861 protein-coding genes, 12 tRNA genes, 3 rRNA genes and 7 pseudogenes (1 of these 883 only partly in view) are annotated in these 919,493 nt (G+C 68.3%); 353 read left to right on the forward strand and 530 right to left on the reverse strand.

Going from position 1 to position 919,493, the window contains the following annotated elements:
• On the reverse strand, nt 1-435 hold the beginning of the coding sequence (locus DYE23_RS18195) for a mechanosensitive ion channel family protein (RefSeq protein ID WP_011893624.1). 513 nt of this gene lie to the left of the window's left edge; the window shows 435 of its 948 coding nt (coding positions 1-435); its start codon is at nt 433-435; its stop codon lies beyond the left edge, outside the window.
• A 55-nt stretch (nt 436-490) separates the two neighbouring features.
• On the opposite strand from DYE23_RS18195, the gene DYE23_RS18200 reads away from it, so the two are divergent.
• Nucleotides 491-1,186 (forward strand): hypothetical protein, encoded by a 696-nt coding sequence (locus DYE23_RS18200; protein ID WP_011893623.1) that lies wholly within the window; start codon nt 491-493, stop codon nt 1,184-1,186.
• Nucleotides 1,187-1,196: 10 nt separating this feature from the next.
• On the opposite strand, the gene DYE23_RS18205 is transcribed toward DYE23_RS18200, so the two are convergent.
• From DYE23_RS18205 to DYE23_RS18215, 3 genes are all read right to left on the reverse strand, one after another.
• Nucleotides 1,197-2,513 carry a PP2C family protein-serine/threonine phosphatase gene (locus DYE23_RS18205; protein WP_115327835.1) on the reverse strand — a complete coding sequence of 439 codons (1,317 nt, stop codon included), beginning with the start codon at nt 2,511-2,513 and terminating at the stop codon, nt 1,197-1,199.
• A gap of 179 nt (nt 2,514-2,692) precedes the next feature.
• The gene (locus DYE23_RS18210) at nt 2,693-3,658 is read right to left on the reverse strand and encodes a tripartite tricarboxylate transporter substrate binding protein (protein ID WP_115327836.1); all 966 of its coding nucleotides are present in this window, start codon (nt 3,656-3,658) and stop codon (nt 2,693-2,695) included.
• 56 nt (nt 3,659-3,714) lie between these two features.
• A complete protein-coding gene (locus tag DYE23_RS18215) occupies nt 3,715-6,039 on the reverse strand; it encodes a putative bifunctional diguanylate cyclase/phosphodiesterase (protein ID WP_115329020.1) in 2,325 nt (774 codons plus the stop codon).
• 85 nt (nt 6,040-6,124) lie between these two features.
• Here DYE23_RS18215 and DYE23_RS18220 point away from each other — a divergent pair, with 85 nt between their 5' ends.
• The 5 genes from DYE23_RS18220 (at nt 6,125) to DYE23_RS31850 (ending at nt 9,463) form a co-directional block, all read left to right on the forward strand.
• Nucleotides 6,125-6,694: a DUF2231 domain-containing protein gene (locus DYE23_RS18220; protein WP_099961571.1), complete on the forward strand. Its 570-nt coding sequence runs from the start codon at nt 6,125-6,127 to the stop codon at nt 6,692-6,694.
• Between the two features lie 85 nt (nt 6,695-6,779).
• Nucleotides 6,780-7,874 (forward strand): hypothetical protein, encoded by a 1,095-nt coding sequence (locus DYE23_RS18225; protein ID WP_115327837.1) that lies wholly within the window; start codon nt 6,780-6,782, stop codon nt 7,872-7,874.
• Between the two features lie 180 nt (nt 7,875-8,054).
• Nucleotides 8,055-8,696 carry a type IV toxin-antitoxin system AbiEi family antitoxin domain-containing protein gene (locus tag DYE23_RS18235; RefSeq protein ID WP_011893617.1) on the forward strand — a complete coding sequence of 214 codons (642 nt, stop codon included), beginning with the start codon at nt 8,055-8,057 and terminating at the stop codon, nt 8,694-8,696.
• Between the two features lie 105 nt (nt 8,697-8,801).
• Complete coding sequence (locus DYE23_RS31845) at nt 8,802-8,978, forward strand: nucleotidyl transferase AbiEii/AbiGii toxin family protein (protein ID WP_308207156.1); 177 nt, start codon at nt 8,802-8,804, stop codon at nt 8,976-8,978.
• 41 nt (nt 8,979-9,019) lie between these two features.
• Nucleotides 9,020-9,463, forward strand: a complete 444-nt coding sequence (locus DYE23_RS31850; protein ID WP_011893615.1) for a nucleotidyl transferase AbiEii/AbiGii toxin family protein — start codon at nt 9,020-9,022, stop codon at nt 9,461-9,463.
• A gap of 54 nt (nt 9,464-9,517) precedes the next feature.
• On the opposite strand, the gene DYE23_RS18245 is transcribed toward DYE23_RS31850, so the two are convergent.
• From DYE23_RS18245 to DYE23_RS18270, 6 genes are all read right to left on the reverse strand, one after another.
• Nucleotides 9,518-9,591, reverse strand: a tRNA-Ile gene (locus DYE23_RS18245).
• A 38-nt stretch (nt 9,592-9,629) separates the two neighbouring features.
• Nucleotides 9,630-10,469, reverse strand: a complete 840-nt coding sequence (locus tag DYE23_RS18250; RefSeq protein ID WP_115327839.1) for a carboxymuconolactone decarboxylase family protein — start codon at nt 10,467-10,469, stop codon at nt 9,630-9,632.
• A 7-nt stretch (nt 10,470-10,476) separates the two neighbouring features.
• Nucleotides 10,477-11,850: a metallopeptidase TldD-related protein gene (locus tag DYE23_RS18255; protein ID WP_115327840.1), complete on the reverse strand. Its 1,374-nt coding sequence runs from the start codon at nt 11,848-11,850 to the stop codon at nt 10,477-10,479.
• Nucleotides 11,847-13,361 carry a TldD/PmbA family protein gene (locus DYE23_RS18260; protein ID WP_011893612.1) on the reverse strand — a complete coding sequence of 505 codons (1,515 nt, stop codon included), beginning with the start codon at nt 13,359-13,361 and terminating at the stop codon, nt 11,847-11,849. The genes DYE23_RS18255 and DYE23_RS18260 overlap by 4 nt, the downstream gene beginning before the upstream one ends.
• 16 nt (nt 13,362-13,377) lie before the next feature.
• Nucleotides 13,378-14,226: a CbiQ family ECF transporter T component gene (locus tag DYE23_RS18265; RefSeq protein ID WP_011893611.1), complete on the reverse strand. Its 849-nt coding sequence runs from the start codon at nt 14,224-14,226 to the stop codon at nt 13,378-13,380.
• Nucleotides 14,223-16,271: an ABC transporter ATP-binding protein gene (locus DYE23_RS18270; RefSeq protein WP_013471379.1), complete on the reverse strand. Its 2,049-nt coding sequence runs from the start codon at nt 16,269-16,271 to the stop codon at nt 14,223-14,225. Before DYE23_RS18270 ends, DYE23_RS18265 begins: the two co-directional genes overlap by 4 nt.
• 107 nt (nt 16,272-16,378) lie before the next feature.
• Here DYE23_RS18270 and DYE23_RS18275 point away from each other — a divergent pair, with 107 nt between their 5' ends.
• Nucleotides 16,379-16,819 carry a MarR family winged helix-turn-helix transcriptional regulator gene (locus DYE23_RS18275; protein ID WP_011893609.1) on the forward strand — a complete coding sequence of 147 codons (441 nt, stop codon included), beginning with the start codon at nt 16,379-16,381 and terminating at the stop codon, nt 16,817-16,819.
• A gap of 48 nt (nt 16,820-16,867) precedes the next feature.
• On the forward strand, nt 16,868-18,082 hold the full coding sequence (locus DYE23_RS18280) for an MFS transporter (protein ID WP_115327841.1): 1,215 nt from the start codon (nt 16,868-16,870) through the stop codon (nt 18,080-18,082).
• Between the two features lie 3 nt (nt 18,083-18,085).
• Here DYE23_RS18280 and DYE23_RS18285 read toward each other — a convergent pair whose 3' ends face one another.
• A complete protein-coding gene (locus DYE23_RS18285; RefSeq protein ID WP_115329021.1) occupies nt 18,086-18,820 on the reverse strand; it encodes a VIT1/CCC1 transporter family protein in 735 nt (244 codons plus the stop codon).
• A gap of 101 nt (nt 18,821-18,921) precedes the next feature.
• Between DYE23_RS18285 and DYE23_RS18290 the strand changes: the two genes are divergently transcribed.
• Nucleotides 18,922-20,883, forward strand: a complete 1,962-nt coding sequence (locus DYE23_RS18290; protein WP_115327842.1) for an acyl-CoA dehydrogenase family protein — start codon at nt 18,922-18,924, stop codon at nt 20,881-20,883.
• Nucleotides 20,884-20,889: 6 nt separating this feature from the next.
• Here the strand turns inward: DYE23_RS18290 and DYE23_RS18295 are convergent, their stop codons facing one another.
• Together DYE23_RS18295 and DYE23_RS18300 are read right to left on the reverse strand one after the other, a co-directional pair.
• Nucleotides 20,890-21,372, reverse strand: coding sequence for an LppP/LprE family lipoprotein (locus DYE23_RS18295; RefSeq protein WP_011893605.1), 483 nt, complete (start codon nt 21,370-21,372; stop codon nt 20,890-20,892).
• Nucleotides 21,373-21,419: 47 nt separating this feature from the next.
• Nucleotides 21,420-21,495 (reverse strand) — tRNA-Asn (locus DYE23_RS18300).
• Between the two features lie 172 nt (nt 21,496-21,667).
• Here DYE23_RS18300 and DYE23_RS18305 point away from each other — a divergent pair.
• Nucleotides 21,668-21,931, forward strand: coding sequence for a hypothetical protein (locus DYE23_RS18305; RefSeq protein WP_011893604.1), 264 nt, complete (start codon nt 21,668-21,670; stop codon nt 21,929-21,931).
• Here the strand turns inward: DYE23_RS18305 and DYE23_RS18310 are convergent.
• From DYE23_RS18310 to DYE23_RS18320, 3 genes are read right to left on the reverse strand one after another with little or no spacing between them, the layout of a single operon-like run.
• Nucleotides 21,928-22,251 carry a DUF7155 family protein gene (locus tag DYE23_RS18310; protein WP_011893603.1) on the reverse strand — a complete coding sequence of 108 codons (324 nt, stop codon included), beginning with the start codon at nt 22,249-22,251 and terminating at the stop codon, nt 21,928-21,930. The two genes, DYE23_RS18305 and DYE23_RS18310, sit on opposite strands and share 4 nt — an antisense overlap.
• Before the next feature lie 22 nt (nt 22,252-22,273).
• Complete coding sequence (dnaG, locus tag DYE23_RS18315; protein ID WP_115327843.1) at nt 22,274-24,217, reverse strand: DNA primase; 1,944 nt, start codon at nt 24,215-24,217, stop codon at nt 22,274-22,276.
• A gap of 4 nt (nt 24,218-24,221) precedes the next feature.
• On the reverse strand, nt 24,222-25,493 hold the full coding sequence (locus DYE23_RS18320; RefSeq protein ID WP_115327844.1) for a deoxyguanosinetriphosphate triphosphohydrolase: 1,272 nt from the start codon (nt 25,491-25,493) through the stop codon (nt 24,222-24,224).
• A 72-nt stretch (nt 25,494-25,565) separates the two neighbouring features.
• Between DYE23_RS18320 and DYE23_RS18325 the strand changes: the two genes are divergently transcribed.
• A complete protein-coding gene (locus tag DYE23_RS18325) occupies nt 25,566-27,548 on the forward strand; it encodes a TPM domain-containing protein (RefSeq protein ID WP_115327845.1) in 1,983 nt (660 codons plus the stop codon).
• Nucleotides 27,549-27,577: 29 nt separating this feature from the next.
• Here the strand turns inward: DYE23_RS18325 and DYE23_RS18330 are convergent, their stop codons facing one another.
• Nucleotides 27,578-28,981: a glycine--tRNA ligase gene (locus DYE23_RS18330; protein WP_115327846.1), complete on the reverse strand. Its 1,404-nt coding sequence runs from the start codon at nt 28,979-28,981 to the stop codon at nt 27,578-27,580.
• A gap of 85 nt (nt 28,982-29,066) precedes the next feature.
• Between DYE23_RS18330 and DYE23_RS18335 the strand changes: the two genes are divergently transcribed.
• The gene (locus DYE23_RS18335; protein ID WP_099961564.1) at nt 29,067-29,441 is read left to right on the forward strand and encodes an ArsR/SmtB family transcription factor; all 375 of its coding nucleotides are present in this window, start codon (nt 29,067-29,069) and stop codon (nt 29,439-29,441) included.
• Nucleotides 29,438-29,842 carry a Fur family transcriptional regulator gene (locus tag DYE23_RS18340; RefSeq protein WP_011893597.1) on the forward strand — a complete coding sequence of 135 codons (405 nt, stop codon included), beginning with the start codon at nt 29,438-29,440 and terminating at the stop codon, nt 29,840-29,842. The genes DYE23_RS18335 and DYE23_RS18340 overlap by 4 nt, the downstream gene beginning before the upstream one ends.
• On the opposite strand, the gene DYE23_RS18345 is transcribed toward DYE23_RS18340, so the two are convergent.
• The 4 genes from DYE23_RS18345 to recO are packed head-to-tail and all read right to left on the reverse strand — an operon-like array spanning nt 29,839 to nt 32,105.
• Nucleotides 29,839-30,030 carry a hypothetical protein gene (locus tag DYE23_RS18345; protein ID WP_011893596.1) on the reverse strand — a complete coding sequence of 64 codons (192 nt, stop codon included), beginning with the start codon at nt 30,028-30,030 and terminating at the stop codon, nt 29,839-29,841. The two genes, DYE23_RS18340 and DYE23_RS18345, sit on opposite strands and share 4 nt — an antisense overlap.
• A gap of 1 nt (nt 30,031) precedes the next feature.
• Complete coding sequence (locus DYE23_RS18350) at nt 30,032-30,448, reverse strand: hypothetical protein (RefSeq protein WP_011893595.1); 417 nt, start codon at nt 30,446-30,448, stop codon at nt 30,032-30,034.
• Between the two features lie 6 nt (nt 30,449-30,454).
• Entirely contained in the window at nt 30,455-31,333 is an 879-nt protein-coding gene (locus DYE23_RS18355; RefSeq protein WP_013471375.1) for a decaprenyl diphosphate synthase, read from the reverse strand.
• Nucleotides 31,284-32,105 carry a DNA repair protein RecO gene (recO, locus tag DYE23_RS18360; RefSeq protein ID WP_011893593.1) on the reverse strand — a complete coding sequence of 274 codons (822 nt, stop codon included), beginning with the start codon at nt 32,103-32,105 and terminating at the stop codon, nt 31,284-31,286. Before recO ends, DYE23_RS18355 begins: the two co-directional genes overlap by 50 nt.
• A gap of 62 nt (nt 32,106-32,167) precedes the next feature.
• Between recO and DYE23_RS18365 the strand changes: the two genes are divergently transcribed.
• Both DYE23_RS18365 and DYE23_RS18370 read left to right on the forward strand, forming a co-directional pair.
• Nucleotides 32,168-33,682: an amidase gene (locus DYE23_RS18365; RefSeq protein WP_115327847.1), complete on the forward strand. Its 1,515-nt coding sequence runs from the start codon at nt 32,168-32,170 to the stop codon at nt 33,680-33,682.
• A 10-nt stretch (nt 33,683-33,692) separates the two neighbouring features.
• Nucleotides 33,693-34,172 (forward strand): CAP domain-containing protein, encoded by a 480-nt coding sequence (locus DYE23_RS18370; RefSeq protein ID WP_013471374.1) that lies wholly within the window; start codon nt 33,693-33,695, stop codon nt 34,170-34,172.
• An 8-nt stretch (nt 34,173-34,180) separates the two neighbouring features.
• Here DYE23_RS18370 and era read toward each other — a convergent pair whose 3' ends face one another.
• The 10 genes from era to hrcA form a co-directional block, all read right to left on the reverse strand.
• Nucleotides 34,181-35,095 carry a GTPase Era gene (era, locus tag DYE23_RS18375; RefSeq protein WP_011893590.1) on the reverse strand — a complete coding sequence of 305 codons (915 nt, stop codon included), beginning with the start codon at nt 35,093-35,095 and terminating at the stop codon, nt 34,181-34,183.
• Nucleotides 35,092-35,418, reverse strand: a complete 327-nt coding sequence (locus DYE23_RS18380) for a cytidine deaminase-like protein (protein WP_115327848.1) — start codon at nt 35,416-35,418, stop codon at nt 35,092-35,094. The genes era and DYE23_RS18380 overlap by 4 nt, the downstream gene beginning before the upstream one ends.
• The gene (locus tag DYE23_RS18385; RefSeq protein ID WP_011893588.1) at nt 35,415-36,713 is read right to left on the reverse strand and encodes a hemolysin family protein; all 1,299 of its coding nucleotides are present in this window, start codon (nt 36,711-36,713) and stop codon (nt 35,415-35,417) included. Before DYE23_RS18385 ends, DYE23_RS18380 begins: the two co-directional genes overlap by 4 nt.
• Before the next feature lie 28 nt (nt 36,714-36,741).
• Complete coding sequence (ybeY, locus tag DYE23_RS18390) at nt 36,742-37,278, reverse strand: rRNA maturation RNase YbeY (protein ID WP_011893587.1); 537 nt, start codon at nt 37,276-37,278, stop codon at nt 36,742-36,744.
• A gap of 15 nt (nt 37,279-37,293) precedes the next feature.
• Nucleotides 37,294-38,355 (reverse strand): PhoH family protein, encoded by a 1,062-nt coding sequence (locus DYE23_RS18395; RefSeq protein WP_115327849.1) that lies wholly within the window; start codon nt 38,353-38,355, stop codon nt 37,294-37,296.
• A 54-nt stretch (nt 38,356-38,409) separates the two neighbouring features.
• Entirely contained in the window at nt 38,410-41,283 is a 2,874-nt protein-coding gene (locus DYE23_RS18400; protein WP_115327850.1) for an MMPL/RND family transporter, read from the reverse strand.
• Nucleotides 41,283-41,702: an MmpS family transport accessory protein gene (locus tag DYE23_RS18405; protein WP_099961561.1), complete on the reverse strand. Its 420-nt coding sequence runs from the start codon at nt 41,700-41,702 to the stop codon at nt 41,283-41,285. Before DYE23_RS18405 ends, DYE23_RS18400 begins: the two co-directional genes overlap by 1 nt.
• A 94-nt stretch (nt 41,703-41,796) precedes the next feature.
• Nucleotides 41,797-42,552, reverse strand: coding sequence for a 16S rRNA (uracil(1498)-N(3))-methyltransferase (locus DYE23_RS18410; RefSeq protein WP_115327851.1), 756 nt, complete (start codon nt 42,550-42,552; stop codon nt 41,797-41,799).
• Nucleotides 42,553-42,568: 16 nt separating this feature from the next.
• Nucleotides 42,569-43,714, reverse strand: a complete 1,146-nt coding sequence (gene dnaJ / locus DYE23_RS18415) for a molecular chaperone DnaJ (RefSeq protein ID WP_115327852.1) — start codon at nt 43,712-43,714, stop codon at nt 42,569-42,571.
• A 51-nt stretch (nt 43,715-43,765) separates the two neighbouring features.
• Nucleotides 43,766-44,797: a heat-inducible transcriptional repressor HrcA gene (gene hrcA, locus DYE23_RS18420; RefSeq protein WP_115327853.1), complete on the reverse strand. Its 1,032-nt coding sequence runs from the start codon at nt 44,795-44,797 to the stop codon at nt 43,766-43,768.
• Between the two features lie 170 nt (nt 44,798-44,967).
• On the opposite strand from hrcA, the gene DYE23_RS18425 reads away from it, so the two are divergent.
• Complete coding sequence (locus DYE23_RS18425) at nt 44,968-45,282, forward strand: type II toxin-antitoxin system VapB family antitoxin (protein ID WP_011893580.1); 315 nt, start codon at nt 44,968-44,970, stop codon at nt 45,280-45,282.
• Between the two features lie 2 nt (nt 45,283-45,284).
• Here the strand turns inward: DYE23_RS18425 and DYE23_RS18430 are convergent, their stop codons facing one another.
• From DYE23_RS18430 to DYE23_RS18465, 8 genes are read right to left on the reverse strand one after another with little or no spacing between them, the layout of a single operon-like run.
• On the reverse strand, nt 45,285-45,500 hold the full coding sequence (locus DYE23_RS18430) for an MbtH family protein (protein ID WP_011893579.1): 216 nt from the start codon (nt 45,498-45,500) through the stop codon (nt 45,285-45,287).
• Nucleotides 45,478-46,770 carry an NADPH-dependent L-lysine N(6)-monooxygenase MbtG gene (gene mbtG, locus DYE23_RS18435; RefSeq protein ID WP_115327854.1) on the reverse strand — a complete coding sequence of 431 codons (1,293 nt, stop codon included), beginning with the start codon at nt 46,768-46,770 and terminating at the stop codon, nt 45,478-45,480. Before mbtG ends, DYE23_RS18430 begins: the two co-directional genes overlap by 23 nt.
• A complete protein-coding gene (locus DYE23_RS18440; protein ID WP_115327855.1) occupies nt 46,767-51,131 on the reverse strand; it encodes a non-ribosomal peptide synthetase in 4,365 nt (1,454 codons plus the stop codon). The genes mbtG and DYE23_RS18440 overlap by 4 nt, the downstream gene beginning before the upstream one ends.
• Entirely contained in the window at nt 51,128-56,416 is a 5,289-nt protein-coding gene (locus DYE23_RS18445) for a non-ribosomal peptide synthetase (RefSeq protein ID WP_115327856.1), read from the reverse strand. Before DYE23_RS18445 ends, DYE23_RS18440 begins: the two co-directional genes overlap by 4 nt.
• Nucleotides 56,413-59,295 (reverse strand): mycobactin polyketide synthase MbtD, encoded by a 2,883-nt coding sequence (gene mbtD / locus DYE23_RS18450; protein WP_115329022.1) that lies wholly within the window; start codon nt 59,293-59,295, stop codon nt 56,413-56,415. Before mbtD ends, DYE23_RS18445 begins: the two co-directional genes overlap by 4 nt.
• Nucleotides 59,295-60,602, reverse strand: a complete 1,308-nt coding sequence (locus tag DYE23_RS18455; protein WP_011893574.1) for a beta-ketoacyl [acyl carrier protein] synthase domain-containing protein — start codon at nt 60,600-60,602, stop codon at nt 59,295-59,297. The genes mbtD and DYE23_RS18455 overlap by 1 nt, the downstream gene beginning before the upstream one ends.
• Nucleotides 60,592-61,332 (reverse strand): thioesterase II family protein, encoded by a 741-nt coding sequence (locus DYE23_RS18460; protein WP_235660455.1) that lies wholly within the window; start codon nt 61,330-61,332, stop codon nt 60,592-60,594. The genes DYE23_RS18455 and DYE23_RS18460 overlap by 11 nt, the downstream gene beginning before the upstream one ends.
• A complete protein-coding gene (locus tag DYE23_RS18465) occupies nt 61,329-64,793 on the reverse strand; it encodes a non-ribosomal peptide synthetase (protein WP_041800014.1) in 3,465 nt (1,154 codons plus the stop codon). Before DYE23_RS18465 ends, DYE23_RS18460 begins: the two co-directional genes overlap by 4 nt.
• Before the next feature lie 108 nt (nt 64,794-64,901).
• On the opposite strand from DYE23_RS18465, the gene DYE23_RS18470 reads away from it, so the two are divergent.
• On the forward strand, nt 64,902-66,575 hold the full coding sequence (locus tag DYE23_RS18470) for a (2,3-dihydroxybenzoyl)adenylate synthase (protein ID WP_115327857.1): 1,674 nt from the start codon (nt 64,902-64,904) through the stop codon (nt 66,573-66,575).
• Here the strand turns inward: DYE23_RS18470 and DYE23_RS18475 are convergent.
• The gene (locus tag DYE23_RS18475; RefSeq protein ID WP_115327858.1) at nt 66,572-71,665 is read right to left on the reverse strand and encodes a type I polyketide synthase; all 5,094 of its coding nucleotides are present in this window, start codon (nt 71,663-71,665) and stop codon (nt 66,572-66,574) included. The two genes, DYE23_RS18470 and DYE23_RS18475, sit on opposite strands and share 4 nt — an antisense overlap.
• 107 nt (nt 71,666-71,772) lie before the next feature.
• Nucleotides 71,773-72,150: a nuclear transport factor 2 family protein gene (locus DYE23_RS18480; protein WP_011893569.1), complete on the reverse strand. Its 378-nt coding sequence runs from the start codon at nt 72,148-72,150 to the stop codon at nt 71,773-71,775.
• A gap of 48 nt (nt 72,151-72,198) precedes the next feature.
• Here DYE23_RS18480 and DYE23_RS18485 point away from each other — a divergent pair, with 48 nt between their 5' ends.
• Entirely contained in the window at nt 72,199-73,059 is an 861-nt protein-coding gene (locus DYE23_RS18485) for an LLM class F420-dependent oxidoreductase (protein WP_115327859.1), read from the forward strand.
• Nucleotides 73,060-73,077: 18 nt separating this feature from the next.
• Here the strand turns inward: DYE23_RS18485 and hemW are convergent, their stop codons facing one another.
• Nucleotides 73,078-74,274, reverse strand: coding sequence for a radical SAM family heme chaperone HemW (gene hemW, locus DYE23_RS18490; protein ID WP_013471362.1), 1,197 nt, complete (start codon nt 74,272-74,274; stop codon nt 73,078-73,080).
• 304 nt (nt 74,275-74,578) lie between these two features.
• Here hemW and DYE23_RS18495 point away from each other — a divergent pair, with 304 nt between their 5' ends.
• The 5 genes from DYE23_RS18495 (at nt 74,579) to DYE23_RS18515 (ending at nt 80,119) form a co-directional block, all read left to right on the forward strand.
• Nucleotides 74,579-76,261, forward strand: coding sequence for a nitrite/sulfite reductase (locus DYE23_RS18495; protein WP_115327860.1), 1,683 nt, complete (start codon nt 74,579-74,581; stop codon nt 76,259-76,261).
• A 2-nt stretch (nt 76,262-76,263) separates the two neighbouring features.
• Nucleotides 76,264-76,986: a phosphoadenylyl-sulfate reductase gene (locus DYE23_RS18500; protein ID WP_115327861.1), complete on the forward strand. Its 723-nt coding sequence runs from the start codon at nt 76,264-76,266 to the stop codon at nt 76,984-76,986.
• Complete coding sequence (locus DYE23_RS18505) at nt 76,983-77,687, forward strand: sirohydrochlorin chelatase (RefSeq protein WP_115327862.1); 705 nt, start codon at nt 76,983-76,985, stop codon at nt 77,685-77,687. Before DYE23_RS18500 ends, DYE23_RS18505 begins: the two co-directional genes overlap by 4 nt.
• 73 nt (nt 77,688-77,760) lie before the next feature.
• On the forward strand, nt 77,761-79,128 hold the full coding sequence (locus tag DYE23_RS18510; protein WP_115327863.1) for a hemolysin family protein: 1,368 nt from the start codon (nt 77,761-77,763) through the stop codon (nt 79,126-79,128).
• Nucleotides 79,121-80,119 carry a hemolysin family protein gene (locus tag DYE23_RS18515; RefSeq protein WP_011893562.1) on the forward strand — a complete coding sequence of 333 codons (999 nt, stop codon included), beginning with the start codon at nt 79,121-79,123 and terminating at the stop codon, nt 80,117-80,119. Before DYE23_RS18510 ends, DYE23_RS18515 begins: the two co-directional genes overlap by 8 nt.
• Before the next feature lie 18 nt (nt 80,120-80,137).
• Here DYE23_RS18515 and DYE23_RS18520 read toward each other — a convergent pair whose 3' ends face one another.
• From DYE23_RS18520 to DYE23_RS18540, 6 genes are all read right to left on the reverse strand, one after another.
• Nucleotides 80,138-81,172: a sulfate/molybdate ABC transporter ATP-binding protein gene (locus tag DYE23_RS18520; RefSeq protein ID WP_013471361.1), complete on the reverse strand. Its 1,035-nt coding sequence runs from the start codon at nt 81,170-81,172 to the stop codon at nt 80,138-80,140.
• Between the two features lie 14 nt (nt 81,173-81,186).
• Nucleotides 81,187-82,005 carry a sulfate ABC transporter permease subunit CysW gene (gene cysW, locus DYE23_RS18525; protein WP_013471360.1) on the reverse strand — a complete coding sequence of 273 codons (819 nt, stop codon included), beginning with the start codon at nt 82,003-82,005 and terminating at the stop codon, nt 81,187-81,189.
• A gap of 10 nt (nt 82,006-82,015) precedes the next feature.
• On the reverse strand, nt 82,016-82,846 hold the full coding sequence (gene cysT, locus DYE23_RS18530; protein WP_013471359.1) for a sulfate ABC transporter permease subunit CysT: 831 nt from the start codon (nt 82,844-82,846) through the stop codon (nt 82,016-82,018).
• A complete protein-coding gene (locus tag DYE23_RS18535; RefSeq protein ID WP_013471358.1) occupies nt 82,843-83,880 on the reverse strand; it encodes a sulfate ABC transporter substrate-binding protein in 1,038 nt (345 codons plus the stop codon). Before DYE23_RS18535 ends, cysT begins: the two co-directional genes overlap by 4 nt.
• A gap of 122 nt (nt 83,881-84,002) precedes the next feature.
• Nucleotides 84,003-84,095, reverse strand: a complete 93-nt coding sequence (locus DYE23_RS31955; RefSeq protein WP_353961809.1) for an Ms4533A family Cys-rich leader peptide — start codon at nt 84,093-84,095, stop codon at nt 84,003-84,005.
• A gap of 130 nt (nt 84,096-84,225) precedes the next feature.
• Complete coding sequence (locus DYE23_RS18540) at nt 84,226-84,432, reverse strand: hypothetical protein (protein WP_011893557.1); 207 nt, start codon at nt 84,430-84,432, stop codon at nt 84,226-84,228.
• A gap of 86 nt (nt 84,433-84,518) precedes the next feature.
• Between DYE23_RS18540 and DYE23_RS18545 the strand changes: the two genes are divergently transcribed.
• Nucleotides 84,519-86,537: a glycoside hydrolase family 15 protein gene (locus tag DYE23_RS18545; RefSeq protein ID WP_011893556.1), complete on the forward strand. Its 2,019-nt coding sequence runs from the start codon at nt 84,519-84,521 to the stop codon at nt 86,535-86,537.
• Between the two features lie 10 nt (nt 86,538-86,547).
• Here the strand turns inward: DYE23_RS18545 and DYE23_RS18550 are convergent, their stop codons facing one another.
• The 3 genes from DYE23_RS18550 to lepA form a co-directional block, all read right to left on the reverse strand.
• On the reverse strand, nt 86,548-87,261 hold the full coding sequence (locus DYE23_RS18550; RefSeq protein ID WP_115329024.1) for a sensor domain-containing protein: 714 nt from the start codon (nt 87,259-87,261) through the stop codon (nt 86,548-86,550).
• A gap of 24 nt (nt 87,262-87,285) precedes the next feature.
• On the reverse strand, nt 87,286-87,993 hold the full coding sequence (locus DYE23_RS18555) for a sensor domain-containing protein (protein ID WP_115329025.1): 708 nt from the start codon (nt 87,991-87,993) through the stop codon (nt 87,286-87,288).
• Nucleotides 87,994-88,093: 100 nt separating this feature from the next.
• Nucleotides 88,094-89,998: a translation elongation factor 4 gene (gene lepA / locus DYE23_RS18560; RefSeq protein WP_011893553.1), complete on the reverse strand. Its 1,905-nt coding sequence runs from the start codon at nt 89,996-89,998 to the stop codon at nt 88,094-88,096.
• 61 nt (nt 89,999-90,059) lie between these two features.
• On the opposite strand from lepA, the gene DYE23_RS18565 reads away from it, so the two are divergent.
• The gene (locus DYE23_RS18565) at nt 90,060-90,671 is read left to right on the forward strand and encodes a type II toxin-antitoxin system PemK/MazF family toxin (protein WP_011893552.1); all 612 of its coding nucleotides are present in this window, start codon (nt 90,060-90,062) and stop codon (nt 90,669-90,671) included.
• A gap of 11 nt (nt 90,672-90,682) precedes the next feature.
• Here the strand turns inward: DYE23_RS18565 and DYE23_RS18570 are convergent, their stop codons facing one another.
• Entirely contained in the window at nt 90,683-91,291 is a 609-nt protein-coding gene (locus DYE23_RS18570) for a GNAT family N-acetyltransferase (protein WP_011893551.1), read from the reverse strand.
• A 7-nt stretch (nt 91,292-91,298) separates the two neighbouring features.
• On the reverse strand, nt 91,299-91,727 hold the full coding sequence (locus tag DYE23_RS18575) for a CBS domain-containing protein (RefSeq protein ID WP_011893550.1): 429 nt from the start codon (nt 91,725-91,727) through the stop codon (nt 91,299-91,301).
• A 121-nt stretch (nt 91,728-91,848) separates the two neighbouring features.
• Between DYE23_RS18575 and DYE23_RS18580 the strand changes: the two genes are divergently transcribed.
• The gene (locus DYE23_RS18580; RefSeq protein ID WP_115327864.1) at nt 91,849-92,709 is read left to right on the forward strand and encodes a ribonuclease Z; all 861 of its coding nucleotides are present in this window, start codon (nt 91,849-91,851) and stop codon (nt 92,707-92,709) included.
• On the opposite strand, the gene DYE23_RS18585 is transcribed toward DYE23_RS18580, so the two are convergent.
• From DYE23_RS18585 to DYE23_RS18595, 3 genes are read right to left on the reverse strand one after another with little or no spacing between them, the layout of a single operon-like run.
• Nucleotides 92,693-93,532, reverse strand: a complete 840-nt coding sequence (locus DYE23_RS18585; RefSeq protein WP_011893548.1) for a transglutaminase family protein — start codon at nt 93,530-93,532, stop codon at nt 92,693-92,695. The two genes, DYE23_RS18580 and DYE23_RS18585, sit on opposite strands and share 17 nt — an antisense overlap.
• A gap of 3 nt (nt 93,533-93,535) precedes the next feature.
• Nucleotides 93,536-94,510: an alpha-E domain-containing protein gene (locus tag DYE23_RS18590; RefSeq protein WP_011893547.1), complete on the reverse strand. Its 975-nt coding sequence runs from the start codon at nt 94,508-94,510 to the stop codon at nt 93,536-93,538.
• A gap of 15 nt (nt 94,511-94,525) precedes the next feature.
• A complete protein-coding gene (locus DYE23_RS18595; protein WP_115327865.1) occupies nt 94,526-96,160 on the reverse strand; it encodes a circularly permuted type 2 ATP-grasp protein in 1,635 nt (544 codons plus the stop codon).
• Between the two features lie 195 nt (nt 96,161-96,355).
• On the opposite strand from DYE23_RS18595, the gene rpsT reads away from it, so the two are divergent.
• Entirely contained in the window at nt 96,356-96,616 is a 261-nt protein-coding gene (gene rpsT, locus DYE23_RS18600) for a 30S ribosomal protein S20 (protein ID WP_011893545.1), read from the forward strand.
• Between the two features lie 56 nt (nt 96,617-96,672).
• On the opposite strand, the gene holA is transcribed toward rpsT, so the two are convergent.
• Genes holA through DYE23_RS18615 form a run of 3 tightly spaced genes read right to left on the reverse strand, consistent with a single transcriptional unit; the run spans nt 96,673 to nt 99,889 of the window.
• Nucleotides 96,673-97,632 carry a DNA polymerase III subunit delta gene (holA, locus tag DYE23_RS18605; protein WP_115327866.1) on the reverse strand — a complete coding sequence of 320 codons (960 nt, stop codon included), beginning with the start codon at nt 97,630-97,632 and terminating at the stop codon, nt 96,673-96,675.
• The gene (locus DYE23_RS18610) at nt 97,629-99,098 is read right to left on the reverse strand and encodes a ComEC/Rec2 family competence protein (RefSeq protein ID WP_011893543.1); all 1,470 of its coding nucleotides are present in this window, start codon (nt 99,096-99,098) and stop codon (nt 97,629-97,631) included. The genes holA and DYE23_RS18610 overlap by 4 nt, the downstream gene beginning before the upstream one ends.
• A complete protein-coding gene (locus tag DYE23_RS18615) occupies nt 99,098-99,889 on the reverse strand; it encodes a ComEA family DNA-binding protein (RefSeq protein WP_011893542.1) in 792 nt (263 codons plus the stop codon). Before DYE23_RS18615 ends, DYE23_RS18610 begins: the two co-directional genes overlap by 1 nt.
• Nucleotides 99,890-99,996: 107 nt before the next feature.
• On the opposite strand from DYE23_RS18615, the gene DYE23_RS18620 reads away from it, so the two are divergent.
• Nucleotides 99,997-100,659, forward strand: a complete 663-nt coding sequence (locus DYE23_RS18620; protein WP_013471355.1) for a hypothetical protein — start codon at nt 99,997-99,999, stop codon at nt 100,657-100,659.
• Here DYE23_RS18620 and DYE23_RS18625 read toward each other — a convergent pair.
• Nucleotides 100,656-101,474, reverse strand: a complete 819-nt coding sequence (locus DYE23_RS18625) for an SDR family NAD(P)-dependent oxidoreductase (RefSeq protein ID WP_011893539.1) — start codon at nt 101,472-101,474, stop codon at nt 100,656-100,658. The genes DYE23_RS18620 and DYE23_RS18625 overlap by 4 nt on opposite strands.
• Before the next feature lie 59 nt (nt 101,475-101,533).
• Between DYE23_RS18625 and DYE23_RS18630 the strand changes: the two genes are divergently transcribed.
• Nucleotides 101,534-102,595 (forward strand): NAD(P)H-dependent amine dehydrogenase family protein, encoded by a 1,062-nt coding sequence (locus DYE23_RS18630; protein ID WP_011893538.1) that lies wholly within the window; start codon nt 101,534-101,536, stop codon nt 102,593-102,595.
• On the opposite strand, the gene DYE23_RS18635 is transcribed toward DYE23_RS18630, so the two are convergent.
• The 6 genes from DYE23_RS18635 to DYE23_RS18660 are packed head-to-tail and all read right to left on the reverse strand — an operon-like array spanning nt 102,573 to nt 106,635.
• Nucleotides 102,573-103,421, reverse strand: a complete 849-nt coding sequence (locus DYE23_RS18635; protein ID WP_011893537.1) for a DegV family protein — start codon at nt 103,419-103,421, stop codon at nt 102,573-102,575. The genes DYE23_RS18630 and DYE23_RS18635 overlap by 23 nt on opposite strands.
• Before the next feature lie 6 nt (nt 103,422-103,427).
• The gene (octT, locus tag DYE23_RS18640; RefSeq protein WP_011893536.1) at nt 103,428-104,177 is read right to left on the reverse strand and encodes a diglucosylglycerate octanoyltransferase; all 750 of its coding nucleotides are present in this window, start codon (nt 104,175-104,177) and stop codon (nt 103,428-103,430) included.
• Nucleotides 104,167-104,841 (reverse strand): glucosyl-3-phosphoglycerate phosphatase, encoded by a 675-nt coding sequence (gene gpgP, locus DYE23_RS18645; protein WP_011893535.1) that lies wholly within the window; start codon nt 104,839-104,841, stop codon nt 104,167-104,169. The genes octT and gpgP overlap by 11 nt, the downstream gene beginning before the upstream one ends.
• On the reverse strand, nt 104,838-105,227 hold the full coding sequence (gene rsfS, locus DYE23_RS18650) for a ribosome silencing factor (protein WP_041787825.1): 390 nt from the start codon (nt 105,225-105,227) through the stop codon (nt 104,838-104,840). Before rsfS ends, gpgP begins: the two co-directional genes overlap by 4 nt.
• Nucleotides 105,224-105,865, reverse strand: coding sequence for a nicotinate-nucleotide adenylyltransferase (gene nadD / locus DYE23_RS18655; protein WP_081437653.1), 642 nt, complete (start codon nt 105,863-105,865; stop codon nt 105,224-105,226). Before nadD ends, rsfS begins: the two co-directional genes overlap by 4 nt.
• A gap of 41 nt (nt 105,866-105,906) precedes the next feature.
• Nucleotides 105,907-106,635: a GntR family transcriptional regulator gene (locus tag DYE23_RS18660; protein ID WP_172527808.1), complete on the reverse strand. Its 729-nt coding sequence runs from the start codon at nt 106,633-106,635 to the stop codon at nt 105,907-105,909.
• Between the two features lie 147 nt (nt 106,636-106,782).
• Between DYE23_RS18660 and DYE23_RS18665 the strand changes: the two genes are divergently transcribed.
• Genes DYE23_RS18665 through DYE23_RS18680 form a run of 4 tightly spaced genes read left to right on the forward strand, consistent with a single transcriptional unit; the run spans nt 106,783 to nt 112,389 of the window.
• On the forward strand, nt 106,783-108,273 hold the full coding sequence (locus DYE23_RS18665) for an amino acid permease (protein WP_011893531.1): 1,491 nt from the start codon (nt 106,783-106,785) through the stop codon (nt 108,271-108,273).
• A gap of 11 nt (nt 108,274-108,284) precedes the next feature.
• Entirely contained in the window at nt 108,285-109,754 is a 1,470-nt protein-coding gene (locus DYE23_RS18670) for an FGGY family carbohydrate kinase (protein ID WP_099962716.1), read from the forward strand.
• Nucleotides 109,691-111,148, forward strand: coding sequence for an NAD(P)/FAD-dependent oxidoreductase (locus DYE23_RS18675; RefSeq protein WP_337442314.1), 1,458 nt, complete (start codon nt 109,691-109,693; stop codon nt 111,146-111,148). Before DYE23_RS18670 ends, DYE23_RS18675 begins: the two co-directional genes overlap by 64 nt.
• Nucleotides 111,145-112,389 carry an NAD(P)/FAD-dependent oxidoreductase gene (locus DYE23_RS18680; protein WP_011893528.1) on the forward strand — a complete coding sequence of 415 codons (1,245 nt, stop codon included), beginning with the start codon at nt 111,145-111,147 and terminating at the stop codon, nt 112,387-112,389. Before DYE23_RS18675 ends, DYE23_RS18680 begins: the two co-directional genes overlap by 4 nt.
• 18 nt (nt 112,390-112,407) lie before the next feature.
• Here the strand turns inward: DYE23_RS18680 and DYE23_RS18685 are convergent, their stop codons facing one another.
• From DYE23_RS18685 to DYE23_RS18710, 6 genes are all read right to left on the reverse strand, one after another.
• A complete protein-coding gene (locus DYE23_RS18685; RefSeq protein ID WP_372516199.1) occupies nt 112,408-112,578 on the reverse strand; it encodes a hypothetical protein in 171 nt (56 codons plus the stop codon).
• A 37-nt stretch (nt 112,579-112,615) separates the two neighbouring features.
• Entirely contained in the window at nt 112,616-114,121 is a 1,506-nt protein-coding gene (locus DYE23_RS18690; protein WP_083045275.1) for an IS1634 family transposase, read from the reverse strand.
• Between the two features lie 182 nt (nt 114,122-114,303).
• Nucleotides 114,304-114,453 (reverse strand): hypothetical protein, encoded by a 150-nt coding sequence (locus DYE23_RS18695; RefSeq protein WP_235660457.1) that lies wholly within the window; start codon nt 114,451-114,453, stop codon nt 114,304-114,306.
• A 253-nt stretch (nt 114,454-114,706) separates the two neighbouring features.
• A complete protein-coding gene (locus DYE23_RS18700) occupies nt 114,707-116,140 on the reverse strand; it encodes a vWA domain-containing protein (protein ID WP_115327867.1) in 1,434 nt (477 codons plus the stop codon).
• Nucleotides 116,140-117,015 (reverse strand): AAA family ATPase, encoded by an 876-nt coding sequence (locus tag DYE23_RS18705; protein WP_011893525.1) that lies wholly within the window; start codon nt 117,013-117,015, stop codon nt 116,140-116,142. Before DYE23_RS18705 ends, DYE23_RS18700 begins: the two co-directional genes overlap by 1 nt.
• 22 nt (nt 117,016-117,037) lie before the next feature.
• A complete protein-coding gene (locus DYE23_RS18710; RefSeq protein ID WP_011893524.1) occupies nt 117,038-118,285 on the reverse strand; it encodes a glutamate-5-semialdehyde dehydrogenase in 1,248 nt (415 codons plus the stop codon).
• A 100-nt stretch (nt 118,286-118,385) separates the two neighbouring features.
• Between DYE23_RS18710 and DYE23_RS18715 the strand changes: the two genes are divergently transcribed.
• Nucleotides 118,386-119,246, forward strand: a complete 861-nt coding sequence (locus tag DYE23_RS18715; RefSeq protein WP_011893523.1) for a PfkB family carbohydrate kinase — start codon at nt 118,386-118,388, stop codon at nt 119,244-119,246.
• 31 nt (nt 119,247-119,277) lie between these two features.
• Here the strand turns inward: DYE23_RS18715 and DYE23_RS18720 are convergent, their stop codons facing one another.
• Entirely contained in the window at nt 119,278-121,320 is a 2,043-nt protein-coding gene (locus tag DYE23_RS18720; protein ID WP_011893522.1) for an NAD(+) synthase, read from the reverse strand.
• A 96-nt stretch (nt 121,321-121,416) separates the two neighbouring features.
• Here DYE23_RS18720 and DYE23_RS18725 point away from each other — a divergent pair, with 96 nt between their 5' ends.
• Nucleotides 121,417-122,259, forward strand: coding sequence for an NAD-dependent protein deacetylase (locus DYE23_RS18725; protein ID WP_011893521.1), 843 nt, complete (start codon nt 121,417-121,419; stop codon nt 122,257-122,259).
• Here the strand turns inward: DYE23_RS18725 and DYE23_RS18730 are convergent.
• The gene (locus DYE23_RS18730; protein ID WP_115327868.1) at nt 122,249-123,526 is read right to left on the reverse strand and encodes a cytochrome P450; all 1,278 of its coding nucleotides are present in this window, start codon (nt 123,524-123,526) and stop codon (nt 122,249-122,251) included. The two genes, DYE23_RS18725 and DYE23_RS18730, sit on opposite strands and share 11 nt — an antisense overlap.
• Nucleotides 123,527-123,592: 66 nt before the next feature.
• Here DYE23_RS18730 and DYE23_RS18735 point away from each other — a divergent pair, with 66 nt between their 5' ends.
• The gene (locus DYE23_RS18735) at nt 123,593-124,228 is read left to right on the forward strand and encodes a TetR/AcrR family transcriptional regulator (protein ID WP_115327869.1); all 636 of its coding nucleotides are present in this window, start codon (nt 123,593-123,595) and stop codon (nt 124,226-124,228) included.
• On the opposite strand, the gene proB is transcribed toward DYE23_RS18735, so the two are convergent.
• From proB to DYE23_RS18795, 12 genes are all read right to left on the reverse strand, one after another.
• The gene (gene proB, locus DYE23_RS18740) at nt 124,225-125,337 is read right to left on the reverse strand and encodes a glutamate 5-kinase (protein ID WP_011893518.1); all 1,113 of its coding nucleotides are present in this window, start codon (nt 125,335-125,337) and stop codon (nt 124,225-124,227) included. The genes DYE23_RS18735 and proB overlap by 4 nt on opposite strands.
• 4 nt (nt 125,338-125,341) lie before the next feature.
• Complete coding sequence (gene obgE, locus DYE23_RS18745) at nt 125,342-126,790, reverse strand: GTPase ObgE (protein ID WP_115327870.1); 1,449 nt, start codon at nt 126,788-126,790, stop codon at nt 125,342-125,344.
• An 86-nt stretch (nt 126,791-126,876) separates the two neighbouring features.
• A complete protein-coding gene (rpmA, locus tag DYE23_RS18750; RefSeq protein WP_011893516.1) occupies nt 126,877-127,143 on the reverse strand; it encodes a 50S ribosomal protein L27 in 267 nt (88 codons plus the stop codon).
• Nucleotides 127,144-127,160: 17 nt separating this feature from the next.
• Nucleotides 127,161-127,484 carry a 50S ribosomal protein L21 gene (rplU, locus tag DYE23_RS18755; RefSeq protein WP_011893515.1) on the reverse strand — a complete coding sequence of 108 codons (324 nt, stop codon included), beginning with the start codon at nt 127,482-127,484 and terminating at the stop codon, nt 127,161-127,163.
• Between the two features lie 157 nt (nt 127,485-127,641).
• The gene (gene rne, locus DYE23_RS18760) at nt 127,642-130,686 is read right to left on the reverse strand and encodes a ribonuclease E (RefSeq protein WP_172527809.1); all 3,045 of its coding nucleotides are present in this window, start codon (nt 130,684-130,686) and stop codon (nt 127,642-127,644) included.
• Nucleotides 130,687-130,996: 310 nt separating this feature from the next.
• Entirely contained in the window at nt 130,997-131,407 is a 411-nt protein-coding gene (gene ndk / locus DYE23_RS18765) for a nucleoside-diphosphate kinase (protein ID WP_011893513.1), read from the reverse strand.
• A gap of 10 nt (nt 131,408-131,417) precedes the next feature.
• Nucleotides 131,418-131,801 carry a DUF4233 domain-containing protein gene (locus DYE23_RS18770; RefSeq protein WP_011893512.1) on the reverse strand — a complete coding sequence of 128 codons (384 nt, stop codon included), beginning with the start codon at nt 131,799-131,801 and terminating at the stop codon, nt 131,418-131,420.
• The gene (folC, locus tag DYE23_RS18775) at nt 131,798-133,213 is read right to left on the reverse strand and encodes a bifunctional tetrahydrofolate synthase/dihydrofolate synthase (protein WP_115327871.1); all 1,416 of its coding nucleotides are present in this window, start codon (nt 133,211-133,213) and stop codon (nt 131,798-131,800) included. The genes DYE23_RS18770 and folC overlap by 4 nt, the downstream gene beginning before the upstream one ends.
• Before the next feature lie 2 nt (nt 133,214-133,215).
• Complete coding sequence (locus DYE23_RS18780) at nt 133,216-135,918, reverse strand: valine--tRNA ligase (RefSeq protein ID WP_115327872.1); 2,703 nt, start codon at nt 135,916-135,918, stop codon at nt 133,216-133,218.
• Between the two features lie 54 nt (nt 135,919-135,972).
• Complete coding sequence (locus DYE23_RS18785; protein WP_115327873.1) at nt 135,973-136,554, reverse strand: DUF937 domain-containing protein; 582 nt, start codon at nt 136,552-136,554, stop codon at nt 135,973-135,975.
• A gap of 43 nt (nt 136,555-136,597) precedes the next feature.
• Nucleotides 136,598-137,854, reverse strand: a complete 1,257-nt coding sequence (locus tag DYE23_RS18790) for a saccharopine dehydrogenase family protein (RefSeq protein WP_115327874.1) — start codon at nt 137,852-137,854, stop codon at nt 136,598-136,600.
• A gap of 11 nt (nt 137,855-137,865) precedes the next feature.
• Entirely contained in the window at nt 137,866-139,872 is a 2,007-nt protein-coding gene (locus tag DYE23_RS18795) for a S9 family peptidase (protein ID WP_011893507.1), read from the reverse strand.
• A 177-nt stretch (nt 139,873-140,049) separates the two neighbouring features.
• Between DYE23_RS18795 and DYE23_RS18800 the strand changes: the two genes are divergently transcribed.
• Nucleotides 140,050-141,387, forward strand: coding sequence for an ammonium transporter (locus tag DYE23_RS18800; RefSeq protein WP_115327875.1), 1,338 nt, complete (start codon nt 140,050-140,052; stop codon nt 141,385-141,387).
• Nucleotides 141,388-141,606, forward strand: a complete 219-nt coding sequence (locus tag DYE23_RS18805) for a hypothetical protein (protein WP_011893505.1) — start codon at nt 141,388-141,390, stop codon at nt 141,604-141,606.
• 61 nt (nt 141,607-141,667) lie between these two features.
• Here DYE23_RS18805 and DYE23_RS18810 read toward each other — a convergent pair whose 3' ends face one another.
• Genes DYE23_RS18810 through DYE23_RS18820 form a run of 3 tightly spaced genes read right to left on the reverse strand, consistent with a single transcriptional unit; the run spans nt 141,668 to nt 144,140 of the window.
• Nucleotides 141,668-142,645: a heme-dependent oxidative N-demethylase family protein gene (locus DYE23_RS18810; RefSeq protein WP_172527810.1), complete on the reverse strand. Its 978-nt coding sequence runs from the start codon at nt 142,643-142,645 to the stop codon at nt 141,668-141,670.
• Nucleotides 142,642-143,601, reverse strand: a complete 960-nt coding sequence (locus tag DYE23_RS18815) for a PDR/VanB family oxidoreductase (protein ID WP_013471346.1) — start codon at nt 143,599-143,601, stop codon at nt 142,642-142,644. Before DYE23_RS18815 ends, DYE23_RS18810 begins: the two co-directional genes overlap by 4 nt.
• Nucleotides 143,598-144,140 (reverse strand): dimethylamine monooxygenase subunit DmmA family protein, encoded by a 543-nt coding sequence (locus tag DYE23_RS18820; protein ID WP_013471345.1) that lies wholly within the window; start codon nt 144,138-144,140, stop codon nt 143,598-143,600. The genes DYE23_RS18815 and DYE23_RS18820 overlap by 4 nt, the downstream gene beginning before the upstream one ends.
• 126 nt (nt 144,141-144,266) lie before the next feature.
• On the opposite strand from DYE23_RS18820, the gene DYE23_RS18825 reads away from it, so the two are divergent.
• Nucleotides 144,267-145,433, forward strand: coding sequence for an FAD-dependent monooxygenase (locus DYE23_RS18825; protein WP_115327877.1), 1,167 nt, complete (start codon nt 144,267-144,269; stop codon nt 145,431-145,433).
• 6 nt (nt 145,434-145,439) lie between these two features.
• Here DYE23_RS18825 and DYE23_RS18830 read toward each other — a convergent pair whose 3' ends face one another.
• The 7 genes from DYE23_RS18830 to DYE23_RS18860 form a co-directional block, all read right to left on the reverse strand.
• Nucleotides 145,440-145,952: a transglycosylase family protein gene (locus DYE23_RS18830; protein ID WP_115327878.1), complete on the reverse strand. Its 513-nt coding sequence runs from the start codon at nt 145,950-145,952 to the stop codon at nt 145,440-145,442.
• A 195-nt stretch (nt 145,953-146,147) separates the two neighbouring features.
• Complete coding sequence (locus tag DYE23_RS18835) at nt 146,148-146,468, reverse strand: transglycosylase family protein (protein WP_041788508.1); 321 nt, start codon at nt 146,466-146,468, stop codon at nt 146,148-146,150.
• A 952-nt stretch (nt 146,469-147,420) separates the two neighbouring features.
• Nucleotides 147,421-148,044: a molybdenum cofactor guanylyltransferase gene (gene mobA, locus DYE23_RS18840; RefSeq protein ID WP_172527811.1), complete on the reverse strand. Its 624-nt coding sequence runs from the start codon at nt 148,042-148,044 to the stop codon at nt 147,421-147,423.
• A gap of 44 nt (nt 148,045-148,088) precedes the next feature.
• The gene (locus DYE23_RS18845) at nt 148,089-149,204 is read right to left on the reverse strand and encodes a 2-oxoacid:ferredoxin oxidoreductase subunit beta (RefSeq protein ID WP_115327879.1); all 1,116 of its coding nucleotides are present in this window, start codon (nt 149,202-149,204) and stop codon (nt 148,089-148,091) included.
• Entirely contained in the window at nt 149,201-151,144 is a 1,944-nt protein-coding gene (locus tag DYE23_RS18850; protein ID WP_115327880.1) for a 2-oxoacid:acceptor oxidoreductase subunit alpha, read from the reverse strand. Before DYE23_RS18850 ends, DYE23_RS18845 begins: the two co-directional genes overlap by 4 nt.
• 318 nt (nt 151,145-151,462) lie before the next feature.
• A protein-coding gene (locus DYE23_RS18855) for an IS5 family transposase (RefSeq protein ID WP_372516200.1) occupies nt 151,463-152,360 on the reverse strand; the annotation gives its coding sequence in 2 pieces (ribosomal slippage) (nt 151,463-152,015 and nt 152,014-152,360; 900 coding nt in all).
• An 89-nt stretch (nt 152,361-152,449) separates the two neighbouring features.
• Nucleotides 152,450-153,460: a LacI family DNA-binding transcriptional regulator gene (locus tag DYE23_RS18860; protein WP_115327881.1), complete on the reverse strand. Its 1,011-nt coding sequence runs from the start codon at nt 153,458-153,460 to the stop codon at nt 152,450-152,452.
• A 94-nt stretch (nt 153,461-153,554) separates the two neighbouring features.
• Here DYE23_RS18860 and DYE23_RS18865 point away from each other — a divergent pair, with 94 nt between their 5' ends.
• The 4 genes from DYE23_RS18865 to DYE23_RS18880 are packed head-to-tail and all read left to right on the forward strand — an operon-like array spanning nt 153,555 to nt 157,571.
• Entirely contained in the window at nt 153,555-154,718 is a 1,164-nt protein-coding gene (locus DYE23_RS18865; RefSeq protein WP_115327882.1) for a phytanoyl-CoA dioxygenase family protein, read from the forward strand.
• Nucleotides 154,715-155,731, forward strand: a complete 1,017-nt coding sequence (locus DYE23_RS18870; protein ID WP_115327883.1) for a Gfo/Idh/MocA family protein — start codon at nt 154,715-154,717, stop codon at nt 155,729-155,731. Before DYE23_RS18865 ends, DYE23_RS18870 begins: the two co-directional genes overlap by 4 nt.
• A complete protein-coding gene (locus DYE23_RS18875) occupies nt 155,728-156,612 on the forward strand; it encodes a sugar phosphate isomerase/epimerase family protein (RefSeq protein ID WP_011893492.1) in 885 nt (294 codons plus the stop codon). The genes DYE23_RS18870 and DYE23_RS18875 overlap by 4 nt, the downstream gene beginning before the upstream one ends.
• Complete coding sequence (locus DYE23_RS18880) at nt 156,609-157,571, forward strand: Gfo/Idh/MocA family protein (protein ID WP_115327884.1); 963 nt, start codon at nt 156,609-156,611, stop codon at nt 157,569-157,571. The genes DYE23_RS18875 and DYE23_RS18880 overlap by 4 nt, the downstream gene beginning before the upstream one ends.
• 4 nt (nt 157,572-157,575) lie before the next feature.
• On the opposite strand, the gene DYE23_RS31770 is transcribed toward DYE23_RS18880, so the two are convergent.
• The gene (locus DYE23_RS31770; RefSeq protein ID WP_255206704.1) at nt 157,576-157,710 is read right to left on the reverse strand and encodes a hypothetical protein; all 135 of its coding nucleotides are present in this window, start codon (nt 157,708-157,710) and stop codon (nt 157,576-157,578) included.
• A 76-nt stretch (nt 157,711-157,786) separates the two neighbouring features.
• A complete protein-coding gene (locus DYE23_RS18885; RefSeq protein WP_041788505.1) occupies nt 157,787-158,260 on the reverse strand; it encodes an SRPBCC family protein in 474 nt (157 codons plus the stop codon).
• A gap of 118 nt (nt 158,261-158,378) precedes the next feature.
• On the opposite strand from DYE23_RS18885, the gene DYE23_RS18890 reads away from it, so the two are divergent.
• Nucleotides 158,379-159,101 carry an Abi-alpha family protein gene (locus DYE23_RS18890; RefSeq protein ID WP_115327885.1) on the forward strand — a complete coding sequence of 241 codons (723 nt, stop codon included), beginning with the start codon at nt 158,379-158,381 and terminating at the stop codon, nt 159,099-159,101.
• Complete coding sequence (locus DYE23_RS18895) at nt 159,098-160,360, forward strand: DUF445 domain-containing protein (RefSeq protein WP_011893488.1); 1,263 nt, start codon at nt 159,098-159,100, stop codon at nt 160,358-160,360. Before DYE23_RS18890 ends, DYE23_RS18895 begins: the two co-directional genes overlap by 4 nt.
• Before the next feature lie 22 nt (nt 160,361-160,382).
• On the opposite strand, the gene DYE23_RS18900 is transcribed toward DYE23_RS18895, so the two are convergent.
• From DYE23_RS18900 to DYE23_RS18910, 3 genes are read right to left on the reverse strand one after another with little or no spacing between them, the layout of a single operon-like run.
• The gene (locus DYE23_RS18900) at nt 160,383-161,207 is read right to left on the reverse strand and encodes an ATP-binding cassette domain-containing protein (protein WP_011893487.1); all 825 of its coding nucleotides are present in this window, start codon (nt 161,205-161,207) and stop codon (nt 160,383-160,385) included.
• Between the two features lie 4 nt (nt 161,208-161,211).
• Nucleotides 161,212-162,270 carry an ABC transporter permease gene (locus tag DYE23_RS18905; RefSeq protein WP_011893486.1) on the reverse strand — a complete coding sequence of 353 codons (1,059 nt, stop codon included), beginning with the start codon at nt 162,268-162,270 and terminating at the stop codon, nt 161,212-161,214.
• Entirely contained in the window at nt 162,270-163,256 is a 987-nt protein-coding gene (locus tag DYE23_RS18910) for a substrate-binding domain-containing protein (protein ID WP_011893485.1), read from the reverse strand. Before DYE23_RS18910 ends, DYE23_RS18905 begins: the two co-directional genes overlap by 1 nt.
• Before the next feature lie 321 nt (nt 163,257-163,577).
• Here DYE23_RS18910 and DYE23_RS18915 point away from each other — a divergent pair, with 321 nt between their 5' ends.
• On the forward strand, nt 163,578-164,393 hold the full coding sequence (locus DYE23_RS18915) for a TIM barrel protein (RefSeq protein ID WP_115327886.1): 816 nt from the start codon (nt 163,578-163,580) through the stop codon (nt 164,391-164,393).
• Here the strand turns inward: DYE23_RS18915 and DYE23_RS18920 are convergent.
• On the reverse strand, nt 164,363-165,094 hold the full coding sequence (locus DYE23_RS18920) for a GntR family transcriptional regulator (RefSeq protein WP_115329028.1): 732 nt from the start codon (nt 165,092-165,094) through the stop codon (nt 164,363-164,365). The genes DYE23_RS18915 and DYE23_RS18920 overlap by 31 nt on opposite strands.
• A gap of 157 nt (nt 165,095-165,251) precedes the next feature.
• On the opposite strand from DYE23_RS18920, the gene iolC reads away from it, so the two are divergent.
• From iolC to DYE23_RS18945, 5 genes are read left to right on the forward strand one after another with little or no spacing between them, the layout of a single operon-like run.
• On the forward strand, nt 165,252-166,220 hold the full coding sequence (iolC, locus tag DYE23_RS18925) for a 5-dehydro-2-deoxygluconokinase (protein ID WP_115329029.1): 969 nt from the start codon (nt 165,252-165,254) through the stop codon (nt 166,218-166,220).
• Nucleotides 166,213-167,097: a Cgl0159 family (beta/alpha)8-fold protein gene (locus DYE23_RS18930; RefSeq protein WP_115327887.1), complete on the forward strand. Its 885-nt coding sequence runs from the start codon at nt 166,213-166,215 to the stop codon at nt 167,095-167,097. The genes iolC and DYE23_RS18930 overlap by 8 nt, the downstream gene beginning before the upstream one ends.
• Nucleotides 167,094-167,963, forward strand: a complete 870-nt coding sequence (gene iolB, locus DYE23_RS18935) for a 5-deoxy-glucuronate isomerase (protein WP_115327888.1) — start codon at nt 167,094-167,096, stop codon at nt 167,961-167,963. The genes DYE23_RS18930 and iolB overlap by 4 nt, the downstream gene beginning before the upstream one ends.
• A gap of 3 nt (nt 167,964-167,966) precedes the next feature.
• Complete coding sequence (gene iolD, locus DYE23_RS18940; protein ID WP_011893479.1) at nt 167,967-169,916, forward strand: 3D-(3,5/4)-trihydroxycyclohexane-1,2-dione acylhydrolase (decyclizing); 1,950 nt, start codon at nt 167,967-167,969, stop codon at nt 169,914-169,916.
• On the forward strand, nt 169,913-170,947 hold the full coding sequence (locus tag DYE23_RS18945; RefSeq protein WP_115327889.1) for a Gfo/Idh/MocA family protein: 1,035 nt from the start codon (nt 169,913-169,915) through the stop codon (nt 170,945-170,947). Before iolD ends, DYE23_RS18945 begins: the two co-directional genes overlap by 4 nt.
• A gap of 79 nt (nt 170,948-171,026) precedes the next feature.
• On the opposite strand, the gene DYE23_RS18950 is transcribed toward DYE23_RS18945, so the two are convergent.
• From DYE23_RS18950 to DYE23_RS18960, 3 genes are all read right to left on the reverse strand, one after another.
• Entirely contained in the window at nt 171,027-171,446 is a 420-nt protein-coding gene (locus tag DYE23_RS18950; RefSeq protein ID WP_235660458.1) for a hypothetical protein, read from the reverse strand.
• 107 nt (nt 171,447-171,553) lie between these two features.
• The gene (locus DYE23_RS18955; RefSeq protein ID WP_115327890.1) at nt 171,554-173,731 is read right to left on the reverse strand and encodes a glutamine synthetase III family protein; all 2,178 of its coding nucleotides are present in this window, start codon (nt 173,729-173,731) and stop codon (nt 171,554-171,556) included.
• A 142-nt stretch (nt 173,732-173,873) separates the two neighbouring features.
• Nucleotides 173,874-174,809, reverse strand: coding sequence for a LysR family transcriptional regulator (locus DYE23_RS18960; RefSeq protein WP_011893475.1), 936 nt, complete (start codon nt 174,807-174,809; stop codon nt 173,874-173,876).
• Between the two features lie 117 nt (nt 174,810-174,926).
• Here DYE23_RS18960 and DYE23_RS18965 point away from each other — a divergent pair, with 117 nt between their 5' ends.
• The 3 genes from DYE23_RS18965 to DYE23_RS18975 all read left to right on the forward strand — a co-directional run bounded on the left by DYE23_RS18965 (nt 174,927) and on the right by DYE23_RS18975 (nt 179,459).
• A complete protein-coding gene (locus DYE23_RS18965) occupies nt 174,927-177,239 on the forward strand; it encodes an FdhF/YdeP family oxidoreductase (RefSeq protein WP_099961546.1) in 2,313 nt (770 codons plus the stop codon).
• Nucleotides 177,240-178,076 carry a formate dehydrogenase accessory sulfurtransferase FdhD gene (fdhD, locus tag DYE23_RS18970; protein ID WP_011893473.1) on the forward strand — a complete coding sequence of 279 codons (837 nt, stop codon included), beginning with the start codon at nt 177,240-177,242 and terminating at the stop codon, nt 178,074-178,076.
• An 81-nt stretch (nt 178,077-178,157) separates the two neighbouring features.
• Nucleotides 178,158-179,459, forward strand: a complete 1,302-nt coding sequence (locus DYE23_RS18975) for a glycosyltransferase (RefSeq protein WP_041800646.1) — start codon at nt 178,158-178,160, stop codon at nt 179,457-179,459.
• Between the two features lie 158 nt (nt 179,460-179,617).
• On the opposite strand, the gene clpX is transcribed toward DYE23_RS18975, so the two are convergent.
• Nucleotides 179,618-180,898, reverse strand: a complete 1,281-nt coding sequence (clpX, locus tag DYE23_RS18980) for an ATP-dependent Clp protease ATP-binding subunit ClpX (protein ID WP_011893471.1) — start codon at nt 180,896-180,898, stop codon at nt 179,618-179,620.
• Between the two features lie 271 nt (nt 180,899-181,169).
• Nucleotides 181,170-181,457, reverse strand: a complete 288-nt coding sequence (locus DYE23_RS30920) for a hypothetical protein (RefSeq protein WP_013471335.1) — start codon at nt 181,455-181,457, stop codon at nt 181,170-181,172.
• Nucleotides 181,458-181,599: 142 nt separating this feature from the next.
• On the opposite strand from DYE23_RS30920, the gene DYE23_RS18990 reads away from it, so the two are divergent.
• The gene (locus tag DYE23_RS18990) at nt 181,600-182,043 is read left to right on the forward strand and encodes a TIGR03618 family F420-dependent PPOX class oxidoreductase (protein WP_011893470.1); all 444 of its coding nucleotides are present in this window, start codon (nt 181,600-181,602) and stop codon (nt 182,041-182,043) included.
• A gap of 2 nt (nt 182,044-182,045) precedes the next feature.
• Here DYE23_RS18990 and clpP2 read toward each other — a convergent pair whose 3' ends face one another.
• From clpP2 to DYE23_RS19010, 4 genes are all read right to left on the reverse strand, one after another.
• A complete protein-coding gene (clpP2, locus tag DYE23_RS18995; protein WP_011893469.1) occupies nt 182,046-182,693 on the reverse strand; it encodes an ATP-dependent CLP protease proteolytic subunit ClpP2 in 648 nt (215 codons plus the stop codon).
• Nucleotides 182,690-183,346, reverse strand: coding sequence for an ATP-dependent Clp protease proteolytic subunit (locus tag DYE23_RS19000; RefSeq protein ID WP_011893468.1), 657 nt, complete (start codon nt 183,344-183,346; stop codon nt 182,690-182,692). The genes clpP2 and DYE23_RS19000 overlap by 4 nt, the downstream gene beginning before the upstream one ends.
• A 54-nt stretch (nt 183,347-183,400) precedes the next feature.
• A complete protein-coding gene (tig, locus tag DYE23_RS19005) occupies nt 183,401-184,840 on the reverse strand; it encodes a trigger factor (RefSeq protein WP_011893467.1) in 1,440 nt (479 codons plus the stop codon).
• Nucleotides 184,841-184,882: 42 nt separating this feature from the next.
• A tRNA-Pro gene (locus tag DYE23_RS19010) sits at nt 184,883-184,959 on the reverse strand.
• A gap of 134 nt (nt 184,960-185,093) precedes the next feature.
• Between DYE23_RS19010 and DYE23_RS19015 the strand changes: the two genes are divergently transcribed.
• Nucleotides 185,094-185,167, forward strand: a tRNA-Gly gene (locus DYE23_RS19015).
• A 70-nt stretch (nt 185,168-185,237) separates the two neighbouring features.
• Here DYE23_RS19015 and DYE23_RS19020 read toward each other — a convergent pair.
• Nucleotides 185,238-186,530: a 13E12 repeat family protein gene (locus DYE23_RS19020; RefSeq protein ID WP_115327892.1), complete on the reverse strand. Its 1,293-nt coding sequence runs from the start codon at nt 186,528-186,530 to the stop codon at nt 185,238-185,240.
• A gap of 237 nt (nt 186,531-186,767) precedes the next feature.
• Here DYE23_RS19020 and DYE23_RS19025 point away from each other — a divergent pair, with 237 nt between their 5' ends.
• Both DYE23_RS19025 and DYE23_RS19030 read left to right on the forward strand, forming a co-directional pair.
• Nucleotides 186,768-187,574, forward strand: a complete 807-nt coding sequence (locus tag DYE23_RS19025; protein ID WP_115327893.1) for an MBL fold metallo-hydrolase — start codon at nt 186,768-186,770, stop codon at nt 187,572-187,574.
• A gap of 69 nt (nt 187,575-187,643) precedes the next feature.
• Complete coding sequence (locus tag DYE23_RS19030; RefSeq protein ID WP_013471333.1) at nt 187,644-188,441, forward strand: hypothetical protein; 798 nt, start codon at nt 187,644-187,646, stop codon at nt 188,439-188,441.
• A gap of 5 nt (nt 188,442-188,446) precedes the next feature.
• Here DYE23_RS19030 and DYE23_RS19035 read toward each other — a convergent pair whose 3' ends face one another.
• From DYE23_RS19035 to DYE23_RS19060, 6 genes are all read right to left on the reverse strand, one after another.
• Nucleotides 188,447-190,132, reverse strand: a complete 1,686-nt coding sequence (locus DYE23_RS19035) for a cation:proton antiporter (RefSeq protein ID WP_041788499.1) — start codon at nt 190,130-190,132, stop codon at nt 188,447-188,449.
• A gap of 63 nt (nt 190,133-190,195) precedes the next feature.
• On the reverse strand, nt 190,196-190,990 hold the full coding sequence (locus DYE23_RS19040; protein WP_013471331.1) for an Fpg/Nei family DNA glycosylase: 795 nt from the start codon (nt 190,988-190,990) through the stop codon (nt 190,196-190,198).
• A gap of 43 nt (nt 190,991-191,033) precedes the next feature.
• Nucleotides 191,034-191,507 (reverse strand): ribose-5-phosphate isomerase, encoded by a 474-nt coding sequence (locus tag DYE23_RS19045; protein ID WP_011893461.1) that lies wholly within the window; start codon nt 191,505-191,507, stop codon nt 191,034-191,036.
• A gap of 29 nt (nt 191,508-191,536) precedes the next feature.
• Nucleotides 191,537-192,496 carry an isopenicillin N synthase family dioxygenase gene (locus DYE23_RS19050; RefSeq protein ID WP_115327894.1) on the reverse strand — a complete coding sequence of 320 codons (960 nt, stop codon included), beginning with the start codon at nt 192,494-192,496 and terminating at the stop codon, nt 191,537-191,539.
• Complete coding sequence (locus tag DYE23_RS19055) at nt 192,493-192,933, reverse strand: nucleoside deaminase (protein ID WP_115327895.1); 441 nt, start codon at nt 192,931-192,933, stop codon at nt 192,493-192,495. Before DYE23_RS19055 ends, DYE23_RS19050 begins: the two co-directional genes overlap by 4 nt.
• Before the next feature lie 64 nt (nt 192,934-192,997).
• Complete coding sequence (locus tag DYE23_RS19060) at nt 192,998-193,618, reverse strand: mycothiol-dependent nitroreductase Rv2466c family protein (protein ID WP_011893458.1); 621 nt, start codon at nt 193,616-193,618, stop codon at nt 192,998-193,000.
• Between the two features lie 101 nt (nt 193,619-193,719).
• Between DYE23_RS19060 and pepN the strand changes: the two genes are divergently transcribed.
• Together pepN and DYE23_RS19070 are read left to right on the forward strand one after the other, a co-directional pair.
• Entirely contained in the window at nt 193,720-196,305 is a 2,586-nt protein-coding gene (gene pepN, locus DYE23_RS19065; protein ID WP_115329030.1) for an aminopeptidase N, read from the forward strand.
• A gap of 54 nt (nt 196,306-196,359) precedes the next feature.
• Complete coding sequence (locus DYE23_RS19070; RefSeq protein WP_372516286.1) at nt 196,360-196,800, forward strand: HNH endonuclease; 441 nt, start codon at nt 196,360-196,362, stop codon at nt 196,798-196,800.
• 19 nt (nt 196,801-196,819) lie between these two features.
• On the opposite strand, the gene DYE23_RS19075 is transcribed toward DYE23_RS19070, so the two are convergent.
• Genes DYE23_RS19075 through DYE23_RS19085 form a run of 3 tightly spaced genes read right to left on the reverse strand, consistent with a single transcriptional unit; the run spans nt 196,820 to nt 198,204 of the window.
• Nucleotides 196,820-197,296, reverse strand: coding sequence for a DUF5130 domain-containing protein (locus DYE23_RS19075; protein ID WP_013471327.1), 477 nt, complete (start codon nt 197,294-197,296; stop codon nt 196,820-196,822).
• Nucleotides 197,283-197,516 carry an aa3-type cytochrome oxidase subunit CtaJ gene (gene ctaJ / locus DYE23_RS19080; RefSeq protein WP_193373611.1) on the reverse strand — a complete coding sequence of 78 codons (234 nt, stop codon included), beginning with the start codon at nt 197,514-197,516 and terminating at the stop codon, nt 197,283-197,285. The genes DYE23_RS19075 and ctaJ overlap by 14 nt, the downstream gene beginning before the upstream one ends.
• A 25-nt stretch (nt 197,517-197,541) precedes the next feature.
• Complete coding sequence (locus DYE23_RS19085; protein ID WP_115327896.1) at nt 197,542-198,204, reverse strand: HNH endonuclease; 663 nt, start codon at nt 198,202-198,204, stop codon at nt 197,542-197,544.
• A 158-nt stretch (nt 198,205-198,362) separates the two neighbouring features.
• Between DYE23_RS19085 and DYE23_RS19090 the strand changes: the two genes are divergently transcribed.
• Complete coding sequence (locus tag DYE23_RS19090; RefSeq protein WP_011893452.1) at nt 198,363-198,773, forward strand: globin; 411 nt, start codon at nt 198,363-198,365, stop codon at nt 198,771-198,773.
• A gap of 3 nt (nt 198,774-198,776) precedes the next feature.
• Here the strand turns inward: DYE23_RS19090 and DYE23_RS19095 are convergent, their stop codons facing one another.
• The 9 genes from DYE23_RS19095 to DYE23_RS19135 form a co-directional block, all read right to left on the reverse strand.
• Complete coding sequence (locus DYE23_RS19095) at nt 198,777-199,448, reverse strand: DUF8010 domain-containing protein (protein ID WP_011893451.1); 672 nt, start codon at nt 199,446-199,448, stop codon at nt 198,777-198,779.
• Nucleotides 199,445-199,864: an acyl-CoA thioesterase gene (locus tag DYE23_RS19100; RefSeq protein ID WP_115327897.1), complete on the reverse strand. Its 420-nt coding sequence runs from the start codon at nt 199,862-199,864 to the stop codon at nt 199,445-199,447. The genes DYE23_RS19095 and DYE23_RS19100 overlap by 4 nt, the downstream gene beginning before the upstream one ends.
• Nucleotides 199,861-204,732: an NAD-glutamate dehydrogenase gene (locus DYE23_RS19105; protein WP_172527812.1), complete on the reverse strand. Its 4,872-nt coding sequence runs from the start codon at nt 204,730-204,732 to the stop codon at nt 199,861-199,863. Before DYE23_RS19105 ends, DYE23_RS19100 begins: the two co-directional genes overlap by 4 nt.
• 106 nt (nt 204,733-204,838) lie before the next feature.
• Entirely contained in the window at nt 204,839-206,512 is a 1,674-nt protein-coding gene (ettA, locus tag DYE23_RS19110) for an energy-dependent translational throttle protein EttA (protein ID WP_011893448.1), read from the reverse strand.
• A gap of 111 nt (nt 206,513-206,623) precedes the next feature.
• Nucleotides 206,624-207,112, reverse strand: a complete 489-nt coding sequence (locus tag DYE23_RS19115) for a single-stranded DNA-binding protein (protein WP_099962711.1) — start codon at nt 207,110-207,112, stop codon at nt 206,624-206,626.
• Nucleotides 207,113-207,393: 281 nt separating this feature from the next.
• Nucleotides 207,394-209,424: a bifunctional copper resistance protein CopD/cytochrome c oxidase assembly protein gene (locus tag DYE23_RS19120; protein WP_115327898.1), complete on the reverse strand. Its 2,031-nt coding sequence runs from the start codon at nt 209,422-209,424 to the stop codon at nt 207,394-207,396.
• Between the two features lie 32 nt (nt 209,425-209,456).
• On the reverse strand, nt 209,457-211,808 hold the full coding sequence (locus DYE23_RS19125; RefSeq protein WP_013471323.1) for a glycerol-3-phosphate 1-O-acyltransferase: 2,352 nt from the start codon (nt 211,806-211,808) through the stop codon (nt 209,457-209,459).
• Nucleotides 211,805-213,499, reverse strand: coding sequence for an HAD-IB family hydrolase/lysophospholipid acyltransferase family protein (locus DYE23_RS19130; RefSeq protein WP_172527934.1), 1,695 nt, complete (start codon nt 213,497-213,499; stop codon nt 211,805-211,807). Before DYE23_RS19130 ends, DYE23_RS19125 begins: the two co-directional genes overlap by 4 nt.
• A 61-nt stretch (nt 213,500-213,560) precedes the next feature.
• Nucleotides 213,561-215,015 carry a wax ester/triacylglycerol synthase family O-acyltransferase gene (locus DYE23_RS19135; protein ID WP_115327900.1) on the reverse strand — a complete coding sequence of 485 codons (1,455 nt, stop codon included), beginning with the start codon at nt 215,013-215,015 and terminating at the stop codon, nt 213,561-213,563.
• Between the two features lie 97 nt (nt 215,016-215,112).
• On the opposite strand from DYE23_RS19135, the gene DYE23_RS19140 reads away from it, so the two are divergent.
• A tRNA-Arg gene (locus DYE23_RS19140) sits at nt 215,113-215,185 on the forward strand.
• A gap of 11 nt (nt 215,186-215,196) precedes the next feature.
• Here DYE23_RS19140 and DYE23_RS19145 read toward each other — a convergent pair.
• The 3 genes from DYE23_RS19145 to DYE23_RS19155 form a co-directional block, all read right to left on the reverse strand.
• Nucleotides 215,197-216,903: a hypothetical protein gene (locus DYE23_RS19145; RefSeq protein WP_115327901.1), complete on the reverse strand. Its 1,707-nt coding sequence runs from the start codon at nt 216,901-216,903 to the stop codon at nt 215,197-215,199.
• 108 nt (nt 216,904-217,011) lie between these two features.
• Entirely contained in the window at nt 217,012-217,872 is an 861-nt protein-coding gene (locus DYE23_RS19150) for an alpha/beta fold hydrolase (RefSeq protein ID WP_115327902.1), read from the reverse strand.
• 58 nt (nt 217,873-217,930) lie between these two features.
• Nucleotides 217,931-218,716 (reverse strand): TetR/AcrR family transcriptional regulator, encoded by a 786-nt coding sequence (locus DYE23_RS19155; protein ID WP_115327903.1) that lies wholly within the window; start codon nt 218,714-218,716, stop codon nt 217,931-217,933.
• An 84-nt stretch (nt 218,717-218,800) separates the two neighbouring features.
• Here DYE23_RS19155 and DYE23_RS19160 point away from each other — a divergent pair, with 84 nt between their 5' ends.
• From DYE23_RS19160 to DYE23_RS19170, 3 genes are all read left to right on the forward strand, one after another.
• Nucleotides 218,801-219,208: a hypothetical protein gene (locus DYE23_RS19160; RefSeq protein WP_013471318.1), complete on the forward strand. Its 408-nt coding sequence runs from the start codon at nt 218,801-218,803 to the stop codon at nt 219,206-219,208.
• Between the two features lie 88 nt (nt 219,209-219,296).
• Nucleotides 219,297-220,067 carry an acyl-[acyl-carrier-protein] thioesterase gene (locus tag DYE23_RS19165; protein WP_372516288.1) on the forward strand — a complete coding sequence of 257 codons (771 nt, stop codon included), beginning with the start codon at nt 219,297-219,299 and terminating at the stop codon, nt 220,065-220,067.
• A 5-nt stretch (nt 220,068-220,072) separates the two neighbouring features.
• On the forward strand, nt 220,073-220,825 hold the full coding sequence (locus DYE23_RS19170; protein WP_011893437.1) for an enoyl-CoA hydratase: 753 nt from the start codon (nt 220,073-220,075) through the stop codon (nt 220,823-220,825).
• A gap of 1 nt (nt 220,826) precedes the next feature.
• Here the strand turns inward: DYE23_RS19170 and DYE23_RS19175 are convergent, their stop codons facing one another.
• Genes DYE23_RS19175 through DYE23_RS19195 form a run of 5 tightly spaced genes read right to left on the reverse strand, consistent with a single transcriptional unit; the run spans nt 220,827 to nt 226,837 of the window.
• Nucleotides 220,827-221,630, reverse strand: a complete 804-nt coding sequence (locus DYE23_RS19175; RefSeq protein WP_013471316.1) for an HpcH/HpaI aldolase/citrate lyase family protein — start codon at nt 221,628-221,630, stop codon at nt 220,827-220,829.
• Nucleotides 221,627-222,121: a MaoC family dehydratase gene (locus tag DYE23_RS19180; RefSeq protein WP_011893435.1), complete on the reverse strand. Its 495-nt coding sequence runs from the start codon at nt 222,119-222,121 to the stop codon at nt 221,627-221,629. The genes DYE23_RS19175 and DYE23_RS19180 overlap by 4 nt, the downstream gene beginning before the upstream one ends.
• Nucleotides 222,122-222,144: 23 nt before the next feature.
• Entirely contained in the window at nt 222,145-223,305 is a 1,161-nt protein-coding gene (locus DYE23_RS19185) for an acyl-CoA dehydrogenase family protein (protein WP_011893434.1), read from the reverse strand.
• Nucleotides 223,302-225,284, reverse strand: coding sequence for an acetyl-CoA carboxylase biotin carboxylase subunit (locus tag DYE23_RS19190; RefSeq protein ID WP_099961533.1), 1,983 nt, complete (start codon nt 225,282-225,284; stop codon nt 223,302-223,304). Before DYE23_RS19190 ends, DYE23_RS19185 begins: the two co-directional genes overlap by 4 nt.
• A 2-nt stretch (nt 225,285-225,286) precedes the next feature.
• Nucleotides 225,287-226,837, reverse strand: a complete 1,551-nt coding sequence (locus tag DYE23_RS19195; protein ID WP_011893432.1) for a carboxyl transferase domain-containing protein — start codon at nt 226,835-226,837, stop codon at nt 225,287-225,289.
• Between the two features lie 93 nt (nt 226,838-226,930).
• Here DYE23_RS19195 and DYE23_RS19200 point away from each other — a divergent pair, with 93 nt between their 5' ends.
• A complete protein-coding gene (locus tag DYE23_RS19200) occupies nt 226,931-227,551 on the forward strand; it encodes an SACE_7040 family transcriptional regulator (protein WP_011893431.1) in 621 nt (206 codons plus the stop codon).
• Nucleotides 227,552-227,558: 7 nt separating this feature from the next.
• Here DYE23_RS19200 and DYE23_RS19205 read toward each other — a convergent pair whose 3' ends face one another.
• The 3 genes from DYE23_RS19205 to DYE23_RS19215 all read right to left on the reverse strand — a co-directional run bounded on the left by DYE23_RS19205 (nt 227,559) and on the right by DYE23_RS19215 (nt 229,869).
• The gene (locus tag DYE23_RS19205; protein WP_011893430.1) at nt 227,559-227,714 is read right to left on the reverse strand and encodes a DUF6131 family protein; all 156 of its coding nucleotides are present in this window, start codon (nt 227,712-227,714) and stop codon (nt 227,559-227,561) included.
• A 36-nt stretch (nt 227,715-227,750) separates the two neighbouring features.
• A complete protein-coding gene (locus DYE23_RS19210; protein ID WP_011893429.1) occupies nt 227,751-227,954 on the reverse strand; it encodes a hypothetical protein in 204 nt (67 codons plus the stop codon).
• Between the two features lie 88 nt (nt 227,955-228,042).
• Nucleotides 228,043-229,869 (reverse strand): S9 family peptidase, encoded by a 1,827-nt coding sequence (locus tag DYE23_RS19215; RefSeq protein WP_115329033.1) that lies wholly within the window; start codon nt 229,867-229,869, stop codon nt 228,043-228,045.
• A gap of 134 nt (nt 229,870-230,003) precedes the next feature.
• Between DYE23_RS19215 and DYE23_RS19220 the strand changes: the two genes are divergently transcribed.
• Complete coding sequence (locus DYE23_RS19220; protein ID WP_115327905.1) at nt 230,004-230,777, forward strand: MmpS family transport accessory protein; 774 nt, start codon at nt 230,004-230,006, stop codon at nt 230,775-230,777.
• On the opposite strand, the gene DYE23_RS19225 is transcribed toward DYE23_RS19220, so the two are convergent.
• Nucleotides 230,752-232,101, reverse strand: coding sequence for an MFS transporter (locus DYE23_RS19225; RefSeq protein WP_115327906.1), 1,350 nt, complete (start codon nt 232,099-232,101; stop codon nt 230,752-230,754). The genes DYE23_RS19220 and DYE23_RS19225 overlap by 26 nt on opposite strands.
• A gap of 25 nt (nt 232,102-232,126) precedes the next feature.
• Between DYE23_RS19225 and cmrA the strand changes: the two genes are divergently transcribed.
• Entirely contained in the window at nt 232,127-232,933 is an 807-nt protein-coding gene (gene cmrA, locus DYE23_RS19230) for a mycolate reductase (RefSeq protein WP_115329034.1), read from the forward strand.
• Between the two features lie 75 nt (nt 232,934-233,008).
• On the opposite strand, the gene DYE23_RS19235 is transcribed toward cmrA, so the two are convergent.
• Complete coding sequence (locus tag DYE23_RS19235) at nt 233,009-234,589, reverse strand: helicase HerA-like domain-containing protein (RefSeq protein ID WP_011893424.1); 1,581 nt, start codon at nt 234,587-234,589, stop codon at nt 233,009-233,011.
• A gap of 80 nt (nt 234,590-234,669) precedes the next feature.
• Here DYE23_RS19235 and orn point away from each other — a divergent pair, with 80 nt between their 5' ends.
• Both orn and DYE23_RS19245 read left to right on the forward strand, forming a co-directional pair.
• Complete coding sequence (gene orn / locus DYE23_RS19240; RefSeq protein ID WP_041787807.1) at nt 234,670-235,305, forward strand: oligoribonuclease; 636 nt, start codon at nt 234,670-234,672, stop codon at nt 235,303-235,305.
• 31 nt (nt 235,306-235,336) lie between these two features.
• Nucleotides 235,337-235,409, forward strand: a tRNA-His gene (locus tag DYE23_RS19245).
• 60 nt (nt 235,410-235,469) lie between these two features.
• On the opposite strand, the gene DYE23_RS19250 is transcribed toward DYE23_RS19245, so the two are convergent.
• Complete coding sequence (locus DYE23_RS19250; RefSeq protein WP_011893422.1) at nt 235,470-236,690, reverse strand: L,D-transpeptidase; 1,221 nt, start codon at nt 236,688-236,690, stop codon at nt 235,470-235,472.
• 159 nt (nt 236,691-236,849) lie between these two features.
• Here DYE23_RS19250 and DYE23_RS19255 point away from each other — a divergent pair.
• A tRNA-Lys gene (locus DYE23_RS19255) sits at nt 236,850-236,925 on the forward strand.
• A 14-nt stretch (nt 236,926-236,939) separates the two neighbouring features.
• On the opposite strand, the gene DYE23_RS19260 is transcribed toward DYE23_RS19255, so the two are convergent.
• Nucleotides 236,940-238,364 (reverse strand): WS/DGAT/MGAT family O-acyltransferase, encoded by a 1,425-nt coding sequence (locus DYE23_RS19260; protein WP_115327907.1) that lies wholly within the window; start codon nt 238,362-238,364, stop codon nt 236,940-236,942.
• 144 nt (nt 238,365-238,508) lie between these two features.
• Between DYE23_RS19260 and DYE23_RS19265 the strand changes: the two genes are divergently transcribed.
• Nucleotides 238,509-239,615, forward strand: a complete 1,107-nt coding sequence (locus DYE23_RS19265; RefSeq protein WP_172527813.1) for a 3-oxoacyl-ACP synthase III family protein — start codon at nt 238,509-238,511, stop codon at nt 239,613-239,615.
• Complete coding sequence (locus DYE23_RS19270) at nt 239,599-240,483, forward strand: 3-oxoacyl-ACP synthase III family protein (protein WP_115327908.1); 885 nt, start codon at nt 239,599-239,601, stop codon at nt 240,481-240,483. Before DYE23_RS19265 ends, DYE23_RS19270 begins: the two co-directional genes overlap by 17 nt.
• A gap of 17 nt (nt 240,484-240,500) precedes the next feature.
• Here DYE23_RS19270 and DYE23_RS19275 read toward each other — a convergent pair whose 3' ends face one another.
• The 3 genes from DYE23_RS19275 to DYE23_RS19285 form a co-directional block, all read right to left on the reverse strand.
• Entirely contained in the window at nt 240,501-243,164 is a 2,664-nt protein-coding gene (locus tag DYE23_RS19275; protein WP_115327909.1) for a S15 peptidase family protein, read from the reverse strand.
• Nucleotides 243,165-243,485: 321 nt separating this feature from the next.
• The gene (locus tag DYE23_RS19280) at nt 243,486-243,851 is read right to left on the reverse strand and encodes a hypothetical protein (RefSeq protein WP_013471305.1); all 366 of its coding nucleotides are present in this window, start codon (nt 243,849-243,851) and stop codon (nt 243,486-243,488) included.
• A 480-nt stretch (nt 243,852-244,331) separates the two neighbouring features.
• Nucleotides 244,332-244,556 (reverse strand): DUF3618 domain-containing protein, encoded by a 225-nt coding sequence (locus DYE23_RS19285; protein ID WP_011893416.1) that lies wholly within the window; start codon nt 244,554-244,556, stop codon nt 244,332-244,334.
• Nucleotides 244,557-244,712: 156 nt separating this feature from the next.
• Between DYE23_RS19285 and bcp the strand changes: the two genes are divergently transcribed.
• Complete coding sequence (gene bcp / locus DYE23_RS19290) at nt 244,713-245,186, forward strand: thioredoxin-dependent thiol peroxidase (protein ID WP_115327910.1); 474 nt, start codon at nt 244,713-244,715, stop codon at nt 245,184-245,186.
• Here the strand turns inward: bcp and DYE23_RS19295 are convergent.
• The 4 genes from DYE23_RS19295 to DYE23_RS19310 form a co-directional block, all read right to left on the reverse strand.
• Complete coding sequence (locus DYE23_RS19295) at nt 245,163-246,521, reverse strand: dipeptidase (protein WP_115327911.1); 1,359 nt, start codon at nt 246,519-246,521, stop codon at nt 245,163-245,165. The genes bcp and DYE23_RS19295 overlap by 24 nt on opposite strands.
• Nucleotides 246,522-246,623: 102 nt before the next feature.
• Nucleotides 246,624-247,016 (reverse strand): holo-ACP synthase AcpS, encoded by a 393-nt coding sequence (gene acpS / locus DYE23_RS19300; RefSeq protein WP_172527814.1) that lies wholly within the window; start codon nt 247,014-247,016, stop codon nt 246,624-246,626.
• Nucleotides 247,017-247,038: 22 nt separating this feature from the next.
• Nucleotides 247,039-256,302, reverse strand: coding sequence for a type I polyketide synthase (locus DYE23_RS19305; protein ID WP_115327912.1), 9,264 nt, complete (start codon nt 256,300-256,302; stop codon nt 247,039-247,041).
• Between the two features lie 525 nt (nt 256,303-256,827).
• A complete protein-coding gene (locus DYE23_RS19310) occupies nt 256,828-257,568 on the reverse strand; it encodes a MerR family transcriptional regulator (RefSeq protein WP_013471302.1) in 741 nt (246 codons plus the stop codon).
• 346 nt (nt 257,569-257,914) lie between these two features.
• Between DYE23_RS19310 and DYE23_RS19315 the strand changes: the two genes are divergently transcribed.
• Both DYE23_RS19315 and DYE23_RS19320 read left to right on the forward strand, forming a co-directional pair.
• Nucleotides 257,915-259,168 (forward strand): MFS transporter, encoded by a 1,254-nt coding sequence (locus DYE23_RS19315; RefSeq protein ID WP_115329036.1) that lies wholly within the window; start codon nt 257,915-257,917, stop codon nt 259,166-259,168.
• 31 nt (nt 259,169-259,199) lie between these two features.
• A complete protein-coding gene (locus DYE23_RS19320) occupies nt 259,200-259,913 on the forward strand; it encodes an IspD/TarI family cytidylyltransferase (protein WP_115327913.1) in 714 nt (237 codons plus the stop codon).
• Here the strand turns inward: DYE23_RS19320 and DYE23_RS19325 are convergent.
• The 6 genes from DYE23_RS19325 to DYE23_RS19350 all read right to left on the reverse strand — a co-directional run bounded on the left by DYE23_RS19325 (nt 259,882) and on the right by DYE23_RS19350 (nt 266,532).
• Nucleotides 259,882-260,553: a 2-C-methyl-D-erythritol 4-phosphate cytidylyltransferase gene (locus tag DYE23_RS19325; RefSeq protein ID WP_115327914.1), complete on the reverse strand. Its 672-nt coding sequence runs from the start codon at nt 260,551-260,553 to the stop codon at nt 259,882-259,884. The genes DYE23_RS19320 and DYE23_RS19325 overlap by 32 nt on opposite strands.
• A gap of 29 nt (nt 260,554-260,582) precedes the next feature.
• Nucleotides 260,583-261,212, reverse strand: a complete 630-nt coding sequence (locus DYE23_RS19330) for an Rv1363c family protein (protein WP_115327915.1) — start codon at nt 261,210-261,212, stop codon at nt 260,583-260,585.
• Nucleotides 261,209-262,093, reverse strand: coding sequence for an Rv1363c family protein (locus DYE23_RS19335; RefSeq protein ID WP_041788495.1), 885 nt, complete (start codon nt 262,091-262,093; stop codon nt 261,209-261,211). The genes DYE23_RS19330 and DYE23_RS19335 overlap by 4 nt, the downstream gene beginning before the upstream one ends.
• 142 nt (nt 262,094-262,235) lie before the next feature.
• On the reverse strand, nt 262,236-263,669 hold the full coding sequence (locus DYE23_RS19340; protein WP_216701258.1) for a FadD3 family acyl-CoA ligase: 1,434 nt from the start codon (nt 263,667-263,669) through the stop codon (nt 262,236-262,238).
• Nucleotides 263,670-263,701: 32 nt separating this feature from the next.
• Nucleotides 263,702-264,892 carry an amidohydrolase family protein gene (locus tag DYE23_RS19345; RefSeq protein WP_011893404.1) on the reverse strand — a complete coding sequence of 397 codons (1,191 nt, stop codon included), beginning with the start codon at nt 264,890-264,892 and terminating at the stop codon, nt 263,702-263,704.
• A 35-nt stretch (nt 264,893-264,927) separates the two neighbouring features.
• On the reverse strand, nt 264,928-266,532 hold the full coding sequence (locus DYE23_RS19350; RefSeq protein ID WP_115327916.1) for an AMP-binding protein: 1,605 nt from the start codon (nt 266,530-266,532) through the stop codon (nt 264,928-264,930).
• Between the two features lie 116 nt (nt 266,533-266,648).
• Between DYE23_RS19350 and DYE23_RS19355 the strand changes: the two genes are divergently transcribed.
• Nucleotides 266,649-267,365 (forward strand): enoyl-CoA hydratase/isomerase family protein, encoded by a 717-nt coding sequence (locus tag DYE23_RS19355; RefSeq protein ID WP_013471294.1) that lies wholly within the window; start codon nt 266,649-266,651, stop codon nt 267,363-267,365.
• A gap of 15 nt (nt 267,366-267,380) precedes the next feature.
• Here DYE23_RS19355 and DYE23_RS19360 read toward each other — a convergent pair whose 3' ends face one another.
• Nucleotides 267,381-267,899: a VOC family protein gene (locus tag DYE23_RS19360; protein ID WP_013471293.1), complete on the reverse strand. Its 519-nt coding sequence runs from the start codon at nt 267,897-267,899 to the stop codon at nt 267,381-267,383.
• An 83-nt stretch (nt 267,900-267,982) separates the two neighbouring features.
• Here DYE23_RS19360 and DYE23_RS19365 point away from each other — a divergent pair, with 83 nt between their 5' ends.
• Both DYE23_RS19365 and DYE23_RS19370 read left to right on the forward strand, forming a co-directional pair.
• A complete protein-coding gene (locus DYE23_RS19365; RefSeq protein WP_013471292.1) occupies nt 267,983-268,423 on the forward strand; it encodes a Zn-ribbon domain-containing OB-fold protein in 441 nt (146 codons plus the stop codon).
• 10 nt (nt 268,424-268,433) lie between these two features.
• Nucleotides 268,434-269,588 carry a thiolase family protein gene (locus DYE23_RS19370; protein ID WP_115327917.1) on the forward strand — a complete coding sequence of 385 codons (1,155 nt, stop codon included), beginning with the start codon at nt 268,434-268,436 and terminating at the stop codon, nt 269,586-269,588.
• 26 nt (nt 269,589-269,614) lie between these two features.
• On the opposite strand, the gene DYE23_RS19375 is transcribed toward DYE23_RS19370, so the two are convergent.
• Nucleotides 269,615-270,244, reverse strand: coding sequence for a TetR/AcrR family transcriptional regulator (locus tag DYE23_RS19375; protein ID WP_013471290.1), 630 nt, complete (start codon nt 270,242-270,244; stop codon nt 269,615-269,617).
• Nucleotides 270,245-270,418: 174 nt separating this feature from the next.
• On the opposite strand from DYE23_RS19375, the gene DYE23_RS19380 reads away from it, so the two are divergent.
• Nucleotides 270,419-271,717 carry a cytochrome P450 gene (locus DYE23_RS19380; RefSeq protein ID WP_172527815.1) on the forward strand — a complete coding sequence of 433 codons (1,299 nt, stop codon included), beginning with the start codon at nt 270,419-270,421 and terminating at the stop codon, nt 271,715-271,717.
• Between the two features lie 52 nt (nt 271,718-271,769).
• Entirely contained in the window at nt 271,770-272,210 is a 441-nt protein-coding gene (locus DYE23_RS19385; protein WP_011893396.1) for an Rv2576c family protein, read from the forward strand.
• 18 nt (nt 272,211-272,228) lie between these two features.
• Here DYE23_RS19385 and DYE23_RS19390 read toward each other — a convergent pair whose 3' ends face one another.
• A complete protein-coding gene (locus DYE23_RS19390) occupies nt 272,229-272,657 on the reverse strand; it encodes a hypothetical protein (protein ID WP_011893395.1) in 429 nt (142 codons plus the stop codon).
• 78 nt (nt 272,658-272,735) lie between these two features.
• On the opposite strand from DYE23_RS19390, the gene DYE23_RS19395 reads away from it, so the two are divergent.
• A complete protein-coding gene (locus tag DYE23_RS19395; protein ID WP_115327919.1) occupies nt 272,736-273,254 on the forward strand; it encodes an Rv2253/PknI dimerization domain-containing protein in 519 nt (172 codons plus the stop codon).
• Between the two features lie 81 nt (nt 273,255-273,335).
• On the opposite strand, the gene DYE23_RS19400 is transcribed toward DYE23_RS19395, so the two are convergent.
• The 12 genes from DYE23_RS19400 to DYE23_RS19455 form a co-directional block, all read right to left on the reverse strand.
• Nucleotides 273,336-275,030 carry an MCE family protein gene (locus DYE23_RS19400; protein WP_013471286.1) on the reverse strand — a complete coding sequence of 565 codons (1,695 nt, stop codon included), beginning with the start codon at nt 275,028-275,030 and terminating at the stop codon, nt 273,336-273,338.
• A complete protein-coding gene (locus DYE23_RS19405) occupies nt 275,030-276,361 on the reverse strand; it encodes an MCE family protein (RefSeq protein ID WP_013471285.1) in 1,332 nt (443 codons plus the stop codon). Before DYE23_RS19405 ends, DYE23_RS19400 begins: the two co-directional genes overlap by 1 nt.
• The gene (locus DYE23_RS19410; RefSeq protein WP_013471284.1) at nt 276,358-277,869 is read right to left on the reverse strand and encodes an MCE family protein; all 1,512 of its coding nucleotides are present in this window, start codon (nt 277,867-277,869) and stop codon (nt 276,358-276,360) included. Before DYE23_RS19410 ends, DYE23_RS19405 begins: the two co-directional genes overlap by 4 nt.
• Nucleotides 277,853-278,956, reverse strand: coding sequence for an MCE family protein (locus DYE23_RS19415; RefSeq protein WP_013471283.1), 1,104 nt, complete (start codon nt 278,954-278,956; stop codon nt 277,853-277,855). Before DYE23_RS19415 ends, DYE23_RS19410 begins: the two co-directional genes overlap by 17 nt.
• Nucleotides 278,957-279,982, reverse strand: coding sequence for an MCE family protein (locus tag DYE23_RS19420; protein ID WP_013471282.1), 1,026 nt, complete (start codon nt 279,980-279,982; stop codon nt 278,957-278,959).
• Complete coding sequence (locus DYE23_RS19425; RefSeq protein ID WP_099961502.1) at nt 279,979-281,172, reverse strand: MCE family protein; 1,194 nt, start codon at nt 281,170-281,172, stop codon at nt 279,979-279,981. Before DYE23_RS19425 ends, DYE23_RS19420 begins: the two co-directional genes overlap by 4 nt.
• A gap of 9 nt (nt 281,173-281,181) precedes the next feature.
• Nucleotides 281,182-282,039 (reverse strand): MlaE family ABC transporter permease, encoded by an 858-nt coding sequence (locus DYE23_RS19430; protein WP_013471280.1) that lies wholly within the window; start codon nt 282,037-282,039, stop codon nt 281,182-281,184.
• Nucleotides 282,040-282,049: 10 nt separating this feature from the next.
• A complete protein-coding gene (locus DYE23_RS19435; RefSeq protein WP_013471279.1) occupies nt 282,050-282,859 on the reverse strand; it encodes an MlaE family ABC transporter permease in 810 nt (269 codons plus the stop codon).
• Nucleotides 282,849-284,012: a thiolase C-terminal domain-containing protein gene (locus DYE23_RS19440; protein ID WP_013471278.1), complete on the reverse strand. Its 1,164-nt coding sequence runs from the start codon at nt 284,010-284,012 to the stop codon at nt 282,849-282,851. Before DYE23_RS19440 ends, DYE23_RS19435 begins: the two co-directional genes overlap by 11 nt.
• A gap of 67 nt (nt 284,013-284,079) precedes the next feature.
• Nucleotides 284,080-285,261, reverse strand: coding sequence for a Zn-ribbon domain-containing OB-fold protein (locus DYE23_RS19445; protein WP_115327920.1), 1,182 nt, complete (start codon nt 285,259-285,261; stop codon nt 284,080-284,082).
• 30 nt (nt 285,262-285,291) lie between these two features.
• The gene (locus DYE23_RS19450) at nt 285,292-286,500 is read right to left on the reverse strand and encodes a CaiB/BaiF CoA transferase family protein (RefSeq protein WP_115327921.1); all 1,209 of its coding nucleotides are present in this window, start codon (nt 286,498-286,500) and stop codon (nt 285,292-285,294) included.
• Nucleotides 286,501-286,506: 6 nt separating this feature from the next.
• Nucleotides 286,507-288,003: an aldehyde dehydrogenase family protein gene (locus tag DYE23_RS19455; protein ID WP_115327922.1), complete on the reverse strand. Its 1,497-nt coding sequence runs from the start codon at nt 288,001-288,003 to the stop codon at nt 286,507-286,509.
• Between the two features lie 281 nt (nt 288,004-288,284).
• On the opposite strand from DYE23_RS19455, the gene DYE23_RS19460 reads away from it, so the two are divergent.
• From DYE23_RS19460 to DYE23_RS19480, 5 genes are all read left to right on the forward strand, one after another.
• A complete protein-coding gene (locus DYE23_RS19460) occupies nt 288,285-288,986 on the forward strand; it encodes an SDR family NAD(P)-dependent oxidoreductase (protein ID WP_115327923.1) in 702 nt (233 codons plus the stop codon).
• Nucleotides 288,987-289,020: 34 nt separating this feature from the next.
• A complete protein-coding gene (locus tag DYE23_RS19465) occupies nt 289,021-289,881 on the forward strand; it encodes a mycofactocin-coupled SDR family oxidoreductase (RefSeq protein ID WP_115327924.1) in 861 nt (286 codons plus the stop codon).
• Nucleotides 289,882-289,891: 10 nt separating this feature from the next.
• On the forward strand, nt 289,892-290,086 hold the full coding sequence (locus DYE23_RS19470; protein WP_013471272.1) for a ferredoxin: 195 nt from the start codon (nt 289,892-289,894) through the stop codon (nt 290,084-290,086).
• An 86-nt stretch (nt 290,087-290,172) separates the two neighbouring features.
• A complete protein-coding gene (locus DYE23_RS19475; protein WP_099962704.1) occupies nt 290,173-291,543 on the forward strand; it encodes a cytochrome P450 in 1,371 nt (456 codons plus the stop codon).
• Nucleotides 291,544-291,616: 73 nt separating this feature from the next.
• Nucleotides 291,617-292,057, forward strand: a complete 441-nt coding sequence (locus DYE23_RS19480; RefSeq protein WP_013471270.1) for a hypothetical protein — start codon at nt 291,617-291,619, stop codon at nt 292,055-292,057.
• A 96-nt stretch (nt 292,058-292,153) separates the two neighbouring features.
• Here DYE23_RS19480 and DYE23_RS19485 read toward each other — a convergent pair whose 3' ends face one another.
• Genes DYE23_RS19485 through DYE23_RS19510 form a run of 6 tightly spaced genes read right to left on the reverse strand, consistent with a single transcriptional unit; the run spans nt 292,154 to nt 298,619 of the window.
• Complete coding sequence (locus DYE23_RS19485) at nt 292,154-293,365, reverse strand: DUF1214 domain-containing protein (protein WP_115327925.1); 1,212 nt, start codon at nt 293,363-293,365, stop codon at nt 292,154-292,156.
• A gap of 2 nt (nt 293,366-293,367) precedes the next feature.
• Complete coding sequence (locus DYE23_RS19490; protein ID WP_115327926.1) at nt 293,368-294,153, reverse strand: sugar phosphate isomerase/epimerase family protein; 786 nt, start codon at nt 294,151-294,153, stop codon at nt 293,368-293,370.
• Complete coding sequence (locus tag DYE23_RS19495; protein ID WP_115327927.1) at nt 294,146-295,315, reverse strand: sulfotransferase family protein; 1,170 nt, start codon at nt 295,313-295,315, stop codon at nt 294,146-294,148. Before DYE23_RS19495 ends, DYE23_RS19490 begins: the two co-directional genes overlap by 8 nt.
• Nucleotides 295,312-296,430, reverse strand: a complete 1,119-nt coding sequence (locus DYE23_RS19500; protein WP_115327928.1) for an LLM class flavin-dependent oxidoreductase — start codon at nt 296,428-296,430, stop codon at nt 295,312-295,314. The genes DYE23_RS19495 and DYE23_RS19500 overlap by 4 nt, the downstream gene beginning before the upstream one ends.
• Nucleotides 296,431-296,448: 18 nt before the next feature.
• On the reverse strand, nt 296,449-297,624 hold the full coding sequence (locus DYE23_RS19505) for an acyl-CoA dehydrogenase family protein (protein WP_011893372.1): 1,176 nt from the start codon (nt 297,622-297,624) through the stop codon (nt 296,449-296,451).
• Nucleotides 297,624-298,619 carry an acyl-CoA dehydrogenase family protein gene (locus DYE23_RS19510; RefSeq protein ID WP_115327929.1) on the reverse strand — a complete coding sequence of 332 codons (996 nt, stop codon included), beginning with the start codon at nt 298,617-298,619 and terminating at the stop codon, nt 297,624-297,626. The genes DYE23_RS19505 and DYE23_RS19510 overlap by 1 nt, the downstream gene beginning before the upstream one ends.
• A 279-nt stretch (nt 298,620-298,898) precedes the next feature.
• Here DYE23_RS19510 and DYE23_RS19515 point away from each other — a divergent pair, with 279 nt between their 5' ends.
• Genes DYE23_RS19515 through DYE23_RS19530 form a run of 4 tightly spaced genes read left to right on the forward strand, consistent with a single transcriptional unit; the run spans nt 298,899 to nt 302,430 of the window.
• Nucleotides 298,899-299,981, forward strand: coding sequence for an amidohydrolase family protein (locus DYE23_RS19515; RefSeq protein WP_115329037.1), 1,083 nt, complete (start codon nt 298,899-298,901; stop codon nt 299,979-299,981).
• Nucleotides 299,982-300,002: 21 nt separating this feature from the next.
• Complete coding sequence (locus DYE23_RS19520; RefSeq protein ID WP_013471262.1) at nt 300,003-301,145, forward strand: amidohydrolase family protein; 1,143 nt, start codon at nt 300,003-300,005, stop codon at nt 301,143-301,145.
• A gap of 3 nt (nt 301,146-301,148) precedes the next feature.
• Complete coding sequence (locus tag DYE23_RS19525) at nt 301,149-301,538, forward strand: Rieske (2Fe-2S) protein (protein ID WP_011893368.1); 390 nt, start codon at nt 301,149-301,151, stop codon at nt 301,536-301,538.
• A gap of 13 nt (nt 301,539-301,551) precedes the next feature.
• Nucleotides 301,552-302,430: an alpha/beta fold hydrolase gene (locus DYE23_RS19530; RefSeq protein WP_115329038.1), complete on the forward strand. Its 879-nt coding sequence runs from the start codon at nt 301,552-301,554 to the stop codon at nt 302,428-302,430.
• 20 nt (nt 302,431-302,450) lie between these two features.
• Here DYE23_RS19530 and DYE23_RS19535 read toward each other — a convergent pair whose 3' ends face one another.
• On the reverse strand, nt 302,451-302,927 hold the full coding sequence (locus DYE23_RS19535; RefSeq protein ID WP_115327930.1) for a hypothetical protein: 477 nt from the start codon (nt 302,925-302,927) through the stop codon (nt 302,451-302,453).
• Nucleotides 302,928-302,947: 20 nt separating this feature from the next.
• On the opposite strand from DYE23_RS19535, the gene DYE23_RS19540 reads away from it, so the two are divergent.
• The 10 genes from DYE23_RS19540 (at nt 302,948) to DYE23_RS19585 (ending at nt 312,269) form a co-directional block, all read left to right on the forward strand.
• A complete protein-coding gene (locus DYE23_RS19540; protein WP_115327931.1) occupies nt 302,948-304,240 on the forward strand; it encodes an NADH-ubiquinone oxidoreductase-F iron-sulfur binding region domain-containing protein in 1,293 nt (430 codons plus the stop codon).
• Nucleotides 304,241-304,248: 8 nt separating this feature from the next.
• Nucleotides 304,249-304,542 (forward strand): ferredoxin, encoded by a 294-nt coding sequence (locus tag DYE23_RS19545; RefSeq protein WP_172527936.1) that lies wholly within the window; start codon nt 304,249-304,251, stop codon nt 304,540-304,542.
• A 28-nt stretch (nt 304,543-304,570) separates the two neighbouring features.
• Complete coding sequence (locus DYE23_RS19550) at nt 304,571-306,217, forward strand: thiolase C-terminal domain-containing protein (RefSeq protein WP_115327933.1); 1,647 nt, start codon at nt 304,571-304,573, stop codon at nt 306,215-306,217.
• Nucleotides 306,214-307,104 (forward strand): alpha/beta hydrolase, encoded by an 891-nt coding sequence (locus tag DYE23_RS19555; RefSeq protein ID WP_115327934.1) that lies wholly within the window; start codon nt 306,214-306,216, stop codon nt 307,102-307,104. The genes DYE23_RS19550 and DYE23_RS19555 overlap by 4 nt, the downstream gene beginning before the upstream one ends.
• The gene (locus DYE23_RS19560) at nt 307,104-307,922 is read left to right on the forward strand and encodes an NAD(P)-dependent oxidoreductase (protein ID WP_115327935.1); all 819 of its coding nucleotides are present in this window, start codon (nt 307,104-307,106) and stop codon (nt 307,920-307,922) included. Before DYE23_RS19555 ends, DYE23_RS19560 begins: the two co-directional genes overlap by 1 nt.
• A gap of 13 nt (nt 307,923-307,935) precedes the next feature.
• Nucleotides 307,936-308,727 (forward strand): NAD(P)-dependent oxidoreductase, encoded by a 792-nt coding sequence (locus tag DYE23_RS19565; protein ID WP_235660459.1) that lies wholly within the window; start codon nt 307,936-307,938, stop codon nt 308,725-308,727.
• Nucleotides 308,728-308,850: 123 nt separating this feature from the next.
• A complete protein-coding gene (locus tag DYE23_RS19570) occupies nt 308,851-310,053 on the forward strand; it encodes a cytochrome P450 (protein ID WP_115327937.1) in 1,203 nt (400 codons plus the stop codon).
• A gap of 25 nt (nt 310,054-310,078) precedes the next feature.
• Nucleotides 310,079-310,279 carry a ferredoxin gene (locus DYE23_RS19575; protein ID WP_115327938.1) on the forward strand — a complete coding sequence of 67 codons (201 nt, stop codon included), beginning with the start codon at nt 310,079-310,081 and terminating at the stop codon, nt 310,277-310,279.
• Nucleotides 310,276-311,481 (forward strand): cytochrome P450, encoded by a 1,206-nt coding sequence (locus DYE23_RS19580; RefSeq protein ID WP_115327939.1) that lies wholly within the window; start codon nt 310,276-310,278, stop codon nt 311,479-311,481. Before DYE23_RS19575 ends, DYE23_RS19580 begins: the two co-directional genes overlap by 4 nt.
• A gap of 2 nt (nt 311,482-311,483) precedes the next feature.
• Nucleotides 311,484-312,269 (forward strand): alpha/beta fold hydrolase, encoded by a 786-nt coding sequence (locus tag DYE23_RS19585; protein ID WP_115327940.1) that lies wholly within the window; start codon nt 311,484-311,486, stop codon nt 312,267-312,269.
• 11 nt (nt 312,270-312,280) lie between these two features.
• Here DYE23_RS19585 and DYE23_RS19590 read toward each other — a convergent pair whose 3' ends face one another.
• From DYE23_RS19590 to DYE23_RS19660, 15 genes are all read right to left on the reverse strand, one after another.
• Nucleotides 312,281-312,565 carry a DUF1330 domain-containing protein gene (locus DYE23_RS19590; protein ID WP_115327941.1) on the reverse strand — a complete coding sequence of 95 codons (285 nt, stop codon included), beginning with the start codon at nt 312,563-312,565 and terminating at the stop codon, nt 312,281-312,283.
• 16 nt (nt 312,566-312,581) lie between these two features.
• Nucleotides 312,582-312,773 carry a ferredoxin gene (locus DYE23_RS19595; RefSeq protein WP_115327942.1) on the reverse strand — a complete coding sequence of 64 codons (192 nt, stop codon included), beginning with the start codon at nt 312,771-312,773 and terminating at the stop codon, nt 312,582-312,584.
• Nucleotides 312,770-314,044 carry a cytochrome P450 gene (locus DYE23_RS19600; RefSeq protein WP_115327943.1) on the reverse strand — a complete coding sequence of 425 codons (1,275 nt, stop codon included), beginning with the start codon at nt 314,042-314,044 and terminating at the stop codon, nt 312,770-312,772. The genes DYE23_RS19595 and DYE23_RS19600 overlap by 4 nt, the downstream gene beginning before the upstream one ends.
• Nucleotides 314,045-314,143: 99 nt before the next feature.
• Nucleotides 314,144-314,689 carry a carboxymuconolactone decarboxylase family protein gene (locus DYE23_RS19605; RefSeq protein WP_235660460.1) on the reverse strand — a complete coding sequence of 182 codons (546 nt, stop codon included), beginning with the start codon at nt 314,687-314,689 and terminating at the stop codon, nt 314,144-314,146.
• On the reverse strand, nt 314,686-315,531 hold the full coding sequence (locus DYE23_RS19610) for a TauD/TfdA dioxygenase family protein (RefSeq protein WP_115327944.1): 846 nt from the start codon (nt 315,529-315,531) through the stop codon (nt 314,686-314,688). Before DYE23_RS19610 ends, DYE23_RS19605 begins: the two co-directional genes overlap by 4 nt.
• Nucleotides 315,532-315,545: 14 nt before the next feature.
• Nucleotides 315,546-315,881 carry a hypothetical protein gene (locus DYE23_RS19615; protein ID WP_115329040.1) on the reverse strand — a complete coding sequence of 112 codons (336 nt, stop codon included), beginning with the start codon at nt 315,879-315,881 and terminating at the stop codon, nt 315,546-315,548.
• A gap of 1 nt (nt 315,882) precedes the next feature.
• Nucleotides 315,883-317,175, reverse strand: coding sequence for an aromatic ring-hydroxylating oxygenase subunit alpha (locus tag DYE23_RS19620; protein WP_115327945.1), 1,293 nt, complete (start codon nt 317,173-317,175; stop codon nt 315,883-315,885).
• A gap of 33 nt (nt 317,176-317,208) precedes the next feature.
• Entirely contained in the window at nt 317,209-317,958 is a 750-nt protein-coding gene (locus tag DYE23_RS19625) for an SDR family NAD(P)-dependent oxidoreductase (protein ID WP_041787799.1), read from the reverse strand.
• Complete coding sequence (locus DYE23_RS19630) at nt 317,951-318,985, reverse strand: ferredoxin--NADP reductase (RefSeq protein ID WP_115327946.1); 1,035 nt, start codon at nt 318,983-318,985, stop codon at nt 317,951-317,953. Before DYE23_RS19630 ends, DYE23_RS19625 begins: the two co-directional genes overlap by 8 nt.
• Before the next feature lie 127 nt (nt 318,986-319,112).
• Entirely contained in the window at nt 319,113-319,565 is a 453-nt protein-coding gene (locus DYE23_RS19635; RefSeq protein ID WP_041788489.1) for a MarR family winged helix-turn-helix transcriptional regulator, read from the reverse strand.
• Nucleotides 319,566-319,591: 26 nt separating this feature from the next.
• Nucleotides 319,592-320,866 carry a metal-dependent hydrolase family protein gene (locus tag DYE23_RS19640; RefSeq protein ID WP_115327947.1) on the reverse strand — a complete coding sequence of 425 codons (1,275 nt, stop codon included), beginning with the start codon at nt 320,864-320,866 and terminating at the stop codon, nt 319,592-319,594.
• Nucleotides 320,863-321,219, reverse strand: a complete 357-nt coding sequence (locus DYE23_RS19645) for a hypothetical protein (RefSeq protein WP_115327948.1) — start codon at nt 321,217-321,219, stop codon at nt 320,863-320,865. Before DYE23_RS19645 ends, DYE23_RS19640 begins: the two co-directional genes overlap by 4 nt.
• A 2-nt stretch (nt 321,220-321,221) precedes the next feature.
• Nucleotides 321,222-322,499 (reverse strand): aromatic ring-hydroxylating oxygenase subunit alpha, encoded by a 1,278-nt coding sequence (locus DYE23_RS19650; RefSeq protein ID WP_115327949.1) that lies wholly within the window; start codon nt 322,497-322,499, stop codon nt 321,222-321,224.
• Between the two features lie 191 nt (nt 322,500-322,690).
• Nucleotides 322,691-323,527, reverse strand: coding sequence for a mycofactocin-coupled SDR family oxidoreductase (locus tag DYE23_RS19655; protein WP_115327950.1), 837 nt, complete (start codon nt 323,525-323,527; stop codon nt 322,691-322,693).
• Nucleotides 323,528-323,587: 60 nt separating this feature from the next.
• The gene (locus DYE23_RS19660; RefSeq protein WP_011893342.1) at nt 323,588-324,112 is read right to left on the reverse strand and encodes a hypothetical protein; all 525 of its coding nucleotides are present in this window, start codon (nt 324,110-324,112) and stop codon (nt 323,588-323,590) included.
• A gap of 155 nt (nt 324,113-324,267) precedes the next feature.
• Between DYE23_RS19660 and DYE23_RS19665 the strand changes: the two genes are divergently transcribed.
• Nucleotides 324,268-324,894, forward strand: coding sequence for a TetR/AcrR family transcriptional regulator (locus tag DYE23_RS19665; RefSeq protein WP_115327951.1), 627 nt, complete (start codon nt 324,268-324,270; stop codon nt 324,892-324,894).
• Nucleotides 324,895-324,903: 9 nt separating this feature from the next.
• Here DYE23_RS19665 and DYE23_RS19670 read toward each other — a convergent pair whose 3' ends face one another.
• Nucleotides 324,904-325,509, reverse strand: a complete 606-nt coding sequence (locus DYE23_RS19670; RefSeq protein WP_011893340.1) for a TetR/AcrR family transcriptional regulator — start codon at nt 325,507-325,509, stop codon at nt 324,904-324,906.
• A 106-nt stretch (nt 325,510-325,615) separates the two neighbouring features.
• On the opposite strand from DYE23_RS19670, the gene DYE23_RS19675 reads away from it, so the two are divergent.
• From DYE23_RS19675 to DYE23_RS19705, 7 genes are read left to right on the forward strand one after another with little or no spacing between them, the layout of a single operon-like run.
• Nucleotides 325,616-326,782 carry a spirocyclase AveC family protein gene (locus DYE23_RS19675; protein ID WP_115327952.1) on the forward strand — a complete coding sequence of 389 codons (1,167 nt, stop codon included), beginning with the start codon at nt 325,616-325,618 and terminating at the stop codon, nt 326,780-326,782.
• Between the two features lies 1 nt (nt 326,783).
• Nucleotides 326,784-327,605 (forward strand): CbbQ/NirQ/NorQ/GpvN family protein, encoded by an 822-nt coding sequence (locus DYE23_RS19680; protein ID WP_011893338.1) that lies wholly within the window; start codon nt 326,784-326,786, stop codon nt 327,603-327,605.
• Entirely contained in the window at nt 327,602-329,332 is a 1,731-nt protein-coding gene (locus tag DYE23_RS19685; protein ID WP_115327953.1) for a nitric oxide reductase activation protein NorD, read from the forward strand. Before DYE23_RS19680 ends, DYE23_RS19685 begins: the two co-directional genes overlap by 4 nt.
• A gap of 24 nt (nt 329,333-329,356) precedes the next feature.
• The gene (locus DYE23_RS19690; RefSeq protein WP_115327954.1) at nt 329,357-330,133 is read left to right on the forward strand and encodes an emopamil-binding protein; all 777 of its coding nucleotides are present in this window, start codon (nt 329,357-329,359) and stop codon (nt 330,131-330,133) included.
• Complete coding sequence (locus DYE23_RS19695) at nt 330,130-331,056, forward strand: NAD-dependent epimerase/dehydratase family protein (protein ID WP_115327955.1); 927 nt, start codon at nt 330,130-330,132, stop codon at nt 331,054-331,056. Before DYE23_RS19690 ends, DYE23_RS19695 begins: the two co-directional genes overlap by 4 nt.
• 7 nt (nt 331,057-331,063) lie before the next feature.
• Nucleotides 331,064-331,801, forward strand: coding sequence for a hypothetical protein (locus DYE23_RS19700; protein WP_115327956.1), 738 nt, complete (start codon nt 331,064-331,066; stop codon nt 331,799-331,801).
• Between the two features lie 12 nt (nt 331,802-331,813).
• Entirely contained in the window at nt 331,814-332,767 is a 954-nt protein-coding gene (locus tag DYE23_RS19705) for a TIGR03564 family F420-dependent LLM class oxidoreductase (RefSeq protein WP_115327957.1), read from the forward strand.
• Nucleotides 332,768-332,779: 12 nt separating this feature from the next.
• Here DYE23_RS19705 and DYE23_RS19710 read toward each other — a convergent pair whose 3' ends face one another.
• Nucleotides 332,780-332,974, reverse strand: coding sequence for a hypothetical protein (locus tag DYE23_RS19710; RefSeq protein WP_235660461.1), 195 nt, complete (start codon nt 332,972-332,974; stop codon nt 332,780-332,782).
• 106 nt (nt 332,975-333,080) lie between these two features.
• Here DYE23_RS19710 and DYE23_RS19715 point away from each other — a divergent pair, with 106 nt between their 5' ends.
• From DYE23_RS19715 to DYE23_RS19730, 4 genes are read left to right on the forward strand one after another with little or no spacing between them, the layout of a single operon-like run.
• Nucleotides 333,081-333,731 (forward strand): TetR/AcrR family transcriptional regulator, encoded by a 651-nt coding sequence (locus tag DYE23_RS19715; protein WP_115327959.1) that lies wholly within the window; start codon nt 333,081-333,083, stop codon nt 333,729-333,731.
• A gap of 23 nt (nt 333,732-333,754) precedes the next feature.
• On the forward strand, nt 333,755-335,053 hold the full coding sequence (locus DYE23_RS19720) for an acyl-CoA dehydrogenase family protein (RefSeq protein ID WP_011893331.1): 1,299 nt from the start codon (nt 333,755-333,757) through the stop codon (nt 335,051-335,053).
• 35 nt (nt 335,054-335,088) lie between these two features.
• Nucleotides 335,089-336,081: a phosphotransferase family protein gene (locus DYE23_RS19725; RefSeq protein ID WP_115329041.1), complete on the forward strand. Its 993-nt coding sequence runs from the start codon at nt 335,089-335,091 to the stop codon at nt 336,079-336,081.
• A gap of 7 nt (nt 336,082-336,088) precedes the next feature.
• Complete coding sequence (locus DYE23_RS19730) at nt 336,089-337,057, forward strand: NADPH:quinone oxidoreductase family protein (RefSeq protein WP_115327960.1); 969 nt, start codon at nt 336,089-336,091, stop codon at nt 337,055-337,057.
• Nucleotides 337,058-337,060: 3 nt separating this feature from the next.
• Here the strand turns inward: DYE23_RS19730 and DYE23_RS19735 are convergent, their stop codons facing one another.
• From DYE23_RS19735 to DYE23_RS19770, 8 genes are all read right to left on the reverse strand, one after another.
• Nucleotides 337,061-337,558 carry a hypothetical protein gene (locus tag DYE23_RS19735; RefSeq protein WP_115327961.1) on the reverse strand — a complete coding sequence of 166 codons (498 nt, stop codon included), beginning with the start codon at nt 337,556-337,558 and terminating at the stop codon, nt 337,061-337,063.
• A complete protein-coding gene (locus DYE23_RS19740) occupies nt 337,555-338,196 on the reverse strand; it encodes a TetR/AcrR family transcriptional regulator (RefSeq protein ID WP_115327962.1) in 642 nt (213 codons plus the stop codon). The genes DYE23_RS19735 and DYE23_RS19740 overlap by 4 nt, the downstream gene beginning before the upstream one ends.
• Nucleotides 338,197-338,342: 146 nt before the next feature.
• Nucleotides 338,343-339,503: an acyl-CoA dehydrogenase family protein gene (locus tag DYE23_RS19745; protein ID WP_011893326.1), complete on the reverse strand. Its 1,161-nt coding sequence runs from the start codon at nt 339,501-339,503 to the stop codon at nt 338,343-338,345.
• A gap of 8 nt (nt 339,504-339,511) precedes the next feature.
• Complete coding sequence (locus DYE23_RS19750) at nt 339,512-340,684, reverse strand: thiolase family protein (protein WP_115327963.1); 1,173 nt, start codon at nt 340,682-340,684, stop codon at nt 339,512-339,514.
• On the reverse strand, nt 340,684-341,490 hold the full coding sequence (locus tag DYE23_RS19755) for an enoyl-CoA hydratase/isomerase family protein (RefSeq protein ID WP_115327964.1): 807 nt from the start codon (nt 341,488-341,490) through the stop codon (nt 340,684-340,686). The genes DYE23_RS19750 and DYE23_RS19755 overlap by 1 nt, the downstream gene beginning before the upstream one ends.
• Nucleotides 341,483-342,718, reverse strand: coding sequence for a CaiB/BaiF CoA transferase family protein (locus tag DYE23_RS19760; RefSeq protein WP_115327965.1), 1,236 nt, complete (start codon nt 342,716-342,718; stop codon nt 341,483-341,485). The genes DYE23_RS19755 and DYE23_RS19760 overlap by 8 nt, the downstream gene beginning before the upstream one ends.
• 28 nt (nt 342,719-342,746) lie before the next feature.
• Nucleotides 342,747-343,925 carry an acyl-CoA dehydrogenase family protein gene (locus DYE23_RS19765; protein ID WP_115329042.1) on the reverse strand — a complete coding sequence of 393 codons (1,179 nt, stop codon included), beginning with the start codon at nt 343,923-343,925 and terminating at the stop codon, nt 342,747-342,749.
• Nucleotides 343,926-344,037: 112 nt separating this feature from the next.
• Nucleotides 344,038-345,333, reverse strand: a complete 1,296-nt coding sequence (locus DYE23_RS19770) for an amidohydrolase family protein (protein WP_115327966.1) — start codon at nt 345,331-345,333, stop codon at nt 344,038-344,040.
• A 268-nt stretch (nt 345,334-345,601) separates the two neighbouring features.
• Here DYE23_RS19770 and DYE23_RS19775 point away from each other — a divergent pair, with 268 nt between their 5' ends.
• The 7 genes from DYE23_RS19775 to DYE23_RS19805 are packed head-to-tail and all read left to right on the forward strand — an operon-like array spanning nt 345,602 to nt 351,449.
• Complete coding sequence (locus tag DYE23_RS19775; RefSeq protein WP_115329043.1) at nt 345,602-346,132, forward strand: carboxymuconolactone decarboxylase family protein; 531 nt, start codon at nt 345,602-345,604, stop codon at nt 346,130-346,132.
• Nucleotides 346,133-346,137: 5 nt separating this feature from the next.
• Nucleotides 346,138-347,487 (forward strand): aromatic ring-hydroxylating oxygenase subunit alpha, encoded by a 1,350-nt coding sequence (locus tag DYE23_RS19780; protein WP_115327967.1) that lies wholly within the window; start codon nt 346,138-346,140, stop codon nt 347,485-347,487.
• Nucleotides 347,480-347,809 (forward strand): hypothetical protein, encoded by a 330-nt coding sequence (locus DYE23_RS19785; protein ID WP_115327968.1) that lies wholly within the window; start codon nt 347,480-347,482, stop codon nt 347,807-347,809. The genes DYE23_RS19780 and DYE23_RS19785 overlap by 8 nt, the downstream gene beginning before the upstream one ends.
• A 5-nt stretch (nt 347,810-347,814) precedes the next feature.
• Complete coding sequence (locus tag DYE23_RS19790) at nt 347,815-349,044, forward strand: metal-dependent hydrolase family protein (RefSeq protein WP_115329044.1); 1,230 nt, start codon at nt 347,815-347,817, stop codon at nt 349,042-349,044.
• Nucleotides 349,028-349,489, forward strand: coding sequence for a nuclear transport factor 2 family protein (locus DYE23_RS19795; RefSeq protein WP_011893316.1), 462 nt, complete (start codon nt 349,028-349,030; stop codon nt 349,487-349,489). Before DYE23_RS19790 ends, DYE23_RS19795 begins: the two co-directional genes overlap by 17 nt.
• Nucleotides 349,486-350,622 carry an acyl-CoA dehydrogenase family protein gene (locus tag DYE23_RS19800; RefSeq protein WP_115327969.1) on the forward strand — a complete coding sequence of 379 codons (1,137 nt, stop codon included), beginning with the start codon at nt 349,486-349,488 and terminating at the stop codon, nt 350,620-350,622. The genes DYE23_RS19795 and DYE23_RS19800 overlap by 4 nt, the downstream gene beginning before the upstream one ends.
• A 26-nt stretch (nt 350,623-350,648) precedes the next feature.
• Entirely contained in the window at nt 350,649-351,449 is an 801-nt protein-coding gene (locus DYE23_RS19805) for an acyl-CoA dehydrogenase family protein (protein ID WP_041788485.1), read from the forward strand.
• Nucleotides 351,450-351,659: 210 nt separating this feature from the next.
• On the opposite strand, the gene DYE23_RS19810 is transcribed toward DYE23_RS19805, so the two are convergent.
• Nucleotides 351,660-352,442 (reverse strand): enoyl-CoA hydratase, encoded by a 783-nt coding sequence (locus tag DYE23_RS19810; RefSeq protein ID WP_115327970.1) that lies wholly within the window; start codon nt 352,440-352,442, stop codon nt 351,660-351,662.
• A 172-nt stretch (nt 352,443-352,614) separates the two neighbouring features.
• Here DYE23_RS19810 and DYE23_RS19815 point away from each other — a divergent pair, with 172 nt between their 5' ends.
• The 5 genes and pseudogenes from DYE23_RS19815 to DYE23_RS19835 all read left to right on the forward strand — a co-directional run bounded on the left by DYE23_RS19815 (nt 352,615) and on the right by DYE23_RS19835 (nt 358,253).
• Nucleotides 352,615-353,334 (forward strand): TetR/AcrR family transcriptional regulator, encoded by a 720-nt coding sequence (locus DYE23_RS19815; protein ID WP_011893312.1) that lies wholly within the window; start codon nt 352,615-352,617, stop codon nt 353,332-353,334.
• A 322-nt stretch (nt 353,335-353,656) separates the two neighbouring features.
• On the forward strand, nt 353,657-354,778 hold the full coding sequence (locus DYE23_RS19820) for a cytochrome P450 (RefSeq protein WP_235660602.1): 1,122 nt from the start codon (nt 353,657-353,659) through the stop codon (nt 354,776-354,778).
• Between the two features lie 63 nt (nt 354,779-354,841).
• Nucleotides 354,842-355,678, forward strand: a complete 837-nt coding sequence (locus DYE23_RS19825) for a mycofactocin-coupled SDR family oxidoreductase (protein WP_011893310.1) — start codon at nt 354,842-354,844, stop codon at nt 355,676-355,678.
• Nucleotides 355,675-356,748, forward strand: coding sequence for a phosphotransferase (locus DYE23_RS19830; protein ID WP_115327972.1), 1,074 nt, complete (start codon nt 355,675-355,677; stop codon nt 356,746-356,748). Before DYE23_RS19825 ends, DYE23_RS19830 begins: the two co-directional genes overlap by 4 nt.
• A gap of 54 nt (nt 356,749-356,802) precedes the next feature.
• A pseudogene (locus DYE23_RS19835) lies at nt 356,803-358,253 on the forward strand (WS/DGAT/MGAT family O-acyltransferase).
• A gap of 1 nt (nt 358,254) precedes the next feature.
• Here the strand turns inward: DYE23_RS19835 and fadD12 are convergent.
• Together fadD12 and DYE23_RS19845 are read right to left on the reverse strand one after the other, a co-directional pair.
• Nucleotides 358,255-359,862 carry an acyl-CoA ligase FadD12 gene (gene fadD12, locus DYE23_RS19840; protein ID WP_115327973.1) on the reverse strand — a complete coding sequence of 536 codons (1,608 nt, stop codon included), beginning with the start codon at nt 359,860-359,862 and terminating at the stop codon, nt 358,255-358,257.
• The gene (locus DYE23_RS19845; protein WP_011893306.1) at nt 359,859-360,695 is read right to left on the reverse strand and encodes a lysophospholipid acyltransferase family protein; all 837 of its coding nucleotides are present in this window, start codon (nt 360,693-360,695) and stop codon (nt 359,859-359,861) included. Before DYE23_RS19845 ends, fadD12 begins: the two co-directional genes overlap by 4 nt.
• 21 nt (nt 360,696-360,716) lie before the next feature.
• Here DYE23_RS19845 and DYE23_RS19850 point away from each other — a divergent pair, with 21 nt between their 5' ends.
• Complete coding sequence (locus tag DYE23_RS19850; protein ID WP_013471223.1) at nt 360,717-361,787, forward strand: NAD-dependent epimerase/dehydratase family protein; 1,071 nt, start codon at nt 360,717-360,719, stop codon at nt 361,785-361,787.
• 3 nt (nt 361,788-361,790) lie between these two features.
• Here the strand turns inward: DYE23_RS19850 and DYE23_RS19855 are convergent, their stop codons facing one another.
• The 19 genes from DYE23_RS19855 to DYE23_RS19945 form a co-directional block, all read right to left on the reverse strand.
• Nucleotides 361,791-362,597 (reverse strand): SDR family NAD(P)-dependent oxidoreductase, encoded by an 807-nt coding sequence (locus tag DYE23_RS19855; protein WP_011893304.1) that lies wholly within the window; start codon nt 362,595-362,597, stop codon nt 361,791-361,793.
• 9 nt (nt 362,598-362,606) lie between these two features.
• Nucleotides 362,607-365,024 carry a CaiB/BaiF CoA transferase family protein gene (locus DYE23_RS19860; RefSeq protein WP_115327974.1) on the reverse strand — a complete coding sequence of 806 codons (2,418 nt, stop codon included), beginning with the start codon at nt 365,022-365,024 and terminating at the stop codon, nt 362,607-362,609.
• A gap of 7 nt (nt 365,025-365,031) precedes the next feature.
• Nucleotides 365,032-366,012, reverse strand: a complete 981-nt coding sequence (locus tag DYE23_RS19865) for an enoyl-CoA hydratase/isomerase family protein (RefSeq protein WP_099961475.1) — start codon at nt 366,010-366,012, stop codon at nt 365,032-365,034.
• Complete coding sequence (locus tag DYE23_RS19870) at nt 366,005-367,138, reverse strand: M24 family metallopeptidase (protein ID WP_115327975.1); 1,134 nt, start codon at nt 367,136-367,138, stop codon at nt 366,005-366,007. Before DYE23_RS19870 ends, DYE23_RS19865 begins: the two co-directional genes overlap by 8 nt.
• Nucleotides 367,128-368,396 (reverse strand): M24 family metallopeptidase, encoded by a 1,269-nt coding sequence (locus DYE23_RS19875; protein ID WP_115327976.1) that lies wholly within the window; start codon nt 368,394-368,396, stop codon nt 367,128-367,130. The genes DYE23_RS19870 and DYE23_RS19875 overlap by 11 nt, the downstream gene beginning before the upstream one ends.
• The gene (locus DYE23_RS19880) at nt 368,393-369,580 is read right to left on the reverse strand and encodes an amidohydrolase family protein (protein ID WP_011893299.1); all 1,188 of its coding nucleotides are present in this window, start codon (nt 369,578-369,580) and stop codon (nt 368,393-368,395) included. Before DYE23_RS19880 ends, DYE23_RS19875 begins: the two co-directional genes overlap by 4 nt.
• 35 nt (nt 369,581-369,615) lie before the next feature.
• Nucleotides 369,616-370,845 (reverse strand): cytochrome P450, encoded by a 1,230-nt coding sequence (locus DYE23_RS19885; protein WP_013471219.1) that lies wholly within the window; start codon nt 370,843-370,845, stop codon nt 369,616-369,618.
• Between the two features lies 1 nt (nt 370,846).
• Nucleotides 370,847-371,041 carry a ferredoxin gene (locus DYE23_RS19890; protein ID WP_013471218.1) on the reverse strand — a complete coding sequence of 65 codons (195 nt, stop codon included), beginning with the start codon at nt 371,039-371,041 and terminating at the stop codon, nt 370,847-370,849.
• Nucleotides 371,041-371,694 (reverse strand): TetR/AcrR family transcriptional regulator, encoded by a 654-nt coding sequence (locus DYE23_RS19895; RefSeq protein ID WP_172527816.1) that lies wholly within the window; start codon nt 371,692-371,694, stop codon nt 371,041-371,043. The genes DYE23_RS19890 and DYE23_RS19895 overlap by 1 nt, the downstream gene beginning before the upstream one ends.
• 86 nt (nt 371,695-371,780) lie before the next feature.
• Nucleotides 371,781-372,602 carry an SDR family NAD(P)-dependent oxidoreductase gene (locus tag DYE23_RS19900; RefSeq protein WP_013471216.1) on the reverse strand — a complete coding sequence of 274 codons (822 nt, stop codon included), beginning with the start codon at nt 372,600-372,602 and terminating at the stop codon, nt 371,781-371,783.
• Nucleotides 372,599-373,420: an alpha/beta fold hydrolase gene (locus DYE23_RS19905; RefSeq protein ID WP_115327978.1), complete on the reverse strand. Its 822-nt coding sequence runs from the start codon at nt 373,418-373,420 to the stop codon at nt 372,599-372,601. Before DYE23_RS19905 ends, DYE23_RS19900 begins: the two co-directional genes overlap by 4 nt.
• The gene (locus DYE23_RS19910) at nt 373,417-374,004 is read right to left on the reverse strand and encodes an NADPH-dependent FMN reductase (protein ID WP_013471214.1); all 588 of its coding nucleotides are present in this window, start codon (nt 374,002-374,004) and stop codon (nt 373,417-373,419) included. The genes DYE23_RS19905 and DYE23_RS19910 overlap by 4 nt, the downstream gene beginning before the upstream one ends.
• A gap of 8 nt (nt 374,005-374,012) precedes the next feature.
• Nucleotides 374,013-375,011, reverse strand: coding sequence for a cyclase family protein (locus tag DYE23_RS19915; protein WP_115327979.1), 999 nt, complete (start codon nt 375,009-375,011; stop codon nt 374,013-374,015).
• A 13-nt stretch (nt 375,012-375,024) separates the two neighbouring features.
• Complete coding sequence (locus tag DYE23_RS19920; RefSeq protein WP_115327980.1) at nt 375,025-375,861, reverse strand: coniferyl-alcohol dehydrogenase; 837 nt, start codon at nt 375,859-375,861, stop codon at nt 375,025-375,027.
• A gap of 2 nt (nt 375,862-375,863) precedes the next feature.
• The gene (locus DYE23_RS19925; protein WP_011893284.1) at nt 375,864-377,183 is read right to left on the reverse strand and encodes an LLM class flavin-dependent oxidoreductase; all 1,320 of its coding nucleotides are present in this window, start codon (nt 377,181-377,183) and stop codon (nt 375,864-375,866) included.
• Nucleotides 377,183-378,997 (reverse strand): FAD-binding protein, encoded by a 1,815-nt coding sequence (locus DYE23_RS19930; RefSeq protein ID WP_115327981.1) that lies wholly within the window; start codon nt 378,995-378,997, stop codon nt 377,183-377,185. Before DYE23_RS19930 ends, DYE23_RS19925 begins: the two co-directional genes overlap by 1 nt.
• Nucleotides 378,994-379,941: a 3-carboxyethylcatechol 2,3-dioxygenase gene (locus DYE23_RS19935; RefSeq protein WP_115327982.1), complete on the reverse strand. Its 948-nt coding sequence runs from the start codon at nt 379,939-379,941 to the stop codon at nt 378,994-378,996. Before DYE23_RS19935 ends, DYE23_RS19930 begins: the two co-directional genes overlap by 4 nt.
• The gene (locus DYE23_RS19940; protein WP_115327983.1) at nt 379,859-381,568 is read right to left on the reverse strand and encodes a bifunctional 3-(3-hydroxy-phenyl)propionate/3-hydroxycinnamic acid hydroxylase; all 1,710 of its coding nucleotides are present in this window, start codon (nt 381,566-381,568) and stop codon (nt 379,859-379,861) included. Before DYE23_RS19940 ends, DYE23_RS19935 begins: the two co-directional genes overlap by 83 nt.
• Nucleotides 381,565-382,431, reverse strand: a complete 867-nt coding sequence (locus DYE23_RS19945; RefSeq protein ID WP_115327984.1) for an alpha/beta fold hydrolase — start codon at nt 382,429-382,431, stop codon at nt 381,565-381,567. Before DYE23_RS19945 ends, DYE23_RS19940 begins: the two co-directional genes overlap by 4 nt.
• Nucleotides 382,432-382,584: 153 nt before the next feature.
• Here DYE23_RS19945 and DYE23_RS19950 point away from each other — a divergent pair, with 153 nt between their 5' ends.
• On the forward strand, nt 382,585-383,286 hold the full coding sequence (locus DYE23_RS19950) for an IclR family transcriptional regulator (protein ID WP_115327985.1): 702 nt from the start codon (nt 382,585-382,587) through the stop codon (nt 383,284-383,286).
• A gap of 34 nt (nt 383,287-383,320) precedes the next feature.
• The gene (locus DYE23_RS19955) at nt 383,321-384,928 is read left to right on the forward strand and encodes an FAD-dependent oxidoreductase (RefSeq protein WP_011893278.1); all 1,608 of its coding nucleotides are present in this window, start codon (nt 383,321-383,323) and stop codon (nt 384,926-384,928) included.
• Nucleotides 384,929-384,940: 12 nt separating this feature from the next.
• Here DYE23_RS19955 and meaB read toward each other — a convergent pair whose 3' ends face one another.
• A complete protein-coding gene (gene meaB, locus DYE23_RS19960; RefSeq protein ID WP_011893277.1) occupies nt 384,941-385,852 on the reverse strand; it encodes a methylmalonyl Co-A mutase-associated GTPase MeaB in 912 nt (303 codons plus the stop codon).
• A gap of 124 nt (nt 385,853-385,976) precedes the next feature.
• Between meaB and DYE23_RS19965 the strand changes: the two genes are divergently transcribed.
• A complete protein-coding gene (locus DYE23_RS19965) occupies nt 385,977-386,717 on the forward strand; it encodes an SDR family NAD(P)-dependent oxidoreductase (RefSeq protein ID WP_013471206.1) in 741 nt (246 codons plus the stop codon).
• A gap of 83 nt (nt 386,718-386,800) precedes the next feature.
• Here DYE23_RS19965 and DYE23_RS19970 read toward each other — a convergent pair whose 3' ends face one another.
• The 4 genes from DYE23_RS19970 to DYE23_RS19990 all read right to left on the reverse strand — a co-directional run bounded on the left by DYE23_RS19970 (nt 386,801) and on the right by DYE23_RS19990 (nt 390,972).
• Nucleotides 386,801-387,565: an enoyl-CoA hydratase/isomerase family protein gene (locus DYE23_RS19970; RefSeq protein WP_011893275.1), complete on the reverse strand. Its 765-nt coding sequence runs from the start codon at nt 387,563-387,565 to the stop codon at nt 386,801-386,803.
• A gap of 107 nt (nt 387,566-387,672) precedes the next feature.
• Nucleotides 387,673-388,758, reverse strand: coding sequence for an acyl-CoA dehydrogenase family protein (locus DYE23_RS19980; protein ID WP_011893274.1), 1,086 nt, complete (start codon nt 388,756-388,758; stop codon nt 387,673-387,675).
• A complete protein-coding gene (locus tag DYE23_RS19985; RefSeq protein ID WP_011893273.1) occupies nt 388,745-389,557 on the reverse strand; it encodes an acyl-CoA dehydrogenase family protein in 813 nt (270 codons plus the stop codon). Before DYE23_RS19985 ends, DYE23_RS19980 begins: the two co-directional genes overlap by 14 nt.
• Entirely contained in the window at nt 389,557-390,972 is a 1,416-nt protein-coding gene (locus DYE23_RS19990; RefSeq protein WP_011893272.1) for a class I adenylate-forming enzyme family protein, read from the reverse strand. The genes DYE23_RS19985 and DYE23_RS19990 overlap by 1 nt, the downstream gene beginning before the upstream one ends.
• A 112-nt stretch (nt 390,973-391,084) precedes the next feature.
• Between DYE23_RS19990 and DYE23_RS19995 the strand changes: the two genes are divergently transcribed.
• Nucleotides 391,085-391,414 carry a 2Fe-2S iron-sulfur cluster-binding protein gene (locus DYE23_RS19995; RefSeq protein WP_011893271.1) on the forward strand — a complete coding sequence of 110 codons (330 nt, stop codon included), beginning with the start codon at nt 391,085-391,087 and terminating at the stop codon, nt 391,412-391,414.
• On the opposite strand, the gene DYE23_RS20000 is transcribed toward DYE23_RS19995, so the two are convergent.
• From DYE23_RS20000 to DYE23_RS20015, 4 genes are read right to left on the reverse strand one after another with little or no spacing between them, the layout of a single operon-like run.
• Nucleotides 391,402-392,460 (reverse strand): CaiB/BaiF CoA transferase family protein, encoded by a 1,059-nt coding sequence (locus tag DYE23_RS20000; protein WP_013471205.1) that lies wholly within the window; start codon nt 392,458-392,460, stop codon nt 391,402-391,404. The genes DYE23_RS19995 and DYE23_RS20000 overlap by 13 nt on opposite strands.
• Entirely contained in the window at nt 392,457-393,413 is a 957-nt protein-coding gene (locus tag DYE23_RS20005) for an LLM class F420-dependent oxidoreductase (protein WP_011893269.1), read from the reverse strand. Before DYE23_RS20005 ends, DYE23_RS20000 begins: the two co-directional genes overlap by 4 nt.
• Entirely contained in the window at nt 393,410-393,811 is a 402-nt protein-coding gene (locus tag DYE23_RS20010; protein ID WP_011893268.1) for a cobalamin B12-binding domain-containing protein, read from the reverse strand. Before DYE23_RS20010 ends, DYE23_RS20005 begins: the two co-directional genes overlap by 4 nt.
• Before the next feature lie 15 nt (nt 393,812-393,826).
• Nucleotides 393,827-395,416 carry a methylmalonyl-CoA mutase family protein gene (locus tag DYE23_RS20015; RefSeq protein WP_013471204.1) on the reverse strand — a complete coding sequence of 530 codons (1,590 nt, stop codon included), beginning with the start codon at nt 395,414-395,416 and terminating at the stop codon, nt 393,827-393,829.
• 133 nt (nt 395,417-395,549) lie between these two features.
• Here DYE23_RS20015 and DYE23_RS20020 point away from each other — a divergent pair, with 133 nt between their 5' ends.
• The 6 genes from DYE23_RS20020 (at nt 395,550) to DYE23_RS20045 (ending at nt 402,486) form a co-directional block, all read left to right on the forward strand.
• Nucleotides 395,550-396,446 (forward strand): SDR family oxidoreductase, encoded by an 897-nt coding sequence (locus tag DYE23_RS20020; RefSeq protein WP_013471203.1) that lies wholly within the window; start codon nt 395,550-395,552, stop codon nt 396,444-396,446.
• Nucleotides 396,443-397,951 (forward strand): class I adenylate-forming enzyme family protein, encoded by a 1,509-nt coding sequence (locus tag DYE23_RS20025; RefSeq protein WP_011893265.1) that lies wholly within the window; start codon nt 396,443-396,445, stop codon nt 397,949-397,951. The genes DYE23_RS20020 and DYE23_RS20025 overlap by 4 nt, the downstream gene beginning before the upstream one ends.
• Nucleotides 397,952-397,990: 39 nt before the next feature.
• Nucleotides 397,991-398,293, forward strand: coding sequence for a hypothetical protein (locus tag DYE23_RS20030; protein ID WP_011893264.1), 303 nt, complete (start codon nt 397,991-397,993; stop codon nt 398,291-398,293).
• A gap of 1 nt (nt 398,294) precedes the next feature.
• Entirely contained in the window at nt 398,295-399,620 is a 1,326-nt protein-coding gene (locus tag DYE23_RS20035) for an MFS transporter (RefSeq protein ID WP_115327986.1), read from the forward strand.
• A gap of 13 nt (nt 399,621-399,633) precedes the next feature.
• Nucleotides 399,634-401,100, forward strand: a complete 1,467-nt coding sequence (locus DYE23_RS20040) for an adenylate/guanylate cyclase domain-containing protein (RefSeq protein WP_013471202.1) — start codon at nt 399,634-399,636, stop codon at nt 401,098-401,100.
• Between the two features lie 66 nt (nt 401,101-401,166).
• Entirely contained in the window at nt 401,167-402,486 is a 1,320-nt protein-coding gene (locus tag DYE23_RS20045) for an MFS transporter (RefSeq protein WP_115327987.1), read from the forward strand.
• 3 nt (nt 402,487-402,489) lie between these two features.
• Here DYE23_RS20045 and DYE23_RS20050 read toward each other — a convergent pair whose 3' ends face one another.
• The 6 genes from DYE23_RS20050 to DYE23_RS20075 are packed head-to-tail and all read right to left on the reverse strand — an operon-like array spanning nt 402,490 to nt 408,623.
• Nucleotides 402,490-403,305, reverse strand: coding sequence for an SDR family NAD(P)-dependent oxidoreductase (locus DYE23_RS20050; protein WP_011893260.1), 816 nt, complete (start codon nt 403,303-403,305; stop codon nt 402,490-402,492).
• On the reverse strand, nt 403,302-403,715 hold the full coding sequence (locus DYE23_RS20055; protein ID WP_011893259.1) for a nuclear transport factor 2 family protein: 414 nt from the start codon (nt 403,713-403,715) through the stop codon (nt 403,302-403,304). Before DYE23_RS20055 ends, DYE23_RS20050 begins: the two co-directional genes overlap by 4 nt.
• Nucleotides 403,712-404,143, reverse strand: coding sequence for a Zn-ribbon domain-containing OB-fold protein (locus DYE23_RS20060; RefSeq protein WP_011893258.1), 432 nt, complete (start codon nt 404,141-404,143; stop codon nt 403,712-403,714). Before DYE23_RS20060 ends, DYE23_RS20055 begins: the two co-directional genes overlap by 4 nt.
• Before the next feature lie 8 nt (nt 404,144-404,151).
• Nucleotides 404,152-405,360: a thiolase family protein gene (locus tag DYE23_RS20065; RefSeq protein ID WP_011893257.1), complete on the reverse strand. Its 1,209-nt coding sequence runs from the start codon at nt 405,358-405,360 to the stop codon at nt 404,152-404,154.
• Between the two features lie 12 nt (nt 405,361-405,372).
• A complete protein-coding gene (locus DYE23_RS20070) occupies nt 405,373-407,610 on the reverse strand; it encodes an acyl-CoA dehydrogenase family protein (RefSeq protein ID WP_115327988.1) in 2,238 nt (745 codons plus the stop codon).
• On the reverse strand, nt 407,607-408,623 hold the full coding sequence (locus DYE23_RS20075; protein ID WP_115327989.1) for an NAD-dependent epimerase/dehydratase family protein: 1,017 nt from the start codon (nt 408,621-408,623) through the stop codon (nt 407,607-407,609). Before DYE23_RS20075 ends, DYE23_RS20070 begins: the two co-directional genes overlap by 4 nt.
• Before the next feature lie 102 nt (nt 408,624-408,725).
• Here DYE23_RS20075 and DYE23_RS20080 point away from each other — a divergent pair, with 102 nt between their 5' ends.
• From DYE23_RS20080 to DYE23_RS20090, 3 genes are read left to right on the forward strand one after another with little or no spacing between them, the layout of a single operon-like run.
• Complete coding sequence (locus tag DYE23_RS20080; RefSeq protein WP_011893254.1) at nt 408,726-409,301, forward strand: TetR/AcrR family transcriptional regulator; 576 nt, start codon at nt 408,726-408,728, stop codon at nt 409,299-409,301.
• A gap of 37 nt (nt 409,302-409,338) precedes the next feature.
• Nucleotides 409,339-409,779, forward strand: a complete 441-nt coding sequence (locus tag DYE23_RS20085; protein ID WP_011893253.1) for an SRPBCC family protein — start codon at nt 409,339-409,341, stop codon at nt 409,777-409,779.
• Complete coding sequence (locus DYE23_RS20090) at nt 409,776-411,590, forward strand: sulfatase-like hydrolase/transferase (protein WP_011893252.1); 1,815 nt, start codon at nt 409,776-409,778, stop codon at nt 411,588-411,590. Before DYE23_RS20085 ends, DYE23_RS20090 begins: the two co-directional genes overlap by 4 nt.
• A 27-nt stretch (nt 411,591-411,617) precedes the next feature.
• On the opposite strand, the gene DYE23_RS20095 is transcribed toward DYE23_RS20090, so the two are convergent.
• Nucleotides 411,618-412,880, reverse strand: coding sequence for an amidohydrolase family protein (locus tag DYE23_RS20095; RefSeq protein ID WP_011893251.1), 1,263 nt, complete (start codon nt 412,878-412,880; stop codon nt 411,618-411,620).
• Between the two features lie 24 nt (nt 412,881-412,904).
• Here DYE23_RS20095 and DYE23_RS20100 point away from each other — a divergent pair, with 24 nt between their 5' ends.
• Nucleotides 412,905-413,759: an AraC family transcriptional regulator gene (locus tag DYE23_RS20100; protein WP_041787784.1), complete on the forward strand. Its 855-nt coding sequence runs from the start codon at nt 412,905-412,907 to the stop codon at nt 413,757-413,759.
• Between the two features lie 20 nt (nt 413,760-413,779).
• Here the strand turns inward: DYE23_RS20100 and DYE23_RS20105 are convergent, their stop codons facing one another.
• Nucleotides 413,780-414,397, reverse strand: coding sequence for a TetR/AcrR family transcriptional regulator (locus DYE23_RS20105; protein WP_013471199.1), 618 nt, complete (start codon nt 414,395-414,397; stop codon nt 413,780-413,782).
• A 108-nt stretch (nt 414,398-414,505) separates the two neighbouring features.
• Between DYE23_RS20105 and DYE23_RS20110 the strand changes: the two genes are divergently transcribed.
• Nucleotides 414,506-414,778: a WhiB family transcriptional regulator gene (locus DYE23_RS20110; RefSeq protein ID WP_011893248.1), complete on the forward strand. Its 273-nt coding sequence runs from the start codon at nt 414,506-414,508 to the stop codon at nt 414,776-414,778.
• Nucleotides 414,779-414,784: 6 nt separating this feature from the next.
• Here the strand turns inward: DYE23_RS20110 and DYE23_RS20115 are convergent, their stop codons facing one another.
• Nucleotides 414,785-415,642, reverse strand: a complete 858-nt coding sequence (locus tag DYE23_RS20115) for an alpha/beta fold hydrolase (protein WP_115327990.1) — start codon at nt 415,640-415,642, stop codon at nt 414,785-414,787.
• 169 nt (nt 415,643-415,811) lie between these two features.
• On the opposite strand from DYE23_RS20115, the gene DYE23_RS20120 reads away from it, so the two are divergent.
• Both DYE23_RS20120 and DYE23_RS20125 read left to right on the forward strand, forming a co-directional pair.
• Entirely contained in the window at nt 415,812-416,069 is a 258-nt protein-coding gene (locus DYE23_RS20120; protein WP_011893246.1) for a hypothetical protein, read from the forward strand.
• A gap of 319 nt (nt 416,070-416,388) precedes the next feature.
• On the forward strand, nt 416,389-417,006 hold the full coding sequence (locus DYE23_RS20125) for a hypothetical protein (protein ID WP_011893245.1): 618 nt from the start codon (nt 416,389-416,391) through the stop codon (nt 417,004-417,006).
• 56 nt (nt 417,007-417,062) lie between these two features.
• Here the strand turns inward: DYE23_RS20125 and DYE23_RS20130 are convergent.
• Nucleotides 417,063-417,147 (reverse strand) — tRNA-Leu (locus DYE23_RS20130).
• 61 nt (nt 417,148-417,208) lie between these two features.
• On the opposite strand from DYE23_RS20130, the gene DYE23_RS20135 reads away from it, so the two are divergent.
• The 4 genes and pseudogenes from DYE23_RS20135 to DYE23_RS20150 form a co-directional block, all read left to right on the forward strand.
• A complete protein-coding gene (locus DYE23_RS20135) occupies nt 417,209-418,000 on the forward strand; it encodes a hypothetical protein (protein ID WP_435404794.1) in 792 nt (263 codons plus the stop codon).
• Entirely contained in the window at nt 417,981-418,403 is a 423-nt protein-coding gene (locus DYE23_RS20140; protein WP_099961460.1) for a hypothetical protein, read from the forward strand. Before DYE23_RS20135 ends, DYE23_RS20140 begins: the two co-directional genes overlap by 20 nt.
• Nucleotides 418,404-418,748: a DUF3817 domain-containing protein gene (locus tag DYE23_RS20145; protein WP_011893242.1), complete on the forward strand. Its 345-nt coding sequence runs from the start codon at nt 418,404-418,406 to the stop codon at nt 418,746-418,748.
• 15 nt (nt 418,749-418,763) lie between these two features.
• Nucleotides 418,764-419,873, forward strand: a pseudogene (locus DYE23_RS20150) (acyltransferase family protein); the annotation flags it as partial.
• Between the two features lie 29 nt (nt 419,874-419,902).
• Here DYE23_RS20150 and rdgB read toward each other — a convergent pair.
• From rdgB to clpS, 11 genes are read right to left on the reverse strand one after another with little or no spacing between them, the layout of a single operon-like run.
• On the reverse strand, nt 419,903-420,511 hold the full coding sequence (gene rdgB / locus DYE23_RS20155) for an RdgB/HAM1 family non-canonical purine NTP pyrophosphatase (protein ID WP_099961459.1): 609 nt from the start codon (nt 420,509-420,511) through the stop codon (nt 419,903-419,905).
• A complete protein-coding gene (rph, locus tag DYE23_RS20160; protein ID WP_011893239.1) occupies nt 420,508-421,290 on the reverse strand; it encodes a ribonuclease PH in 783 nt (260 codons plus the stop codon). The genes rdgB and rph overlap by 4 nt, the downstream gene beginning before the upstream one ends.
• A gap of 35 nt (nt 421,291-421,325) precedes the next feature.
• Nucleotides 421,326-422,099 carry a cyclic nucleotide-degrading phosphodiesterase gene (locus DYE23_RS20165; RefSeq protein ID WP_011893238.1) on the reverse strand — a complete coding sequence of 258 codons (774 nt, stop codon included), beginning with the start codon at nt 422,097-422,099 and terminating at the stop codon, nt 421,326-421,328.
• 58 nt (nt 422,100-422,157) lie between these two features.
• On the reverse strand, nt 422,158-422,994 hold the full coding sequence (gene murI, locus DYE23_RS20170) for a glutamate racemase (RefSeq protein WP_115329046.1): 837 nt from the start codon (nt 422,992-422,994) through the stop codon (nt 422,158-422,160).
• A gap of 11 nt (nt 422,995-423,005) precedes the next feature.
• Nucleotides 423,006-423,689: a rhomboid family intramembrane serine protease gene (locus DYE23_RS20175; protein ID WP_372516253.1), complete on the reverse strand. Its 684-nt coding sequence runs from the start codon at nt 423,687-423,689 to the stop codon at nt 423,006-423,008.
• On the reverse strand, nt 423,680-424,654 hold the full coding sequence (locus DYE23_RS20180) for a cysteine synthase (RefSeq protein WP_011893235.1): 975 nt from the start codon (nt 424,652-424,654) through the stop codon (nt 423,680-423,682). The genes DYE23_RS20175 and DYE23_RS20180 overlap by 10 nt, the downstream gene beginning before the upstream one ends.
• 9 nt (nt 424,655-424,663) lie before the next feature.
• Complete coding sequence (locus DYE23_RS20185) at nt 424,664-424,945, reverse strand: MoaD/ThiS family protein (protein ID WP_011893234.1); 282 nt, start codon at nt 424,943-424,945, stop codon at nt 424,664-424,666.
• A 21-nt stretch (nt 424,946-424,966) separates the two neighbouring features.
• Entirely contained in the window at nt 424,967-425,380 is a 414-nt protein-coding gene (locus tag DYE23_RS20190; RefSeq protein ID WP_115327991.1) for a M67 family metallopeptidase, read from the reverse strand.
• A gap of 22 nt (nt 425,381-425,402) precedes the next feature.
• Nucleotides 425,403-426,425 (reverse strand): P1 family peptidase, encoded by a 1,023-nt coding sequence (locus tag DYE23_RS20195; RefSeq protein ID WP_115327992.1) that lies wholly within the window; start codon nt 426,423-426,425, stop codon nt 425,403-425,405.
• A gap of 37 nt (nt 426,426-426,462) precedes the next feature.
• Nucleotides 426,463-427,047 (reverse strand): oxidative stress transcriptional regulator AosR, encoded by a 585-nt coding sequence (aosR, locus tag DYE23_RS20200; RefSeq protein ID WP_099961458.1) that lies wholly within the window; start codon nt 427,045-427,047, stop codon nt 426,463-426,465.
• A gap of 7 nt (nt 427,048-427,054) precedes the next feature.
• Nucleotides 427,055-427,357 carry an ATP-dependent Clp protease adapter ClpS gene (gene clpS, locus DYE23_RS20205; protein WP_011893230.1) on the reverse strand — a complete coding sequence of 101 codons (303 nt, stop codon included), beginning with the start codon at nt 427,355-427,357 and terminating at the stop codon, nt 427,055-427,057.
• A 64-nt stretch (nt 427,358-427,421) separates the two neighbouring features.
• On the opposite strand from clpS, the gene DYE23_RS20210 reads away from it, so the two are divergent.
• From DYE23_RS20210 to DYE23_RS20220, 3 genes are all read left to right on the forward strand, one after another.
• Nucleotides 427,422-428,786 (forward strand): nicotinate phosphoribosyltransferase, encoded by a 1,365-nt coding sequence (locus DYE23_RS20210; RefSeq protein ID WP_115327993.1) that lies wholly within the window; start codon nt 427,422-427,424, stop codon nt 428,784-428,786.
• Nucleotides 428,787-428,789: 3 nt separating this feature from the next.
• Nucleotides 428,790-430,802, forward strand: coding sequence for an ATP-dependent DNA helicase (locus DYE23_RS20215; protein WP_013471196.1), 2,013 nt, complete (start codon nt 428,790-428,792; stop codon nt 430,800-430,802).
• A gap of 88 nt (nt 430,803-430,890) precedes the next feature.
• On the forward strand, nt 430,891-432,360 hold the full coding sequence (locus tag DYE23_RS20220) for a neutral zinc metallopeptidase (protein ID WP_011893227.1): 1,470 nt from the start codon (nt 430,891-430,893) through the stop codon (nt 432,358-432,360).
• 3 nt (nt 432,361-432,363) lie between these two features.
• Here DYE23_RS20220 and glgP read toward each other — a convergent pair whose 3' ends face one another.
• Complete coding sequence (gene glgP / locus DYE23_RS20225) at nt 432,364-434,997, reverse strand: alpha-glucan family phosphorylase (protein ID WP_115327994.1); 2,634 nt, start codon at nt 434,995-434,997, stop codon at nt 432,364-432,366.
• A gap of 205 nt (nt 434,998-435,202) precedes the next feature.
• Between glgP and DYE23_RS20230 the strand changes: the two genes are divergently transcribed.
• Nucleotides 435,203-437,293 (forward strand): alpha-1,4-glucan--maltose-1-phosphate maltosyltransferase, encoded by a 2,091-nt coding sequence (locus DYE23_RS20230; RefSeq protein WP_011893225.1) that lies wholly within the window; start codon nt 435,203-435,205, stop codon nt 437,291-437,293.
• A 4-nt stretch (nt 437,294-437,297) separates the two neighbouring features.
• Nucleotides 437,298-439,523, forward strand: a complete 2,226-nt coding sequence (gene glgB / locus DYE23_RS20235) for a 1,4-alpha-glucan branching protein GlgB (RefSeq protein ID WP_011893224.1) — start codon at nt 437,298-437,300, stop codon at nt 439,521-439,523.
• Between the two features lie 75 nt (nt 439,524-439,598).
• Here the strand turns inward: glgB and DYE23_RS20240 are convergent, their stop codons facing one another.
• The 3 genes from DYE23_RS20240 to DYE23_RS20250 form a co-directional block, all read right to left on the reverse strand.
• Nucleotides 439,599-440,495, reverse strand: coding sequence for a tetratricopeptide repeat protein (locus tag DYE23_RS20240; RefSeq protein WP_115327995.1), 897 nt, complete (start codon nt 440,493-440,495; stop codon nt 439,599-439,601).
• 13 nt (nt 440,496-440,508) lie between these two features.
• Nucleotides 440,509-440,883, reverse strand: coding sequence for a DUF3817 domain-containing protein (locus DYE23_RS20245; RefSeq protein WP_115327996.1), 375 nt, complete (start codon nt 440,881-440,883; stop codon nt 440,509-440,511).
• A gap of 76 nt (nt 440,884-440,959) precedes the next feature.
• The gene (locus DYE23_RS20250; RefSeq protein WP_115329047.1) at nt 440,960-442,153 is read right to left on the reverse strand and encodes an acetyl-CoA C-acetyltransferase; all 1,194 of its coding nucleotides are present in this window, start codon (nt 442,151-442,153) and stop codon (nt 440,960-440,962) included.
• Nucleotides 442,154-442,246: 93 nt separating this feature from the next.
• Here DYE23_RS20250 and mce point away from each other — a divergent pair, with 93 nt between their 5' ends.
• A complete protein-coding gene (gene mce, locus DYE23_RS20255) occupies nt 442,247-442,735 on the forward strand; it encodes a methylmalonyl-CoA epimerase (RefSeq protein ID WP_115327997.1) in 489 nt (162 codons plus the stop codon).
• A gap of 6 nt (nt 442,736-442,741) precedes the next feature.
• Here the strand turns inward: mce and DYE23_RS20260 are convergent, their stop codons facing one another.
• Both DYE23_RS20260 and nucS read right to left on the reverse strand, forming a co-directional pair.
• A complete protein-coding gene (locus DYE23_RS20260; RefSeq protein ID WP_115327998.1) occupies nt 442,742-443,035 on the reverse strand; it encodes an Rv1322 family protein in 294 nt (97 codons plus the stop codon).
• Entirely contained in the window at nt 443,035-443,706 is a 672-nt protein-coding gene (nucS, locus tag DYE23_RS20265) for an endonuclease NucS (RefSeq protein WP_115327999.1), read from the reverse strand. Before nucS ends, DYE23_RS20260 begins: the two co-directional genes overlap by 1 nt.
• Before the next feature lie 47 nt (nt 443,707-443,753).
• On the opposite strand from nucS, the gene DYE23_RS20270 reads away from it, so the two are divergent.
• The 5 genes from DYE23_RS20270 to DYE23_RS20290 all read left to right on the forward strand — a co-directional run bounded on the left by DYE23_RS20270 (nt 443,754) and on the right by DYE23_RS20290 (nt 451,114).
• Nucleotides 443,754-445,364: an adenylate/guanylate cyclase domain-containing protein gene (locus tag DYE23_RS20270; RefSeq protein ID WP_115328000.1), complete on the forward strand. Its 1,611-nt coding sequence runs from the start codon at nt 443,754-443,756 to the stop codon at nt 445,362-445,364.
• A 107-nt stretch (nt 445,365-445,471) separates the two neighbouring features.
• A complete protein-coding gene (locus tag DYE23_RS20275; RefSeq protein WP_115328001.1) occupies nt 445,472-446,563 on the forward strand; it encodes an acyl-CoA dehydrogenase family protein in 1,092 nt (363 codons plus the stop codon).
• Between the two features lie 3 nt (nt 446,564-446,566).
• Complete coding sequence (locus DYE23_RS20280) at nt 446,567-447,769, forward strand: acyl-CoA dehydrogenase family protein (protein WP_115328002.1); 1,203 nt, start codon at nt 446,567-446,569, stop codon at nt 447,767-447,769.
• Between the two features lie 4 nt (nt 447,770-447,773).
• Nucleotides 447,774-450,113, forward strand: a complete 2,340-nt coding sequence (locus DYE23_RS20285; protein WP_115328003.1) for a CaiB/BaiF CoA-transferase family protein — start codon at nt 447,774-447,776, stop codon at nt 450,111-450,113.
• 68 nt (nt 450,114-450,181) lie between these two features.
• Nucleotides 450,182-451,114 carry a LysR family transcriptional regulator gene (locus DYE23_RS20290; protein ID WP_011893213.1) on the forward strand — a complete coding sequence of 311 codons (933 nt, stop codon included), beginning with the start codon at nt 450,182-450,184 and terminating at the stop codon, nt 451,112-451,114.
• A gap of 4 nt (nt 451,115-451,118) precedes the next feature.
• Here DYE23_RS20290 and glsA read toward each other — a convergent pair whose 3' ends face one another.
• Genes glsA through DYE23_RS20310 form a run of 4 tightly spaced genes read right to left on the reverse strand, consistent with a single transcriptional unit; the run spans nt 451,119 to nt 454,876 of the window.
• Nucleotides 451,119-452,396 carry a glutaminase A gene (gene glsA, locus DYE23_RS20295; RefSeq protein ID WP_011893212.1) on the reverse strand — a complete coding sequence of 426 codons (1,278 nt, stop codon included), beginning with the start codon at nt 452,394-452,396 and terminating at the stop codon, nt 451,119-451,121.
• 49 nt (nt 452,397-452,445) lie between these two features.
• Nucleotides 452,446-453,048 (reverse strand): carboxymuconolactone decarboxylase family protein, encoded by a 603-nt coding sequence (locus DYE23_RS20300; RefSeq protein WP_011893211.1) that lies wholly within the window; start codon nt 453,046-453,048, stop codon nt 452,446-452,448.
• Nucleotides 453,045-453,509, reverse strand: coding sequence for a hypothetical protein (locus DYE23_RS20305; protein ID WP_013471186.1), 465 nt, complete (start codon nt 453,507-453,509; stop codon nt 453,045-453,047). The genes DYE23_RS20300 and DYE23_RS20305 overlap by 4 nt, the downstream gene beginning before the upstream one ends.
• Nucleotides 453,506-454,876 (reverse strand): aromatic ring-hydroxylating oxygenase subunit alpha, encoded by a 1,371-nt coding sequence (locus tag DYE23_RS20310; RefSeq protein WP_115328004.1) that lies wholly within the window; start codon nt 454,874-454,876, stop codon nt 453,506-453,508. The genes DYE23_RS20305 and DYE23_RS20310 overlap by 4 nt, the downstream gene beginning before the upstream one ends.
• 176 nt (nt 454,877-455,052) lie before the next feature.
• On the opposite strand from DYE23_RS20310, the gene DYE23_RS20315 reads away from it, so the two are divergent.
• The 3 genes from DYE23_RS20315 to DYE23_RS20325 all read left to right on the forward strand — a co-directional run bounded on the left by DYE23_RS20315 (nt 455,053) and on the right by DYE23_RS20325 (nt 457,710).
• The gene (locus tag DYE23_RS20315; protein WP_115328005.1) at nt 455,053-455,652 is read left to right on the forward strand and encodes a TetR/AcrR family transcriptional regulator; all 600 of its coding nucleotides are present in this window, start codon (nt 455,053-455,055) and stop codon (nt 455,650-455,652) included.
• Nucleotides 455,653-455,719: 67 nt separating this feature from the next.
• The gene (locus tag DYE23_RS20320; RefSeq protein WP_115328006.1) at nt 455,720-457,231 is read left to right on the forward strand and encodes a DNA-3-methyladenine glycosylase 2 family protein; all 1,512 of its coding nucleotides are present in this window, start codon (nt 455,720-455,722) and stop codon (nt 457,229-457,231) included.
• On the forward strand, nt 457,186-457,710 hold the full coding sequence (locus DYE23_RS20325; RefSeq protein WP_115328007.1) for a methylated-DNA--[protein]-cysteine S-methyltransferase: 525 nt from the start codon (nt 457,186-457,188) through the stop codon (nt 457,708-457,710). Before DYE23_RS20320 ends, DYE23_RS20325 begins: the two co-directional genes overlap by 46 nt.
• A 61-nt stretch (nt 457,711-457,771) precedes the next feature.
• Here DYE23_RS20325 and rrf read toward each other — a convergent pair.
• The 4 genes from rrf to murA all read right to left on the reverse strand — a co-directional run bounded on the left by rrf (nt 457,772) and on the right by murA (nt 464,671).
• Nucleotides 457,772-457,884, reverse strand: a 5S ribosomal RNA gene (rrf, locus tag DYE23_RS20330).
• A gap of 116 nt (nt 457,885-458,000) precedes the next feature.
• Nucleotides 458,001-461,123, reverse strand: a 23S ribosomal RNA gene (locus DYE23_RS20335).
• A 428-nt stretch (nt 461,124-461,551) separates the two neighbouring features.
• Nucleotides 461,552-463,071 (reverse strand): 16S ribosomal RNA (locus tag DYE23_RS20340).
• Together the 16S, 23S and 5S rRNA genes form the textbook arrangement of a ribosomal RNA operon.
• Before the next feature lie 346 nt (nt 463,072-463,417).
• Nucleotides 463,418-464,671, reverse strand: a complete 1,254-nt coding sequence (murA, locus tag DYE23_RS20345) for a UDP-N-acetylglucosamine 1-carboxyvinyltransferase (protein ID WP_099961753.1) — start codon at nt 464,669-464,671, stop codon at nt 463,418-463,420.
• 81 nt (nt 464,672-464,752) lie between these two features.
• On the opposite strand from murA, the gene DYE23_RS20350 reads away from it, so the two are divergent.
• Entirely contained in the window at nt 464,753-465,328 is a 576-nt protein-coding gene (locus DYE23_RS20350; RefSeq protein ID WP_011893204.1) for a cob(I)yrinic acid a,c-diamide adenosyltransferase, read from the forward strand.
• Here DYE23_RS20350 and DYE23_RS20355 read toward each other — a convergent pair.
• From DYE23_RS20355 to fadD1, 16 genes are all read right to left on the reverse strand, one after another.
• On the reverse strand, nt 465,322-465,768 hold the full coding sequence (locus DYE23_RS20355) for a DUF2550 domain-containing protein (RefSeq protein WP_013471183.1): 447 nt from the start codon (nt 465,766-465,768) through the stop codon (nt 465,322-465,324). The genes DYE23_RS20350 and DYE23_RS20355 overlap by 7 nt on opposite strands.
• A 6-nt stretch (nt 465,769-465,774) precedes the next feature.
• The gene (locus DYE23_RS20360) at nt 465,775-466,140 is read right to left on the reverse strand and encodes a F0F1 ATP synthase subunit epsilon (RefSeq protein WP_011893202.1); all 366 of its coding nucleotides are present in this window, start codon (nt 466,138-466,140) and stop codon (nt 465,775-465,777) included.
• Nucleotides 466,141-466,197: 57 nt separating this feature from the next.
• The gene (atpD, locus tag DYE23_RS20365) at nt 466,198-467,628 is read right to left on the reverse strand and encodes a F0F1 ATP synthase subunit beta (RefSeq protein WP_011893201.1); all 1,431 of its coding nucleotides are present in this window, start codon (nt 467,626-467,628) and stop codon (nt 466,198-466,200) included.
• A 41-nt stretch (nt 467,629-467,669) separates the two neighbouring features.
• Nucleotides 467,670-468,599 carry a F0F1 ATP synthase subunit gamma gene (locus DYE23_RS20370; RefSeq protein WP_011893200.1) on the reverse strand — a complete coding sequence of 310 codons (930 nt, stop codon included), beginning with the start codon at nt 468,597-468,599 and terminating at the stop codon, nt 467,670-467,672.
• 24 nt (nt 468,600-468,623) lie between these two features.
• A complete protein-coding gene (gene atpA / locus DYE23_RS20375) occupies nt 468,624-470,270 on the reverse strand; it encodes a F0F1 ATP synthase subunit alpha (protein ID WP_013471182.1) in 1,647 nt (548 codons plus the stop codon).
• A gap of 51 nt (nt 470,271-470,321) precedes the next feature.
• The gene (locus DYE23_RS20380; RefSeq protein WP_115328008.1) at nt 470,322-471,659 is read right to left on the reverse strand and encodes a F0F1 ATP synthase subunit B/delta; all 1,338 of its coding nucleotides are present in this window, start codon (nt 471,657-471,659) and stop codon (nt 470,322-470,324) included.
• Nucleotides 471,660-472,175 (reverse strand): F0F1 ATP synthase subunit B, encoded by a 516-nt coding sequence (locus DYE23_RS20385; protein WP_011893197.1) that lies wholly within the window; start codon nt 472,173-472,175, stop codon nt 471,660-471,662.
• Nucleotides 472,176-472,184: 9 nt separating this feature from the next.
• Nucleotides 472,185-472,430 carry a F0F1 ATP synthase subunit C gene (locus DYE23_RS20390; RefSeq protein WP_011893196.1) on the reverse strand — a complete coding sequence of 82 codons (246 nt, stop codon included), beginning with the start codon at nt 472,428-472,430 and terminating at the stop codon, nt 472,185-472,187.
• A gap of 95 nt (nt 472,431-472,525) precedes the next feature.
• Complete coding sequence (gene atpB / locus DYE23_RS20395; RefSeq protein ID WP_172527937.1) at nt 472,526-473,296, reverse strand: F0F1 ATP synthase subunit A; 771 nt, start codon at nt 473,294-473,296, stop codon at nt 472,526-472,528.
• Between the two features lie 19 nt (nt 473,297-473,315).
• On the reverse strand, nt 473,316-473,762 hold the full coding sequence (locus DYE23_RS20400; RefSeq protein WP_011893194.1) for an ATP synthase subunit I: 447 nt from the start codon (nt 473,760-473,762) through the stop codon (nt 473,316-473,318).
• A gap of 269 nt (nt 473,763-474,031) precedes the next feature.
• Nucleotides 474,032-475,249, reverse strand: a complete 1,218-nt coding sequence (locus DYE23_RS20405; protein WP_013471180.1) for a glycosyltransferase family 4 protein — start codon at nt 475,247-475,249, stop codon at nt 474,032-474,034.
• 11 nt (nt 475,250-475,260) lie between these two features.
• Entirely contained in the window at nt 475,261-475,926 is a 666-nt protein-coding gene (locus tag DYE23_RS20410; RefSeq protein WP_011893192.1) for an L-threonylcarbamoyladenylate synthase, read from the reverse strand.
• Entirely contained in the window at nt 475,923-476,765 is an 843-nt protein-coding gene (prmC, locus tag DYE23_RS20415; RefSeq protein ID WP_041788479.1) for a peptide chain release factor N(5)-glutamine methyltransferase, read from the reverse strand. Before prmC ends, DYE23_RS20410 begins: the two co-directional genes overlap by 4 nt.
• A 23-nt stretch (nt 476,766-476,788) precedes the next feature.
• Nucleotides 476,789-477,862, reverse strand: a complete 1,074-nt coding sequence (gene prfA, locus DYE23_RS20420; protein ID WP_011893190.1) for a peptide chain release factor 1 — start codon at nt 477,860-477,862, stop codon at nt 476,789-476,791.
• 95 nt (nt 477,863-477,957) lie between these two features.
• A complete protein-coding gene (rpmE, locus tag DYE23_RS20425; RefSeq protein ID WP_011893189.1) occupies nt 477,958-478,170 on the reverse strand; it encodes a 50S ribosomal protein L31 in 213 nt (70 codons plus the stop codon).
• A 162-nt stretch (nt 478,171-478,332) separates the two neighbouring features.
• Nucleotides 478,333-479,910 carry a fatty-acid--CoA ligase FadD1 gene (gene fadD1, locus DYE23_RS20430; protein WP_099962743.1) on the reverse strand — a complete coding sequence of 526 codons (1,578 nt, stop codon included), beginning with the start codon at nt 479,908-479,910 and terminating at the stop codon, nt 478,333-478,335.
• Between the two features lie 100 nt (nt 479,911-480,010).
• On the opposite strand from fadD1, the gene DYE23_RS20435 reads away from it, so the two are divergent.
• On the forward strand, nt 480,011-480,688 hold the full coding sequence (locus DYE23_RS20435) for a TetR/AcrR family transcriptional regulator (RefSeq protein WP_011893187.1): 678 nt from the start codon (nt 480,011-480,013) through the stop codon (nt 480,686-480,688).
• Nucleotide 480,689: 1 nt separating this feature from the next.
• On the opposite strand, the gene DYE23_RS20440 is transcribed toward DYE23_RS20435, so the two are convergent.
• The gene (locus DYE23_RS20440) at nt 480,690-481,289 is read right to left on the reverse strand and encodes a maleylpyruvate isomerase family mycothiol-dependent enzyme (RefSeq protein ID WP_011893186.1); all 600 of its coding nucleotides are present in this window, start codon (nt 481,287-481,289) and stop codon (nt 480,690-480,692) included.
• A 193-nt stretch (nt 481,290-481,482) separates the two neighbouring features.
• On the reverse strand, nt 481,483-482,889 hold the full coding sequence (locus DYE23_RS20445; RefSeq protein ID WP_016341434.1) for an IS1380 family transposase: 1,407 nt from the start codon (nt 482,887-482,889) through the stop codon (nt 481,483-481,485).
• Nucleotides 482,890-483,061: 172 nt separating this feature from the next.
• Here DYE23_RS20445 and DYE23_RS20450 point away from each other — a divergent pair, with 172 nt between their 5' ends.
• A complete protein-coding gene (locus DYE23_RS20450; protein ID WP_011893185.1) occupies nt 483,062-483,481 on the forward strand; it encodes a MarR family winged helix-turn-helix transcriptional regulator in 420 nt (139 codons plus the stop codon).
• Between the two features lie 5 nt (nt 483,482-483,486).
• Here the strand turns inward: DYE23_RS20450 and rho are convergent, their stop codons facing one another.
• The 6 genes from rho to argS form a co-directional block, all read right to left on the reverse strand.
• Nucleotides 483,487-485,565, reverse strand: coding sequence for a transcription termination factor Rho (rho, locus tag DYE23_RS20455; RefSeq protein ID WP_115328009.1), 2,079 nt, complete (start codon nt 485,563-485,565; stop codon nt 483,487-483,489).
• A gap of 287 nt (nt 485,566-485,852) precedes the next feature.
• Entirely contained in the window at nt 485,853-486,797 is a 945-nt protein-coding gene (gene thrB, locus DYE23_RS20460; RefSeq protein WP_172527817.1) for a homoserine kinase, read from the reverse strand.
• Nucleotides 486,798-486,807: 10 nt separating this feature from the next.
• Nucleotides 486,808-487,887 carry a threonine synthase gene (gene thrC / locus DYE23_RS20465; RefSeq protein WP_011893182.1) on the reverse strand — a complete coding sequence of 360 codons (1,080 nt, stop codon included), beginning with the start codon at nt 487,885-487,887 and terminating at the stop codon, nt 486,808-486,810.
• Entirely contained in the window at nt 487,884-489,200 is a 1,317-nt protein-coding gene (locus DYE23_RS20470) for a homoserine dehydrogenase (protein ID WP_115328011.1), read from the reverse strand. The genes thrC and DYE23_RS20470 overlap by 4 nt, the downstream gene beginning before the upstream one ends.
• A 4-nt stretch (nt 489,201-489,204) precedes the next feature.
• Nucleotides 489,205-490,623 carry a diaminopimelate decarboxylase gene (lysA, locus tag DYE23_RS20475; RefSeq protein ID WP_115328012.1) on the reverse strand — a complete coding sequence of 473 codons (1,419 nt, stop codon included), beginning with the start codon at nt 490,621-490,623 and terminating at the stop codon, nt 489,205-489,207.
• Nucleotides 490,620-492,272 (reverse strand): arginine--tRNA ligase, encoded by a 1,653-nt coding sequence (gene argS, locus DYE23_RS20480; RefSeq protein ID WP_115328013.1) that lies wholly within the window; start codon nt 492,270-492,272, stop codon nt 490,620-490,622. The genes lysA and argS overlap by 4 nt, the downstream gene beginning before the upstream one ends.
• Nucleotides 492,273-492,371: 99 nt before the next feature.
• Between argS and DYE23_RS20485 the strand changes: the two genes are divergently transcribed.
• A tRNA-Arg gene (locus DYE23_RS20485) sits at nt 492,372-492,444 on the forward strand.
• A gap of 37 nt (nt 492,445-492,481) precedes the next feature.
• On the opposite strand, the gene DYE23_RS20490 is transcribed toward DYE23_RS20485, so the two are convergent.
• Nucleotides 492,482-493,210, reverse strand: a complete 729-nt coding sequence (locus DYE23_RS20490; protein ID WP_235660464.1) for an MspA family porin — start codon at nt 493,208-493,210, stop codon at nt 492,482-492,484.
• A gap of 626 nt (nt 493,211-493,836) precedes the next feature.
• Here DYE23_RS20490 and DYE23_RS20495 point away from each other — a divergent pair.
• Nucleotides 493,837-494,499: a hypothetical protein gene (locus DYE23_RS20495; RefSeq protein WP_115328014.1), complete on the forward strand. Its 663-nt coding sequence runs from the start codon at nt 493,837-493,839 to the stop codon at nt 494,497-494,499.
• A gap of 93 nt (nt 494,500-494,592) precedes the next feature.
• Here DYE23_RS20495 and DYE23_RS20500 read toward each other — a convergent pair whose 3' ends face one another.
• The 5 genes from DYE23_RS20500 to DYE23_RS20520 form a co-directional block, all read right to left on the reverse strand.
• Nucleotides 494,593-494,871, reverse strand: coding sequence for a hypothetical protein (locus DYE23_RS20500; protein ID WP_115328015.1), 279 nt, complete (start codon nt 494,869-494,871; stop codon nt 494,593-494,595).
• 105 nt (nt 494,872-494,976) lie between these two features.
• Entirely contained in the window at nt 494,977-497,490 is a 2,514-nt protein-coding gene (locus DYE23_RS20505) for a M50 family metallopeptidase (protein ID WP_115328016.1), read from the reverse strand.
• 20 nt (nt 497,491-497,510) lie between these two features.
• Nucleotides 497,511-498,323 carry a peptidoglycan-binding protein gene (locus tag DYE23_RS20510; protein WP_099962747.1) on the reverse strand — a complete coding sequence of 271 codons (813 nt, stop codon included), beginning with the start codon at nt 498,321-498,323 and terminating at the stop codon, nt 497,511-497,513.
• Between the two features lie 224 nt (nt 498,324-498,547).
• Nucleotides 498,548-499,180, reverse strand: coding sequence for a GIY-YIG nuclease family protein (locus DYE23_RS20515; protein ID WP_011893174.1), 633 nt, complete (start codon nt 499,178-499,180; stop codon nt 498,548-498,550).
• 30 nt (nt 499,181-499,210) lie between these two features.
• Nucleotides 499,211-500,131 carry a lytic transglycosylase domain-containing protein gene (locus DYE23_RS20520; protein WP_013471170.1) on the reverse strand — a complete coding sequence of 307 codons (921 nt, stop codon included), beginning with the start codon at nt 500,129-500,131 and terminating at the stop codon, nt 499,211-499,213.
• Nucleotides 500,132-500,201: 70 nt separating this feature from the next.
• On the opposite strand from DYE23_RS20520, the gene DYE23_RS20525 reads away from it, so the two are divergent.
• Nucleotides 500,202-500,996, forward strand: a complete 795-nt coding sequence (locus DYE23_RS20525; protein WP_235660465.1) for a DUF1460 domain-containing protein — start codon at nt 500,202-500,204, stop codon at nt 500,994-500,996.
• Nucleotides 500,997-501,047: 51 nt separating this feature from the next.
• Here DYE23_RS20525 and DYE23_RS20530 read toward each other — a convergent pair whose 3' ends face one another.
• Nucleotides 501,048-501,902: an SDR family NAD(P)-dependent oxidoreductase gene (locus DYE23_RS20530; protein ID WP_013471168.1), complete on the reverse strand. Its 855-nt coding sequence runs from the start codon at nt 501,900-501,902 to the stop codon at nt 501,048-501,050.
• A gap of 194 nt (nt 501,903-502,096) precedes the next feature.
• Between DYE23_RS20530 and DYE23_RS20535 the strand changes: the two genes are divergently transcribed.
• The 4 genes from DYE23_RS20535 (at nt 502,097) to DYE23_RS20550 (ending at nt 505,911) form a co-directional block, all read left to right on the forward strand.
• Nucleotides 502,097-503,254, forward strand: a complete 1,158-nt coding sequence (locus DYE23_RS20535) for an acyl-CoA dehydrogenase family protein (RefSeq protein ID WP_115328017.1) — start codon at nt 502,097-502,099, stop codon at nt 503,252-503,254.
• An 8-nt stretch (nt 503,255-503,262) separates the two neighbouring features.
• Nucleotides 503,263-504,369 (forward strand): acyl-CoA dehydrogenase family protein, encoded by a 1,107-nt coding sequence (locus DYE23_RS20540; protein ID WP_011893169.1) that lies wholly within the window; start codon nt 503,263-503,265, stop codon nt 504,367-504,369.
• A gap of 91 nt (nt 504,370-504,460) precedes the next feature.
• Nucleotides 504,461-504,685: a hypothetical protein gene (locus DYE23_RS20545; protein ID WP_013471165.1), complete on the forward strand. Its 225-nt coding sequence runs from the start codon at nt 504,461-504,463 to the stop codon at nt 504,683-504,685.
• A gap of 146 nt (nt 504,686-504,831) precedes the next feature.
• Nucleotides 504,832-505,911 (forward strand): hypothetical protein, encoded by a 1,080-nt coding sequence (locus DYE23_RS20550; RefSeq protein ID WP_115328018.1) that lies wholly within the window; start codon nt 504,832-504,834, stop codon nt 505,909-505,911.
• On the opposite strand, the gene DYE23_RS20555 is transcribed toward DYE23_RS20550, so the two are convergent.
• From DYE23_RS20555 to DYE23_RS20565, 3 genes are read right to left on the reverse strand one after another with little or no spacing between them, the layout of a single operon-like run.
• Nucleotides 505,814-506,488: a DUF899 domain-containing protein gene (locus DYE23_RS20555; protein ID WP_011893167.1), complete on the reverse strand. Its 675-nt coding sequence runs from the start codon at nt 506,486-506,488 to the stop codon at nt 505,814-505,816. The genes DYE23_RS20550 and DYE23_RS20555 overlap by 98 nt on opposite strands.
• A gap of 19 nt (nt 506,489-506,507) precedes the next feature.
• A complete protein-coding gene (locus DYE23_RS20560; RefSeq protein WP_099961782.1) occupies nt 506,508-507,389 on the reverse strand; it encodes an LLM class flavin-dependent oxidoreductase in 882 nt (293 codons plus the stop codon).
• Between the two features lie 40 nt (nt 507,390-507,429).
• Nucleotides 507,430-508,557 (reverse strand): TDT family transporter, encoded by a 1,128-nt coding sequence (locus tag DYE23_RS20565; protein ID WP_172527818.1) that lies wholly within the window; start codon nt 508,555-508,557, stop codon nt 507,430-507,432.
• A gap of 161 nt (nt 508,558-508,718) precedes the next feature.
• Between DYE23_RS20565 and DYE23_RS20570 the strand changes: the two genes are divergently transcribed.
• From DYE23_RS20570 to DYE23_RS20580, 3 genes are read left to right on the forward strand one after another with little or no spacing between them, the layout of a single operon-like run.
• Nucleotides 508,719-510,056, forward strand: a complete 1,338-nt coding sequence (locus DYE23_RS20570; protein WP_115328020.1) for a sensor histidine kinase — start codon at nt 508,719-508,721, stop codon at nt 510,054-510,056.
• The gene (locus tag DYE23_RS20575) at nt 510,044-510,688 is read left to right on the forward strand and encodes a response regulator transcription factor (RefSeq protein WP_115328021.1); all 645 of its coding nucleotides are present in this window, start codon (nt 510,044-510,046) and stop codon (nt 510,686-510,688) included. The genes DYE23_RS20570 and DYE23_RS20575 overlap by 13 nt, the downstream gene beginning before the upstream one ends.
• A gap of 18 nt (nt 510,689-510,706) precedes the next feature.
• Nucleotides 510,707-511,588 carry a DUF4097 family beta strand repeat-containing protein gene (locus tag DYE23_RS20580; RefSeq protein WP_115328022.1) on the forward strand — a complete coding sequence of 294 codons (882 nt, stop codon included), beginning with the start codon at nt 510,707-510,709 and terminating at the stop codon, nt 511,586-511,588.
• Here DYE23_RS20580 and DYE23_RS20585 read toward each other — a convergent pair.
• From DYE23_RS20585 to DYE23_RS20655, 14 genes and pseudogenes are all read right to left on the reverse strand, one after another.
• Nucleotides 511,585-512,892, reverse strand: a complete 1,308-nt coding sequence (locus DYE23_RS20585; protein WP_115328023.1) for a flavin monoamine oxidase family protein — start codon at nt 512,890-512,892, stop codon at nt 511,585-511,587. The two genes, DYE23_RS20580 and DYE23_RS20585, sit on opposite strands and share 4 nt — an antisense overlap.
• Nucleotides 512,893-512,936: 44 nt before the next feature.
• Nucleotides 512,937-513,959: a nitronate monooxygenase gene (locus DYE23_RS20590; protein WP_115328024.1), complete on the reverse strand. Its 1,023-nt coding sequence runs from the start codon at nt 513,957-513,959 to the stop codon at nt 512,937-512,939.
• A gap of 60 nt (nt 513,960-514,019) precedes the next feature.
• Nucleotides 514,020-514,496 (reverse strand): Rrf2 family transcriptional regulator, encoded by a 477-nt coding sequence (locus DYE23_RS20595; RefSeq protein WP_011893159.1) that lies wholly within the window; start codon nt 514,494-514,496, stop codon nt 514,020-514,022.
• A gap of 310 nt (nt 514,497-514,806) precedes the next feature.
• Nucleotides 514,807-516,012 (reverse strand): IS4-like element ISMfl1 family transposase, encoded by a 1,206-nt coding sequence (locus tag DYE23_RS20605; protein WP_011891513.1) that lies wholly within the window; start codon nt 516,010-516,012, stop codon nt 514,807-514,809.
• A 45-nt stretch (nt 516,013-516,057) separates the two neighbouring features.
• The gene (locus tag DYE23_RS20610) at nt 516,058-516,657 is read right to left on the reverse strand and encodes a cysteine hydrolase family protein (RefSeq protein ID WP_011893158.1); all 600 of its coding nucleotides are present in this window, start codon (nt 516,655-516,657) and stop codon (nt 516,058-516,060) included.
• 32 nt (nt 516,658-516,689) lie between these two features.
• On the reverse strand, nt 516,690-517,355 hold the full coding sequence (locus DYE23_RS20615; protein ID WP_011893157.1) for a hypothetical protein: 666 nt from the start codon (nt 517,353-517,355) through the stop codon (nt 516,690-516,692).
• Between the two features lie 117 nt (nt 517,356-517,472).
• Complete coding sequence (locus DYE23_RS20620; RefSeq protein ID WP_011893156.1) at nt 517,473-518,219, reverse strand: 3'(2'),5'-bisphosphate nucleotidase CysQ; 747 nt, start codon at nt 518,217-518,219, stop codon at nt 517,473-517,475.
• On the reverse strand, nt 518,216-520,072 hold the full coding sequence (gene cysN, locus DYE23_RS20625; protein ID WP_013471159.1) for a sulfate adenylyltransferase subunit CysN: 1,857 nt from the start codon (nt 520,070-520,072) through the stop codon (nt 518,216-518,218). The genes DYE23_RS20620 and cysN overlap by 4 nt, the downstream gene beginning before the upstream one ends.
• Nucleotides 520,072-521,032: pseudogene (gene cysD / locus DYE23_RS20630) on the reverse strand (sulfate adenylyltransferase subunit CysD). Before cysD ends, cysN begins: the two are co-directional and overlap by 1 nt.
• A gap of 123 nt (nt 521,033-521,155) precedes the next feature.
• The gene (locus tag DYE23_RS20635) at nt 521,156-521,647 is read right to left on the reverse strand and encodes a beta-class carbonic anhydrase (RefSeq protein ID WP_011893153.1); all 492 of its coding nucleotides are present in this window, start codon (nt 521,645-521,647) and stop codon (nt 521,156-521,158) included.
• A 54-nt stretch (nt 521,648-521,701) separates the two neighbouring features.
• Nucleotides 521,702-523,588: a glycosyltransferase family 39 protein gene (locus tag DYE23_RS20640; protein ID WP_115328025.1), complete on the reverse strand. Its 1,887-nt coding sequence runs from the start codon at nt 523,586-523,588 to the stop codon at nt 521,702-521,704.
• Nucleotides 523,585-524,820: a bifunctional glycosyltransferase family 2/GtrA family protein gene (locus DYE23_RS20645; RefSeq protein ID WP_013471157.1), complete on the reverse strand. Its 1,236-nt coding sequence runs from the start codon at nt 524,818-524,820 to the stop codon at nt 523,585-523,587. The genes DYE23_RS20640 and DYE23_RS20645 overlap by 4 nt, the downstream gene beginning before the upstream one ends.
• Nucleotides 524,821-524,849: 29 nt before the next feature.
• Complete coding sequence (locus tag DYE23_RS20650; RefSeq protein ID WP_011893150.1) at nt 524,850-526,490, reverse strand: sensor histidine kinase; 1,641 nt, start codon at nt 526,488-526,490, stop codon at nt 524,850-524,852.
• Nucleotides 526,468-527,172 carry a response regulator transcription factor gene (locus DYE23_RS20655; RefSeq protein WP_041788475.1) on the reverse strand — a complete coding sequence of 235 codons (705 nt, stop codon included), beginning with the start codon at nt 527,170-527,172 and terminating at the stop codon, nt 526,468-526,470. Before DYE23_RS20655 ends, DYE23_RS20650 begins: the two co-directional genes overlap by 23 nt.
• Before the next feature lie 188 nt (nt 527,173-527,360).
• On the opposite strand from DYE23_RS20655, the gene DYE23_RS20660 reads away from it, so the two are divergent.
• The 4 genes from DYE23_RS20660 to DYE23_RS20675 are packed head-to-tail and all read left to right on the forward strand — an operon-like array spanning nt 527,361 to nt 532,754.
• Entirely contained in the window at nt 527,361-528,338 is a 978-nt protein-coding gene (locus tag DYE23_RS20660; protein ID WP_011893146.1) for an oligopeptide ABC transporter permease OppB, read from the forward strand.
• The gene (locus tag DYE23_RS20665; RefSeq protein WP_115328026.1) at nt 528,335-529,234 is read left to right on the forward strand and encodes an oligopeptide ABC transporter permease OppC; all 900 of its coding nucleotides are present in this window, start codon (nt 528,335-528,337) and stop codon (nt 529,232-529,234) included. Before DYE23_RS20660 ends, DYE23_RS20665 begins: the two co-directional genes overlap by 4 nt.
• Nucleotides 529,231-531,066: an oligopeptide ABC transporter ATP-binding protein OppD gene (locus DYE23_RS20670; RefSeq protein WP_115328027.1), complete on the forward strand. Its 1,836-nt coding sequence runs from the start codon at nt 529,231-529,233 to the stop codon at nt 531,064-531,066. The genes DYE23_RS20665 and DYE23_RS20670 overlap by 4 nt, the downstream gene beginning before the upstream one ends.
• 11 nt (nt 531,067-531,077) lie before the next feature.
• On the forward strand, nt 531,078-532,754 hold the full coding sequence (locus DYE23_RS20675; protein WP_115328028.1) for an oligopeptide ABC transporter substrate-binding protein OppA: 1,677 nt from the start codon (nt 531,078-531,080) through the stop codon (nt 532,752-532,754).
• Here the strand turns inward: DYE23_RS20675 and DYE23_RS20680 are convergent.
• From DYE23_RS20680 to DYE23_RS20690, 3 genes are read right to left on the reverse strand one after another with little or no spacing between them, the layout of a single operon-like run.
• A complete protein-coding gene (locus DYE23_RS20680; RefSeq protein WP_172527819.1) occupies nt 532,744-533,973 on the reverse strand; it encodes an alpha/beta fold hydrolase in 1,230 nt (409 codons plus the stop codon). The two genes, DYE23_RS20675 and DYE23_RS20680, sit on opposite strands and share 11 nt — an antisense overlap.
• Nucleotides 533,974-534,028: 55 nt before the next feature.
• Nucleotides 534,029-536,680, reverse strand: coding sequence for an AAA family ATPase (locus DYE23_RS20685; protein WP_115328030.1), 2,652 nt, complete (start codon nt 536,678-536,680; stop codon nt 534,029-534,031).
• On the reverse strand, nt 536,677-537,825 hold the full coding sequence (locus DYE23_RS20690; protein ID WP_011893140.1) for a metallophosphoesterase family protein: 1,149 nt from the start codon (nt 537,823-537,825) through the stop codon (nt 536,677-536,679). Before DYE23_RS20690 ends, DYE23_RS20685 begins: the two co-directional genes overlap by 4 nt.
• 102 nt (nt 537,826-537,927) lie before the next feature.
• Between DYE23_RS20690 and DYE23_RS20695 the strand changes: the two genes are divergently transcribed.
• Nucleotides 537,928-538,446: a SixA phosphatase family protein gene (locus DYE23_RS20695; protein WP_099961790.1), complete on the forward strand. Its 519-nt coding sequence runs from the start codon at nt 537,928-537,930 to the stop codon at nt 538,444-538,446.
• A 2-nt stretch (nt 538,447-538,448) separates the two neighbouring features.
• On the opposite strand, the gene DYE23_RS20700 is transcribed toward DYE23_RS20695, so the two are convergent.
• Both DYE23_RS20700 and DYE23_RS20705 read right to left on the reverse strand, forming a co-directional pair.
• On the reverse strand, nt 538,449-538,994 hold the full coding sequence (locus tag DYE23_RS20700) for a DUF3558 domain-containing protein (RefSeq protein WP_011893138.1): 546 nt from the start codon (nt 538,992-538,994) through the stop codon (nt 538,449-538,451).
• Nucleotides 538,991-539,572: a DUF3558 domain-containing protein gene (locus tag DYE23_RS20705; RefSeq protein WP_011893137.1), complete on the reverse strand. Its 582-nt coding sequence runs from the start codon at nt 539,570-539,572 to the stop codon at nt 538,991-538,993. Before DYE23_RS20705 ends, DYE23_RS20700 begins: the two co-directional genes overlap by 4 nt.
• Before the next feature lie 118 nt (nt 539,573-539,690).
• Between DYE23_RS20705 and DYE23_RS20710 the strand changes: the two genes are divergently transcribed.
• From DYE23_RS20710 to DYE23_RS20720, 3 genes are read left to right on the forward strand one after another with little or no spacing between them, the layout of a single operon-like run.
• Nucleotides 539,691-541,433: an ABC transporter ATP-binding protein gene (locus DYE23_RS20710; protein WP_172527938.1), complete on the forward strand. Its 1,743-nt coding sequence runs from the start codon at nt 539,691-539,693 to the stop codon at nt 541,431-541,433.
• Nucleotides 541,430-543,334: an ABC transporter ATP-binding protein gene (locus DYE23_RS20715; protein WP_115328032.1), complete on the forward strand. Its 1,905-nt coding sequence runs from the start codon at nt 541,430-541,432 to the stop codon at nt 543,332-543,334. The genes DYE23_RS20710 and DYE23_RS20715 overlap by 4 nt, the downstream gene beginning before the upstream one ends.
• A 59-nt stretch (nt 543,335-543,393) precedes the next feature.
• Nucleotides 543,394-545,556, forward strand: coding sequence for a molybdopterin-containing oxidoreductase family protein (locus DYE23_RS20720; protein ID WP_115328033.1), 2,163 nt, complete (start codon nt 543,394-543,396; stop codon nt 545,554-545,556).
• A gap of 4 nt (nt 545,557-545,560) precedes the next feature.
• On the opposite strand, the gene DYE23_RS20725 is transcribed toward DYE23_RS20720, so the two are convergent.
• Nucleotides 545,561-545,764 (reverse strand): hypothetical protein, encoded by a 204-nt coding sequence (locus DYE23_RS20725; protein ID WP_011893133.1) that lies wholly within the window; start codon nt 545,762-545,764, stop codon nt 545,561-545,563.
• Nucleotides 545,765-545,840: 76 nt separating this feature from the next.
• On the opposite strand from DYE23_RS20725, the gene DYE23_RS20730 reads away from it, so the two are divergent.
• Nucleotides 545,841-546,707, forward strand: coding sequence for an AIM24 family protein (locus DYE23_RS20730; RefSeq protein ID WP_099961793.1), 867 nt, complete (start codon nt 545,841-545,843; stop codon nt 546,705-546,707).
• On the opposite strand, the gene dtd is transcribed toward DYE23_RS20730, so the two are convergent.
• Both dtd and DYE23_RS20740 read right to left on the reverse strand, forming a co-directional pair.
• Nucleotides 546,708-547,139, reverse strand: a complete 432-nt coding sequence (gene dtd / locus DYE23_RS20735) for a D-aminoacyl-tRNA deacylase (protein ID WP_115328034.1) — start codon at nt 547,137-547,139, stop codon at nt 546,708-546,710. It abuts the gene before it with no gap.
• 9 nt (nt 547,140-547,148) lie between these two features.
• The gene (locus DYE23_RS20740) at nt 547,149-547,811 is read right to left on the reverse strand and encodes a DUF305 domain-containing protein (RefSeq protein ID WP_115328035.1); all 663 of its coding nucleotides are present in this window, start codon (nt 547,809-547,811) and stop codon (nt 547,149-547,151) included.
• Nucleotides 547,812-547,972: 161 nt separating this feature from the next.
• Here DYE23_RS20740 and DYE23_RS30925 point away from each other — a divergent pair, with 161 nt between their 5' ends.
• Nucleotides 547,973-548,128, forward strand: a complete 156-nt coding sequence (locus tag DYE23_RS30925; RefSeq protein ID WP_172527820.1) for a hypothetical protein — start codon at nt 547,973-547,975, stop codon at nt 548,126-548,128.
• Nucleotides 548,125-550,338 carry a heavy metal translocating P-type ATPase gene (locus tag DYE23_RS20745; protein ID WP_115328036.1) on the forward strand — a complete coding sequence of 738 codons (2,214 nt, stop codon included), beginning with the start codon at nt 548,125-548,127 and terminating at the stop codon, nt 550,336-550,338. The genes DYE23_RS30925 and DYE23_RS20745 overlap by 4 nt, the downstream gene beginning before the upstream one ends.
• On the opposite strand, the gene DYE23_RS20750 is transcribed toward DYE23_RS20745, so the two are convergent.
• Nucleotides 550,339-551,685, reverse strand: a complete 1,347-nt coding sequence (locus tag DYE23_RS20750; RefSeq protein WP_115328037.1) for an HNH endonuclease signature motif containing protein — start codon at nt 551,683-551,685, stop codon at nt 550,339-550,341.
• A gap of 86 nt (nt 551,686-551,771) precedes the next feature.
• Nucleotides 551,772-552,890: an adenylate/guanylate cyclase domain-containing protein gene (locus DYE23_RS20755; protein ID WP_115328038.1), complete on the reverse strand. Its 1,119-nt coding sequence runs from the start codon at nt 552,888-552,890 to the stop codon at nt 551,772-551,774.
• A 25-nt stretch (nt 552,891-552,915) separates the two neighbouring features.
• Between DYE23_RS20755 and DYE23_RS20760 the strand changes: the two genes are divergently transcribed.
• Nucleotides 552,916-553,419 (forward strand): DNA-deoxyinosine glycosylase, encoded by a 504-nt coding sequence (locus DYE23_RS20760; protein ID WP_115328039.1) that lies wholly within the window; start codon nt 552,916-552,918, stop codon nt 553,417-553,419.
• Here DYE23_RS20760 and DYE23_RS20765 read toward each other — a convergent pair.
• Nucleotides 553,397-554,230, reverse strand: coding sequence for an AraC family transcriptional regulator (locus DYE23_RS20765; RefSeq protein WP_115328040.1), 834 nt, complete (start codon nt 554,228-554,230; stop codon nt 553,397-553,399). The genes DYE23_RS20760 and DYE23_RS20765 overlap by 23 nt on opposite strands.
• Before the next feature lie 27 nt (nt 554,231-554,257).
• Between DYE23_RS20765 and DYE23_RS20770 the strand changes: the two genes are divergently transcribed.
• From DYE23_RS20770 to DYE23_RS20780, 3 genes are read left to right on the forward strand one after another with little or no spacing between them, the layout of a single operon-like run.
• On the forward strand, nt 554,258-554,731 hold the full coding sequence (locus DYE23_RS20770) for a VOC family protein (RefSeq protein WP_115328041.1): 474 nt from the start codon (nt 554,258-554,260) through the stop codon (nt 554,729-554,731).
• Between the two features lie 9 nt (nt 554,732-554,740).
• Complete coding sequence (locus tag DYE23_RS20775; RefSeq protein WP_011893124.1) at nt 554,741-555,178, forward strand: HIT family protein; 438 nt, start codon at nt 554,741-554,743, stop codon at nt 555,176-555,178.
• A gap of 3 nt (nt 555,179-555,181) precedes the next feature.
• Nucleotides 555,182-555,640 carry a nitroreductase family deazaflavin-dependent oxidoreductase gene (locus DYE23_RS20780; RefSeq protein WP_115328042.1) on the forward strand — a complete coding sequence of 153 codons (459 nt, stop codon included), beginning with the start codon at nt 555,182-555,184 and terminating at the stop codon, nt 555,638-555,640.
• Here DYE23_RS20780 and DYE23_RS20785 read toward each other — a convergent pair.
• Entirely contained in the window at nt 555,637-556,686 is a 1,050-nt protein-coding gene (locus tag DYE23_RS20785; RefSeq protein WP_115328043.1) for an LLM class flavin-dependent oxidoreductase, read from the reverse strand. The genes DYE23_RS20780 and DYE23_RS20785 overlap by 4 nt on opposite strands.
• Nucleotides 556,687-556,727: 41 nt before the next feature.
• The gene (locus DYE23_RS20790) at nt 556,728-557,576 is read right to left on the reverse strand and encodes a uracil-DNA glycosylase (protein WP_115328044.1); all 849 of its coding nucleotides are present in this window, start codon (nt 557,574-557,576) and stop codon (nt 556,728-556,730) included.
• Between the two features lie 112 nt (nt 557,577-557,688).
• On the opposite strand from DYE23_RS20790, the gene DYE23_RS20795 reads away from it, so the two are divergent.
• Entirely contained in the window at nt 557,689-558,366 is a 678-nt protein-coding gene (locus tag DYE23_RS20795) for a sensor domain-containing protein (RefSeq protein ID WP_115328045.1), read from the forward strand.
• A 74-nt stretch (nt 558,367-558,440) separates the two neighbouring features.
• Nucleotides 558,441-559,691, forward strand: coding sequence for a multidrug efflux MFS transporter Tap (gene tap / locus DYE23_RS20800; RefSeq protein WP_115328046.1), 1,251 nt, complete (start codon nt 558,441-558,443; stop codon nt 559,689-559,691).
• A gap of 4 nt (nt 559,692-559,695) precedes the next feature.
• Here the strand turns inward: tap and DYE23_RS20805 are convergent, their stop codons facing one another.
• Nucleotides 559,696-560,328, reverse strand: coding sequence for a winged helix-turn-helix transcriptional regulator (locus tag DYE23_RS20805; protein WP_115328047.1), 633 nt, complete (start codon nt 560,326-560,328; stop codon nt 559,696-559,698).
• A gap of 109 nt (nt 560,329-560,437) precedes the next feature.
• On the opposite strand from DYE23_RS20805, the gene DYE23_RS20810 reads away from it, so the two are divergent.
• The gene (locus DYE23_RS20810; RefSeq protein ID WP_115328048.1) at nt 560,438-560,911 is read left to right on the forward strand and encodes a DUF3237 domain-containing protein; all 474 of its coding nucleotides are present in this window, start codon (nt 560,438-560,440) and stop codon (nt 560,909-560,911) included.
• A gap of 5 nt (nt 560,912-560,916) precedes the next feature.
• Here DYE23_RS20810 and DYE23_RS20815 read toward each other — a convergent pair whose 3' ends face one another.
• Nucleotides 560,917-561,261, reverse strand: a complete 345-nt coding sequence (locus DYE23_RS20815) for a hypothetical protein (protein WP_011893116.1) — start codon at nt 561,259-561,261, stop codon at nt 560,917-560,919.
• 61 nt (nt 561,262-561,322) lie between these two features.
• On the opposite strand from DYE23_RS20815, the gene DYE23_RS20820 reads away from it, so the two are divergent.
• Genes DYE23_RS20820 through DYE23_RS20830 form a run of 3 tightly spaced genes read left to right on the forward strand, consistent with a single transcriptional unit; the run spans nt 561,323 to nt 564,601 of the window.
• Complete coding sequence (locus tag DYE23_RS20820) at nt 561,323-562,684, forward strand: FAD-binding oxidoreductase (protein WP_013471146.1); 1,362 nt, start codon at nt 561,323-561,325, stop codon at nt 562,682-562,684.
• A 58-nt stretch (nt 562,685-562,742) separates the two neighbouring features.
• Complete coding sequence (locus DYE23_RS20825; protein ID WP_115329048.1) at nt 562,743-563,981, forward strand: cytochrome P450; 1,239 nt, start codon at nt 562,743-562,745, stop codon at nt 563,979-563,981.
• Nucleotides 563,981-564,601: a TetR/AcrR family transcriptional regulator gene (locus DYE23_RS20830; RefSeq protein ID WP_011893113.1), complete on the forward strand. Its 621-nt coding sequence runs from the start codon at nt 563,981-563,983 to the stop codon at nt 564,599-564,601. Before DYE23_RS20825 ends, DYE23_RS20830 begins: the two co-directional genes overlap by 1 nt.
• On the opposite strand, the gene DYE23_RS20835 is transcribed toward DYE23_RS20830, so the two are convergent.
• The 3 genes from DYE23_RS20835 to DYE23_RS20845 all read right to left on the reverse strand — a co-directional run bounded on the left by DYE23_RS20835 (nt 564,586) and on the right by DYE23_RS20845 (nt 568,243).
• On the reverse strand, nt 564,586-565,302 hold the full coding sequence (locus DYE23_RS20835; protein WP_115328049.1) for a siderophore-interacting protein: 717 nt from the start codon (nt 565,300-565,302) through the stop codon (nt 564,586-564,588). The genes DYE23_RS20830 and DYE23_RS20835 overlap by 16 nt on opposite strands.
• A gap of 68 nt (nt 565,303-565,370) precedes the next feature.
• Nucleotides 565,371-566,561 (reverse strand): acyltransferase family protein, encoded by a 1,191-nt coding sequence (locus tag DYE23_RS20840; protein WP_115328050.1) that lies wholly within the window; start codon nt 566,559-566,561, stop codon nt 565,371-565,373.
• Nucleotides 566,558-568,243 carry a DEAD/DEAH box helicase gene (locus DYE23_RS20845; RefSeq protein WP_115328051.1) on the reverse strand — a complete coding sequence of 562 codons (1,686 nt, stop codon included), beginning with the start codon at nt 568,241-568,243 and terminating at the stop codon, nt 566,558-566,560. Before DYE23_RS20845 ends, DYE23_RS20840 begins: the two co-directional genes overlap by 4 nt.
• Before the next feature lie 118 nt (nt 568,244-568,361).
• Between DYE23_RS20845 and DYE23_RS20850 the strand changes: the two genes are divergently transcribed.
• Genes DYE23_RS20850 through DYE23_RS20860 form a run of 3 tightly spaced genes read left to right on the forward strand, consistent with a single transcriptional unit; the run spans nt 568,362 to nt 573,841 of the window.
• Entirely contained in the window at nt 568,362-568,919 is a 558-nt protein-coding gene (locus tag DYE23_RS20850; protein WP_115328052.1) for an LppP/LprE family lipoprotein, read from the forward strand.
• A 46-nt stretch (nt 568,920-568,965) separates the two neighbouring features.
• A complete protein-coding gene (locus tag DYE23_RS20855) occupies nt 568,966-572,457 on the forward strand; it encodes a TM0106 family RecB-like putative nuclease (protein WP_115328053.1) in 3,492 nt (1,163 codons plus the stop codon).
• Entirely contained in the window at nt 572,438-573,841 is a 1,404-nt protein-coding gene (locus DYE23_RS20860) for an NAD(P)/FAD-dependent oxidoreductase (RefSeq protein ID WP_011893107.1), read from the forward strand. The genes DYE23_RS20855 and DYE23_RS20860 overlap by 20 nt, the downstream gene beginning before the upstream one ends.
• Here DYE23_RS20860 and DYE23_RS20865 read toward each other — a convergent pair.
• The gene (locus DYE23_RS20865) at nt 573,838-575,664 is read right to left on the reverse strand and encodes an MFS transporter (RefSeq protein ID WP_115328054.1); all 1,827 of its coding nucleotides are present in this window, start codon (nt 575,662-575,664) and stop codon (nt 573,838-573,840) included. The two genes, DYE23_RS20860 and DYE23_RS20865, sit on opposite strands and share 4 nt — an antisense overlap.
• Nucleotides 575,665-575,765: 101 nt before the next feature.
• A complete protein-coding gene (locus DYE23_RS20870) occupies nt 575,766-577,040 on the reverse strand; it encodes a multidrug effflux MFS transporter (RefSeq protein ID WP_041787771.1) in 1,275 nt (424 codons plus the stop codon).
• Between the two features lie 143 nt (nt 577,041-577,183).
• Here DYE23_RS20870 and DYE23_RS20875 point away from each other — a divergent pair, with 143 nt between their 5' ends.
• Together DYE23_RS20875 and DYE23_RS20880 are read left to right on the forward strand one after the other, a co-directional pair.
• Nucleotides 577,184-577,927, forward strand: a complete 744-nt coding sequence (locus DYE23_RS20875; RefSeq protein WP_115328055.1) for a hypothetical protein — start codon at nt 577,184-577,186, stop codon at nt 577,925-577,927.
• A 259-nt stretch (nt 577,928-578,186) separates the two neighbouring features.
• Entirely contained in the window at nt 578,187-581,990 is a 3,804-nt protein-coding gene (locus tag DYE23_RS20880) for a multifunctional oxoglutarate decarboxylase/oxoglutarate dehydrogenase thiamine pyrophosphate-binding subunit/dihydrolipoyllysine-residue succinyltransferase subunit (protein WP_235660607.1), read from the forward strand.
• Nucleotides 581,991-582,107: 117 nt separating this feature from the next.
• Here the strand turns inward: DYE23_RS20880 and DYE23_RS20885 are convergent, their stop codons facing one another.
• The gene (locus DYE23_RS20885; RefSeq protein WP_013471140.1) at nt 582,108-582,461 is read right to left on the reverse strand and encodes a DUF732 domain-containing protein; all 354 of its coding nucleotides are present in this window, start codon (nt 582,459-582,461) and stop codon (nt 582,108-582,110) included.
• A 123-nt stretch (nt 582,462-582,584) separates the two neighbouring features.
• On the opposite strand from DYE23_RS20885, the gene DYE23_RS20890 reads away from it, so the two are divergent.
• Entirely contained in the window at nt 582,585-583,415 is an 831-nt protein-coding gene (locus DYE23_RS20890) for an SDR family NAD(P)-dependent oxidoreductase (protein WP_115328057.1), read from the forward strand.
• 114 nt (nt 583,416-583,529) lie between these two features.
• On the opposite strand, the gene DYE23_RS20895 is transcribed toward DYE23_RS20890, so the two are convergent.
• Together DYE23_RS20895 and DYE23_RS20900 are read right to left on the reverse strand one after the other, a co-directional pair.
• A complete protein-coding gene (locus DYE23_RS20895; RefSeq protein ID WP_235660466.1) occupies nt 583,530-584,339 on the reverse strand; it encodes a glycine betaine ABC transporter substrate-binding protein in 810 nt (269 codons plus the stop codon).
• 59 nt (nt 584,340-584,398) lie between these two features.
• On the reverse strand, nt 584,399-585,559 hold the full coding sequence (locus DYE23_RS20900; RefSeq protein ID WP_115328059.1) for an NAD(P)-dependent malic enzyme: 1,161 nt from the start codon (nt 585,557-585,559) through the stop codon (nt 584,399-584,401).
• A gap of 153 nt (nt 585,560-585,712) precedes the next feature.
• Between DYE23_RS20900 and corA the strand changes: the two genes are divergently transcribed.
• Nucleotides 585,713-586,810 carry a magnesium/cobalt transporter CorA gene (gene corA, locus DYE23_RS20905; RefSeq protein ID WP_115328060.1) on the forward strand — a complete coding sequence of 366 codons (1,098 nt, stop codon included), beginning with the start codon at nt 585,713-585,715 and terminating at the stop codon, nt 586,808-586,810.
• Nucleotides 586,811-586,892: 82 nt separating this feature from the next.
• On the opposite strand, the gene DYE23_RS20910 is transcribed toward corA, so the two are convergent.
• Together DYE23_RS20910 and DYE23_RS20915 are read right to left on the reverse strand one after the other, a co-directional pair.
• Complete coding sequence (locus DYE23_RS20910) at nt 586,893-587,498, reverse strand: suppressor of fused domain protein (RefSeq protein ID WP_011893097.1); 606 nt, start codon at nt 587,496-587,498, stop codon at nt 586,893-586,895.
• Nucleotides 587,498-588,025, reverse strand: a complete 528-nt coding sequence (locus DYE23_RS20915; RefSeq protein ID WP_011893096.1) for a YflT domain-containing protein — start codon at nt 588,023-588,025, stop codon at nt 587,498-587,500. Before DYE23_RS20915 ends, DYE23_RS20910 begins: the two co-directional genes overlap by 1 nt.
• Before the next feature lie 122 nt (nt 588,026-588,147).
• On the opposite strand from DYE23_RS20915, the gene DYE23_RS20920 reads away from it, so the two are divergent.
• Nucleotides 588,148-588,840, forward strand: a complete 693-nt coding sequence (locus DYE23_RS20920) for a DUF4190 domain-containing protein (protein ID WP_115328061.1) — start codon at nt 588,148-588,150, stop codon at nt 588,838-588,840.
• Here the strand turns inward: DYE23_RS20920 and DYE23_RS20925 are convergent.
• Complete coding sequence (locus tag DYE23_RS20925) at nt 588,837-589,793, reverse strand: HpcH/HpaI aldolase/citrate lyase family protein (protein WP_011893094.1); 957 nt, start codon at nt 589,791-589,793, stop codon at nt 588,837-588,839. The two genes, DYE23_RS20920 and DYE23_RS20925, sit on opposite strands and share 4 nt — an antisense overlap.
• A 38-nt stretch (nt 589,794-589,831) precedes the next feature.
• Here DYE23_RS20925 and DYE23_RS20930 point away from each other — a divergent pair, with 38 nt between their 5' ends.
• From DYE23_RS20930 to DYE23_RS20945, 4 genes are all read left to right on the forward strand, one after another.
• Nucleotides 589,832-591,130: a magnesium transporter MgtE N-terminal domain-containing protein gene (locus tag DYE23_RS20930; RefSeq protein ID WP_115328062.1), complete on the forward strand. Its 1,299-nt coding sequence runs from the start codon at nt 589,832-589,834 to the stop codon at nt 591,128-591,130.
• Nucleotides 591,123-591,668, forward strand: a complete 546-nt coding sequence (locus DYE23_RS20935) for a DUF1003 domain-containing protein (RefSeq protein ID WP_011893092.1) — start codon at nt 591,123-591,125, stop codon at nt 591,666-591,668. Before DYE23_RS20930 ends, DYE23_RS20935 begins: the two co-directional genes overlap by 8 nt.
• Nucleotides 591,669-591,783: 115 nt before the next feature.
• The gene (locus tag DYE23_RS20940) at nt 591,784-593,097 is read left to right on the forward strand and encodes a lytic transglycosylase domain-containing protein (RefSeq protein WP_115328063.1); all 1,314 of its coding nucleotides are present in this window, start codon (nt 591,784-591,786) and stop codon (nt 593,095-593,097) included.
• Between the two features lie 52 nt (nt 593,098-593,149).
• Nucleotides 593,150-594,277 (forward strand): Mrp/NBP35 family ATP-binding protein, encoded by a 1,128-nt coding sequence (locus DYE23_RS20945; protein ID WP_115328064.1) that lies wholly within the window; start codon nt 593,150-593,152, stop codon nt 594,275-594,277.
• A 15-nt stretch (nt 594,278-594,292) separates the two neighbouring features.
• Here the strand turns inward: DYE23_RS20945 and tatB are convergent, their stop codons facing one another.
• The 4 genes from tatB to sigE all read right to left on the reverse strand — a co-directional run bounded on the left by tatB (nt 594,293) and on the right by sigE (nt 597,604).
• On the reverse strand, nt 594,293-594,706 hold the full coding sequence (gene tatB, locus DYE23_RS20950; protein WP_115328065.1) for a Sec-independent protein translocase protein TatB: 414 nt from the start codon (nt 594,704-594,706) through the stop codon (nt 594,293-594,295).
• A gap of 2 nt (nt 594,707-594,708) precedes the next feature.
• Entirely contained in the window at nt 594,709-596,202 is a 1,494-nt protein-coding gene (htrA, locus tag DYE23_RS20955) for a serine protease HtrA (RefSeq protein ID WP_115328066.1), read from the reverse strand.
• Between the two features lie 87 nt (nt 596,203-596,289).
• A complete protein-coding gene (gene rseA / locus DYE23_RS20960) occupies nt 596,290-596,673 on the reverse strand; it encodes an anti-sigma E factor RseA (RefSeq protein WP_041800617.1) in 384 nt (127 codons plus the stop codon).
• Between the two features lie 82 nt (nt 596,674-596,755).
• Nucleotides 596,756-597,604 (reverse strand): RNA polymerase sigma factor SigE, encoded by an 849-nt coding sequence (gene sigE / locus DYE23_RS20965; protein WP_115328067.1) that lies wholly within the window; start codon nt 597,602-597,604, stop codon nt 596,756-596,758.
• Between the two features lie 166 nt (nt 597,605-597,770).
• Here sigE and DYE23_RS20970 point away from each other — a divergent pair, with 166 nt between their 5' ends.
• From DYE23_RS20970 to DYE23_RS20995, 6 genes are all read left to right on the forward strand, one after another.
• A complete protein-coding gene (locus DYE23_RS20970) occupies nt 597,771-598,451 on the forward strand; it encodes an O-methyltransferase (protein WP_041799973.1) in 681 nt (226 codons plus the stop codon).
• Between the two features lie 120 nt (nt 598,452-598,571).
• Entirely contained in the window at nt 598,572-599,228 is a 657-nt protein-coding gene (locus DYE23_RS20975; RefSeq protein WP_115328068.1) for a TetR/AcrR family transcriptional regulator, read from the forward strand.
• The gene (locus DYE23_RS20980; RefSeq protein ID WP_115328069.1) at nt 599,221-600,123 is read left to right on the forward strand and encodes an ABC transporter ATP-binding protein; all 903 of its coding nucleotides are present in this window, start codon (nt 599,221-599,223) and stop codon (nt 600,121-600,123) included. The genes DYE23_RS20975 and DYE23_RS20980 overlap by 8 nt, the downstream gene beginning before the upstream one ends.
• A gap of 59 nt (nt 600,124-600,182) precedes the next feature.
• The gene (locus DYE23_RS20985; RefSeq protein ID WP_115329049.1) at nt 600,183-601,745 is read left to right on the forward strand and encodes an ABC transporter permease; all 1,563 of its coding nucleotides are present in this window, start codon (nt 600,183-600,185) and stop codon (nt 601,743-601,745) included.
• Between the two features lie 36 nt (nt 601,746-601,781).
• On the forward strand, nt 601,782-602,372 hold the full coding sequence (locus DYE23_RS20990) for a DUF4126 domain-containing protein (protein WP_011893081.1): 591 nt from the start codon (nt 601,782-601,784) through the stop codon (nt 602,370-602,372).
• Nucleotides 602,373-602,408: 36 nt separating this feature from the next.
• Nucleotides 602,409-602,894, forward strand: coding sequence for an MSMEG_6728 family protein (locus DYE23_RS20995; protein ID WP_011893080.1), 486 nt, complete (start codon nt 602,409-602,411; stop codon nt 602,892-602,894).
• On the opposite strand, the gene glgC is transcribed toward DYE23_RS20995, so the two are convergent.
• Nucleotides 602,891-604,105, reverse strand: a complete 1,215-nt coding sequence (glgC, locus tag DYE23_RS21000; protein WP_011893079.1) for a glucose-1-phosphate adenylyltransferase — start codon at nt 604,103-604,105, stop codon at nt 602,891-602,893. The two genes, DYE23_RS20995 and glgC, sit on opposite strands and share 4 nt — an antisense overlap.
• Before the next feature lie 162 nt (nt 604,106-604,267).
• Here glgC and glgA point away from each other — a divergent pair, with 162 nt between their 5' ends.
• A complete protein-coding gene (glgA, locus tag DYE23_RS21005; protein ID WP_115328070.1) occupies nt 604,268-605,431 on the forward strand; it encodes a glycogen synthase in 1,164 nt (387 codons plus the stop codon).
• A 9-nt stretch (nt 605,432-605,440) separates the two neighbouring features.
• On the opposite strand, the gene DYE23_RS21010 is transcribed toward glgA, so the two are convergent.
• The 7 genes from DYE23_RS21010 to log form a co-directional block, all read right to left on the reverse strand.
• Nucleotides 605,441-605,608, reverse strand: coding sequence for a DUF3117 domain-containing protein (locus DYE23_RS21010; RefSeq protein ID WP_003931055.1), 168 nt, complete (start codon nt 605,606-605,608; stop codon nt 605,441-605,443).
• Between the two features lie 227 nt (nt 605,609-605,835).
• Nucleotides 605,836-606,444, reverse strand: a complete 609-nt coding sequence (locus DYE23_RS21015) for a DNA-3-methyladenine glycosylase I (RefSeq protein ID WP_115328071.1) — start codon at nt 606,442-606,444, stop codon at nt 605,836-605,838.
• Nucleotides 606,441-606,806: a DivIVA domain-containing protein gene (locus tag DYE23_RS21020; protein WP_011893076.1), complete on the reverse strand. Its 366-nt coding sequence runs from the start codon at nt 606,804-606,806 to the stop codon at nt 606,441-606,443. The genes DYE23_RS21015 and DYE23_RS21020 overlap by 4 nt, the downstream gene beginning before the upstream one ends.
• Nucleotides 606,807-606,839: 33 nt before the next feature.
• The gene (locus DYE23_RS21025) at nt 606,840-607,799 is read right to left on the reverse strand and encodes a glucosyl-3-phosphoglycerate synthase (protein ID WP_011893075.1); all 960 of its coding nucleotides are present in this window, start codon (nt 607,797-607,799) and stop codon (nt 606,840-606,842) included.
• Entirely contained in the window at nt 607,796-608,671 is an 876-nt protein-coding gene (gene folP, locus DYE23_RS21030; RefSeq protein ID WP_011893074.1) for a dihydropteroate synthase, read from the reverse strand. The genes DYE23_RS21025 and folP overlap by 4 nt, the downstream gene beginning before the upstream one ends.
• Nucleotides 608,672-608,748: 77 nt before the next feature.
• On the reverse strand, nt 608,749-610,551 hold the full coding sequence (gene fadD6, locus DYE23_RS21035; RefSeq protein ID WP_115328072.1) for a long-chain-acyl-CoA synthetase FadD6: 1,803 nt from the start codon (nt 610,549-610,551) through the stop codon (nt 608,749-608,751).
• 34 nt (nt 610,552-610,585) lie between these two features.
• Complete coding sequence (log, locus tag DYE23_RS21040; protein ID WP_011893072.1) at nt 610,586-611,149, reverse strand: cytokinin riboside 5'-monophosphate phosphoribohydrolase; 564 nt, start codon at nt 611,147-611,149, stop codon at nt 610,586-610,588.
• A gap of 31 nt (nt 611,150-611,180) precedes the next feature.
• Between log and DYE23_RS21045 the strand changes: the two genes are divergently transcribed.
• Nucleotides 611,181-613,163: an ATP-binding protein gene (locus DYE23_RS21045; RefSeq protein WP_235660467.1), complete on the forward strand. Its 1,983-nt coding sequence runs from the start codon at nt 611,181-611,183 to the stop codon at nt 613,161-613,163.
• Between the two features lie 87 nt (nt 613,164-613,250).
• The gene (locus tag DYE23_RS21050; RefSeq protein WP_115328074.1) at nt 613,251-614,024 is read left to right on the forward strand and encodes an ESX-1 secretion-associated protein; all 774 of its coding nucleotides are present in this window, start codon (nt 613,251-613,253) and stop codon (nt 614,022-614,024) included.
• On the opposite strand, the gene DYE23_RS21055 is transcribed toward DYE23_RS21050, so the two are convergent.
• A complete protein-coding gene (locus DYE23_RS21055) occupies nt 614,021-615,652 on the reverse strand; it encodes an ABC-F family ATP-binding cassette domain-containing protein (protein WP_115328075.1) in 1,632 nt (543 codons plus the stop codon). The two genes, DYE23_RS21050 and DYE23_RS21055, sit on opposite strands and share 4 nt — an antisense overlap.
• A gap of 209 nt (nt 615,653-615,861) precedes the next feature.
• On the opposite strand from DYE23_RS21055, the gene DYE23_RS21060 reads away from it, so the two are divergent.
• Nucleotides 615,862-617,256 (forward strand): IS1380 family transposase, encoded by a 1,395-nt coding sequence (locus DYE23_RS21060; protein ID WP_115326321.1) that lies wholly within the window; start codon nt 615,862-615,864, stop codon nt 617,254-617,256.
• Between the two features lie 140 nt (nt 617,257-617,396).
• Here DYE23_RS21060 and dapE read toward each other — a convergent pair whose 3' ends face one another.
• The gene (gene dapE, locus DYE23_RS21065) at nt 617,397-618,470 is read right to left on the reverse strand and encodes a succinyl-diaminopimelate desuccinylase (RefSeq protein ID WP_115329050.1); all 1,074 of its coding nucleotides are present in this window, start codon (nt 618,468-618,470) and stop codon (nt 617,397-617,399) included.
• A 94-nt stretch (nt 618,471-618,564) separates the two neighbouring features.
• Here dapE and dapD point away from each other — a divergent pair, with 94 nt between their 5' ends.
• Together dapD and DYE23_RS21075 are read left to right on the forward strand one after the other, a co-directional pair.
• Nucleotides 618,565-619,530: a 2,3,4,5-tetrahydropyridine-2,6-dicarboxylate N-succinyltransferase gene (gene dapD / locus DYE23_RS21070; RefSeq protein WP_115328076.1), complete on the forward strand. Its 966-nt coding sequence runs from the start codon at nt 618,565-618,567 to the stop codon at nt 619,528-619,530.
• 267 nt (nt 619,531-619,797) lie between these two features.
• Nucleotides 619,798-621,222, forward strand: a complete 1,425-nt coding sequence (locus DYE23_RS21075; RefSeq protein ID WP_218566991.1) for a hypothetical protein — start codon at nt 619,798-619,800, stop codon at nt 621,220-621,222.
• A gap of 18 nt (nt 621,223-621,240) precedes the next feature.
• On the opposite strand, the gene DYE23_RS21080 is transcribed toward DYE23_RS21075, so the two are convergent.
• The 3 genes from DYE23_RS21080 to DYE23_RS21090 all read right to left on the reverse strand — a co-directional run bounded on the left by DYE23_RS21080 (nt 621,241) and on the right by DYE23_RS21090 (nt 623,656).
• Complete coding sequence (locus DYE23_RS21080) at nt 621,241-621,768, reverse strand: M15 family metallopeptidase (RefSeq protein ID WP_276051689.1); 528 nt, start codon at nt 621,766-621,768, stop codon at nt 621,241-621,243.
• Nucleotides 621,769-621,896: 128 nt separating this feature from the next.
• A complete protein-coding gene (locus DYE23_RS21085) occupies nt 621,897-622,247 on the reverse strand; it encodes a VOC family protein (RefSeq protein WP_115328077.1) in 351 nt (116 codons plus the stop codon).
• A complete protein-coding gene (locus tag DYE23_RS21090; protein ID WP_115328078.1) occupies nt 622,238-623,656 on the reverse strand; it encodes an acyl-CoA synthetase in 1,419 nt (472 codons plus the stop codon). The genes DYE23_RS21085 and DYE23_RS21090 overlap by 10 nt, the downstream gene beginning before the upstream one ends.
• A gap of 39 nt (nt 623,657-623,695) precedes the next feature.
• Between DYE23_RS21090 and DYE23_RS21095 the strand changes: the two genes are divergently transcribed.
• Both DYE23_RS21095 and DYE23_RS21100 read left to right on the forward strand, forming a co-directional pair.
• Nucleotides 623,696-624,232, forward strand: coding sequence for an NUDIX domain-containing protein (locus DYE23_RS21095; RefSeq protein WP_115329053.1), 537 nt, complete (start codon nt 623,696-623,698; stop codon nt 624,230-624,232).
• A gap of 173 nt (nt 624,233-624,405) precedes the next feature.
• Complete coding sequence (locus DYE23_RS21100) at nt 624,406-624,906, forward strand: Rv2253 family sensor-like surface protein (protein ID WP_115328079.1); 501 nt, start codon at nt 624,406-624,408, stop codon at nt 624,904-624,906.
• Here DYE23_RS21100 and DYE23_RS21105 read toward each other — a convergent pair.
• From DYE23_RS21105 to fdxA, 3 genes are read right to left on the reverse strand one after another with little or no spacing between them, the layout of a single operon-like run.
• Complete coding sequence (locus DYE23_RS21105) at nt 624,894-628,331, reverse strand: bifunctional proline dehydrogenase/L-glutamate gamma-semialdehyde dehydrogenase (protein ID WP_115328080.1); 3,438 nt, start codon at nt 628,329-628,331, stop codon at nt 624,894-624,896. The two genes, DYE23_RS21100 and DYE23_RS21105, sit on opposite strands and share 13 nt — an antisense overlap.
• A gap of 22 nt (nt 628,332-628,353) precedes the next feature.
• A complete protein-coding gene (gene dapC / locus DYE23_RS21110) occupies nt 628,354-629,493 on the reverse strand; it encodes a succinyldiaminopimelate transaminase (protein ID WP_272940050.1) in 1,140 nt (379 codons plus the stop codon).
• Nucleotides 629,483-629,806 (reverse strand): ferredoxin, encoded by a 324-nt coding sequence (fdxA, locus tag DYE23_RS21115; protein ID WP_011893058.1) that lies wholly within the window; start codon nt 629,804-629,806, stop codon nt 629,483-629,485. The genes dapC and fdxA overlap by 11 nt, the downstream gene beginning before the upstream one ends.
• A gap of 385 nt (nt 629,807-630,191) precedes the next feature.
• Here fdxA and DYE23_RS21120 point away from each other — a divergent pair, with 385 nt between their 5' ends.
• Complete coding sequence (locus tag DYE23_RS21120; protein WP_115329054.1) at nt 630,192-630,761, forward strand: YceI family protein; 570 nt, start codon at nt 630,192-630,194, stop codon at nt 630,759-630,761.
• Nucleotides 630,762-630,846: 85 nt separating this feature from the next.
• Here DYE23_RS21120 and DYE23_RS21125 read toward each other — a convergent pair whose 3' ends face one another.
• From DYE23_RS21125 to typA, 5 genes are all read right to left on the reverse strand, one after another.
• Nucleotides 630,847-633,426 carry a bifunctional FO biosynthesis protein CofGH gene (locus tag DYE23_RS21125; RefSeq protein WP_115328082.1) on the reverse strand — a complete coding sequence of 860 codons (2,580 nt, stop codon included), beginning with the start codon at nt 633,424-633,426 and terminating at the stop codon, nt 630,847-630,849.
• A 96-nt stretch (nt 633,427-633,522) separates the two neighbouring features.
• Nucleotides 633,523-633,993, reverse strand: a complete 471-nt coding sequence (locus DYE23_RS21130) for a hypothetical protein (RefSeq protein ID WP_011893054.1) — start codon at nt 633,991-633,993, stop codon at nt 633,523-633,525.
• 114 nt (nt 633,994-634,107) lie between these two features.
• Nucleotides 634,108-634,962, reverse strand: coding sequence for an N-acetyl-1-D-myo-inositol-2-amino-2-deoxy-alpha-D-glucopyranoside deacetylase (mshB, locus tag DYE23_RS21135; protein WP_011893053.1), 855 nt, complete (start codon nt 634,960-634,962; stop codon nt 634,108-634,110).
• 43 nt (nt 634,963-635,005) lie between these two features.
• Nucleotides 635,006-636,805, reverse strand: coding sequence for an ABC transporter family substrate-binding protein (locus DYE23_RS21140; RefSeq protein WP_178061083.1), 1,800 nt, complete (start codon nt 636,803-636,805; stop codon nt 635,006-635,008).
• Nucleotides 636,806-636,984: 179 nt separating this feature from the next.
• Complete coding sequence (gene typA, locus DYE23_RS21145) at nt 636,985-638,886, reverse strand: translational GTPase TypA (RefSeq protein WP_115328083.1); 1,902 nt, start codon at nt 638,884-638,886, stop codon at nt 636,985-636,987.
• A gap of 56 nt (nt 638,887-638,942) precedes the next feature.
• On the opposite strand from typA, the gene DYE23_RS21150 reads away from it, so the two are divergent.
• The 3 genes from DYE23_RS21150 (at nt 638,943) to DYE23_RS21160 (ending at nt 639,998) form a co-directional block, all read left to right on the forward strand.
• Complete coding sequence (locus DYE23_RS21150) at nt 638,943-639,110, forward strand: hypothetical protein (RefSeq protein WP_099961812.1); 168 nt, start codon at nt 638,943-638,945, stop codon at nt 639,108-639,110.
• Between the two features lie 79 nt (nt 639,111-639,189).
• Nucleotides 639,190-639,462 carry a hypothetical protein gene (locus DYE23_RS21155; RefSeq protein ID WP_011893049.1) on the forward strand — a complete coding sequence of 91 codons (273 nt, stop codon included), beginning with the start codon at nt 639,190-639,192 and terminating at the stop codon, nt 639,460-639,462.
• Between the two features lie 26 nt (nt 639,463-639,488).
• Nucleotides 639,489-639,998, forward strand: a complete 510-nt coding sequence (locus DYE23_RS21160) for a DUF488 domain-containing protein (RefSeq protein WP_099961813.1) — start codon at nt 639,489-639,491, stop codon at nt 639,996-639,998.
• Nucleotides 639,999-640,005: 7 nt separating this feature from the next.
• Here DYE23_RS21160 and narI read toward each other — a convergent pair.
• From narI to DYE23_RS21190, 6 genes and pseudogenes are all read right to left on the reverse strand, one after another.
• Nucleotides 640,006-640,725 (reverse strand): annotated as a pseudogene (gene narI / locus DYE23_RS21165) (respiratory nitrate reductase subunit gamma); the annotation flags it as partial.
• A gap of 8 nt (nt 640,726-640,733) precedes the next feature.
• A complete protein-coding gene (gene narJ, locus DYE23_RS21170; RefSeq protein ID WP_372516237.1) occupies nt 640,734-641,396 on the reverse strand; it encodes a nitrate reductase molybdenum cofactor assembly chaperone in 663 nt (220 codons plus the stop codon).
• Nucleotides 641,396-643,048 (reverse strand): nitrate reductase subunit beta, encoded by a 1,653-nt coding sequence (gene narH, locus DYE23_RS21175; protein ID WP_115328084.1) that lies wholly within the window; start codon nt 643,046-643,048, stop codon nt 641,396-641,398. Before narH ends, narJ begins: the two co-directional genes overlap by 1 nt.
• Nucleotides 643,048-646,743, reverse strand: a complete 3,696-nt coding sequence (locus tag DYE23_RS21180; protein WP_115328085.1) for a nitrate reductase subunit alpha — start codon at nt 646,741-646,743, stop codon at nt 643,048-643,050. The genes narH and DYE23_RS21180 overlap by 1 nt, the downstream gene beginning before the upstream one ends.
• The gene (locus DYE23_RS21185; protein ID WP_115328086.1) at nt 646,740-647,960 is read right to left on the reverse strand and encodes a nitrate/nitrite transporter; all 1,221 of its coding nucleotides are present in this window, start codon (nt 647,958-647,960) and stop codon (nt 646,740-646,742) included. The genes DYE23_RS21180 and DYE23_RS21185 overlap by 4 nt, the downstream gene beginning before the upstream one ends.
• 116 nt (nt 647,961-648,076) lie before the next feature.
• Complete coding sequence (locus DYE23_RS21190) at nt 648,077-648,508, reverse strand: (deoxy)nucleoside triphosphate pyrophosphohydrolase (protein WP_099961819.1); 432 nt, start codon at nt 648,506-648,508, stop codon at nt 648,077-648,079.
• 27 nt (nt 648,509-648,535) lie between these two features.
• Here DYE23_RS21190 and DYE23_RS21195 point away from each other — a divergent pair, with 27 nt between their 5' ends.
• Nucleotides 648,536-648,817 (forward strand): 4a-hydroxytetrahydrobiopterin dehydratase, encoded by a 282-nt coding sequence (locus DYE23_RS21195; RefSeq protein WP_115328087.1) that lies wholly within the window; start codon nt 648,536-648,538, stop codon nt 648,815-648,817.
• Here the strand turns inward: DYE23_RS21195 and DYE23_RS21200 are convergent.
• The gene (locus DYE23_RS21200) at nt 648,765-649,994 is read right to left on the reverse strand and encodes a mannosyltransferase (protein WP_081437647.1); all 1,230 of its coding nucleotides are present in this window, start codon (nt 649,992-649,994) and stop codon (nt 648,765-648,767) included. The two genes, DYE23_RS21195 and DYE23_RS21200, sit on opposite strands and share 53 nt — an antisense overlap.
• Nucleotides 649,995-650,153: 159 nt before the next feature.
• On the opposite strand from DYE23_RS21200, the gene DYE23_RS21205 reads away from it, so the two are divergent.
• Nucleotides 650,154-650,768, forward strand: coding sequence for a hypothetical protein (locus tag DYE23_RS21205; RefSeq protein ID WP_011893040.1), 615 nt, complete (start codon nt 650,154-650,156; stop codon nt 650,766-650,768).
• 89 nt (nt 650,769-650,857) lie between these two features.
• Nucleotides 650,858-651,868, forward strand: a complete 1,011-nt coding sequence (locus DYE23_RS21210) for an Rv1157c family protein (protein WP_115328088.1) — start codon at nt 650,858-650,860, stop codon at nt 651,866-651,868.
• Between the two features lie 74 nt (nt 651,869-651,942).
• On the opposite strand, the gene DYE23_RS21215 is transcribed toward DYE23_RS21210, so the two are convergent.
• Nucleotides 651,943-652,089, reverse strand: coding sequence for a DUF1059 domain-containing protein (locus DYE23_RS21215; RefSeq protein ID WP_011893038.1), 147 nt, complete (start codon nt 652,087-652,089; stop codon nt 651,943-651,945).
• Between the two features lie 50 nt (nt 652,090-652,139).
• Here DYE23_RS21215 and DYE23_RS21220 point away from each other — a divergent pair, with 50 nt between their 5' ends.
• Both DYE23_RS21220 and DYE23_RS21225 read left to right on the forward strand, forming a co-directional pair.
• The gene (locus tag DYE23_RS21220) at nt 652,140-652,799 is read left to right on the forward strand and encodes a nitroreductase family protein (protein WP_041799963.1); all 660 of its coding nucleotides are present in this window, start codon (nt 652,140-652,142) and stop codon (nt 652,797-652,799) included.
• Between the two features lie 31 nt (nt 652,800-652,830).
• Nucleotides 652,831-653,226: a recombinase family protein gene (locus DYE23_RS21225; protein WP_115328089.1), complete on the forward strand. Its 396-nt coding sequence runs from the start codon at nt 652,831-652,833 to the stop codon at nt 653,224-653,226.
• 42 nt (nt 653,227-653,268) lie between these two features.
• On the opposite strand, the gene DYE23_RS21230 is transcribed toward DYE23_RS21225, so the two are convergent.
• The gene (locus tag DYE23_RS21230) at nt 653,269-653,853 is read right to left on the reverse strand and encodes an HhH-GPD-type base excision DNA repair protein (RefSeq protein ID WP_011893035.1); all 585 of its coding nucleotides are present in this window, start codon (nt 653,851-653,853) and stop codon (nt 653,269-653,271) included.
• A 67-nt stretch (nt 653,854-653,920) separates the two neighbouring features.
• Here DYE23_RS21230 and DYE23_RS21235 point away from each other — a divergent pair, with 67 nt between their 5' ends.
• The 8 genes from DYE23_RS21235 to DYE23_RS21270 all read left to right on the forward strand — a co-directional run bounded on the left by DYE23_RS21235 (nt 653,921) and on the right by DYE23_RS21270 (nt 661,119).
• Nucleotides 653,921-654,427 carry a pyridoxamine 5'-phosphate oxidase family protein gene (locus DYE23_RS21235; protein ID WP_041799961.1) on the forward strand — a complete coding sequence of 169 codons (507 nt, stop codon included), beginning with the start codon at nt 653,921-653,923 and terminating at the stop codon, nt 654,425-654,427.
• The gene (locus DYE23_RS21240; protein ID WP_011893033.1) at nt 654,417-654,845 is read left to right on the forward strand and encodes a hypothetical protein; all 429 of its coding nucleotides are present in this window, start codon (nt 654,417-654,419) and stop codon (nt 654,843-654,845) included. Before DYE23_RS21235 ends, DYE23_RS21240 begins: the two co-directional genes overlap by 11 nt.
• A gap of 10 nt (nt 654,846-654,855) precedes the next feature.
• Complete coding sequence (locus DYE23_RS21245) at nt 654,856-656,082, forward strand: sensor histidine kinase (RefSeq protein ID WP_013471094.1); 1,227 nt, start codon at nt 654,856-654,858, stop codon at nt 656,080-656,082.
• Between the two features lie 7 nt (nt 656,083-656,089).
• Nucleotides 656,090-656,887 (forward strand): LytR/AlgR family response regulator transcription factor, encoded by a 798-nt coding sequence (locus DYE23_RS21250; RefSeq protein ID WP_115328090.1) that lies wholly within the window; start codon nt 656,090-656,092, stop codon nt 656,885-656,887.
• On the forward strand, nt 656,877-657,251 hold the full coding sequence (locus DYE23_RS21255; RefSeq protein WP_011893030.1) for a DUF485 domain-containing protein: 375 nt from the start codon (nt 656,877-656,879) through the stop codon (nt 657,249-657,251). Before DYE23_RS21250 ends, DYE23_RS21255 begins: the two co-directional genes overlap by 11 nt.
• Nucleotides 657,248-658,990, forward strand: coding sequence for a sodium/solute symporter (locus tag DYE23_RS21260; RefSeq protein ID WP_011893029.1), 1,743 nt, complete (start codon nt 657,248-657,250; stop codon nt 658,988-658,990). Before DYE23_RS21255 ends, DYE23_RS21260 begins: the two co-directional genes overlap by 4 nt.
• Before the next feature lie 150 nt (nt 658,991-659,140).
• Nucleotides 659,141-659,491, forward strand: a complete 351-nt coding sequence (locus tag DYE23_RS21265; protein ID WP_041800609.1) for a DUF485 domain-containing protein — start codon at nt 659,141-659,143, stop codon at nt 659,489-659,491.
• On the forward strand, nt 659,488-661,119 hold the full coding sequence (locus DYE23_RS21270) for a monocarboxylic acid transporter (protein ID WP_011893027.1): 1,632 nt from the start codon (nt 659,488-659,490) through the stop codon (nt 661,117-661,119). Before DYE23_RS21265 ends, DYE23_RS21270 begins: the two co-directional genes overlap by 4 nt.
• Nucleotides 661,120-661,203: 84 nt before the next feature.
• On the opposite strand, the gene DYE23_RS21275 is transcribed toward DYE23_RS21270, so the two are convergent.
• The gene (locus tag DYE23_RS21275; RefSeq protein WP_011893026.1) at nt 661,204-661,389 is read right to left on the reverse strand and encodes a DUF5302 domain-containing protein; all 186 of its coding nucleotides are present in this window, start codon (nt 661,387-661,389) and stop codon (nt 661,204-661,206) included.
• A 29-nt stretch (nt 661,390-661,418) separates the two neighbouring features.
• Nucleotides 661,419-661,862, reverse strand: coding sequence for a PPOX class F420-dependent oxidoreductase (locus tag DYE23_RS21280; protein ID WP_011893025.1), 444 nt, complete (start codon nt 661,860-661,862; stop codon nt 661,419-661,421).
• A gap of 81 nt (nt 661,863-661,943) precedes the next feature.
• Between DYE23_RS21280 and DYE23_RS21285 the strand changes: the two genes are divergently transcribed.
• A complete protein-coding gene (locus DYE23_RS21285; RefSeq protein ID WP_011893024.1) occupies nt 661,944-662,780 on the forward strand; it encodes a class I SAM-dependent methyltransferase in 837 nt (278 codons plus the stop codon).
• A 9-nt stretch (nt 662,781-662,789) separates the two neighbouring features.
• Here DYE23_RS21285 and DYE23_RS21290 read toward each other — a convergent pair whose 3' ends face one another.
• Complete coding sequence (locus DYE23_RS21290) at nt 662,790-663,155, reverse strand: Rv1152 family transcriptional regulator (protein ID WP_011893023.1); 366 nt, start codon at nt 663,153-663,155, stop codon at nt 662,790-662,792.
• 36 nt (nt 663,156-663,191) lie between these two features.
• Here DYE23_RS21290 and DYE23_RS21295 point away from each other — a divergent pair, with 36 nt between their 5' ends.
• Nucleotides 663,192-663,908, forward strand: a complete 717-nt coding sequence (locus DYE23_RS21295; RefSeq protein ID WP_172527823.1) for an NAD-dependent deacylase — start codon at nt 663,192-663,194, stop codon at nt 663,906-663,908.
• Between the two features lie 9 nt (nt 663,909-663,917).
• On the opposite strand, the gene DYE23_RS21300 is transcribed toward DYE23_RS21295, so the two are convergent.
• The 3 genes from DYE23_RS21300 to DYE23_RS21310 are packed head-to-tail and all read right to left on the reverse strand — an operon-like array spanning nt 663,918 to nt 667,435.
• Complete coding sequence (locus DYE23_RS21300) at nt 663,918-664,550, reverse strand: class I SAM-dependent methyltransferase (protein WP_011893021.1); 633 nt, start codon at nt 664,548-664,550, stop codon at nt 663,918-663,920.
• On the reverse strand, nt 664,531-665,226 hold the full coding sequence (locus DYE23_RS21305; protein WP_011893020.1) for a TetR/AcrR family transcriptional regulator: 696 nt from the start codon (nt 665,224-665,226) through the stop codon (nt 664,531-664,533). Before DYE23_RS21305 ends, DYE23_RS21300 begins: the two co-directional genes overlap by 20 nt.
• Nucleotides 665,219-667,435 carry an MMPL family transporter gene (locus tag DYE23_RS21310; RefSeq protein WP_115328091.1) on the reverse strand — a complete coding sequence of 739 codons (2,217 nt, stop codon included), beginning with the start codon at nt 667,433-667,435 and terminating at the stop codon, nt 665,219-665,221. The genes DYE23_RS21305 and DYE23_RS21310 overlap by 8 nt, the downstream gene beginning before the upstream one ends.
• Before the next feature lie 110 nt (nt 667,436-667,545).
• On the opposite strand from DYE23_RS21310, the gene DYE23_RS21315 reads away from it, so the two are divergent.
• Both DYE23_RS21315 and DYE23_RS31775 read left to right on the forward strand, forming a co-directional pair.
• Complete coding sequence (locus DYE23_RS21315; protein WP_115329057.1) at nt 667,546-668,097, forward strand: DoxX family protein; 552 nt, start codon at nt 667,546-667,548, stop codon at nt 668,095-668,097.
• Nucleotides 668,098-668,187: 90 nt separating this feature from the next.
• Complete coding sequence (locus tag DYE23_RS31775; protein WP_011893017.1) at nt 668,188-668,319, forward strand: hypothetical protein; 132 nt, start codon at nt 668,188-668,190, stop codon at nt 668,317-668,319.
• A 68-nt stretch (nt 668,320-668,387) separates the two neighbouring features.
• Here DYE23_RS31775 and DYE23_RS21325 read toward each other — a convergent pair whose 3' ends face one another.
• From DYE23_RS21325 to DYE23_RS21335, 3 genes are read right to left on the reverse strand one after another with little or no spacing between them, the layout of a single operon-like run.
• Nucleotides 668,388-669,380: an NAD(P)H-dependent flavin oxidoreductase gene (locus tag DYE23_RS21325; protein ID WP_011893016.1), complete on the reverse strand. Its 993-nt coding sequence runs from the start codon at nt 669,378-669,380 to the stop codon at nt 668,388-668,390.
• A 35-nt stretch (nt 669,381-669,415) separates the two neighbouring features.
• Nucleotides 669,416-670,168 carry a 3-hydroxyacyl-CoA dehydrogenase gene (locus DYE23_RS21330; protein WP_115328092.1) on the reverse strand — a complete coding sequence of 251 codons (753 nt, stop codon included), beginning with the start codon at nt 670,166-670,168 and terminating at the stop codon, nt 669,416-669,418.
• A 35-nt stretch (nt 670,169-670,203) separates the two neighbouring features.
• Entirely contained in the window at nt 670,204-671,298 is a 1,095-nt protein-coding gene (locus tag DYE23_RS21335) for a CaiB/BaiF CoA transferase family protein (protein WP_115328093.1), read from the reverse strand.
• Between the two features lie 119 nt (nt 671,299-671,417).
• On the opposite strand from DYE23_RS21335, the gene DYE23_RS21340 reads away from it, so the two are divergent.
• Both DYE23_RS21340 and DYE23_RS21345 read left to right on the forward strand, forming a co-directional pair.
• Nucleotides 671,418-672,227, forward strand: coding sequence for an enoyl-CoA hydratase (locus DYE23_RS21340; protein ID WP_115329058.1), 810 nt, complete (start codon nt 671,418-671,420; stop codon nt 672,225-672,227).
• Between the two features lie 381 nt (nt 672,228-672,608).
• Nucleotides 672,609-673,556, forward strand: a complete 948-nt coding sequence (locus DYE23_RS21345; protein WP_235660468.1) for a zinc-dependent alcohol dehydrogenase family protein — start codon at nt 672,609-672,611, stop codon at nt 673,554-673,556.
• 3 nt (nt 673,557-673,559) lie between these two features.
• Here DYE23_RS21345 and DYE23_RS21350 read toward each other — a convergent pair whose 3' ends face one another.
• Genes DYE23_RS21350 through DYE23_RS21360 form a run of 3 tightly spaced genes read right to left on the reverse strand, consistent with a single transcriptional unit; the run spans nt 673,560 to nt 675,980 of the window.
• Nucleotides 673,560-674,270, reverse strand: a complete 711-nt coding sequence (locus DYE23_RS21350) for a CPBP family intramembrane glutamic endopeptidase (RefSeq protein WP_011893011.1) — start codon at nt 674,268-674,270, stop codon at nt 673,560-673,562.
• Nucleotides 674,267-675,412, reverse strand: a complete 1,146-nt coding sequence (locus DYE23_RS21355; RefSeq protein WP_115328094.1) for an NAD(P)H-binding protein — start codon at nt 675,410-675,412, stop codon at nt 674,267-674,269. The genes DYE23_RS21350 and DYE23_RS21355 overlap by 4 nt, the downstream gene beginning before the upstream one ends.
• Nucleotides 675,413-675,452: 40 nt before the next feature.
• Nucleotides 675,453-675,980: a gamma carbonic anhydrase family protein gene (locus DYE23_RS21360; RefSeq protein ID WP_011893009.1), complete on the reverse strand. Its 528-nt coding sequence runs from the start codon at nt 675,978-675,980 to the stop codon at nt 675,453-675,455.
• Nucleotides 675,981-676,061: 81 nt separating this feature from the next.
• Between DYE23_RS21360 and DYE23_RS21365 the strand changes: the two genes are divergently transcribed.
• Together DYE23_RS21365 and DYE23_RS21370 are read left to right on the forward strand one after the other, a co-directional pair.
• A complete protein-coding gene (locus tag DYE23_RS21365; protein WP_011893008.1) occupies nt 676,062-677,003 on the forward strand; it encodes an SDR family NAD(P)-dependent oxidoreductase in 942 nt (313 codons plus the stop codon).
• 180 nt (nt 677,004-677,183) lie between these two features.
• Nucleotides 677,184-677,927, forward strand: a complete 744-nt coding sequence (locus DYE23_RS21370; RefSeq protein WP_115328095.1) for a fasciclin domain-containing protein — start codon at nt 677,184-677,186, stop codon at nt 677,925-677,927.
• 73 nt (nt 677,928-678,000) lie between these two features.
• On the opposite strand, the gene DYE23_RS21375 is transcribed toward DYE23_RS21370, so the two are convergent.
• From DYE23_RS21375 to DYE23_RS21390, 4 genes are all read right to left on the reverse strand, one after another.
• The gene (locus DYE23_RS21375) at nt 678,001-679,143 is read right to left on the reverse strand and encodes an acyl-CoA dehydrogenase family protein (RefSeq protein WP_115328096.1); all 1,143 of its coding nucleotides are present in this window, start codon (nt 679,141-679,143) and stop codon (nt 678,001-678,003) included.
• Nucleotides 679,144-679,177: 34 nt separating this feature from the next.
• A complete protein-coding gene (locus tag DYE23_RS21380; protein ID WP_172527824.1) occupies nt 679,178-679,978 on the reverse strand; it encodes a crotonase/enoyl-CoA hydratase family protein in 801 nt (266 codons plus the stop codon).
• Complete coding sequence (locus DYE23_RS21385; protein WP_011893004.1) at nt 679,975-681,132, reverse strand: thiolase family protein; 1,158 nt, start codon at nt 681,130-681,132, stop codon at nt 679,975-679,977. The genes DYE23_RS21380 and DYE23_RS21385 overlap by 4 nt, the downstream gene beginning before the upstream one ends.
• 106 nt (nt 681,133-681,238) lie before the next feature.
• Nucleotides 681,239-682,555, reverse strand: coding sequence for an acetyl-CoA hydrolase/transferase family protein (locus DYE23_RS21390; protein WP_115328098.1), 1,317 nt, complete (start codon nt 682,553-682,555; stop codon nt 681,239-681,241).
• A gap of 175 nt (nt 682,556-682,730) precedes the next feature.
• Between DYE23_RS21390 and DYE23_RS21395 the strand changes: the two genes are divergently transcribed.
• Together DYE23_RS21395 and DYE23_RS21400 are read left to right on the forward strand one after the other, a co-directional pair.
• Entirely contained in the window at nt 682,731-683,522 is a 792-nt protein-coding gene (locus tag DYE23_RS21395) for a FadR/GntR family transcriptional regulator (RefSeq protein WP_011893002.1), read from the forward strand.
• Nucleotides 683,523-683,567: 45 nt separating this feature from the next.
• Nucleotides 683,568-684,773 (forward strand): IS4-like element ISMfl1 family transposase, encoded by a 1,206-nt coding sequence (locus DYE23_RS21400; RefSeq protein ID WP_011891513.1) that lies wholly within the window; start codon nt 683,568-683,570, stop codon nt 684,771-684,773.
• Between the two features lie 212 nt (nt 684,774-684,985).
• Here the strand turns inward: DYE23_RS21400 and DYE23_RS21410 are convergent, their stop codons facing one another.
• The 3 genes from DYE23_RS21410 to DYE23_RS21420 form a co-directional block, all read right to left on the reverse strand.
• Nucleotides 684,986-686,716, reverse strand: a complete 1,731-nt coding sequence (locus DYE23_RS21410) for a DUF3556 domain-containing protein (protein ID WP_115328099.1) — start codon at nt 686,714-686,716, stop codon at nt 684,986-684,988.
• Between the two features lie 87 nt (nt 686,717-686,803).
• Nucleotides 686,804-687,334: a DoxX family protein gene (locus DYE23_RS21415; RefSeq protein ID WP_013471078.1), complete on the reverse strand. Its 531-nt coding sequence runs from the start codon at nt 687,332-687,334 to the stop codon at nt 686,804-686,806.
• A gap of 44 nt (nt 687,335-687,378) precedes the next feature.
• Nucleotides 687,379-688,821 carry a carotenoid oxygenase family protein gene (locus DYE23_RS21420; protein WP_115328100.1) on the reverse strand — a complete coding sequence of 481 codons (1,443 nt, stop codon included), beginning with the start codon at nt 688,819-688,821 and terminating at the stop codon, nt 687,379-687,381.
• Between the two features lie 65 nt (nt 688,822-688,886).
• On the opposite strand from DYE23_RS21420, the gene DYE23_RS21425 reads away from it, so the two are divergent.
• Nucleotides 688,887-689,540, forward strand: a complete 654-nt coding sequence (locus DYE23_RS21425; RefSeq protein WP_013471076.1) for a TetR/AcrR family transcriptional regulator — start codon at nt 688,887-688,889, stop codon at nt 689,538-689,540.
• Here DYE23_RS21425 and DYE23_RS21430 read toward each other — a convergent pair.
• The 13 genes from DYE23_RS21430 to DYE23_RS21490 all read right to left on the reverse strand — a co-directional run bounded on the left by DYE23_RS21430 (nt 689,537) and on the right by DYE23_RS21490 (nt 702,859).
• On the reverse strand, nt 689,537-690,790 hold the full coding sequence (locus DYE23_RS21430) for a WS/DGAT/MGAT family O-acyltransferase (RefSeq protein WP_115328101.1): 1,254 nt from the start codon (nt 690,788-690,790) through the stop codon (nt 689,537-689,539). The two genes, DYE23_RS21425 and DYE23_RS21430, sit on opposite strands and share 4 nt — an antisense overlap.
• Before the next feature lie 19 nt (nt 690,791-690,809).
• Nucleotides 690,810-691,514 (reverse strand): Rv1363c family protein, encoded by a 705-nt coding sequence (locus DYE23_RS21435; RefSeq protein ID WP_115328102.1) that lies wholly within the window; start codon nt 691,512-691,514, stop codon nt 690,810-690,812.
• Complete coding sequence (locus DYE23_RS21440) at nt 691,511-692,161, reverse strand: Rv1363c family protein (RefSeq protein ID WP_099961835.1); 651 nt, start codon at nt 692,159-692,161, stop codon at nt 691,511-691,513. Before DYE23_RS21440 ends, DYE23_RS21435 begins: the two co-directional genes overlap by 4 nt.
• Nucleotides 692,125-693,585, reverse strand: coding sequence for an MCE family protein (locus DYE23_RS21445; RefSeq protein ID WP_013471072.1), 1,461 nt, complete (start codon nt 693,583-693,585; stop codon nt 692,125-692,127). The genes DYE23_RS21440 and DYE23_RS21445 overlap by 37 nt, the downstream gene beginning before the upstream one ends.
• Before the next feature lies 1 nt (nt 693,586).
• A complete protein-coding gene (locus DYE23_RS21450; protein WP_115328103.1) occupies nt 693,587-694,744 on the reverse strand; it encodes an MCE family protein in 1,158 nt (385 codons plus the stop codon).
• Nucleotides 694,741-696,087 carry a virulence factor Mce family protein gene (locus DYE23_RS21455; protein WP_115328104.1) on the reverse strand — a complete coding sequence of 449 codons (1,347 nt, stop codon included), beginning with the start codon at nt 696,085-696,087 and terminating at the stop codon, nt 694,741-694,743. The genes DYE23_RS21450 and DYE23_RS21455 overlap by 4 nt, the downstream gene beginning before the upstream one ends.
• The gene (locus tag DYE23_RS21460) at nt 696,084-697,445 is read right to left on the reverse strand and encodes an MCE family protein (RefSeq protein ID WP_115329059.1); all 1,362 of its coding nucleotides are present in this window, start codon (nt 697,443-697,445) and stop codon (nt 696,084-696,086) included. The genes DYE23_RS21455 and DYE23_RS21460 overlap by 4 nt, the downstream gene beginning before the upstream one ends.
• A complete protein-coding gene (locus DYE23_RS21465; RefSeq protein ID WP_115328105.1) occupies nt 697,442-698,473 on the reverse strand; it encodes a virulence factor Mce family protein in 1,032 nt (343 codons plus the stop codon). The genes DYE23_RS21460 and DYE23_RS21465 overlap by 4 nt, the downstream gene beginning before the upstream one ends.
• A gap of 37 nt (nt 698,474-698,510) precedes the next feature.
• Nucleotides 698,511-699,977, reverse strand: a complete 1,467-nt coding sequence (locus DYE23_RS21470; RefSeq protein ID WP_115328106.1) for an MCE family protein — start codon at nt 699,975-699,977, stop codon at nt 698,511-698,513.
• Nucleotides 699,978-699,980: 3 nt separating this feature from the next.
• On the reverse strand, nt 699,981-700,835 hold the full coding sequence (locus DYE23_RS21475) for an ABC transporter permease (RefSeq protein ID WP_115328107.1): 855 nt from the start codon (nt 700,833-700,835) through the stop codon (nt 699,981-699,983).
• Nucleotides 700,832-701,599, reverse strand: coding sequence for an MlaE family ABC transporter permease (locus tag DYE23_RS21480; RefSeq protein ID WP_115328108.1), 768 nt, complete (start codon nt 701,597-701,599; stop codon nt 700,832-700,834). The genes DYE23_RS21475 and DYE23_RS21480 overlap by 4 nt, the downstream gene beginning before the upstream one ends.
• A gap of 153 nt (nt 701,600-701,752) precedes the next feature.
• A complete protein-coding gene (locus tag DYE23_RS21485; RefSeq protein WP_115328109.1) occupies nt 701,753-702,226 on the reverse strand; it encodes a VOC family protein in 474 nt (157 codons plus the stop codon).
• 72 nt (nt 702,227-702,298) lie between these two features.
• Nucleotides 702,299-702,859, reverse strand: coding sequence for a TetR/AcrR family transcriptional regulator (locus DYE23_RS21490; protein ID WP_115329060.1), 561 nt, complete (start codon nt 702,857-702,859; stop codon nt 702,299-702,301).
• Between the two features lie 141 nt (nt 702,860-703,000).
• Here DYE23_RS21490 and DYE23_RS21495 point away from each other — a divergent pair, with 141 nt between their 5' ends.
• From DYE23_RS21495 to DYE23_RS21505, 3 genes are read left to right on the forward strand one after another with little or no spacing between them, the layout of a single operon-like run.
• Nucleotides 703,001-703,873, forward strand: coding sequence for an alpha/beta fold hydrolase (locus tag DYE23_RS21495; RefSeq protein ID WP_099961837.1), 873 nt, complete (start codon nt 703,001-703,003; stop codon nt 703,871-703,873).
• 28 nt (nt 703,874-703,901) lie between these two features.
• On the forward strand, nt 703,902-706,805 hold the full coding sequence (locus DYE23_RS21500; RefSeq protein ID WP_115328110.1) for an aminotransferase: 2,904 nt from the start codon (nt 703,902-703,904) through the stop codon (nt 706,803-706,805).
• A gap of 6 nt (nt 706,806-706,811) precedes the next feature.
• Nucleotides 706,812-707,186, forward strand: coding sequence for a limonene-1,2-epoxide hydrolase family protein (locus DYE23_RS21505; protein WP_115328111.1), 375 nt, complete (start codon nt 706,812-706,814; stop codon nt 707,184-707,186).
• On the opposite strand, the gene DYE23_RS21510 is transcribed toward DYE23_RS21505, so the two are convergent.
• A complete protein-coding gene (locus tag DYE23_RS21510) occupies nt 707,183-708,118 on the reverse strand; it encodes a hypothetical protein (protein ID WP_172527825.1) in 936 nt (311 codons plus the stop codon). The two genes, DYE23_RS21505 and DYE23_RS21510, sit on opposite strands and share 4 nt — an antisense overlap.
• Nucleotides 708,119-708,152: 34 nt before the next feature.
• Here DYE23_RS21510 and DYE23_RS21515 point away from each other — a divergent pair, with 34 nt between their 5' ends.
• Nucleotides 708,153-708,944, forward strand: coding sequence for an adenylate/guanylate cyclase domain-containing protein (locus tag DYE23_RS21515; protein ID WP_115329061.1), 792 nt, complete (start codon nt 708,153-708,155; stop codon nt 708,942-708,944).
• Here DYE23_RS21515 and DYE23_RS21520 read toward each other — a convergent pair.
• Nucleotides 708,911-709,072, reverse strand: a complete 162-nt coding sequence (locus DYE23_RS21520; protein WP_011892979.1) for a hypothetical protein — start codon at nt 709,070-709,072, stop codon at nt 708,911-708,913. The two genes, DYE23_RS21515 and DYE23_RS21520, sit on opposite strands and share 34 nt — an antisense overlap.
• Nucleotides 709,073-709,099: 27 nt before the next feature.
• Between DYE23_RS21520 and DYE23_RS21525 the strand changes: the two genes are divergently transcribed.
• Nucleotides 709,100-709,792, forward strand: coding sequence for a guanylate cyclase (locus tag DYE23_RS21525; RefSeq protein WP_011892978.1), 693 nt, complete (start codon nt 709,100-709,102; stop codon nt 709,790-709,792).
• 115 nt (nt 709,793-709,907) lie between these two features.
• A complete protein-coding gene (locus DYE23_RS21530) occupies nt 709,908-710,555 on the forward strand; it encodes a hypothetical protein (RefSeq protein ID WP_013471064.1) in 648 nt (215 codons plus the stop codon).
• Between the two features lie 8 nt (nt 710,556-710,563).
• Here DYE23_RS21530 and DYE23_RS21535 read toward each other — a convergent pair whose 3' ends face one another.
• Nucleotides 710,564-711,013: a hypothetical protein gene (locus tag DYE23_RS21535; RefSeq protein ID WP_013471063.1), complete on the reverse strand. Its 450-nt coding sequence runs from the start codon at nt 711,011-711,013 to the stop codon at nt 710,564-710,566.
• 202 nt (nt 711,014-711,215) lie between these two features.
• On the opposite strand from DYE23_RS21535, the gene DYE23_RS21540 reads away from it, so the two are divergent.
• Together DYE23_RS21540 and DYE23_RS21545 are read left to right on the forward strand one after the other, a co-directional pair.
• Nucleotides 711,216-711,476, forward strand: coding sequence for a hypothetical protein (locus DYE23_RS21540; RefSeq protein ID WP_013471062.1), 261 nt, complete (start codon nt 711,216-711,218; stop codon nt 711,474-711,476).
• Between the two features lie 9 nt (nt 711,477-711,485).
• On the forward strand, nt 711,486-711,980 hold the full coding sequence (locus DYE23_RS21545; RefSeq protein ID WP_011892974.1) for a nitroreductase family deazaflavin-dependent oxidoreductase: 495 nt from the start codon (nt 711,486-711,488) through the stop codon (nt 711,978-711,980).
• A 3-nt stretch (nt 711,981-711,983) separates the two neighbouring features.
• On the opposite strand, the gene DYE23_RS21550 is transcribed toward DYE23_RS21545, so the two are convergent.
• From DYE23_RS21550 to ychF, 6 genes are all read right to left on the reverse strand, one after another.
• Nucleotides 711,984-712,844: a DUF4344 domain-containing metallopeptidase gene (locus DYE23_RS21550; protein WP_115328113.1), complete on the reverse strand. Its 861-nt coding sequence runs from the start codon at nt 712,842-712,844 to the stop codon at nt 711,984-711,986.
• Nucleotides 712,845-712,971: 127 nt separating this feature from the next.
• The gene (locus tag DYE23_RS21555; protein ID WP_115328114.1) at nt 712,972-713,679 is read right to left on the reverse strand and encodes a GNAT family N-acetyltransferase; all 708 of its coding nucleotides are present in this window, start codon (nt 713,677-713,679) and stop codon (nt 712,972-712,974) included.
• A gap of 91 nt (nt 713,680-713,770) precedes the next feature.
• Nucleotides 713,771-714,040, reverse strand: coding sequence for a type II toxin-antitoxin system RelE family toxin (locus DYE23_RS21560; protein WP_115328115.1), 270 nt, complete (start codon nt 714,038-714,040; stop codon nt 713,771-713,773).
• Nucleotides 714,037-714,321 (reverse strand): type II toxin-antitoxin system Phd/YefM family antitoxin, encoded by a 285-nt coding sequence (locus DYE23_RS21565; RefSeq protein WP_115328116.1) that lies wholly within the window; start codon nt 714,319-714,321, stop codon nt 714,037-714,039. The genes DYE23_RS21560 and DYE23_RS21565 overlap by 4 nt, the downstream gene beginning before the upstream one ends.
• Nucleotides 714,322-714,377: 56 nt before the next feature.
• Nucleotides 714,378-715,001, reverse strand: coding sequence for an HNH endonuclease family protein (locus tag DYE23_RS21570; protein WP_235660469.1), 624 nt, complete (start codon nt 714,999-715,001; stop codon nt 714,378-714,380).
• 38 nt (nt 715,002-715,039) lie between these two features.
• Nucleotides 715,040-716,122 (reverse strand): redox-regulated ATPase YchF, encoded by a 1,083-nt coding sequence (gene ychF / locus DYE23_RS21575; RefSeq protein ID WP_115329063.1) that lies wholly within the window; start codon nt 716,120-716,122, stop codon nt 715,040-715,042.
• 82 nt (nt 716,123-716,204) lie between these two features.
• Between ychF and DYE23_RS21580 the strand changes: the two genes are divergently transcribed.
• The gene (locus tag DYE23_RS21580) at nt 716,205-717,344 is read left to right on the forward strand and encodes a DUF6542 domain-containing protein (RefSeq protein ID WP_115328117.1); all 1,140 of its coding nucleotides are present in this window, start codon (nt 716,205-716,207) and stop codon (nt 717,342-717,344) included.
• On the opposite strand, the gene DYE23_RS21585 is transcribed toward DYE23_RS21580, so the two are convergent.
• Nucleotides 717,341-719,119, reverse strand: a complete 1,779-nt coding sequence (locus DYE23_RS21585; protein WP_115328118.1) for a penicillin-binding transpeptidase domain-containing protein — start codon at nt 719,117-719,119, stop codon at nt 717,341-717,343. The two genes, DYE23_RS21580 and DYE23_RS21585, sit on opposite strands and share 4 nt — an antisense overlap.
• A complete protein-coding gene (locus tag DYE23_RS21590) occupies nt 719,116-720,117 on the reverse strand; it encodes a 4-hydroxy-3-methylbut-2-enyl diphosphate reductase (protein ID WP_115328119.1) in 1,002 nt (333 codons plus the stop codon). Before DYE23_RS21590 ends, DYE23_RS21585 begins: the two co-directional genes overlap by 4 nt.
• 53 nt (nt 720,118-720,170) lie before the next feature.
• Here DYE23_RS21590 and DYE23_RS21595 point away from each other — a divergent pair, with 53 nt between their 5' ends.
• The 5 genes from DYE23_RS21595 to DYE23_RS21615 all read left to right on the forward strand — a co-directional run bounded on the left by DYE23_RS21595 (nt 720,171) and on the right by DYE23_RS21615 (nt 724,112).
• Entirely contained in the window at nt 720,171-720,764 is a 594-nt protein-coding gene (locus tag DYE23_RS21595) for a lipid droplet-associated protein (protein ID WP_115329064.1), read from the forward strand.
• Entirely contained in the window at nt 720,761-722,008 is a 1,248-nt protein-coding gene (gene xseA, locus DYE23_RS21600) for an exodeoxyribonuclease VII large subunit (RefSeq protein ID WP_115328120.1), read from the forward strand. The genes DYE23_RS21595 and xseA overlap by 4 nt, the downstream gene beginning before the upstream one ends.
• Nucleotides 722,005-722,214: an exodeoxyribonuclease VII small subunit gene (locus DYE23_RS21605; RefSeq protein WP_013471053.1), complete on the forward strand. Its 210-nt coding sequence runs from the start codon at nt 722,005-722,007 to the stop codon at nt 722,212-722,214. Before xseA ends, DYE23_RS21605 begins: the two co-directional genes overlap by 4 nt.
• Before the next feature lie 65 nt (nt 722,215-722,279).
• Nucleotides 722,280-723,392, forward strand: coding sequence for a 3-beta-hydroxysteroid dehydrogenase (locus DYE23_RS21610; RefSeq protein ID WP_115328121.1), 1,113 nt, complete (start codon nt 722,280-722,282; stop codon nt 723,390-723,392).
• Nucleotides 723,393-723,404: 12 nt separating this feature from the next.
• Nucleotides 723,405-724,112, forward strand: a complete 708-nt coding sequence (locus DYE23_RS21615) for an alpha/beta fold hydrolase (protein ID WP_115328122.1) — start codon at nt 723,405-723,407, stop codon at nt 724,110-724,112.
• Here DYE23_RS21615 and DYE23_RS21620 read toward each other — a convergent pair.
• Complete coding sequence (locus tag DYE23_RS21620) at nt 724,083-726,425, reverse strand: putative bifunctional diguanylate cyclase/phosphodiesterase (protein WP_235660470.1); 2,343 nt, start codon at nt 726,423-726,425, stop codon at nt 724,083-724,085. The two genes, DYE23_RS21615 and DYE23_RS21620, sit on opposite strands and share 30 nt — an antisense overlap.
• Nucleotides 726,426-726,679: 254 nt before the next feature.
• Nucleotides 726,680-727,144, reverse strand: a complete 465-nt coding sequence (locus DYE23_RS21625; RefSeq protein WP_115328123.1) for an SRPBCC family protein — start codon at nt 727,142-727,144, stop codon at nt 726,680-726,682.
• A 62-nt stretch (nt 727,145-727,206) separates the two neighbouring features.
• On the opposite strand from DYE23_RS21625, the gene DYE23_RS21630 reads away from it, so the two are divergent.
• From DYE23_RS21630 to DYE23_RS21640, 3 genes are read left to right on the forward strand one after another with little or no spacing between them, the layout of a single operon-like run.
• Nucleotides 727,207-727,983: an SDR family NAD(P)-dependent oxidoreductase gene (locus tag DYE23_RS21630; RefSeq protein WP_011892960.1), complete on the forward strand. Its 777-nt coding sequence runs from the start codon at nt 727,207-727,209 to the stop codon at nt 727,981-727,983.
• On the forward strand, nt 727,980-728,807 hold the full coding sequence (locus DYE23_RS21635) for an SDR family NAD(P)-dependent oxidoreductase (protein WP_115328124.1): 828 nt from the start codon (nt 727,980-727,982) through the stop codon (nt 728,805-728,807). Before DYE23_RS21630 ends, DYE23_RS21635 begins: the two co-directional genes overlap by 4 nt.
• Before the next feature lie 10 nt (nt 728,808-728,817).
• Nucleotides 728,818-729,993, forward strand: coding sequence for an AI-2E family transporter (locus DYE23_RS21640; RefSeq protein ID WP_115328125.1), 1,176 nt, complete (start codon nt 728,818-728,820; stop codon nt 729,991-729,993).
• Here DYE23_RS21640 and DYE23_RS21645 read toward each other — a convergent pair.
• The gene (locus DYE23_RS21645; RefSeq protein ID WP_172527826.1) at nt 729,974-730,825 is read right to left on the reverse strand and encodes a dienelactone hydrolase family protein; all 852 of its coding nucleotides are present in this window, start codon (nt 730,823-730,825) and stop codon (nt 729,974-729,976) included. The two genes, DYE23_RS21640 and DYE23_RS21645, sit on opposite strands and share 20 nt — an antisense overlap.
• Before the next feature lie 13 nt (nt 730,826-730,838).
• Nucleotides 730,839-731,543, reverse strand: a complete 705-nt coding sequence (locus DYE23_RS21650) for a DUF4245 domain-containing protein (protein ID WP_372516303.1) — start codon at nt 731,541-731,543, stop codon at nt 730,839-730,841.
• A 55-nt stretch (nt 731,544-731,598) separates the two neighbouring features.
• Here DYE23_RS21650 and glpX point away from each other — a divergent pair, with 55 nt between their 5' ends.
• The 3 genes from glpX (at nt 731,599) to DYE23_RS21665 (ending at nt 734,387) form a co-directional block, all read left to right on the forward strand.
• A complete protein-coding gene (gene glpX / locus DYE23_RS21655; RefSeq protein ID WP_115328126.1) occupies nt 731,599-732,627 on the forward strand; it encodes a class II fructose-bisphosphatase in 1,029 nt (342 codons plus the stop codon).
• A 33-nt stretch (nt 732,628-732,660) separates the two neighbouring features.
• Nucleotides 732,661-734,070, forward strand: a complete 1,410-nt coding sequence (locus DYE23_RS21660; protein WP_115328127.1) for a class II fumarate hydratase — start codon at nt 732,661-732,663, stop codon at nt 734,068-734,070.
• A gap of 104 nt (nt 734,071-734,174) precedes the next feature.
• Entirely contained in the window at nt 734,175-734,387 is a 213-nt protein-coding gene (locus tag DYE23_RS21665; RefSeq protein WP_115328128.1) for a hypothetical protein, read from the forward strand.
• A gap of 4 nt (nt 734,388-734,391) precedes the next feature.
• Here DYE23_RS21665 and DYE23_RS21670 read toward each other — a convergent pair whose 3' ends face one another.
• The 5 genes from DYE23_RS21670 to DYE23_RS21690 all read right to left on the reverse strand — a co-directional run bounded on the left by DYE23_RS21670 (nt 734,392) and on the right by DYE23_RS21690 (nt 740,301).
• Nucleotides 734,392-735,138: a polysaccharide deacetylase family protein gene (locus DYE23_RS21670; RefSeq protein WP_115328129.1), complete on the reverse strand. Its 747-nt coding sequence runs from the start codon at nt 735,136-735,138 to the stop codon at nt 734,392-734,394.
• Nucleotides 735,135-736,478, reverse strand: coding sequence for an RNA 5'-3' helicase PhoH2 (gene phoH2 / locus DYE23_RS21675; protein ID WP_011892951.1), 1,344 nt, complete (start codon nt 736,476-736,478; stop codon nt 735,135-735,137). The genes DYE23_RS21670 and phoH2 overlap by 4 nt, the downstream gene beginning before the upstream one ends.
• A 173-nt stretch (nt 736,479-736,651) precedes the next feature.
• Nucleotides 736,652-737,479, reverse strand: coding sequence for an acyl-ACP desaturase (locus tag DYE23_RS21680; protein WP_115328130.1), 828 nt, complete (start codon nt 737,477-737,479; stop codon nt 736,652-736,654).
• A gap of 122 nt (nt 737,480-737,601) precedes the next feature.
• Complete coding sequence (locus DYE23_RS21685; RefSeq protein WP_011892949.1) at nt 737,602-739,065, reverse strand: glycine hydroxymethyltransferase; 1,464 nt, start codon at nt 739,063-739,065, stop codon at nt 737,602-737,604.
• A gap of 18 nt (nt 739,066-739,083) precedes the next feature.
• Nucleotides 739,084-740,301 carry a DUF885 domain-containing protein gene (locus DYE23_RS21690; protein ID WP_115328131.1) on the reverse strand — a complete coding sequence of 406 codons (1,218 nt, stop codon included), beginning with the start codon at nt 740,299-740,301 and terminating at the stop codon, nt 739,084-739,086.
• Nucleotides 740,302-740,332: 31 nt separating this feature from the next.
• On the opposite strand from DYE23_RS21690, the gene coaA reads away from it, so the two are divergent.
• Nucleotides 740,333-741,271, forward strand: a complete 939-nt coding sequence (gene coaA, locus DYE23_RS21695) for a type I pantothenate kinase (protein WP_115328132.1) — start codon at nt 740,333-740,335, stop codon at nt 741,269-741,271.
• On the opposite strand, the gene DYE23_RS21700 is transcribed toward coaA, so the two are convergent.
• From DYE23_RS21700 to DYE23_RS21710, 3 genes are all read right to left on the reverse strand, one after another.
• Entirely contained in the window at nt 741,268-741,672 is a 405-nt protein-coding gene (locus DYE23_RS21700; protein WP_115328133.1) for a hypothetical protein, read from the reverse strand. The genes coaA and DYE23_RS21700 overlap by 4 nt on opposite strands.
• Before the next feature lie 200 nt (nt 741,673-741,872).
• Entirely contained in the window at nt 741,873-743,222 is a 1,350-nt protein-coding gene (locus DYE23_RS21705) for a hypothetical protein (protein ID WP_115328134.1), read from the reverse strand.
• A 12-nt stretch (nt 743,223-743,234) separates the two neighbouring features.
• A complete protein-coding gene (locus tag DYE23_RS21710) occupies nt 743,235-744,026 on the reverse strand; it encodes a (2Z,6E)-farnesyl diphosphate synthase (RefSeq protein ID WP_115328135.1) in 792 nt (263 codons plus the stop codon).
• 56 nt (nt 744,027-744,082) lie between these two features.
• Between DYE23_RS21710 and trhA the strand changes: the two genes are divergently transcribed.
• Complete coding sequence (gene trhA / locus DYE23_RS21715; RefSeq protein ID WP_013471039.1) at nt 744,083-744,814, forward strand: PAQR family membrane homeostasis protein TrhA; 732 nt, start codon at nt 744,083-744,085, stop codon at nt 744,812-744,814.
• A 291-nt stretch (nt 744,815-745,105) separates the two neighbouring features.
• Here trhA and DYE23_RS21720 read toward each other — a convergent pair whose 3' ends face one another.
• Genes DYE23_RS21720 through mca form a run of 4 tightly spaced genes read right to left on the reverse strand, consistent with a single transcriptional unit; the run spans nt 745,106 to nt 748,659 of the window.
• Nucleotides 745,106-745,477 carry a nuclear transport factor 2 family protein gene (locus DYE23_RS21720; RefSeq protein WP_115328136.1) on the reverse strand — a complete coding sequence of 124 codons (372 nt, stop codon included), beginning with the start codon at nt 745,475-745,477 and terminating at the stop codon, nt 745,106-745,108.
• An 11-nt stretch (nt 745,478-745,488) separates the two neighbouring features.
• Complete coding sequence (locus tag DYE23_RS21725) at nt 745,489-747,510, reverse strand: thioredoxin domain-containing protein (protein ID WP_115328137.1); 2,022 nt, start codon at nt 747,508-747,510, stop codon at nt 745,489-745,491.
• Nucleotides 747,494-747,781 carry a hypothetical protein gene (locus DYE23_RS21730; RefSeq protein WP_115328138.1) on the reverse strand — a complete coding sequence of 96 codons (288 nt, stop codon included), beginning with the start codon at nt 747,779-747,781 and terminating at the stop codon, nt 747,494-747,496. Before DYE23_RS21730 ends, DYE23_RS21725 begins: the two co-directional genes overlap by 17 nt.
• Nucleotides 747,782-747,783: 2 nt before the next feature.
• Nucleotides 747,784-748,659, reverse strand: coding sequence for a mycothiol conjugate amidase Mca (gene mca / locus DYE23_RS21735; protein WP_011892939.1), 876 nt, complete (start codon nt 748,657-748,659; stop codon nt 747,784-747,786).
• A gap of 117 nt (nt 748,660-748,776) precedes the next feature.
• On the opposite strand from mca, the gene DYE23_RS21740 reads away from it, so the two are divergent.
• The 3 genes from DYE23_RS21740 to DYE23_RS21750 all read left to right on the forward strand — a co-directional run bounded on the left by DYE23_RS21740 (nt 748,777) and on the right by DYE23_RS21750 (nt 750,626).
• On the forward strand, nt 748,777-749,199 hold the full coding sequence (locus DYE23_RS21740; protein WP_041788448.1) for a DUF4307 domain-containing protein: 423 nt from the start codon (nt 748,777-748,779) through the stop codon (nt 749,197-749,199).
• A 223-nt stretch (nt 749,200-749,422) separates the two neighbouring features.
• Nucleotides 749,423-749,917, forward strand: coding sequence for a transcription elongation factor GreA (greA, locus tag DYE23_RS21745; RefSeq protein ID WP_011892937.1), 495 nt, complete (start codon nt 749,423-749,425; stop codon nt 749,915-749,917).
• A 37-nt stretch (nt 749,918-749,954) separates the two neighbouring features.
• Nucleotides 749,955-750,626: a GOLPH3/VPS74 family protein gene (locus DYE23_RS21750; RefSeq protein WP_011892936.1), complete on the forward strand. Its 672-nt coding sequence runs from the start codon at nt 749,955-749,957 to the stop codon at nt 750,624-750,626.
• Here DYE23_RS21750 and DYE23_RS21755 read toward each other — a convergent pair.
• The 5 genes from DYE23_RS21755 to DYE23_RS21775 all read right to left on the reverse strand — a co-directional run bounded on the left by DYE23_RS21755 (nt 750,623) and on the right by DYE23_RS21775 (nt 756,133).
• Nucleotides 750,623-751,795: a cystathionine gamma-synthase gene (locus DYE23_RS21755; RefSeq protein WP_115328139.1), complete on the reverse strand. Its 1,173-nt coding sequence runs from the start codon at nt 751,793-751,795 to the stop codon at nt 750,623-750,625. The two genes, DYE23_RS21750 and DYE23_RS21755, sit on opposite strands and share 4 nt — an antisense overlap.
• Before the next feature lie 24 nt (nt 751,796-751,819).
• Nucleotides 751,820-752,323 carry an Rv1078 family RDD domain-containing protein gene (locus DYE23_RS21760; protein ID WP_115328140.1) on the reverse strand — a complete coding sequence of 168 codons (504 nt, stop codon included), beginning with the start codon at nt 752,321-752,323 and terminating at the stop codon, nt 751,820-751,822.
• Nucleotides 752,324-752,398: 75 nt separating this feature from the next.
• Complete coding sequence (locus tag DYE23_RS21765) at nt 752,399-753,409, reverse strand: DUF2189 domain-containing protein (protein WP_115328141.1); 1,011 nt, start codon at nt 753,407-753,409, stop codon at nt 752,399-752,401.
• Nucleotides 753,410-753,638: 229 nt separating this feature from the next.
• Nucleotides 753,639-755,033, reverse strand: a complete 1,395-nt coding sequence (locus DYE23_RS21770; protein ID WP_011892932.1) for a cystathionine beta-synthase — start codon at nt 755,031-755,033, stop codon at nt 753,639-753,641.
• Between the two features lie 29 nt (nt 755,034-755,062).
• Nucleotides 755,063-756,133 (reverse strand): alpha/beta hydrolase, encoded by a 1,071-nt coding sequence (locus DYE23_RS21775; protein WP_115329067.1) that lies wholly within the window; start codon nt 756,131-756,133, stop codon nt 755,063-755,065.
• Between the two features lie 193 nt (nt 756,134-756,326).
• On the opposite strand from DYE23_RS21775, the gene DYE23_RS21780 reads away from it, so the two are divergent.
• Genes DYE23_RS21780 through purT form a run of 3 tightly spaced genes read left to right on the forward strand, consistent with a single transcriptional unit; the run spans nt 756,327 to nt 759,768 of the window.
• Complete coding sequence (locus DYE23_RS21780) at nt 756,327-757,289, forward strand: SGNH/GDSL hydrolase family protein (RefSeq protein ID WP_011892930.1); 963 nt, start codon at nt 756,327-756,329, stop codon at nt 757,287-757,289.
• A gap of 36 nt (nt 757,290-757,325) precedes the next feature.
• Nucleotides 757,326-758,543 (forward strand): acetyl-CoA C-acetyltransferase, encoded by a 1,218-nt coding sequence (locus DYE23_RS21785; protein ID WP_115328142.1) that lies wholly within the window; start codon nt 757,326-757,328, stop codon nt 758,541-758,543.
• Nucleotides 758,544-758,565: 22 nt separating this feature from the next.
• Complete coding sequence (purT, locus tag DYE23_RS21790) at nt 758,566-759,768, forward strand: formate-dependent phosphoribosylglycinamide formyltransferase (RefSeq protein WP_115328143.1); 1,203 nt, start codon at nt 758,566-758,568, stop codon at nt 759,766-759,768.
• Between the two features lie 136 nt (nt 759,769-759,904).
• On the opposite strand, the gene DYE23_RS21795 is transcribed toward purT, so the two are convergent.
• Nucleotides 759,905-760,762, reverse strand: a complete 858-nt coding sequence (locus tag DYE23_RS21795; protein WP_011892927.1) for a Bax inhibitor-1/YccA family protein — start codon at nt 760,760-760,762, stop codon at nt 759,905-759,907.
• Between the two features lie 175 nt (nt 760,763-760,937).
• On the opposite strand from DYE23_RS21795, the gene DYE23_RS21800 reads away from it, so the two are divergent.
• From DYE23_RS21800 to DYE23_RS21810, 3 genes are read left to right on the forward strand one after another with little or no spacing between them, the layout of a single operon-like run.
• Entirely contained in the window at nt 760,938-761,984 is a 1,047-nt protein-coding gene (locus tag DYE23_RS21800; RefSeq protein ID WP_115328144.1) for an enoyl-CoA hydratase/isomerase family protein, read from the forward strand.
• On the forward strand, nt 761,981-762,754 hold the full coding sequence (locus DYE23_RS21805) for an enoyl-CoA hydratase (RefSeq protein ID WP_011892925.1): 774 nt from the start codon (nt 761,981-761,983) through the stop codon (nt 762,752-762,754). Before DYE23_RS21800 ends, DYE23_RS21805 begins: the two co-directional genes overlap by 4 nt.
• A gap of 9 nt (nt 762,755-762,763) precedes the next feature.
• The gene (locus DYE23_RS21810) at nt 762,764-764,473 is read left to right on the forward strand and encodes an alpha/beta hydrolase (protein WP_115328145.1); all 1,710 of its coding nucleotides are present in this window, start codon (nt 762,764-762,766) and stop codon (nt 764,471-764,473) included.
• On the opposite strand, the gene DYE23_RS21815 is transcribed toward DYE23_RS21810, so the two are convergent.
• A complete protein-coding gene (locus tag DYE23_RS21815; protein ID WP_011892923.1) occupies nt 764,470-764,838 on the reverse strand; it encodes a rhodanese-like domain-containing protein in 369 nt (122 codons plus the stop codon). The genes DYE23_RS21810 and DYE23_RS21815 overlap by 4 nt on opposite strands.
• On the reverse strand, nt 764,838-765,356 hold the full coding sequence (locus DYE23_RS21820) for a cysteine dioxygenase (protein ID WP_011892922.1): 519 nt from the start codon (nt 765,354-765,356) through the stop codon (nt 764,838-764,840). The genes DYE23_RS21815 and DYE23_RS21820 overlap by 1 nt, the downstream gene beginning before the upstream one ends.
• A 215-nt stretch (nt 765,357-765,571) precedes the next feature.
• Here DYE23_RS21820 and lpqV point away from each other — a divergent pair, with 215 nt between their 5' ends.
• A complete protein-coding gene (gene lpqV / locus DYE23_RS21825; protein ID WP_115328146.1) occupies nt 765,572-766,009 on the forward strand; it encodes a lipoprotein LpqV in 438 nt (145 codons plus the stop codon).
• On the opposite strand, the gene DYE23_RS21830 is transcribed toward lpqV, so the two are convergent.
• Nucleotides 766,006-766,812: an ArsR/SmtB family transcription factor gene (locus DYE23_RS21830; protein ID WP_011892920.1), complete on the reverse strand. Its 807-nt coding sequence runs from the start codon at nt 766,810-766,812 to the stop codon at nt 766,006-766,008. The genes lpqV and DYE23_RS21830 overlap by 4 nt on opposite strands.
• 113 nt (nt 766,813-766,925) lie before the next feature.
• Between DYE23_RS21830 and DYE23_RS21835 the strand changes: the two genes are divergently transcribed.
• Nucleotides 766,926-767,927, forward strand: a complete 1,002-nt coding sequence (locus DYE23_RS21835) for a patatin-like phospholipase family protein (protein WP_011892919.1) — start codon at nt 766,926-766,928, stop codon at nt 767,925-767,927.
• On the opposite strand, the gene DYE23_RS21840 is transcribed toward DYE23_RS21835, so the two are convergent.
• The 3 genes from DYE23_RS21840 to DYE23_RS21850 are packed head-to-tail and all read right to left on the reverse strand — an operon-like array spanning nt 767,916 to nt 770,331.
• Complete coding sequence (locus DYE23_RS21840; RefSeq protein ID WP_011892918.1) at nt 767,916-768,782, reverse strand: patatin-like phospholipase family protein; 867 nt, start codon at nt 768,780-768,782, stop codon at nt 767,916-767,918. The two genes, DYE23_RS21835 and DYE23_RS21840, sit on opposite strands and share 12 nt — an antisense overlap.
• Entirely contained in the window at nt 768,779-769,255 is a 477-nt protein-coding gene (locus DYE23_RS21845) for an SRPBCC family protein (RefSeq protein ID WP_011892917.1), read from the reverse strand. The genes DYE23_RS21840 and DYE23_RS21845 overlap by 4 nt, the downstream gene beginning before the upstream one ends.
• Nucleotides 769,256-769,269: 14 nt before the next feature.
• Nucleotides 769,270-770,331, reverse strand: a complete 1,062-nt coding sequence (locus tag DYE23_RS21850) for an NAD(P)H-dependent amine dehydrogenase family protein (protein WP_011892916.1) — start codon at nt 770,329-770,331, stop codon at nt 769,270-769,272.
• 169 nt (nt 770,332-770,500) lie between these two features.
• Here DYE23_RS21850 and DYE23_RS21855 point away from each other — a divergent pair, with 169 nt between their 5' ends.
• Both DYE23_RS21855 and DYE23_RS21860 read left to right on the forward strand, forming a co-directional pair.
• On the forward strand, nt 770,501-772,186 hold the full coding sequence (locus DYE23_RS21855; protein WP_115328147.1) for a serine/threonine-protein kinase: 1,686 nt from the start codon (nt 770,501-770,503) through the stop codon (nt 772,184-772,186).
• Between the two features lie 46 nt (nt 772,187-772,232).
• Nucleotides 772,233-773,420, forward strand: a complete 1,188-nt coding sequence (locus DYE23_RS21860) for a lipid-transfer protein (RefSeq protein WP_011892914.1) — start codon at nt 772,233-772,235, stop codon at nt 773,418-773,420.
• A 92-nt stretch (nt 773,421-773,512) separates the two neighbouring features.
• Here DYE23_RS21860 and DYE23_RS21865 read toward each other — a convergent pair whose 3' ends face one another.
• From DYE23_RS21865 to DYE23_RS21880, 4 genes are all read right to left on the reverse strand, one after another.
• On the reverse strand, nt 773,513-774,577 hold the full coding sequence (locus DYE23_RS21865) for an MmpL3/TtfA transport complex stabilizer (RefSeq protein ID WP_115328148.1): 1,065 nt from the start codon (nt 774,575-774,577) through the stop codon (nt 773,513-773,515).
• 448 nt (nt 774,578-775,025) lie between these two features.
• On the reverse strand, nt 775,026-775,433 hold the full coding sequence (locus DYE23_RS21870; protein ID WP_011892912.1) for an STAS domain-containing protein: 408 nt from the start codon (nt 775,431-775,433) through the stop codon (nt 775,026-775,028).
• Nucleotides 775,434-775,462: 29 nt separating this feature from the next.
• Entirely contained in the window at nt 775,463-775,696 is a 234-nt protein-coding gene (gene mbp1, locus DYE23_RS21875; protein ID WP_011892911.1) for a microaggregate-binding protein 1, read from the reverse strand.
• A gap of 83 nt (nt 775,697-775,779) precedes the next feature.
• Nucleotides 775,780-776,118, reverse strand: a complete 339-nt coding sequence (locus DYE23_RS21880) for an STAS domain-containing protein (RefSeq protein ID WP_011892910.1) — start codon at nt 776,116-776,118, stop codon at nt 775,780-775,782.
• 247 nt (nt 776,119-776,365) lie between these two features.
• Between DYE23_RS21880 and DYE23_RS21885 the strand changes: the two genes are divergently transcribed.
• From DYE23_RS21885 to DYE23_RS21900, 4 genes are all read left to right on the forward strand, one after another.
• Nucleotides 776,366-776,704, forward strand: a complete 339-nt coding sequence (locus DYE23_RS21885) for a DUF732 domain-containing protein (protein ID WP_115328149.1) — start codon at nt 776,366-776,368, stop codon at nt 776,702-776,704.
• A gap of 137 nt (nt 776,705-776,841) precedes the next feature.
• A complete protein-coding gene (locus DYE23_RS21890) occupies nt 776,842-777,132 on the forward strand; it encodes a hypothetical protein (protein ID WP_115328150.1) in 291 nt (96 codons plus the stop codon).
• A gap of 87 nt (nt 777,133-777,219) precedes the next feature.
• Nucleotides 777,220-778,551: an MFS transporter gene (locus tag DYE23_RS21895; protein ID WP_049777237.1), complete on the forward strand. Its 1,332-nt coding sequence runs from the start codon at nt 777,220-777,222 to the stop codon at nt 778,549-778,551.
• A gap of 62 nt (nt 778,552-778,613) precedes the next feature.
• Nucleotides 778,614-778,868, forward strand: coding sequence for a hypothetical protein (locus DYE23_RS21900; protein WP_013471024.1), 255 nt, complete (start codon nt 778,614-778,616; stop codon nt 778,866-778,868).
• Nucleotides 778,869-778,884: 16 nt separating this feature from the next.
• Here the strand turns inward: DYE23_RS21900 and DYE23_RS21905 are convergent, their stop codons facing one another.
• The gene (locus DYE23_RS21905; protein WP_011892905.1) at nt 778,885-779,655 is read right to left on the reverse strand and encodes a TMEM165/GDT1 family protein; all 771 of its coding nucleotides are present in this window, start codon (nt 779,653-779,655) and stop codon (nt 778,885-778,887) included.
• A gap of 350 nt (nt 779,656-780,005) precedes the next feature.
• A complete protein-coding gene (locus DYE23_RS21910) occupies nt 780,006-781,370 on the reverse strand; it encodes an acetamidase/formamidase family protein (protein WP_115328151.1) in 1,365 nt (454 codons plus the stop codon).
• A gap of 264 nt (nt 781,371-781,634) precedes the next feature.
• On the opposite strand from DYE23_RS21910, the gene DYE23_RS21915 reads away from it, so the two are divergent.
• Both DYE23_RS21915 and DYE23_RS21920 read left to right on the forward strand, forming a co-directional pair.
• Nucleotides 781,635-782,039, forward strand: coding sequence for a hypothetical protein (locus DYE23_RS21915; protein ID WP_011892903.1), 405 nt, complete (start codon nt 781,635-781,637; stop codon nt 782,037-782,039).
• Between the two features lie 598 nt (nt 782,040-782,637).
• Nucleotides 782,638-782,931 (forward strand): DUF732 domain-containing protein, encoded by a 294-nt coding sequence (locus DYE23_RS21920; protein WP_011892901.1) that lies wholly within the window; start codon nt 782,638-782,640, stop codon nt 782,929-782,931.
• Between the two features lie 18 nt (nt 782,932-782,949).
• Here the strand turns inward: DYE23_RS21920 and DYE23_RS21925 are convergent, their stop codons facing one another.
• From DYE23_RS21925 to DYE23_RS21955, 7 genes are all read right to left on the reverse strand, one after another.
• Nucleotides 782,950-783,324 (reverse strand): DUF2752 domain-containing protein, encoded by a 375-nt coding sequence (locus DYE23_RS21925; protein WP_011892900.1) that lies wholly within the window; start codon nt 783,322-783,324, stop codon nt 782,950-782,952.
• Between the two features lie 53 nt (nt 783,325-783,377).
• Nucleotides 783,378-783,725, reverse strand: coding sequence for a CD225/dispanin family protein (locus DYE23_RS21930; RefSeq protein ID WP_011892899.1), 348 nt, complete (start codon nt 783,723-783,725; stop codon nt 783,378-783,380).
• Nucleotides 783,726-783,874: 149 nt separating this feature from the next.
• Nucleotides 783,875-785,176 (reverse strand): H(+)/Cl(-) exchange transporter ClcA, encoded by a 1,302-nt coding sequence (locus DYE23_RS21935; protein ID WP_235660473.1) that lies wholly within the window; start codon nt 785,174-785,176, stop codon nt 783,875-783,877.
• A 44-nt stretch (nt 785,177-785,220) separates the two neighbouring features.
• A complete protein-coding gene (locus DYE23_RS21940) occupies nt 785,221-785,532 on the reverse strand; it encodes a GNAT family N-acetyltransferase (protein WP_041788445.1) in 312 nt (103 codons plus the stop codon).
• 230 nt (nt 785,533-785,762) lie between these two features.
• Nucleotides 785,763-786,623, reverse strand: coding sequence for a DUF4436 domain-containing protein (locus DYE23_RS21945; protein WP_011892896.1), 861 nt, complete (start codon nt 786,621-786,623; stop codon nt 785,763-785,765).
• 67 nt (nt 786,624-786,690) lie between these two features.
• Nucleotides 786,691-787,047: a hypothetical protein gene (locus DYE23_RS21950; protein ID WP_115328153.1), complete on the reverse strand. Its 357-nt coding sequence runs from the start codon at nt 787,045-787,047 to the stop codon at nt 786,691-786,693.
• Complete coding sequence (locus tag DYE23_RS21955) at nt 787,044-787,751, reverse strand: hypothetical protein (RefSeq protein ID WP_115328154.1); 708 nt, start codon at nt 787,749-787,751, stop codon at nt 787,044-787,046. The genes DYE23_RS21950 and DYE23_RS21955 overlap by 4 nt, the downstream gene beginning before the upstream one ends.
• A gap of 217 nt (nt 787,752-787,968) precedes the next feature.
• Between DYE23_RS21955 and DYE23_RS21960 the strand changes: the two genes are divergently transcribed.
• The gene (locus DYE23_RS21960) at nt 787,969-789,330 is read left to right on the forward strand and encodes a wax ester/triacylglycerol synthase domain-containing protein (RefSeq protein ID WP_011892893.1); all 1,362 of its coding nucleotides are present in this window, start codon (nt 787,969-787,971) and stop codon (nt 789,328-789,330) included.
• Between the two features lie 12 nt (nt 789,331-789,342).
• Here the strand turns inward: DYE23_RS21960 and DYE23_RS21965 are convergent, their stop codons facing one another.
• Together DYE23_RS21965 and DYE23_RS21970 are read right to left on the reverse strand one after the other, a co-directional pair.
• Nucleotides 789,343-790,200: a class II glutamine amidotransferase gene (locus DYE23_RS21965; protein ID WP_011892892.1), complete on the reverse strand. Its 858-nt coding sequence runs from the start codon at nt 790,198-790,200 to the stop codon at nt 789,343-789,345.
• A gap of 94 nt (nt 790,201-790,294) precedes the next feature.
• Complete coding sequence (locus DYE23_RS21970) at nt 790,295-792,019, reverse strand: hypothetical protein (RefSeq protein WP_013471017.1); 1,725 nt, start codon at nt 792,017-792,019, stop codon at nt 790,295-790,297.
• Between the two features lie 276 nt (nt 792,020-792,295).
• On the opposite strand from DYE23_RS21970, the gene DYE23_RS21975 reads away from it, so the two are divergent.
• Both DYE23_RS21975 and DYE23_RS21980 read left to right on the forward strand, forming a co-directional pair.
• Nucleotides 792,296-793,078 (forward strand): SDR family NAD(P)-dependent oxidoreductase, encoded by a 783-nt coding sequence (locus DYE23_RS21975; RefSeq protein WP_011892890.1) that lies wholly within the window; start codon nt 792,296-792,298, stop codon nt 793,076-793,078.
• A gap of 4 nt (nt 793,079-793,082) precedes the next feature.
• Nucleotides 793,083-794,240, forward strand: a complete 1,158-nt coding sequence (locus DYE23_RS21980; RefSeq protein WP_013471016.1) for an alpha/beta hydrolase family protein — start codon at nt 793,083-793,085, stop codon at nt 794,238-794,240.
• Between the two features lie 31 nt (nt 794,241-794,271).
• Here the strand turns inward: DYE23_RS21980 and DYE23_RS21985 are convergent, their stop codons facing one another.
• The 5 genes and pseudogenes from DYE23_RS21985 to DYE23_RS22005 form a co-directional block, all read right to left on the reverse strand.
• Complete coding sequence (locus tag DYE23_RS21985) at nt 794,272-795,159, reverse strand: universal stress protein (RefSeq protein ID WP_011892888.1); 888 nt, start codon at nt 795,157-795,159, stop codon at nt 794,272-794,274.
• Nucleotides 795,156-796,982, reverse strand: a complete 1,827-nt coding sequence (locus DYE23_RS21990) for an amino acid permease (RefSeq protein ID WP_011892887.1) — start codon at nt 796,980-796,982, stop codon at nt 795,156-795,158. Before DYE23_RS21990 ends, DYE23_RS21985 begins: the two co-directional genes overlap by 4 nt.
• 84 nt (nt 796,983-797,066) lie before the next feature.
• A pseudogene (gene cynS, locus DYE23_RS21995) lies at nt 797,067-797,515 on the reverse strand (cyanase).
• Nucleotides 797,512-798,375, reverse strand: a complete 864-nt coding sequence (locus tag DYE23_RS22000; RefSeq protein WP_013471014.1) for a formate/nitrite transporter family protein — start codon at nt 798,373-798,375, stop codon at nt 797,512-797,514. Before DYE23_RS22000 ends, cynS begins: the two are co-directional and overlap by 4 nt.
• 128 nt (nt 798,376-798,503) lie before the next feature.
• Nucleotides 798,504-799,727, reverse strand: coding sequence for an oxygenase MpaB family protein (locus DYE23_RS22005; protein ID WP_013471013.1), 1,224 nt, complete (start codon nt 799,725-799,727; stop codon nt 798,504-798,506).
• Between the two features lie 177 nt (nt 799,728-799,904).
• Here DYE23_RS22005 and DYE23_RS31515 point away from each other — a divergent pair, with 177 nt between their 5' ends.
• Together DYE23_RS31515 and DYE23_RS22010 are read left to right on the forward strand one after the other, a co-directional pair.
• Nucleotides 799,905-800,555, forward strand: coding sequence for a hypothetical protein (locus DYE23_RS31515; RefSeq protein WP_235660474.1), 651 nt, complete (start codon nt 799,905-799,907; stop codon nt 800,553-800,555).
• Entirely contained in the window at nt 800,552-802,144 is a 1,593-nt protein-coding gene (locus DYE23_RS22010) for an SMP-30/gluconolactonase/LRE family protein (RefSeq protein WP_235660475.1), read from the forward strand. The genes DYE23_RS31515 and DYE23_RS22010 overlap by 4 nt, the downstream gene beginning before the upstream one ends.
• A gap of 26 nt (nt 802,145-802,170) precedes the next feature.
• On the opposite strand, the gene DYE23_RS22015 is transcribed toward DYE23_RS22010, so the two are convergent.
• The gene (locus tag DYE23_RS22015) at nt 802,171-803,823 is read right to left on the reverse strand and encodes an acyl-CoA synthetase (protein WP_115328155.1); all 1,653 of its coding nucleotides are present in this window, start codon (nt 803,821-803,823) and stop codon (nt 802,171-802,173) included.
• 154 nt (nt 803,824-803,977) lie between these two features.
• Here DYE23_RS22015 and DYE23_RS22020 point away from each other — a divergent pair, with 154 nt between their 5' ends.
• Nucleotides 803,978-804,334: a hypothetical protein gene (locus tag DYE23_RS22020; protein ID WP_115328156.1), complete on the forward strand. Its 357-nt coding sequence runs from the start codon at nt 803,978-803,980 to the stop codon at nt 804,332-804,334.
• A 103-nt stretch (nt 804,335-804,437) separates the two neighbouring features.
• Here DYE23_RS22020 and DYE23_RS22025 read toward each other — a convergent pair whose 3' ends face one another.
• Nucleotides 804,438-804,833, reverse strand: coding sequence for a nitroreductase family deazaflavin-dependent oxidoreductase (locus tag DYE23_RS22025; RefSeq protein WP_041787748.1), 396 nt, complete (start codon nt 804,831-804,833; stop codon nt 804,438-804,440).
• Nucleotides 804,834-804,899: 66 nt separating this feature from the next.
• On the opposite strand from DYE23_RS22025, the gene DYE23_RS22030 reads away from it, so the two are divergent.
• Nucleotides 804,900-805,802, forward strand: coding sequence for an oxygenase MpaB family protein (locus DYE23_RS22030; protein ID WP_172527828.1), 903 nt, complete (start codon nt 804,900-804,902; stop codon nt 805,800-805,802).
• 20 nt (nt 805,803-805,822) lie between these two features.
• Here the strand turns inward: DYE23_RS22030 and DYE23_RS22035 are convergent, their stop codons facing one another.
• The 3 genes from DYE23_RS22035 to DYE23_RS22045 form a co-directional block, all read right to left on the reverse strand.
• Complete coding sequence (locus DYE23_RS22035; RefSeq protein ID WP_115328157.1) at nt 805,823-806,623, reverse strand: superoxide dismutase family protein; 801 nt, start codon at nt 806,621-806,623, stop codon at nt 805,823-805,825.
• Between the two features lie 457 nt (nt 806,624-807,080).
• Nucleotides 807,081-808,391, reverse strand: a complete 1,311-nt coding sequence (locus DYE23_RS22040) for an HNH endonuclease signature motif containing protein (RefSeq protein WP_115328158.1) — start codon at nt 808,389-808,391, stop codon at nt 807,081-807,083.
• 330 nt (nt 808,392-808,721) lie between these two features.
• Nucleotides 808,722-808,795: transfer RNA gene (locus DYE23_RS22045), tRNA-Leu, on the reverse strand.
• A 91-nt stretch (nt 808,796-808,886) separates the two neighbouring features.
• Here DYE23_RS22045 and DYE23_RS22050 point away from each other — a divergent pair.
• Nucleotides 808,887-810,149, forward strand: coding sequence for an amidohydrolase (locus DYE23_RS22050; RefSeq protein WP_013470982.1), 1,263 nt, complete (start codon nt 808,887-808,889; stop codon nt 810,147-810,149).
• Here the strand turns inward: DYE23_RS22050 and DYE23_RS22055 are convergent.
• The gene (locus tag DYE23_RS22055) at nt 810,146-810,457 is read right to left on the reverse strand and encodes an SUR7/PalI family protein (RefSeq protein WP_011892861.1); all 312 of its coding nucleotides are present in this window, start codon (nt 810,455-810,457) and stop codon (nt 810,146-810,148) included. The genes DYE23_RS22050 and DYE23_RS22055 overlap by 4 nt on opposite strands.
• 26 nt (nt 810,458-810,483) lie before the next feature.
• Entirely contained in the window at nt 810,484-811,107 is a 624-nt protein-coding gene (locus tag DYE23_RS22060; protein ID WP_011892860.1) for a flavodoxin family protein, read from the reverse strand.
• Nucleotides 811,108-811,198: 91 nt separating this feature from the next.
• On the opposite strand from DYE23_RS22060, the gene DYE23_RS22065 reads away from it, so the two are divergent.
• Entirely contained in the window at nt 811,199-811,378 is a 180-nt protein-coding gene (locus DYE23_RS22065; protein WP_013470979.1) for a hypothetical protein, read from the forward strand.
• Between the two features lie 73 nt (nt 811,379-811,451).
• Here the strand turns inward: DYE23_RS22065 and DYE23_RS22070 are convergent, their stop codons facing one another.
• The 3 genes from DYE23_RS22070 to DYE23_RS22080 all read right to left on the reverse strand — a co-directional run bounded on the left by DYE23_RS22070 (nt 811,452) and on the right by DYE23_RS22080 (nt 814,059).
• Nucleotides 811,452-811,709 carry a DUF7218 family protein gene (locus DYE23_RS22070; RefSeq protein WP_011892859.1) on the reverse strand — a complete coding sequence of 86 codons (258 nt, stop codon included), beginning with the start codon at nt 811,707-811,709 and terminating at the stop codon, nt 811,452-811,454.
• A 66-nt stretch (nt 811,710-811,775) separates the two neighbouring features.
• Nucleotides 811,776-812,798, reverse strand: coding sequence for a DNA topoisomerase IB (locus DYE23_RS22075; protein ID WP_011892858.1), 1,023 nt, complete (start codon nt 812,796-812,798; stop codon nt 811,776-811,778).
• A gap of 79 nt (nt 812,799-812,877) precedes the next feature.
• Complete coding sequence (locus DYE23_RS22080) at nt 812,878-814,059, reverse strand: zinc-dependent alcohol dehydrogenase (RefSeq protein ID WP_099961902.1); 1,182 nt, start codon at nt 814,057-814,059, stop codon at nt 812,878-812,880.
• A gap of 104 nt (nt 814,060-814,163) precedes the next feature.
• Here DYE23_RS22080 and DYE23_RS22085 point away from each other — a divergent pair, with 104 nt between their 5' ends.
• Nucleotides 814,164-814,667: a flavin reductase family protein gene (locus DYE23_RS22085; protein WP_115328159.1), complete on the forward strand. Its 504-nt coding sequence runs from the start codon at nt 814,164-814,166 to the stop codon at nt 814,665-814,667.
• Complete coding sequence (locus tag DYE23_RS22090; protein WP_115328160.1) at nt 814,664-815,371, forward strand: pyrimidine reductase family protein; 708 nt, start codon at nt 814,664-814,666, stop codon at nt 815,369-815,371. The genes DYE23_RS22085 and DYE23_RS22090 overlap by 4 nt, the downstream gene beginning before the upstream one ends.
• Nucleotides 815,372-815,456: 85 nt before the next feature.
• Here DYE23_RS22090 and DYE23_RS22095 read toward each other — a convergent pair whose 3' ends face one another.
• Entirely contained in the window at nt 815,457-816,311 is an 855-nt protein-coding gene (locus DYE23_RS22095) for an SDR family oxidoreductase (protein WP_115328161.1), read from the reverse strand.
• Between the two features lie 226 nt (nt 816,312-816,537).
• Here DYE23_RS22095 and DYE23_RS22100 point away from each other — a divergent pair, with 226 nt between their 5' ends.
• Nucleotides 816,538-816,813: a DUF4235 domain-containing protein gene (locus tag DYE23_RS22100; protein ID WP_011892853.1), complete on the forward strand. Its 276-nt coding sequence runs from the start codon at nt 816,538-816,540 to the stop codon at nt 816,811-816,813.
• A 78-nt stretch (nt 816,814-816,891) separates the two neighbouring features.
• Nucleotides 816,892-817,152, forward strand: a complete 261-nt coding sequence (locus DYE23_RS22105; protein WP_011892852.1) for a hypothetical protein — start codon at nt 816,892-816,894, stop codon at nt 817,150-817,152.
• A gap of 10 nt (nt 817,153-817,162) precedes the next feature.
• Here DYE23_RS22105 and DYE23_RS22110 read toward each other — a convergent pair whose 3' ends face one another.
• Nucleotides 817,163-818,044 (reverse strand): alpha/beta fold hydrolase, encoded by an 882-nt coding sequence (locus DYE23_RS22110; RefSeq protein WP_115328162.1) that lies wholly within the window; start codon nt 818,042-818,044, stop codon nt 817,163-817,165.
• 37 nt (nt 818,045-818,081) lie between these two features.
• Between DYE23_RS22110 and DYE23_RS22115 the strand changes: the two genes are divergently transcribed.
• Both DYE23_RS22115 and DYE23_RS22120 read left to right on the forward strand, forming a co-directional pair.
• A complete protein-coding gene (locus tag DYE23_RS22115) occupies nt 818,082-819,962 on the forward strand; it encodes a propionyl-CoA synthetase (RefSeq protein WP_115328163.1) in 1,881 nt (626 codons plus the stop codon).
• Between the two features lie 81 nt (nt 819,963-820,043).
• Entirely contained in the window at nt 820,044-820,511 is a 468-nt protein-coding gene (locus DYE23_RS22120) for a DUF4383 domain-containing protein (protein WP_115328164.1), read from the forward strand.
• 111 nt (nt 820,512-820,622) lie between these two features.
• On the opposite strand, the gene DYE23_RS22125 is transcribed toward DYE23_RS22120, so the two are convergent.
• From DYE23_RS22125 to DYE23_RS22145, 5 genes are all read right to left on the reverse strand, one after another.
• Nucleotides 820,623-821,579 carry a Ppx/GppA phosphatase family protein gene (locus tag DYE23_RS22125; protein ID WP_115329069.1) on the reverse strand — a complete coding sequence of 319 codons (957 nt, stop codon included), beginning with the start codon at nt 821,577-821,579 and terminating at the stop codon, nt 820,623-820,625.
• Nucleotides 821,576-822,070, reverse strand: coding sequence for a DUF501 domain-containing protein (locus tag DYE23_RS22130; RefSeq protein ID WP_011892847.1), 495 nt, complete (start codon nt 822,068-822,070; stop codon nt 821,576-821,578). The genes DYE23_RS22125 and DYE23_RS22130 overlap by 4 nt, the downstream gene beginning before the upstream one ends.
• Nucleotides 822,063-822,797, reverse strand: coding sequence for an FtsB family cell division protein (locus DYE23_RS22135; protein ID WP_115328165.1), 735 nt, complete (start codon nt 822,795-822,797; stop codon nt 822,063-822,065). The genes DYE23_RS22130 and DYE23_RS22135 overlap by 8 nt, the downstream gene beginning before the upstream one ends.
• A gap of 3 nt (nt 822,798-822,800) precedes the next feature.
• Nucleotides 822,801-824,090 carry a phosphopyruvate hydratase gene (eno, locus tag DYE23_RS22140; protein WP_011892845.1) on the reverse strand — a complete coding sequence of 430 codons (1,290 nt, stop codon included), beginning with the start codon at nt 824,088-824,090 and terminating at the stop codon, nt 822,801-822,803.
• Nucleotides 824,091-824,164: 74 nt separating this feature from the next.
• A complete protein-coding gene (locus tag DYE23_RS22145) occupies nt 824,165-824,914 on the reverse strand; it encodes a lytic transglycosylase domain-containing protein (protein WP_115328166.1) in 750 nt (249 codons plus the stop codon).
• Nucleotides 824,915-825,099: 185 nt separating this feature from the next.
• Between DYE23_RS22145 and DYE23_RS22150 the strand changes: the two genes are divergently transcribed.
• Nucleotides 825,100-826,026, forward strand: a complete 927-nt coding sequence (locus DYE23_RS22150) for an EfeM/EfeO family lipoprotein (protein ID WP_013470970.1) — start codon at nt 825,100-825,102, stop codon at nt 826,024-826,026.
• 7 nt (nt 826,027-826,033) lie between these two features.
• Nucleotides 826,034-827,293 carry a Dyp-type peroxidase gene (locus tag DYE23_RS22155; RefSeq protein WP_013470969.1) on the forward strand — a complete coding sequence of 420 codons (1,260 nt, stop codon included), beginning with the start codon at nt 826,034-826,036 and terminating at the stop codon, nt 827,291-827,293.
• Nucleotides 827,294-827,380: 87 nt separating this feature from the next.
• Here the strand turns inward: DYE23_RS22155 and DYE23_RS22160 are convergent, their stop codons facing one another.
• The 3 genes from DYE23_RS22160 to DYE23_RS22170 form a co-directional block, all read right to left on the reverse strand.
• Nucleotides 827,381-828,337, reverse strand: a complete 957-nt coding sequence (locus DYE23_RS22160) for a nucleoside triphosphate pyrophosphohydrolase (protein ID WP_115328167.1) — start codon at nt 828,335-828,337, stop codon at nt 827,381-827,383.
• Between the two features lie 52 nt (nt 828,338-828,389).
• Nucleotides 828,390-831,998: a transcription-repair coupling factor gene (mfd, locus tag DYE23_RS22165; protein WP_115328168.1), complete on the reverse strand. Its 3,609-nt coding sequence runs from the start codon at nt 831,996-831,998 to the stop codon at nt 828,390-828,392.
• 69 nt (nt 831,999-832,067) lie between these two features.
• Entirely contained in the window at nt 832,068-832,661 is a 594-nt protein-coding gene (locus DYE23_RS22170) for a TetR/AcrR family transcriptional regulator (RefSeq protein ID WP_024448038.1), read from the reverse strand.
• 110 nt (nt 832,662-832,771) lie between these two features.
• On the opposite strand from DYE23_RS22170, the gene DYE23_RS22175 reads away from it, so the two are divergent.
• From DYE23_RS22175 to pth, 10 genes are all read left to right on the forward strand, one after another.
• Complete coding sequence (locus tag DYE23_RS22175) at nt 832,772-834,280, forward strand: PucR family transcriptional regulator (protein WP_172527829.1); 1,509 nt, start codon at nt 832,772-832,774, stop codon at nt 834,278-834,280.
• A 360-nt stretch (nt 834,281-834,640) separates the two neighbouring features.
• Nucleotides 834,641-835,114 (forward strand): GreA/GreB family elongation factor, encoded by a 474-nt coding sequence (locus DYE23_RS22180; RefSeq protein ID WP_115328170.1) that lies wholly within the window; start codon nt 834,641-834,643, stop codon nt 835,112-835,114.
• 47 nt (nt 835,115-835,161) lie between these two features.
• Nucleotides 835,162-835,233: transfer RNA gene (locus DYE23_RS22185), tRNA-Gln, on the forward strand.
• Between the two features lie 54 nt (nt 835,234-835,287).
• A complete protein-coding gene (gene glmU, locus DYE23_RS22190; RefSeq protein ID WP_115328171.1) occupies nt 835,288-836,784 on the forward strand; it encodes a bifunctional UDP-N-acetylglucosamine diphosphorylase/glucosamine-1-phosphate N-acetyltransferase GlmU in 1,497 nt (498 codons plus the stop codon).
• 103 nt (nt 836,785-836,887) lie between these two features.
• A complete protein-coding gene (locus tag DYE23_RS22195) occupies nt 836,888-837,868 on the forward strand; it encodes a ribose-phosphate diphosphokinase (protein WP_011892834.1) in 981 nt (326 codons plus the stop codon).
• A 4-nt stretch (nt 837,869-837,872) separates the two neighbouring features.
• Nucleotides 837,873-838,211, forward strand: coding sequence for an arsenate reductase (glutaredoxin) (arsC, locus tag DYE23_RS22200; protein WP_115328172.1), 339 nt, complete (start codon nt 837,873-837,875; stop codon nt 838,209-838,211).
• A complete protein-coding gene (locus DYE23_RS22205; protein ID WP_115328173.1) occupies nt 838,208-838,867 on the forward strand; it encodes an LpqN/LpqT family lipoprotein in 660 nt (219 codons plus the stop codon). The genes arsC and DYE23_RS22205 overlap by 4 nt, the downstream gene beginning before the upstream one ends.
• A gap of 21 nt (nt 838,868-838,888) precedes the next feature.
• Complete coding sequence (locus DYE23_RS22210; protein WP_115328174.1) at nt 838,889-839,755, forward strand: oxidoreductase; 867 nt, start codon at nt 838,889-838,891, stop codon at nt 839,753-839,755.
• A 156-nt stretch (nt 839,756-839,911) separates the two neighbouring features.
• On the forward strand, nt 839,912-840,583 hold the full coding sequence (locus tag DYE23_RS22215) for a 50S ribosomal protein L25/general stress protein Ctc (RefSeq protein WP_011892830.1): 672 nt from the start codon (nt 839,912-839,914) through the stop codon (nt 840,581-840,583).
• A gap of 12 nt (nt 840,584-840,595) precedes the next feature.
• Nucleotides 840,596-841,174, forward strand: a complete 579-nt coding sequence (gene pth / locus DYE23_RS22220) for an aminoacyl-tRNA hydrolase (protein WP_011892829.1) — start codon at nt 840,596-840,598, stop codon at nt 841,172-841,174.
• 80 nt (nt 841,175-841,254) lie between these two features.
• On the opposite strand, the gene DYE23_RS22225 is transcribed toward pth, so the two are convergent.
• From DYE23_RS22225 to DYE23_RS22255, 7 genes are all read right to left on the reverse strand, one after another.
• Nucleotides 841,255-842,109: an ABC transporter permease gene (locus DYE23_RS22225; protein ID WP_011892828.1), complete on the reverse strand. Its 855-nt coding sequence runs from the start codon at nt 842,107-842,109 to the stop codon at nt 841,255-841,257.
• Nucleotides 842,106-843,068 carry an efflux ABC transporter ATPase subunit, DrrA-related gene (locus DYE23_RS22230; RefSeq protein ID WP_115328175.1) on the reverse strand — a complete coding sequence of 321 codons (963 nt, stop codon included), beginning with the start codon at nt 843,066-843,068 and terminating at the stop codon, nt 842,106-842,108. Before DYE23_RS22230 ends, DYE23_RS22225 begins: the two co-directional genes overlap by 4 nt.
• Nucleotides 843,069-843,192: 124 nt before the next feature.
• Nucleotides 843,193-844,827: a fatty acyl-AMP ligase gene (locus tag DYE23_RS22235; RefSeq protein ID WP_115329070.1), complete on the reverse strand. Its 1,635-nt coding sequence runs from the start codon at nt 844,825-844,827 to the stop codon at nt 843,193-843,195.
• A gap of 320 nt (nt 844,828-845,147) precedes the next feature.
• Nucleotides 845,148-846,116 (reverse strand): 4-(cytidine 5'-diphospho)-2-C-methyl-D-erythritol kinase, encoded by a 969-nt coding sequence (locus DYE23_RS22240; RefSeq protein ID WP_115328176.1) that lies wholly within the window; start codon nt 846,114-846,116, stop codon nt 845,148-845,150.
• Between the two features lie 115 nt (nt 846,117-846,231).
• Nucleotides 846,232-847,176: a 16S rRNA (adenine(1518)-N(6)/adenine(1519)-N(6))-dimethyltransferase RsmA gene (gene rsmA, locus DYE23_RS22245; protein ID WP_115328177.1), complete on the reverse strand. Its 945-nt coding sequence runs from the start codon at nt 847,174-847,176 to the stop codon at nt 846,232-846,234.
• Nucleotides 847,173-848,300: a resuscitation-promoting factor gene (locus DYE23_RS22250; RefSeq protein WP_115328178.1), complete on the reverse strand. Its 1,128-nt coding sequence runs from the start codon at nt 848,298-848,300 to the stop codon at nt 847,173-847,175. The genes rsmA and DYE23_RS22250 overlap by 4 nt, the downstream gene beginning before the upstream one ends.
• A 101-nt stretch (nt 848,301-848,401) precedes the next feature.
• Entirely contained in the window at nt 848,402-849,253 is an 852-nt protein-coding gene (locus DYE23_RS22255; RefSeq protein ID WP_115329071.1) for a TatD family hydrolase, read from the reverse strand.
• 26 nt (nt 849,254-849,279) lie between these two features.
• Between DYE23_RS22255 and metG the strand changes: the two genes are divergently transcribed.
• The 5 genes from metG to DYE23_RS22280 all read left to right on the forward strand — a co-directional run bounded on the left by metG (nt 849,280) and on the right by DYE23_RS22280 (nt 855,665).
• Entirely contained in the window at nt 849,280-850,824 is a 1,545-nt protein-coding gene (gene metG, locus DYE23_RS22260; protein ID WP_115328179.1) for a methionine--tRNA ligase, read from the forward strand.
• On the forward strand, nt 850,817-852,166 hold the full coding sequence (gene gdhA, locus DYE23_RS22265) for an NADP-specific glutamate dehydrogenase (RefSeq protein WP_011892820.1): 1,350 nt from the start codon (nt 850,817-850,819) through the stop codon (nt 852,164-852,166). The genes metG and gdhA overlap by 8 nt, the downstream gene beginning before the upstream one ends.
• A 97-nt stretch (nt 852,167-852,263) precedes the next feature.
• Complete coding sequence (locus DYE23_RS22270) at nt 852,264-853,502, forward strand: NAD(P)/FAD-dependent oxidoreductase (protein WP_115328180.1); 1,239 nt, start codon at nt 852,264-852,266, stop codon at nt 853,500-853,502.
• On the forward strand, nt 853,499-854,395 hold the full coding sequence (locus tag DYE23_RS22275; protein ID WP_115328181.1) for an RNA polymerase sigma-70 factor: 897 nt from the start codon (nt 853,499-853,501) through the stop codon (nt 854,393-854,395). The genes DYE23_RS22270 and DYE23_RS22275 overlap by 4 nt, the downstream gene beginning before the upstream one ends.
• A gap of 7 nt (nt 854,396-854,402) precedes the next feature.
• On the forward strand, nt 854,403-855,665 hold the full coding sequence (locus tag DYE23_RS22280) for an aminodeoxychorismate synthase component I (protein WP_115328182.1): 1,263 nt from the start codon (nt 854,403-854,405) through the stop codon (nt 855,663-855,665).
• On the opposite strand, the gene DYE23_RS22285 is transcribed toward DYE23_RS22280, so the two are convergent.
• Nucleotides 855,604-856,344, reverse strand: coding sequence for an alpha/beta fold hydrolase (locus tag DYE23_RS22285; protein WP_115328183.1), 741 nt, complete (start codon nt 856,342-856,344; stop codon nt 855,604-855,606). The two genes, DYE23_RS22280 and DYE23_RS22285, sit on opposite strands and share 62 nt — an antisense overlap.
• 9 nt (nt 856,345-856,353) lie before the next feature.
• Nucleotides 856,354-857,190, reverse strand: coding sequence for a 16S rRNA (cytidine(1402)-2'-O)-methyltransferase (gene rsmI / locus DYE23_RS22290; RefSeq protein ID WP_115328184.1), 837 nt, complete (start codon nt 857,188-857,190; stop codon nt 856,354-856,356).
• Nucleotides 857,191-857,214: 24 nt separating this feature from the next.
• Between rsmI and DYE23_RS22295 the strand changes: the two genes are divergently transcribed.
• The gene (locus tag DYE23_RS22295; RefSeq protein WP_115328185.1) at nt 857,215-858,765 is read left to right on the forward strand and encodes a dolichyl-phosphate-mannose--protein mannosyltransferase; all 1,551 of its coding nucleotides are present in this window, start codon (nt 857,215-857,217) and stop codon (nt 858,763-858,765) included.
• Nucleotides 858,766-858,854: 89 nt separating this feature from the next.
• On the opposite strand, the pseudogene arcA reads toward DYE23_RS22295, so the two are convergent.
• Nucleotides 858,855-860,062 (reverse strand): annotated as a pseudogene (gene arcA / locus DYE23_RS22300) (arginine deiminase).
• Between the two features lie 33 nt (nt 860,063-860,095).
• Here arcA and soxR point away from each other — a divergent pair.
• Both soxR and DYE23_RS22310 read left to right on the forward strand, forming a co-directional pair.
• On the forward strand, nt 860,096-860,530 hold the full coding sequence (gene soxR, locus DYE23_RS22305) for a redox-sensitive transcriptional activator SoxR (RefSeq protein ID WP_013470959.1): 435 nt from the start codon (nt 860,096-860,098) through the stop codon (nt 860,528-860,530).
• 41 nt (nt 860,531-860,571) lie between these two features.
• A complete protein-coding gene (locus DYE23_RS22310; protein ID WP_011892812.1) occupies nt 860,572-861,180 on the forward strand; it encodes an alpha-ketoglutarate-dependent dioxygenase AlkB in 609 nt (202 codons plus the stop codon).
• A 6-nt stretch (nt 861,181-861,186) separates the two neighbouring features.
• Here DYE23_RS22310 and DYE23_RS22315 read toward each other — a convergent pair whose 3' ends face one another.
• From DYE23_RS22315 to DYE23_RS22325, 3 genes are read right to left on the reverse strand one after another with little or no spacing between them, the layout of a single operon-like run.
• Nucleotides 861,187-861,858 (reverse strand): DUF5642 family protein, encoded by a 672-nt coding sequence (locus tag DYE23_RS22315; RefSeq protein ID WP_099962766.1) that lies wholly within the window; start codon nt 861,856-861,858, stop codon nt 861,187-861,189.
• A 28-nt stretch (nt 861,859-861,886) separates the two neighbouring features.
• Nucleotides 861,887-862,546, reverse strand: a complete 660-nt coding sequence (locus DYE23_RS22320; RefSeq protein ID WP_013470957.1) for a DUF5642 family protein — start codon at nt 862,544-862,546, stop codon at nt 861,887-861,889.
• A 46-nt stretch (nt 862,547-862,592) separates the two neighbouring features.
• Complete coding sequence (locus DYE23_RS22325; RefSeq protein ID WP_013470956.1) at nt 862,593-864,056, reverse strand: PE-PPE domain-containing protein; 1,464 nt, start codon at nt 864,054-864,056, stop codon at nt 862,593-862,595.
• 172 nt (nt 864,057-864,228) lie between these two features.
• Between DYE23_RS22325 and lpqN the strand changes: the two genes are divergently transcribed.
• Nucleotides 864,229-864,930 (forward strand): envelope biogenesis lipoprotein LpqN, encoded by a 702-nt coding sequence (gene lpqN, locus DYE23_RS22330; RefSeq protein ID WP_013470955.1) that lies wholly within the window; start codon nt 864,229-864,231, stop codon nt 864,928-864,930.
• A gap of 7 nt (nt 864,931-864,937) precedes the next feature.
• Here lpqN and DYE23_RS22335 read toward each other — a convergent pair whose 3' ends face one another.
• Both DYE23_RS22335 and pat read right to left on the reverse strand, forming a co-directional pair.
• A complete protein-coding gene (locus DYE23_RS22335; protein ID WP_115328186.1) occupies nt 864,938-865,834 on the reverse strand; it encodes a shikimate 5-dehydrogenase in 897 nt (298 codons plus the stop codon).
• Entirely contained in the window at nt 865,834-866,832 is a 999-nt protein-coding gene (gene pat, locus DYE23_RS22340) for an acetyltransferase Pat (RefSeq protein WP_115329072.1), read from the reverse strand. The genes DYE23_RS22335 and pat overlap by 1 nt, the downstream gene beginning before the upstream one ends.
• A 157-nt stretch (nt 866,833-866,989) precedes the next feature.
• Between pat and DYE23_RS22345 the strand changes: the two genes are divergently transcribed.
• From DYE23_RS22345 to DYE23_RS22375, 7 genes are read left to right on the forward strand one after another with little or no spacing between them, the layout of a single operon-like run.
• Complete coding sequence (locus DYE23_RS22345) at nt 866,990-868,084, forward strand: GGDEF domain-containing protein (protein WP_115329073.1); 1,095 nt, start codon at nt 866,990-866,992, stop codon at nt 868,082-868,084.
• Nucleotides 868,081-868,530, forward strand: a complete 450-nt coding sequence (locus DYE23_RS22350; protein ID WP_235660476.1) for a cupin domain-containing protein — start codon at nt 868,081-868,083, stop codon at nt 868,528-868,530. The genes DYE23_RS22345 and DYE23_RS22350 overlap by 4 nt, the downstream gene beginning before the upstream one ends.
• A 23-nt stretch (nt 868,531-868,553) precedes the next feature.
• Nucleotides 868,554-868,934: a carboxymuconolactone decarboxylase family protein gene (locus DYE23_RS22355; protein ID WP_115328188.1), complete on the forward strand. Its 381-nt coding sequence runs from the start codon at nt 868,554-868,556 to the stop codon at nt 868,932-868,934.
• Nucleotides 868,935-868,937: 3 nt separating this feature from the next.
• Complete coding sequence (locus tag DYE23_RS22360) at nt 868,938-869,822, forward strand: NAD(P)-dependent oxidoreductase (protein WP_115328189.1); 885 nt, start codon at nt 868,938-868,940, stop codon at nt 869,820-869,822.
• Between the two features lie 48 nt (nt 869,823-869,870).
• Entirely contained in the window at nt 869,871-870,359 is a 489-nt protein-coding gene (locus DYE23_RS22365; RefSeq protein WP_115328190.1) for a MarR family winged helix-turn-helix transcriptional regulator, read from the forward strand.
• Between the two features lie 22 nt (nt 870,360-870,381).
• On the forward strand, nt 870,382-870,816 hold the full coding sequence (locus DYE23_RS22370) for a DUF5313 domain-containing protein (protein ID WP_115328191.1): 435 nt from the start codon (nt 870,382-870,384) through the stop codon (nt 870,814-870,816).
• A gap of 35 nt (nt 870,817-870,851) precedes the next feature.
• Nucleotides 870,852-872,087: a cytochrome P450 gene (locus DYE23_RS22375; protein WP_115328192.1), complete on the forward strand. Its 1,236-nt coding sequence runs from the start codon at nt 870,852-870,854 to the stop codon at nt 872,085-872,087.
• Nucleotides 872,088-872,090: 3 nt separating this feature from the next.
• Here the strand turns inward: DYE23_RS22375 and DYE23_RS22380 are convergent, their stop codons facing one another.
• The gene (locus tag DYE23_RS22380) at nt 872,091-872,780 is read right to left on the reverse strand and encodes a TetR/AcrR family transcriptional regulator (RefSeq protein WP_115328193.1); all 690 of its coding nucleotides are present in this window, start codon (nt 872,778-872,780) and stop codon (nt 872,091-872,093) included.
• A gap of 74 nt (nt 872,781-872,854) precedes the next feature.
• Between DYE23_RS22380 and DYE23_RS22385 the strand changes: the two genes are divergently transcribed.
• The 3 genes from DYE23_RS22385 to DYE23_RS22395 are packed head-to-tail and all read left to right on the forward strand — an operon-like array spanning nt 872,855 to nt 875,262.
• Nucleotides 872,855-873,592, forward strand: coding sequence for a carboxymuconolactone decarboxylase family protein (locus DYE23_RS22385; protein ID WP_115328194.1), 738 nt, complete (start codon nt 872,855-872,857; stop codon nt 873,590-873,592).
• 1 nt (nt 873,593) lies between these two features.
• The gene (locus DYE23_RS22390) at nt 873,594-874,424 is read left to right on the forward strand and encodes a mycofactocin-coupled SDR family oxidoreductase (protein WP_115328195.1); all 831 of its coding nucleotides are present in this window, start codon (nt 873,594-873,596) and stop codon (nt 874,422-874,424) included.
• A 10-nt stretch (nt 874,425-874,434) separates the two neighbouring features.
• On the forward strand, nt 874,435-875,262 hold the full coding sequence (locus tag DYE23_RS22395) for an SDR family oxidoreductase (protein ID WP_115328196.1): 828 nt from the start codon (nt 874,435-874,437) through the stop codon (nt 875,260-875,262).
• 1 nt (nt 875,263) lies between these two features.
• Here the strand turns inward: DYE23_RS22395 and DYE23_RS22400 are convergent.
• The 5 genes from DYE23_RS22400 to DYE23_RS22420 all read right to left on the reverse strand — a co-directional run bounded on the left by DYE23_RS22400 (nt 875,264) and on the right by DYE23_RS22420 (nt 879,621).
• Nucleotides 875,264-875,336, reverse strand: a tRNA-Ala gene (locus DYE23_RS22400).
• Between the two features lie 54 nt (nt 875,337-875,390).
• Nucleotides 875,391-876,446, reverse strand: a complete 1,056-nt coding sequence (gene sepX, locus DYE23_RS22405; protein ID WP_115328197.1) for a divisome protein SepX/GlpR — start codon at nt 876,444-876,446, stop codon at nt 875,391-875,393.
• 231 nt (nt 876,447-876,677) lie between these two features.
• A complete protein-coding gene (locus tag DYE23_RS22410) occupies nt 876,678-877,331 on the reverse strand; it encodes a GNAT family N-acetyltransferase (RefSeq protein WP_115328198.1) in 654 nt (217 codons plus the stop codon).
• Between the two features lie 21 nt (nt 877,332-877,352).
• Nucleotides 877,353-878,636, reverse strand: a complete 1,284-nt coding sequence (gene glp / locus DYE23_RS22415) for a molybdotransferase-like divisome protein Glp (RefSeq protein WP_115328199.1) — start codon at nt 878,634-878,636, stop codon at nt 877,353-877,355.
• A 64-nt stretch (nt 878,637-878,700) separates the two neighbouring features.
• Entirely contained in the window at nt 878,701-879,621 is a 921-nt protein-coding gene (locus DYE23_RS22420; RefSeq protein WP_115328200.1) for a UTP--glucose-1-phosphate uridylyltransferase, read from the reverse strand.
• 65 nt (nt 879,622-879,686) lie between these two features.
• Here DYE23_RS22420 and DYE23_RS22425 point away from each other — a divergent pair, with 65 nt between their 5' ends.
• From DYE23_RS22425 to DYE23_RS22435, 3 genes are all read left to right on the forward strand, one after another.
• Nucleotides 879,687-880,292, forward strand: coding sequence for a 5-formyltetrahydrofolate cyclo-ligase (locus DYE23_RS22425; RefSeq protein WP_115328201.1), 606 nt, complete (start codon nt 879,687-879,689; stop codon nt 880,290-880,292).
• Nucleotides 880,293-880,360: 68 nt separating this feature from the next.
• The gene (locus DYE23_RS22430) at nt 880,361-880,708 is read left to right on the forward strand and encodes an FmdB family zinc ribbon protein (protein ID WP_115328202.1); all 348 of its coding nucleotides are present in this window, start codon (nt 880,361-880,363) and stop codon (nt 880,706-880,708) included.
• 71 nt (nt 880,709-880,779) lie between these two features.
• Entirely contained in the window at nt 880,780-881,433 is a 654-nt protein-coding gene (locus tag DYE23_RS22435) for an SAF domain-containing protein (RefSeq protein ID WP_115328203.1), read from the forward strand.
• A 64-nt stretch (nt 881,434-881,497) separates the two neighbouring features.
• Here the strand turns inward: DYE23_RS22435 and DYE23_RS22440 are convergent, their stop codons facing one another.
• Nucleotides 881,498-881,812, reverse strand: coding sequence for a hypothetical protein (locus DYE23_RS22440; protein ID WP_115328204.1), 315 nt, complete (start codon nt 881,810-881,812; stop codon nt 881,498-881,500).
• 52 nt (nt 881,813-881,864) lie between these two features.
• Here DYE23_RS22440 and DYE23_RS22445 point away from each other — a divergent pair, with 52 nt between their 5' ends.
• Nucleotides 881,865-882,926 (forward strand): IS630 family transposase, encoded by a 1,062-nt coding sequence (locus DYE23_RS22445; protein WP_115328205.1) that lies wholly within the window; start codon nt 881,865-881,867, stop codon nt 882,924-882,926.
• Between the two features lie 349 nt (nt 882,927-883,275).
• Nucleotides 883,276-883,719 (forward strand): large-conductance mechanosensitive channel protein MscL, encoded by a 444-nt coding sequence (mscL, locus tag DYE23_RS22450; protein ID WP_115329074.1) that lies wholly within the window; start codon nt 883,276-883,278, stop codon nt 883,717-883,719.
• Between the two features lie 72 nt (nt 883,720-883,791).
• Here the strand turns inward: mscL and mspA are convergent, their stop codons facing one another.
• The 7 genes from mspA to rpmF all read right to left on the reverse strand — a co-directional run bounded on the left by mspA (nt 883,792) and on the right by rpmF (nt 889,676).
• Nucleotides 883,792-884,415 (reverse strand): porin MspA, encoded by a 624-nt coding sequence (gene mspA / locus DYE23_RS22455; protein ID WP_115328206.1) that lies wholly within the window; start codon nt 884,413-884,415, stop codon nt 883,792-883,794.
• Between the two features lie 388 nt (nt 884,416-884,803).
• A complete protein-coding gene (locus DYE23_RS30930) occupies nt 884,804-884,962 on the reverse strand; it encodes a hypothetical protein (RefSeq protein WP_172527830.1) in 159 nt (52 codons plus the stop codon).
• A 162-nt stretch (nt 884,963-885,124) separates the two neighbouring features.
• The gene (locus DYE23_RS22460; RefSeq protein WP_178061085.1) at nt 885,125-885,670 is read right to left on the reverse strand and encodes a MogA/MoaB family molybdenum cofactor biosynthesis protein; all 546 of its coding nucleotides are present in this window, start codon (nt 885,668-885,670) and stop codon (nt 885,125-885,127) included.
• Nucleotides 885,671-885,699: 29 nt separating this feature from the next.
• Nucleotides 885,700-887,088 carry a S1C family serine protease gene (locus DYE23_RS22465; RefSeq protein WP_115328207.1) on the reverse strand — a complete coding sequence of 463 codons (1,389 nt, stop codon included), beginning with the start codon at nt 887,086-887,088 and terminating at the stop codon, nt 885,700-885,702.
• 207 nt (nt 887,089-887,295) lie between these two features.
• On the reverse strand, nt 887,296-888,741 hold the full coding sequence (locus DYE23_RS22470; protein WP_115328208.1) for a HAMP domain-containing sensor histidine kinase: 1,446 nt from the start codon (nt 888,739-888,741) through the stop codon (nt 887,296-887,298).
• Nucleotides 888,741-889,430 (reverse strand): response regulator transcription factor, encoded by a 690-nt coding sequence (locus DYE23_RS22475; protein ID WP_115328209.1) that lies wholly within the window; start codon nt 889,428-889,430, stop codon nt 888,741-888,743. Before DYE23_RS22475 ends, DYE23_RS22470 begins: the two co-directional genes overlap by 1 nt.
• A gap of 72 nt (nt 889,431-889,502) precedes the next feature.
• Nucleotides 889,503-889,676: a 50S ribosomal protein L32 gene (gene rpmF / locus DYE23_RS22480; protein ID WP_115328210.1), complete on the reverse strand. Its 174-nt coding sequence runs from the start codon at nt 889,674-889,676 to the stop codon at nt 889,503-889,505.
• 236 nt (nt 889,677-889,912) lie between these two features.
• On the opposite strand from rpmF, the gene DYE23_RS22485 reads away from it, so the two are divergent.
• From DYE23_RS22485 to DYE23_RS22515, 7 genes are all read left to right on the forward strand, one after another.
• Entirely contained in the window at nt 889,913-891,649 is a 1,737-nt protein-coding gene (locus tag DYE23_RS22485) for an acyclic terpene utilization AtuA family protein (protein WP_115329076.1), read from the forward strand.
• Nucleotides 891,646-892,806, forward strand: coding sequence for an acyl-CoA dehydrogenase family protein (locus DYE23_RS22490; RefSeq protein ID WP_115328211.1), 1,161 nt, complete (start codon nt 891,646-891,648; stop codon nt 892,804-892,806). Before DYE23_RS22485 ends, DYE23_RS22490 begins: the two co-directional genes overlap by 4 nt.
• A complete protein-coding gene (locus DYE23_RS22495; protein ID WP_115328212.1) occupies nt 892,803-894,431 on the forward strand; it encodes an acyl-CoA carboxylase subunit beta in 1,629 nt (542 codons plus the stop codon). Before DYE23_RS22490 ends, DYE23_RS22495 begins: the two co-directional genes overlap by 4 nt.
• 15 nt (nt 894,432-894,446) lie before the next feature.
• On the forward strand, nt 894,447-896,435 hold the full coding sequence (locus DYE23_RS22500) for an acetyl/propionyl/methylcrotonyl-CoA carboxylase subunit alpha (RefSeq protein WP_115328213.1): 1,989 nt from the start codon (nt 894,447-894,449) through the stop codon (nt 896,433-896,435).
• Nucleotides 896,432-897,592: an acyl-CoA dehydrogenase family protein gene (locus DYE23_RS22505; protein ID WP_115328214.1), complete on the forward strand. Its 1,161-nt coding sequence runs from the start codon at nt 896,432-896,434 to the stop codon at nt 897,590-897,592. The genes DYE23_RS22500 and DYE23_RS22505 overlap by 4 nt, the downstream gene beginning before the upstream one ends.
• A complete protein-coding gene (locus DYE23_RS22510; RefSeq protein ID WP_115328215.1) occupies nt 897,592-898,365 on the forward strand; it encodes an enoyl-CoA hydratase family protein in 774 nt (257 codons plus the stop codon). Before DYE23_RS22505 ends, DYE23_RS22510 begins: the two co-directional genes overlap by 1 nt.
• Nucleotides 898,366-898,455: 90 nt before the next feature.
• On the forward strand, nt 898,456-899,037 hold the full coding sequence (locus DYE23_RS22515; RefSeq protein WP_115329077.1) for a DUF1707 SHOCT-like domain-containing protein: 582 nt from the start codon (nt 898,456-898,458) through the stop codon (nt 899,035-899,037).
• A 23-nt stretch (nt 899,038-899,060) separates the two neighbouring features.
• Here the strand turns inward: DYE23_RS22515 and DYE23_RS22520 are convergent, their stop codons facing one another.
• The 7 genes from DYE23_RS22520 to DYE23_RS22550 form a co-directional block, all read right to left on the reverse strand.
• Complete coding sequence (locus DYE23_RS22520) at nt 899,061-901,037, reverse strand: VWA domain-containing protein (protein ID WP_115328216.1); 1,977 nt, start codon at nt 901,035-901,037, stop codon at nt 899,061-899,063.
• Between the two features lie 2 nt (nt 901,038-901,039).
• The gene (locus tag DYE23_RS22525) at nt 901,040-902,431 is read right to left on the reverse strand and encodes a sigma 54-interacting transcriptional regulator (RefSeq protein ID WP_115328217.1); all 1,392 of its coding nucleotides are present in this window, start codon (nt 902,429-902,431) and stop codon (nt 901,040-901,042) included.
• A gap of 135 nt (nt 902,432-902,566) precedes the next feature.
• Complete coding sequence (locus DYE23_RS22530; protein WP_011892767.1) at nt 902,567-903,235, reverse strand: hypothetical protein; 669 nt, start codon at nt 903,233-903,235, stop codon at nt 902,567-902,569.
• A 12-nt stretch (nt 903,236-903,247) separates the two neighbouring features.
• Complete coding sequence (gene purH / locus DYE23_RS22535) at nt 903,248-904,843, reverse strand: bifunctional phosphoribosylaminoimidazolecarboxamide formyltransferase/IMP cyclohydrolase (protein ID WP_115328218.1); 1,596 nt, start codon at nt 904,841-904,843, stop codon at nt 903,248-903,250.
• The gene (gene purN, locus DYE23_RS22540; RefSeq protein WP_011892765.1) at nt 904,840-905,496 is read right to left on the reverse strand and encodes a phosphoribosylglycinamide formyltransferase; all 657 of its coding nucleotides are present in this window, start codon (nt 905,494-905,496) and stop codon (nt 904,840-904,842) included. The genes purH and purN overlap by 4 nt, the downstream gene beginning before the upstream one ends.
• Before the next feature lie 9 nt (nt 905,497-905,505).
• Entirely contained in the window at nt 905,506-906,942 is a 1,437-nt protein-coding gene (locus DYE23_RS22545) for a cell division protein PerM (protein WP_115329078.1), read from the reverse strand.
• Nucleotides 906,943-907,019: 77 nt separating this feature from the next.
• Nucleotides 907,020-907,907: a DUF5336 domain-containing protein gene (locus tag DYE23_RS22550; protein ID WP_115328219.1), complete on the reverse strand. Its 888-nt coding sequence runs from the start codon at nt 907,905-907,907 to the stop codon at nt 907,020-907,022.
• Nucleotides 907,908-908,182: 275 nt separating this feature from the next.
• Between DYE23_RS22550 and DYE23_RS22555 the strand changes: the two genes are divergently transcribed.
• Nucleotides 908,183-909,031, forward strand: a complete 849-nt coding sequence (locus DYE23_RS22555) for an LLM class F420-dependent oxidoreductase (protein ID WP_115328220.1) — start codon at nt 908,183-908,185, stop codon at nt 909,029-909,031.
• 26 nt (nt 909,032-909,057) lie between these two features.
• Here the strand turns inward: DYE23_RS22555 and DYE23_RS22560 are convergent, their stop codons facing one another.
• Nucleotides 909,058-910,587 (reverse strand): acetyl-CoA acetyltransferase, encoded by a 1,530-nt coding sequence (locus tag DYE23_RS22560; protein ID WP_115329079.1) that lies wholly within the window; start codon nt 910,585-910,587, stop codon nt 909,058-909,060.
• A gap of 182 nt (nt 910,588-910,769) precedes the next feature.
• Between DYE23_RS22560 and DYE23_RS22565 the strand changes: the two genes are divergently transcribed.
• Both DYE23_RS22565 and DYE23_RS22570 read left to right on the forward strand, forming a co-directional pair.
• Nucleotides 910,770-911,900: an ATP-binding protein gene (locus DYE23_RS22565; protein WP_011892759.1), complete on the forward strand. Its 1,131-nt coding sequence runs from the start codon at nt 910,770-910,772 to the stop codon at nt 911,898-911,900.
• Nucleotides 911,897-912,988, forward strand: coding sequence for a MarR family transcriptional regulator (locus DYE23_RS22570; protein WP_115329080.1), 1,092 nt, complete (start codon nt 911,897-911,899; stop codon nt 912,986-912,988). Before DYE23_RS22565 ends, DYE23_RS22570 begins: the two co-directional genes overlap by 4 nt.
• A gap of 105 nt (nt 912,989-913,093) precedes the next feature.
• On the opposite strand, the pseudogene sucD reads toward DYE23_RS22570, so the two are convergent.
• Together sucD and sucC are read right to left on the reverse strand one after the other, a co-directional pair.
• Nucleotides 913,094-913,995 (reverse strand): annotated as a pseudogene (sucD, locus tag DYE23_RS22575) (succinate--CoA ligase subunit alpha).
• 14 nt (nt 913,996-914,009) lie between these two features.
• Entirely contained in the window at nt 914,010-915,173 is a 1,164-nt protein-coding gene (sucC, locus tag DYE23_RS22580) for an ADP-forming succinate--CoA ligase subunit beta (protein ID WP_011892756.1), read from the reverse strand.
• A gap of 263 nt (nt 915,174-915,436) precedes the next feature.
• On the opposite strand from sucC, the gene DYE23_RS22585 reads away from it, so the two are divergent.
• Both DYE23_RS22585 and DYE23_RS22590 read left to right on the forward strand, forming a co-directional pair.
• Nucleotides 915,437-916,492 carry a M23 family metallopeptidase gene (locus DYE23_RS22585; protein WP_115328221.1) on the forward strand — a complete coding sequence of 352 codons (1,056 nt, stop codon included), beginning with the start codon at nt 915,437-915,439 and terminating at the stop codon, nt 916,490-916,492.
• Nucleotides 916,493-917,131 (forward strand): hypothetical protein, encoded by a 639-nt coding sequence (locus tag DYE23_RS22590; RefSeq protein WP_115328222.1) that lies wholly within the window; start codon nt 916,493-916,495, stop codon nt 917,129-917,131.
• Here the strand turns inward: DYE23_RS22590 and DYE23_RS22595 are convergent.
• Nucleotides 917,128-919,461, reverse strand: a complete 2,334-nt coding sequence (locus tag DYE23_RS22595; RefSeq protein WP_115328223.1) for a UvrD-helicase domain-containing protein — start codon at nt 919,459-919,461, stop codon at nt 917,128-917,130. The genes DYE23_RS22590 and DYE23_RS22595 overlap by 4 nt on opposite strands.
• Nucleotides 919,462-919,493: the final 32 nt, after the last annotated feature.

Below are 919,493 nucleotides of genomic sequence, written 5' to 3' on the forward strand. Positions count from 1 at the left end.
GTTCTGCGCGCCGAAGCCGATCGCGAGGCCGACGACGCCGGCCGACGCGATGAACGGGGCGATGTTCACGCCGACGACGTTGAGCACGGCCAGGACCACCCACACCAGCAGCACGATCGAGACGGTCGACTTGAGCACCGAACCGATGGTCTGGGCGCGTTGCTGGCGTCGCGCGATGATCTGTTCACTGGTGGTCGAGGACGGCACGCGGTCACGGAGCCGGCGAACCAGCGGAGGCGTGCGCTGCGGCCGTGCGTCCTCGCCCCCGCCGCGGTTCTTGCGGGTCCTGCCGGTGGTCGCCCGGTCGATCATGCGGTGCACGAGGTACCGGATGACGAGGGCGACGGCGATGTAGACGACGATCCGGATCGGGACCTCGATGAGCCAGTGCCGACTGGTGTCCGTCCATTCGAAAGCCAAAGAGGAGACATCCATGTCTGCCCACCATACGGTTTCCGACGGACCGCGCCGTGGGTGGGAGGATGGCGGGGTGACTGTCGTTCTCGCGCTGCGATGCGCAAACGGGCTTGTACTGGCGTCGGATTCGCAGATCACCGACCCCGGGCGCGGACTGACCTACCCGGCGCAGAAACTGCACACCCTGGGTGCCCACGCGGCCTGGGGTGGCAGCGGATCACGGGCGGTGCTCTACGACGTCGAGCAGGTGTTCAGCCGTGAACCGGACTCGATTCTGGAGGCCAAGGACATCGGGCACGCGCTGCAGGCCCGCATCCTGCCGATCCTCAAGCATCACTACGCGAACTTCATCGCCGAAGTCCCCGGGCAGGAGACCGGCGGGACGCCGGCGACCTACGTCCTGGCCGCCGGCTATGTCGGCGATGCGCCGTTCATCATCGACATCGACCCCAACGGTCTGATCGGCCACCACGAGGAGACCGGCTTCCAGGCGGTCGGCAGCGGTGCGGCGATGGCCCAGCAGGCCCACGCGCTGGTCACCCATTTCCACATGTCGCAGCGCGACGTGGACTACGGCGTGGTGGCCGCGCTGCGGGTGCTCGACGCCCTCGACGCGTCCTCGCCCAGTGTCGGCGGGCCGATGGACATCTGCCGGATCACCCCCGAGGGCGCTCACCACCTCAGTGAGGACGAGGTCGCCGACGTCCGCGGTCACGTTCGGCGCTGGGTGCAACTGGAACAGAAGGCCCTCGACGGGCTGTTCGACTGACGCGAACAGCTCAACCGGCGACTTCGAGAGCGAGCACCGCGATGTCGTCGCGCTGGCTCAACTTCGGGGCCAGCGTGGCGATGTCGTCCATCAGTGCCGCCAGGCCCCGCCCTGAATGCTCTGCGACGAACTCCGAGAGCGCGAGCTCGTCGAATCGAAGGTCGTCCAGGCGGGCCTCGATCAGGCCGTCGGTGTAGAACAGCAGGATCTGCCCGCGGCGCAGCGTCACCGTGCACACGTCGAAGACGGCGTCGGGCAACGCGCCGACGAGCATCCCCTCCCCGGGCCGGACCGCCTCGATCCCACCGTCGGGATCGACGAGCAGCGCCGGGGGGTGTCCGCCGGTCGCGAGCGTCACCCGGAAGCTCTCCCCGCCGTCGACGGGTTCGATGGTGCCGAACAGCACCGTGCAGAACCTTCTCGGCGCGACCTCGCGCAACAGCACCGAATTCAGTTCGGCCAGACCGGAAGTCGGGTCGGGGTAGTGCAGGGCCGCCGAACGCAGCGTGTACCGGATCAGCGACGTCACCACGGCCGCGTCGACGCCGTGGCCCAGGACGTCACCGATGAAGAACGCCCACCGGTCGTCGCCGAGCCCGAACAGGTCGTAGAAGTCCCCGCCGACCTGGCGCGCGGAGACCGGGCGGAAATACGCCGCAGCCTGGAGACCGTCGATGTGCGGCAGCGAAGGCGGCAGCAGGGTGCGCTGCAGGGCTGTCGCGAACTCCTCGATCGAGTCGCGGTCACGTTCGGCGATCCCGCGGTCGGCATGGGCCCGGTCCCGTTCCCGCCGCGCCTCGTCCCTGTCGCGCTCGGCCTCGCCGCGGTCCACCTCGGCGACGTCACGGGCGCTCTCGGCCGCACCGCGCAGACCTCTCTCCAGCGACACGGCGTCCAGGGACGACCGGCGCAACTCCAGCTGGTCCATGACGATGGCGGCCAGGTCTGCGAGGACGGTCTCCTCATCGGCGGTGAGTTGGCGCGGTCGGGTGTCCATCACCACGACGGCACCGAGCCGGTACCCGTCGAAAGTCACGATCGGTGCCGCCGCGCAGAACCGGACGTGGTGGTCGCGCAGGAATGCACTGGTGCCCGCGGTCGGGTCGGTGTCGACGTCATCGACGACCTCGATGCGCTCGGCCGCGGCGACCGAGGCGAGCACTGCGTCGTCGCGCGGCACAAGACCGTCCGGGGAGTCGATTCCGTGGCTGGTGACCAGCCGGACGTGGTCGTCATGGACGATCGCGACGACGGCCATCGGGACACCGAGTGCCCGGGCGGCCAGCCCTGCCATCCGCTCCAGCACCGTGCCGGGTGCGGTGCCCACGACGCGGTAGCGCGCAACCGCGAGAAGGCGATCTTCTTCGGCGGTGCTGTGGAGTTCGCGTCGTTCGGGAATTGCGGTCCGACTCTCGTTCCGATCGCCCCCACGCAGGGACGATTCGGCGAGATTTTGTCAAGCGTTCGACGCCGCGGCAACGCCCAGAGCGAAGTATGTCGAGATTGTCACGCCTGGGCGAGCGCCGCCGCCAGATCTGCCTGTGTGTCGGCGAGAAAGGTCTGCAACTCGCCTCCGACCATGAACGTCGTCGTGAACTGGTGGCGTTCGGCGATCTGGTTCCAGGTCGGCGTGTTCACCATCTCGGCAAGGACCTCCTGCCAATAGCTCACCGCACCGGCCGGCATCCCGGGCGGGCCGTAGAGGCCCCGCCAATTGGACAGGGTGACGTCGAGGTTCTGCTCACGCACGGTCGGCACGTCGAGGCCGGGCAGACGCTCTTCGGACAGCACGCCCAGCGCCCGCAACTCCCCCGACCTGACCAGGTCGACGAATTCACTGACACCACCGACGGCCACGCTGATCCCGCTGTTGAGCAGCGCCTCGGTCTGGTCGCCGCCACCTTCGAACGCGACGTAGTCGAGCGCGGCAGGATCACCTCCTGCGGCGGCCACCAACAGATCGAACGGAGCCTGGTCGTCGGTCGCGGCGGCGATCTGCACCCGGCCCGGGTCGGATCTGATCGCCGTCATCACGTCGGCGAGCGTCCGGTACGGGGATTGGGCATCGGTGACCACGACGTAGTACTCGGTGATCAGCCGGGCGATCATGGTGACGTCGTCGTACCCGTAGGGCGAGAGCCCGCGCAGCTGATTCATCATCATCGACAACGAGGTCACCGAGACCTGATCGTCACGGCCCTGGTACTGCTCGACCATCGAGGCGAGGAAGTCCGCCCCGATGTTGCCCGGCTTGTTCTGCACCGGCAGTGGCACGGTGACGAGCTTCTCGGTCTCCAGTGCCTCGACGACGGCACGGATCGTGATGTCGAATCCGCTCCCCGGATTGGCTCCCGCGGTCATGGTCACCGGACCGACCGGATACTCGGGTGCGGCCGCGGCTTCGGCGGGCATCAGTGAGCCGGTCAGGACGAGTGCCGCCGCCATGACGGCGCCGAGAGCGGATCTGAACATGGACGGGTGCGCTCCTGAGTGATGGTGTGCCCACACGGTCGTGTGCTCACAAAGCTCTACACCGACGCGCCCGGCGTTGTCCCGATGTTCTGTCGGAAGTTGCCAATATCTCTCGCCGGGACCGGCCTGCCGAACAGATGCCCCTGGGCGAACCGGCAGCCGGCGGCCTGGACGTTGTCCGCCTGGGCTCTCGTCTCGATGCCCTCGGCGATCACGAGCAGGCCCAGTCCCGTGCAGATGCTCATCACGCTGCGGTACAGGGCCAGGTCATGCGCGGGATCGGCCCCGGAGACAAGGCTTCGGTCGAGCTTGACGATGTGCACCGGCAGCGCATGGAGGTAGGTCAGGGAGTTGTACCCGGATCCGAAATCGTCGAGGGCCACGCGGACCCCGAGTGCGGCAAGTCTGCGGATCTGCGCTGCGGCGTCGGCGATGTCGACGATCGGCACCGTCTCGGTGATCTCGATGACGAGGCGCCGCGGCTCGATGCCGTACCGCGCAAGCGTGCGGCGCACATTCTCGTCGAACCCGGTGCTTCCCAACCGGGCCGCTCCGACGTTGATGTGGAGATCGACATCGATTCCGGCCGCGGAGATTTCACGGCAGGCGAGGTCGAGGACCAACGCGTCCAGCGCCGCGCCCAATCCCGCGGCCTCGGCCGTCGCCACGAAAGTCTCCGGCGCGACCCGTATCCCGTTGGGCGCCGTCCACCGCGCCAACGCCTCCACGGCGACGGGAACCTCTTCGGGCAGGCTCACGATGTGCTGATAGACCAGATGGAACCCCTGCGGCACAGCGCCTTCCGCTTCCCGCAGCGCGATCGGGAAGTCTGCGGGCGTGCGCGTGGACGCCTGGTAGACGACCGCGGTGTCCTTGCCCTGGCGCTTACCGGCCAACATCGAGATGTCGGCATGCCGGAGCAGATCGTCGGGTGTCTGCGGCAGGCCGGTCGCCTCGGGCCCCACGACACCCATGCTGGCGGTGACCCGCACCGACGAGCCCTGCACCATGAAGGGGCTGCGCAGAGCCAGGCGCAGCCGATCTGCGACCTGGTCGAGGCGGTCCCGGTCGGCGCGGGCCAGCACCGCGAACTCGTCACCGCCGATGCGCGCCAACGTGTCACCGTCAGCCAGGCACCCGCTGAGGCGACGGCCGACCGCGCAGAGCAACTCGTCACCGGCGGCGTGACCGTATCGATCGTTGACCTCCTTGAAGTCGTCGAGGTCGACGAAGATCAGCACGAAGTCCCGGTCCCGGGCCGCCCGCTCGAGCCGCTCGGAGAACAGGATCCGGTTGGGCAGACCGGTCAGCGGATCATGGCGCACCGCCCAGTACAGCCGACGGGTCAACGCCCACTGCGCACGCGTCACCAGAATTTGACGAACGGTCACCAGGAAAACCATGAGCACGGCCCCGTACGCGGCGAACAGTCCCAGGGGTCGGCCGGTCACGACGTGGAATGCGAACAGCACCGCCGTGCCGAAGAAACCGGCGTAGGGCAGGATCAGCCGCACCCAGTCGGTGCGGCGGTAGGCGAAGTCGCCTTCGGTGTCGCGCTCTGAGGTGCGCAGCAGCGCGTGGGTGATCATCCACTGCCCGGCGACGAAACCGACACCGCCCCACAGGGAGCCGCCGTCGACACCGATGAACTCGAGGTACACCCCGACGCGATACGCCGAGGCGACCGTGACGACGCCGCCCGCCAGGAACAGGTAGGTCGATCGGTAGGGACGATCTACGTCGTAGAGCATCGCGACCACGACCGCGGTTCCGACCACCATCAGTTCGGTCAGCCCGAGCGTAATTCGCAGGCCCATGTTCACCAGGTCCGGCGACGTGGCGGTCAGCTGATGGAGGAAGCCGCCCATGCCCGCGAGGATCGCGAAAGACAGGCCCGCCACCAGGCCGTCGATGACGTTGGTCGTCGCGGTCTGCCGCAGCGGCCCGCGGGGCGGGTTGACCCAGACCCCGCCGGAGCGGCCGAGCAGGATCAGCGCGACCAGCGACAGCACCGGGCAGCACAGGAATGTGGCCGTCGCCGCGAAGTCCGCGACCGTGTTTCCCACGCCGATGCTGCCGGTGACCCGGAAGAGCTGGGCGATCAGCCAGCAGCCCATGGAGGCCAGGTACAGCAGCCGCCACCGGCGCCGGGCGCCGTCGGTTCGTGTCACGGCGAGCAGGGCACCGGCCACCGTGAGGATCGCTGCGCCGAACTGGAGGGCGGTGTCCACCCGGACGCCCTCGACCGTGCCGCGAAGCGTGGCGGCGTTGAGGACGGCCAACAGTGCGAGCAGACCGAAGAGACAGTCCGGCCATCGACGGCGATCGACCAACCCGGCTCCCCTCGGCAAGCCACCTCTGGGCACAGTGTCACGAGTCATCGCGCGGCGCACCGTAAAGCCGAAAGTCCGCCCCGCATGAGTGACCGACTCGGGGGTGGGTACCTCCCCTGCCGAGGAGGCCCCTATGAACATCCATTCTTTACTGCGCTCCGCAGAATCGCTCGGCGCCGTCGACAGGCCGGCCGACCGCGCCGCCGACACCGTCGACCGCGTACTCGGCGACAGCCCGGTCGCATCGGCGCTGAGAGGATCGTGGCTCGGGCACCCCGTGCACCCCTTGCTGATCTTCCTGCCGTTGGGGTCCTGGATGACTGCGCTCCTGTTCGACCTCGGGTTACGCGATCGCACGACGGCGCGTCGACTCCTCGCTGTCGGCCTGGCCGCGACACCGCCGACCGCACTCGCGGGCTGGGCGGACTTCCCGCTGCTCAACCGCGAACAGCGACGGGTCGGGTTGCTCCACGCCGTGGTCAACGGTGTCGCGATCGGTCTGTTCGCGGCGGCGTACCGGGCACACCGCAAGGAGAAGCATCGCCGCGCAACGGTCCTGACGATCATCGGTCTGGTCGTCGTCAGTGTCGGCGGGGCGCTGGGCGGACATCTGTCGTACGCGCAGGGGGCAGGTGTGCACCGCTTCCAGGCCCCGCACCACACCGGCGATCTGATCTCGTACGCCCGCGTCCGGGCCGCCTGAGTCCGCGGAAAACCTCCCCGTCGAGTGACCATCCCGTAAATTGGCTGTCGGGCCGGGGCGGGTCGATGGCTGGATGGGGAACGAAATGCACGCGTCCATACGCGCGGCGCTCGCCGCTGGGGTGACGACACTGACCGCAAGTGCGCTGGCGTTCGCGCCCCCGCCGCAACCACGTGCGGCGCAAGCACTTTCGATGCAACCACTGTCGATCGCCTCGGAGATGGTCTCCGCCGCCTCGTTCACCGCGGGCAGCACCCGGATACTTCCCGTCACAGATCCGCAGGCGCTCGCCGCGCTCACGGCGTTCACGCAGCCGTGGCCCGGCACGCCCTCGGACGCAGCGGATCCCACCGACCTCGCGACCGTGACGACCGCAGACGAGCCCCTCGAGGATCCGGTCGCGCTGAACGCGGCGTCCGACGTCATCGACACCGTCTACGCGTTCACGCGGTACTGGGCGAACTACGTGTCGTTGGAACTCGGTCCGTGGTTGATCAACTGGGTCCCGTTCGGATACCTGATCTCGGATCAGATCCAGATCTGGTACCCGAGTTTCGTGCTGCCCGTGGTGGACAGCTTCGTCTACGACTTCCTGGATCCGGTCGTGAACGATCCGCTGAACCTGGAGGTGTGGGCGCAGGGAATCGGCAGCATGATCGAGACCGCCGTGGCCGGTGTCCGTAACGGTGTCACCGCCGAGATCCAGTACATCCTGGACTTCGGCTGGTTCCCGTTCCCGCTGCCTCCGCTGCCGTCCTTCCCCGTGCCCGGGGCGGCGGGAGCGTCGGCCGAGTCGGCGGACGCCGACGTGCTACTCGCGTCGGTCGACGAGGCTGATGCTGCCGGTGCCGTCGAAGATGCCGTCGAAGATGCTGAGGGCGGCGCGGCCGAAGCTGTGGAGGTGGACGGCGACGACATCGTCGCTCAAAAGCCTGCCGACGTGTCCGGCGAAGCCGTGGACGACGCCTTGGTTGAGGAAGAATCGGTCGAGGAAGAATCGGTCGACGTGGTCGACGAGGAATCCGTCGAGGCCGTCGATGACGAGACCGATCAGGTCGAGGAGACGGTTGACGAGGAGTCCGCCGAGGACGGCGCGACAACAGATGACGAGCCAACAGATGAGGACGCGCCCGCCGGCAGCGACAGCGGGGATGACACGTCCGGGTCGGAGACCGAGTAGGCCGGCATTGAGTGGGGCGGGCGGGGCTCGAACCCGCGACCGCAACATGAGCCGCGGGCGCATCCATACTCAGGTTGCCGATCTGCTCGACCGGGGGGTTAAAGAGCCCGACGGTCAATTAACTTACGGTATGCAATTCATAGGTCAATAGCCTATGATTCGCATACTGGAGGATGGATCATGGCAAAGCTACACAGCACGGCGGTCCCCGCCGGCCTCGCAGCGCGCCCACTGCGCACCTTTCGCACCGGGCAGGCCGAGGACACCTACGCCTACCCGGGCCCCGAGATCGCGCGGCTCCACGAACACGGCCTGCTCCACCGCCTCGCCAACGGTTACTACGTCGTCATCCCCCAAGAAATGCTGGGCCGCAGATGGATTCCCGATCTGGAAGCCGCCGCCGCCGGAATCGCCACCACGATCTACGGCCATGACGACATCGTCGTCATGGGACTCAGCGCCGCGCGCCTGCACGGCGCCATCCCCCGCGCTCTGGCAACCGCCATCGTGGCGGTACCGCGCCAACACCGCCCCATCACACTCACCGACCGGCCTGCTGTCGTACGGTTCGTCAAACGCAACACCGCAGAACTCGACGCCGAACGCGTCCGCACTGACCTGGGCCCCACACTGACGACGACGCCGGAACAAACCATCCTCGACCTCGCGCACCGTCCCACCCTCGGCGACAGCGCAGCCGACGTCCCCGCCGCCGTCAAAGCCCTCTACGCACGGGCGGATTCAAACCGCTTGCGCCAGCTCGCCACCGAACAGCGCCGACTGACCTCCCTGCGCCGGGCGGAAGACTGGGCGGGGGGTTGATCATGAATCCTGACGAACGTGACTCGGTCGCAACGCAGTTCGGCGTATCCGACGAACAAGTCGAGCGCGATCACCTCATCTCCAACATCCTCGCGTTCCTCAGCCGTGAGTTCGGCGACCCGGGTCCACTTCATCGGCGGCACTGCCCTGGCCCGCACCCACCTCCCCGACGGACGGCTGAGTGAGGACATCGACCTCGTTGCCGTCGGCAGCCGCAAAGAGGTGGCCACCGAGCTCGACGCCACACTTCCCGCGCCGTCGCGCGCACCCACGGCCGGCTGACCGTCGAACCCGCCCTCGGCGCTACCGCAGACACCCTGCCGGTGCTGCTGCGGCCATCGGACGGACACCCGGTTCGACTTCAATTGCTGTCGGCACGCGACCGCGTTGTCTGGCCGACTGAACGTCGCGAACTGTTTCAGCGTTATGCGGACGCACCCGCTGCTGAACTACTTGTGCCCACGCTCCCCGCGTTCGCGGCGTCAAAGACGGCGACATGGACGGACCGGCACGCGGCCCGCGACCTCTGGGACATCTGGGCCCTGAGCCGAGTCGGCGCCATCGACGCAGACGCCGCCGCCCTGTTTCGGCGGTACGGACCGACCAACAAGGCACCTATGCAGCACATGTTCGACCGAGCCCCGACGGACGCGGAGTGGCGGGCGCAGCTGGCCGGGCAGACCCGCCTGACCGTGACAGCAGCCGAAGCGCTCGCCGCCGTACGCGAGGCATGGCGGCAGGCCGTACGACCTGCACAGAATTCATAAACGGTGAATAAAGGATGAGTTCCAAAAATTGATCTTGAAAAACACTCTCTGAAGTGGGGCGGGCGGGGCTCGAACCCGCGACCAAGGGATTATGAGTCCCCGGCTCTAACCAACTGAGCTACCGCCCCGGCGCGATTGCGCGGCCATCATGGTCGCACACACCCCGTCAGGCGAAGATGGTCTGCCCCTGCTCGTCGACCTCGTAGCGTTCCGTGCCCTCGGCCACCCGCGGGGCATCCGCTGCCATCGACACCGCGATCTTGTTCGCGGCGTTGCGCATGACGTCCAGCGTGATCTCGAGCATCTGCTTCTCCGAGAAGTGCCGCCGCATTCCGTCGACGACGGCGTCGTCGATCGCCGACGGCGTCCAGACCAGCGCGTCGACGTAGCGCAGCGCTGACTTGTGCGCCTCGGTCAGGCCGTCGGCGCGTTCATAGTCGGCGATTTGCCGGTAGAGATCCTCCGACCCGCCCGCATCCAGCGCGTGCCCCTCCCGCAACGACTTGCACAGCCGACAGTTGTGCGACTCCGCGCCGCGCAGCCGCACCAACTCGGTGGTGACCGGGTCGACCTCGCGCAGCTTCGCGACCGCCGGCACGAAACCACCCAGCACCGCCCCGACGGGGTCGGTGTCACGGTCGATCTGAACCTCGGCCGACCAGCCCGGCCGGCCGAGTCCCAGCGCGTCGCAGCCCGCCCACACCCGGGGCAGGAAGTCGGCGACGAAGATCGCCACCACGACACGAAACGCGTTGTCGCCGTAGACCTTCACGAAACGGTTGCGTTGATTCTCCCCGATGCCGGTCACGTCGACGCTGAACTGCTCGGCGAACGCCACCAGAACGGCGTCGTCGTCGGTGTGCGCGTCGGGCAGGTCCGCCGGCGGCGGCAGCGGGGGCAACGACAGCGCGCGGCCGCAGGTGAGCCGGATCAGCGTGTCGGCGCGGTCATCCCCGGCGGACAACCCGACCAGTCGGGCCAGTCGCTGCGCCATCGCATCGGTCATCCCGCGATTATTGCGCCTGGCTGACCGAAGACATGGCGAAGTCCGGAATCCGCAGGGTCGGCATCTTGGCGCGGGTGGCCCAGTCCCCCCATTCCCGGGGCAGGGTGACCTCGCTGACCCCGGCCTCGGTCGCCCGCCGCAGCAGATCGAGAGGACTCTCGTTGAACCGGAAGTTGTTCACCGCGCCGGTGATCCGGCCGTCCTCGATCAGGTAGACACCGTCGCGGGTCAGCCCCGTCAACAGCAGTACCGCAGGGTCGACCTCCCGGATGTACCACAGCGTCGTGAGCAGCAGCCCACGCTCGGTCGCCGCGACCATATCGTCGAGGCTGGCCGTCCCGCCCGTCATCTGCAGGTTGTCGGCACCGACTGCCACCGGGGCGCCGAACTCTGCCGCCGCGGCACGCGGGTAGGCCAGCGCGTTGACCACACCGTCGCGGATCCAGTCCACGCGCTCGATCGCCAGGCCGTTGTCAAACACCGACGCGCGCTCCGACGAACTCGTCGTCGCCACGAACGGCGAGCATTCCAGACCGGTCGCACCCGGATCCGAATACAGCGTCAGCGGAAGCGAGGTGAGCTTCTCCCCCACCCGGGTCCCGCCCCCGGGCGCCGACAGAGCACTGCGGCCCTCCTGCGCGCCCCGGCCACCCATCGTCCAGGCCAGGTAGATCATCATGTCGGCCACCGTCGACGGCGGCATGATCGTCTCGTAACGTCCGGCGGGCAGCTCGACGGTACGGTTCGCCCACGACAGCCGGGTCGCCAGCTCGTCGAGCATCCGGTCGGTCGGGACGTCGACGAATTCCGGTGTGCTGACCCCACTCCACGCACTGGCACCATCACGCTTGCCGTTGATCTCCACAGAACCCGTCGGCTGCGTGAAGCGGCGCCGCAATCCCGACGAGGTCGCCACGAACGTCGTCTCCAGGGCGTGCCGGGCGTAACCGAACAACGTGTCGCGGCCGCGAAAACCCTGAGCCAGCGCCCCGGCCACTCCGCCGAAGATCTCGGTTCCGGTGACGGGTGTCGGGTGATCCCAGTCCGGCGGGGCGTCCCCGCCCGGCAACGGCGGTGCGCTGTCACGGGCGGCAGGGGCCGTCGCCGCCGCCCGCTGCGAGGCCGTCACCAGGTCGCTGATCGCGGCGGGGTCGACCGCACTCGTGCGCACCGATCCCACGTGCGCGTCCTGCCCTTGTCGCACAATGGAAATGACGGTCGTGGTGCGGCTCGTCGATTCGCCGTTCGTGGTCATCGTGTTGTTGGCCCAGCGCAGGGACGCATCGACGCGATCGTTGACGACGACGATCGTCTCGTCGGCGCGGCCCTGCCGCCGCGCCTCGGCCAGCGCGACGTCGATCACCTGCTGTGCGCCGATCATCGCCCGCTCTCCTCGCGTGTGTTGAGGATGTTGACGCCCCGGAACAGCGCCGACGGGCAGCCGTGACTGACCGCGGCGACCTGACCGGGCTGCGCCTTGCCGCAGTTGAACGCACCGCCCAGGCGCCACGTCGACGGACCACCGACCGCCTCCAGGGCGCCCCAGAAGTCGGTGGTGGTCGCCTGGTAGGCGACGTCGCGGACCTGCCCGTCGAGCCTGCCGTCGGTGATCTTGAAGAATCGCTGTCCGGTGAACTGGAAGTTGTAGCGCTGCATGTCGATCGACCAGCTCTTGTCACCGACGATGTACAGACCGTCCGAGACCCGGCCGATCAACTCCTCGGTGCTGACGTCCTCGGGCGCCGGCTGCAACGAGACGTTGGCCATCCGCTGGATCGGCACGTGCTGGGCGGAGTCGGCGTACGAGCAGCCGTTGGAACGACCGACCCCGAGACGCGGCGCGAACACGCGGTCGAGCTGATAGCCCACGAACAGGCCGTCGCGCACCAGGTCCCAGCTCTGCGCACGCACCCCCTCGTCGTCGAATCCGACTGTGGCCAAGCCGTGTTCGACGGTACGGTCGGCGGTCACGTTCATCACCGACGAGCCGTACCGCAGCCGGCCCAGCTTGTCGGGGGTGGCGAACGACGTTCCGGCATAAGCGGCTTCGTAACCGATGGCCCGGTCGTACTCGGTGGCGTGCCCGATGGACTCGTGGATCGTCAGCCACAGATTCGTCGGATCGATCACCAGGTCCTTGGGGCCGGCGATCACGCTGGGCGCCTTGGCCTTCTCGGCCAGCAGCGTCGGCAACTCGGCGAGTTCACCGGCCCAGTCCCACACCTCGTTACCGACCACCGCCTCCCAGCCCCTGCCCATCGGTGGGGCCAGCGTGCTCATCGTCTCGAACGATCCGGCGGCCGGGTCGACGGTGACGGCGTCGCACCGCGGCAGCACCCGCACCCGCTGCTGAGTGATCGTCGACCCGAAGGTGTCGGCGTAGAACGTCTGCTCCTTGGCCATGTTCAGCCACGCCGACACATGATCGATGCCCTCGGAAGCCAGCAGCCGGCCGGAGTAGTCCTCCAGCACCTCGATCTTGTCCTGGGTGGGAACCGCGAACGGATCGATGCGATAGTCCGATACCCACGACACGTCGCGGTAGACGGGTTCGGGTGCCAGCTCGATACGTTCGGCGTTCAGCGCGGCGAGCCTGGTGGCAACACGCACCGCACGCCGGGCGGTGTCGGCGGCGGCCGCGGTGTCGAGTTGCGCGTGGGAGGCGAAGCCCCACGTGCCGTCGACGATCACCCGCACCGCCAGCCCGATCTCGTAGTCGGTCACCGCGGTTTCCAGCGCGCCGTCGCGCAGCTGCACGGTCTCGGTGGTGATCGCGTGGATCCGCAGATCGGCGTAGCCGGCTCCGGCCTGGACGGCGGCGGTGAGCGCCGCATCGGCGAGCGCATGTCGCGGCAACGCAAGGAAGTCCGCGTCGACTGTTCGGGCTGTCACGCCTTCACACCGTAGATCAGCGCTGGGTACCGCTCGTGCCCAGGATGGTCAGCTCCAAGGCCAGCGCGACGCCGCAGACGGCGAGCACGACGGCGAAGGCGATCCAGTCCCGTCGTTTCGGTCCGGACGGAACGGCCGAGATCTGCCCTGCGCCACCGCGTGCGGTGATCGCGTCGCCCATCTCGTCGGCCCGGCGCAGCGCCACGGTGACGGCCGCGGCGAGCATATCGATGACCTCCGACGCCCACTGCCGGACCCTGGCTCGGCGGCGCGCGTCGACGTCTCCGGGACGGAGCCTGCGCGCCGCGTAGAGGACGCTGAACTCGTCGATCAGCATCGGAAACGCCCTCAGCGCCAACGCGATCGTGACCGCCCACTCGTCAACGGGTATCCGCAGTGGCCGCAACGGCCGGCCGAGTTTGGCGACCGCGGGCGCGACCTCGGCGACGTTGGTGGTCCAGGAGACCATCGCGCCGAGGCCCAGCAGCACGATGGACAGCGCGGTGATGCGCAGGAAGTTCAACAACCCACCGAGCCCGACGGTCATCGACCCGACGCTGAATTCCGGCGTGCCGCCGGCGAATGTCGCGGTGACCGCGCCCAGCAGCAGGAGGAACCACAGCCAGCCCGGGATCGACGGCAGTACTCCCCGCGGGATGCGGGCGATCCTCGCCGCGATGACGACCAGCAGCGCCACCGCAGCGATCGGCACCCACCCGGGGTAGAACGTCAACAGCACACCGATCGCGGCGACGATGATCAGCTTCGACCCCGCCCACAGATCGTGCATCGGGGTGCGGCCCGGCACCGGACGCAGCAGCACGACCTGCCTGCGCGGTTTGCGCGGCGTCCCGGCGGCGGTCATGACCGGCCTCCTGCCGTGGTCGGCTCCGTGGCGAGGACGCCGTCGGCGAGATGCAGCGTGCGCGGGCACAGGTTCTCCAGCCCCGCGAAGTCGTGGGAGATCACGACGACGGTCAGCCGTTTGCGCCGGCGGAGATCCACGAGGAGGTGCAGCAGCCCGCGCTGGGACGCGGCGTCCAGGCCGGCCAGCGGTTCGTCGAGGATCAGCGCACGCGGCGACCGCGCGAGCAGACCGGCCAGCACCACGCGCCGCATCTGCCCACCGCTGAGCTGGTCGATGCGGCGGTCGGCGAGTGCGGGGTCCAGGCCGACGGTGCCCAGCGCCGTGATGACCCGGTCCCGGTCACGCACCGAGAATCCGGCGGCAGATGCGATTTCGTGGGCCACGTGGCTGCGCATCAGTTGCAGCCGGGCGGCCTGGAAGGAGATCGCGACGGCGCCGACCTGATCGGAGACCGGTTTGCCGTCGAGTAGGCACGACCCCACGGTGGGCACCGCGAGCCCGGCCATGATCCACGCCAGCGTGGACTTGCCCGACCCGTTGAGGCCGTGGATCAGCACGCCGTCGCCCTCGTGCACGGTGAAGTCGATGCCGCTCAACGCCGTCTTCGCCCACGGGGTTCCGCTGCCGTACTCGTGGCCGACGTCGCGGAGCTCGAGCACGGGCACGCCGCGGGGAGGTCCGGACTCCTCGGACGCCGACGGCGCGTCGGCGGTCTCGACCATCTCCATGTTGTCGGAGTCCGCGCCGTTGCCGGCCAGTGTCACGGTGCGGTCGGCCGCGTCGGCCTCGTCGTTGTAGTGCGTGATGTGCACGAGCGCGGTGCGGTGCCGCCGGGTCAGCCCGGACAGCACTGACATCAGGTCCTCGCGGCCGTCCTGGTCCACCATGCTGGTGACCTCGTCGGCGACGAGCAACGACGGCTCGCGTGCCAGCGCCGCGGCGACCGCGAGGCGCTGCAGTTCGCCGCCGGACAGGCCGCCGGTGTCGCGTTCTGCGAGACCGTCGAGGCCGACCTCCCCGAGGAGCCTGTCCACATCGACGGCGGTGCCCGGCGGCAGACCCCAGACGAGATCGTCGGCGACCCGGGTGCCGAGCACCTGGCTCTCGGGATGCTGCATGACCACCGCGGTGCCGCCGATCCTGCCCAGCCCCACCGCGCCGGGACGCTCGACCGTGCCGCCGGTGGGTTCACGTCCGGACAGCACCAGCATCAGCGTCGTCTTGCCCGATCCGTTGGCGCCGGTGACCGCGACATGCTCGCCGGGTTGCACCGCGAGCGACACCGGGCCGAGCGCGTCGTGGTCGGTGCCCGGATAGCGGAAGCGGACGTCGGTGAGTGTCAGTGGGGTGGGCGCGATCTCGCCGGTGTCAGCCGAGGCTTCCAGCTTGTGGACGTCGGGCACGCCGGCGAGCCGCTTGAGCACGCGCGAGAGCGCCCACCAGCCGACCAGGCTGACGAACGTGATGCTGACGACGCCGGAGGCGAAGAACAGGAACGGCCAGTAGTGCAGCATGGTCGCGAAATCCCGGGTGAGCCGCTCGCCGACGGGGGCCAGACCCGGCACGCGCTCCAGCACCGCGGCGGTGCCGGCGATGTTGGCCGTCACGGAGTCGAAGATCAGGTTGCGCAGCCGGCTGAGCACGCCCAGCGCGGCGACGATCACGATTCCGAACAGCGCGCCCGCCACCAGCGCGCACACGAACACCGTCGGCGTTCCGCGTCCGCGCCGCTTCACGATCCCGGTCAGCCCGCCGATGTAGGCGCAGTTGATCACCGTCATCAGACCGCCCATGCCGGCGATCAGGAAGGCGACCAGGCCACCGGCCACGGTCGCGGCGAGCAGCACGCGCATCCGGTGGCGATAGGCCAGCAGACCCATAGGCACCGTGCCCACCAGCGACAGACCTGCGGCGAACGGGACGACGACGGCGATGATCGCGATGGCCGCGCACAGCGCCGCCATCACGGCTGCCTGCGCGAGTTCGACGGGCTGAAGTCGGCCGGTCCGTCGAGTGTCGCTCTCCGAACGGCCCGAGGTCATCTCACGATTCTGCCAGTCGCCTGAGAATTGGCCCGCCCGCCCGGCCTCCGGCGGACTCGCCGGGCGCGCGGCTGGGGACATATAGCAAAGCTATGTAACATCGGTTCATGTCGTCGACGCTCGGATCGGATCTGCTCTCGGTGGTGGCACGCATCAACCGCCTCGCCAATCAGCGGGTGCGGATGCCCGTCCCGTTCGCCCAGGCGCGCCTGCTGTCCACCATCGAGGACCGAGGCGAGGCGCGCATCTCCGACCTCGCCGCGCTCGATCACTGCTCGCAACCGACGATGACGACCCAGGTCCGTCGCCTGGAGGACGCCGGCCTGGTCGCCCGCACCGCCGACCCGAACGATGCGCGCGCCGTGCTGATCCGCATCACCCCGGCCGGCGTCTCGGCGTTGCGCCAGGCGCGGGCGGATCGCGGCGCGGCCGTCGACCCCTACCTCGAGCGGCTCGACGACACCGACCGCGCGACGCTCACACAGGCCGTGGACATCATGCGGCGACTCGTTGAGGACGCGACCTCCCCCAGCGCCGTGCCGCGCTGATCCGCTCGCAGTTTGGGATCATCCATAGGGTCTCTATATAGTTCTCCTATGCTTCGCTCTCAACCGAAGGCCGTCTGGGCCGTGGCTTTCGCGTCCGTCGTCGCATTCATGGGCATCGGGCTCGTCGACCCGATCCTCAAACCGATCGCCGACAACCTCGACGCGTCGCCGTCTCAGGTCTCGCTGCTGTTCACCAGCTACATGGCGGTGATGGGCGTCGCGATGCTGATCACCGGTGTCGTGTCGAGCCGGATCGGCCCCAAGCGGACCCTGCTGCTCGGTCTGGTGATCATCATCGCGGGCGCCGGTCTGGCCGGGACGAGCGATTCGGTGATGGGCATCGTCGGCTGGCGCGCACTGTGGGGTCTGGGCAACGCGCTGTTCATCGCGACCGCACTGGCCACCATCGTGAGCTCGGCGAAGGGTTCGGTGGCGCAGGCGATCATCCTCTACGAAGCCGCGCTCGGCGTCGGCATCGCGGTGGGTCCGCTCGTCGGCGGCGTACTCGGCTCCGTCTCGTGGCGTGGACCGTTCTTCGGCGTCTCCGTGCTCATGGTCGTCGCGCTCGTGGTCACCGCGTTCCTGCTTCCCGCGACACCGCCCGCCGCCCGCGCCACCACGCTGGCCGATCCGTTCCGCGCCCTGCGCCACCGCGGCCTGTTCGGAGTCGGCGTCACCGCGCTGCTCTACAACTTCGGCTTCTTCACCCTGCTGGCGTTCACACCCTTCCCGCTCGACATGGGCGCACAGCAGATCGGCCTGATCTTCTTCGGATGGGGTGTCGCGCTGGCGGTGACGTCGGTGTTCGTCGCACCGCGGCTGCAACGACGGTTCGGCACCGTGCCGACGCTGCTGGTGAACCTGATCGCGATGTCGGCGACGCTCGCCGTGATGGCCGTCGGCGCCGACCACAAGGCCGTGCTGGCCGCCTGCGTCGTGGTGGCCGGACTCTGGATCGGCATCAACAACACCCTGATCACCGAAGCCGTGATGAAGGCCGCGCCGGTCGAGCGGGGGGTCGCGTCGGCGGCCTACAGCTTCATGCGGTTCGGCGGCGCCGCCGTGGCGCCGTGGCTGGCCGGGGTGCTCGGCGAGACGTTCAGCGTGCATGTGCCGTTCTGGGTCGGCGCGGGGGCCGTGCTACTCGCCGCCGGCGCGCTCGCGGCCACCCGAACCCACCTGCGCCACCTCGACGACGAGGAGACCGGTATCGACGAGCTCATCGACGAGGCGCGGGCCCTGACCGTGGGCAGCGACAGCTGAGGATCAGGTGACCGACACCCCGATCAGATACCCGACGAGATAGGTCAGTGCGATCGCGGCGCCGCCGAGCAGCAGTTGCCGCACCGCCGACCGGATCCGCGGACGTCGGGTGAAGCGGGCCGCGGCGGCGCCGGCGAGCAGCAGACCCACACCGCCGCAAGCCAATCCGGCCCACAACGATTCGTAGCCGAGCAGGTACGGGACCAACGGGATCACCGCGCCGATCGCAAACAGGAAGAACGACGACAGCGCCGCCACCCATGGCGAGGGCTTCTCGCGCGGATCCACCCCCAGCTCCTGCACCAGGTGGAAATTCATCGCCTTGGCCTCGTCGCGGTGGATTTCCTCGGTCGCCTTGGTCGCGGTCTCCGGGGTCATCCCCATGTCGGTGAGCATCGCCACCAGCTCGGCGCGTTCGGCCTGCGGATGGTTCTCGAACGACCGACGCTCCACGCGCACTTCGGATTCGATCTGCTCGTTGGCCGTCATCACCGACGTGTACTCCCCGAGCGCCATCGAGAACGCGCCCGCCAACAACCCGGCGACCCCGCTGATGACCACGGTGTGGGCGTCGGCCGACGCCGCGACACCCGCGATCAGCGCCGTGTTGCTGACCAGACCGTCCATCGCCCCGAAAGTCGCGGCGCGCAACCATCCTCCGGTCACGTCGGCGTGCGCGTGATCGGCGACGTGCGGCTTGCCGGTCGGCGAGAACGGACCCCCTGCGGACTGAGCCATCCGCTGATTGAACACCCACCCCGGCCGGCTCCGGAACCCAGGTTTACCTGGGTTTGCCACATCACAGTTTGCGCTCGCGCGCAGAGGGTTACCGTCGAGGCATGACCACTACTGCCGAGCACCTCCGGAACTCCCTGGACGGCCGCTTCCGGGATGTGAAGAACCGCGTGCGGCGGGAGCTCAGCGACGACGTCTTCCGGCCGCACTACACCCCCAACACCGTCATCGCCCGCACCAAAGTGGCCGAGCAGATGAAGATCATGGCCGCCCGCGGCGCCGCCGAGGACGGGTTCAAGAAGGAGCACGGCGGCAACGGAGACGTCGGCGCCGCCGTCACCCAGATCGAGATGCTCGCGATGAGCGACCTGTCACTGATGGTGAAGGCCGGCGTGCAGTGGGGTCTGTTCGGCGGAGCCATCGAGAATCTCGGCACCGAGCGGCACCACGACGCCTACGTCAAGAAGCTCATCAACCTCGAGGTGCTGGGCTGCTTCGCGATGACCGAGACCGGCCACGGCAGCGACGTGCAGTCACTCGAGACGACGGCCACCTACGATCCGGCCACCCAGGAGTTCGTGATCGACTCCCCCACACCGTCCTCCCGGAAGGACTACATCGGCGGCGCCGCCGAGACCGCCCGCGTCGCAGCCGTTTTCGCACAGCTCATCACCCCCGACGGCGTGAAGCACGGCGTGCACTGCTTCGTCGTGCCGATCCGTGACGAGCAGGGCGAGGATCTGCCGGGCGTCACCACCTCGGACTGCCACTACAAGGGTGGTCTCCCCGGCGTCGACAACGGCCGCATCCAGTTCGACCAGGTGCGCATCCCGCGCGAGAACCTGCTCAACAAGTATGCCGACGTCGCCGAGGACGGCACGTACAGCTCACCGATCGAGAACCCCAACCGCCGCTTCTTCACGATGCTGGGCACCCTGATCCGCGGCCGGGTCACCGTCGGCGGCAGCGCCGGCGCCGCAGCACGCGTCGCCCTGGACATCGCCACCCGATATGCGTTGCAGCGCAGGCAGTTCGAAGACCCCGACGGCGGCGAGGTGCTGCTGATGGACTACCTCGTCCACCAGCGCCGGCTGTTCCCGCTGATCGCCCGGTCCTATGCGCTGCAGTACGCCCAGAACGAGCTGGTCGCCCGATGCCACGAACTGCAGACCGCCGACGATCCCGACCCCGAAGACCAGCGTGAACTCGAATCCCGCGCGGCCGGCCTCAAGGCCGCCAACACCTGGCATGCCACCCGCGCCATCCAGGAGGCCCGCGAAGCCTGCGGCGGCGCCGGATATCTGGCGGAGAACCGGCTGATCGCCCTGAAGGCCGACACCGACGTCTTCACCACCTTCGAAGGCGACAACCACGTGCTGTTCCAGTTGGTGGCCAAAGAACTGCTGACCGCCTACGCCGACGACATCAAGGGCATGAGCCCGGTCGACTGGGTGCGCTTCGCGGCCAACTTCGCCGGCGAGCGCGTACTCAAACGCACTGCGGCGCAGACGATCATGCAGACCATCCTGGACACCCGCGAGGACAACGAGGAAGAGGGCAGTCTGTTCAACCGCGGCACCCAGGTGCAGATGTTCGAGGACCGCGAACAGTACATGCTCTCGTCGGTGGCCCGCCGCATCCAGAGCAAGTCCAAGGAGATGGGCGCGTTCGACGCGTTCAACTCGGTGCAGGACCACGTGCTGCACACCGCCCAGGCCCACATCGACCGGATCATCCTGGAGGCGTTCGTCGCCGGCATCGACTCCTGCCAGGACAGGCAGGCCCGCGAGATCCTGGGCATGGTGTGCGACCTGTACGCGCTGTCGGTGATCGAAGAGGACAAGGCGTGGTTCGTCGAACACCGCTTCCTGTCCACCGAGCGGGCCAAAGCCGTCACCCGCGGCATCAACGACCGCTGCCGGCGGCTGCGGCCCTACGCCGAACTGCTCGTCGACGGCTTCGGGATTCCCGAGAACCTGCGCTACGCGGAGATGCTGCACCCCGAGAACATCCCCGACGCCGACGAACACACCAGCCAGGACGCCACCAGCGCGGGCGTCATCTGACGCCGGTCACTCGTTCGGGATCGGGTCCAGGACGGTCAACCGGCCGTCCTCCAGGGTGACCCGGGCGGTGCCGATGCCCGTCGGGCAGCACGGCTCGTCCCCGCCCTGACGCCACTGGTACTGCACGACGGCGTCGCGCTCTCCCTGCGCGGTGACGGTGATGTAGGGCCGCGGGTCCATGGTCGGTGAGCCGACGGGTGCGCCGTCGTCGAAGAACAGCACCTGCTGCGGACTGTCGGGCTGGTCGCCGGAGGAGACGACGACCCATTGCAGACGGCAGTCGGCCGCACTGCCCCTCGCGGTCTCGCGCCAGGCTCCCGCCGGCAGCAGCGCGTACTCGGACTCGACGGCCTGCTCGGTCGGGCCCGGGCCGCACTCGGCAGCGGTGCTCGTCGGGGCCGGTGCGGGCGGACTCCATCCGCACGCGGAGACCGCGAGCATCACGAGGGTCAGCGCGACGTATCCGTGGCGAGCGCGCGAGATCGGCATGGAGCCAGGATAGGGACGAAACCCGTTGCCCGACAGCCGGAAAAAGATGGCTCCCCCGCCTGGACTCGAACCAGGAACCCTTCGGTTAACAGCCGAATGCTCTGCCAATTGAGCTACAGGGGATTGCCCTCCCGCGGCGGTGTGCCGCGGGCCAGAGAGCACTCTAGCCTACGTCGGCGCGCGCGTGCCAATGCGTCGCCGGGTGAGCCGCCCCACCCGACTGTGAGGCAGGATGGACACGTCGGCGAGCCGACACATGGACACACAAGCACGGACAAGACACTGGAGGGCCTCTGTGATCGGGTATGTCGCCGCAGCTGCTGTCGGCTACGTGCTGGGAACGAAGGCCGGCAGGCGGCGTTTCGAGCAGATCTCGGGCACCTACCGCGCCGTCACCGAAAGTCCGGCCGCCAAGGCGGTGCTCGACGCCGGGCGACGCAAGATCGCCGAGCGGGTGTCCCCCGACCCGGCGATGGTGAAGCTGACACGCATCGACTCCGGCACCGAGGTTCTCGAGCCGGAGCCGATCGTGAAGAAAGAGTCCCGGGAAGGCCGCTAGCCGATGGGCTGGGAGATCGTGGTGCCCGGCAGCAGCGGTGCGGTGTTGATGTACATGCCGCCGCCGCCGAGCCCGATCTGCGGGGTGCCGATGGTCGCGCCGGAGCCGTTCGAGTACGACAGGCAGTGACCGTCGGCCTGGTTTCCGAACCATGCCAGGCAGCGCGGCGCCGCGATGGTCTCCCCGGCGGTGTCGGCGGTCGTCAGGGATGCGTAGAGCGGAAAAGCGACGGCAGCGGCCGCGAAAGCCCCCGCGATCACGCGTGACGTGTTGACCTTCACCGAAAGCTCACCTTCTCCCCGACGGATTGCAGCAGGCATAACCATAACCCGCCTATCGCTCTCATGCAGTCAGGTCGTTACCGCTGGCCTGCTCCAGCAGGCTGCGGCGGTAGGCCTCCATCGCCACCAGGTCGCCGAACAGGGCGTGGTACTCGTCCCCCTGCTCCACAGGTGACATGCGCTGGAGTTTCGACTTGACCTCGGCGATCTGCCTGCCGATCCACACCTCCTGCAGGCGCGCCAGCACCCCGCCGATGTAGCGCGGCAGCCGCTCGTCGTCGGCGTTGATCGCCTCGACGCTGAGTTCGTTGACCAGGCCGGCCGCGGGCGCCGAACCCGCCTGATCGCGCACCACCTCGATCCACTGCGCCCCGCTGAGTCCCGCCGAGGTGCCGCCGGCGGCGCCGATCGCCGCGCGGACCGCCGCATAGCCGGGATGGGTGAAGCTCTCCGCGGTCAACGAGTCGAACACCGGGCCGGCCAGCGCGGGGAACTGCAGCGCGGACTTCAGCGCCTCCCGCTGCGGCCACAGCGTGGGGTCGGCCGGATCGGGCCGGGCGTCTGCCGGTGCAGGCCCCGCGGCGCCGCGTTGCGCAGGGGACGACTCCGCGCCCCGACGGCGCGACCGCTCGGGCATCCCGCGCTTGGCGGCCTCTTCCCGGACGCGGTTGAGGACCTGGCTCTCGTCGCTCCAGCCGGTCCAGCCCGCCAGCCGTCGTGCGTACTCGTCGCGCAGCGCGTAATCCCTGATCCGCGACACCAGCGGCACGCACTGCCGCAACGCGTCGACCTTGGCCTGCGGGTCGTTGTCGAGGGCGTCCCCGGACGGGATCAGGCTGCGCACCGCGAACTCGAACATCGGGATCCGCCGTGCCACCAGGTCGCGCAGTGCCCCGTCGCCGGACCGCAACCGCAGGTCGCACGGGTCCATGCCGTCGGCGGCGATCGCGACGAACGACTTACCCGCCACCTGCTGGTCGCCGTCGAACGCCTTGAGCGCCGCTGCCTGCCCCGCGGCGTCGCCGTCGAACACGAAGATCAGCTCACCGCGGTACCAGTTGTCGTCCATCATCAGCCGGCGCAGCAACGCCAGGTGACTGTCACCGAACGCGGTGCCGCAGGACGCGACGGCCGTCGTCTCCCCGGCCAGGTGCATGGCCATCACATCGGTGTAGCCCTCGACGACCACCGCCCGGTGCGCCTTCGCGATGTCCCGCTTGGCCAGGTCGAGGCCGAACAGCACCGACGACTTCTTGTACAGCACGGTCTCGGGGGTGTTGACGTACTTGGCTTCCATCGGGTCGTCGTCGAAGATGCGCCGGGCGCCGAACCCGATGACCTCTCCGCCGCTGGCGCGGATCGGCCACAGCAGCCGGCGGTGGAAGCGGTCCATCGGGCCGCGCCGGCCTTCCCTCGACAGCCCGGCCGCCTCGAGTTCCTTGAATTCAAAGCCTTTGCGCAGCAGGTGTTTCGTCAGGGTCTCCCACCCCGACGGGGCGAAACCGCAACCGAATCGGGCCGCCGCGGCGGCGTCGAAGTTGCGTTCGAGCAGGTACTGCCGCGCGGGCGCGGCCTCCTCACTCTGCAACTGCTCGGCGTAGAACTCCTGCGCGGCGGCGTTCGCGGCGAGCAGCCTGCTGCGACTGCCCCGGTCACGCTGGACGTTGGTGGTGGACCCGCCGGTGTAGGTGACGGTGTAACCGACCCGGTCGGCGAGCAGTTCGACGGCCTCCACGAAGCTGACGTGTTCGATCTTCTGCAGGAATGCGTAGACGTCGCCGCCCTCACCGCAGCCGAAGCAGTGGAAGTGACCGTGATTGGGCCGAACATGGAACGACGGGGACTTCTCGTCGTGGAACGGGCACAGCCCCTTCATCGAATCCGCGCCCGCCCGGCGCAGCTGCACGTAGTCGCCGACGACGTCCTCGATGTTGACGCGTTCGCGGATGGCGGCGATGTCCCGATCGGGGATTCTGCCCCGCCCACGAGTCGCTTCGGCCGCCACGCGGTCAGTCTAGAGGCCGGGGTGAGCGCGCCTCGTGCACTCGTTCGAGTCTGCTCTCGGTGTAGGACGCGATCTGGTCGATGACGACCCGCAGCCGCGCACCGTCGTCGGGGGCCTGCGCGAACTCTGCCGCGAACTGGGGGTCCAGGCTGCCGGGCGCCTGACCCCACAGCGCCAGCGCCACCTCATGGATCCGGTGGCGCTGATCGGCCTGGATCTCCAGATGCCGGTGATCGGACATGATGAACTCCAGCGCGAGGGTCTTGAGCAACACCACCTCGGCGCGCACCAGGCTGGGGACGGTCAGCTCCGCGTCGAACCGTCGCAACGGTCCCGGTCCCGCGACGTCGCGGGTGGCGCTCAGCGCGGCGTTGGCGAACCGCCCGACCAGCTCGCTGGTCAACGTCTTGAGGGCCACCGACGCCGACAGGGTGCCGTCGAACTTGCCGACCGCCGCCACCACGGGCACCTGGGACAGCCGCGCGGCGGCCTCGACGAGATCGTCGGGGGTCAGCGACGGGAACGACCGGGCCCCCACCCGGGCGAGGGAGGCGGCCGCGTCGGAGTCGGCCAGCACCCTCAGGTCGATGCGGCCGGAGATCACCCCGTCCTCGACGTCGTGCACCGAGTACGCCACGTCGTCGGCCCAGTCCATCACCTGCGCCTCCAGGCACGGCCGCCCGGCGGGAGCGCCGTCACGCACCCACTGCGCCGCGGCCGCGTCGTCGCCGTAGAACCCGAACTTGCGCCGGCCCTCCTCCCGCGGCCACGGATACTTCGCCACCGCGTCCAGCGACGCCCGGGTCAGATTCAGCCCGGCGCTGCGTCCGTGGCCGTCGAGCACTTTGGGTTCCAGACGGGTCAGGATGCGGAAGTTCTGCGCGTTGCCCTCGAAACCGCCGAAACCCTTGATGATCTCGTCGAGCGCGCGTTCCCCGTTGTGGCCGTAGGGCGGATGCCCGATGTCGTGCGCCAGGCCCGCCAGATCGACGAGGTCCGGATCGCAGCCCAGGCCGATCGCCATCCCCCGCCCGATCTGGGCGACCTCGAGCGAATGCGTCAGCCGGGTGCGCGGCGTCTCGCCGTCGCGCGGGCCCACCACCTGGGTCTTGTCGGCGAGCCGTCGCAGCGCGGCACAGTGCAGCACCCGCGCGCGGTCGCGGGCGAAGTCCGAGCGACGCTCGGTGTCGGTCCCGGGCAGTCCGGCGCTCTTCGCCGGTTCGGCCACCAAGCGCTGGCGGTCGAACGCGTCGTAGCTGTCCTGTCGTGGCCTCACCGACGCACAGTCTGCCAGGGCCGATGTTCCCTTGAGCGCAGCCGTGTGGGTGCGCCGCACTAGATTGGCGTCATGCGCGTCGCCCGCTTGCTGCCCTTGCTGCTCGCCCTCCTGACGGTCGGACTTCTCGGCGCGCCGGCCGCGTCGGCCGAACCCCCGCTGCGGCTTCCCACCTACCTGACCGACCGCGCCGGTGCGCTCGACGCCGCCGGCGAGTCCGAGGTGCAGACCGCCATCGACCAGCTCTACAACGACAAGCGCATCCGGCTCTGGGTGGTGTACGTCGAGGACTTCTCGGGCCAGAGCGCCCAGACGTGGGCGCAGAACACCTTCACCCGCAGCGACCTGGGCGACCAGGACGTCATCCTGGCCGTCGCGACCGTCGACCGCGCCTACGCGCTGATCACCCCCCGGGGTGGTGCGGTGCGCGCCGACATCGACGAGGTCCGCACCCAACAGGTCGAACCCCGGCTGCGCGCCGGCGACTGGGCGGGCGCGGCGGTCGCCGCGGCCCAGGGCCTCACGGGCAGCGGCGGCGGATCGGTGAGCTGGTTCGGCGTGATCGTCGCGCTGGCGCTGATCGCGCTGGCGCTGACGATCCTCGTGCTGTGGCAGCGGCGCCGCCGCCGCAAGCGGCGCGAAGCGGAGTTCGCCGCGGCACAGCGGGTGGACCCGTCGGATCCCGAGGCGCTCGCCGCGGTCCCCCTCGATGCGCTCGACGATCTGTCCCGCAAGATCGTCGTCGACGTCGACAACGAAGTGCGCACCAGCGAGAGCGAACTGGCCCTCGCCGTCGAGGAGTTCGGCGAACAGGACACCGCGGCGTTCACCCGCGCGGTCGAAGGCGCCAAGACGACACTGGCCCAAGCCCTCAACGTGCGCCACATCCTCGACGACGCGGTGCCCGAGACCCCGATGCAGCGACGCGACCTGCTGACCCGCGTCATCGTCGCCGCCGCCAAGGCCGACCAGGAACTCGAAGCCCAGCGCGAGGCGTTCGCGGCGCTGCGCGATCTGGTGATCAACGCCCCCAGCCGCCTCGACACCCTCACCCAGCAGATGATCGACCTGACCACCCGGATCACCCCGGCAGAACAGACGCTGCAACAGTTGAAGTCCCAATTCGCCGAGAGTGCACTGGTTTCGGTGTCCGACAACATCGACGAGGCCCGCAGCCGGCTGGCGTACGCCGACCAGAGCATCACCACCGCGCGCACCCTGGTGTCCCGGCCCGCGCACCGGCAGGGCGGACTGGTCGACGCCATCCATTCCGCCGAAGCCGCACTCGGCCAGGCCCGCACACTGCTCGACGCCGTGGACAGCGCGTCGACCGACATCAACCGCGCGGTCACCGGCCTGCCCGCCGTCATCGCCGACATCCAGAACGGCATCAACTCCGCGGGCGCCCAGCTCGCCCAGGGCAGCGTCGCGGTGGCCACCGAGCTCAGTGACGCCAGAGACGCTGCGGTACAGGCGGTTGCGGAGGCGCAGAGCTCGGGCGAGACCGACCCGCTGGGGGCGTTCACGCGGCTGACCCAGGCCGACGCAGAACTGGACCGGCTCCTGGCCGAGGTCGCCGAGGAACGCGAAACCGCGGCGCGCCTGAGCCGTACCTTCGACCAGGCGCTGTTCAACGCGCAGTCGCGGGTGCGGGCGGTCTCGGACTACATCGACACCCGTCGCGGGGCCATCGGTCCCGAAGCGCGGACCCGGCTCGCCGAGGCCGTCCGGCAACTGCAGGCCGCGCGCGACAAGCAGGACACCAACCTCAACGAGGCCATCGCCCACGCCAACGGCGCCGCGATGCTCGCCGCCCAGGCACAATCACTGGCCAACTCGGATGTCACTGCCGCCCAACGGCATTTCAACGGACCGTACGGCGGTGGCGGCGGAGGCGGGCAGATGGGCGCGGTGATCGGCGGCATCCTCATCGGCAACGTGCTCTCGGGCGTGCTGCGCGGAGGCCTCGGCGGTGGCGGGTTCGGCGGCGGCTTCGGCGGCGGCGGAGGCTTCGGCGGGGGTGGAGGCTTCAGCGGCGGCGGCGGCCGCTTCTAATCTCCGCGAGCGTGCGTGTCCGCGGGGAGTTAGCAGCCCTTGAGGCGGACCGCGAGGTAGTTCGACACCTCCGAGATCGCGACGCGCTCCTGGCTCATCGCGTCACGCTCGCGGATCGTGACCGCGTGGTCTTCGAGCGAGTCGAAGTCGACGGTGATGCAGTACGGCGTACCGATCTCGTCCTGGCGGCGGTAGCGGCGCCCGATCGCACCGGCGTCGTCGAATTCGACGTTCCAGCTCTGGCGCAGCTCGGCAGCCAGATCGCGGGCCTTCGGCGACAGGTCGGCGTGCCGCGACAGCGGCAGCACCGCGGCCTTGACCGGCGCCAGGCGCGGATCCAGCCGCAGCACCGTGCGCTTGTCCACACCGCCCTTGGCGTTGGGGGCCTCGTCCTCGGTGTACGCGTCGACGAGGAACGCCATCAGCGACCGGGTCAGACCGGCCGCCGGCTCGATCACGTACGGCACGTACCGGGTGTCGGCGGCCTGGTCGTAGAACGACAGGTCGACACCGGAATGCTTTGAGTGCGTGGACAGATCGAAGTTGGTGCGGTTGGCGATCCCTTCGAGCTCACCCCACGGGTTACCGGTGAAGCCGAATTTGTACTCGATGTCGGTGGTGCCGTCGGAGTAGTGCGACAGCTTCTCCTTGGGATGTTCGTACAGACGCAGGTTGTCGCGCTCGATGCCGAGGTCGACGTACCACTGCAGGCGGGTCTCGATCCAGTACTTGTGCCATTCGGCCGCGGTGGACGGCTCGACGAAGAACTCCATCTCCATCTGCTCGAACTCGCGGGTGCGGAAGATGAAGTTGCCCGGGGTGATCTCGTTGCGGAAGCTCTTGCCGATCTGGCCGATGCCGAACGGCGGCTTCTTGCGCGCGGTGGTCACCACGTTGGCGAAGTTGACGAAGATGCCCTGCGCGGTCTCCGGGCGCAGGTAGTGCAGACCTTCCTCGGACTCGATCGGACCGAGGTAGGTCTTGAGCATCATGTTGAAGTCGCGCGGCTCGGTCCACTGCCCCTTGGTGCCGCAGTCCGGGCAGACGATGTCGCTCATCGGCACGTCGTCGGGACCGGCGAAGCCCTTCTTCTCCCCGCCCTTTTCGAAGAAGGCTTCCTGCATGTGGTCCTGCCGGTGGCGCTTGTGGCAGTTCAGGCATTCCACCAGCGGATCGTTGAAGACCTCGACGTGTCCGGAGGCCACCCACACCTGACGCGGCAGGATGATCGCGCTGTCCAGGCCCACGACGTCGTCGCGACTGGTGATGACGGACCGCCACCACTGCTTCTTGATGTTCTCCTTGAGCTCGACGCCCAACGGGCCGTAATCCCAGGCGGATTTCGTACCGCCGTAGATCTCGCCGGACTGGAAGACCAGCCCGCGGCGCTTGGCGAGGTTCGCAACGGTGTCGATGATCGAAGACGGAGCCACGGGATCACAGCGTAGCGAGGCGTTCACGGCGTTCGCGCGACATCCCCGATTGACATGCACGGGCGTGCATGTATCTTGGTTTCTAATGAAAACCGTTTCCAGTATGGCAGGGGCGCAGGACGCCCACAGCCACGGCCAGTCCCCGGCGGTCGAACTGCCCGAGCGCGCGGTGCTCGACACGGCCGGAGACCTGCTGCGCGCGCTGGCCGCACCGGTGCGGATCGCGATCGTGCTGCAACTGCGCGGGGACGCCCGCTGCGTGCACGAACTCGTCGACGCGCTCGACGTGCCCCAGCCACTGGTCAGTCAGCATCTGCGGATCCTGAAGGCGGCCGGCGTGGTGGAGGGTTCACGATCGGGCCGAGAAGTGTTGTACCGCTTGGTCGATCACCATCTCGCCGACATCGTGGTCGCAGCCGTCACGCACGCGGCCGAGGACACCGCCGGAGGTCCGGCATGACCGGCGCGGTGCGGTCCACGCGGCAGCGGGCGGCGATCTCGGCGCTGCTGGAGAACATCGACGACTTCCGGTCCGCCCAGGAGATCCACGACGAACTGCGCCGTCGCGGTGAGGGGATCGGCCTCACGACGGTGTACCGCACCCTGCAGCAGATGGCGACGACCGGCCAGGTCGACACCCTGCGCACCGACACCGGCGAATCGGTGTACCGGCGCTGTTCAGAGCACCACCACCATCATCTCGTCTGCCGCGTCTGCGGGTCCACGGTCGAGATCCAGGGCGGTCAGGTCGAGTCGTGGGCGGCCGAGGTCGCCCGTGAGCACGGCTTCACCGACGCCAGCCACCAAGTAGAGGTGTTCGGCGTCTGCGGGACCTGCGCCGCCGCCACTGAACGCGGCTAGCGCTGCCGGCCCCTGCGCCAGCCCGCGACGGCGATCAGCACGCCGGCGATCGCGATCAGCGGCCCGAGGACCGACCAGGTGGTGGTGCTGCTCATCGGGCTGCCCTGCACCGCACCGAATCCCTGCAGTGCGAACAGCAGGCCGAACAGGGCGGTCACGACGCCGACGACGATCAGTGCGATGCGCATGTCAACCGACCATAGCGTTGCGGACGTCGGTGCCGGTGGCGAGCACCATCAGCACCAGTGTGCGCAGCGCGTCGTCGGTCAGGCCGGCGGCGGGAAAGTTGTAGCGCAACAGGACGTCGCCGGTCTTCTTCGACTTCGCGGTCCCCTTGTGGGTCGTCCCGACCTTCTCGACCAGTGACACCGTGCCCAGCAGCGTGTCGTGGGCGTGCTTGGCGACCTGGGCGCGAATCCGGCTGTCCAGCGGCAGATCCCACGCGAGCACCTGGGTCAGCGACACCAGATCCAGACCCTCGGCGATGGTGACCACCCGCAGCGACGCGAACGTCTGCTCGTGCTGCACGGTCAGCGCGCCGTCGTCCTCGCGTGTCACGGGCAGAATCTCGGCGAGGACGACCGCCAGCCGTTCCGTCAGATCCATCGGGGCCTACGCACGACCGAAGCGGCGATTGCGGTGGACGTACTCCTCGCACGCCGCCCACAGGTCGCGGCGGTCGTAGTCGGGCCACAGTTTGTCCTGGAACACGTACTCGGCGTAGGCCGCCTGCCACAGCAGGAAGTTGCTCGCGCGCTGCTCCCCCGAGGTCCGGATGAACAGGTCGACGTCGGGGATGTCGGAGCGGTGCAGATGCTTGGCGAACTGCGCCTCGGTGATGCGGTTCGGCTTGATCTTGCCGTCGACGGCTTGCTGGGCGAGCTCGCGGGCCGCCTCGACGATCTCGGTGCGGCCCCCGTAGTTCACGCAGTAGTTGATCGTGATGACGTCGTTGTCGACGGTCATCTGCTCGGCGATGTCGAACTCCTTGATGACGCTGCTCCACATGCGCGGGCGCGATCCCACCCAGCGCATCCGGACGCCCATGTCGTTGAGGTTCTCGCGGCGCCGCCGCACCACCTCGCGGTTGAAGCCCATCAGGAACCGCACCTCCTCGGTGCTGCGTTTCCAGTTCTCGGTGGAGAACGCGTACACCGTGAGGTGCTTGATGCCGATCTCGATGGCTCCGCAGGTGATGTCGATGAGCACCGCCTCGCCCATCTTGTGCCCCTCGGTGCGCCCGAGGCCGCGCTGGGTGGCCCACCGGCCGTTGCCGTCCATGACCACGGCGACGTGCTGGGGCACCTGGTCGGCCGGGATCTGCGGCGCCGCCTCCTTCGAGGTGTGCTGCGGAGGACGGGCGAATTTACCGTTCGTACCTGCGGGAATCTCGGGGAAGACGACGGGCCAGGTCGATTTGTCCGGGAACGTCGGATAGTCGTCAGGCGCCGGAGGCAGCTGGGGGTAGCTGTTCTTCCGCTTGATTGCCATGCGCCATATCCTGCCTGATGTTCCTGGCAACCTCGGCCCGACCCGGCCGCTCGACCAGGGGCAGGGTTCGCAGCTGCCGTTCCAGGTGCCATTGCAGGTGCGCGGCGACCAGCCCGCTGGCCTGACTGCGGTGCGCCGGGGTGGAGATCTGCGCATGTTCCCAGTCGCCGTCGTAGAGCGCCGCCATCAGATCGAGGACACCCTGCGGCGGGGTGACCGAGCCGGACGGTCGGCAGTGCACGCAGACGCTGCCGCCCGCCGCGACGTGGAACGCGCGGTGCGGTCCGGGCGCGGCGCACCGCGCGCATTCGATCAGGGCCGGAGCCCAGCCGGCCACGCCCATCGCGCGCAGCAGATAGGCGTCCAGGACGAGTTCGCGGGGACGGGTGCCGTCGGCGACGGCGCGCAGGGCCGCGACGGTCAGCCGGTGCAGCGCGGGTACCGGAGCCCGCTCCTCCCCCGCGATCCGCTCCGCGGTCTCCAGCATCGCGCAGGCACACGTGTAGCGGCCGTAGTCGCTGACGATGTCGGAGGCGAACGCGTCGATGGCCTGCACCTGGGTGACGATGTCGAGGTTGCGGCCCGGATGGAGCTGAACGTCGATGTGCGCGAACGGTTCCAGCCGTGCACCGAACTTGCTGCGGGTGCGTCGCACGCCCTTGGCCACGGCACGCACCAGGCCGTGCTCGCGCGTGAGAAGGCTCACGATGCGATCGGCTTCACCGAGCTTGTGCTGGCGCAGCACGACCGCTCGGTCCCGGTACAGACGCATCGGTCCAGTCTCCCACTGCCGGGGGACGATTTCGGCCCGCAGCGCCGATAGGCTCTCAGGTGATGCCCGACTCCTCTGCACGCAGCACGTCCCGGAACCGCTTTCCGGACCGCTTTCCGACGGTGGCCAACCAGCTGTTTCAGCTCGCCAGCGGGACCGCCACATCCGTCGACCTGGTCCGTCGCTCACTGGCCGCCATCGAGGCCAGCCAGCCGACCCTCAACGCGTTCCGGGTGGTGCTCGCCGAGCGGGCGCTCGCCGATGCCGCCGAAGCCGACCGCCTGCGCGCCGCGGGACACGACCGTGCCCGCCGGCCGCTGCTCGGCATCCCGATCGCCGTCAAGGACGACGTCGACGTCGCCGGGGTGCCCACGCGTTTCGGAGCCTCGGGCGAGGTACCCGACGCCGTCGCCGACGCCGAGGTGGTGCGCCGGTTGCGTGCCGCCGGGGCGGTGATCGTCGGCAAGACCAACACCTGCGAGCTCGGCCAGTGGCCGTTCACCAGCGGGCCGGCGTTCGGCCACACCCGCAATCCCTGGTCTCGTGAGCACACGCCGGGCGGGTCGTCGGGTGGCAGCGCCGCGGCCGTCGCGGCCGGGCTGGTGGCCGCGGCGATCGGCTCCGACGGGGCGGGCAGTGTCCGCATCCCCGCGGCATGGACGCATCTGGTCGGCATCAAGCCGCAGCGGGGACGCATCTCGACCTCACCGTTGCCCGAGGCGTTCAACGGCATCACCGTCAACGGTGTCCTGGCCCGCACCGTCTCGGATGCGGCGATGGTCCTCGATGCGGCGGCGGGCAACGCCGCGGGCGATCTGCACACCCCCGCCCCGGTCACGGTGTCGGACTTCGTGTCCCGGGCGCCGGGCCCGTTGCGCGTCGCGGTGTCGACCAGGTTCCCGTTCACCGGATTCCGGGCCACGCTGCACCCCGAGATCCGCTCGGCGCTCGACGGGGTGGCCGACCAGCTCAGCCAGCTGGGCCACACCGTGCTCAACGCCGACCCCGACTACACCCTCGGGATGTCGTGGAACTTCCTGGCGCGGTCCACCTCCGGAATCCCGGAATGGATGGACCGGCTCGGCCATCGGGTCACCTGGGACAGCCGCACCCGATCCAATGCGCGGATGGGCCGGTTGCTCTCGCAGCACACGTTGCGCAAGGCCCGGGCCCGCGAGGCCGCCGCGCAGCAGCGCATCGGCTGGATCTTCAACCTCGCCGACGTGGTGGTGGCGCCGACGACCGCGCAGCCGCCGCCGGAGGCGCACGCGTTCGACGGCCTCGGCGGGCTGGCCACCGACCGCATGATGATCCGGGCGTGTCCGGTGACGTGGCCGTGGAACCTGCTCGGGTGGCCGTCGATCAACGTCCCTGCCGGCTTCACCTCCGACGGCCTGCCGATCGGGGTGCAGCTGATGGGCCCCGCCGACAGCGAACCGCTGCTGATCTCGCTGGCCGCAGCGCTGGAGGCCATCAACGGCTGGGCGACGCTGCAGCCCGAGAACTGGTGGGCGCCACAGCCGCCCACCGAGCCCGATCTGACCGCTCCGGACTCGGTGACCGGTCAGGTCGCGTAATGTGCGGCCAATGAGCATGGTCGTGCGCGCGCTGCCCGTCGTGGCGCTGGTGGCCGCGGCGGTGGCGGGTGTGCCCGCGGCCCAGGCGGACAATCGGCGCCTCAACGAGAGCGTCGTCGTCAACGTCTACACGATCCAGCACAAGCACGGCTGCCAGACCGAGATCAAGATCAACCCGCAGCTGCAGCTGGCCGCGCAGTGGCACGCCAACGACGTGTTGCGCAACCGGGCTCTCAACGGCGACATCGGATCTGACGGCTCGACCCCGCAGGTCCGCGCGAACAACGCCGGGTTCGTCGGCACCGCCTCGGAGACCGTCGCGATCAATCCCGCGCTGGCGATCAGCGGGATCGAGATCCTCAACCAGTGGTACTACCGGCCCGACTACATGGCGATCATGTCGAACTGCGCCAACACCGAGATCGGTGTCTGGTCGGAGAACAGCCTCGACCGCAGCGTCGTCGTCGCGGTCTACGGCCAGCCGGGCTGACCGCGGCCTCAGAACCCCAGCCGGCCCAGCTGTTTGGGGTCGCGCTGCCAGTTCTTCGCGATCTTCACCCGCAGATCGAGATAGACCCGGGTGCCGAGCAGCTTCTCGATCTGAGTGCGCGCCGCGGTTCCGACCTCACGCAACCGCGCGCCCCCCTTGCCGATCACGATGCCCTTCTGCGAGTCCCGTTCGACGTAGAGGATCGCGTGCACGTCGATCAGCGGGTCGTCCTCGGGACGGCCCGGGCGCTCCTCGACCTCGTCGATCACCACGGCCAGCGAGTGCGGCAGCTCGTCGCGCACACCTTCGAGAGCGGCCTCACGGATCAGCTCGGCCATCAACACTTCTTCGGGCTCGTCGGTCAGTTCGCCGTCGGGGTAGAACGCCGGACCGGGCGGCAGCTTCGAGACGAGCACGTCGGTGAGCACGTCGAGCTGGGTGCCCGAGGTCGCCGACACCGGCACGATGTCGGCGTCGGGACCGAACAGCTCGCTGACTGCGAGCAGTTGCTCGCCGACGCGGTCTTTGGACACCTTGTCGATCTTGGTGACGATCGCGATCAGCGTGGTCCGCGGGGCGACCGCGCGGATCTGCTCATAGATCCACCGGTCGCCGGGCCCGATCTTCTCGTCGGCCGGGATGCACATGCCGATGACGTCGACCTCGGAGTAGGTGTCCTTGACGAGTTCGTTGAGCCGCTGGCCGAGCAGCGTGCGCGGCCGGTGCAGACCCGGGGTGTCGACGAGGACGATCTGGAAGTCGTCGCGGTGCACGATGCCGCGGATGGTGTGCCGGGTCGTCTGCGGACGGTTCGACGTGATCGCCACCTTGGTGCCGACCAGCGCGTTCGTCAGCGTGGACTTGCCGGTGTTCGGCCTGCCGACGAAACAGACGAAGCCGGAACGGAATTCGGAATCGCTCACAGCGGCCGGCCCGCGCGGTCGGTCACGATCACGGCTGCGCCGTCGGAGAGCTCCCGCACCGCCGCGACACCCGCGTCGTCGGCCGAACCGCCCACCAGCACCGCCGCCTCCAAGCCGGCCGCGCCGCTGGAGACCGCCGCGGCGACCGCCGCCTGCAGCGCGGTCAGCGTCAGCGCGTTCAGACCGACGGGAGCCCCGGCGTAGGTCCGGCCGTCCAGGTCGCGAACGGCGGCGCCGCTGCCCGCGTCGGCACGGGCCATCGCGCCGCGTGCCAGCACCACCAGCTTCGCGTCTTCGTCGGTCAGCGCGTCAGACTGCGTCATTCGTGTCCTTCGTCGTCATCGTTCGGTGGTTCGACGGGGCTGACCAGCACGGTGCCGATCCTGACCCTGCCGCGCGGGTCGGGCCCACCTTCGGCGCGCAGCCGCAGACCGTCCCATTCGACCTCGGCGCCCGGCAGCGGCACCCGGCCCAACTCGAGGGCGACGAGGCCACCCACGGTGTCGACGTCGAGACCCTCGTCGAAGTCGATGCCGTAGAGCTCGCTGAGGTCTTCGATGGGCAGACGTGCCGAGACCCGATAGGACAATTCCCCGAGATCCTCGATGGGCGCCACCTCGTCGGTGTCGTACTCGTCGGCGATCTCACCGACGATCTCCTCCAGCACGTCCTCGATGGTCACCAGCCCCGCGATCGCGCCGTACTCGTCGACAAGCAACACCATGTGCACGCGGTCGCGCTGCATCTCGCTCAGCAGCGCGTCGAGTGGCTTGGAGTCGGGCACGAACACCGGCTTGCGCATCACCGCCGAGACCGCGGTGTCGCGTCCGCCGTTGTTGGAGTAGTAGGTCTTCTGGACGAGGTCCTTCAGGTACACGACGCCGACGACGTCGTCGACGTTCTCCCCGATCACAGGGATCCGGGAGTGTCCGCTTCGCACCGCCAAGGAGGTCGCTTGACCTGCAGTTTTATCACTTTCGATCCACACCATCTCGGTACGCGGCACCATGACCTCGCGGGCGGCGGTGTCCCCGAGCTCGAACACCGACTGGATCATGCGGCGCTCGTCGTCGGCGACGACGCCGCGCTGCTGGGCCAGGTCGACGACCTCGCGCAGTTCGATCTCCGACGCGAACGGGCCGTTGCGGAAACCGCGCCCCGGCGTCAGCGCATTGCCGATGAGCACCAGCAACCGGCTGATCGGGGTGAGCACCACCGAGATCGCCTGCAGCGGAAGGGCTGTCACCAACGCGATGGTGTAGGCGTTCTGGCGGCCCAGGGTCCTGGGCCCGACGCCGACGACGACGAAGCTGACGACCGTCATGATGGCGGCCGCGGCCATCAGCCCCCGGCTCACGCCCAGGTAGTCGTCGAGGTAGGCGGCCATCAGCACGGTGGCGCTGACCTCACACGTCATGCGCAGCAGCACGATCAGGTTGATGTAGCGGGGCCGGTCGACCATCAGCCTCAGGAGCCGTACGGCGCCCGGCCGCTCTTCGCGCACCAGCTCCTCGACGCGTGCGATGGAGACGGTGCTCAGCGCGGCGTCGGTGGCGGCGAACAGGCCGCCGAAGGCCACCAGCACGATCGCGCTGATCAGTTGTCCGACGTTGGTCACGGGGCCTCGCCGGGAGTGTCGCTGGGTGTCATGGAGTGTCGAAGTATCGGGATTTGTCGAGCAACCTGCGATCCTTCTCGTTCTGCCGGTCCAGATGGTAGGCCTCGACCTGCTCGGCCACCCACTCCTCGAGTAGTTCGCGCTGCAGCGCGAACATCTCTTTCTCCTCGTCCGGTTCGGCGTGGTCGTAGCCCAGCAGGTGCAGCACGCCGTGCACCGTGAGCAACGCGAGTTCCTGCCCCAGCGTGTGGCCGGCGTCGGCGGCCTGTTTGGCGGCGAACTCCGGGCACAGCACGATGTCGCCCAGCATCGACGGACCCGGCTCGGGGGTGTCGGGACGGCCCCCGGGTTCGAGTTCGTCCATCGGGAAGCTCATCACGTCGGTCGGACCGGGCAGGTCCATCCAGCGCATGTGCAGATCGGCCATCGCCGCGGTGTCGAGCAGCACCATCGACAGTTCCGCGGCGGGGTTGACGTCCATCTTGCGGATCACGAAGCGGGCGACGCTGACGAGTTCGGATTCGGATACGTCGATGCCCGACTCGTTGGACACCTCAATGCTCATGTTCTCTCAGTCCTGTCAGCGTCGCGGACGACCAGGGCCCGACGCGCGCCGCTGAGCCCGGTTCATCAGCGTCGGTTCCTCGAATTTCGAGTAGGCGTCCACGATTTCGGAGACCAACCGGTGGCGCACGACGTCGGCGCTGGTGAGTTCGGCGAAGTGGATGTCGTCGACGTCGCCCAGCACCCGCATCGCGGTGTTGAGGCCCGACGGTGCGCCGCCGGGCAGGTCGACCTGCGTGATGTCGCCAGTGACGACCATCTTCGAGCCGAAGCCCAACCGGGTCAGGAACATCTTCATCTGTTCGCCGGTGGTGTTCTGCGCCTCGTCGAGAATGATGAACGCGTCGTTGAGCGAACGTCCGCGCATGTAGGCCAGCGGCGCCACCTCGATGACGCCCGCGCTCATCAGCTTCGGGATCAGCTCCGGGTCCATCATGTCGTGCAGCGCGTCATACAGCGGCCGCAGGTAGGGGTCGATCTTCTCGCTCAGCGTTCCCGGCAGAAAGCCAAGGCGCTCACCGGCTTCCACCGCGGGGCGGGTCAGGATGATGCGGCTGACCTGTTTGCCCTGCAGCGCGCTGACCGCCTTGGCCATCGCCAGGTAGGTCTTGCCGGTGCCGGCCGGGCCGATGCCGAACACGATGGTGTGGGTGTCGATCGCGTCGACGTAGCGTTTCTGGTTCAACGTCTTGGGACGGATCGTCTTGCCGCGCCGCGACAGGATGTCCAACGTGAGCACCTCGGCGGGTGACTCCTCGACGGTGCCGTCCTGCATGCCGGCCAGCATCGCGACCGTGTGACGCACCGCGTCCGGGGTCAGCGTCTGCCCGCTGGCGACGACGGCGACCAGCTCCGAGACGGCCCGTTCGGCCAGCGCGACGTCATCGGGTTCCCCGGTGAGCGAGATCGCGTTGCCGCGGACGTGGATGTCGGCGGTGAGCAGCCGTTCGAGGGCGCGCAGATTCTCGTCGGAGGATCCCAGCAGACCCATGATCAGTCCCGGCGGCACGTCGATCCGGCTGCTACTGCGCGCTGACGACTGCGATGCGTCCGAGCTTGCATTCTCGCGGGGCGCCACGTGGAGTTTTCTGCCTGCTTTCTGGGTCGCGTTGTCGTCGGCGAAAGCCCCAGTTTAGCCCTGCTGCCCGCCGACGCCCAATGCCTGTTGCTGCGGGCGCGGACGCAGCGGCCGCGACCGCACCACCAGCGGCCACCAGAACCACCGGCCCAGCAGCGTCGCGATCGACGGCATCATGAACGCGCGCACGATGAACGTGTCGAACAGCAGTCCGAGCCCGATCGTGGTCCCGACCTGCGCGATGACCTTCAGGTCGCTGACCACCATGGACGCCATCGTCAGCGCGAACACCACGCCTGCCACCGAGACCACGCTGCCGGTACCGCCGATGGCACGGATGATGCCGGTCTTGATCCCGGCGCCGATCTCCTCCTTGAACCTCGACACCAGCAGCAGGTTGTAGTCCGATCCGACCGCGATCAGCGCGATGATCGACATCACCAGCACCATCCAGTGCAGCTCCACGCCGAGCAGGTGCTGCCAGATCAGCACCGAGACGCCGAAGGACGCGCCGAGCGAGAGCGCCACCGTCCCGACGATGACGACGGCGGCGACGAGGCTGCGCGTCAGCACCAGCATGATGACCAGGACCAGGCACAACGCGGACAGGATCGCGATCATCATGTCGTAGCGGGAGCCGTCGGACATGTCCTTGAAGGTGGCGGCGGTGCCACCCAGCTGGATCTGCGCGTTCTCCAGCGGCGTGCCCTTGAGCGCCTCGATCGCGGCGATCTTGATGGGTTCGACGCGGGCGAGCGCCTCCGGGGTGGTCGGGTCGCCGCGGTGGGACACCAGCATCCGGACGGTCTTGCCGTCGGGCGAGAAGAAGCTCTCCATGGCCCGCTTGAAGTCCTCGTTCTCGAACACCTCGGGTGGCAGGTAGAAGGAGTCGTCGTTCTTCGCCTCGTCGAAGGCCTTACCCATCTCCGTCGAGTCCTGGGTCAGCTCGTCCATCTGGTCGTAGAAGCCGCCCATGGTGGCGTACGTCGTGAGCATCATCTGACGCATGCTCTCCATCGTCTCGATCATCGGCGGGAACGTCGCGAGCATCTGCGGCAGCAGCGACCGCATCGTCTCCATGTTCACCAGCGCCTTGTCGAACGACTCGGTCATGGTGCTGATGCCGTCCATCGAGTCGAACAGCGATCGGAAGGACCAGCACAGCGGGATGTTGTAGCAGTGCGGTTCCCAGTAGAAGTAGTTGCGGATCGGCCGGAACTGGTCGTCGAAGTTGGCCACCATGTCACGGATCTGATGCACCGTCTGCTGCATCTCGGTGAAGTCGTCGATCATCACCGTGGTCACTTCCGACAACCGGGTCATCAGCCCGTACATCGTCCTCATGGTCCCGAGCGTCTTGCCGAGGTTGTCGGCCTGGGTCCGCATGTCGTCCATGCGATCCTGCATCAGCTTCATGTTCTGCTGCTGGCCGACACCCTGCATGCTGATCAGGAACGGGATCGAGGTCTTCGCGATCGGTGAGCCGTCCGGGCGGCTCGGCGCCTGCACCCGGGCCACTCCCTCGACGGCGAACACCCGCTTGGCGAGGCGGTCGAGGACCAGGAAGTCGGCCGGGTTGCGCAGGTCGCGGTCTGCCTCGACGATCAGGATCTCGGGACTCATCCGCGACAGCGTGAAATGCTGTGTGGCAGCCTGCAGCCCGGCGTTGGCGGGGATCGACTCCGGAACGTAGCGGGTGTCGTCGTAGCTCGTCTGGTAGCCCGGCAGTGCCGCCAATCCGACCAGGGCCAGCGCCAGGGAAGCCACCAGGATGGGGCCGGGCCAGCGCACCACCATCGTGCCGATGCGACGCCACGCGCGAATCCGCATGGCGCGCTTGGGTTCGAGCAGATTGAACCGGCTTCCGACCGTGACGATCGCAGGGCCCAGTGTCAGGGCGACGGCCACACCCGCGGCGATACCGACTGCACACGGGATGCCCATGCTCTGGAAATAAGGCATCCGCGTGAAGGACAGGCACAGCATCGCGCCGGCGATCGTCAGCCCCGAACCCAGCACCACGTGCGCGGTGCCGTGGAACATCTCGTAGTACGCCTCTTCGTGGTCGGCGCCCGACGCCCGCGCCTCCTGGTAGCGCCCCACCAGGAAGATCGCATAGTCGGTTCCGGCCGCGACGGCCAGCGAGATGAGCAGGTTGGTGGCGTACGTCGACAAACCGATGACGCCGACGTGGGCGAGCGCGGCGACGACACCGCGGGCGACCAGCAGCTGGATGCCGACGACGACGAGCAGAAGCAGCACCGTCGAGATCGACCGGTAGAAGAACAGCAGCAGCACGATGATCACCACGAAGGTGACCAGCAGGACCAGCGCCATGCTGCGCTCACCGGCGATGTTGACGTCGGCGATCAGTGCCGCCGGCCCGGTCACGTGCACTGTGACCCCGGGCGGAGGCGGCGAGTTCGCGACGATGTCGCGCACCGCGGCCACGGCCTCGTTCGATTCGGTCTCACCCATGTTGCCCGCGAGGTTGAGAGTCGCGTAGGCGGCCCTACCGTCGCTGCTCTGGGCCGCGGCCTCGGTCAGAGGATCGCCCCACGTGTCCTGGATGTTGCGGACGTTCTCGGTGTCGGCGAGCAGCGCGGCGATCAGGCCGTCGTAGTACTCGTGCGCGTCGTCACCGAGGGGCTGGTCGGTCTCGCTCTCCAGCACGATGAGCGCGATCGAGTCGGAGTCGGATTCCTCGAACAGCCGGCCCATGTCGGCCATCGCCTGCATCGACGGCGCGTTGCTCGGGCTCATCGACACCGCGTTCTTCGCGGCGACGACCTCCAACTGCGGCACCAGCGCATTGAGCGCCACGGCCAGCAGCAGCCAGCCCAGGATGATCGGCACGGCCAGGCGGCGGATCCACCGGGCGACGGACCGTGGCGTGCGCAGTGCGGCGCGGTCCCGAGAGGAGGACATCACGTCGCCTTGCTGAAGCAGTAGATGTAGGCGGTGTAGTTGTGGATGGTGCGTTCGTCCTTGAGTTCCCCGTCGGACAGGATCCGGCACCCGATGAAGTCACCGTCGCCTTGGGCGACGATGTTGCCCACCATCGCCGGGGAGTCCGTCTCGACCTCGATCGCCCACGGCAGAGGCGCGCCGATGATCTGGTTCGGGTCGCCTTCGTCGTCGATGTAGTTGATGTCGGCGGTCGCGCCGGGTTCTCCGAAGATCTCGTAGCGCACGATCTTCGGGTCGGACTTGTTGGTGTCGGCGGACATGCTGCCGGCGTAGGTGGGCAGCGGATGCGACGCGAACATGTTGCGGAGCCGCCAGACCGTGAAGCCGGCCACGAGGAGCACGATCACGAGAACGAGGGGTATCCACGCTCGGCTCAATCGGGTGAGAATCGGAAGTCCTTCTGGGTCGGGCGCACCCTCGGCGGGCCTTCTATGGAGGGAAGGCTAACCTATCTAACTTCCGGCCGGGGAACTACCCCCGGGGGGTTTGGTCCGACCAGCGCCCGGTCAGCACACCGAGTGCGCCGAGCGCCACCGCGGCGGCTGTCGACGTCCGCAGCACCGTCGGACCGAGCCGCACCGCCATCGCGCCCGCGTCGGTCAGCGCGGCCAGTTCCTCGTCGGCGACTCCGCCTTCCGGACCGACGACGAGGGTCAGCGATCGCGCCGTCAGGTCGGCTTCGGTCAGCGGCCGGGTGGCCGACTCGTGCAGCACCAGCACGGTCGCGGGACCCGCGTCGCGGGTGAATCCGACGAGATCCTGCGTCGAGACCGGCCCGCGAACCTCGGGGATGTGGGGGCGTCGCGATTGCCGCGCCGCCGACCGGGCGACCGCGCGCCAGCGTCGGAGGCCCTTGTCCACCTTGGCCGCCCCGTCCCAGCGGGCGACGCAGCGGGCCGCCTGCCAACCGAGGAACGCATCCGCGCCGGCCTCGGTGGCCAGCTCGATCGCCAGCTCGGAGCGATCGGATTTGGGTAGCGCCTGCACGACGGTGACCGCCGGCGTCGGCACCGGCACCAGGATCCGGTCCTGAACACGAGCGCTCAGGTGGCCCTTTCCCACGTCCTCGACGACGCAGTGCGCGACGGCGCCGGCGCCGTCGGACAGGTCCAGATGCTCGCCGACCCGGGTCCGGCACACGGTGGCCGCGTGGTGGCCCTCGTCCCCGTCGACGACCGCGAGTTCGCCGGCGCCGGGGAGGGAATCGACGTAGAAGAGACTCCTCACGCGACGCGCCGGCCCGCTAGCGTCCGGTGAAGGTCTCGCGCAGTTTCGAGAAGAGGCCGCCGCCCGATCCGTTGCCGCTGCTCTGCGCCGAGCGCACCTCGGCCGCCGCGCGGGTGCGTTCTTTGAGCGCGCGCAGCAACTCGACGTCCTCGTGGTCGAGGCGGGTCGGAACGACGACGTCGATGTGGGCGTGCAGATCGCCGCGCACTCCGGACCGCAGGTGCGGCATCCCGTGCCCGCGCAACGTGGTGACCGCTCCGGGCTGGGTACCGGCCGGGATCGTGATGTCGGTGGGACCGTCGAGGATCGCGTCGACCGAGACGGTGGTGCCCAGCGCCGCGTCGACCATCGGCACCGAGACGGTGCAGTGCAGGTCGTCGCCGTCGCGGACGAAGACCGGGTGGGGCTTCTCGTGCACCTCGACGTAGAGGTCGCCGGCCGGGCCGCCGCCGGGACCGACCTCGCCCTGGGCCGCCAGCCGCACCCGCATGCCGTCTCCGACGCCGGCCGGGATCTTGACGCTGATCTCGCGGCGCGCGCGGACGCGTCCGTCGCCGCCGCAGCGGTTGCACGGATTCGGGATGACCTCACCGACGCCGCCGCAGACGGGGCACGGACGCGAGGTCATCACCTGACCGAGCAGCGAGCGCTGCACGGTCTGCACCTCGCCGCGTCCGCCGCAGGTGTCGCAGGACGTCGGTGTGGAGTCGCCGTGGGTGCCCTTGCCGTGGCACAGGTCGCACAGCACAGCGGTGTCGACGGTGACCTGCTTGGTCACGCCGGTGGCGCATTCGGCCAGGTCGAGACGCATCCGCAGCAGCGAGTCGGAGCCGGGCCGGACGCGGCCGATGGGTCCGCGCGATGCGGTCCCGCCGCCGAAGAACGCCTCGAACACATCGCCCAGACCGCCGAAACCGGAGAATCCCCCGCCACCGGCCGCCGCGGACTCCAGCGGGTCGCCGCCGAGATCCACGATGCGGCGCTTCTCCGGGTCGCTGAGCACCTCGTAGGCCGCACTGATCTCCTGGAAGCGCGCCTGGGCGCCCTCGTCGGGATTCACATCGGGGTGCAGCTCGCGGGCGAGCTTCCGATAGGCGCGCTTGATCTCAGAATCACTCGCGCCCTTGCTCACTCCGAGCAGCCCGTAATAGTCGCGTGCCACGCTCAACCTTTCCCACCCGACCGATCCGCGTAAACCCCTGTGGGCCGCAGATCAGCGGTTACCTAAGACCTCGCCAATATAGAGAGCAACAGCGGCGACGTTGGCAATGGTTCCCGGATAGTCCATCCGTGTGGGACCCAACACACCCATGCCGCCGAAGACCTTGCCCGCGCTGCCGTACGCGGTCGTGACCACCGAGGCCCCGGCCATCTCCTCGGCCTCGGTTTCGTGGCCGATACGCACCGTAACCTTGCCGGCCTCCTGCTGCTTGGCCAGCAGCCGCAGCACGACGACCTGCTCCTCGAGCGCTTCGAGCACCGACCGTAGCGAACCGCCGAAGTCGGCGGTGTTGCGCGTCAGGTTCGCGGTGCCGCCGAGCAGCAGACGCTCCTCACGGTGTTCGACCAGCGACTCGACCAGCACGGTGGCCGACCGTCCCACCGCGTTCGCCAGGCGACCCTGCCCGCCGAGATGCGACGCCAGATCCGACACCGCGATCGACGCGGTCGTCAGCGGCTTGCCTTCCAGGGCCTGGCCCAGAAGATCCCGCAGCTGGGTGAGCTCGTCCTCGTCGATGGCGTCGCCGAGTTCGACGATGCGCTGGTCGATGCGGCCCGAGTCGGTGATCACGATGAGCAGCAGCCGCGCCGGGGTCAGGGCCACCACCTCGAGGCGCCGCACCGTCGACGTCGACAGCATCGGGTACTGCACCACCGCGACCTGCCTGGTCAGCTGTGCGAGCAGCCGCACCGCGCGGCGCAGCACGTCGTCGAGATCGACACCGGATTCCAGGAACGACAGGATCGCGCGACGTTCGGCGGACGACATCGGCTTGACGTCGTCGAGCCGGTCGACGAATTCGCGGTAACCCTTCTCGGTGGGCACGCGGCCCGAACTCGTGTGCGGCTGGGTGATGTATCCCTCGGCTTCGAGGACGGCCATGTCGTTGCGCACCGTCGCACTGGAGACCCCGAGATTGTGACGATCCACCAGGGTCTTGGAACCGATCGGCTCCTTCGTCGCGACGAAATCCGCGACTATGGCCCGCAACACCTCGAATCGACGGTCTTCAGCGCTCCCCATGGTTCACCTATCTGAAGAAAACTCCGACCTGGCCGCGTCCATTTTAGGGTGCGCCCGGTCGGCGCTGATCGGACAAGCCCGCGGACCCGAGGCGGGACAGGCCTAGGCAGGCTAACCTGACCACACAGAACCAGGTAATTGCGTGGGCAAGCGGCAGCGAAGGCGCGTCGATGATCTTCAAAGGGGTTCGCGATGGTCGGCCCTACCCCGACCACGGGTTGTCCCATCGCCAGTGGGCGCAGATCCCGCCACGTCAGATCCGGCTCGACGAGCTCGTCATGACGACGACCGTGCTGGCACTCGACCGACTGCTCTCCGAGGATTCGACGTTCTACGGCGACCTGTTCCCGCACGCGGTGAAGTGGCGCGGCAACGTCTACCTGGAGGACGGCCTGCACCGGGCCGTGCGGGCGGCCCTGCGCAACCGGACGGTGCTGCACGCGCGGGTCTTCGACATGGACGGTCCCCTGCCCCAACCGGGCTGACGTCAGCCCGCCGACATCGCCTCGCGCAGGCTGCGTGGCCGCAGATCGGTCCAGTTCCGTTCGACGTAGTCGAGGCACTCGGCACGGGTGCTCTCGCCGAACACCACCCGCCAACCCGCCGGCACCTCCGCGAAGGACGGCCAGAGGCTGTGCTGCCCCTCGTCGTTGACAAGGACGCAGAAGCGGCCCTCGTCGTCATCGAACGGGTTGGTGTTCATCACTGCTCCTCACTGAACGCTGTTGTGCGGCACCGAGCTCCGCGCCGAGGACCCGGTCGGACAGCAGCCCGAGGCAGGACAGGTTCGGAAATCCCGGCCCCTGGGTGAGCCCGGACAGGCCGGGCAGGAACAACTTCGGGCTCACGTTCGAGACCGCCAGGTCGTAGCCGATCGACTCGCAGAGCGCGTCACCGGTCAACGTCCCGCCCAGACCGAGCTCGATGAGGTCACGCGCATCCTGACCCAGCAGGGGCAGGAACCACAGTGCGTCTGCCCCCGAGCCGTCGATCACCAGGTCGAAGCCGTGCACGGTTTCGAGCCGCTCTCCGCCGCGATCGCTGTTGAGCGTCAACCGGATCCGGCCGTCGCGGGGTACGGCGTGTGCGACCCTGCCGCGCAGGTGCCGGATGCGGTCGTCGGCCAGCAGGGCATCCTGCACTCTCGCCGAGAACACCCCCCGGTCGGTGCGGGCCATCGCGTCGCGCCGCTCGGCCGGCGTCAACCCCGTCCAGCCGGTGGGGTCTGAGAACAGCGTGTTCTCGAAGAAGCTCTCGCCCCGGGTGAACAGCGTGACCGACGGCGAGATCACGGTGATCGTCGAAACACGGTGCCGAAACAGCTCGTTGAGCATCGACGCGGCCGTCTCGCCGCCACCGATCACGGCGACCCGTTCCGCGGCGATCCGTTCGTGTTCGGCTGCGCGATGCCAGAACTGGGCGATCGAGAGCACCCGGGGATGCCCCGGAAGTATCGAGCGTTCGGCCTGACCGGGGCCGGTGATCATCACCCCGTCGGAATGCAGCACCGTGTCGTGGGTGTGCAGCGCCCAGCGCTCGCCGTCGACCGAGATGCGTTGCACGTCACCGGAGACGACGGTCATGTCGATCTGCTCGGCGACCCAGCGCAGGTACCGCGCCCAGCGGTGATGCGGCGGTGCCGGGCGGCCGCGGTCGATCCACTCCGCGAAACTTCCGGTGGCGATCAGGTAGGACTGCCAGCTGTAGCGCGTCATCCGCTCGTCGAGTTCGGCGTTGCGACGGCGCACGAGCGCGGAGCGGTACGGGAAGCCGACGTCCTTCTCGGGGTTGGTGCCGAGCCGGTGCTGCCCGTCGGTCCAGCCGCCCATCGCGTCCCAGTTCGCGCCCACCTCGGCGCGCTCGACCACGACCACGTCGGGCGCGTCGACGCCCATGTCGCGCAGCACCGCCGCCTTGGCGGCCACGGCCACCCCTTTGGCGCCGGCTCCGATCACCGTCAGCGTCGGGTTCATCGCAGAACCTCCCGCAGTGTGTCCTGCCAGATGGTCTGCATCTCCTCGACGTCGGTGTCGCTCAGGATCTCCGGCAGCACTCGCCACTGCGCGACCAGCGCCGGCTCGTCACCGTGGGCGACGACCGCGGCGACCACGGTGAGTTCATGGCGGACCGCCGCGTTCGGCTCGGGCACCGTGGACAGGCCGCTCAGCAGCAGGCGATCGGCGACGATCGCGCCGGAGGGAACCAGGTCGGTGCGCCCGAGATAGTTCAACAGGATCTGCGGCTCCGGGTGGGCCTTCAACACCTCGGAGGTGTCGGGGCGCAGGTACCGCAGCAGTCCGTAGTCGATTCCCCCGGCCGGCACCCCGGCGATCAGTTCCGTTGTCGCACCGGGGCTGTCGTCGTGCAGCCGGAGCGGGTAGATCGCCGAGAGCAGCCCGACCGTGTCGGCGGTGTCGGCGGTGTCCGCTTCGGCAAGGGCGGCGCGCCCGTGTGTCTCCAGCGCCACCAGCGGTGGCGGGGTGGGTTGATTGCGGCGTCCACGCCATTCGGTGATCGTGCGGCCGAGGGCCGCGACCAGCACGTCCAGCACCTGGTGCGGCCCCGCGAGCAGACGTGCCGTGACGTCGGCGCCGGTGACCGTGACGGTGACACGGACGTCCCCGGCGCGGTCGGTGTCGGGCCGCACCCGCCGAGCCCCGAGCGCGGGGTCGGGACCGCCGAGTTGGTCCAGCCAGAACTGCAAGCCGTCCGAGCTCTCGGCCCGCTCGCGCAGCAGGTTCGACCACTGCCGGTAGCCGGTGTGCTCGCCGAGGGCCGCCGGTGCGCGACCGCCGGCGAGGGCGTGCCAACCTGCGTCGAGCTCACCGATGACGATCTGCCATGACACCGGATCCATCGCCAGCACGTGCGCGGTGAGCAGCAGGACACTGTTCGTCGAGTCCGCGTCGTCGCTCCCGCGAAGCCACACCGCGCCCCACAGCGGCCCCCGCTGCGGGTCGAGGTGTTCCAGCGCGGCCGCGGCGTGACGGGCCACCGCCGCGCTCCCCTCGTCGCCGACCTCGATCTCGGTCAGCGGAAGGTCGAAGCCACCGTCGACCAGCGTCATGGAGGCCCGGTCGAGTCGTGTGCGCAGAACCGGGTGGGCGTCGACGACACTCTGCAGCAGCGCCCTGATCTGCGGTCCGGTGATACCGCGCGGAAGCCGCAGCGCCTCCGTCGAGGCCAGCCGGCGGGGATCGCCGAACTCGTAGAGCCAATGGGCGTTGGGCAGCAACGCGATCGGACCGCTGCCCTCGTCGGCCGACGGTGGCCCGCTGCCGGCGTCGTCGATCGCGGCGGCCAGCTCGCGCACGGTGGTGCAGTCCAGCATCAGCTTCGCGCGCATCACCACACCGCGACGGCGCGCGGTCTGCACGACCGACAGCGCCACGATGCTGTCCAGACCGAGCTCCAGGAAATCGGCCGTGACGTCGATCTCGCCCACCCCGAGAACCTCGGCCAGTACGGCTGCCAGCTCGACCTCGGTCGGGGTCTGGGGCCGCGTCGCCGCGCCGTCGGCGGCCGGTTCGAGTGCGACCAGTGCGGGCTCGTCGATCTTGCCGTGGGCGGTCAGCGGGATCCGGTCGACGGCGACGATCGCGTTCGGCATCAGATAGCGGGGCAACCTCCTGCCCAGCCATGCGCGGAGCTCACGCAGTTGCGGCTCGCCGGTCACGTAGGCGGTGAGCCGGTGTCCGTCCCGGTGGGGGCGCACCGCCACGTACGCCTGACCGACGGCCGGGTGGGTGCGCAGCACCGCGGCGACCTCGCCGGGCTCCACCCGGAAGCCCCGGATCTTCACCTGGGTGTCCGATCGGCCGAGGAACGCCAATGTCCCGTCGACGGCGCGACGCACGACGTCGCCGGTGCGGTACATCCGCGCGCCGGGAACGAAGGGGTCGGGAACGAACCGTGCCGCGGTCTCCCCCGGCCGGCCGAGATATCCGCGGGTCAGCTGGCCACCGGCCAGATACAGTTCGCCGGCGGCCCCGGAAGGCACCGGCCGCAGCCACGAGTCCAGCACGTAGGCGCGGGTGGGCGCGGTCGGTCGGCCGATGGTGGGTCGCTCGTGGGCGCCGATCTCGGCCACCACCGCCTCCACCGTCGTCTCGGTGGGGCCGTAGCAGTTGAACGCCGACATCCCGGTGCGTGCGCACTCCTGCCGGATCTGTTGCCACAGACCGGGATCGACGGCTTCACCACCGAGTGCGAGCACCGCCAGCGGAACGGTCGACAGCAGCCCGACGTCGCGCAACCGGGCGAACATCGAGGGCGTGGTGTCGATCATGTCGACACCGAACCGGGCGATGGTGTCGACGAGCGCCTCCGCGTCGCGTTGGGTGGCGTCGTCGACGATATGCACGGAGTGCCCGTCCAGCAGCGCCGCCAGCGGCTGCCACGCGGCGTCGAAGGTGAACGACCACGCATGCGCGATGCGCAGAGGCCGGCCCACCCGGTCGGCCGCGGGCCGCAGGATCGCGCCGATGTGGTCGTCGGCGTAGGCCAGCAGTGCCCGGTGAGTTCCGATGACGCCCTTGGGTTCTCCGGTGGTTCCCGACGTGAACACCACATAGGCGGCCTGCCCGGGCAGCGTCTCGGCCGGACGGTACTGCGCGGGCGGTTCGGCGGTGGCCCGGGCGACCGTGTCCTCGTCCACGACGACGGTCACCCCTGCGCGCCGCAGGATCACCTCGATGCGGTCGGCCGGCATCGCCGGGTCCAGGGGCACGATCGCACCGCCGGCCTTGAGCACGGCGAACATCGCCACCACGTAATCCGCGCCGCGCCGCAGCCGGACCGCCACCGGCGTCTCCGTGCGCACTCCCGAGGCGGTCAGCACCGCGGCCAACCGGTCCGCGGCCTCGTCGAGTTGACGGTAGGTCAGTGCACCGCCGTCCCAGCTCAGCGCCACCGAACCCAGCCTGGCCGAGGCGGTTTCGGTGAACCGGGTGTGCACGCCGGTGCTGGGCGACGGGGTCGGGGCGGCTTCGGAGACGGGGACGGGGACGGGGTGATCGTCGGGTGAGATGCTGATCTCGCGCAGCGGCCGGTCCCAGCCCTCGACGATGCGTGACACCGTGGCGAGCAGGCGTGTCCCCAGCGCCCGGGGCGTGATCTGGCCGAGCGCAACGTCTTTCGCCTCGACCAGCACGGTCAGCCGACCGTCGGTGAGGTGTGCGGCGATGGTCACCGGGAAGTGCGCGAGGCTCTGCAGCGCCACCGGCGTGAACGTGGCACCGGCGGCTTCCAGCGTGCCGGCGCCCGCCACCGCGCCCGGCGGGAAGTTCTCGTACACCAGCAGGGTGTCGAACAACTCGCCCACCCCGGCCAGCGCCCTGAGCTCGGCGTGGCCGAGATAGCTGTGGTCCCGCAGCGTGGCGGCATCCTGTTGCAGCGCACGACATTGCGCACCGACGGTGAGCGCCGGATCGAGCCGGACGCGCAACGGGACCGTGTTGACGAACAGTCCGATCATCGACTCGACGCCCGCGAGGTCGTCGGGGCGCCCGGACACCGTCACTCCGAACGTGATGTCGTCCCGGTCGGTCAGTGATGACAGGGTGAGCGCCCACGCGAGTTGGACCAGCGAGTTCACGGTCACACCGCGGGCCCTCGCCGCGTCGACGACCGTCTCGGTGATGGAGGGGTCGGCGGTCAGCTCGACCATGCCCGGCAGCCCGTCGCCGATCGTCGCGGCGCCCAGTGCCGGGGCCAGGAGCGTGGGGCCGTCGAGGTCCGCGAGGTGCGCGCGCCACAGGGACCGGGCGTGGTCCTGGTCGCGCGCCGCCAGCCAGCCGATGTAGTCGCGGTAGGGCCGCGGCGCGTCGGTCAGCGCGGAGGTGTTCCCCGCGGCCCGGTACAGCGCCAGCAGTTCGGACACCAGCAGCGACAGCGACCAGCCGTCGATCACGATGTGGTGGGCGGTGATCACGAAACGCCAACGCTGCTGCCCGGTTTCGAGCAGCAGGAACCGCATGGCCGGCCCGCGGCCCAGATCGAACCGGCGCGCACGCTCCTCCCGCTCGAGGGTTTCGACCTCCGCCCCGTCACACCGGACATGGCGCCACAGGACCTCCACCTTCTCCGGGATCACCTGTACCGGCCGTTTCAGGTCGCCCTGGAAGAACCCGGCGCGCAGGTTCGGATGGCGTGCGAGCACCGCGGCGGCGCAGTCGTGCAGCAGCGAGACGTCCAGTGCGCCGGTGATGTCGGCGCTCATCCCGATCAGGTACGGGTCGTCGCCGTCACTCATCGCCGTGAGCGAGTACAACCCCTGCTGCAGCGGGCTGAGCGCCATCACATCGGCGATGGCGCCGGTCTTCGCCGCCGTCACGGCGACCCGTCCTGTTCGGCCGCCCAGGACGTCGCGACCATCGCCAGTTCCTCGGGCGTCAGCCCGGAGGCCGACATCGGGTCGTGCCGCACATCCGCGACCTCCGGCGTCTTCGCCGTGTCGAGCGCCACCGCGAGGTCGTGAACGACGGGGTGTTCGAACACCATTCGGGCGCTCAGCCGCAATCCCGCCTGCTTGGCCCTCGCCGCCAGCTGCACCGCGAGGATGCTGTCGCCGCCCAGTTCGAAGAAGTCGTCGAAGCGCCCGATGCCGGTGCCGTCGTGCAGCTCGACGAGAACGTCGGCGAGCATCCCGACGAGTGCCTTCTCGGTGTCGGTGCGCGCCGGCTCGCTGGGCCCCCCGACGCGAGGCGCGGGCAGCGCCCGCCGAGTCGCGGGCAGCGCGTCCAGGACCGTGATCGAGGTCGGGGCAGACTCCGGCGCCACGGCCGCCCGGACGGTTTCGGCGAACGACGCCGGGTCGTCGACGGGTTCGGAGGGCACCACGTAGCCGACGACCGCGGTGCGGTGTCCGATCTCCCAGGTGCGGACCGCGGCCGCCGCGACGCCGGGGACCGCAGCCAGCGCGGCCTCCAGGTCGTGGTCCACGCGCTCGACGTACTGCAACCGGCCGTCCTCGGTCCAGCGGGCACGATCACCCCGACGGTCCGGAGCACCGGTGTAGTGGACGTCGGCGACCACACCCACGGGCACCGGATGGCCCGCACCGTCGAGCAGCACGGCCTCGGCGCCGGCGCCGGGGCGCACGGGTTCCGCGATCACCACGTCGTCGACGCGCCGTTCCGGATCGTCGGCGAACGCGGTGATCACCGCGCTCAACCATCCGGCGAACCGCTCGGCGGTGGCGCGCGTGTAGAGCTCCGTGCGGTAGATCACGTGCCCGCGGTAACCGTTCTCGCCGGCGAAGAAGTTGACCGACAGATCGGCGTGGGCCATGTCGAAGGTCGGTTCCAGTGCGGTGAACGTGGTCTCGCCGTCCGGACCGGTAGCGATGACCCTGTCCTGCGGAAGCTCGTCTCGCACATGGACGACCACGCCGAACAACGGGTTGCGCGACAGCGACCGCACCGGGCTGACGGCGTCGACCACCTGATCGAACGGCAGATCCTGGTGGGCGTAGGCGGCCAGGGCCATCTCGCGGGACCGGAACCCGACGTCACGCAGCGACGGGTTGTCGCGCAGATCGTTGCGCAGCACCAGGATGTTGATGAAGAACCCGATCAGCTGGTCGAGTTCGGACTCGGTGCGTCCGGCCACCGGTGTGCCCAGCGGGATGTCGGGGCCCTCGCCCGCTTTGTACAGCGTCACGGCGACCGCGGCCTGCAGCAGCATGAACTCGGTGGCGCCGACCTCCCGGCTCAACGTCACCAGCTTCTCCCGGATCCCTGCGTCGAGGGTGAACTCGACGGCGTCCGCGGCGCCGCTGGGCACCGACGGGCGTACGAGGTCGGGTTGCAGCCCGGTCTCGGCACTCAGCCCCTCGAGTTGCTGGGTCCAGTACCGGCGTTGTGCCGCAACGATTCCCGAGTCGTCCGCGAGCAGAGCCGACTGCCAGGCCGCGTAGTCGGCGTACTGCACCGGCAGCGGCGCCCAGGTCGGCGCCTCCCCGGCGCGCCGGGCCCGGTAGGCGGTGAGCAGTTCGGTGAACAACACCCCACCCGACCAGTGGTCGGCGGCGATGTGGTGGACCACGACGGACAACGCGTGTTCACCGGGGATCGACAGCACGGCCACCCGGATCGGCCACTGGTTCTCCAGGTCGAAGACACGCCGGCGTTCGTCGTCGAGCGCGCCGACCAGCCACGCATCGTCGGGGCCGCTGTCGCGCCGGACCGGGAAGCCCGGATCCGGGGCGTTGACCAACTGGTAGGGCACACCGTCGATCTCGCAGAACGTGGTGCGCAGGCTCTCGTGCCGGTTGACGACGTCGCGGACCGCCTCGATCAGCGCGTCGACGTCGCACGGCCCGGCGAACCGGGCCGCGAACGGCACGTTGTTGACCGGTCCCGGACCCTCGATGCGGTACTGGAACCACTGCCGCAGCTGCGCGGCCGACATCGGCGCCGGGCCGTCGTGCGGGACGGCGAGCAGCCGGGGCCGCAGCGGCGCCGACCCGCCGGCGGCGAGTTCGTCGACACGTTCGGCGAGCCGGGCCACGGTGCCGAGTTCGAAGATCTCCCGGATCTCCATGTCCACACCGCAGCGTGAGCGCACCGCGCTGACCAACTTGGTGGCCAGCAGCGAATGCCCGCCGAGCTCGAAGAAAGAGTCGTCGACGCCGACCCGCGCGACCCCGAGCAGCTCGGAGAACAGTTGCGCCAGATGCTGTTCGGTCTCTGTCTGTGGTTCGCGGTAGTCGGTGGCGGTGGTGATCTCGGGCAGCGGCAGCGCGGCGCGGTCGATCTTGCCGTGGGCGGTGATCGGGATCTCGTCGAGGACGACGTAGCCCGCCGGTGTCATGTAATCCGGCAGCGCGGCGGCGACGCGTTCGCGCACCCTGGCCAGGTCGACGTCCTCCCCCGCGGCCGGCGTGACGTAGCCGACCAGGCTCATGCCCAGACCCGGAAGATCCTGGCCGAGGACGACCGCCTGGCCGACCGACGGATCGACGCTGATCGCTGCGGCCACCTCGCCGAGCTCGATACGGAAGCCGCGGATCTTGACCTGGTCGTCGGCCCGCCCGACGAACTCCAGATCGCCGTCGGCGTTGCGGCGGGCCAGATCACCCGAACGGTAGAGGCGGCCACCGACGGTGAACGGATCGGCGACGAAGCGCTCGGCGGTCAGCGCCGGCCTGCGGTGGTATCCGCGCGCGACGTGGCCTCCGCCGATGTAGATCTCGCCGATCGCGCCGACCGGCACCGGTCGCAACGCGTCGTCGAGCAGGTGCACCGTGGTGTTGATCTTCGGCGTGCCGATCGGCACGATCCGGGATCCCTGGGTGCCCTCGACCTTGTAGCGGGTGGTGTTGATGATCGTCTCGGTCGGACCGTAGAAGTTGTGCAGCAACGCGTCGAAGGTGGCGTGGAACCTGTCGGCGAGCTCGCCGGGCAGCGCCTCACCCCCGATCGGGACGCGCTCCAGCGTCCGCCACTGGTTCACCCCGGGCAGGGACAGGAACAATCCGAGCAGCGACGGCACGAAGTGCATCGCGGTGATGCCCTCCCGCTGCAGCAGTTCGGTCAGATAGGCCACGTCGGTGAGACCGTCCGGCTTCGGGATGACCAGGCGCCCACCGCAGGCCAGCGTTCCGAAGATCTCGCCGATGGACACGTCGAAACTCGGTGAGGCCACCTGCAGCAGCCGGTCGGATTCACTGATCTCGTATTCGTCCTTGAACCAGACGAAGTACTCCGCGACCGGACGGTGCGGCACCGGCACACCCTTGGGCTGTCCGGTCGAACCGGAGGTGTAGATCAGGTAGGCCGCGTTCTCCGGCCGCAGCGGCCGGACCCGGACGTCGTCGGTGGGATTGTCGGTGCGATGGCCGTCCAACCCGGCGACGGGCTCGCGGATCACCAGCGTCGGGTCGGAGTCGCTGAGCACGAACGACATCCGGCCCTGCGGGTAGCTCGGATCGACCGGTAGATAGACCGCGCCGGCCTTGATGATCCCGAGGGCGGTGATCAGCAATTCGGGCGAGCGGTCCATCAGCACCGCGACCCGGTCCTCGGCACCGATCCCCTGACCGATCAGCCAGTGCGCGACCCGGTTGGCCGATTCGTTGATCTCGCGGTAGGTGTACCGCCGGCCCTCGTACACGACCGCGACGGTGTCGGGGGTCAGGTCGGTGCGGGCCTCGATCAGCTCACCGATGGTGGCAGCCGGCACGTCGAACTCGGGACCATGCGATACCCGGCGCAGCCATTCGGCGTCGTCGCCATCCATCAGCTCCAACCTGGAGAGCACCGTGTCCGGTTGTGCGACAGCCGCTTCGAGCAGCACCACGTAGTGGTCGAGCATCTGCGTGACGAGAGTGTCGTCGAGCACCTCGACCAGAAACTCGGCCTCCACCACGGCACCGGACTCGTGCAGCTCCACCATCAGCCCGAGCGGCAGCTGGGTGATCTGGCCCCGCAGCTCCGCGCGCCGGCACGTCACCCCGGGCGGGCTGAACCCGCCGCCGTCGGGTTCGCGGAAGCCGAAGCTGACCCGGCTCATCCGCTCGGCGCCGTGCCGGCGGTCCAGGTTGAGCTCGCGCACCACCCGGTCGAGATTCACCTGCTGATGGGCGAACGCGTCGAGTGCGAAGTCTCTTGTGCGGGAGAGCAGTTCGGTGAATGTCTGCATCGGCTGCGGCCGCAGTCGCATCACCGCGCTGTTGCCGTGGTAGCCGATCACGTCCTCGCTGTCGGGCCCGCGCAGCAGCACCGGGCTCGCGATCAGGACGTCGTCGGCGTGGGTGTACCGGTGCAGGAGCGCCCCGAACGCGGCCAGCATCACCATGTACGGCGTCGCACCGGCCTCGCGGGCGGCCACGCGCACACGCTCCACGGTGTCGGCCGACAGTGTCGCCGTGACACGTCGGCAGCGCCATGTCGTGGGTACCGCCGACCCGTGCGGCCCCGGAAGCTCCAGTGGCTCGGGCAGATCGGTCATCGCCGAGCGCCAGAACCGCAGATCCTCGTCCGAGGTGGGCGGTTCTACGACCGGCGCGGGGGTCGGTCCGAGTTCGGCGCCGGTGTAGGCGCGGGTCAGATCGGCGAAGAACACCCGCCAGCAGCCGTCGTCCCACGCGATGTGGTGGACGACGAGCAGCATGATGTACTCGGCGGGCGCGGTGCGCGCCACGGTGATCCGCAGCGGCGACTCGGTCGCGAGGTCGAACGGTGTGCCGAACTCCCGCTGCGCCAACACCTCCAGGCGTAGCCGGCGCGCGTGCTCGGACAGCTCCGAGATGTCCTGGACCGTCCACCCCGGCAGCAGGTCGTCGTGCACCGTACGCTGCGGCTCTCCGGCCTCGTCGGCGGCAAAAGTCGTGCGCAGCACGGGGTGCCGGCGGGCCACGGCCGTGACGGCGTCGTGCAGTCGGGCCAGATCCACCTCGCCGGAGATCCGATAGGACAGGCACACGTTGAGCAGGACGCCGCTCGGGTCGACGGAGTGCACGAACCACATGCGCTTCTGCCCGTCGGTGAACTCGCCCCGTGCGGGGTCCGCGGCGACGGCCACCGGCTCGGCGGGGTCCTGCTCACGCAGCCCCGATCCGGCGAGTCGCCGGCGAAGCAGCTCCAGGCGCCGGGCGTCCAGGTCTGTGTCAGTCACGCGGGGATCTCATTCCTCTGTGGTTCGTCGTCCAGGCCGGTGATCAACTCGGCGCCGGTCATACCGCCGAGCATCGCGGCCAGCGGCACCGACCTGCCGGTGGCCCGGCGGAGTCTCTTTCGCAGGTCGAGGGCGAGAAGCGAATCCACGCCCATGTCGAGCAGGGAGGCGTCGAGGTCGACGCCGGCCGGCTCGATGCCCAGCACCGAGGTCAGTTCGGCCAGCACCACCGCAGTGGTATCGCCGCCCGAGGCCGGTGACGTCGCCGTCGGGGGCGCCGGGTCGTCGCGGAAGATCTGCAGGCGTGCCCGGTCTGCGCTGTAGACGATCGGGTCGCCCGGTAGGTCGCGCAGACTCGCGGCGACCGCGTCATCGGGATCCAGCGGTACCAGCCCCGAGCGGCCGATCAGGTTCACGGACTCCTCGTCGACGATGCCGGTCCCGAACAGACCGAACCGGACGGCGGCGCAGCGGATGCCCTCGGCACGCATCTGTGCGGCCGTAACGTCGACGAGGCGGTTGGCCGCGGCGTACGCCGCGTGGCCGCGGCCACCCCAGAGCCCGGACACGGAGCTGCACACCAGCATTCGAGCACCGGGGCGCCGCGGCCAGGCCTCGGCGATCCGGAACAGGCCTTCGACCTTGGCGGCCGCGGTGTCGGCGAAGGCGGCGGCCGACAGCGTGTCGTGCTCCGCGAACTGCGCGGTCCCGGCGGCGTGGATCATCAGAGTGGCCCCGTCCCCGCCGAATTCGGCCGCGGCGACAGCCAGGGCCACGGGATCGGTGACGTCGCAACATACTGTCTGAACGCCGGGGCCGCTTGCCGCGCTGCCCATTGCGCCGTGGCGGCTGAGCAGCGTGATGCGCCGTGCTCCCCGCTCGGCCAGGTGGCGGGCGTAATGCTGACCGACCGTGCCGCTGCCTCCGGTGATCACGACGTGGTCGAGTGCTCCCGGGTCGTCGGCCCACGACTCCGGGGTGGTGACGGTCTCGTGTTCGGTGCGCGCGAACACCGCCGGCATTCCGTCGATGTCGCGCAGGGCGAGGTCGTCTCCGCCACCGAGAACCGCGTCGAGTGCCGCCGAGGCGGCGGCCTCGTCGAGGACGACCGGCGGGAGGTCGAGGTGCCGGAATGCGCGGTCGGGGTACTCGAAACCGATGCTGCGGTGCATCGCCGCCAGCGCGGCCTGCGCGGGGCGCGGGGTCGGATCGCCGGTGAGTTGTTCTGCCGCGGTGGTGACGAGCCACAGATCGCGGCAGTCCGTTCCCACGTCGTCGGGGTAACGCAGCAGGCCGTCATCGATCAGTGCGGTCAGGGCGGCGACGGACTCGCGCACATCGGGGTCACCGAGGTTCGGCGCGACGGCCAGCACGAGGTCGGCGTCGTGCACCGGGGTCGACACCATGCCGGGATGGTGGTCGACAGCGTCGCGCAGCAGATCACCCAGCCCGCCGCGGGGCCCGGCGAGATCGAGCACAGCCGTGCGCCGCAGAGCCAGGCCGCGCTCCGCCGGCCGGTGGGGTTCCCAGGCTTCGGTCGCCAGTGTGAGTGACGGTGGCGCAGGCAGAGGTTGCGGCAGCGCCCACAGGTGCACCGAGCGCATCGGCGCGTTCGGGAATCCCCGCAGCGCCGGACGCGTGGTGTCGATGACGTCGTGCCACGGGAATTCGGCATCGTGCGCGGCGACCGTGGCGATTCCGGCGGACAGCGTCTCCACCAGCGGTGCGTCCCGCCGGCCGGATCCGACGGTGAGCGCATCGCCGGCACTCTGGCCGAGGGAGAACAGCAGCGCCGGGTGTGCCGACATCTCGACGAACAGGTTCGCACCCGCTCGGACCGCGGCCGCGGCCGCGCGGTCGAACCGAACGGTGTTGCGCAGGTTGGCAAACCAGTAGTCGGCGAAGTCTGTCTCGGGCGGCACGGCCTCCCCGGTCGCCGAACCGAGGAACGGGATCGCCGTCTGCTGGAAACGTGCCGGGGCCAGCAGCCGGACGAAATCGGCGCGCAGACCGTCCAGCAGGCTGGTGTGGGCCGGGAACGCCATGGTGACGGAGCGGGCGAACACCCCGCGCGAGGAGGCCTGCGCGAGCAGCGCGTCGACGGCGTCGCGCTCACCGGACACCCCCACCGACGAGGCGGCGTTGACGACGGCCAGTTCCAGCCAGCCGGGGACGGATTCGATCAACGACTGCGCGTCCTCGGGAGTGAGGCCGAGTACCGCCATTCCGTAGCCGTCGGCGAGCCCCTCCAGCACCGTCGCCCGGGCGATGACCACCGCCGCCGCCTCAGCCAGCGTGATCGCGCCGGCGACATGGGCCGCCGCGACCTCGCCGAGGCTGTGCCCGACGGTCATGTCGGGCGCGACGCCGTGGGCCCGCCACACCGCGGTCAGCGCGACCGCATGGGTGAACTGGGCGGCCTGTGCCTCGACCTGGGACCCGGTGACGGCTGCCGCGTCGGTGAGGTACCGCAGCGGGGACGGCGCGCCGGCCGCGGTGAACGCGGCCGCGCACACATCGGCCGCCTGCCGGTAGTCGCGCAGCGTCCGGTACGCCTCGGCCCCCATCGCGGGCCACTGGTTGCCCTGACCGGGGTAGACGAACGCGCGCCGGTGCGCGTCGGGCTCGGCAGACCGGCTGACCAACGGGTGCTCCTGCCCGGCCGCGAGTGCGCTCAGGGCATCGGCGAGCTCGCTCCGGTCGGCGGCACGCACCACTGCCCGGTGCCTGTTGCGCCGACGCACCCGCAGCAGGGTGGCCGCGACGGCGTCGACCTCCGGTGCGCTGTCGAGGAAGCCGAGCAGGCGACGTGCGTCCTCGCCGATCAGTTCCTCGGCATGTGCGCTCAGCAACACCGGGATCCGGCCGTCGGGCAGCATCACGACGTCCCGCCGTCCGGTACGGCCACGATGGCGTGCGCATTCGCACCGCTCATCCCGAACGCCGACACGGCGGCAAGCCGGCGGCCGTCGACCGCCGGCCACCGGGTGAGCTTCGTGGCGAGCGTCAACCCCTGGGTCTCCCAGTCGATCTCACGGCTGGGCTGATCGGTGTGCAGGCTCCGCGGGATCGCGGCGTGCTCCGCAGCGACCAGGACCTTGGCGAGCCCGAGCGGGCCCGCGGCGGCCTGGGCGTGTCCGATATTGGACTTCACCGATCCGAGCACTCCCCCGCTTCCGGGTCGGGTGGCTCCGTACGTCGTTGCCAGCGAGTGCAATTCGGTGCGGTCGCCGAGCCTGGTGCCGGTACCGTGACCCTCGATCATGCCGATCTGGTCGGGGCGCACACCCGCGAGGTCCAGGGTCCGCCGGAACAGTCGGGCCTGGGCGTCGCCGCTGGGAGCGGTCATGCCCTTGGTGCGGCCGTCGGAATTGACACCGCTGGCGAGGATCTCGGCGAGCACCGGATACCCCTCGCGTTGCGCGACCGACCGCCGGGTCAGCACGAACATCGCCGCGCCTTCGGCCCAGACGGTGCCGCTGGCGTGTGCGCTGTAGGGACGGCAGTGCCCGTCATCGGAAAGGGCGTGCTGACTGGAGAATTCGACGAAGTAGCCGGGTGACCCGAGCACGCAGACACCGCCGGTGAGCGCGACGTCGCAGTCCCCCGCCCGCAGCGCCGAGACGGCGACGTGCAGCGCCGCCAACCCGCCGGTGCACGACGCGTCGATCGTCAGCGCAGGCCCGCCGAGACCCAGCACGTAGGCGATGCGTCCGGAGATCGCACCGAGCGTGGTCCCGGTGAGCAGATGCCCACTGTGGGCGGTGAACTCTGCCAGGTCCCCGCCGTAGCCGAGGTAGGAGGCGCCGACGTAGCAGCCGACCTCCCGACCGGCCAGCGTGTCCGGGTTGATGCCGGCGTTCTCCAGCGCACGCCAGGCGACGCGCAGCGCAACCCGCTGCTGCGGGTCGATCGCGACAGCCTCCCGTGGGGAGATACCGAAGAACTCCGGATCGAATTGCGCCGCGCCCGCCAGGAATCCACCACGGTCGTGGATACGTTTGAAACCCTCGCGCCGCGACCCGTCCAGAAGGTCGCGCACCGCCCAGCCGCGGTCGGTCGGGAAGGGGCCGAGAACCTCCCGCTCCTCGGCCAGCATCGCCCAGTAGGCATCCGGGGTGTCGATGCCCCCGGGCGCCTCCAGCGCCATGCCGGCGATGACGACCGGATCCCCACTAACCCGCACGGATCAGCTCCGCGACCGCCTCGGCGTGTCCGGTGATGTAGAAGTGTCCGCCCTCGAACAGGTCCCGGGTGAAGCGGCCCTCGGTGTGGCCCTGCCACTTCGTCAGCATGTCGGGTGAGATCCGGTGGTCCCCGTGGGCGCCGAGGGTGCGGATGTCGGCGTGGACACGGACATCCGGCGGGCACGCGTAGCGGTTGAAGGCCTGGTAGTCGGCCGAGACCGCCATCAGCAGGAGCTCGACGAAGTCCTCGTCGGCGAGCAGCCGGGCGTCGGTGCCGCCGAGATCCACCATGTGCGCGAGCACTTCGCGGTCGGTGGTCGGCAGCCGCGGTGACGCGGCGACCGCCGACGGCGCCTCGCTGGCGGACACCCACAGCCGCTGGACGTCGACGCCGTGGCCCTCGGCGATCCGGGCGAACTCGAACGCCACCACGGCGCCCAGGCAGTGCCCGAACAGTTGCAGTGGCGCGATCCCCGACCAGTCCCCGGCGTCGAAGAGGTCCTGCGCCAGCTCCTCGACGGTGGCGGCCGCCGGATGGGACAGCCGTTCAGCGCGTCGCGGATACTGCATGACATAGGCGTCGGTCCCGCGCGCGGCGAACGCGGTGGCCAACCCGCGGTAGGCGGCCGCGGCGCCGCCCGCGTGCGGGAACACGAGGATGCCGCCCGACCCTGGGGAGGCGGCCGGGAAGCGTTTGATCCACGGCTTGAAACCCACGTGTGTCGTCACTGCGCCGCTGTGGTTTCCAGCGTCGACACCACGTCCGCGGCATCCATGCGCGCAACGTCGAGATACATCTCGGCCACCTTCTCCAGTCGCTCGTCACGGGCGGTCAGCCGCTCCGCGAGCGCCGACACGGTGCGGGCGCCGAAGATGTCGGCGACGGCCACCGTCGACGTGTCCAGCCAGGTCCTGATCCGTGACACCGCCTGCGTGGCCAGCACCGAATCGCCGCCGCAGGCGAAGAAGTCGTCGTCGGCTCCCAGTGCCACACCGTCGAGCACCCCGCCGAGGATGTCGGCGAGCGCACACTCCAGCGATGTCACCGGGGCTCGATGGGCCCTGCTCTGCGGCGAGCGCGCCTGTCCGAGCAGCTTCGCGACTGCCTGACGGTCGATCTTGCCGCCGGCGGTGAACGGGATCCGTGGGGCCGGCTCGACGATCTTCGGGATCATGTGCGGCGCGACCAGCTGCCCCATCGCCGCGATGACCCCGGCCGCGTCGACGGCCGCACCGGCGACCGGTTCGATCAGGGCCGCCAACACGTCCCGGCCGCCGTCGGCCGGGACCATCGCAGCGACCGCCGACTCGACGCCCGGGATGCGGCGCAATGCGGACTCGACCTCGCCCAGCTCGACGCGGTAACCGCTGATCTTCACCCGGTGGTCGACGCGCCCGACGAACTCGATGACGCCTCCGGTGCGGTACCTGACGAGATCACCTGTGCGATACCAGTTCTGATCCTGGTAGCGGACGAAGCGTTCCGCGGTCAGATCGGGGCGTGCGCAGTAGCCGCGGGCGATTCCGCGGCCCCCCACCCACAGCTCGCCGGGCACCCAGTCGGGACAGTCGCGGCCGTCCGGTCCGACGACACGGCATGCGTTGTTGGGCAGCGGCACGCCGAGCGGGATCGACGTCCACTCCTGCGGGATGTCCCCGACGATCTCGCAGATCGTGTTGTGTGTCGCGGTCTCGGTGGCGCCTCCGAGACCCGCGAAACGCATGCCGGGAGCCCGCTTCCGCAGCGCCCGGACCATGTCGGGGCGCACCCAGTCGCCGCCGGTGGGAACCACCCGCACCGACGACAGGTCGCCGCCGACCTCGGTCAGCATCTCCAGCCAACCGGGCATGAAGTGCAGCACCGTGACGCCGTGCTGCTCGATCAGGTGGGCCCAGACCTCGGCGTCGCGCCGGTGCTCCTCGTCGACGACCACGATCGAGCCCCCGGCGCGCAGCATGCCGAAGACGTCGAGGACGGACAGGTCGCATTCCAGCGTCGACAGGGCCAGACAACGGTCGTCGGGGCCGATCTCGAAGTGGCCGTTGATGAATTCGACAGTGTTCATCGACGCGGCGTGGGTCATCTCGACGCCCTTGGGCTCACCCGTGGAGCCGGACGTGAACAGGATGTAGGCCAGATCCGTCGGCTCCACCGCCGGCAGCGTGAAGCCGGTCGCGCGCCGGCCCACCCGGATCGCCTCCTGCACGGTCAGGGAGCACATCGTCGTCACGGGCTCGTCCCCGCACACCAAGGCCATCCGCACCCGCCCGTTGGCGAGCATGCGCGTGGCACGCTCGGCCGGATGTTCGACCCCGACCGGGACGTACACCGCGCCGAGCGCGGAGATCGCCAGCAGAGCGATCACCTGTTCGTGGTTCTTCGGCCCCATCACCGCGACCGCGTCGCCGTGCCGGATGCCGGCGACCTGCAGCGCGGCCGCGACGTCGAGAACCGTGGCCCTCAATTCTCCGTAGGTCAGCGCACCGTCGTGCGACCACACCGCGGGGGCATCCGGACGGGCCTGCGCGCGGCGGAAGAAGCCGTCGTGCAGGGTGTCTCCGCTCGCCGCGTCGGCCACCGTGTTGACCGCGTCGCGCGCCGCCTGCTGATCTGCCGGCACAGCCGTCGGATCGATGGTGTCCCAGGCGGATTCGTCGGTCGCGAGACGTTCCAGCTCGGCGATGTGGTGGGCGAACATCGCGTCGGCGACGCCGGGGCGGAACGCGTCCTCGCGGGTGTCCCAGTTGATCATCAGGCCTTCGGCCACCGGGGTCGCCTGCGCGTCGAGCAGCACCTGCGGGCCCTGCGAGATCGTCCACACCGGCCGGCCGAAGTGCTCGGTCACCTTGCCCGCGAACAGATCTCCGAGGCCGATCGCGCTGGTGTAGACGATGGGGGCCAGCACGGGCGTGCCGTGATGACGGGTCAGGTCACGCAGCACCGACAGGCCCGAGTAGCCGGCATGCCGCGCGGTCGCGTGCAGCGTCTCCTGCAGCACCCGGCAGCGTGCGAGCGGGGTGTCGGCGCCGGTGAGGTCCACGTCGAGCATCAGCGACGAGGTGAAGTCGCCGACGAGCTTGTCGACGTCGGGGTGGAACTGCTCGCGGCCGAACATGGGGAGGTTCAACAGGAATCGACGCTGGGTCGACCAGCGGGCGAGCGTGCCGGCATACGACGCCGCGACGGCCATCGCCGGTGTGATCCCGCGGCGCTGCGCGGCGGCGAACAGCGCGTCACGGGCCGCGACGTCGAGGATGTGCCAGCGCCGACGGGACCGTTTCGGGTCCTGCTGCTCGGCCCGCGGCACCAGCGGCAGCGTGGGACCTTCCGGGAGTTCGGGGATGCGCTCGGCCCACCAGCGGCGGTCCTCGTCGGACTCCGCGGTCGTGGCCGCCAGCTCCGCGCGGTACTCGCGGTAGGTGTAGCCGAGTTCGGGAAGGTCTGCGCCGCTGTAGAACTCGGCCAGGTCGGCCATGAAATTGCGGTAGCTCACCGCGTCGGAGGCCTGCATGTCCATGTCGACGTGCACTCGGGTCCGACCGTCGGCCAGCAGCGACAGCGAGAGTTGCAGCACCTCGCCGTGCAGCATCTGGTGCGACTTCTCGTGGCGGATCTCGTCGAGACGGTGTTCGGCCGTCGCGGCGTCGAGGTCGCGGAGGTCGTAGACGGTGACAGGAAGACCGCGATCGCTGATGCGCTGCATGCCGTCGGGCAGGATCTCCACCCGCAGCATCGGGTGCCGCTGCGCCAGTCGGCCCGCGGCCTCACGAAGGCGGACGGGATCCACTCCGGCGCCGTCGAACTCCACGTACAGGTGGGCGCCGACGCCGCCGAGTTGCTGATCGTCGTTGCGGCCGACCCACATCGCGTGCTGGATCGGTGCGAGCGGGAAGGTATCGGACACGTCGTCGCCGTGGACATTCGGCGCCGCCGTCTCGTCGACGATCGGAGGGGCCGAGCGGTCGGCCACCAGTTCCGTCCATGCCGCCACGGTGGGGTTCGCCGCCAGCGCCGCGAAGCCGACGTCGATGCCCTGCCGGCGCCAGCGGCCCGACAGCGACATCATCCGGATCGAGTCGAGTCCGGAGGCGATCAGATCGGCTTCCGGATCGAGGCCGCCCGGGTCGATGCCGAGGAGTTCGGCGACCTCGTCGCGGACAGACGGAGCGGTCGTCGACGCCACGCTCACCGAACCTCCTCTAGCCACCGCATATTAAGTCAGGCTGCCCTAACTTAGTGGAGGCTACCTTATATTCGGTTGACCCAAAACTCCTACCCAGAGCGGCGATTTTCACTGATGACCACTGGATTCCCGATCGAATACGGCCATGGCCTAACAAACGGCGACCTGAAGCACGGCTTCGTCCCCTTCCCCGAGGATCGCGCCGAGGCCTACCGGCGGGCCGGCTATTGGACGGGACGGCCGCTCGACTCGATCCTGACCGACGCGGCCTCCCGGTGGCCGGACAAGCCGGCGATCATCGACGCCACGCGCAGCTACACGTTCGCCGAGCTGGACGCCGCCGCCGACCGGGCCGCCGCGGGGCTGGCCGACCTCGGCATCCGCCCGGGAGAGCGGGTGCTGCTGCAGCTGCCGAACTCGTGCCAGTTCGCCGTCGCGCTCTTCGCCCTGCTGCGGGCCGGCGTCGTACCCGTGATGTGCCTGACCGGGCACCGTACGGCAGAACTCGGTCACTTCGCCGACGTCAGCGGCGCGGTCGCGGTGATCGTTCCCGACCGGGCGGGAGGGTTCGACTACCGCGACATGGCGGCCTCGCTCGCCGCGCAACGTCCGGCACTGCGCCACGTGATCGTCGACGGCAAACCCGGCGATCAGGTCTCGTGGCAGTCGATCCTCGACTTCGCCGGGCCACGTCTCGGGCGCACGCCAGTCGATCCGTCGCTTCCGGCGCTGTTGCTGGTCTCGGGCGGAACCACGGGGCTGCCCAAGCTCATCGCACGCACCCACGACGACTACGTCTACAACGCGCATGCCTGCGCGCAGGCATGCGAGATGACCGGTGAGGACGCCTATCTCGTTGCGCTGCCCGCGGGGCACAACTTCCCGCTGGCCTGTCCCGGGCTGCTCGGGTCGATGACGGTCGGAGCGCCGACGGTGTTCACCGCAGACCCCAGCCCGGAGAACGCCTTCGCGTTGATCGACAAGCATCGGATCACGGTGACCGGGTTGGTGAACGCACTGGCCAAGTTGTGGGCGCAGGCGTGCGACTGGGAGCCGGTGCTGCCGACGTCACTGCGGTTCGTCCAGGTCGGCGGGTCGCGGATGAGCCCGGAGGAAGCGCGTTTCATCCTCGACCGGCTCACCCCGGGAATGTCGCAGATCTTCGGCATGGCCGAGGGGATGCTCAACTTCACCCGGCCCGGCGATCCCGAGGACGTCGTGGTGCACACGCAGGGACGGCCGATGTCGCCGCACGACGAGATGCGCGTCGTCGACGAGGACGGTGTCGAGGTCGCACCCGGCGAGGAGGGCGAGCTGCTGGTCCGGGGGCCCTACACGCTCAATGGGTACTACCGGGCCGACGACGCCAACGCCCGCTCCTTCACGCCGGACGGCTTCTACCGCACGGGTGACCGGGTCCGGATCTTCACCGACGGGCCCCGTGCCGGGTACGTCGAGGTCACCGGCCGGGTCAAGGACGTGATCCACCGCGGTGGTGAGACGGTGTCGGCGACCGACCTTGAGGATCACCTGCACACCCACCCGTCCGTCTACGCGGCGGCCGCAGTGGCGCTGCCCGACGAGTACCTGGGCGAGAAAATCTGCGCTGCAGTCGTTTTCACGGGACCGCCGCTCACGCTCGCCGATCTCAATGCCTTCCTCGACGAGCGCGGCGCCTCCACGCACGCGCGTCCCGATGTGCTGGTTCCGGTACCGTCGCTGCCGACGACAGCGGTGGGCAAGGTCGACAAGAAGGCACTCGTGGCGCAGTTGACGGCGAATTCCTAGGTGACGCCGGTCTTCTCGGACTGCGGTGCGAGCAGCTCGACGATCCGGTCCGATACCGCGGCGGCCGTCGGGTGTTCCCACAGCAGGGTCGGCGGCAGCGCCAACCCCGTCCGCTTCTCCAGCGTGCGCCTTAGCGCGACGGTCATGATCGAGTCGACGCCCGTTTCGACCAGCGGCACCCGCGGATCGACATCCGTCTCGGACAATCCGAGTTCGGCGGCGACGGCCTCGATCACCTGTTGCGCCACCCACTCGCCGAGGTCGGCGTCACCGGGACCCGCCGCGACATCGCCACCGTCACTCTGGTCCGTGGGCGCGACATCGGCGAGCATCGGCACCGCCGAGGCCTCGGGAAGCACCGGCAGCACAACCACATTGGGATCCTGACCGCGCATCGCGGAGTCGAGGGCGCGGAACGCGTCATCGGCACCGACCGTCCCCATCCCCAGCGCCTCGAGCTGGGCCGCGACGAAGCCGGACGTGGACCCCATGCCCAGGCCCCGCCATGCCGTCCACGCGATGCTGACCGTGCGGTCCCCCAGGCTCCGCCGGTGCCGCGCGGCGGCGTCGAGAAACGCGTTGGCACAGGCGTAGGCGCCCTGACCCGGAAACCCGGCGAGGTACCCACACGACGAGAACAGCACCATCCAGTCCAGCTGCCCGGGTGGGAACAACTCGTGCAGGGTCAGCGTCCCGGCGACCTTCGGCCGCATCGCCGCGTGAAGGTCGGCAGCAGATGTGGTGAGCAGCAGCGCACCGGCTTCCACGCCCGCGGCATGGACGACCCCCCGCACGGCGGGCAGCTCCCGCAGGATCGTCCTGAGCTGATCGCCTGCGCCGGGCGCTCCGATGTCGACCGCCGCGATGTGCACGGTCACACCGCGCTCCTCCAGCGCCGTCACCGCCCGGACCGCGTGGTCACCGCTGTCCGCCCACTGCGTGCGGTGCGGCACGCCGGACCGCGACAGCAGCACCAGACGTCGCGCGCCGAGGTCGGCCAGCCGCTGCGCGATCCGCAGCCCCAGCGCGCCCGTACCGCCGGTGATCAGATACGTACCGCCCGGCGTGCACGCCATCGCGTCGCCACCGGCGGGCCGCGCGGGCGTCAACCGCGCCGTACACGCCCGCCCGTCCCGGAACACCACGACGCCGTGCCCGGCCATCGAAGCCAGCACGCCGACCGGCAGCGGACCGTCGGCGACGTCGAGCACCCCGCCCCACAGCTGCGGATGCTCGGCGGCGGCGACCCGCGCCAATCCCCACAGCGGCGCATGCACGAGGTTCGCGCCTTCCTGCACCCGCCGGGTCAGCACCCACAGCGGAGCCTCGGACCCCTTGGCGTGCAACACCTTCAGACTGTTCAGCACCAGCTCGGCCGACGCCTCGGGTGACGCGTCGACAGGCGGGACCAGCAGCACGACCGCGCCTGGCTCGAGCGTGTCCGACACCTCGTCGACCGTCGAGTGGACGTCGACCGGCACCCCGGCGGCGAGGAGATCCCGCTGGACCTCGGCGCTGTCCCCGCCTGCGACCAGAGCGACCTCGACTGGGCGCGCCTCGACGTCGTAGCATGTTTCATGCCACGCCACGTGGTGCATCATGCGCGAGAGATCCACTCCCGCTGGACTTTCCAGTTCCTCGAAGGTCATGCCGGCGATGAAGGCGCGCACGGCTCCGGACTCGTCGGCGATCGTCACATCGGTGGTGGTGCCTCCGCGGTGCCGCACGTGCAGCAGCGCCACCGCAGGCGGATCAGCGCAGACGTGCACGCGCTCGATGTGCGCGGGCATCCGCAGCCGCGGCGGACCGTCGAACACCGTGGACGCGGCCGAGGTCGCGGCATCGAGCAACCCCGCCCAGGTCTCGGGCGCCGAGCCGTCCTCCTGCGCCGAAACCCGAAGCATGAGTTCACCGCTTCCCCGGCGCATGTCGCGCACCTGCCAATCGAAGCCCATCGCCGCCACCCCGACTCCGGCGAGCGTGTCGACGACATGACCCGCCGGCAAGGACTCGGCGCACCGGGTCCAGACGCGCTCGTCGATCGGCTCGCCGAACTCCTCGTCGGTGGCGACGACAGCGCTGCTGTGGGTGAGCCATCCGTTCTCGACGGCCTCGGTCCCGGTCAGGCGCGACGACAGCCGCAGCGAGCGCCCCTGCAAGACCACCTGAATGTCGCGGGTCCGCCCCGGCGGCACGGGGGTGCGCAGCCGGACATCGGCCAACCCGGCGCCGGCGGCGTTCAGGAAGGTGTTCAGAAGCACTGCGGCGGGGACGATCTCGGTCTGCTGCACCGGATGGTCTCCGGGATAGGGCCGGTTGCCCATGTCGAGCCTGGTCTGCCAGACCCGGGCCGGCACCTCCCCGGTCACGTCGGCGACGCCACCGAGAAGCGTGTGCGAAGCGGGGTCGTGCAGTGCGGCCGTGCCGGGGGGCGGTGTCGGGGTGCGCCAGAACCGGCGGTGCTGCCACTGCGTGCCGGGAAGATCGGCCGCCCAGCGCGTCGTCGGGGTGAGGCCGTGCGCGACAGGCGCGCCGTGGCAGTACAGGCCGGCGACGGCGGCGCCGACCGCGCGTCGCTCCGGCTGGTCCCGCCGCAGCACCGGCAGCACCGCGTGCTCCCCGACACCGAGGCCGAGCAGCGTCTCGGCGATCGAGTGCGACACCACCGGATGTGCGGACACCTCCAGGAACAGCCGGTGGCCGTCCTCGGCGGCCGCGCGGACCGCCTCGGCGAAACGGACCCGGCCCCGCAGGTTCACCGCCCAGTAGTCGGGCCCCCTGGGCACCGTGGAGCGCGGATCTTCCAACGCGGTGGTGTAGAGGGGTATGTGTGCCGAATCCGGGTGCGGCAGCTGCGCAACCATCGCTGCCAGGTCGGCGGTGAGCGCGTCCATCGCCGGGCTGTGGAAGGCCACGTCGGTGTTGACCCGACGCACCGTCATGCCGTCGGCCGTCCATGCGTCGACGATCCCGTCGACGGCGGCGACCGTGCCCGATACCACCGTCGACTCGGTCGACGCGCTGATGGCGGCAACGACGTCGGTGCGTCCGGCGAGGCGGCGTTCGGCCTCGTCGAACGGCAGCCGCACCAGCGCCATGGCCCCCTTGCCCATCACCGATCGGAAGCCCCGCGCGCGATGACAGGCGACGGCGGCGCCGTGCGCCAGGTCGAACACACCCGACACGACGCACGCCGCGACCTCGCCGACCGAGTGTCCGATCACCGCGGCGGGTGTCACCCCCCGGCTTTTCAGCACCGCGGCGAGACCGACCTGCATCGCGAAGGTCAGTGCCTGCACCCGGTCGGTACCGCCGAGGTCCTCGGCCGTCAGGGCAACGCGTGCGGAAAAGCCGAGTTCCCGGGCGAACACGATGTCGACCTCGTCGATGGTCGCGGCGAACGCCGGCTCGGTCATCAGCAGCTCACGCCCCATGCCCGCCCAGTGCGATCCGTGACCCGAGAACACCCATACCGCACCGGTTTCCGCGCCGGGCACGACATGGCCCGTGACGACACGGGCGTCACGGCCGCGCGCGGCGATCACATCGAGCGCGGCGACGGCGGCCTCCGCCGCCTGAGCGCCGGAGAGTCCGTCGGTGACGACAGCACCCCGGACGGGATCGTGGGAGCGCCGTGTCCACATCGTGGCCGCCACATCGCCGACGGCGAACGCCGCCTCCCGCAGGTGGCCGGCCAGCGCATCGGCGGCAGCGGCGAGCCGGGCCTCCGAGCGCGCGCTCAGCGGAATGAAAGTGGTTGAGGCCGTGGCGGTATCGGGATCCGATGCAAGGGGCGCCTCTTCGAGCAGCACGTGGGCGATGGTGCCGCCGTAGCCGTAACTGCACACCGCCGCCCGGCGCGGGGCGCCCCCGCGGGGCCACGGCTGCGCCTCGGTCGGCACGCGCAACCCGCTGCCGGCCCAGTCCACGGCGGTGGTCAGCGTGCGCACACCGGCAGTCGGCGGCAGCATCTCGTGGTGCAGCGCGAGGACCGTCTTGATGAGACCGACGACGCCGGCGCCGCCTTCGAGGTGGCCGACGTTGGGCTTGACCGAACCCAGCGCACACGGGTCGTCGGCACGTCCGTAGACCTCGGACAGCGCGCCCACTTCGACGGGATCCCCTGTCGGAGTGCCGGTTCCGTGTGCCTCCAGATAGCCGACGCTCTCGGGCGAGACGCCGGCGGCACGACAGGCGAGCCGGAACAGATCGGCCTGCGCCTCACCGTTTGGAGACATGATGCCGACCGTCCTGCCGTCCTGGGCGACCGCTCCGCCGCGCACCACCGCGAGCACCCGGTCACCGTCGCGCAGGGCGTCGGCGAGGCGTTTGAGCACGACGACACCGGCGCCTTCGCCGCGTCCGTAGCCGTCGGCGGCGTCGTCGAACGTCTTGCACCGGCCGTCCGGGGCGGTCGCGCCCGCGACGTCGAGCACCCGCGTCAGCCCCGGACCGATCAGCGCGCTGACCCCACCGGCGAGCGCGAGTGACGTCTCACCGGCCCGCAGAAGCTGGCACGCCTGGTGCACGGCGACCAGCGAGGCGGCGCACGCGGCGTCCAGCGCGACGCTGGGCCCGCGCAGATCGAGCAGGTGCGACACCCGGTTGGCCACGCCGCACAGCGAGGTCCCGATGCCCGTCCACGCCTCGATGCCCGCGAGGTCCTCCATGATCAATTTGCCGTAGTCGTCGGAGTTGACTCCCATCAGCACCGCGGTGTCACTGCCGGCGAGCGAGCGCGGCGGGATGCCCGCGTGTTCGAGCGCCTCCCAGGACACCTCCAGCGCCAGCCTCTGCTGGGGGTCCATCAACTCGGCCTCGCGCGGGGACACCCCGAAGAACTCGGCGTCGAAACCGGGCAGGTCGTCCAGGAATGAGCCCCACCGGGTGGTCTCCCGGAGCACGGCCGCGTTGCGGGGATCACGGTGCAGGTAGGGCTCCCACCGCTCCGGCGGGACCTCGGTGACCGCGCTGTCGCCGGCGAGCAGGAACGAGAAGAACTCGCCGGGGGTACTGATGTCTCCCGCCAGACGGCAGCCGATCCCGACGACGGCGATCGGCTCGGCGGCGTCCGCGCCGTTCACCCCCACGTCGGCCGTGCCGGCGACGACGTGTGGATAGCCTTCCCTAACCTTGGCTTCGGCATGGCGAACATCCTGGCACAACCCAGGAGCCGGCGGGGCATCACCCCGGGGTGTCACCTGGGCGGTTGAGCTCCCGGATCGTCCGGATCCACCTCGACCGCGTAGGACGTGATCGTCGCGATCTGCTCGCCGTCGAACTCGTAGATCGCACAGCTGGCCACGGCGGTGACGCCGTCGGGTCGCACGTAGCGGACCACCGTGTCGACCGCGATGACGTCGCCGCCGTCGGCGACCACGCACCGGTCGAACTCCACCGTGGTGCCTTCCAGGCTCGCCGTGGTGTCCCGGCACGTCGCGCGCACGGCGTCCGCACCCTCCAGCACCATGCCGCCGACGATCGTCCACGTGACGTCCCGGGCGAGATGATCCAGCGCGTCCTCGAAGCGATGCTCGGAGAACGCGCGGGCCACGGCGCCGGGATCGAATGCCATGAGCACGACCGTAGCGCCCCGGCCGCCCGGCACGGTATGAGTAGACATATGAATCTGTCGGGTGTCGGTCTGTGGAGTTCTCAACTGCGATACGGAAATCCGGAGGAGGCCGCCGAGGCCGCCGCCGAACTCGACGGGTTGGGGTTCACCGCGCTGTGGATTCCCGACGTCGGCGGTCCCGTGCTGGATTCGGTGGAGAACCTGCTGGGGGCCACGCAGAAGACCGTGATCGCCACCGGCATCCTGAACCTCTGGATGCATGAGCCCGCCGAGGTCGCGGCCCGCTACGCCACCCTCACCGACAAGCACGGCGAGCGGTTCCTGCTCGGCATCGGTGTCAGCCACGCGCCGCTGATCGACTCCAAGGAACCGGGCCTCTACCGCAAGCCGCTGGCGGCGACGGAGAAGTTCCTCGACGCGATCGACGCCTCCGAACAGCCGGTGCCGAAGGCCAACCGGGTCCTCGCCGCGCTCGGCCCGAAGATGCTGCAGCTGTCGGCGACCAAGGCGGGCGGGGCGCACCCGTACCTGTCCACGCCGACGCACACGGCGCAGGCCCGCGAGGTCCTCGGCGACGGACCGCTGCTGCTGCCCGAGCAGACGGTGCTGCTCACCGACGACCGCGACAAGGCGCGTGAGATCGGAACCGATTGGCTGCGTTCGTATCTCGCGTTGCCGAACTACGCCAACAACCTTCTGCGTCTCGGCTTCACCGAGGAGGACCTCTCCTCGGTCAGCGACCGGGTGTTCGACGCGCTGATCGCCTGGGGCGACGAGGACGCGGTCCGCAGCCGGGTCCAGGAGCACCTCGACGCGGGCGCGAACCACGTCTGTGTGCAGGTGCTCACCGCCGATCCGCGGGAGTTCCCGCGCGAGCAGTGGCGCAGGCTGGCCTCGGCTCTGTTGTAGAACCGGCTCTGTTGTAGATCAGGTCAGCAGGTCGCGCACGACCGCGTCGGCGAGCAGTCGGCCGCGGTCGGTGAGCACGAAGCTCTGTCCGTCGGCGCGCAGCAGTCCGTCGGCGACCGCGACCGCGGCACGCTCGCGTTCGCGCGCCGACAGCGTGGCGGCGGGCAGTCCGGTGCGCAGCCGCGTCTTCAGCATCACCTCTTCGACGTGCGAGGTCTCGGCGTCGATCGCCTCGAGGTCGGCGACGGGCAGCGCGCCCGTCTCCAGCGTAGCGGCATAAGCGTTGGGGTGCTTCACATTCCACCACCGGGTGGCATCGACGTAGCCGTGCGCTCCGGGTCCGGCGCCCCACCACTGCCCGCCGTCCCAGTAGCCGAGGTTGTGGCGGCACTCGCCGTCCGGCCGACTCCAGTTGGACACCTCGTACCAGGTGAAGCCGGCGTCGGTGAGGCGGCGGTCGAGCAGCTCGTAGCGGCGCGCGTGCACGTCGTCGTCGGGTCGTGCGATCTCGCCGCGCCGGACGCGGCGCGCGAGCGCGGTGCCGTCCTCGACGATCAGCGCATAGCCCGACACGTGGTCGACGCCGGCCTCGACGGCGGCGTCGGCCGAGCGCAGCAGATCGTCGTCGGTCTCGCCCGGTGTGCCGTAGATGAGGTCGAGGTTCACGTGGTCGAAGCCCTCGGCGCGCGCCTCCCGGGCCGCGTCCACCGCGCGCCCGGGCGAGTGCACCCGGTCCAGCGCTCTGAGGACGTGGGGGGCGGTGGACTGCATGCCCAGCGATACGCGGGTGTATCCGGCGGCGCGCAGCCCGGCGAAGAAGCGGGGCGAGGTCGACTCCGGGTTGGATTCGGTGGTGATCTCGGCGTCGGGGGTCAGCGTGAAGTCGGCGCGGACGGCGTCGAGCACCCGCGCCAGCCCGGCCGCGCCGAGCAGCGACGGGGTTCCCCCGCCGACGAACACCGTCGACACCGGCGGCGGCTCGCCGAGGTGGGCGGCGGCCATCTGCAGCTCGGCCCGCAGGGCCGTGAGCCAGCCGTCGGGGGTCGCGCCCCCGGCCCCCAGCTCGGCGGGCGTGTAGGTGTTGAAGTCGCAGTAACCGCAGCGTGTCGCGCAGAACGGGACGTGGATGTACACCCCGAACGGTCTGTCCGCGGGAGCCGTCAGCGCGGGGAGCGCGGGCCGCCGGGCAGCGGCGGCGGAAGGGCCGACGGACATGCTGACCAGTGTGTCAGAGCGACTTCCGCGCACGGTGAACGCAAATAACCGCCGGTTAGGGCATTGCCGGTGTTCGTGGCACAATGGCCGACGTGATCGACGCCCGCACCCTTTCCACCCGCGTTGTGCTGGTGGCTCGGCGTCACGTCGACTTCAAGCGCGTCTGCACGTGCTGTTGTCCGCTTTGTCGCGTCTGATCCAGGACCCAGCCCACCCGTTTCAGCTGGCCGCCGGATCTGCGCCGCCGGACAGCCACCGGTGACAGCGCGCGGTCCCCACGCCGGCTCCGACCGAGAGCCACATCATGACGACAGCCAAGACACCCCCCGCCAAACCGGCGAAGCGCCCCCGCGGCGAAGGCCAGTGGGCGCTGGGCTACCGCGAGCCCCTCAATCCGAACGAACAGTCCAAGAAGGACGACAACCCGCTCAACGTGCGGGAGCGCATCGAGAACATCTACGCCAAGAACGGCTTCGAGAGCATCGACAAGGGCGACCTGCGCGGACGTTTCCGCTGGTGGGGGCTCTACACACAGCGCAAGCCCGGGTACGACGGCACCTGGACCGGTGACGAGAACACCGACATGCTCGAAGATGAGTACTTCATGCTGCGGGTCCGCAGCGACGGCGGGGCGCTGACCGCCGCGGCGCTGCGCACCCTGGGCACCATCTCCACCGAGTTCGCCCGGGACACCGCCGACATCTCGGACCGCCAGAACGTCCAGTACCACTGGATCGACGTCAAGGACATGCCGGAGATCTGGCGCCGGCTCGACGAGGTCGGCCTGCAGACCACCGAGGCGTGCGGCGACTGCCCGCGCGTGGTGCTGGGTTCGCCGCTGGCCGGTGAGTCGCTCGACGAGGTGATCGACGGCACGCCCGCGGTCAACGAGATCGTCAAGCGCTACATCGGCAAGAAGGAGTACTCCAACCTGCCGCGCAAGTTCAAGACCGCGATCTCGGGTCTGCAGGACGTCGTGCACGAGGTCAACGACGTCGCGTTCATCGGCGTCAACCATCCCGAGCACGGTCCCGGCTTCGACCTGTGGGTCGGCGGCGGCTTGTCGACCAACCCGATGCTGGGTCAGCGTGTCGGCGCCTGGGTGCCGCTCGACGAGGTGCCCGATGTGTGGGAGGGCGTGGTCAGCGTCTTCCGCGACTACGGCTACCGGCGCCTGCGCGCCAAGGCCCGGCTGAAGTTCCTGATCAAGGACTGGGGCGTGGAGAAATTCAGGCAGGTTCTCGAAGAGGAATACCTGAAGCGTCCGCTGATCGACGGACCGGCGCCCGATCCGGTGACCCGGCCGATCGACCACGTCGGCGTGCAGAAGCTCAAGAACGGCCTCAACGCCGTCGGTGTCGCGCCGATCGCGGGCCGGGTGTCGGGCACCATCCTGACCAAGGTGGCCGACCTCGCCGAGGCTGCGGGCAGCGACCGGATCAGGTTCACGCCGTACCAGAAGCTGATCGTGCTCGACGTCCCCGACGACAAACTCGACGAGCTGCGCGCCGGCCTGGACGCGCTGGGTCTGCCGTCCACCCCGTCGCACTGGCGGCGCAACCTGATGGCCTGCACCGGCATCGAGTTCTGCAAGCTGAGCTTCGCCGAGACCCGCAGCCGCTCGCAGGTGCTGGTCCCCGAGCTGGAGAAGCGCCTGGAGGACATCAACGCCCAGCTCGACGTGCCGGTCACGATCAACATCAACGGCTGCCCGAACTCGTGCGCGCGCATCCAGGTCGCCGACATCGGCTTCAAGGGCCAGATGGTCGACGATGGCGACGGCCCCGAAGAGGGGTTCCAGGTTCACCTGGGCGGGAGCCTGGGTCTCGACAGCGGTTTCGGCCGCAAGCTCCGTCAGCACAAGGTGGTCGCCACCGAGCTCGGCGACTACATCGAGCGGGTTGTCCGCAACTTCGTGAAACAACGCGAGCAGGGTGAGCGTTTCGCTACGTGGGCGTTGCGAGCCGACGACGCGGACTTGAGGTAGATATGACGGACACCATGACCGAAACGGCACTGCAGGAGCTGGCCGAGCGCGGAGCTGCCGAGCTGGGTGAGCATGCGACGGCGCAGGATCTGCTGCGCTGGACCGACGAGAACTTCGGCCCCGCCAGCGGACGGGGGAACTACATCGTCGCGTCCAACATGCAGGACGCCGTGTTGGTCGATCTGGCGGCGAAGGTCCGTCCGGGCGTGGACGTGTTGTTCCTCGACACCGGCTACCACTTCGTCGAGACGATCGGCACCCGCGATGCCGTCGAGGCGGTCTACGACGTCAACGTCGTCAACGTCCGCCCCGAGCATTCGGTGACCGAGCAGGACGCGATGCTGGGGCGCAACCTGTTCGAGCGCAACGCCAACGAGTGCTGCCGGCTGCGCAAGGTGGTGCCGTTGTCCAAGGCGCTCAGCGGCTATTCCGCCTGGGTCACCGGGATCCGTCGCGTGGAGGCGCCGACGCGCGCCAACGCCCCACTGATCAGCTGGGACAAGGCGTTCGGGCTGGTGAAGATCAACCCGCTGGCGGCGTGGAGCGACGACGACATGCAGGACTACATCGACGCCAACGGCATCCTGGTCAATCCGCTTGTCGACGAGGGATATCCGTCGATCGGATGTGCCCCCTGCACCCACAAGCCCGTCGAGGGCGCCGATCCGCGCAGTGGCCGCTGGCTCGGCCAGTCCAAGACGGAGTGCGGGCTGCACGCCTCGTGACGCTCATCCTGACCGCGCACGGCAGCGCCGACCCCCGGTCGGCGGCGACGGCGCGTTCCATCGTCGAGTGCATCCGGCGCCTGCGGCCCGGCTTGGATGCGCGAATCGCGTTCTGCGAGCAGAACTCTCCGAATCTGCGTGACGTCCTGGCCGACCTGCCCGGCCGCCACGGTGTCGTCGTGCCGCTGCTGCTGGCCGACGCGTATCACGCCCGCGTCGACATCCCCCAGATGATCGCCGACTCCGGCGCCGACGTCCGGCAGGCCGCTGTGCTCGGTGAGGACGAACGGCTGATCCACGTTCTCCGGCAGCGGCTCGAACATGCCGGGGTGTCCCGGCTCGACGCCCGGGTCGGGATCCTGGTGACGGCCGTCGGGTCGTCGCGTGCGGCCGCCAACGCGAACACCGAGGCCGTCGCCCGGGAACTGACGTTGACCACGCGGTGGGCGGCGACGACCGCATTCGCCACAGGTCCGCAGCCCTCGCTGACCGACGCGGCCGCGCACCTGCGCGCGCTGGGCGCCTCACGACTGGTCATCGCGCCGTGGTTCCTCGCGCACGGCCGGATCACCGACCGGGTGGCCGCGTTCGCCCGCGCGCACGACATCCCGATGTCCGCGCCGCTCGGGGCGCACCGCCAGGTGGCCGAGACGGTGCTCGACCGCTTCGACGCCGCGCTCGTGCACCGGGCGGCCGCCTAGAATCGGTAGATTGGTCGCAAACGCACCTCACGAGCTAGGACTTGATGCAACCTCATAGACCCGGGGCGGTCGCATGCTGACCGCCCTTCTCGGGATTCTCGCCGGCTTTGTCGTCGTACTCCTCATCACCGCCCTGACCGGTTATTTCGTCGCGCAGGAATTCGCCTACATGGCCGTGGACCGCTCCCGGCTCAAGGCCCGCGCCGAAGCCGGTGACGCCGCGGCCGCTCGCGCGCTGACCGTCACCCGCCGCACGTCGTTCATGCTCTCGGGCGCCCAGCTCGGGATCACCGTGACCGGGCTGCTCGTCGGTTACGTCGCCGAACCGTTGATCGGGCAGGGGCTCGAAACCCTCCTCGGGGGCACCGGCATACCCACCGCGGTGGCCATCGGCATCGGCGGTGTCGTCGCCATCGGATTCTCGACGATCGTGCAGATGCTGTTCGGCGAGCTGTTCCCGAAGAACCTCGCGATCGCCCGGCCCGAACCGCTCGCCCGGTGGCTGGCGAGGTCCACCACGGTGTACCTGAAGCTCTTCGGATGGCTCATCTGGCTGTTCGACCAGTCGTCGAATCTGCTTCTGCGCGCGCTGCGCATCGAGCCGGTCCACGACGTCGAGCACTCGGCCACCCCGCGCGACCTCGAGCACATCGTCGCGGCCTCCCGCGAGGCCGGCGAGATCCCGCGCGAGCTGTCGGCGCTGCTCGACAGGATTCTCGACTTCCCCACCAGCACAGCCGAACACGCGATGATCCCGCGATCCCGGGTCGACGCGATCCCCGCCGACGAGCCGGTGGCCGCGGTTCTGAGCCGGATGGCCAGCGGCCACACCCGCTACCCGGTCACCGGATCCCATCCCGACGACGTCGTCGGTGTCATCCATCTGCACGACCTGCTCGGCGACACCCGCACCGCCGACCTCGCCGGTGACCGCTGCCGGCCGGCGGTGATCGTGCCGGAGACCTTGCCGCTGCCCAACGTGGTCCGCGAACTCGAGCGCGGCGACGACGAGATGGCGGTCGTCATCGACGAATACGGCGGTTTCGCCGGCATCGTCACCATCGAGGACCTCGCCGAGGAACTGGTCGGCGAGATCGACGACGAGCACGACACCGACACCGAGGCCGACGTCGTCGCCGACGGGGACGGCTGGCTGCTCGCCGGCGACCTCCCGCTCGACGAGGCCGAGCGCACCCTCGACCTGACCCTGCCGCCCGGTGACTACGAGACCGTCGCCGGGATGGTGATCGCGCATGCCGTCGGGTTGCCCGCAGTGGGCGACGAGGTCGTCATCGACCTCCCCGGAGACCCCGCCGACCTGGTCAACGAGGGCACGCCGCCGATCCGACGACTGGTGGTCGAGGTCCGTTCGATCGAGCGGCGGGTTCCGGCAACGGTTTTCGTGACCGAACGTATCGACGAGGAGGATGGCGATGAGTAGCCCGTGGGTGATCGCCGGGATCACCGCAGGTCTCATCGGGTTGAGCGCGTTCTTCGTCGCGGTGGAGTTCGCGCTGATCGCCGCGCGGCGCAACAGGCTCGAGGACGCGGCCGCCACCAGCGCGGCCGCGCGGGCGGCGCTGCGCAGCGCGGGTGAGCTCTCGCTGCTGCTCGCCGGCGCCCAGCTCGGTATCACCGCCTGCACGCTGCTCCTCGGCGCGATCACCAAACCCGCTGTGCACCACGCGATCACACCGGCGATCGGCGATCTCGGCGCACCGGGATGGGTGGCCGACGTCGGCGGCTTCGTACTGGCCCTGCTGATCGTGACGTTCCTGCATCTGGTGATCGGCGAGATGGCGCCCAAGTCGTGGGCGATCGCCCATCCGGAACGGTCGGCCACGCTGCTGGCACTGCCGATGCGGGGCTTCATGTTCCTGACCCGCCCGATGCTGCGCGCGCTGAATCGCGCCGCGAACTGGTGCCTGCGCCGCGTCGGGGTCACACCCGTCGACGAGCTGGCCGACAGCCAGGATCCCGACGCGCTGCGCCAGCTGGTCGAGCATTCGGCCACGGTCGGCACACTCGACGAGCGCTATCACGCCAACCTGGCCAGCGCGCTGGAACTCGAAGCGCTCACCGTCGGTCAGGTGGCACGCCACGACGCCCGCTACAGCGACGTCCCCGTCGACGCGACGCCCGCGCAGATTCAGGAGACGGCCAGGGCGACGGGGCATCTGCGCCTGCTGGTTCGTGACGGCGGCGCGACCGTGGGTGTGGTGCACGTCCGCGACTGCCTGACCGGCGACGCGACCGCGCGCGAGTTGATGCGGCCGGTGTTGACGATGCCCGACAGCACCCCGGTCTACGAGGCGCTGCAGCTCATGCGGCAGACCCGCACTCACCTGGTCGTGGTGGACGGCCCCTCGGGCCCGGGCCTGCTGACCCTGACCGACCTGATGTACCGCCTGCTTCCGACCGAGGCGGCCTGACTCAGGACGCGGTGACACTCACGGGACGGCGACCGGATCGTCGGTCGGCAGCGAAGGCACCCTCGTCGCGCGCACGTAGACGGTGTCGCCCTCCCTGAGACCCAGCGCCTCGGCGTCGCCCCGGGTGATCTGCGCGGTGAACGGCGTGTGCGTCGCGGCGTTGAGCAGTTCCACCCGGACCTCGAAACCGAGCATCACGATGCGCTCGATGACCGCGCGGGTGACGCCGGTCGACTGGATCGAGTTGTCGGTCGTCGCGATCGCCATATCGGGGTTCCGGCCGACGCGGATGTCGTGCGGGCGCACCAGAACTCCGTTGAGCGAGGACACCGCGCCGAGGAACGACATCACGAACGCGTTCGCCGGCGCGTCGTACACCTCGCTGGGCGACCCGACCTGTTCGATGCGGCCCTTGTTCAGCACGGCGATCCGGTCGGAGATGTCGAGCGCCTCGGACTGGTCGTGGGTGACGAGCACCGTCGTCACGTGCACCTCTTCGTGCAGACGCCGCAGCCACGCCCGCAGGTCTTCGCGGACCTTCGCGTCGAGGGCGCCGAACGGCTCGTCGAGCAGCAGCACCTCCGGATCGACGGCCAGCGCGCGCGCCAGCGCCATCCGCTGGCGCTGCCCGCCGGAGAGCTGGTTGGGGTAGCGGCCCTGGAAGCCCGCCAGACCCACGACCTCCAGCAGGTTGTCGACCTTCTCCTTGATCTCGGCCCTGGGCTTCTTGCGGATCTTGAGGCCGAACGCGACGTTGTCGCGCACCGTCAGGTGCTTGAACGCCGCATAGTGCTGGAACACGAACCCGATGCCCCGCCGCTGCGGCGGCACGTTCGTCACGTCGCGGCCGTTGATGATCACGGTGCCGGTGTCGGGATCGTCGAGCCCCGCGATCGCGCGCAGCAGCGTCGACTTCCCCGATCCACTCGGACCGAGCAGCGACGTCAGAGAACCCTTGGGCACCGTGAAGTCGACGTCGTCCAGCGCCGCGAAGTCGCCGAAACGCTTGTTGGCGCCCTTGACCTCGATGGCCAGTTCGCTCGTGGCAGACATGGGCTCTCCCCTGCTCAATCGTCGGTCCGGGTGCGTGTGCGCTGGGCGTCGAACACGATCTGGGCGATGAGCACCGTCACCGCCACGGCCATCAGCACGGTCGAGATGGTGTAGGCGCCGTAGTCGTCTCCACGGGTGTAGCGGTCGTGCACCAGCAGCGTCATGGTCTGGGACTGCCCCGGCAGGTTCGACGACACCACGAGCACGGCGCCGAACTCTCCGAGTGTGCGCGCGACGGTGAGCACCACACCGTAGGTCAGGCCCCACCGGATCGACGGCAGGGTCACGCGCCAGAACGTCTGCCACGCGTTGGCCCCCAGGGTCGCCGACGCCTCCTCCTGGTCGGTGCCGATCTCGTGCAGCACCGGTTCGACTTCGCGGATCACGAACGGCAACGTCACGAAGATGCTGGCCAGCACGATGCCCGGGAACCCGAAGATGACCGTCACCCCGAAGTCGTTCTGCACGAAGCCGAACAGCCCGGCGGTCCCCCACAGCGCGATCAGCGCCACACCGACCACCACCGGTGACACCGCGAACGGGAGGTCGATCGCGGCCTGCAGGGCGTTCTTGCCGCGGAACCGCCTGCGCGCCAGCACCAGCGCCGTGGACACACCGAACACCACGTTGAGCGGCACGACGATGGCGACGACGAGAAGCGACAACGACAGCGCGGACTGGGCCGCCGGCGTGGTGATGGATGCCCAGAAGGCGCCCAGCCCCGGAGCGAACGTCTGCCACAGGATCGCGCCCAGAGGGACGATGAGCAGCGCGATCACATAGAAGAGCGCGACGATCCGCAGGATCAGCCGGGTGCGCAGCGACAGGATCATTTCGCGCTCATCACGCTGTCGCCTCCCGCTTGGCCGCCCTGGCCCCGAAGTACCGCAGCACGAACAGCACGGCGAACGAGATCATCAGCAGCACAATCGAAATAGCGGCCGCACCGGCCGGGTCGTCGTTCTCGATGAGCGTCCTGATCCACTGCGAGGACACCTCGGTCTCCCCCGGGATCGCGCCGCCGATCAACACGATCGATCCGAATTCGCCGATGGCCCTGGAGAACGCGAGGCCGGCACCCGAGAGCAGTGACGGCGCCAGCGCCGGCAGGATCACCGAGAAGAAGATCGTCGCGTTGTTGGCGCCGAGCGACGCGGCCGCCTCCTCGACCTCCCTGTCGAGTTCCAGCAGCACCGGCTGCACGGCGCGGACGACGAACGGCAGCGTCACGAACGCCAACGCGACCCCGACGCCCCACGCGGTGTGCTGGATGTGGATCCCCACCGGGCTGGACGGTCCGTAGAGCGCGAGCAGCACCAAGCTGGCCACGATCGTGGGCAGCGCGAACGGCAGGTCGATGATCGCGTCGAGGATCCGCTTGCCGGGGAACTCGTCGCGCACCAGCACCCACGCGATCAGCAGGCCGAACACCAGGTTCACCAGCGTCACGATGATCGAGATCGTCAACGTGACCTTGAAGGACGCGATGGCCGACGGCGAGGTCACCGCCGACACGAACGCGTCCCAGCCGCCTTTGGCGGCGATCCACACGATCGCCGCCAGCGGCAGCAGCACGATCACCGACAGCCACATCACCGCGACGCCCACCTGCAGCGAGGCGCCACCCGGCCGGCGTGAGAGCGCCGGATTCGGAGCGGCCACCGGAGAGGTCATCCAGTGGCCTGCTTGTAGATCTTGGTGATGGTCCCGTTGTCCTTGTCGAACAGCTGGGTGTCGACGTTCTTCCAGCCACCCAGGTCGTCGATGGTCCACAACTTCTCGGGCGCCGGGAACTTGTCGGCGAACTCGGCCTGCACGGCCGGGTCCACCGGCCGGAATCCGGCCTCGGCCCACAGCTTCTGACCTTCCGGGGTGAACTGGAAGTCGACGAAGGCCTGCGCCTTGTCCAGGTGCCGGCTGGTGTTGACCACCGCGGTCGGGTTCTCGATCTTGAAGGTCTGCGCGGGATTGACGTGCTCGAGGTCGAAGTTCAGCGCCTCGTTCTCGTAGGCGAGCAGCACATCGCCACTGCCCTGCCGGAACACGTCGGTGGCCTCACGGCCCGAGCCGGGACGCAGCTTCACGTGCTCGGTGACGAGCTTGTTGACGAACTCGATGCCGGCCTCGGGGTTCTGCCCACCGTTGCTGGCATAGGCGTACGGCGCCAACAGGTTCCATTTGGCGGCGCCCGAACTCAGCGGGCTCGGCGTGATGACCTCGATGCCGGGCTGCAGCAGATCGTCCCAGGTGCGGATGTTCTTCGGGTTTCCGGGGCGCACCGCGAACGTGACGATCGAACCGAACGCGATGCCCTTGTTGGGCCCGGCGTTCCAGTTCTCGTCGACCTTTCCGGCCTTGACCAGGCGGGTGATGTCGGGCTCGACCGAGAAGTTGACGACGTCGGCCGGCTTGCCCGACTCGACGCTGCGCGACTGGTCACCGGAGGCGCCGTAGGACGCGGTGACCTCCACACCCTCACCCTCCTCCGTGGCCGAGAACGCGGGCGCAGCCTTCGACCAGCCCGGCTCGGGCACCGCGAACGCGACCAGGGTCAGCGTCGTCTCCGCGCTGCCGCTGCCACCACTGTCACCCGCCACGTCGCTGGCACCGCCACCGCACGCGGCGAGCAGGGTCGTCGTGACCGCGAGCGCCGCGGCGGTACGCCGGCGCGGCGGCGATTTCAGGAGGTTTCGCACGGGGTTCAGCATCGGGGGCCTCTCGACAGGGGTGACGGATTCTTGCGGGGTGACCCGGTCGCAGAAAGGCAGGTGGAGTCCTGAGGCGGAGCGCCCCAGGCGTCACCGACGCCGAGCCACGAGCGGGCAGGGTGTCAGCGACAACAACAGACATCAGCAACGGCAGCAAAACCCACGGCAATGAGGGCCACGATGTGACCACCCTTGTTGCCGGACGCCGGATGCATGGCGCGAAGAATAACAGATGTCCACCGACGTCCCGGCTCAGAACGCGTCAGCGCGTGAGCAACCACATCACGATGACGAGGACGAGCAACGCGACCAGCGCCAACGTCACCCGCGAACGCGGCATCCCGGTCATGTCTCGCCCCTCTCGGCGTCTTCTGGGGTGTGCCGGATCCGGTGCAGAATCCGGATGCTGCTGCCCAGCAGCAGGTCGAGCAGCACAGCCGTGCCGAACGCCAGGGCCAGCACCACCGGCATCACCACCAGCGTCTGCGCGATGAACGGCAGTCCGGACAGCCACAGCTCCACTGAATCCCACCAGTTGAGGAAGCCGTCCACGAAGCCAGACTATGCGCCGCCGCACCCGGCAACACACGGGGCCGTTCCGGTAGACGCCGAGGTGTCGGACAGTCGATGATGAGCAAATGGCCTTGCAGCAGTCCGAAGCCTCCGACGCGTTGTCGACCAACGGCGAGTCGTCGAGCCAGCCCTCCGCGCTGGATCTGCCGTCAGCGACGCCGAACTACAGCCCCGGCCCGCTGCGGAACCCTTTCCCGCCGATCGCCGACTACGCGTTCCTGTCCGACTGCGAGACGCAGTGCCTGATCTCGTCGGCCGGGTCGGTGGAGTGGCTGTGCGTGCCGCGTCCCGACTCACCGAGCGTGTTCGGCGCCATCCTGGACCGCGGCGCCGGCCATTTCCGTCTCGGCCCGTACGGGGTCTCGGTGCCCGCCGCGCGCCGCTACCTCCCGGGCAGCCTGATCCTGGAGACGACGTGGCAAACCCACACCGGGTGGGTCATCGTGCGCGACGCGTTGGTGATGGGCCCCTGGCACGACCTGGAGACCCGCTCGCGTACCCACCGCCGCACCCCGATGGACTGGGATGCCGAGCACATCCTGCTGCGGACCGTGCGCTGTGTCAGCGGCACCGTCGAGCTCGTGATGAGCTGCGAACCGTCCTTCGACTACCACCGCACCAGCGCGCACTGGGAGTACTCCGCGCAGGCCTACGGTGAGGCGATCGCACGCGCCACGAAGAACCCCGACTCGCATCCGACGCTGAGGTTGACGACGAACCTGCGGATCGGTCTGGAAGGTCGCGAGGCCCGCGCGCGTACCCGGCTCAAGGAGGGTGACAACGTCTTCGTCGCGCTGAGCTGGTCCAAGCATCCCGCGCCGCAGAACTTCGAAGAGGCCACCGACAAGATGTGGAAGACCAGCGAATGCTGGCGGCAGTGGATCAACGTCGGTGATTTCCCGGACCATCCGTGGCGGGCCTACCTGCAGCGCAGCGCGCTGACGCTGAAGGGACTGACGTACTCGCCCACCGGCGCACTGCTGGCGGCGCCGACCACGTCCCTGCCGGAAACCCCTCAGGGCGAACGCAATTGGGACTACCGCTATGCGTGGGTGCGCGATTCGACATTCGCGCTGTGGGGTCTCTACACGCTGGGCCTGGACCGCGAGGCCGACGACTTCTTCGCGTTCATCGCCGACGTGTCCGGCGCCAACAACGGCCAGCGCCACCCGTTGCAGGTGATGTACGGCGTCGGCGGGGAGCGCACGCTCGTCGAAGAGGAGCTCAACCACCTGTCGGGCTACGACAACTCGCGTCCGGTCCGCATCGGTAACGGCGCCTTCGACCAGATGCAGCACGACATCTGGGGCACCATGCTCGACTCGGTGTACCTGCACACCAAGTCCCGCGAGCAGATCCCCGAAACCCTGTGGCCGGTGCTCAAGGAGCAGGTCGAGGAGGCCATCAAACACTGGCGCGAACCCGACCGCGGCATCTGGGAGGTCCGCGGCGAACCGCAGCACTTCACGTCCAGCAAGATCATGTGCTGGGTCGCGCTCGACCGCGGATCCAAGCTGGCCGACCTCGAAGGCGAGAAGACCTACGCCCACCAGTGGCGTGAGATCGCCGACGAGATCAAGGCCGACATCCTCGAACACGGGGTCGACGAGCGCGGCGTGCTGACCCAGCGCTACGGCGACCCGGCGCTGGACGCGTCGCTGCTGCTGGCGGTGCTGACGCGGTTCCTGCCGCCCGACGATCCGCGGATCCGCGCGACGGTCAACGCGATCGCCGACGAACTCACCGAAGAAGGCCTCGTGTTGCGCTACCGCGTCGAGGAGACCGACGACGGGCTCTCCGGCGAGGAGGGCACCTTCACGATCTGCTCGTTCTGGCTCGTGTCGGCACTGGTCGAGATCGGCGAGATCCACCGCGCCCGGCATCTGTGCGAACGTCTGCTGTCGTTCGCCAGCCCGCTGCATCTCTACGCCGAAGAGATCGAACCGCGCACCGGCCGGCATCTGGGCAACTTCCCGCAGGCGTTCACCCACCTGGCGTTGATCAACGCCGTGGTCCACGTGATCCGGGCCGAGGAGGAGGCCGACAGCTCCGGGGTGTTCCAGCCGGCCAACGCGCCGGTGTGACCGCGCGCCGCTACCCGGCGGCGTTCCTGATCATCGCGTCGGCGATCCGGGCCGCTTCGTCGGTGATGTCATAGCCGCACGCCCACGCCTCGACGGTCACGTTGGACACCAGTGACAAGGCGTGCTGGCACGACCACCCGTCGGCCCCCTCCTGCGTCGTCACCTGGGTGAGCATCAGGTCGGCGGCCTCGACAGCACCGAGTTCCCAGAGGTAGTCACCGACGCCGAGAGCGTTGTTCGCGCAGTCCCGCCAGACGGCCTGCGAGGACTCGAGGAAGTCCCGGGCGTTGCGCTCCTCCGGATACAGCACCACCGCCTGCTCGACCCAGTGGTCGTTGCCCGCGCCCGGTTCGCGCGCGACCTGGTCTCGCACAGCCGTCCAGTCGGTGCCCTCGTACACCGGGGCCTCCGCACCGTAGACCGCACCGAGGCAGTCCGGATCCGAGACGTCGGCGGAGTGGTCGCTCATCTCGTCGAGCTCGCCCGTGACTTCCATCCCGGTGGCGCCCATGATGCTGTTGATCTCGTCGATGCCCACCAGCACGGAGTCGAGCCGGGATTCGTCGAGCGGCGCGACGTCGGTCAGCCCGGCGCCGTGGCCGCGCAGAGCAGTGCCGTCGACGGTCTCCACACAGGCGGTCATCGGCAGCATGAGCGCCGTCATCGCGGCAAGCACCCAGGCCCGGCGACGGTCGACGCGCGATCTCACCGAGCCATTGTGCATGACGTCCACGGCGGGACGCAGAGCTCAGCGCGACGCGGCGATCTTGTCGAGGATGACGTCGGCGACCGCGACCGCCCCGCGCGGCGGGCCCTCGGCGCGCGGATCGGTCAGTTCCACCTCCACGATGCAGTCCCCTGCCAGGCCGAGCGCCCGCATGGCGGTCGGCGACGCCGTGCCCGCCGAGGTGTGCAGCACGCTCGCAGAGACGACGCGCTCGTCGAAGGTGACGTCGGTGATCCGGCTCAGCTCACCGACTCCCCGTTCCGGCGACTGCAGGGCGACCGTCTGGCTGTTGCAGTGACGCCACTGCTCGGTGGTGGCGGCGAAGAACTCCTGGGCGGCAGCGGGGCTCGCCATCTGCACGACCCCGAAGAAGCCTGACACCGGCGGTCCGTCGAACGCGCCACCCGCCCACGTACTGCTCGCCACCGAACGCACCGGGCTGTCGTCGTAGACGATCTCCTGGAGCCGGTAGGCGGCGCTGACGCAGTGCGCGGGGGTCGCGTGGGCGTCGGCGACGCCGCTCAGCAACACGTCGGAGTCCCCTTCGACCGGCGGCGCCATCAACGCGTTCGGCCCCGTTCCCAGCGTCGCGGACAGTTCGGCGGCGGTGGGCAGGAACGGGCCGAGCGGGATCGCCACGGACGGCTGGGCGGCCTCGACGATCCGCACGACGGGGCGATCATCGACCGGGGCACCCGCGCAGCCCGACAGGGTCACGGCGAGGCACACCGCACCTCCCACACCGGCCCGTCTCGACACCACACTTGAGTAGCACGCCGCGCGCCGCCGCGCGAGCCGGTTCAGAGAACCCTCAGTGTCGTGCGGGCGTCTACTTCTTCGGCTTGTCCGCGGCGGACTCGGTCGACAGTGCCGCGACGAAGGCCTCCTGCGGCACCTCGACCCGGCCGATCGTCTTCATCCGCTTCTTGCCTTCCTTCTGCTTCTCCAGCAGCTTGCGCTTACGAGTGATGTCACCGCCGTAGCACTTCGACAGCACGTCCTTGCGGATCGCCCGGATGTTCTCTCGCGCAATGATTCTCGAGCCGATCGCGGCCTGCACGGGCACCTCGAACTGCTGGCGTGGGATCAGTTCCTTCAGCTTGGTCGTCATCTTGTTGCCGTACGCCGCGGCACCGTCCTTGTGGACGATGGCGCTGAACGCGTCGACGGCTTCGCCCTGCAGCAGGATGTCGACCTTGACCAGGTCGGCCTCCTGCTCGCCCGCCTCCTCGTAGTCGAGGCTCGCGTAGCCGCGGGTGCGGGACTTCAGCGAGTCGAAGAAGTCGAAGATGATCTCGCCCAGCGGCATCGTGTAGCGCAACTCGACCCGCTCGGGCGACAGGTAGTCCATGCCGCCGAGCTCGCCACGGCGCGACTGGCACAGCTCCATGATCGTCCCGATGAACTCACTCGGCGCGATCACCGTCGTCTTGACGACCGGCTCGAACACCGACCGGACCTTGCCCTCGGGCCAGTCCGACGGGTTGGTGACCGTGAGCTCGCTGTTGTCCTCTTTGATGACGCGGTAGACGACGTTGGGCGCGGTCGAGATCAGGTCGAGGTTGAACTCGCGTTCGAGCCGCTCGCGCGTGATCTCCATGTGCAGCAAGCCCAGGAAGCCGCAGCGGAATCCGAACCCGAGCGCGACCGACGTCTCCGGCTCGTAAGTCAGTGCCGCGTCGTTCAGCTGCAGTTTGTCGAGCGCCTCGCGCAGCACCGGGTAGTCCGAGCCGTCGACGGGATACAGGCCGGAATAGACCATCGGCTTGGGCTCGCGGTAGCCGGTCAGCGCCTCGGTGGCGCCCTTGCGTGCCGTCGTCACCGTGTCGCCGACCTTGGACTGACGCACGTCCTTCACGCCGGTGATCAGGTAGCCGACCTCGCCGACACCGAGACCGACCGACGGCTTGGGGTCCGGCGAGACGATGCCCACTTCGAGGAGTTCGTGCGTCGCGCCGGTCGACATCATCGCGATGCGCTCACGCGGGGTGATCCTGCCGTCGACGACGCGCACATAGGTGACGACTCCGCGGTAGATGTCGTACACCGAGTCGAAGATCATCGCGCGCGCCGGAGCGTCCGGGTCGCCCTGCGGCGGCGGGATCTCCCGGACGACGTGGTCGAGCAGGTCGCCGACGCCGGCGCCGGTCTTGCCCGACACCCGCAGCACATCCTCCGGTTCGCAGCCGATGATGTGCGCGATCTCACCGGCGTAGCGGTCGGGGTCGGCGGCGGGCAGGTCGATCTTGTTGAGCACCGGGATGATTGTCAGGTCGCGATCCAGCGCCAGGTACAGGTTCGCCAGGGTCTGCGCCTCGATGCCCTGGGCGGCGTCGACCAGCAGCACCGCACCCTCGCAGGCCTCCAGCGCGCGCGACACCTCGTAGGTGAAATCGACGTGGCCAGGGGTGTCGATCAGATGCAGGACGAACTCTTCGCCGTTGACGACCCACGGCAGGCGCACGTTCTGCGCCTTGATCGTGATGCCGCGTTCCCGCTCGATGTCCATCCGGTCCAGGTACTGCGCCCGCATGTCCCTGTCCGCGACCACACCGGTGAGCTGCAGCATCCGATCGGCCAGGGTGGACTTGCCGTGGTCGATGTGGGCGATGATGCAGAAGTTCCTGATCTGCGCCGGCGCAGTGAACGTCTTGTCGGCGAAGCTGGCGATGGGAATCTCCTGGTGAGCGGGGTCTGTCGGCCTGAGCAGGCCAGTCCAGAGTATCGAGCGCATCGGCCCGCAGCCCAATCGAGCCTCGTTCGCGCCGGCGACGCAGCCCCTATGCTTGGCGGGTATGGCGTCACCGTCATGGAATCTGAAGGCGTTTCAGCGCTTCTTGGTGAAGGGCACCGAGAACCTGGTGTTCAACGAGGCACCCAAAATCGTGCGACAACTCCAGCGATCGGACACGCTACAGCGCGGGATCGCGCAGGGCATCCGCATCGGACTCGACGTGCTGTCCGGGCCCGCGCCGTCGAACACCCCGGCGCTTCCGGCCGGACGTCCGGTCTCGCGCAACTTCGTGCCGACCGCGCACCGGGCCCGCAAGGTCTCCTACTCGCCCGATCTCGACGGGCGCGCCGACCCGGGCGAGATCGTGTGGACGTGGGTCGCGTTCGAGGACGATCCGACCCGCGGGAAGGACCGTCCGGTGCTGGTGGTCGGCCGTGACGGTCGGGTGCTGCTCGGCCTGATGCTGTCGAGCCAGGACCACCATCGCGGCGACCCCCAGTGGGTCGGCATCGGTAGCGGCACCTGGGACTACGAGGGACGGTCGAGCTGGGTGCGGTTGGACCGCGTGCTCGACGTCCCGGAGGAGGGCATCCGCCGCGAGGGGGCGATCCTGGCGCGCGAGGTGTTCGACGTCGTCGCCGCGCGACTGCGCGCCGAGTACAGCTGGTCCTAGCCCGGCCGGCTCTATCCGGGCTGCCGCCACATCTGCCACATCGTCGGGCCACCGCCCGGGACGGTGATCTCGCCGGTCACCTCGAAGCCGAAGCGCAGGTAGTACGGGACATTGGATTCCTTGCTGGACTCCAGGTAGGCGGGGGCGCCCTCGGCGTCACAGCGGTCCAGCCGCGACCGCATCAGCGCGTGTCCGAACCCGCCGCCGCGCACGTCGGGGTCACTGCCGATCACGGCGAGATACCAGTGCGGCTCCTCGGGATGGTGTTCCTTCATCATCTCGGCGACGCCCATCCCGCGGCCGACCTTCAGGCCCATGGCCAGCAGGAAGGCGGGCATCATCCGCAGCTCCTCGCGCGGGGTCTGTTTCCACCTGCCCGGCGGATCCCACAGCGCCGCCGCCCCCACGGTGCCGGCGCGTCCCGCGACCTCGACGGCGTCGTTGCCCATGAAATGGTGGCGCGCCATCGCACCGAAGATCCGGGGCAGCGCGCGGGCCCGCTTGGCGTCGTCGGGCACCATCCACATCATCACGGGATCGTCGAAGAAGGCGCGGCCCAGCGTGTGGGACAACTGCTTCACATCCCGCTTCTGTGCGAAGCGGACATCGACCTCGTTCACCGCCCGATCAACCCTGCGTGATGTAGGCCTGGAGCCGCTCGTGTTCGTGCTCGAGCTCCTCCATACGGGTCTTCACGACGTCGCCGATGCTCACGATCCCGGCGAGTCGGCCGTCGACCACGACCGGCACGTGCCGGACCCGGTTGTTGGTCATCAGCGCGCTGAGACTGTCGACGGAATCGTCCGGTGTGCACGTCGCCACGAGCGTCGTCATGATCTCCGACACCGGACGCCGCAGAAGGTCGGCACCCATGTCGTGGAGCTTACGGACGATGTCGCGCTCGGAGACGATGCCCTGCAATCCGTCGGGCGAGACGACGACCATCGCACCGATGTTGCGCACGGACAGCTCGGTCAGCAGCCCGGCTACGGACGTCTCGGGCGTGATCGTGGCGACCGCCGCACCCTTGCTGCGCAGCACGTCGGAAATTCGCATCGGCTTCACTCCTGAATGACCCGGCTCGTGAGTGACCCAGCTCACGTCAGGTTACTCCTCGGCGGGTGCCACAACGCCGTTTACCGCCCACTTTCTCCGCTGGGCCGGTATATGTGGGCGCATGATCGAAGTCACGCTGCTCGGTACCGGAAGCCCGATCCCCGACGCCCGTCGCGCGGGACCCTCCACGCTGGTGCGCGCGGGTGGTCAGACGTTCCTCGTCGACTGCGGCCGGGGCGTGCTGCAGCGCGCCGCCGCGGTCGGCGTGGGCGCCAACCAGATCTCGGCGCTGCTGCTCACCCACCTGCACAGTGACCACATCGCCGACCTCGGTGACGTGCTCATCACCCGCTGGGTCTCGAACTTCGCACCGGACCTGCCCCCGCTTCCCATCATCGGCCCACCCGGTACCGCCGAGGTGGTGGAGAACATGTTGAAGGCGTTCAGCTTCGACATCGGCTACCGCATCGCACACCACGACGACCTGACGACACCCCCACCGGTGGAGGTGGAGGAGGTCACCGACGGAGTGGTGTGGGGTCGCGACGAGGTGTCCATCCGGGTCGGCCCCACCGACCACCGGCCGGTGACACCGACGATCGGCTTCCGCATCGAACACCACGGCGCCTCGGTGGTGCTCGCCGGGGACACCGTGCCGTGCCGGGGTCTCGACGAGCTCGCCGCGGGAGCAGGGGCATTGGTACACACCGTGATTCGGCGCGACCTGATCGAGGCGCTGCCGATGCAGCGCATCCGGGACATCTGCGACTACCACTCCTCGGTGGAGCAGGCAGCCGAGACCGCGACCCGCGCCGGTGTCGGGATCCTGATCCTCACCCACTACGTGCCGACGCTGCAGCCCGGCCAGGAGGACGACTGGCGGGCACTGGCGGCCACCCGGTTCGACCGCCAGATCGAGATCGGCGACGACCTGCACCGCGTGCAGGTCCACCCGGGGGTGTGCGCTAAGCCAGCCGGGTGATCTCGACGATCACGTCGAGGTCGGTCGACCCCTCGCCGGAGTAGATGCCCTTCAGCGGCGTGACGTCCGAATAGTCCCGGCCCACACCGACGCTGATGTACTGCTCGTTGATCTCGGCGTCGTTGGTCGGGTCGTAATAGCGCCACTCCCCCGTCCACGCCTGGATCCAGGCGTGACTCTGCCCGTCGACGGTGTCCCCGACCTTCGCGTTCTTCTTCGGGTGCAGGTACCCCGATACGTACCGCGACGGAATCCCCATGCCGCGCAACACCATCAACGTCAGGTGTGCGAAGTCCTGGCACACCCCTTTGCCCTCGCGCAGCGCGTCCACACCGGAGGTGTGCACACCCGTCGTGCCCGGCACGTACTGCAGCTCGCCCTGCACCCAGCGCGCGGCCTCGATCACCGCTTCGCCGGGCTCGTGATACTTGGCGATCCGCCGGCCCACCCGCTCGATGCGCTTGCTGGCGGGCACGTAGTGCGTCGGAGCAAGAACCTCGTCGTAGCGGTCGATCACCGCCTCGCTCGAGAGGTCCTCCCAGGTGACCTTCACGTCGGGCTGTTCAGGCTTGTCCGTCTCCACCACCGAGGATGCCGTCACCTCGAGCTCGGTGTGCGGAGCATGCAGATCGAAGGCCGTCACCGCCGTGCCCCAGTAGTCGACATAGCGGTACGACCTTGTCGCGGGAACGGTTTCGACGCGGTTGAGGATCACGTTCTGCCGGGAGTCCGACCGCGGCGTCAGGCGCGCCTCGTTGTAGGAGGCGGTGACCGGCGACTTGTAGGCGTAACCCGTCGAGTGCACCACTCGCATCCGCCACATGACCTAGATCTCCCCTTCTTCGATCACCAATGCGTTGCGCCCGGCATCCGTCCACGCCACCCACGGCGCGGAGTGGAAGTACTGCAGCGCCAACGCTTCTCCGACGTCGAAACACGTCTTCTGGAGGTCGGCCAGCCGAGTCTCCAGCGAATCCAGGAGCGCCCCCGGCTGCAGGAACTCCAGCTCGCTGCGGGCCCGGCCGAGCAGCCGCTGCGCCTCGGCGGTCGCGCCGAGCCGGTTGTGCGGACGGTTCATCAGCTCGTCGAGGCTGTGTTCGGCCAGCCGCAGCGAGTAGAAGATCGACCGCGGGAACAGCCGGTCGAGCATCATGAACTCGACGACCCTCCCGGCGTCGAGGACGCCGCGGTAGGTCCGCAGATAGGTGTCGTGCGCGCCGGCCGAGCGCAGCAGCGTGACCCACGCCGGCGACGACGCACTGTCACCGACACGCGACAGCAGCAGACGCACCGTCATGTCGACGCGTTCGAGAGCCCGCCCGAGCACCATGAATCGGTAGCCGTCGTCGCGGCTGAGCGTCGAATCGGCCAGCCCGGCGAACATCGCCGCCCGGCCCTCGACATAGGACAGGAACTCGTGCGGGCCCAGTCGCTTGGCGGCGCGTTCCCGCTCGGCGAGCGCATTGTAGGTCGTGTTCAGACACTCCCAGATCTCGGTGGAGGTGACTTCTCGTGCACCGCGGGCGTTTTCCCGCGCAGCCGAGATCGCGTCGACGATCGAGCAGGCTCCCACGCTGTCGCGACTGAAGGCCACGATGTCGGTCAGCGACCACACGTCGAGCGCTCCGTCGGGCGGGTCGATCCCGAGCACCTTGAGCAGTGTCCGCGACGCCTGGTCGGGGTCCACGCTCGAATCTTCGAGCAGTTGGTGCACCGTCACGTCGAGGATCCGGGCCGTGTCGTCGGCGCGCTCGACATAGCGGCCGATCCAGTACAGCGATTCCGCGTTTCTGGCCAACATCAGATGGTCACCGCCCTACTGCTGTTGCTGCTGTTGTTGATCGAGCGTGCTCTCGGCCCTGCTGCTCTTGCCGACCGTCTTGCTCGACGGCGCCTTCGGCAGGGAACGCACCACTTCGGCGGCGGCGAGCTCGCGGTCGGCCACCGAGGTCCGCGACGCCAGCACCCAGGTGTCCTTCGAGCCACCGCCCTGGCTGGAGTTGACCACCAGCGACCCCTCGGGCAGCGCCACCCGGGTCAGCCCACCCGGCAGCACCCACACGTCGTTGCCGTCGTTCACCGCGAACGGGCGCAGGTCGACATGGCGCGGCGCCAGGGAGTCCCCGATCTGCGTCGGCACCGTCGACAGCTGCATGACCGGCTGCGCGATCCAGCCGCGCGGATCGGCGATGATCTTCTTCGTGATCGTCGCCAGCTCCTTCTCCGACGCGTCGGGACCGAACACGATCCCGTAGCCGCCGGACCCCTCGACGGGTTTGATCACGAGTTCGTCGACGCGGTCGAGCACCTCCTCGCGCTCGTCGTCGAGCCAGCACCGGAATGTGTCGACGTTGGCCAGCAGAGGTTTCTCCCCGAGGTAATACTCGATGATGGTCGGCACGTAGGTGTAGACCAGCTTGTCGTCGCCGACGCCGTTGCCCACAGCGCTGGAGATCACGACGTTGCCGGCGCGGGCCGCATTGAGGATGCCTGCGACGCCGAGCACCGAGTCGGGCTTGAACACCATCGGGTCCAGAAACTCGTCGTCGATGCGGCGGTAGATCACGTCGACCTGGCGCTCACCTTCGGTGGTGCGCATGTAGACGGCGTTGTCGCGGCAGAACAGGTCACGGCCTTCGACCAGTTCGACACCCATCTGCCGGGCCAGCAGCGAGTGCTCGAAGTAGGCGGAGTTGTAGACGCCGGGGGTGAGCACGACGACGGTCGGGTCGGCGACGTTGTTGGCCGCCGCGTTGCGCAGCGCCCGCAACAGGTGCGACGCGTAGTCGCCGACCGCACGCACCCGATGGGTGGCGAACAGGTTCGGGAACACCCGCGCCATCGTGCGGCGGTTCTCCATCACGTACGAGACGCCGGACGGCGAGCGCAGGTTGTCCTCCAGGACGCGGAAGTTGCCCTGCTCGTCGCGGATCAGGTCGATGCCGGCGACGTGGATGCGCACCCCGTTGGGCGGCACGATGCCCACCGCTTCGCGGTGGAAGTGCTCACACGAGGTGATCAACCGGCGCGGGATCACGCCGTCGCGCAGGATCTCCTGCTCGCCGTAGATGTCGTCGAGGTACATCTCCAGGGCCTGCACCCGCTGACGGATCCCGCGCTCCAGGCGCGTCCACTCCGCCGCCGAGATCACCCGCGGAACCAGATCGAGCGGGAACGGCCGCTCCTGCCCCGACAGCGAGAAGGTGATCCCCTGGTCGGTGAACGCCCGCCCGAGCGCCTCCGCGCGCGCCTCCAGGTCGGACACGTCGGCGGGGCCGAGTTCCTTGTGGATGCCCTTGTACGGACCGCGCACGTTGCCCTGGGCGTCGAACATCTCGTCGAAGGCCTGGGAATACGAACCGAGCTTGTTGTAACCACCGAAGACGCCGTCGTGCCGCTTGGCGTTGCGGGCGGCGCTGCTGCGCACGGTTCGTATGGTTTCGGTCGCCAAGATTTCCCCTACTCTTTCCCGGACGCACGGTGCGCGAGTATCCGAATGACATGCTGCAGCATGCTGGCCGTTTCGGCAGGCCAGTCCCTCTCGCTTTGGGGGTTTTACCCACTCGCTGCTACCCTGAACAGTCGCTGGCCCCGTGCGGCCGCCCACAGACTCAAGTAACCCTGTCGATCTTTAGAAGGAACACGCGTGGCCAACATCAAGTCGCAGCAGAAGCGAATCCTCACCAACGAGCGCCGTCGGCTGCGCAACAAGTCGGTGAAGTCGTCGCTGCACACCGCGGTTCGTGGCTTCCGCGAGGCCGTCGAGTCCGGTGACAAGGAGAAGGCAGGCGAACTGCTTCTCGCGACCAGCCGCAAGCTCGACAAGGCCGCCAGCAAGGGCGTGATCCACAAGAACCAGGCCGCCAACCGCAAGTCGGCGCTGGCCCGGGCCCTCAACAAGATCTGAGCTCCAAGCTCCGAGTTTCTACCGACCGCTCAGTCGCTGACCAGCGCTCCAGCTGTTTACTCGCTGACCAGCTCGGCGACTGAGCGGACTGCTTTCTCCAGCGCGTAGTCGGCATCGGCCGCCGCGCCCTTCACATCGGCATTGAGCGCCGCCACCACCCGCACCGCCTCGGCCACCGAGTCACGCGACCACCGCCGCGCCTGCTTCTGCGCTTTCTGAACACGCCACGGCGGCATGCCCAGCTCCCCGGCCAATCGGTACGGGTCACCGGACAGCGGCCCCACCCGCGCGATGGTGTGCACCGCCTCGGCCAGCGCGTCGGCGAGGACCACGTGCGGCTCGCCGGCCATCATCGCCCAGCGCAGCGCTTCGGCCGCACCGGCGACGTCGCCGAGGACCGCCTTGTCGGCGATGTCGAAGCCCTTCACCTCGGCCCGTCCCGAGTGATAGCGGCGCACCGCCGCCGCATCGACCGATCCCCCGGTGTCGGCCACCAACTGCGAACACGCCGCGGCGAGTTCGCGGATGTCAGATCCCACGGCGTCGAGCACCGCGGTCACGGTGTCGTCGTCGACCTTGACGCGCAGGGACCGGAATTCCTTGCGGACGAAGTCGGCACGCTCGGATGCCTTGGCGATGCGGGCGCACGGATGGACCTCCGCGCCGAGCTTCTTGACATGGTCGGCCAGCGCCTTGGCCCGGCCACCCCCCGAGTGCACGATCACCAACAGGGTGCCGGCGGGCAGATCCGCCGCGGCCGACTGGATCAGTGCGACGGCCTCCTTGCCGGCCTCGGCGGCGGATTCGAGGACCACGACGCGTTCGTCGGCGAACAGGGACGGACTGAGCAGCTCGGCGAGTTCACTGACGCTGACCTCGCCGGCGCGGAGCCGGTCGACCGGCACATCGGCGGTGCCCGCCGACTTACGCGCGGACTTGAGCACGGCCGCGACCGCACGTTCCACCAGCAGTTCCTCGTCGCCGAGAACCAGGTGCAGGGCGCTCTGTTGAGTCACCGCATGATCGTTTCACGTCGCCCCGACACGACCCGATGCCACACCGCCGCAACCGCCACGGCGAGCACGGCGACCGTCAGCACCCCGGCGATCCCCGACGGCACCGGCACCGTCGCCGCGGGCATCCGCGCGGCCCACCGGGCCACGGTCAGCAGCCACCACACCTCCGGCCCGGTGAACCGGATCAGCAGCTCCGCGCCCGAAGGCCACAGCGCACACAGCGCTGCGGCGGCGGTCCCGAACACCGTGATCGGCGGAATCACCGGCGCGACCGCCAGATTCGCCAGCACTCCCACCAGGCTCACCGAACCGGAGATGCCGGCCACCAACGGTGCCGTCACCAACTGCGCGGCCAGCGCGACGCTGACGGCATCGGCCGGCGGTTTGGGCCACCCCCGCTCGGTGAGGCGCCGCGACCAGGCCGGGGCGATGACGACCAGCGCCGCGGTGGCCGAGACCGACAACGCGAAGCCGACGTCGACCGCGAGTTCCGGAGCTCCGACCATCAGGGCGATGACGGTCGCCGACAGCGCGGGCAGTGCCTGCCGACGGCGGTGAGACAACACCGCCAGCAGCGTGATCGCCCCCATCACCGCGGCGCGCAGCACGCTCGGTGACGGCTGCACGACGACGACGAACGCCAGCAGCGTGATCGCGGCCAGACCGACGGCTGCCCGCGGTCCGATCAGCACCGCGGACAGCAGCACGGCGCCGCAGACGATCGTCACGTTGGCGCCCGAGACTGCCGTCAGATGCGCCAGGCCCGACGCGCGGAACTCACCGGCGATGCGCGCGGGCACCGCCGTGGTGTCGCCGAGGACCAGGGCGGGCAGCATCGCGGCCGGATCCGCCGCGAGAGCCAGGCGCGCGGCATCCGCGAACTCTGTGCGCAGACCGTGGGCGGCCCGGTGGATCGGCGCGGCGTCGCCCGCGACGGGCCGGCCCTGCGCGGAGAGCACCGCGACCGTCAGGTCCCGTCGCGTCGGACGGGAGACCCGGGCCCGGAATGCGGCGGACTGGCCGGCCGACAGACGCGCGTAGTCACCCGCCGCGGCGAAGACCACGACGTCGCCCGATGACGGTGCCCCGTCGAGGCGCACCAGCGTCCCGCGGATCATCGTGCGGCCACCGGCGAGAACCCGCGGAGTGTCGGCGGGCGTCACCGTCACCTCGACCACCGAACCGACACGGCCGGTGATCGGGTGGTCGCCGGCCGCGTCCACCCGGGCCGTCACCGCGACGGCGAAGCCGGCGCCGATCAGCGCCACCGCCACCGTGGCGGCGGCCCGCCCCCGGCGCGGCGCCTCCGCCGCGGTGCGGCGTGCCGCCCACCACCCCACCGCCGCGGTGACGCCCACCGCGACAGCGAGCACGGCGAGCGCACCGGCCCACAGCCAGAGGATGCCGGCCGCGGTCACCAGCCAGCTGGTCAGTGCCGCCGGGACGAGGCGCAGGTCCACGGCCATCACACACGGACGAGGTCGCGCAGCTTGTCGAGTCGCGCGGGACCGATACCGTCGACGTCGCCGAGTTGGTCGACGCTGGTGAACCTGCCGTTGGCGTCCCGCCAGGCCACGATCGCGGCGGCGGTCACGGGACCGACGCCGGGCAACGTGTCGAGTTGCTCGACGGTCGCGGAGTTCAGATCCACCAGACCCGGTGAGCCCGGGCTGTTCTCGGGCATCGCGCCACCGCCGGGCGAACCGGCGTCCGCCACCACCGCGCTCCCCATCCGCGTCGGCTGCCCCGGCGGCGCACCGAGGCCCACCACGATCTGCTCACCGTCGGCGACGCGGCGCGCCATGTTCAGGCCGAGCATGTCGGCGCCGTCGAGCGCCCCGCCGGCCGCATCGAGCGCATCGGCGATCCGGGACCCAGGAGGCAGCGTGACCAGCCCGGGCGTGTGCACCAGACCGACCACGCTGACCACCACGGGCTCCGCCGGTGCCGGGGCGCCCGGTGCCGCTGACGACGCCATGTCCACCGGCGGCAGCTTCGCCGAGACCACCGCCGGCGGACTGTCTCCGATCAGCGTCAGCACCGTGACCAGAACCGCGACGACGCCGACGACACCGAGCGCGATCACGCCGGCACGACCGGGATCGGCACGGATCCTCGTCAGCCACGCCGACGGACCGCTCGGCTCGTCGGCGGGCAGCCACCGCGACAGCGACGTGTCCGGTGCGTCGTCCTCGGCGGTGTCGGGGTCGGATCCGAGACGCCGTCGCAGCCGGTCAGCGGGCAGTTCGGTGGACATGCGCCGACGGTATGGCGGCTCGGCGACAGCGGAGCCGCGTTCGGGACCCGGCGGCTGCGGCCTGTGGATGAACTCGGCATTGTGGATGGCAGCTAGCATTGCGGCGCATGAACCGCCGAGCCCCGTTGATCGCAGGTGTGGCGTTCGCAGTGCTCTACGCGACGGCCGTGCTGCTGATCCCGTCTCTGCCCGGACCGGACGCCGGACTCGTCCGCACCCAGGCCCTGCTTCTGACCTTCTCGGCGCTGGCCGTCGTCGTCGTCCTCGCGTTCGCCAGGGACCGGCTCGCCGGCCCGGCGGCGCATCTGTTCACCATCGGATCCGCGGTGACGGTCACGCAGCTGTGCGTATCGGTCTGGTTCATCGCGGGTTCGGCGCTGCGGCCCGGACAGGTGACCGTCGGCACGGCACTGGCCATCGACGATGTCGGCGCCATGTGGCTGCCCGTCGTGACCGTCGCGAACATCCTGGTGGCCGCGCCGATTCTGCTGGCCGCCAACGAAGGCGAGCTGCCCCGCTGGCTGGGAACCGCCGCCGCGGTCTTCACCGTGGAACAGCTCATCGAGACCATCACCATCATCGGTCCGCCCGGCAGCTTCATCTCCCCCGGCGGACCGATGAACCACTACCTCGGCGGCACGCTGACCGCGGCGTTCTACCTGGCGCTCGGAGTCGCGCTCGCACTCCCGGACCGTCCCGCCGCCCAGGCGCCGCACAGCGCCTCCACCGACGGCCCGGCGACCGAGATGTCCGCCGCCGACCCGGCTTAGCGCACCACGACCGCGCTCGGGGTTCGCGGTTCGCCCAGCATGCCCCGATGCGACGGAGGTGTCCTGCCGCCCTCGTCGGTGATGCCGTATCGCGCGGCCAGCTCGGCCCCGATCACCGTGTGCCCACTGAGGTCGGCAAGGCCGGGGTCGCGGAACAGCGCGTCGATCACATGCCCGGTGAACTCCGGGGTCTCGGCGTGCGCGGCGAACGCCGCGAGCGCATCGGGATCGCTGTCGAAGGCGCCCCGCAGCTTCGCGGTGAGCAAGATCCCCATCCACACCGAGACCGTCGCGACACCGGTGCCGCGGAAGTCGACGGCCATGTCGGCGGCCATCTTGTCGACGCCCGCCTTCTGGGCGCCGTACGCCGGGCCGTGCATGTAGCAGACCGACCCGGGCGAGGACGTGAACGCGATCAGCGCCCGGTCCTGCGCGGCCAGCAGCGGCGCGGCATACCAGGAGGCGATGTAGGACGAGCGCAGACCGACGGTGAGCACGTCGGCCAGATCGCGCGGTTTCTCCCAGAACGGCGCCGCGCTCACCAGGTTGTCCGAGATCGCGGCCGCGTTGTTGACCAGCAGGTCCAGCCGACCGGCCTCGGCGCCGACCCGGTCGAACACCCGTCCGACCGCATCGTCGTCGCGGTGATCGACCCGGATGCCGGTGCCCCACGCGGGATCCTCGGCGATGCCGCGTCCCGTGCCGTACACGCGCCAGCCGTGGGCAGCCAGCGCGGTCGCGATGCCCAGGCCCGCGCCGCGGCCGGCACCGGTCACGACGGCTACCGGGCCGGTCACCGGCGCGATGTCGCTCATGCGGCCACCTTAGAGGCAGTAGCTTGCTGGGTGACCGACACTCGACGAGGAGGGCATCGATGCCACCGACCACCACAACCGATCGGCCACTGCGGGTGATCCAGTGGACCACCGGCAACATCGGTCGGCGATCGCTGCACGCGATCATCGGCCGTGACGACATGGAGCTGGTCGGTGTGTTCGCCCACGGGGCCGACAAAGTCGGGGTGGATGCCGCCGATCTGGCCGGCCGGCCGGAGCCGACCGGCGTGAAGGCCACCGACGACATCGAGGAGCTGGTGGCACTGCGACCCGACGCGTGCTGCTACAACCCGCTGTGGCCGAGCATCGACGAACTGGTGCGGCTACTGGAATCGGGGATCAACGTGTGCTCCAGCGCAGCCTGGATCACCGGCGGCAAGCAGAGCCCCGAGGACCTGGATCGCATCCGGAAAGCCTGCGAGACAGGCAATTCCACGATCTTCGGTAGCGGCGCCCATCCCGGGATGAGCAATCTGGTCGGGATGGTGCTCTCCGGTGCGTGCGAGCGGGTCGACGAGATCCGGATCACCGAGTCGGTGGACTGCTCGACCTACGAGTCCGCCGGCACCCAGACCGCGATGGGCTTCTCCCAGGACCCCGACACCCCCGGCCTCGCCGAGAGCGTGCGCAGGGAGAGCGAGGTGTTCGCCGAGTCCGCGGCGATGATGGCCGACGCGATCGGCGCGACGCTGGACCGCATCACCTTCGACGTCACCTTCACCGCTGCCACCGCGGACAGCGACCTCGGGTTCATGCAGATCCCGAAGGGCACCGTCGCCGGTGTGCACGGTTACCACCGCGGCTGGGTCGGCGATCACAACATCGTCAGCGTCGGCTTCAACTGGATCATGGGTGAGCACGTCACCCCGCCCAAACCGCTGGAGCACGGGCACGTCGTCCAGGTCTTCGGGCTGCCCAACATGCGCACCGTCGTGCACTGCCTGCCGCCCAGGGACTGGACCGAACCCGGGTTCATGGGTCTGGGGATGATCTACACCGCGATGCCGGTCACCAATGCCGTGCCGGCGGTGGTGGCCGCGCCACCGGGCATCGTCACCCTCGCCGACCTACCGCCGATCACCGGCCGTTCGGCCGTCTGACCTGGACGGCGACGCCGACCGCCCCACCGCCGACGTGCACCGACAGCAACGGACCCATGTCGGCGACGGTGAGCGACGACAGCTGCGGAAGTCGTTGCGTCAGAGCGGCGCCGAGTTCATCGGCGGCATCGTGATTGTCGACGTGGTGCACGACGAGCTCGGCGGGCCGCTCCCCGACCACGTCGGCGACACGCGTCACCATGGCCGCGTGCGCCTTGGTGGCCGTACGGATCCGCTGATCGAGCACGAGGCGGCCGTCGACGTCCAGACACAGCAGCGGTTTGAGTGCCAGCGCGGTGCCCAGCCACGACGCCGTGGTGCGGATGCGTCCGCTCCGGCGCAGGTTGTCGAGCCGGTGCACGACGAGGAAGACGTGGGAGCCGGCGATCGCCGAGCGGGCGGCGGCTTCGACGGTGTCCAGATCACCGCCGGCCTGCGCGCAGCGCGCCGCAGCCGTGGCGATGAACCCCACCCCCATCGCCGCCGACCGCGAATTGACCACGCGCACAGCGGGTCCGAACTCTCGCGCCACGGTGGCGGCAGCACTGTAGGTACTCGACAACGCCCCCGACAGATGCACCGCGACGACACCGTCACCGCCGCTGTCGGCCAGGGCCTGCCGGTAGACCTCGGACAGTTCTGCCGGGGATGCCCCCGCCGTCGTCACCTTCGGGCGGTCGTGGATGTCGTACGGGATGTCGTCCACGCCGTCACGCAGGTCGACGCCGTCGACCAGCACGTGCAGCGGAACCTCACGAATTCCCCACCGGCGCCGTTGTTCGGGCTGCAGGCGTGACGACGAATCGCTCACCACGACGACGGGCACGGGTGATCACTGACCGTCCGCGGCGGAGGCCGGCACGCCCGCCTCCGCCAAACCCTTGAGCATCAGGTCGGCGACGGCCTGATGCGCCTCGAAGTTCCAGTGGATCCCGTCGGGATTCCCCCTGCCGCTCATCACCTCCTCGCCGACCGCGGCCTTGAGGTCGACCAGCGGCACACCGTGCTCGGCCGCCCAGGCGCTGATCGCCGCCACGGTGCCCGGCCGTCCGCGATGGGACATGCCGTAGGTCGGCGCGATGTGCACCGACGGCAGCGACGCCACGACCGGGATCCCGGGGCGGTTGAAGTCGATTGCCGCCCTGGTCATCTCGAGGTACTCGACGGTCAGATGCGGGGGCAACGCCGGCCGCGCGATGGGCGAGAGGCGCGGCTGCAGCCAGCCGTACCCGTCGCGCGCCCACCGGCGCAACCGTGGCGGGCGGACGTAGCGGATCAGCTCACGCAGGGCGGTGGGCAGCGGAGAGGGCAGTGAGTCCATGCCCGACGTCGCGAAGATCACCGCCCCGGCCCGGGGCAGCGCCGCCCACGACCGCGGGTCCTGCGTGGCGGCCCACCACACGTCGCGACTCGTCCAGCCGATGCGGCCGATCAGCTCCACATCCCAGTCGAGTTGTCCGGCAACGAGATTCGGCCAGATGCGGGGATCGTCGGACGGGAGTCCGCCGGTGGGTCCGTAGTAGGACAGCGAATCGCAGAAGATCAGCAGTGTCCTGCGGACGCCGGTGGGGTCAGAGGACATCGCCGGCAACCTGCGCCGAGGCGTTCCACACGTCGAGACGCCACCGGATGTCGTCGAAGGATGCCGGATCGCCGTCGGCCCGGGTGTGGCCGGCCAGCTGCACCCAGCTCGCGTTACCCATGCCGCCCAGTACCGGCCAGTTGTCGGCGGGCAGCCCGAGCAGTGCCGCCGTCAGCGCGGCGATGAGCCCGCCGTGCGCGACGAGCACCACCGGCCGGTCCCCCGCCGATCCCCACTCGGTCTGCTGCGTCACCAGCTCGCGCACCAGAGGCAGGCTCCGCCGGGCGACATCGATGCGGCTCTCGCCGCCGTGCGGGGCCCAACGGGCGTCGTCGCGCCACGCCAGCCGCGCGCCGGGCGCGACCTCGTCGACCTCCAGATGCGTCATCCCCTGCCAGTCCCCGAGGTGCGTCTCACGCAGCCGGGCGTCGATGCTGACCGGTTGTCCGCACCGGTCGCCGAGCACGACCGCGGTGTCGAGGGCGCGCCGCAGATCCGAGGACACGATCAGCAGCGGGTGGCGTTTGGCCAGGGCATCGGCCGCGGATGCGGCCTGCTCTCGGCCCAGATCGCTGAGATCGGTGTCGAGTTGGCCCTGCATGCGGCTTCCCGCGTTGTACTCGGTCTGGCCGTGCCGGAGCATGACCAGCCGCCGGATCGTCACGCCCGGTCCTCGGAGTCACCTGCGGGGCTGTCGAGATCCACCGGCACGATCGGGCAGTCCCGCCAGAGCCGGTCCAGCGCATAGAAGTTGCGTTCGTCCTGGTGCTGGACGTGCACGACGATGTCGACGTAGTCGAGCAGCGTCCAGCGCCCTTCCCGGGTGCCCTCGCGGCGCGCCGGCTTGTACCCGGCGCGGCGCATCTTCTCCTCGACCTCGTCGACGATCGCGTTGACCTGCCGGTCGTTGCTCCCGGAGGCGATGACGAAGCAGTCGGTGATGACCAGTTGCTCGGAGACGTCGATCACGACGACGTCCTCGGCGAGCTTGGCCGCGGCCGCGCGGGCGGCGATCGTGGCCATGTCGATGGCTTCAGCTGTGGCGGTCAGGGACGCTCTCCTTCACCTGCGGGGTTCTGGTTGCGATAGAGATCGCGCTTGGCGACGTACTGAACCACGCCGTCGGGGACCAGATACCAGATGGGACGGGACTGCTCGGCACGGAGCCGGCAGTCGGTGGACGAGATCGCCAGGGCAGGGACCTCGACGAGATGCAGCGCGTCGGCGGGCAGCTCGGCCATCGCGGCCGAGATGTGCTTGCCGTCCAGTTCGTACCCGGGTCTGCTGACCCCGATGAACCGGGCGATCGCGAACATCTCCTCCCAGTTCTGCCACGACAGTATCGAGGCGAGCGCATCGGCGCCCGTGATGAAGTAGAGGTCCGCGTCCGGATTCTGGGCGCGCAGGTCACGCAGGGTGTCCTTGGTGTAGGTCGCCCCGCCGCGGTCGATGTCGACCCGGCTCACCGAGAAGCGGGGGTTGGACGCCGTCGCGATCACGGTCATCAGGTAGCGGTCCTCTGCGGGCGTGACGGGCCGGCTGCGCTTCTGCCAGGGCTGGCCGGTGGGCACGAACACCACCTCGTGAAGGTCGAACAGATCGGCGACCTCGCTCGCCGCGACGAGGTGTCCGTTGTGGATGGGATCGAACGTCCCACCCATCACCCCGATACGCCGCCGCGATTGCACGAATAGCGAGCTTACGGGAGCGTCCCGCCCGGGTTCGGACCTCAGACCGCCGACAGACGCTGCGACCGCAGTTCCTCGGACACCTCGAACGCCGCGCGATCGGCGCGGTAGACGTCGCGGGCGTACTCCACACACCGATCGGCGCTGTCATAGGTGGTGCGGGTGAGCAGCGTCCCGGCCGATCCGGCCCGCACACCCAACTGCACGCTCGACGCGTCATCGAGCACGATCGACTCGAGCACCGCGGTCGTCCGGGCCAGCTCGATGGCGTACTTCGACCTCAGCACCGCCCACAGCGATCCGTCCTCGGTCATATCGAGGATCCCCGGTGTCAGTTCCGCGGGCAGGAATGTCGTCTCCAGCGCGAAGGGCACCTCGTCGACGCTGCGCAACCGGTGGAAGACGTGCACGGCGGCACCCTCATCGAGGCCCAGCGCCCGGCGCACCGCGGGCGTCGCAGCCTGGTGTTCGGCCCACAACAGTTGCGCGGCGGGCCGACGCCCCATCCGCGCGACCTCTTCGGAGAAGCTCCCGATGTGGAAGCGCACGCGCGGTTCGGCGACGAAGGTGCCGCGGGGCGGCTTGCGGTACACCACCCCTTCGCTCTCCAGCAGAGACAATGCCTGACGTGCGGTCATCCGGCTGACCCCGTGCTGTTCGGCGAGCTCCCGCTCGGACGGCAACAGTGTGTGCGGCCCCAGCGCTTCGCTGGCTATCAGATCGCGGACATCGGACGCGATCGACATGTAGAGGGGCGTGCCAGCGGGCATCTTTGCAGAGTAACCACGTAAGTCGGCTTCGGTCGTCGACATCCGCTGTGTAAAAAGCTTGTGACATCGGTGACGCGATGCCGGCCCGATCCGCTACCTTGGTTCAACCACATGGTCTATACCAAGACTCCGAGACGAGGTACCTCGATGTCAGCACTGCCCACCGGGGACGGATCCGCCGATGCCGCCGAACTCGCCCAGTTCGGCTACACGCAGTCGTTGGAGCGCCGGACCGGCAAGTTCGCGTCCTTCGCCGTGGCGTTCGCGTTCGTCTCCATCGCGACCGGAATCTTCACCACGTACGGATCGGTGCTCAACAGCTCCGGCCCGGTCGGCATCTGGACGTGGCCGATCGCGGTCATCGGACAGTTGGCGGTCGCGTTCGTGCTCGGCGCGCTGGCCTCCCGGATCCCGGTCACCGGCTACCACTACCAATGGATGTCACGCCTGGCCAACCCGGTCCTCGGGTGGATCATCGGCTGGATCTCGTTCACGTTCCTGGCCGTCGTGGTGTGCGCGGTCGACTACACGATCGCCTCGACGATCCTGCCCGTGCTGCTCAACTACGAGAGCACCGCGACCATCGCGTGGGTGATGACGGCCGTGGTGCTGCTGCTGCAGGCACTTCTGGTGGCGTTCTCGACACCATGGGCCGAACGGGTCAACAACGGCCTGGTCACCCTGGAGTTGATCGGCATGGTCGCGTTGACGGCACTGCTGCTGGTGGTGGCCGCGGTGCGCGGCGACATGGACTTCTCGAACCTGTTCAGCAAGGGTGCCGTGCCGAGCGAGGGATTCTGGAGCTTCGGCGACTGGACCTCGGCGGGACCCTGGATGCTGGGCTTTCTGCTGGGCGCGTTCACCATCGTCGGATTCGAATCCGCGGCCAACCTCGCCGAGGAGACCCACGACCCCGAACGCGTGGTCCCGCGCGCGATGTGGCAGGCCGTACTCGCCTCGGGCGTCCTGGGTTTCGTGTTCCTCGTCGCGGTGACGCTCGCCGCCGGCGACCCGGTTGCGCTGGCCGAATCCGGCACCCCGATCGCCGACGTGATCGACAGGACGCTCGGTTCGGCCGTCGCGACCCTTCTGCTGCTGATGGTCGTGCTGGCCATCTTCGCGTGCGGCCTGGTCATCATGATCACCGGCGTGCGGCTCACCTGGGCGATGTCGCGTGACGAGCGTTTCCCGGGCTGGCAGCAGTGGAACCAGATCTCGCCCCGCTTCCACACCCCGCTCAAGGCGACCGTGCTCTACTTCTGCCTGGCCCAGCTGATCCTGGCGATCTTTGCGCACTCCGAGACCGCACTGTTCACCCTGTTCGGTGCCGCGACACTGCTGCCCGCGGTCATGTACGCCTCCACCGTGGTGCTGTACTTGATCAAACGCAAGAGCCTGCCGAACAACCACAAGTTCGACCTCGGCGCGTGGGAGGTTCCGATCCTGGTGGTGGCGGTCGTGTGGCTGGCCTTCGAGCTCGCGCTGTTCCGCGACGCCGCGTTCAAGGAGGCATGGCTGTATGTCCTCGTGATGGTCGCGATCGGTGCCGCCTACCTGGCCTACCTGTTGATCCGGCGCGGCAGCAAGGGCCTGTCGATGCCGGACATGCACTCGATCGACGCCGAACTGCGGGAGTGACGGACCAACCGATGCACCACATCCTGGCCATCGACCAGGGCACCTCGGGCACCAAGGCCGTCGTCGTCGACATCCGGGACGGCACGGCCGGACGTGTCCTGGCCACCGCCGAGGTTTCCCTGCGCCCCGACTACCTGCCCGGCGGCGGGGTCGAACAGGACCCCGAGGCCCTGTTCGCTTCCGTCGTCACCGCGGGACGGCAGGCCCTGCAGCAGGCCGGGGTGCCGGTCGCCGCGGTCGCACTGGCCAACCAGGGCGAGACGGTGCTCGCCTGGGATCGACACACGGGCACACCGCTCACCCCGGCGATCGTGTGGCAGGACCGGCGCGCCGAAACACTCTGTGCCGCACTGGCAGAACACGCCACCACGGTGGCCGGGCGCACCGGCCTGGTGCTCGACCCGTACTTCTCCGCCCCGAAGATGGCATGGATCCGGGCGAACCTGACCCGCGACGGCGTCGTCACCACCACCGACACGTGGTTGGTGCATCGCCTGTGCGGCGCGTTCGTCACCGACGCATCCACCGCCAGCCGCTCGCTGCTGACCTCGCTCGACGATTCCCGCGGGCAGCGCTGGGACCCGGACCTGCGGGCGCTGTTCGGACTCGACGCCGAGGAGATGCCCGAAATCGTCGCCAGCGACGAGATCGTCGGCACCACCGACGTTTTCGGCACCACGCTGCCGGTGGCAGGCCTGATCGTCGACCAGCAGGCGGCGCTGTTCGCCGAGAGTTGCCTCCACGCGGGGTCGGCGAAATGCACCTACGGCACCGGCGCCTTTCTGTTGGCACAGCTGGGAACCGAGCCGGTGCGGTCGAGTTCGGGGCTCACGACGTCGGTGGCGTGGCGGCTGCGCGGACAGACGTCGTACTGCATCGACGGCCAGGTCTACACGGCGGCGTCGGCGATCCGGTGGGCCGTCGATCTGGGCCTGATCCCGTCGGCCGATCAAATCGATTCCGCCGCAGCCGAATCCAGTGACGGGGTGGTCTGCGTTCCGGCTCTCGCCGGGCTGGCGGCGCCGTGGTGGGACTCGGCGGCCACCGCCTCGTTGTCGGGAATGACGCTGTCCACCGGTCGCGGCCAGCTGGTCCGGGCCATGGTGGAAGGCATCGCCGCGCAGGTTGCGGCGCTCACCGACCTGGTGTCGGCCGACCTCGGCCGCCCGCTGACCCGGCTGCGCGTCGACGGTGGGCTGACGCGCTCGGAGGCGCTGATGCAGGCACAGGCCGACCTGTCGCAGATCCCCGTCGACGTGTACCCGTCCCTGCACGCGACCGCGCTGGGCGCCGCGGCCTGCGCACGGCTGGCCCTCGAACCCGGTCTCTCCCCCGCCGACGCCGCCGGGACATGGTCGCCGCGGCGGACATACGAACCACACTGGTCGGCCGACCGCGCCGCGGACTTCCTGGCGCGCTGGCGCAGGGCCGCCGAAAGCACGCTCGCCCCACCACATCAGCGCAAGGAGTCGATGTCATGAGACCGGAGGACGTCTCGGACGTCGTCGTCATTGGCGCCGGAATCGTCGGCTGCGCCATCGCCCGGGCGCTGGCGGGCACACATCTGTCGGTGACGCTGGTCGAGGCGCGCGACGATGTCGGCGACGGCACGAGCAAGGCCAACACGGCCCTGCTGCACACCGGGTTCGACGCGACCCCGGGCACATTGGAGTCCCGGCTGGTCGCCCGCGGGTATCACCTGCTCGGTGAGTACGCCGAGCAGACCGGCATCCCGGTGGAGCGCACCGGGGCGATGCTCGTCGCGTGGACCGACGAGGAAGCCGACGCGCTCCCGGGTCTGATGGTCAAGGCCGAACGCAACGGCTACCGCGACTGCGATCTGGTGCGGTCCGAGGAGGTGTACCGGCGGGTCCCCGACCTCGGGCTGGGGGCGCTGGGCGGGCTCGGTGTGCCGGGCGAGTCGATCATCTGCACCTGGACGACCAACCTCGCGCTGGCCACCGATGCGGTGGCCCGCGGCGCGCGGCTGCTGCGCGGGGCCCGGGTGACGGGCGTTCAGCCGGGCCCAGAACACACCACGCTGCACACCACCGCGGGCGACGTGCGCGGCCGCTGGATCATCAACGCGGCCGGCCTGGGCGCCGACCACCTCGACACGGAGTTCGGCCACCGGCGATTCACCGTGACCCCGCGACGCGGCGAGCTACTCGTGTTCGACAAGCTCACCCGGCCGATGGTGCCGCTGATCGTGCTCGCCGTACCGTCCTCGCGGGGCAAGGGGGTGTTGGTCAGCCCGACCATCTACGGCAACGTGATGGTCGGCCCGACCTCGGAGAACCTCGACGACCGCACCGCGACCGGCACTTCCGAGCACGGCTTCGAGTTTCTGGTGTCGAAGGGACGTGCGCTGATGCCGGCACTGTTCGAGGAGGAGGTCACCGCGACCTACGCGGGGTTGCGTGCCGCCGCCGACCACGACGACTACCTCATCGATCTCGATGAACGCCTGCGCTACGTCCTCGTCGGTGGAATACGTTCCACCGGACTGACTTCGGGGATGGCCGTCGCCGAATACGTCTCCGGCCTGCTGGCCCGCGCGGGGGTCGCGGTCGACGAACGCGACGACCTGCCTCCACCGCCACGGATGCCCAACATCGGCGAGGCGGGACTGCGCCCGTATCAGGACGCGGACCGGGTGGCCGCGGACCCCGAGTACGGCCGCATCGTGTGTTTCTGCGAACGGGTCACCGCCGGGGAGATCCGCGACGCGTTCGGATCCCTGATCCCGCCCGCGGACCTCGACGGGCTACGCCGACGCACCCGGGTGATGAACGGCAGGTGCCAGGGGTTCTACTGCGGCGCACACACCGAGGCCCTTCTTGAGGCCCTCCTTGAGACCGGAGCGCTCCGATGAGCCACGTCGCCGTGGCCGTCATCGGCGGCGGACCGTCCGGCCTCACCGCCGCCGCGGCTCTGGCGTCGACCGTCGACGGCGAGGTCCTGGTGCTGGAGCGGGAAGCGCAGACGGGTGGAATACCGCGCCACAGCGACCATCTGGGCTACGGGATGCGGGACCTGCACCGGTTCATCTCGGGGCCCGCCTATGCCCGCCGCCTGACGACCCTGGCCACCGACGCCGGAGCCGTACTCGAGACCGAGGCGATGGTGACCGGGTGGGCCGGCGAGCGCACGCTGCAGGTCACGTCGCCGCGCGGGGTGCGCACCGTGACCGCCGACGCGGTGGTGCTGGCCACCGGCGCGCGCGAACGGCCCCGCTCTGCCCGGCTGGTTCCGGGTGACCGACCCGACGGCGTGTACACGACGGGGCAGCTGCAGAACCTCGTGCACCTGCATCACCGCGCGCCCGGAACGCGCGCGGTCGTCGTCGGCGCGGAATTGGTGAGCTGGTCGGCGGTGCTGACATTGCGCGAATCCGGTTGCGCCACCGCGGCGATGGTGACCTCCCACCCCCGCGCCGAGGCGTACGCCGCGTTCCGCTCCGCGGGCCGGTTGCTGATGGACGGGCCCGTGCTGACCGGCAGCCGCGTCGTGGGCATCCACGGCAGGGGCCGCGTCAGGTCGGTGACAGTCGAGCATGCGGCGACGGGCCAACGGCGCGAGATCGACTGCGACACCGTGGTGTTCACCGGCGACTGGATACCCGATCACGAACTCGCCCGGACGGCGGGCCTGCAGATGGATGCCGCGACCCGCGGCCCCGTCGTCGACACCGCACTACGGACCAGCCGGCCAGGGGTGTTCGCGGTGGGAAACCTGTTGCATCCGGTCGACACCGCCGACGGCGCCGCGCTCGACGGGAGACACGTCGCCTCCGCGGTGCGGCAATGGCTCGGAAACCCCGCCGCCGCCTCCGCCGCACCGACGGCGGCCCGGATCCGCGCCGACCGGCCGTTCCGATGGGTGACCCCGCAACTGGTCCCCGACGACGGCAAAATACCGGCCCGGGGCGATCTGCTGCTGTGGACCGAGGAATACCGCCGGTTCCCGAAGCTGCGCGCCGTACAGGACGGTCGGGTACTGGCCGAGAGGCGCACGGCGTGGCCGGCCGCGCCCGGGCGGATCTACCGGGCGCCGTGGTCGTTGGTCTCCGATGCGAACCCGCAGGGCGGGACGGTCACCCTGTCGCTGGTGTGAACGCCCGACGGTGACGGCTCACCAGTCGCCGAGGGGCGGACCGACCGGGTAGGAGCCCAGGTATCCCTTGGCCTTGTCACCCGGGACGGCCTTGACGCTGTCGCGGACCTCGGTCGACGAGGATCCCTCCGCCTCGATCACTCCGGCGTCGGCCAGCCGGGCCTCCGAGATTCCGCCTGCGACGCCCAAGTCGTTGATGCGGACCCGAGTTGGCTCAATTTAGTGTTCAAGTCGGGGCACTGATTTTGGCGAGGGCCACGCGGAGCTCGTCGGGCAACGGATCGGCGGCCGTGAGGAGCTGGCGGCCTGCTTTGATCTGGACGGTGCGGTAGCGGCGGGCGGTACGCACGAACTTCTTGATGCTCCAACCGGTTTGGGTTTCGATGTAGTGGCTGACGGCCATGGCGGCGACCACGATGCTCAGGTGGGCCTCGATCGACTCGCGCAGGTGATGGTAGATCGGGCGGGCGGCCAGGTCGTGCTTGGACATCCGGAAGCTCTTCTCGATGCGCCAGAGCTGGTGGTAGGCGCCGATGACGAAGTCAGCGGGCTGGTCGACCAGGTTGGTGGTGTAGCCCTTCCAGCCGGCCAGAGCGCGGTTCTTGGCTTCCAACTCGCGGTTGACCGTCTTGGTGGCACCGGTGAGCTTGATGAACCGGTTGCGCTTGACCGGAGCATGACCATCGACAGCCTTCTGGGCCTTGGCGACCTGCTCATCGATGCCGCGCAGGGTGCGCCGGGCCCGGTCATTGCGGTACTGGTAGTAGACGACGCGATCGGGGATGCCGCGAGTCTTCTCCGAGCTGCTGGCCGGCCAGGGCTGGGTCAACACCAGCTGATCAGGAACGGCCTCGTCGGGGTGTTGATCGCGCCATTCGCGGACCACATCGGGCAGGAACGGAATCCGGGTGCCCAGGATGAATGACAACCCCGCGGCTTGCAGGGCGACCTGGTTGGATTCGGAGATCATCCCGGCATCGGCGACGACGGTGACATCGCTCAACTGGTGGGCGGCCTTGAACGCGTTGATGACTGGAAGCATGGTGGCGGTCTCGGCCCGGTTGCCCTCGAAGGCCTCTACCGTGAGCGGGAACCCCGAGGCGTCGGTGAGCAACCCGAGGGTGATCTGCGGTTCCAACCGGCGTTCCTTGGAGAACCCAGGTTCGCGGAATCCGTCACCGGTATCGGTCTCGAAGTACAGCGTCGACACGTCGTAGAGCACTAGTGAGGCCGGCCCCAGCCGGGCATGCCGTGCTGTTGCCGCAGCCAGGGATTGCCGCCAGGCGGGTGTGGCATAGATCGGCAGCCGACGCTTGAGGGTGGCATAGGAGGCCGCGTCGACGCCGACTTCGCTCAACACCCGTGCGGTGTCGATCTTGCTGGTCGGCTCGATGATCCGGGCAAGTACGAGATCGCGAAACACGTTGTCGCCCTGGGTGACCGCTTCGAATCCCAGTGCACGGTAGGCGGCGCACAGGCCGCCCCACAGATGCGTCATCTGCGAGGAGGTGATCGGCAGCGTCCCCGGCTCGAGGCCACCAGACAGGCCCAAGTCGAGTTCAGTTTGTCCGGCCGCCAAGCGGGCGGCCGCAGCGGACTTCAATGCCGCGAGCTCAACATCATCGTGGGCCGATCCGATGTGCTCGATCGAGCGTGACCCCCGCCGCCAGGACCACACGATCTGCACTGCAGTCGCCCCCGAGGCGGTCTTCACGGTCCGGATGTAGGCCACCAGCGCAGCCTACGACCACACTTTAGTGTGCAAATTCCGGCCGATCTACAACTAGAACCGCAGGTCAGAACGCTGCAGTCAGGCCCGAACCCGAAAAGTGAGCCAAGTCAGGTCCGAGATTCCGCCTGCGACGCCCAAGTCGTTGATGCGGATGACCGCGTTCGTCGACGCCTGCCGGCTGGTCACGGCGGGGCGGGGGCGACCTCGTCGACGTCCGCGTGCGCGGTGCCGACGCTGAGCGTGGCGAAGGCTGCGGCCGCACACAGCGCGGCCAGGCCGACAACACGGGGTTTCCTCGGTCTGCGCGCAAGCGCGCGGGCGTGCATGGCCATGGTGACTCCTTCGAGCGGAAGGGACGATCTGCCCCGCAGGTGTCGGGAGCACGGCCAGATTAGCGAGCGAGGCTGGGACGGACCTGCCAACGCGAAGACGGCCCGCCTGGGAGAATGCTCGGTCGTCGTATCGTGGCCATCGCCGAAATAGGTTGCGATGAACCAGAATTCCCAGATCGACCGGCTCGGCGTGGCTGGCCGTGCGCTGGTGGGTTCCTGACAGTTGGCTACCAACCCGCCGCCGCGGCCGGAGCTACACCGGCAGGAGCGCGTCGATCACCGAGGCCAGCTGTTTGGCCGAGCGGCACTCGTGCATCGTGATGATGTCCTGATAGCGAGGCACGGCCGAGTCGCCGCTGCCCCACAGGTGCTTCGGCTCCGGGTTGAGCCAGTGAGCGTGCCGGGCGGCATTGACCATGTGGGCGAGCAGATCGGTCTCCGGGTTGCGGTAGTTGTTGCGGCCATCCCCGAGCACCAGCAGGGAACTGCGCGGCGACAGCACGTTCGGGAACTTGTCGAGGAACGACACGAAGGCGTGACCGTAGTCGGAGTGGCCGTCGCGGGTGAACACGGCCGCCTCCCGGGTGATGCGCTGCACGGCGACCGCGAGGTCGGAGTCGGGCCCGAACAACTCGGTGACCTCGTCGGTGGTGTCGATGAAGGCGAAGACGCGTACGCGTGAGAACTGCTGCCGCAGAGCATGAACCAGCAACAGGGTGAAATGGCTGAAGCCCGCCACCGATCCCGACACGTCGCAGAGCACCACGAGTTCGGGCCGCGCCGGATGCGGCTTCTTGAGCACGACGTCGATCGGCACCCCGCCGGTGGACATGGACTTGCGCAGCGTCTTGCGCAGATCGATCTCCCCGGCGCGCGAGCGTCGCCGGCGTGCCGCGAGCCGGGTGGCCAGCGTGCGGGCCAGCGGCCCGACCACCCGTCGCATCTGACGCAGTTGCTCGCCGGACGCCCGCAGGAACTCCACGTTCTCCGAGAGCTGGGGCACGCCGTACATCTGGACGTGATCGCGACCGAGCTGCTCGGCCGTCCGGCGCTTGGTCTCACCTTCGACCATCTTGCGCAGCTGCGCGATGCGCTGGGCGGCAATCGCTTTGGCGATCTGCTCCTGCGTCGGTGTGGGTTCGTCGCCGTAGGGCGCCAGCAACCCGGCGAGCAGGCGGCCCTCCAGGTCGTCCAGGCTCATCGCCTTGAGCGCCTGATACGACGAATACGAGGGTCCCCGGCTGGAGTTGTAGCGGCCGTAGGCCTCCACGATCTGGGCGATCATCGCGGCCAGCCGCTCGTCGATGTTCGCGAGTTCCTCGTTATCCGCCAGGAGATCGACCAGCGCGCTACGCAAGGCCTCGATGTCCTCGGGCGGCAGTCCCTCGCCGTCTTCGTCGTCGTCGAGCACCGTTTTGGCGCCCAGCGCCGCAGGGAAATACAGGTCGAACAGCGCGTCGTAGGTCTCGCGGTGATCCGAGCGCCGCAACACCGCGCACGCGAGTCCCTCGCGCAGCACATTGCGGTCGGACAGACCGAGGGTGGCCATCACCTGACCGGCATCCACCGTCTCCGACGGACCCACCGCGATCCCCTGCTTGCGCAGGGCCTCCACGAATTCGACGAGGTGGCCGGGGATCCCGTGGGGGGCCGGTGGCTGCGGGGGTCGGGTGCGGCGGGGCGGCATCAGTTGAGTCTCAGCTCCCCGGCGGCCTTGATCTGATCGGACTGGTGCTTGAGCACGACGCCGAGCGTCGCGGCGATCACCTCGTCGTCGATGGTGTCCATGCCCAGAGCCAGCACGGTGCGGGCCCAGTCGATGGTCTCGGCGACCGACGGCAGCTTCTTGAGCTGCATGCCGCGCAGCACCCCGATGATCCGCACGAGCTCCTCGGCCAGGCGCTCGGGCAGCTCGGGAACCCGGGAGAGCAGGATGCGCCGCTCCAGGTCCGGGTCGGGGAAGTCGATGTGCAGGAACAGGCAGCGGCGTTTGAGGGCTTCGGACAGTTCCCGCGTCGCGTTCGAGGTCAGCACCACCAGCGGCCGGCGCTCGGCGGTGATCGTGCCGAGCTCGGGCACCGTCACCGCGAAGTCGCTGAGCACCTCCAGCAGCAGGCCCTCGATCTCGATGTCGGCCTTGTCCGTCTCGTCGATCAGCAGCACCGTCGGCTCGGTCCGCCGGATCGCGGTGAGCAGCGGGCGGGTCAGCAGGAACTCCTCGGAGAACACGTCGTCGCGGGTCTGATCCCAGTCGCCGTGCCCCGCCTGGATGCGCAGGATCTGCTTGGCGTGGTTCCACTCGTAGAGTGCGCGGGACTCGTCGACCCCCTCGTAGCACTGCAGCCGCACCAGACCCGACCCGGTGGATTGGGCGATGGCACGCGCCAACTCCGTCTTGCCGACACCGGCCGGGCCCTCGACGAGCAGCGGCTTGCCCAGCCGGTCGGCGAGGAACACCGCGGTCGCGGTGGCGGTGTCAGGCAGATAGCCCGTCTCGGCCAGCCGGCGCGCGACATCGTCGATGTCGGCGAACAGCGGCTGGATGCTCGCGGGAACACTCAAGATTTTCTCCTCGGACTCGGGCTCAGGCCGGACGGGTGTGGCCGTCGCCCCACACGATCCATTTGGTGGACGTCAGTTCCGGCAGGCCCATCGGCCCCCGGGCGTGCAGCTTCTGGGTGGAGATGCCGATCTCCGCTCCGAAGCCGAACTGTTCTCCGTCGGTGAACGCGGTGGACGCGTTGACCATCACCGCGGCCGCGTCCACCCGTTCGGTGAACCGTTGCGCGGCAGCGAGATCGGTCGTGACGATGGCTTCGGTGTGACCGGTGCCGTACTCGTTGATGTGACTGATCGCTCCGTCTACTCCATCAACAATGGCCAGCGCGATGTCCATCGACAGGAACTCGGCGCGCAACTCGTCCTCGGTCGGGTCGATGTGCACGGTCACGCCGGCGGCCTGGAGCGCATCGGTCAGCCGCGGCACCGCGACGTCGGCGACCGCCGCGTCGATCAGCAGCGATTCGGCAGCGTTGCACACGCTGGGCCGGCGGGTCTTGGCGTTGAGCACGATGCTCTCGGCCGTGTCGAGATCCGCCGAGGAGTGCACGTAGACATGGCAGTTACCGACGCCGGTCTCGATGGTCGGGACCTGGGCGTCGCGCACCACCGCGTCGATCAGCCCGGCACCGCCGCGCGGGATGACCACGTCGACGAGCCCCCGGGCCTGGATCAGGTGCGTGACGCTGGCGCGGTCCGCGCTCGGCAGCAGCTGCACCGCGTCGACGTCGAGCAGCTCCGTCGCGAGTGCGGCGCGCAACGCGTCGACGAGTGCGGCATTGGAGCGCGCGGCCGACGAACTGCCGCGCAGCAGAACGGCGTTGCCCGATTTCAGCGTCAAACCGAACGCGTCGACGGTGACGTTCGGGCGACCCTCGTAGACGATGCCGACCACCCCGAGGGGCACCCGCTGCTGGCGCAGTTGCAGGCCGTTGGGCAGCGTGCGGCCGCGCAGCACCTCGCCGACGGGATCGGGCAGCCCGGCGACCTGCCGCAGACCGTCGGCGATCCCCTCGACGCGCGCCGGGGTCAGCGCGAGCCGGTCCAGCATCGCCTCCGGGGTGCCCGACGAGCGCGCCGTGTCCAGGTCGGCCTCGTTGGCCTCCAGGATGGCGCGCGTGTTCATCAGGACGTGGTCCGCGGCGGTCCGCAACGCCCGGTCCTTGGTGTCGGTGCTCAGCGTCGCCAGCCCGCGGGCGGCGCTGCGGGCGCGCCGGGCGGCGTCGTGGACCTGCTGGCGCAGGTCGGGGACGGAAGGTGCCTGGACACTCATCAGGCCAGCGTATCGAACCTGCGTGAGTCGTTCGACACGTGTCTAGCCCCACGACGAGGGCTTGCGCGAGGAGCCGGCCCGATCGGTAGATTGCACGGTCATGGCGACGCGGCTGTGCGTGGTGGGGAGCGTGAACGCCGACCTGACGTTCACGGTGGACGCGCTGCCTCGTCCGGGCGAGACCGTGCTGGCCGACGCGCTGGCCTGCGCACCCGGTGGCAAGGGCGGCAACCAGGCCGTGGCGGCCGCGCGTGCCGGCGCCGATGTCCAGCTCGTCGCCGCCCTCGGCACCGACGCGTCCGCGGAGCAGCTCCGTGACCATCTGCGCGCGAACTCGGTGGGCTTGGACGCGGTGGTGGCCGTCCCCGGCCCCAGCGGCACGGCCGCGATCCTGGTCGATGCCGGCGCCGAGAACTGCATCGTCGTCGCCCCCGGGGCCAACGCTCATCTGAGTCTGGCCTCGCCGGTCGTGCGGTCTGCGATCGCCGACGCCGACGTGGTGCTCCTCTCGCTGGAGATCCCGATCGACACGGCGGTCGCGGCGGCGCGCGCCGGGCGTTACGCCGGGGCGACCGTCATGCTCAACGCATCGCCGACCCCGCGCGAGGTCGGCACCCTCGCGGCGCACGTCGACGTCGTCGTCGTCAACGAGACCGAGGCCGACGCCTGGCGCGACGGTGACCGCATCCTGGTCCCGCATCTGGTCGTCACCCACGGGGCCCGCGGCGCCACCTGCGTCGGGCAGTGCCACCTGGAGGTCCCCGCACCGGCCGTCGAGGCGGTCGACACCACCGGCGCCGGCGACGTGTTCGCCGGTGTGCTGGCGGCGAACTGGGAGCAGGGAGTCGAGTTCGCGATGGCTCGGGCCTGCGCGGCCGGGGCGTTAGCGACGCTGGTTCCCGGTGCCGGCGACTGTGCGCCCTCCCGCGAGGCGGTGGAGGACGTGCTGGACGCGTTGTGACGGTACTGCTCACGCCGCGGTCCGGGCTGCCTCACTCGCTGGGGATCGACCGCTCGATCTCGTCGAGCCACGTGCGGGCCGACATGTCCGACGGGGCGCGCCAGTCCCCGCGCGGCGACAGGGAACCCCCGGCCGACACCTTCGGCCCGTTGGGGAGTGCCGAGCGCTTGAACTGGCTGAACGAGTAGAAACGCTGCGCGAAGACCTGCAGCCAGTGCCGAATCTCCTTGAGAGAGTAGGACGGTCGCTCGTCCTCGGGGATCCCGGTCGGCCAGTCGCCGCGTTCGGGGTCATGCCAGGCATGCCAGGCGAGGAACGCGACCTTCGACGGCCGGAACCCGTAACGCAGCACCTGGAAGAGCGAGAAGTCCTGCAGCACATAGGGACCCACCTTGCTCTGGCTGCTCTGGATCTCCTCGTCCTCACCGGCCGGTACGAGCTCGGGGCTGATCTCGGTGTCGAGCACCGACTGCAGCACCTCGTTGACCACGTCGTCGAACTGATTCGACGAGATCACCCAGCGGATCAGGTGCTGTATCAACGTCTTCGGGACACCGCCGTTGACGTTGTAGTGCGACATCTGGTCGCCGACACCGTAGGTCGACCAGCCCAGCGCGAGCTCGGAGAGGTCACCGGTGCCCAGCACGATGCCGCCGCGGTGGTTGGCCAACCGGAACAGGTAGTCGGTCCGCAGCCCCGCCTGCACGTTCTCGAAGGTGACGTCATAGACCTTCTCGCCCCGGGAGAACGGATGGCCCAGCTCCTTGAGCATCAGCTCGGCGGTCTCGGTGATGTCGATCGTCTCGAAGGTGACGCCGAGGGCCTCGGCGAGGCGCGTCGCGTTGTTCCTGGTGCGCTCACCGGTGGCGAACCCCGGCAGGGTGAACGCCAGGATGTCACTGCGGGGACGCTCTTCGCGGTCCATCGCGCGGGCCGCGACGATCAGCGCGTGGGTGGAGTCCAGACCGCCGGAAAGGCCGAGGACCACCTTCGGGTAATGCAGCGCGCGCAACCTCTGTTCCAGGCCCGAGACCTGGATGTTGTAGGCCTCGTAGCAGTCCTGTTCGAGACGCGCCGGATCGGCAGGCACGAACGGGAAGCGTTCCACCTCGCGCATCAGCCCGGTGTCGCCGTCGGGTGGATCGAGCACGAACGAAATGTGCCGGTAGGAATCCTCGTCGATCAGATGATGACGGCGGTTGTCGTCGAAGGTGCCCATCCGCAGCCGCTCGTTGAGCAGCAACTCGACATCGACATCGGCGGTCGAGCGGCGCTCACCCTTCGGGAAGCGTTCGGACTGGGCCAGACACACGCCGTTCTCCCAGATCATCGTCTGGCCGTCCCACGCCAGATCCGTCGTCGACTCCCCTTCGCCGGCGGCGGCGTACACGTAGGCGGCCAGGCAGCGCGACGACGCCGAGCGCGCCAGTAGGCTGCGGTCCTCCGCGCGCCCGATGGTGATCGGGCTTCCCGACAGGTTCGCCAGCACCGTCGCGCCCGCCAGTGCCGCCTCCGCGCTCGGCGGTACCGGGACGAACATGTCCTCACAGATCTCCACGTGCAGCACGAACCCCGGCACGTCGGTGGCCTCGAACAGCAGGTCGGGACCGAACGGGACGTCGGCGCCGCCGAGGCGGATCTCGCCGCTCTCGTCGTCACCGGCGGCGATCTGGCGCTTCTCGTAGAACTCGCGGTAAGTGGGCAGGTAGGACTTCGGCACCACCCCCAGGATCCGGCCGCGGTGGATCACGACGGCGGTGTTGTACACCCGGTGCCGGAACCGCAGCGGGGCTCCGACGACCAGGACCGGCAACAGATCGGCCGACCCGGCCGCGACCTCGAGAATCGCCTCGCGGACGGCCTCCAGCAGCGCGTCCTGCATTACGATGTCCTCGATCGAATACCCGGACAGCGTCAACTCGGGGAACACCGCGAGCCCGACGTGGTCGTGGTGGCATTCGCGCGCCATCCGAAGCACGGATTCGGCGTTAGCCGCGGGATCGGCGATGGCCACGTGCTGCGTGCAGGCCGCGACCCGGACGAACCCGTGCCGGTAGACCGAGTAGAAATCCATGCCTCATTGTTGCCCGCGACCGCTGCGGATATGCATCAGCCCCTGGCTGATCTGGCCGAACGCGGTACCCGTCGGCAATCGCCTACATTCGGTGAGGTGGAGGCACCCGAACTGGTGGCGTTGCTCGCGGGCAGACGCGTCGCGGTGCTGACCGGCGCGGGGATGTCCACCGACTCCGGGATCCCCGACTACCGCGGGCCGGATTCACCGCCGAGCAACCCGATGACGATCCGGCAGTTCACCTCCGACCCGGTGTTCCGCCGCCGGTACTGGGCGCGCAACCATCTCGGCTGGCGGCACATGGACGACACGCAGCCCAACGCCGGACACCGGGCGCTGGCCGCACTGGAGCGTGCCGGCGTCGTGACCGGGGTCATCACCCAGAACGTGGACCTGTTGCACACCAAGGCCGGCAGCGAGCGGGTCATCGATCTGCACGGCACCTATGCCCGGGTCATCTGCCTGCAGTGCCACCGCACCATGTCGCGGGCGTCACTGGCCGACCTGCTCGAGGCGGCGAACCCGGGATTCAGCGACCGGGCCGCCGCGGTGGGCGGCATCGCGGTGGCTCCCGACGCCGACGCCGTCGTGGCCGACACGTCGTCGTTCCGGATCGTCGACTGCCCGTCGTGCGGTGGGATGCTCAAGCCCGACATCGTGTACTTCGGGGAGAACGTTCCGAAAGAGCGTGTGGACGAGGCCTATTCGCTGGTCGACGGCGCCGAGGCACTATTGGTGGCCGGCTCGTCGCTGACCGTGTATTCGGGCTTCCGGTTCGTGCGCCACGCCTCGGCCAAGGGCATACCCGTCGCGATCATCAACCGGGGGCACACCCGCGGCGACGACCTCGCGACGGTGAAGATCGACAACGGCTGCTCGCCGATGCTGGCGTTGCTCGCCGACGAACTCCCGGCTGCCGGGGCGACTCTCACCAGGTGACGGGCATCCTGCGCACCGCATGGATGAAATTGCCCGCCACGAAAGACGGTTCGCCGGCCGCCAGATCGGGGAGCTGCGTGAGCAGTTCACCGATGATCGCGCGCAACTGTGCCCGCGCCACATGTGCGCCGAGGCAGAAATGGCGTCCGCCGCCCCCGAAGCCCAGGTGTGGATTCGGGTCGCGGCCGAGGTCCAGCAGGTCGGGACGGTCGAACACCGCGGTGTCGCGGTTCCCCGAGGAGTAGAACATCACGACCTTCTCCCCCGCCGCGATCTGCTGGCCGCCGAGCACGTAATCGGTTGCCGCCGTGCGCCGGAACGTCATCACCGGCGACGCCCACCGGATGAACTCCTCGACCGCTCCGCCGATGCGGTCGTCGAACGACGCCGTCAGCCAGGCCCGCTGCTCGGGATGGTCGGTCAGCGCCTTGATCGCGTGGCTGGTGGTCTGTCGGGTGGTGTCGTTGCCCGCCACCGCGAGCAGGACGAAGAACGCGGCGATCTCCGCATCCGTGAGACGGGCGCCTTCCACCTCGGCGTGCACGAGCGAGCTGAACAGGTCGTCGCCGGGGTTGTCACGGCGTTCGGCCGCCAGACCCAACGCCACCTGGTGCAGGTACATCTGGCTGGAGAACAACACCTCCAACGGGTTGCGACCGTCGAGGTACTCGGGGTCACCCCAGCTCACCATCGCGTCCGCGGCGTCGGCGACGGCGTGGCGCTCCGAGTCGGGGATACCGACCATGTCCGCCAGCGTGCGCACGGGAAGCTCTTTGGCGCAGTGGCTGACGAAGTCGACGCCGCTGCCGGCCGCCCGCAGCTCGGTCACGATGTCGCGGGCATTCGCCCTGATCGAGTCCTCGATGCGGCGGACCTGGCGCGGGGTGAACGCGGCGTGCACGACCTTGCGGATCAGCGTGTGCCGCGGCGGGTCCATCGCCAGGAACGACTGGCTGGCCTCGAGAAGCTCCTCGGGCACATTCTCGAACAGCACGCCCTTTCCGGACAGGAACACCTCGCTGTTGCGGCTCACCTCGACGATGTCGGCGTGCCGGGTGACCGCCCAGAAGCCGGAATCGTCGGCGTCCGGCATCAGGGCGTCCTCGACGGGCGGATGCCAGCTCAGCGGACGGGCCTCCCGCAGTTGGGCGAACGACGCCTCCCGCTGGTCTGCGGTTCCGGCCCAAAAGGCGCGCGAGGACAGGTCGACGGGATCGTAGGGGCGACCCGCAGAAGCCGCGGGAGGTGTGTGCGCGGTCACAGTCATGACGCCGACACTACGACTAGACACTATGTCTAGTCAACGTGCAGATCGCTTCGCTACGCTCGACGAATGCCTTCGGTGACCAGAAAGGCGCAGGCCACTCGGCAGGAGCGTCGCGAGCAGATCGAGCGGCGGCTGCTGGAGGCCACCGACCGTCTGATGGCCGATGGGGCGAGTATCACCGAGCTGAGCGTCGACCGGCTGGCGTCGGAGGCCGGCATCTCGCGGGCGAGTTTCTACATCTACTTCGAGGACAAGGGCCATCTGCTGCGCCGGCTGGCCTCGCAGGTGTTCGGCGATCTCGCCGACGCCGCACAGCGCTGGTGGTCGGTGGCGTCGCGGCTGGACCCCGAGGACGTGCGGGTCGCGATGGCCGCGATCATCGCCGCCTACCGGCAGCATCAGCCCGTCCTGGTCGCGCTCAACGAGATGGCGCCCTACGACCCCGCGGTCGCCGAGACCTACCGCGACCTGATCGCCGAAGTCAGCACCAGGTTTGAGGCCGTCATCGTCGAGGGGCAGAAGGCGGGGACGATCCGGCCGCAGCTGCCGCCCGACATCACCGCCCACACGCTGGTATTGATGGTCGAGCGCACCTGCCAGCAGAACCTACCGTCGAGACCGACCTCGTTCGACACCGAGCTCGCCGACGTCCTGACCGAAATCGTCTGGGGCAGCTTGTATCTGACGAATCCGGCGGGCTAGACCGCGACCAGGTCGTCGGCGTGCACCGCGGGCCGGCGCATCTCGGCGGGCAGATCCGAGGTGGACCGGCCCAGCATCGTCGCCAGTTCGGCCTTGTCGTACGCGACGACGCCGCGGGCCACCATCGCGTTCTCCTGATCACGCAACTCGACCACGTCACCGCCGAAGAATCGTCCGGACACAGCGCTGATACCGGCCGGAAGCAGTGAGCGACGTTGCTGCACAACGGCTCTCACCGCCCCGTCGTCGAGGGTCAGTGTGCCGGAGGCCTCGGCGGCGTAGCGCACCCAGAACCGGCGGGCCGACATCCGCTCGGGCCGGGGCGCGAACACCGTGCCCACCGACGCGTCGCCCAGCGCCGAGGCGGCGTCGGCGGCGGCAGCCAGCAGGACCGGCACGCCCGCGTCGGCGGCCAACAACGCCGAGGACAGTTTCGAGACCATGCCGCCGGTGCCCAGGTGGCTGCCGCGCCCGGCCGTCACATCGGCGAGGTCATCGGGCCCGGACACCTCGGAGATGAATCGCGCCGGATTGTCCTCGGGCGCCTTGCGCGGATCGCCGTCGTACAGACCGTCGATGTCGGACAACAGGATCAGCGCATCGGCGCCCACGAGATGGGCGACCAGCGCCGAAAGACGGTCGTTGTCACCGAATCTGATCTCGTTGGTCGCCACGGTGTCGTTCTCGTTGACGATGGCCACCGCGTGCAGCGCACGGAGCCGGTCCAGGGTGCGTTGAGCGTTGTTGTGCTGCACCCGCATCGAGATGTCGTGCGCGGTGAGCAGCACCTGCCCCACGGTGCGGTCGTAGCGCCCGAACGCCGCACTCCACGAGTTGACCAGCGCCACCTGCCCGACACTGGCGGCGGCCTGCTTGGTCGCGAGGTCGGCGGGCCGTTTCGTCAATTTGAGCGGCTCGATGCCGGCGGCGATCGCCCCCGAGGACACGATCACCACATCCGAGCCGGCCTTCATCCGCGCCTCGATCGCGTCGGCGAGGTAGTGCAGCCTGCCCCTGTCGAACACGCCCGACGGTGTGGTCAGCGCGGTGGTGCCGATCTTCACCACCACCGAGCGCGCGCCACGGATGGCGTCCCGGTGAACACTCACCGCGTCACTCTTCGCCGTCGTCGCTCTGCCGGCGGGCCTTCCGCGCGGCCTTGCGCTCGTCGGCGCCGACCCGGTCGGTCTGTTCGAGACGGACGTCGGTGCCGCGTCCCGACAGGTGCACGTCGACCCCGGCCGGGGTCTGCGGCTCCCAGTCGAAGGTCATGTCGCCGATCGTGACCGCGCAGCCGGGCCGCGCACCCAGCTTGAGCAGTTCGTCCTCGACACCGAGGCGTGCCAGCCGGTCGCCGAGATATCCGACGGCCTCGTCGTTGTCGAAGTTGGTCTGCGCGACCCAGCGCTGGGGCCGGGTGCCTTTCACGACGAACCCGCCCTGCCCGTCGGGCACGACGCTGAACGCGGTCTCGTCGACGGGGATCGGCCGGATCACCGGTCGGCGCGGCACCGCGGCGGGCTGCGCCGCGCGATAGGCGGCCACGATGTCCCACAGCGCGAAGATCAACGGACGCAGGCCTTCTCGCGCGACCGTGGAGATCTCGAACACGGGCCAGCCGAATCTGGTCTCGACGTCCTCGCGGACGAAGTCGGCCAGTTCGCGCGCCTCGGGCACGTCGATCTTGTTGAGCACCACCGCCCGGGGGCGCTCGGCGAGGTCGCCCAGCGTCGAATCGCCCTGCAGGGTCGGCGTATACGCCGCGATCTCGGCTTCCAGTGCCTCGATGTCGGAGATCGGGTCGCGGCCCGGTTCGAGCGTCGCGCAGTCGACGACGTGCACCAGCACCGCGCAGCGCTCGATATGGCGCAGGAAATCCAGGCCGAGACCGCGGCCCTCGGAGGCTCCCGGGATGAGCCCCGGCACGTCCGCGACGGTGAAGGTGTGCTCCCCGGCCGACACAACGCCGAGGTTCGGAGCGAGCGTGGTGAACGGATAGTCGGCGATCTTCGGTTTGGCCGCGGAGATCGTCGACACCAGTGAGGACTTACCCGCCGAGGGGAACCCGACGAGGCCGACGTCGGCCACCGTCTTGAGTTCCAGCGTGAGTTCGCGGACCTCACCCTGCTCGCCGAGCAGCGCGAAGCCGGGGGCTTTACGGGCCCTCGATGCGAGTGCGGCGTTGCCCAGCCCGCCGCGCCCGCCGGCGGCGGCTTCGAAGCGGGTCCCCGCGCCGATGAGGTCGGCGAGGATCTGGCCGCGTTCGTCGAGGACGACGGTCCCGTCGGGGACCTTCACCTCGAGGTCGGCCCCGGCGGCGCCGTCGCGATTGCTGCCGGCGCCCTGCTTGCCGGACGGCGCCACGACGTGCGGGTGGAAGTGGAAATCGAGCAGCGTGTGGACCTGCGGGTCGACGACGAACACGACGCTGCCGCCGCGTCCGCCGTTGCCGCCGTCGGGACCACCGAGTGGCTTGAACTTCTCGCGGTGGACCGACGCGCAGCCGTTGCCGCCGTTACCCGCCCGCGCGTGAACGACGACACGGTCGATGAACCGGGGCATCACAGGTCCTTTCCATGACGAAATCTACGTTTTGCCGGCCAGAACGCGAGGGCCGTCGGTGCAAAACGTCGATCTCGACGTAGGACCTAGGCCTCGCTGCGAACAGTACGGACGATGTTGACGTACTTGCGGCCACGCTTGGTGCCGAACTCCACGGCGCCCGGGGCGGTCGCGAACAGGGTGTCGTCGCCGCCACGGCCGACGTTGACGCCGGGGTGGAAGTGCGTGCCGCGCTGGCGGACCAGGATCTCGCCGGCCTTGACGACCTGGCCGCCGAACCGCTTGACGCCGAGTCGCTGCGCGTTGGAGTCACGACCGTTGCGTGAGCTGGAAGCGCCCTTCTTGTGTGCCATGTCTGTCGCTCCCGTCTCTACTTGATGCCGGTGACCTTGAGGACCGTCAGCTGCTGACGGTGCCCCTGCCGCTTGTGATAGCCGGTCTTGTTCTTGAACTTGTGGATGCGGATCTTCGGGCCCTTGGTGTGCTCCAGGACCTCACCGGTGACCGCGACCTTCTCCAGCGCCTTCGCGTCGGTGGTGACGTTCGCACCGTCGACGACCAGCGCGACCGGCAACGAGACCGAGGCGCCGGGCTCTACGTCGAGCTTCTCCACCTTGACGATGTCGCCGGCCGCGACCTTGTACTGCTTGCCACCGGTCTTGACGATCGCGTACGTGGCTGATTTGGCTGCCATCGCTGGGTCTTCCTCTGCTTCGCGTGCGGGCGCGCATCACCTGGGTGTGCGTGCGGGTCTGGGTGCGGGATCTTCGTCCCGTCTCCGGCCCGCCGTAGGCAGGCCCTGGAGACAACTGGTCAAGGGTACGTGACCAGCGGGTAGAGAATCAAACCGCTCAGTCTCGGATCGGCGGACCCGCCGGACGCGCCGCGGCGCGCCTGCGGTGCCTGCCCACCGGAGCGGCGGCTACGGGCTCCTCCTCATCGTCCTCATCGGAGTCCTCATCCTCGTCGTCGTCGTCGTCGAAGTCGGAGTCGTCATCCTCGTCGTCGTCCTCGTCGTCGGAGTCCTCGTCCTCGTCGAGTTCATCGATGTCGTCGTCCTCGTCCTCGTCGTCATCGTCGAGGTCGATCTCGTCCACATCGGAGTCCTCGTCGGAGTCCTCGTCCTCGGAGTCCTCGTCCTCGGAGTCGTCGTCCTCGGAGTCGTCGCCGAACTCGTCGTCGGTGTCGGCCACCGTCGGTGTCGCATCGGCGTCGATCTCGGCGACCTCCTCCGGCGCCAGCGAGACGTCGTCGCGTTCCTCGCCGTCCTGGCCGTCCTCGCCGTCCTCGTCCTTGCCGTTGGCTGCAGCCATCGCCTTGAACATCGGATGCTCTCCCGGCAGATGGGCCGGGACCTTCGTGACCTGGACCTCGGGCTCGGGCTTCGCGCCGCGCTTGCCGCGCCGGCTGCGACGGCCACTGCCACCGCCCCCGCCGCCGTTGCCGCCGCCCCCGGAGTCGGCCTTGCGACCGTTGGAGCCCGACGACGAATCGACCGGATCACCGTGCAGCATGATGCCCCGCCCGGAGCAGTGCGTGCAGGTCGTCGAGAAGGCCTCGATCAGGCCGGTGCCCAGACGCTTCCTGGTCAACTGGACCAGGCCCAGCGACGTCACCTCCGACACCTGGTGGCGGGTGCGGTCCCGGGCGAGGGCCTCGGTCAGCCTGCGCAGCACCAGGTCGCGATTCGACTCCAGCACCATGTCGATGAAGTCGATGACGACGATGCCGCCGATGTCACGCAACCGGAGCTGCCGCACGGTCTCCTCGGCGGCCTCCAGGTTGTTCCGGGTGACCGTCTGTTCGAGGTTGCCCCCCGAACCGGTGAACTTGCCGGTGTTGACGTCGACGACCGTCATGGCCTCGGTGCGGTCGATCACCAGCGTTCCGCCCGACGGCAGGTACACCTTGCGGTCCATCGCCTTGGCCAGCTGTTCGTCGATGCGGTGTACGGCGAAGACGTCGGGGGCCGTGCCGGCTTCGGGAGATCCGGCAGGTTCGTACCGGGTGATCCGGGGCAGCAGCTCCGGGGCCACAGCGGTCACGTAGTCGTCGATCGTCTTCCAGGCCTGGTCACCGGAGACGATCAGGTTCGAGAAGTCCTCGTTGAACAGGTCGCGGATGACCTTGACGAGAACATCGGGTTCCTCGTAGAGCGCGACCGCTGCCCCGGCCTTCTTCGCCGTGACCTCGGCGGCCTTGGCCTCGATGTCGGTCCACCTCTTCTGCAGGCGTTCGACGTCGGTACGGATGTCGTCTTCTTTGACGCCCTCGGACGCCGTGCGGATGATGACGCCGGCGTTGGACGGGACGACCTCGCGCAGGATCTCCTTCAACCGTTGCCGCTCGGTGTCGGGCAGCTTGCGGCTGATGCCGGTCGACGATGCACCCGGCACGTAGACGAGGTACCGCCCGGCCAGGGACACCTGGGTCGTCAACCGGGCGCCCTTGTGACCGACGGGGTCCTTGCTGACCTGGACGACGACGTAGTCGCCCGGCTTGAGCGCCTGTTCGATCTTGCGCTGGGCGCCGCCGAGACCGGCCGCCTCCCAGTTCACCTCACCGGCGTAGAGCACGCCGTTGCGGCCGCGGCCGATGTCGACGAACGCCGCCTCCATCGACGGCAGCACGTTCTGCACGATGCCGAGGTAGATGTTGCCGACCAGTGACACCTGGGCTGCCGACGTCACGAAATGCTCGACCACCACGCCGTCTTCGAGGACCGCGATCTGGGTGTACCGCGCGCCTTCGTGCGGGGGCTCGGTGCGGACCTTGTCCCGGACGACCATCGTGCGTTCGACGGCTTCGCGCCGGGCCAGGAACTCGGCCTCCGACAGGATCGGCGGTCGGCGTCGTCCCGCGTCGCGCCCGTCCCTGCGGCGCTGACGTTTGGCCTCCAGGCGGGTCGAACCGCTGATCCCCTGGATCTCGTCGCTCTTGTCGCCCTTGTCGGCCCGTCCGGATTTCCGCGGCTCACGCTCGTGGACGACGGTGTTCGGGGGGTCGTCGGGTGATCCGCCGGAACCGTTGTCGTCGTCGGATCCGGACTTGCGCCGGCGGCGGCGGCGCCGTCTACGGGTGCCGGCGTCACCGCCCGCGCCGTCGTCATCGCCGTTGTCGTCCTCGCCGTTGTCGTCCTCGGAGTCGTCCGACCGGGCCTTCTCCGTTTCGGCGTCACCGTCTGAATCGCCGTCGGCGTCGGAGGGCTCGTCGCCGTTCTGTTCGCCGCGTCCGCGCCCACGACCGCGCCGGCCGCGCCGGCGCCGCTTGGCCGCGGGCCGACCCGACTGGTCGTCATCGGAGTCGGAATCCGAGTCGTCGGAATCGTCGGAGTCGGACGCGTCCTCATCGTCGTCATCGCTGTCCTCGTAACGGTCCTCGAACCGGACCGGTTGGGGCGCGACGAACAGCGGCAGGTAGTCGGCAGGCTCGGCGGTCGACGGTGCGGACGGCGTCTCCAGGATCAGCCGGGACTCCGGCTCCTCCTCGGCAGGTGCCTCCGGGGCCGGCGCCTCAGGCCCGGGCTGGGGCTGGGCTTGGGCTTCGGACTGGGCCTGGGCTTCGGGCTGGGGCTCGGCCTGGGCTTCGACGGCGTCGGTGGCGACCTCGGTCACCTGCTCCGGGGTGGTCTCCGGTTCCGGAGCGGCCAACACCTCGCGCACCCGGTCGGCCTCGTCGGGACCCACCGTCGAATGCGCGCTGCGGGCCCGGCCGTCGAGCTCGGCCAGTGCGTCGATGATGCGACGGCTCGTGGTGCCCAGCACCCGCGCCAGCGAATGAACCCGGAGCTTCTCGGACGCCGGAGCGCTCTTCGCCTGCGAGGGCGTCTCAGCTAAGCGCTGGGGCTCTTCCCCAAGTTCGTGGTTCGAATCCTGCAAGTTCTCATTGTCAGCCACGTATTCTCCTCAAGCCCCCGGGCGCGTCACTTTGCTGACGCGGCCACGCGAGGGCTTCCGATTCTGTATCCGGGCTACCTACTCCCGGACTTGTAATGGTCTCGCGCCGAGTGATCCCTGAGGAACGTTCTCGGCGCCTGTCTGAATGATGGCCGGACGGGTCTGCGCCGCACCGGGGTAGCGGTGGTCGCGCTCGTCGAAGTCTTCATTCGGATGGCCGACCCGGGTTGTAAGGCCGGTCACCCTCGACCATTATCCCACACCGCGAGGAGTGAACCGCGAAGGCTGGGTCAGCTCGGATCCAGCGGGCTCACAGACCGGGGAACCAGAGCGCGATCTCCCGCGCCGCCGAGTCCGGCGAATCGGACCCGTGCACCAGGTTGAACTGGGTTTCCAGACCCAGGTCGCCACGGATGGTGCCGGGGATCGCCTTCTCCACGGGATCGGTTCCACCGGCGAGTTGCCGGAACGCCGCGATGGCCCGGGGGCCTTCCAGCACGGCTGCCACGACGGGACCGGAGGTGATGAACTCCAGCAGCGAGGCGAAGAACGGCTTGCCCTCGTGTTCGGCGTAGTGCGCGCGGGCGGTGTCATCGCCGACGTTCTTCAGCTCCAGCGCGACGATCGCCAGGCCCTTGGCCTCGATTCGGCTGATGATCTCTCCGATGAGGCGGCGCTGCACACCGTCGGGCTTGATCAGGACCAGAGTTCGCTCAGTCACGCCAGACAGACTAGTGGTCCCCGCCGGACTGCCCCGGAAGCAGGCCCCGCTTCTGCCGGCGCAGCACCTCCGCCCGCAGGTAGGCGATCAGCAGCCACACCACGAAGAAGAGCAGTCCGATGAAGCCCACGCCCGGATAGAGGAACCACCCCGCCACCAGAAGCAGCTGAACGCCGACGTTCGCCCAGATCGCCCACCCCCTGCCTTGGACGCCGGCCATCACCACCAGCAGCACGGCGAAGCCGATGACATAGGCCGTCGAGAACGGGGTCAGGCCCGGCCCCACGGCGCCCACCACGGGCAGCGCGAGGAGCACCACGATCGCTTCCAGGATCAGGGTTCCGGCCATCACCCCGCGGAAGCTCTTCCACGGATCCGGCGGCGGTGTGCTCATGCGGGGTCCTTTCCGAAGAGGGTGCGCGCAGCACCGGCGGTGACCACCGATCCGGTGATCACGATCCCCGCGCCGCTCATCCCCGCGGCGTCCCCGTCGCTTCCGGAATCCTCGACCACGGCGGTGGCCGTCTCGATCGCGTCCGGCAGGGTCGCCGCGGTGATGACACGTTCGGGACCGAAGATCTCCTCGGCCTTGACGGCCAGCGCCGCGGCCTCCAGGGCACGCGGTGACCCGTTGTGGGTGACGACGATCTGGTCGAGCGCGGGTTCGAGCGCGGCCAGGATGCCGTCGACGTCCTTGTCCCCCATCACCGACACCACGCCGACGAGATACCGGAAGTCGAATTCGTCGCGGAGTGCCTCCGACAACGCTGCCGCGCCTGCCGGATTGTGCGCCGCGTCGATGAAAACCGTTGGGGCGTTGCGCATCCGCTCCAGTCGTCCCGGCGAGGTGACCGCTGCGAAACCGGCGCGGACGGTGTCGACGTCGAGCTGGCGGTCGGCGCCGGCGCCGAAGAACGCCTCGACCGCGGCGAGGGCGACCACGGCGTTGTGCGCCTGGTGTTCTCCGTGCAGCGGCAGAAAGATGTCGGTGTACACGCCGCCGAGGCCCTGAAGCTCGAGCAGCTGCCCGCCGATCGCCACCTGGCGACCCAGGATCGCGAACTCCGAATCCTCGCGCGCCACAGCGGCATCGGCGCGTACCGCCTCGGCGAGCAGTACCTCCATCGCTTCGGGCACCTGACGGGCCAGCACCGCGACGGTGTCGGTGGGAACCAGATCGTCGGCCTGTCGGGTGATGATTCCGGCTTTCTCGCCGGCGATCTCGGCGATCGTGCCGCCGAGATAGTCGACGTGATCCACCCCGATCGGTGTGATGACGGCAACCGGGGCGTTGACGACGTTGGTGGCGTCCCACCGTCCGCCCAGCCCGACCTCGACGACGGCCACGTCGACGGGCGCGTCGGCGAACGCGGCGAACGCCATCGCGGTGACGACCTCGAACTTGCTCATCTTGGGCCCGCCCGCGCTTTCGGACTGCTGGTCGACGAGCTCGACGAACGGCTCGATCTCGCGATAGGTGTCCACATAGGCCGCCGGGCTGATCGGCACGCCGTCGATGGAGATGCGTTCGACCGCCGACTGCAGGTGTGGACTCGTGGTGCGTCCGGTGCGCCGGCTGAATGCCGTCAACAGCGCATCGACCATCCTGGCGACCGACGTCTTGCCGTTGGTCCCGCCGATGTGGATCGACGGATACCCCTGCTGCGTTGATCCGAGCATCTCCAGCAGCGCCGATATCCGGCCGGTGCCGGGCTCGATCTTGGTCTCGGGCCACCTCTGGTCGAGCAGGTGCTCGACCTGCAGCAGGGCGGCGATCTCGTCGGGTGTGGGCTCGGCTGCGGACATGGCTATTCGCCGGCCGGGAGCGCCGAGAGACGTGCCGTGATCCGGTCCACCTCTTCGCCCGCCACCTGTCGGCGTGCCCGGATCTTGTCGACCACGTCGGCGGGAGCCTTGGCCAGGAACGCGTCGTTGCCGAGCTTGGCCGAGGTCCCGGCCAGCTCCTTCTGGGCGGCGGCCAGATCCTTCTCCAGCCTGCGGCGTTCCGCGTCCACGTCCACGGTGCCCGAGGTGTCGACCTCGACGACGACGGTCGACGCGGACAGCCGCACCTCCACCGACGCCGACGGGGTGAAGCCCTCTGCCGGCGGGGTCAACCACGCCAGCGCGGTGACCGCGGGCACGTGCGCGTCCAGACCCGCGGCCGAGACCTCCGACAGCCGGGCCGGAACCTTCTGCCGGTCGGCCAGACCCTGATCGCTGCGGAACCGCCGCACCTCGGTGATCAGCTTCTGCATATCGGTGATCCGTTGCGCCGCAGCATGATCGGGCGCGAAGCCGGTGGCGGTCGGCCAGTCCGCGATCACCAGGGACTCTCCCCCGGTCAGGGTCTTCCACAGCACCTCGGTGACGAACGGCATCACCGGGTGCAGCAGTTTGAGCAACACGTCCAGGACGGTGGCCAGCACCGCCGTGGTGCGAGCGGTCTGCGGGTCTTCCTGTCCGAGTTGGACTTTCGCCAACTCCAGATACCAGTCACAGAACTCGTCCCACGCGAAGTGGTAGAGCGCCTCGCAGGCCCGGTTGAACTCGTAGTTGTCCAACGCGGCGTCGACGTCTGCGCGGACCTCTTCGAGCCTGCCGAGGATCCACCGGTCGGCGTCGGTGAGTTCGGCGGTCGGCGGCAACGGTGCGGGGCTGGCCCCGTTCAGGAGTGCGAAGCGGGTGGCGTTGAACAGCTTGGTCGCGAAGTTGCGCGACGCGCGGGCGTGGTCCTCACCGATCGCGAGATCGCCGCCGGGGCTGGCGCCGCGGGCGAGGGTGAACCGCAGCGCATCGGCGCCGAACGTCTCCACCCAGTCCAGCGGATCGATGCCGTTGCCCCGCGACTTGCTCATCTTGCGGCCGAATTCGTCGCGGATCAGCCCGTGCAGGAACACGTTTTTGAAAGGAACCTGCGGACTGGACTTTTTCGCGGCACCGTCGCCGGTGATGGCCGGGTCGCCGCCGACGAACGTGCCGAACATCATCATCCGCGCCACCCAGAAGAACAGGATGTCGTAGCCGGTGACCAGCACGGTGGTCGGGTAGAACTTCGCGAGTTCCGGCGTGTGGTCAGGCCAGCCCATCGTCGAGAACGGCCACAGCGCCGAGCTGAACCACGTGTCGAGCACGTCGGGGTCCTGCTCCCAGCCCTCCGGCGGGGTCTCGTCGGGCCCGACGCACACCGTCTCACCGTTCGGACCGTGCCAGATCGGAATCCGGTGACCCCACCACAGCTGCCGCGAGATGCACCAGTCGTGCATGTTGTCCACCCACGCGAACCACCGGGGCTCCAGGCTGGCTGGATGAATCACGGTGTCGCCGTTGCGAACCGCGTCACCGGCGGCCTTGGCCAGCGTTTCCACCCGGACCCACCACTGCAGGCTCAGACGCGGCTCGATCGGCTCCCCGCTGCGCTCGGAGTGACCGACGCTGTGCAGGTACGGACGCTTCTCCGCGACGATGCGTCCCTGTTCGGCCAGTGCCTCGCGCACCGCGACGCGCGCCTCGAAGCGGTCCATGCCGTCGAACTGCGTCCCGGTGCCGGCGACGCGGCCCCTGGTGTCGAGCATCGTGGGCATCGGCAGCTGGTGCCGCAGGCCGATCTCGAAGTCATTCGGGTCGTGGGCGGGGGTGACTTTGACTGCGCCCGTGCCGAATTCAGGGTCGACGTGAGAGTCGGCGACCACGATCAGTTCGGTGTCGAGGAACGGGTGCGGCAACGTCGTGCCGACGAGTTCGCGGTAACGGTCGTCCTCGGGGTGCACCGCGATCGCGGTGTCGGCGAGCATGGTCTCCAGCCGGGTGGTCGCGACGACGATGTGCGGTTCGGAGTCGTCCATCGAGCCGTACCGGAACGACACCAGCTCGCCCTCGACGTCCTCGTACTTGACCTCGAGATCGGAGATCGCCGTCTCCAGTACCGGCGACCAGTTCACCAGCCGCTCGGCCTGGTAGATCAGCCCGGCGTCGAAGAGCCGTTTGAAGATCGTGCGCACCGCGCGCGACAGCGTGTCGTCCATTGTGAAGCGGTCCCGGCTCCAGTCGACGCCGTCACCGATGCGGCGCATCTGCGCGCCGATGGTGCCGCCGGACTCGCGCTTCCAGTCCCAGACCTTGTCGATGAACAGCTCGCGGCCGAAGTCCTCCTTGGTCTTCCCGTCGGCGGCCAGCTGCTTTTCCACGACGCTCTGGGTGGCGATGCCCGCGTGGTCCATGCCGGGTAGCCACAGCACCTCGTAGCCCTGCATGCGCTTGCGCCGGGTGAGCGCATCCATCAGCGTGTGGTCCAGGGCGTGCCCCATGTGCAGGCTGCCCGTCACGTTGGGCGGCGGCAGCACGATCGAGTACGCCGGTTTGTCGCTGGAGGGGTCGGCGGTGAAGTAGCCGGCCTCGACCCAGCCGTCGTACAGATCGCTCTCCACCGTCCCCGGGTCCCAGGACTTGGGCAGGGCATCGAGCTCCGAGACGCTGCGCGCGTCACCGTTGGCATGGGGCTGGGAAGTCACCGCGCCATTCTAGGAAGTGTCCGCGAGGTGCCGCGTCGCGCCCGACGGGCCGCCCTACTTCCTGCCGCCCAGCAATCCACCCAGGATGTTTCCGAGGGGCCCGCCCTTGTCGCCGCCGAGCACACTGCCCAGGATGCCGCCGAGCGGGTTGTCGCCCCCGCCGGCGCCTTGCCCACCGCCCAGGATCCCGCCGAGGATGTCGGTGAGCCCGCCGCCGGACCCGCCGGGTGTGCTCTGTCCGCCGGAGAGTTTCCTGCCGAGGTAGGCCAGCACTATCGGGGCGAGGATCGGCAGCAATTTGTTGATCAGGTCGCTGTTGCCGGCGCCGCCGCCGGACAGAGCGGCCGCGACCTGACCGGTGTCGTTTCCGCCGAAGATCTTGGCGACGGCCTTCGACCCGTCGGCCTCGTCGACCTGCTCGACGTCGACGCCGCCGTCCAGAAGCCCTGCGTGGTTGTTGGCGGCCGAGGCGATGGCGGATGCGGTCCCCGGGTCCGCGGCGTTGTGCTGCAGCCCACCGACGAGCACCGGCAACAGGGTTTTGACCGCATCACCGACCTCGCGCTCGTCGGCACCCAGCCGCTGCGCGATCTGCTGGGTGGGTATCTCGGAGTACAGATCGTCGAGGTCGGTCATGGTCCGACGGTAGTCCCGCGCACCGGCTGTGGGACGGATTCGGTCAGTTCAGCCGTGACACGTCCAGCGACACGTCCGCGCCCGGGAACCTGGCGAGCAGGGCGTCGCCCATCGCGGCGGCCGGGGTCAGGATTCCGCGCAGGTCCGACAGCTTGTCGCGGTCCAACGCCAGCGCCAGGCCGCTCTCGCCGAGCAGCACCGCGGTCGCCTTGTACCCGGGGTCGCCGTTCTGGGACATCCGGGCGACGTAGCGGGCACCCGTCGAGGTCGTGGTGTAGGTCTCGACCGTGTAGTGCCCGCGCTCGCGGGTCTGTTCGTTCGGGCCGGTGCCGGGTTTGGGCAGGACGCGTTCGAGTGCGGCACGCGGCACGCGGTTGAGGAAGCGGCTGCCCAGTTGCATCGTCGCGGCGTTGCCGGCCGTCGCCACGGCCGCGAGCACGGGTGCCCCGATGGAGCGGCCGGTGCTCATCAGCTCGGCGTACTCGAAGCGCCTGCCGTACGCGTAGTCGAGCAGCGCGTTGCTGCGCCGCACGACGCGGGTGTTCGGCAGCGCCATCGCGAATGCGCCGACCCAGTAGCCGTCGAGTTCGGGGGCGATCTCGCGGCCGCGCCGCCACCGCGCGTCGGGTTGCGGCCCGAGTTCGGGCTCGGCCCCGCGGTCGGGGGTCAGGGTGTACGGGTCGTTGAGCAGTCGCCGCGCCTCCGGATCGAGCGACGCCTCCCGGGCGAGCTCGGTCATCGACGCGATGGTGCCCCCGGACACGCCGCCGGCGAAGGAGCGCGCCACGAAGTTCGTGTCCCCGAGCTGACCGGTGCCGTCACGCTCGGCCTGGCGGTACAGCGCGAACACCGTCATATCCGACGGGATGGAGTCGAATCCGCAGGCGTGCACGATGCGCGCACCGGTGTCGACGGCCTGCTTGTGGTGCAGATCGATGGCCCGGCGGACGAACAAGGTCTCGCCGGTCAGATCGGCGTAGTCGGTGCCGGCCGCCGCGCACGCGGCCACCAGCGGCAGTCCGTAACGCAGGTAGGGCCCCACGGTGGTCACGACGACGCGCGTGCTCGCGGCCATCGCGTTGATCGTGGAGGGCTGCGACGCGTCGGCGACGATCAGCGGCCAGTCCTTCGCCTGCTCGCCCAGCGAGTCGCGGACCGCGAGCAGGCGATCGGTGGAACGGCCGGCCAGCGCGATACGCGCACCGGTGCCCGCCGAGGCCAGGTACTGCGCCGTCAGCTTCCCGACGAATCCCGTGGCGCCGTACAGGACAATGTCGTGCTCGCGATCGTTTTCGCTCATGTCCACCGACGCTACCCGAGCAATTCGGGCACGTCGGCGTCCTGTCCGAGCACATGGAGGTTCAGGAACCCGAGCACCACCTGGTACCAGAGCTTCGCGTGCTGCGGGCTCAGGATCCAGTGGTTCTCGGACGGGAAGTACAGGAAGCGGTGCTGCGTGGTGCCCGCCTCGGGACCGGAGTCGGCGGCCGGCAGTCCCGAGCGGCTCAGCAGGTCGTACCAGAGGCGCAGCGCCTCACCGATCGGCACCCGGTAGTCCTTGTCGCCGTGGATGACGAGCATCGGGGTGCGGATGTCGGAGACGAAGAGGTGCGGGGAGTTCGCGCTCGCCATCTTCGGGGTCATCTCCCGGGACCACCAGTAGCTGCCGTCGGTGGTGGCACCGAACTGGTCGAGCGCCCACAGGCCGGCGTGGGTGACGATCGCTGCGAAGCGGTCGGTGTGGCCGGCGATCCAGTTGGCCATGTACCCGCCGAAGGATCCACCCATGACCGCGGTGCGGGTCTCGTCGATCCGGGGGTGGGCGCATGCGGCGTCCGTGGCGGCCATCAGATCGGTGTAGGGCGCGAAACCCCAGGCACCCCAGCCCCGTTCGATGAACTCCTGGCCGTAGCCCGTGGACAGTGCCGGGTCGGGCAGCAGCACGGCGTACCCCCCGGCCGCCATCAGCCACGGGTTCCACCGCCAGTGCCACGCGTTCCAGCTCGCCAGCGGGCCGCCGTGGATCCACAGCAGCAGCGGCGCCGGGTGGTCACCCTCCGGCAGGACGAGCCACGAGCGGACCCGCTGCCCGTCCGCCGCGGTGGCCTCGATCTCGGTCAGGGTGCCCGGAAGCGACGGCAGCGGTACGCAATCCAGGACGGTGATCGTGCCGTCGGGATCAATGCGGACCGGATGTTGTGGGGCGGCGTAAGAACTGCGCAGCGCGAAGATCACGCCTCCGGGCGCGGCGCGCACGTCGGTGTAGGTGTAGTCGTCGGAGACGAGGGTCCGGACCGCCCCGGTCTGCGGATCCACCGCGAAGATCGGTCCGCGGCCGTCGTCGTCGGCGGTCACGAGCAGTGTCGAACCGTCCGCCGACCACGTCACCGATGTCGGCCACCGATCCCAGTGTGCGGTCAGCTCCCGAGGCTCTTCACCGAAATGCAGCAGCGCCAGCGTGATTCGCGGGGCGTGGTGAGGCGTGGAGAGGGTTTCGCGCAGGTAGGCCACCGACGTCCCGTCCGGCGCGATCGCCGGGAATCCGGCGTCGGACTCAGGGTCGTCGACGATCACGGCGCGGTCCCCGGTGTTCACGTCGATGCGCACCAGTGTGCTGCGCAACGCCGCGCCCGGCGCCGGCACATTCCAGGAGGCCACCAGGAAGCCGCCGTCCGGACTGACATCGAAGTGACTGTCGCGCAGCGCATCTCCCGGATCGGGAGTCACGTCACGCTTCGTATCGGCGTCGAACAGGTGTGTGCGCGCCGGGCCGATGTCGTGGTCCCAGGCCCGCACGGGATAGCCGGTGTGCAACAGAGCCGACACCTTGTTGTCCTTGCGCGCTGTGCGCAGCCTCTCGTCGGCGTCGATGTCGACGGCCGACGGCAGCATCGACGAGACCACCACCGTGGCGCCACCGGCGGAGGCGACGCCGTCGACACCGCCGGGCATCTGACACACCTCGTAGGCCTCACCGCCTGCGACGGGCAGACACCACAACGACTTGGGCGGCTTGTCGTCGTCGGCGGTCGGGCGTGCGGCGAGGAAGAGCAGATCGCCGTCGGCGGTGAACTCCGGCGCCGACTCCCCCGTGACGCCGCGGGTGATGCGGCGGGCAGGTTCGCGACCGACCGGGTCGAGTTCCCACAGCGCGCTGACGAACTCGGTGCGCGTGTCGTTGAGCGTGGCGACGGTCGTCACCACCCGGGCGCCGTCGCGCGAGACGGCCAGACCGGAAACCCTCGGCAGGGACAGGAACTCGTCGAGATCGTGAAAGGGCGTAGGAGATACCGGATTCGGATCCGGGGCTGCGGTCATGCCCTTCTTGGTAGCACAGCACCGCGGACGACTTCACACGGAATTAACCGGCCTTGACAGGCGGGACACATTCCCGACGTTAGCGTCAACCCTCGTACACCATCAGTACCTCAAGAACACTGTGAATAAACCCCGCGTACTTCGCGAGAACCACACCCGGACAGGCGGAGGTCCCCCTTGACACCTGAAGTGGAGGACGCCCTCTCGACGATGGCGTCCGTCAACAACGAGTTCTTCTACTGGATGTCCATCGCACTGATGATGCTCATCCACGCCGGCTTCCTCGCGTATGAGATCGGTGCGTCCCGATCGAAGAACGTTCTGGCCACGGCAACGAAGAATCTGCTCGCGTTCGCCACGATCGTCGCGTCGTTCTTCTTCGTCGGCTGGTTCCTCTACAACTCCATGCCGAGCGGGTTCATCGAGTTCAACGACGCGGCCAAGGCGGCGCTGCCGTGGAGCGACAACATGGGCCCCAACACCGACGATCCGGCCAGCGGTATCTTCTGGGGCGCCTTCGCACTGTTCGCGGCCACCACCGGTTCGATCATGTCGGGCGCTGTGCTGGAACGGATCCGAACCAGCGGCTTCCTGGTCCTGACCGTGTTCGTCGGCTCGGTGGTGTGGATCATCGGTGCGTCCTGGGGGTGGCACGGCGCCGGCTGGATGCTGACCGAGCTGGGTTTCCACGATGTCGGTGCGGCCGGATGCGTGCACATGATCGCCGGCTTCGCAGCGTTGGGCATCCTGATCAACCTGGGGCCGCGGATCGGCAGGTTCCTGCCCGACGGCACCGCGGTAACCATCCGACCGCACAACCTGCCGTTGACGATGGTCGGACTGTTCCTGATCTTCACGGGGTTCTTCGGCTTCCTGATGGGCTGTGTCATCTACGGCCCAGGCGGCTATGCCACGATCTACGGCAGTCCGACGACGTTGAGCGCCTTCGCCTTCAACACGTTGATGGGTCTGGCCGGCGGCATCATCGGCGCCTACCTGACCTCTCGGGGTGAGCCGTTCTGGACGATCTCCGGCGGCCTGGCCGGTGTCATCGCGGTTGCGGCGGGGATGGATCTGTACCACCCAGCACTGACGTTCGTCATCGCGTTGGTGGGCGGCGGCCTGATCCCGTTCATCGGCAAGCTGCTCGACAAGATGAAGATCGACGACGTGGTGGGCGCGGTCGCCGTCCACGGCGGCATGGGGTTCTACTCGCTGATCATGGCGGGCATCTTCCTGGCCGGCTACCCCAACACCGACGGCAACCCGTCGATCTCCTTCTGGGGTCAGCTGATCGGTGCGGTCACCTTCGCGGCACTGGGATTCCTCCCCGCCTACCTGCTGTCGCTGGGCCTGAAGAAGGCTGGCCTGCTGCGGATTCCGCCGGAGGTCGAGGAGCAGGGTCTGGATCTCTCGGAGGTTCCGGCCACGCCTTACCCCGAGGGCATCCCGGTCACCGAGATGCGTGCCAGCAGCGGCACTGCGGTGCTCGTCCTCGGTGAGGAGGTGAAATAAATGTTCAGTCCGATCGACAGCTATGACGTTCCCGGTGTCGTCTTCACGTTCGGCGGGAACTCGTTCGGCACCTGGTTGTTCTTCATCCTCGCAGTGGTGCTCTTCATCGGATTCTTCGTCCGGATGATCCAGCACGAGAACCACGCCTACAAGGCGATCATCGACCACAAGCCGGTCGAGCCCGGCCCGGCCGCCGAAGGAGAGCCGACAGCCTACTGAGTTCGAGAACACGAATCGCCCCGGATCCGTTTGGATCCGGGGCGATTTCGCGTCTCTGGTCTCAGCCCGCGTTGCGCAGCCAGGCCACCGCACGATCGCGGTAGGCGATGATGCCCTTGTAGTCGGCGATGTCGTCGGGCAGCTCGGCAAGCACCGCCGCGGCACGCTGCCGCCACGGTTCGAACGCGGCCAGGTCGGCCAGCGGCAGCATGTAGGACCGGATCAGGAAGCAGATCGAGCCGGACTCGGGCAGCCGGATGAGGTGCTGGACCTCGACCCGCAGGTGCACCCGGCGCCCGAACTCGTCGTCCGGGACGGTCTGGATCAGGGTGCGGTCGGGGCCCCACTCGCAATAGCGCTCGGTCGACACGTCGAGGCGCCGGTCGATGGTCAGCGTCCAGTTGGTGCGCCGGTAGGTCTCGCCGGGTTGGAGGCGCATCAGGAACTCACGGGCGCGCGTGATGACGCCCGTCTGGCGGAGCCGCGGCACCGGTCCGTGGATTTCCAGGAACGTCATGCCGACGTCGAAGCCGAACGACCAGTCCGCGGTGAAGGTCACCACGCCGGCGTCGCCGAACAGATCGCCGTCGCGCTGATCGAGCAGGACGATGTCCTCCTGGACCTGGCCGCCGATGTAGGCGAGCGGTTCGGCCGGCAGCGTCGTTTCGTCACCGATCACGAAATCCTGTGTGATACCGAGTCTGTCGTTGCGCCACCGCCAGCCGGCACCGTGCCGCTCGAGCGACATCGTGTCCGGGTAGGCCGACGACATCTCCCGCATCAGGGTCAGCATGGCGTCCCAGCACGCGACCCTCATGTGGGGCAGAACGGCGTAGCGGGTCGGATCGGCGGCCAGAATCTCGGCGCGCTCGGCGAGTTCGGTTTCGTACTCGCTGTCGATGTCGACTACCCGCTCGCCCCACCGTCCGGCCGGGGTGTGCACCGACGAACCCGCGGGCTCGACGTTGGTGGTGTACCGGTAGGTGTCCGCGGCGAACGGGAACGGGAACGTCTCGATCAGGTCAGGTGCCGAGATCACAGTGCCACCTCCAAGGTCTGGCTGCCGTCGGCGCGGGAGACACATGCCATCAGCGAGTCCCCCGCCACTTTGTCGTCTTCGGTGAGATAGAGGTCGCGATGGGTGATCACGCTGCCGGACACCGGGATCCGGCATTCCCCGCACACCCCGCGTCGGCACAGGTTCGGGATGTCGAAGCCGCGGCGTTCCAGCGCCTCCAGCAGGGACACCCCGGGTTCGACGGGGAATTCCTCACCGGTCGAGCGCACGCGAACGGAGAACGGCTCACCGGGATCGAGCGCCTCGGAGCCGAAGTGCTCGATGTGGATTCGGCTCGCGGGCCAGCCCAGCGCCGCGGCGGTGGCGCTGACGAACTCGATGAACCCGGCGGGACCGCACACGTAGAGGTGGGTGCCCATCGGCTGGTCGGCCAGCGCGACCGACACGTCCGTGGCGAACTGTGCCCGTTCGGTGTGGATCGACGCGTGGTCGGTGAGCTCCCGGATCGTGTCGACATAGGCTGCGCGGCCCGGGCGGTGGATGTAGTAGAGCCGGGTCTCGCGGCCCCACAGCTTCGCGCTGCGCAGATGCGACACCATCGGGGTGATCCCGATTCCGGCCGCCACCAACAGGTGTCGTCGTGCGCGTAGTACGGGCGCGAACGCGCTGCGCGGCGGGCGGGCGATCAGGGTGTCGCCCACCGCGAGCTCGTCGTGGATCCACTGCGAACCGCTGGGGCCGCTTGTGATTTCGTCGGCGCGCCGCAGTACCGAGATCACGTACGCATCCGGCGCGATTCCGTCACCGGTCAGCGAATAGGCGTTGGTCGGCCGGCCCGGCGCCTCGCACTCGACAACGATGTGACTGCCGGGCGTGAACGACGGCAGCGGTGCACCGTCGACGTGGGTCAGCGTCAACGTTCGGACGTTCTCGATCGAATCGTCGACTGCGGCGACGGTCAGTTTCAGCGCGGTCACGACGCCACCTGCTCTTCGGCGTCGATCATGAACCCGAGGTGGGCCCCCTGCCGTCGTGAGACGTGGTAGTAGACAACGAGATTGCGGCCGCATCCGGTGCAGGGCACGACGTCCTCGAGGTCGGCCCGCACCGAGGTGACGGTGCGGCAGTGCACGCACTGCACGTCGCGACCGCCTGTGTCGGTGGAGGCGATGGTCATCTCGTCGTCGGCGATGTTGCATTCCAGCGCTTTGGCCCGCACCCGCAGACAGACGCTCGCGGGCCCGGCCAGCATGAGTCGCCACCCGACGCGCGCCTCGGCCAGATCCGCGACGAGCGCCGCGCACGCCTCGTCCGCGTCGCCTTCGGCGATCCGGTGGATCCTCAGTCCGGATTCGCGCCCGGCCGCATAGATGTCGTCGCTCCACTCGCGGGCCACCTCGTTCCCGGCCGGCCCGAAGGCGATGACCGTCCAATAGCGTCCGGACGTATCGGCGGGCGGTCGGGTCGAAGTCACGGCCCAGCCGGGCACACTGGTGAGCTCGAGAGCAGGACTCATAGGGCAATGACGCCTTTCGGGACACCACAGGTTGACAGGGTTGCCCTTCAGGAAACCAGTCGTGCGTTTCGGCTGTGTGACCACGCTGTCTCGACCACTTGACGCGTGCCTCGATAAGGTCGTTGCATGTCAGCGCGCATCTCCGTGATCGGCGCCGGCATCTCGGGACTTGCCGCCGCGGTCGCTCTCGAGCGCGCCGGCCATCACGTCTCGGTGATCGAGCAGCGGACCGACACCGGTGCGGGCTCGGGAATCAGCCTCTGGCCCAACGCACTGGCCGCGCTGGACCAGATCGGGCTCGGCGACAGCGTCCGCGACGCCGGCGGGCGCGTCACCGCGGGGGCCATCCGCTGGCGCGACGGAACGTGGGTGCGCCGCCCGTCGGTCCGGCGCATCGTCGATGCGCTCGGCGAACCGCTGGTGGTGGTGCGCCGTTCGAGGTTGACCGACATTTTGCGAGAGGCACTGCCGGCCGGGACCGTGCGGACGGGGCTCGCGGCGACGAGGGTTTCCGTCGGCGCGTCCTCGGTGCGCATCACGCTGTCGGACGGAGAGGTCCGCGAGTCTGATGCCGTGGTCGGGGCGGACGGGGTCAACTCCGTGCTGACTCGGACTCTCAACGGACCGTTGCGTACCCGCTACGTCGGCTACACCGCCTGGCGCGGAATCGCGGCCCACCCGTTGGATCCCGAACTGGGCGGCGAGACGCTCGGCCCGGGCACCCAGGTCGGGCATGTGCCGCTGGGCCCAGACCACACCTACTGGTTCGCCACCGAACGCACCGCCGAAGGTGGCAGCGCGCCCGGGGGCGAACACGCCTATCTGACGGCCAAGCTCGCCGACTGGGCGGATCCGATACCCCGCCTGGTCGCGACGACCGATCCGGGGGACCTCCTCCGAAACGACCTCTATGACAGGGCCCGCGCGGCGCGCTGGTCAGACGGGCGCGCGGTACTGATCGGCGATGCGGCGCATCCGATGCGCCCCCATCTGGGCCAGGGCGGCTGTCAGGGCATCGAGGACGCGGCGATCCTGGCCCGCTTCCTGAAGTTGGCCGATGATGTCCCGACGGCGTTCGAGCGATTCGAGGCATTCCGGAAACCGCGCGTCGGCATGCTCGTTCGGGAGGCGCAGACGCTCGGCAGGATCGTCAACGTGCGCCCGGCCGTCCTCAGCGGACTGGCGGGCCGAGCGACGGCGTTGATCCCCGAACGGATGGTCACCGCACATCTGGCGTGGATCGCGGCCGGGTCGGCGTTCGTTCTGCCGACGGCCGCGGATCTGGCGCGCTGACCGCGCTCAGCGCGCGGAGCGCGGGACGAACAGTGCGGTGCACATCTTGCGCAGGTCGACGATCCCGCCGAAGACCGAGGTCGGCATCGTCGCGCAGCCGTTGACCCTGCCCGGTGTCGCCGCAGGCGTCACCGCAGGCACCGGTGCCGAGGGCGCCGGATTGCCCCACACCTGAGCGGCCATGCCCTTCGCACCGCACTTCGGCCATGCCTTGATGCCCTGGGTGCGCAGGACGTTCTCGGCGACCCGGATCTGCTCGTGCCGCGGAGCGCGCGCCGGGTTACCGACACCGCCGTTGGCCGACCAGGTGGCCTGCTTGAACTGGAGGCCACCGAAGTGTCCGTTACCGGTGTTGATGGCCCAGTTACCGCCGGACTCGCACTGCGCGATCGCGTCCCAGTTGACGGAGTCGGCGTGCGCGGTGGCGGTGCCACCGTCGAGCGCCATCGGCACAACGGCCAGAGCTCCGGAGATCGCGGCGGCCATCAGGCCCTTACCTGCAAGCTTGCGAACATTCATCGTGCGGTCCTTCCCCGACCGTGTGACCGCGTCTTTGACGATGCGGCTATCTGCACTGTCGGGTGAGGAACGTCACCTGTTACCAGAGCGTCAAAAGTTTTAGTAGTTACTTATATGGCGTAAGAGGCCTCTGAGGATGAAAAAAGGGCGGCGCCGACCGGAGTCGGCGCCGCCTCTTCGTGACCGTGTGAGGGGTCAGCCCCGCCCACCGCAGGTCGGCCACGCGCCGATGCCCTGCGTCTGCAGCACGTTGTTCGCGACGCGGATCTGCTCTTCGCGGCTGGCGTGGTGCGGCGAACCCGAGCCGCCGTTGGACTGCCAGGTACCCATCGTGAACTGCAGGCCGCCGTAGTAGCCGTTGCCCGTGTTGATCGACCAGTTACCGCCCGATTCGCACGCTGCCACGGCGTCCCAGTTGACGCCGTCCGCATTCGCGGTGCCGGCCAGTGCCAGGGGTGCGACTGCGAGTGCACCGGCGATCGTGGCCAGCCCAAACGTATTGCGGATGTTCTTCAACTTCTGTCCTTTCGCCGAGCGCGCGCCATCGGCACCCGCGAGACACGGCAGTGTCACGCGGGCGTGGTGCCTGTAGCAGGCGGGGGTTGGATCGTGCCGTCTCGGTCGGGCACAACAGGGGAGGCCGCTGAGGACCTCGCCGGGTCCTGGACCCGGCAGCACGGGCGACTGATCAGCCGTCCGGGCTCCACTCACACGCTGGTTCGTGGTTTTGAGTTATTTGCTCCGTAAGAGCTGTTTGGGAACCTACAAACCGAAACGCGCAAAGTCATCTCGATCGAGAACGTGTCGCGGGCAGATCACGGAATGATCACAGACGCCGTTGTCCGCAGTCCCTGCAGGTCAGCGGCGAGTTTGAGGCGGGGCCTGACGCGGCCCGTAGACAAACCGAAAGTGAGCCAAATCACCGGCGATTTGTGAGCTGGACCACGAACACACACACCCTCCCTCGCACCGCATCGCGGAAATCGACTGTGGCGTGCCGTAAACCGCCGCACGGAGCGCATTCTGTGCGATCAGTTCGCTGAGGATCGACCGGGGCGAGATCGACCAGAGAAGCATCACAGCCATTGCCGGACAACGTATTTGACCCTCGTCGACATACATACCCGGTTACGGGCTCAAGGATCCAGGCGCGCTACTTCCACTGCCGCACAGGAACATTCGGTGAACATGCGCCGGCTGCCGGCGTGATCGGCAGCACCCACACCCACCCCGGGGCCGCATTCGCTCAGCGCCATCGACAGTATTCCCTCTGCCTGTGTGCCGATCACCCGCCGAAACATGGCCCCGCAGTATGGAGACCACGTCGAACACAGCCGAGATGGCCTACCGGACAGACGTTTTCGGCAGCGGACGGCACACGTTGCGCTTTTCTGCGTTCGTTTATCACGGATGAATGCGCACTAATTCACTGGCGCAGATAACAATAACAAATAGTGCAATTGACCTTTTATCGATGGTGAATTTGCTGGACGAGCCGCGGCGGCCGGATGGCCTCCAGATCGGCGACGGTGTTGACGTTCGCGAGGGCGGGCTGCTCGGGGAGCACGATGCGCTGGGTGTCGACCCGGTCGACGAACGCGCGCATGCTGCGGGCGCCCGCCTGCACCAGATCCGACACCACGGTGTGCAGAGCCGTTCGGTAGATGCCCGCCAGGTAGTGGTCGCGACCGTCCCACGGAAGCACCACGTCGGCACCCGAACTGCGGGCAGGTCCGGCCAGCACGTCGATCACGTCGGACGTCAGCGCCGGCATGTCCACGGCGCTCACGAAGGCGTATTCGCGGCCGGCCTCGGCCGCCGCGCGCAGTCCCCTGCCGGTGGCCAACAGCGGCCCCACTCCGCCGACCTCGTCGCGCAGCACGACGGCATCGAGAGCGGGCAGCGCCTGCCCGGGGGCGGCGACCACGAAGACGGGGGAACACCGTTCGCCGACGACCGACACCACGTGTTCGACCATGGTCGTCCCGGCGCCGGAGCCACCGTCGACGCCGAGGGTGGCCTTGTCCCGGCCCATCCGCCGCGAAGCTCCACCAGCAAGAACAACGGCAGCCAACGACAGCGACGACGTCACACGGTGACCGTAGCGCAGCGGCTACCGGCCGTCAGCGAGTCGGATCAGTCGACGGTCCAGGTGTCCTTGCCGCGCAGCAGGGACTGCAGCGCCGCGGTGTCGTGCGCGCGCGAACTCCGCGCGCTGGCGATCTGATCCCGGGCGGCGTCGTCGTAGGTCGGCTTGTTCACCCGGCGGAAGATGCCCATGACCATGTGGTCGAGGTTCTGCTCGGACAGGCGCGACAACGCGAACGCGTACGCGGGGTCCTGCAGGGTCGCGTCGTGGACCACGATCTCCTCGGCGGACACGTCGGCGGTCTTCGCGACCTCCAGGCCGTAGCCGGACTTGACCACGCAGTACTCGCCGTCGGCGCCGAAGGTGATCGGTTCACCGTGCGCGAGGTTGATGAGCCGCTCTTCGGCGCCTTCCTTACGCAGCGCGTCGAACGACCCGTCGTTGAAGATCGGGCAGTCCTGCATGATCTCGACCAGCGCCGCGCCTCGGTGCTCGGCCGCGCCGCGCAGCACCTCGGTCAGACCCTTGCGATCGGAGTCCAGCGCGCGACCGACGAACGTCGCCTCGGCGCCCAGTGCCAGCGACACCGGATTGAACGGGTAGTCCAGCGAGCCCATCGGGGTGGACTTGGTGACCTTGCCCGTCTCCGACGTGGGCGAGTACTGCCCCTTGGTCAGACCGTAGATCCGGTTGTTGAACAGCAGGATCGTGATGTTGATGTTGCGTCGCAGCGCGTGGATCAGGTGGTTGCCGCCGATCGACAGCGCGTCGCCGTCACCGGTCACCACCCAGACCGACAGGTCCTCGCGGGCCAGCGCCAGTCCGGTGGCGATGGTCGGCGCACGCCCGTGGATCGAGTGGAATCCGTAGGTCTCCAGGTAGTACGGGAACCGGCTGGAGCAGCCGATGCCGCTGACGAACGCGATGTTCTCGCGGCGCAGCCCGAGCTCCGGAAGGAAATTGCGGATCGTGTTGAGGATGACGTAGTCACCGCAACCCGGGCACCAGCGGACCTCCTGGTCGCTGGTGAAGTCCTTGCCCTTCTGCGGTGCATCGGTCTTGGGCACCAGGCTGGTCTTCGTCAGACCGCCAGGGGTCAGTCCGAGGTCGTTACCGACGAGCTGGGCCGATGCGCGATCCGCTTCGCTTCTCGCTGTTGTCATGCGCTCACTCCCACACCCTCGACGGTGGCCGCCGCCAACCGCGCGAATTTGGCCTTCTCGATTTCCTTGTCGCCGAGCGTTCCGTCCAGCGCCGAGTCGATGATGCCCTCGACCTCGTCGGCCAGGAACGCCATGCCCTCGACCTTGGTCACCGACTGCACGTCGACCAGGTAGCGGCCACGCAGCAGCAGCGCGAGCTGGCCGAGGTTCATCTCGGGCACGACAACCTTCGCGTACTTGTTGAGCACGTCGCCGAGGTTGGCCGGGAACGGATTGAGATGACGGACCTGGGCGTGGGCGACCTTGATGCCCTTGCGGCGGGCCCGGCGGCAGGCCTCACCGATCGGCCCGTAGCTGGAGCCCCAGCCGAGCAGCAGGAGCTCGGCGTCCCCGGTCGGGTCGTCGACCTCGAGATCGGGCACCGTGATACCGGCGATCTTCTCCTGCCGCAGCCGCACCATCAGGTCGTGGTTCTTCGGCTCGTAGGAGATGTTGCCCGAGCCGTTCGCGGATTCGAGGCCACCGATGCGGTGGGCGAGACCCGGGGTGCCGGGCACCGCGAACTGACGGGCCAGCGTCTCGGGATCGCGGGCGTAGGGCTGGAAGGGCTCGCCTTCCTTGGCGAAGGTGTGCTCGATCGGTTCGTAGGTGGAGATGTCCGGGATCGCCCACGGCTCCGAACCGTTGGCGATCGCGCCGTCGGACAGGATCATCACCGGCGTGTGGTAGTTGATCGCGATCCGGACGGCCTCCACGGCGATGTCGAAGCAGTCCGACGGGGAGCGCGGCGCGAGCAGCGCGACCGGGGACTCCCCGTTGCGGCCGAACATGGCCTGAAGCAGGTCCGCCTGCTCGGTCTTGGTGGGCAGACCCGTCGACGGTCCGCCCCGCTGCACGTCGATGATGAGCAGCGGCAGCTCGGTCATCACGGCCAGGCCGATGGCCTCGGATTTCAGCGAGATGCCGGGTCCCGAGGTGCTCGTCACCCCGAGCGCGCCACCATACGAGGCGCCGATCGCGGCACCGATACCGGCGATCTCGTCCTCGGCCTGGAACGTCATCACGTTGAAGTTCTTGTGCTTGGACAGCTCGTGGAGGATGTCCGAGGCCGGCGTGATCGGGTAGGTGCCGAGAACCACCTGCAGGTCGGACAATTGCCCGGCCGCCACGATGCCGTACGCCAGTGCGGTGTTACCGGAGATCTGCCGGTACTCGCCCGTCTTGAGCTTGGCGGGAGCGACCTCGTAGGTGGTCGCGAACGCCTCGGTCGTCTCGCCGAAGTTCCACCCGGCCTTGAGTGCGAGGACGTTGGCCTCGGCGACATCGGGTTTGCGGGCGAACTTCTCCCGGATGAACGCCTCGCTGTGCTCCAGCTCGCGTCCGTACATCCAGGACAGCAGGCCGAGCGCGAACATGTTCTTCGCCCGCTGACCGTCCTTCTTGGTGGCGCCGATCTCCTCGACCGCGCCGAGCGTGAGCGTGGTCATCGGGACGGCCTGGACGACGTAGTCGGACAGTTCGTCGCTCTCCAGCGGGTTGGCGTCGTAGCCGACCTTGGCGAGGTTGCGCTTGGTGAACTCGTCGGAGTTGGCGATGATCAGGCCGCCGCGCGGCAGATCGGACACGTTGGCCTTCAGCGCGGCGGGGTTCATCGCGACGAGGACGTCGGGACGGTCGCCCGCGGTGAGGATGTCGTAGTCGGCGATCTGGATCTGGAACGACGAGACGCCGGGCAGCGTGCCCTGGGGCGCGCGGATCTCGGCGGGGTAATTCGGTTGGGTGGCAAGGTCGTTGCCGAACAGGGCGGCTTCGGAGGTGAAGCGGTCGCCCGTGAGCTGCATACCGTCACCGGAGTCACCGGCGAACCGGATGACGACCTTTTCCAGCTTCTGCCGAGGCGCTGAGGTCGCTTGGCTGGCCACGTTGCCGTTCTCTCCCACTCGCCTGCCTTCCTATCGTCCCCGGGCTGCGGTCGGGGGCCGAGTCCGGCGGGACTCACCGAGCCGAAGTCACGGTGACATACCGCCAGTGGTGGTTCACCGAAGATTGGTGTCACTGTCAGTACCGATTATTGCACTTCTCTTAGGTAGTCCTATACCAGGCGATGGGGGGGTGCGTCGACAGTCGCTCACAGAACGCACTGATCAGGACGGTGAGCCCGACACGGATGAGACAAAAGTGTGGTTTTCGTCACGTCAACGAGACATGTCGGGGCCCGCGCCGTTTCTTAGAAAAAGTTACCAATCAGTAGCACCCAGCTAGGGCGTGTCTGATAAATGCGGCAGCCAGAGGGTGATGGCCCGTAGGACTGCTGCGCCGCGGTAGACGATGGCGAGCTTGTCATAGCGGGTGGCGAGGCCGCGCCATTGTTTTACGGTATTGAAGTTGCGTTCAACGACGTTGCGGCCCTTGTAGTCCTCGGCGTCGAACGCGGGTGGTCGTCCGCCGTGGGTGCCGCGGCGTTTGCGGTGGCCGATCTGATCGGACGGTTCGGGAATGACGGCGACGATCCCTCGTCGACGCAGCCGCTGTCGGGTAGCTCGGCTGGAATAGGCCTTATCGCCACGGAGTCGATTGGGCCGGGTGCGAGCTCTGCCCGGGCCGCGGCGCTCGACTTTCAGGTGGGCGAGCAAATGTTCCAGGACCGGTCCGTCGTTGGCCTGGCCGGCGCCCACGAGCACCACCAGAGGTCGTCCATGGCCGTCGACGAGGTGATGGATCTTGCTGGTCAACCCGCCGCGGGAGCGGCCAATGCCGTGGTCAGGCGGCTCGCTCGCCAGATTCGTGTAATTCGACCCAGCCCCCTGTGTCACGGGTGATGTTTGTGGCGTGCTGATGAGCGCGCGCGATCGTCGAATCCACCGACACCGACCAATCGATAATCCCGGCTTGGTCGGCGGTGGCCAGCAACCGCGCCAGCACCAGATCCCAGGTGCCCTCGGCACTCATTCGTCGATGCCAGGTCCAGATCGTCTGCCACGGTCCGAACACCTCGGGTACGTCTCGCCAGGCGATCCCGCACCGGTACCGATAAATGATCCCCTCGAGCATCTGCCGGGCATCTCGAAAAGGCCTGCCCTTCTTGCCTGTTCGAGCAGGAAGAAGCTCTTCAATCAATGACCACTGAGCATCGGTGAGCAGCTGAAACCGCGACATACCCTAAGTCTCAGCCGAAACACCCGAAACATTTGTCAGACACGCCCTAGCACTGCCGACGGTGCGGGACAGCCTCAGAAATCGCGGCTTCAGAAATGCAGAGGCATGTTGTAGGGCGTGACGATCTGAATGGGCACCGGCTTCGTGGACTCGACCGGCAGTGCGCCGCGCTCCTGCAGGATCGACCGCACCGCGAGGCGCGCATCGGCACGCAGGTCGTTGTGCAGCACCGCCGAGATCCTGCCCTCCCTCAGTAGCCGCCGATTGTCGGCGTCGAGGTCGTGCGCGACGAACACCCTGCAGACGCGGTTCAAGCGCTCGAAGGCGCTCACGGTGGCGACATTGCCGCCGCCGACCGAATAGACGGCCTCAACCGCCGGATTGGCCTCCAGGGCGGCCAGCACGAGCGCCTCGTTGGTGGCGTCGATGCCGTCGCTGTCGCTGACCTCGATGACAGGACGACCGGAGCCGCGCAACGCCGACCGGAACCCGACCTCCCGTTCCCCCTCACCACGGAACGCGGTGCGACTGAGGGTGATCAGCACGCCGGACGTGGCCTCGCCGAGCCATTGCTGCACGAGGTAGGCGGCGGTCATCCCGGCTCCGTGGTTGTCGATGCCGACGTAGCCGCAGCGCGAACTCCCCGGCACATCGGTGGTGTAGGTGACCACCGGAACGCCGGAGCCGACGAGCCGGTCGATCGCCTCGGCGACCTCGGGTTCGTCCTGGGCCTTGAGCACCACGCCGTGGCTGCCGCGCAGACGTCCGAGAGCCTCGACCATCTGGGCGGTTTCACCCGATTCCCACAGGTGGAAGCGCGCCCGCACCATCGCCGGAGCGAAGGCGGGCAGCTCCGCCTCGACCGCGGCACGGAACGCGTCCGAGAACCGCCGCGGGGTCTGCATCACGACGTCGATGAGGTAGCGGCGTCCGTTCAGGCGAAGCTGGGACCGCTGCTTGTCGAGATCCGCGATGGCCTGCCTGACCTCGGCGACCGTGTTTTCCCGGACGCCCGGGCGGTTGTTCAGCACCCGGTCGACCGTCGCCTCGCTCAGCCCCGACTGCTGGGCGATCTCGCGGACCTTGTAGCGGTGCGCCATGTCCCTCCCGGCTGGATCAGCCCTCACCTCGTGAGGTGTTTTTGATGGATTTCTGCCGTTGATTGCGGTACCGATCACAGCAAGACTAAGCGGCATGGCAGCTCCGCTCAACACCGCCGCGGCACCGTGGCTCGGGGAGTCGGACTTCCGGCTCGACGACTTCCGGGCCCAGGTCGAGACCGACACCGACCGCTCCGACTACCCGCACGCCGACGACGTGTGCGGCAACGTGCTCGTGTACTCCGCGCCGGCGATGGCGCGCGCCGACCGGCGCGTTCTGCAGGCCGAACTCATCCGGGCGTTGTCGGACGGCCCGGGGGTCGTCGTGGTCTCCGAGGCCTTCTTGCCCGAGGTCGTCGACCGGGCCACCGCTGCGTTCGTCGCCCTCATCGAGGCCCAGCGGACCGCCGGTCGGGCCGCCGGCGATCATTTCGGGCAGCCGGGAGCCAACGACCGGATCTGGAATGCCGCCCAGAAGCTGGCGCGCCACGATCCCGAGGCCTTCGCGGCCTACTACGCCAACGACTCGTTGGCGATGGTGTGCCAGGCGTGGCTGGGGCCGCGGTATCAGGTGACGTCGCAGGTCAACGTCGTCAACCCGGGCGGCAACGCGCAGGTCCCCCATCGGGACTACCACCTCGGGTTCGTCCCCGACGACCACCTGGCGGACTACCCCACGCACATCCACCGCACCTCTGCTGTCCTGACATTGCAGGGGGCCGTGGCGCACTGCGACATGCCCGTCGAGAGTGGTCCGACGATGTTGCTGCCGCACTCGCAGCGCTTCACCGGCGGCTACATCGCGTTCAACCGGCCGGAGTTCCTCGACTACTTCGCCGCTCACCATGTCCAGGTTCCCCTGCGCCGGGGCGACGCGGTGTTCTTCAATCCCGCGCTGTATCACGGTGCGGGACAGAACCGTTCCCGCGACATCCGGCGCATCGCCAACCTGCTGCAGATCAGCTCTCCGTTCGGCCGGGCCATGGAGTCGACGGACCGCGCCGCGATGGTGCGCGCCGTCTATCCGTCGCTTCTCGCCATGAGCGCAGCCGGCCGATCCCCCCGCGACCTCGAAAACGTCGTCGTCGCCACCGCCGAGGGCTACGCGTTCCCGACCAACCTGGACAGCGATCAGCCGATCGGCACCCTCGCGCCGCCGAGCCAGGTCGACATCGTCCTCGACGCCCTGGCCCGACGACTCAGCCCACACGACCTCGACCGCGCGCTCAGCGCACACGACGAACGGAGAACCCCATGACGTCCCTCGGACTGATCGGCCTCGGCCGGATCGGCGCATTTCACACCGAGACCCTGATCAATCTTCCGGAGGTGTCGCGGCTCGTCATCACCGATGAGCGGCCCGACGTCGTCGGCGAGGTCGCCGCGAAATACGGTGCGACCCCGGTGGAATCGGTGGAAAAGCTGCTGTCCTCCGGAATCGACGGTGTCGTCGTGGCCGCCGCCACGCCGGCCCACGCCGAGCTGACCCTCGCTGCCGTCGAGCGGGGCCTGCCGACGTTCTGCGAGAAGCCGATCGCGTCGACGGCCGCCGAGAGCGCACGGGTGGCCGAGATCATCGCCCGCTCGGGAGTCCCGGTGCAGGTCGGCTATCAGCGGCGCTTCGACACGGCGTTCGCCGCGGTCAAGCAGGCCGCCGACAGCGGATCGCTGGGCGCGCTGCACACCGTGCGCAGCACCACGATGGATCCCGCTCCCCCGCCGATGGACTACATCAGAGGCTCCGGCGGCATCTTCCGCGACTGCGCGGTGCACGATTTCGACGTGATCCGTTGGGTCACGGGCCAGAACGTGGTGGAGGTGTATGCGACCGGCAGCGTGCAGGGCGACCCGCTGTTCACCGAGTACGGCGACGTCGACACCGCTGCGATCGTGGTGCGCTTCGACGGTGGCGCGCTCGGCGTGGTGTCCGCGGCACGGTACAACGGCCGCGGTTACGACTGCCGCCTCGAGGTGCACGGTTTCGACGACACCGTCGTTGCCGGCTGGGATCAGGGCGCACCCGTGCGCAACGCCGATCCCGCGAATGATTTCCCGACGGGACAACCCCACCACTTCTTCATGGACCGCTTCACCGAGGCGTTCCGCACCGAGCTGAGCTCATTCGTCGACGTGGTCGAGGGCGGGCCCAATCTCGGCGCCACCGTCGCCGACGCGGTGGAGGTCGCCTGGATCGCGGAGGCCGCGACCGAATCCCTGCGCCGCGGCGTTCCGGTGACCATCGACTCCGTCCGCAAGGAGGCACAGCAGTGAAGATCGCAGGAGCACCGATTTCCTGGGGCGTGTGCGAGGTTCCCGGATGGGGCCACCAGCTCAGCGCCGACCGGGTGTTGACCGAGATGCGCCAGGCCGGTCTGACAGCGACGGAACTGGGACCCGAGGGCTTCCTGCCCGCCGATCCCGCCGAGTTGGTCAAGCTGCTCGACGGCTACGGGCTGGCGTGCGTGGGCGGATTCGTCCCCGTGGTGCTGTTCTCCGACGACCACGACCCGGCCGACGGTCTCGCGGGTCCGCTGGAGTCGCTGGTCGCCGCGGGCGCAGAGGTGGTGGTCCTGGCCGCCGCAACAGGTCAGGACGGCTACGACCGGCGTCCGGTTCTCGACGAGAAGCAATGGGCCACCCTGCTTTCCAACCTCGACCGGCTGGCCGACCTCGTGTCCGCGCGTGGCCTCACCGCGGTACTGCATCCCCATGTCGGAACCATGGTGGAGACCCGCGCCGAGGTGGATCGTGTTCTGGCGGGCTCACGTATCCCGCTGTGTCTGGACACCGGACATCTCCTCATCGGCGGTACTGATCCGCTGGCGCTGACCCACGAGGTGCCCGAGCGCATCAGGCACGCCCACCTCAAGGACGTCGACGCCGGTCTGGCCGCCAAGGTGCAGTCCGGTGAGCTGACCTACACACAGGCGGTGGCCGCCGGCATGTATGTGCCGCTGGGCGCGGGCGACGTCGACATCGCCGGCATCATCACGGCCTTGGAGGACAACGGCTTCGACGGGTGGTATGTGATGGAGCAGGACAAGATTCTTCACGCGAATCCTGGTGCCACCCCCGACGGCCGGGGACCGCTGGGCGATGTGCTGGCCAGCGTGGCGTTCCTGGAGAGTGCGGCCACCGGCGTCTCGTCGTGACCCTGCGGATCGGGGTCCTGGGCGCATCGCGCATCGCCGAGGCCGCGATCGTCGAACCGGCCCGGGAACTCGGTTTCCGGCTGGTTGCCGTCGCAGCCCGTGATCCACAGCGCGCCAACATCTTTGCCGACACCTACGGTGTCGAACGCGTGGTGCCGACCTATCAGGACGTCGTGACCGACCCCGAGGTCGACGTGGTGTACAACCCGCTCGCCAATTCGCTGCACGCGCCGTGGAATCTGGCGGCGGTGGCGGCGGGCAAACCGGTGCTCTCGGAAAAGCCGTTCGCCCGCAACCGGGCGGAAGCGGCCCGGGTCGCGTCGGCCGCGGACGCCGCCGGCGTCACCGTGATGGAGGGCTTCCACTATCTGTTCCACCCCGTCACCCAGCGCGCCCTCGCGCTGGCCGGGGACGGCACCCTCGGTGAGCTCAGGCGGGTCGAGGTCCGGATGGGGATGCCGGAGCCGAAACCGGATGATCCGAGGTGGTCACTGGAACTGGCCGGCGGGGCGTTGATGGACCTGGGCTGTTACGGCGTGCATGTGCTGCGCCGGTTCGGCGTCCCGTCGATCCTCTCGGCGACCGCCGTGCAGCGGTCCGCCGGCGTCGACGCGACATTGGACGCCGAGGTCGTCTTTCCGTCGGGCCTGACCGGGTTGACCGCCAATTCGATGGTGCAGGACGACTTCTCGTTCACGCTGCGCCTGATCGGTTCGCGCGGTGAGGCGTTCGTCCACAATTTCATCAAGCCTCGTGACGACGACCGGCTGACGGTGCAGACCGACGACGGCACCCGCGTCGAGCGTTTCGGCACGCGCGCGTCCTACACCTACCAACTGGAGTCCTTCGCCCGGCACGTCCTGCACGGCGCTCCACTGCCGCTCGACACCACCGACGCGGTCGAGAACATGGCGGTGATCGACGAGATCTACCGCGCCGCGGGACTGCCCGTGCGCTGAAGCACTACCGGCGCTGGAGGTCCCGCCGCTCGTGCCAGCGCAGACGCAGCATCAGCAGGCCCCGGTGGGCGCGCCATCCCGCCGACAGCGGGTCACGCCAGGCCGCCGACTGGGCCCCCGTTCCACGATCACCGTCCATGCCTGACATTGTGCCTGTGCGGAACGCGGGCGGCACGTGCTGCGCGGTTCCGACACCATGTCGAGACCGTGAACAGTCAGTGCACGTCGTAGCGATTGGCCAACGCGAGCAGCGTGGACTCGATACCGTCGGCGTTCTTCTTCTGCATCCCCAGCAGTTCGATGACGATCGGGAGCTTGGCCGTCGAATAGTCGAAAGTCTCTGTGACCTTCGTCGCACCCGGGCCGACCTCGGCGAGTTCCCAGCGCCAGCGATGGCCGAGCGGGTGCTCCCACTCCACGACGCGGTTCTCCTCCACCTTCGTGGCCTTCGACGTGATCTTGTACGGCACGCCGTACTGCGTCATCCCGACGGTGAATTTGTCCCCGGGGCTCAGGCGGTGCGGCCCGCTGACGTCGATGTCACGCACGGTCCCGGAGCCGTCGATCTCGGGGTGTCGGTGCGGATCAGCGATCAGGTCGAACAGCGTCGCGACAGGCGCGGAGACCTGCACGCTGCGGCTGACCGTCTTGGGTCCGGCGTCTTCTGTCTTCAGGGTCGAGATAGTCATGCGCATCCGATACCCGGCGACCCGCAGGCTCAATCGGACGGCGGACACAGTCGGCGCGGATGTGAGATTCCGGCGAGGTTTGGTGTCCGGTTCGCCGAATAACCGTTAACTTCTCTCTATGCCGAACCCGTATGACCCGCGCGGGCTGATCAACCACGCCATCGGCGCAGCACGCACCGGCCTGGACGTCTACAGCTGGACCGAGAAGCAGGTCGTCGGCGCGTTGCGGCACGGGCTCGAAGCGCTGGACCCGAAGAACGCCGACGACCTCGGCGACACCGACGACCGCCGGGCGGACGCGAACGCCGACGCCCACACCGACCCCGCCGCGCCACCAGAATCCGACTCGTCGCTGAACAGCAAGCTCGCGCAGCTGCTCGGCCGTGCGCTGGACCAGAACACCCGGGGCAGTCGTGTCGAGCTCTACCACCATCTGCTCGATCAACTCGTCGCCGACGAAGCGCGCATCGTGGGCGCGCTGTCGGACGGCTCGTCGTCGCCTCTTGTCAACGTCTACGGGTGGATGCAGACCCGCGGGCCGCGGCGCGCGGTGCTGGAGAACGCCTCCCTGGTCGGGAGGGTGGCCAACGTGGCTCTGCCCGAGATGGTTTCGCAGTATGTCAGCCATCTGCTGTCGCTCGGACTTGTGGAGATCGGGCCGGAGGACCCCGAGCTGTCCGCCGACTACGAGGTGCTGCTCGCGGAGTCCGCGGTGCTCGCGGCCATCAAGAACGCGACGCGCGGCCCGATGCCGGCACGGATCGAGAAGTACACGTTGTCGCTCTCGCCGCTGGGCGAGTCGCTGTGGCAGGCGGCCGCCGAGGGTTTCGACCGCGGATGACCGTCACCACGGTCGCGTTGTCGAGTTGGACGGAGATCACCGAGGACTTCAGCCGGTACTGGTGGGTGTACCTGTCGATGCCCTTCGTGGCGGCGTTCGTCGGCTGGAGCACCAAGATCGTGGCACTCGAAATGCTCTACCGGCCACTCGAATTCAAGGGGATCGGCCCGGTCGGCTGGCAGGGCATCGTCCCGCGCCGGGCCGGCAAGGTCGGGTCGAAGACCATCGAACTGCTCACCTCGAACCTGCTGAAACCCGAAGAGCTGCTGGACCGCATCGACATCGACGACGCGATGGAGGCGCTGCGGGAACCTCTGACCCAGGCCGTCGACGAGATATCCCGCGACATCGCCGAGCAGATCCGTCCGGGACTCTGGGACGCCCTGCCCACCGCGGGGCGCCAGGCGGTGCAGGCCCGTATCGCCGCCCAGGTTCCACCGATCATCGAGAACATGCTGACCGAGGTGAAGTCGGACCTCAGCCGCTACCTCGACGTGCAGTTCCTCGCCGTGACGACCTTGGTGCGCAACAAGGACAAGCTCGTCAAACTGATGCGGGGCGTCACCGCCGACGCGATGGCTTTCGTCCGCCGCAGCGGTATCTACTTCGGATTCGCCATCGGCCTGGTCCAGATGGTGGCCTGGGCACTGTTCAAGAATCCGTGGATCATGCCGGCGTTCGGCTTCGCGGTCGGCTTCATCAGCGACTACATCGCGCTGAACATGCTGTTCCGCCCCACCCATCCGCGAAAGTTCCTCGGCCTCTTTCCGTTCCAGGGCCTGCTGCACGCCCAGCGTGAGCAGATCACCCGCAACTACGCGCACATCCTCGCCGAGGATCTGTTCTCCCCCGAGGTCATGTTCGACGCGCTGATCAAGGGCCCCGGCGCGGACAAGCTCTTCGCGCTGGTCGGCAGAGAGATCGAGGCCGCCATCGACAAGCAGACCGGCGTCGCCGCGCCGATCGTCGTCCTGGCGATCGGCACCACCCGTTACCGCGCGCTCAAGGACCGGGTGGTCGATCTGACGCTCGAACGTCTCCCGGACACGCTCTCGGAGGCGCAGAACTACGCGGTACGCGTCATCGACCTGGAGAACACCATCGTCGACAAAATGAGCGAGCTGAGCAACGAGGAGTACGAGTCCATCCTGCGGCCGGTGTTCAAAGACGACGAGCCGCTGATGATCGCCGTCGGCGCGGTTCTCGGCGGCGTCGTCGGCGAGATCCAGGTCCAGTTCATCGAGCTGTTCACCCGGTAGGCGCGCTGCAATCTTTCGCGATCTACTGTTTGGCGGCGCGCAATTCGTGCGACAGCGCCTCGAGTTCGTCCCCGCCGGCCATCTGTTGCGTCAGGTGCTCCAGGGTGATGTCGTCGTAGCTGCAGTCGAGCTTCTGCCTGCCGCGGTTGAGCAGGACGAAGTGATCGCCCACCAGGTGTGCGTGGTGCGGGTTGTGCGTGATGAACACGACGCCGAAGCCCGCTTCCTTGGCCGCGGTGATGTACTTGAGCACCACGCCCGACTGTTTGACGCCCAGCGCGGCCGTCGGTTCGTCGAGGATCAGCACCCGCGCCCCGAAGAACACCGCCCGCGCGATCGCGACGCACTGCTTCTGGCCACCCGAGAGTGAGCCGATCGGCACGTCGACGTCGGGCAGATCGATGCCCATCTTGGCCAGTTCGGTCAGGGTGGTCGCCCGCATCGCATTGGCGTCCAACGAGAACGGGAACCTCTTCTTGCGCAGTTCCTGCCCGAGGAAGAAGTTGCGCCACACCGGCATCAGCGGGACGACGGCGAGGTTCTGGTACACCGTCGCGATGCCCTTGCCCAGCGCATCGGCGGGCGAGGCGAAGCGGGTCGGCTCCCCGTCCACGAGGAGCTCCCCGTCGGTCTGCTGGTGCAGCCCCGCGATGATCTTGATCAGCGTGGACTTGCCCGCGCCGTTGTCGCCGAGGATGCCGGTGACCTCACCGGCGTGTACCCGCAGGCTGATGTCCTTGAGCGCGGTGATGTTGCCGTAGGACTTGCCGATGTTCTTCAGTTCGACCAGAGGCACCTTGCCGCCCGGTTTGGAGTCGCTGCTTGCCTTTTCGACAGAGATGGTCATCGAGTCACTTCCTGGCTGCGTAGGAACGGAAGGCGTTGTTGGCGATCACCGCGAACAGCAGCATGGCGCCCAGGAAGAACTTGAACCAGTCCGGATCCCAGCCCGCGTACACGATGCCCTGGTTGGTCATACCGAAGATCAACGCACCGATGGCCGCGCCGATCGCCGTTCCGTAACCGCCGGTGAGCAGGCAGCCACCGATGACCGCGGCGATGATGTAGAAGAACTCGTTGCCGATGCCCTGACCGGACTGGACCGTGTTGAACGCGAACAGCAGGTGCATGCCGACGAACCAGGCGCAGAACCCGACGAACATGAACAGGCCGATCTTGACCTTGGTGACCGGAACACCCACGGCGCGAGCGCTGTCCGCGTCACCGCCGACCGCGAAGATCCAGTTGCCCACCTTCGTCTTGAACAACACCCACGTCGCGACCGCGGTGAACACCAACCACCACACGACGGTGATCCGGATGCCGACCCCGAACAGCGTGAACGACGACGCGAACACCTTCTGCGCGGAATCCCAGCCCTGCATGTCGCTGACGCTCTGGGTGGCGACCTGTCCGGCCACCAGCTTCGTGACGGCGAGGTTGATACCGGCGAGCATGAAGAACGTACTCAGCGTGATCAGGAAGCTCGGGATCTTGGTCTTCATGACCAGGAATCCGTTGAAGAACCCGACGGTCAGCGCGAGCACCAGTGCCAGCAGCGCACCCACCCACAGATTCAGGTGCAGGTTGTAGGCCAGCATCGACGCGGCCAACGAGCTGAATGTCACCGCCACACCGGCCGACAGGTCGAACTCGCCGCCGATCATCAGCACCGCGACACCGCAGGCCATGATGCCGATCGTCGAGCTCGCGTACAGCACGGTCGCCAGTGAGGAGGCCTCGCGGAACGGCGGCGCCACGACGAGGAAGAACACGAAAATCCCGATCGCGCCGATACCCGCGCCCATCTCGGGACGGATCAGCAGTCGCTGCAACCGATTTCGTTCCTTGACCCGTTCGTCGCGCACGACCTTGTGGCCGCCGACGTCCAGTGCTTCCTTGGTACTCACTAGCGCGTCCCCGCTTTCGCGTACTCAGCCACCGCATCGATGTTCGACTGGTCGATGAACGCGGGGCCGGTCAACGTCGGCTGGCCGCCCCCGATGACGTTGCCGTTGCTCAGGTACAGCCACAGCGAGTCGACGGCGAGGTAGCCCTGCAGGTAGGGCTGCTGGTCCACGGCCCACTGCACGTCGCCGGCCTGGATGGCGGAGACCAGCGCGGCGTTGGTGTCGAACGTGCCTATCTTGGCGGTACTCCCGGCGTTCTTCGCCGACTGCACGGCGGTCAGCGCGAACGGCGCACCCAGCGCGACGAGGTAGTCGATGCTCGGATCCTGTTGCAGCTTGGCGGTGATGGTGGACTCGACCGACGGCATGTCCTTGCCGTTGACGTTGAGGACCTCGGTGGCCGGGAACGTCTCCCTCACACCGGCGCACCGCGCTTCGAGGTCGACGTGGCCCTGCTCCTGCACGATGCAGACGGCCTTGGTGGCGCCCTCGGCGCGGAGCCTGTCGCCGACGCCCTGGCCGGCGATGCGACCGTCCTGGCCGAAGTACTCCTTCACGCCCATCGCCTTCCAGGAGTCCATGCCCGCGTTGAACGCGACCACCGGAATGCCCTTGGCCTCAGCAGCCTTCACCGCGGCCTGCATCGCGTCGGGCTTGGCGAGCGTGACGGCGATGCCGTCGACGTTGCTGTCGATGGCCGCTTGGACGAGGTTCGCCTGATTCGGTGCCTCGGGGTCGTTCGAGTAGCGCAGTTCGACGTTGTCCTTCTGGGCGGCCGCCTCGGCGCCCTTGCGGACGAGATCCCAGAACGAGTCGCCGGGTACCTCGTGGGTGATCATCGCGATCGTCATCCGCGGAGTGTCGACGGTACCGCCGCCACCGCCTTCACCGGACTCTCGCGGTGCGCCGCCGGTCGATGAGCACGACACCACTCCGAAGGCCAGAACACCCGCCCCGGCGATCGCCGCGAGCCGCTTGAAGGTCATTGCTTCTCCTTGTCCTCGAGACTGCCGCGACGCCCTCGCCGGACCTGCGAGACCCGTGCCGGGCGACACGCCTCACAGCTGATGTAATACGCCTCACACCGGAAAGTCAAGAGTTTGTCCTGACATTAGGACCGCAAGTCATTCAGCTGTCCGTATCGTCGCTGATCAGCCCCGCGACGCGTCGTGGCCGGCGTTCGTCGAAAACTATTGCTGCACACCGGCACCCGAAACAGCGTATTTCTCGGGCCGCATTGACGGGGGCACCCCGCGCGCCTACCGTACTCAGACATTCTGGTTTGCGGCGCGAGATTCGGGGTCCCCATGACGTTTCAACTGGCGGTGTGCGCTGAGAAGGTGTTCCAGGATCTGCCGCTCCTGGACCGGGTCGAACGCATCCACGAGCTCGGGTTCGCGGTCGAGATCTGGAGTTGGCACGACAAGGATCTGGCGGCCCTCGCGGCCACCGGCGCGACGTTCACCTCGATGACCGGCTATCTGCACGGCGACCTCATCGACCCGCAATCCTGTGACGAGGTGGTCCGTACCGCCGAACTCAGCGTGACAGCCGCTGAGGCGCTGGGGGTTACGCGGCTGAACCTGCACACGGCCGAACTCGTCGACGGCCGGGCGGCGCGGCCGCGGTACCGCGCCGACGGCCGGATGTGGGCAACCGCCCTGCGCACACTGGAGCGCATCGGCGAACTCGGCGCCCGGGCCGGGGTGACATTCTGCGTCGAGAACCTCAACACGGTCGTCGACCATCCTGGCGTGCCGTTGGCGCGGGCGAAGGACACGCTGGCGCTGGTGGAGGGCGTCGGCCATGCCCACGTGAAGATGATGCTGGACCTCTACCACGCGCAGATCGGCGAGGGGAACCTCTGCGAGCTCGTACGACGGTGCGGCGACGCCATCGGCGAGATCCAGATCGCCGACGTCCCGGGCCGCTGCGAACCCGGCACCGGAGAGATCAACTATCCGGCGATCGCCGCAACGCTGCGCGACATCGGCTACACCGGCACCGTCGGCATGGAGGGTTGGGCCTCACAGCCCGGCACACCCGGAAGCGAGGCCGCGCTGAGCGCGTTCAGGGCCGCGTTCGAGCCCGACTACCGGTCGACGAGCGTGGTGTCGAAGTAGTAGCGCGACGCGCGGTAGCAGTGGTTGCCGAACTCGACGGCGGCACCCGAATCGTCGAATGCCGTGCGCGCCATGGTCAGTAGCGGCGCGTTGGGTTTCTCGTCGAGCAGGTGGGCCTCGGCGCGCGTCGCGCTGCGGGCGCCGATGCGCTGTCGGGCGAGGCGGATGTGGACACCGCGAGCCCGCAACGCCTGGTAGAGGCCGATGTTGCCGAGCTCCTCCGCATCCGGAGCGATGTCGGCGGGAAGATGGTTCGTCATCAACGCCAGCGGCTCGCCGTTGGCGCACCGTAGCCGCTGGATGGACGCCACCTCGCGCCCCTCGGCGAGGTTCAGCTCGCGTGCGACATCCTCGTCCGGGGGTCCGATGTGGTACTTCAACAGCCGGGTGGTCGGCTCCTGACCGGCACGGGCGAGGTCGTCGAACAAGCTGTTCAGCTCGACCCGGCGATGGACGGGATTCTGCACCACCTGGGTTCCGACGCCGCGTTTCCGAACGAGCAGGCCCTTGTCGACGAGCTCCTGGATCGCCCGTCGTGTCGTCGGACGTGACAGCGTCAAGCGCTTGGCTAGTGCGAGTTCGTTCTCGAAGCGGTCACCGGGCGCGAGTTCGCCATCCCGGATGGCGGCCTCGATCGCCTGGGCGAGCTGATAGTAGAGAGGGACCGGGCTTGACCTGTCGAGCTCCACCGTCAGGGGCACGTCGGCTCCGTTCTCGTGTCGGGCCTTCAAAAGTAGCTGAATCCTAACACCGATTGAGATAAAGATAGAATGTCAGGACAAAGTCTTGACACCTCCGGGTGACGCGGGGCACAGTCTTACTCAGCCACCCACACCTATTCCGTCGGAGTGACTTGTGATGATCGATCAGCCATATGACGTGCTCGCCATCGGGCGAAGCGGCGTCGACGTGTATCCGCTCCAGGTCGGCGTCGGCCTCGAAGAAGTGGAGACGTTCGGGAAGTTCCTCGGCGGCAGCGCCGCCAATGTCGCGGTCGCCGCCGCACGTCTGGGAAACCGTTCGGCGCTGATCTCCGGTGTCGGGGACGATCCGTTCGGCCGGTATGTCCGTGCCGAACTCGCGCGCCTCGACGTCGACAACCGGTTCATCGCGACCCATGACGAGTATCCGACGCCGGTGACCTTCTGCGAGATCTTCCCGCCCGACGACTTCCCGCTGTACTTCTATCGCAAGCCCAGCGCCCCGGACCTGCAGATCCATCCCGCCGAGATCGACGCCGAAGCCGTGCGCGACGCGCGACTGTACTGGTCGACCGTCACCGGATTGTCCGAGGAGCCCAGTCGCAGTGCACATTTCGCCGCCTGGGAATCGCGCGGGAGACGCCCGCTGACGGTGCTCGACCTCGACTACCGGCCCATGTTCTGGGCGACCCCTGCCGCGGCCACCGAGCAGGTGCGCAAGGCGCTCACCCACGTCACCGTGGCGGTCGGCAACCGGGAGGAGTGCGAGATCGCCGTCGGCGAGACCAGCCCGCACAAGGCTGCCGACGCGTTGCTCGACCTCGGTGTCGAACTCGCGATCGTGAAGCAGGGGCCACGCGGAGTGCTGGGCAAGACGCGGCACTCCTCGGTTACCGTGCCGCCCAACGAGGTTGACGTCGTCAACGGCCTCGGCGCCGGTGACGCCTTCGGCGGCAGTCTGTGCCACGGCCTGCTCCACGGATGGTCGCTGGAGAAGACTCTCCGCTACGCCAACGCCGCGGGCGCGATCGTGGCCGGCCGGCTCGAGTGCTCGACGGCGATGCCGACCGCCGCCGAGGTCGCCGAGTTGGCCGAACAGACCGCCGTGGAGGCAGTGAATGTCTGACTCACCCCGATGCCGGGACTACGCCGAGGTCACCGAGGTCCGCGCCACCGAGCCCGCCGCCGTCGCGCGGGCGTGGGAGACGCGGACCACCCGGCCCACGATGCGCGGCAACGGAAGACTGATGATCGTCGCCGCCGACCACCCGGCCCGCGGCGCACTGTCGGTCGGATCCCGCCCGACGGCGATGAACAGTCGCACCGACCTGCTCGACCGGCTGCGGGCCGCGCTGGCCGAACCGGGTGTCGACGGTGTGCTCGGGACCGCTGACATCCTCGACGATCTGGTGCTGCTCGGCGCGCTGGAGGACAAGGTCGTGTTCTCGTCGTTCAACCGTGGCGGCCTGGCCGGATCGTCGTTCGAACTCGACGACCGGATGACGGGCGCGACCGCGGCCTCGACCGCCGCGGCACGGATGAACGGTGGAAAAATGTTGTGCCGCATCGATCTCGACGATCCGGGGACGGTGGCGACCATGGCCGCATGCGCCCAGGCCGTGGACGAGCTCGCTGCCCACGGCCTCATCGCGATGCTGGAACCGTTCCTGTCGTCGCGGGTCGACGGCAGGGTGCGCAACGACCTGTCCCCCGACGCGGTCATCAAGTCGGTGCACATCGGCCAGGGGCTCGGATCCACCTCGGCCTACACCTGGATGAAGCTGCCGGTGGTCGACGAGATGGACCGCGTGATGGAGTCGACCACCATGCCCACCCTGCTGCTCGGCGGCGACCCCGCCGACCCCGAAGCGGCATTCGCGAGCTGGGAGAAGGCGCTTTCGCTGCCCTCGGTGCGGGGCCTAATCGTCGGGCGCACCCTGCTCTATCCACCGGACGACGACGTCAGCGCGGCCGTCGCGACCGCGGTGGGGATGGTCCGATGAGGTCGAAACTCTACATCCCCGCGGGCAGCGCCACCGCGCCGTTCACCGTCGCGATCACCCCCGCCGACGCCGGCTGGGCCGAATCCTCCTTGCATGTCCTCGATCTCGCAGAGGACGGGTCGGTGTCGCTGCAGACCGGCGACACCGAGGTGATGATCCTGCCGCTGGCCGGCGGCGGGAGCGTCACCTGTGGCGACGAGACGTTCGCGCTGACGCCGCGCGCGTCGGTGTTCGACGGCCCGGCCGACATGGTCTACCTCGGCCTCGGTCAGGAATACACGGTCACCGGCCACGGTCGGATCGCGATCTGCGGGGCTCGCGCGGCGACCCCGTTCCCCAACCGCCGGGTCGCGGCCGCCGACGTCGCCGTCGAGCTGCGCGGTGCCGGCAACTGCAGCAGGCAGGTTCACAACTTCGGCACCGCAACGGCTTTCGAGGCCGATTCGCTGATCGCGTGCGAGGTGATCACACCGGGCGGCAACTGGTCGAGCTACCCCGCCCACAAGCACGACGAGAACACCGACGTCGAAACCCAACTCGAGGAGATCTACTACTTCGAGATCGACGACTCCCCCGCCGGCACACCGGGGTTCGGATACCACCGGGTGTACGGCACACCGGAACGTCCGATCGAGGTGCTGGAGGAGGTCCGCTCGGGCGATGTGGTGCTGGTGCCCCACGGCTATCACGGCCCGTCCATCGCGGCGCCCGGCCACCACATGTACTACCTGAACGTGATGGCCGGCTCGGGACCTCACCGCGCCTGGCTCATCTGCGACGATCCCCGGCACACCTGGTTGCGCAGCAGCTGGGAGCACCAGGAGATCGACCCGCGTCTGCCTTTCACCGCGACTCAAGGAGCCTGACCCGTGGTTTCCACCGCGCCGAAGTCGACCGAGAAGCTCGTCGACGACGAACCGACCGTGCGGCTCACCGTCGCCCAGGCGACGGTGCGCTTCCTGGCCAATCAGTACGTCGAACGCGACGGCGAACGACACAAGTTCTTCGCCGGATGTCTGGGCATCTTCGGCCACGGCAACGTGGCCGGGATCGGGCAGGCGCTGCTCCAGGACGAGGTGGACGCGTGCGCGGCGGGCGTCGAGCCGGGCCTGCCCTACGTGCTGGGTCGCAACGAGCAGGCGATGGTGCACACCGCGGTCGCCTACGCCCGTCAGCGCGACCGCACCCAGGCGTGGGCCGTGACGGCGAGCGTCGGTCCCGGATCGACCAACATGCTGACCGGTGCGGCACTGGCCACCATCAACAGGCTGCCCGTCCTGCTCCTGCCGTCGGACACGTTCGCGACCCGGGTCAGCTCACCGGTGCTCCAAGAGCTCGAGCTGCCGTCCAGCGGTGACGTCACGGTCAACGACGCGTTCAAACCGTTGTCGCGCTACTTCGACCGGGTGTGGCGACCCGAACAGTTGCCCGCCGCGCTGCTCGGCGCGATGCGCGTGCTGACCGATCCGGTCGAGACCGGCGCCGCGACCGTCGCGCTTCCCCAGGACGTGCAGGCCGAGTCGTTCGACTGGCCCGAATCGCTGTTCGCCGAGCGCACCTGGCACATCGCCCGGCCGCTGCCGGAGCGTGCGGTGATCGCCAGGGCCGCCCAGATCATCAGGTCGGCAACCAAACCGCTGATCGTCGCCGGTGGCGGCGTCATCTATTCGGGTGCCACGGAAGCTCTCGCCGCGCTGGCGTCCACGACCGGGATCCCGGTGTGCGAGAGCCAGGCCGGCAAGGGCTCGCTGCTGCACGACGATCCGTGCTCGGTCGGCGCCGTCGGATCGACGGGCACGACCGCCGCCAACGCGCTGGCGAGCGAGGCCGACGTGATCATCGGAATCGGCACCCGCTACAGCGATTTCACCTCGGCGTCGCGCACCGCGTTCAACAATCCCGACGTCCGTTTCGTCAACATCAATGTGGCGTCGCTGGATTCGGTCAAGCACGGCGGCGTCAGCGTGGTGTCCGACGCCCGCGAGGCGCTCGACGTGCTCACCGGTCTGCTGGCCGATCACCGCGTCAGCGACGAGTACAGCGCACGCGTCCGCGACCTCGTGGCAGAGTGGAACGACACCGTCGACGACGCCGTCGCGACCGTGGACGGGCAGCCGCTGAACCAGAACCAGGTGATCGGTCTGGTCAACGCATTGTCAGACCCCCGCGACGTCGTCGTGTGCGCCGCCGGCTCGATGCCCGGGGATCTTCACAAGCTGTGGCGGACGCGCGATCGCAAGGGATATCACGTCGAATACGGGTTCTCCTGCATGGGTTACGAGATCGCCGGCGGGATCGGGGTGCGCATGGCCGCCCCCGACCGGGACGTCTTCGTGATGGTCGGCGACGGTTCCTACCTGATGATGGCCACGGAGCTGGCCACCGCAGTGCAGGAGGGCGTCAAGATCATCCCCGTCCTGGTCCAGAACCACGGGTTCGCGTCGATCGGCGGACTGTCGGAATCGCTGGGCTCCCAACGGTTCGGCACGGCCTACCGGTACCGCGGCGAGAGCGGACGGCTCGACGGCGAGACCCTGCCCGTGGACCTCGCCGCCAATGCCGCGAGCCTGGGCGCCGACGTCATCAGGGCGCGCACCGCCGCGGAGTTCACCGACGCGGTGAAGGTCGCCAAGGCGGCCGACCGCACCACGGTCATCTATGTCGAGACCGACCCGATGGTCTTCGCGCCCGACAGCCACTCCTGGTGGGATGTCCCGGTCAGCGAGGTCTCGACGCTGGACTCGACCCGGCAGGCCTACGCGCGCTACGCGGACTGGAAGAAGGTCCAGCGCCCGCTGATCAAGCCCTCCGACCGATGACCGATCTCCGCATCGCCGTGCTCGGCGTCGGCGTGATGGGCGCCGACCACGTCGCACGCATCACCTCCCGCATCTCCGGTGCCCGCGTGGCGGTGGTCAACGACCACCTCGTCGAGAAGGCCGAACAGCTGGCCGCGAGCATCCCGGGATGCAGTGCGGTCGCCGACCCGCTGGACGCGATCGCCGACGCCGACGTCGACGCCGTGGTGCTGGCCACCCCGGGTGGCACGCACGAGGAGCAGCTGCTCGCCTGCCTCGACCAGCGCAAGCCCGTCATGTGCGAAAAGCCGCTCACCACAGACGTTTCGACGTCTCTGGAGATCGCCCGACGCGAAGCCGACCTGGGCCGGCCCCTGATCCAGGTCGGCTTCATGCGACGGTTCGACGACGAGTACGTGCGGTTGAAAGCTCTGCTGGACGGCGGCGAGTTGGGCAATCCGCTGATGATGCACTGCGTGCACCGCAACCCGGGCGTGCCGGCCTATTTCGACAGCTCGCTGATCGTCAAGGACTCCCTGGTGCACGAGGTCGACATCACCAGATATCTGTTCGGCGAGGAGATCGCGTCCGTACAGATCATCAAACCCACCTCGAACCCCGGCGCGCCGAACGGCGTCGTCGATCCACAGATCGCCATCCTGCGCACCGTGTCGGGGCGCCACGTCGACGTCGAGCTCTTCGTGACCACCGGGGTCGCCTACGAGGTCCGCACGGAGGTGGTCGGCGAGCACGGCAGCGCGATCATCGGCCTGGACGTCGGGCTGATCCGTAAGAAGGGACCCGGCAGCTGGGGCGGCACCCTCACCCCCGGATTCCGGGAACGCTTCGGCCCGGCCTACGACACCGAGATCCAGCGCTGGGTCGATGCCGTCCACAGCGGGACCAACGTGTGCGGCCCCACCGCGTGGGACGGCTACGCGGCCGCGGCGGTGTGCGCCGCGGGCGTCGAATCACTGGAGACGGGTCTGCCGGTCGACGTGCAGCTCGCAGACGAAGTGACATCGGCTGAACAACGAGGTGTTCGCGGGTAGCGCTCGGCACCGCGAGCGCGCGGGTCTGCACGGGGACACTCCGTGTCTGCCCGTGCAAGACCGCGCGCTCGCCCTCGCCTCAAGGTGTCCGGGAGTCGGACGGATGCCGGTAGGCCTCGATCGACTCGATGTCGGCGAGCACCTCCGCGCGGGCGTCGTAATGCAGTGCGTGATCGACCTGACGTTCGGCATAGTCGGCCGACTGCATGATGTAACCGTCCTCCTGGACGGTGATCATGGTGGGCACCCAGCCCTCATCACCCGGCGTCGAGGGTGGCCAGACCCACATATCGGACAAGTCCTCAAAATGGATGTGCACCGGCACCCATCCTCGCCTGATCAGGAGACTGCCCAGCTTGTCGTCGCTGTAGAGCCGGCGCGCCGAGTCCCCGTCGAACCCGGCATCTCCGACCCCACCCTGGTCGGAGGACGAGATCTCACGTCCGGCCCGCGATGCCGTGCCCTTGGAGGTCTTCTTCCTCCCCTTGCTGCGTGCCATGACCACCATCATGCCGCTCATCCCGCACCGCGAGCGCGCGGTCTTGCACAGGCAGACACGGAGTGTCCCCGTGCAGACTCGCGCGCTCGCGGTGCCAGCCCGCCCGGTCAGAGGATGTACAACATCTCCTGGTAGGTCGGCAGCGGCCACAGGTCGTCGGCGACAACAGCTTCCAACTCGTCGGCAGCGGCGCGCACCGCCTCCATGGCCGGCAGCAGAGCCTTCTGCGCATGCGTCGCCTCGTCCAGCGCCGACTCCGCGGAATGGCCGGACAGCGCTGACTTCAGCGTCGCGAGCGCGGCTGTGAGCTCAGCGATAGGTGCTGAAACCTCCTGCAACAGAGTGGTATCGGCCGCCACGCCGGCTGCCTTGAGCGCCGCCACGTTCTGCGCCAGCTCCGTCTGATACCGCACCGCAGCGGGCAGGATCATGGTGGTGCCCAGTTCCAGCGACAGCTTCGCCTCGACCGCGATCGTCAGCGCGTACTGCTCAAGACGCACCTCGTACCGGCTGTGCAGTTCGCGCTCGCTGAACACCCCGTACTTCTCGAACACCTCGACGGCTTCGGGCTTGATCAGCTCGGGGATGGCATCCAGTGTGGTCTTCAGGTTCGGCAGGCCTCGTTCGGCGGCTTCGATGTGCCAGTTCTCCGAATAGCCGTCTCCGTTGAAGACGACAGCCCCGTGTTCGGTGATGATTTCGGTCAGCAGCTTCTGCACCGCGGTGTCGAAGTCCGCACCGTCGCCGACGGCGGTTTCGAGCACCGTGGCCATGTAGTCGAGCGAATCGGCCATGATCGTGTTCAGGACGATCATCGGCACGTTGATCGTCTGGCCGGATCCCGGCGCCCGGAACTCGAACCGGTTGCCGGTGAACGCGAATGGGCTGGTGCGGTTCCTGTCGCCGGGGTCGGTCGGCAGGATCGGAAGTGTGTCGCAGCCGATGATCATGCTGCCTTTGCCCTTGGACGAGGTGGCTGCGCCCTTGGCGATCTGCTCGAACACATCGGCCAGCTGATCGCCGAGGAAGATCGAGATGATCGCCGGTGGTGCCTCGTTGGCGCCGAGGCGGTGATCGTTGGTCGCCGAGGCCACCGACACCCGAAGCAGACCGGCGAACTTGTGCACAGCGCGGATCACCGCGGCGCAGAACACCAGGAATTGGGCATTCTCGTGCGGCGTATCGCCCGGCACCAACAAGCTGCCGAACTGCGAATTGCCCATCGAGAAGTTGACGTGCTTGCCCGATCCGTTGACACCCGCAAACGGCTTCTCGTGGAACAGGCACTCCATGCCGTGCTTCTTGGCGATCGTCTTGAACGTGGTCATCAGCAGCTGCTGATGGTCGGCGGCGATGTTGGCCCGCTCGAACATCGGGGCGATCTCGAACTGTCCGGGCGCGACCTCGTTGTGCCGCGTCTTCGCCGGGATGCCGAGCTTGAACAGCTCACGTTCGGTGTCCATCATGAAGCCGAGGACACGCTCAGGGATGGCGCCGAAGTAATGGTCGTCGAACTCCTGACCCTTGGGCGGCCTGGTGCCGAACAGGGTGCGACCGGCGTTGATCAGATCCGGACGGGCGAGGAAGAAGTGCCGGTCGACCAGAAAGTACTCCTGCTCCGGGCCGCAGAAGGACACGATGTTGTCGAAGTCGCTGTGCCCGAACAGCTTCAGGATCCGTTCGGCCTGCGCGCCCATAGCCTGCTGGCTGCGCAGCAGCGGCGTCTTGAAGTCCAGGGCCTCCCCGGTCATCGACACGAAGACCGTCGGAATGCACAGTGTGTTGCCGTTGGGGTTCTCCAAGATGTACGCCGGGCTGGTGACGTCCCAGCCGGTGTAGCCGCGCGCCTCGAAGGTGGTGCGCAGCCCGCCCGACGGAAAGCTCGAGGCGTCGGGCTCGCCCTGGATCAGGGTCTTGCCGGCGAACTCAGCCAGCGTCTGACCGTCAGAGACGGGCTCCAGGAAGCTGTCGTGCTTTTCGGCGGTGAACCCGGTCATCGGGTAGAAGACGTGCGCGTAATGGGTCGCGCCCTTCGACAGCGCCCAGTCCTTCATCGCCGAGGCCACGGAGTCGGCGACCGCCGGATCGAGCTTGACGCCCTTCTCGATGGTCGCGACGACCGACTTGTACACCGATTTGGGCAGCCGCGACTGCATCTCGGCCTTGGTGAAGACGTTCGATCCGAAGATCTCCCCCGGCGCCTCGGCCGGGTCGAACGTGATGGCCGGGGGGACGTACGCCTCGACGTTGTCGATGGCCTGCAGACGCACCGCGTTACCGCTCAATGGACTTCCTTTGCCCTACGGGCGTCCGCCTGGACCTCGGCGGACGCGACCGGCCAACAGTAGGAACCGTTGATGCCGAACTTGTTACGCGAGCGTCAACGACAGAATGCGTCAGCCGCGGATCCCTCGGGCGGAGGTGCAATCAGAGCGCAGCCGCACTCCACATCCGGTCGATCCGCACGCCGAGATCGAGTTCGCCGGCCACCTCGACGAGCGCCGCGGCGACGATGGAGGCGGGCGCGCGATCGAGCACGACAAGACCGATCGGCGGTCGGGGCCCGTGCCGGACCATCGGGCGTGCCCCGAAACCCTGCGGCAATCCGAGTTTCGGCAGCCACGCGGTGGACGCGATGGTGGCACGATGCGAACCCGTCAGGTGCGCATACAGCGCGTCGACTGAATCGGCTTCCACCACCGGTCGGTAACGGATGCCTTCGGCGGCCATGTTCGCATCGAGGATCCGCCTGTTGCGCATGGACGTCGTCAGGACGCACAGCTGCAGACCCGCCGCGTCCGACCAGGCGACCTCGTCGAGCCCCATCAGCGGGTTGTCGGCCGGAGCGACGAGAACGTATTGCTCGCGGTACAACTCGACCGCCCGCGTTCCGGGCGGTGCTTCGTCGTCGAGATAGGTCAAGCCCACGTCGATTTCGAAGTCGGCCAGCCGTCTGGCGATCTCACGGGAGGACAGCGCCTCGATCCGCACCGCGGCAGCCGGGTTGCGTCGCAGGAACTCATCGGTGATGAACGGGCAGACGGGCACGGCCGTCGGGATCGCCCCCAGTCGCGCGCTCGCCGTCAGCCGGCCCTGCATGCGGTCCAGGTCGGCAAGCATCTCGTCGCGCTCGGCGACGATCCGCTGAGCCCACGTCACGACACGCTGCCCTTCGACCGTGAACCCTTCGAAGCGATGCCCTCGTTGCACGATCACGATGCCGAGGTCGCGCTCCAGTCGGCGGATCGCGACCGACAGCGTCGGCTGGCTCACGTGGCAGCGCGCCGCCGCCCGACCGAAGTGCCGCTCTGCAGCGAGCGCCAGCAGATAATCCAGGTGCTGTAACAGCACATCATTGGCCATCGACCCTCACCAACATTCACGACTTGATAGACAGGGTCTATCAAGGCATGTGAATAACCAAATGTAGACACCTCTTCTTCGGGCTCGGGCGCTGCGCGCGGCGTTTAGATTGGAGTGATGGCCACCGCAAGAGACGTCGACGCCGACTACAGCGAGCGGGACGTAGAGGTCGGCCCGGCCAAGGACGAGGCTGCCGGCGTCAAAGCCGTGATGGTCAGCCTGCAGCGTGCGGTCGAGCAGATGGGTCCGGTGCGGACGGTCGCCGCGCTGTCCAAGCTCAACCAGCGGCACGGCTTCGACTGCCCCGGCTGCGCGTGGCCCGAGGAGCACGGCGGGCGCAAGCTGGCGGAGTTCTGCGAGAACGGAGCCAAGGCCGTCGCCGAGGAGGCGACCAAGCGGGTCGTCACCCCGGAGTTCTTCGCGCGCCACACCATCGCCGAACTCGAAGCCCGACCGGAGTACTGGCTCTCCCAGCAGGGCCGCCTCACCCACCCGATGGTGCTCCGTCCCGGCGACGACCACTACCGGCCGATCGAGTGGGACGACGCCTACCGGCTCATCGCCGACGAGCTGCGCGCACTCGACGACCCCAACCGGGCGGTGTTCTACACCTCGGGCCGCACCAGCAATGAGGCGGCGTTCCTGTACCAGCTTCTGGTCCGCAGCTTCGGCACCAACAATCTGCCCGATTGCTCCAACATGTGCCACGAGTCCTCGGGCACCGCCCTGATCGACGCGATCGGGATCGGCAAGGGCTCGGTCACCGTCGAGGACCTCGTGCAGTCCGACCTCATCCTGATCGCCGGACAGAACCCCGGCACCAACCATCCGCGGATGTTGTCCATCCTGGAGAAGGCCAAAGCCAACGGGGCGAAAATCGTTGCGATCAACCCACTTCCGGAGGCCGGTCTGATCCGGTTCAAGGATCCGCAGAAGGTGCACGGCGTCGTCGGCGACGGTGTTCCGATCGCCGACGAGTTCGTCCAGATCCGCATCGGCGGGGATATGGCGCTGTTCGCGGGTCTGGGCAGGCTGCTTCTCGAAGCGCAGGACGAGGCCGGCCCGGGCGCGAAGATCGTGGATCGCGACTTCGTCGACCGCTACACCGCCGGGTTCACCGAATACGAGACCCGCACCCGCGGAATCGATCTCGACACCGTGCTGGCGGCGACCGGTATCGGGCGCGACCAGCTCGAGCGGTTGGCCGCGATGATGGCCGACTCACAGCGCACCATCGTGTGCTGGGCGATGGGGCTCACTCAGCACAAGCACGCGGTGCCGTCGATCACCGAAATCTCCAACCTGCTGTTGATGCGTGGCATGATCGGCAAGCCCGGGGCGGGCCTGTGCCCCGTCCGGGGACATTCCAACGTCCAGGGCGACCGCACCATGGGCATCTGGGAGAAGATGCCCGAGCGGTTCCTGGCCAACCTCGACGACCGCTTCGGCATCCACAGCCCCCGCGAGCACGGCCTCGATACCGTCGGCGCGATCCGCGCCATGCGTGACGGGCACGCGACGGTGTTCATGGCGATGGGTGGCAACTTCGCCTCGGCCACCCCGGACACCCCGGTCACCGAGGCCGCGTTGCGCAACTGTTCGCTGACGGTGCAGGTGTCGACGAAGCTCAACCGCAGCCACCTGGTCCACGGCCGCACCGCGCTGATCCTGCCGTCGCTGGGACGCACCGACCGTGACGTCCAGGCCGGCGGGAAACAGCTTGTCTCGGTCGAGGATTCGATGTCGATGGTGCATCTGTCCCGCGGCAGCCTGCGCCCGCCCAGCGATCAGGTGCGCAGTGAGGTCGCGATCGTCTGCCAGCTCGCGCGGGCGGTGCTCGGCCCCGAGCATCGCGTGCCCTGGGAGACGTTCAACGCCGATTACGACACGATCCGGGATGCGATCGCCGCGGTGGTTCCGGGCTGCGACGATTACAACCGCAGGGTGCGTGAACCCGACGGCTTCCAGCTGCCACACCCTCCCCGCGACTCCCGCGAATTCCACACCGCGACGGGTAAAGCCAACTTCGAGGCCTACCCGCTCGAATGGGTCGACGTGCCCGAGGGCCGGCTCGTGCTGCAGACGCTGCGCAGCCACGACCAGTACAACACGACCATCTACGGCCTCGACGATCGTTACCGCGGCGTGAAAGGCGGACGGCGGGTCGTGTTCGTCAACCCCGCGGACCTCGCGACGTTCGGTCTGTCCGATGGGGACCGCGTCGATCTGGTGTCCGAATTCACCGATGCCGACGGTCGGTTGCAGGAGCGGCGCGCACAGGACTTCGCGGTGGTGGCCTACTCGACGCCGGTCGGCAACGCCGCCGCGTACTATCCCGAGACCAATCCCCTTGTGCCGCTGGATCACACCGCGGCCAAGTCGAACACTCCGGTGTCGAAGGCGGTCGTCATCCGTCTGGAGCGCAGGTAGATGGGCAGGGTGACGGCACGGCGGCGGGTCCGCCGCGTCACGGCCGATGACACGGTGGCGCGCCCCGAGACGCTGGTGGTCGAGGAGCCGCTGGAGATCCGCGTCAACGGCACCCCGATCACCGTCACCATGCGCACGCCGGGCTCCGATGTCGAACTGGCGCAAGGCTTCCTGCTCACCGAGGGCATCGTGCGCCGCCGCGAGGACATCCTGTCGGTGCGCTACTGCCGCGGTGCCACCGAGGACAGCTCGGGCTATTCGCAGAACACCTACAACGTCCTCGACGTCACCCTGGCCCCCGACGTGCCGGCCCCCGACGTCGATCCCACCCGCAACTTCTACACGACGTCGTCGTGCGGGGTGTGCGGCAAGGCGTCCCTGGACGCGGTGCGATTGAGCAGCAAGCACGCCCCCGGCGACGACCCGTCGGTGGTGACCGCCGAGGTGCTGTCGGCGCTTCCCGACAGACTGCGCGCCGAGCAGAAGGTCTTCGCGGCGACGGGCGGGCTGCACGGCGCCGCGCTGTTCTCCACCGACGGCGACACCCTGGTGGTGCGTGAGGACATCGGCAGGCACAACGCCGTCGACAAGGTCGTCGGCTGGGCACTCGAGCAGCACCGGATACCGCTGGGCGGCACCGTGTTGCTGGTGAGTGGCCGCGCATCGTTCGAGCTCACGCAGAAGGCGGTCATGGCGGGGATCCCGGTGCTCGCCGCGGTGTCGGCGCCGTCGTCACTGGCCGTCGATCTTGCCGGCCAGTCCGGGCTCACCCTGGTGGCGTTCCTGCGCGGTGAGTCGATGAACGTCTACTCACGTCCCGACCGCGTCGCGCACTGATACCCGCGTGCCGCCGATCTCCATCTGATCTCCACACAACCTCCAAGCACCCACACCCGACGCGCGGCGAGCATGAACGCCATGCCGGACATCCTCATCACTGCCTGCCCGCCTGTCGGACACATCGGGCCCTTGCTCAACGTCGCCCACGGACTCGTCGCGCACGGACATCGTGTCACCGTGCTGACCAGCGCACGGCACGCCGACAAGATCAGAGCCGTCGGGGCCGACCCCCGACCGCTGCCGTACGGCGCCGACTACGACGACGCCCGGCTCGACGCCGACCTACCCGGACGCGCGCACACCTCGGGTATTGCGCGCATCAACTTCGACGTCGAGCACGTCTTCGTCCGACCGATGCCCTACCAATTCAGCGCTGTCCAGGAACTGTTGGCCGCCAACAGTTTCGACGCCGTCATCACCGACGCGTTCTTTCTCGGCGTGATTCCGCTGCTGCTCGATCCCACACTCGCGCGCCCACCGATCATGGCCTACTCGACCACCCCGCTGTTCCTGTCGAGCAGGGACACCGCGCCCGCCGGGCCGGGGATACTCCCGATGCCGGGTGCGGTGGGCCGACTGCGCAACCGGCTGCTGGGGCTGCTGTCACGAGCCGTGCTGCTGCGACCCGCACACCGATCGGCCGAGCGAATGCTCCGCGCGATGGGTCTGCCCGACCTCCCTGTGTTCGTGCTGGAGTGCGCCATCCTGGCCGACCGGGTCATCGTCCCGACCGTCCCGGACTTCGAGTATCCCCGCCGTGATCTGCCCGCCCACGTCCGCTTCGTCGGTGCGGTGAGCCCGCTTCCGGGCGACGATTTCATCGCACCCGCGTGGTGGGGCGAGCTGTACCGGGGCCGTCCGGTCGTCCACGTCACCCAGGGCACCGTCGACAACGCGGATCTGACCCGGCTGATCGAGCCGACCATCGAGGCGCTGGCCGGCGAAGACGTCACCGTCGTGGTCAGCACGGGCGGACGTCCGGTCTCTCAGATCCGTACTCCGTTGCCGGCCAACACGTTCGTCGCCGAATTCCTCCCCCACGACGTCCTGCTTCCCTTGGTGGACGTGCTCGTCACCAACGGCGGCTACGGCGCCGTGCAACGTGCCCTGGCCGAGGGTGTGCCGCTGGTGGTGGCCGGCGACACCGAGGACAAGCCGGAGGTGGCCGCGCGCGTCGAGTACTTCGGTGTCGGTGTCAATCTGCGCACCGGAACCCCGGCCCCGCAGGACCTGCGGGACGCCGTGAACGCCGTCCTCTCCGATGCGGGCTACCGCACCCGGGCCGGGCGGCTACAGGCGGCCTACGCGTCCCGCGACAGCGTCACCGCCATCGCCGCGCTCCTCGACGAGGTCATCCCCGAACAGGCCGCCGCCCGATGAACCCGTGCATCGAGCCCTGGGTGCCACCGCCCGGCGCGCGTCACCGCACGCTGCCGGTGTCCGCCGCCGTCCCACCGCGCGAGGCCGACGCCCCCGGCGGTGCCCACATACGACGAAAGTGCACCGACGCTGCTCGGTGCACTCTCGTCAGGTGAAAGTCAGGCGGTCTTGTCGCGGCGCTCGCTGCGGGACGGCTTGCGCGGCACGATCGTCGGGAGCACGTTGTCGTCGACGGTCTCCTTGGTCACGACCACCTTGGCGACGTCGTCGCGGCTCGGGATGTCGTACATCACCGGCAGCAGGACCTCTTCCATGATGGCGCGCAGACCGCGGGCGCCGGTGCCCCTGTGGATGGCCTGATCGGCGATCGCCTCGAGGGCATCCTCGGCGAATTCGAGCTCCACACCGTCCATCTCGAACAGCCGGGTGTACTGCTTCACCAGAGCGTTCTTCGGCTCGGACAGGATCTTGACCAACGATTCCTTGTCCAGGTTGGTCACCGACGCGACAACCGGCAGGCGGCCGATGAACTCAGGGATCAGACCGAACTTGATCAGATCCTCGGGCATGACCTCGGCGAAGTGGTCCTGGGTGTCGATCTCGGCCTTCGAGTGCACCTCGGCGCCGAAGCCCAGGCCACGCTTGCCGACGCGGTCGGAGACGATCTTCTCCAGCCCGGCGAACGCACCCGCGACGATGAACAGCACGTTGGTGGTGTCGATCTGGATGAACTCCTGGTGCGGATGCTTGCGGCCGCCCTGCGGAGGAACCGACGCCTGGGTGCCCTCCAGGATCTTCAGCAGCGCCTGCTGCACACCTTCACCGGAGACGTCACGGGTGATCGACGGGTTCTCGCTCTTGCGGGCGATCTTGTCGACCTCGTCGATGTAGATGATGCCGGTCTCGGCCCGCTTGACGTCGTAGTCGGCGGCCTGGATCAGCTTGAGGAGGATGTTCTCGACGTCCTCACCGACGTAGCCGGCCTCGGTCAGCGCGGTCGCGTCGGCGATCGCGAACGGGACGTTGAGCATCTTGGCCAGCGTCTGCGCGAGGTAGGTCTTGCCGCACCCGGTGGGCCCGAGCATCAGGATGTTGGACTTGGCCAGTTCGACCGGCTCGGCACGGGAATCACGCGCCTTCTCGCCGGCCTGGATGCGCTTGTAGTGGTTGTAGACCGCGACCGCGAGCGTGCGCTTCGCCGTGTCCTGTCCGATGACGTACCCCTCGAGGAAGTCCCGGATCTCCGCGGGCTTGGGCAGCTCGTCGAGCTTGACGTCGTCAGCGTCGGCGAGCTCCTCTTCGATGATCTCGTTGCACAGGTCGATGCATTCGTCGCAGATGTAGACGCCCGGTCCCGCGATGAGCTTCTTCACCTGCTTCTGGCTCTTTCCGCAGAACGAGCACTTCAGCAGGTCGCCGCCATCTCCGATGCGTGCCATGGTGCTGGGATCCCAACTTCCTGTTGCCGTGTTCGGTCGCTCGGCGGCTGGCACCGGGACCGTTGAGGTCTGTTCCCGACGCTACCCGCTGCCTCCGTCGCAGTGCGACCGATAAAGCCGAATCGCGTCGGTGTATTTACGTGTGGTCGCAACATATCGTCTGAGTCGCCCCGGACGGTCGCGGAACGCGCCACCGTGTCTCTGGCGTGTCGTCGCTGTTACCCCGCCGAGAGTACCCGGCCAACGGGAAGACGGCCGGGAGCAGAGTCGGTCAGCGGCCTGGGCCCATCGGGCCCGGTCCCATCGGACCCGGTCCGACAGGTCCCGGACCGACCGGGCCGGGGCCCACCGGACCGACGACACCGCCCACGCCGATGGGACCGGCGGGACCGACGACGGGGTTGACGCCGTACGGCAGGCACTGGACGACGGCCGGGTTCCAGTAGGTTCCGGCCGGGCACACGGGCTCCTGCGCGTGAGCCACTGCGGGCACCAACTGCATCACCACCGCGCCGGCTGCCGCGACGAGCCCGGCCGCTGCTGCTTGTCTGACCGTCATGACGAACCCCCTCGTGTTTCCGCTTCCAGCAAACTGACGGATGCGTTCATCACAGCGTGACACGGCCGACGGCGGCCCCGACCGGTTTTCCCGGATTCAGATCTCGCCGATGAGCTGTGGAACACGCACGTAATCTGCGGACATGACGACGTTGCACGACGCCTACGCGCTGGCTCGAAACGACAACGGCCTGGCCGTGGTGTCGACCCTGCGAGCAGACCTCACCATCCAGTCGTCACTGATCAACGCGGGGCCACTGCCCCACCCGGGGGACGGGAATCCGGTGCTCGGGTTCGTCACGTACGGGAAGGTCAAGCTCGCCAACCTGCGGGCACGGCCACAGATCGCGGTCACGTTCCAGCGGGGATGGCAGTGGGCGACGGTCGAGGGACGCGCCGAGCTCGCCGGACCCGACGACCCGCAGCCCTGGCTCGGGAGCGATTACGAACTGGCCCTGCTCCTGCGCGACATCTTCACCGCCGCCGGCGGAACCCACGACAACTGGGACGAGTACGACGCGACGATGCGCGAGCAACGCCGCGTCGCCGTCCTCGTGACACCGACGCGGGTCTACGGAAACGGCTGAGCTCAGCCCTTCTGCGCAGACAGCTTGCGGTATTCCAGCACGGTGTCGATGATCCCGTAGTCCTTGGCCGCAGCGGCGGTCAGGATCTTGTCGCGATCGGTGTCCTTGCGGATCACGTCGGCCGGCTTGCCGGTGTGGAGGGAGAGGGTCTCCTCCATCAGCGTCCGCATCCGCTCGATCTCGGCGGCCTGGATCTCCAGGTCCGAGAACTGGCCCTGGATGACGCCGCCCAGCGCGGGCTGGTGGATGAGCACACGGGCGTTCGGCAGCGCCATGCGCTTACCGGGGGTGCCGGCCGCGAGCAGGACCGCGGCCGCCGAGGCGGCCTGTCCCAGGCACACGGTTTGGATGTCGGCGCGCACGTACTGCATGGTGTCGTAGATCGCCATCAGCGACGTGAACGAACCGCCCGGCGAGTTGATGTACATGGTGATGTCGCGGTCGGGATCCAGCGATTCCAGCACCAGCAGCTGCGCCATGATGTCGTTGGCCGACGCGTCGTCGACCTGCACCCCCAGGAAGATGATCCGTTCCTCGAAGAGCTTGTTGTACGGGTTGGACTCCTTGACGCCGAAGCTCGAATGCTCGATGAACGACGGCAGGATGTACCGCGCCTGAGGCTGCAAACGGGGGTCCGTGTGGTCGATCATGAGTTGTTCGCTCCGTTGAAGTTGACGCTGGTGATGATGTGATCCACGAAGCCGTATTCAAGGGCTTCCTGTGCGGTGAACCAGCGGTCGCGGTCGGAGTCGGCCTCGATCCGTTCGATGGTCTGCCCGGTGAACTCGGCGTTCAGCCGGAACATCTCCTTCTTGATCGACGCGAACTGCTCGGCCTGGATGGCGATGTCGGCGGCGCCGCCGGTGATACCGCCGAGCGGCTGGTGCATCAGGATGCGCGCATGGGGCAGCGCGTAGCGCTTGCCCTTGGTGCCGGCGGCCAACAGGAACTCGCCCATCGACGCGGCCATGCCCATCGCGTACGTCGCGACGTCACACGGCGCGAGCACCATCGTGTCGTAGATCGCCATGCCGGCGCTGATCGAGCCGCCGGGCGAGTTGATGTAGAGGTGGATGTCCTTGGTGGGATCCTCGGCTGACAGCAGCAGGATCTGGGCGCACAGCCGGTTGGCGATGTCATCGTCGACCTGGGAGCCCAGGAAGATGATGCGCTCGGCCAGCAACCGCTCATACACCGAGTCGACAAGGTTGAGGCCCGAAGAGGCGCCACGCATGTCCGTCACGACTGGATACCTGCTTTCTTTGTGTACTTCCGACGCGGTGACCGGTCTTACGAATGACACTAACGAACCCGCGCCGCCGGGGAGTCCCCAGACGGCGCGCGTTCGCTCAGAGCATCACTTGGTGTCGTCGGCCGTGTCGTCTTCCGACGCGTCGTCGGCGGTGTCTTCCGACACCTCGACGGCGGCTTCGCTGTCGTCTTCGCCGGCGCCCTGCTGGGCCGCCGCCTGATCACCCGAAGGTCCGAAGAACTCCGTGGTGTCGATCTCGGTGCCGTCGGTGTCGGTGACGGTGGCGGCGTAGACGACCGCGGCGACGGTCAGGCCACGACGGACATCGGCGAACATCGCCGGCAGCTGGTTGTTCTGCTGCAGCATCTGCAGCAGCTGCTGCGGCTCGAGGCCGTACTGGCGCGACATCAGGACGAGCCGCTCGGACAGATCGTTCTGGCCGACCTGGATTTCGAGCTTGTCGGCGATCGCGTCCATCAGCAGCTGGGTCTTGATGGCCTTCTCGGCGTTGGCGCGGTTGTCCGCGTCGAACTCCTCGCGGCTGCTGCCCTGTTCCTTGAGGGAGTCGGCGAACCGGTCCTCGTCGTGATCGAGCCCGTGGATGGCGTTGTGCAGCGTGTCGTCGACCTGAGCCTGCACGACCGCCTCCGGCAGCGGCACCTCGGTCTGCTCGAGCAGGACCTCGATGGCCTTGTCGCGGATCGCCTCGGCCTGCTGGACGGTCTTGACGCGGGTGACCTTCTCCCGCAGGTCGGCGCGGAGCTCGTCCATGGTGTCGAATTCGCTTGCCAGTTGCGCGAACTCGTCGTCGAGCTCGGGAAGCTCGCGGACCTTGATCGACTTGACCGTGACGGTGACCTCGGCTTCGCGGCCGGCGTGCTCTCCGGCGACCAGCGTGGTGGTGAAGGTCTTGGACTCGTCTTCGGAGAGCCCGATGATCGCCTCGTCGAGGCCCTCGATGAGCTGGCCGGAGCCGAGCTCGTGCGACAGGCCCTCGGTCTTGGCCTCGGGAACGTCCTTGCCGTCGACGGTCGCCGACAGGTCGATGGAGACGAAGTCGCCGTTCTCGGCGGGGCGCTCGACACCGGTCAGGGTGCCGAAGCGCTTCTGCAGCGCCTCGATCTCGGCTTCGATGTCTTCGTCGGTGACCGAGACCGGGTCGACGGTGATCGTGAGTGTCGACAGGTCGGGCAGGTCGATCTCGGGACGGACGTCGACCTCGGCGGTGAAGACGAGTTCCTCGTTGTCCTCGAGCTTGGTGACCTCGATCTCCGGCTGGCCGATGGGCTGGAGCGACTCGGAGGTGACGGCCTGGCTGTAGCGGGTGGGCAGCGCGTCGTTGACGACCTGCTCGAGCACCGCGCCACGGCCGACGCGGGCCTCCAGCAGCTTGCGGGGCGCCTTGCCGGGGCGGAAGCCCGGGAGGCGGATCTGCTGGGCGAGCTGCTTGAACGCCTTGTCGATGTCGGGCTCGAGTTCCGCGAAGGGCACCTCTACGTTGATGCGAACCCGGGTCGGGCTCAACTTCTCGACGGTGCTCTTCACGTTCGTACTCCCTCTAATTGCTTCTGGTTGGTGGGGTCGTGCTGGTCGGGGTGACAGGATTTGAACCTGCGGCCTTCCGCTCCCAAAGCGGATGCGCTACCAAGCTGCGCTACACCCCGGTCATCGCCGCCTCACATGCGCGCGCAGCATCAGACCACCGGCGATCCTACGGCCTGGCCACACCGGAACCTCAATTGGATTTGAGTTGGGCGGGCCCGGTACAGTCTGCCGGTACTCTCGTAGAGCAGCACACGCGGGCGTAGCTCAATGGTAGAGCCCTAGTCTTCCAAACTAGCTACGCGGGTTCGATTCCCGTCGCCCGCTCCAACAACCGCCCCGACCGGGGCGGTTTTTGCTGTTCAGCAGGCGCTTCTCTGCCGCCCCTCCGAAGGCGGCGTCAGGCGGCGTCGGGGGTGTCGAAGGTGATGAGGTCGATGCTGAGTCGGCCTTCGGTGTCGCTGATGCGGCGGCGTACCGGTGGGCCGGGCAGGGTCGGGGCGATCGAGTAGTGCACCGCCCCGGTCGGGGTCACCCACCGCGCGGTGTGTGACCCGTCCTGTGTTCCGGCGCTGACCTGCCAGCCGGGCGCCTCCTTGGCGTAGTTACACGCCGCGCACTCACCGAGCCCGTTGTCCGCACTCGTCACACCCCCCGCACGGGCCGGTGTGGCATGGTCGTGATGGCGGATCGGGGCGTCACAGTAGGGCGTGCGGCAGGTCTGATCACGCCGGTCGATCAACGTGGCCAACCCCTTCGGAAACAGCCGCGCCCGCGACTCCATCGCCACCAACTGCCCCGACCGCGGATGCCGATACAACCGCCGCAACGTGGCCCTGGTGTCGGCGTCGGTGACCGCGTCGCCGGTCAGCGCGCGGCAAAACCCCGCCGGCACCGGCCCATACCCGTCGAGCCACCCCGGGCAGTCGTCATCACCGGCCAGCGTGGTGTCGGCCATCACCAGGTTCAACTCGACCGGCACCGCGGCCCCCGCCGAACGCCCGGTGATCCGCTCGAACGCGGTATCGGCCATCACCTGCCCACGCGAACGCCCATCGAACGTCGTGTCGGCGTGGTGTTTGAGCGCGGCATACATTCCGATGCCCTGGGCCAGCGGCAAAAGCACCGTGAAATACACCATCCCGTTCGGTGCGGGGCGACAGCTGACCCGCGCCTGAGCCGCCGCCTTGTCGGCGCGCTCGACCACCGCTGCGACATCCAACCGTGCGGCGATCTTCTTGGCCTCGGCCTCCACCCGCTTGTTGCCCCACCCCTCAAAACGCGACACGTCGGCGCACATCTCGGCGTCGAGGCGCCGACGGTCCTCGACGCTCAGACAGGCCGATTCCCGCACGATCAGCGTCGCCCGCCATTCCGAGAGCGCGCCGCACTCCAACGCCGCCCACGTATGCGGCATCTCGCCCATCAACGCCTTGGCAAACCCCAGATGCTGACCACCCTTGACCGGGGCATCCCGGCGGGCCAACGCGACCTCCGAGGCCAACCCCTTACCCCGCCGACGCGCCGGCACCCCCGCAGCCTCCTCGGCAGCAGCACGCTTGGCCGCCCACAACGCGGTCGCGCGCGCCTGGGCCGCCGCAGCCGCCGATTTCAACCGCTCACACCGCTCGACGACCGCCCGCAGCTCGGCCTGCGACGCCCCCTCATCCACGTCGAACAAACTTTCGAACATGCCACCGAAGCTACCCCACCCCACCGACATTCAGCGGCGGCGCAGATGTCCGTCGTGGAATTGCGGGGGAAGCTGGTCGGCCGCAGCGTACGAATCCGGAGCAAGAGGGCGACCCGGATATCGGGCCGGCCCTGGAGCGTCCGATGCATAACACCTCTTTCCCGGGGTAGCAGGAAGTGGAATCCGCACCATGGAACCCGAGGCGTCGCACGGACGCCGCGACCGCAAAGGCCCGCCATGCAGATCAACGTGACGTTCATCGGCACCGCGACCACTCTCATCCGATGCGGCAATATCACCGTCCTGACCGATCCGAATTTTCTGCACCGGGGCCAGCGCGCCTATCTCGGTTACGGCCTGTGGTCGAAACGCCGCCGCGCGCCCGGGCTCACCCCCGAGGAACTGCCGCCGATCGACGCAATCGTGTTGTCGCACATGCACGGTGATCACTGGGACCGGGTCGCCGAGCGCAGTCTCGACCGAGAGCTTCCGGTCATCACCACCCATGAGGCCGCAAAAGCACTGCACCGCAAAGGCTTTACAGAAGCCGTCGGGTTGAGCACCTGGGATCCGTTCGCCCTTACCAAGGACGGCGAGACGCTGACGGTGACCGCAATGCCCGGCCGCCACGCCCCCACCCCGGTCAGCCGGCTGCTGCCGCCGGTGATGGGCAGCATGCTCGACTTCGATTCGGGCGGCGGCAGCTCCCGGCGCCGCGTCTACATCTCCGGCGACACCCTGCTCATCGACGAGCTCGACGAGATTCCGTTGCGCTTCAACGTAATCGACGCCGGCGTGCTGCATCTCGGAGGCACCCGTCTCCCGTTCGGAGACCGGTTACCGGTGGGGTTGACAGTCACCATGGACGGCCGTCAGGGCGCCGAGACCGTCGAGCGTCTCCACCTGCCCCGCGTGATACCGGTGCATTTCGACGATTACCGGGTCTTCGCCTCGCCCCTGGCCGACTTTCACCGGGAGATGTCCCGCCGCGGGCTGGCAGACCGGGTCGTCACCGTCGAGCGCGGTCAGACCGTGTCCCTCTGAGTCGCGCTACCACCGGGCCACCCCGCGACACCCAGGGACTTCTCTGTTTCTGTCGGTACGCTGTGAACCATGAATGGCGTGCTGCTCGTACTCATCGTGTTGGTCGTCGCGGCCATCGGCATCGCGGTCTACGCGTCGTCGAAAGCGTCGGGCAACCGCGCAGCCGCATCGCTCGCCGACGCCAAGGCCGACGCCCGCCGCGTCATCGAGCGGTTGGGCGGACAGGTGTTCGCGCTGACCGGAAGCGATGACGCGTCCAAGCAGGCGCTGGCCGACGCGTCCGAGCGCTACACCGCCGCGTCGTCCCAGATCGACCAGGCCACCACCGCGCGCCAAGCCGAGCTCGCCAAAGAGAGCGCGATGGAAGGCCTCTACTACGTGCGCGCCGCACGCACCGCGATGGGCATGGACCCGGGGCCGGACCTGGAGTCGCTGACCGGCCAGAAGTCCGCGGGCACGGTCACTGAGGACCGCCGCGTGAACTTCGAGGGACGCGAGATCGAGGCGTCCCCCGCACCGTCGCCGCGGACCCCGAACTACTACCCGGGCGGCCGCGTCGCGGGACGGCCGGTGCCCGCCGGCTGGTACTCCGAGCCGTGGTGGAAGCCGGCGCTGGTCGCCGGTGCGTGGGGGCTCGGGTCTGCGCTGCTGTTCAGCACGATGTTCTCCGGGATGGCCGGAGTCGGCTACGACGCGCAGGCGTTCGAGAACGGGTACGGCGACGGGTTCCAGGACGGCCTCGACCAGGGCCAGCTCGACGGCGGTGGCGACTGGGGCGGAGACGCCGGCGGCGGCGACTGGGATTCCGGCGGCGACTGGGGCGGCGGCGATTTCGGTGGCGGCGACTTCGGCGGCTTCGACTTCTAGAACCGCTACAGGCGGCTCTCCAACCGCGCTGACACCCCGGCCTCCTGCAAGTCGAGGCGCTCCAGCATCGCGCGCACGGCTTCGTCGTCGATGCGGCCGGCGTCGCGTTCGCCGATGAGCGCGGCCCGCTGGGCAGCCAACACGTCCCGATACAGCTGGCCGAACACCTCCGCGCGACGCGTGCGTCCCTCGGGATCGGGCATCTCGTCGGCGTCCTGGGAGTGCCGTTCGACGATGCCGCGGATCTCGGCGAGCGTGCGGGGGTCCAGACCCTGCGGCGGGTTCGCCCGGAACACCTCGAACACCTCGTCGGCAGCCTCGTGCACCACCAGCTCGGCCTTCTCGGTCTCGGCCACGGTGTAGGCACGATCAGCCTCGGCGGACACCTTCAGCCGCCGGATCAGCAGCGGCAGCGTCCAGCCCTGCAGCAGCAGCGTCGCGACGGCGACGACGAACGAGATCGCCTGGATCGTCGCGCGTTCCGGGAACGGTTCGCCGGCAGCCGTCGTCGCCGGGATCGCCGCTGCGGCGGCGAGCGTCACCACCCCGCGCATGCCGGTCCACGACACGACGACGTTCTCCTGCCAGCTCAGCGTCCGGTTGTCACTCCCGAAACGCCGCCGGGGCCGGTCCGGATCCCTGCGCCTGGTGCCGAGTGCACCACGGCCACGTTCGGGGACCGGCACACTCAGCCGTTTCTCCACCTGGTTCGCCAGCTTCCGCCGACCGAACATCGCGAACACCGACAGAGGGCGGATCACCAGCACGATCAACAACACGACCACCGAGGCCACCGCGACCTGAACCAGCGACTCGTGCGCATCCCGGAGGTCTTCGAGGACGAAACGCAGATGCAGCCCGATGTAGGCGAACACGAACGCTTCGAGCAGGACGTCCACCGAGTTCCAGACATACCGTTCCTGCAGCCGCGTCTGGTAGCCGGCGTCCACGGTTCCCGAGCCGACGATGAAGCCCGCCACCACGACCGCCAGCACACCGGACGCGTGCATCTCCTCGGCGAGGATGAACGCCGCGAACGGGACCATGAGCCCCTGCACCGTCTCCAGCGCGGGATGGGCGAGACGCCTGCGGATCCACAGCGTGATGTAGCCCAGCGCGGCGCCGACCAGCGGTCCGAGCACCGCGCTGTAGGTGAACAACAGCAGCGGGTTCTCGATGAACGTGTGGCTGCCCGCCACCTGGGCGACCGCGACGGAGAACAGGGCCAGCGCCGCCGCGTCATTGATCAGGCTCTCCCCGGTCAGGATCGTCATCACCCGTTTGGGCAGGCCCAGCTTGCGGCCGACCGCCACCGCGGTCACCGCGTCCGGCGGGGCGACGATCGCGCCGAGCACCAGTGCGGTCGCGAACGTCAGCGGGACCACGACGAGCCAGGCCGAGACCATCGCGACGGTGAACGCCGTGACCACGACCAGCCCCACCCCGAGGCCGAGGATGGGTTTGATGTTGCGCAGGAATGTCGGGAACGAGAAGTTCAGTGCCGCCGAATACAGCAGCGGTGGGAGAACCACCGACAGCAGAATGTGCGAGTCCAGTTCGGGCGCTTCGAAACCGGGGATGAACGACACCGCGATACCGACGACGACGATGACGAGCGCCGGCTCCAGGCCGCGCCGCTGGGCCATCGCCGTGACGACGATCGCGCCCACGACAACCAGGATCAGTTCCACGGGCAGATTCTCCAGGCTCACCCGCCGAATGTCCCGGCGAACTGCCGGGCACGGATCAGGTGGTCAGCTCTGACAGTTCGGGCACCAGAACAGGTTGCGCGCCTCCATCTCCACGGTGCGCACCGGCGTCGAGCACACCCGGCAGGGGTCGCCGGCCCGTCGGTAGACGTAGGTGCGGGGCCGTCCCTCGCGGTAGGACGGCGCGCCGTGGTCGTGTTCGGGAAGCACCACGACGATCTTGCCGCGCCGCACCCCGACCTTCATCAGTGCGACGAGATCGGTCCACAGGGCGTCGAATTCGTTGGCGGTGACCGACGTTCCGGGGCGGAACGGGTCCGTGCGGTGCCGGAAGAGCAGTTCGCTGCGATAGACGTTCCCGATGCCGGCGATCACGCTCTGGTCCATCAGCAGGGCGCCGATCGGTCTGCGCGACTTGTTGATCCGGCGCCAGGCCAGGGACGGATCGGCGTCGGGACGCAGCGGGTCGGGCCCGAGTCGTGCCACGATGTCGGCGATCTCGGGTTCGTCGATGACCTCGCAGACCGTGGGGCCGCGCAGGTCGGCGCCGTACTCGGTGCCCACCATCCGCATCCGCACCTGACCGACGGGCAGCAGCGGCGGTAACGGCCATTCGGTGAACGAACCGTACAGACCGAGGTGGACGTGGACGACCCGGCCGCCGTCGTAGTGGTGGAACAGGTGCTTACCCCACGCGGTCGCCTTCTTCAGCACACGGCCGTTGACGGCGGTCGCTCCGTCGACGAAGCGGCCCTGCGGGCTCGACACGATCACCGGCGCGCGGCCGAATCGACGCTGGTGTTGCCGCGCCAACCGGTGCAGCGTGTGTCCCTCGGGCATGGGTCCAGTTTCCCTGGCCGGGCGGCGTGCTCAGCCCCGAGGGTCAGGCCCCGGGAACGGCCGGAGCGACGTGCGTCTTCTCGAACTCGGCGAGGATGTCGATGCGCCGCTGATGCCGCGGTGCCTCCGACCACTTCGCCGCCAGGAACGCGTCCACGATCGCCAGCGCCTCGTCGGTCGAATGCATCCGGCCGCCGATGCCGACGAGCTGAGCGTTGTTGTGCTCGCGCGCCAGCGTCGCCGTCTCGGTGCTCCATGCCAGCGCGCAGCGCGCACCGGGCACCTTGTTCGCCGCGATCTGCTCACCGTTGCCGGAGCCGCCGAGCACGATGCCCAGGCTGCCCGGGTCCGCGACGGTCTTCTCGGCGGCGGCGATGCAGAACGCCGGGTAGTCGTCCTCGGCGTCGTAGGCGAACGCACCGCAGTCGACTGGCTCGTGCCCGGTCGCGGCGAGATGCTCGACGATGGCCTGCTTGAGCTCGTATCCGGCGTGGTCGGCTCCGACGTAGACGCGCATGGCGGTCACCCTAATACGTCGCCACGCCGTCAGGACACGGTGATCGCGTCCAGGCGCTGCTTGATGAAGTCGGCGGACAGGACCGGCTCCAGACCCTCGGCCCGTCCGATCGGCGGGCTCAGAGGCGTGACGAGCGCATCGTGGTTGGCCTCGTAGAAATAGATCAGCGACACCAGATCCTCTTCGGGCGCATCGGGCTGCGGCGGCAGGACCCGATGGCGGCCCGACGGCCAGCGACGTCCGCTCCAGTACTCCAACAAGTCGCCGATGTTGACCGTCAGCGCGGCCGGGTCGTACGGCGCGTTCTCCCACCCGGCTTGCTCCGAATACACCTGCAACCCCCCGGCGCCGGGCTCGCGGTCCAGGATGGTGACGGTGCCGAAGTCGGTGTGCGGGCCGATGCGGAACTGCCCCGGCTCGGGTTCACCGACGACGCTGACCGGCGGATAGTGGTTGATGTTCATCGTCCAGGTCGGGGCGCTCGCCAGCGCCGCGAACGGGTTCACGGACAGCCCCAGCGCGTGGGCGCACAGCGCGAGAAGGTCGTCGGCCACCCGGCGCATCTGGGCGGTGTACTCCTCGACCAGGGGCGCCAGTTCGGGAACCTCACGCGGCCAGACGTTGGGCGCGAACCAGATCCGGTCGACCTCGGCGTCCCCGGTCGCGGTCTCGGCGCCGAGGCTGAAGCTCTCCTTCAGATCCGGCGGCGTCGCGGTGCCCTCGGCATAACCGTTGGCCTCCGCACCCGGCCCGATCCATCCGCGCCCGCCGACGGGCACCGAATAGCCGGCTTTGACCGTCGGGTCGAGCGCGAAGAACTCGCGGGCGGCCGCGCGGACGTCGCGCGTCAGATCCGGGTCGACGCCGTGGCCGGTGACGAGGATGAAGCCCGCGCGCTGCAGACCGGCATCCACCTGCGCGGCGACGTCCTCGGCCGCGGGACCACCCTCGCGCCACCGTGAAAGGTCAACTGTCGCAATCACGCTCACTCGCCGATGTCCTCCGCCCACAGCTCCGGGTTGTCCGCGATGAAGTCGCGCATCAACGTCACGCACCGTTCGTCGTCGACCACGGTGACCTTCACGCCGTGTTCGGCCAGCCAGTCGTGGCCGCCGGTGAAGGTCCGGCTCTCCCCGATCACCACCGCGCCGATGTTGAACTGGCGCACCAGCCCGCTGCAGTACCAGCAGGGTGACAGCGTCGTGACCATGGTCGTCGAGCGGTACCCGCGCTGGCGGCCCGCATTGCGGAACGCATCGGTCTCGGCGTGCAGGGACGGATCGTCGAGCTGCACCCGCCGGTTGTGACCGCTGCCCAGCAGCGTGCCGTCCGCGGCGAACAGCGCCGCTCCGATCGGAATACCGCCTTCGGCCAATCCCTTTCGGGCCTCCTCGACGGCGACGTCGAGCATCTGGGACGCGGTCATGCTCACCGTCCCACTCTGGGGCCACCGCCGACGCCGCGCAACCGGAAGCTACGCGGCCTGTCCGTCAGTCGAACTCGGGACTCTCGGTGCGGGTCCGCTTGAGCTCCCAGAAGTGCGGATAGGACGCGAAGATCACCGACGCGTCCCACAACTTCCCGGCTTCCTCCCCGCGCGGGATACGTGACAGCACCGGGCCGAAGAAGGCCACGCCGTTGACGTGGATCGTCGGGGTGCCGACGTCGGGACCGACGGGGTCCATACCCTCGTGGTGGCTCTTGCGCAGCGCCTCGTCGTAGTCGGTCGACGTGGCGGCCGCGGCCAGCTCGGCGGGCAGACCGACCTCGTCGAGGGATTCGGCGATCACCCGGGTGAAGTCGGGATCGGTTTCCCGGTAGCCGAGGTTGTGGATGCGGGTGCCGAACGCGGTGTACAGCGGCCCGAGGACCTCCGGGCCCTTGGCCTGCTCGGCGGCGATCGCGACGCGGACCGGACCCCACGCCGTCTTCATCATCTCCAGGTACTCCTCGGGGAGGTCGCGCCCCTCGTTGAGCACGGCCAGACTCATCACGTGGAAGTTGACCTCGATGTCGCGCACCTTCTCCGCCTCCAGCACCCAGCGTGAGGTGATCCAGGCCCAGGGGCACAGCGGGTCGAACCAGAAATCGGCGCGGGACTTCTCGGACATGGCGGTCTCCTCTTCACATGAGCACGAGCGGGACAGACGACGCCTCAGAACAACGGTCGGCGCCCGTTCTGTCTTCCCGTATCAGGCTAGTGTTGGCGAGCGTGGCACTTCCCAACCTGACCCGCGACCAGGCTGCCGAGCGCGCCGCGCTCGTGACCGTCGACAGCTATCACGTCTCACTCGACCTGACGGACGGAGCCGGTAAGCCGGGCGAGCGGACCTTCCGGTCCGTGACGACGGTCGAATTCGACGCTCTCGCCGGCTCGGACACCTACATCGATCTCGCCGCGGACACCGTCCACAGCGCGACACTCAACGGTGTTGACATCGACGTATCCGGTTACGACGAGTCCACCGGCATCCCGTTGCGAGGGTTGCAGGGGCACAACACGCTCGTCGTCGATGCAGACTGCCGCTACTCGAACACCGGCGAGGGGCTGCACCGGTTCGTCGATCCGGTCGACGACGAGGTGTACCTGTACTCGCAATTCGAAACCGCGGACGCGAAGCGGATGTTCGCGTGTTTCGATCAGCCTGATCTCAAAGCCGCGTTCGACGTCACCGTGGTCGCGCCCGCGCACTGGGAGGTGATCTCCAACGGCGCCACCGTCGATGCCACCGACGAGGCCGGCGCCCGGCGCCACACGTTCAAGGCCACCCCGCGGATGAGCACCTACCTGGTGGCGTTGATCGCCGGACCGTACGCGCGGTGGGACGACGTGTATTCCGACGGCCACGGCGACATCCCGTTGGGCCTGTTCTGCCGCAAATCGCTGGCAGAGTACATGGACGCCGAGCGGCTGTTCACCGAGACCAAACAGGGATTCGGCTTCTACCACAACAACTTCGGCGTTCCGTACGCGTTCGGCAAGTACGACCAGCTGTTCGTGCCGGAGTTCAACGCGGGCGCCATGGAGAACGCCGGCGCGGTGACGTTCCTGGAGGACTACGTCTTCCGGTCCAAGGTGACCCGGGCGTCCTACGAGCGTCGCGCCGAGACCGTGCTGCACGAGATGGCGCACATGTGGTTCGGCGATCTGGTCACCATGCAATGGTGGGACGACCTGTGGCTCAACGAGTCCTTCGCGACGTTCGCGTCGGTGCTGTGCCAGGCCGAATCGACCGAGTACACGCAGGCGTGGACCACCTTCGCCAACGCGGAGAAGTCGTGGGCCTACCGCCAGGACCAGCTGCCCTCGACGCACCCGGTGGCCGCCGACATCCCGGATCTGCACGCCGTCGAGGTGAACTTCGACGGGATCACCTACGCCAAGGGCGCCAGCGTGCTCAAGCAACTGGTCGCCTATGTGGGGCTCGACGCGTTCCTCGCCGGGCTGCGCGACTACTTCCGCGACCACGCATTCGGCAACGCGACGTTCGGTGATCTGCTCGGCGCACTGGAGAAGTCGTCGGGACGCGATCTGTCGGGCTGGGGCCGCCAGTGGCTCAAGACCACCGGCCTGAACACCCTGCGCCCGGACTTCGACGTCGAGGCCGACGGCACGTTCACACGTTTCGCCATCGAGCAGGGCGGCGCCAAGCCCGGCGAGGGTGAGACACGGGTGCACCGGCTCGCGGTCGGTGTCTACGACGACGACGCGTCCGGCAAGTTGGTGCGGGTGCACCGCGAGGAGCTCGACGTCGAGGGATCGACCACCGACGTGCCCGGCCTGCACGGTGTGTCCCGCGGCAAGCTGATCCTGGTCAACGACGACGACCTGACCTACTGCTCGCTGCGGCTGGACCCCGACTCGCTGCAGACGGTACTGAGCCGCATCGCCGACATCGCCGAGCCGCTCCCCCGCACCCTGGCCTGGTCGGCGGCGTGGGAGATGACCCGCGACGCGGAGCTTCGGGCACGCGACTTCGTCGCGCTGGTGATCAGCGGGCTGCACGCCGAGACCGAAGTGGGTGTCGCGCAGCGACTCGTGATGCAGGCGCAGACGGCGCTGGGCTCCTACGCCGATCCCGCCTGGGCGGCCGAGAACGGCTGGCCCGCGTTCGGAGACGCGCTGCTGGACCTGGCCGCACAGTCGGCCCCGGGTTCGGATCACCAGCTGGCATTCGTCAACGCGCTGTGCTCGTCGGTGTTGTCGCCGAACCACGTGGCGGTGCTCTCGACGCTGCTGGACAACGAGCCTGCCGCGGTGAACCTCGAGGGCCTCGTCGTCGACACCGATCTGCGCTGGCGCGTCGTCACCGCGCTCGCCCGGGCCGGGGTCATCGACGCCGACGGCACCGCGACCCCGTTCATCGACGCCGAGGCCGACAACGACCGCACCGCGGCGGGCCGGCGCCACGCCGCGGCAGCCGCGGCGGCCCGTCCGCAGGCAGCGGTCAAGGACGCGGCGTGGGAGCAGGTCGTCGAGGACGACACGCTGGCCAACATCACCGCCCGCGCGATCATCGGCGGCTTCGCCCAGCCCGGTCAGGGTGAGGTGCTGGCGCCGTTCCGGGACCGCTACTTCGGCGCGATCTCGGGCGTCTGGCAGCGGCGCTCCAGCGAGGTCGCGCAGACGGTCGTCGTCGGGTTGTACCCGTCCTGGGAGATCAGCCAGGACGCGCTCGACGCGGCGGACCGGTTCCTGTCGGACCCGGAGGTGCCGCCGGCGCTGCGCAGGCTCGTCCTCGAAGGCCGCGCCGGGGTGGAGCGCTCGTTGCGGGCCCGCGAGTTCGACGTCACCTAGCTGGCCTCGCACCGCGAGCGCGCGCGTCTGCTCCGCGACACGCCGCTCGCCCCGGTGCGTCAGCGCGCGCTCGTCGCGCGTGAGCGCACCTATGCTCACGCCGTGGCGGTCAACAACAGCCGGCGGGCACGCGCGGCGCGGCGCCGCAAGCGGCGAGTCGCGGCCGTCGTCAACGATCTCACCGACGCCCAGTGGGCGTCGATCAAGGCGGCCTGGGAGGGGTGCGCCTACTGCGGGAAGACGACCGGCACGATGCAGCGCGACTGCGTCATGGCGATCTCGCGCGGCGGGCGCTACACCGTCGACAACGTGGTACCGGCCTGCGGGGCGTGCAACGCCAGCAAGTGCAACGACGAGGTCACCGGCTGGCTGCGGCGCAAGCGCTACGACGAGCGGCTGTTCCTGGAGCGCTACGTCCGGATCCGGGCCGAGCTGATGTCCGCGGAACGCGAAACCGCCCTCACGGTAGCTCCCGAGGCCGGGTCACTACCGTAAGGGCGGTTTCGCCAAAACGTCAGCGGGGTGAGACGCCGGCCGACAGCACGCGGATGCCGCTGATCAGGCCGTCGATCAGGTTGCCCTCCTTGAAGGACGCGGCCGCGGCCGAGACGCCCAGCGGGGCTGCTTCCTCGATGCCGCGACCCTTGACCCCGGCGCCGTAGACGACCTCGATGGCGCGCTGGTCCGGCGACACCGCCAGCAGCACCGCGTTGTCGGGTGTCGGCACCTTCGCCAGGATCTCGCGGGCGCCTGCCGCAGTGTCGGCACCGAGGTCGCCGATGTAGACCGCGAAGCGCGCCTTGGCCGCCCGCGAGCCGTACTTCATCGCGTTGTCGAGGATCACCAGATCCTTGGTCGGGAACGGATACTGCACCGAGAGCACGGTCGGCTCGGTGACAGCCGAGACACGTCCGCTCGCGGTGATGGCGGCGCCGTAGGGCAGCTCTGCGACGTCGAGGGCACCTGCCCTGGTCACTTCACCACTTGCCACTTGCGCCTCCTCCGATGGTCAGGTGCGAGCCGTGGCCGCCATGGCCATGGTCTGCAGGTTCGTCCGCTGCCCACAGGATGGGCTCGTGCGTCCACTTCTCCGACATGTCGAAGGTCGCCGGATGCGGGCCCTTCTTGGTGAAGATGAACAGCGACAGGAGACCCGCCAGCGCCAGCGGAACCAACAAGAAGCTTGCATGCACAAGAGCTGTTGTTGTCACGCGCAAACCGTATCCCACGGCCCGATCAGGCCGCGCCCTCACCCAGATATCTGACCCAGGCCGGATCGAGTTCCTTGACGCTGGAGAGCAGGCGCCAGTGCTGACCCTTCGGCGGCAACGGGGTGGTGTGCAGAGACCAGCCGAGCTCGCTGAGCAGTTTGTCGGCCTTGCGGTGGTTGCACGCCGAGCAGGCCGCGACGCAGTTCTCCCAGGTGTGGGCGCCGCCGCGGCTGCGCGGGATGACGTGGTCGACGGTGTCGGCCTTCGATCCGCAGTACGCGCAGCGGAACCTGTCGCGATGCATCAGGGCTGCCCTCGTCATCGGGATCCGCGCCCGGTAGGGCACCCGCACGAAGGTGCGCAGCCGGATCACGGTCGGCACCCGGATGGACCGCGTCGCCGAGTGGATGACCGGCCCTACCGGGTCGTCGTGCACGACGTCGGCCTTCCCGCACATCAGCATGATCACCGCGCGTCGCAGCGGCAGCGCCGTGAGCGGTTCGTAGGTGGAGTTCAGCAGCAACACCCGGCGGCGCCCCCACACCGAGGACTCCGCAACGACCGGGTGGGCATCGACAGTGGGAGCGACGCTGTGCAGCGCGCGCGAGGCAGTAGGAGACGATGATCCGGGTAGGGCCACCGCGGTCCGGTGATTCCGGTGGCCGCGTCCGTTCTTGCGCTGCGCCATAGATCCTCCGTCGGACAGTCCACCACGGATTTCCTCGGATCGCACGGCAATTCTCGACGTGTTCGCTGGTCAGTCCGATGAACAACCGGTGACGGCCCCCTGATGCCGCCCGGCCGCACCCCGATGCGCGCCGAGCGCGGGACCGGCGATGGCCCACAATGGAGACGATGGACGCGCACAGCAAGCAGCAGTCGTTCTATGACGCCGTCGGCGGGCACGCCACGTTCCACACCCTCGTGGCGCGGTTCTACGAACTCGTCCGCGACGACGAGATCCTTCGCCCGCTCTACCCCGAGGACGACCTCGTCGGGGCCGAGGAGCGTCTCCGGATGTTCCTCGAGCAGTACTGGGGCGGGCCGCGGACCTACTCCGATCAGCGTGGCCACCCCCGGCTGCGGATGCGTCACGCACCGTTCCGCATCGGCTACCTGGAGCGCGACGCGTGGCTGCGGTGCATGCACACCGCGGTGGCCGAGATCGACTCCGCGACCCTCGACGACGCGCACCGCCGCGAGCTGATCACCTACCTGGAGATGGCCGCCGAGTCGATGGTCAACTCTCCGTTCTAGGTCTCAGCGCAGCACCACCGCGGGATCGCCGCGGCGCAGGTACACCGTGCCGAAGCGGGCGTCGACGCGAAGCCAGTTCGGCAGCGCGCGCACCCGCACCACCTCGTCGGTGTCGCCGGCCCCCCGGTCCTCGGCCGTCGGCTGCGGCAGGAAACCCATCGCCGTCAGCGTCAGCACGCACCGCATCGGGATCCCGACGGTGTCGTGTTGCGAGGCCACGGTGAGCACTTCCTGATCGAGCAGCGAGGTCGGCGGGCCGAACGCACTGGAGTGTTCCTTGGCCAGGCTCATGCCGCGCTCGGCCAGGTCGAGCACCGCGGCCGCGGGGACGTCGTCGAGGTAGACGAATCCCTTCTCCGGGGGCAGCACGCCCCGCCACGCCGAATCCATCGAGAACCCGGGGTCGACGTGTCCCGCCGACGTCGCCGCCCGCAGTCCGGCCAGCAGCACATCGGCTCCCACGGACAGGTCGGACGGGACGATTCTGCCCGCCACCACCCGGCTGGCGAGCACATCGAATCCTGTTGCCACCCAGGCGACGATCATTCCGCCCTCGCGCTCGCGCAGCCTCACCACCGCCGCGTCGTCGAGGCGCAGCGCGCGTTCGGTGAACGTCGCGAGGTCGTCGCGGTCGGCCGCGCGCGCCGGCCAGAGGCCGCGCTCGCCGCCGCTCATCGCGTCCAGCGCTGCAGGTATTCGCGCTGAGCGACCGAGAGGCGTTGCAGCCGTTGCTCGTCGATGTGGACCGCGGCGAGTTGGGTGTCGGCGACGACCGCCGGCCTCGAGTCGGGCGCAGCCCCGACCGAGCGCACCTCGTAGCCCACCGTGAAGTCGACCGCCCGCACCCGCTTCGACCACATGGTGACCTGCAGCGGCGAATCGACCAGACGCAGCTGGGCCTTGTAGGAGATGTTGACCTCGGCGATCAGCAACCCGATCGTGGTGATCGTCTCCCCGAAAGGCTCACGCAGGAACGGGATCCGGGCCTCCTCGAGAATCGTGACCATCGTGGCGTGGTTGATGTGCTGATACATGTCGATGTCCGACCACCGCACATGCACCGGCGCCGTGAAGCCACGCTGCTCGGTCATCCGGACGACCCCGTTCCGCTTGTTCTGGTCATGCTGCGGATCTGACGCGCCGCCACCGACAGCGTCGCCAGGTCGTGCTCGCCACTCTCGTAGAGCTCGGTCAGGGTGCGACGCGCCCGGCTGATCCGCGAGCGGTTCGTCATCTCCCACTCGGCGATCTTCTCGACACCGTTCTCGTCCGGTTCACCGACGGCCAGCACGTCGAAGCACAGTGCCCGCAGGGACCCGTAGATGTCATCGCGAATCGCCAAGCGCGCCAACGAATGCCAGCGGTCGTTGCGCGACAGCCGCGACACGGCGGTCAGCAGCCCGTCGGTGCCGAGATGATCCATCAACGCGAAGTAGGCGTCTGCGACCTCGGCGGGGTCCCGGTCGATGATGTCGGCGATGTCGATCACGTCGAGCAGGCTGAACTGATACAGCCCGGTGGCGACCGTGTACGCGACGTCCTCGGCCACCCCGTGGGCACTGAACTCCCCCGCCTCCTTCTCGACGATCGCCTTGTCGTCACCGCGCAGCCAGTCCGGCATCGACGGCATCAGCGCCGCGACCTTGTCGGCGAACCGGTTGATCTCGGCGCCGACGGCCAGCGGTAGTGGCCGGTAGTTGAGCAGCCAGCGGGTCGCGCGGTCGATGAGGCGCCGAAGATCGAGGGTCATCCTGTCGGTCACCGCCACCGACACACCGTTGGCGCCCGCCTCGCGGATCTGACGCCATACCCGCCCGAAACCGAAGATCGCGTCTCCGGCGGCGAAGCTGCGCACCGCGTCGATCGGGGCGACGCCGACATCCTCGGCGACGCGGTAGGCATAGGAGATGCCGGCGGTGTCGACGACGTCGTTGACCAGCATGGTGGTGACGATCTCGCGACGCAGTTGGTGGGACCGGATGTCCGGGCCGAACCGCTCCCGCAGCGTCGTCGGGAAGTAGGACGGCAGCCGTGACGCGAAAACCTCCTGGTCCGGAAGCTCCCCGGCGAGAAGATCGTCCTTGAGCGCCAGTTTGACGTGTGCCATCAGCGTCGCCAATTCCGGTGATGTCAGACCGAGTCCGGCTTCGGTGCGCCGCAGGATCTCCTTCTCCGACGGCAGCGCCTCGAGCACCCGGTTGAGTCCGCGACGCTCGACGAAGTCCTTGATCATGCGGGCGTGCACGTTGAGCAGACTGGCCGCGTTGGCCCGGCTGGTGCCCATCAGATCGTTCTGACTTTCGTTGTCGGCCAACACGAGTCGGCCGACCTCATCGGTCATCGACAACAGCAGATCGGTGCGGTCCGCCTCGGCGACCTTGCCGGCGGTCACCAGCGAGTCGATCAGGATCTTGATGTTCACCTCATGGTCCGAACAGTCCACGCCGGCGGAGTTGTCCATCGCGTCGGTGTTGATCCGGCCGCCGCACAGGTCGAACTCGGTGCGTCCCAACGACGTCACCCCGAGGTTGCCGCCTTCGCCGACCACCTTGGCCCGTACCTGATTTCCGTTGACCCGGACCGGGTCGTTGGCACGGTCGCCGACGTCGGCGTCGGCCTCCGTCTCCGCCTTGATGTAGGTGCCGATGCCGCCGTTCCACAGCAGATCGGCCGGGGCCTTCAGGATCGCCTTCATCAGGGCGGGCGGGGTCATCTCGGTGGCGTCGCCTTCGATGCCCAGCGCCGCGCGGGCCTCGTCGCTGATCGGGATCGACTTCTGCTCGCGACTGTAAACCCCGCCGCCGGCGCTGATCAGCGACGTGTCGTAGTCGTCCCAACTCGATCGCGGCAGATCGAACAGACGTCGTCGCTCGGCGTACGAAGACGCGGCATCCGGTGTCGGGTCGATGAAGATGTGGCGGTGATCGAAGGCCGCGAGCAGCCGGATGTGTTCGGAGAGCAGCATTCCGTTGCCGAACACGTCACCGCTCATGTCGCCGACGCCCACGACGGTGAAGTCCTCGGACTGGGTGTCGATGCCCATCTCCCGGAAGTGGCGTTTCACCGACTCCCACGCGCCCTTGGCGGTGATGCCCATCGCTTTGTGGTCATAGCCGACCGACCCGCCCGAGGCGAACGCGTCGCCCAGCCAGAAGCCGTAGGACTTCGCGACATCGTTGGCGATGTCGGAGAACGTCGCGGTGCCCTTGTCGGCCGCGACCACCAGGTACGCGTCGTCGCCGTCCCGGCGCACGACCTCGGCCGGGGTGACGACATCGCCGCTGATCTTGTCGACGTTGTCGGTGATGTCGAGCAGGCCGGCGATGAACAGCCGGTAGCAGGCCACTCCCTCTTCGCGGGTGGCGTCCCGATCCGCGGCGGCGTCGCCCGTCGGGGCCGGCGGCTTCTTCACCACGAAGCCACCCTTGGCGCCGACCGGGACGATGACGGCGTTCTTGACGGCCTGCGCCTTGACCAGACCGAGGATCTCGGTGCGGAAGTCCTCGCGCCGGTCCGACCACCGAAGACCGCCCCTGGCCACGAAGCCGAACCGCAGGTGCACGCCCTCGACCCGGGGCGAGTAGACGAAGATCTCGAACTTCGGCCTCGGGAGCGGCAATTCGTCGATCAGCTCGGGGTTCAGCTTGAACGACAACACATTCCGCGCACGCGCCGAGTCCGCGGCAGTGACGAAGTAGTTGGTGCGCAGCGTGGCCTGGATCATCGACGCGAACGCGCGCAACACCCGGTCGGTGTCGAGGCTGACCAGCGCGTCGATGTCGGCGGCCACCGCGGCCGCGGCGGACTGGGCATCCCGGTTGGCCCCTCCTGGATTGCCGTCGACCGGGCTGTAGAGGGCTTCGAACAGCTCGACGAGCGACCGCGCGGTGCCGGCGTTGTCGTTGAGCACCGATGCGATGTGGGACTGGCTGTACGGGAAGCCGGCCTGCTTGAGGTACTTGGCGTAGGCGCGCAGCACCGCGACCTGCTGCCACGTCAGCCCGGCCCTCAGCACCAGCTCGTTGAACCGGTCGATCTCGGCGTTGCCGTGCCAGATCGCGGTGACGGTGTCGGCGAACCGCTCCGCTGTCGCGGCGCGTTCGGGACCCGGCGGCGCCTGCGGAATCCCGCGGTGCGGCGAAACCTTGAACTGGTAGATCCACACCGGCAGGCCGTCCGGCCGCGTCACGGTGAAGGGCCGCTCCTCCAGCACCACGACGCCCATCGACTGCAGCATCGGGAGCAGACGGCTCAGCGACGCGGACTGTCCACCCAGGTACCAGTTCAGATCGGAGACGCCGGACGTTTCCGTGTCGTCGCTGTCGGCGAGCACCAACTTCACCGTGTTGTCGTGCAGCTCTTCGATGATCGCGATGTCATCGAGCGCGCGGGCGGGCGTGTTCGCCTGCTTGTAGACCTCGGGGAACGCCGACGCGTAGTGGTCGGCGGTGCCGTGGTCGACGGGGCCGCCCGCCGGCAGTGCGCCCATCAGCCTGTCACCCCACGTACGGGCGGCCTCGGTGAGCAGATCCTGGATGCGCGCCTCGTTGTCGTCGGAGACGTCGACCTCGTGCTGACGCAGCCCGGCCGGCAACCGGACGGTGAAATGAACCACCGCCCAGGGTGATTCGCTGACCCGCGCGGCATAGTCGATGCTCACGCCGCCGAGCTCGCGAACCAGGATGTCCTGCATTTCGAGCCGAACCACGGTGGTGTAGCGGTCGCGCGGCAGGTAAACCAGACACGAGACGAAATGCGCGAGCGGATCGGCGCGCATGAACAGCAGGGTGCGCCGGCGCGCCCCGAGGTCCACCACGGCCATCGCCATGTCGAGCAGACCGCGCGCGCTGAGCGCGAACAACTCCGAGCGCGGGATCGTCTGGATGATGTCGAGCAGCAGCTGTCCGGGGTGGCTCGGATCCCGGTGCGCCATGGCGAGCGCATCGTTGACCCGTCGCGACACCAGCGGGATCTCGAGCACGTTGGCGTTCATCGCCGCGACGGTGAACAGCCCGACGAATCGGTGCTCGATCGCGTCGGCGTCCCGCTCCGCGGATTGCTCCCGCACCACGACGATCTGCGGGTACGCGCCGTAACGCAGGAAGCTCGGAATCGTCGCCTGGGCCAGGGTGAGCAGTTCGTCCTTCTGGGTCAGCTGCGGCAGCACATCCTGACGCAGCCGCAGCACGCCCAGCCGACTGGAGGTGTCGACCGTGGCCTCGCCGTCGCGGACCGGGCAGCGCTGGTAGCCCAGCAGCACGAAATGACCGTCGGCGAGCCAGCGCAGCAGTGCCGCGACGTCCTTGCGGTCCGGACTGGGGAACCGTCGCCCGGTGTCACCGTCGAGTTCGGCGGCCAGGATCCGCAGTGCCGCAGCCATGTCGGTGGAGTCCAGCGCCACCTGCCGCGCGTCGGCGAGCACCTTGGGCAGCAGTTCCTCGGCTTCGGCCAGGGCGTGGCGGTCCACCGACCCTGCCAGTTGCACGTGCACCCACGTCTCGTCGACGCCGTCGCTGAACGACGCATCCGAGACGGGGGCGACGTCGAGCAGCTCCCCCGCTCCACCTCGCCGGACGCGGAAGCCGGGGTTCATGATCGCGGTGTAGGCCACGCCGATGCGGTGCAGCAGCACCGTCACCGAATCCATCAGCAACGACGCGTTGTCGGTGACGATCTGCAGGGCGGGACCGAACCCGGTCGCCTCGTCGCCGGGATACACCGCGACGTTCGTCGCGCCCGGCAGACGCGTGCCGGCCAACCGGCACTGCGCCTCGACCAGGGCGGTGGTGTCGAGTCCGTCGTCGTGGCGGCGCAGCGGCCCGGTGACCGCGGCGTCCGCCCCGGGCGCCCCGCCGTGCGGCCCCCGATAGGTCGCGAGGTAGGCCGGGATCAGCCGCTCGACCATCTCGGCGCCGACTGCGCCCGTCGCACCGTTCACGGCGCCCGGATTCAACGACATTCGCCGCTCCTGACTCACGCGTGCGGACCCGCCGTCGTTGGCTGCAACCGGCGCCCGACCCACGGGTGTCATGGGCGGCGCCGGTTACCTGGTCCGCACGACGAGACTAGTCCCGCGTCAGCTTCCGGTGGGTGACCCTGTGCGGACGCGCTGCATCTGCGCCGAGTCGTTCGATCTTGTTCTCCTCGTAGCCACCGAAGTTGCCCTCGAACCAGAACCACTTGGCCTCGTTGTCGCTGTCGCCCTCCCACGCGAGGATGTGCGTGCAGGTGCGATCGAGGAACCAGCGGTCGTGGCTGATGACCACCGCACAGCCGGGGAAGTTCTGCAGCGCGTTCTCCAGCGAGCTCAGCGTCTCGACGTCGAGGTCGTTGGTGGGCTCGTCGAGCAGGATCAGGTTGCCGCCCTCTTTGAGGGTGAGCGCGAGGTTCAGCCGGTTGCGCTCGCCGCCGGAGAGCACGCCGGCCGGCTTCTGCTGATCGGGGCCCTTGAAGCCGAACGCCGACACGTAGGCGCGCGACGGCACCTCGTTCTGGCCGACCTCGATGAAGTCCAGCCCGTCGGAGACGACCTCCCAGACCGTCTTCTTCGGATCGATTCCGCCGCGCGTCTGGTCGACGTAGCTCAGCTTGACGGTCTCGCCGACCTTGACGGTGCCGCTGTCGGGCTCCTCAAGTCCGACGATGGTTTTGAACAGCGTGGTCTTGCCGACACCGTTGGGTCCGATGACGCCGACGATGCCGTTGCGCGGCAATGTGAACGACAGGTCCTTGATCAGCAGCCTGCCGTCGAAGCCCTTGTCGAGGTGTTCGACCTCGACCACCACGTTGCCCAGGCGGGGGCCGACGGGGATCTGGATCTCCTCGAAGTCGAGCTTGCGCGTCTTCTCGGCTTCGGCGGCCATCTCCTCGTAGCGCTGCAGGCGGGCCTTGTTCTTGGCCTGGCGCGCTTTGGCGCCGGAACGGACCCATTCGAGCTCGTCCTTGAGTCGCTTCTGCAGCTTCGCGTCCTTGCGGCCGGTGACGGCGATGCGCTCGGCCTTCTTCTCCAGGTACGTGGAGTAGTTGCCCTCATAGGGGTAGGCACGACCGCGGTCGAGCTCGAGGATCCACTCGGCGACGTTGTCGAGGAAGTAACGGTCGTGGGTGACGGCCAGGATCGCGCCCTTGTACTCGGCGAGATGCTGTTCGAGCCACAACACGCTCTCGGCGTCGAGGTGGTTGGTGGGTTCGTCGAGCAGCAGCAGGTCGGGCTTGGAGAGCAGCAGCTTGCACAGCGCGACGCGGCGCTTCTCGCCGCCGGACAGGTGGGTGACGGGCTCGTCGGGCGGCGGGCAGCGCAACGCGTCCATCGCCTGTTCGAGCTGGCTGTCGATGTCCCAGGCGTCTGCGGCGTCGAGCTCCTCCTGGAGCTTGCCCATCTCGTCCATCAGCTCGTCGGTGTAATCGGTCGCCATCAACTCCGCGACCTCGTTGTACCGGTTGAGCTTGCCCTTGATGGCCACGCCGTCCTCGACGTTCTCCCGGACGGTCTTGGTCTCGTCGAGTTGGGGCTCCTGCATGAGGATCCCGACCGTGGCGCCGGGCTGCAGGAACGCGTCGCCGTTGTTGGGCTGATCCAGCCCGGCCATGATCCGCAAGACGCTCGACTTACCGGCCCCGTTGGGACCGACGACGCCGATCTTCGCGCCCGGAAGGAAGTTCAGCGTGACGTCGTCAAGGATGACCTTGTCGCCGTGCGCCTTGCGGACCTTCCGCATCGTGTAGATGAATTCGGCCATAGCCTCGATGTCGCCTTTCTCGATCCCTGTTACTTGTCTCCCGGGATCACGTCGGACCTCCGCGATGGTTGGGGCCCATCCTAGGCGCGGCGATATCGGAGGCGATGGCCCCTACGCGCTCAGGGACAGCGCCTCGTCGTCACGCTCTGCGCTCGGGGTCTCGACGGCGTCCTCGGCGTCCTCGGCATCCGCGGTGTCCCGCCCGTCCGCCTCGTCGCGGGGCTCGGCCACCGCGGGCCTGGAATGCCTGCGGCTCTCCATGCGCACGATGCACCGCGCCAGATCGGGCCCCACGGAGGTCGCCCTGATCTCCAGCGAGGACCGGCGGTTGCCGTCGCGATCCTCGTATTCGTTGGTGTACACGTTTCCAACGACGATCACCGGGTCTCCCTTCCCGAGGCCCGCGCCCACGCCGGTGATCAGGTTTCCCCAGCAGTTCACGGTCGCGTAGAGCGAGTTGCCCGGCTCCCAGGTGCCCTCCGCGGTGCGCCGCCGCGAGTTGCTGGCAACCCGGAACTTGATCAGTTCCTGGTCGCCGACCCAGCGGCGGTCGGGTGCGGTGATGATGTTGCCGACGATCGTGATCGGTGTCTCGAACATGGCGGTGCCTTCCTGTTTTCGGCTACCGGCCGGACGACGTGTCCGGCCCGTGTTGACACCGCCATTGAGCGCCTCGTCACCGACACCGAATGCCACGACGACCGCAACAGGGCCGCGACTGTGGATGAACTCGGGTTTGGGGATGAACTCCGGGTTGAGGACGACATGCGGGCCGGCCATCGCGTCGATGTGCTGCATCGGGTTGCGAGGCCGGCCCGTGCCCCGACGCTAACACAACGTCTGAATATGTGAACAGCTGAAAATATGACCGCCCCGGACGGTCAGCCCCTTTCCCGTTCCCGGCGTGCGAGTTCGGCGAGCATGTTGTTGTAGGCGGCCAGATCGGCGTCGTCGTCGCGGTCGGCGGCGCGGTCGAGGCGCCTGGCGGTGCGGTCGTCGGTGCGACGCCACTGGATGAACAACGCGATCAGCACCACGACGAGCGGGACCTCGCCTGCCGCCCAGGCGATCCCACCGCCCACCCGCTGATCGGCGAGCAGGTCGGTGTGCCAGGGCAGCTGCAGTGAGCGATAGAAGCTCTCGGCGAGAACCGACTGCGTCCCCATCAGCACCACCCCGAAGAAGGCGTGCAGCGGCAGCGAGGCGAAGACCATCCCGAGCTTCGCCAGATGCGGTATCGGCCGGGGCGTCGGGTCGACCCCGATGACGACCCAGTAGAACAGGTATCCGCTCAGCAGGAAGTGGACGTTCATCGCGACGTGGGCGGCGTGACTGCCCGCCGCCGCGTCGAACAGGCCGCTGAAGTACAGGCCGTAGAACCCGACGACGAACAGCCCCGTCGCGACGAACGGGTTGGTCAGGAACTGGGAGACCCGCGAGTGCAGCGCGGCGAGAAGCCACTCGCGCGGCCCGGGTGCGCCGGTGCGCCCCGCCACCGGCAACGCCCTCAGCGCCAGGGTCACCGGCGCGCCGAGCACCAGCAGGATCGGCGCCAGCATCGACAGCATCATGTGCGCGATCATGTGGATGCTGAACATCGCCGGCATGTAGCGGCCGAAGCCCGACGACGTGGCCAGCAGCAGCACGAGGCAGCCGAGCAGCCACGCCACCACCCGTCCGGTCGGCCACGCGTCGCCGCGGCGCCGCAGGCGGCGCACCCCGGCCAGATACACGAGCGCCAGAACGATCGCCGCAGTGCCCAGCACCAGGTCGAAACGCCAGTCGGACAGCAGCCTGCCCAGTGTCGGCGGTCCGTCGAGGTCGTACCCGATCTCGACGGCGGGTATGGACAGGTTCGGGTTCAGCGGAGGCGGCGGCGGGGTGCGGCCCAGCGCGACGGCGACGCCGAACGTGAGACCGAAGACCGCCGCCTCGACGAGCGCGAGACGGATCAGCGGGCCGCGCGCCCGCGGATCGGCCTGCAGCGCCGCCACACCCCGGCGCCGCTGCTGCCAGCCGAGGACGCCCAGCGCGACAAGGGCCGCGATCTTGGCCAGCAGCAGCGTGCCGTAGGTCGTGGTCACCAGGTCGGAGGGGCGGACCCGGACCAGCGCGTTGATGGTGCCGCTGAGCGCCATCGCCACGAAACACCACAGCGCGACCGCCGAGAACCGACGGGCGGCCAGCGCGGCATGGTCGTCGCCGTCGTCTGAGCCGCGCTGGGCGTGCACCAGAAGGGCGAGCAGGCCGCCGGCCCACAGCGCGCCGGCGAGCATGTGCGCGGTCAGGCTGTTCGTCGCGATGTCGTGCGCGCCGCCCGACGACGAATGCCCGCTCAGCGCGATCGGCAGCAGCGTGATCAGCGAGCCGGCGAGCAGCACCGGCGTCCAGGACCACCGCAGCACCGGGATGCTCACCACGGTGACCAGCGCCGCGAACAGCGCCGTCCACCGCCACGCCCCGGCGATGTCGATCAGGTCGGCCACCGACCAGATGTCGGCGGGGCTCATGCGCGTCGACAGCGGTTGGCCGCTGACGTCGGACACCGTCAGCGGCACCATCAGCACCGCACACACCGTCCAGATCCCCGACGCGGCGGTGCCCATCCGCAGCGCCCGGTAGCCCGCGGCGTCGAGCACCTGGTTGTGCTGCGGCGGCACCATGAACGCCGCGAAGAGGAAACCCCCGACGGCGACGACGGCTGCGATCTCGCCGGCTGCCCGCACGAACGGCAACCCGTAGCTCGTCACCGGTCCCGGATCGGGCAGACCGGTCGCGGTCAGCGCGTCCGCCAGCGACAGTGCCGCCAGTGCCACGGCGGTGACACCGGCGAGCGCGGCGACCCCGTAGAGCACCGCCCACGCCGGGGCGCGGCGGACACCGCTGCGCACGTGCGGGGCCGTGGACGTCATGTCCCCCAGGGTATGACCTCGGCGAAGGCGATCTACGACACAGGGTCGTTGCGCAGTTCCCGCCTGCTGCGTTCACGAGCGAAGAACTGCCTGCGCGCGCACCGGTCGACGGTGTTCATGTCTCTGAGGATGCCGCGCAACTCGGCGCGGAAAGCCTTTCGGCGCTCGGGCAGGTCGGCGGCGGGTTCGAGCAGATGCTGGTCGGCCGCCACCTGGCGGGCGGTGACGAAGAGCAACGCCGACACCGACTCGGTGCTCTGCACCCGTCCCTGCGCGACGTACTGCTGCCCGAGCCCTAGCGCTTTGGCCGTCAGATCCTTCTCCGAGATCTCGGCGGGCGCATCGATCAGAGCGTCGGCGACGATCTGGTACGCCTCGAAGAACGGCCGCAGCAACGGTCCGGCGATCGCGGGGCGCTTCTCCCTCAGCAGGGCGTCTAGCTGGTCACCGCCCGCCGCGACGTCACTCTCCCACTGCGGGTGCCACGACATCTCCTCGCGGACGTGCTCGCGGTAGGCCGCCGAATCGGCGAAATAGAACTCGAACTTCAGCAGATCGCGCAGCCGCATCACCTGACTCCAGAACGCATCCACCCGGTCGGTGTCGGTCCGCGCCGCGTAGGCGAGCGCCAGCTCGACCAGGGACGTCTCCAGGAACGCGTCGATCAACGAGTTCCGGTAGAAGGCCGCCTGCAGCTCGTCCTGCGGCGCGATATTCCACACTGGGACGCGGCCGCTGTCGGTGCGCGTCACGGGAAGACCTCCGGACAGGGCGTCGAGCGCAGCCCGCACCCCGTCGGGGGTGCGCAACCGCAACGCACTGTTGGTCATCGGAACCTGCTTGCGCTCAAGGTAATCCAATGAATCCTGCAGCGTGTGGTGCAGCTGGTCGAGAGTGAGCGCGATCCCGCGAGTGCTGAGCAGCAGTCCCGACACCAGCGCCGTGGCGTTGACCGGGGTGACCTGGAGGATGCGCCACGCGACCTCGAAGGCCATCTTCTGCATCGCCAGGCGTTTCGCCGGCTCGTTCGTGGTCATCTCCCCGTGCGGCTCGCCGAGGTACTCACGCATCGACACGGCGTCGGGAAAACGGACGTAGATCTTGCCGTAGTTACGCTCGCCCTGCGCCCTGATGTAATTCACCAACCAGGACAGCCCCTCGGGAGTCTTCTCCCCACCTCTGGCGTAGCGGGCGTACTCGGCGGTCTCGTGCAACTGGTCGAAGCTGATGGACACCGGCTGAAGCAGGATGTCGTCACTGCGCCCGTCCAGGTAGGCGTCGGCGACGTAGGAGAGCAGGCCGAGCTTGGGCGGCAACATCTTTCCGGTACGCGACCGCGTTCCCTCGATCGCCCAGGACAGATTGAACCGCTTTTCCACGATGTAGCCGACGAACTGGCGCAGCACGAACTTGTACAGCGGATCGTCGAGTTTGCGACGCAGGAAGATGACACCGGAGCGTCGCATCAGCGGGCCCATGAACCCGAACGACAGATTCACCCCGGCGAAGGTGTGCACAGGCGGTAAACGATTCTCCTGCATCGCGACCGGGACGATCACACCGTCGAGATACGACCTGTGGGAGAACAGCAGCACCGCCGGGTGCGCCTCCAGCGCATGCCGCATCTGTTCGATCTCGGCGCGGTCGTAGTCGATGTTCGGGTCGAACCCGCGACTGAAGATGGCGCGCCCCAACGACGGGATCAGGTCCACCGAGAACCGGCTCCAGCCGGTGCCGAGTTCGTCGAGCATCTCACCGGCCTGCTCCATCGTCGCGCCGGGGATGTTCTTCAGACCTTCCCGGAACCGCGCCGACGCCAGGACCTCGGGCTTGATCAGCTGGGGCGACTTGTACTCGGGCCCGAGCAGCCGCAGCTCCACGCGCTCGATGGCCAGGATCGCCCGGCGGATCACGAATCGGGCGAATTCCCGGGGGTTTTCGGCCACCGTGGTCTCGCGCCACCGCTCGCGCAGTTCGAAGACCGTCGCCGGATCGCCGGCGACGACGCGCGCGCGGGAGGGGTCGCGCTTGAGGATGCTGTGCTGCAGAGCCTTGGGGGGACGGTAGGTGTCGCGACCGGACAGCAGCGCGACGACCTTGGACCGGGTCGGCAGCCCGCCGGGCACCCAGAACACGCGGACCGGGACGACGGAACGGGTTTCGTCGGCCTCCAGGAGTTCGACCAGCCGCGCGAGCACCGCCGGTGTGGGGTCGTCGTCGGCGGGCAGTTTGAGGACTTCGATCCTCGACTCGGGATGTGCCCGCCGCTGCGTCGCGAGCCAGTCGCTGAGCATCTCCTCCTCGGCGGGCGAGGAGACCGACGCCAGCACCAGCGTGTCGTCGACGGCGGTGTAGGCGGCGATGTCGTCGGCGCGGATCTTCACGACGTCCCCTCGCGGCTGTCGGCCGGTTTCTCCGCCGGCTCAGGCGGATCCGCGTCGGGCCTGTCGGACACCTTCGACGACGCCCGTGTCGCTTTCGTCTTCGGTTGCGCCTTTTTGGCGGTCTTCGGTTGCGCCTTCTTGGCGGTCTTCGTCGCGGTCTTCGTCGCGGTCTTCGTCGGGGTCTTCTTCGCAGCGGCTTTGCGCGGGGTCCGCTTCTTCGCGGGCCGGGACCGCGTGTACAGGTCGGGCAGCTTCAGCTCGTCGTGCGGCCAGTCGGCGAGGGTGTCGAGGTAGAGCTGCCGGATCTCCTCGATGCGGGACGGGAGATCCTCCTGCGTCCAGTCGTCCACCGGAATCGGCGGGTAGACCACGACATCGACCAGGCCGGGGTTGAACGTACTGGAGTCGCGGGCCGCGATCACCTCGGCGTTGCGGATGACGATCGGCACGATCGGAATGTTCACCGACATCGCGATCCGGAACGGCCCCTTCTTGAACTCCCCGACCTCGGTGGTGTCGAGGCGGGTGCCCTCCGGTGCGATGAGGATCGAAAGACCTTTGCGTGCAAGCTCTTCAACCTTTTTGAGACCTTCCACCGCCTTCTTCGGATCGTCGCGGTCGATGAACGCGGCATCGAGGATCTTGCCGATCGTGCCGACGATCGGGTCGTTCTCGAGCTCCTTCTTGCCCACCGTGGTGAAGTCTTCGTTGATCAACCGGCCCGCGATCAGCGGATCGGCCTGGTTGCGGTGGTTGAAGATGAACACGGCGGGCCGCTGCGCGGTCAGGTTCTCCCGACCCAGCACCTGCAGGTTGATCCCGATCGTGTCCAGCAGGGTCCGACCGAACATCGAGGTGAAAAAGTTCACCCCGGTGCGCTTGTTGCGTGTCAACAAGCCGAGGCCCAACGCCCCCGCGGCGATCGGCACCATCGACGCGATACCGACCGCGGTGCGCACCTGCGACGCGGGGCTGGCACCGCTGCGGCTGCTGAACTTCAGGATCGGCCAACCACGCTTGGCCGCGACCGCGGCCATCTTGCCCGCCGGATTGGTGGGCCGCGGGTTGCCGACGAGATACATCAGGGCGACATCCTCGTCGCCGTCGGCGTAGAAATAGCTCCTCGACAGGTCGATGCCGTTGACGGACGCGAATTCCTGTACCGCACGGGCTTTTCCGGGTCCCCAGATGATTGGGCGCTGCACCTCGCCGGTGATGAGGCCGTCGTCGTCGATCTCGAACTTGTTGCTCAGCACGTTGTCGATGCCCAGGAATCGGGCGACGGGCTCGACCTGGACCGTCAGCGCCGACGAACTGAGGACGACGGTGTGGCCGCGGTTCATGTGCGCGCGGACGATCTCGCGCATCTCCGGATAGATCCTGCCGACGATCTTCTGCACGAACAGCCTCTCGGCGAGTTCGTCGACGTCGTCGAGCGAGTTGCCGCGCAGCATCCGCGCGCCCTTGCCGATGAGGTCCTCGAACTCGGAACGGCCGAGTTGGTGGTTCAGCCCGGCCTGCACCATGCCGATGAACTCGCCCACCGACATCTGTCTGCGCCGCAACCGATCCTGCGTCATCACCACGCCGGTGAACCCCGCCACCAGGGTTCCGTCGAGGTCGAAGAACGCGCCGATTTGCGCCCCCGCCGGGCTCGCCTGTATCTCGGCGACCGAGCCGGGAAGACGCATCTGCCGGTTGACCGGAATCTCCGATGTCACTGCGGGCCACTCCCGTTCCGTTCGATACTGCTCATTTTTCCTGTGCTCCGACCCGGCTGAACGTCGCCGGCACCGCGCGACCGTCCCCGCCGAGAGCGAGGACTTCGTCGAAGCCGTCCAACAGGCATTGCGCGAGAAGACCGGGATCGGTGATCGAGGCCCGGTCGTAGCGGGTACTGATGGTGCAATACCCCGAGCGCGAGATCAGGACGACCATCATCGCGACACCGGGCAGGGGCCCGAGACCGTACTGGCGCAACACCTTCGCACCGGCGATGAAGGTATCGCCGGCGTAGACGGGCACATTGCTGGCCTGCACATCGGAGTTGACGATCGATCCCGCCATCGTCTCCAGCACGCTGTCGGGAAGCAGGCTGACGAGCGGGGCGATCGCACCGACCACGTCGAGGGCCCGCTCGTCGCGCTTGCTCCTCATCTGCGCGCGAATCTCCTTGATACGCATCGCGGGGTCCGACAGTCCGACGGGTGCGGCGAGGTTGACCCCCACGAAGCGGTTGCCCCCCGCAGGGTCGGCATCCGACCTGAGATTGACCGGGACGGCCATCGGCAGCGTGTCGACGGGCACCCCCATGGACTCGTGGTAGAGCCGCAGCGCACCGCAGAGCCCGGCCAGGTAGGCGTCGTTGATCGAGCCTTCGGCGGCCTTCGACGCGCGGTGCAGGTCACTGAATTCGATGTCGATGGCCTCGCTGCGCGACGACAGGCTTCGCCGCCGCAGGATCGGCGACGGGTCGGCGACCGGACCGACCACGCGCACACCGGACCTCGCGTAATCGAAGACGCTGCCGAGCCGCTCGACCGGGTCGCGAACGACGTGGCCCACGGCCTGCGCGGCACCGGCGACCGCCCCGACCACCCCGCCGACGATCGTGCCGGGCAGGCGGTTGAGCCCACTGCGCATCAGGTCGTTGGGCGACAGGTCGGTCGGCACCGGCATCGGCGGCACGGGTTGCGGCGGCGGCTCCCGCTCGAAGTCGTACAAATTGGCGAACATCTCGACGCCGCCGACCCCGTCGGTGACGGCATGGCTGAGATGCACCATCAGTGCTGCCCGGCCGTCCTGCACACCCTCGATCAGGGTCGCGGTCCACAGCGGCCGGGAGATGTCGAGCGGTGACTGCGCGGCGATCTCGGCGAAATCCATCACCTGACGCAGCGTCCCCGGCTCGGGAACGCGGACCCGGCGCAAATGGAAATCGAGGTTGAAATCCGGATCGACGACCCAGCGGGGTGCGGCGGTGGGCAGCGTCGGCGTGACGACCTTCTGGCGCAGCCGGAGCACCTTGCGCGACGCATGTTCGAAGCGGGTGCGAAACGTGTCCCAGTCGGGCGTGGTGTCGAGCAGTTCGATGGTCATGATGCCCGAGCGGGTGCGGGGGTTGGCCTCGCCGCGATGCAGGATCTGATCCAGTGGACTGAGTTCCTCCGGGAGTCCGGCGGCGTCCAGACCCGACGAGCTGCTCATCCACCACACGCTAGTCGGCGGTTGCGGGACAGGGAGTGGCTTTACGCGCCGTCACCGGCCCGGCTCCGACACCTCGGGCGATACACTCCTAGCCGTTGCCTCCGTAGCTCAGTGGATAGAGCAACCGCCTTCTAAGCGGTCGGTCGCAGGTTCGATCCCTGCCGGGGGCGCTTTTTCGTGGTCAGGCGACCGTCACCAGGTCGCCGGCCACAGTGGGACGGTAGCTCTGCGGTGCGGCCCCGTCGGCGGTGATCGTCTCGAAGGCGTCGGGCGCCCACGCCCACATGAACGCGCCGAGTGGCACTGCCAGTCCCCTGCCGCCCGACACCCCCGGATCGTTGATGTAGACCCTGCCGTTGTGGGTGTCCACCGCGATCACCACCACGCCGTGATTGGCATTGACGCGATCGGCTCCGGGGCTGCCCTCTTTTTCGGTAGCGTCCCAGATGGTTTGGTTGTTCACGCCGGTGATGACGCCGTGTCCCTCGAAGAGCAGCTTGCTCACGACATCGAGGGCGTCCAGACCGTCGTAATAGGTGGCGTCCTCGTCGTCGCTGGGGAAGTACCGCAGATCGGCGGCATTGCCCCGCAGCTTCAGCAGGGCCGCGGCATCTGCGGGCAGGACACCGTCTTCGCTACCTTCGCCGAGGTACATCATCTTCGATGGATCGACGACGCTCGGGGTACGTTTGGCCTGCTCGACGATCGCCTCTTCGAGCGCGCGGGTCGGTATCTGCCCCGTGAACTGTCCCTCGATCATCAGGATCGACATCAGCAGGCAGTTGTCGGCGTGGTTCTGCTCGGCCCAGTACTTCTTGTTGGAGAGATTGCCGTAGAAGCCGGTTCCGCGGATGCTGACCTTGAGCTCCTCGTTCTCGGAGTCGTCGGAGTCGTCGGAGTCGCCGGAGTCGGCATCCACCATTCGCGCGGTGACGCTGAACACCGAGTCGACGGTGTCGCGCTGGGACAGGCCGAGGCCGATCGCGATGTTGTGCATCACGAGCTGGATCACTCCGAACAGCCCCGGCCGGCGGGCCTCGGCACCGTTGTCGGCGACGATCACGAACGAATCCCTGGTGTCCTTGTCGAACTCCGAAGGATCGAACGTGTACGTGTAGGTGCCGGCCTCCGGGTCGATGGTCAGCGTGCCCATGGTCGGCGCCTGCTTGATGAGATAGTTCAGCGTGAGCCCGTTGTTGCTCTGGCCGTTGAGTTTTCCGGTGAAGACGCCGGGGGCCACCTCGATGTTGTCGGTGGGCGACAAGGTCGGCGCCTTGTTGAAGAAGGTGTACCTGACGTCGCGGACGAGCGTGTCCCACCACGATTCGGTGGGTTCGGACGCCGTGGCGGTGGCCGCCGACTCCCGATCGGTCGCGGCCGGCCCTGCGCGCGGCGTCGCTTCGCCTGTTTCGACCGATGGGGTCGGAGCGTCGGGTTCCTCGACGACCTCGGGGGCTTCGGGAGCCTCGGCGGGTGTGCTGGACCTGTCCTCGACGACCGTGATCGGTTCGGTCGCTCCGTCGGTCTCGCCGGCCTGCTCCTCCGGTGCCGCGTCGTCAACGGGCACGCTGGATTCGTTGTCCTCCGACCCGGGATCGGACGCGTCGGCGTCCCCGCCGACAGACGTCGGCCTCGACGACGACTTCTCGGACGGCTTACCGGAGGTGCGCGTGTCGGACGTACTGGCGCCGGCCGACTGATCCGCACCCGCGGCGCCGGTATCGGCAGCGGCTACGGATGCGCCGCTCAGCAACGCGATGGCGAGACCGAGGGTCAGCGCCCACGCCGTCAGCAAAGTGGAGACATCGCGGTGGTGTCGTCGTTGCGGTGCCCTACCGGGTGCCAATTCGACTGCCGCGCTGCGCAGGTTGAACGACGCTCTGTCCACTCTGACCCCCGACGTCCCGTTCGGCAGCGGTGCCGACCCGTGTCAGGGACAAATTAACTCAGCTGCAGCAAAGCAGCCGCGGTTTCCCGCGAAATTCTCTTGCGGGCGTCAGCGCCCGCGACCGTCGGCGAAATCCTGCTCGAGAAATTCCAGAAGCACCGCGTTGAATTCGTCGGCGTGACTCATCGGGATGCCGTGCGGACCACCGGCGATGACGTGCAGCCGTCCGTCCGGGAGCAGTTCGTAGGTCCGCTTGCCCGACCCTTCGAACGGCACGGTGGCGTCGCTGTCACCGTGGATGACCAGGCTGGGAACGGTGACCTTCGGCAGGTCCTCGCGGAAATCGGTGCCGCCGAACGCGGCCATGCATGCCAGCGTTGCGGGCTTGTCTGCGTCACCGCACATCGAAAGCGCCTCCTGACGCTCCTGCTCGGTCACCTGCAGCTCACCATCGGCCGAGAACACATCGGTCATGAACTGCTCGAAGAACGCGTCCTGGTCGGTGGTGAGCGACGCCGCCATCCTGGCCGCTTCGAGCTTGCCCAGCGGCCCTTCGGGGTTGTCCTTGCGCGCCGACATGAACGGCGTGACCGACGAGGCGAACACGACGCTGCGGATCCGTTCGACGCCCTTGCGCGCGCAGTACGCGGCCACTTCGCCCCCGCCCATCGAGAACCCCACCAGGGTCACGTCGGTGAGGTCCAGTTCTTCGAGAACCGCGGACAGGTCATCGGACAGGCTCTCGTAGGTGTAACCGATCAACGGCTTGTCGCTGCGACCGAATCCGCGTCGGTCGTAGGTGATCACCCGGTATCCGGCATCTCGCAGCGCGTCGACCTGGTGAGCCCAGGAATCGCTGTGCAACGGCCAACCGTGGATCAGAACGACGGGCCGAGCGTCCCCGCCGGAGTCGTCGACGTGCAGATCGGTGCTGCGCAGTGGTCCTCGGTAGGCGGTGATCATGGTCATGGACGTCGTTTTCCTTTCGGCCTGACGTCCGTTTCTGTACCCACCCTGTGAACGATCACTACCTGGCTGTGCGGTTGATCACGGGTTCCAGTCCGTCGAGCACTCGCGCCAGGCCGAAGCGGTAGGCGTGGTCCGCGTCGTAGGCAGAGCCGAACGCCTGGCCGGCTGCCGCCCCGATACGCGCTGCGAGCGGGAACTTTTCGTCGTCGAAGACCTCGGCCAGCAGCGGCCCGGCGCGATCCCACCACGCCTGGTCGCTGACGCCGCTGTCGCGTCGCGCCTCGCGGGCATCGCCGGCGATACGCGCCACCGAGGTCACGAACCCGAGAACGTAGGTCAGCGCCGAGTCCATATCCAGATCGCTGAGGCCAAGCCCATCGAAGGCGCGCAGTTCGTGGTCGTATTTGGCGGCTGTGCCCGGCCCCAGGGGCGGACGCGTGGTGGCGAGCTGGGTCACCCACGGGTGCTCGTCGAGCAGCGCGCGGTTCTCGTCGGCGATCGCCGTGACCCGGTGCCGCCACGGGAGCCCGGACAGGTCGCCGCGGGACATCTGCCCGTAGACGTTGTCGAGCATCAGGTCGAGCAGCTCGGCTTTGCCGGGCACATAGGTGTAGATCGCCATCGGCGCGAGGCCCAGGACGCCCGCGACCGCGCGGATCGTGACTGCCGACAAACCCTGGGTGTCGGCGATGCCGACCGCGGCGGCCACGACGGCGTCGACGGAGGTGCGCTGCTTGGGACCCCGACCGGAGCGGGCCTCTGCCGGAACGCGCCACAACAGTTCGAGAGTGCGCACCGGATCGCCCGCGCTGCTGCGCGCGGATCCCGAACCAGGATTGTCCATCCGACCGATCGTAGCTGGTGGAAGGCTCGTCATAATCGCGTACACTGTACGGTGTACGCAGTACGTAGATAAAGGAGATGCGCAGTGACCCCACCCACCCACGACGGGTTCGAGCCGTCGAGCAGCGACGTCGCGGCGGTCTTGGCCTGGTTCGAGCACTACGACGCGCTCGCGGTCGCCAAGGACGTCGACGCAATGGCAGACCAGGCGATGTTCCCGCTGAACGAGGTCACCGACGGATACGCCGCGTCGTGCGACCGGGAGAAGTTCGTCGCACAGATGACCGAACAACTCGGCCAGCCAGGCGACGTCTCGATGGACTCGGTGCGCACGCCACACTTCGTCAACGAGAACCTGGTCTTCGTGATCACCGATGCGACCATCACGGCGGCCGGGCAGAGCCACCGGGTCCGCTACGGCGACCTGCTGGTCAAGACCGGCGGGGAATGGCGCTTCCAGACCATGGTCCAGGGCGGCTGGGGCGAGTTCTGAGCCCGTCCCTCGGCGATTCGGGTGTCGTTGGTCAACGCAGTGTTGACCAACGACACCGAAGTCCCGCCGTAGTCTGGCCGGGATGGCCATCGACGACGACGATCCGGTCCAGCGACGCCTGGCCGTGCGACCCGATTCCGGGTACGTCTACCGCACCGCGTGGCGGGTCGCGACCGGTGACATCGGCAGCGATCTGAACCTGCGCCTCGACGGCGTCGCCCGCTATATCCAGGAGGTCGGCGCCGAGAACCTCGTCGACGCCGGTGAGGCCGAGGCACATCCGCACTGGCTGGTGCAGCGCACGGTGATCGACGTGATCGAACCGATCGAGTTCCCCAACGAGGTCGCGTTCAGCCGCTGGTGCTCGGGTCTGTCGACCCGCTGGTGCACGATGCGCGTCGACCTCGTCGGCAGCGACGGCGGGCGCATCGAGACGGAGGGGTTCTGGATCGCGATGAATGCGAAAACCCTGACGCCGCAACGGGCCACCGACTCCCTCATCGAGCGGTTCTCCACCACGACCACCGAGCATCGCCTGAAATGGCGTCCGTGGCTGAAGAATCCGGCCGACGCCACCGAGTCGATGCCGTTCGCGCTGCGCCGCACCGACATCGACCTTTTCGAGCACGTCACCAACACCGCCTACTGGCACGCGATCCACGAGGTGATCGCCCGCGTTCCCGATGTCTGCGCGCCGCCCTACCGGGCGGTCATCGAGTACCGCAAGCCGATCAAGTTCGGCGAGGACGTCGTCATCACCTGGCGCCGCGACGGCGACGCACCGCATGTCGACATCGCGCTGACCGTGGACGGCGAGGTGCGGGCCGCGGCCCTGCTGCGCACCCTCTCGCTAGGCTGAGCCCCGTGTCCGAACTGGTACTGATGCAGGTCACCGACCGCGTCGCACTCATCACGATCAACGATCCCGACCGGCGCAACGCCGTGACCGCGGAGATCTCGGCGGCGCTGCGGGCGGCGGTGAGCGCGGCCGAGGCCGACCCCGACGTGCACGCGGTGATCGTCACGGGGGCGGGAAAGGCTTTCTGCGCAGGAGCCGATCTCACCGCGCTCGGCGCGGCGACCGAAGACGGGCTGCGGGTGATCTACGACGGGTTCCTCGCCGTCGCACAGTGCAGCCTGCCGACGATCGCGGCGGTCAACGGTGCTGCCGTCGGCGCCGGCCTGAACTTGGCGCTGGCGGCCGACGTGCGCATCGCCGGACCGCACGCGATGTTCGATCCGCGCTTCCAGAAGTTGGGCATCCATCCCGGCGGCGGCGCGACCTGGATGCTGCAGCGGATCACCGGCCCGCAGGCCGCCCGCGCCGCCCTGCTGTTCGGGATGCGATTCGACGCCGACGCCGCCGTACGCCACGGACTCGCCCTCGAGGTGGCCGACGATCCGGTCGCACGGGCACGCGAACTGGCCGCCGGCCCCGCCGGCGCACCCCGTGACGTCGTGGTGGCCACCAAGGCGTCGATGCGTGCCACCGCCCATCCGGGCACCGACGACCTCGAGCAACACCGCCTCGCGGTCGACATCGAGATCGTGCCCCAGGCCACCTCGATCGAGTCACCCGAGTTCGCGGCCCGGCTGGCCGCCGCCAAGCGCAGGTGACCTAGGGCGCCAGCGCGACGATCCGCTCGGCACGCCGCAGCACCGGCATGTCGACCATCTGGCCTTCGTACTGGAAAACCCCGCGCTCGGCCTGCGCCGCGGCCAGCACCCGGCGGGCCCAGTCGGCCTGCGCCTCGGTCGGTGTGTAGCCGTCCCGGATCACCGGCAACTGCGTCGGGTGGATCGCGACCTTGCCGTCGAAGCCGACCGCGACCGCGTCGTCGACCTCACCCCGCAGCCCGTCGAGATTCTTGATGTCGAGGAACACCGAGTCCAGCGCGACCCGTCCGTATGCCTTGGCGGCCAGCAGTGTCTGGGAGCGGACGTGGCGGGCGACCTCGCGGTAGGAGCCGTCGGGGTAGCGGTTGGCCGTCCCGCCGAGTTCGGCGAACAGGTCCTCGGCACCCCACATCAGCGCGTACGCGTTGTCCACCCGCGCCAGGTCGACCACGTTCAGCGCGCCCAGCGGCGTCTCGATCAGCACGATCACGTCCAACGGCGCCAACGCGCGGACCTGTTCGGGCGCTTCGGTCTTGGCGAGCATCACCGTGGTGTATGCGGTGCGCGCGACGGCCTCCAGGTCGGGTCCGTGATCAGCGGTGCCGGTCGGGTTGACTCGCACCACGGTGCGCGCCGGATCCAGCGGGGTGTTCACCAGCGCTTCCCGGGCCGCAGCGCGGTCCTTGGCCGCGACGCCGTCTTCGAGATCGACGATCACGATATCGGCTGCGGCCGCGGCCTTTTCGAACCGTTCCGGTCGGTCCGCGGGGCAGAACAACCATGCCGTCCCGGGTGCCAGTGTCACTGCGCCTCTCCTTCGGGTCGCTTGCGCACCATCGTCTTGCGCGATGCGGTCGCCACGATATCGCCGTGCTGATTGCGCCCGACGTGGCTGAAGGTGACGATCCCCTCCCCCGGCCGGCTCTTGGACTCCCGCTTGTCGGTGACCTCGGTCTCGGCGTACAGCGTGTCGCCGTGGAACAGCGGCTTCGGAAAGGCCACCTCGCCGAAGCCGAGATTGCCGACGATCGTGCCCTGGGTCAGCTGCGCGACCGACAGACCGACCAGCGTGGACAGCGTGAACATCGAATTGACCAACCGCTGGTTGAACGGCGGCAACGCATCCGAGAACGCGGCGTCCAGGTGCAGCGCCTGGGTGTTCATCGTCAACGTCGTGAACAGGACGTTGTCGGCCTCGGTGATGGTGCGGCCGGGCCGGTGCTGGTAGAGCACGCCGGTTTCGAACTCCTCGAACCACAACCCGCGCTGGACGACGATCTTCGTGTACCCGCTCACTTCGGTCCGATCGTTCGCTCCGCTCACAGTCCCAGCTCCCGCCCGATCAGCATCAGCTGCACTTCGGTTGTGCCCTCGCCGATCTCGAGGATCTTCGAGTCCCGGTAGTGTCGCGCCACCGAGTACTCGTTCATGAAGCCGTAGCCACCGAAGATCTGGGTGGCGTCACGGGCGTTGTCCATCGCGGCTTCGCTGGCGACCATCTTGGCCACCGAGGCGGCCTTCTTGAACGGCTTCCCGGACAGCATCAGCGCGGCGGCGTCGTAATAGGCGGCACGCGCGGTGTGGGCCCTGGCCTCCATCCGGGCGATCTTGAAGGCGATGGCCTGGTAGGTCCCGATCGCCGCGCCGAAGGCCTGACGCTCCTTGGCGTACTTGACGCTTTCGTCGACGCAACCCTGTGCGGCGCCGACCGACAGCGCCGCGATCGCGATCCGGCCTTCATCGAGGATCCGAAGGAAATTGGCGTAACCACGGCCGCGTTCACCGAGCAGGTTCTCCTGCGGCACGCGGACGTCGTCGAAGCTCAACGGGTGGGTGTCGGAGGCGTTCCAGCCGACCTTGTTGTACGCGGGTTCGGCGGTGAAACCCTCGGTGGGCACCGGCACCAGGATCGACGAGATCTCCTTCTTACCGTTGTTCTCACCGGTGACCGCGGTGACGGTGACGAGCTTGGTGATGTCGGTACCCGAGTTGGTGATGAACTGCTTGGTGCCATTGATGACCCAGCTCGCCCCGTCCGATTTCGCCGTGGTCTTCGTCGCGCCCGCGTCACTTCCCCCGCCGGCTTCGGTCAAACCGAACGCGCCCAGCGCCTTTCCGCTCGCCAGCAGCGGCAGCCACTCCTGCTTCTGGGACTCGTTGCCGAATCGGTACACCGGCATCGCACCCAGCGACACGCCTGCCTCGAGGGTGATCGCGACACTCTGGTCGACCTTCCCGAGTTCTTCGAGCGCCAGGCACAACGCGAAGTAGTCACCGCCCATGCCGCCGTACTCCTCGGGGAACGGCAGCCCGAACAGTCCCATGTCGGCCATGCCCGACACGACCTCGTACGGGAACGAGTGCTCCTCGTCGTGTTTGGCCGCCACCGGCGCGACGACGCTCTGGGCGAAGTCGCGCACGGTCTTGGCCAGTTGCGCGTAGTGGTCCGGAAGTGTCCCGGTGGACAGGAAATCACTCATGCCTTCGGCTCCTCGCTTGCCGTTATCCGGGCCAGCACCTGGCCCACTTTCACCTGTTCGCCCGCGTCGACCAGCAACTCGACAACGCCGTCGACCGGCGCGGACAACGCGTGTTCCATCTTCATCGCCTCGACGGTGACCACGACAGTGCCCGCCGTCACCGCCGCGCCGTCCTCGACGCCGACCGCGACGACGGTTCCCGGCATCGGGCTGGTCAGTTCGGCGTCGCCGCTGTGTTCGTCGTCGGGACGCACCGGCGCCTCACGGACCTCCTCGACCATGGTCACCCGGCCCGCACCCGCCAGCCAGACCTGACCCGGCGCCTCGGCCACGAGGTATTCGGTGCGCAGCCCGTCGATCGTGACGGCGAGCAGGTCACCGTCCAACGACGCTCGCAGCGTGCGCGTTTCACCGCCCTCGACCGTCGCCGTCGCGTCCCCGGGGGCTCCCGTCAGCCACACATGATCGGTGCGTTCACCGGCGTGCAGGCGGATGGACGTCGGCGCGCGACCGGCGATGCGCCATCCCGACGGTACGTCCCACGGGTCTGCCGGCGCGGTGGGCCATGATCGCAACCAGCGGTAGGCCGCGCCCGCGATGAGGTCGTCGTCGGTCGGCGGGGCGGGCGCGAAGTCGGGCAGGCGCCGGTCGAGCAGGCCGGTGTCGAGGTCGCCGGCGGCCACGTCGGGGTCGGCGAGCAGAAAGCGCAGGAACTCCACGTTGGTGGTCAGACCCAGCACCGCGGTGTCGGCCAGCGCGGCGTCCAGCGCGCGCAGCGCGGCCGGCCTGTCCTGTGCGTGGGTGATCACCTTGGCGAGCATCGGGTCGTAGTCACTGCCGACCACGGTGCCGCGCACCAATCCGGAGTCGACGCGCACGCCCGGCCCGGCCGGCTCACGAAGCCCGAGAACGTGACCGCCGGTGGGCAGGAAGCCGCGGGCGGGATCCTCGGCGTACACCCGCGCCTCGATCGCATGGCCGTCGAGGTGGATGTCGTCCTGCGCGATCGGCAGCGTCTCCCCTGCCGCGATCCTCACCTGCAGTTCGACCAGATCCAGGCCGGTGACCATCTCGGTGACCGGATGTTCCACCTGCAGTCGCGTGTTCATCTCCATGAAGAAGAACTCGTCGGGCCGGTCGGCGGAGACGATGAACTCGACGGTGCCGGCGCCGGTGTAGTCGACGCTGCGGGCGGTGTCGCACGCCGCAGCGCCGATCCGGGCCCGGGTGGCGGGATCCAGCAGCGGTGACGGTGCTTCCTCGATCACCTTCTGGTGGCGGCGCTGCAGGCTGCACTCACGCTCGCCGAGATGCACGACGTTGCCGTGGGAATCGGCGAGGACCTGCACCTCGATGTGGCGCGGATTCAGGACGAACCGCTCCAAGAACAGCGTGTCGTCGCCGAATGCCGACGCCGCCTCGCGCCGCGCACTGGCAAGGGCCGCAGCAAGATCGGCGGCGTCGTGGACGACGCGCATGCCCTTGCCGCCACCGCCCGCCGACGGCTTCACCAGCACCGGGAACCCCACATCGGGCGCCCCCGCGATCAGGTCGTCGTCGGTCAGCCCGGGCCGCGAGATACCCGGAACCACCGGGACACCGAACTCGGACACCGCGGCCTTCGCCGAGATCTTGTCGCCCATGGTCTGGATCGCGGCGACCGGAGGGCCGATGAACACCACACCGGCCGACCGCAGCGCATCGGCGAATTGCGAGTTCTCCGAGAGGAATCCGTAGCCCGGGTGCACAGCTTGGGCACCGGTGCGTGTGATCGCGGCCAGCAATGCGTCGATCGACAGATAGCTCTGCCGAGCCGGGGCGGGCCCGATGTTGATCGCGACGTCGGCCTCGCGGACGTGACGGGCGCCGGCGTCGGCGTCGCTGAACACCGCGACCGAGCGGATACCCATCGCCCGCAGCGTGCGGATGACCCGGACCGCGATCTCGCCGCGGTTGGCCACCAGAACCGTATCGAACATGTTCACATCCTGAAGACGCCGTAGGACACCGGCTCCAGCGGAGCCTGGCCTGTCACCGAAAGTGCGAGTCCGACAACGTCTCTGGTGTCGGCGGGGTCGATCACACCGTCGTCCCACAGCCGTGCGGTGGAGTAGTACGGGTTGCCCTGGCTCTCGTACTGCGCACGGATGGGCGCCTTGAAGGCCTCTTCCTCCTCGGGTGTCATGTCACCGCGCACGGTGGCCAGCACCGACGCGGCCTGCTCGCCGCCCATCACCGAGATCCGCGCATTCGGCCACATCCACAGAAAGCGTGGCGAATACGCGCGTCCGCACATCGAGTAGTTGCCCGCGCCGTAGGAACCGCCGATCACCACGGTCAGCTTCGGCACCCGCGCGCACGCCACCGCGGTGACCATCTTGGCACCGTGCTTGGCGATGCCGCCGGCCTCGTAATCGCGACCGACCATGAAGCCGGAGATGTTCTGCAGGAACAGCAGCGGAGTGTTGCGCTTGTCGCACAACTCGATGAAATGCGCGCCCTTGACCGCGGATTCGCCGAACAGCACCCCATTGTTGGCGACGATGCCGACGGGATGCCCGTGGATGCGGGCGAACCCGGTCACCAGCGTGGTGCCGTATGCGGCCTTGAACTCGGCGAAATCACCGCCGTCGACGATGCGGGTGATCACCTCGTGCACGTCGTAGGGCACCCGGGAGTCGACGGGCACCACGTCGTAGAGCTCGGTCTGATCGGCCACCGCGTCGACGGGCGGGGCGACGTCCCACGGTGGCGCGGCCTTGGGTGCCAGCGTGCCGACGATGCGGCGCACGATGCGCAGCGCGTCGCGGTCGTCGTGGGCGAGATGGTCGGTGACGCCGGAGACCTTGGAGTGCAGATCGCCGCCGCCGAGGTCCTCCGCGGTGACGACCTCGCCGGTGGCGGCCTTCACCAGCGGCGGACCGCCGAGGAAGATGGTGCCCTGGTTGCGCACGATCACGGCCTCGTCGCTCATCGCCGGGACGTACGCGCCGCCGGCGGTGCAGGAACCGAGGACAGCGGCGATCTGCGCAATCCCCTTGGCGCTCATGGTGGCCTGGTTGTAGAAGATGCGACCGAAATGCTCCCGGTCCGGGAAGACCTCGTCCTGCCGAGGGAGGAACGCACCGCCGGAGTCCACGAGGTAGATGCACGGCAGCAGGTTCTGCAGGGCGATCTCCTGGGCGCGCAGATGTTTCTTGACGGTCACCGGGTAGTACGTGCCGCCCTTCACCGTCGCGTCGTTGGCGACGATCATGCACTCGCGCCCCGAGACGCGGCCGATACCCGCGATCATGCCCGCACCCGGGCATTCGTCGTCGTACATGCCGTCGGCGGCCAGAGCTGCCAGCTCCAGGAACGGGCTGCCCGGATCGAGCAGTCCGTCGACGCGGTCACGGGGAAGAAGCTTGCCGCGGCTGACGTGCCGCTCACGGGCCCGCTGGGAACCCCCGAGCGCCGCCGCGGCGAGCTTGGTACGCAACTGGTCGACCAACGCGACGTGATCGTCGCGATGAGATGCCCGCGCTGCCATCGCTGAACCCACCTTTAGTTAATGGTGACTAACCGAGTGGTATGTTAATCAGCATTAACTGACGATGTCCACTACCGGCCGGAGGTTCATGTCATGGCCCCGACGGAGATCAGCTCGCCCCGCAGCAGGGCCAAATCCGACCGCCGGGACCAACTGGTCGCCGCGGCCGAGCGGTTGTTCGCCGAACACGGCTACCTCGCGGTCCGGCTCGAGGACATCGGCTCCGCTGCCGGCATCAGCGGCCCAGCCGTCTACCGGCACTTCCCCAACAAAGAGGCGCTGCTGGTGGAACTCCTGGTCGGCATCAGTACCCGGCTGCTGGCCGGCGCCACCGACGTGGTCGGCGCCGACGACGACGCGGCCTCGACGTTGGAGAACCTGATCGACTTCCACCTCGACTTCGCGCTCGACGAGTCCGACCTGATCCGTATCCAGGATCGGGACCTGGGCAACCTGCCGCCCGCCGCGAAGCGCCAGGTCCGGCGCAAGCAGCGGCAGTACGTCGAGATCTGGGTCGACGTCCTACGTCGGTGCACCCCCGGACTGTCCGAAGCAGACGCGCGGCTGATGGCCCACGGCACGTTCGGTCTGCTCAACTCGACGGCGCACAGCATGAAGCCGGGAACGACGAAAACGGCCGAGGCCGGCTCGCGGACCGTCCTGCGGGAGATGACGGTCGCGGCGCTGACCTCGGCCGAACGACGACGCGGTTGAGTGCCGGCTAATACCAGGCTCGACGCCCGCCGACCGGGCGGCCGACGGATCCGAGGACCCAGAACACGGCGCCGATCACGAGCAGCACGATGCCGATGTAAAACAGTATCGACATGTTGAAGACGAGTCCCAGAATGAGCAGAATCGCTCCGAAGACGATCATGTCCAGTCCATTTCTCCAGAATTGCCGGTCAGCTGTTTACTGACTCGGTTGCGGGACGTTGCAATCCGTGACCTTGGGATTCACACCCGCATAATTCAGCGGACCCGCGACCACCGTCAGCGCGATGCTTCCCGCTGTGGCGCAGTTGGTTTCGCCGCCGCTGAAGTAATCGCGTTGATACGCGGCGAAGACGCCGATCAACAACCAGACGAGCACTATGACCCCGAGAATTCCTCGCATGCCGTGCCTCCTTGGTATACGCGCCCGTAGTGGCGTGCAGCAGAGTTTTACCCCGCTGAAAATTCAGATAAACCTCGGTGCTGTCAGGTCACTCGGCGAAAGCAGCGGTGAGCCACTCGCACATCGTCTTGCGCAACACGGCACGGTTCTCCCGCTTGTCGATCTCATGACCGTCGTCCTCGAAGGTCAGTAGCTCGACCTCACGGCCCAGCGCCGTCAACGCCTCCCACATCTGCTCGGACTCGCCGGGCGGCACGTTGGTGTCGTTGAGTCCGTGGACCAGAAGCAGCGGCGCGCTGATCGCGTCGGCGCGCGGCAGCGGCGAGAGCTGCTCGAGCAACGACTGATCGCTGACCGGATGACCGTATTTGGGATAGGCCGCCGCGGCGATCCATTGCTCGGTGCTGCGGTACCAGGAATTGAGATCGCTCATGCCGCAGATACTGATGCCCGCCGCGAACTCGTCGGGATGGAATGCCAGCGCCGCCTGCGTCAGATAGCCGCCGTAGGACCACCCGCAGCAGGCCACCTTGCCGTCGGGGGCGTGACCGTTGTCGACCAGGAACCGGACGCAGTCGGCGACGTCGTCGATCGCGGCGAACCGCCGCTCGCGATCATCGGCGTGCATGAAGGACCGGCCGAAGCCGCCGGACCCGCGCACGTTGGGCAGGAAGACGCAGATGCCCTCGTCGAGCAGCGCGGGGAAGAACTCGTTGTAGCCGGGCCGACCCTGGCCTTCGGGGCCGCCGTGCAGGAACAGCATCGCGCCGATCGTCTCGACGCCCTCGCGCGGGCGGAACAACCAGCCGGTGAAGCTGAGCCCGTCGCGGGCGGTCACGGTCTCCAACGTCGGGTCCGCCGAGACGGGACCACTGCTGGGCTCGCGGTCGACCAGCTCCCACTCCCGGGTCCGCGGGTCCACCAGTTCGACCGTCGGCGGTTTCGACGGGCCTTCGACCGTCAGCGCCAGCATCGACCCGCCCGCGCTGATGCTCAGCTCGCCGGCCACCATGCCGGGCAACGGGATCGGGTCGTACAGCGTGCCGTCGGCATACTCAAGGATCTGTAATTCGCTGGCGCCGTGGATGTTCCACAGTATCGCGACGGTGGACAGATCGTCGCTGACCGTGAATTCGTCGAGTTCGCAGCCGGGCCGTTCGGCCACCACCTGATAGGTGACGCCCTCGGCGGAGACGGTCACCTCCAGGAGCCGGGCGTGCTCGGCGCCGTTCTCGCTGCGGATCAGCGCCCGCACGTAACCCTCGGTGCTGTTGACGCCGTAGATCTTCGCCGGGTGGTACAGCTCGCTGAGTTCACCGTCGGGACCGGTGCGCAACCGCCGGGGGTGGTGGTCGTCGAGGATCACACCGGTGTCGGTGGTGGAGCCCGGGTCATACGGCAGCAGCCCGGTCTCGGTCAGACCGCGCAACATGATCAGGTCGCGGTAGCCGCGGGGACCGACCCGCACCAGGGAGGCACCCGCCCACGAGTCGACCAGCCTGCCCCCGGAGCGGCGGTCCAGCACCGTGGTGGTGCCACCCGAGGGATCGATCAGACACGAGCTGCCGACCCCGTCCTCCCCGGTCAGAATCGCCGCGACCCACGTGCCGTCCCAGCCGATCAGCTCGGCGGTCCCGTCCACGCCCGAGGGCCAGTGGTCGATCCGTCGAGCCGCACGGTCGTCGGGATCGGTTGTCACAACCCAGATCTGGCTGCGGGTACCGCCCTCGGGGGCGACCTGGCAGGCCAGCCAGTGGCCGTCGGCCGAATGCAACACGCGGGTGACCGGACCTTCGACCGGCAACTCGACGTCACGCGACGAGCTCGCCCGCCACCCGCGCAGGAACCGCTGGACCGCCCGGGGATACCCGCCGTCGTCGACGAGGTGGGCGAACGCGGTGGCGTCAGGAGACATCGACGCGCCGTAGATTCGACGGACCTGTTCTGCCACGGTTCCCGATTGTGCACGGTCGGCGCCCGTGATGACCGGTGGGCCGGTGGCAGACGCACTGAGCGCTCGCACAGGTACCCTGCAGCCATGAGGTGGGCATGAAAGATTCACCCGGTCACGGACGCAACGAGTGGGGTGAGCGCGACTCCGGAAATTCCGGATACTCCGATCCTGCCTACGCCAGCCAGACCCCTTACGGTCCGCCCTACCAGCCCACCGAACGCCTCCCGGCCTACCCGCCGTATGGCTACAACCCCACCGCGGACCCCAACGCGACGGGACAGTATCCACCCCAGTACCCGCCGCACGGCCCCGGCCCGGAGCCCCCGCAGGATCCCAAGTCCCCGCGGTGGTTGTGGATCGTGGCCGGCGTCGCGGTGGTCATGGTCATCGGACTGGTCATCGCGCTGGTGATCGTCAACAGCTCGCGTCAGGAGACGGTGGTGGCGCCGCTGCCGGCGGCTCCGGAGCCGTCGATGACCACATCCTCGCCACGCTCACCGACCACGACGTCCCGCGCACCGAGGACCACCACCCGACCGACGACGCCGCTGCTGCCGCTGCCCACGCTGCCGTCCACGACGCCCGATCCGACGACGCCGGGAGCCACCGACTCCGTCATCTACACCGTCGAGGGCCTCGGCCGCGCCATCAACCTCACCTACGTCGACACCGGCGGGCTGCTGCAGACGGAGTTCAACGTGATGCTGCCGTGGACCAAGGAGGTCGCGCTGCCGCGGCCGGGCGAGAGCTCGGCCAGCATCACGATCATCAACGTCGGTCGCGAGGTGACCTGCTCGATCACCGTCAACGGCACGCAGCGGGAATCGCGCACCGGGGCCGGGCTCACGATCTGCGCGCCGACGCGCTGACAGCCGCACCGTGCCGGCGCGGGACACGCACCGGCAGGAACAGCAGCAGACCCAGCGCGAGCACGAAGACCAGTCCGCCCATACCCGCGCGGTAGCTGTCGAAGACGTCGATGAACACCGAGAACAACCACGGCGCCAGGAAAGTCGCGGCGCGACCCGCTGTCGTGTAGAGCCCGAAGGTGACACCTTCCTTGCCGTGGGCCGACATCCGCATCATCAGCGTGCGCGCCGAGGACAGCGTGGGACCGATGAACAGGCACAGCAGTAGTCCGCACGCCCAAAACGCCATCGGACCCGACAGCACCATCAACGTCAGTCCCACCGCGATCAGCGCGACGAGCGACGCCACGATCACCGGTTTGGAGCCCACCCGGTCGTCCACACGTCCGCCGGCCACCGACCCGAGCGCGGCCACCACGCAGGCGGCCACCCCGAACAACAACACGTCCGCCTGCGAGACACCGTAGACATTCACCCCCAGCACCGCCCCGAAGGTGAACACCCCCGTCAGGCCGTCCCGGAACACCGCGCTCGCGCCGAGGTAATAGACGAAATTGCGGTCGCGGCGCCACTCTCTGCCGATCTCCTGCCAGAGCCGCCGGTAGGCGCCGAGGAAACCCACCGCGGGCGTGGTCTCCGGCCCGGTGTGCCTGGGCGCCGAGATCAACAGCGGCAACGCGAACAGGGCGAACCACGCAGCGACGAGCAGCATCGCCGCGCGGACGTTCTGTCCGTCGGCGGCGGGCAGGGCGAGCAGTCCGCGGGTGTCACCGTCCCCCGAGATGAAGCCCAGATACACCACCAGCAGGGCCAGCACACTGCCGAAATAGCCGAGCGCCAAACCGAATCCAGAGATCCTCCCGGAGGTCCGCGGGGTGGACAGCTCGCGCAGCATCGCGTTGTAGGGCACCGTGGCGAGCTCACTGCACGCGGCGGTGCACGCCAGCAGCACCAGAGCGGGCAACAGGTAGTGATGGTCGTCGCGGATCAGGCTCAGCGACGCGGTCAGCAGCACCACCATCCCGGTCAGGACGGTCAGGGCGCGCCTGCGCCGGGCCGGCGCGTCGACCCACACACCGGTCACCGGAGCCAGCAGCGCCACGACGATCCCCGCGGCCGCCAGCGCACGACCGAGCCAGCTGGCCGGCGTGGTGTCGCCGGGGAGATCGTCTCCGACCACAGCTGTCAGGTACACGGTGAAGACGAAGGTGATGACGATCGCGTTGACCGCCGTCGCCCCGAAATCCCACATCGCCCAAGCCCACACACGCGCGCGGGGCGCCGCGTCGGTGGGCGGACCGGTCGTGGACGGCACCTGGCTCATGGACGCCCACGATATAGTCCGGCCCATGCCCGTACCCGCTCCCGGCGCGGACGCTCGCGCCGTCGTCACCGGTGCATCGCAGAACATCGGCGAGGCGCTGGCCGTCGAACTCGCCCGCCGCGGCCACCACCTGATCATCACCGCGCGCCGCGAAGAGGTCCTCAACGCGCTCGCCGACCGACTGCGGTCGGAGTTCGGCGTCACCGTCGAGGCGCGGGCCGTCGACCTCGCCGATCCCGCGGCGCGCGACGTGTTCTGCGAAGAGCTCGCCACCCGCACCATCTCGATCCTGTGCGCGAACGCCGGCACCGCGACATTCGGTGCCGTCGCCTCCCTCGATCCGGCCGACGAGCGCAAGCAGGTGCAGCTCAACGTTCTCGGCGTCCACGACCTCGTGCTGGCCGTTCTGCCGGGCATGGTGGCACGCCGCGCAGGCGGCATCCTCATCTCAGGGTCGGCCGCCGGTAACTCCCCGATCCCCAACAACGCCACCTACGCGGCCACGAAAGCCTTCGCCAACACGTTCGGCGAATCGCTGCGCGGCGAGGTGAAATCCGCCGGGGTGCACGTCACCGTGCTGGCGCCCGGGCCGGTGCGCACCGAACTGCCCGACCCCGACGAGCAGTCTCTGGTCGAGAGGCTGATCCCCGACTTCCTGTGGATCGACACCGAGTACACCGCGAAGGTGTCACTGGATGGGTTGGACCGCAACAAGATGCGCGTCGTGCCCGGGGTCACGTCCAAGGCGATGTCGGCGGCCAGCGGCTATGCGCCGCGGGCGATCGTCGCGCCGATCGTCGGCGCGGTCTACAAGAAGCTCGGCGGCGACTGACCCCGCCTTCCGCCGAAACTGCATTCCGGCAGCGGAAGTTCGAGTGTCCGTCTGCCTACACGCAATCTCGGCGGGTCAGCGGCGGCGTCTGCGGCGGCCGGTGCCGAAGATGCTGCGGGTGATCTCGCGGCCGATCACGGTGCCCGCCGAGCGCATCGCGCTCTTGAACGCGGGGTTCGCCATCATCTGGTCGAGCAACCCCGGCTCCGCCGGCGCCGGCATCGGCGGCATCGGCGGCAGATCCCCGGGTGGCGGCACGTACACCGGTGGCTGCTCGGCGACGACCGGCGGTGGCGGAGCCAATCGGGCGGCCAACCGCTCGTACGCCGACTCCCGGTCGACCGCCCGGCCGTACTCGGCCTGCAGTGGGCTGGCGTGGGCCGCCGCGGTGATCGCGTCGGGACCGATGGTGTCCATCAACGACCGCGGTGCCCGCATCCGCGTCCAGGCCACCGGCGTCGGCGCGCCCCTCTCCGAGAGGACCGTGACGATCGCCTCGCCGGTCCCGAGGGACATCAGCGCCGACTCCAGGTCGTACACCGTCGTCTTCGGGTAGGTGCGGACGGTCTTGGTCAGCGCCTTCTGATCGTCGGGGGTGAAGGCCCGCAGCGCGTGCTGGATCCGGGCGCCGAGCTGACCGAGCACCTCTTTGGGGATGTCGGTGGGCAGCTGGGTGCAGAAGAGCACGCCGACACCCTTGGATCGGATCAGTTTCACGGTCTGCTCGACCTGGTCGAGGAAAGCCTTCGACGCGTCGGCGAACAACAGGTGTGCCTCGTCGAAGACGAACACCAATTTGGGCCGATCGAGGTCCCCGACCTCGGGCAGCGTCGTGAACAGATCGGCGAGCACCCACATCAGGAATGTCGAGAACAGCACCGGACGCGCGGCCTGCGGACCCAGTTCCAGCAGCGTGATGATCCCTCGGCCGGAGGCGTCGACCCGCATCAGATCCTCGGGTTCGAGTTCGGGCTCACCGAAGAACGTGTCCGCGCCCTCGGCCTCCAGATTGACCAGGGCGCGCAGGATCACCCCCGCGGTCGTCGAGGACACCGCGCCCAACGCCTTCAGCTGCGGCTTGCCCTCATCGCTGGTCAGGTACTGGATGACCGACCGCAGGTCCTTCAGATCCAGCAACGCCAGCCCCTGCTGATCGGCCCAGTGGAAGATCAGCCCCAGGGTGGACTCCTGAGTCTGGTTGAGTCCCAACACCTTCGACAGCAGCACGGGCCCGAAGCTGGTGATCGTCGCACGCACCGGCACGCCCAGACCCGCCGAACCGAGCGACAGGAATTCCACCGGGTAGGCCGTGGGGGCCCACTCGTCGCCGGTGTCGGCTGCGCGCTGAGCGACCTTGTCATGGGGTTCTCCGGGCCGCGACAGCCCCGACAGGTCACCCTTGACGTCGGCCATCACCACGGGCACGCCGGCTGCCGACAACTGTTCGGCCACCACCTGCAGCGACTTCGTCTTCCCGGTACCCGTCGCGCCGGCGACCAGGCCGTGCCGGTTGAGCGTGGACAGCGGAATGCGCACCCGGGCAGCGGGATCACAGACGCCGTCGACGACGACGGCGCCGAGTTCCAGCGCGGCGCCCTCGACGGCGTAACCAGCGGCGATCTGCTGCGCCGGCGTTCCGGACGGGTCGGTGGTCATGCCTCGAACCCTACTGGCGAGCTGTCTATCAGGCGGGTCCCGGAAGCCGGTTCGCGGCGCGGGGCTTACTGTTGAGCGCTGTGCGAGACGAACTGGTGTGGATCGACTGCGAGATGACGGGGCTGGACCTCAAGACCGACCTGCTGATCGAGATTGCGGTGCTGGTGACCGATTCGGAGCTCAACATCCTGGGCGACGGCCTCGACGTGGTGATCCACGCCGAGGACTCGGCGCTGGACTCGATGATCGACGTCGTCACCCAGATGCACACCAAATCCGGGCTGATCGAGGAGGTCCGCGCGTCGACCGTCGACGTGGCCACCGCGGAGGACATGGTCATGACCTACATCCGCGAGCACGTCCGGCAGGCCAAGACCGCCCCGCTGGCCGGCAACTCGATCGCCACCGACCGCGGCTTCCTCGCCCGCGACATGCCCAAACTCGACGATTACCTGCACTACCGGATGATCGACGTCAGCTCGATCAAGGAACTCTGCAGACGCTGGTATCCGCGGATCTACTTCGGCCAGCCGGAGAAGGGCCTCGCGCACCGTGCGCTGGCCGACATCCACGAATCGATCCGGGAACTGCGCTACTACCGGCAGACCGCCTTCGTCGCGCCTCCCGGTCCGTCGACCAGCGACATCGCGGCCGTAGCCGCCGAACTCGGCCCGAACGGGCCCACCGATTCGGCTCCGGGGGACTCGAGCGGCTAGTATTGCCAAGCCGCTTTCACGAGCGGCGATGGTGGCTGTAGTTCAGTTGGTAGAGCACCAGGTTGTGATCCTGGCTGTCGCGGGTTCGAGTCCCGTCAGCCACCCCGAACGGAAAACGCCGCCTACTCCGGTAGGCGGCGTTTTCTGTCTCTGCGGACGTCCGGTTACAGGTTGGCGTTGCCGGCCTTCCACTGCTCCCACGGGATGTTCCAGTCCCCGAGCCCATCGGTGCCCGGCAGCGGCGAGCCGACGGTGTTGACGATCTCGACGATGTCACCCCGCTTGGAGTTGTCGTAGAACCACTTGCCGTTGCTGGTGCTCACGTTGATGCAGCCGTGGCTGACGTTGCTCTCCCCCTGGCTGCCCACCGACCATGGAGCGGCATGGACGTAGATGCCGCTATAGGAGATCTGCGTCGCCCAGTCCACCTCGGTGCGATAGCCGTTGGCCGAGTTGACCGGAACGCCGTAGGTCGACGAGTCCATGACCATGTGCGACCGGCGGTCGCCGACGATGTAGACACCGTTGTTGGTGGGCGTGCTGTTCTTGCCCATCGACACCGGCATGGTCTTGACGACCTCACCGTTGCGGCGCACCGTCAGCGTCTTGGTGCTGTCGTCGACGGTGGTGACCATCTGGTCGCCGATCGTGAAGCTCGTCGACACGTTGTCCTGACCGAACAGCCCGTCTCCGAGGTCGACGCCGTACGTGTTGACCTCGACCTCGACGGTGGTCCCGGGCTTCCAGTACTTGGCTGGGCGCCAACGGACTTCGCGGTTGTTGAGCCAGTAGAAGGCTCCCTCGACCTCCGGGGTGGTCTTCACCGTGATCGCGCGCTGCGCGGCGAGGCGATTGGGGATGTTCTCGTCGAACCGGATGGCCACCGGCTGGCCCACACCGACGACCTCACCGTCGTTCGGGAGCACGTACGGCATCGTCAGATTCTCCGGCGAGTGGGTCTCGAAGGTCATCTGCCGGCTGGTCACCCCGCCGAGGCCCAGTGCCTGTGCGGTCAGCGTGTAACGCTTGTTGTAACCGAGCGGCTCCGCGGTCTCCCACGTCAGCCCGTCCTCGGTCAATTCCCCCTCGACGGCCTTGCCGTTCTCGTTGACCATCGACACTGCGCCGAGCACGCCGTCCTCGGCGCTCACGGTCACAGGTGACCCTGCGCTGACGCCGACCGCCCCGTCCTGAACGGACGCGTTGAGCTTCGGGACCAGCAGATCCCCGAACGGGGTTCCCTTGTCCGAGATAACCTGTGGTGTCGGCGCTTCCGTGCTACCACCGCACCCGGTGAGACCGAACACCATCGCACCGACCAACGCAGCAGCCACCGCACCGGATGTCCTCCAGCGCGCGCGGCCCGCGGATTCAACCCACCCCATACTCACTCCACTTCACATCCGGGATTTCGCCCATGAACCGTTGGCGACAAGTCTACGGTGAGTTTTCGCCGGGGAGCGTGACCACGATGTCAGCTCCGAAAACCGCGCGGACGTCGGGATTTCTTCCTTTGAGCGCGGGCCTGTTATTGTCTCACACGCGCGCCGTTAGCTCAGTTGGTAGAGCAGCTGACTCTTAATCAGCGGGTCCGGGGTTCGAAACCCTGACGGCGCACCACACAGAAACCCTGCTCAGGCGGGGTTTTTGTCGTTTGCCGCCTCGGCATTCGGGCGGGCCGGAACGCCGGAGCCCGGCCCGCGTCCCACACCGCAGAGATCGGCCAGGCACTGCACGCCGTTCTCGATCCCGCGGGCGAGCGTGTCCACATCGGGTGCGGTGTCGTAGTCGGCCGTGATGCCGAAGGAGAATCGACGCGCGTAGCTGAGCATCGCGATTCCGGTCCGCAGGTGAAGCGCAATCTGCGGGATGGGCAGGATCTCCACCACCTTGCGACCCAGCACTCGCTGCCGGCCGCGGGGACCGGGGACGTTGGTCGCCAGCGCGGTCACCGACTTCTGCGGCAGTCGGGTGAGAAAGCGGATCGTCCACGCCGACAGTGCGAATGGGATGTTGCCGGCTGCGGCGAAGACGGCGGTGCCACCCTCCCGCTGGCCGCTGCCCTTGGCGCGGAGCAGCCGCCGGTGGACGATGTCGAGTTGCCTGACCGGATCGGGTTCGTCCACCGGCAGCATCGCCGACACCCGGTTGTCGGTGACGTCGAAGTCGCTTGCCGAGCGCATCGACACCGGCACCAGCGTGCGCAGCGTGCGGGGTCCGGGTGATTCGCCGCGGGCGAGCAACATGTTCCGGTAGCCGCTGGTGATGGCCGCCAATGCCACGTCGTTGAGCGTCACGCCGAAGTGCCGGCTCACGTCTTTCATGACGCCGAGGTCCACCGTCGCGGCGCTGAAGCGACGCATCCCGGTGACGGGCCCGTTCAGCGAGGACTCCTGGCCGGGAGCGAGCACGCGAGCTGTCAGCTCTGCGGCCCCCACGATGGCGTGCTCGGCAGCGCTACCGACGGTCAGGGTCGCCCGCCACGCACCGCTCATCCAGGCCACCGGGTTGAGTCGCGGCCGCAACAGGCCCACGATCGACGAGCCCGATTCCCGGGCGGCGCGGATATCGGCGGCGAACGTCTCACCTGCGCCGTCGTCGCTCAGCTTCGCCAGCATCTGCGCGGTCGCGATGCCGTCTGCGATGCAGTGGTGGATCTTGATCAGGGTCGCCCACCGTCCGGCGGCGAGCCCCTCGATGATCCAGCACTCCCACAGCGGTCTGTCACGGTCGAGTCGACGTTCCATGATGGTCGCGATCATCGCGAACAGTTCGGCGTCGGCACCCGGCGCCGGTACCGCCACGCGATGCAGGTGATGGCCGATGTCGAAATACGGGTCATCCACCCACTCGGGAGCGGCGAGATCGAAGGGCCGCATGCGCACGATCTGTGTGCAGCGCGGGATTCTGTGCGCGCGCTCGGCGAAGACCTCGATGAGCTCGTGGTAATCCGGTTGCGGCCCCTCGATGATCGACACGGCGCCCACAGCGAGGCTGACGTGCGGGTCGGAGTCCTCGGCCTGCAGAAAGCTGGCGTCGAGCGTGGTCAGATGCTGCATCTCATGACACTGCGCCTCCGTCCGGCCGTCGCGGCAGGGTCACAAGTCCTCACCCTCGGGATTGGGCCGTCAGAGCAGAGCCTGGTAGGGCCGGAAGGCCCTGTTGATCGCCGACGTCCTGCGCTCACCATCGGGTGAGGAGGCATGGCAGTGGACAGGCATTGGCTGGTGATGGAGGGCGCCGGGCCGCGCGCCCGGTATCGCTCCCGGTTGGCCGGGGCGGGGCGGCACCTGCCCCCGACACATCTGAGCACCCGTGACCTGATGGCGAGCACGCGGCACAACACACACATCGACCTGGAGCGGCTGATCGGCATCCGCGACCGACGGGTGTCCACCGGTGACGAGGACTCCTGCAGTCTGGCCACGGCGGCGGCCGTGGACTGCCTCGACAGAGCCGGGCAGGACGCCGCGGGGTTGGACGTGGTGATCAACTGCAGCATCACCAAGTTCCGTGACGGCCTCACCCAGTGGATGGAACCGACGATGAGCGCCGCGGTGGCGCGCGCGATAGGCGCCGAGCACGCCATGACCTTCGACCTGTCCAACGCATGCGCCGGGATGCTGACCGGCGCCACGGTTCTCAACAACTGGATCCGGCAGGGCACCGTGCAGAGGGGGCTGGTGGTCAGCGGGGAGTACATCTCCCAACTCGGCCAGAACGCGGCCCGCCACATCCGCAGCATCATGAGCAAGGAGTTGGCGTGCCTGACGTTGGGCGACGCGGGGGCCGCGCTGTTGTTCGAACGGGCTCCCGCCGACTCGGCGGCCGGTATCAGCCTGGCGGGATTCACCACGATCGCCGACCACAGCAGGCTCTGCCTGGCCTACCCCAAGGGCGACGACCCCGGGGCCCGGATGTTCACCGATTCCCGGGGCATCCAGCGGGCGGCGATCGCCGCCACTCCTTACCTGCTGCACGAGGTGCTGGACGCGGCGGGCATTTCGATCGGCGACATCGATCACGTGATCACCCATCAGACATCCGCGCGCGCGATCCGCAAAGGCATGGCCGCGCTCACCGAGTCCTTCGGTGGCGGTCCCCGACACGATGCGGTGATCACCGTCGATCGCTACGGCAACACGGCGTCGACGACCCACACCGTGGCGCTGGTCGAAGAGCTCGAAGCCGGACGGATCCGTGCCGGCGAGACCATCGCGCTGATCGCGTTGGCGTCCGGTCTGGAGATCGGCGTCGTGCTGCTCACCCTCGATGAGGAGTTGGTGAACCGCTATGGGCACCGTGATTGAGCGCATCGACCTCGCCCGGGGCGGCTGGCGTTCCCGCCACAGCGCGCTGCACCTGGCCGTCGCCGCGGCCAGGACGTGCCTGCAGCAGGCCAGACGAGACGCCGATGACGTCGATCTGTTGATCAACGCGGGAATCTACCGTGACCGCAACCTGGCCGAACCCGCACTCGCGGCGCTCATCCAGCAGGACGTCGGGGCGAATCCCGAAAACCCGCACAGCGAGGGTCACGGCACGTTCTCGTTCGATGTGGCCAACGGAGCGTGCGGGGTTCTCACCGCCCTACAGATCGTCGACGGCTTTCTGCGCTCCCGCACCATCGCGTGCGCGCTGGTCGTGGCGAGCGACGCGGACCCGGGTCGCCGACACCGCGAGTCGTTTCCGTTCGCTCCCGCCGGGGCGGCTCTGCTGTGCAAATGGACCGACGACGTCGGCGGTCTCGGCCCCGTGTCCTGGTTGAACACCACCGATGGCGGCGAAACATTCTGTGCGACAGTCGGACTCGAGGATTCACGCAACGTGCTTCGGTTCCAGGTCTCGGCCGGGCTGGACGAACACTTCGCCACCGCGGGAGCGGAGGCGGCGGGTCGATGCCTGGAGGCGTCCGGTGTAGCGCTCTCTGCAGTCGACGTCATCGTCGCGGCCCCCGCTCGGGCAGGCTTCCGGGCAGCACTGGCAGCGAAGCTGGGGACTGCTGCGGAGCGCATCACCGTCGCCGACGACGAGCGGACGCACACGGCCGCGCTGCCGACCGCGCTGCACCGCGTGTCCGACGAGATCCCCCCGGGTGGGCGCATCCTCCTGGTCGCCGTCGGGGCTGGAATCACCGCAGGGGCGGCGCTGTACCGAAAGCCTTTGCCCGCAACATAATCCGGCAGCGAGTCGGGCTACGCGGCGGCCGACCCCACCGCCACTCCCGCCTGCGCGGCGCCCGCCCCGGCCCCGACGGCCACCGTCGGCAGGGACAGCGACACACTCTCGACGTCGATGAAGCCGACCTGGAAGAGATCGAGATACGGGGTCGCAAACCCGGCCAGTTGCAGCGTGAGCGTTCCGCCGGGCACAGCCGTGTAGGCGATCTGTTCCAGATCGATGGTCACGGTCTGGGTCCGGCCGTTGAGGGTGACCGGGATCGGTGTCACCAGGTTGCCGAGGACAAGCCCGGTGGCGTCGTCGACCAACTGCCCGTAGATGTGGGTGGCGGTGCCCAGCCCCGAGTAGGTCAGCGTGATATCCGGTGCCCCGACGATCTGGGTGCCCGCGGGTGCGGCGATCTCCAGGTTCAGCGCCAGCGACGCCTCCGAGGCCAGCGCCGGCGACACGATCAACGGGGTCGGCGACTGGGTCTGCGGGCCCGAACCGCCCAGAATCGGAATGATGGGCAGGAACCCGCCGTCGCTGTCGGTGACGATGGGATCTCCGTAGAAGTCGGGTTCTGTCGGAAGCAGGTCCGACGAGTGGTAGGCACCGGTCTGGTCGAACCATTCGAACCGGGGACCGGTCGGAATCAACTCGTTGCCGCGCACGTACCGGTCGAGCCAGTCCAGCGTCGTGTTCACCAGCAGCGGCGTCTGGATCGGGTTCAGCGGATCCAGGCACACCCCGTGCCCGCCGCACGCCCAGATCATCTCCACCGGAACGCCGTTCGCGTCGAGCAGCATCGCGTTGGCGACTGCCTGGGCAAGCGTGAACAGGCCGTCGGCCGTGCCCTGGATCAGCAGGGTCGGCGCCGTGATCGAACTGACCAGCACCGTCGGGCCGCTGCTTTCCAGGATGGCCTCCTGGGTCTCGGTGATGAAACCGAGGAGGTCCCCGAGGATGATCGCCGGATAGATCTGGGAGTTGATCCTTGCCCCCGCCTCCAGCAGGTCCAGTCCCAGTAACGTCGCCCATCCGGTCTTGAACGCCTTGGTCGGATAGAGCGCCCGGGTCAGCGAGTTCCATGCGATCACCGGGACGATGGCATCCACACGGTCGTCGATCCCCGCCGTCACCAGTTGGATTCCGCCGCCGTAGGAACCGCCGACCATCCCCATCGTCGGATCCCCGGGTGCGTCCAACTCCGTTTCCGGACGGCCCGCGACCCAGCTGATGATCGCCTGGACGTCGCGCCCCTCGAAGAAGGGGTTGTCGAGTTGCAGGATGCCGCCGGAGGCGAACTCGCCCCGAGGATCCCAGGTCACGACGTTGTAGCCCCCGTCGCGCAGCGGCACCAGGCCGGGGACCAGGTCGAAGACCGTCGTCTCGGAGGTCGGATCGATGTCGCCGGCGCTGCCCAGTCCGGGACCGTTGAGCACCGTCGGCGCGGTCTCGCCGAACTGCAGGCCGCTCGCCGGGAAGAAGTTGGTGCTGATCTGCGTCCCGTCGAACGACGTCACCATCGTGGTGAATGCGACGGGGGCGCCGACGGGAACCAGCTCGTCGACGTCGACGCCGATCGTCGTGATGACGCGGTAGCCGATGATCGGCTGCAGAAGCGCGCCGAGGACCGGCACCTGCTGCAGGCCGATCACGAGGGGCTGCACGAAGTCGCCGATGATCGGGATCTGCTCGAGCAGTGCCATCAGCACGCTCGTCTGGCTGACCATCACGGTGAAGTTCTCGACGCCACGGGAGTCGACCACGGACAGATCCGGCAGGAACGAGAACGTGCCGTCGTCGTTCAGCGTGATCTTGCCGCCCTGATCGGGGCCGTCGAGGAGTGTGTAGATCAGCGGGCGGCCGTTGGTGTCGGTCGCCCCGACGGAGCCGTAGATCACGCCGTCGAGGAAATCTAGCGTCGGGTCGACCGAGATCGGCCCGCCGGCGACGAGCGCCTCGCGCCGCGCGGCGGCGGCCATCGCCCACGACAACGGCGACCCCGAGGGCAGCCCGTCCGGGCTGTATCCGGCGAACGGGCTGAAGAGGTTCTCGACCAGGGTCAGCAGGGGGCTCGCGACGGACGCCGACGCCGTCACCGCCGGCGTCGGCGCGGCCCCGGTGCGCCCCGCGACCGCGGCCGGGCTGGACAGCCATGTGATCGCCTGCTCCTGCCGCCCCGGCGACGTCGCCGGGGCTGCCGCGCCGGCGTCGTCCGGCGTCTCCGCGGGAGCGTCATCGTCGGATGTCGGCGAGGTCGCAGAGGCGGGCGAGGTCACCTGCGTCGACGCATCGCCATCGCTCGTGTCAGGCTTTCTCGAACTCGTCGCGGGACGGTCGTCGGATTCCGCGTCGCCGGCGTCCTCGTTCGCCGCGGGCAGTCCGATGTCACCGTCGGCGTCCTCGCGGTCGGGTTCAGCGGCGCCGTCGGGGTCAGCGGCGTCGTCATCGCTGTCCGGGGCGTCGTCAGCGGGGATGTCCGAATCCCGGGTATCGGTGTCCGCTGCGGTCGTCGGCTCCGATGTGTCTGCAGCACCTGACGTCTCCGACGCCTGCGACACGGACGCTCTGGTGTCGGACCCGTCTGCGGCGGGTTTGGCCGAGGCGACGGCGTTGCCCCCGAGGACGGCGGTGCCGACTCCGAAGGCCACCGCGAGCCCGCCGACGCGACCGATGACACTTGCAGCGTTCATAGTTCCCCCGTCGGGACGGCTAGCAACGCAGCAAACTATAGTCCCGGCCCAGCTTCGCGGTCGTCAAAATTGCGAGAAAAGTTGCGCCGGCATTCGCCCCGCGGCATGCGGATCGGCTGACCGCGGAATACCCTGCCGCACAGCGCTTTTGGTCAACAGTTGGCGCGGGTAGGCGCCGCAACCCCTCCTCGACGACCCCCGGACACGCTGCGCCGGCCCCGGGACTGCATGGTTCCAGCGACGCTGACGGGTGACGGGCCGGTACGCGTCCGCGCACGCCCGGTGAGCTGGCGTTTTACTTTGCGGATGCGCGCGGCGGGGTCAGCGCCGGGCGCCGGGCTGACCCAGCAGCGGGTTGCCCTGGGCCGGGCCCTGGGCGTGCTCACGCTGGTGCTGCTGCATCGCCTGCATCAGCGGGTTCTCCCTCATGAGCTGACGCTTGTCCTCTTCGGACAGTTCGTAGAACGTCCACATACCCCACGCCGCAGGACGGACGTACAGAGTGACCTTCTGCCGTCTGCGCGTGTTCTGCGGCAGCATCGCCGGGACGGCGACGACCCTGTCGAGGGTGACCGCACTGAGGAGTTCCTGGGCGAGTTTGTCCACGTCGGTGGTGTCCTGCAGCTCGTAGACCGATGCCTGGTGGCTCGGTTGCGCAGGGCCCTGCAGGGCGAGGAACCACGACATGCCTCGTCTCCTTCACTAGCTCGTCTGTGACTGCGTCAGCGTAGAGGACTGCGCCGCGTCATCCCGCGCTACCCGACGGGTGATACCTGTCGGAGGAGGACACTTCTATGCTAGAAGTCACACGCTCGTAACAAGACACGACCGCATCTCGACGACCAACGAGTAACGGACAAGCTCACCACGGACTTTGAACTGGGCTTTGTACTGGGCAAAGGCAAGTTCCGGTGTTAGTGTTCCGGTTAGCTGAGCCACGGTGTACATTCACCTGGCGAGGCCAACCACCACGAATCGAGGAATTTGCTGATGTCGAGCCAGGGCGATCCGGTGAGGACCGGCACCGACGGGGCGGACTCAGCACGTGGTGGAGTCGGGCAACATCCGGTGGCGACGCTGAACTGCAGCCGGATCGGACGCGTCGCCAACCCGCCGGGATTCTCGATCTCCGACTGGTTCCGATCCAGCCGTCGACGCTGACCTTCGCTACTGCCGGATCCGGCGGATGGTCAGCACGACCAGCAAAACCCCGACGCCCGCGAGGGAGATGGCGACCGGCGGCTTGGACACGAACCGCACGACACCCGACTTCAGGTCGTCGGCGACGCGGCGCGGGTTGGCCCGCTCGGCCAGGGAATCGACCGTCACCGCCAACTGCTCACGTGCCTGATCGATCTCGGCCTTGATGGTGTCGGGATCCCGGTCTGCCACAGCTTCCTCCAATGCCCTCACACACCACGCGCGCCGGCCGCGCTCCTACCTTCGGTTCTTGTCGAACTACCCTAGTTGAGCCGGGACAGCGACGAGCGCCCGGTCGACCGAAGGAACCGCGCCCGATCGCAGACCCCTTGGAGGGATGACATACCCATGCCGCAAACCCCACGACTCGAGGTCGGCGACAAAGCCCCCGCCTTCAGCCTTCCCGATGCCGACGGCAACACGGTCAGCCTGTCCGACTACACGGGGCGCAAGGTGATCGTGTACTTCTACCCTGCCGCGTCGACGCCGGGGTGCACCAAGCAGGCGTGCGACTTCCGGGACAGCCTCGCAGAGCTGAACGACGCCGGCCTCGACATCATCGGCATCTCACCCGACAAGCCGGAGAAGCTGGCGAAGTTCCGCGACGCGGAGAAGCTCACGTTTCCGCTGCTGTCCGATCCCGAGAAGAAGGTCCTCGAAGCCTGGGGCGCGTTCGGCGAGAAGACCATGTACGGCAAGACGGTGCAGGGCGTCATCCGTTCCACATTCGTGGTCGACGAGAACGGCAAGATCGAAGTGGCCCAGTACAACGTCCGCGCCACGGGCCACGTCGCGAAGCTACGGCGCGACCTGTCCGTCTAGATCTCCGAGGCGGCCGAGCAGCAACGCCTCGGCTGTCGCCGCCCGTTCCAGTACGCCCAGGTGCAGGCTCTCGTTGATGCTGTGCGCCTGAGTGTCGGGGTCCTCGACGCCGGTGACCAGGATCTTGGCCTCCGGGAACGCCGCGGCGAACTCCGCGATGAACGGAATCGAGCCGCCCACACCGGTGTCGACGGCGTCGCGACCCCACGCCTGCCGGAAGGCGTCGCGCACAGCGTCGTAGACCGGCCCAGTCGCGTCGATCGCGTAGGGCTCCCCGAGGTCGCCGGGCGTGACGGTCACCTGGGCTCCCCACGGGGCGCGACTCTCCAGATGCCGCGTCAGCGCCGCGAGGTGCGCCGCGGCGTCGCCGCCCGGCGCCACCCGCATGCTGACCTTCGCGCGGGCGCGGGGAATCAGCGTGTTGGACGCCTTGGCGATGGGTGTGGTGTCGATGCCCACCACCGTGATCGCCGGTTTGGCCCAAAGTCGTTGCGCCACAGAGCCGGAACCGATCTCGGTCACACCGTCGAGGACTCCGGTGTCGGAACGCACCCGCTCCGGTGTGTAGTCGGGGAAGTCGCGGTCGGCGGTATCGGTTTCGTGCAGGCCCTCGACCGCCACGTTGCCGTCGTCGTCGTGCAGGCCTGCCAGCAGCCGGACCAGAACCGTGAGCGCGTCGGGTACCACCCCGCCCCACATACCGGAGTGCAGGCCGTGGTCGAGGGTTGCGACCTCGACCACGCAGTCGGCGAGGCCACGCAGGGACACCGTCAGCGACGGGATCTCGGTGCTCCAGTTGTCGGAGTCCGCGATGACGATGACGTCGGCGGCGAGCAGATCACGATGCTCGGCGAGCAGCCGGGACAGCGACGGTGACCCCGACTCCTCCTCCCCCTCGACGAACACGGTGACCCCGACCGGCGGCTTGCCGCCGTGTGCCCGGAATGCCGCCAGATGCGTTGCGATACCGGCTTTGTCGTCGGCGGTGCCGCGGCCGTAGAGCCTGCCGCCGCGTTCGGTCGGCTCGAACGGAGGCGTGTGCCATTGCGCCGGATCCCCCTCCGGCTGCACATCGTGGTGAGCGTAGAGCAGCACCGTCGGCGCGCCCTCGGGCGCGGGGTGGCGCGCGATGACCGCGGGTGCGCCGCCCTCGGCAACGATGCGGACATCGCCGAAACCCGCGTCGGACAACAACGTCGACACCGCCTCGGCGCAGCGCTGCACCTCCGCGCGCCGATCGGGGTCGGCCCACACCGACTGGATGCGCACCAGGTCTTCGAGGTCGGCGCGCACCGACGGCAGCACGTCGCGGACGCGTTGGACGAGATCGGTCATGCCGTCGAGGTTAGTGCGTTCCGACTCTCGGGCGAGCGTGCGAGAAGTTCGCGATCTGCCCGGCGTGTCCGCCGCGAACACGCACGCTCGCCGGGAGGGGGGTTAGCGCTCTTCGAGGACCGCGACCGCGGCGGCGGTGTCCGCCTCGTGGGTCAGAGACAGGTGGATCGTCACCTCTTTGAGGTGTTCGGCCACCGCCCCCGACAACCGGACCCGCGGACGACCCCACATGTCGGTGATGACCTCGATGTCGCGGTGAATGCCCTCCGGGAGCACGGGCCGCTTCGAGAACCGGGATCCCGACCAGGCCTTGATCACCGCTTCCTTGGCCGCCCATCGCGCCGCGAGATGGCGCGCCGCCGACGAACTCTTGTCGGCGGCGTCGCGCCGCTCTCCCGGCGTGAACGTCTCGGCGAACACCGTCCCGGGCCGGTCCACCTGTTCGGCGAAGTCCGGAATGGAAACGAGATCGATGCCTATCCCGACGATGCCCACGGGCAGCACGCTATCTCACCGCTCAACGCCGATACACGCCGTTCTCGTCGAGTCGCGACGCCACGTCCAGCAGCATCCCGGCTTCCTGCGTCTTCTCCGGGTGGTCGCTGTCGAAGCGACGCCCGTCGGGACGCTCGTACATCGGCCGTCCGCCCGCGATCGCCGAGACCAGCCTGCGCTGTCCGGCCAGCGTGCGCTCCTGGGCCAGCGCGGTGTAATCCGCCCGCTGCTCCGCGGTGAGCGTCGCCAGGAACGCCTGCGGGTGCACCAGCGCGATCAGACCCGACACGTGACCGAACCCGAGGCTGGTGATCAGACCCGCCTTCAGCGGATACTTCTCGCCCAGCCGCAGGGTCTCGCGCGGCCACACGAAGTGTGCGGACGTCGCGAGATCCTCGTCGACGCAGTCCAGGCTGCGGTTGGGCGGGATGACGCCGTCGCGCAGGATCTGGCACAGACCCATCGTCTGGAAGACCGCCGCGCCGCCCTTGGCGTGCCCGGTGAGGCTCTTCTGGCTGACGACGAACAGCGGCGCACCGTCCGAGCGGCCCAGCGAATCGGCCAGACGCTCGTGCAATTCCTGCTCGTTGGGATCGTTGGCCAGCGTCGAGGTGTCGTGCTTGGAGATCACCGCGATGTCATCGGCCCCGACGCCCAGCTTGTTCAGCGACCTGGCCAGCACCGACTCCCGGCCACCGCGGCCGGCACCCAGCGCGCCCAGCCCGGGGGCGGGAATCGAGGTGTGCACGCCGTCGGCGTAGGACTGCGCGTAGGCGACGACCGCCAGCACCGGCAGACCCATCCGGAGCGCGAGGTCGCCGCGCGCCAGCAGGATCGTGCCGCCGCCCTGTGCCTCGACGAAGCCCAGGCGACGTCGGTCGTTGGCGCGGGAGAACCGCGCATCGCTGATTCCCTTGGCGCGCATGACCTCGGTGTCGGCGGTGGCGGCCATGTCGCCGAAGCCGATGACGGCCTCCAGCGTCAGGTCGTCGTATCCGCCGGTGACGACGAGTTCGGCCTTGCCCAGCCGGATCTTGTCGACACCCTCCTCCAGCGACACCGCCGCGGTGGCGCACGCGCCGACCGGGTGGATCATCGATCCGTAACTACCCACATAGCTCTGGATCACGTGTGCGGCAACCACATTCGGCAGGGTCTCCTGCAGGATGTCGTTAGGCTTGTTCTTGTCGAGCAGGTTGCCGTGGAACATCGTCTGCATCGAGGTGAGCCCACCCATGCCGGTGCCCTGCGTGCTGGCGACCAGGCTGGGGTGTACCCAGCGCATCAGTTCCGTCGGCGAGAAGCCCGCCGACAGGAACGCGTCCACCGTCGCGACGAGATTCCACAACGCCACGCGGTCGATGGAATTCGCCATGTCCGGTGTGACACCCCAGACCTGCGGGTCGAACCCGGTCGGGATCTGCGCACCGACAGTGCGGGACAGCTTCGCCTTACGGGGCACGCGGATCTCGGTGCCCGCCTTGCGGGTGACCGTCCAGTCCGAACTGTCCGGCACGGGGCTGATGACCGTGTGCTCCGGATCGAACTGCACGAACGCCCGCGCGTCGGCCTCCGAGGACACCACGAACGAGAAGTCCTTGTCCAGGAACACCGAAACCAGCAGCGGCGCAGAGTGATCCGGATCGATGGCGGCGTCGCCGACGAACTCCCGGATGCCGACCCGTTCGACGACCACATCGTGGTAGCGCTCGACGAGGTCCGCCTCGTCGACGAGATCACCCGATTCGGTGTCGTACCAACCGGGTTGAGGATCGTCCTCCCACTTGATCAGACCGGTGGTCCACGCCAGCTCCAGAACGCCGGCGGCCGACAGCTCGTTGTCGACCTCCATCTCGAAGCGCGTGCGCGACGAACCGTACGGACCGAGTTCCGCACCACCGACGATGACCACCAGGTCGGATGGGTCGACGTCGAGGTCGGCCCAGTCCGGCACCGGGGCGGGCGCCGGCGGACGCGGCGGGGACGGCAGCGCGGCGATCGTGTGATCGGCGGCCTCGTCCTCGACGGTCTCGTCCTCGTCGGCGACCGCGGCGTTCTCCCGGGCCTTGGCGGCCAGCGCCGACAGGTCCAGTTCCACCTCGGCCAGCCCACCGGTCAGATCGGCCAGCACCGGCTCGCGGGCGGCGGCGACCTTGTGCTCGACATCGCAGAGATCCAGCAGCATCGCCGCCATCTGCTCGGTCGAGTACGTGGTGACCCCGGCCTCCTCGACCGCATCGACGATCACATCGTTGTGGCCCATCAGACCGGTGCCGCGGGTCCAGCCGATCAGCGCGTGCGCCAGGCTGACGCGCTGCGCCCAGGACGTCTCCGCCTTCCAGCGCGAGACGACCGCGTCGAGCGCGGACTTCGACTCGCCGTAGGCGCCGTCACCGCCGAACATGCCGCGGTTCGGCGAACCGGGCAGCACCACGTGCAGCCGTGCGGCGATGTCGCGGTCGGCGCCGATGTGCGACAGCCCCGCGATGAGCCGCTGCACGGCCCACAGCAGAACCTTCATCTCCATCTCGGCGCGCGCTCCGGCCTCGGACAGGTCGCCGCCCACCCGCGGTGCCGCGAACGGGAACAGCAGCGTCGGGGTCAGCGCGTCCTTGATGTGGATCGATTTGGGTCCGAGGCTCTCGCTCTGCTCGGTGCCGATCCAGTCCACCAACGCGTCGATGTCGTTGTAGGAGGCCATGTTCGCCGGCAACACCCACAGCTTCGCGCCGAAGCGCGCGTTGTCGCGGTAGAGCTGGCGGTAGAAGCCGAGTCGCGAGTCGTCGAGCCGGGACGTGGTGGCCACGACGGTCGCGCCGCCGTCGAGCAGCTGCGCCACGACCGATGCCGCGATCGAGCCCTTCGACGCGCCGGTGACCACCGCGACCTCATCGCTGTAGCGGCCCTTGCCCGGGTTCTCCGCACCGGCGGCGGCCCGTGCGTAGAGCGAGGCGTGCACGTTGCGGCCCACGGCCAGGGCCTTGCCCTGCCAGTAGGTCGCCTGGGTGCCGACGACGTGGCCGGCTCCCTCGAAGCGCGACGACAGGCGGGCCCAGTCGGCGTCGATGTCGTCTTCGTCCATCAGCCAGATCTTGACCAGGTCCTCGCGGGCGCTGGCCCACCGGTCGTCGAGCACGACGGCCTTGCGGCTGTCGAAGACCGGAGCCACCAAACGCGGCCAGTCCGAACCCAATTCGGCGGTCACCAGGTCGATCAGCTCCGCATCGGCCGTCGACTCCGAGGCGGACGCCACCTGGCTGTGGCCCAGCTGATCGAGGATCAGCCGTGCCGCCGAGGCGAGCACACCGTTGCGTCCGGTGACCTGCTCGGCGAACTCGCCGAGTGCTGCCGAGTCGACGACCCCACCGCCGCCACCACCGGCGGCAGAGGGCAGCGACACCGGCACGCCGCGCCGTGCGCCGACCGCGGCCACTGCCGCGTCGATCGCCTTGTCCACCGCGGCGGCATCGGCCAGCGCTCCGTCGTGCAGGCCGCCCAGCGCTCCCCCACGGACACTCGTGCCCTCGCGCGTACCGAGCGCCACCTCGACGGTGACGTGCTTGCCCCAGCCGTCGCCGAGCTCCCAGGTCTTCTTGACCCGCTCGACGATGTAGGCCGGTCGCTTGCCCGACGGACCGAGCACCGTGCGCAACTGGTCGTTGATCGCGTCCGAGAGCACCGGACCGAACGGCTTGTACGTGCGGGCCAGCTTGGTGACCTGACCCTTCAGGCCGGCCAGATCGGCTTCCGCCGCGCCGTCGATCGCGCCCAGGTTCAGCTCCGAACCGAGGTCGACCAGCATCTGGTTACGCCGGGAGGACGCACCGTCGGTGATCGACTCGATGGAGTCCAGTGCCTCGATCTGGTCGATGCGGATCTTCGCCGACAGCGCGATGAGCGCCATGGTCGCGTCGGCCGCGTCGAAGGTCAGATCCTCCGGGCGGGGTCCGCCCGACGGCGCCGCTGCCGGCGCGGGAGCGGCGGGCGCCGCCTCCGCCGGTGCCGCTTCGGCAGGCGCCGCCGCGGCCGGAGCCTCGGGCGCCGCATCCTCGAAGTCGGGTTCGGGATCGGTGTCGGTCGCGAACAGCACCGCGGCGTCCCGCTCGGCGTTGAGCACCTCGGTGGTGTTGTGCGAATACTCCGGCAGTTTCAGCGTGTTGGTGGCCAGACCCGCGACCGTCGGCGCATTCTTCACGCCGATCTCGACGAACCGCTCGACGCCGAGACCGCCGGCGGCCTCCTCGATGAACAGCAGGTCCTGGGTCTCGATCCAGCGCACCGGGCTGGCGAACTGCCAGGCCAGCAGCTCGATGACGATCTTGCGCATCAGCTCACGCGGACGCTCGTTGCGCCACGTGTCGTAGTCGGCGAGCACCTCGTCGAGGGGCTCGGCGGGCACCAGATCGCGGATCTCCTCGATGAAGTCGCGGTCCAGGGTGAAGGGCCGCGGCACCAGGTTCGGGATGTAGCGGCCGATCAGCAGCTCCGGATCGGCGTCGGTGGGCATGACCCGCTCGAGGGCGCGCCGGAAGTCGGCGACGCCGACCCGCAGCACGCTCGAGTGGAACGGCACGTCGATGCCGGGCACCAGGATGAAAGACCGCTTGCCGCCGGAGATCTCGCGGCGTCGCTCGACCTCTTCCTCCAGAGCCTCCAGTCCGGCGACCGTACCGGCGATTGCATACTGCGCACCGCGCAGGTTGAAGTTCACGATCTCAAGAAACTCTCCGGTGCGCTCGGAGACCTCGGCGACGAACGCCGTGACGTCGTCGTCGTCGAGATCGATCTGCGACGGCCGGATGGCGGCCAGGCGGTAGTTCGACCGGCCCTGCGCGTCGCGCGGGACGATGTCGTGCATCTTCGACCCGCGGTGGAACACGACCTCCAGCAGGGCTTCGAGCGGGTACACGCCGGAAACGCAGGCCAGCGCGGTGTATTCACCGACCGAGTGCCCGCAGGCGATGGCTCCCTCGACGAACGCACCCTGCTCGCGCATCTCGGCCACCTGGGCCGCCGCGACGGTCGCCATCGCGACCTGGGTGAACTGCGTCAGATAGAGCACGCCCTCGGGATGGTGATAGTGCACACCGGAGGCGATCAGACTGGTCGGGTTGTCGCGCACCACGTGCAGCACCGAGAAGCCCAGGGTCTCGCGGGTGAACTTGTCGGCGGTGTCCCAGACCTTGCGGGCGGCCTTCGAGCGGGCCCGCACGTCCATCCCCATGCCCTTGGACTGAATGCCCTGACCGGGGAACGCATACACCGTCTTGGGGGCAGCCAGCTGCGCGGTCGCGGCCATCACGAGTTCTCCGCCCACCTTGGCAGCGACCTCGACGATCTCGGCGCCGCGGTCGATGCCGACCCGGTCGACCCGGAACTCGATCTCGTCGCCGGGCAGCACCATCCCGAGGAAGCGGGAGGTCCAGCCCACGAGGCGCGCGGGCGGGGTGGCCCGGCCGTCGGTCGCGGTGACCGCGTGCTGGGCGGCCGCGGACAGCCACATCCCGTGCACGATGGGCGTTTTCAGCCCTGCCAGCAGTGCGGCGGCACGGTCGGTGTGGATCGGGTTGTGGTCACCGGAGACGACGGCGAAGGCGCTCATGTCCACCGGCGCGGTGACGACGACGTCGCGACGCCGACGGCGCGGCGTATCGGTCGCGTTGTCGGTGATCGCACCGCCGGCGCGCGGCGGATCGGTGAGTTCGACGGCGCCGGTGCGGCCCCTGATCGCGAAGCGCTCGGAGAGGGTGGCCAGGACCGTCCCCTCGGAGTCGGCGATCGTCACCTCGACCGGCACGACACGGCCGACCTCGGTGTCGGTGGCCGCCGAAGCCGTTGCGGCGACGGTCAATTCGGCCGTGCCGGACGGCAATGCCGCCAACAGGTGCGCGGCATGGTCGAGATGCACGAGGCTCAGCAGGCCCTCGACGACCGGGAAACCGTCGTCGGTGACCGCCGACCCGATCGCGGAGAACACCGCGGGCCAGCACAGCCCGACCAGCGCGTCGGGCACCAGGGTCAGACCCGGCGCGAGCGGCGCGCCGAAGGTCGCGGTGACGCCGGTGTGGTCGGCCACCTTCTGCGGGTCCCATTCGACGGTCACCATCGCGGTGTTGTTCTCCACGGCCGGAAGCGAATCCGGCCCGTCGACGCCGGCGGCGATCGCCAGCACCGAACGCATCGCCTTCGACGCGTCCTCGACCGTGACGATCGGAGCACCGCCGTCGACCGTCGCGGCCGGCAGGGTGAAGCGGATGTCGATCCAGATGTCGGACAGCGGCACGCTCAGCGTGATGCTTCCGTCGCCCGCCAGCTCAAGACGGGCACCGGTGTTGGGGTGCGTCGCGCTCGGCTTGCCCGGTACGTCGTTGACCTGCCACTCGGACGGAGCGCCGATGCGGTGCACCGGGTTGATCGCGGTGCGACCGGCCCACAGCACGTCGGGCGAGTCGAGCACCACGGCCAGCGGACCGCTGACGTCGGCGCGGGCCTGACGTCGTGAGACCACCGGGGTCGGCTCGGCGCCGGCGGCCAGCACCCGGTCGACGATCTCCTGCTCGAAGCGATCGAGGAGCTCACCGACCGGCTCGTCCACGCGGGTGATGCCCGCGACGGCCTGGGTTCCGGGGATGATGCACACCTGGTCGGCGGTGTAGCGCGCGTCGTGGGCCTGCCACAGGGAGTCACTGCGCCACCAGCGCCGGACGTCCTTGTCGATGACCGGCACGAAATTCACCGGCTTGCCGGGCTTCTTGCACAGCGTGACGAAGAACGGCACATCCGCGGGGTGCAGCTTCACGGTCTCGGCGTCGGGATAGCGGGTCAGCAGCGCGTCGATGGCGACGTCGGGAGTCTCCAGCAGCGCCTTGCCGTCGGCGGCCAGCAGCGATTCGATCGGTCCCGAGTCCTTCTCGTTGAGGCGTGCCTCGGCGCGGGTGAGCATCTCCTCGAAGCGGTCGCGCCAGGTGTCGGCCAGCCACGGGCTGCCGGGTGCCGCGGTGTCGGCGGTGCTGTCGCCGTCGCCGATCGCCAGTTCGACGTAGCGCTGCAGCCACTGCAGGTACGTCATGTCGGCGACGTCGCCGAAGTACGGCTTGGCGGTGTCGGCCATCGCGGCGATGATCTCGTCGCGGCGCTCCGCCACGGCGTCGGCGTCGCCGGCGACCTCGTCGAGCAGGCGGCCGCACCGGGACGCGGTGTTGTCGATCTCGTGGATGTCGGCGCCGAGCTGGCTGCGACCGCTGGCCATGCCGCTGATCGCCTTGCCCGCGCCGACCCAGGTGTCGGTGCCGGTGGTCTCGACGAGCATCTGCTTCACCGCCGGCGAGGTGGTGGCCTCCAGTGTCGCCATCGCGGCGGTGCCGACCAGGATGCCGTCGACGGGCATGGCCGGGAAGCCGTACGCCTGGGCCCACTCGCCGGACAGGTAGTCCGCGGCGCGTTCCGGGGTGCCGATGCCGCCACCGACGCAGATCGTGATGTTGGAGTACTTGCGCAGCTCGCCGTAGGTGCTAATCAGCAGGTCGTCGAGGTCCTCCCACGAGTGGTGTCCGCCGGCGCGGCCGCCCTCGACGTGGACGATGACGTCACGGTCGGGCACCTCGACCGCGATCTTGATGACCGACTTGATCTGGTCGACGGTGCCGGGCTTGAAGACGATGTTGCTGATGCCGACGGTGTGCAGTTCCTCGATCAGCTCGACGGCCTCTTCGAGGTCCGGGATTCCGGCGGTGACGACGACGCCGTCGATCGGGGCACCGGACTGGCGGGCCTTCTGGACCAGGCGCTTGCCGCCGATCTGCAGCTTCCACAGGTAGGGGTCGAGGAACAGGGAGTTGAACTGGATGGCGCGGCCGGGCTCCAGCAGTTCGGTGAGCTCTTCGATGCGGGCGTCGAAGATCTCTTCGGTGACCTGGCCGCCGCCGGCGAGTTCCGCCCAGTGGCCGGCGTTTGCTGCGGCCGCGACGATCTTCGCGTCGACCGTCGTCGGGGTCATCCCGGCGAGCAGGATCGGCGAGCGCCCCGTCAGGCGGGTGAACTTGGTGGACGCCTTGACCGAGCCGTCGGGCAGCGCGACCGGCTTCGGCGCGTAGCTCGCCCATGCGGGCGCGACCGCGGGTGCCGCGCCGACGGTGAACAGGCTGCGCTGTCCCGCGCGGGTGGCGGCGGGCACGATCCCGATGCCCAGGCCCCGGATGACCGGCGCGGTCAGCCGCGTCACGGTGTCGCTGGGCCCCAGGTCGACGATCCACTTGGCCCCGGTGGCCGCCAGGCCTTCGACCTCGGCGACCCAGTCGACGGGATTGACGAAGATCGTCTCGGCCAGTGTCCGGGTGAGCTCGCGGTCCAGACCGGTGCGGGACGCCCACTCGTTGACGAGGTCGACGCCGCCGGCCAGGCGCGGGGTGTGGAATCCGACCTCGACGCTGAGCTGGTTGAACACCGGGCGGAAGATCGCGCCGCCGCGGGTCTTGTTCTTGCGCTCGGCTTCTTCCTTCTCGGTGATCTTCTCGCAGTAGAGCTCGAAGCGGGCGAGCTGCTCGGGGGTGCCGGTGATGACGACCGACCGCCGGCCGTTACGGATCGACAGCGCCGGGGGCAGCACCGTCCGCACGTCCTGCGCGAACTCTTCGAGGAGCTCGGCGATACGGGCGGGGTCGACGTTGAGCACCGACACCATCGGCGCCTTGTCGCCGCGGCTGACCATGCCGCAGCGGCGGGAGACCAGGGAGCCTGCCGCGCCGATCAGCTGACCGATGGCCAGCAGTTCGACATCGCGCGCTCCGCCGGCCTTCAGCGACTCGACCGCGGTGACGCCCTGGGAGTGCCCGGCGACCGCGACGGGCGGATGCGCGTCGAGGTCGAGGCCCTGACGCTTGAGTGCGCGCTGCGCGGCCATCTGGGTCAGCAGGATGCCGGGACCGGAGATCGCCGCGGTGGTGAGGTCCTTGGTCGACGGCAGCGGCTCTTCGGCGGCGAGCGCGCGGATCCACCGCATCGGCTCGAAGCCGATGGGCCGGACCACGACCAGTTCGCGGGCCAGCGGCTCCAGCAGCAGTTCGGCCTCGGCGACCAGCTGGCTGATCTCCGACTCGATGCCCGCCGAGTTGACGAGCTCTTCGAGGTTCTCCAGCCAGGGGCCGCCCTGGCCGCCGAAGGCGACGGCGTAGGGCTCACCGGAGTGGAACCGATCGACGAGTGCGTGCGTTCCGGTCAGCGGCTCGAAGTCCTTGTCGGGACTGCCGTTGGAGTCGGTGGTCGCACGGTGCTGGTCGTTGATCGTCACGTCTTTTGTTCTCCTCGGTGTTTCGCGCTACATCGCTCGTGGCGGAGGCTGGTCGTCGGCTCGGCGCGGGCACCTGCCTGTGCGCCCGCGGGGGCTCTGCGATTCGGCGTCGAATCCGGCTGGTCTCGCCCACGAGCCCCAAGGTCGCAATCCCTGCAGAGCTGCGTGCGGACATTTCAGCCGTACTAAGAGTGTCATAAGAGACGGCCCTGGTTTTGCCCCGAAAATGGTTACTGGCGAGTTCTACGCGTGGGTAACAGTGCCTTGCATAACGTGCGGTTCCGGGCGGCCGAGAGGCATCCGGGACAAACGTCCTGCATGAGGGTGGTTACGGTTGAGTAGGATAGAAGCGCAGTTCAAAGCAGTATTGTTATCAAATCGTTATCTGGCAAAAGCGGTTCGCAAATGTCGGCGGCCCTTCGTCGATACACCCGACAAGATCGCCGAAAGTGTCCTGTGTGTGTTTCGCTCCCCGGACATGAGTTTGCTGCGAATACCTACTCGGGAGTAGGTACGACCGCACGGTCACGCACCGCGTCGAGGCTGCCACGCTCCGTCGAGAAGAATGCCCGCGGTGTATCCGGATGCGGACGCGACCATGTGGCGGCGCGTCGCCTTGGCGAACTGGACGGCCATCACCCTGTCGCCCAGCGCCCGGTAATCCTCGATCACCTGCCGCAGAACGTCCGAATCCTCAGGACGCGGAAGCCGGTCGACACCGACGCGTGCGTGGTAGACCTCGGTGAGGTTGGTGACGAACGCTTCGGCCAGGGCATCGACGGATTCCTGGGCGCCCTCGACGAACCGCACCAGCGCGCGGATGTACAACGCGGGATCCGGCGCACGGTCGAGAATCTCGGCCGCGGTGTCGTCGACCATCATCAGCCGTCCGTCGACGACCTCGGCCATACCGTAACGGACCAGCTCGCGGCCTTCTTCGCTGTGCGGATCGATGTGGACGGGGCCGCCGTGGCGCTCTGACTCCTCGGCGTCGCGGCCCAGCACGGCGCGCTGCAGACCCAGGATGTCTGCCAGATCCGCGCCCTGGCGGATGCTCTCGAAGAACTCCGCGATGTGCGCCGAGTTGTACCCCTTCCGCAGCAGCTCGCTGATCGTGTTCAGCTGCGAGAGGTGGTAGTCGTCGTAGAGCGCGGCGCGGCCGACCCGGCGCGGTGCGTCCAGCAGCCCACGTTCCCGATAGGCGCGGATGTTGCGCGCGCTGACCCCCGACGCGCGGGCGAGGTCTTCGAGTCGGTACTCAGCCATCGGCTCGCACGTCCGCCCGACGGCGGGGACGGGACAGGCCGGCACCGCGAGAATTCATGACGACACTCTATCCGCTTCCGCGCCGGCTGAGCGAAGCATCCTCTCCCGGTTTGCCGACTTCGGCCGAGCCCGTGAATCGGTGGTCACACAGGGGAAACGCCACACCATCGGTCACGTTGTTCACAAGGTCGTGCAGTTTCAGCCAACACATGTCGCAATCTGACACTCCGCCCCCGCGGACTGTGACGAAATCGAGTGGCGCACGCCCAGGGTCGTGCGCCACCATGGGTGGGTTGATTTCAGCAGGACATTAAGACAAATACGGCCGATGGGAAGGTGCCTGCGCGTGCGTCCGTGGATCGTCTGGGCCACCGGGGTGCTGGCCTACATGGTCGCGGTGTTCGACCGCACCACGCTGGGCGTGTCCGGGCTGGCGGCGGCCGAGCGCTTCACGGCCGGCCCGACGCTGCTGTCGATGTTCGTCGTGCTCCAGGTCGTCGTCTACGCCGCGGCACAGGTTCCGGCCGGGTTGCTGCTCGACCGATACGGCTCGCGCGCACTCATCGTCAGCGGCGCCGCGTTGATGGCGTCGGGTCAGCTGGTTCTGGCATTCACCGACTCCCTGCCCGTCGCCGTGGCCGGCCGCGCCGTGGTCGGCCTCGGTGACGCGTTCACCTTCATCTCGGTGCTGCGCCTGGTCCCGCACTGGTTCGCACCGCGTCAGATCCCGGTGGTCACGCAGCTCACGGGCATCGTCGGCCAGCTCGGCCAGGTGCTGTCCGCGGTGCCGTTCCTCGCGCTGCTCTCGGCCCAGGGCTGGTCGGTCGCCTACGCATCCGCCGCAGCGGGAGGTGTCCTGCTGATCGTGGTCGTTCTGCTTCTCGTCAGAGACACCCCGCAGGGCTCCGCGGCCACACCGGAGACGATGTCGGTGCGGCAGACGCTGGCCAGCGTCAAGACCGTGTGGCTGCGCCCGGGCACCCGGCTGGGCTTCTTCACCCATATGGGCACCCAGTTCTCCATCACCGTGTTCGCGCTGATGTGGGGCCTTCCGTATCTGACCGTGGCGCAGGGCCTCTCCCCCGGCGTCGCCGGCGCCCTGCTGAGCCTGTCCGTGGTGACCGGAATCGGGTCCGGCGTGCTGATCGGCGTGGTGACCGGTCGCTATCCGCACCGCCGGTCGTGGATCGTCCTCGGGATCATCGCGAGCAACGCGCTGATGTGGACCATCGTGCTGGCGTTGTCCGGTCCGGCGCCGCTGTGGGTGCTGGTGGTGCTGGTGGCGGTGATCTCGGTCGGCGGACCGGGATCCATGGTCGGTTTCGACTTCGCCAGGACGTTCAACACCGGGGCCACGCTCGGCACTGCCCAGGGCATGGTGAACATGGGCGGATTCCTTGCGTCGCTGCTGTTGATGCAGGCGATGGGCATGGTGATGGACGCCTCGGGCGGCCTGACGTTCGAGTCCTTCCGAACGGCCTGGACGCTGCAGTACGCGGTGTGGACGCTCGCGGTTCTCGGCGTCCTGATCACGCGGCGCAAAGCGCGCAGACAGCTCGCCGAGGACGACAGGTTCCTGCTCGAGGACATCCAGACCTGAGGGGACGCGAACCCCGCGCTATGGTCGCCTCATGGACGCGGTCGGAGTGGTGCTCGCCGCGGGCCTGGGGACACGCGTCGGTGCCGACGGCAACAAGGCCTACCTGCCGCTGGCCGGGCGCAGCATGCTGGCCTGGTCGCTGGACACGCTGACCCGCCTGCCCGACGTGGCGCGCACCATCCTGGTGTTCCGACGCGGGGAATTCGCCCTGGCGCACGACACGGTGAGACAGGAACTCGGCGATCACGCAATCGAATTCGTCGAAGGCGGGGAAACCCGGCACGGCTCGGAAACCAACATGCTGCGCCATCTGGCCGACGACATCGACGCCGGCACCGTCGACGTGGTGGCGATCCACGACGCTGCCCGACCGTTGGCCGGACCCGAGATGTTCGGCCGGGCGATCGCACTGGCCCGCCAATACGGCGGTGCGTTGCCGGCACTGCCCACCCGAGATCTCGCCGAGATGCGCGACGACATCCTGCAACCGGTGGCCCGCCGCGGTGAGCTGGTCAGAGTCCAGACCCCGCAGGCGTTCCGCGCCCGGGACCTGCTGCACGCCTACCGATGCGCCGAACGCGACGGATTCGAGGGCACCGACACGTCGTCGTGCGTCGAGCGGTACACCGATGTGCAGGTGCGGATCTTCGACGGTCGCGCGACCAACCTGAAGGTCACCTACGCACGCGACGTGGCCGTGGCCCAACACCTTCTCAACGCGCCGGGTCAGAGTCCCCGCTCGTGAGGAGAGCGTCGAGATAGGCGGCATCGCAAGGCAATTCGATCCGCGAGATCGCGGTGTCCCCGTCGATCAGCACCGTCGCATCGCCGCCCGTCAGCACCGTCTCCAGCTCGTCGTCGTCGAAGTCGCTGGTGCCGAGCAGCTGTGCGAGCATCGCCGCGGAGAAGCCGCGCGGATACTGGACCGTCCGCAGCGGAGCGCGATCCACCGTCGCCGTGATCACCCCGCGACCGTCGACGGCCTTGATGCTGTCGGTGACCGCGCAGATCGGCAGCACCGCGTCCGCTCCGCAGTGGAGCGCGCCGAGAACCCCCTCCAGTGTCTGCTGCGAGAAGATCGGCCAACCGATGTCGTGCACCAGCACCGGCCCGTCGTGCAGTTCGGCGAGACCCGCCGCGAGGCACTCGCGACGCCTCCCGGGCGCCGCGGCGACGGTCAGACGCACCGCCGGGACGTCAGGCGCCGACAGGACGGCGGCGACGTCGTCGGACATCTCTTCGGCGACAGCCACCACGACGTCACCGACGGCGGCGAGACTTCTCACGATCCGTTCGAGGGACGACTGTCCCGCCACCGGCGCGAAGACCGTCTCGGGTTGCCGCGCCAAGTCGGTGGGAACGGGCAGCAGCGCCGTGATGGTCACGGGCGCGAGGGTACGTGAGGGATCACGCCCTACACCGGGTCGAACGACGCGATCAGCCAGTTGCCGTCGATCTTCTTCATACCGACCTTCACGCTGCTCGCGGCGAACGCTCCGTCCGGGTTCTCCTTGCTGGTCGTGGTCTGGTTGATGAAGACCAGCACCTCGGCCGAGTCGGCCGCGATCTGTGAGACGCCCGCACGCACGACCGAGGCCGCGGTCTTGACGGACTTCTCCTTCGCCGCAGGCGTCACGATCTGCTCGGTGAACTGCGTGTAATAGTCCAGGAAGTCACCGGTCAGCTTCGATTTCGCGTTGGCGAAGTCCTGGTCCAGCGATTCGGGCGAGTAGGACAGCAGCGCGATCGTGCCGGTCTTGGCCGCTTCGAGAGCGACCTGCGCGGCGGCGGGATCGGTTTCCTTGTCGGGCCGGTACTCGTTGTAGTACAACCATCCGGCCAGGCCCGCGGATCCGGCCAGCATCAGCACGGCGGCGACGATCGCGCCGATCAGCACGCGACCCGAGCGGCGCGACGTCGCCCGTGACGTCGCCGGAGCGGGTTCGGGCTCCGTTCCTGTCACGACCTCGTCTTCGGGCGTCGGGTCCTCCGCGACGACGGTGGCGTCGACGTCCTCATCGGGGGTCTGTTCTCTGTCGCTCACGGCACGAACTCGACTTTCGACATCTTGATCTGGCCGTCCTCGCGGACCAGGCTCACGCTCAACCGCCAGGTGCGGGGTTCCTGGTCGGCGCCCGCGGTGTTGGTCACGCGTGAGGACGCCGCGACGAGCACCTCGGCGCCGTCACCGGTCATCCTCTCCACCGCGGTGGAGTTGACCGTGACCTCGGTGACGACCTTCGAGTCCTGGGCCACCTTCACGAACTCGGCGGCCTGCGATTCGAAGTCGTCCTTGAACTGGCCGGTCGAGTTGTCGATGATGCGCTGGACGTCTTCCTCGGCCTTGTTGAAGTCCAGGGACATCAGCGTCACCACGCTCTGGCGGGCAGCCGCCGCATATTCGGCGTTCTGCTGGCGCAGGTTCTCCGCGTCGCGGTGTTCGAGGCGCATGTAGCCGCTGACGGCGAGCAGGGCGGCGGTGCCCAGGACGGCGATGACCAGTACGAGCGCGACACCCACCGACGCCCACCCCGGCCGCCGCAGGCGGCGTTTGCGCGTCGGGGACCCCGCCTCGCCGACGGCGGTCTCGTCGCCGTCGAGGTCGTCGTCGCGAACGTCGTCGAGGTCGAGCGGCTCGGCATCGTCGGCGTCGTCGGTGGCTTCCGCGTTTGAAGCGACCGCATCGGTGCGGGCGGTCTCGCCGTCGGAGTCCGCGGCGGCGGCCAGAGCCTCCTGACGCAGCTTTGCTGCGCGGGCACGCGCCCTGGCCGCGGCCGCCATCGCCTCGGCCTCGGCGGCCTCGGCTTCGGCCACGTCCGCGAGGGCCCGCGCCCGGTCGCCGGCGGGGACGCCCTCGGGGTCCACGGTCGATTCCTCGACGCGATCGGCCTCGATCACCGAGTCACGGCGCCTGAAAGACGGCACACCGACCTCCCTGTCATTGCCTGCATAAAGAAACGAGAACGCCATTCTTCTTTTTTGAGTATCGCGTTAACGATACCTCCGCTCCGCAAGTCCGGACAAAAAGCCCTGTCTGCGGAAATGCCGCCCACCCACGTGTGGGGGCTCAGCGCCCGACGGTGTTCAACCGGTCCTTCATCACTTTGCCGGTCGCGTTCAACGGCAACTCGTCGAGGAACTCTACATACCGCGGCACCTTGAATCCCGCCATTCGCTCGCGACACCACGCGATCAGGGCGTCTGCGTCGAGACTCCCGGCCGAACCGTCCGCCGGCGCTGCGACGACGAACGCCTTGCCGACCTGCCCCATGCGCTCGTCGGGCACCCCGACGACGGCGGCCTGGGCCACCGCGGGATGCTCCAGCAGGAATCCCTCGATCTCGGCGGGGTAGGCGTTGAAGCCCCCGACAATGAACATGTCCTTCTTGCGCCCGACGATGCGCAGCCGCCCGGCCTCATCGAGCGTGCCGAGGTCCCCGGTGTGAAGCCATCCGTCCGGGTCGATCGCCTCCGCGGTCGCGTCGGGATCGTCGAGGTACCCCTGCATCACCGTGTAGCCGCGGATCAGCACCTCGCCGTCCTCGGCGATGCGCAGCTCGACACCGTCGCAGGCCACCCCCGCCGTCGTCGCGATGTCATCGAACGAGTCGCCGGGCCGCGACAGGGTGGCGGTCCCGGCCTCGGTCAGGCCGTAACCGGTCGCCAGCGTCTGGAACGGAAGCTCCTCGTGCACCCGCCGGATCAACTCCACGGGGATGTCCGCGGCGCCGGTGACACCCGCGCGCAGGGTCGCCAGCCTGCTCTTGTCCTTGACGGCGAGCAGCGAGTGATACAGCGTCGGCGGTCCCGGGAGCATCGTGATGCGCTCTGCCGCAATCAGTTCCACCACCCGGTCGACGTCGAACACCGGCACCGGGAACATCGTCGCGCCGCGGATGAACGACGCGATGAGCCCGGCCTTGTAACCGAAGGTGTGGAAGTACGGGTTGACCATCAGATAGCGGTCACCCTCGCGCAGATCGGCGAGGTCGCACCACTCCTCGTACAGGCGCAGGTTCTGCTGGTGGTTCATCATCACGCCCTTGGGGCGACCGGTGGTCCCGGAGGTGAAGATGATGTCGGAGACGTCGGTTCCCTGCACAGGCCGACTGAACGGCGTACCGCTGGCGAGGAAGTCGGACTTGAGGTCGATCACCGGCACACCCTGCGGCGCGCGGTAGTCGACGCCGAGGAACCCCTGGTGCACCAGAACGGCTTTCGCCCCGCTGCGGCTGATGATGTCGGCCGCCTCGTCGGCTTTGAAGCGGGTGTTGACCGGGACGAGGACCCCGCCGGCGGTCAGCAGGCCGAACGCGGCGACGATCCACTCGACGCTGTTGGGCGCCCAGATCGCGGCACGATCCCCCTTGCCGATGCCGAGATCGGCGAATGCGCCTGCCGCACAACGGATCCGTTCGACGACATCATCGAAGGACAAGCGCAGCGAACCGTCGACGACCGCTTCCGCGTCGCCGAACCGGTCCGCTGCGCTGGCGACCATCTCGGGGATGGTCGACCATCGTGGCTCGTACGTCACGTCGTGACGAGACGTCCCAGGTTGCCGCCCATGATCTTGGCCTGGTCCTCGACGGCGAGATGCTCGAGCGCGGTGACGTAGTGCGTCGGCTCGGCAAGACCCTCGGGGTGCGGCCAGTCGGAACCGTAGAGCACCTGGTCCACACCGATCAGGTTGATCAGGTCGTCGATACCCTCTTCGTAGAACGGGCTGACGTAGATCCGGTTCTTGATCTCTTCCATCGGGTTGCCCAGGAAGGCCTCAGGCGCCTTCTTGTACACCTCGGCCATCGAATCGAGCAGCGGGAACATCCACTTCGAACCGGCCTCGACGATGCCGACCTTGAGCTTCGGGAAACGGAACAGCGCGCCGTGAATCACCCAGGACGCCACGGCATCCTGAATCGGGCGCCACTCGTTGAGGATCGACATCGCATTGGTCTGGAACGGCAGCATCTCCTGCGCCGCACCGTCCCACTCGGAGGTGTAGCGCGAGTAGCCGCTGTCGCTGGAGTGCATGCCGACGAAGATGTCGTGGTGCACGACGCGCTCCCAGAACGGGTCGAACTCGGGAAGCGCGAACGAACGCGGGCCGCGGAAGCCGGGGACCGGCGCCGGACGGATCAGGATGGCGCGGGCGCCTCGCTTGACCGCCCACTCCAGTTCCTCGATCGCCTTTTCGACGATGGGCAGCGTGATCACCGGGGTGGTGAAGATGCGGCCCTGGTAGTTGAAGCCCCACACCTCGTGCAGCCACTCGTTGAGCGCGTGGATGATCACGTGGATCGCGACCGGGTCGTCGGACAGCCGCTCCTCGATCAGGCTGGCCAGCGTCGGGAACATCAGCGAGCGCTGAATGCCCAGCTCGTCCATGACCTTGATCCGGGGCTCCGGCTCGAAGAACGCCGGGATGGCCTTCATCGGCTCGCCGAAGAGCTCACGCTTGCTCTTGCCGTCGGGGTTGCCGAACTTGAAGTACTCCTCCCACGCACCCGGCTTGGCGACCACCGAGAACGTCGGGTTGGGAATGTAGTTACTGATCTGGCCCTTGAGCGCGATCTTGGTACGTCCGTTGATCTCGACGTACTGAACGATGTCCTTGTACTCCTTGGGCAGGTACTTGGTCATCGCCTCTGGGGGCTCATAGAGGTGGTTGTCCGCATCGAACAGCGGGAACGGGATCTCAACCCGGTGCGACAGTTGTCCCATGAAAGACTCCTTTTCCTATCGAGAGAATCGTATTCTCATTTTTGACTGGCCGCAACGACCCCGTGCATGCCGGCAGCGACCTGTTGCCGGATCACGTACTTCTGGACCTTCCCGCTGGCCGTGCGCGGGAAGTCCTGTCCTTCGGGCACCCGATGAAGCTCCTCGGGCCATTTCTGCGTCGCGGCACCCGCGGCCCGGAAGTGGGCACGGACGTCGTCGAGGCTGGGCATCACATGTCCGTCCCGGATGCGCAGCACAGCGGCGGTGTGCTCGCCCAAACGCTCGTCGGGTGCCGCGACCACGACCGCTTCGGCCACCGCCGGCATGCCCAGCAGAATTTCCTCGACCTCGAGTGCGCTGATGTTCTCACCGCCGCGGATGATCACGTCCGCCTTGCGGTCGGTGATCGTCAGGTAGCCGTCCTCGTCGAGCACGCCGATGTCTCCGGTGTGGTACCACCCGTCCTCGTCGAACGCCTGCGCGGTGAGGTCGTCGTCGACGTAGCCCAGACACAGATCCGGGCCGCGGCTGAAGATCTCGCCGTCGGGCCCGAGCTTGATCTCCACACCGGGACGCGCGTCGCCGTCGGTGAAGAGACGCTTGTCCTCCGGGGCGCTCGGTCGCGAACCCGTGATCGACGGATGCTCGGTGCTGCCGTAGGAGCGGAACACGAACATCCCGAGATCGGAGAGCCGACGCGTGACCGCGGCCGGCACGGTCGAGCCGCCGAGGCCGACGGTCTTGAACCGGCGGACATGCTCCGGCCTGCACTGCGGGTGATCGAGCAGGCTGGTCACGAAGTAGGGCGGGCCGCCGCCGATGGACAGCCCTTCGGTCTCCATCAGCTGCAGCACCCGCCCCGGATCCCACACGTCGCACAGGTCGATGGGCGAGCCTTCGAGGACCGGTATCAGGAACGCGCCGAGCATCCCGATGAAGTGGCCCACCGGGGTCGCGGTCAGCTGGCGGCCGCGGTCGGGCGGATAGTTCTCCAGCAGCTGACGTGTCTCGAAGCTCAACGTCTGGTGGCTGTGGATGACGCCCTTCGGGTCACGGGTGGTTCCCGAGGTGAACGCGATCAGCGCCGGACCCGCGGGGTCGGCCGCGACCGTCCCCGCCATCGGTTCGGCGGCGAGCAGATCCTCGAAGGGCTCCCAACCCCCGTCCGCGCCGGAGTCGGGACCGTCGCCCACGAGCGCGACGATCGGAACGCCGGCGCACACGTCCGGGTGGAACTGCAGCCTGCCGAACTGCGCGGTCGTGACGAACACCCGGGGCTTCGCCGTGGTCAGGATGTGGGCGAGTTCTTTGCGTCCGTAGAAGTGGACGACCGGCACGACGACCGCGCCGAGAAACGCCGAGGCCCAGAAGGTGACGGCGGCCTCCCGCCAGTTCGGCAGCTGCAGCGCCACGACGTCGCCGGCCGCCACACCCCGCTCCCTCAGACCGGCCGCGAGCCGGCGGGCGTCGCGCTCGACCTCGGCGAAGGTGCCCGCGTACGGACGGACGGCGGAATGCACGTGGAACCCGGCATCGGGGGCGCTGTCCAGACCACGGGCCAGAAGCTCACCGAGCGTCTCCGGTGTCCAGTAGCCCTCCTGCTCATAGCGCCTGACCAATTCCTCAGGAATCCTTCGCATGGCGAGAGGCCACCCCTTAACGTCCGCGCAGCGTCGTCCGTCGAGGCAGTCGACGGACAGGGGTGATGTTATTCTCCGCCTGCGAGAATGCCAATACCGTAGAGGGAGAATGCCCGATGGTCGACCTCGAGATCGACGATGGTCTGGCGGTCATCACCATCGACCGCCCGCATGCCCGCAACGCGATATCGCTGGAGACGATGGACCAGCTCGACAAGGCGCTCGACGGTGCGCACGGGGCACGCGCGCTGGCCCTGACCGGCGCCGGTGACAAGGCGTTCGTCTCCGGCGGCGACCTCAAGGAGCTCAGCGCGCTGCGCACCGTGGAGCAGGCCGCGTCGATGTCGTTCCGGATGCGCTCGATCTGCGACCGCATCGCCGGATTCCCTGCTCCTGTCGTGGCGGCGCTCAACGGGCACGCCCTCGGCGGCGGCGCGGAGTTCGCGGTGGCCGCCGACATCCGACTGGCGGCCGACGACATCAAGATCGGATTCAACCAGGTGGCGCTGGAGATCATGCCGGCCTGGGGCGGCGCGGAACGACTGGTGGAGTTGGTGGGCTACAGCCGCGCCCTGTTGCTTGCAGGCACCGGACGGATCCTGGCGGCGACCGACGCCGAGCGCCTCGGGCTGATCGATCAGGTGATCCCGCGGGCGAGTTTCGACGAGCAGTGGCGCCTGATCGCCCGCCTCCTGGCCTCCGTGCCCGCCGGCGAGGTCAAACGCGTGATGCGCGGCGTGCCGACCACCGAGGCGGTCGCGGCGTTCGCGCGGCTGTGGGTATCGGACGAACACTGGGCGGCCGCCGACAAGGTGATGAAGAAGGGTAAGTGACGCCCGAGAGACGCTTCAGGCGCTCAGCTCGCGAATCGCGTCGGCCCCGTCCCAGTTCGCCGCCGCATCGCGGACGAAGGTGGCCATGCCCTGCGTGGTGTCCGTGAGTTCCATGATCTCGATGATCGCGGCGGGACCGCCCGGCGGCTCGACGTAGGCGAACCTCGTTCCCAGATCCTCGCCCCCCGACCACACCACGGGCCAACCGGCCTCCGCGACAGCCCGCATGGCCTGGTCGAAATCGGCGCTCCAGTAGGCGAACTGGTGGAATCCGGGGCCGTGTGCGGTGAGGAACTCGGTGAAGATGCTCGGGGTGTCGTCGTCCTGGTGGATGAGTTCGACCTGAAGGTCGCCACTGTTGGCGAGCGCCAGCGACAGCGTGATCTCGCACGGGTGTCCCCGATAGGTCACGCGTTGTGGAATGCCCCTGATGACGAACCAGGGCCCGACGCCGAGCGCCACCCACTCCTCGAGCGCACTGTCCAGATCGGTGACGACGTAGCCGATCTGGCGAATGGGGCCGGGGAGGGTCACGCGGGCACGGTAACAGGGACCGCGACGCGAACGGCGCCGTTCAGCGGTGTTGTTCTCTCTGGACGAGAACGCCATTTCCGATTATGGTCAACCCCGTGTCGAGCACGCAGCGGGCGTTGGCGCCCGAGATATCCACCTGGCCGGACGACAATCCGCAGCTCATCGGCAGCTCGTGCGGTAGCTGCGGTGCCACCACCTTCCCGGTGCAGCAGCGCTGCCCGAAGTGCAGTGGCGGCGAGATGTCCGACGTCCTGCTCCCCCGCCGCGGAACGCTGGTCGCCTGGACGACCCAGGGCTTCCCGCCCGGCGCCCCGTACATGGGCCCGACCGGCAAGGACTTCGTCCCGTTCGGCGTCGGCCTCGTACAGCTCGATGATGTGATCCGCGTCGAGGGGCGCCTCACCGAGAACGACCCGGCGAAGCTGCAATTCGGCCAGCAGGTCGAGCTGACGATGATCCCGTTCACCTCCGATGAGGACGGCAACGAGGTCGTCACCTTCGCATTCCAACCCGTCGACAACTGAGGACCCGACCATGACGAGCTCAGCCAACGACGTCGCGATCATCGGCGTCGGCCTGCATCCGTTCGGCCGGTTCGACAAGACCGCGATGGAGATGGGCGCCGAGGCCATCCAGTCCGCGCTCACCGACGCCGGCGTCGACTGGAAGGACATCCAGTTCGGTTTCGGCGGGAGCTACGAGGTGTCCAACCCCGATGCCGTCACCCGCCTCGTCGGCCTGACGGGTATCACGTTCACCAACGTGTTCAACGCCTGCGCCACCGCGGCGTCGGCGATCCAGCAGACCGCCGACACCATCCGTCTCGGCAAGTACGACATCGGTATCGCGATCGGTCTGGACAAGCACCCGCGCGGTGCGTTCACCGACGACCCCGCCAAACTGGCTCTGCCGCAGTGGTATGCCAACAACGGGCAGTTCGTGACCACCAAGTTCTTCGGGATGAAGGCCAACCACTACATCCACAAGCACAACATCTCCGAGGAGACGCTGGCGCGCGTGGCCAACAAGAATTTCCGCAACGGGGTGATCAACCCGAACGCGTTCCGCCGCAAGGAGATCAGCGTCGAGGAGATCATGGCCTCGCCCGTGCTGAACTATCCGTTGCGCCAGTACATGTTCTGCGCCCCCGACGAAGGCGCGGCCGCGGTCATCATGTGCCGTGCCGACATCGCCCACAAGTACACCGACAAGCCGGTCTATGTGCGCGCCAGCGAGATCCGGACCCGGACGTACGGGGCCTACGAGGTGCACGCCACCTCGGCCCCGCTGGACGAGGATCCGTCGCCGACGGTGTTCGCGGCGAAGGCGGCGTATGAAGCGGCCGGCATCGGCCCCGAGGACGTCGACATCGCACAGTTGCAGGACACCGACGCCGGCGCCGAGGTCATCCACATGGCCGAGACGGGGCTGTGCGCCGACGGCGAGCAGGAGAAGCTTCTGGCCGACGGCGCGACCGAGATCCACGGCAGCATTCCGGTCAACACCGACGGCGGCCTGATCGCCAACGGCGAGCCCATCGGCGCATCCGGCCTGCGGCAGGTGCACGAGCTCGTGCGGCAGTTGCGCGGCGAAGCCGGGGAACGCCAGGTTCCGGGGACACCGCGGGTCGGGCTGGCCCAGGTCTACGGCGCCCCGGGGACCGCGTCTGCGACGATCCTGTCGCTGTAGCGGTCAGCGCGCCCGCACCGGCCGAATCACGGCTGCGCGGGCGCCATCTCGTGCCCCTCGGCCAGTTCCGGCGACGGTTCGCCTTCGAAGCGACGGATCCACTGCTCGCAGAATGCGAACGTCTCGGCGTGGCCGGTGTCCATGCCCAGCGCGCGTTCCATCACGAGGGCCTGCGAGACGCTGGTCGCGAACACCGTCCACACCACCGGCGGGACGTCGTCGGAGATCATCCCGTAGCGCTGCAGCGCATCGGAGATCGCACGGTTCTGCTCCTGCCGGAACCGTTCGGCGTAGTAGACGATCTCCGCGCGCAACGCCTTGCGGTGGTTGGCCAGTCCCATGAACTCCATCGTCAGCCTGGTGGCCTCGGGGGCCGTACTGAACCTCCACAGGGCCCACAGCGGCTGCGCGGACCGCAGGGCGGTGGACAGGACCGCGAGGCCCTCCTCGGCCCTGCGGTGGAACACGGCGAGGAAGAGGTCCTCCATGGTGCGGAAGTAATAATGGACCAGTTGCGGTTTGAGTCCCGCGCGGTCTGCCACCCGACGGGACGTGACCGCCGCGTAGCCCTCCTCGATGAGGAGCTGTTCGGCGGCGTCGAGCAGCACGACGCGATTCTTCGCATCAGGCGCTCCGATCCGCCGCGACGCTGCCATGCTGACTCCGTTCGTGAGTGGGCCCGTGTGCGAGCACGACGCTCCGGTGACTCGCGGTGTCACCCGAGATCCTTGACCCTAACTCTTACACCATGCTAAGCAGGTGCTCAGCATTTTCATTCTGTTGTCGGTGCGACACCGACCTCACAACCCGCAGCCCGGGAGGCCATGGACATGACGGACACGAGCGACTTCGACACGATCGACTACTTCACCGATCCGTCCCTGGTGCCCGATCCGCATCCGTACTTCGACCACCTGCGCAGCAAGTGTCCGGTCGTCAAGGAGCCCCACTACGGCGTGCTGGCGGTGACCGGCTACGAGGAGGCCGCGACGGTTCTCAAGGACAGCGACACGTTCTCGTCCTGCATCGCCGTCGCCGGCCCGTTCCCGCCGCTGCCGTTCACCCCCGAAGGTGACGACATCACCGACCAGATCACCGCGCACCGGCCGCAGATGCCGATGTTCGAGCACATGGTCACCATGGATCCGCCGGACCACACCAATGCCCGCTCCCTGCTGAACCGGCTGCTGACGCCGAGCCGGCTGAAGGAGAACGAGGACTTCATGTGGCGTCTGGCCGACGAGGTCCTCGACGACATCATCGGCGCGGAGCCGGCGGGCCGCTGCGAGTTCCTCACCGCGTACGCAAAGCCGTTCTCGCTGTTGGTGATCGCCGACATGCTCGGTGTCCCCGAGGCCGACCACGAGGAGTTCCGCACCGTGCTCGGCGCACCGCGCCCGGGTGCCAACGTGGGCTCGCTCGATCACAGCGACCTCGTGGGCGCCAATCCGCTGGAGTGGCTCGACGAGAAGTTCATCGGCTACCTGGAGGACCGTCGCAAGGAGCCGCGCGACGACGTGTTGACCGCGCTGGCCACGGCCAAGTACCCCGACGGTTCGACGCCGCCGGTCATCGAGGTGGTCCGTTCGGCGACGTTCCTGTTCGCGGCCGGACAGGAGACCACCACCAAGCTTCTGTCGGCGTCGATGCGGGTCCTGGGCGATCACCCGGAGATCCAGGAGCGGTTGCGCCGCGACCGCACCCGCATCCCGATCTTCGTCGAGGAGGCGCTGCGGATGGACGCGCCGGTGAAGAGCCAGTTCCGCCTTGCCAAGAAGAACACCAAGGTCGGCGACATGGATGTGCCCGCCGGCACGACGATGATGGTCTGCCCCGGAGCCGTCAACCGCGATCCGGGCCGCTTCGAGAACCCGCACGAGTTCGACCTGGACCGCAAGAACGTCCGTGAGCACATCGCGTTCGGCCGCGGCGTGCACTCCTGCCCCGGAGGCCCGCTGGCACGCGTCGAGGGCCGGGTGTCGATCGAACGCATCCTCGACCGGATGGGCGACATCGCCATCGACGAAGAGCTGCACGGCCCTCCCGGGGACCGCCGCTACAACTACGAGCCGACGTTCATCCTGCGTGGGCTGACCGACATCAACATCACCTTCACCCCGATTCGATAGTCGGCGAAGCGATTTGCGCACGGTGACCGCGACGGCGTTCTAAACTCCGAAAATGGTGTTCTGCAAAACGCTTCCGCTTCTGGCTGCCCCGGTGGCGGGTCTGCTCACGGCGAGCGCCGTGATGGCCGGCGGTACCGCCGCGGCACAGCCGCAGATGCATCACGTCAAGTACACGGTCGGCGCCAGCCAGGACGTCGTGAACGCGGAGATCTACTACCGCGAGAAGGATCCGCCGAACTGGGCCGAGTACAGCCACAACCCGTATCTGTACACCCCGAACCAGGAAGCGACACTGGGCCCCAACAAGCCCTGGGTGTTCGAGACGTGGCTGGCAGACCCCAATCAGTGGTCGATGGTCGTCGTGGGCCTGCCCACCGAGACGACACCACCGCTCGCCGAGCCGGGATTCGTGTGCGAACTGCGCGTCGACGACGTCGTCGTCGCCACCGATTCGGGCCTGCGGGGCGCGCTCTGCTCGCAGCGCCCCTGGTAGTCCGCTACTGGTAGTCCGCTACTGCGGAGGCGGATTCCCGCCGCCCACCGAGGCGTCGCCGCGCTCCCAGTAGGAACGGTTGTCCTTCGCAATACAGGTCAGGAACAGACCGTCCGGCGCTTGCGCGACCTCACCGTCGAGTGCCGGGCACAGGTCACCGACGTTCTTGACGCCGTGCATCTCCGGTGAACGGAACCATCGCGGTTCGTAGCGCCGCGGTGAGCCACAGAACACCAGGCGACCCCAGTCGGTCACGCCGAACGCGTAGTACGTGGTGTTCGCGCAGTACGAACCCAGGACGACGTTGGGCTGGATTCCGGGTGTGCAGTTGGGATAGTTGCACTCCCCTCCGGGCGGCGGCGGTGGCGGGAGTGCCGCTGCCGGCGCAGCCGTGATCAGAGCCGGAGCCGCCAGAGCAGCAGCAAGCGCCACGACGAGGGATCGCATTGGCACATTTTCCCATGCGGCGGAACGAAATTCTCGCTTTTGAAGAGCACAACTCCAGGCGACGATAGGCTGGACCCCATGGGTGCAACACGGGTGATCGGCGGCATCGCGGCGACAGCAGTCACCGCCCTCGCGAGTGTGGGCATCGCACCGGTGGCCCAGGCCCAGGACTGGGGTGTCGACATCAGCGGCACCTGGAGCGTGTACTCCGACGGCGCCTGGGCCAGGACCAACGAGGTGAAGATCAAGGAGAAATCGGTCCTGGAGACCTGGACGGTGTCGACCACCTGCGTCAGTCCCATCGAGTGCAGCGGTGTGGTCAAGAGCAGCCTGGGCTGGGAAGGCACGGCACGGCTGGACGACTTCTGGTTCATCGAGCACGTCGTCCCGAACTGGATGCCCTGCCCGAACGGCACTTTCGCGACCGGCTACCAGAAGTTCATCCTGTGGGGCATGGACACCGTCAAGGAGCGACGGATCACGAAGTTCATCAAGACCTTCGCCGGACGCAACGTCACCAAGAGCGACAGCGGCGCCTGTGGCGTCAACAAGTCGAAGGTGATCGAACTGCCGGTCCGGATGGACAAGCTCTCCTAATCGGTTCGGGCCCAATCAGTTCGGGCCCTCACAGCACGAAACCCCCACCGCGGTGCGGAAGGGGTCCCGTCCTGTATGTCCTCACATCGGCAGCAGGTCCTTCCAGCTCTTCGGCGTCCCACCCGGTGTCACGTTGCTGATCTGGTGCATCGCGCCGTCAGGCGACAGGTACTGCCCGGTGTTCGGATCGTAGGCCGCGGTGGCGACCGACGGACCACCGGATGCATTGCCGCCGAACGCACTCGGCGCGGCCGGGACCGCCCCTCCCGGAGGCGCGGGGACAGCCTGATTCGGCAGCAGCGGACCCTGACCCGGCGGTAGGACCGCGGGCGGCGCCGGTGGGACGAACAGCGGCTGCGACGGGGCCGGCGCGACGCCGGGCGCCGGCGGTCCCGGGGGCCCCACCGGGAACGGCGGGGTTCCGGGCTCGGACACCGGCGGCGTCCCGGCTCGCTGTGCTCCCGGCGGTAACGGCGTGCCCTGCACCGGCGCGTGGATGCGCTCGTCACCGGAGACCCGGTCGTCGATCGGAACGCCCTGCGCGACGAGATTCGGGTCGAACGGGTAGGGGCCGAGAAGGTGCTGACGGATGGCCGTCGGCACGAAACCGCGCGGGTCGTTGCACAGTTCGACTGTGGGAGCGCGCTTTCCGGGATGTTCCAGGCAAGGATAGTTGCGCGCGCCGCGGACGTTCATCGGCGAGTCCTGCGGAAGCTTGCAGTACAGGCCGTCCGGGGTGTCGATGGTGGTCTCGTCCTCAGGTGACCGCCATTGCGACGACGGCAGGAACCCGACCGAGCACGGGTTCGGATCGCTGATCGTCAGCGCGAAGTCGCCCATCGGCAGACCCGTGGGGCTGTTCTGCGGCAGGCCGAACGACTGCTGGGCGGCGATGATGCCGGGGAACAGCACGAGAAGCTGTTCGAGCGCCGGGTTGTAGGTCAACAACGTCTGCCCCACCGTGCTCATGTTCGCAAGCAGGATGGGCAGTGTCGGCTTGATCTGATTCAGAAGCGAACTCACCTCCTGGGCGAACCCGGGGCCCTGCTGCAGCAGCGCCCGCACCTGCGGGTCGTTCTGCACCACCTGCGCCGAGATACCGTTCAGGCTGCGCGCCCACGTCCGGATGGCGTCGGTGGTCTCGGCTTGCGATTCCAGCAGCGGTCCACTGTCGTCGATGAGTGCGCGGGTCTGCTCGGAGATCCCGTTCATGTCCTCGGCGAGGGTGGTGGCCGAATCGAGCAGCGACCCGAACTCGGGACCGGCCCCGTTGAACGCCTTGAACGTCTCGTCGAGCAGATCGGGGATCCGGTCCTTCGGCAGGCTGCCCACCAACGCGCTCATCTGATCGAGCATCGGGCCGACCTGCTGCGGAATCGTGGTGTTGGACACCGGGATCCGGGACCCGTCCTCCAGGAAAGGCCCCTGGTCGGTCTGCGGGAGGAGTTCGACGTACTGCTCGCCGACCGCCGACACACTGCGCACCTCGGCGCGCAGATCAGCGGGGATCTCGGGCGAGGTGTCCAGCGACAGAATCGCTTCCGCGCCGTTCTCGGTCAGGTTGACCTCGGTGACCTTGCCCACCTGCACACCGCGGTAGGTCACGTTGCTGAAGCGGTACAGACCTCCCGAGGCGGGCAGTTCCAGTGTCACCGCGAGGCGGCCGATGCCGAGCAGCGTGGGTACCTGCATGTAGGAGAAGATCATCACGGCCACGCCGACGATCGACGCGATGGTGAAGATGATCAGCTGGTTCCGGACGAAACGGGTCAGCATCAGCCACCCCCTCCCGGAGTCGGTGCCGCGGGCGGCACAGGTGCGGGCGCCGCTTCGGCGCCGTAGGGCCCGGCGAAGATGTTGCCCGACGTGATCGGTTGCGACTGCGGTAGCCAGGGCGCCGCCGGCGGCGGCGGTGTGACGGGCAGCAGCGGCTCGGACATCGGCGGCAATGCCGGTGTGGCCGCAGCCCCTTCCGCCGGGGCGGGTATCGCCTCGGCCGGAGGCGGTGCCACACCGATCTTCAGCGGGTCGTACGAGTAGTTCAGGTAGTACGGATCACCCGGCGCCGGAATCAACTTCGCGTTCTCGTCACCCCATCGCGTGCCCAGTAGCAGCGTTTTCTTCAACCGCGGATAGGTGATGTCGAAGATCGCGTACAGGTTGATGTAGTCGCCCTTGGTGATTCGGTCGGCGAACGTCGGACCGTACGGGAAGGCAGACGCCCACAACAGTGCGAGGTTCAGGTCGGGACCGACGTCGGCCAGCGCACCGAGGATCGGGCCCAGGTTCTCGAGATTCTTCACCAGGTCGTCACCTGCGTCGTTGACCAGTTGCGTTGCGGTGTCGCTGAACGTGCCGAGCCTGTCCAGCGCGGTGGTGAACTGCGGCCGTTCCTGGATCAGGACGTCGATGGCCGGCGGGATCTCGGTGAGCGCACGGTCGATCACCTGCTGCTGGTTCGCGAAAGTGCCGGCCACCCGGCGGAGCTGCTGAATCGACGCGACGATGTCCTCGCGCTGCTCGGCCAGCACGCCGACGAAATTGTCGAGACGCTGCAGTAGCTCGCGGGCATCGTCCTCCCGTCCCGCCAGGCCGGTGCTCATGTTGTGGATGATGTCGCCGATCTGACCGAGGCCGCCCCCGTTGGCGACCGTCGACAGGGACGACAGCGTCTGCTCGGTCGTCGGATAGGTCGACGACTCGTTCAGCGGCAGCGTCGACCCAGGCTGAAGCCGTCCGCTCGGCGACTCTCCCAGCGGTGGATTCAATGCCAGGTGCATCGACCCGAGGAGGCTGGTCTGGCCGACCGTGGCCACAGCGTTCGCCGGGATCACCACGTCCGGCTTGATCGAGACCTCGACATCGGCGTGCCAGTTCTGCACTGTCATCTTGCCGACGCTGCCGACCACGACGTCGTCGATCATCACCGGTGAATTCGATTCCAGCGTCGCCACATTGGGGACCTGGATGTGATAGGTCACCGCGTCCCCGCCGCGCCCCTCCGCCCCGGGCAACGGGAGGGAGTTCACCCCCTCGAAGGCGCATCCGGACAGCGTGACCGCGACGGCGCAGCCCACCGCGGCCAACGACTTCACACTGCGCATCATGATGGCGGCGTCCCTTCTGCGGGTAGCAGAGGCGCATTCGGCGCCACCGGAGGTGCGGCCGGTGCACCGGGCGGCAACAGCAGCCCGTCCACGGTCGTGGGCGCCGGCCCTGCCGCCGGAGCCGGCGGGATGTTCGACAGGATCCTCGGCGGACCCGGGATCGGGGCGCCGGGGAACAACGCCGGCGAAGGGGTTGCAGGCGCGTCGGGATCCGGCTGGTAGATCCCGCGCGGCCCCGGAGGCGCGCCCCAGCCCGGTGGGGGCGGGATGTCTCCCGCACCGGTGTAGGCCGACACCGTCGGAGGGATCTCCGGGGGATCCCCGGGCCCGGCACCACCGGGCGCGAGCTTCGGGTCCGTGTAGATCAGCCGGTCCGGGCTGACAGCAGGACGCAGGTACGCGTTGATCGGGAACGGCAGGTTGCCGAAGTTGACCAGACGCAGTGCGGGACCGAGGTATTGGGCGCACAGCTTCGCAGTCTCGGGAGCGGTGGTGTTCGCGACTCCGCCGATCAGACCGCAGACGAACCAGACCGGATTGGAGAAGTTCGAGACCGAGAACGCGCCGGTCACCGAGCCACCGTTCGGGTAGTAGATGTTCTCGAAGTTCGCGATCGCGTTCGGGGTGATGTGCAGGACGTTCTCCAGCGCCAGTCGGTTGTCGGCCAGCACCTGCGTCACCTGCCCGAGGCTGCGGATCTGTTCCACCGTCGCATCCCTGCTGCCGGCGACGAACCTCTGCACCTCGCCGATGGCGAACGACAGATCGGTCAACGCGGCGTCCAGATCCGACCGGTTGTCGTTCACGACGCTGGTCAGTGTCGCCAACCGATTCTGGAACAGGACGATCTGATCCTTGCTGTCGCGCAGAGCGGTGACAAAGATCTGCAGGTTCTTGATGATGTCGACGATGTTGCCGCTGCCCTCGGCGAAGATCCGTGCCGCGCCGGACAGCTGTCGCAGCGTCTCGCGCAGCTTGTCGCCGTTGCCCTCCATCGCATTCGCCGCGCTGTCCACGAAGCGTGAGATGGAGGTGCCCGACGCGCCGGCCTGCGGACCGAGTTCCTCCGACAACCGCATCAGCTGGGTCTTGACCTCGTCCCATTCGACCGGAATCGCAGTGCGCTCCTTGGGGATCACTCCCCCGTCGGCCATGGTCGCGCCGTCACCTTCCCGGTAGGCCGGGGTCAGCTGGACGTAGCGCGCCGCCACCAGGTTCTGCGCGACGATCACGGCTTTGGCGTTCGCCGGAATCTGCACATCTCGGTCGACCTTGAGCGTCATCTTGGTCTGCGTGCCCTCGGGCTCGATCTTGTCGATCGTGCCGACCTCGACGCCCGAGACCCTTACCTCGTCACCGGGATAGATCGCGGTCGCGGTCGGGAAGTACGCCGTGATCGTCATGGGTCCGAAGAAGACCTGCCGGACGAGGAACGCAGCGCCGGTGACGAGCAGGATGGCCAGCAGGATCGCGGTGCCGGCCACCCACCGCTTACGGGTTGCCATCATTGGGGAGGTCTCCAGGCTGCGGAAGGCTGTTGACAGGGAACGGAAGCTGCGCACGCGGGCCGGCGTTGTCGGGCGGCTGCCCGATGTCGACGCCGTTACGGAAGCCGAACGCGTAATCGAGGAACGGCTGGAGCAGCTGAGCCGGTTGGATGTTGGGGATCAGCGCGTTGTAATACGCACCGTTGGAGACGATCTCGCCCTGGGTCAGGTAGTACTTCGCCGCACCGGGCAGCATCCGGGCCAGGTTGTCGCGATTCTTCTCCAGCATCCGGGTCACGTTGTTGAGCCGCTCGAGCGCCGGGGCCAGCTCGGCCTCGTTGTCGGCGACCAAACCCGAAAGCTGTTGGGACACCGCCGAGATGTTCGACAGCAGGCTGGTGATCGCATACCGGCGCTCGTTGAGCACCGCCAGCAGGTCGTTGCTGTTGAGGATCAGTGTGTTGACCTGCTTGCTGCGCTCGGAGAAGATCCCCGTCACCTCCCCGGCGGTGCGCAGCAGCTCGGCCAGGCTGTCGTTGCGGCTGTTGAGCGATTGGGACAACCGGGACAGTCCGTCGAATGTCGGCCCCAACTGCGGGGCGATCTGATCGAGGGTCTGCGACAGGGTGTCCAGGGACTGGTTGAGCGCCTCGGTGTCCGTGTCGCGGGTGTTGCTCGTCAGATCGCTGACCGCATCGGTCAGCGAGTACGGCGACGACGTCCTGGTGGTCGGGATGACCTGCTGCGGGTCCAGGGTGCCGCTGCCCTCGGAGTCCAGCGCGAGAACCCTTTCACCGAGCAGGGTTCCGGTCCTGATGTGCGCCGTGGTGTCCGACCCGAGTGCGTATTTCCCGTCGATCGTGAAACCGACCAGGGCGTCACCGTTGTCGAGTTCGATCGACGACACCGAGCCGACCTTGATGCCGGACACCGTCACGTCGTTTCCGACCGTGAGACCACCGGCCTCGGTGAACATCGCCTGGTAGCGAATCGCTGTGGCCCAGGACAGCAGCCTCTCGGGCTGCAGGCCCACGGCGATGACGAGGATGATCAGGACGACGCCGATGAAGCCGGCCCTGATGAGTTGAGAACCGCGGTATTTGAGCATCTACTCGTCCACGCACCTTCCCTCTTCTTGCTTTATCCAGGGGAAGACCACGGTGCGACCTTCGAGATCGCTGGCGCGGAACGAGATCCCGCAGATGTAGTACGGGAACCAGGCGCCGTAGGAACCGACGCGCGCCAGCTTGCGGTAGATCTCGGGCAGACGCTGCAGGGTGGCATCCAGGCGATCGAGGTCGTTGTCGACCAGCGGCGCGAGCCGGTTGAGCTCGTCGACCGTGTTGGACAGCGGAGCGCGGCCGCGGCTGAGCAGGTCGGCGATCGAGGCGGTGCCGTTGTCGAGGGCGGTGATCGCCGTGCCGATCGGGTCGCGGTCCTCCGCCAGGCCGCCGACCAGCTGATCCAACTTGTCGATGGCGCCGGAGAATTCGTCACCGTCCTCGGCGAGCGTGTCGAGCACCGTCCGGAGGTCGTCGATCAACTGCTCGATGACCTGGTTGTTGTCGGCCAACGAGGTCGTGAACGATGACGTCTTGGCGAACAGTGAGTCCAGGGTGCCGCCCTGACCCTGCAGGATCTGGATCAGCGAGGAGGTCAACGCGTTGACGTCCTGCGGGTTCAGACCCTGGATGACGGGTCGGAGTCCGCCGAGCAGCACGTCGAGATCCAGTGCCGGGGCCGTCCGATCCTCGGGGATCCGTGCGCCGGCGGGCAGGATCTGATTCGAGTCCGGAGTGTCGACGAGCTCCATGTACCGGTCCCCGACGAGGTTCAGGTAGCGGATCGCGACGTTGGTCCCGGTGGTCAGCTTGGTGTTGCGCTCGGCGTCGAACGTCACCAGGACGGTCTTGTCCGGCTGCAGCTCGACGTCTTTGACAGTCCCGACGCGAATTCCGGCGATACGCACGGTATCTCCGGACTTCAGCCGGGAGGCGTCCTTGAACACGGCCGAATACTCGTTGGCAGCACCGGTTCTGGTGTCACTGAACACCAGGAACAGGAACGCGGTCAGGACCGCCATCACCACACCGAAGATGGTGAATTTGATCAGTGTCGCCGTTGAGCGCGTCATCCCGGCATTCCGATCTGTGCGGTGTTACGCGGCGGTCCGTCCAACGGTCCGAACAGCCAGTTCTTCAGGCCCTCCGAGTTCAGCAGGATGCCGGAGTTGCCGTACTGCGCGGGGTTGGACCCGACGTCGCCGACGATCAACGGGGGCACGAACTCGGCGGGCATCTCGGGCAGACCGAGCTCGGCGCAGTAGTCGCGCCCGCCGCTCTTGGCCGCGACCTTCGGGAGGTCCCTCGGGTAGCGGTACCGTTCCACGCCCAGGGTCAGGCCGGCCGAGACGAAGATCCCGGAGAACTGGGGCGGCGACTGCGCGAACGGCACCAGGCCGCCGATGCCGCACCACAGGGACTTGCGGTAGTCGTGGAGCAGCTGGGTGGTGGGCACCAGGACGTCGAGCACGTTGGTGAGTGCCTCACGATTGCCGCCGACGACCTCGTTGCCCAGGTCGGCCAGCCCAATCGAGCTGATCAGGAACTGATCGAGGTTCTCCTGCTCGTCGACGATCGAATTGCCCAGCGTCGTGGTGTTCTCGAAGATCGAGACGAGGTCGGGAGCGGCGTCTCCGTACGCCTCCAGCGTGGGTACGGCGGCTTCGATGTCGCGGGACAGATTCGGCAGGCTCGGTTCGAGCTCGGCGAGCAACGCGTTGAAATCGGTCAGCGTCTGACCGAACTTCTCGCCGCGGCCGCTGAACGCCTGCGACAGGGCGCCCAGAGTCTCGTTGAGCTTCAGCGGGTCCACCGCGTCGAGCACGTTCACCAGCTGCTGGAACACGGTGTTGATCTCCACGGTGACGTGGTCACCGCGCAGGACCTGGCCCGTGCGCAGCTCGCCCACCGGGTTCTCGGGCGCTTCGAACTGGACGAACTTCGCGCCGAACACGGTCGACGACGCGATGTCGACGTTGACGTTCTCCGGGATCAGCGGCAGTTGCGACGGATCCATGTCCAGCTGCAGTGCCGCGGTGCCGTCCGGGCGGTAGTCGATCGACTTGACGGTGCCGACCTGCACACCGCGCATCTTGACCTTCGCATCGGGGTTCATGACCAGGCCGGCGCGATCCGAGATCACGGTCACCGGAACGGTTTCGGTGAACTTCCCGGCGAACAGACCGATCGACACCGCGAGGATGACCAGCAGTGCGACGACCATTCCCAGACCGGCCAGTGGCCGCACGAGGTTCTTGTTCAACTCGTCCCCCTAGCCCGACAGGTTGAAGTTGCCGTTGGAACCGTAGATCGACAGCGACACCAGCAGGGTCACCGACACGACGACCACCAGGGACGTGCGCACCGCGTTACCCACCGCGGCACCCACCCCGGACGGACCACCGGAGGCGAAGTAGCCGAAGTAGGTGTGGACCAACAGGATTGCTATCGCCATCAACACCGCCTGCAGGAACGACCACAGCAGGTCGATCGGGTTGAGGAAGGTGTCGAAGTAGTGGTCGTAGAGTCCGCCGGACTGGCCGAACAACACGACGGTGGTGAACTGCGACGCGATGAAGGACAGGATCACCGCGATCGAGTACAGCGGCGTGATGGCCACCATGCCGGCGACGATCCGCGTCGACACCAGGTACTCGACCGGCCGGATGCCCATCGACTCCAGCGCGTCGATCTCCTCGTTGATCCGCATCGCGCCGAGCTGGGCTGTCACCCCGGCGCCGAAGGTCGCCGCGAGCCCGATGCCGGCCACCACGGGCGCGGCGATGCGGACGTTGATGAACGCGGCCAGGAAGCCTGTGAGGGCCTCGATGCCGATATCGCCCAGCGAGCTGTAACCCTGGATCGCCAGGGTGCCGCCGGCGGCCAGGGTGAGGAAACCGACGATCACGACGGTGCCGCCGATCATCGCCAACGTGCCCGCGCCCATGGAGATCTCGGCGATCAACCGGATGATCTCCTTGCGGAAGTGGACAGCCGCGTGCGGCACGCCCGCAACCGCACGACCGTAGAAGAGCACATGGTCACCGAGCCGGCCCAGCACGGCCACCGGACGGCCCAGATTGTCGACCAGTCGCGGAAAGCGCGACCGGATCACCGTTGAAGTACCCATGGTTGCGTCCCTAGCCCGTCGTCATCCGGATGCCGATAGCCGTCACGACCACGTTGATCACGAACAAGGCCATGAACGCGTACACCACGGTCTCGTTGACCGCGTTGCCCACCGCCTTGGCGCCGCCGCCGGTGATGGTCAGTCCGCGGTAGCACGCGACGAGGCCGGCGATCAGGCCGAACAGCGCCGCTTTGACACACGAGATGATCACCTCGGGCACGCCTGTCAGCAAGGTGATGCCTGCCGCGAAGGCGCCGGGGTTGACGTCTTGGACGAAGATCGAGAAGAAGTAGCCGCCGAGGATGCCGATGATGACGACCAGGCTGTTGAGGAGGAGGGCGACCAGGCCCGACGCCAACATCCGCGGCGTGACGAGCCGCTGGACGGGGTTGATGCCCAGCACCTCCATGGCGTCGATCTCCTCACGGATGGTGCGCGATCCGAGGTCGGCACACATCGCGGTGGCGCCGGCGCCGGCCACGATCAGCACGGTCACCAGCGGGCCGACCTGCGTGACCGCGCCGAAAGCGGCACCGGCGCCGGACAGATCGGCCGCTCCGAGCTCGCGCAGCAGGATGTTGAGCGTGAAGGACACCAGCACGGTGAACGGGATCGCCACCAGCAACGTCGGCGCCATCGACACCTTGGCGACGAACCACGACTGCTCCAGGAATTCGCGCCACTGGAACGGCCGCACGAACACGAAACGCACGGCGTCGAGTGCCATCGAGAAGAACCCGCCGACGGCCTGCATCGCACCGGACACACCATTGGGCAACGAGATGCCCGTCGTCCAACGCTCCGGCCCCTTAACCGCCATCAGGCCCCTCCAGGATCGTCACCGCAGCGACCGCAGTCGGTCCGCCGATGTTGTGCGCCAGCCCGATTCGCGCGCCGTCGACCTGATTGACCGCGTCGCCGCGAAGTTGCGCGAACAACTCCACGCACTGTGCCACACCGGTGGCACCGGGTGGATGCCCCTTCGCCTTCAGCCCGCCACTGGGGTTCACCGGCAACGCGCCTCCGACGCTGGTCACCTCGGCCTCCAGAAGCTTGTAGCCACCCAGCTTTTCGGCGAAGCCGAGATCCTCGTAGCTGATCAGCTCGATACCGGTGAGGAAGTCGTGCACCTCGGCGACGTCGACGTCCGACGGCGTCATCCCCGCCATCGCAAACGCCTGCTTGGCCGCTCGCGTGCTGGCGGGGAACGTGGTGAGGTCCGGCTTGTGCTGATGCATCACCGAATCCAGTCCCAGGCCCACGCCGCGGAGCCAGACGGGCCGGTCGGTGAACTTGTCGACGACGTCTTCGGAGGCAATCACAAGCGCTGCGGCACCGTCACTCTGCGGCGCGCAGTCGTACAACCGGAACGGGGTCACCACCGTTGGTGCGTTCAGTGCCTGCTCCATCGTGATCTCGAAGCGCAGCCGCGCTTTCGGGTTGTTTGCTCCGTGGCGGTGGTTCTTGACCGCCACCATGGCCAAGTGTTCTTCAGTTGCCGGAGATTCGTGGAGATATCGGCGAACATGTAGAGCAAATCCTGCCGGGGCGACCAGGCCGAGCGGGTAATCCCAGGCCATGTCCCGCGCCATGGCCTCCCACTCCCACAACATCCCGGCCGAGGTGGTGTCCCGGAGCTTATCGGCACCGATGACCAGAGCGACGTCGAACGCGCCGGAGGCGATGCCGAAAAGCGCGTTGCGAATCGCGTCATGTCCGGTCGCACACGAATTCTCGACCCGTGTCACCGGGAGGTTCGGCAATCCCAGGGTGTCTGCGAGGATCCCGGACGGAAACCCGTCGGCGGTGCCCATCGCGCCGATCCACGCGGCTTGCAGATCGTCTTTGGCCAAGCCCTTGTCGACGGAGGCGGCACACGCCGAAAAAGCCATCGGGATCAGGTCTTTGATGCCCAGCGCGAAATGCTCGGCGAACGGGGTCATCCCCGCACCGACGATCGCCGCCCTCCTCATGACTCGGCTCCCGCTCGCTCCGGTCCTCGCTTCGCTGCGATCCTCACTCGCGATCGCCTTCGCGTCCTCATGCGGCGGCCCCGGCCCTGATGGGCTCGAACGCGTAGCCATAGTCGGGGACGCCCGAGCGCACCGCGACGCGTCGCAGGGCCAGCCGGCCGCGGTCACCGATGTCGACCGTGCCGGGCGCGGCACCGGTGACCTTCACCAGCGCCCGCACCCCGACCCCGTCGAGTTCGACGATGACCAGGGAATACGGGGTGTGCAGACCGGGCACGGGGATGTTCACGGTCGTTTCGGTGTAGACGGTCCCGGTGCGGGGCAGCGGCACCAGTTCGTAGTGGGTCGCCAGCGCGCCGTCGTCGCCGACCCGGTACCGGGGTGGGAAGTCGAGCTGATCCGAGCCGGCGAAATGCCCGGCCTCCCAACGCACTTTGGCCTCGAAGGCGCGCTCGTAGGCAGCCAGCGAGATCGGGATGTCACCCCCGGCGGAGAATCGCCGTTCGGCCTCCGGCTGCGGCGCGGGCTCCCTGCGGTGGGTCTGGGCGTGACCGCCGTTGACGCTGATCCCCGACAGGATCGCCTGCTCGACGGCCACCAACGGTCCGGTCCTGCCCTGCTCGGCCAGTCCCGCCAGCGCGAACAGGCTCGCGCTGGCGCCTATGGTCGGCAGCGCGGGCGGGTCGCCCAGACACAGCTCGGCGGCCCGGTCATGATCGACCCCGGCAACCGCGACCGGGGTGTCCAGCCATGCCGCGGCCAGCGACGCAATGAGCCCTCGTTCGTGCAGGAGCCGGGGGTCGCCGTAATCGTGGACGTCACCGGTCGCATTGCGGGTCCGGACGGGAAGGCTGCGGGCGACGCGCGCGGCAGTGCGCACCTGCAGCCCTTGCTCGGCAGTCAGGATGGCGGCGGCGCCGGCAGGAGCCAGGTCCGCGCCGATGATCAGGGTGCGCGGACGTGCCGAGCTGACGGCGTCGACCGTGGCCGGCGCCCCGCCGAGTCGTTCGTCGACCTCCAGCTCCGGATCCAGGCCCAGGCCGGCGAGAAGCACTGCGGCATTGCTGCTTTCCAGCAGTGGCAGATCCCGGCTCACGAACACCACGCGCTCGACCGCCCCACCGTTCGTCAACGCCGCGCGGCCCGCTTCCACGGCCATCGTGACGGCGTCTTCGTCGTCACCGGCGACCCGCTGCAGGGGCGTACCCCAGCACGGCAGGTACGTGCCGATGGACGTGACGTAAGGCATTCGATCTCTCCAGATCCCGACCGGATGGTCTCAGGTGACCGCGCCGGCGGTCTTGAGCTCGATGATGCGGTCCCAGTCCAGACCGAGCTCGACGAGGATGTCGTCGGTCTGCTCGGCGAAGCCCGGCGCGGGCCCCGACACGGGGGCGGCGACGTCGAACTGCACCGGGTTGGAGACGAGCTCGAGTTCGCCTGCCTGCACCAGATATTCGTTGGCGCGGATCTGGGCGTCTTCGGCGGCCTGCAGCGTGTCCTGCACGGGAGCCCACGGCCCGGCCAGTGTCGCGAACCGCTCACTCCACTCCGTCAGGGGGCGCTTGGCCATCGCTTCGGTCAGGATCTCGTTGGCCACCGCGGTGTTCTCGGCGATCGACTCGGCCGTCGCGAACCGGGGATCGTCAGCCAGTTCGTCGAGATCCATGTGCTTGCACACGTCGGCCCAGAACTTGGTGGGCTGCATCATCACAAAGGAGATGTACCGGTCGTCGGCCGTGGCGTAGAGGCCCACCAGCGGGTTGATCGGCGAGCCGTGCACACCGGGCGGAAAGGCCTCCATCCGCTGCCCCAGGTGGGTGGTCAGGGCCACGGTGTGACCCAGTGCCCACAGGCCGCTACCGAGCAGCGAGACGTCGACGACCGACGGCTCGCCGGAGCGCTCCCGCTTGAGCAGTGCCGCGGCGATACCGCCGGCCAGGTTTGTTCCGGAGATCGTGTCGCCGTACGCGGGCCCCGGCGGGCCGACCATGCCCGGGGTGCCCGGCGGCGTGATGGTGGCCGCCGTGCCGGCCCGGCACCAGAACGCGGTCATGTCGTAACCGCCCTTGACGGACTCCTCGCCGCGCGGACCCAGGGCGCTACCGCGGGCATAGACGATGTTCGGGTTGACAGCGCGGATGTCGTCGACGTCGATCCCGAACTTCTGCCGTTGTCCCGGAAGGAAACTGGTGAGGAACACGTCGGCGCGACGGGCCAGTTCCAGCAGCACCTCTTTGCCTTCGGGCACCGACATGTCCAGCCCGATGCTGCGCTTGAGACGGTTGGCGTGCTCGATGTTCGGGTTGGGGTCGCCCTCGACCCGCAGCAGCCCGGTCTGGCGGAGGCCGCGCTGAGGATCCCCGGTCACGGCGTGCTCGACCTTGATGACGTCGGCACCCCACTCGGCGAGCACCGCGCCCGCCGACGGGACGAAGCCGTACATCGCGACCTCGAGCACGCGGATGCCGTCCAAAGGTTTACTCATGCTGATCTACCCCACCACCGTCGCGAACGTCTTCGACTCGAGGAACTCCTCGAGCCCGGCCCGGCCCATCTCGCGACCGATTCCCGACTGCTTGTAGCCGCCGAAGGGGCTGTCGGGGCTGAAGTAGTTGCCGCCGTTGATGGAGAAGGTGCCGGTGCGGATGCGTCGCGCCACCCCCAGCGCCCGATCCTGACTCCCGAAGACCGCGCCCGACAGCCCGTAGATCGAGTTGTTCGCGATGCGCACGGCGTCGTCGTCATCCTCGTAGGCGATCACCGTCAGAACCGGGCCGAAGACCTCCTCCTGGGCGATCTCGCTGTCGGGGTCGACGTCGGCGAGCAGCGTCGGGGTGTAGAAGTAGCCGGGGTCGACCTTCTCACCGCCGGTCACCAGGGTCGCGCCGGCCTCCACAGCCCGCTTGACCATGCCGTCGACCTTGTCGCGCTGCTTCTCGCTGATCAGCGGCCCCATGTAGGTCGACGGATCCGCCGGGTCTCCCAGCCGGACAAGTCCGAAGTTGTTCTTGACCAGCTCGACGATCTCGTCCTTGTGCTTTCTGGGCACCAGCAGTCGTGAGGTCAGCGCACAGCCCTGGCCGGCATGGGTCACCATGCTGAACGCGGAGAACAGGGCGGCGGTGGAGAAGTCTGCGTCGTCGAGGACGATCGCGGCCGACTTACCGCCGAGCTCGAGGAACACCTTCTTGAGCGTCCCGCTGGCGGCGGCCATGATCGCCCGGCCCGTGGGCGTGGATCCGGTGAAGGTCACCATGTCGACGTCGGGGCTGGTGGTCAGGGCAGCGCCCACCTGCGGGTCGGCGCCCGAGAGCACGTTGACGACGCCCGGCGGGATGTCGGTGTGCTCGGCGATGAGTTCGCCCAGCGCGAGCGTGATCAGTGGGGTGTCCGGCGCGGACTTGAGCACGACGGTGCACCCGGCGGCCAGCGCGGGAGCGAGCTTCGCCAGCGCCAGCTGGTTGGGGTAGTTGTAGGCGATGATGGCCGCGACGACGCCGCCGGCTTCTTTCTCCACCCAGCGGTGGTGCTGCATCCCGCGGCTCTCGATGTTGCCGAGGTCCTCGGTCAGCGGATAGGTCTTCAGCAGATCGGCGTAGTAGCGGACGATCTCGATCGGCTGGTCCAGCTGCGCGCCCTGGCAGAGTGCGGGCGTGGCGCCGACCTCGGCGATCGTCAGCGCCGCCAGTTCGTCACGGTGTTCGACGAGCGCGGCGTGCAACTGCTCCAGGCAGCGGATGCGCAGCTCCGTGTCGGTGGCCCAGTCCCCCGTGTCGAACGCTGCGCGGGCCGCCGCGACCGCCGCTTCGGCGTCGGCGACGCTGGCATCCGGCGCATATCCGAGGACGTCGCCGGTGGCCGGGTTCAACGACGCGAACGTCCGCTCGGTGTCGACGAGTTGTCCGCCGATGAGCAGCCGGCGCGCGGCGCGTCGATCGGTGTTCTCCGTGCCGCTGGTCGCATCCGGGACCGTGACTGTCTCCTGCATCGTCCTCCTCAAGGAGCGCCCGCGTCCCGCAGAACCTGGTGATGATGCCGGCGCGATGTGATGGAAACTTCATTCTCATTCGCGGCGAATCATACATTCGGCAGATGAGAATTCAAGAAAATGACGAGAACCGCTATTGCCTGCAGAAAAGGCTGCGACAATCCGGCGTTGAACGTCTCACCAGTGCGAACACACCGGCTGTCTTGTCTTGCGGTTCTGCGCAGTGCGAGAGTACGGTTCTCATAATCGGAAGGAAGATTCTTGATTCGTGAGGATGACGCGTGAAGAACGCCGTGGTAACCGGTGGGGCCTCCGGTATCGGAGCAGCGGTCGTGGAACGACTGCGTGCGGACGGCCTGCAGGTCGCCACGATTGATCTCAACCCGGGCGACGCGAAGTTCTCGTACGCCGCCGACGTCACGGACCGCTCCGCGGTCGATGCCGCGCTCGGTGAGATGCGTGCCGAGCTGGGGCCGGTGACCGTTCTGGTCAACGCCGCGGGCCTGGACCGGTTCAAGAAGTTCCTCGACCTGTCGTTCGAGGAATGGCAGAAGGTCGTCGACGTCAACCTCAACGGCGTCTTCCACTGCACCCAGGCCGTCCTGCCCGACATGATCGAGGCCGGCTGGGGGCGGATCGTCAACATCTCGTCGTCGAGCACGCATTCGGGCCAGCCCTTCATGTCGCCCTACGTCGCGGCCAAGTCGGCGGTCAACGGGCTGACGAAGTCGCTGGCGCTCGAATACGGGCCCGCCGGGATCACCGTCAACGCCGTGCCGCCCGGCTTCATCGACACCCCGATGCTCCGCAAGGCCGAACAACGCGGCTTCCTCGGCGACACCGAGCACCAGATCCAGCAGACACCGGTCCGGCGCATGGGACGCCCCGAGGACATCGCCGCGGCCTGCGCGTTCTTCATCTCCGAAGAGGCCGGATACATCACCGGCCAGATCCTGGGCGTCAACGGCGGCCGGAACACCTGACCAGCCAACAGATTCATCGAAAGGACAAGTGTCAATGGGACGGGTTCAAGGCAAGGTCGCCTTCATCACCGGCGCGGCGCGCGGCCAGGGCCGTAGCCACGCGGTCCGGCTCGCCGAAGAGGGCGCCGACATCATCGCCGTCGACATCTGCAGGAATTACGACACCGTCGGCTACCCGATGGCCACACCGGAGGATCTCGAGGAGACCAAGAACTTCGTCGAGAAGACCGGTCAGCGCATCGTGACGGCCCAGGCCGACGTGCGCAACGAGGCCGAGCTGCGCGCAGCGCTCGAGGCCGGGCTTGCCGAGTTCGGGAAGGTCGACATCGTTGTGGCCCAGGCAGGTATCGCCGCCATGAAGGGCCAGCCCGCCATGCAGGCCTGGACCGACGGCATCAACACCAACTTCGTCGGCACCATCAACGCCATCCAGGTCGCGCTGCCGCACCTGCAGGAGGGCGCATCGATCATCGCGACCGCTTCGGCCGCCGCGCTGATGGACGCCCACAACAAGCCCAACCCGGGCGGCGATCCCGGCGGGATGGGGTACATGATCTCCAAGCGCCTCATCTCCGAATACGTTCACGCGCTGGCTACCGAACTGGCAGTGCGCGGGATCCGCGCCAATGTCATCCACCCCACCAACTGCAACACCGACATGCTGCAGAGCGAGCCGATGTACCGTTCGTTCCGGCCCGATCTGCCGAACCCCACCCGCGCCGACGCCGAGCCGGTTTTCGGTGTGCAACAGGCGATGAAGGTGAACTACATCGAGCCCGAGGACATCAGCAACGCAGTGCTCTGGCTGGCATCCGACGAGTCACGGTACGTGACCGGGATGCAGCTGCGGGTCGACGCCGGCGGTTATCTCAAGTGGTACGACTACCACGTATAGGGAGGCACACGTGAAGGTTTGGGTTGATTCGGAGAAGTGCCAGGGGCACACGCTGTGCTCGATGATCGCACCGGATTCCTTTGAACTCAGCGATATCGACGGCACGGCCTCACCGGTCAACGAAGTCGTCCCGCCTGATCAGGAGGCCGCGGTCCGGGAGGCAGTGCAGTCATGCCCGGAACAGGCGATCTCGATCGAAGAGTGATGAAACCATCTGCGATTTCGGCGTAGTTCGTCATCCACACGTTGACGAACTACACCGACATCGCAGCGAGCAAGGAGAGCAGACTCTTGAGTGTCGACGACGTCGTGGACGGCACCGCCGACGACAGCCGCAGGAAGAACGCCTACTACTTCGACAGGCACACCCCGGAGTACCGGCTGCAGTTCGAGAAGATCACCGAGGAGATGCACGCCAAGTGCCCGATGGCGTGGTCGGAGGCGTACAACGGGCACTGGGTGGCCGCCGACAGCAAGCACGTGTTCGAGCTCGCGCGCTGTCCCGCGGTGTCCAACCACCACGACATCTCCGGTGAGACACCGTTCCAGGGCATCACGATCCCGAAGGCCAGCCGTGCCACCGTCGTTCGCGGCGGCATCCTGGAGATGGACGAGCCCGAGCACAGCACCTACCGGGGTGCGCTGAACCCCTACCTGTCCCCCGCGGCGATCAAACGCTGGGAACCGTTCATCGACGAGATCACCCGGGCCGCGCTCGACGAGCACATCGAGTCCGGCCGCATCGATTTCGTCGACCATCTGGCGAACGTGGTACCGGCGGTGTTCACGCTGGCGATGATGGGCATCGAGCTCAAGAAGTGGAACGTCTACAGCGAGCCCACCCACGCGTCGGTGTACACCCCCGAGCACGCGCCCGAGCGCGAGAAGATCAACGAGCAGCATCGTGAGATGGGCATCGATCTCATCAACAACATGATGGAGATCCGCGAGAACCCGCGGCCCGGTCTGGTGAATGCGCTGCTGCAGTTGCGGATCGACGGTGAGCCGGCTCCCGACATGGAGATCCTGGGCAACCTGGGGTTGATCATCGGTGGCGGGTTCGACACCACCACCGCGCTGACCGCGCACGCCCTCGAATGGCTCGGCGAGCATCCCGACGAGCGGGAGCGACTCAGTCGCGAGCGCGCGACGCTGCTGGCCCCCGCGACCGAGGAGTTCCTGCGGTTCTTCACCCCGGCACCCGGCGACGGCCGCACGTTCTCCGAGGACGTCGAGGTCGCCGGTCAGAGCTTCAAGCAGTACGAACGGCTCTGGCTGTCCTGGGCGATGGCCAACAGGGATCCGGCGGTCTTCGACGAGCCGAACAAGGTCGTGCTGGACCGAAAGGGCAATCGGCACTTCAGCTTCGGCATCGGCGTCCATCGCTGTGTGGGGTCGAACGTGGCCCGCACGGTGTTCAAGTCGATGCTCACCGCGGTGCTGGACCGGATGCCCGACTACGTCTGCGACCCGGAGGGCACGGTCCACTACGACTCCATCGGCGTCATCCAGGGCATGCGCAACCTGCCCGCGACGTTCACCCCGGGCAAGCCGCTGGGACCGGGTCTGGACGAGACGATCGAGAAACTGCAGCGGATCTGCAACGAGCAGGAACTCGCACGGCCCATCACCGAGCGCAAGGAAGCCGCGGTCATCGACTAGCTTGCGCCGATCTCGCCCGGAGTTCACGGCGAAATGGTTCGATGACTAGCGGTCGAAGACGGGAGACGAAGCGATGAGGCTCAGCAAGATCGGTGCCGTGGCAGTCGCGTTGATGGCGACGGCGACGTTCCTCGCGCCGCCGTCGAGCGCCGCGGGCATGCAGCTGGGCAACTACGACCTGCTGACCAACCGGTACAACCGCGCGTCGTGGTTCTGGTTCGTGTCGCTGTGCATCCCGGAGAAGACCCCCGACTGCGTGAACGTCGCAGCCCGCCCCCGGCTGCAGTTCTACGAGTACTACGAGAGCAAGGCCTGGCTGGTCGACGGCAGGTACACCTTCACCGTCGACGTCCCCGACGGGCTGCAGTGCCCCGGTCATGTGATGCCGACGCGCGAGACCTACTCCTGGGATGCGGTGACCCTGTTGGGCACCATCGACTCGCAGTTCGCCGTCGGCTGCTTCAACGGTCCGCCGGGAAGCCAGTTCTGGACGTTCAAACTCCAGCGCCTGTAGTCCGTCCCCCCGCACCGCGAGCGCGCGTGTCTGCCCGTCGACACACCGCCGCACGCGTACATTTCACGCACCTTCGCCGCCGCTCACAGTGCGCGATCACAGTGCCGTATAGCGCCGTCCGACGGCGTCGAACCGCACCCGCATCTGCGCGCGGCGTTCCTCGGCGGTGACGGTCGCGGTGTCGGCGGGCAGCACGCCGGCGAGCTCCGAGTGCTTCACGACCTCGGTCCGCAACGGCACGGGGGCGCCGTCGAGCATGTGCCGGTAGGTGACGTTGCCCCGCTCGAAGCCCTGTGTGTCGATCCAGTTGTGGAATCCGGGATCGGTGTGGGCCAGTACCAGCCGGACCTTGCCGTCGGTGTCGACGGCAGTTCGGCTCGGGGTGTAGCTGACCGGGCGGTACCGGAAATCCATGCTGTTGAAGAACACGCCCATGTTGGTCAGCGACCAGAACCCGTCGTGGGCGTCGAATTCGATGACGAGGGCTTCATCAGGTGTGAGCACCCAGTGCATGTTCACCGCGGCGCGGCCCCGTTTGGTGTCGCCGTCGGTGGACACCACCGCGGGGAACCGGTTCGGCGCGTCGGCGTCGACGCCGCCGTGGGTGAACGGGAACTCGGGCCAGTCGCCCATGACGCCGGTGAGGAAATCTCCTGCCCAGGCGATCGCGTCCACCATCTGCTGCGCGGTGGGTAGCGGCTTGGGTTCGGCCATGTCCACCCGTTCGATGGCGATCCTCGCCGGTATCTCGTCCCAGGAGTCGAAACCCTGCCGCACGAACAGCTTTCGTGACCCGGCGGTGGTCGGTAGCCAGTTCGATGCGCGGGGCGCACCGCCGAGGAACACCTCGAAGGTCCCGTCGTGATCGACCGCGAGTTCCGCTCCCGCCAGACTGGCCTCGGGCACGTCGCCGAACGGTTCGTGCAGCACTCCCGGGCCGTCGGGTCGGGGCCCCTGCACGGTGATGTTGAAGAACCGCGCCGTTCCCCGCTCGCCGTGGATGCGGTAGACCGAATCACCGTCGATCCACGCCTGCTGGTAGGTGAAGTCTGCGCAGTCACCACCCAACTTGCGCGTCGGCCCGCAGAATGCGTGCATGCCGGGATACCGCGTGTCGCGGGTCTCCAATGCCAGGTCGAAGGCCTGACCGAGATTCTGTGTCAGGAACCGCAATGCGTCGACACGATGCAGCTCCGAAGCGGGATTGTGTTCCTTGAAGATCTGCTGCCCGGCCGCTTTGACCTGATAGCAGAACGTCTCCCACGCGCGCCGCAGCGCGACGTCGTCCGGGCCGTCTCCGTACGCCATGTCTAACTCGTTCCGATACGGGTCAACAGTTCGGCGACGTACGTCCGGGCCCGCCGGGCGGCGGGCAGGGGTCCCTCCTCGGCGATCCGTGGGCCGATCAGCTCCAAGTCGAATCCGTGCTGATACCCGGCGGAAAGTGCCTGCGCGACAATCGCTTCGAGTGGGATGGCACCGTCGCCGGGAACGGCGCGGGCCGGGACCGATCTGTCACCGAGCACATAATCGCTGAGCTGGATCAACTCGGTGCGGGGCAGGGCCCGGTCGAGCAGGGTGCCCAGGTGTGCCTCGGTCCAGCAGTGGAACAGATCGATGCAGATGCCGACCCCCGCCGACTCCGCCAGTTCGATCGTGTCGGACAGCGTGTGGGCGATGTGGATGTCGGCGTAGAGACCCGACGCGTTCTCGATCGCCAATGCGACACCGGCCTGCCGCGCCGCGTCGAGACAGGGCTGCACGGCATCGCAGAATCGGCCGGCGGCCTGCTCCCACGTGCGGTCTCCGCGGCCGCCGGTCAGCATGTAGACGACTCGGGCGCCCACGCCGGCGGCCGCGTCGATCACGCCGCGCAGCGCGTCGGAGGACTCGAAGAGGTGAAAGACGGATTCCACCGAATAGTTGTCGGACGCAATCGCTTCCGTCAAGCCGGGCTGTCGCAGCTGGGCGTCGATGAGGCTGAGGCGGCTGAGGCCGAGTGATTCCCATACCCGACGGAGTTCGTCGAGCGGCGCGCCGTGGAAGGTGACGGAATGCACCGAGATCCTCTCGGCGGCACCGGAGATCTCAGCCACGATTCTCTATCTCGACGCCGAACCTGTCGCGGAACGGTCTGAACTCGGCATGCAGCGTGTCGAGATCCTCCCCGATGTCGGTGAGCAGACTCGTGGAGTACCGGAACTTGCCGTGCCGGTCCCCCTTGTTGTTCGCCAGGTAGTCGCGCATCCGCGCGGCGGCCTCGTCGGTCAGCGTCCGGCCGGTGAAGGCGTAGTACTTGCGCACCGTCCCGACAGGGTCGGCGATGAAGTCGGTGTAGCGGACATGCAGGATGCGCGGATCGTCGACCATCGGGTTGGTCATGGTGTTCGCGATGCTCGCGCGGGTCAGGTCCAGGTGCATCCGGGTGGCCGCGTGCAGGTCGACGGGTCCGACGAGCCCCTCGAGGATGTCGGCCATCATCATCGTCCGCGATGCCGCCACCTGGACCGGATCCCGGTGCAGCCACAGCAGACTCGCGTCGGGATAGGCGTCGAACAGCTCCGCGAGCCGAAACCCGTGGAAGCCCTTGAGAACCCAGTGCCTGCGCGGACGCGCGTACTGCAACTGCGCGAGCATGGCCTTGTGGATCCGGTACTGGGCCGCGGCGTCGGTCGGCAGCCCGCCGACCACGGTCTGCATCGGCACCCGCCACCACGCCGTCGGCGTCATCACGCGGAAGTCGAATGCCCAGGTGCGTTCGTCTTCGGGCAGGCCGTCGCCGAGCATGTCGTTGTAGGGATGGCTGTGCAGCCATTTCGGGGCCTTCGCGTTGATCTCGCGCCAGTCGGCGTCCGCCCGCGCCCTGCGCTCGTCGCCAGGCTCTGCCAGTCCCGGCGGCGGCGACGGGTACATCACCTCCCAGAACCGCAGAGCCCTCGCTTCGGGATCGACGCTCATCAGCGCGTGCATCAGCGTCGTTCCCGACCGGGGTTCACCCGTCACGAACATCGGCCGGTCGATCACCTCGTCTGCGACAGGAAACCGTTCGCGGTCGGCGAAGAACTCCAGCCTGGTGGTGAGCAACCAGTGGCAGACGTCGGCGGCTTTGCGATACCCGTCCTGCGTCATCTGCTGGGCGTTGATGTGGTCGACGGCGATTCCGAACCGCTCCGGCAGCGTCGGATCGCCGTAGTCGCGCAGCCCGGTCTCCGCCTCCGCGCGGGCGAGTAATGCGGCGGCGTCCAGTGATCCGCTCATCCGCACAGCCTCAACAGTTCGTCCTCGGCTTCGCGGACATTGCCGGCAGACTGCGCGGCGTACCCACCTCCGGCCATCGCCGCGTAGTCCAGGATCTTGGGCACCCGCAGGCCGGCGTCGACGTAATCCTTGATGACGCGGGCCACCTGCTTCGGTGTCCCGTGGGGCACCATGGCCAGCACCATCTCCGGCTGGACGCGGTCGAGGAACTCGACGATGCGCTCGCGGGTCAGCACCGCCGGGTCGATGTCGTGAAAGCCGTTCCAGTCCGGCCCCATCGGATGTTCGAAACCGAATCTCCGCAGCACCTCCGCCGAGACCTGTAGCAGGAACGACTTCACCAGCGGCGCCTGCAGGATCTCGGCGAGGGCGGCGTCGTCGCGGCCCATCAGGCAGACCTGGATGAAACAGGGCGTGATCTGCTGCGGGTCACGGCCGGCTCGCTCCGCCGAAGAACGCACCCGCGTGAGCTTCTCGGCATAGTCGTCCGGGGTCCACGCCCCCGCCGGCCACCACCCGTCCGCGTACCGGCCTGCGATGTCCAACGATCGAGGGCCGCTGGCACCCACCCAGATCGGCGGGCGCCGACCCTCGTACGGTTCGGTGTCCAGACGCGCGTGACGCAGTCGGTAGAACCTACCGTCGAAGTCGACCGGTCCCTCGGTGTCCCACAGCAGCCGGATGACGTGCAGAGCCTCCTCGAATCGGCCTACCGGAGAACGGAAATCGAATCCGTAGGGCACGATGTTCTCGCGCTCTCCGCTGCCCAGCCCGAGGATGAACCGCCCCTTCGACAGATGGTCGATGGTCAGCGCGCTCTGCGCCAGCGACGCCGGGTGGCGCCGCACGGTGTCCACCACGCTGGTGGCCAACGGCACGTTCTCGGTCAGCACCGCGGCGGCCGCGGCGACCGCCATCCCGTCGAGGTGCCGATGCGGCGACGGGGACGCGACGGCGAGATCGGTGAATTCCGGTGTCCAGATCGAGTCCGGCCAGAAACTCACCATGTGGTCGGGCAGCCAGATCGAGTGGTACCGGCCGCTGTCGAGCTGCGCGAGCTGCCCGAGGTCAAGCGGCAGTGTGGTGCGCAGGAACGCGGCAGGCTGAACCTTCACGGCCGCAGCACCTCTCGCCTACCGCCTGGGCAGGCCCAGCACCTGCTGGGCGATGATGTTGCGCTGAATCTCCGAGGTGCCGCCGGCGATCGTGCCGCCGAAGCTGCGGCAGTACCGCTCGAACCAACTCGCGAAGTAGTGGTCGAGGTTCATGTGCTCGTACGGCCCGGAGGTCGCCGGATGCACGAGCCCGTCGAGACCCGCCGCTTCCAGAGCCAGACCTTCGATGCGCTGTTCGGCCTCGGCACCGAGGAGTTTCGGGATCGACACCGAGGCGACGTCCACCTCGCCGCGCGCCGCCTTCGCGATGCCGACCGACCCGAGCAGCCGCAGCGCCTCGTAATCCATGATGCTGCTGGCCAACGCGTCGCGCTCCAGCGGAGTCCGCGGCACGAAATCGGCGATGCAGTTGGCGATGCGGTCGGCGAAGCCCAACCACATCATGGTCCGCTCGTGTCCGAGCGATCCGTTGGCGACTCCCCACCCGCCGTTGAGGGGTCCGACCAGATTCTCGGCCGGCACCCGTACGTCGGTGAAGAAGACCTCGTTGAAGTCGAGGTTCTCGATTCCGGTCATGTCGGCGAAGGGCCGGCACACCACCCCGTCGAGGTCGGTCGGGATCAGCAGAACGCTGATCCCCTTGTGTTTGGGCGCATCCGGGTCGGTGCGCACGAAGGTGAGCAGGAAATCGGCGTCGTGGGCACCGGAGGTCCAGACCTTCTGTCCGTTGACGACGAACTCGTCCCCGTCGCGGACGGCCTTGGTGCGCAACGACGCAAGGTCGGAGCCGGCACTCGGCTCACTCATGCCCAACGACGCGGTGCGCTCGCCCCGCAGGACCGGGACGGCCCACCGGTGCTTCTGCTCGTCGGTGCCGAACGTCAGCAGCGAGGCCGCGATGATGTTGACGCCCTGCGGGTTGAAGCTGTGGTAGATGCGTCGCCGGCACAGTTCCTCGGCGTGCACGAAGGTCTGCAGCACGCTGGCGTTGCGGCCGCCGAACTCGGGGGGCTGCGCGGGCAGCAGCCAGCCGTTGTCGAACAGCAGCCGCTGCCAGTCGCGCGCCCACTGCGGCATGTGGGACACCGAGCGGGGGCGCTCCAGCGTCTCGGCCGCCGACGGCGTGTGTTCGTCGAGGAACGCCGAGAATTCGGCGCGGAACTCTTCGACGTCGGAATCGAAGGCCAGTTGCATTACAGGTCCCTTCCGTATTCCTCGGCGATGATCGCGCGGTGCTCGGCCGCACCGCCGAGCAGCAGCTCCCCGGCCTTGGCCCGTTTCAGCGCGAACTGTAGGTCGTTCTCCCAGGTGAAGCCCATGGCCCCGAAGAGTTGGATGCCGTGTTTGAACACCAGCGCCTGGCACTCCCCTGCCGACGCCTTCGCCATCGCGGCGGCCAGCCGTCTGCGCGGATCGTCGGCGGCGATGGTCAGGGCGGCGAAGTACGACAGCGCCCTGGCGCGTTCGATTGCGACGTACATGTCGGTCGCCTTGTGCTGCACCGCCTGGAAGGTGCCGATCGCGACGCCGAACTGCTGACGGCTCTTCGCGTGTTCGAGGACGAGGTCCAGGATGCGCTGGCAGGCCCCGACCGTGGTGATGGCCATCCCCATCAGCGCGACGTGGTGCGCGCGCTCGGTGTCGACGGCCAACCGGTCCGATTCGGCGACGTGTACGCCGGGGAAGGACACCTCGGCGACGTGCAGCACCGGGTCGAACACGTCGACGCGGCGCGTGGAGACGGCACTGCCCTCCACACAGAAGACCCCGGCCGGGGTCACCACGGCGAGCCGGTCGGCACGGTCGCCGTCGAGCACGAATCGGTCAGTCCCGGTGAGCACCCAGCCCTCGGCGTCGCGGATCGCGGAGATCCCCGAGTAGACGGCGGCCCCGGACCCGCCGGAGTCGAACCGGTCACCGACCAGCGGTGCGAACTGGGTCAGCGTCGCGAGGAACGGTGTGGGATCGGTCGCGCGTCCGAGCTCTTCGAGCACGATGGCCAACTCGACCGCGTTCTCCGGATCGGTCAGCTCCGTCCAGCCGGCGTCGAGATAGCTGTTCCACAGCGGAGCCGGATCCACCCCGTTCTCCGCGATACCGCGGATCAGCGACGCGGGGCACTGTTTGGACACCGCGTCGCGCACGGTCTCCTGCCACAACCGCTGATCAGCATCGAACTCGAGTAACACCCGTATGCCTCCTGATGGCCGCTGTGCCGCGAGAATAGCATTCTCGCATCCGGTGTCATCGTTCTCATCCGACGCGCATCCGTTTTCGGCACCAGAAAGCTGAGCGGGCGTTCAGCAATTGCCTCTACCAGCGCCGACGTTAAGCGATCTGCTGGAGAACAGAATTCTTGATAATGAAGAACAACGATCTACACTGAGAGGGTCGGCGGCCGCCCGGTTCGGCCGCGCGAGAGTAAAGGACGAAGCTGCGTGAAGGAATTCACCGACGGGTCGAGCGGGATGGTGCGTGTCCCCGTGATCGATGCCAGCGTGCACATCTTCTGCCAGTCCAACAAGGACCTCCGGAAGACCTTCCTGCGGGAGCCGTTCCGCAGTCGGGGTTTTCCGGACTACGAGATGGACTGGTACGGCGCGCCCGGCGGTGAGTACGCGGCGCGCACCGAGGGGCCCGACGGCCAGTACCCCGGGTCGGACCCTGAGCTGGTCGCCAAGCACCTGTTCACCGACCGCGGCGTCGACCTCGCGATCCTGCACCCGATGACCCGCGGCATCATGCCCGACCGCCACCTCGGCACCGCGATCGCGTCGGCGCACAACGAGATGATGGTGACGCGCTGGCTCGACCACCCCGAGTTCGGCGAGCGGTTCCGCGGCACACTGCGGGTCAACCCCGACGACATCGCCGGCGCCCTGCGCGAGATCGACAAGTACCGCGACCATCCGAGGATCGTGCAGCTCGGCATTCCGTTGCAGTCCCGCGAGGTGTACGGCAAGCCCCAGTTCTGGCCGCTGTGGGAGGCTGCCGTCGACGCCGGGTGGCCGGTCGCGGTGCATTTCGAGGTCGGCTCCGGTGTCGCGCTGCCCCCGACGCCGAATGGGTTGACCCGTACCTACGAGCAGTACGTCGGCTTCACGGCGCTGAACTTCCTCTATCACCTGATGAACATGATCGCCGAGGGGGTATTCGAGAGGATGCCCGACCTGAAGTTCGTCTGGGCCGACGGCGCCGCGGACCTGCTGACGCCGTTCATGTGGCGGATGGACTGTTTCGGCAGGCCACATCTGGAGCAGACGCCCTGGGCGCCGAAGATGCCGAGCGACTACCTGCCCGGGCACGTGTTCTTCGTGCAGGGCGCCCTCGACGGACCGGGCGACGTCGATTTCGCCGGCGAATGGGCGGGGTTCACCGGCAAGGACGACATGGTGATGTACGGATCGAGCTATCCGCACTGGCAGCTCAACGAACTGACGGTGCCGGACTCCTACACCGCCGAACAGCGCGACAAGTTGTGCTGGCGCAACGCCGCACAGCTGTACGGCATCCAAAGTCCGGTTATTTCCGTCCCGGCTACGGCACAGTAGAGGGAGCGAGGAGGCACGATCATGACCGTTACCGCCAATCCACGAGTACCTGCCGCCGAACGCATCGCCGTCCGGTGCGTCGACTCCGACGTCCACCCGGCGCCCCGCCGCGGCGAACTGACGCAGTACATCCCCGAACCGTGGCGCAGCAAGTACTTCCTCACCCGCAAGATCGGTGAACAGATCTACTATGACGCTCCCGACTACGCGCACTCGTACGCGATGCGGGTCGACGCGTTTCCGTCCGACGGCGAGTTCGCCTGCAGCGACCCGGATCTGGCGTTCAAGCAGCTGATCATGGAGGCGGGCGCCGACATCGCGATCCTGGAGCCTGCGGCGTACCCGGCACGCATCCCCGAAGCGCAGCACGCGATGTCGTGCGCGCTGAACGACTGGCAGGCCAATCACTGGCTCGACAGTCACAACAACTGGCACGAACGCTGGCGTGGGTCGATCTGCCTGGCGATCGAGGAGCCCGAGCACAGCGTCGCCGAGATCGAGCGCTGGGTCGGGCATCCCTACATGGCGCAGATCCTGATCAAGGCCGAACCCCGGCCGTCCTGGGGCAATCCGAAATACGATCCGATCTGGGCGGCCGCGGCCAAGCACGACATCCCGGTCAGCTGCCATCTGTCGCGCAGCCACTACGACGAACTTCCCATGCCGCCGGTCGGGCTGCCCAGCTACAACCACGATTTCATGGTGACCTACTCGTTGCTGGCGGCGAACCAGGTGATGAGCCTGATCTTCGACGGCACCTTCGACCGGCACCCGAACCTGCGCATCGTGTTCGTCGAGCACGCGTTCACGTGGATCCTGCCGCTCATGTGGCGGATGGACGCGCTCTACGAGGCCCGCAAGTCCTGGGTCGAGATCAAGCGCAAGCCCAGTGAGTACGTCAAGGACCACATCAAGTTCACGACCCAGCCGCTGGACTACCCCGAGGACAAGACCGAGCTGTCGCGGGCGTTCGAGTGGATGGAGTGCGAGAAGATCCTGCTGTTCTCCAGCGACTACCCGCACTGGACGTTCGACGATCCGCGTTGGCTGGTCAAGCACCTGCCCGAGCATGCCCGGGAAGCGGTGATGTTCAAGAACGGCATCGAGACCTACAAGCTGCCGGACACCGTGCCCGCGCTCGAAGGTCAGGTACGGGTTTTCTGACACATGAACAACGAGAAGACGCCCCGGTTGGCACAGGGGCGTGAACACGTCGTCGCCACAGTGGACGAGATCCCGCCGGGCACACACAAACTCGTGCCCATCGGACGCCACGGCGTGGGGGTGTACAACGTCAACGGCACCTTCTACGCGATCGCGAACTACTGCCCGCACGAGGGCGGTCCGCTGTGCTCCGGCCGAGCCAGGGGCCGCAACATCGTCGACGAGTCCGTCCCCGGTGACGCCGTCATGGTGCGGGATCAGGAGTACATCTTCTGCCCGTGGCACCAGTGGGGTTTCGAGTTGGCGACCGGGACCACCGCGGTCAAGCCCGAATGGAGTATCCGCACCTATCCTGTCCGGGTCGTCGGCAACGACGTACTCGTCCAGGCCTGAATCTGGAGTGTCCTTGCCCAACAAGAAGATCGAGATCAACGGCGGCACCGTCGTCTACGAAATCCTCGGCAAAGAAGGCGAGTTCATCGTCCTGACCCCGGGCGGCCGGTTCAGCAAGGACATCCCGGGGCTCAAGCCGCTGGCGAAGAAGCTGGTGGAGGGCGGCTACCGGGTGCTGCTGTGGGACCGGCCGAACTGCGGGAAATCCGACGTGCAGTTCTACGGCCAGAGCGAATCCCATATGCGCGCCGAGACACTGCAGCAGCTGATCACCAAGCTCGACATCGGCCCCGTCATCCTGCTCGGCGGCTCCGGCGGCGCCCGCGATTCGATGCTCACGACCATGCTGTATCCGGAGTTGGTCCGAAAGCTGGTGGTGTGGAACATCGTCGGCGGCGTCTACGGGTCATTCGTGCTGGGCTCCTATTACATCGTGCCGAGCATCCTGGCCGTCCGCGGCGCCGGGATGAAGGCGGTGTCGCAGATCGCCGAATGGCAGGAGCGCATCGCCGAGAACCCGGACAACGAGCAGCGGATTCTCGACCAGGATCCCGAGGCGTTCCTGAAGTTGATGTTGCGCTGGCTCAACGCGTTCGTCCCCAAGCCGGGACAGACCATTCCCGGTGTCGAGGACGAGATGTTCGACAACATCACGGTGCCGACCCTGATCATCCGCGGCGGTGCGAACGACCTGGATCACCCCAAACGGACCTCGTTGGAGGTCAGTTGCCTCATCAAGGGCTCCAAGGTGATCGACCCGCCGTGGCCGGAGGACGCCTGGGAGCGTGCCGGCGAGGCGCGCGCCTCGGGGAAGGTCAAGCGGTTCAACATGTTCGACACCTGGGTGCAGGCCGCCCCGGCGATTCTGGACTTTCTGAAGAAGTCGAAATGATCGACGTCGACCTTGTCGGCTCAGTCCGTGAGGACGATGCGGACCTCGCAGTTGGTCGAGGCCTCGAGCGCGGTGTGGATCCGGCTCTCCGGGATTCGGGTCAGGTCGGCTCTGCTCAGAGTCACGGTGATGATGTCCCACCCGTCCCCACCCGGCGTCCGGTCGATCACACCGGACAGGCCGAAGCCGGCGAGTACGCCGTACGCATCGTCGTCGGTGCCGTGGCTGACGAACGTCAGCACCCCGATCACCGGTTCGGTGGGGAACGCCCTGGCGCACAGGTCCGCCGCCTGCGCCTGCAGGGCCGCCGGTTCCGTGCCCGTCATCAGGATCTCGACCTCCCGACGCTTCGGCGGCAGCACGGCCAGATCGTTGTCGATCAACTCGGCGCCGATCTCCGCCGTGAGGCGCGCCAGTTCGGTCGTGCCGGCAGCGAGCTGATCGGCGGTCAGTTCACCGGCCAGGTCAACGCCGATTCGCACCACCGCTGTTCGCATGCTGGGAAGGGTAGCCGCCGATGAGTACCGCCATGAACACGGAACTGACGGTCGCCGCCTGGCCCGGTCTGACCCCGAGGCTGTTGCGCGCGGAGCAGGGTACGGAGACGCTGGCCGAATATCGCGCCGAGGGCGGGTATGTCCCTCTCGACGATCCCGCCACCCTGCTCGACGAGGTCGACCGGTCCGGGGTGCTGGGCCGCGGGGGCGCGGCGTTCCCGCTGGCGGTCAAACTCACCACCGTGCGCAGCGCATCGCTGCGCGGTGTGGACACCGTGCTGGTGGCCAACGGCGAGGAGGGCGAACCGGCGTCGGTGAAGGACCGGTGGCTGTTGCGGAACCGCCCGCATCTGGTGCTGGACGGTCTGAGGCTCGCGGCCCGGATCATCGGCGCCCGTCACGCGCACGTCTACCTCTCGGACGAGCACGCGGAGGGCGCGGTCCAGGCGGCGCTGGCGGAGACGACGCCGGAGCTTCTGGACGGCGTGACCGTCAGTGTGCGGCGGGTCGAGGCGGGCTATGTCGCCGGCGAAGAGACCGCCGCGGTGCGGGCCATCAACGGCGGACCGGCCAAGCCGACCGACAAGCCACCGCGTCCGTTCGAAGAGGGTGTCGGCGGACTTCCCACCGCGGTGTGCAACGTCGAGACCCTGGCGAACCTGCCGTATGTGCATCGTCACGGCGCCGCCGGGTACCGCGGGACCGGCACCGACGGCTCACCTGGCACGTTCCTCGCGACACTGACCGGCGGCGGCATCGCCCCCGGGCTCTATGAGCTGCCCTTCGGCATCACCGCCGGGGAAGTGATTGCGCTACACGGCATTCCCGCCGAGCGCGTTCGCGGTGCGCTGATGGGTGGTTACTTTGCCGGCCTGCTCGACCGGCGCGTACTGGACAGCAAGCTCGACCACGAGGCGCTACGCGCGCTCGGCAGCGGTCTCGGGTGCGGCGCGGTGTCGGTGATCACCGATGAATGCCCGGTGGCCGTCGGCGCGTCCGTGCTCGCCTACTACGACCGCGAGAACGCCGACCAGTGCGGGTCCTGCTTCAACGGCACCGCGGCGATGGCTGCGGCCGCAGAGGCACTGCGCGACGGCACCGCCGACGCCGACGACCTCGCAAGGCTCGAACGGTGGTCGCAGGTGCTTCGCGGACGAGGTGCGTGCGCCACGCTCGACGCGGCGTGCAACATCGCCGCCAGCATGCTGGCGCTGTTCGCCGACGACGTCGCCCGCCACGCCGACAACAGCTGTTCAGTCTGCGCCGCAGGTCTTTTCACCGCCCGGCGTCCCTTCGAGGTGGAGGCACTGTGACCGACAGGATGCGTATCAAGCTCGACAGGACGCTGTGTGACGGCTTCGGGATCTGCGCGAAGCACGCCCCGGAGTACTTCTCACTGGACGACTGGGGCTACGCGGTTCTGGTCGGCGACGGGATCATCCCGGAGGAAGACCACGACGCAGTGCAGCGCGCGCTGATGGACTGCCCGGTGCACGCCATCCTGAACATCGGGGAACGCCGCCCCGACCAGACACCGATCCAGCCGCTGCGCGAGCCGGATCTCGAGCAGCTGAAGACCGAAGACAACGAAGCGGAGTGGGGCTTTACCCGATGAGCGCTCGCGCGAAGAGAATTGGATTTTGATGAGCAGACTTCCCCTGCCACTGTTGACGTTCGACAACGAGTTCTTCTGGACCTCCGGCGCGGACGGCGTCCTGCGCATCCAGGAGTGTGGCGACTGCAAGTCGCTGATCCATCCCCCGCAGCCGGTGTGCCGCTACTGCCACAGCCACAACATGGGCCCCCGGGAGGTGTCCGGACGGGCGGTGCTGTCGGCGTTCACCGTCAATCACCGGTTCTCCATTCCCGGCTTGGAGGCGCCCTATGTGGTCGCGCAGGTCGCGATCGAAGAGGATCCGCGGGTTCGGTTGACCACCAACATCGTTGACTGCGACCCCGACGAGCTCGAGCTCGGTCGCGTGGTGGAGGTGGTCTTCGAGCAGAACGAGGACGTGTGGCTGCCGCTGTTCAGGCCGACCGCCGAGCCCGAGACCGCTGCGCTGCCCGACGACGAGATCGCTCCGCAGGACTTCCCGAAGTTCGTCCGTCCGATGTTGACGACCGAGAAGTTCGAGGACGCCGCCGCGATCACCGGTATCGGTGCCTCCAGGATGGGCCGCCGTCTGATGGTTTCGCCGTTGTCGTTGACGGTGGAAGCGTGTGAGAAGGCGATCGCCGACGCCGGTCTGACCCTGGCCGATGTCGACGGGCTCTCGACCTATCCCGCGATGGACGCGATGGGCATGGGTGAGGGCGGTTGCACGGTTCTCGAAGGCGCGCTGGGTATCCGGCCCACGTGGATCAACGGCGGGATGGACACCTTCGGGCCGGGCGGCTCGTTGATCGCGGCGGTGATGGCGGTCGCGACCGGCATGGCCCGCCACGTGCTGTGCTTCCGCACCCTGTGGGAGGCCACGTTCAACCAGCTGATGAAGGAGGGCAGGGCCTTCCCGCCCGGCGGCGCCCGGGCCAACAGCTGGCAGGCTCCCTTCGGCGCCACGTCGGCGGCACACACGTTGGCCCTCAACGCGCAGCGGCACTTTCACCGCTACGGCACCACGAAGGAGACGCTCGGCTGGATCGCGCTGAATCAGCGTGCCAACGCCGCGCTCAATCCGACCGCGATCTACCGCGATCCGATGACGATGGAGGACTATCTCAACGCGCGGCCGATCACGACCCCGTTCGGGCTCTACGACTGCGACGTGCCGTGTGACGGCGCGGTTGCGGTGATCGTCTCGGCGGTCGACGCGGCCGCCGACGCACCGAAACCCCCGGTGTTCTTCGAGGCGGTGGGCACCCAGATCATTGAACGCACCGACTGGGACCAGACCACGCTGACCCATGAGCCGCAGGTGCTGGGTCAGGCTGCCCACCTCTGGACGCGAACCTCGTTGCGGCCGGCTGACGTCGACGTCGCCGAGCTCTATGACGGGTTCACGTTCAACTGCCTGTCGTGGTTGGAGGCTCTCGGCTTCTGCGGGATCGGGGAGTCCAAGGACTTCCTCGACGGTGGACATGCGATTGCGCGCGACGGCGTGATCCCGCTCAACACCCACGGTGGACAGCTCTCCCACGGCCGCACGCACGGCATGGGTCTGGTCCACGAAGCGGTGTCCCAGTTGCGCGGCGAAGCCGGTGACCGACAGGTCGCCGACGCGCGGGTGGCCGTCGTCAGCAGTGGCGGGCTCACGCCCAGCGGCGTCATGCTGCTGCGGACCGGCGCGTGACCGCAGGCGCAGGGGTCCCGCGCCCGCGTGTCGTCCTCGTCGACGGCGTTCCGATGTCGGCGCTGGCCGTGCAGGTGCCGGATCCGCGCGGGGTCATCGTGGCGATTCACGGTGGCGCGACGTCGTCGGCATACTTCGATTGCCCGGGGCGTCCAGAGCTGTCGCTGTTGCGTGCAGCCGGCGCAGCGGGTTTCACGGCCATCGCGTTGGATCGGCCCGGCTACGGTTCCTCGGCGGTGTATGCCGGGGAGTTCGCCGATCCCGGGCGACGGGTCGCCGCCGCGGCCGGGACGATCGACAAGATCCTCGGCGACAGCGACCGAGGCGCCGGACTGTTCCTGCTCGGTCATTCCGCCGGTTGTGAGCTCACGCTGCGGATGGCGACGGGGCGGGACGACGTCGTCGGCGTCGAACTTTCCGGCACCGGACTGCGCTACACGCCGCAGGCCCGCGACATCATTCGCGACGCGACGGTCACGTCGCGGCCGGCCGGGCTCCGCGATCTGCTCTGGACGCCCACTGACCTCTACCCCGCCGAGGTGCTGACCGGCGCGTTGTCGGCTCCGGGGGTGGCCTATGAGGGGGACGTGACCGCGCATTGGGCCGGGCGAGATTTTCCGGGCCTCGCCGAACGGCTGACCACACCGATCCAGTTCAGTGTCGCCGACAACGAGAAGGTCTGGCAGTCCTCGCCGGAGGCCCTCGCGGCGATCGCGGCGTTGTTCAGCGCGTCGCCGCGGGTGCGTATCAACCGGATGAACGACAGCGGACACAACCTCAGCGTCGGCCTGACCGCGGGTGATTACCACCGAAACGTGTTGTCGTTCACCGAAGAATGTATATCCGACGCGCCCGGGCGCGATCGGGAGGAAGTGGAGGCGAGCTGATGCGGGTTGGATTCATCGGGCTGGGAAGCCAAGGCGGGCCGATGGCCCGGCGCATCGCCGAGGGCGGGTTCGAGACCACCTTGTGGGCGCGCAGGCAGGCCAGCCTTGAGCCGTACTCCGACACCCCGGCCAAGACGGCGTCGACACCCGCCGAACTCGGTGCGGCCAGCGATCTGGTCTGCCTGTGTGTGGTCGGCGACGACGATGTCCGGGAGGTGCTCTACGGAGAGCAGGGGGTGCTGGCCGGACTCGCCGAGGGCGGCATCATCGCGATCCACAGCACGGTGCACCCGCAGACCTGCCAGGAGATCGCGGAAAAGGCGGCCGCGCAGGGTGTTTCCGTCATCGATGCCCCGGTCAGCGGCGGCGGCCCCGCGGTGGAGCAGGGCACGCTGCTGGTGATGGTGGGCGGTGACGAAGAGGTCGCGGAGCGCTGCCGGCCGGTGTTCGCGACCTACGCCGACCCGATCGTGCACCTCGGTCCGCTCGGCAGCGGCCAGAACACCAAGATCCTGAACAACCTGTTGTTCAGCGCCAACCTCGGTAGTGCGGTGAGCACGTTGGAGCTGGGCGAGTCACTCGGCATTCCGCGCGCCAAACTCGTCGAGGTGCTCAGCAAGGGCTCGGCGACCAGCAAGGCCGTCGGCAGCATCTCGATGTTCGGTGGGACGCTGGACGGACTGGCGCCCATCGCCGGGGGCCTGTTGCAGAAGGACGTCCGGCATGCGGCGAGCCTCGCGGCTGCAGCGAAGGCGCCCGAGGGGGCGGTGTTCACGGCGGCGGATGCGGCGCTGGAAGCGATGGATTACCGGCGATGAGCAGAGCAGACAGATGAGCGTTGTCGGCTTCGTCGGGGCGGGGCGCATGGGCGCACCCATGGTGGAGCGTCTCGTCCAGACCGGCCACGAGGTCCGCGTGCTGGGCAGGACGGCCGAGAAGCGGTCCTCGATCGCGGACCTCGGCGCCACCGCGGTGTCGACACCGGCCGAGGTCTCCGGAGGCGCCGATGTGGTCATCGTGTGCGTATTCACCGACGATCAGGTCGCGCAGCTGTGTCTGGCCGGCGACCTGGTCGCCTCCATGCAGGCCGGCGCCGCGCTGATCCTGCACACCACCGGGAGCCCGAGAACCGCGCAGTCCATCGCGGAGAAGTTCCCGGATGTCGACGTGGTCGACGCGCCGGTCAGCGGAGGTCCGCACGACATCGCCGCGGGCAGTGTCACGTTGTTCGCCGGCGGAGCGCAGGACGTGCTGGGGCGGGTCCGGCCCGTACTCGGCGCCTACGGTGATCCGATCCTGCACGTCGGGGACACCGGCGCGGGCCAGCTGGTGAAGCTCGTCAACAACACGATGTTCGCCGCGCAGATCGGTCTGGTCGCCGAAGGAGCACGGCTGGGTGCCCGGTTCGGTGTCGACGAGAGTGCGCTGCTGAACGCGCTGACGCACGGCAGCGCCCAGAGCCGGGCGCTGTCCATGATCGCGTCTGCCGGTTCGGCGGACGCATTCATCTCCCGGGTGGGTGAATTCATCGGCAAGGACGTGGCGGTCGTCCGGCGTACGGTGGCCGACCTCGGCGGCACGCTCGGCGATCTCGAGCCGCTGGTGAGTGCGGTGACACGATGACACGACGGGAGCCGTTGGCCATTCGGCTGACTTCCGAGACTATGTGTCGCATACTGGATTCGTTACAGTAAATCAGCCTTTCGTAACGTATTCCGGCCTTGTTCCGGTGCCGAGGAGGACCCCGTGACCAAACCGAAGCTGGTGTTCGATCCGGTCGCCCAGGAGTATTTCGACAACCCGTACGAGATCTATCGGCGGATGCGGGACGAGGCGCCGATCTACTACGACGAAGAGGGCGACTTCTACGCGCTGACCCGGCACGCCGACGTCGCCGCCGCGCTCAAGGACCACGACGCATTCTCGTCCGCCCGCGGTTGCGACCTCGGCATGGTGCGGTCGGAAGAGGGCCCGGTGAAGTCGATCATCTTCATGGACCCACCCGAGCACCGGCACATGCGAAGCCTGCTCAACAAGGCCTTCACCCCGCGCGCCATCCAGAGCCAGCACGAGACCGTCACCGAGCTCGTCGAGCAGTATCTGGCGAAGGTCGATCCCGACAATTTCGACGTCGTGCAGGATTTCTCGGGTCCGTTCCCGGTCGAGGTGATCACCCGGATGGCGGGTGTACCGGAGGAGTTTCGCCAACAGGTCCGGCACTGGATCGACACGAGCCTGTCACGCGAGCCGGGTCAGATCGGCTGGAGCGACAAGAACATGCAGGCCAACATCGACTCGGGCGTCTACTACTACGGGCTCGTCCAGGAACGGCGGCGCAACCCGCAGGACGACATGATCAGCAGGCTGATCGCCGCGGAGATCCCGGGCGAGAACGGCGAGATGCGCAGGCTCGACGACATCGAGATCACCGGCTTCACCTCCCTGCTGGGCGGGGCGGGTGCCGAGACCGTCACCAAGTTGGTGGGCAGCGCCGTCGTCGAGTTCGCGCGACACCCCGACCAGTGGCAGCTGCTGCTCGATGACCGCAGTCTGATACCGGCCGCCGTCGAGGAGCTCCTGCGCTACGTCGGGCCGGTGCAGTACAACGTGCGCTATACGGTCAAGGAAGCTCACGTGCCGAGCGGCACGATCCCCGCCCACAAGCCGGTGTTCCTGATGAAGGCCGCCGCGAACCGCGATCCACGTGCCTTCGACAACGCCGAGACCTTCGACATCACCCGGGACCGCACGCAGGCGCAGAATCTGGGGCTCGGCTACGGGATTCACAGCTGCCTGGGTGCGGCGCTGGCACGGATGGAGACTGCCATCGCGCTGGAGCATCTGCTCGACTTCATGCCTCGCTACGAGGTCGACTTTGCAGGGTTGCAGCGGGTTTCGATGCAGAACGTGGCGGGGTATCACCACGTACCGGTGCGGGTGTTGCGTTGATGGCATGCATCAGAGGGGATCGCGCATGACACAGAAGATCGACGTCGACTTCGGGCTCTGCGAGAGCAACGGGGTGTGCATGGGCATCATCCCCGAGGTTTTCGACCTGGACGAAGAGGACTATCTGCACGTGCTGCAAGACGAGGTGACGCCCGAGAACGAGGCGCAGGTCAAGGAGGCGGTGCGCCAGTGCCCCCGCCAAGCGATCAGCATCAAAGACGTATGACGGCAACAGATCTGGTTTTCGACCCGTTCTCCGAGGAGTTCTTCAACGGCCCGTGGGAGATCTACCGGCGGATGCGGTCCGAGGCTCCGGTGTACTACAACGCCGAGTACGACTTCTACGCGCTGTCCCGGCACGAGGACGTCGCCGCGGCCTACAAGGACTTCGAGACGTACTCCTCGGCATACGGCCTGGACCTCGCGACGGTGCGCTCCGATGAGCCGATACCGGCGAAGATGATCATCATCATGGATCCGCCGGAGCATCGTCAGATGCGCAGCCTGGTCAACAAAGTGTTCACCCCGCGTGCCATCGAGGCGCTGCGACCGATGGTCACCGACACCATCGACCGCTATCTGTCCCAGGTGAGCAAGGACGGTTTCGACGTCGTCCAGGACTTCTCCGCCCTGTTCCCCGTTCAGGTGATCACCCAGATGCTGGGTGTGCCGGAGGAGTATCGCCAGCAGGTCGGCGAGTGGGTGGACACGTCGCTGCGGCGCGAGCCCGGCCAGATCGACATGTCAGACGAGGGTATGCAGGCCGTGGGCGAGCTGATGGGGCTCTACTACAGCATCATCCAGCAGCGCCGGGAAGATCCTCGCGACGACATGTTCAGCAGGCTGATCGCCGCCGAGATCACCCGCGAGGACGGCGAGAAGGAGTCACTCGACGACTTCGAGATCGCCGGTTTCGCAACCCTTCTCGGGGGCGCGGGAGCCGAGACCGTCACGAAGCTGGTCGGCAATGCGGCGGTGACGTTCGCCCGCCACCCTGACCAGTGGCAGAAGCTGCTCGACGACCGCAGCAAGATCCCGGCCGCAGTCGAGGAACTGCTCCGTTTCGAAGCGCCCAACCAGTACAACGTCCGCCGCTCGATGAGGGACGTGGAGTTGCACGGTGTCACGATCCCCGAGGGTAAGCCGGTGTTCCTGCTTGCGGGCTCGGCGAACCGCGATCCCGACGCCTTCACCGACGCCGACACCTTCGACATCGACCGCGACCGTTCGGAGGCCCAGAATCTCGGCTTCGGCTACGGCGTGCACAGCTGCCTCGGTGCGGCGCTGGCCCGGATGGAATCCGCGATCGCCCTCGACCGGCTGCTCGATTTCATGCCGCGCTACGAGGTGCTCTTCGACGAGTGCCGCCGGGTCTCGGCGCAGAATGTCGCCGGTTGGTCGCACGTGCCCGTCCGGGTGTTGCGCTGACGATGCGTTTCGTCTTGGTGCACGGCGGTTTTCACGCCGCCTGGTGCTGGGAGCAGACGGTCGCCGAGCTGCGGGCGCTCGGCCACGATGCGACGGCCGTCGACCTGCCGGGCCACGGGACGCTGGTCGACCAGGAGTCCACGCTGGCCAACCGACGGGACGCGATCGTCGCTGCGATGCAGGCCGGGGACGAGAAATGCGTGCTGGTCGGACATTCCGGCGGTGGCTTCGACGCGACGCTGGCCGCCGACGCGAGGCCCGATCTGGTCGGCCACATCACCTATCTCGCCGCCGCTCTGCCCCGCGAGGGCCGTACCTATCCCGAAGCGATGGCGATGCGCGACGACGACAACGGCCCCGTCGACCTCGGTGAGGAGTTCGACGGTGACGTCGGAGAGATGCTCGGGTATCTGCATTTCGACGACACCGGAGCGATGACGTTCGCCGATTTCGACGGGGCGTGGCGGTACTTCTACCACGACTGCGACGAGGAGACCGCGCGCTGGGCCTTCGCGCGGCTCGGGCCGGAACGGTTCGGCGACACGACCGTCACACCGGTGTCGGTCCCGAACTTCTGGGCGGCCGATCTGCCGCGCAGTTTCATTGTCTGCGAACAAGATCGGGCGATGCCTCGCTGGCTGGCCGACACCGTCGCCCGCCGGCTCGGCGTCGACCAGCTCACCATCGACGCTTCGCACTCGCCGTTTCTGTCACGGCCGCGCGAGCTGGCCGATCTACTCGTGCGCGCGACGACGACGACACCGGTCGGCCCGCTGCTCCCCCACTGAGCGTCGCGGCCTCAGAAGCCCGCGACGATGACCCCGTTGCAGTCGGCGGCGGCCTGGCGCAGTTTCGCCGCGGCCTGGTACTCCTCGGAGTAGTACCACTCCTTGGCGGCTTCGACGGACTCGAACTCCAGCAGCACGGTTTGGTTCCCGTGCCACTGACCCTCGAGTGACTCGACGGCCGGCCCGAACGCCAGCACCTTCGCAGCGCCCATGGTCTTGCCCGCCAGCTTGGCGTACTCCGCCATACCGGCCTGGTCCTTGACGTCCTCGGTGATGATCACGTAGGCCTTTGCCACGTTGAGCCCTTTCTTTTCAGTCGTTTTCGCTGATCGCCCGTTCCGGGCAATTGTCGATGGCTTCGCGCACCGCGTCTTCCAGACCGGCCGGCACGTCCGCGGGGTCGGCCACCGCCCACCCGTCGTCGGTCATCTGGAAGACCTCGGGACACAGCGTCAGACACATCCCGTGGCCGGCGCAGCGATCCTCGTCGACCGCGACTCTCATCGGAGGTCGAACTCCAGGTGGAGCTCGGTCAGACCGCGCAGGATGTACGTCGGGATGTACTCGTATCGCCGGTCTCCGGCGGGCCCGTGCTGGCTCTCCGAGATGCGGATGTCGGTCGTGCGGTCCAGCAGTCTCTCCAGCCCGACCCGCGTCTCGGCACGCGCGAGGGGTGCACCCGGGCAGCTGTGGATCCCGCGGCCGAAGGCGAGGTGCTGGCGTGCGTTCTTGCGCTCGGGGTCGAAGGTGTCGGGGTCCTCGAAGCGGCGAGGGTCACGATTGGCGGCGCCGTTGATGACCATGACCGTGCAGCCGGCGCCGAGCGGTTGGTCACCGATCGTGGTGGGCACGCGCGACAACCGGAAGTCGCCCTTGACCGGGCTTTCGATGCGCAGGCACTCCTCGATGAAATTGCCGAGCAATTCCCGGTTTTCACGCAGTTTGGCCTGCACGTCGGGCTGGTCGCCCATCACCTTCAGGGCGGTGCTGAGGAGCCGGACGGTGGTCTCCTGGCCGGCGGAGAACACGTTGGTCGCGACGCGCACGACATCGCCGACCTCGGGCAGTCTGCCGTCGGGGAAGGTGGCCGTCGCCAGGCCGGTCAGCACGTCGTCGCGCGGTTCGGCGCGACGGTCCTCGACGTACGTCGCGAACACGTCGTACAGGTACTCCAGCGGCGTCTTGGTCAGCGTCTTGTCGGCGTTGCCGAGTCCACTGCCGTGGGTGCCGCGGGCCAGCCGCTCCAGGAGCTCGGGACGGTCCTCCTCGGGGACGCCGAGCAGGTCGGCGATGACGCGCAGCGTGAACGGGGCCGCGAAGCCCTTGATGAACTCCCCCTGGCCCGGTGCCAGAAAGTCGTCGAGGATGTCGTCGGCGAGCTGCCACATCGCGTCCTCGTTCTCCTTGAGACGCTTGGGCGTGATGAGCCGCATCAGCAGTGCGCGGTGGTCGGTGTGGGTGGGCGGATCCAGTGTGGGCAACTGGTCGCTGAACGGGATCTCGTCGCGGTGTTTGACGATCAGGTCGGTGACATCGTCACCTTCCAGCGGTACCGGAAAACCGGGGAACGGGCCCGTGACGGAGATGCACGACGAGAAGGTGTCGGCGTCGTTGTAGACGTCGACGGCTTCCTGCCAGCCGGTCACCATCGTGACGCCGTAGTGGTCTTCGCGGGCGACCGGGCACTTGGTGCGCAGTGCCTCGTAGAAGGTGTACGGGTCATCCGTCAGCCGGCTGTCCCTGAAGAAATCGACCGTGGTGAGGTCTTCGGTCATGCTCACTCCGTTTCGACGATCTCTCGCGGCGAGAACGCGATTCTCATTATTGCGTATTAGATTTTCATACCGGCATCGCCCCGTCAACGACGGGGGTCCTCAGTCGGTCTCCGGTTGGATGCCCAGCGCGTTGACCGCCGCGCCGAGCATCTGATAGCAACCGACGGTGAAGATCAGATCCAGCACCTGACGCTCGTCGAAGTGCTCACCCAGATCGGCCCAGGTGTCGGTGCTCAGCGTGTTCGATCCTTCCAGTTCGTCGACGGCGCGCACCACCAACCGGTCGACCGCATCCTCGGGATCACCGGTGCGGATCGACTCGATCTCCGCGTCGGTCAGACCTGCCCGCCGCGCGATCGGCAGGTGGTGGTCCCACAGGTAGTCGCACGGACGCACGTGGACGGCGCGCAGCAGAGCGACCTCACGAACGCGCGGCGTCAACGTCGACGCCACGAGCAGATGGGCGTTGAACGTCAGGTAGGCGCGGGTCAGGCCGGGGTGGCGGACAAGGGTGCCCACCACATTCCCCGCACCGCGCGGATTTCTGCGCTCCTCGGACAGGAGTGGACTCACCGCGTCGAGCACGGCGTCGTCCCACCGGTCGGCGGCGAGCGGCTCCCACCGCGGCAGCTGCGGCTCGCTCACTGGATCGGTTCGTCGCCGAGCACCGTGGTGCGCAACATCTCCCGCTGCGAGTCGGGGTCATAGGGTGCTGCGCGGTGCAGTACACCGTTGTTGTCCCAGATGACCGTGTCGCCCACCGACCAGGTGTGGCTGTAGACCAGGTCCGGCTGTGTCGCCCGGTCGAGCAACTCAGCCAGCAGGGCCCGGCCCTCGTCGTAGTCCATCCCGACGACGTAGTGCGCCGACGCGCCGAGCACCAGTGATTTGCGGCCGCTGCGGTGGGTCCACACCAGCGGGTGCTCGTGGGTGGGACGTGATCGCCACCGGGCGAGTTCCTCGGGTGAGGGATCCGGGTTGATACGACTCTGCGAGGCTTCCAGCGAGTGCACGACCCGCAGCCGGCCGAACCGCTCCTTTTCCTCGTCGCTGAAAGCCTCGTACGCCGCATAGGAGTTCGCGAACTCCGTCTCGCCGCCGCGTTCGGCCACCTGAACGGCCGACAGCACGGTCGCCCGCTGCGGACACTCGTCGCCGATCGGTGTGCAGCCGTCGATGTGCCAGTCGAACGTCGCACGCAGATAGGCTGCCGACGCGTTCTTGGACTTGTCGAGGGTGACCGGATAGATGCCCGCGACCGGGTGGTGACCATCCGCGGAGTGGTCCACGGCGCCGAGGCGGCGGCTGAACGCGACCTGAGCCTCCGGAGCCAGGTGCAGGTCTGGAAACACCAGGACGCCGTTGTCTTCCAGGGCGTCCAGCACCGCCGCGGCCAGCGACTCGTCCGAGGCCAGCCGCACTGGATCGACGCCGAGCACTTCGGCGCCGACCGACGGGGTGAGTTTGTTGATCGTCAACAGCGACATCAGATTCCTTTTGATCAGGGCACCGGAGCGCTGACGCGGTCGATGACGGCGTCGGCGGAGTCGGCGGGTTTCTGGGTACCGAACACCTCGACGGCCATCGAGACCATGATCATCGAGTAGACGAGGTGCAGCAGGTTGAGCACGTCATCGGGAAGGTCGTCGAGCGGGAACTTGTCGCAGTAGTCGATGGCTTCCTCGAAACGGGGCGAGAACGCCTCGTAGAACGCGTGGATCTCCGGCATCGGGGTGTTCAGCCGGGTTTCCCACCGTTCGGGTTCTGTTGCCAGACACCACTTCTCGGCGAACTGCTCGAACTCGGCGAAGGCATCGGGGAGTTTGGGTGCGGGCATCTCAGACCCCCACCGGGTCACGTTCGGCACGTTGGGCATCACGTTCGGCCTTGTAGCGGTCCACCCAGTCGACGGCGACGTGGTGCAGATGCCGTACCAGGATCTCCTGGTCGTTGAGCGGATAGTCGTCGACGATCGGCTCACCCAGCCCGTACTCCAGCGCGGCCTGTGTGCCGCCGAGCATGCCGGCGTCCTGAAGGGCGAACTCTTTGAGGACCACCGACGCGACCTCGTGCTCGACACGCTCGCGCACCGTGCGTGCGGGATGAAAAGCGTTGTAGGCCTCGAACTTGTGGGTGTTGTGCGATGTCGGCCAGTAGCGGTACAGCAGATACCACCCGTGGTAGATCAGGATCTCCAGGTTCGGGAAGATCTGGAAGTTGGTGATACCCCAGGGTTCGATACCGCCGGGATTCAGACCCGCCGACTGGTGGGTCTCCGGCGTCCGCCACGGACCGACCAGGCCACTGTGCGTGGCCCGTTCGACCGGGTACATGTACTCCGGCGCGAGCAGCCAGCGCCGCGTGCCCGCGGTCGACACCAATCGGTGCGGGCCGTCGATCTGGAAGTGTCCGCACTCGAACGTCGCGTTGGGCTGGCGCACTTCGGTGGGCACCTGCTGTGAATGCAACGACGGAACGTGGTAGTACTCCTGGAACGCGTCGGCGAAGATCTTCCAGTTGCTGTTGTTGTGCGCGACGAAATCGTAACGCTCCGTCATCAATTCGAACGGGTAGTCGTCGAGTGCGGTGATCATCGGGCCGAGGAACTCGCGCAGCGTCTGGCGGGGTTCGGCGTCGAAGTTGATGAAGATGAAGCCGTTCCACACGTCGCAGTGCACGGACTTCAGTCCGTACTTCGCGGTGTCGAGGCCGAAGAACTCGCCGGGCTGCTGGACGAAGGTCAGCTCACCGTCGAGACCGTAGCGCCATCCGTGGTACTTGCAGGTGAACTGCCGGCAGGCGCCCTTGACCTCCTCGCTGGGAAAGTCGTTCCACACCAACTTGTTCCCGCGGTGGCGGCACACGTTGTGGAACGCGCGGATCTGTCCGTCGCGACCCTTCACCACGATCACCGAGGTGCGGGCGGCGTCGATGTCCTTGGTCAAATAGCTACCGACGCGCGGCAGTTCCTCGACGCGCCCGACATTGAGCCAGGCGCGTTTGAACACCGCTTTCCGCTCGAGCTCGTAGAACTCGGGCGAGGTCGAGTCGCGAAACGACACCGGACCGGTCCCGAGCTCGGGATAGTGTTCGGTCCAGCTGCCCTCGGCGGGCTTGGGCCACTTAGGCATACGAGCCTCCCTGTCCGTCGGTGAATCTGACTGTCATGCCATCACCGATCCGCCGTTGACCCCCAGGGTCTGGCCGGTGATGAAACCCGCCTGCTCGGAACACAGGAAGCCGACCGCGGCGGCGATGTCGTCTCCGGTACCGAGGTGCCCGACCGGGATGCTCGCCGCCATCTGCTCGTTGGGCGGTAGGAAGCCTGCGGCCTGAGATTGCAGCTGCATCGGGGTCTCGATGCCCGACGGCGGGATGTTGTTGACGGTGATCCCCGCCGCCCCGTACTCGCGCGCCAGTGAGCGGGTCAGCGAGATCAGCGCGCCTTTCGAGGCCGCGTAGTGGGCCATGCCCGGCGAGCCGCGTTGGGCACTCGACGACGAGATCATCACGATGCGGCCCCAGCCCGCGGCGAGCATGTCCGGGATGGCGGCCTGGGCACAGTGGAAGGTCCCGTTGAGATTCACGTCGATCAGCCGCTGCCACAGCTGCGGCGAGATGTCCAGGAACGGCGCGAAATCCACCAGCCCGGCACTGGTCACCAGGATGTGAACGGGTCCCAGTTCGGTGCGCACCTTGGCGAACGCGTCGTCGACCGCGGCGCGGTCGGTGACGTCGGCGGCGATACCGAGCGCCGTCACGCCGTCGGCGCGCAACTCCTCGGCGACCCGCTGCGCCGCTTCGCCGTTGAGGTCCAGCACGGCCACCTTGTGGCCGCGCCTCCCCAGCTCGTGGCACGTCGACTCTCCCATGCCCGACGCCCCGCCGGTCACCACTGCTACACGACTACTCATAGACCACATGGACCTTTCGACTGGTGGGCAGTGACTGGCATGTGAGCACCCAGCCTTCCTCGACTTCGTCCTCGTCCAGCGCGTCGTTGATCCGCATCCGCGCGCTGCCTTCGACGATTCTGGCCATACACGTACCGCAGGAACCTGTTTCGCACGACGCCGGCGCTTTAAGCCCCTTTTGGCGCGCAGTCTGCAGCAGGGTCTCACCTTGCCGGTAGGCGGCGGTGACCTTCTGGCGATCGAGCTCGATGACTATCTCTTCGCACGCGTCATCGGTGTTGTCTGTGACACCGGGCGGCACCTCCGCGATCGTGAAGCGCTCGAGGTTCAGCCGCTGTTTCGGCACGCCAGAGTCGAGCAGCGACGCTTCCACGGTGTCCATGAACGGCGCTGGTCCGCAGATGTAATAGTCCGCGTCACCGGCACTCTCGGCGAAGGACGCGACGGCGGTGGCGGTGACCACTCCCGCATCCTCGTCGAAATGATGGGCGACGGTCAGGCGGTCGGCGTGCTGTTCGGTCAGGCGGGCCAGGGGTTCGGAGAAAATGACCGATCCGCGGGCACGGTTGGCGTAGAAGAGCCGGACGGGACGCGCCGTGTCGGCGAGCGCGGCGCGGACCAACGACATGATCGGCGTGATGCCACTGCCGCCAGCGAACGCGATGAGCGGCCTCGGCGACGAAACACCCGCGGCCAGCGTGAATCTCCCCTCCGGCGGGGAGGCGTGCAGCTCGTCCCCCTCCGCAGCGGTGTCGTTGATCCAGTTCGACACGACCCCGCCGGGGTCGCGCTTGACCGTGATGCGCAGCTCCTCCTCGACCGGGGCCGACGACATCGAGTAACAGCGACGCAGATCGCGCCCGTCCACGCTGACCCGGACCGTCAGGAACTGGCCGGCCTTGTAGCGGAACCGGTGCGAACAGTCCTCCGGCACGTCGAGCACCAAGGACACGGCATCGGAGGTTTCGCGCACCACCCGCTTGATGCGCAGCGGCGCAAACCCGTCAACAGAGAGTTCCTCGACCATCCCGGCCAGAGTATCAAGTACTTGTCATTAATCTCAAGTAGTTGACGACATCCTCGCCGAAATTGCATTCCAGCAGGGGTTTTGCGAGAAGACGCCTGCCGGAATGCTTGTTCGGCGGAGCTCGCCGCTAGGTGTCGACGTGGTCGGCGAACAATTCGTGGCCGGTCCCCTGCTCGACAACCCGGCCGAGGAGTTCACGCAGCGTCTTCTGCTCGGCCTTGCTCAACACCCCGAACACCTTGTCGTGCGCGGCGATCGCGTCCTGCACGACGGCAGCGGCGACGTCGCGTCCCTGATCGGTCAGGAACGCCTGCAGGATCCGGCCGTGGGAGGGATTCTGCTTGCGCTCCACCAGCCCTCGACGCTCCAGGGCGGTCAGGGCCAGCTGCACACCCTGCGGACTGATCAGCAGACGGCGGGCCAGCTCCGCACCCGAGAGGCCGGGCTCGTTGGACAGCTGGCGCAGCACACCGATCTGCGCAGTGCTCACCCCGTGCTCGCTGACCGCTTCGTTCACACTGGTCAGCGAGAAATAGAAGGCCTGCTTGAGTAGCCACAGGATGTTGTCGGTGAGCTCGATACCCGCCACGTCGTGCGCGTCCATGTCTAGACCGTAGACGTCGGGGCGTCCTGAGTGACGTCGACGGTCTTGTGTACCACCCCGTCCTTCATCACGAAGCGCACATCCAAGGTCCTCGCGATATCGGCGCTCACATCTCCGTCGACGGCGATGATGTCGGCCAGATATCCCGGTGCGAGCCTGCCCAGTTCATCGTCGGCGTCGATGAGTTCGGCGCTGGTGATCGTCGCTGCGCGCAGCGCCTGCATCGGGGTCATGCCGCGGGACACCAACGCGCACAACTCCTTGGCGTTCTGTCCGTGCGGCACCGCCGGCGCGTCGGTGCCACACGCGATGCGGACCCCCGCCGCGATCGCCTTGGGCAGCATGGCCTGCGCCTGCGGGAAGACCACCTCGGCCTTCTTGCGCAGTTCGGGCGCGATCCGGTCGACTGCCATCGCCTCGGTCAGATACGTGGTCGACACCAGGAACGTCCCGTGGTCGACCATCATCTGGAGGGTCTCGTCGGTGGCGAGGAAGCCGTGCTCGATGCAGTCGATCCCGGCCCGGATACAGGCGCGGATCGCGCTGTCCCCCACGGCATGTGCGGCGACCCGGACGCCGGCCCGGTGCGCCTCGTCGGCGATCGCGGCGAACTCCTCGTCGGAGTACTGCTGAGCCCCGGGGGCGGTGCTGTGCGACATCACCCCGCCCGAAGCCGACACCTTGATCAGCTTCGCCCCGTGCCGGACCTGATAGCGCACGCAGGCGCGGACGTCGTCGACGCCGTTGGCGATGCCCTCGGCGACCGAGAGTGGCATGATGCCGGGCGCCAGCCGCTGGAAGACCGTCGGGTCCAGGTGCCCTCCGTAGGGAGTGACGGCGTGACCGGCGGGGTAGATCCGCGGACCCGGGTGCCACCCCTGCTCGATCGCGCGTTGCAGCGCCACGTCGAGCAGATAGCCGCCGGTCTTGACCATCAGCCCGAGGTTGCGCACGGTGGTGAATCCGGCGTCCAGCGTGGTCCGGGCGTTGACCGCGCCGCGCAGCGTCCGGTAGGCAGGGTCGTCCTGCACTCCGTGCATGGGGCTGGGCAACCCTTCGGGACCGCCGGGGCCACCGATCAGCAGGTTGAGCTCCATGTCCATCAGCCCGGGCAACAGCGTGACATCGCCGAGGTCGAGCACCTCCGCGCCGGGAGGTTCCGCGGCCGGGTCCACGCACCGGATCCGGTTGCCCTCGACGACGATCACCGCGGGCGAACGGACCACGCCGGCCTCGACGTCCGCCCATCGGGCGGCCTTGACGACGGTGACGGTCACGGGACGGGTTCGGCGTCGCAGTCCAGCGACGTCGCGCCGGTATCAGGCACTTTGGGTTGCTTCCAGCATTCGACGGGGAACGACGCCTGGATCATCGAATACAGCATGTGCATCAGGTTGAGGACGTCCTCGGGCAGGTCGTCGAGCGAGAACTTGTCGCAGTAGGCGATCGCCTCCTCGGCCCTCGCGGTGATCGCGTCGTAGAACGCCTGCAGTTCCGGCATCGAACTGCTCAGCCGCTTGGCGTACCGCTCCGGCTCCGAGCCCAGGCACCAGTCCGAGAACTCTTCCAGATCGGCGAACTCCGGTGGCAACTTCGGCGAGGTCGTTTCAGAGGTCGTTCCAGAGGCCATGCTCACACCCCCTCCTTGACCTGCTGGGTCTTGCGCCGGTAGTCGTCGACCCACGCGGCCGTTTCGGTGTGCAGGTGCCGGATCAGCACCTCCTGGTCGCAGAGCACGAAGTCGTCGAGCACCCGTGACTCGACCATCGACTGGGTGGCCTCCAGGGTGTTGGCGTCCTGCAGGCCATACTCCTTGAACGACACCGCGGCGAGTTCCTGGGCGATCCGCTCGCGGGGTGTGCGTGGCTGCGGAAAGTAGACCGTGCCCTCGAAGATGTGCGTGTTGTGCGACGTCGGCCAGTAGTGGTAGGTCAGGTACCACCCCTGACCCCAGAACAGGACGACGAAGTTCGGGAAGAGCTGGAACGAATCCAGGCCCCACGGATCGCATTTGGCCGGGTTGAGCCCGGCCGGCATCTCCCCGAGATCGGGTTTGTCCCACGGGCCGAAGAGGCCGCTCTGGCAGATGTCCTCGATGGGCTTGCGCATCTCGTCGGCCATTTCCCACGCCCGGACCCCGGAGGTGCTCACCAACCGGTGGGGACCGTCGATCTGATAGTGGGGCGCTTCGAATCCCGCCTGCGCGGCGGCCTTCGAATACGCCGTCGGCGACTGGTTCGCGTGCAGTACGGGAGCGTGATAAAACTCCTGGAACGCGTCCATGTAGAGCTTCCAGTTGGCCTTGACCTCCGACCGGTAATGGAATCTCGACGTCATCCGATCGAACGGGTAGCCCTCCAGGTTGGTGATCATCGGGCCCAGGAACTCCCGCAGCGACTGCTCGGGTTCGGGCGCGAAGTTGACGAAGATGAAGCCTTCCCAAACCTCGCAGTGCACCGGCACCAGCCCGTAGCGGCTCTTGTCGAGGTCGAAGAACTCGCCTTCCTGCTGCACGAACGTCAGATTGCCGTCGAGGTCGTAGCGCCACGCGTGGTACTTGCAGGTGAACTGCCGGCACACCCCGCTGGTCTCCTCCAGAGGCATGTCGTTCCACACCAGCTTGTTGCCGCGATGACGGCAGATGTTGTGATAGGCCTTGACCTCACCGGACGTCGTCCTCACCACGATGATCGAGGTGTTGACGACCTTCATCTCCTTGGTGAAGTAGCTGCCCTTGCGCGGAACCTGTTCGACACGGCCGACATTCAGCCACGCTCGCCGGAAGACCGCCTTGCGCTCCAGCTCGTAGAACTCCGGGTCGATCGAGTCCTCGTAGGACACCGGTCCCGTCCCCAGCTGCGGGTAGTGCTCGGTCCAGCTGCCTTCGGGCGGTTTGGGAAATCGGGCCACTGTCGTCTCCTCCTGGCTGCCATCGCTACCGCGCCGCCCGCGGGCTGATCGGTCGGTCCAGTCTCGGGCAAACCAACAGGCACAGCTGTGTTTTCGCCATATCGCCGCAGACGCTTACGGCCGACGGTAGCCGTTCAGGAGTCCAATCGCAAGTAGTTGATATTGGCGGCGCGGACGCGGCGGCCGGGCCGTCACTTCAGGCAGCTGCCCAGATCGATCGGCATCGAGACCCCCGTGACGTAGCGGGAGTCGTCGGAGGCGAAGAACATCACGGCGTTGGTGATGTCCTCCACCTCGACCCACGGCCGCGGCATGGTGTGGAACATCTGGCAGATCGCCGCGATGTCGTCGGGCCCGGGATTCTCCAGATCGGGGCGAAACATCCGGAACGTCTCGTCGTTCATCACCATCGGTGAGTTGACGTGGGTGGGGTGCACGCTGTTCACCCGGATCATGTGCTGGGCCAGCTCGACCGCACACGATCTCATCAGCCCGACCACCCCGTGCTTGGCCGACACGTACTGCCCCATCTGCGGGTAGGCCTTCATGCCGGCGACGGAACTGGTCAACACGATGGAGCCGCCCCGGCCGCCGGCGATCATGTGCGGAATGCCGGCCTTCACCGTCTTCCACACGCCGGTCAGGTTGATGTCCATCATGGTCTGCCATTCGGCTTCCTCGATGGCCTCGACGGTTTGGCCGCCGTTACCGATACCGGCATTGGCCAGGATGATGTCGAGCCGCCCCAACTCGGCCACCCCGCGGTCGACGACGGCCTTCATCCTGTCGAAGTCGCGCACGTCGACCTCGTCGATGACGATGCGACGCCCCAACGCCTCGACCCGATCCTTGGTCTCCAGCAGATCGCCCGGTGAGGCCAGCTCGAGCTGCACGTGGTCGATGTTCTTGCAGACATCGATCGCGATGATGTCGGCGCCCTCCTCGGCGAGCTTGAGGGCGTGGCTCCTGCCCTGACCCCGCCCCGCTCCGGTCACGAAGGCCACCTTGCCCTCTACCCGTCCCGCCATAGTCGTGCCCTCGTTTCCGTTGGTGGACAGTGGTTCACATTCCGATGGTGACGCCTGTGCTCAGAACGTGAGGTTGTGCTTCTCGAAGTGCCGGGCCAGCGCCTGCATGTACTCGTCGCCGTGGAACGGCCCGCGCGCGCCGATCGCGGCCTCCAGGAAGGGGCCGTACTCCTCATCGTTGACATAGGTCGACCAGTGCACGATCTGGCACTCGTCGTTGGTCTCGACGAAGCTGATGGAATAGAAGCCCTGCTTCTGGCCGGTGTTGGCGTTGGTGCCCTCCCAGCGGTAGCGCTGGACGAAGCCGTTCTCAGCCGGCCACACCTTGAAGTCCACGGGCTTCCAGTCCGGAAAGACGATGCCGTAGGCCTTCGCCTCGATCGTGGCCGCGGTATCCCAGTGCGTCGCAACGTCCTTGAGCACCAGTTCCTGCTCGGCGACGAAATACGGAGACGTGTACACCGCGTCGTCGGCGAACTCCCATTCGTCGTAGGTCTCGCCCTCCTGCACCTTCTGCAGCACGTATTTGTCGCGGTAGCTCTCGGCCATCCGCCGGTGCTTGGCGATGCGCTCAACCAGATCCATTGCGAGTCAGCCCCTTTCGTCAGGCGATGGGCGCTCGATGACGCCGCGCGGGCCCGCCCCTCGGAGAATATACAGATATGTATCTCAGATACAAGAACAAATATTTCTTTCGGGGTCGACTTCCCGCGACCGACGGCGCAGGGAACAATGGCGGCGTGGCGGAACGGTGGACGAGGCAACGGCGGGTGGATCACACCCGTGCGCTGCTGCTGGACGCCGCGGAGGAAGTGGTGGCCCGGCAGGGCTTCGGGGCCGCAGCGCTCGAGGTCATCGCCGATGCGGCCGGCTACACCCGAGGCGCGATCTACGCACACTTCGGCACCAAGGAAGAACTGTTCCTGGCCGTCATGGAACGCCAATTGCAGCGGTTCCTGGATGGTTTCACCGACATCGTCGAGGCGTTCCGGTCACTGGAGGAGATGGACGTCGACAGGCTGGCCGGGCGTTGGCGCGAGCTGACGATCGGCAATCCCGACAGGGCCGCGCTCGGATACGAGTTCACGCTCTTTCTGGTCCGCAACCCCGAGGCGCGGGTTCGGGTCGCCGAGCAGCGTCGCCGCACGGCTGACTCCCTGGCCGAGTACATCTCCGTCCACGTCGAGAAGATCGGTGGCCGACTCCGCATTTCGGCGCCGACCCTGGCGAGGATCCTGATCGCGACCTACGAGGGCATCACCCTCGGCGGCCACATCGACGGGGAGGATCTCGCCCGACCGTTCCTCGAGCTCGTGCTGGCCGACGTCCAGCCCGCGGAGTCGCCGGATTCCGAGCGCTGGGACTGACGAGGGCCGTCAGTCGGGCAGCTTGATCACCGACACGTACATCTCTACCATCGGCCGGTACAGGTCGACGGCGTCGAGCTGACTGCCCAGGACCACCGAGTCGCTGGTCGCGACCAGAGCCCGGGCGAACGTCGACGGCTCGATGAGCAGGGTCGCCCCGAGCTGACTCATTCCTTCGACGATGAATTCGGCGAGCTGATCCACCACTTCGGCGCGTTTGGCCTCGACCCGTTCGCGCGCTTCCGGGTTGCGCAGCAGGTACAGGGTGAACTCCAGCCCCAGCGCCGCATGCTCCGCGCCCCGGTCGATGCTGAGTTGGCGCCAGCGCTCGGCGATCTCGTCGAGTTCGTCGGCCCCCACCCGGCTTGCCGACGACATCACCTCGGCGAAATTGTCGAAATAGCGTCGCCAATAGCGGTCACTGACGGCGAGGAACAACTCCTCCTTGGTGTCGAAATGTTTGTAGATCGCACCCTTGGTGTAGCCGGCCGCCCGAGCGATGTCATCGAGAGTCGCAGGCGTGAAACCTTTTTCGGCGAAGACCTCTTCAGCGGCATCCAGAAGCACCGAACGCGTGTGCTCGAGCCTGCGTTCCCGCGTCCAGCGCTCCACCATGACGGAAGTCTGCCATAAGTTTCTCAGAACCCATTGAGTTCTTTGGATACCCGTCGGTATATTTCCAACGACCGCGCCGACGAGGCGCGCGCATCGAGGAGGCACCGTGAGCCAACCGTCGAAGAAGACCCCGCCGACGACCGAGTCGTTGAGCACGGTCGGCAGTCTCGAAGCCCCCGCGACACGACCCTCCCGGCGGATCAAGATCTGGGCGACGGCCGGCGGAGTGATCCTCGCCTTCCAGATCTATGTCTGGATCCGGTGGATCACGGGCCCGTACTTCGAGCGCGTGGATCCCGGGCCGACCGATCCGCCCACGTTCATGAAGGTCGCACTGATGCTCTGGCAGATCGGCTCGCCGGTGCTCTTCCCGGTGGCCATCTGGTGGTTCATCATCCGGCCGTGGCGACGTGAACGACGGATCACGTTGGACGGCATGATCATGGTCTCGACCGGACTGTTCTTCTTCCAGGACCCGCTGCTCAACTACATCAACACCTGGTGCACCTACAACGCGTGGGCGTTCAACATGGGTTCGTGGGCGCCCCATGTGCCGGGGTGGATGTCACCCGAGAAGCCGGGCGCCCAGGTCGCAGAACCGTTGGGAATCAACGTCTCCGGCTACGCCTACGGCGTCCTGCTGTGCACGATCCTCGGCTGCTGGGTGATGCGCAAGGCCCAGCAGCGGTGGCCGAACCTCGGCACCAAGGGTCTGATCGGCGTCGCGTTCGCGTTCGGGTTCGTGTTCGACTTCGTGATGGAAGGCCTGATCCTGATGCCGCTGGGGATGTACACGTTCCCCGGCGCGATCCAGGCCCTGTCGATCAACGCGGGCACCTACTACCAGTGGCCGATCTATGAGGGCCTGATGTGGGGCGGTGTGCAGGCCGCGCTGTGCTGCCTGCGGTTCTTCACCGACGACCGCGGACGCACCGTCGTCGAGCGCGGACTCGACAACGTCCGCGGCGGGTTCGCCAAGCAGCAGTTCGTCCGATTCCTGGCGATCTTCGCCGCCATCAGCGCGTCGTTCTTCACGTTCTACATCGTCCCGGCGCAGTTCATGGCGACGCACGCCGACCCGTGGCCCGAGGACGTGCAGAAGCGCTCGTACTTCACCTCCGGTCTCTGCGGTGACGGCACCGATCGGCCCTGCCCGGACCCCTCGCTGCCGATCCCGACGAAGCACTCCGGCTACATCAACACCGACGGCGACCTCGTGCTGCCCGACGGCGTGCAGATGCCCGCCGTCATCCCCCACGAACGGAGCGAATGAGTTGTCGGTCACCAACAGTTCCTCCGGCGTCCGATCTTCTTCGCGCGCACCGTTCTACCGCGCGGTCGGCGACGAGGTGGAGGTCTTCCGGGCCGCGGCCCGACGCGGGCTGCCGGTGCTGCTGAAAGGCCCCACCGGATGCGGTAAGACCCGGTTCGTCGAAGCCGTCGCCCACGAGCTCGGCCGCGATCTGATCACCGTCGCGGGCCACGAGGACATGACCTCGGCCGACCTGGTGGGCCGGTTCCTGCTCAAGGGCGGCGAGACGGTGTGGGTCGACGGTCCGCTGACACGTGCCGTGCGCACCGGCGCCCTCTGCTATCTGGACGAGATCGTCGAGGCCCGCCAGGACACCACGGTCGTCATCCACCCCCTCGCCGACCACCGCCGAGAGCTCCCTGTCGACCGGCTCGGCGTCACGGTGCCCGCCGCACCCGGTTTCCAGCTGGTCATCTCATACAACCCCGGCTATCAGAGCGTGCTCAAGAACATCAAAGAGTCGACGCGCCAACGGTTCATCGCGATAGAGCTCGATTTCCCGCCGCCGGACGCGGAGACCGAGATCGTCGCGCACGAGGCCGGCATCGACCCCGACACCGCGCGCGTCCTGGTCAGAATCGGCAACGCCATCCGCAACATCGACGGCTCGCCGTTGCGAGAGGTGTCCTCGACCCGCATGCTGATCCTCGCCGGCGGCCTCGTCGCCGAAGGCCTCGGGCTCCGCCGCGCCGTGCAGGCCGCGATCGTCGAGACGCTCTCCGACGACGGCGATGTCATCCGCGCACTCGGCGAACTGGTCGATGCGCTGCTGCCGGCGCCGTGACGACACCGGATCGCCATGACCTCGGGCAGTTGCGTCTCCTGGCCGGGTATCTCGCGGGCCGCGCCGTCGACGTCGCCGAAGCCCCTGCGGGGCAACCCTGTTTCACCGACGGACGAACGCTCTTCGTCTCCCGCGATGCGACGCTCGGGCAACACCGTCGCGAGGTCCTGATCCAGGGCGGGCTACTCGGCGCGGGCAGCCTCGACCCGAGTGTGGTCCGCCCGCTGCGGGCGCGCGCAGCGCTGGCACGGCGCTACCTCGCGGTCGAGGGCCACCGTGTGCTCGCACACCTTGCGGCGACACTGCCTCTCGCCGCGGATCTTCGCCCCGCCGACGGACCGTTGACCTCCTCGCCGGGCGAATCGCTCGACCTCGCGCGCACCCGGACCAGACTCGGCGATCCACCGGCGTGGTTCGGCGTCATCAAGCCGCTGCAGATCGCACCCGTCGCCGCTGCAGGGGGTACGGCACCGACGGCGCAGGACCTCCATTTCGAGGTCACCGCCGACATGCTCGACGACCGGGACCCCGACGACGAGGACGACGACGGCCCGGCGGAGGAGAGTTCGATTCTCAAGCTCTTCGACAACCCCCTGTTCAATTCCCAGGCCGTCGGTGACTTCCTGCGCAGACTGCTGGGTTCCTCGCCGGGCTCGCCGGGCAGCAGCTCCGGGGGTGCGGAACTGCGGGCGGGCGCCGCGCGCCGCGCCCGCTCTGTCGGTCCGGAGGCGCGCCCGGTACCCACCCGCATCCAGTTCACCGACGAGGCCGATCCCGCCGCGGCGGTCGGCATCGGGGGGACATTGCATCCGGAGTGGGACGTCCACAAACGGCGATACCGGCCGCAGTGGTGCCGGGTGATCGACTATCCGTTCACCGGCCGGGCCGAGGTCTCGGCCGGTGGCCTCGAGCGCGACGAGGTGTTGCGTCGCCGATTGGCCCGTGTCGGACTGGGTCCGAAAGTACTGCGCCGCAGGCCCGATGGCGATGAACTCGACATCGAGGCGCTGGTCGACATGGCGGTCGACCTCCGCTCGGGCAGTTCCCCGCCGGAGCACATCTACACCGAGCACCGCAAGATCGCGCGTAATCTCGGCGTCCTGATCCTGCTCGACGCTTCCGGCTCCGCCACCGACACCGATCCCGTCGGCCTGGCCGTGCACGACCATCAGCGCCGGGCCGCGGCGACCCTCGCGGTGACGCTGGAGGAACTCGGCGACCGGGTGGCGGTCTACGCGTTCTGGTCGCACGGACGCCGCGCGGTCCACCTGCCGGCGATCAAGACGTTCGGACAGCGCTTCGGCGCGCTCGCGCGGGCACGCCTGCACACGCTCCAGCCGTCCGGCTACACGAGGCTCGGCGCGGCCATCCGCGGCGCGGGCGAGATCCTGAAAGACGAGGCGGGCACGCCGAATCGGCTGCTGTTGGTGCTGTCCGACGGACATCCCTACGACGACGGCTATGAAGGACGCTACGCCGAGGCCGACGCCCGCAAGGCCCTCGAAGAACTGCGCGACGACGGCGTGGGGTGCCTGTGCCTGTCGCTGGGCACCGACACCGACAGCGAGGCACTGGAGCGCGTGTTCGGATCCGCCAGCCGTGCCCGCGGGACGACCCTCGCGGACCTGAGCCCGCGGATGGACGACCTCTTCCACGCCGCCTTACGCGAACTGGCCGTTGCGCGACCGGCCCCCGTATATGCTTCCGCCACGATCGCAAGTAGTTGATATAGAACCGACAGAGGTAACACCGTGGCGGTAATCACCGAGGCACACGCACCGAATCTCGCTCAACCCTGGGCGCCCCACCGGCTGCGGATCTACACCTGGACGGGGTTGTTCACCTTCGCGATGTTCCTGGCGGTGACCGTCGGGGTCGCGTCCGGCGTGGTCCCACCGAGTTTCACCACCGACGTCGTCGTGAACCTGATCTTCGGTATCCCCCTGATACTGCTGCCGTTCGTCATCCTGTGGAACGCCCCCGGCGAGAAGCGGACCCGACTCGACAAGGCGGCCGAACTGACCCTGTTCTACCTGCCCTACACCGCGGGCAGCCAGATCGGTTACGAGCTGATGTTCCTCATCGGCCATCCTCTCGGTTTCTGGGCGCCGACGACCGACCCGGGGTGGAAATGGCTGTGGTGGCAGTACGCGCTGGCCGACACCCGGTACGTCAGCGGCAACCCCTGGATCTTCGCCCTCGAGGTCGTCGGCGTCCTGACCGGCGTCACCGTGTTCGTGATGTGGACTCGCCTCGTTCGCACGGGCCTGCCGGACGAGGCACGCATCCGGTGCCTGTGGGTTACCTTCGCCGGGTGCGCCGTCCTGATGAGCAGCACCGCCGTGTACTTCCTGGCCGAAGTCGGCGCCGGTTTCAGCAACATCGGGCAGGGCTGGTGGGGACTGGGCTTCAAGTTCATCGGCGAGAACATCCCGTTCATCGTGTTGCCACCGCTGGTGCTCTACTCGATCCACCTCCAGATCGACTACCTGACCCGACGCGCCGGCCCGGTGGGCGCGACACGTTGAGCGCTGCGGTGCGCGGCGAGAAGATCCTGATCACCGGTGCCACCGGCAAGATCGCCTTTCCGATCGCGCGAGCCCTGGCGCCGCACAACGACGTGTGGGGTGCCGCCCGGCTTCGCGACCCGGCCGACCGGGACAGGCTGACCGCGGCGGGCGTGACGCCCGTGGCCCTGGATCTCGGCACCGGCGACTTCTCGCCATTGCCAGACGATTTCACCTATGTGTTCCACGCCGCGGTCGACCCGGGCCAGGGCGAGTGGAGCCGGGCGGTGGAAACCAACGCCCAGCGCTCCGGCGAGTTGCTTCATCACTGCCGCAGCGCCACAGGGTTCGTGCTCTGTTCGACCGGCTCCATCTACGGATACCAGCGGGGACGCCCGCTCACCGAAGACGACCCGCCCGGGGTTCCGCTGCGGGCCAACTACAGCTTCTCCAAGGTGGCCGCCGAAGCGGTGTGCACCTGGGCCTCCCGCCACTTCGACATCCCCCTGACCATCATCCGGATCTGCTCGACCTACGGTCCGGAAGGCGGCGCTGCGGCAGACGGCCTCGATGCGATCCTGGCGCGCAGACCGATTCGCCTGCACCCCGACCGTCCGAACAACTACAACCCGATCTATGAGGACGACTACGTCGAGCTCGGTATCCGCGCCATGGAGGTCGCCCGCACTCCGCCACTGGTGGTGAACTGGGCGGGCAGCGAGACGGTCAGTGTCGAGGAGTACTGCGCGTATCTGGGCGAACTCGTCGGTATCGAGCCCGTCTTCGAGTACACCGCCGATGCGCACACCCCGCTGTGGCCCGACGTGACCCGCATGCACGAGGTACTGGGCCGGACGAAAGTGCCGTGGCGCGAGGGTTTTCGGCGGATGACCGCGGCGCGCCACCCGGAGCTCACGCTGTCCGACACCTGCACGACGAGCTGAGGACACGATGGAATTACCGGGAACCCCGTCCGATGACGTCGACGGTGTGCTGGCGGCCGGCCGCGGAGACATCAGCACCGTGTTCGTGTCGATGGCCACCCGCCATCCCGACGGACGCGACGCCGACTACCTGCGATGGCACACGCTCGACCACCGGCCCGAACAGCATCGCCTCAGCACCGTACGGGCATCGCTGCGTCTGGTGTCGACCCCCGAATGCCGGGCCGCTCGATGGCGCGGGGCCGAACGGTTCGACGCCGTCGACCACGTCATGACCTATTTCTTCTCCGATCCCGCCGGCCTGAAGACCTTCAACGAGTTGTCGCTCGCGCTCGGCGATGCCGGCCGCAAGATGCGGCTGCTCCCCCCGGTCCAACGAGGCGTGTACACCGTCGGTGACAAGTCGGCGTCACCCCGGATCAAAGTGGGCGCCGACGTACTGCCCTGGTGGCCCGTACTCGGGGTGGTTCTGCTTCTCGAACGCGAAACCCACCGAAACGACGACCTTCTGGAGGTCGACGGGGTGGCCGGCGTATGGACGACGTCGACGTCGGTGACGCACGGAGCATTCGCCGACACACCGCAGGGACAGCACCTCACCTACTGTTTCCTCGACGACGATCCGGTCGTGACGGCGCGCCGGATGGACGCCGTTCTGCGCGACCGCTGGACCGACGGTGAACCGCTGCTGGCAGCGCCGTTCTATCCGGTTACACCGCACCAGTGGGACCGCCGTGTGCCGTAACGAAGGAGAGCCATGCGCATCGGCCTGATGGTCGGATCCGACAGGGAACGTGCCAGGCCCGACCGACTCGCAGGGCTGATCGAGGACGGCATCGCCGCCGAAACGGCGGGATTCAGCTCGTTCTGGTTCCCGCAGGTACCCGGCTACCTCGACGCGATGACGGCGGTCGCGTTGCTGGGTGCGTCGACGAGCTCCATCGAGATCGGCACCGCCGTCGTCCCGGTGCAGACGCGTCACCCGCTGATCCTGGCCCAACAGGCGCTGACGACGAACGCGGCGTGCGGCGGCCGTTTCGCCCTCGGCCTCGGACTGTCCCACGACTGGATCATCAACGGCCAGTTGGGACTTCCCTACCAGAGGCCCGTGCACACACTCCGTGATCACCTCGACGTGCTGGCCGCGGCGTTCGCCGGACCCGGTCAGGTCGATGTGGACAACGACACGTTCCACGTGCACAGCCCGGTCGACGTCGCCGACACCGCACCCGCGCTGCTGCTCGCCGCTCTCGGTCCGACCATGCTGCGGATCGCCGGCGAGCGCGCCGACGGCACCGTGCTGTGGATGGCCGACGAGCGTGCGATCGGCGAACACGTCGTCCCGCGCATCGGCGCTGCTGCACTGGGCGCAGGCCGACCGGCACCGCGCGTCGTCGCCGGCGTGCCGGTGGCGCTGTGCGAGCCGGCTGACGTCAATGACGCCCGCGCGCACGCGAGCGAGATCCTCGGGCATGCGCACCTGTCCCCCAATTACGTCGCGCTGCTTGAGCACGGTGACGCCGACGACGTCGGGGACACGATGGCTGCCGGCGACGAGAGCGCGGTGCTCACCAGGCTGCGGGCCTACCGCGATGCGGGAGTCACCGATCTGGCCGCGCGCGTCATCCCGCTCGGCGACACCCCCGCGCGACGACACCAATCACGCCGGCGCACTGCGGAATTCCTGGCATCCGTCGCGGCCGGGCTGTAGCACGGGCCGCCGTCAGCGTCGATGACCGCGGACCGAGGCGATGACGGCGCCGGCCACCGAGAGTCCGACGGCACAGGCGAACACGCCCAGGATCACGTGCCGGGGCGACCCTCCCGCACCGAATGCGAGCAGCTGCAGCACGCCGGCAGTGAGAGCGAGCGCGGCGAACGCCGCCGCCGCTGCGGTGAGCACGGATCGTGAGGGCACCTCCGCAACGGTACCCGTGCGCCACCTGCACCAGGATGTCCACAGATCCTAGTTAGACTCCGGTCAACTATTGTCGCCTTCTCGACAGCCTGCTATGTTCCGACACATGCCCGATGCGAAGACCCACGTAGCTGCTGACCGTGGTCAGCGCCGGGCGTCTTTTCAACGGGCCGGTTCCCGGGAGACCCAGCGGACGCTGATCCAGGCCGCGATGGCCCTGTGGCGCACCAAGGGGTACGCCGCCACGACCGTCGCCGACATCTGCACCGCCGCCGGGGTGTCAAAGGCGTTGTTCTACTTCTACTTTCCACGCAAAGAGGATGTGCTCTTCGAGGTGGGGGTGCTGTCGACGAAAGCGGCACACCGCCGGATCCATGCGCTACTCAAGAAACCGTACGAGATCGAATCCGTCATCGCCGGTGCGCTCATGGCATTCGAACAGTCCATGGCGCGCAACCCCAAGGACCTCGTCATCGAGACGATCCTCGAGGGCTACCGGCACGAACACCGCCTCATGGCCGGGGGCGGTCACCCCGACCCCGACGCCGACATGTTCACCGAGCTGTTCACTCGGGCCCGCGACGACGGCAAACTCCCGGCTTCCGTCGACCCCGTCCATCTCGCGTATCTGGCCCAGACGATGGTCAGCGAAGGCGCCAGGCACTGGGCGGCAGGCGCTTTCGGCGACCGCTCGTTCGCCGAGGTCGTGACCGGCGACATCTGCACCCTCGTCAACGGATACCGGCACACACCCTGATCACCCCCGGCAAGGAGGCCGCCATGTGGAGTTTCGAGACCGACCCCGAGTACCAGAAGGTGCTCGACTGGGCCGACGAGTTCGTGCGCGAGGAGGTCGAGCCGCTCGATCTTGCCTTCCCCCACCAGCAGTTCGTGCCGCTCGACGGTAAGCGGCGCGAGGCGATCGATCCGCTCAAGGAAGAGGTACGCCGGCGCGGCCTGTGGGCCACCCACCTCGGCGCCGATCTCGGCGGTCAGGGCTACGGTCAGCTGAAACTGGCTCTGCTCAACGAGATTCTCGGCCGCTCCCAGTGGGCGCCCATCATCTTCGGCTGCCAGGCCCCCGACACCGGCAACGCCGAGATCATCGCGCACTACGGAACCGAGGAACAGAAGCAGCGATATCTGCGCCCGTTGCTCGACGGTGAACTGTTCTCCTGTTATTCGATGACCGAGCCGCACGCCGGCGCCGATCCGACCATGTTCACCACCAGTGCGGTGCGCGACGGCGACGACTGGGTGATCAACGGCTGGAAGTTCTTCTCCTCCAACGCGGCCACCGCGTCGTTCCTGATCGTCATGGTGGTCACCAATCCCGACGTCAGCGCCTATCAGGGCATGTCGATGTTCCTCGTGCCGACCGACACCCCAGGTGTCACGATCGAACGCAATGTCGGCCTGTACGGCGAACGCGAGGGCGAGGGCTCGCACGCCCTGATCCACTACGACAACGTCCGGGTCCCGTCCGAGGCACTGCTCGGCGGTGAGGGGCAGGCGTTCGCGATCGCGCAGACCCGTCTCGGCGGCGGGCGAATCCACCACGCGATGCGCACGATCGGGTTGTCCCGCAAGGCCCTGGACATGATGTGCGAACGCGCGCTGAGCCGCGAGACCCAGGGCAGCAGACTCTCGGACAAGCAGTTCGTGCAGGGCTACATCGCCGACTCCTACGCCCAGCTGCTGCAGTTCCGGTTGATGGTGCTCTATACCGCGTGGGAGATCGACAAGTACAACGACTACAAGAAGGTCCGCAAGGACATCGCCGCGGTCAAGGTGGTGATGCCCACCGTGCTCCACGACATCGCGTGGCGGGCGATGCAGGTGCACGGAGCGCTCGGGGTGACCAACGAGGTGCCGTTCCTCGGGATGGTCACCGGCGCCGCGGTGATGGGCCTGGCCGACGGGCCCACCGAGGTGCACAAGACCACCGTCGCCAAGCAGGTACTGCGCGACCACCGGCCGGCCGAAGGGATGTGGCCTTCGGAGTGGATCCCGGCGAAACGGGAAGCCGCACAGGCGAAGTACGCGGACTTCATCGAGCATGAGGTCGGCAACCTGTGACCGAGGCTCTCGACACCGCACGCCTCGCCGACTGGATGGACAACTCCGGACTTCCCGGCACGGGTGAACCGTTGACCGCCCGCTTCCTGTCCGGCGGGACGCAGAACGTCATCTTCGAGATCCGGCGCGGTGAGCACCGGTGCGTGCTCCGCATGCCCCCGCCGGGCGCACCACCTGACCGCGACAAGGGGATCCTGCGGGAGTGGCGGATCATCGAGGCCCTCGACGGCACCGATGTTCCGCATACCGCGGCGGTCGGCGTGTGCGCCGACGCTTCGGTGCTGGGGCGGCCGTTCTACCTGATGGGCTACGTCGACGGCTGGTCCCCGATGGACACCCACGGGACGTGGCCCGAACCGTTCAACAGTGACCCGTCCACCCGGCCCGGCCTGAGTTACCAACTGGCCGAGGGTATTGCGCTGCTGTCCAAGGTGGACTGGCGCGCCCGGGGGCTGCACGACCTGGGTCGGCCCGACGGGTTCCACGAACGCCAGGTCGACCGGTGGATCGGCTTTCTCGACCGCATCAAGAACAGGGAACTGCCCGGCCTCGACATCGCCACCGCATGGTTGCGGGCGCACGAGCCGCTCGATTACATCCCCGGGCTGATGCACGGCGACTACCAGTTCGCCAACGTGATGTACCGCCACGGCGCACCGGCGCAGATGGCCGCCATCGTCGACTGGGAGATGGGCACCGTCGGCGACCCGAAGCTCGACCTGGGGTGGATGGTGCAGTCCTGGCCGGAGGACACCGAAAACCCGGCCCCGTCGGAGATGGGCTACGTCGACATGCGCGGGATGCCGTCGCGCGACGACGTGGTGGCCCACTACGCCGAGGTATCGGGCCGTCAGGTCGACGACCTCGACTACTACCTGGTGCTGGCGAAGTGGAAGCTGGCCATCGTCCTGGAGCAGGGTTTTCAGCGTGCCGGCGACGACGAGAAGCTGCTCGCTTTCGGACCGGTGGTGACCGAGCTGATGGCGTCGGCGGCAGACCTCGCCGAGTCCACCGACTACCGGGGCTGACACGGTCGTGCGGGCGGCGATGTGCCGGGAGTACGGTCCTCCCGAGGTGGTGCGAGTCGAAGAGTGTCCGGAGCCCGTCGCGGGTCCCGGACAGGTCGGGGTGCGGATCGCCGCCGCGGCGGTGAACTTTCCCGACGTACTGCTCGTGGCCGGCACCTACCAGATCAGCGTGCCGCCCCCGTTCGTCCCGGGAAGCGAGTTTGCGGGTGTGGTCGACGAGATCGGGCCGGGTACCGAGGGATTCACGATCGGTGACCGGGTGTCGGGCACGGCGATGTTCGGCGCGTTCGCCGAGCGGACGGTCGTCGACGCCGCGGCGGTGGCACCCCTCCCCGACGGTGTCGACGCACGCACGGCTGCGGCGTTCGGCGTCGCGTACCGGACCGCCTACCACACCCTGCGGTCGGTGGCCCGGGTGTCCGAGGGCGACGAACTCGTCGTGCTCGGAGCGGGCGGGGGCGTGGGCCTCGCGGCGGTGCAGCTCGGTGTCGCGCTCGGCGCGAACGTCACCGCCGTGGCGTCGTCGGCCGAGAAACTCGCGGCGGCAGCGGAATACGGCGCGGCCCATCTGGTCGACCACACGAGCGACGACCTGCGGGCGGCGCTGCGGACCGCGGTGCCGGACGGCGCCGATGTCGTGATCGACCCGGTCGGCGGCCCGCTCAGCGAGCCGGCTCTGCGCTCACTGGGACGAGGTGGACGCTTCGTGACCGTCGGGTTCGCGTCCGGCGAGATCCCACGGATTCCGCTGAACCTCGTCCTTCTCAAAGGAGTTCGGGTGTTGGGGTTCCAGTTCCAGGACGTGCCCGGCGATGAGTTCGTCCGCAACGAGCAGGAACTGCGCGCACTGTTGAGCACACGACGCGTGACACCCCATGTGGGAGCGGTGTATCCGCTCGACGAGATCGCGACGGCATTGCGTCACGTCGGCGAGGGCCGCGCGATCGGCAAGGTCCTGATCGACGTCCCTGCGTGAGCGTCAGCTGGCCGGTACGAGGTCCGCGGCCACCGACGCCATCATGCCGCAGCAGAACGTCTCGATCGGTGCCACGCCTTCCGCCCCGGCATGAGCTGCCGCGAGCGCCTGGCCCTTGAATGCGCGCGCGGCGGCGCTCAGACGGTGCTGAACAGAGTCCAGGCTGCTGTCCAGTTCGGGCAGCGGCGTCCCCCACAGCGTCACCTCGGTGGCGCCCTGGTCGAGCGCGCCCATGACGCCGCGGCGCACCCGGTCGTCACAGCCGAAGAGGTCGGCCGCCACGGCGACGGTCTGCGGATGGGGACGCTGCTCCCAGGACGCCAGCACCGACTCCAGGTCCAGCGTGTCCGCGCCGAGGATCTGCAACGGCCGGACGTCCTCGTCCCGGCCGACGAGCACCGTGACATCCCACCCGGCCATCACCCGGTCGTAGATCCAGCCGCCGGCGAACCGCACCGCGTCCAGCACGGTCGGCGAGACGACGTCGAGTCGGTACCTCATGTCGGGTTGGTCCGCGGCGCCAGATCGCGGGCCAGCGACTCTGCGTATCCCTTGTAGACCTCGGTCAGCGGGATTGAAGGATCGAGCAACCATTGGATCTCCATTCCGTTGATGAAGGCGAGAATCTCCGTGGCCTTGTGGGCCGCGTCGAAGTCGTTGCGGTACAGCCCTTTTTCCTGACCCCGGATGATGAGGTCCTTGATGATGCCGGCCGCCGCGCGATACCGCTTGTGCAGCCGGTCGTGCAGCGGCGCGTCGGGAGAGATGTTCTCGGCGAGCAGCACCATATAGGTGCCGACCAGCTCAGGGGCCCTCTCGAAGCGCTTCGGCACTCGGCTGAGTTCGGCGATCAGATCACCGGAACGGTCGGCGTGCTCGTCGTCGTCCAAATCTCGCGCGTCCAGCACGGCGTTGAGGAGTTGCTCCTTGGACTCGAAGTGGTGCAGCAATCCGGCCGGGGTGACACCGGCTTCCTTGGCGATCTGGGCCAGGGACGTAGTGCGCCAGCCGTTACGCGCCAGCAACCGCTCGGCCACCGCGAGGATCCGCTGTCTGCGGTCCTCGCCTTTGGCGAACAGCGCCGCATAAGGCCGTCTGGGTGCTTCCAGATCGGGCCCGGCGGGATCGGGGGCTGACACTCGTCTCCTCGGGGGGCTGAACCAACCTAGTGAACACACAGTAGGTAGGTTTGGCCGCTGTGACAAGGGTCTCAACGAAATCGGGTTTGGACCACAGTCACATCGGTAGCTGATCCCAGGTCAGGACGTCGGTCAGGCCGAGAAAGCTACAGACCGAGCGACTTGGCGATCATCACTTTCATGACCTCACTGGTGCCGGCGTAGATCCGGGCCACGCGGGCGTCGGTGTAGAGCCGGGCGATCGGATACTCCATCATGTAGCCGTATCCGCCGAAGAGCTGCAGGCAACGATCGACCACCCGCTGCTGCATCTCGGTGCAGAACAGTTTCGTGCGCGCCGCGTCGGCACCCGAGAGCTCACCCTCGACATGCAGCGAGACAGCGCGGTCCAGCATCGCCTGGGCCGCCTCCACCTCCGTCGAACACGCGGCGAGTTCGAACTTGGTGTTCTGAAACGAGGCCACCGGCGTACCGAACGCCTTGCGGTTGCGGGTGTAGTCGATCGCCGCAGCGATCGCCGAGCGAGCCTGGGCCACCGACCCGACGGCGACGGTCAGGCGTTCCTGGGCGAGATTGTGGCCCAGGTAGCCGAACGCCTCGTCGACCTCGCCGAGCACGTTGGCGGCCGGCACCCGGACGTCGACGAACGACAGCTCCGCGGTGTCCTGCACCTTGCAGCCCATCTTCTCCAGTTCCCGACCGCGGGTGAAGCCCTCCATACCGTCCTCCACGACGAGCAGCGTGAGGCCCTTGCGGCGATTGTCCGGATCGGTGGAGGTGCGGGCCACGACGATGACCAGATCGGCCTGCATGCCGCCGGTGATGAACGTCTTGGCGCCGTTGACGATGTAGTCCGCGTCAGGCCCTGAACCGTCGCGCACCGCGGTGGTCCGCATACCGGCGAGATCGGAGCCGGTACCAGGCTCGGTCATCGCGATCGCGGTCAGCAGCGTGCCCGACGCCAGGCCGGGGAACCACCGTTCCCGCTGTTCGGCGTTCGCGTAGTGCAGGAAGTAGGGCAGGATCACCTCGAGCTGGGTGCGCACCGTGGACAGGGTGACCAGCGCACGGGCGGCCTCCTCCTGCAGCACGACGTTGTAGCGGTAGTCGGGCTGTCCCCCGCCGCCGTACTCCTCCGGGATCGCCACGCCGAGGATGCCGAGGGAGCCCATCTGCTCGAATACCGGCCTCGGCATCCGGCCGCCCTTCTCCCAGTCGGGATAGTGCGGGACGACCTCCTTTTCGACGAAGTCGCGGGCGAGCTCGCGAAAGGCCTCGTGGTCTTCGGTGAACAGGTCTCTGCGCACGGTGTCCCCTACTTGACGAGCTCGACGAGGGTCGCGTTGGCGGTCCCGCCGCCTTCGCACATGGTCTGCAGGCCGTAGCGAATCCCGTTGTCGCGCATGTGATGGATCATCCGCGTCATCAGCACGGCGCCGGAGGCCCCGAGGGGATGGCCGAGGGCGATCGCCCCGCCGAGAGGATTGAGCTTGGCCTCGTCGGCTCCGGTGTCCGCCAGCCAGGCCAGCGGGACGGGCGCGAACGCCTCGTTCACCTCGTAGACGCCGACCTCGTCGAGCGTCACACCCGCCTTGTGGAGGACCTTCGCCGTGGCCGGGATCGGGCCTGTCAGCATCAGTTTCGGGTCCGCGCCGGTGACCGCGCCCGCGCGGTACCGCACCAATGGCGTCAGGCCGAGATTGACCGCGTTCTCCGCCGTCATGACGAGCAGCGCCGCGGCGCCGTCGGAGATCTGCGACGAGTTGCCGGCATGGATCACCCCGTCCTCGGTGAACGCCGGTTTGAGTCCCGACAGCTTCTCCACCGTCGTGCCCCGCCGGATCCCCTCGTCGTCGGTGACCACACTTCCCCCTGAATTGCTCCTCGCGTCCGCAGCGTCGGTGAAGACCGGCACGATCTGATCTTTGAAGGCGCCCGCGTCCTGGGCGGCGGCCGCCCGTTCGTGCGACTGCGCGGAGTACTCATCGAGCCGGGTCCGCGACAGTCCCCACTGCGCAGAGATCATCTCGGCGGAGATGCCCTGGTTGAACGAGAAGTCGTCATACCGCGCAAGAACTTTCGGCCCGTACGGCATGCCGGTGCTGCGCGCCGAGCCCAGCGGCACCCGGCTCATCACCTCGACTCCCCCGGCGACCACGACATCCTGCTGCCCCGACATCACCGCCTGCACGGCGAAGTCGAGGGCCTGCTGGCTGGAGCCGCACGCCCGGTTCACCGTGGTGCCCGGAATGTGTTCGGGCCAGCCCGCGGCCAGCACCGCGTACCGGCCGATGTTGCTCGACTGGTCGCCCACCTGCGAGACGCAGCCCCACACCACGTCGTCGACGAGATCCGGGTCGACGCCGGTGCGGTTTATCACCTCGTTGAGCACGAGCGCCGACAGATCGGCCGCATGCTGTTCGGACAGACCACCGTTACGTTTGCCGACCGGTGTGCGCACTGCGCCGACGATGACGGTCTCCCGCATTACCTCTGCTCCTCAGGTTGTTCGTACAGGGCCCAGGCCCCGCTGAATTCAGGATCCCGTTTGGCCGCGAACGCCGCATAGGCCTCGGCCGAATCCGCCGTCGCGAAGTTGCCCGGCTGTGCACGCGCCTCGTTGGCCAGCGCCTCCCGCAGCGTCGCGGTGGCGCCGTCGTTGAGCAGTGCCTTGCTCTGCGCCAGCGCGAACGGGGGTCCCGCCGCGAGCCGGTCGGCGAGGTCGTCGACGAAACCGTCGATCTCGGTGGCCGGTTTGACCCACGTCACCAGTCCGAGTCCGTGCGCCTCGTCGGCGTCGATCATGTCGGCCAGCAGCACCAGCCGTTTGGCCTGTTGCAGTCCGACGATCTTGGGCAACAGCCATGACCCTCCGAGATCGACCGACAACCCGCGCTTCGAGAAGATCTGGCAGAAGCGCGATTCCGGGGTCGCGACGACCAGATCGCAGCCCAGCGCGAGGTTCCATCCCGCGCCGACGGCGATGCCGGTGACCTTCGCGATCGTCGGGATGGCCAGCTCGTGCAGGGCCAGCGCGACGTCGGTCAGACGGTCCAGTTTGTACCGGGGGTGGATCTGCTCGCCGGTACCGATGTCGGCACCGGAGCAGAACGCACCGCCGGCGCCGGTGAGCACGAGCGCGCGCACATCCGGTTCCCGCTTAAGTGCGCGCAGCGCGTCGGCGAGCTCGACCCACAGCCGCGCGTCCAGCGCGTTGCGGCGGTGTGGCCGGTTCAGCGTCAGCGTGCGCACGCCGTCGCGGTCCGACGACAGCAGGACCTCGGTGTCAGCCACGATAGGCCGGTCCGATCGCTCCCTCTGCCCGCAACTGAGCCAGTTCCCCTGCGCTGACTCCGAATTCGGTCAGCACGGCGTCGGTGTGTTCTCCCAGCCCGGGGATGGCTCCCATCGGCTGCTCGAAATCGCTGATCACCGGCGGCGGGCGCAATGCCTGGATGTCCCCCTTCGGGGTCGCGACCGTCCGCCACCGGTCCCGGGCGACCAGGTGCGGATGCGCGATCACTTCACTGGGCAGGTTGTAGCGGGAGTTCCCGATCCCCGCCCTGTCGGCTTTGTCCTGGATGTCGGCGAGGTCGTGGCGGGCGCACCAGGCGCCGATCGCCTCCTCCAGCACGTCGCGGTGTGCGCAGCGGCCGGGGTTGGTCGCGAATCTCGGATCGTCGGCGAGGTCGGGACGGTCGATGATCTCGCGCGCGACGCGCTGCCACTCGCGGTCGTTGGTCGTTCCGAGCACGACGGTCTGACCGTCGCGGGTCGGGAACGCCCCGTACGGAGCGACGGCCGGTGACCCGACGCCCAGAGGTTCCTGGTCGATCCCCGAATGCTGGGTGTAGGTCAGCGCATAACCCATGACGTCGGTCATCACGTCGAACAGACTCAATTCCACGTGCGGCGCCGGACCGGGCTCCGGCCGCGTCGCGCGGCCGTACAGCAGCGAGACGATGGACATGGCCGCGTACAGACCCGAGGTGAAATCGGCGACGGCCGGACCCGGCTTGGCGGGCATGCCGGGGTAACCGGTGACCGCGCAGGATCCCGACTCTGCCTGCACGAGCAGGTCGTAGGCACGTTTGTGCGAGATCGGTCCGCCGGGCCCGTACCCGTCGATCTCGACCGGGATGACGTGGGGATGACGCTCAGCGAGGTCAGCGGGCGCCAGGCCGAGCCGGGCCGTCGCCCCGGGCGCCAGATTGGACACGAACGCATCGGCGCGATCGAGCAGACGGTGCAACACCTCCAGCCCCGCAGCCGATTTCGTGTTGAGCGTGACCGATTCCTTGCCCCGGTTGGACCACACGAAGTGTGCGGCCAGCCCGCCGGGACCGTTGACGACGTCGTCGTACGCGCGCGCGAAGTCCCCGCCGTTGGGATTCTCGACCTTGATGATGCGGGCACCGAAGTCCGCGAGCACCCTGGTGCACATCGGGGCGGCGACCGCCTGTTCCATGGCGACGACGGTGACGCCCGCCAGCGGCGCGGCGCCGGGTGTTGGTCCTGTCACGTGATCAGATAACCATGCCGCCGCGTCATCAGTAGCTCCTGGGCAGTCCGAGGACGTGCTCGCCCAGGAAGTTCAGGATCATCTCCTGGCTGACCGGCGCGATCTTCATCAGGCGGGACTCCCGGAAGTACCGCGACACGTGGTACTCCTCGGAATACCCCATACCGCCGTGCAATTGCAGCGCACGGTCCGCCGCCCCGAAGCCGGCGTCGGCGCAGAGATACTTCGCGGTATTCGCCTCGCGCCCACAGGGTTTGCCGTTGTCGTAGAGCCAGGTCGCTTTACGCAGCACCAACTCGGCGGCGTCGAGGCGGGCCAGCGAATCGGCCAGTGGGAACTGCAGGCCCTGGTTCATGCCGATGGGCCGGTTGAACACCACGCGCTCGTTGCCGTACTTGACTGCCTTCTCCAGCGCGACCCGGCCGATGCCGAGCGCTTCGGCGGCGATCAGCATCCGTTCGGGGTTCAGTCCGTCGAGGATGTACTTGAAGCCCTGGCCCTCCTCGCCGACGCGATGTTCGACGGGAACCATCAGGTCGTCGATGAAGAGTTCGTTGGAGCTGACGGCGTTGCGGCCCATCTTCCTGATCGGCCGGATGTCGACGTGGTCGCGGTCCAGATCGGTCAGGAACAGCGTCATGCCGTCGGTCTTCTTGGCACCGCGCTGCTTCAGGTCCTCAGGGGTCTCGGTGCGGGTCAGCAGCAGGATCTTCTCGGATTCCAGCGCTTTGGAGATCCAGACCTTGCGCCCGTTGACCCGGTAGCGGTCGCCCTCGCGCTTGGCGAACGTGGTGATGCGCGAAGTGTCCAGGCCCGCACCGGGTTCGGTGACCCCGAAACAGACGTGCAGGTCGCCGTCGACGATCCGGGGCAAGGTGGCGGCCTTGAGGTCGTCGGAGCCGTGCTTGACCACCGGCTGCATCCCGAAGATCGACAGGTGGATGGCGCTGGCGCCGTTCATCGCCGCCCCGGAGCGGGACACCTCCTCCAGCAGCAGGGTGGCTTCGGTGATCCCGAGACCGTGGCCGCCGTACTCCTCGGGGATGGTCATGCCGAGCCAGCCGCCCTTGGAGATCGCGTCGTAGAACTCCTGCGGAAACTCGTGGTTCTGGTCCTTTTCCATCCAGTAGTGATCGTCGAACTTGCTGCACAAATCGGCGACCGACTTACGGATCAGTTCCTGGTCCTCGGTCAGCTCAAAACTCATGCCCGGCATCGCCATTACTCCTCGGGTCGCTCACGGCCGAAATTGCATTCCGGCAGGTCCTCACTCGGACTTTCCCTGCTGGAATGCAATTTCGGCGAAGGGGTGTTCGCTCTCAGTCGGTGTTGCCGCTCATTTCCTTGGCGCGCGCCGCGAAGTCGGCGAATGTGGCACCGGTCTTCTCTTTGTTCGACAGCGCTTGGATGGAGACGTCGTGGCCTTCGGCGGCCTTGCGCAGCGCGCCGACGGTGGCCTGCTCCTTGGCGATGTGGGTGAACGGGTCCCAGTGGTACCACCGCATCGCGTTCTCGTAGGTCATCTTGTTGATCTCGGCGTCGGGCACGTTGTTGGCCTTGAGGACCTCGTCGAGCTGCTCGGGGGCACCCGGCCACATCGAATCGCTGTGCGGGTAGTCGGCCTCCCAGCAGATGTTGTCCACGCCGATCTGGTGACGCGTGGCCACACCCACCGGGTCGGCGATGAAACACGTCAGGAAATGGTCCCGGAACACCTCGCTGGGCAGCTTGCCCTTGAAGTCCTGACCGGTCCAGGTCGAGTGCATTTCGTAGGTACGGTCGACGCGCTCGAGGAAGTACGGGATCCACCCGGTGCCGCCCTCGGACAGGGCGATCTTGAGATCGGGATACTCCTTGATCGGCCGCGACCACAACAGATCTGCGGCGGCCTGCACGATATTCATCGGCTGCAGCGTGATCATCACGTCCATCGGCGCATCGGGCGCGGTGATGGCCAACCGACCCGACGATCCGATGTGCACGTTGAGCACGGTGTCCGTGTCGACCAGCGCGTCCCACATCGGCTTCCAGTGGTCGAAGTCGTGGAAGCTCGGATACCCCATCGCCGACGGGTTCTCCGAGAACGTCAGCGAGTGCACGCCACGCGCGGCATTGCGGCGGATCTCCTTCGCGCACGCCTCGGGATCCCAGATCACCGGAAGCGTCATCGGGATGAACCGCGCAGGGTAGGCGCCGCACCACTCCTCGACGTGCCAGTCGTTGTAGGCCTGCACGAGCGCCAGCGAGAACTCCGGATCCTCGGTCGCGAACAACCGGCCCGCGAAGCCCGGGAAGGACGGGAAGCACATCGAGCCCAGAATGCCGCCGGCGTTCATATCCTTGACCCGCTCGTCGACCTGCCAGCATCCCGGCCGGATCTCGTCGAGGCCCTGGGGCTCCAGCCCGTACTCCTCTTTCGGCCGGCCGGCGACCGCGTTCAGCGCGACGTTGGGGATCACCACGTCACGGAACTGCCAGGTGTCCGACCCGTCCTCGTTGTGCACCAGCCGCGGCGCCTCGTCCAGATACTTCTTGGACAGGTGGTTCTTGAACATGTCCGGCGGCTCGACGATGTGATCGTCCACGCTGATCAGAATCATGTCGTTCTTGTCCATGCGACGACGCTCCTCTCGGTCACGCCTCGATGTACCGCAACGGCGTGAATTCGGGCTGTAGTTCTCCTACTGAGGAAACTATCTTCTCCAGGAGTGAGAATCAATGTCCGTCATCGACGACGGCGCAGGCTGAAGGGCAGAACAAGGCCGTGGCACCTCACACCGGAACTCAGATGGCTGACCTGCATCGTTGACGAGGCGGCCAAAAAGTGGAAATCTATTGTCGAAATATGAGAACCTGATTCTCATGAGCGAGAGGAGTCCATCGGTGCGAGTGGCACCCCTGCCCGCGGACCAGTGGGATGAGTCCGTGGACAAGGCTCTCTCCGGACTGATGCCCGCCGAGATGCGCAACCCGGAGATCGCCGGCAACCTCGTCGCAACCCTGGTGCGGCACCCGAAGCTCGCACGCGGATTCCTTCGGTTCAACTTTCAGTTGCTCTACAACTCGACACTGCCGGATCGGCTGCGCGAACTGGCGGTGCTTCGGATCGCGCACGTGACCAAGTGCGAGTACGAATGGCTCCACCACGTCGAAATGGCACGCGAAGCGGGCCTGTCCGATGACGTCATCGACGGCATCACCCGGGGGACGGCCTCCGACGGGCTCGACCGCGCCGTCCTGGCCGCCGTCGACGAACTACAGAACGACTCCGTCGTATCGGATGCGACATGGACAGCGTTGTCCGACCACCTCGACGAGCGCCAGCTGATGGACCTCGTCTTCACAATCGGCTGCTATGGCGCACTTGCCATGGCCATCAACACTTTCGGCGTAGAACCCGACCAGGAAAGGTAGCCACCGTGGCATTTTTCAAGAAACCGGATGTTGGCAGCTGGACCGAGAATTGGCCCGAGCTCGGCACAGCCCCCGTCAACTACGAGGACTCCATCGACCCCGAACAATGGAAGCTGGAGCAGCAAGCCATTTTTCGCAAGACCTGGCTGCAGATGGGCCGCATCGAGCTGATCCCCAAGAAGGGCAGCTACATCACCCGTGAGCTCCCGTCGGTAGGACCGGGCACCTCGATCGTCATCGTCAACGACGGCGAGCAGATCCGGGCGTTCTACAACCTGTGCCGCCACCGCGGGAACAAGTTGGTGTGGAACGACTACCCCGGCGAGGAAACTTCCGGAACCTGCCGCCAGTTCGTCTGCAAGTACCACGCCTGGCGATACGACCTGAAAGGCGATCTGACGTTCGTCCAGCAGGAGCAGGAGTTCTTCGATCTCGACAAGCAGGATTACCCGCTCAAGCCGGTGCGCTGCGAAGTGTGGGAGGGCTTCATCTTCGTCAACTTCGACGACGACGCGGTCTCGCTGGAGGAGTACCTGGGCGAATTCGGACAGGGCCTCAAGGGTTACCCGTTCCACGAGATGACCGAGCATTACAGCTACCGCGCCGAGATCAAGTCGAACTGGAAACTGTTCATCGACGCGTTCGTCGAGTTCTACCACGCGCCGATTCTGCACATGAAGCAGGCGGAGAAGGAGGAGGCCGAGAAGCTTGCCAAGTTCGGCTTCGAGGCGCTGCACTACGACATCAAGGGCGATCACTCGATGATCTCGTCTTGGGGTGGCATGAGCCCGCCCAAGGACCTCAACATGGTCAAGCCCATCGAGCGCATCCTGCACAGCGGCCTGTTCGGCCCGTGGGACCGCCCCGATATCAAGGGCATCCTGCCCGACGAGCTACCGCCGGCGATCAACCCCGGCCGCCACAAGACCTGGGGCCAGGACTCATTCGAGTTCTTCCCGAACTTCACCCTGCTGTTCTGGGTGCCGGGTTGGTACCTCACCTACAACTACTGGCCGACCGGGGTGGACACCCACATCTTCGAGGCCGACCTGTACTTCGTGCCGCCGAAAAACCTGCGCGAGCGTCTCTCCCAGGAACTGGCTGCGGTCACGTTCAAGGAGTACGCGTTCCAGGACGCCAATACCCTGGAGGCCACCCAGACCCAGATCGGTACCCGCGCCGTCCTGGACTTCCCGCTGTGCGATCAGGAAGTGCTCCTGCGCCACCTGCATCACACCGCCCACAAGTACGTGGACCGTTACAAGGCCGAACTCGAAGCCAAGTCCAACGGTTCATCCAACGGCGCCACCACATCGAGCACGACGGCCACAAAGAAGGATGAGGTAAATGCCTAAGCTCCCAGAGGAATTCGCCGACCTGGAGCGGTTCAGCGACTGGTGCCTGCCCACCGAGGAAGAGCGCTACCAGAAGCGGCTGAACTCCACGATGGACGAGATGCAGGAACTCTACGACGCGGGCATGGCTCGCCTCGAGGACATCATGGTCTACGTCGACGCCCGATTCCCGCTCAAGAGCATGCCGGACGATGCCAAGGCCCTCGTGCATCTGGGACAATCCATCGTCATGGTGAGCTTTCCGATCGAAGTGTGGAAGCAGCCGCGCGTGCTCGACAGCGGTGCGGCCTACATCAACCTGATCAAGGAGCCGGTGGTCTAGTGCCTCTGACGACCCTCAAGGCTGCGGGTCTGCTTGACGTCGATGCCGGGGAGATCATTCGCCCCGGCATCGTCCACGTCGACGGCGATCGCATAGTCGGCCTCGGTGGCGATCCCCCGCCCGACGCGGAGGTGATCGACCTCGGGGATGCGATCCTGCTTCCCGGCCTGATGGACATGGAGGTCAACCTCCTGATGGGCGGACGTGGCGAGACGCCGGGTCTGTCTCAGGTGCAGGACGATCCGGCGACCCGGGTGCTCCGGGCCGTCGGTAACGCCCGACGGACCCTGCGCGCCGGATTCACCACGGTGCGCAACCTCGGCCTGTTCGTCAAGACAGGCGGGTACCTGCTCGACGTCGCCCTGGGCAAGGCGATCGCCGCCGGGTGGATCGACGGGCCGCGGGTCATTCCGGCCGGGCATGCGATCACCCCGACCGGCGGTCACCTCGATCCGACGATGTTCGCCGCGTTCATGCCCGGCGTGCTGGAGTTGACGATCGAGGAGGGCATCGCCAACGGGGTCGACGAGATCCGCAAGGCGGTGCGCTACCAGATCAAGCACGGCGCCGAACTGATCAAGGTGTGCTGCTCGGGCGGCGTGATGTCGCTGACCGGAGAGGCCGGCGCGCAACACTATTCGGACGAGGAACTGCGGGTGATCGTCGACGAGGCGCACCGTCGCGGACTCCGCGTCGCAGCGCACACGCACGGCGCCGAGGCGGTCAAGCACGCGATCGACTGCGGCATCGACTGCATCGAACACGGATTCCTGATGGACGACGAGGCCATCCAGATGCTGGTCGACAACGACCGGTTCCTGGTCTCGACCCGGCGGCTCGCCGAGTACATGGATGTCTCCAAGGCGCCGAAAGAGTTGCAGGCCAAGGCCGCTGAGATGTTCCCGAAGGCGCGGACGTCGATCAAGGCGGCCTACGAGGCGGGCGTGAAGATCGCGGTCGGCACGGACGCCCCGGCGATCCCGCACGGCAAGAACGCCGATGAGCTCGTCACCCTGGTCGACTGGGGCATGCCCGAGGCCGCGGTGCTGCGCGCTGCCACGGTCGTCGCCGCCGACCTGATCAACCGGTCGGACTCACTCGGACGCCTCGCCGAGGGGTACATCGCCGACATCATCGCGGTGCCCGGTGACCCCCTCGCCGACATCAGCGTTACACAGGCTGTCAACTTTGTAATGAAGGACGGTAAGGTCTTCAAGAATGACGTCACGCACTGAGGATCTCGTCGAGATCCAGCAACTCCTCGCGAAGTACGCCGTCACGATCACCCAGGGCGATCTGGACGGACTCATCTCGGTGTTCACCCCGGACGGCACGTACAGCGCATTCGGTTCGACGTACACGCTCGCGCGGTTCCCCGAGCTCGTGGATGCCGCTCCGAAGGGGTTGTTCATGACCGGCACATCGCTGGTCACCCTCGACGCCGACGATCCGGACAAGGCGACCGGGACCCAGCCGCTGTGTTTCATCGAGCATTCCAAGCACGACATGCGCATCGGGTACTACAACGACACCTACGTGCGCACCGAGGACGGGTGGCGGTTGCGCACCCGCGCGATGACGTTCATCCGGCGATCCGGCGAACACGACTCCGGGCGTCCACACGCGATCGGGAGGCCTGACGGCGATGTCGCCGCCGGGGCGGCTCCGGGAGCCCGATGACAAACGACCTCTACGAACCCGCGAATTTCCGCACCGCACTGCGGGACTGGCTCGATGAGAACGACCTCAGCCCCGGCGACGACCATTCGCTGCAGGGCCACATCCGGCAATTCGCCCGGGTGCAGCGGGCCCTGTACGACGCGGGCTGGAGTCGCTACGGCTGGCCGGAGCATGCGGGTGGTCTCGGCGGACCGGCGATCCTGCGCGCCATCGTCGGCGAAGAGGTCGTGGGCCGGAGGCTGGCGGAGCCGGGACCGTATTCGATGCTCGAGGTGCTGGCCCCGACGATGATCGACTACGCCAATCCCGAACTGGCGGCCGAGATGGTGCCGAAGCTGCTCAGCGGCGAAGAGCAGTGGTGCCAAGGGTTTTCCGAGCCCGGCTCGGGCAGCGACCTGGCGTCGCTGACCACGCGCGCGGTTCTCAAGCCCGATTCCGGGGGCGGCACCTATGTGATCAACGGGCAGAAGGTGTGGACCAGCTTCGCGCAGTTCTCGCACCGGTGCGTCCTGCTGACCCGGACCGGCGATGCGGACACGCCCAACCATCAGGCGATCACCGCGTTCTTCGTCGACCTCGACACCCCGGGCATCTCCGTGCGCCCGCTGCGCACCATGCACGATGTCGACGAGTTCTGTGAGGTGTACTTCGACGACGTCGAGGTCGACGCGTCGCGCATGCTCGGCAAGCCCGGCGACGGCTGGCAGCTGGCGATGGACCTGTTGCCCTACGAACGCTCCACCTGCTTCTGGCAGCGCATCGCGTACCTGTACTCCCGATTCGACTCTCTGGTCGACGAAGTCAAACGCCAAGGCCAGTCCATCGACTCGGACATGGGCGAGGTATACCTCGCGTTGCACACTCTGCGCTGCCGGTCACGGGCGACCCAGCACCGGCTCGCCGAGGGGCACAAACTCGGACCGGACACCTCGATCGACAAGGTGTTGCTGGCGGGTGCGGAGCAGCGGCTCTACGACACGGTCCGGGACCTGCTGCCCGGAGCCATCGAACTCGACGACACCCCGTGGCGTACCGAGTACCTGTACTCGCGCGCGGCCACGATCTACGGCGGCACCGCCGAGGTCCAGCGCAACATCATCGCCCGCCGCCTGCTCGACCTCGGGAAGGAGTGACCGTGGCCATCAAGGATGACGCGGCAATGGACGAGGCATCACTGGGAATGCTCGAAGCCTCGCTGCGCAAGACCATGTCGTCGGCTTCGGGCCCCAAGCTCGACGCCGCGCTGACCGAACTGGGCTGGGCCGACATGCTCACCGAGGCGCCCGAGTTGGCGATCCCCCTCTACTTCCGCCTGCTGGGCGAAACGGGTTCGCACGCATCGATTCTCGTGGACGTCGTGCTCCATGCCACTGGCAACGCCATCGGCGACACGGTGGAGCTGCCTCTGCCGTATGCCGGCAACGCATGGGTGGTCTGGGACCGCATCAGCCCGGAGAGCCTGGACCCCACACTCGGTGGGCTGCCGCTGCGCCGCGAGGAGGAGGGGTATCCGATCCGGGTGGCCGAGGCCCGGGTGGCGGTCGGCTGGTGGCTGGTCGGGTCGGCGCGGGCGATGCTGGCGCTGGCGCGCCAACACGCGCTGGACCGGGTGCAGTTCGGCAAGCCGATCGCCGGGTTCCAGGCCGTCCGACACCGGCTCGCCGAGACGCTCGTGGCGATCGAGGGTGCCGAGGCGACGCTGTCGCTGCCGAGTGCGGACAACCCCGACCTGAGTTCGCTGCTGGCCAAGGCCGCCGCGGGTAAGGCGGCGCTGACCGCGGCCAAGAACTGTCAGCAGGTGCTCGGTGGCATCGGTTTCACCGAGGAACACGGTCTGCAGCACCACGTGAAGCGCACCCTGGTGCTCGACGGGTTGCTCGGCAGCTCAAGGGAACTCACCCGTCGCGCCGGTGCGGGCCTGCGGGCCCGCGGCTCCGTTCCGCGCCTCGCCCAGCTGTAGCTGCGTCGCACCGCGAGCGCGCGGGTCTGCACGGCAACACGCCGCGAACCGCGGGCTTGCGCGCTCACTCATACCTGCCGAGCGCGCGTGTCTGTACCCCGGCGCGCCAAGAATCGTGGCTGCGAGCGCGCGTTCGGCGCATCTGAGCGCGCGTGAAATGCCAAGAATGTCGGCGTGTCGCCGTGCAGACCCGCGCGCTCGCGATGCCCGCTACTTGATGTTGGCTTTCATCTCTTCGAGGTTCACCAGCACCGGCCAGCCGCCGACGCTGAGCGCATTGCCGTGACCCGTCTGGTGGACGTCGAAGACCGACTGGATGGCAGCGTAAAAGCCCTGCACGTCGAGCGTCTGGTTCACCGCGCGCTTGGCCTGCCGCAGTGCGAACGGCGGCATCTTCGCGATCTGCTCTGCCAGCGCACGGGTTTCGGCGTCGAGCTCGTCGCGCGGCACGACCTTGTTCACCATCCCGGTCGCGGCGACCTCGTCCGCGGTCATCGCCCGGCCGGTGAACAGGATCTCCTTGGCCTTGCGCGGCCCGAGTTCCCAGGTGTGGCCGTGGTATTCGACCCCGCCGATACCCATCAGCACGACGGGGTCCGAGAACTGGGCGTCGTCGGCGGCGACGATGAGGTCACACGGCCAGCACAACAGCAGACCGCCGGAGATGCAGCGTCCCTGAACGGCCGCGATCGACGGCTTGGGAACGTTGCGCCAGCGCAGTGTGTACTCCAGGTAGCGCTTGGCCTCGTGCTGGATGATGAACTCCAGCGTGATCTTGTCCGGAACGGGACCGCCACCGCGCAGATCGTGGCCGGCCGAGAAGTGCTTCCCGTTCGCCCGTAACACGATCACGGACACGTCGTTGTCCTCGGCGGCGCGCGTCCACGCAGCGTCGAGTTCGTCGAGCAGCTCGGGGTTCTGCGCGTTGGCGGCCTCAGGCCGGTTCAGCGTGATCGTCGCGATCCGGTCGGACACTTCATAGTCGATGTACACGGCGGTCCTCGGTTTCAGCAGGGACAGATGGCGGGCCGGCAGCTCAGAGAAAGACCTCTACCCGGATCAGCTCGATTCGGGCCTTCTGTTATCACCAAAATGAGAATACTATTCTCGTGATGAGGAAGTTACAATCTCTGACACGGTGGCCGAGAGGGGGTCGAGGACAGCAATGGCAAGACGTTCTCCGGTACAGTCAGTGCATGTTTTCCCCAGTCGGGCTGCGTCCGAGCCGCCGGTGACGACTCCCAGCGAAGAACCCGCCTGGAAGCAGCGCGCGGTCGAGCGCTCCATCAAGACCGCGAAATTGCGGGCAGCTCAGCGTGTGCAGCGGTTCCTGGACGCCGCGCAGGCCATCATCATCGAAAAGGGCAGCACCGACTTCACCGTCCAAGAGGTCGTCGACCGTTCGCGTCAGTCGCTGCGCAGCTTCTACCTGCAGTTCGACGGTAAGCACGAGCTGCTGCTGGCCCTGTTCGAGGACGCGCTCAGCCGGTCCGCCGAGCAGATCCGCGCCGCTACGTCCGGGCAGGAAAGTCCGATCGACCGGCTGAAGGTCGCGATTCAACTGCTCTTCGAGTCGTCCCGTCCTGATCCGTCGGCCAAGCGGCCACTGTTCACCGACTTCGCACCCCGCCTCCTCGTGTCGCACCCGTCCGAGGTCAAGGTTGCCCACGCACCCCTGCTCGCCCTGCTCACCGAGCTGATGGAAGAGGCCAGCGAGGCCGGCCAACTCCGCGAGGGCATCAACCCCAAGCGGATGGCGGCGATGACGATGCAGACGGTCATGTTCGTCGCGCAGTCCAGCGGCGAATACGACGAGAACGCCGCACACCCGATCACCGCCGACGAGGTCTGGGACTTCTGCGCGCACGGTTTCGCCGCCGGATAGCGCGAGAACCGCACCCTTACTCCCCGAGAGCATTGCTTTCGCGCGTGTAGATTCGCGCTTTCCGTTCTTCCGTCATGTCTTGACCAGGTCAGCACATGAGAGGACAGTTCTTCTCAGCAGAGAAGCACAGTTGCGCTGAGCGAGTTCGCCATTGACACTTGCGTGGCAGCGATGACACAGTTGTGAGACAAATTGCAGCCCGATGTCTTACGTAAGACTGATCCAGCGAGAGGGAGCCGTGACGATCAGCGCCGAGAACTCCGACGTGCACGACGCCGAGACCGACGAGTTGTACTACGACACCCAGAGTGTCGAACTGAACATGGACCCCTACGCGGTGTTCGCCCGGCTCCGCGAAGAGGCACCGCTCTACTACAACGCCAAGCACGACTTCTACGCGTTGAGCCGATACGAGGATGTCAACAAGGCGGTCATCGACCACGAGACGTTCATCTCGGGACGCGGAGCGCTGCTCGAGATCATCAAGTCCGGGATGGAGATCCCCCCCGGCACACTGATCTTCGAGGATCCACCGATCCACAACATCCACCGCAATCTGCTGTCGCGGGTGTTCACCCCGCGCAAGGTGCTCGCGCTGGAGCCGCAGATCCGCGAGTTCACCGCCCGCTGTCTGGATCCCGTCGTGGGCACCGGGAAATTCGACTTCGTCAAGGACCTCGGCAACCAGATGCCGATGCGCGTCATCGGCATGCTCCTCGGAATTCCGGAGGAGGATCAGCGCCGGGTCACCGACCACGGCGAGGCGACGCTCCAGAGCGACTCCGTGGACCTGATGGCGACCGGTGAGGTGTTCGCCGAGTTCATCGACTACCGGACCGAGCATCCGTCCGACGACATCATGACCGATCTGCTCAATGCCGAGTTCGAGGACGAGACGGGCACCCGCCGGAAGCTGCGCCGCGAAGAGTTGCTGATGTACCTGACGGTCATCTCGACGGCGGGCAGTGAGACCACCACCCGCCTGATCGGTTGGGCGGGAAAGACTCTCGCCGACTATCCCGATCAGCGCGCCGAGCTCGCCGCCGACCACAGCCTGATTCCGCAGGCGATCGAAGAGATCCTGCGCTGGGAGCCGCCGGCGCTGCAGATCGCCCGCTACGTCACCCGCGACGTGGAGTACTACGGCCAGACGGTCCCCGCCGGATCTGCGATGCTGATGCTCGTCGGATCGGCCAACCGGGATCACCGCCGCTTCCCGCCCGACGGCGACGTCTTCGACATCCATCGTGAACTGCGCTCCCACATGACGTTCGGGGCGGGAACCCACTTCTGCATGGGCAACGCCCTCGCACGCCTGGAGGGCCGCATCGCGCTCGAAGAAATCCTCAAGCGGTTCCCGACGTGGGAGGTCGACTGGCCCAACGCGGTCCCCTCCCAGACCACCGCAGTCCGCGGCTGGGAAACCATGCCCACCTTCGTCTGACCCGGCAACACTCGAAACCCCACCAAGACATGAAACCCCACCAAGACATAAGGAATCACTGACATGGCAGGACGCGTAGAAGGCAAGGTCGCTTTCATCACCGGTGCGGCACGCGGACAGGGACGTGCCCACGCGGTACGGCTCGCCGAAGAGGGCGCCGACATCATCGCCGTCGACATCTGCAAGCAGATCGACAGCGTGCTGATCCCGTTGTCCACGCCGGAGGATCTCGCCGAGACGGCCGATCTGGTCAAGAACGCCGGCGGACGCATCCACACCGCCGAGGTCGACGTGCGTGACTACGACGCACTGAAGGCCGCCGTCGACGCCGGCGTCGAGGAGTTCGGCAGGCTCGACATCATCGTGGCCAACGCCGGCATCGGCAACGGCGGACAGACGCTCGATAAGACGGACGAGCCCGACTGGGACGACATGATCGGTGTCAACCTGTCCGGCGTGTGGAAGACCGTCAAAGCCGGTGTGCCGCACATCCTCGCCGGCGGCAACGGCGGCTCGATCATCCTCACCAGCTCGGTCGGTGGCCTCAAGGCCTACCCGCACACCGGCCACTACGTCGCCGCCAAGCACGGCGTCGTCGGCCTGATGCGGACATTCGCGGTCGAGCTGGGCGCGCAGAACATCCGCGTCAACTCGGTCCACCCGACCAACGTCAACACTCCCCTGTTCATGAACGAGCCCACGATGAAGCTGTTCCGGCCGGACCTGGAGAACCCGGGCCCGGACGACATGAAGGTCGTCGGCCAGCTGATGCACACGCTGCCGATCGGCTGGGTGGAGCCCGAGGACATCGCGAACGCCGTGCTGTTCCTGGCCTCCGACGAGGCACGCTTCATCACCGGCGTCACCCTGCCCGTCGACGGCGGCAGCTGCCTGAAGTGACCGCGGCAGAGCTCGCCATCCCACCGGGGTGGGACGAGATCTCGCCGGGATGGATGACTTCGGCACTCGCACAGCGCTTTCCGGGCGCCGAAGTCGACAGTGTCCAGGTTGCACTGAGAGATGACGGCACCAATCGCCGGGCGCGTCTGGCACTGACCTACTCGGCCGGAGCCGGTCCGGCGACCGTGTTCGCCAAGGCGGTCGATCCTGAGCACGCGGACCTCGTGGCGCTCACCAGCGGTCTCTACCACGAGCCGCGACTCTTCTCCTCAGGAGTCGCGCTGCCGCTGGATCACCCGACCGTCTACACCGCGCTCATCGACGAGGATCGCCGCGACTTCCTGATGATCATGGAGGACGTGGTGGCGCGGGGCGCCGACCCGCGTGACTCCACCAGGCCGTTGTCGGTGGAGCAGGCCGCCGCGGGAGTGCGCGGCCTGGCTCGGTTGCACAGCGAGTACTGGGGCGAGCGGCTCTCCGCCCACCCGGACCTGGGGTGGGTGGAGCCGTTCGTCGCGTTCGAGGGTCTCGAGTACGCGCCGCTGCACATCGCGCACGAGCGACTCGGCGACTCCGTGCCTGCCGAGGTGCTGGCTCTGGACGGCACCGAGCTGTTCGTCGACGTATGGGCGCGCTACATCGGCACGCTCATGTCCTCGACACCGACTCTGCTGCACGGTGATCCGCACATCGGCAACACCTATGTGCTGCCCGACGACACCGTCGGGTTCCTGGACTGGCAGATGGTCCGGCGGGGCAGCTTCTCCCTCGACCTGGGGTACTTCCTGCAGGGCGCGCTCACGATCGAGGACCGCAGGGGTGCCGAACGCGATCTGCTCGCCGAGTACCGTGACGCGTTGCGGTTGCCGTCGCAGGAACGACCGAGCGCCGACGACCTCTGGTTGCGGTACCGGGCATCGGTCGCCCACGGGCTGGCGATCTGGATGGCGACCCTGTCCGGTGGAGACGCCTGGCAGCGCGCCGATATCTGCCTGGCATTCGCGCAGCGATACGCGGCGGCCTTCGTCGATCTGGACACCCGCGAGGCGCTTCGAAGCATCGGCGGCTGACGCATTCGGTGAATCCACCGTGATCTAGACGGTCGGGTGGTTGCATGGTTGTCCATGAGACGGCTCAACGGCATGGACGCCATGCTGTTGTACAGCGAGACCCCCAACCTGCACACGCACACGCTGAAGGTCGCGGTGATCGACGCAACCGGGTACAGCGCAGAACACGGCGGCGAGTACGGCTTCGACGCGTTCCGGCAGACCATCGCGCGGCGCTTGCATCTGCTCGACCGTTGCGGTATCGCCTGATCGACATTCCCTGGCGGCTGCATCACCCGATGTGGCTGCAGGACTGCCCTGTGGACCTCGACTACCACTTGCGTCGTGTACGGGTGCCCGCACCCGGTGGACGGCGTGAGCTCGACCGCGTGATCGGGGAGATCGCCAGCACGCCGCTGGACCGCACCCGGCCGCTGTGGGAGTTCCACTTCGCCGAAGGCATGGCCGACAACCGTTTCGCGTTGATCGGCAAGGTGCACCACACCCTGGCCGATGGGGTGGCCTCGGCGAATCTGCTCGCCCGCCTGATGGATCTGGCGGATGCCCCGCAGGACGAGCGCGACGATCCGCCGGCGGGATGCGACGATCCGTCCACCCTGGACCTGCTGCGGGAGGCGCAACTCGATCACGTCCGCAACATCGTCGAGTTGCCGAGCCTGGTCGCCGATGCGGCCAGGGGCGCGGCGCGCCTGCGCAGGCGCGCGAAGGAGCGCCGAGAGGTGCCCGGCCTCGCGAAGCCGTTCAACGCGCCGCCCACGTTCCTCAATCACGTCGTCTCCCCGGTCCGCACCTTCGCCACCGCGACCCTGGCGCTGTCCGAGGTGAAGGAGACCGCCAAACATCTCGGTGTCACCTTCAATGACATCGTGCTCGCCGTCGCCGCCGGCGGTCTGCGGGAACTGTTGCTGCGCTACGACGGTCGCGCCGACCGCCCGATCATGGCCACCGTGCCGGTGAGCACCGACAAGTCGACCGACCGGATCACCGGAAACGAGATCGGCGGGATGATGGTGTCCCTCCCCGTGCACGTCGACGACCCGCTGGAGAGGGTCGAATTGACCGCGGTGGCGACCACCAGAGCCAAGGAGAACAACGATCTACTGGGTCCCACCTTGCAGGGTCGATTCCTCGAATACCTGCCTCCGCCGTTGGCGCCCACCCTTTTCAGGGCCCAGTCCAAGCGGGCCGACCACAACCGTTTGATGAACGTGGCGATCTCGAATGTGCCGGGCCCCAGGCAGAGGGGCCATGTCGGGGGCGCACCGGTCAGCGAGATCTATTCCGTGGGTGTGCTTTCGGCGGGCGCCGCGTTCAACATGACGGTCTGGAGTTACGTCGATCAGCTCGACATCGCGGTGCTCTCCGATGACCGGACGTTCAACGATCCGCATGAGGCCACCGATGCGATGGTGCATGCGTTCGACGAGCTGCGGCGGGCGTGTGGACTGGCGCGGCCCACCACGGTCGACACCGCCATGGCGCCTGCGCCGGCGCCGCAGCCCTAGGTCAGGTTGAGCGCAGTTCGTTGCGCAGGATCTTGCCGGTGCTGCCGCGCGGAAGCTCGGCCAGGATCGTGATATCGCGCGGCACTTTGTAATTCGCGAGGTTTGCGCGGACGTGCTGCTTGAGGTCCTCGGGTGTCAGTCCGCTGCCGTCTGTCAGGACGACGAACGCCGCCAGCCGCTGGCCGTACTCGGCGTCCTCGACCCCCAGGACGGTCGCCTCGGCCACCTCGGGATGGGCCGTCAGCGTCTTCTCGACCTCGATCGGGTAGACGTTCTCCCCACCCGAGACGATCATCTCGTCGTCGCGGCCGACCACGAAGAGCCGGCCGGCGTCGTCGAGGTAACCGAGGTCACCGGACGCCATGAACCCGTCGTGAAAATCTTTCGTCGAACCCGAGGTGTACCCGTCGAAAAGTGTTCCGCTGCGGACGAAGATCTGCCCGACCTCGCCGGTCGGCAACTCGCGGTGTTCGGCGTCGAGGATCCGCAGCTCGGTCCCGTCGGCGGCCTTACCCGCGGTGTCGGGAGCGGCGCGCAGGTCTTCCGGCGTCGCCGTGGCGATCATGCCCGCCTCAGTGGCGTTGTAGTTGTTGTAGATGACGTCGCCGAACTGGTCCATGAACGCGGTGACCACGTCGGGACGCATCCGCGACCCCGACGCCGTCGCGAACCGAAGTGACCTGCCGCTGTAGCGGTTTCGCACCTCGTCGGGCAGGTCCATGATCCGGTCGAACATCACCGGCACCACCGCCAGCCCCGTCGCCCGGTACTTGTCGACCAGCCCCAGCGTCGCAGCGGGATCGAACTTTCGGCGCGTCACGATCGGGCATGCGAGCAGCGCGGCGAAGAGCAGCTGCGAGAAGCCCCAGGCGTGGAACATCGGGGCGGCGATCACGATCGGCTCCTCGGCGCGCCACGGGGTCCGGTCCAGCACGGCCTTGAGGTCACCGGAGCCGCCGCTGCCCGCGGACCGCTTGGCCCCCTTCGGACTTCCGGTGGTGCCGGAGGTGAGCAGGATGACGTCGCTCTTGCGGGTCGCCGGTTGCGGGCGCTGCCCCAGATGCGCGTCGATCAATGCCTCGACGGTCGCGGTCCCCGCCTGCGCCGGGTCGTCGACCCAGGCGACGATGCGCCGGGCGCCGGGGGTGTCTGCCAGTGCGCGATCGACGGTCTCGGTGAACTCCTGGTCGTAGATGACGATGTCGGCGCCTTCACGCTCGACGACCTCGGCCATGGCCGGGCCGGCGAAGGAGGTGTTGAGCAGCAGTACGTCGGCCCCGATGCGGTTGGCCGCCACGAGTGCTTCCACAAACCCGCGATGGTTGCGGCACATCACCGCAACCGTCTTCGGCTTCTCCTTCTGGAGGGCGACGCCGAGGGCGTCGCAGCGGTCGTCGAGCTGCTTCCATGTCAGGGTCCCGAGCTCGTCGATGATTCCGGGCCGGTCGGGACAGCGCTGTGCGGCGGCGGCGAAACCGACCGTCGCGGTCAGGCCCGCACGTCGCATGGCCAAGCCCATCCGCAGGTACCGGTCGGGGCGCATCGGGGCGATCAGCCGCGCCCTCCACAGCGTGGCCAGCAGGCCGAACTGATTTGCGGCCGAGCTCATCCCAGCACCGGGAAACGTCGTGTGCGGGCGAGTTCGTCGAGCGCCTTCTGCATCGTCGAGCGCACGTACTGGTCGACCTCGTCGATGTCGGGATCCTCACCGAACTGCGCGGTGATGTCGACGGGCTCGAGGACCTGAGTGACGATCTTCGACGGCAGCGGCAGATTCGGCGGGAAGATCACCGACAGACCGAACGGGAACCCGATGCTGATCGGCAGGATCTCCATCCGGGCCCGGGTCAGTCCGATCCGGCGGGCGATCGAATCTCCCCGTGCGAGGAACATCTGGGTCTCCTGCGCACCGATCGAGACCACCGGAACGATCGGAACACCCGTCTCCAGCGCGGTGCGGACGTATCCGGTGCGCCCGGCGAAGTCGACCTTGTTGGCCGTCATCGTGGGGCGATAGGAGTCGTAGTCCCCGCCGGGGAAGACCAGCACGACCGCTCCGGACCGCAGCGCGTCGGCGGCGTTCTCGCGGCTCGCCTCGATCACGCCGGCGCGACGCAACAGGTCACCGAGCGGGCCCATGAAAACGCCGTAGTGCGCCAGGGTGTAGAGGGGACGATCGAAGCCGAACCGCTCGTAGAAGGACGGCGCGAAGACCATGACGTCGGGGGTGAGCATGCCGCCGGAATGGTTCGACACGACCAACGCTCCGCCGGTGGCGGGCATGGAATCCATGCCGCGCACCTCGGCACGGAAGTACCGTCGGATCACCGGCCCCACCCAGTCGGTGATCTGACGGGTGAAGCCCGGGTCCCACTTGGTCGTCTCGGCGTGATCGTCGGACATGGTGACGGATATGATACTCTCCTGCAAAGAGAATGTCATATCCGCAGGTTGGAGGCCTAGATGCCGGCTACGTCCGGGACGGTGCTCGTCACGGGAGGCTTCGGCCTCGTCGGTTCGGCCACCGTCCGCCGCCTGGCCGAGCTCGGCCGCACGGTCGTCGTGGCCGATCTCGACACCCCCGCCAACCGCGCGGCCGCCGAGCGGTTACCAGCGGGAGTAACCGTTCGGTGGGCAGATCTAACCAATGCCGAGCAGACGTCGCGGCTCGTCGGCGAGGTGGCCCCCGCGGTGATCATCCACCTCGCCGCGATCATCCCGCCGGCGATCTACAAGAACCGCGCCCTGGCCCGCCGCGTCAATGTCGACGCCACCGCCACGCTGGTCAAGATCGCCGAGGCGCAGCCCCATCCCCCACGCTTCGTCCAGGCGTCGAGCAACGCGGTCTACGGCGCCCGCAATCCGCACAAGGCAACCGGTCCGGTGACAGCGGACACGCCGATGAAACACTCCGACCTCTACAGCGCGCTCAAGGCCGAGGCCGAGTCGATCGTGCGCGCCTCGTCGCTCGAATGGATCGTGCTGCGCCTCGGCGGCGTACTGAGCGTGGACCCGAAGGCGATCCCGTTCAATGCCGATGCGTTGTACTTCGAGAGCCTGCTGCCGACCGACAACCGGGTGCACAGTGTCGACGTCCGTGACGTCGCGTGGGCGTTCGCCGCCGCGACGACCGCCGACGCGGCGCGCGAGATCCTTCTCATCGCCGGCGACGAATCCCACATGCTGACCTACGCCGACATCACCCCGGCGTTGGCAGCGACCCGCGGCATCAAGGGCGGCCTGGTTCCCGGGCGCAAGGGCAACCCCGATGACGACGACGCCTGGTTCGTCACCGACTGGATGGACACCACCCGCGCTCAGGAAGTGCTGCAGTTCCAGCACTATTCGTGGCAGGACATGCTCGCCGAGGCCTCCCGCAACGCCGGTCCGTCGAAGTATGTGCTTCCACTGCTGTCTCCGCTGATCCGTGCTGCCCTCAAGCGCCGCGGCGCCTACTGGAAGCAACCGGGCCAGTACGCCGACCCGTGGGGCGCGATCAAGCGCCGGCTCGGCGATCCCGCACCGGACGCGTAGCGGTCAGGCGGGCCCCAGCGTCGGGGCCCCGTTGTCCGGGTGGAAGTACCAACCGCCGGCGGCCTCGGTGCCACCGTCGACGTGGATCGTCTGGCCGGTGATGTAAGACGCCATATCCGAGGCGAGGAAGACTGCCGCCGAGGCCATCTCGTCGACGTGGCCGGCGCGTCTCATCGGTACCATCCGGGCCACCGTGCCGGACAGTTCACCGAACGCGAGCTTCTGCAGACCCTCGGTCATGGTCAGATCCGGTGCGAGCCCGTTGACCCGGATGCCGTACGGCGCCAGCTCGAACGACGCGGTCTTGGTGTAGTTGACGACGCCGGCCTTCGCGGCCGCGTAGGCGGCATATCCGGGCGCGGCGCGGCTGCCCTCGATCGACGTGACGTTGATGACGCTGCCCGTCTGTTCCGCGGCGACGAGCCGCCGCGCGACCCTCTGGGTACAGAGCAGTACGTGCCGCAGGTTGCTGCGGTACAACGCATCCCAGCCGTTCTCCGAGGTGTCCAGCAGCGGTGAGTTGAACGTCCCACCGGCGTTGTTGACCAGGATCGACACCGTACCCAACTCACGCTCGGTGCGGTCGAGGGCGGTGTCCACGGCGGCGGCGTCGCGGACGTCGACCTCCAGCCCCAGACCTCCGATCGCGGCGGCCGCCGCCGCGCAGGTGTCGGGATCGCGTTCCCAGATCGCGACCGAGGCCCCGAATGCCGCCAGGCCCTGGGCGATTCCGCGCCCGATGCCCGCACCCCCGCCCGTGACGACGGCCACGCGGCCGGTGAGCAGGATGTCGGACGCGGTGATGGCCATGGCGGAAGGCTAGCGCGCCGGAGCGGTGCCGATGACGCCGTCTTCCTCGAGCCGACGGATCTCGTCCTCACTGCATCCGAGCTCGGCAAGGATGTCCCGGTTGTGTTCTCCCAGCAGCGGCGCCGGTGCGGTGTGCACCCGGTCCGGGCCCCGGCTGCTGCGGAACGGCAGCGTGCTGTGGGGCGTCGGTGGGTTCACCGGATGCTCGACCGACTCGAAGAAACCGCGCGCCGCCAGCTGTGGGATCTCGGTCTGCCGGTGGGGCTGCAACACCTTGGCCACCGGCACGTCACGGGTCCACAGCGCCTCGACGATCTCGTCGCGGGTCCGCTCGGCACACCACGCGGCGAGGTGACGATCGATCAGGTCGTGATGTGCGCGCCTCCCCGCGAACGTGCTCAGCTCGTCGTCGGTCGCCCACTGCGGGTCGCCGAGGGCGTCGCGCAGCCCCGACCACTGGTCGTCGGTGGTCACCGCGACGGCGATCCAGCTGTCGAGGCGTCCGAACTCGTCGATCTCGTTGGACAGGTACAGGTTCTGTGGCGCCGCGGTGGGGCCGCGGTTGCCGTCGCGTTGCAGCACTGCGCCGTACGCGGAGTATTCGATGACCTGCTCGGCCGCGACATTGAGCGCCGCATCCACCATCGCCGCCTCGACCATGCAGCCCTCGCCGGTGCGACGCCGGTGCTCGAGCGCGAGCAGGATCGCGTTGAGTGCGTGTACGCCCGCGTTGGGATCGCCCACCGAATACGGCTCGAACGGATTGCGATCGGGATAGCCGGTGAGCCAGCTGATTCCGGCCGCCGCCTCGATGACGTAGGCGAACGCCGGATTGTCGCGCCACGGACCGTCCAGTCCGAAGCCCGGCATCCTCACCATCACAATGTCGGGCTTGACCGCCTTGACCGCGTCATAGGTCAGTCCCATGCTCTCGGTCACCCGCGGGGTGAAGTTCTCGACGAGGACATCGGCGGTGGCGATCAACCGTTTGAGCAGATCTCGCCCGGTGTCGCTGGACAGGTTCAGCGTGATACCACGCTTGTTGGTGTTGAGCCCCGAGAAGATCGGCGAGCGCTCCCACCACTGGTCCTCGGTGACGGGGATGCCCGCGATCAGCCTGGTTCCGTCGGGGTGACGGGTGGATTCGACGTGGATGACGTCGGCGCCGAGCATGGCCAGCAGGTGCGTACAGCTCGGTCCGGCCCAGAACGTCGTCATGTCGACGACGCGAAGACCCGCGAACGGCAGGGTGTCGCTTCGCGAGACTGCGCTCACGGTAGCGCCGGCGGCCGCTTCACTACCGTGATGGCGGTTTCGCGAGCGGTACAGGTCGGTGTGTTCGCCCAGCCGCGGTGCCGGTTCGGGGTGGCGCAGCGTGGCCCCCGATATCCGATACGGAGCGGCGGGCTGGGTGAAGCCGTCGCGGGGGTTGACGATGAAGGACTCCCGGGCGGCGAAGTGATCGAGGGACTCGACGTTCGCCCCGTTGGCGACCGGTGCATTGGGAATCCGGAACGCTGTCGCCAGGTCGCGGATCTCGTCGACGGTCTGATCGGCCACCCAGGCGTAGAGCTCCTCGGCCTTCTCGTTGGCCTGCTGCGTGATCGACAACGGGGAATCCTCGTCGATCCACTCGACGTGACCGGTCATCGCGCACAGGTCGAACCACTGCTGGGCGGTGCCGCAGCCGATGTCGACCAGCCCGTCCTTGGCCCGGGCGATGCCGGGAACCGTCAGCCTGCGCGCGTCACGCCACGGCCGGCCGAGCATCTCGTAGTAGCTCACCGGGTAGTAGGTGAGGCCCAGCACCGAGGTCTCCAGCATCGACAGGTCGATCAGCTCGCCGCCGCCGCGCAGCCGGGACGCCAGGGTCGCGGCACTGGCGTAGGCCCCGGCGAGATACTCGCCGACCTGCCCGCCGACGTAGACCGGCGCCCGGTCGGGTGCGCCGCGGCCCAGTCCGACGATGCCGCCCGACCACGCCTGCAGCGTGAATTCGGTGGCGGCGCGGTCGGTCCAGGGGCCGTCGAGGCCGAACGGCGTGATCGCGGTGACGGTCAGATGCGGGTGGCGGTCCCGGATCGCGCCGGGTGTGAAGGCGTCCTGCGCGATTCCGGGACCTCTCGACCAGATCACCGTGTCGGCGCCGGCCAGCAGCTCGTCGACGAGGTCGTCGTCGGAACCCGGCTCGGCCACCACGCTGCGCTTCGAGCACGCCAGATAGGAGAACAACGCACCGTCGGTGCCGTCGATGATGTGCGCACCCGAGGCCGACCATGCGCGCAGCGGATCACCCTGCGGCGGCTCCACTTTCACGACCTCGGCACCACCGTCGGCGAGCAGCTTGGTGCAGTAGCCGCCCGCGATGCCGCTGGACAGGTCGACGACGACGTAGCCGGCGAGGGGTGGTTCAGGCACAGGCGGCACCGGCGCCCTAGTCCTTGGCTCGGTTGCGCTTGCTCAGCCGGAACTCCGGCGGGAACTTGCTGTCATTGTCGTTGACGGCGGCCGACAACCCGCTGTCGATCGACTCGAACATGTCGAGATCCTCGTCGCTGTCGTTGGCGACGCCGTTGCCCATCGACTCGAAGAACGCCGACAGCAGGCTGCCCATGTACTCGCCCTGCTGCTGCTTGAAGATCTCGAAGAACATCTTCTGCTGAAAGACGGTGTCGACGGGGCGGTTCCGCGCACAGGCCAACGCGTACTTCTGCGTCTCGGCCTCCAGCTGGTCGCGCTCGACCACCTTGTTGAGGAAGTTGCAGTCGTACATCTCCGCGGCGGTGAACGGTCGCCCGGTGAAGACCATCTCCTGAAACTTGCGCAGGCCCATCATCTGCACCCAGGTCCACATCCGTGGACCCCAGCCGTGGTAACGGAACGACGGGTGCCCGAACAGCGCGTCGTCGGAAGAGATCACCAGATCGGCATCGGCGCACTGGTAGAAGTGCCATCCGTAGCAGTAGCCCTTGGCTTCGACGATGCTGATCTTCTTGAAGTCCTGCAGCGCACGGTTTCCGGCCTGGGAGTTGGCGTACCAGGCGCTGATGGTCGCGCCGTTGCGGAACGTCCCCTTCGGCGGGTAGGTGACCTCACCGACCCCGTCGTCCTCCAGCCGCAGCTCGGCCAGTCGGACCGCCGGGTTGTCGTTGCCCTCCATGAACTCCGGGAGATCGGCGCCGCTGCCGAGGTTGTCCCCGACGCCGCGGATGATCACCACCTTGACGTCGTTGTCGGCGTTGGCGGCGCGCAGCACATCGGCATAGCGCAGACGTGCCATGGACGTCGGCGCGTTCAGGAACTCGGGACGGTTGAACGTGATCGTCGCGATCTTTGTCTTCGGGTCCTTCTCGTAGAGGATGATCTCCTCAGGCGTGGGCCGCTCCGCTGCGGAAGGCGACGGTCGCTCAGCCATGGACAGCCTCTCTGTAAGCCGGTGCGGACGAGAGGATCTCGGCGCCGTCGGGGGTGATCAGAACCGCGTCGCGGGTGAACACGGCGCCCACGCCCTCTTCCCACACGTAGGCCGTGACCGCAAGCACCATGCCCGCCTCGAGGTTCTCGGCATCGGCGGACGCCCGCAGTGCCGGGGACACCACCGGCGGGTCGAAACCCAGACCGAGGCCGTGCGCCACCGGCATCGCCGGAAGGCGCTCGCCGGCCGCCTCGTAGGCATCCAGCAGGCCGCTCGTGGCCCTACCCGGCCGACAGGCCTCGATCAATTTGTCCCACAGGTCGTCTCGGCGCCGGTACAGCGCGCGCACGGCATCGGTGGGCTCTCCGACATGCAGGGTGCGTGCCACCTCGGCGACGTATCCGTCGGCCAGCACTCCCGCCGACACCGCGACCAGATCACCGTCACGCACCCGGCCGTCCCCGCCCGCGCGGCGCCAGGGATGGTCCTTCGACGTCACCCAGGCCGCATCCTGTGTCGCCGGGGTGCTCACCCCGCCGGCGGCCTCGGCTTCGAGCACCGCTCCGGCGAGGGCGTTCTCGGTGGTGCCCGGTGCGAGCGCCGCAGCGCCGGCGGCCAGTCCTTCCTCGGCGACCACGAGAGCGCGTCGCAGGGCCTCGATCTCCTGTGGTGTCTTGATACGACGCGCGGCCTGCATGGCCTGCTCGGCGTCGATCAGCTCTGCGTTCGGGAACGCCATCGGCAACAGTTTGGCGAATGTCGGTGTGAGCGCATCGGTTCCGACTCGGCGGAAGGTGTCGGCGCCCTTGATGTTCTTCAGGATGCCGACCAGGGTCATCGGGTTCCATGCGAACCCGTACAGGTTCTCGTGCGGGATCTCCTCGGGGATGCCCTCGTCCCAGGTGCTGTTGAGGTGGATCTCGCCGGTGGCGCGCACGAACTCACAGATCGGCCCGAACGGACGTGTTCCGACGACCCACAGTTGCGGGGCGCCGGAGATGTATCGGACATTGGCCTGGCGGCCGAGCACCAGGATGTCGATGTCGTGCAATTCCATCTGCTCGAGCGCGCGCTCGCGGCGGCTGAGCCGAAGCGCCCGGCCGTCGGCCTCGATCTCAGTTCCCACCGGTCACCTCATAGGGGTCATACGGATACGAAGTCAACGGCATCCAGCCGCCGTCGGTCACCACCACGATCTCCTCACCGCGATAGCCGCCGGTGCCGTCCTCCCAGACGACGGGTTCGAACACCAGCAGCATGCCGTCGGGAAACACGAAGTTGTCGTCCCACTCCTGGCCGAGATCCGTTCCGATCATCGGCATCTCGGCTGCGCCGGTCCCGATGCCGTGGCCGAGGTAGAAGTGCGGAAGCCACGGCTTGTGTCCACCGGCGGCGGCGGTCGCGGCGCGCCCGAGGTCGCCGCACGTGGCGCCCGCCTTGGTGACCGCCAGCACCGCGTCGACGATCTCGGCCCACTTCTCGAACTGCCTCTGCTGCGCCGCCGTCGGATCCTGCCCGACGATCCACGTACGACCGTGGTCGGAGCAGTAGCCGTGGTAGGCGATCGAGACGTCCGTCCACAGCACATCGCCCTGGGACAGTTCACGCTCGGTGGTCAGCAGGGGCAGAGCCAGATCACCGGTGGTGGTCCAGGTGCTGTCCGCTTTCGACGCCGGCATCGCCTGCCAGATCGAGTCGAACATGTTGGTGGTCGCGCCGAGTTCGAAGGTCCGGCGCACGAATTCGGCGGAGAGGTCGATCTGACGCGCCCCCGGGGCGAGCGACTTCTGGATCTCGGCGACTGCCTCCTCGGTGATCTGGCAGGCGCGTCGCACACACGCGATCTGGTCGACCGTCTTGACCAGTTTCGCCGCGCCGACCACCGGCGCGGCGTCGACGGGCGCACTGGGGAACAATGCGGTGCCCGCTCGCCGCATCGCACCGGTCAGCTCGTCGGTCGCGATCGTGGCGCCGGCCGGGATCAGACGGGCCAGGATCTTGCCGAATTCGGAGACCCCTTCGTCGAATTCGAGGTAGACCGGCCCGTGCAGGTGGTCGTCGGGCAGATCCGACTCCATCGCCGCGCCCTCGCGGAACGGCAGGAACAGATGCGGGTGCTCGTCATCGGCGAGCACGACCGCGATCGGGCGTTCGACGTGCGACAGGCCTGCATCGGCGAGCGGCCAGCTGATTCCGGTGGCGTACATGACGTTTCCGTTGCCGAGCAGAACCAGCGCATCCACGCCCTGATCGGACATCGCCGCGTGCAGACGCGCACCGACCTCCCGGCGCATCCGCGCGAAGTCGGGCTCGGTCGGGATGTCCAGCCAGGTGTAGCCGGTCCGGGCGATCTGGGTGACCCCGGAGTGAGTGGAGGTGGTCACAGCCCCAGGAACCTCTGCACGTTCGAGCTGACGATCTTGACCGCGGCCTCCGGTCCGACCGCGTCGACGACGGTGGCCAGGGACTTCTCCGAATAGCCGAAGGTGCTCTCGTTGTGGGGGTAGTCGCTCGACCACATCACGTTGTCCACGCCGATGCGGTCGATCAACTGGAGTCCCAGCGGGTCGACCATGAACGATGCGCTCATGTGGTTGGCCCAGTAATGGTTCACGTCGTGCTGCAGTTCGTGGTTGAACATGTGCCGGTAGGACGCGAGCATGTGCTCGGCGTCCTGCAACGCGGTGGGCACCCACGCGATGCCGCCCTCGAACCAGCCGATCTTCAGCGACGGATGCCGATCCAGGATGCCGGAGAACACGTACTTGGCGAACTGTTCGCGGAACGAGTCGACGTTGACCATCATCCCGACGACCACGCTGTTGTTCTGGCACGGTGTCTTCGGTGGCGTCTCGCCGATGTGATGGCTGACAGGCAGCCCGGCGGCCTCGATCTCGTCCCAGACCGCGTCCATGGACGTGCTGCCGTAGTCGTAGATGTTGCCCTCGTCGTCCTTGCCGGGGTTGAGCGGCAGCAGGAACGTCTTCAGCCCCAACGACTTCAGTTCTTCGAGGGTGCTGCGGGTGCCCTTCGGGTCCCACCAGTTGATCAGCCCGACGCCGTAGAAGTGCCCGTTGGACCGTTCCTGCAGATCGGCGATGTGCTCGTTGTAGATCCGGAACACGCGCTCGCGCAGGGCTTTGTCCGGGTAGTGGAACAGGGCGAGCACCGCGTTCGGGAACGCCAGTTCCTTGTCGATGCCGTCTTCCTTCAACTCCCGGATGCGCGCCTCGATGTTGTTCGACGCGGCGCCGGCGAGATCGTCGTACTGCATCAGCACGCGGCCGAAGTCCCCACCGGTCCAGGCTTTGCCCTTCATGCCGACCATGTACGCGCCGTCCTCGTACCAGATGCGCGGCGCCGCACCCTTGAGCTCTTCGGGGAAGCGCTCGTAGAAGATGTCGTCGGCCACCGAGATGTGATTGTCGGCCGAGAAGATGACCGTGTCGGCGGGAAGACCGGTGACGGCGCCGGTCGAGTGGCCGTGGCGGTGCTTGGGTGCGCCGAATCCCTCGGGCGGATAGAGGGTCGGGGGGTGGGCGGGCGACGGCACTGTCGGGGTGGACATCGTTGGTACTCCAATCGGGCTGTGGGAGAAGGCTGTTACCAGGTCACCGGTAGTTCGTAGACGCCGTAGGCGAGGCGGTCGTGCTTGAAGGGCACTTCGTCGATCGGGATGGCCAGTTTCAGCGTCGGGATGCGGCGCAGCAGGGTGTGGAACACGATCTGCAGTTCGGCGCGGGCCAGTTGCTGACCGACGCACTGGTGCCGCCCGTAGCCGAAGCCCAGCTGCTGGTTGGCATCGCGGGTCAGGTCCAGTTTGTCCGGCTCGGGGTAGGCCTGCGGATCCCAGTTCGCCGGGGCGAGATCGAGGATGATGCCCTCCCCCGCACGGATGGTCTCACCGGCGATCTCGATGTCCTCGATCGCCACCCGGCGCTGCCCGTTCTGGATGATCGACAGGTACCGCATGAGCTCTTCGACGGCATTGGCGATGAACTTCGGGTCCTCCGAATCCCGCAGCAACGCTGCCTGTTCCGGGTTCTCCAGCAGCGCGCAGATGCCGATGCCGATCATGTTCGCGGTGGTTTCGTGGCCGGCGATCAGCAGACCGGTGCCCAGCTGAGCGGCTTCCTTGACGCTGATCTCACCGGCGGTGACCCGCTCGGCGAGGTCGGACACCGCGTCCTCGGCGGGATTGGCCTGCTTTTCCTCGACCAGGTTGATCAGGTACTGATGCAGGCTCATCGCGCCCTTCTGCATCGCATCCGCTGCCGCGTAGCGTGCCAGCCCGGCGTTGGCGTGCTCCTGGAAGAACTCGTGGTCGTCGTAGGGCACGCCGAGCATGTCGCTGATCACCCGGGTCGGCACCGGCAGCGCGAGCTTGGCGACGAGGTCTGCCGGCTGCGGGCCCGCGAGGATCTCGTCGATGCACTCGTCGGTGACCTCCTGGATCACCGGACGCAGCGCCTCGACGCGGCGGAAGGTGAACGGCTTGGACAGCATCCGGCGGAACCGGGTGTGCTCCTCGGCGTCGGAGGTGAACACCGACCGCGGACGCTTGTTCACCGTCGCGAGCATGTGCTCGTTCCAGTGCGGAAAGCCCTCGATCCGGTCGTCGACGCTGACCCGCGGGTCGGCGAACAGCGTGCGCGCCGCCTCGTGTCCGGTGACGAGCCACGGTGTGGTTCCGTTCCAGATCCGGACCCGGGACAGGGGTTTGACGGTGTTCATGTCGAGCATCTGCCGCGGCGGCGCGAACGGGCAACCGGCCGAGCGCTCCATCGGGTACTCGGGAACCGACACCGTTTCCTGCGCCAACGTCTCTGTCATCTCACTCCTCGATGTGAATGGCCATGGCCGGGCATGCGGCCGCGGCGTTACGGGTCTGTTGGGCGTATTCGGGTCCGGGTTCGGGATTGCGCAGCTCGACCACTCCGTCGTCGTCGCGCTGATCGAACACCTCCATCGCGTTGAGCACGCATTGACCGGAGGAGACGCACTTGTCCTGATCCACGGCGACCCGCATCAGGGGCGCTCCGTCACCGGCGCGTGCCACAGCCCGATGATTGCGTCGATCAGGCCCGTCGCCGCCGCCTGCCACGACGCGCGGGGCACCGGCGACCCCTGGGCCAGCAGTCGCTCACGGTCCGCACAGCTGTGCATCAACAGATTGCGGCCCATGATGTTTCGCTCGACCCGCACGTCGACCGGCAGATCGGGCAGGCAGCCGTTGATCCCGTCGAGCACCCGAACCAGTGACGGTGAGGACAACGCGTCCTTGACGATCATGTTGTGGTAGGCGGGGTCCGTCATCACCTGCGCCGCGAATCTCGCATACCAGGTCGGATTACCCAGGGCGGCAAGATGATCGGTCAGCGGACACACCAGCGCGGCCACCCAGTCGCGCATGTCTCCCGACGCGCCGATGGCGGCGACCCGCTGCTCGCGCAACTCCTCGATGGGGCCGCGGTGCTTGTGCTCGATCGCACGCACCAGGTCCGCCTTGGTGCCGAAGTGATAGCCGACGGCGGCGTTGTTGCCCTGCCCTGCGGCTTCACTGACCTGCCGGTTGGACACCGCGAACACGCCGTGCTCGGCGTACAGCCGTTCCGCCGCCTTCAGGATCGCCTCTTGGGTGCCGGTCGCGCGATCGGCGCGCACAGTCCTCGCAGTCGTCACCCTGTCAGTGAACCGCGTCACACCGGGTAAGTCAAGCGACTGCTTTAAAAACGGCGCGTTTGATGTTACGGCGGCGCCGTCTGGCACTACTGCTGGTCCTTGGGTTTGCGGACGATCACCTTCCCCGCGACCGTGCCGCCGTCGATCGGCAGCACGGTGCCGGTCACGTAGCGCGACCGGTCGGTGGCCAGGTAGAGCGCCGCCTCCGCGACGTCGTCGGCGGTGCCCTCGCGTTTCAGCGGACGGTCGTCACGCATCTGTTGCCGGATCCTCGCCTCGAACTTCTCCAACCGCTCACGGTCCTCGTCGGTGGCCGACGACGCGAGGATCGGCGTCGGGATGTTCCCGGGGGCAAGACAGTTCACCCGCACCTCGTAGTGCGCGAGTTCGATGGCCGCGCACTTGGTGAAGTGGATGATCGCAGCCTTGGACGCCCGGTAGGTCGACACGCCGCCCCCGGCCTGGATGCCGCCGATCGACCCCAGGTTGATCACCGACCCGCCGCCGTGGTCGGCCATGTGGCGGGCGGCATCGCGGGTCCCGGCCATCACCCCGAGCAGATTGACCCGCATGACGCGGTCGAATTCCTCCAGGTCCTCGTGGAACAGTCCTTTGCGCAGCGGGCTGGAGATGCCCGCGTTGTTCACCATCACGTTCAGCGCCCCGAAGGCCTCGACCGTCGAGGACACCAGGTCCGCGACCTGCGCCTGGTCTCCAACATCAGTGTGCCGGTACACCGTCGTCGCGCCGGCCTCGTTCAGCTCACGGACCAGCGCTTCACCGAGGTCGTCGCGGACATCGGCGATCACGACCGAAGCGCCCTCGGCAGCGAACCGTGCCGCGATACCCCGCCCGATCCCCGACGCACCCCCGGTGACGACAGCGACCTTTCCGGCCAGTTCGGTCATCTCTGCTCCTCAAAGAAATTCAGTAACAGCTCATTGACGGCGCCAGGCTGCTCGATCTGCGGACAGTGCCCCGCGCCGTCGATCACCGCTGAGCGCGCGCCGGCGATCTGGCCCGCGATCTCGGCCGCCCAGCCCTTGGGCAACAGCTTGTCCGCGCCGCCCTCGATCACGAGCGTCGGCACCGTGATGCGTTCGTAGGCCCGCGAGCTGCTCGGGGTCGGCGGTGGCTCAAGGCCGGGCCGCCGGAATCGGGCCGCCGCCAACGATTCCCAGGCGCCCGGCGCAATGCTGGACTCGTAGCGACGGCGCACGTACCCGTCGTCGGCCGGATACGACGGATCGGCGAACAGGGCGGTGACGATGCGCCGCATGCCCTCGAGGGTCGCGTCATAGTCGTAGAGCGCACTCACGTGTTCGTTGCGCTGGATCTCCCCGCCGCCGCAGATGGCGACCAGGCTGCGCACCGGCAGGACAGGCTTGTCGGAGGTCGCGTCGACCAGGAGGTTGATCGCGCCCATCGAGTTGCCGACGAAATGCGCCGTGGCAACGCCCATCACGTCGCAGAACCGGGCGATGTGGCGGATGCGCATACCCCGGCCATCGGTGAAGTCGACGACCTTGGCCGATCCGCCGAAGCCCAGCATGTCCGGGGCCAGCACCCGGTAGCGCGACGCCAGCGCGTCGATGGTGGCCTCCCACCCGAGCGCGGCGTCGGCACCGAACTCGCCGCCGTGCAGCAGAACGATCGGATCTCCCTGTCCCGCTTCCAGATACGTCGTTCTCAGACCGTCCACCAGCACCTCGCGCCGATCGGTCACCTCGCCTCACGGTTCGTCTGGGCGAAGGCGAGCACCTGGGCGGCCAGCAGTTCGAGCTGGTTGGCGACCGCCTTGCCCTGATCGGTGTCCGCGAGATCGCCGGAGGGATCCCAGATCGGATCGGCCGAGTTGATCGCCACCCCCAGTGGGGTCGGCCACGCCCGCAGCGCGTGCCCGATGCTGCGCAGCTGCGTCAGGGTACCGACGGCGGCCTGCCACCCGTAGGCGCAACTGATGCACCCCCACGGGGTGTTGTCGAGATAGACGCGAGGGTCCTCGCGCAGGTCCTCGATGTAGTCGAGCGCGTTCTTCACCAGCCCGGACACCGCCCCGTGGTAGCCGGGTGAGCCGACCACGACGGCGTCGGCGTCCCGCAGCGATTTGACCAGTTCCAGTGCGCGCGGGGTCCTTTCCAGCTCGTGGGGCGCATACATCGGCAGATCGAGATCCTCGGCGGCGAACAGCCTCGTCCGGCCACCCTGCTTCTCCACCGCCGTCAGGCAGTAGCGCAACGCGCGCTCGGTCGACGAATTGGCACGCAGGGTTCCGCCGAGACCGACGATGAACGGCTGAGTTGATGTCACGGTATCCCTCACTTGATCGCGATCGGGCTGACAGGTGCGCCGACCGCACCGACCACCTTCAACGGCGGTGCGACGAGCTGGAATTCGTAGACGCCGTCTGCCGCGCAGTCGGCGGCCAGCGGTCCGAGGTCCCAGTACTCCCCGAGCATCAGGCCCATGTCGCGCAGACACAGCATGTGCATCGGCAGGAAGGTCCCTTCCACGCCGTTGGCGGGGTTGGGGTCCTCGACCATCAGATTGTCCGACGCGACCGCGGCGACCTCGTGTCGGTGCAGCCATTTCGCACACGTCCAGTGCAGACCCGAGCCGGCCTCACCGCCGTCGCCGGTGGCCAGAAACCGTGTCCACCAGCCGGTGTGGACGACGACGATGTCCCCGGAGCGGATCTCGACCTGCTGGCGGGCGACGATCTCGTCGAGTTCGTCGGGGGTGATCGGTTCGCCCGGTTCGCAGAAGACGTCGGCGCCACGGTGGGCGACGACGTCGAGCAGCACGCCGCGCGACGTGATCCCCTTGCGGTCGACCTTCTCGATGCCGAGGTGGAAGGCTCCGAAGCTGGTCACGGAGTCGGCCGGAAAGCCGTTGTACAGCTTGTCTTCGTAATACACGTGCGACATCGCGTCCCACTGGGTCGCGGCCTGCAGCGGCATCACGATGATGTCGTCGTTGAACCGGAACGGGTTGTCGGCGAAGAACGCGCTCATGTCGGCGGCGACCGCGTTGCGCAACCACTTCGGTCCGTATTCGACCAGCGTCGAGGCGTCCCCGCCGTCGACGGTCATCACATGCACCGGATTCTGCCGGAACTTGAACGCGCCCTGTGGTCCGCCCGAGCTGAAGTCCCCGCCGAGCGAGATCACCTTGCCCTGGGTGACCAGTCGGGCCGCCTCGGCGACCTTCTCCGGGGTGATGAAATTCAGGGTGCCGACTTCGTCGTCGTCGCCCCACCGCCCCCAGTTGCGGACCTCGTCGGCCGCCTTCCGGAAGTCAGCCATGGTGCCGGTCATAGTCACGCTCCTGTCAATTCCCTTGTGCCAGGGGTTCGTCGAACATCTGCGAGGCGATGCGCCGGCCGAGTATCCCGCCGTCGGTCCACAGCACCTGACCCGAGATGTAGCCGGCTGCCCGGCTACCGAGGAAGACCAGAACGGCGGCCTGCTCCTCGGGCGTCGACACCCGTCCCAGCGGTGCGGTGAACGAGTCGAGGTACTGCTGGCCGTACGCCGACCGCAACTGGTCGAGGATCGGTGTCTCGGTGACGCCCGGTGCGGTGCAGTTGACACGGATGCCGCGCGCGCCCAGGTCGGTCACACGCTGCATGCCGTACAGAATGATCGCCTCCTTCGACTGGCGGTACCCGCCGTCCGCCAGCGCCTCGGGATGATCAGCACACCACCGCAGCCCCTCGTCCACCGATCGGGTGGCGAGCAGGCCTGCGGTGACGTGCGCGTTCTCCCGGTACGCCGACGCCGCCAGCGACGACACGTTGGTGACCGCGCCGCCCGCCGGCATCCTGTCGAGAAGGGATTCGGTGAACTGCCGCATGCCCAGGAAATTGATGCGCAGGACCAGCAGTGGATCACCGATCCCCGAGGACACCCCGGCCACGTTGAACAGCGCGTCGACCGCGCCGTCGACGGCCGCAGCGGCCGCCCGCACCGAGTCCTGGTCGGCAAGGTCGACGGAGATGAAGTCGGTGAGCGCCGAAACATCCTCCGGTGCGCGGACATCCAGGCCGGTCACCCGGGCCCCGAGGTCGTGCAGAAGGCGTGCGGCCTGCGCTCCGATACCCGACGCGCAGCCTGTCACGACGACGTGCCTGCCGTCGTAGCGCACCAGTTCACCGAGAGCGCTCACCGTCAGCCCGCGGCTTCCTTCGCCGCCCTGGCGTCCTTCTCGGCCTGAGCGGCCTTGACGCGGCCCTCATTGATCTCGGCCATCGCCTCGGGGATCTCACCGGCGGTGAACTTGCCGCCGCGGCCGGTGGGAAGTCCGCCGAACGAGTAGGTCTCGTCGAACATCGGTGCGTCCCAGCTCTGCCTGCGCGCCTCGACCTTCTCGATCACCGGCTCCAGGCGCTTGGCCTTGTCCTTGACCGCCTTCTCGTCGCGCTCGATGAACTCGGGCAGGATGTCGCGGCCCATGATCTCGATGGACTCCATGGTGCCCTCGTGGCTACGCGGGTTGAGCAGCAGGATGATCTCGTCGACACCGCTGGCCTCGTAGCCGCGCAGGAACTCGCGCACGGTCTCGGGTGAGCCGATCGCGCCGCGACCCGGTCCGTAGGCCAGGGTGGGGTCTTCCTTGACGGCCTTCTCGTACAGTTCCCACACCCCGGTGCGACCGGGGGTGTGCATCCCCGTCAGGTAGTAGTGCATGATCCCGAACGAGAAGAAGCCGCCGCCGATTCCGAGTCGCTTGAGGGCCTCCTCGTCGGTCTTGGCCACCATCATCGACAGGTCGCCACCGATCGCGAGGAGGTTCGGGTTGATCGCCGGTGTGATCGGCGTGCCCTTCTCCTCGAAGTCCTTGTAGTAGCCGTCCACCCGGTCCTTGAGCGCCTCGGGGCCGGTGTAGGCGAAACTCAGTGCGCCGATGGCCTTCTCGGCGGCCATCCCGACCGAGGACGGACGGGTGCACGCGACCCAGACCGGCGGGTGCGGTTGCTGCAGCGGCTTGGGGATCACGTTGCGCGCCGGCATCTCGACGTGCTCACCCTTGAAGCCGGTGAACGGCGCCTCGGTCATGCAGCGGATGGAGACCTCCAGCGCCTCCTCCCACTGCGCGCGCTTGTCGGCGGGGTCGATGTTGAACCCGCCCAGCTCGGCCACCGACGAGCCCTCGCCCGTGCCGAACTCGACGCGACCGTTGGACAGATGGTCGAGGGTGGCGACCCGCTCGGCGATGCGCGCGGGATGGTTGATCGGCGGCGGAAGGTGCATGACACCGAACCCGAGGCGGATGTTCTTGGTGCGCTGGCTCGCAGCGGCCAGGAACAGCTCGGGCGCGGTGGAGTGGCAGTACTCCTCGAGGAAGTGGTGTTCGGTCAGCCACACCGTCGAGAAGCCGGCCTTGTCGGCGAGTTCGACTTCATCGAGACCGTGCTGGAACAACTGGTGCTCGTCGTCGTCCGACCACGGCCGCGGGAGCGGGAACTCGTAGAACAGTGAAATCTTCATTACTGGTTACCTCCTTGAAGGTCCGGGGCTTGGAGCGGCTGATCGTCGAGGGCTGTCAGGGTTTCGGTTTCCGCGATGTGGCGGGCGGCCACGTACCCGAAGGCCATGGCCGGTCCGATGGTGGCGCCTGCGCCGGCGTAGCTGCGGCCCATCACCGCGGACGACGCATTGCCGACCGCATAGAGGCCGGGGATCGCCGAGTCGTCGGAGCGCAGGACGCGGGCGAACTCGTCGGTGCGCAGTCCGCCCGAGGTCCCGAGGTCGCCGAGGATGATCTGGAACGCGTAGTAGGGCGGTTTCCCGAGCGGATACAGGTTCGGGTTGGGAAGGGTCTGATCGCCGTAGTAGTTGTCGTATGCGCTGTCCCCGCGGCAGAAGTCGTCGTCGTGCCCTTTGGCCGCCAGCGCGTTGAACCGCTCGGCGGTGTTGCGTAGTTCGGTTCCGGGCACCCCGATCTCGCGGGCCAGGTCCTCCCAGGTGTGGCCCTGCTTGACCACGCCGGAGTCCAGCCAGGCCTGCGGAACCTTCCACCCGGTGGGCACCGGTGCGAACGGCACCTTCGGGATCGGCAGGTGTCCGCCGACGACGTACCGGTGGAACGATCGGATGTCGGTGATCAGCCAGCACGGGATGTGCGTGACGCCGGAACGCTGTCCCTCGATCATCGCGTGCGCGAAGTCCATGTACGGGGCTGCCTCGTTGATGAACCGCTTACCGGCGCCGTTGACGATGAACTGTGCCGGCATCATGCGTTCGTTCAGCATGAACTGCAGCCGGCCGTCGGGCCAGCAGATCGCCGGAAACCACCATGCCTCGTCCAGCAGTTCCGTTGCCCCGCCGACCTTCTCGCCTGCCCGGATGCCGTCGCCCATGGCTGCGGGGTTGCCGAAGCTCCAGTCCTTGCCCTCGGGGGCCATCTCGCGCACCCGGGCCAGTTCGGGCAGATGCTGCAGACGCCGTTGCATGTCGTGGTCGAATCCCCCGCTGGCCAGCACGACGCCCCGGTCGGCCCGCACCCGGAGTGTGCGACCGTCCCTCTCGACGGCCGCCCCGATCACCCGTGCGTCCGGGCCGTCGTGGTCGGTGATCAGCTCGGTCATCGGGGAATTCAGCCACAGAGGGATGTCCTGCTGTTTCATCGCCAGCCGCAGGCGAGCCGACAGCGACTGCCCGATCGCGGCCATCCTGTCACCGAAGACCCGCGCCCGGAACATCCGCCAGATCAGTTTCACCAGAACGGCTTTGCCCTTCCAGGACTGCCGGACCTGGTAGAACAGGCGCAGATCTTTGGGCGCGAACCAGATTCCCTTCGGTGCGAGGGCGAGCGGGGTGAGCAGATTCTGTTCCTCGTCGCCCAGCGTGCGCAGGTCGATCTCGGGAACGTTGATGGTGCTGCCCAGCGCCGAACCGCCGGGCAGTTCGGGATAGTAGTCGGCGTAGCCGGGCTTCCACACGAATTCCAGCCAAGGGCTGAGGTTTTCGAGGAACTCCATCATCTCCGGAGCGGCCTCGACGTACTTGCGCAACCGGGCGTCGCTGACCAGCCCGCCGGTGATTTGCTTGAGGTAGGTGACCACCTGCTCAGGGTCGACAACGTGGCCCTCGCGGCGCTGCGACGGCGCTCCCGGAACCCAGATGCCACCTCCGGACAATGCCGTCGAACCGCCGAAGCGGGGCGACTTCTCCACCACCAGCGTGTCGAGCCCCGCGGCATCGGCGGCCAGGGCGGCGGTCATCCCGCCGCCGCCGGAACCGACGACCAGCACGTCGGTGACGTGGTCGAAGGACTGGACGGTCGATCGGCGCTCGGTCATGTGGTCACCGCCGTTCGGATCGCGAACCCGGCGATCAATTCCGGTGCGGCGCGGTAGAACCGGTTCTCCGTCACATACTCCCCCTGCGCCGCGAGCGCGGCGAACGCCGCGATCCAGGTCCTGACCTCGTGGGCGGAGTTACCCGCCTGCTCGGCGATCCAGCCGTTGTCCCAGCGGTCCACCTCGGCGAGCCGGCCGCTGTCGACGATGTCGAGGAATTCGCGATCCCAGTCCGGGTTCAGCGGAGCCAACGTACCTCTGCCCGAGGCGAATTCCCTCGCCGCCTCGATCACCGCGGTCTGGCGTGCCTGTCGCTGGTCGGTGGTCATCGGGACGCCGCGCACGATACGGTCCAGCGCGGCGGGCGGCGCCGTCGCCAGCGTGGGCACCGGGGGGTCGTGCGACAACCCTCCCGAGCCGATGACCAGCACCCGCTTGCCCAGCGTCGCCAGGTGGGCGCCGACGGCGGCGCCCAGCGCCCGCACCCGTCTGATCGGCCCCAGCGGGGTCGCGACCGAGTTGATGAACACCGGGATCACCGGTTTCGCGGTGGCGTCACCGAACAGCTTCTGCAACGGCTGGACGGTGCCGTGGTCGACGTCCATCGCCGCGGAGAGCGCCACGTCGACGTCGTGATCGAGTACCGCGCGCGCACAGTCGGTGGCCAGGTCCGACGGGACATCGAGTGGCCCCTCGTGAGTCCCGTAATCTCCGACCCCTTCTGCGGCGGTGCCGATACAGAACGGCGGCATGGCGCGGTAGAAGAACCCGTTGTAGTGGTCGGGTGAGAACGTGACGACGAGCTCGGGATCGAACTCGGCGACAAAATCCCTGGCCGCGGCGATCGCCTTGTCGATCTCGTCAAGAAGTTCCTGCGCCGGTCCCGGAAGATTCAGCAGCGGGCTGTGCGACATGCAGCACAGCGCGATCTGGCTTTTCGCCATCGGTCCCTCCTCCCTGGGTCAGATGCGCTCCGCCGGTGAGGTGGAGCGCGGCGAACAGTCCCTCCGATATCTCGGGTGCACGCTGCGCGATGCAGGCCGCGGCGATACAGCGATCGGGTCGCACGAACAGCACGGATTCGGTGTGGACGTCGAACCACGCCTTGAGCGCACCGGTACGGTCGCCGATCACCGCGACGTCGGGATCGTCGTGGCCGGGCCACCTCAGCTGCGACATGGGCCGCACCTCGACAAACGTGGCGCCCAACGCTTTCCACCGCCCGAACGCCTCTTCACCGAGTACGGCTCGCAGGTTGTTGCTCCAGCACACGACCGCGAAGCCGGTGCCGAGCACGTCGTCGAGCAGGGCGTTCTGGGTGTCCCGGGTGTCGACGCGGGGCTGGATGAACAACGTGCCCGTGGGCGAGTTGGGCGCCGCGTGGGCGTGGTGCAGGACCGCCCCCTGCTGATAGCGCGGCATCGGCTTGAACCGCATCTCCAGCACATACCGTTTCAGTGACGGCACCGCCGACGCCGCGTGAATCACGCGGTCACGCAGCGCCGCCACCTTGCGGTTGGTCGGCGAGATCACCCTGCCCACCATCGTGGAGAGGTCGATCATCGCACGCGCGTGTTTGCGGCGTTCGATGTCGTAGGTGTCCAGAAGTTCCTCGCCCGCCCTGCCGGTGACGACGGCGGCGAGTTTCCAGCCGAGGTTCGCCGCGTCCCGGATGCCGCTGTTGTAGCCCTGCCCCTGCCACACCGGCATCAGGTGCGCGGCGTCACCGGCGAGCATCAGGCGGCCTTCGCGGAACGATCCGGCGATCCTGGAGTGGTGGGTGTAGACGCGGTGCCGAATCATGTCGACGCGCTCGGGATACGGGATCAGCTGGCCCAGCATGCGCCGCACGAAGGCCGGATCATCGGCCTCTTCGTCGGTCTCGTCGGGATGGATCATGAACTCGAAGCGGCGGATTCCGTGGGCGATGGCGATCGAGACGTAGGGGCGTCTCGGGTCGGCGCCGACCTCGCTGTTGGGATGGCCGAGCGGGTCGTTGGCGATGTCGACGACGAGCCAGCGGGTCGACGACGTCGTTCCGTCGAACGACACGCCCATCAGACGGCGTGTCACACTTCGCCCGCCGTCGCATCCGACGACATAGCGCGCCGACACCGATGCCTGCCCGCCGTCGAACTCGACCTCGACGCGGTCGTTGGTCTGTGTGCACTGGTGCATCCGATGGCCGAACCGGACCTCCACGTTGTCGAAACGCTCCAGCCCGCCGAACAATTCGGCGTCGACCATCGGTTGGACGAAGCCGTTGCGCTTCGGCCAACCGAACCGGGCATCGGGGGGCGCCATTTCGGCGAGGAGGTTTCGCTTGGCGTCGAAGAACCGCAGGATCTGGTTGGGCACGGTGTGCGGCAGAACGCGGTCGACGAGGCCGATCGCCTGGAACGTGCGCAGCGACTCGTCGTCCAGACCGACACCTCGGGGGTAGTCGATGAGCTTGTCGCGCTCGTCGACGACCAGGACGCGTACGCCTTCCAGACCGAGGATGTTGGCCAGGGTCAGCCCGGCCGGGCCGGCTCCGACGATGACGACGTCGACGTCCGTCTGTTCGGTCATGCGCGCCCCAGCAGGAAGTCCAGATGTAGCCGGTCGAAGGTCTTGGGGTCCTCGTACTGGGGCCAGTGCCCGCACCCCGGCATGACCTCGAACCGGGCGCCGGGGATCATCGACGCGATGCGGCGGCCCTCCTCGACATCCGCGGTGGGGTCGTCGCTCGTCCACACCACCAGGGTGGGCGCAGTGATCACACCGTACTCGTTGGGCCCCAACAGATTCCGCTGCCGTATCTCGGGGTCCTGGAGGGCCATGATGTCGCGCATCGCATCGGCGAAACCCGGCTGCCGGTAGACGCGCTGGCGGCTGGCGACGATGTCGTCGTAATCCTTCGACTTGTCGGCCATCAGCCACTTGATGCGCGCCTGCACGGTGTCCCAGGTCGGGTTCTCGGCCGCCGCCATCGAAAGGGTGATGATCCGCTTCATCACCTCCGGGTCCGCCTGCGAACCACCGGCGGTGTTGAGCACCAGCCGGTCGACGCGCTCCGGACGATCGGCGGCGATACGGGCTGCCACCCAGCCGCCGAGAGACTCGCCGCTGATGTGGGCACGACGGGCGCCGATCGCGTCCAGGAATGCGGCGAGATGGTCGACGTAGTGCCGGATTTCGAGTGGGTGCCCCGGCTTGTCGGTATAGCCGTGGCCGAGCATGTCGATCGACCACGTGGAGAAGTGCTCGGCATGCGCCTCAAGGTTGCGCACGTAGGCCTCGGCATGACCTCCGGAGCCGTGCAGGAAGACCAGCGCCGGATCGGTGGGGTCGCCGGCATGGAGGTAGCGGGTGCGCACGCCGCCGGCGTCGAGGTATCCCTGTGAGAACGCGACACCCTGCAGGTCGCTCCACACGCTCTCGAACTCCGCCACCTCTGTACTCCCTCCGTGGAGTCCCCGTCCGAAACCTTGACGGCGAGAATCGAATTCTCGTACTTTGTAAGCGTTCTGCTCATTTATCGCACATACATGTGCACTATAGTCAGAGCATCACTCTCGCGAGAGCGTCTGTCAAGGAAGGTCCGAATGGCTGATCCCGGAAACGCGAACGCGGGTCCCGGCGCCCCCGGATCCCAGACACTCGCCCGCGGCCTCAACGCGCTGCAGTTGGTGGCCGGCTCACCGAACGGCCTCACCGTCGCGCAGGTCGCCGAGGACATCGGGGTGCACCGCACCATCGCCTATCGCCTGCTCAGCACGCTGGCCCAGTACCGGTTCGTCAGCAAGGGCGAGGACGGACGCTACCGCTCCGCCGCCGCGCTCGCGGTGCTCGGTGCGTCCTTCGACAACAACGTCCGGCAACTGTGCGTGCCCACCCTGCGCGGCCTGGCCGACGAACTCGGCACCACCGTGTCGCTGCTCGTCGCCGAGGGCGATCAGCAGGTGGCGATCGCGGTGATGGTGCCCACCAACGTCTTCTATCAACTGTCGTTCCACGAGGGCAGCCGTTATCCGCTGGACCGCGGCGCGGCCGGGATCGCGCTGCTGGCCAGCATGTCGCCCCGCCCTCAGGAGCGCGATCTGGTCCGCCAGGCACGCCAGCAGGGCTGGGTGATCACCCACGGCGAGATCGAGCCCAACACCTTCGGCCTCGCAGTGCCCGTGCGGCGCCGGCAACCGTCACCGCCCACCTGCATCAATCTGATCTCGCACCGCGAGGACGTCGTCATCGACGGACGCGACGCAGTCATCAAGGCTGCCAACGAATTATCGGCGGTCCTGAGCTGACCAGGCTCCGGACATCCACAGGAAGGAGACCGCGGTGACCGAGTGGGACCACGAGGTCGATGTCGTCGTACTCGGCAGCGGAGGGGCCGGCCTGACCGCTGCGCTCGCCGCGTCGGTCAACGGCGCCACCGTGGAGGTGTACGAGAAGGCGGCCACGGTGGGCGGGACGACCGCGGTGTCCGGGGGCATCGTGTGGATACCGGCGCACGACCGCGCCGAGGGCGAACTGACCGCCGACGACGCGATGGCCTACCTGCGTGCGCAGTCGCTCGGATTCATGGACGAGGACCTGGTCGAGACGTTCGTCAGGACCGGCGCGCGAATGCTCGACTTCGTCGAACAGCACAGCGACCTCGTGTTCGAGGTCGCCGCGGGCTTCCCCGACTACAAACCCGAACTGCCCGGCGGGAAACCGGCCGGCGGTCGTTCCCTCAACGCCAAACCGTTCGACCTGTCCCTGCTCGGCGACTGGGGTGAGCGGATCTCCTCCTTTCCCGCCGACTTCAGCAACGTCGGCATCGACGCCGAGACGCGCGCACGCATCCACGCCGCGGTCGACGAGGCCGGCGACTACTGCGTCGCGGGAACAGCGCTGATCGCAGGCTTGCTCAAGGGGCTGCTCGACCGCGGCGTCGTCCCGCACACCCAGGCCCGCGCCGTCGAGCTGACCGCTGACCCCCTGGGAATCACCGGCGTGCGAATCGAACAGGGCAGCAACGACTTCCGGGTCCGCGCCCGCAAGGCCGTCATCCTCGGCACCGGCGGCTTCGAATGGGACCAGCGCCTGGTCGAGGCCTACCTGAGGGGTCCCATGCGCGGCGCGGTCTCCCCTCCGAACAACACCGGCGACGGGTTGCGGATGGCCATGGCGCACGGCGCCGACCTTGCGAACATGGGGGAAGCCTGGTGGGTGCCCATCGTGCAGATCCCCGGCGACACGTTCGAGGGCCGGCCCCGCAGCCGCAGCGTGCGACTCGAGCGCACGCGGCCCCGCAGCATCATCGTCAACCGGGCGGGCAGACGCTTCCTCAACGAGGCCGGCGAGTACAACTCGATGGCCGGGCCGTTCCATTTCCTCGACCCCAAGCTCGGCTACGCCAACGACCCCGCGTGGATCGTCTTCGACTCACTGCACCTGAAGCACTACGGCTTCCTCGGCGTCGATCCCGACGGGCCGGTGCCCGACTGGTTCTGCCAGTCGCGCGACCTCGAAGAGCTCGGCGAGAAGACCGGCATCGACCCCGCCGGGCTGGAGGCGACGCTGTCGGCGTGGAACACCAATGTCGCCGCGGAGCACGACCCCGACTTCGGCCGCGGCGCAAGCGCTTACGACGGCTACTGGGGCGACACCGATGCCGCGACGACAGCCGGCCGAACGCTCGGCCCCATCGACACCGCCCCGTACTATGCGGTGCCGGTGTCGGTCGGGGCGATGGGCACCAAGGGTGGTCCGCGCACCGACCGGGACGGACGGGTGCTGCACGTCAACGGCACCGCGATCACCGGGCTGTTCGCCGCCGGCAACGCGATGGCAGGCGCCACCGGCAAAGCCTACGGCGGTGCGGGCGGAACCATCGGTCCGGCAATGGTTTTCGGTTACCGCGCCGGCCACGCCGCGGCGACCGGCACGTCGCTGAGCTGAACCGGCACCGGCTCAGGCTTCGTCGCGGCCCGCCGCCGGGCGATCCGGGTTGACATCCGGGTTCACATTGAACAGCCGTTCGGCCGCGGTGTAGGCGTCCTCGCCACCGGCGGCGACCGACGACGCGAGCCGGTCCAGGTCAGGGTGGTGACGCAGCAGTGTCTGCGCCAGCGACAGGATCTGCGAGCGCGCCCGGGCGGCACGGCGCTCGGGGCTGTCGGCGCGGTGGTGGGCGTCGATCGCGGCGACGACCTCGTCGAGGCCGGCGCCCTGGGCGGCGACGAGCTTGAGGATCGGCACGTCGGTCTCGGCCCGCAGATCGCGCACGGTCTGATCGGCGCCGTCGCGGTCGGCCTTGTTCACCACGACGATGTCGGCGACCTCCAACAAACCGGCCTTGGCGGCCTGAACCGCGTCTCCGGCACCGGGATTGAGGATCACCACCGTCGGGTCGGCCACCGCCGCGATCTCGATCTCCGACTGGCCCACCCCGACGGTCTCCAGGATGACCAGGTCGTACCCCAGGGCGGACAGCAACGTGATCGCCGCCGGGACCGCAGCGGCCAGACCTCCGAGATGCCCGCGGGCGGCCACCGAGCGGATCAGCACATCAGGGTCGTTGATGTGCGCCGCCATCCGGATGCGGTCGCCCAGCAGGGCTCCCCCGCTGTAGGGCGAGGACGGGTCGACGGCGAGCACCGCGACCCGCATACCGACCGACCGATAGGAGCCGACGAGGGCTCCGACCGTCGTCGACTTCCCTGCACCGGGCGGCCCGGTGATCCCGACGACGCGGGCGGGGGCGACGGAGCCCAGCGCGGCGAGCACCGCTTCGCGCCTCGGGCTCTCCACGTAGCTGAGCAGACGGCCGGTGGCGCGGGCGGACCCGCCGCGAGCAGCGGCGATGAGCTCCTCGACGGTCACCGTAGATAGGTTACGCAGGTCATTCTCCCTTCTCGCAGCCGACCGCTCTCGGGCGAGAATGTTATTCTCTCGTACAGAGAGTCGCCGTTTCAAGGAGGCCACGTATGCAGGAGCTGACCCGACGGTGACACTCGACGGGAAGGTCGCCTTCGTCGCCGGCGCCAGCCGCGGCATCGGTGCCACGGTGGCCGCCGCCCTTGCGCGGGCCGGCGCGTCCGTGGCGGTCGCCGCTCGCACCGAGCAAGAAGGCAGGCTGCCGGGCACCATAGGCTCTGTCGCACAACGCATCACCGACGAGGGCGGCCGTGCGCTGCCCGTGGTGTGCGACGTGACCCGTGAGGAATCCGTCGAGGCGGCCGTCGCTGCCACCGTCGCCGAGTTCGGCGGTATCGACATCCTCGTCGCCAACGCGGGGGTGCTGTGGCTGGGGCCGATCGAGTCCACCCCGCTGAAGCGTTGGCAACTGTGTCTCGACGTGAACACCACCGGCGTCTTCCTGGTCACCAAGGCAGTCATCCCGCACGTCCGTGCCCGCGGCGGCGGTTCGCTGATCGCCGTCACCACCACCGGTGTCACGATGACCGATCACGGCGCCAATGCGTACTGGGTGTCCAAGGCCGCCGCCGAACGGCTCTACCTCGGTCTGGCCGCAGACCTCAAGCCGGACAACATCGCCGTGAACTGCCTGAGCCCGTCGCGCGTGGTACTCACCGAAGGCTGGCAGGCCGGCGGCGCCGGGATGGAGATCCCGCCCGAGATGGTCGAACCCCCCGAGGCGATGGGCCGCGCCGCAGTGATGCTGGCCCAGCAGGACGCCTCGGGCGTCACCGGCACGATCCAGCGCTCCGAAGCTCTCGCCCTCTGATTGCACGCTCACCGAAGGCGAGCGCGCGCGAAACTCCATATACCGCGGCGTGTCCCCGTGCAGACCCGCGCGCTCGCGGTGCATCAGTTCTTGGCGATCAGGCCGTCGACGATCCTGTTGAAATCGGCCGTCCCGAAGGACACGTACTCGGCGAGATTGGCATAGTCCAGCGACGCCATCACCGACTTCTCCAGCTGAATGTTCATCAGCCGCTTGGTCGCCTCGACGGCCTGCTGAGGCAGGGCCATGATCTTCTTCGCGCACGCGATCGCCTCGCCCACCGGGTCGTCGACCACATGGTTGGCCAACCCGAGCTCGACGGCCTTCTGCGCCTTGATCCGGACACCGGTCAACGCGAATTCCTTGGCCTGCAACAGACTGATCTGCGAACCCCACACCAGCGGACCACCGTCGGCGGCCACCAGTCCGATCGACACGTGCGGATCGGCGAAGAAGGCGTTCTCGGCGATGTACACGACATCCGACAGCGCGGCGAGACTGCAACCCAGTCCGACAGCGGGACCGTTGACCGCGGCGATCACCGGGATGCGGCAGCGCACCATGCCGATCACCAGATCGCGGCCGTGCTTGATCGTCTTCTGCCGCAACGCCTCATCGCGGCGCAGCTCGTCGAGATAGTGGAAATCGCCACCGGCGGAGAACGCGCGGCCGGCACCGGTGATCACCGCGGCACGCGCGCCGGGATCCTCGTTGAGCTCCTCCCAGATCTTCGCGAGGCCGACATGCAGATTGTCGTTGACGGCATTCAGATCGTCGGGCCGGTTGAGCGTGATGATGCGAAGGTCACCGTCGGCGGTGACATCGATTTCGTCTGGCATTCCGTACATGTCAGCTCCCTAAAGTGTCCAATGGCTCTTCGCGCAAGCGCTCATCGCAAGCGTATGGCTCTTCGCGCAAGCGCTCATCGCAAGCGTATGGCTCTTCGCGCAAGCGCTCATCGCAAGCCGAGGATCCGTTGCGCGATGATGTTCTTCTGAATCTGTGACGTGCCGCCCATCACGCTCTGCGCGCGGCTGTACATGTAGGCACCGAACAGCTCCTCGTCGCCGGTGCCCACCGTCTTGAGAGCCGCGTGGCCGACCGACTGCTCCACCCAGGTCATCAACAGCTTGTCCAGGGATCCCTGGGGGCCGTGGGTCAGACCGTCGAGCTGTTCGGACAACCGCCTGCGCACGTGCAGCCGCAGCATCTCGGTCTGCACCCACGCCCACGACAACTCGTCGGGCGGCGTGCCGTCGACGCCGGCGGCCATCTGCCGCACCGTTTTCCCGTACCGGGCGGAGAACCCGAGCGTCGACGGTTCCCGCTCGTGGCTGACGACCGTCATCGCCAGCTTCCATCCCTCACCGGGCGCGCCGACCATGTTCTCGGCAGGCACCCGCGCGCCGTCGAAGCTGACCTGGCCGAACTCCTTGGTGACGCCGCTGATCATCTTCAGCGGACGCTGTTCGATACCCGGCTGGTGCATCGACACGATGAACGCCGAGATGCCTTTGTGCTTCGGAACGTCTTTGTCGGTGCGCGCCAGGACCAGACACCAGTCAGCGACATCGGAGTAGCTGGTCCAGATCTTGTGCCCGTGGATGACGTACTCATCACCGTCCTTGACGGCTGTGGTCGTCAGCGACGCCAGATCGGATCCGGCGCCCGGCTCCGAGAAACCCTGGCACCAGCGCTCGGTGCCGTTGATCATGCCGGGGAGGAAACGCTGCCGGAGCTCTTCGCTGCCGTGATGGCTCAACCCGACGACGAGATACCCGAGGCTCGGGCGCGCGGGGGCCCCGGCCTTGGCGATCTCCTCGTCGACGATGACGTCATAGACCGGTGGAAGATCCTGTCCACCATAGGCTTTGGGCCAGGACGTGCCGAAGAACCCGGCCTCGAACAGCGCCTGGTGCCACTCCCCGGCCTTGGCCCAGTACGCGTCACCGGACGTCGGGAACCTGCCCTTCTGCTCTTTGAGCCAGGCCGCCAACCGGTCCCGGAACGCGGCCTCGTCGGGCGAATCACGAAAGTCCAATGGTCAGCTCCTCCAACGTGACGGGCCATGCTTCGGTGGCGGCCAGCACCCGGCGTAGATAGATGTGCGCCAGGCATTCCCAGGTGTTGCCGATGCCGCCGTGTACCTGGATCGATGTCTCACACACCGTCATCGCGGCGCGTGCGCAGTAGATCTTCGCGACCCGGGCCGCCTCGATCGCCTCCCGGGCCGGCAACTCGTCGACCGCCCAGGCGGCGTGGCGTGACACGCTGATCGATCCCTCGATCAGTGCCTCACTCTCGGCCAGAAGGTGCGCGACGGCCTGATAGGAACCGATGGCCGAGCCGTACTGTTCGCGGACCTTGGCGTACTCGGTGGCCAGCCTCTGCGTTCCGCGGGCGGCACCCACCATGTCGGCTGCCGTGGCGGCCAATGCCAGTGCATACCAACGCCCGGCATCCTCGTCGGACAGGTCCGACAGCTCCGACGGCGACTCGACCACGCCGGCGAGACTGTTCGTCAGATCGACCGTCTGGGGGTCGGCGCCCGCCACCGGGTCTCGACCGACCCGCCGGTGCAGGTCGTCGACGAGCACCGGCCCCAGATACGGGACGTCGACCAGGCCCCGGCCGAACTCCTCGGCCACGATCGCGACCTCGACCGCCGAGGCCCCGTCCGAGCGCAGGGTCCGGAAACCCGTGGCGTCGACCGCCTTTTCGAGCCGTGCGCGGCGCGCGGAGTCGTCGAGGTCGGCGACCGAACCCGGCCCGAGCTCCTCGGCCACCTCCGCGGCGGCATCCCGCAGCTGCCGCTGCTCACTGGTCAGACGGACGTCCATCAGAATCCTCCGCTCTTCGCGCCAGCGCCCATCGCGCGCTCCCGCAACACTCGTCTCAGCACCTTGCCCGAAGGCAGGCGCGGGATTTCGTCGACGACCACAACCCGGCTCGGTCGTTTGTACGAGGCCAGCCGGTCGGCGACGAGGTCGGCCAGTTCATCGGTGTCGACCGGGTGCCCCAGGGTCACCGCGGCGACGATCGCCTCGCCGTCGGCGGCCGGGATCCCGAACACCGCACAGTCCTCGACCGCGGGATGTCCGTGCAGCACCGCCTCGACCTCCGCCGGAGCAACCTGGAAACCGCGGACCTTGATCATTTCCTTGGCACGGTCGGTGATCCGCAGCCAGCCCTCGCCGTCGAGCGTGCCGACGTCGCCGGTGCGGTACCAGCCGTCCGAAAACGCCTGTGCGGTCCACTGATCCGGGAGGTATCCGGCCATCGCGGAGTCCGAGCGCACCTGGATCTCGCCTTCCTCACCCGCGCCCAGCACCTCACCGGTCTGCAGCGACACGATGCGGATACCGACTCCGGTGACGGCACGGCCGACGGTGTCCAGCCGCGCGTGCTGCAGATCGTTGCACGAGATCACCGGCAACTCACTCGCCCCGTAGGCGGTCACCCAGGTGACCCCCGTGCGTGCCGTGACCGCCTCGGCCACGCTCTGGGTGACCGGGGTGGCGCACCACATGATGTACCGCAGCGACGACAGGTCGTGGTCTTCCAGACGCGGGTGCGCCGAGAGTGCCAGCGCGATCGGTGCGACCGCCATCTCGATCGTGATGCGGTCGGACTCGATGTGACGCAGCATCGCGTCGATGTCGAACCTTCGGTGCAACCTGATCCAGGCACCGGTGTCGAGGGCCATGATGATGTTGAGCAGTCCCAGAATGTGCGAGGGCGGCGTCATCACCTGCATCCGGTCGGCCGCCGTCAGCCCCAGGGCATCGCGCCAGTGCCGAATTGCGACGGCCAGCGACGCGTGCGTGTGCCGGACCGCCTTGGGCATACCCGTTGTTCCCGAGCTGAAGACGAAGACGGCGTCGGCACCGGCGTCGGGATCGGGCGCCGCTTCCGGGTCCCGCGGCGCGATCTCGTCATCGAGAGACAGCATCGGCATCGCGTCGGCGAGCACCGGATGGTCACCGACCGCATGCGTCGCCTCCGTCAGCGCCACCGCGTGCCCGACCTCGGTCTGCTTCCACGCCGGGCTCAGCAGTACCGCTGCCGCGCCGAGTCGCCAGATCGCCCTCAGAGCGACGACGAACTCCGGCCGGTTCGACGACATCAGCGCCACCCGCGACCCCGCACCGACCCCGCGCCGTTGCAGCTCGACGGCCATCCCCGCAGCCAGAGCGTCGATGTCGGCAAGGCTCAAGCACCGATCCTCGAAGGCGAGCGCCGTCGGCTCACTCACGTCGCGCGCGCCCCTTCCGGGAGTCGTGGATGATGGCGGTGAGAGGACTACCGCTTGTCGGGGAGAATAGTATTCTCCTATTATCAGAATGACAATGTCGAGAGAGGGTCATATGACCGAGCCGCAGACACCGGGAACGGGGTCCACAGTGACTGAGCCGGCGGCGCAGGGCACGATCACCATCCACCTGGACGGCAGCACCGCGTCGGTGGCGCACCGCAACGGCGAGACACTGCTCGAAAGCGCGCGCCGGGCCGGGATGGGGCCGCCCTTCTCCTGCGAGGCAGGCAACTGTGGCACCTGCATGGCGCTGCTGACCGACGGAACCGCGACGATGCGGGTCAACGACGCCCTCACCGAGGACGAGGTCGCCGAGGGATACGTGTTGACGTGCCAGGCCGTTCCCGACACCGCGGATGTGACCGTCAACTACGACGAGTGAGCCGGCGCGTCGGCGTGCTCGTCGAGCGTCGGCGCCGGCCGGTACTCGGGCGTGTAGCCGGCGATCCGGATCGGACTGCGCACCAGACGGAAATCCCCGGCGGTGACGACCACCTCCGGCATCGCCTCCAGCGCCTCGGGTAGCGTCCGCACCGCGGCGGCGGGAATTCCCAACGGCTGCAACCGATTCTGCCAGCCCACCGCGGTGTCCCCGGCCAGGGCTGCGCTGACGAGCGCCAGCACCTCGTCGCGCCGAGACGCACGCTCGGCCATGGTGGCGAACCCCTCGATGCCGGCCTCCCGCGCGAACGACGCCCAGAATCCGTCGTGGGTGATGAACAGCGCGAGGAAGCCCTCGGCGGTCGAGAACAGTTGCGCGGGAACGTAATAGGAATGCGCCCCGAACGGATGCCGTTTGGGTTCGGCGCCGTCGTTGAGGTAGGCCGCGGCACGGTAGTTCAGTTGCGACAGCATGACGTCCTGCAGGGACACATCGACCTGCCCGCCCCGGCCCGACACGATCTGCGCCAGCAGACCCAGCGCAGCGGTCAGACCCGTCGAGTTGTCCGCCGAGGAATACCCCGGAAGCGTCGGAGGTCCGTCCGGATCCCCCGTCATGGCCGCCACCCCCGTGGCCGCCTGGATCACGTAGTCGAACGCCGGATCGTCACCGCCGTCGAGCCCGAACCCCGTCATCGCCACGCACACGATGCGCTCGTTGAACTCCTTGAGGGAGTCGTAGGTCAATCCGAGCCGGCGGATCGCCGACGGCTTCATATTGACCAGCAGCGCATGCGAATCCGCGACCAGCTCGCCCAGCTTCTGACGGCCCGCGTCCGAACGCAGATCGATCACGACGCTCTGCTTGTTGCGGTTGAGGCTGGCGAAGTAGCTGTCGCTGACCTGCCGTGAGATCTCCCCGCCCGGTGGCTCGATCTTGATCACCTCGGCGCCGAGATCGGCGAGCATCATCGTCGCGTAAGGCCCCGCCAGCATCACCCCGACCTCGAGGATGCGGATGCCCGCGAGGGGGGCGCCCGCGCTCACTGCACGGCCTTGGCGAGCTCGCCGATCACCTCACGCGTCCGGTACTTCGATGCGACCAGTTCGTCGCGCGTCTCCCCGATCGGCAGCAACCGCACCGACAGGTCGGTGACCCCGGCATCGGCGAACTGCTTGAAACGGGCCAGGATCGATTCCTCGTCACCGGCCGCACACAGGTCCCCGACATTGCGGGCGTCGCCGCGGTCGAGCAGCCGCTGATAGTTCGGCGACGTCTCCGCCTCCGCCAGAATCCGGTTGGCCCGGTCCTTGGCCGCGTCGATCTCGGAGTTGGCGCACAGGCACACCGGGATACCCGCGACGATGCGCGGTGCGGGACGACCCGCGTCGGCGGCAGCCTTGGTGATCTTCGGCGCGATGTGTTCCCCGATGGCCTTCTCGTCGGCCATCCACAGCACGGTGCCGTCGGCGCGCTCGCCGGCGATCTGCAGCATGACCGGTCCGAGGGCTGCCACCAAGACCGGAAGCGGCTGTTCGGCACCGAGAACCGTCGGGTTGTGCACCGTGAACGAATCGTTCTCGACGTCGACGTCACCGGGCCCGGCGAGCGCGGTGTTGAGGACCTCGAGATAGTCGCGGGTGTACGCGGCCGGCTTCTCGTACGGAAGGCCCAGCATGTCGCGCACGATCCAGTGGTGCGACGGCCCGACCCCGAGCGCCAGCCGGCCCGCGGCCATCGCATGCACCGAGAGTGCTTGGCGCGCAAGCGCGATCGGGTGCTGTGCCTGCAACGGCACCACGGCGGTACCGAGTTCGATGCGTGAGGTGTGCGCGGCCATCAACGCGACCATCGTCAGGCAGTCGAAGTCGTTGGGCACCTGCGGCATCCACGCGGTGTCCAGCCCTGCCGACTCGGCCCACTCGATGTCGGAGACGAGCTTGCTGACCTTGCGGGCCATGTCGCCGCGCTCAGCCCCGATCATCACGCCTAATCTCATGACTGCTCCGCCTTCTCCGTCAGCGCCCGGACGTCGCGCACCAGGTCGTCGAGCGAGGTGCCCGTCGGGAACACCGCGGCCGCACCGGCATCGAGCAGCTTCTGCACATCCCCCTGCGGGATGGTGCCTCCGACGACGACGGCGATGTCACCGGCATCGGCGGCGCGCAGCGCGTCCACCGTGCGCGCCGTCAGCGTGACGTGGGCGCCCGACAGAATCGACAACCCCACCAGCGCGACGTCCTCCTGCAGAGCGATCGACACGATGTCCTCGATGCGCTGCCGAATCCCGGTGTAGATCACCTCGAATCCCGCATCACGCAGGGTGCGCGCGACGATCTTGGCGCCCCGGTCGTGGCCGTCGAGACCGGGCTTGGCCACCAGCACACGTGTGCTCACTAGAACACCTCTCCTCTAAAAAACGACAGGCTGCTGGAACTCGCCCCAGACCGACTTCAGCGTCGACACCATCTCGCCCACCGTGCAGTACACGTTGGCGCAGTCGATCAGCTTGTGCATCAGGTTGTCCTCACCCTCGGCGGCGCGGGCCAGCGCGGCCAGGCTCTCCTTCACCGCGACGCCGTCCCGTTCGGCCTTCACCTTCGCCAGCCGCGTGAGCTGCTTGTCGCGGCCCTCCGCATCGAGCTCGTAGGTCGCGAGGTCGGGCGCCGGCTCGTCGACGACGAACTTGTTCACACCGACGACCGGGCGCTCCCCCGACTCCACCTCGCGGTGGATCTTGAACGCCTCGTCGGCGATCAGCCCCTGCAGATAGCCGTCCTCGATGCAGCGCACCATTCCGCCGTGAGTCTCGAGATCGTGCATGATCTCGATGATCTTCTCCTCGGTCGCATCGGTGAGGGCCTCGACGAAGTACGAACCGCCGAGCGGGTCGGCCACCTTCGTCACACCGGTCTCGTACGCGAGGATCTGCTGCGTGCGCAGCGCCAGCGTCGCCGACTCCTCGCTGGGCAGGGCGAACGGCTCGTCCCAGGCAGCGGTGAACATCGACTGCACGCCGCCGAGTACCGCGGCCATCGCCTCGTACGCCACGCGCACCAGGTTGTTCTGCGCCTGCGGGGCATACAGTGACGCGCCACCGGCTACGCAGCCGAAGCGGAACATCGACGCCTTGTCCGTCGTGGCGCCGTAGCGCTCGCGCACGATCGTGGCCCACCGCCGGCGGCCGGCCCGGTACTTCGCGATCTCCTCGAAGAAGTCACCGTGGGTGTAGAAGAAGAACGAGATCTGCGGCGCGAACTTGTCGATGGTCATCCGTCCGCGCTCGACCACCGTGTCGCAGTAGGTGACCCCGTCGGCCAGCGTGAACGCCATCTCCTGCACCGCGTTGGCACCGGCGTCGCGGAAGTGCGCGCCCGCCACCGAGATCGCGTTGAAGCGCGGTACCTCGGCCGCGCAGAACTCGATGGTGTCGGCGATCAACCGCAGCGACGGCTCGGGCGGCCAGATCCATGTGCCGCGCGACGCGTACTCCTTGAGGATGTCGTTCTGGATCGTGCCGGTGAGCTTCTCGCGCGGCACACCCTTCTTCTCGGCGGCGGCGACGTAGAACGCGAGCAGGATCGCCGCGGTGCCGTTGATGGTGAAGCTGGTGCTGATCTTGTCGAGCGGGATGCCGTCGAACAGGATCTCGGCGTCGGCCAGCGTGTCGACCGCCACGCCGACGCGCCCGACCTCCTCGCCGAACTCCTCGTCATCGGAGTCGTAGCCGCACTGGGTGGGCAGGTCGAGGGCCACCGACAGACCGGTGCCGCCCTGATCGAGCAGATACCGGTACCGGCTGTTGGACTCCTCGGCGGTGCCGAAGCCTGAATACTGTCGGAAGGTCCAGGTCTTTCCGCGGTATCCGGACGCGAAGTTCCCGCGCGTGAACGGATACTCCCCGGGCGGCGGTGGATCGGCCGCGCGATCACCTGGCCCGTACACAGGGTCCAGTGGGATGCCAGAGGGGGTCTCGACCCGGGGCACGACTTGCTCGCTCATCGCTGGATAACGTACTTGCAAAAAATGAGAATGCCAATACCGTCTGAGGGAAAGATGCACGCAGCAGCGTGTGCGAGGCCCCATGATCCAGGGTGGAAACCCCGGTACACAGCGATTATGGGATTCGCCTAAAATGAGAACGGCACTATCTATCGGGAAAGGGGCCACCGTGGCTTCGGAGTCGGGCACGTCCAGCACGGAATCGCTCGCCGACCGCACCCTGGTGGTGTCGGGCGGCAGCCGAGGGATCGGGCTGGCGATAGCGCTCGGCGCCGCGCGCCGCGGCGCCAACGTCGTGCTGCTCGCCAAGACGGCCGAGCCGCACCCGAGGCTCCCCGGCACCGTGCACACCGCGGTCGCCGATGTGGAGGCGGCCGGCGGAAAGGGCGTCGCCGTCGTCGGGGACGTCCGCAAAGAAGAAGACGTGGCCCGCGCGATCGACACCGCGGTCGAACGCTTCGGCGGCGTCGACATCGTCGTAAACAACGCCAGCGCCATCGCGACCGAACCCACCGACGCGCTGTCGGCCAAGAAATTCGACCTCATGATGGACATCAACATCCGCGGCACGTTCCTGCTGACGAAGGCGGCGCTGCCCCATCTGCGGCAGGCGCGCGCCGGTGCGCACGTGGTCACCCTCGCTCCCCCGCTGAACATGAACCCGCACTGGCTCGGCGCTCACCCGTCCTACACGCTGTCCAAGTACGGGATGACGCTGCTGTCCCTGGGCTGGGCGAACGAATACGCCGACACCGGCATCGGATTCAGCTGCCTGTGGCCCGAGACCTACATCGCGACGTCCGCGGTGACCAACCTCTCCGACGGCGACGCGCTGGTGCAGGCCTCGCGCAGCCCGGACATCATGGCCGACGCCGCGGTGGAGATCCTGTCGCGGCCCGCCGCCGAGGTGAACGGCCAGTGCTTCATCGACTCGGAGGTCCTGATCGCCTCGGGTGTCACCGACCTCTCCCGCTACGGCGGCGGCGACGAGCCGATCCTCGACATCTTCGTCGACGGGCGCACCTCATGAGCATCTCGCTGCTGCTGGAGATGGCCACCGACGCCGGCCCCGACCGCACCGCGGTGGTGTCCGACGACACCCGGCTCACCACAGCTGAACTCAGTGCGCTGGCCGATGGAGGCGCCGGTGTCATCGCGGCATCAGGCGCACGCCACGTCGCCTACGTGGGCACCGGCGGCGCCCTGTTGCCGTTGTTGCTGTTCGCCTCGGCCCGCGCCGCCGTGCCGGTGACCCCGCTGAACTACCGACTCTCGGCCGAGGGTCTGCGCGCGCTGCTCGACCGCCTCCCGGATCCGCTCGTCGTGGTCGACGACGAATACCGCGACGCGGTCGGTGACAGCTACCGGACGATGGGCTCGCGCGAGTTCTTCGAGGCCTCGCGAACAGCAGAACCTGCTGCCGAGTTCGCCGATCCCGACAGCGTCGGCGTCGTGCTGTTCACCTCGGGCACGACCTCGAAGCCCAAAGCAGTGGAACTCACCCACACCAACTTGACCAGCTACATCATGGGCACCGTCGAGTTCGCCTCCGCCGAACCCGACGACGCCGCGCTGATCTGCGTTCCGCCGTACCACATCGCCGGCGTCAGCGCCGCGCTGTCGAACCTGTACGCCGGCCGAAAGATGGTGTACCTGCGGCACTTCGACGCCGAGAAGTGGGTCCGGCTGGTCGCCGACGAAGGTGTCACCTCGGCGACCGTGGTCCCGACCATGCTCGATCGCATCGTCACCGTGCTGGAGACGACCGACACCGCGCTGCCCACCCTGCGCACGCTGGCCTACGGCGGATCCAAGGTGCCGCTGCCCCTGGTGCGCAAAGCACTCTCGTTGCTGCCCGACGTCGGATTCGTCAACGCCTACGGCCTCACCGAGACCAGCTCGACCATCGCCGTGCTCACCCCCGACGACCACCGTGCGGCGCTGGCCGCCGCCGACGACGCCGCGCTGCGCAGGCTCGGATCGGTCGGCCAACCGGTGCCCGGCATCGAGGTCGAGGTCCGGGCCGAGGACGGCACCGTGCTGGGACCGGGTGAGACCGGCGAGCTGTTCGTCCGCGGTGAGCAGGTCTCCGGGAAGTACACCGACATCGGCTCCGTGCTCGACGAGAACGGGTGGTTCCCCACCAAGGACGTCGCCTACCTCGACAGCGAGGGGTACCTGTTCATCGGGGGCCGCTCCGACGACACGATCATCCGCGGCGGCGAGAACATCGCGCCCGCCGAGATCGAGGATGTGCTCGTCGAGCACCCCCACGTCCGCGACTGCGCCGTGGTCGGGGCCGACGACCCGCAGTGGGGCCAGATCATCGTCGCCGTCGTGGTCCCCCACCAGGACACCGCGCCCGACCCGGAGGACCTCCGCGCGCACGTGCGGTCCCAGCTTCGCGGATCCCGGACCCCCGACCGGGTGGTGTTCCGCGACGAACTGCCCACCAACGCGACCGGCAAGGTGCTGCGCCGCGAACTCGTCAGCGAGTTGAATCAGGACCGATCGCCGGCACAGCCGGCTGTTTAACGATTGCCGGCCCGACCGGCGCGATACAAGGAGCCCCTAATGATCAAGAACGGCACCCGCCTGCAGAGCCAGGTGTGCGACACCCAACTGATCGTCGTACGCAGCGCGGACAGTCTCGACGACCTGCGGGTGGGCGGCGCGCCCGCCGTCCCCGTCGGAGACCCCACGGATTCCGCACTGTCCCTCGACGACTCGCTGGCCGACGGAAATCTGATGGGCAAGCGCTACGTCGACGACACCGGCGCCGAGGTGCTGGTCACCAAGGCCGGCAAGGGCACGATCAGCGTCGGCTCGACCCCACTGTCGCTGAAGGAAGCCAAGCCGCTGCCCGCCAGCGACTGACATGGGGCCCGGCGGGCGTACGCGCGTCTCACCGCGCCGCGTCGCGATCGCGAGCTTCGTCGGTACGACCGTCGAGTTCTACGACTTCCTGATCTACGGCACCGCCGCGGCGCTGGTCTTCCCGAAGCTGTTCTTCCCCAATGCTTCTCCGGCGGCCGGGATTCTGCTGTCGTTCGCCACGTTCGGGGTCGGCTTCATCGCGCGCCCGCTGGGCGGCATCGTGTTCGGCCACTTCGGCGATCGCGTGGGGCGTCGCAGAATGTTGGTGTACTCGCTGGTGGGCATGGGGGTCTCCACGGTCCTGATCGGGGTGCTGCCGACGTACGCCCAGATCGGCCTCGCCGCACCGATCCTGTTGACCGTGCTGCGCCTCGCCCAGGGATTCGCCGTCGGTGGCGAATGGGGCGGTGCGACGCTGATGGCCGTCGAACACGCAACAGCCGACAGGCGGGGCTTCTACGGCGCCTTCCCCCAGATGGGCGCCCCCGCCGGGACAGCTGCGGCCACGCTGGCGTTCTACCTCGCCGCCAGGCTGCCCGACGACCAGTTCCTCGCCTGGGGTTGGCGCATCCCGTTCCTCGTCAGCGCGATCCTGATCGTGATCGGACTCGTCGTCCGGCTCACCGTCACCGAGAGCCCCCACTTCGCGGAACTCCAGCGACGCTCCGAGGTCACGCGAACCCCGATCGTCGCGGCGTTCCGCCGGCACTGGCGCCAGATACTGCTCGTCGCGGGCGCGTACCTGTCCCAGGGCATCTTCGCCTACATCTGCGTGGCCTACCTCGTCTCCTACGCCACCACCGTCGCGGAGATCCCCCGCGACTGGGCGCTGCTCGGAGTGTTCCTCGGCGCGGTGGTGGCCGTCGCGACCTACCCGCTGTTCGGGGCGCTGTCCGACCGGGTCGGACGTAAGCCGTTGTACCTGGCCGGCGTCATCGCGATGGCCCTGGCCGTGGTGCCGACGTTCGCTCTGATCAACACGGGCCGCCCGGTGATGTTCGTGCTCGCCCTGGTGCTGATCTTCGGGCTCGCGATGGCGCCCGCGGCGGGTGTGACCGGGGCGCTGTTCTCGATGGCCTTCGACGCCGACGTCCGCTACAGCGGCGTGTCCGTCGGCTACACGCTGTCCCAGGTGCTCGGTTCGGCGTTCGCGCCGACGATCGCCACCGCGCTCTACGCGGCCACCGGTTCGAGCAACTCGATCGCCGCGTATCTGATTGCGGCGTCAGCAGTCTCGGCAGTCGCCGTGTGTTTCATGCCCGGGGGCTGGCGAGCCGCCCCGGCCGAGGCACGGCCGGAACACACGCCGACGGCACCGACCGGCTGATACCTTCGGCCTGGTGAGGCCACGCCGCCTGCTGACCAGGTACGCAGCTGGGCTCACGTCGGCGTACCTGCTCACGGTCGCCGAGGTGGTGGCCATCGTCGTCGCGCTGGCGGGCCGCAGCGTGGTCACCCTGGGCAACGTGCTCACGCTGGCGGTGGTCGGCCTGATCGGCACGGTCACCGTCGCCGTCGGTGCGGTGCTGATCGTCCGCCCGTCGCTGCGCTGGCTGAACGCCGGTCGGCGGCCCACTCCCGACGAGATTCGGGTCACGGCGAAAACCATGCGCCGCCAGGCCGTCATCACGCTCGCACCGTGGTTGCTCACCGCGGCGATCCTGGTCCCGCTGAACCTGCACGCCCCGGCCACGGTGTTCGTCGTGCTCACCACCGCGCTGCTGTTCGGCGCGATCGCCACCGTCACGACCGGGTTCCTGTTCACGCTGCGCACTCTGCGGCCAATTCTGGCGGGCGTCCCCACCGACGCCGAACGCCCGGTCGCCCCGGGTGTGCGCGCCCGCCTGCTGCTGATGTGGCTGGCCTGCACGGCGCTGCCCGGCTCGGCCATCGCGGTGCTGCTGATCCTGCGCTCCCAGAACTGGCTGCTCAAGCCGACGTCCCCGATCGAACTCGCCCTGCTGATCCTGGCGCTGGTCGCGGTGGTGCTGGGTCTGCGATCGATGATCCTGGTCTCCATGTCGATCTCCGATCCGGTCAACGAGGTCGTCGAGGCGATGGCCGACGTCGAGAGAGGCGAGATCGACCGCACCATCGAGGTGTACGAGTGGTCCGAGATCGGCAGGCTGCAAAGCGGGTTCAACCGGATGGTGGCCGGGCTGCGCGAACGTGACCGGCTGCGGGATCTGTTCGGCCGTCACGTCGGAGAAGAGGTCGCCCGCCGCGCCGTCGACCTCGCCGGCGAGCAGGACGACCTGGCCGCCGGCGACGAACGCGAGGTCGCCGTGCTGTTCATCGACCTCGTCGGCTCAACACAGCTGGCCGTCGAGCGGGAACCACGGGACGTCGCCGCGGTGCTCAACGAGTTCTTCCAGATCGTGGTCTCCGAGGTCGACAAACGACACGGCCTGATCAACAAGTTCCAGGGCGATGCGGCACTCGCGGTGTTCGGGGCGCCGCTGCGCATCCCCGACCCGGCGTCGGCGGCGATGGCCACCGCGCGCGTTCTCGCCTCCGAACTGCGCAGGCTGCCAGTCGACTTCGGCATCGGGATCTCGGCGGGCCCGGTGTTCGCCGGGAACATCGGTGGCCGGGACCGCTACGAGTACACCGTCGTCGGGGACGCGGTCAACGAGGCCGCACGCCTGGCCGACCACGCCAAAGACTTCGACGGCCGGACGCTGTGCTCGGGCACCGCACACCGACTGGCCGACTCCCGCGAACGCGCGTACTGGAGCGCCGACGGCCGGACCGTGCTGCGGGGCCGCTCCGAAGTGACCGACATCTTCAGCCTGACGAAACGTTAGCCCACGCCACGCAGCGGGAATGCACGTCCCGCGCGAGCACATCCACGAACCGGCAGGAGGGCCGTCGTGACCGTCGATGAGGATCAGCGCCGACCCAGCGGAGCCGAACCCGCAGCAGTGCGACAGGCTGTGCGTGGCGCGGCGATCGGCAACACCGTCGAATGGTTCGACTTCGCGATCTACGGATTCCTCGCCACCTACATCGCGGACAAGTTCTTCCCGTCGGGAGACGAAACAGCCGCTCTGCTCAGTACTTTCGCGGTCTTCGCGGCGGCGTTCTTCATGCGGCCGCTCGGGGGTTTCTTCTTCGGCCCCCTCGGTGACCGGATCGGCCGCCAACGCGTGCTGGCGATCGTGATCCTGCTGATGTCGGCGTCGACGCTCGCGATCGGCCTGGTCCCGAGCTATGACTCCATCGGGGTGCTGGCCCCGATCCTGCTGCTGGTACTGCGGTGTCTTCAGGGGTTCTCCGCCGGCGGCGAGTACGGCAGCGGGGCCTGCTTCCTCGCCGAGTACGCCCCGAACCGGCACCGCGGGTTCGTGGTGTCCTTCCTCGTCTGGTCCGTCGTCGTCGGCTTCCTGGCCGGTGCGATCACCGTCACCGCGCTGGAGACGTGGTTGTCCGAGGATGCGATGAACTCCTACGGCTGGCGCATCCCGTTCATGATCGCCGGCCTTCTCGGCGCCGTCGGCCTCTACATCCGCCTCAAGCTCGGCGACACGCCCGAATTCCGGTCGCTGCGCGAGTCGGGAGAGGTCTCGCAGTCGCCGCTGCGTGAAGCCGTCACCACGTCATGGCGGCCGATTCTGCAGATCATCGGCCTCGTCGTCATTCACAACGTCGGCTTCTACATCGTCTACACGTTCCTGCCGAGCTACTTCACCGAGACCCTGGATTTCAGCAAGGTCGACGCGTTCTGGTCGATCACCGTGGCGAGCCTGGTCGGCATCGTGCTGATCCCACCGCTGGGCGCACTGTCGGACCGGGTCGGACGCAAGCCGCTGCTGATCGCCGGTGCTGTCGCCTTCGCGGTATTCGCCTACCCGCTGTTCCTGCTGCTCAACACCGGGTCGCTGGCCGCTGCGATCGCGGCCCACGCGGCGCTCGCGGCCATCGAGTCGGTGTTCGTCAGCGCGTCGCTGGCAGCGGGCGCCGAGCTGTTCGCCACCAGGGTCCGGTCCAGCGGATACTCCATCGGCTACAACGTCTCGGTCGCCGTCTTCGGTGGCACCGCCCCGTATGTCGCGACCTGGCTGGTGTCGCGCACCGGCAACGACATCGCCCCGGCGTACTACCTGATCGCCGCCGCGATCGTCTCGCTGCTGACAGTGCTCACCATGCGTGAGACCGCACGCAAACCACTGCGCAAGCTGGTCCATCCGTGACGGTCAGCCGTCCCCCATCGCCGCGGCGCTGGCCTGCATGATGAATCGGACGGCGTCGCTGCGGGAGACCGACCCCATCATCTGTGCCGCCGCCCGCATGTCCTGCCCGACAATCCATGTCGGACCGTTGGTCAGGTTGGCGAAGGCCTCGGCGATCACGTCGTCGACCGTCGCGGTGTCCTTCGGGCGCTCATCGAGACTCGCGAGGTTTCCCCGGGCGTGCTCGAGGCGGCGCAGTGCGGGTGTATCGGTCTTTCCGAGGATCAACCCGAGGACGTCGACGCCCTTGCCGTGCAGTTCCGTCCACAGCGCTTCGGCGAACACCATGTCGAAGGCCTTCGTCGCGCTGTAGGCGACCATGTTCGGGCCACCGGCGAGACCGGCCCCGGAACCGAGAACGACGACGGCGCCACGGCCGCGCGAGACCATCGGTCCGGCGTAGTGGTGGCACAGCCGCATCAGGGTCAGACAATTGCGCCGCAGCATCGCCTCGGCAGCGCCGACAGGCTGCGCCAGAAAGGGTTTGAACTCGGGATCGGCGCCCGCGCAGTACACCAGCGTCCCGATGTCCAGGTCGGCCGTCGCCTCGATCACGGCGTCGGCGGCGGACTCGTCCGCGAGATCGGCGGTCACCACCCGCGTCGTGACACCGAACCGCGACTCGATACGTTCGGCGAGTGCTGCCAGCACCTGTCCGCGACGCGACAGCAGCACCACGTTGAGCCCGCGTTCGGCAAGCTCCTCGGCGAAGGCGGACCCGATCCCGTCGGAGGCGCCGACGACAAGCGCCCACGGACCGTAGGTGTCCTCGAAACTCATCCCGCGGACACCGTCCGGACCAGGACGGTGGTGAAGCGGCGCCTGGCGATCCGCCATCCCGCGTCGGTGCGCACCAGGTCGTCGTCGTAGAACCCGGCGGCGTTGACGCCGGATGCGTTGTCCTGCGCCATGATCAGCGCATCCACATAAGCGCGCGCCGTCGCGGAGTCGCCGTTCACCAGGGCCGTGTGGTTGGTGATGCGGTGCAGCGTATGACCGGCCATGTCGTGGGCGGCCACCATGAAGTCGGTGACCGCGTCTACGCCGTTCCACACGCCGATCTCGCCGTAGTCCAGCTCGCAGTCCTCGGTGAACACGGTGCGGAACAACGACCAGTCGCGGCTGTCGATGCCGGTGGCGTAGCGCACCTGCACCTCGCTGATCTCGAGGCGGTCGGTCTCTTCGGTCATCTCGGCTCCTCGCCCCGGTCGGCAGGCTCGTAACGGAGCATCGTCACGTCGTGCTCCGGGTAGTCGCAGAACACGGGCCTGACCCGCATGCCGATCCGGATGTCGCCGGGCTCGACGTTGACGAGCTCTGTCGTGACGCGCGGGCCTTCGTCCCACTCGACGATCGCCAGCAGCTGTGGCACCGCATCGGCGAAGTGCGGCCCCACGGGGCGGCGCGCGACGGTGAACGAGTACAGCGTTCCCATGCCGGAGATCTCGCGCCATTCCAGGTCGTTCGCCAGGGTTCCGGGCGCGCGCACCCGCGGGTAGAAGACGTAGGACCCCGACGACGGCGAGTACTGGATCACCACGCGATGCTCGGCGAGGCCGTCCCAGAACGGCGCCGAGGTCGGGGTCTTGACGGGCATCGGCCGTTCGAACGTCGGCATCTCCATGGTCAGTCCCCTTCCAGCACAAGCGTTGTCTGTTCGGACAGGATCCCGCCGTTGCCCGAGACGAACGCCCGGTCACAACGCTCGACCTGCGCGTCTCCGGCGCGGCCCATGATCTGGCGGGTCGCGTCGCAGACGTGGTGCATGCCGCCGGCATTGCCGGCCTGACCGAAGCCGAGCTGACCGCCGGCGGTGTTGAGCGGGAAATCGCCGCGGAACGTCAGGTCGTGGGAGGACACGAACTCCATCCCCTTGCCCTTGTCGCAGAAGCCGGCATCCTCCAGGCTGAGCAGCACCGTGATGGTGTAGCAGTCGTAGATCGACACCATGTCCATCTGCTCGCGGGTCAGGCCCGACATCGCGAACGCGGTGTCGGCCGCACGGACGATCGGCGTCTGCAGCAGGTCCTCGGCGTACGTCGGCGTCTTGAAGGGCACCTGCTCGCCGAATCCCTTGATCCACACCGGCCGGTTCTTCGCGCGGGCCGCCGCCTCGGCACTCGCGACCACCACCGCGGCACCGCCCACACACGGCATCACGATCTCCAGCATGTGCAACGGATCGGCGATCACCGGGCTGGCCAGCACCTCCTCGATCGTCAGCGGCTTGTCCTTCCAGATCGCGCCCTCGGTGTGATTGGCGTTCACGCGCTGATCCACGACGATCTTGGCCATCGCCCGTTCGTCATAGCCGTACACCGATGCGTACCGCTGCGCGACCTGACCGTACGGCCCGTTCTGTCCGAGATTGCCGTACGGGATCTCGAATTCGGCCTGGGGAGAACCGTATTGGTTGCTGGACGCACCGAAGAACACCGCGTCGATGAGGGGTTTGGGCTTCTTCTCCGACACCGGGGTGATGTAGCGCGCCGGGATGGCACACACCACCACGTCGCAGATCCCGAGTTCGATGGCCGCCGCCGCCCGCCAGACCATGCCGACCGCGCTGGCGCCACCCAGGTCGACGATCTCGGCGAAACCGGCTCGCACACCGAGATATTCGGCCACCGTGGAGGGCACGAAGATCTCCGACTCGTTCAGGTGCGTGGTGACTATGCCGTCCGGCGCCTCGCCGGACAGGCCGGCGTCCTCGAGAGCGGCCGCGGCGAGTTCGGCCCACTGTTCCAGCGTGAACGGCGCGGGGGTGGCCTTGTTCAGCCGCTCCGGTGGCAGTTCCACATAGCCGACGATCGCGGCCTCACCACGCAAACCCATACATGTCTCCTGTCACTTGCGGGGCAGCCCGAGGATCATCTGCGCGATGATGTTGAGCTGAATCTCCTTGGTGCCGCCGCCGATCAGCTCGGCCGGCAGATGGAAGTACGGCTCGACGACGGCCGGATCGGAATCCTCGACCAGGGCCGCCGGTGCCGTGAAGTCCAACGTCGCCTTGAACGTGCGCCGCAGCATCACGTTCATCGCCACCTTGGCGATGCTCGACGCCGGCCCGGCGGCCTGACCGTCGAGAAGACGCATGACCTCGCGTACCGCGAGCACCTTGATGGCGTTGGCGTAGGCATCGGCCTCCCCGAGCGCCGCGAGCAGACGGCTGTGGTCGGGCCGCTGCTCGCCCGCCAGCCGGCGCAGAATGCCGGCCCTGTCGAAGTTGACGTACCCGCTGATCGCGACGCGCTCCTGCGCCATCGTCGCGATCGCCAGGTTCCACCCGTCGGTGGGCCCGCCGAGCAGCAACTCGTCGGGGACGAAGACATCCGACAGGAACACCTCGTTGAAGTGCGCCTCGCCGGTCGCCTGCCGGATCGGCTGCAGCTCAATGCCTTCCGATCGCATATCGACGATGAAGTAACCGATGCCCCGGTGTTTGGCCGCATCGGGGTCGGTGCGCGCCAGCAGGGCACCGAAGTCGGCGGTGTGCGCCGAGGAGGTCCAGATCTTGTGCCCGTTGATCCGCCAGCCGCCCTCGACCCGGGTGGCGCGCGTGGTCAGTGCCGCGAGATCCGAACCGGCGCCGGGCTCGCTGAACAGCTGGCACCAGCCGAGTTCGCCGCGCTGGGTCGCCGGGATGAAGCGTTGCTGGATCTCGCGGGGCGCCGAGCTGATCAGCGTGGGCAGGATCCACTCCGAGATCCCCAGCGACGGCCGCACCAGCTCCGGGCGCTTCGCGAACTCCTCGTCGATGATGAGCAGTTGCAGCTGCGTGGCCTCGACGCCCCACGGCCGCGGCCAGTGCGGGGCGATCAGGCCGGCGTCGGCGAGCAGCGTGCGCTGCGGACCGGTCGCCAGATTCGGGTAATCCCCCTGCCTGCCGGGGGTGTCGTTGCGAAGACCCAGCGCCTCGTCGAGCACCCCTGCCACGGTGCGCCGGAAATCCGCGTCGAGGTCACCCAGTTTCACCGAGACGTCCCGGGTGGCGGTGCGGGTCAGCGCGCCCATCGATTCGGCGAACTGTCCGGCGGGACCCGCCGAGGCGGCGACGCTGGTGGCCTTGCGCCAGTACAGGTGCAGGTCGTGTTCCCAGGTGTAGCCGATCGCACCGAACATCGTCAGGGTGTCCAGGACCAGATCCGGCGCGGGCGCGATGGCCATCAGCGCCGCGCCCCAACCCGCGATCCTGTACTGCGCGGGATCTTCGCCCAGTGCCCGCACCGCGTCCCAGGCCGCGGACACCGCGAGTTCACTGTTGACCAGCAACATGGCGGCCTGGTGTTGCAACGCCTGGAAGGTGCCGATCGGCTTGCCGAACTGTTCGCGGGTGCGCAGGTGTGCGGTGACGGCCCGGACGCACCAGCCGATGGTCCCGGCGGCGGTGCACGCCACCAGAGCCAGCGCGACGCTCTGCGCATGCTGGTCGTCGATGCCGTCGAACACCGAATCGCGCGTGCACAGGTACCCGTCGAGGCGCACCACCCCGACGTCGACGGTCCTGTCGGTCCCGGTGCGCGCGTCCACCGAACACTGCGGGCGGGTCGGGTCGATCACGAACCACACGGTGCGCTCGCCGGAGCGGGCGGCGGCGACGATGATCTGCGCCGCGCACACCCCGGGCGTGGCCGGCGCGCTGCCCTCGACGGTCCATCCGTCGGCTGTCGGCGTCGCGCGAAACCCGTCGGCCGACCACGCCGGGTCCACCGGCGGGATCACGGCCGCGGGTGAGCCCGTGGCCAGTCGGCGCAGCACCTCGGGGGCCGGCCCGTGCGGCTGCGCCAGACCGGCGACCGCACCCGCGGTCACCGTCTGCAGCACCGGACCCGGCAGCAGGGCGAGCGCGGCCGCCTCCAGCACGCAGGCGGTGTCGGTCAGGGCGCCGCCCTGTCCGCCGAACTCCTCCGGCAGATGCACGGCGTGAAACCCGTTCGCCACGAACTCATCCCACCAGTTCGGCAGCTCGCCGGCAGCCAGCGCCTCGAAGGACGCCCTGGTCTTGTCGATCGGTGCGTGCCGCGCCGCGAACTGTGCCACGGCGTCGGACAGCTGGTGCTGTTCGGGTGTCAGACCAATCGTCATCGGGTTCCCTCGGGGGCGGCGGATCGTCTCCGGTCGGTGAAGAAGTGCGCGGCCGAGACGATCGAGTCCGCGAGCGGTCGCGGGTTCCAACCGAGCTCGCGAACGGCCTTGGAATGGTCCAGCGGCGTCATGATGTGCATCAGGCGGATGTTCAGCGGGGTGAGCATGGTGTCCGTGTTCCGCACCCGTGCGACAGCCGCGCCCAGATGGGCGGCGGCCGCCATCGCCCGAATAGGCACGCCGAACCTCGGTGGCCTCATGCCCACTGCCGCGCAACCGATCTCATGGATCTCCCGGGTGCTGATGAACCGGTCCGACACGATGTACCGCTCGCCGATCCGGCCGCGTTCGCCGGCAAGGATCATCGCTCGGGCGGCATCCTCGATGCCGACCGCCTCGGCCTCGTAGCCCCGGATGTAGAACGGCAGCTTGCCGCGCACCGCGGCGGCCAGCATCGCCCCGTGTGGTGTCGGCTGGAAGTCGCCGGGTCCGTAGGTGTTGGCCACGCACATCGCCACGCCCGGGAGCCTGTTCCGGGCGCTGTCGCGCAGCACCATCTCCTCGGCCACGACCCTGGACCGGATGTACTCCCCGCCGCGGTCGAGCCAGTTGTGTTCGGTGCGCTCATCGGCCGGCCCACCGGCCCGCAACCCGATGGTCCCGATGGAACTGGTGAAGACGAACCGGGTGAGACCGGCGTCGGCGGCGATGTCGAGCACTGTGCGCAGACCGTCGACGTTCGTCCGCCACATCGGCCGCGGATCGCGCAACCAGGGCCTCGCGTCGACCACGCAGTAGTAGACGACATCGCATCCCGACATCGCGGTGCGCAGTGCGTCGGCGTCGAAGATGTCGCCGTAGCGGACCTCGACGGGCAGACCGTCGATCCCGCGGGTCGAACTGGTCCGCCGGATCAGCACCCGCACGTCCGCGTCGCCGTCGGCGACCAGTTGCCTGGTGACGTGGGAGCCGAGGAAACCGCTGGCACCGATCACCAGCTTCGTTCCCGCCATTGGCCTTTACGCCTCCGCCTCATGTCAAACGAGACGCAGCGTCTCGCCTTGTGGCACACTACGGGCGATGCCCCATCGTGTAAAGCCGACCGGCGGCCCCCGATGACCGCCGAGATCAGTACCCCTCGACGCCGCAGCGAGAAGTCGCGGGTGGCCATCGTCGACGCCACCCGAGGGCTTCTGCTGGAGCGGGGCTTCGACAAACTCACCATCGAGGCGGTCGCCGCCCGCGCCGGCGTGGGCAAGCAGACGATCTACCGCTGGTGGCCCAGCCGCCACGCGTTGGTGGCCGACGTGATCCTCGAAGACGCGGACAGGATCCTCCGACCGATCGACCACACCGATGACGTCGCCGCCGACGTCTGCGCGTGGGCCACCGGTCTGGCCAAGGCCCTGACCACCGCGCGCGGCAACGCGATGCTGCGCATCCTCACCGCTGCGGGCATGGAGCACCCCGACACCGCGGCGCGCCTGCAGGCCGGTTTCAGCGTGCCGTTGCACGACACCGTCCGAAACCGTTTGGCGGCGTCCGGTTTCACCGACCGCGCCGTCCAGGACGGAGCCGACGCAATCGTCGGCGGCATCGTGTACGCCATTCTCAATGAGGGCCGCGCCTTCGAGTCGCGCCGGGCCGAATCGATTTCCCGCGCGGTTCTGGCCGGCATTTCGGCGCGGTGACCTGGCATTGCCCGTCGTGTCGGGGTTGGATGTGGGAATGGCCGCCGTCAGTCACTCCCGACAAGTCGCCGGCGACCCCATCGCGATCTGGACGGTGCTCGCCGATTTCGGCGGCCTCCACGCATGGGCCGACAGGGTCGACCACTGCTGCCTGCTGAACAGCCGCGAACCCGGGATCGGACTGAGCCGGCGCGTGCAATCGGGCCGCGACACCTTCGTCGAGAGCATCACCGCGTTCGACCCACCGCGGCTGCTCGCCTACGACATCAGCGGTGTCCCGAGCGAGTTCACCGCATCGAACCGCTGGGACATCGGGGTCCACCGCGACGGTCACACCGCCGTGACGTTGACCAGCGCGGCCACCGTGACCGCACGTTGTCTGCCCACCGGCGCCGAGCGCGTCTTCGCACACCTCGTCGCGCACCGGTCGAAGTACCTTCTCGACGCGCTCGATCGCACACTGAGGGAGAATCCATGACAGCGCAGAGGCCAGACGTCGTGATCGTGATGACCGACGAGGAGCGTGCGATCCCGCCGTACGAATCGGATCGGGTACGTACCTGGCGTGACGAAACCCTGACCGGCAGAAGGTGGTTCGAGGAGCACGGCGTGAGCTTCACGCGCCACTACACAGGATCACTCGCGTGCGTCCCCAGCCGTCCGACCATCTTCACCGGCCACTACCCGGACCTGCACGGGGTCACGCAGACCGACGGCATCGGCAAGTCCCACGACGATTCGCGGCTGCGGTGGCTGCGCCGCGGCGAGGTCCCGACCTTGGGCAACTGGTTCCGTGCCGCCGGCTATGACACGCACTACGACGGCAAGTGGCACATCTCCCACGCCGACCTGACCGACCCGTCCACCGGTCGACCACTGGCGACCAACGACTCCGACGGTGTCGTCGATCCCGGTGCCGTAAAACGCTATCTGGACGCCGACCCGCTGGCGCCGTACGGCTTCTCGGGCTGGGTCGGGCCGGAACCGCACGGCGCCGGCCTGGCCAACGCCGGAATCCGGCGCGATCCGCTCATCGCCGACCGCGTGGTCGCCTGGCTGACTGCCCGTTACGCGGCCCGCGCCGCCGGAGATTCTGCTGCGCTACGTCCGTTCCTGCTGGTCGCCAGCTTCGTCAATCCCCACGACATCGTGCTGTTCCCGGCGTGGGCACGCCGAAATCCGTTGTCCCCCTCGCCGCTCGACCCGCCGTCCGTCCCGCCCGCGCCCACCGCGGACGAGGACCTCTCGACGAAACCCGCCGCACAGATCGCGTTCCGCGAGGCCTACTACTCCGGATACGGGCCCGCCGGCAGCATCGAACGCACCTACCGCCGCAACGCCCAGCGCTACCGCGATCTGTACTACCGCCTGCACGCCGAAGTGGACGAACCGATCGATCGCGTGCGGCGCGCCGTGACCGACGGCGCCGGAGCGCATCCGACGGTCCTGGTCCGCACGGCCGACCACGGCGACCTGCTGGGCGCCCACGGCGGACTGCACCAGAAGTGGTTCAACCTCTACGACGAGGCCACCCGGGTGCCGTTCGTCATCGCCCGGACCGGACCCGACGCCACCACGGCCCGCACGGTGACGGCACCGACGTCGCACGTCGATCTGGTGCCGACCCTGTTGGCCGCGGCCGGGATCGACGCCGAGTCCGTCGCCGCCACGCTGGGGGAATCGTTCACCGAGGTCCATCCGCTTCCGGGCCGTGACCTGATGCCGGTTGTCGACGGTGCGCCCGCGGACGAGGACCGCCCGGTGTACCTGATGACCCGGGACAACGTCCTCGAAGGCGACACCGGGGCCTCCGGCCTTGCCCGGGCCCTTCGCCTGACCTCGAGAGTCCCTGCGCCGCTGCGGATCCGGGTACCCGCACATACCGCGGCGAATTTCGAGGGCCTGGTGCTGCGGGTCCCCGAGACGTCCGCGGCGGGCGGCGGCGGCCACCTGTGGAAGCTGGTCCGGTCGTTCGACGACCCCGGCACCTGGACCGAGCCGGGGGTCCGTCAGCTGGCGGCCGACGGCGTCGGCGGCCCCACCTATCGCAGCGAGCCGCTCGACGACCAGTGGGAACTCTACGACCTGACCGACGATCCGATCGAGCAGACCAATCGGTGGCCCGACCCCGCGCTGCACGCACTCCGCGCGTACCTACGGACGCAACTCAAACACGCTCGCGCACAATCGATTCCCGAACGCAACCAACCCTGGCCGTATGCCCGGCGGCAACCCCCGCCGGCGCGGCGGTGGACCCCGGGGCGGGCGCTGCGCCGGCTGCTGGGCTGACGCAGCGCACGGTCCCCGGGCCCGAGGTCACGCCTTGGTGAGCTGCTTCTCGTGGTAGAGCCGGGCCCACTCCGCCCGCGGACGGATCGAAGTGTCGACGTCGGCGGCCTTGGCGCGCAGAGCGCCGGCCGTGGCTTGGTCGCGGGGGGTCAGCTTGAACGGGTCCCAGCCGAAGAAACGGCAGGAGTTCTGCCAGGTGATCTTGTTGATGTCGGAATCGGACGCACCGGCCGCGTTCAGTTCGGCGAGCACCTGCTCGGGCGCGTCCGGCCAGAAGCAGTCCGAATGCGGGTAGTCGCACTCCCACGCGATGATGTCGATGCCGATCTCGTGGCGCAGCTTCAGCGACGTCTTGTCGGTGACGTAGCAGGCCAGCGAGTGCTCTCGGAAGACGTCCGACGGCAGCTTGTCCCCGAAGTCGCGGCGCAGCCACTTCTGGTTGGTGTAGTGCCGGTCGCTGCGGTCGAGATAGAACGGGATCCACCCGATCCCGCCCTCGGAGAACGCGAACTTCAGATCGGGGTAGTTGCGCATCGCCGGGCCCCACAGCAGGTCCTGTGCGCACATCGCCGAGACCTGGGTGGCCAGGATGATGAGGTTGTCGATCGGTGCGTTGGGCGCCATGCTGATCGCGCCGAAGCCGGTGCCGATGTGCAGGCACATCACCACGTTCTCCTCGGACAGGGTGCGGAAGACCGGACCCCAGTAGTCCTCGTCGTGGTAGCTCGGCAGACCTTCCAGGTGCGGCAGCTCGGGCATGGTGACCGCCCGGCAGCCCTTGGCCGCCACCCGGCGGATCTCGTTGCACATCCCCTCGGGCGTCCAGGTCGGCAGGATCGCGATCGGGATGAAGCGGTCAGGGTAGGAGCCCGCCCACTCGTCGATGTGCCAGTCGTTGTAGGCCGACACCATGACCAGGGTGACGTCTTCGCGGGTCATGTTGAGGTGACGGGCGGAAAACCCGGTGAAGGTCGGGAAGCACATCGAGGCGAGGATCCCGTTGCGGTTCATGTCGCGGACCCGCTCGTGGACGTCGTAGACCCCGGGGCGCATCTCGGCGAAGCCCGCCGGATCGCGTCCCCATTCCTCGGCGGGCCAGGAGACGACCGCGTTCAGGCCGCTGACACCCTGCGGGCGGCCCTGGTACATCCACTGGTCGACGCCCTTCTCGTCGGTGACGACGATGGGCGCCTCCTCTTTGTACTTCTCGGGGACATGGCGCAGGAACATGTCGGGCGGTTCGACCACGTGGTCGTCGATGCTCACCAGGATCAGATCGTCTTCACGCATAGTTCAGTAGTACCGTCTGCAGACGTGACCGTCTCTGCGTCTTCGGACAGAGTCTTGTCCGAAACGGCCAATCTGTCTCCGCGTCGGGTGATCGACCTCCGCCGCGGCGGCCGCGCGCTCGGTGGCAGCTACCTCTACGAGGGTGACGAGCTGATCACCGGCTGGCACTCCCATGACGTGCACCAGATCGAATACGCGCTGCACGGGGTCGTCGAGGTCGAGACCGACTCGGCGCACTACCTGCTCCCGCCCCAGCAGGCGGCGTGGATCCCGGCGGGTCTGGAACACCAGGCCGTGATGAACCCGGACGTCAAGACGGTGGCGGTGATGTTCGACCCCGCGCTGATCGCCGACGGCGGTGACCGCGCCCGCATCCTGGCGGTGTCGCCGCTGATCCGCGAGATGATGATCTACGCCCTGCGCTGGCCCATCGATCGAGGACCGGCCGACGCCGCCAGTGATGACACAGTCGCCGACGGCTTCTTCAGGACCATGGCGGCCCTGGTGTGCGAGGCCCTCGACCACGAGGCGCCTCTGAGCCTTCCCACCTCAGACCACCCCATCGTCGCCGCGGCGCTGGACTACACCAAACGGCACCTGGACACGGCGACCGCCGAAGAGGTCAGCCGGGCGGTGTCGGTGTCGGAGCGCACGCTTCGCCGCCTGTTCGCCGACACCCTCGGATTGCCTTGGCGCACATATCTTCTGCACGCCCGGATGCTGCGCGCCATGGCCCTGCTGGCAGCACCGGCCCAGTCGGTGCAGGAAACCGCCACCGCGGTCGGCTTCGACAGCGTCAGTTCGTTCACCCGCGCGTTCGCCCAGTTCTGCGGCGAGACGCCCTCGGCCTATCGCAAGCGGGTCGCCGATTCGGACTGACGAGCACGGTCACTCGCGGGTCACTCGCGGCGGAACAGACCCTCCCGCAACAGCGTGTCCACGGCACGCTGCCAGCGATCGAGCTGACGGGGGGTCGTGAACGGTTCGGACAGGTGACGGTCGAGGTGGTGGCGCAGGCTGATCGCGCCGAGCGCGAGAACCAGGCCGTTGATCGCAGCCCAGGTGATGTCGATGTCCGGTCGGACCTCCCCCCGGTCGATCCGCTGTTGCCAGCGGGCGATACCGCTGGCAAGGAGCGTGTCGAAGATCCTCGTGCCGATCGGGCTGCCGTCGGCCAGCGCGCGCCCCAGGTAGGCGACGACGTCGGGTTCCTCGGCGAACATCCTCGTGATCCGGTTCCCGATCTCGGCGACCGAATCGACGGGCGGTTCCGGCAGCGGTCGCGACATCGTGGTGACGACGAGCTTCATGACGTAGTCGTCGACCGCCTCGATCAGACCGGCCTTCGTGGCGAAGTGGTGCTGCACCAGACCCAGGGAGACCCCGGCCGCCGCTGCGACTCCCCGCAGCGTCGTCGCGGCGGCGCCGTGCTCGCCGAAGCTGTGCAATGCGGCCGCACGGATCCTCTCGATGTTGCGTGGCCCCTCGGACCCGATCCGGCCTGACACAGACTTCACATCAGCCACCGTAGACAACTTTGTCACCAAACCCGGTTCGACAATACAAACGTATTGTCCCTACGATACGGACGTACCGTCGCGTCAGCATGAACCAGGGGGGTGTCTATGTATCCGCTATCAATCGACGAGGACCCGTGGGCCGCGCCCTGCACGCGCGACCCGGACCGGTGGACCACCACGGCAGACGATGGCGCCAAGGCGCTCTGCCGCGCCTGCCCGCGCCGCTGGCAGTGCGCGAAGGAGGCGTGTGTGACGCCCGGTGCCGTCGGACTGTGGGCGGGAATCGTCCTGCCCGAAGGTGGCCGCAACCGTCAGTTCGCGCTCAAACAGCTGCGATCTCTGGCAGAACGGAACGGGTTCTCGGTCAGAAGGCGGTGACTTCGCTCACCGCTCGGGCACATCGGCGGGCCGCACCGACGCGTGTGTGGTCGCGATGAAATCGTCGAGAAGGTCGACAACGGCGTCGGGTTTCTCGACGTGCGGGAAGTGTCCGACCCCGTCGAGGATCTCCAGACGGCATCCCGGCCGATGCTGATCCAGCGCGAAACCGTGGTCGACGGGGATGATCCGGTCCTGATCGCCCCAGATGACCATCAGTGGGAGTTCGGTCGTCAGGTGCAGCTTGTTCAGCGCACTCACGGCCTGGCCGCGGTAGTCGACGACCGCCCGCAGCGTGCGCAGAAATGCGTGACGGGTGTGAGCGTCCGAGAGAGACGCGTACGCACTCCACATCTCGGCGCCGCGCGGTGACTGGATGTTCCTGGCGGAGAACCACGCGCGCACCCTGTCCCCTGCCCGGACCACCGGCGACGGAGCGATCAAGGGCAGGAGCAGCTCGGAGCCGGGAGCCGAGAGCAGTCGCAGAGTCCAGCCGACGTCCTGCCCGAGACCCCCACTGCTGATAAGGACCAGCCGGCGGCAGTAGTCGGGGTGCTGATAGACGAACTGCATCGCCACCCCACCACCCAGCGACTGGCCGACGACCGTGACGCTGCGGATGCCGAGTTCGTCGAGCAGGTCGCGCAACCACGCGGCGAATGCACCGAGGGAGTAGTCGCCCCGGGGCTTGGCCGAGCTGCCGTGCCCGAGCAGGTCGGGCGCGATGACCCGGTACCGCTTCGCCAGGTGCGGAATCACGGCACGCCACGTCTCCGAACTGCCCGCCATGCCGTGGAGGAGGAGCAGCGTCTCCTCACCGTCCCCCTCGTCCCGGTAGGCGCAACGGTCGCCGTGCAGATCCAGATACCGAAGATCGGTCGGTTCTGCGGGTTCCCCCGTCTCACGCCGAAATACGCCATGGTGACCCGCACATCTTCAACGGGCGGAGTCCCATCCCACAGATAAGAGGTTTCACAGATTTACCGACGGGTAATTACCCCGGCAGCCAGTCGCTTGCTCAGGAGGAAAACCCATGGCCGAGAGGGCCGAAGCCGCCACCGCCAGTTCCGATGACCCGTTCAACGAAACCGTCGCGACCACCGGGCTCTTCCTGATCATCACCGCGATCATCTCGCTGGCGTTCGCGCTGGCCAGCTGGGGCATGTCCGAGACCCTGATCGCGGGGTTCGCGGGAGCAATCGCGGTGGTGAGCTTCACGTCCAGCATTCTGTGCTTCAAGACCCAGGCGAGCGAGTCGCCGGCGCCGGTAGCCGCCGAGGTCGCCGCCTGACGCGGACGCACCTGCAGACGCGGTGACGGCCAGCCAAGCACCGCCTGCTTGCTGACACCCGTCTGAGGCCGTTGTTCTGACTGGTCAGCTCCACAAATTGAGTGCGGTCAGTCACTTGCAGAAACTCCCTCTGCGAACGTAGAGCAGCCGATTTCGACTGCCTGCGGGTTGACGCCCGAAAAGTATTTAGATGTGCGTAGTATGACGCCGTCGTCAATACTGTGGCGGCTCCTCGGAGCCGCGCAACGGGGCAGCACACGCTACGCCGGCATCTCCTCTGTCCGGTGTGGGCCGCTGCAGCAGATCGGAAGAGAAGCGCATGGATGTATCCGGCAGATATGTGGTCAACACCTCGGATCTCGACGAGGCCTCGGGCATCCTCGCGGCGACCTACAGCCGGATGCGCATCTCCCCCTGCACCCACACCAACGCGCACCGCTGGATCCGAATCTGGCGCACCCGCGTCGGGCCGATGACACTCGACGATGCAGAGATCACCGCCGACATCCACTACGAGTTGGACGCACCGCAGTGCGTCCTGCTGTGCCGCATCCGCGCCGGATCCCTCGATCTGCGCATCGGCGATCAGGTCACCTCCTTCGGCCGGGGCGAGTTGATCGCCGTGGTCGCCGACGGCGCGTCGATGGAGGGAGTCGCGCGACAGACGCGGTGCGATCTGGTGACGTTCGACAGGACATTGTGGGGCGAGGTGACCGCCGAGCGCGGAGACCGCCGCTTCGGCAGTCCGCTCAAGCGATTCAGCTCACCGATCAATCCGTCCGCGGGGCAACAGGTCGCCGATGTCATCGACCACATCCGCCGCTTCGTGGCGAACAATCCTCTCGTGGCTCGCGAACCTCTGGTGGCGGGCAGCGCGGCCCGATACCTCGCCGCGACGATGCTGACCGCGTTCCCGAGCGCCGGCTTCACGGTGTGAACGACGAAAGATACTGCGCTAGAACAGCTTTGCGCGTGCGCCCGATGACGCGAGAGTGCGGGCGGTGGGACTCGAACCCACACGTTCTCTCGAACACGGGCACCTAAAGCCCGCGCGTATCGCCAATTTCGCCACGCCCGCAGTGGGTGCGATCGTACCAATCTCGCCGTGTCAGAGCCTCCGCCTAGCCTATCCCTATCGGATGGGGGTGCTGATGACGCGATCGCTCGACGATTTCAAGGCTGTTCAGCGCCTGATCGCGGAGGGACTCACGGACTACGGCATATCCCGTCTGACCGGTATCCCAAGGCCTACAGTCCACGACTGGCGACACAAGCCGCCGCCGAGCTTGACCCGACCTGAGGCGGCGTCCCCTTGCGGCACGCTGCACGAATTCAGCGACCTACCCGCGCATGCCTACGCGTACCTACTGGGGCTGTACCTGGGTGACGGATGCATCGCTCGCGACCGCAGGTCGTGGCGGTTGCGGATCGCTTGCGACACCAGTTACCCCGCGATCATCGACCGGTGCCGCCAGGCGATCGATGCCGTCATGCCCCAGCAGCGCGCCGCTGTCGTCAAGAGAAAGGAGAATTGCGCGGAGGTCAATCAATACTCCAAACACTGGCCTTGCCTCTTTCCCCAGCACGGACCCGGGCGCAAGCACCATCGGCGAATCTCACTCGAACCGTGGCAGCAAGCGATTGTCGATCGTGAGACGGAGGAGTTCGTGCTCGGACTGATCCACAGCGACGGGTGCCGAGTTGTCGCCAACGACCGCGGTGTGCGCAGCGTCCGCTATCACTTCAGCAATCGGTCCGAGGACATCATCGGGCTGTTCACCGGGGCGCTGGACGCTCTGGGCATTCCGTGGCGACGGTCGAACGCCTATACCGTCTCTATTTACCGCAAGGCTGCAACCGCGCGTCTGGACGAGTTCATCGGACCGAAAGATCGCGCGGTACCGTTGACCCGTGTCCACTACACGGCGTAGGAGGCCGGCGCTCATCCTGTTGGCGACCGCCGCCGCCCTCGGCTGCCTGGCACTGGCGTGGTGGCAGTGGACGCGTTACGAATCGACGTCCGGCAGTTTCCAGAACCTCGGCTATGCGATGCAGTGGCCGTTGTTCGCGGGGTTCTGTTTCTACGCCTACTTCAAGTTCGTGCGCTACGAGGAAGCCCCGCCCGAGCTGCACCCCCAGGATGCGGTCACCGAGATCCCGGCCGGCCTGCTGCCCGAACGTCCCCGACCCACGACCCCGCGCGGGGTCGAACCCGACGACGCCGTCGGTACCGATCCCGATGACGCCGATCCCGCCCTGCGCGAGTACAACGCCTACCTGGCGGAGCTGGCCAGGACAGACGACGAGACCCCAGCAGACAAGAGGACCCGGTAAGTGACCGCACCCCAATCCCCCTCCCCCCTCACCCCCGTCGAGTCGATCCGGAAGGCGCTCACCGGCTATCGCGTGCTTGCCTGGGCGACCGGGTTGTGGCTCATCGCTCTCTGCTACGAGATGGTGATGAAGTACGGGTTCAACGACGACTCGTTGGGCTGGATCGCCGTCGTGCACGGCTGGGTGTACTTCGTCTATCTGCTCTTCACCGCCAACCTCGCCGTCAAGGTGCGCTGGCCCATCGCCAAGACGGTCGGTGTCCTGCTGGCGGGGACGGTCCCGCTGGTGGGGCTCATCGTCGAGCATTTCCAGACCCAGAACATCAAGGCGCAGTTCGGGATCTAGCTACACTCGACCGGGATGTCAGTCAGCCTCGGCGCTGCCCCGGCGGGCCCGCCGAGCGCACCGCCCATCCACCACCGCGATCATGCGCGGGATCCCGCCCTCACGGGCCTGCGGGCCGTCGCGGCCCTGCTCGTCGTCGGCACCCACGCCGCCTTCGCCACCGGTTATCTCACGCACGGCTACCTCGGCACGATGGCGGCCCGGATGGACATCGGCGTCGCACTGTTCTTCGTGCTCAGCGGATTCCTGCTCTTCCAGCCCTGGGTGAGTGCGGCAGCCGAGGGCCGGCCCGCGCCGTCGGTGCGCCGCTACGGCCGACGCCGAGTGCGTCGCATCGTCCCCGCATACCTGATCACCGTCGTCGCGGTGTTCGAGATCTACACCGTCTTCACCCCCGGCCCGAACCCCGGCCAGACCTGGTCGGGCCTGCTGCGGCATCTGACCTTCACCCAGATCTACTCCGACGACTACCTGGCGACAATGCTGCATCCCGGCCTCTCGCAGATGTGGAGTCTCGCCGTCGAGGTCTCCTTCTATCTCGCGCTGCCCGCGCTGGCGTTCGCAATCTTCCCGATCGCCTGCCGGAGGCGCTGGCACCCCGGGCGCGCGCTGGCCGCCATCGCAGTGCTCGCCGCCGTCTCACCGGTCTGGACGCTGGCCGCGACCACCACCGACGTCCTGCCGAACTCCGCCGGGATGTGGCTGCCCGCCCACCTCGCCTGGTTCGCGGGAGGTATGGCGCTGGCCGTGCTGCGCGCAACGGGTGCGCGCTGCCCCACCGCCGTCGCGCTGCCGCTGGCAGGCTTGCTGTACCTGGTGGTGTCCACTCCGCTCGGCGGCACGATTGCCGGTCCCGACCCCGCGTGGGTGCCGGTAATGAAGTCCACGCTGTATGCCGTCATCGCCACGCTGGCCGTGGCCCCGGCGGCCCTCGCAAGCCGGGATTCCTACTCGCGGGTGCTCGCCAGCAGACCGATGGTGTGGCTGGGTGAGATCTCCTACGAGATCTTCCTCGTGCACGTCGCGGTGATGGCGCTGACCATGAACCTCGTGCTGGACTGGCCGCTGTTCACCGGTTCGATGCCCGGGCTGATCGCAGCGACACTGGTGCTCACCATCCCACCGGCATGGCTACTGCACACGGTCACCCGACCTCAGGTCAGAGATCGCAAAGCGGGCAGCAGTGCCTCCAACGCCCTGCCGCGGTGCGACGACGCGTCCTTCTCCTCGGGCCGGAGTTCGGCCGCCGACCTCTCCGAACCGGCGGGCAGGAACACCGGGTCGTAGCCGAATCCGCCGTCGCCGCGCGGCTCCCGCAGGATGGTGCCTCTCCACTCACCGCGCACCACCCGGCAGTCCGCCTCACCGGGTCCGGACACCAGCGCACACGCCGACACGAACGCCGCGCCGCGCCGCGCGTCGGGCACGTCGCGGATCTGACCGAGCAGCAGCGCGGTGTTGGCGGCGTCGTCACCGTGGCGTCCGGACCACCGGGCGCTGAGCACCCCCGGCATCCCGTTGAGGGCGTCCACCTCCAGACCGGAATCGTCGGCCACCGTGGGCAGACCCGTCGCGGCGAACGCGTCCCGCGCCTTGGCCAGGGCGTTCTCCTCGAAGGTCGCGCCCGTCTCCGGCGCCTCGTCGAAGGCCGGCACGTCGTCGAGGGAGACCAGCGTCAGCCCGGTCACCCCGGCGGCGTCGAGCACCCGCCGCAACTCGGCGAGCTTCTTGCGGTTGCGCGACGCGACCAGTAACCGGGTCAGCTTCCGAACGCTTTCTTCGCCGGTTCGGCGGACTCCGGGAGTGTGCCGGGATACGGCAATTCCAGTGCCGCGCGCTGGATCTCGAACAGCTGGTCACATGCCGCCATTGCCGCGTCGAGCATCTTGTCCAGCGTGGAACGCGGGAACGTCGCACCTTCGCCGGTGCCCTGGATCTCGACGAGCGTGCCGGTGTCGGTCGCGACCACGTTCATGTCGACCTCGGCGCGCGAATCCTCGGTGTAGGGCAGGTCGACGCGGACACGGCCGTCGACGACGCCCACGCTGACCGCGGCGATCGCGCACGACAGCGGCCGCGGATCCGACAGCTTGCCCGCGGCGCCCAGATAGGTGACTGCGTCCGACAGCGCGACGAACGCACCGGTGATCGCCGCCGTGCGGGTGCCGCCGTCAGCCTGCAGCACGTCGCAGTCGATCGCGATGGTGTTCTCCCCCAGCGCCGCAAGGTCGATGCACGCCCGCAGCGACCGACCGACCAACCGGCTGATCTCCTGGGTCCTGCCGCCGACCCGGCCCTTGACCGACTCGCGGTCCGAGCGGTCGTGGGTGGCCGCCGGCAGCATCGCGTACTCGGCGGTGAGCCAGCCCTGGCCGGAACCCTTACGCCACCTCGGCACGCCCTCGGTCACGCTCGCGGTGCACATCACCCGGGTCTCGCCGAATTCCACCAGCACCGATCCCGCCGGATGCGTCGTGAAACCGCGGGTAATGGTGACCGGGCGCAATTCGTCGTCGAGCCGGCCGTCTTCTCGTCTGGACACGGGGCAACCCTATCCGGTCCCCCGCGCACGTTCCCTCAGGAGCGGGAGACCTCGAAGGTCTCGTTGCACACGACGGCGTGCACAGGGCCGTCGAATTCGGCCTTCGCCTCGCTGATCACGTCCTCGCGCGACGTCCAGGGCGGAATGTGTGTCAGGAGCAGCTCACCCACACCCGCATTGGCCGCCGCACGCCCCGCCTCGGTGCCCGACAGGTGCAGCCGGGGTGGACGGTCCGGCGAGTGCGTCCACGACGCCTCGCACAGGAAGACGTCGGCGTCGCGGGCCAGTTCGATCAACTGGTCGCAGTAGCCGGTGTCGCCGCTGTAGACCAGCGTCGCACCGGACGGATCGGTGATGCGCATGCCGTAGGACTCGGTGGGGTGACACACCACCCGGGGCAGGATCGTCAGCGCGCCGATCTCGACGGGCTGCGCGTCGACCCAGTGACGGATGTCGAAGATGTCGGTGAAGTCGTCGATCTCGCCGCCCTCGGGTGACGACGCGGCGCCCAGCCGGGCCCAGGTGTTCGCGGGCCCGTAGACGACGCCGCGCTCGGGGGCCGGCGTCGGGTGGTACCGGCGCCAGACGAACAGCCCGGGCAAATCGAGGCAGTGGTCGGCATGCAGGTGCGACAGGAGCACGTGCACTGAGTTGGGATCGGCGTGGCGCTGCAGCGCTCCGAGCACGCCCCCGCCGAAGTCGAGCACCAGCGGCGGAGTGTCGGGGGCGGTGACGAGATATCCGGACGCGGGCGAATCAGGACCGACAACACTGCCGGAACAACCGAGTACGGTGATTCGCACGCTCACTAGCTTGCCATGCCCGCGTGCGGCGTGGCGAAAACATCGCCGCTTTAGGCGATGAACGTCATGTCCGGAGGCGCGCGTGACGCGTCACGGGCCGCACTCCGTCCAGTGACGGCCCCAGGAACCGCGCGGCGAGCGCGGTGAAGGCGTCCGGGTCGCCGGTCGCCTCGAACACGCGCCTCGCCGGCGCCGCGGGATCGCCTGTGTGCGGTTTGAGCAACTCACGTTCGGTCAGCACACGAAGCAGATCCTTGGCCGTCTCCTCGGCGCTCGACACCAACGTGACGTGGTCCCCCATCGCCAGCTGGATCAGCCCCGACAGCATCGGATAGTGCGTGCAGCCCAACACCAGCGTGTCGACCTGCGCCCGCTGCAACGGCTCCAGGTACGCCTCGGCGAGGCCGAGAACCTGCCGTCCGCTGGTCACGCCACGCTCGACGAAGTCGACGAACCGCGGGCACGCGACGCCGAACACCTCGATGTCGCGCGCCGCGGCGAACGAGTCCTGATAGGCGCCCGACGCGATCGTCGCGGCGGTGCCGATGACCCCGATGCGACCGTTGCGCGTCGCGGCGACCGCACGCCGGACCGCCGGCAGGATCACCTCCACCACCGGGATCGGCGCATAGCGTTCGCGCGCGTCGCGCAGACAGGCCGACGACGCGGAGTTGCACGCGATCACCAGGGCCTTGATCCCGCGCCCCGCCAGGTCGTCACCGATGGCGAGCGCATGGGCACGGATCTGCGGGATGGTCAGCGGCCCGTACGGGCCGTTGCCGGTGTCGCCGACGTAGATGATGTCCTCGTCGGGCAGCTGGTCGATCACCGCGCGGGCGACCGTCAACCCGCCCACGCCCGAGTCGAAGATCCCGATCGGGCGCATCGCGTCGGGGTTCATGTGGTCCGCGGTCACGTGTTCAGTGACGGCGGACGGACCGGTCGTCGCAGCGCCCGCGTCTTACGTTCGGGCCCCGACAGGAGGTAGGCCGCGAGCACACCGGCCAGCGCTCCGCACAGGTGACCCTGCCAGGAGACACCGAACGTGCCGGGCAACACCCCGAGCAGGATGCCGCCGTAGATGAAGAACACCACGACGCCGACGACGATCTCCCACACCGTGCGGGTGAAGAACCCGAACACGATCAGGAACGTCAGCCAGCCGAAGATGAGCCCGGACGCGCCGATGTGGTTGGTCTCCACGATCACGCCGTTGTAGGTCGGCGCCCCCACGTTGCCGATGAGCCAGGTTCCCAAGCCTCCGGCGAACCAGATGATCGCCGTCGCGAAGATGAACCGCGACAGCCCGGCCAACGTCATCAGAAACCCGAGCACCAACGCCGGTCCGGTGTTGGCGATCAGATGTTCCCAATTCGAGTGCAGCAGCGGGGCGACCAGGATGCCGGTCAACCCGTCGGTCTCCAGCGGACGGATCCCGTTGTCGTCCAACCGATGTCCGGTCAGCGTGTCGAAAAGCTCGATGAGCCACAGCAGTACGACGAACGAGACGACGGTGACGCCGCCGACCACCCACACGGGCCGCTTCGCAGGCCCCGCAGGCTGGAGCGGATATCCACCGGTGCCCGTCATGCCCACAGTTGCCCTTCCAACGCGTCCTCCGCGTCATCCAGGCTACCGGCGTACGCGCCGGTCGACAGATACTTCCACCCCGCGTCACAGACGGTGAACGCGATGTCGGCCCGCTCCCCCGCCTTGACGGCCCGGGCCGCCATTCCCAGTGCCGCGTGCAGGATCGCCCCCGTGGAGATGCCCGCGAAGATGCCCTCCACCTGCACGAGCTCCCGGGTCCGCCGGATCGCGTCGTAGGCGCCCACCGCGAAGCGGGTCGTCAGGATCTCCGGGTCGTACAGCTCGGGGATGAACCCTTCGTCGATGTTGCGCAGCGCGTAGACACCTTCGCCGTATCGGGGTTCGGCCGCCACGATCTGCACGCCGGGCACATGTTCGCGCAGGTAGCGTCCGGTCCCCATCAGCGTGCCCGTCGTGCCGAGGCCGGCGACGAAGTGGGTGATCTCCGGCAGGTCGGCGAGCAGCTCGGGACCCGTTCCCTCGTAGTGGGCCAGCGCGTTGGACGGGTTGCCGTACTGATACAGCATCACCCACGAAGGGTTCTGCAGCGCAAGCTCTTTCGCGTGCGCGACGGCGGTATTGGAGCCGCCCTCGGCCGGGGAGTAGATGATGCGGGCGCCGTAGAGCTCGAGGAGCTGCCGACGTTCGATCGAGGTGTTCTCCGGCATCACGCAGACCATCTGGTAGCCCTTGAGCAGCGCCGCCATCGCCAGGGAGATCCCGGTGTTGCCGCTCGTCGGCTCCAGGATCGTCGCACCGGGGTGCAGCCGCCCTTCACGTTCGGCGTCCTCGATCATCCGCAGCGCCGGCCGGTCCTTGATCGAGCCCGTCGGGTTGCGGTCCTCGAGTTTGGCCCACAGCCGGACGTGCGGTTCGCCGTGCTCGCCGTCGTTCCAGCGGGGTGAGAGACGCTGCAGGCCGACCAGCGGGGTGTCGCCGAGAGCCTGCAGGAGTGAGTCGTACCGGGTCACGGAGGCTACTTATCCGCCTGCTACGGCGGGCAGGATCGTCACCGAGTCGCCGTCGGAGATCGCGGTGTCCAGACCGCCGGAGAACCGCACGTCCTCGTCATTGACGTAGATGTTGACGAAACGGTGCAGCTTGCCCGAGTTGTCGGAGTCGACGAGGCGTTCCGAGATGCCCGAGTAATTCGCCTCCAGGTCCGCGATCACCGCCTGCAGGGTGTCCCCGGAGGCCGAGACACGCTTCTCACCACCGGTGTGGGTGCGCAGGATGGTGGGGATGGACACGGAAACGGTCATGGGACGGACTCCTTCGAATTTCTAGTACTGCTCGACGATGGTGACGGGCTCTTCGGTGACGACGCCGTCGGCGATGCGATAGCTGCGTATCTCGTGCTCATCGGGGTCGCGGGTGGAGATCAGCACGTAGTGCGCATCCGGCTCGGACGCCAGGGCGATGTCGGTGCGGCTCGGGTACGCCTCCGTGCCGGTGTGGGAGTGGTAGATGACGACCGGCGCCTCGTCGGCGTCCTCCATCGCGCGCCACACCTTCAGCTGTTCGCCGGAGTCGAACCGGTAGAACGTCGGCGAACGCTCGGCGTTGACCATCGGGATGTAGCGCTCGGGCCGGTCGGAACCCTCCGGTCCCGCGAGGACGCCGCACGCCTCGTCGGGATGATCGGCGCGGGCATGGGCCACCATGGCCTCGACCAGGTCGGCTCGGATCGTCAGCACTGCGTCCCTCTCTCGAAGCGCGTCACGCAAACGCTCCGGGTAACAGCTCACGGTAGGTGGGTATTCCCGCCACCCGCTCGGCGGCCAGGACGGCGACCAGGACGGCGCGGGCCAGAACCTCGGCGGCCGCCGCGCCCACCGCGGTGACCAACGGCAACTCCGGGGTCATCGACGCAGGGGTGGTCGGATCCGGGTTCACCTCGACGGCGCCGGTGGCCAGCGCGAAGACGGTGTCGCCGTCCTGCGGTGTATGGCACGGGTTGATCGTGCGCGCCAGACCGTCCTGGGCCGCCACGGCAACCCGGCTGCACGCGGCCTTGCTGAGTGCGGCGTCGGTGGCCACCACCGCGATCGTGGTGTTCAGCGGGCTCAGCTCGCCGTGCCGGTCGGAGTAGGCGCTGCGCTGATCCGCCGGCGGCGCGACCAGACCGAACTCCTCCGCGTGCGCGGCGAGCCAGGGCAGTCCGGTGCGGGGATCGACGACGTCGCCGGCCGAGTTCACCACGACCAGCGCGCCGACGGTGACACCCGAGTCCAGCGTCGTCGACGCCGTGCCGACCCCGCCCTTGAGGACACCGGCGCGGGCGCCGACCCCGGCTCCGACGCTTCCGATGGCGGCGTCGGCACCCGCCGTCTCCGCGGCGCGATAGCCGAAGGCCGCGTCCGGGCGGCACCGCCAGCCGCCGACCGGCAGGTCGAAGATGACCGCCGCGGGCACGATCGGCACGACGCCGCCGTCGAGCGCGACACCGCGGCCCTGCTCTTCGAGCCAGGCCATGACGCCGTCGGCGGCGGCGAGCCCGAAGGCGCTGCCGCCGGTCAGCACGACCGCGTCGACGTGGCGCACCGAGTTGGCGGGCGCGAGCAGATCGGTCTCCCGACTTCCCGGGGCGCCTCCGCGGCTGTCCACCGCGCCGACCGTGCCCGGGGGCGTCAGGACGACGGTGGTGCCGGTCGCCCAGCCCGAGCCGAGTGTCGGGTCGGCGTCGATCGCATGGTGGTGCCCGACCCGGATCCCGCCGACATCGGTGATGGAGCCACTCACCGGGTGTCCCCGGTCCCCGCGCCGTTTCCCGCGAGGCTCATCGCGACCCGCCCATCAGGCTGACCACCAGATACTCCTGCAGCACGGTCAACCACTGGTAGACGTCGAGGTGACCGGACATCGGATGATCGCCGGGGAGACGGTCGGGCCCGTCGGCTCCGATGTCGAGCATCGTGCCGAGCGCCAGGCGCACATCGTTGACGGCCGAGGCCCACGCGTGGGCATCCTGCTCGGAGAGTTCGAACTTGCCGCCGGCGGCGGGCAGGGTGTCGAGCAGGCGTTGCGCCGCTTCCCGTTTGGCGTCGAGGATCTCGGGCTCGTGCAGGCTGCGCAGCGCGCTGTTCAAGCTCTCCGCGGCCGACGAACCGGCCGGATGCTCGGTGGCGGGACGGTAGAAGTCCGGCAACAGGCGCTTCATCGTATCGTCCTGCGGGGCAACGGAATTGCCCGTCCGCATGCCGGTGATCTCGGCGAGTTCGTCCCTCGGCGCGGACGCCTCGCGGTCGTCGAGCATGCCGAGCAGCGATGTGACCAGGCTGCTCAGGAGCTCTGCCTCGTGGGCGGCCAGCGCCGACCGAAACCGGGGACCGGAGGGACCCTCAACCCGCTTCCACTTACGCACAGCGCCGTCAACGGTCCTGTTGCAGTGTCGCCCACAGGCCGGCGGCGTGCAGCCTGGACACGTCGGTCTCCATCGATTCCCGGCTGCCCGCCGAGACCACGGCCTTGCCCTCGTTGTGCACCTGCAGCATCAGCTTGGTCGCGTGGGGTTCGGTGTAGCCGAAGAGTTTCTGCAGCACATAGGTCACGTAGGTCATCAGGTTCACCGGGTCGTCCCAGACGATGGTCACCCACGGCGTGTCGGCGGCGGCGTCCTCACCGACATCTCGATCTTCGCGGGTACCCGGTCGGGCCTTCGCCGGCGTCACCATGGGCCCAGGATACCGGGGCGGCAGTGCCGCTTTGAACGTGCTCCGGACCCGATACGGTTGGGCTGTGACCGCCCCGCCTCCGGAGTCGTCGAACCGGCAGGTTCCCGTCTCGTCGACGGCATTGCTGACCGACAAGTACGAACTCACCATGCTGGCCGCGGCGCTTCGCGACGGCACCGCCCACCGGCGGTGCTCGTTCGAGGTGTTCGCCCGCCGCCTGCCCGAGGGCAGGCGGTACGGCGTCACCGCGGGTACGGGACGGTTCGTCGAAGCCCTGGACGCGTTCCGTTTCGGTCCCGACGAGCTTGCGGCGCTGGGCAACTTCCTCGACCCCGCGACGCTGGACTACCTGGCCGGCTACCGGTTCTCCGGCGACGTCGACGGTTACGGCGAAGGCGAGCTGTACTTTCCGGGGTCGCCCGTATTGTCGGTGCACGGGACGTTCGGCGAGTGCGTGGTCCTCGAGACGCTCGTGCTGTCGATCTTCAACTTCGATTCCGCGGTCGCGTCGGCCGCCGCGAGGATGGCGAGCGTCGCGGCGGGCCGTCCGCTCATCGAAATGGGTTCGCGGCGTGCGCACGAGCAGGCTGCCGTCGCCGCCGCGCGCGCGGCCTACCTCGCCGGGTTCGCCGGGTCGTCGAACCTGGAGGCCGAACGTCGCCACGGCGTACCGGCGCTGGGCACCAGCGCCCACGCGTTCACGCTTCTGCACACCACCGCCGACGGAGGGACCGCATCGGACTGGGAGAAGGCGGCGTTCCGGGCCCAGGTCGACGCACTCGGAGTGGACACCACGCTGCTGGTCGACACCTACGACATCACCGCGGGCGTCGCCAATGCGGTGGAGGTGGCGGGACCGCAGCTGGGCGCGGTGCGCATCGATTCCGGCGATCTCGGGGTGCTGGCCCGTCAGGTCCGCGAGCAGCTCGACCGGCTCGGCGCGACCGGCACGGAGATCGTCGTCTCGGGCGATCTCGACGAGTTCGCGATCGCCGCGCTGCGTGCCGAGCCCGTCGATCGTTACGGCGTGGGCACGTCGGTGGTGACCGGATCGGGCGCCCCGACCGCGGGCATGGTCTACAAGCTGGTGGAAGTCGACGGCATCCCGGTGGAGAAACGCAGCAGCCACAAACAGTCCCACGGCGGCCGCAAGCAGGCGCTGCGGCTGGCCAAGGCCTCGGGCACCGTCGTCGAGGAGGTGATCCACCCGGCCGGCCACCCACCCGAGGTGCCCGCCGATCTCGTCGCGCGGCCGCTGACCGTACCGCTGGTCCGCCATGGCGAACCGCTCGAAACCCCGGGGCTGGACGCCGCCCGGGACCGGGTCGCCGACGGACTGCGCAGCCTGCCGTGGGACGGCCTGAAACTGTCCAGGGGCGAGGCGGCCGTGCCGTCGCGGATGATCGCGCCCGCGCACGGCCGGAGCTAGCCGATGGAGGTCACCGAACTGCTGGCCACCGCGGTCGCGGCGTTGGGCGGCGCCACCCGCGACGGTCAGATCGAGATGGCCGAAGCGGTGGCCCGGGCGTTCGCCACCGGTGAGCACCTCGCCGTCCAGGCCGGTACCGGCACCGGGAAGTCGCTGGCCTACCTGGTGCCCGCGATCGCCCACTCACTCGACGACAACCGGCCCGTGGTGGTGTCCACCGCCACCATCGCGCTGCAGCGCCAACTGGTCGACCGCGACCTGCCCCGCCTGGCCGACTCCCTGTCGGGTGCGCTGCCGAGGCGGCCGGTGTTCGCGCTGCTGAAAGGGCGCGGAAACTACCTGTGCCTGAACAAGATCCACAACGGATCGACCGCATCCGAGCCCGAGGACGTGCCCCAGGAGGAACTGTTCTCGCCGATGGCCGCGAGCGCACTCGGCCGCGACGTGGCGCGGCTGACCGAATGGTCGGACACCACCGACACCGGTGACCGTGACGATCTCAAACCCGGTGTGCCGGACCGGTCGTGGGCGCAGGTCAGCGTCTCGTCGCGGGAGTGCATCGGGGTGTCGCGGTGCCCGTTCGGCACCGACTGCTTCTCCGAGCGGGCGCGGGGGCGCGCGGCCGAGGCCGACGTGGTCGTCACCAACCACGCGCTGCTGGCCATCGATGCGATCGGCGACCTCAACGTGCTCCCCGAGCACGAGATGCTCGTCGTCGACGAGGCACACGAACTGGTCGACCGCGTCACCAGCGTGGCCACCGCGGAGCTGTCGCCGACTTCCCTGGGCGTGGCGCACCGGCGCGCGGCGCGCGTCGTGTCCGCAGAACTCGCGCAGCGACTGGAGGCGGCGATAGCGACGTTCACCTCCGCACTGTTCGACGCCCGCCACGGACGCATCGACGTGCTCGACGACGAGCTGGCGAGTTATCTGACGGTGCTGCGCGATTCCGCGCACGCGGCACGCACCGCGGTGGACACCGCGCGCAACGACCCGAAGACGGCGACGGCCCGCTCCGAAGCCGCCTCCGCGTTGTCCGACGTGGCCGACACGTCCTCGCGGATTCTCGACTCGTTCGTCCCCGCGATCCCCGACCGTACCGACGTCGTCTGGCTCGAACACATCGAAGACGGCAGGTCCGCCGGTCGCACGATCCTGCGCGTCGCCCCGCTGTCGGTGGCAGGTCTGTTGCGCAGCAGGCTGTTCGGGCATTCCACGGCGGTGCTGACGTCGGCGACCCTGACCATCGGCGGCAGCTTCGACGCGATGGCCTCGGCGTGGGGTCTTGCCGGGCCACGCGACGACACCGCGGCCGCGCCCGATCCCGGATGGCGCGGGCTGGATGTGGGATCGCCGTTCGACCACGCGAAGGCGGGCATCCTCTACGTCGCGGCGCACCTGCCACCGCCCGGCCGGGACGGCACCGGATCGGCCGAGCAACTCGACGAGATCGCCGCGCTGATCGAGGCCGCGGACGGACGCACCCTCGGACTGTTCTCCTCGATGCGGGCCGCCAAGGCCACCGCCGAGGTGATGCGCGAACGGATCGACACCCCGGTGCTGTGCCAGGGCGACGACACCACCTCGGCCCTGGTGCAACGGTTCGCCGACGATGAACAGACCTCGCTGTTCGGCACCCTGTCGCTGTGGCAGGGCGTCGACGTGCCGGGCCCTTCGCTGTCGCTGGTGCTGATCGACCGCATCCCGTTCCCCCGGCCCGACGACCCCCTGCTGACCGCCCGCCAGCGCGCGATCGCAGCGCGCGGCGGCAACGGGTTCATGGCGGTGGCGGCCAGTCACGCCGCGCTGCTGCTGGCCCAGGGGGCCGGCAGACTGCTGCGCCGCGTCGAGGACCGCGGCGTCGTCGCCGTTCTGGACTCCAGGATGGCCACCGCCCGCTACAGCGGATTCCTGCGCGCGTCGTTGCCGCCGTACTGGGCGACGACGGACGGTGCGGCGGTGCGGGCCGCGCTTCGGCGCCTGTGCGATACCGAGGACAGCCGAGTCGCGCGATGAGCGCAGTCCGCCGCGCGAAGTCACTATTCTGACGGTGAGTTCGGCCGCGGCGATCAGGCCGCCGCGCCACTACCGAAAGGCGGCGTCCATGAGCCCGTCGAGAAGCTCGAAGCCGTCCCGGTTCCGCTCGTCGGCGGCGTTGCTCGCCGGCACCGCCGTGCTGGCCGGCGCAGCCTGCTCAACGATGTTGCAGGGCAACGCCGTATCGGTGTTCGACGACCCGTTCAAGGTCGCCGGGATGCCCGCGACCGACGGCCCGACCGGCCTGCGTCCCGATGCCGAGAGCCCGGCGCGGGACGTGACCGGCACCGATGGCGGCGACATCGACAACCTGGCCGCGAGCGCGGTCAGCGACATCGAGGACTACTGGGCGACGGCCTACGAGGACGCCTTCGACGAGCGCTTCAAACCGGTGGCAGAGCTGATCTCCTGGGATGCCAACGGTTTTGACGGAGAGTTCTGTGGCGACACGACCTACGGTCTGGTCAACGCCGGGTACTGCTATGCCGACCGGACCATCGGCTGGGACCGCGGCGAGCTGCTGCCCAGCCTGCAGCGGGCGCACGGGGACATCGGTGTGGTGATGGTGCTGGCCCACGAGTACGGCCACGCGGTGTCGCGGCTGTCCGGGTTGTCCGGCAGGGACACCCCGACCCTGGTGGCCGAACAGCAGGCCGACTGTTTCTCGGGCGCCTACATGCGCTGGGTCGCCGAGGATTCGTCGCAGCGATTCTCGCTGAGCACCGGCGAGGGCTTGAACAATGTGCTCGCCGGTGTCATCTCGTTCCGCGACCCGCTGTTGAACGAGGGCGACCCCGACGCCGGCTACGACGAACACGGCTCCGCGTTCGAACGGGTGTCGGCGTTCCAGTTCGGATTCACCGACGGGCCGTCGGCCTGCTCCGGGATCGACCTCGACGAGATCGGGCAGCGGCGGGGCGACCTGCCGGTCCTGCTGCCCGAGGACCAGACCGGCGAGCTGCCGGTCACCGAGGATTCCGCGCGTTCGATCGTCGACGCGATGGAGATCCTGTTCGAACCGCAGAATCCGCCCGCGCTGAGCTTCGAACCGGCCGACGCCGACAACTGTGCCGACGCCCGGCCGAGCCCTCCCGCCTCGTTCTGCCCGGCGACCAACACGATCGTCGTCGACCTGCCCGCGCTGGAGGAGATGGGGACGCAGGCCGACCCGGACGACGGTACAGCGCTGGCCGCCGGCGACAACACCGCCTATTCGGTCCTGGTGTCGCGGTACATGCTGGCGATCCAGCACGAACGCGGCGGGGTGGCGCTCAACAGCGCCGAAGCGGCCCTGCGCACCGCGTGTCTGACGGGGGTGGCGACCGTGAAGATGAGCGAGGAGGTGACCACCCCGGACGGGGACACGATCGCGCTGACGGCCGGCGACGTCGACGAGGCGGTCTCCGGGATGCTGACCAACGGGCTGGCCGCCAGCGACGTCAACGGCGAGTCCGTGCCGTCGGGTTTCTCCCGCATCGATGCGTTCCGCGTCGGCGTCCTCGGGGACGCCGACCGCTGCTTCACCCGGTTCCCGTAACCCTCAAGCCAGCGCGACCAGGCCGAGTTCGTTGTCCCCGGCCAGCAGCCGGTGGTGGGGCAGCACCCGGACGGTGTAGCCGACGGATCCGGCGAACGGCAGCGGGGTCGTCGCGGTGAAGATCTCGTTGCCGCTGTCGGCGGTGCCGGTGTGATTCATCGGCACGCTGGCCGGATCCATCAGCAGGTCGCCGCCGTCCACCCTGCCGAGGACCGCCTGCACGACCACTTCGTCGGGCCGCAGACCGGCGAGCGCGACCTGCGCGGTCAGGGTCAGTTCGGACCCCAGCAGCGGCACATCGGGCAAGCCGTAGCTGTCGACGTCGGTGACCTCGACCCGGGGCCAGGCGAGCTCCACGCGGCGTCGGTACTCCGCGAGTTCACGGGCCGATCCGAACGGCACCGCGAACTGCGGATCGGAGTCCCCGCCGGGCTCGATCACCGCGCGTAGCGCCGTCGCCGCGGGCAGGTAGTACTTCTGCGTGTAATCGCGCACCATCCGCGATGCCAGCACCTTGGGTCCCAGTGCCTGCAGGGTGTGGCGCACCATCTCGACCCAGCGGGTCGGCACGCCGCCCTCGTCGCGGTCGTAGAACTTGGGCACCACCGCCCGCTCGAGGAGGTCGTAGAGCGCGGCGGCCTCCAGATCGTCGCGACGACCCTCGTCGGCCAGACCGTCCGCCGTCGGGATCTCCCACCCGTTCTCGCCGTCGAACCACTCGTCCCACCACCCGTCCCGGATGGACAGGTTCAGACCGCCGTTGAGCGCGCTCTTCATCCCGGACGTGCCGCACGCCTCCAGCGGACGCAACGGGTTGTTCAGCCACACGTCGCAACCGTGATAGAGCTTGCGCGCCATGGACATGTCGTAATCGGGCAGGAACACGATGCGGTGGCGCACATCCTCGCGGTCGGCGAAGCGCACGATCTGCTGGATCAGGGCCTTGCCGCCCTCGTCGGCGGGATGCGACTTGCCCGCGACGATCAACTGGATGGGACGTTCCTCGTCGAGCAGGAGCTTCTTCAGACGTTCGGGATCGCGCAGCATCAGCGTGAGCCGCTTGTAGGTCGGCACCCGGCGGGCGAAGCCGATCGTCAGCACATCGGGGTCGAAAGCCGTTGCGATCCAACCCAACTCGGCGCCAGCCGCGCCGCGTTCCAACCATGACCGCCGCACCCGGGCGCGGACATCGGCAATCAGGGCCGCCCGCAGCTGCGAGCGGATCCACCACAGGTGAGCGGGGTCGACCTGCTGCAGCTTCGACCAGGACTCCGTCTCGCGCAGCGGCGCGAGGTCCTGGCTGCCGAGCAGTTCGCGGCCCAGCTCGAGCCATTGCGGCGCCGCCCACGTCGGGGCGTGCACCCCGTTGGTGATCGACCCGATCGGCACCTCGGCGGGGTCGAACCCCGGCCACAGCTCGTTGAACATCTCGCGGCTCACGCGGCCGTGCAGCAACGACACCCCGTTCGCCCGCTGCGCCAGGCGCAGCCCCATGTGCGCCATATTGAACTTCGTCGGGTCGTCCTCGGCCCCGAAGGCCAGGATCCGGTCCAGCGGCACACCCGGCAGCAGCCGCGACCCCCCGACCGACGGCCCGTCGGGGCCGAAATAGCGCTCGACCATCTCCGCGGGGAAGCGGTCGATGCCGGCCGCCACCGGCGTGTGGGTGGTGAACACCGTCGACGCGCGGACGACCGCGAGCGCCGTGTCGAAATCCAGTCCCGCCTCGATGAGCTCACGAATGCGCTCGGCGCCCAGGAAGCCCGCATGGCCCTCGTTCATGTGGAACACCTCGGGTGCGGGCAGGCCCTCGAGGTCGGTGAACGCACGGATCGCGCGGACCCCGCCGATACCGGCCAGGATCTCCTGTTTGATCCGGTGTTCCTGATCACCTCCGTAGAGACGATCGGTCACCGTGCGCAACTCGTGCTCGTTCTCCGGAATGTCGGAATCGAGCAGCAGCAACGGGATTCGGCCCACCTGGGCGATCCAGACCTGCGCATACAGCAGCGCCCCGCCGGGCATGGCGAGCTGGATGAGAACCGGTTCGCCCTGCCGGCCGATCAGCAGCCGCAGCGGCAGGCCCTGCGGGTCGAGCGCCGGATAGCTTTCGTGTTGCCAGCCGTCGGCCGACAGCGACTGCCGGAAATAGCCCGACCGGTACAGCAGGCCCACCGCGATCAGCGGCAGCCCGAGATCCGACGCCGACTTCAGATGATCCCCGGCGAGGATGCCGAGGCCGCCGGAATAGTTCGGCAGAACCTCGGCGACGCCGAACTCCATGGAGAAGTAGGCGATGCCCTTCGGCGGCTCCGTGGCCGCCCCCGTCGCATCTTCGGAGAGCTCCTGGTACCACAGCGGCCTGGTCAGATAGTCATCCAGATCGGCGGCCAGCGTGTGCAGCCGGCTGACGAACGACTCGTCGCCCGCGAGTTCCTCAAGGCGCGCCGGGGTGACCTGGCCGAGCATCGCCACCGGGTCGCCGCCCACCCTCGCCCACATCTGCGGATCGATCGCCTCGAACAGGTCCTGCGTCGGTTTGTCCCAGGACCAGCGCAGATTGACGGAGAGCGGCTCGAGCGCGGCGAGCGGCCCGGGAAGGTGCGCACGGACGGTGAATCGACGGAGGGCTTTCACGGTTCCTGACGTTACTGGGGTCCGCCGCTTTCGTCTGGCACGTACCCGATAAGGCCGGCCGGCCGTTCGATGACCGACAGAAGGTTGAGTCGGACACTACGGTGGGTATAGCCGCGACAGGGCTGTTCGAGGCCGTAGACGAGACCAGACAACGCGTGCGCGGTATGCACCGGACAGCACGTTCCAGTGGTAGGGAGAGTCACTAGTGACCGCCGGTCGTATCGAGATCGATGACGTCCAGCCCGTGGTGTCCCATGGGCGTTTTCCCGCCAAGGCGGTTGTCGGCGAAGTTCTGCCGGTGAGCGCGACGGTGTGGCGCGAGGGTCACGACGCGGTGGCCGCGACCCTGGTGGTGCGCTATCACGGCACCGACTACCCGGCGTTGGCCGATGAGCCGCCGGGCCGGGTGCGGACCCCCGAAGCGGTGCCGATCCAGGATGTCGTCAACACTCGGGAGCGGGGCAGGCCGACGACGCTGCCGATGGCGCAGGGGCGGACCCCCGACGTCTTCCACGGTCAGTTCAGCCCCGACGCGGTCGGCCTCTGGACCTTCCGGGTGGACGGCTGGAGCGACCCGATCGCCACCTGGCGCCACCACGTGATCGCCAAGCTCGACGCCGGTCAGAGCGAGGGCGAACTCGACAACGACCTGCTGATCGGCGCACGCCTGCTGGATCGCGCCGCGACCGGCGTGCCCCGCCAGGACCGTTACCCGCTCGCCGAGGCCGCGGCCCGCCTGCGCGAACCCGGCGACCCGTTCTACCGCGCCGGCGCGGCGCTGGCGCCGGACATCACCGAGCTGCTGAACCAGTTTCCGCTGCGAGAACTGATCACCCGAGGGCAACAGCACGGCGTCTGGGTGGATCGGCCGCTGGCCCGGTTCAGTTCCTGGTACGAGTTCTTCCCCCGGTCCACCGGCGGCTGGGACCCCGCGGGCAATCCTGTGCACGGCACGTTCGCGACCGCGACGAAGGCGCTGCCCCGGGTGGCCCGGATGAACTTCGACATCGTGTATCTGCCGCCCATCCACCCGATCGGCAAGGTGCACCGTAAGGGCCGCAACAACAGCGTCACCGCCGCCCCCGGCGATGTCGGATCGCCGTGGGCGATCGGAAGTGACGAGGGCGGACATGACGCGGTGCACCCCGACCTCGGCACCATCGACGATTTCGACGAGTTCGTCAGCGCCGCCCGCGACGAAGGGCTGGAGGTTGCGCTCGACCTCGCGCTGCAGTGCGCGCCCGACCACCCGTGGGCCCGTGACCATCCCGAGTGGTTCACGGTTCTGCCCGACGGGACCATCGCCTACGCGGAGAACCCGCCGAAGAAGTATCAGGACATCTATCCGCTGAACTTCGACAACGACCCCGCCGGCCTGTACGAGGAAGTGCTGCGGGTCGTCAAGTTCTGGGTTTCGCACGGCGTCAAGGTTTTCCGGGTGGACAACCCGCACACCAAGCCGCCGAACTTCTGGGCCTGGCTCATCGGTGAGGTCAAGAACATCGACCCCGACGTGCTGTTTCTGGCCGAGGCGTTCACCCGGCCCGCCCGGCTGTTCGGGCTGGCCAAGCTCGGGTACACGCAGTCCTACACCTACTTCACCTGGCGCACCGCCAAATGGGAACTGACCGAGTTCGGGCAGTCGATCGCCGAGCACGCCGATTACGCACGGCAGAGCCTGTGGGTGAACACGCCGGACATCCTGCACGAGAGCCTGCAGCACGGTGGGCCGGGAATGTTCGCGATCCGGGCGGTGCTGGCGTCGACGATGAGCCCGACATGGGGTGTGTACTCCGGTTACGAGCTCTTCGAACACCGTGCGGTGCGGGAGGGCAGCGAGGAATACCTGCACTCGGAGAAGTACGAGCTGCGGCCGCGCGACTTCGACGCCGCGCTGGCCGACGGCGAGTCCCTGGAGCCGTTCATCGCGCGGCTCAACGAGATCCGCCGCGTCCACCCGGCGTTGCAGCAGCTCCGGACCATCACGTTCCACCACATCGACAACGATGCGCTGCTGGCGTACAGCAAGTTCGATCCGGTTTCCGGCGACCAGGTGCTGGTCGTCGTGACTCTCAACCCGTTCGGCCCCGAGGACGGCACCCTGTGGCTGGACATGGGAGCACTCGGCATGGAGCAGCAGGACCGCTTCTGGGTGCGCGACGAGATCACCGGCGAGGAATACCAGTGGGGGCACGGCAATTACGTGCGTCTCGACCCCGCGCGAGCGGTGGCCCACGTGCTGAACATGCCGCAAATCCCGGTCGATCAACGAAACAATCTGCTGCGTAGGGAGTGAGGACATGACCAACGCGTCCAACCTGAAGAACCAGATCGACAGCCCCCACCTTCGGCCGCACACCGCCGATCTGAACCGCCTGCTGGCCGGCGAGCATCACGACCCGCACTCGGTCCTGGGGGCCCACGAGTACGACGACCACACGGTGATCCGCGCGTACCGCCCACACGCGGTGTCGGTGGAAGCGCTCATCGGTGGCACCCGGTATCCGTTGCGGCACATCGAATCCGGCCTGTTCGCGGTCGCCGTGCCGTTCACCGGACTCATCGACTACCGGCTCGCGATCCGGTATTCCGACGACGAGTCGGCGTTCGTCCACACGGTCGCCGACGCGTACCGTTTCCTGCCCACGCTCGGCGAGATCGACCTGCATCTGTTCGGTGAGGGTCGCCACGAACGCCTGTGGGAGATCCTCGGTGCGCATCGGCGGACGTTCACGACCGCCGACGGCGAGGTCACCGGCGTGTCGTTCGCGGTCTGGGCGCCGAACGCCAAGGGCGTCAGCGTGACCGGCGACTTCAACCACTGGGGCAACGAAGCGCAGATGCGGGTGCTGGGGTCCACCGGGGTGTGGGAGGTGTTCTGGCCGAACTTCCCCGACGGCGGGCTCTACAAGTTCCGGGTCCACGGCGCCGACGGATCGGTGGTCGACCGTGCCGACCCGATGGCCTTCGCGACCGAGGTTCCGCCGCAGACCGCGTCGAAGGTGTTCGAGAGCGAATACACCTGGGACGACGCGGAATGGATGGACGGACGGACGCTGCGCAACCCGGTGTTCGAGCCGATGAGCACCTACGAGGTGCACCTGGGGTCCTGGCGCCCCGGGTTGAGCTACACCGAACTGGCGGAGCAGCTCACCGAATACCTTGTGCAGCACGGCTTCACCCACGTCGAGATGCTCCCCGTCGCCGAGCATCCGTTCGGCGGGTCCTGGGGCTACCAGGTCACCTCCTACTACGCGCCGTCCTCCCGGTTCGGCTCCCCCGACGAGTTCCGGTACCTCGTCGACGCACTGCACCGCGCCGGGATCGGCGTGCTCGTCGACTGGGTGCCGGCACACTTCCCGAAGGACTCCTGGGCGCTCGGGCGTTTCGACGGCACCGCGCTCTACGAGCACGGTGACCCTCGTCGTGGCGAGCAGTTGGACTGGGGCACCTACGTTTTCGACTTCGGCCGGGCGGAGGTACGCAACTTCCTGGTGGCCAACGCGCTGTACTGGCTGCAGGAGTACCACATCGACGGCCTGCGGGTGGACGCGGTGGCGTCGATGCTCTACCTCGACTACTCCCGTCCGGAGGGCGGCTGGTCCCCGAACATCTACGGCGGCCGGGAGAACCTCGAAGCGGTGCAGTTCCTGCAGGAGATGAACGCGACCGTCCACAAGATCAACCCCGGCATCGTGACCATCGCCGAGGAATCGACCTCGTGGCCCGGCGTCACCCGGCCGACCAATCTCGGCGGTCTCGGCTTCTCGATGAAGTGGAACATGGGCTGGATGAACGACACTTTGGAGTTCATCAAGCGCGACCCCATCCACCGCAGCTTCCACCACGGCGAGATCACGTTCTCGATGATCTACGCGTTCAGCGAGAACTTCGTGCTGCCCATCAGCCACGACGAGGTGGTGCACGGCAAGGGCACGCTGTGGGGGCGGATGCCGGGCAACGACCACATGAAGGCCGCCGGGATCCGCAGCCTGCTGGCCTACCAGTGGGCCCACCCCGGCAAGCAGTTGCTGTTCATGGGTCAGGAGTTCGGCCAGCGCGCCGAATGGTCCGAGGAGCGCGGTGTCGACTGGTTCCAGCTCGATGAGCAGGGTTTCTCCGACGGCATTCTGCGCATGCTCTCGGACGCCAACCACATCTACCGCGACCGCCGTGCGCTGTGGTCGCGCGACACCCAGCCCGAAGGCTATTCCTGGATCGACGCCAACGATTCGGCGAACAACGTACTGAGCTTCCTGCGGTTCGGTGACGACGGTTCGATGATGGCCTGCGTGTTCAACTTCTCCGGCGCAGAACACAGCCGATACCGCCTCGGTCTGCCCCACGCGGGCACCTGGCGGGAGGTGCTCAACACCGACTCCGACACCTATCACGGTGCCGGGATCGGCAACTACGGGTCCGTCGAGGCCACCGACGAGCCGTGGCACGGCCGTCCGGCGTCCGCGGTGATGGTGCTTCCGCCGCTGTCGGCGCTGTGGTTCGAACCCGTACCCCCCGAGGCCTGAGGTCTACGACGCCGAAATTGCATTCCAGCAGGCGTGCACTCGCACAAGCTCTGCTGGAATGCAGTTTCGGCGAGGTCAGTACAGCGCGTTGGCGAGGTTGCGCCGGCCCGCGATGACGGCGGGGTCGGCGGGGTCGAACAGGTCGAAGAGTTCGATCAGCCGGGTGCGCACGGTGGTGCGGTCATCGCCGGCGGTGCGCCTGACCAGAGCGGTCAGCCGGGCGAACGCGGGCTCGATCTGCTGCTGCAGAATCTCGACGTCGGCGGCGGCGAGGGCGGCCGCGATGTCGTCGGGTGCCGCGTCCGCGATAGCGACCGCGTCCTGCGGGTGCGTCGTGGCCCGCTGCAGGAAGCCGATCTGACGCACGGCGCCCTTGGCCTCGGCGTGGTTGGGGTCGGCGTCGAGAATCGCCTGGTACGCGTTGCGGGCGGCGTCGAAGTCGCCCTCATCCAGCAGTGCCCGGGCCTGCTCGAGCTGCGGATCCACCTCTTCGGGCTGACCCTCGTCTCCTGCGCCGCCAAGCTTGCCCGCCACAGCGTTCAGCAGCGAGTCGATCCAGCGACGCAGTTGGTCCGGCGGTTGCATACCCTCGAAGCTCGACAGCGGCCGCCCGGCCGCGAGCGCGACGACGGTCGGCACCGCCTGCACGCCGAACATCTGCGCCACCCGCGGCGTCGTGTCGACGTTCACGGTCGCGAACACCCACTTCGCCCCGTCGGTGGCCGACAGCGCACCGAGGGCCTCGCCGAGCTGCACGCTGGCGTCGCTGCGCGGCGACCACAGCAGCACGACCACCGGCACCTCGGTGGAGCGGACGAGGACGTCGGCTTCGAGGTTTGTCTCGGTGACCTCGATGCCGCCCGGGGCGCCGGTCGAGGCCGATTCAGCGGAGGAGGCAGGCCGCTGCTTGAGCACCGACAGGTCGACGGCACCGGCGAGGGCAGACGAGATTCGGGGTCCAGGACGCGTCACGAGACCAAGTCTGTCACGTCGTTTCGGGTACCGACGCGCCTGCCCGACCCCCGGCGACCGCGGCGGAGGCGGACCCCATCCGACCGGTCCTATCAGCCCATATGAGGAAGATCACACTACCGAGTGGCACAATGCTGCCCAGCAACGCCAGCAACCACGCGGCGACGTCCCATTTGACCGCGACGCCGACCATCAGCGCGGCGATCAGGAACGCGACGAAGACGCCGCCGTGGATCGGGCCGAAGATCTTGACACCGATCTCGGTCTGCGGAGTGCCGATGTACTTGAAGTACATGCCCAGCAGCAGACCGACCCAGCTCACCGCCTCGGCGAAGGCGACCACTCGGAACCGTCCCGCTGCGGTGCGGAGGTCATACACGCTTGTCATGGCCCCTATTGTGCCCGAACCCCGAGCCAGCTACTACAACGCGTCGTTGACGATGCCCGTCACGGCCGATGCAGGATCAGGGCCGGCGCAGAATCAGAGCATCGCCCTGGCCACCGGCGCCGCACAGCGCGGCCACGGCATAGCCCGATCCCTTACGGGCCAGCTCGAGGGCGGCGTGCAGGGTGATCCGGGCACCGGACATCCCGATCGGGTGACCGATGGCGATGGCCCCGCCGTTGGTGTTGACCTTCTCGGCAACCGTCGCCTCGTCGAGGCCGAGCTCGCGCGCCGACGCCAGCGCGACGGCGGCGAAGGCCTCGTTGATCTCGATGACGCTGAGGTCGTCCACGCCGATCCCCTCTTTGGCGAGCGCCTTCCTGATCGCGTTCGCGGGCTGGCTCTGCAGCGTGGAGTCCGGGCCCGCGGCCACGCCGTGCGCACCGATCTCACACAGCCACGTCAGGCCGAGTTCCTCGGCCTTCGCCTTGTTCATCACGACCACCGCACACGCACCGTCGGAGATCTGCGACGCGGACCCGGCGGTGATGGTGCCGTCCTTGCGGAAGGCCGGACGCAGCCCGCCGAGTGACTCGGCGGTGGTGTCGGCGCGAATGCCCTCGTCCTCGGCGAACTCGATCGGGTCGCCCTTGCGCTGCGGGATCTTCACCGGCACGACCTCGTCGGCGTAGACGCCGTCCTTCCACGCGCGGGCGGCCTTCTGGTGCGACTCGGCGGCGTAGGAGTCCTGCTCGGCGCGGGTGAACTTGTCGGCGTCGTTGCGCTGCTCGGTCAGCGCGCCCATCGGCTGATCGGTGAAGACGTCGTGCAGGCCGTCGTAGGCCATATGGTCGAGCACCGTCACGTCGCCGTACTTGTAGCCCGACCGGCTGTTCATCAACAGGTGCGGAGCCTGGGTCATCGACTCCTGGCCGCCGGCGACGATCACGTCGAACTCACCGGCCCGGATGAGCTGGTCGGCCAGCGCGATCGCGTCGATGCCCGACAGGCACATCTTGTTGATCGTCAGCGACGCGACATCCCACGGGATGCCGGCGGCGACGGCGGCCTGGCGCGCGGGCATCTGCCCGGCGCCCGCCGACAGCACCTGGCCCATGATCACGTACTCGACTGCCGAGGCGTCGACGTTGGCTTTCTCCAGGGCGCCCTTGATGGCCACGGCACCGAGGTCGCTGCCCGAGAAATCCTTCAGCGAACCCATCAGCTTGCCCACAGGCGTACGGGCTCCAGCAACGATCACCGACGTCGTCATCACGACCTCCACACTTGTTTCGAACGGCTGCAAAGAGGCTATACGGGCGCACCGAGCTATTCGAAACCGATCCTGTTAGGTTACGTTTTCTTTATGACCGCCGAGCAGACTGACGCCCGTCCGGTACTGGCCACCGCGCTTGTGACCGCCATCGACCACGTCGGCATCGCCGTGCCCGATCTGGATGCCGCGATCAAGTGGTACCACGACCATCTCGGGATGATCGTCTTGCACGAAGAGGTCAACGAAGAGCAGGGCGTGCGCGAGGCGATGCTGTCGGTGCGCGGCGCGCCGGTGGGCAGCGCACAGATCCAGCTGATGGCGCCGCTGGACGAGACGTCGACGATCGCGAAGTTCCTCGACAAGCGCGGACCCGGCCTCCAGCAGCTCGCGTACCGCACCAGCGACATCGACACCCTCAGCGATCGCCTGCGCGAGCAGGGCGTCCGGTTGCTCTACGACGCCCCCCGGCGCGGCACCTCGAACTCGCGGATCAACTTCATCCATCCCAAGGACGGCGGGGGCGTGCTGATCGAGCTCGTCGAGCCCGCCCGCGACGGGTCCGACTCCACGTCGCACTGACGCTGTCTACGACCATCGCCGGGTAGGCCCTCGGGTCGCCCGGTGTGTCCAACACGGCGTATGCCAGTGCCGGCGGTCCTCGCTGTCGCCCGAACTCTGCGCCGGCCACACCACGAGATGGGCGATGTTGGGCCGGATCTCGTGGTCGCATCCCGGGCACCGGTAGAGCTTGACCGCGCGTGCCGCCGCGACGGGACGCACCTCGTAGTCATAGCCGTCGGGCCCCACCTCGACACGCCGGGGCGCCGGCAGCGGGGCCGGGCCGGGGTTCCTCCTGCGCGCAGGGCGCCGCCTACCCATCAGAACAAACGGAACTCGTCGCTGTCCATGCCTCGCATCTTGTCGTAATCCAGTGTCAGGCAACGGATTCCGCGATCAGTCGCGAGCGTCCGAGCCTGCGGTTTGATCTGCTGGGCAGCGAACACGCCTGCCACCGGCGCCAGCAGCGAATCCCGATTGAGCAGCTCGAGATACCGCGTCAGCTGCTCGACTCCGTCGATCTCACCGCGCCGCTTGATCTCCACCGCCACCGATCGTCCCTGCTCGTCCCGGCACAGCAGGTCGACCGGCCCGATCGGGGTCATGTACTCACGGCGCACCAGCGTGTAGCCGGCACCGAGCAGTTCCACGTGCTCGGCCAGCAGCGCCTGCAGGTGCGCTTCGACACCGTCCTTGACCAGACCGGGATCCACCCCCAGCTCGTGGCTGGAGTCGTGTTCGATCGCCTCCACGGTGATGCGCAGCTGCTCCCCCGCCTTGTTCTCGACCACCCAGACGGCGGTCTCACCGTCTGTCTGTTCGGCCAGTCGGCAGGGTGGACTCATCCAGTTCAGCGGCTTGTAGGCACGGTCGTCGGCGTGCACGCTCACCGATCCGTCGGCCTTGAACAGCAGCAGCCGCCGGGCCGAAGGGAGGTGAGCGGTGAGTCTTCCGACGTAGTCGACGGTGCACTGGGCGATGACGAGGCGCACCGAACCACCATAGATGCAGCGCGTCGGGTCACTAGGCTGACGCCACAATGAACGCGACCAAGAGCGTGCCGTATCGGTTGGGCCGGGTGCTGGAAAGGGTGACACGACAGAGCGGACGCCTCGACACCACCGACTACGGCTCCTGGCTGCTGGGCCGATCCGCCGAGTCCCAGAGCCGGCGTCGCATCCGCATCCAGATCATCCTGACCTTCTTCATCCTGTTCACCAATGTCCTGGGCATCGCGGTCTCGCTGCTGCTCAACACCATCGCGATCCCCGTGCCCAGCGTCTTCTCCGACGCCCCGGCGTGGCTGACGTTCGGTGTCACCCCCGCCTACATGCTGGTGGCGCTGTTCTTCGGTACCGCCTGGATCACGTCACGGACCGTCGGCTCCCTGCGGTGGGCCGTCGAGGAACGTCAGCCGACGAGCACCGACCAGCGCAACGTGTTCCTCGCCCCGGCCCGAGTGGCGCAGAAGCTGTTGCTGCTGTGGGGAGTCGGCACCGTGCTGCTGACCGTGCTCTACGGGCTGCAGGACTCCGCGTTCATCCCGCGGTTTCTCTTCGCGGTGGGTTTCCCGGGCATCGTCGTCGCCACCGCGTGCTACATGATCACGGAGTTCGCGCTGCGGCCCATCGCGGCCCAGGCACTGGAGGCCGGGCGGCCCCCGCGTCGACTGGCCCACGGCGTCATGGGACGGACCATGACGGTCTGGCTGCTCAGCTCCGGCGTTCCGGTGCTCGGCATCCTGTTGCTGGCCGTCTTCTCGCTGTCGCTGAAGAACCTCACCTCGACCCAGTTCGCGGTCGCCGTCATGATCATCGCCGCGTTCGCGCTGGTGTTCGGATTGACCCTGATGTGGCTGCTGTCCTGGCTCATCGCGACGCCGGTGCGGGTGGTCCGGACGGCACTCAAGCAGGTCGAGGACGGCGAGCTCGACTGCAACCTGGTGGTGTTCGACGGCACCGAGCTGGGCGAGCTGCAACGCGGTTTCAACTCGATGGTCAACGGCCTGCGCGAACGCGAACGCGTGCGCGATCTGTTCGGGCGCCACGTCGGACGCGAGGTCGCCCTCGCTGCCGAGCAGCAGCAGGTCGAACTCGGCGGCGAGGAACGCCACGCGGCGGTCATCTTCGTCGACATCATCGGGTCCACGAAGCTGGTGACGAGCAGACCCGCCGTCGAGGTCGTCGAACTGCTCAACCGCTTCTTCGACGTCGTGGTCGACGAGGTCGACAATCACCACGGCCTGGTGAACAAGTTCGAGGGCGACGCGGTGCTGGCGGTGTTCGGCGCACCGGTCTCGCTGGACAACGCCGAAGCCGAGGCGCTGGCCGCGGCACGCGTCATGAGCCGCCGGCTGGCTGCTGAGGTTCCCGAGTGCACGGCGGGTATCGGGGTGGCCGCCGGACAGGTCGTCGCCGGAAACGTCGGCGCCAAGGAGCGGTTCGAGTACACCGTCATCGGAGAACCCGTCAACGAAGCCGCACGCCTGTGCGAGCTGTCGAAGAAGATCGACGGGCACCTGGTCGCATCGGCGGACGCGGTGGACAACGCCACCGAAAGCGAAAGGCGGCATTGGGAACTGGGCGAGACGGTGACCCTGCGCGGCCACACCGAACCGACCAGGCTGGCCACCCCCGTCGACCGCGACTGAAGCAGGCATGTCGCAACCGGAAACCCACCGGTGTGCCGATTCGTGATTTACAGGCGATCCCGGATCGCCAACCATGGGGGACGGCAAGCCAGGAGAGGCGGTTGACGATGACGATCAGTGTGGCCGAGCGCGCGGAGCTGCGCACCGCGGTCGGCGAATTGCTCGCCGACAAGTGCACCGAGGACGACGTGCGGCGGGTGAGGGAATCCGACGAGGGTTTCGACCGCGACCTGTGGCGGCGGCTGGCTGACCAGGGTGTGCTGGGCATGCTCGTCGACGGCGAGCACGGCGGACTCGGATTCGGCGCCCAGGAGCTCGAAGCGGTCGCCGAGGAGACCGGTGCCGCGCTGCTGCCCGCGCCGTTCCTCTCCAGCGCTGTGCTGACCGTCGCGCTGATCAACGCGGCGGGCTCTGAGGAGGACAAGCTGCGCCTGCTGCCCGGGCTCGCCGACGGCACGGCCATCGGCACCGTGGCGCTGACCGGCCGGGCCGGCACCTGGTCCGAGGACGGCGTCGACGTCCGGGCCGGCGCGGACGGCACCCTCGACGGCGTCGCGCACTTCGTCACCTGGGGCCAGGTGGCCGATGTCGTGCTGGTCGTCGCCCGCACCGACGACGGGGTCGGCGTGTTCGAGGTGGCCACGGACGCAACGGGTTTCGAGCGCACCGCGGCGACGGTCTTCGATCCGACCGTGCGCCTGTCGACCTATACCTTCGCGGGCACCCCCGCCCGCCGCCTCGGCACCGCGGGGTGGGAGGCCGTCCAAGAAGCGCTGGACTACGCGGTGGTCGCCTCAGCCGGGGAGCAGGTCGGCGGCACCAAGCGGATCTTCGACATCACCATCGCCTACCTCAAGACACGGTTCCAGTTCGGCCGGGCGATCGGCAGCTTCCAGGCGCTCAAGCACATGGCCGCCGACCTGCTCCTGGAGGTCGAATCGGCGACGTCGGCCGCGCAGCACGCCGCCGCCGTGTTCCACGACCCCGAGGCCCGCGACGGGGCCGTGGCGCTGGCCGGTTTCGCGTGCGCCGAGGCCTATGTCAAGACCGCCATGGCTGCCGTCCAGATGCACGGCGGCATCGGCTTCACCTGGGAACACCCCTGCCACCTGTACGTCTGCCGGGCCCGCTCCGGCCTGCAACTGTTCGGCGACTCGGGACTGCACCGCGAGCGCTACCTGATCTCGAAAGGCGCCTGAGTCATGAGCGACAACAATCTGCCCAGCGCCGAGGACCTGCGCACCGAGGTCCGCGAGTGGCTGGCCGAGAACTGGACGGGCGTCACGCTGCCCAAGTCCGATGACCCCTGGGTCAGCTCTCCTGAGCGGATCGGCTGGCTGGAGAAGGTCGTCGCGGCCGGCTACGGCGCGCCGACCTACCCGACCGAGTGGTACGGCCGGGCCTACCCGAACAAGCTGGCCAAGGTGATCGCCGAGGAGTTCCGCGCGGTGGGCGCCCCCGGTGCCTGCCAGGACAGGTTCAGCATCCCGGCCAACACCTCGCTGACGTTCGGCACCGAGCAGCTCAAAGCCGACCTGCTGCACGAATTCCTGACCGAGAAGTCCCGCACCTGCCTGCTCTACAGCGAGCCGGGCGCGGGCTCGGATCTCGCCGGCGTGCGCACCACCGCGGTGCGCGACGGCGACCAGTGGATCATCAACGGCCAGAAGGTGTGGACCTCCGGCGCCCAGACCTCCCAGTACGCGCTGCTGATCGCGCGCACCGACTGGGATGTGCCCAAGCACAAGGGCATCACGTTCTTCATCGTGCCGATGAAGCAGCCGGGCATCGAGATCCGGCCGCTGGTGCAGATCACCGGCGACGCGCATTTCAACGAGGTGTTCATCACCGATGCCACGGTGCCCGACGCCTACGTCGTCGGCGGTGTCGGCAACGGCTGGCGGGTGCTGCAGACCGCGCTGGCCGTCGAGCGCTCCATCATGGGTTCCGGAACCAGCCTGCACCGCAAGCAGTCCCGCGGGAACAGCCTGGTCGAGATGGCCCGCGCGCACGGCAAGCTGGACGACTCCGCGATTCGCAAGGCACTGGCCGATGTGCTGGCGCTGCGAGAACTGAACAACCTCAACAACGCCCGCGCCAAGGCCGAGGCCAAGCAGGGCACCGCCAGCCCGGTCATGTCGCTGGGCAAGCTGGCGACATCGGGCATCCTGCACGCCGAGGCCCGGCTCAAGACCGACATCATCGGCGCCGACGCGCTGCTGGCCGGACCTGAAAACGCCGAGGCCGACGAGGTGAACTTCCTGACGCTCAACGCGTTCTTCACCTCGATCGGCGGCGGCACCGACCAGATTCAGCGCAACATCATCGGCGAGCGCGTGCTGGGCCTGCCCAAGGAGCCCGAGGTCGACCGTGAGATCCCGTTCCGCGACATCCGGAAGAACTGAGCAGATGAGCTACGATCCCCCGCTGGCGGGCGTACAGATCCTCGACGCCTCCACCGGTCCGATGACCGCGGTCGGGCGCCTGTTCGCCGACCTGGGCGCCGAGGTCACCGTAGTGCGGTTGCAGGGCATCACCGACGACGCGACGGTGGGCCCGTACGTCGACGACGTAGCGATCGGTACCGCGATCAATCGTCACGGCATGCCCGAGGTCGAGGTCGATCCGTCGAATCCGGAGGGCCGGGCGCGGTTCACCGAGATGCTCGCGGACGCCGACATCCTCATCGAGAGCACCCGGCCCGGTTCGCAGGCCGAGGCGGTGCTGGCGGTTCGCACGCTGCGCGCCGAGCACCCCGACCTGGTGATCCTGTCGATCAGCGACTTCGGCCGGGATTCGGAGTTCCGCACGTGGCAGGCGACCGGCCCTGTGCTGCACGCACTTTCGAGTGAGCTGTCGCGGTCGGGCATCCCCGGTCGCGAACCCCTCGTTCCGCCCGCAGATCTGCCGTACCAGGTCGCCGCCGCGCAGGCCGCCGTGATGACGCTGAGTGTGTTCCTGGACCGGTTGCGCACCGGCGAGGGCGACCTGATCGACTTCTCCGTCCTCGACGGCGCGATGCAGGCCCTCGATCCGCCGTTCGGATCGGCGGGCAGCGCGTCGGCCGGTGTGGCGGTCAGCGCCCAGCAGCGCGACTGGAACGCCGAGAAGCAGCGCTACCCGATCATCGCCTGCAAGGACGGGCATGTGCGCATCTGCATCCTGTCCAAGCGTCAGTGGCACGGGATGTTCGCGTTGATGGGAAGTCCCGAGGAGTTCGCCGATCCGTCCTACGACAAACTCGGCAAGCGGTTCCACTCGCCACATCTCCTCGAGGCCATCGAGCGCTTCTGCGCCGACAAGACGCGGGCCGACCTAGAGGCCCGGTGCCAGGCACACGGGGTGCCCGCGGCGGCCGTGCTCACGCTCTCCGAAGCACTCAACGCCGAACACTTCACCACGCGCGGATTCTTCCACGACGCCGAACTGGCGCCCGGTGTGGTGGCGCCGATTCCCGCGGGGGTCAGCGAGATCGACGGTCACCGGGCCAGCGCGCAGAACTCGCCGACGACGCGGTCACCACGTCCGGCGGACGCGCCGCTTCTCGCGAGCCGACCCCGCCGGGGCCAGGGGCTGCCGTTGGAGGGCATCCGTGTCCTGGACCTCGGGGTGATCGTCGTCGGAGCCGACACCGCAAGGCTTTTCGGTGACCTCGGCGCCGATGTGGTCAAGATCGAGCACTCCGCGCACATGGACGGGCTGCGGATCGGGCGGCCCACGGCGATGACGCAGCCGTTCGCCGCCGGCCACCGCAACAAGCGCTCGATCGGGATCGACCTGCGTGTCGAAGAGGGCCGGGAACTCGCGCACCGTCTGGTCGCGCAGTCCGACGTCGTCCTGACCAACTACAAGCCCGGCGTCGCCGAGGCGCTCGGGATGGACTACGCGACGTTGCACCGGATCAACCCGGACATCGTCGTGGTCGACAGCTCCGCGTTCGGCCCGACGGGCCCCTGGGCCAAGCGGCTCGGCTACGGCCCCCTGGTGCGCGCCGCGGTGGGCTTCACCAACCTGTGGACCTACCCGGGCGAGCCGGACACGTTCTGCGACACCGTCACCGTCTACCCCGATCACGTTGCGGCGCGGATCGGGACGCTGTCCGCGCTGGCCCTGCTGCTGCGCCGCGAGCGCACCGGCTCAGGCGGATCGGCGAGCATCTCCCAGGCGGAGGTCATGCTCAGCCACCTCGCCGCCGACATCGCCGCGGATGCTCTGCAGCGTGGCGGCCACACGAGCACCGCAACCACCCCGGACGCACCGTGGGGTCTGTATCGCACCGAGGGAGACGACCACTGGGTCGCGATCACGGTGCGCGACGACGCCGACCGCAGCGCCCTGGTCGGTGTGGTGGGCCATTCCGCGGGGCAGCCGACCGCGCTGGACGACGCGGTCCGCGTCTGGGCGGCTCAACGGTCGCACATGGACGCGATGACCGAGCTGCAGTCCGCCGGGGTGCCCGCCGGTGCGGTTCTGCACGCCCATGAGATGCCGGGTTGGGGGTACTACGAGCAGCGCCGTACATTCCGGGAGGAACTGCACCCGCACGCGAGCGAGCCGTTCATGATGGAGAACGTCCAGATCCACTGTGACCATGTGCCGGACCCGCCGCTGGGACAGGCGCCGCTGCTGGGCGAGCAGACCGCCGACATCGCCGCGGAGCTCCTCGGTCTCGACGCTGCCGACATCGCTTCCCTGCTGGAACGCGGCGTGCTGGAGAACCCCGCGCGGGAGGCGGCCGCCTCGATGTGACCGGGGTCCCGGCACCGATCTCGTAGCATTCGTGGTGGCAGAGGGCAGCACATGCGGATGCGACAGGAATGGACATCGACTTCACCAGGCTCAGGTACTTCGTCGCTGTCGCAGACGAACTGCACTTCAAGCGCGCCGCCGACAAGCTGCGGATCACTCCTCCTCCGCTGAGCAAGCAGATCAAGCTGCTCGAAAAAGAGCTCGGCGGCCCGCTTTTCGAACGCGGCTATCACGAGGTGCGGCTCAGCCCGCTCGGTGAGCGTCTGGTGGGGCCGGCGCGCGAGATCCTGCGGCAGGTCGAGGACTTCAAGGCCGCGGCGACACAGGGGGTGCGGGGGCTCGCCCCCCTGCGGGTCAGCGCGACCGCGTATGCCCCGTCCGACCTGCTCGGCGAACTCGAGGCGGTGCTCGCAGGCCTACCCGGACCGACCGAGTTCAGCGTGCCCGGCTCGGCCGCCGAGGTGACCGCCAAGCTGATCGCGGGGCAGTCCGAGCTCGGTCTCATCCATCTGCCCGCGACCGACAAACGACTCCGGCACCGCGTCGTGGCCAGTTACCAGGGCGGGGTCGCCGTCCGCTTCGACGACCCCTTGGCGGCCAAGGACCTGGTGTCCATCGAGGAGCTGCGCGACCGCGAAGTCGCCATCGACTTCGCACGCCCCAACCCGGTGGTGCTCGCCGGGCTGACCCGACGTCTCAATCGCAAAGGCGTGCACCACATCGTGCGCACCACCAACCAGAGAGGCGGCGAGGTCGAGATGGCCACCCAGGTGTTCAACCGACATCTGGTGGCGGTGGTCAGTTACGCCCCCGAATCGTTCATCGGCAAGATCTTCTCCCCGCCGGAGTTCAAGCTGATCCCCGTGGACGAAAGCACCTGGGCCCCGGCCGAAATCGCGTTGGCGTGGGTACCCGAACGCGTGCAAGGGCGACTCGCCGAGGTCGAGCTGATGGTCGAGCAGATCGCCGACCGTCTCGGACCCGTACACCGCGGCGCCTGAGCGGTCACGGGGTCGGGCGCCGCCGCCGGTCCAGGGCGTCGAGCACGTCGTCGACTGTCCGGAACCGGATCTCCGGCGATCCGGCACGCGCCACCACTCCGTCGGGATCGACGAGGTGCCCCTCCTTGCCGTCGGCCCGCAGTGCGGCCCCCAGCGCCGAGAGCATCTCGCGTGCCGTGTCGTCGATGTCGTCGACCCGGGAGACGTCCAGGATGGTGACGTCATAGCGGTCGCGTTCGCGTTCGGCGACCCGCAGCACCTCTTCGGCGCCACTGAAGAGCAGGTCACCGTGCGCTTCGTACACCCGCACACCGGGACGCGGTTCGTAGACGGCCCGTAGGGTGGCCCGCGCATCGCGACGCACGGTCAGGAAGTGCAGCCCGAGTTGCTCGGAGAGGCTGCGGCAGGTCAGCACACCCCGGACGCTGTTGCCCTTGTCGTCGAGGCGAGGCGAGTACACGCCGATCCCGAGCTGACCCGGCAGGACCGCGACGATGCCGCCGCCGACCCCGCTCTTGGCGGGCATGCCCACAGCGCTGACCCAGTCACCGGCGCCGTCGTACATGCCGCAGGTGACCATCACCGACAACGTGCGCCGGACCACCGCCGCCGAGGTGACCCGACGACCCGTCACAGGGTTCATACCTCCGCGGGCCAGAGTGGCCCCCATCCGGGCCAGGTCGGTGCACGTGACCCGCAGCGAGCACTGCCGGTAGTAGACGTCGAGCACCTCGTCGGGATCGTCGTCGAGGGCCCCGAAGCTCTGCAGCATGTACCCGATCGCCCGATTGCGGGCCCCTGACGCCTTTTCCGACGTGTACACGTCGTGGTCGAGCTCGAGCCGGCGTCCGACGCATGCGGAATAGAAATCGTGGATCAAAGCGAATCGCTCGTCAGGTGAGCCCGCCGGGATCAGCGACACCGCCGTGATGGCCCCGGCGTTGATCATCGGGTTCTTCGGGTTGTTGGTGACGCGGTCCACGCTGATCTCGTTGAAGGCCTCGCCGGAGGGTTCGACACCGATCCTGGCGTCGACCGCATCGAGTCCGATGAGGTGGAGGGCCAGCGCGTAGGTGAGCGGCTTGGAGATCGACTGGATGGTGAATTCCGTTGCCGCCTGCCCGGATTCGTAGATGAAGCCGTCGGAGGTGGACAGCGACAGGCCGAAGCCGTCCGGGTCGACGCCCGCGAGCTCGGGAATGTAATCGGCCAGCTCGCCGTCGGCGACCTCTGCGTGTTCGGCCCGGATACGGTCCAGGCGCCGCTGCACCAGTTCGGCCATGGGCTGGAGTGTAGGTGCCGACAGGGAGACCGCTCTACGTCTTGCCCCCCTACGACGGCGGTTCAGGGAGCGGGGCGCTGCCCGCAGGCGGGGCCAGGCGCCACGTGTCGAACGCCATCGCCAGCATCGCGTAGGTGCCGACGACGAAGACCAGCTCCATCGCCTGGTGGGTGTCCAGTTCGTCGACCAGGCGATGCCAGCTGTCGGGCTCGGCACGCCCGTCGCGCAGCAGTTCGTCGGTCACCTCCAGGATCACTCGGTCGACGCCGGAGAACCCCTCGATGTCCCCGGCGAGGCGATTGATGTCGTCCTCGGATACACCGCCTTCGAGAGCGACCTTGGCGTGCTCCCCCCAGAAGAACTCGGACCGTCGGGTGACGGCGACACGCAGGATCGCGAGTTCGCGCAGCCTCAACGGCAATTCGCCGCGCTGCAACAGCCAGCCGTTGAAGGTCAAGAAGCGGCGTGCCATCTTCGGATGCCGCGCGAGGAGTCCGATGATGTCGAACTTCAGCGGATCCGCGTCATGCCCCGAACCGGCCCGCGGAACCTTCTCCCCCGGCAGCCCGAGCAACGCGCCGAATGCGGCGTATTCGTCGTCACCCCATTCCTCGGCAGCCAGTGGCGCCAGGAGCGGTTCGTCGGCTGTCACCCGGCCTGCTCGACACCGTCGAAACTGGGCAGCGGCGCGGAGTCCGGCAGCTGCATCTGCAAATACACCGCGATGTAGGTGATCTTCCCGGCCGCATCGAACTCGTAGACCGAGGCACTGTTGACCACGCTGCTGAAATCGCCGATCCGGCTTCGTTCCTCGAGCTCGAGGAAGACGACGTCGCCTGCCTCGCTGATCCGCTTGAACGAGCAGTCCCAGTCCGAGGACTGCGCCCAGTTGGTCAGGAACTCGGCATACTCGGCCCAGTTCATCACCTCCTTGAACGGACCGATGCGGACGAAGTCGTCGCCGGCGACGAGCTCGGCCAGAGGCGCCCAGCTGTCTACCGAAAAGCCCGGCTCCTTGGCACTTTTCACCAGCCCGTGCATGGTGCGGCTGTATTCCAGAACCGCCCTGGCACGGCCCGTGCTCTCGCCGATGACATCGTCGATCGTGGTCATGCCTTCACCTCCGACGCGGCCATGTAGCGGTCCACCACCGAGTGGTAGTGCGCGATCACGACCTCCTCCTTGACCAGCGACATGTGGTCGAGGCGGTCGTTGCGCAGACCCTTCTGCTGACGCGGCATCTGCTCGTAATCCTGTTGCAGCGCTTCGAAATACTTGTGGCTACCCGGCGTGTCCACCACGATCGACTCGGCCCGCACCGCGTCGCGGAACTCCTGCGGCACGTACATGTAGCTGGCCACGTGCCAGATGCAGCGGTTCGGATCACCGCTGGGGTGCGGCCTGGACATGATGACGTGACACTCGCCTGCACGCACGGTCATGAAGTAGTTCGGGAAGAGCACCCAGCCCTGGTTGTCGACCATCTGGCTGTCCGTCAGACCGCTGACATCCAGGCCCATGCCCGTCAGCACTTCGCGGGTGGCCTGCTGCAGCAGCAGACGGGCGGTCAGGCCGTCCGGGAAGTCCACGGTGCCGTCCTCGTCCTGGTACGGAGCAATCAGTTCCTGGAAGCGCGGAATCACCGCGACGGTGCCGGGGAAGGTCTCGGGCAGCGCGAGGATGCCCGCGACCTGATCCTGCACTCCGGCACCCACGACCTCGAACGGAGCCATTGCGACACTGTGGCTTTCGAAGAACCGGTACCGCGCGGTCTTCGGGTTGATGTGCAGCACCTGCAGCAACTGCGGGTGGATCCCGTTGATGTGATAGCCCTCCTCGAAGGCATCCATCACGACTTTCCAGTTGCACTCGATGGCTTCGGTGACATCCATGACCGTGGTGAACTGCTCGATGTTGTACGGCTCGAGCAGGCTGACCACCTCCTCGCCGAGGTACTCGCGCAGAGGTGCGGCGTGGGGATCGGGGTTCAGGAAGATGAACCCGGCGAACGTGTCCACAGATACCGGCAGCAGTGAGTTCTCGGCTTTGTCGATCGAGCCGGCCAGGTTCTCGCGCAGCAAGCCCTTCAGCGTGCCCTCCAGGTCGTAGGACCAGAGGTGGTACTGGCAGAGGAATCCGCGCTTGGCGTTTCCGGTGTCGGTGACACACAGCGCGTTTCCGCGGTGCCGGCACGCGTTGACGAAGCCGCGCAGCTGTTCGTCCTTGCCCCGGACGATGATGAACGACTGGTCGAGGATCTCGTATCTCTTCCAGTCGCCGGGCTTGGGTATGTCCTCGGCTCTGCCTGCGATCTGCCAGGTGCGTGTCCAGATGGCCCCCCGCTCCCGTGCCGCGTAGTCCGGGCAGGTATAGCGGTCCGTCGGAATCGTCATGTTGAACGTCCCGGGCGCGACGTCGTCGAGACCCAGGCCGAGACCCGAATCTGCGTCGACCCATTCCCCTGGGCGTGTTGCTGGCATCAAGGCAGTCCTCCTCTGTCGGCGGCGATCGCCCGCCACTGCGCGACTCCGGATCGACGGCTCCGGATGTGACAGGCTTCACGATATACACTCATGTATCACTGATACAAGCATGTATTCAGAGGCGGACGGTCGCGGCGGGGGACGTTCCCCGACCGCGGTGGGAGGATAGGCGTGTGGCTGAACGCTGGACCAAGGAACGCCGTACCGAGCACACCCGGCAGATCCTGCTGGATGCCGCCGAAGAGGTCTTCGCCCGCAAGGGCCTGACGGGCGCCGCACTCGAAGAGATCGCCGACGCTGCAGGATTCACCCGCGGTGCCATCTACTCCCAGTTCGGAGCCAAGGAGAAACTGTTCCTGGCAGTCGTCGATCGCCAGCGCCAGCGCTTCCTCGACGGCTTCGCGGACGTGATGGACTCCTTCCACCGTCTCAGCGATGTCGACATCGACGAGCTCGCGCAGCGGTGGCGCCAGCTGAGCAGTGGAGCCGACCGGGCAGCGCTGGGCTACGAGCTCACCCTCTATCTGCTGCGCAATCCCGATGCACGCGCAAGTGTGGCCGCCCAGCGCCGCGAAACCATCCGGGCGCTCGGAGAGTTCATCAGCAAGAACGTCGCGCGCATCGGCGGAACTCTGACCATCGAGGCCGAGACGCTCGCCCGAATCGTGTTGGCCGCCAACGACGGCGTCACGTTGGACAGCCACATCGACGGGGAAGACCTGTACCGCCCCTATCTCCAGCTGGTGATGTCCAGCGTGCAGACTCCGCACTAGGCACCGCGCAGACGACGATGTCGTTTTTCCGCTAGTTCTGGCGGAGCCGGCGTGTCATCGTCGAGGTGTGTACACCGACTTCGACCGCTGCTACCGGGCGGTCCAATCGAAGGACACCCGCTTTGACGGCTGGTTCGTCACGGCGGTGCTGACCACCGCCATCTACTGCAGGCCCAGCTGTCCGGTCCGGCCCCCGTACGCGCGCAACATGCGGTTCTACCCGACAGCAGCGGCCGCTCAGCGGGCCGGGTTCCGGGCATGCAAGCGATGTCGACCGGACGCGTCGCCGGGTTCCCCGGAGTGGAACGTCAGGGGCGACGTCGTCGCCCGCGCGATGCGGCTGATCGCCGACGGTGTCGTCGACCGGGACGGTGTCGGCGGCCTCGCGGCACGCCTGGGCTACACCGTCCGTCAGCTCGAGCGCCTCACCCAGACCGAGGTCGGTGCGACCCCGCTGGCTCTCGCGCGGGCACAGCGCGCGCAGATGGCACGGATTCTGATCGAGACCACCGAGATGCGCTTCGCCGATGCCGCATTCGCGGCCGGCTTCTCCAGCATCCGCCAGTTCAACGACACCGTGCGGTCGGTGTCCGATCTGACCCCCACCATGCTTCGCCGACGCGCCAGATCCCGCAGGGGTGCTGACGCCGAGGGCGGCACCGGCGAGCTGTCTCTCCGGCTGGCGGTGCGGACCCCGTTCGCCTTCGAGGGGTTGTTCGGCCACCTGGCCGCCAGTGCGGTACCCGGTGTGGAGGAGGTCAGCGACGGGACCTACCGCAGAACTCTGCGGCTGCCCCACGGCAAGGGCATCGTGAGCCTGACGCCGCACCCCGACCACGTGGGATGCAGGCTTGTCCTCGACGACTTCCGTGATCTGTCCACGGCCATCGCGCGGTGCCGGAGGCTGCTCGATCTCGACGCCGACCCGGAAGCGATCGTCAGCGCGCTCTCCGCCGATGAGACGCTCACGGCTCTGGTCGCCAAGGCTCCCGGTCAACGCATCCCACGGACCGTGGATGAGCACGAACTCGCCGTACGGGTGGTGCTCGGGCAGCAGGTGTCGATGGCCGCGGCGCGCACCCACGCCGCGAGGCTGGTGCAGGCATACGGTCAGCCGGTCGAGCGGGCCGGCGGCACCCTCACGCATGTGTTCCCGGCCGTCACAGACCTTTCCGAGATCGACCCGGAGAACCTGGCGTTCCCGAGAGCACGCAGGCGCACCCTCATCGCTCTGGTCGGCGCGCTCGCCGACGGCTCCGTCACGCTCGACACAGGGTGCGATCGGGATGCGGCCCGGGCGGACCTTCTCGGCCTGCCCGGGATAGGCCCATGGACGACGGAGATGATCGCGATGCGGGGCCTGGGCGACCCCGACGCGTTTCCCGGGGGCGATCTGGGAGTGATCGCTGCGGCCACGCAGATCGGTCTGCCGGCGACACCGCGGGGACTTGCCCAGCACAGCGTCCGTTGGCGACCGTGGCGGTCCTATGCGACGCAGCACCTGTGGACGGCACTCGACCACAGCGTCAACGAATGGCCACCGAAGACGACAGGAGGTGCCCGGTGCAGTACCGCGTGATGGACAGTCCCGTCGGACCGCTGACGCTGGCCGGCTCACACGGGCGGTTGCAGCATCTCCGGATGGTGGATCAGACATATGAACCAGACCGCGCCCATTGGATGCGGGACGACACCGCGTTCGACGCCGCCATCGCCCAGTTGCAGGAGTACTTCGCCGGGGAACGGAAGGACTTCGCCCTGGATCTCGAGCTGGTCGGCACTCCGTTTCAGCGGCGGGTCTGGGAAGCGCTGCTCACCATTCCTTACGGCGAAACGCGCTCGTACGGCGAGGTTGCGAGACAGATCGGTGCACCGGGGGCGTTTCGGGCGGTGGGTTTGGCGAATGGGCGCAATCCGATCGGCATCATCATTCCGTGCCATCGAGTGATAGGCACAAATGGGAGTCTGACCGGATATGGCGGCGGATTGGAGCGAAAGAAACTGCTCCTCGGAATGGAACGCACCAATTCTGGTGCCATTCCGACGCTATTCGACTGACAATTCGACAGCACAAATGCCTGTGCCCCCCAATAGAATTGGGGGGCACAGGTCAATGTGTGTTCGGCGGTGTCCTACTTTTCCACCCGTGTGGGTAGTATCATCGGCGCTGGTAGGCTTAGCTTCCGGGTTCGGGATGGGACCGGGCGTTTCCCTGCCGCTATTACCGCCGTAACTGTATTCACTCGTTTTTGAGTGATCCCCTTTTGTGTGGGGAAGTTTATAGCCCCTGTTTTTGGTGGTGGGGTGCAGTCGTGTGACTGTGGAGTGTGGTTGCGAGGTTTTGTTGTTGTTGTAAGTTTTCGGCCGGTTAGTGCCAGTTCCCTGCGACCATTGCTGGTCTTCTAGGTCTGGTCTATCGATCCCGTGGTCTGCGGGGGGCCTTATCCCACTTAATGGGTGAGAAGCCTGGTCTTGGAGGGGGTTTCCCGCTTAGATGCTTTCAGCGGTTATCCTGTCCGAACGTGGCTATCCAGCGATGCTCCTGGTGGAACAACTGGTAGACCAGAGGTTCGTCCGTCCCGGTCCTCTCGTACTAGGGACAGATTTCCTCAAGCTTCTGACGCGCGCGGCGGATAGAGACCGAACTGTCTCACGACGTTCTAAACCCAGCTCGCGTGCCGCTTTAATGGGCGAACAGCCCAACCCTTGGGACCTGCTCCAGCCCCAGGATGCGACGAGCCGACATCGAGGTGCCAAACCATCCCGTCGATATGGACTCTTGGGGAAGATCAGCCTGTTATCCCCGGGGTACCTTTTATCCGTTGAGCGACACCCCTTCCACTCAGAGGTGCCGGATCACTAGTCCCGACTTTCGTCCCTGCTTGACATGTCCGTCTCGCAGTCAAGCTCCCTTGTGCACTTACACTCAACACCTGATTGCCGTCCAGGTTGAGGGAACCTTTGGGCGCCTCCGTTACATTTTAGGAGGCAACCGCCCCAGTTAAACTACCCACCAGGCACTGTCCCTGGACCGGATAGACGGTCCGAGGTTAGAGGCCCAATACGATCAGAGTGGTATTTCAACAATGACTCCACAATCACTGGCGTGACTGCTTCCTAGTCTCCCACCTATCCTACACAAACCGTATCGAGCACCAATACCAAGTTGTAGTGAAGGTCCCGGGGTCTTTTCGTCCTGCCGCGCGTAACGAGCATCTTTACTCGTAATGCAATTTCGCCGAGTCTATGGTTGAGACAGTTGAGAAGTCGTTACGCCATTCGTGCAGGTCGGAACTTACCCGACAAGGAATTTCGCTACCTTAGGATGGTTATAGTTACCACCGCCGTTTACTGGGGCTTAAATTCTCAGCTTCACCCCGAAGGGTTAACCGGTCCTCTTAACCTTCCAGCACCGGGCAGGCGTCAGTCCGTATACATCGTCTTGCGACTTCGCACGGACCTGTGTTTTTAGTAAACAGTCGCTTCTCACTGGTTTGTGCCACCCACGCCCGCTGCCCACCGCAAGGGTGTTGACGGTATGTGGGTCCCCCTTCTCCCGAAGTTACGGGGGCATTTTGCCGAGTTCCTTAACCATAGTTCACTCGTACGCCTCGGTATTCTCTACCTGACCACCTGTGTTGGTTTGGGGTACGGGCCGTGTATGCGCTCGCTAGAGGCTTTTCTCGACAGCATAGGATCACCGAATTCGCCTCAATCGGCTATGCATCACCTCTCAGGATATGTGTTGGACGGATTTACCTATCCAACTCCCTACAGGCTTACCCCGGTATTACCACTGACCGGTACGGCTGCCTTCCTGCGTCACCCCATCGCTTGACTACTACCAGAGAAGGTCACGCGCAGCCCCACCAATCCGCACACCCGAAGGTGATTGGTAACAGTGGTTTTGGGCGCTTAGTACCTCTGATTCATCAGGGACGCTCATACACGGGTACGGGAATATCAACCCGTTGTCCATCGACTACGCCTGTCGGCCTCGCCTTAGGTCCCGACTCACCCTGGGCGGACTGGCCTGGCCCAGGAACCCTTGGTCTTCCGGCGGGCAAGGTTCTCACTTGCCTTATCGCTACTCATGCCTGCATTCTCACTCCCACACCCTCCACCACTAGATCACTCTGCGGCTTCACCGGATGCAGGACGCTCCCCTACCCAGCACACAAAAGTATGCTGCCGCGGCTTCGGCGGTGTGCTTGAGCCCCGCTACATTATCGGCGCACAATCACTTGACCAGTGAGCTATTACGCACTCTTTCAAGGGTGGCTGCTTCTAAGCCAACCTCCTGGTTGTCTTCGCGACTGCACATCCTTTTCCACTTAGCACACGCTTAGGGGCCTTAGCCGGCGATCTGGGCTGTTTCCCTCTCGACGCACGGAGCTTATCCCCCGCCGTCTCACTGCCGCATTACACCGTGTCGGCATTCGGAGTTTGGCTGACGTCAGTAACCTTGTGAGGCCCATCGGCCATCCAGTAGCTCTACCTCCGACACGAACACTGCGACGCTGCACCTAAATGCATTTCGGGGAGAACCAGCTATCACGGAGTTTGATTGGCCTTTCACCCCTACCCACAACTCATCCCCTCAGTCTTCAACCTAAGTGGGTTCGGGCCTCCACGCGGTCTTACCCGCGCTTCACCCTGGCCATGGGTAGATCACTCCGCTTCGGGTCCAGAACACACCACTACACCACACACTGTTGTGTGGATACGCCCTATTCAGACTCGCTTTCGCTACGGCTACCCCACCCGGGTTAACCTCGCGACATGTCCCTGACTCGCAGGCTCATTCTTCAAAAGGCACGCCATCACCCCACCACGAAGGAGGGCTCTGACGGATTGTAAGCGCACGGTTTCAGGTACTATTTCACTCCCCTCCCGGGGTACTTTTCACCATTCCCTCACGGTACTAATCCGCTATCGGTCACTGGGAAGTATTCAGGCTTACCGGGTGGTCCCGGCAGATTCACAGCAGATTCCACGGGCCCGCTGCTACTCGGGGACAGTTCCACGAAAGCTGTGATGTTTTCAATTACGGGGCTCTCACCCTCTCCGGCAGGCCATCCCAAGCCACTTCACCTAACACCACAGTTGATCACTTTCGCTCCAGCCGGCGGACTGAAGAAGAAACGCCCCACAACACCGCACACACAACCCCCGCCGGGTATCACATGCACACGGTTTAGCCATCCTCCGCTTTCGCTCGCCACTACTCACGGAATCACTTTTGTTTTCTCTTCCTACGGGTACTGAGATGTTTCACTTCCCCGCGTTCCCCCCCAACGCCTATATATTCAGCGTTGGGTGACACGACATCACTCGTGCCGGGTTTCCCCATTCGGACATCCTCGGATCCACGCTCGGTTGGCAGCTCCCCGAGGCATATCGCAGCCTCCCACGTCCTTCATCGGCTCCCAGTGCCAAGGCATCCACCATGCGCCCTTAAACACTTACAACACAAAACCAAAAAATGAGTCACCCACACACACCCTTCCGGGAGCATGCGGGTATCAGAAAAATTTGCATTACATAAAAAGAAGCACACACACCCGAAAGCCTGTGCACCATCTTTCGATGCTCGCAACCACTATCCACAAATCAAACACCACACCCCACCACCAAAGCAGGGCAACAACACACCGACCCCGCCAACGCGGAGCCACCCCCACAAAAAGGGGCACAGGCCTGTTGTCTCAAAGCCCAATAGTGTGTCTGATGACTTCGCACCACAACCCCGGAAAACCGGAATCCCGTTGCAGCACTTAATGTTTGTTGTTGCACCAGACCTGACTCCACTACAGAGACCAGGCCATCTTCACGAATCGATCAGATCACCGAACCCCCACACGATGTGGGCGGGCCTGATTCTCGTGGTGCTCCTTAGAAAGGAGGTGATCCAGCCGCACCTTCCGGTACGGCTACCTTGTTACGACTTCGTCCCAATCGCCGATCCCACCTTCGACGGCTCCCTCCCACAAGGGGTTAGGCCACCGGCTTCGGGTGTTACCGACTTTCATGACGTGACGGGCGGTGTGTACAAGGCCCGGGAACGTATTCACCGCAGCGTTGCTGATCTGCGATTACTAGCGACTCCGACTTCACGGGGTCGAGTTGCAGACCCCGATCCGAACTGAGACCGGCTTTGAAAGGATTCGCTCCACCTCACGGCATCGCAGCCCTTTGTACCGGCCATTGTAGCATGTGTGAAGCCCTGGACATAAGGGGCATGATGACTTGACGTCATCCCCACCTTCCTCCGAGTTGACCCCGGCAGTCTCTCACGAGTCCCCACCATAACGTGCTGGCAACATGAGACAAGGGTTGCGCTCGTTGCGGGACTTAACCCAACATCTCACGACACGAGCTGACGACAGCCATGCACCACCTGCACACAGGCCACAAGGGAACCGACATCTCTGCCGGCGTCCTGTGCATGTCAAACCCAGGTAAGGTTCTTCGCGTTGCATCGAATTAATCCACATGCTCCGCCGCTTGTGCGGGCCCCCGTCAATTTCTTTGAGTTTTAGCCTTGCGGCCGTACTCCCCAGGCGGGGTACTTAATGCGTTAGCTACGGCACGGATCCCAAGGAAGGAAACCCACACCTAGTACCCACCGTTTACGGCGTGGACTACCAGGGTATCTAATCCTGTTCGCTCCCCACGCTTTCGCTCCTCAGCGTCAGTTACTGCCCAGAGACCCGCCTTCGCCACCGGTGTTCCTCCTGATATCTGCGCATTCCACCGCTACACCAGGAATTCCAGTCTCCCCTGCAGTACTCAAGTCTGCCCGTATCGCCCGCACGCCCACAGTTAAGCTGTGAGTTTTCACGAACAACGCGACAAACCACCTACGAGCTCTTTACGCCCAGTAATTCCGGACAACGCTCGGACCCTACGTATTACCGCGGCTGCTGGCACGTAGTTGGCCGGTCCTTCTTCTCCAGGTACCGTCACTTGCGCTTCGTCCCTGGCGAAAGAGGTTTACAACCCGAAGGCCGTCATCCCTCACGCGGCGTCGCTGCATCAGGCTTGCGCCCATTGTGCAATATTCCCCACTGCTGCCTCCCGTAGGAGTCTGGGCCGTATCTCAGTCCCAGTGTGGCCGGTCACCCTCTCAGGCCGGCTACCCGTCGTCGCCTTGGTAAGCCATTACCTCACCAACAAGCTGATAGGCCGCGGGCCCATCCCACACCGCAAAAGCTTTCCACCACACACCATGAAGCATGCGGTCCTATTCGGTATTAGACCCAGTTTCCCAGGCTTATCCCAAAGTGCAGGGCAGATCACCCACGTGTTACTCACCCGTTCGCCACTCGAGTACCCCGAAGGGCCTTTCCGTTCGACTTGCATGTGTTAAGCACGCCGCCAGCGTTCGTCCTGAGCCAGAATCAAACTCTCCAAACAAAAACAACCCATCCACAGACAGGTGAATTCACAATCAGAGAAATCCGATCATCAAACAAGACACCAAAGACTGGCATCAAAAAAGCCATGCCCCCAAACGGGAAAAGAGGACACAACAAAAAAACAACAAACAAAAACCACCAAACACACTATTGAGTTCTCAAACAACAGAGCCTGCTTTAAGGCAACCCCGCCAGTCTATAACAGCCCTGGCGGGCGGTCAAGCCGCTGCCCCGGATTTCCTTCCGGACCCCCGGGGGCTCGCTGCTGATGTCGGTAACACTACGCGGTCTTCGCGCAAGGTTCCAAATCGCCAGCGTAGAAGGGCTTTTCGGACCCATCGACGTTACGTGACGCGCTCGATCTCCGCGCCCAGTGCGGCAAGATTTTCCACGAATTTCGGATAACCGCGATCGATGTGAAAGACGTCGTGCACCTCGGTGTCACCATCGGCCACCAAACCGGCCAGCACGAGGCCGGCGCCGGCGCGGATGTCCGACGACCAGACCGGCGCGCTCGACAGTTGCGGGATTCCCCGCACCACCGCGTGGTGGCCGTCGGTTCGCGCGTCTGCGCCGAGCCGGATCATCTCTTCGACGAAACGGAACCGTGCTTCGAAGACGTTCTCGGTGATCATCGACGTACCGTCCGCGACGGCGGCCAGTCCGATCGCCATGGGTTGCAGGTCAGTCGGAAAACCGGGGAACGGCAACGTCGCGACGTTCACCGCCTTGGGCCGTTCGTACTGCACCACCCGAAAGCCGTCATCCGACTGCGTGACCGTTGCACCGGCGTCGTGCAACTTGTGCAACACCAACTGCAGATGAGCCGGGTCGACACCGGTGACCGAGATGTCGCCGCGCGTCATCGCGGCCGCAATACCCCACGTCGCGGCGACGATCCGGTCACCGATCACGCGGTGTTCGGTCGGATGGAGCCGGTCGACACCGGTGATGGTCAACGTCGACGAACCGGCGCCGGTCACCTGCGCGCCCATCTGGTTGAGCATCGTGCACAGGTCCACGACGTCGGGTTCCCGCGCAGCGTTGTGGATGGTCGTCACCCCGTCCGCCAGCACCGCGGCCATCAGGATGTTCTCCGTTGCACCCACCGACGGAAACTCCAGCTGGATCTCCGCGCCGTGCAGATGGTCGGCCTCGGCGACCACGCAGCCGTGCTCGATGTTGCACCTGGCGCCCAGCTGACGCAGACCTGCCTGGTGCATGTCGAGTGGCCGCGATCCGATGGCATCGCCGCCCGGTAGCGCGACGCGCGCCTTCTTACATCTGCCGACCAGCGGACCGAGCACACACACCGACGCCCGGAACTGACGAACGGCGGCGAAATCCGCGTCGTACTTCGGTTCATCGGGCGAGGTGATCCGCACGACGTCGCCCTCAAGCTCGACCGTCGCCCCGAGACCGCGCAGAACCTCGGCCATCAACGGCACATCGAGAATGTCCGGACAATTGGTGATCGTGCTGGTGCCCTCGGCGAGCAATGCGGCAGCCATCAGCTTCAACACGCTGTTCTTGGCGCCCCCGACGGCAACTTCGCCCGATAACCGACAGCCGCCGGTCACCACGAATCGCTCGCTCACGCCGGTTAGTGTAAGCAGACCGCGAGACCGTGTCAGGCTGCCGGGCCAGGGGGTCCGGACACATCCCGGTACCGTTTCAGCATGGCAGTTCACCTGACGCGGATATATACCCGGACCGGCGACGACGGCACGACCGGGCTCAGCGATTTCAGCAGGGTTTCCAAGAACGACACCCGGCTCGCCGCCTACGCCGACTGTGATGAAGTCAACGCCGCTCTCGGTGTCGCGGTGGCGCTGGGAAACCCGGACGAACATCTGCTGGAAGTGCTGCGCCAGGTGCAGAACGACCTGTTCGACGCCGGCGCCGACCTGTCGACACCGGTGGTCGCGAACCCCGAGTATCCGCCGCTGCGCATCACGCAGGAGTACATCGACCGGCTGGAGAAATGGTGCGACGAGTTCAATGAGCCGCTGCCCGCGCTGAACTCCTTCATCCTGCCCGGCGGCACCACGCTCTCCGCCCTGCTGCACGTCGCACGGACAGTGGCTCGGCGCGCCGAACGGTCGGCGTGGCTGGCAGTCGAGGCCCACGGTGACTCGATCAGCGTTCTTCCCGCGAAGTATCTGAACAGGCTTTCTGACCTGCTGTTCATTCTGTCTCGCGTCGCCAACCCGGACGGTGACGTGCTGTGGCAGCCGGGTGGACAAACTCAGTAGCTGCGACGGCGCGCACGAGGCGACGGCCGGGACTCCATCCACGAGGTGAACGCGGTCAACGCGCCGCGATCGAGAGCGATCTCGTAGCCCCGACCGCGGTCGGGACCGGTGTCACGCAACTCGAGGACCACGATCTCCTCGGTCATGATGTCGAATTCGTCGCCCCGCGGTGCACGGCGGGAAACCACTTCCACACCCCGACGGCTCAACGTTCGATCCGGCCACCACCGGAAACTGGAAAGCCGGTAGAAGCCGGCCTCCCCGCCGCGGTACCGCATGACGCCGTGACGCCAGCCGTGCCCACCGACAGCAGGCATGTCCCGCAGGATCGCGGCGGTGCCACCGACCTGTCTGAGCTTCCACAGCCGGTAGAACAGCGCGACGACGACGAGCAGCAGCACACAGACCAGCGCGACCATGAAAAGCATGGACGCGCTCATCCGCTGTCAGTCCAGTTGGCCCAGAGCGCGCAGACGCGCTCGACCCCATGCTGCGGTCCGCTCGTCGTCGGACTCCGAATCCTGCTTGGCTGCGTCGGCGTTGATCTCCGACTCGAACTCCGCGTTCTCCACGAGGATGCGGACGGCTTCCTCGGTCACCGACAGAAATCCGCCGTCGACCGCGATCCGGAGATCGTCCTCGCCTTCACGCTCGACGCGCACCATGGCGTCGTCGACGAGCTGAGCGACCAGCGGGATGTGCCGCGGCAGGATGCCGATCTCCCCGGCGGTGGTCCGGGTGAACACGAACGTAGCGTCACCCGACCACAGCTCGCGCTCCACGGCGACGATCTCGACGTGCAAATCCGCCATGTCACACCACCTCCCTTTGTGCTCCTCGCGTGCGCAGCCTTCGCGCAGTCAGAGTGATCACAGCTTGGCGCCGAGGCTCTCGGCCTTCTTCGCCAGGTCGTCGAGTCCACCGATGAGGAAGAACGCCTGCTCGGGCAGGTGGTCGAACTCGCCCTTGGTGAGCTTGTCGAACGCCTCGATGGTCTCCTTGAGCGGCACCGTCGAGCCGGGCTGGCCGGTGAACTGCTCGGCCGCCATCATGTTCTGGCTCAGGAAGCGCTCCAGACGACGCGCACGCTGCACCAGCTGCTTGTCCTCCTCGGCGAGCTCGTCGATACCGAGGATCGCGATGATGTCCTGAAGATCCTTGTAGCGCTGCAGGATTCGGATGACTTCCTGAGCGACGCGGTAGTGCTCGTCGCCCACCACGGCCGGGTCGAGGATCGTCGAGGACGATGCCAGCGGATCCACTGCCGGGAAGATGCCCTTCGAGAACACCGTACGAGAAAGCTCGGTGGTGGCGTCGAGGTGCGCGAACGTGGTCGCCGGCGCCGGGTCGGTGTAGTCGTCGGCGGGCACGTACACGGCCTGCATCGAGGTGATCGAGCGACCGCGGGTCGAGGTGATGCGCTCCTGGAGCTCGCCCATCTCGTCGGCCAGCGTGGGCTGGTAACCCACGGCCGACGGCATACGACCGAGCAGGGTCGAGACCTCGGAGCCGGCCTGGGTGAAACGGAAGATGTTGTCGATGAACAGAAGCACGTCCTGCTGCTGCTCGTCGCGGAAGAACTCCGCCATCGTCAGCGCCGACAGGGCGACGCGCATACGGGTGCCCGGCGGCTCGTCCATCTGACCGAACACCAACGCGGTGTCCTTGAGGACGTTGGCGTCCTCGAGCTCGACCCAGAGGTCGTTGCCCTCACGGGTGCGCTCGCCGACGCCGGCGAACACCGAGGTGCCACCGAAGTTGCGGGCGATGCGGTTGATCATCTCCTGGATGAGCACGGTCTTGCCCACGCCGGCGCCGCCGAACAGGGCGATCTTGCCGCCACGGACGTACGGGGTCAGCAGGTCGACGACCTTGAGGCCGGTCTCCAGCATCTCGGTGCGGGGCTCGAGCTCCGAGAAGGGCGGCGGCTTGCGGTGGATCGACCAGTGCTCGAAGTCCTTGCCGTAGCCGGGCTCGTCGAGGCAGTCGCCGAGGGCGTTGAACACGTGGCCCTTGACGCCGTCACCGACGGGCACCGAGATCGAATTGCCGGTGTCGGTCACCTCGACGCCACGGACCAGGCCGTCGGTCGGCTGCATCGAGATGGTGCGCACCAGGTTGTCGCCGAGGTGCTGGGCAACCTCGAGCGTCAGCGTCTTCGACAGTTCCTTGTAGGTGATGTCGGCGTGCAGTGCGTTGAACAGTTCGGGGACGGAGCCGCGCGGGAACTCCACGTCGACCACGGGGCCGGTGATGCGAACAACGCGACCCGACGTCGTCTTCTCTTCGGTTGAAGTCATTTTCTCTTCGCTTCCTAAAGGGGCTTCTGTGTTGGGGTCGGCTAGCGCGAGTCGGCGAGCGCGTTGGCGCCACCGACGATCTCGCTGATTTCCTGGGTGATCTGCGCCTGACGTTCGCGGTTGGCCGACAGCTTGAGCGCCTTGATCAGATCGTCTGCGTTGTCGGTCGCCGACTTCATGGCGCGCCGGCGTGAGGCCGACTCCGAGGCCGCGGCCTCCAGGAGTGCGGCGTACACGCGGGTCGCCACGTAGCGCGGCAGCAACGCGTCGAAGAGCGTCTCCGGATCCGGCTCGAACGAGAACAGCGTCTGCGGTCCGTCTTCGGGCTGCTCGTCGCCGACGTACTCGACGACCATCGGAGCGATTCGCCGCGCCGCCGCCGACTGCGACAGCATCGACCTGAACTCCGTGAACACGATGTGCAGTTCGTCGACGCCGAGGACACCGTCGGCGCCCGCGTCGTCACCTTCGTCGTCGGCACCGGACATGAACGACGCCACCAGGGTGTCGGCGATCTCCTTGGCGTTCTCGTACGTAGGCCGCTCCGAGAATCCCGACCACGACTCCGTCACCTCGCGCTGACGGAAGTTGAAGTAGCCCTGTGCCTTTCGCCCGACCGTGTACACGACCGGTTCCTTGCCCTCTTCGCGCAGCAGCGCGAACAGCTCCTCGGACTGACGGAGCACGTTGGCGTTGTACGCGCCGCAGAGTCCACGGTCCGACGACACCACCAGCACCGCGGCGCGTCGCGGGTTTTCCCGCGCGACGAGCAGCGGATGATCCAGCGCGCTGGCGCTGGCAAGCTCGGTGAGCATGCTGGTGATCTCGGTGCTGTAGGGCCGAGCCGCTTCGACTCGGGCCTGCGCCTTCGCGATACGCGACGTGGCGATCAGTTCCTGGGCCTTGGTGATCTTCTTGATCGACCCGGCGGAACGGATGCGCCCACGTAGCTCGCGCAGTGTTGCAGCCATCTAGCTCTCCAGACCCTTTCGGTCTTACTTCTTGGGGGCCGGCTTGCGGACCTTGACCGATTCCTTCTCGACGTCCGCCTCGTCCATGGCCTCGGCGTCGGCCTCGTTCACCACGACCGAACTGCCGTCGGACGCCGAGAAGCCCTTCTTGAAGTCGTTGATGACGTTCGTCAACTTCTCCTCGGTGCTCTCCGACAGCTTCTTGGTCTCGCGGATCTCCTGGAGGATGTCGTCGTGCGAGGCCTTGACGTGCTCGAGGACTTCCTGCTCGAAGCGCGAGACGTCCTCGACCGGGACGGAGTCCAGGTGGCCCTTGGTGCCGAGGAAGATCGCGACGACCTGGTCCTCGACCGAGTACGGCGTGTACTGCGGCTGCTTGAGCAGCTCGACCAGGCGGGCGCCGCGGTCCAGCTGCGCCTTCGACGCCGCATCCAGGTCCGAGGCGAAGGCCGCGAACGACTCCAGCTCGCGATACTGCGACAGCTCCAGACGCAGCGAGCCCGCCACCTCTTTCATGGCCTTGATCTGGGCGGCGCCGCCGACTCGGGACACCGACACACCGACGTTGATGGCCGGCCGGACGCCCTGGTTGAACAGGTCGGACTCCAGGAAGCACTGGCCGTCGGTGATGGAGATGACGTTGGTCGGGATGAACGCCGAGATGTCGTTGGCCTTCGTCTCGATGATCGGCAGACCCGTCATCGAGCCGCCGCCGAGCTCATCGGAGAGCTTCGCGCAACGCTCCAGCAGACGCGAGTGCAGGTAGAAGACGTCGCCGGGGAACGCCTCACGGCCCGGCGGGCGACGCAGCAGCAGTGAGATGGCGCGGTAGGCGTCGGCCTGCTTGGACAGGTCGTCGAACACGATCAGCACGTGCTTGCCGTCGTACATCCAGTGCTGACCGATGGCCGAGCCGGTGTAAGGAGCCAGCCACTTGAAGCCGGCGGCGTCGGAGGCCGGCGCCGCGACGATGGTGGTGTACTCCATCGCGCCACCCTCTTCGAGGGCGCGCTTCACCGACGCGATCGTGGTGCCCTTCTGACCGATGGCGACGTAGACGCAGCGCACCTGCTGCTTGGGGTCACCGGTCTCCCAGGCCTTGCGCTGGTTGAGGATCGTGTCGACGGCGACGGCGGTCTTGCCCGTCTTGCGGTCGCCGATGATCAGCTGGCGCTGGCCGCGGCCGATCGGGGTCTGGCTGTCGATGGCCTTGATGCCGGTCTGCAGCGGCTCCGAGACGCCCTGCCGCTGAACCACCGACGGCGCCTGCAGTTCGAGGGCGCGACGGGTGTCAGACTCGATGTCGCCCTGGCCGTCGATCGGCTGACCGAGCGGGTTGATGACACGGCCGAGGAACGCGTCGCCGACGGGCACGGAGAGCACCTCGCCGGTGCGCTTGACCTGCTGGCCTTCTTCGATCTTCTCGAATTCACCGAGGATCACGGCGCCGACGCTGTGCTCGTCGAGGTTCAGTGCGACACCGAGGACGCCACCGGGGAATTCCAGCAGCTCCTGGGTCATCACCGAGGGCAGTCCCTCGACGTGGGCGATACCGTCGCCGGCATCGATAACCGTGCCGATCTCTTCACGCTCGGAATCGGCGGTGAAGGAGGAGACGTAGTCCTCGATCGCCCCTTCGATGTCAGAAGCGGAGATTGTCAACTCTGCCATGGCTTTTCGTCTTCCTGCCTTTGTGTTTGTTACTGCTCGAGTCTGGGCGGGTCAGTCCGGCAGCCCGGTACGGGCCGCGGCCAACCGCGATGAGATAGAACCGTCGATGACCTCGTCACCGACCGTGATCAGGAGACCGCCGAGCACGTCGGGATCCACGTCGAGCTGGACCGACACCGGGGTGCCGTAGATCCGGCTCAGGATCTCGGTCAGGCGGGTGCGCTGCTCCTCCGAGAGATCGGCGGCGGCCGTGACCTCGGCGACGGCCTCGCCGCGGCGCGCGACGGCGAGTTCGGCGAGGTCGCTGACCGCGGCGTCGGCGGGCTCGCCACGCAGCAGTTCGACGGTCTGGGTCAGCAGCGCCGCGACGGTGCCGTTCACCTCACCCGCGCTGTCGACGACCTTCTTCAGCAACTCCACACGCTTGTCGGTCGGCACCGTGGTGTCGGCGAGCAGCCGGCTGAGCTGCGACTGCGAATCGAGCAGACGGCCGAACCGGAACAGCTGGTCCTCGACCTCTTCACTCTGTCCGTCGCGTTCCGCACGGGCCAGCAGCGCCAGGCGTGCGACATGCTCGAGGGCGTCGATCAGGTTGCCTTCACCGGACCAGCGCTGGGCGGTCGCGGTCTTGAGCAGCTCGAGGGAATTGCTGCCGAGCTTGCCGTCGAACAGCCGCTCGACGAGCCGGGTCTTGGCCGTCGAATCATCGGTGGGCTCGGCGAGGTGCTTGTTGAGCGTCGTCTCGCTCAGCAGCAGCTTCGCGACACCGGACAGTTCGTCGGCCACCGTGGTCAGGGTGTCCGAGTCGGCGCCGTCGGCGACGGATTCGAACTTCTTGACCAGTTCGGCCAGCGCCTCGCGGCTGGCGGCCCGCAGGTTGAGCGTCGCACCGGCTTCGAGCACCGCAGGCGAGGGCGCCATCGCGTTCAGTTCTTCGAGGAAGCGGTCGACGGTCGACGCCTGCGCCGCGGGATCGGAGACATAGTTGCGGACGATCTCTTCGGCCTTCTCCACGGACTCCGCGCCGAGTCCCGACCGCAGCTGACGGATCAGCTGCTGGCGCATCAGCTGAACCTGCTGTGCGCCCTGGGATTTGATGCGTTCGGCCTCGGTGTCGGCCTGCTCGGCGAGTTGCGCGGTGATCCGCTCGGAATCCTGACGCGCTTCGTCGGTGACCTTCTGCCCCTCGGACTTCGCGTCCTCGACGGCTTTGGTGTGCATCGCATCGGCCTCGGCCAGCTTCTTGCTGGCCTCCGCGCTCTCTTCGAGAGCCGCGCGGATGGCCTCCTGCTGCTTCTGCATCATCGACTTCACCAGCGGGGCAACCCACTTCATGATGATGAAGACGATGACGGCGAAGCCGATCAGCTGTCCGATGAAAGTCGACATCTACTGGCTCCCACGCGTGTTCACGTCCACACCCAGGATCCGGCTCGCGAGCGTCGCCGACAGCGCGTCCACAGACGACTGAAGCTCCGACTGCGCGGCCGAACCCTGTTGTGTCAACTTCTCATCGGCCGTCTTGACCGTTTCGGCGACCTCGCCGTTGGCCGTCGCACGCTTCTCGTCGACGACCTGACGGCCCGCCACCCGGGCCTCGTCGCGGATCGAGGACGCCTCACCACGGGCTTCGGCCAAGGTCTTGTCGTAATCCGCTCGCGCCGCGGCGACCTGTTCGGCCGACTTGCGGTTGTCAGCGGCTGTCTTGGCCAGCATCGCCTCCCGCTCGGCCAGCACCTTGCTGATCGGTGGCACAACCCATTTCGCGATCACGCCGAGCACAATCAGGAAGATGAGCAGTACGGCGAAGAAGGTGCCGTTGGGGAGCAGGAAGTTACTGGTCCCGCCCCCCTCCTCCGCCGCGAGTATGGCGGAGGCGAGGTTCGTCGATGTCAGATCACCCATGTCGCTGAATTAGCCGACCGGCGTGGCGAAGACGAACAGGGCCATGAAGGCGAGGTTGATGAAGTAGGCGGCCTCGACCAGACCCACCGTGATGAAGAACGGCGTGAACAGTCGACCCTGGGCCTCCGGCTGCCGGGCGATGCCCGAGATCAGCGCGTTACCGGCGATACCGTCACCGATACCGGCACCGATGGCACCGCCGGCCATGATCAGACCACCGCCGATGAGTGCGCCAGCAGCGATTGTGGGGTCCATTTCCTATCCTCCTTGATATCTGACAGAGGGTCTCTGTCAGGGGTTTGTGTGGTCCTTACGTGTTACGGCAAATAGTTCTGTGAGGGTCGGTGCGCTCAGTGCTCGTCGTGGTCCAACTCCATCGACTGGCTGAAGTACAGGATCGTCAGCAGCGAGAAGATGAAGGCCTGGATCAGACCGACGAACAGGTCGAAGGTCTTCCACACCGCGTTGGGCAGCCACTGGATGTACCAGGGGAACATCGCGATCAGCGCCACCAGGATGCCGCCGGCGAAGATGTTGCCGAAGAGTCGCAGTGCCAGCGAGATCGGCTTGGCGAGCTCTTCGACGACGTTGATCGGCGCCAGGAAGGCGACGTGGCCCTTGACGACCTTGATCGGGTGGCCGACGATACCGCGACGCCAGATGCCTGCCGCGTGGTAGCAGATGAACACGAACAGTGCGAGCGCCAGCACGAAGTTGATGTCGGAGGCAGGAGGCTTGTAGAGCTCACCGGCCGCACCGTCGGAGCCCCCGTACTGCAGCGGGAGCACCGCGAGCCAGTTCGAGACCAGGATGAAGACGAAGATCGCCACGGCCAGCGGAAGGACGAACGGCGCGACCTTCATGCCGATCGCCTGCTCGATCTGTCCGCGCATCTGGATCGTCAGGGCTTCCCAGAAGAGCTGCACGCCACCGGGGACGCCGGTCGCGGTCACCTTCGACTTCAGATAGAAAGCGAGTCCGATGACGATGACCGCGGTGATCGCGGTGGCGAGGATCGTGTCCCCGTTGAACGTCATACCGAACAGCTCGAACACCATGGTGTGATGCCCGACGTGGATCGGGGCACCGCCTTCCTCAGCGGCGAGGACAGTCTCGAACATCTGCGTCATTGGGGTTAGCTCAATCCTTCGCTTCCGTGTCTGCCACGTCGAGTCCCTCGCTGCGGATCTTGCGCAGTACCGGGAGGCTGGTGCTCATCACCAGCAATGCCTGGAAGATCGCGAGGCCGAAGAGCACCGCGAGGCCACCGTTGTCTTTGAACAGGAAAGCGACCGTCAGACCGATCGCGGTAATCACGAGGAGTCGCGTCGCCGAGTTCAGCGCCATCTTCTTCTTAAGCGGATGATCCTCGGCGGTGATGCTCTCGACCGCGCGACGCACCAGCAGCGCATTGGTCAGGCCCAGACCGAGGCCGACGCCGAAGAACACGCCGTAGAGGATGTTGCCGCCGAAACCGGCGGCGACCATGGCGAGAGCGGTGAGCGCGACGCAGATGACGAGCAGGCGTACCGGCCGGAAAGCGACGGACGGAAACACCAACGGCGCGTCCTGCGCTGGCGTCGTCACGGCTTCACCTCAATCCCGCGGTCATCACACATGGTGGGTCTCGCTCCCGATGGTCCTGTGCGTGGCGCCCGTAGCGTAACTGAGGGCGACATGCGCACCGGAATCACCCAAGGGGTAGCTCCCTGTTTCGGTCGAAAATGTCGGTCTTCGTTCCGTTCCTACCGGCGCTCGTGATGGGAAACCGAGCGGCCGATGGCCGGAAACCCGCGAGGTCTTTTCGGGTTCTGCCAAAACCTTAACACATGGTGAGAGCCCGATAAGAGGGCCTACTACTTTTCGTCGTACACGCTGTCGGCCTCGTCGTTTCCGCGCTTGAGCAGCGGTATCAACGTCACCACGATCGCGACGACGATGGCGACCGCCATGACGATCGCGGTGTGCTTAGGGTCGACGAAGATGGTGCTCGCCGCACCGATCGCGACGATGCCGACCCAGAGGTAGATGAGGAGCACGACGCGTCGGTGGGAATGGCCGATCTCGAGCAGTCGGTGGTGCAGATGCATCTTGTCCGGGCTGAACGGACTCAGACCCTTGCGGGTGCGCCGGATGATCGCGAGCAGCATGTCGAGCGCCGGCACGAAGACGACGGCGACGACGAGCAGGAACGGCGACAGCAGCGCGAACACGTCCCGGGCTCCGTAGGCCGTCTGCGAGATCGGGCCGGCCGCGGTCGTGGCCGCCGCAGCCAGCATCAGTCCGATCAGCATCGACCCCGAATCGCCCATGAAGATCCGCGCTTTGTGGAAGTTGTGGGGCAGGAAGCCCAGGCATGCACCGGCGAGCACCACCGAGATCACCGCGGGCGGGTAGAACAGCACGTCGCCGCCGTGGTCGTGGAGCAGCCCGACGGAGAACAAGCAGATGGCCGACGCCGTGATGAGACCCAACCCCGCGGCCAGGCCGTCGAGACCGTCGACGAAGTTCATCGAGTTCACCAGTGCGACCGTGAAGGCGAGCGTCAGCAGGATGGACGCGACCTGGTCGAGGACGATCGTGCCGACCCCGCCGATGGGTATGTAGAGCACACTCCAGGCCACGCCCATCGTGACGAGCACGCTGGCCGCGGTGATCTGGCCGGCGAACTTGGTCAGCGCATCGAGGCCCCAACGGTCGTCGATCAGCCCGACGACCATGATGAGACCGCCGGCCACGACCACCGCCGGGAGGCCGGAGGAGTAGACGAAGCCTCGGGTCAGCGCGGGCAGTTGCGAGGCCAGCAGCACTGCGGCCACCACCCCGATGTACATGGCGAGGCCGCCCATGCGCGGGATCGGCTGCAGATGCACGTCGCGTTCACGCGGATAGGCGACCGCACCCCAGCGGGTCGCGAGCACCCTGACCCAGCCGGTCGCGAGATAGGTGATGATCGCGGCGGTCAGCCCGACGAGGGCGAGTTCGCGCAGAGGTACTCCCGCTCCGCGCTCGTCGAGCGCGAGAAGAGACTCCCCCGCCCGAGTCGCGGTGATCGTCGCTGAGGCCAGATCCACAGAACTCCAGGTCACTCGGTCGGGGCGAGGAGGCTCTGCGCCTCCACGCCCAGCACGTCGGCGATCGCCTCGAGCGTCACCGGACCCTGCCGCAGCACCCTCGGGTGCGCACCGGTGAGATCGACGATCGTGGAGGCGGCCTGCTGTTCGGCCGGCCCGCCGTCGAGGTAGACCTCCACGCGGTCGCCGAGCTGTTCTCGGGCCTGTGCCGCGGTGACGGCCGCCGGGCTACCGGAGATGTTCGCACTCGAGACGGCCATCGGACCGACCTCACGCAGGAGTTCGATCGCCACCGGATGCAACGGCATCCGCAGCATCACCGTGCCGTTGGCGTCGCCGAGATCCCACTGCAGGGACGGCGCCTGATGCACCACCAGGCTGAGCGCACCCGGCCAGAACGCGCGGATCAGCTCTTTCGCGCTGTTGGGAACCGTGTACACCAAGCCGGAAATGGTGTGCCAGGACCCGACCAGCACCGGCACCGGCATGTCGCGTCCGCGTCCTTTGGCGTCGAGCAGTGCGGCCACCGCCTCACCGTCGAACGCGTCGGCGCCGATGCCGTAGACGGTGTCGGTCGGCATCACGACGAGGCGGCCCTCCTTGAGGGCGCTGATCGCCGACGCGATACCGGTCGCCCGCTGCGCCGGGTCGGCACAGTCGAACAGTCCTTGACTCACCTCGCCACCCTCTCACCGTTCCGCACTGCGGTCACGAATCGCGGCCGCCCGGTCAGATCGTGTCTCGCCGTCACCTCGGTGAAGCCACCGGCGCGCACGAACACCTCGACGGTGGCCTGCGAGGTGGAGTCGTCGTGCTCGACAGCGCAGCGGCCGCCGGGGCGCAACAGCCGGGCCGCCACACCCGCGAGATGTTCGATGACGGCCATTCCGTCGGCCCCCCCGTACAGCGCATGCGCCGGATCATGCTCAGCCACTTCGGGTTCCAACTCGGCCGCATCCGGAATGTAGGGCGGGTTGGAGACCAGGAGATCGACGGACCTGTCGAGTTCGGTGAGCAGGCCGGCGTCGGTGACGTCGGCACGCACCACGTGCACGGCGGTGCCCGCGGTGTTGCGCCGGGTGTAGACCAGCGCATCGTCGGAGTCGTCCACCGCGAATACCGTCGCCCCGGGGAATCCCTGCGCCAGTGCCAGGGCCAGCGCGCCGGACCCGGTGCACAGGTCGACTATCCGGGCCGATCCTGAAAGCGGTTGCGCGAGCGCCCATTCCAACAGTGATTCGGTTTCGGGGCGCGGAATGAACACGCCGGGTCCGACGTCGACGACAACGGGTCCGAACGCCGCGGTGCCGGTCAGGTGCTGCAACGGGACCCGTGCGGCGCGCCGGGCGGTGAGGTCCCGATAGCGAGACAGGAACGCGGCGTCGGGTTCGACGAATGCCACCAGGCCGCGGTCGGTCCCGGCGACGTGGGCGGCGAGCAGCTCGGCGTCGACCCGCGGCGATCCGACGCCGGCGGCCGCCAGGGTCTCGGCAGCGTCGGCGATCACCTGGCGCATGGTCACCGGCGGGTCGGCCACGGTCACGTGTTCTGCAGCCGGGCTTGCCTGTCCGCGGCCGCGAGGGCGTCCAACAGCGGGTCGAGATCGCCGTCGAGCACCTGGTCGAGGTTGTGCGCCTTGAAGTTGATGCGGTGGTCGGCGATGCGGTTCTCGGGGAAGTTGTAGGTGCGGATGCGCTCGCTGCGGTCCACGGTGCGGATCTGGCTGGCACGGTCGGCGGACGCATCGGCCGACGCCTGCTCTTCGGCGAGCGCCTGCAGCCGCGCGGCGAGCACCTGCATCGCGCGTGCCTTGTTCTGCAGCTGTGAGCGTTCGTTCTGGCAGGTGACGACGATGCCGGTGGGCAGGTGCGTGATGCGTACCGCGGAATCGGTGGTGTTGACGCCCTGGCCGCCCTTGCCGGAGGACCGGTAGACGTCGACGCGCAGGTCCGACTCGTCGATCTGGACCTGTTCGACCTCGTCGGGTTCGGGGTAGACCAGCACGCCCGCCGCCGACGTGTGCACCCGTCCTTGGGACTCGGTGACCGGAACCCGCTGCACGCGGTGCACGCCACCCTCGAATTTCAGCCGGGCCCACACCCCGTCGGCCGAATCGCCCTTGCTGGCGATCGACAGCGTGGCGTCTTTGTAACCGCCCAGGTCGGACGTCGTCTCCCCCAGCATCGTGACCGTCCAGCCATGCCGTTCGGCGTAGCGGATGTACATCCGGGCGAGGTCTGCGGCGAACAGCGCGGACTCCTCGCCGCCCTCGCCGGACTTGACCTCGAGCACGATGTCGTCGGCGTCGTGGGGGTCGCGGGGCGCGAGCAGATCGGTCAGCGCCCGGTCGAGGTCACCGATCTGGTCGGTCAGCTCGTCGACCTCGGCCGCGAATGACGCGTCATCGGCGGCCAGTTCCCGCGCGGCCTCGAGGTCGCCGCGGGCGGCCTCGAGCTTGCGGTAGGTGGCGACGATCGGCGAGATCTGGGCGAACCGCCTGCCGACCTTGCGGGCGGCGCCGGCGTCGGCGTGCAGATCGGGGTCGGCGAGACGCTGCTCCAGCTCGCCGTACTCAGCGAGAATCGCCTCGATCGCCGGTGCGGCCTCGGCCATCTCGCCTCCTCACAGATATCGTCGCCACGGAACTTTGAGCGCGAAACGGCGCCCGGCCTGCGCGAAGTGCGGCAGATCGGGCGCCGTTGCGGGAGCTACTTGCTGCGCTTGCCGTAGCGCTTCTCGAAGCGGGCCACACGGCCGCCGCTGTCGAGGATCTTCTGCTTGCCGGTGTAGAACGGGTGGCACTGCGAGCAGACCTCGACAGTGATGTTGCCGCTCTTCTTGGTGCTGCGGGTGGTGAAGCTTGCGCCGCAACCACACAGCACCGTGGTCTCGACATAGTCAGGATGAATGCCTGATTTCATGGTTTCCTCTTCAATCGTGGGCCCGGGTCGCCCTTCCCAAAGCGGGAGGCTGCGGCGTGAACCGGAACCGAGGTGACGGCGGTCGCCCGGCCTGAGGCCGGCAGACTGCCACCGATTATGCCAGTTCGACCGCCAGCAGCCTAAACGCGCATTCGGCGGCCGCTATTCCTCGGCGACCGTGCGGTAGCCACTGCCGTCCCGGGTCCACAGTGTGCGGCCCGCCGGGGTGGTGCCCATCGCGACGAGTTCGCGTTTGAGCACCTTGTTGGTCGCGGTGCTGGGCAGTTCGTCGGCGATCCAGACGTAGCGCGGCCACGCCTTCGGTGACAGGTCGGGCTGCTCGGACAGGAACGTGCCGAACTCCTGCGGGGTCAGCGTCGCCTCGTCCTGCACCACGATCGCGGCCATGACCTGGTCACCGACGAACTCGTCGGGGACCGGATACACCGCTGCCATGCTGATGGCGGGCAGCCGGATGAGAATGCGCTCGATCGGTGCCGCCGTCATGTTCTCGCCGTCGACCCGCATCCAGTCCGCGGTGCGACCGGCGAGGTAGATCCAGCCGTCGGCGTCGCGGTAGGCGAGATCGCCGGACCAGAACATGCCGTGCCTCATCCGGTCGTCCGTGGCGTCCTGGTCGTTGTAGTAGCCGGCGAACATACCCGCGCCCTGCGTGTTGACCAGTTCGCCGATCGCGTCGTCGCCGTTGACCAGGGCGCCGTGGGCATCGAACTCCGCCACCGCGCACTCGGTCAGTGTGTCCGGGTCGTAGATGGCCACCCCGGGGAAGCCCTTTCCGATGGATCCGGGCGGGCAGCCGTCCTCGCGGGTGATGGTCACCGCGTTCTCCGTGGATCCGAAACCGTCCCAGACCTCGCACCCGAAGCGCCGGGAGAACTCGGCGATGTCGCGGTCGCCGGCCTCGTTGCCGAACGCCACCCGCAGCGGGTTGTCGATGTCGTCGGGCTTCTCGGGGCTCGCGAGGATGTAGGCCAGCGGCTTGCCGACGTAGTTCATGTAGGTCGCGCCGTAGCGGCGGATGTCGCCGAGGAAACCAGAGGCGCTGAAGTGCGCGGGCGCCATCGCGGCGCCGGCGTTGAGCGCCACCGACCATCCGGCCAGGACGGCATTGCTGTGGAACAGCGGCATCGACAGGTAGCAGACATCGCGCGGCGTCAGCTCGTAGCGGCCGGCCAGCGCGGCGCCGGCCAGCAGCACCATCGCGTGCATCATCTTGACGGCCTTCGGATCGCCGCTGGTGCCCGAGGTGAAGATCAGCATGTAGGTATCGGTTGCGGTGACCTCGCGGTGCGGGGTGAGTTCACCGGCGCGTCCGATCAGTTCCGACCACTCCGGGGTGCCGACGACGAGCACCCGGACGCCGGGGAGGTCGACGCCGTCGAGAAGACCGCGGTGGGCGTCGTCGGTGATCAGGATCTGGCAGTCGCCGCGCAGGACGTCTCGGCCGAGCGCGGATCCGCGCCGGGTGGTGTTGATGCCGCACAGCACGTAGCCGCCGAGCCCCGCGGCAGCCATCGCCGTGAGCATGTCAGGGGTGTTCCCGAGCAGCACGCCGACGTGCAGGGGACGCGACGGGTCCGCGAGGCCGATCAGCGCCGATGCCTGTGCAGCCGCCTCGCCGAGGTGTTCACGCCAGGTCCACGTCCGGTCCTCGTGCTTCATCGCGATGCCGTCGTCGGTCACCCGCTCCCGCAACAGCTGCTGAACCGTCTCGGCCACACCGCCACCCTTCACCCCGTGAACAGGTTCACACTTCTGTCTACTCCGCCGACCGCGCGCAGCGTACCTCAACCACAACACGGCCTTCGTTTGCGAAGATATGTCGATGAGCGTGGGCGCCTTCGCGAATTCAGCACCAGCCGATCAAGTGACGAGTCCGGTCGCGGATCCGCCCGTCGAACCCAAGGCCAGGACCGTCCGGGATCGGCTCATCGACGCCGCCGAACAGTGCCTGACGGCCAAGGGAATCCGCGCGACCACGGTGTCGGAGGTCGCCGAGGTCGCGGGTGTGAGCCGGGGCTGGCTCTACCGCCACTTCCCCGACAAGTCGGAGCTGCTCGGCGCGGCGATCGTGCGACTCAACGACGCGTTCTGGACCGAATCGCGCACCCGCCTCGACTCGGTGACCGGCCTCGATGAGCAGATCGCAGCCGGCGTCGCCCTTGCGCGCAAGGAATCCGAGACGCCCGGGGCGCTCGTGCTCAAGCTCCGCCAGGAGGAGCCGGAGGCGTTCACCGCATGTGTGGGACTCGGTGTGCGCGGGCTGATTCCCGAGATCGCGGCGTTCTGGGAGCCCTATATCCAGGCCGCGGTCGACCGGGGCGAGATCCACGCCGACACCGATCGCGCGGAGGCCGCGGAGTGGATCGCGCGCATCACCATGAGCCTGGCGACGGTGCCCGGAGAGCAGTGCGACGTCGACGACCACGAGTCGGTGCTGCGGCATGCGCGTCGCTACATCGTGGCCGCGTTCCGCAGCGATCCGGCGGGTACCTGAGTCAGCGCGCGTCGGCGACCGCCGCGGCGCGACCGGTGAGCACCATCAGCAGCTCACGGACCGGGGCCGCGTGCTCTCGCCCCGCGCCGACGGCGAAGTCGGCGTCGGTGGCGACCAGCCTGACGCCGGCAAGTCGCGTCCGCGCCCGGAAGGGGAAGCCCATCTCCCACACCCGTTCCGCGGCTGCCACCGCGGCATCCACGGGCATCGGCCGGTCGATGCCGAGCGGCACGCAGATGTCCTGAGCGTGTACCAGGACGTCGATGAGAGGTTCGAACGCGGTCGTGCCCGGCGGATGACGGCGAGACCCGACAGCGGCGCGTAGATGCGCCGAGATCTCGGCAGGCGACCGTGGATCGGCCAGCGCCAGCCTGTCGACCATGGCGTCGAAGCGGAAACCACTCCGGATCGCCTCCCACAGCATGCGTGGCGGGGCCATCGTCGAATGCGTCAGATGGGCCGCGACGTTGCGCACAGACCATCCGGCACACAGCGACGGGGTATCCCAGACGCCCGGCCCCCGGCTGCCGAGGTCATCGATGAGGTCGGCCAGCGACGTGCGCTGCTCGTCGATGTGCTGCCACACGGTGTCGCGGTTCACGGGCACCCCCGAAGATCAATTAGCCCGGATTTTGCGTGGTAATTGGTGTGGGTTCGGTGTGATGCCGAGTTGTGTTGTTGGGTAGTGGTTTTCGTGTGGTGGCGTAGAGGTGCTGTCCCGTGTCGCCGGGTGGGGCGGGCTTTCCTGGGGCCTGTGGGTCCTTCATCGTTGATGGGTCCGATGGGGTGGGGTGTTATCCGAAGGCGGTGCGGACGCGGTGCCAGGCGGCGGCGATCGCCGCCGCCCAGCGCCAGGTGGCATCGATGCGTAGCCGCAGTTGGCGGGCGCCGCGGGTGATACGGGCGGCCACGTGCAGGACCCGGTAGCGGAACGTGGTGATCTCGACGCGGGCCAGAGCGCGATCGCTGGCGAACCCGATGAGGCGGGTCCAGGTGACCAGGTCAGCGGCGGCCAGGACGATTTCGAGCCAGGCAGCATTGGCCCAGAAGGAGTGGCAGGGCAGGTTACGCAGCCCGGTGGCTTTGAGTTCGCGGATACGGTCCTCGACGCGGGCGTGCTGGCGGTGCCGTAGTTCCAGACCGGCGACCTGACCGGGTACGACACCCGGTGGTGTGTCGGTGATGAACGCGGTGACCCGCATGCCGTCGGCGTCGGTGAACCGCAACTGCGCGCCGGGGTGGGGGCGTTCTTTACGCAGGATCAGCCGGGTCCCTTCGGGCCAGGAGGCCAGGTTGACCAGGTCGGTGGCTTCAGCGACCCACGCGCCGTCGCGGATCCCGCCGTCGGTGTCGATCGCTGGATACCAGCAATCGCCGAGGTTGAGGGTGTCCACGGCGTCCTGGACGCGGGTATCGACGGGGTACCCGAAGGAGAACCCGGCCCCGGCGGCCCGGCACGCTGCGGCGAATTTGTGGGTGGATCCGGCGGTATCGCAGCGCACCAACACCTTCGGGGCCTCGGGGTTGTCGGGATCGTCGGGGTTGGGCCGCCACGCCGCTGGCAGCGATGCCAAAGCCTGGTGCAGGACGATGATGTGGTCGGAGGCGGTGTTGGAGCCGGCGTTACCGTTGCGCAGCAACCCGGCCAGGGCTTCGCCGCCGGCGATGTCGGGGCGGTCCAGAAACGCCAGCAGCGGGTGCAGCCCGAACGTTTTCTTCCAGGTCGGCGCAGCCCCGGCCTTGTTGTCGGAGTGATCGATCACCAGCGTGGCATCGATGTCGATATGCAGCCAGCCGCCGGTGGTGGGGGCGGCTCCGACAGCCCAGGCCGCTGCCCGCGCCGCGGCTCGGGCTGCGCGCACCCCGGGTAGATGCGCGGCATCGATCCGCTCATCGATCAGCCGCCACATGGTGGTCGTTGAGGCCTTGGCCCCCAGGACGTGCTCCCGGTCACCGCACAGCTGACCGACCGCGTCGATGCAGTCCGCGCCGTCGGCGACCGCGGCCGCCAGATCAGCGAACACCTCCCCAGGCGCATACACCCACGGGCCGCGGTAGGTGTCGGCCAACGCGGCCGTGACCTGCGCCGATAAGCCGGTCCGGTCGGCAAGCTCACGCAGCATGCCCATCCCGGCATGCGACACAACGCCATGGCCGTCGGCGGAAACTTTCACCGGCGATGCCGCCGCGATATTCTTCACCTGCGAAGTGCCTTCCCGTCAGGGTTTTTGAACCGTAGAGAAGTCCAATTATTCCTTGCAGGACAGGCACTTTCGCTTATCTACACACCCCCACAGTCAACATTCCACGAAAAATCCGGGTTAGTCAGGAATGCTGACTAATTTAGTCAGGGCCTCGTACTAAAGTCAACGCATGGACGAGATCCCGGCGACAGCGGTTCTGATGTTCATGGCACACCGGGACGTGGAGACCCGGGTGATGGCCGCGCTGGGGCAGGCGGGCCACGACGACATCACGATGGCCCAGTCACGCCTGATGCAGCGGCTCGATCCCGGCGGTATGCGGCTGACCGAGCTTGCCGAACAGGCACGCGTGACCAAGCAGACGGCGGGCGCGCTCATCGATCAGCTCGAGCGCTCCGGATACGTGACGCGACTCCCCGACCCCACCGACGCACGTGCCCGGCTCGTCACATTGAGCGACCGAGGCGTGGAGATGTGCCGGCGGGCCGGCGCCGAGGTCGGCCGCGTCGAAGCCGAATGGCGTGAACGACTCGGCGACACGGCTTTCGACGCCATGCGCGACGCGCTCGTCACGCTGGCGTCGGAGTAGCCGACTCAGTCGTGGTCGTTGCCGCCAGGGGTGTTCTTGGAGACCTGGACCAGGAACTCATAGTTGTTCTTGGTCTTGCGCAACTGGCTCATCAACAAATCGATGGCCTGGTGCGGATCCAGTCCGGACAGCACGCGACGCAGCTTGTGCACGACGGCGAACTCGTCTGTCGAGAGCAGCAGCTCGTCCTTGCGGGTGCCTGACGGGTTGACGTCGACGGCCGGGAAGACGCGCCGCTCGGCGATCTTGCGATCGAGCTTGAGCTCCGCGTTGCCGGTGCCCTTGAACTCCTCGAAGATCACCGTGTCGCCGGTGGACCCGGTCTCGACCATTGCCGTGGCGATGATCGTCAGCGAGCCGCCCTCTTCGATGTTGCGAGCCGCGCCGAGGAATCGCTTCGGCGGGTAGAGGGCCGTCGAATCGACGCCACCGGACAGGATTCGGCCCGACGCCGGGGACGCGTTGTTGTACGCGCGACCCAGACGGGTGATCGAGTCGAGCAGCACCACGACGTCCTTGCCCTGCTCGACGAGACGCTTGGCCCGTTCGATGGCGAGCTCAGCAGCCTGGGTGTGGTCAGACGGCGGCCGGTCGAAGGTCGAGGCGATGACCTCGCCCTTGACCGAGCGCTGCATGTCGGTGACCTCTTCAGGGCGCTCGTCGACGAGCACGACCATCAGATGGCACTCGGGGTTGTTGCGGGTGATCGCGTTGGCGATGTCCTGCATGATCGTCGTCTTACCGGCCTTCGGCGGGGACACGATGAGTGCGCGCTGCCCCTTGCCGATCGGCATGATGAGGTCGATCACACGCGTGGTCAGCTTGTCGCTGCTCGTTTCGAGGCGCAGTCGCTGGTTCGGGTAGAGCGGGGTGAGCTTCGTGAACTCGGGGCGCTTCTTGGCCTCTTCCACGGGCTTGCCGTTGACCGTGTCGAGCCGCACCAGCGGATTGAACTTCTGCCGGGGGTTCTTGTCGCCACCGCCCTCGTTGTCACGGGGCACGCGGACCGCGCCGGTGACGGCATCGCCGCGGCGCAGACCGTTCTTCCGGACCATGTTCATGGACACGTACACGTCGTTGGGGCCGGCCAGGTATCCGGAGGTCCGCACGAACGCGTAGTTGTCGAGGACGTCGAGAATGCCCGCCACAGGCTGGACGACATCGTCCTCGCGAAGCTCGGTGTCGCGCTCACCGCCGCCACCGTCGCCGCCGCGTTCCCGGCGCTTGCGGTCACGGAACCGGCGGCCGCGCCGCCCCTGGCGGCCTTCGCCGTCGTCGTCGTTGTCGCCGCCACCGCCGCGGTTGTCGTTCCCACGGTTGTCGTTGCCGCGGTTGTCGTTCCCACGGTTGCTGTCGCCACGGTTGTCGTTGCCGCGGTTGTCGTTGCCACGGTTGCTGTCGCCGCGGTTGTCGTTGCGGTTGCGGTTCTGGCCGCCACCCTGCTGATCGCCGCCGTCGCCGCGGTTGCCTCCGTCGGAGTCCGCCTTGGTGGTCTGATCTGCGCCCTTGCTCTCGCGCGCCTCGTCGCGGCCGCCCTGAGCGTCCTGCTGAGACCGTCGGCGGCGGCCTTCCGTCTCACCGGCGTCATCCTGGGCACCGTCGGCGGTCTCCTGCGGCTGAGCCTGCTCGGCACTGCTCGGGCCGCCCTGGTCGCGGGAGGCCCCACGGCGTTCACGCCTGCGCTGCTGCGGCTGCGGCTCGGCGGCCTCGTCCTGACCGGCCTGCGCTGCGGCGGGAGCCTGCCCGGAGTCGGTGGCCGACCCGGCGGCGGTCTCGGCGGGCGCGCTCGTCGGGGCGTCGCCCTTCTTCGTCTCGGCGGAGCCGTTGGCCTCGCCACGGCGCTCACGGATGGCGGCGATCAGTTCGCCCTTGCGCATCCCGGAGGCGCCCTCGACGCCGATCTCTTTGGCCATCGCGCGCAGCTCGGGCAGGACCATGCTGGTCAGGGAGCCGCCTCGCCGGGCGGGGGCCGCCGCCGGCGCGCTGTCCGCGGGCGCGGACGTCGAAATGTCTGCAGTCACGGTGTTCGGCATCTCGCCGCTGTCGGCGTTGCCACCAGCCGTGAAGAGGTCCGTATCGGTCACGGATTTCCTTTCTTCCCTCGCTGATCAAGTCACGCGGGGGTTCAGTGCGCTCAGCCGATCCGCTGAACGCCTAGGTCACGCCATTGCCACTGCAACGGTGATCGCAGGGTCTCGCCGGGATACGGCAGACCGTCGGTCCACAAGTTTGAACACCTGAAAGAAGAGTCGTCCTAGTGTCGGCGCAGGTGAAGAAGCTGCGATTGCTGGACGAGAGCGAGAATAACGCGCATCCGAGTCGGAAGCAAGAAACGCGGTGATTCGCATGGTGCAGATGTTGCGAGTCGTACCTAGCTCTTCGCGGCGACGCCGGAACTCCACGTCACCCCGTGTCCGACCGACATTCTGACGATCTCGAACCCGTTGCGGCTGCCGAACTCGGCGGCCTCGACGGGCAACTCGGCCTCGGTGCTCAACGCCAGCACGGACGGACCCGCGCCGGACAAAACTCCTGCGACTCCACAACGCCGCAGCACCGCGAGGTATTCCGCGGACGCCGGCATCGCGGGTGCCCGCTGCGACTGATGCAGTGCGTCTTCGGTGGCGGCGAGCAGCAGGTCCGGGCGCTCGGTGAGGGCGACGATCAGCAGCGCAGCGCGGCTCACATTGAAGCTGGCATCGGCATGACTGACGTGCTCGGGTAGCAGCACCCGCGTTTCCGCGGTGGACGACCGTACCTGCGGAATCGCGGCGAACACCGTGATGGCAGGGTGCAGCCGGATCTGCACCGCGGCGTACCGCGGCCCGTCACCGCGGTCCTCGGTCCAGGACACCACCGCTCCGCCGAGCACCGCCGCGGCCGCGTTGTCCGGGTGCCCCTCGAACTCCGACGACACCTGAACAAGGCGCTCCGCGGACATCGGTGTCGAATCCGCCTGCATTGCAAGACCATTGGCGGCGGCAAGGCCACCAACCACTGCGGCAGCCGATGATCCCAGGCCGCGCGAGTGCGGAATCCTGTTGCGGCAGCGGACTATCAGACCCGGCGCGTCGATGCCGTTCTCGCGTAGCCCCCGCTGGATGGCACGCACCACGAGGTGGGATTCATCCAGCGGCACCTGACCGGCACCCTCACCTTCCACCTCCACCACGAGTCCGGATTCCGTTGTCTCAACGGAAATCTCGTCGTAGAGGCCGACCGCCAGACCCAGGCTGTCGAAGCCGGGCCCCAGGTTGGCGCTCGAGGCGGCGACCTCTGCGGTCGCAGAGACCCCGGGCGGAAGGGTGCGGGTCACCATCGCCGGTCTAGACCAGACCGAGCTTGGCGACGACGGCGACCGGGTCCACCGGGACGGGGATGACGGCGGGCATGCCCTTGAGCGCGGTGTCCGGGTCCTTCAATCCGTTACCGGTGACGGTGCACACGACAGTGGACCCCTTGGCGACCCAACCCTCTTCGATGGCCTTGAGCAGTCCGGCGATGCTCGCCGCCGACGCGGGCTCGACGAACACGCCCTCTGCGCGTGCGACGAGGTGGTAGGCGGCGAGGATTTCCTCGTCCGTGGCGGCCAGGAAGCGTCCGTCGGACTGCTGCTGGGCTTCCACCGCGGAGCTCCACGACGCGGGCGACCCGATCCGGATCGCGGTCGCGATGGTCTCGGGATCGCTGACCGGTTCCCCGAGAACCAGCGGTGCGGCGCCGGCGGCCTGTGTCCCGAGCATGCGCGGCAGCCGTGAAGCCAGACCGTCGCGGTGATACTCGGTATAGCCCTTCCAGTAGGCGGTGATGTTGCCTGCGTTGCCGACGGGAAGCGCGTGGATGTCGGGTGCGTCTCCGAGGGCGTCGACGATCTCGAACGCCGCGGTCTTCTGTCCTTCGATCCGGAACGGGTTGACGGAGTTGACGAGTGAGACGGTCGGGAAGTCGGCGGTGAGCTTGCGCGCGAGCTCCAGGCAGTCGTCGAAATTGCCGTCGATCTGAATGATCTTGGCGCCGTGCATCACTGCCTGTGCCAGTTTGCCCATCGCGATCTTGCCCTGGGGCACCAGCACCGCACAGGTGATGCCCGCGCGTGCCGCGTACGCGGCGGCCGAGGCCGAGGTGTTGCCGGTCGACGCGCACAGCACCGCCTGCTGTCCCCGCGAGACCGCTTCGGTCACGGCCATCGTCATGCCCCGGTCCTTGAACGAACCGGTGGGGTTGAGCCCCTCGACCTTGAGATGCACGGTGCACCCGGTGTATTCGGACAGCCGCGGCGCCGGCAGCAGCGGGGTGCCACCTTCACGGAGCGTGATGGGGGTCCAGCTGTCCTCGATCGGCAGCCGATCGCGGTAGGCCTCGATGAGGCCCGGCCACGGCTGATGTACGGCTCGGGTGGCGCTCACTCTGTGGTCCCTTCCAGACGCAGCACGCTGTTGATGCTCTGCACGACATCGAGATCGGCGAGCGCGGCAACGGTTTCCGACAATGCCTCGTCGGTGGCCTCGTGGGTCACGACGACGATGCGGGCGCCGGAGCGCTGGCCGTCCTCGTCGACCATCCCTTCCTGGCGCACCTCGGCGATACTGACCTCCCGCGCGCTGAACTCGGCGGCGACGGCCGACAGCACGCCGGGGCGGTCCTTGACGTTCATGTTCACGTAGTACCGGGTGGGGATCACGCCGATCGGCGCCACCGGGAGCTTCGCGTACTTCGATTCCCGCGGGCCGCGTCCGCCCTGCACGCGGTTGCGTGCAGCCATCACCAGGTCACCCAGAACCGCGGACGCGGTGGGTGCCCCGCCTGCGCCCTGGCCGTAGAACATCAGCCTGCCGGCCGCCTCGGCTTCGACGACCACCGCGTTGAACGCGCCGTTGACCGAGGCCAGCGGGTGCTCCAGCGGAACGAGCGCCGGGTACACGCGGGCCGAGACCTTCTGTTCGCCCTTGGGCGAGGTCAACCGCTCACAGATCGCCAACAGCTTGATCGTGCATCCCAGCGCGCGCGCCGACACGAAGTCCGCCGCCGTCACCTTGGTGATGCCCTCGCGGTAGACGTCGTCGGCGGTGACGCGGGTGTGGAACGCGATGGAGGCCAGGATCGCGGCCTTCGCCGCGGCGTCATAGCCCTCGACGTCCGCGGTCGGGTCGGCTTCGGCGTAGCCGAGCGCACTCGCATCGGCGAGCGCGCTGGCGTAGTCGGCGCCGGTGCTGTCCATCTCGGACAGGATGTAGTTCGTGGTGCCGTTGACGATTCCGGCCACCCGCAGCACGGTGTCACCGGCCAGCGACTGCGTCAGCGGACGGATGACGGGGATGGCGCCGGCCACCGCGGCCTCGAAATACAGGTCCACGCGGGCGTTTTCGGCCGCCTCGGCCAGTTTGCCGGCCGACACCGCCATCAGTGCCTTGTTGGCGGTGACGACGGACTTGCCCTGTTCCAGCGCGGTGAGGATCGCCTTGCGGGCGGGTTCGACCGGACCCATCAGCTCCACGACGATGTCGACGTCGTCACGCGAGACCAGGGCGTCGATGTCGTCGGTCAGCAGCTCCGCCGGCACGCCACGGTCACGGCTGACGTCACGGACACCGATGCCGCGCACCACCAGCGGCGCACCGATACGTGCGGTCAGGTCCGTGGCGCTCTCCTCGATGATGCGCACGACCTGGCTGCCCACGTTGCCCAGCCCCAGTACGGCTACGCCGATCTCGTCACTCACTGGCCTACCTCACTTCCAAACTCAACAGATCCTCGACCGTCTCCCGGCGCAGGATCAGGCGGGCCCGCCCGTCGCGCACGGCCACCACGGCCGGCCGGCCGATCAGGTTGTAGCGGCTCGACATCGAGTAGCAGTATGCGCCGGTGGCGGCGACACCGAGCAGGTCCCCCGGCGTTACGTCCTCGGACAACCACGCGTCGCGCACCACGATGTCGCCGCTCTCACAGTGCTTGCCGACCACGCGCGACAGCGTCGGGTTGGCGTCGCTGACCCGCGACAACAGTCTGACGTCGTACTCGGCGCCGTAGAGCGAGGTTCTGATGTTGTCGCTCATACCGCCGTCGACGCTGACGTACCGGCGGTGCGCCGTCGGGCTCACGGCGACGTCCTTGACGGTGCCGACCTCGTACAGCGTGATGGTGCCGGGTCCGGCGATGGCACGCCCCGGTTCGACCACGAGTTTCGGGGCGGGCAGCCCGACCGCGGCGGACTCACGGGCCACGATCGCCTTCAGCTTGGCGGCCAGTCCGCTCATCGGAGGCGGGTTGTCGTCGGGCAGATAGGAGATGCCGAGCCCGCCACCGAGATCGACGATGTCCATCTGGGAGGTCTTCTCGACGCCGAACTCGGCGACCACGTCGCGCAGCAGACCGATCACGCGGTGGGCCGCGATCTCGAACCCGGCGACGTCGAAGATCTGCGATCCGATGTGGCTGTGCAGGCCGACGAGCCGCAAATTCCCGGCCTCGAAGACGCGACGCACCGCCTCCATCGCCGCGCCGGAGGCCAGCGACAGCCCGAACTTCTGGTCTTCATGGGCGGTCGAGATGAACTCGTGGGTGTGCGCCTCGACGCCGACGGTGACACGCACCAGAACGTCCTGCACCAGACCGTTGTCGGCCGCGATGCGGTCGAGGCGCTCGATCTCGATCATCGAGTCGACGACCACGTGCCCGACGCCGTGCTTGACGGCAGCGGTCAGCTCCGCCACCGATTTGTTGTTGCCGTGCACGGTGATCCGCTCGGCGGGGAAACCGGCGTGCAGAGCGACGGCGAGTTCTCCCCCGGTGGCGACGTCGAGTGACAGGCCTTCTTCGTCGACCCAGCGCGCGATCTCACCGCACAGGAACGCCTTGGCCGCGTAGTGCACGTACTCGCCGCCACCGAAGGCCGACGAGATGTCGCGGCAGCGTGAGCGGAAGTCCGCCTCGTCGATGACGAAGACCGGGGTACCGAACTCGGCGGCGATGTCGGCGACCGGCACTCCCGCAATGGACACGGCGCCGTCGTCGCCGCGAACGGTGTTCTGCGGCCAGACATTCGGGGCCAGCCGGGAGACGTCGGCGGCGGACTGCGGACGCTCGGGGGCGGCGGCGGAGGGCACCTCTTCGGCGTGCCGGGGACCGGCGGGGTGGGCGATCACATCCGCTCCGGAGCGCTGACGCCGAGGATGTCGAGCCCGTTGGCGATCACCTGACGTGTCGCGGCGCACAGCGCAAGACGCGCCGCGTGCAGGTCACCCGGAGCCTCATCACCCTGCGGCAGCACCCGGCACGCGTCGTAGAACCGGTGGTAATCCCCGGCGAGATCCTCCAGATAGCGCGAGACACGATGCGGCTCACGCAGTTCGGCGGCTGTCGCCAGGATGCGCGGGAATTCGCCGATGTTGCGGATCAGCACGCCTTCCTTGTCGTGCGTCAGCAGGTCGAGATGTGCTGTGTCGGGCGCGATCCCGAGCTCTGCGGCGTTGCGGGCGAGGGCCGAGAGCCGCGCGTGGGCGTATTGCACGTAGTAGACCGGGTTCTCGTTGGATGCCGAGGACCAGAGCTCAAGGTCGATGTCGATCGGGGTGTCGACCGAACTGCGGATCAGCGAGTAGCGGGCGGCGTCCACGCCGATGGCCTCGACGAGGTCGTCGAGGGTGATGACGGTGCCGGCGCGCTTGCTCATCCGGACCGGCTGGCCGTCGCGGACGAGGTTGACCATCTGGCCGATGAGCACCTCGACGGTGTCGGGATCGTCGCCGAGGGCGGCCGCCGACGCCTTCAGCCGCGCGATGTACCCGTGGTGGTCGGCACCGAGCATGTAGATGCACAGGTCGAATCCGCGCTTGCGCTTGTCCAGGAAGTAGGCGAGGTCGCCGGCGATGTAGGCCGGTTTGCCGTCGCTCTTGATCACGACGCGGTCCTTGTCGTCACCGAAGTCGGTGGTGCGCAACCAGACTGCGCCGTCCTTCTCGTAGGCGAAGCCGGTCTCCCGCAGCTTGTCGATGGCCTGCTCCACGCGGCCGGAGGTGTGCATCGAGTCTTCGTGGGTGTAGACGTCGAAGTCGGTGCCGAACTCGTGCAGCGATTCCTTGATGTGGTCGAACATCATGTTCACGCCGATGGCCCGGAACGTCTCGCGCATCTGATCGTCGGGCTGGTCGAGGACGCCGGGCTCCTTCGCGACCACCTGGCTCGCGATGTCGGCGATGTAGGTGCCGGCATAGCCGTCCTCGGGGGCGGGTTCACCCTTCGCGGCGGCGATGAGCGAATTGCTGAACCGGTCGATCTGCGCACCGTGATCGTTGAAGTAGTACTCGCGGGTGACTGCGGCGCCCTGCGTGGTCAGCAATCGACCGAGGGCGTCGCCGACGGCCGCCCAGCGGGTCCCGCCGATGTGGATCGGGCCCGTGGGGTTCGCGGAGACGAACTCGAGGTTGACCTTCTTGCCGGCGAGCACCGCGGAGTGACCGTAGTCCGCTCCGGCGCTCAGCACATTGCTGACCATGACGTTCTGTGCGGAGGCCTCGATGCGCAGATTGACGAACCCGGGACCGGCCACGTCGGCCGCGGCGATGCCGTCGGACGCGGCCAGGGCCTCGGCCAGCCAGCCGGCGAGCTCGCGGGGGTTCGCCCCGACCTTCTTGCCGAGCTGAAGCGCCAGGTTGGTCGCGTAGTCACCGTGCTCGGGGTTGCGGGGACGCTCGACGGTGACGGTGTCGGGCAGTGCGGCGGAGTCGAGGCCGTGCTCGGCGAGCACCGCGGCGGCGGTGGCCTTGAGCAGTTGGGCCAGATCGGCAGGGGTCACGGGGGTCCATCCTATGGTCTGCGCTGTTCCCGGCCGAATCCGTTTCCCCCTGCGCGATGCGCTACGCTATCCACGCCCGTTCGGCGCAGCATCTGCAGCGCCCCCGTAGCTCAGGGGATAGAGCGTCTGCCTCCGGAGCAGAAGGCCGCAGGTTCGAATCCTGCCGGGGGCACTCTCCCACGACGTGGACGACCACGCATCATTCCGGATCACACTTTCCGCGTGGTTCCGTAATACCCCAGGATCGAATCGGACTGGTCGGTCGCATGCGTGAGCACCGCGTAGGACCTGATGAAGGACTCCCCCACGCAACCGTCGATCTTCACGTTGAAGCCACTGATCGACACCCACGGGTCGTGACCGGTGAACTCTTTGCGTCCCACGGGGACGGTGTTGATGAGGCCGGGCCGCAGGCCGATCGCGACGCCGCCGACGAACGGCGTCGACAACACCGGCGCGATGCCGTCGATGAACTCGCCCTCGCCGTCGAGTCCCACCAGGCCCAGTGATGGCGTGACTCCTGCGCTGCCCGTGATGGTGACGCCATTGGCCCCCATGTCGATGCCGCACCCGATCTGGTAGCCGACCTCCAACACACCGCGTGGTGGCTCGGAGCCCTCCGGTCCGCGCAGCACACCGTTGAACACTCCACTGACCTGGTAATTCCGCGACGACACCGCGGTCGTCAGGGGGTTGATGTTCCGGATCACCTCGTCTTTGGCGCCCACGGTCAACGCCCAGCCGTTGGGCGCCGTGGTCGTCGACGGCGGAGCGGACTGGATGAGGCCGTCCGCGCCGGGCGCACTGACCCCAGCCGCGTGGGCGACACGCCTCGCTGACGGCTGGGTCGGGCACCGGGGCGATGAGAACGGGTGCGGGGTCGGCGGCCGCGGGGAAAGCGGACGTCGGCGGTAGTACCAAGACGATGCTGAGTGCACCGAGCCACCTCAGCTTCACGGGTGAAAACCTACTACCGGCATCGACTGGAGTGACCTCACCAATATCAACTTGTGATGAGCCGCAAGCATATTGTGATGTGGCGACCTCGGGGTGCGGCCATTCGACACCGACCGCATCCATGTCGGTCCCTGTCGGGCAACGGATTTGCCCAGCATCGCAGCACCCCCTGTACGTGCGCGTGCGTGGCGGTCCGGCCGGCGTCGGATTGGCGAGCCGTAGCGACGGTAGCAGTGCGGTAGATGGCCCCACACCCATCAGCAAATTTCTTTCACGATATGCCCGATACCGCGTTCGCCTGCTGTGCGCTGACGCTGCGGCCCCACGTTAGCGAAACGTCATGGTGGCCGCCGCGCGGGACACCCGACGATGAAAACCCTTTGGCCGCCAAGAATTCCCATCCGATCGCCGAACAGTTAATTAGCTCCATGCAGCAAACTAACTTCGGCATAAATTAACTTGCTGTTCGCGGATTGAAATCTCACTGACAGGCAAACCTCATACGGGGCAGGAAAGAGCCGCCTTGGGGGGGGTCGGGCTCCGTCTGCGGGCCGCGCACCACAGGGGTGCGCGGTCATTCCCACCGCAGAGAACAAGGAGTTCCACAATGTCACGACTCACCAGGCCGCTCATCGTCTTGTTGAGCACCGCGCTGGTCGCGCTCGTCGGTTTCCTCACCGGCAACGTCGCCTCAGCGCAGCCACCGCAATCGCCGAGCAGCCAGAAATCCGTGGCGGTCACCGGTACCGACCTCGACACCGGGCAGCAGGTGTTCACGGGAACGTTCACCGCCAACAGTGCTCAGGCCGACGAGTCTGCTCCGAAGGGCATCGCACTGGTCGGTGAACTCACCGGGCAGTTGATGCCGCCGCAGGCGCAGGGCCCCAAGCCCGGCCAGGGTCCGGGCGCACCGGGCAACCCGGGCATCGGGAATGTGAAGCAAGAGGTGGCCATGCCCGTCGCCGACATCACCTTCCCGCAGTCGTCGACGGCGCCGTCGGCATGGTCATCGGACGGACCTCAGGAGCAGGTTCGTTTCGCGAGCCAGCAGGCGAGTTGTTCGGTCCTCAACCTGACCCTCGGGCCGCTGGACCTGAATCTGCTGGGCCTGCGGGTTCAGCTGAATCAGGTGGACCTGGTCATCACGGCGATCCCGTCGGACGGACTGCTCGGGCAGCTCCTGTGCGCGCTCGCCGGACCGCAGGGAATCCTGAGCGGCATCCTGCAGAACATCATCAACCTGCTCAACCAGATTCTGGGTCAGCTGTGAGTTTGTCCCGCTGAGAACCGCGACGCACCGCCCGCATCCCAACAGATGCGGGCGGTGTCCGTCTGTGCGCGAAAGGCCCTGTCAGACAACGGGTCAGATGCCGGTGCACAGCGCCACGAACGGGATCGGCGCGCAGATCCCTATCGAGAAGCCCGGCGTCGGGTCTCCGTTCCACGGTGGCGGCGGTGGCGGGGGCGGTGGAGGCGGAGGTGGTAGCGGCGCGACGACACAGGTGTCCGTCGATGCGTCGTAGATGGTCCCTGCTCCGCACTCCGCGGCCTGCGCCGTGGGCAGCATTACCACCGAGAGCGCAGCCAAAGGCGCCAGTGCCGCCGCGGCGACAGCAGTGGAGCGATAAGTCGAGCGCCGCATTCCAGGGCCTCCCTCGGCGATATCCCCGACCCGATGGATGCCTCCATCGTAGGACTGCTCGGGGACCGCCGCCGAAGGTTCAGGGTGTCTGGGAGGTTCAGGGCCTCAGGGAGTGGTGCTCCCGCTCCCGGTCGAGTCGTCCGTCCCCGTGGTGTCGGTGGTGGTGTCGCCGGCGTCTGCCGTCGCGTCGGTGTTCTGTGTCGTCGGTGCGCTCGTCGCCGACGGCGCAGACGTCTCCGCCACCGTGACGGCCGTGGTCGGGTCCGCGACCACCGTCGACTGTTCCGTCTGCTCCGCCGTGCCCGACGTCGTCGGCACGGACGAAGTGGTGGGACTCGCGCTGGTCGTCGGCGGGGCCGACGTCGAGGTCGTCGGCGGGGCTGACGTGGTGGTCGTCGCCGTCGACGTCGTCGCCGCGACCTGCGTGCCGGCCGTCGTCGGTATCGCGTCGGGCTGATCCGCACGAACGATGTCGAGGATCTGCGTGGTGTAGCCGTCCAACCGCGCCTCGATCTCCGCAGGTGCGAGCTTGCCTCCCTCGATCTCCTTCTCGAAGGTCGCCATGTTGCTCCAGACCGCGTCAAGTCGCCTCATCGCGTCTTCGGAGAGCGGCTCGTCGAGCGTGACGAACAACTGGCGCGCCAAGGCATAGGTCAGGCAGTTCACGCATTCGTAGTTCAGTGCGCCCGCGAGGTTCTGTGGTGCCACCACGTTGTCATCGGACTCGTCGCTGTCGACGACGAAGATCACCTGGTAGGCGACGGCCACCGCGGTGCACGAGCTGCAGGCCGCATAGGCCTGGGCTTCGTTGACATTCATCACGTCGGTGTTGTCGGTGACCCACACGAGCGCGAACGCCGCCTCGTAGACGGCCGTGCCGTCCCGGGTGTTGATCGCGAGTGCCTGGGTGTCGCCGGGTTCGGGGGCCAGCGGCCGGTTGACCGGGAACACCCAGCCGTCGTCCGGCGCAGCAGAGGCCAGGGAACTGGCGCCCGCACCGTTTCCGCCTCCGTTCAGTTCGGTGGACTGCGGCACCAGCACCATGGCCAGTTTCGGCGCCTGCGCGGTCGGCATCGGTGCCGACGTGTCCCACACCGCCCGCATGACGCCCCGCTGACCGTTGACCAACTTCGGGGCCGCCACCGTCCGCCGGTCGGTCTCACCGCGCCCCGCCGCCGGCGCGTTCATCCAATCCGTCTGCAGGGCGTAGGCGATATCGCCGAGCGTGCCGCGCTCCCACGGCTGGATGGGTCGGTAGTTCGTGTCGTTGGGCCACCACGCAAGGGCCACTCCCCCGGCGACGCCCACCCCGGCGACAACGGCGAGCAGGCGCATCCCGGCGTTGCCGGCCGTCGCCTTCCACGTCCCCGCGACGGTGCGCCGCACAAGCCTGACCAGCATGTAGAGCACACCGGCCACCGGAATCACGATCGCGATCATGGCGAGTACGCGCGCGATCATCTGGATGACGTCGCCGTCCGCCCACGCGTTGACGAGCACATCCCTCTGCGTGGTCAATCCGGCCCACGCGCTGCCGAGCAGACGCGGCAGCGCCCAGACGGCGATCGCCAGCGTCGCGAGCAGCAGCGGCACCACGGTCATCACCCACACGGTCACGACGATGCGCGCCCAAGGTTTGAGCAGGCGCGCCTGCGGGTCGCCCCACCGCCACGGGAGGACGCCGAGCAGGGTCGGCTTGATTCGCGAGTAGAGATCGGGAACGCCGGTCAGGTCAGCGAGAACGTGGTAGCCGTCGAAACGCACCAGCGGAGCGAGTTGGCGCAGCATCTGCAGGATCTGGGTGGCGACCACCAGCAGCAGCGCGTCGTAGTCCAGCCAGAGCCAGACGCCGGTGATGGCGATCGCGACCAGCGCGTTGAAATACAGCCCGCCGAGGTCGGTGCGGATCCGTCCCCAGCGGCCCAGCCGATAGGAGTCCGTCACGTCGGTGTAGAACGCGGGCCACACCAGGTACACGCCGAATCCCATGACGCCCGGAGTCGAGCCTCCGTACCGGGCCGCGGCGGCGTGACCGAACTCGTGGAAACCCGCCGACAGGATGGTGACCACGAAGACCAGGATCAACAGGCCGGGACGTTGGAACGCGTCGTATGCGGCTGACGCCAGGCCCTTTTCGAAGAAGACCCACCAGCACACGACGCCGAACGCGACCAGTGCCGGCAGCACGACCCAGCCGCGGAACAGCACCCGGAACGGGTCGGTCAGTCGACGGGTGCGCGCAGGATCGGTGACTGCATAGCGAAAACGCAGACCGAGCAACGGATTCCGCTTCTCGACCTCCGGCTGAGTTCCATCCGCGCGCGTCAACAGACCGAGTGGGCGCAGCTTCTGCTCGACGAGTACAACGACGTTGTCCTCGTTGACATCTCGGCCCGTCGATGCCGACACCGCGGCTGCGACCTGTTCCGCCGACCGTTTCCCGTCGATCTCCCGCAGTATCGCGTAGAGAAGGGGCGTCAACTGCACGGTCTGACCGTCGGCCCGGCGGACCAGCGAGGGCGGGTTCCGGTAACCCGAACCCGCCATCTCGCCGATCAGCTCGACGCCGTCGGCATGCCGCAGTCGCGTCTGCGTCGGCTGCGTGCCCGTGGCTGTCACGACAGCGCTCCGAACTCAGGTCAGCCCGCGGAATCGGTGTCGGAGGAGCCGGAATCCGTCCCGCCGCTCGCCGAGTCGGTCGTGCCGCCGCTGTCGGCCGAGGCCGCGCTGTCGGCCGAACCGCCGACGGCCGACGCGTCACCATCGCCTTGCGAGATGGTCGAATTCTGGTCGGCTTCCGCGACAGCCTCGCCGATGACGGTCTGCTTGATGATGGCGTCCTGCTCGGCGACCGAGATCGCGTCGGAGTCGATCGAGCCGATATTGGCGGACACGCCGGCGTTGATCGGCGCGGCGACGTTCGCGTTGGCCGCCACAGCACCGCTGATCGGCGCGGCCAGATCGGAGTCGAGGTCGACGTTGACGTTGACGTTGAGCAGGTTGCCGTCGAGCAGTGCGCCCGGGCTGGTGTCGACCTCCGCGCCGGTGCCGTCGTCCGTGCCGTCGCCGGATCCGTCTCCGGTGCCGGGAACGACGCCGGTGCCGTCGGTGGGCACCTCGTCGGCGTCGGTGTCCATACCGCCCTGATCGATGCCGCTGACCTGGGTGGAAGTGGCGTAGGCGTCGGCGTCGAGCATCTGCTCGATCGACGTGCCCTGATCGACCGTCGCCTGGCTGCCGGACCCGTAGGTCAGCACGTTGGCGCCGGCTGCCGCGTCGATGGGCGCGGCGACGTTCAGGTTGGCCGCCGCCGCCAGATCGATGGGCGACGCGGCGTCGATGGCGACGTCGACGTCGGCGTTCAGGTCGAGGATGGACACGACCTCTTTGTCAGGCAGCGCGATCGCGCTCTCGGCCAGAAGTTCCTCCGGCGTCAGTCCCTGGGTGCTCATGTTCGCCTCGCTTCCCCCCCGAAGTTGCTGTCGGGAGAATCCGTGCTCCACCGTGATGTCGGGGCGGGTACCCACGGCTTTACAAGATCAATACACGAATTGCCGAAACAGTTTGCGGCAGGCCAGATAACCCTGACCTAACTTTGAGTCCGTCCGTCGCACATCATCCACACCGGCAACACGGTCACGAGAGATTTGATTTGCCGAGCTATCTTTCGGTCGGACTAGGACCACTCCGCGAGGACGCGCATCTTGCCGGCCTTCATGGCCGCGTCCCTGCGTCGCCGCTTGAGCTCGGCGGCGAAGGTGTTGCGGTCGTTGCCCTGAAAGTTCAGCGGTAGATGCAGCGCCTTGAACAGCTTGCCTTCGAGGTACCACGGCTCCGGGTGCAGCACCCAGGACACCGCGCAGTTCTCGGCCATCCACTCGGTCAGCACCGCCTCACCCCCGGCGAACGTCTGCCGCTTCCCGGAACCGACCCTGCGCAGTTCGATACCGAGACGCTCACCGAGCAGCACACCGAGGGACTTGCGCAATGTCGATCCGTCCGCGCTGGCGTTGCCTGCGCCGAAGTGGTACCTGATGCGTTTGCGCAGATCCTGCGGGGTCGACGGCCTGCCGTCCGCCCGGGGCGGACCCGGGCTGACCCCGACGTAGAGCAGGGTCCAGCCGTCTCGTTGTTCACACTCGGAAGTGTCGATGCCGCCGGGAATCTCGCGGAACCACCACCCGTGCGCGCCGGCCTTCGCGGGTACCGGATCCGCCTCCGAGAACACCTCGTCGCGGGTATAACGCTGCGCGGCAAGGAAGTTCGCGACAGTGTCTGCGTTCCGCTTCGCAGAGATCGACTCGGCCATGCGGTTCAGCCTAGTCGTCCGCAGATCAGGTCACTGCGGGTGCTTCTTCACGTAATCCTCCACGGGCACCGGGGACAGGGCTTCGTACCCGGCCGGCAGGACCACGTCGCCCGCGGTCGAGTTGTAGTAGACGTCCCAGCGGTAGAAGGCGGTGAACGCCGAGGGATGGGCGGCGATGAGGGTGGCGTACTGGTTGATCGCGCGGACGTACTGACGAGAGTTGTTGTAGCGGTAGATCGCGTGGTCACGATCGCGGGCGAAGCCCTGGGCGGCGAGGAACCGTCCCGCGGCCATGATGCTGTCGTGCGGCGACGCGATGTCGGTTCCCGCTCCGTACATCGCGAACGTCGACGGCAGGAACTGCATGGGCCCCTGCGCGCCGGCAGTGCTGACTCCCGAGATCCGGCCGAACGCGGTCTCCACGAAGTTGATGGCCGCCAGATAGTTCCACGCCACGCCCGAAGCCGCCTCGGCCTTGCGGTAGTAGCCGAGGAGTTCGTTCGCGGGCGGGGGTTCGTGAACCCGCCAGGCCGGCAGCGTCGGCTTACCCCGTCCCATCGCCGCGAGGTGCCTGCGCGCGTCGATGTTGCGGTCGTAGACGTCCAGGAGCGGGCCCGGCACCCGGGGCCGCACGACCGGGTCCCACTGCGGGTGCCTGGCCAGCACCCGGTACGCCTTCTGCTGCCGACGCGCCGCGGCGACAAGCGCCGCGTCCGACGTCCCCGACGCCCGCAGCACCCGCTCGTCGGCGATCAGGTCGTCCACGATCTGTGCGGGCTCGGATCTGAGCACCGGTTGCGCGGTCGCCGGTGCGGGTGGCGCAACGGGTGCGGCCGACGTCGGGGGTGCGGCAGCACCGGACGTCTCGGGCGCAGTCGGTGCGGTCTGCGACGAACAGCCGACGACAACGGCGGTCAACAGCGCCGCGACGCCAACGCGCTTGCAGCTCAATGACTTCTCCAAAGGTGAGCCGGTTGTGCGGTACGCCTCCCAGTGTGCGGGTGCGACGTACAGTGGCCAAATGCCGCGGTACAACGTCATGATCGCGTTCGTCGCCACGATGCTGGTCACCGTCGCCGGCCCGAGCATCACCCCTGCACATGCGGCCCCTCCTGTGCGCATCTCGCAGGCCAGCGCACAGATCCTGGACTCGATGCTGGCCACGACCGGTGATTCGTCGGATGCCGCGTCCATCTCCGCCCAGTTCCTGGGGACCCCCTACGGCGCGAACACGCTCATCGGCTCGGCCACCGAACCCGAGCAGCTCGTCGTCGACGTCGACAGCGTCGACTGCTTCACCTACGCCGACTACGTCGAGGCGCTCAAGAGGTCGGATGATCGCGACGACTTCGTCGAGAACCTCATCGACATCCGCTACAAGAACGGCGAGGTGACCTTCGAGAGCAGGAAGCACTTCTTCACCGACTGGTCCGCATCGTCCCCCGCCGTGGCCACCGACATCACCTCGACGCTGAGCTCGGAAGCGGTGGCGTCGCCGAAAAACCTGAACAGCACGGATGCCGGCGGGGTGTACCTGCCCGGATTGCCGGTGGTGGCGCGCACGGTCACCTACATCCCGAGCGACGCGGTCGACGCAAGCGTCGTCGACCGGTTGCGTACCGGCGACTACGTCGGCGCGTACGCCACCGACGGCGGCCTCGACGTAACCCACGTCGGCATCGTCGTCGAGTCCGCCGACGGTCCGGTTCTGCGCAACGCGTCGTCGCTACCCGGCGACGACAGGGTGGTCGACAGCCCGCTCATCGAATATGTGCAGACCGTCCCCGGCATCGTGGTGCTGCGCCCCGTCCTGTGAGCGTGCCCGCTGTGAGAGTGCCCGGTGTGAGAGTGCCCGGTGTGAGCGTCCTCAGATCGGCAGCGCGGTGCCGGTCTCGCGTTCGGCGAACTCCCACAGCCTGCGCGCATCGGCGTAGTCGCACGCCACGGGTGCGCGGCCGCTGAGCGTCGGCGGCCCTTTGAAGCCGAAACGTCCGGCGATGCCGACGTAACTGCCCGGCGGAATCGGCTCGGTCAGGCAGTACAGCGACGGTGCCGCACCCGCGTCCAGGTCGTTGCCGATGACGTTGGCCGCGGCGGTCACCACGGAGTGGACCCGGGTCATCAGACGGGTGTCCGACACCTTCGCCAGGTTCGATGACACCCATCCCGGGTGCGTCAGATAGGTCGTCACCGGCGATCCCGCGGCCCGCAGCCGGCGGTCGAGCTCGAGGCCCCACAGCATCACCGCGAGCTTCGAGCGCGCGTACGCCGGAAACGGCGACCACTTGTCGGTGCGCAGGTGCGGATCGTCGAAGTTGATCGACGCCGTCTTGTGCGCGTCGGAGCCGACGTTGACGATCTTGGACCGCACGCGGCCATACAGCAGATTCGTCAGCGCGAACGGGCCGAGGAAGTTGGTGCCGAGGGTGTTCTCGAACCCGTCGACGGTGTCGGTGCGATGCTGGGCCACCGCCCCGGCGTTGTTGATCAGCACGTCGACGTCCCCGTCGAACAGGCTCGGAAACGCCCGCACCGACGACTGGTCGGCGAGGTCGAGTTCGACCACGGAGGTGTCGCCGCCCATCTCCGCGGCCCGCTGTGCCCCCAACTCCAGGTTGCGCACGGCGAGGATCACCTGGGCGCCCGCGCGTGCCAGTGCGGTCGCAGTGGCCAGGCCCACCCCGTTCGTCGCGCCGGTGACGATGATCCGCTGCCCACTCATGTCGCCCAGTCGCGCTGGGGTCCATGTCGCCGCTGTTCGTGTCGATGCCACGACCCGAGGTTAACGACTGCTCCACCAGCAGGGCCGGGTGACGCATATGGCCTGTCGGTGACATTAGGGCCAGGGGCGTCGAAAGCCGCCCAACCAAACGGTTAGTCTGGCCTTTGGTACGCCGACGAACCAGGAGGCTGTCAATGCAGCTGGCGCTCACCCCCGAGGAAGCCGAATTCCGCGACGAGCTTCGCAACTTCTACCGGACGAAGATCCCGGCCGAGATCCGCGAGCGCACCCGGACCGGATCCGAAGCCAATCGCGACGACATCGTCACCGCCAACAAGATCCTCAACGACCACGGGCTGATGGTGCCCAACTGGCCCGTCGAGTGGGGCGGCAAGGACTGGACTCCCATCCAGCACCAGATCTGGCTCGACGAGATGCAGCTGGCGAGCGTGCCGGAGCCGCTGACGTTCAACGCCAAGATGGTCGGGCCCGTGATCGCCGAGTTCGGCAGCCAGGAGATCAAGGAACGCTTCCTGCCGCCGACCGCAGCCGTCGACATCTGGTGGTGCCAGGGGTTCTCCGAGCCCGAGGCCGGGTCAGACCTCGCCTCACTGCGGACCACCGCGCTGCGTGACGGCGACACCTACGTCGTCAACGGCCAGAAGACGTGGACGACGCTGGGCCAGTACGCCGACTGGATCTTCTGCCTGGTGCGCACGGACCCGAACGCGCCGAAGAAGCAGGCCGGCATCTCGTTCCTGCTCATCGATATGAACACCCCCGGCATCACGCTGCGCCCGATCAAGCTGATCGACGGCAGCTACGAGGTCAACGAGGTCTTCTTCGAGGACGTGCGGGTGCCCGCGGATCAGCTCGTCGGCGAGGAGAACCAGGGCTGGTCCTACGCGAAATTCCTGCTGGGCAACGAGCGCACCGGCATCACCCAGATCGGTCGCACCAAGCTCAAGCTCGCCGAGGTGAAGGAAAGGGCGAAGGCGAACGGCCTGTTCGACGATCCGTTGTTCGCCGCACGCCTGGCCGAGACCGAGAACGACGTGCTGGCACTGGAACTGACCCAGATGAGGGTCGCGACCGGCTCCAAGGACGGCAAGCCCAATCCGGCCTCGTCGGTGCTCAAACTGCGCGCCAGCGAGCTGCAGCAAGCCGCCACCGAACTGCTGGTGGAGGTCGCCGGCGCCGACGCGCTGCCGTTCGGCACCGATGGCATCGCCTCGGCCGACTGGGCGCAGGACGCCGCACCGCGCTATCTGAACTACCGCAAGACCTCCATCTACGGCGGTAGCAACGAGGTCCAGCGCACCATCATCGCGTCCACCATTCTCGGATTGTGAGCTAAGACATGGATTTTCAGTTCAGTGAAGAGCAGGTCCTGCTCCGCGACACCACGCGCGAGATGCTTTCGCGCAAGTACGACCCGGAGACCCGCCTCAAGACGATCGACTCCGAGCTCGGGTGGAGCCGCGACGTGTGGAAGCAGCTCGCCGAGGTCGGCGTGCTGGGTCTCGGATTCGACGAGGACGCGGGCGGGCAGATCGAGGTGCTGGCGGTGCTGACAGAGGTCGGCCGGCGTCTGGCGCCCGAACCGGTGCTGCACGCGGCGCTCGGACCGGGTGCGTTGGTCGCCGAGGTCGGAAGCGAGCAGCAGCGGGGCCTCCTCGACGAGGTGGCGGCCGGCGAGCGGCTCCTCGCATTCGCCCACCTGGAGCCGGGGATGCGGCTGCCCACCGCTGCCGTGTCGACGAAGGCTGTGCGCGAGGGCGATTCGTGGACGCTCAGCGGTAGCAAGAATCCGGTGCTGGCCGGCGGCAGCGCCGACACCCTCATCGTCAGCGCGCAACTCCCCGACGGCGGCACAGGCCTGTTCCTCGTCGACGGGGCCGCCGCGCAACGCACCCCGTATCGCACGTTCGACGGCCAGCGCGCCGCGCAGATCGATTTCGACTCCGTCGCCGCCGAACCGCTCGGCGAGGCCGCAGACGCGTCGGAGGCGATCACGCGTGCGCTCGTGCGGATCTCGTCGGGACTGTGCGCCGAAGCGCTCGGCGCGATGGAGGAGGCTCTGCGGCTGACGAGCGAATACCTCACGCAGCGTAAGCAATTCGGGGTGACGCTGAGCAAGTTCCAGACATTGACCCAGCGGGCGGCCGACATGTACGTGTCGTTGGAGTTGGCGCGCAGCATGACGTTCTACGCGGCGATGTCGGTCGCCGACGAGAACCTCGACCCGACCATCGCGGCGCGGGCCAAGCTGCAGATCGGCCGTTCCGGACGTCACATCGCCCAGGAGTCGATCCAGTTGCACGGCGGCATCGGTGTGACGGCCGAATACCCGATCTCGCACTACGCGGCGCGGCTCACCGCGATCGACCACACGCTGGGGTCGGCCTCCGACCAGCTCCACGTGCTGACGGGTCAGCTCGACGACTACGAGGTCGTCTCACTGTAGGGGGGTGGCCGGCGTGGAATACCTGCGCGGTCGCGATGCGATACAAAGGTAAGAGAACCGCAACGAGCATCCCCCAGGCAAGGAGCGCACGATGCAGGGAAAGAAGATTCTGGCGGCACTGGCGATCGCTGGTGGCCTCGGAGCCGGGTTCACCGTCGGTGCAGGTACTGCGTCCGCCGACCCGCACTGGCACCCGCACCCGCTACCGCCACCGGGTCACATCGGCCAGGTCGTCCACGTCCCGCCCGGCCACATCGGTCAGTGGGTCGGGGTTCCCCCAGGCCACTGGGACAAGCCGTGGAAATGGGTCAGGTAGCGGATTCACCGGCCCGTCAGCGGGCGCTGTGCAGGCGCACCGCGTAGTGAGGCCTTTCGTCCCTACTGGGATCCGCGACGCCATGTGACGATGAGACGGTCATGCGGTGATGTCGAGTGTCATCGCAGTGATCCCGCGGAGGATCCATGCGGGCTGTTCACGCTGCCCGCGTCGCTGGCGCGACGTTGCTGGTCACGAGCATGATCGCGGCCGCGCCACCGCAGCCGAGCGCAGTGATCGGCAATGCAGTCCGGGACGTCCATCTTTCGGCCGCCACCGCGCCCATTGCACCTTCAGACTTCTACCGCCGCATCGCCGAGGCGACGGCCGACAACGCGGGCGAGTTGTGGCGACTGTTCGCCTCGCAGCCCTTCCCGATCGCGCACGTGGCCGCGGGTAATCAAGTGGCCTTCGTCAGCGACTTCGTCGACACGGTCGGCGGCGTCCTACGGGGCGAATACCCCCTGACCGAACTACTCGCCCCGGTGGGTGACGCGATCGCCACCGCGTCGCGCAACGTGGTGACCGTGGCGGTAGGCCTGGCCGCAGCCCTGCCTGCGCTCACCGTCACCGTCGCGATACCCGTGTTGAGCACCGTGATCTCGGCCGCCTTCGCGATCGCCGACATCGTGCGCGCTGTCGTCGATCTCGATGTCGTCGAGCTCGTCGATGCGATCGTCAACGTTCCCGGGTGGATCGTGAACGGGTTCCTCAACGGCACGGTGATCCCGAACGAGGCTGTCCCGCTGGCAATCCCGGGAGTCCTCGCTTCTGGGAACACGCCCATGGCGAGGGGACCCGTGGCCACCCTCATCGATCGGACCCAGCACGTCGCCGACCAGATGACGCGGTATCCGGCCGCCGCCCCCGCCGAACCCGACGACAGCACTGGCGAGGACGCAGGCGACTCGGTCGAGGACGCCGATATCCCTGCCGATGACGTCCAGGACCTGGACTCTACAGACCGGCGCGACACTGTAGACCACCCCGACGACGCCGACCACCCCGACGACGCCGATGCCGCCGACGCCGCGCCCGAGGAACCGGCGCCCGAGACATCAACGGCTGCAACGCCGGACGAGGATGGCGAATCGTCAGAGGCCGCCGTCTCCGAGACCCCGGACACGTTCAGTACGCGTCGTGTAGACGGAACCACTCATACGGCGGTCTCTGCGGCCACCCGGGAGGCGAATCCTCCCAGGATTCCTGCCGGCCGTACGCAGTGAGGTCGAGCAGGTCGAACACCATCATGAACGGCTCCTCACCGCGGTCGAACGTCTGCCAAGTGTGGAACACACGATCACCGTCGCGCAGGAACGCGCTGATCGAGTGATGCTCCTCCCCGTCGACGGTCGTGTGGAAGTCCTCGTTGAAGGTGCTGCGACCCGACGACACCCAGGGCAGGTCCCATCCCATCCGGTCCTTGAACGCGACGAGCTTGCCGACCGGTGCGCGTGACACCAGGACGAGCGAGGTGTCCTTGGCGTACAGGTGCGACAACGGACCGATGTGGTCGGCCATCATCGAACAGCCCGAACATCCTTCGTCCCAATCGGATCCGAACATGAAGTGCTGCACGATCAACTGGCTGCGTCCGTCGAACAGATCGAGCAGTGTGAGCGGACCGGCCTCGGTGTCGAACGTGTACGGGGTGTCGACCGCGACCATCGGCAGCCTGCGCCGCGCCGCGCTGACGGCGTCCTTGAGCCGGAACAGCTCCTTCTCCCGCACCAGCAGTTCAGCGCGCGCCGCCTCCCACTCGGCGCGGGACACGACAGGCGGCAGCGCTTTGGCAGGCTCCATCCCCTGAGCTTGCCCCGCGTCACGCGAAGTCGGCAACCACCTCGGCGGCACGGCGGACCTGCCCGATGTCAGAGCTCGTCGGGATCAGATGGACCTCATCGGTGCCTATGCCGGCGAAACCTTCCAGGACGGCCCGCAGTTCCTCGGCGGTGCCGGCGAACCCGGTCGTCGGCGCCATCGCGTCGACGAACTCCGACGGGATCCAGTTCATGTAACGCAACAGGTGGCGATGCACCTGCTCGCGGGGCGCGTCACCGTCGCCGATCGCGAACCAGAACGACGTCGCGAGGTGCGGCTCCTCGTTGCCCGCCTCCCGCCACGCATCGCGCGCCACGTCGAACAAGTCGTTCTGCTTGTCCAGGTCCAGATCCAGCGTCGTGCCCGCGATGCCCTCCGCCCAGGACGCCGCGCTGCGCACCGTCTTGGGGCCGAGCGTCCCGACCTGCAGCGGCGGGCCACCGGGCTGCACGGGCGGAGGGCCCACCGGCAGCGTCGAGTCGGTGATCTTCTCCCCCGCCCAGACCCGCTTCATGATCTCGACGCGCTCGGCCATCTGACGCATCGTCTGCGTCGCCGGGTCTGCGCCCACCGCTTGGTAGTCCTCGTGGCGCCCACCGACACCGATGCCGACGGTCAGCCGTCCGCCGCTGAGCACGTCGCCGGTCGCCAACTGCTTGGCGAGCATCACCGGGTCGTGCAGCTGCGGGATGACCACCGTCGTCACCAGCCGCACCCGCTCCGTCCACGCACCGAGCGCACCGAGCAGCGTCAGGCTCTCGGGGTTGTCGAACGCGATGCGCTCACCCCAGCACAGTGACGAGAACGGACCCTCGTCGACCGTCTTCGCCCACGACTTCAACATCTCCCGATCGAGGTCGGGCTCCATCACCGGCATCGTCATCCCGATACGCACGACGGCGATTCTGGCATGCCCGCCCCGGCTAGGGACCCGGGTCCTTGTATTCGCGGACCGGATCGCTCCCGGGCGGGGTGAACAACCCGCGGCCAATCCCGACCCGCAGAGTGCGTACCGCCACCAGCAACCAGGTGCACAGCAGCCCGATGTAGGCGATGGCGGCCGCGTACCGGAACGCCGGCAGGGACGTGTGCACCGCCAGCTGGGTGGTGCCGGTGACGAAGGTGCCGACCGGGAACGTCAGACTCCACCACGTCAGTGCGAACGGCATCCCGCGGCGCAGCGTGCGCACCGTCAGGGCCGTCGCCAGCCCGATCCACAACACCGCGAAACCCCACACCGGAACGCCGTAGAGGACAGCGAAGACCCTCATTCCGTCGGCGAGGTTCTCGTCCACCGCCAGCGCCGCATCGGTGCCGAGAAGTCCTGCGACAGTGATGGATTGACCCAGCGGGCCGAGGACGATCCACAGCGTGGGCACCCGTGCGGTGCCCGAGGTGCCGAAGTGCGCGAGGCGGCTCCAGACCATCGTGATGATGATCAGCGACGCCACCAGGGACAGCCCGAACATCGCGTAGCAGCCGTAGAGCATCGTGGCGCGCCCGACACCCTCGGCCATGTGCGGGATGAGCAGGCTGCCGGTCGCGGCGGCGACCATCGGTGGGACGACAGGCATCAGCCAGCCGCCGAACGCCGCGTCGGGCTCGACCCGGTACTGGGTGAACATCAGATACGGGATGGTCATCGCCGTGAACAGGCCGCCGAGGGTGCCCGCGACCCACAGCGCCCAGGCCAGGTCGACGGCGAGCCGGGCGCCGATCAGGTCCTCGCCGACCAGCAACGCGCCCGATCCGACGGTGAGCAGCGCCATCGGCGCCGCCCCGTAGAAATGGGCCATCGTCGGGTTCCTGACGTGACCGCGTGCCACCGTCGGGTTGCGCAGCCAGTGAGCGAGCATCGCGAGGATCAGCACGACCAGCCACAGCGCCGAGAGCACCCACACCGCCGTCGCGAAGCCCCGCAGACCCGGCATGTGCACCGGGAGCGAGGCACCGGCGGTGGCGACGATTCCCGTGCCCATCACCGAGGCGAACCAGTTCGGCCCGAGGTAACCCAGGATCGACGGCCGGTCGTCGTTGGCGTCAACGGTCATGGCGCTCAGTATGGCGAGCGCGAGCGCGCGGAAAATGCCACGGGTTAGCGGCGTGTCGCTGTGCAGACATGCGCGCTCGCGGAGCAAGGGGTGGTTATCCCCCGGGTGACTCTCGGGAAAACGCTGTGTCGCCGAGGTGCGCGGCTCCCTAGGTTGGAGTCATGTCCGCAGTTACCGACACCGACACCGGCGCCGACACCGCGCCTGTCGACGTGCCTGACCAGTCCGGTGCGCCGTCGGGGCGCACGCGCACCCTCAGCGTCGCGGCCAGCGCCTCCATGCTCGTGGGCGGCGCGGCGGCGAGCGTCTGGTTCTGGATCCCGTTGGCGATCCTGGTGATCGGCATCTCGTCGATTCCCAGCGTCATCGGCTTCCTCGTCGCCGCGGTGGTGTTCGTCTATCTGATGCGCGGTGTCGACCACGTCGAGCGGGTCCGCAACGAGGCCGTGTTCGGGATGGGCATCGCCGTCCCGCCGCGCCGCCTGTCGCACTACACCGGGTTCCAGCGGTGGGCCCATCAACTCTGGCTGGACATCAGCAGCGCGAGGTTCTGGAAAGCGGTGGCGCATCACTACGTGCGGCTGACCTACGACGCGCTGGCCACCGCTCTGGCCGCCGGACTGCTGGCGTTCGCGTTCCTGGCACCCGCGGCGGCTGTCGCGACCGGGCACAGCGATCCGGAGGCCGGCCTGTCGTTCCTCCCGACGCCCCTGGCGTGGCTGCTCGCCGTCGTCGCGGTGGCCGCGGCCGTGGCAGTGGTGGTGTTCGGACCGGCGCTCGACGCCAGGATCGACCGGTGGTTGCTGCCGCCGTCGGAGACAGCAGCGCTGCAACACGAGGTCAGTGCACTCGCCGACGCACGTGCGGGTGCGGTGACGTCCGCGCAGACCGAACGGCATCGCATCGAACGCGATCTGCACGACAGCGTGCAACCCCGGCTGGTGTCGTTGGCGATGACGATCGGCCTGGCCCAGACGAAGCTCGACAGCGATCCGCCCACCGCGAGGGCGCTGATCGCCGAAGCCCACGACGAGGCCAAGAACGCCCTGGTGGAACTGCGCAACGTGGTCCGCGGTATCGCCCCGACGATCCTGGCCGACCGCGGCCTCGACGCCGCACTGTCGTCAGTGGTGCAGCGGGCCAACAACTCCGGGGTGTCGACGACACTGAGCGTGCATCTGCCGCGCCGCCTTCCCGATGAGGTCGAGGCCTGCGCGTACTTCGTCGTCGCCGAGGCCCTGACCAACGTCAGCCGGCACTCGTCGGCCTCGAATGCCGCGGTCACCGTGCGTCTGGACGAAGCGGCGAACCAGTTGCACGTCAGCGTGTTCGACGACGGCCGCGGTGGCGCGCGGGTCGTCGACGGCGACGACACGGTGGACGCCACCGGACTGCGCGGCCTCGACGAGCGGGTGCGCGCGGCGCGAGGGACGTTCACGGTGTCCAGCCCGCCCACCGGCCCGACGATCGTCACGGCGGTGCTGCCATGCGGATCGTGATCGCCGAGGACTCCGCGCTGCTGCGCGCCGGTATCGAACGGATCCTCACCGATGCGGGACACCAGGTGGTCGCCGGGGTGCCCGACGCGACCGACCTTCTGCGGCTCGTCAACGACGAACGTCCCGACCTCGCCATCCTCGACGTCCGGATGCCACCGACCTTCACCGACGAAGGCATCCGGGCCGCGGTGCTGCTGCGCAGCCAGAATCCCGAGTCACCGGTGCTGGTGCTGTCCCACTACGTCGAAGAGCGCTACGCCGCCGACCTGATCGCGTCCGACACCAGGGGTTTCGGCTACCTGCTGAAGGATCGGGTGGCCGATGTGCCGGCGTTCCTCGACGCCGTCGAGGTCGTCGGCGCGGGCGGGACCGTCCTGGACCCCGAGGTCGTGTCCCAGATCCTGGCCCGCTCGCACCGGCGCAACGTTCTCGACGCGTTGACACCCCGGGAGAACGAGGTGTTGCAACTGATGGCCGAAGGAAAGACGAACTCCGCCATCGCGTCCGGACTGCACATGTCGGTCGGCTCGGCCGAGAAACACATCGCGTCGATCTTCACCAAACTCGGCCTCGCGCCCGACGACACCGAGAACCGCCGCGTGCTGGCGGTGCTGCGCTACCTCGAATCCTGAAGCGCCGAAAGGACTCTCATGACAACCCCGATCGCTTCCGGCCCACCGCCCGTCACCCCGCCGCCGGCGCTCTCACCGGGTGCGCGCACCGCGATCCGCGTGGCGTTGATCGCGCTCAGCGGCGCGCTGATCACCGGACTGGTCGTCGCGCTCAGCGGTGCGGCGTGGGGCCTCAGCAGCCTGCGCGTCGTCAAAGATTCGGCGACGCTTCCGACCTCGCTCACCTCGGTGACCGTCGACACCGGATCGGTACCGGCGGCCGTCCGCATCACCACCGACAGGGAGGTTCGTGAGCCCCGGGTGGACATGCGGATGGTGAACTCCACGCGTGCAGGATCCGAACCCCTGTCGGTCACCGCGGACGGCACCGATGCGCAGGTCACCATCGACGCCGAACCCTCCGAGTTGCTGCAGTGGACGAGAGCCGGCGAGGTCACCGTGGTGCTGCCCCCGGAGCTGGCCCGGCGTGTGTCGGTGACGACCCGACAGGAGACCGGGGTGTTGTTCGCCCAGGCCGACATCGACCGACTCACAGCGCGCACGGTCGACGGCGCGGTGATCGTCAGCGGATCCGCCCGGCGGGTCGACATCACCAACGAACACGGTGACGTGACCACCCGGGGGCCGATCACGGTCGACGAGTCCTTCAGCGCCACAACCACGACCGGCGACATCAGCGTGAAGTTCGCGGCCCCGCCGGCAACCGTCGACGCGCACAGCGAGCACGGTGACGTGGTGGTGTCCCTTCCACCGCCCGGCCCGTACTTCGTCGATGCGAGCGGCACCGAACACGGGGAGACCGTCATCAAGGTCCCGACGACCCGGGATCGCGACAGTGCGGCGAGTGCGATCACCGCACGGTCCGAGACCGGCGACATCGTCGTCAACGAGGCGAACTAGACGCCGGACTCCAGGATGCGGTCGGCCTCCCGCAGACCGCTGAGGTACGCCCCGTGCACCGTGGCGAAGAACTCACGGTGGGTTGCCTCGCCGGCGAAGGCGACCCGGTCCGCAACCGGTGCGGCGAGCGCATCCTGGTCGTCGGGACTCGACCCGACGGCCAGGAAGCTGTACGAACCCCGGGCGAACGGATCCTGCGCCCACCGGGTCACGATGACCCCCGACGGCGTGGGTGCGCGCAGCACCGTGACCACCTCGTCGGCGGTCTGCCGATCCGACTCCGATTCGCGGGCACGCGCATTCGCGCCGCCGCGCAAGCCGATCAACACGGGTATGTCGGTGAAGCGCAGACCGTTGACCAGATCGGAGACGGCCTGGTCCTGACCGGCCATTCCGAACATGTCGGTATCGGCGTCGAACTCTTCGGTCCAGAACGGTTCGTCGAAACGCAGGACCACCTTGTTCAGCAGCCCGAAGCCGAGCCGCCGGATCGCGTCGCGCTTTGCGTCGGGCAGCGGGGGGTCAAACGTGATGACGCCGGCCTTGAGCACACCGAGCGGGACGGTGACGATCACCCGGTCGGCCTCGAAGACCTCCCGGGCGGTCTCGACGCGCACACCGGTCGCGTCGTGGCTGATGCGTGTCACCTCGGCGCCCAGCCGGATCCTCAACTCCCTTGAGAGATAGTCGATCAGCTGGCCGTAGCCACCGGGCAGGATCAGATCGGGTCCGTCGAACTCCCCTTCGTGCCCGAACCAGCGCAGGGACAGTTCGTCCGGATCTGCGGCGTACTCGGCGCCGATCGCCCCGGCCACACACCACTGCAACAACGGATCGCTGAGGTCGGCGCCGGTCTCGGCCAGACCGTCGGCCAGTGATTCGCCGGAAGCGGCAGCCTCGGTCATCGATGCGACCTCACCGAGAATCCTGTCCCACTCGCGGCCCGCAGCATCCACCGAAGCCGGGTTCACCACCACCCCGTTCTGCAGCACGACGGCGTCCTCGAAGTCCGTCGCCACCGTGCGTGCGCCGATCTGCTCGACGAGATCGGTCAGCGGGTTGCCCTCGGGACCATGAATCCAGGCGCCGCCCAGGTCGATCGGCACACCGAGCGACGTGTCGGTCCACGTCCGCCCGCCGATCCGCTGCCGGGCCTCGACAACCACCACCGAGACTCCGTTATCGGCAAGACGACGCGCTGCGCTCAGCCCCGCCATCCCTGCGCCCACCACCACGACGCGCTCACGGGTATCTCGGCCTCCACCACCCTCGCCGCAGGATACGAGCAGTGGCGCGGTGGCCATCGCACCGAGACCGAGCGCGAACCCGCCGCCGGTTCAGCACGACATCAGCCGTCTTCGACCAACGAGCCGACGATGTCGGCCACCGAACCCGTGCGGGCACGACGAAATCCGTTGCCCGCCCAGATGTTCACGGCCCCGGGATCTCCGGCTTTCGCCGACGCCTTGCGCAGCGGACTGGTCAGGTAGTGCACCTCGGGATAGCCGAACGGGGCCTGGCTTTCGTGCTCGATGATGAACCGGTTGCGCAATCCCCGGGCATAGCGGCCGGAAAAGGCCCGGGTGACAACGGTTTCCGTGAACTGCGAGCTCTGCAGCGCGGCGCGGTGCACCGGGGTGCTACCCGCCTCGTCGGCAAGCAGGAACGCGGTGCCGAGCTGTGCCGCGACGGCACCCGCATCCCGGACGCGGCGGATGTCGGCGGCGTCCATGATCCCGCCCGCGGCGACCACCGGTAACCCGACGGCAGCGGTGACACGTGCGATGAGGTCGTCGAGAGCGATGTCGGAGGGCCGGGCCGTCGCATCGAAGGTGCCGCGATGCCCGCCGGCCGACGGGCCCTGCACGGTGAGGACGTCCACACCGACGTCGGCGGCGGCACGCGCTTCGGCCACCGTCGTCACAGTGCCCACCGTCGTGATGCCGGCACCGGTGAGACGGCGGCGCTCCTCGGCGGAGGGCAACCCGAACGTGAACGAGACGACCGCGGGGCGCAGATCCAGCAGCACCTCGATCTTGGCGGCCCAATCGTCGTCGTCGAACTTCGGTTCCCCGACGGCCACGCCGTAGCGCTGCGCCTCGGGAGCGAGAGCCCGTGCGTAGGCGGCGATCTCGTCGGGCATCGCCGCGCTGGGCTGGGGCACGAAGAGGTTCGCACCGACCGGTTCTCTTGTCAGTGTCATTGCCGCGGAGAGCTTTTCGGCGAACATGTCGGCAGTGAGATAGCCCGCGGCAACGAAACCCAGCCCACCCGCCGCGGATCCGGCCGCCGCCAGCTCGGGCGTGGACGGTCCGCCCGCCATCGGGGCGACGAGCACGGGCACTGTGAGTTCGCGCAGGTCGAACGGCATCACCCTTTCGTATCACGATCGGCTGGCCGTTTCGCTGGAACGACGGTCGCAGCTGCGCGGCTAACCGATCGAATGCCCGCGCGCTTCTTCCTGATCGCGGTAGTCGTCGGCCATCGCGCGGACGTGGTCGGGAAGTTCGCCCGAGGCCACGTCGGCCAGGCTGGTCTGCTCCAGCACCGAACGCATGCTGGCGCGCAGGGCCCGCCATACGTCGGTCAGCGATGCGGTCGGCCCCGAGTACGGCAGGTCACCGAGGCCGATGTCGCGCACGCTGGCCAGCGGCCCGTCGATGCACCGCAGCACGTCGGCGATGCTGATGTCGGCGGCGGGCCGGGCGAGTTCGTAGCCGCCGTCGCGGCCGCGGTGGCTGCGAACCAGGCGGTCGGTACGCAGGTCGGACAGGATGTCGACGAGGAACTGCGCCGGGATGCCCTGGGCCTTGGCCAGGTCGTCGGTCTTGACGAGCGCACCGTCACCGACCGTGGCCAACTGCACCATGGCCCGGACGGCGTACTCCGCCTTGGCCGACATCCGCATGGGGTAAGGCTAGTCGGACGACGATCAAGCGGCGACGAAGGAGCCGCGTTGTGGGGGCACCTCCCGCTTGCGGGGGAGAGTCCGACAATCGGATCTAGCCGCAATACCGTTCAGTTAGTGGCTGATGACGGTGACGCTGGGTGGGTGTTCGGGTTGTGGCCAGTGTTGGTGCGCTGATCTTTTGACATGCCACTTGGGCATTTTGCGTTTGATCACGCGGGGAGCTGACCGTGTGCGGCGTGCCGGGTTGATGCGGTCGAGGAGGCGACGGAGGAACGCCTGCCAGTGAGGGTCGGCGGATCGGCGCCGGTTAGGGGGAAAAAGCGCCCTGATGGGCGACGGATTGGCGCACGACGCGCAACGCGGCGGTGAAGCTGAGTCGGTCCGGGTCGTGTCCGCTGTGGTGTGCGGCTTGGCTCATCAACGAGCGAATCGCGTAGTGGCAGCACAGGTATCCCCAGATCTCCTGCAGGACGAGGTCGGGCGACTTCGACCGCAGCACCACCTTCGACCCACGCTGGTGGGTCTTGAGTTCGTCGAAGACGCTCTCGATCTCCCAGCGCTGGGCGTACGCGGCCGCCAACTCGACCGCGGGTGCGGTGTCCGGGTCGGTCAGCGTGGTGAGCAACCGGTAGGCCACGGGGTTGTCGCGGCCGTCGTCGACGGTGTAGTCGATGACGCGAGCCAGCATTGGCTCGCCGTGTCGGTCCTTGGCCGCGCGCAGGTGGGCCAGCCACGAACCGTCGGCGAGATCCTCGACGTGAGTGGGGGTCGGGCCGTTGCGTCCGGTGCTCACGCGCCACAGCAGATCGGCTCCGGTATCGGAAGCGTTACGCCACAACGCGTATGAGAAGAATCCACGATCAGCCAGCACGAGCATTTCCGGTGTCAGTGCATCGAGCACGTGCTCGACCATCGTGGACTCCGCGTCGCGGTAGGCGCCGATCGTGGCCGCGAAGATCGCATGAGTGCCGCACTCGGCGACCGCCAACAACCGCGCCTGCGGAAACGCCGACTTCTCACCCTTGTTCACCCCCGGACGCCCGAAGAACTCCTCATTGACCGGGCTATCCGCCACATCCAGGCACGTCCCGTCGATCGCGACCACCCTGCGTCCGGCCACCCACGTCCCCGGCGTATCCGCCGCGCCCAACGGACGAGCGACCCTCGCGAACAACGCAGCCAACGGCTGGGACCCCAATCGCTCCCGCGCCTGGAAAATGGCCGACTTCCCCGGCAACTGATACTGCTCACGCCACCCGGAAGCCCACGCTAAACCATCCGTGAGCTGGGATAACACATCCTCGTAGGAGCCATCGGAGTACAGGCCCATGCCGATGGCGAAATACGCCATCACCCGTGCCGGCAGTGCACGATGACGCACCTGAGTACGCCCCGTCGCCTCGATCACCTCATCAACCATCGCCGGCGGGAACACCCTCGTCAGGACACCCACAGACACCAGATCCGACAACCGACGATCCGATTCAGGCTTCCGCCAACCCGCGCGAGGCATACCAACAAACTACACCCATGTAGTCTTAACTGAACGGTATTGGATCTAGCCGGGGATGTCTTTCTCACCGGGCACCACCACGGCGAACAGGTCCGCCACCGCGGCCAGGCTGGCAGCGTGGACCGCCGACGCGGCGACCGTGTCGCCGTCGACGCCGGGCAGCGCGCGCGTCGCCGTCGCCGCAGCCACCACCGTCGGGGCATAACCGAGGTTGAACGCGCCGCGTGCGGTCGAGTTCACGCACATGTGCGTCATGAATCCGGCGAGGACGAGGTTCGAGGCGCCGTAGGACTTCAGGACGTCGTCGAGGTCTGTCTGCACGAACGAGTTCGGATAGTTCTTGACCACCACCCGCTCACCGTCGCGCGGGGCGACCCGGTCGACGATCGCGCCGCTCTCCCCCTCGATGTCGTAGAGCGAGCCCGGCCCGTCGTCGTGCTGGATGTGCACCACCGCGATGCCGGCCGTCCTGGCCCGGTCCAGCAGCGTCGCGGCCTCGTCGAGCGCGGCCTGCACACCGTCGAGTTCCATCACTCCGCGGGTGTAGGTGTTCTGGCAGTCGATCAGCACCAGCGCCGAATCGGCCAGGCTCATCGGGGTCAGCGGCAGCCCGGCGAGAGCCCGCAGGGTTTGGGGATCGGACATCGCGCCAGCCTACGTCCGGCGGCGGTGTGGCGTCACGAGACCGCGGTGATATCGGTGCAATCCAGCCAACGGCCGTCCTCCCGGACGAACGGGGTGGAGTCCGTGCGGGTCTCGGGTGCGTCGTCGCCCATCACCCGCGTCATGGTCACGTCCGCGGTGGCCGTGTCGCCGGTGATCGTGATGTTCTCGACCGCGTCCACCGTCAGGGTGGCCGACTCGGTCATCACGTCGAGCATCGCCGCCTGATAGCCCGGCTCGTCATAGGCGACGATTGCCTGCGCGACCCGGTCCACGGTCGGCTTCGACGCTCCGCTGCCGAACTCCTGCGACAACATGTCCGACAGCTGAACCGGATCCATCGACGCAGCCTGCTCACGGGTCCCGAACGTGCTGATCGGCGGTACCAGGTACTGGCCGGGGTTGGCGGCCTGCTCGCGGAACTGCACACACGTCAGCTCGGAGAGCGCGTCCCAATCGCCTTCGGAGAACGCGTCGGCCTGGGCCTGCACCAGCTCGCGGATCTCCTGCTCGTCATCCCCGGCGGCGGGCGCGGGCGTCGAGGGCTGCGCCGCGGGCTGCGAGGACGACGCGGAGCTCTGCGTGGACTCCGACTCTTGCGCTTGCTCCGACCCTCCGCAGCCGGCGAGCGTCAGCGCGACGACTGCGGCAGCGGTGACGGCGTGGACGAGACGAGCCATTGATCCCCCTCGGTTGGCTGATGCGGGCCACCCTACCCCGCGCCCGCTTCCGTCGAGCTTGCGTTCCCGCAGACAAACTGCGAGTGCACGCCTGCTGGAATGCGATTTCGGCGGTAGTCAGCGCGTGGTGACGGCCAGCACCGCGTCGGCCAATTCGGGCCGGCACACGATGAGGTCGGGCAGCTTGGAGTCGCGCTGGTTGTAGACCAACGGCGAGCCGTCGATGCGGGAGGTGTGCAGACCCGCGGCCCGGGCGACGGCGACCGGCGCCGCCGAGTCCCACTCGTACTGACCGCCGGCATGCACGTAGACGTCGGACAGTCCCTGCACGACAGACGCGACTTTGGCTCCCGCCGAACCCATTTCGACCAGAGTGCCGTTCAGCGCATCCTTGACGTCCAGCGCGACGGCCGGCGGCCGGGTGCGTGACACCACGACGCGCGGAGACGACGGACCGGCGGGCGGCGCCACCACCGTCGGGGTCACCAGCGTGACACCCTGGGCGGGAAGTGCCACCGCCCCGGCGACGAGCTCGCCGCCGCTTCCGGTGCGCTCCCACAGCGCGACGTGCACAGCCCAGTCCGTGCGCCCGAGCTCGGAGAACTCGCGGGTGCCGTCCAGCGGGTCGACGATCCACACCCGCTGCGCGGACAGCCGCACCGGGTCGTCCACGCCTTCCTCCGACAGGACCGCATCCTCAGGACGTTCGGCGGTCAGCGCAGCCAGCAGGAAATCGTGAGCCCTCTTGTCCCCGGCCGCTTTCCGCTCCTCGGGCGTCGCCTCGGCGAGCTCGGCACGGACGTCGAGCAGCAACGCGCCGGCCGCGGTGGCCAGCCGGCCCGCAAGCTCGTGGTCGTCAGTCACGACTCCCGGCTTTCCAGGAGCTCGATCACCGCGTCGGCATGCTCGTCGGGGGTGAGATCCGGGGTCAACCGCAGGTCCGGATTCTTCGGCCGCTGATACGGGCTGTCGATCCCGGTGAAGTGGGTGATCTCACCGGCGCGGGCTTTGGCATAGAGCCCCTTGGGATCTCGACGCTCGCAGTCGTCGAGCGGGGTGTCACAGAACACCTCGAAGAACTCCAGGCCCTGCTCCGTGGCGACCTTGCGCGCCAGCGCGCGATGCTCGGCGAGCGGGCTGATCGCGGGAACCAGCACCACCTGCCCCGCATCGGCGAGGATTGCCGCGACGTAGGCCAACCGGCGCTGGTTCTCCGCCCGATCGTCCATCGAAAACCCCAGATCGGCGTTCAGGCCGTGCCGCAGGTTGTCGCCGTCGAGAACATAGGCGGGAACGCCCTTTTCGAGAAGTTTGCGCTCGACGCGTACCGCCACCGAGGACTTCCCGGATCCGGACAGCCCGGTGAACCAGACGGTGCGCCCCTTGGAGAGACGGTCCTCGGCCGTGCACAGCGATTCGTGACGCACCGTGTTCGGCGTCGACGTCCGCCCGGCCACGTAGGGCAGGACCATGCCTGCGGCGATGGTGCGGTTGGTGTTCGGATCGATCAGGATGAACGATCCCGTCGCCGCGTTGCGGCTGTACTCGTCGAGCAGCAGCGGCACCTGGCTGCGTAGCGAGATACGGCCCAGCTCATTGAGTTTGAGTGCGGTCGCCGACTTGTCCCGATGGAGGGTGTTGACGTCGAGGCGGTAGTCCAGGCCCGTCACCCTGACCCGGGTGGTGCGGGTGGTGTGCTTGATGATGTAGTCGCGTCCCGGTTCCAGCGACTCCTCGTCGGCCATCCAGCAGACGGTCGCGTCGAAGTCCTGGGCGATGCGCGGCTGGTTGTTCGGCCGGGCGATCATGTCTCCGCGCGAGATGTCGATGTCGTCGGCGAGGCTGACCGACACCGCCATCGGCGGAAAGGCCTCCTGCACAGGACCGCCCGGACCTTCGATGGAAGTGATGCGCGACGTCTTGCCGCTGGGCAGCACGACGATCTCGTCACCCGGGCGCATCACACCGCTGGCCACAGTGCCGGCATAACTGCGATGGTCGGCGTGCTCATGGGTCTGCGGCCGGATCACATACTGCACGGGGAAGCGGACGTCGACGAGGTTGCGGTCACCGGCGATGTAGACCTCTTCGAGGTGCGACAGCAGCGACGGCCCCTCGTACCACGGCGTGATATCGGATTTGGTGACCACGTTGTCGCCGGTGAGCGCCGAGAGCGGGATGGTCGTGACGTCGTGGACATCGAGTCGTGCTGCGAAATCGTGGAAGTCGTCGCGGATCTTTTCGAACGTGGCCTGATCCCACCCGATCAGATCCATCTTGTTGACCGCCAGCACGATGTGCCGGATGCCGAGCAGCGAGGCCAGGAACGCATGCCGGCGCGACTGTTCCAGCAGTCCGTGACGCGCATCGACGAGGACGATGGCCAGCTGCGCGGTCGAGGTGCCGGTGACCATGTTGCGGGTGTACTGGATGTGCCCCGGGGTGTCGGCGATGATGAATTTGCGCTTGGCCGTGGCGAAGTACCGGTACGCGACGTCGATCGTGATGCCCTGCTCACGTTCGGCCCGCAGTCCGTCGGTGACCAGTGCGAGGTCGGTGTAGTCGTTTCCGCGCTCCTTGGAGGTGCGCTCGACGGCGGCGAGCTGATCCTCCATCACCGCCTTGGAGTCGAACAGCAGCCGGCCGATCAGCGTGGACTTGCCGTCGTCGACCGAACCCGCGGTCGCGATGCGCAGCAGTGTCGTCGAACCGCTCATCAGAAATAACCCTCCCGCTTGCGGTCTTCCATGCCTGCTTCCGAGATCCGGTCGTCGGCGCGCGTCGCGCCGCGCTCGGTGAGCCGCGAGATCGCGGTCTCGGCGATCACCTCCGAGACCGTCGCCGCTGTGGACTCGACGCACCCGGTGCAGGTCACGTCGCCGACAGTGCGGAAGCGCACCGTCTTTTCGATGATCGGCTCGTCCTTGCGCGGCTGCAGGTACTTGTGCACCGCGAGCAGCATCCCGTCGCGCTCGAACACCTTGCGCTCGTGCGCGTAGTAGATGGACGGGAGCTTGATCTGCTCTGCGCCGATGTAGGACCAGATGTCGAACTCGGTCCAGTTCGACAGCGGGAAGGCACGGATGTGCTCGCCCTTGCGGTGCCTGCCGTTGTAGAGGTTCCACAGTTCGGGGCGCTGGTTCTTCGGGTCCCACTGGCCGAACTCGTCGCGGAAGCTGAAGACGCGCTCCTTGGCGCGGGCCTTCTCCTCGTCGCGCCGGGCGCCGCCGAACGCCGCGTCGAACTTGTTCTCCCGGATCGCGCGCAGCAGGGTGAACGTCTGCATCGGGTTACGTGACGGGATGGTCTCGACCACCCGGCCGGCGTCGATGTCGTCCTGCACCTTGGCGACCACCAGCCGCACGCCGGTCTCGGCGACCAGCTCGTCGCGGGCCTGAAGCACCTCGTCGAAGTTGTGCCCGGTGTCGACGTGCATCACCGGGAACGGCAGCCGTCCCGGCCGGAACGCCTTGACGGCCAGGTGCAGCATCACGATGGAGTCCTTGCCGCCCGAGAACAGCAACACCGGCCGCTCGAACTCGGCGGCCACCTCCCGGATGATGTGGATCGCCTCGGCTTCGAGCGCACGCAGGTGGCTCAGCTCGTAGCGCCCCGCGTTGTGCGTGAGCTCATCGGTCGCGGTCATCATTCCTCGTAAAGTTGGTAGAATTGACCATCTTTATGGCCTTAACCGAGAATGATGCCGGACGGGGCTTCCGGCTGTCAACGACCCGTCGCCGAAGTTCCATTCCAGCAGGGAAATCGCGAGTGCGGACCTGCTGGAATGCACGTTCGGCGGGTTAGAGCGTGACCTCGTTCAGGCGACCGGTCGTGACGTCGAAGACGAATCCGCGCAGCGACTCGTGTTTGGTCACGAACGGGCTGGCCTCGATACGGCGTAGCGACTGCCGGACATCCTCCTCCACATCCTGGAACGCCTCGGCCGCCCACTCCGGTTTGAGGCCGGTCTCATCCTGGATCTGCTGTTTGAAGCCGTCATCGGAGAAGGTCAGCATTCCGCAGTCGGTGTGGTGGATCAGGATGATCTCCCTGGTGCCGAGCAGCCGCTGGCTGATGGCCAGGGACCGGATCTCGTCGTCGGTGACGACCCCGCCGGCATTGCGGATCACATGCGCCTCCCCGTCGCCGAGGCCGAGGATCCGGTAGACGTCCAACCTCGCGTCCATGCAGGCGACGACGGCGACGTGCTTGCTCGGCGGCAGCGGCAGCGGGCCCGAGAACGTCTCGGCATACTTCTCGTTGTTCTTCAGGTACTGGTCGGTGACGGTCATGGCCGGAAGCTAACAGGGAGCGTGCCCGGTGTCACGGGTCAGAATCCCGCCGAGTCAGCGCTGCAGGTCGTACACGGCCGTGCCGCCGACGTCGCGGGGTGCGAAGGTCTGCGTGACCCACGCCGTGATCTGTGACGCCGACCTGGCCCCGCCCCCCGGGCCGCCGTGCCCGCCGGCGATGAAGTAGCGCACCTGGCCGTCGGCCACGTACTGCTGGAACTGTTCCAGGGTCGGGGCGTTGTCACCACCTGTGAAGCCACCGATGGCCATCACTGACGCACCGGTCCGCAGTTGGAGGTCACCTGTCAGCATGGAGCCGACACCCGCTGCAGCCCAACGGTTGTCGGCCGACCTGACCAGCTCCTGCAGTTCGGTGTTGTCTCCGTCCGGTCCCGCAGGCCCGCCGGGACCACCGAAGCCGCTGTCGCGCGCGGGGCCCGACATCGCCATCGCGCCTCCTGCATGAGAGTGCAGCGCGGTCTCGAGCGCGTACGCCAACGGTGCCGCGGCGCCCAGCACGATCGCGGCGGCTGCCACCGCCACGGTGGCGCGACCGAGGCGGTGCGCCCCGGCGCTGAAGACCACCGCCACGGCGATCGACCCGACGAGCACCACCCAGCGCAGCCACGGCTGCCACTCGGGCGTCCGGTCGAGCAGGACGAACGCCCACACCCCCGTCACCGCCGACATGGCCGCAAGGATCAACCTCGGCGCGAACAGGCCTCTGCCACGCCACAGGGTGACGACCGAGATCCCGATCAGCGCCGCGATTCCCGGCGCCAGAGCGACCGTGTAGTAGGGGTGGATGATGCCGTCCATGTAGCTGAAGACGATGCCGGTGACCAGGACCCAACCGCCCCAGAGCAGCAGGCCCGCGCGGATCGCATCGGTGCGGGCGGCCCGGCGCGTGATCCACAGCGCCGCCACAAGTCCGATCAGCGCCGCGGGCAGCAGCCAGGACGCCTCGGCGCCCATGGAGGCGCCGAAGAGCCTGCCGATGCCCGGCTCGCCGCCGAAGAACAGGTTGGCTCCCCCGCCCGGCCCGCCGGGACCGCCCGCGGGAGGCCCACCGAGACCGCCGCCGGGCGGACCTCCGGGGCCGCCCTGACCGCCCATGACGCGTTGAATCCCGTTGTAGCCCAACGCCAACTGCAGCAGGCTGTTGTCGGTCGAGCCGCCGATGTAGGGCCGCGCGTCGGCCGGCCACACACTCACCAGCGTCAGGAACGAGCCGGCGGTGGCGATCATCGCGACTCCGCCGGCGGCGAGCTTGCCCACCCGTGCCCACACTCCGACCGGCGCGGCGACCAGGAAGGCGAGCGCCAGGCCGGGCACCACGAGGAACGCCTGCAGCATCTTGGTCAGGAACGCGACGCCGAGGACGACGCCGACCAGGACGACCCACCGGGTGCCACCGGTCTGGATCGCCCGCACCATCAGATAGGCGGCCACCACGAGCAGCAGGACCAACAGCGCGTCGGGGTTGTTGTACCGGAACATCAGCGCGGCCACCGGCGTCACCGCCAGTGCCGCACCGGCGATGAGACCGGCGCCCGGACCGCTGAGCCGCCGCACCGCCGCGACGAGCACCGCCACCGACGCGACGCCCATCAATGCCTGGGGCAGCAGCATCGTGAACGGACTGAACCCGAACACCCTGCCCGACAACGCCATCACCCACAGCGAGGCGGGCGGCTTGTCGACCGTGATGGCGTTGCCCGCGTCCAGCGATCCGAACAGCCAGGCTTTCCAGTCCTGCGTGCCCGCCTGCGCGGCCGCGGCGTAGTACTGATTGGCCCACCCCGAGGATCCGAGCCCCCACAGGTAGAGCACCGCCGTGGACGCCAGCAGTGCGAGCAGAGCGGGCGTCACCCATCGGGGGCGCGTGTCGGCCTCGGGATGCGGGGCTGCGCGGACACCCGTATGGACGGTGGTGGTCATCGTGTGGTTCCTCCGGTGGTCGTGCGGCGGGGATGGAACACCCAACCGCGAAGCAGGACGAAACGCACCACGGTGGCCAGCAGGTTCGCCACGACGAGGACCGCGAGTTCGACGAGGTGGTGCGGAGATTCGGCGACGGCATGCAGCAGCGCGAGCGCGCCGCTGGTGAGGGCCAGCGCGATGGCGAACACGATGAGGCCTTCGACGTGATGCCGGCCCCGTCGGTGCCGTCCACCCACGCCGAAGGTGAATCGGCGGTTCGCCGCGGTGTTGCCCAGAGCGGTGAGCAGCAGGGCGATCACATTCGCCGGCTGAGGGCCGGCCCACCCCTGCATCAGGAGGAACAGCACCGTGTACGCGACGGTCGAGACGACACCGACGGCGCCGAATCGCACCGCCTGCCGGAGCAGCGAGCGCCGGGGCCCGCCCGACTTGCCCAGCTGCGCGGCGATGGTGTTGACAGGTATGGCACCGCCGGCGAAGCCCCGCAGCAGCCGGCCGATCCCTTTCAGGTCGGCGGCCGCGGTGCTCACGATGTCGACACGGCTGTCGGGGTCGTCCACCCAGTCGACGGGCACCTCGTGGATGCGCAGGCCGCTGCGTTCGGCGAGGATCAGCAACTCGGTGTCGAAGAACCATCCGGTGTCCTCGACATACGGGAGCAGTTGGGCGGCGACGTCGGCGCGGATGGCCTTGAAGCCACACTGGGCATCCGAAAAGCCTGCCGAGAGAGTCGATTTCAGAATCATGTTGTAGCAGCGGGAGATGATCTCGCGTTTGGGACCGCGCTGCACCCGGGCGCTGCGGGCCAGACGCGTCCCGATCGCGAGGTCGGAATGCCCCGAGATCAGCGGAGCCACGAGCGGCGCCAGCGCGGCGAGGTCGGTCGACAGATCGACGTCCATGTAGACGAGCACCGCGGCGTCGGACCGGGTCCAGACCTCGCGCAGCGCGCGTCCACGTCCCTTCTCCTCCAACCGCACCACCCGGACGCCGGGCAGATCGGCGGCGAGTTGTGCGGCGACGCGCGGGGTCTCGTCGACGCTGGCGTTGTCGGCGATCGTGATCCGCGCACGCAACGGCACCGACTCGTTCAGATAGCGGTGCACGCGACGCACCGAATCGGCCAGCGCGGCCTGCTCGTTGTGCACGGGGATCACGATGTCGAGGACCACTGGGCCGGTGTCGCGCGTCGCCTCCGCGGCGACGTCGTCCGTGACGGTTTGTGTCATGCCGTCGAGGGTGGTCGGCGCAGGTGTGCTCAGCGTGGGCCGACGCTATGCACCGCCTGTGTATCGCCGGGCAGGACCACCGCGAATTCGGTTCTGCCCGGGACACTGTGCAGCGAGATGGTGCCGTGGTGCGCCCGCACGACGGCGGCGACGATCGCCAGCCCCAGTCCGGTGCTGCCGCCGCGCCGCGACCGGGACGTGTCGCCGCGGGCGAAGCGTTCGAACACATCGGGTTGCAGCCGGGCCGGTATTCCCGGGCCGTCGTCGACGACGCGAACCAGGACGTCCCCGGTGTCGGTCGCCGTCAGCGACGTGGTGACCGTGGTTCCGGCCGGGGTGTGGATGCCGGCGTTGGCGAGCAGATTGGCCAGCACCTGGTGCAGACGGGCTTCGTCCCCACAGACGGTGAGTGGTTCGTCGGGCAGGTCGAGTTCCCAGACATGGTCCGGCGCGGCGACGTGCGCGTCGCTGACCGCGTCGACGACCAGACGAGTGAGATCGACGCTGTCACGGTCGAGCGGTCGCCCGGTGTCCAGACGGGCCAGCAGCAGCATGTCCTCGACGAGCTGGGTCATGCGCGCGGTCTCGGATTCCACCCGGCTCATCGCGTGCGCGACATCGTCGGGCAACTCGGCCTGTTTGCGTTGCGCCAGTTCGGTATAGCCGCGAATCGCGGCCAGCGGCGTGCGCAGTTCATGGCTGGCGTCGGCGACGAACTGCCGCACCCGCGTCTCGCTGGCGTGCCGGGCCGACAGCGCACCGGCGATCCGGTCGAGCATCCGGTTCAGCGCCGAGCCGAGCTGACCGACCTCGGTCTGCGCCGCCGCGGGATCGACCTTCACGATCGGAGTCGGTAACCGAACCTCGCCGCGGTCGAGCTCGAGGTCGGCCACCTGCTGCGCCGCCTCGGAAACCCTTGCCAGCGGGGCGAGTTGACGCCGGACGATGACCGCCCCTGCGGTGCCGGCGGCCATCAGCGCGACAACGGCGACGACCCCGAAGATCACCGCGACCCAGAACAGCGTGTCGTCGACGTCGGTGGTCGGCAGCCCCGCCACCACGGCTTCACCCTCCATGTGGGACGGGAAGGCGACCACGCGGTAGCGGCCGAGCCCGTCGAGGTCCACCGTGTGCGGACGCCCGCCGACGGCGACCGTCGCGAGTTGCCGGGCCGCGACATCGGAGATCTCGGTGCGCGAGCCGTCCGTGGCGATCATTCCGGCGTCGTCGGCCCTGCCGTCGGACACCACCGCGCCCACCGTCAGGATGGCCTGCCCCGGCGCGTTGAGGAATGCCGGCCCAGGTCCTTCGTCCCTGATCATCATGTGGTGACCGCGGCGCGGCGGGGGCCCCACCGGCGGCACCGGCATCCCCACGCCTGGCGGCGGAGGCATCCCCACGCCTGGCGGCGGAGGCATCCCCATGCCCGGCGGCGGAGGCGGACCGAATTCGAAGATCATCGAGGAGCGCCGGCCCGCCTCGATGACCTGCTCGTCGAGCTGGTTCATCAGGAACCGTTGCAGCGCGAACTCTGTCGCGACGCCGACGCCCGCACACACCACCGCGAGCAGCAGCAGCTGCGTGAGGATCAGGCGGGTGCGTAACGACCAGGTGCGCGGCGGACGCAGAACCGGTGCCGGCGTGCGCTCAGCGCGCGGGCTTGAGGACATATCCCGCGCCGCGCAGTGTGTGGATCATCGGTTCCCGTCCGCTGTCGATCTTCTTTCGCAGATACGACACGTACAGTTCGACGATGTTCGAGCGGCCGCCGAAGTCGTAGCTCCAGACCCTGTCGAGGATCTGCGCCTTGCTCAGCACGCAGCGGGCGTTGCGCATCATGAACCGCAGCAGTTCGAATTCCGTTGCGGTCAGGGTGATCAGATCGCCGCCGCGGGTGACCTCGTGGCTGTCCTCGTCGAGCACCAGGTCACCGACGACGAGCTTGGCGCCGCCGGTCGCGGTCGCCACCCCGGTGCGGCGCAGCAACGCGCGCAGCCGCAGCACGACCTCCTCGATGCTGAACGGCTTGGTCACGTAGTCGTCGCCGCCGGCGGTCAGCCCAGCGATGCGGTCCTCCACCGAGTCCTTCGCCGTCAGCAGCAGCAGCGGCAGGCCGGGAATCTGCTCGCGCAACGTGCGCAGCACCTCGAGTCCGCTCATGTCGGGCAGCATCACGTCGAGGACGACCACGTCGGGGGGATTCTGACGGGCGAGCGCGATCGCGGTCGCCCCGTCGCCGGCGGTGGAGATGTCCCAGCCCTCGTACCGCAACGCCATGGACATCAGTTCGGCCAGCACCGCTTCGTCGTCGACGACCAGCACCCGGATGGGGCTGCCGTCCGCGCGGCGCATCACCACCCGTGCCGGGTCCTCGGGATCGCTCTGCGGATGGGCCACTGGGCCATTATCGGTCCGCGCGCTAGGGGTTCTCTATGTCTTTCCTATGCGCGAGCTGTGAGTGAGGTGCAGCGCGCCGCCGGGCTGCGGCACCGCGCATCTCCTAACCTGGGGCGCATGCAGCCCGCAGGCGGACACACCGCATGACACGGTTCCTCGTCCGGAGGCTGCTCAAGTTCGTCATCCTGCTCGGGGTGGCGTCGTTCCTGACGTTCGCGCTGACGTCGGTGATGTTCCAGCCGCTCGACAGCCTGTTGGAGCGCAACCCGCGACCGCCGCAGGCCGTCATCGACGCCAAGGCCGAGGAGCTGAACCTCAACGCCCCGATCCCGGTGCGTTATGCCGACTGGGTGTCGGGGGCGGTCCGCGGGGACTTCGGGACGACCGTCGGCGGACAGCCGGTCAGCGACGAGCTGTGGCGGCGGATCGGGGTGAGCCTGCGACTGGTGCTGATCGGCTCCGTCATCGGCACCGTGCTGGGGGTGGTGGCCGGGGCGTGGGGCGCCATCCGTCAGTACCGGCTCTCGGACCGGGTGATCACCGCGCTGGCGCTGCTGATCCTGAGCGCGCCGACGTTCGTGATCGCCAACCTCTTGATCCTCGGGGCGCTGCAGGCCAATTCGGCGCTCGGGGTCCAGCTGTTCGAATACACCGGCGAGTCGTCGCCGGACGCGGTGGGCGGTGGCTGGAATCAGTTCGTCGACCGGGCGCAACACCTGCTGCTGCCGACGTTCACGCTCGCGCTCACCGCGATGGCCGGGTACAGCCGCTACCAACGCAACGCGATGCTCGACGTCCTCGGCCAAGACTTCATCCGGACCGCCCGCGCCAAGGGGCTCACACGCCGGCAGGCGTTGTTCAAACACGGCCTGCGCACCGCGCTGATCCCGATGGCGACGCTGTTCGCCTACAGCGTGGGCGGGCTGTTCACCGGCGCGGTGTTCGTCGAGAAGATCTTCGGCTGGCACGGCGTCGGCGAGTGGTTCGTGCTGGGTATCGCCGCCCAGGACACGAACATCATCGTCGCGATCACGGTGTTCACCGGCGCCACCGTGCTGCTGGCCGGGCTGCTCTCGGATGTGCTGTACGCGGCGCTCGATCCCCGGGTGCGTGTGTCGTGAGTCCTGAAGAGCACCGGTTCGTCTCGCGCCGCACGCTCGTGTGGCGTCGGTTTCTGCGCAACCGGCCCGCGGTGGTGTCGCTGTTCATCCTGGCGGCGCTGGCGATCAGCTGCTGGGCGTTGCCGCCGCTGCTGCCCTACTCCCACACCGACCTCGACTACTACGCGCTGCAGCAGCCGCCCACCACCACGCACTGGTTCGGCACCAACGCGCTGGGCCAGGACATCCTCGCGCAGACGCTGCGGGGCATGCAGAAGTCCCTGCTGATCGGGGTGTGCGTGGCGTTCCTGTCGACGTTGATCGCTGCGACGGCGGGCGCGATCGCGGGCTACTTCGGCGCATGGCGCAGCTCTGCGCTGATGTGGCTGGTCGATCTGCTGCTGGTGGTGCCGAGCTTCCTGCTGATCGCGATCGTGACACCGCGCACCCGCGAATCGGGCACCCTGATCTGGTTGATCCTGCTGCTGGCGGCGTTCAGCTGGATGATCAGCGCACGCATCGTCCGGGGCCTGACGATGAGCCTGCGGGAACGCGAATTCGTCACCGCGGCACGCTATATGGGCGTCCGCAACTGGCGCATCATCGTTCGCCACATCCTCCCCAACGTGGCCTCGATCCTGATCATCGACACCGCACTGAACGTCGGGCTGGCCGTCCTGGCCGAAACCAGCCTGAGCTTCCTCGGTTTCGGCGTGCAGCCACCCGACGTGTCGCTGGGCACGCTGATCGCCGACGGCACCCGGTCGGTGACGACGTTCCCGTGGGTGTTCCTGTTCCCCGCCGGCGTTCTGGTGCTGATCGCGTTCTGCGCGAACCTGGTCGGTGACGGTCTGCGCGATGCCCTCGACCCCGGCGTGCGGCCGCCGCGCCGGCGCAGGCGGAGGGCCCGCGCGTGAGCCTGCTCGAAGTGCGCGGACTGCACGTCACGTTCCCCACCGACACCGAAGCGGTGCCCGCGGTGCGGGGTCTGGACTACCACGTCGAATCCGGAGAGGTGGTCGCGCTGGTCGGCGAGTCCGGCGCGGGCAAATCCGCGGGCGCCATGGCCGTCGTCGGACTGCTTCCCGAGTGGGCCGAGGTGAGCGGGTCGGTACGACTCGACGGCGACGAGTTGCTCGGACTCGACGACCGGCAGATGTCGCGGATCCGCGGCGCGCGGATCGGCACGGTGTTCCAGGATCCGATGTCGGCACTGACGCCGGTCTACCCGGTCGGCGATCAGATCGCCGAGGCCGTCCGCATCCATCAGCGCGGGGTCGACGCCAGGGCGGCGCGCGCCCGTGCCGTCGAACTGCTCGAACTCGTGGGCATCTCCCAGCCCGCGCAGCGGGCCCGGGCGTTCCCCCACGAGCTCTCGGGCGGAGAACGGCAGCGCGTCGTGATCGCGATCGCGATCGCCAACGACCCGGACCTGCTCATCTGCGACGAACCGACCACCGCGCTGGACGTCACCGTCCAGGCGCAGATCCTCGACGTTCTGCGTACCGCCCGGGACGTGACCGGCGCCGGCGTGCTGATCATCACCCACGACCTCGGTGTCGTCGCGGAGTTCGCCGACCGGGCACTCGTGATGTACGCCGGCCGCGCTGTCGAGGCCGCGCCCGTGTCCGACCTGTACCGCAACCGCCGGATGCCCTACACCGCAGGACTTCTGGGGTCGGTTCCGCGCCTGGACGCCACTCAGGGAACCAGGCTGGTGCCCATCCCCGGTGCGCCGCCGTCGGTGACGAACCTGCTGCCCGGATGTCCGTTCACGCCGCGGTGCCCGCTGGCCGTCGACGAATGCAGCACTGCCGAACCGCCTTTGGAATCGGTCGCACCGAACCATCAGGTCGCCTGTATCCGCAACGGTGATGTCGCCGGCCGCTCCGCCGCCGAGATCTACGGGGTGTCGACGTCGCCGCCCCGCACCGAGGCGGCCTCCGAGGACGCGGTGGCGCTGCGGGTCGAGGGACTGACCAAGACCTTCACCCTGACCAAGGGGTTGGTGTTCCGCCGCCGGATCGGCGAGGTCCGCGCCGTCGACGGGATCAGCTTCGAGCTGCAGCAGGGACGCACGCTGGGGATCGTCGGGGAATCGGGGTCGGGCAAGTCGACGACACTGCACCAGATCCTGGAGCTGAGCCCGCCGCAAGCCGGCGCGATCGAGGTGCTGGGCCGTGACGTCGCGTCACTCGACCGCGCAGGCCGGCGTGCGCTGCGCAGCGATCTGCAGGTGGTGTTCCAGGATCCCGTCGCCTCGCTGGACCCGCGACTCCCGGTGTTCGACATTCTTGCAGAACCCCTGCAGGACAACGACTTCGACAAGGCTGCGATCCGCGACCGGGTCGCCGAACTGTTGGGGGTCGTCGGCCTTCGGCGCGAGGACGCGAGCCGGTATCCGGCCGAGTTCTCGGGCGGTCAGAAGCAGCGGATCGGCATCGCCCGCGCCCTGGCCCTGCGCCCGAAGATCCTGGCTCTCGACGAGCCGGTGTCCGCGTTGGACGTGTCGATCCAGGCCGGCATCGTCAACCTGCTGCTGGACCTGCAGGAGCGTTTCGGCCTCGCGTACCTGTTCGTCTCCCACGACCTGTCGGTCGTCCGCCACCTCGCCCACCGGGTCGCGGTGATGAACAAGGGCGTGATCGTCGAACAGGGCGACAGCGACCAGGTCTTCGGCAGCCCGCGGCACGACTACACCCGCCGCCTGCTCGACGCGGTCCCCCGCACGCAGGCCGATCGCCGTTAGAGTCAGTCCGCATGACGGTCTTCAAGGGTGCGATCCTGCGACTGCTGGCCGGGGGGACGGTGGCGGCACTCGTCCTGGCGGGATGCTCCAGCGGCGAGCAGTCCGTGCCGGCGGCCGGCGGCAACTCCGAGCTCGGCGCGACCGCCGACATCAACCCGCAGGATCCGGCCACCCTCAGGCAGGGCGGGAACCTGCGGCTGGCGCTGACCGGCTTCCCGACCAACTTCAACAACCTGCACATCGACGGCAACCTCGGCGAGGTCGGACGGATGTACCGCCCGACGCTGCCCCGGGCGTTCTTCATCAAGCCCGACGGCGAGATGACCGTCAACAGCGACTACTTCACCAGTGTCGAGCTGACCAGCACCGAACCACAGGTCGTCACCTACACGATCAACCCGAAGGCCACGTGGAGCAACGGCCGCCCCGTCACCTGGGAGGACCTGGCGGCCCAGATCAACGCGACCAGCGGCAAGGACAAGCGCTTCCTGTTCGCCTCCCCCAACGGCAGCGAGCGCGTCGCCTCGGTCACCAAGGGCGTCGACGACCGGCAGGCCGTGATCACGTTCGCCAGCCACTACTCGGACTGGCGCGGCATGTTCGCCGGGAACGGACTGCTCTACCCGAAGGAGATGACGCAGGACCCGGAGGCGTTCAACAAGGGCTTCCTGAACGGCCCCGGCCCGTCGGCCGGACCGTTCGAGATCACCACCGTCGACCGTGGCGCGCAACGAATCGTGTTGACCCGCAACCCGAAGTGGTGGGGCACGCCACCGGTGCTGGACTCGATGACCTACACCGTGCTCGACGACGCCGCCGTCATCCCGGCGCTGGAGAACAACGCGCTGGACTCCGTGGGGCTGGCGACGCTCGACGACCTCGAGCGGGCGCGGCGGGCCGACGGCGTCTCGATCCGGCGGGCACCGGCACCGAACTGGTACCACTTCACCTTCAACGGCGCCGAGGGTGCGCTGCTGTCGGATCCGGCACTGCGCCGGGCGATCAGCAAGGGCATCGACCGGCAGGCCATCGCCGCGGTCAGCCAGCGCGGGCTCACCGATGCGCCGGCGGCGCTCAACAACCACATCTACCTGGCGGGGCAGGAGGGCTACCAGGACAACAGCGTGGGCTTCGATCCCGAGGCCGCCAAGCGTGAGCTCGACGAGCTGGGCTGGACGCTCAACGGCCAGTTCCGGGAGAAGGACGGCAAGCGCCTCACGATCCGTGACGTCTTCTACGACGGGGCCAGCACCCGCGGCATCGCGCAGATCGCCCAGAACCAGCTCACCCAGATCGGGGTGAACCTCGAGCTCGTGCCCGCTGCCGGCGGCAGGTTGTTCACCGAGTTCATCACCCCCGGGAACTTCGACATCGCCCAGTTCGCCTGGGGCGGCGACGCATTCCCGCTCGGGAGCCTCACCCAGACCTATGCGTCGGCCGGTGAGAGCAACTACGGCAAGATCGGCAGCCCGCAGATCGACGCGAAGATCGAGGAGACGCTCTCCGAACTCGACCCGGCGAAGGCCCGCACGCTGGCCAACGAGCTGGATCGGATGATCTGGGACGTCGGGCACAGCCTGCCGCTGTTCCAGGCTCCCGGCAACGTCGCGGTGCGCAGCGATCTCGCCAACTACGGTCCGGCGGGAATCGGCGACCTCAACTTCTCGGCGATCGGCTTCACGAAGTAGGCGGTACCTGCACGGCGCCCGGGACGACCGACTCGGCACGTGCCGCGGCCGTGATCGCGCCGACCAGCAGCCGCACCGTGAGATTCGCCGGAAGCTCGTCGAGTTCGGCGGCGCGCGAGGGGAGTTCGTGGAGCGCTCCGGAGCAGACGGCCCTGCAGATCTCCACCGCCGCCCGTTCGCGGATGTCGAGGAAGCTGTGGCCGGCGGTCGGCAGCGTCACCAGCACCGAGTCCGGGATCAGGTCCGCGACGCGGCGCGCCACCCCGGGCGGCGTCGTCAGGTCCCTCCCGCCGGAGAGCACCGCGGTGGGCCAGCCGAAGCCCGGCATCGCCGACGGCAGGTCATACGGCTCGCCGACGAATTCGACCGTGCCGGAGGCCATCTCACGCAGCGCGACAGCGGGGTCGACGGGACCGCCGTCGGGGACGGCGCCGTAGTTCAGTTCCTGATAGGCGATGCGCTCCACCAGGTCCGGTTCATGGTGGTAGGGCGTCTTGCGCTCGATCACGAGCTTGGTGACCCGCTCGGCGATCTTCCACAACCGGTTGCGGTCTGCCAGCAGCAGGTCGAGCTGTCGACGCAGAGCGTCGGGTCCGGCCAGCTCGTACAACCCGATCATCAGCAGGACGTCCTGCGGGGTGAGCGCACCCTCGTCGGCCAGCGTGCGCACCCGCGGCGCGAGGTCCGGGTCCTCCCACAGCACCCGGCGCGTCTGCGCCCGCACGTCGTCGATGTCGTGCGCGGACAGCAGCGGCGAGTCCAGCACCATCGCGTGAACCCGTCCGGGGTGACGGACCCCGACGCCCGCGGCCAGGTAGGACCCGTAGGAAGCGCCGTACACCACGGCGCGCTCGACCCCTGCATCGTCGAGCACGGCCGCGATGTCGTCGACGGCGGCGTCGACGGTCAGCGCCTCGGGCGGCAGATCGGCGCCGTCGTCGTCATGACGGGACAACCCGACACCACGGTGTTCGACCATGATGACGTCCAGGCCCGCGACGGCCGCGTGTCGGCGGAACGACCGGTACAGCGCGATGGACGCGGCCCCGGGCCCGCCCGGGATGACGACGAGCGGATGCGCGGACTTTCGGCCCGTCCGCACGTAGAAGACGTCGAAATGGTCCTCGCCGCCCGGGCGGACCGGCCTGCGGACCGGGCGCACCCCCGGCAGCGCCGCGAGCCTGTCGTGCACGCGCCGGCGTCGCGCATTCATCGTCATCACGCTCATTGTGCCCCGCGCCGTCGCCGGGTACCCGTCGGCGCATGCGGTCGGATCAACCGGCGACCAGCTCGATGTGGCGGGCACTGCGGACATCGGCGTAGCGCTGCGGGCTGCAGGTGAGGATGATGACCTGACCGTCGCCGGCGACCGCGTCGAACACCTCCGCCATCCTGGTCAGCCGCTCGGCATCGGTGAAGCCGAGCGCGTCGTCGATCACGACCGGCACGCTGTCCTCCTTGGCGACCAGCGCCGCGCCGGCCAGCCGTGCCACGATGCCCAGCTGTTCCTTGGCGCCGCCGGACAGGGACTCGTAGGGCACCGTGCGCCCCGACAGCGTGCGGTGCCCGATGCGCAGCTCGCTGTCGACGTCGACCTCGAACGTCTCGCCGAACACGATGCGGCCCAACCGTTCCACCTCGGCGCGGAACGGGTCGACATAGCGCTGCCGCATCGCGTCCCGATGCCTGCCCATGACCGTCCGGAGCAGCTGCGCCGCCCGAGCCCGGCGCTGCACCCGTCCGAACTCCGCCTCGGCCCGCTCACGCTCGGTCTCGGCGGCGTCGAGGTTGCCCTTGCGCCCCTCGGTGCCGAACACCTTCAGCTGTGCGGCGATCTCGCGGAGCGCCTCGAGGGCCTCGTCCCGGCGCGCCGTGACCGTGGTGACCGCCCGGTCGGCGTCGGAGAGCGCTGCCGCCACCGCGTCGGGATGATGCCGGGCCAGCTCCTCGCGGAGCCCGGCGACCGCGGCCATGGCCTTGAAAGCGGCCTCGGCGTCGGCGTCGGTCTTGAGCGCCAGTTCGGCGTCGCCGACCGAGGCACGCTGCTCGGCCAGGCGCGCGGCGATCGTGGTCAGCTCCTGCTGGGCGGACTGCAGCTTCTGGGCGATCCTGGCTGCGTTCAGCTCCCGCTGGGCGACCAGCTTGCCCGCCTGATCGGCGACCTTGCGGCGGGTCTCGCAGTCCCGGATCGCGTCCTGGTGGGCGGCGGTCGCCTCGATCAGCTCCAACCGCTGCGCTGCGGGATCGAGGATCGCGACCTCGGTGTCGAACAGACCGTCCGCGGCGGGGATCCGGGCGTTCACCGCCGACAGCCGGTCCCGGAGGTCCTCGACGGAATCGTCGGCGGTCAAGGCGTCCAGGATCGCGCTCACCTGCCGGCGCGCGGCCTGCAGTTGCTGACGGTGGGCATCCAGCGCGCGTGCCGCGGCGAGATCGGCGACACCGGCCTGCGCGAGTGCGTCCGACAGCGCCGCCGTCGCCGTGTCCAGCTCGGCCCGGGTCGCCGATGCCGACGCCCCCGGTGTGATCCGCAGCGACAGCACGCCCGCGACGTCGACCCCGGTGTCGGTCGCGACCCCCGCCGACCAGGTGTCCCCCGCGTGCAGCGTCACCGCACTGCCGTCGACACTGATCTCCATATCGGCGGCGGCCACCAGTTCCATACGGGCCGAGGCGTACGCGACGGCCGCGGTGGCCCGATCGACGACGGCGGCGGCCTTCTCGATGGCCGTCATCAGCGGGTCGGTCAACGCGATCGCCGCCAGTTCGCCGCTGACGGCGTCCAGTTCGCGCTGATGGCGTTCGATGGTGGCGATCCTGCCCGCAAGGCGGTCCACCTCTTCGCGGTCGGCCAGCCGCTGCACCGCGCCGCGGGCCGCGTCCACCCGTTCCTGGCCGGCCGTCAGGGCCAGCCGGGCCTTCTCGGCGGCCTCGTCGGCGGCCACCTTCATCTGCGCAGCCGTGTCCAGTTCGTCGGTGGCGACCGCGGATTCAGCCTGCAACCGCGTGATCGTCGCGGTCCGGTCGTCGATGTCGGCGCGGCACCGTCGCCGCTCGGTCAGCGCACTCTGCGATGCGGTGTGTGTCGAGGTCGCCGCCTCCGCACGTGCGGTCGCCCGGTCGAGGTCGGCACGCAGGGCCGCGACCTTTTTCTCCGCCTGTGCGGCCGACTCCAGATGCGCGGCAGCGGTGACTCTTTCAGCGGACAGCACAGCCAGGTCGGCGGTCAGTGCGGCATGTCTGCGCACGGCCTCGTCCACCTCGGCCACCGCCGCGGCGCACCGGGCGACCTGTTCATCGGCGTCGCGCAGGCGCTTGGTCGCTGCCGCCCACTCGCCGGTGGGCTTGCCGGTGAGCGTGAAATAGCGGCGGTACTCCTCGTCGATACGGTCGACGAGGAGCGTATCGACGGCGCCGCCCGGCGCAGGATCGTCGTCGACTTCCCCGGCCACCACATCGAGCGCGCGCGAAAGTGCGTCGCAGGCGGACAGATCGGCGGCGGTCGTCGGTGCCGACTGCAGCACCCGCTGCGCCTGCCAGAGGTCGAGGTCGACGGTCTCGGCGAGCATCGCGCGAACCCGCTCGTGGGCTTCGTCGCCGGTGAACTGCTGGCGCCGGGGCGCCACCACCGTCAGTTCCGTCTCCGGCTTCTTGTGGAACCGTTTGCGGTACACGAATCGGTAAGGCCCGGCGGAGATCTCGGCGGTGACCTCGGCGCCGACGTCGGCGTGCGTCGGCTTGACCTGCTTGATCTCTTTCTTGTTGGAGCGGTCCTTGGACTCCAGGAGCAGATCGAGCGCTTCGAGCATCGAGGACTTGCCGACCTCGTTCGCGCCGCTGACCACGACCACACCCCTGTCGGGAAATTCGATGTCGCGGTGGGTGATTCCGCGGTAGTTCGTCAGGACCAGCCGGTGCAGCTTCACGCCGCGCCTCCTTCGGTGAGCCGGAGCAACAGGGCCAGCGCGCCGCGGGCATCTTCGGCATCGTCACCCGTCGAGCGCGCGGTGGCCACCAACTCCTCCACCGCCGCGGCGGCGAACCCGCCGATCCCGAGGTCGTCGAACTCCCCGTCGGCGGGCATGACCGCGATGTCGGTCTGCTTGTCCCACGGCACCAGGGCGGCGAACAGGCGGGCGTACCGATCCAGGCACGCGTCGAGTGCCGCCTTGTCGGTCACCGTCAGTGACCCGGTCAGCCCGAGCCGGATCACCGTGGTCTCCTTGTCCGGCATCTGGTCGAGGTTGATGTCGAGGTCGGCGATGTCCCTGTTGTCGTCGACGGCGTGGCGCAGCGACATGAAGCGCCACACACCGACGCGGCGGGCGTCGACGGTCACGGGCCGGCTCTCGACGGTGTCGTCGATGTCGACGACGAGCACCTGGCCCGGATCGGGCTCGATGTCGTCGTAGTTGGTCACCTCCGGCGAACCCGAGTACCAGATGCGGCCGGTCGACCCGACGCTCATGCGGGAGTGCTTGTCGCCCAACGCGACATAGTGCACCGCACCGCGGGCGAGGGCGGCCTCCACCGCGGCCAGCCCGATCAGCGACGGCCGGTCCTTGTCGGGGACCAGGATGTCGACGGCACCGTGGCCGACGACGATGCGGGTGGTCCCGTCCTCCGGGAGTCCGTCGAGCGCCCCGGCGACCAGGTCGGTGGTCGGCGCCTTCGAGAACCACGGCGCGGCGACCAGCTCGAGGCCGGGACGGACCTCGTACACCCCGGGGGTGTCGAGGACCACGACGTTGTCGGGCCGCTCGGAGGTGAACAACGCGCTCGTGTACACCGACGACGCGTCGAGCGGATCGTGGTTGCCGGGAAGCAGGTAGACCGGGACCCCGATGGCGCGCATCGCCTCCAGCGCGGTGCCGATCTCGCGCGGGGCGAGCTGATTGTGTTCGAACACGTCACCGGAGACCACCACGAACTCGGCGCCGACCTGCGCGGCCAACGGCCCGAGCGCGGCCACCGCACCGCGGCGCGCGGCCGAATACCGTGGCTGCGCATCCCCGTTCAGGTAGTGGCGGGTCATGCCGAGCTGCCAGTCAGCGGTGTGGAGAAATCGCATCTCAGCCCGTCCTTTCCCGTGGTTTCCGTCAGGCACAGCTACTGTAGGGCCGCGCTCCGACAAGTCTGTGGACGCGCACCGGCATGCCCTACCGTTAATGGGATGAGCGACCGACTCCGCACACTGCTGCTGCTGCGCCACGCCAAGTCCGACTATCCCGACGGAGTCGTCGACCACGACCGTCCGCTCGCGTCCCGGGGTGTCCGTGAGGCCGCCCTCGCCGGCGACTGGATCCGGTCGACCATCGGCGACGTCGACGCCGTGCTGTGCTCGACGGCGACGCGGACCCGCCAGACGCTGGAGCAGACCGGGATCACCGCGCCGGTGCAGTTCGTGGACCGGATCTACGACGCCACGGCGGGCATCCTCATCGAGGAGGTCAACGGCGCGCAGGCACGCTTCGGTGAGGACGTGTCCACGCTCTTGGTGATCGGCCACGAACCGGTGATGTCCTCGGTCGCCCTAGGCCTGGCCGATGAGCGGTCCGGCAACGGCCCTGTCGCCGACAAGATCTCGGCGAAGTATCCGACGTCGTCGGTCGCGGTGCTGCGTTCGTCGGCGCCGTGGGAGCAGTGGGCGCTACGAGGCGCGGAGCTGATCGACTTTCATACCGCGCGCTGATATCAGGCGCGGGTCGCCAGCGTCAGCTCCATCAGCTTGATCGCCATCCCGCACGCGTCCATCCCCGGCGTCTGCGGGTTGACCCACCAACCCACGACACCGGCCGCGTCGCTGGCGACACCGCAGGCGCCGTTGGGGTCGTTCGGACGCATCACGATCGACTGGATACCCGCGACATTGCGCTCCTCGAGCTGATATTCGAGCTGCTCGGCGACGCTGCGCTCGTTGTCGAGGCTGCCCGTCTCGAACCAGAAGCGGGTGATGTCGACCAGGCCGGCGGGGTTGGCCGCCTGCCAGCGGCAGATCGCGCCGACGAAGGTGCTCTGGATGTCGAGCGGATCGGCGCCGACCGTCTCGGCGAGGATGTCCTCGGTGAGGACCTCACACTCCTTGAGCAGGTTCGGATACTTGCGCTCGGAGTTGTCGTTGCGCGGCACGTTGCCGGTGCCCGACTTGGCGGCGGTGCCTTCGACCGTCTGCGTGCAGCCGGTCAGCACGACGAGGCCGGCCATCGCGGCGATGGCGCCTCGGAGCAGACGTGGGGTCATTTCGAGTTCACAATCGACTGGCGGGTGAGTTCCTTGGCCACATCGCACGCGTTCGGATAGGGCGGCTGGGCGTAGCTCACCGACCACTCGATGAAGTCGTCGCCGAACTGGATGCCGACCTCGCAGAGGTTGATACCGATCTTCGGGTCGGGATCCTCGTTGATGCCGATGAACCCGTCGTGGCCCTCGATGCTGAGATCCTCGACGCTGGTGCGGGAGAGCTCCATGGTCTTGCGCTCCCGGCCGATCGGGCTCCCGCGGAACCAGGAGAACGAGAAGTGCGGCCCGAGGATCGACCCGCCGGAGAGCCACTGGCAGCCGACGGAGGTCTTGGCGGTGTTGACCAGTCCGGGCACCTCGGTCAGCCTGCCGACCTCTTCGTCGCTGAGCCCACCGCACTGCGGGAAGAACGGACCGTGTGCGACGTTCTGCTGCGGCTCCTCCGACGTCGGCACCGACGGGCCCTGCGGTTCGGAGTCCGAGCATGCGGCGAGCACCGGCATCAGCGCCGCCGCGACGACGGCCAGAGCTTTCACCGGCCGACGATGTCCGCGGTAGCTGGGGGTCACGCCATGCACTGTAGCGGCAGCCCACACAGTCAACCACCGACATGCCGACTGACCTGCCTATTTATCCGATTCTCAGGCGCGGCGGCCGCACCGCCGCCCCCTGCCTCGGATGTGCGACAGTAGCGGGATGCTCTGGGAGCTGCTCCGACGGTACGCCCGTCCGTACCGCCCACTGCTCGCGGTGGTGGCGGCCCTACAGGTGGTCAGCACGATGGCCACGCTGTACCTGCCGACGGTGAACGCGGCGATCATCGACGACGGTGTGGCACAAGGCGACCTGGACCGCATCGTGCGCCTCGGTGCGGTGATGCTGGCGGTGACCGCTGTGCAGGTGGTGTGCGCGGTCGGTGCGGTGTACTTCGGTTCGCGGGCGAGCATGGGGGTGGGTCGCGACCTGCGCTCGTCACTGTTCCACCACGTCACCGGCTTCTCCGCCGAGGAGACGGCCCGCTTCGGAGCGCCATCACTGCTGACCCGCACCACCAACGACGTCCAGCAGATTCAGCTGCTGGTGCAGCTGTCAGCCACGATGCTCATCACCGCCCCGATCATGTGTGTGGGTGGCATCTTCATGGCGATCCACCAGGACGCCGGACTGTCGTGGCTGCTCCTCGTCGCCGTGCCCGTGTTGGCGCTGGCGAACTACTGGATCGTGTCGCATCTGCTGCCGATCTTCCGGCGGGTGCAGGGGCAGATCGACAGCATCAACCGCGTGATGCGCGAGCAGCTCACCGGCCTGCGTGTGGTGCGCGCGTTCGCCCGGGAACCGTTCGAGCGCAACCGCTTCGCCGAGGCCAACACCGAGCTGGCCGGCAGCGTACTGGAGGCCGGACGGTGGCAGGCGCTGATGCTTCCGGTGACGACCCTGGTGATCAACGTGTCCAGCGTCGCGTTGATCTGGTTCGGCGGAATGCGCATCGATGCCGGTGAGATGCAGGTCGGGTCGCTGATCGCGTTCCTGTCGTACTTCATGCAGATCCTGATGTCGGTGCTGATGGCCACCTTCATTCTCGTGATCATCCCGCGGGCATCAGTGTGCGCCGAACGCATCACCGAGGTGCTCTCCACCGAGCCGGCGATCACCTCCTCGCCGTCGGCGGCGTCACCGGACACCGTGGCCGGTGAGATCCGGTTCGACCGTGCGACGTTCAGCTATGCCGGTGCCGACCGCCCGGTCCTGCAGGATGTTTCGTTCACGGCCCGCCCCGGCACGACGACGGCGATCGTCGGGTCCACCGGGTCGGGCAAGTCGACGTTGATCTCGTTGATCTGCCGCCTGTACGACGTCACGGCCGGCGCGATCAGCGTCGACGGTATCGACGTCCGTGACTTCGACATCGAGAAGTTGTGGACGGTCATCGGTATGGTGCCCCAGCGCGGATACCTGTTCTCCGGCACGATCTCCGACAATTTGCAGTTCGGCGCGCCCCCCGGCCACGTGGCGACCGACGACCAGATGTGGGAGGCGCTGCGGGTCGCCTGCGCCGACGACTTCGTCGCCGGGCACCCCGACGGTCTGCTGATGCGGGTCGCTCAGGGCGGGATGAACTTCTCCGGCGGCCAGCGCCAGCGGTTGGCCATCGCCCGCGCGGTGATCCGCAAGCCCGTGATCTACCTTTTCGACGACGCGTTCTCGGCGCTCGACGTGCACACCGACGCACGGGTGCGCGACAGGGTGCGGGAGGCGTCGGCCGGGTCAACGGTGATCATTGTCTCGCAACGGATCTCGACGGTATCCGGCGCCGACCTGATCGTCGTGCTCGACGACGGGCGGATGGTGGGTGCGGGAACCCACGCCGAATTGCTCGACAGCTGCTCGGCGTACCGCGAATTCGCGGATTCGCAGTCCGTGTCGGCAGGAGACCGATGAGCGGCCCCCTGGCCCGCGGGATCCGGATGGGAGAACCGCCGCAGGAGCGTTCGCGCGACTTCAAGGCCTCGGCGATCCGGCTGCTGAGGCGACTCACCCCGCAGCGGGGGATGACTGTCGCGGTCATGCTCCTCGGCGTGGGCGGCATCGCGATCGGGGTCGTCGGGCCGCGGATCCTCGGTCACGCGACCGATCTGCTGTTCAACGGCGTCATCGGCCGGCAGCTGCCGGCGGGGTCGACCAAGGAGCAGGCCATCGACGCCGCCCGCGCCAGGGGCGACACCACGTTCGCCGATCTGCTCTCCGGTATGGACGTCGTCCCGGGCCAGGGGGTCGACTTCGCGGCAGTGGCCCGCACGCTGATGCTCGCGCTGGGCCTGTATCTGGTTGCGGCGCTGATGGTCTGGATCCAAGCCCGGCTGCTCAACGTCGTCGTGCAGCGCACCATGGTGTCGCTGCGCGCCGACGTCGAGGACAAGGTGCACCGGCTACCGTTGCGCTACTTCGATTCCCGGCAGCGCGGGGAGGTGCTCAGCCGGGTCACCAACGACGTGGACAATCTGCAGCAGTCGCTGACGATGTCGATCACCCAACTGCTGACCTCCGTGCTGACGGCGGTGGCGGTGCTGGTGATGATGCTGACGATCTCACCGATGCTCACGCTGCTGACCGTGGTGACGGCGCCGTTGTCGCTGTGGGTGACCCGTTCCATCGCGAAGCGGTCCCGGACACTGTTCGTCGCGCAGTGGACCAACACGGGTCGGCTCAACGCGCACATCGAGGAGACCTACAGCGGATTCACCGTCGTCAAGACGTTCGGACACCGGGCCCGCGCCGAGGATCAGTTCCGCGAGCTCAACGACGACGTCTACCACGCCAGCTTCGGCGCGCAGTTCCTCTCCGGCCTCGTCTCCCCCGCGACGATCTTCATCGGCAACCTGAGCTACGTCGCGGTCGCCGTGGTGGGTGGTCTGCAGGTCGCGACCGGACAGATCACCCTCGGCGGCATCCAGGCGTTCATCCAGTACGTCCGCCAGTTCAACCAGCCGCTGACCCAGATCGCCGGGATGTACAACACCATGCAGTCCGGAATCGCCAGCGCGGAGCGGGTCTTCGACCTCCTCGACGCCGAGGAGGAACCCGCTGATCCGGTCGAGGCGCTGCCCGCGTCTGCCGACCGGCGCGACGGCCGTGTCGAATTCGATGGCGTCTGGTTCAGCTACCGGCCCGGGACCCCGGTCGTCGAGGACCTGTCGCTGGTCGCCGAACCAGGGCAGACGATCGCCATCGTCGGACCCACGGGTGCCGGTAAGACCACCCTGGTGAACCTGCTGATGCGGTTCTACGACGTGGATTCGGGCCGCATCCTGCTCGACGGCACCGACATCACGACGGTCAGCCGCGGGTCGCTGCGGTCCCGGATCGGCATGGTGCTGCAGGACACCTGGTTGTTCGCGGGAACCATTTACGACAACATCGCCTACGGCCGGCCGGACGCCGCTCACGACGAGGTGATCGAGGCGGCCACCGCGGCGTATGTGGACCGCTTCGTGCACACGCTGCCGGACGGCTACGACACCCGCATCAACGACGGCGGCACCAACATCAGCGCCGGCGAGAAGCAGCTCATCACCATCGCGCGCGCGATTCTGGCCCGCCCCCAGGTGCTCGTCCTCGACGAGGCGACGAGCTCGGTGGACACCCGGACCGAGGTCCTGATCCAGCACGCGATGCGCGAACTGCGCCGCGACCGCACCAGTTTCATCATCGCGCACCGGCTCTCGACCATCCGCGATGCCGACACCATCCTGGTGATGGAGGCGGGCAGGATCGTCGAACGCGGCACCCACAGTGAGCTGCTGGCACGTCGCGGGGAGTACTGGACGATGGTCAACCGGTAATCGATCTGCTCAATTCCGTTTCGGGGACGGCCGCCGAGGGCTCGGGGCACCATGACCACATGAGCCGGACTGTGCACACGTTCTGCCGGTACTGCCTGGCCTCCTGCGGGGTCGAGGTGACCGTCGAGGACAACCGCGTCACGAAGATCTCAGCCGATAAGCGCAACCCGCACAGCTGGCACGACTTCTGCGCCAAGGGACGCACCGCCGCGCAGCTCGTCGAGCATCCCCGCCGGATCCTGAACCCGATGCGTCGGGTCGGCGACGAATACGTCGAGGCGGCCTGGGACGAGGCCATCGCCGACATCGCGACCCGGATGAACGCGGCGATCGACGCCGGCGGCCCCGATGCCGTCGGCGTGTATTACGGCAACCCGGCGGGCTTTTCGTCCTCGAACATCGTGTTCATGAACGGCTGGCTCGATGCCGTCGGCACCCACAGCCGGTACGCCGTCGGGTCGATCGACCAGAACGCGATGCACGTCGTCGCCCAGGCCATGTACGGATCGATCCTGATGGCGCCGGTGTCCGACATCGACAACTGCGACTACTTCCTGCTCGTCGGCACCAATCCGGCCGTGAGCGCCTGGAACTGGCTCGAGACCGTGCCGGGCGGATGGCGACGAGCGCTCGCGCGCCAGGCCCGGGGCGCGACGATCGTCGTCGTCGACCCCGTGCGCACCGAGTCGGCCGCGAAAGCCGATGTGCACGTGGCGGTTCGGCCCGGCCAGGATTGGGCGCTGCTGCTCGCGATGGTCGCGGTGATCCTCGGGGAGGGGCTCGAGCACCGGCAGGACTGCGCTGAGCTCGTCGACAGCATGGAGGGCCTGCGCGCGCTGGTCGCCGACGTCGACATCGACGATCTGGCCGATCGCTGTGACGTCCCGCGGGACCGGATCGAGTCGGTGGCACGGGATTTCGCGACGGCGCGGGCAGCGATGGTCGTCACCCGGACCGGGGTGTCGATGCACTTGACCGGCACCGTCGCCGAATGGCTCGGCCATGTGCTCAACGTCATCACCGGGCGGATGGATCGGCCGGGCGGTCGCCGGTACGAGCCCGGCTACGTCGACGCGATCAGGATGTCGGGCATGGTGAAGGCGACGCCACATCGCAACCGTCTGTCGGGACGGGAGATGGTCGCCGGAGCGCACGCGCTGTCCGAACTTCCCGACGAGATCACCACGCCGGGGCCGGGCCAGATCCGCGCTCTGCTGCTCAACTGCGGCAATCCGGTCGTGTCGGGTCCCGACGGCGCGCGACTCGACGAGGCCCTGTCCCAGCTGGACCTTCTGGTCGCCATCGATTTCGTGCAACGCGAAAGCCACCGGCACGCGCACTGGCTGCTGCCGGCGGTGCACTGGCTGGAGCGCGACGACCTGCTGGCCTTCACCAGCAACATGCATGACGAACCGTACCTGCACTTCGGCGCCCGGGCCGTGGAGCCACCGCCGGGGGCGCGGCAGGAGTGGCGCATCTTCGTCGACCTCGCCCTCGCGATGGGCAAGCCGCTGTTCGGCGCCAAGGGGCTCAACGCGTTCATCACCGCGACGCGGAGGGTGGCGCGGGTGACCCGGCGGCCGCAGCTCGAGTTCTCCCCCGCCTGGATCGACAGGCTCGTCGTCGCCACGGGCCGGAAGTTCAACGGACGCAGGATCAGGTGGCGCGAGGTGCTCGCCCATCCGCACGGCTGGGTGCTCGGCCCCCGCGAGTTCGGGCATTTCCGCGAGGCACTGCGCACCCCCGACAAGGTGGTTCGTCTGGCTCCGCCCGAGTTCGTCGCCCGCGCGCGGGAACTGCTCGCCGAGCCCGCCCCGGCTGCGCCGGCCGGATACCCGTTTCAGCTCGCCAACCGCCGCCACCGGCACTCGATGAACTCCTGGCTCAACGACCTGCCCGGGCTGCATCCGTCGGGAAAGGGTAGCGAGGTCGTCCTCCATCCCGACGACGCGGCGCCGCTGGGCATCGCCGACGGAGACCGCGTCACGGTGCATTCCCCGGTCGGGGCGATCGAGCTCACCGCGGCGGTCTCGGATCAGCCCCGCCCCGGCGTGGTGATCATCGACCACGGTTGGGGATCACGGGTTTTCGATCCCCGGGGCGGATCGGCGCCAGTGGGGTTCGGGGTCAACCGCAATCTGCTGGTCGACGCGGAGCCGGTCGACCCGCTGTCGCAGACTCCGGCGCTGAACTCGGCCTACGTCGCGGTGACCCGAGTCTGAGGTCTCAGCCGCGCGTGCGCAGCACGGCCACGCCGCCGCCGACGAGAGCCGCCACCAACAGCGCCATCGCCCAGCCTGCCCCCAGCAACCACCACACCAGTCCGACGACGAGAAGGACAGGCGATACCGCGAACAGCACCATGCCGGGATGCTGCTTGATCACCGCGAGAGCGCCCCGGGCCCGCTGCCGGTCGATTTCCTTGGCCATGTCGCCAGAATGCCAGGTGCCGAGCGCCGTGACGACACATAGTGTGAGGTCGACAGACTCGTCAAAGGAGGCGGCGATGACAGGACCCGGCCAGGGCAGTTGGCAGCCCGACCCCGAAGGGCGCTTCGACTACCGGTGGCACGACGGAGCCCAGTGGACCGATCAGGTGTCCCATCAGGGCCAGATCCAACGGTCACCCCTGGGCGGCGCACCCCCGGCGCAGCATCCCGGTCAGCAGCAGGCCCAGGCGGTCACCGGCGGAGGCGACGGATTCACCGGCATCACAGGGGATCTCGTCGACGGACGGTTCAGCGAGAAGGAAGCCAAGGCGATCGCGAACCAGAACACGAAGCTGCTCCGCGTCCGGCTCGGCGAGCCGTTCATGGCACGCCAGGGCTCGATGGTCGCCTACCAGGGCAACGTCGAGTTCGCCTTCGAGGGAGGTGGGGCCTCCAAGTTCATCAAGAAGGCGCTCACGGGCGAAGGTCTGCCGCTGATGCGCTGCCAGGGCCAGGGCGATGTGTTCCTCGCCGACCGGTCCTATGACGTGCATCTGCTGAACCTGAACAACTCCGGCCTGTCGATCAGCGGCAAGAACGTCCTGGCGTTCTCGTCGAGCCTCGACTGGAACATCGAGCGGGTCAAGGGCGGGAGCATGGTCGCCGGCGGCCTGTTCAACACCACCCTGCGGGGCACCGGCTGGGTGGCACTGACCACCGACGGACCTCCGGTGGTGCTCAACGCCGCCGAGGCGCCCACGTTCGCGGACACCAATGCGGTGGTCGCCTGGTCTGCCAACCTGCAGACCCAGCTCAAGACCAGCTTCAAGGCCGGCGCACTGATCGGCCGCGGTTCGGGCGAAGCGGTGCAGGTGTCGTTCTACGGCAACGGTTTTGTGATCGTGCAACCGTCGGAGGGCATCCCGGTCACGACACCGCAGTAGTCACAGTTCGAGAAGCACCGTGACGGGGCCGTCGTTGACGAGCTCGACCTGCATGTCGGCCCCGAAGACACCGGTCTGCACGGTCGCGCCCAACGATTCGAGCGCCGCGGCGAAGTCGCTCACGAGCGGCTCGGCCACCGGACCGGGGGCCGCGGCGTTCCATGTGGGTCGGCGCCCCTTGGTGGTGTTGCCGTACAGGGTGAACTGACTGACCACCAGGATCGGGGCGCCGATGTCGCTGGCCGACTTCTCGTCGTCGAGAATCCGCAGCGACCACAGCTTTTCTGCGAGCCGACGGGCCTTCGTGTGGTCGTCGTCGTGGGTGACGCCGACGAGTGCGAGCAGACCCTGGGTCTCCGGTTCGATCGCGCCGACGACGTCGCCCCCGACGATCACCCGCGCGGACGTGACGCGCTGTACGAGGATCCGCATGCCGCGAAACTACAGTGAGCCGAGGATCTGCCTCATGACGCCGATCTCGCGCTGCTGGGTCTCGATGATCTCGCGTGCGAGCCCCACAGCCTCCTCGGACTGACCGTTGTCGACCTCGGTCTGAGCCATCGTCACCGCCCCCTCGTGGTGAACGATCATGCCGTCGAGGAACTGGCGCGCGGCGTCGACGCCCTGCGCCTGCCGCAGCTGCTCCAGCTGGGCCTCGGTCATCATTCCCATCGCCGCGTGGTCGGTCATCTCGCCCATGTCGTGGCCCTCGTGCCCGGACGAGGCCGGAACGCCCCACTGCGTGAGCCAGCCCTGCATCGTCGCGATCTCGGGACCCTGCGCGGCCTTGATCTGGGTCGCCAGCTCGGTGACCCGCGGGTCGATGCCCTGCTTGGCCAGGATGATGTCGCTCATCACGATCGCCTGCTCGTGGTGCGGGACCATGTCGCGCGCGAAGGTCGCGTCGGCATCGTTGTGGGCACCGTCATGGGTATCGCCGTGGGCACCGTCATGGGTATCGCCGTGATCGCCGTGCGAGGTGGTCTCCTGACCCTGCGTGCCCTCGGCGGTCTCCGTGCCGACGTCACTGCATCCGGCGAGCAGCAGGACGACGGTGGCACCCACACCGGCTGCTCCGACCCTCAGACTTCGGTTCGACATCATCGTCGTGACTCCTTCACCTGTAGCGAGTTCCCATCTATACCCTAGGGGGGTATAGTACACATCAACTCGACCGACCCCGGGAGGAGTCGCATGAGCACCATCACCGTCACCGCGTCGGACGTATCCCAGGGTACGGTCACGATCTCCGGCGGCCCGGTCTCGTGACCGCCCCGACCAGGATCGCCGCGTTCCTCGCGATGCTCGCCGTGGTGTTCGCCGCGTCGCTGTGGGTGGGCGGCACCTTCGGCCCGACCCAAGGACCGGCACAGGTCCATCCCGTGACCGACGACCGGCATCAGGACGGAAACCACCCGTGAACACCCTCGAGCTCTCCATCGGCGGGATGACGTGTGCGTCGTGCGCGGCGCGCGTGGAGAAGAAGCTCAACAAACTCGACGGCGTGACCGCGACCGTCAACTACGCCACCGAAAAGGCCCGTGTCGAATTCGGCGACAATGTGTCGACCGACCAGCTCGTCTCGGCGGTCGAGTCGGCCGGCTACCAGGCCGCGCTTCCCGAGCCGCCGAACCCGCCGGACGTCGAACCCGCCGATCCGACCGCTGCACTGCGCCGGCGTCTGATGATCTGCGTGGCGCTGTCGGTCCCCGTGATCGCGATGGCGATGGCCCCGCCGCTGCAGTTCACGTACTGGCAGTGGCTGTCGCTGACCCTCGCGGCGCCCGTGGTGGTCTGGGGCGCATGGCCGTTCCACCGGGCGACGTGGGCCAACCTGCGCCACGGCACCGCCACGATGGACACGCTGATCTCCGTCGGCACCCTCGCCGCGTTCGGCTGGTCGATCTACGCGCTGTTCTGGGGCACCGCCGGCGTGCCGGGGATGACGCACCCGTTCGAGCTGACCATCGCCCGCACCGACGGCAGCGGCAACATCTACCTGGAGGCCGCCGCCGGGGTGACGACGTTCATCCTCGCCGGCCGGTACTTCGAAGCACGCGCGAAACGCCGCGCGGGGGCGGCACTGCGAGCTCTCCTGGAGTTGGGCGTCCGCGACGTCACCGTCCGCAGAGGTGCTGCAGAACACCGCATTCCGATCGACCAACTCCGCGTCGACGACGAGTTCGTGGTCCGGCCGGGCGAGAAGGTCGCGGCCGACGGGATCATCGTCGAAGGCGCATCGGCAGTCGATGCATCGATGCTGACCGGCGAGTCGGTGCCCCTCGAGGTCAAACCGGGCGACCGCGTGGTGGGTGCGACGGTGAACGTCGACGGACGGCTGGTGGTGCGCGCCGAGCGGGTGGGCGCCGACACCCAATTGGCGCAGATGGCACGGCTGGTCGAGGACGCGCAGAACGGCAAGGCACAGGCCCAACGGCTCGCCGACAGGATCTCGGGCGTCTTCGTCCCGGTCGTCATCGGGCTCGCGGTGGCGACACTCGGGTTCTGGATCGGCAGCGGTTACCCGGTCGCGGCGGCGTTCACCGCGGCGGTAGCGGTCCTGATCATCGCGTGCCCGTGCGCACTGGGACTCGCGACGCCGATGGCGTTGATGGTGGGCACCGGACGCGGCGCCCAGTTGGGCATCCTGATCAAGGGACCCGAGGTGCTCGAGTCCACCCGGAGGGTGGACACCGTGATCGTCGACAAGACGGGCACCGTGACGACCGGGGACATGACACTGGTCGACGTGTTCGCCGCCGACGGCGAACAGCCCGACGAGGTGCTGCGCATGGCCGGGGCGGTGGAGAGTCCGTCCGAGCATCCGATCGCCGCGGCGATCGCGAGTGGTGCGCGGGACAAGCTCGGCGACCTCCCCGCCGTCGACGGCTTCGCCAATCTGCGCGGGCTCGGCGTCGAAGGGGACGTCGAGGGCCGTCGTGTGACGCTGGGCCGCCTCCGGCTGCTGTCGGACAGGTCCTTCGAGATACCCGACGATCTCGCGTCCGCCGTCGCACGCGCCGAGGGCGGGGGCAGTACCGCGGTCACCGTGGGGTGGGATGGACGTGCGCGCGGCGTCCTGATGGTGGCTGACGCCGTCAAACCGACGTCGGCCGAAGCGATCTCGCTACTCAAGCGCGCCGGCCTCACACCGATCATGGTGACCGGCGACAACGAGGCGGTCGCCCGCACGGTCGCCGCGCAGGTCGGCATCGACGAGGTCGTCGCGGGAGTACTACCCCAGGACAAGGTGGACACCGTCACGCGGCTGCAGCGCGACGGTCGGGTCGTGGCGATGGTCGGCGACGGAGTGAACGATGCCGCCGCGCTCGCCCAGGCCGATCTGGGGATGGCGATGGGCAGCGGCACCGATGTGGCCATCGAAGCCAGCGACCTGACGCTCGTCAGCAACGACCTGCGTGCGGTGCCCGACGCGATCCGGTTGTCCCGCAAGACTTTGAGCACCATCAAGAGCAACCTCTTCTGGGCGTTCGCCTACAACGTCGCCGCTCTGCCGCTGGCCGCGGCCGGGTTGCTCAACCCGATGATCGCCGGTGCCGCAATGGCATTCAGTTCGGTCTTCGTCGTGACCAACAGCCTGCGGCTGCGCGCGTTCACCCCGTCGCGCTGACTACGGGTCGTCGTCGTCTTCGCGCTCGCCCCCCTCTTCGGCGAGAAGGTGGCGTTCGGGATGGTGGTAGCCGTTGACGCGATGCTGACTCGTGTCGAGGTCGGGGGGTGGGATCCACTCGGTCTGGTTGTCGGTGTTCTTGGCGGTGGTCCAGCCGGTCGTCTCGATCATGCGGTTATCAGGCCCACACGCAAGCGTCAGGTCGTCGATGTCGGTGTGGCCGTCGTCTTTCCAGTCCGCGCTCGCGTGGTGGGCCTGACACCAGTAGCCGGGCACGGTGCAGCCCGGCCGGGTACAGCCCCGGTCACGTGCATGCAGCACGATCCTTTGCGCGGCGTTGACCAGCCGCTTGGCTCTGCCCAGGTAGAGGCTCTGGCCGGTGTGGCCGTCGAAGACGTACAGGTAGTGGTGCGCATCGGCGGCCAGCCGGATCAGATCCGGCATCGGCAGCAGTGACCCGCCACCGGTGACCGCCACCCCGGCACCCTTCTCCAATTCCTGCAGAGTCGTCGACACGATCACCGTCACCGGTAAACCGTTGTGGGAACCGAGCTGCCCGCTTTCGACGGTGCGGCGCAGCAGCGCCTTCACTCCGTCGTGGTTGCGCTGGGCTTGGGTGCGGGTATCACCGCCCTTACTCTCCCCGTCGGGCAGGTTGGCGCCGGGGGCGGCCGCTGTGGCCAGCGCCGCTTCCAGATAGGCCCCGGTTTCCGGGTCGAGGTAGCCGCTGATGCGTCGAAACCCGTCGCGCTGCTGGGCGCCGAGCGTGACCCCGCGCCGCCGCGCGCGGTCTGTCTCGCTGGGTTCGGGGCCGTCCTGGTCGATCATGACCAGCAAGCGCCCCGCGACCGCATCCAACTCCTCAGGACCCAAACCTGAGCCGTGCCGCGCGAGTTCGGCGTCAGCGGCGGCGCGGGTATCCACGTCGACCCACGAGGGCAGGTTCCTGTGGAACTTCGCGATCACCGCCATATGCTCCTCACCCAGGCGCCCTTGGGCCTGGGCGGCGGCGGTGGCCTCCCACACCGGCGCCAAAGGTTCCCCGGTCATCGCCCGCCGCGGCCCCAGATTCTTCGCACGCTGCAGGCGGCGACCCGCCTCGGCGCTGCTGATCCGCAGCGAGGTGGTCAACACCTTCTTCCACGACGCCTCCCCGAGATGATGCGGTTCCGTCTCGTCGAGCAACCGCGCCAACACCTGGTGCTCGACCGCCGGGGCCGAGCGCAGCACCGTCGTCAACTCCGACAGCAGCCCGATCAACTCCCGATGAGACAGGTCCTCGGCGGCCTTGGCCAGCACGGCGAGCTGCTCACCGATCACCCCGACCGCTTCCGCCACCACATCCATGAATCGAACACTAGTGCGACCCACTGACACATCCGCCTCGGAATGTGACCACAGAAACCCAAGTGACAGAAGAAAATTCAGTGACCTTACGCGGGAGCCCACCGGGCGCGGAAGCTCTTCACATCCGGCTTGATGCCCTTCAGGTGCTTGGCGCCGGCGAACGACCACGCGAAGCGGTCGTCCTCACCGATCGCCTCCCGCGCCGACTCCGCGACCAGCACCGTTCCGGGCCGTGCCGCGCCGGTCATCCGTGCCGCCAGGTTCACCGGACTGCCGAACCAGTCCCCCGCCCGGCTCACCGCCATGCCCGTCGCCACGCCGGCGCGCAAGCGCGGGAAGTCGTCCTCGCCCTCGGTCTCGTCGACGAGGCGCAACAGCGCCTCCAGCAGGGGCGCAGGTTCCGGGCTGACCAGCATCACCTCGTCACCGATCGTCTTGATGAATCGCACTGGTGCCACGGCGATCTCGCGCGTCATGTCCGCGAGCCGTTGCGCGAGTCGCTCGAGATCCTCCGGCGGCAACGCCTCGCCCAGACGGGTGAACCCCACGAGGTCGGCGAAGCCGATCGTCACCGATCGGGCGCCGGGCAGATGCTGTCCTTCGGCCCGTTCGGTCGCGTTGATCGCCTCGGTTTCGATCGCATGCCGCAACTGCAGCAGCAGAACCTCCTGGATCATCGGGCCCAGCAGCGGCGCCACGTTTCCGACGAGTTCCTCGGATGCCTTCGCGGTCTCCAATTCCGTTGCCGCGGGCCGGATCACCGCTGCCAGCGCGGCATAGCGCATCGCCTCGGCCGCACGCGCCAACCCGTCGCCCAACAACCGGGTGATCTGCACCAGCTCGTCGGGGCCGATCCCGACGTCGAGGAAGTCGCGGGTGAACTTCGCCGCCTCCGCGTCGGCACGCAGGAACACCTCGGCGTCCGGATCCTCGACCCGCGGCAACCCCATGGCACGTTGGATACGTTCGAACAGTTCCAGTTCGACGCCCGCCCTGTCCGCTGCCTGCCGCGCCGACACGTACTCGCCGTCGTCCCCGATCACCCGCCGCGACGCCAGCAGCATCGGCGCCGGATTACCCCGGATCTCGTCGACGGCGACGCCGCGGTCGAGCAGCCAGCCGATCAGCTCGGCACGTTCGGCACGGGCGGCCCCTTCGAGCCCGTCGAGCAGTCCGCTGGTCTCCACATCGAACTCTTCGGCCACACGGCCAACGTATACGGTCGGAACCGTGACGTCGCCGACCCTGGAGAGCTTCCCCCCGCTCGTCGGGGCGAACCCCCGCATCCTGATCCTCGGGAACATGCCCGGCGTGGCGTCACTGCGGGCGCAGAGGTACTACTGGTACGACCGCAACGCGTTCTGGCGCATCACCGCGACGCTGTTCGACTTCGATCCCGCCGCGCCGTACGACGAGCGGGTCACCGCACTCACCGGTGCCGGAGTCGCCGTGTGGGACGTGCTCAAGCACTGCCGCAGGGTCGGCAGCCTGGACTCCACGGTCGAGCCGGACAGTATGGTGCCCAACGACTTCGGCGCGTTCTTCGCCGCTCACCGGACGCTGACCCACGTGTACTTCAACGGCGCCGCGGCGGAGAAGAACTACGGGCGCCTCGTCGGCGGACCCGAAACGGTGCACTACACAAGGCTGCCCTCGACCAGCCCGGCGCAGACCATGTCGTTCGACGCCAAACTCGACGCGTGGCGCCAGATCACCGCCCCTGCCCGTACGTAGCGGCGTACTCCCCGGGTGTGCTTCCCAGCATGGACCGGAAATCGTTGATGAAGTGTGCCTGGTCGTACCAGCCCAGCCGGACGGCGAGATCGGCGAAATCCACATCGGGTTCAGTCTCGATCTCCAGCGCCGCATTCTGCAGGCGATACCGGCAGAGCACCCACTTCACCGGAACGCCGACGTAGCGGCGGAACACCCGCTGCGTCGTGCGCACGCTCCAGGGCGAGAGGTCCATCACCTGCTCCACCCGGTGGACTCCGCTGTCGTCCCTGATCCGGTCCACCAGAGCCGAGAGCGCATCGAACACCGCGTCGGGTGGGCCGCCGCCACCGATGAGTGTGTCCAGCTCTGCCGCGGCATCCTCGACGTCGTCGGGCAGCGCCACCGCCGTGCCGAACAGATCGCCGATCGGCTCGACGCACCCCGTCCGCACCGATGCGTCTCCACCGAACCTCGCGGTGAATCCGCCCGGCCGGAACCGCGCCCCGACCACGCACCCCTTCTCGCTGATCGTGGTACGGAACACCTGCTCGACGACGCCGTGCACCAATGTGTTCGGCAGCGAAAAGCCGTGTCGGACAGCGTCTTGCCCCCACTCGTGGGTGATGTGCATGGCAGGGAAGGTGATCACGGTGCTGTCGAAGGGATCCTTGCCCCGCAGATCCCAGTTCACCGACCAGTAGTGCTCGACGTAGCGGGAAGTCCTACCGTCGGCAGCCCACCGCCGCAGATCGAACGCCGAAGCGCCGGCCGGACGCCCGACCACACCCCGCAACGGTGCGCCGGCTGTCGTGTTTTTCCAAGCCGCCATACCGTCGAGGCTACGAAACTTCTCGCCATGACTGTCACTTTCATGCCCTCCGGCTACACCAGCCTGACCCCTTTCCTCTGTGTCGACGGCGCCGTCGCGGCGATCGAGTTCTACACCGAGGTGTTCGGCGCAGAACTCGTGGAGAAGATGGACGGACCGGACGGCACCGTCGCGCACGCCGAACTCGACTTCGGCACCGGCCGTCTGCAACTCGGCGATCCGGCCGAGACGTACGGCATCCGGGCACCGGCGACCGACGCCGACACCGTCACGCACTCTCTCGCCCTGTACTGCCCCGACGTCGACGGCGTCGTCGCCAGGGCCGAGCAGGCCGGGGCGGTGATCCGCGAAGCGCCCCGAGACTTCGCCACCGGGGACCGGTTCGCGTCGGTGCGCGACCCGTTCGGTGTGCGCTGGACGGTGATGACGCGGGTCGAGGACGTCTCCTCCGACGAACGGGACCGGCGGCTGGACGCGTGGGCGAAGGAGAACGTCAACTAGCGTGGCGACATGTCCTGCGTGTTCTGCGCCATCGTCGCCGGTGAAGCGCCCGCCATCCGGATCCATGAGGACGACGACCAACTGGCGATCCTCGACATCCGGCCCTTCACCCGCGGCCACACCCTGGTGATCCCGAAAATCCACACAGTCGACCTGACCGACACCCCGGCCCGGACACTGGCCGGGATGGCCGCCCTCGGGCAGCGCATCGCCAAAGCGGCTCGTCTCTCGGGGCTGCACGCCGACGGCAACAACATCGCGATCAACGACGGGAAGGCGGCGTTCCAGACCGTCTTCCACATCCACCTGCACGTGGTGCCGCGCCGCGACGGCGACAAGCTGTCCTTCGCCAAGGGCGTGCTGATGCGCCGCGACCCCGACCGGGAGGAGACCGGACGTCTGCTGCGTGAGGCACTGGCGAAGGTGGACACGGCGGAGAAGGATTGACCGATGGGCGTCGCACTGTGGATCGAGAAGAACATCGGCACGCGTCTGCTGATGCTGCACGACAAGCTCTACAAGGCCACCGACGGCCGTATCGGGCATCGCATCCCGCTGCCCGGCGTCGCACCGTCGCTACTGCTGCACACCGTGGGGGCCAAGACCGGCAAGCGACGGACCAACACGCTGTCCTACTTCCCCGACGGCGGCAGCTACTACGTCGTGGCATCCAAGGGCGGCGATCCCAGAGCCCCCGGCTGGTACCACAACCTGAAGGCCCGGCCCGACATCGACATCAACATCGGCCCGAAGCGTTTCGCGGTCACCGCGACGCCCGTGACCGCCGACGACCCCGACTATCCGCGCCTGTGGACGATGGTCAACGACGGCAACTCGAACCGGTATGAGGGCTACCAGAGACGGACGTCGCGCAGGATCCCGCTGGTCCGGCTGACCCCGAAGACCTAAAACAGTTCCTTGGCGAGAAGTTCCAGCGTCGCCTCCCGGGCGGGGGCGGTAGCGGGGTCGACGCCGCGGTAGGCCGAGGCGACGGGATTGACCATCACCTCGTCGACACCGAACTTCTCCGCCAGGCTGAGCAGCTGATCGGCGGCTTCGGCGGGCGCACCGGCGACGGCGAGGTTGCGTCCGCCGTCGATCACCGCTTGGGCGCGCGGTCCGAGATCCAGCGCCTCGGCGTCCTCGACGAGGTCGAGCGGAACCAGTGGCTGACCGGTGCGTAGCCGCGCCATCATGTGCAGGTTCGGCAGCACCAGACGCATTGCCTCGTCATGACTTTCGGCGACGACGGCGTTGACCGTCAGAAACGTCACGGGCTCGGGTGTCTGTTCACTGGGCTGGAAGTTCTCGCGGTAGAGCGCCAGCGCCTCCGCTGTGCCCTGACCGGCGAAATGATGAGCGAACACGTACGGCAGACCCTTGGCGGCGGCCAGGCGCGCCGAGTACATCGACGACCCCAGCAGCCACAGCCTCGGCGTGCTCGCCGCAGCCGGGGTGGCCTTGAGGATGTAGTTGTCACGCATCAGGTCGCGCGGCAACGGCACCCGCACACCCTTGCTGCTCATCAGCGCCATCACGTCGTCGAGGTACTCGGGGAACGCCTCGATGTCGCGGTCATCGCGCCCCGCGGCACCGCGCAGCGCGAGCGAGGTCACAGGGTCGGAGCCCGGGGCGCGCCCGATCCCGAGGTCTATCCGCCCCGGGTGTGCGGCTTCCAGCAGCGCGAACTGTTCGGCGACCGCCAGCGGCGCGTGGTTGGGCAGCATCACCCCACCTGAACCGAGCCGGATGGCCGCCGTGTGTGCGGCCAGGTGCGCGATCAGCACCGGAGGGCTGGTGGCCGCGACGGCCGGCATATTGTGGTGCTCGGCCACCCAGTAGCGGGTGTATCCGAGCCGGTCAGCGGCCTGGGCGAGCAGCGTCGTCGCGGCCAGGGCATCGCCGGTGCTCTGGTCGGAGCGCACGGGCACGAGGTCGAGGACGGAGAGTCGCATTGAGTGTGCAACGCCGCGGATCGCCGTTCCGTTCCCGGAAACTATTCCGAGAGCGTGCGCGCGGTCGCGAAGACGGCGTCCATCATGTCGGGGGTGAGCCGCCCGGTGAACGTGTTCTGCTGGCTCGGGTGGAAGCATCCCAGCACCGTGACCGCGCCGCGAGGGGTCGCGAGTTCGGCGGTCGCCGCATGCCCGAACTTCGGCGCCGGTACCGGGACGGTCCCGCCCGTACGCCGCACCATTGCCAGCACGACCTGCCACGCGAACCCGCCGAGCGCGACGATCACACGGACGTCGGTCCCCGTGAGCCGGTACTCGGCATCCAGCCACGGCGCGCAGGTGGTGCGCTCCGCCGGTGAGGGCGCGTTGTCCGGTGGAGCGCACCGTACCGCCGCGGCGACGCGAACATCGTTGAGCTCCAAGCCATCTGCACTGTCAGTACATGTCGACTGGTTCGCCAGCCCGCTACGGTGCAACGACGCGAACAGGAAGTCCCCCGATCGGTCGCCGGTGAAGACCCTGCCGGTGCGGTTGGCGCCGTGGGCTGCCGGCGCCAGACCGACGATGAGGATCCGCGGTCGCGCCGACCCGAAACCCGGCGCCGGCCTGCCCCAGTACGGCTGATCGGCGTAGGACTTCCGCTTGACCGATGCGGCTTCCTCCCGCCACTCCACGAGCCGCGGACAGGCCCGGCACACCGACACCCCGGCGTCGAGCTGCCTCAGGTTCTTCGCGGCCGCCGCCCGCGCCGTCACCTGGGCGGGATTCGACGCTACGGCCGTGCGCGAGGTCGCCGGATCGCCCGGCCAGCCACGGCCCGGTCGCACCGGGGTCTCGAAAAGATCACCGGTGCGCGGATGCGGAAGACGCGCTCGGGGACCGGTCATCATTCGTTACCAAGAAGCATTGTTCATCGTTACCACGAAACACCGTTTCCCTCACGGGCCGTCGGTCATCGTTGACTCACCATTGATCGCGCAGTGTGGCGATTGGGGAGGAATTATGAGACGAGCGGTAGCGATTGCAGGGATCGCCATCATGGTCACCGGTTGTGCCAGCACGAGTAGCGCCGAGTCGGCGGAACCGCCCACCCGCACGATGATCCCGCGCCCTCTGGTGGAGCGAGAGATCGGTGAGGTGTTGCTCAGTCCCGAAGAGATCGCCGCGTCGATGGGCGTGCCCGCGATGACCGTGATCGAAGCACAGACCGCGTTGTCCGACCACAGCGACATCATGGCGCCGATCGAGTGCCTGGCGATCGACGGCGCCGGCGAACTGCAGGTCTATGCGAACAGCGACTACCGCGCCTCCCGTGATCAGAGCCTCAACGACGGCGAGGGCTGGAAGACCTACGTCAAGCAGGCCGTCGTGCTCTTCCCGTACCTGGAGAAGGCGGGCGAGTTCTTCGACGGGTCCGTGGCGCAGTGGCCCGCATGCCGCGAGTACACACACACCCAGAGCGGTTCGGTGTGGAACCCCGGTGAGATCACCAGTGCAGACCGGACTTTGAGCACCGTGGCGATGCAGAGGGATGCGGCCGCTCCCGGCTGGGGATGCGGGCGCGCGCTGGTGCACCGCAACAACGTGATCGTCGACGTGAACACCTGCAGCGCAGCGCCCGGCGATTCGGCCGTGCGGATCGCCCACCAGATCGCCGACAAGGTGGACGCCCAGTGGTGAGGTCCCGGCCCCGCCGCTGAACCGAAACTCGGTGGTCGACGCGTTGTCGCGCTGCTACATTCCCGGCGATAGCCATGACGCCCGACACCACACCCCGCAGCCGCACACCGCTGCTGCTCATCATGTTCGCCGCCCTGATGGCCGGCGCGGGAAACGGCATCTCGATCGTCGCGTTCCCGTGGCTTGTCCTGCAGCGCACCGGATCCGCCCTCGACGCGTCGATCGTCGCGATGGCGGGCACGGTGCCGCTGCTGGCCGCGACGCTGATCGCCGGAGCGGCGGTCGACTTCCTCGGCCGTCGCCGGGTGTCGATGATCTCCGATGCGCTGTCGGCCCTGTCGGTGGCGGCGGTGCCGGTGATCGCGCTGGTTTTCGGCGCGGACGCTGTCAACGTCGCCGTGCTGGCCGCGCTCGCCGCGCTCGGGGCGTTCTTCGATCCCGCGGGCATGACCGCCCGCGAGACGATGTTGCCCGAGGCCGCACACCGGGCCGGCTGGACGCTCGATCGGGCCAACTCCTTCTTCGAGGCGGTCTTCAACCTCGCCTACATCGTCGGGCCCGGCATCGGCGGTCTGCTGATCGCGACACTCGGCGGCATCGACACCATGTGGGTGACCGCAGGCGCGTTCGTGCTGTCGATCGCCGCGATCGCCGTCCTGCGGCTGGAGGGCACCGGGCGCCCGGACCCGTCGACGATGTCAGACGGGGTGTGGGCCGGCATCCTGGAAGGTCTGCGGTTCGTGTGGAACAACAAGGTGCTGCGCACCCTGGCGTTCGTCGACCTGGCCGCGACGGGGCTGTACATGCCGATGGAGAGCGTGCTGTTCCCGAAGTACTTCACCGACCGCGACGAGCCGGCGCAGCTGGGGTGGGTGCTGATGGCGCTGAGCATCGGCGGTCTGCTCGGCGCACTCGGCTTCGCGGTGTTGTCGAAATATATGAAGCGACGGACCGTGATGCTGACCGCGGTGCTGACCCTGGGAGTCGCGATGACGGTGATCGCGTTCCTGCCCCCGCTGCCGATCATCCTGGTGCTGTGCGCCCTCGTCGGGTTCGTCTACGGCCCGATCGCGCCGATCTACAACTACGTCATGCAGACGCGAGCCCCCCAGCACCTGCGCGGTCGCGTCGTCGGCGTGATGGGGTCACTCGCCTACGCTGCGGGCCCGCTCGGCCTGATTCTGGCTGGGCCGCTGGCCGATTCGGCCGGACTGCACGTGACGTTCCTGGCGCTGTCGCTGCCGATGCTGGCACTCGGCATCGTATCGGTGTTCCTGCCCGCGTTGCGCGAACTGGACACCCCTCACCCGTACTGCGCCGCCTGACCGTTCACGCGAACAAGTCGGCAACCCGTCGCACGGCGTCCCGCTTGCCGTCCACCTGCAGCAGGCCGCTCGCCACGAGATCCGCGATGCGGCCGGGATCCATTGCCGCGAACAGTGTTTCACCTGATCCGCGCAGGGTTACGTCGACGGGCCGATCCTCGCCGACCGAGTGGACGCCGCGGTCGTCCACCGCCAGCGTGACCGCACCCTCAGGGGTGACGAGGCTCAGCACCACCGGTGGCCCTGTGCGATCGTCGCGGATGTACGCGCGCACCGCGCGGGCGAGCCACTGCGGCTGCAACACATCCCCCGGTTCACGGGTCTGCACCAACCGCCGGCCCCATCGCGCCAACGCGTCGACCACGCCTTCGAGCGACCGCCCCTCGTCGGTGAGCTCGTACACCGTCGCCGATGCCGGCTTCGGCATGCGGTGCTTGCGGAGCAGTCCGTGTGCCTCCATGTCGCGCAACCTGCTCGCGAGCATGTCGGTGGCGATGGGCGACAGCGCGGCCGAGAGGTCTCCGTAGCGCTGCGGCCCGTCGAGAAGCTCCCGCACGATGAGCAGTGTCCAGCGGTCCCCGACGAGGTCGAGGCTCTTGGCGACCGCGCAGTACTGGCGGTACGACCGGGTCGGCATGACGCCATCATACCTGTGAGGTTGGAATTTCCAACTCTTTCCTTGCTTTTTCCAAGCTCTGCTCGTAGCGTCAGGACGGGCCCGACGCAATCGAAGGAACCGGCACACCATGACTCTCGTCGACATCGAGGCCACCCCGGCCCTGGAGCACCTGCTCGACATCCGGATCGAGTTCGAGGCCGTGCAGATCTTCGACACCCCGGTCGGGCGACGACTGACCTACGTCGTTCGACGAGGCCGGTGCGAGGGGCCGCGGATCGCCGGCGACATCCTCCCCGGCGGCGGCGACTGGATCGTGTACGGCACCGACAGCGTCGCCCGATTGGATGTGCGCGTCACGCTGCGTACCGACGACGGCGCCTACGTCCACGTCTCCAGCACCGGTCGAGTCCAGATGGATGACGCCGCGGCCGCGCGGTTCGCCGCGGGTGAGTTGATCCGCCATGACCAGATGGCAGCGCACTCGAGCCCGCATTTCGACACCGACGACGAGCGCTACCGCTGGCTCAACGCGGTCCACACCGTCGCGATCAACCAGGTGTCGCTGACCGAGGTCCACTACCGCGTGTTCGCGGTGCGGTGATGCCGCTAGACCGGTATCAGGAACTCCTTGAAGAACCGGCCGACGGCGCGGATCCAGCGCCGCCGTACGGGACGCGCGAAGTGCTCGATGAGATCGAGGTCGGCGACGACGTAACCGTCCGAGGCGCGGTACCACAGGCCCGCCATGCACAGCTCCAGGGCGGCCATCGTGGTCACCCGGCCCGGCGCGATCGCATCCAGCCGCCCATCGGAGACGAACGCCGGGTACACCGACCCGGTGCGGTCCGCCACCGCCCGCACGTGGATCTCCAACGCCGTCGCCGACAGCGCGGCACACCGCTTCCTGGCCTGTAATGCCTTCACCTGGGCGAAGACCGCACTGTCCCGCATGGGACGAAGAATAGCCGTAACACGCCCGTAACATCACATCACCCGGTCCTACACTGGCGCTGTGCAACCGCTGGCCAGCCTCATCGCCGATCTTCCCGACGGCACGGTCGTCACCGACCCGGACATCCTGGAGTCCTACCGACAGGACCGCGCCGCGGATCCGGCTGCGGGCACTCCCCTCGCCGTCGTCCGACCGCGGCGCACCGAGGAGGTCCAGACCGTCCTGCGGTGGGCCGGCACGCACCGCATCGCAGTGGTCCCCCGCGGCATGGGGACCGGATTGTCCGGTGGCGCAACCGCACTCGACGGCGGGATAGTGCTGAGCACCGAGAAGATGCGTGACATCACGGTGGATCCGGTCACCCGCACCGCCGTCGTGCAACCGGGCCTGCTCAACGCAGAGGTCAAGAAAGTCGTTGCCGAACACGGACTCTGGTATCCGCCGGACCCGTCATCCTTCGAGATCTGCAGCATCGGCGGCAACATCGCCACCAACGCCGGCGGCCTGTGCTGCGTGAAGTACGGCGTGACAACCGATTACGTACTCGGCTTGCAGGTGGTGCTCGCCGACGGCACGGCCGTGCGCCTCGGCGGTCCGCGACTCAAGGACGTCGCCGGACTGTCGCTGACGAAGTTGTTCGTCGGCAGCGAGGGAACCCTCGGCGTGGTCACCGAGGTGACGCTGAAGCTGTTGCCCGCACAGCACCCGGCGTGCACGGTGGTGGCCACGTTCGACTCGGTGGAATCCGCTGCCGACGCGGTCGTCGAGATCACCGGCAGGATCCGGCCGTCGATGCTGGAGTTCATGGATTCCACCGCGATCAACGCCGTGGAGGACAAGCTGAAGATGGGCCTCGATCGCGACGCCGCCGCGATGATGGTCGCCGCCAGCGACGACCGGGGTGCGGCGGGAGCGCAGGACGCCGAGTACATGGCCCGGGTGTTCACCGAACACGGCGCGACAGAAGTCTTCTCGACCTCCGATCCCGACGAGGGCGACGCGTTCGTGGCGGCGAGGCGCTTCGCGATCCCTGCGGTCGAGGCCAAGGGTTCCCTGCTTCTCGAGGACGTCGGCGTGCCACTGCCCGCACTGGCCGAACTCGTCGGCGGTGTCGAGAAGATCGCCGCGGCGCGCGACGTGATGATCTCGGTGATCGCCCACGCCGGGGACGGCAACACCCATCCGCTGATCGTGTTCGATCCGTCCGACACCGCGATGGAGCAGCGAGCACAGCAGGCGTTCGGCGAGATCATGGACCTCGCCGTATCGCTGGGTGGCACGATCACCGGCGAACACGGAGTGGGCCGGCTGAAGCGGCCGTGGCTGGCTGGGCAGCTGGGACCCGAGGCCATGGAGCTCAATCGGAGGATCAAACAGGCCCTCGATCCGGACGGCATCCTGAACCCGGGTGCCGCGATCTGAGGGGTGCCATCGAGCGGTAGCGATTGACAATTGCCTCTCAGTGTCGTACGAACAAGACATGACAGCAATTTTGTCTCACGGATCGCCCGTCCGTTTCGAGCCGGCGAACGCATCCACGTGGCGCGATCCGTGGCCGATGTACCGGGCACTACGCGACCACGACCCGGTGCACCACGTCGTCCCTGCCGACCCGCAGCACGACTACTACGTGCTGTCCCGGCACGCCGACATCTGGGCGGCGGCGCGCGACCACGAGACCTTCTCGTCGGCGCAGGGACTCACCGTGAACTACGGCGAACTCGACCTGATCGGGCTCGCCGACAACCCGCCCATGGTCATGCAGGACCCGCCGGGGCACACCGAGTTCCGCAAGCTCGTCGCGCGAGGGTTCACACCGCGTCAGGTCGAGGCCGTCGAACCCAAGGTTCGCGAGTTCGTGGTCGAGCGCATCGAGCGCCTCCGAGCCGACGGCGGAGGCGACATCGTCGCCGAGCTGTTCAAGCCGCTGCCGTCGATGGTCGTCGCGCACTATCTCGGCGTGCCCGACGAGGACCGGGGCAAGTTCGACGGCTGGACCGACGCGATCGTCGCGGCCAACACCAGCGACGGCGGAATCGCCGGTGCGCTCGGCACGCTCGGCGACGCGCTCGGCGAGATGATGGGGTACTTCACCGCGCTGATCGAGCGGCGTAGATCCGAGCCCGCGGACGACACCGTCTCGCATCTGGTCGCCGCCGGCGTCGGCGCGGACGGCGACATCTCCGGCGTGCTGTCGATCCTGGCGTTCACCTTCACGATGGTCACCGGAGGCAACGACACCACCACCGGAATGCTGGGCGGCTCAGTGCAGTTGCTGCACCAGCGACCCGATCAGAGGCGCCTGCTCGCCGATAGCCCGAACCTGATCCCCGATGCGGTCGACGAGTTCCTGCGCCTGACGTCCCCGGTGCAGATGCTGGGCCGCACCGTGACTCGCGACGTCACCCTCCACGACGTGACGATCCCCGAGGGCCGCCGCGTGATGTTCCTCTACGGCTCCGGCAACCGCGACGAACGCCACTTCGGCGACGACGCCGGCGAACTCGACGTCACCCGCCGTCCGCGCAACATCCTGACCTTCAGCCACGGCGCCCACCACTGCCTCGGGGCGGCGGCCGCGCGTATGCAGTCCCGGGTCGCGTTGACCGAATTACTCACCCAGATACCGAATTTCGAGGTCGACGAATCCGGGATCGTGTGGGCCGGCGGCAGTTACGTGCGGCGCCCACTGTCGGTGCCGTTCACGGTGACGTCCTGATGGCCGGCGACTGGCTGGCCGCCCGCCGCACCGAGGTGGCCGCCGACCGTATCCTCGACGCCGCGGGCGAACTGTTCGCCGCACAGTCGGCGGCAACCGTCGGCATGCACGAGATCGCCGCTGCCGCAGGCTGCTCGCGGGCCACCCTGTACCGGTACTTCGAGAACCGGGAAGCCCTCTACACCGCCTACGTGCACCGCGAGAGCTACCGCCTGTACCGCGAGATGACCGAACAGATCATGTCGTTCGACGATCCGCGGGAGCGGTTGATCGAGGGCATGCTGTCGTCGCTGCGCAACGTGCGCGAAAGCCCCGCTCTGTCTTCGTGGTTCGCGACCACGCAGCGTCCGATCGGCGCCGAGATGGCCGAGCAGTCCGAGGTCATCAAGGCGCTGACCGAGGCGTTCGTGATCTCGCTCGGGCCGGACGACGCCGACGCGAGGGCGAGCGGAGCGACGGGAGAGGGATCTGTCGCGCACCGGTCACGCTGGCTGGTGCGGGTGATGACGTCGTTGATGCTCTTTCCCGGTCATGACGAGGCCGACGAGCGCGCGATGCTCGAAGAGTTCGTGGTGCCGATCGTGCTGCCCAGACGGCAGGCCGATCAGGCCACCCAGTAGCCCTGCGCCTTGAGGGATTTGCGCGGGATCCGGTAGTCCTCACGCAGGAGTCTGGCCACCGCGCGGGTGGTGCGGTTGTCGCAGGCGACCCATCCGAAGTGCTCCGACGCGTCGAACGCGGCGGCGCCCACCGCGGCCACCAGCGCATCGCCTGCGTCGGCGCGGTCCACCCAGGTGACATCGGCGCGCCGGCGCACCGGAAGCTGCCGGTCGTCGTCGTGCGCGGCTTCGAGGAAGATGCGCGCCGGCGCATCGCCGATAGCATCCAGTAGCGAGTTGATCGCCGGCAGCGACGCGGCGTCGCCGACGATCACGTAACCGGCCGGCCGCGGATCCGGCAGCGCGAAATTGCTGCCGAGCACCGTCGCCTCGATGGTGTCCCCAGGCTGCGCCCGCTCGGCCCAGTTCGAGGCGACGCCGTCATGCAGGGCGAACTCGATGTCGACGGTGTCATTGACCGGGTCTGGGTTGACCAGTGTGTACCCGCGTTGGTGCAGCTTGCCGCCGTCGGAGAACCACAGCCGGACCCATTGGGTGGGATGCAGCGCCCGGTCGGCCAGCAGCCCGCCCGCTTCGAAACTCACCCGCAGATAGTGCGGCGTGACCTCCGTACGGCCGGTGACCGTCAGCTCGTAGTCGCCCGCCCGCAGCAGCTTGAGCACCGCGCCGGCGAACCCGCGCGACAACTTGGTGTCCGACATGGACTCATCACCCCTCACGATTACTTAGGCCAAGATAACCTAACTCGGCCGGAGGGTGGTGGGCCCTGTCAGGTGCGGACGCGGGTGAACCGGTGCAGGACCCAGGCCAGCGGAATGGTCACCACGAGGGTGCCGAAGAACAACGCCCACACCGACCCGGTGTAGATCGGATAGCGGACGATCTCGACCATCACAAGTTCCATCGTCACCAGATGAATCAGGAAGATCTCGTACGAGATCTCCCCGAGAAACACCATCGGCCTGCTCGACAACATGCGCGCATACAGTCCGGACTCCCGGCCGTCGGCACCCGGGCGCCCGCCCAGCGCCAGCGGCGCCACCACCAGCGTCGCGATCACGGCGTAGAACGCGGTCTTGACCAGTGCCTCGCGCAACTCCGCCGGCGACGTCGTCGGCTCACCCGCGATCGGCGTCGAGACGATGACATAACTCACGACGGCCAGTGGTACACAAGCCAGCGCATAGGCCCGAAACCCGGTGGGCTGCAGAGCCGCCAGCATCATGCCGCCGATGAACCACACCAGATAACCGGGCAGCCACAGTTTCGCGCCGTCGGGCAGGAAGTCGGTGGAATGCACCAGCCACAGCCACGCCGGCGACACCGCCGCCAGCGCCGTCAGCCCCGCCATCAGGAGCGCCGGCCGCCACCGTCGTCGGCAGAGCACCACCAGCAGCAGATAGGCCAACGCCGGGAGCACCACGTAGAAGGCGACCTCCACCGCGAGGCTCCACATCTGCGTGAGCCCCTGGTGAAGAAACGAAAACAGGTAGTCGTCGGTGTAGATCTGGGTGAGCGTGAGGTTGCGGAACAAGCCCTCCCAGGTGTGTCCGGGATTCGGGCCGGCCGTGCGGAAGTGGTACACCAGGTACGCGGCGATCACCGTCACCGCATAGGCCGGCATGATGCGGCGCACCCGGTGCCAGGCGTAGCGGCCGACCGACGGCGGCGCGATTCCGGCCGCGGCCGCCCGGACCCACGGCAGGAACAGCAGGAACCCCGACAGCACGAAGAAGATCGGCACGCCGATCTCCATCCGCGAATACACCAGGCCCACATAGCCTTGCGGATACTTGCCCGTCGTATACGCGGCGTGGGTCAGCACCACCAGCAGCGCCGCGACGGCCCGGATCCCGGTCAGCGACGCGACCCGCCCGGTGCTCACCGATTCCAGACCACCGGCGACGTCGTCGTCGACGGCCCGCGTCGACCGGCGGCCCGCCCGATGGGGCGAGGTCACTGCGTCGGGGGCTTGCCCCGATGCGGCTTCGGCCCGCGCTCGGGCTGGAGCTGGATCAGCTGCCCCTGAATCTTGGTGTTCTGCAACGCCTTCAACGTCTTACCGGGCAACTTCGCCGGTAGCTCCACCAGCGAGTGGTCCATCTTGATCGTGATGTGCCCGAAGTCGCTGCGGTGCAGCCCGCCCTCGTTGGCGATGGCACCGACGATCGCGCCGGGCGCCACCTTGTGCCGCTTGCCGACCGCGATGCGGTACGTCGCCAGATCGCTGCGGCGCTCCCGCGGCTTGCGCGGCGCGTCACTTCGATCTCCGCGGTCCGGACGCTCGCGGCGCTTCTCGGGCGGCGGCTCGGTCATCAGGAACTCTTCACCGTTGCGGCTCTGCAGTGCCAGCGCCGCGGCGATGTCGGCCATCGGCACGTCATGGTCGCGTTCGTAACCCTCGACCAGCGCGCGGAACAGGTCGATGCCGGGCTTGTCCAGCGCATCGGTGATCGAGTCGCGGAACTTCGCGACCCGCTTCTCGTTGACGTCGTCGACCGACGGCAGCTCGGACTCCACCAGCTTCTGCCGGGTGACGCGCTCGATCGCGCCGAGGAGGTGACGCTCGCGCGGCGTCACGAACAGCAGCGCGGTGCCCGATCGGCCCGCTCGTCCGGTGCGGCCGATGCGGTGGACGTAGGACTCCGGATCGTGCGGGATGTCGAAGTTCACCACGTGGCTGATGCGTTCGACGTCCAGGCCGCGCGCCGCGACGTCGGTCGCGACCAGAATGTCGATGGTGCCGTCTTTGAGCTGGGTGATGGTGCGCTCGCGGACCGCCTGCGGAATGTCGCCGTTGATCGCCGAGGCGGCGAATCCGCGAGCCCGCAGCTTCTCGGCGACCTCCTCGGTGGCCTGCTTGGTGCGGACGAACACGATCATCGCGTCGCCCTGCTCCGTTTCGAGCAGCCTGGTCAGCGCATCCATCTTGCGCGGATACGACACCAGGAAATAGCGCTGCGTGATGTTCTCGGCGGTCTGGGTCTTGGACTTGACCGTCACCTCGACCGGATCGTGCAGATATTTGGCGGTGATCTTCTTGATCGCCGGCGGCATGGTCGCGGAGAACAGCGCGACCTGCTTGTACTCCGGGGTGTCGGCCAGGATGCGCTCGACGTCCTCGGCGAAGCCCATCTGCAGCATCTCGTCGGCCTCGTCGAGCACCAGATAGTCCAGGTGCGAGAGGTCCAGGCTGCCCTTCTCCAGGTGGTCGATCACGCGGCCGGGGGTGCCGACCACGACCTGCGCGCCGCGCTTGAGCCCGGCCAGCTGCGGCACATAGGACGAACCGCCGTAGATCGGCAGCACATTGACCCGCAGTTGGGCGCCGTAACGGCCGAAAGCCTCGGCGACCTGCAGCGCGAGCTCACGCGTCGGCGCCAGCACCAGGGCCTGGGTGTTGCGGCTCTCGGTGTCGATCTTCGACAGGATCGGGATCGCGAACGCCGCGGTCTTACCGGTACCGGTCTGCGCCAGCCCGACGACGTCGGACCCTTCCAGCATCGCCGGAATGGTCGCAGCCTGGATCGGTGAAGGTGATTCGTAACCGACGTCGGCGACAGCCTTCAGCACCGCAGGGTGAATCTGCAGGTCAGCAAAAGTCAGGTCAGCGGGGTCGGGCTCCGCATTTGAGGACGTCATCGTCGTAGAAGTCTAGTGGCTGTTTACGCCACATCCCGCCGTCGGGCCGAATGCATAGCCGCCCGGCGGCGGTGTGGCTGGGTGCGCGGCGCCGCCGGTGACGGTACGGTGCCCAACTGTGCATTGGCCGGCGACTGTTCTGTCCGTCGCGGCGGCGCTGACCGTCGCGGCGTGCAGTCCCGGCGACTCGACCGTCTCCAAGACCCCGGAGCAGACGGCCACCGCGCCCGCCCCGCCGGCAGCGTCGGCCCCGCCGCAGTCCACCGGCCCGCTGCCCGGACCCGCTCCCGCCGACGATCCGTGCGCGATCGACCTGGCTGCCCCCGCGATCGCCCAGGCGGTGTCCGAACTGCCCCGCGACCCCCGCAGCGGTCAGGGTTGGAGCCCCGAACCGCTGGCCGGCAACTACAGCGAGTGCGCGCAGCTGTCCGCGGTGATCATCAAGGCCAACACGAACCAGGCCAACCCGAACACCCGCGCGGTGCTGTTCCACCAGGGCAAGTTCATCCCGACCGGCGTCCCCGACACCTATGGCTTCAACGACCTCGACACCGCGCAGACCACCGGGGACACCGTCGCGCTGAAGTATTCGAGCGACATGCCCGGGCTCGACAGCGTGGTGAGGTTCCGCTGGAACGGCAGTGGCGTCGAGCTGATCGGCAACGCGCCCGGCTAGATTCTCGCGCCGGTGGGGTGTCGGCGGCCTCACCTACAGTGGCTGCGTGTTCGTCGCCACCGACGCCGGCGTTGACCGCGTCATCTTCAGCGCCTCCGATCTCGCCGCCGCCGCGCGCTGCGAGTACGCGCTGCTGCGTTCGTTCGACGACCGGCTGGGACGCGGCCCGGCGGTCTCCGGCGCCGACGAACTATTGGCCCGCACCGCGACGCTCGGTGACGAACACGAGAAACGGCACCTCGACGAGCTCGCGCTGAGCACCGAGGTGACCGTGATCGGCCGTCCGGCCTACACCGTCGCGGGGCTGACGGACGCGGCCGGACAGACGCTGCGCGCCGTCGAGTGCCGCTCTCCGGTCATCTACCAGGCCGCGATGTTCGACGGGCGCTTCGCCGGGTTCGCCGACTTCCTGATCCTCGAAGACGGTCCCGACGGGCAGCGCTACCGGCTGCGCGACACCAAGCTGGCCCGCTCGGTCAAGGTCGAGGCCTTGTTGCAGATGGCGGCCTACGTCGAAACACTCACCGCCGCAGGCGTTCCCGTCGCACCCGAGATCGACCTCGTGCTCGGCGACGGCACCGCGGCCAGCTACCACGTCGACGAGTTGCTTCCGGTGTACCGGCCGCGACGCGACGCGCTGCAACGCCTGCTCGACGATCACCTCGCCGGCGGCAGGCCGGTGCGGTGGGAGGACGAGCACATCCGCGCGTGCTTCCGGTGCGCCGAATGTGAGACGCAGGTCCGCGCCCGCGACGACCTGCTGCTGGTGGCGGGCATGCGGGTCAGCGCACGGGCCCGGCTCATCGACGCCGGTATCACCACCGTGCACGACCTGGCCGCCCACCGGGGACCCGTGGCCGAGCTGTCGACCAGGACCGTCACCGCGCTGACCGCGCAGGCCCGACTGCAGATCGCCGACCGGGTCATCGAGAACGGCGCCGAGAAGCCGCCCTACGAGATCGTCGACGCGCAGCCGCTGATGGTCCTGCCCGACGCCGACAGAGGCGACCTGTTCTTCGACTTCGAGGGTGATCCGCTGTGGACCACCGACGGCCGGGACTGGGGTCTGGAATACCTGTGGGGAGTGCTCACCGTCGGTGGCGACTTCCAGCCCTTCTGGGCGCACGACCGCACCGAGGAACGCCAGGCGCTGCAGGATTTCCTGAAGTTCGTGCGCAAGCGGCGCAACCGCTACCCCGGCATGCACATCTACCACTACGCCGCGTACGAGAAGAGCACACTGCTGCGGCTGGCCGGCCGCTACGGCGTCGGTGAACACGAGGTCGACGAGCTGCTCCGCGACGGAGCGCTGGTCGACCTGTATCCCTTGGTGCGCAAGAGCATCCGGGTCGGCACCGAGAACTACAGCATCAAGTCCCTCGAGCCGCTCTACATGGGTAACGAGCTGCGCGACGGTGACGTCACCACGGCGACCGCATCGATCACCGAATACGCGCACTACTGCGAACTGCGCGACGACGGCAACGCCGAGGAAGCCGCGTCCGTGCTCAAGGCGATCGAGGACTACAACCACTACGACTGCCGCTCGACGCGCAGGCTGCGCGACTGGCTGATGAACCGCGCGATCGAGTGTGGGGTGCCGCCCCGGGGCCCGGTCCGCCCCTCTCCCGGCAGCGACAGGCCCCGGGCCGAGGTCGACGCCGTCGAGCGCACGCTCCTCAAGTTCGCCGGGGACGGCATCGAGGCGCGCACCCCCGAGCAACGCGCAGCCGCGATGATGGCTGCGGCCAAGGGTTTTCACAAGCGGGAGGACAAACCGTTCTGGTGGGGCCACTTCGACCGGGTGAACAACCCGGTCGAGGAATGGGCCGACGACAGCGACGTGTTCATCGCCGACCGCCACGAGATCGTCGAGGACTGGCACACACCGCCCCGAGCCCGCAAACCGCAGCGCCATGTCCGGCTGTTCGGCGAGATCGCCAACGGCGGGCTGGCCACCGATATGTACGCGCTCTACGACCCGCCGACGCCGGAAGGCCTGTCCGACGATCCGGACCGGCGGGGTTTCGCGTCGGTGACCGTCGCCGACTGCGACAACCCGGAGGCGCCCACCGAGGTCGTCATCGTCGAACGCCGGCCCACCGGCGGTGACGTCTACACGCAGGTGCCGTTCGCGCTGACCCCGGGTGCGCCGATCAGCACCGCACTGCTGCAGAACGCCGTCGCCGACACGGCCGCGCTGATCGCGGCGGGACTGCCGAACCTGCCCGCCGACGCGCTGACCGACATCTTCCTGCGTCGCCCACCCCGCACCCGCAGCGGAAATCCTCTGCCGCGCAGCGGCGATACGGTCGCCGACCTCACCGCCGCGCTGCTGGATCTCGACTCCTCCTACCTCGCTGTGCACGGTCCGCCCGGCACCGGCAAGACCTACACGTCGGGTAAGGTCATCGCGGCCCTGCTCACCGAGCACCAGTGGAAGATCGGTGTCGTCGCGCAGTCGCACGCGGTGGTGGAGAACCTGTTCGGCGACATCATGCGCGCGGGCGTGGACGGTGCGCGGGTCGGCAAGAAGCGTCACACCGTCAGCACCGGCTGGACCGAACTCGGGCGCGACGACTACGTGGACTTCCTGTGTCAGGGCGGATGCGTGGTCGGCGGGACGGCGTGGGACTTCGCCAACGCCACCAAGTTCGAGCGCGAGTGTCTCGACCTGCTGGTCATCGAGGAGGCCGGCCAGTTCAGCCTCGCCAACACCGTCGCGGTGGCCCGCGCGGCACGGAATCTGATGCTGCTGGGCGATCCTCAGCAGTTGCCCCAGGTCAGCCAGGGCACCCACCCGGAACCGGTCGACGGCTCCGCACTCGGCTGGCTCGTCGACGGCCACGCCACGTTGCCGCCCGAACGCGGCTACTTCCTCGACCGGTCCTTCCGCATGCACCCGGACGTATGCCGCGCGGTGTCGCGGTTGTCCTACGACGGTCGGCTGCTGTCCTACGAAACCGTCACCGCTGCACGGCGTCTCGACGGCGTCGCCCCGGGTGTGCGGACGCTGCCGGTCAGCCACCTCGGGAACGCCACCGAGAGCCCCGAGGAGGCCGACGCCATCGTCACCGAGATCAGGCGTCTGCTGGGCGCCGCATGGACGGACGCCGCATCGACGGACACCGACACCACCCGCCCGCTCGACCAGACTGACGTCCTGATCGTCACCCCCTACAACGCCCAGGTGGTGCTGCTGCGCCGTCGCCTCGACGCCGCCGGACTGACCCGGGTGCGGGCCGGCACCGTGGACAAGTTCCAGGGCCAGCAGGCCCCGGTGGTGTTCGTCTCGATGACGGCCTCCTCGATCGACGACGTCCCGCGCGGAATCTCGTTTCTGCTCAACAGGAACCGGCTCAACGTCGCGGTGAGCCGGGCGAAATACCTCGCGGTGGTCGTGCGGTCCGAGCATCTGACCGACTACCTGCCCGGAACCCCGGACCGCCTGGTGGAGCTGGGCGCATTCCTGTCACTCACGTCGGGGACGGCCGGTGTACCCGGTAGCGTGGCCTGCGATGACCGGCATCGAAGCTGACTATCTCGTCGTCGGGGCGGGCGCGATGGGGATGGCCTTCGTCGACACGCTGCTCGCCGAGACCCGCGACGCCGGGACGACGGTGGTGCTCGTCGACGAGAACCACCAGCCCGGCGGGCACTGGAACACGGTGTATCCCTTCGTCCGGCTGCATCAGCCCTCTGCCTACTACGGGGTGAACTCCGAGCCCCTCGGCGACGAGGAGGCGATCGACCGCAGCGGGTTCAACGAAGGCTTCTTCGAACTCGCCAGCGGCCACGAGGTCTGCGCGTACTACGACCACGTCATGCGCAATCACCTGCTGCCGACGGGTCGGCTCACCTATCTGCCGATGACGCGCTACCTGGGCGACAACCGGATCCGCACGCTCGACGGAGCCGAGCAGACCGTGACCGTGCGACGCCGCACCGTCGACGCGACCTACCTGCTGACCGTGGTGCAGTCGATGCGCTCGGCACCGTTCTCGGTCGCCGACGGGGTCGAGGTCGTCGCCCCGAACGACCTGCCCCGCCGCGCACCCCACCACGACCACTACACGGTCGTCGGCGGCGGCAAGACGGGGATGGACTGCTGCCTGTGGCTGTTGCGCAACGGCGTCCCCGCCGACGCCGTGCGCTGGGTGCGGCCCCGCGACTCCTGGCTGCTCAACCGCGCCCACATCCAGCCCGGGGAGCAGTTCGCCCCGCAGTTGCGCGACGCGATGGCCGCACGCATGCAGGCGATCTCCGAAGCGGCCTCGGTGGAGCACCTGTTCACGCTCCTCGAGGACGCCGAGGTGCTGCTGCGGCTCGATCCGTCGGTGTGGCCGACGATGTACCACTGCGCCATCGTGTCGCAGCGCGAGCTGGAGTACCTGCGGCGCATCGAGGACGTGGTGCGCCTCGGGCACATCGAGCACGCCGAACCCGACCGGGTCCGACTCACCGGTGCGACCATTCCGGCGACGCCGTCGCTGTACGTCGACTGCACCACGCAGGGGCTGCCCCGCCCGCCGTCGGTGCCGGTGTTCGACGGCGACCGGATCACCCTGCAGAGCGTGCGCAGCTGCCAGCAGGTGTTCAGCTCGGCGTTCATCGCGCACGCCGAGACGACCTTCAGCGATGACGACACCCGCAACGCGCTCTGCGTCCCCGTCGTGCACCCGGACGCGCCGATCGACTGGCTGCGGCACATGTCCGAGGACAATGCAGCGTCGATGCGGTGGATCCGTGACCCGGAGCTGATGACGTGGCTCAGGACGGCGCGGTTGAATGCGGCACGTGACCTGTTCCCGGTCTTCCCGCCCGGCAAGGAGCGGGTGCGCGACAAGGCGATGGGCGCGCTCGCGGTGGCGTTGCGGAAGACGAACGAGGAGCTGGCCGCGCTGATGGCCGGGGCCTCCTAGACGCGCGGACCTCCGGGATGCTCCGCATCGGCCGATCCGACGCCGTTGCGCGGAGCGCCCGGTGGCGACGAGACGTCGAGGAGTTGGTCGACGAGGTCGCGCCACTGCTGAGACGGCGTCGAGTCGGCAGGTGCGGGCGGCGCCTCGACAACGGTGTCGAGCACGTCGGTGATGTCTTCAGTGAAGTCGTCAGTGATGTTGTAGGCCGCCCCGTCCGCCGTGCCGTCGGTGGCGAGCCTGTCGAACTCCTCGCGCGACACCTCGTACTCGACGTAGTCGTCCTCACCGTCGGCCCAGTCCAGCGGGTGGTCGGGGTCGAACGGCTCGAGCGGTTCCACGTCCGGTGCGGGCGGTGCGGCGGCGTCGCGGTCGCCGAGCAGGTCGAACAGGAACAGCGCCGCGATGACCCCGAACAGCGCGACGAACGCGGGCAGCAGCATCGACTGCGACATCGCCAGGGCGAACGGTTCGCGCAGGAACTGCGGGAGGGCGGCCACCTCGCCCTCGGACTGCGGCACCGCGTCGGCGCCCGGGATCTTGGTCGAGAGTTCCGAGGACATCAGCGCGGCCATCCCCGCGCTGCCGAGTACCGAGCCCACCTGGCGGGTGGTGTTGTAGACGCCCGACCCCGCCCCGGCCAGGTGCGGCGGCAGGTTACGCGTCGCGGTCGCCGCCAGCGGGGACCAGATGAACGCCATCGCCGCGCCCATCGCGGTCAGCGGCAGCAGCAGTCGCCAGATCGGCGTGGTCGGCGTCATCTCGATCGACAGCCACGTCACGCCGATCGCCATCAGTGAGAAACCGAAGCCGACCACCGATCGCGGATGCGCGCGGTCGACCAGCTTGCCCACGAAGGGCGCGAGCACCCCGGTCGCCACCGCCATCGGCGCCGTCAGCAGGGCCGCCCGCGTCGGGGTGAGCCCGCAGACCGCCTGCGCGAAGAACATCAGCGGCAGGATCATGCCCGTCGCGACGAACCCGATGGTCGCCACACCGAGATTCGACATCGAGAAGTTCCGGTCCCGGAAGATCACCAGCGGGATGAGGGCGCCGGCGGTGTTGATCGACTGCCAGTACACGAACGCGGCCATCACCGCGACGCCCGCCAGCACCGTCGCCCAGATCCACAGCGCCCAGCCGTGGCTCTGCCCCTCCTGCAGGGCGAACACGATCAAGAACAGCCCCACACCCGACAGCACGACGCCGGGCACGTCGAACCCCTGGCGGACCGGGTTCGGCAGCGCCGGCACCAGCCGAAGGGCCATCACCAGCCCGACGATGCCGACCGGGACGTTGACGATGAAGATCCACTGCCAGCCCAGGCTGTCGACGAGGACACCGCCGGCCAGCGGGCCCACCAGCGTCGCCACCCCGGCCGTCGCACCCCAGACGCTCATCGCCACGCCGCGGCGGTGCGCGGGGAACGTCCGGGTGATCACCGTCATCGTCTGCGGGGTCAGCAGCGCCGCGCCGACACCCTGCACGACGCGGGCCGCGATCAGCATCCCGATCGAATCGGACAGGCCACACCACAGCGATGCCACGGTGAACACCGTCAGGCCGACCATGTACACGTTCTTGGGCCCGTACCGGTCGCCGAGGCGACCCGACACCAGCAGCGGAACCGCATACGCGAGCAGGTAGGCGCTCGTCACCCAGATCACGGCGTCGTATCCGGCGTTCAGGCTCGCCATGATCGCCGGATTGGCGACCGCGACGATCGTCGCGTCGACCAGGATCATGAAGAACCCGATCAGCAGTGCCCACAGCGCCGGCCACGGGTTGGTGGTACCGGCAGCGCGCGACGTCACCGTGTCAAACATGGTGGGAGCACACAGGAATCACTGGACAGAAGAAACATTTCGGCCCGACGCTACGGTCCGCCCGGGTGCTCCGACAAGTCAGCGGCGGTGCGCCGCGCGGGTCACGCGGGTTCTGCGACGGCCTCGTCCGGGACACGCGCGGGTTCGGTGTTGCGATGCGCGCCGGTCACCAGCAACGCGCCCAGCGCGATGATCACCCCGGCGGCCATCACCACCGCCATTGCGAGCTCGTCGTTGCCGAGCACCCCGACCACCGGGGCGATCGCGGCCCCGCCGCCGAACTGGACCGCGCCCAGCAGCGCCGCGGCAGTACCCGCGGCGTCCGGGTGACGGGTCAGCGCCACCGCGGGAGCGTTCGGGATCACCAGACCCATCGCGGCGAGGATCGCCCACACCGGGATCACGAAGCCGAACACCCCTCCGACACCGGCCGCGGCCAGCGCCACGAAGACGAGCCCGAACACCGAGCTCGCCGCCAGCGCCCAGACCATGATCTGCTGCGGCGTGAACCGCTTCAGCAGGATCACGTTGCACTGGGTGGTGCCGATCAGTGCGACGGCACCGGCACCGAACACCAGCGCGAAAGCCGTCTGATCCAGACCGAACCGGCCCTGCAGCACGAACGAGGCGCCGGCGATGTAGGCGAACAGGCCCGACATGCCGAGCGCGGCGACGAGGACGAGGATCACGAAGCGGGCGTCACGCACCAGCTCCAGGTAGGTGGCGGCGATGCCCCTCACCTTCAGCGGGCGCCGGTGATCGACCGGCAGCGTCTCGGGAAGCGCGAGCACGGCCATCACCAGCAGCGCGGCGGCGACCACCACCAGCGCGGCGAACACCCAGTGCCAGGAGCCGTGCAGCAGCACGGCCGCACCCAGAGACGGGGCCAGCACCGGTGCGACGCCGAGCACCAGCATCAGACGTGACATCACGGTCGCGGCGGCATTGTCCTTGTAGAGGTCACCGACGACGGCGATCGCGACGACCATGCCGGCCGCCGCACCCATTCCCTGCAGGCCCCGGGCGATACCCAGGACCGTGATGGTCGGCGCGAACATGCACAGCAGCGACGCGACCATGTGCAGGACGATGCCGGCGAACAGCGGCTTGCGGCGTCCCAGCGAATCCGACAGCGGCCCGATCACCAGCTGTCCGATCGCGAGCCCGGCGAGGGTCCCGGTCAGGGTCAACTGAGCGACCGACGAGGACACCGACAGCTCCTCGCCGATCTTCGGCAGCGCCGGCAGATACATGTCGATCGTCAGCGGGCCGAGCGCGACGAGCAGCCCGAGCACGATGATCATCCTGGTGCGACTCGGGGGCCCGGCCGATTCCGGCGACTGCGCCTTCAACTTCACGTCCGGGGATATTGCCATGAAGTTGATTAGCGACACTTCCCATTAATTTCTTCCCCATCTCGGGAAGAGTGACCGCGATCACCCCCGGGCACGCGCCGCACACCGCCGTTCGTTCGACAGGCGTTAGCCTGAAGTCAGGTTCACACAGGGAGGTAGAGCCCATGAGTGCCAGGTCGCGCGCCAAGAACCAGTCGCCTGCGGTCACCGATGAGGACGCCGGCGTCGCCGCCCGGGCGCTCTCCCAGATCATCGAGCGCGGTGCCCGCCTCCAGGGACCCGCGGTGCGGGCCTACGTGGCGCGGCTTCGGGAGAACAGCCCCGAGGCCTCCCCCGCCGACATCATCACCAAGCTCGACACCCAGTACATGGCCGCGGCGATGGCCAGCGGCGCCGCCGTCGGCTCCGCGGCGGCCTACCCGGGGATCGGCACCCTGGTCGCGATGTCCGCGGTCGCCGGGGAGACGGTGGTGTTCCTCGAAGCGACCACGCTCTACGTCCTGGCCATGGCCGAGGTCCACGGCATTCCCGCCGAGCACCGCGAGCGCCGCCGCGCTCTGGTGCTGTCGGTGCTCGTCGGCGAGGACAGCAAGCGGGCCGTCGCCGATCTGCTCGGACCGGGCCGCACCAGCGGCGCCTGGGTGTCCGACGGCGCGGCGACGCTGCCACTGCCCGCGCTGTCGCAGCTCAACACCCGGTTGCTGCGCTACTTCGTCAAGCGCTACACGCTCAAGCGCGGAGCGCTGGCATTCGGCAAGATGCTGCCCGTCGGCATCGGCGCGGTCGTCGGTGGTGTCGGCAACAGGCTGATGGCCAAGAAGATCGTCGGCAACGCCCACACCGCGTTCGGCAACCCGCCCGCGCGCTGGCCGTCACCGCTGCATCTGCTGCCCGCACCACGCGACTGAATCGCGCGCCCGACGGGTACCGACACACCGTCCGGCAACGCGCGGCGGTGACCTCAATGACCATAACCGCGTTGGCTGGTCGACCCCAGGACAGAAGCGCTAGCCTCTATTACGGCAGAGACGCGGGATCACCGCACACCGGGTTGACAAAGGGGAGGCCGGCTGCCGCGGGGCGCCGGCCCGAAGCGAAGAATTGAGGCGAACAAAAGCCGTGAGCTCACCTTCACCATTCGGTCAGAACGAGTGGTTGGTCGAAGAGATGTACCGCAAATTCCGCGAGGATCCGTCGTCGGTCGACCCGAGTTGGCACGAGTTCCTCGTCGACTACTCCCCTGAACCCACCAACGAGCCCGCCACGAGCACGCGCCCGAGCTCCAACGGAAAGCCCGCCGCCAAGGCGCCGACCTCACCTGCCGAACCCGCCCCGGCCCCGAAGCCCACCGGCACCAACGGCTCCACCGCACCGGCGAAATCCGACAAGCCCGCCGCCAAGTCGCCGGAGAAGCCGGCCGCGAAGTCGTCGTCGTCGGAGAAGCCGGCCGACAAGACCGCGCAGAAGACCACCGACAAGGCCGCGCAGAAGACGGAATCCAAGACCGACGGCAAGAGCGCCGAGAAGGCTGCGCCGGCGAAGACGTCCGAGAAGAGCGCCCCCGCGGCAGCCTCCGAGGACGAGTCGCAGGTGTTGCGCGGTGCGGCCGCAGCGGTCGTGAAGAACATGTCCGCATCCCTGGACGTACCGACGGCCACCAGTGTGCGGGCCATCCCGGCCAAGGCGATGATCGACAACCGCATTGTCATCAACAACCACCTCAAGCGCACCCGCGGCGGCAAGATCTCGTTCACCCACCTGCTCGGCTATGCCATCGTGCAGGCGGTCAAGAAGTTCCCGAACATGAACCGGCACTTCGCCGAGATCGACGGCAAACCCAACGCGGTCACGCCGGCCCATACAAATCTGGGTCTGGCGATCGACCTGCCGGGCAAGGACGGCAAGCGCACACTGGTCGTCGCGGCGATCAAGAACTGCGAGACGATGCACTTCGGGCAGTTCATCGCCGCCTACGAGGACATCGTGCGTCGTGCCCGCGACGGCAAGTTGACCGGCGAAGACTTTGCGGGCGTGACGATTTCGCTGACGAACCCCGGCACGATCGGCACCGTCCACTCGGTGCCGCGGCTGATGCAGGGCCAGGGCGCGATCGTCGGCGCGGGTGCGCTGGAGTACCCGGCCGAGTTCCAGGGCGCGAGCGAGGAGCGCATCGCCGAGCTCGGCGTCGGCAAGCTGATGACGCTGACGTCGACCTACGACCACCGCATCATCCAGGGCGCCGAGTCGGGTGACTTCCTGCGCACGATCCACAACCTGCTGCTCGACGACGAGTTCTACGACGAGATCTTCCGCGCGCTCGGCATCCCGTACGAGCCGGTGCGGTGGCGCATCGACAACCCGGACTCCATCGAGGACAAGAACGCCCGCGTCATCGAGCTGATCGCGGCCTACCGCAACCGCGGCCATCTGATGGCCGACATCGACCCGCTGCGTCTGGACAAGACCCGCTTCCGCAGCCACCCCGACCTCGACGTCAACACCCACGGGCTGACGCTGTGGGACCTCGACCGCGAGTTCAAGGTCAACGGGTTCGCGGGCCAGACGAACAAGAAGCTGCGCGACATCCTCGGCCTGCTGCGTGACGCGTACTGCCGCCACATCGGCGTCGAGTACACCCACATCCTCGAGCCCGAACAGCAGCAGTGGCTGCAGGACCGCATCGAGATCAAGCACGCCAAGCCGACCGTCGCCGAGCAGAAGTACATTCTGTCCAAGCTCAATGCCGCCGAGGCGTTCGAGACGTTCCTGCAGACCAAATACGTTGGGCAGAAACGCTTCTCGCTGGAAGGCGCCGAGACCGTCATCCCGATGATGGACGCCGCGATCGACCAGTGCGCCGAGCACGGGCTCAACGAGGTCGTCATCGGCATGCCGCACCGCGGCCGGCTCAACGTGCTGGCCAATATCGTCGGCAAGCCGTACTCGCAGATCTTCACCGAGTTCGAGGGCAACCTGAACCCGTCGCAGGCGCACGGCTCCGGCGACGTCAAGTACCACCTCGGCGCCAACGGCACCTACATCCAGATGTTCGGCGACAACGACATCTCGGTCTCCCTGGTCGCCAACCCCAGCCACCTCGAGGCCGTCGACCCGGTACTCGAAGGCATCGTGCGCGCCAAGCAGGATCTGCTCGAAAGCGGTGAGGAAGCCGACGGCGGCGCAGGCGACTTCACCGTCGTGCCGATGATGCTGCACGGTGACGCCGCGTTCGCCGGTCAGGGTGTGGTCGCCGAGACACTGAACCTGGCGCTGCTGCGCGGCTACCGCACCGGCGGCACGATCCACATCATCGTCAACAACCAAATCGGCTTCACCACCTCGCCGACGGACTCGCGTTCCTCGGAGTACTGCACCGACGTCGCGAAGATGATCGGCGCGCCGATTTTCCACGTCAACGGCGACGACCCCGAAGCCGCGGTGTGGGTGGCCAAGCTCGCGGTCGACTTCCGGCAGAAGTTCAAGAAGGACGTCGTCATCGACATGCTGTGCTACCGCCGGCGCGGGCACAACGAGGGCGACGACCCGTCGATGACCCAGCCGTACATGTACGACGTGATCGACACCAAGCGCGGTGTCCGTAAGACCTACACCGAAGCGCTCATCGGCCGTGGCGACATCTCGATGAAGGAAGCCGAAGACGCGCTGCGCGACTATCAGGGTCAGCTCGAGCGGGTGTTCAACGAGGTCCGCGATCTGGAGAAACACGAGATCGAGCCGAGCGCCTCGGTCGAGTCCGACCAGATGGTCCCCGCGGGCATGAAGACCGCGGTGGACAAGTCGCTGCTCGCCCGCGTCGGTGACGCGCACCTGGCGTTCGGCGAGGACTTCAACGTGCACCCGCGCGTGAAGCCCGTGCTGGAGAAGCGCCGCGAGATGGCCTACGAGGGCAAGGTCGACTGGGCGTTCGCGGAACTGCTCGCACTCGGCACGTTCCTGGCCGAGGGCAAGACCATCCGGTTCACCGGCCAGGACACCCGCCGTGGCACGTTCACGCAGCGGCACGCGGTGATCATCGACCGGCAGAGCGGCCGGGAGTTCACCCCGCTGGACCTGCTGACCGTCGACACCGACGGCAACCCGACCGGCGGCAAGCTGATGATCTACGACTCGGCGCTCTCGGAGTTCGCGGCCGTCGGCTTCGAGTACGGCTACTCGGTCGGCAACCCCAACGCGATGGTGCTGTGGGAGGCGCAGTTCGGCGACTTCGTCAACGGCGCGCAGTCGATCATCGACGAGTTCATCAGCTCCGGTGAGGCCAAGTGGGGCCAGCTCTCCGACGTGGTGCTGCTGCTCCCGCACGGTCACGAGGGCCAGGGACCGGACCACACGTCGGGCCGCATCGAGCGGTTCCTGCTGCTGTGGGCCGAGGGCTCGATGACGATCGCGGTGCCCTCCACGCCGGCGAACTACTTCCATCTGCTGCGCCGCCACGGCCTCGACGGGATCCACCGTCCGCTGATCGTGTTCACGCCGAAGTCGATGCTGCGCAACAAGGCCGCCGTCAGCGATCTGCGGGACTTCACCGAGGCGAAGTTCCGCTCGGTGCTCGAAGAGCCCACCTACACCGAGGGCACCGGCGACCGCTCGAAGGTGACGCGGGTGCTGCTGACGTGCGGCAAGCTCTACTACGAGCTCGCGGCACGCAAGAGCAAGCAGGATCGCGACGACGTCGCCATCGTGCGGCTCGAGCAGCTCGCGCCGCTGCCGAAGCGTCGCCTCGCCGAAACCCTGGACCAGTATCCGAACGCCGAGAAGTTCTTCTGGGTGCAGGAGGAGCCGGCGAACCAGGGCGCCTGGCCGACGCTGGGTCTGACGTTGCCCGAGGTGCTGCCCGACAAGCTCGCCGGCATCAAGCGGATCTCGCGGCGGGCGATGTCGGCGCCGTCGTCAGGTTCGTCGAAAGTGCACGCCGTCGAGCAGCAGGAGATCATCGACGAAGCGTTCGCCTGACCTTCGGAGCCTTCGGACTTGCACCCGGCCTTGCACCGCGAGCGCGCATGTCTGCACGCCGACGCGCCGTGAATCGCGAGCACCCTGCGCGCGCTCACGGCCGTCGAGCGGCGGCGATCAGCGGAAGAACGAGAACGGCACCCCGTCGGTCATCGCATCGACCGCGCGCGGGCAGAAGATCGAGATGGCCAGCCCGGTGAACATCGTCGCGGGGCCGAGCGGACGGCCGAGCGCCTCCGAGACGTCCGCGGCGACGTTGGCGGCGTTCTGGCCGGGCTCGGACAGCATCGGGCACACCGTCTGACCGACCCGAACCGCCGTCGCCGGATCGATGTCTCCGAGGCGGTAGTGCTGCAGCGTCGAGATGAACGCGTCGGTCGCCGGGTCGGCATGGGCGGGCGGCGCCGACAACGTCGCGGCCATCGCGGCCGAGGCGACGAGCGCGGCCACGACCGGGTAGGTCAACTTCATGCCCTGATTGTCGCTCTGCGCGCCGAGTCCATTACCGGCCGACGCCGGTGCGGGGAAACACGGGACCGGGGGTACCGGGTAGGCTCACACCACTCGACGCGTCGACCAACCGAGGGAGTGTAGATGCAGGGCTTCGCGGGAAAAGTGGCCGTGGTGACGGGCGCAGGCTCGGGCATCGGGCAAGCGCTGGCCATCGAACTCGGCCGATCTGGCGCACTCGTCGCGATCAGCGACGTCGACACCGAAGGCCTCGCGGTCACCGAGGAACGACTGAAGGCCATCGGCACGCACGTCAAGAGCGACCGGCTCAACGTGACCGAACGCGAGACGTTCCTGCAGTACGCGGACGACGTCGCCGAGCATTTCGGCAAGGTGCACCAGATCTACAACAACGCCGGTATCGCCTTCACCGGCGACATCGAGGTGTCGCAGTTCAAAGACATCGAGCGGGTCATGGACGTCGACTTCTGGGGCGTCGTCAACGGCACGAAAGCCTTCCTCCCCCACCTCATCGCGTCCGGCGACGGCCATGTCGTCAACGTGTCGTCGGTGTTCGGGCTGTTCTCGGTACCCGGTCAGGGCGCCTACAACGCGGCGAAGTTCGCGGTGCGCGGCTTCACCGAGGCGCTGCGCCAGGAGATGGCGCTCGCCGGGCATCCCGTGAAGGTGTCCTGCGTGCACCCCGGCGGCATCAAGACCGCGATCGCACGCAACGCCGGCGCCGCCGAAGGTCTCGACGCCGACGAGCTGGCCAAGACGTTCGACAAGAAGCTCGCGAGTACGACACCGGAGAAGGCCGCCCAGGTGATTCTCGACGGGGTGCGCAAGAACAAGGCCCGCATCCTGATCGGCAACGACGCGAAGATGTTCGAGATCGCGATCCGCGCACTCGGCGCGGGTTACCAGAGCGTGTTCCCCAAGGTCGTCGCCCGGCTGACGCCGCCGGCGAAGTAAGCACGCTCGACGGGCACGAACTCGCGTCGGGTGCCACGGGTGACGGCGTGTCGGCGTACAGACCCGCGCGCTCGCGGTGCGAGGTGCTCGGTGCCTGGCGCTCGGTGCTTGCGCTCAGTGGCCGACGCCGAGCGGATGCTCCTCCAGCCATTGCCCGGCCACCAGGCCGGGGTCGGTGCCCTCGGCGAGCTGTCGGCGCATGTCGGCCAGCGAGCCGGTGTCGAGCACACCGGCGATCTCGTTGAGCGCGAGCACCTGCGACTCGTTCAACTCGTTGCGCCGGTACAGCGGCACCACATTCTCGGCGCGGATCAACGCGGTCTTGTCGGAGAGCACCACGACCTCCGACGGAACATCCGGTGCCGCGGTCGAGGTCCACGCCGCGTCGATGCGGCCCGCCCGCAGAGCGCCGAACATCGCGTCGTCGTCGGGGAACTCGCGGGCGTCGGGCAACGTGCAGGTGCCGACGCGCGCCGGCCGGGGTTCGGACCGCACCGCGCCGACCGCGATATCCGGGCAGCTGCGCGCCAGCGCCGCCACGTCGCCGCCGTCCCACTCGCCGGCCGTGCGCTCGGTCACCGCGATCGCGGGCTTGTTCTCCGCCGAGGTCGTGTAGTCACCCGCCGCCACCCCCTCGGGGAGCGCCGACAGCAGCGTGCGGTACACCTGCACATCGGAGCGTGCGGCGGAGTCGGGCGCGAAGCGCGCCAGCAGTTCCCCGGTGAGTCCCGGCGCCACCCGAACCTCACCCGAGTCCAGCGCGCCGAGGGGGTCGTCGGCAACCTGCACGTGGGCCGGATTCCCGTAGAAACGCAGCGCCGCCGTATACAGATGCGCCACAAGCTGGGCTTCGGGCTCACCGGTGGCGCCGACCGGAATCGACGGCGGAGCGGGCGGACCACCACAGCCCGCGACGATCCCCACAGCGGCCAGACAGAACGCCAGCCGCAGCCGGTACGAGGCGCGCGGGCGGCTCAGCCGGATCAGTCCTCGGACGCCGCGGCCACCGCAGCCGCGACTGCCGGTCCCACCCGCGGGTCCAGAGCGCTCGGCACGATGTGGTCCACCGACAGGTCGTCACCGACCACAGAGAAGATCGCCTCTGCCGCAGCGACTTTCATCTTCTCGGTGATCCTGCGCGCGCCCGCGTCGAGGGCGCCACGGAACACGCCGGGGAACGCCAGCACGTTGTTGATCTGGTTCGGGAAATCGCTGCGGCCGGTCGCGACGACCGACGCGTACTTGCGGGCGGCGTCGGGGTGGATCTCGGGATCGGGGTTCGACAGCGCGAAGACGATGCCGCCCGGCGCCATCGTCGCGATGATCTCCTCGGGCACCAGGCCCGCGGACAGACCGAGGAACATGTCGGCGCCGTCGAGCGCTTCGGCGACGCCGCCGGTGCGGCCCGCGGGGTTCGTCCGCTGGGCGAGTTCGGCCTTGAACGAGTTCAGGTCGCCGCGGTCCGGATGGATGATGCCCTTGGAATCCAGCACCGTGATGTCGGTGATGCCCTTGGCGAGCAGGATGTTCGCGCAGGCGACGCCCGCGGCGCCGGCACCCGAGATCACCACGCGCAGCGCGTGCATGTCGCGCTCGAGAACCTTGGCCGCGCCGTGCAGCGCGGCGAGGACGACGATCGCGGTGCCGTGCTGGTCGTCGTGCATGACCGGGCAGTCGAGGGCCTCGATCACGCGGCGCTCGATCTCGAAGCAGCGCGGAGCAGAGATGTCCTCCAGGTTCACCGCGCCGAACGTCGGCCGCAGCCGGATCAGCGTCTCGACGATCTCGTCGGGATCCTTGGTGTCGAGGACGATCGGGATGGAGTCGAGTCCGCCGAACGTCTTGAACAGCGCGCTCTTGCCCTCCATCACCGGGAGCGAGGCCGCCGCGCCGATGTCACCGAGTCCGAGCACCGCGCTGCCGTCGCTCACCACGGCGACGAGCCGGCTGGCCCACGTGTACTTCTTGGCCAGCGTCTTGTCGGCCGCGATCGCACGGCTCACCTGCGCGACACCGGGGGTGTAGGCGATCGACAGAGCCCGCTGGGTGTCCAGAGGCGATTTCAAGTCCACCGAGAGCTTGCCGCCCTCGTGCGCTTCGAAGATCTCGTTGTCGTCGATGACGACCTGGGGCGTGCGAACCATTTCAGCCACGGCGTCACAGTAACCGACCCTCCAAACTCACAGGAATGGGTTCCCCCGTCGTGAGAAGGACGCAACGTGATCGCCGCGTACGATTTTCCCGGATACCGCCGATGCCACGGCGGTGACGTTCACGCAGATCAGGGAGGTGGGCGCATGCCCTCGTTTCGTCCGCTCCCACCGCGACAGTCATCGGACACCCGATCGGCCGGTGGCGCCGCCCACCGCATCCACCTCCCCGTCTCCCAGGCGATGGTCGACTGCGGCGTCTACTGCGACGGGATCAGACTCCCCGGCAAGTACACCCACGCCGCGGCGCTGGACAAGGTGCACGAGATCGAGGCCGACGGCGGGTCCGCCTTCGTCTGGATCGGTCTGCACGAACCCGACGACCAGCAGATGAAAGCCGTCGCCGAGGTGTTCGGTCTGCACGACCTCGCCGTCGAGGACGCCGTCCACGCCCACCAGCGGCCGAAGCTCGAACGCTACGACGGCACGTTGTTCCTGGTACTCAAGACGGTCACCTACGTCGAGCACGAGTCGATGGCCAAGGTCCGCGAAATCGTCGAGACGGGTGAGGTGATGATCTTCGTCGGCGGCGACTTCGTCGTCACGGTCCGCCACGGCGAACACGGTGGACTCGCCGGGGTCCGGAAGCGTCTGGAGGCCGCCCCGCACAACCTGCGTCTGGGGCCCTACTCGGTGATGCACGCGATCGCCGACCACGTTGTCGACACCTACCTCGATGTCACCGACCTCATCGAACACGACATCGACGCGATGGAAGAGGACATCTTCTCTCCCCGTCAGCAGACCGACATCGAGACGATCTACCTGCTCAAGCGTGAAGTCGTCGAGCTTCGCCGCGCGGTCAGCCCGCTGGTCACCGATCTCGAGCGGATCGACAGGGAACACGACGACCTCGTCAACGTCGAGATCCGGCGCTACATGCGCGACGTCCTCGACCACACCATCAAGGCCGCCGATCGCATCGGCAGCTACGACGAGCTGCTGAGTTCCCTGGTGCAGGCCGCGCTCGGCAAGGTCGCGATGCAGCAGAACGTCGACATGCGCAAGATCTCGGCGTGGGTCGCCATCGCCGCGGTGCCGACCGCGATGGCGGGCATCTACGGCATGAACTTCGACCACATGCCGGAATTGAACTGGACGTTCGGCTATCCGCTGGCCCTGCTGGTGATGGCCACCGTCTGCGTGGTGCTCTACCGCAACTTCCGGCGCAACAACTGGCTCTGACCTCGCCGAGCACCTCCGCCGAACGTGCATTCCAGCAGGCCTCCACTCGCACTTTTCCTGCTGGAATGCAATTTCGGCGCGCTCAGGCGGGACTGGCGGCCTTCCGCCGTGGGTCCGTGGGGTCGACCCCGTCCTGCACCCACGCCTCCCTCATCGCCTCGGCCCCTTTCAACCGCACCCACGCCGCCTCCGTCGCGGTGATCGGCACCGCCGACAACAGGACCACCGGCGACATCGGCTCGGGCAGTACGACATCGTCGATGTCGCTGCGGCCCAACAGGAATGCGGTGAAGGGCGCACCCTCCCAGATCGGCATCTCCAGGTCGATCAGCGCGTCGGGCGCCAGGATCAGGCCCTCCACCGCGGGCGAGGCGGCCACCACGGCCACCGACCGGGACAACCCCACCGGGGACGTCCCCTTCAGGGCGACGACGACCTCGGCCCGAGGGCCCTGCACCGGGTCGGCGATCATCTCCGCCGGGTCCACCATCGGCTGCTTCGAGCAACCCAGCGAAACATAGTGCACCGGAGCATCTCCCGGCCCCGCAAAGCGCAGGACGTCGATCCGGTCGGCACCCAGGAACGTCACGCTGGCCTGATCGGGCTCCGCGGTGACACCCAGCCGGGCGAAGTGCTCCAGCAGATGTGAGCGCACCAGAGCGGGAACGTCGTTGCGCGACGACACCATCAGATGGTCAGGCGCGCCAGCAGATCCCGGCCCTTCTCGGCGTTCGGCGGATCGCACAGCACGTCGTAGCGTCCGGCGACCAGTTGCATGGTCGAACTGAAATCCCTTGTGCCACGGGCCATCGCGTACGGAATCGCCGAGGTGATCAACCCGAAGAACACGCCCGCGATCACACCGGTGATGAGCGCACTCCACGGATTGGGGCTGAAGAACCCGAGGATGAGCCCGATGAACAGGCCCAGCCACGCACCGGTCAGGACACCGCCGCCGAGGACCTTGGGCCAGCTCAACCGGCCCGTGACCCGTTCCACCTGCATCAGGTCGACCCCGACGATCGTGACCTGCTGGACCGGAAACTCCTGATCCGACAGATAGTCCACCGCCCGCTGCGCCTCGGCGTACGTCGAGTACGAGCCGATCGGCCAGCCTTTCGGCGGCGTGGGAAGAGCGGGCTGGCGTCCGCGCCCGGCTGCCGGTCCCGCGGCCGGCGAAGCGGGATTCTGTCCTGGCTGGAAGGGGCTGGTCATGGTCTCGTCACTGCCTTTCCTTCACGCACAACGGTAGTCCACCGACAACGTCTGGCCCACCCTAAAGGTGCCGCACTGCTCGCTCACCTCGGGTTACCTGCTCTTAGGCTAGGTTGATCGTCATGACGAGTTCGGACAACGACGCCGACCGGGTCGAATCCTCCGAGTCGGCTGCCGACGGCTCCGAGCCCACTCCGGCGGGCTATGAGGCACCCTCGATCGAGCACACGCCGAGCGCACCCGACACGTCGTCCGACGACACCCCGCCGCACGGATACACGCCGCCGCCGGCCTACAACCCGCCGCCGTCCTCCACCCCGCCGATGTACGGGACACCGCCGAACACCGGCTACCCGGCGCCCGGCGACTTCACCTCACCGCCCTACCCGCCGCCCCCCGCGGGCTACGGCGCGCAGAACTATCCGCCGCCCGGCTACGGCGCACAGGGTTACGGCCCACAGGGTTACGGCGCACAGAGTTACGGCGCACAGGGTTACCCGTCGCCCTACGGCGCGTACCCCGGCGGCTACCCGGGCGCGGACTACGGCTACGGCACACCCGCGCAGCAGGGCTCCAACGGCATGGCCATCGGCTCGCTGGTGACCTCACTGCTCGCGCTACCGCTCAACATCGCGTGCTTCTCGGGAACGATCGCATCGATCGTCGCCGTCGTCCTCGGCGTCGTCGCACTCAACCAGATCAAGACCAGCGGCCAGAGCGGCAAGGAGATGGCCATCGCGGGCATCGCGATCGGAGTGCTGGGGCTCATCGGCGCGTTCGTCCTGATGGCCGTCGTCTTCGCGGGATCGGGCTAACCGGGCGGGACGAACCGCTCCCCGGTACGCGTCATCCCCGCCGCGCGGCCCTTCCCGGCGATCACCAACGCCATCTTGCGGCTGGCCTCATCGATCATCTCGTCGCCCAGCATCACCGCGCCCCGCGCACCGCCGGCCCGCGAGGTGTGCCATTCGTAGGCTTCGAGAAGCAACTCGGCGTGGTCGTAGTCCTGCTGGCGCGGGCTGAAGATCTCATTGCCCGCCTCGATCTGGTCCGGGTGCAGCACCCACTTCCCGTCATAGCCCAGAGCCGCCGACCGCCCGGCCACCCGCCGGAACGCCTCGACGTCACGAACCTTCAGGAACGGGCCGTCGATCGCGGCGATCCCGTTGGCGCGCGCAGCGATCAGGATCCGCATCAGCACGTGGTGGTAGGCATCGCCGACGTCGTACCCCTCGGGCTGCTCCCCCACCACGAGCGTGCGCATGTTGAGACTCGCCATCAGATCGGCAGGCCCCAGCACCAGCGCCTGCACCCGCGGGGCCGACGCGATCGCATCGATGTGGGTCAGCCCGCGGGCATCCTCGATCTGCGCCTCGATCCCGATCCGGCCCGGCGGCAGGTCGTGGGTCGCCTCCAACTGACTCAGAAGCAGATCCAGGGCATGGACGTGTGAGACGTCGGTCACCTTGGGCAGCACGACGATGTCGAGCGACGCGCCCGCCCGGGCCATCACTTCGATGATGTCGGCGTGCGTCCACGGCGTGGTCCAGTCGTTGACCCGGACACCACGTAGCTGATCGCCCCAGCCGGGTTCTGCCAGTGCCTGTGCAACCCGTTGCCGCGCTTCGTCTTTGGCCTCCGCGGCGACCGCATCCTCAAGGTCGAGGAAGACCTCGTCGGCGGGAAGCGCCTTGGCCTTCTGAATCATCTTCTCGCTGCTGCCGGGAACGGACAGGCAGGTCCGACGGGGTCGATATCGGTTCTCCACTGAATGCACCTCCAGACACTCTTCTACCCTTGACAACCATGGCGTCGGTCAACAGGGTCTATGCGGCTCGTCTCGCGGGCATGGTGGTGCTGGGTCCCGACGGCGAATCCATCGGACGTGTGCGCGACGTCGTGATCGGCATCTCGGTCGTCCGTCAACAGCCCCGGGTACTGGGCCTCGTCATCGAACTTCTCAGCCGCAGAAGAATTTTCGTCCCCATTCTGCGGGTCACCGCCATCGAGCCGGGAGCGGTCACGCTGTCGACCGGCAACGTCTCGCTGCGCCGCTTCTCGCAGCGCCCGGGTGAGGTGCTCGTCCTCGGCCAGGTCGTCGAGACCAGGGTGCGGGTCGACGATCCCGACCTTCCCGCGCTCGCCGGCCTCGACGTCGTCGTGGTGGACCTCGGCATCGAGCAGACCCGGACCCGCGACTGGGTCGTCACCCGGGTGGCAGTCCGGCCGCAGCGCCGCCTCGGCCGGCGCAGCAACGTGTACACCACGGAATGGGACCACGTGCAGGGCCTGACGCCGGCCGGTCTGGCCATGCCCGATCAGGGTGTGGCGCAACTGCTCGAACAGTTCGAAGACAAGCGCCCGGTCGAGGTCGCCGACGCGATCCGCGAACTGCCCGGGAAGCGCCGCCACGAGGTCGTCAACGCGCTCGACGACGAACGGCTCGCCGATGTGCTGCAGGAGCTCCCCGAAGAGGAGCAGGTGGAACTTCTGCGGCAGCTCAAGACCGATCGCGCCGCCGACGTGCTCGAAGCGATGGATCCCGACGACGCCGCGGACCTGCTGGGCACGATGACGCCCGCCGACGCCGAACAACTGCTGCGCCGGATGGACCCGGAGGACTCCGAGGACGTCCGGCGACTGCTGAGCCACTCCCCGAACACCGCGGGCGGCCTGATGACCTCCGAACCAGTGGTACTCGCCCCCGATACCACGGTCGCGGAAGCCCTTGCGCGCGTGCGTGATCCGGACCTCACCCCGGCGCTGGCGTCCCTCGTCTTCGTCGTACGGCCGCCGACGGCCACACCGACCGGCCACTACCTGGGCTGCGTGCATCTGCAACGCCTGCTGCGTGAACCGCCGGCAACGCTGGTCAGCGGCATCATCGACTCCGACCTGCCGCAGCTCGCGCCCGAGGATTCCCTCGGCGCGCTCACCCGGTACTTCGCCGCCTACAACCTGGTGTGCGGCCCGGTCGTCGACGAGGAGAACCATCTGCTGGGCGCGGTGTCGGTCGACGACGTCCTCGACCACCTGCTCCCCGACAACTGGCGCGAGCGTGAATCCGAGCCGCTGATCGTGTCCGTGGAAGGACGCCATGAGTGAACCGTCGTCGAGGCAGCGCCTCGACACGCCGAGGGTTTCCCGATCCTTCGCGCCCCGGCTGGACATCGAAGCCGTGGGCCGGTTCAGCGAGGGCATCGCCCGATTCCTCGGAACCGGGCGGTATCTGGCCATCCAGACCATCGTCGTCATCGTCTGGATCCTGCTGAACCTGGGCGCCTTCGCGTGGCAGTGGGATCCGTACCCGTTCATCCTGCTCAATCTCGCGTTCTCCACCCAGGCCGCCTACGCCGCCCCGCTGATCCTGCTGGCACAGAACCGGCAGGAGAACCGCGACCGCGTCGCTCTCGACGAGGACCGCAGGCGGGCGCAGCAGACCAAGGCCGACACCGAGTTCCTGGCCCGCGAACTCGCGGCGCTGCGGCTGGCGGTCGGCGAAGTCGCCACCCGTGACTATCTGCGCAGGGAACTCGACGAGATCCGCGAGATGATCGAGAAACTGTCCGGGGAGAAAGACGCCGAACCGGGCCGTGCCGGCAAACAGGACACCGGCGCGCGCAAGACGAAGAAATCGAGTTGAGACGTGTGCGGCGATTGCTGTTACACGACCGTTGCCCAATAGGTATGGTGACTGGATTCACAGGCGGTCTCACAGCTAGGACGGTTGAGTGCACATTGGGGGAGGACCTGCGCTCGTGGCAGCGAGGCGTCGAGCAGGGCAGTTCGTCCGCAATCCCGCTGTAGGCGTCGCCGCCGTCCTGACCCCGCTGGTCCTGGCCGGCGCCGTCGGCGCCTCCGCGCCCACCCACACCCCGACACGCGACGCCGCGGTGCTTCCGCTCGCCGCCGTCGCGCCGTCGGCCGACGAACGGGCCGGGATCTCGGTGGTCGCCGTCGCCAAAGCTCCCGCACCGCTGCGCACCGTGGCCGGCACCGCCGCGTCCGGTCCCACCCCGCCGACGATCCTCAACGCGCCGGGCACACTGCGGATCCCGTCGGTGAATCTCGCGGCCTACCGCAACGCCGAGACGATGATGGCCGCCGCCTATCCCGGCTGCGGCGTGAGCTGGAACCTGCTGGCCGGCATCGGCCGCATCGAGTCGATGCACTCCTACGGTGGCGCGACGGACTCGCGCGGCACCGCGGTGCGACCCATCTACGGTCCGACGCTGGACGGGACGTTGCCGGGCAACGAGGTCATCGTCGAGAGCCGCTCCGCCGACCGGGTGGTCTACGCCCGCGCCATGGGCCCGATGCAGTTCCTGCCCGGAACCTGGTCGCGCTATGCCGCCGACGGTGACGGCGACGGGAAGGCCGACGTCCAGAACATCTACGACGCCGCGCTCGGCGCCGCCCGCTACCTGTGCAGCGGTGGGCTGAACCTGCGCAACCAGGCCGACGTGATGGCCGCGATCCTGCGCTACAACAACTCGATGTCCTACGCGCAGAACGTGCTGAGCTGGGCCGCCGCGTACGCGACCGGCGTGGTGCCGTTGGAGTTGCCGCCGATCACCGGGTCGGTGCCCGAGTTGGAGGCCGCCACCACCGCGACGCTGACCGCGCACCTGGACCGTCGCGCCGGGCTGGGCCCGGGTCTCCCCCTCAATGCCACCGGCCTGCCGGCCAACGATCCGCTGGCGCTGATCCCGTTGATGGAACGCACCGACGTGGCCAGCCAGATCAACACCGGGCTTCCGGGCTTCGGCGCCGGCCAGACGCTCGGGCCGCTGCCCGGTCCCATGCCCGCGGCCGCACCGCAGCCCGTCGCCCCGCCGCCCACCTGGGTGCCCCCGTGGGTGCAGCAGCCCGCCCCGCAGAAGCCGGCGCAGTGCGCGGTCTTCTGCATCCAGGACCTTCCCGCCGCGCCGGCGCCGGCGCCCGCGCCGGCGGGCCCACTCGGCCTCCAGCCGGACCCGATGCCGGCGGCACCGGGTCCGGTGGCACCGGGACCGCAGCCCGGCCCCGCACCGGGTCCGGCACCGGGACCCGCGCCCGGCCCCCTCAGCTGACCCACGCGCCCGAATCGGATCCGGCACCCACCTGCGCCTAGACTCGCGGGTGATGTCCTCTACACCTCATGACCTGGAAGCGGCGGTTCGCACCGCTCTGACCAAGGTGATCGACCCTGAACTTCGGCGGCCCATCACCGAAGTCGGCATGGTCAAGAACGTCACCGTCGAACCCGATGCGTCGGTGCACGTCGAGATCTACCTGACCACGTCGGCGTGCCCCAAGAAGACCGAGATCTCCGACCAGGTCACCCGCGCGGTGCAGGACGTCCCCGGAACCGGGGCGGTCAGGGTCACCCTCGATGTGATGAACGACGAGCAACGGGCCGAGTTGCGCAAGCTGCTGCGCGGCGACTCCCGCGAGCCTGTCATCCCGTTCGCACAGCCCGGTTCGCTGACCCGCGTATACGCGGTCGCCTCCGGCAAGGGCGGTGTCGGCAAGTCGAGCGTCACCGTGAACCTGGCCGCCGCGATGGCCGCGCGCGGGCTGTCCGTCGGCCTGCTCGACGCCGACATCTACGGTCACTCCGTACCCAGGATGATGGGCACCGCCGACCGGCCCACGCAGGTCGACTCGATGATCCTGCCGCCCGTCTCCCACGACGTGCGCGTCATCTCGATCGCGATGTTCACCCAGGGCAACACCCCCGTGGTGTGGCGCGGGCCGATGTTGCACCGGGCCCTGCAGCAGTTCCTCGCCGACGTGTACTGGGGTGACCTCGACGTGCTGCTGCTCGACCTGCCGCCCGGCACCGGCGACATCGCGATCTCGGTCGCGCAGCTGATCCCCGGCGCCGAGATCCTCGTCGTCACCACCCCTCAGCTGGCTGCCGCCGAAGTGGCCGAGCGGGCCGGCGCGATCGCGATCCAGACCCGCCAGCGAATCGCCGGCGTCGTCGAGAACATGGTGGACGGACCCGTCATCAAGATGTTCGGTGAGGGCGGTGGCCGCCAGGTGGCCGAGAGCCTGTCGCGCGCCGTCGGTGCCGAGGTGCCGCTGCTCGGACAGGTCCCCCTGGACCCGGAACTGGTCTCGGCCGGTGACACCGGTGTGCCGCTGGTGCTCAGCGCCCCTGACTCGCTGGCCGGCAAGGAACTGCGCAAGATCGCCGACGCCCTGTCCAGCCGCAAACGGGGACTGGCGGGCATGTCGCTGGGGCTGGATCCGGCCGGCCGGTAGAGCGCGCCTCCGGCGCTACGTCGCGTCGGGGTCGAACGGTGTGGACGCCGGATCGACCGACGCCGCCGGTGACACGGCTGACGGGCCGGGCCCCGACTGTGGCTTCGGGGGTTTCGGGCTGTCGGTGTTCGTCGAGTCGAACCTGCCGGTGAAGATCGAGTCGTCCCCGTCGAGCAGATGCTTGGTCAACGCCGCCCGCGGCGTCATGCCCCGCAGCTTCTGCAGCTCGGACAGCGGCTCCCGCAGATCGTCGAACTCCGGGCCCAGGTCCTCACGCAACTGACTCGTCGCACCGGTGATGTAGTCACGGGCCTGACGAACCGCACCGGCGGTCCAGCGGATCGCCCCGGGCAGACGTTCGGGGCCGAGGATCACCAGGCCGGCGATCACCAGGACGAGCATCTCGCCCCACCCGACGTTGGCGAACATCGTTATGTGCTGTCGTCGCCGGTGGGTGTCACCGTCAGCGTCACCACGCGGCCGTCCCGGACCACCTCGACGGGCGCCGCCTCGCCGATCTTGAGTTGCCGGACCGCGACGATCATCTCGTCGGCATCGGCGACCTCGCGGTCACCGACCTTGACCACCACGTCGTTCTCCAGCAGGCCGGCCTGTTCTGCGGGGCTGCCCGGTTTCACGTCCGCGATCTGCGCACCCTTGGCGACGTCGTTGCTGACCGAGCGCGCCGTCAGGCCCAGGGTCGGGTGGGCGATCTTGCCGTTCTGGATCAGGGTCTCGACGACCTGCTTGACCTCGTTGACCGGGATCGCGAAGCCGAGGCCGCTGGCGCTGTCCGAGAGCGACTTGCCGGCGGTGTTGATACCGATGACCTCGGCGTCCATGTTGATCAGCGGACCGCCGGAGTTGCCGTGGTTGATGGACGCGTCGGTCTGCACGCCGTCGATCACCGTGTCGGTGTCCGACCCGTCGCCCGAGAGCGGGACGGGCCGGTGCAGCGCGCTGATGATGCCGTGGGTGACAGTGCTGCGCAGGCCGAGCGGGGCACCGGCGGCGATGACCTCTTCGCCGACCTGCAGCTTCTCCGAGTCACCCATCCGCGCCACCGACAGGTTGTCGACGTTGTCCACCTTGAGGACCGCGAGGTCGGTCTTGGGATCACGCCCGACCAGGTTCGCCGGAACCTCTTTGCCGTCGTTGAAGACCACCGACATCTTGAACTCGCTCGGATTGGTCGCGGCCTCGGAGATGACGTGGTTGTTGGTGACGATGTAGCCGCGGCCGTCGACGACGACACCGGACCCCTGCGAGCCTTCCCGGTCGCTGGTGGCTTCGATCGTCACCACGGAATCGGCAACGGCGGCAGCAACTTCGGCGAACTGCCCGCGCGGCTCTCCGTTGTCGTCGCCACCGCTGGTCTCCAGCGTCACCTTCGAGGTGGTGAACGCGGACACCACCTCGGCGGTGGTGCGGCCGACCCATCCCCCGGCGACACCGATGACGAGCGCGATGAGGCCGAGCACCATGAGCGCGACGAAGGAGACCTTGCCGCCGAACAGGACGTCGCGCACGCCGAGCTTGCCCACCGGGCCGGCGGCCTGCACGGGGGCCGTCGCGGCGACCGCCGGTGTGCCCAGCGCGACCGGTGCACCCGGATTGCGCCAGGGATCGTCCTGATCCGCGTCGTCGCCGTCGCGTTCGGCGTCCAGTGCGCCGGCGTCGGTGGGATGACGCTGAAGCGAGTCACCGCCCTGGTAGGGCCGGCCGAACGCCTCGGCCAGCACGGGGTCGGGCGGCTGATCCTTCGGGGTGAACTCGCCCTGATCGCGGTGCTTCTCCGCGCCGAGGAACGAACCGCTGACGCCGGACGGACGCCCGAACGCGCGCTGCGCGGAGGGATCGACGGGAGGCCGCGACACAGGCCTCGGCTCAAGACGTTTCCGACCGGTCTCGTCCAGATTGGTCACCCGTTCATCGCCCTTCCCTCACCATTGCCGACCTCGGACACGACTCCACGAAGGCCGACGTATTCGGCGGTCGACTTCGCATCCACCCTACCGGCGCTTGCGACGCGCCCGCGGCGGGCCGTCAGCTAACTGCGGCGACTCGGGCGGCTCCTGCGCATCCACCGGAGTCCGGTTGGGGATCTGCGACAACAGCCCCAGCAGCGAGCTCGGAATGTCCACCGGACAGGAATCCCGCAACGCCTCACGGGCCTGCCGCTGCGCATCGACCTCCTGCGCGCACTCCGAACACAGAGACAGATGGTGGGCGGCGCGCAGATGGGCCGTCATCCGCAGCTCTCCATCGGCGAACGCCGCGATCGCCTCGGTCGACAGGTGTTCGGTGGAACCGAACTGCCGTGGGCCCACCGGTGAATCACTCTGGGACGGAAGCCAGGAGAACGCCCGGCGGAAGGCATGTCCGGGATCGAACACCACCGCGCCCCTCTCCACTCGGCACCTGATCAACGCTGTTCTTTCGAATGTAGCGCGACGGGGCGCACTCAGCTTGCGAACGTCAGGCGGACTTGCCCGTGTCCCGGCCCGCGCCGACGTCGGAATGCCGCGCGAGATGGTCACGCAGCGCCTGCCGGCCGCGGTGGATACGACTGCGGACGGTGCCGAGCTTCACGCCGAGCGTCGCCCCGATCTCCTCGTAGGACAGACCCTCGATGTCGCACAGCACCACGGCGGCACGGAACTCCGGCGCCAGCGAGTCCAGTGCGGCCTGCAGGTCCGCGCCCAGGCGCGAGTCGTGGTAGATCTGCTCGGGATTCGGCTCGTCGGCAGGCACCCGGTCGTAGTCCTCGGGCAGCGCCTCCATGCGGATGCGGCCGCGCCGGCGGACCATGTCGAGGAAGAGGTTGGTCGTGATCCTGTGCAACCAGCCCTCGAACGTGCCGGGCTGGTAGTTCTGCACCGAACGGAAGACGCGGATGAACGTCTCCTGGGTCAGGTCCTCGGCGTCGTGCTGGTTTCCCGACAGCCGGTAGGCGAGGCGGTACACCCGGTCGGCGTGCTGGCGGACCAGCTCATCCCAGCTCGGCATCGCCGCCTTGTCGCCGGTGGCGTCGAACACCGCGGTTCCGGTCAGCTCGTCGGTCGGCTCGACCCACTCGGCCTCGGTGAACTGCTCGCGGTGGGCCATGGACACAGGCGCCGCCACGGGCGCCGCGACGGGAGCAGCTGCAGAGACGCTGGACGTGGGGGCCTGCGTGGTGGTCGTCGGATCCTCCAGGTGATGGTGGGGGCCGCCGTGCGGCGACCCGTCGTGTTCGGCAACACGCGCGGATGCGTTTTCATTCCTCGACCGCGCGGAATCGATGCGCGCCGTTCGCACGGTATCGGTGCGTGCGCCGTCTGTCATGCGGTAACCATTTCCCGTGCTGGTGTGTCAGGCATATGAGCAAACTGAACTTTTCCTGAGAAACAGCGCTACCCCGTTTGTCACCAGCGGAAACAGGTGTGATTCTCGCTGCACGCGCGGGCGTGTCGGCGACGCCGGCGACAGCCGTTGGCTCTACGCTGCGGGCATGGCCAGCACCGACGAGCCCGCAGCCGCGTCCGGCGACTCCACCGCGCGGGCCCGCCAGGCCGAGGCGATCGTCAATCACGCCGAACACTCGATCTCCGAGGACGCGATCGTCGCCGCCGCCAGGGAGCGCGCCGTCGACATCGGCGCAGGCGCGGTCACACCCGCCGTCGGAGCGCTGCTCTGCGTGCTGGCCAAGCTCACCGGCGCCAAGGCCGTCGTCGAGGTCGGCACCGGTGCGGGCGTGAGCGGGCTGTGGCTGCTCTCCGGCATGCGGGAAGACGGCGTGCTGACGACCATCGATGTCGAGCCGGAGCACCAGCGAATCGCCAAGCAGGCCTTCAGCGAGGCCGGCGTCGGACCCGGCCGCACGCGGCTGATCAGCGGCCGCGCGCAGGAGGTCTTGACCCGGTTGGCCGACGAGTCCTACGACCTCGTCTTCATCGACGCCGCCCCCGCCGATCAGCCCCAGTTCGTGGTCGAGGGCGTGCGCCTGCTCCGCCCGGGCGGCGCGATCGTCGTACACCGGGCAGCACTCGGCGGCCGCGCCGGGGACGCCTCCGCGAAGGACAGCGAGGTGTCGGCGGTCCGCGAAGCCGCGCGACTGATCGCCGAGGACGAGCGACTGACCCCGGTGCTGATCCCCCTCGGCGACGGCCTGCTCGCCGCCGCCCGCGACTGACCCCCCTTCCCCCGCGAGCAGACACATACTCGGGCGCGTCGCCGGCGCGTCGTGCGAGTTCGCGTCTGCTCGCGGCCGGACCCTTGACGGGAAGCTGAACGCGCGTTTAGCCTACTGAACATGCGTTCAGCCGACGATCTCACGGCTGCGGCCCGCATCCGGGACGCCGCCGTCGAACTGTTCGGCGCCGAGGGCTTCGCGGTCAGCGTGCGTACCATCGCGGCCGCGGCGGGCGTCAGCCCCGGGCTGGTGATCCATCACTTCGGCTCGAAGGACCAACTGCACAAGGCCTGCGACGCCTACGTCGCCGAGACCGTGCGGGCAGCCAAGAGCGACTCCATCCAGACGTCGGATCCGGCGACCTGGCTGGCGCAGATGGCCGAGATCGAGGAGTACGCCCCCCTGATGGCGTACCTGGTGCGCAGCCTGCAGGCCGGTGGGGAACTCGGAAAGATGTTGTGGCGCACCATGACCGACGACGTCGAACAGTACCTCGAAGACGGCGTGCGAGCCGGAACCGTCAAGCCGAGCGCGGATCCGCGGGCCAGGGCGTTCTTCCTCTCGATGGCCAGCGGCGGCGGCTTTCTGCTCTACCTGCAGCTCCACGAGAGCACCGACATCCGTGTCGTGCTGCGCGACTACAGCGAGGCGATGGTGCTGCCGGCGCTGGAGCTCTACACCCACGGCCTGCTGACCGACTCGACGATGTACGACGCCTTCGTGGCTGAACGCGCACACGACCATTCGTCCCCCTCGACAGGAGCACGCGATGCCTGACACCTCACCCGTTGTGGAAATCCGTGGGCTGCGAAAGGCGTTCGGCCGCACGCAGGCTCTCGACGGTCTCGACCTCACCGTCGCACCCGGCGACGTGACCGGGTTCCTCGGGCCCAATGGGGCGGGCAAATCCACCGCCATCCGGGTGCTGTTGGGTCTGCTGCGGGCCGACGGCGGCGACGTCCGTCTGCTCGGTGCAGACCCCTGGCGCGACGCCGTCGCACTGCACCGCCGGATCGCCTACGTGCCAGGCGATGTGACCCTGTGGCCGAACCTGACCGGTATGCAGGCAATCGACTTCCTCGCCGCCCTGCGCGGAGACGGCGTCGACACCCGGCGGCGTGACGAACTCATCGAGCGCTTCGAACTCGATCCGCACAAGAAGGCGAGAACGTACTCGAAAGGCAACAGGCAGAAGGTCGCCATCGTCGCCGCGTTCAGCACCCGCAGTGAGCTGTTCATCCTCGACGAACCGACATCGGGACTGGATCCGCTGATGGAGAAGACATTTCAGGAATGCGTCCGCGAGGTCGCCGGCCGGGGTGCGGCGGTTCTGCTGTCGAGCCATATCCTCGCCGAGGTCGAAAAGCTCTGCGACAACGTCACGATCGTGCGCTCCGGCCGCACGGTGCGGTCCGGGACGCTGGCTCAGATGCGCCACCTCATGCGCACCACCGTCACCGTGCGGGTCCGTGGTGACGGCCGCGCCCTCACCGACGCACCGTATGTCCACGACCTGCGGACCGATGACGGAGCGCTGCGCTTCTCGGTCGACCGCGACCATCTCGATCGCGCGGTCCTCGATCTCACCGCCCTCGGCATCGAGGACCTCGCGGTGGCACCGGCATCGCTGGAGGACATGTTCCTGCAGGAGTACCAAGGCGCAAACCGGTGAGTACCGCGGGCCATCTCACCCACACCCGGCACGCCGCAGCGCCCGCGTCGTCCAAGTCGATGTGGACGCACACCGGGCTGCTGATCCGACTTGCACTGCGACGCGACCGGATTCGGCTGTCGATATGGATTGCGACGCTGACGCTGCTGATGATCTACACCCCCAACGCACTGGAACTGGCATACCCCGAGGAGGCCCAACGGCTCGCACGGGTCAACCTACTCAAGACACCCGCCGGAATGATGATGGGCGGGCCCGTGTTCGGCGTCGACGAAACCGATCTGGGCGTGATGATGGCCAACGAGCTGATGCTCACCCTGATCGTCGCCACCTCGATACTGGCCATCCTGACGGTGATTCGGCACACCCGCGCCGAGGAGGAGAGCGGCACGGCCGAGCTCGTCCTGGCCTCGGTCGTCGGCCGGTACGCGCGCACCACCGCCGCCCTGAGCGTGGCCGCCGGGGTCAACGTGGTCCTCACCGTCACGATGACGGCTGCGATGGTCGCGAGTGGATTCGGGGTCGCGGATTCGCTGGGCATGTGCGCCGGGGTGACCGCCGTGGCGATGGTGTTCGCCGCGCTGGCGGCGGTCACAGCCCAGATGTGGCGTGCCGCAAGGGCCGCCACGAGTACGGCGATGGCGGCGCTGGCCCTCGCGGCGCTGATCCGCGGCATCGGCGATGTGATCGACAACTCGGGCAGCGCCCTGAGCTGGTTCTCCCCCATCGCCTGGGCACAGCAGATGCGGTCGTTCGTCGACCTTCGCTGGTGGCCTCTGGCGCTGTTGGTCGGACTGACACTCGCCCTCGTCACGCTGGCCGCCGCACTGGAGGGGCGCCGCCAGTACGACGACGCGACGCTCGCGTCCCGCGGTGAACACCCCGACGCGAAACCTGTCCGCGGCGTCCTGGCCCTGCACCTCGTCCTGCAGCGCGGCCAGACCATCGGCTGGTCGGCCGGACTCTTCATCGCGGGGCTCGCCTTCGGGTCGATGACGAAGTCGCTGCTCGACGCCGCCGAAGGCAATGAGCTGATCGCACAGATGATCTCGGCCCAGGGCACCGACGGGGTGTACATGACGATGTCGCAGTTCCTGGCCGCCGCGGCCTCGGCGTATGTCGTGTCCTGCGTCCTGCGTCTGCACGCCGACGAGAGGTCCGGCCTCGGGGAGGCGGTGCTCGCCGGTGCGGTGTCCCGGTGGCGTTGGCTGTCGACGAGCGTCGCGGCGGCGGTGCTCGGGGCGACGGTGTTGATGTTCTTCGCCGGCCTGGGCAACGGCGTGGGCGCCGGGATCACCCTCGGCGAGCCCGGGACGGTCGGCAGACTCACGGTGGCGGGCCTCGCGTTCGTTCCCGCCTTGGCGGTGATGGCGGGGGTGGCCGCTGTCGGTGTCGCGCTGCGCCAGCCCTGGATCGGTTGGCTCGCAGTCACTTCCGTCGTCCTGTCGCTCTACCTCGGCGCGCTGCTGCGCCTGCCGCGCTGGCTGATCGACCTGTCGCCCATCAGCCGCACAACGGTGCCCACCGATGTCCCGTTCGTCGCGCTGGTCGTGATGTGCGTGGCGGCGGCCGCCCTGACCGTGCTCGCGGGATTTCTGTACCGCAGACGCGATGCGGCGTGACCGCGCGGGCTTCTGTAGCCGCCGCATACTGAAGCCATGGAGTTGCTCACCGGGTTCGGCCTGGCGACGGCGGCCGGCCTCAACGCCTACATCCCGCTGCTCGCCCTCGGACTGCTCGGCCGCTTCACCGAACTGGTGACGCTGCCCGCAGGCTGGGCCTGGCTGGAGAACGGCTGGGTCATGACGATCGTCGCAGCCCTGCTGGTCATCGAGGTCGTGGCCGACAAGGTCCCCGCCCTCGACAGCGTCAACGACGTCGTCCAGACCTTCGTGCGTCCGACCGCAGGCGGCATCGTGTTCGGTTCCGGCACCGCAGCGCAGACGGCGACGGTCACCGATCCCGGCGCGTTCGCCCAGTCCGGGCAGTGGATACCGGTCGCCATCGGAGTGGCGATCGCGTTGGTGGTGTCGCTGACGAAGTCGACCGTGCGGCCGGCGGCCAACGTCGCGACCGCGGGTGTGGCCGCGCCCGTGCTGAGCACCGTCGAGGACGTCGCCAGTGTTGCGTTGGTCTTCGTCGCGATCCTGGTTCCGGTGCTCGTGCTGGTGGCCGTGCTCGCACTGGCCTGGGCGGCGGTGCGGCTCCTCCGCCGACGCCGCGCCGCGGCCCAGACACCACGGAACTGAACTCGTGCGGAAGGAGCGAACGGGTATCCCGGCATCATGCAGACCTTCCTGCCCTACCCGGACTTCGTCACCTCTGCGGAGATCCTGGACACGCGCCGGCTCGGGAAACAACGTGTCGAGACCATCCAGGTTCTGCGCGCCCTGACGGTTCCCGGGTACGGCTGGCGTCACCACCCCGCCGCGGCGATGTGGGCCGGCTACGAGGAGGCGCTGGTCCGGTACGGCCTCGACATGTGCGATGTGTGGTGCCGGCAGGGACGCGGTGACACCTGCGCCGCGACGCTACGCAGCGATCTGGCGACCGGAACCGGTCTGGAGATCATCCGGACCCAGGACGAGCTCGCGGCCGCAGACGAAGTGCCTCCGTGGCTCGGCGACGCCGACTTCCACCTCAGCCACCGCTCGGCCCTGCTCCGCAAGGACCCCGCGCACTACCGGCACCACTTTCCCGGCGTGCCCGACGACCTGCCGTACGTGTGGCCCGCCTCGGACCGTCCCCGGCGTGTGCCGGTGACCAGTTAGATCCACACGCCCTTACCGACCGCCACGACGCCGCCGGCGCTGACGGTGAACCGTTCCCGGTCCTTGTCCAGGTCCACACCGACCATCTCGCCGGGACCCACGACGACGTTCTTGTCCAGGATCGCGTGGCGCACCACCGCGCCGCGCCCGATCCGGACACCGGGCATGATCACGCTGCCCTCGACGATGGCGCCGTCATCGATCGCCACGTTCGACGACAGCACCGAATTACGCACCGACGCAGCCGAAATGATGCTGCCGGCACCGACGACCGACTCCTGGGCGGATCCGCCGTTGACGAACTTGGCCGGAGCCAGGTTCTCCGCGCCACCACGGATCGGCCAGCGCTTGTTGTACAGGTTGAAGATCGGGTGCACCGACACCAGATCCATGTGCGCGTCGTAGAAGGCGTCCAAGGTTCCGACGTCACGCCAGTAGCCGTGGTCGCGTTCGGTTGCGCCGGGCACCTCGTTGTTGTTGAAGTCGTAGACCGAGGCCATCCCGTCAGCGACCAACCGCGGGATGATGTCGCCGCCCATGTCGTGGTCGGAGTCGTCGTCCTCGGCATCGGCCCGGATCGCGTCGATCAGCACCTTGGTGGTGAAGATGTAGTTGCCCATCGACGCGAACGTCATCTCCGGATCGTCGGGGGTGCCCGGCGGGTCGGCCGGCTTCTCCACCCAGCCGCGGATGCGCCCGGAGTCGTCGGCGTCGATACACCCGAACGCGCTGGCCTCCGAGCGCGGAACCCGGATGCCGGCGACGGTCGCGCCCGCGCCACTCTCGATGTGCTGCTGGACCATCTGTTCGGGATCCATGCGGTACACGTGGTCGGCGCCGAAGATCACGATGTAGTCGGGATCCTCGTCGTAGATCAGGTTCATCGACTGATAGATCGCGTCGGCCGAACCGGTGTACCACCGGGGGCCGAGGCGCTGCTGCGCCGGAACCGGGGTGATGTACTCACCGGCCAGGCCGGACAGCCGCCAGTTCTGTGAGATGTGGCGGTCCAGCGAATGCGACTTGTACTGGGTGAGCACACAGATCCGCAGAAAGCGGGCGTTGACGAGATTCGACAGCACGAAATCGATGAGGCGGTATCCGCCACCGAAAGGCACCGCAGGCTTCGCGCGGTCGGCGGTCAGCGGGTACAACCGCTTTCCCTCGCCGCCTGCGAGGACGATGCCCAGCACATGTGGCGCTTCCCTCATGTTTCCAACCTATCCGCACGCCGGGACGGCGGCCAGCCATTCCTCGTTTTGTCGCGCGTCGCCGGCCCTGTCGCGACGCCCTGACGAGGCGTTTCCGGGCTGTCCGTCAAGACAATTGGGGATGGGGCGCAGCGGATCGCGAAGTTGGATACGGTCTCTGCCATGCGGGTGGCGATGATGACGCGGGAGTATCCACCGGAGGTCTACGGCGGCGCCGGCGTCCACGTCACCGAGCTCGTCGCGCAGCTGCGACGACTCTGTGAGGTCGACGTGCACTGCATGGGCGCGCCACGTCCCGATGCCATCGTCGCGGCCACCGACCCGGCGCTGGCGGGCGCCAACCCGGCCCTGACCACGCTGTCGGCGGACCTCAACATGGTCAACGCGGCGGCGCAGGCCCAGGTCGTGCACTCCCACACCTGGTATGCCGGAATGGCCGGGCACCTTTCGGCGCTGCTCTACGGAGTGCCGCATGTGCTCACCGCGCACTCGCTGGAGCCGATGCGGCCGTGGAAGGCCGAACAACTCGGCGGGGGCTACCGCATCTCGTCCTGGGTGGAGAAGACGGCCGTGGAGGCCGCCGACGCGGTGATCGCCGTCAGTGCCGGCATGCGGGAGGACGTGCTGCACGCCTACCCGACACTCGATCCGAGCAGGGTGCATGTCGTTCTCAACGGCATCGACACCGACAAGTGGCGTCCGGTCGACGCCGGCGGCGAGGAGTCGGTGCTGACCGAACTCGGCGTCGACCTGTCCCGTCCGATCGTCGCGTTCGTCGGACGGATCACCCGGCAGAAGGGCGTCGCCCATCTGGTCGCCGCCGCGCACCATTTCGATCCCGGCATTCAGCTGGTGCTGTGCGCCGGCGCCCCCGACACCCCGGAGATCGCCGAGGAGGTGGCCTCCGCGGTGCAGCGTCTCGCCGAGGCACGCACGGGCGTGTTCTGGGTGCGGGAGATGCTGCCACAGCCCAAGATCGACGAGATCCTGTCAGCGGCAACGACGTTCGTGTGCCCGTCGGTCTACGAGCCGCTCGGCATCGTGAACCTGGAGGCGATGGCCTGCGCGACGGCGGTCGTCGCGTCCGACGTCGGCGGCATTCCCGAGGTGGTGGCCGACGGGCAGACAGGTCTGCTGGTGCACTACGACGCGAAGGACACCGCGACGTTCGAGCGCCAGCTCGCCGAAGCCGTCAACAGTCTCGTCGCGGATCCACAGCGGGCCCGCGAGTACGGGGTGGCCGGACGGCAGCGGTGCATCGACGAGTTCTCGTGGGCGCGCATCGCCGAGCAGACCCTGCAGATCTACCGGTCCGTCACGGCCTAGAGGGCGACGCTAGCTGGTCACTCCCTTGAGCTCGTCGCCGAGGGCTGCCGCCTCTTCGGGAGTGAGTTCGACGACGAGTCGTCCACCGCCTTCCAGTGGAACCCGCATCACGATGCCTCGCCCCTCCTTGGTTGCTTCCAGTGGACCGTCTCCAGTCCGGGGCTTCATCGCCGCCATCGAGTGCTCCCTCCACAATGGGCGTGCCCGTCAGGGCCTGGTCTGTCCGTGAGCCGGAGCTGGGCACCGTTCGACGTGCACTGACAGCACCCGGCTCTGAACTGCTACAGACCTCCATTGTTCCCTATCCGGGCCGAGTCGTGTGCGAAGACCCGGCTATAGCCGTCGGGATGGGGGGTCGGGCTTCGCTGGAGCGGCCCACCGAGCGCCACGACGGACCCGCGGCGTCACCCCTGCAGGCGGGGTGCCCAGCAGTCCGCGGTGTGGTCGTCGACCATCCCGGTGGCCTGCATGAGCGCATACGCCGTCGTCGGTCCGACGAAGCGGAAGCCACGCTTCTTCAGTTCCCTGGCCATCGCCGTCGATTCGGGCGACACCGCCGCGACGTCGGACAGGCTCGCGGGACGGGGCCGGGTCATCCGGTCGGACGGCGCGAACGACCACAGCAGTTCTCCGAGATCGTCCCCCGCCTCGGCCATCTCGATGACCGCACGGGCATTGGAGATGGTGGCGTCGATCTTGGCGCGGTTGCGCACGATGCCCGCGTCGGACATCAGACGCGCCACCTCGCCGTCACCGTAGGACGCGATCCGCTCGACGTCGAACCCGTCGAACGCGGCGCGGAAGTTGTCCCGTTTGCGCAGGATGATCAGCCACGAGAGGCCACTTTGGAACGCCTCCAGGCTGACCCGCTCGAACAACGCCGCCGACCCGTACAGCGGGCGCCCCCACTCGTCGTCGTGATAGTCGCGGTAGAGCGTGAAATCCTCCGGCGAGAGCCGGGACTCGTCGATCCATCCGCACCGGGTCCGCGCGTCGGGTTCGACGTCGCTCACATGTCGTCCCGCGCGTACTCGCCCGGATGCGCATCGGAGCTCTGCGCGTCGTCGAGGGTCGGATCCTCGACCCCGTGCGCGGCGCGGACGGCGGCCAGTTCACCGCGCAGCGCGTCGATTTCCCGACCGAGGCGATCCAGCACCCAGTCGACCTCGCCGGTCTTGTAGCCGCGCAGGGTCTGGGTGAACTTCACCGCGTCGACATCGGCCCCGGTGACCCCGGAGGCGGGCAACACCGTGGCGGTGGTGCCCTGCGGCAGCGGCGGCAGCACCTCTCCGCGGCCGAACAGCACACTGCCCACAGCGAACAAGACGATCCCGACGAGCACCAGCACCACGAGGTAGAGCAGGACGAGTGTCACCCCTCGATAGTGCCCGACGGCACCGACGGATCGTCAGCGAGGACGCAGGGTGACCATCGGCGGACGGTCGTCCAGCGACACCGTCGACGTCCGCGGCGTGTAGTCCTCGCCATCGGCGAAGAACTGGGTCAGGCCGATCCCGGAGTCGGGCACCCCGCACCGCGACAGCAGGGTGCCGATGACCTGCCTGCTCATCGACGCCAGCTCGGTCAGCGGGCGGTTGCGATGGGTGCGCACGCCGAGGTTGACCTGCGCGATACCGTCCAGACCCAACCGGTCGTAGGTGTCGATCAGCAGCCCGATCTCGACGCCGTAGCCGGGCGCGAACGGCACCGCCGTCAGCAGCTCGCGGGTGCCGGCGTACTCGCCGCCCAGCGGCTGGTACAGGCACATCAGCTCGGGCCGTAGCGAGGCCAGCAGCGGGCGCGCGACGAGCTCGGTGACGCGTCCGCCGCCGTTGGCGTCCTCTTTCCCGCTGACCATCAACGGCCGACGGTAGAAGCCTTTGACCAGGTGCACGCCCTCGGCGATCAGCAGCGGCCCGAGGAGTTTGGGCACGAACATCGGGTCGGGGTCCAGGAGGTCCGAGTCGACGAACACGATGATGTCGCCCGTCGTCGCGGCCAGCGACCGCCACAGCACCTCGCCCTTGCCGGGTTGGGGCGCCACCTCGGGCAGCGCGACCTCGCGGCTCACGACGCGTGCGCCGGCGGCGACCGCCCGGATCTCGGTGTCGTCGGTCGAGCCGGAGTCCAGCACGATCAACTCGTCGACGAGCCCACCGAGCAACGGCGTGATGGTCTCGACGACGCCGGCGACCGTCTCCTCTTCGTTGAGCGCGGGGAGCACCACCGACACGGTGCGGCCGCGTTTGGCGGCCTCCAGTTCGGCGATCGACCAGGTCGGCCGGCTCCAGCTGCGGTCCTTGAGCCAGCGGTGTTCGGCGACACCGTAGGTGGCCAGCTCGTCGACGCGATCAGACAACACAGTCATGCCAATCCCCTCACCGTGCGTTTCGGCGGACGGGCGCCTTGGATTGACGCAACCATCTCCAGTACTCGACGTGTGGGCCCCACCTCGTGTACCCGGAACACCGCCGCACCGTCGGCGGCCGCCAGAGCGGTCGCCGCCAGCGTGCCCTCGAGACGCTCGGTCAGGCCCACACCCAGAGTTTCCCCGACGAAATCCTTGTTGCTCAGCGCCATCAGGACCGGCCATCCAGTGTTTACAAGCTCTTTTACATGGCGCAACAAACTAAGACCGTGGTAAGTGTTCTTGCCGAAATCGTGGGTCGGATCGATCAGAATCCGGTCCCTGGAGACCCCGAGCGACACCGCACGCTCGGCCGCGGCGGTCACCTCGGCGAGGACGTCGTCGACCACACCACGCTCGGAGAGTCCGTAGTTGACCCGGAACGGTCGGGTGCGCGGCACCGCGCCGCCGGTGTGCGAACAGACCAGGCCCGCGTCGAACTCCGCGGCCACGCCGGCGAGGTCGGGATCGGTGCCGCCCCAGGTGTCATTGATCAGGTCGGCGCCCGCGGCGCACGCCTGCTTGGCGACCGCGGCGCGCCACGTGTCGACGCTGATCACCTGGTCGGGAAACGTGCCCCGCAGCCACTCGATGAACGGCACGACGCGGGCGATCTCCTCGTCGACGTCGACGGTCGTCCCGGGTCCCGCCTTCACCCCGCCGACGTCGACGATGTCGGCCCCGTCCGCGATGACGCGGTGCGCGGCCTCCTTGGCGGCGTCGTCGCTGAACGTCGCGCCGCGGTCGTAGAAGGAGTCCGGCGTGCGGTTCACGATCGCCATGATCAGCGCACGATCACCCGCGACCGGACGGCCCAGAAACGTCGACTGCACATTCCCAGGCTACGGTTCACCGCGAATCCGGCGCGCTCGACGACGCTCGGCGTCGTTTTGCGCGCCCGATCCGCCCGCTACTTGGGCTTCTTGCCGTCCTTCACCTCGACGAGGTACTCCTCGTAGAACTCGACGTAGCCCTCCTCGCGGCCGGAGAGCACGTAGATCGGGTCCTCGACCTTCACGTCGTCCTCGTCGCCCTCGCCGCTGGAGCCGCCATAGCCCTCCTTGCGCAGGTCGCCCTTCTGACTCTTGAAGGTCGACGTGTGCGCCAGCTCCTCGACGATGCGCACGAACAGCGGCACCGCATAGCCGGGCAGCTTGTCGAAGGCGGCCTTGGCCAGCGCCTTGCCGTCGAACTCCTTGCCGTCCTTGAGCTGGATCGCGACCATGCCCGCGCGACCGCCGGTGTCGGGGACCTCGACACCGAACACCGTGGCCTCCTCGACCTGCGGATCGGTCGACACGGCCGCCTCCACCTCGGTGGTTGCGACGTTCTCGCCCTTCCACCGGAACGTGTCGCCGAGCCGGTCGGTGAAGGCGGCGTGACCGAACCCCTGGCTGCGCATCAGGTCGCCGGTGTTGAACCACACGTCGCCGTCCTTGAACGCGTCGCGCACCAGCTTCTTCTCCGACTCCTTCTTGTCGGTGTAGCCGTCGAAGGGCTGGAAGTTGCTGACCTTCGACAGCAGCAGGCCGGGCTCGCCCTTCTTGACCTTCTTCACGCGCCCGTTCTCGTCGCGGAGGGGGTCACCGGACTCGTCGTACTCGACGAACGCGATCGGGCTGGGGCAGATGCCGGTCGTCTTGTCGAGGTTGAAGAAGTTGACGAACGCGGTGTTGCTCTCGCTGGCGGAGTAGAACTCGCACACCCTGTCGATGCCGAACCGCTTCGTGAAGTCGTCCCAGATGGCGGGGCGCAGACCGTTCCCGCAGATGACCCGGACCTTGTGCTTGCGGTCGGTGGGTTTCTCGGGCTGGTTGAGCAGATAGGCGCAGATCTCACCGATGTAGACGAACGCGGTGGCGTCGTAGCGGATCACGTCGTCCCAGAACTTCGACGCCGAGAACGACTTGCCGATCGCCAGGGTCGCACCGGAGTTCAGCACCGACGACAACGCGACCGTCAGCGCGTTGTTGTGGTAGAGCGGCAGGCAGCAGTAGAGCGTGTCGTTGCTGTTGAGGCGCATTCCGAGCCCGCCGAAGCCGGCGAGCGCGCGCAGCCAGCGGTAGTGGGTCATCACGCTGGCCTTGGGCATTCCGGTGGTCCCGGAGGTGAAGATGTAGAACGCCTTGTCCTTGGCGAGCACCGCGGACGTGGTGGCCGGGTTGGTCGTCGGCGCCGTCTCGGCGAGCTTCTTGAGCTCGTCGAGCGTCATCAGCCCGTCGGTGTCGGCCCCGGATTCGGTGATCGGCTCCACGAAATCGGTCTCGGCGACCATCACCGAGGCGGACAGCAGCCCGACGCTGTGCTTGAGCACCTCGTCGCGCTGGTGGTAGTTGAGCATCCCGGAGATGGCGCCGCACTTGACCGCGGCGAGCATCAGCAGGATCGGCTCGGGCGAGTTGCGCATCATGATGCCGACGACGTCACCGTGGCCCACACCCTTGGCGGCGAGCACCGCGGCGTACCGGTTGACGATCTCGTTGGCCTCGCCGTAGGTGATCTCGCGGTCCTCGAACTTGAGGAAGACGTTGTTCGAGTACTGCGCGGCCCGGTCCTGGAAGACCTTGCCGATCGAGGTCTTCGCCGAGGGGCGCGCGCCGAACCCGGTGACGACGCCCCGCAGCATCGTCGGCGTGTCCTTCACCAACCCCGGCACCTGCTTGGCGATATCGAGCAGCCCGACGCTGCTGCGGGTCCCCGACTTGTTGCTCACTGTGCCTCCGCTGTCTCCGCTGCTGCTGTGTGGGTCACCCTAACGGTGGTGCGCAGGCGGTCAGAGCCGCGTCGACGTCGTCGACGACGACGAGGGAATCCATCGCGTCCTGTGCGACGTACCCCGTCCCGACCAACCCCCGCAACCACGCCAGGAGGCCGTCGTAGTGCCCAACAGTGTCGAGCATCACGATCGGCTTGGTGTGCATACCCAAATAGCCGGCTGTCCAGGCTTCGAAGAATTCTTCGAGGGTGCCGATGCCGCCGGGCAGCGCGAGGAACGCGTCGGCGCGGTCCTCCATCACCTGTTTGCGCTCGCGCATGGTGTCGGTCACGACGAGCTCGTCGGCCTCGGTGTCGGCGACCTCCCGGTGGACGAGCGCCTTCGGGATCACCCCGACGGTGTAGCCGCCGTGCGAACGCGCGGCGGCCGCCACCGCACCCATCGCCGAGACGTTGCCGCCACCGGAGACGAGAGTCCACCCCCGGTCGGCGATCCCCGCACCGACTTTGCGGGCGAGTTCCATCAGCTCGGGATGCACCGGGCCCGACGCACAGTAGACGCAGACGGCCCACTCACGGTCTGGATCTCGGGACACACCACCAACCTATCCGCATAGACTCCGGCTTGTGCCTGCGCCTCTGCCTCTCGGTTGGGTGATCGCGCCCGCTGAACCGGCCCTTGACCAGCTCGAACTCGGTGTCCGGACGCGCGCAGGCGCCGTGCTGATCGGCCCGGCGGGGGTCGGCAAGTCGACGCTGGCGCGCCTGGCCGCCGAACACCTGGCCCCGGACTTCCCGCGCATCGACTGGGTGTCGGCGACGACGGCACGGCAGGGCGTGCCGTTCGCCGCGTTCGAGAACCTGGTGACGGTCCCCGAGACGGGGTCGACGACCGTGGTGTTGCGCGCGGCCAGAGACCAGCTCGGCGACGGGCGTCTGCTCGTCGTCGACGACGCGCATCTGCTCGACCCGTTGTCGGCGGCACTGGTCTACCAGTTGGCCGCCGAGGGTGCGGTCCGCCTCCTGCTGACCGCGACCGTGGCCGACACCCCGGTGCCCGCGGAGGTGACCGCGCTGTGGCACGACGGCCTGGTCGCCCGGGTCGACGTGCAACCGCCGGGACACGAGGACGGCAGGCTGCGCGCGCAGATCGGCGAGTTCGTCGCGACGCTGCCCGTCCCGGTCCGCTCGGTGCTGGGCTTCCTGACGGTGTGGGACCCGTTGTCGCGTGCCGATGCCGACGCACTGGCCGGAGCCGATGCGGTGCGCGACGCACTGGCCTGCGGCGCCGCGACGCTCACCGGCGACGATCTGCGCCCGGCACACCCCCTGCTGCTCGACGCCGTCCGCGACGCACTCGGCGGCCCGGAGTTGCGGCGGTTGCGCACCGCCGTCGTCGCGCGCGCGACCGAGGCCGGTGAGGGTGTGGTGGCGCGGCTGCGCGCAGCTGCCCTGGCGGTGGACAGTGACGGTGCGCAGGCCCTGGTGGATGTGTGCGCCGCCGCGAACGAGGCCCTGCGGCTCGGCGATCTCGAGTTGAGCGAACGTCTCGGCCGCGCCGCACTGGGCCGGTCCCCCGGCCTGGCGGCCCGTCTCACGGTCGGCTACGCGCTGGCGTGGCAGGGGCGGGGCCGGGAGGCGGACGCGGTGCTCGCCGAGATCGATCCGGGCTCGCTGTCCGAGGACGAGCTGCTGGCGTGGGCGCTGCCCACCGCGGCCAACCAGTTCTGGATGCTGTCGGAACCCGAACGGGCGACGGCGTTCCTGCAGGCGACCCGGGGCAAGATGACCTCCCCGGCGGCCCGCGTCACGCTCGACGCGCTGTCGGCCACGTTCACGATGAACGCCGGGAACCTGGGCCGGGCAACCGAACTCGCCACCGAGGTGCTGACGTCACCGGACGCCGATGACACCGCGGTCGGCTGGGCGGCGTCCGCGGCCGCGCTCAGCGCCGCGCGCACGGGACGGTTCGACGAGGTCGACGCGCTCGCCGAACGGGCGCTGTCGGCGGGCCAACCGGGCCTGCTCCGCTTCACCAGCGGCTTCGGGCAGACCACCGCGCTGGTGATGACCGGGGAGCCGGAGCGGGCTCTCGAGCTCGCACAGCGGCTCGCCGATTTCGCCCAGCGCCGCCAGCCGGGCCGCGCGATCGGTGAGGTCCTGGTCGCCGACGTGCTGATCGCATCCGGGGAGCTTCCGCGCGCGGCGTCGCTGCTGCGGGAGGCCGCGGCCACGCTGGCGCCGACCGGGTATTCGTGGGGGCCGCTGGCCTGGATGCTGCTCGCGCAGGCACTCGGGCAGCTCGGGTTGACGGTCGAGGCGGGAAAAGCACTGTCGCGCGCGGAATCCCGGCACGGCCTCAAATCGATGCTGTTCGCCCCGGAGCTGGCGCTGGCGCGCGCGTGGACCATGGTCGCCCGCCGCGACACCCACGGTGCGGTGGCCGCGTCCCGGGAGGCGGTCAGAGCCGCCGAGCGCGGGGGCCAGACGGCGGTCGCGTTGCGCGCCGCGCGGGAGGGCGTCCGGGTGGGCGACCCGCGGGCCGCGGAGACGTTGCATCGGCTGTCGACCGAGCTCGATTGCGCGTTCGGGCGGGCCGCGGCGACGTAGCCGGCAGGGATCCGCTCGAAAATCAGTGCGCTCGGTGCCGCGCCGGCGACTCTAGGATCGAGACACCGACGGATCCGGAGAGTTGTGATGAGCCAGCCTTTTTCGGTGGATCCCGACGGCGTGCGCGCCCTCGGGGAGATCCACAGCGGTGTCGCCGCGGACCTGGGATCGATGTCTGCATCCGCAGCCGGGTCTCCACCGGTGACTGCGACCCACGGAACCATCGCGACCGCCGTGGACACCGCGCTCGGCGGCGCCCTGGGTAGCCGGGCCCGCTCGTTGACCCGCACTCGCAGCCTCAGCGAGACCATCTCCGAGCTGCTGCACCAGGCGACGCTGGCCTACGAGCGAGGCGACGAGCAGGGAGGCGACGCGATCCGCGCGGCGGCCGACGCGATGGCTCAGGATGAAGGCTCACAGACCACCGCGGGCGGCGCGACGACCGGCGGCACCCCCGCCGGAGCGGATCCGTTCGCGCAGGCCGTCGGTCAGCTCGGCCAGCTCGGCCAGTTGTTCACCGCGCCGCTGGCAGCGCTGGCCCAGCCCCTGCAGCAGCTTCCCCAACAACTGATGCAGGGGCTGCAGCAGGCCGACCGATCAGCCACTGGCGCACCAGGAGTCGACACGAAGGCACCACCCGGTGCCGCCACCGCGGGGGCCGACGGCGCGGAGACCAGCCTCGACGAACCCGACGCCGAAACCGACGACGAAACCGACAACGAGGCACCCGAACGGGACTCCGAGGACGACGTCGAGGCGAGCCCCGGAGACGGTGCCGCTGCCGACCCGGCACACGCGGGTCCGACCGCCCCGGCACCGACCGCACCGAAGCCCGCGCCGATCCGCCCCGCACTCGGTTAGCCCTCTGCTCTCAACGACGCGTCGGCCAACCGGCCTTCTCCGAGGTGCAGCACGCGGCCCACGCCGATCGCGTCCAGGAACGCCACATCGTGGCTGACCACGACGAACGCGCCCCGGTAGGCGACCAACGCGCTCTGCAACTGGGCGATGCTGGTGAGGTCGAGGTTGTTCGTCGGTTCGTCGAGCAGCAGCAGGCGCGGCGCGGGCTCGGCGAACAGCACGCATGCCAGCGTCGCCCGCAACCGCTCGCCTCCCGACAGCGCCCGCACGGGGAGATCCACCGCATCGCCGCGGAACAGGAACTGCGCCAACAGATGTCTGCGCCGCGTCGCAGCCAGGGCGGGGGCCGACGTCGCCAGATTGTCCGACACCGTCCGGTCGTCGTCGAGCAGATCGAGACGTTGCGACAGGTAGGCCACCCGCCCGGCGGCAGCCTGCACCGTCCCCGCATCGGGCGCCAGATCCCCGCACAGCGTCCGCAGCAGGGTGGTCTTTCCGGTCCCGTTGCGGCCGGTCAGCGCGATCCGCTCCGGCCCCCGGATGGTCAGGTCCACCCCGGCGAGAAGAATTCGCCCATCCCGATGCACCTGTAACCCGCGGGCCTGCAACACCGTTCGTCCAGAAGGAACCCCGGTACCGGGCAACTCCAGTGCGAGTTCATCGCTGTCGCGGACGGCCCGCTCGGCAGTGTCGAGGCGGAGCTGCGCCTCGTCGATCCGGCGGGCGTGCACGTCGTCCGTCCGCGCGGCCGTCTCCTGCGCGCGGCGCTTTCGCGCGCCGGCGACGATCGTCGGCAGCCCGGCGTCCTTGAGCGTGCGTCGGGCTCTGCCCGACCGGCGGTCGGCGCGTTCGCGCGCCTGCTGACGCTGTCGCTGTTCGGTTTTGATCGCCTGCTCGGCGTTGCGGACCGCGTCGCGGGCGGCACGCTGCGCGTCTGCGACCGAGGCCCGATAGTCCGTGAAGTTGCCGCCGAAGGAGACGATGGCGCCGCGGTCGAGCTCGGCGATGCGGTCCATCCGGTCGAGCAGCACGCGGTCATGGCTGACGAGGACCAGGCAGCCGGCGAAGTCGTCGAGGGTGTCGTAGAGCGTGCCGCGGGCGGCGGCGTCGAGGTTGTTGGTCGGTTCGTCGAGCAGCAGGACGTCGGGTCGTCGCAACAGCTCGCGGGCGAGGCCCAGCGTCACCACTTCCCCGCCCGACAGCGATCGCAACGACCGGTCGAGCCCGACGTGCCCGAGACCGAGGCGGTCGAGCTGGGCGCGGGTGCGCTCTTCGACGTCCCAGTCGTCGCCGATCGCGGTGAATACGGCGTCGCGAGAATCCCCGTCAGACAGTGCTTTCAGCGCGTCGAGCGCCTCGGCGACACCCAGCACCTCGGCGACCCGTCGGTCGTCGAGAAGCGGAAGCGTCTGGGGCAGATGACCGATGGTGCCGTCGACGACGACTGTCCCTGCGGTGGGCGACAATTCGCCGGCAATGAGCCGCAGCAGCGTGCTCTTACCGGAGCCGTTCGATCCGACGAGTCCGGTGCGGCCGGGCCCCGCCCAGAAGTTCAGGTCGGTGAACAACGCCTTCGGAGGCCCGGTGTCGAAGGAGAAGGACAGATGGGTACAGGTGATCGACGGCATGCGGGAGCTCCCGGTGAGGTACGGACGAGGGTCTGGTTCCTCAGTGCGAGAGCATGTGTTTCACGGTAGCGGCGGGGTCAACCGATTAAGCCTTGATCCACCGATCGAATAGGAGTTGGGGCGGGTTGTAAAAACGAAATGCCCTGTCGCGGTGAAAGAATGGGATTTGTCTAGGATCACATTCGGTCAGAACGAAGGGCATCTCGTAGATGCAACTATCTCACACTCGTCCTGTGGCGTCAGCCCGCTTTGATGACCCCAATCTGGTGTCGTGTGCCGGGCTGGTCCCGATGGCCGCTCTGGCTCATCAGTGCGGGTTGAGCAGCCTGGCTGATGAGCACATCACGGTGCCGACCGACAAGGGCGCCAACGCCGGGGCGAAAGTCTTGTCGCTGGTCGCGGGCATGGTAGCTGGTGCTGACAGCATCGATGACATGGCCTTGCTGCGCCACGGCGCGATGGGCACCGTGTTCGACCGCCCGTACGCCCCGTCGACGCTGGGATCGTTCCTGCGCGAATTCAGCTTCGGTCATGTCCGCCAACTCGACGCCGTGGCGGCGCGGTTGCTGGCCGGTCTGCACGAACGCACTCCGGTGCTGGCCGGTGTTGACGGTCCGGTGTGTGTTGATCTCGATGACACCATCATCGAAGTGCACGGCTACACCAAACAGGGATCTGGTTACGGATACTCCGGGGTCCGTGGGTTAAATGCGCTGATCGCCACGCTCACCACTGAGCATGGTGCACCGATCATCTGCGGCCAACGCCTACGCAAAGGCGCCTGCGGATCAGCACGTGGAGCTGCCCGCATCGTCGGCGACACGCTGGCCACCGTGACACGACTGCGCTCTTCGGCGGCAGCCACCCGGCCGCTGCTGCGAGCCGACTCGGCGTTCTACGGCTACCCAACCGTGGCGGCTGCTCTGCGCGGTGGTGCCGACGTGTCGATCACCGTGCGCCTGGACCCAAAAGTCAAAGCCGCCATCGCCGCCATACCCGAGGACGCCTGGATCCCGATCCAGTACACCGACGCGATCTACGACGAGAACACCCAGCGCTGGATCTCGCGCGCCGAGGTCGCCGAGATCGACTTCACCGCGTTCAGCTCCCGCAAAACCAGCGAGCAGATCCCCGGCAGGCTGGTGGTGCGGCGCATCCCCGACCTCAACCCCGCCAGCGGCGAGGGGCAGACCACCCTGTTCGACACCTGGCGCTTCCATGCCTTCTTCACCACCACCGACCTCGATACCGTCACCGCCGACAAGACCCACCGCGGCCACGCGCTCATCGAGCAGGTCCACGCCGACCTCAAAGACTCTGCTCTGGCCCATCTGCCCTCGGGGCGATTCGGCGCCAACGCCGCCTGGCTGGTGTGCGCAGCGATGGCGTTCAACCTCACCCGCGCCGCGGCCACCCTGACCGGACCAGCGCTGGCCAAAGCCCGCACCGGCACCATCCGCCGCACCCTGATCAGCGTGCCGGCACGCATCGCCTCCTCGGCCCGACGCCTGACCCTGCACCTGCCACGCAACTGGCCCTGGGAAACCGCGTGGAACACCCTGTTCCACAGTCTGTTTGGCCGAAACCGGCCACTGCTGGCCTAACAGAGCAACCCCAACCGCCCGCACGAGACGAAAGACCCACAGGAACAAGCCGATACCGAGATCGGGCCATCACACACACCCACCTCACGGCACACCCCGGGCCCAACGCACACAATCGAAATCGACTTCACACCGACAGCTCACCGGTGGATCGAGGTTAAGTAGCGCCGCAGCATGTCGGTCACCGCGGTGATCTGTGCGACCTCGACGTGTTCGTCGACGCGGTGCGCGAGATTCGGGTCGCCGGGACCGTAGTTCACCGCCGGGATGCCCAGGGCGGCGAACCTCGACACGTCGGTCCAGCCGTACTTCGCACGCACCTGTCCGCCGGCCGCCTCGACGAGCGCGGCCGCGGCGGGTCTGGTCAGTCCCGGCAGCGCGCCTGCCGCGGAGTCGGTGAGCTCGATCTCGACATCGAGCCCGTCGAACACCTCCAGGACGTGGGCATGGGCCTGCTCGACGCTGCGGTCCGGCGCGAACCGGAAGTTCACGGTGACGCTCGCGGCGTCCGGGATCACGTTGCCCGCCACACCTCCGTCGATACGCACCGCCGAGAGTCCCTCGCGGTAGGTGCAGCCATCGATGTCGACACTGCGTGCCCGATACGCCGTGAGCCGGGCCAGCACGTCGCCGAGTTTGTGAACGGCGTTGTCGCCCAACCAGGATCGCGCCGAGTGCGCGCGTGTGCCCGTGGCTCGCACCACCACCCGCAGCGTGCCCTGACAGCCGGCTTCGATGTAGCCCCCGGACGGTTCGCCCAGGATCGCGACGTCGGCGGCGAGCCACTCCGGCAGCTCCCGTTCGATCCGGCCCAGCCCGTTGGCCGACGCCTCGATCTCCTCGCAGTCGTACATCACCAGGGTGATGTCGTGCGCAGGGTCGGCGATGGTGGCCGCCAGATGCAGGAACACCGCGTCCCCGGACTTCATGTCCGAGGTTCCGCAGCCGTGCAGGATCCCGTCGGCGAGCCGGCTCGGCAGGTTGTCGGCCGCGGGGACGGTGTCGGTGTGGCCGGCGAGCAGCACCCGAGACGGCTTTCCGAAGTTCGTACGCGCCAGCACCGCGTCGCCGTGGCGGATGACCTCGAAACCGGTGGTCTGTTCGCGCAGCGCGGTCTCGATCTCGTCGGCGATGCGGGTCTCGTGCCGCGACTCGCTGGGGATGTCCACCAGCGCCGCGGTCAGCGTGATCGGGTCGGCGTGTAGGTCCAGCACACCGGCCACGTTAGCCGGTTGCGCCGCCTTCCCGGGCTGGTCGGGACCCCGCGGAGCATGAGCACGGTCCGGCCCCCGGGTAGCCTGATGCACCGTGACTTCCGCAACTGGTGCCTCTGGCGTCGGCGTCGCGACCATCGCGGCCGACGGTTCCGTTCTCGATACCTGGTTCCCCGCGCCGGAGCTGACCGCCGACGGACCGTCCGGAACGTCGCGGTTGTCGGTGGCAGAGGTACCTGCCGAACTCGCCGCGCTCGCCGGCCGGGACGAGGACCGCGACGTCGAGGTCGTCGTGGTGCGCACCGTGATCGCGTCGCTGGCGGACAAGGCCGTGGACGCCTATGACGCCTATCTGCGCCTGCATCTGCTGTCGCACCGCCTCGTCGCACCCCACGGGCTGAACGCCGAGGGACTGTTCGGAGTGCTGACCAACGTCGTGTGGACGAGTCATGGCCCGTGCGCGGTGGACGGTTTCGAGGCCGTGCGCGCGAAGCTGCGCCGCCGGGGACAGGTCGCGGTGTACGGCGTCGACAAGTTCCCTCGGATGGTCGACTACGTGTTGCCCTCCGGGGTGCGGATCGCCGACGCGGACCGGGTGCGCCTCGGCGCACATCTCGCGTCGGGCACCACGGTGATGCACGAGGGTTTCGTGAACTTCAATGCCGGCACCCTGGGCAGCTCGATGGTCGAGGGCAGGATCTCGGCGGGTGTCGTGGTCGACGACGGCTCCGACATCGGCGGCGGGGCATCGATCATGGGGACGCTGTCCGGTGGGGGCACGCAGGTCATCTCGGTGGGCAAGCGGTGTCTGCTCGGCGCCAACGCGGGCCTCGGCATCTCGCTGGGTGACGACTGCGTGATCGAGGCCGGGCTGTACGTCACGGCGGGCACGAAGGTGACCCTCCTCGACGAGGGTCGGACGGCCACGACTGTGAAGGCTCGCGAACTCTCCGGCGCGAGCAACCTGTTGTTCCGCCGCAACTCGGTGACCGGCGCCGTCGAGGTGGTCAAGCGCGATGGCACGGGAATCACCCTGAACGAGGCGCTGCACGCCAACTAGGTGCTGATGCCCCGGCGTCGACGATGAGACGCCGAATATTTGCTGAATTCTGCGTGCGCTGTGCAGATTGGGCGCGCGGACCGGCGGCCGGGGCACAACTGATCTTCGCCGAACATGTTTTGGCTATTTACGCATGTGCAAATTATGCTGTGTCCCGATGATCTTGAAAGCCGGGTGCCGACCAGCGGCTTCCGCAGCATTCGAGAAGGGACGCTGACCTTGTCAGGCACCGCTTACGCACCAGGCAAATCACCACTGTTCGCCAGTTTGGCGGTTGCGGTCGGACTCGGCGGCAGCGCCCTCGGGGCCGCGGCGTTGCTGGCACCCGAGGCAGCCGCAGCGCCCGATGACTGGCTGCCGGCCGCCCCGTACTCCGAATGCCTGCCGCCCGCCGACGGCTGCGCGAACGTCGGGGCAGCCGTCGGCGCCGAAGGAGCGCACGGATCTGCGAATCTGGCAACGCTGCAGGCGGCCGGGTCGAATTCCCTGTTCCGTCCGTTGTTCGGCAACGGAGCCGACGCGCCCGCCGACTGCGTCGGCACCGCCTGCAACGGTCGCCACGGCGGGCTGATCTGGGGCAACGGCGGAGCCGGCGCCAACGGCGGCAACGGCGGCAACGCGGGCCTGCTCGGCAACGGTGGACGCGGCGGCGACGCGACGACACCCGGCCAGAACGGCGGGCACGGCGGCAACGGAGGACGACTCTGGGGCAACGGGGGCGACGGCGGCAACGGAGCACTCGGCGTCGTCGGACCCGCGGGCGCCGGCCCGACCCCGCCGAGCTCGCTGCCGGCGGCGACGGGCACGCGCGGCGACAGCCCGCCGTACGGGTACGGCAATCTGGTCGGCGGCGACGGCGAGACCGGGGCAGACGGCGGTCGCTATCCGTTCGGCGCCAACTGGAGCCTCGACCTGCCGGTCGGCGGCGCCGGCGGGGCCGGCGGCTGGGCGAACAGCATCGACGGCAGCGCCACGGGTGGCAACGGAGGCACCGGTGGCAACGGCGCGTTCGGCGGTCGCGGCGGCAACGGCGGCGCCGGCGGTTCGGCGTACGGCCGGGGCGGGATCACCACCGGCGGCAACGGAGGCGCAGGCGGCGACGGAAGCACCGGGGCGGCAGGCGGGCGAGGCGGCGACGGCGGATCCGCATCCGGTGGATACGCCGTGGGCGGCGACGGCGGAGACGGCGGCCGGGGCGGCACCGGTGCCGACGGCGGCACCGGCGGCATCGGGGGCGCCGGCGGCAATGGCGGTCGCGCCGGTCTGTTCGGCGGCAACGGCGGCAAGGGCGGCGACGGCGGCTCCGGCGGTGACGGCGGCGTGGGCGCCACCGGTGGCGTGGGCGGCGACGGCGGCGTGGGCGGCGGAATCCTCACCGCGACGGGATCCGTCGGCGCGGGAGGCTCCGGCGGTACGGGCGGCACCGGAGGCCGCGGCGGCGACGGCGGAGAAGGCGGCGCCCCGGGACTCGGTGGCGCCGGCGGCCTCGCCGGTAGGTCGGGCGCCGACGGCAGGGCCGGCGATGCCGGAACGGGCGGCCGGGGCGGCGCCGGGGGCCATGGCGGCAAGGGCGGCATCAGCGGAACGGGCACACCGGGCGGCGCGGGGCAGTCGGGACAGTCGGCGACGGGCCGCTCCGGAGGAGCCGGCGGCGAGGGTGGGTCCGGCGGTCCCGGCGGCGCAGACGACTGACCAGTGCCGCCGCGGCGGCTATCCCGCGGCGTTGGGTTTGAGCGGCGCGCACTCGCCCTGCGCGTCCGCGGTGAGCTCGAAATGCCAGATCTCGTTGGCATAGATCTGGCAGAGGCCGAACTGCCGTCCGTTGGCGATCAGCCAGTGGTCGGCCTCGGGCGGGCCGATGTCGACAGCCTGGCCCAGGACATGTTTGGACACCTCGGGGGTTGCGACGTACTCGGCGGCGGCTGCGACGCTGCCGTACGCGACGACGGCATCGTCGAACAGCCTCTGCTGGAACCCTTTCGAGCGCCAGCCGGAGGTCACCGTCATGTCCACACCGCCGGCCTGCGCGGCGCGTGCGGCATTCTGGACGGCGGCGAGGAGCGCGGGATCCAGTTGCGACAGAATGGGATTCGCAGTATCGAACGGTGACAGCGGACGACCGTCGGGGAGCCAGCCTCCGGTGGTGTCCACGGCGCCCGTTCCGATGCTCAATGTGTCTGCGGGCGTGGCCTGCGCAACCGGGGCCGGCGGCACCGTGATGCTGGTCTGGACGAGCATGACCTCGGGTGCGTGCCCACACGCCGCCAGCACCACGGCCGTTCCGATCGCGGCGAGCGTGCGCGAAATCCCGCGAAACGCCGGCGTGTTGCCCGCCGACACGCACGCTCGCGGTGCGGGGTGGGGGGTCACGATCCGGCCGCCAGAATGCAGAACTCGTTGCCTTCGGGGTCGGCCAGCACCACCCAGGTCTGCTCACCCTGACCGATGTCCACCCGCCGGGCGCCGAGTCCGATCACCCGCTCGACCTCGGCCTGCTGATCGTCGGGGGTGAAGTCGAAGTGGATGCGGTTCTTGACGGCCTTGCCCTCGGGCACTGCGAGGAACAGCCAGTCCGGACCCACCCCGCCGGGTGCCCGCAGCACCACATCCCCGTCGTCGGTGTCCTCGGCGGGCCACCCGAGGACCTCCGCCCACCACGCCGCCAGAGCACGGACATCGTTCGCGTCGACGCAGATGTCGCTGAACCTCAAACCCACTGCGCCAGTTCCTTCTTCATCACCTTGCCCATCGCGTTGCGCGGCAGGCTCTCGACGATCCGGACCTCGCGGGGCCGCTTGTGCGCCGACAGCTGTCTGGCCACGTAATCGATCAGCTCGTCGGGCTCCGCCGCGCCCACCACGAACGCGACGATCCGCTGCCCGAGGTCTTCGTCGGGCGCTCCGATCACGGCGGCCTCCCGCACCCCGGCATGGCCGAGCAGCACCGTCTCGATCTCGCCGGCGCCGATGCGGAATCCGCCGCTCTTGATGAGATCGACCGACTCCCGGCCGACGATGCGGTGCATCCCGCCGGAGTCGATGACGGCGACGTCACCGGTCTGGTACCAGCCGTCGTCGCCGAGCACCTCGGCCGTCGCGTCGGCACGGTTGAGGTATCCGTCGAACAGCGTGGGGCTCTGCACGTGCAGCCGGCCGATCGACTCCCCGTCGTGCGGCAGTGCCGTGCCGTCGTCGGCGACCACCCGGGTCTGCACACCCGGCAGCGCCATCCCGACCCAGCCGGGCCGGCGCTCCCCCGAGACCAGGGTGCTCAGCGTGATGAGTGTCTCGGTGCTGCCGTAGCGCTCGATCGGCCGGTGCCCGCTCAACGTGGCCAGCCCGTCGAACACCGGCACCGGCAGTGCCGCACTTCCCGACACGAGCAGGCGGGCCGGGGCGAGCGCACGTGCGGCATCACCGTCCTCGACGATCCGCGACCACACCGTCGGGACCCCGAACAGCAGCGTGCCGCCCAGCTCGCTGACCGCGTGGGCGTACGCGTCAGGAGTCGGTTTCCCGGTGTGCACGAAGCGGTTCCCGATCCGCAGCGACCCGAGCAGTCCCAGCACGAGGCCGTGCACGTGATACATCGGCAGCCCGTGGACCAGGGTGTCGTCGGGGGTCCACTGCCACGCGTGGGCCAGCATGTCGATGTCGGCGGCGATCGCGCGCCTGCTGACCACGACGCCTTTGGGCAATCCGGTGGTGCCCGAGGTGTAGATGATCATCGCCGTCGCGTCCGGGGGCGGCTCGGCGTAGCGGTGCCAGGACCGGGCGTGCATCCGCACGGGAATGTGCGCGAGTCCGTCGGCGTGCTCGGGCAGTTCACCGAGCCATCCCTGCGCACCCGAGTCGGTCAGGATGTGTCGTCGCTCGGCGGCCCCGACGTCGGCGGGCACCGGGACGAATGGCACTCCGGCGATCAGGCAGCCGGCGACGGCCAGCACCGTCGTCGCGGTCGGCCGGGCCAGGATCGCGATCCGCGACGCACCGGCGACCCGTTCGGCCACCGAGGTCGCCGCCCCGACGAGATCACTCCGACTCAACGACACCCCGTCGATGCGCACCGCATCACCGAGGTCGGCACCGGCGGCGACGGCCGCAGGGTTCAAGGACGCCAACAGCACAGCGTGAGGCTACCCCTGACGCTGGTCATACTGGTCGGTGTGGATTACATCCAGGCCGTCGGGACGCGGGAGATCTATCGAAACCCCTGGCTGACGATCCGAGAGGACGACATTCGCAGGCCCGACGGCAGCCCCGGGGTGTACGCGGTGGTGGACAAGCCGACGTATGCGCTGGTGATTCCGCGCGACGGCGAGCGCTTCCACCTCGTCGAGCAGTTCCGTTACCCGATCGGTTTGCGACGGTGGGAGTTCCCGCAGGGCACTGCGCCCGACCGGGCCGACCTCGACGGCGCCGACCTCGCCGCACGTGAGCTCCGCGAGGAGACGGGCCTGATCGCCGCGTCGATGACCGAGATCGGTCTGCTCGACGTCGCCCCGGGGATGAGCAGCCAGCGCGGGAGGGTGTTCCTCGCCACCGGGATCACCGAGGGTCCGCACGACCGCGAGCACGAGGAGCAGGACATGCGCAGCGCCTGGTTCACCCGCGCAGAGGTCGAACGCATGATGCGCGAACGCGTGATCACCGACGCGCAGAGCATCGCCGCATGGATGTTGATGCACCTCACCGGCCACTGAGGTCACGAGGTACGTTCCGCACGAACGTCATTCGGATCGGCCACCGATACCAAGCCGTGATCCAACCGTGCCCGTACGCGTCGTGTCGATGCGGCATCGTGACGGTTGCGGCAATTAAGTTGAAGTGCCACACCGAAATAACCCAGCACCTAATTCAAAACAGCGAGGAACTCATGTTGGCCCGACAGGCGCGCCACGCGCTGACAGCCGCGGCTGTCGTTGCGGCAGCGGCTGTCTGCGGATCGGCCACCGCGTCGGCCGCCCCGGTCGACTGGAGCGGGCGTTACACGGTGGTGACCTTCGCATCGCAGAAGATCGGCACGAGCATCGCGACCCGACAGCCCGAACCGGACTTCAGCGCGCAGTACACCTTCAGCACGTCCTGTGTCGGCACCTGCGTGGCGACGGCGTCCGACGGGCCGGTGCCGTCCAATCCGACCATCCCGCAGCCGTCGCGCTACACGTGGGACGGCCGGCAGTGGATCTTCAACTACAACTGGCAGTGGGAGTGTTTCCGAGGTGAGGGTCTCCCCCGCGAATACGCGGCCGCCCGTTCACTCGTGTTCTACGCACCCACCGCCGACGGTTCCATGTACGGCACCTGGCGTACGGAGATCCTCGACGGCGTCTGCAAGGGCACCGTCGTGATGCCGGTGGCCGCCTACCCGGCGTGAGGCCCGTCGAGCAGTCCGTCGACGAGGGCTGTCGGTGAACCGAACCGGTGCGCGGTCACCGAGACCGCCTGTTCCCGCAGGAAGGTGAGCAGCTCGATCCGCCCGGCCTCGACCACCGGTTGCGCGTAGAGCGCGATGTCCGCCCTGCCGCCGCTGTCCTCGGCGAAGGCCTCGCGACTCCCGCCGATCAGCCGGACCCGCGTCGGAGCGTTGCCGCGCAACAGCTTCCGCCAGCTGCCGGGATCGTCGTCGCGCACGGTGACTCCGCGCGACCGCAGCATGCCCGCGAGCGCGGGGTCCAGCGGCGCGGCGCTCGACAGCGTGATCCCGGCGCCGGACAGCAGACCCGCGGCGACCACCCGGAGCAGCGACGCGGTGTGCCCGCCCTCGGTCCGCACGGTCACCGGCACCGGGCGGTAGCGCAGGATGTTCTTCTCCGCGGTCAGCGCCGCCACGTCGCGGGCCTCGCCGAACTCCTGCTCCCAGGCCAGCGCATCCGACTTCAGAGATCGCCCGAGGAATTCCAGATCCGCCGCGCTCAGGTCCAGACCTGCTGCGGCGGAGAGGAATTCGTTGATTTCCGGGGTCAGTCGGCCGGCTTTCGCCGCCGGGGCGGTGTCCCACTCGCTGAGCCCGATCAGATAGTTCGGGCCGCCGGCCTTGGCCCCGGCACCGACCGAGGACTTCTTCCAGCCCCCGAACGGCTGGCGCGCCACGATGGCCCCGACCGTCGACCGGTTGACGTAGGCATTGCCTGCCTCGACCCGGTCGATCCAGCGCTCGATCTCGCGCCGGTCGAGACTGTGCAGGCCGGCCGTCAACCCGTAGTCGACCTGGTTCTGCATCGCGATCGCCTCGTCGAGGTCGCGGGCCTGCATCAAACCCAGTACGGGACCGAAGTATTCGGTGAGATGGAATTCCGAACCGCGCCGCACCCCGGTCTTGACCCCGGGCGACCACAGCCGGCCGGTGTCGTCGAGCCGCCGTGGCTCCACAAGCCACGTCTCCCCCGGCCCCAGCGTGGTGAGCGCCCGCAGCAGTTTGCCCTCTGCAGGTTCGACGACCGGACCCATCTGGACGGTGGGGTCGGTCGGATAGCCGACGTTCAGCGAGCTGACGGCGTCGACGAGCTGGTCCCGGAATCGGGTCGAGCGTCCCACCGAACCCACCAGGATGCCCAGCGAGGCCGCCGAGCACTTCTGCCCGGCATGCCCGAACGCCGAGTACACCAGGTCTTTCACGGCCAGGTCGACGTCGGCGTGGGGGGTGATCACGATCGCGTTCTTGCCGCTGGTCTCGGCCAGCAGGGCCAGGTCGGGCCGGAAACTGCGGAACAGCGCGGCGGTGTCGAACGCGCCGGTCAGGATCAGTCGGTCGACCCGCGCGTCGGAGATGAGCCGGGCGCCCAGCTCGCCTTCGTCGAGGTGGACCAATTGCAGTGCGTCGCGCGGAATCCCGGCATCCCAGAGCGCCTGCACCATGAGCGACCCGCACCTCCTGGCCTGCGTGGCGGGTTTGATCACCACGGCGCTCCCGGTGGCCAGCGCGGCCAGGGTCGAACCCGCGGGGATCGCGACCGGGAAGTTCCATGGCGGCGTCACCACGGTGAGCCCGACCGGCCGCGCGGTGGCGCCGTCGACACGGTCGAGCTCCTCGGCCAGCGAGGCATAGTAGTTGGCGAAATCGACGGCCTCGGAGACCTCGGGGTCGCCCTGGTCCAGGGTCTTGCCCGTCTCGGAGGCCATCACCTCCAACAGCGTGGCGCGACAGCCCTCCAGCGTCGCCGCGGCGCGACGCAGAACGGCGGCGCGCTGCGCTCCCGACAGGGCCGCCCACCGCGAGCCTGCGTCGACACCGCGGGAGATCACCCCGTCGAGCTCGTCGACCGTCGTGACGGTGAATTCGTCCACCAGCGCGCACCCCGCAGTCGACCCCGCGATGCGCTCGGTGACCGCGCGTCCCCACGCCCGGTTGCCCGGCAGCGCCGGATCCGTGTCGGCGACGTTGGAGAACACGTCCCGCATCGCGGCCGCCGGATCGTCGGTCCGCCTGTCCTGCCGGCGGTTGGGCGGGGGAACACCGTCGTCGACGGCGGCCAGTGATGCGGCGAACCGGTCCCGCTCACGGCGGAAAAGTGTGTCGTCGCTGTGCAATTCGAAGACCGCCGACATGAAGTTGTCCTGGCTGGCGCCTTCCTCGAGCCGACGCACCAGGTAGGCGATCGCCACGTCGAAGTCCTCGGGGTGCACCACGGGCACGTAGAGCAGCAGGTTTCCGACCGTCGCCCGCACCGCCTCGGCCTGGGCGTCGGCCATGCCCAGCAGCATCTCGAACTCGACGCCGTCGCGGACGCCGCGCCGCCCGGCCAGGATCCACGCGTAGGCGACGTCGAACAGATTGTGACCGGCGACGCCGATGCGCACGTTGTCGATGTGGTCGGACTGCAGGGCGTAGTTCAGCACTCGCTTGTAGTTGGTGTCGGTGTCCTGCTTGGTCGGCCACGTGGCGACCGGCCAGCCGTGCAGGGACGCCTCGACGTGCTCCATCGGCAGATTGGCGCCTTTGACCAGACGCACCTTGATGCCGGTACCGCCGCGCTGCCTGCGGTCGCGGGCCCAGTCCTGGAGCCGGATCATCGCGCTCAGGGCATCGGGCAGATAGGCCTGCAACACGATGCCGGCCTCGAGGGTGCGTAGTTCCGGCCGGTCGAGCAGACGGGTGAACACCGCGATCGTCAGCTCCAGATCGCGGTATTCCTCCATGTCGAGGTTGATGAACTTGGGGGTGGCCGCGGTCGCCGCCTGGGTGAACAGCGGCAGCAGGCTCTGCTCGATGTGGTCGACGGCCTCGTCGAACGCCCAAACCGAATGCGGAGGCACGCTCGCCGAGACCTTGATCGACACGTAGTCGACGTCGGGTCTGGCCAGGAGCCGCTCGGTGCCCGTCAGGCGCCGTCGCGCTTCGCGCCGCCCCAGCACCGCCTCGCCGAGGAGGTTGACGTTGAGGTTGACCCCGCGACGGCGGATCCGCTCGATGGAGCGGCCGAGGCGGGCGTCGGTCGCGTCGGCCAGGAGATGGCCGACCATCTCGCGCAGGGCGCGGGAGGCGATCGGGATCACGACGCCGGGTAGGACGACGGATACTGCCGCACCGAGCCTGATGAGCAGCCGCAGATGCCACGGCAGGAACCCGGGCGCGGTGCGGGCCAGCTCGCGCAGGTTCGCCGCCGCGACGCGGGGGTCGTCCGGGCGGATCACGCGGTCGACGAACCCGACGGTGAAATCGAGCCCGCCGGGGTCGCGCAGCACGTCGGCGAGCCGTCGTGCCGCAGGTGCGACGCGGTGTCCCGCCGCGTCGTCGAGCCAGCGCCGGACCAGGGTTTCGACTTCGGACACCAGGTGCTCGTCGCCGCCGATGCGCGTCATCTACCCACGATAGGGGTGTGCGCTAGGAACCGAGGCGCTCCACGGCCGCGTCGATGCGCTCGTCGGTCGCGGTCAGCGCCACCCGGACGTGCCGGGTGCCGCGTGGCCCGTAGAACTCTCCGGGGGCGACCAGGATGCCGCGCTGCGCGAGCCATGCGAGGGTGTCGCGGCACGGCTCGTCGCGGGTGGCCCACAGGTAGAGGCCCGCCTCGGAGTGGTCCACGGTGAACCCTGCGGACACCAGCGCGGGCAGCAGTGCGTCGCGGCGACGCTGATAGCGGGCTCGCTGCGTCCGCTCGTGCGCGTCGTCGTCGAGAGCGGCGACCATCGCGGCCTGAATCGGCGTCGGCACCATCATCCCGGCGTGCTTGCGCACCGCGAGCAGTTCGGCGACGACGGCGGGATCGCCGGCGACGAAACCGGCGCGGTACCCGGCCAGCGACGACGTCTTCGACAGCGAGTGGATGGCCAGCAGCCCGGTGTGGTCGCCGTCGCACACGGCGGGGTGCAGCACCGAGACGGGGGTGGCGTCCCAGCCCAGACCCAGATAGCACTCGTCGGACGCGACCAGCACGCCGCGGTCGCGCGCCCAGCTCACCACCTTGCGGAGGTGGTCGACCCCGAGCACCTTGCCGGTCGGGTTGCTGGGTGAGTTCAGGTACACCAGTGGCGGGGCCGCGGGGCCCAGCTGTGTCAGGGAGTCCGCGCGCACCACCGCGGCGCCGGCGAGCAGCGCACCGACCTCATAGGTCGGGTAGGCCAGTTCGGGGACCACGACGGTGTCGGCCGCGCCGAGGCCGAGAAGCGTCGGCAACCACGCGATCAGTTCTTTGGTACCGATGACCGGCAGCACCGCGGCGGGGTCCAGGCCGGTGATCCCGTAGCGCCGGTGCAGCGCGGCGACCGCGGCGTCACGCAACGCGGTCGTGCCGTGGGTCGTCGGGTAGCCGGGGGCGGAACCGGCCGCCGCGAGCGCGTCGCGGATCACCGGCGCCACCTCGTCGACCGGGGTGCCGACCGAGAGGTCGACGATTCCACTCTCGTGGGCACGGGCCGCCGCGGTGACGTCGGCCAGGGTGTCCCACGGGAACACCGGCAACGACGCGGAGACCGGGGCTCTCAGCCGCCGGCGGGCGAGCTCAGCCGTGGGCTCAGTCCTCACCCTGGGGAGGGAGGTCCTTGACGGCCTGGGGATCGTTGTCGGTCTGACCGACCTTCGACGCACCGCCCGGCGAACCGAGTTCGGTGAAGAAGTCGGCGTTGATCTGCGTGTAGGCGCTCCACTGCTCCGGAACGTCGTCCTCGTAGTAGATGGCCTCGACCGGGCAGACCGGTTCGCAGGCGCCGCAGTCGACGCACTCATCCGGGTGGATGTACAGCATGCGAGCACCTTCGTAGATGCAGTCGACGGGGCACTCTTCGATACATGCCTTGTCTTTGACGTCGACGCAGGGCTCGGCAATCGTGTACGTCACGTACTTCTCCTCAGTCCTCTCGAACTACCTGTCCAGTGGGCTGCTGCTTCGGCAGAGTCGCTTGATCCCCGCAGCCAATCCCAGCAAGTATCCATGCCGATAGTTGGACGCGTGTCTCAGTGTGCCCTAACTTGCGCGCAGTTACTGATACTAAACGTCCCACATACCCCTCGCCTAGTAGCGACACCCCTTCGCAACCTCCCGGTCCCCTTGCACCGCGAGCGCGCGCGTCTGCACCCGACACGCCGTTGAATTGCGTGCTTTCGCGCGCGCTCACCGTGCGCGAGCGTCACGCCCGAGCCGACGGGGAATTTATCCGGACCGCAGTCCGTTTATCCGGGTGATCCGCCGGACCCGCCGGCGGCGCCGCGAAAGAGAGACGTTCATGCCCACCTCCACCACCGATGCCACCACCGCTGCGACCGCCGTCCTGCCCACCGGAACCTGGACCATCGACCCCGTCCACTCCGCCGTCACCTTCTCGGTACGCCACCTGATGGTCAGCAAGGTCAGGGGCGGCTTCGACACCTTCAGCGGCACGGTGACCGTCGCCGAGGACGGCGCGCCGTCGGTGCGCGCCGAGATCGCGGTCGGCTCGGTCGACACCCGCAACGAGCAGCGCGACGCACACCTGCGGTCCGCAGACTTCTTCGATGTCGAGAACCATCCCACCGCGACGTTCGTATCCACCGCGGTGCGCCCGGACGGCGACCGCTACGTCCTCGACGGCGACTTCACACTCAAGGGCATCACCCGGCCGATCTCCTTGGCCCTGGAGTTCAACGGCGTGAACCCCGGCATGGGCCACGGCGAGGTCGCGGGCTTCGAGGCGTCGGTCGTGGTGAACCGCAAGGACTTCGGCATCGACATCGACATGCCCCTGGAGACCGGCGGCGCGGTGGTCGGCGACAAGGTCACGATCACCCTCGAGATCGAGGCGACCAGGCAGGCCTGAGCCCTACTGCCCGCCGAAATTGCATTCCAGCAGCGAAAGATCGAGTGCGCGCCTGCTGGAATGCGATTTCGGCGACGGGGGGACGTCAGGCCGCGAGGGGGCTGTAGTCCGTCGAGCGTTGCCGCGCGGGGCGGCCGATGCCCTCGGCGATGGCGACCAGCTCCGCGACGGTCTTGGCCGAGCCGTTCTCCGAACCCGCCATCCGGGAGATGGTCTCCTCCATCAACGTGCCACCCAGGTCGTTGGCGCCGCCGGTGAGCATCACCTGGGTGCGCTCGATGCCGAGCTTGACCCAGCTGGTCTGGATGTTGGAGATCCTGCCGTGCAACATGATCCGGGCCAGCGCGTGCACCGCGCGGTTGTCCCGGTGCGTCGGCCCCGGACGCGCGCCGCCCGCCAGGTACAGCGGGCTGGACTGGTGCACGAACGGCAGCGGCACGAACTCGGTGAAACCGCCTGTGCGGTCCTGGATGTCGCGCAGCACGTTGAGATGGCCCACCCAGTGCCGGGGCGTGTCGACGTGGCCGTACATCATCGTCGAGCTCGACCGCAGCCCGACCTCGTGGGCGGTGGTGACGACCTCGATCCACATCGACGTCGGGAGTTTGCCTTTCGTCAGCACCCAGCGGACCTCGTCGTCGAGGATCTCGGCCGCCGTGCCGGGGATGGTGTCCAGCCCCGCCTCACGTAATGCGGTGAGCCACTCGCGGATCGACGTGCCACTGCGGGTGACCCCGTTGGCGATCTCCATCGGCGAGAACGCGTGCACGTGCATCGACGGCACCCGGGCCTTGACCGCACGCACCAGATCGGCATAGCCGGTGACCGGCAGCTCCGGGTCGATGCCGCCCTGCATGCACACCTCGGTGGCGCCGGCGACATGCGCTTCCCAGGCCCGGTCGGCGACCTCGGACGTCGACAGCGAGAACGCGTCGGCGTCGCCCTTGCGTTGCGCGAACGCGCAGAACCTACATCCGGTGTAGCAGATGTTGGTGAAGTTGATGTTCCGGTTGACCACGAACGTGACGTCGTCACCGACGACGTCGCGGCGCAGTGAATCTGCCAGTGCGGTAACGGCTTCCAGCGCCGGCCCATCGGCGGTCGCCAGCGCCAGGTACTCGTCGTCCGAGCAGCCCGCCGGATCCCGTTCGGCGGCGCGCAGTGCGGCGAGCACGTCGGTGTCGATCCGCTCGGGTGCGCGCGCCGCCAGTTCCTCGACCTTGGCGCGGATGGATTCCCAGTCCCCGAACGCCGACCCGAGATCCGACCGCGTCTCGGTCAGCCTGCCCTCGGAGTCGATGGCGGCGTGCAGATCGGTGCGTCCCAGCGACTCGGTGGCCTCGTCGGGTTCCTGCCACGGGCGCCCGACGGGGTTCACGTCGAGCGCCAGTCCGGACTCCGGGTCGGCCAGCGCCGTCACGTGTCCCATCACGCGCGGGTCGATCCACGCCGCGCCGGCCTGCACGTACTGCGGCTGCGCGGTCAGGCGTTGCACCAGGTCGTAGCCGGCCTCGGCGGTGACCTCGGCCAGCTCGTCGAGCGCGGGCCACGGGCGCTCCGGGTTGACGTGGTCGGGGGTCAGCGGCGACACCCCGCCCCAGTCGTCCACCCCGGCGCCGATCAACGCCAGACACTCCTGGCGCGACACCAAATTCGGGGGTGCCTGGATCCGCACCTTGGGGCCCATCACCAGCCTGGTCACCGCGATCGTGGCCAGGAAATCCTCGAAACCGGCGTCCGGCGCAGTCGCCATCACGGTGTGGTCCTTGGCGCGGAAGTTCTGCACGATGACTTCCTGGACGTGCCCGAACTCCTTGTGCGAGCGGCGAATCGCGTGCACGGTCTCGGCGCGCTCGGCCAGGGTCTCCCCGATGCCCACCAGCAGTCCGGTGGTGAACGGGATCGACAGCCGGCCCGCGTCGTCCAGGGTGCGCAGCCGAACCGCCGGGTCCTTGTCGGGGCTGCCGTAGTGGGCCAGACCCCGCGTCTCGAAGAGCCGCCGCGAGGTGGTCTCCAGCATCATGCCCATCGAGGGCGCGACCGGCTTGAGGCGCGAGAGCTCCGACCACGACATCACACCGGGGTTCAGGTGCGGCAGCAGCCCGGTCTCTTCGAGCACCCGGATCGCCATCGCCCGTACGTAATCCAGCGTCGAGTCGTACCCGCGCTCGTCGAGCCACTGCCGGGCCTCGTCCCAGCGTGCCTCCGGCCGGTCACCGAGGGTGAACAATGCTTCCTTGCAACCCAATTCGGCGCCGCGACGCGCCACGTCGAGAATCTCGTCGGGCTCCATGAACATGCCCTTGCCCTCGGCGCGCAGCTTGCCGGGCACGGTCACGAACGTGCAGTAGTGGCACTTGTCGCGGCACAGATGGGTGACCGGGATGAAGACCTTGCGGGAGTAGCTGACCGGCAGCCGGCCGGCGGCGCCGCGGCGTCCGGCGGCCTCCAGTCCGGCGTCGCGCACCCGGGCCGCCGACGCGCACAGATCGGCCAGGTCGTCGCCACGGGCCGTCAGGGCGATCGCGGCCTCATCGACGTTGAGCGCCACCCCGTCGCGCGCACGGCGCAGCACCCGGCGCAGCGCGGTCGGTGACGGCGCGGCGGACTTGGGCGGAACCACCGGGCTGGGCAGATCGGCGCCGTGCTGGATGTTCAGAGCCACTCCCCTGTAACCCCGGTATGGTCGGGGATCATCCGCACGTCTCACTATCTGAAACAGACTGCGCCTGCCATCCGGATGACATAGGCATCACAGTAGTCACCTGGTTCGCGTGGCGGAGGGCGCCCTGGTCGGCACGCGCTGATCGCCTGCCTTCATCACCAGCCAGGCCGCCGGAACCGCACCCAACGCCACCAGCAGCACCGGCCCGAACTCCATCAGGCCCGAGCCGCCGAACACGATGTCGTCGCCGGGTGTGATCGTCATCAGCACCAGCAGCGTCGCCAGCCACGTCCACAGCGGGAGCGCACCCAGGCGCGGCGTCGAGGTCAGCTGCAGCGCGGCCCACACCAGCGCGGCGTTGAGGATGCCGCTGAGCAGCGCACTGATCGGGAACGGCACCGGACCGAGGCGCAACGGCAGAAAGAACACGGCCAGCAACGCCGACAGCACACCGTCGAGGCCGAGCAGGATCAGCAGGGGCACACGTAACCGGCCGGGGGCCGGTCGGACCGCCGTTGTCAGGTCGGGATGCTGTCGAGCAGCGAGACGAGGGAGCCGACGACCCACTGGTAGCTGTCGAGGCGGTCCTGCCAGTGCTGCAGGTTCGGATCCAGGTCCGGGTCCATGTCGTGCCCTTCCACGTGCGGTCGGTTGCGGGCAGCTTACCCGCTCGGTGCGTGATCAACGCAGGTTCAGCCCCGCCAGCAGGTCGGTTTCCCAGCCCCGCGCGTCGCGCTCACCGGCCTCGCCCCGGGCCAGCACGTAGTACTCGGTCGCGTCGACCGGCAGCGCGATGTCGTTCGACAGCGCGAAGCTGCGTCCGTCCGGCGCGACCGTGATCTGCGTTTGGTGGGCGTGCATCGCCGCGACCCGGGCCGCCGAATGCGCGCCGAGGTCCAGAGCGGCGTCGATCGTGTCATCGGTGAACCCGACGAGAGGCAGGTCGTCGGCGGTCAGCGTCACCCACCCGTCGGGGACGTCGGTCAGCGCGGCGATCCCGGTCCGCAGAGCCGAGTCCGACGTCACGGTCCAGTAGAACTTCGGGACCTGCCACGCGGCCGCCTCGACCGCGGCGGTGGTCAGCCGGTGGGTGTGGATGTGGTCCGGGTGGCCGTACCCGCCGTTCGGGTCGTAGGTGACCACGACGTGCGGGCGCAGCTCGTCGATGGCGGCGGCCAGGACCGCGGTCTGCTCGGCGACGTCGCCGTCGACGAAACGTTCCCGGCGGCGGGCCGGGGTGCCCTCCATGCCGGAGTCCCGCCAGCGGCCGGCGCCGCCGAGATAGCGGGGCCGGTCCACGCCGAGCGCGGCCAGGGCGGCGGTGAGCTCGCCGATGCGGTATCCGCCCAGCTGATCGGCGTGGTCGACGGCGAGCTGCGCCCAGCGGTCACCGATCACCTCGCCTTCCTCCCCGAGGGTGCAGGTGATGACCTGCACCTCGGCGCCGCGGGCGGTGTAGTGCGCGATGGTCGCGCCGGTGGTCAGCGTCTCGTCGTCGGGGTGGGCGTGGACGAAGAGAAGTCGCGGGGTCTCCATTCGTCCAAGCTTGCCCGGCCGCCGGCCCCTGCCGACGCCCGGCCTACTGGGGCAGCTTCACCCAGTCGCCGGCGTCGCCGACGATGCCGACCGGTACCGCTCCGGTCAGGCTGACGTTCTCGACGCTGGGCCCGGCCGCGACGATCGTGGTGTCCTGCAGGATCGGCAGCACCGTCGACATCTCCCACAGTCTCGGCTCGACCTCGTCGATCACCTCGGCGATGTCGGCGGTGCCCCGCAGCGCGGCGTCGATCCTCGGCTGGATCGCGTGGTCGCAGATCCCGGTGATGTTGCTCGGGGCCTGGACGAGCTCACCGGACTCGGGTGCCGGACTCGGCGGGGTCGGCGTCGCGGTCGTGCGCGGCGGCGGGGTGCTTCCGGGCGTCTCCGACGGCGGGGGGTCGGGCGGGGGTGCCCCGGGGGTCGTCGGGACGGCGGTGGCCTCCAGCGCGGGGCAGCCGTAGCGCGACGCCAGCGAGGTCGCGAGGTCACCGCCGGCCGGGTGCCAGCCCACGACGGCGTCGACGGTGTTGTCGACCAGCGCCTCGCCGTACAGCGTCACCGGGTCCAGCGCGGACACCGAGGCCGCGATCCCGACGTTGCGCAACTGGTCGGCGGCGGTGTTCGCGACGGCCAGCGACGTCGGGTCGTTGGCCGCGACACCGAGCACGAGTGTCAGCGGCTCGCCGTCCCTGGCGATGCGCCCGCGGCCGTTCTCCGGGGCCTGGCCCGCCACCTCGAGGGGTTCGACCTCGTAGCCGGCCTGCGCGAGCAGCGACAGGGCGTCGTCCCGCGTCATCGCAGGCGGCGCGGTCGGGACGTACCCGGGATCCGACGGGGAGCGCACCTGCGCCTGGGCCAGCGTCACGGTGTTGTCGTCGCCGGCGCCGACGGCGGCCAGCAGATCGACGTCGAGCAGACCCAGGATCGCCTTGCGGACGGGCGCCTCACTCAGCGCGGGCTGCCGGGCGCGCAGGGTCAGCGCCATGACGCGCGGGGTGACGATCCGCGCGGTGCGCACATCCGGGATCGCCGACAGCTGCGCGAAGACGGCCGAGCCGCCGTGCACCTGGGCAACCTGTGTGTCGCCGTTGCGGATCGAGTCGGCGAGCGCGGCCGGCGCCCCGCCGCGGCGGAACAGGATCAGATCCGGCGTCGCCGGCACCCCCCAGTAGCGGTCGTTGCGGGCCAGCAGGATCTCATCGCGCTGCGGATCGATGGTGTCGACCCGGAACTGCCCGCCGGTGACGGGCAGCGCCTGCGCCAGACCGGCCGAGAAGCCGCCGGGAACGTCCTTGACGATGTGGGCGGGCAGGATGTCGTTGAACAGCTCACGCCAGGCCGGGTAGGGCTGCGCGAACGTGACGACCGCGGTCTTGCCGCCTTCCACGGACTGCACACCGGTGATCAGGTCATAGCCGGCGGGGTCGACGGCGCCGGGCTGGCTGACCATCTGCCGCCACAGGTACCAGAAGTCGTCGGCGCCGATCGGCGCGTTGTCGGTCCATTGCGCCTCGGGCCGGATCTTGTAGGTGACCGTGAACGGGTCCCGGCTGGTCACCTCCGCCGACTCCAGCAGCGTGGTGTCCATCTCCCAGCGCGAGCCGGTCGGCGTCTGCGAATCCGGGATGGGCCGGAACGAACTGGGCAGCACCAGCGCGCTGATCGCCGCGTTCACCGGCGACTGATCCGAGAGCAGATGGGAGTTGAAGCCGGGTCCGATGGAGTCGATCGCGACGATGATCTGGGTCGCCTTCATCGGGGGCGGCGGCGTCGACTCGGTGGTGTCGGTGCTCTGCGGGGCCGGCGGCGGACTGACCGTACACCCGGACACCAACAGCATCAGCGCAACCGCGCAGGTCAGCAGTCGGCGGGCGGTCGGCACGCCCTTCAGGGTATCGACCGCGATATCGGGCAGCGCGGGAAGCCGGATTCGTCGGACGCCGGCCGGAGCCCATCGAATGTGCGTCCAGGGCGGTCGCCGGCGCGGATTTCCGCCCTGGCCGCACACTCGGTAAGCGGTCAGCCGCGGGCCTTCGCGCGCGCTTTCGCCCGGGCGCGCAGCGACGCCGTCAGCTCGACCTTGCGCACGCGCACGATCTCCGGGGTCACCTCCACGCACTCGTCCTCGGCGCAGAACTCCATCGCCTTCTCCAGGTCGAGCTCCAGCGGCCGGGCCAGCGTCTCCATCACGTCGGCCGTCGAGGACCGCATGTTGGTCAGCTTCTTCTCGCGGGTGATGTTGATGTCGAGATCCTCGGCGCGCGGGTTGATCCCGACGACCTGGCCCTCGTAGGTCTCCTGGCCGGGTTCGACGAAGAACTGTCCGCGGTCGGCGAGCTGGATCATCGCGAACGGGGTGATCTGCCCGCTGCGGTCGGATACCAGCGACCCGGTGTGGCGGGCGCGGATCTCGCCGGCCCACGGCCGGTATCCGTCGAACACGGCGTTGGCGATGCCCGTGCCGCGGGTGAGCGTCAGGAAGTCGGTGCGGAATCCGATCAGGCCGCGGCTGGGCACGATGAAGTCCATCCGGACCCATCCGGCGGCATGGTTGGTCATCTCTTCCATGCGGCCCTTGCGGGCGGCCATCAGCTGGGTGATCGCGCCGACGAACTCCTCAGGGCAGTCGATCGTCATCGCCTCGAACGGCTCGTGCAGCTTGCCGTCGATGGTCCGGGTGACGACCTGGGGCTTGCCGACGGTCAGCTCGAAGCCTTCGCGGCGCATCTGCTCGACGAGCACCGCGAGCGCGAGCTCACCACGGCCCTGCACTTCCCAGGCGTCCGGCCGACCGATGTCGACGACCTTGATGGACACGTTGCCGACGAGCTCGGAGTCCAGGCGGTTCTTGACCATTCGCGCGGTCAGCTTGTGTCCGGAGACCTTGCCCGCCAGCGGTGAGGTGTTGGTGCCGACGGTCACCGAGATCGCGGGCTCGTCGACGGTGATGCGCGGCAGCGCGTGCGCATGGTCGGGATCGGCCAGGGTGTCGCCGATCATGATGTCGGGCATGCCGGCCACGGCAACGATGTCGCCGGCGACAGCCTCGTCGGTGGCGGTTCTCTCGACGCCCACGGTGACCAGCAGCTCGGTGATCTTGGCGTTCGTGATGACGGGGTGGCCGTCGACCTCCCGCATCCAGGCGACCTGCTGGCCCTTGCGGATCCGGCCCTTGTAGATGCGGATCAGCGCGAGCCGGCCCAGGAACGCCGACGCGTCGAGGTTGGTGACCAGCGCCTGCAGCGGTGCGTCCGGGTCGCCCTGCGGCGGCGGGATGTGCGTGAGCAGCACGTCGAACAGCGGGTCGAGGTTCTCGCCGTCGGGGTTCTCGCCGTTGGGCGGCTGGGTCGTGCTGGCGATGCCGGCGCGCCCCGACGCGTACAGCGTGGGCAGATCGAGGGCCTTCTCCGCGGCCGCCTGGGCTTCTTCGTCGAGGTCGGACGCCACGTCGAGCAGCAGGTCGTGGCTCTCCTCGACGACCTCGGCGATCCGGGCGTCGGGCCGGTCGGTCTTGTTGACGACCAGAAGGACGGGCAGGTGTGCTGCCAGCGCCTTGCGCAGAACGAAGCGGGTCTGCGGCAGCGGCCCCTCGGAGGCGTCGACGAGCAGGACGACGCCGTCGACCATGGACAGGCCGCGCTCGACCTCGCCGCCGAAGTCGGCGTGGCCCGGGGTGTCGATCACGTTGATCACGGTGACGGTTCCGTCCGGGTGCGTCCGGTGGACGGCGGTGTTCTTGGCCAGGATGGTGATGCCCTTTTCCTTCTCCAGGTCACCGGAATCCATCAGGCGTTCGATCGCGTCGTCGCCGCGGTGGGTCAACGCTCCGGATTGACGCAGCATCGCGTCGACCAGAGTGGTCTTGCCGTGGTCGACGTGGGCCACAATGGCGACATTGCGGAAATCGGGGCGTGCATTCACGTCGGTGATTGTCGCAGTGCACTGCACCGATCACGAAAACGAGAGATTCCCGTCACGTGAAAGTCAACAAGCTCCTCGACGTCAAGGCCAAGAAAAAGTGTTGCCGCAGCAAGCCGAGGTGCAAGCGGTGTCCGCTGGTGCTGCACAAGGTGCGCAAGGCCGAATTGAACGGTATCCGCGGCAAGGAACTCGAGAAGGTCTTCAAGCGCGCCCGTAAGGCCTGACCTCCGGTTTTCAATCCCTGGGCGCCGCTACGGGCGTACCGTGGAAGAACCCGTCAGGCGTTTTCTGGAGGTGCCTTTCATGACGGTTTACACGGTGCTCACCATTGTCCTCATCACTGTGCTGGCCACGTTGACGACGCTCGCGATCTTCCTGGGACTCGCCAATTGGATCGGTGCGTTCTATGTCGTGCGATGTAGTGAATGTCGTCATCTCACGTTCAGTTCGGCGAACAGGAGTCAGGCGTCGTGCCCGCAGTGTCGCCACCCCGTCCTGACCCACCCGATCCACGCGCTGGCGCACCGGGACAGCCGCGCCGACGTGCGGGTCGCCGGGGATCGTCTGCGGTACTAGCGCCCGGGCTGCCCGGGCTGATCTCGGTGGGTCACGGCACCCTCGACCGCGCGGGGCTGACCTCACTGCTGCGCGACGCCGGGGTCGAGGTGGTCGTCGACATCCGGCGATTCCCGGGGAGTAGACGTGATCCCGAGATCGGACGCGACGCGATGCAGGTCTGGGCGCCGGAGGCCGGGTTGGCCTACCGCTGGGATGCGGGTCTGGGCGGGCGACGCCGGCTACCCGCGGGAACCGACGTCGTCGACACGTGGTGGCGGGTAATGCAGTTCGCCGCCTACGCGGCGTACACCCGCACCGACGCGTTCGGCCGGTCGCTCGAGGCACTGCTCGCCGAGGCCGCCGCCAGGCGCGTCGCGATGATGTGCAGCGAATCGGTGTGGTGGCGTTGCCATCGCCGCCTGGTCGCCGATGTCGCCGAGTTACGCTGCGACACAGCTGTTTTCCACCTCATGCACGACGGACGACTGGCCCGCCACGACCCGTCGGAGGGAGCTCGGGTGGCCGCCGACGGGCACGTCGTGTGGGACGGCTGAGCCCAGCTCACCATCCGCGACGGTGCGGCGCGGACCCGACCAGCTCGCCTTTCCCGGCGGCATCGCGGCTGCGGTAGACGATGTAGGGCCGGAACAGATAGCCGATCGGTGCGCTGAACGCGTGCACCAGCCGGGTGAAGGGCCACAGGCAGAACAGTGTCAGGCCCAGCAGCACGTGGATGTGGAACCACAGCGGGGCATCGACCATCAGATCTCCGCGCGGCTGCAGCACCCAGATGGAGCGGAACCACGGTGACACCGTCTCGCGGTAGTTGTGTTCGGCGCCCGCCGGGGTGGCGCCGATCAGCGTGCACGCCAGGCCCGCGACGATCGCCAGCACGAGAACCAGGTACATCACCTTGTCGTTGACGGTCGTCGCCATGAACACCGGACCCTGGGTGCGCCGCCGGTACACCAGCAACGAGATCCCGACCAGGGTGCACACCCCGGCGATCGCACCGAGGACGAGCGCCTGGATGTGATAGGCGTGATCGCTCAATCCCATTGCATCGGTCCATGATTCGGGGATCACGAGACCGATGACATGCCCGACGATGACGACGAGGATGCCGAAATGGAACATCGGGCTTCCGATGCGCAGGAGCCGGCTCTCGTAGAGCTGCGACGAGCGGGTGGTCCAGCCGAACTTGTCGTAGCGGTACCGCCACCAGGTGCCGACGACCACGACGGCGAGGGTGACGTACGGGATGACGTCCCAGAAGATCTCCCACCCACTCATGCCAGACTCCCCTTCCGTGCCGACTCCGCACGCCTCGGCGGCACCGTCAGCGTGAACGGTTGCAGCCCGACCGCCTCGGCGGGCGGGCCCGCCTCGGCGAGCCGCTCGGCGCGGCGCAGATCCTCCTCGGTGCTCTTCGGCAATGTCGCCAGCACCGCGGCCACGACCGGTGCGTACGGCGAGCCGGCCGCGCGCAGCGCGTCGTGCACCACGCTGATCGGCACCCGGTGACCGGTCAGCAGCCGTCGGCCGATCTCGGCGTCCACAGTCGCGGCGAACTCCAGCACGACCGGCAGGTGGTCGGGGGCCTCACCGACCGGCGGCGCGACCCCCGCCGCCTGGTACGCGGCGGTGAACTCGAGCATCGCCTGTCCGCGGTTGCGGGTCTCCCCGGCGGTCCAGTAGGTCAGGTACATGGTGGTGCGCCGACCCAGATCGAACGTCGCGACGTAGGCCTGGGCAGCAGCCATCGCACCGAGTCCGCGGACCGCGGTCAGCGCCGACGAAAGCTGTTGGGCGGCTTCGCCGTCGATGTGCTCGACCAGCCGCGCGGCGGCGTCCAGGGATTCGTCGTCGGGGTAGCTCAGCAGCAGCGAGGCGCACTGCCACACCAGCCGGTCGGTCAGTGCCGGTGCGCGGGGACGTCCGAGCAGCCTCATCATCGGTCGCCGTTCCGCGGGAACAGCCCCGACGGTGCGCCGCGGCCATCCCAGTTGAGCAGGTTGACCCGCGACGGCCGGCTCTCGTTGGCCGCCATGTGCTCGCTGGTCTGGCGCTGCTTGAGGGCGTGGAACGTCTCCACCGCGACCGGCACCGGCTGGCCACTGGCCTCCCCGAACGGCCCGGAGTCATACATCCCGGGCCCGCCCTCGAAGGACAGCGAGCAGCCGGACTCCTCCATCGACAGGGGTTCGACGGCGGCATAGGCCGTCGGGATCACATAGCGCTCTTCGTATTTCGCCAGCGCGAGCAACCGGTACATCTGGTAGATCTGTTCCTCGGTCATGCCGACCGACTCGGGGATGTGCGGTTGGGTCTCGCGCCCGAGGTTGACGTCGCGCATGTAGGACCGCATGGCCGCCAGCCGCCTGAGCACTCGCTCGACCACGGCGGTGTCCCCGGCGGTGAACAGTCCGGCCAGGTACTCGATCGGGATGCGCAACGCCTCCAGAGCGCCGAACAGGTTCCCGAGGTCCTCACCGTCGTGACCGTCGCGGCTCACCGCATCGACCACCGGGGACAGCGGCGGGATGTACCAGACCATCGGTACGGTGCGGAATTCCGGATGCAGCGGCAGTGCCACCCCGAAGGTGTGGATCAGCGCGTAGATCGGCGATCGCTGCGCGGCCTCGATCCACTCATCGGAGATGCCCTCGGCGCGGGCGCCGCTGATCACCGCAGGATCGTTGGGATCCAACAGGATCGACCTGTGCGCCTCGTAGAGGTCGGTGTCCTTCTCCACCGACGCCGCCTCGGTCACGCGGTCGACGTCGTAGAGCACCACCCCGAGATAGCGCAGCCGGCCGACGCAGGTCTCCGAGCACACCGTCGGCAGCCCGACCTCGATCCGCGGATAGCACAGCGTGCACTTCTCGGCCTTGCCGGTCTTGTGGTTGAAGTACACCTTCTTGTACGGGCAGCCCGACACACACATCCGCCACCCGCGGCAGCGGTCCTGATCGACGAGCACGATGCCGTCCTCGCTGCGCTTGTACATCGCCCCGGACGGGCACGACGCCACGCAGGACGGGTTGAGACAGTGCTCGCAGATCCGGGGCAGGTAGAACATGAAGGTCTGTTCGAGCTCCAGGCGCACGGTCTCACTGACCTTCTCCAAGATCGGGTCGCCGGAGAGGATTTCGGTCGACCCGCCCAGGTTGTCGTCCCAGTTGGCCGACCACTCGACCTTCATCGGCTCGCCGGTGATCAGGCTGCGCGGCGGCGCGACGGGCATCTGGTCACCCAACGGCGCGTTGATGAGGTTCTCGTAGTCGTAGGTCCACGGTTCGTAGTAGTCGTCGATCGACGGCATCTTCGGGTTGGAGAAGATGTTCAGCAGCTTGTTCAGCCGGCCACCGCCGCGCAGCTTCAGGCGGCCCCGCTTGTCGCGAACCCACCCGCCACGCCACCGTTCCTGATCCTGGTAGGTGCGCGGATACCCCTGTCCGGGGCGGGTTTCGACGTTGTTGAACCACACGTACTCGGTGCCCGGGCGATTGGTCCACGCCTGTTTGCATGTCACCGAGCAGGTGTGGCAGCCGATGCACTTGTCGAGGTTCATCACCATCGCGACCTGCGCCATGACCTTCATCAGTAGACCACCTCCTGTGAGCGGCGGCGCACCACCGTCACCTCGTCACGCTGATTTCCGGTCGGCCCGAGATAGTTGAACGCGAACGCCGTCTGGGCGTATCCGCCGGCCAGATGGCTGGGTTTGACGAGCAGCCTGGTCAGGGAATTGTGAATGCCGCCGCGCCGTCCCGTCGTCTCGGTCAGTGGTACGTCGATGGTGCGTTCCTGGGCGTGGTAGACGTAGACGACGCCTTCGGGCATCCGATGGCTGACAATGGCCCGGCACACCAGCACACCGTTGCGGTTGACGGCCTCGACCCAGTCGTTGTCGCGCACTTCGATTTTCGCGGCGTCCGCCGGGCTCATCCACATCGTCGGCCCGCCACGCGACAACGACAGCATGAACAGGTTGTCCTGATACTCGGAATGGATCGACCACTTCGAGTGCGGGGTCAGGTAGCGCACGGTCAGTCCGAGTTCGCCGCGAGCCCCGACAGCGGGCTCGCCGAACAGGCGGCCCAGATCGAGCGGCGGACGGTACACCGGCAGCTGCTCGCCGAGTTCCTCCAGCCAGTCGTGGTCGAGGTAGAAATGCATGCGGCCGGTGAGGGTGTGAAAAGGCTTGAGCTGCTCGATGTTCACGGTGAACGGTGCGTATCGGCGTCCGCCGGTCTCGCTGCCCGACCATTCCGGGCTGGTGATCACCGGCACCGGTCGGGCCTGGGTGTCGGCGTAGGTGATGCGGCGTTCCTCGCTGCCCTCGGCCAGGTGCGCCAACGGCCTGCCGGTGCGCCGCTCCAGTTCGCGGAAACCCTCGACGGCCAGGCGCCCGTTCGAGGTGCCCGAGAGCGCGAGGATCACGTCGGCCATTCGCTCGGCGGTGGTGATCGCCGGACGGCCCGCGGCCGGACCGGAGTCGAGCACGCCGAACTTGCGGGCGAGCTCACCGACTTCCTGGTCCGGGTGGGTCGTGACGCCCTTGGTGGTGAGTCCGAGCGTGTCGACCAGCGGGCCGAGCGTGGACCACTTGTCGGCGATCGCCGTGTAGTCGCGTTCCACCACCGCGATCGGGCCGATCGTCCTGCCGGGCACCGGGACTTCGCCGGTATCCCGCCAATCCCGGTGCGTCCCGGCCGGGTATGCCATCGCACCGGGGGTGTCGTGCTGCAGTGCGCCGAGCACCACGTCGGTGCGCGTGCCCAGGTGGGTGCGCGCCAGCGTCGAGAACGCGCGCGCCACCGCGCCGAACGCGTCGTAGTCCGACCGGGTCTCCCACGGCGGATCGATGGCCGGGCTGAACGCGTGGACGTAGGGGTGCATGTCGGTCGACGACAGATCGGCCTTCTCGTACCACGTCGCCGCGGGCAGCACCACGTCGGAGAGCAGCGTCGTCGACGTCATCCGGAAGTCGATCGACATCAGCAGGTCCAGCTTGCCCTCCGGGATGTCGTCGGGCCACACGACGTCGGCGGGGCGCAGCGCTTCGGGGGTCGGGGTGGCCTGCAGGTTGGAGTCGGTGCCGAGCAGATGCCGCAGGAAGTACTCGTTGCCCTTGCTCGACGAGCCGAGCAGATTGGCCCGCCACACGTTGAGGACCCGCGGCCAGTTCGCCGGGTTGTCGGGGTCGGTGACCGCCATCGTCACCTCGCCGGACGCGAGCTTCTCGCACACGTACTGCGGGATGTCGCGTCCCGCGGCGAGCGCCTCGTCGGCGATGTCGAGGCTGTTGCGGTCGAACTGGGGGTAGAACGGCATCCACCCCATCGCGGCGGCCGCGGCGACCACATCCATGGTGTGCTTGCCGGTGAAACGTCCGCGGGCAGTGGGACTGGCCAGCGTGTCGGCACGGTAGCCGTCGTAGCGCCACTGGTCGGTGTGGGCGTACCAGTACGACGTCCCGGGCATCTGGCGCGGCGGCCGGGACCAGTCGAGCGCCGAACCCATCGTCGCCCATCCGGTGACCGGCCGGCACTTCTCCTGACCGACGTAGTGCGCCCAGCCGCCGCCGTTGCGGCCCATCGACCCGGTCAGCAGCAGCATCGCCAGCACCGCGCGGTAGGTGGTGTCCCCGTGGAACCACTGGCAGATGCCCGCGCCCATGATGATCATCGACCGGCCGCCGGATTCCTCGGCGTTGCGGGCGAATTCGCGTGCCACGCGGGTGGCCTGAGCGGCCGACACCCCGGTGATCGGTTCCTGCCAGGCCGGCGTGTACGGGCTCTCCACATCGTCGTAGCCGGTCGGCCAGTCCCCCGGCAGCCCGGACCGTGCGACACCGTACTGGGCCAGCATCAGATCGAACACCGTGCAGACGCGGTGCGCACCGACCTGGCGCACGGGCACGCCGCGCAGCATGGTCGCGCCGTGCCCGTCGACGGTGTCGAAGCGCGACAGCGTCACCGCCGCGGTCGCCCCGTCGTGCACCTCCCCGGTCGCCACGGTCAACGCCGGCACCACGTCCCCGAGGTCGAGGTTCCACCTGCCCACACCCTCGTCGCCGTAGCGGAAACCGAGCGAACCGGGCGGCACGGTCACCGAATCGGTGGCGAGGTTGAGCAACGCGGGTTTGAACTCGGCGTTCTCGCCGCCGTACGCGGGTCCGAGGTCTGCGGCGGTGAGCATCTTGCCCGGCACCGTGACCCCGCCGCGCTCTTCGAGCTTGACCAGGAACGGGAGATCGGTGTAGGTGCGCACATACTCGTCGAAGAACGGGACACGCTGTCGGACAAAGTTTTCGGTGAGGATGACATGGCCCATCGCCATGGCGAGCGCGCCGTCGGTGCCGGCCGCACACGGCATCCACTCGTCGGCGAACTTGGTGTTGTCGGCGTAGTCGGGACTGACGCTGACCACCTTCGTGCCGCGGTAGCGCACCTCCGCCATCCAGTGCGCATCCGGGGTACGGGTCACCGGCACGTTGGAGCCCCACATCATCAGATATGTTGCGTCCCACCAGTCCCCGGACTCGGGTACGTCGGTCTGATCCCCGAACACCTGCGGCGAGGCGACGGGAAGATCGGCGTACCAGTCGTAGAACGACGTCATCGCGCCGCCGATCAGGCTGACGAACCTGGCCCCGGCGGCGTGGCTGACCATCGACATCGCCGGGATCGGCGAGAAGCCCGCGACGCGGTCGGGGCCGTAGGTCTTGATGGTGTGCACGTGTGCGGCGGCGATCATCTCGGTCGCCTCTGCCCACGTGACCCGCACCAGGCCACCCTTGCCGCGAGCCTGCTGGTAACGCCGCCGCCGCTGCGGATCGGCCTGAATGTCGGCCCACGCCAGCACCGGATCACCGATGCGCGCCTTGGCTTCCCGGTACATCTCGACGAGCACCCCGCGGGCGTACGGGTAGCGCACCCGCGTCGGCGAATAGGTGTACCAGGAGAACGCGGCGCCGCGAGGGCACCCGCGGGGCTCGTACTCCGGGCGGTCGGGGCCCACCGAGGGATAGTCGGTCTCCTGGGTCTCCCAGGTGATGATGCCGTCCTTGACGTAGACCTTCCACGAGCAGGACCCGGTGCAGTTCACCCCGTGGGTGGAGCGCACCACTTTGTCGTGGCTCCACCGGTCACGGTAGAAGATGTCTCCGTCGCGCCCGCCGCGGCGCGTGACGGTGCGAAGATCCCCGGAGAACTCCCCGGGAGTGAAGAACCGGCCGCTGCGCGCCAGCAGTTCCTCGACCCTGCCTCCGGTGCGGGGCGGAGTGCTCACGTGGCTTCCTCCTTGGGTTTCGGCTCGTGGGCGTGTAATCGCATCGCGGTGTAGCCGAACGCGATCAGTGCGGTCGCGACCAGCAGCGACAGTCCGAGGGTGTAGTCGTTCTCGACGCTGTCGTAGGTGCCGCCCATGACCAACGGCGGGAAGTAGCCGCCGAGTCCGCCTGCGGCCGCGACGATGCCGGTGACCGATCCGACCGATTTCGCCGGGGCACGCCGGGCTACCCAGGCGAAGACCCCTCCGGTGCCGATGCCCAGGAACAACGCCAGCGTGATGAAGGTGACGGCGGACCAGAGGTCCGGCGGCGGTTGGAAGATCGCGACGAACGCCGCCGCCGCGGTGCCGGCGAACGAGCCCAGGACGACGTACTTCGGCGAAATGCGGTCGGCCAGCATCCCGCCCACGGGGCGGGCCAGCACCGCGGCGAGCGCGAACGCCGCGGTACGCGCGCCGGCGTCGACGGCGGAGAAGTCGTAGATCGTCTTGATGTAGGTCGGTAGGTAGTTGGAGAAGGCGACGAAGCCACCGAAGACCACCGCGTACAGGAACGACATCTCCCATGTGACGGGCAGTTTCGCGGCCGCCTTCAGCTTGGGCATCACCGCGTCGTGGTTCGGCGTGAACTGCGGCGAGTCCCGCATGACCACCAGGCACAGCACCGCGGTCAACGCCAGCGCCACCGCGATGATGATGTGCGTGGTGAGCAGACCGAACCAGTTGACGAAACGCGGGGTGAAGAACGCCGACATCGCGGTGCCGACCATGCCCATGCCGAAAACCCCGGTGGCGAACCCCCGCCTTGACGCGTCGTACCAGTGGTTGGCGAACGGGATACCGACGGCGAAAACGGTGCCCGCGATACCGAGGAAGAGCCCGAACACCACCAGCAGCGGATAGGAGCCGGCAGTGCCCGCGATGCCGACCGCCAGCACCGGGACGATGGAGGCCACGGTCACCACGATGAACATCACGCGCCCGCCGAACCGGTCCGTCAGCGGACCCACCACGATCCGGCCCAACGCGCCGACCAGAATCGGGGTCGCCACCAGGACCGACGCCTCGCTGCTGCTGAGCGACATGTCTGCGGCGTAGGTCGTCGAGAGCGGGCCGATCATGTTCCAGGCCCAGAAGTTGATCGCAGAAACCCAGGTGGCCAAAGCCAGATTGAGTCCCCGCCGTGCGCCGATGTCCGGCGTAGTCGCCGTGCTCACCCGCCCAGACAAGCATGTTTGCCCGACGACTTCCACCGATTGGCGACAATTGAATTGATCTGGCGCAGATCGCGTTTCAGGACCAAGGCGATCCTCACTTCACCGACACCCGCTGTTCACCCGTCGGTGTCGGTGCCCGAACCGCTCTGCGTGAGGTTGTTTCCGGTGAGCAGTCCGACCAGATCAGGCAACCATGCACGATCGGCGGGCACCCACGGCAGGCTCGGGATTTCGTCGGCACGCACCCATCGCAGCGCACGATGATCGTGGGCCGTCACCGCGCCTCGGGTCCGTGTCACGGCATAGGCGCGCAGTGTCGTCGTCGCACTCAACGCGACATCGGCCCCGATACGCGGCCCGACCGTCACGTCGATTCCGAGTTCCTCGTTCAGTTCACGGGCGAGCGCGGTCTCGTCGCTCTCCGGGGGCGTGACCTTTCCGCCGGGAAGTTCCCACAGCCCGGCGAGCTCCGGCGGGCGGGCGCGCTGGGCCACCAGCAGCGCGCCGTGCTCGATCAGGGCGCCGGCGACCACGATCAGGTTGGACATCGGCGACGACGGTATACCGTCGAAAGCATGGCTGTATTGACTGACGAACAAGTGGACGCCGTTCTGCCCGAGCTCAACGGTTGGGAGCGCGCCGACGGGACGCTGCGACGATCGGTCGAGTTCCCCGCGTTCCTCGAGGGCATCGACGCGGTCCGGCGCGTCGGCGAGCACGCCGAGAGCAAAGACCATCACCCTGACATCGACATCCGTTGGCGCACTGTCACTTTCGCCCTAGTGACACACTCCGAGGGTGGGATCACACAGAAGGATCTGGAGATGGCCCGCGACATCGACGGGATCCTCGGATAGCGATCCACGCCAGCGTCGCCACCGTGGCGACGATGTAGATCAGGCCGGCCCACGCCAGGTACCACGGTCGGGGGATCACCCAGATCGTCGGCTGCGCGAAGCTCAGCAGCCACGGCACCCCGACGAGAATCAGCGCCAGCCATCCCCAGCCCAGCACCTTCGCGCCGAGTCGGTCACGCAGCGGTCCGTGCAGCAGCCAGATCATCAGCGGGATCAGCCACACCCAGTGGTGCGTCCACGAGATCGGCGACAGCAGCAGACCGAACAGCTGCACCACGACGATGCCTCCCAGCCGGTCCTGCGCGCCGTCGATCGCGCGCCACGCCAGCAGCGCGAGCACTGCGGTCACCGCGACACCGATCAGCACGACCGGGCCGTAGCCGGCGTCGTGGCCCAGGATCCGCGAGATCCCGCCGCGCCAGGACTGGTTGAACGACGTGCCGACCGGGCCGACGCGGTCGGCGTCACCGAGCAGCTCGGTGAAGTAGAACCGGGTCTGCTCGCCGACGATGAGCGCGGACACGCCGATCGTCAGCAGGAAGACGGCCGCCGAACACACCACCGCCGCCCAGCGCCGGGCGCCGACGAAGTACAGGCCCGCGACGGCGGGAGTGAGTTTGATCCCGGCCGCGAGACCCACCAGTAGTCCCGACAGCCACCACCGCGTGCTGTAGACGGCGTACAGGATCGCGAGCACCAGCAGGACGTTGACCTGGCCGTAGTCGAACGTGCTGCGCAACGGCTCCGTCCAGATCCCGACCGCCGTCCACAGCATCGCGACACGCCGGTCGCCGCCCCCGAGCAGCCGCTGGCTGAGCCGCACGACCCCGTAGAGCGCGGCGATGATGCCGATCTGCCACGCGAACGCGACCAGCCCGAACGGCAGCACATGCAGCGGATAGAACACGACGGCCGCGAACGGCGGATAGGTGAACGGCAGCGGGAAGTCCGGGGTCTGCTCCCCGTAGACGTAGCTGTAGAGCGTGCCCGGACCATCGAGTTCGGCGGCGCCGCCGACGTAGACGTGCAGGTCGACGAAGTTGGCGCCGTTGGGCACCAGGTAGGTCCACGCCAGTCGCGCGGCGATGCTCAGGATCAGCAGGAGTGGGGCCGCCGACGCGAGACGGGCTCCCCATCGGGAGCTCGTGGTCGGCGTCGTGGAGTCGGTGGTGTTTATCGGACCGACTCTAGCGAGCGGTCACCGTCTGCCTTCACCTCAGTAACGGTTGGATAAATGCCACTCTTGTCACTTGAGTAACTCTAGTAACAGGCTAGCTTCGGGTGAACGGCATGCCATCGATGTCATTCACGGCCGACCAAGATTGGGAGATCTCTGATGCACCGCACCCGGAAACTGTTCGCAACCACGATGTTCGCCGCGGCTGGGGCGGTGTCGGCCGCGGTGGCGCTCAGCGCCACAGCCACCGCGCAGCCCGCGCCGGCTCCCGCCCCCGCTCCCGAGGTCCCCGGCCTGCCGTTCCTGCAGCAGCTCGCCGCGAACCCGGCCGCCGCGACGCAGCTGATGCAGGGGTTCGCCAACCTGATGGGCACCGCACCCGCGGCCCCCGCCGCCACCGCGACCGCCGTGCCCGCGACCCCGGTCACGGGTCCCGGCGCGACGGCCTCGATCACCCTGCCGCAGCCCGCGAATGTGCTGCCGGGCGCGACCGCACTGGGCAACGGCAACGTCACCACGGTCCCGGCCGGCAACACCACGACGGTTCCGCAGACCGCCCCGGCGGCCCCGGCGTCGCCGCTGACAGGTCTGACCGATCAGCTCGGCATGCCCGGTGGGCTCGCGTCACTGCTGCCCGCCGGTAACCCGCTGGCAGGTCTGCTACCCGGCGCCGCCACCACGGCCCCGGCCACCACGGTGGCCCCGGCGGCCGTCGCACCGGCAGCTGCTCCGGCGGTGCCGTCGATGCTCAGCCCGCTCGCGGCCCTGCCGTGACGCTGGGCTGAACCAGGCCAGCTGTAGTCACCGAAGTCACTGCACCACAGACGTATTGGGGGATCATGTCCACGACCGGAAGCAAGGCTATGACGAAGACCCGGCTCACCACCGCGCTGGCGGTGTGCTCTTCTGCGGTGCTGCTGACGGTCGGCGTGGCCGGACCGGCGAACGCCGACCCCACGGCGCCGCTGCCGGCCCCGCTGCCGATCGACGGGCTCCAGGCCCCCGGCCTGCCCGCCGTGCAGAGCCTGGGACCGGTGATCCAGCAGGCGGCCTCTGATCCCACCAATGCGGCATCGATGTTGATGGCCGCCGCCGCGGTGTTCGCAGGGGACATGGCGGTGCCGAAGCCGTCCCGCGACGTCGCGTCGGCGGTCAACCAGTTCGTCGCGCAGCCCGTCGCGCATGTGCCGGCCACCGGCGCGGTTCCGGGGTTCGAGGCGCACCTACCCGCCGGCGTCGACCCCCGTCATGTGCTCGGGCCAGCCCCGGAGGCGGTTCCGCAGGCGCTTCTCGAGGTCGCGCATGCTCCCGCGGCCGCCGCGGCACCCGGTCCGGCACCGGCACCGGGCCCGGCCCCCGAGGTCGCGACTCCTGTCGCGGCGCCGGTCGCCGATCCGGCGGCGCCGGCCGCCGCTCCCGTCACGCCGGCCGCCAACCCCGCCGGTGCGCCCGGCCTGGGCCCGAACGCGCCCGTCACGCAGGATTTCCTGTACCCGTCGATCAGCAACGGGTGCCTGTCCGACGGCGGCAACGTCCTCGCGACGGCGATCTCGGTGGCCGGCCCGGCGACGATCCCGCTGCCCGGCCCCGGCCCCGGCCAGACGGCCTACGTCTTCACCGCGATCGGCACGCCCGGACCGGCCGCCGAGCAGAAGCTGCCCCTGAACGCGACGTGGGTGAACCTCACCACCGGAAAGTCGGGCAGCGTCACCCTCAAGCCGCGTCCGGACATGAACCCGAACGGGCCGACCACGCTGACCGCCATCGCCGACACGGGATCGGGCAGCATCATGTCGACGGTCTTCGGTCAGGTCACCACGACCGAGAAGCAGTGCCAGTTCATGCCGACGATCGGCTCGACCGTCGTCCCCTGAGGGAGCCTCGCGAGCGTGCACTCACGGTAGTGGAACCGCGCGATTCACTACCGTGAGTGCAGTTTCGCGAGAGGTCAGTAGGCCATGAAGAGGATGGCGTCGCGGTCGTAGTCGCGGCCGGGGTGCACCTCCGACAGGTGGGCCTGGGCCTTCTCGACGAGATCCTCCTCGTCCTTACCGGTGATCGCTTCGCCGCAGGGGCAGTTCAGGTGAGTCTTCATACGCACCACTTTGGCACAGCGACCGTCGCGCGATGAGACAAGATCTCAACATGGACCTGTACGACGTGATGCGCACGACCGGCGCGGTCCGCCAGTTCACCGGCGACCCCCTGCCCGACGACGTCCTGCGGCGCATTCTGGACCACGCGCGGTTCGCCCCGAGCGGCGGCAACCGGCAGGGCGTGCACGTGATCGCGGTGCGCGACGTCGCGACCCGCCGGGCCCTCGCCGAACTGAGCCGGACGGGTGCGCGACGCTACCTGGCGCAGAAACACAACGGCGAAGGGCCGTGGAACCCATTGCGCCCCATGAAGGTCACCGCCGACGAAGTCGCCGCCATCGAGGTGCCGGAGCAGATGACGGCCCCGCTGCTGACGGCGGCCGTAGTGCTGGTGTTCTCCGTCGACCTCGACGTGGTCGCCGCAATCGATCAGGACCTCGACCGCATCGGCCTCGTCGCCGGGGCCTCGGTGTACCCGTTCGTGTGGAACGTCCTGCTCGCCGCGCGCAACGAAGGCTTCGGCGGCGTGCTGACCACGATGGCCGTCGCCGAGGAGCCGCGCGTCAAGGAGTTGCTCGGCCTGCCCGACGAACACGCCGTCGCGGCGATCGTGCCGATGGGGCGCCCGCTCCGCCAGGTCACGAAGCTGACCCGCAGACCGGTCGCCGAGTTTGCCACCCGGGAGAATTTCGACGGCGAGTCTCTGTGACCGCACGCGCCCGACGTGAGACCTTGGCAAGGTGGCGGTCACGTTGGGGTATGCGACGGCCGTCCCCGGCTGCGCGGACCTCGACGACCAGCTCGCGGCGCTGACGGCCGCGGGCGTGGACCCGCGGCGGGTCTTCACCGACAGGACACCCGGCTCCGCGGACAAGATGCGCGCCGGGATGCTGGCACTGCTCAGCTACGCGCGCGCCGGCGACGTCGTCGTCGTGGCGGCTCTGGAACGGCTGGGCCGCTCGGCCGCCGAGGTCACGCGTACGGTCGCCGACCTCACCACCCGGGGCATCACGCTGCGCTGCCTCGCCGACGGCCTCGACACCGCGACCTCCACCGGCCGGGTCGTCGCCAAGGTGCTCACCGACCTGGCGTCGCTCGACGCGCCGGACTCCGTCGAGAGTGCGCACAGGGCGTGATCGCGGCCGTCTCGGCGATCTGACCGCACGCTCGCGACGAGCTCAGACCTTGGCGGCCTTCGCGGCCTTCGCTGCGGCCTTCGCTTCCTTCTTGTACGCCCGCACCTTCTGCAGCGACCCCGGATCCTTCACATCCGCCACCGACATGTGACTGCCCGCCTTGCCGTAGTCACCGGCCGCGGCCCGCCATCCCTTGGCGTCGACGCCGTACTGCTTGCCGAGCAGGGCGAGGAAGATCTTGGCCTTCTGTTCCCCGAAACCCGGGAGCGCCTTGAGCCGGCGCAACACCTCTTTGCCGTCGGCGCCATCGGACCACAGCGCCGATGCGTCTCCGCCGTACTCGTCGACGATCACCTGCGCCAGCGCCTGCACCCGCTTCGACATCGAGCCCGGAAACCGGTGCACCGCAGGCGATTGCGCGCACAGCGCGGTGAACGCCTCGGGGTCGTGGTCGGCGATCGTCTCGGCGTCGAAGCTGCCCATGCGGTCGGCGATCTTCTTCGGCCCCGCGAACGCCACTTCCATCGGTATCTGCTGATCGAGCAGCATCCCGACCAGAAGCGCGAACGGATTGGCCTCCAGCAACTCGTCGGCCGCGGGGTCCTGAACCAACTGCAGTTTCGCCACGTGGCCAGTCTAGGACGGTGTCCGCGAACCCGTGACCGGCCATCGCGTCCGGCGTAACCTTCCCCGTGTGGCGTCGCCGGCCGTCGAGATCATCGAGAACTACTTCACGTGTGAGTTCACGACGATCGCGCGCGACGGTTCGCCCCAGACCTGGCCGGTGAGTCCTCGCCTGCTCACCGACGGCCGGTTCCTGCTCACCACCAGCATCGGGCTGCCGCAGAAGGCCTTCAACATCCGCCGCAATCCGAAGGTCGCCATGCTCTTCTCCGAGCCCACCGGCAGCGGCCTCACCTCTGCCGGCGCGGTCCTGATCCAGGGTGACGCGATCGCCGAGGACCGCATCGTGACCGACGTGGCCACCGAGCCGGAACTCGCCGCACTGACCGAAACCCTGTTTGCCCGCCAACCCGCCGGCGCGTTCTGGAGCAGCTGGCCGGGGCGGCAGCTGTGGTGGTCGTACTACATGCGGCTGTTGATCTACGTCACGCCCCGTCGTGCCCTGTTCTGGCCGACGCGTGATTTCACCACGGCGCCAATCGAACTCGATCTCAACGAGGTGCAGCGTGTGGTCTGACGCAGCCAAAGAACTGAGCAAGTTCACCGAGGCGGTCCTGACCGCGCTGGACACCGACGGCTACCCGCTGAGCGTGCGCGTCCCCGCCCGCGACTTCGACCCGGCCACCGGCACCCTCGCCGTCTCGCTGCCCGCCGACCTGCACGCCGCCGAAGGGCAGGCCAATCTGCTGTGCCACTACCACGACGACAAGCTGTGGAGCCTGGACTCCACACAGGTCAAGGGCTGCCTGCGCAGGCGTGACGACGGCTGGGTTTTCGCCGCCGAGCACTTCACCCCGAAGTCCCGGTGGCACATGGTGTCGTTCCTGCGCCGCATCCACACCTCCGGGCAGAAGTATCTGGACAGACGCGGGCTTCGCCGTCCCGCGGTCAATTGGGCTGCCCTGAGCGACATTCGGCGCCGCGCGGCGAAGTAGCGTAACCAAGATGCCCGGCGAACTCGCGATCGCACTCACGGCCGCGCTGATCCTGCTCGCCGTGGCCGCCGTCGTCGTCGCGGTCCGGACCCGGCGGGTGGTGGCGACCCCGACCGAACGCGCGGTGCACGCCGCACTGCACACCGCGTCGCTCGCGGCCCGCGCGTTGCGCCAGGGCCTGGACACCGATTCGGCGAAGACGTCCGCTCCTTTCCTGCGTGAACTCACCGGCACCGACGGCCTTGCGCTGTTCGGTGGCGACGGCGCACTGCTCGCCAGGGATCCCGACGACGACGCCGTGTGGCCCCCCGACGTGCGCGACGCCTGCGACGGAGCCGCGCGACAATCCATCTCCGGTGGGCGCCGGGTGATGACGCACGCCCGAACCTCCGCGGTGGTCGCGCAGCCGATGCTCACCGAGACCGGAGACCTGCTCGGCGTGCTGGTCGTCGTCACGACCCGCTCCCCCGGGCCCGGAATGCTCGGCGCCGTCGGCGAAGTCGCGCGGTATGCGGCCAGCCAGATCGAACTCGCCGAACTCGACGCGTCCAGGGCGCGCCTGGACCGGGCCGAGGTGCTGGCGCTGCGTGCCCAGATCAGCCCGCACTTCATCTACAACGCGCTCAACACGATCGCGTCGTTCGTGCGCACCGACCCCGACCGCGCCCGGGAATTGATCCTGGAGTTCGCCGACTTCACCCGCTACTCGTTCCGGGCGGCGGGGCAGTTCACCACCCTGTCGGACGAACTGCGCAACATCGACCGCTACCTGACGCTGGAACGGGCCCGGTTCGGCACGGCCTTGAAGGTGACGTTGCGGGTGGCCCCCGAGGTGCTCAATGTCGTGGTGCCGTTCCTGGCGCTGCAGCCGCTGGTGGAGAACGCCGTCCGGCACGGGTTCGCGGGCCGCGGCAGCGGCTCGATCGAACTGGTCGCGCGCGACGAGGGCTCCGACTGCGTGATCACCGTCGAGGACGACGGCGTCGGAATGGATCCCGACGCGCTGCGGTCCGGTCCGAGCGACGCACTCTCGGCCGGCGACGCCGAGCCGGAGGGGACGGGCGCGCATGTCGGGCTGACCAATGTCGACCATCGGCTGCGCGCGGCCTTCGGCAACGACTACGGTCTGGTGGTCGAAACGGCGATCGGCGCGGGCACCAAGGTGATCATGCGGGTGCCCAAGTTCCGGTCGGGGGTGCGGGCCAGCGGAGGTGGGTTCGGGGTTGGGGCGAAATGAGTGAGTCGTGACCAAGCCGCTCACGGTGCTCGCCGTCGACGACGAGGTTCCCGCGCTCGATGAGCTGGCCTACCTGTTGGACCGCCATCCGTGCATCGCCGAGGTCTTCCGCGCCGGGGACGCGACTTCCGCGCTGCGCGAACTGAATCTGCGCCCCATCGACGCGGTGTTCCTCGACATCAACATGCCCGGGCTTTCCGGGATCGAACTCGCCGGGGTGCTCGCGAACTACGCCCAGCGTCCGGCGATCGTGTTCGTCACCGCGCACGACGACAAGGCGGTCGCCGCCTTCGACGTCGGCGCCGTCGACTATCTGCTCAAGCCGATCCGCGAGGAACGCCTCGACGAGGCCGTCCGCCGTGCGGCGCAGGCGCAGGCCGGCCCGCCCCCCGACGACGAAACCCCGGCGCCCGAGCCCGAATCCGACGTCGTGCCGGCCGAACTCGGCGGGGTCACGCATCTGATCCCGCGCAACAGCATCGGCTGGATCGAGGCAGAGGGCGACTATGCGCGACTGCACTCGGCGTCGGGCTCGCATCTGGTTCGCATCCCGCTGAGCACCCTCGAAACCCGCTGGCGTGAACACGGTTTCCAGCGTGTCCACCGTTCCTACCTCGTCGCGCTGAAACTGGTGACCGGGCTGCGCACCAGCGACGGCGCCGTCCTGGTACGCCTGCGCGCCAACGGCGCGTCACCGGCCGTGGAGTTGCCGGTGAGTCGGCGACAGGCCCGTGAACTGCGGGACCGGCTGGTGCGCAGCCCGATGCGCAACCTGCGACCGGCCGGGAGTTCCGATGACCAGTAGCGAACGGCCGCAGCGGCAGCGGGTGGTGCTGGCCCACCGGCGGGGCGCACGGATGGTGCGCACCCGGGTGGAGGTGCAGGAGCAGACGCAGGTGGGCGACGCGCTGGTGCGCGGGCTGGTGCGTGCGCAACTGGGTCTGGCCTTACGGCTGGCCGCCGTCGTGGTGTGCCTGATCGGCGCGATCCCGTTGCTCAACGCCGTTTTTCCCGACCTGGGCAGCGTCACCGTGTTCGGTATCCGGCTGAACTGGCTGGTGCTGGCCGTGCTGGTCTACCCCCTCCTCTACGGCATCGGGCGGTTCTACGTGCGCCTTGCCGAGCAGAGCGAGCGTGACTTCGTCCGCGTCGTCGACGCCGAACCGTGACCGGATCACCGCTGACGGCTGTCGCGCTGCTCGCCGCGGCGGTGGCGACCGTCGCGATCGGCGCCTACGGCGTGCGGTTCTCGCGCACCACCTCCGACTTCCTGGTCGCGTCCCGCACGGTCGGTTCGCGGTGGAACGCCGCGGCGATCTCCGGTGAATACCTGTCGGCCGCATCCTTTCTGGGTGTCGCCGGGTTGATCGCCAAGTACGGCGCCGACGCACTGTGGTACCCGGTCGGGTTCACGGCGGGCTATCTGGGACTGCTGCTGTTCGTCGCCGCCCCGCTGCGCCGGTCGGGCGCCTACACCGTCCCTGATTTCGCCGAGTTCCGGCTCGGATCAACACGATTGCGCAAGGTCGCGATGCTCGTCGTCGTGGTGATCTGCATCTTCTATCTGGTCCCGCAGTACCAGGGCGCCGGGTTGGCGTTGAAAACCCTTCTCGGCACGCCGGTCTGGCTCGGGCCGCTGGCCGTGGGCGCCATCGTGATCATGAACGTCGTCGCCGGCGGGATGCGCTCGATCACGTTCGTTCAGGCGTTCCAGTACTGGCTCAAGCTCACCGCCGTCGCGATCCCCGCGCTCGCGCTGGCAGGCCTGTTCCTGTCCGATCGCGGCGGCGACCTCGGCGGACCGCTCCCGCCGACCGTGCACCAGGAGACGACCGTCCAGATCGAGACCGACGTCGTCGTCCAGGTCGCCGAACCCGCGGGCATCACGGTCACCGGCACCCTCGACAACCGTGACGTCGAGGGCGTCCCCATCGGCTCGGCGGGTCGGCACACCCTGGGCGCGGGCAGCAGCCTGACGCTGGCGGCGGGCGCAGCCACCCCGGTGGTCGACGGGACGCCGAGCGCCGGCGCGGACTGGATCTCCTCCGGCGGGGGGCTGGGCGGACAGCATCCGCTGTATCAGGTGTTGTCGATCATGGTCGCGACGTTCCTGGGCACCATGGGCCTGCCGCACGTGCTGGTCCGGTTCTACACCAACCCCGACGGGCGGGCCGCCCGTCGCACGGCGCTCGCGGTCATCGCGCTGCTGTCGCTGTTCTACCTGTTCCCGACGTTGCTCGGGGTCTTCTCCCGGTGGTACGTCCCGCAGTTGCTGATCACCGGTACCGCCGATGCCGCCGTGCTACTGGCACCGGGATCGGCGATCGGGGGTGCGGCCGGTCAACTGCTCGCGGCGCTGGTGGCCGCCGGTGCGATCGCAGCGTTCCTGGCGACGTCGTCGGGGCTGCTGGTGAGTTTCGCGGGTGCGCTGGCCACCGACGTGCTGCCCGGCCGCGTCCGGGACTTCCGGGTGGCCGCCGTCGTCGGCGGACTGATACCGATCCCGTTGGCGCTGGCGGCTTCCGGTGACCTGGAGCTGTCCCGCAGCGTCGGGTTGGCGTTCGCGGTCGCGGCGTCGACGCTGTGCCCGCTGCTGGTCCTCGGCATCTGGTGGCGCGGTCTGACCGCGCGCGGCGCGATGTCGGGTCTGGCCGTCGGCGGGCTGCTCTCCGGCGGCGCGGTGACCGTCGCGGTGGCCGGCGGCATCGACGAGAACGCCCTCGGTGGCTGGCCGGCGGTGCTGATCGGCTATCCCGCCGCCCTCAGCGTGCCACTCGCGTTCGCGACGATGATCCTGGTCAGCCGGTTCACCCGCGACGAGGTGCCCCCCGACGTCGCGCAGACGTTCGCGCGGATGCACGTGCCGGAGAACCTGGGCATGGGAATCGAGCGTCTGCCGCGCGCCTGACGTGCCGCCGTTCGTCGCCGACCATCGACCGTTCACCGCACGCTCCCCCGGCCTCGCCGTGTCCGACGCGTCCGCGCTGGGTATGTGACCTACATCTCAACTACCTTTCACCCAGAGCCGGTTCACAGCAGTCAGGAGCGTGAGATCAAGGTGTCCGAGACCAACCTTCCGATTCGCCCGGAAGCCATCAGCGGCGATCGCTATCTAGAAGTCCAGGCCAGTCCCGAGTTCCAGGAGTTGCGGAGCCGTCTGCGCCGCTTCGTGTTCCCGATGACGGCGGTCTTCCTCGTCTGGTACACGACCTATGTCCTGCTGGGCGCGTTCGCCACCGACTTCATGGCCACCAAGGTGTGGGGCGACGTCAACGTCGGCCTGCTCATCGGCCTGGGCCAGTTCCTGTCGACGTTCCTGATCACCGGTCTGTATGTCCGCTTCGCCAACCGCGAACTCGATCCGCGCGCCGAGGCGATCCGCACCCAACTGGAGAGTGAGATCCGATGACCACCCTGCTGGCGCAATCCGAGACGGTCGGCAACCCGCTGGCCAACATCGGCATCTTCAGCCTGTTCGTCGTGGTCACGATGATCGTCGTGATCCGGGCGAGCAAGCGCAACGCCACCGCCGACGAGTTCTTCACCGGCGGCCGCGGCTTCTCCGGACCGCAGAACGGCATCGCGATCGCCGGTGACTACCTGTCGGCGGCCAGCTTCCTCGGCATCGCCGGCGCGATCGCGGTGTACGGGTACGACGGCTTCCTGTACTCGATCGGCTTCCTGGTCGCGTGGCTGGTCGCCCTGCTGCTGGTGGCCGAATTGCTCCGCAACACAGGACGATTCACCATGGCCGACGTGCTGAGCTTCCGGCTCAAGCAACGCCCGGTCCGGCTGGCCGCGGCCACCAACACCCTGACGGTGTCGCTGTTCTACCTGCTGGCCCAGATGGCCGGCGCCGGCGGCCTGGTCGCCCTGCTGCTCGACATCAACAGCCGCGCAGGGCAGTCCGTCGTGATCGCCGTGGTCGGCGTGCTGATGATCGTCTACGTCCTGGTCGGCGGCATGAAGGGCACGACGTGGGTGCAGATCATCAAGGCCGTGCTGCTGATCGCCGGTGCCGGCTTCATGACGGTGATGGTGCTCGCGAAGTTCGGGCTGAACTTCTCCGAGATCCTCGGCTCCGCCCAGTCGGCCATCAGCGGTGCGACCACCGCGGGCGTCGCCGATCGTGACGTGCTGGCCCCCGGCGCGCAGTACGGCGGTTCGCTGACCTCGCAGATCAACTTCATCTCCCTGGCGCTGGCGCTGGTGCTGGGCACCGCGGGTCTGCCGCACGTGCTGATGCGCTTCTACACGGTGCCGACCGCCAAAGAAGCCCGGCGCTCGGTGGTGTGGGCGATCGCGTTGATCGGCGCCTTCTACCTGTTCACCCTGGTGCTCGGCTACGGAGCCGCGGCGCTGGTCGGTCCGGACCGCATCCTCGGCGCGGCCGGCGGTGTCAACTCGGCGGCCCCGTTGCTGGCCTTCGAGCTCGGCGGCGTGATCCTGCTCGGCGTCATCTCCGCGGTCGCGTTCGCGACCATCCTCGCGGTGGTGGCGGGGCTGACGATCACCGCGTCGGCATCGTTCGCCCACGACATCTACGCGTCGGTGTTGAAGTCGCACAAGGTGACCGAGGCCGAGCAGGTGAAGGTCTCGCGGATCACCGCCGTCGTGCTCGGCATCCTCGCGATCGGCCTGGGCATCCTGGCCAACGGGCAGAACATCGCGTTCCTGGTGGCGCTGGCGTTCGCGGTGGCGGCGGCGGCGAACCTGCCGACGATCATCTACTCGCTGTACTGGAAGCGGTTCAACACCCGTGGCGCGCTGTGGAGCATGTACGGCGGTCTGATCTCGACCATCGTGCTGATCGTGTTCTCCCCGGCGGTGTCCGGATCGAAGACCGCGATGATCCCGGGCGCGGACTTCGCGTTCTTCCCGCTGGCCAACCCCGGCATCGTGTCCATCCCGCTGGCCTTCATCCTGGGCATCGTCGGCACGCTGACCTCACCTGACGACGAGGACCCGAAGGTCGCTGCCGAGATGGAGGTCCGCTCGCTGACCGGCATCGGGGCCGAGAAGGCCGTGTCCCACTAGCGCCCCGCTCCACCCCGCCGAAATTGCATTCCAGCAGGCAAAAGTCGAGAAGACGCCTGCTGGAATGCAATTTCGGCGAAAGTCTCAGCCGCTCTTGCGGCGGAACTCCCGGCGGTTCTCGACCGGGCCGTGCGCGCCGCGCGACTGCTTGGCGCCGCCGTCGCGGTGCGACGAGCCGCTGACCGCCTTGGCATTCTTGCGTTCCAGAGCTTCCCGGAACTTGCGTTTGCTGTCGTCCTCGCCGGACTCTGCGGACTCGTTCGATGCCATGTCGGCAGCCTAGTCCGCCGGGGCGGGGTTCAGCGCTTCCCCGGCGGCATGCCGTACACGTGCGAGATCGGCAGCGTCATCAGCACCCGGCGATCGTCGACCATCGCCCGGCGGTAGTCGTCCCAGTCGGGGTGTTCGCCGGCAAGGCTGCGGTAGAGCTCGACCAGACCGGCGACGGTGTCGTCGTCGGGGTTCGCCGCGGGCGGCGACAGGACGGCGTCGCCCTCGGCGACGGCGTAGGCCCACCCGTCGTCGGAGCTGACGTGGATCGCGGCGCGCGGGTCCCGCCGCAGGTTGCGCGTCTTGGCCCGCGGTTCGGTGATCGACACCGAGATCGTCAGCGCGCGCGGATCGAAGAAGTACGACACGTTCGACAGTTGAGGCCGGCCGTCGCGCTTCAGGGTGGCCAGCACACCGAGCGAGTTCCCGGCGAGCAGCGCCAGCAGCTTGTCGTCGAAGACATCGCGCGTCATGGGACGAGCCTACGACTTCTGCGGGCCTGGGAGGATGGACCAGGTGGCCCCGTTACGCAATCATTCAGGAGGAGACCACCGATGAGCCCCACCGACAAGCACTCCGCCGACCTCACCGGGGTGTCGGAGACCGCGTTGATGACGCTGCTGGTCCGGGCGACCGAGGCGCGCCGGCCCGATTCCCTGATCGACGACCCGATGGCCGTCAAGCTCGTCGACTCGCTCGACTTCGACCGCGCCAAGTTCGGTTTCGTGCGACGCCAGGACATGGCGGTGCGCGCGCTGGTCTTCGACAAGTGGACGCGACGGTATCTGGTGGACCACCCCCGGGCGACGGTCGTCGCGCTGGCCGAAGGTCTGCAGACGTCCTTCTACCGGCTCGACTCCGGCCCCGAGAGCGTCGGCCACGATTTCCGCTGGCTCACCGTCGATCTGCCTCCGATGATCGACCTGCGCACCAAGCTGCTGCCGCCGTCCGACCGCGTCCGCACGCTCGCGCAGTCGGCACTCGACTTCAGCTGGATGGATCAGGTCGACACCAGCGAGGGCGTGTTCATCACCGCCGAGGGACTGCTGATGTATCTGCAACCCGCCGAGGCGATGTCGTTGATCACCGAATGCGCAGCCCGCTTCCCGGGCGGCCAGATGATCTTCGACCTGCCGCCGTCTGCCTTCGCGTTCCTGGTCGGTCGCGGGGTGCGCGCCTCCCTGCGCTACCGCGTCCCGCCGATGCCGTTTTCGCTGACGATCGCCGAGGCCGCCGACCTGGTCAACACCGTCCCCGGCGTGCGGGCCGTGCACGATCTGCCCGCCGAGCACGCGCGCGGACGCCTGATCAACGCGCTGCTGTGGACGGCGCAGCGGGTCCCGCTGCTCGATCCGATCCGGCCGATGTTCACGCTGCTGGAGTTCGGCTGACCGAGCGGGTCAGCCGAACGCGCTCTCGATGTAGCGCAGCGCCTCGTCCTTCTCGACGCCGAGCGCACGCGCCGCGGAGACGTAGGTGTTCGCGGCGGTGGCCATCGCCACGTCGGCCGGATCGGCGCGCGCCACGAAGGTGCCGAAACGGCCCCTGGTCTCCAGGATTCCCGCGGCCTCCAGCTCCCGATAGGCCCGCGCCACCGTGTTCACCGCCAGATTGACCTGGCCGGCCAGCTCACGGACCGTCGGCAGCCGGGTGCCGGGAGCAAGCTCGCCGTCCCGGACCCCCGCGATGATCTGCGTCCTGAGCTGATCGAACAGCGGCCTGGCCGCGTGCGGATCAACCTTTACCCAATCCCCCAAATCCCCCACGCCCCCAGTATCGCCTACAGCCGCTAACTTGGTGGAGTGCAGGTGACGGTATTCAGCGGCGCCGGGATCTCCGCCGAGAGCGGCGTCCCGACGTTCCGCGACGTCGAGACGGGGCTGTGGGCGAAAGTCGACCCGTACGAGATCTCCAGCGCCGACGGTTGGCGCGCACACCCCGACCGGGTGTGGGCCTGGTATCTGTGGCGCCACCACATGATGAGCGCGGTCGGACCCAACAACGCCCACCGCGCCGTCGCGGCGTGGGAGGACTACGCCGACGTGCACGTCGTCACCCAGAACGTGGACAACCTGCACGAGCGCGCGGGCAGTCGTCGGGTGTACCACGTGCACGGCAGCCTGTTCGACTTTCATTGCGACACATGCCGATCCGCCTACTGCGGCCCGGTCCCCGACATGCCCGAACCGGTCGAGTCCGTCGACCCGCCCGTATGCGAGGCGTGTGGCGGGCTGATCCGGCCCGACGTCGTGTGGTTCGGCGAGGCACTTCCCGACGATGCCTGGGAGCGCTCGGTCGAGGCGGTCGCCGGCGCGGACCTGGTCGTCGTGGTCGGCACGTCGTCGGTGGTCTACCCGGCGGCGGGTCTTCCGGAGATGGCGCTGGCCAACGGAACACCGGTCATCGAGGTCAATCCCGAACCGACGCCGTTGTCGTCGAGCGCGACCGTGACACTGCGCGAGAAGGCCTCGACCGCGCTGCCGGGACTGCTGCAGCGGTTGCCCGCGCTGCTCACCTAAGCCGCGCCCCTACGGACGGCGGGCCACGCCGATCGCGAACTCGGCGACGGGCACCGGAACCCACGCCGGGAACGTCCATTCGCGACGGGCGTCATCGACGCGGAACCCCGCCCGGGTGATCGTGTCTTCCGTGCGGCGATGGGTGTGACAGTTTCCCAGCAGGCGCGGCCAGAAGGTTGCGTCGGCGAACCGTTGCAGACGTCCGCGGGCGGCGCCGTCACTGGCCACATGCTCCAGATACCGCAGCTCACCGCCCGGCTTCAACACCGAGAAGAGCTGTGAGACAACCTGTTCCGGGTCGTCGACCGAACACAGCACCAGTGAGCACACCACCGCGTCGAACGGCTTCGCGTCGGCGAACTGTTCGACGGTGTCGGTGCTGACGGTCACCGGTACCGCCGCGCCGGCAGCGGCCTGCTCGGCCAGGACCGCGAGGCGCCGTTCGGGCTCGACCGCCACCACCTCGGTGACGGTCGACGGGTAGAACTCGAAGTTGGTGCCGGTCCCGGCGCCGACCTCGAGGACCCGGCCGGTCAGCCCGGCGAGGTTGTCGCGGCGCAGGCGCCGCAGCGATTCCGGCTCCCGCGACGACATCGCCGTCCAGAGCCGGGCGAAAAACGGATTATCGACGACGTCGCTCATCGACGACCTCCTTCAGCCAGTTCACTGTGTCCATGGCATTCTCGTCGGGCCCGATCGCCACCGACACCATGTGGCCGATACACACGGCGCGCAGGACCCGGTCGGCGAACTGCTCGACATCCCCCCAGGGCAGGTAGGGACGCGAGATCAATTGTGCGGCAATACCGTGGGCGCATGTCCAGAGTTCGAGCGCGAATACGGTCGGATCACCGGGCGGGTAGACGCCCTCGGCGATCAGCGCCTCGACCGACGCGCGCATGTGCACGAACGCCGCGCTGTTCAGGGTCAGGTCCACGCCGCTGCCGGGGTTGCCGTGGCCCATCGTCGCGATCCGGTAGAGCTCGGGGGTCTGCAGGGCGAACCGGACGTAGGCCAGGCCCTGCGCGCGCAACACCTCGATCGTCGACGGGCAGGCGGCCGCGACGGCCTGCATCTGTTCGTCGAGCTTCTCGAAGTAGCGGCCGCAGACGGCGTCGAGCAGCGCGTTCTTGTCGGCGAAGTGCAGGTACAGCGACGGCGGGGTCACCCCGACGCGCTCGGCGACCGACCGCACGGAGACGGCCTTCTCGTCCCCGGACTCGAGTAGCAGTTCGGTTGCGGCGTCGAGGATCTCGTCGCGCAGGTGCTCCCCTGCCCCGCGCGGGGCACGACGCCGGCGCACGCCGTGCTCAGACACGCTGGGGCACCGTCTCGCTGACACCGATGCGGGCGTGCAACCGCGCCAACGGCGGGGGCGCCCACCAGTTCCAGCGGCCCAGCAGGTGCATGAAGGCGGGCACGAGAAGCATCCGTACCAGGGTCGCATCCACGAGCACGGCGAGGGTGAGCCCGACACCGAACATGCGCATGAACGACACCTGGGCGGCGATCAACGCGGCGAACGATATCGACATCACGAGCGCGGCGGCGGTGACGACGCGCCCGGTGCGGGCGAGACCGAGCGCGACGCTCCTGCCGTTCTCGCCGGTCTCCAGCCAGTATTCGCGGATCCGAGAGACCAGGAACACCTCGTAGTCCATCGACAGGCCGAACGCGATGCAGAACAACAGCACCGGCATGGTGGCGACCAGCGTGCCGGTCGGCGTCGTGCCCAACGCCCCGAGGTGACCCTCCTGGAAGATCCACACCAGCGCCCCGAAGGCGGCCGTCAGGGACAACACGTTGAGCACCAGGGCTTTCAACGGCAGCACCACGCTGCCGGTCAGCACGAACAGCAGCACGAAGGTGATCGCCGCGATCACCGCGAGGACCAGCGGCAGCCGCGAGGTGATCGCGTCGGCGCTGTCCCGGTTGATCTGCGCCAGGCCGGTCAGCAGGACCTGGCGATCTCCCGGCGGCGCGATCGCGTGCAGGCGGTCCAGCTGCACCTCGGACGCATCGGTGAACAGCGGCGCCCTGCTGCCGATCGTCAAGAACGCCGATCCGTCGGCCGAACCCGTTGCCGCAGAGGGTGGTCCTGCCCTGGCGCCCCCAATGAACGTCCCGCTGGGAGCCGATACCGAGGACACGTCCGCGACGCCCGACAGCGCGATGGCGTATGCGTCGAAGTCCTCTCGGCTGATGCCATCCGCGTCGGGAAGCACAACGACGACGTTGGTCGACGAGTCGACCGCGAAGTCCGCTCTCAGTTCATCGCCGATCTGGCGCGCCGACGCGGTCTCCGGGAGCACCCGGTCATCGGGGAACCCCCAGGTGGCGCCGAGGAACGGCGCGCCGAGCAGCACCAGCAGCACGACGACGGCACCGCCGATCGGGATCGACCGCCGCATCACGAACGTCGTCGACCGGTACCAGAAGTTCTGCTCGACCGGCTTGGCGACCGGGTCGGGTCTGCCCAGGATCCGGCGGACAAGCCGTCGCACGTCGAGGGCGTCCAGCCGGTCTCCGGCCAGCGCGATGGCGGCGGGTGTCACGACGATCGCGGCCAGCGCCGCGAACGACACCACCGCGATGCCCGCATAGGCGAACGACTTCAGGAAGTACATCGGGAACAGCACCATCGCAACCATCGACAGGGCCACCGTCATCGCCGAGAACACCACCGTGCGGCCCGCGGTCGTCATCGTGCGCAGCAACGCGGTATCCCGGTCGTGCCCGTCGGCCAATTCGTCGCGGTATCGGCTGATGATGAGCAGGGTGTAGTCGATGGCCAGGGCCAGGCCCATCGCGATCGACAGGTTCAGCGCGAAGATCGACACGTCGGTGACGAGGGTGAACCCGCGCAGCACCGCCATCGAACCGAGGATCGCGAACACGCCGACGGCCAGCGGCAGCGCCGCGGCGAGCAGACCGCCGAAGACCCACACCAGCACCACGAAGCTCAGCGGGATCGCGATGGACTCCATCAGCAGCAGATCCTTCTCGGTCTGCGTGTTGATCTGGACGTAGGTCATCGCGGCGCCGCCGGCGCGGACGGTGACGCCGTCCCGGTCGTACACGAGCTCGTCGGTGAGGGCCTTGGCGTGTTTCTGCGCCCCGCTCTCGCCGCCGGTGATGCCGGCGACGATCAGCCCGGTGCGGCCGTCCTCGCTGATCAGTGCGGGTGCCGCAGACGGGGGCGAGGTCCAGGCCGACGTGATCGCCGCGACGTGCGGCGAGTCGGACAGTCGCTCGACAAGCTCGACGCCGACGTCGCGCGCCGCTGGGCTCTGGGCGCCGTCATCGGAGGTGACGGCCAGGATCAGCTCCATGTCGCCCTGCCCGAACGTGTCGACGAGCATCTGGGTGGCCCGCGCGGACTCCGACGTCGGGTCCTGGAATCCGCCGGCGGACAGATGGGTGACGACGGGAATGCCGAAGACGCCGCAGGCGATCGCGACGAGCAGGGCTGCCATGAGGACGCGGCGCGGTGCGGCGATGGCGAGCCGTGCGATGCGATGGAGCACCGGCGCCTCCTGAGAATGTCGGCAAGAATATCGGCGCTAAGTTAGCAGCGATAACTCATGGCGGCAATGCCTCGCGATGAGTTCGGCCGCCGCGACCGGTCGAAGTGATCATGGACGACATCACCACCACCCCTTCCCGACTGTCGACGCCCGCACGGAACGTCGACGCGACCCTGGACGTGGGCCTGCTGGTTCTGCGCCTGGGGCTCGGCGCAGCCTTTCTGCACGCCGCGTTCCTGAAGCTCTCCAACTTCCCGACGACGATCCAGTTCATGGCCGATGCGGGATGGAGGCTTCCCGCGTTCGCCGCGTTCATGGTCACCGCCACCGAGACGCTCGCCGGCATCGGAGTGGTCCTGGGCGTGATGACGCCGCTGGCCGCGTCGGCCGGCCTCGGTGCGATGCTCTGCGCCTGGGCGGTGAACGTCTCGGCGGGCGCCGTGTGGGAGGACCCGTTCAACGCGCCGTTCCTGATCGGCCTGGGCGCCGCCACACTGTTGGCGACCGGGGCGGGCGGCTACGCGGTCGACGCCCGCGTACTCTCCCGTTTCTCCTGGTCACCGCGGGTCAAGGTGATCCTGCTCGTCCTGGCCTTCGTCACCGCGGTCGTCACATGGGTGGCGCTCTACGGCGTGAACCCGATTCATTTCGGCGCTGTGTAGATGGGCGAACCTACCCACCGGTAAGAATTGCCACAGTTTTCCGAAAGCAGGCTCAAAGAACTCTTAGAGCCCGTGGTTACTCTCCAGTACATGTGGATCGACGACACCAATGCTGATGTCATCAAGGTTGATTTCGAGGCGCTCTATCACGGGGATTTCCTCGTCGAGGGTCTGACCTCCGAGCAACTCGACGACGACCAGGCCCTGCCCACCGCGGTATGAAAGAACGCGCGCCCACCGGGCGCGCGTTCCTCCGTTTTCGGTTTGCCTGACGCCCGAGGGCGTCCCTTCTAGACCCGCTGTGCCACCGGCGAGACCATCCCCGCCAGTCGGCCGCTGATGATCTCCTCCGCGTCGCCGACGATCCGCGACACCAGGTCGCCGACGGTCGGGATGTCGTTGATCAGGCCCATGGCCGTGCCGACAGTCCAGATTCCGGCGTCGATGTCGCCGTCGTCGAACACCTTGCGGCCGCGCACGCCCGCCACCAGATCCTTGACGTCCTCGAACTGACCGCCCTCTTTGAGGATCTGCACGACCTCCCGCGACACCACGTTGGACGCGACCCGCGCGGTGTTGTGCAGGCTGCGGAAGATCAACTCCGTGCCGCGCTCGTCACCGGCGACGATCGCCTCCTTGACGTTCTGATGGATGCAGGACTCCACGGTGCACATGAACCGGGAGCCCATGTTGACGCCGTCGGCGCCGAGCGCCAGGGCAGCAGCCAGACCGCGGCCGTCGGCGAACCCGCCCGAGGCGATCATCGGGATCTCGATCTTGTCGGCCGCGGCCGGGATCAGCACCAGGCCGGGCACATCGTCCTCACCCGGATGTCCCGCGCATTCGAAGCCGTCGATGCTGATGCCGTCCACACCGAGGCTCTGCGCCTTGACCGCGTGGCGCACCGAGGTGCACTTGTGCAGCACCTTGATGCCGTTGTCGTGGAACATCGGCAGGTGCGGCGCCGGATTGGAGCCGGCCGTCTCGACGATCTTGATGCCCGCGTCGACGATCACCTGGCGGTACTCGTCATACGGCGGCGGGTTGATCGCCGGCAGGATCGTCAGGTTCACACCGAACGGCTTGTCGGTCAGATCGCGCGTCCTGGCGATCTCGTTGGCCAGATCCGCCGGTGTGGGCTGGGTCAGCGCGGTGATGAACCCGAGGGCGCCCGCATTCGCCACGGCCGCAACCAGTTCCGCGCGACCGACCCACTGCATACCGCCTTGGGCGATCGGATGCTCGACCCCGAACGTCTCGGTGAACTTCGTGGTGATCGTCATCGTCTACCTCGCCCCTTTTCTCTTCGCGCAAGCGCTCATCGGGGCGCCATCCGGATCGCGCCGTCGAGGCGGATCGTCTCACCGTTGAGCATCGGGTTCTCGAGGATGTGCACCGCCAGAGCGCCGTACTCGTCGGGATCACCCAGACGTGCCGGGTGGGGAACCTGCTTGCCCAGCGACGCCTGCGCCTCTTCGGGCAGCGAGCCCAGCAGCGGGGTCTTGAACAGACCGGGGGCGATCGTGCACACCCGGATGAACTCGCGCGACAGGTCACGGGCGATCGGCAGGGTCATGCCGACCACGCCGCCCTTGGACGCGGAGTACGCGGCCTGGCCGATCTGGCCTTCGAACGCGGCGACCGACGCGGTGTTGATGATGACGCCGCGCTCACCGTTGATCGGCTCGGTCTTGGCCATGCGCTCGGCGGCCAGTCGCAGCACGTTGAAGGTGCCGATCAGGTTGACCTGGATGACCTTCGTGAACCCGTCGAGCGGGAACGGGCCGTCCTTGCTCAGCGTCTTGATCGCGTTGCCGATGCCCGCGCAGTTGACGTTGATGCGCAGCGGGCCGAACTCTTCGGCGGCATCGAGCGCGGCGCTCACCTGCTCGGGATCGGTCACGTTGGCCTGGACGAACTTCGCCCGCGGGCCGAGCTCGGCGACGACGTCGTCACCCTTGAGGTCGATGACGACGACCGAGGCACCCCGGTCGAGCAGCCGCTTGGTCGTCGCGAGACCGAGGCCGGAGGCGCCCCCGGTCACGACGGCAGCGGCGTCTTTGATCTCCACAGAATTGTCCTTTCGTGACGGTGTGAGAACTTAGGTCAAACCCATTCCTGCAGAACGGCTTCGGTGTCAGCGCCGGGCACGCCGGGCGCTTTCGGCGCCGACGGGACGCTGCGCGAGAAGCGCGGGGCCGGAGCCGGGTACAGCGAGCCGTTCTCGCTGTAGAAGGTGTTGCGTTCGGTGTTGTGCGGCTCGGACTCGACCTCGGCGAACGACAGGACCGGGGTGACGCAGGCATCCGTGCCGGCGAACACTCCGGCCCAGTGGTCGCGGTCGTGCGCGGCGATCGCGGAGGTGAATGCCTCGCGCAATTCCGGCCAGCGGCTCATGTCGTTCTGGTCGGGCAGGTCCGCACCGTCGAGCCCGATGCCCTTGAGGAATTCGGCGTAGAACTGCGGCTCGATGCAGCCCACCGCGATGTGGCGGCCGTCGGCGCAGGTGTAGGTGTCGTAGTACGGCGCACCGGTGTCGAGCATGTTGACGCCGCGCTCGTCGCTCCACATGCCCATGCCGCGGAATGCCCACATCATCATCGACAGCACGCTGGACCCGTCGACCATCGCGGCGTCGACGACCTGGCCCTTGCCCGAACGTTCCCGTTCGTAGAGCGCCGAGAGCACGCCGACCAGCAGGAACATCGAGCCACCGCCGAAGTCGCCGACGAGGTTCAGCGGGGGTACCGGACGCTCGCCGGCCCGGCCGATCGCGTGCAGGGAACCGTTGAGCGAGATGTAGTTGATGTCGTGCCCGGCCTGCTGGGAACGTGGGCCGTCCTGACCCCAGCCCGTCATGCGGGCGTAGATCAGCTTGTCGTTGACCTTGGCGCAGTCCTCAGGACCGAGACCAAGTCGTTCTGTGACACCGGGACGGAACCCCTCGATCAGCACGTCGGCCTTCGAGATCAGGCGCAGGACCATCTCCCGGTCCTCGTCGCTCTTCAGGTTCGCCGCCACGGAGCGCCGGTTGCGCAGCAGATAGTCGCCGCCGGGTTTGGTCGCCGGACCCGGGCCCTTGCCCGGTCGCTCGATGCGCACGACGTCGGCGCCGAGATCACCCAGGATCATCGCCGCGTGAGGGCCGGGGCCGATGCCGGCCAGTTCCACAACTCGAAGTCCCTGCAGTGGTCCAGCCACGACTGACCGCCCTTCGTGAGTATCGCTCGGTTGACCGCGACATAGCTTACTTGTATAACCAAGTCGATCGGCCACGGGGCTTCAGCAGTCGGCGAAGGCCCCCGATGAAGGGGACATTCATGACCAATACCGACGCGTACCAGGGCATCGACCACTGCACCGCAAGCCTCGACAACGGCGTGCTGTCGGTGACACTGAACCGCCCCGAGAGCTTGAACTCGCTGAGTGCGCCCATGCTGGAGACGTTCGCCGCGACATTGGAACGCGCCGCGACCGACTCCCGCGTCAAGGTCGTCCGCATCGGCGGCGCCGGGCGCGGCTTCTGCTCGGGCGCGGGTATCAGCGAAGAGGACCACGCCAACCCGGGCGCTTCGGGCACCCCCGCCGATGTGCTCGACGCCGCGAACCGCTGCATCCGCTCGATCGTGAACCTCCCGCAGCCGGCGGTCGCCGTCGTCCAGGGTGCCGCGGCGGGCGTCGGGGTCTCTCTGGCCCTGGCCTGCGATGTGGTGCTGGCGTCGGAGAAGTCGTTCTTCATGTTGGCGTTCACCAAGATCGGGCTGATGCCCGACGGCGCCGCGTCGGCGCTGATCGCCGCTGCGGTCGGCCGCATCCGGGCGATGCGGATGGCGCTGCTCGCCGAGCGCATCACCGCCGACGAAGCCTACGCGTGGGGTCTGGTCAGCCAGGTGTACCCGGCCGACTCCCTCGAGGCCGAAGCCGCTTCGGTGATCGAGACGCTGGCGACAGGCCCCGCGGTCGCGCTGCGGCTGACCAAGGACGCCATCAACGGCGCCACGCTGACCGAGGTGGAGAACGCTCTGGAACGTGAGACCAAGGGACAGCTGCGCCTGCTGCACTCCGACGATTTCCGTGAGGGCACCAAGGCCTTCCAGCAGCGCCGCGCCGCGAAATTCACTGACGTCTGAGGGATTTCGGTGTAGTTCGTCAACGTCAGCGTGACGAACTACACCGAAATCACAAGGGGCTGGGCGGGATCAGTGCGTTCCGGGGCTGCAGCCCTTCAGTCCAGCATCGCCGGGCACCTCCGCGGCAAGATCGTCGTGTCGCCATGACAGACCCGCAACACAGTCTCGTCGACAAACCGTGTCTCGGTCCCCCACCGTGCTCAGGCGTGGAATACGCGCGGAGATCGGAATCGTTCTCATTGGCGTGCGCGGAAATTGACACCCGGCGAGCCGCCCGTCTCGGCGCGTCGCGCACCCGGAACCGCGATGAGGAACATCGATATGTCTGATCGGATGAAGGCCGTGGTGCTCGCCCGTTTCGGAGGGGCCGATGCATTCGAGTTGCGCGACGTCGCCGTACCGCACGTCGGACCACGCCAGGTACGAGTGCGCGTCCATGCGACCGCCGTCAACCCACTCGACTATCAAATCCGTCGGGGCGACTACACCGATCTTGTGCCGCTCCCGGCGATCATCGGACACGACATCTCCGGCGTGATCGAGGAGGTTGGATCCCACGTGACCGAGTTCCGCGCCGGCGACGCGGTCTACTACACGCCTAAGATCTTCGGCGGCCCCGGTTCGTACGCCGAACAGCACGTCGCCGACGTCGACCTCGTCGGCCGCAAGCCGGACAACCTCGATCACCTGGAGGCGGCGAGCCTGACTCTTGTCGGCGGAACGGTCTGGGAGTCCCTGGTGACTCGAGCTCAGCTCACTGTGGGCGAGACGATCCTGATCCATGGTGGGGCGGGCGGTGTCGGCACGATCGCGATTCAAGTCGCGAAGGCGATGGGCGCACGCGTGATCACCACCGCGAAGGCCGGTGACCATGCGTTCGTGAACTCGCTCGGAGCGGACGTGGCGATCGATCACACGTCGACGGACTACGTCGATGCCGTGGCCGAAGCGACGCGAGGAAGGGGGGTCGACGTCGTCTTCGACACGATCGGCGGCGACACCCTCACGCGGAGCCCGCTGTCACTCGCCGATTCCGGACGCGTCGTCAGCATCGTCGACATCGCGCGGCCGCAGAACCTTATCGAGGCATGGGGCCGCAACGCCGCCTACCATTTCGTCTTCACACGGCAGAACCGCGGAAAGCTGGACGCACTCACGATGCTGGTCGAGCGCGGGCTCGTGAAGCCGGTCCTCGGCGCGACCCTTCCGCTCGCCCGAATGGGCGAGGCTCATGAACTCCTTGAGAACCGGCGGTCGTATGCGCTGCGCGGCAAGGTCGCCATCGATGTGGCGGGAGAAACCGTCGCGCTCCCCCCACGCATCTCGTAGGCGTCAGACGCCGAACATCGGCGGCAGCGCGAGCACCATGACCAGACCCCAGAAGAAGTGGGTCAGCATCGGCGCCAGCACTCCCCCGGTGGCGCGACGCAGGAACGCGCAGACCGTGCCGAGGATGATCGCAGCGAAACCGAGCATCGGATTGCCGGTCGTCGCTGCCGTCGCGATCACATACAGCGCGGTCGACACGATCACCGGATGGAACTTCAGCAACGAGGTGTAGACAGCGCCACGGAAGAACATCTCCTCGGCCACGCCGTTGATCACCGTGATGAACACGATCACGTAGAGCGGCCCGGCGTTGGAGTACTGCAGCACCGCGCGGATGTAGTCGTTGACGCCGGGAATCTCGCGGACCACCAGTGCGCCCAGCACGAACACCGCGCCCAGACCCAGCCCGATGGCCGTCCCGGTGATGACCGGACGCTGGTTGCGTCCGCGGAAGCACACGTAGCCCATGTGCAGCGGGCCCGACGCGAAAGCGCCTGCGGCCCAGACTCCGGCGAGCGCGAGGGTGAGCCAGATGAAGGTCTCGTCACCCGGCGGTCTGCTCAGCGAATAGCCGAGCAGCGCGGCGCCGATGAGCAGCACCACCGCCACGATCACCTTGCGCCGGCCGACCACCGACGGGGGTTCGTTGTACGGGGGCGCCTTCGTCGCCGCGATCTTGCGTAGTTCGCCGGCCCAGCTCGTCGGTGCGGTCACGCCGGAATCACCCTCGGCACCATCCCGAGAAAGGTGTCCAGACCGGTGCGCACCGCTGCCGCAACAGGTCTGGGCACGAAACCGATCAACCCGAGCACCGGGTGCACGAGCGGCGGCGTCACCGCGCCGGCCAGCTGGCGCAGCCGCAACACGTCGCCGCCGGCCCAGTCGGGGTCGGTGTCGGCGAGGTGGTGCGGGTCGATCAGCTCGTTGACCGGGCGTCGCGGCGGGGTTCCGACGGCCCGCCGTATCGCGTCGTCCACGCTGACCGGCCCGTCCGGCGGATCCGCCACGAACTCGCGCAGACCATTGGCCGACGCGATCATCGGAAAGTCCAGCGACTCAACAAGATCCGCAGCAAGACCGCCGGGGACAGGCAGTATCAGCCCCGTCACCTTCGACACCAGCGAGGTGTCGATGCCGTACACCGCCACCGGGGCACGCCAGATCCCGGCGATGCGGGCGTAGGCGCGCAGCAGATCGCCGTAGGTGGTGGTCTCCGGCCCCCTGATGTCGTACGCGCCGGCAGGCACGTCGGGGTCGGCGCTCGCCACGAGGTAGTGCAGCACATCGCTGATCGCGATCGGATCGATCGGGTTCACCGACCATTCCGGCATCGGCAGCAGCAGGAAACGGTCCGCGACGTAGCGCAGCATCTCGAACGACGTCGACCCGGCACCGATCACGATCGCGGCGCCGAGCCAGACGACGTCGGGTCCGTCGTCGATCGTCAGCGCGGCCGCGACCTCGGCGCGGCTCGTCAGGTGCTCGGACAGCGAGTCGTCGTCGGGCACGAACCCGCCGAGGTACACGATGCGCCGGACACCGGCGGCCTTGGCGGCGGCGGCGACGTTGGCCGCGGCCCGATTGTCGGCCTCCCGGAAATCGGGCTGACCGATCCCGTGGACGAGGTAGTACACGACGTCGATGGGACCGGCCTCGGTGAACGCCTGCTGGGCCGAGATCTCGTCGTGAGCGTCGAGGGTCACGGTCGAGACATCGTGGTACCAACCGAAGTCGGCGAGCCGCGACGGGTCGCGGCTGGCGGCCACCACCTGATGACCGTCGTCGAGAAGCGCGGTGACCAGCCGAGATCCGATGTACCCGGAGGCGCCGGTGACAAGGGTGCGCACGGATTTCACTTCACCGCTGTACCCGTCAACCGGGATTCAGAACCCGCGCTCAGGAGTTGTATGCGTCACGGTGGGCTTTGACCAGTTCCTGGTACAGCGTCGCGTTCGTGCGGATGCCGGCGAGTTCGTCCTCGCCGAGCTGCCGGCGCACCTTGCCCGGCACCCCGGCCACCATGGAACCGGGCGGGATCACCGCGCCTTGGGGCACCACCGCCCCTGCCGCGATCAGTGAACCGGCTCCGACAACTGCCCCGTTGAGCACCACGGCGCCCATCCCGACCAGCGAGTTCTCCTCGACGGTGCATCCGTGCAGCACCGCGTTGTGGCCGACGCTGACACCGGCACCGATGCGCACCGGGAAGCCGGGGTCGACGTGGATCGTCACGCCGTCCTGGATGTTGGTGCCGGCGCCGATGTCGATCACCTCGACCTCGGCGCGCAGGATCGCTCCGTACCAGGCGCTCGCCCCGGCGGCGAGGACCACCTGACCGATCACCGTGGCGTTGGGCGCGACCCAGCTGTCGGGATGCAGATCCGGTGTGTGCCCGGCGAGGGACACGATCAGAGGCTCGGCCATGGGGCCATCCTAGGGACGGACCACCCCGCGGCGGCGGGGCCGGTGGTGCCGCGCCCGGACCGGGCGTGCGATCCTCACGACGTGACAACGACGTCAGAAACCACCGCGCTCGACATCGTCGCCGGGGCCGACCTCGGCGGCAAGACCTGTGTGATCACCGGCGCCTCGTCGGGCCTGGGCCGCGAATCGGCCCGGGCGCTGGCCTCGACCGGCGCCCACGTCATCCTCGCCGCGCGCAATCTCGAAGCGCTCTCGGACACCGAGGCGTGGGTGCGTGCGGAGGTCGCCGACGCGGAGCTGTCGATCGTGCCCCTCGACCTGACGTCGCTGGCCAGTGTCGCGTCCGCGGCGGCCCAGATCAGCGAGCTGACACCGGCCGTGCACGTGCTGATGAACAACGCCGGCGTCATGTTCACGCCGTTCGGCAGGACCGCCGAGGGCTTCGAAACCCAGTTCGGCACAAATCATCTCGGGCATTTCGAGTTCACCCGACTGCTGTTCCCCGCACTGGTCGCCGCCGACGGGGCGCGCGTGGTGAACCTGTCGTCGGAGGGCCACCGGATCAGCGACGTCGACTTCGAGGATCCCAACTGGGAGACCCGCGACTACGACAAGTTCGCCGCCTACGGCGCGTCGAAGACCGCCAACGTGTTGCACGCCGTCGAGCTCGATCGCCGGCTGCGTGACAGCGGGGTCCGCGCGTTCGCCGTGCACCCCGGGATCGTCGCGACCTCACTGGCCCGCCACATGACCAACGACGACTTCGCCAGCCTGAACAAGTCGACGGCGTCGCGCAATCCCGACAAGCCGACCACCGATTTCCGCAAGCAGTTCACGACGCCCGAACACGGGGCGGCCACCCAGGTGTGGGCCGCGGTCAGCGACGATCTCGACGGCCAGGGCGGTCTCTATCTGTCCGACTGCCGGATCCGGGAGGCCGCACCGTACGCGGCGGACGAGACGCGGGCGCTGACCCTGTGGGCGCTGTCCGAGCACCTCTGCACGGCGTCGTCGGCCACCTAGGCGCCGCCTGAACGCCGCCCTGTGACGCGTCTCCGCAAACCGGGGGCGCCCTGCCGAAAGTGCAGGTGAACGGCGCTGTAGCCGGGCGATCCCGGCCGCCGTGACCTTCGGTCGACTTGGCCGTGACCATTTCGTGCACATACCATTCCAGGCGACTTGACACATGTAAGGAGCTGCATCGTGAAGACCCGCACCAGCAAGGCCGTGGGCGCCGCACTCGGCGTCGCCGCCATCGCCCTGTCTGTTCCGCTGGCCGTCAACGCCTCCGCCGAGCCGTCCACGCCCACCGTCGAGGTCCCGGATCCGCAGGGTCCCGACTGCGGACCGTTCAAGGAAGCCGTCCCGGAGTGGAAGGGGCTGGCGAACCTGCCCGTCAGCACCGCGCTGGCCTCGATCCCGGAGATCTCGACGTTCACCTCGGCGATCTCCGCTCAGCTCAACCCGGCCGTGAACATCACCGGCGTCCTCGACAACGGGCCGTACGTGGTGTTCGCGCCCACCAACGAGGCGTTCGCCGCGCTGCCTCCCGAGCAGCTCGAGATCCTGCGCACCGATCCGGCCGCGCTGACCACGCTGGTCTACTACCACGCCTTCCTCGGACTGCTCGGCCCCGACGACGTGAAGGGCCAGCGCCCCACGCAGGAGGGCACCGAGGTCGAGGTGACCGGCTCCGGCGGCGACATCCAGGTCAATGCGACCACGAAGGTCGTCTGCGGTGGCATCACGGCGCAGAACGCCAAGGTCTACATCATCGACCAGGTGCTCAACCCGGCCGAGGCTCCGGCCCCGATCGCGCCGACGAGCACCAGCACCACCGAGACGACGACCACCGGCTCCGCCGAGGCATCGACTTCGGCGACCGCACCGGCCGAGACGACCGAACCTGCGGCACCGTCACCAGCCGCGGAGGCCCCGGCCGGCTGAGTTCTCCCACGTACGAAATCGGGCGCGTTCCGCGACACCCAGTGTCGCGAAACGCGCCCGATTCGTTGTGCTTCTAGACGCCCAGCTCGCGGCCGATGATCTCCTTCATGATCTCGGTGGTGCCACCGAAGATCGTCTGGATCCGACCATCCACGTAGGCCCGCGCGACGCGGTATTCGAGCATGTAGCCGTAGCCGCCGTGCAGCTGCACACACTGGTCGACGACCTTCTTGGCGACCTCGGTGGCCCACCACTTGGCCTTGGCGGCCTCGACCGCGGTCAGCTCACCATCGACGACGCCCTGCAGGCAGCGGTCGATGTAGGTCTCGGTGACCTCGAGCTCGGTCTCCATCTCGGCGAGCAGGAACCGGTTGTGCTGGAAGCTGCCGATCGACTGCCCGAAGGCCTTGCGGTCCTTCGAGTACTGCAGCGTCTCGTCGAACACCGCCCGCGCACCCGCGATCGCCGAGATCGCGATCGAGAGCCGCTCCGAGGGCAGGTTCGTCATCAGGTGGTAGAAGCCGCGGCCTTCCTTGCCGAGAAGGTTCGCGTTCGGCACCCGGACGTTCTCGAAGTGCAGCTCGGAGGTGTCCTGGCTGTGCAGGCCCATCTTGTCGAGCTTGCGGCCGCGGGTGAAGCCCTCCATGTCGCGCTCCACGACGAACAGCGAGAAGCCCTTGTGGCCGGCTTCGGGGTCGGTGCGCGCGACCACGACACACAGGTCGCAGTTGATGCCCGACGAGATGAACGTCTTGGAGCCGTTGATGATCCAGTCGTCACCGTCGCGCACCGCGGAGGTCCGGATGCCGGCGAGGTCGCTGCCCGCGCCCGGCTCGGTCATCGCGACCGCGATGATCGTCTCGCCGCTGGTGATGCCCGGCAGCCAGCGCTTCTTCTGCTCGTCGTTGGTCAGGTCCTTGAAGTAGGGTCCGACGACGTCGTTGTGCAGGCTCAGCGCGGGACCGTGCACCCCGGCCTTGGCGATCTCCTCGTCGATGATCGCGTTGAACCGGAAGTCGTCGGTGCCGCCGCCGCCGAACTCCTCGGGCATGTTGAAGCCGATCAGGCCGTACTTGCCCGCAGCGGTGTAGGCCGACCGGTCGACGATGCGCTCGGTCTCCCACTTCTCGGAGTTGGGCACCAGCTCGCGCTCGATGTACTCCTTGACGGTGTCGCGGAATGCCTCGTGCTCGGCGTCGTAAATCGTTCGCTTCATGGCTTTTTCGTGTTCCTTACTGGGTTTGCTTGGCTTACTTGGCCTTCCAGACCGGCTCGCGCTTCTGCGCGAAGGCCAGCGGTCCTTCCATGGCGTCTTCGGTCTTGAGCAGCGTCGAGAACTCGCTGAACGTCTGCTTCCAGAACGGCTCGTCGCTGCCGACGACGCCGTCGATCGCGCCGTAGGAGACCCTCTTGCTGGCACGGACGGCCAGCGGTGCGTTGCAGGTGATCCGCTCGGCGAGCGCCAGGGCGGCGTCGACGACGGTGCCGTCGGGCACGACCTGGTTGATCAGTCCCCAGCGCAGCGCGTCGGCCGAGCTGATCGGCTCACCGGTGTAGATCAGCTCCAGCGCCACCTTGCGCGGCAGCTGCTCGACGATGCGGAACACGCCGCCGGCACCGGCGATGAGACCGCGCTTCACCTCGGGCAGACCGAATTTCGCGCGTTCCTCGGCGACGACGAGGTCGCTGGCCAGGGCCAGCTCGGTGCCGCCGCCCAGGGCGGTGCCGTTGACCGCGGCGATGGTCGGCTTGTCGATGAAGTGCCGCACGTAGCCGGCGAAGCCCCACTCGGAATGCTCCGGGTGGAACAGGTTCTCCCCGCGCGAGATGGCCTTGAGATCCGCTCCGGCACAGAAGGACTTGTCCCCGGCGCCGGTCAGGATGACCGCCCGCACGTCCGGGTCCTCCTGCGCGGCCTGCAACGCGTCACCGACGACAATGCTGACCGATGCGTTGATCGCGTTGCGGGCCTCGGGCCGGTTGATCGTGATGATCAGGACGTTTCCGCGGCGCTCGGTGAGAGCGCCCGGTGCCACTGCGGTATCGGTCACAGGAGTTCCAGGATGGTCGCGTTGGCCTGGCCGCCACCCTCGCACATGGTCTGCAGGCCGTACTGAATGTTGTTGTCCCGCATGTGGTACAGCAGCGTGGTCAGGATGCGCGCACCCGATCCGCCGAGCGGGTGGCCCAGCGCGATCGCGCCGCCGTTGGGGTTCAGCTTGGTCTCGTCGGCGCCGATGTCCTTCAGCCATGCCATCGGCACGGGGGCGAAGGCCTCGTTCACCTCGAACGCACCGATCTGGTCCAGGCTCAGGCCGGACTTCTTGAGCGCCTTCTGGGTGGCCGGGATCGGCGCGGTCAGCATGATGACCGGGTCGGCGCCGGCGAGCACCGCGGTGTGCACCTTGGCCAGCGGCTTGAGACCGAGGTCCTTGGCCTTCTCGGCCGACATCAGCAGCAGCGCGGCGGACCCGTCGGAGATCTGGCTGGAGTTGCCGGCGTGGATCACACCGTCCTCGCGGAAGGCGGGCTTGATCTTGGCCATCGACTCCACGGTGCCGCCGCGGCGGATGCCGCCGTCTTCGAGTACGACGGTGTCGTTGCCGTCGGCGTCCTTGGTCTTGATGCCGACGATCTGGTCTTTGAAGGCGCCGGAATCCTGTGCTGCAGCGGCCTTCTCGTGCGAGCGCAGGGAGAACTCGTCGAGCTGGGTGCGCGACAGGCCCCACTGCTCGGCGATCATCTCGGCACCGACGCCCTGGTTCGGGGTCTGGGCGTAGCGGGCCTTGAACGACTCGCCGTAGGGGTTGCCGCCGTTGGCCAGCGAGGAGCCCATCGGGGTCCGCGACATCGACTCGACGCCACCGGCGACGACCACGTCGTAATGGCCCGCGATCACACCGGCGACGGCGAAGTGCAGCGACTGCTGGCTGGAGCCGCACTGGCGGTCCACGGTCACACCCGGGACGGTCTCGGGCCAGCCCGCCGACAGCACCGCGGTGCGGGCGATGTCGAGCGCCTGCTCGCCGGCCTGCATGACGCAGCCCCAGATGACATCGTCGACGAGCGCGGGATCGACACCCGCACGCTCGACCAAGCCGTTGAGGACCTGGGCCGACAGCTCGGCGGGATGGATGCCCGCCAGGGCGCCGTTGCGCTTTCCGACAGCAGACCGGACAGCCTCAACGATGACGGCTTCAGCCATGGTGATACTCCTTCTTTGACGACGTCTTACCACGAACGTAAACGAACAAGGTTTACTAGGTCAACCTACTGGTTGGTGGAGGCCTCCGGCGAGGGGCCGGGACCGGTCAGAGCACCGGTGAGCGGCCCTTCGCGGCCCGGTCGGCGGCCGCCGCGAGGTCGGCCCGGAAGTCGGGATGGGCGATCGCCGCCAGCGCATGACCCCGCTCCTGCACGGTCCTGCCCTCGAGCTCGGCGGCGCCGAACTCGGTGACGATGACGTCGACGTGATGGCGGGGCGTCGTGATCACCGCTCCCGGCCCGAACCACGGCACGATCCGCGACTGCAGCACACCGTCCTTCTCGAAGGTCGACGGCAGGCAGACCAGGGAGCGGTCCGACAGCTCCAGCCCGGTGCCCGCCACGAAGTCCTCGGCGCCGCCGATCCCGCTGAACTGGTCGCCGTTGATGGTGTCGGCGACGACCTGACCCTGCAGGTCGACCGCCAGCGCACCGTTGATCGACACCATGTGCCGGTTGGCGGCGATCTCCTCGGGGGAGTTCACCACCTCGACGGGCAGGAACGCGACGTCGGTGTTGCCGTCGAGCCACGCGTAGAGCTCGCTCGAACCCATCGCGAAGGTCGTCACGCTCACCCCGGCGAAGTGCTCCTTGGCCGCGTTGGTGACCTTTCCCGCCCGGTGCAACTGCATGCAGCCGTCGGTGAACATCTCGCTGTGCAGTCCGTAGTCGCCGCCGTCGCCCTCGGCCAGCAGCGTCGCGATCTGGCTCGGGATCGAACCGATCCCGGTCTGCAACGTCGCACCGGATCTGATGAACGTCACCGCATGCCGGGCGATGCGGGTGTCGACGTCGGTCGGCGGCGCCGTCGGCAGCGCCAGCGGCGCATCGGTCGAGGGCACCAGAACATCGATCTCGTCCAGGTGCAGCGCGTGCCGGTAGCGCTCCCCCAGACCGAAGGTTCGGGGGAAGGCGTCGGACGTCTCGACGACCAGAACGCGCTGCGGATCGGCGCCCGCGCGGCGCAACTCCTCGACGGTGCCGCCCGCGTGCAGGGACAGCGAGCACCAGCCGTCGGCGTCGGGGGGCGTCGCCACCGTCGTCATCACCCGCGGCGCCTGCCGTTCCAGCAGCGGCCCGAAGCGACGGAAGTCGGCGGGGGTGAATTCGATGTTCGCCCCGCTGTCGCGCAGGGCGCGTTCGAGCGGGCCGTAGAAGCCGGACAGGTAATGGACGCCGGGCCGCGAGAACAGCTCGGTGCCGACGGCCAGCAGGGCACCGTAGACCCGCAGATCGGTCCAGTCGGTGCGTTCTCCCAGCGCGCGCAGGAACGCCGGGGGCTGCCCCGGCCCCAGTGGGATGCCGAGGGAGTCAGCGGGTTCGAGCCGTGCGGCAGCCTGGTCGGCGGTCAGTTCCTGAGGCATGGGCGTAACCCTGCCATGCGCGCTGCGGCGGCCGTCCGGATTCGCCCACCGGGTCAGCGACCGCAGCGGACACTCACCTGCGGCGATATCGTATGGTCAGGCGCTCGATCGCTCACATGGTTTACTGAGTTGCACAGCTTGAGGTGCGGACGACTATGACCGGTGAGGAGGTGCCGTGGCCCGCAGTACACCGCTGGCGCCGATGATCGGGCCGGACGCCGTCGCCTCGCGCACCGCCGTGCGCTCCCCCAAGACCGCGGAGCTCGTCGCGGGCACCCTGCGCCGGATGGTCGTCGAGGGACAGCTCAAGGACGGCGACTTCCTGCCCAACGAGGCCGAATTGATGGCCCATTTCGGGGTGAGCCGACCCACGCTGCGCGAGGCCGTCCGCGTGCTGGAATCGGAACGCCTCGTCGAGGTGCGCCGCGGATCGCGCACCGGCGCCCGGGTGCGCGTGCCCGGACCCGAGATCGTGGCCCGACCGGCGGGACTTCTGCTGGAACTGTCCGGCGCGACGATCGCGGACCTTCTCACCGCGAAGTCGGCGATCGAACCGATGGCCGCGCGGCTGCTGGCCGAATCCGGTTCGGCCGCAGCGTTCGACGAGCTCGAGCAGCTTCTCGAAGAGCTCGTCGCCGACAGTCATCAGTCGCCGCGGCTCGCGGAGGCCACCGGCGCCTTCCACCTGCGCGTGGTGCAGCTGTCGGGCAATGCCACGTTGAGCATCGTCGCCGGCATGCTGCACGAGATCACGGTCAGGCACACGGCTTTCGTGTTCAACGAACGCCGGCCGGTGTCGAAGGCCGACTACGAGACGCTGCTGAGGTCCTACCGCCGGCTCCTGCAGTTCCTGAGGTCCCGCGACGCCGACGGCGCCGAGGCGCACTGGCGCAGGCATCTCGACAAGACGCGCGAGCTGCTGCTGGCCGGTCTGGAGAGCGTGCCGGTCCGCGACGTGATGGGCTAACCGCAATACCGTTCAGTTAAGACTACATGGGTGTAGTTTGTTGGTATGCCTCGCGCGGGTTGGCGGAAGCCTGAATCGGATCGTCGGTTGTCGGATCTGGTGTCTGTGGGTGTCCTGACGAGGGTGTTCCCGCCGGCGATGGTTGATGAGGTGATCGAGGCGACGGGGCGTACTCAGGTGCGTCATCGTGCACTGCCGGCACGGGTGATGGCGTATTTCGCCATCGGCATGGGCCTGTACTCCGATGGCTCCTACGAGGATGTGTTATCCCAGCTCACGGATGGTTTAGCGTGGGCTTCCGGGTGGCGTGAGCAGTATCAGTTGCCGGGGAAGTCGGCCATTTTCCAGGCGCGGGAGCGATTGGGGTCCCAGCCGTTGGCTGCGTTGTTCGCGAGGGTCGCTCGTCCGTTGGGCGCGGCGGATACGCCGGGGACGTGGGTGGCCGGACGCAGGGTGGTCGCGATCGACGGGACGTGCCTGGATGTGGCGGATAGCCCGGTCAATGAGGAGTTCTTCGGGCGTCCGGGGGTGAACAAGGGTGAGAAGTCGGCGTTTCCGCAGGCGCGGTTGTTGGCGGTCGCCGAGTGCGGCACTCATGCGATCTTCGCGGCCACGATCGGCGCCTACCGCGACGCGGAGTCCACGATGGTCGAGCACGTGCTCGATGCACTGACACCGGAAATGCTCGTGCTGGCTGATCGTGGATTCTTCTCATACGCGTTGTGGCGTAACGCTTCCGATACCGGAGCCGATCTGCTGTGGCGCGTGAGCACCGGACGCAACGGCCCGACCCCCACTCACGTCGAGGATCTCGCCGACGGTTCGTGGCTGGCCCACCTGCGCGCGGCCAAGGACCGACACGGCGAGCCAATGCTGGCTCGCGTCATCGACTACACCGTCGACGACGGCCGCGACAACCCCGTGGCCTACCGGTTGCTCACCACGCTGACCGACCCGGACACCGCACCCGCGGTCGAGTTGGCGGCCGCGTACGCCCAGCGCTGGGAGATCGAGAGCGTCTTCGACGAACTCAAGACCCACCAGCGTGGGTCGAAGGTGGTGCTGCGGTCGAAGTCGCCCGACCTCGTCCTGCAGGAGATCTGGGGATACCTGTGCTGCCACTACGCGATTCGCTCGTTGATGAGCCAAGCCGCACACCACAGCGGACACGACCCGGACCGACTCAGCTTCACCGCCGCGTTGCGCGTCGTGCGCCAATCCGTCGCCCATCAGGGCGCTTTTTCCCCCTAACCGGCGCCGATCCGCCGACCCTCACTGGCAGGCGTTCCTCCGTCGCCTCCTCGACCGCATCAACCCGGCACGCCGCACACGGTCAGCTCCCCGCGTGATCAAACGCAAAATGCCCAAGTGGCATGTCAAAAGATCAGCGCACCAACACTGGCCACAACCCGAACACCCACCCAGCGTCACCGTCATCAGCCACTAACTGAACGGTATTGGGGCTAACCGCTCTTCTGCCAGGTGACGTGGACCGGGACGGTGTCGTCCCACGGCTGCCGCGTGACCATGTCGGCCACCATCACGTAGCCGCGCTCGAACTCACCGGTCGCCGCGTCGACGAGGCGATATTCCTGGCGCTGCTTGTGGATCGGCTGCGCGTCGAGAATCAGCACCCGCACCTCACCGGGCTCGAAACGGCACCGCTTCTGCAATGCGGTGATCAACTGCTCGTTGTGCATGTGGCCGTCGCCGAAGTTCCAGCCGATGGCCGTGCTGCAGATGCGTTCCCCGTCGGTGAGCACGTACTCGCCCTCGTCATGGCCGGCCATCGCACGGTGCGCGAGGGTGAACATCGCACGGCCGTGGGTGTTGAACGAGCGGAAGGCATACCCCATGTACTGGTACATCTCCGCGGTTTCCTTGCTGCCGTAGAACTTCTCCATCTGCGCGGCGGGCATGCTGGCGATCGCGACGATGCCGTTGGTGATCTTGTCCGAGGCCGAGGGCTTCACACACCACAGCGTGGTGTCCCAGTTGCCGGCGTAGTAGCGCATGCCGGGCAGGAAGGACACCTTGCGCGGGAACAGGTTTCCGACCACCACGGTGCCCGCGACGACGGCGAACAGCACGATCGGCCACGGACTCTGCAGATCACCGAGTCCGATGCCGGAGTTGCCGACGAACAACGCCAGCACGCTGAACATCATGAAGACGTTCCACTCCAGCGGGACCCCCATCGGGATCGCCGAGAGTATGCCGAAGTGGAACACCAGCATGACGAAAGCCGCTATCGCCGTGGGCCATCCGCCGTGGGAGAAGAACAGCACCAGCGGCACCAGCATCTCGATGGCCGTCGAGAAGTGTGCCAGCACGCGCGACGCGCGGCCGGGGCGCAGGTCGTCGGGGAAGTGTTCGAAGAACTTCCGCTTGATCGAGCGGGGCCGGATGACCGGGTTGTTGCTCATCATCGTCGAGATCACGAACGGGAAGTGCTTGTTGAGCTTCGACGTCGCGGCGCCGATCCAGATCGTCAGGCACACCAGCTTCGCGGCGATGATGATGTCGGCGCCACTGAACAGGAAGCACACCGCCAGCGAGCCGTACACCTCGCCTCGAGCGGCCAGGAAGATGACCTTGTCGCGCAGGCCCGCCACGACGAGCAGCCCGATGATCGTCGCGGTCTGCCACACCGGCAGCACGCCGACCTCGGATCCGATCTCGGGGATCGGGCCGGTGCCATCAGAGAAAAGCGCGATCACCAGCACCGCGAGCAGCGCGGCGTAGAGCACGACGTCGACCGGGGTCCGGGTGTCCCCCGCGGTCAACGGAACCCGGTTCGGCCACGGTGGCAGCCGGATGGTTCTGGGTCGCAGCCAGTACAGCACCGAGCCCATCGGCGGGAAGAAGCGGTTGTTGAGCGGCCCGAACCCGCAGCCGAGGCCGACGACCTCGAAGAGCATCGTGTAGAAGACGACCTTCTGGTACACGATCGGCTCGTGGTACCAGGCGGCGACGTCGGTGAACCCGTCGACGCCCGAGGTGCTCAGCACGATCAGCCACGCCACCAGCACGTAGAGCAGGATCTTCACCACGTAGAACAGGTGCATCACGACCGGGGTGCCGAAACCGACCTCGGCCCAGTGCCGGGCCATCGGCACGATGCGCTCGGCGCGGGTGCCCTTGCTCCATTCGGCGTAGTCGACGACGGGTGCGTCCTGTTTGAGAAACCCCATGGGGGTCAGACTAGAACGTGTTCCAATTCGCCTGAGCGATTCGGGTGTAGTTCGTCACGCTGACGTTGACGAACTACACCGAAATCCCTACGCGCCCTGCTTGGCCGGTGGCCGGTAGAAGATGGCCAGCTGCCCGATCCCGCCGGCCAGCCCCAGCACCAGGGCGATCGCCAGCCCCCACCATCCGTGCAGGTAGTCGTAGAAGGCCGAACCGCTGAACAGCAGATGGTCCAGACTCAGCCTGCCGGCGCCGATCGCGGCGAGACCGACGGCCGAGGCGGCGAGCACCAGGTTGTACTCCCAGCCCTCCTTGACGATGAAGAAACCGTTCGGCTTGTGCACGGTCCACGCCGCGACCAGCATCAGCGCGACGAACCCGGCAGCCGGGATCGGGGTGAGCAGGCCGACCGCCAGGCCGATACCGGCGGCCATCTCCGTGCCTGCCGCGATACGGGCGTGGAACATGCCGGGCTTCATGCCCATGCTGTCGAACCAGCCCGCGGTGCCCTTGAGCCCGCCCTTGCCGAAGAATTTGTTGTACCCGTGCGCGGCCATGGTCAGGCCGAGCACGACACGTAAAATAAGGACACCGAAATCAGCGCCATCGTAGGCAGTCATGTAACAAAACTTAGAACATCTGTCTCGCCGCCGCCCACCCCCCCCTACGCCGTCGGCACCCAGTTTCCGTGGAATCCCGAGGGCACCCGATGCGGCAGTCCGACGGTCGCGACGTCCTCGAGCGTGGCCGCGTCGAGGATCGCGAACTCGCTGCGATCGGTGGCCCGGTCGTAGACGTAACCCATCAACACCCCGTCATCCTCGGCGGCGTCGGCCGACGACGGATGGAACACGAACTCACCCACCACTTTCCCGGCGCCGAAGGATCGGCTCGGCGAGTTGTCGCCGATCAGATCGTGTTTGAGCAGCGTGTCGCTGCCGGTGCCGTCTCCGACACACGGCGCGTACCCGTAGCGGTGCCGCTTACCGACCCGGCGTTCGTCGACGCGGGGGAACTCCTGGGCGCGATCGTCGACCCGCGACTGGCGGACCTTGCCCGCGACGGGGTCGACGGTCCAGCGCTCCAGCGTCGGGGGGCCTTCGTTGGGACCCAGATGATCGGTGTCGAACATCTTCGGATGCCGCACGACGTCGAGCACGATCGTGTCGTCGGTCGGCGAATCGTAGGCGTTCATCGGGTGGAAGACGTAGCAGGGCTCGACCTCGAACCACCGGACGTCGGCGCCACCGCCGTCACGGGGCATCACGCCGATGCGCGCGGGGTAGCGCGGGTTCCACGAGTACGGGAACCGCCGGTCCGAACCCGAGCCCGACGGTTGCCGCGCCGCGACAGGATCCGGGATGCGTATCTTCCCGATCAGCGCCGACAGCACGAGCCGGGCGGGCAGTCGGAGACCCCGTGGCACGGTCATCGCGACGGCGAGACGCGTGTCGAAGGTGACGGGGAGGTCGTAGAAGATCACGTGGCGTTCGGTGAGCGAGAAGTCGTGCATCATCGGACTGCCCGCGACCTCGACGTCGACCGTGCGGCGGGTCCGGCCGTCGGTACCGATCACCGAGTACTGCACGGTGTTCCCACGCAGCATGCTGTAGGACACCGCGTGCAGTTCACCGGTGTCCGGGTCGCGCTTGGGATGCGCGGTGTAGCCGCCCGTCAGGGTGCCGTCGAAGTCGCAGACGCCGACGGTGTCGAGTTCTTCGGTCAGCTCGTAGTTGGGCACGCCTGCCTCGATGAGCGCCAACGTCTTTCCGGCGTGCCCGATCACATTGGTGTTCGCACCGATCCCGGAGATCGGGAACCGGCCCTCGGGCACGGACTCCCCCAGCGCACGGGCGGCCGCCGGGCCGCGAACCCACCGGTTGCGGTACCACTCGGCCCGGCCGTCCCTGATCCGGATGCCGTGCACCATGCCGTCGCCGATGAACCAGTGGTAGAGCTGCGGGTCGATCTCACCGATCGGGTTGGGGCCGTTGCGCAGATAGCGCCCGTCGAGGTGATCCGGGATGGTCCCGGTCACGTCGAGGTCGCTGAGCGTGTACTCCTCAGAGATCGGCGCGTAGGCACCCTCCAGATACCGGTGGGCCACATCGACCTCCAATAACAGCGTTATAGGACACCTCTGTATAACACCGTTATGGCAGAGTGGCAACGGTGAACGCGGTCCGCGACAAGATGGTGGCCGCCGGGGTGCGCCTCCTGGAGCGCGACGGCCTGAGCGCGCTGAGTGCCCGCAGCGTCGCGACCGAAGCGGGCACGTCGACCATGGCGCTCTACACCCATTTCGGCGGCATGACCGGTTTACTCGACGCCGTCGCCGTGGACGTGTTCCACCGCTTCACCGAGGCGCTGACCGGCGTCCCGCGCAGCGACGATCCGGTGGCCGACTTCCTGATGATGGGCCTGGCCTACCATCGGTTCGCGCTCGCCAATCCTGCCCGCTACCAACTGATCTTCGGGGCGGCATCCCCGGAGTCCATCGCGCGGTTCCGCACCGACATCACCGAAACCGGCAGCGCGACGAACAGGGCCGAGTGGGCGGCGTCGTTCGGTGCGCTGCACGGCGCGGTACACCGCATGATGGCCGCCGGCCGGATCCGGCAGGATGACGAACTCGCGGTGGCAGGGCGCCTCTGGAGCATCAACCACGGCGCGGTCATGCTGGAGATGGCCGGTTTCTTCGGCCATGAAGGACACGGGCTGGCGCAGATCCTCGGTCCGTTGATCATCGACACTCTCGTCGGGATGGGCGACGACCGTGACGCGGCCGTGCGGTCGATGCACGCAGTCCTGACCCAGAACTCCTAGCGCAGTGCGTGTTCCAATCGGTCGACATAGGCGTCGATGTCGCCGATCGCCGACTCGGCCGCGTACACACTGACCGCGACGTACTCACCGATACCGTGCACACCGTGCGTCACCCCCATCATCGGGGACAGGGTCGGGAAGCCGGCGGTCAGCAGCACGGGGGCGTCACCGAATCGCAGGTCGGCGGCGCCGCGGTTCACACTGGAGACGACCGTGTTGCCGGTGACCGTCGGCCAACGCAGATCGGGGTCGAAATGGCCGACGCCCCAGCGCAGTAACGGTGCGGGAACCGCGGCGGACGCCGCGTCCTCCGCGCCCATCGCCGGGTGGGTCGCCCGTCGCCGACGTTGCGCGAACTCGTCGGCGATCAGGCGCATCCGGGTCGCGGGCTCCTCGTCGGGATGGAGACCGATGCCGACATTGCCGAAGTGGTTGTTCGCCTGTCGCGGGCCGACTTTCGCCATCGGAACCTCGGCGCCCAGGTGCGCCGGGTCGTCACCCAGTTCTCGCAGGTGTGCGGCCAGCGCGCCGGAGATCGCCGACAGTGCCCCCACCGTGACGGTGTGTCCGTCGAACAGACCGCGCTCCACGACGACCGTCCTGAGATGGCAGTCCCCCTCGGGACGGATGTTGCTGTGCAAGGTGGGCCGCGAAACCGCCTGCGCCGGAACATGGCCCGCAGCGGTGTCGCGCAGAAGCCGACGGTGCTCGCGCCCCGCCCGCACGGCGCGCACCGGCAGAGCCACCGCGGGTGACCGCATCCGGGGTACCGCGGCCACCGGGTCCCCGCGGCCGAGCAGGTAGGCCGCCAGGGCCGAGGCGCGGACACCGTCGGCGAGGGCATGACAGATCTGCAGCACCAACACCGAGGCCGCGTCCGTCGCGCCCGGCACGTCGACGACGGAGGGGAAGACGTGGAGCCGCCATGTCATCACGCAAGCGTCGAGTTGGCTCTCCACCGATGCCGCCACCGCAGCCAGGCAGCCATCCCACGTCGCCTCCGCGCGCACGACGAACTGATCGGCGCCGACCGGGCGGGGCTCCCATCGCGGGTAGGTCCAGAATCCCGTGTCGGCGATACGCAGCCCGAACTCGCCGCACGCCCGAGCTCTGGCCGAGATCACGGCCAGAGCCTCGTCGAGGTCGCCGACCGAACCGTCGAACGCGTACAGCAGAAACTGGTCGTCGGGGATGGACCGGCACAGCCAGAGGGTCCTGGCGTCGACCGCAGTGAGCCGACGCACCGTCACGACCGCTCCGAAAGCCCGCTTACACCGGGTCGAACTTGGAGATCAGCCAGCGATCGCCGTCCTTCTCCAACGTGACCCGCACGCTCGACGCCGTGTCGGTCGGCGCGTCCGGCCCCATCGTCACCGTCTGGTTCACGAACAACAGCACCACGGCCTCTTCCCCGGTCACCGACACCGACGCCGCTGCCGGCACCGTGGCGATCGCCGAGATCTGCTTCTCCTTGGCGCCCGGGATCACGACGTCGTTGGTCAACGACGTGTAGGAGTCCCGGAATTCGCCCGTGAGCAGCTCACGGGCCGCGCCCAACTGCTGTTCAACGGTGTCAGGGGCGTAGGACAGCAACGCGATCGTGCCGTCTCGGGCCGCCTGCACCGACGTCTCCGCCAGGGACGGTCTGCCGGCCCCGCCGACGGACATCGACCCGTCACGGTTGGAGTTGTCGAGCCACTTCAGGTATCCGGCGCCGGCGGCCAGCACGAGCGCGATCACAGGCAGCACGATGAACGCCACGACCCGGGACCATTGGATCCCGCGACTGGGGGTGGGCTCCGCCTCCGTGGCAGCTTCGGTCGGCTCCGCCTCCGTGGCAGCTTCGGTCGGCTCCGCCTCCGTGACAGCTTCGGTCGGCTCCGCCTCCGTGGCAGCTTCGGTCGGCTCCGCCTCCGTGACCGCCTTCTTCTCCAGGTCCACGCTCTCGCCGTCGCCCTTCACGTCGTCGGTCACGGCACGAACTCCACGTTCGACACCTTCGCCTCGCCGTCGATCTCCTGGACCGAGATCCTCATCCGCCATGCTCTCGGTTGTTGTTCCGCCGAACCGGCATTGGTCGTGCGCACCGTGACCGCGACCAGCACCTGTCCCCCGGTGTCGGTGGCGGATTCCAGGCCCGCCTCGGCGATGGAGCCCTCCGACTTGGACTGCGCCTGCTTGACCACCTGGACGAACGGTTCGGCGCGCTGCTGGAAGTCGTCGTAGAACGTGCCGGTCGCCGAGTCCAGGATGCGCTGAACATCGGCCTCGGCGCTCTCCCAGTTGATCGTCGTCAGGTTCAGCGCCCCCTGTCGGCCCACCTGCACGAAGAGGTTGCGCCGTTCCTCGGCGCGATGCGACTCGTAGGTCTGATAGCCCAGCCAGCCCGCGAGGCCCGCCAACGCCAACACCGCGACCAGGCCCGCGATCAGCGCGAGCTTGACGGGCGACCTCCCGGCTTTCGCCGTGGTCGTGGCGGTGTCGTCGGGCTCGGTGGTCCCGGCGCCCTCGGTGTCGGCATCGGCGTCAGAGTCGGTGTCGGTCAGCTCGACCGCGGTGGACGACTCACGCTCGTCGGCGTCGGTCAGTTCCCCTTCGGGGGCAGCAGCATCGTCTGCCATGTTTGCTCCTCTGTGGCACCTTCAGCCAGGTTGGACTGCGTGTACACGCGTCCGTCCGGACCAACGTACGTGCCGTTCGCGGGGTCGTATTCAGCGGCCGCCACAGGCGGCGGGGCCGGGCCCGGCGGTGAAGAAGCTTGCGCAGGTTGTTGACCTGGCCGCAACTGCGGGACGGCTTGCCCGGACAGCGTAGCGTTCGGGTCGCCCTTCCAATTGTAGCCCTCGTTCAGCGGCACATAGACCTCGCCGCTCTCGCACATCGCCGCGCTGGGTGCGCGTTTGCCGGGCACCGTCGCGCACGGGATGTTGCGCGCACCGCGGACGTTGAACGCACTGTCTTGCGGCACCCGGCAGTACAGATCTCCGCGCGGCCGGTCGGGGGCGTCCTCGAACGTCGGTGCGCGCTGCTGCTGAGCGGGCAGGAACCCGGTCGTGCACGGCGGCGGGACGTTCAGGTTCAGGTTGAAGACCAGATAGTCGCCCATGTAGTCCTGCTTGGTGCCGTTCTTGGCGACACCGACCGCCTGGGTCACCGCGGTGCCCTGCGGCAGCAGCACGAGCAGCTGCTCCAGGTTGGGCTGGTAGGCGACCGCGACCTCGCCGACGCTGACCAGGTTGGCGAGCACGATCGGCAGGGTGGGCTTGATGCGGTCGAACAGGGCCCGCGTCTCCTCGGCGGCGCCGGGACCCTTGCTCAAGATGCCGGACACCGCGGCGTCCTGGCTCTCCAGCTGGCCGGTGAGGTCGGCGAGGTTGGACGCCCACGCCTGAATCGAGTCCGACGTGTCGATCTGCGAATCCAGCACCGGCTTCGACTGGTCGATCACGGTTGTCAGAGAGTCCAGGTTGGCGCGGGCGTCGATCGCCAGTTGCGCCGATCCGTTGACCAGCCGGCGCAGCTCCGGTCCGAGACCACCCACGGCCTCGTAGGCCTCGTCGACGACGGTCCTGAGGTTGTCCTGCGGGATCGCCCGCAGGCCTTCGTTCGTCAGCTCCAGCACGGTGTTGACGTCGGCGGGCACCCGCGCACGGTCGCGGGAGATCACGTCGCCGTTGCGCAGTACGGGCCCGTCGCCGCTCTGCGGCACCAGCTCGACGAACTGCTCGCCGACGGCCGACTGGCTGCGCACCGATGCGATGAGGTCCGCGGGGATCTTGACGTCGGAGTTCAGCGACAGCTCGGCGGCCACCCCGCGGTCGGTCAGCCCGACCGACTCGACGATCCCGACCTGCGAGCCGCGGTAGGTCACGTTGCTGCGCTCGTAGAGTCCGCCCGTCTCCGGCAGTTCCAGCGTCACCTTGTACTGGCCGATACCGACCATCTCCGGCAGCCGCATGTAGCCGAAAACCATGATGCCCAACGCGGTTACGGCCAGCAGCGAGAAGATCGCGAGCTGGATCAGCATCTGTCTGGTCACACGCATGTCATCGCCCCTGATCCCAGCGGTACGGCGCGATCAACGGATTGCTGCCAGGTGGTGGGACGTTGTGGTTGCACGGGCTCGGGGTCTGTCCGATGGTGCGGCCCCACTGCAGCTCCAGCCACGTCAGATTGCACTCGAACCGCGTCCCGGTGAAGAAACCCTGGTCGATGCGGCTCAACGTCAGGTCCACCACCAGCGTCAGGTTCGCGTAGTCGCCGCGCATCCAGTTGGTCAGCGTCTCCTTCGGGAACGGGAACGTCGGCAGGAAGCTCAGCGCACGGGTCAGCGCCGGGCCCGCGTCGGCCAGCGACTGCAGCACCGGGCCGAGGTCCTTGAGCTCCTGGATCAGCGCTTCCCGGGTCTTGGTCACCGAGTCGGCGGCCAGCGCGCTGAACCTTCCGAGCTGTACCAGCGCCTCCGACAGCGTGTCCCGCTGATCGCGCAGCACCGCCAATGCGTCCGGGATGGTCCGTAAAGCCTTGTCCACCACGGGCTTCTGCTCGGCGATCTGGCCGACGAGGTTGTTGAGGCTCTCCGAGGTGGCGATGATGTCGCCGGTCTGGTCGTCGAGGTGGCCGACGGCGATGTCGAGCTGCTCGATCAGGCTGCGCAGGTCGTTCTCGCGTCCGGAGAACGCCGTCGACAGCGCGTCGGTGATGTCCTGGATGTTGCCGAGCCCGCCGCCGTTGAGCAGCAGCGCCACCGCGGCCAGCGCCTGCTCGGTGCTGGGGTAGGCGCCCGCGGACGCCAGCGGGATCAGCGTCCCCTCCTCGAGGCGGCCCTGCGGCGCCTCGTCTGCCGGCGCGGCGAGCTCGATGTGCTGGGAGCCCAGCAGGCTGGTCTGGCCGACCTTCGCGGTCGCGTTGGCCGGCAGGTTCACGTCTCCGTTGAGGGTCATCGTCACCAGCGCGTTCCAACCCTGGCGTTCGATCTTGCTGACGGTGCCGACGTTGACGTCGCCGACCCGAACCCTCGAGTTCTGCTCGACGTTGTCGACATCGGGCATCTGCGCCTGGATCGTGAACGAGCCCGGCCCACCGCCCTGGGTGCCGGGCAGCGGCACGGAATTCAAGCCGCGCCAACCACATCCGGACACGGTGACCGCTGCGGCCATCGTCACGGCGAGCGCCATCGTCGCCGAAGCCCTGACGGCGGTCATGAGCCACCTCCGTGCGGCACCATCATCCCGTGCAACCCGTCGGTGGGGTTGGTGGGCACCGGCATCTCGGCGGCACCGGGCGGTGCGTCGAGCATCAGCGGGCCCTGACCGGGCGGCAGGGTGGCCGGATCACCCGCCGGGACGGCGCCGGCCGGTGCCGGCGCGGGGCCGCCCGGCGGAATGTAGTCCGGCCGCAGCCAATCCTCGCTGTAGGTCAGCTCGTTGGGCCGGGTGGTGGCGCCGACGAGTTGGTTGAGACCCAGCGGCGGGAAGTTGTACTGGCGGTTCTTCATGATCGGCGCGAGATACTGCACGCACAGCTTCGCCGACTCCTCGGCACCCAACCTGGACGCGGCTTGCACTGCGCCGCAGAGGAACTGGATCGGATTGGCGAAGTTGTTGATCTGCGGCACGCTGCTGACCGCGCCCTGGGCGGGTTGCCAGATGTTGATGTAGTTCTGGAACGTGCTCGGCCCGACGTGCAGGAACTGCTTGATGTCCTCGAGGCTCTCGTTCAGCGCGGTGGTGACCCCGGCCAGCTTGTCCGAGGTGGTGCCCAGCGATTCGCGGTTCTCGGCGACGAAGCTCTGCACGTCGACGACCGCGGCGTTGAGATCGCGGATCGCGGCGGCCACCTCGTCGGGCCCGTCGGTCAGCAGGCCCGTCACCGACGCGAGGTTCTGGTTGAGCTGACGCATCAGATCGGTGCTGTCCTGCAGGGCCGACACCAGGATCGCGAGGTTTTTGATCGTCGAGAAGATGTCGGTGCTGCGGTCCCCGAGCGCAGAGAACGCCTGGGACAGTTTGATGACGGTCTCGCGGATGTCGGCGCCCTGGCCGCGCAGGTTCTCGGCGGTGGTGTTGATCACCGAACCCAGCGGGCTGACGCCGCCGGGCTCCGTCGGCTGCAACGTCTCGCTGAGCCGCTCCAGCTGGGCCCGCACCTGATCCCATTCGACTGGAACCACGGTGCGCTGCAACGGGATCACGGCGTTGTCACCCATCACCGGACCGCCGGTGTAGACCGGGGTGAGCTGGATGGCGCGCGCGGTGACCAGAGCCGGGGACAGGATCGCGGCGGCCGCGTCGGCCGGCACGTCGTAGCGGTCGTCGTACCAGAACGAGATCTTCACCCGCTCGGGTTCGGGCTCGATCGAGGTGATCCGGCCGACGGGCACGCCGAGGATGCGCACGTCGTCGCCCTCGTAGATGCCGTTGCTGTTCTCGAAGTAGGCGACGACGTTCACGCGGTTCACCTTGTCGGTGGTGCGCACCAGAAGCGCGACGCCGACGACGAGCAGCGCCACCAGCACCAGGCCGACCCAGAGGCGGAGGTTCTTCATCGCGTGCCCTCCCCCGGGACGGGGACCAGCGGCGGCGCCTCACCGGGTGCGGGAACCAGCAGTCCGGTGTCCGGTGTCGGCGTCGAAGCCAGCCCCGGCGGCGACACCGCCGGCGGACCGGGTGGCGGACCGCCGGGAGGCGGCGCCGGCAACGGTTCCCGGTACGGGTAGCAGCCGGTCGGGCCGGGCAGCGGGATTCCGGGCGGGCCGCACCCGGCGTCGCCCGGGTTGCCGGTGATCGCGTCGGGGATCGTCATCCGCGGCTCGCCACCCTGACCGGTGCGCGGGAACGGCACCGGCATGGCCGGCGTCCCCGGCTGACCGACCTGAGGATCGTTGCGTTCCGAGGGCGCAAGGACGTTCGGGTCCAGCCCCAGATCGGAGAACGCGACGTCGATGAACGGCTGCAGGAACTGCCCGGGCAGCAGGTTGGCGACGTAGGTCTTGAAGAACGGACCGGCCGACACCGATTCACCCAGCGACATCGAGTAGTCGTTGAGCAGGCTCAGCGACTTCTGCAGCCGCTCCTTGCGGTTGTCGAGGATCGTCAGCACGCCGTTGAGCTTGTCCAGGGCGGGCTTCATGGTGTCGCGGTTCTCGCCGATGAATCCCTGCAGCTGTTGGCTCAGCGCCGAGATGTTCCCCGAGATCTGGTCCACCGCCGCGCTCTGGTTCTGCAGTTCGGCCAACAGCGCATTGGTGTTCGAGACCAGCCCGACGACCTGCTCGCTGCGCTCGGCCAGCACCGTGGTGGCCTTGTTCGCGTTGGCGAGCAGTCCGCGCAGCTGCGCATCGCGGGCGTTGAGCGTGTCCGAGAACCGGGCCACACCCTCCACCGCGATCTTGAGTTGCGGCGGGGTGTCGGCGAACGTCGCCGAGAGCACCCGCAGCGATTCCGAAAGCTGGTCGGTGTCAAGGCCGCTGATCGTCGCCGACAGCTCACCGAGCGCGTCGGGAAGCTGATAGGGCGAGGTCGTCCGGTCCAGCGGGATGGTGCCGTCCTGCTGACCTTCGCCGCGGGCGATCACCTCGAGAACCTTGGTGCCCAGCAGACCCTTGGTCTTGATCGCGGCCTCGGTCCGGTCGCCGAGCCGGATGCCCTTGTCGACGGTGAACGTCACCAGCACCTGCGGACCGTCGAGCTCGATGGACTTGACCTGACCCACCTTGAATCCCGAAACCTGAACGGACGCATCGGTGGTCAGCCCGCCGGCCTCGGCGAAGTGCGCGGTGTACTCGCGGCCCGGATCGAACAGCGGGATCTTGTCGTAGTTGGTGGCGCCGAGCACGATCGCGGCGGTGATCCCGACGCCGACGGCACCGACGACGAACTGGTTGCGTTCGCTGAAAGGCTTCATCGCGGCGCGCACCTCCCGCTGGACTGGCCGGCGACCTTCACATAGACCGGCTGGCCACCCTTGCCGTTGAGCTTGAGGACGATGTCACACAGGTAGAAGCTGAAGAAATCGCCGTAGATGCCCTGACGCGCCAGCACCTGGTACGCGTCGGGCAGCGTGTTGATCAGGTTGTCGAAATACTCGTGGTCGGCGACCACGATGCCCGCGGCACGGTCGGTCTCGTCGATCGTCTTCTTCAGCGGCGGACGGGCCTCGGTCAGGAAGTCGGCGATGCTGCCCGCCGCGGCGTTCGTGTAGGCCAGGCCGTCGGTGATCTCCTGTCGGCGCCCCTCCAGCCCCTCGACGAGCTGGGCCAGGGAGTCGACGGCCTTGGCGAACTGGTCGCTCTGGTCACCGAGCGAGCCGAGCACGGTGTTGAGGTTGACGATCACCTCGCCGATCAGCTGGTCCCGGTCGGCCAGCGTGCTCGTCAGCGACGCGGTCTGGGCCAGGAAGGAGTTGATCGTGCCGCCCTGACCTTGCAGCGCCGAGATGAGTTGTCCTGAGAGCGCGTTGATCTGGTCGGGATCGAGGGCGCGGAACAGCGGCCGGAAACCGCCGATCAACGCGTCCAGATCGAGCGCGGGCGAGGTACGGGCCAGCGGGATCGTCCCGCCCGGGTTCAGCTTCTCGGTGCCCCCGGCGCCTTCTTCGAGTGCCAGGTAGCGGCCACCGATCAGGTCGTCGTACCGGATGACGGCGCGGCTGCCCTGGGTCAGCACCACCGAGTCGTCGGCGGTGAACTCGACCACCGCGGTGGTGTCGGGCTGGATCTCGACGTTCTCGACCTTGCCGACCTCGACGCCGGCGATGCGGACGAAGTCGTTGGTCTCCAGGCCTGTCACGTTGACGAACTCGGCGCGGTACTGCTGGGTCTTCTCCCCGAACCGCATCTGCCCGAACACCGCGAACAGGCCGAACACACCGAGCAGGCAGACAGCCAGGAACACACCGAGACGCGTCGCGTCGCGCCGGATGCTGACTGACATCGGTGACCTCTCTGTGCTTCTCGGGTTGTCGGGCGGGCTATCGGGGCGGCCCGGGCTGGGCCGGGACGGGCGGCGGCACGAACGGATACGGCACGGCCGTCGGCTGCATCTGGGACGGGTGCGGCACCACGAAGGGCTCCGACCCGGGCCGGGGACCGGGGTCCCGCGGCGCGCCGGGCGGCGGGGCCGGGGGAAGGCCCGGCCACAGCGGGGTGCCGTCGGGTGCGTAGAGCTGGGCTCCGTAGGCCGGGGCGCCCGGGTAGGGCACCGGCCCGATGGCGGGCCCACCGAACAGGTTCCGGACGCTGGGCGGCTCCGGCACCGCGCGCGTGACCGGCAGGTAGTTGGCGTACATCGGGAAGGCGATGCCGGGGTTCGGCCGCCAATCCAGACCGCTGCCGAAACCGGTGTTGGTCACCAGGTTCCGCACCGGCCAGTTCTCGGAGACCTTGGGCAGGGAACCGCAGCCGGGTTTGCCGCCGGGGCCACCCTTGGCGCCGATGATCGGCAGGTGCTGCGGGTACTTGTACGGGTCGTCGCCGAACGACAGGCCGGTGTCGAGCACCAGGGTGCGTCCGTTGCCGCCGGGCGCTTCGTAGCCGCCCTCGTCGAGGAGGTGCTTGGCGCCCAGCAGCAGGCAGGTGTAGGACGGGCTGTACTTGTGGAGCAGGTTCGTCGTCGGCGCCAGCGTGTTGACCGCCTTGATCAGGTTGGCCTGGTTGGGCGCCAGCAGGTCGATACCGCTGTTGGACAGTCCGATCGCGGCGAGCAGCAGCGCGTCGAGCTCGTTGGCCTGGTTGACGACGGTGGTGCTGGTGGTGGACGCGGCGTCGAGCGTGGCCAGGATGTCCTGTGCCGCCGCACTGTAGGTCTGGTTGAACTGGTCGAGCGCCCGCAGGTCCTCGGTGATGGTCTCGTTGCGCGGGTTGAGCGCCAGCAGAACCTGATTGGCGTCGGTGGTGGCCTGGCCGAGGCGCTCACCCTGGCCGCGGACACCGTCGGCGAGTGCGGACAGGGTGCTGTTGAGCTTCGCGGCGTCGACCTGGTCGAGGACCGCGACGAGGTTCTGGAAGACCGTGTTGACCTCGGTCGTCACGTTGCGTGACTGCAGCACCTGGCCGGCTTCGAGGCGCTGGCTGCTCGGGTCGTCCGGGAAGACGAGGTCGACGAACTTGGCGCCGAAGATGGTGGTGGCCCGGATCTGGGCTTCCACGTTGGCCGGGATGTAGCGCACCTGGTCGGGTTCGATCTCCAGCTGCAGCGCGACGGTGGGGTCCTGCCGGCCGGTGACCGAGATGTCGGCCACGCGGCCCACCTCCACGCCGCGCAGCTTGACCTTGGCGTTGGTCTCCATCACCAGGCCGGCGCGGTCGGAGGTCAGCGTCACCGGCACAGTGGATTTCAGCGAGCCGGTGAACAGTGCGTAGGTCACGAAGATCGCCACCGCGAACACCGCGACCAGGATCAGCGTCCACCACCCTGGTTTGAGGCCGTCGTCATCCATCGCTCAGCCCGCCAGGTTGAAGTTGCCGGACTGCCCGTACACCGCGAGCGAGATCATCACGAGCACGAACGCGGACAGGATCAGCGACGTCCGCACCGCGCGACCGACGGCCTCCCCGACGCCGGCGGGCCCGCCGCGGGCGCTGAAGCCGTAATAGGTGTGCACCAGCATGATCACGACGGCCAGCACGACGCACTGCGCGAACGACCACACCAGGTCGGTCGGGTTCAGGAAGGTCCGGAAGTAGTGGTCGTAGACGCCGGTGGACTGGCCGTAGATCACCGTGGTGCCGAATCTCGCGGCCCAGAACGACGCCAGCACACCGACGCAGTACAGCGGGATGACCACGAGCAGGCCGGCGAGCACACGGGTCGAGGCGAGATAGGCGACGCTGCGGATGCCCATCACCTCCAGTGCGTCGATCTCTTCGTTGATGCGCATGGCCCCGAGCTGCGCGGTCGCGCCGGCGCCGATGGTCGCCGCCAGCGCCACCGCCGTTGTCGCGGGCGCGATCAGCCGGACGTTGAAGAACGCCGACGCGAAACCGGTCAGCGCCTCGACGCCGATCTCGGAGAAGTCGGTATAGCCCTGGACGGCCACGAGTGCGCCGGTCGTGACCGTCAGGAACCCGACGATCGCGACGGTGCCGCCGATGACGATCAGCGCGCCCGCCCCGAGTCCCATCTGGGCGATCTGCCGGACGAGCTCGATGCGGTACCTGGTGACCGCGATGACGATCGAGCGCAGGGTGCGCCCGTAGAACTTGGTCTGCACTCCGACCTGGTTCCACGGGTCCGCGATTGACCGGAATCTGGCCTTGAGCCAGGGGAACTGGGAGTGGGGGCGCGAAACGGTCACATCGTCACCTTCACCGCGACGGCCGTGGCGACGATGTTGATCGCGAACAGCGCCATGAACGTGAACACCACGGTCTCGTTCACCGCGTTGCCGACACCCGCCGGTCCACCACCGACGGAAATGCCCTTGTAGCAGGCGATCATGCCCGCGGACAGCCCGAACAGCGCGGCCTTGACCAGCGCGATGATGACGTCGGTGGCGCCGATGATCAGGGTCAGACCGGCGGCGAACGCGCCCGGGGACACGTTCTGGATGTAGACGCAGAAGAAGTAGGCTCCGGCCAGCCCCACCAGGATCACCGTCGCCGACAGCGCCAGCGACACCAGCGTCGCCGCGAGAACCCGCGGAACCACCAGCGCCTGAATGGGATTCACGCCCATGACGCGCAGCGCGTCGAGTTCCTCGCGGATCGTGCGGGCGCCCAGGTCGGCGCACATCGCCGTCGCGCCGGCGCCGGCGACGACCAGGACGGTCACGATCGGCCCGATCTGGCGCACGGTACCGAGCGCGGCGCCGGTTCCGGAGAAGTCGGCGGCACCGAATTCGGTCAGCAGGATGTTGAACGTGAAGGTCAGCAGCACGGTGTAGGGGATCGTAAGCATCAGGGTCGGGACGATCGAGACCCGCGCGACGAACCAGGACTGGCTGATGAACTCGCGCCACGCGAACGGCGGCTTGAACATCGCCACGAACGTGTCGAGCGCCATCGAGAAGAAGCCGCCGAAGGCACGCATGGGTTTGGCGATCACACCGGAAGCGACCATCTAGCAGGCCCCTCCTCGGTTGCACCTCACCGTCATAGGTCCTCCCACAACCGGCCTGGACCCAGTTCGGGTTCCGATGAGGTTACACAGCCGAGGACGCCGAGAACCGTATATCAACCAATTCTGGACCGGCAACACGAGGCGGCCCGGCCGTCACAGGCCGGCGACGGCGTCCTCCAGATCCGCGATGACGATCTTCGTCATGCCGAGCATCGCCTTGGTGGCGGCCGTCGCCTTCGCCGGATCCGGATCGGAGGTCAGTTCCCGCAGCCGGTCGGGCACGATCTGCCAGCTCAGCCCGAAGCGGTCCTTGAGCCAGCCGCACTGCGACACCGCGCCGCCGTCGACGAGCCGGTCCCAGTAGTGGTCGACCTCGGTCTGATCCCGGCACGCGACGGTGAACGAGACCGCCTCGGTGAACGGGAACAGCGGGCCGCCGTTGATGCCGATGAACGTCTGGCCGTCGAGGGTGAACGTCGCCGACAGCGCCCTACCCGGCGTTCCCGGGCCGGCGTCGGTGTAGTACTCGATCGAATCGACCGTCGAATTCGGGAAGATCGAGCAGTAGAACTCCATGGCGTCTTCGAGGTTGTCGTCGAACCACAGCGACGGCGTGATGGCGGGCATGGCAGTCTCCTCGGGCGAGCGGTGCTGGTGTCTGTTCAGACCTGCCGCCGACCCGCAACTCATCGACGCCGCTCAGCGCGGGTCGGCGCCCACCGCGCGCAGCGCGAAGTCCAGCACGGCCACCTGCGCCTTCTTGCGGGCTTCCGGTTCGTCCGTGGTCTGGGTGTTGAGGACCCGGCTGACCACGGCGTTGATCGCCACCGCGTCGATCTCGGGCTCGGTGAGTGGGAAGGAACCGTCGCGCAGACCCCTGCGCAGGATCTCGGCCAGTCCTCGCTCGCGTGCGTTGTGCAGCCGGTCCCGTGTCTCCCGGTAGCCCTTGGCGGTGCGCACCTCTTCGGAGTCGATGACGGCCAGCTGCATCCGTTGCCGGGGGTCGACCACGATGTCGAACATCGCCTCGATCCAGTCCGCGAGCTGATCGGCCGGCGTGCCCTGCGCCGCGTCGGCGACGCGATCCACCTGGCCGACCACGGCCGCGCCCTCCTGCTCCAGCAGTGCCAGGAACAGGTCGTCCTTGGATTCGAAGTGGCGGTAGAACGCGCGACTCGACACGCCGGCGGTGCTCAGGATCGCGGCCATCGACACCGGGCCGGTATGCGGATCGGCCAGGCAGCGGTAGGCGGCGTCCATGATCCGCCGACGATCGTCCTCGGCATCCCGGACGTGCTGCACGCACGTCAATATAGGGACATCCGGGTCCGTCGGGACCCAAGATCGCGATAACACGCGCGCTGGGTAACGTGAGCGCCCGGGGCCTGCCGAAAGGACGCCGTGAGCATCGAGCACCGCGAACCGAAGACCGTGACGTTCCGCGGCGCCGACGGCCTCGCTCTGATCGCCGACGAGTGGAACAACCCGGCCGAGACCGGGGCCGCCGACCCCTCGCGCCCGTCGGTGTTGATGATGCACGGCGGCGGCCAGAATCGCTTCTCCTGGAAGAAGACCGGGCAGATCCTGGGTGAGCGGGGACTGCATGTGGTCGCGCTGGACAGCCGCGGACACGGAGACAGCGACCGCTCCCCCGATGCCAGGTACACCGTCGAGGCGTTGTGCGAGGACACGCTGGAAGTGCTCGGGCAGATCGGACGCCCCACCGTCCTGATCGGCGCCAGCATGGGCGGGTTGACGGGCATCCTCGCCGCGCGCCGCGCCGGCCCGGAGGTCGTGACGCGGCTGGTGCTCGTGGACGTGGTGCCGCGCTATGAGAAGGGCGGCAGCGCGCGCATCCGCGACTTCATGTTCAGCCACGTGCACGGATTCGACTCTCTGGAGCAAGCGGCCGACGCCGTCGCGGAGTATCTACCGCACCGCGCGAAACCGCGCAGCCCCGAGGGGCTCAAGAAGAACCTGCGGCGCCGCAACGGACGGTGGTACTGGCACTGGGATCCCGCGTTCCTGACCAAGCCGAGCGAGGACCCGTTCGCGCGCGTCGAGCAACTTGAGCAGGCCGCGATGGAGCTCACCGTGCCGATCTTGCTGATCCGGGGCAAGCTCTCCGATGTGGTGAGTGAGGAAGCGGTCCAGGACTTTCTGGCCAAGGTGCCGGGGGCCGAGTTCGCCGAACTCTCCGGCGCCGGCCACACCGCCGCCGGGGACGACAACGATGCGTTCTCGGAGGTCGTCACCCGGTTTGTATTGCGATGAGCGCTCGCGCGAAGAGCCGAGGGTCGCGATGAGCGCTGGCTTCAACTTCCTGGAGCAGCCCGAACTGCCCGCACCTGCCGTGGATGAGGTTCAGGCGCAACGGATCCTGTCGCAGTCCTACGGCCTGGACGCCCGCGTCACGTCGCTGGGCAGTCAGCAGGACAAGAACTTCACCGTGCACGGCGACGACGGGACGGTCCTGGGTGTCCTGAAAGTCGCCAATCCGGCTTTCACCGAAGTGGAGCTGTGCGCCCAGGACGAGGCGGCCCGGCTCATCGCGGACACCGAACCCGGGCTGCGGGTCTCGGTGCCGCTGCCGAACTCCGCGGGCGAGATGTACACCACGGCGACCGATCTGGTCGACGGCACGGCCTTCGTCCGGCTGCTGCGCTACCTGCCCGGCGGAACTCTGCTCGAATCGGGGTACCTGCCGCCGGCGGCAGTGGCGGGTCTCGGTGATGTGGCGGGACGGGTGAGCCGGGCGTTGAGGGACTTCACCCACCCCGGGTTGGACCGGATCCTGCAGTGGGACCTGCGTTTCGGCATGGACGTGGTCGACGCGCTCGGCCCGCACGTCACGGATCCGGCGCTTCGAAGCCGCCTGCAGGAGGCGGCCCGTGACGCGTGGTCACGCTTATCGGCGCTCGACGATGCGCTGCCGCGCCAGGCGGTCCATCTCGACCTGACCGACGCGAATGTGGTCGTCACCCGGACACCAGGGGCGGTGTCTCCCGACGGTGTCATCGATTTCGGCGACCTGTCCCACACGTGGGCGGTGTCGGAGCTCGCGATCACCGCGTCGTCGGTGCTGGGACATGTCGGCGCGGAGGTGACCTCCACGCTGCCGGCGATCGGGGCGTTCCACGCGGTACGGCCGCTGTCGGGCGCGGAAGTCGAGGCGCTGTGGCCGATGCTGGTCCTCCGGACCGCGGTGCTCATTGTCAGCGACGCTCAGCAGGCCGTCCTCGACCCCGACAACGCCTACATCGCTGCGCAGTCCGACAGTGGTATGCGGATGTTCGAGGCGGCGACATCGGTGCCGATCGACGTGATGACGGAGCTGATCGCGGCGTATCTGGGGCAGGGGCAGCCGCGACCGCCGGTCCGACCCGCGGCGCTGATGATCGCGGTGGACCGGGCCACCGCCGTCACGCTGGACCTGTCGACGACGTCGGATCTCTACGACGACGGATTCGCCACGGCCGGCGACCATGCCGGGGCGGCACTGCGACGCGGCGCCCCGGTGGTGGTCACCCGGCACGGCGAACCGCGGCTGTGCAACGCGCCCCGCCTGAGCCAGGAGGCGCCCGACGTCGTCGCCACCGGGATCGAGCTGTGGACTGCAGCCCGCACCGAGCTTGCGGCGCCGTGGGACGGCGAGATCAGCGAGGAGGTGTCGGGACGACTCACGCTGCGCGGCAACGAGTTCGAGCTGACCCTGGCCGGCGTGACCGAACCTGTCCGGGGCACTGTCAGCGCGGGCGACGTCATCGGGTCGGCGGCGCAGCACGGCCCGGTCGAGATCAGCGTGCGACCCGTCGGCGCGCCGGTGGCACCGATGTTCGTCCGCAGCGATCTCGCGGCCGGATGGCTCGCCGTGACCCGCGACCCGAGACCACTGCTGGGACTGCCGCCGGCGGTGACGCACGACGAGGACGATCTGCTGGCCCGCCGCGACGCGAGCTTCGCTCCGGTGCAGGAGTTCTACTACCGGACCCCGCCCCGGATCGAGCGTGGCCGACGGCACTATCTGATGTCGACCCGGGCCCGCACCTACCTCGACATGGTCAACAACGTGACCGTGTTGGGCCACGCGCACCCCCGGATCGCGGAGGTCGCCGCCCGGCAGTTGCGCAGGCTGAACACGAATTCTCGGTTCAACTACGAGGCCGTCGTGGCGTTCAGCGAGCGGCTGGCAGGCCTGCTGCCCGACCCCCTGGACACGGTGTTCCTGGTGAACTCCGGTTCGGAGGCCAGCGACCTGGCGATCAGGCTGGCGACCGCGGCGACGGGCCGCCGCGATGTCGTCGCCGTCCGCGAGGCCTATCACGGGTGGACCTACGGTACCGACGCGGTGTCGACGTCGACCGCGGACAACCCGAATGCGCTTGCCACACGGCCGGACTGGGTCCACACCGTGGAATCGCCGAACAGCTTCCGCGGGAAGTACCGCGGCGCCGAGTCGTCCCGCTACGCGGCCGACGCGGTGGCACAGATCGAGGCACTGGTCGCGTCGGGACGTCCCCCCGCGGCGTTCATCTGCGAGAGCGTGTACGGCAACGCCGGTGGCATGGCGCTGCCCGACGGCTACCTGAAGCGGATCTACGCGGCCATCCGGGCCGCAGGCGGCCTGACCATCTCCGACGAGGTTCAGGTGGGATACGGCCGTCTCGGACAATGGTTCTGGGGATTCCAGCAGCAGGATGCCGTTCCCGACATCGTGTCGGTCGCCAAGTCGGTCGGCAACGGTTACCCGGTGGGAGCGGTGATCACCACCCGTGCGGTGGCCGAGGCCTTCGCCGCCGAGGGGTACTTCTTCTCGTCGACCGGCGGCAGTCCGCTGTCGTGCGCGATCGGCATGACGGTGCTCGACGTGCTCCGCGATGAAGGGTTGCAGGACAACGCCCTTCGGGTGGGCGGTCACCTCAAGGGCCGTCTCGAGGGCCTTCGCGACAAGCACCCCTTGATCGGGACCGTGCACGGCTTCGGCCTCTACCTGGGCGTCGAGATGGTCCGCGATCCGCAGACTTTGGAGCCCGCGCCCGAGGAGACCGCGGCGATCTGTGACCGTATGCTCGACCTCGGCGTGATCATCCAGCCGACGGGTGACCACCAGAACATTCTCAAGACCAAGCCGCCGCTGTGCATCGACGTTGAGGCGGCCGACTTCTACGTCGACACGCTCGACCGGGTACTGACCGAAGGATGGTGACGATCGATGGCACGCTCCGCTGACGACGTGGTGACGGAGTTCTGCGCGAAGTGGGCGACGCCCGATCCCGCCGAGCTCAGCGCATTCTTCACCGAAGACGGTGTCTATCACAACATCCCGATGGAGCGGGTGGTCGGCAGAGCCGCCATCGCGGACTTCATCGCCGACTTCACCGCGGCGGTCGACGGGATCGATTTCCAGGTGCACCACCAGGTCGCTTCGGGGAATCTCGTCTTCAACGAGCGCACCGATGTGATGCGGTTCAAGGACGGCCGTGAGCTCGCGCTGCCCGTGACAGGGGTCTTCCAGATCGCCGACGGCCGGATCGCGGCGTGGCGTGATTACTTCGACATGTCCACCGTCGCCGCTGCGTGGTCCTAGACCAGCAGCGGCACCGTGTCGAGCGGTTCCCCGGTCAGGATCTCGAACATCGCTCGCCGGCTGACCAGTTCGGTCCGGGCGAATGCCTTACCCGCCACCTGGATCCGGCAGTGGGCGAGCGCCGAGTTGTAGCAGTACTTCACGCCGCCGTGGGTGTCGGCATACGTCAGACCGATGACGTCCGCGGGCTCGGTGACGATCTCGCCCTCGATCATCTTGTCGCCCACCCGGGCACCGAACGTCCACCGGAACGGTGTGTAGCGGCCGTGCGTCTGCAGGCTGCCGCGGATCGAGCGCACCGCGAACTCGTGCCCGGCGTGCCGGAACACGAACAGGGTGGCGCCCGGCAGCAGGACGGGCCCGAGGGCGGTCCGCGCCGTGACGATCTCGAATGTCGAGTCGGGAGCGTCGTCGAAACCGCACACCTGCCCGTAGGCGTACGCAGGGGTGTGCCTGGTCCCCCAGTTGTGGTTCACACTGCCCGTCCAGCCGTCGACATCCACCACGCGGTCCTCGATCTCGAGGCGGCCGTCGAAGCGCGCCAGCGGATGACGGACCATCGTCTTGGCGGGTGGGAACTTCCGCTGGTAGGCCGAGTCGGCCAGCACCCGTACCGGGTCGTGGCCGGCGGAGCTGATCGAGAGCTCCCACCGGGCTGTCGGGAGCCTCCCTGTCGCTGAGGTGTCGTCGAGTGCCGTGGCCGCGATGCGGGCCGTCCAGGGGTCGCGGTCGAACACCGCGTCGTCGATCGGGTACTGCTGTTTGAGCGCGCGATGGCCGGACCGGTCGAACATCATCACCCACACATCGGCACTGGCAGCGCCCGTGGTCGTCAGCAGCAGCGTCTCCCGCAGCCACACCGCGCGTTCGCCGTCCGGGTCGTTGGCCCGCAGGAACCGACTCTCGTAATAGGGGGCTTCGGCGATCGTCACCGCACCAGCATCCAATACTGGAGGCGTGACGGGAATGCTGATCCTCATATGCGTCCTCGCGGCGCTGGCTGCCGGGCTGGGTGCGGCGCTGGTCGTGCAGACACGTCGCCTCGCGGCCGCGCGGCAGGAGGCCGACGAGTTGCGTCACCGCCTCGACACCAGACAACTGCTGGTGTCGGGCGGCACGAAGGCCGTGAAGACGGTGTGGCAGACGGCGAACATTCTGCGCAAGGACGGGTTCGGTGCTGCAGTGCGGTCCTCGATCGAGGAACTGGCCGACTGGGCCGAGGTGGAGCGGCCCGACCTGGCGCGGCTGTCGCTCAACGGCCGGTTGACGATCATGTTCTCCGACATCGAGGAGTCCACGGCGCTCAACGAGCGCATCGGGGACCGTGCGTTCGTGCGGCTGATCGGCAGACACGACAAGTCGGTGCGCAAGTTCGTCGACAAGCACGAAGGACATGTCGTCAAGAGTCAGGGCGACGGGTTCATGGTCGCGTTCGCCAAGCCGGAACAGGCGGTGCGCTGCGGCCTCGACATCCAGCACTCACTTGCGCGCCGCCCGAACGACATCCGGGTCCGGATGGGTGTGCACACCGGCAAGTCGGTGCTGCGCGGCGACGACGTGTTCGGGCGCAACGTCGCGATGGCGGCCCGAGTGGCCGCTGCCGCCGACGGCGGGGAGATTCTGGTCAGCAGCGCGGTGCACAGGGCGCTGGCGGACTGCGAAGACCTCGCGTTCGACGAGCAGCGCGACGTCGAACTCAAGGGCTTCTCCGGTTCGCACACGCTCTACCCGGTGCGCTCGGCCTCGGCGAGCCGCTGATGGAGGCGGGCGCGGATGTCGTCGGGGGTGTAGGCGTTTCGGCGCCGCTGATCGCGCGCAACCAGCGCCCCGCCTGCGACGACGCCGGCCACACCGGCGAGTCCGACCCACTTCCAGATCCCACGCATGCCCCACAGTCTGCATAAGCTGCGGGGATGAATCCAAGCACGGTGCCTCTCGAGCGTGCGCTGGACGAGACTCGGACCGGCGACATCTGGCTCTTCCGCGGGCAATCGGGGCCGGATCGGGCGATCCAGTCGATGACCAACAGCCCGGTGAACCACGTCGGGATGACGGTGGCCGTCGATGACCTGCCGCCGTTGATCTGGCACGCCGAACTCGGCGACAAGCTGCTCGACCTGTGGACGGGCACCCACCACCGCGGGGTGCAACTCAACGACCTGCGGGCGGCCGTCGAGCGGTGGGTGCACACCTACGGTCAGCGCTGCTGGCTGCGCCAACTCCACCCCTATGCCACCCGCGAGCAGGAGGACCGGATGCTGCGCGTGATCGCACGCATGGACGGGACCCCGTTTCCGACGACGGCGAGGCTGACGGGTCGGTGGATGCGCGGGCGGATTCCGGTCGTGAGTGACTTCACCCGGGGAATCCCGTTCGTGCACAAGAAGGTTCGCGAAACGGCCGAACGCCGGAAGGCGGAGCGGGCCAAGGTGGGATTGCAGACGGCCTATTGCGCCGAGACCGTTGCCATCACCTACGAGGAGATGGGTCTGCTGGAGACCGAGAAGCACTCGAACTGGTTCGATCCCGGATCGTTCTGGAGCGGCGACGAACTACCGCTGATGCAGGGTTACCGGCTCGGCGACGAGGTCGAGGTGGTCCCGTAGCCGGGTTGGTTGCCGCCGCGGCCGCGAAACGCCGCACGAGTTGTCGTCGCCGCGGCGTCACGAGTGGTTTGCTGTGGGGCAGCACGTGCATTCGGCACGCAACAAGGAGCTCAGCATGCCGACGCCCACCGACCACGACCCGGAATCCGAGGCGCCACCGCGGCGCCGCCTCGGCCGCGGAGCGGCCATCGCGATCGTCCTCGCGTCGGTCGCCACCCTCGCCGTCGTGATCGTGATGATGATCTCGAACCCCGGCCCGATCCACGTGCAATCGATTCCGGCGCAACCGAATCCGACATCCGCAGGACCCACGGCGCCGGCCGCTGCGTCCCCGTCCACGCCGGTGTCGCCGCTACCCTCCGCCCCGGCCCCGACGTCGACCTCCTCCACCCCGACGACCTCCACCCCGTCGCCGACACCCTCGACCGCACCCTCGACGACCCAGACGGCCGGACCCGCCGTGGACTCCCAGGGGTTCGTCGACTCCGCCCGGTGCGACTCGGGAGACCGGCCGATCGCCATCGCCCGGACCGAGCGCTCGACGATGGTGGTGTGCGAGTCGGCCGACGGGACCCTGGAGTACCAGGGGGTGCGTCTACGCGACGGCGCGTCGCTGACACTCGACGACGTGACGCCGATCCCGGCCGGGTTCGAGGTGCGCAACGGGGGCACCACCTACCGGCTGTCGCCCACCGAACTCGTGGTGCTCTCCGGCGAGGAGCTGCAGAGCCGCGACCCGATGGTGGAATTCCGGGTGCAGTGATCCCAGCGCTAACCGAGGTATTCGAACGGTTCGCTGCCCGGGTACCAGGCCTTCGAGTCGCCGTCCGTGAAATCCGACAGCATCGCGATCTGAGGCCCGCGCAGCTCGTCGGGTTCCGGCCGCAGGATGAGCACCGCGCCGTCGGTGACGATCCGGATGCCGTTGCGTGGGATTTCGCGCGTCTCAATGACGTGGTGGCCGATCAGAGCGCGGATGGCGTCCGCGTAGCCGGGATCACCGTCGGCGAGTGAGCCCGACGGCGTCTCGACCGTCGGGGTGACCTCGCAGGTGAGCACCGGCACCTCCGCCGAGCCTGGGCAGGCGAACGCGAACTGCACGAATCCGCCGTTGAAGTGGATCGATTGCAGGTGACAGCCCACAAGGCGGGAGAGAAGGTCGGCGGTCCGGTTCTCGGTGGAGCTCAGCCGTGAGCCGGCTGTGTGATCTTGTTGGTTCATATGCCGAACAGTCCGGTGGTGTGAGTCTCTTTCAAGAACCTTCCTCATTCTTGTCGCACCCAATGACATCGTCACGGTCCCCGGACCCCTGATTTGTATTAAGACACTAACGCACACGGGACCGTCCCACGGACCTTGGGCACACCTGTGAAGTCCCTGTATGCGACGGCCGCGTCATCGGAATCGGAGGTGTACCGCGTTCGTGACCCTGCCGCGACCGTGGCCGGGCAAGCTGACCACCATGACTGCGCTCGGACTGTTCGCAGCCGTGTCTGCAGCACTGTGGATCGGTTATCTCATCGGTCACCGCCGTGGATCGCGGAAGCACTCCTGGAGAGAGCGCACCAGCCGCGCGACATTGGGCCGCCAGGCGGTCAGCCTAATCGCGATGGTGACGCTCAGCGAGTTGGAGCGGACCGCCCGTAAGCGACTGCCTGCGCTGCTGCATCGTGTCGCGCGGTAGGTTGCGTCAATGCCGCTGCGCCATGTCGACCCCCACCGCCGACGCGGGCACCGCTACGACCAGGGCGTGCGCTTCGGGCGGTCGAAGTTCGGGCAGTTCATGGCGCGCCACATCGCACGCCGCACCGATCCGATCCTGTTCCGCCTGAGCAAGGGCCGGATCAACATGGGCCCGATCGTCAACGCGCCGCTGCGGACGACCGGCGCGAAGTCCGGAAAGCCCCGCGAAGTCCAGCTCACGTACTTTCACGACGGGTCGGACGTCATCCTCGTCGCCTCCAACTTCGGAGGCAGCAGCCACCCGCAGTGGTATCACAACCTGAAAGCGAACCCCGAGTGCACGTTCGGCCAGGAGCCGTTCACCGCCGCCGAGGTCACCGATGCCGAAGAACACCGACGTCTCTACGAGCTCGCCGAGCGCGTCTACGCCGGCTACCGCGACTACCGCGAGAAGACGTCGGTCACCGGCCGCGACATCCCGGTCTTCCGGTTGACGCCGCGCTGACGGTCACTTCACATACGGCGCAAGCAGAGTCGCCCATCCGTAATCCATCTTGGAGTACTCGTCCTCGCACAGCTCGGCGCGCTCCGGCGGCAACTCGCCGTCACTGACGATGGCCGCATTGGCGTCGGGGTCCGCGCCGTAGGCCCAGCACAGCAGGTTGTACATGCGCGTCTGATTCAGCGAGTGCCCCCCGGCGAACTGCTCCTCCCCGACCTCGCCCTCCTCGTCGGCGAAAGCTCGGAACTCACCGGCGAAGTCGCGGACCACCTTCACCGACTCGGGATCGATCGTGCCGTCGTCGTCGGGCGCCAGCATGACGAAGGCGGCGAGCTGATCGGCGACGTCCTCCTCCCGCCCGGTGATCGGAAGGTCGTAGATGTCGATGAGCATGTGGCCGAGTTCGTGATAGAAGCTGCCGATCTCGGCGTTGAGGGCCGAGTCCACCGGATCGGGATCCCCGTTCTTCGCAAAGACGGCCTCGGCAAAATCGGCGTCCTCGTAGCAGAGGACGATCGCCTGCTCGTTCGGGTCGTAGAAGGCGTTGGGCTGATCGCACTGCTGCCCGAGGAGCTGAAAATCACCCGGCAGGTTGAACGTGTCGTTGACCGATGCCGCCAGATTCTCCAGCAGCTCGGCGGACTCCATGAGGTGGCGGCCGTTCTGCGCCTCGGGGGTGGTCGCGTCTTCATAGACGGCGGTCATGTCGCCCTCGTCGGGCACGTCGTCGGCATCGGCTTCGGCTTTCGCCGCCGGCGCGGTGGTCCCGGACTGCGTCGACGAACCCGCGGTGTCCCCGGCCGATCCGCCGCATCCGGCGATCAGGAAGGCGGCCATCACTATCGGAGCTGCGCGCCGAGCGGTCACGTGGTCCCCTCCCAAATGTCTTGCCGCACAGGCTGGCAGCCTGCCGATCATGACACACAATTGACCGGCCTGTAGATATGACAGCCCGATCATTTCGTGTAACGGATAGGTTCGGCGCAGGACGCCCTCAGGCGCGCGCGATCCGCAGGGGCTGCAGCTGGCGCCCCTCGGAGTCGAAGTTCGCCGGGTCGAGCCAGGTTGCGAACGACGCCTGCGCCGACGGCCAGTCACCGTCGGTCATCGCGAACCACGCGGTGTCGCGGTTGCGGCCCTTGTACACGACGGCGTGACGGAACGTTCCCTCGTAGGTGAAGCCCAGGCGCTCAGCGGTTCTGCGTGAGGGTTCGTTGAGGCTGTCGCATTTCCACTCGTACCGCCGGTAGCCCAGGCCGAAGATGTAGCGCATCAACAGGAACTGGGCCTCCGTGGAGACCGGGGTGCGCTGCAGCGCGCGGGAGAACATCACGAAACCGACCTCGATCACCCCGTTCGCGTAGTCGTGGCGCATCAACGCCAGCGTGCCGAGTGCGCGGCCCGTCGTGTTGTCGATGACGGCGTAGTGACGGGGGTCCCGACTCTCGGCGGCCGCGACGGCCCACTCCCGGTAGGACTGCGCGGTCGGGAACGGACCGACGGGGAGATAGGTCCAGTCGCGCGCGTCGGGGGCCGCGGAGTAGGCGTCGTACAGGTCGTCGTGATGCCGGTCGACGTCGAGATGTTCGAGCGTGCAGTAGGTTCCCGCGAGAGTGTCGACGTCTGGCGGCGGGACCGGCGCCCAGTCGGGCACCGCCACACCGACGGGCTGGCCGAACTCGTTCTCCGCGTGCCCCGCCATCGACGTCCCTCACTGTGTGCGACTGATTGCGGACCCATCCTCGCCGGTCACCGCCGCCGCGTGCCACCGGTTTTTCGGCGCACCGAACAACCTAAGGTCGGCGGTACACGTCCCTGCGGTGACGAATCGAGATGACCTCCACTCGAATCCGGTTGTCGTCGATGTCGTAGATGACCCGGAACTCACCGCGCCGCGCCGAATAGGTACCGGCCAGCTCGTTTCGCAGTTGCTTATCGACGCGGCGGGGATTTTCGGCCAGTGGTCCGTAGATGAACGCGAAACAGGCCGCAGCGACCGCCTCCGGAAGCTGTTCTGTTAAAGCTCTGCGTGCCCCAGGAGACAAGACCACTACACACGTCACTGGGGCAGTCGGCCCGTGGCTCGCATCTCCTTCGCCACGTCGTCGAGCGTGTGAAAGTTCCCGCGAGCGACGTCGTCCTGCCCCTGGCGGAGTTCCTTCATCAGTTCCGGATCGCTCAAGATATCGAGCGTCTCCATGATCGAGTCGTAGTCCTCGGCGCTCAAGATCACTGCGGCACGACGTCCTTGCCGAGTCACCTCGATCCGTTGGTGTGTTCGCACCGCTTCATCGACGAGCTTCGACAGATTCGCGCGGACCTCAGCCAACGGCAGCGTCGTCATGTACAGAATTCTAGCGTTACCCTGCGACGGCCGCAGACGTCGAAGCGGATCTCCGCCTAAACGTTGAAGCGGAACTCCACCACGTCGCCGTCGGCTTCAAGCGCCGTCTTGGTGGCGGTAAGCCATTTTCGGATGTAGCCACTGTGGGCCTCAGGTGCCCTCGCCAACACGGTCGGGTCCGCGAGATAGTCGACCAGCCACCGCGACAACCCATCCCACTCCGTGACAGCGCCAGGCCGATGCAGCTCCCAACCGAGTTCTTCCAATGTCCATTGGGCCTTGGCCTGATTGCTCAGCATCGACGCTGTGACCCAGTTCGACTCGTCGTCGGGCCCGCTTCGACTGACGGGCACGCGATGATCGACCGTCGGAAACAACTCCCAGAAAGCGATGTGCGTCTCTGAGAGCTTCCCGTTCGGGTGTGCCGGGAAGTCGTCCCCGAGCACAACATGGAGGAGGCGGAGAACGCCGGGGTTAACGAGTCGGTTACCCGTGTAGCGGTCGATGAAGCCGTCACGCATGAACAGGTTCATCTGCTGACCTACCGAGTACCGGCGGACGATCTTCTCTACCGGCACGAAGGGATACCGGTCCCTGAGAATCTCCCTAGCAGCAGAAAGCGAGTCGCCGCCAGCAAGAGCAGTGCATACATCGGACAGCACCCCAGCCTTTGAGTCCACCCCTACACCTCCCTGGTTACTTCGCCGCAGCCTTGCCGTCACACGTTGAAGCGGAACTCCACCACGTCGCCGTCGGCCATCACGTAGTCCTTGCCCTCCATACGGACCTTGCCGGCCGCCTTGGCCGCGGCCATCGAACCGGCCTCCATGAGATCGTCGAACGACACGACCTCGGCCTTGATGAAGCCCTTCTCGAAGTCGGTGTGGATGACCCCTGCGGCCTTCGGCGCGGTATCGCCTTGGTGAATCGTCCACGCGCGCGCCTCTTTCGGGCCCGCCGTCAGGTAGGTCTGCAACTTCAGCGTGTGAAAACCCGCCCGCGCCAACGCATCCAGGCCCCGCTCGGTCTGTCCGATCGACTCCAGCAGTTCGGCCGCGGACTCCTCGTCGAGTTCCTGCAGTTCGGCTTCGATCTTCGCGTCGAGGAACACCGCGTCCGCCGGGGCGACGAGTTCGCGCAACTCCGCCACCCGCTCCTCGTCGGTCAGCACCGACTCGTCGGCGTTGAACACGTACAGGAACGGCTTGGACGTCATCAGGTTCAGCTCGCGCAGCAGCGACACGTCCGTATCCCGCGGAGGACATGAAAACAATGTCTTGCCGGTATTGAGCACCTCGTTGGCGGCGACGGCCGCGTCGTGGACCGGACGCCGGTCTTTGTTGGTCCGCGCTTCCTTCTCCAGCCGCGGCAGCGCCCGCTCGAGGGTCTGCATGTCGGCGAGGATCAGCTCGGTCTCGATCACCTCGATGTCGGACTTGGGGTCGACGCGGCCGTCGACGTGGACGACGTCGTCGTCGGCGAAGACGCGGACCACCTGACAGATCGCGTCGCTCTCGCGGATATTGGCGAGGAACTTGTTTCCCAGCCCGGCACCCTCGGATGCGCCCTTGACGATGCCCGCGATGTCGACGAACGTCACCGGCGCCGGGACGATCTTCTCCGAGCCGAACATCTTGGCCAGCTCGGTCAGCCGCGGATCGGGGAGCGCAACCACACCTTCATTCGGCTCGATCGTCGCGAACGGATAGTTGGCCGCCAGCACGTCATTGCGTGTCAGCGCGTTGAACAAGGTCGACTTACCCACGTTCGGCAGTCCGACGATTCCGAGATTCAGGCCCACGGGGTCCACAGTGTAGGCAATGTGATCGGCACGCAGGAGTTCGCTTGCAACGTCACACAGCCGCAGCCGGTACGGTCTACCTGTGTCAGGACAGCGCGCACGGCCGGCAGTCGCGGCCGATCACCGCTCCGCGCATCCCAATGTCGCCGGAATTCCGTGGTGGGGTGCGATCCTGAGCGCGGTCGTCGCCGCGCTGATCGGGTTCGCTTTCGACGCGGGAAGCGGTGGTGGACGGCTCACCGCAGCGTTCTCCACGCTCTATGTGATCGGCTGCCTGATCGGTGTTCTCGCCGTCCAGCAGCGTGCTCTGTTCACGGCCGTCATCCAGCCCCCGCTGGTGTTGTTCGTCACAGTCCCGACCGCCTATTTCCTGATGCACAGCAGCGAGATCCAGGGCGTCAAGGACGTCCTGATCAACTGCGGCTACCCGTTGATCGAGCGGTTCCCGCTGATGTTCTTCACCTCGGCCGCGGTACTGCTGATCGGTCTGGCGCGATGGTATTTCGCGAAGTCGCACCCTGCGGAGGCATCCGAGGCGGCCGCTCTTCCGGGCCTGGGGGCGAAGCTCGCCGCCCTCGTCGGCGGTCTGCGCAGACCCGCCCGAGCCGACGGCGCTGAGTCCAGACCGCGCCGCACCGCGGATCGCCGCCGCCCTCGCGACGCGAAGCCCGCTGCCCGCCGGACCGCACGCAGCGGCGACCCGGCCAAGCGAGGCGCACCCCGCTCGCGGCACTCCCGCGCTCCGGAGACCGAGATCATCGAGCCCGTCGTCGACGAGCAGCCGCGCCGCCGCAGGCCGCGTCCCGACAGGGAGTCGGCACCGGAGCCGCGGCGCCGCCCGCGCCCGTCATCGCGGGAGCCGCGGCGCGCACGCGAGTCGCGTGAGGACCGCGAGTTGCGTCAGGCCAGGGAGCCCCGGGAACGGCGGACACGCACCGACCGCTATGACCCGTACGACCGCGACGACTCCTATGACCGTGGCGAACGGTACGAGCGGCCCAGACCTCAGCGCGAACGGACTCAGCGGGAACGGACTCAGCGCGAGCGCCCGCAGCGTCCCAGCCGGTACGACGACTACGACTCCTACGGCTCCGACGGATCCAGCTCGCACCATCCGGTCTCCCGGGTTCGTTACCGCGGTGAGGACTCCGGCGAGCGCGCCGAGTACCGCAGCCGCCGGCGCGAGCCCCGCGAAGCCGACCGGTGGGAGTACGACATCTAGGGCACTGCGCGCAGGAAGCTTCCCGCCGCGTCGACCGCGGGTGCCGAGCTGCCGGCGTCGCTGATGAACACGGCGACCGCGAGATCGCCGCGGATGCCGACGAACCAGCCGTGCGCACGTACCTCTCCGCCCTGACCGTGGACGTACTCGGCGGTGCCGGTCTTGCCGAGCATGCCGGGGATGTCCTGAAGTTGTGTCGCCGTGCCGCCGGTGACGGTCTCGCGCATCATCGCCTGCACCTGGGCGTCGACCCCGGACGGCAGCGGATCCGGTGTGCGGTCGGGGATGCCGGGCTCGCCCTCGACGAGGGACGGCGCGGGAACCGAACCGCGCGCCAGCGTCGCGGCGACCAGTGCCATCCCGAACGGTGACGCGGTGACCTTGCCCTGACCGATGCCTTCCTCGACGCGCAGTGCCGGCGTGTCGGCAGCGGGCACCGAACCGGTGACCGTGGTCATGCCCGGTGCGACGTAGTCGATTCCGAGCCCGAGCTGGGCGGCGGCCTCGGTCAGGCCGTCCGGCGGCAGGCCGACCGCGAGCCGGCCCATCGTGGTGTTGCAGGACCGGGCGAACGCCGTGTGCAGCGGCACGTCGCCGAGTTCGAAGTTGTCGTCGTTCGGGATCTGCCTGCCCTCGATGTTCTCGGTGCCGGGGCATCCGACGATGGTGTCCGGTGTGACCTGTCCGGCCTGCAGCGCGGCGGACACCGTCACCGTCTTGAACGTGGATCCCGGCGGATACAGACCGGTGAGCGCGATCGGGCCCTGGGCATCGGCGGGTGAGTTCTGCGCGACGGTGAGCAGCGCCCCCGTCGACGGCTGGATGGCCACGATCGCGGCGGGGGTGGCCAGCGGCGCCAGCGCCGCTTCGGCGGCGCGCTGCATCCCGATGTCCAGGGTGCTCGCGATGTCACCGACAGGCCCGGCATCCTCACCGCCGACACGTTCGGGCCCCGACGGGGTCTCGGCGAGCACCGCCCAGCCGGCCGCGGCGTCGGTGCGCTGTTGCCACAGTTCCGAGAGTCCCGACAGGGTCGGCGAGGTCAGCGCGCGGTCGGTGGCCAGCAGCCGGGTCTGCGGGCGCAGCTGCACCCCGGCAAGCACGGCGAGTTGTTCCCGGATGGGTGCGATGTCCTCCTCGCGCAGCGTGACCGCGGTGACGGGCTTGCCGTCCGCGGCGGCGAGATCGGCTGCCAGCGACTGTGGCGTGATCGTCGGCGCAGCCGGGTTGAGCAGGGCCGCAACGGTGTTCACGTCGACTTCGGGTGACAGCTCGACGAGGGTGACGATGTGCTGGGTGAGCAGGTCGGCACCCGTGCGGTCGACGACGCGGGCGGCCGGCGTCGCAGCGAGTGTGGTGTAGGACAGTGGACCCGCATCGAGGCCCGGGGCGACCGTCGCGGGATTCCAGTCGACGGTCCAGTCGTCGCCGTCGGCGCGCGCACGACCCTCGGCGGTGTAGGTCCATTCGGTCGTCTTCCCGGGCCCGAACTTCCAGGTCGCCGACAGCGTGAACGCCGCCGCATCCTCCTCGCGGCGACGGTCGGCGACGTCGAAGCGGACGTCGGTGCCGAGGCTCGCGAAAAGCGTGCCGAGGGTGTCCGAGGCGGCGGCCGAGTCAGTGGTCAGCGCAGCGGCAGCGGGGGCATCGCCGCGGCTCAACGCGTCGGCGAAGCCGCGGACGGTGGCGTCCAGACGGTCCTCGGCGTCACTGCAGCCGGCGAGCACGAGCACGGCGGCGAGCAGCGCACCGAGGGCATGGCGCGCGGGGGTCACGCGCGCGCCGGACGAATCTCCCGCGGCAGGGCGAAGACCAGCGTCTCGTTGGCCGTGGTCACCGGCTGCACCGTGTCGAAACCGTGCTCGGCGAGGCGGTCGAGCACGCCTCGCACCAGGATCTCGGGCACCGAGGCGCCGGAGGTGACCCCGACGGTCGTGACGCCGTCGAGCCAGGCCGGATCGATGTCCTCGGCGTAGTCGACCAGATGAGCCGCGTGCGAACCGGCGCCCAACGCCACCTCGACCAGCCGCACCGAGTTCGACGAGTTCTTGGAGCCGACGACGATCACCAGTTCGCACTCGGGCGCCATCGCCTTGACCGCGACCTGACGGTTCTGGGTGGCGTAGCAGATGTCGTCGCTCGGCGGATCCTGCAGCGTCGGGAACTTCTCCCGGAGCCTGCGGACCGTCTCCATCGTCTCGTCGACGCTGAGGGTGGTCTGGGACAGCCAGATGACCTTGTTCGGGTCCCGCACGACGACGTCGTCGACGGCGTCCGGGTTGTCGACGACCTGCACGTGGTCGGGCGCCTCACCCGCGGTGCCGACGACCTCCTCGTGGCCTTCGTGACCGACCAGGAGGATGTCGTAGTCGTCGCGGGCGAACCGCTTGGCCTCGTTGTGCACCTTGGTGACCAGCGGGCAGGTGGCGTCGATCGTCTGCAGGTTCCGGGCTGCGGCCTCGACGTGCACCGTCGGCGCGACGCCGTGCGCGGAGAACACGACGATGGCGCCCTCGGGCACCTCGTCGGTCTGCTCGACGAAGATCGCACCCGCTTTGGCCAGGGTGTCGACGACATAGCGGTTGTGCACGATCTCGTGGCGGACGTAGATCGGGGCACCGTGTTTCTCGAGGGCCCGTTCGACAGTCTCGACGGCGCGGTCGACGCCCGCGCAGTACCCGCGCGGTTCGGCCAGCAGGACACGTTTGCCCGCCGTCCGTTCGACGACCGAGCTGGCGGCACCCGGGATGCCCATGTTCACAGTCGGCGGCATGCACACCAGGGTACTGACCCGCCACCCGTGCCGCCCAGCCGTAGGCTGTGCGCATGTCGACTGCACCGTATGGCGTCCGTCTGCTCGTAGGTGCGGCAGTGACCGCCATCGAGGAGACCCGCAAGCTCCCCCAGACCATCCTGATGTACCCGATGACGATCGCGAGCCAGATCGCCCAGCTGGTCATGAAGATGCAGCAGGACGTCGCAGTCCTGGTCATCAAGGGCGACGAGACGCTGGAAACGATCTTCCCGCCCAAGGACGAGCAGCCCGAGTGGGCGACGTTCGACGAGGACTCCGGCGCCGACCGGGACTCCGACGACGGCAGGGACGTCGGAGACGTCGTGGAGCTGCCCGTCCGGGACGGTGAACGCCTCACCGAGGGTCGGTTCGCGCTGTTCAGCGGTGATCCCGAGGTCCCGAAGCAGGATGCGCCCGCCGAGACACCCGCCGCGTCCGCCGATGCACCCGAGATCGTCGCGGAGATCGAGTACGACTCGCTGACGCTGGCTCAGCTGCGCGCCCGCCTGACATCGCTGCGGGTGCCCGACCTGGAGGCCCTGCTGGCCTACGAGGAGTCGACGAAGGCACGCGCGCCCTACCAGACGTTGCTCGCCAACAGGATCACGCGCGCATCGGCGAAGTGACGCCGGAGGGGGCAGACGGCGCCCCCGGACAATCGGCGGACAATCCGTTCCCGGTCCGGGGCGTTGCGATCCGCGTCGCGGGCTGGATCGACAGGCTCGGCGCGGTGTGGGTGGAGGGGCAGATCGCCCAGCTCACGCTGCGGCCGAACTCGAACACCGCGTTCATCACGCTGCGCGACCCGGCCGCCGACATGTCGTTGTCGTTGACGTGTCCGCGTGGCCTCGTGGTCAACGCGCCCGTGAAGATGTCCGAGGGCACCCAGGTGATCGTCTACGGCAAGCCGAGCTTCTACACCGGTCGCGGCACCTTCTCGCTGCGCGTCAGTGAGATCCGCGCGGTCGGAATCGGCGAGCTCCTCGCCCGCATCGAGCGGCTGCGGAGGCTGCTGGACGCGGAGGGACTGTTCGATCCGCGCCTGAAGCGCCCCATCCCGTTCCTGCCGGACACCATCGGGCTGATCACCGGTCGCGCGTCGGCCGCCGAACACGACATCATGGCCGTCGCGTCGGGCCGGTGGCCCGCGGTGCGGTTCGCCGTGCGTCACACCGTGGTCCAGGGCCCCAACGCCGTGCCGCAGATCGTCGACGCCCTGCGCGCACTGGACGCCGACCGCGACGTCGACGTGATCGTGCTCGCCCGCGGTGGGGGCAGCGTCGAGGACCTGCTGCCGTTCTCCGACGAGACGCTGTGCCGCGAGATCGCCCGGTGTACGACGCCGGTGGTCAGCGCCATCGGCCACGAACCGGACAATCCGCTGTGCGATCTGGTGGCCGATCTGCGCGCGGCGACGCCGACCGATGCGGCCAAGCGGATCGTCCCCGACACCGCCGCCGAGCAGGCGCTGATCACCGAGTTGCGCCGGCGCAGCGCACGCGCGCTGCGCAACTGGGTGAACCGGGAGGCCCATGTCGTCTCGCAGCTGCGCAGCCGGCCGGTGATGTCACGCCCGCTGGCGGCCATCGACGCGCGTACCGACGAGATCGGCCGGGCCCGCGCCGCGGTCCGCCGCGACATCGCCCGCCTGCTGCGGGTCGAGTCCGACCGCGTCGGGCACCTGTCGGCCCGGCTGACCACACTGGGTCCGGCGGCGACCCTGGCACGGGGGTACGCCGTCGTGCAGACGGTCCCGGATGCCGGTGATCCGCGGATACTCGGGTCGGTCGCGGACGCACCGGCCGGCACCCGGTTGCGGGTGAGGGTCGCAGACGGGGCGATCACGGCGACGAGCGAGGGTGGACAGTGAAGCCTATTAGTGAGTTGGGGTACGAAGAGGCGCGCGATGAACTCATCGATGTCGTGGAGCAGCTCGAGCATGGCGGCTTGGACCTCGATGCTTCGCTCAAATTGTGGGAAAGGGGCGAAGAACTGGCTAAACGCTGTGAGCAGCACTTAGCCGGGGCGCGCGAGCGGGTCGAGAAGGCGTTGGCCGCCGGCCACGACGACGACTGACCCCGGCTCCAGGGTTTTCCGGTCCGACCCTCGAAATTGGAACACGTTTCAGTTATTCTGCCCGCATGGGCGATGCAACGCTGCGGACAGATCTCGGCCGGGTGCTGGTCACCGGCGGCTCCGGTTTCGTCGGGGCCAACCTGGTCACCGAACTCCTCGAACGGGGCCTGCACGTGCGCTCCTTCGACCGGGTCGCCTCGGCGCTGCCCGCACACGCGCGCCTGGAGATCTTCGAGGGCGACATCACCGACGCCGACGACGTCGCCGCCGCGGTGGACGGCATCGACACCGTGTTCCACACCGCGGCGATCATCGACCTGATGGGCGGCGCGTCGGTCACCGAGGAGTACCGGCAGCGCAGCTTCGCCGTCAACGTGACCGGCACCCAGAACCTCGTGCACGCCGCGCAGAAGGCCGGCGCCAAGCGGTTCGTCTACACGGCTTCCAACAGCGTCGTGATGGGCGGGCAGCGCATCGCCGGCGGCGACGAAACCCTGCCGTACACCGAACGTTTCAACGATCTCTACACCGAGACCAAGGTGGTCGCCGAGAAGTTCGTACTGTCCCAGAACGGGATCTCGGACATGCTCACCTGCTCGATCCGTCCCAGCGGCATCTGGGGCCGGGGCGATCAGACGATGTTCCGCAAGGTGTTCGAGAGCGTACTCGCCGGACACGTCAAGGTGCTCGTCGGCAACGAGAACGTCAAGCTCGACAACTCCTACGTGCACAACCTCGTGCACGGATTCATCCTGGCCGCTGAACATCTCGTCGACGGCGGCACTGCACCTGGCCAGGCCTACTTCATCAACGACGGCGAGCCGATCAACATGTTCGAGTTCGCCCGCCCCGTGGTCGAGGCGTGCGGCGAGCCGTTCCCGAGGTTCCGGGTTCCGGGTCGGCTGGTGTGGTTCGCGATGACGATCTGGCAGTTCCTGCACTTCAAGTTCGGACTGCCCAAGCCGTTGCTGGAACCGCTTGCGGTGGAACGGCTCTACCTGGACAACTACTTCTCGATCGCCAAGGCGCAGCGCGATCTCGGTTATCAACCGCGCTTCACCACCGAACAGGCGCTGGAGCAGTGCATCCCGTACTACGTCGAACTGTTCGACCGGATGAAGCGCGAAGGCGGCGCGCCGGTCGTGCAGGCCGCCGCACCCGCCCCGCCGAAGGGCTGAGAAACTTCGCGTATGCCGCAGTTCCGCTTCGCCGACACCGACGATGCGCGCATCCGCTACCTGGACTCCGGCGGAGACGACTACGGCGCGCCCGTGGTCTTCGTGCCCGGCTTCACCTGTGTCGCAGACGATTACGTCGAGGTTCTGCCTGCGCTCGGCCGCCGCGCCGCCGTCGTGGAACTCCGTGGACACGGACACAGCATCGGCACCGGCCGGTTCGACTCAGAGGCGTTGACCGGTGATGTCGGCGCCGTCGTCGACGCCCTGACCGCCGGACCCGTGCACATCATGTCGTTCTCGCGGGGGACGACGTATGCGCTGCTGTGGGCGCTCACCCACCGCGACCGCGTGCTCTCGGTGTCCATCGGTGACTACGTGCCCGAAGAGATCGAACTGTCCGACGACACCGCGCTCGGCCTGCTCGGCGGCCGATGGCGCGGGACGCCGGTCAGCGAGCGCGTCGACCGCGATGCCGGACTCGCGACGATCCGCTCGGCGCGCACACAGTCGTTGTGGGAGCGGCTGGCGCAATGGCAGCCGCCGCTGCTCGTCGTCCGCAGCCCGAACGCGCCGATCGTCGACGACGACGCCTGGACCCGCTACCGCGACGAGTTCCCGGGCGCGACGATGCGCGAGTTCCCCGACTCCCCGCACGACATCTTCCGCCCGGAGCGCAACCGCTACCCGGTGCTAGTCCGCGAGCACATCGAGTCGCGGTAGCGCCGCGGCGTCGACCAGGTCGGGCAGCCGGGCCGCGTCCGTCGGCCTGCCGAAGTAATAGCCCTGCCCGATGTCGCACTGCTTGTCGCGCAGCCAGTGCGCGGTCACCGGTTCCTCGACCCCTTCGGCGACGACGACGATGTTCAGCACGTGCGCGAGGTCGATGACGGCCGACACCACTGCGGCCGCGCGCGAATCCTCAGTCACCGGCGCCACGAAGTACCGGTCCAGCTTGATCTCGTCGATCGGGAGGTCCCGCAGATAGGACAGTGCCGAGTAGCCGCTGCCGAAATCGTCGATCGCGACCCGGATTCCGCAGAGGCGCAACTGCTGCAGGACGTCGGTCACCGTCCCGAGATCGTCGACGACGAGGTCCTCGGTGATCTCGACGGTCAGCATGTCTGCGGTCAGCCCACGCTTCTCCAGGGCGCCGAGCAGCCGGTCCGGCAGCTGCGCATCCCGCAAAGTCGGGGCGAAGAGGTTGACCGCCACCGGGATTCGCACCCCCTCGGCCACCCAGGCGGCGGCTGCGTCGAGAACCTTGTCCACCACGAGGTCGGAGACCGGTCGCATCAGACCGTGCTGACGCACCAGTGACATGAAGGCGCCCGGATAGAGCAGACCGAGTCGAGGATGCGGCCACCGCAGCAGGGCTTCGACGCCGATGATGCACCCGGTCCGCAGCGCGACCTTCGGTTGGTAGACCATCTCCAACTCGCCGGCGTCGATGGCGCGGCGCAACTCCCCCAACAACTGCACCTTCGCCGCGCCCGCCCCGGGCTTGCGGTCGGGGCTGTCGACGATCGAGTCCGCGTCGGGGCCGGGAAGCGTCATGTCCGGGTCGAAGGTGTAGACGCGCGACGACCGCGATTTCTTCGCGGTGTACATCGCCATGTCGGCCCGCTTGATCAGGGTCTGGGCAGATATGTCGGGTTCGTCGTGCGACGCGACCGCGACACCGATGCTGGGGTGCATCAGGATCTGGTGCCCGTCCACGACGAACGGTTCGGTGAACGCTTCGGCCACCCGCTGCGCGATCAGATCCGAAGACACCTCGTCGCCTTCGAGCAGCAGCGCGAACTCGTCGCCGCCGACACGGGCCACGGTGTCACCGCTGCGCACGCAGTCGACGATGCGACGTCCCGCACTGACCAGGAGGCTGTCGGCGACCGGGTGCCCCAGACTGTCGTTGACCAGTTTGAAGTCGTCGAGGTCGAGGGAGATGACGGCCACCGAGCGGTTGTCGCGCTCGCGCAGCATCAACGCGTGCGCCAACCGGTCCTGGAAGAGCGACCGGTTCGCCAGCCCGGTCAGCGGATCGCGCAAAGCCCTCTCGGCGGCCAGGGACAGGAGGTACCGGTTCTCCCGGGCCGCCACGGCCTGCCGCAGACACACGGCCGCGGTGATGAACGGCACGATGAGGCGTTCCAGCCCCGACATCACCACCAACGGCCCGATGGTTCCGGCGATCATGAACGGCACGTACGGCAGCCACACGGACACGTTCGGCGGCACTGTCAGCGCCCGGCGGTTCGACATCGTGGTGGACCGTGCCATCTGCCCGGCCGCCGCGAAGCACACCAGGCCGGCGGCCCATACGACGTCCAGCCAGCTGCCGGTGGAGTAGGTCCCGTTGACCACGGCATGGGCGAAACCGATGTCGGCGATGGTGGTCAGGGCGAACGCCGCGACCACCCTGGTCAGCACGGCCCGGTAGCGGATGTCGGACCGCACCAGGACCGACACCGTCACACCGAGGGCGACGATGTCGAGCACCGGGTACGCCGTCGCGACCACCAGCGTCAGGCGGTCGCCCTGATGGTCGGCGTACACGTCCTTCAGCGAGATGATCCAGGCGAGCAGGAACGCGGAGAGCGCGATCGTCACACCGTCGAGTGCGACCCGGAGCTTCGAATGCCGGGTCGACCCCATTCCGTACCGGGCCATCGTCAACACGGCCAGCACCGCGAGAATGGTGGACACCAGGTAGAACCCGTCGGCCGGCGACGGGAACAGCTGTGTGCGCAACGCGCTCTCGCGGATCAGCCAGGTCAGGTCACCCAGGGCGTACGCGGCCAGGGCGGCCGCCATCAACGTCCAGGATCTGCGCGCCCGCCCGCGGGCACTGCGCGCCGCCTGCCACGCGCTCACCGCGGCGAAGCAGGACAACGCGAGCGTGATCGCGTTGTCGAGAGTTCGCACCGGGAGTCCGCGGTCGCTGTCGACGGCAAGCAGGATCGCCAGCCCGACGGTCAGACCTATCGGTATCCACAGCCAGGGCCTCGCCTGAGGCCGGATCCGGCCTTTACTCACGGCGCCCCCATGCACTACCACCGCGCCCCGAGAATGGCGGACGGGTTTGCTCATCATACGGCCTGAATTGACGTGGAATTACCGCAGCGTGCTGCGTCCCGGGTTCAGCTCCAGTTCGCGGCGCATTTCGCGTGACCGGCATCACGAAATTTCGCGCAGGCCGACACGGCGCGTGGCCATTCCGCCGCCGAGGTCCATGCCATCGAGTTTGCCGAAACCGCTTACAGGTGAACAGGGCCGTTAGTCCCCGACCGTCAGCCGCCCTCGGCGATTCTCCTGATCGCCGCGAGCGTCGCCGGAATCCCGTCGCGCGCCGCGTCACTGCGCGTGACGATCTCGGCGTCGGCCTCGGATCCGAAACGCTCGTGGAACCCGTCGATCCCCTTGGGCAGGAACTCCCACGACTCGGTCAGCAGGGTGCCGTCGCCGTCGGGTTCGAGGGTGTATCCCCAGCGCACCCATCCGTCGTTGACCTCCCACGCGAACTCCCGGCCCGGTTCGGCCGCCACCACCTGGCTGCGCGTCTCCCAGGTCCGCTCGGGCAGTTCGTTGCGGCCGGTGAACCAGGCGCCCACCCGCGGACCGGCGCCCTCGTCCCACCAACAGGCCTTGCACACCGGACTCCACTCGCCCGTTCGCGTCACATCGGACACCAGCGCGTACAGCTTCTCCGGCGGTACGGCCACGGCGATGGACCCGGATCGCTTCAGTTCGGTCACCCCGCAGAGTGTGCCACCCCATAATTGGAACTCGTTCCACCCCGAGTCGAAGGGCCAACTGGATGAGCAACAGTAGCGAGCGGGTCGCCGTGATCGTCGGCGGCGCATCAGGCATCGGATGGGCGACGGCCCAGGCCCTGGCCGCCGAGGGATGCAGGGTGACGATCGCCGACCGCAACGCCGACGGCGCCCGCGAACGGGCGTCCGAGCTCGGATCCGGGCACCGCGCCGAAGCCGTCGACGTCACCGACGAGGACTCGGTGGCGCGATTGTTCGACGCGATCGGCCCGCTGGACATCGCGGTGAACTGCGCCGGGTTCAGCAACGTCGGCCTGATCACCGACATGGCCGCCGAGGACTTCCGCGCCGTCATCGACGTCTGCCTCAACGGCGCCTTCATCGTCACCAAGCACGCGGGACGGCATCTGCGCCGGGGAGGGTCACTGGTGCAGATCAGCTCGCTCAACGGCCGCCAGCCCGCCGCCGGCATGAGCGCCTACTGCGCGGCCAAAGCGGGGCTGTCGATGCTGACCCAGGTGGCCGCGCTGGAGATGGGGCCTCGCGGCATCCGTGTCAACGCGGTGGCCCCCGGCTTCGTCCACACCCCGCTGACGGCCGCCGCCGCGTCGGTCCCCGGCGTCGTCGAGGACTACGTCGACAACACCGCGCTGGGGCGCGCGGGCACCCCCGAGGACATCGCCGCCGCGGTGGTCTTCCTGTGCTCCCCCGGCACGTCCTGGATGACGGGTGAGGTGCTCGACATCAACGGTGGCGCGCACCTGAAGCGCTACCCCGACGTGATGGGCCACGTGATGAAGCTGATGGAGCCGGCCTCGTGAGCTCCACCGCAGACTTCGCGGGAAAACAGGCTCTCCTGACCGGCGGCGGCTCCGGCATCGGCGCCGCACTGTGCCGCGCCCTCGACCGGGCCGGCGCGCACGTGGTGTGCACCGACATCGACGAACTGGCCGCCGAGCGGGTGGTCTCCACGCTCAGCTCACGGGCGCGGGCAGCGCGTCTCGACGTCACCGATGCCGCGGCCGTTCAGGCGGCCGTCGACGACGTCGAGGCACGGGCGGGACGCCTGGACCTGATGTTCAACAACGCCGGCATCGTGTTCGGCGGCGAGACCGAACTGCTGACACTCGACCAGTGGAACGCGATCATCGACGTCAACATCCGCGGCGTCGTGCACGGGGTCGCGGCGGCATACCCGCTGATGCTGCGGCAGGGTCACGGGCACATCGTCAACACCGCCTCGATGGCGGGGCTCGCCGCCGCCGGCCATCTGACGAGTTACGTCGCGACCAAGCATGCGGTCGTCGGGCTGTCCCTGGCGCTGCGCTCGGAGGCGCTGTCGCAGGGTGTCGGAGTGCTCGCCGTGTGCCCGGCGGCCGTCGAGACGCCGATCCTGGACAAAGGGGCGGTCGGATCGTTCGGCGGGCGCGACTTCTTCCTGCGCGCGCAGGGCGGTAAGGCCTACGACGCCGACCGACTGGCGCGCGACGTGCTCGACGCGATCGCGCGCAACAAGGCAATCCTGATCAAACCTCGTGTGGCACATGCGCAGTGGATCCTCAACAGGCTGGCACCGACAGCCCTGAACCGGTTGGCCGCACGGTTTCTCTCCGCACAACAGTCATCGGCGGTCAACTCCGGATAGTGTGCGCCCCATGAGGGACGACTTCACCGTCAACCAGAAGCGGGCCCTGGCAGTGCTGACGGTGGTCGCCCTCGGCTTCGGGGCGTACTTCCTGCGCAACTACGTGCTGCTGATCGCGGTGTCCGCGGTCCTGGCGTATCTGTTCAGCCCGCTGTACCGGCGGTTGCGCACCAGGATGGGTCCGGGCGCTGCCGCGGCCACGACGCTGTTCGCCGCGATCGCGGTCGTCGCGCTGCCCCTGACCGGCGTGCTGTTCCTGGCTTTCCTGCAGATCAGCGAGATGGTCACCGGCATCGGGCACTGGGTCGAGCAGACCGACCTGACGGCGCTCGGGCAGCGCCTGCTCGACTCCGCCAACGAACTGCTGGCCCGGGTGCCGTTCGCGGACTTCACGCTGACACCGGAGTCCGTGCGCGACGCGATCGGCAAGGTCGGTCAGAACCTCGGCGAGCTCGCGCTCGGGTTCGCGCGCGACTCCGTCGGCGGGATCGTCTCCACCGTCACCGGGGCGATCATCTTCCTGTACGTGTTCCTGGCGCTGCTCACCAACGGCGACAAGGTGCTCGACCTGTTCCGCGACCTGAACCCGTTGGGAGACAACGTCTCCGACATCTACCTGGCCAAGGTCGGCGCGATGGTGTCGGCGACGGTCAGGGGCCAGTTCATCATCGCCGCCTGTCAGGGAGTCGCGGGTGCGATCTCGGTGTACATCGCCGGCATCCACAACGGCTTCTTCATGTTCGTGATCTTCCTGACGGTCCTGTCGTTCATCCCGTTGGGCAGCGGCATCGTCGTGATCCCCCTCGGCATCGGTATGGCGATCTTCGGCAACCCGGTCGGCGGCATCTTCGTGGTGGTGTTCCACATCATCGCGACGACGAACATCGACAACCTGCTGCGGCCGTTCCTGGTACCCAGAAGCGCACACCTGCATCCTGCGCTGATGCTGCTGGCTGTCTTCGCGGGCCTGCAGATGTTCGGGTTCATCGGCATCGTGCTCGGCCCGGTGCTGATGATCGTCGTGGTCACGACGATCAGCGTCTACCGGGTGGTGTACCGGGACGCACCGATGGAGTCGATCACCGGCACCCATTCCGACGACGACCCCGACCGCGAGATCCCGTGGTGGCGAAGGATTCTGCCCGGGAAGCCGAAACCGAAGCCGGCTAGGTCAGCCGCTCGGTGAGGAACTCGACGACACGCTTGCGCGCCTCGTAGGCCGGATGGCCGTCCACCTCGCGCACCTCGAGGGTCAGCACCGAGTGGGCCATCCTGCCGAAGCCGTGCGCATTGCCCTTCTTCGAGTCGATCTCGATGACCTCGAACGCGTCCCCGAGACGCTTCTTCAGCGTCGCGAAACGTGCCGCCGGCACCAGCGGGTCCTCGCTGAACCGCAGGCCCAGCGCACACAGACCTTCCTCGGCGGCACGGCGTTCGACGACCTGCAGTTCGGCCTCCGACAGACCGGGGTCGGCCCGGTGCCTGGCGGTGATCCCCAGCGGCAGCGAGGGCTGGCTCAGCACCGGCGCCAGCACGCTGTCGTCCACGGCCGCCGCCAACGCGAATCCCCCACTCCAGCACTCCCCGATCACACCCACGCCCCTGCCCGGTGTGCGTTCGTTCAGGTCGCGGGCCAGCGCGCGCAGGTAGTGGGCGATCGGCCGGTCGGCGTTGGTCGCGAATGCCGCGAACTCCTTTGCCACGCAACCGCGCACCATCACCGGCACCGCACCGGGCCGGATCCCCGGAGCGCCGGGGGTTCCGTACAGCGACGGTGCGGCGACCGTGAAACCGTTGTCCACCAGGTGGTTACCGAGCGCCAGCACCCCTGGGTGCAAGCCGGGCATCTCCGGGATGAGCACCACGCCGGGCCCGTCACCCCTGCGGTAGACGTCGTAGGTGAACCCGGCCGCGGTGAACGGCGCTGCGGTCCATCCGGTCAGGTCGGCTTCGGGAGCCGCCCCGGCGGCGCCCTCCGATGTGCGAGCCGTCCCCGGTGTGTGTCCGCTTGCGCTCATGGCGTCTCCCGCGTCAGGTGACAGTCAACGGCGGCTGCGTCTGCGTCGCCGCAGCAAGCGTACGGTATTCGTCCGCGCTGCCCGCCCCGGTCACGGCGAGTTGGGCGGGCCCGGTCGGGCCGCGGACCTCCGCCGTCCACACCGGTTCGTTGGGCTTTCCGTCGCGCTCGCCGCCCTGGTAGACCACCCACCGGACCCCGTCGACGTCCTCGACACCGGTCGGCACCATCTCGGAGCTGAACGACGCGACCAGTTTGTCCTCGTCCGCATTGGACTGAGTCAGGCTCAGGTACATGCCGCTCGGGGTCAGGTAGCCGACGACCGAGGCGACGGCGCGCACCCGCTGCCCGGACACCGGGTCGGTGCGCCCCGCCTCGATCCCCTTGCGGCTCCCCGAGTTCGACTGCCAGCCCTCGGGCAGCTGCGGCACCCGGATCGGGATCTTCAGCGCGTCGGCGTCGGCCTGCAACCCGGCAGGCGCGTCGTAGTCGGGGACCGGGCCCGCACCCGGGCCCGTCGGCGCGAACGAGCACATACCCAGCACTCCGGCCAGCACCACACACGCCAGCACCAGCGGCGCCACCGACCAGAACATGTCGCGGCCGTCCTGCAGCAGACGGGACTTCGCGGGCTTGGCGACCGGGACGGTGTAGCCGGCCGCGGCCTGCTCGGAGGCGTCTCCGGCGCCGGGGAGGCCCGGATCGGGCGGCATCGTCATGTCCGCCAGTATCCCAGCTCCCGATTGTGAACCCGCTAATGGGAGAATCTCGGCCATGAGCGCCTCGCGACGTGAAGCACCGGACCGCAACCTCGCCCTCGAACTCGTGCGGGTGACCGAGGCAGGCGCCATGGCCGCGGGCCGGTGGGTCGGCCGCGGCGACAAGGAGGGCGGCGACGGTGCGGCCGTCGACGCGATGCGTGAGCTGGTCAATTCGGTCTCGATGCGCGGCGTCGTGGTGATCGGCGAGGGCGAGAAGGACAACGCGCCGATGCTCTACAACGGCGAGGAGGTCGGCAACGGCGACGGGCCCGACTGCGACTTCGCCGTCGACCCCGTCGACGGCACCACGCTGATGAGCAAGGGCATGCCCAACGCGATCTCGGTGCTCGCCGTCGCCGAGCGTGGCGCGATGTTCGACCCGTCGGCGGTGTTCTACATGAACAAGATCGCCGGCGGCCCCGACGTCGCCGAGTTCATCGACATCACCTCGCCGATCGCGGCCAACATCCAGCGCATCGCGAAGGTCCGCAAGGCCTCGGTCTCCGACGTCACCGTGTGCATCCTCGACCGTCCCCGGCACGCCAAGCTGATGGAGGAGGTCCGGTCCGCGGGCGCCCGGATCCGCCTGATCTCCGACGGCGACGTCGCCGGCGCGATCTCGGCGTGCCGGCCGGAGTCCGGCACCGACCTGCTGGTCGGCATCGGCGGCACCCCCGAGGGCATCATCGCCGCCGCGGCCATCCGCTGCATGGGCGGCGAGATCCAGGCCACCCTGGCCCCCACCGACGACGAGGAGCGCCAGCGCGCCCTCGACCGCGGCCACGACCTGGACCGGGTGCTGACCACCAGGGACCTGGTCTCCGGCGAGAACGTGTTCTTCTGCGCGACCGGCGTCACCGACGGCGACCTGCTCAAGGGCGTCCGGTTCTTCGGCGGCGGCTGCACCACCCAGTCGATCGTGATGCGGTCGAAGTCCGGCACGGTCCGGATGATCGACGCCTACCACCGCCTGTCGAAGCTCAACGAGTACTCCGCGGTGAACTTCACCGGCGACAAGACCGCCGCCTACCCGCTGCCGTAACCCACCCACTCACCTCAGGAAACAGGGAGCCACATGGCCGACAAAGACGTCGAGTACCGCATCGAGCACGACACCATGGGCGAGGTCCGGGTGCCCAAGGACGCGCTGTGGCGCGCCCAGACCCAGCGGGCCGTCGAGAACTTCCCGATCTCTTTCCGTCCGCTGGAGCGCACCCAGATCCGCGCGATGGGCCTGCTCAAAGGCGCGTGCGCCCAGGTGAACAAGGACCTCGGGCTGCTCGCCCCGGAGAAGGCCGACGCGATCATCGCCGCCGCCGCCGAGATCGCCGACGGCCGCCACGACGACCAGTTCCCGATCGACGTGTTCCAGACCGGGTCGGGCACCAGCTCGAACATGAACACCAACGAGGTCATCGCGTCGATCGCGGCCGCCAACGGCGTGACGATCCACCCGAACGACGACGTCAACATGTCGCAGAGCTCCAACGACACCTTCCCGACCGCCACGCACATCGCGGCGACCGAAGCCGCTGTGCGGCATCTGATCCCGGCGCTGGAGGTGCTGCACGAGTCGCTGGACGCCAAGGCCCGCCAGTGGCGCACCACGGTGAAGTCCGGCCGCACCCACCTGATGGACGCCGTTCCCGTCACGCTGGGCCAGGAGTTCGGCGGGTATGCCCGCCAGATCGAGGCCGGCATCGAAAGGGTCAAGGCGACGCTGCCCCGCCTCGGTGAGCTCGCCATCGGCGGCACCGCCGTCGGCACCGGCCTGAACGCACCCGACGGTTTCGGCGCCAAGGTCGTCGAGGTGCTCGTCGACCAGACCGGCATCGCCGAATTGCGCACCGCGAAGGATTCATTCGAGGCCCAGGCCGCCCGTGACGGCCTGGTCGAGGCCTCCGGCGCCCTCAAGACCATCGCGGCGTCGCTGACCAAGATCGCCAACGACATCCGGTGGATGGGTTCCGGCCCGCTCACCGGGCTCGGCGAGCTGCAACTCCCCGATCTGCAGCCGGGCAGCTCGATCATGCCCGGCAAGGTCAACCCGGTGATCCCCGAGGCCGTCACGCAGGTCGCCGCGCAGGTGATCGGCAACGACGCCGCGGTGACCGTCGGCGGGCTGTCCGGCGCGTTCGAGCTCAACGTCTACATCCCGATGATGGCGCGCAACGTCCTGGAGTCGTTCACGCTGCTGGCCAACGTGTCGAAGCTGTTCGCCGCCAAGTGCATCGACGGCCTCATCGCCAACGACCAGCACCTCCGTGAACAGGCCGAATCGTCGCCGTCGATCGTGACGCCGCTGAACTCGGCGATCGGCTACGAAGAGGCCGCCAAGGTCGCCAAGCAGGCGCTGAAGGAGAAGAAGACGATCCGCCAGACGGTCATCGACCGCGGCCTGATCGGCGACAAGCTCTCCGAGGAGGAGCTCGACAAGCGGCTCGACGTGCTGGCGATGGCGAAGGTCAAGCCGGGCGACCAGTAGGGCTTTTTGGTACCCGGGAGATCTGCCAAACGCCTGACGAATCGTCAAGCCGGGCACAAGATTAGGGCAACCCTCCCGTTCCCAGGTATCAAACAGGAGTCGCGGTGACCGCTACCCTCGAACCCTCGTCGTCTGCTGCCCTCGTCACGACGGCCACCAGCCAGCCCGCGCTGCGGACCGGTTTCGTCATGCTCGGACTGGCGTCTCTGATGGATCTGTCGAAGGCGGACCGCGGCGGACGCGCGGACCGGGTACTCGCGATGTCGGGGGCCGCGGCCGCGGGCTGGTTCCTGGTCGAGGGCCGCAGGCGCCGATAGCCGCTCAGGCCCGCTCGCGGCTGCCGTAGAGGCTGCCCGGCGTCAGCGGCCCGAGTAGTTGCGACACCGTCACGAGGTGATATCCGCGCGCCCGCAGCGCGGGGACGACGTCGGCCATCGCGTCCACCGTCGCGGCAACGGTGTCGTGCAGCAGGACCACCGCCCCCGGCCGCACCTGCGTCAGCACCGCGTCCCGGATGCCGTCCGGGTCGGCGTCGTGGTGCCAGTCGCGCGGGTTGACGTCCCAGTTGACCGCGGTCAGACCCTGCCGCCCCGCCTCGGCCAGCACGCTGTCGTCGATCGCGCCGAACCCGGTGCGCGCCAACGGTGTCCGCTGCCCGGTGGCAGAGTCGATGGCCTCGGTCGCCCTGGCGAACTGGGCCGCGACGTCGGGCGGCGCGAGCGTGGTCATGTCGAGGTGCTGCCAGGTGTGGTTGCCGACCTGCATGCCGGCGTCGGTGATCCGCCGCGTCGCCGCCGGGTCGGCGGCCACCTTCTCCCCGATCACGAAGAACGTGGCTTTCGCGCCGTGGGCACGCAGGACGTCCAGCAGCCGGTCGGTGTGCGGGCCGGGCCCGTCGTCGAACGTCAGCGCCACGCAGGGCACCGCCGCACAGTCGACGGGGCCGGCCGCCGCCGTCGGTGCCGCGGTGAACACGGCCATCACCCCCAGCACCACCGCCCCCAGCCGGCGAATCGGGCGCGCTTGACGACGGTGAGCGTCGTCAAGCGCGCCGGATTCACTTGTCACGGGAGCGCGCCGGGGCTGATCTCCTCCAGCATCTCGGTGACCAGTGCCGCGATCGGCGAACGCTCGCTGCGCAGCAGCGTGATGTGGGCGAACAGCGGATGCCCCTTGAGCTTCTCGATCACCGCGGCGACACCGTCGTGCCGGCCGACGCGCAGGTTGTCCCGTTGCGCGACATCGTGGGTCAGCACCACCCGGGATCCGGCACCCAGTCGCGACAGCACGGTGAGCAGCACGTTGCGCTCCAGCGACTGCGCCTCGTCGACGATCACGAACGAGTCGTGCAGCGACCGGCCCCGGATGTGGGTCAGCGGAAGCACTTCGAGCATCCCGCGGGACAGCACTTCCTCAAGGACCGCCGGGCTGGCCAGACCTTCGAGGGTGTCGAAGACCGCCTGCGCCCACGGCCCCATCTTCTCGCTCTCGCTGCCCGGCAGGTACCCCAGGTCCTGGCCGCCGACGGCGTAGAGCGGACGGAAGACCACGACCTTGCGCTGGGTGCGACGCTCCAGCACCGCCTCCAGGCCTGCGCACAATGCGAGCGCGGACTTACCGGTACCGGCCTTGCCGCCGAGGGACACGATGCCCACCGACTCGTCGAGCAGCAGATCGAGTGCGACGCGTTGTTCGGCGGACCTTCCCCGGAGGCCGAACACTTCGCGGTCACCTCGGACCAGCTGCACCCTCTTGTCGGCGTTCACCCGGCCGAGCGCATGAGAGGTGCTGCCCAACAACCGAACTCCCGTGTGGCAGGGGAGATCGCGGGCCCCCTCGAGGTCGACCTCGCCGTCGGCGAACAGCGTGTCGATGTCCTCGCTGGGCACCTCGACCTCGGCCATTCCGGTCCACCCCGAGGTGACGACGTCCTGGGCGCGGTACTCGTCGGCGAGCAGACCCACCGCACCCGCCTTGACGCGCAGCGGAATGTCCTTGCTGACCAGCGTGACCTGTTTGCCCTCCGCGGCGAGGTTCGCCGCGACGGTCAGGATGCGCGCGTCGTTGCTGTCGTTGCGGAAGCCCGCGGGAAGCACCGACGGATCACTGTGGTTGAGCTCGACATGCAGCGTGCCGCCTTCTGTCCCAACGGGAATCGGTTCGTCGAGGCGTCCGTGCTCCAGACGCAGATCGTCGAAGAGGCGCAGAGATTGCCTGGCGAACCAGCCCAGCTCATGGTGGTGGCGTTTGGCCTCCAGTTCGCTGATGACGACCAGCGGGACGACCACCTCGTGTTCGGCGAACCGGGTGATGGCCCAGGGATCGGACAGCAACACCGAAGTGTCGAGCACATAGGTCCGGGTGATCGAATCAGTCACGTAGCGCTCCTCGAGGCTGCGCGTGTTCATGCGACCCCACACGAACTACTCGGTGGACACACACGCGGTCTCAGGACCGGGGCCGGCCCTTCCGAATCTGGACCGCCCGGACAGCAGAGCATGTCGCTAGCCATCGGAATCGACGCTACTCCCGGTGCAGTGGTGCCGCCTCGCAGGCGCGCCGTGTCCGAAAGTCGCGTGCGTTAAGAGCTGATGAACTGCTGGAGCGCCGGCTCCTCGGCGAGTCCCCACGCGGTGATGCGGTCGACGATCACCGTGCGCAGGTGGTCCTGATCGAAGATGCCCGCCTCGGCGACGACGGCGACCTTGTCCTGGTAGGCGTCGATGTCCCCGCCGACGACGCCGAGCTCGCCGGCGCGGCGCGCGATGGCCTCGACGGTCTCCTCACGGGAGTAGCCCAGACAGTGGCTCACCAGGTTGGCGAAGAACTGCTCGTGGCGTTCCTCGTCGCGCGCGATGCGCCCGACGAGTGCCTTCAGCACGGGCTCGTCGATCTGCGCTTCGAGGTTGCGGCAGAAGACGGCGTGGGCGCGTTCCCACATCGCCATGAACGCCAGGGTCTCGATCTGGCTGTAGGTGTCGGCGCGGTAGCCCTTCATCACGTGCTCGACGCGCACGTCCTCGTTGGCGGACGGGTCGATCTCGCGGGTCACGACGAGGTAGTTGCGCAGCGCGACGGCGTGCAGATGCTCCTCGGCGGTCCAGCGGCCCATCCAGCGGCCCCACTTGTCCTCGAGGATGAAGTGCTCGACGAGCTCACGGTGGTACCCGGCCAGGTTGTCCTTCGTGATGAGCAGGATCTCCAGCGCGTCGGTGACGGGCTTGGGCAGCGTCACGTCCGACGGCTCCCAGTCACGACCGCCGAGGAATGCGAAGTTCTCACCCTGGTCGAACGGCACGTAATCGTGGGCGAACCAGAGGTCCTCGGTGTCGAGATGACGCCGGAGCTCCTGCAGCACGACGGGCTCGAGTTCGAGGGTCAGAGCATTAGCGACAGGTTTCTGTGCCATGCGGTTACAGTAACCCAATTCTGTGGGAATCGTAAAATTCTCGGCCCGCGACACACCCGCCGAAATTGCATTCCCTCAGGACACGTGCGAGTGAGGTCCTGCCGGAACGCAACCTCGCGCGATTACAGCGTGAGGCCCGGGTACAGCGGGTTGGCCTCCAGCAATTCGGACGCCGCCGCGTGCACCCGCTCGGCGACACCGTCGGCGATCGTGTACTTCGCCTTCGACGGCCCGTTCGGGCCCGCCGCGGGCTGCGTGTTGCTCAGCACCTCGACGACCAACTCGGAGACCCGGTCGAACTCGTCGGCCCCGAAGCCGCGTGTGGTCAACGCCGGCGAACCGAACCGGATGCCGCTGGTGTACCAGGCGCCGTTGGGGTCGGCCGGGATCGCGTTGCGGTTGGTGACGATGCCCGAGTCCAGCAGCGCGGACTCGGCCTGCCGGCCGGTCAGACCGAACGACGTCACGTCCAGCAGCACGAGGTGGTTGTCGGTGCCGCCGGTGACCAGTCCGGCGTCGCGCTTGACGAACCCGTCGGCGAGCGTCTGGGCGTTGTCGGCGACCGCCTGGGCATAGGTGCGGAATTCGGGCTGACGCGCCTCGGCCAGCGCGACGGCCTTGGCCGCCATCACGTGCGAGAGCGGGCCGCCCAGGACCATCGGGCAACCCTTGTCGACGGCCGGGGCGAACTCCTCGGTGGCGAGCACCAGACCGCCGCGCGGACCGCGCAGCGACTTGTGCGTCGTCGTCGTCACCACGTGGGCGTGCGGCACCGGATCCTCGTCGCCGGTGAAGACCTTGCCCGCCACCAGGCCCGCGAAGTGGGCCATGTCGACCATCAGCGTCGCGCCGACCTCGTCGGCGATCTCGCGCATCTTCGCGAAGTTCACCCGGCGCGGGTAGGCCGAATAGCCGGCGACCAGCACCAGCGGCTTGAACTCCCGGGCCGACGCGGCGACGGCGTCGTAGTCGATGAACCCGGTCGTCGGGTCCGTCCCGTACTGGCGCTGATGGAACATCTTGCCGGAGATGTTGGGCCGGAAACCGTGCGTGAGGTGCCCGCCGGTGTCCAGCGACATGCCGAGCAGACGCTGGTTGCCGAGCTTGGCGCGCAGCTTCTCCCAGTCCGCCTCGGACAGGTCGTTGATGTGCTTGGCGCCCATCTCGGCCAGGCCCGGAGCCTCGACCCGGGTGGCCAGGATCGCCCAGTAGGCGACGAGGTTGGCGTCGATGCCGGAGTGCGGCTGGGCGTACGCATACGGCGCACCGAACAGCTCACGGGCGTGCTCCGCGGCGAGTGCCTCGACGGTGTCGACGTTCTGGCACGCGGCGTAGAACCGGTGCCCGACGGTGCCCTCGGCGTACTTGTCGGAGAACCACGTGCCCATGGTCAGCAGCACGGCCGGCGACGCGTAATTCTCGCTGGCAATCAGCTTCAGCGAATCCCGTTGATCGGCAAGCTCTTTGCGAGTCGCCTCGGCGATGCGGGGTTCGACGGTCTCGATGACCCGCAACGCGGCCTGGTAGGCCTCACTCGCGGTGGCGGCGTACTCGGCGCCCTGACCTGAGGCAGACACGGAAGTCATGCCGGAAAGCCTATCGGGCTAGGCGGTGCGCAGCGACGACGGGATCAGCGGCTCGTCCAGCAGCGTGCCGAACCGTTCGGTCAGCGTCACGCCGTCCGGGCGGGCATCGAGCCAGCCGCGCAACAGCCGGTATCCCTCGACGTAGGTGCTGGTGTACGCCCGCCACAACGGGGAAGACAGGAACCGCAGCATCTGCCGGGCCCGCTCGTCGTTGACCAGCAGCCACTGCTTGAGGAACGCGACGACGTCGTTCACGTCGCGGTGCTCGTCGTGCAGCATGAGAGCGGCATCCTGCCGCACGTCGGCCAGCGCCGCGGTGGCCTCGGAGATCTGCGCTGCCCGTTCGCCGTCGAACCGCAGACCGAGGTCGGCGTAGATCTCGGACGCCCAGCTCCCCCACTCGGGTCCTACGGCGGCATAGAGCGCCAGGTCCGCGAGCCCCTCGGCCATCAGGCACTGCGGGGTGTTGACCAGGAAAATCGTCTGCTCGGCCTGCCCCTTGCCCTCCACGAGGCCTTGTTCCTTGCGGCAGTGCTCGGTGTGGTGTCCGGGATAGGCCTCGTGGGCGACCAGCCGCGGCAGGTTCGACATCTGCTGCTTGAGATCGGCGTTCACCGCGACCGTCGACTGGTAGTCGCCCTTGTAGTAGTTGAACCCGGACCACGGTTTGTCGGTGACGACCTCGTAGGTGATCGTCTCGCGGGCCGGCAACGGGAACGTGGCCCGCACCCGGTCGCGCAGGGCGCTGGAGAACGCGTGGATGGCCTCCTCCAGGCGCTCGGGCGCGATCTCCTCGGAGGCGCGGTAGGCCTGGATCCGTTCGGCCAGCGGCCCGGAGCCGCCGAGCGCGTCGTCGAGCTTGGCGTGCGCCTCGCGGTAGCGCTCGGGATCGCCCCGACTGATGCGGACGTCGAAGTACGCCTCGACCTCGTCGACGAACCCGACGTCCTGACCGGCGAACTTGCGGCCGGCGCACGCCAGGGCACGCAGGTGGGATCCGATGAATGCGGCACGCGGCTCGTCCAGTCCGGCGGGCAGCTCGCTCATCAGGTGCTCGGCCTGACGGGCCAGGTCGGCCGGGTCCGGCTGCGGCTCGTTGTCGACGGCGCGCTTGAGCTCGGGGTCGCCGGTGAACGAATCGACGTAGCCGTCCTCGATCCTGTCGAAGCGCAGACCGAGCAACAGGTACTCGGTCACGACGGATGCGGGAGCCCCGGAATCGATACCTACGTCCATGCCTTCATAACCTAACTGCAAGACTGACCCCATGGCGCGGCTGAGCGAACCCAGCCCCTACGTGGAGTTCGACCGAGCTCAGTGGCGGGCACTTCGCATGTCGACACCGTTGAAGCTGACCGAGGACGAGCTGGTCCGGCTGCGCGGTATCGGCGAGAAGATCGACCTCCTGGAGGTCGAGGAGGTGTACCTCCCCCTGGCGAGGCTCATCCATCTCCAGGTGGCCGCGCGTCAGGCACTGTTCGCCACGACCGCCGACTTCCTGGGTGAGCCACAACAGAATCCGGACCGGCCGGTGCCGTTCGTGATCGGCGTCGCGGGCAGTGTCGCGGTGGGCAAGTCGACCACCGCCCGTGTGCTGCAGGCGCTGCTGGCGCGTTGGGAGCACCATCCCCGGGTGGACCTGGTGACCACCGACGGCTTCCTGTACTCGAACTCCGAGCTTTCCCGACGAAACCTGATGCACCGCAAGGGTTTCCCGGAGAGCTACGATCGTCGGGGCCTGATGTGCTTCGTCACGACGGTGAAGTCGGGCTCGGATGTGGCGTGCGCGCCGGTGTATTCACATCTGCTCTACGACATCGTGCCCGGTGAGAAGCAGATCATCGAACATCCCGACATCCTGATCCTCGAAGGACTCAACGTGCTGCAGACGGGTCCGGCGCTGATGGTGTCGGACCTGTTCGACTTCTCCGTCTACGTCGACGCCCGCATCGAGGACATCGAGAACTGGTACATCTCACGGTTTCTGAAGATGCGCGAGGGCGCGTTCGCCGATCCTGCTTCGCACTTCCACCACTACTCGACGCTGACCGACGAGCAGGCGGTGTTCGCCGCCCGCGACATCTGGCATTCGATCAACCGGCCCAACCTGATCGAGAACATCCTGCCGACACGGCCGCGGGCGACGCTGGTGCTGCGCAAGGACTCCGATCACTCGATCAACCGGCTACGCCTGCGCAAGCTCTAGCGGAGCCGCCGCAGGCCCACGTACTGCACGGCGCCGATCACCGCGGTGTACAACCCGCCGCCGAGCAGCACGCCGATGCCCCACCCGGTCAGCGGCCAGACGCCGGCCACCTCCGCGCCGACGAAGCCGATGGTGAACAGTGCGTTCATCGCGATGGTCGCGAGCGCGCCCGGCCGGACGTCGTCCAGCCCGGCGAGCCAGTAGACGACCACGCCGTAGGCCAGGAAGAAGACCCCGAGCGCGTATTCGACGGCGACCGGGATACCCGTCAGCGACGACAGCCATCCGGCGGCCGCGACGAAGGGGATGCCGGTGATGCCGACGAGCACCGCGTCGAGGCGCATCGCGAAGCGCAGCAGTCCGCTCCTGGTGTCGGCGCCGGGAACAGTGGTCGTGGTCATGAGTATTCCTTTCGGTGGTGAGGTCAGGTCCCGGTACCGGAGTCGACGCCAGACCTCCGCACGGTTGGATTGCTCCTCGCGTCCGCAGCGCCGACTCCGGACCGGTCGCCCCGGGATCAGTGCCCGAGGACTGCCTCCAGCGTCGGCCGTACCCACTGCCAGGTCTGCACCCGACGCTGCCAGCTACTGCCAAGCGCAGGTCAGCGCGTCGGGACGAGGTCGCTTCGCAGGTCGGTGGCGATGACGCGGGCTGCCGCGTTCTGCCAGTTGTGCAGTGAGCGCTGCGGCACCTCGGTGACGAACCACTGCCAGGCCTGCCGCGCGGCCGGGTCCAGGCCCGCGGCCGTCGCGTTCTGCGCGTAAGCCCGCACTCCGACGACGTACGGGAAGTACAGCGAGTTGTAGTGGCGCCACTGCTCGGTGGTGCCGAAGTCGTTGCCGTCGCGCGGTTTCAGGTTGGCGATGCGCTCGGCCAGCAGCGCGCGCAGTTCGTTGGCCCGTTCCAGCGGCTGATCCGGTGCACCCCGGCGCGCGAGGCGTTCGTCGATCGCGGGCAGGGCGGTCAACGGGCTGGCCACCAGCTTGGACAGGTCACCGAAATGCCCGAGCGCCCGCCGGGTGACACGCACGAAGGTGTCTTCGTCCATGTCGTCCAGCGGACTGGCCGACCGCAGCGGCAGCGCCGCCTCCGTGCTGCGCAGCGCGGCCCGGTCGGCACGCAGATCCGGCGCACGGGAGAACGCCAGCCGGTCGAGCACGCCGGCCAGCGGATCGGCGAGCACAGTGATCGCGATCGCGACGGCCAGGCTGCTGAACAACAGCACCGTCAGCGTCGTGCCCGGCCCCGATACCGCGAGCCCGACGAGCACCTGCCCGCCGAACAGCACCGCGACGACGGCCGTGCCGACGAAGGAACGCAGCATGTCCCTGCGCAGCGCCTGACCCTCGTCGAACGCGTCGCCGATCGCGACGGCGACACCGAGCAGGGCCACGTCGAATCCGGTCGACGCGAGCGCGAGCCAGCTGGGCACCAACCCGAGCGGAATGACCAGGATCGCGTTGCCGAGTGCGAAGAACAGGGTCGCGATCACGATGAACCCGACGACCGGGCGGGGCTGCGAGTGCCGCACCACCGCGTGGATCATCGCTCCGACCGCCGGCACCGACACCGCCGCGAACAGCACCCAGTGCCCGAGCCGCAGCGGCCCCTCGACCCCGCCGGCCATCGCGGCGCCCACGACGGCGACGCCGGCCGCGGCGGCCACCAGCCCGGCCGGCCCTGCGCGACCACGCCACGTGTCGCGCGGCCTGCTCATCTCGAGCAGGACGGCGAACCACGCGATACCCGGGACCGCGACGAGATAGATCTCGATGCGGCTGAGCACCTCGGACCCGCTGACCACCCGGACCGCGTCCAGCGCGACCACCAGTGAGAATCCGGTCAGGCCGATCGCGGCGAGCACCAGCATGGGTTTGCGCGGGTCACGCGCGAGCAGATACAGCCCCAACCACCAGCTCAGTGCGAAGACCACCGCGGAGAGCGCAACCATGGCCGGCGTTCCTTACCGCCCGTAGCGTCGGTGCCGGGCGCTGTAGTCGCGCAGCGCACGCAGGAAGTCCACGCGGCGGAACTCCGGCCAGTACGCCTCGGTGAACCACATCTCCGAATATGCGCTCTGCCACAACAGGAATCCCGAGAGTCGTTGCTCACCGGAGGTGCGGATCACGAGGTCGGGATCGGGCTGGCCGGAGGTGTAGAGGTTCTCCGAGATCGCCTCGGCGGTGACGGCCTCGACGAGCTGATCACCGGTGGCCCCGTTGGCCAGCTCCTTGCTCAGCAGCGCCCGGACCGCGTCGACGATCTCCTGACGTCCGCCGTAGCCGACGGCGACGTTGACATGGAAGGCTCCGCCGTTGCCGTCGGTCGAGGACACCGCGTCACGCAGCCGGCGGGCCTGGTCCTCGCCGATCAACTCGAGATCGCCGACCGTGCGCACACTCCACTGGTTGGCGGGGGCGCAGATCTCCTCGACCACCTCGGTGATGATCTCGATCAGGCAGGACAGCTCTTCGGGTTCGCGCTGCAGGTTCTCGGTGGACAGCAGGTACACCGTGGCCATCTCGATGCCGGCCTCCCGGCACCACCGCAGCATCTCGGCGATCTTGCCGGCGCCGACGCGGTAGCCGTAGGCGACGTCGTCGTGACCGGTCTCACGGGCCCAGCGACGGTTGCCGTCGCACAGAACGGCAATATGCCGGGGAAGCTCCGACCGCTTGACGGACAGACCCTGACGCAGACGCATCTCGTACAGCCGGTACATCGGCTCTTTGAGACGCCGCGGAATGAGGTCCACGATGGTCCAGACTACTGTGACGCGGAGGAGCCCCAATGCCACTCAGCGGAGGTGAAATGCCGACTTCTCTCGAACCGTGGTACAGCGCAGACCGTTCGCAGGGTCCCGAGGATCTCCCCGAGGCCGTCGCCGAGGGCGTCGCCCAGTTCTTCGGAAAGCCACGTCTCCGTGGGTGGATCCACGTCTATTCGGCCGTCATCGCGGTGATCTGCGGCTCGGCTCTGGTCGCGGTGTCATGGTCGGCGCAGTCGACCCGCTCGGGCATCGCCACGCTGATCTACACACTGACGATCGTCGCGATGTTCGCCGTCAGCGGCACCTACCACCGGGTGAACTGGACGTCGGCCACCGCGCGCAAGTGGATGAAGCGCGCCGACCACTCGATGATCTTCCTGTTCATCGCGGGCAGCTACACCCCGTTCGCACTGCTGGCGCTGCCGGAGAACGACGGCATGGTGCTGCTGTGGATCGTGTGGGGCGGGGCGCTGGCCGGGGTCGCACTGAAAATGCTGTGGCCGTCGTCGCCGCGCTGGCTCGGGGTGCCGCTCTACATCCTGCTGGGCTGGGTGGCGGTGTGGTTCATCGGGCCGATCATGCACGGCGCGGGCGTCGCGGCAGTGGTGCTGCTGATCGTCGGCGGCGCGCTGTACAGCATCGGCGGTGTGCTCTACGCGCTGAAGTGGCCCAACCCGTGGCCCACGACCTTCGGCCATCACGAGTTCTTCCACGCGTGCACTGCCGTCGCGGCGATCTGCCACTACATCGCGATGTGGTTCGCCGTTTTCTGACCCTCTTCTTTCTCGCGAGCGTGCGTGTCCGCGGCCGACGCGCCGGGAAAAACACCTACTTTGCGCACGCTCGTCGGGCACTTTGCGCACGCTCGCGACGCGCGGAGCCGGCGTGGGTGTGCGGACACGGTGTGCCGACCTCTGGCGCGGGCGCGTACCGCGCTGCACCCGCGCGCCCGCGTGCCCGCGTCGCGCCCGCGCCCGCGTCGCACCCGCGCGCCGCGAGCGTGCGGAAAGTCCGTGATGCGTGCGGCGTGTCCGCCGCGGACACGCACGCTCGCGGCGAAGGGGTCAGGAGAGCTGGGTGATGTCCTGCGGACCCCAGTAGGCCTTCATCGACGTGATCTGGCCGTCGGCGTTGAAGGTCATCACCTCGATGGGCTCGATGCGCATCGCGCCGCCCACGGTGATCGCGAAGAGGAACGCGGCCTCGGTGCCACCGGCGCGGAAGCTCAGCAGCTCGGTCTTCACCTCGGCGCCCGAGATGTTGTTGTAGAAGCCGGCAATGGCCTGGCGGCCGATGTGCACCTCGCCGCCGCCGACCGGATCTTCCAGCGTGGCGTCCTCGGCGTAGAGCGCGGCCACCTCTTCGGCGTTGCCGCTGACGACGGTGTCGAGATAACGCTGGACGAAACCTTGCAGGACGTCGGGCTCGAAGCTCATGAGCGGCCACGCTACACGGAACACCCCAGTGCGGCAGCGAGTTCCCCCGCCGTGGTCACCGGCAGGTCGCACGCGCGACCGCGGCACACATAGGCGGCGTCGGCACCCCGCACACGGGGCCGGTCCCGGAGCAGCGCAGAGGAATCCGTCACCCCGCCGATCACCACCGCGCCACCCGGCGCCAGAGCGCGGGCCGCGGCGAGCAGCGCGGAGTCGGGCCCCTCGCACGCCACCGCGATCTGGATCGGGCCGCGCACCGCTGCCTCCGCGACAGCGAGCCAGTGCCCGGCCGACCGCGGCGCGCGCTCCAGCAGCACCGCCGCACTCGACAGCGCGGCGTCGGCCGCCGCGGCGTAACGATCCGCCCCGTCATCGGCCAGATGTGCTGCCACTTGCAGAGCTTCGGCGACCAGGGAGGCCCCCGACGGCGTGGCACCGTCCATCGGATCCGACGGGCGCACCACCAGCCGCTCGGCGTCGTCGGCGACGTCGTACCAGCGGCCCGGCTCGTCCGGATCGGCGAAATGGTCCAGGGCGAGGTCCAGCAACCGCGTGGCCGCGTCCAGCCACCGGCGCTCCCCCGTCCCCTGGTGCAGCGTCAGCAAAGCGGTCGCCAGTGCCGTATGGTCTTCGAGGATCGCGGCGCCGTCACCGACCACCCCGCCGAGACTGGAGCGCCGAAGCCGTCCGTCGACGATATGCAGATCGAGCAGCGCCTGTGCGCAATCGACTGCCGCACTGAAGTATTCGGGTCGGCCCAGGGCAAACGCGGCTTCGGCGAGCGCGGTGATCGCCAGACCATTCCAGGCCGCGATCACCTTGTCGTCACGCGCGGGCTGCGGCCTGGCGCGCCGCTCGGCGCGCAACGCGATCCGGACACGTTCGAAGCGTTCGGGGTCGTCGGGGTCGCGCAGCAGTTGCAGCACCGACTGCCCGTCCTCGAACGTCCCGTCGGAGGTGACTTCGAAAACCGCTGCCGCCCAGCGTCCGTCGTCCTCACCGAGAACCCGGCGGAGCTGGTCGGGTGTCCACACGTAGGTCAGCCCCTCGACGCCCTCGGTGTCGGCGTCCAGCGACGAGACGAACAGCGCGTCGCGGCGCAGGTCGTCGAGCAGGAACCGCGCCGTCTCGTCGGCGATGCGGCGGGCCGACGGGTCTGCGGTGCGCCGTGCCCAGTGCGCGTAGACGCGCAACAACTGCGCGTTGTCGTACAGCATCTTCTCGAAATGCGGTACCACCCAGGAAGAGTCGACGCTGTAGCGGGCGAAGCCACCGGCCAGCTGATCGTAGATGCCGCCGCGCGCCATCGCCGTGCACGTACGTTCCACCGTCGCGAGCGCTTCCGGCGATGCGGTGCGTTCGTGGTGGCGCAGCAACGCCTCCAGAAGAGCGGACGGCGGGAACTTCGGCGCACCCGACGGGGAGTTCGAGAAGCCGCCGCGCGCGACGTCCTCGTCGCGCAACACCGCCGCCACCGCGTCGTCGCACACCGCGGAGTCCACGGTCCGGCTCCCGCGCGGCAAACCCGTTGCCATCGAACGCAATTCGGTGGCGATATGGTCGGAGGTCTGTTCCACCTCGTCGCGGCGCGTCCGCCACGTCTCGCTGACCGCGGCCAGCAGTTGCAGGAAACTCACCTTCGGGTAGTAGGTGCCGCAGAAGAACGGCCGCCCGTCCGGGGTCAGGAAGCAGGTCATCGGCCAACCGCCCTGCCCGGTGAGCGCGACGGTGGCACTCATGTAGACCGCGTCCAGGTCGGGGCGCTCCTCACGGTCGACCTTGATGCAGACGAAGTCCCGGTTCGCGGCGGCGGCCACCTCGTCGTCGGAGAACGACTCGTGGGCCATCACATGGCACCAGTGGCAGGCCGCGTAGCCGATCGACAGAAGGATCGGCACGTCGCGGGCCGCGGCTTCGGCGAGCGCGTCGGCGCCCCACTGCCGCCAGTGCACCGGGTTGTCGGCGTGCTGCCTCAGATACGGACTGGTCGCGTCCGCGAGCAGGTTGCCCGGACCGTCAGCCGGAGAACTCACGTTTCGTCCCGTCGGCCGGGCTCTCGGTGGACGTCTCGCCGCCAGGATCGACACCGCCGTCGGCGGCGTCGTCCTTGTCGAAGGACTTCGGCAGTCTGCGCAGGTGCCTGTTCATCGACCACACCAGGAAGAAGACCGCGACCAGCAGCAGGAGCAGCACGATCAGCCCGACCGGGCTGGCCTTGCCGAAGTCCGGACCCGTCTGCCGGGGTTCGTCCTGGGCGAGCACACCTGCCATCAGGTCCATGCCGAGCAGTACGACGTCATTCACGATCAGTCACCCAAATCCTCGATCCCGGCGAACAGGTCGGTCTCGGGCAGCACCACCGGCACCCTGGACCGCGCCAGTTCGAACTCCTCCGTCGGCCAGAGCCGCTGTTGCCACTCCATCGGAGTGGTGAAAAAGAAACTGTTCGGGTCGATCTGTGTCGCATGGGCGAGGAGTGCGTCGTCCCGCTTCCCGAAGTACTTCGCGCACTCGATCCGCGTCGTCACCCTCTTGTCGAGGACGTCGTCGTCGGGATCCCACTTCTCCAGCCACTTCGCGAACGGGCCCTCTTCGCCGTGCTTGGCGAACTCATCCTGCAGGACCTGCATCCGCTGCCGGAGGAAGCCGTGGTTGTAGTAGAGCTTGGACACACTCCACGGCTCACCGGCGTCCGGGTAGAGCAGATGGTCGGCGGCCGCCTCGTACGCGGCGACCGACACCTGATGGCACTTGATGTGGTCGGGGTGCGGATAGCCGCCGTTCTCGTCATAGGTGGTCATGACGTGGGGCCTGAAGTCGCGGATCACCTTGACCAGCGCCTCGGTGGGCACCTCGAGCGGCTCCAGCGCGAAGCAGCCCTCCGGCAGTGGCGGCAGCGGGTCGCCCTCGGGCAACCCGGAGTCGACGAACCCGAGCCAGTGGTGTTCGACACCGAGGATCTCCGCGGCCCGCGCCATCTCGTCGATCCTGATCTCGTGGATACGTCCGTGCACCTCGGGCAGGTCCATCGCCGGGTTGAGGATGTCGCCGCGCTCGCCGCCGGTCAGGGTCACGACCATCACCCGAACGCCCTCGTCGACGTAGCGCGCCATCGCCGCGGCACCCTTGCTGGACTCGTCATCCGGGTGCGCGTGCACGGCCATCAAGCGGAGTTCGCTCAACCTGGTCCTTCTCGATAGTTTCGATGCTGGGGCACTCACGCATCAGTTCAACCACGCGACGGGCCCTATAGTTCCAGGTCTAGTAGACCCATCCGACCGACGGGCATGCAAAACGAGATGATCGAGCGTCCCACCGCCCGCTACGGCAGGCAGACGATGTCCCGGCGCACCCGGCGATGGATCGCCGCCGGCCTGACCGCACTCGTGGTGGTCATCGGTGTCGCCGTCGCCGCCGTGGCCTTCAGCCGATTCGGCTCCAGTGACGTCAAGGGCGAGATGGCCGGCTACGAGCTCGTCGACCCCCACACCGTCGACGTGACCATCAGCGTCACCCGCGATGACCCGTCCCGGCCCGCGGTCTGCATCGTGCGCGCGCGCAGCAGAGACGGCGACGAGACGGGGCGCCGCGAACTGCTCGTGCCACCCTCGTCCGAGACGACGGTGCAGGTCAGGACCACTGTGAAGTCGAGCAGGCCCGCGGTGATCGGCGACATCTACGGTTGCGGGATCGACGTGCCGGACTATCTGGTCACCGGCTGACGGGCAAACGCCGGGCGACGATTCGCCTGCGAAATCGTGAGATCCGGGTGGACCCCCGGTGCTATGCTCGATCGATACACGGTTCCTGCTGGGGCCGTGTATTGCTGCATTTTGGAGCTCAGCAACGACGCTCGACTGCGGCGGTACACCGTTTGTGACCCCGGCCCGTGGCGAGATCGCGACAATGCGACACAGCGCGAAGCAACAACGACAGGAGCGCGACATGACTGACACCCAGGTCACCTGGCTCACCGAAGAGGCCTACGACCGGCTCAAGGCGGAGCTCGACCAGCTGATCGCCAACCGTCCAGTCATCGCCGCCGAGATCAACGACCGCCGCGAAGAGGGCGATCTGCGGGAGAACGGTGGCTACCACGCCGCCCGTGAGCAGCAGGGACAGGAAGAGGCCCGCATCCGGCAGCTGCAGGAGCTGCTCAACGACGCCAAGGTCGGCGAGGCACCCAAGCAGTCCGGAATCGCGCTGCCCGGATCCGTCGTGAAGGTCTACTACGACGACGACGAGAACGACACCGAGACCTTCCTGATCGGGACCCGCGAGCAGGGCGTCAACGACGGCAAGCTCGAGGTCTACTCCCCGAACTCCCCGCTCGGCGGCGCCCTGATCGACGCGAAGGTCGGCGAGTCCCGCTCCTACACCGTGCCCAGCGGAAACACCGTCAAGGTCACCCTGGTCAGCGCGGAGCCCTGGCACGGCTGATGCGAGCCGCCCGGTGAGAGCGGGTTAGTCTCGGCCCATGGCCCAGATCGCAGAGGACCTGTTTCTGCTGCTGCTGGACAACGCGTCGGCCCAGCCCGCGCTCGACGGTGCGCGCCGCGGCCACGTGCTGGCCGCCGCGTCGTTGCTCGATCTCGCCCTCGACTGCCGTGTCCGTCCGGCCGTCGACGGTGAACGGGCGCCGGCCGGCAGGCTGGTGGCCCTCGACACCGAGGGCCCTGTCGACCCCGTCGCGGCGCCTGCGCTGGCGATGCTGCAGAGCAGGCCGCTGCGACCCGGCACGGCGATCAAGAAGCTCGGCAGACACACCGAGGAGCGTCTGATCGCCCACCTGGAGCAGACCGGTCAGATCCGTCGCACCGTCGAGTCGACGCGGCGGTTCGGCAAGACCGTCTCGTATCCGCTCACCGGTCGCGGCCGAGTCGGCCCTGCGCGGCAAGCTCTGACGTCGGCGCTGTTCGAGGGCGCGTCGCCGGCGCCGGCGACGGCGGCCGTCATCACCGTGCTGCACGCCGTCGACGGGCTCGGCGCACTGCTGAGCCTCAACGACCGCGGCTGGCGCTGGGTCCATGCCCGCGCCGGTGAGATCGCCGGCGGCAGTTGGGTGGACGAGTCGCCGTCGGCACTGCCCGAGGTGAACCTGGCGGTCACCGCGGCGACGGTGCGCCAGGCACTCGCGCAATTGACCTAGCCGAGCGCCTGTTCCACGTCGCCGACGAGATCGGCCACGTCCTCGATCCCGACCGACAGCCGCACCAGGTCGTCGGGCACCTCCAGTTGCGAACCCGCCGTGGAGGCGTGCGTCATCGCACCCGGATACTCGATCAGCGACTCCACGCCGCCCAACGACTCGGCGAGAATGAAAATCTCTGTGCGCGCACAGAAGTCGCGTGCGGCCTGCGGTCCGCCGGCGAGCCGCACCGAGATCATCCCGCCGAAACCGCTCATCTGCCGCGCCGCGACCTCGTGCCCCGGATGCGACGGCAGCCCCGGGTACAGCACGGTGTCGACCGCGGGGTGTCCGTCGAGGAACTCCGCGACGGCAGTGGCGTTTTCGCTGTGCCGCTGCATCCGCAACGGCAGCGTCTTGAGCCCGCGGATCGTCAGGTACGCGTCGAACGGTCCCGGCACGGCACCGGCGCCGTTCTGCAGGAACGCGAACGCGTCGTCGAGTGCCTCGTCGTTGGTCAGCACCGCTCCCCCGACCACATCGGAGTGTCCGCCGATGTACTTCGTCGTCGAGTGCAGCACGATATCGGCCCCCAGCGCGAGCGGCTGCTGAAGTGCCGGCGAGGCGAAGGTGTTGTCCACCAACACTTTCACGTCCTTCTCGGCGCCCAGCGCCGAGATCGCCGCGATGTCGGCGATCGACAGCAGCGGGTTGGTCGGGGTCTCGATCCAGACGAGTCGCGTGCGGTCGGTGATCGCGGCGCGCACCCGGTCGAGATCCGACAGCGCGACGGCGGTGTAGCTGATACCCCACAGGCTGAAGACCTTGTCGATCAGCCGGAACGTGCCGCCGTAGGCGTCGTCGGGGATCACGATGTGATCGCCCGGCCGCAGCACCGCACGCAGCACGCAATCGGTGGCGGCCATCCCTGAGGAGAACGCACGCCCATAGGAGGCGCCCTCCATCGCGGCCAGCGCCGACTCCAGGACGGACCGGGTCGGGTTCCCGGTGCGGGCGTACTCGAACCCGCCGCGCAGCCCGCCGACACCGTCCTGGGCGAACGTGGAGCTCGCATAGATCGGCGGATTGACCACACCGGTGGCCGGATCGGGCCGGTAACCGGCATGAATGGCCTTGGTCGCGGGTCCGTAAGCCCGGTACCGGTCTGCGTTACTGCGCTGCTCACCCATAACCGCCAGGCTAACCCTGCCGGTTCACCGCCGGGTGCCCAGGACCGTCCCCTGCACCGGTACGCAGACGGTGCCCATCAGCTTGTCGGCCAGGGTCTGGCGGCGGCGGTCCCACAACGGGAACAGGAACCCGATGCCCAACGGCACGGCGTCGACGACATGCACGAGCAGCCGCAGCATGGATCTGCCGAATCCGACTGCCTGCCAGGTCTTCTCGTCGACCATCCGGAAGCCCATGACCGATTTGCCGATACTGGCGCCGCGACGTCCCTGCCGGAGACCGAGGTTCCAGCAGAGGTACGCGACGGTCAGGAACACCATCAGCACACCGACGACATCGCCGGCCGGCGACCCGATCGCGGTGCACGCGACGCCGCCGTTGTCGTAGGTCACGCATTCGGTCGAGGCGGCGCCGATCGCCACCGACTCCCAGATCCCCCACCCGAGCATCACCGGGACCGCGTCGAGAATCCCCGCCGCGACCCTCCTCGTCCAGGACGTGTGCGGATTCCGTGCCGCCGTCCTCACGAAAGTTCCTCTCGTCCAACGCAATGTCGGCGTGCCCGGGGGCCCGGGCACGCCGACATCGGTGATGCTGAACCTCTACGGGGTGGCAGGAGCGACGTACCCGCCGGTCAACGTGCGGTACGCGTAGACCATGTAGAGCACCGCCAGGGGCACCGTCACGATCAGGCCGATGTAGCAGACGAACGACCCGACCGAGATCAGCACGTTGAAGATCAGCCAGGTGAGGAACACCTGCAGGAAATTGGCTTTGGCGACGGCGATACTCGCCTTGATGCCGTCGATCGCCGACAGGTTGCGGTCGACGATGAAGACCGTGGTGAACAACGCGAAGATCGACACGATCAGGCCCGGCACGATGCACAGCACGTAACCGATCGACGTCGCGATGCCGACGATCAGCGACGCGATGACCACCGCCCCGATGTTGCGCGGTTTGAAGAACGATCCGAACTCGACCTGCTGGCCGTTGGCGATGTCGAGCACACCGGCCATGTAGGCGGCCGAGATCGCCCCTCCCACAACGAAAAGCATGATGAGACCGAGGAACAGGATGATCGTCGCGGCCGGCCCCATGTCCAGCGACATGCCGGCGCCGTCCGCTCCCGAGTAGGACGTGTAGTCCGCCGGGAACAGGCTCGCGAGACCGAAGATGACCGCGCCGAGCACACCGATGACGAGGGCGTAGACAAGGGTCGGGACGATCAGCGGTACCGCGTTCTTGCTGAACTTGTTGAACGACCAGCTGAACGCGGCGCCGATGTCCAGCGACGGTGGACCGCCGACGGGCGGGTAGCCCTGCCCCGGCGGCGGGTAGCCACCGCCGAATCCGGCCGGCGGCATGCCGTATCCGCCGGGAGGCGGCGGGTAGCCTCCCTGGCCCGGAGGAGGCGGGTAACCGCCGGGCCCCGGGGGCGGCGGGTAGGCACCGCCGGGCGGGGGCTGCTGATATCCCCCCGCAGGCGGCGGGGGCGGGTAGCCGCACTCGGACGGCGGCGGGGGCGGGTAGCCGCCCTCGGACGGCGGCGGAGGCGGGTAGCCGCCCTGCGGCGGAGGCGGATAGCCGCCGGGGGGTGGATTCTCAGTCATCGATATCTCCTGATCTCGATCGCGGTCACAGCGGTACGACTGCCGCCATTATCTTGTCTGCAATGGCCGGACGCTGGGTGTCTCCCTCGACGGCGATGTCGGCGTGTCGGCAGGGACCGGTCGACGACCGACGCCCTTCGGTCGCACCGAACCGGGAGACGAGCGAGCCCACCTTATCCGAGGCGGGACCCCGAACTGGGCTTTCGCGGCATAATGACCGCACGGGCGGTCAGTGGCCCGGCGAGGAGTCGGACAGATATCCGAGCAGGTCGTGGCGGGTGAGCACGCCTGCCGGTTTGCCCTCCTCGACCACCATCACCGCGTCGCATTCGCGCAGCGTCTTGGCCGCCGCGCTGACGAGTTCGCCCGCGCCGATCAGCGGCAGCGGCGGGCTCATGTGCTGGGCGACCGCGTCGGCGAGCTTGGCCCGGCCCTCGAAGACCGCGGACACCAGATCGCGCTCGGACACGCTGCCGGCGACCTCACCGGCCATCACCGGCGGTTCGGCACCCACCACCGGCATCTGGGAGACGCCGTATTCGCGCAGGATGCCGATCGCGTCGCGGACCGTCTCCGACGGGTGCGTGTGGACCAGTGCCGGCAGCGCGCCGGACTTGCCGCGCAGGACGTCGCCGACGGTGGATTCCTGGACCGATCCGTCGAGCCTGGTGCGCAGGAACCCGTAGGACGACATCCATCCGTCGTTGAAGATCTTCGACAGGTAGCCGCGTCCGCCGTCGGGCAGCAATACCACCACCAGCGCGTCGGGGCCTTCCCGCTCGGCGACCCGGATCGCCGCGACCGCCGCCATGCCGCAGGAACCGCCAACAAGCAGCGCCTCCTCGCGTGCCAGCCGCCTCGTCATGTCGAAGGAGTCGGCGTCCGAGACGGCGATGATCTCGTCGGGCACCGACGGGTCGTACGCCGACGGCCAGAAGTCCTCACCGACGCCTTCCACCAGGTAGGGACGTCCGGTGCCGCCGGAATAGACCGACCCCTCGGGGTCGGCGCCGATGACCTTGACGCGGCCACCGGAGACCTCTTTGAGGTAGCGCCCGGCGCCGGTGATCGTGCCGCCGGTGCCGACGCCGGCGACGAAGTGGGTGATCTTGCCGTCGGTGTCGGCCCAGATCTCGGGGCCCGTGGTCTCGTAGTGGCTCTCCGGCCCCATCGGGTTGGAGTACTGGTCGGGTTTCCAGGCGCCGTCGATCTCCGAGACGAGCCGGTTGGAGACGGAGTAGTAGCTGGCGGGATCGTCGGGGGCGACGGCCGTCGGGCACACCACGACCTCCGCGCCGTAGGCCCGCAGCACGTTCTGCTTGTCCTCGCTGACCTTGTCGGGGCAGACGAAGATGCACTTGTACCCGCGCTGCTGGGCGACGATGGCGAGGCCGACGCCGGTGTTGCCGGACGTCGGCTCGACGATGGTGCCGCCGGGCTTCAGCTCGCCGCTGGCCTCGGCCGCGTCGATCATCTTGATCGCGATGCGGTCCTTGGAGCTGCCGCCGGGATTGAGGTACTCGACCTTGGCGACGACCGTGCCCGCGCCCGGGGGGACGACAGAGTTCAGTTGAACCAGGGGGGTGTTGCCGATGAGCTCACTGATGTGCCGGGCGATCCGCATGGGTCCATCGTGTCAGGCCCCGCGGGCAGCTACCAGGTGGCCTCTCGGATGTACTCGCCGATCTGCTTGATCGAGCGGCTCGCCTCCGGAACCATCGGCGCCCCGAGCTGGAAGACGTGCATCTGGCCGGGCCAGATGCGGACCTCGACGGGAACACCCGATGCGGCGAGCAGACGCGCGGCCTTACGGGCGTCACTGAGCAGCACCTCGGAGCCGGACACGTGGATCAGCGTGCGGGGCAGGCCGGGTTCGATGTGGTCGAGCGGCTCGTAGACCTCCTCCGGCGCGCCGTTGACCATGCGGCGGGACGCGGCCTCCTCGATGAGCTCGACGAGAGCGTGGAAAGCCTTGGGCGGGAACATCGAGTCGGTGCGGACGTTCGGGTGGTCCGCGCGCGCCTCGTTGTCGATCTCGAACAACGGGGACATCGTCACGACAGCGGCCGGCGTCTCCCCGACGTAACCGTTGATGCCTTCGGCCTGCAGCTTCTCGGCGAGCGCCAGCGCGAGGTAGCCGCCGGCCGAATCGCCGGCCAGCACGATCTGCTCGGGCTCATAACCGGTTTCGCGCAGCCACTTGTAGGCGTCGTAGCAGTCGTCGAGCGCCGTGCCCACGGAGTGCTTGGGGATCATCCGGTAGTTCACCACCAGCGCGGGCGCGTCGGCGCACCTCGACAGCGCGGTGACGAGGCGGCCGTGGGTGTTCACGCCACACGTCAGGAACGCCCCGCCGTGCAGGTACAGGATGACGGTGCGGTTTCCGTCGGCCGGCAGCACACCGGCGGCGCGAACGAGCTGCGCGGTGCAGTGCGGGAGTTTGATCGTCGCCCGCACGGTGCCGGGCGCGGGTTTGAGGACACGCGCGGCGAAGTCGACCAATCCCCACGGCCACGGGAGCTTGGGTGCGTAGCTACCGACGGTCAGGAACGGTTTGATGGTGGCCATCGCGGCCAGCCCGAGCACGCGGCCGGCAACGCTCGGCCCGTCTTCGACGACCTCGACCGGCGCCCCGTCAGAGACCGGGAATCGCCGCTGCTTACGGCCCCGAGCTGCGTTGATCGCAACATGAGGAGTCGCTGGGACCTTGCTGGGTGCCGTCATCGCCACCACTTCCTACGCCAATGTAGAACCGGGATAAGCCGAGTTACTCAGACCATCTCGCAACTTAGCTTCGCACGAGTAACCATTATCACAATTGGTTAAACGCTATTGGTACCGGAGTTGATACCGCACTGTGATCGCCGATCGCCCTCACCGCCCGGATATCGGGACGAATCCGCCCTAGACTCGCCCTGTGGGCATCCCGCGTCGTCGTTCGACGGTCGCCCTGGCGGCCGCAGCCACGCTTGCCTCGACAGGCACGGCGTACGTCGGGGCACGCAATCTGCTCACCGGCCAGGCCGATCAGGCCCGCCAGATCATTCCGAAGGCCTGGGACATTCCGCCGCGCGCCGACGGCGTGTACTCGCCGGGAGGCGGACCCGTCGAGCGTTGGCACCGCGGCGTCCCGTTCGATCTGCACCTGATGATCTTCGGCGACTCCACGGCGACCGGGTACGGCTGCACGGTGGCCGACGAGGTGCCCGGTGTGCTGATCGCGCGCGGGCTGGCCGAGGAGTCCGGTAAGCGGATCCGCTTGAGCACCAAGGCCATCGTCGGCGCCACCTCGAAGGGCCTGTCGGGTCAGATCGACGCGATGTACGTCGCGGGCCCGCCGCCGGACGCCGCGGTCATCATGATCGGCGCCAACGACATCACCAAGCCGAACGGCATCGGCCCGTCGGCGCGTCGGCTCGGCCGGGCGGTACGACGGCTCCGCGGCAGCGACGCCGTCGTCGTCGTCGGCACCTGTCCCGATTTCGGCGTCATCACCGCGATCCCCCAGCCGCTGCGCTGGGTGGCGCGCAGCCGCGGGCTGCGCCTCGCGCACGCGCAGGCTGCGGCCGTGCGCGCCGCCGGAGGCGTCCCGGTGCCGTTCTCGGATCTGTTGGCGCCGCATTTCTACAAGACGCCGGAGCTGCTGTTCTCCCCCGACATGTTCCATCCGTCGGCGGCGGGATACGAGCTGGCGGCCACCCAGTTGCTGCCCGCGCTCTGCGAGGAGCTCGGCGAGTTCATCACCGGCGAACCGCTGGCCGAGGCGCTGGAGTCGAGGACCGGCGAGGGCACCTCCCTGTTGTCCCGGGTCAGCGGGCTGACCAGGTTGTGGCGCCGCTCCACCGGGGTCCCCGCGCCGATCGTCGTGGCCGCGGGCTAGTTTTCTTGCAACACGTTATTGACCCGAGGAGTCGTCATGCCCGAAGCCGTCATCGTCGCCACCGCACGTTCACCCATCGGCAGGGCCAACAAGGGCTCGCTGGTGTCGATGCGTCCCGACGATCTCGCCGCCCAGATGGTCCGCGCGGCGCTGGACAAGGTGCCGTCGCTGGACCCGCGCGACATCGACGACCTGATGATGGGCTGCGCGCAGCCCGCCGGTGAGGCCGGCTACAACATCGCTCGGGCCGTCGCCGTCGAGCTCGGCTACGACTTCCTGCCCGGCACGACCGTGAACCGGTACTGCTCGTCGTCGCTGCAGACCACGCGGATGGCGTTCCACGCGATCAAGGCCGGCGAGGGCCACGCGTTCATCTCGGCCGGCGTCGAGACGGTGTCGCGGTTCGGCAAGGGTGCGGCCGACGGCGCGCCGGACTCGAAGAACCCGATCTTCGCCGACGCGCAGGAGCGGTCGGCCAAGGCGGCCGAGGGTGCCGAGGAATGGCACGATCCGCGCGAGGACGGGCTGCTGCCCGACGTCTACATCGCGATGGGCCAGACCGCCGAGAACGTCGCGGCGTTCACCGGAATCAGCCGTGAGGACCAGGACCACTGGGGCGTGCGTTCGCAGAACCGCGCGGAAGAGGCGATCAACAGCGGCTTCTTCGACCGCGAGATCGTGCCGGTGACGCTGCCCGACGGAACCGTGGTGTCCAAGGACGACGGGCCGCGCGCGGGTACCAGCTACGACAAGATCAGCCAGCTCAAGCCGGTGTTCCGGCCCAACGGCACGATCACCGCCGGCAATGCGTGCCCGCTCAACGACGGCGCCGCCGCGGTCGTCATCATGAGCGACACCAAGGCCAAGGAACTCGGCCTGACCCCGCTGGCGCGCATCGTCTCCACGGGTGTGTCGGGCCTGTCGCCCGAGATCATGGGCCTGGGCCCCATCGAAGCCGTCAAGAAGGCGCTCGCCAACGCGAAGATGAGCATCTCCGACATCGACCTCTACGAGATCAACGAGGCGTTCGCGGTGCAGGTGCTCGGCTCGGCCCGTGAGCTCGGCATGGACGAGGACAAGCTCAATGTGTCCGGCGGCGCGATCGCGCTGGGTCACCCGTTCGGCATGACCGGCGCCCGCATCACCGCGACGCTGCTCAACAACCTCGCCACCCATGACAAGACGTTCGGCATCGAGTCGATGTGCGTCGGCGGCGGGCAGGGCATGGCGATGGTCGTGGAGCGGCTCTCCTAACGCGCCCTACAATGCCGTTCCGATGACCACCATCGGAACGGCGCTGTCACCGCGCGCCACGAAAGTCATGCTGCTCGGCTCCGGTGAGCTCGGTCGCGAGGTTCTGATCGCGCTGCAGCGCCTCGGCGTCGAGACCATCGCTGTCGACCGCTACGCCAACGCGCCCGGCCAGCAGGTCGCCCACCACGCGCGCACGATCGCGATGACCGATCCCGAGCAGTTGCGGGCGCTGATCGAGGCCGAACGGCCCGACCTGGTGGTGCCCGAGATCGAGGCCATCGCGACCCCGGCTCTCGAAGCGCTCGAGGCCGAGGGCGTGGCCACGGTGATCCCGACGGCCCGCGCCGCACGGCTGACCATGGACCGTGAGGGGATCCGTCGCCTCGCGGCCGAGACGCTGGGTCTGCCGACCAGCCCGTACCGGTTCTGCGACTCGCTGGAGGAACTGCGGGCCGCCATCGACGGCACCGTCGGCTACCCGTGCGTCGTCAAACCCGTGATGAGCAGCTCGGGTAAGGGGCAGTCGAAAATCGACGGCCCCGAGGACGTCGCACCCGCCTGGGAGTACGCGATGTCGGGCAGCCGGGTCTCCAACACCCGCATCATCGTCGAGGGGTTCGTCGACTTCGACTACGAGATCACGCTGCTGACGGTGCGGGCCCGCGGCGCTTCGGGCGAAGTCCAGACGCAATTCTGTGAGCCCATCGGGCATCGGCAGGTCAGCGGTGACTATGTCGAGAGCTGGCAACCGCATCCGATGCCGTCGACCGCCCTGGACCGGTCGCGGCAGATCGCGAAGGCGGTGACCGAGAACCTCGGCGGACAGGGCATCTTCGGCGTGGAGCTGTTCGTGAAGGGCGACGACGTGTGGTTCAGCGAGGTCAGCCCGCGCCCACACGACACCGGCATGGTCACGATGGTCACGCAGTGGCAGAACGAGTTCGAGTTGCACGCGCGGGCGATCCTGGGCCTGCCGGTGGACACGACGCTGAAGTCGCCGGGCGCCAGCGCGGTGATCTACGGCGGGGTGGACGCCGAGGGTGTGGTGTTCGACGGCGTCGATCGGGCACTGGCGGTGCCGCACACCGATATCCGGCTGTTCGGCAAGCCGGAGAGTTTCGTCAACCGGCGGATGGGCGTCGCCCTGGCCTTCGCCGACGACGTCGACACCGCGCGCCGCAATGCCGCCGAGGCCGCGAGCCGGGTCACGCCGCGGGCGGTGTAGCGCTACGCCGAGCGTGCGTCCAGATCGCCGATTCTCGAAATCTCGGCGCGCTGAGCGCACGCTCGCGGAGTAGGCCCACCCGCAGACGCGAAAAAGGGCGCCCACACGCGTGGACGCCCTTTCTCTGGGGGTACTGCTAGTCGTTGTTGAAGTAGCTCAGCAGACGCAGGATCTCGAGGTACAGCCAGACCAGGGTCACGGTCAGGCCGAGCGCGATGCCCCAGGCCGCCTTCTCCGGCGCGCCGGCGCGGACCATCTGGTCGGCGGCGTCGAAGTCGATCAGGAAGCTGAACGCGGCCAGGCCGATGCACAGCAGCGAGAAGCCGATGGCGAGCATGCCACCGTCACGCAGGCCGAGGCCCGCGCCGCCACCGACGCCGAAGAGCGCCAGCACCAGGTTGAGCAGCATCAGCGCGACGACACCGAACAGGCCGGCAACGATCATGCGGGTGAACTTCGGGGTGACGCGGATGGCGCCGGTCTTGTAGACCACGAGCATGCCGAAGAACACGCCCAGCGTGCCGACGATCGCCTGCGCGATCATGCCGACGCCGCCGACAGAGACGATGTTGGCGAGCACGAAGGAGATCGCACCGAGGAACAGTCCCTCGAGTGCGGCGTAGCTCAGCACGATCGCCGGGTTGTCCTGCTTGCGCCCGAACGTGGCGACGAGGACCAGCGCGAGACCGCCGAGCGCACCCACCAGGGTGAACGGCATCGCCAGACCGACGTTGCCGCTGACGAGGAAGTACGACACGACCGCGACGGCCGTCAGGACGCCGAGCGTCATGCCGGTCTTCATCACGACGTCGTCGATTGTCAGCGCACGGGAGACGCCGCGCTGCTGCTGGTCCGGATACTGCTGTGAGGTGTACGGATCGGCGTGGACCGCCTGCGCACCGTAGCCGGCGGCGGCTCCCGTACCGAATTGCGCGTAACCGCCCTGCTGCTGCTTAGGCAGTGAGCGGAATACCGGGTTGCTGCTTTCGCGCACCGTCGGTTCCTTTCGTATCTCGCGTGGTCTCGCCTTGTGACGATCACAAGGTGAACGTCTGTCCTTCCCGGGCGGTTCCCGTCGGACGGAAAAATCCGCCGCGGCCTCCCAGGCCATTCACAGGAAACCTTACCCGGGCATGCCTTCGGTCGGGCGACGATCTACATTGCATTCCGTGGACGAAAACGAGGATGTCCTAGTAACCGTAGCCAACGGGATCGGTCGCATCACGCTGAACCGGCCCAAGGCGATCAACTCGCTGACCCATCCGATGGTCACCGCGATCGACGCGACGCTCAAAACCTGGCAGACCGACGACTCGGTGACGGCGGTCCTCGTCACCGGCGCCGGGGAGCGCGGGCTGTGCGCCGGCGGCGACGTCGTCGCGATCTATCACGACGCGAAGGTCCGAGGTGCGCAGACCAGACGGTTCTGGCACGACGAGTACCTGCTGAACTCCTACATCGGGCGCTACCCGAAGCCCTATGTCGCGATCATGAACGGCATCACCATGGGTGGCGGCGTCGGGATCAGCGCACACGGCAGCGTCCGGGTGGTCACCGAGACGACGAAGATGGCGATGCCCGAGGTGGGCATCGGGTTCATCCCCGACGTCGGCGGCACGTTCATCCTGTCCAGGACGCCGGGGCTGCTCGGAGTGCACGCGGCGATGACGGGCGCACCCTTCTCCGGCGCTGACGCGATCGAGATGGGATTCGCCGACCACTTCGTGCCGCAGGACCAACTGGAGGCGTTCGTCGCCGCGGTCGAGGCCGACGGTGTCGACGCGGCGGTCGCGGCCCACGCCCAGCAGCCCCCGCCCAGCCCGCTCTCGGCACACCGGGAGTGGATCGACAGCTGCTACGCCGCCGGGACGGCCGACGACATCGTCTCCGCACTGCGCGCGCACGGCGCCCAACCGGCGACGGACGCGGCCGACCTGATCGCGTCGCGTTCCCCGGTGGCGGTGTCCGTCGCGCTGGAAGCGGTCCGCCGGGCCGCCGGGCTCGCCACACTGGAGGACGTGCTGCGTCAGGAGTTCCGGACCTCGATCGCGGCGCTGCGTTCCCACGATCTCGTCGAGGGCATCCGCGCGTTGCTCATCGACAAGGACAAGAACCCCCAGTGGTCACCCGCCACGTTGGCCGACGTGACCGCCGCAGACATCGAGGCGTACTTCGTCTCCGCGGACCCTGACATCAACTTCGAGGAGCAGTCATGACTTTCGAGACCATCCTGGTCGACCGCGACGACCGCGTCGCGACGATCACGCTGAACCGGCCGAAGGCGCTCAACGCGCTCAACACCCAGGTGATGAACGAAGTCACCACGGCCGCAGCCGAGCTCGATGCCGAGCCCGGCGTCGGCGCCATCATCGTCACCGGAAGCGAGAGGGCGTTCGCGGCAGGGGCCGACATCAAGGAGATGGCCTCGCTGTCGTTCGCCGATGTCTTCTCCTCCGACTTCTTCGCCGCGTGGGGCAAATTCGCCGCCACCCGCACCCCGACGATCGCCGCGGTGGCCGGTTACGCGCTGGGCGGCGGCTGCGAGCTCGCGATGATGTGCGACATCCTGATCGCCGCCGACACCGCGAAGTTCGGGCAGCCCGAGATCAAGCTCGGCGTGCTGCCCGGCATGGGCGGATCGCAACGGCTGACGCGCGCGATCGGCAAGGCCAAGGCGATGGACCTGATCCTGACCGGCCGCAACATGGACGCCGAGGAGGCCGAGCGCGCGGGCCTGGTCTCACGCGTCGTTCCGGCGGACTCGCTGCTGTCGGAGGCCAAGGCCGTCGCACAGACGATCGCGGGGATGTCGCTGTCGGCATCGCGGATGGCCAAGGAGGCCGTCGACCGGGCATTCGAGACGACACTGTCCGAAGGCCTGCTGTATGAGCGCCGGTTGTTCCACTCGGCGTTCGCCACCGACGACCAGACCGAGGGGATGAACGCGTTCAGCGAGAAACGTTCGCCGAACTTCACCCATCGCTAGAGTTCATGCGTGACCACCGGTGAAGCCCCCGCCGAGGCGCTCGAAGAGACGCCTGCGCCCGTCCCCGAGGCGCCGTCCCGGCGCGGTTGGTGGATCCGGCGCTACACGTTCACCGGTACCGCGGTCGGTCTCGTCTTCCTCTTCCTGTCGCTGACACCGTCGCTGCTGCCGCGCGGCCCGCTGTTCCAGGGCCTGGTCAGCGGCGGTGCGGGCGCGATCGGTTACGCCCTCGGGGTGTTCGGCGTGTGGCTCGTGCGTTTCATGCGCTCCAAGGACACGTCGCCGCCGGCGCCGCGGTGGGCATGGCCGACGCTCGTCACGGTCGGCCTGATCGGGCTGATCGTGATGGTGTTCCGCTTCCACAGTTGGCAGGACGACGTCCGGGACCTGATGGGGGTTCCCCGGCTCACGTTCTGGGATTACCCACTGGCGGCGGCGATCTCGGTGGTCACACTGTTCCTGTTCGTCGAGATCGGTCAGCTGGTCGGCAGGCTGGTGCGCTTCCTGGTGCGGCAGGTCGACCGCGTCGCGCCCCCGAGGATCGCGGCCGTGGTCGTCGTCGCCTTGTTGCTCGCGCTCACCATCGCGCTGCTCAACGGCGTCGTGGTGCGCTTCGCGATGAGCACCATCAACAGCACCTTCGCCTCGGTGAACGACGAGACCGATCCGGATAACCCTGCGCCCCAATCGGTTCTGCGATCCGGAGGGCCCGAGTCGTTGGTCAGCTGGGAGTCGCTCGGGCACCAGGGACGGGTGTTCGTCGCCAACGGGCCGACGGTCGACGAGCTGACCTCGTTCAACGGCAGCCCCGCCACCGAGCCGATCCGCGCCTACGCCGGGCTGAACTCCGCGGACGGCATCAAGGAGACCGCGGCCCTGGCCGCGCAGGAACTCCAGCGCACCGGTGGGCTCCAGCGGGCGGTCGTCGCGGTCGCGACCACGACCGGAACCGGGTGGATCAACGAGGCGGAAGCCTCTGCGCTGGAGTACATGTACAACGGCGACACCGCGATCGTGTCGATGCAGTACTCGTTCCTGCCGAGTTGGCTGTCGTTCCTCGTCGACAAGGAGAACGCCCGGCAGGCGGGTCAGGCCCTGTTCGAGGCCATCGACGCGCTGGTCCGCGAGATGCCCGAGGCGCAGCGGCCGAAGCTGGTGGTGTTCGGCGAGAGCCTCGGATCGTTCGGCGGGGAGGCGCCTTTCCTCGCGCTGAACAACCTGATCGCCCGTACCGACGGCGCACTGTTCAGCGGGCCGACGTTCAACAACACGATCTGGGAGGACCTCACCCGCAACCGGGATCCCGGTTCGCCGGAGTGGCTGCCGATCTACGACAGGGGCGAGAACGTCCGGTTCGTCGCCGATCCGGCCGACTTCGCCCGGCCGCAGGATCCGTGGGAGCAGCCGCGGGTGGTGTATCTGCAGCACGCGTCGGATCCGATCGCGTGGTGGAACACCGATCTGCTGTTCACCAAACCGGACTGGCTGCGGGAGGCACGGGGTTCCGATGTCTCGCCCGACATGGAGTGGATCCCGGTCGTGACGTTCCTGCAGGTGTCGGCCGACATGGCGGTGGCCGTCGACGTGCCCGACGGTCACGGGCACGTCTATGTGCGCAACGTCGCCAACGCGTGGGCGGCGATCCTGGAACCACCCGGCTGGACGCCGGAGAAGACCGAGAAGCTGCGCACGATGCTGCGCAGCGACGAGAACTCCTAGTTCAGAACCGCTTTGAGGGCGTGATAGCCGCCGATCACATCGGTGGCACGGTGCAGGCCCAACTCCTGGAGTGACGCCGCCGCGAGACTGGACGTATATCCCTCGGAGCACAACACGACCCATTCGACGTCGTCGCCGACGGCGTGCGGGATGCGGGCGTCGCTGGTGGGGTCGCACCGCCACTCCAGCACGTTGCGTTCGATGATCAGCGCCGCGGAGATCTCACCCTCCGTGGCGCGCTGCGCCGCGGGCCGGATGTCGACGAGCACCGCGCCTCGCGCCAGAGCGTCGGGCACCTCGTCGGCCGTCAGCCGGGTGAGCCTCGCTCGTGCCCGGTCGAGGACGGCGTCGATACGGCTGGTCATCAGTCGCCCTCCGGCTTGTCGGTCAGTTGGGTGCGCTTGCGCCGCAACGTGTTGCGATCGGTGACGTCGTAATACGACATCGCGGTCAACGGAGGCGAATAGGCGTGCACGCTCAGGGTCGGCGCCGGCGCGATCCCTCCAACGGTGACGCCGTCTCGGGCCCAGACGACGTCGTGAACCCACCCGAGCGGAAACGCGGCCTGGTCGCCGGCAACCAATCGGCGGTCCCGCAACGCGCTTCCGTCCCAGCGTGTTTCACGCAGGGCCCCGGACACCACGGTCAGCGCGCCGAGCGATCCGCCGTGGTCGTGGAGTTCGGTCGAGCAGTCCGGGACCCAGCTGATCAGCCACACGTCGAGTTCCTCGTTGCCGTGCAGCCGGGTGAACCACCGTTCGGTGGTCGGCGGCCCGCCCGCGGGAAGGACATGGTCGTAGTCGCCACCGAGAATGTCGTCGGCGAAGCGGTCGGTGACGTGCAGCAGGTCGGCTGGGCGCAGACGCGTGGGGGCCAGGGCCATTAGAGAACTCCAGGGAGACAGACAGACGAACGGATCAGGGGGCAGGCGGTCAGGCCTGACAACACTCCTGATTTCGCGTCACGTCGGTCACCGGGCAAGTGTTCCACAGGGGCGAGTCGGATCGCCACCGCCGCGAATTAATCTCACCGTGAATCTGGAAAGCCCCAGTTGGGCCCTCGCCACCTCCCTCGACGGCCGTTGCATAGATTGGCGGGATGCGCCCGAATCTGCGTCCCCTGCTCAGCGCCGGCGGCGCCGCCGCCCTGCTGGTCGTCGCCGCCTGCTCGTCGGGCACCGAAGCCCCATCGACGTCGACGGGGCCCGCGACGCCGACCTCGAGCTCGGAGGCGGTGACGACCCCAGGGGCCCCGGCCGCACCCGGGATGTCACCGGACGGGGTGACGACTGCGGTCGACGCACCGGCGGAGTCCACCGAGGACGACTACTTCCAGGCCTGCCGGGCCGCCAGGGCCTGGATGGACCAGCAGGGCGGTGACCCGCGCTCGCAGATCGAGCCGTATCTGAAGACGGTGCAGAGCGAGCAGACCGCCGGCCCGGGGACGTTCGGCGAGCGCTGGTCCGACCTGTCCCCCGGTCAGCAGTCCGCGGTCATCGTCGCCGTCGAGGCGGCGGCCGACGCGTTGTGCGGCTAGGCGCCCACCGCCACCCGGTCGAGCTCGAGATGGGTCTTGAGGTCGGACAGCTTCGACGGCCACCCACCTGAGACCAGCTCGCGCACAATGCTTTCCGATGGGAAACCGGTGTGGGTGACGGTCAGCTTGACCCTGCCGTCCTCGACGGACTCGATGTCGAAGACGACCTGCGAACGCGGTTCGGCGGCGGCCCGTTCGATCACGTCCTCAGAGAGTCCCACCGTCGTGAGGTCCTTCGTGAAGGTGTGGAACGTGAACGCGAGCCGCCGGTAGGGCTCACACTCGAGGATCACCTGCTCGGGGCTGGTGATGGACAGATCGCCGTCGCGCCATGCGAATGTCGAGCCGACCTGCCAGTCGGAGACAAGTCCGTGGCCCATGTAGCGCTCGGAGAACGCCGGATCGGTGACGGCCTGCCACAATCGCTCCGGGGTGGTCCTGATGTAGGTCGTGTAGACGAAGTCGGCCGCTGCCGAATGGGTGTTGTCTGCCATGGGATTCCGCTCCAATGCTGTTTTCAGGTCCGCGAGCGTCTGGGCCCGCATCCGGTCGTAGTGGTTGATCCAGCGGTCGGCGATGGCGTTGATGGGTTCGGCGTTGAGGTAGTGCAATTTCTCCCTGCCCTGCCACACGATGCTCACGAGGTTGGCGTCCTCGAGCACCTTGAGATGCTTGCTGACCGACTGCCGGGCCATGTCCAGCCCGGCACACAGTTCCCGAAGACTCTGCCCGTTGCGGGCGTTCAAGTTGTCGAGAAGTCTGCGCCGACTGGGGTCGGCGAGCGCGCGGAACACCTCGTCCATGCCTCTAGTTCTCCCACATATGCAGCCTTGTGGCTACATGTCCGACATTAGGCAGCCGCACGGCTGCATGTCAAGAGGCCGCCGACCGCCCCGGGGTGCGCCAGAATGGATCCATGCGGGTCGCACTGGCTCTGGGAAGCGGTGGGGCGCGCGGCTATGCCCACATCGGGGTCCTCAACGAGTTGCGCGAACGCGGCCATGAGGTCGTCGGTATCGCCGGGTCCTCGATGGGAGCGCTCGTCGGGGGCCTGGAGGCCGCGGGTAAGACCGATGAATTCACGTTGTGGGCAACGTCTTTGACCCAACGCGCGGTGTTACGACTCCTCGACCCGTCCATCTCGTCGCCCGGGGTGCTGCGGGCCGAGAAGATCCTGGAGTCCGTCCGGGACATCCTGGGCGAGGTCACCATCGAGGATCTGCCCATTCCGTACACCTCGGTGGCCACGGATCTGATCACCGGCAAGTCGGTCTGGATGCAGCGCGGACGGGTCGACGACGCGATCCGCGCGTCGATCGCGATTCCGGGGTTGATCACCCCGCATGTGCTCGGCGGTCGCCTGCTCGCCGACGGGGGGATCCTCGATCCGTTGCCGATGGCGCCGATCGCCGCCGCCCCCGCCGACATCACCATCGCCGTCAGCCTCTCGGGTGAGGACCCCGCCGTCGACCGCCGCATGCAGGACCTCCGGCAGCCGACCACGGACTGGCTCAGCCGCATGTGGCGGTCCAGTTCGTCGCTGCTCGACACGAAGGCCGCACGATCCCTGCTGGAGACACCTACCGGGCGCGCGGTGCTCGGCCGATTCGTGGCGGCCGACGACGAGCCCATCGACGCACCGCCCGAGGTCGTCAAGCACGACTCCGCCGACGCGACGGGCGTTCCCGAACTGCCCAGGCTGGGAAGCTTCGAGGTGATGAACCGCGTCATCGACATCGCCCAGTCGGCGCTGGCACGCCACACGCTGGCCGCCTATCCCCCGGACCTGCTCATCGAGGTCCCCCGCACGGTGTGCCGCAGCCTCGACTTCCACCGCGCGCACGAGGTGATCGAGATCGGACAGGAACTCGCCAGTGCGGCGCTGGAGGCGCTGGACCCGGAACCGTCAGAGGCCTGACAGGAAATCGGCGACGCGCGCCGCCTCGCGCCGGCCCTGGACGCGTCCCGCCTCGGCCGCCGGTGCCCGGCACGCGGGGTCGAGCGGGTTGGGCCCGAAGGCCGCCAGCGCGTCGTCATCGGCGAACACCGCCAGCGCCTCCCCCGGGAACGCCTCGATCTCGGCCGCGGTCCCCGCGCCCCACGGCGAGGGGCTGTCAGCCGGGGAGGGCACCAGCGCCACCGCGGCCGCGCAGTCCACGGCGGCGGACATGTTGACGGTACTGCCGACCCCGCCGTCCATGAACCGCCGTTCCCCGATCGTCACCGGCGGCCAGACGCCCGGCACCGCGCAACTGGCGGCGACGGCGTCGACCAGCGTGACCCCCGACGACGCGTCGAGTACGACGAGTTCCCCGGTGGCGATGTCGATCGCGGTGACCCGCAGGATGCGCGCGGGCCAGTCGTGCGACGGCAGCCGGTGTTCGATGACCTTGCGCCGCACCGCTTCACCGACAGTGTCGGTGCCTGCGGCCACAGCGCCGATCTTCTGCAGCTTCTGCTCCCTGGTGGCGTCCGGGATCGTCATCGCCTTCAGGAAGAGGTCGGTGATCGCGTCGATCGAGACTCCGGGGTGGATCTCATGCGCGCCATGGGATTCCGAGCGCTGCCGCTCGAACAACTCGGTCAGCCCCATCCCACTGCCCAACTGCGCGGCCACCGTGGATCCGGCGGACGTGCCGACAAGGACGTCGGAGTCGAGCAACTGCCGGCCGACCTCGGGGGCCTCCTCGAGGATGCCGAGCAATACCCCGGTCTCCCAAGCGATTCCGGCGAGCCCACCGCCGGCGAGGACGAGTGCGCGCGTCCCGCTCATCGGCGCAGCAGTTCGTTGGAGAGTTGCTCGAGGCTCACCCGGGCGAAGCCGCGCCACAACCGGGCGAACCCTGGCATCGCCAGTCCCGCCACCGCATTCCTGGGGTACACGGTCCAGCGCCACGTCACCTCGGTTCCGGTGCCGACCGGACTGAAGTGCCACTGCCCGTCGATGTGATCGACCAGTGGAGCGAGCGGGCCGGTCACGCCCGACAGGGTGTAGCCGAATGCGCGGGGCGGGTCGAGCAGAGTCAGTTCTTCGCGCATCGATCCGCCGCCGACCTGCACGACGGTGCGGGTCTGGCCGACCGTCCCCCAGTCCCCGGTCTGGTCGCGAACCTGCTTGACCGGGGAGATCGGACCGTACCAACGGCTGAACAGGGTCGGTAGCGGCATCGGCAGCGTGTGCCGGAACGCGGTGTCGACGTCGACGGGTATGGCCCGCGACTGCTCCATGACATGGGCGGTGGGCATACCGCGATGGTAGGTCAGCTTCCGGTGCGTGCCCGGTCCGGGGCGGCCTTGCCGCTGATCAACGGAAGATCGAGGTAGGTGGCGATCCCCGGTGCGGCGGCGCATACCGCGGGCACCGAATTCACACAGTGCGCCGCGGTCCCGACGACGCCGTATTCGGGCCCTTCCCCGCCGATGTCGGATTGAAATCCCTTGACCGACACGGTGAAATCGGGATTGCCCCGGACCTCCATCTCGTACCGCTGTCCCTCTGGGCCGAACGACCAGGCCGGTTCGAGGTTTTCCTCCCCCATCAGCCAGTTGACCGTGACGCGCACGACGGGTTGACCGCCGACGAGCGCCTCCCAGTGGAATTTGCGGCCGGCGACCTGGCCCGGCAGGATCTGCCCCATCGGTGAGTCGATCGGCGCCGTCGCCACGGCGATCTCCTGCGTCGCCCTCACCTTGGGGTCGGCCGCGAAACCCAGTTGGTCGACCACCATCCGGACGGCCTGGATGAAGCCGGAGTCCAGCATCTTCTGCATCGGCCCGGTGAGAGCCTTGTCGGGTGTCTCGCCGAAACCCATGACGTGGCGCAGGACGTCGGGCGCTTCGTAGGTCCGCAGATCCGAATACTCCTCGGCGCGCACGAAGGTCACACCGGTGGACATCGCCGACAGCATCAGTGGGAACTTCTCACTGATTCCGCCGGGGGCGATTCCGGTGCCGTGCAGAGTGGCGTCACCGGCCAGCGCCGCCTCCCGCAACGGTGCGCCGCTGCGCTCACTGGGATAGAGCCAGCCGACGGGCGTGACGACGTTCTTGCCGGACTTCAGCAGGGCCACCACCTCCTCGGTGTCGGCGATCAACGGCGAGTAGATGACGGCGTCGGCGTCCAGCGACAGGATCTCGTCGATGCTGTCGGTCGCCACCACTCCGAGTGGCGCGGTGCCGACGATGTCGCCGACGTCGCGTCCGGCCTTGGCCTTCGAATGCACCCAGCAGCCGACCAGTTCGAGCTCGGGGTGCGCGAGAACACCGTGGATCGCGGCGATCCCGACACCGCCGGTCGCCCATTGCACGACGCGCAGCGCCATCTCGTCTCCTCCCGGCAGCCCCCGAACTAGAACACGTTCTATTCACATGTACACCAGCGCCGGTCCCACCCGTAGCCGAAACTCCGATTTCGCTCTCCGTTGCGCTGTGCGGCCGAATCCACGGGATTAGTGTGTGTTCGCCGGACGATCTCTGAGCCAAGGAGCCGCCATGACCGATCCCCAGCACGGTTCCCGCGTCGGCTCTCAAGTCGGGCCGTACCGGCTGCAACGGTTGCTCGGTAAGGGCGGCATGGGTGAGGTCTACGAGGCCTACGACACCGTCAAGGACCGTGTCGTCGCGTTGAAGCTGTTGCCGGAGTCCGCTTCCCACGACCCGGTGTTCCGCAAGCGACTGCAACGCGAGGCCCATGCAGCCGGTCGCTTGCAGGAACCGCACGTCGTGCCGATCCACGACTACGGCGAGATCGACGGGCTGCTGTTCGTCGACATGCGGATGATCGACGGCGTGGATCTGCGCAGGATCCTCAAGGAGCAGGGCGCGATGTCTCCCGCGCGGGCGACCGCGATCGTCAGACAGATCGCCTCGGCGCTCGACGCCGCGCATCGGGCCGGCATCATGCACCGGGACGTCAAACCGGAGAACATCCTGGTCACCCGCGACGACTTCGCGTACCTGGTGGACTTCGGAATCGCGAATGCGGCCACCGACGAGTCACTCACCGAACTCGGCACCGCCGTCGGCACGTACGCCTACATGGCGCCGGAGCGCTTCGCCGCGGGCGAGGTCACCCACCGCGCCGACGTGTACGCGCTGACCTGCGTGCTCCACGAATGCCTCACCGGCACACAGCCTTTCGAGGGTGACAGTGTCAGCGTCGTCATCACCGCGCACCTCAACCAGCCGGTGCCCCGGCCCAGCAGCCTGCGGCAGGGCATCCCGGCGGGGCTCGACGAGGTGATCGCCCGCGGTATGGCCAAACGGCCCGAGGACCGTTTCGCGTCGGCGGGCGAACTGGCCGATGCGGCCACCGACGCGCTGACCCGCGCCGAACAGGATCAGGCGGCGTCGATCCTGCAGCGCAGCCAGGCCGCCACCATGATGGCGCCGCTGCCGCCCCCTCCACCGCCGCCACCCCCACCGCCTCCACCGCAGTTCGCGGCGACGCCGCCGCCCGGCGGTGCCGCGACGTATCAGGGTGGCTATCAACCCCCGCCGCCGCCCGGGTGGGGGCCGCCACCGGTGCCGCCGGGCCGTCCCGGCGGTTCGGGTGGTTCGAAGGGGCCGCTGATCGCAGTGGTGGCCGGCGCCGTCGTGCTGCTCGTGCTCGCCGCGGTCGGCATCTGGCTGGTGACGAAGTCCGACGACCCGGGGAGCACGACGGCGTCCCCGACGAGTTCGTCCGCGGCGCCGACGACGTCGCGGGAACCGACGCGGCGCACCAGGACGACCACGTCCGCGCCGCCGGCGACGGGGTCCTACGACCAGCAGCTGATGGCGATGCTGTCGGGCGGCCACGACGGGTCGAACTGCGAGCCGGTCAGTCCGCCGGCCCAGACCGCCGTCGCGACGGTGGACTGCACACAGAACACCAACCCGGGCGGGCCCGCCTTCACCCGCTACTCGCTGTTCGCCGACCGTGGTGCGCTCGACGCGGCGTTCGACGAAGCGATCCGGGTGAACTCCGAGCTGTTGGAATGCCCGGGCAGCGGCGTCGACTCACCGACCACGTGGCACTACACCGAGACCCCTGACCAGGTTGTCGGCCAGGTCGCCTGCGGCACCTACAACGAGAACCCCGACATCGTCTGGACCAACGACGAGAAGCTGTTGCTCGCCGATGCGCAGAGTCCCAACCTGGAGGATCTGCACGACTGGTGGTTGGAGTTCGGCTAGTCCGCGCTACCGTGCCGTTGATACGCAACGTGGCGAAAGGGACGTGATGAACAGGGTGTTCGTGGTCGGTGTCGGGATGACGAAGTTCGAGAAGCCCGGCCGGATGGAGAATTGGGACTACCCCGACATGGCGCGCGAGTCGGGCACCAAGGCGCTCGAGGACGCCGGGATCGCCTACTCCGAGATCCAGCAGGGTTACGTCGGTTACTGCTCGGGCGACTCGACGTCGGGTCAGCGGGCGCTCTACGAACTCGGGATGACCGGCATCCCGATCGTCAACGTCAACAACAACTGCTCCACCGGTTCGACCGCGCTTTACCTTGCCGCCCAATCGATCCGCGGCGGGCTGGCCGACTGTGTGCTGGCGCTGGGCTTCGAGAAGATGCAGCCCGGCTCGCTCGGCGGCGGGGCGCAGGACCGGGAGTCCCCGCTGGGACGGCACGTCAAGGCGCTGTCGGAGATCGACGAATTCGCCTTCCCCGTCGCACCGTGGATGTTCGGCGCCGCCGGCCGCGAGCACATGAAGAAGTACGGCACCACCGCAGAGCATTTCGCGAAGATCGGGTTCAAGAATCACAAGCATTCGGTCAACAACCCGTATGCGCAGTTCCAGGATGAGTACTCCCTGGACGACATCCTCGCCGCGAAGATGATCTCCGATCCGCTGACCAAGCTGCAGTGCTCGCCGACCTCGGACGGATCGGCCGCGGTGGTGCTGGCGAGCGAGGACTATGTGGCCCGCCACGATCTCGCCGGGCAGGCGGTCGAGATCGTCGGACAGGCGATGACCACCGACTTCGCGTCGACGTTCGACGGCAGCGCCGCCAACATCATCGGCCATGACATGAATGTCAAGGCGGCACAACAGGTGTACTCGCAGTCAGGGCTGGGCCCCGAGGACTTCCAGGTGATCGAGCTGCACGACTGCTTCTCGGCCAACGAGCTGCTGCTCTACGAAGCGTTGGGACTGTGCGGGCCCGGCGAGGCGCCGAGGCTGATCGACGACAACGACACCACCTACGGCGGCCGGTGGGTCGTCAACCCGTCCGGTGGACTGATCTCGAAGGGGCATCCGCTGGGTGCGACCGGCCTGGCCCAGTGCAGCGAACTGACCTGGCAGCTGCGGGGCACCGCCGACAAGCGGCAGGTCGACGGCGTGACCGCTGCGCTGCAGCACAACATCGGGCTCGGTGGCGCCGCGGTGGTCACCGCCTACCAGCGCGCCGAGCGGTAGTCGCCTTTCCCCGCGAGCAGACGCATACTCGGGCGCGTCACGGCGTGTCGCTGCGAGTTTGCGTCTGCTCGCGACAGAAAAAAGCAGTGGTGTCAGACGCCGGCCGGCTGCAGCGCGCGCGTCGCAGTCTGCGCGATCGGGTCGGTCGCGAGGAAGTGCGGGTACAGGGCCTCGATCGACGACTCCACCGAGAGCACGCTGACCCCGCCCGAGTAGTCGGCGATGTACAGCCGGGTGCCGTCCGCGCTCTGCGTGACGCAGGACGGGCGCGCCTCGGCCGTGAGCGAATCGCTGACCTCGAGGGACGAGGTGGAGACGACGGCGACGCGGTCGTAGTCGACGACGTAGGCGCGCGTCTGGTCGGCGCTCATCACCAGCTGGGTGGGCGCACCGCCGAGAGTCGTCGCCTCGGTGACCTTCCACGTCGCCAGATCGACGACGTGGATCGCGCCGCCGACCGCACGGTCGGAGGTCAGCGCGTACAACGCACCGGCGGCGTAACCGAGGTCCCGGATCGGCGAACCGATCGGCACCACGCGACTCACCCGCGAGGTCTCGGTGCCGACGACGATCAACCTGCTGCCCTCGGTGTCGGTCACCGCCAGATACATCCGCTTGCCACCGGGATCGACGCTCATCGCGTCGATGTTGGCGGCGGGGCCGCGACCGATGTCGATCGTCCCGACCCGCTCGGCGGTCACGTCGATGACGGCCACGTCGACGCGGTCGCGCACGCAGCGGCCGGCGTACACACGCTTGCCGTCCGGGCTGACCGCGAGAGCGGTGACACCGAACGCCAGCGGATAGGTCTTGATGAGAGTGCGGCTGTCGAGGTCGACGACGGCCACCGCGTCATGGCCGGCGGCGGCGATACCGACATACGCGCGGCCGTCGGCCACGGCGACGGCCTGCGGTTCTCCGTCCACGACCACCGTGTCGACAACGGTCAGCGTGCTCGGGTCGAGCAGCGACACACTGTCGTCGCCGGGGTTGGCGATCGCCACGACGCCGTCGGTCGTGGCCATGTCGCCGATCGGGCCCCGCTGCACGCGGACCACCCGCTCGCGCACGATGTCGCCGCGAACGGTGTCCTCAGCGCTACTACGGTTGTGCACGTTGTGCATCACATGCCCCGTGGGCATTGAAAAGTTAGCCATAATCCTGGGTACCTCCGCCGGTAATCAACTACCTGGCACTAGATTCCGGACCTCTGACGGCCGTTCGCCCCCGGCGCGGGGGCGGTCTGATTCGAGTGTAGCGACGCGAAATCAAGGTCACCGCAAGGGAAATGCGCCACCGGGCGAATATGCGGCGACGTTCTCAGAAAGTACTTAACAAACTCTTGGTTATTGTTTCGTGATGTTGTGTCAGCAATCGGCGAACAGCACGTGAACAGCAGCGATGACCCTGCGGCAAGCCACTTGCGGGAATGTGAGAAACACCATTTAAGGGAATTCTCTTAGCTTCGGCGGGGCAAAGTGAGGGGTAGATCACACCGCGACACGTCAGCAAATCTTCGCGGTGCCGGCGAGTCGACGGCGGCAAAGCGCAAGGTCGGGGACACACATCGGCATCGACGACGCCGGGGTGTTCGCTGAAACGCGATCAGGCCGGCTTCACGCCGCGGACCGACGCGATGTCCTGCAACGGGATGAGGCCCTCGGGATCACACAGTTTGACCACTCGCGACACGGCCGGACTGGGCACCACACACCAGGTGACGTCCTCGCGCGCGAGGTGGGCGCTGATCGCGTACAGCGCAGATGCGCCGTCGAACGCCAGGAAGCTGACTTCGGTGAGGTCCAGCACCAGCGCCGCCGAGCCCCCGGCCATCTCGCGAACCGTGTGCGCGAAGTGTTTGGCGTTGAGGGCGTCGACTTCTCCCCGGACGGACACGGTGACGCATTTCTGCGCACCGCGGCCTTCCGTCCTGCAGGCGACAGCCAGCGCTGTCGAGGCTATGGCGAAGCTCCGACAGTCGGCCGATCTGCTGTGAATCGACGTGACGGTCATCGCAGGCCAATCTACCTGCGCAACCGCAACTACTGCTCGGCTTTCTGCCGCTCCTCGTTCGCCTTGGCGGCGGCGCGCGCGCTCTCGGCCTCCGCTTCCTTCTGGGCCGCTTCCCGCTGGGCGTCGGCCTTGTCCTGCTGGGCTTCGCCTTCGCGCTGGAGGTCGTCGCGGCCGGTGACCACCCCGATCACCTCCTTGGCCTTGCCTTTCACGCCCTCAACGGCGCCTTTGACGGCTTCTTCGGGACCGGAATTGTCACCCATCGAGCGCTCCTCCTCGGCAGCGTGATCACGTCAGAGCCCTGTGTTCCCCGCCCGTCGCCGGGACAAACTCGGTTGTCTCGGGCTCAGCCTGCGAGATCTGCCAGAGCGACGTCGAGTGACGGGTACAGGTCGACGTAGTCGGTGATCCCGGTGATCTTCAACGGCCTGCTGGTCGCGGGTCCGTCGGCGACTACCGCGAACCGGGTGTCGCCGTCGAGACCTTTTCGGGTCTCCATCAGCACCTGCATGCCGGCCGACCCGAGGAAGTCCACCGAGGTCAGGTCGACGACAAGACCGGACGGCCTGCGCCGCGCAGCTGCGGCGACGGCCTCCTGCAACTGCGGTGCCGTCAGCATGTCGATGGCTCCGACCGCCGCGACGATCACCACGCCGTCGACCTCGCGTTCGGTGAATTGCTGCACGTCTGTGGCCTCATCTCGTCGTGTGCGCCCGATGCGGTCGCACAATTCGTCGAAGGCTGCAGTCTGAACCCGGTGCCGGCTGGCGGCGACCGGTACAGGGTAGCGAAGTCCCCGCACGCGGGGCAGCGCAGCCGCCGCGTGCGCTGCCGACCTCCGCCGACGATCAGCGGCCTGACCCGCTGCGCAAATCCCGGGCGACCCGCCGCGGCACAGCTACCATCCGCACAGACATCTCACAGGAGGCTCCATGCGCGCCCACCACTTCCGGTCGTCGATCGTCGCCGCGGCAGCAATGTCGGTCGCCGTCCCGGCGGCCCACGCCACGGACGCCGACGCCCAGTTCCTCGCGGTGGTCGCCGAACTCGGGCTGCGGTTCGATACTCCGCAGGAGGCGACCGAGGCCGGCGACAACGTCTGCGACATCGTCGCCGAGGGCACCGCCAACGGCTTCGACCCGGCGCGCATCCGCGCCGCGATCGTCGACTCCCTGCTGACCGACGGCGTGAACCAGGATCAGGCGGTGCGGCTCATGGTCGCCGCCGTCGGCGCGTACTGCCCCACGTACAACGGCGTCGTCGCGGGCTGACGCGGGGCGCTGACTGCGCCCCGTTTCTCCACCGTTTCTCCACGTGAACTCCAAGCTTCGCGGGGCGCACGGCGTGACGATGGTGTCACTCAATCCGCTGCGCCACACCCGTGACGCACACATCCAGGAGTCACACCATGAACACCTTCGTCACCGCAGGTCTGCTGCCGTTCGGCGCCCTGCTGATCCTCGCCGCTCCCGCGCACGCCGAGCCCGCGTCGACGACCATCGACGGACTTCGGGCGCAGGGCCTCGACGTGCGCGTCGACCGGGTCGGCAGTGCGCCCCTCGACGAATGCACGGTCTCGGCCGTGCGCGCATTGCCCGCCCCCGCACAGCCCTTCCTCGTCAACGACGATGACGACATCAACGTCTTCACCATCACGCCGAAGCAGAAGGTCGCGGTGTCCCTCGACTGCGCGGGCTAGACCCAGCCTGAACGGCCGCCGCCCGGCGGCGGCCGTCTAGGTTTGGATCCCGTGCCCGCCGCTTCTGAGCCGACGTTCCCACGAGGAATGGCGCTGCTGGTGGCGGGCGCCATGTTCATGGAGATCCTCGACGCCACCATCCTGGCTCCGGCCATTCCCGCGATCGCCGCGACGTTCGGGGTGGCGGCCGTGGACGTCAACATCGCGATCTCGTCCTATCTGCTCACCGCGGCGGTGCTGATCCCCGCCAGCGGCTGGATCGCCGACCGATTCGGCATCCGGCCGGTGTTCCTCACCGCCATCGCGGTGTTCACGATCGCCTCGATCGGGTGTGCGCTGAGCGCGACGCTGCCGATGCTGGTGGCCATGCGGGTTCTGCAGGGTGTCGGCGGCGCGATGATGGTGCCCGTCGGGAGGCTCGCGGTGTTGCGCTTCAGCGCCAAAGCGGATCTGGTGCGCGCCATCGCGTTGCTCACCTGGCCGGCGCTCACAGCGCCGGTGCTCGCACCAGTCCTCGGCGGTGCCCTCGCGACGCTGGGGTCGTGGCGCTGGATCTTCATCGTCAACATCCCGATCGGGATCGTCGGATTCGTGTTGGCGCTCAAGCTGATCCGGGGCGGTCCGGCGCCGACGCCGAGGCCGTTCGACTGGCGGGGTCTGCTGTTGCTGGGCGCCGGGATCGGTGCTGCGCTCGTCGCGCTGGAGCACATCAGGGTCACCGGAACGGCGTGGGTGCTCGTCGGCGCGGGCCTCGTCGGCGCCGTCGCACTGCTGGCCGCTGCGGTGTGGCATCTGCGGCGCACCCCGACACCCCTGGTGCGCCTAGCCGTGTTGCGTGTCCGCACGCTTCGGATCACGGTGGTGGGCGGATCGGTGTACCGCCTGGTCATCACCGCGGTGCCGTTCCTGTTGCCGCTGCTGTTCCAGCTCGAGTTCGGCTGGTCGGCGTTCACCGCCGGGCTGATGGTGGCTGCGCTGTTCATCGGCAATCTGACGATCAAACCGCTGACCACGCCACTCATGCGCCGGTTCGGCATCAAGCGGGTGCTGCTGGTCAACGGCGTCGTCTCGGTGGCCTGGTTCGGCGTGCTCGCACTGCTGGAGCCGGGGACTCCGGTCGCACTGATCGCCGCCGCGCTCTATGTCAGCGGCGCGCTGCGGTCCATCGGGTTCACCGCGTACAACAGCCTCGCGTTCGCCGACGTCGACGGCGACGAACTCACCCACGCCAACACGTTGAACGCGACGGTGCAGGAAATGGGTGCAGGTCTGGGAATCGCTGTGGCCGCACTGCTACTGACGGTGCTCGGGTCGTACCCGTGGACGTTCCTGGCGCTCGGCGCGATCCTGGCGCTCACGCTGATCGAGACGCTGCGCCTGCCCGGCAGTGCCGCCTCTCACGTGACGGGCCACCGCTAGACACCCGCGGCGCCCGTTCGCGCGCGCCTACCGCAGAAGTCTCGACCTTGACTTTAGCCTTGGTGGCCGTGACCACACTGCACGAGCCGTCGCTGGCAGAGCTGGACTTCGACCACGATATCCAGTGCACGTGCCGCAGATTCTGCGGTCCGCTGGCTCACCCGGCGCAGTGGTGGGTGACGTTGTCGTGCGGGTGCCCGTATCCGATGTGTCAGCGCGCGCTGCGAATCGCCAACGTCCGCCTCAAGGTTCGGCCTCTGACATGCCGACACTGTGAGACCGACCAGATTGCGATCCGCTCGGTGGTCGCCATCTGAGACTGGCCGTCACCGGCTACTTCGTGTCGGTTGACGTCGTGTCGGTTGACGTCGTGTCGGCTGACGCCGTGTCGGTTGACGCCGTGCCATCCTGCTCCGCCGCGGGCGCCGGCCGCAGCACTGCCGGGCGTAGCCGCTCGGGTAGCGCCCACACCGCGGCACCCGAGGCCGCGACGATGGTCAGCGCGATGCCGCCGACGAGGGCGAAGGGCAGCGACGGGAAGATGTTCTCCAGCAGCATGTAGGCGCCGAACAGCAGGAACAGCGCGGCAGCGGCGATCTGGATGACACGTTCGGGCAGCCGCCTGCCGAGCACCGCGCCGACGATGATGGCCAGACCGTCGGCGGCGACCATACCCAGCGTCGAACCGATCCACACCCCCAGCCAGTCGTTGTCCGAGGCAAGGGTGACGGTGGCGAGCATCGTCTTGTCGCCGAGCTCGGCGAGTACGAAAGCCGACGTCACCACGAAGAACGCGGGCGCAGTGGCCTTCTCGGCGCGCGACGCCTCTTCGTCGGACAGGCTGTCCCCGCGCAGGGTCCACAACCCGAAGAAGATGAACATCGCCCCGGCGATGAGTCCCAGCAGGTGGGTCGGCAATGCCGCGCCGAGATAGTGCCCGATGGCCACCGACAGGACGTGCACCGCGGTGGTGGCCACGGTGATCGCCGACAGCACCACCCACCAGCGGTAGCGCAACGCGAACATCATCGCCACGAGTTGGGTCTTGTCGCCCAACTCGGCGACGAAGATGACGGCGAAGCTCAGCAGCAATGCGGCGAGCACACGACTCCTCGGTGTCGGAGGCTGCCCGTCGGAGGGGGTTCACACGCCTCCGGCCGGCAGCCCGAATCACGGTCTGTACGGCCGAAGGTCTCGCCCACCGGTCGCAGACCGGTCCGGACAACCGGGCCCGGCGCGGACGCCGTGGGCCAGTATGTCGATTGCCGATTTGGGGGCTACTCCCCTTCGTTGTCGCCACCATACCCACGCAGGCGCGGGGTCCGCAACTCGGCGCTCGTCGAAACCGCTTCGCACACAGGGAGTTTGGGGAACCTGCCGGGAAGGTTTCGCCGGTCCCAACTTATCGGGCAGCCGTCCCTCAACTACGGACCGCCGATGGGATTCGTCTGCTCTCAGCTCTGCCCGAAGTGCCCCTTGTAGATCTGACCGTGGACCCCGACCGTGCGGTCGACCACCTGGGAAACCGAGAAGTCCGCTGCCGCAGACAGATACGCATAGGCGGTGGCCCGGTCCATCCCCTGGTCGGTCTCCAGGAAGTCGAGTGCGTTGACGACGGCGCGTCTCATCGCGACGTCCAGGTCGGAACCCTGCCCGCCCACCGAGCCGTCGGGATCCGACAGTCCGATGGGCACCCATGCGTCGACCGTCTCGCCGAACGGATAACGGTAGGCGACCGACGGCGCGTCACCGGACCCCGGTTTGCACACGGTGAGCCGGTAGGTGCCGCGCAGCGACCCTTCCATCGCGGTCAGCGCGACCTCTCCATCCCCCATGGCCATGTGCGGATCGCCGACGTAGAACAGTGCCCCCTCGGCGAAGACGGGCAGAAAGAACGTGGCACCTTCGCCGAGCAACCGGATGTCGATGTTCCCGCCACCGACGGTCGGCGGGATGGAGTTCGCCGTCGCGGCCGTGATCTCGCGATCCTGGGTGAAGGCCACACCCATCATCCCCATGAAGGGTCGCAGCGGGAATCGCACCTGCGCGCTGCCGTAGCGCATCACGCCGTGACCGTCTTCGACCGCGGTGAAGGTCGAGACGTTGCCGTAGCGGGTCGGATCCGGATCGGGCCGGCCGTCGGTGGCCACCGGCGGCATGACCTCGCTGAGGCCGACCCCGGCCGGCGCCGCGCCGTCGGCGGTGCGCGCCAGCGCGCCCTTGCCGTGCCGGCTGGACACCACCCCGTAGGGAACGCGCGGGATCGCTTGCAGAATCTCGATTTTCAGGACGTCACCGGGCTGGGCACCTTCGACGAAGACCGGCCCCGTCACCACGTGCGGCCCGTCCTTGTCGAAGTTCCTCGGAGTCCGGTCGTATTCGGCGGCGATGGCGATCGCGTCGCGCAGCACCTCGGATTCGGACACTCCCTGGCCTCCGAAATATCCGACGGGGTCACGGCCCTGGTCTTCGAGGATGCCTTCGTGGCTCACGGCGTCGATGGTCACGGTCTGCCCGGACGACATCCGCATCACCGGCGCCGCGTGCACATTCGGGACGTAGCCCCACAACACCTCGTCCGGGACGGACTGCAGATAGTGATCGCCGACGGGGTCACCCTCCCCGGGCTGCAGGATCGCGACGTCCGTCGCGGCGGACGACGGCGACTGCGATGCGGGTCCGGGTGTGCCCGACGCGCACGCCGAACTCACGCCGGCCACTCCGGCGCCGGCGCTGACCGCTGCGACAGCGCGCAGGAAATCTCGTCGGCCGATGCCCGTCCACAGGGTTTCTGCGGCACGGCGGGCGGGATCAGTCATGGTGCACCTTTCGACGGAAGACGATGGGCGCAGGATTCCCACCTGGCATTTCGGGTCCGCTACATCTGTGCTACGACCTCGTTGCCCGAGATCCCCGGCCGGGTGGGACCTCTGCGGGCACCGACCGTCGCCGTATCCCGGATACGTCCAATCTCAACGGGTTTCGTCGACGGGTTTCGTCGACGGGTTTCGCAGAGCGCATGCCGACCGGCACGGGCAATGCGATAGTCACAGAACCACGAACCGGTTACGACAGGAGCCGCCATGCCCTCCCCCGATCCGAGCGAAGCCCGGCCGTTCGTGCTGGTCGCCCGACTGTTCGCGGTCGCCGCCACCGTCGTCATCGTCGTGTTGTTCGGGACGGCGGGGCGCCTCGTCGCGGCCCACCAACTCGAAGACGTTCACGGTGCTGCAGCGATCGCGTTGCACGTCGTCCTCGGCGGCCTCCTGGTGGGCCTTGCCGGACTGGCGTACGCGCGACGGCGGGGATGGTGGACTGCGGCGCTCGCCGGTATCGCCTTCGTGTACTCGTTTGTTCAGGCGGCGCTCGGCGAAGGAGCCACGCTCGCCATCCACGTCCTCGGATCCCTCCTCATCGTGGTCAGCACGATCTGGCTCACCGCCTGGCTGTTCTCGGCGTCGCCCGCGGGCACCGGACCGGCGGACTGACAGCCGAACGCCCCGGTCGTGTTTCGCCGGGTCGCAATCGGAGAACACACCCGGGGTCCGCCCGTCGCTGATGCTTGGAGGTTTCACGGTGCACGAGAACAACCCCGAATCGGGCATGCCCGAAGATGCCACCCAGGCCACCGAGGAGCAGCGCGACATGCAGGAGAAGCTCGACCACGCCGATGACGACCCGAATGCACGGCACGGTCACAGACCTATCGCGACATCCCCGACGAGAACTGAGTTCGCCGAGGTACGCCACCGCGCACCGCAGCAAATGCCACCGAGGGCACTACGAATCGGGATCGGCGCGGAATCGATCGATGCCGGAAGGCGAAGTCGCCTTTCGTCTTTCGGATATCGGCGGACCCGCAGCCCTGCGGTGCCGTGCCCGCCGCCGCCCCACGACAGTCCTGATCATCCCGCGTGGTCAGCAGCTTTGCCGAATCCAACTCGCTCCGGAGAATGACATCGCTGCATTTCTCCATCAGACGTTCTCTTGGCAATGACCGCGTCGGGACTTCAGGAAAAATGACGCTCGCGTAGAGATTCGGGCGTAGCGTATCGCCGTCAGCAAATCTCACCAGGAGGGACGCGCATGCGCGGAACATTCTTCATCACCACACTCGCCGCTGCCGGACTCGCCACCGCCCTGGCTGCCCCGGCCTTCGCCGACGAAACAGACGACATCTTCATCGCGGCTCTGGAGCAGGAGGGCATCCCGTTCTCCACCGCCGGCAACGCGATCGAACTTGCCGGTGCCGTCTGCGAATACGCCGCAGCCGGTCAGGACAAGACGCAGATCGCGCTCGAGATCATGGAGCCGGCCGGCTGGAGTCCCGAGCAGAGCGGGTTCTTCGTCGGCGCCGCGACACAGTCCTACTGCCCGTAGGACACACGAGATCGTCGATCACACGCGGAGTTGGGTGAAAGGCTCGAAAGGCAGGATTCGCACCACGAACCACACGCCAACCACCGCGAGCGTCACAGCACCGGCCCAGCGGTGGTGCTGCCACGAAACGATCTCGCGGTCGACGGCGCGGCCGTAGGTCCAGATCGCGAACGCGGCGATCAGCAACGCGAGACCCACCAGCGCCACCGCGTTGAAGCGGGCTGCCGCGAGCACGTCGCCGTGCAGCAGCGAATAGATCATCCGCAGCGTTCCGCAGCCCGGACAGTTGATTCCGGCAAGGGCTTTCGTCGGACATTCCGGCAGCATTCCGCCCGGGGTGGTCGGATCACCGATCCACACCACGACGCATGCGCCCGCCGCCACGGCGCCCACCAACAGGGGGCCACCGAGGCGCGCGGGCGCAGATTGCCTGGCCGGCAACGCAATCAGTACGACGAGGTGTCGAAGTCCATGCTCACCGCACCGAGAGCGATGAGGATGCCGTAGATGACCGCGAAGACGACCCAGGCGACGACACTCCAGATCGCCCACTTCTTCGCTGCGTCGGCCGACGCCTGCGCCTCGGCGTACCGGCCCTGGGTCCAAAGTCCGTTGACCTGTGCGGCTTTGACGATGGACACGATGCCGAACGGCAGACAGCAGAAGATTGTGGTCAGGATGCCGAGCACCAGGTTGGAATTCGGTGCCGCCGCGCCGCCGGGTTGCTGTGGGGGGAAGCCACCGCCACCGGCGGGAGGCGGGGGCGGATAGTTCCCGGGCGGCGGTTGCGTCATGTCGACTCCCTCGTGGGCCTGGTCGTTGCTCGGAAAAGCGTGCTAAGGGTAACCGACAAGATCAATGCGGATATGGCAAATCACGCTGCTCGCGCAATTTTCGCGACACCGGCGAGACAGGCCGTCCCGCGCCCCGAACAGCAACCCTCTCAACGTCCTTCGTCGACCCCGGGCGCGGCGACCGGCTCGACGAGCATCCGGTCGCGCAGGCTCGCGTAGATCGGTGCCGATCCCACCGCACGGGCCGCCAGCACCGCGGACACGGACGCCGCCAGCATCGGCAGCGCCACCGCCGTCGTCGCCGTCATCTCGAGCACGATCACGACACCGGTCAGTGGAGCGCGGACCGTGGCGCCGAAGAACGCCGCCATGCCGACCAGCGCCATCGGAATGACAAGTGCCGAAGCGCTTTCCGGTGCTATCGCGCCGAGGCACGTCACGAAGACATATCCCCACAGGGCTCCGACGGCGAGCAGCGGCGCGAAGAGCCCGCCCGGCACCGCGGCCGCGTAGCTCATCGGCCCCGTGAAGAACCGTGCCGCAAGCAGTCCCACCGCAGCCAGAAGGACGAAGCCGTGGCCGTCGAGGATCATCTGGGTCAGGGTGTCCCCGTCTCCCACAGTGAGTGGTGCCACCCACAGCAGTGCGCCCACCGCGGCCCCGATCGCCGCCGCCTTCAGTTCGGTCGGCACGCGAGGGATCGCGGCGACACGATCGGTGCTCCACACCACCACCACGTTGTAGGCGGCCCCGAGCAGCCCGGTCAGCACGCCGAACACCACGAACAGCGGGAGCCACGCGAGCCCCGGCGCGACCACGGCGTGGACGTCGAAGTCCGGCTGATCGGCCAGGATCAACCGGGAGGCCAGCACCGCCGTGACGGTCGCGGCGACGGTGGCCAGGACCGTGCGCGCGCGCAACGACCTGGTCACCTCTTCGAGGGTGAACAGCACTCCGGCGATCGGCGCGTTGAACGCGACAGCAAGCCCCGCACCCGCCAGCGCCGTCTGCACGAGCCGTACGTCACCGTCGGACAGACAGCTCCGGCGAGCGGCCTGCGCACCGATCGCGGCGCCCATGTGCACGGTCGGACCTTCGCGCCCCAGGACAAGACCGGAGCCGATCCCGAGAACTCCTCCGACGAATCTCGCGGGCAGCACCCGCAGTCGCGGAGGAGACGTCTCGCCGAGGAACACGGCCTCGACATGCGGGATGCCGCTGCCGGCGGCCTGCGGCTCCCACCGCACCAGGGTCCTGGCGACCGCGGCGCAGAACGCGACCAGCGCAACCGGGATCAGCCATCCGGGTCCGGGTAGCCGTTGGGCCCACTCGACGACGTCGAGGCGCAGGCCCTCGGCGGCACGCAGACACCACTGGAACGCCGCGCCGACGATGCCGATGACGGCTCCCGCCAGCGCGGCCGTCCCGACGACGACGAGGAGGCTTCGCACCGGACCTCCGGGGCGCAGGCGCAGAGGCACGGAACGCCGCGACGCTACGAGCGGTCGGTGATGTCGGCGTATTCGGGATGCTTGTCGATGTACTCCGCCACCATCCAGCACGTCGGGACGATGCGCAGGCCCTCGGACTTGGTGACGCGCAGGGCTTCGGCAACCAGGATCGTCGCGAGGCCCCGGCCCTGGAACTGGGGAAGCACCTCGGTGTGCGGGAACACCCGTCGGCCGTCCGTGTCGTGATAGTCGGCGAGTCCGACCGCACGTCCCTCGACCTCGATCACGAACCGGTCGGGCTCGCGGGTCACCGTCGTGGCGGCACCGGTGCGGTCGGGAGGCATCTCGGAACTCATGACCTCACGATAGTCCCGCACCGGTCGAAGTCACCGGCGCGGTGCAGGCGACGCGATGTCGTTGCGATTTCACCGAGATCGTTTGCAACCGCGAATAACCCAGTTCCGACAGGCGAATTCACGAGTTCACGGGTTGTTCGCCGTGGTATCTTCCGCGTGCTGCGGGGTCGGTGTCGGGCGCACTGTCGATCCCCTCATGAGCACCCGATACCGGCCCCGCTTCGGGCGGCCTACTGCTTGTAGTAGCGATACCAGGCGATGATGTAGATCCCCATCGCCGACACCAGCGCGATGAGCACCCACAGCACGACCGCCTGGTCTATCCACGCCCCCGGCGGTGGCGCCCCCGGCAGGATGTTGCGCAGCGGGACGACGGCGAACAGCATCGCCGCGAACCACGTGCACAGAGGCGGCAGGAATTGACGTCGTCCCATCACCGTCTCGATCGCGACGATCATCGCCATTGCGGGCAGCGCGATGAGCACCAAACAGATCCCGAGGTCGAACGCCAACGTCCCACGGTGGCGGCTCAATTCGATGACCGACGCGGCCGGGTCCGAAGGGGCCTGTTTGATCTCGACGTTCCAGCCCTCTATGCCACCGCTGAACCGCACCTCGGCGGGTTGCACCGTGCGGTCGTCGCCGGACCCGACCAGAGCATCGGCGGTGAGAGGTTTGGTCGTGTAGTTGTCGAACGGCCAGTTGTCGGCATCGCCGTGCGCCTCGATGGTCGCGTCGATGCTGCCCGGCGTCTGCCCCTTCGGGAACTTCAACTCGCCGAGATCGACCCAGGGGTAGAGACGGATGGCGATGTCGGTGTTCAGCACACCCAACTCCGGATCGATGTAGCGCTGCGGCGGGATCAGCAGGACGGAGACCTCCAACTCGTTGGATGTCGTGTGGATGCTGCCCATGTCGATCGACACGACGGGCTGCTCGCTGCGACTCGGATCGAACGCCGGCAGCGCCGGATAGGAACTGCTGACCCACCAGTATCCGAAAAGCGAAGCGACATAGATCAACCCGACGATGGCGAGGCTTGACGTGATGCGGATCCGGCGACGCAGCGGATGTCGAACTTCTGTGGGCATTGCAGGGATGTTAGCGGCTGACCGGAGCTGCGCTCGGCTTCACGGTGTGACCCCTCACCGCGCCCGACTACCGGGCTTCGCGGTAGGAGCTCCGGTGAGATTCGATCAGTTCGACCACGTCGCCCACGTCGACGGTGACGACGTCGTCGTGCCCTGGTTCGAACGGCACGCGGAGAAGATCGTAGAAGTCGCCGGTGTCGACGAACGTGTGTGCGCGGGCGAACAGCGGATGCACGTCGAAGACGCGTACTCGCAGCTTCTCCCGGCTCAGTCTGCCCAGTTCACGCCCGGACTCGGGATCGGTGATGACCGGGCCGACGCCGGTGTGCACACCGAAGACCATTCCCGGCACCACACCGGATTCGGCGCCCCGGTTGATGATCAGCGTGTAGTCGTCCTCGACGAGCGCAACCTGCCCCCTCATGACGCCGCCAGCGAATCACCCTCCGGCGCATCCGCTTTCGTCAGCGATCCCGGTTGGATACGGGGACGCACGCGGTAGGCGTCCACCGGGATCGGGGCCGGCCGGTCGTCGTCGTTCTCGGTTCCGAGGGCCAGCTCGACTGCCGTCTTTGCCTGGAAGAGCGCGATCACGGCGTGCTGGTGACGGTCGGACCCGAGCGAGTTCAGCGCCATCGAGAGCTTTTTGTCCGCGTAGACCATGGAACGTTCGAGTTCGGCCGTCTCCGCTCTCGACACCCGCGACCCCGATTCCGGCTCGGCGCCCGCGCCGGCGAACCACCGGTGACCGAGCGCTCCGAGGGTGATCGAACAGATCGGCACCAGCACCACCGCGCACACCAGGCCCGGTGTTCCGGCGAGGGTGAGGGACCCGGCCATTGCGAGCAACGTCAGAACCCCGAACACGAACAGCATCCGGAGCGTCGGGGGGATCTCGCGCATCACCGCGCCGACCTGTCCCACCGCGTGCGCGCCGAAGCGCGCCAGGCCGGTGATCGCACGGGCGACCCCGGTGGCGGCGGCGACCGCATACCGACCGGCCTGCTCGGCGTGTTGCCGCGTGAGAGGGGATTTCGGGCGCGACCGGGTCCGGGCCGGCGACACGGTATCGGGCTCGACCGGTGACGCGGCAGGTGGAGACGACTCCGTCGTGACATCGTCCTTCACATCTGCATCATCAACATCAGCAGTCACATTCGTGTCATCCCCGATGGCGGGCACGATCCCGGTCCTGACGCGCCGGAGCGGTTCGGTTCGGAGCCATGCCGCCGACGTTCCCGCGGCCGGGACCTCGGTCGTCTCCCGGAGGGCACAAAGTCACCGGATCCCGTCGGGCTCTGTAGCCAGGCACACGTGCGCCCTATCGTGAGACCGGGAGCACACAATGAGCGAATTCATGCGCAACAGCGACGCCTTCACCTGGGCGATGGAAAGCGATCCTCGATTGAGATCGACGGTGGTCACCGTCTTGATGCTGGATCGCACGCCGGACTGGGGCGAGGTGTGCGGCCGGGTCGAGCGCCTCAGCCACGAGGTCCCGATGATGCGTCAGGTCGTGGTGGAGACGCCGCCGCCGGCACCTCCGCGGTGGCAGGACTGCACGGACTTCGATCTGGACTTCCACATGCGCAGGGTCGCCGCACCGCAGGACGGCACGTTCGAATCGGTACTCGAGATGGCGCGGCTGGCCCAGATGGAGGACTTCGACCGGGCGCGACCGATGTGGAAGCTGACGCTGATCGAGGGCCTGTCCGACGGTCGCGCGGCGGTGCTGTGCTGCCTCCACCACGCCCTGACCGACGGGGTGGGGGCGGTGCAGATCGCGATGACGCTCTTCGGCCTCTCGCCCGAACTGCCGCCGGTCGACGAGTCACCGACGGCGCCGCCGCAGCGGTCGGCTCTGGGCGACTACAAAGACGCCGCGCGCTACAGCGTCGGACTTGTCGGCAGCGCCGTGACCGGTGCGCTGTCCGTGGCACCGCGCCTGGTCGTCGACAGCGTCCGCAGTCCGAGGCGGACACTCGGCAATGCCGCGGGTCTCGCAGCGTCGGTGTACCGGACAGTCCGGCCGGTGAATGCGACCGGATCACCGCTGATGACCCGGCGGACCATGAACCGCCGACTCGGGATCCTCGAGATTCCGATGCCGCCGCTGCGGGACGCCGCCCACCGCAGCGGGGGTGCTCTCAACGACGCATTCGTCGCGGGCGTGGCCGGCGGCCTGCGGCAGTATCACGAGAAGCACGGCGCCGCCGTCGACGCCCTTCACCTGTCGATGCCGATCAGCCTGCGCAGTGAAGGCGACGCTCCGGGCGGCAATCGAATAACGTTGATGCGCTTCGACATACCCGCCGGACTCACCGATCCCGGCGACCGGATCCGTGCCATCCATGCCCGCACCGAGCAGGTCCGCCGGGAGAAGTCGCTGCCCTACACCCAGGCGATCGCGGGCGTGCTCAACCTGGTCCCCCGCTGGTACATCGGGTCGATTCTGCGTCACGTCGATTTCGTCGCCAGCGACGTGCCCGGGATACCGGTGCCCGTCAGCCTGGGTGGCGCGAAGGTGCTGATGCAGTACGCGTTCGGCCCGACGATCGGTGCGGCTGTCAACATCACACTGCTCACCTACGTCGACACCTGCGCGCTGGGCATCGACGCCGACACCGGTGCGATACCCGACATCGACGTCTTCTGCGACTGCCTGCGGGCGGGTTTCGACGAGGTGCTGGCGGTTGCGGCGGACTGACCTCGCCGACGGTCATCCCATCGGGTGCTGCGCCGACGCGGCCGCCGCCGTGAGGTCTGACCGCTCCATCCGGTGCGCGGGAGGTTCCGGCAACACCATGCGGCGGTGGATCGTCAGGTCGGGGCCGACATGGATCACCTCGCCCGCCTCCAGCAACTGCCACGCTCCGTCGTCCATCGCCTCGCTGGCGAAGACCACCGACGGTGAATTCTCCAGATGTGCACTCCCGGTACGGATCCTGTTGCTGCGCAGCGAGAACCGGCCTGACTCCCCCGCGGCGCGGTCCCGAAGGTACAGCTCGTGGGTGTCCGGGTAGCGCAGCGCCCACAGGTCGGTCGCGGTGGCCAACAGGATGTTCAGCGCGTAGATCGGGACGTGTGTGCTCAGCCAGTGCAGCGCGTCGGCCAATCCTGCGTCGACATCGCCGTCGCGCCGGCGGATCGAGGCCGTGATCACCGCGAAGACCCGCTCCGAGTCGGTGTCACCGTGCACGAGATCGGTGACACCGAGCTCGGACAATCTGGCGTCCAGAATGTCGAGGCCCTCCACCACCCCGTTGTGGGCGAAGATGCGGTCGTCCTGCAGGAAGGGATGGGTGTTCTCCTCCTCGGTGGCCCCGGTGGTCGCGTAGCGCACGTGCGCGACGAACGTCGTTCCCGTCATCTGACGCGCTTCGGTCGCGAAGGACGTGTCACGCCACGCCGGGATCGGCTGCTTGAGCACCGTCGGCTTTCCGTCGGCGCCGAACACCCCCAGTCCGGTGCCGTCCGGATTACGCCGACTCTGCTGCGCGAGACTGTTGGGAGCGTCCAGCAACCAGAACGTCGCGGCGACGGGGCGGCCGGCGTGCAGTCCGAACAAACGACACATCAGCTCATCCCCTCGGCGCCGGCAGTGAGATCGCCCTGGGCTCTGTCTACTCCGCTCCGCGCGGCTCCGGAAGACCAGCGGGACCGCCCGTCGATCAGCTGTCGATCAGCAGGCGTATCACCGTGGGCCGCGCGGACAAGAGTGCGCCGGCCGCCACGGGGTCGAACACGGTCCTCGTCGGGGCGACGGCGGTACCGATGACGACACCCGTGGCCGGACCGGCCGGGGTCTCGACCGACAGGGACTGTCCCGGCAGGCCGTAGACACCGTCGCAGCCGTCTTCCTCGCACGCCCCCGTCGACGGATCGATGCGGCCGGCGAAGATGTCGTTGACCCATCCGGCGAGGAAGGTCTGCGCGGCGGACTTGTTCTGTTCGGTCGGGAATCCGCGGTAGAGGTAGGAGACGTACTGGATCAGCCGCGATCCACCCTGCATCGCGTCGAGGTGCTGGCCACCGTCGAGGACCACCCCGTTGAAGCGCCCGGGCCGGTGGTCGTTGAGAGCGTCGTCGACCGGCCGGACGCCGGACTCCTTGGGCGCACCCAACTCGAAGACGGGGATGTAGCCGCCCAGACCGTCGAGCTTGTCGAGCGCGCCGGCCAACACACCTGCCGGCGGGGCTCCGTCGAGCAGGACGATGCCGGCAAGGTGGTTGGTTCCGCCCGCGGCGAGGACCGCGTCGGCGTAGTAGCCCGCGGCGCCCGCGGCCACCCCGGCCCCGAGCGAGTGCCCGACGAGGGTGAAGCTCTGCGGCAGGACCGCGTCGGGGCCGTACTTCCTGATCAGGCCGGCCGCCACCGCGCTGGCCGTCAACGCGTCACGGTCGCCGAGCAACAGGTCGGCGGTGGCGCGGTGCGCCTGATCGTCACCGAGCCAGAAGCCGTCGCGGACATACCGATTCGATGACAGCGTGGGAGCGACGACGATGCTGTTGGTGCGTTCGGCCAGCCAGGACGCCGTGTAGCTGTACATCGGGCCGATGCCGAGGTAGCCGTGCTGCAGGTAGATGAGCCGCTGCGGCGGCTCGTCGCCGTCCGGGTAGTACCAGTCGGCACGGACGGTGCGGCCGTCGGTGATCTCCAGCCGAGAGCTGCGCACGGTGACGTTGCTGCCCGGAGGTGTCACGGGCGGTCCCGAGACGAAGCGGACGGCCGCCCCGATGATCTCCATGACCAGGGACTGGATGACGTCCTGCAACGATCGGGATTCCGGTGCCGCGAGGGTGGCGGTCGGGGCGACCGTCGCCGAGACCTGCTGGGCGGCAACGGTGCCGACCGTCGCAGGCGCCGTGGGAGGTGCGGCGACAGATGCCTGCTCAGCTGCCGCGGGTACCTCCGCCTCGATGGCAGCGTCCTGGGGCTCCGGGCTGACCGGAGGCAGGTCGTCGACGCCGGACGGCTCGGTATCGAGGTCCGGCACGGTCTCGGCGTCACCCTCCGGGAGCTGATCGGCGGTGTCGTCGACGTCCACGTCCGACGGCTCGGGAGCGGTGCCGGCACCCGTGTCGTCGGCCGTCTCATCGGCACCGGATTTCTCGGAGGGGTCCGCGGGTTCGGCGTCCCCCACGGACGTGTCACCGGAATCGCCGTCGCCGCCGGACGCCTCGGTCCGGTTCGACAGGTTCGGCTTGCGGCTCTCCCGAGCCGAATCGCCGGTGGCTCGCGGACCGCGGTCGGCGCTGTCAGAGGCGCTGGCGCCGGCGCTGCCCGACGTGTCAGATCCGGTGTCTGCACCGGCGGTATCGACTCCGGCGATCAGCGCCGCGGAGACGCCCGCGGCGACGACGCCCGCACCCATCCAAGCTGACAGTTGTGGCATTGCTCTCCCAACCTCGGAATTGACGGCCGGGTCATGCCCGACCGCGGCTCACGGTAGAGCACCACCACGCAGCAGTAGACACCTTTCAGAATCTGGTCATGTTTCATTCGCAACCGCGGCAGCAGGGTCCTACATCGCGGCACCCGGCGGCCGCCGACTCCCCGGTCCAGGTGTCCTCGTCGCCGTACTCCCCTGTTTCCCGCCGCTCCGTCGCCCCTTGGCTTAGCGTGCGGGTAGCGGCCGACAGACCGCCCGTATTCGACAGGTTGGCGCGCAATGACCGGACAACGGCTGGCGAGCAAGAGGGTTGTCATCACCGGCGCGGCGAGCGGCATCGGCCGCGCAGCCGCCCAGCTGATGATCGGCGAGGGTGCCCGTGTGCTCATCGCCGACCTCGACGCCGACGCCGCCGCGGCGGCCGCCTCCGACATCGGCGGCAACGCGATCGGCGTGGCGGCCAACGTGCTGGACGACAAATCGGTGGCCGCCATGATCGACCGCGCGGTCACCGAGTTCGGCGGCATCGACGTGCTGTGCAACCACGTCGGTGGCAGCAACCCCCACAAGGATCTCGACCTGCTGCGCCTGGACCTCGACGAATGGGATCGCGCCATGGCGCTCAACGCCCGCAGCACCGTGGTCGCCTCCCGGCTGGCGCTGCCGCATATGATCGCCGAAGGCGGCGGTTCGATCATCAACACCGTCTCCGTGGCCGGGCTGACGGGCGACACGCTCCAGTGCGCCTACGGCGCCTCCAAGGCCGCAGTCATCCGGCTCACGCAGTACATCGCCACCCAGTACGGTCGAAAGGGTGTGCGCTGCAACGCAGTCGCTCCCGGCGCCGTGATGACACCCGCGCTGGCCGACAACGTTCCTGCGGCGGTGATCGACAACATTCGCAGCCACAACGCGCTGGACCTGATCGGCTCCCCGGAGGACATCGGCTGGGCCATGGTCTACCTTGCCTCCGACGAATCCCGTTACATGACGGGGCAGACGCTGGTGCTCGATGGTGGGCTGACCGCCCAGAGCCCGATCGCGGCCAGCCGCCGGTCGTAACTCGATGACTGACCCGATCCGGCGTGTGCTGGCCGCGGCGGCCGCGGTCGCCACCGTGGTGGGCTGCGCCCACGCCACCGAACCAGAGCTGCGCGCCGGCCAGTTGCTCACCGCCCGGCCACTGACGACGGTGGCCGCCCTGCCCAGCGCGGACAACCGGTTGATCACCTATGTCTCCGACGACTCGGCCGGGGAACCGATCGTCGTGTCGGGCACCGTGTCCGTGCCGAAATCGGAACCACCCGAGGGTGGGTGGCCGGTGATCAACTGGGCGCACGGGACCACCGGCTACGCCGACACCTGCGCCCCGTCTGCCGCCACCGCCGACGGGCTCATCCAGGACTACGTCCAACTGGTTCGTCCCATGCTCGACCGTTGGGTGGCCCGCGGCTTCGCCGTCGTCCAAACCGACTACCAGGGGCTCGGCACGCCCGGCGGGCATCCTTACGTCGACGGTGTCAGCGAATCCAACACCGTGACCGACATCGTGAGGGCAGCACGACATCTCGATCCCGGCATCGGGACCGCATGGGTGGTCCTCGGCCACAGTCAGGGCGGGCAGGCCGCGTTGTTCGCCGCCCACGACGGCCCGGACCGAGACCCCGATCTCCGGCTGCTCGGGGCGGTCGCGATGGCTCCCGGCGGGGTGGACATGGGCGCGACCGTCGATCTGCTGCGTGCCGGTGATCCCGGAGTCGAAGTGGCGCAGCGGTTTGTGCCTCTGCTGGTGCTCGGTGCCGCCGTGGTCGATCCGTCGGTCGACCCCGATCAGATCTTCACGACACGGGCACGCCCACTGCTGACGACAGCGCGCAACGAGTGCCTCGCCCAACTCAACGTCGTTCCCACCATTCCGGCGTCGCAGGTGCTCGCACCTGATGCCGACCTGCGCGGATTGCTCGCCTACCTGGACCGCCAGGATCCTCTGCAGCTCACCCCACGCGTGCCGGTGCTGATCGCTCAGGGCACCGAAGATGTCGCCGTCAACCCGGTCGGCGTCGACAAACTCGCGAAGGCCCTGTGCGGCAAGGGGGTCGACGTGGACTACAACACCTACCCGGGCAAGGACCACCGCGGAGTCATCGCCGCATCCGAGGTTACCGTCAAGGACTTCGTCGATGCCGTGATGGACGGGCGTTCACCCGAGAACTGCCCACGCTGAGGCCCCATCGCCTGTCACGAAAGTACCGCTGTCACAGACCCTCTCGCCGCGGCACGATCATCGTCGGCACCGGCGAATGCCGCAGGATCCTCGCCGCCGCAGAACCGAGGAACACCTGGGCGACCTGACCCGCGGCGCCGGAACCGAGGACCAGAACATCCCCGGACCCCCAGTCGATCGCCTCCACCGCGTCCCGCCACGTCGCCCCTGCGCCAATCACCACCTCGGCGTCGAGGGTGTCGACACCGGAACGCACGGCCTCCAGCTGGGCGGCGATCTTCTCCTGGGTTCGACGGACCCACTGCTGGACGACGAGGTCTTCGGCGGACGTCTCGATCGCACCGCTGAACATGGTGACCGGCCGCACGGTGAACGAGGCGATGCGCAGTGTCGCCGACCACCTTCGGGCGAGTTCGGCGCCGGCGGCGACCAGACCCCCCTCGTCGGCGTGACCTCCGTAGGCGACCGTCAGACGCTCGATCCTGCTGTCCTGCAACGGGTATCCGCGTGGCGCAATGGCCACCGGGACCGCGGCGGTGTGCACGAGCCGATCGGTGACGCTTCCGAGCGCGATCCTGCCGAGCAGACCGGAGGACGACGAGCCGACGACGACGACGTCGGCGTTCATCTCCTCTGCCAGCTCGGTCAGGCCGCTGGGCACCGATTCGGCCTGGTGAACCATCCGCCACACGTCGAGATCGCCGGGAAGCTTGTCGACCATCTCCTTGAGCGACTTCTGTGCCTGCGCGCCAACATAGTTCAGATACTCGTCCTCCAACGGATCCGCATTTTGCGGCCACTGCCGCTCCACGATCGCCACGGCGACGATCCGCTCGCCCGTGCACCGGGCCAGTTGAGCGGCGAGATGCAGCGGCGCCGGCCCCTGGCCGCTGGCGCTGAATCCCGCGATGATCGTCATCGCGGCACCTGGTTTCCCACCGCGGACGTGGCGACGACGTGCGTCACCGGCACCGTGAACTGGGCACGGGCCCGGTCCACGACGTCGAACCGGTGCCACATCGAGAACTCCGGCGGCAGCGTCGCGATGACGATCTGGTCCGGACCGAACTCCGCGACGGCGTGGTCGAGTGCACGCAGTGGGCGGTAATCACCCAATTCACCCTGGACGGTCAGGTTTTTGCCGCGCAGCGCCGCCAGCGTGGATTCGAGGCGCGCGGTGGCCGCTTCCTGGGTGGCTTCGGTGACGTCGCGCGGACCGTGGGTGGCCGCCGCGCCGGTGTCGACGGCGCTGGCGGGTACCACCACCAGATACTCCGCCGTCTGATCCGCTCCGATCCGGCTCAGCTCGGCGAGCAGCTCGTCGGAATCGACGGTTCGGTTGGCCAGCACCAGAACTCGGTGCGGTGGACCGGTGGGGGCGCCGCTGTCCCCCTCGGCCGGCCGCTTTTTCACGAACCACTTGTTCGCGGCGAACAGCGCGATGACCACCGCCCAGGACAGCAGGCTCAGCACCAGCTGCGAGCGCAGTGCGGTGTCGATGAACATCTGTACGAGGATGGCGAGGATGCCGAGCGCGGTCAGTCCGGAAAGCACTGGGAAGAGCCACATCTTCACGCGGAGCTTCGAGTCCGGGGTGCGGTAGCGCAGGACGATCTGGGAGATCGCGATCAGCAGGTAGACGAAGAGGATGATCGCGCCGCTGGAGTTCAGCAGGAACGCGAAGATGGTGTCCGGCGAGACCGCGGCGGCGATCACGCACAGGAAGCCGACGACCGAGGACGCCAGGATCGCGTTCGCCGGCACGCCCCGGTTGGTGACCTTGACCAGTGCCGCCGGCGCCTCCCTGCGGGCGGCCAGGACGAAGAGCATGCGCGAAGCGGTGTACATGCCCGAGTTCAGGCAGCTCAGTACCGCGGTGAGCACCACGGCGTTCATCACATGGTCGGCGTACGGAATGCCCATGGCGTTGAACGCGGCCACGAACGGCGACGCCGACACACTCTCGTCGTTCCACGGGACGATGAGCACGAGCAGCAGCACTGCCCCGACGTAGAAGATCAGGATGCGCAGGATCACCGAGTTGGCTGCCTTCGCCACCGCCCGCTCGGGATCCTGGGACTCGGCAGCGGCGATCGTCGCGATCTCGGCGCCGACCATCGAGAAGATGACGGTGACGATTCCGACGGTGATCGCGCCGAAGCCCAACGGCATGAATCCGCCGTGACTGGTCAGGTTCGAGAAGTCCGCACCCTTTCCGGGCCACAGACCCAACACGAATGCGGCGCCGACCGCGATGAACGCGATGATCGCGGCCACCTTGATGCCGGCGAACCAGAACTCGAACTCCCCGTAGGAGGCCACCGAGAACAGGTTCGTCGCCGTCATCAGCACCATGAAGATCAACGCGGACAACCACAGCGGCACGTCCATCCAGTACTGCACGATCTTGGCCCCGGCGATCGCCTCGAAGCCGACGACGATGACCCAGAAGTACCAGTACAGCCAGCCGACGGAGAATCCCGCCCAGTGCCCCAACGCATTGCGCGAGTAGTCCGCGAACGATCCTGTCGACGGGTTGGCCACGGCCATCTCGGCGAGCATCCGCATCACCATGATGATGAGCACGCCGGCCATGCCGTACGTCAGGAAAGCACCGGGCCCGGTGTCTGCGATGACGACGCCCGATCCGACGAACAAGCCGGCGCCGATGACGCCGCCGATGGCGATCATCGTCAACTGGCGCTGATTGAGGGCCTTCTTCAGGGTTGGTGCAGCACTCATGTCAACCTCCGACGGCGTGGGAGAAGAACCGGTGCTGAGTACCCACCGGTGATCCACATCACTCACCCGCCGCGGATGTGCCCGTCACCAGCGATAGTCGAGGAACTTTCCGTCGAACGTGACCACCACGCGGTCGCCGTCGGGGTGCTCGCGGCGCTTGATGTCGACGTTGAAGTTGATGGCGCTCATGATGCCGTCACCGAACTCCTCGTGGATCAGCTCCTTGAGCGCGGGCCCGTACACGGCCAGCGCCTCGTGGAACCGGTAGATGGTGGGATCGGACAGCTTCGCGGGATCGATGCCGCGACTGGGCTGCAACTGCAGGCTCTCGGCGACCGTGGTGTCGAGGTCGAGCAGCGCACACACCCGTTCGGCCTGTGCCGCCTCCATCGGATGCTGTCCGAGCAGAGCCGCCACGCACCACACCAGGGGCGCGTCGATCTCGTCGGCGATGTCGCTCCAGCTGAGCTTCTTGCGGATTGTGCCGCCGCGATGAGCTCTGCGGCATCGCTTTTGGGCATGATCGGGGTCATCGCAGGACCCGCCCCGCAGCGCCGACCAGCGAGCGATCCTCGGTGGGCAGCTCGACCAGCCTGGTCTCGCCGGTGCGGGCATGGGTGGCGAACAGGGTCAGGCCCACGAACGTCAGACCTCCGACCAGATTGCCGAGGACCGTCGGGATCTCGTTCCAGATCAGGTAGTCGGCGATCGAGAAGTCACCGCCGAGCATCAGGCCCGACGGGAACAGGAACATGTTGACGATGGAGTGCTCGAACCCCATGTAGAAGAACAGCATGATCGGCATCCACATCGCGATGACCTTGCCCGAGACACTCGTCGACATCATCGCCGCGACCACACCGGTGGACACCATCCAGTTGCACAGCACTGCGCGGATGAACAGCGTCAGCATGCCTGCGGCGCCGTGCTCGGCGTAGCCGACGGTCCGGCTGTGACCGATCTCCCCGAGACGCTGGCCGACCTCGTTGGGGTCGACGCTGAACCCGAACGTGAACACCACCGCCATCATCAGCGCCACCACGATTGCGCCGCCGAGGTTCCCGACGAACACCAGGCCCCAGTTGCGCATCATGGAGCGGAACGTGACGCCCCGCCGCTTGTCCAGCATGGCCAGGGGTACCAGGGTGAAAACGCCTGTCAGCAGGTCGAACCCGAGAAGGTACAGCAGACAGAAGCCGACCGGAAACAGGACCGCGCCGAGCAGCGGGTTACCGGTCTGCACAGTGATCGTCACCGCGAACGCCGCGGCCAGGGCGAGGATGGCACCCGCCATGAACGCACGGATCAGGGTGTCACGGGTCGACATCAGAGCTTTGGACTCGCCGGCATCGATCATCTTGCCGACGAATTCGCTCGGACTCACATAGGACATGTGGAACCTTTCGGGAGCGGGGTGTTCCCGAAAGAGTTCCCGGAGCGTATTGCCGATTCGAAACATCACGTGGACAGTCGTGTTGCCTGACCCTCACATCGGCTGGTGCAGGCTGTGAGGGCTGCGCGTCAGGCGACGCGGTTGACGTGAGCTGCGGATTCACCGATGGTCGCGGAGCCGTCGACGCCGATCATCGTGCGCATCAGCTTCGCGTGCTCGCGCCGGCCACGCTGATCGGCGCGGTCGATGCCGCCGGGCAGGGTGAGCGCGGCGGCGCTGCGGGCGAGGTTCACCGGCAGCCGCAGCAGCGGGTACCACGGCAGCCCGTGGGACGGCAGGCCGAGTGACGCGACCGCGCGACGCCCGAGGAAGGCGCTGGTGATCGACAGGTGCTGGGCGCGGGCCAGCCGCCGCCGCACGCCCGTCAGGGTGTCGTAGTGCCATGCGAGCGGATCGTCGATCATCGGTGCCGCCAGTTGCCTACTGGATTCGTCGGGGGCGGCCAGCGCGGACAGCGTGTGCGCCAGCACCCGCACGCTGTCGCGGAAATCCTGTGGCAGCCAGGCATCTTCGACGCCGATCAGCCAGCCGACGTAGCGGGTCAGATGGGCGACGGCGTTGTATTCCGACGGTGAGAGCACCACCCCCATGCCCATCGCCCCGACCGCCGGGGCGACGAGCGCGCCGACCAGCGTCGCGGCCATGTCGGTCTGGTTGACGGGCAGTCCCCACTCCTCGGGTCGCCAGTCCGGCATCGCCGCCACGTGCCGCCGGACGAACGAGTGGATCAGCCGCACCCGAATGGTCGAGCGGTATCCGATACCTCTGCCTTCGAGACCGCCCTCGGAGATGACGTCCATGGCCCACTGCATGGTCTCGGCGAACCGCTTGTTGGAGCCCTTCTCCAGGGCGCCCGTGCGCAGCAGCGTCTTGTTGAAGCCGGAGAACTGGTAGCCGCCGAGCAGGGACACATCGCGGGCGACGTACATGCCGTCCGCCCCACCCCGGCGCAGGGCGCGCTGCCCCTTTCGCAGGAGCGCGAGATCCACCCAATCCGGCAGCACCTCAACGCTTTCGAAGAACTCGCGTAGCGGCGCCGGCGCGTCGGGCACGCTCGCGATGCCGCCGTGGAGGGCGCGATCGAACAGCGGCCGCGTCTGCTCCATTCCGGTCGCCGCCATCCACTCGACCAGGCGGTCCATCGGCCCGTCACCGACCGTGAGGCGTTCCCCGAGGTCCTGCCACTGCTGCGGGTCCGGGTTCCGGATGGCCAGGGCGGTCGCGAGGGCGCGAACGCCGGCCGGGATCGGCCGCGGACGGTCAGGGTGGCGCTTCGGAACGGGCACGCTCACTGCAGCTCCTCCTTGAGCTCACTTCTGACAACACATGTAGTCAAAAGGGAGATTATGTCGAGGGCAGACGCGTGTCAACGAGGGACGGGCCGATGACAAGGGGTATCCCCCATTGCTCCCCCGCGGTGGCGTCCGCAGACTCAAGTGCACGGTCGCTGGCGAGGAGGCGGGGCAGACATGGCACTCGACAGGTACATCGGACGGGTGGGGGCGCTGGCGGTCGCGCTCGGCATCGGATCGGCCGTGGCGGCGATGCCCGGGCAGGCGTCGGCCAAACCCGACGCCGATGGCGGCTCGGGCATGTCAGAGACTTCGGTCAGCGGTCCGGCCAGAGCCGGATCCGGCACCGACGCGACATCCCGCTCGGGAAAGCCGGCGCAGTCTGAGCGCAGTGCGGCAACGAAACCGTCCGGAGGATCCGATCCGCCAGACCGTTCACCCCGGGAGGTCGCGGTCACCGAGGAGACGACGTCCGGCGAGACCGCCGACGACGAGGCCGAGCCTGTCGAAGAAACCCGGGACACCGTCGAGATCGTTCCGCCGACCGAACCGGTCACGCCGGCATCGGCCGTCGAGACCGAGGACGAGCCGGACTCCCCGCGTCCTCGTCGCTGCTGTGGTTCCTCGGCGCGGCCGGCCGCCGTCAGACCGACCAGCAGGCCGGTCCCGACCGTGACGCGGCGTCGCAGACGGCTGCTCAGGCCGAAGCCCCGATCGCGGCGACGCCGGTTCCCGGCGATGCGTCAGCCTCACCGATCATCGGCGTCGACGGCACGGTCTACCAGGTCACCAGAACATCATCGGCCGGTGGCCAGTTCAGCACGGTGACCATCCTCGACAACACCGGGCAGATCGTCAGCTCCGGAGAGGTCCGCGGCACCGTCATGGACGCGGTCGCCCGGCCCGACGGCACACTGGTCGTGTTCAGCCGGCGCTTCATCAGCACCACTGTCTCCACGGTCAGCAGCGACGGCACCGTGACCCCGATCGCCAATCTGCTCGGCACGCCGCTCAACCCACCGCGGGTGGGCCCCGACGGTGCACTGTACTTCGGCGCCGGGTTACCCGATCTGCTCTCCCCGGTCGGCGCCAACGTCGGCTACCGCACCTATCGGATCTCCCCCCGTAATACCGTGCGCGCCTTCGCCTTTGACACCGATGTCGCCATCGCCGACGACGGTACGGCATATCTGGTGTCCCGCCGGTACGGCATCTCGGTGCTTCGGGTGATCCCGACGGCCGGGTTGGGCAGGACGACCCTGTTGCCTCTGGGTACCGATCCGAGCGCCCCGGTTCTGGGTCCGGATGGGACCGCGCATGTCACCGCGGGAGTGACCTGGTTCGGATCCCCGCAGACCCGGGTGTACACCGCGACCGGCGACTCGATCGCGGCGCACACGGTTGCCGGCCTGCCCGCCGGTGCCGTGGTCGGCGCCGACGGCGTGTACCTGGCGACGTTCGTCGAGCCCGGATCGGAGGGCCCTGGCACGTCGTATGTCTCGCGGCTCACCGCGGGCGGGGTGGGCACGTCCGGCCTCATCGAGGGCCGCATCGCGGAGTTCCAGGTCACCGCCGAGGGCACGGTGTTTGCGCCGATCGACGGCGCGGGCGCTGAAACCCCGGTGGCGGTCATCGACCGCGACGGCACGGTGCACACGGTGCTGCTGCCGGGCACCCTTGTCGTCGGTCGGCGGGCGATTCGGGACGGCGGCACGTACAACGTCGAGGACGTCGGCTACGTCAACTACGCCACCGGCGGCCGAGAGTACGTCGCCGTGCTGAGCGCCGACGGCACGGTCGCGCGCACCATCGAGCTTCCCGAGGGAGCCACCGGCGGTTCGGTGTTCTACAGCCCCGACGGGGCGGCATTCGAGATGCTGGAGTACCGAGACGCACAGGGACAGACGACTTTCCGCCAGATCCTCGCCCTGGCCTCCACGACCTATACCGACAAGGTGCCGGGCGGCCGGTTCACCTATGTCCGCGACGCGGTGGTGTTCGGTCCGGACGGCGTCGGTTACTTGCTGACGGGCTCCGTATCCACCCAGATCGGGGCGTCCCAGGACCTCGACGTCCTCGGTTTCAACGCCGCCGGCGAGACCGTGTCGCGCGCCGGCGGCCTCACCAACCCGGTGACCACGTATGAGAACAACCCCTACCGGACGGTGCTCGCGTTCGGCCGTGACGGTACCGCCTATGTGACCTTGTACTTCACCCCGGACGATCCGGGCGTCTACGCGGTGACGGCCGCCGGCGCGCAGAAGGTGGTCGACCTCGAATATGTCCAGTACCACCAGGGCTTTCCGCCGACGTTCGGCCTCGACGGCACCGGGTACGTGACGTCGGCGGAGCTGCTGAGCGGGGACGCCGACGGCATCGCACTCGTCACGGTGTTCTCGCCCGTCACCGACCTCTGATCCGCGTCCGTCGGCGCGGACGTCACTCAGCTCTCGACGTCCATCTCCACCAGCACCCGGCGGAGGAGCTTGCCGGTCGCGTTGCGCGGCAACTCGTCGACGAACACCACGTCGCGCGGAACCTTGTGGCGGGCCAGGTTCTCCTTGACGTGCCGCTTGATCTCCTCGGGCTCTCTGGCCGCGCCGGGTTCGGTGACGATGAAGGCCCGCAACCGCTTTCCGAACTCCACATCGTCGACGCCGACGACAGCCACCTCGGCGACGTCCGGCCGCTCCTCCAGCAGTTGCTCGACCTCCTGCGGGAAGACGTTCTCCCCGCCGGAGACGATCATGTCGTCATCGCGGCCGTCGACGAACAACAGGCCGTCGTCGGTGAAGTGACCCATGTCGCCGCTGGACATGAAGCCGTCGATGATCTGCTTGCTGCGGCCGTCGGTGTACCCGGAGAACGGTGCGCCGTTACGGACGAAGATCCGGCCACGCCGGTTCGTGCCGTGGATGCGCTGGTCGTTCTCGTCGTAGAGAACGACCTCGCAGGTGACGGGCGCGCGGCCCGCCGTACCGGGTGCCGCGCGCAGTTCGGCGGGTGTGGCGACGCTGGCGATGGCGCATTCGGTGGACCCGTACATGTTGTAGAGAACGTCGCCGAAGGTGTCCTGCACCCGGTTGGACAGCTCCGGGCTCAGCGCCGAACCAGCGATCAGGATCACCTTCAGCGACGACGTGTCGTACTTGGCGATGACGTCGGGTCCGAGCTCGACCATTCTGTGCAGCATCGTGGGGACGGCGACCAGCATGTCGGCCTTGTGCGTCGCGATGAGCTCCAACGTCTTCTCGGCCTTGAAGCGCCGAGAGGTCACGATCTTGTTCCCGAACGCGGCGCCGACGGTGTAGGTGGCCCAACCGGTGCTGTGGAAGATCGGCGACACGATCACCATGGTTCCCTTGTGGGGGAACGGGATTCGGTCGATGATCTGAGCCGTCGCCAGCGGTGAGACACTGTCGCGCGGCGCCCCTTTCGGAAGCCCGGTCGTGCCACTGGTCAGGATGACCGACCCGCCTGATTTGTCCGGCGCCGGCAACGGCTCCGTCGAATTCGCGGTGACGATGTCGTCGAGGGTCGGGACCCCCGGAGGCACCTCCGTGCCGTCGTCGACCCAGGTAAGCACCCGTGGCATGTCGGCAGGGAGAGCCTCGAGGAGCCCGAGGAACTCGCTGTCGTGCAGGACGACGGCGACGTTCTCGCGCTTGCAGACCTCGGCGAACTGCGGCTTGGCGAAGCCGGTGTTCATCAGCACCATCCGCGCGCCGAGCTTGCCGCAGGCCGCCATGGTGATGACCAGACCGCGGTGGTCCCGGCACAGCACGCCGACCACCGAGCCCGCAGACACACCGAGCCGGCGCAGCCCGTGCGCCAGCGCCCACGACTGATCGTCTACCTGCTTGTAGGTCAGCGTTCCGCGTTCGTCGACGATCGCGGGCAGGTCCGCGTACTTACGTCCGCCCTGGATCGCCATCGTGGCCTGCGGGCCGTAGACGCGGGACAGCTTGGCCGTGCGCACCGACGCCGGAAGATCGGAGAAGTCGATGATGCCGGTGTCGATGAGGCGTTTGAGCGCTCGACCCGACTCGGATACCTGCTGCAGCTTCTGCCGAACGCTGCCCAGCGCGTCATTCATCTCGAGGCCTCCTCGCCCAGGTCGCTTGCATGCAAGGTAGCAAGTGTCGGTACCTGCCGACATCACACGTTGTCAGACCTGTGGCCGAGAACGCGAAATATGTTGCTGCGCAATCCTTCTCGCAGCTCCGCGGCCGAAGCGTTAGAGTTGACCGATGGCACGTGCCTGCCCGCTGGTGATCATCGCCGCGGTCCTGGGACTGACCGTCCTCGCCGCGGGCGGCGGACGGGCAGCGGCCGCACCGGGGCAGGATGATCACGGCGCGCCGGTCATACCCCCACCCGCCTTTCCGGCGCTACCGCTGCCGGTACTGCCCATCCCGGCGGGACTGCCGCCGTTCCCCTACCCCGCGGACGTTCCTTTGGTGCAACTGCCGGCCGACATCCCCACCGTCGAGTTCCCGGCCGCGGTGCCACCGGTGACATTGCCCGGCCCCGTTCCCTCCGTGCAGTTGCCCGCCGCCATCCCGCCGATCCAGTTGCCGGCCCCGATCCCGCGCGGGTTGTTGTAGCGGCGGCGGTCGCCGGCAAGGGTCGGGGCGCGCTGCGGACTCCACCAGCATCGGCGACATCCTCAGGCGCGTGACGCGTGCCTACGACTGGTTTCCGCGGCCTTCAGCGAGCGGGGCCTGCGTTGGTCAGCAGCAGGGCCGCCTCGTTGTAGGGAAACAGGCGATAGAACGGACGCGCACGCGCGACGACGAGCGGCGCGGCCTCGGCCTTGCTCACCACCCGTGGGTCGGTGAGCACGACGGCGCGTCCGCGCTTGTGCAGCACCGTCGGTCCTCCTGCAAGGACGTTCTTGACCCAGTCCGTCTGCAGGCCGTAACCGATCAGAATGGCGTAACCGTCGGCGGTCTCGAAGACGAGAAGAGGTGTCCGGTACGGCCTGCCCGACTTCCTTCCGACGTGCTCGAGCGTTCCGAGGTTCGGAAGCCACGGCGTGAGCGATCTGGCCGCTGGGTTGGTGACGCGCCGGTTGAACTCTGCGACTCGGCGGGGCATGCGCATACTCCGACGATAGCGCCGGGATCGTCTGTCACCCCCTCCCCTGGCAGGCCACGTACCGTCGAGGTCATGGTGTTGGCGCGGGAAGTGGCGGCGATCAGGAGCGGCCTGGGCCGCGCGGTGTTCGGGATGGTGGCAGGGCCGGACGGGCCGGACAACCGCGCACGGATCCACGGCACGCCGGGTCCGCGGTGGTTCGCCGAGGACCGCCCGATCCGGCGGGTGCACGCCGACGCGTCGATGTTCGTCGGCGGCCTGCGCGCACTGCTGCTTCAGTCGCTGCATCCGCTGGCGATGGCGGGCGTCGCCGAGCACTCCGACTACCGCGCCGATCCGTGGGGACGTCTGCAGCGCACCAGCACATTCCTCGCGGTCACGACCTTCGGGCCCGACGCCGAGGCGCAACGGGCGGTCGACAAGGTCCGCGGCATCCACCGCCGTGTGCGCGGCGTCGCGCCCGACGGCACACCGTATGAAGCCGGCGATCCCCACCTTCTCGAGTGGGTGCACATCGCGGAGATCGACAGCTTCCTATTGGCCCACCAGCTCTACGGGGCGCAGCCTCTCGACCAGGCGGGCCGCGACGGCTACGTCGCCGACACCGCCCGTGTCGCACGTGCTCTCGGAGTGTCGAATCCTCCCCGCACCGAAGGCGAGTTACGCGAGCGGATCAAGGCCTACCGACCGGAGCTGCGCGGCACCTCCGCAGCCCGGGACGCCGCGCGATTCCTGCTGTTGACGCCGCCGCTGCCGTTGCCGGCACGTGCTCCGTACGGCGTCCTGGCCACCACCGCGGTGGCGATGCTGCCCGGGTGGGCACGAAAGCCGTTGTGGCTGCCGCACTTTCCGCCCCTGGAAGCGACGGCCGTGCGCGCCGCCGGACGAGTGCTCGTCGGCGGGATCCGGTGGGTGATGACGGCCGGTCAGGAAGAGCAGGCTGCCGGGAGTCCGGCGCCGGTCACGCTGAGGTAAATCTCCCGCGCGGCTCCCCGTCAGCCGTTGGGGGCAGGGACCGGTGCCGTGGTCGTCGTCGTCACGGTCTCGGTCGGCGCCGTGGTCTCGGTGGTCACCGTCGTGGTGGGAGTCGGGCTGTCGGTCGTGGGCGGCGGCGTCGTCGGGGTCGTCTCGGACGCGGTGTTCGGCGGTACAGCGGGTGCCACCGTTGTCGTGACGGTCGACGTGGACGTAGAGGTCGAGACCGACGTCTCGGTACTAGCGGGGCTGATCACGCCGCACGCGATGCGGGTATCCGCGCCTTGTTCCGCACCCGGCATGTCGGCGCCCTCGTGCAGCAGGATCGAAGAGCCGTCGGGTCCCGTGAGCTGCTCTTCAGTAAAGGCATCGGTGGTGGCGACGAGCTTGCCGTTCCCGTCGGACCGGACGAGCAGCGGCGGCAGGTCGCCGGCAGCCGGCATGCCGGTCATACCCTCACCCTGGAAGTGGTCACCGGCGGAGTTGAAGTCGCCGACCGGTCCGCCGTCAGGGGCAGGCGAGTTCGGCTCACACCGGCCGAACGCGTGGATGTGCAGGCCGTGGAATCCCGGAGAGAGACTGGCACCGTCAACGGTTTCGACTGTCACAGTGGCGAATCCGCCGGTGAAATCAATGGTGGCGTCGGCGACAGCCTTGTCATCGATTGTCTTCAGTTGGGTCTTGAGTTGTTGCGCGTCAGCGTTCGACGACGACGGGGTGGTGGTCGAGGACTCGTCCTCACCGGGCTGACTGGAACAACCGCTCAGAATGGCGGCGGGCGTGGCGAGCAGAGCGATGGCGGCGGTGACATGCTTGTTCATCTGAGGCGCCTACCCCTTCGACGCCGACTCAAACTGGCAATTCACTGGACGACACTGTCGGATCGGGGCCGAACCTGAAGTTGTGGTCGACCCCGGGCCGAGAACTCGCCAAGAAGTTCAGACTCGGCAGACGTCTCGGTCGGTTGTCCAACAGTTTTGGCTGCGGTGCGGCTGGGCGCCGGGCAGCCTCCGCATCCCCATCGGCGTCGGCGTCCACAAGTGGCGTTATGTGATCGCGTGCGACGGCTTCCCATACGGCATAGGGGATCGTTGACCAGCTTGCGACTCGAGTCGCGTGGCAGGAAAGTCCGATGCTGATGGGGCCGACGTGAACCGCAGACTGGACATGGCTGAGCCCGGACCTATACGTCGCGCGCGCGCCGGCAGATCCCTGTTGCATCACGGAGCAACCTATGGGTGCTGGCCGAAGGGTCCACGCCACCTCGGACGTTCCGCGTCAGTTGGCGGTGGCCGTGGGTGGTGGTTGGTAGGGGTGGTACCACTTCCAGTAGAGGCGTTCACCCGACGGTCCCCGGTAGGGCGGGACGGCCGGCGGGGGTTGGGTGGGCGGCCGGGCCAGCGTGCCGGACTGCAGTGGGCGGCCGGTGTGGTCGGTGACGGCGAGCTGGTGTGCGGGTCCGGTGATGACGATGATGCCGCGGTGGTGCGCGCGGTGGTGGTAGGGGCAGACCAGCACGAGGTTGTCGAGCTCGGTGTCTCCGCCGTCTTCCCAGTGCACGATGTGGTGGGCGTGCAGGCCTCGGGTGGCCCCGCAGCCGGGGACCACGCAGCTGCGGTCGCGGTGTTCCAACGCGCGACGCAAGCGGCGGTTGACGGTGCGGGTGCTTCGTCCGGCGCCGATCGGGCGGCCGTGACGTTCGAACCACACCTCGCAGGTCGCATCACAGCTCAGGTAGCGGCGCTCCCCGGCGGTCAGCAGCGGGCCCAGATGCAACGCGGCCAGCTTGGATTCGACATCGACGTGCACGACGACGGTGGTGTGCTGACCATGAGGGCGGCGCACCGCTTCGGCATCCCAGGAAGCCTCGACCAGCGCCAGGAACGCCTCGGCGAGATTGGGCAGCGGGGGCCGGTGCGGGCCCTCGTCGCTGTCGGCGTGCTCGCGGGTCCACTGGGCGATCAGGGCATCTTTGTGCGAGTGCAGAGCGGCCTGAAACGTCGCGGCCTGCTCATGGGGCAGCTTGATCCGCCAGTAGGTGTAGTCGGCGTCGCAGGAAGTGGTGATCTCGGCGGTCGGTAGCGACGGTGGTTCAGGCTCGTCATGATCGGGCAGGTCGTGGTCGGGCTCGTCGCCGTCGTCGGCGGACGGTTCGGGTTCGGGTCGGGGTTCCTGTTTGATCGCGGTGCGCAACTGGCTGACCGAGGCATTCTGCGCCAACCGTGCGTAGTGGTCGTCAGAGCCCTGACCGGCGCCCTCGGCGATCACCCCGACCTGATCGACAGAAAGGCGTCCCTCGCGCAATGCCTGGGTGCAGCGCGGGAACTCGGCGGCCCGGTCGGCGATCGCGACGATTCTCTCGGCGTTTCCTGCGGAGGTGCCCAGCTTCCACGCCACCAACGCCGCGATCGAGCGGGCTCCAGTCGCACCCCAGAGTTGATCGCCGTCGATCTCGGCGACGATGTCGACGATGCGCCCGTCGATGGCGTTGCGCTGGCCGGCGAGCTCGGACAGTTCGTCGAACAGGGCCTCCAACCGCGCTTCCCGAGGCGGGCTCGGGATGAAAGACGGTGCGCTGCCTGGCCGCATGACCCCAGAGTGGCAGAGAGGTCTGACAAATCCGGGTTCGATTGCGAGCCAACCAGTTCAACCTTCGCGAGACTGCCTTCACGGTCGTGACAACGGGCCCATCAACGACCCTGAGTGCAGTCTGGGGCCGCCCGGCTGCGGGCACCGGTATCTGAAGGCTGATGCCGCGATCAGCCACATCTCGAACCTCTTCTGCTCACTACGCCCAGGTGACACGGCTTCCCTACAATCGGCATCCCGAGCCGGCTACGCCCAGAGGCTTTCAATGGGCGCGTTGACGCGGCGACGTCGGTGCCTGAGGCGCGATCTCCAGGTGCGCCGGACCCGCGGTGCCCCCAGTCGGACTCGAACCGACACTTGGCGGATTTTAAGTCCGCTGCCTCTGCCAATTGGGCTATGGGGGCCTGGCCGCTGATCCTAACGATCCGCCGCGGCCCGGGTTTGCGTCTGCCCCGCCCAGGCAATCCGTCATCACCTCAACTGCCAGGAGTCGCCATGGCACCGTCATCGACCGCCGCGACCGCCGTCCTCGACGGCCTACCCGGCATCCGCGCGTGGCAGGAGGACTTCTACCGCGACCTGCACCGCCACCCCGAGCTGTCGCACCAGGAGCACCGAACCGCGGCGAAAGTCGCCGAAACGCTGGCCGGCTACCGCGTCCACACCGGCGTCGGCGGCACCGGGGTGATAGGCATCCTCGACAACGGCCCCGGCCCGACGGTGCTGTTGCGCGCCGACATGGACGCCCTGCCGGTCCTGGAGGACACCGGTCTGCCCTACGCCAGCAGTACGCGCGCCACCGATGCGACCGGGCACGAGGTCCCCGTGATGCACGCCTGCGGGCACGACGCCCACGTCACCGCACTGCTCGGCGCTGCGCGGCTGATGGCCGACGGTCGCAGCAACTGGGGTGGCACCCTGGTGGCGCTCTTCCAGCCCGCCGAGGAGACCGGCGATGGAGCCCGCGGGATGGTCGACGACGGACTGGCGAAACTTCTGCCACCCGTCGACGTGTGCCACGGTCAACACGTCATGCCCTTCCCCGCCGGCACGATCGGCGTGCACGCCGGTCCGTTCATGGCCTCTGCCGACAGCATGCGGATCACCGTGTACGGCCGGGGAAGTCACGGATCGATGCCGCAGGCGTCCGTCGATCCGGTCGTCCTCGCCGCGATGATCGTCGTGCGCCTGCAGACCGTCGTCTCACGGGAGGTCAGCCCCGCGGAGTCCGCAGTGCTCACCGTCGGCAGCATCACTGCCGGCTCCAAGAGCAATGTGATCCCCGACCGCGCCGTCCTGCAGCTCAACATCCGGACATTCAACGACGCGACACGCACCGCCGTCCTCGACGCCGTCCGCCGGATCGTCACCGCCGAGTGCATGGCGTCGCGATCGCCCCGGGATCCGGAGTTCGAACTGTTTGATCGATTCCCATTGACCGACAACGACATCCCCACCACTGAGCGTGTCACGCACGCGTTCACCGACATGTTCGGTGAACGTTGCGTGGAGCTACCCCAGGGCGCTGGTAGCGAGGACTTCAGCGACATCCCGCGAGCACTCGGCGTGCCCTACACCTACTGGGGCGTCGGCTGCGTCGATCCCGACGTCTACCGCACGGCGGCCGAAGCAGGCTCGATCAACCAGGACATCGCCGTGAACCACTCACCGCGGTTCGCACCGGTGATCCAGCCGACGCTCGACACCGCCACGCAGGCGCTCATCACCGCCGCTCTGGCCTGGCTGACCCCGGCCTAGCTCGTCGGCGGCTCGTAGTGCGCCTGCGGGTGCTTCCGGTGCCATTCCTCCTGCTGGAGTTGGACTTTGCGGTGCGTGCGGGCCAACCAGGCCAGGCCGCCGGCGATGAGAAGCACCGCCAGAACCACTCCGACGATGCCGGTGATCGTGCTGCTGTTGGCGAACGAGAACAGTCCGACGACCAGTGACAGGACGCCGAGGCCGACAGCGATCAAACCCGGTGCGTTGACACCGGCTTTCATCGTCTCGCCGGCGTGCTGGCGGGTGGTGCGGGCGTGGTCGACGGGATCTTGCGACGTATCAGGCATGAGGGCTCCTCCTCGCGGTCGTGTCGTTATTGGTAAGACGGGTATTGCGCCTGCTTGAGCGCACGCGCCAGGTGCGCGGCGTTGCGTGCCGCGGCGGCGGTGGTCGAGGCCACCTGTTCGGGGACTTCGTCGAGGTCTTTGTAATCACCGGACTCCATGGCCGGCCCGTTCCAGTACGTGCACCCCTGCGCGGGAATGCTGTAGCCGACGTCGTTGAGCGCCTGGAACAGGTCGGCGACGACCTTGTGGGCGCCGTCTTCGTTCCCGACCACGGCGACGAGGGCGACTTTACCCACCATCACGGGACGTTCCTGCTCGTCGGTGTTGGACAGCTCGGCGTCGAGCCTTTCGAGCACGCGCTGTGTCACCGACGCGGGATGACCCAACCATATCGGCGAGCTGAGCACCAGAATGTCTGCGGCCAAGATCTTTTCGCGAATCTGTGGCCACTGATCACCTCCACCCATATCGGCCTCGACGCCCGGGGCGATGTCGTAGTCGACACAGCGCACCTGTTCGCAGTCAACACCGTGCGCCCGCAGGTTCTCGAAGACGTGCTCGGCCATCAGCGCGCTACTGGATTCCGCAGGACTCGGCTTCAAACTGCAGATCAGAGCCACGGCGCGCAGCGACTGCTGATTGTGCTCCATGCCGACGAGATACCCGACGCCTCTGTCACCAAACGGCGAGGGCCATCACGTCACACGTTTGAAAGTAATTGCGTGGGGCATCTGTTCCCGCATGAGCAGCCCCCGCGAAGAAAAGGCCGAAGCCGATACCGACGCCGACCCCAAGGTCGCCGGTTCACGGGCATCCGAAGGCGACGACGACCCGTCCGACGGACCGTACGTGGGGCGTTCGAGCTCGGACGACGACTTCGACGCCGGCGAGTCGGGTGCCGAAGCGCGCAGTGACGACTGACGGCTGCACCGGGACCGGGTGACTCGACGTCACCCCCACGGGACCGGCCACACCGATCCCGGGCGCCGAAGCGTCAGTGATTGCGCAGTTTGTCGATGAGCTTGCCTTTGGTGAGGTGGGAGTAACCCGACATCCCCAGTTGCTTGGCTCGCTGTTTGAGGTCGCTGACCGTCCAGTCGTCGTACGACCCGGACTGTCCGCCTCTGCGTCCGACCGAGGATTTACCCTGGGCAGCAGCAGCATTCGAAATGCGGGCTGCCTTCTCCTTCGAGTTCCCCTCTCGCCGGAGATCTTCGTACATCTTCTCGTTCTTGATCGATGAGTTGGGCATAGAACTCGGACCTCCTACCGATTGCTCTGTCGATTGGTTTCCCGGCCCGTCAGCAACCAAACCCGATCAACCACGTGCAACCCGCTTGATGAGTGTCCGGGTGGCCTTCTCCAGGATCGCCTGCGTCTCGTCGGGTTCTTTCGCCTTCTCAGCGCGGCGCACGGCCGACGCGATGGTCATGCCCTTGGCGTATCCGTCGACGACCCGAGGGTCGACATAGGACGCCCTGGCGACGGCGGGCGTGTTGCCCAGCTCAGACGACACCTCCTTCATCACCGCCGACGTCTCCTTCTTGATACGGGTCGCCGACGTCGGCTCCTTCGCGTCAGCAAACGCCGCGGCGGCGAGCACTGTGCCGTGCCACGTGCGCAGATCCTTGACGGTGAACTCTTCACCGACGAGCTCTTTGAACCGGGCATTGAGATCGTCGGCGCGCAGGTCGACCCACGCGCCGTCGGCCCCTCCGCGGCATACCAGCAGGCGCCCGGACCTGTCCTCTCTGCGCATCAGTGAGCGCACGGCACGAACCACCTCGGGATCGTCGATCTCGACGTTGCGCTGCACGCCGCTCTTGGCCGGATACTCGAACACCACCGAGCCGTTCCGCAGCGTCACGTGCTCGCACAGCAACGTCGCGAGCCCGTAATGCTCGAATTCCTCGGCTGACTGCTCCCCGCCGGCGCGGAAGTATCCCCGGTCCAGCAGCTGCAGGGCGAGTGCCAGCACCCGATCGCGTTCCAGCCCGCGCCTGCCCAGATCCTTGGCGATCTGCGCACGCCACTCGGGAAGCCGGACCGACAACTCCAGCACGCGGTCGAACTTCTCCTCGGCCCGTTCCTGCTGCCACCGCTCGTGGTACAGGTATTGCCGCCGACCGGCGACGTCGGTGCCGACGGCCTGGATGTGCCCGTTCGGGCTGGGACTGATCCAGACGTTCTTCCACGCCGGGGGGATCACCAGATCTTTGATGCGCTGGGCGGTGTCGGGGTCGGCCAGCAGCTCACCGTCTGGACCGTAATACGCGAAGCCTTTACCGCGACGCTTACGGACGATCCCCGCCGAATTCAGCTTGCTTCGTGTGAGCCGCACTGCCGGGCACCTCGTTCATACCGTGACGTTGTCGTCGCGGAATACCCAATTCAGGTGTCCCCCACACTATTCGGCCAGCTCAGGGCTTCAGGATCACCTTGACGGCACCGTCCTGCTTCTTCTGGAAGATCTCATAGGCGTGGGGGGCCTGATCCAGGGGCAGCGTGTGGGTGGCGAAGGTGTCGACGCCCAGTGGATCCTCGTCGGTCAGCAGCGGCAGGATGTCATCGACCCACCGCTTGACGTTGGCCTGGCCCATGCGCACCTGAATCTGCTTGTCGAACATCGTCAGGATCGGCATCGGATCCGCCATACCCCCGTACACACCGATCACCGACAGCGTGCCCCCGCGCCGCACGCAGTCGATCGCCGTGTACAGCGCATCGAGACGGTCGACGCCCGCCTTCTTCATCATCGGCTTCGCGATGGCGTCGGGCAGGAACGCCGTCGCATCCTGCACGGCCTTGGCCACCGGCGATCCGTGCGCCTCCATACCGACCGCGTCGATGACCGAATCGCTGCCACGACCGCTCGTCAGGCGGCGGACCTCGTCGCCGACAGATCCGTCGAGCGCCGAGGCGTCGATGGTGTGGATGCCCCGGGCCTTGGCCCGCGCGAGCCGTTCGGCCACGAAGTCGACGGCGAACACCGTGTGCCCCTTGTGCTGGGCGATCCTGGCCGCCATGTCGCCGATCGGCCCGAGACCGATGACGGTCACCGTCCCGCCATCGGGAATGTCGGCGTAGGCCACCGACTGCCAGGCGGTGGGTAGCACGTCGGACAGGTAGACGAACCGCGAATCATCGGGCCCTTCAGGCACTTTGATATGGGTGAACTGCGCCTGCGGCACCCGCAGGTACTCCGCCTGCCCGCCCGGAACCGAGCCGTAGAGCTCGGAGAAACCGAACAGCGCGGCCCCCATGCCCTGCTCACGCACCTGCGTGGTCTCGCATTGGGTGTACAGCTTCATGTCGCACATGAAGCAGTGACCGCAGGAGATCTGGAACGGGATCACCACCCGGTCGCCGACCGACAGGTTCGACACCTCCGCGCCCACCTCGCGCACGATTCCCATCGGTTCGTGCCCGAGGACGTCACCCTCGCTCATGAACGCCCCGAGAACCTCGTAGAGGTGCAGGTCCGAGCCGCAGATGTTGGTCGAGGTCACCTCGATGATCGCGTCGGTGGGTTGTTCGATCTTCGGATCGGCGACGGTGTCGACGCGCACGTCGCGCCGCCCATGCCATGTCACAGCCTTCATGCCCGCTCACCTACCCTGTGACGATTCCCTCAAACGTCGAGGGCCGCGCGCCGTTTCATCAAGATCAGAAGCGGCAATGCTCCGACGGCCGGAGGAGGTGCGCGATGAGTGAACAACGCAGCGGCGGTGCCGCGTTCGAGAAACTGGTGTCCCTGCTCGACTATCCGATGTTCGTCGTCACCACCGTCGTCGGCGACCGCAAGGCGGGCTGCCTCGTCGGGTTCACCTCTCAGACCAGCATCAACCCGCCCCGCTTTCTGGTCGGCCTGTCCCGGAAGAACCACACCTTCACCGTGGCCCAGGACGCCGACTACCTGGCGGTGCACATACTGCCCCGCGATCAGCCGGCGCTGGCAGAGCTGTTCGGCGGCACCTCCGGGGACTCGGTCGACAAGTTCGACGAATGTGATTGGCGCCCAGGCCCGCACGGACTACCGATCCTCGACGGCGCGACCGGGTGGTTCGCCGGCCGGGTGATCCGGCGCTTCGACGTCGGAGACCACGTCGCACACCTCCTCGAGCCTGTCGACGGCAGCGCACCGGACACGCTGGGCGAGTTGCTCAGCTTCTCCGATGTCCGCGACATCGAGCCCGGGCACGACGCATGACCGAGGTACGCACCATCTCCGGGGAGACTCCCGTCGAGGATCACGGCTACCGACCCGCCCCGCCCGGTCTGCGCGCCAACATGATCTTCAGCGCCGACGGCGCCGCCGCGTTCGGCGGGCGCGCGGGCCCGCTGTCGTGCCCCGCGGACTACCAGCTGCTGCTGGCGCTTCGCGCCTATGCCGATGTCGTACTCGTCGGCGCCGGCACCGCCCGCGCCGAAAGCTACGGTCCGGTGGCGCTTCGACCGGACCACCGCGCTCAGCGACGTGAACTGGGGCTCGGTGTGCAGCCACCGCCCCTGGCGGTCGTATCGCGCAGCGGGCGGCTTCCGGAGAGCATCTTCGCGGGTCCGGTGCCTCCGATCCTGATCACCAGCGCGCAGGGCGCGCGGGAGTGCTCCGAAAAGCGCTGCCAGATCGTGGTTTCCGGCGACGATGCAGTCGACGTTGCCGGCGCGGTGCACCAGTTGCGCAGCGACGGCATGGAGCGGGTGCTGTGTGAAGGCGGGCCGACGCTGCTCGACGAGTTGGTGACCGCCGACCTGGTCGACGAATTGTGCGTCACGCTGGCACCACGGCTGGCCGGCAGCCAGCCGGTCGGCAGCGGCACACCGGCGGACATCGCCGCGCCCGCACCCATGCGACTGGGCCGGGTGTTGGTCGACCCCGACGGCTATCTGTTCCTGACCTACCGTCGCGCGTGAAACACGCTCAGCCGGGCTCCGGTTGAATTGCCCTCAGCCGGGCTCCGGTTGAATTGCCCTCAGCCGGGCTCCGGTTGAATTGCCCTCAGCCGGGCAGTGTTTCTCCGCCGATCGGCGCCAGCACCTCGCCGCTGTAGTACGACGACATCTGCGAGGCCGCGAAGAACACGTACGACGGTGCGATCTCATCCGGTTGGGCCGCCCGCTCCATCGGGACCTGCCCGCCGAACGACTCGACCTTCTCCGCATCCATGGTCGCCGGGATCAGAGGTGTCCACACCGGGCCCGGGGCCACACAGTTGACCCGGATCCTGCGCTCCGCCAACGACTGGGCAAGCGAGTACGTCAACGCGATGACGGCCCCCTTCGTCGCCGAATAATCGATGAGGGACTTGTTGCCGCGCAATCCGTTGATGGAAGCGGTGTTGATGATCGCCGACCCGTCGGGCAGGTGGGACAGCGCCGCCTTCGTGACGTGGAAGAAGCTGTCGATGTTGACCGCGAATGTGCGACGCCACTGCTCGTCGGAGATCTCGGTCAGGTCGTCGGCCGGCGACTGGAACGCGACGTTGTTCACGACGATGTCCAGTCCTCCAAGCTCTTTCACCGTCTGCTCGACGGTGCTGCGGCAGTGCCCGGGCTCGGCGAGATCTCCGGGCAACTCGATACCCCGGCGGCCTTGCGCCTCGATCAGCGACACCGTGTGCGCGGCATCGGATGTCTCGTTGAGGTAGGCGATCGCCACGTCGGCGCCCTCCTTGGCGAACGCGACCGCCACCGCTCTACCGATACCGGAATCGCCGCCGGTGATGAGCGCCTTCTTGCCGTCGAGCAGTCCACGGCCGACGTAGTCGCGCATGTCGTCGCGAGGGCGGTCGCTCATGTCCTGCGTCTCGCCGGGGTACGGAATCACAGCGTCGGGCGTCACGTCGTCGGTCACGGCGCCTGCGTACCCGGCGCATTCGGACCGAAACTACGGCGCAGGTGACTGTTCCTCACCCTCGCGGGTCGACCCCGCTCGCATGGAAAGCAGCAGCGCCCACGACCAGGTCCCGTCTGTCGATCGTGCCACCGCTCGCAGGCGTCGTTCGTGCGTTTGGCCCAGCCCAGCCCGGGTAGAGGAACCTCATCTGATTTGATGCACCGCGCACGGAATGGAGTCGACGATGAGCAAGGTCGCGCGATCGCTGTACACACCACTGTCGGTGGCCACCGGCGTAGGTGGAGGCCTGCTCGCCGGATCGCTGTTCGGCCAGATCTGGAAGCGGATCGGCGACAACGACCCAGAACCGCCGGATCCGAAGGATCTCACCCAGTCCGCGAAGACGGTCTTCATCGCCGCGGCCATTCAAGGGCTCATCATCGGCGTCGTCCGGGCATCCCTGCAACGGGCGAGCGCTCACGGCTACAAGGCCATGACCCACGAACTGCCGCCCTCTTAGGCATCTCCTCCTGACTTCAAAGGATTTGCTCAGCTACCGGTGAGCAAGTTCTCAGCCGGCGCTCTCACAGTATGAGACATGGCTGAAACCGTCGATTTTCGGCAGAATCGCAGCACCGTCACGACCGAATCGCAGCGAACGTGGCTGACCGCCGCCCTCGCCCTGATCGCGAGCTTCGCGATGATGCTGACCGCAGCATCGCACTCGGCCTCGCCAGTGGCGTACTGGACCGTATCCTCGATCGCGCTGGCGACCGCGCTGGTGGTGTTCGTCGCCGGTCAGCACGCATGGGGCGAGCTGGTGTCCAGCGCGCAGGCGGCCGGCGTGGTCGAGCGCTGAGCGCGCGGGGCTACCGGACCGGGCGCTCCGGAAACTCGTCGGCGACCGCGATCAGCTTGGCGCGCACCAGGTCCGGCTGCTCGTCGAGGATGAAATGGCCGCCGTCGACCACGTCGATCGTGTAGTCGTCGGCGCGGGCGGTCTCGGCCGACGCCAGATCCGGGTGGATCGCGGTGTCGCTGCGGCCGAACAACACCCGCGTCGGGACCGTCGACCAGCGTCGCTCGCCGTCACGCACACCCTTCGGGATCTCGCGGGTCAGGAATGTGCGGTAGGTGTCGCGCGCCGTCCTCGCCACGACGGGATCGCGGAACCGCTCGGCGTAGGTGCCCACCGTGGCCGCATCCAGCTTCGGGGCCGCCGCACGGAACACCACCTTCTCCAGATACCTGGTCCGCGTCTGCAGGGGCACCCCGGCCGAAGCCACCACCGGCTGGTAGAGCAGAAAACGCCACAGATGCGGCGCCATCACCTTCGGTGGCACCCACGGGTGGGCGATGTTCAACGCCAGATAGGCGTCGACACGGTCCGTGATCCGCAGCGCCAGCAGATGCCCGATGTAGCCACCCCAGTCGTGACCGACCAGCAGGAAACGGTCCAGCCCGAGCGCGTCGACCAGCGCCACCAGATCGGTGACGACGTCCTCTTTGGCCCAGCGGTGCGGCGGCGGACCCGACCAGCCGTAGCCGGGCAGATCGGGGGCGATGATCCGTAGCCCCGGGGGCGGGTCGGCGAGCAGGTCCCGGTAGGCCCAGTGATGCTGCGGCCAGCCGTGCAGCGCGAGGACGGGCCGACCGTCCTCGGGACCGGCCTCGGTGATGTGGAAATCGACCCCTCGGACGGTCACACGGTGGCGGCGCACCCCAGCAATCGGCGGGGGTTGGTTGGTCATGGCCCAGAGAGTAGTCCCCAGGGTCTACGGTGCTGCTATGCCTGGGTACCGCGACCTCTTCGACGCCAGCATCAGCGATCCCACGTCCTTCTGGGCCGACGCCGCCCGGGCCGTGACGTGGACCCGCGCACCGAACCGCATCCTCGACGACGGCAACCCACCGTTCTACCGGTGGTTCCCCGACGCCGAGCTCAACACCTGCGCCAACGCTCTCGACCGGCACGTCGAGGGCGGGCGCGGCGAGCAGGCCGCCCTGATCTACGACTCCGCGGTGACCGACACCAAACGCACCTACACCTACGCCGAACTGCTCGACCAGACGGCACGCTTCGCCGGCGCGCTGCGGGGCCTCGGTGTCGGCAAGGGCGACCGCGTCGTCATCTACATGCCGATGATCCCCGAGGCCGTCATCGCGATGCTGGCCTGCGCGCGTCTGGGCGCCGTGCATTCGGTGGTGTTCGGCGGATTCGCCCCGCACGAACTCGCCGTCCGCATCGACGACGTCAAACCCACCGTGATCGTGTCCGCGTCCTGCGGCATCGAGCCGTCACGCACCGTCGAATACAAACCGATGCTCGACGCCGCGATCGGCATGACCGAACATCCGCCGACGCATTGCGTTGTGGTGCAACGAGATCGGCATCGTTGCGAACTGATCGAGGGACGCGACCTGGACTGGGCGGAGCTGATGGCCCCGGAGAACGGAGCCGAACCCGTCGACCCCGTGCCCGTCGCCGCGACCGACCCGCTCTACGTGCTCTACACCTCGGGCACCACCGGCAAGCCCAAAGGCATCGTCCGCGACAACGGTGGCCACGCGGTCGCGCTGCTGTGGAGCATGCGCCACATCTACGACATCGCCCCCGGCGAGGTGTTCTGGGCGGCCTCCGACGTGGGCTGGGTCGTCGGGCACTCCTACATCGTGTACGCGCCGCTGCTGCTCGGCGCCACCACCGTGCTCTACGAAGGCAAGCCCGTCGGCACCCCCGACCCGGGCGCGTTCTGGCGGGTGGCCGCCGAGCACGGGGTGAAGGCACTGTTCACGGCGCCGACGGCGATCCGGGCCATCCGCAAGGAGGACCCCGAGGGCAGGTATGTCGGGGACTACGACCTGTCGGCGCTGAAGTATCTGTTCCTGGCCGGCGAGCGCCTGGACCCCGACACCTACCACTGGGCTTCGGACAAGCTCGGCATCCCGGTGATCGACCACTGGTGGCAGACCGAGACCGGATGGGCCATCGCCGCGAATCCGATGGGCACCGAACAACTTCCGATCAAGGCCGGCTCCCCCACCGTGCCGATGCCCGGCTACGAGGTGCACATCCTCGACGAACACGGCCACGACTGCGGACCCGGCAAAGAGGGCGCGATCGCCATCAAGCTGCCGCTGCCGCCCGGCACGCTGCCGACGCTGTGGAACGCCGAGGACCGCTACCGCGTCTCCTACCTGACCGAGTACCCCGGCTACTACCTGACCGGCGACGGCGGAAACCTCGACGAGGACGGCTACCTGTTCGTGATGGGCCGCATCGACGACGTCATCAACGTCGCCGGGCACCGGTTGTCCACCGGCGCGATCGAGGAAGTGCTGGCCACCCATCCCGCGGTCGCCGAGTGCGCCGTCATCGGCGTCCCCGACGAGATCAAGGGGCAGGCGCCGCGCGGTCTGGTGGTCGTGAAGTCCGGGGCTTCCACCGACGGCCTGACCGACGAACTCGTCAAGCTGGTCCGCGACGAGATCGGTGCGGTCGCCGCCTTCAAACTCGTCGACGTCGTGCCGGCGCTGCCCAAGACACGCTCGGGGAAGATCCTGCGCAAGACCATGCGCGGTATCGCCGCCGGCCGCGACGAGCCCGTACCGTCGACCATCGAGGACCCGTCGGTGCTCGAGACCCTGGGGCCGATTCTGCGTTCCTGAGTCCCGCCGGTGTTACGCCCCCGGCAAGGATGGGTACTTCCCTCACACGTTCGTCGATATGAACCGTGAAGGGAGGCAGAGGTGTCCCCGGCTCCCAAAATCATGGCGGTGCAGGGCGCGGCGATGATCGTCGGAGCCGTGCTGATCATCCTCGGCATCCTGGGTTTCGTCCCCGGCGTCACCGCGAACCTCGACCAACTCGACTGGGTCGGCCAGCGTTCGGGCGCCTTGCTTTTCGGCACGATCGCCGTCTGCGCGCTCCTCAACGTGGTCCACCTCGTGGTCGGCGCCGCGGGCTTCTGGTTCGCGCGGACCTACGCCGCGGCGCGGGCCTACCTGCTCGGCGGCGGCCTGCTGTACCTCGGCGTCTGGCTCTACGGCGCCCTCGTCGACTTCGGCAGCGACGCCCACGTGATCCCGCTCAACACCGCCGCCAACTGGCTACACTTCGGCCTGGGCACAGTGATGGTCCTGCTGGCGGTCACCCTGGCGGGGCAGCACGACCCGACGAAGCGCCGACCGCGGCTACGGCGCGCCGCGTCGCACTGACTCCCGCCGCCTCGCACTGACGACCGCCGAGATTGCGTCCGCGCAGGCCTGCACTCGCACTTTGTCTGCTGGAATGCAATTTCGGCGAGGGGCGGTCAGGTGCGGGAGAGGTCAGGCGATCGAGAGGGCGATCCCGTCGAGGATGTCGTGTTCGCTGACGACCAGTTCGGCGATACCCGCGCGTTCGCCGAGCATCGCGGCGAGCTCCTGAACGATGAGGGCGCCACCGCCGATCACGTCGACCCGGCCTTCGTGCATCGGGCCCAGCACCGCGCGCTGCTTGCGTGTCATGGCGAGCAGCTCCGCGCACACCGGCAGCAGGTCGTCGAACGCCACCCGTGACAGGTGGATCGCGTCGGAATCGTAGACGGTCATGTTGTGCGCCAACGCCGCGAGCGTCGTCATCGTCCCCGCCACCCCGACCCACGTGCGGGCCTGATCGACGGGGACCGCCGTCAGCACCTGCGCCAGCGCATCGCGAACCACCGCCCGCGCATCGGCGATCTCACCGTCGGTCGGCGGATCCGACCGCAGGCAGCGCTCGGTGAGACGCACACAGCCGATGTCCGCGGAATGCGCGGCCACCACGTCCTCGGAGCCGACCACCACCTCCGTCGAGCCGCCTCCGAGGTCGACCACCACGAACGGCGCTGCCGCGGAATCGAGTTCGCCGACCGCCCCGCGGAACGACAGCTCGGCCTCCTCGGCACCGGTGATCACCTCGGCGACCGCGCCGGGAACCACCCCGCCGAGCACCTCGGAGGTCATGGCGAAGAACTGCTCGCGGTTGGACACGTCGCGGGCCGCCGACGTCGCCACCATCCGGACCGCGTCGACCTCGTGGCGCCGCATCAGTTCGGCATAGCCCGCGAGCGCGGAGTGCGTGCGCGCCAACGCTTCCGGGGCGAACTCCCCGGTCGCGTCGACGCCCTGGCCGAGACGGACGATGCGCATCTCACGGTGCACGTCACGCAGGCCGCCGCCCTGGCCGTCCGGGTCGACGTCGGCGATCAGCAGCCGGATCGAGTTGGTACCGCAGTCGACGGCAGCGACCCTCCGGGAACTCATCGGGCCCACACCTTCCTGTCGAGGATTCCGGCCATCTCCGGTTCGACCGCCAGCACCGCCAGCGCCTCGTCACCGAACGGATTCACTCCCGGCCCTTTCGCCAGCGAATGCGCGATCACCACGTGCAGACACTTCACCCGATCCGGCATACCGCCACCGGAGAACGTCGTGCCCAACGGCTCGATCGCGTCGCGCTCCGCGAGAAACGACTCGTGCGCCCGACGGTATGCCGCGGCCAGGTCGGGATCCTCAGCGAGACGCTCGGTCATCTCGCGCATCATGCCCGAGGACTCCAGCCGGCTCGCCGCCGCGGTGAGCGCCGGGTGGGTCAGGTAATACAACGTCGGAAACGGCGTTCCGTCAGGAAGTTTCGGCGCCGTCTTCACCACGGCGGGCTCACCGTTGGGGCACCGGTAGGCGATCTCGAGCACACCGCGGGGCTCACGGCCCAACTGCCGCGCCACCGCGTCGAGATCCGACTGCTCAACCACCGGGGGCAGGTGCGCCGGGCGCGGTCGGGGGCGGTGCGGGCGCGCCAGGGGGAACGGGCGGGGCGGTGGGTGAAATACCTTGCGGCACATCCGAGATGGTATGCCATAGCGAGGTGTACCACGGATCGTTGTTCTTGGGTTCCAAGAGTTCCTCGGCCGGGATGTTCGGCGCCACCGCGGCGCCCGGAGGAAGCTGCACCTGATACGGCGTCTCCCCCGGCATCACGAAGCCGAGCCGCTCGCGGGCCTGTGCCGCGATGAACACGGGGTCGGCGAGCTTGGCCTTCTGCTCCTCGAGCTCGGAGATCTGTTCGCGCAGTTGGGCTTCGCTGGCCTGCAACTGCTTCATCTCCGTGCGTTGGGAGAAGTACGTCCGCACCGGCCCGGCGATGGTCAGCGTCAGCACGCAGATGACCGCAGCCAGGATCGCCGCACGGCGCGCCGCCGACCCGAACCGCTGCTCGGCCGCGGCCTCCGCCGACGCGAGGATCGACTCACGGATCGAGCCCCCGCCGTCACTGCCGTCACCCTCGTCGCCAGGTCGCTCGACGAACTCGGCGTCCTCGCGGGCAGTCGGCGGCGGCTCGGCACTGCGACTCTCCCGGCGCGCAGCGATCGCACGCGGTTTGGCCCGCCCGGCATCGCCGGACTTGCCCGGCCTCGAAGCGGGGGCCTTCTTCGCCGAAGAAGACCTCCGCTTCGGATCAGGCCGTTTCGCGTCGGGCACGGGCTATTTCGACTCCACACCGAAGCGCGGGAACGCCAGGTCGCCGGCGTACCGCGCGGCGTCGCCGAGTTCCTCCTCGATGCGCAGCAGCTGGTTGTACTTCGCGACCCTTTCGCTGCGCGCCGGCGCACCGGTCTTGATCTGACCGCTGCCGACCGCGACCGCGAGGTCGGCGATCGTGGTGTCCTCGGTCTCGCCGCTGCGGTGGCTCATCATCGTCTTGTAGCCGGCGTGGTGGGCCAGCGACACGGCGTCGAGCGTCTCGGTCAGCGTGCCGATCTGGTTCACCTTCACCAGAAGCGCGTTGCCCGCACCCCTTTCGATGCCGTCCTCGAGCCGCTCCGGGTTGGTCACGAAGAGATCGTCACCGACCAGCTGCACCCGGTCGCCGATCGCCGAGGTCAACGCGACCCAGCCGTCCCAGTCGTCCTCGGACAGCGGATCCTCGATCGACACCAGCGGGTACGCACCGATCAGCTGCTCGTAGAACTGGGCCATCTGCTCGGCCGTGCGGGTCTCCTTCTCGAAGGCGTAACCTGTGCCGTCGGTGTAGAACTCGGTGGCCGCGACGTCGAGGGCCAGCGCCACATCGCTGCCGATCTTCAGCCCGGCGCCTTCGATCGCGGTGCCGATCAGGTCGAGCGCGGCCTTGGTGCCCGGCAGATCCGGCGCGAAACCGCCCTCGTCACCGAGCCCGGTGGACAGGCCCTGCTTCTTGAGCACCGACTTCAGCGAGTGGTACACCTCCGCGCCCCACCGCAGGGCTTCCTTGAAGCTGGGCGCGCCGATCGGCGCGATCATGAACTCCTGCACGTCGACACCGGTGTCGGCGTGGGCGCCGCCGTTGATGATGTTCATCATCGGCACCGGCAGGATGTGGGCATTGGGCCCGCCCAGGTAGCGGAACAGTGGCAACTCGGCCGACTGCGCAGCGGCCTTGGCCACCGCCAGCGATACGCCGAGGATCGCGTTGGCGCCCAGCCGGGACTTGTCGGGAGTGCCGTCGAGGTCCAGCAGCGCCTGGTCGACGAGACGCTGCTCATCGGCGCCGAGCCCGATCACCGCCGGCGCGATCTCGTCGAGCACCGCCTCCACGGCCTTCTCGACACCCTTTCCCAGGTAGCGCGACCCGCCGTCGCGCAGCTCGACCGCCTCATGTTCACCCGTCGACGCACCCGACGGCACCGCCGCGCGGGCCACGGTCCCGTCCAGCAGACCCACCTCGACCTCGACGGTCGGGTTTCCCCGGGAATCGAGGATCTCGCGGGCTCCGACCTGCTCGATGATGGGCACTTTGTCGCCTCCTGGGTCTTGGGCTCAGACGTTTCCGGTGTTGAGCCTAGAGCGTGCCGTATCGGCGGGCGCCCTCAGAGCGGATGTCCCTGCGCGTAGGCCGTCGCATAGTCCCGCACGTTGCGTGCATACGCATCGGAATAGTTGTAGGCGCGCAACGCCTCCATCCACCCCCGCGGCTTGGACAGGTCCTTTCCACGCCAACACAGGTACCCGGCCGCCGACAGCGCGGCGTCGTCGATGTTGTCCACATCGACCTCGCCGTCGTTGTTGGCGTCCACGCCGTAGAGGCGCCACGTCTCCGGGATGAACTGCATCGGACCCATCGCACGGGCGAAAGGCTCGTCGCCCTTCTGCTCCACCGCCGGGTCGTGGCTGACCGCGTCGCCGTCGAGAATCTCCAGATTGCCGTTGGTGCCGTCGAGCAGCACTCCCCGGATCGGCGGCGTCACCCGGCCGTCCCGCGCGATCGTCGCGCCGCGGTAGGTGCCGTGGTGGCTCTCCACCTGGCCGATCCCGGCCAGCGTCGTCCACTTCAGGTTGCAATCCGGGTTCTCGACCTCGGCGACCCGGGCGGCATAGGCGTAGGCCTCCAGGGCGGTCACCGGGATGCGCAGCGCCGGAGCGCGCGCGGCGGCCCAGTCGTGCAGCTGGTCGGCGGGGCGTCCCTCGGCGTACGTGTCGATCTGAGGGACCGCGTCACCGGGCGGGGGCGGGACGCCGTCGGGCACCCGGATGCCGATCTGCCAGGAACAGCTCGACGCCATGAGCAGCGCTGTCGCACCGATCACGGCCATCGCCTGCAGCCAACGCACCCGCGTCACCGGACTCCCTAAACCCTGTCTGGTCAAGCCCCATGTTCCCACGCGTTCCTGAATGGTCGGTCCAACACGCCTCTCCCCGGTGCCCAGACCTGCAAAACGTAAGAAGCACCTTCCCGTCACCGTTAGGTTTGCCTATGCTTCCGCCGGAACGTTGTACTGTTCTCGCACCTACACGAGGAGAACCCATGGGACGGCATCTCACCTGGCCGGCAGCGGTCGCAGCTGCGGCGATGATCCTGGCCGGTTGCGGCGGGAGCAGCTCCGACGACAACGCCACGGCGACCGGCAGTTCTGCGGCCGACACCACGACCTCGTCTGCAGCCCCCGCAAATCCGCTGGTCGAGAAGGCCGCCGCCGACTACAAGGCGTACGCCACCGCGCAGATCGACGAACTCGTCGGCGCGGTGAAGGTGTTCACCGACGCCGTCCGTGCCGGTGATCTGCAGGCCGCGCAAAACGCCTACGCACCGTCGCGCCTGCCGTGGGAACGCATCGAACCGCTCGCCGGTCTGGTCGAGGAGATCGACGGCAAGGTCGACGCCCGCGTCGACGACTTCGCCGGAGCCGACGACCCTGCGTTCACCGGGTGGCACCGCCTCGAATACCTGCTCTTCGAGCAGAACACCACCGACGGCGGCGCACCGTTCGCCGACCAGCTCGACGCCGATATCGCCACGCTGAAGGAGCAGTTCGCGTCGGTCGAGGTCACACCGCTGGACGTCGCGACGGGAGCCGCCGAGCTGATCGAAGAGGTTTCCGAGGGCAAGATCACCGGCGAAGAGGACCGCTACTCGAAGACCGACCTGTGGGACTTCGACGCCAACATGCAGGGCTCGCAGGCCGCGGTCGACAAGCTCAGCCCCGCGCTGGTGGAGGCCGATCCCGCGCTGCTCGGCAAGATCGAGGCCGGCATGAACTCGGTGTTCGACACCATGCGTCCGCTGCGGCGCGGTGACGGCTGGGTGCTGTTCTGCACCGAGAACGACCCGTTCCCGTCCCCGCGTTGCCCTGAGGTCACCGTCGACCCGGCGACGATCGACACGCTCAAGGCCGAGCTCGCCGGCCTGTCCGAGAACCTGGCTCAGGTCTCCGGAGTGCTGAAGCTGCAGTGAGGTCGATGTGAGTCGACAGCCCGCCCGTCCCGGGATCTCGCGGCGCGGGTTCGTCACCGGCGTGCTGGGGACCGGTGCAGTCGCCGGTGCGGGTGCGCTGGCGGGCTGTGCGGCAGACCGGGACACCGCACCGGCCAAGGCCACCGGACGGTTCGTCACGTTCGAAGGCCCCCACCAGACCGGTATCACCGCACTACCCATCCCCGAGCAGGGCCTGATCGCGTCGTTCAACCTGCTCTCCCGCGATCGGGAACGGCTCACCGAGGTGCTGCGCGAACTCACCGACGAGATCCGCGGACTGATGGCGGGCAGGCCGCCGGAGGTGCGTGACCCGGCCTTCCCGCCGGTCGACTCGGGGATCCTCGGCGAGCAGCCACCCGCCGACGATCTGTCGATCGTGGTCGGAGTCGGCGCGTCGCTGTTCGACGACCGCTTCGGGCTGGCCGACCGCAAACCCAGCGAGCTGGTCACCATGCCGTTCCTCGCCAACGACCGGCTCGACCCCCGGCTCTCGCACGGCGACATCTCGGTCGTGTTCGAGGCCGGACATTCCGACACGGTGCAGTTCGCACTGCGTCAGCTGATGCGGCGCACCCGCCGAGACCTGGTGCTGCGCTGGATGATCGACGGGTACGCCCGCGGGATCGGGGCGGGCCGCGCGTCGGAGGCCGCGACACCCCGCAACCTGATGGGTTTCAAGGACGGAACCTCCAACCTCGACGTCGAAGACGGCGCATCGATGGACCGGCATGTGTGGGTCGGACCCGACGACGGTGAGCCCGAGTGGGCCGTCGGCGGGTCCTATCAGGCCATACGCATCATCAGGATGCTCGTCGAGTTCTGGGATCGGACCCGCCTGGACGAACAGGAAGCCCTCATCGGCCGCTCGAAGGTCTCCGGCGCACCGCTGGGCCTGACCGGCGAGTTCACCGACCCGGACTACCCGTCCGATCCCGACGGCGTGCGCATTCCGCTCGACGCCCACATCCGGCTCGCCAATCCCCGCACTCCGGAAACGGAGAAGAACCTCATTCTGCGGCGTGGCTTCAACTACTCCCGCGGGTTCGACGGCGCCGGCCGGCTCGACCAGGGCCTGGCGTTCGTGGCCTACCAGCGCAGCCTCGAGGACGGGTTCCTCGCTGTGCAGAACCGCCTCAAAGGTGAGCCGCTCGAAGAGTACATCCTGCCCGTCGGCGGAGGGTTCTTCTTCACCCTGCCCGGCGTCTCCGGACCGGACCGGTTCCTGGGCGATCAACTGGTCGGCTGAGTCCTGCGCTGCTCTGTTGCCCGCTGACGAAATCCACGTTGTGCAGCCAAAGTGCGAGTAAACCGCTGCAAAAGGTGGATTTGGAGGTTACTCGTCGTTCTCGTCGACGATCTCGCGCGGCCACGCCGCCCGCCACTCGTCGGCGGTGATGCCGCCGCGCGGCGCATCGTCGAGTTCCTCGGCGACATCCGCACCGCGCCTGGCCGCCGCGGCCGCCCGCTCCGCCACGCGGACATCGGCCATGAACTCCAGAACCGCTGTGCGCAAGCCATTCTCGGCGTCGAAGTCGGCGGTCACCGTCACCCAGGTGACCGTGTCCGGGATCAGATCGACGGGCACCCCGGCGGTCTCGGCGCGCGCGAGCACCTTCTGCGCCAGCGCCAGCGCCGGCTGCGCGGTCGGGATGTCGTCCATGCAGGACTGACGGGTCGAGCGTTCGAGCGCCTTGCGCTGCTCCCACTGCGCCAGTTGATCCTCGAGCGAAATGGATTCTCCCGCAAGCACTGCGGGCACCCTGTTGCCGAGCTTGCGGACCAGCGCGTCGGCGACGTCGTCGATGTCAAAGGGCGCCACAGGACTTTCCTGGGCGATGCGCGCATGGAACAGCACCTGCAGCAGCACGTCTCCGAGCTCGTCGCGCAGCTCCGTCAGGTCGCCGCCGTGCACCGCGTCGAAGAGCTCGTAGGTCTCCTCCAGCAGATAGCGACGCAGGGAGTCGTGGGTCTGCTGGCTCTCCCACGGGCCCGCGGTGCGCAGCTTGTCCATCATCGCCACGGCATCGACCAACCGGTCACCGGACTGCGCGGCAGGCGCGGCGATCAACCGCTCCCCCGCCGCGACGCGCGCCTGCACCGACGGATGCTGCGGATCTGAGGACAGCAGCACCTCGGCGGGATCGCCGGTGTAGGACGGCCGGGCCGACGGCAGCGACCACGGCACCTTGATCGGCATTTCCTCGGTGTACTGCACGTCGCCGCGGAGCAGCTCGATCGCCTCGACAGGCACCAGCGACGGGCGACGCGGATCGACGAGGACGACGGTCATCGCTGTCGGTTATATCAGCTTTGCCGGACGGTCACCCATTCGTTGGCCAGCCCTACTCGTGCAGCACCTTGATCAGTCCCGCGACGAAGTCCACGAGTTCCCGATCGCGGATCCGCGGCGCTCCGACACCCTGTCCCGCGCGCGGGATCGGCACCTGCACCGTCGAGGTGGTGGCGCGATAGTTCGCGCCGGAATAGAGCCGCTTGAGCCGCAGCTGCGCGGAGTCCGGCAGCGTCAGCGGAGAGATCCGCAGCGTCGACGCCGACGCCGAGACGGCACCGACCTCGGTGATGCCCGCCGCGCGCGCCAGCAGCCGCAGCCGCGCCACCGCCACCAGCAGCTCGGCCGGCTCGGGCAGCGGCCCGTACCTGTCCACGAGTTCCTCGATGACCGCGTCGACGGCGGCGTCGTCGGGTGCCGCCGCCAGCCGGCGATAGGCCTCCAACCGCAATCGGTCGCTGCCGATGTAGTCGGGCGGCAGATGCGCGTCGACCGGCAGGTCGATCCGCACGTCCTTCGGTTCTTCTGGTGTCGCAACGGTTTTCCCGTCTGCAGCCGCCCGATATGCTTCGACGGCCTCGCCGACCAGCCGCACGTACAGGTCGAAGCCGACCCCGGCGACGTGCCCGGACTGCTCGGCGCCCAACACGTTTCCGGCGCCGCGGATCTCGAGGTCCTTCATCGCGACGGCCATCCCGGCGCCGAGCTCGTTGTTCTGCGCGATGGTCGCGAGCCGGTCATAGGCCGTCTCGGTCAGCGGCACCTCGGGCGGGTACAGGAAGTACGCGTAACCGCGTTCACGCGACCGGCCGACGCGCCCGCGCAGCTGATGCAGCTGCGACAGTCCGAACGTGTCAGCACGCTCCACGATCAACGTGTTCGCGTTCGAAATGTCCAGTCCCGTCTCGACGATCGTGGTGCACACCAGGATGTCGTACTCCCGGTTCCAGAACCCCTCGACGGTCTTCTCCAGCTGCTCCTCGGGCATCTGTCCGTGGGCGACGACCACCCGCGCCTCGGGCACCAGCTGGCGCACCTTCGCCGCGGCCGAGTCGATGGTGCGGACCCTGTTGTGAATGTAGAACGCCTGCCCGTCGCGCAGCATCTCGCGCCGCAGCGCCGCGGCGATCTGCTTGTCGTCGTGCTGCCCGACATAGGTCAGCACCGGGTAACGCTCCTCCGGCGGAGTCAGGATCGTCGACATCTCGCGGATGCCGGCCAGGCTCATCTCCAGCGTGCGCGGGATCGGGGTGGCGCTCATCGTCAGCACGTCGACGTGGGTGCGCATCGACTTGATGTGCTCCTTGTGCTCGACGCCGAAGCGCTGCTCCTCGTCGACGATGACCAGACCGAGGTCCTTCCACGTGACGCCGGTCTGCAGCAGCCGGTGCGTGCCGATCACGATGTCGACCGACCCGTCCTTCATCCCCTCCATGGTCGCGCGCGACTGGGCGGGATCGGTGAACCGCGACAACCCCTTGACGGTGACCGGGAAACCCGTCATCCGCGCGGTGAACGTCTGCAGATGCTGCTCGGCCAGCAGCGTCGTCGGCACCAGCACCGCGACCTGCTTGCCGTCCTGCACGGCCTTGAACGCCGCCCGCACCGCGATCTCGGTCTTGCCGTAGCCCACGTCACCGCAGATCACCCGGTCCATCGGGACCGGCTTCTCCATGTCGGACTTGACCTCGGTGATCGCGGTGAGCTGATCGACGGTCTCGGTGAACCCGAACGCGTCCTCCATCTCGACCTGCCACGGGGTGTCCGAAGAGAACGCGTGCCCCGGCGACGCCTGGCGTTTGGCGTAGAGCGTCACCAGCTCGGCGGCGATCTCGCGAACTGCCCGGCGCGCTTTGGTTTTCGTGTTCGCCCAGTCGCTGCCGCCGAGCCGCGACAGCGTCGGTGCCTCCCCGCCGACGTAGCGCGACAGCTGATCGAGCGAGTCCATCGGCACGTACAGCTTGTCGGTACCGCCGCCGCGCTTCGCTGAGGCGTACTCCAGCACCAGGTACTCCCGGCGCGCGCCGCCGATCACCCGCTCGGTCATCTCGACGAAGCGGCCGATGCCGTGCTGGTCGTGCACGACGAGGTCCCCCGCGGTCAGCGCGAGCGGGTCGACCACGTTGCGCCGCTTGGCCGCCAGCTTCTTACCCTCGGTGGCCGCGGCCCGGTTGCCGGTCAGGTCGGTCTCGGTGATCACCACGAGGTTCGCGCCCGGGATCACCACCCCGTCGTGCAGCGGGCCCTTCAGGACACCGACCACACCTTCCTTCGGTGCCATACCCAGTTCGAGAATCATTGCGGGCGTGTCGGATTCGGACAGCTGCTCGACGACACGCTGACAGGTTCCGGCACCCGGGGTGACGACCGCCCCGAAGCCACCGGTCGCGACATGGGCGCGCAGCATCGCGAAGATCTCGTCTGGACCTGTTGCGATGGGCTGCGCCAAGCGCGCCGACGGCGCGGGACGGATGTCGAGGGCGGTGGACTCGCCGGCACCGCTGTCGAGCTGGCTCAGCGTCCACCACGCGTGCCCGCCGTCGCGCGCGGCGTCCCGCGCCTCGTTGTAGGTCACATAGCCGGACGCGCCGAGTGCCCCGAGGTCGATCGGCACATCCCCGCCGACGGCGGCCGTCGACCACGAGGCCTCCAGGAACTCGCGGCCCGTCTTGATCAGATCGGCGGCGCGGGTACGGACCTTCTCGGGGTCGCACACCAACAGCGGGGTGCCCTCGGGCAGGTGATCGGGCAGGGTGGCGAAATCGCTGGGCCGCAACAGCGGAAGCAGCGCCTCCATCCCGTCGACCGGGATACCCTCGGCCAGCCGCGCGAGCATGTCGGGCACACTGCCCGGCACGTTGTTCTCCGAGACCGGATGTTCTGCCGACAAGGCGGCGGCGCGCTCGCGGACATCGGCGGTCAGCAGCAGCTCCCGGCACGGCACCGCGATCACGGTGTCGATCTCGATCTCCGGGATCGACCGCTGATCGGCCACGGAGAACATCCGCATCTCGGAGATCTCGTCGCCCCAGAACTCCACCCGCACCGGATGCTCGGCCGTCGGCGGGAAAAGGTCGAGAATGCCGCCGCGGACCGCGAATTCGCCGCGCTTGCCCACCATGTCGACCCGCGTGTAGGCCAGGTCGACCAACCGCGCGACGACTGAGTCGAAGTCCGCCTCGGCACCCACGGTCAGGGTCACCGGATCGATCTGCGCGAGGTCGGGCGCCATCGGCTGCACCAGCGAACGCGCCGTGGTGACGACCACCCGCAGCGGCTCACCGAGGCGGGCGTCGTCGGGGAACGCCAGCCGACGCAACAGCATCATCCGCGCGCCGACGGTGTCGACACCCGGTGAGAGTCGTTCGTGCGGCAGGGTTTCCCACGACGGGAACATCGCCACAGAGTCGCCGAACACGCCACGCAACTCGGCGGTCAGGTCGTCGGCCTCGCGTCCGGTCGCGGTGACGACCAGCAGCAGCCCGGCCTGGGCGAGCGCGGACGCCACGAACGGGCGGGCGCTCGCGGGCCCGACGAAATGGAGATCGGCGGGCCGGTCGGCGCCACGGCGTGCGATCTCCTGCAGGGAGGGGTCGCGCAGCGCGAGTTCGACGAGGCCCGCGATCGGGGTATGGACATGGAGAGTCCCCGATGCGGTCATGATGGCTCCATCGTAGGCACTGCCCGGCGCAGCCAGAAATTGATGATCAGCGCCCGCAGAGCAGCCGCACTACTCCTCGTGCAGCACCGGGTCGGACTCCAGGTGGGTCAGACCGTTCCAGCACAGGTTGACCAGGTGCGCGGCGACGACCTCCTTCTTGGGCTCGCGCACGTCGAGCCACCACTGCGCGGCCATCGACACCGAACCGACGAGCGCCTGCGCATAGAGCGGCGCGAGGTCGGGATCGAGCCCGCGCCGGGAGAAGTCCCCGGCCAGGATCGACGCGACCTGGCTGACCGCGTCGTTGAGCAGTGTCGAATAGGTGCCCTGGGTGATGCTGGCCGGTGAGTCGCGGATCAGGATGCGGAACCCGTCGGTGCGCTCCTCGACATAGGTCAGCAGCGCCAGCGCCACCCGCTCGACCCGGACCCGGGAGCGGTTGTCGGCCAGAGACGAGGTGATGCCGTCGAGCAGCGCCGACATCTCGCGGTCGACGACGACTGCGTACAGCCCTTCCTTGCCGCCGAAGTGCTCGTAGACGACAGGCTTGGACACGTTGGCGCGCAACGCGATCTCCTCGATCGACGTCCCGTCGAAGCCCCGTTCGGCGAACAGCGACTTCGCGATCTCGATCAGTTGCTGACGTCGCTCACTGCCCGTCATCCTGGCGCGCGGAGCGCGGGCGTGAACGGGGACCTCGGGCTTGTGCGGCACGGCCACGCGTCTCAGGGTAAACGGTGCACACGGCCGGACCAGGCGTAGCGTCAACGTTCGTGATCACGCTGGATCGCCTGATCAACGTCCTCGGCGGCTACGGCGCGCGCTGGCAGGGAGGTTCGGCGGACAGGCAGACCGAGCTTCGCAGCGTGGTGCTGCCGGAGATCGTCGACGGCCGCACCGTCTCCGGGGACGTGCTGCTCGCGATCGGTGCCGCCACCACCAGCGAGGCGGTCCGCTGGGCCCGGGCCGCACGGGCCGTGGTGGTGCTGACCCGCGGTGGCGGCGATCCCGAACCCGACACCGCCGGCGTCGCGGTCCTCGTCGTCGACTCGGCGATGCCGTGGAGCGAGTTCGCCGCGATCGTGTACGGGCTGGTCATGGAAGGCCGTGAGACCGAGTCGGGGCGCGGCCCCACCGACCTGTTCGCGCTCGCCGACAACCTGTCCAACGCCGTGGGCGGCGCCGTCGTCATCGAGGACCGGGCCTCGCAGGTGCTCGCGTTCTCCCGCGGCCAGCTCGACGCCGACCCGGCCCGAGCGGCGACGATCCTGGACCGGCAGGCGCCGCCGTCGCTGCGCGCGGTGTTCGACGCGCACGGGGTCTTCGCCCACCTGGCCGTGTCCGACGAGCCGCTGTTCGTGCCGGGCGACGACGCCGTCGGGCTCACCGGCCGGATGGTGGTGGCCGCACGCGCCGGTCGCGAACTGCTGGGATCGGTGTGGGTGGCGGTGCCGAAACCGCTCGCCGGCGCGCAGCGACAGGCTCTGGCCGACGGCGCGCGCACCGTCGCCCTGCACCTGCTGCGATCGCGGGCCAGCGCCGACCTCGAACGTCAGGTCGAATCGGAGATGGTGATCCGGCTGCTGGAAAGCCCGGCGGATGCCGAGACGGTCGCCAGCCGCCTCGGACTTCCACCGTCGGCACTGCGCGTGATCGCGCTGCGCGCCGTCGACACGGCGGGCAGGCATTCGGCTCTGCTGCAGATGTTCGAACGCGCGACCGCGGGGTTCGGCTGGTCCCGTCCCTCCCGCAGCGCGCTGGCCGACGCGACGGTCTACACCGTGCTGGCCGCCGAACCCGCCGCGGTGGCACGTGACTGGGTCTCCGCCTTGATCTCCACGCTGCCCGACCAGGTGACCGTGAAGGCCGGCATCAGCGCGCCCGCGGCGGCGACCGACCTCGCGGTGGCCCGCACCGAGGCCGACGAATGCCTGGCACTGCAGGAGAGCACCGACGCCGGCGAGCCGCCGGCCTACGACGAATCATGGGACGACCTGCTGTTGCGGCGGTTGAAGACGGCGGCGCGCTCCGGACGGACCCCGACGCGCGGCGCGGTCGCCGAGTTGCGGGAACACGACAGCGCGCACGGCACCGCCTACGTCCCGACGTTGCGGGCCTGGCTGCAGGAACGCGGTGACCCGGTGCGCACCGCGGCGCACCTCGGGGTGCACGAGAACACCGTCAGATACCGGATGCGCCGGATGGCCGAACTCACCGAGCTCCACCTCGACGACGCGCGTAAGCGATTCGCGATGACGATCGAGCTTGCCGTACTCGACTGACCGCCCGTTGTCGTAATGCGACATTGTTCTAGGCCCCGTTTGTCGGATCGGGACAAAGCGCGTCGCTGCCGGGACGCCGACCATGGAAGACGTCGGCCTTCGATCAGGTCCGGCACAGGTCACGACAGGTCACGCGATGTTCGGGGGGTGCGGAATGGGCAGCGGTTCCTGCTCCGTGGTCGTCTCCCCATCGGTGCTGCGCGAGGGGCAGCACTGATGGCCGGCCCTTCCGTCGCGTCCCCTTTCCAGTCACGGGCCGCCACGCTCACTCTTCCCCTCTGACGAGGGTTCCCAGGTCGTCAGGGGCGGCGGCGCTATCCCGCCCCTGACGACGATCACTCCTACCGGAAGGAACAGCCCATGCAACCCGCCGACACCATCTGGATGTCCCCGCAGACCCGCGAGAGCCTCGAGCAGGAGCTGGCCGCCCTGATGGCCACACCCGGTCCCGCGGGCTCCGACGAGGTCGTCGACGCCTGGCTCGCCCGCAAGGAACGCATCAGGCAGATCCACGAACTGCTCACCAAGGCCGAGCACGCCGTCGACCCCGCCGACGACGGAGTGGCCGAGCCGGGCATGGTGCTCACCGTCCGCTTCGACGACGCCGGCGACACCGAGACCTTCCTGCTCGGCACCCGCGCCACCGCCGACTCCGAGCTCGACGTCTACAGCGTCAACTCGCCGATGGGCAGCGCGCTGCTCGGCGCGACACCGGGACAGCAGCGCAGCTATCAGCTGCCCAACGGCGGCACCCAGCACGTCACGCTGCTGTCCGCCAAACCCTTCGCCGCGCACGCACTCGAAGCGGTCACCGCGGGCTCGCCACAGCGCTGAACCGGCACCACGGTGGGCTAGAGTCGCACGCGTAACTGGTGGCCCGGTCCGTCGTGGTGTAATCGGCAGCACCTCTGATTTTGGTTCAGATAGTTCAGGTTCGAGTCCTGGCGACGGAGCTCATCACGCGGTGAGCGCACGCCCGATCGGGCGGCCCGGCAGGGAAGGAACCCATGAGTGACGCCGCGGTCGTGATCCTGGCAGCAGGTGCCGGCACCCGGATGAAATCCGACACCCCGAAGGTCCTGCACAGCCTCGCCGGTCGCAGCATGCTCGCCCACAGCGTGCACGCCGTCGCGGGTCTCGGCCCCCGCCACCTCGTGGTGGTCGTCGGCAAGCATCGCGAGCAGGTCGCGCCGGCGGCCCTGCAGATCGGCGAACACCTCGGCAGGACCGTCGACATCGCCGTCCAGGAGGAGCAGCGCGGCACCGGCCACGCCGTGGAATGCGGGCTGGCGGCGCTGCCCGCGGACTTTCACGGCGTCGTCGTGGTCACCGCGGGCGATGTGCCGTTGCTGGACACCGACACGCTGGCTCAGCTGATCGCCACCCACGACGCCGAATCGGCGGATGTCACCCTGCTGACCACCACGATGGCCGACCCGACCGGCTACGGGCGCATCCTGCGCACCCAGGACGGCGAGGTGATCGGCATCGTCGAGCAGGCCGACGCCACCGAGTCCCAGCGCGCGATCACCGAGGTCAACGCCGCGGTCTACGCGTTCGGTGTGGGCGCGCTGCGGTCCGCGCTGAGTCGCCTCAAGACCGACAACGCCCAGGGCGAGCTGTATCTGACCGACGCGATCGCGCTGGTGCGCGGCGACGGCGGCACCGTGCGCGCCGTGCACGTCGACGACCCCGCGCTGGTCGCCGGTGTGAACGACCGGGTGCAGCTCGCCGACCTCGGGGCCGAGCTGAACCGACGCGTCGTGGCGGCCCATCAGCGGGCCGGCGTGACGATCGTCGACCCGGCGACAACCTGGATCGACGTCGACGTGACCATCGGCCGCGACACCGTCGTGCGTCCCGGAACACAGCTGCTCGGCGCCACCGCCGTGGGCGGCCGCTGCGAGATCGGACCCGACACCACGCTCACCGACGTGACGGTCGGAGACGGCGCGCAGGTGATCCGCACCCACGGGACGTCGTCGCAGATCGGTGCCGGCGCGGCCGTCGGCCCGTTCACCTACCTGCGGCCCGGCACGGCGCTCGGGGCGGACGGCAAGCTCGGGGCGTTCGTCGAGACCAAGAACGCGACCATCGGCACCGGCACCAAGGTGCCGCACCTGACCTACGTCGGCGACGCCGACATCGGCGAGCACAGCAACATCGGCGCCTCCAGCGTTTTCGTCAACTACGACGGAGAAACGAAGAGCCGCACCACGATCGGCTCGCATGTGCGCACGGGTTCGGACACCATGTTCGTCGCCCCGGTGACCGTCGGCGACGGCGCGTACACCGGCGCGGGCACCGTCATCCGTGACGACGTACCCCCGGGCGCGCTGGCCGTGTCGGCCGGTCCGCAGCGCAACATCGAGGGATGGGTGGCGCGCAAACGGCCGGGCAGCAAGGCGGCCGCAGCGGCCGAGGCGGCGGCCGCCGACGGGGACACGGCTGCCGCCGACCGCGCCGCGGCCACCGCAAAACCGGCCCCGGCTACCGGCGAGTAGCGTTCGGCAGCCGTTTGTTGGCATTCTGGTAACCCGCCAGCACAGGGGCGTCCGCGCTCCGTACGATGACCCCGTATCCACCGCCGACGCCGAGGGCAGCCCCGTGAGCCACGACTGGACCGACAACCGCAAGAACCTGATGCTCTTCTCGGGTCGGGCGCACCCCGAACTCGCCGAGCAGGTCGCCAAGGAGCTCGACGTCCCGGTGACCGCGCAGACGGCCCGGGTCTTTGCCAACGGCGAGATCTTCGTCCGCTTCGACGAGTCGGTGCGCGGCTGCGACGCCTTCGTGCTGCAGAGCCATCCCGCGCCGCTCAACGAGTGGATCATGGAGCAGCTGCTGATGATCGACGCGCTCAAGCGCGGCAGCGCCAAGCGCATCACCGCGATCCTGCCGTTCTATCCGTACGCCCGCCAGGACAAGAAGCACCGCGGCCGCGAGCCCATCTCCGCGCGTCTCATCGCCGACCTGTTCAAGACCGCCGGTGCGGACCGGATCGTGACCGTCGACCTGCACACCGACCAGATCCAGGGCTTCTTCGACGGCCCGGTGGACCACATGCGGGCCCAGAAGCTTCTCACGGGCTACATCGCCGACAACTACGCCGACCACGACATGGTCGTTGTCTCCCCCGACTCCGGCCGCGTCCGCGTCGCCGAGAAGTGGGCCGACTCCCTGGGCGGCGTGCCGCTGGCCTTCATCCACAAGACCCGCGATCCGCTGGTGCCCAACCAGGTCAAGTCCAACCGTGTCGTCGGCGACGTCCGCGGCAAGACATGTGTGATCACCGACGACATGATCGACACCGGCGGCACCATCGCCGGCGCGGTGCGGCTGCTCAAGGAGGACGGCGCCGGCGACGTGATCATCGCCGCGACCCACGGCGTGTTGTCCGACCCGGCCCGCGACCGGCTCGCCGAGTCGGGTGCGTGCGAGGTGATCGTCACCAACACCCTTCCCATCAGCGAAGAGAAGCGTTTCCCGCAGCTGACCGTGCTCTCGATCGCGCCGCTGCTGGCCAACACCATCCGGGCGGTCTTCGACAACGGTTCGGTGACAAGCCTTTTCGACGGATCGGCATAGCCCTGTGGCGCGCATTCTGCACAACCCCAAGTGCTCGACCTCACGCAAGACGTTGGACCTGCTGCGCGACAACGGAATCGAACCCGAGATCGTGCTCTACCTGAAGACGCCGCCGACGCGGGCCGAACTCGAGACGATGATCCGCGACGCCGGCATCGACGTGCGGTCCGCGGTGCGCAAACGCGAATCGCTCTATACCGAACTGGGTCTGAATTCGGCCGACGACGACGCATTGCTCGACGCGATGGCCGAACACCCCATCCTCATCGAGCGTCCGTTCGTGATCACGGACAAGGGCACCCGCCTGGCCCGGCCGCTCGACAACGTGCGCGAGATTCTGTGACGGTGCGCCTCCGGCTGACGATCGCCTTCGCGGCAGCCCTGGCGCTCACCGGATGCACCACGGAAACACCGGATTACCAGTCGATCTGGTCGACGACGAGCGCGACGCCGACCTCCCCGAGCGCGGCCGCCGACTCCGCGGAGCCGATGTCCATCGCGACCTTCCTCGAACAGGCGGGCGTGGCCGGCCAGCCCGTCGCCCCGGACAAGCTGACCGACCTGACGGTCTCGATGCCGACGCCGAAGGGGTGGGAGCCCTACCGCAACAGCAATCTGTCGCCCGGAACCCGGATGATCGCCAAGGGCGAGACCTATCCGACGGCCATGCTGATCGTGTTCGAGCTCAACGGGGACTTCGACGTCGCCCAGGCCCTCAGCCACGCCAACACCGATGCCGAGACGTCGGAGAACTTCACCGAACTCAACACCTCCACCGCCGACTTCGGCGGTTTCCCGTCGTCGATGATCGAAGGCAGCTACGACCTCGCCGGCACCCGCATGCACAGCTACAACCGGATCGTCATCGCCACCGGCGCACCGCCGGCCTCGCAGCGCTACCTCGTCCAGTTCACCGTCACCGGGTACGCCGACAAAGCCGCCGAGGAGGCCCCCGACATCGAGGAGATCATCCGGGGCTTCACCGTCAAGGTGCCCTGACCCGGCCGTTACTGTGGGGGCATGAGCGACTGGACCGCAGCCGACCTGCCCTCGTTCGCCGGACGCACGGTGATCGTGACCGGAGCGAACAGCGGACTGGGCCTGGTGACCGCCCGTGAACTCGCCCGCGTCGGCGCCACCACCATCCTGGCGGTCCGCAATCTCGACAAGGGTCGCGCCGCGGCCGACTCCATGTCCGGTGACGTCGAGGTCCGCCGGCTCGACCTGCAGGACCTGTCGTCGGTGCGCGAGTTCGCCGACGGCGTCGACTCCGTGGACGTGCTGGTCAACAACGCCGGCATCATGGCCGTCCCGTATGCGCTGACCGCAGACGGGTTCGAGAGCCAGATCGGCACCAACCACCTCGGGCATTTCGCGCTGACCAACCTGCTGCTGCCGAAGATCAGCGACCGGGTCGTCACGGTGTCCTCGATGATGCATCTGTTCGGCCGCATCAACCTCAACGACCTGAACTGGAAGTCACGGCCGTATCTGGCCTGGCCCGCGTACGGGCAGTCGAAGCTGGCCAACCTGCTGTTCACCAGCGAACTGCAGCGACGGCTGAGCCGGGCGGGGTCCCCGGTCCGCGCAGTGGCCGCACATCCGGGCTACTCGGCGACCAACCTGCAGGGGCACTCCGGCAACCCGCTCGGCGAGAAGATCGCGCGGGCCGGCAACCGGATGGCCACCGATGCCGACTTCGGCGCCCGCCAGACGCTCTACGCGGTGGCCCGGGACGTCGCCGGGGACAGCTTCATCGGGCCACGCTTCACGATGTTCGGCCCCACCGTCGCGACGTGGCGCAGCCCGCTGGCCCGAAACCGGACCACCGCGGCCCAGCTGTGGACGCTGTCCGAGCAGCTCACAGGCGTCGAGTTCCCGCCCTGATTTCCGGTTCCCGGCCTCGCTGAGCTACCCTTGCGGACGCGTCACGGCGAGGGTGGCCTGCTGTTGCAGGGCCGCCGTTATCGACGGGAACATCACTTCTGGTGTGCAACCCTGGCCGTGCCCGATACCGAGACACCGGCACAGGAGCACAGACCGATGGCGAAGAACGCCCCCAACAATCTGACCGCGCAGGTCCGCAGCACGACCGGCAAGGGCGCCTCGCGCCGCGCCCGCCGCGAAGGCCGCGTCCCCGTGGTGCTGTACGGCCACGGCACCGACCCCCAGCACCTGGAGCTCGACGGCCGCGACTTCGCCGCCGTACTCCGTCACGCCGGCACCAACGCCGTGCTGACCCTCGACATCGACGGCACCGAGCAGCTCGCGCTGACCAAGGCGATCGAGATCCACCCGATCCGCCGCAACATCCAGCACGCCGACCTGCTGGTCGTGCGCAAGGGCGAGAAGGTCACCGTCGAGGTCACCGTCATCGTCGAGGGTGAGGCCGCACCCGGCACGCTCGTCACCCAGGACGCCAACGTGGTCGAGATCGAGGCCGACGTGCAGTCGATCCCCGAGCAGTTCACCGTGTCGGTCGAGGGCGCCGAAGAGGGCACCCAGATCCTGGCCGGCCAGATCGAGCTGCCCAGCGGCGTGACGCTGATCGCGGACCCGGAGACGCTGGTCGTCAACGTCGTCGCGGCCCCGACCGCTGAGGACCTGGAGTCCGAGGGCGGCGGCGAATCGGCCGAGGAGGCCGCCGAGGGCGCCGACGAAGCCGCCGAGGGCGAGGGCGCGTCCGAGGGCGAAGCCGCCGCCGAGTCCGAGTAGGCGAATCCAGGCATGGCCGAACCCGTCCTGGTGGTCGGCCTGGGCAACCCCGGACCGCAGTACGCCACCACCCGGCACAACATCGGGTTCATGGTGGCCGACGTCCTCGCCGACCGCATGGGCGAGACGTTCAAGGTGCACAAGAAATCCGGTGCCGAGGTGACCACCGGACGGCTCGCGGGCCGTCCGGTGGTACTGGCCAAGCCGCGGGTGTACATGAACGAGTCCGGCCGACAGGTCGGCCCACTCGCCAAGTTCTATTCGATCGCCCCCACCGACGTCGTGATCATCCACGACGAGCTCGACATCGACTTCGGCCGTATCCGGCTGAAGGCCGGCGGCGGCGTGGCGGGGCACAACGGGCTGCGGTCGGTCGGATCGGCGTTGAGCACCAACGACTTCCAGCGGGTTCGGGTGGGCATCGGCCGACCGCCGGGACAGAAGTCGGGCGCCAGTTTCGTGCTGGAACCGTTCAACTCGCGGGAGCGCCCGGAGCTGGGCACCATCATCGAGCAGGCCGCCGATGCGACCGAGCTGCTGATCGAGCTCGGGATCGAGCCCGCACAGAACACCGTGCACGCCTGGAGCTGACGCCCCCCTTTCCGCCGACATTGCATTCCAGCAGAAGAAGTTCGAGTGGGGGCCTGCTGGAATGCACGTTCGGCGGAGGGTCAGCCTCCGGTTCGGCGCTTGTACGCGTACAGCGCGAACGGCGCGAACACCGCGGTGAGCGCCAGCGACCACAGGATCGTCGAGGCCACCGGATAGTGCAGCGGCAGTTGGGCACTCGCCGGCGCAGGTCCGCCGTTGCCCCACAGTTCGCGCATCGCCTGGGCCAGTGACGACACCGGATTCCATTCGGCGATCACGCGCAGCCAGTGCGGCATCGGCTCGGTCGGCACGAACGTGTTGGCCAGGAACGTCACCGGGAACAGCGCCGTGAACATCACCCCGTTGACCGCCTCGACGCTGCGCATCAGTGATCCGATCAGGATGCCGAACCAGATCATCCCGAAGCCGAACAGCATCAGCAGGGCGAACGCGAGCACGGCCTCCCCGACCCCGTTGCGGATGCGCCAACCGATCGCGAGGCCGGTGAGCGCCATCACCAGTGCGCCGAGCGACGAGTGGATGACGCTGGCGATGCTGCGCCCGATCAGCACCGACGACCGGGAGATCGGCAGCGACCGGAAGCGGTCGATGATGCCCTTCTCGACGTCGGCGGTGATCCCGGAGGCCACCACGAACGCCGAGAACACGATGGTCTGGGCCTGGATGCCGGGGAGCAGGAACTCGCGGTAGGACGCTCCCCCGGTGTTGGTGATCGACGCGCCGAACACGAACGCGAACAACAGCACGAACATGATCGGCTGCGCCGTGACGTCGCTGAGCATCTCGGGCATGCGCTTGGTGTGGATCATGTTGCGCTTCACCATGATCCACGACTGCTGCGCCAGGTTGGTGGGCCGGATCGGCACCGGCCGCGGTTGCACCGGGGTATGTGTCTGACTGTCCACGGCGGTCATGCGCCGACCTCCTCGGTGTCGTCGGTGCGATGCCCGGTCAGCATCAGGAACACGTCGTCGAGGCTGGGCCGGGACAAGCCGATGTCGTCGACGGTGATCCCGCTGTCACGCAGCCAGCCCGCCACCTTGACCATGTCGTCGAGCCCGTCGGCGGTCGCCGTCAGCCGCCTGGCCCCGGCGTCGACGTAGACCTCGGCGCCGGTGCGGGCCAGCAGGCCCCGGGCGGATTCGAGGTCCGCCGCGTCGGCGACGGTCACCACCAGGCTTGCCCGTCCCGCCTGCTGTTTCAGGTGCAGCGGAGAGCCCTCGGCGATGATCCGGCCGCGATCGATCACCACGATGTTGTCGGCGAGTTGATCGGCCTCTTCGAGGTACTGCGTGGTCAGCAGCAGCGTGGTGCCCTGCGCGACGAGACCCCGCAGCACGTCCCACAGCTCGCTGCGGCTGCGGGGATCCAGTCCCGTGGTGGGTTCGTCGAGGAACAGCACCGGCGGCGACGCCAGCAGGCTCACCGCGAGGTCCAGGCGCCGTCGCATGCCACCCGAGTAGGACCTGACCGGCCGGTCGGCCGCGTCGGTGAGCGAGAACTGGTGCAGCAGTTGATCACCCAGGTTCATGAGGTCTCTGCGCCGGATGCCGTAGAGACCGCCGATCATCCGGATGTTCTCCCGTCCGGTCAGCAGCTCGTCGACGGTGGCCACCTGGCCCGTCAGCCCCATGTGCCGGCGGACCTCGTCGGGGTGGGTGCGGACGTCGAACCCCGCCACGCGCGCGGTGCCGCTGGTCGGCTCGGTCAGCGTCGTCATCATGCGCACCGTGGTGGTCTTCCCGGCGCCGTTCGGCCCGAGCAGGCCCAGAACGGTTCCGGGCGGGACGACGAAGCTGACGCCGGCGACGGCGGTCTGGTCGCCGAACCGCTTCACCAGGTCGAGCGCTTCGATCGCCGGAGGAAAAGGCATGGTTCGACGCTACGGGCGGCCACCGACATCGGCCAACCGATTATCCGGCCGAGCGACGAGCGTGCGCGGAATCCCGGATTGTCGCGGCGTGGCGCCCGGGGACACGCGCGCTCGCGCAGACAAGTTAGGTGACGAGCGAGACCGAGTTCGAGCGGCGCAGCTTGCCCGACGAGGTCTTCGGGATGCTGCCCGGGCCCAGCACGACGACGTTGCGCGGCCGGACATCGACCTCCGCGACGACCTCGTGCGCGACCTGATGCTCGATGCGGCGCACCTCGACCGGGTCCTGCCAGTTGTTGGACTCGACCGCGACGGCGAACGTCTCCCGCGAATGGCCCGCGTCGAGACGCACCGCGACGGCACAGCCCGGGCGCACGCCCTCGACACGACCGGCGGCCCGCTCGATGTCGGTCGGGTAGATGTTGCGCCCCGCCATGATGATGACGTCCTTGACGCGGCCGCAGACCACGACATTGCCTTCCTCGGTGATGTAGCCGAGGTCGCCGGTGTCGTACCAGCCGTGCTCGTCCTGCGCCGGGATGAAGCCGCCCATGGTCATGTAGCCGGGGGTGACACACTCCCCGCGCAGTTCGATGACGCCGACGCCGCGCGGCGGCATCAGGTTGCCGTGGTCGTCGATGACGCGGGCTTCCAGATCGGTGAGCAGCGGGCCCAGCTCGGCGAGACGCTTGGTGTGCCCCTTGGACGCCGGCACTGCGCGACGCAGCGCGGCGAGCAGATCGGCGTCGACCTCGTCGACCGTCAGGCCCGCACCGCACGGCGAGAACGACACGGCCAGCGTCGTCTCGGCCATGCCGTAGGCCGGCAGGATCGCGCCGGGATCGAGTCCGAACGGCTTACCGGCGTCGAGCAGGTCCTCGACGTCGGCGGGCTCGACGGGCTCGGCGCCCGACAGCGCGAAGCGCAGCGTCGACAGGTCGAACTCGCCCGGCTTGGCCTGGCGGCGCAGCCGCTTGGCGAACAGCGCGTAGGCGAAGTTCGGGGCCGCGGTCATCGTGCCCTTGTACTTGTCGATGAGCTTGGCCCACAGCAGCGTGTCGCGCAGGAAGTCCATCGGCGTGACCTTGACCAATTCCGCGCCGAAGTACATCGGGATGGTCAAAAAGCCCACCATGCCCATGTCGTGGAAACACGGCAGCCAGCTGACCATGACGTCTTTGTCGACGTCGTATTGCGCGCCGATGAACATCGCCTCGGCATTGGAGTAGATGTTGCGGTGGGTGATCTGCACGGCTTTGGGAGAACCGGTCGATCCCGACGTCAGCTGCATCAGCGCAAGGTCGTCCTCGCCGACCTCGATCGGCTCGATCGGCTCGGAGGCCAGCAGATCGGTGATGGTGAGGACCTTGATGCCCTTCTCCTCGAGCACCGGGATCGCGACGAGGAAGGGCTCGGACACGATCACTGCCTTGGCCTCGATCATGCCGATCACGTTCATGGTGTCCTCGGCCCACATCACCAGATCGGTGCGCGGGGTGGGCTGGTGGAGCATCGTCAGGCTGGCGCCGCGCATCCACAGCCCCTGGGCCGTCGGGGCGATCTCGACCGGGAAGCCCGCCAGGACGCCGACGGCGTCACCGAGACCCACGCCCGCGGCGGCCAGGCCGCCCGCGATGCGCTTTGCCCGCTCGTGCACCTCACTCCAGGTGTGACGGACCGGCTCGTAAGGCTCTCCGGTGACCATCCCCCTGCCCGTGGTGTGGGCACTGCGGTACATCTTCTCGGTGAATCTGCTCACGACGACCTCCTCGCCGACATCTGCCCCGGTGCACATGCCCGTTTGCCATGCTCCGCCTGTTCAGCGGCCTTTTCGCGGAGGCGCGCATACGTTTGGGGAGCGGTTGTGTCTCGAATCGGTGATGTTTCGCACGCTGGGGCGAATGCTGCACGTACCGCGTTCGGCGCCCCGCCGGTCGTACCGGTGGGGAGACTCGATGCGTCCATGACTCGACCGCTAGCTGTCACCGTCGATCATCTTAAGCAACTCTTAAGTAGCTGCCAAACGTGCGCGCTGAATGAGTCACGAGTCACATTTATTTGTGATCGCGAAGTAATCGATCAGCCGGCGGTCGACGGGGCCGGTACGACCCGCGCGCCCTGCACCGGTCCGCTGGCCACGCGGACGGTGCGACACACCCCCGCGCCCGCCAGATCGGTCCCGATGTCGACGGCGGCGCCGGCCGACGTGCACAGGAACGCGCAGGTGGGGCCGGATCCGGAGACCAGACCAGCCAGCGCGCCGGCGTCGAGACCCGCGCGCAGAGTCCGGCGCAGCGCCGGGTTGAGGCTCAGCGCCGCCGGCTGCAGATCGTTGCCGAGCAGCGGCGCCAGCTGCGCCGGATCACCGGACGCCAGCGCCGCCAGGACGGGTTCGGGCGACTCCAGACGGGGTGGAAGGGTGCGGTCCTCCTCGGCGCGCAGCCGGTCGATCTCGGCGAAGACCTTGGCGGTCGACAGGCCACCGGGTGAGAACGCGAGCACCCAATGGAACGTGTTGCGGGTCAGCACCGTCGCGAGTTCCTCGCCGCGACCGGTGCCCAGCGCCGTACCGCCGTGCAGCGCGAACGGCACGTCGCTACCCAACTGGGCGGCGAGCGCATGCAGATCGCGCCGCGGCACCCCGAGCTCCCAGAGCGAATTCATCGCGACCAGTACGGCCGCCGCATCGGCACTGCCGCCCGCCATCCCGCCGGCCACCGGGATGGTCTTCTCGATCGAGATCGCGACATCGGGCGCGCGGCCGACATGCTCGGCCATCAGTTCCGCGGCGCGCCAGGCGAGATTGCGCTCGTCGGTCGGGAGTGAGTCGGCGCCCTCTCCGACGTGCTCCAGCGACAACGTGTCGGCGGTCCGCACCGTGACCTCGTCGAGCAGCGACACGGCGTGGAAGACGGTCGTCAGCTCGTGGTAGCCGTCCTGCCGACGGTCACCGACGTCGAGATAGAGATTGACCTTGCCGGGCACGCGGACGGTGACCGAACCCGTGGGAACCCACTCCGATGCCGTATTACCGTCGCGCGCGGACACCGCACGACACTAACGCCGACGGGCGCGGGTGGTGAACTTCAACCCCGCCGCGAACGGCCCGACACGCGAAACGGCACCGGTGCGCGACCGGTGCCGTTTCGGGTGGAGCGTGTCGCTACAGCGTGGACACCTGGGCGTCGTCGGCCTTCGCTTGTGCGTCGGCGTCGTCGCCGGCGTCGTCGGCCTTCGGCACGGTGTGCCAGTCGGCGCTGCGCTGCAGCAGGCGGACGAAATCGTTGATGCTCAGCGTCTCACCGCGGCGGGACGGGTCGATGCTGGCGGCGAGCAGTCGGCTGGCCGACTCGTTTCCGGAACCCGCCCACTCGGCGAACGCGTTGCGCGAGGTCTTGCGACGCTGCGCGAAGGCGATGTCGATGAGTTCGAAGACCTGCTCCTGGAACTCGGTGTCCGTCGGCCACGGAGAGGTCTCGTAGCGGTCGATGCGCACGAGACCGGAGTACACGCGCGGGATCGGCCAGAAGACCGTCGGCGACACCATGCCGTAGCGGCGCACGTTGCCGAAGAACCGCACCTTGGCGCTGGGCACCCCGTAGTCCTTGCCGCCGGGCTCGGCGGCGAGGCGCTCGGCGACCTCGGCCTGAACCATCACCATCACGGTCCGGATGGACGGGAACTCGGCGAGCAGATGCAGCAAAGCCGGCACCGCGACGTTGTAGGGCAGGTTGGCGACCAGTGCCGTCGGCATCTCGGTCATGTCCGACTGCTTGAACGTCAGGATGTCCCGGTTGAGCACGGTGAGCCGGTTGACTTCACTGTGCGAATGCGCCGCGATCGTCGTCGGCAACTGGGTCGCCAGCACCGGGTCGATCTCCACGGCGGTCACCCGCGCACCGCGGTCGAGCAGGGCGAGTGTCAGAGACCCCAGCCCGGGCCCGACCTCGAGTACATGGTCGGACCGGTTCACGCTGGACGCCGACACGATGCGGCGCACGGTGTTCGCATCGTGGACAAAATTCTGTCCGAAAGACTTTCGGGGCCGGAAGTCGATCGACTTCGCCAAGTGCCGTATTTCAGTTCGCCCGAGCAGCCGTATTGTCACGACGCACCGATCCTCCCACTACAGGTCGGCCACGCCCCCCAACCTTGACGCGCCCGAGTCACCTCAGCAATCGCGATCTGCTCTTCTCTTGTTGCCAGATCCGCTCGCTGAGCATACCTCAGACCCCCGTTGCGTTCCCAGGTGTTTTGATCAAATTGGACGCCACCAAAGTAGCCATTACCGGTGTTGATCGACCAATTACCACCCGCTTCGCACCGCGCGAGGGCGTCCCAGGTGCCCCCGTTGCGCACTTCCGGCACCTCGGTACCGGGTTTGGCGCCGACCCTCAGCACACCGTCAACCGCCGGAGTGATGACGACATTGGCTACTGGCAGCCTGCCGGTCTCCACACCGTTGATGGTCGACACCGCGAAAGTGACGTCCTGAACGCCGGGAACGCCGGGATTCTCGACGATCTGCCGGCTCATGTTCAGATTCACGTCTTCGACGCGCTGATTGTTCGGATTCAGCGGCAACCGCTCGGTGACCTTCGCAACCCGGACACGCGTCACCCTGATGTGCATTCCATCCGTGATCGGCGTCGACGCGGCCGGAATGACGGCGTCACTTTGCTGAAGCGGGGCTCCGGATGCTTCCAGCAGCGCGCCCACATTCGGCGCCGCGAGCCGCACGAATCGCATCTGACCGGCGTCCTCGATTTGCACGTTTCGCGGGCTGACCACCGGAAGTTCCATTCCGTCGAGCGGCAGCCTGCTCGCGCGGGACGCCGCGACCGGAGCCTTGTCGGTCATCTGCAGCTGGGCGAGCGCCTCGTCGACGGTCGAGGCCGTGGTCCAGACCTGCTCGGTGCCGCCGCCGTCGGTGGAGATCTCCAGGGGACGGCTCCGGCGCAGGACGATCGTGTCCGACTGGTTCACGGGGGTGTCGGCCGCCGGATACAGATCGTCGCGCTCCCCCACGTCGAACCCGTTCTCGGTCACGACGTCGATCACGCGCGACTTCATGGTGGGAACCGTGACCGATGCGCCGTCGACCTCGAGGGTCACCGTTTTGTGGGTGGCGACTGCCGTACCGCCGGCGAACACCAGAGCCAGCAAAATCCCGGCGACCACACATCGCAGCAGGGGCGAACGCGTCTGATGAAGTTTTGTCAATGCATTCAAGATGTCGTTATCCCGACTCAGCCTGGCGCGGGCGGCGAAGGTGGGGGTGCCGCCCCGCGATTTATCACAAGACGGTAACGAAGGAGCTCGAGCCCGGCAACCTAGGCCCAGGCTTCCGCCAGACCGTAGGTCCGTACCGCCGTCGCGGAAGTCTCCTCGGCGAGCTCTTCCGCGGGCCGGCCGAGCAGATCGGCCAGCGCCCGCACAGTGTAGGGCAGGCAGTAGGGCTCATTCGGCGCGCCGCGATACGGGTGCGGGGTCAGGAACGGGGCGTCGGTCTCGACCAGAAGTTGCCCCGGCGGAATCAACGGCGCCGCTTCGCGCAGGTCGCGGGCGTTCTTGAAGCTGACCGTGCCCGACAGGCTGAGCAGCCACCCTTCGTCGATGCAGGCCCGCGCCATCGTCGCGTCGGACGAGAAGCAGTGAAAGATCACAGTCTCGGGCGCCCCTTCGGCGCGCAGGACGTCGAGCACCGCGGCGTCGGCGTCACGGTTGTGGATCATCAGCGGCTTGCCGGTGCGCTTGGCCAACTCGATGTGCCAGGCGAACGCCTCCCGCTGCTCGGCGGGTTCGGCGCAGCCCTCCAGACGGCCCGGCCAATACAGATCCATCCCGGTCTCGCCGACGGCCACCACCCGCGGGTGGCTCGCGAGGCGTTCCAGAACCGTGCGGGCCTCGTCGGTCAACGCGCCGGCCCTGGTCGGATGCAGCGCGACCGCGGCGTAGACCCGGGAATCCCAGTCGGCGGCCTCGACGGCCCAGCGGGCCGACTCCAGATCGTCGGCGATCGTGACCACCGCGCGCACCCCGGCCGACCCGGCCCGATCGAGGATCGCGCGCACGCCGTCGGCGTCGTCGGCGCCGCACGCGTCGAGATGGGTGTGAGCGTCGACCAGCGGGTCGAGCGGTTCCGGTACCGGCGGCGGCACACGCCGCTGTTGATCAGCGCTCACGACCACACTCTAGGGTTGAGCCTGAAATGAGCCAGCCCTACTACGTCACGACGGCGATCGCGTACCCCAACGGCGATCCGCACGTCGGGCACGCCTACGAATACATCGCCACCGACGCGATCGCACGGTTCAAGCGTCTCGACGGCTTCGACGTGCGGTTCCTGACCGGCACCGATGTGCACGGCCTGAAGATGGCCGAGACCGCCGCCAAGCTCGGCGTCCCGACAGCCGAGTTGGCACGATCGAACTCCGATGTGTTCCAACGGCTGCAGGAGAAGCTGAACGTCTCCTTCGACCGCTTCATCCGCACCAGCGACGCCGACCACTACGAAGCCTCGAAGGCCATCTGGACGCGGATGGTCGACGCCGGCGACGTCTACCTCGACAAGTACTCCGGCTGGTATTCGGTGCGCGACGAACGTTTCTTCACCGAGGCCGAGACGTCGATCGGCGCCGACGGCGTCCGCATCGCCACCGAGACGGGCACCCCGGTCACGTGGACCGAGGAGGAGACGTACTTCTTCAGGCTGTCGGCCTACACCGACCGGCTGCTGGCGCTCTACGCGGAACGGCCGGACTTCATCGAGCCCGAGGTGCGGCGCAACGAGATCGTCAGCTTCGTCTCCGGTGGTCTGCGCGACCTGTCGATCTCCCGTACGACGTTCGACTGGGGTGTGCCGGTGCCCGGCCACCCCGACCACGTGATGTACGTATGGGTCGACGCGCTCACCAACTACCTCACCGGCGTCGGCTTCCCGGACACCGACTCCGAGACGTTCCGCCGGTACTGGCCGGCAGACCTGCACATGATCGGCAAGGACATCATCCGGTTCCACGCCGTGTACTGGCCGGCGTTCCTGATGTCGGCGGGCATCGAACTGCCGAAAAAGGTGTTCGCCCACGGCTTTCTGTTCAACCGCGGCGAGAAGATGAGCAAGTCGGTCGGCAACGTGGTCGACCCGAACGACCTCGTCGAGACCTTCGGGGTGGACCAGCTGCGCTACTTCCTGCTGCGTGAGGTGTCGTTCGGCCAGGACGGCAGCTACAGCGAAGACGGCATCATCGCCCGGATCAACGCCGATCTGGCCAACGAGTTCGGCAACCTCGCCCAGCGGTCGCTGTCGATGGTGGCCAAGAATCTGGACGGCGCGGTGCCCGAACCCGGCGAGTTCACCGCCGAGGACACCGCGATGCTCGCCGCCGCGGACGACCTGCTCGACCGTGTCCGCGAGCACTACGACGCGACCGCGATGCACCTTGCGCTGGAGGCGATCTGGTCGGTGCTGGGCGCGGCCAACCGCTACTTCTCGGCGCAGGAGCCGTGGGTGCTGCGCAAGACCGATCCCGGCCGCTTCGCCACGGTGCTGTACACGACGCTGGAGGTGGTCCGTATCGCGGCGCTGCTGAGCCAGCCGGTGATGCCGGCCACCATGGCCACCCTGCTCGACCTGCTCGGGCAGCCCGAAGACCGACGCGCATTCAGCGCGATCACAGTGCGGTTGACACCGGGCACCGCACTGCCTGCGCCCACGGGCGTGTTTCCCCGCTATCAAACGACACGAGATGACTGAACTCCACCAGCAGCTGCAACACATCTATGACGAGGTCGCACACCGCAATCCGGGTGAGGCCGAGTTCCACCAAGCCGTCTACGAGGTGCTCAGCAGCCTCGGACCGGTGGTCGAAAAGCACTCGGACTACGTCGATTCGGCGGTGATCCGCCGGCTCTGCGAGCCCGAGCGCCAGATCATCTTCCGGGTCCCGTGGATCGACGACAACGGCGTCGTGCAGCTCAACCGCGGCTTCCGGGTGGAGTTCAACTCCGCACTCGGACCGTTCAAGGGCGGCCTGCGCTTCCACCCGTCGGTGTACCTCGGGATCGTCAAGTTCCTCGGCTTCGAACAGATCTTCAAGAACTCGCTGACCGGCATGCCCATCGGCGGCGGCAAGGGCGGGTCGGATTTCGATCCGAAGGGCCGCAGCGACGGTGAGATCATGCGGTTCTGTCAGTCCTTCATGACCGAGTTGTACCGCCATCTCGGCGAGTACACCGATGTGCCCGCGGGCGACACCGGCGTCGGCATGCGCGAGATCGGCTACATGTTCGGCCAGTACAAGCGCATCACCAACCGCTACGAGTCCGGTGTGTTCACCGGGAAGGGCATGACCTGGGGCGGCTCCCAGGTCCGCACCGAGGCCACCGGCTACGGCACCGTGTTCTTCATCAACGAGATCCTCAAGGCCTCCGACGACACGTTCGAGGGCAAGGACGTCGTGGTGTCCGGCTCGGGCAACGTCGCGATCTATGCCATCGAGAAGATCCACGAGCTCGGGGGCACCGTGGTCGCGTGCTCGGACTCCAGCGGCTACGTCGTCGATGAGAAGGGCATCGACCTCGCGCTGCTCAAAGAGGTCAAAGAGGTGCGCCGGGGCCGGATGTCGGACTACGCGGAGCTGCGTGGCGGTGGCGCCACGTCGGTCGAGGGCGCCAGCGTGTGGGAAGTGCCGTGCGACATCGCGATTCCGTGTGCGACGCAGAACGAGATCAACGGTGACGAGGCCGCTGCACTGATCAGGAACGGCTGCAAGGTGGTCGCCGAGGGTGCGAACATGCCGTGCTCGCCGAACGCGATCAAACAGTTCTCCGACGCGGGAGTGATCTTCGCTCCGGGCAAGGCCGCCAACGCGGGCGGGGTGGCGACCAGTGCGCTGGAGATGCAGCAGAACGCATCCCGCGACTCCTGGACGTTCGCCGACACCGAGTTGCGGCTCGAACAGATCATGCGCCGCATCCACAATCGCTGCCTGGTCACCGCCGACGAGTACGGCCAGCCCGGCAACTACGTCGCGGGCGCGAACATCGCGGGCTTCATCCGGGTGGCCGACGCGATGCTGGCACTGGGTCTGGTCTGACGCCTGCGTAGTGATGTGCGCCACACTGTGAGCCGTGATGTCACAGATCGGCGCCCAGCGGTGTCTTGAGGGCACAAGCCCTTCGAGAGGAGACACCATGACCGCAAAGAACATCCGGGTGATCGTCGTCGGCGGCGGCTACGCCGGCGTGATGGCCGCGAACCGGCTGCTGACACGCGACGACCTGTACGTGACGCTGGTCAACCCGAGGCCCCAGTTCGTCGAGCGGATCCGCCTGCACCAGCTCGCCGCCGACGCCGGCAGTACCGCCGGGCGAGCGAAGCGACGGGGAACCAGCACCGCCGGGCGAGCGAAGCGACGGGGAACCAGCAGCGCCGTCGCCGAGTTCGGCGCCGTGCTCAACCCCGGCGTGCAACTGGTGGTCGACAACGTCGAGCGCATCGACGCGCCCGCGCGGCGACTCGCGCTGAGCTCGGGCGCGAGCCTGGACTACGACTATCTGGTCTACGCCGTCGGCAGCACCGGCGCCGTGCCGGACGGCGTCCCGGGCGCCGCCGAGTTCGCCTATCCCCTGGCCGAATTGGAGCAGGCGCAGCGGCTGCGCTCCCGGCTGGCCGACGTCGCAGCGATCGCACCGGTGGTGGTGATCGGCGGCGGGCTGACCGGGATCGAGGCGGCCGCGGAGTTCGCCGAGGCGGGACGCGACGTGACCCTCGTCAGCCCGGTCGTCGGCCCGTCACTGAGCGGGCCGGGCCGCCGGTCGGTGACCAGGAGGCTGCGCAAGCTCGGTGTCCATCTGGTGTCGGCATCCGTCCGTTCGGTCGGGGCCGACCACGTCGTCCTCGACGACGCCCGGTCCCTGCCCAGCGCGGTGACGGTGTGGACGGCCGGATTCGGTGTGCCGACGCTGGCCGCGGACAGTGGATTGGCCACCGACCCGCTGGGACGGCTCCTCACCGACGAAACGCTGACCAGCGTCGACGACGACCGCATCGTGGCGGCCGGCGACTCCGCGGCCCCGTCGGGTCTGCCCTACCGGATGAGCTGCCAGGCCGGACTGCCGCTGGGAGCCCAGGCCGCCGAAACCGTGCTGGCCCGGATCGCCGGCACCGACGCCGCTGTGGCGACGGTGCCGATGTCCGGGCAGTGCATCAGCCTGGGACGCGACGCCGGAACGGTGCAGCTGCAGCGCAAGGACGACACCCCGCTCAACCTCTACCTCGGCGGTCGCACGGGAGCGTTCGTCAAGGAGCAGGTGTGCCGGTTCACGATCACATGGCTTGCCGCCGAGGCGCGTAAGCCCGGGTCCTACCGCTCACTGAAGGGCCCGGACCGTTCCGAGCTGATCGCGTCGACGGCGGTGCCGGTCCGATGACCGCGGCGCCGGGTGACGAACACGCCGAGAGGTTCACGCAGCTGCGACCGCTGCTGTTCACGATCGCCTACGAGATCCTGGGCAGCGCAACAGAATCCGACGACGTGCTGCAGGAGAGTTACCTGCGCTGGGCCGAGGTGGATCTCGCCGCGGTCACCGACACCAAGGCCTATCTGGCCCGGCTCGTCACCCGGCAGGCACTCAACACGTTGCGCGCGCAATCCCGCCGCCGGGAGGACTACGTCGGACCCTGGCTGCCGGAACCTCTCCTGACCGAGGCCGATCCCTCCGCCGACGTGGTGCTGGCCGAGTCGGTGTCGATGGCGATGCTCGTGGTGCTCGAGACCCTGAGCCCCGACGAGCGGGCGGTGTTCGTGCTGCGCGAGGTGTTCGGCTTCGGGCACGACGAGATCGCGGCGACGCTGGGCAAGTCGACGGCCGCGGTCCGCCAGATCGCACACCGGGCCCGCGAGCACGTGCAGTCGCGGCGCAAGCGGTTCGAACCCGTCGACCCGAAGACCTCCGGCGAGATCACCATGACGTTCTTCGCCGCGGCGGCCACCGGCGACCTGGACGCACTGATGGCGATGCTGGCGCCCGACGTGGTGTGGACCGCCGACAGCGACGGCAAGGTCAGCGCGGCGCGGCGTCCGGTGGAAGGTGCCGACAAGGTCGCCCGCCTCATCCTGGGCTTCGTCCGGCTCGCCGGCGGCGAGGCCAGGGTCGAGCCCGCGTTCTACAACAGTGCGCCCGCGCTGGTGCTCTATACGGGCGACGTGCTGGAGGGCGTGGTCACGTTCGAGGTGGCCGACGGCCGGATCACCAACTTCTACGCGATGCGCAATCCGGAGAAACTGACAGGGGTGATGGTGGCGCGCACCATCAGCCGATAATGAGCGCGTGCGTATCGAGCGGCTCGGCGATCTGGGCGACGCCCCGTCAGTGCTGCGTGCGCTCGGGGTCGCGACGGCGCATCTCGGGCTCGCCCCGCCCGCAGCGCTGATCGGGGACTGGTTCGGCTCCCGTGCGGTGATCGCTCCGTCGGTGAGCGTGTCGGCCGTCGCGCCTCGGACGGTTTTCGACGTGACACCGGGATACCGCTGCGACGGCGCGGTGGGTGGCGGGTGGTTCGGTTACCTGTCCTATCCCGACGCCGGCGCCGACGGCCTGGGTCCACGGATCCCCGAAGCCGCGGGCGGCTGGTCCGATTCGGTACTGCGCTGCGACCGGGACGGCGCGTGGTGGCACGAAAGTCTTTCGGGCGCAACGATGTCCGCCTGGATCGAGCAGGCGTTGCGGTCCCCGGCCGAGCCCGGACGCTCGACTGTCACCTGGGAACCGGCCGACCGGGACGCGCACCGGCTGGGTGTGCTGGCGTGCCTCGACGCGATCGCGGCCGGTGAGGTCTACCAGGCGTGCGTGTGCACGCAGTTCACCGGCGTCCTCGACGGGGATCCGCTGGAGTTCTTCACCGACGCGGTGACCAGGACGGCGCCCGCCCGCGCGGCCTACGTGGCCGGGGACTGGGGGGCGGTCGCGTCGCTGTCCCCGGAGCTGTTCCTGCGCCGGTGCGGTGACGCCGTCGCGTCCAGCCCGATCAAGGGCACGCTGCCGCGCTCCGCCGATCCCGCCGCGTTGCGCGCGTCGGTCAAGGACGTCGCCGAGAACATCATGATCGTCGACCTGGTGCGCAACGACCTCGGCCGTGTCGCGCGCACCGGTTCGGTGGCCGTCCCCGAACTGCTGGCGGTGCGTCCCGCACCCGGGGTCTGGCATCTCGTCTCCACCGTGACCGCGCAGGTGCCGTCGGAGTTACCGACGAGCGCACTGCTCGACGCCACGTTCCCGCCGGCGTCGGTGACCGGCACCCCGAAGCAGCGCGCCCGCGAGCTGCTGGTCGGCTGGGAGCGCAAGCGCCGCGGAATCTACTGCGGCACAGTCGGAATGGCGTCACCAACAGCCGGATGCGAACTCAACGTCGCGATCAGGACCGTCGAGTTCGCGGCCGAGCGCACCGCGGTGCTCGGCGTCGGCGGAGGGATCACCGCCGACTCCGACCCCGACCGCGAATGGCAGGAGTGCCTGGACAAGGCGGCCCCGATCATCGGGGGTGAAGCCGGCACCGCTCGATCAGGATCTCGGCGAGTCGCGTCGGCTCGCTGATCATCAAGTTGTGGCAGGTATCCATCTCGATCAGCTTCTGCACGCCGCCGAGCGCCGCGATCCCCGCGCGCTGACATTTCGGGCTCAGCGCGCGGTCGCGTGTCGTCAGGATCCAGGTGCGTGGTACGTCGTCGGGCATGCCGGTTCGGTACACGGGCTCGTGGAAGGCTCGGGCCGATTCGGGGTACAGCCGTTCCAGCGCAAGCCTGCGCTGCGCACGCGTCATCCCGTTGGTATAGGAGTACCGCGCGAACCAGCGCGGAGTCACTCCCGGCCCGACGACCCCCCGGCGGCGCCGGGCGAGCACGCCGGCGATCCCGCCGATCGTGTCGGTGACGGTGGCGCCCGCCGGCGGCACGGACGCGGCGGCAAACACCAGCTCGCGCACCCGTGCCGCGCCGAGCTTGGCTGCCATCCCGGGAATCGTCAGGCCGGCCAACGAATGCCCGGCGAGCACGATCTGGTCCAGGCCGGCCGCGTCGACGTCCCGCACGGCCGAGTCGACCCAGTCGGCGAACGTCACCGTCCGCAGATCGCCGGGCCGGGACCGCCTGCCGGGCAGGTCGATCGCGAGCACGTCGAGCGCGGGCTCCTGCCTGCGCAACTCGGCGACGGTGGGGTCCCAGCAGTCTCCCGCGTATCCGCCGCCGTGGACCAGAACCAGACCGGGTAGCGCCATCGCAGCCCCTCACTCACGCGCGCGTAGAACCGCATCGTAGAGCTCGCGGCGCGACGGAGCGCCGGGATTCGCGGCGACGACCTGCGCGCACGCGTCCTTGACCCGCATCCCGTCGTCGACCAACCGCAGCGCTTCGGCGACCAGCGCTTCGGGGTCCGCGGACGGTGTCGCACCGGCCAGCACCACGGTGATCTCCCCCAGCACGCCGTCGACGGCCCACTCGGCGAGTTCACCGAGCGTGCCGCGCACGATCTCCTCGTGCGTCTTGGTCAGCTCCCGGCACACGACGGCCCGGCGGTCGGCTCCGAGCACCTCGACGGCGTCGCGCAACGTCTCGGCCAGCCGGCGCGGCGACTCGAAGAACACGCAGGTGCGCGGCTCGGCGCTCAGCGACCGCAGCCACGTCGCGCGCGCCGACGATTTACGCGGGGCGAACCCCTCGAAACAGAATCGCTCGGACGGCAGACCCGCGACGGCCAGCGCGGTGGTGACCGCCGACGGGCCGGGCAGGCATTGGACGGGCAGGTCGCTCTCGGCGCAGGCCGCGACCAGGCGGTAGCCCGGGTCGCTGATCAACGGCATACCGGCATCGCTGACCAGCAGCACCGTCGCACCGCCTTTGATGTCGTCGAGCAGCGCGGGTACCCGGGACGCCTCGTTCTGGTCGTAGAGACTCACGATGCGGCCCCTCGGCTTGACCTCCAGCGCGGTGGCGAGGGTGCGGACCCGCCGGGTGTCCTCGGCGGCGATGACGTCGGCACTGCCCAGCGCCCGGACCAGCCGGGCCGAGGCGTCCGACGGCTGACCCAACGGCGTGGCGCCCACAAGCAGTCGTCCGGCCGTCATGCCTGACAGCCTACGATCGCTTGCGTGACCGCCCCGACCGAGGAACTCGAGAGGAGCGGGCGCGCGGTCCCTGTCATCAGCCCGGGCCCGGTCGTGCCCGTCGCCGACTTCGGCCCGCTCGACCGCCTGCAGGGCTGGGCGATGACCGCGGTCATCACCGCGCTGGCCGCGGTGACGCGATTCCTCAACCTCGGCTCCCCCACCGACGCGGGCACCCCGATCTTCGACGAGAAGCACTACGCGCCGCAGGCCTGGCAGATGGTGCACAACAAAGGCCTGGAGGACAACCCCGGCTATGGGCTGGTGGTGCATCCGCCGGTCGGCAAACAGCTGATCGCGATCGGTGAGGCGATCTTCGGCTACAACGGGCTCGGATGGCGGTTCTCCGGCGCCGTCTGCGGCGTGATCCTCGTGCTGCTCGTGGTCCGTATCGCGCGGCGGATCAGCAGGTCGACGCTCGTCGGCGGGATCGCCGGGCTGCTGCTGATCGCCGACGGCGTCAGCTTCGTCACCGCCCGCACCGCGCTGCTGGACGGGTTCCTGACGCTGTTCGTCGTCGCGGCGTTCGGCGCCCTGATCGTCGACCGCGACCAGATCCGCGAGCGCATGCACGTCGCGTTCTCGGAGGGCCGGATCGACGAGACGCCGTGGGGTCCGCGGCTCGGTGTGCGGTGGTGGAGGTTCGGGGCGGGCGTGCTTCTCGGCCTCGCCTGCGCGACGAAGTGGTCGGGCCTTTACTTCGTGATGTTCTTCGGGCTCATGACCGTCGCGTACACCGTGGCCGCCCGCAAGCAGTACCGGGTGCCACGCCCCTGGCTCGGCACGCTGGGCCGCGACGTCGGCCCGTCCCTGTACGCGCTGGTGCTCATCCCGTTCGGCGTGTATCTGGCGTCGTACACGCCGTGGTTCGCCTCCGAGACCGGCGTCGACCGCCACGAGGTGGGCCGCTCGATCGGCCCGGACAGCGTCCTGCCGCTCCCCGACGCCGTCCGGTCGCTGTGGCATTACACCTACGCCGCCTACCGCTTCCACTCCGGACTGACCAACGCCGACGGCAACCACCACCCGTGGGAGTCCAAGCCGTGGGCGTGGCCGATGTCGTTGCGGCCGGTGCTGTACGCGATCGACACCGAGAACGTGTCGGGCTGCGGCGCGCAGTCGTGCGTCAAGGCCGTCATGCTGGTGGGCACCCCGACGATGTGGTTCCTCGCGGTGCCGGTCCTCGCGTGGGCGGTGTGGCGGGCGTTCGTGAAGCGGGACTGGCGCTATGCGGTGCTGCTGGTCGGCTACAACGCCGGCTTCCTGCCGTGGTTCGCCGACATCGACCGGCAGATGTACTTCTTCTACGCCTCGACCATGGCGCCGTTCCTGGTGTTGATGATCGCAATGATCCTCGGCGACATTCTGTACAAACCGGGACAGAATTCCGAGCGCAGAACGCTGGGCCTGCTGGTGGTGTGCATCTACGTCGCGGTCGTCATCACCAACTTCGCGTGGCTCTACCCGGTGCTGACGGGCCTGCCGATCTCGCAGCACACCTGGAACATGCAGATCTGGCTGCCGTCCTGGCGTTAGGCAACCAATCCGCCGAACTTGCATTCCAGCAGGCCCGTACTCGCGCTTTCCCTGCTGGAATGCAATTTCGGCGCGAATGGGGGCGACGGCTACAGCGGGTCGCGGCCTGCCGGGCACGACATACAGCGCGGTCCGCCGCGGCCGGTGCCGAGCTCTGAGGCCGCGATCGGCAGCACCTCGATACCCGAGTCGGCAAGGCGCGCATTGGTTTCGGTGTTGCGCTCGTAGGCCACCACCACTCCCGGCGCGAGGGCGAGCGTGTTGTTGCCGTCGTCCCACTGCTCACGCTCGGCGGTGACGGGGTCCAGACCGGTGTCGATGACCCGCAGCTTGCCGATGCCCATCGCGTCGGCCGCGGCGTCGACGAACGGCGCCGCCCGGTCGATCGTCACGCCGCCGGACTTCCGGCGAATGGGGAAGGCCGTCAACGAGTCCTGGATGTTGGGGTACATCACGACCGCGTCGGTGTCGACCATCGTGCACACGGTGTCGAGGTGCATCTGCGCGCGCTCCTGCGCGATCGGCACGGCCAGCACGGTGTGCGCGAGGTCGTCGTCGAACAGGCTGCGCGCCAACGCTTCCGCACCGGCGGGGGTGGTGCGCTCCCCCACCCCGACGGCGACCACACCCGGCGCCAGCAGCAGCACGTCGCCTCCCTCGATCGGCGCCGACCTCGACTCGTAGGCCCGCCGGACCCGCAGGAACCGCGGGTGGTGGGCGTAGATCAGGTCGGTCAGCGAGGTTTCGCGCACCCGGGCGTGCATCGACAGCGACGTGATCGCCACGCGCGGCCCGATCCAGAACGACGAGTCGCGGGTGAACAGCAGGTTCGGCAACGGGTCGATGACGAAATCGCCCCCGTGGTGCATGCGCCGCACCAGCGACAGCTCGTTCTCGCCGAACGGCAGTTCGTCGAACGTCATGCCGGCCATCAGGATTCGGGCCAGCGGCGCGGCCTCGAGGGTACGCAGGTACGCCGAGAGTTCCTGCGCCAGCGGTGCGCCGAGGCGGCGGGCATCTACCGCGGCCGAGATGCCCTGCATGCGGGCCGCTCCGCTCTTGTCGAGCGCCTCGGTCAGCAGATCGCCGAGCAGAAGCACCTCCACCCCCGCGACCGCAGCAGGTCGGCGAACGCGTCGTGTTCCTGCTGTGCACGCGCTACCCACGGCAGACCGTCGAACAACAGCGTGTCGTTGTTGCGGGGCGTGAGCCGCTGCAGTTCGGCTCCGGGTCGGTGCAGGATCACCGCCCGGAGGGTGCCCACCTCCGAATTGCATCCCAACGGCGCATCCGTCACATGTGCACCGTAACCGCAACTAGGGTTGAGGTCATGGAATGGCCCCACGAGCTCACGCCGGGCGACATGGCGGCGCGCAGCGGGGTGGCGGTGTCAGCGCTGCACTTCTACGAGCGCGAGGGGCTGATCACCAGCCGGCGCACGGGCGGCAACCAGCGCCGCTACGCCCGCGAGACGCTGCGGCGGGTGGCCTTCATCCGGATGTCGCAGCGGCTCGGCATCCCGCTGGCACGAATCCGCGAGGCCCTGGCGACCCTGCCGTCGGACCGCGTGCCGACCAGTAAGGACTGGGCCCGGCTCTCGGCGGGCTGGCGTGACGACCTGGACCAGCGCATCCTGCATCTGGAACGGCTGCGCGACAACCTCGCCGGGTGCATCGGCTGCGGGTGCCTGAGCCTGAAGATCTGCGCACTCGCCAACCCCGGCGATGTGCTGGCCGACGAGGGGCCCGGCGCCGCCCGCCTCTAGAGTCTCGATTTTTCGAACGCCTGTGCGATAGGCTCGGCGGCATGGAGCCGGCACTGCAGAGCTCACTCTTCGAGCAGTCCGATCGCCGCGACCTCGGCAACGGGGCGTGGCTGGAGGTGCGTTCCGGATGGCTGTCGCAGGACGGTTCGTCCGACGACACGCTGTTCGCCGAACTGCGCGACCGCATCCCGTGGCGCGCCGAACGGCGGCAGATGTACGACCGGGTGCTCGATGTGCCGCGGCTGGTCAGCTTCCACAACCTGCTCGACGGGAACGCACCCCATCCGCGGCTCAAGCAACTGCGGCGCCGCCTCAACGACGTCTACGCCGGCGAATTGGGTGAACCGTTCGTCACCGCGGGTCTGTGCCTCTACCGCGACGGTGACGACAGCGTGGCCTGGCACGGCGACAACATCGGGCGCAGCAGCACCGAGGACACCATGGTCGCGATCGTCGGCATCGGCGCGACAAGGGTTTTCGCACTCCGTCCGCGAGGCGGCGGGCCGTCACTGCGGTTGCGGCACTGCCACGGCGATCTGCTCGTGATGGGCGGGTCCTGCCAGCGCACCTGGGAACACGCCGTCCCGAAGACCACCAGGCCGACCGGGCCGCGCATCAGCATCCAATTCCGTCCACACGACGTGCGATGAGGCGCGTCAGCCCTTGACCAGACCGACCGCCTGGGTGACGAGGTCGCGAGCGCGCTGGGTGTCGATCCGCGCGACCGGCTTGTCGGCGACGACGAGCGGGTTGGCGGTGACGATCACGATGAAATTGCCGAACGTCGCGACGTAGTTGTAGAGCTCACCCGTGCGCGGCCCCTCCTCGGTCACCGTCTGCAGCACCCGGTGCGTGCCGACGGTCGTGACCCCGTCGACCGCGGGCGCCTCGACGACCTCGACCAGTCCGCGCATTCCCGCCCCGGTGAAGGTCACCTTCCTGCACTGGTCGCTGGGGGTGTTCACCGGGACGGCTTCGGAGGTCTCGACCGCGATGACGATGTAGCGCACGCCGTCGCCTTCGGCGGTGGTCGCGGCCATGTTCCCCTTGACGCCTTCGGGGACGGTGTTCTCGGTGGCGCTCTTGGCGCAGTCTTGCGGGTCGAAGGTCAGACCCGGCGGCAGCTTCTGGGCCGTGAGGAACCGCGGATCGATGGCGGCCGGCCCGACGGTGTTCACCGTGTACGACGGCGCGAAACCACTCTTGACCTCGGCCACCCGGGCGATATCGGCCTTCGAGAAGTCCTCGGCCGGAGCGGCGTTGCAGGCCGTCGACAGCCCGACCACCGCGGCCACTGGCAGAGCGAGGTACTTCCCGGCGTTCGACATCGCCGCCAATGTACCGGCGCGGGGCGGCTCAGCCCCGCAGCGTCGACACCGTTTCGACGAGCAGATCCGAACCGAACTCGGGTGCCAGCCCGGGATGCGGCGATCCCGGATCTGTCACCACGACGATGTAGCAGACGTGGTCGCCCAGGTATGCGACGAAAGTGTCTGCATGTGAGCGTGTTTCGGTGCCTCCTTCGACGACGATGGTGATCGCCGTGCTCATCGCCGACGTCTGTGCCGCGTCGACGGCGGGCCCGGGCCGGGTGGTCACGGTTGCGGTCGCGCGCCCCGCGGTCACGGACCACTGCGCGCACTCTCCGAACAGCTGCGACGGCGGCGTCGCCTCGGGCGCGGCGCCGGCGACGACGGCGTAGACGATGCCGCCGGCGCCGGAGGCCGACCAGCCGCGGGCCGACGCGGGGTCGACGGCGGGCGCCCCGAGCGTCGCGCACTGCGCGGGGTCGGCGACCGCGGACTCCTGCAGGCCCCACGAGGCGAACGGCGCGGGACTGCCGGTGTACGGGGTGACCTCGTAGCCGTCGGGGAGGCCGTCCCGCGCGCGGTCGATCCTGGCGGGGTTCACGGTCGTCGAGGCCGGCTTCTCCGGCGCCGCCGCCGGGGGCGGCGGGGCGGGCTGGGCACAGGCGATCCCGAGCAGAGCCAGGGCGCATGCGACGACGAGCCTCACGCGGTGTTGATACCACGGTTTTGGCGAGGGTTTGGCGAGGGCTCGTTCAGGCGGCTTCGGCCGTGTTGCCGGCGGTGTCCTCGCCGTCCGCATCGGCGCCGTCCGCATCGATGTCCTCGTCGTCCGCGTCGGCGCCGTCGTCGGCGTCGTCGGCGTCGTCGGCTTCGGTCTCGGTCACGGTCTCGGCCTCAGAAGTCTCGGCCTCCGGTGCGGCCGGTTCCGGGTCGACCACGTCATCACGACCGTCGGAGTCCGCGCCACCGACAGCGGACCGACTCTCCTCTGCCGGCGCCGACCGTTCGGTCGAGGACGCCGAATCCCGTTGGGCGACAGCATCTTCGTCGATGTCCGAGGTCACCGCGCCGCCTTCGTCGACATCGGGCAGATCCGGGCCCCCGACGCCGAACACACCCGGCACCGGCGTGCCCAGCACCCGCCCCAAGCCGAACCCCTCGGTGAGATTGTCGACCGCGACCGGCACCGAGGCGATCAGCTTGGCCGCGGTGCCGGCGAAATCCTTGACCGGCCACCACCGGGCCGTCGTCGGATCACCCGGGCCCGCGTCGCGGTCGTAGGCGTCCTCCACAAGGACCCGCAGCGGAGCGTCGAGCGCGCTGAGGATCGGGCGGGGCACGAACAACAGCAGGGGTTGCAACAGCGGCAGCAGGTCCGTCCCGATGAGGTAGTAGTCGGTGTCACCCTCGCGGCCCTGGAAACGTGCCTGGGCGAACGGCACGTCGACGGTCTCCCCGTGCATGATGCCGTAGCCCAGCAGCGCGTTGACCGTGGCCAGCAGGTTCAACGGACGCACCGGAAAGTCGCCGCCGAGTCCGTCGTACTGACGCACGACGTCCACGGTCCGGTACGCGCCGTCCACGCCGGCGGTGGGTGTCGCCCCGTGGAAGGTGATACCGAGGATCGGGATCGTCAGAGCCGGAAAGCGCCCGAGGACACCGCCGTTGGGCCGCATCGGGTTCGCGGCGAGCATGAAGGTCGTCGCCGCCGGCTCGGGTCCGGGAGCGTCGATCAACTGACGCTTCAGCAGGGAGGCCACCGCGGCGCTCTGCGAATACCCGAACACCACGAAGGTGTCGTCGTGCCGCGGAGCCACCGTGCCCACCCGCGCTGCGACCGCCGGGTCCGCATTGAACACACACCCCGGCTCGGCCCGCAGACATCTGCCGAGGTTCGCCAGCCCCTCGGCGACGGAATCGTCGAACGTCAATCCTCCGAGCGGGAAGAACTCCTCCGGCGTGTACACGGCGACCGCATTGGTGACCGCATAGCCGTACGCCGCGGAGATCTGGTTGTCGACCGCGTTGTCCAGATACGCGGTGACGAACTCCGGCGAATCCCTGGGCCCCGTCAGCGGATGGAAGGTGCCGCCCATCACGAGCGCGGTGGTGTTCGCCACCAGGACCGCGACCGGAGTGGGCACCCCCGCGGGTATCGCCAGCGCCGCCGTGAGCGCGGAAAGGACCGCGACGACCGAGCGAATACCCACGCCCATGTCCCGACCCCCAACCCGTCGTGCCGGTACAGCCCATATGTAGCACCGCCCGGTCGACGGCGGACACTATCGGCAAACCTCGTCGAGGATCGGCCCGTGAATTCGCTAGCCTTGAGCCCGAAATCCCCCTTCCCCACGGGCGGCACCCCGTGGCCGCCGAACAGGAGACGACGTGATCATCGCCAACCGGGCCGGCGCCGCCGCCGTCGCCGTCGCCGTCGGAATCGGGTTGTCGGCCTGCGGGTCACAGACCGCGGGTGACGCGACCACAGCGCAGGAGACGCCGTCGGCGTCAGAGACCTCGTCGACGTCGAGCACGACCCCTGCTCCCCCGACCTCGCCATCACCGGCCGCCGCTCCCGGCATCACGATCCAGCAGTACGTCGACGAGAACGGCATCACCTCGACGCCCGTCGCCAAGGGAGAACCGGGCGCGCCGACGATCCAGCTTCCGATCCCCCCGGGCTGGGAGCCGGCGGGCCCGCAGACGCCCGAGGGCGCCTACGACGCGCTCGTGCTCGCCGGGCCGTCACCGAACAAACCGACCATCGTCGCGTTCGTCGACAAGCTCACCGGCCCCGTCGACACCGCCAAGATCCTGGAGTACGCACCCAACGAGACGATCGCCCTGCCCGGCTTCGAGGGCGCGACCGAGGGTAAGCCGAGCACGCTGAGCGGATTCGACGCCACGCAGATCGGCGGCTTCTACACCAGGGACGGTGTCACCCGGATGCTCGCGCAGAAGACCACTGTGATCCCCACGGACGGAGCGGTTTTCGTCCTCAAGGTCACCGCAGAGGGAACCGACGACTTCGCCATGCCGCTGATGGACGCGACCGCGGCCATCGACGAGCAGACCACCATCACCCCGTAGCCGGCGCTCAGGCTCTCGACACAGCGGAAGCCTCGGCGACGTGCCCGGGGTCGGGCCGCACGCCGGTGTAGCGGGCGAACTGCTCGGCGGCCTGCAGAGCGACCACCTCGGCGCCGGTGATCACCCGGCGGTCCGCCGCGCGGGCCGCCCGGATCAGCGGCGTCTCCGACGGCATCGCCACGACGTCGAACACCGTGTCCGCGGCGGCGATCGCCGACTCGGGAAAGGCGATCTCGTCGGCGTCGAGTCCTCCCGCCATCCCGACGGGGGTGACGTTGACGAGGACGGACGCCTCGACCGAACCGACCTCGGGCCGGAACTCGTAGCCGAGTCGGTCGGCCAGCGCGGCTCCCGTCGCGGCATTACGGGCGACGACGAACCCGGTGCGGAATCCGGCGTCCACGAAGGCGGCGCCCACGGCCTTGGCCATGCCGCCGCTGCCGCGGATCAGCACGGCGTCGTGCGGGTCCAGACCGTTGTCGTCGATGAGCTGCCCGACGGCGAGGTAATCGGTGTTGGAGGCGGTGAGCCTGCCGCCGGGTACGGAGACGTCGTTGACGATCGTGTTGGCCGAGCGGATCGCCTGTGCGGACGGCTCGATCTCGTCGACGAGGGCGAGCACGTCCTCCTTGAACGGCATCGACACCGAGCAGCCGCGGATGCCGAGCGCGCGGACCCCGCCGATCGCGGCGACGATGTCGGTGGTGGTGAAGGCCTTGTAGAGGAAATCCAGGCCGTACACGTCGTAGAGGTGATTGTGGAATCTCGTGCCGATGTTGCTCGGCCGCCCGGACAGCGAGATGCAGACCCGGGTGTCCTTGTTCAGCGGCGGTCTGCGGGCACGCTGCTCGGTCTGATCGGCGGCCCGCCGCTCGGTCTGATCGGCGGCCCGCCGCCGGGGCATCAGCCGACCGCCCGCACGGCCTGACGCGTCACCGCGCGGATCTGGTCGGCCAATTCGCGGCTCAGCGGCAGGTCCTTGACGGGCGGCACGGCGATCTCGGTGACGACCACTCCCAGATCGTCTCGGCGCCACCGGGCGCCGAACCGGTCCAGGATCGCGCGCATCGCGTAGTTGTCGGTCAGCACCCGCGCGGTGAACCGCTGCACGCCGTCGCTGGCGGCGGCGACCGAGATGGCCGCCATCAGCAGGGTTCCGACACCCCGGTGCTGGTAGGCGTCGCCGACGATGAACGCGATCTCCGCTTCGGCCGGATTCTTCTCATCGCGGACGAAGCGCACGTCGGCGACGACCGGACCGTCGACCCCCTCGGTGAGGACGAACACGAAATGGTCCAGGTAGTCGACCTCGAACAGATACGCCATCAGCGACCTCGTCGGCGAGCGCACCGACTGGAATCGGCGGTAGAGCGTCTCGCTGGAGAACTCCACCTGCCCGCTGGTGGTGCGTTCGATGTCCCCGGGAAGAACCGGCCGCAGGTAGAGCACGGTGCCGTCGCGGGCCTGCACCGGGATCGGGGTGATGTAGGCGGCCAGACGTTGCCGCGCGGTGCGCACCAGCTTGCCCATCATCCCGGGCACGTCGAGCATCGTCGCGAACGCTTCGCGCCCGCCGACCCATCCGGTCAGTGGTTCGGTGGCGATCACGGTGGCAGTCCTCGCCGCGTCGCGCAGCAGTGCGATCTCCCCGACGATCAGCCCGGGCTCCAGCATCGCGACGGTGTCGTGACCGTCCTCACCGGTGTGGGTGACCTCGGCGCGGCCGGATCCGATCAGCAGGAACGACACCGCGAGCTCACCCTGCTGCATCAGCACCTGCCCCGCGGCGGCGGTCAACGGCCGCAGTTGCGCGGCCAGCGGCACCAGCGCCTCGGTGGTGATCCCGTCGAAGACGGCCAATCCAGCGAGGTCATCGGCTCGAACTGCTGTCACGCCGGCCACGTTCACGAGGCTACGGGCGCGCGGGAAGGTCGGGCAAGGAATGCGCCGCGACCGTCACAGAGCCCCACCCTGTGACGCCGCCCGTGGACCGGACCGAGCATCATGGAGTACCGCCGCGGGTCGACGGCGGACGGCGGGCGGCGACGAGATGGTGTGGATGCAGCGGGATCAGCGGCACTCGGATCACTACGAGTGGTTCAGCGACTTCCTCGACGCCCGGGGCGTCGCGATGTACGTCCGTGCCGGCCTGGCGGCGATCGGGCTGTTGATGGCGGTCTCGTCGGTCATCCTCGCCCTCGGCGCGGGCGGACCGACGACCCAGCCGTACGTCGCGATGATGTGGACGGCCGCAGCCGGGGGTGTCGCGGGCGCGGCGCTGTGGGTGCGGCGATGGCCCACCCGCAGGCAGTCGGCGGCGTTCGCGGCGGTCACGACGTGTTCGATCACGTTGGCGTGTCTGGCCTATCCGGATCCGCTGGCCGCGCTGCTCGGATGCATCACCTTCATGACGATCGGTGCGTATCTGGCGTTCTTCCACTCGACACGCTCGGTGCTCTGCGTCGTCGCCCTCGCGGTCGTGGTCGCGTCCGTCCATGCCGTCGAGCTCGCCATGGCAGGCCGCCCGGCGCTGGCCGCGGTCGATCTCTTCATCGTGGTGCAGGCCAACCTGGCGATGCCGCTGGCCATTCACAGCCTGCTGCGCGCCCTTCGGGGCGACCTGGTCCACGCTCTCAGCGATGCGAACCACGATCCGCTCACCGGCCTGCTGAACCGGCGCGCGTTCCGCACCCAGACCCTGAACCTGTTCGACCGCCCCGGGGACGCCCGACACCTCGTGGTGGCGCTCATCGACCTCGATAAGTTCAAGGCGCTCAACGACACTCACGGACACCACGTCGGCGATCAGGCACTGGTCGCGGTCGCCGACACCCTGCGTGCCACCGCAACGTCGAGCGCCGTGATCAGCCGCAGCGGAGGCGAGGAGTTCCTGATCGCCGACGTCGCGCCGACGGACGAGGCGACGAAGCGCTACCAGGGACTCTGCGAGGCGATCGCCGCACTGCCGATCCCCGTGACAGCCAGCGTCGGAACGGCGACCGCCGCGCTGGACATCATCGCCGATCGGGATCCGGACGACGTCGTCGATCACCTCATCGCCGCGGCGGACATGGCGATGTACCGTGCAAAACGAAACGGCGGCAACCAATGTCACCACCACGGCAGCTGGCCGGCCCTCGGCTCGGCGCCATGACGTCACGGGAACGGGGAGAAGTGCGGACGTTCATCACCGGAGTCGATGCCGACGGCAGGTCCTGCGTCGTCAGTCAGGACGAGCTGACCCTGGACCAGCTGGCACCCGGCTTCGCGATGGGAATTCCCTACGCGACCACCACGAATCCGCCACCGGCCCGGCCGGCGGGCACCGCCTCCGTCATCGACCAGGGCATCGCGCCGGGGCTCGCACGGTGGATGGTCGTCGAACTGGGCCCCGACTCCGAGACGCCGATGCACCACACCGACACCCTCGATCTGGAGACGGTGCTCTCCGGCAGCGTCGACCTGATCCTCGACGACGGCGCGCACCGACTCGAGCAGGGCGACCTCGCGGTGCTCACGGGCGTCGACCACGCCTGGCGCGCCGGGCCCGACGGCTGCCGCCTCAGCGCAGTTCTCATCGGCACCCCGCCGCCCGCCTGACAGATCCAGCGAAGGAGCCGGCGATGGACCGCGAAACCTACGAGCGCGGCGCGCAGATCCGCGCGGCAGTGCTGGGCTCGGAGTACGTCGAACGTGCCGCCGCCGGCGCCGACGACTTCTCCGGACCGTTGCAGGACCTGGTCACCGAGTACTGCTGGGGCGCGGTGTGGGGTCGTGACGGCCTGTCTCGCAAGACCCGCAGCATGCTCAACCTCGCGATGATCGCGACGCTGAACCGCCCGCACGAGCTCGCCACACACATCCGCGGCGCGTTGACCAACGGGGTGACCAAGGACGAGATCCGGGAGATCTTCCTGCAGGTCGGCGTCTACGCGGGCATCCCGGCGGCCGTCGACAGTTTCCGGATCGCGAAGGCGACGTTCGCCGACATGGATGGCGAGTAGACGGTGGACAGGCCACTGGGATTCATCGGGCTGGGGAACATGGGGTTCCCGATGATGGGCCGCCTCGTCGCGGCCGGGCACCCCGTCGTGGTGTTCGACACCAACCTGGACGCGGTGTCACGCGCGGCGGCGATCGGGGCCGACGCGGCCGCGTCGGTGCGTGAGGTGGCCGATCGCGCCGACACGGTGCTGGCGAGCCTGCCGACCCCGCAGGTCTCCGCCGGCGTCGCCGGCGAGGTCGCTGACGGGTCACGGGTCCGCCGGTTCGTCGATCTGTCGACTGTGGGTCAGCAGGCCGCCCAGCGCACTGCGGAGGTACTGCGGGAACGCGGCATCGCGGCGCTCGACAGCCCGGTCAGCGGCGGCGTCCACGGCGCCGAGGCCGGGACCCTGGCCGTGATGGTGTCCGGACCACGGCACGAATTCGACGCACTGGAACCTGTGTGGTCGGCGATCGGGCGCGCGACGTTCGTGTCCGAGACCGCCGGGGCGGCACAGACCATGAAGCTGATCAACAACCTGATCGCGGCGACGACGCTGGCCGTGACCGCCGAGGCGATGGTGATGGGCGCCAAGGCGGGACTGGATGCACAGATCATGATCGACGTCCTCAACGCCGGATCGGGTGGCACTCACGCCAGCCGCGAGAAGTTCCCGCGCGCGGTGCTGCCCCGCACGTTCGACTACGGGTTCGCCACGGGCCTGATGACCAAGGACGTGCTGCTATACCTGTCCGAGGCCCACGCGATGGGTGCACCGGCGGCGCTGGCCGAGTCCGTGGCACAGATCTGGCGTGACACCCAGGACGAGGAGGGGCCGGAGTCGGATTTCACGTCCATCGTCAAACCGATGGAACGTCGTGCGGGGGCGACCCTCGGGCGGCAGTGACCGACGATACATTGCTAGGCCCCTAATAGTTAGGGCACAATCTAAGTCATGACCGTCGCTGCCGCCGAAGTCGATCCCCTCGCTCTCGAGCGGCAGGTCTGCTTCGCTCTGGCCGTCACCAACCGGGCGGTGCTCGCGATCTACCGCCCCCTCCTGGAACCGCTGGGCCTCACGCATCCGCAGTACCTGGTGATGCTCGCCCTCTGGGACCACCAGAAGAAGACCTCGGAGCCGGCCCCGCCTCTGTCGGTCAAGAAGATCGCCACCACCCTGCAGATGGATTCGGCGACGCTGTCCCCCATGCTCAAACGGCTCGAGGCGCTCGGCTTCATCTCACGGACACGTAACGCCGCCGACGAGCGGTCCACCGACGTGCAACTGACCGACGCCGGGACGGCCCTGCGCACGCGGGCGCTGGACATCCCGCCGGCCGTCGTCGAACGCCTCGGCGTCGACCTCGCCGAGCTCGACCATCTCCACCACGTACTCACCAGGGTGAACTCGGCCGCCGTCGCCGCCGGCGCCCTGCAGTCCTGAACCACCAACGCGAAGGAGCGTCATGGCCCACCCCGAACCGACCGGTACCGAGAAGCCGAACTTCTGGCAGTACCTCGCCTACTCCTACGGCAAGCGCCTGCCGAAGTCGATGGACCGTTGGGTCGCCGAGGATCTCGCCGGCGAGGGCGCCGTCCGCAGGCACATGATCCGGTGGGCCATCCCGCCGCTGATCGTCCTGGCGCCGCTCTGGTTGCTGCCGGCGCCGATCTACATGCGGCTGGAGATGACAGCGCCGATCTACATCTGGGCGCTGCTGATGGCCTTGGCGCTCAACAAGGTGTGGCGCCGCCACCGGCTGGCCCGGCACGGCCTCGACCCCAATCTCGTCGATGTCATCAAGCGCAAGAAGGACGCGAAGATGCACGACGACTACATCCGCAAGTACGGACCGCGCCCCGAGGACTCCAAGACCCAGTCGAACAGCAGTCCGTTCTGACAGGACATCTTGACGGCATACGTATGGTCTAACGTATGCCGAACCTGGCCGACGTCGATCTGGCCGACCTGGACCGGTTCACCGCCGGCTTCCCTTTCGAGATCTTCGACGTCCTGCGGCGCGACGCCCCCGTCTGGTGGCATCCGCCCACCGGGCACACCCCCGGTGGCGAAGGCTTCTGGGTGCTCAGCCGGCACGCCGACATCGTCGCCGCGGCGGCGGACAGCGACACGTTCTCCTCCGAGTCCGGCGGCGCCCGCGACGGGGGCGGCACCACCCTCGAGGACATGCCGAGGGGATTCGCCGTCGGCGCGCTGCTGAACATGATGGACGATCCGCGGCACGCACAGTTCCGCCGACTGCTCGCGCCGAGCACCGGACCGCGTGCGCTACGCGCCATCGAAACCGACCTGCGCCGCCGTGCGATCGACATCGTCGACGCCGCGCTGGCCAAGGGCGAGTGCGACTTCCTCGTCGACGTGGCCGCCGAGTTGCCGCTGCAGGCCGTCGCCGAGCTGGCCGGCGTGCCGCAGGAGGACCGCCACGAGCTGATGAACTGGGCCAACGTCACGCTCGACTACGAGGAACGCGAGATCGGTGAGACCAGCGACCGGGTGGCCGCGGCGCAGGCGCAGATGTTCGTCTACGGCACAACGCTGTTGGAACGCAAACGCCGGGAACCGCCGACCGAGGACCTCCTGTCGATCGTCACGCACGCGCTCATCGACGGTGAGCCGCTCAGCGAGAACGAGCAGCGCATGTTCCTGAGCCTGATCATCGCCGCCGGGAGCGAGACGACACGCAACTCCATCGCGCTCGGCATGTCCGCACTGAGCCACCGTCCCGACGTGTGGGAGCGGATCCGTCAGGATCGGACACTGCTGCCGTCGGCGGTCGAGGAGATGCTGCGGTGGGCGTCGTCGACGCCGTACAACCGCCGCACCGCCACCAGGGACATCGAACTGCACGGCCACCGCATCCGAGCGGGCGACAAGGTGACGCTGTGGTGGGCGTCGGCGAACCGGGACGACACGGTCTTCACCGACCCGTATTCGTTCGATGTGTCCCGAAACCCCAACCCGCACCTGGCCTTCGGGCGCGGTACCCACTTCTGCCTCGGTGCGTCCCTGGCCAGGATGGAGATGCGGGTGATCTTCGACGTGCTGCTCGATCGCGTCGCCGGCGTGACGGTGACGGGCCCGATCGAGTACGTGCGCAGCAACAAACACAGCGGGGTGCGGCACATGCCGGTCACCCTCGCGGGCCGCTGAGACTCACGGCAACGGGTGGAGCACCGGTCTCGCAGGCTCCGAGCCGCGCAGCGCCGCGAGCGTCTCCGCCGAGGGCTCAGCCTCGAGCAGCGCGACGAGACCGTCGAGCAGCGCGCTGACGTGGACCGCGTACGGCGTCACCGGCGCTCCGCTGACCAGCGCCCGGTGCCGGTCGGCGCACGCATGTACACACCACGCCGAGGTCTGATGGATGCGGTTGTCCCGCAGCGGTTGTGGGACATGCCCGATCAGAGCGCCGACCCTGTCGACATAGGCCTGGTGAGACACCTGATGCTCGTCGGGCAGGGCGGCCAGAGGGCTGACGGCGGCGTCGTAGCGCAGAAGCTGCTCCAGGAACGGGAGGTAGAAGCACTCCAGGTCCTCGGCGAGCTCGATCAGCGGCAGCTGTTGCGCCTCGACGACACGGCGCAGATCACGATGGGGCGCACGGGCTTCCAAGAGACCCCTGCGAAAGTTCAGGTGGTGCAGTCGGTTCAGCAGGATGGCCTGCACCAGGCCGTCCTTCGAGCCGAAGTGGTAGTGCACCGCGGACTTGTTCGCCATCCCCGCCTCGGCGCCGATCTGACGTAGCGCCACACCGTCGAGACCGTGCCGCGCGAACAGTCGTTCAGCGGTCAGCACCAACTGCTGCTTGGCAGAGGGCATCGCGGCGGCTGGGCCCGGTTCGGACATGACGCCAGAATCTCACACTGGACGAATTAAGGCCATCGCCTTATAGTTCAGGCACTCGACTGAACGGAGTTCGGATGGACGCGCAGGCGACAGCACCCTTTCGGGACGTGTTCGCCGACGACCCGCTCTCAGCGAACGTCTGGCAGAGGCCCGGCCTGGGTAGACGGGACCGTCGATTCGTGAGCCTGACCTGCGTCTGCGCCTCCGGGGCCGTCGACGAGATCGACGCCCACATGTACGCGGCACTGGCCGGGGGCGACGTCACCTTCGACGAGGTCCTGGAGTTCGTGCTGCACTTCGCCGTGTACTGCGGATGGCCCAAGGGGTCGCAGGCCGAGCTGGCCGCACGATCCCAGTACGCGCGCCTCGCCGCCGAACGCGGCGAGACCACCGACCCCCGAGCCGACCTCCCGCTGGAGTCGCTGGGTCCGCAGGACCATGCCCGCCGGCTCGCCGACGGCGAACGCTGCTTCGTCGACGTGAACCTGCTACCCGCACCGGCACGGGACTCGCCGTACTTCCAGGCGGGAATCCTCGGCTTCGTGTTCGGACACCTCTGGCAGCGTCCGGGTCTCGGTCGGCGCGAACGCCGGCTCATCACGGTCGCCAGCGTCGGCGTGTCCGAGGCACTGGGGCCCATCTACTCCCACGTCGGCTCCGCGCTGGAGTCCGGCGACATCGGCAAGCAGGAGATGGACGAGCTCATCCTCCAGTTCGCCGTCTACAGCGGGTTCCCGAAGGCTCGCGTTCTCCAGCAGGCGGCCGACGAATCCTGGCACCGGATCACCGCCGCACGAACAGAACAGGACTGACATGGGATCACTCGACGGCAGAACCGTGTTCATCACCGGGGCGGCCCGGGGGCAGGGCCGCGCCCACGCCGTCCGGCTGGCCCGCGAGGGCGCCGACATCATCGGTGTGGACATCTGCGAGAACATCGCGACGATGACCTACCCGAACGCGTCGCTCGCCGACCTCGAGGAGACGCGGCGACTCGTCGAGAAAGAAGGCCGCCGCATGGTCGCCTGTAAGGGAGACGTGCGCAGCTACGTGGACATGCAGGAGGCGGTCCGCGCCGGCGCAGACGAGTTCGGCCGGATCGACATCATCATCGCCAACGCCGGGATCGTCCGTCTGGCAGGCGAATCCGAGGACTTCATGGCCGACTGGCGTGACGTCATCGACACCAACCTCACCGGCGTCTACCACACCATCCGGGCAGCACTTCCCGTGATGCGCGAGGCCGGGCGCGGCGGCTCGATCGTCATCACCAGCTCCACCGCGGGCCTGAAGGGGACGGCATCCCTGAACGCCAGCGGCAACGCCTATGCGGCGGCCAAGCGGGGTGTGGTCGCGCTGATGCAGAACCTCGCCAACCACCTTGCCCCCGAATGGATTCGCGTGAACACCATCCACCCGACCGGAGTGCTGAGCGGGATGACACAGAACGACGCGATGAACGCGCTGATGGAACACGCGGCCGCCGGGGGCCAGAACGCGATCTCGGGCATGGAGAACGCGCTACCCCTGCCGATCCTGCAACCCGAGGACGTCGCCAACGCGGTGGCGTTCCTGGTCTCCGAGGAGGCCAGGTTCATCACCGGTATCCAGTGGCCGTTGGACGCCGGCTTCTCGATCCGCTGAGCTCCCGACCATGAGGACACTCGACGGCGCGGTCGCGGTGATCACCGGAGGCGGCAGTGGCATCGGACGGGCCACCGCGCGGTCACTGGCCGACCGCGGTGCGCGGCTGGTGATCGCAGACATCAACGCGCAGAACGCCGCTCGGGTGGCCGACGAGATCGTCGACGCGGGCGGCGAGGCCGCCGCCATCGTGTGCGACGTCGGTGACGACCGGGCATTCGACGACCTGTCGGCGTTCACGCTGAGACGTTTCGGGGCCGTCGACATCGTGATGAACAACGTGGGAGTGCTGACCAGCGGCCGCCCCGAGCACCTTCCGGTCGGCGAATGGCAACGGATCATCAACATCAACCTGATGTCCGTCGTGCGCAGCAACACCGTCTTCCTCCCACTGCTGCTCGCACAGGGTCGCGGTCACCTCGTCAACACCGCGTCGTTCGCCGGTCTGTTCACCTACTCCTACGACCGGATACCGTACGCGGCGACCAAGGCGGCGATCGTGCAGATCTCGGAGGGGCTGCGGCTGTACCTGCACCCGCAGGGAATCGGCGTCACCGTGCTGTGCCCCGGGCCCGTCGCGACCGACATCATGGCGACCATGCCGCCGACCTTCGGTCCCGACGTGCCCACCGCGCTGCCCGGCGAGCAGTTCGGGGTGCTCGCACCCGAGGTCGTCGGCGAGCAGGTCGCCCGGGCCATCCTGGACGACACCTTCATGGTCTACACCGACGATCAGGTGCGCGACGTTCTTGTCGAGCGGGCATCGGACTGGAATTCGTTCATCGCGCGCCAGACGGTCACGCGGGCGGGTCGGCATGAGCCGCCGCCGTCAAACTGAGTGGAGCTAAGGGGAATCGAACCCCTGACCTTCTCGATGCGAACGAGACGCGCTACCAACTGCGCTATAGCCCCTAGTGCCGGTACAGGTTATCAGCCACCGGCCACCGGCAGAAATCGGTCGTCGGGCTACTGCCCCGCGGCCCGCGGCAGGTCGTAGTGACGCGAGAACGGCACGTAGTCGAGGTGCTCGAACGCCGGATCCTCGTCATCGATCTCCAGCACCGCCGCACCGGGCCTGCGCAGGCGCGACGGGGTCACGTCGTAGTCGCGGTCGCTGGTGTTCTCGACCCCGAGCCGCGAACGTGCCATCCGCTGTGCCCGACGGCGCCGCAGCTGCTCCTCGATCCGGGTCTGCCGACGCAGGTAGGCCAGATACAGCAGGGTCACCGTCGCGACCGCAGCCGTCGAGTACCACATCGTCGACGACCACGTCAGCGCCGCGACGGCACTGGCGAGCATCAGCACCGACATCACCGCGATCGTGCGCGCCCGGAAGCGGTACTTACGTGCCGACACCGCCGCGGCGGTCGTCGACTCCCGGCGGCGGCGGCGCGACTCGCTGAGCGACCCGGCGACCCGCTGGTCGGCGTCAACCCGCTCCTCGCTGCGCGGAGACTCGTCGGCGTCCTCGTCCTCGTCGTCGTCCTCGTCGGCGTAGCCGTCTTCGTACTCGTCGTCGATGACCGAGTAGACCCCGGTGTCCTCGCTGGTGTCGCGGTCGGCCCGGGCCGCCGCGCGGATGTGCCGCTCCTCGGGCTCGTCGGCAACGGGTTCGGTCTCGGGGCTCTCGACGGGCTCGGCCTCGGAAGTCTCATCGGCGCTGATGTCCGCGATGGGCAGCGCGCCGGAATCCTCGACCACGTCGACATCGAGGTAGTCCGGCTCGGTGTTCGCGTCCTCACCCTCGGCGGCCACCATGACCACCGCACGGCTCGGCACGACGTCGGCGTCGGCCTCGGCCTCGTCATCCGACGGGCTCCAGTCCGGGTCGCTGCGGTGACCCGCGGCCGGACCACGCCTGCGCAGCCTGCTGCGCGCACCGCTGTTGAGCACACGCGTGGCAAGGGCGACGTCGCTGGTACGGCGCACGGCGTCGCGCTTGCTGATCAACATCGGAACAAGCACGAAGAGCCAGAGCACTACGAGCGAGATCCAGAGAAGAGATTGGGGGATGCTTGGCATGGCGCCTGCTCCTTTCCCCATCAGGCTAGGTCTGTGACCAGCGCATCCTGGAGCGGCGCGCCGAGACAATTACACACCTGTAATTCACCATAAACAAGCACCAAACGTCACACGTGTCACATCAGTAACAAGCCGACCCCCGCGAGCAGACGCAGAGTCGGGCGTGTTGCCGCGCGTCGACGCGATTTTGCGTCCGCTCGCGGCAGGACGGCAGGCTCGCGGCACGAGGGGTCAGGCCCAGGACGCGTGGCCGGCCCGGACCAGCGCCGAGGCCACCGAGCCGTTGAGTTCCTCGACCGTGATCGCCACCAACAGGTGGTCGCGCCACGCTCCGTCGACGTCCAGGTAGCGCTTGAGCAGCCCCTCCTCACGAAGTCCGGCCTTTGCCAGCACCGCGCGACTGGGCCCGTTCTCGGGACGCACCGTGGCCTCGACGCGGTGCAGCATCACCGGGCCGAAGCAATGGTCGAGGCCGAGCGCCAACGCCGCGGTCGCGACACCACCGCCGGTCGATCCGCTGGCGACCCAGTAGCCGATCCACGCGGACCGCAGCGCACCGTGAGTGACGTTACCGATCGTGAGCTGGCCCGCGAACTGTCCGTCCAGCTCGATCACATACGGCAGCATGCGACCTTTGCGGGCCTCCGACCGCAGGCCCGAGCACACCGACGGCCACGCCGAAACAGAGTGGCGCAGTTCCCAGTTCATGTCGGTCGACGGTTCCCAGGGCTCCAGATGGTCCCGGTCGGCCAGCCGGATACGGCTCCACTGCGCCGCATCGCGCAGTCGGACCGGTCGCAGCCGCACCAGGCCGGCGGGTACTCGCAACGGGCCGACGGGCACCGGCCACCCCGGATGCTGCGACCGGGAGCTGAGAAGGTCCATCACGGCTGCGGTGATCCGTCCTCAGCCGCGTTGGGCGAGGAACGCGACGTCGACGACCTCGCCCGTGCGGATCTGCTCGGCCTCACTGGGAACGATCACGAGGCAGTTTGCCTCGGCAAGAGTGGCCAGCAGATGTGACGACGCTCCCGGAGCCCCGCCGAGGGCCTGCACCAGATACTCGCCGGTGTCCTGGTCGCGCATCAGCTGTCCCCGCAGATACCCCTTGCGGCCGGCCACCGAGCTGATCGGCGACAGGGCACGGGCCGGCACGATGCGGCGCATCGCCTGCCGTTTGCCGAGCGAAAGCCGGATGAGCGGGCGAACCATCACCTCGAACACCACCAGCGCGCTGACCGGGTTGGCCGGCAGCAGGAACACCGGAACGCCCTCCGGGCCGAGCTGACCGAAGCCCTGCACCGACCCGGGATGCATCGCGATGCGCGCAACCTCCATGTCGCCGAGCTGGGACAGCACGGTGCGCACGCCTTCGGCCGCTGCACCGCCGACCGCGCCCGCGATGACGACGATCTCGGCGCGGCTGAGCTGACCCTCGACCACCTCGCGCAGCTGCGCGGGATCGGTCGGGACGATGCCGACTCGGTTCACCTCGGCGCCCGCGTCCCGTCCCGCGGCCGCCAGCGCGTAGGAGTTCACGTCGTAGACCTGGCCGTTTCCCGGGGTCCGGGAGATGTCGACCAACTCACCGCCGACGCACATCACCGACAACCGCGGCCGCGGATGCACGAGCACCCGTTCGCGACCCACCGCGGCGAGCAGCCCGACCTGGGCCGGACCGATGATCGCGCCGGCGCGCACGGCGACGTCTCCGGGCTGCACGTCGTCGCCGGTGCGGCGGACATAGGCTCCGGACCGGACGCCGCGCAGCACCCGCACCCGCGCATCGCCGCCGTCGGTCCAGCGCAACGGCAGCACCGCGTCCGCCAGCGTCGGCATCGGCGCGCCCGTCTGCACCCGCGCCGCCTGACGTGGTTGCAGTCGGCTCGGTGTCCGGGCGCCGGCCTCGATCAGCCCCATCACGGGCAGGCTGATCTCGCGCGGACGGCCCTCGTCGCGATCGGCGTAGTCGTCGTCCTGGCCGTCGGCCGGCCCGCCGATACCCAGCACGTCCACGCTGCGCACCGCGTAGCCGTCGATCGCCGCCTGGTCGAACCCCGGCAGCGGACGCTCGGTGACCACTTCCTCGGCACACATCAGACCCTGGGCCTCGGCAATCGCGACCCGCACCGGCCGCGGGGCCACCGCGGCAGCTGCTACCCGAGCCTGCTGCTCCTCCACCGAACGCACAGCGCGCCTTTCTTCCGTCGAACCGGCGGGCGTCGACCGGCTCGCTCGGCGGTGCAGTTGATCGCTAGCCTTCGGTCCCCGCCGGGAGCCCCAGTCGTTCGACCAACCACCGGCGAAGTTCAGGCCCGTAGTCGTCCCGCTCCAACGCAAAGTCAACCGCAGCCTTGAGGTAGCCCCCGGGATTTCCAAGATCGTGTCGAGATCCGCGGTGCACGACGACGTGGACCGGATGCCCCTCCTCGATCAGGAGCGCGATCGCGTCGGTCAGCTGCAATTCGCCGCCGGCACCGCGCGGGATGCGCTTGAGCGCGTCGAAGATCGCCCGGTCGAGGATGTAGCGGCCCGCCGCGGCGAACAGCGACGGCGCGTCTTCGGCTTTCGGCTTCTCGACCATCCCCTTGACCCGCAGGACGTTGAGGTTGGCGGCGTCGGGGACCTCCTCGACGTCGAACACGCCGTAGGCGCTGATGTCCTCGCGGTCCACCTCGATCGCGCACAGCACCGATCCGCCGCGCTTGGCCCGCACTTTCGCCATCGTCTCCAGCACGCCGGTGGGCAGCACGAGATCGTCGGGCAGCAGGACCGCGATCGCATCCTCGTCGGGGGCGAGGCTGGCCTCGACGCAGCCGACGGCATGTCCGAGCCCGAGTGGCTCGGCCTGCACGACCGACTCCACCTTGATCAGTGCCGGTGCGCGCCGGACCTTCTCGAGCATGGTTTTCTTGCCGCGGGCCTCCAGCGTGCCCTCGAGGACCAGGTCCTCGACGAAGTGCGCGACGACGCCGTCCTTGCCCTCCGAGGTGATGATGATCAGACGCTCGGCGCCGGCCTCGGCGGCCTCGGCGGCCACGAGCTCGATGCCCGGTGTGTCGACGACGGGCAGCAACTCCTTGGGCACGGTCTTGGTCGCGGGCAGGAAGCGCGTTCCCAGGCCCGCTGCGGGCACCACCGCGGTGTGCGGCACAGGAACCTCAGGCCGATTCATCGTTCACACACTAACCTCTCTGCGTTGGTTGTTCTCCCCTAACCCGAGCTTGGAGCGACTACCCGGTGACGTCGACCAAATCACAAGCGCGGGCCGCGATTCTGGCGGTCCGGCGCTCTTTGAGCGAGCAAACACAGGAGCGTGAATCGACGCAATTGGCCGGCCACCTGGCGGCGCTGATCCGCCCCGGAACGACGGTCTGCGCCTACATCCCGGTCGGCTCCGAACCCGGTTCGCTCGCGCTCGTCGACGACATCGCCGGCCGTGCCGGTTCCGTCCTGCTGCCCGTCGCCCGGGAGGGCGAGGACGGCACACCCCTGCCGCTGCGATGGGCTCGTCACGTTCCCGGGAAGCTGGTCGCGGCGCCGTACGGTCTGCGTGAGCCGCCACCACCGTGGCTTCCCGCCGACGCGGTCGCGACCGCGCAGGTGGTGCTGGTGCCGGCACTCGCCGTGGACCTGGCGGGTACCCGACTCGGGCGCGGCGCGGGGTTCTACGACCGGACGTTGGCACTGGTCAACCCGACTGCGCTGGTGATCGCCGTGGTGCGCGACGACGAGCTGGTCGACGACCTGCCGGCGGAGCCGCACGATGTCCCGATGACGCATGCGCTGACCCCCGGGCGGGGGTTGGTGACGCTCGGGAACCGCGCCTCTTCCGGGAATGCATGACGCCGGGTGGCGGTTCTAGCACTTGAGCCGCTAGAGTGCTAAGAAGTTTGACCACCTCGGAGGTTTGTGTGCCCACCTATTCCTATGCGTGCACCGAATGCAGCAACAAGTTCGACGTGGTGCAGGCGTTCACCGATGATTCCCTGACCGAATGCCCGCAGTGCGACGGTCGACTGCGCAAGATCTTCGGCAAAGTCGGCGTGGTCTTCAAAGGCAGCGGTTTCTACCGCACGGACAGCCGCGAGGCCGGTAAGACCTCGAGCGTGAGCAGCGCGGGGGGCGGGGAGTCGTCCTCGTCGTCGAGCTCGACCGGTTCGTCGGAGAAGTCGTCTTCGTCGGAGAAGTCGTCCTCGTCGAGCTCGGGCAGCTCCTCCTCCACGAGCAGTTCCCCGGCCCCGGCCGCTGCGGCATCCTGACACCGGACGGTTATCCACAGCTGCCGAGATGGCAGCAGACGGGGGTGCGGGGTGCGTCCTAGCGTGTCCTGATGGGCAACCCGCTGGATCCGTCATCCCTGCACAGGGTGAGTCGTGCGTTACGTCCGGACTGGTCACGGACACCGGCGGCGCGTCGGGTTCTCGCCGGGCTGCTGGTCGTCCTGGCTGCGGTGGCCGCGTGGCGCGGCGACCCTGACGCAGACCGCTCCGAGGTGGTCGTCACCGTTCGCGATCTGGCGCCGGGAGCCTCGCTCACCGCCGCCGATGTCCGACTGGAGTCGCGCGCCGCGCCCGTCCTCCCCGACGGCGCCCTCACCGACCTCGACGCGGTCGTCGACGCGACGCTGGCGGGGCCGGCACGCCAGGGCGAGGTCCTCACCGACGTCCGACTTCTGGGGCCGCGTCTCGCCCGATCCGCGGCCGGTCCCGACGGGCGGATCGTCCCCGTCCCGCTCGCCGACGCGGCGCTGGTGGATCTGGTCAGGTCCGGCGACGTCGTCGACATCGTCGCCGCGCCCGCCGATGACTCCGTCGCCGCACGGACCGTGGCCACCGATGCGGTCGTGGTGCTGGTGTCCGCCGAGCAGAGCGGCATCGGGGCACGGGCGGGCGGGCGCGTGGTGCTCGTGGCGCTGCCCGCCGCCGCCGCCGAGCGGGTGGCCGGGGCCGCTCTCGTCGAGGCGGTCACGCTGACCCTGCACTGACGCGACCACACCAAAAACACAGCGCCCCCGGGGAATTCCCGGGGGCGCCGTGTTTGTGGTCAGATCACCAATCGCCCTGCGCAGGGCCGACCGGCCACGCACCCTTGAAGCCCGCCGCCTTCTTGGCGACGACCGCCTTGGTGGTGTCGCGGACCTCGGTCGATCCGCTGCCGCTGGCGAGGATCTCGCCCGCGTCCGCGAGGCGACCCTCGGAGATGCCGCGCGCCGCCCCGGGATCGTTGATGCGGATGACGGAGTTCTCCGACGCCTGCCGGCTGTACACCTGCAGTTGCGGAGCCAACTCCTCGACGTCGGCGCTCGCGGTCGCCGCGCTCAATCCGGAAAAAGCTGAGGCCGCGAAGAACGCGCCCAGGCCCACGGCACCTAGTGTCGTGCGTCATTAATTAGTTTACAGTGTGAGATGATGGTGTATGCCGTCATCTGCACTGGTGATCAGTCCTGAAGATCGTGTGACGTTGGAGTCGTGGACTCGGTCCTCGACGGTGTCTGCCGGCCATGTCGAGCGGGCGCGGATCGTGTTGGCCGTAGCCGACGGGGCTGGTACCTCGGGTGCGGCACGGCGGGTGGGGGTGTCGCGGCCGACGGTGATCAAGTGGCGGGATCGGTTCGCCGCGTTCGGGATTGACGGACTTGCCGATGAGCCGCGCAGTGGCCGCCCCAAGACCGTCGATGACGCGGCGATCCTGGCGGCCACATTGGAGCCGCCACCGGAATCGTTGGCGGTCACGCACTGGTCGAGTCGATTATTGGGCAAGCGCCTCGGTGTCGGGGACGCCACGGTGGCCAGGGCGTGGCGACGCTACGGGGTCAAGCCGTGGCGGCGCGAGACGTTCAAGTTCTCCACCGACCCGGAGTTGGAGGCCAAGGTCCGTGACGTGATGGGTCTGTATCTGAATCCGCCGGCCAAGGCGATCGTGTTGTGCGTGGACGAAAAGAGCCAGATCCAGGCACTCAATCGAACCCAGCCGATCCTGCCGCTGCGGCCGGGACTGCCCGAGAAGGCGACCCATGACTACAAACGCAACGGCACTACCACCTTGTTCGCCGCGCTCGAGATCGCGACCGGCAAGGTCACCGACCGCTGTTATGAGCGCCACGGCAAAGCCGAGTTCTTGGACTTCCTCAAAGCGGTCGCACGGGCCTACCCGCAGCGTCGACTGCATGTCGTATGCGACAACTACCACACCCACAAACACGCCGACATCAACGCCTGGCTGGCCAAGAATCCACGTGTGACACTGCATTTCACCCCGACCTCAGGGTCATGGCTGAACATGGTCGAGGTATTCTTCTCGATCATCACCCGCCAGGCCATCCGGCGCGGATCGTTCAACAGCGTCAAAGAACTCGTCGCAGCCATCAGCGCATTCATCGACGGCTGGAACCAACGCTGCCACCCGTTCGTGTGGACCAAGACCGCAGACGAGATCCTGCCCCACACCCGTAAACCAACTTCAGACGCGGGACACTAGCTTCTTCACACTACGAGCGGGCGCCTTGGCATGCTTGGCCATCAGCTTTCCCCTTTTGTCAGGAAGGACACAGCAGTCCTTATCTACGTTTTCAGGCTCTCACAGACTAGCAGTCGGCGGCGCAATGCGCGTGTCTAGTCAGAGATTCTTGAAGTGGCCCGGAAACGCCTTTTCGACCGTTCGCGGGTTTGTCGAAATACATTCCCGCGCTTGACTTTTCGTAAAAGCGGACGGATTCCCCGGTGCGTCGCCCGAATCGCGGCGGACGTCCACATTCGACCCACTCCGGCGGGGTGCAGGACTAGGTTGATTGAGCTGGCACCACTACGCCGAACGAAAGGGTCACATCATGCTGAAAGGCTTCAAAGAGTTCATCTCGCGAGGCAACGTCATCGACCTCGCCGTGGCGGTCGTCGTCGGCGCCGCCTTCACCGGCCTGGTGACCGCGTTCACCCAGAACGTGGTGCAGCCACTGGTGGACAGGATCGGTGCGGGACCGGACGCCGAGTACGGCGTCTTGAAGATCCCGCTGGGGGCCGACCAGTTCGTCGACCTCAACGCGGTGCTGTCCGCGGCGATCAACTTCCTGATCGTCGCCGCTGTCATCTACTTCGTGATCGTCGTCCCGTTCAAGAAGATCAAGGAGCGCGACGCGAAGGTGGAGTCGGCCGAGACCGAACTGACGCTGCTCACCGAGATCCGCGATCTCCTACGGGCGCAGTCCCCCGACACCGTCGCCACTGCCGCCGGCGAGAACCACACCGAGCAGGACAAGCCCTCCGCCGGGAAGTGAACGAACAACTCAGACGAAATCAGCCCCCGGCCGGAAGCCGGGGGCTGATTCGGTAAAGCAGTCAGACGTGCGTCAGTTCATGTTCCACGGAGCGCCGTAGGTGCTGACGCTGTCGCCGGTCGAGGAGATCAACCGGGCGAACGGACGCAGCAGCACACCGCCGGCGGCGCCGGTCACGGTGCCGTGGGCGTTGGACACGACGACCGAGCCACCCGGGCCGGCGACGTCGACGGAGAAGGTCGCCACTTCCTGGATGCCGGGGCCGTTACCGAGGTCGGCCGAGATCGACACACCGGGGAACAGCGGCGGGGTCACGATGCTGAAGTTGTCCCCGACGCCGTAGTTGTTGAACGCGATGTTCGGGGTGGTGTAGCTGAAGTTGATGCCCACGCCCAGCGACCACGGGAAGCCGACCTGGTAGCCGAGCTCGAGGGTGCCCTCGAAGTCGTCGGCGCCTTCGCCGGCCACGATGTAGGTCGCCTTGCCGGAGTGGAACCACTCACGGGTCAGACGGTTGCGGTCGAGGGGGAAGACGCCGTTGAGGAACGTGTCCCACTGCTGAACGGTCAGGGTGCGGCCCTGGCCGTCCACGACACTCAGCTCATTGTCCAATCCCGCGTGAGAGGTGCCAGTGCTCACGAACAATGCCGCGATGGACGCCACCATCGCGATCAGCACCCGAGTGATTGCCTTCATGATCTCCCTAGCTATGCGTTACGGATACCCCGGGCGGGGTTCCGAGTGTCCGTGCCTGGCTTTACCGCTACACCACACACCTCGCAAGACTTCCATGTGAGGAGAATTAAAAACCGCACATCTTGTTCTTACGATTCGCTCATCGTTGACACGAGGAACATAACGGGGAGGCATCTGACCGGCAACGCGAGGCTTCGGTGGTGTTAATCGGGACGCAATGCCTCGCGCCGTTTGCTGGAGCTTTCCCCGGGTGTCCCGGACCCCTTCCGCGCGGCGACGGGGAGTGGTTTTCAAGCGCCGCAGTTCGTGACCCCGCATCGACGTATTCGTCAACGGGCGTCAATGCGTTACGCGTGGGGTTTCATGAGGGCCGTACCGAATGCACAGGTCATTCGTGGTGAGGCGGGATGTTGTCGCGGAGCCATCGATCGTGGGTATCCCGGTCGTCGGGGACCTCGGGGTCCCGCTCGGGATCGGAGATCTCGGGGAACGCCTTCCTCATCAGTCTGTTAACTGAATCCCGCGCGTCCTCCGAAGGCCGGTTCACAGTCGATTCTCCTTGTGATCAAGATCACTAACTGACGGGGGCGTTTGTTCACCTGTACTTAACATTGCAGGCCAGAGGTGGTCCCCACAAAGCAGAATCCGCCCGAGGCGGCGGTGGCCACCCTGAGCGGATCCTGGACGAAGCCCTGACAGTGCAACTCGGTTAGATCTCCAAACTGGATAGCTGCGCGATGATCTGCGCCGCCAGCGGTCCGAGGGTCGCCATCCCGTCGCGCACCGCCGCGCGCGACCCGGCGAGGTTCACCACCAGAGTGCTGCCGGAGATGCCTGCCAGCCCGCGGGAGACGCCGGCGTCGATGATCCCGGCGGAGAGCCCCGAGGATCTGAGCGCCTCGGAGATCCCCAGCAGCTCGCGGTCGAGGAGGTCGACGGTCGACTCGGGTGTGACGTCGCGCGGCGCCACGCCGGTGCCGCCGACCGACACCACCAGGTCCACACCGCCGATCACGGCGGTGTTGAGCGCGTTGCGGATCTCGACCTCGTCGGACGAGACCACCACGACGCCGTCGACGACGAACCCGGCCTCGCCGAGCAGTTCGGTGACCAGGGGCCCGGTGTGGTCCTCTTCGTCTCCGTGAGCCGTCCGGTCGTCCACGATGACGACCAGCGCGCGACCGACCAGGGTATGAGGCTGCTCCATGAGCTCAACCGTATATCTCGGCCCCGACACCGGTGCAGCCACACGCAGGTCGGGCCGGTCCTCTCCGACGACGGCCCTCACTGCTTGGCCTTGCCGAGCGTGACGTCCACGGTGCGCGGCTTGCCCGACGCGTCCTGATACGTCAGCGTCACCTTGTCTCCGGGGGCCTTGGAGCGCACGGCGGCCACCAAGGCGTCCGCGCTGCTGATGACCCGGTCGTCGAGTTTGGTCACGATCACGCCGCTCGGGAGTCCCGCGGCCGAGGCCGCTCCTCCGGCGGTGACCTCGACGATCTTGGCGCCGTCGACGCCCGCTTCGTTGCCGACCTGCACGCCGAGGGACGCGCGGGACGCCGAACCCGTCTGGATGATCTCGTCGGCGATCCGCTTGGCCTGGTCGACCGGGATCGCGAAGCCCAGGCCGATCGATCCGCCCTGGGGGCCTCCGGCGTCGGCGCCCATGGTCGCGATCGCCGAGTTGATGCCGACCAGTTCACCGTTCATGTTGACCAGTGCGCCGCCGGAGTTGCCGGGGTTGATGGCCGCGTCGGTCTGGATCGCGTCGAGCACCGTGTTCTGGTTCCTGGCGTCGCCGCTGGCGGCCACCGGACGGTTGAGGGCGCTGATGATGCCGGTCGTCACGGTGCCCTCCAGGCCGAGGGGAGAGCCGATCGCGACGACGTCCTGTCCGACCCGCAGATCGGCCGACGAACCCACGGCGATGGGCGTCAGGTCCGACACGTTCTTGGCGCGCACGACCGCGATGTCGCTACCGGGATCGGCGCCGATCACCTCGAAGGTGGACGACTTGCCGTCGGCGAACGTCACCTTGGTCTGTGCGGCGCCCGGAGGCGCACCCGGCGCCCCGTTCTCGGCGGCCGCGGCGACCACGTGGTTGTTGGTCAGGATCAGTCCGTCCGACGACAGGATGACGCCGGACCCCTCCTCGGTGGACCGCCCCTGGTTCACCTCGAGCTTCACGACGCTGGGAACCACCTTCGCCGCGACCGCTTCGACCGAGCCGCCGGGGACACTGGCCGCGGGCATGCTCGGAGCGGCCCCGGACGCGCTGATGCCGCCGAGGCTGTGGTCGGGGTGGGCCAGCATCGCGACGCCTCCACCGATGCCTCCGGACACCAGCGCCAGTGCGATCGCGCCGGCTGCCAGAGCCGGTCCGCGGGACCGCTTGCGCGGCTGCGGTTGCGGCAGCGGCGGCATCCCCTGCGGCGGGAACTGGCCGGGTCCGCCGGGCATGGGCGCGCCGCGGTACGGGTCGTACGGCCCGTTATGAGGGCCGCGGAAGGCCTGCCGCTGCTGCTCGGTCGCGTAGCGCCAGTCCCAACTGCCGGTGCCCTGCTCATAGGATCCCGACCCCGTGGGCCCGGCGGAGCCTTGGGGCACCTGCCCGGTGTAGCCGGACTGACGACCCGGTTGCGGAGTCGGCGAGTACCTCGGGTGGTTGGTCATATCGCTGCAGTGCTCTCCCTCGAAATGGTCCTGTCGCTGTGAACAACGACCGTTGCCAGCTCAGCGTGCCCAAACGTACTGAGAAAGGCCTTAGAGTTCGATTGCCTTTCCGACAACATTCGGGCTCTGCCCCGGTTGTGCCCGTCTCAATCATCTTCTCCGGTGACCGTGGTCACCCGCGGGCACCGGCGGAGGCGTGTCGAGGGCCTATTCGCCGCGGGGGACGTTGGTCGAGGGACGGCCGGGCAGCACCACGTGCATCGACGTGCCCGGTGGATCGCCTCCCGGCACCGTCTCCTCGACGCGCAGCGTGCCGCCGTGCTTGAGCACGACCTGTTTGACGATCGCCAGGCCGAGCCCCGAACCCGGCATCGCGCGCGCCGTGGTCGACCGGAAGAAGCGCTCGAAGACGAGTTCCCGTTCGGCGGGCGGGATGCCCGGGCCGTAGTCCGACACGACCAACTCGGCAGCAGACGCGTCGATCGGCTGCAACCGCACCACGACGCCCGCGCCCGGCGGGCTCCACTTCGCCGCGTTGTCGAGCAGATTGAGTACCGCGCGCCCGAGTCCCGCGGCGTCGCCGTAGACCTGCCACGGCGTGATCTCGACGTGGAACTCGATGTCGTTGCGCCGCCTGCGGACGCGCTCGAGGGACCGCTCTATCACCTCGGACATCTCGACGGTGTCGTGGACGGCGTTGCCCGCCTCGTCCCGGGTCAGGTCAACCAGGTCGCCGACCAGCGTCGACAGTTCCTCGATCTGCCCGATCACATCGTTGCGCAGATCCTCCATGTCCTGTTCCGGGATCCGCGGCGCACCGGGTTTCATCGAACTCATCAGCAGTTCGACGTTGGTGCGCAGCGACGTCAGCGGTGTGCGCAGTTCGTGGCCGGCGTCGGCCACCAGCCGCGACTGGCGGTCGCGCGACTCGGTCAGCGCGCGCAGCATCATGTTGAAGGTCTCGGTGAGCCGGGCGAGTTCGTCGTTGCCGACGACCGGTATCGGGTGCAGGTCGTCGGTGCGGGCGACCCGCTCGGCCGCCTGGGTCAGCCGCGCGACGGGCCGCAGTCCGGCACGGGCGACCATGCCGCCGGCGATGGCGGCCACCGCGACGCCGATGCCACCGACGATGAGTAGAACCGTGCCCAGGCGTTTGAGCACCTGCCCGGTCGGCGCGAGACTCTTGGACAGCAGCAGGGAGTTGCCGCTGGCGAGGTGGACCGCGAGCACCCGCTGGTGCTCGACGGTGCGCAGCGACATCCACAGCGTGCCGTCCATGACGTCCTGCTCGGGACGGCCGACGGGCAGGGTCTGACCCTGCTGCTTGGCGGTGTATTTGCTGCGTCCGGGGATGTAGAACATCGCGTTCATGTCCGAGTACGCCGTGCCCTCGATGGCTTTCCCCGGGTCTGCGTCGAGGGATCCGCTCTCGATGAGCATCTGCGCGCGGGTGCGCAGCTGATCGTCGATGTCGTCGTAGAGCGCACGCGACACCACCGCATACCCCGCGACTCCCATGAGCACGACCGGGATCACCGCCATGGACATCGCCAGCAGCATCACCCGCCATCGCAGGGAGATCGAACTGGCCGGAGCAGGAGGTGGGCCGGGAGCCTGGGGGGGCCACGGGGCGGCGTTGGGGTCCCCGACCATCAGGGCGGCGTCTCGCGCAGGACGTAGCCCACACCGCGCACCGTATGGATCAAGCGCGGTTCGCCTTCGGCCTCGGTCTTGCGGCGCAGATACCCGACATAGACCTCGAGCGCGTTACCTGAGGTCGGGAAGTCGAAGCCCCACACCTCCTCGAGGATGCGGCTGCGGGTGAGCACGCGGCGGGGGTTGGTGATCAGCATCTCCAGCAGCGAGAACTCGGTACGGGTGAGGCTGATCGAGCGGCTGCCGCGGGTCACTTCCCGGGTCACCGGATCCAGCGTCAGATCGCTGAACGTCATCGCCGCGGACTCCCCGTCCCCGTCGACCGGGGAGGTGCGGCGCAGCAGCGCGCGCATCCGGGCCAGCAACTCTTCCAGGGCGAAAGGCTTCGGCAGGTAGTCGTCGGCGCCGGCGTCGAGGCCGGCGACGCGCTCGGACACCGAGTCGCGAGCGGTCAGAACGAGAATGGGGAGGTCGTCGCCGGTGCTCCGCAGCTGCCGGCAGACCTCCAGACCGTCCAGCCTCGGCATCATCACGTCGAGCACCACCGCGTCGGGGCGGTCGGCCGCTATCAGGTCGAGCGCTTCGCGACCGTCCTGGGCGAGCTCGACCGAATATCCGTTGAAGGAGAGTGACCGTCGGAGGGATTCGCGCACCGCGCGATCGTCGTCAACGACAAGTATTCGCACTGGCACAGTTTCGACCCAGTGTCTGAGAGAGACCTGAGAGGCGCGCCGCGAAGCTTAGGGTTTGCCTGAGAGTCAGCGGCGGTCGAGGTCGACCAGGCCGAGACGGGCGGCCTTGAGCAGACGACGCGGTACCTTGCGGGGCTGACCGGCGACGGTCACGTTCACCAGGCCGGTGGCCTCTGCTTTCCACTGCGCGCGCCGGCTACGGGTGTTCGCACGCGACATCCTGCGCTTCGGCACAGCCATGATCGAGCTCCATCTGTTCGGGGTGAGTCCGCCTGCGAGCCTGGACACAGGCCGGGCGCCGGCAATTGCCGTTCAGGATAACCGGTGGGCTCGGTGCGCTCCAAACTCCGCCGCGGAGCCACCCCGCCCCCGCACACTGGGGACACGCCGAAACCTTGACGCGATACCGCCGGTACCCATTAACCTACCGGTTGGTTGGTCCTGCTTTCGACGCGACGGTGCGGCAAGGAGTGCTCGTGACGCCTACGGGTGATCCTCTACCGGTCCCCTCCCCCGTGCGGATCGCCAATTGCTCAGGGTTCTACGGCGACCGTCTCTCCGCGATGCGCGAGATGCTGACCGGCGGCGAACTGGACTACCTGACCGGCGACTACCTCGCCGAGCTGACGATGCTGATCCTCGGCCGCGACCGGATGAAGGATCCCGACCGCGGGTACGCCAGGACGTTCCTGCGCCAGCTCGAGGAATGCGTCGGCCTGGCCGCCGATCGCGGCGTCCGCATCGTCACCAATGCAGGCGGGCTGAACCCCGCCGGGCTGGCCCGGGCTGTGCGCAGCCTGACCGAGAAGCTGGGTGTCACCGTCAGCGTCGCCCATGTCGAGGGCGACGATCTGCTGCCCCGCGCGGGCGACCTCGGCCTGGGTGAGCCGCTGACCGCCAACGCCTACCTCGGCGCGTGGGGAATCGTGGAGTGCCTCACCTCAGGCGCCGACATCGTGGTCACCGGCCGGGTCACCGACGCCTCGGTGGTCGTCGGGCCTGCCGCCGCCCATTTCGGTTGGCGCCGAACCGACTTCGACCGCATCGCCGGCGCGGTGGCCGCAGGTCACGTCATCGAGTGCGGCACGCAGGCCACCGGCGGGAACTACGCGTTCTTCGCCCGCGACTTCCCCGATCCGACGGCCCTGACCCGTCCCGGCTTCCCGATCGCCGAGATCCACGCCGACGGCACGTCCGTGATCACCAAACACGCGGGCACAGGCGGAGCGGTCACGACCGGCACCGTCACCGCCCAACTGCTGTACGAGATCACCGGGGCCCGATACGCCAACCCTGACGCGACCCTGCGCGTCGACAGCATCGAACTGTCCGCGGACGGCGGAGACCGGGTCCGGATCGACGGGGTCCGGGGCGAGCCGCCGCCGCCGACCGCCAAGGTCGGCCTCAACAGCCTCGGCGGCTTCCGCAACGAGATGACCTTCGTGCTCACCGGCCTCGACATCGAGGCCAAAGCCGACCTGGTGCGCCACCAGCTGGAGAGCGCTCTGACGGTCCGGCCAACCGAGATGGACTGGACGCTGGCCCGCACCGACCGGCCCGACGCCGACTCCGAGCAGACGGCCAGCGCGCTGCTGCGGTGCGTCGTGCGCGACCCGGACCCGAACACGGTCGGCAGGCAGTTCTCGTCGGCGGCCGTCGAGCTGGCGTTGGCGAGCTATCCGGGCTTCACCACGACGTCCCCGCCCGGCGACGGCCAGGTCTACGGAGTGTTCACCGCCGCCCACATCCCTACCGCCGAGGTCCCGCACACCGCGGTGCGTCCCGACGGGACGCGCGTCGACATCGAGGCGGCGCCGCGGACCCAGGTGCCGGCCGACGTGCCCGCGCCCGCACTGCCCGACGCGCCGGCTGCCGGGCCCACCCGCAGGGTCCCGTTGGGCACGATCGCCGGGGCCCGCAGCGGCGACAAGGGCGGCAGCGCCAACATCGGAGTCTGGGTGAGCTCCGCCGAGCAGTGGCCGTGGCTGGTTCACACCCTGACCGTCGACACGCTGCGCGAACTGCTGCCGGAAGTGGCCGACCTGCCCGTCACCCGTCACGTCCTGCCCAACCTGAGGGCGGTGAACTTCGTCATCGACGGCATCCTCGGCAAGGGGGTGGCCTATCAGGCGCGGTTCGACCCGCAGGCCAAAGGCCTGGGCGAATGGCTGCGAAGCCGGCACATCGACATCCCCGAGGAGCTGCTCCCATGAGCATCTGGACCACACCCGAACGTGACGACCTGCGCAAGACGGTCCGCACCTTCGCCGAACGCGAGGTGCTGCCGAACGCCGCCGCGTGGGAGCGCGCCGGCGAGATCCCGCGCGACCTGCACCGCGCCGCTGCCGCCGCGGGGCTGCTCGGCGCCGGCTTCCCCGAGTCGGTGGGCGGTGACGGCGGGGACGGTGCCGATGCCGTCGTCATCTGCGAGGAGATGCACCAGTCCGGTTGCCCCGGTGGGGTCTTCGCGTCGCTGTTCACGTCCGGGATCGCGGTGCCACATATGATCGCCTCCGGCGACGAACGCTTGATCGACACCTACGTGCGGCCGACCCTGCGGGGCGAGAAGATCGGATCGCTGGCGATCACCGAGCCCGGCGGCGGATCCGACGTCGGCCATCTGACCACCCGCGCGGTGCGGGACGGGGACTGCTTCATCGTCAACGGCGCCAAGACCTACATCACCTCCGGCGTGCGCGCCGACTTCGTCGTGACCGCGGTGCGCACGGGCGGCCCCGGCGCGGCCGGTATCTCGTTGCTCGTCGTGGACAAAGACGGACCGGGATGCTCGCCTGGATTGCAGGTCAGCCGCAAGCTCGACAAGATGGGCTGGCGCTCCTCGGACACCGCCGAGCTGTCCTATACCGATGTCCGGGTTCCCGCCGCGAATGTGGTCGGCGCCGAGAACACCGGCTTCCTGCAGATCGCGGCAGCCTTCGTCTCCGAGCGCGTAGGCCTTGCCGCCCAGGCCTATTCGAGTGCACAACGCTGTCTGGACCTGACCGTCGAGTGGTGCCGCAACCGCGAGACGTTCGGCAGACCGTTGATCGCACGCCAGACGGTGCAGAGCACCCTCGCCGAGATGGCCCGCAGGATCGACGTCGCCCGCGTCTACACCCGGCACGTGGTGGAGCGTCAGTTGGCGGGCGACACGGATCTCATCACCGAGGTCTGCTTCGCCAAGAACACCGCGGTGGAGGCCGGCGAGTGGGTGGCGCACCAGGCCGTGCAGTTGTTCGGCGGCATGGGATACATGGCGGAGTCCGAGGTCGAACGCCAGTACCGGGACATGCGCATCCTCGGCATCGGCGGCGGCACGACCGAGATTCTGACCTCGCTGGCCGCCAAGACGTTGGGATATCAGGCATGACGACAGCGAGCAACGCAGCGGATCGCGCATCTGCGCTACGAACCTCCGCGATAGACACCCGCTCGGCCGCCTACACCGAGGCGGCTGACGAGATGGCCGTCAAGATCGCCGAACTGGAGGCCGAACACGCGAAAGCCCTTGCCGGAGGCGGTGAGAAGTACGTCGCGCGGCACCATGCGCGCGGCAAGATGACCGCGCGGGAACGTATCGAGGCCCTCCTCGACCCGGACTCGCCGTTCCTGGAGCTGAGCCCGCTGGCCGCCTGGGGCACCGATTTCACCGTCGGCGCCAGCGTGGTCACCGGCATCGGGGTGGTCAGCGACGTCGAATGCGTGGTCGTCGCCAACGACCCGACCGTCAAGGGCGGCACGAGCAACCCCTGGACCTTGCGGAAGATCCTGCGCGCCAACCAGATCGCCCTGGAGAACCGGCTGCCGGTGATCTCGCTCGTGGAATCGGGTGGCGCGGACCTGCCGACGCAGAAGGAGATCTTCATCCCGGGCGGGCGGATGTTCCGCGACCTGACCCGCCTCTCGGCCGCAGGCATCCCGACCATCGCTCTGGTGTTCGGCAACTCGACCGCCGGTGGTGCCTACATCCCGGGCATGTCCGACCACGTCGTGATGATCAAGGAACGCTCCAAGGTGTTCCTCGCCGGACCCCCGCTGGTCAAGATGGCCACCGGCGAGGAGTCCGACGACGAAGCGCTCGGCGGCGCCGAGATGCACGCCCGCACTTCGGGTCTCGGGGATTATCTGGCCGCCGACGAACTCGATGCGCTCCGCATCGGCCGTCGTGTCGTCGCACGGCTGAACTGGCGCAAGCGGGGTCCCGCGCCGGGACCGTTCACCGCACCGCTGTTCGACGAGAACGAGTTGATCGGCATCGTGCCACCCGATCTGCGCATCCCGTTCGATCCGCGCGAGGTCATCGCCCGGATCGTCGACGGATCCGAGTTCGACGAGTTCAAGCCGCTCTACGGCGGCTCGCTGGTGACCGGTTGGGCGACGCTGCACGGGTATCCGCTGGGCATCCTGGCCAACGCCCGCGGGGTGCTGTTCAGCGAGGAGTCGCAGAAGGCCACCCAGTTCATCCAGTTGGCCAACCGCTCCGACACGCCGTTGTTGTTCCTGCACAACACCACCGGCTACATGGTCGGCAAGGCCTACGAGGAAGGCGGCATGATCAAGCACGGCTCGATGATGATCAACGCCGTCTCCAACTCCACCGTCCCGCACCTGTCGCTGCTCATCGGCGCGTCCTACGGCGCCGGACACTACGGCATGTGCGGACGCGCCTACGACCCGCGGTTCCTGTTCGCCTGGCCCAGCGCGAAGTCGGCGGTCATGGGCGGTACGCAGCTCGCGGGTGTGCTGTCGATCGTGAACCGGGCCGCCACCGAGGCGCGCGGCGGCCAGGTCGACGAAGACGCCGATGCCGCGCTGCGGGCCGCGGTCGAGGCACAGATCGAGGCGGAGTCGCTGCCGATGTTCCTGTCCGGACGGCTCTACGACGACGGTGTCATCGATCCGCGGGACACCCGCACCGTGCTGGGGATGTGTCTGTCGGCCATCGCCAGCGGTCCGATCGAGGGGACGTCGAACTTCGGCGTCTTCCGGATGTGAGAGAAAAGTACAGCGATGATCTCTAGAGTCCTGGTCGCCAACCGCGGCGAGATCGCCCGCAGGGTGTTCGCGACATGCCGTCGGCTCGGCATCGGCACCGTCGCCGTCTACACCGATCCCGACTCCGACGCGCCGCACGTCGGGGACGCGGACGCGCGGGTACGTCTGGACGGCACCCGCGCCTATCTCGACGCCGGGCAACTCGTCGCCGCCGCACTGGCCTCCGGGGCGGACGCGATACATCCCGGCTACGGGTTCCTCTCGGAGAACCCGGATTTCGCCGCGGCCGTGGAGGGAGCGGAGCTGACGTGGATCGGTCCGCCGATCTCGGCGGTCGCCGCGATGGGGTCCAAGATCGAGGCCAAGAAGATGATGGCGGCCGCAGGGGTCCCGGTGCTCGACGAACTCGATCCCGACGCGGTGACGACTGCGATGCTGCCGGTCCTGATCAAGGCGTCCGCCGGCGGCGGCGGGCGGGGGATGCGGATCGTTCGGGAGCTCGGCGAGCTGTCCGCCCAGGTGGCGGCCGCGCGGCGGGAAGCCCAGTCCGCCTTCGGCGACCCGACGGTGTTCTGCGAGCGCTACCTCGACGCGGGCCACCACGTCGAGGTCCAGGTGATGGCCGACGCGCACGGCACGGTGTGGGCGGTCGGCGAACGCGAGTGCTCGATCCAGCGTCGGCACCAGAAGATCATCGAGGAGGCCCCCTCGCCGCTGGTCGAGCGCACACCGGGGATGCGCGAGAAGCTGTTCGACGCGGCCCGGTTGGCCGCGGAGGCGATCGGTTACACCGGTGCGGGCACGGTCGAGTTCATGGCCTCCGGTCAGGGCGAGCCGGGCGGCAACTTCTACTTCCTGGAGATGAACACCCGCCTGCAGGTGGAGCACCCGGTCACCGAGCTGACCGCAGGGCTCGATCTCGTCGAGCTCCAGATCGCCGTCGCCGACGGTGCCACACTCGATCCCACGCCGCCGTCGTCCCGGGGCGCGGCGATCGAGGCGCGTCTGTACGCCGAGGATCCGGCCAGGAACTGGCAACCCCAGGCCGGTACCGTCGCGCACTTCGACGTCCCCACGGCGGGTACCGAGTTCGGGCTGCTCGAGCGCGCAGGGGTGCGGCTGGACTCGGGGGTCACAAGCGGGTCGGCCATCTCGGTGTTCTACGACCCGATGATCGCCAAGGTCATCTCCTATGCGTCCACGCGCCGCCAGGCGGCGGCGCTGCTCGCCGACGCCCTCACGCGCACCCGGTTGCACGGGGTGCGGACCAACCGCGACCTGCTCGTCAACGTGCTCCGGCACCCGGCGTTCCGCGACGGCGCCACCGACACAGCCTTTTTCGAGACCCACGGCCTGTCGGCGCTCGCCGCTCCGGTCGCCGGCGAACGGACCGTCGCGCTCGCGGCCATCGCCGCCGCGCTGGCCGACGCCGCGCACAACCGCGCCACCGCGCGGGTCCTCGACGCGGTACCCAGCGGGTGGCGCAACCTCCCATCGGCGTTCCAGGTCAAGGCATTCCGGGACGCCACCGGCGAGACGCAGGAGGTCCGGTACCGCTTCACCCGGGCCGGGCTCACGCTCGACGGACATGACGACGTCGAACTGGTCTCGGCGACATCGCACCACGTCGTACTGAGCGTGGCCGGAGTGGACCGCCCCTTCGACGTCCACCGCTACGGCGCCGACGTCCACGTCGACTCCCCCGGCGGTTCGGTGCATCTCGTCGCGCTCTCGCGGTTCCCCGATCCCGACGCCGCACCCGCCCACGGTTCGCTGCTGGCCCCGATGCCGGGTTCGGTGCTGCGCGTCGCCGCAGCACAGGGGGACACGGTCACCGCAGGTCAGCCGCTGCTCTGGCTGGAGGCGATGAAGATGGAGCACACCATCACCGCACCGGCCGATGGCGTGCTCGTCGCACTGAATGTGGTTGCAGGACAACAGGTGGAAGTAGGCGCCGTGCTGGCGCGGGTCGAAACCGGAGATTCAGGAGAGGAAAGCCGATGAGCGGCTTCATCGAAACCGAGGAACAACAGGCGCTGCGCAGTGCGGTCGCCGCCATGGTCGCCGGATACGGGCAGGACTACTACCTGGAGAAGTCCCGGGCCGGCGCGCACACCGACGAACTCTGGTCGGAGGCAGGCAAGTTGGGCTTCATCGGGGTGAACCTGCCCGAGGAGTACGGCGGCGGCGGCGCGGGCATGTACGAGCTGAGCCTGGTGATGGAGGAGATGGCCGCCGGCGGCGCGTCTCTGCTGATGATGGTGGTCTCCCCCGCGATCAACGGCACCATCATCGCCAAGTTCGGCACCGAGGAGCAGAAGAAACGCTGGCTGCCCGGTATCGCCGACGGCACCCTGACGATGGCGTTCGCGATCACCGAACCCGATGCGGGCTCGAACTCGCACAGGATCACCACGACGGCCCGCCGCGACGGCAGCGACTGGATCCTGTCCGGACAGAAGGTCTACATCTCCGGGGTCGATCAGGCGCAGGCGGTGCTTGTCGTGGGCCGGACCGAAGATCACAAGACGGGGAACCTGAAGCCGGCGTTGTTCGTCGTCCCGACCGACACACCGGGCCTGACGTACACCAAGATCCCGATGGAGATCGTGAGCCCGGAGTTCCAGTTCCAGGTCTTCCTCGACGAGGTCCGGCTGCCCGCCGACGCGCTCGTCGGATCCGAGGACGCCGCCATCGCCCAGCTGTTCGCGGGGCTGAATCCGGAGCGGATCATGGGGGCGGCCAGTGCAGTCGGGATGGGCCGCTTCGCGCTTGCCAAGGCCGTCGAGTACGTCAAGGGCAGGCAGGTGTGGAAGACACCCATCGGCGCGCATCAGGGTCTCTCACACCCGTTGGCGCAGAACCACATCGAGGTCGAGCTCGCCAAACTCATGATGCAGAAGGCCGCGGCGCTGTATGACGCCGGCGCCGACGAGGCGGCCGCCGAAGCCGCCAACATGGCCAAGTACGCCGCCGGTGAGGCGTCCGTGCGCGCTGTGGATCAGGCGGTGCAGTCACTCGGCGGCAACGGCCTGACCAAGGAGTACGGCGTCGCGGCCATGCTGACGGCATCGCGGCTGGCCCGGATCGCGCCGGTCAGCCGGGAGATGATCCTGAACTTCGTGGCGCAGACGTCGCTGGGCCTCCCCCGGTCCTACTGATGAGCACCCTGGTCCGCTATGACCGTGACGGCGCAGTCGCGCGGTTGACCCTGGACTCGCCGCACAACCGCAACGCGCTGTCGACCGCGCTGGTGGCACAACTGCACGACGGACTGACCCGGGCCTCGACAGAGACCGGTGTGCGGGCCGTGGTGCTCACCCATGCCGGCGGAACATTCTGCGCGGGAGCCGATCTGAGCGAGAGTCCGGTCTCCGGCGGCGATCCGGCGGAGGCGGCTCTCGGCCGGGCCCGCGAGATGACGACCCTGCTGCGGCGGATCCTGGAGGTCCCTCTGCCGGTGATCGCCGCGATCGACGGCCATGTCCGCGCCGGCGGACTCGGCCTCGTCGGCGCGTGCGACATCGTCGTCGCCGGCCGAGCGAGCACGTTCGCGTTGACCGAGGCGCGCATCGGCGTAGCGCCGTCGATCATCTCGTTGACGGTGCTTCCGAAGATGTCCCCGCGCGCGGCGGGCAGGTACTTCGTCACGGGCGAGAAGTTCGGCGCCGAGGAGGCCGCGGCCGCCGGATTGGTCACCCTGGCGGCGGACGACGTCGCCGCGGCGGTCTCGGAACTGACGTCGGCGATCGCGAAGGGTTCCCCGCAGGGGCTGGCCGCGTCCAAGGCGCTCACCACCGCTGCGGTGATCGACGACTTCGATCGTCGCGCAGAGAAATTGACGCGCGAGTCGGCCGAGTTGTTCGTCTCCGACGAGGCGCGCGAGGGGATGCTGGCGTTCCTACAGAAGCGGGCCCCGAGCTGGGCGGGCTGACAGGCTTACAGTTTGGTCAAGCCTCTTGCATGTCCCGAGGTTCGCCGTAGGCTCGTGGGCGATGTGCGCAGCGACGAGCAGAGGGTCACGATGAGCACGCCCGCCTCCCGTAGCGGGTCGATGCGCGCTGCCGACACCGACCGCATCCAGGTGGCCCAGCTTCTGACGGACGCCGCGGCGTCGGGCAAGCTTGGCCTCACCGAGTACGAAAACCGTTTGAACAGGGCATACGCTGCGCAGACCTACGACGAGCTGGATCGGCTGTCGGCGGATCTGCCCGGGGCGGTGACCCGTGGCCGCAGCGGCCCGTGCCGTCCGGCGCCGTCGAGCATGCTCCTCGCGATCCTCAGCGGATACGAGCGGCGCGGACGCTGGAACGTCCCCCGCAAGCTGACGACCTTCGCGCTGTGGGGCGGCGGAGTGGTCGATCTGCGCTACGCCGACTTCACCTCGCCCGAGGTCGACATCCGCGCGTACTCGGTCATGGGCGGCCAGACGATCCTGTTGCCGCCCGAGGTCAACGTGGACCTCCACGGCGTCGCCGTGATGGGCAGCTTCGACCAGAGCGTCGACGGCGAGGGCTCCCCCGGCGCACCACTGGTCCGCATCACGGGGTTCTCCGTGTGGGGCAGCGTCTCGGTCAAGCGCAAACGGCGCAAGCCCGCGGCCTGATCGGCGTCCCGTTCGCCGCGGCGCTAGCGTCGCCGCTTCGCGCTCAGGTAGTCGCCGACGACGGCCGCGCCCAGACCGTCGAGGTCGGGGACCACCACGCGCCCACCGACGCGGCGGGCGACCTGGTCGATGAACCGGGCCAATCCCGGATCGCTGCCGAGCCGGAAGATCGTCACCTGTGCCCCGAGCCGGGCCACCTCGTCGAATCCCCGCACGGTGTGCGCGATGGTGCGCGGGTGGGGCGGGTAGTCAAAGAAAACGGCAGAACTTCCGTCACCGTCGAAGTCCTCGAGGTGCGCGGTCGGTTCACCGTCGGTGACCACCAGGATCACCGGTTGCGCGTTCGGATGCCTGCGCAGGTGCCGGGTGGCCAGCGCCAGTGCGTGGTGCAGGTTGGTGCCCTGCTCGTAGACCCCTTCCAACCCGGTCAGCTCCGCGGCGGTCACGGTGCGGGCGTACCGGCCGAACGCGACGATCTGCAGCGCATCTGACCGGAAGCGGGTGCTGACCAGATGATTGAGAGCCAGCGCGGTGCGCTTCATCGGCAACCACCGGTTCTCCATCACCATCGAGAACGAGGTGTCCACCAGCAACGCGACGGCGGCCTGGGTCCGGGTCTCGGTTTCGGAAATCTCCACGTCGTCGACCGTGATCCGAAGCGGAGTACCGGGCCCGTCTGTCGCGATGCCCGCCTGGCGCAGGACGGCGTTGGTGAGCGTCCGTGTCACGTTCCACGGCTCGGTGTCACCGAACTGCCACGGGCGGGTCGCTCCGGTGAGTTCACCCGCGGCACCCGCCCGGCGGGTGTCCCGCTCGCCGTGACGGCCCGAAAGCTGTTGTGCCACATCGCGCAGGGCGGCCTGACCGAGCTGACGCATGGCCTTCGGAGACAGCCGCCACTGCCCATCTGAGCCGCGGTCGAGGAAGCCCTGGTTCATCAGGGCGCGCTCGAGCTCCGACAGCGTGCGCGCGTCGACCGCGGCCTCGTCACCGAGTTGGCGCGCCAGCATGTCGAGGTCCACGTCGTCCATCGACGCCCCCGAGTAGCTCTGCGACAACTGCTCGGCGAGCTGCTCGAGCTCGGCGATGTCGGCCAGTGCCTGTGCACCCTCACCCATCCCCAGCGGGTCGTCGCCGGAGAACCGCTGCGAACCCGACCAGTCCTCGCCGGGGCGGGCGGCCTGCAGGTGCGAGTCGAGACGATTCAGCGCGTTCATCAGCGACGGCGACCCGAAAGCCTGCTGCGCCAACGAATCCAGCTCTGCCCGCTGCTGCTCGGTGAGGCTGTTGCGGAACCGTTGCGCCGCGGCGGCGCGCTGGGCGAGCGAGTCGAGCAGCTCGTCGATGTTGCGCGGGTTCTCCGGGAAGTACTGGCCGTGCTTGGCCATGAAATCCTGGAAGTCCTGTTGCGAGTCCTCGCCCTTCTCGTGCTTGTCGAGCAGCTCGTTGAGGTCGTCGAGCATCTCGTTGACGCGTTGGCGGTCCTCGTCGGTGGCGTTCTCCAACGCCTCCTTCATGCCGGCGAACCGTTGATCGAGCATCTCCCGACCGAGCAGATCCTTGATCTGGTCGTATTTCTCGCGGGCCTCCGGGGAGCGCCAGTCGTATTCGGAGAGCTCCTGCACGGCCTTGGCCGGCGACGGCGACAGGGACTGCAGTTGCAGCTCCCCGAAGCGGGCGTCGTCGTCGAGGGCACGCGCCAGTTCCTTGCGTTCGGCCAGCACCGCCTCGTCGAGCAGTTTCTTGATGTCGGCCAGGGTTCCGTCGAGGTTGTTGCGCTGCAACAGTTCCCGTCGGCGCCGGTTCGCCTCGGCGGCGAGTTTGTCGGCTCCCGGCATGTTCTTGGTGCCACGACGCAGCAGCTCCGACAGCGCGCGCCGAGGCGACGTGCCCTCCATGACGTCCTGCCCGATCGCCTCCAGGGCGTCGCGCAGGTCGACGGGAGGTGCCAACGGGTCGGGCCCCCCGGTGTACCGCGAGTACCGCGATGTCCTACTCATGGTCAGCCGTAGACCGTCTCGCCCTGGTCGGACACCTTGTCGATCCGCTTGGCCAGATAGAGCGCTTCGAGTGCCAGCTCGATCGCCGCGGCCCGCTGCCCGTCGGTCTGGGCGCCGAGGCGCTGCTGGATCTCGGCGACGGCCGACACCTCGGGCAGCGCGGCCAACACGTCGCGGGCCGAGACCCGGTCGCCGGTGGTGACAGGCGATCCGCCTTCGACGGCGGTGACGATCGGGCCGACGTCGATCCCGCCGAGCAGCCGCTGCGCCGTCTCGGCCGTGGCGCGGCGCAGCAGATGCTCCAGGATCGCCTGCTCGCGACCTTCCTCACCGGACTCGAACTCCAGCTTGCCCCGCAGCACGTCGATGATCGACGCCAGGTCGACCACGCGGGCCACCGGCTCCTGCTCGTTGAGGACCGCCGCGCGGTGCCGGGCCGAGGCGGCGACGGTCTCGGCGGCCGCGATCGCGAAGCGGGCGGAGACGCCGGACCGCTGGTCGACCGAACTCGATTCGCGCAGCGCGCGGGCGAACCGGGCCAGAATCTGCAGCAGATAGTCCGGCACCTCGGCCGCCATGTGCGCCTCCTGCACGATGACGCCGACCTCGGCGTCGAGCTCCAGCGGGTAGTGCGTGCGGATCTCGGCGCCGAACCGGTCCTTGAGCGGGGTGATGATGCGCCCCCGGTTCGTGTAGTCCTCGGGATTGGCGCTGGCGACGACGAGCACGTCGAGCGGCAGCCGCAACGTGTAGCCGCGTACCTGGATGTCGCGTTCCTCCATCACGTTGAGCATCGCCACCTGGATGCGTTCGGCCAGGTCCGGCAGCTCGTTGACCGCGACGATGCCGCGGTGTGCGCGCGGGATGAGCCCGTAGGCGATGGTCTCGGGGTCACCGAGGCTGCGGCCCTCGGCCACCTTGATCGGGTCGATGTCGCCGACGAGGTCGGCCACACTCGTGTCGGGGGTGGCCAGCTTCTCGGTGTAGCGCTCGCTGCGGTGCCGCCACGCGATCGGGAGGTCGTCACCGGAGTCCGCGGCCCGGCGGATCGATTCCGGCGTGATCGGGCTGTACGGGTGTTCTCCGAGCTCGGCGCCCGCGATCACCGGCGTCCATTCGTCGAGCATCCCGGTCAGCCCGCGCAGCAGGCGGGTCTTGCCCTGCCCGCGCTCGCCGAGCAGCACGATGTCGTGCCCGGCGATCAGGGCCCTCTCCAGCTGCGGCAGGACGGTGTCCTCGAAGCCCAGGATGCCGGGCCACACCTCGTCGACGGGAGCGCCCGACGCGAGCGCCGCCAGCAGATTCTCCCGGATCTCGGCCTTGACGGTGCGTTCGCGGTGTCCGGACGCGCGCAGTTCGCCGACGGTGCGGGGGAGGTCGTTAGGTGAAGTCACCTCTCCACGCTACGACTGTCACCGGCATCGGGCAGCCGCTCCCTGCTCACAGCGTAATAAATCCGTCCTCAGGACACCGCCGGGCCGCGGGTGGGCAGCGGCCCGACCAGCTCCTCGCCGGTCTGCCGTGACCGGTCAGCGGGTCCCCGGCGGCAGCATCTGGAAGCCGTCGAGGATCGCGGCCTTGTCGCGCTGGTAGACCGGATCGTCCTCATCCGCGCTCTGCACCGTGACCGCGACGCCGAAGGTCCTGCCCTCGGTGTACATCACCGCGCTGAGCAGATCCGCACGACGTGGACTCGAGGTGCCCAGCAGCGGCGCCATGTAGTGACCGCGCACGGCGGGGAGTCCGCACAACGTCGTATCTTCCAGCGTCAACTCCTTGACGCCCAGATCCGAGACCTGTTTGCGTTGCTCGTCGAAGAAATCCCGTGCCGAGATCTCGCCGCGGTGCGATTCCAGGGTGACCACCGCCGTCGGCGCCACGCCGCGCACCGCCAGATCGTCGGCGCGCATCACGAAGCGGATCATCTGGGAGTCCAGCACCGTGATCCGGTTCCAGCCCTCGGGCTGCGGGATCCGCAGCACCGGATCGGTCTGCGCCGACACACCGCGTGGGGTGGGCACGTCGACGAGTTCGCCCTCGACCCAGGTGCATTCGTCGACCGACGCCGCCGTGCCGAACACCTGCCCGGGCCGCGCCGCCACACCGCGCGCATCCTGCACCACGTGCGTGCAGGACGGCACCAGCGCCATGGTCACGGCCGCCACCGCCGCAACGGCACCTCGGGACCACCTCGTCATCACGGCAACCCTCTAGTGTGCGAAATGTCGTGCGCCGGTGAGATACAACGTGATCCCCGCCGCTTCGGCGGCCGCCGTCACCTCGTCGTCGCGGACAGACCCACCGGGGTGCACGACGGCCTTGACGCCGGCATCGATGAGCGTCTGCAGACCGTCCGGGAACGGGAAGAACGCGTCGGAGGCGCCGACCGCGTCCCGGGTCCGCTCCCCGGCGCGTTCCACGGCCAGTCGCGCCGCGTCGACCCGGTTGACCTGTCCCATACCGACGCCGACCGTCGCGCCGTCCTTGGCGAGCACGATCGCGTTGGACTTGACCGCGCGGCAGGTTCGCCAGGCGAACACCAGGTCAGCGAGGGTATCCGGATCGGCGGGAGCGCCGGTCGCCAGTGTCCAGTTGTTGGGGTCGTCGCCTGACGCGTCGAGCGCGTCGCGCTGCTGGAGCAACAACCCGCCGCTGATCTGCCGGAACTCGGTACCCCCGGGCTGCGGCTCTGAAGCGACGAGCACCCGAATGTTCTTCTTGCCCTTCAGCACATCGACGGCACCGGGTTCGTAGGCGGGCGCGATGATCACCTCGGTGAAGATGCCCGCCACGGTCTCGGCCATCTCGACGGTGACCTCGGTGTTGGCCGCGATCACACCGCCGAACGCCGAGAGCGGATCACACTCGTGGGCCTTGCGATGAGCGTCGGCGACCGAGACCGACGAGATCGCGATGCCACACGGGTTGGCGTGCTTGATGATCGCGACGCAGATGGCCTCCTGGTCGAACGCGGCGCGCCACGCGGCGTCGGCGTCGGTGTAGTTGTTGTAGGACATCTCCTTGCCGTGCAGCTGCTCGGCCTGCGCAAGGCCCGGCCATCCACCCTCGTCGCCGTAGAGCGCCGCCTTCTGGTGGGGGTTCTCGCCGTAGCGCAGCACCGCCGAACGGCGGAAGGTCGAGCCCAGCCACGGCGGCAGCTGCGCGACATCATCCGCGGCGCCTTCAGGGGCGTCGTCTTCAGGGGCCAGCACCGACCCCATCCACGAGGCGACCGCGACGTCGTACTCGGCGGTGTGCCGGAAAGCCAACGCCGCCAATTTCTTCCGCTCCGTGTAGGTGAATCCACCCGCCCGGACCGCGGCGAGGACCCCGTCGTAGCCCAGTGGATCGACGACGACGGCGACGCTGGGGTGGTTCTTGGCCGCGGCACGGACCATCGACGGGCCACCGATGTCGATCTGCTCCACGCACTCGTCGACACCTGCGCCGGAATTCACCGTCTGGGTGAACGGATAGAGGTTGACCACGACGAGCTCGAACGCCGCGACACCGAGCTGTTCGAGTGCGGTGACGTGCTCAGCCTTGCGCTGATCGGCGAGCAGGCCCGCGTGCACGTGCGGGTGCAACGTCTTCACCCGGCCGTCGAGGACCTCGGGGAATCCGGTGACGTCCTCGACCGGGGTGACGGGAATGCCCGCTGAAGCAATGGTTTTCGCCGTAGAGCCGGTGGAGACGATGTCGACGCCTGCGGCGTGCAGGCCCTGGGCCAGCGCCTCCAGACCCGACTTGTCGTAGACGCTGATCAGGGCACGCCGGATCGGCCGCCGAAAGTCGTTGTCGCTCATCCCAGTGTTGCCTTTCGTCCTGTCCACGTCACGCCTCGGGAGGCCACCGCGGCCACCACGTCAACGAGAAGTCGTCGTTCGATCACCTTGATGCGCTCGTGCAGCGCCGATTCGTCGTCGTCGTCGTACACAGCGACGGCCTGCTGGGCGACGATGGGGCCGGTGTCGGTGCCTGCGTCCACCAGATGCACGGTGCACCCGGTCACGCGAACGCCGTAGGCCAGCGCGTCGCGTACCGCGTGGGCTCCGGGGAACGCCGGGAGCAGTGCCGGGTGGGAATTGAGCACGCGGCCCGGAAACCGCGAAAGGAAGCCGGCGCCAAGAATTTTCATGAACCCGGCCGCCACCACGATGTCGGGGGCGTGCGCCGCGGTCGCCTCGGTGATCGCAGCGTCCCACGCGGTGCGGTCGGGGTGGTCGGTCAGCGCGACGGTGAATGTCGGCACGTCGGCCTTCGCGGCGATGTCCAGCGCGGCGCACGGACGGTCCGTCCCCACCGCGACCACCCGCGCGGGGAAGTCGCCGACCGCGGAGCTCAGCAGCGACGCCAGCAGCGACCCGGCGCCGGACGCCAGCACCACGACACGCGCCGGCGCACTCGGCGGAACACGGAGGTGGAACTGCTGCTCACCTCCGCCGGCCTCGGACTGCACGCTGAAAGCCTAGTGGTCGCGCGGCGGGCCGCCGTTGCGACCCATGTCGTCGTCGACGACGAAGTGTTCCTCCGGATCGAGATCGTCCACCGGCGGGGTGTCGGCGACGGCGTCGTGCGGGACGGGTTCGGGGTCCCGGTCCGTCGGAGGCGGCTCGGCGGCGAACTCCTCGGTGGGAGGTTCGGGGGTCTCGTCCCCGGAAGCGGTGTCCTCGAGTTCGGCCTGATCGTCGGGATCGGCCTGATCGTCGGGTTCGGCCGCATCGGGATCGGCCGCATCGGGATCGGCGTCCCTCACCGGTTCGGGCTTGGGCTTGCGCACGCGCGGGGTGACTCCGCCGGACATCACGACCGTCAAGCCGCCGATCCCGGCGAACCACAGGAACACCGCCGGTGCGAAGGTCGACTGGTCGACCCCGACCTGGCCGAAGTTGCCGAGCGCTCCCCCACCGGCGAATCCCAGCAGCGCCATCGTCGCCGCCGCCACCGCCGCGGCGACGACCACCTTGGCCAGCGCCGTCACCAGGGGCAGCGGCCGTCGCGCGCACTGCTGACCGAGCGCGACCGCGGACACCGCCGCGATGATCATCAGCGCCACCCACACCGGCCCCAGCGGCGGCGTCGGCACCGCGGCGAGCACGGGCAGTGCCGGGATGTCTCCGCCGAACACGGTGAACGAGCTGAACGTGGCGAGTCCGATGTGCGCGCTCGAGCCGACCGCCACCGCCGCCGCGCCGATCACGATGTTGGGCAGGTAGAGCACCGAGAGGACGGTGAGGCTGAACTGCCCGAACATCGACTCGGTGATGGAGTACAGGTCGTGCATCGTCGACCAGTGCACGATCAGCGAGCCGGCGACCGCGGCACCCGACAGTCCCATCAGCGCGATCACGCCGGCGGCGGCGCCGCGTAGCGCGTCGGGAATCCACGCCGGAAGCCGCGACAAGGCCAGCAGGCGCGGACCCAGTCGCGATCCGACACCGAGGACCGCGCCGATCAGGTGCACCACGAACACCCCGCCGAACGCGCGCGTGGCGTCCGGGGTCTGCAGCTCCGTCAGCACCGACGCGGCGTCGTGGATGACGGCCAGACAGATCGCGGTGAACAGGATCGGCCCGCCCAGCGCAGACGCGACGACCCACCGGGTCACGAACCAGGACGTGCTGGTGGTGGCCGCCGCGGTGGTCCGGGCGGTGCCGTAGATCATCAGCAGCACCGGCAGCAGGGGCATGACACCGAGAGCGGTGCCGGCGATCGACACCGGAACCTGGTGCACCCCCAGCCAGATGCTGGCGATGGCGCCGAGCGCACCTGTCATGTCGCTGTTGGCGATCAACAGCTGCAGCAGGACGATCGCTGCGATGATCACCAGCGCGACGATCGACGGCCCGAACGCCACTCGCAGCAGGTCACGCGCCTGGCGTGTACCGACCGGTCGGGTGCTCACGGGTTGGACCGCTCCTCGCAGACGCTCGGGCGCGCGACGTTCGCGCATGCGCGGCTCAGACTACGACGCGGTCGGCACTACGGCGAGGACTGACCCGACTGCGAAGACTGACCCGACTGCGAGGACTGGCCCGACTGCGGGGGTGACTGCTGTTGCGTCGGCACCTGCGTGGTGGGTGTGTTGTTCGCGGGCGGCTGGCCGTAGGTCGGGAATCCGGTCGGCGGGGTGGGCGGACCCGACTGCGCCGCGGGGAAGCCGCCGGTCGTCTGACCGGAGCCCGAGTATCCGCCGTAGGGAGTCGGGTAGCCGGGGCGCTGCTGCGGTCCCTGCTGTTGGAGTCCCTGCTGCTGGGGTCCGCCGTGCTGGCCGTGCTGCTGGCCGTGCTGCTGACCGTAGTAGCCGGCGGAGTACTGGCCGTACTGCTGCTGGTGCTGGTCGTACTTCGGCCGCGGCACGGGCGGCGTGATGATGCCCGAGTCGAAGAGCAGACACACAACCGCCACCGCAGCCTGCAACAGTGTGAACGCGATGACGAGGTAGACGCCCCAGCCGACGGTGGTGCCTTCGAAACCGTCGAACAGCGTCGCGAGGGCGATCAGGAAACCGAGCAGCGAGAGCACGGCCACCAGCGCGGGACGAGGGGTCTGTCGGGGAAGCAGGCCGACGCCCGCGATGAGGCCTGCCAGAACCGCGGCCACCAGGGCCAGGTCGAGACGCACCGGTGACAGGGACACGTCGATCTGCGCGTCGTCGAGCGAGAGCTTCGGCCCGAAGCTCGCGAGGTAGGTCAGCAGGCCGAGCAGCGCTGTCGCGCCGGCCAGGTACGTGGGGAGCTTGTGCGCGCCGGCCTGGGACTGCTCATTGTCGGGCGGCAGCGTGCTGAACTGCTGGGTGGGGGCGCTGAACTGGTTCGTCGGCTGCTGCGCGGGCGGAAATCCGCCGGGCGCGCCTTGTGGGTACGTCATGACCTCTCCTGTGCTGTGCGGGCATCGGAACCGACGGTGACGCCATAGGTGACGACGCTGTCGACGAGCGACGGCGATGGATCCGCCTGAGCGATTCGATCAACCAACGCTAGCGCACGGCCCGGTGGACCTGTCCACACCGTTCGATGGCGCAGCGGCGTCTCCGACGATCCCCGGAGCCGCCGTCACTACGCCTGTTCACCGAGGGTTCCTCGGCGGTGCAAGGGTGGCACCCCCCTTGCGGCCGCGGATTGGAACACGTTCTAATTCTCGGTATGAACCATGGGTTGGTGCTGTTCACCTCCGATCGCGGGATCACGCCCGCGGCTGCCGCCACGCTGGCCGACCAGCACGGCTTCGAGACGTTCTATGTCCCCGAGCACACGCACATCCCGATCAAGAGGCAGGCGGCCCACCCGACCACCGGTGACGAGTCCCTGCCCGACGACCGCTACATGCGCACGCTGGACCCGTGGGTGTCCCTCGGTACCGCCGCGGCTGTCACGTCGCGGGTGCGACTGTCCACCGCGGTCGCGCTGCCGGTCGAACACGACTGCATCACCCTGGCCAAGTCGATCGCCACCCTCGACCACCTGTCCGGCGGCCGGGTGTCTCTCGGCGTCGGCTTCGGTTGGAACACCGACGAACTGGCCGACCACAACGTCCCCCCGGGCCGCCGACGGACCATGCTGCGCGAGTACCTCGAAGCCATGCGCGCGCTGTGGACACAGGAGGAGGCGGAGTACGACGGTGAGTTCGTGAAGTTCGGCCCCTCCTGGGCCTGGCCCAAGCCGGTCCAGTCGCACATCCCCGTCCTGGTCGGCGCCGCGGGCACCGAGAAGAACTTCAAGTGGATCGCGAAGTCGGCCGACGGCTGGATCACCACGCCCCGCGACTTCACCATCGACGAGCCGGTCAAGCTGCTCCAGGACACGTGGGCGGCCGCGGGCCGCGACGGCGCCCCCCAGATCGTGGCGCTGGACTTCAAGCCCGATCCCGACAAGCTGGCGCACTGGCGCGAACTCGGCGTCACCGAAGTGCTGTTCGGCCTGCCGGACAAGTCCGAATCAGAGGTTGCGGCCTACGTCGAGCGGCTCGCCGGGAAGCTCGCCCAGCTGGTCTGAGCGGCACCCGGAGAGGCGGCGTCCCGCTAGGCGAGAGTCGCCCGGTTGCCGTTATCTGTGTTCGTCACAGCGACTTTCGCGCCGAGCGGATCTCCGTCCGACATCAACGCGACCAGCTCGTGGTCCTCGCTTGTCGCCATGAAGCGGGAGCCGTCGGAATCGAGCCTCCCGACGATGATGCCCGTGCGCACCGGCCAGTCGTAGCGCACCGAGTACGTTTCGATCGTGCCTGTCCCCTCCGGGGTCTTGGTCACCGCAACCGTGGGCAGCTCGGCCACCTGCGCGGTCAGCTCGGCGCTGCGGCAGCTGCGCCACTCGACGGGCTCGGTGGAGTAGACGCCCACGGAGTACTTGCTCATGATGCCGCCGTTGGCGCCGACGAAGCCGAACTGACCCGGCCTGTCCCGCATCGCGGTGACCGTCTCGGCGATGGCATGCAGTGAGTAGCTGTTCCCCGGTCCGCCGAAGTACGGCAGGCCACCGGTCAGGGTCACGCCGCGGGGGTCGTCGCCGGCCAGACCGAGCGCTTCGCAGGCCACGAAGACCGGGAACGGGAAGCAGCTGTACAGGTCGAACGTCGCGATGTCGTCGACGCCGATGCCGGCCACCCGCAACGCCTCGTCGATCGCATGCACGGCGGCCGGGCTGGCGCCGAGGTCGACCCGGGCCAGCAGCGGCTGCTCGACGAGGTCCGAATGCCCATGCAGGTACACCCATTTGCTTTCGGGCACGCCGAGTCGTCGCGCCGACTCGACCGACATCAGGACCGCCGCGGCGCCCTGGTTGACGGTGTCGCGGGCCACCAGCAACCGCGGGTAGGGGTCGCAGATCATCCGGTTCTCGCCGGTGACCGTTTCCACCTCCTCGACCGAGCGTTCGACCGGTGACGACGAGAACGGGTTCTTCGCAGCGACTTTCGACATCGGAGCGAACAGCTGCGCCATCGTGTGGCGGTACTCGGCGACACCGAGACCGAGCCGGGACCGACGGGCGTTGTCGAGCAGTCCGTACTGCACGGGGGCGCCGGTGAGCCCGTGCGTGACGGTGTACTCGTCGATGTAGCTGTAGATCTGGTGGCCGCGATCCTCGAGTTGTCCATCGACGTGCTCGGTGAAGTCGGGCTTGTCCTCGCGATCGGCGAAGTACTTGGCCGTCGAACCCGGTTCGGAGCCCATGATCATCACGACGTCGGCCTGGCCGCCGACGATCAGCGCGCCGGCCTCGGTGACGAGCTTCTGCGGGCTCTGTCCACCGACCGGTTCCAGCACCACCCGCGCGGGATCGGCGCCGAGCCGGTTCGCCACCGACCGCGGGTAGTTGTTCGACTTGCCCAGCACCGCCGGCATCGGGCCGGAGATCTCGAACTGGCGCAACCCGAAGATCGTGTCGATCGCCGATGCCACCGCGGCCGTGTCGGCGCCGGTGTCGGTCAGTGCTGCGCGGGCGGCGGCGGTGGCCAGGTCGACGGCGGACATGCCGCGGTAGTCGGGGTCGCCGATCCGCTCGGTGAACTGTCCCACCCCGACGATCACCGGGGTCCGTGAATCTACTGCCATGCTGTCGCCCTTCACCTCTCGGTCTTCGCGCAAGCGCTCATCGCGAAGTTACTTCGAGAGGCTAATAGAACACGTTCCACCACGAGGACACCGGTCGTCGGACGTCACCATTGATGTACATCGACATTGATGTACGCTGACCTTGACGTACACTTGGTCGCGTGACCTGGCCACCCCGACCGATGTCCCTGGTCGTCGGCGGCGTCGTCCCGACCGAGGACGTCGTCGGCCGCGTCCGTGAATCGAACGAGGTGCTGGCGTCGCTGCCCAACTCCGGCGCGGTCCTCGTCGGTGACCGCCGACACGGCAAGACCTCGCTGGCACGCCTCGTCCAACGGATGGCCGCAGAAGCGGGAGCGGTCGTGGTGTCGGTCAGCGCCGAACGCGAGACCTACGCCGAGTTCGTGTCCGCACTGCTGGCCGAACTCGGCCGCCTCGACCCCGCCTGGGCGCAGGAACTCGCGAAGATCCGACTGACGCTGACCGCGGGGCCGGTCCAGTTCCATCGCGACGCCCGCGCTGCGGCGACCCTCGACGAACTGCTCGATCGCGCGATCCGCCGCGCCGACGGGCGCATCCTCGCGCTGTTCATCGACGAGGTCAGCGTCCTGGCCCGAAACCTCGAACGCGCCGCCCCGGGCTCGGGCGACACCTTTTTACACCTGCTGCGCCGGGTGCGTCAGGACAATCCGGGACGGGTCGCGACGGTGCTGTCGGGATCGATCGGATTCCATCACGTGTCGGCCGACGCCCCGAGCACCGTCAACGACATCCCGAAGATCGCGGTGGGACCCATCCGCTCCGACCACGCGACATACCTCGCCGAATGCCTGCTGCTGGGCACCGGCACGCCGACCACCGACCGCCACGACGTCGCCGCCGCGATCGCCGGCGCCGCCGAGAACGTTCCCTATTACATTCAGCACCTGGTCGCCGCGGCCCGGAAATCGTGGCAGGACACCGGGGTTGCGCCGTACCCCGAACTGATCGACCTGCTCGTCCTGGACGCCATCGCCAACCCGCACGACCCCTGGGACCTGCGCCACTACCGCGACCGTCTGCCGCACTACTACGGCGCCGACGCACCCGCGATCGCCGGCCTGCTCGACATCTACGCCCACGCCTCGTCCGCGCTCCCGGTCGACACCGTGCTGATGAGGCTGCGCAGCGAAGGCAGCCCGATCGGCGACAGAGCCCAGCTGGTGTCCGCTATCGAACGCCTCACCCTCGACCACTACCTGACCCGCGCCGGAGATGCCGACCGCTTCTCGTCACCGCTGCTTCAGCGAGCGTGGAAAAGCATGCGCCGGTGAGCCGTTCACCGTTGTTCACCCCGTCGGCGGTGAGCGCTCAGGAACTGGAAGCCCGGACGGTCGGCCGCACCGGACTCATCGACACCGTCACCGAACGGATCGCGTCCTCCGCGCGCGACGGATCACGGCCGCACACGCTGCTCGTCGCGCCGAGGGGCGCGGGTAAGACGCACACCGTGCGGGTCGCCGTGCATCGCGCGCTGTCCGACCCACAGGTCGCGGAAAAAGTTCTGCCCGTGGTGATCTCGGAGGATTCGTTGGCGATCGGGTCGTATGTCGACCTCCTCGTCGAGATGGCGCGCACGGCCGGACCCGAACTGGGCGGACAAGCTCGACGTCTGCGCCACGTCCGCGACGCCATCGGGATCGAGGCCGGGATCATCGCCGCGGCGTCCGGCCGAATGGTGCTGCTGGTGATCGAGAATCTCGATCGGGTGTTCGACGCGCTCGGTTCGAAGGGACAGGGCAGCCTGCGGGCCTGGGTCGAAACATCAACGGCCGTCATGGTTCTCGGCACCGCACCGGGGCTGTTCCCCGGTGTGTCGTCGCGCGAGTACCCCTGGTACGGATCGTTCATCATCGAGTCGCTCCCCGGGCTCGGCGTCGAGGACGCGGTCGCGCTGCTCCTCGGGGCCGCCCGGCGGGGCGATGACGATGAGCTCGCTGCGTTCCTCGACTCTCCGGACGGGCGCGCCCGCGTCGCCGCAATCCACGCGATCATCGGCGGCACACCGCGGTTGTGGCACCTGGTCGCCGAAACCGCGGACATCCCGAGTCTCGCGGCGGTCTCTCCCGCGGTTGACGCGCTGCTGGACCGGCTGGCGCCGCACTATCAGCAGATGCTGTGGCAGCTGCCCGCCGGCGAGCAACGCCTCGTGGTGGAGCTCGCGCGCGGATCCGGTGCGCGATCGGTCTCCGACCTCGCCGATGCGGTCGGCGTCACGAACCAGTCCGCGTCGGCGGCGCTGGGACGGCTGGCGACCGAATGGTGGGTGACATCGTCGAAGACCGCCGGGGACCGGCGCACGTCCTGGTACGACCTCACCGACCCACTGCTGCGCAGGTATCTGCAGTACCGCGACCGCTGAAACGCGGCATCTCAAACGCGGCGAGCGCGCGCATTTGTACGGGATCCGACGGTGTGTCGGCGTACAAACACGCGCGCTCGCGGTGCGAAGGGAGGTGCGGGACCCCTACAGGTTCTGCAGCAGTTCCCGGGCCTTGGCGGCGGTCTCCGACGGCGTCTTGCCGACCTTGACCCCGGCGGCCTCGAGGGCCTCCTGCTTACCGGCGGCGGTGCCCGCACCGTCGGACACGATGGCGCCGGCGTGGCCCATCGTCTTGCCCTCGGGGCGGTGAAGCCGGCAACGTAGCCGACGACCGGCTTGGTGACGTTGGCCTTGATGTAGTCCGCGGCCTTCTCCTCGGCGTCGCCACCGATCTCGCCGATCATCACGATCAGCTTGGTCTCGGGATCCTTCTCGAACGCCTCGATCGCGTCGATGTGGGTGGTGCCGATGACCGGGTCGCCGCCGATGCCGATGGCGGTCGAGAAGCCGAGATCGCGCAGCTCGTACATCATCTGGTAGGTCAGCGTGCCGGACTTCGACACCAGACCGATCGGACCCTTGCCGGTGATGTTGTTCGGCGTGATGCCGACCAACGACTCGCCGGGGGTGATGATGCCGGGGCAGTTCGGCCCGATGATGCGGGTCTTCTCGCCCTTCTCGACGTTATAGGCCCACGCATAGGCGGTGTCCTGCACCGGGATTCCCTCGGTGATGACGACCAGCAGCGGGATCTCGGCGTCGATCGCCTCGATGATCGCGTCCTTCGAGAACGCCGGCGGCACGAAGGCGATCGACACGTCGGCGCCGGTCTCCTTCATTGCCTCCGCGACGCTGCCGAACACCGGCAAATTGACGTCTTTGCCATCCTTATCCTGGTGCGTGACCTCAGTGCCCGCCTTGCGCGCGTTCACGCCGCCGACGATCTGGGTGCCGGCCTTGAGCATCAGCTTGGTGTGCTTGGTGCCCTCGCCGCCGGTGATGCCCTGGACGATGACCTTGCTGTCCTTGTTCAGGAAGATAGACATAGTTGTTGGCTCCCTTACTTGTTGGCCAGCTCGGCGGCCTTGTCGGCCCCGGAGTCCATGGTTTCTGCCTGCACGACCAACGGGTGGTTGGCCTCGGCAAGGATGCGACGGCCCTCGTCGACGTTGTTGCCGTCGAGGCGGACGACCAGAGGCTTGTTGGCCTCGTCGCCGAGGATCTCCAGCGCCTTGACGATGCCGTTGGCGACCGCGTCGCAGGACGTGATGCCACCGAAGACGTTGACGAACACGCTCTTGACCTGGCTGTCGTTCAGGATCACGTCGAGCCCGTTGGCCATCACCTCGGCCGACGCGCCACCACCGATGTCGAGGAAGTTGGCCGGCTTCACGCCGCCGTGCTTCTCACCGGCGTAGGCGACCACGTCGAGGGTCGACATGACCAGGCCCGCGCCGTTGCCGATGATGCCGACCTCACCGTCGAGCTTGACGTAGTTGAGGTCGTTCTCCTTGGCCTTGAGTTCCAGCGGATCCGTGGCGTCCTTGTCCTCGAACTCCTTGTGGCCCTCCTGGCGGAAGTCCGCGTTCGCGTCCAGGGTGACCTTGCCGTCCAGCGCCAGGATCTGGTCGTCCGGCGTACGCACGAGCGGGTTCACCTCGACCAGGGTGGCGTCCTCCTTCGTGAACACCTCCCAGAGCTTCTGGATCGTCACGGCCGCCGCGTCGAGCACCTCGGCGGGCAGGTGGCCCTTCTCGGCGATCTCCCGGGCGAAGGCGAGGTCGACACCCTTGACGGCGTTGACGGGCACCTTGGCGAGGCGGTCGGGCTTGGTCGCGGCGACCTCTTCGATCTCCATGCCGCCCTCGACCGAGCACATGGCCAGGTAGGTGCGGTTGGAGCGGTCGAGCAGGAAGGAGATGTAGTACTCCTCGGCGATGTCGCTGGCCTCGGCGACGAGCAGCTTCTTGACGACGTGGCCCTTGATGTCGAGGCCCAGGATGTTCTGTGCGTGGGTGAACGCGTCGTCCGGGGTGGCGGCGTACTTCACGCCACCGGCCTTGCCACGGCCGCCGACCTTGACCTGCGCCTTGACCATGACGGGCTTGCCGATCTCGGTGGCGATGGCCTTCGCGTCCTCGGCAGAGTCGGTGACGCGGCCGGGCGTGGTGGGAACGTTGTGCTTGGCGAAGAGCTCTTTCGCCTGATACTCGAAGAGGTCCATAGACTCTTGGAACTTCCCTGTCTGTAAACGGCTAGAGGTAGGCCCGACGGGCTCTGCGTGACTGTATCGACACCCGTGCTGACCGTTGTCATCGCATCCCGGTCATGTGGTCGATCTCACCGCAGCCCCACTCGTGATTCAAGTCACATTCGGGATTGGAATAAGGTCTCGGGTTGCCACGCGCATTGGATTTTGGTTAACGTCCACTGGTCTTAGTAACGGTCTGATCACGACGACTCTTCGAACGTTAAGGACTTTTCAGCTTGCCTCAGCATCGTCTGCCTCGCTCTCGCGCGGCCCTCACGACGCCCGGGCTCTCTGAAGTCACCGACATCATCCCTTTCGACGAATTCGGGGCGCTCGGCGACATCGACGACCTGGAGTTCCTGCGGGACGCGGCTTTTGGTCGCGACGCGGAAGTGATCGACGCCCCCGAACTCGACGACTGCCACGACACCGACGATCTGACGCCGCTGCGTCTGGCCGTCCCCGCCGAGTTCCGAGCCGAGCCGACGGCCGCGCGACGCGCCTCGACCCGCGCCTACCGCGACAGCCACACCGATGTGAGCGACGGCTCAGCAAAGACTGACGTCATCGACATGCGCGCCCACAAAGGCCAGCACCGCAAGACGGAGGTGCCGGTCAAGGGCCGCCTCGTCGTCGCCGCGATGGCCGTCGGAGCTACCGCCGCCGGCGCGTACACGATGACCAAGAACGTGCCCGCCGCCCCGGCGGAGACCGTGCTCGCCTCCGACTCCACCACGCTCGGCGACGGCACCGTCATCACCGGTTCGGTCGACGGCATGCAGATCGTGTCGGTCGCCCCGGCCTCCAATTCGACCGTGCACGCCGAAGAGATCACCAAGGCGGCCGCGTTCGCCCAGGAACGCGCCGAGCGCGAGGCACGGCTGACCAAGCCGCAGTTCGTGATGCCGACGACCGGGGTGTGGACGTCGGGCTTCGGCTACCGCTGGGGTGTGCTGCACGCCGGCATCGACATCGCCAACGCGATCGGTACGCCCGTGCTGGCCGCCGCGGACGGCATCGTCATCTCCTCGGGCGCCGAGGGCGGGTACGGCAACGCGGTCAAGCTCCGCCACGCCGACGGCACCGTGACCCTCTACGGCCACAACAGTTCGCTGCTGGTCAGCGTCGGCGAGCGGGTGATGGCGGGCGATCAGATCGCCAGGATGGGCAACACCGGAAACTCGACGGGTCCGCACCTGCACTTCGAGGTGCATCTCAACGGCACCGACCGTGTCGACCCGACCGGCTGGCTGGCCAAGCGGGGGCTCTCCCCCGGCGGCTACGTTGGCTGAGTGGCCAGCGACCCACCTTCGACGTCCAGCACTGCCCCCGAGCCGGGTGAACCCGCACAGGTTCCCCCGTCGGACCGCGACGAGGACACCAGCACCAGGATCATCCGCCGCGCTCCCCTGAACACCGGGATGAACACCGGCTCCCGCGACGCCGCCGCCGAGCCGCAGACGACGATCCTGCGCCGTCACCCCACCGGCGCCCTGCCGGCCCTCTCAGAACCCGTCACCCAGGCTGTGCGCCACCCCGGGCCGGTTCCCGGCCCGCCACCGGCCGACCCGACGTCGGCGATCGCCACCACGGTGGCCAGCATCGTGGCGGGCTGGGCCACGGGCGTCATCGCCACCGATCTGATCACCGGCTGGTGGGCGACCGACCCTCTCTTCTGCGTCGCGATGGGGTTCCTCGCCGCGGTGTCGGCCGCAGCGTCCATCAGCGGCGTGATCGCGCTGCTGCTGCGGCGCCGGACGGCGCGCCTGCTGATCGTCGTCGGTGCGGTGATCGCACTCCTGATCTTCGCCGGCCTGTTCGTCGCCGGCGCCGCACTGCCCGGCCCGGTCTACGCGCTGCCGCTGTTTCCCGCGGCCGCCATCGCCCTGGCCGCCCTGCCGGGGACCGCGCGGTGGAGCCGGGCGGACTAGAGCTTGCTGATCGGCGCGTGATTGTGCATCAGCTTCACCCGCCCGGCGCTGCCGAAATCGATCAGTGACATCGCCGACTCCCCCGCACCCGAAACTTCCTCGACCCGGCCCAGCCCGTACTTGTCGTGGGTGACGCGGTCACCCGGCTCCAGCACGATCAGCGGCCGCTTGCCCGCCGCCGGACGCGTCGGGGACGGCCTGGGCGTGCCGTAGCGGCCCGCATTGCCGACCGGGGCCGAGAACGACGACGCCGGAGCCTCGGTGCGGCGCCAGTCGATGAGTTCCTGCGGGATCTCGCGCAGGAACCGCGATTCGGGGTTGAGCATCGGCTGCCCCCACGACGACCGCACCTTCGCCCGGCTCAGATACAGGCGCTGACGGGCCCGGGTGATCCCGACGTAGGCCAGCCGGCGTTCCTCGGACAGTTCGAGCGGATCGCCGAGGGCACGCATGTGCGGGAACATGCCGTCCTCCCAGCCCGTCACGAACACCAGCGGGAACTCCAGCCCCTTGGCGGTGTGCAGCGTCATCATCGTCACCACACCCGATCCGTGCTCGGGGATGTCGTCGGCGTCGGCGACCAGCGACACCCGCTCCAGGAACGCGGCGAGCACGCCGGTGTCGGGGACGTCCTCGTCCTGCGCGTCCTCGTCTCCCTCGGCCAGCGCGCGGGCATTGGCCAGATCGGTGCTGAATTCGTGTGCGACGCTGACCAATTCGTTGAGATTGTCGAGGCGGGCCAGGTCCTGCGGATCGCTGGAGGCCTCGAGTTCGGCGCGGTAGCCGGTGCGGTCCAGCACGGCCTCGACCAGGTCGCCGAGTTCCCCGTCGAGACCGCCACGCAGGTCGTCGAGCAGCGCCACGAAGCCGGCGATCGCCTTCTCCGAGCGGGTGTTGAGCATCGGCACGTTGCCCTCGGCGGCCGCGACGAGCGCGTCGTTGAAATTCAGGCCGGTGTTCTCGGCGTGCACCGCCACGCACGCCTCGGCGCGGTCCCCGATGCCGCGGCGCGGCGTGTTCAGGATGCGCCGCATGCTGACCGCATCACCGGGGTTGTCGAGCACCCGCAGGTAGGCGACGATGTCGCGGATCTCCCTGCGCTCGTAGAAGCGGACTCCGCCGACCACCTTGTACGGGATCCCGGCCCTGATGAAGACTTCCTCGATCGCGCGCGACGAGTTGTTGGTGCGATAGAACACCGCCACGTCGTTGTAGGAGAAATCCGGGATGGAGTCCGACAGCGCGTCGATCTCCTGGGCGATGAAGCGCGCCTCGTCGTGTTCGTTGTCGGCGACGTAGCCGACGATCAGCTCGCCCTCGCCGGCATCGGTCCACAGCCGCTTCTCCCGCCGGCCGGCGTTGCGGGCGATCACGGAGTTCGCGGCGTTCAGGATGGTCTGCGTCGAGCGGTAGTTCTGTTCCAGCAGAATCGTTGTGGCGCTCGGGAAGTCGCGTTCGAAATCCTCGATGTTGCGGATCGTCGCGCCCCGGAACGCGTAGATCGACTGGTCGGCGTCACCGACCACGCACAGCTCGGCGGGCGCGACCCCATCGACCGTTTCAGTGCCGACGAGCTCACGGACCAGCACGTACTGGGCGTGGTTGGTGTCCTGGTACTCGTCGACGAGGATGTGCCGGAACCGGCGCCGGTAGTACTGGGCGATCTGTGGAAAGGCTTGCAGCACAGCGACTGTCTCACCGATGAGGTCATCGAAGTCCAGCGCGTTGGCCGCACGCAACCTGCGCTGGTACTCGCCGTACACGTCGGCGACGATGCGCGCCAGGTCGTCGGCGGCCTCGCTTGCCTCCGCCGCGGCCTGCTCGGGGCCGATCAGCTCGTTCTTCAGGTTGGAGATGGAGTTGGCCAGCAGCCGCGGCGAATGCCGTTTGGTGTCCAGGCCCATGTCCTTGCCGATCATCAACAGCAGACGGCGCGAGTCGTCGGCGTCGTAGATGGAGAAGTTCGAGTTCAGCCCGGGCAGCAGCGACGCCTGGTTGCGCAGGATCCGCACACACGTCGAGTGGAAAGTCGACACCCACATGTTGCGGGCCCGCGGACCCACCAACCCGACCACGCGTTCCCGCATCTCGGCGGCGGCCTTGTTGGTGAAGGTGATCGCCAGGACCTGCCCGACCCCGACGTCGCGGGCCGCCAGAAGGTAGGCGATGCGCCGGGTCAGCACCGCCGTCTTGCCGGAGCCGGCGCCGGCCACGATCAGCAGCGGTGTCCCCTCGTGAAGGACAGCCTGACGCTGCTGCGGGTTGAGGCCTTCGAGGAGATCATCGCCGGCCATCGGGGTGGCCTCGGGCAGAGTTACGTGCGCAGTCATGTCGCACCCAAACTTACCGCTGCCGACAGACA

This window comes from Mycolicibacterium gilvum (genome assembly GCF_900454025.1).
Classification (GTDB): domain Bacteria; phylum Actinomycetota; class Actinomycetes; order Mycobacteriales; family Mycobacteriaceae; genus Mycobacterium; species Mycobacterium gilvum.

Excerpts from the sequence above, each read along its gene's own strand:
- DYE23_RS18890 (WP_115327885.1), top strand. The coding sequence starts at position 158,379 with ATGCCGAACCCGTATGACCCGCGCGGGCTGATCAACCACGCCATCGGC.
- DYE23_RS19200 (WP_011893431.1), top strand. The coding sequence starts at position 226,931 with ATGGCCCCGACGGAGATCAGCTCGCCCCGCAGCAGGGCCAAATCCGAC.
- DYE23_RS19705 (WP_115327957.1), top strand. The coding sequence starts at position 331,814 with ATGCGCATCGGCCTGATGGTCGGATCCGACAGGGAACGTGCCAGGCCC.
- DYE23_RS18965 (WP_099961546.1), top strand. The coding sequence starts at position 174,927 with ATGGCCACCGCAAGAGACGTCGACGCCGACTACAGCGAGCGGGACGTA.
- DYE23_RS19260 (WP_115327907.1), bottom strand. The coding sequence starts at position 238,364 with ATGCAGCATCTGACCACGCTCGACGCCAGCTTTCTGCAGGCCGAGGAC.
- DYE23_RS20795 (WP_115328045.1), top strand. The coding sequence starts at position 557,689 with ATGAGACGAGCGGTAGCGATTGCAGGGATCGCCATCATGGTCACCGGT.
- DYE23_RS20090 (WP_011893252.1), top strand. The coding sequence starts at position 409,776 with ATGACAGCGCAGAGGCCAGACGTCGTGATCGTGATGACCGACGAGGAG.
- DYE23_RS19560 (WP_115327935.1), top strand. The coding sequence starts at position 307,104 with ATGCGGGTTGGATTCATCGGGCTGGGAAGCCAAGGCGGGCCGATGGCC.
- DYE23_RS20245 (WP_115327996.1), bottom strand. The coding sequence starts at position 440,883 with ATGACAAGCGTGTATGACCTCCGCACCGCAGCGGGACGGTTCCGAGTG.
- DYE23_RS21835 (WP_011892919.1), top strand. The coding sequence starts at position 766,926 with ATGCGGGTCGCACTGGCTCTGGGAAGCGGTGGGGCGCGCGGCTATGCC.
- DYE23_RS20880 (WP_235660607.1), top strand. The coding sequence starts at position 578,187 with ATGTACCGCAAATTCCGCGAGGATCCGTCGTCGGTCGACCCGAGTTGG.
- DYE23_RS18590 (WP_011893547.1), bottom strand. The coding sequence starts at position 94,510 with ATGTTGGCCAGAAACGCGGAATCGCTGTACTGGATCGGCCGCTATGTC.
- DYE23_RS22050 (WP_013470982.1), top strand. The coding sequence starts at position 808,887 with ATGGCACCGTCATCGACCGCCGCGACCGCCGTCCTCGACGGCCTACCC.
- DYE23_RS20700 (WP_011893138.1), bottom strand. The coding sequence starts at position 538,994 with ATGACCCCACGTCTGCTCCGAGGCGCCATCGCCGCGATGGCCGGCCTC.
- DYE23_RS21460 (WP_115329059.1), bottom strand. The coding sequence starts at position 697,445 with ATGAAGCCTTTCAGCGAACGCAACCAGTTCGTCGTCGGTGCCGTCGGC.
- DYE23_RS19320 (WP_115327913.1), top strand. The coding sequence starts at position 259,200 with ATGGACGCGGTCGGAGTGGTGCTCGCCGCGGGCCTGGGGACACGCGTC.
- DYE23_RS21440 (WP_099961835.1), bottom strand. The coding sequence starts at position 692,161 with ATGGCAGACGATGCTGCTGCCCCCGAAGGGGAACTGACCGACGCCGAC.
- DYE23_RS20075 (WP_115327989.1), bottom strand. The coding sequence starts at position 408,623 with ATGGCGGGAACGAAGCTGGTGATCGGTGCCAGCGGTTTCCTCGGCTCC.
- pth (WP_011892829.1), top strand. The coding sequence starts at position 840,596 with ATGGCCGAACCCGTCCTGGTGGTCGGCCTGGGCAACCCCGGACCGCAG.
- DYE23_RS19725 (WP_115329041.1), top strand. The coding sequence starts at position 335,089 with ATGGACAACTCCGGACTTCCCGGCACGGGTGAACCGTTGACCGCCCGC.
- DYE23_RS18870 (WP_115327883.1), top strand. The coding sequence starts at position 154,715 with ATGACGTCCCTCGGACTGATCGGCCTCGGCCGGATCGGCGCATTTCAC.
- soxR (WP_013470959.1), top strand. The coding sequence starts at position 860,096 with ATGGAATGGCCCCACGAGCTCACGCCGGGCGACATGGCGGCGCGCAGC.
- DYE23_RS19610 (WP_115327944.1), bottom strand. The coding sequence starts at position 315,531 with ATGTCGCTGTTGACGATCAACAAACTCACCCCGTCGGTCGGCGCCGAA.
- DYE23_RS21525 (WP_011892978.1), top strand. The coding sequence starts at position 709,100 with ATGAATCCAAGCACGGTGCCTCTCGAGCGTGCGCTGGACGAGACTCGG.
- lpqV (WP_115328146.1), top strand. The coding sequence starts at position 765,572 with ATGCGCCCGAATCTGCGTCCCCTGCTCAGCGCCGGCGGCGCCGCCGCC.
- DYE23_RS20675 (WP_115328028.1), top strand. The coding sequence starts at position 531,078 with ATGACGGTCTTCAAGGGTGCGATCCTGCGACTGCTGGCCGGGGGGACG.
- DYE23_RS20830 (WP_011893113.1), top strand. The coding sequence starts at position 563,981 with ATGGCCGGCGACTGGCTGGCCGCCCGCCGCACCGAGGTGGCCGCCGAC.
- DYE23_RS19485 (WP_115327925.1), bottom strand. The coding sequence starts at position 293,365 with ATGGCGTACGGAGACGGCCCGGACGACGTCGCGCTGCGGCGCGCGTGG.
- DYE23_RS21055 (WP_115328075.1), bottom strand. The coding sequence starts at position 615,652 with ATGCCGTCGATCACCTGTACCCATCTGTCCTTCTCCTTCGACACCGGG.
- DYE23_RS19995 (WP_011893271.1), top strand. The coding sequence starts at position 391,085 with ATGACCGAGCCGCAGACACCGGGAACGGGGTCCACAGTGACTGAGCCG.
- DYE23_RS20615 (WP_011893157.1), bottom strand. The coding sequence starts at position 517,355 with ATGGCTCGTCTCGTCCACGCCGTCACCGCTGCCGCAGTCGTCGCGCTG.
- DYE23_RS21785 (WP_115328142.1), top strand. The coding sequence starts at position 757,326 with ATGCCCGAAGCCGTCATCGTCGCCACCGCACGTTCACCCATCGGCAGG.
- DYE23_RS22030 (WP_172527828.1), top strand. The coding sequence starts at position 804,900 with ATGGTGTTGGCGCGGGAAGTGGCGGCGATCAGGAGCGGCCTGGGCCGC.
- gdhA (WP_011892820.1), top strand. The coding sequence starts at position 850,817 with ATGACTGAACTCCACCAGCAGCTGCAACACATCTATGACGAGGTCGCA.
- DYE23_RS20715 (WP_115328032.1), top strand. The coding sequence starts at position 541,430 with ATGAGCGGCCCCCTGGCCCGCGGGATCCGGATGGGAGAACCGCCGCAG.
- DYE23_RS20120 (WP_011893246.1), top strand. The coding sequence starts at position 415,812 with ATGGCCGAGAGGGCCGAAGCCGCCACCGCCAGTTCCGATGACCCGTTC.
- metG (WP_115328179.1), top strand. The coding sequence starts at position 849,280 with ATGAGCCAGCCCTACTACGTCACGACGGCGATCGCGTACCCCAACGGC.
- DYE23_RS22355 (WP_115328188.1), top strand. The coding sequence starts at position 868,554 with ATGGACCGCGAAACCTACGAGCGCGGCGCGCAGATCCGCGCGGCAGTG.
- clpP2 (WP_011893469.1), bottom strand. The coding sequence starts at position 182,693 with ATGATCGACCACACGGACCCCCGTTTGCAGCCTCAGGCGCGGTACATC.
- DYE23_RS19615 (WP_115329040.1), bottom strand. The coding sequence starts at position 315,881 with ATGCCCGCACCCAAACTCCCCGATGCCTTCGCCGAGTTCGAGCAGTTC.
- DYE23_RS18610 (WP_011893543.1), bottom strand. The coding sequence starts at position 99,098 with ATGGCCGTGGACCTGCGCCTCGTCCCGGCGGCACTGACCAGCTGGCTG.
- DYE23_RS20915 (WP_011893096.1), bottom strand. The coding sequence starts at position 588,025 with ATGACCAGCCCCTTCCAGCCAGGACAGAATCCCGCTTCGCCGGCCGCG.
- DYE23_RS19930 (WP_115327981.1), bottom strand. The coding sequence starts at position 378,997 with ATGACCGAGCGCCGATCGACCGTCCAGTCCTTCGACCACGTCACCGAC.
- DYE23_RS21885 (WP_115328149.1), top strand. The coding sequence starts at position 776,366 with ATGCGCGCCCACCACTTCCGGTCGTCGATCGTCGCCGCGGCAGCAATG.
- DYE23_RS20655 (WP_041788475.1), bottom strand. The coding sequence starts at position 527,172 with ATGCGCCGCGCGGACGGCAGCCCCATCCGGGTGCTGGTCGTCGACGAC.
- DYE23_RS21940 (WP_041788445.1), bottom strand. The coding sequence starts at position 785,532 with ATGAGTTCCGAGATGCCTCCCGACCGCACCGGTGCCGCCACGACGGTG.
- DYE23_RS21210 (WP_115328088.1), top strand. The coding sequence starts at position 650,858 with ATGACGAAGACCCGGCTCACCACCGCGCTGGCGGTGTGCTCTTCTGCG.
- DYE23_RS22110 (WP_115328162.1), bottom strand. The coding sequence starts at position 818,044 with ATGACCAACCAACCCCCGCCGATTGCTGGGGTGCGCCGCCACCGTGTG.
- DYE23_RS18510 (WP_115327863.1), top strand. The coding sequence starts at position 77,761 with ATGCTGACCGCCCTTCTCGGGATTCTCGCCGGCTTTGTCGTCGTACTC.
- DYE23_RS18770 (WP_011893512.1), bottom strand. The coding sequence starts at position 131,801 with ATGAGCACACCGCCGCCGGATCCGTGGAAGAGCTTCCGCGGGGTGATG.
- DYE23_RS20575 (WP_115328021.1), top strand. The coding sequence starts at position 510,044 with ATGCGGATCGTGATCGCCGAGGACTCCGCGCTGCTGCGCGCCGGTATC.
- DYE23_RS22325 (WP_013470956.1), bottom strand. The coding sequence starts at position 864,056 with ATGGGCGTGGGTATTCGCTCGGTCGTCGCGGTCCTTTCCGCGCTCACG.
- DYE23_RS22215 (WP_011892830.1), top strand. The coding sequence starts at position 839,912 with ATGGCGAAGAACGCCCCCAACAATCTGACCGCGCAGGTCCGCAGCACG.
- DYE23_RS22315 (WP_099962766.1), bottom strand. The coding sequence starts at position 861,858 with ATGTCGAACGCCGGGAAGTACCTCGCTCTGCCAGTGGCCGCGGTGGTC.
- DYE23_RS20370 (WP_011893200.1), bottom strand. The coding sequence starts at position 468,599 with ATGGCTGCAACACTGCGCGAGCTACGTGGGCGCATCCGTTCCGCCGGG.
- DYE23_RS19515 (WP_115329037.1), top strand. The coding sequence starts at position 298,899 with ATGGTGCGTGTCCCCGTGATCGATGCCAGCGTGCACATCTTCTGCCAG.
- DYE23_RS19825 (WP_011893310.1), top strand. The coding sequence starts at position 354,842 with ATGGCAGGACGCGTAGAAGGCAAGGTCGCTTTCATCACCGGTGCGGCA.
- DYE23_RS20280 (WP_115328002.1), top strand. The coding sequence starts at position 446,567 with ATGAGCGACAACAATCTGCCCAGCGCCGAGGACCTGCGCACCGAGGTC.
- narJ (WP_372516237.1), bottom strand. The coding sequence starts at position 641,396 with ATGAGGCTGCTCGGACGTCCCCGCGCACCGGCACTGACCGACCGGCTG.
- glsA (WP_011893212.1), bottom strand. The coding sequence starts at position 452,396 with ATGGCCGAACTGGTGCAGCGGCGCCTGGACCGTATCCGGGCCGAACAC.
- DYE23_RS22390 (WP_115328195.1), top strand. The coding sequence starts at position 873,594 with ATGGGATCACTCGACGGCAGAACCGTGTTCATCACCGGGGCGGCCCGG.
- folC (WP_115327871.1), bottom strand. The coding sequence starts at position 133,213 with ATGTCCGCAGCCGAGCCCACACCCGACGAGATCGCCGCCCTGCTGCAG.
- DYE23_RS19805 (WP_041788485.1), top strand. The coding sequence starts at position 350,649 with ATGGACGAGGCATCACTGGGAATGCTCGAAGCCTCGCTGCGCAAGACC.
- DYE23_RS18310 (WP_011893603.1), bottom strand. The coding sequence starts at position 22,251 with ATGCCTGCTGCAATCCGTCGGGGAGAAGGTGAGCTTTCGGTGAAGGTC.
- purT (WP_115328143.1), top strand. The coding sequence starts at position 758,566 with ATGACCACCATCGGAACGGCGCTGTCACCGCGCGCCACGAAAGTCATG.
- DYE23_RS19030 (WP_013471333.1), top strand. The coding sequence starts at position 187,644 with ATGAATGGCGTGCTGCTCGTACTCATCGTGTTGGTCGTCGCGGCCATC.
- DYE23_RS18865 (WP_115327882.1), top strand. The coding sequence starts at position 153,555 with ATGGCAGCTCCGCTCAACACCGCCGCGGCACCGTGGCTCGGGGAGTCG.
- DYE23_RS21340 (WP_115329058.1), top strand. The coding sequence starts at position 671,418 with ATGACCAATACCGACGCGTACCAGGGCATCGACCACTGCACCGCAAGC.
- rsmI (WP_115328184.1), bottom strand. The coding sequence starts at position 857,190 with ATGACGGCCGGACGACTGCTTGTGGGCGCCACGCCGTTGGGTCAGCCG.
- DYE23_RS22015 (WP_115328155.1), bottom strand. The coding sequence starts at position 803,823 with ATGAATGACGCGCTGGGCAGCGTTCGGCAGAAGCTGCAGCAGGTATCC.
- DYE23_RS20580 (WP_115328022.1), top strand. The coding sequence starts at position 510,707 with ATGACAACCCCGATCGCTTCCGGCCCACCGCCCGTCACCCCGCCGCCG.
- DYE23_RS22395 (WP_115328196.1), top strand. The coding sequence starts at position 874,435 with ATGAGGACACTCGACGGCGCGGTCGCGGTGATCACCGGAGGCGGCAGT.
- DYE23_RS18285 (WP_115329021.1), bottom strand. The coding sequence starts at position 18,820 with ATGGCTCAGTCCGCAGGGGGTCCGTTCTCGCCGACCGGCAAGCCGCAC.
- DYE23_RS21220 (WP_041799963.1), top strand. The coding sequence starts at position 652,140 with ATGGACCTGTACGACGTGATGCGCACGACCGGCGCGGTCCGCCAGTTC.
- DYE23_RS18715 (WP_011893523.1), top strand. The coding sequence starts at position 118,386 with ATGGCGACGCGGCTGTGCGTGGTGGGGAGCGTGAACGCCGACCTGACG.
- DYE23_RS18910 (WP_011893485.1), bottom strand. The coding sequence starts at position 163,256 with ATGACCTTCAAGCGGCTCGCGGCGATCGCCGGGGCGGGTGTTCTGGCC.
- DYE23_RS18885 (WP_041788505.1), bottom strand. The coding sequence starts at position 158,260 with ATGACTATCTCGACCCTGAAGACAGAAGACGCCGGACCCAAGACGGTC.
- DYE23_RS20650 (WP_011893150.1), bottom strand. The coding sequence starts at position 526,490 with ATGTCCTCAAGCCCGCGCGCTGAGCGCACGCCGGCACCGGTTCTGCGT.
- DYE23_RS18930 (WP_115327887.1), top strand. The coding sequence starts at position 166,213 with ATGTCTGACTCACCCCGATGCCGGGACTACGCCGAGGTCACCGAGGTC.
- DYE23_RS21755 (WP_115328139.1), bottom strand. The coding sequence starts at position 751,795 with ATGGGTGAGCAGCGCAGTAACGCAGACCGGTACCGGGCTTACGGACCC.
- DYE23_RS19365 (WP_013471292.1), top strand. The coding sequence starts at position 267,983 with ATGGTCAACCCCGTGTCGAGCACGCAGCGGGCGTTGGCGCCCGAGATA.
- atpB (WP_172527937.1), bottom strand. The coding sequence starts at position 473,296 with ATGTTCGAGACTGTCCTCGCCGCTGAGGAAGGCGGTGCCCCGATCCAC.
- DYE23_RS19395 (WP_115327919.1), top strand. The coding sequence starts at position 272,736 with ATGGGTGCAACACGGGTGATCGGCGGCATCGCGGCGACAGCAGTCACC.
- DYE23_RS18215 (WP_115329020.1), bottom strand. The coding sequence starts at position 6,039 with ATGACTCGTGACACTGTGCCCAGAGGTGGCTTGCCGAGGGGAGCCGGG.
- DYE23_RS22170 (WP_024448038.1), bottom strand. The coding sequence starts at position 832,661 with ATGACGGGCAGTGAGCGACGTCAGCAACTGATCGAGATCGCGAAGTCG.
- bcp (WP_115327910.1), top strand. The coding sequence starts at position 244,713 with ATGCCGCAAACCCCACGACTCGAGGTCGGCGACAAAGCCCCCGCCTTC.
- DYE23_RS19750 (WP_115327963.1), bottom strand. The coding sequence starts at position 340,684 with ATGCGGGAGACCGTCATCGTCGGCGCAGTGCGCACACCGGTCGGCAAA.
- DYE23_RS21890 (WP_115328150.1), top strand. The coding sequence starts at position 776,842 with ATGAACACCTTCGTCACCGCAGGTCTGCTGCCGTTCGGCGCCCTGCTG.
- DYE23_RS18265 (WP_011893611.1), bottom strand. The coding sequence starts at position 14,226 with ATGACCGCCGCCGGGACGCCGCGCAAACCGCGCAGGCAGGTCGTGCTG.
- DYE23_RS21645 (WP_172527826.1), bottom strand. The coding sequence starts at position 730,825 with ATGAGCGCAAGCGGACACACACCGGGGACGGCTCGCACATCGGAGGGC.
- DYE23_RS19040 (WP_013471331.1), bottom strand. The coding sequence starts at position 190,990 with ATGCCCGAGGGACACACGCTGCACCGGTTGGCGCGGCAACACCAGCGT.
- DYE23_RS22100 (WP_011892853.1), top strand. The coding sequence starts at position 816,538 with ATGAGCAAGGTCGCGCGATCGCTGTACACACCACTGTCGGTGGCCACC.
- DYE23_RS20775 (WP_011893124.1), top strand. The coding sequence starts at position 554,741 with ATGTCCTGCGTGTTCTGCGCCATCGTCGCCGGTGAAGCGCCCGCCATC.
- glgA (WP_115328070.1), top strand. The coding sequence starts at position 604,268 with ATGCGGGTGGCGATGATGACGCGGGAGTATCCACCGGAGGTCTACGGC.
- DYE23_RS18485 (WP_115327859.1), top strand. The coding sequence starts at position 72,199 with ATGAATCTGTCGGGTGTCGGTCTGTGGAGTTCTCAACTGCGATACGGA.
- DYE23_RS18290 (WP_115327842.1), top strand. The coding sequence starts at position 18,922 with ATGACCACTACTGCCGAGCACCTCCGGAACTCCCTGGACGGCCGCTTC.
- DYE23_RS22275 (WP_115328181.1), top strand. The coding sequence starts at position 853,499 with ATGACCGCGGCGCCGGGTGACGAACACGCCGAGAGGTTCACGCAGCTG.
- DYE23_RS30920 (WP_013471335.1), bottom strand. The coding sequence starts at position 181,457 with ATGACGGTCAGACAAGCAGCAGCGGCCGGGCTCGTCGCGGCAGCCGGC.
- DYE23_RS20825 (WP_115329048.1), top strand. The coding sequence starts at position 562,743 with ATGACAGCAATTTTGTCTCACGGATCGCCCGTCCGTTTCGAGCCGGCG.
- DYE23_RS19620 (WP_115327945.1), bottom strand. The coding sequence starts at position 317,175 with ATGCCTAAGTGGCCCAAGCCCGCCGAGGGCAGCTGGACCGAACACTAT.
- atpA (WP_013471182.1), bottom strand. The coding sequence starts at position 470,270 with ATGGCAGAGTTGACAATCTCCGCTTCTGACATCGAAGGGGCGATCGAG.
- DYE23_RS20585 (WP_115328023.1), bottom strand. The coding sequence starts at position 512,892 with ATGGCCACCGCGCCACTGCTCGTATCCTGCGGCGAGGGTGGTGGAGGC.
- DYE23_RS22345 (WP_115329073.1), top strand. The coding sequence starts at position 866,990 with ATGCAGCGGGATCAGCGGCACTCGGATCACTACGAGTGGTTCAGCGAC.
- DYE23_RS20035 (WP_115327986.1), top strand. The coding sequence starts at position 398,295 with ATGGGGCCCGGCGGGCGTACGCGCGTCTCACCGCGCCGCGTCGCGATC.
- DYE23_RS18790 (WP_115327874.1), bottom strand. The coding sequence starts at position 137,854 with ATGAGCGAAAACGATCGCGAGCACGACATTGTCCTGTACGGCGCCACG.
- DYE23_RS18860 (WP_115327881.1), bottom strand. The coding sequence starts at position 153,460 with ATGGCGCACCGCTACAAGGTCCGCGAGATCGCCCAGCAGTCGGGGCTG.
- DYE23_RS21215 (WP_011893038.1), bottom strand. The coding sequence starts at position 652,089 with ATGAAGACTCACCTGAACTGCCCCTGCGGCGAAGCGATCACCGGTAAG.
- DYE23_RS20885 (WP_013471140.1), bottom strand. The coding sequence starts at position 582,461 with ATGAAGTTGACCTACCCGGTCGTGGCCGCGCTCGTCGCCTCGGCCGCG.
- DYE23_RS19890 (WP_013471218.1), bottom strand. The coding sequence starts at position 371,041 with ATGCGGGTCGCCGTGGATCAGGACAAGTGCGTCTCCTCCGGTCAATGC.
- DYE23_RS20020 (WP_013471203.1), top strand. The coding sequence starts at position 395,550 with ATGAGAACGGCACTATCTATCGGGAAAGGGGCCACCGTGGCTTCGGAG.
- DYE23_RS18990 (WP_011893470.1), top strand. The coding sequence starts at position 181,600 with ATGACGACGTTGCACGACGCCTACGCGCTGGCTCGAAACGACAACGGC.
- DYE23_RS19060 (WP_011893458.1), bottom strand. The coding sequence starts at position 193,618 with ATGTCCGAGAAGTCCCGCGCCGATTTCTGGTTCGACCCGCTGTGCCCC.
- DYE23_RS18915 (WP_115327886.1), top strand. The coding sequence starts at position 163,578 with ATGACGTTTCAACTGGCGGTGTGCGCTGAGAAGGTGTTCCAGGATCTG.
- DYE23_RS19420 (WP_013471282.1), bottom strand. The coding sequence starts at position 279,982 with ATGACGCGCTCAACGGCGACACTGATCAAATTCACCATCTTCGGTGTG.
- mshB (WP_011893053.1), bottom strand. The coding sequence starts at position 634,962 with ATGGAGACCCCGCGACTTCTCTTCGTCCACGCCCACCCCGACGACGAG.
- DYE23_RS21750 (WP_011892936.1), top strand. The coding sequence starts at position 749,955 with ATGGCCCAGATCGCAGAGGACCTGTTTCTGCTGCTGCTGGACAACGCG.
- DYE23_RS21105 (WP_115328080.1), bottom strand. The coding sequence starts at position 628,331 with ATGACGCGCATCGGCGGCGACGAGCACCTGGTGTCCGAAGTCGAAACC.
- DYE23_RS21840 (WP_011892918.1), bottom strand. The coding sequence starts at position 768,782 with ATGAGCGGGACGCGCGCACTCGTCCTCGCCGGCGGTGGGCTCGCCGGA.
- DYE23_RS19045 (WP_011893461.1), bottom strand. The coding sequence starts at position 191,507 with ATGCGCGTCTACGTCGGAGCCGACCACGCCGGATACGAGCTCAAGCAG.
- DYE23_RS19880 (WP_011893299.1), bottom strand. The coding sequence starts at position 369,580 with ATGTCCACCCCGACAGTGCCGTCGCCCGCCCACCCCCCGACCCTCTAT.
- DYE23_RS20610 (WP_011893158.1), bottom strand. The coding sequence starts at position 516,657 with ATGTCCGATCCCCAAACCCTGCGGGCTCTCGCCGGGCTGCCGCTGACC.
- DYE23_RS22310 (WP_011892812.1), top strand. The coding sequence starts at position 860,572 with ATGGAGCCGGCACTGCAGAGCTCACTCTTCGAGCAGTCCGATCGCCGC.
- DYE23_RS21770 (WP_011892932.1), bottom strand. The coding sequence starts at position 755,033 with ATGCGGATCGCCCGGCACATCAGTGAGCTCATCGGCAACACCCCCCTG.
- DYE23_RS18480 (WP_011893569.1), bottom strand. The coding sequence starts at position 72,150 with ATGGCATTCGATCCCGGCGCCGTGGCCCGCGCGTTCTCCGAGCATCGC.
- DYE23_RS20890 (WP_115328057.1), top strand. The coding sequence starts at position 582,585 with ATGCAGGGCTTCGCGGGAAAAGTGGCCGTGGTGACGGGCGCAGGCTCG.
- DYE23_RS21245 (WP_013471094.1), top strand. The coding sequence starts at position 654,856 with ATGCCCGGCGAACTCGCGATCGCACTCACGGCCGCGCTGATCCTGCTC.
- DYE23_RS21480 (WP_115328108.1), bottom strand. The coding sequence starts at position 701,599 with ATGGTCGCTTCCGGTGTGATCGCCAAACCCATGCGTGCCTTCGGCGGC.
- DYE23_RS21610 (WP_115328121.1), top strand. The coding sequence starts at position 722,280 with ATGGGCGATGCAACGCTGCGGACAGATCTCGGCCGGGTGCTGGTCACC.
- DYE23_RS19400 (WP_013471286.1), bottom strand. The coding sequence starts at position 275,030 with ATGCTGACCCGTTTCGTCCGGAACCAGCTGATCATCTTCACCATCGCG.
- DYE23_RS19765 (WP_115329042.1), bottom strand. The coding sequence starts at position 343,925 with ATGAGTTTTGAGCTGACCGAGGACCAGGAACTGATCCGTAAGTCGGTC.
- DYE23_RS22150 (WP_013470970.1), top strand. The coding sequence starts at position 825,100 with ATGGGACGGCATCTCACCTGGCCGGCAGCGGTCGCAGCTGCGGCGATG.
- DYE23_RS22180 (WP_115328170.1), top strand. The coding sequence starts at position 834,641 with ATGCAACCCGCCGACACCATCTGGATGTCCCCGCAGACCCGCGAGAGC.
- DYE23_RS20285 (WP_115328003.1), top strand. The coding sequence starts at position 447,774 with ATGAGCTACGATCCCCCGCTGGCGGGCGTACAGATCCTCGACGCCTCC.
- ettA (WP_011893448.1), bottom strand. The coding sequence starts at position 206,512 with ATGGCCGAATTCATCTACACGATGCGGAAGGTCCGCAAGGCGCACGGC.
- sucC (WP_011892756.1), bottom strand. The coding sequence starts at position 915,173 with ATGGACCTCTTCGAGTATCAGGCGAAAGAGCTCTTCGCCAAGCACAAC.
- DYE23_RS22555 (WP_115328220.1), top strand. The coding sequence starts at position 908,183 with ATGAACCATGGGTTGGTGCTGTTCACCTCCGATCGCGGGATCACGCCC.
- DYE23_RS21545 (WP_011892974.1), top strand. The coding sequence starts at position 711,486 with ATGCCGCTGCGCCATGTCGACCCCCACCGCCGACGCGGGCACCGCTAC.
- DYE23_RS20515 (WP_011893174.1), bottom strand. The coding sequence starts at position 499,180 with ATGGCCGAGTCGATCTCTGCGAAGCGGAACGCAGACACTGTCGCGAAC.
- DYE23_RS20290 (WP_011893213.1), top strand. The coding sequence starts at position 450,182 with ATGGACATCGACTTCACCAGGCTCAGGTACTTCGTCGCTGTCGCAGAC.
- DYE23_RS20975 (WP_115328068.1), top strand. The coding sequence starts at position 598,572 with ATGCGTTCAGCCGACGATCTCACGGCTGCGGCCCGCATCCGGGACGCC.
- DYE23_RS20310 (WP_115328004.1), bottom strand. The coding sequence starts at position 454,876 with ATGCCAGCAACACGCCCAGGGGAATGGGTCGACGCAGATTCGGGTCTC.
- DYE23_RS21945 (WP_011892896.1), bottom strand. The coding sequence starts at position 786,623 with ATGCCCACAGAAGTTCGACATCCGCTGCGTCGCCGGATCCGCATCACG.
- DYE23_RS20110 (WP_011893248.1), top strand. The coding sequence starts at position 414,506 with ATGTATCCGCTATCAATCGACGAGGACCCGTGGGCCGCGCCCTGCACG.
- DYE23_RS18785 (WP_115327873.1), bottom strand. The coding sequence starts at position 136,554 with ATGACCGACCTCGACGATCTGTACTCCGAGATACCCACCCAGCAGATC.
- DYE23_RS22060 (WP_011892860.1), bottom strand. The coding sequence starts at position 811,107 with ATGGAGCACAATCAGCAGTCGCTGCGCGCCGTGGCTCTGATCTGCAGT.
- DYE23_RS21100 (WP_115328079.1), top strand. The coding sequence starts at position 624,406 with ATGTTGGCCCGACAGGCGCGCCACGCGCTGACAGCCGCGGCTGTCGTT.
- DYE23_RS19440 (WP_013471278.1), bottom strand. The coding sequence starts at position 284,012 with ATGAGGAGGGCGGCGATCGTCGGTGCGGGGATGACCCCGTTCGCCGAG.
- DYE23_RS20690 (WP_011893140.1), bottom strand. The coding sequence starts at position 537,825 with ATGCGATTTCTCCACACCGCTGACTGGCAGCTCGGCATGACCCGCCAC.
- DYE23_RS20065 (WP_011893257.1), bottom strand. The coding sequence starts at position 405,360 with ATGGGTTTGCGTGGTGAGGCCGCGATCGTCGGCTATGTGGAACTGCCA.
- glgB (WP_011893224.1), top strand. The coding sequence starts at position 437,298 with ATGACCAACGCGTCCAACCTGAAGAACCAGATCGACAGCCCCCACCTT.
- DYE23_RS20785 (WP_115328043.1), bottom strand. The coding sequence starts at position 556,686 with ATGCGACTCTCCGTCCTCGACCTCGTGCCCGTGCGCTCCGACCAGAGC.
- DYE23_RS21270 (WP_011893027.1), top strand. The coding sequence starts at position 659,488 with ATGACCACCCTGCTGGCGCAATCCGAGACGGTCGGCAACCCGCTGGCC.
- DYE23_RS21590 (WP_115328119.1), bottom strand. The coding sequence starts at position 720,117 with ATGCCGCCGACTGTGAACATGGGCATCCCGGGTGCCGCCAGCTCGGTC.
- DYE23_RS21980 (WP_013471016.1), top strand. The coding sequence starts at position 793,083 with ATGACTGACCCGATCCGGCGTGTGCTGGCCGCGGCGGCCGCGGTCGCC.
- DYE23_RS19480 (WP_013471270.1), top strand. The coding sequence starts at position 291,617 with ATGAGGCTCAGCAAGATCGGTGCCGTGGCAGTCGCGTTGATGGCGACG.
- DYE23_RS21195 (WP_115328087.1), top strand. The coding sequence starts at position 648,536 with ATGGCTGTATTGACTGACGAACAAGTGGACGCCGTTCTGCCCGAGCTC.
- DYE23_RS21630 (WP_011892960.1), top strand. The coding sequence starts at position 727,207 with ATGAGCAACAGTAGCGAGCGGGTCGCCGTGATCGTCGGCGGCGCATCA.
- DYE23_RS19220 (WP_115327905.1), top strand. The coding sequence starts at position 230,004 with ATGAAAGATTCACCCGGTCACGGACGCAACGAGTGGGGTGAGCGCGAC.
- DYE23_RS21485 (WP_115328109.1), bottom strand. The coding sequence starts at position 702,226 with ATGCCCGCCATCACGCCGTCGCTGTGGTTCGACGACAACCTCGAAGAC.
- rplU (WP_011893515.1), bottom strand. The coding sequence starts at position 127,484 with ATGGCAGCCAAATCAGCCACGTACGCGATCGTCAAGACCGGTGGCAAG.
- DYE23_RS21815 (WP_011892923.1), bottom strand. The coding sequence starts at position 764,838 with ATGACCAGCCGTATCGACGCCGTCCTCGACCGGGCACGAGCGAGGCTC.
- DYE23_RS19115 (WP_099962711.1), bottom strand. The coding sequence starts at position 207,112 with ATGTTCGAGACACCGATCACGATCGTCGGCAACATCATCACCGCACCC.
- DYE23_RS22375 (WP_115328192.1), top strand. The coding sequence starts at position 870,852 with ATGCCGAACCTGGCCGACGTCGATCTGGCCGACCTGGACCGGTTCACC.
- DYE23_RS22420 (WP_115328200.1), bottom strand. The coding sequence starts at position 879,621 with ATGAATCGGCCTGAGGTTCCTGTGCCGCACACCGCGGTGGTGCCCGCA.
- DYE23_RS19550 (WP_115327933.1), top strand. The coding sequence starts at position 304,571 with ATGAGCAGACTTCCCCTGCCACTGTTGACGTTCGACAACGAGTTCTTC.
- ybeY (WP_011893587.1), bottom strand. The coding sequence starts at position 37,278 with ATGAGCATTGAGGTGTCCAACGAGTCGGGCATCGACGTATCCGAATCC.
- DYE23_RS19785 (WP_115327968.1), top strand. The coding sequence starts at position 347,480 with ATGCCTAAGCTCCCAGAGGAATTCGCCGACCTGGAGCGGTTCAGCGAC.
- DYE23_RS19845 (WP_011893306.1), bottom strand. The coding sequence starts at position 360,695 with ATGACATTCTCTTTGCAGGAGAGTATCATATCCGTCACCATGTCCGAC.
- DYE23_RS22065 (WP_013470979.1), top strand. The coding sequence starts at position 811,199 with ATGAGCAGCCCCCGCGAAGAAAAGGCCGAAGCCGATACCGACGCCGAC.
- murI (WP_115329046.1), bottom strand. The coding sequence starts at position 422,994 with ATGAACCCCGACGCGATGCGCCCGATCGGGATCTTCGACTCGGGCGTG.
- DYE23_RS19090 (WP_011893452.1), top strand. The coding sequence starts at position 198,363 with ATGGAGACGATGGACGCGCACAGCAAGCAGCAGTCGTTCTATGACGCC.
- DYE23_RS20845 (WP_115328051.1), bottom strand. The coding sequence starts at position 568,243 with ATGACGTCCTCAAATGCGGAGCCCGACCCCGCTGACCTGACTTTTGCT.
- glgC (WP_011893079.1), bottom strand. The coding sequence starts at position 604,105 with ATGAGGGAAGCGCCACATGTGCTGGGCATCGTCCTCGCAGGCGGCGAG.
- DYE23_RS19020 (WP_115327892.1), bottom strand. The coding sequence starts at position 186,530 with ATGTTCGAAAGTTTGTTCGACGTGGATGAGGGGGCGTCGCAGGCCGAG.
- phoH2 (WP_011892951.1), bottom strand. The coding sequence starts at position 736,478 with ATGAACACGCGCAGCCTCGAGGAGCGCTACGTGACTGATTCGATCACC.
- DYE23_RS21565 (WP_115328116.1), bottom strand. The coding sequence starts at position 714,321 with ATGACGACGCTGCCGTTGGCTGAGGTCCGCGCGAATCTGTCGAAGCTC.
- DYE23_RS19405 (WP_013471285.1), bottom strand. The coding sequence starts at position 276,361 with ATGATGCGCAGTGTGAAGTCGTTGGCCGCGGTGGGCTGCGCCGTCGCG.
- DYE23_RS20935 (WP_011893092.1), top strand. The coding sequence starts at position 591,123 with ATGAGTGAACCGTCGTCGAGGCAGCGCCTCGACACGCCGAGGGTTTCC.
- clpX (WP_011893471.1), bottom strand. The coding sequence starts at position 180,898 with ATGGCACGCATCGGAGATGGCGGCGACCTGCTGAAGTGCTCGTTCTGC.
- DYE23_RS19195 (WP_011893432.1), bottom strand. The coding sequence starts at position 226,837 with ATGGCAGCGCGGGCATCTCATCGCGACGATCACGTCGCGTTGGTCGAC.
- DYE23_RS21865 (WP_115328148.1), bottom strand. The coding sequence starts at position 774,577 with ATGGCTAACTTTTCAATGCCCACGGGGCATGTGATGCACAACGTGCAC.
- sepX (WP_115328197.1), bottom strand. The coding sequence starts at position 876,446 with ATGCCAAGCATCCCCCAATCTCTTCTCTGGATCTCGCTCGTAGTGCTC.
- DYE23_RS31775 (WP_011893017.1), top strand. The coding sequence starts at position 668,188 with ATGTGGATCGACGACACCAATGCTGATGTCATCAAGGTTGATTTCGAG.
- DYE23_RS19670 (WP_011893340.1), bottom strand. The coding sequence starts at position 325,509 with ATGGTGGAGCGCTGGACGCGGGAACGCAGGCTCGAGCACACGCGTTCG.
- DYE23_RS20530 (WP_013471168.1), bottom strand. The coding sequence starts at position 501,902 with ATGAGTGGGCAGCGGATCATCGTCACCGGCGCGACGAACGGGGTGGGC.
- DYE23_RS20325 (WP_115328007.1), top strand. The coding sequence starts at position 457,186 with ATGGCCACCGAAGACGACAGGAGGTGCCCGGTGCAGTACCGCGTGATG.
- DYE23_RS19435 (WP_013471279.1), bottom strand. The coding sequence starts at position 282,859 with ATGGCGGTTAAGGGGCCGGAGCGTTGGACGACGGGCATCTCGTTGCCC.
- DYE23_RS21465 (WP_115328105.1), bottom strand. The coding sequence starts at position 698,473 with ATGTCAGTCAGCATCCGGCGCGACGCGACGCGTCTCGGTGTGTTCCTG.
- DYE23_RS22470 (WP_115328208.1), bottom strand. The coding sequence starts at position 888,741 with ATGGTCGGGGACCCCAACGCCGCCCCGTGGCCCCCCCAGGCTCCCGGC.
- DYE23_RS19535 (WP_115327930.1), bottom strand. The coding sequence starts at position 302,927 with ATGCGAACAGCGGTGGTGCGAATCGGCGTTGACCTGGCCGGTGAACTG.
- DYE23_RS22490 (WP_115328211.1), top strand. The coding sequence starts at position 891,646 with ATGAGCATCTGGACCACACCCGAACGTGACGACCTGCGCAAGACGGTC.
- DYE23_RS18845 (WP_115327879.1), bottom strand. The coding sequence starts at position 149,204 with ATGACAACAGCGAGAAGCGAAGCGGATCGCGCATCGGCCCAGCTCGTC.
- DYE23_RS19770 (WP_115327966.1), bottom strand. The coding sequence starts at position 345,333 with ATGGACAAGAACGACATGATTCTGATCAGCGTGGACGATCACATCGTC.
- DYE23_RS19915 (WP_115327979.1), bottom strand. The coding sequence starts at position 375,011 with ATGACCGGCACCATGGCTGACTTCCGGAAGGCGGCCGACGAGGTCCGC.
- DYE23_RS18520 (WP_013471361.1), bottom strand. The coding sequence starts at position 81,172 with ATGTCTGCCACGAGCGAACTGGCCATCGAGGTCAAGGGCGCCAACAAG.
- DYE23_RS20510 (WP_099962747.1), bottom strand. The coding sequence starts at position 498,323 with ATGAGCACCCAGGGACTGACGCCGGAGGAACTTCTGGCCGAGAGCGCG.
- DYE23_RS19215 (WP_115329033.1), bottom strand. The coding sequence starts at position 229,869 with ATGTCTCCTGACGCCACCGCGTTCGCCCACCTCGTCGACGACGGCGGG.
- DYE23_RS21520 (WP_011892979.1), bottom strand. The coding sequence starts at position 709,072 with ATGCGTGGGATCTGGAAGTGGGTCGGACTCGCCGGTGTGGCCGGCGTC.
- DYE23_RS19265 (WP_172527813.1), top strand. The coding sequence starts at position 238,509 with ATGGCAGTGGACAGGCATTGGCTGGTGATGGAGGGCGCCGGGCCGCGC.
- DYE23_RS21050 (WP_115328074.1), top strand. The coding sequence starts at position 613,251 with ATGAGCCAGCCTTTTTCGGTGGATCCCGACGGCGTGCGCGCCCTCGGG.
- hemW (WP_013471362.1), bottom strand. The coding sequence starts at position 74,274 with ATGTCCGTCGGCCCTTCCGCCGCCGCTGCCCGGCGGCCCGCGCTCCCC.
- DYE23_RS18345 (WP_011893596.1), bottom strand. The coding sequence starts at position 30,030 with ATGCGCATCGCACTGATCGTCGTCGGCGTCGTGACCGCCCTGTTCGGC.
- DYE23_RS20270 (WP_115328000.1), top strand. The coding sequence starts at position 443,754 with ATGAACGCGACCAAGAGCGTGCCGTATCGGTTGGGCCGGGTGCTGGAA.
- DYE23_RS19545 (WP_172527936.1), top strand. The coding sequence starts at position 304,249 with ATGCGTATCAAGCTCGACAGGACGCTGTGTGACGGCTTCGGGATCTGC.
- DYE23_RS20220 (WP_011893227.1), top strand. The coding sequence starts at position 430,891 with ATGAGCCCGTCGAGAAGCTCGAAGCCGTCCCGGTTCCGCTCGTCGGCG.
- DYE23_RS18960 (WP_011893475.1), bottom strand. The coding sequence starts at position 174,809 with ATGGCCAATGATGTGCTGTTACAGCACCTGGATTATCTGCTGGCGCTC.
- cmrA (WP_115329034.1), top strand. The coding sequence starts at position 232,127 with ATGCCCGTACCCGCTCCCGGCGCGGACGCTCGCGCCGTCGTCACCGGT.
- DYE23_RS19970 (WP_011893275.1), bottom strand. The coding sequence starts at position 387,565 with ATGTACGGAATGCCAGACGAAATCGATGTCACCGCCGACGGTGACCTT.
- DYE23_RS19235 (WP_011893424.1), bottom strand. The coding sequence starts at position 234,589 with ATGACCACCGACCCGTCCGGAACGCCGGCGCAGCAGATCGCCGCTGGT.
- DYE23_RS21120 (WP_115329054.1), top strand. The coding sequence starts at position 630,192 with ATGCCCACCTCCACCACCGATGCCACCACCGCTGCGACCGCCGTCCTG.
- DYE23_RS18575 (WP_011893550.1), bottom strand. The coding sequence starts at position 91,727 with ATGCGAATTTCCGACGTGCTGCGCAGCAAGGGTGCGGCGGTCGCCACG.
- cysT (WP_013471359.1), bottom strand. The coding sequence starts at position 82,846 with ATGACCTCTCCGGTGGCCGCTCCGAATCCGGCGCTCTCACGCCGGCCG.
- DYE23_RS21915 (WP_011892903.1), top strand. The coding sequence starts at position 781,635 with ATGCCCTCCCCCGATCCGAGCGAAGCCCGGCCGTTCGTGCTGGTCGCC.
- DYE23_RS18945 (WP_115327889.1), top strand. The coding sequence starts at position 169,913 with ATGACCGATCTCCGCATCGCCGTGCTCGGCGTCGGCGTGATGGGCGCC.
- DYE23_RS19940 (WP_115327983.1), bottom strand. The coding sequence starts at position 381,568 with ATGACCGAACAGACGGACGTCGACGTCGTCATCGTCGGAGCCGGCCCG.
- DYE23_RS21530 (WP_013471064.1), top strand. The coding sequence starts at position 709,908 with ATGCCGACGCCCACCGACCACGACCCGGAATCCGAGGCGCCACCGCGG.
- mscL (WP_115329074.1), top strand. The coding sequence starts at position 883,276 with ATGCTGAAAGGCTTCAAAGAGTTCATCTCGCGAGGCAACGTCATCGAC.
- DYE23_RS22510 (WP_115328215.1), top strand. The coding sequence starts at position 897,592 with ATGAGCACCCTGGTCCGCTATGACCGTGACGGCGCAGTCGCGCGGTTG.
- DYE23_RS20260 (WP_115327998.1), bottom strand. The coding sequence starts at position 443,035 with ATGGGTAGGCGGCGCCCTGCGCGCAGGAGGAACCCCGGCCCGGCCCCG.
- DYE23_RS20070 (WP_115327988.1), bottom strand. The coding sequence starts at position 407,610 with ATGACGATTGGTCTGACACCCGAACAGCACCAGCTGTCCGACGCCGTG.
- DYE23_RS22225 (WP_011892828.1), bottom strand. The coding sequence starts at position 842,109 with ATGACCGCCGTGGACAGTCAGACACATACCCCGGTGCAACCGCGGCCG.
- DYE23_RS20185 (WP_011893234.1), bottom strand. The coding sequence starts at position 424,945 with ATGACCGTTTCCGTGTCCATCCCCACCATCCTGCGCACCCACACCGGT.
- DYE23_RS19310 (WP_013471302.1), bottom strand. The coding sequence starts at position 257,568 with ATGGCTGAGTACCGACTCGAAGACCTCGCCCGCGCGTCGGGGGTCAGC.
- DYE23_RS19505 (WP_011893372.1), bottom strand. The coding sequence starts at position 297,624 with ATGCAACTGGCCTTCGATTCCGACGTCGAAGAGTTCCGCGCCGAATTC.
- greA (WP_011892937.1), top strand. The coding sequence starts at position 749,423 with ATGACTGACACCCAGGTCACCTGGCTCACCGAAGAGGCCTACGACCGG.
- DYE23_RS19645 (WP_115327948.1), bottom strand. The coding sequence starts at position 321,219 with ATGGCCTCTGGAACGACCTCTGAAACGACCTCGCCGAAGTTGCCACCG.
- DYE23_RS19225 (WP_115327906.1), bottom strand. The coding sequence starts at position 232,101 with ATGAGCCAGGTGCCGTCCACGACCGGTCCGCCCACCGACGCGGCGCCC.
- fadD12 (WP_115327973.1), bottom strand. The coding sequence starts at position 359,862 with ATGAGCTCGGCCGCAAATCAGTTCGGCCTGCTGGCCACGCTGTGGAGG.
- DYE23_RS19595 (WP_115327942.1), bottom strand. The coding sequence starts at position 312,773 with ATGAGAGTCGCGGTCGACGAGGATCGCTGCGCCGGCCACGGGATGTGT.
- DYE23_RS18660 (WP_172527808.1), bottom strand. The coding sequence starts at position 106,635 with ATGCCCGCTGGCACGCCCCTCTACATGTCGATCGCGTCCGATGTCCGC.
- DYE23_RS19455 (WP_115327922.1), bottom strand. The coding sequence starts at position 288,003 with ATGCAGGAGACAGTCACGGTCCCGGATGCGACCAGCGGCACGGAGAAC.
- DYE23_RS20875 (WP_115328055.1), top strand. The coding sequence starts at position 577,184 with ATGAGTGCCAGGTCGCGCGCCAAGAACCAGTCGCCTGCGGTCACCGAT.
- DYE23_RS19345 (WP_011893404.1), bottom strand. The coding sequence starts at position 264,892 with ATGGGACAACTGTCGCACCGGGTTGAGATCCCGTTCCCGCTGTTCGAT.
- DYE23_RS19025 (WP_115327893.1), top strand. The coding sequence starts at position 186,768 with ATGCAGATCAACGTGACGTTCATCGGCACCGCGACCACTCTCATCCGA.
- DYE23_RS22505 (WP_115328214.1), top strand. The coding sequence starts at position 896,432 with ATGAGCGGCTTCATCGAAACCGAGGAACAACAGGCGCTGCGCAGTGCG.
- DYE23_RS19430 (WP_013471280.1), bottom strand. The coding sequence starts at position 282,039 with ATGGGTACTTCAACGGTGATCCGGTCGCGCTTTCCGCGACTGGTCGAC.
- DYE23_RS20765 (WP_115328040.1), bottom strand. The coding sequence starts at position 554,230 with ATGGCGGCTTGGAAAAACACGACAGCCGGCGCACCGTTGCGGGGTGTG.
- DYE23_RS21205 (WP_011893040.1), top strand. The coding sequence starts at position 650,154 with ATGCACCGCACCCGGAAACTGTTCGCAACCACGATGTTCGCCGCGGCT.
- DYE23_RS20565 (WP_172527818.1), bottom strand. The coding sequence starts at position 508,557 with ATGACCGTTGACGCCAACGACGACCGGCCGTCGATCCTGGGTTACCTC.
- DYE23_RS19735 (WP_115327961.1), bottom strand. The coding sequence starts at position 337,558 with ATGAGGTACCGACTCGACGTCGTCTCGCCGACCGTGCTGGACGCGGTG.
- DYE23_RS22595 (WP_115328223.1), bottom strand. The coding sequence starts at position 919,461 with ATGACTGCGCACGTAACTCTGCCCGAGGCCACCCCGATGGCCGGCGAT.
- DYE23_RS19815 (WP_011893312.1), top strand. The coding sequence starts at position 352,615 with ATGGCAAGACGTTCTCCGGTACAGTCAGTGCATGTTTTCCCCAGTCGG.
- corA (WP_115328060.1), top strand. The coding sequence starts at position 585,713 with ATGCCCTCGTTTCGTCCGCTCCCACCGCGACAGTCATCGGACACCCGA.
- DYE23_RS21505 (WP_115328111.1), top strand. The coding sequence starts at position 706,812 with ATGGCACGCTCCGCTGACGACGTGGTGACGGAGTTCTGCGCGAAGTGG.
- DYE23_RS18695 (WP_235660457.1), bottom strand. The coding sequence starts at position 114,453 with ATGGCCATGCACGCCCGCGCGCTTGCGCGCAGACCGAGGAAACCCCGT.
- DYE23_RS21775 (WP_115329067.1), bottom strand. The coding sequence starts at position 756,133 with ATGACGGCACCCAGCAAGGTCCCAGCGACTCCTCATGTTGCGATCAAC.
- DYE23_RS20005 (WP_011893269.1), bottom strand. The coding sequence starts at position 393,413 with ATGAGATTAGGCGTGATGATCGGGGCTGAGCGCGGCGACATGGCCCGC.
- DYE23_RS18730 (WP_115327868.1), bottom strand. The coding sequence starts at position 123,526 with ATGACTGTGACCGCGCACACACCTCCCGCGGCTTCTGCGGGTCGCCCC.
- DYE23_RS19520 (WP_013471262.1), top strand. The coding sequence starts at position 300,003 with ATGACCGTTACCGCCAATCCACGAGTACCTGCCGCCGAACGCATCGCC.
- DYE23_RS21765 (WP_115328141.1), bottom strand. The coding sequence starts at position 753,409 with ATGACTGAGAATCCACCCCCCGGCGGCTATCCGCCTCCGCCGCAGGGC.
- DYE23_RS20385 (WP_011893197.1), bottom strand. The coding sequence starts at position 472,175 with ATGGGTGATCTGACATCGACGAACCTCGCCTCCGCCATACTCGCGGCG.
- DYE23_RS19885 (WP_013471219.1), bottom strand. The coding sequence starts at position 370,845 with ATGACAGAGACGTTGGCGCAGGAAACGGTGTCGGTTCCCGAGTACCCG.
- DYE23_RS20360 (WP_011893202.1), bottom strand. The coding sequence starts at position 466,140 with ATGGCGGATTTGCACGTCGAGATCGTCGCCGTGGAGCGCGAGCTGTGG.
- DYE23_RS21280 (WP_011893025.1), bottom strand. The coding sequence starts at position 661,862 with ATGACGCGCGATGTCTTCGACGACAAGCTGCTGGCGCTGCTCGCCGGG.
- DYE23_RS20725 (WP_011893133.1), bottom strand. The coding sequence starts at position 545,764 with ATGGCCAAGGAAATCGACCGGCAGCGGGCCCGGGGCGCTCTCGCGGTG.
- DYE23_RS19185 (WP_011893434.1), bottom strand. The coding sequence starts at position 223,305 with ATGAGTGATTTCCTGTCCACCGGGACACTTCCGGACCACTACGCGCAA.
- DYE23_RS22365 (WP_115328190.1), top strand. The coding sequence starts at position 869,871 with ATGACCGTCGCTGCCGCCGAAGTCGATCCCCTCGCTCTCGAGCGGCAG.
- DYE23_RS22445 (WP_115328205.1), top strand. The coding sequence starts at position 881,865 with ATGCCGTCATCTGCACTGGTGATCAGTCCTGAAGATCGTGTGACGTTG.
- DYE23_RS18500 (WP_115327861.1), top strand. The coding sequence starts at position 76,264 with ATGACGGACACCATGACCGAAACGGCACTGCAGGAGCTGGCCGAGCGC.
- rpmF (WP_115328210.1), bottom strand. The coding sequence starts at position 889,676 with ATGGCTGTGCCGAAGCGCAGGATGTCGCGTGCGAACACCCGTAGCCGG.
- DYE23_RS19720 (WP_011893331.1), top strand. The coding sequence starts at position 333,755 with ATGTGGAGTTTCGAGACCGACCCCGAGTACCAGAAGGTGCTCGACTGG.
- DYE23_RS18950 (WP_235660458.1), bottom strand. The coding sequence starts at position 171,446 with ATGGCACGCAGCAAGGGGAGGAAGAAGACCTCCAAGGGCACGGCATCG.
- DYE23_RS20790 (WP_115328044.1), bottom strand. The coding sequence starts at position 557,576 with ATGATGACCGGTCCCCGAGCGCGTCTTCCGCATCCGCGCACCGGTGAT.
- glmU (WP_115328171.1), top strand. The coding sequence starts at position 835,288 with ATGAGTGACGCCGCGGTCGTGATCCTGGCAGCAGGTGCCGGCACCCGG.
- DYE23_RS22090 (WP_115328160.1), top strand. The coding sequence starts at position 814,664 with ATGACCGAGGTACGCACCATCTCCGGGGAGACTCCCGTCGAGGATCAC.
- DYE23_RS20305 (WP_013471186.1), bottom strand. The coding sequence starts at position 453,509 with ATGACCACGATCGACGATGTCATCGGCGAGAGCACGGGCCGTGCCAGG.
- tatB (WP_115328065.1), bottom strand. The coding sequence starts at position 594,706 with ATGTTCGCCAACGTCGGGTGGGGCGAGATGCTCGTCCTGGTGATCGCC.
- DYE23_RS18250 (WP_115327839.1), bottom strand. The coding sequence starts at position 10,469 with ATGACCGATGCGATGGCGCAGCGACTGGCCCGACTGGTCGGGTTGTCC.
- DYE23_RS19580 (WP_115327939.1), top strand. The coding sequence starts at position 310,276 with ATGACGGCAACAGATCTGGTTTTCGACCCGTTCTCCGAGGAGTTCTTC.
- DYE23_RS19950 (WP_115327985.1), top strand. The coding sequence starts at position 382,585 with ATGGCTGATCCCGGAAACGCGAACGCGGGTCCCGGCGCCCCCGGATCC.
- DYE23_RS19375 (WP_013471290.1), bottom strand. The coding sequence starts at position 270,244 with ATGGCAGCGTCGCGGCGGATCGGAGCGCCTGATGCGAAGAATCGCGTC.
- DYE23_RS18380 (WP_115327848.1), bottom strand. The coding sequence starts at position 35,418 with ATGACGCAGTCTGACGCGCTGACCGACGAAGACGCGAAGCTGGTGGTG.
- DYE23_RS21375 (WP_115328096.1), bottom strand. The coding sequence starts at position 679,143 with ATGAAGCGAACGATTTACGACGCCGAGCACGAGGCATTCCGCGACACC.
- DYE23_RS21595 (WP_115329064.1), top strand. The coding sequence starts at position 720,171 with ATGTCGACTGCACCGTATGGCGTCCGTCTGCTCGTAGGTGCGGCAGTG.
- DYE23_RS18370 (WP_013471374.1), top strand. The coding sequence starts at position 33,693 with ATGAGCATGGTCGTGCGCGCGCTGCCCGTCGTGGCGCTGGTGGCCGCG.
- DYE23_RS21660 (WP_115328127.1), top strand. The coding sequence starts at position 732,661 with ATGGCCGACAAAGACGTCGAGTACCGCATCGAGCACGACACCATGGGC.
- DYE23_RS21930 (WP_011892899.1), bottom strand. The coding sequence starts at position 783,725 with ATGACGCAACCGCCGCCCGGGAACTATCCGCCCCCGCCTCCCGCCGGT.
- DYE23_RS21490 (WP_115329060.1), bottom strand. The coding sequence starts at position 702,859 with ATGGACGCCGCCTACCGCTGCCTGGCCGATCCGCATACCGGCCCGGTG.
- DYE23_RS21845 (WP_011892917.1), bottom strand. The coding sequence starts at position 769,255 with ATGCCCACCGCCCATGTCATGGAGCAGTCGCGGGCCATACCCGTCGAC.
- DYE23_RS22350 (WP_235660476.1), top strand. The coding sequence starts at position 868,081 with ATGACGTCACGGGAACGGGGAGAAGTGCGGACGTTCATCACCGGAGTC.
- DYE23_RS19865 (WP_099961475.1), bottom strand. The coding sequence starts at position 366,012 with ATGGCTGAGCGACCGTCGCCTTCCGCAGCGGAGCGGCCCACGCCTGAG.
- DYE23_RS21080 (WP_276051689.1), bottom strand. The coding sequence starts at position 621,768 with ATGCTCGTCCAGACCAGCATCACGGTGCCGCCGGCCCCGGTTGCGCAG.
- DYE23_RS21615 (WP_115328122.1), top strand. The coding sequence starts at position 723,405 with ATGCCGCAGTTCCGCTTCGCCGACACCGACGATGCGCGCATCCGCTAC.
- DYE23_RS20550 (WP_115328018.1), top strand. The coding sequence starts at position 504,832 with ATGCGGGCTGTTCACGCTGCCCGCGTCGCTGGCGCGACGTTGCTGGTC.
- DYE23_RS18515 (WP_011893562.1), top strand. The coding sequence starts at position 79,121 with ATGAGTAGCCCGTGGGTGATCGCCGGGATCACCGCAGGTCTCATCGGG.
- DYE23_RS20380 (WP_115328008.1), bottom strand. The coding sequence starts at position 471,659 with ATGTCGACTTTCATCGGACAGCTGATCGGCTTCGCCGTCATCGTCTTC.
- DYE23_RS20645 (WP_013471157.1), bottom strand. The coding sequence starts at position 524,820 with ATGACACAAACCGTCACGGACGACGTCGCCGCGGAGGCGACGCGCGAC.
- DYE23_RS20680 (WP_172527819.1), bottom strand. The coding sequence starts at position 533,973 with ATGACGATGAATGCGCGACGCCGGCGCGTGCACGACAGGCTCGCGGCG.
- DYE23_RS21965 (WP_011892892.1), bottom strand. The coding sequence starts at position 790,200 with ATGTGTCGTTTGTTCGGACTGCACGCCGGCCGCCCCGTCGCCGCGACG.
- DYE23_RS19155 (WP_115327903.1), bottom strand. The coding sequence starts at position 218,716 with ATGGACAATCCTGGTTCGGGATCCGCGCGCAGCAGCGCGGGCGATCCG.
- DYE23_RS21740 (WP_041788448.1), top strand. The coding sequence starts at position 748,777 with ATGATCGAGCGTCCCACCGCCCGCTACGGCAGGCAGACGATGTCCCGG.
- DYE23_RS22410 (WP_115328198.1), bottom strand. The coding sequence starts at position 877,331 with ATGGACCTTCTCAGCTCCCGGTCGCAGCATCCGGGGTGGCCGGTGCCC.
- DYE23_RS20900 (WP_115328059.1), bottom strand. The coding sequence starts at position 585,559 with ATGGTTCGCACGCCCCAGGTCGTCATCGACGACAACGAGATCTTCGAA.
- DYE23_RS22085 (WP_115328159.1), top strand. The coding sequence starts at position 814,164 with ATGAGTGAACAACGCAGCGGCGGTGCCGCGTTCGAGAAACTGGTGTCC.
- DYE23_RS21275 (WP_011893026.1), bottom strand. The coding sequence starts at position 661,389 with ATGGCATCGAACGAGTCCGCAGAGTCCGGCGAGGACGACAGCAAACGC.
- mce (WP_115327997.1), top strand. The coding sequence starts at position 442,247 with ATGACCGCCGAGCAGACTGACGCCCGTCCGGTACTGGCCACCGCGCTT.
- DYE23_RS18670 (WP_099962716.1), top strand. The coding sequence starts at position 108,285 with ATGCACCACATCCTGGCCATCGACCAGGGCACCTCGGGCACCAAGGCC.
- hrcA (WP_115327853.1), bottom strand. The coding sequence starts at position 44,797 with ATGGGGAGCGCTGAAGACCGTCGATTCGAGGTGTTGCGGGCCATAGTC.
- DYE23_RS21805 (WP_011892925.1), top strand. The coding sequence starts at position 761,981 with ATGACTTTCGAGACCATCCTGGTCGACCGCGACGACCGCGTCGCGACG.
- DYE23_RS20730 (WP_099961793.1), top strand. The coding sequence starts at position 545,841 with ATGACAGGACCCGGCCAGGGCAGTTGGCAGCCCGACCCCGAAGGGCGC.
- DYE23_RS21860 (WP_011892914.1), top strand. The coding sequence starts at position 772,233 with ATGAACAGGGTGTTCGTGGTCGGTGTCGGGATGACGAAGTTCGAGAAG.
- DYE23_RS18350 (WP_011893595.1), bottom strand. The coding sequence starts at position 30,448 with ATGGATCTGACGGAACGGCTGGCGGTCGTCCTCGCCGAGATTCTGCCC.
- recO (WP_011893593.1), bottom strand. The coding sequence starts at position 32,105 with ATGCGTCTGTACCGGGACCGAGCGGTCGTGCTGCGCCAGCACAAGCTC.
- cysN (WP_013471159.1), bottom strand. The coding sequence starts at position 520,072 with ATGAGCGGTTCGACGACACTGCTGCGCATCGCGACCGCGGGTTCGGTC.
- DYE23_RS19410 (WP_013471284.1), bottom strand. The coding sequence starts at position 277,869 with ATGATGGCAACCCGTAAGCGGTGGGTGGCCGGCACCGCGATCCTGCTG.
- DYE23_RS18400 (WP_115327850.1), bottom strand. The coding sequence starts at position 41,283 with ATGTCCTCCTCTCGGGACCGCGCCGCACTGCGCACGCCACGGTCCGTC.
- DYE23_RS22000 (WP_013471014.1), bottom strand. The coding sequence starts at position 798,375 with ATGTCCTATGTGAGTCCGAGCGAATTCGTCGGCAAGATGATCGATGCC.
- DYE23_RS18825 (WP_115327877.1), top strand. The coding sequence starts at position 144,267 with ATGTCAGCGCGCATCTCCGTGATCGGCGCCGGCATCTCGGGACTTGCC.
- DYE23_RS18580 (WP_115327864.1), top strand. The coding sequence starts at position 91,849 with ATGATCGAAGTCACGCTGCTCGGTACCGGAAGCCCGATCCCCGACGCC.
- DYE23_RS21455 (WP_115328104.1), bottom strand. The coding sequence starts at position 696,087 with ATGAAGAACCTCCGCCTCTGGGTCGGCCTGGTGCTGGTGGCGCTGCTC.
- DYE23_RS18625 (WP_011893539.1), bottom strand. The coding sequence starts at position 101,474 with ATGAGCGACATCGCGCCGGTGACCGGCCCGGTAGCCGTCGTGACCGGT.
- DYE23_RS22515 (WP_115329077.1), top strand. The coding sequence starts at position 898,456 with ATGAGCACGCCCGCCTCCCGTAGCGGGTCGATGCGCGCTGCCGACACC.
- DYE23_RS21555 (WP_115328114.1), bottom strand. The coding sequence starts at position 713,679 with ATGGCGGGGCACGCGGAGAACGAGTTCGGCCAGCCCGTCGGTGTGGCG.
- DYE23_RS21400 (WP_011891513.1), top strand. The coding sequence starts at position 683,568 with ATGCCTCGCGCGGGTTGGCGGAAGCCTGAATCGGATCGTCGGTTGTCG.
- DYE23_RS19135 (WP_115327900.1), bottom strand. The coding sequence starts at position 215,015 with ATGAGCAGCTCGTCGGGTCTGGACGCCGCCGGACTCCCGGAGGAACTC.
- DYE23_RS21060 (WP_115326321.1), top strand. The coding sequence starts at position 615,862 with ATGCAACTATCTCACACTCGTCCTGTGGCGTCAGCCCGCTTTGATGAC.
- rpmE (WP_011893189.1), bottom strand. The coding sequence starts at position 478,170 with ATGAAATCAGGCATTCATCCTGACTATGTCGAGACCACGGTGCTGTGT.
- DYE23_RS18210 (WP_115327836.1), bottom strand. The coding sequence starts at position 3,658 with ATGTTCAGATCCGCTCTCGGCGCCGTCATGGCGGCGGCACTCGTCCTG.
- DYE23_RS20780 (WP_115328042.1), top strand. The coding sequence starts at position 555,182 with ATGGGCGTCGCACTGTGGATCGAGAAGAACATCGGCACGCGTCTGCTG.
- DYE23_RS22270 (WP_115328180.1), top strand. The coding sequence starts at position 852,264 with ATGACCGCAAAGAACATCCGGGTGATCGTCGTCGGCGGCGGCTACGCC.
- DYE23_RS18830 (WP_115327878.1), bottom strand. The coding sequence starts at position 145,952 with ATGAATGTTCGCAAGCTTGCAGGTAAGGGCCTGATGGCCGCCGCGATC.
- DYE23_RS19055 (WP_115327895.1), bottom strand. The coding sequence starts at position 192,933 with ATGACCGCGTCCCAGATGCTCGACGTCGCCGTCGAGGAGGCCCGAAAG.
- DYE23_RS18365 (WP_115327847.1), top strand. The coding sequence starts at position 32,168 with ATGCCCGACTCCTCTGCACGCAGCACGTCCCGGAACCGCTTTCCGGAC.
- DYE23_RS21895 (WP_049777237.1), top strand. The coding sequence starts at position 777,220 with ATGGCGCTGCTGGTGGCGGGCGCCATGTTCATGGAGATCCTCGACGCC.
- DYE23_RS19085 (WP_115327896.1), bottom strand. The coding sequence starts at position 198,204 with ATGGCGCAGCGCAAGAACGGACGCGGCCACCGGAATCACCGGACCGCG.
- DYE23_RS21700 (WP_115328133.1), bottom strand. The coding sequence starts at position 741,672 with ATGACCACGACCACTGTTCCCGGCGCCGACACCAGGAGCGGACTGCTG.
- DYE23_RS18355 (WP_013471375.1), bottom strand. The coding sequence starts at position 31,333 with ATGGCAATCAAGCGGAAGAACAGCTACCCCCAGCTGCCTCCGGCGCCT.
- DYE23_RS20635 (WP_011893153.1), bottom strand. The coding sequence starts at position 521,647 with ATGACCGTCACCGACCAGTACCTGAAGAACAACGAGAAGTATGCCGAG.
- DYE23_RS21445 (WP_013471072.1), bottom strand. The coding sequence starts at position 693,585 with ATGCGTGTGACCAGACAGATGCTGATCCAGCTCGCGATCTTCTCGCTG.
- DYE23_RS21285 (WP_011893024.1), top strand. The coding sequence starts at position 661,944 with ATGAGCCCCACCGACAAGCACTCCGCCGACCTCACCGGGGTGTCGGAG.
- DYE23_RS19415 (WP_013471283.1), bottom strand. The coding sequence starts at position 278,956 with ATGCTCAAATACCGCGGTTCTCAACTCATCAGGGCCGGCTTCATCGGC.
- lepA (WP_011893553.1), bottom strand. The coding sequence starts at position 89,998 with ATGCGCTCGATACTCTGGACTGGCCTGCTCAGGCCGACAGACCCCGCT.
- DYE23_RS21415 (WP_013471078.1), bottom strand. The coding sequence starts at position 687,334 with ATGACTGCCTACGATGGCGCTGATTTCGGTGTCCTTATTTTACGTGTC.
- rpmA (WP_011893516.1), bottom strand. The coding sequence starts at position 127,143 with ATGGCACACAAGAAGGGCGCTTCCAGCTCACGCAACGGTCGTGACTCC.
- DYE23_RS21690 (WP_115328131.1), bottom strand. The coding sequence starts at position 740,301 with ATGGACGTAGGTATCGATTCCGGGGCTCCCGCATCCGTCGTGACCGAG.
- DYE23_RS20945 (WP_115328064.1), top strand. The coding sequence starts at position 593,150 with ATGTCCTCTACACCTCATGACCTGGAAGCGGCGGTTCGCACCGCTCTG.
- clpS (WP_011893230.1), bottom strand. The coding sequence starts at position 427,357 with ATGGTGACGCCGGCGAAGGCCCGACCGGGTACCCGCGAAGATCGAGAT.
- DYE23_RS18700 (WP_115327867.1), bottom strand. The coding sequence starts at position 116,140 with ATGCCGCCCCGCCGCACCCGACCCCCGCAGCCACCGGCCCCCCACGGG.
- DYE23_RS21255 (WP_011893030.1), top strand. The coding sequence starts at position 656,877 with ATGACCAGTAGCGAACGGCCGCAGCGGCAGCGGGTGGTGCTGGCCCAC.
- DYE23_RS18430 (WP_011893579.1), bottom strand. The coding sequence starts at position 45,500 with ATGAACACCAACCCGTTCGATGACGACGAGGGCCGCTTCTGCGTCCTT.
- DYE23_RS18270 (WP_013471379.1), bottom strand. The coding sequence starts at position 16,271 with ATGACCTCGGGCCGTTCGGAGAGCGACACTCGACGGACCGGCCGACTT.
- DYE23_RS19280 (WP_013471305.1), bottom strand. The coding sequence starts at position 243,851 with ATGTCGTGGTTCCTCGCCCTGCAGGGCCCTGCGCAACCGAGCCACCAG.
- DYE23_RS22465 (WP_115328207.1), bottom strand. The coding sequence starts at position 887,088 with ATGACCAACCACCCGAGGTACTCGCCGACTCCGCAACCGGGTCGTCAG.
- DYE23_RS19100 (WP_115327897.1), bottom strand. The coding sequence starts at position 199,864 with ATGACCGAGCAGCGTGGCTTCACGGCGCCGGTGCATGTGCGGTGGTCG.
- atpD (WP_011893201.1), bottom strand. The coding sequence starts at position 467,628 with ATGACTTCAACCGAAGAGAAGACGACGTCGGGTCGCGTTGTTCGCATC.
- DYE23_RS20275 (WP_115328001.1), top strand. The coding sequence starts at position 445,472 with ATGACGATCAGTGTGGCCGAGCGCGCGGAGCTGCGCACCGCGGTCGGC.
- mbtG (WP_115327854.1), bottom strand. The coding sequence starts at position 46,770 with ATGAACCCGACGCTGACGGTGATCGGAGCCGGCGCCAAAGGGGTGGCC.
- DYE23_RS18470 (WP_115327857.1), top strand. The coding sequence starts at position 64,902 with ATGACCACTGGATTCCCGATCGAATACGGCCATGGCCTAACAAACGGC.
- DYE23_RS19190 (WP_099961533.1), bottom strand. The coding sequence starts at position 225,284 with ATGTTCGATACGGTTCTGGTGGCCAACCGCGGCGAGATCGCGGTCCGG.
- DYE23_RS18620 (WP_013471355.1), top strand. The coding sequence starts at position 99,997 with ATGAACCGCCGAGCCCCGTTGATCGCAGGTGTGGCGTTCGCAGTGCTC.
- DYE23_RS19445 (WP_115327920.1), bottom strand. The coding sequence starts at position 285,261 with ATGCCTTACGTCACGTCCATCGGCACGTACCTGCCGTGCTGGGGTACG.
- DYE23_RS19465 (WP_115327924.1), top strand. The coding sequence starts at position 289,021 with ATGGGACGGGTTCAAGGCAAGGTCGCCTTCATCACCGGCGCGGCGCGC.
- DYE23_RS20660 (WP_011893146.1), top strand. The coding sequence starts at position 527,361 with ATGACACGGTTCCTCGTCCGGAGGCTGCTCAAGTTCGTCATCCTGCTC.
- DYE23_RS22500 (WP_115328213.1), top strand. The coding sequence starts at position 894,447 with ATGATCTCTAGAGTCCTGGTCGCCAACCGCGGCGAGATCGCCCGCAGG.
- DYE23_RS21720 (WP_115328136.1), bottom strand. The coding sequence starts at position 745,477 with ATGAGCTTCGAGCCCGACGTCCTGCAAGGTTTCGTCCAGCGTTATCTC.
- DYE23_RS18550 (WP_115329024.1), bottom strand. The coding sequence starts at position 87,261 with ATGCACAATGGCTCGGTGAGATCGCGCGTCGACCGTCGCCGGGCCTGG.
- DYE23_RS20250 (WP_115329047.1), bottom strand. The coding sequence starts at position 442,153 with ATGACGACGTCGGTGATCGTTGCTGGAGCCCGTACGCCTGTGGGCAAG.
- DYE23_RS22080 (WP_099961902.1), bottom strand. The coding sequence starts at position 814,059 with ATGAAGGCTGTGACATGGCATGGGCGGCGCGACGTGCGCGTCGACACC.
- DYE23_RS21155 (WP_011893049.1), top strand. The coding sequence starts at position 639,190 with ATGACGGTTTACACGGTGCTCACCATTGTCCTCATCACTGTGCTGGCC.
- DYE23_RS20540 (WP_011893169.1), top strand. The coding sequence starts at position 503,263 with ATGGATTTTCAGTTCAGTGAAGAGCAGGTCCTGCTCCGCGACACCACG.
- DYE23_RS19800 (WP_115327969.1), top strand. The coding sequence starts at position 349,486 with ATGACAAACGACCTCTACGAACCCGCGAATTTCCGCACCGCACTGCGG.
- glpX (WP_115328126.1), top strand. The coding sequence starts at position 731,599 with ATGAGCGCCTCGCGACGTGAAGCACCGGACCGCAACCTCGCCCTCGAA.
- DYE23_RS19820 (WP_235660602.1), top strand. The coding sequence starts at position 353,657 with ATGGACCCCTACGCGGTGTTCGCCCGGCTCCGCGAAGAGGCACCGCTC.
- DYE23_RS20135 (WP_435404794.1), top strand. The coding sequence starts at position 417,209 with ATGGGGGTGCTGATGACGCGATCGCTCGACGATTTCAAGGCTGTTCAG.
- DYE23_RS20710 (WP_172527938.1), top strand. The coding sequence starts at position 539,691 with ATGCTCTGGGAGCTGCTCCGACGGTACGCCCGTCCGTACCGCCCACTG.
- DYE23_RS21140 (WP_178061083.1), bottom strand. The coding sequence starts at position 636,805 with ATGCTGTTGGTGTCCGGGTGTACGGTCAGTCCGCCGCCGGCCCCGCAG.
- DYE23_RS20640 (WP_115328025.1), bottom strand. The coding sequence starts at position 523,588 with ATGACCACCACCGTCCATACGGGTGTCCGCGCAGCCCCGCATCCCGAG.
- DYE23_RS19630 (WP_115327946.1), bottom strand. The coding sequence starts at position 318,985 with ATGGTCGAGGAACTCTCTGTTGACGGGTTTGCGCCGCTGCGCATCAAG.
- DYE23_RS20865 (WP_115328054.1), bottom strand. The coding sequence starts at position 575,664 with ATGTTTGACACGGTGACGTCGCGCGCTGCCGGTACCACCAACCCGTGG.
- DYE23_RS21820 (WP_011892922.1), bottom strand. The coding sequence starts at position 765,356 with ATGGCCCTGGCCCCCACGCGTCTGCGCCCAGCCGACCTGCTGCACGTC.
- tap (WP_115328046.1), top strand. The coding sequence starts at position 558,441 with ATGACGCCCGACACCACACCCCGCAGCCGCACACCGCTGCTGCTCATC.
- DYE23_RS20995 (WP_011893080.1), top strand. The coding sequence starts at position 602,409 with ATGCAGACCTTCCTGCCCTACCCGGACTTCGTCACCTCTGCGGAGATC.
- DYE23_RS20495 (WP_115328014.1), top strand. The coding sequence starts at position 493,837 with ATGTCACGACTCACCAGGCCGCTCATCGTCTTGTTGAGCACCGCGCTG.
- mfd (WP_115328168.1), bottom strand. The coding sequence starts at position 831,998 with ATGACCGCATCGGGGACTCTCCATGTCCATACCCCGATCGCGGGCCTC.
- DYE23_RS21450 (WP_115328103.1), bottom strand. The coding sequence starts at position 694,744 with ATGACCGCCGTCAGGGCTTCGGCGACGATGGCGCTCGCCGTGACGATG.
- DYE23_RS20870 (WP_041787771.1), bottom strand. The coding sequence starts at position 577,040 with ATGGCAATATCCCCGGACGTGAAGTTGAAGGCGCAGTCGCCGGAATCG.
- dtd (WP_115328034.1), bottom strand. The coding sequence starts at position 547,139 with ATGCGGATCCTCGTACAGCGCGTCACGTCCGCGCGGGTGATCGTCGGG.
- DYE23_RS22025 (WP_041787748.1), bottom strand. The coding sequence starts at position 804,833 with ATGCGCATGCCCCGCCGAGTCGCAGAGTTCAACCGGCGCGTCACCAAC.
- DYE23_RS22285 (WP_115328183.1), bottom strand. The coding sequence starts at position 856,344 with ATGGCGCTACCCGGTCTGGTTCTGGTCCACGGCGGCGGATACGCGGGA.
- DYE23_RS21650 (WP_372516303.1), bottom strand. The coding sequence starts at position 731,543 with ATGACGATGCCGCCCGATCCGGGCCTCCCCGGCGCCGGAGACGCCTCC.
- purH (WP_115328218.1), bottom strand. The coding sequence starts at position 904,843 with ATGAGCGACAACGACTTTCGGCGGCCGATCCGGCGTGCCCTGATCAGC.
- DYE23_RS18805 (WP_011893505.1), top strand. The coding sequence starts at position 141,388 with ATGTTCAGTCCGATCGACAGCTATGACGTTCCCGGTGTCGTCTTCACG.
- DYE23_RS18295 (WP_011893605.1), bottom strand. The coding sequence starts at position 21,372 with ATGCCGATCTCGCGCGCTCGCCACGGATACGTCGCGCTGACCCTCGTG.
- DYE23_RS21850 (WP_011892916.1), bottom strand. The coding sequence starts at position 770,331 with ATGGCGCTGCGCGTCGTGCAATGGGCGACCGGCGGTGTCGGGATCGCC.
- DYE23_RS21970 (WP_013471017.1), bottom strand. The coding sequence starts at position 792,019 with ATGCCACAACTGTCAGCTTGGATGGGTGCGGGCGTCGTCGCCGCGGGC.
- DYE23_RS19575 (WP_115327938.1), top strand. The coding sequence starts at position 310,079 with ATGACACAGAAGATCGACGTCGACTTCGGGCTCTGCGAGAGCAACGGG.
- DYE23_RS22020 (WP_115328156.1), top strand. The coding sequence starts at position 803,978 with ATGGCACGTGCCTGCCCGCTGGTGATCATCGCCGCGGTCCTGGGACTG.
- DYE23_RS21385 (WP_011893004.1), bottom strand. The coding sequence starts at position 681,132 with ATGGCTGAAGCCGTCATCGTTGAGGCTGTCCGGTCTGCTGTCGGAAAG.
- DYE23_RS21685 (WP_011892949.1), bottom strand. The coding sequence starts at position 739,065 with ATGACTTCCGTGTCTGCCTCAGGTCAGGGCGCCGAGTACGCCGCCACC.
- DYE23_RS20435 (WP_011893187.1), top strand. The coding sequence starts at position 480,011 with ATGTCGATGAGCGTGGGCGCCTTCGCGAATTCAGCACCAGCCGATCAA.
- DYE23_RS20770 (WP_115328041.1), top strand. The coding sequence starts at position 554,258 with ATGACTGTCACTTTCATGCCCTCCGGCTACACCAGCCTGACCCCTTTC.
- DYE23_RS19270 (WP_115327908.1), top strand. The coding sequence starts at position 239,599 with ATGGGCACCGTGATTGAGCGCATCGACCTCGCCCGGGGCGGCTGGCGT.
- DYE23_RS19925 (WP_011893284.1), bottom strand. The coding sequence starts at position 377,183 with ATGAAGATTTCACTGTTCTACGAGTTCCCGCTCCCGCGGCCGTGGTCG.
- DYE23_RS18665 (WP_011893531.1), top strand. The coding sequence starts at position 106,783 with ATGTCAGCACTGCCCACCGGGGACGGATCCGCCGATGCCGCCGAACTC.
- DYE23_RS22435 (WP_115328203.1), top strand. The coding sequence starts at position 880,780 with ATGGGCAACCCGCTGGATCCGTCATCCCTGCACAGGGTGAGTCGTGCG.
- DYE23_RS20355 (WP_013471183.1), bottom strand. The coding sequence starts at position 465,768 with ATGAGCGCGTCCATGCTTTTCATGGTCGCGCTGGTCTGTGTGCTGCTG.
- DYE23_RS22105 (WP_011892852.1), top strand. The coding sequence starts at position 816,892 with ATGGCTGAAACCGTCGATTTTCGGCAGAATCGCAGCACCGTCACGACC.
- DYE23_RS19450 (WP_115327921.1), bottom strand. The coding sequence starts at position 286,500 with ATGAGTAAACCTTTGGACGGCATCCGCGTGCTCGAGGTCGCGATGTAC.
- DYE23_RS18220 (WP_099961571.1), top strand. The coding sequence starts at position 6,125 with ATGAACATCCATTCTTTACTGCGCTCCGCAGAATCGCTCGGCGCCGTC.
- DYE23_RS31955 (WP_353961809.1), bottom strand. The coding sequence starts at position 84,095 with ATGCATCCGGCGTCCGGCAACAAGGGTGGTCACATCGTGGCCCTCATT.
- DYE23_RS21410 (WP_115328099.1), bottom strand. The coding sequence starts at position 686,716 with ATGGGGTTTCTCAAACAGGACGCACCCGTCGTCGACTACGCCGAATGG.
- DYE23_RS20545 (WP_013471165.1), top strand. The coding sequence starts at position 504,461 with ATGCAGGGAAAGAAGATTCTGGCGGCACTGGCGATCGCTGGTGGCCTC.
- DYE23_RS19655 (WP_115327950.1), bottom strand. The coding sequence starts at position 323,527 with ATGGCGGGACGGGTAGAGGGCAAGGTGGCCTTCGTGACCGGAGCGGGG.
- DYE23_RS18820 (WP_013471345.1), bottom strand. The coding sequence starts at position 144,140 with ATGAGTCCTGCTCTCGAGCTCACCAGTGTGCCCGGCTGGGCCGTGACT.
- DYE23_RS20805 (WP_115328047.1), bottom strand. The coding sequence starts at position 560,328 with ATGCCGACCCGGTCGTACCGCCAGTACTGCGCGGTCGCCAAGAGCCTC.
- DYE23_RS18545 (WP_011893556.1), top strand. The coding sequence starts at position 84,519 with ATGGCCTTGCAGCAGTCCGAAGCCTCCGACGCGTTGTCGACCAACGGC.
- iolC (WP_115329029.1), top strand. The coding sequence starts at position 165,252 with ATGATCGATCAGCCATATGACGTGCTCGCCATCGGGCGAAGCGGCGTC.
- DYE23_RS21975 (WP_011892890.1), top strand. The coding sequence starts at position 792,296 with ATGACCGGACAACGGCTGGCGAGCAAGAGGGTTGTCATCACCGGCGCG.
- DYE23_RS20695 (WP_099961790.1), top strand. The coding sequence starts at position 537,928 with ATGAGCGACCGACTCCGCACACTGCTGCTGCTGCGCCACGCCAAGTCC.
- DYE23_RS22495 (WP_115328212.1), top strand. The coding sequence starts at position 892,803 with ATGACGACAGCGAGCAACGCAGCGGATCGCGCATCTGCGCTACGAACC.
- DYE23_RS19600 (WP_115327943.1), bottom strand. The coding sequence starts at position 314,044 with ATGACCGAAGACCTCACCACGGTCGATTTCTTCAGGGACAGCCGGCTG.
- coaA (WP_115328132.1), top strand. The coding sequence starts at position 740,333 with ATGGCGCGGCTGAGCGAACCCAGCCCCTACGTGGAGTTCGACCGAGCT.
- DYE23_RS21950 (WP_115328153.1), bottom strand. The coding sequence starts at position 787,047 with ATGAGGGGGCAGGTTGCGCTCGTCGAGGACGACTACACGCTGATCATC.
- DYE23_RS21910 (WP_115328151.1), bottom strand. The coding sequence starts at position 781,370 with ATGACTGATCCCGCCCGCCGTGCCGCAGAAACCCTGTGGACGGGCATC.
- DYE23_RS20750 (WP_115328037.1), bottom strand. The coding sequence starts at position 551,685 with ATGGATGTGGTGGCGGAAGCGGTCGGGGTGATCGGTGAGCAGCTCGCC.
- DYE23_RS20080 (WP_011893254.1), top strand. The coding sequence starts at position 408,726 with ATGACCGCCGAGATCAGTACCCCTCGACGCCGCAGCGAGAAGTCGCGG.
- DYE23_RS18275 (WP_011893609.1), top strand. The coding sequence starts at position 16,379 with ATGTCGTCGACGCTCGGATCGGATCTGCTCTCGGTGGTGGCACGCATC.
- DYE23_RS21315 (WP_115329057.1), top strand. The coding sequence starts at position 667,546 with ATGGACGACATCACCACCACCCCTTCCCGACTGTCGACGCCCGCACGG.
- DYE23_RS22550 (WP_115328219.1), bottom strand. The coding sequence starts at position 907,907 with ATGACGTACCCACAAGGCGCGCCCGGCGGATTTCCGCCCGCGCAGCAG.
- trhA (WP_013471039.1), top strand. The coding sequence starts at position 744,083 with ATGCCGACTTCTCTCGAACCGTGGTACAGCGCAGACCGTTCGCAGGGT.
- DYE23_RS21500 (WP_115328110.1), top strand. The coding sequence starts at position 703,902 with ATGAGCGCTGGCTTCAACTTCCTGGAGCAGCCCGAACTGCCCGCACCT.
- DYE23_RS19350 (WP_115327916.1), bottom strand. The coding sequence starts at position 266,532 with ATGCGAAGGATTCCTGAGGAATTGGTCAGGCGCTATGAGCAGGAGGGC.
- DYE23_RS18900 (WP_011893487.1), bottom strand. The coding sequence starts at position 161,207 with ATGACCATCTCTGTCGAAAAGGCAAGCAGCGACTCCAAACCGGGCGGC.
- DYE23_RS19250 (WP_011893422.1), bottom strand. The coding sequence starts at position 236,690 with ATGGGGTGGGTTGAATCCGCGGGCCGCGCGCGCTGGAGGACATCCGGT.
- DYE23_RS20030 (WP_011893264.1), top strand. The coding sequence starts at position 397,991 with ATGATCAAGAACGGCACCCGCCTGCAGAGCCAGGTGTGCGACACCCAA.
- DYE23_RS22160 (WP_115328167.1), bottom strand. The coding sequence starts at position 828,337 with ATGACCGTCGTCCTCGTCGATCCGCGTCGCCCGTCGCTGGTGCCTGTC.
- DYE23_RS20810 (WP_115328048.1), top strand. The coding sequence starts at position 560,438 with ATGACTCTCGTCGACATCGAGGCCACCCCGGCCCTGGAGCACCTGCTC.
- iolB (WP_115327888.1), top strand. The coding sequence starts at position 167,094 with ATGAGGTCGAAACTCTACATCCCCGCGGGCAGCGCCACCGCGCCGTTC.
- DYE23_RS20015 (WP_013471204.1), bottom strand. The coding sequence starts at position 395,416 with ATGAGCGAGCAAGTCGTGCCCCGGGTCGAGACCCCCTCTGGCATCCCA.
- DYE23_RS19295 (WP_115327911.1), bottom strand. The coding sequence starts at position 246,521 with ATGACCGATCTCGTCCAACGCGTCCGCGACGTGCTGCCGTCGGTGCGC.
- DYE23_RS20350 (WP_011893204.1), top strand. The coding sequence starts at position 464,753 with ATGGCAGTTCACCTGACGCGGATATATACCCGGACCGGCGACGACGGC.
- DYE23_RS22380 (WP_115328193.1), bottom strand. The coding sequence starts at position 872,780 with ATGTCCGAACCGGGCCCAGCCGCCGCGATGCCCTCTGCCAAGCAGCAG.
- DYE23_RS19540 (WP_115327931.1), top strand. The coding sequence starts at position 302,948 with ATGAGTACCGCCATGAACACGGAACTGACGGTCGCCGCCTGGCCCGGT.
- DYE23_RS20985 (WP_115329049.1), top strand. The coding sequence starts at position 600,183 with ATGTGGACGCACACCGGGCTGCTGATCCGACTTGCACTGCGACGCGAC.
- octT (WP_011893536.1), bottom strand. The coding sequence starts at position 104,177 with ATGTCCTCTGACCCCACCGGCGTCCGCAGGACACTGCTGATCTTCTGC.
- sigE (WP_115328067.1), bottom strand. The coding sequence starts at position 597,604 with ATGACAGACGGCGCACGCACCGATACCGTGCGAACGGCGCGCATCGAT.
- DYE23_RS19985 (WP_011893273.1), bottom strand. The coding sequence starts at position 389,557 with ATGGACGTCCGTCTGACCAGTGAGCAGCGGCAGCTGCGGGATGCCGCC.
- DYE23_RS19850 (WP_013471223.1), top strand. The coding sequence starts at position 360,717 with ATGCCGGCTACGTCCGGGACGGTGCTCGTCACGGGAGGCTTCGGCCTC.
- DYE23_RS18255 (WP_115327840.1), bottom strand. The coding sequence starts at position 11,850 with ATGATCGGCGCACAGCAGGTGATCGACGTCGCGCTGGCCGAGGCGCGG.
- DYE23_RS21515 (WP_115329061.1), top strand. The coding sequence starts at position 708,153 with ATGCTGATCCTCATATGCGTCCTCGCGGCGCTGGCTGCCGGGCTGGGT.
- DYE23_RS19390 (WP_011893395.1), bottom strand. The coding sequence starts at position 272,657 with ATGCGATCCCTCGTCGTGGCGCTTGCTGCTGCTCTGGCGGCTCCGGCT.
- DYE23_RS21025 (WP_011893075.1), bottom strand. The coding sequence starts at position 607,799 with ATGACTGTGTTGTCTGATCGCGTCGACGAGCTGGCCACCTACGGTGTC.
- DYE23_RS18720 (WP_011893522.1), bottom strand. The coding sequence starts at position 121,320 with ATGGATTTCTACTCGGTCTACCGGCACGGGTTCGTCCGGGTCGCGGCC.
- DYE23_RS20560 (WP_099961782.1), bottom strand. The coding sequence starts at position 507,389 with ATGACGATGCCGGTGATGGAGCCCGACCTCGATCGGGAGATGTTGAAG.
- DYE23_RS22040 (WP_115328158.1), bottom strand. The coding sequence starts at position 808,391 with ATGCGGCCAGGCAGCGCACCGTCTTTCATCCCGAGCCCGCCTCGGGAA.
- fdhD (WP_011893473.1), top strand. The coding sequence starts at position 177,240 with ATGGGCAGGGTGACGGCACGGCGGCGGGTCCGCCGCGTCACGGCCGAT.
- DYE23_RS20595 (WP_011893159.1), bottom strand. The coding sequence starts at position 514,496 with ATGCGGATGTCGGCCAAGGCGGAGTACGCCGTCCGGGCCATGGTGCAG.
- DYE23_RS18735 (WP_115327869.1), top strand. The coding sequence starts at position 123,593 with ATGCCTTCGGTGACCAGAAAGGCGCAGGCCACTCGGCAGGAGCGTCGC.
- DYE23_RS18895 (WP_011893488.1), top strand. The coding sequence starts at position 159,098 with ATGACCGTCACCACGGTCGCGTTGTCGAGTTGGACGGAGATCACCGAG.
- DYE23_RS21680 (WP_115328130.1), bottom strand. The coding sequence starts at position 737,479 with ATGGCACAGAAACCTGTCGCTAATGCTCTGACCCTCGAACTCGAGCCC.
- DYE23_RS19095 (WP_011893451.1), bottom strand. The coding sequence starts at position 199,448 with ATGAGCGGCGGCGAGCGCGGCCTCTGGCCGGCGCGCGCGGCCGACCGC.
- DYE23_RS19340 (WP_216701258.1), bottom strand. The coding sequence starts at position 263,669 with ATGGTCGCCAGCGCAGCGGACCGGTTCGGCGACGCGGAAGCGGTCGTC.
- DYE23_RS20605 (WP_011891513.1), bottom strand. The coding sequence starts at position 516,012 with ATGCCTCGCGCGGGTTGGCGGAAGCCTGAATCGGATCGTCGGTTGTCG.
- DYE23_RS19150 (WP_115327902.1), bottom strand. The coding sequence starts at position 217,872 with ATGACCATGATCACCGCCTACCGAGGACCACTGCGCAGCACCGATCTG.
- DYE23_RS18615 (WP_011893542.1), bottom strand. The coding sequence starts at position 99,889 with ATGTCCACCGAACTGCCCGCTGACCGGCTGCGACGGCGTCTCGGATCC.
- DYE23_RS20050 (WP_011893260.1), bottom strand. The coding sequence starts at position 403,305 with ATGAGTTTCGAGGACACCTACGGTCCGTGGGCGCTTGTCGTCGGCGCC.
- DYE23_RS19700 (WP_115327956.1), top strand. The coding sequence starts at position 331,064 with ATGGAATTACCGGGAACCCCGTCCGATGACGTCGACGGTGTGCTGGCG.
- DYE23_RS18795 (WP_011893507.1), bottom strand. The coding sequence starts at position 139,872 with ATGACCGCAGCCCCGGATCCGAATCCGGTATCTCCTACGCCCTTTCAC.
- DYE23_RS18710 (WP_011893524.1), bottom strand. The coding sequence starts at position 118,285 with ATGAGTGTCCAGGCACCTTCCGTCCCCGACCTGCGCCAGCAGGTCCAC.
- DYE23_RS20570 (WP_115328020.1), top strand. The coding sequence starts at position 508,719 with ATGTCCGCAGTTACCGACACCGACACCGGCGCCGACACCGCGCCTGTC.
- DYE23_RS22560 (WP_115329079.1), bottom strand. The coding sequence starts at position 910,587 with ATGGCAGTAGATTCACGGACCCCGGTGATCGTCGGGGTGGGACAGTTC.
- DYE23_RS20920 (WP_115328061.1), top strand. The coding sequence starts at position 588,148 with ATGACGAGTTCGGACAACGACGCCGACCGGGTCGAATCCTCCGAGTCG.
- DYE23_RS22385 (WP_115328194.1), top strand. The coding sequence starts at position 872,855 with ATGGACGCGCAGGCGACAGCACCCTTTCGGGACGTGTTCGCCGACGAC.
- DYE23_RS19370 (WP_115327917.1), top strand. The coding sequence starts at position 268,434 with ATGACGAGCTCAGCCAACGACGTCGCGATCATCGGCGTCGGCCTGCAT.
- DYE23_RS18565 (WP_011893552.1), top strand. The coding sequence starts at position 90,060 with ATGGCGTCACCGTCATGGAATCTGAAGGCGTTTCAGCGCTTCTTGGTG.
- DYE23_RS18235 (WP_011893617.1), top strand. The coding sequence starts at position 8,055 with ATGGCAAAGCTACACAGCACGGCGGTCCCCGCCGGCCTCGCAGCGCGC.
- DYE23_RS19120 (WP_115327898.1), bottom strand. The coding sequence starts at position 209,424 with ATGACGTCCACGGCCCCGCACGTGCGCAGCGGTGTCCGCCGCGCCCCG.
- DYE23_RS18425 (WP_011893580.1), top strand. The coding sequence starts at position 44,968 with ATGATCTTCAAAGGGGTTCGCGATGGTCGGCCCTACCCCGACCACGGG.
- DYE23_RS20590 (WP_115328024.1), bottom strand. The coding sequence starts at position 513,959 with ATGCCGTTCGACCTGCGCGAACTCACAGTGCCCGTGCTCGTCGCCCCG.
- DYE23_RS19385 (WP_011893396.1), top strand. The coding sequence starts at position 271,770 with ATGGTGTTCTGCAAAACGCTTCCGCTTCTGGCTGCCCCGGTGGCGGGT.
- DYE23_RS20085 (WP_011893253.1), top strand. The coding sequence starts at position 409,339 with ATGGCCGCCGTCAGTCACTCCCGACAAGTCGCCGGCGACCCCATCGCG.
- DYE23_RS20740 (WP_115328035.1), bottom strand. The coding sequence starts at position 547,811 with ATGATGTCGAACCGAAGTCTGAGGGTCGGAGCAGCCGGTGTGGGTGCC.
- DYE23_RS18495 (WP_115327860.1), top strand. The coding sequence starts at position 74,579 with ATGACGACAGCCAAGACACCCCCCGCCAAACCGGCGAAGCGCCCCCGC.
- DYE23_RS20930 (WP_115328062.1), top strand. The coding sequence starts at position 589,832 with ATGGCGTCGGTCAACAGGGTCTATGCGGCTCGTCTCGCGGGCATGGTG.
- DYE23_RS19210 (WP_011893429.1), bottom strand. The coding sequence starts at position 227,954 with ATGCGAGGAATTCTCGGGGTCATAGTGCTCGTCTGGTTGTTGATCGGC.
- DYE23_RS21870 (WP_011892912.1), bottom strand. The coding sequence starts at position 775,433 with ATGACCGTCACGTCGATTCACAGCAGATCGGCCGACTGTCGGAGCTTC.
- DYE23_RS21390 (WP_115328098.1), bottom strand. The coding sequence starts at position 682,555 with ATGCCTCAGGAACTGACCGCCGACCAGGCTGCCGCACGGCTCGAACCC.
- obgE (WP_115327870.1), bottom strand. The coding sequence starts at position 126,790 with ATGCCCCGGTTCATCGACCGTGTCGTCGTTCACGCGCGGGCGGGTAAC.
- DYE23_RS20025 (WP_011893265.1), top strand. The coding sequence starts at position 396,443 with ATGAGCATCTCGCTGCTGCTGGAGATGGCCACCGACGCCGGCCCCGAC.
- DYE23_RS21920 (WP_011892901.1), top strand. The coding sequence starts at position 782,638 with ATGCGCGGAACATTCTTCATCACCACACTCGCCGCTGCCGGACTCGCC.
- DYE23_RS18535 (WP_013471358.1), bottom strand. The coding sequence starts at position 83,880 with ATGCTGAACCCCGTGCGAAACCTCCTGAAATCGCCGCCGCGCCGGCGT.
- DYE23_RS20450 (WP_011893185.1), top strand. The coding sequence starts at position 483,062 with ATGGACGAGATCCCGGCGACAGCGGTTCTGATGTTCATGGCACACCGG.
- DYE23_RS21990 (WP_011892887.1), bottom strand. The coding sequence starts at position 796,982 with ATGAGTGCTGCACCAACCCTGAAGAAGGCCCTCAATCAGCGCCAGTTG.
- cysW (WP_013471360.1), bottom strand. The coding sequence starts at position 82,005 with ATGATCCTGTCGCTGCGCACCCGGCTGATCCTGCGGATCGTCGCGCTC.
- prmC (WP_041788479.1), bottom strand. The coding sequence starts at position 476,765 with ATGCGCCAGGTGATCGCCGACGCTGCCGAGACCCTGGCGGCCGCCGGC.
- DYE23_RS21960 (WP_011892893.1), top strand. The coding sequence starts at position 787,969 with ATGAGCGAATTCATGCGCAACAGCGACGCCTTCACCTGGGCGATGGAA.
- mspA (WP_115328206.1), bottom strand. The coding sequence starts at position 884,415 with ATGAAGGCAATCACTCGGGTGCTGATCGCGATGGTGGCGTCCATCGCG.
- DYE23_RS19795 (WP_011893316.1), top strand. The coding sequence starts at position 349,028 with ATGACGTCACGCACTGAGGATCTCGTCGAGATCCAGCAACTCCTCGCG.
- mbtD (WP_115329022.1), bottom strand. The coding sequence starts at position 59,295 with ATGCTGCCCGACGGCCGGATCCCGGTGTTGCTGAGCGCACATGCCGAG.
- DYE23_RS22055 (WP_011892861.1), bottom strand. The coding sequence starts at position 810,457 with ATGCCTGATACGTCGCAAGATCCCGTCGACCACGCCCGCACCACCCGC.
- DYE23_RS20835 (WP_115328049.1), bottom strand. The coding sequence starts at position 565,302 with ATGTCGGACACCAAGTTGTCGCGCGGGTTCGCCGGCGCGGTGCTCAAG.
- DYE23_RS18340 (WP_011893597.1), top strand. The coding sequence starts at position 29,438 with ATGACCGGCGCGGTGCGGTCCACGCGGCAGCGGGCGGCGATCTCGGCG.
- DYE23_RS20990 (WP_011893081.1), top strand. The coding sequence starts at position 601,782 with ATGGAGTTGCTCACCGGGTTCGGCCTGGCGACGGCGGCCGGCCTCAAC.
- DYE23_RS22210 (WP_115328174.1), top strand. The coding sequence starts at position 838,889 with ATGAGCGACTGGACCGCAGCCGACCTGCCCTCGTTCGCCGGACGCACG.
- DYE23_RS18280 (WP_115327841.1), top strand. The coding sequence starts at position 16,868 with ATGCTTCGCTCTCAACCGAAGGCCGTCTGGGCCGTGGCTTTCGCGTCC.
- DYE23_RS18335 (WP_099961564.1), top strand. The coding sequence starts at position 29,067 with ATGAAAACCGTTTCCAGTATGGCAGGGGCGCAGGACGCCCACAGCCAC.
- DYE23_RS20815 (WP_011893116.1), bottom strand. The coding sequence starts at position 561,261 with ATGCGGGACAGTGCGGTCTTCGCCCAGGTGAAGGCATTACAGGCCAGG.
- DYE23_RS20055 (WP_011893259.1), bottom strand. The coding sequence starts at position 403,715 with ATGACCGAAGAGACCGACCGCCTCGAGATCAGCGAGGTGCAGGTGCGC.
- DYE23_RS31770 (WP_255206704.1), bottom strand. The coding sequence starts at position 157,710 with ATGGACGGTGATCGTGGAACGGGGGCCCAGTCGGCGGCCTGGCGTGAC.
- DYE23_RS19625 (WP_041787799.1), bottom strand. The coding sequence starts at position 317,958 with ATGAGTAGTCGTGTAGCAGTGGTGACCGGCGGGGCGTCGGGCATGGGA.
- DYE23_RS19525 (WP_011893368.1), top strand. The coding sequence starts at position 301,149 with ATGAACAACGAGAAGACGCCCCGGTTGGCACAGGGGCGTGAACACGTC.
- DYE23_RS19205 (WP_011893430.1), bottom strand. The coding sequence starts at position 227,714 with ATGATCGTCTTCGGAGCGATTCTGCTCATTCTGGGACTCGTCTTCAAC.
- DYE23_RS19585 (WP_115327940.1), top strand. The coding sequence starts at position 311,484 with ATGCGTTTCGTCTTGGTGCACGGCGGTTTTCACGCCGCCTGGTGCTGG.
- DYE23_RS22370 (WP_115328191.1), top strand. The coding sequence starts at position 870,382 with ATGGCCCACCCCGAACCGACCGGTACCGAGAAGCCGAACTTCTGGCAG.
- DYE23_RS19660 (WP_011893342.1), bottom strand. The coding sequence starts at position 324,112 with ATGGATCTGGTTGAGCGCATCGCCAAGCACCGGCGGATGGCCGAGAGC.
- DYE23_RS21325 (WP_011893016.1), bottom strand. The coding sequence starts at position 669,380 with ATGACGATCACCACGAAGTTCACCGAGACGTTCGGGGTCGAGCATCCG.
- DYE23_RS22530 (WP_011892767.1), bottom strand. The coding sequence starts at position 903,235 with ATGACGAGGTGGTCCCGAGGTGCCGTTGCGGCGGTGGCGGCCGTGACC.
- DYE23_RS22335 (WP_115328186.1), bottom strand. The coding sequence starts at position 865,834 with ATGCCCCGGCGGCGGGCCGCCGATCAGACCGAGCGGCGGGCCGCCGAT.
- DYE23_RS21190 (WP_099961819.1), bottom strand. The coding sequence starts at position 648,508 with ATGTCCAACCTGATCGTGGTCGCCGGCGCCCTGATCGAGCACGGCGCG.
- DYE23_RS20980 (WP_115328069.1), top strand. The coding sequence starts at position 599,221 with ATGCCTGACACCTCACCCGTTGTGGAAATCCGTGGGCTGCGAAAGGCG.
- DYE23_RS20125 (WP_011893245.1), top strand. The coding sequence starts at position 416,389 with ATGGATGTATCCGGCAGATATGTGGTCAACACCTCGGATCTCGACGAG.
- DYE23_RS19900 (WP_013471216.1), bottom strand. The coding sequence starts at position 372,602 with ATGACCGAACTGGCCGGAAAGGTCGCTGTCGTCACCGGGGGTGCGTCG.
- DYE23_RS21535 (WP_013471063.1), bottom strand. The coding sequence starts at position 711,013 with ATGAACCAACAAGATCACACAGCCGGCTCACGGCTGAGCTCCACCGAG.
- DYE23_RS20390 (WP_011893196.1), bottom strand. The coding sequence starts at position 472,430 with ATGGACCCCACAATCGCTGCTGGCGCACTCATCGGCGGTGGTCTGATC.
- DYE23_RS19935 (WP_115327982.1), bottom strand. The coding sequence starts at position 379,941 with ATGGCGAAAAGCCAGATCGCGCTGTGCTGCATGTCGCACAGCCCGCTG.
- DYE23_RS20910 (WP_011893097.1), bottom strand. The coding sequence starts at position 587,498 with ATGGTGTCGTCGCGCAACGACGTTCCCGCTCTGGTGCGCTCACATCTG.
- DYE23_RS22230 (WP_115328175.1), bottom strand. The coding sequence starts at position 843,068 with ATGCCTTTTCCTCCGGCGATCGAAGCGCTCGACCTGGTGAAGCGGTTC.
- DYE23_RS19565 (WP_235660459.1), top strand. The coding sequence starts at position 307,936 with ATGAGCGTTGTCGGCTTCGTCGGGGCGGGGCGCATGGGCGCACCCATG.
- DYE23_RS21470 (WP_115328106.1), bottom strand. The coding sequence starts at position 699,977 with ATGGATGACGACGGCCTCAAACCAGGGTGGTGGACGCTGATCCTGGTC.
- mbp1 (WP_011892911.1), bottom strand. The coding sequence starts at position 775,696 with ATGGGTGACAATTCCGGTCCCGAAGAAGCCGTCAAAGGCGCCGTTGAG.
- DYE23_RS21360 (WP_011893009.1), bottom strand. The coding sequence starts at position 675,980 with ATGGCCGAGCCTCTGATCGTGTCCCTCGCCGGGCACACACCGGATCTG.
- narH (WP_115328084.1), bottom strand. The coding sequence starts at position 643,048 with ATGAAGGTCATGGCGCAGGTCGCGATGGTGATGAACCTCGACAAGTGC.
- DYE23_RS20215 (WP_013471196.1), top strand. The coding sequence starts at position 428,790 with ATGGAGGTCACCGAACTGCTGGCCACCGCGGTCGCGGCGTTGGGCGGC.
- DYE23_RS20720 (WP_115328033.1), top strand. The coding sequence starts at position 543,394 with ATGAGCCGGACTGTGCACACGTTCTGCCGGTACTGCCTGGCCTCCTGC.
- prfA (WP_011893190.1), bottom strand. The coding sequence starts at position 477,862 with ATGGCCGAGGCCGCACCGGCGATCGAGGCGATTCTCGCTGAGTACGGC.
- DYE23_RS20500 (WP_115328015.1), bottom strand. The coding sequence starts at position 494,871 with ATGCGGCGCTCGACTTATCGCTCCACTGCTGTCGCCGCGGCGGCACTG.
- DYE23_RS20060 (WP_011893258.1), bottom strand. The coding sequence starts at position 404,143 with ATGCCGACGTTCGAACGGCCGATGCCCGTCAAGACCCCGACCTCGGCG.
- DYE23_RS20095 (WP_011893251.1), bottom strand. The coding sequence starts at position 412,880 with ATGCGTGAAGACGATCTGATCCTGGTGAGCATCGACGACCACGTGGTC.
- DYE23_RS20555 (WP_011893167.1), bottom strand. The coding sequence starts at position 506,488 with ATGGAGCCTGCCAAAGCGCTGCCGCCTGTCGTGTCCCGCGCCGAGTGG.
- DYE23_RS19275 (WP_115327909.1), bottom strand. The coding sequence starts at position 243,164 with ATGAACGCTGCAAGTGTCATCGGTCGCGTCGGCGGGCTCGCGGTGGCC.
- DYE23_RS18225 (WP_115327837.1), top strand. The coding sequence starts at position 6,780 with ATGCACGCGTCCATACGCGCGGCGCTCGCCGCTGGGGTGACGACACTG.
- DYE23_RS18585 (WP_011893548.1), bottom strand. The coding sequence starts at position 93,532 with ATGTGGCGGATGCGAGTGGTGCACTCGACGGGTTACGCCTACAAGTCG.
- DYE23_RS19380 (WP_172527815.1), top strand. The coding sequence starts at position 270,419 with ATGACGGACACGAGCGACTTCGACACGATCGACTACTTCACCGATCCG.
- DYE23_RS22070 (WP_011892859.1), bottom strand. The coding sequence starts at position 811,709 with ATGCCCAACTCATCGATCAAGAACGAGAAGATGTACGAAGATCTCCGG.
- DYE23_RS22565 (WP_011892759.1), top strand. The coding sequence starts at position 910,770 with ATGTCCCTGGTCGTCGGCGGCGTCGTCCCGACCGAGGACGTCGTCGGC.
- DYE23_RS21830 (WP_011892920.1), bottom strand. The coding sequence starts at position 766,812 with ATGGACGAGGTGTTCCGCGCGCTCGCCGACCCCAGTCGGCGCAGACTT.
- DYE23_RS20535 (WP_115328017.1), top strand. The coding sequence starts at position 502,097 with ATGCAGCTGGCGCTCACCCCCGAGGAAGCCGAATTCCGCGACGAGCTT.
- DYE23_RS19715 (WP_115327959.1), top strand. The coding sequence starts at position 333,081 with ATGCCCGATGCGAAGACCCACGTAGCTGCTGACCGTGGTCAGCGCCGG.
- DYE23_RS20525 (WP_235660465.1), top strand. The coding sequence starts at position 500,202 with ATGCCGCGGTACAACGTCATGATCGCGTTCGTCGCCACGATGCTGGTC.
- DYE23_RS19855 (WP_011893304.1), bottom strand. The coding sequence starts at position 362,597 with ATGGCCATCACCGCGTCCGACATCCTGCTCACCGGCCGCGTGGCCGTC.
- DYE23_RS18975 (WP_041800646.1), top strand. The coding sequence starts at position 178,158 with ATGCCGGACATCCTCATCACTGCCTGCCCGCCTGTCGGACACATCGGG.
- DYE23_RS19355 (WP_013471294.1), top strand. The coding sequence starts at position 266,649 with ATGGTCGACCTCGAGATCGACGATGGTCTGGCGGTCATCACCATCGAC.
- DYE23_RS21300 (WP_011893021.1), bottom strand. The coding sequence starts at position 664,550 with ATGAGCGACGTCGTCGATAATCCGTTTTTCGCCCGGCTCTGGACGGCG.
- DYE23_RS21640 (WP_115328125.1), top strand. The coding sequence starts at position 728,818 with ATGAGGGACGACTTCACCGTCAACCAGAAGCGGGCCCTGGCAGTGCTG.
- DYE23_RS21985 (WP_011892888.1), bottom strand. The coding sequence starts at position 795,159 with ATGACGATCATCGCGGGATTCAGCGCCAGCGGCCAGGGGCCGGCGCCG.
- DYE23_RS19130 (WP_172527934.1), bottom strand. The coding sequence starts at position 213,499 with ATGCGTCTTCCCGGCTCGGTCGCCGAGATACAGGCGAGCCCGGCGGGG.
- DYE23_RS22125 (WP_115329069.1), bottom strand. The coding sequence starts at position 821,579 with ATGAGTTCCCGGAGGGTCGCTGCCGTCGACTGCGGTACCAACTCGATC.
- DYE23_RS22035 (WP_115328157.1), bottom strand. The coding sequence starts at position 806,623 with ATGAACAAGCATGTCACCGCCGCCATCGCTCTGCTCGCCACGCCCGCC.
- DYE23_RS20860 (WP_011893107.1), top strand. The coding sequence starts at position 572,438 with ATGACCGGCATCGAAGCTGACTATCTCGTCGTCGGGGCGGGCGCGATG.
- DYE23_RS18680 (WP_011893528.1), top strand. The coding sequence starts at position 111,145 with ATGAGCCACGTCGCCGTGGCCGTCATCGGCGGCGGACCGTCCGGCCTC.
- DYE23_RS21855 (WP_115328147.1), top strand. The coding sequence starts at position 770,501 with ATGACCGATCCCCAGCACGGTTCCCGCGTCGGCTCTCAAGTCGGGCCG.
- DYE23_RS18630 (WP_011893538.1), top strand. The coding sequence starts at position 101,534 with ATGCCACCGACCACCACAACCGATCGGCCACTGCGGGTGATCCAGTGG.
- DYE23_RS20970 (WP_041799973.1), top strand. The coding sequence starts at position 597,771 with ATGGCCAGCACCGACGAGCCCGCAGCCGCGTCCGGCGACTCCACCGCG.
- DYE23_RS18325 (WP_115327845.1), top strand. The coding sequence starts at position 25,566 with ATGCGCGTCGCCCGCTTGCTGCCCTTGCTGCTCGCCCTCCTGACGGTC.
- DYE23_RS19495 (WP_115327927.1), bottom strand. The coding sequence starts at position 295,315 with ATGAGCGGATCACTGGACGCCGCCGCATTACTCGCCCGCGCGGAGGCG.
- DYE23_RS19105 (WP_172527812.1), bottom strand. The coding sequence starts at position 204,732 with ATGTCGTTGAATCCGGGCGCCGTGAACGGTGCGACGGGCGCAGTCGGC.
- DYE23_RS31515 (WP_235660474.1), top strand. The coding sequence starts at position 799,905 with ATGGCACTCGACAGGTACATCGGACGGGTGGGGGCGCTGGCGGTCGCG.
- DYE23_RS21010 (WP_003931055.1), bottom strand. The coding sequence starts at position 605,608 with ATGGCGGCGATGAAGCCCCGGACTGGAGACGGTCCACTGGAAGCAACC.
- DYE23_RS22115 (WP_115328163.1), top strand. The coding sequence starts at position 818,082 with ATGCCTGGGTACCGCGACCTCTTCGACGCCAGCATCAGCGATCCCACG.
- DYE23_RS22520 (WP_115328216.1), bottom strand. The coding sequence starts at position 901,037 with ATGAGTAGGACATCGCGGTACTCGCGGTACACCGGGGGGCCCGACCCG.
- DYE23_RS21705 (WP_115328134.1), bottom strand. The coding sequence starts at position 743,222 with ATGGTTGCGCTCTCCGCGGTGGTCTTCGCACTGAGCTGGTGGTTGGGG.